This window comes from Pseudomonas sp. HLT2-19-2, assembly GCF_054898005.1.
Genome location: NZ_CM142712.1, coordinates 342364 through 1020000, shown reverse-complemented (window position 1 = coordinate 1020000; position 677637 = coordinate 342364). Strand labels below are relative to the sequence as shown.

The following is a 677637-nucleotide window of genomic DNA, read 5'->3' as shown; positions in this document are numbered from 1 at the left end:
TTCCTTCCTATATCTACGCATTTCACCGCTACACAGGAAATTCCACCACCCTCTACCATACTCTAGCTCGACAGTTTTGAATGCAGTTCCCAGGTTGAGCCCGGGGATTTCACATCCAACTTAACGAACCACCTACGCGCGCTTTACGCCCAGTAATTCCGATTAACGCTTGCACCCTCTGTATTACCGCGGCTGCTGGCACAGAGTTAGCCGGTGCTTATTCTGTCGGTAACGTCAAAACACTTACGTATTAGGTAAATGCCCTTCCTCCCAACTTAAAGTGCTTTACAATCCGAAGACCTTCTTCACACACGCGGCATGGCTGGATCAGGCTTTCGCCCATTGTCCAATATTCCCCACTGCTGCCTCCCGTAGGAGTCTGGACCGTGTCTCAGTTCCAGTGTGACTGATCATCCTCTCAGACCAGTTACGGATCGTCGCCTTGGTGAGCCATTACCTCACCAACTAGCTAATCCGACCTAGGCTCATCTGATAGCGCAAGGCCCGAAGGTCCCCTGCTTTCTCCCGTAGGACGTATGCGGTATTAGCGTCCGTTTCCGAGCGTTATCCCCCACTACCAGGCAGATTCCTAGGCATTACTCACCCGTCCGCCGCTCGCCACCAGGTACAAGTACCCGTGCTGCCGCTCGACTTGCATGTGTTAGGCCTGCCGCCAGCGTTCAATCTGAGCCATGATCAAACTCTTCAGTTCAAACATCTTTGGGTTTTTAAGAAACCCTAAACTTGGCTCAGCAATCGTTGGTTACATCTTTGATTTCTCGCGGAGTAACTTGTGATGCTGATAATCTTGTTGACTATCAGTCTGACTCCACAAGCACCCACACGAATTGCTTGATTCAGTTGTTAAAGAGCGGTTGGTTAAGATCTTTCGTCTCAACCGAGGCGCGCATTCTACAGCAGCCTCTGTTGCTGTCAAGCGGTTATTTTCAGAAGTTTTCAAAGTTTCCTTTGTAACTTCAACCACTTGCGCTTTCGATCTCTCGTCAGCGGGAGGCGAATTCTACAGCGTTACTCGCTGCTGTCAACACCTCTTTTTCAACCCCCTTTCGCGCTTCGATGACCTGAAGCAACTCGCTGTCGAAAACTGCGTAACTCATTGTTTACCAAGGAGTTTTCCGTTTCGACTGCGCCGGAAGTGGGCCGAATTATAGACTTCCAGAATCTGCCGTCAATACCTAATTTCACAATTCTGTCATATACGTCAAAAAAGCCCCTGAAACGCAAAGGCCGGCCCCAAGGGCCGGCCTTCTTCCCTTCTACTTACAAGCTAGGGAATGCGAACTGCGAAGCTTCATGGCTCGCCCGTTGTGGCCAGCGCTGGGTAATGGCCTTGCGGCGGGTGTAGAAACGCACGCCATCCGGACCATAAGCATGCAGATCGCCGAACAGTGAGCGCTTCCAGCCACCAAAGCTGTGATAAGCCACTGGCACCGGCAACGGCACATTGACGCCAACCATGCCGACTTCGATCTCATCGCAGAACAACCGCGCCGCTTCCCCATCACGGGTAAAGATGCAGGTGCCGTTGCCGTACTCGTGATCGTTGATCAGCTGCATCGCCTCTTCCAGGCTGTTAACCCGGACAACACACAACACCGGCCCGAAGATCTCTTCTTTATAGATGCGCATCTCTGGCGTGACGTTATCGAACAGGCAGCCACCCAGGAAGAAACCTTCCTCATGACCGGCCACGCTCAGACCACGACCATCCACCACCAAGGTCGCACCAGAAGAAACACCGTCTTCTATATAGCCACTGACTTTGTCGCGAGCCTGACCGGAAACCAGCGGCCCCATGTCCAGACCGCATGAAGTACCGGCACCGATTTTCAGAGCCTTGATTTGCGGTACCAACTTGGCCACCAGCGCATCCGCCACCTGGTCACCGACGCACACAGCCACCGAGATCGCCATGCAACGTTCACCGCAAGAACCGTAGGCCGCGCCCATCAGTGCGCTGACCGCGTTATCCAGATCCGCATCCGGCATCAGTACCGCATGGTTCTTCGCGCCACCCAGTGCCTGAACGCGCTTGCCGCGCTTGGTGCCTTCGGCGTAGATGTATTCGGCAATCGGCGTCGAACCAACGAAGCTCAACGCTTTGACTTCCGGCGCTTCGATCAGCGCATCCACTGCAGCCTTATCGCCGTGTACTACGCTCAGCACGCCTTTCGGCAGACCGGCTTCCACCAACAATTGAGCAATCAATAGCGTCGAACTTGGGTCACGCTCGGACGGCTTGAGGATAAAGCAGTTGCCGCAGACGATCGCCAGTGGATACATCCACAGCGGCACCATGGCCGGGAAGTTGAACGGAGTGATACCAGCCACCACGCCCAACGGCTGGAAGTCTGACCAGGCATCAATGTTCGGGCCGACGTTACGACTGTATTCGCCCTTGAGGATTTCCGGCGCTGCGCAAGCGAACTCGACGTTCTCGATGCCGCGCTTCAACTCACCCGCCGCATCTTCCAGCGTCTTGCCGTGCTCTTCGCTAATCAGCTGCGCGATCCGCGCTTCGTTCTGTTCCAGCAGTTGCTTGAAGCGGAACATCACCTGAGCACGTTTGGCCGGAGGAGTGTTACGCCAGGCCGGGAACGCAGCCTTGGCCGAGTCGATGGCTTTTTGAATGGTTTCGCGGCTGGCCAATGGCAGCTTGTGGATCGCCTGGCCGGTGGACGGGTTGTACACGTCAGCCGTGCGACCGTCTTCGGTCACCAGTTCGCCATTGATCAAATGCGGGATAAGGCTCATGCGGGGCTCCTGAAAAGTTGTCCACAGGCACCCTTCAAAGGGGCGCCTCTATATAGAGGGGAAAAATCAGTCGATCTTGTTCAGCACTTCGCCGACCGCGTCGAACAGACGATCAAGGTCTTGCGGCTTGCTGTTGAAGGTTGGGCCGAACTGCAGGGTGTCGCCGCCGAAGCGCACGTAGAACCCAGCTTTCCACAGGGCCATGCCGGCTTCGAACGGACGCACTATGGCGTCGCCGTCGCGAGGCGTGATCTGGATCGCACCGGCCAAACCGTAGTTACGAATGTCGATAATGTTCTTCGAGCCTTTCAGACCGTGCAGCGCATTTTCGAAATGCGGTGCGACTTCGGCCACGCTCTGCACCAGGTTTTCCTTTTGCAGCAGGTCGAGTGCTGCCAGGCCAGCGGCACACGCCACCGGGTGGGCGGAATAGGTATAGCCGTGCGGGAATTCCACCGCGTACTCAGGCGTCGCCTGGTTCATGAAAGTCTGGTAGATCTCGGAGCTGGCAATCACCGCGCCCATCGGAATCGCGCCGTTAGTAACTTGCTTGGCGATGCACATCAAGTCCGGGGTCACGCCGAAGCTGTCGGCGCCGAACATCGAACCGGTACGGCCGAAGCCGGTGATCACTTCGTCGAACACCAGCAGGATGTTGTGCTGATCGCAGATCTCGCGCAGACGCTTGAGGTAACCCTGTGGCGGAACCAGGACGCCAGCGGAACCGGCCATTGGTTCGACAAACACTGCCGCGATGTTCGAAGCGTCATGCAGTTCGATCAGTTTGAGCAGTTCATCCGCCAGGGCGATACCGCCCTCTTTCGGCATGCCTCGGGAATAGGCATTGCTCGCCAGCAAGGTGTGCGGCAGGTGATCGACGTCCATCATCGCCTGACCGAACATTTTGCGGTTGCCGTTCACGCCACCGAGGCTGGTGCCGGCGATGTTCACGCCGTGATAACCACGGGCACGGCCGATCATTTTGGTCTTGGTGGCCTGGCCTTTCAGACGCCAGTAAGCACGAACCATCTTGACCGCCGTGTCCGCGCACTCGGAGCCCGAGTCAGTGAAGAATACGTGATTCAGATTGCCCGGGGTCAGGTCGGTGATTTTCTCAGCCAGTTGAAACGACAGAGGATGGCCGTACTGGAAGCCTGGCGAATAATCGAGAGTGCCCAACTGCTTGGCGACCGCGTCCTGAATTTCCTTGCGGGTATGCCCGGCACCGCAGGTCCACAGACCGGACAGCGAGTCATACACTTTGCGGCCCTTGTCATCTATCAGCCAACTGCCTTCAGCCGCCACGATCAGTCGCGGATCGCGCTGGAAATTACGGTTGGCGGTGTAGGGCATCCAGTGAGCATCGAGCTTGAGCTGGCTGGCCAGGGAGTTCGGGGCGTTTTCAGGCACATTCATGGGCAAAACCTCGAAGGGCAATAAGCGGCATAGAGATCAAAAGCGTTCTTGCAGCTAAATTGCCATGGGGATAAAGTCGGTGAAATCCAACTCTTCTAACGTTCAGTCAGGTCACCACTAAACTATGAGCAGCCGCCGCCCAGATCCACTGGCGCAAGTCAGTGACTTTGATATTCGCCTGTTACGAATATTTCGCAGCGTGGTGGAATGCGGCGGCTTCTCCGCAGCGGAATCAGTGCTGGGCATAGGTCGTTCGGCGATCAGCCAGCAAATGAGCGATCTGGAACAACGCCTAGGCCTGCGTTTATGCCAGCGCGGTCGCGCCGGGTTTTCCCTGACCGAAGAAGGTCGCGAGGTTTACCAATCGGCGCTGCAGCTCTTGAGTGCGCTGGAAAGTTTCCGCACCGAGGTCAACGGTCTGCACCAACATTTGCGCGGCGAATTGACCATCGGCCTGACCGACAACCTGGTCACCCTCCCCCACATGCGCATCACCCACGCCTTGGCGCAATTGAAGGAACGCGGTCCGGACGTGCAAATACAGATTCGCATGATCGCGCCCAACGAAGTCGAACAAGGCGTGCTCGACGGTCGATTGCATGTCGGCGTGGTGCCACAGGCCAGTGCGCTGTCGGGGCTGGAATATCAGCCGCTCTATAGCGAACGCTCGCTACTGTATTGCGCGGTCGGTCATCCGTTGTTTTATGTCGACGATAAACAACTGGATGACGAACGCCTCAATAGCCAGGACGCCATCGCGCCGACCTTCCGCTTGCCAGCGGAGATCCAGGCCCATTACCAGGCGCTCAATTGCACCGCCAGTGCCTCGGACCGTGAAGGCATGGCGTTCCTGATCCTGACCGGGCGCTACATCGGTTACCTGCCGGACCACTACGCCAGCCTCTGGGTGCAGCAAGGCCGATTGCGTGCGCTGAAACCGCAAGCGCGGTTCTATGACCTGAGCCTCGCATCGGTCACTCGCAAGGGCCGTCGCCCGCATTTGGTGCTGGAAAGCTTTTTGGAGAGCCTGGCGGCGACGCGCTAGAAAGTCCTGGCCTTTTATTGCGTCAGGACTTGTCTGACGCCCGTGGGTGCGCTATCAACGCACAGGATGCACCCACCCCACTTGTTCGGAAGTGCCTATGACCTTTGAAGTCCCCGCTCACGGCGGCAAACCTGCCAGCCGCATTCGTCAGAAGAACGAAGAGACCATCATCAAAGCCGCCGAAGACGAGTTCGCCCGTCACGGGTTCAAAGGCACCAGCATGAACACCATCGCCCTGAATGCCGGATTACCCAAGGCGAATCTGCATTACTACTTCACCAACAAACTCGGTTTGTACGTGGCGGTGTTAAGCAACATCCTCCAGTTGTGGGACAGCACCTTCAACACCCTGACCGCTGAAGATGATCCGGGCGAAGCGCTGACGCGTTATATCCGCGCCAAGATGGAATTCTCCCGTCGTCAGCCGCAAGCCTCGCGGATTTTCGCCATGGAAGTCATCAGCGGCGGCGAATGCCTGACCGAGTATTTCAATCAGGATTATCGCGCTTGGTTCCAGGGCCGGGCCGCCGTGTTCCAGGCGTGGATCGATGCCGGCAAGATGGACCCGGTAGACCCAGTGAACCTGATCTTCCTGTTGTGGGGCAGCACTCAGCATTACGCCGATTTCGCCACACAGATATGCCGTGTCAGCGGGCGCACCAAGCTAACCAAGCAAGACATGGAAGACGCCGGCAACAACCTGATCCACATTATTCTCAAGGGCTGCGGCCTGACGCCAACGATCTAAGACACTTATGCCTTTTACCCTCAGCGGTTTTTGCGAGTACCGCGAAGAGATTCGCAAAAGCCGTTTCATCACCTTCGCCGCGCCGATCAGCAGCCCTGCTGAAGCCCAGGCGTTCATTGAACAGCACAGCGATTTGAATGCCTCGCACAATTGCTGGGCCTGGAAGCTTGGCGATCACTACCGCAGCACTGACGATGGCGAGCCTGGCGGCACTGCTGGGCGGCCGATTCTGGCGGCGATCGAAGCGCAGGATTGCGATCAGGTCGCCGTACTGGTAATTCGTTGGTATGGCGGTATTCAACTTGGTACCGGTGGCCTCGCACGGGCGTATGGCGGCGGCGCCAACAAGTGCCTGCAAGCCGCGGCGAAGGTTGAGTTGATCAGTCGAGTGCCGGTGAGCTGCGCCTGTGCGTTTGGTGAGTTGCCGCTGGTGAAGCTTCGGGTGGCGGAACTGGGTGGATTGGTTGTGGAAGAAACGTTCACGGCCAACGGCGTAGACCTGCGATTGGCGATCGGCGAAAGCCAGATCAATACTCTGCAAACGCAGCTGGCGGACTTGAGTCGCGGACGCATTTTGTTGCAGCACTAATCGCACCAACAACGTTCACAGCCCTTTCGTCGAACCGGTGCATTTGCCCACATCTACTGTGCACCCGGCTGTGGATAACCTGAGCACACCCGGCTGTAACCCTTGTGTCATGCGGCTTTGCGGGCTTTGCTCACTTTTCGTTCAATTCGCCATCAAAAAAGCTAAATCCACGTAAAAACAATCAGTTAGCTCGGTTTATCACCTTTAGAAGAAAGCTGCGCAGTGCTTATGCCCAAGCGTCGGGCTTGCGCACAAATACTGTGGAGCAATCTGTGGATAACCCGTTCATGACTGTCGCGGCCCCATGTCCGGTATGGCTTGCCGTCAGCTGCTCGTTTTTTGACCAGATACCCTGAGCAAAACCGGAGCCTGATCAACGGCTTTGCCCTCAAGTGGTGCCTGGTTCGGGATCGACATTGGGCGAGGCGCCGTCTTCAAAGCCTTCACCTGTAACGCTTTTGAGCATTCCTGACTTAATGGCCAGGAAATTACTATGTCCACAGGCATCACTTCAATCGACCCGCGAACGGCAGCGGGTGGAAATCATTCGTTGCCTGATGCCGCCGATGTCATTGGGGCAACCGTGGCAGGCCGGGCATTAGTGGCTGCCTGACAGGCAACACCTGAACAACGCCCCACGCCAACTCAAAGAACAGGAAAACCACCAATAAAGAACTGGCACCATGGAGCAAGGCATAGAGCTGCCAAGCGGCGAACAGAAACCTGCCAACGGCGTCATACCGACCAAACACCTGCTGCGGATCCCGAATCCGCAGCACCGCCCACACGCAGACAATCGATCCCAACAGATTGGCCATCAGCATGTGCATCGGCTCAAACGGCGGCAGCTCACCAGGCAAATTGAAAGCCTGACTCACATTCGCCAACACCCCATGCAACGCAGCAAAACTCCACGGCGTGGTAAACGCCGCCATCACGATCAAGTCATACCAGGCGCTACCGCGCACCAACCGGCGATATTGCGTTGAAGTCCACATCCGTCTTGCTCCAGAAAATCAGGGAGCAACAAGGCTAAAGCCTGGAGTATGCTCCAGGGTCAAGCCCTTTCGAGACGTCATGATGCGCATCGGTGAATTAGCCCAGGCCAGCGCCGTCAGCCGCGACACGCTGCGCTTCTACGAGCAGCGCGGACTGATCGCGGCGCAACGCAGCGCCAACGGTTATCGCGACTATCCGGCGGACATGGTGCAACTGGTGCTGTACATCAAGACCGCCCAGCGATTGGGATTTACCCTCGGCGAGATCGGCAACAGCGTCGCCGCTCTAGGGCAGTCGCCCGATCCGGACAGCGCCGTCACGCAATTGCTGCAAGACAAACTCAAACTGATCGAAACCCGAATGGACGAACTCGGCGCGTTGCGACACGAGTTGCAACAACGGCTCGGGCAACGTTGCCCATTGAATCCCTGACCTCATTTATCAAGGAAGCCACTTATGTCTACGGCAAAAACCGCACTCATCATCGGCGCCTCCCGCGGCTTGGGCCTCGGCCTGGTGAAAACTCTGTTGGGCGACGGCTGGCAAGTCACCGCCACCGTGCGCAACCCGCAGAACGCCGAAGCCTTGCAGGCCTTGCGCAAGGTGCGGATCGAAAAACTCGACATGGACGATCAGCAGGCAGTCATCGCCCTGAGCCAGCAGCTCAAGGGCGAAGTGTTTGACCTGCTGTTCGTGAATGCCGGGGTCAAGGGGCCTGACATTCAAACACCAGGTGGCGCGACCCTGGCTGAAGTCGGCCAACTGTTCTTCACCAATGCCGTGGCACCGATCAACCTGGCCCAGCGCTTCGTCGGGCAGATCCGCCCGGACAGCGGCGTGCTGGCGTTCATGAGTTCAGTACTCGGTAGCGTGACCATGCCGGATGCGCCGGAGCTGGCGCTGTACAAGGCGAGTAAAGCGGCGCTGAACTCCATGACCAACAGCTTCGTCACTCAGTTGGGTGAGCAGAAACTCACTGTGCTGTCGTTGCATCCGGGTTGGGTGAAGACCGACATGGGCGGTGAAGGTGCGGACATTGATGTGGACACCAGCACGCGTGGGCTGGTCGATCAGGTGAATGCGTACACCGGCAAGGGCGGGCATCATTTTGTGAACTACAAGGGTGAAACCATTCCCTGGTAATCACCGTCGCTCCCACAGGGATTTGTGTTGTTCTGTCGGGCCAGGCTTGCCCGCAACGCCGTTTTGTTTGAAACTCCGCACCTCGTCCCCGCGACGACCCTGGATCAGCAGACAGGGCAACACTGAGCTGGCAACCCTGAACCCAACTTTCAGAGGAGCCGGCCAACATGCCTGCGACCCGTACCTGGTTAAAAAACCCCCTCGCGATCTTCACTGCCAATGGCCTCGATGCCCGTGGCGGCCTGGTGCTGCAAGACGGTTTGATCGTCGAAGTGCTCGGCGCTGGCCAGCAACCTTCTGCGCCCTGTGGACACGTATTCGATGCCCGCGAGCATGTGATCCTGCCGGGACTGATCAACACCCATCACCACTTCTATCAAACCCTGACCCGCGCCTGGGCGCCGGTGGTCAATCAGCCGTTGTTCCCGTGGCTGAAAACCCTCTACCCGGTCTGGGCACGCCTTACGCCTGAAAAACTCGCCCTCGCCAGCAAAGTCGCGTTGGCCGAGTTGCTGCTGTCCGGCTGCACCACCGCCGCCGATCACCACTACCTGTTTCCGCAAGGCCTGGAAAATGCGATCGACGTACAAGTCGAGAGCGTGCGCGAACTGGGCATGCGCGCCATGCTGACTCGCGGCTCCATGAGCCTTGGCGAAGCGGACGGCGGCCTGCCCCCGCAACAGACCGTGCAGCAAGGCGAAGTGATCCTCGACGACAGTCAGCGCTTGATCGCCGAGTACCACGAACGTGGCGACGGCGCGCAAATCCAGATCGCCCTGGCGCCCTGCTCGCCGTTCTCGGTGACTCCGGAAATCATGTCCGCCAGCGCCGAACTGGCGAACAAACTCGACGTGCGCCTGCACACCCATCTGGCCGAAACCCTCGACGAAGAAGACTTCTGCCTGCAACGTTTCGGGCTGCGCACTGTGGATTACCTGGACAGCGTCGGCTGGCTCGGTCCGCGTACATGGCTCGCTCACGGCATCCATTTCAACCCGGATGAAATCGCCCGCCTCGGCGCCGCCGGTACCGGCATTTGCCATTGCCCGAGTTCAAATATGCGACTGGCTTCCGGCATTTGCCCGACACTGGACCTTACTGCTGCGGGCGCATTGCTGGGCTTGGGTGTGGACGGTTCGGCGTCCAACGATGCATCGAACATGATGCTGGAAACCCGTCAGGCGCTTTACATTCAGCGACTGCGTTATGGCGCCGAGAAGATCACTCCGGAGTTGGTGCTGGGTTGGGCGACCAAGGGTTCGGCGCAGTTGCTGGGCCGTACCGATATCGGCGAACTGGCGGTGGGCAAGCAGGCGGATCTGGCACTGTTCAAGCTCGATGAGCTACGCTTCTCCGGCAGCCATGATCCGGTTTCCGCGTTGCTGCTGTGCGGCGCGGATCGGGCGGATCGGGTGATGGTCGGTGGCAAGTGGCGGGTGATTGATGGACAGGTTGAAGGGCTGGATCTGAAAGGTTTGATTGCTGATCACAGCCAGGCGGCTCGGCAGTTGATCGCCGGTACCTGATCCACCACCTGATCATTCCCACGCTCTGGTGGGAACGATCAGTCACAACCCCAGCAGCGACAACATGATGAACGTCGCAAACAACACAAAGTGCGTCATCCCTTCGATGGCGTTGGTTTCGCCATCGTTGAGGTTGATCGCGCTGACGATCAGCGTGAGGAAGATCATCACGGTCTGCACCGGGGTCATCGCCATCTGAAACGGCTGGCCGGTGTAGAGCGCCATCGCTTCCATCACCGGCACCGTCAGGATCACCGTCGACAGTGACGCGCCCATGGCGATGTTGACCACCGACTGCATGCGGTTGGCCAGTGCCGCCCGCAACGCCGTCAGAATTTCCGGCGCCGCCGAGATTGCCGCCACCAGAATCGCGGTGATTATTGGCGGTGCGCCCGTGCCTTCCAGGCCCAGATCGAGGGTCTTGGACATCACTTCGGCCAATGCGCCGATCACCACCACGCCGAATACCAATGTCCCGATACTCAGCCCAAGATTGATGGGTTCAGGTTCTTCCTCCAGGACTTTCTTGCGGCGCTTTTCCGGGTAGCTGTAGCTGAAGAAGTAACTGTGCGGCCCGACCTGCATGCGCAGGAACAGGGCGTAGAGCACGATCATCGCGCCGATGGTGAACGCCGAATAAATCTTCCAGTTGGCCTCGGGAATGAACTCCGGCACCACCATGGAAACCCCCATGGCGGTGAGAATCATCACGCTGTAGCTGCGCGCCGAGTCGTCGTTATAGGACTGTTCGCCGTACTTGATCCCGCCCATCAATGCGGCCAGGCCGAGGATGCCGTTGATGTCGAGCATCACCGCCGAATAAATCGTGTCGCGCACCAAAGTCGGTGAGGCCTCGTTGCTCATCATGATCGCCAGAATCACCACTTCCACCAACACCGCGGCCAGCGTCAGGATCATCGTGCCGTAGGGGTCACCGACTTTCTCCGCAAGCAGCTCGGCGTGATGGGCGACACGCATGGAGGCCGCGACGATGAAGGCGATCAGCACCAGGCCAGCGGTCAACGCAATGGGTTGGCCGCTGTGCAGCATCCAGTGTTCCATCGGGTAAGCGATGAATGCTGCGATCAGGGCAAGCAACAAAAACTTTTCTTGCTTGAGGAGTGTGAGCATTGCGGGCCTTTTTGCCGTGTGAAGCGAAATCAGTGTGATGAGCTACTGACTGCGGGGCGGCTCTAACGTTTCGTTACACCTTAGCGCACCAGTGGGTGGCGGCCGTGTCAGGCGATGCACTTTTATTGGCCTTGCGGACCTCATCGCGAGCAAGCCCGCTTGTGTCTTGCGCAGGATTTAGACTGAGGATGAGAGCGGTGAGTGGCAAGCTGAACGCCGTCGACGCCGCCGGGTAATCAGGCCGTTGGGCGTGAACCGTTACTCAATGCCGTTCTTTGCCGAGCCGCACCCGGACACGGCCATCGAATGCCTGCCCGGCTGTGAACGGCACCCGGCAAAGTATCCGGCCACAAACTGCGCCGAATTCCTGCTCTCGCGCTTCGCCGACACCTACGCCTATCGACGGGAACAGGAAGCGGTGGGATGAACCGGCTGGTCAGGTTTTACTAATTGTTTCCACGAGCATCTGTAGAATGCACGCCCTCTGCACCTGATGAGAAAAGACTATGTACGACTGGCTGAACGCCCTGCCCAAGGCAGAACTGCACCTGCACCTTGAGGGTTCGCTGGAGCCTGAGCTGCTGTTTGCCCTGGCCGATCGCAACAAGATCGCCCTGCCGTGGAGCGACGTCGAAACCCTGCGCAAAGCCTACGCCTTCAACAACCTGCAAGAGTTTCTCGACCTGTATTACCGGGGAGCCGACGTGTTGCGCACCTCTCAGGACTTCTACGACCTGACCTGGGCCTACCTGTTGCGTTGCAAGGCACAGAACGTGATTCACACCGAACCGTTCTTCGACCCACAGACCCACACCGACCGTGGCATACCGTTCGAAGTGGTGCTCAACGGCATCGCCGCCGCGCTGAAAGATGGTGAGCAGCAACTGGGCATCACCAGCGGTTTGATCCTCAGCTTCCTGCGCCACTTGAGCGAAGAAGAAGCCGAGAAAACCCTCGACCAGGCGCTGCCGTTCCGTGATGCGTTTGTCGCTGTGGGTCTGGACAGTTCGGAAATGGGTCATCCGCCGAGCAAATTCCAGCGCGTGTTCGATCGCGCTCGGCACGAAGGCTTCCTGACCGTCGCCCACGCCGGTGAAGAAGGCCCGCCCGAGTACATCTGGGAAGCCCTCGACCTGCTGAAAATCCAGCGCATCGACCATGGCGTACGCGCCATCGAAGACGAACGATTGATGCAGCGGATTATCGACGAGCAAATCCCGTTGACCGTGTGCCCGTTGTCGAACACCAAACTCTGCGTGTTCGATCACATGTCTCAGCACAACATTCTCGACATGCTGGAACGTGGTGTGAAAGTGACCGTGAACTCGGATGACCCGGCGTACTTCGGCGGTTATGTCACCGAGAACTTCCACGCGCTCTACACCGATTTGGGCATGACCCAGGATCAGGCCAAGCGCCTGGCTCAGAACAGCCTGGATGCACGGTTGGTGAAACCCTAGTTACTGATCGTTCCCACGCTGACTGATCGTTCCCCACGCTCCGCGTGGGAATGCAGCCAGGGACGCTCCGCGTCCCAAGAGCGGACGCAGAGCGTCCGTTCAGGCATTCCCACGCAGAGCGCGTCTACAACGCCATTTCCAGCTCAGTTTCTTTGGCGAACCGATGGATTTCACGCTGCCCCGCGGCGGTGATCTGCAAGGCTCGCGAATCGTTGGGCAGGCTCAACCAACCGGACTGCATGAACAATTGCAGCAACGCCGCACCCAGTGATCCGCCCATGTGTGGGCGTCTTTCGCTCCAGTCCGGACAAGCGCAAGCGACTCTGCTGTTGCGATGGGCCAGCGCCTGGATGAACACACCACGCGTCGCCAAGTGCGTGGCGCCCTTGTGAGTGATCATGACCCGCTGATCGGACTGTTCGATCCAGCCCGAATCAAGCAGACGCTGATAGAGATCGGCGGCCAGGGTGCCGCCCAGATGGTCGTCGCAAAGCCTGGCGCGCAAAAATGACGAAGGCGCCACCTGAGGTTTGGCGAGGGGGGCCGTGCGCTTGAAAACGTCCGGGATTTCCCGAGGCGTGCTGGCCAGGGTGGCGCTGGCCAGAGCCTCTATCGCGGCACCCACTTCGGGCGCGGCAAGACGAAAGAACCGCTTGCGGCCGCGGATTTCGACTTTCAACAGTCCTCCGGCGGACAAACGCCCCAGATGAGCACTGGCCGAAGACGGTGACAGGCTGGCCAACAAGGCCAGCTCTTCGGTTTGCCGCGCCGAGCCGTCCATCAAGGCCCACATCATTGCGCTGCGCTTTGGGTCAGCCAGCAACGTGGCGATCTGGCTGATGCAAGGTGCATGTTCCATGTATTCACTCCCTGTTGAATCGTTTCGTCTACTGCTCAGAGACATCTTGACCAGTAATGTGTCGTAGGCCAAGGCGAGGAAACCGCCATAAACCGGGCAAAGCCTGCCAATCGCACAGGCCATTGCTTCGCAGGTTTCGCAAAGCCGCGGCGATTGACCATGGGGCCTGGCTGACTCGGATGTGGACTCGCCATTGCGAGATCGACGGTGCGTACATGAGGCGAGCGCTAGTATAGGCGGGTTAACCGCCGGTTCCTGCCCTTGGGAAACCATTGGTGGTGATAGTTCCTGAGTGAAATTTCGCTATTTGCCTGCGACTAATGATCGGGGCCCGATAACGTCGGAAATTGGCTACTCAACCGGGCGCATCGGCTGGCGAGCATTTCCCGCAAAAGGTTCACCGGCTTACTCAATTGTGCGCGATGGGCGCACAGCAAATTCAGCGGTGCGCGCTCACAGAGCAGTTCCGGCATGAGCACTTTCAATCGACCGGCCAGCACATCGGCGGCGACATCAAGCCAGGATTTGTAGGCAATCCCGGCACCCGCCACGGCCCACAGCCGCACGACATCGGCATCATCGCTGAAACGATCGCCGCTGACGGTCAGGCTGACCTCGCGCTTGCCGTCGTGGAAACTCCAATGATCGTGGACCCGGCTGCCGAGCATGAACAGCAGGCAATTGTGCTGAGCCAGTTGCTCCAGTTGTCGCGGCTCGCCATGGCGGGCCAGGTAACTCGGGGCGGCACAGAGGACCCGGCGGTTCTGCGGGGCGATGGGCAGCGCCACCAGGCTTGAGTCTTCCGGCTCGCCGTAACGCAGGGCGATGTCCACTGGTTGGCGGAACAGGTCGGCGATGCGATCGCCCAGCAGCAGGCGCACCGTGAGTTTGGGATGCTCGCGCTGAAACTCGTCCAGCCATGGCAGCAGCAGATTGCGGCCAAAGTCCGAAGGCGCCGACAGCTGCAAAATCCCGCTGACCTGGTCCTGACCGCTGGCCAATAAACGGCGCCCCTCATCAAGATTGCTCAAGGCGGCCCGAGCGTATTCGAGAAACCCCTCGCCTTCAGCGGTCAACCGCAGGCTGCGGGTAGAACGGGCGAGCAACCGGGCGCCGAGCTGCTGTTCGATGCGCTTCAAGGCCGCACTGGCCACCGCGGCCGACATGTCCATCCCACGCGCCGCCGCTGACAGACTGCCCAGGTCCGCCGCCCGGACAAACAACTGCAAGTCATCGAAACGCAGCATTTTTCAGCCTCGATTATCAAAAAAATATTGAAAGAGACTGCTCTTTTAGCGGGTTTTATCTTGCAGAGAAATAGCCAATCATCCGTCCCATCAAATTCATCCCATTCCCGGAGTCGAACATGTCCCAGCCTTTTACCGCTATCGCCACCCTCATCGCCAAAGCCGGCCAGCAGGACGCCCTCGAACACTTCGACCTCAAGCGCCTGCGTTCCATCGTCTGATTTCTGCCTTCTTTATTACTGTTCAGGAGCCCCAATGAAAGCCATTGCCTACTACGCCTCCTTGCCCATCAGCGATTCAAACTCGCTGCAAGACATCGAACTGCCAGAGCCGGTCGCCGGCCCGCGCGACCTGTTGGTGGACGTCAAAGCCATCTCGGTCAACCCGGTGGACACCAAAGTGCGCCAGAACGTCCAGCCCGAAGGCGGCGCGGCGAAAGTGCTGGGCTGGGACGTGGCCGGGGTGGTCAAGGCCGTCGGTCATGAAGTAACGCTGTTCAAGGCGGGCGACAAAGTCTTCTACGCCGGCTCCATCGCCCGCGCTGGCGGCAACAGCGAACTGCACGTGGTAGACGAGCGGATCGTCGGCCATATGCCGAAAACCCTCAGTTTCGCCGAAGCCGCCGCGTTGCCGCTGACCGCTATCACCGCGTGGGAATTACTCTTCGAGCGTCTGCAAGTGCGTGAAGGCAAAACCGATGAAGGCCAGAGCCTTTTGATCGTTGGTGCCGCGGGCGGTGTGGGGTCGATCCTCACGCAATTGGCCAGCCAGCTCACCGGGCTGAAAGTCATCGGCACAGCTTCTCGCCCGCAAACCCAGAGCTGGGTTCGTGAGCTGGGTGCCGACCTGGTGATCGATCACAGCCAGCCGTTGAGCGAAGAACTCAAACGCGCCGGCCTCGACCAGGTGACCCACGTCGCCAGCCTGACCCAGACCGATCACCACCTGGATCAATTGGTCGAGGCACTGGCGCCGCAAGGCAAACTGGCCCTGATTGATGATCCGAAGGCGCTGGACGTGACCAAGCTCAAGCGCAAGAGCCTGTCGCTGCACTGGGAGTTCATGTACACCCGCTCGCTGTTCGAAACTGCAGACTTGATCGAGCAGCACAAACTGCTCAACCGCGTTGCGCAGCTGATCGACGCCGGGACGCTGAAAACCACGGTTGGCGAGCACTTCGGGAGCATCAATGCGGCGAACCTGCGTCGTGCCCATGAACTGCTCGAAAGCGGCAAGTCCAAAGGCAAGATTGTGCTCGAAGGGTTCTAATGCGAGATGGTATCGGTGTTGTCCAGGGTGGACGACACCGTCAGTCAGAAGGTTGACCGTTGTCACAATTGCGATCGTATTCGGGTCTACAATCGTGAACTCTGCGGTGCAATCTTTTATGTGACATCTTTTACGAGAGGAGAGATCAGCAATGAAGATCCTGATAAAAGAATTGGCAAAATCCCAGTGGCAGGTCCGCCTGGACCAACACGCCGTGACATTCCGCAGCGAAGCCGAAGCTCGCGCCTTCACCCGCACCCTTGAAGCGCGACTACAAGCACCTCATCAAATTAATGAACACCAGCAGCGCGCTGCTGGCTAAGTTCGTCCTCAGACCTGGGCGTGTGCCAGTGCCCGGGCATTTTGTAAACGTCGGGTGAGCATCGCCACGCTCACCACCAGAATTGCGCACAGGCTGATGACCATGGCCATCGGCATGGCGCTGCCATCGTGTAAAACACCCACCAGCGCTGCTGCCCCGGCAGCGACGCTGAATTGCAGGCATCCGAGCATCGCCGACGCACTGCCGGCGCGAGCGCCCTGCCCATTCATGGCGCAGGCCGAAGCGTTGGGGAGGATGCAACCGAGGCTGGCGATGCAGATAAACAGCGGAATCAGCAACGGCCATAACTGCGCGGTGTGCAAAGAACTGACGGCCAGCAGTGCCAGACCCGCGCCGAGGTAGATCCACACGGTGCGCACCAGCAGAAACGCCGGGCCACGCTTGGCCAGCAGTCGCGCATTCACCTGCGCCACCAGAATGAATCCCGCCGCATTGGTCCCGAACAACCAGCCGAAATGCTCGGCCGGTACGCCATAAAGCTTGATGAAGACGAACGGTGAACCGGCGATGTAGGCAAACATCCCGGCGATGGCGATTCCACCGGTCAAGGCGTGGCCAAGGAACAACGGATCCGACAACAGTCGACCGTACTGACGCAACGCGCCGGACAACGGTTGACGCGGCATATGGGCCGGCAGACTTTCCGGCAGCCCGAGCGCCACGGCCAACCCTGCCAGCGCACTGAAACCGCTCAACACGAGAAAGATCGACTGCCAGCCCGTGGTGTTGACCAACAGCCCACCCAGCATTGGCGCAAGAATCGGCGCCAGGCCCATCACCAGCATTAGCTGCGAAAAGACTTTCGCCGAACCCACCGCATCGCATTTATCGCTGACCACCGCTCGCGCGATCACCATCCCCGCGCACCCACCCAGTGCCTGAATGAAACGTGCGCCCATCAGCCATTCGAGATTCGGCGCATAGGCGCACGCCAGGGAGGCTGCGGTGAACAGACCGACGCCGGTCAGCAAGGGAACGCGTCGCCCGAAGCGATCCGCCACCGGGCCGTAAGCCAGTTGACCGATGGACAAGCCCAGGAAATACGTCGCCAGGGTCAGCTGAACGTGTTTTTCGTCGGTGCCGAAGGCGAGCGCCATCGCCGGGAAGGCCGGCAGATAGAAATCGATCGCCAGCGGACCGAAGGCGCTCAAGGCGCCAAGAATCAAAATGGTACGAAGGTTCATCAGGCATCCAGTTGGACATGAGGTCGGCAGCCCGACAGTCTAGCCGCGCATGGACGCCTTGAACATTCCGTTAGGTCGCTAACTATTAAAAAGCTTCAGGCGACTTTCGCCTCGTAACCTTCTTCGGTGATCACCGCGATCACTTGATCCGTTGTCAATGCACTGTCGACGCCGACTTCTTTCGCAGCCAGATCAATACGCACGCTGGCCGCAGGATCCCTGGCTTGCAGCGCCTGAGTGATGGCTTTGACGCAGTGACCGCAGGACATGCCTTGAACGTTGAACACTTGCATGGGACGACTCCTTGAGTGAGGTTGCGTGCAGTCTCGAGCTTGCCATTATGGCAAGGTCAAGTTCTGAAGTGAGCTGCCGGGCTGGCAATCGGCGTCGCGCTCGGCCAAGCTGCGTCCCATCAATGACTCGACATCAGGAGATTCAGCCATGCGCTGGTCAGCTCTCAGCCTGTTTGGCTTTCTCAGCCTTTTCGCCGTCGCGCCCTCGGTCAATGCGGCCGGGGCGGATTACGGCGTACTGATCATTTCCCGCGAGCGCCTGGAAGTCTCGACCAACTGCGAAATCGGCGTGTATATCCAGGATCAGTTGTCAGCGCGGTTATTCCAGGAACAAAGCACCTCGTTCAACCTGCCGCCGGGCGATGTGTCCCTGCGCCTGAAACTGCTGCCGGGCCAGGCGCCGGGTTGCAACCCGGGCATGCTCGCTCCGGGTTCGCAGAGCATCACGCTCAAGGCCGGTGACGTGCTGAAGTTCCGGATTGCGATGACGCAGGAAGGGATGTATCTCAAGCCGGTCGCCCTGGATTATTGATTGTCACGGGACGAAACAATGGATGCTTGACCTTGCCCGCATGGCAAGGTTGATCCTGTAGGCATCTTCTACAGGGAGCGTGACCGATGTCCGAATCCACCACTTTCGATCTGCCGATTGCCGGCATGACCTGCGCCAGTTGCGCCGGGCGTGTCGAGCGTGCCTTGAGCAAAGTCATCGGCGCCTCTGCCGTCAGCGTCAACCTGGCCACCGAACAGGCTCGGGTTCACGCGCCCAGTGACAGCCTGCCGGCGTTGATGGACGCCGTGCAGCAGGCCGGTTACAGCGTGCCGCAGCAGAGCCTGGAACTGAGCATCGACGGCATGACCTGCGCCTCCTGCGTCGGCCGGGTCGAACGAGCGCTGGCCAAAGTGCCGGGGGTCAAGAGCGTCAGCGTCAACCTGGCCAACGAACGCGCACACCTCGAACTGCTCGGTCAGATCGATGCGCAAACCTTGATCGCTGCCGTGACCAAGGCTGGCTACAGCGCCAGCGTCTGGGAAGTTGAACACCCTCAAACCGACCATCAGCAACAGCGCCTGCACCGCGAGCGCTGGGCCTTGATCATGGCGATCGCCCTCGCCTCGCCACTGGTGCTGCCCATGCTGCTGCAACCGTTCGGTGTGCACTGGATGCTCCCTGCCTGGGTGCAATTCGCATTGGCCACGCCGGTGCAATTCATCTTCGGTGCGCGGTTTTATGTGGCCGCCTGGAAAGCGGTGCGCGCCGGTGCCGGCAACATGGATTTGCTGGTCGCGTTGGGCACCAGCGCCGGTTATGGCTTGAGTCTCTATGAATGGGCCACCGCCGCCGGGCGCATGCCGCACCTGTATTTTGAAGCCTCGGCGGTGGTGATTGCCTTGGTGCTGCTGGGCAAGTATCTGGAAAGCCGCGCCAAACGCCAGACCGCCAGTGCCATCCGCGCCCTCGAAGCCTTGCGGCCGGAACGGGCGATTCAGGTGATCGACGGCCGCGAGCAGGACGTTGCCATCAGCGCCTTGCGCCTCAATGATCTGGTGATGGTCAAACCCGGTGAACGCTTCCCGGTGGACGGCGAAGTGGTCGAAGGCCAGAGCCACGCCGACGAAGCGCTGATCAGCGGCGAAAGCCTGCCGGTGCCCAAACATCCCGGCGACAAGGTCACTGGCGGTGCGATCAATGGCGAAGGCCGGTTGCTCGTTCGCACCCTGGCCTTGGGCGCAGAAACCGTGCTGGCGCGCATCATTCGGCTGGTGGAAGACGCTCAGGCTGCGAAAGCGCCGATCCAGAAACTGGTGGATAAAGTCAGCCAGGTGTTTGTCCCTACGGTTCTGCTGATAGCGTTGGCCACCTTGATCGGTTGGTGGTTGTACGGCGCACCGATGGAAACGGCGCTGATCAATGCCGTGGCGGTCTTGGTAATCGCTTGCCCATGCGCCCTGGGGTTGGCCACACCAACGGCAATCATGGCCGGCACTGGGGTGGCGGCGCGCTACGGGATTCTGATCAAAGACGCCGAAGCACTGGAGCGCGCGCATGAAGTCAGTGCGGTGGTCTTCGACAAGACTGGCACGCTGACTTCGGGTACTCCGCGCATCGCTCATTTGAGCGCCATCGACGGTGACGAATCGGCCCTGCTGCAAATGGCCGGCGCCCTGCAACGCGGCAGTGAACACCCGCTGGCCAAGGCGGTTCTGGACGCTTGCGCCGAACGCAGTTTGACCGTCGCCGATGTCAGCGACAGCCAGTCCCTGACCGGCCGTGGCATCGCGGGCACTCTGGGCGGTCGTCGATTGGCGCTGGGCAATCGTCGTCTGTTGAAAGAGAGCGGCTTGAGCGCAGGTGAATGGGCTGACTCCGCCACCGCGTGGGAAACCGAAGGCCGGACCCTGTCCTGGCTGATCGAGCAAAGTCCCGAACCATGTGTGCTGGGCCTGTTCGCTTTCGGCGACACGCTCAAACCCGGCGCGCTGCAAGCCGTGCAACAACTCAGCGCACGCAACATCAGCAGCCATCTGCTGACCGGCGACAATCGCGGCAGTGCAAAAGTGGTTGCCGAGGCGCTGGGCATCAAGGATGTCCACGCCGAAGTGCTGCCCGCCGACAAAGCGGCCACCGTCGCCACGCTTAAGAAAACCGGCGTGGTAGCGATGGTCGGCGACGGCATCAACGACGCACCGGCCTTGGCTGCCGCAGACATCGGCATCGCCATGGGCGGTGGCACCGACGTTGCGATGCACGCGGCCGGGATCACCCTGATGCGCGGCGACCCACGGTTGGTGCCGGCGGCGCTGGAGATCAGTCGCAAGACCTACGCGAAGATTCGTCAGAACCTGTTTTGGGCCTTTGTCTACAACCTGATTGGTATTCCGCTGGCAGCGTTTGGCTTTCTCAACCCGGTGCTGGCCGGCGCCGCCATGGCGTTGTCGAGCGTCAGCGTGGTGAGCAATGCGTTACTGTTGAAAACCTGGAAGCCCAAGGATCTGGAGGACACTCAATGAACATCGGCCAAGCGGCCCGCCAGAGTGGCCTGAGCGCGAAGATGATTCGTTATTACGAATCCATCGGCTTGCTCAAGGCCGCCCATCGTACCGACAGCGGTTACCGGGTCTACGGCGACGACGACCTGCATACCCTGGCGTTCATCAAGCGTTCCCGGGACCTGGGGTTCTCACTGGATGAAGTCGGCAAACTGCTGACCCTCTGGCAGGACCGCCAAAGAGCCAGCGCCGACGTAAAGGCCCTGGCCCGTCAGCACATCGAAGCGCTGAACCAGAAAATCCGCGAACTCGGCCAACTGCGCGATACCCTGCAGGACCTGGTCGAACATTGCCACGGTGATCACCGTCCCGACTGCCCGATTCTCAAGAACCTGGAGTCGGGCTGTAGATGAACAACGCGGCCAGCAGATAAGTGACCACGTTCAATGCAAACACCGTTTCAAAGCCGAATGCGGCCACTAAAAGCCCCGACACCAAACTTCCACCGACCATTGCTGCCCACGATGCCGAAGTGATCCAGGCGTTGGTCTTGAGCAGGTGTTCGTTTTCGATCAAGTGTGGCAACTGGCTGTTGAGGCCGATGGCGAACATCGAGTTGCCTCTTGTCAATCTTCAAAATAAAAGACATCAAGACAGTTGCTCCCACCTTTGATCTCTAGCGTTTGGGAGATCAGGTGGCAGGTATCTACAAAAAAAAACCCGGCCGAAGCCGGGTTTCTCATCAACCAATCACTGCATCCAGGGCGGAGGCGGCTCTTCGGTTTTTCCCGGTGGTGCATCATCTGCCGCACGCACCGCTTGCTTACGCTCTTCATCCAGGCGTGCCGCCTCGATCTCGCGCATGATCCCGCCAACGTCGGCCAACTCTTCCGGCTCGTCGAACTCGCCGGTCAAGACGCTGGCCGGGTGCAAGGTGCCGGCTTCAAACAAAGCCCACATTTCCTTGGCGTACTTGGTCTTTTTCAACTCCGGCGCAAACCGCCCGAAGTACGACGCCATGTTGCCAACATCCCGCTCCAGCATGCTGAACGCGTGGTTGTTGCCCGCCGCGTCCACCGCTTGCGGCAGGTCGATGATCACCGGGCCAGTCGGGGTCAGCAGCACGTTGAATTCCGACAGGTCACCGTGCACCAGACCGGTGCACAACATCAGCACGATCTGCGAAATCAGGAACGCGTGATATTCGCGCGCCTGATCCGGTTCCAGCACCACGTCGTTCAGACGCGGCGCGGCATCACCGTACTCGTCGGCCACCAGTTCCATCAGCAGCACGCCTTCAAGGAAGTCGTAAGGCTGAGGGACCCGAACGCCAGCACCGGCCAGACGGAACAACGCCGCCACTTCGGCATTCTGCCAGGCGTCTTCGGTTTCTTTCTTGCCGAACTTGGAGCCCTTGGCCATCGCTCGAGCCTGACGGCTATTGCGCACCTTGCGGCCTTCCTGATACTCGGCCGCCTGACGGAAACTGCGTTTATTCGCCTCCTTGTAGACCTTCGCGCAACGTAACTCGTTGCCGCAGCGCACCACATAAACAGCTGCTTCTTTACCACTCATGAGTGGGCGCAGCACCTCGTCGACCAGACCGTCCTCGATCAGGGGTTCAATGCGTTTTGGAGTCTTCATCAGCTTTTATTGGGGGTCCTTTATTACCAAACACGCGAAAGTCATTCGTTATACGGCAATCCACTCATTCCGGGGAGGGGTTGCCGACCTATGAACGTTCCCATCGACATCAAGAAGCACACACTCTGCCGGATTAATCAGGCAAACCCGACCCTCGTCATTGGCCGCCCCAGATCATAGCTGAGCCAGCGTCACTTGTAGCGGTAAAGCTTGGAGGGTATTTGCGACAGAAGTTGACACCTCGATTCATACCCTTCGTAGGGCTTTTCTTAATAGGCCTCAATTTCCGCCTCCATCAGCCGAATTCATCAGTGACAAAGTGATTTGTCCGACCGTGAAATTCGTCGGGTCAGCATCGCCATGCAACTTGACGGCATCAGCCAGAACGTGAATTACCTGGCGACCCAACTGCTGATCAAGAAGTCCGACGACAGCCTCAAGACCTACATGAGAGCCAACGCCGAGAGCATTCGTCTTTACCCTGCTTCAGGACCTGGGCAACAGCCATCTGTACTACGCCTATGCGATCCTCGGCACCGCTACGGGCGGATATGTGTCCTGGCCGTGGCAGCAACAGGGCAACAGCGTGATCCTCAGCGCTCAATAATCGCCGTCACGCCTTGGCCACCGGCGGCGCAGATCGAGATCAACCCTCGACCCTGCCCCGCTGCCTCCAACAACTTCGCCAGGCTCGCGACGATGCGCCCGCCGGTAGCGGCAAACGGATGCCCGGCCGCCAGTGAACTGCCTTTGACGTTGAGGCGGCTGCGGTCGATGGAACCCAGCGGCGCATCGAGGCCGAGGCGAGTTTTGCAATAGTCCGGATCTTCCCAGGCCTTTAGCGTGCAGAGCACCTGCGCGGCGAAGGCCTCGTGGATTTCGTAGTAATCGAAGTCTTGCAAGGTCAAGCCATTGCGCGCCAGCAAACGCGGCACCGAATACACCGGCGCCATCAACAGCCCTTCGGCACCGTTGACGAAATCCACCGCCGCCGTCTCGCCATCGCGCAAATACGCGAGGATCGGCAAGCCACGTTCCTTGGCCCAATCTTCACTGCCCAGCAGCACCAGCGACGCGCCATCGGTGAGCGGCGTCGAGTTGCCCGCCGTCAAAGTGCCTTTGGCGCTTTTTTCGAACGCGGGTTTGAGTGAGGCGAGTTTTTCCAGGGTCAGGTCCGGGCGCAGGTTGTTGTCGCGGGTCAGGCCGAGGAACGGCGTCATCAAATCGTTGTGCCAGCCTTCGGTGAAGGACGCGGCCATTTTCTGGTGACTTTCCAACGCCAGTTGGTCCTGTTCGGCGCGCGGAATGTTCCAGGTCTGGGCCATCAACTCGCAGTGCTCGCCCATGGACAAACCCGTGCGCAATTCGCCGATACTTGGCAGTTCCGGGATCAGATGACGGGGGCGCAGTTGCAGGAAAATTTTCAGTTTGTCGGCGGTGGTCTTGGCGCTATTGGCTTGCAGAAGGATTTTGCGCAGGCCTTCATTGACGCCAATTGGCGCGTCGGAGGTGGTATCGACGCCGCCGGCGATACCGCAATCGATCTGACCCAGGGCAATCTTGTTCGCGACCAGCAAAGCCGCTTCAAGACCCGTGCCGCAGGCCTGCTGGATGTCATAGGCCGGGGTAGCGGGAGACAACCGCGAACCGAGCACGCACTCGCGTGTCAGGTTCATGTCCCGCGGCAGCTTGAGAACGGCACCGGCGACCACTTCGCCCATGCGCAAACCGTGCAGGTTGTAGCGTTCGATCAAGCCTTCGAGCGCGGCGGTGAGCATCGCCTGATTACTGGCGGTGGCGTACGCCCCGTTGGAACGGGCGAAGGGGATACGGTTACCACCAATAATCGCAACGCGGCGCAGCTGAGTCATGAAAAGCTCCTGTCAAAAAATTAAATGTAAACACCATCCCCTGTAGGAGCGAAGCTTGCTCGCGAAGGCGCCGGCACATTCAATATCCCCTCTGAATGAAATACCGCCTTCGCGAGCAAGCTTCGCTCCTACAATGATCTAGCGTAGGCCTTATCTCGTGGATCGAACGACTAAACGCCATTCGTGGTCCACACTTTGAACCCCAGCTGCTGGAGCGCGTTCCATGTCTGACCGCTATATCGACTTCGCCAATTCGTCCATCGGCCATCGTTTGGTCGGGGCCCTGGGTCTGCCGTTGCCGGTTCGGCTGGAGCGCTGGCAAGCTGGCCGGCTGCGCCCTGTTGAAGGGGCGCTGTTGATAGGCGGTGGCCCGCTGGCGGAAAAGGTCAGTGCCTTCGCCAACCGCCTGACCGACGCGATTTACAGCTACGGCACCGAGCCTTCACTGGCCACCGCGTGGATTCCCGGCCACGGCCCCAAACTCAAAGCTGTGGTGTTCGACGCCAGTGACCTGGTGCAGACCGATCAACTCAAACAGCTGCGCGAGTTCTTCCAGCCGTTAATTAAAAACCTCGATCACAACGCGCACCTGGTGATTCTGGGGCGCGCGCCGCAGACCTTGAGCGATCCGTTCGCCGCCAGCGCCCAGCGCGCGTTGGAAGGTTTCAGCCGTTCGCTGGCCAAGGAACTGCGCAACGGCGGCACCTTGCAGCTGATTTATGTCGGCGAAGGTGCGGAGGATCAACTGGAAGGCTCACTAAGGTTTTTCCTCTCGCCCAAAAGTGCGTTCGTTTCCGGGCAAGTGATTCGCTTGAACGCCTGCGACACGCAGGTGACGGACTGGACTCGTCCACTGTCCGGCCGCAAGGCGTTGGTCACCGGCGCGGCACGCGGCATCGGCGCCTCCATCGCCGAAACCCTGGCCCGCGACGGTGCCGACGTGATCCTGCTCGACGTAGCACCGGCCAAGACTGATCTCGAAGCCCTCGCCGCACGCCTCGGCGGGCGCAGCATAACCCTGGATATTTGCGCCGAAGACGCCGCCGCGCAGTTGATCGAGCAACTGCCCGACGGCATCGACATCGTCGTCCACAACGCCGGCATCACGCGGGATAAAACTCTGGCCAACATGACCCCGGAATTCTGGGACGCGGTGCTGGCGGTCAACCTCACTGCGCCGCAAGTGCTGACCAAGGCACTGCTCGACAGCGGCACCCTGCACGACAACGGTCGGGTGATCCTGCTGGCGTCCATCAGCGGCATCGCCGGCAATCGCGGGCAAACCAATTACGCAGCGAGCAAGGCCGGGCTGATCGGCCTGGCCCAGGCTTGGGCGCCATTGCTCAATGAGCGTGGCATCAGCATCAACGCAGTCGCACCCGGCTTCATCGAAACCCAGATGACCGCGCACCTTCCGTTTGGCCTGCGTGAAGCCGGGCGGCGCATGAGTTCGTTGGGCCAGGGCGGCTTGCCGCAAGACGTCGCCGAAGCGGTGGCGTGGCTGGCTCAACCGGGCAGCGGCGCGTTTACCGGGCAAGCGCTGCGCGTGTGCGGACAAAGTGTTTTGGGGGCTTAGGCATGATCATCGATTGGCACACACTCAACCGCGAACCGAGCCTGCCGGCGTTGTACGTACGGGCAGCGACGCGACGCAAAATCACCGGCACCACCCTGCCCGATTCGGGTTTACGCTGTTGGGTCAATGTCGATGCGAAGCGTCTGGCGGCCTATCGCAACGTCTGTGGTTTTGCCGACAACGGCCTGCTGCCGCCGACGTATCCACACATCCTGGCGTTCGCCTTGCAGATGCAATTGCTGACGGCCAAGGAATTTCCGTTCCCGCTGCTGGGGTTGATTCACCTGAGCAACCGCATTCGCATCTTGCGTCCAATGGGCGGCGTGAATCGCGTGCGGGTCAGCGTGCAGGTGCAAAACCTTCAGCCACATGAAAAGGGCGCGACGTTCGATCTGGTGACGACGCTTGACGATCAGTTGGGGCCGCTGTGGGAAGCGGAAAGCCAGATGTTGTGCCGCGGGGCCAAACTCGAAGGCCAGCCCATCGAAGAAGTGTTGGCATCGACGCTGCAGATGTCGGAAGTGGCCCGCTGGAAAGCGCCGTCGGACATTGGACGGCGGTACGCCAAAGTGTCCGGCGACTACAACCCGATTCACCTGAGTGCCGCCAGCGCCAAACTCTTCGGTTTTCCTACGGCCATCGCCCATGGGTTGTGGAACAAGGCACGTACGCTGGCGGCGTTAAGCGAGCATCTGCCGGCGGCGAATGTCGAGATTGCGGTGCAATTCAGGAAACCGGTGCGGTTGCCCAGTGAAGTGACATTGCTGGCCAGTGCGGCAGGGGCCAGTGGGGATTTACGGTTGGTGGGTGCGGGGGATTTGGAGCATATGGTGGGGCATTGGCGGCCTGTTCCCTGATCGCTCGGCAGTGGTTGTACACCCTCAAAAAGTCAGGTCCCAACGAGTCCCGCTTGAGGCTGCGGAAACAGATTATTAAGTGTCTCCAACAGCCGAACGTGATAAATCGGCTTGCGAAACAAGTCCAGCACCTGCAACCGCAACATGTCACTGACATCCTCCATATCCGCATGCCCCGACGTCACAATCACCGGCAAATGCTGCCGGGACGTATGTTCACGCAACCGCTTGATCAACGACATGCCACTCTCCTCCGGCATCCGCAAATCAGTAATCACCAATGCAATATCGGGATTGCGCGTCAGATGTTGCAGCGCGAGTTTGACCGAGGTGGCGGTAAAACAATTGAAGCCCTCGCCCTCCAGCAACTCCGCCAGCTCCAGCAACGCGTCCTCCTCATCATCGACCAGAAGAAGCTGTTGGCGTGGGAGTGTGGGAGAGTTCATGGGCAACACCTGCAATGGACTAAGCGCTGACGTTAGAGCCCCTTTGACGCATTGGCAAGTTGCCGGCGCGTCTTCTCGCGTCAATCGATGGCGGCTTTGATGGTGGTGAACAGGTTTGTTATCGAGGTCCCCATCCCTGTACTGAGGCCGGCAATCACCACCGCAATCATGGCGGCAACAATCGCGTACTCGATACCCGAGGCACCCTCGGTATCTTTGGCCAGACCTTTGTAAAAAGCGATTTCGGATTTGATCTTCTGAGCAATTTTCGTAAAGGACATGGCGTTTCTCCTGGACGACAACGGGTGTTGCACGGCCGCAACATGATTCCCCTATGCCAGCATCAGCATTGTCGGCATTCCCCGTACCCACAACTGTAAGAACGAATTATCACTAAAGTATTAGGTGTTTCATTGACGCCAAAAAAGTCACGTTTTCGCCCTGGCTACTCACTTTCGTTAGTTATTTTCAGACCAGTAATGGCGTTTCGCTCTAGCTGAGCTACCTTCAAATAGCGAAATAGTTCCATGTTCATAGCTGCCTGATTGCGAAGTTGTCTCGTCGGATGTAACGGGGTCTCAAGCAGCAGGAAAGGGAGAGCCGTCATGAACAGTCGTATCACTCTGGGCCTGGCCGGTTTGTTTCTGGTGGGCGCCATCATTGCCGGTTACTGGGGCCTCACACTCAGCCGTCAACCGGCCCCCGAGCCTGTCGTGCAATCCAGCGTTGTCGCGCCCGTGCCCGCGGCCCCGACACCTGCGCCGGTGGAAGACACCCGCCAACCGGTGGTGGTACTCCTTCATGACGTGCCGCCATTCGCGCCGATCACTGCCGCCGACGTTGCCCTGGAAAAACTCCGCACCGCACCCGCCGGCAGCTTGACCCGCCTCGATCAAGCGATTGGCCGCACGCCTTGGCGCGCCCTCACTGCCGGCAGCTGGCTCAATGATGAAAGCTTCGAAGCCGGCGGCAGACTGGCACGGATGATTCGTCCCGATGAACGCGCCCTCGCCGTCGCGGTGGATGAAGTGATCAATGCCGGTGGGCAACTGACACCGGGGGACTATGTCGATGTGCTGCTGTTTCTGCGCATGGACAACAACAACCTTCAGCCATCGGCTCAACTGGTGGTGCCGGCCTTGCGGGTGCTCGGGGTGGGTGAACAGATGGGGTTGACCAACGACGGTCAACCCACAAGCCCGGCCCGCAGCAACGAAGAAAAACTCAGGCAGGAACAATCGCGCGCCAGCGCCCGCAGCGTCTTGCTTGCCGTCCCCGAACAACTATTGAGTCGCCTGATGTTGGCGGCCCAGACCGGCGTGTTGCGCCTTGCCGTACGCAGCGCCGATGAAAAACGTCTGGCTCATTACTGGGCCGGCGAAAGCGATTCGTCGGCCAACCTCGCCAGTGCCAACCGCGAGTTGATCCAGTTCAGCCAACTGGCCATGACGCCCCCACCCAAACCAGTCGCCACCAACGGCGGCACAGCACCGCGCAAGTCGAGCGTGGAAGTCATCCGCGGCAATGAAATCACCCAACAAATTCCCTGAGTCGAGCAAGGACGCATCTTTATGCGCAGTCGTTCCATGCCCTTATTCCAAGGCCTTCTCTGGGTCTCTTTGCTGAGCGTTCTGCCGCTCGGTGTGACGTTCGCAGCCGTCGGCAACTGCGCCGCGCTCGGTTCGTTGCCTGCGGTGCTGGAAGTCAGTGAAGGGCTGCAACAGGAGGTGCAATCACCGGTGGCGATCACTCGGGTGGCGGTGGGTGACCCGAAAATCGCCGACGTGCGAGTCAACGGTAATCAGGCATTTTTACTCACCGGAGTGGCCCCAGGCGCCACCAGCCTGATGGTCTGGACCGCCTGCGCCAACGCTCCGCGCCAGAGCATGGTGTTCGTTCAGGGCAAGGCCACCGCAGCGATGACCACCGCTACACGGTTACCCTCTGATGACCCACTGCTACCGTCGCAAGTACAGACCGACATTCGTTTCGTCGAAGTCAGCCGGACCAAACTGAAAGAGGCCGGCACGTCGATTTTCGGCAAGGGCTCCAACAATTTCCTCTTCGGGGCGCCCGGCACGGTACCCAATACCGGCGTGACGCCGGGCGTGGTGCCACTGTTCAACATTGATCCGCGGATCGCGGTGCCCAGTATTCCGTTACTCAACGACAGTTTCAACATTGTCTGGGGCGGTGGCAGCAGTAAATTTCTCGGCATCGTCAATGCGCTGGAAGGCAGCGGCTTTGCCTACACCCTGGCGCGGCCGAGCCTGGTGGCCTTGAGCGGGCAGAGCGCCAGTTTCCTGGCCGGCGGTGAAATCCCGATTCCGGTGCCCAGCGCCAACAGCAACAGTTACTCCATCGAATACAAGGAATTCGGCATCCGCCTGACGCTGACGCCGACCGTGGTCAGTCACAACCGCATTGTCCTCAAAGTGGCGCCGGAGGTCAGCGAACTGGATTACAACAACGGCGTGACCATCGGCGGCACCACCGTTCCGGCGTTCACCATACGCCGCACCGACACCAGTATTTCCCTGGCCGATGGCGAGAGTTTCGTCATCAGCGGTTTGATCAGCACTCAAAACACTTCGCAAGTCAGCAAGTTTCCAGGGCTGGGCGATATCCCGATTCTCGGTGCGTTTTTTCGCAACTCATCGGTCAACCGCGAAGAGCGTGAGTTGCTGATGATCGTCACGCCGCACCTGGTCCAACCGTTGGCTGCCAACGCACAACTGCCGTCGCTGCCCGGTGAAAAGCTGCGCAACTATGACCCGAACTGGTATCGCCTGTACTTCCTCGAAAACGGCAACTTCGATAAACGCAGCGGATTATCGCAATGAGCCAGAACCTGAGCCAGACCTTCCTCGCGATCACGCGCAACAGCACCGACCTTGAGTGGCTGCAAGGCGCCCTCGCCCCGTTGGGCCAGGTGGTCAGCGCCGGAGGCGGCAGCCTCGACGAACTGTTGGCGCTGGTGGACGTGACCTTCGCCAGCCTGGTGTTCATCGGCCTGGACCGCGAACACGTGGTGGCCCAAAGCGCACTGATCGAAGGTGCCCTGGAAGCCAAGCCGATGCTGGCGATCGTTGCGCTGGGCGACGGCATGGACAACCAACTCGTGCTCAATGCCATGCGTGCCGGTGCACGGGATTTCGTGGCCTATGGTTCGCGTTCCAGCGAAGTTGCGGGGTTGGTGCGACGGCTGAGCAAACGGCTGCCGCCGGTGGCCTCGAATACCCAACTGGGTGGCCTGACCGTGCTCTACGGTGTGCAGAGCAACGCCGACGGCGCGCTGCTCGCCTCCCACATGGCGCAAGTGGTGCAGAAGAGCGGTCAGCAAACATTGTTGCTGGACCTGGGCCTGCCACACGGTGACAGCTTGGCCTTGCTCGGGCTGGAGAGTTCGTTTCACTTCGGCGATGCGCTCAGGCATTTGCGGCGCCTCGATGCGACGCTGATCGACAGCGCCTTCACCCGTTGCGACGCGGGGCTGCGGATCCTCGCCTACGCCGATCACGATGAACCGCTGGAGCACACCAGTGCCGCCGAGTTGTACATGCTGCTCAGCGCCCTGCGCCAACACTTCCAGCACATCGTGGTGAACCTCACCGGCCAGCCGGACAGCGAAGCGTTGCGCACCTTCGTCAGCCATTGCGACAAGTTGCTGTGGTACACCGATCAAAACGTACTCGACTGCCGCCGCAACCTGGCGGTACTCAACCTGTGGCGTGAAAAAGGCATGAAGCTCGATCACGCCAAACTGCTGGTGGACCGCTACCTGCGCAACGTTTCACCGGACTCCGATACCCTGGGCAAAAGCTTCGGCATGGAGGTCATCGCGACCCTCGTCTACAGCCCGGAATTGCGGCTTAACGCCAAGAACCAAGGTGTGACTCTGTTTGAACTGGCCCCCCGCGAAGGCCTGACTCAAAGCTTGCGCGCCCTCGGCGAACGGTTGGCCAAGCGCTCCGAGAGCCTGGCCAAGCCCAAGTCTGGCTGGTTCAACCGCTTGAGGGGTGCGCAATGAGCGGTGAAAAACTCTTCGGCGCCCCTGTCGGCACAACCAGCGGCAACACCGACCACGAAGGCCTGAAACTGGTGCTGCACCGCTACATCATCGACGCCATCGAGGAGTCCGGCAAAAACCTGCTGGAGGGTTCGCGGCAGGTGCTCTCGCAGTTCGTCGTCGACAAGACTGCCGAGTACATCGCCCGGCTGCACCTGGCGATTTCCCGGTATGAAATGGAGCGTCTGGCCGAAGAAATCGTCGACGAACTCACCGGTTTCGGCCCCCTGGAAGTGCTGCTGCGCGACCCCGCAGTGACGGAGATTCTGGTCAACGGCCCGCACAGGGTGTTCATTGAACGCGATGGCGTACTGCATCAAAGCGACCTGCGTTTCATCGACGCGCATCACGTCGAACGGGTTATGCAACGGATCCTCGCGCCCCTCGGCCGCCGGCTTGATGAGTCGTCGCCGATGGTCGATGCCCGACTGCCCGACGGTAGCCGGGTCAACGCGATCATTCCACCGATTGCCCTCGACGGCCCTTGCCTGTCGATTCGAAAGTTTCGCAAGGACATGCTCAAAAGCTCTGACCTGATGGCGATGCAAACCATCGATCAGGCAATCTTCGATTTCATTCAGGAGGCCGTGGGCAAGCGCTGCAACATTTTGATCAGCGGCGGCACCGGCACCGGCAAGACCACTCTGCTGAATATTCTCAGCCAGTTGATCAACCCTCACGAGCGACTCGTCACCATCGAAGATGTCGCCGAACTGCAACTGGGCCACCCTCACGTGGTGCGCCTGGAAACCCGACCACCGAATGCCGAAGGCCACGGCGAAGTGAAGGCCAGTGACCTGATTCGCAACGCCTTGCGGATGCGCCCGGACCGAATCATCCTCGGCGAGATTCGTGGCGTCGAAGTGCTGGACGTACTCACCGCAATGAACACCGGCCACGACGGCTCCATGAGCACCGTGCACGCCAACAACGCCCAGGATGCGCTGTTGCGCCTGGAGACATTGGTGGGCCTGACGGGACGCACCATCGCCGAACGCACCCTGCGGCAAATGATCTGCGCCGCACTGGACGTAGTGATCCAGCTGACGCGCATGCCCGACGGCCGCCGCTGCGTCAGCGAGGTGGTGGAGGTAGTCGGCATCCGCGATGACGTCTACGTCACCAATACCTTGTTCCGGCTCGACCGGCGCAGCGGTTTCGGTTTTATGCGTGAGGCGGTCAACCCCGCGGGCGACAAACTGCGCCGTGAGTCGGCGCTCTCTCCCTCTGCGTACTGAGGCCACAGCATGCTCAAACCGCTGCTGCTCATTCTCGTTTGCCTGATCTTGCTCGGGCTGTCGATCCGTCTGTTCTACAACGGTTTGCGCCAGACCGGCACCGAGCGTGTGCTGGGCCGTCTGACTCAGGGGCAACCGGAGCCGGTGGTGCTGAAATCGTCCTGGTCGGGTGTGGAGCGGGCCTTTTTGCGCGCCGGCCTCGGGCGCCCCACTGAGCGACTGGGGGTGTGGCTGCTGCTCTGGGCCTTTGGCATCTTGCTCGGATTTGCTACCAGTGGCTGGATCGGCTTGCTGGTTCTGTTACTGCTGCCGCCGCTGATTCTGCGTCTGTATGTCAATTGGCGTTATCAGCGCCGACTCCAGCGCATGATCGAACAACTGCCACAAATGCTCGATCACACAGTGCGCAGCCTGAAGTCCGGGCGGACCCTGGCCGATGCGGTGCTGGGCGCCATCGACGCCGCCGAAGATCCGTTGAAAAATGCCATGGGCCGGGTTCAGCGCAACGTGCAGCTGGGGGTCAGCCTGCCGGACGCCGCCTCGGACCTCGCCGAACTGTATGAGAAAGATGAACTGCGCCTGTTCGCGCTCGGGTTGCGAGTCAATCACCGCTATGGCGGCAATGCCAGTGAGCTGTTGGAGAACCTGATCAAGATAATCCGCGAGCGCGAGCAGGCTGCGCGCCAACTCAGGGCCATGACCGGTGAAACCCGGGTGACCGCGTGGGTCCTGGGCTGTTTGCCGATTGGCCTGGCCGGCTATTTCCTGGCGACCAACCCCCTCTATTTGCTCTCCATGTGGGACGACCGCTCGGGGCAAATCATGCTCGCCTCCGCGTTCGGCCTGCAGGTGGTGGGCAGCTTGGCGCTCTGGCGCATGTTGCGCAGCGTATGAAAATGCCTCTATTGATCAGCGCGCTGCTGTTTCTGGGCGCTACGTTATTACTGCTCGGCAGTTTGCTGGAACAGCAGCGACGGGCTCGTCAGGTGGCCCGACGGCTGGACGGCAAACGGCTGAATGACGACCGTGTGGGTCACTGGCTGCAGGTGCTGGGTAGCAGCCGGATCGGCCAACGCTCGGTCAATCTGGATAATGAAACCCAGACCCTGCTCAATCGCCTCGGCTGGCGCAGCGCTCGGCGACGCTCGCTGTTCGCGGCCTTCCAGGTGGGCGCCCCGGTGTTGGCACTGGCCCTGAGCTTGCTGATCCAGGGGATATTTTTCCCGCACGTGGAAAACCAATGGCTCGTCCCCGCCTTTGCCACCGGCATCGGCTACCTGCTCCCCAAACGCCTTTTGGCCGCAGCCGCCCAGCGCCGGCAAAAACAGTTGGCGACCGAGATTTCCACCTTCATTGGGCTGCTGCGCATTTTGTTCGAATCGGGCATGGCGGTGGAGCAGTCGCTGCGAGTGTTGAGCATTGAAGGCAAACAATTATTGCCGGCCCTGACCCATGAGTTGCGTCTGGTATTGGCCCGGGTCGATTCCGGCCTGGAACTGGGCGAAGAACTGAACAAGGCCACTCGCTTGCTGGCCGTCGAAGAGTTCACCGACACCTGCGTCATCCTTCAGCAGTTGATCCATCAGGGTGGCGGCGCGATGAAATCACTGCTGGCGCTCAAGCAACTGCTTGATGACCGGCGCCTGACACGCCTGCAGGAATACATCTCCAAGATGTCCGCCAAAATGTCCGTCGTGATGATGCTGTTTCTCTTCCCGGCGTTATTGATCGTACTGGCCGGCCCGGGCTTCACCGCCCTGTCCCGGGCCTTTGCTTCCTAGAGGGAACGTTATGAAAGCCATCATTGCCGGGTTGAGTCTGTTGTTATTAGGCGGTTGCGCGAGTAACGGCGCGACACCCTGGAGCACCCTGACCAACACCGCCAGTTGCGCCAAGCTGTCCTCCGATGAACAGCTGTCGCTGAACCTCGCCGATGACATGGCCAATGACGGCAAACTGCACGCCAGCCTCGCCAACCTGCAAAGCCTGCCCGACAACCTGGCGGATGTGCGCCTGCGCAAGGCCAAAGTTTATCGACTGCTGGGCCGCAGCGAAGCCGAACCGTTATACCGCAGCCTGCTCGGCAGTTGCCTGGCCGCCGAAGCCGAACACGGCCTGGGCCAACTCGCCGCCGCCAGGGGCGACAACGGCCTGGCCCAGGCCCACTTGCAACGGGCCGCACGGCTAGCGCCCACCGACGAGAAAATCCGCAACGACCTGGGCGTGGTGTACCTCAATCAATTACGCGTCGAGGATGCGCGCTTCGAATTTCTGACGGCCATGGAGCTCAAGCAAAGTGATCAGTTGGCGGCGTTGAATCTGGTGACGCTGCTGATCTACCAGGACGACTGGAGCCGCGCCGCCGAACTGGTCAGCCGCCTCGGCCTGAGCCCCGCTCAGGTCACCGAAGCCCAGGCCCGCGCAGAAAGACTCAAGACCCCAAGCAAACCCGGCCCGACGGCCACGAACCACGTTGCCGCCGTCGCCACATCGCCCCTTCAATAGGGAGAAGCCCTGATGAAACCGACCGCCCTCTACTGCCTCGGCCTGCTGGCCCTGCCCCTCACCACCCACGCCATCGACCCCGGCCCCGCCTCGCCCCAACAGCAGGAAACCGAAGGCTGGCTGCAACTGCAACGCAGTAACAAGGCGGCTTCCCAGAAACCGCAAACCTCAACCGCGACCGAGCGCGAGCTGAGCATGCAGCGCTGGCTGAAAAGCTATCAGCATGAGATCCCGGAGTACTTTGATCAGTATGAGAGCGGACAGGTGGACGGTGGGACGGGGGGGTAGTCTTGATCCGGAATTTGTTGTGCCTGAACTGCCGCTTTCGCGAGCAAGCTCACTCCCACAATGAACCGGCGTACACCCGCCGTCCTTCACCACTCAACAGGCCGAGCGTTAGCTCGCCTGCAGCACGCAATAAACCAAATACAGGTCGGCTGTCAGGCCGCCATCGCAGCGATGCGGCGACCCGACAAGCCAGCTCCCACATTTTTAGTGAGCGGTGACCCGCTGCCGCAATCCGGAATGAATGGGCGTCAAAGCAAGCGCCAACTGCGTCCGATTATGCATATGCGTCAACCGCAACACCTGCGACACATAAAGCTTCACCGTGTTCTCGGTAATCCCCAACTCACAGGCAATCTGATAATTGGTCTGCCCCTTGCCCACCAACCGCGCCACATCCAACTGCCTTGGCGACAGATGACTGAAAATCGCCGGAATCTCAACCCGATCCACAGCACTGACATCGTCATCAGGGGAAACCGACAACCGCGGCCCACGCCGAACCTTATCCAGATCCTGATACAGATCATCGATCGACTCGGAAAGATACTGCAGCTTCTGATTCAAATGCCCCAGCTGCACACTCTTCTGCCGCTCCAGCAACGCCACTTGCTGACGCGCAATCCCGTCGAGCAACTCATGCAGATCAATTGGCTTCTGATAATAATCGGCAAACCCGGCCCGCAACGCCTTGATCACATCCTGTTTGTCCGCACGCCCGGTGAGCATGATCGCCTCGAATGCGCGGTGCTTGCCGGATAGACGCTGCAACGCCTGAACCAATTGAATCCCGTCCAGGCCGGGCATGTGCAAATCACAGAGGACCAGGCTGATCGCCTCGTCCTCACTGAAACGCTCGACCGCCTGCCGGCTAGACTCGCAAGGCACACAGCGATAACCGCTGCGCTCAAGAAATTCACAAAGCTCCTCAACGATCAACCGCTGTTCGTCAACCACGAGGATTTTCATTGCCGAGGTAGGCTTGTTCACGAGCAACTCCCTGCTGACCACTCCTGTACCGATAGCCATAGGCGGTACAACTACTGGTTTGAAAGTAGACGTACTTTCCGACTCTGTACATAGAACCAGTGGCTAGTGGAGCCAGACGAGTGTGAGCAATAGGCCTACCAGCACGAAGGGCGCAAAGGGCTGTTTCTTTGACATTCCAGGCCCCAGATATCGAAGACGATGCCTAAGCCCTTGACCCAGATGAAGCCAGACTCTTGGCGCCAGCAGCAGCCAGAGCACACTGGCCAATCCGGCGCCGATGAACACGCCGAGCAGGTGCATACCGTCCGTCGCCAGCCCCAGGGCGGTCATGAGTTTCACATCGCCTGCGCCCAGGCGTCTGAGCGCGTATCCGGGCAAGGTAAAGGCCAGCGCAAGCAAACAAGCCCAACCGCCCTGCCCCGCTTCGGCCCCCAGCCAGGTGGTGCCTGTCCACAGCAGATAGGCCAGCGCCAACACTCCTGCGCCAAGGGTCAGGCCATTGGCGATGTGCCGTTCTCGAGCATCCTGCGCTGCGCAAAGCGTCAGCCAGATCAGTAGGACAAAGTTCTGCATCCGTAAAAAACGTCCGTTTTGGCTGAATGATTCTATGCTGATATTACGTAGTGAATGTCAGGGTAGACGCAGTCATGAAAACAGGCCTCCCCCGCAAGCAAAAAGGCGCTGTAGCGATTGAGTTCGCTTTGGTGTTCCTCATCTTTTTCGCCGTGTTTTATGGGATTGTCACGTACAGTCTGCCGCTGTTGCTGATGCAATCGTTCAACCAGTCGACCGCCGAAGCCGTGCGCCGAAGCGTGGCACTGGACCCGAGCACCCCCGGGTACGACACCGCGGTAAAAACCGTCGCCACCACGGAATTGAGCCTGCAACTGGCCTGGATTCCCGCCGCACTGAATTTCAATATCGCCACCGACGCCAGCGCCACCTACGTGGGCGGGGTGTTGAAGGTCCGCATCGACTACCCCACCAGCAAACTGCAGCAGGTCATCCCGTTTCTGAACCTGCCGGGGATTGGCCAGGTGCCCAATCTGCCGGCAATCCTCTCCGCCAGTTCGAGCCTGCAATTTTGAGTTCCGCAGACAAACTCTTCGGCCGCCTGCTGAACCGCCATCCGCCTCAGCCGCTGGACACGCCAGAAACCCTGAGCGTGCAAAGTGTTGGCTTGCAGGTGCATCTGGATGCCGAAGGTCGAGTGATTCACCTGACCGGCCCGCTGCGGCATGTGCTGGCCCAGCAGAAGCCCGCTGCGCAAGCACCGCACCTACTCGATTTCCTCATGCCCCACAGCTGCCTCGCCGTTGAAGGCTCGCCTGCGGATTGGCTGGGACAGACGCTGGATCTGGATTTTTACAGCCTCAGCGGACAACCCCTGCACCTGCGCGGCTGGGTCCAGCCGTTAGCCGATGCCTGGCTGTTGCAGTTGCTGGACATCGGTGACTTGTTGCTCGAACGCCGACAATCACGCAGCCGCGAGCAATGCCAGTTGCTCGCGGCGCAGATCGGCGAGCAGTTACGCCTGTGCAGCCTGACGCGCCTGCCCGAGGTGCTTGTGGAACAATTGCAAGGCCTGACCCAGCGCTTTCGCATTCCATGCGTCGCGGTGGCCTTGCTCGATGAACAGGAGGAAGGCTGGCAGATCCATCAGCATTACGCAGCGTTCGATGCACCCCGATTGTGGCAAGACGCTCAGCGCCTGGGCACCGGCCTCGACAGCCTGAACGGCTCTGCGCCGCAACGCCTGCCCCCCGGTGAACATCCCCGTTTGCAAGGCATCTTCGGCAATGCCGAAGGGTTCGCGGTGCCCTATCACGATGCGCAAGGGGTGGTCGCCTGGTTGTTGTGTGGCTTTTATCCGGTGCAGCAACATGCACCCGACATGAATGATCGCGACTGGTTGCAGCTCGCCGCCGCGCTCGCGGGCCCGTTGCTGGAGCGTTTGCGCGAGCACCGGCACCAACTGCAACTGGAGCGGCTGGAGTCGTTGCAAGCCTTGCTCGGCACCGGCTGGTGGGAAGTGTTCAGCGACACTCGCGAGGTGCAATTGGCGCCGTCGCTGGCCAGTACTTTCAACCTTGCGAGCGCCCGATTGCCGCTACACGACTGGCTTGATCAGGTGCATCCCGCCGACCGTGAAGAGCTGAGCAGTCGCCTGCAAGCCTTACAGGACGAGGGCACCCCGTTGCTGCTGTGTGTACGCCTGGCACAAACCCCGAACTGGCATCGCCTTCAGGGACAGGCCCTGGGCGTCGGCAAAAACCGGCGATTAGTGGGTTTCATGCTCGACATCAGCGACATCAAAAACCAGGAGCAAAACGCTGCAGCGGCCCATGCCCGACTGGACAATCTGATCGCAAGTTCACCAGCGGTGATCTACGTGCAGCGCTACGTCGAAGGTGCGCTGCAACCGACGTTTTTCAGTGACAGCCTGCTGCCGCTGCTTGGCTGGACACTGGCTGATTGCGCGGCGGGGGCGTTGGTTGAAAGGGTTCACCCCGAGGACCGCGATCAGTATTTCGAGCGCACCCGACGCCTGTTGCGAGAAGGTTCGGTACGCACCCGCTACCGGCTGCGCGACAGTCGCGGCGATTACCACTGGATGCTCGATGAAGCCAGACTGCTGCGCGATGACCTTGGCCTGCCGGTGGAAGCCGTCGGTCTGTGGCTCGACGTCACCGAAGCGACCCTGGCCGCCGAGCAGGTGAAACAGAGTGAAGAACGTTACCGGATCCTGGTGGAAGACTCGCCGGCGATGATCTGCCGCTACCGCCCCGACCTGACCCTGACCTTCGGCAACCGTCCGCTGGCGACGTATCTTGAGTGCCAGCCCGAGCAATTGCCAGGGGTGAATCTGGGCACCTGGATGTCGCAGGAACAGCGCGAAACGTTTCTCCAGCGACTCGGCCATCTGAGCCCGGAGTTCCCGGTCAGCACCGCGGAAATCAACCTGCAACTGCCGGGACGGGAACATGCCTGGTGGGTCTGGTCGGATCGCGGGGTGTTTGATGAGGACGGCCGCTTGCTGGAGATTCAGGCCGTGGGTCGCGACAACACCGAGGTCCGCCGCGCCCAGCAGCAGCTCACCCAGAGCGCCAAAATGGCCACCCTTGGCGAAATGGCCACGGGGCTGGCCCATGAAATCAACCAGCCGCTGAACGTGATGCGCATGGCCATCGTCAATGTGCTCAAGCGCCTGAACAACGGCGATGCACAAATCGATTACCTGACCGACAAGCTCAACCGCATCGATGCCCAGGTGCAGCGCGCCGCCCGGGTGGTGGATCACATGCGGGTGTTTGGCCGCCGCTCGGAGATCGAGCAGCATCCGTTCAACCCGGCGCAAGCCATCGAAGGCACGCTGTCGCTGCTGGCCGAAGGGATGCGCGGCAAAGGGGTCGATCTGCGGGTCAGCGACACCCGATTCGACGTGCAGGTGCGCGGTTATGTTGATCAACTCGAACAGGTGTTGATCAATCTGATGGTCAACGCGCGGGATGCGTTGCTCGGTAAACGCGAGGCCGACCGCGAGTTCAAACCGTGGATCTCGGTGTACGTCGAACGAGATGCGCAGTCGGTGCGGCTGTGGGTCGAGGACAACGGCGGTGGTATCGATCCGCGGTTGCTGGAGCGGATTTTCGAACCGTTCTTCACCACCAAACCCGTGGGTGTCGGCACCGGGCTCGGGTTGTCGGTGAGTTACGGCATCGTCGAGAACATGGGCGGAAAACTGAGCGTCAGAAACTCGGTCGAGGGCGCACGGTTTTGTATCGAACTGCCGATTGCCACCGACGATCAGATCACCAGCGTCGCTCGTCCCGAGTGACAACTGAGGTTGGCACCGACATCGACCTTGTTCAGATCGATTCCCAGGCTGAGCAGCAGCGTGTTGATCAAGGCGTCGAGTAACGGGCTGAGCACGCTGCTGATCGCGTTGACCAGCAATGTTGTGACGCTGCTGAGGATCACCCCCAGACCACCGACCAGACTGCCCGTCGGGCCGTACATGTTGACCTTGAGATTGGTCAGCGTGTCGGTAAGGCTGCTGACGATATTGCTGGTGGAATAGGAATAGTAGAACGGTGGCTGGTTGATCTCCGGCAGGCTGGTGGCCGGCGGTGCAGAATAGACGTGGGGCATGTTGGCGTTCTGCGCCACGGTCGTGTCGGCCATGATACTGATGCCGCCGCCGACGCCCGGGATCCGTGGGTCGCAGGAAATGGGCAGGAACAGAATCCTCAGACAGGTTTTCACCCCGATATCGATCACCTTCAACGGCTGTACCACTACCGCCGGTGGCGTGGTGTTGCTGCCGAAAGCGGTGGCTGGATCGATCTTGCCGATCTTCAGATTTACCAGCGAAGTGCTGGTGTTGGTGGTCAGGGTTTTGTTGGTGGTACTGACGCAACTGTAGGCAGTGACATAGCTGTTGGCGCTGGCAACGTCCAGCGCCACGTCGATACGTATCGGTGGCGGCAGCACGATGATGTCGGGAGTCTGACAGGGCACGAGCAAGGCACAGGTCAGTGAGTTGAGCACTCCCACCAGGTTGAGATTGAGCAAGGCGTTGAGTGTGTTGGTCAGCGGGCCTGCCAGATCAGCCGCCGCATTGATCAGCGCCACGATGGAATTGAGCACCGGCAAGTCGATCGACAGCAATGTCCTGATCTGGGCAGTTCGCACATAGATGCGGTTGGGCCCCAATGGAGCCAGCGCGGCGTTTTTCGGATTGCCGATGGCTGACAGCTGCGGAGGCTCCAGCACCTGCACCCGGGCGGTGATTTGCGCCAGGCCCGCCAGATTGATCGGCAACGTCGCCACCAAGCCGTTTTTCTTGTTGGCCAGTTGCACGACAGCTTCGATCAGGTCGAACACCTTCAGATTGGTCGCCAGCGTCGAAATGTTGCTGCCAGTCTCGACGTGCAGCAGGTTACCGAGTACCACCGTCGTCGTGCCAGCCGCGACCTTGAGCGCCTGCAAACTCCCAATTGTCGCCGTCGCGCCGAGCGTGCCACCAGGGTCCAGCACATTGACGACAGTCTGGATCAGTTGGCTGACGGCAACGGTAGTGCCCAGCACCTGGTCATACCCGGCAGCACTGAGGTTAAGGTCAATCTTCAGCCGGTCGAGGTAACCGAGCAGGCTGATATTGGTGTTCACCAACCCGCTCCAGCCCGCCGCAGTGATGTTGACATTGCCGCCCAGCAAACCACCGAACAGCGCGTTGAGCGTGGCGGACTTGCTGGTATCGACGCTCAGCGCCGTACTGCGGATGGTCAGCGAAGCCAGGGGTGGCGGTAATGCGGCCACAGCGGTGGCCGTCAGGTTAATGGTCGCTCCACGAGGGGCGCCACCGAACAGGGCACCGACACCGCCGGCGAAACTCTGCTGGACCGGATGGCTGGCGATCACCCGAATGGCTTCGCTCTTGCTTGGGTCGGCGCCAAATACCCGAAGGTTATTGGCATCCAGGGTCAAGGCGCCGCAAGCGACCAGCAGATTGCGATTGGGGTCAGGAAGGGTGAAGCCATTACGGTTTGCGCTGGCGGTGGCGTAGACGGTGGCGGTGTTGCCCGCGGCGCAATCACCCCCTCGGGTGGACGCCTCAAGGGCGGCCATGTCCGCAACGCGCTGCAGGTTGCGTTTTTCCAGGTACAAACGACCGCTGTCGACCACGATCAGCAAGAACATCAGGGCCATGCCCAATGTCAGGGCCGCCATCAAACCGATCGCCCCCCGTTGCCGGGACGGGCTGCGAAACTGCAAACGGGGAGACATCGCACACTCCTTTGCCGGTGCACAGCCGAGGGCTACCTCCATGGGTGAACAGCAGTGTAGACAAGACTTGGCGGGGCTGCTGGCAACATGCCAGTGCGGACAACAAAAAACCTGTAGGAGCAAAGCTTGCTCGCGAAAGCGGTCTATCAGTCACATCTTTTCTCGATGTGACGCCGCCTTCGCGAGCAAGCTTTGCTCCTACAGGGTCGGGTGGTGTTTATTTCGGCGGATAGTTGGCGAGGATTCGCCCGACTGTTTCACGTATCGCATTGGCGCGATCAGACGGATTCCGCGTACTGCTGAGCATCTGCTCGTCACTGCCGCGCCACACCAGCTTGCCGTCCTTGCCATCCAGCAGGTCGATCTGGATGATCGCTACGTTGTAGCTGACGTTACGGGTTTCGTTGTACATCGGCCCACCCCAGTAGCCATTCCACGGACCACCCCAACCGCCGCCGTAGTGGGTGGTCACTTGTTGCTGGCGCTGTTCGACGATCAGATAAGTTTGCACGCTCAAATCGCCCTTTTTTCCAGCGGCAGCCGGACGCAGGCCACGCTGATCCAGCTGATCGCTCACCGATTGGCGGATACGTTGATCTGTCAGGTCGCTCTTGATCCGTGGGTCATCGGGGCGATATTGCAGGGCTGGCTCTTTCCAGCTCCAGCTGCGATAGGCGGCGAAGTCGCGGCTGGCATCGAAGTCATGATTGACTTGGTTGGCGCAGGCACTGAGCAGCACGGCCACAGCCAGTAAAGCGAGACGTCGGAACATGGTATTTCTCCGGTAGAAGACATGAACCTGCGCAAAGCTTCTTAACGACAGAAGCTAACTAGGAGGATACGCCGACATCGCCTTTTCTACAGCCTCCCGTATCGCATCGGCACGCTCGCTCTGGCTACCTCGGCTACTGGTTTCGGCGCTGGCACTCCACACCTGTTGACCGGTGCCGGCATCGAACAGATCAACCTGCACCACCACGACCTGTTCTTGATAAGTCCGAACGATCGGCACGGTGTTGTACATGCCGTAACCGCTGCCGTAGCGGTTGTAACCGCCATAACCGCCGCCGTAATAACCATAGTCGTCCCGAACCTGACGCAGGCGGGTTTCCAGGCGCAGGTCGGCGCTGACAAACAGATCCGCCGGGCGATTGTCGTGCAGCGGGCGCAAGCCTCGTTGATCGAGGGCATTGCTGACGGCTTCGGCGACCTGCGCCGAATCCGCCCAGGCGGTGCCCGGCGGCAGGCGTCCGTTGAGCCAGGCCCAGTTGCGGTAACGCCCGTAGTCGCGCGGCGGTGCCGGGTAGGCGCTGCGATCAAAGGTGTTGGCCGCCTGAGGCGGCGCGGGTGGCAAGGGGTTGGATGACGCCACATAAGGATTGCTGCCCTGACAGGCCGCCAACCCGAGACAGATCACCAATAACCCCGAACGACTGTTCATTTCGCGCTCCGATCAGACCGGCCGACAGATCCAGTGCAAGTAGCGCCCAAGCCCGGCAAAACTTGGGTGACGACGGTGGGCCAGTTCCATTTCCAGCAAATCCACCAGTTCGACGCGGGCCTGGAATTCCACCGGCATGTAATCGTGAAAAACCCGTACCCCGCTCTGGGTTTCGACCTGCCAAAGGCCCTCAAGTTGCGCCGCCAGTTCACGGGGATCAAGGGGCTGCTGCGGCGTCAGGCTTTGCTTTTCACCGGCCATTTCGTTCTTGCGCATCTTGCGGAAATGGCCTTTGAGCAGGTTGCGATAGATCAGCGCATCGCGGTTGTAGAAGGCCAGGGACAACCAGCCATCTGGCTGGGTCAATTGATGCAGCACCGGCAGGATCGCATGCGGTTCGGCCAGCCATTCCAGCACGGCGTGGCACAGCACCAGGTCGTAGGGTTCAGTGAGTTGGCCGAGCAGTTCCTGCCACGGCGCCTGTATGAACGTCGCTGTTTGCCCGGCATCGGCAAAGCGCTGGCGGGCACCTTCGAGCATCGGTTCGGCGGGTTCGGCCAGCGTGACCTCATGACCGCGCTGGGCCAGCCACAACGACATGTGGCCCAGGCCGGCGCCGATGTCCAGGACTCGCAGCGGCCGGTCCGGCAAGGTTTCGGCCAGGTCGGCCTGAAGCACCGCCAGACGGATCGCACCTTTGGCACCGCCATAGATTTTTTCGGCGAAGCGGGTCGCCAGCTGATCGAAATGACGGTCGCTCATCAGCTGAACCTCCGTTCGCTGTCCGCGAGTTTGCTGCGCACCACTTCATTCATGTCCAATCCCAACTCGCTGCACAGCAGCAGTAGATAGAGCACGATGTCGCCGATTTCCTGCCCGACATGGGCCAGTTTGTCTGCCGGTAACTGGCGCGACTGGTCTTCGGTCAGCCACTGGAAAATCTCCACCAGCTCGGACATTTCCACGCTCGCAGCCATGGCCAGGTTTTTCGGGCTGTGAAATGGCTGCCAATCATTGCGGTCACGAATGGCGTGCAGGCGTTCGGTCAGTTCAACAAGGTTCATCGGGCTCTCCTGAAGGCGTATAGCTTCGGGGGGATGAGGAGTGAAGGCAAGCAGCAAGCGCTGCAAAACCATTATGCTTGCAGGGAACTCGGCACCCTGCTCGATAGCCCAAGGCTCAGACCCGGCAACCACACCACCACTTTCATCAAGGACGCTCACGACATGCAGGTAGAAAGTTTTTTCGAATGGCTCGGCCAGGCACTCGGTTCGGTTATCCGTTTCATCGTTGACGGCCTCAGTGGCTTGTTCAATCTATTGAGCCACGCCGGCAGCAACTTTGTCGAAGGGCTGTCCCGTGCGCTGGGCATGGACGCGTCGATCATCAGCATCATCGCGTTGATTCTTGGGTTGATGCTGTTGTGGTCGGCAATTCGGGCGTTCATGAATGCGTCGATCATCATGGGGATCATTTGGTTGCTGTTGGGGCTTTGGTTGTTGAGCTGGATTATTCACTAGTGATCCGACAGGGACGCGGAGCGTCCCGGGCTGCATTCCCACGCAGAGCGTGGGAACGATCATGTCGCTACAATGCCCGCTCCCCGAAGGAGCCTGCATGTCCAACCTGATCGCCGACTGGCGCGACCGCCCAACCCATCGTCGAGTCTGGGCGCTCGCTGCCCCCATGATTCTCTCGAACATTTCCGTACCGCTGGTGGCGTTGGTCGACAGTACCGTCATCGGCCACTTGCCCCACGCTCATCAGTTGGGCGCCGTCGCGGTCGGGGCCAGTCTGTATACCTTTCTTGCCTGGGCCATGGGTTTTCTGCGCATGGGCTCCACTGGGTTCGCCGCACAGGCCGCCGGGCGTGGGGACGGCGCGGCGTTGCGGCAGATTTTGCTGCAGGGTCTGTTGTTGGCCATGGGCCTGGCCATTGTCCTGGGAGCACTGGGTGTCCCGTTGAGCGGCGTCGCGCTGCACTTCATGCAGCCGTCGGCGGAGCTGGAACAGCTCACTCGCGAGTTTTTCCACACACGCCTGTTCGGCCTGCCGGCAGCGCTGGCCAGTTATGCGCTGGTCGGCTGGTTCCTCGGCACTCAGAACGCCCGGGCGCCGCTGGCCATTCTGCTGAGCACCAACCTGGTGAATATCGCGCTGAACCTGTGGTTTGTCCTCGGGCTGGATTGGGGCGTGGTCGGTGCGGCCCGAGCGTCGGTGATCGCCGAATGGACCGGCGCGCTGATCGGCCTTTTGATGACCCGCAACGCCCTGCGCGCCTATCCCGGCCACATCGCCTGGGCCGCGCTGGCGCTGTGGCAGAGCTGGCGGCCGCTATTGGCGGTCAACCGCGACATTTTCATCCGCAGCCTGGCGCTGCAATCGGTGTTTTTCCTGATCACCGTGCAAGGCGCGCGGCTGGGTGATGCCACCGTCGCCGCCAACGCTCTGCTGCTCAATGGTTTGCTGCTGACTGCACACGCGCTGGACGGTTTGGCCCACGCCGTGGAAGCTCTTTGCGGGCATGCCATCGGTGCTCGCGATCGAGGGGCTCTGCGCCGCTCATTGGTGGTGGCCTGCGGTTGGTCGTTGCTGGCGAGCCTGGGGTTTGCCGTGTTGTTCCTGTTCGCCGGGCATCTGTTTATCGAGATGCAGACCGACATTCAGAGCGTGCGCGACACAGCGTTCATCTACCTGCCTTACCTCGCGACGCTGCCGTTGATCGCGGTCGGGAGTTACCTGCTCGACGGGCTGTTTATCGGCGCCACCCGTGCCCGGGAAATGCGCAACGGTATGCTGCTGACGGTGATTTTGTTACTGCCGTTTGCCTGGGCGCTGCAAGGTTTGGGCAACCATGGACTGTGGATAACGTTCCTGTTGTTCATGTTGCTGCGCAGCTTGACCCTCGGCGCGTTTGCCTGGTATCTGCACAAGAGCGACGGCTGGTTCGCAGGCAACGCTCACTGAGTCGGCGTGGCTTTGATGAAGGCCGTGACCTCATCCAGCACCGGAGCCAAACCGCGCATGGGCCGGGACAGCGTCGCCACCAGCGTGGCGTGGCTGGTGCGCGAGAAATACAGATCCTGCACCGGCACGCCCGCCTCGCGCAGTTTAAGAGCCAGACCACCAGTGTTGCGGGCCGGGTTGACCAGCTCATCGTCGCTCGCGGCGATCAACAAGGCCGGCGGCGCGCCGCGACTGACGTGATTGATCGGCTGCGACTGCAGCGGTGAGTCCGGCCAGAAAAACACCGGACGCACCTCCGGATTTTTAATGGGCAGAAAATCATAAGGCCCGGCCAGGCCGATCCAGCCGCTGAGGTTGTGTGGCGACAGGCCCACCGCCCCCAGTAACCCGGGGTCCAGTGCCAGCATCGCGACGTTGTAGGCCCCGGAACTATGGCCCATCAGGTACAACCGCTGCGGATTCCCGCGATACTGCCGAATGTGTTCATGGGTCCAGGCCACAGCCCGGGCGCCATCTTCAAGGAACAGCGGATAACGCACCTGCGGATACAACCGATAGTCCGCCAGCACCGCGACTATCCCCCGAGACGCCAGCGCCTCGCCGACAAACCCGTAATCGCTGCGCGAACCGCTGTTCCAGCTGCCACCGTAGAAAAACACCACCACCGGGGTGTTTTCCATGGGATGGCGCGGCACATACACATCGAGTTTTTGCCGCGGATCACTGCCATAGGCAATGCCCTCGGTCTTGTCGAAGGTTCCGCTGGGGGTCAGCACATTGAGCAACTTCAGTGGCGAACATGCCGTCATCGCGGCAAGTAAAACGCCGCCGATTGCCAAGCCGAACAGCCGCCGGAGTGTGCTCGCCATCGATATCGAACCTCGTGTTCAGGGCTGATCGTTCTGCCACAGATTGCGCAGGTTATCGAGTCGCTCCTGTTGGGTGAAGCCCGGCAACGGTAGCGCAGGGAACGCGCCGGGGTACTGCAAGCGTAGCCATAACCAGCCATCGAGCACCCGACGTTCGCTGAAACCCAGTGCCAGCCCTTCCTGCACGTGGGACCACAGCGTGTGGTATTCGGTCCCGGTAGATTTGCTCCAGTGCCAAGTGTGCTGTTCCAACACGCAGGTTTGCAGTTTTTCCCGATGACGAGGGCTGAGGTTTTCTTCAACCGCCAAAGGGCTGACGGTAAGCCTCGGGTTGACCAACTGTTGCCAACCCTGACTGCCGACTGCGCGGTCGGCCCAGGTCCCGCCGAACCAGCGCAACTGGCTGATCGGACCCAGCCAGCGGCTCAGCTCCAGCGCATCGCAGGCATCAAAAAAGTAACTGGCGGTATGTGGATTGTAGTAACTCAACAAGGCCCGGTGATGCGAGTCGAAAGTGACCGTGAGCATCCGGCGCAAATGCGCCAGCAACTGCGACGACGACGTCTCACTGGCGACCAGCAAGCCTCGCCAGAGTAACGCTTCGCTTTGGCACAACCCGGCCAGCGCAGGGCATGTCCGAAGGTCGATCAGGGCCGGTCCGACTTCACGCAATGCATGCCACTCAGTGCCTTCGAACAACCAGAACCACCGGGCATGCGCAAACTTCTGTTGCAGCGCCGCCCGAGCCTGTGGCGCACCCGGTACATCCAGCAACAACCATTGCGGGGTCGCGGCGATCATGCCGCACCGCTCTGGCCAAACCGCATCGCTGCCCGGCAGGTGCAAAGGGTTTGCGTGCAATGGCTGAAACTGCCGCCACCGGGCAGCAGGCACAGCAACATCAAGGGTTCGCCCGACTGCAGCCATCCCTGCAGGCCTTCAATGGGCGGGCAATCATTGGTCGTGACGGGGGTTTCAGCCTCTTGAACAAGCGTAGGCAGGTGAATAAACCCGGTGATCAACGGCTGATCCGGATCACCCTCGATAAAGCTCACCACGACCTCAGCCCCCTCACTCAACTGCGTGACTGCCGCGCCCCCCAGTTCAGCGGCCAACGGCAGCCAACAGTGACTGGGCGCCGCACCCTCGCCCTGATAGAGCCAGTCAAATTGCACGGCAACCGGTCTGGACGGATCGGGCCGCGATTCATCGATGTCGACCACCCAAGCCCGTTGCAGGCTGTGCATCGTTGGTTTCACTGCAGAGTGAGGCGACACAAAAGGCACCTCCCAGTGAACCGCGCGGATCTGGTTGCTGTAGGGAGCCGTTGGATCCTGGCGCCCCTGATGCTCGACATGGGTCAGCAGCCAGAGATGATTCCAGTCGGCGATCGGATGGTCGGAGAGCGGCATCAGCTGACCACTGCGCAGCGACGTCAAGTCCGAACGACCTTCGGCACTTTGCGGGGTTCGTCGTCCTCCCTGAAGCTCGAATTGGCGCACTGCCGGTTGCTCGCTCTCGACCTGGAAACGTGCATTTTCACCGAGGCGAAAATGCCCCTGACCCTCACCGAAAACCACGCAGCTCGCGTCCACAAGGTGTTCGAAGTGGTAATGAAGCTGTTCCTGGGCACACAAGCGCTGGAGAAATTGCAGGTCCGATTCCCGGTACTGCGTACAAAAATCACGGGCCGGGTAATCGCCACTCAGCTCGAAACGCCGATCCTTGCCGGCAATGCCGTGCTCCTTGAGCACCTGATCAAGGATTTGCGGTACCGAGCGCGCGCTGAAGATTCGCTGACTGTAGCGCAGGGAAAGGCAAGCCAGCTTCGGCCTCAGACGTATGCGGCAAAGCCTGACAGCCGGGTGATGGTCGTGCTGGACGAGTTCATGCAATTGTCCGTGGAAGCCGTTTCCCGCAGGCCCGACGTGCAAAAAGGCCGGACGGTACAGCAGGCTTGCAAGGTCGAGTGTCAGGTCATCGATGAGCAGATCCACGTCGAACACAAAAGGCTCGCTGATGGCTTCTCGACCGGTAAACGCCAAGACCTCAAAGGGGTCGGGCAGACCCGCTACATCCAGACGAAATGACGGCTCGTTGACTGGATCGAACATCGGCGATTCTCTACAGGAGGGGCGGCCGGGGATTCTCTCCGAGAGAGTTGGCCGAGTAGAGTGCCGAAGTACAACTTAGGAAATGACCTACGCGAAAAGAAGACCACATCGCTTGGACGGCTAGGAATGTGGGCCATTTCGCTTGAAAGCAGAGAGGCTTCCCACCAGGTCATCTGAAATTTCCGCTATTAACGGTACGTTTTCAGACAACCTGATGAGAGCGGTGTCTTACCTCAAGAAGACAGGTAAGACGAGCGGGTCAGGCCCAGACGCAAAGCGTCGAGGAACTGGGTGCGCTCGGCAGCAGTGATGCGCGCACTGGCGCACTTGTCGCGGTAGTGGGTCATCAGTTCTTCCGGCGACAAGTGCACGTAACGCAGCATGTCTTCGATGGTGTCGTGGGTTTCGATACCCGCGTGGTACACGCTGCCGTCGGCATTCTGGTAAATGTTCACCGAATCGGTATCGCCGAACAGGTTGTGCATGTCGCCGAGGATTTCCTGGTAGGCGCCGACCAGGAAGATGCCCAGCAGGTAGTCTTCGCCTTCGTTCAAACCGTGAACCGGCAGGCTGGTTTCGATGCTCTGCTCGTCGACGTATTGCTTGATCTTGCCGTCGGAGTCGCAGGTCAAATCTTGCAGCACGGCACGGCGCAGCGGCTCTTCGTCGAGACGGTGCAGCGGCAGGATCGGCAGCACCTGACCAATGGCCCAGGTGTCCGGCAGGCTCTGGAATACCGAGAAGTTGCAGATGTACTTGTCTGCCAGCTTGTCGTTGAGTTCGTCGAGCACCTGACGGTGGGAACGCTGACGGGCCTTCAACGAGTTGTGCAGGCGACGGCATACGGCGAAGTAGCATTGCTCGGCCAGGGCTTTTTCCGCCAGGGTCAGCTTGCCATCGGCGTATTGGGTCGCGATATCGCTCATGTAGTGAGTGGCGCGCCAGTACGTCTCGGTGACCATCTCGATGTCGGTCGGGCCCAGCAGGTCAACCAACCACTGCACGGTTTCCGGCAGCGCATCCTTGTTCTCGATATGGGGCACGTCGTCGTTGTGCTTCTCGACGTCGGTCACCTGCACCACCAATATGGCGTGGTGAGCGGTCAGGGAACGGCCGCTCTCGGAGAAGATGTTCGGGTGCGGCAGGCTCTGCGCATCGCAGAACTCCTTGAGCATCCCGACCACGACACCAGCGTAATCGTCCATGTCGTAGTTGATCGAGCTGGCGTTGCGCGAGTGCGTACCGTCGTAGTCCACGCCCAGACCGCCGCCGACGTCGATGTGGTCAACCGGCAAGCCGAGGTTGCGCAGTTCGCCGTAGTAGCGAATCGCTTCCTTGAAGCCGTGTTGGTAGTCCGCCAGGTTGGCGATCTGCGAGCCCATGTGGAAGTGCAGCAGGCGAATGCCCTGATCCAGGCCAGCCGCGCGGAAACGCTCGACCACCGACAGCAGTTGCGCCGCCGACAGACCGAACTTGGATTTCTCGCCACCGGTATCTGCCCATTTGGACGACGCCAGGGACGACAGACGCACGCGCAGGCCAACCTGAGGCTTGACCTTGAGCGAGGCGGCTTCTTCGATCACCAGCGCGACTTCGGATTCTTTCTCGATCACGATGAACACGTTGTGGCCAAGCTTCTGGCCCATCAGCGCCAGACGAATGAACTCGCGGTCCTTGTAACCGTTGCAGACGATGGTGCCACCCTTCGGCGCCAGCGCCAGCACGGCCAGCAGCTCAGGCTTGGAACCAGCTTCCAGGCCGATGGACACGTCTTGGGTCGCGATGATGTTCTCGATCACCGCTTCTTGCTGGTTCACCTTGATCGGGTACAGCGCGGTGTATTTGCTCTGGTAATCCAGACGCTCGATGTTGGCATCGAACGCGCCGGTCAGCTGGCGCACGCGGTCTTGCAGAATGTCAGGGAAACGCACCAGCAACGGCAAGGACAGGCCGCTTTGGCGCAGCTGGTCAACTTGCTCGAACAGGTCGATAGGCGAACTGGTCGGACCGTTCGGACGAACTTCGACGCGACCGGCGTCATTGATCGCGAAATACCCGGCCCCCCAATGGCGAATCCCGTAAACACTGCGGCTGTCCGCAACTGTCCATTGGCTGCCATCGTCTTTGCGTGTGCGTCGTACGGACATTAAAGTCCCCTATAAAGAAGTCATAGAGCGTCGCCTGGGTTCAGGCCGGCGCAGTCTAAAGAATGAAAATGACGGTTCGTCAACGAGGGATAGACCTCGCTGACCGCAGTGAGTTTAGAAACCGGTCAGAACAGGCTCTGTGAAAACCATGTAGACGACGTCAGACCTGCTGTCAGGACTGGATCAAGCCGAGGGTGGTTTTCACAGAGGCTGCTAGCCACCGGACTTCTTCGCTTTGAAACCGAGTTTGATCAGTTCGGCCAAGAGTAGCTCGACATGATCGCCCTGGATTTCAATGATTGCGTCTTTCAACGCCCCGCCGGTCCCGCAACGTTTCTTCAACGTGGTGGCCAGGTCCTTGAGCGCGTCTTCGGGCAACGGCACGCCGGTAATGGTGGTCACCGTCTTGCCGCCGCGCCCCTTGCTTTCGCGACGCACACGAGCGATGCCGTCGCCGGCCAGGATAACGGTCTGTTTGCAGATGCAGGCATCCACCGGCTTACTGCAATCCGGGCAATGACGACCTGCGTCGGTGGAAAATACCAGGCCACCAAGGGCGGCGAAGGATGCGGCTTTTTTGGCCACCGGCAATCCTCTTGGGAGGACAAAGACTGGTCGCGGCAACCTGGGCAGGTGCCATCGACCGCGAAGCCCCACTCAGGCAGGGGCAGCGCTACTGAGCCAGGCAATGCCGGTTCAGTTTGAAAAGGTCGCGCAGTGTAACGGCAAAAAGCCGACTTGCTAAGAGCCAATCGGCACCAATTTATGCCTCTTATGCAACGTCCGACCCACGGGCCCGGAGATAGCGCTTCAACGCGGCCAGAGAGTCCGGGCAATAAGGCTTCTGCGTGATTTCCAGCAGGACCTGATCGACAGGTATAAAGCGCGCTTCCAGGACTTCTTCGGGTTGCAGGATCAACGGACCGTCCCACACCGCCGAAAACGCCGAACACCACAGCCGATTGCCCGTGTCTTCAAAGAAAAAGTGATCATGGGCAGTCAGTTCCACACCGCTCACGCCCAGCTCTTCTTCCAGCTCGCGGGCGGCCGATTCGGCGTAGGTTTCGGTCGCAAGCACCATGCCCCCCGCCGCCACGTCCCAGAAACCTGGATAAATGGCTTTGCTCAGCGTGCGTCGATGCACGCAGAGCTCACCGACGGAATTGAACAGCATGATGTAAGTGCCGCGCCCGATCAGCCCGCGTTCGCGCAGGTCGGAGCGGACCAGGGCGCCGAGCAGGTTGTCCTGCTCGTCAACCCAGGCGATCTGTTCGGCATCCGAGGCCGCGCGATGGGCGGCCTCCCGCATGCTATCGACGGAGCTATCAACCATGACTCAGCCCTGATTGAGCAGTTGGCGCAAATCGATCACTGCGGCGTTGGCCCGGGAGATGTAATTGGCCATGACCAGCGAGTGGTTGGCCAGCACCCCGAAGCCGCTGCCGTTAAGGATCATCGGGCTCCAGACCGGTTCCTGCGAGGCCTCCAACTCACGAATGATCTGGCGCACGCTGACCGTGGCGTTCTTCTTGGCCAGCACGTCGGCGAAGTCGACTTCGATGGCGCGCAGCAGGTGGGACAAGGCCCAGGCCTGACCGCGGGCTTCGTAGAACACATTGTCGATCTGCATCCACGGGGTTTCGACGATCTCTTCGTCAACCTGTGGCACCTGACCTGGAGCGACGACTTCAGTTTTCAGCGCGGTGTTGAGCTTGACCCGGCCAACACTGGCCGACAGCCGTTGCGACAGCGAACCCAGACGGGTGCCGACATCGCCCAGCCAGTTGTTCAGGTTGTCGGCGCGGGCATAGAACAGCGCGTTTTTCTGCGACGGATCGGACAGGCGCGCCTGATAACGGCTCAGGGAATTGATACCTTCCAGGTACTCGGACTCGCTGGATGGCAGCACCCAGCTCTTGTTGTCGAAGTTGAAACGCGGCTCGGCCTTGGCCAGGTCGGAGTCTTCGGCAGATTGCGATTGCGAGCGGGCGAAGTCTTTACGCAAGGCACGCGTCAAGTCACGCACCTGGACCAGCACGCCATATTCCCAACTCGGCGTGTTGTCCATCCACAGGCCCGGCGGGAAACGGTCGTTGGAAATATAGCCACCCGGTTTGGTCAGCAAAGTACCGGCGACGGTCTTGAGGGTTTCGACCGTGGTGTAGCCGATGACCATTTGCTTGCCTTCTTTCTCGGCGGCCATCTGGGCATTCTGCTGAACCGGGAACAGTGCAGGTTCCTGGCTCCAGTACCAGCCCAGCGCAATAGCCACCAGCAAGTAAATGGCAATCAGAGTGGCCAGCGCCCGGCTGAACAGTAGGCCACCCAAGTAACTGCGGGTGGCCGATTTCGGTTCAGCGGCACGTTCAGGCGCGCTGCCCGCGCGATTCTTCCAGTCCAGCATGGCGATATCCTTTCAATCACTAGAGTTCATCGGTTCGACCACAACCATACAACAACGTGCCTTTGGCCGGCACCTGCCGTTGGGTTAATCCAAAAAAATTACGGCCGAACCTGCGGCAATCGTTGCCGATAAACTCAAGCGTCCATACATGCGCTATACGCCTATGACCTCCATTGAAATCTGCCGCACCTCGGCCTGCGCAAAAAGATGGGCGATGCCTTCGCCGTCGGTTCTTCTCTGGGCCGCCTGCCCGTCCACGGTTGCGATGTAACGCTGCTGCGCCAGCGGCTCGGCCGTTATGCTGTCAACGAGGCGGAAAATCCTTGGCGATCGTGACGCCTGGGCTGGCCCGCTCCTGACCGGAGACATGCGAATGCCGAAAATGACATTGTCGTCAAAGTCGACAGTGAAAAAGCGCGCCGCAGGCGTGGTAAACCCAAACTGCGGGTCGACGAATCGCAATTTTGCATCGACCTTGGGAATGCCGAACCAGACGTGCCTAATGCACTACGGTTGTGATCGCTGAGCATCTGATCAAAGCGTGCCGCCGCTTGAAGCACGAATGACATTCGTTGCTCGATGTCCGACAAATCCGCCAACGGGTTGTTGCCAAAACCGAAGGTCCGTCCGTCCTCGACGCGCTGGCCTTGGCTGGTTAGGGTCAACTCGATAGCCTGTGCAACGCCTGAAGGAAACTAGCCACAATCGAGCGTAAGCGGCGTTGATCGCCCGGTTGCGTTCCACCGGGTCGGCAATCAATACACCATCAGGTACGACGATTTCTTCCGCCTCGCGCTGGTAGCGACGCCAAAGACATGAGCACGTAAGAATCGGCACATCGGTAACAAGCGTCTTGCTGCCATAAAGCCGCACCTCCTTACATTCACACTCAGCAACCGGCGTGCTGTTGTGGTTCAGGCGCTGCTCATCGTAGGGGTTTCTTTGAAACACTGGGTCATGGTTTGCGGACGGCGTCTAAGGGAATCCCTGAACCGTATCAGCCGCAAATCCCGATCGGATCATCTGTGCGGAAAATCAGAAATACCTGACAGACGAAGCTCGCCGAGCCTTGGGGAGTTGCCTTGAATAACCAGGAGACGTCCTGAAACACCCGTTTCATCAGGCTCTATCGGTCAGTGATCCCCCCGACCGATACTCATCGGTCATAAACTGAATAACGTCGCTTTGCAGTTTATTGACGTGCGACACTCATGCGATCGAAAAAGAGGTGCTAGCATAGAGCCACCAGTCGATCTCAGCATGCGCCCTAACTAGTAGTCAGGATATGACCGAGCCAGAAGACCCCAGCCGTGAGCGCCTCAAGCACCACTTTGCCCAGCGGGTAATTCATCAGGCACGTCAAATTCTTGAGATATGGCAGCGCCTGCAATGCAGTGAGTGGTCCACCACCGACTTATCGGAACTGAGCGAGGCCAATCTGCGCCTGCTGCGTTTCGCCGAGCGCTTTGAGCAACCTGAACACACCCAACTGGCGCGCCACATCGGTCAGTCGCTGGAGGCGGTCGACGCCAATCGCGGACGCCTGAGCAGCGGGCTGATCACTGACCTCAATCGCTTGATGCAGCGCCTGTCACGCACCGGCTTGCGCCATGGCGATCATCTGGACCAAACCTTTCTGCCGCCCCTGCGCAAGCCGATTTACGTGATGCTACAGGATCACGATCGTGCCGAGCGTCTGGCCAAGCAGCTTGAATTTTTTGGGCTCAGCGCTCAAGCCCTCGACAGCGTTTCGGCGTTTCGCTCCTCAATGGTCGAGCGCTTGCCTGCAGCGATCGTCATGGACGTGGATTTCAGCGGCCCCGGCATCGGCCTGAAACTGGCGGCCGAAGCCCAGGTCGGTCTGGATGAACCGTTGCCGCTGCTGTTCTTCAGCCTGCTCGAAACCGATACCCCAACCCGCCTCGCCGCCGTGCGCGCCGGTGGCCAGGAATTCCTGACCGGCACCCTCGAAGCGTCGAACCTGCTGGAGAAGATTGAAGTCCTGACCTGCGTCGCGCAGTACGAACCTTATAAAGTGTTGATCATCGACGACTCCCGTGCCCAGGCCTTGCACACCGAGCGCCTGCTCAACAGCGCCGGGATCGTCACGCGGACCTTGATCGAGCCGATCCAGGCCATGGCCGAGCTCGCGGACTTCCAGCCGGACCTGATTATCCTCGACATGTACATGCCGGCCTGCACGGGCACTGAATTGGCCAAGGTGATCCGTCACAACGACCGTTACGTCAGCGTGCCGATCATTTACCTGTCCGCCGAAGATGATCTGGACAAGCAGCTCGACGCCATGAGCGAGGGCGGCGACGACTTCCTGACCAAACCGATCAAGCCGCGACACCTGATCACGACCGTGCGCAACCGCGCGGCACGGGCACGCAATCTGAAGGCGCGGATGGTTCGCGACAGCCTCACCGGGCTGTACAACCACACGCACATCCTGCAATTGCTCGAAGACTGCAGCTTCCGCGCCCGCCGCGAGTGCAAGCCGTTGAGCTTTGCGATGCTCGACATCGATCACTTTAAACGGGTCAACGACAGCCACGGCCACCCCATGGGCGATCGGGTGATCAAGAGCCTGGCGCTGTTTCTCAAGCAACGCTTGCGCAAGACCGACTTCATCGGCCGATATGGCGGTGAAGAATTCGCCATCGTCATGCCGGACACCGATCTCGAATCGGCTCACAAGGTGCTCGACGAGATCCGTCGACGCTTTGCCGAGATTCACTACCCGGCCCAACCGCAGGACCTCTGGTGCACGTTCAGCGCCGGGGTGGTGGAACTGTGTGAAGACTCCGACAGCCTGATGATGGCCAGCCAGGCAGACGAAGCGCTGTACCGCGCAAAGGACGCCGGACGCAACCGCGTTCAGGCCGCGCGGACGTCAAAGCAAAGTGCCACTTTTTCATCGGAATCGACCCATTCGGTCATAACGCTGTAACAGAAACGCAATAACTTCAGGCACTTACCATTCTGCCGTTGGTAGACCCGCAATGCGCCTGAAGCTGCTGACCAATCTCAATACCCTCCTTTTAGTCGCCGTGTGCGTGGCCCTTGGCGCCACACTTTGGTGGTCGCAGAAGGCCCTGGAGCGCCCCTATTTATTGATGGAGCGTTACTTGGGCTTATCCCAGCAATTTCAGAATGAAGTCGCGCGTAACATCGGGGACTATCTCGCCAGCGGCGATGCCCTGCGCCTGAGCAGCGCCAGCCAGGCCATCGACGGCCTGCAAAAGGAACTCGGCGAGTTGCCGCCGGCATTGGCCGACACTTTGCGTCCTAGCCTGTCGAACCTGGAAGAGTTCAGCAAAACCGACCTGCTGGCGGCCGGCAAACTGGCCGGTGATCCGCAAGCGCTGTTGCTGCAAGCCGAACGGGAGATCGGCGCCAGCCTCGATCAACTCAGCCAATACGCCAGCGCTAACGCGGCGTATCTGACGCCGCTGCTCGCGGCCTCCCAGCACTTGGGCAAACTGTCTCTGGCCCGGGACAAACTGGTCAGCAGCGGCCGCAGCGAACTGGCCGTCGATGTTGAGCGTGAAGTCAGCAACATCCGCACTCAGGCTGAGCGCCTGGACACTTTGCCGCTGCTGGGCGTGACGAGCACAAGTGAATCGAACACGGATGATTTCGCAGCCATGATGGGCCTGGAGAACACCGAAAAAGCCGTCGCCGAAGATGCCGGCGTCGGCCTCAAGCGTGAATTGAACAGCCTCCTCACTCGCTACCCGGCCGAACTGGCACGCACACGCGACCAGATCCAGAAACGCACCGACCTCAGCGCCGCCACTCACCTGAAAATCGCTGCCGTGCAGCAGGCCATCGCCGGGCTGGAACCGGTGGTTCGCGCCCAGCACGGACAGATTCAGGGCGAAGTGCGGCTGATGCAAGGGGTGATGATCGGGCTGATTCTGTTGATTGCATTGCTCATCGACACCCTGCAACGACGCTTGGCCCGAACCCTGACCAACCTCGCACCAGCCCTCTCGACCTGGGCCGAGGGCGACTTCAGCCGGGACATTGAATTGGGCAAGACCAATCGCGAATTGCATGACATTCAAGCGTCGCTCAATCGCTTGCGCGCCTATCTGGTCGACTTGGTGGGGACCATTCGCCTCAACGCCGAACAGGTCGCCGGTAGCAGCCGAACGCTGGCCGAGTTGAGCAATGACCTGCACAGCGGCGCCGAACATCAGGCCGGCGACACGGCGCTGATCCGTGATTCCCTCGGCGAACTGGAAGCGACCATTCAACAGGTTGCCGGCGACGCCAGCCAGGCTGCCGACGCTAGCCGCCATGCCGGGCTGGCGGTGGAGCATGGGCAGAAGGTCATTGGCCTGAGTCTCACCGGCCTGCATGCGCTGGTGGGTGAAGTGCAAGGCAATGCACAGATGATCGAGCACTTGGCCGAGGAGTCGGCGACCATTGGCGGCGTGCTGACGGTGATCCGCTCGATTGCCGATCAGACCAACCTGCTGGCCCTGAACGCCGCCATCGAAGCGGCCCGCGCCGGGGAAATGGGTCGTGGATTTGCGGTGGTGGCCGAAGAAGTTCGCTCACTGGCACAACGCACCGCGGGCGCCACCACAGAGATCCAGACATTGATCGCGGGACTGCAAACCGCCGCACGACAATCAGTAGAAGGCATGCGCGCCCAGGTTGAACACGCCGAAGCCACCGCCAATCAGGCCCAGGCCGCCGACGGCGCACTGGATAAAATCGTCGGGGCGATCCAGACCATTTCCGACACCGCCGTGCGCATCGCCGATGTCACCGCCCAGCAGAGCGGTGCCGTCAGCGAAATCCGCGATCACAGCGAACGGATTCACCAATTGGGTGGCGATAACTTGCTGAGGATTGGCGAAGGGCGCGTGCAAGGGGAGAATTTGCTGGTGTTGGGTGGACGACTGCACACGGCCGTTCAGGCCTTTCGCGTCTGATAGATCGCCTTCGTCGGATCGCCTTTGATCAGCGAGCCGGACACAGCAACATCGTGTTGAAGGAAAGGCTCAGGGCGTGAAGGCGTCAGAACAATCACCGCAAAACTACCCGCCCTGCACATCCGCCGACTGTCCGCTATGATGCCCTCACTTTCGATACGCGAGATTGTCATGCGCCGTTTGCTTTGCCTGCTGCTTTTAGTGCTCGCCCTGCCGGCCACCGCCGCCGGGTTGCTGGAGAGTCGGCCCAGTTCGACGTTGGGCTCGATCAACAACAGCGCCGACTTCCTGCCGGTGCGTGAAGCCTTTCAGCTGAGCCTGGTCGAAAGCACGCCGCAATCAATCAAGCTGCGTTTCATCGCAACAGAGGGTTACTACCTCTACCGGCATCGTTTTCAGTTTCGCGCAGATCCGGCCGATGTTGACCTGGGCGCCGCGCAACTGCCCAAGGGCGAACAGAAACACGATGAGTACTTTGGCGATGTCGAGGTCTACCACGGGGTTCTCGATGTAGAGCTGCCGCGCACCGATCAACGCGCCTTTACCTTGGCCGTGACCTATCAGGGTTGCGCCGACAAAGGGTTGTGTTACCCACCCGAAACGGAACGCCTGAGTATTGACGGCAGCGCAGGCACGACACCCGCCTGGAGCTGGCGCGAACTGGCGTTGTTTTTCCTCGCAGGCCTGGGCCTGACGTTCACACCGTGTGTGCTGCCGATGCTGCCGATCCTGTCCGGCGTGGTGTTGCGCGGTCAAGTGGGTGGTTTGCGCGGCTTCAATCTGTCCCTGGCCTACGTGCTGCCAATGGCCGCCTGCTTCGCTCTGCTCGGCGCGTTGATGGGGATGTTCGGCGCCCAGCTCAACCTTCAGGCGCGGCTGCAATCGGCGTGGGTGCTGGTGCCGTTCGCGATGTTTTTTGCACTGTTTGCCCTGGCAATGTTCGGCGTCTTCGAACTCAAGTTGCCTCATGCCATCAGCAGTCGCCTGGACCGTATCGCCGGTCGCACCAAAGGCGGTTCGTTGTGGGGTGCCGCCGTGCTCGGCGTGGTCTCCAGTCTGCTGGTTTCGCCCTGTGTCTCGGCGCCGCTGGCCGGCGCGCTGCTGTACATCAGCGCCAGCGGCGATGCATTGGGCGGCGGTCTGAAACTGTTCATGCTCGGTCTCGGCATGGGCGCACCGCTGTTGCTGGTCGCCACCGGTGGCGCCGCCTGGCTGCCGAAAAGCGGACCCTGGATGATTTATGTGAAAAACGCGATCGGCGTTTTGTTGCTGGGGCTGGCGATTGGTCTGCTCAGTCGAGTACTGCCGGGCCAGATCACGTTGCTGTTGATCGGCTTGCTGGCCGCTGGTGTCGGGTTGTTCATGGGTGCGCTGGAGCTCGTCTACAAACCGCCGAGAAAACGCCTGGCCCAACTACTGGGAATGTTCCTCCTGTTTTATGCGCTAGCGTGTTGGTACGGCGCGTTCAGCGGCCAGACCGATCCGCTCAATCCGATTGGCCAGCCGCGCATCACCATGGGTACCGAGCAATCGCAAAACACCAGCGCCTGGCAAACCATCAGCACCCCGGCGGAACTGGACCGCGTCCTCGCCGAAGCCAAATCTTCAGGCACCCCACTGCTGCTCGACTGGTACGCCGACTGGTGCATCAGTTGCAAAGTCATCGAACATGAAGTGCTCAACGACGCCAAGGTCGTCGAGCGCCTCAAAGGCTATCGACTGATCCGCTTCGACATCACCGCCAGCAACGCCGAGCAACGTGCCCTGCTCGACCGCTACAAACTGTTCGGCCCGCCGGCGCTGATGTTTTTCGGCAAGGACGGAGTTGAACACACCGATGTGCGAGTAATCGGCGAGATAAACGCCAGGGACTTCGCCGAACGTGTTGCGAAAGCAAATGACCGGATTTAACAACCCGGTCATATATTTCGCGCAAACATCGGCCATCGTGCTGGCTATTGCATAGAACTGGACAGTCACAAAGGCTTTGCGGCATAGTCGCCGAGTTCTGACAATTGCACACAGATCACAAGGAACAGCAGATGGCGACGCTACTGGTTCTGCACGGACCCAACCTGAACATGCTCGGCACCCGTGAACCGGGCACCTACGGCGCTACGACACTGGCGCAGATCAACCAGGACCTGGAACGCCGCGCCCGTGAAGCCGGCCACCATTTGCTGCACCTGCAAAGCAACGCCGAGTACGAATTGATCGACCGCATCCACGCCGCCCGCAGCGAAGGTGTGGACTTCATTCTGATCAACCCAGCAGCTTTTACGCACACAAGTGTCGCATTACGTGACGCGCTGCTGGCGGTGAGCATCCCATTCATCGAAGTGCATTTGTCTAACGTGCACAAACGCGAACCTTTCCGCCATCACTCTTACTTCTCCGATGTAGCGGTGGGAGTGATCTGCGGCCTTGGCGCCAGCGGTTATCGACTGGCCCTGGAGGCCGCCCTAGAGCAGCTTGAAAGACAGGCAACAGCTTGAACAACAAGCGTAACGCCCCTGACCGACCCTTGGGAGTTGATGATTCATGGATATCCGTAAAGTTAAGAAACTGATCGAATTGCTGGAAGAGTCCGGCATCGACGAGCTCGAGATCAAGGAAGGCGAAGAGTCCGTACGTATCAGCCGTCACAGCAAGACCCCGGCTCAGCAGTACTACGCTCCAGCGCCAATGCACGCTCCGGCGCCGGCGCCTGTTGCTGCTGCCCCGGTTGCCGCTGCCGCTCCTGCTGCTCCGGCCGCGCCAGTGCTGAACGGCAACGTTGCCCGTTCGCCTATGGTCGGCACGTTCTATCGCAAGTCTTCGCCAAGCTCGCCGTCCTTCGCTGAAGTCGGCCAGACCGTGAAGAAAGGCGACACCCTGTGCATCGTCGAAGCCATGAAGATGATGAACCACATCGAAGCTGAAACCAGCGGTGTGATCGAATCCATCCTCGTCGAAGACGGCCAGCCGGTTGAGTACGACCAACCGCTGTTCACCATCGTTTGAACCGCGGAGAGACTTTGATGACTGCGAAGTTGGAAAAAGTTCTGATCGCCAACCGCGGTGAGATCGCCCTGCGGATTCTGCGTGCCTGCAAAGAGATGGGCATCAAGACTGTCGCCGTTTATTCCACGGCCGACAAAGAACTGATGCACCTGGGTCTGGCGGACGAATCCGTCTGCATCGGTCCGGCATCGGCTGCAAAGTCTTACCTGCACATTCCGGCGATCATCGCCGCGGCTGAAGTGACCGGCGCTACCGCCATTCACCCAGGCTACGGTTTCCTTGCGGAAAACGCTGATTTCGCTGAACAGGTCGAGAACTCCGGCTTCGCGTTCATTGGCCCGAAAGCCGACACCATTCGCCTGATGGGCGACAAGGTATCGGCCAAGCACGCCATGATCGCAGCCGGTGTTCCAACCGTTCCGGGTTCCGACGGCCCGTTGCCGGAAGACGAAGAAACCGCGCTGCGCATCGGTCGCGAAGTCGGTTACCCAGTGATCATCAAAGCCGCTGGCGGCGGCGGTGGTCGCGGCATGCGCGTCGTGCATAAAGAAGAAGACCTGATCTCCTTCGCCAAACTGACCCGCACCGAAGCGGGCGCAGCGTTCGGCAACTCGATGGTCTACCTGGAAAAATTCCTGACCAACCCACGCCACGTGGAAGTTCAGGTGCTTTCCGACGGCCAGGGCCACGCCATCCATCTGGGCGACCGCGATTGCTCGCTGCAGCGTCGTCACCAGAAGGTTCTCGAAGAAGCGCCGGCACCGGGCATCGACGAGAAAGCACGCGCTGAAGTCCTCGCTCGCTGCGTCAAGGCGTGCATCGACATCAACTACCGTGGCGCGGGCACTTTCGAGTTCCTGTACGAGAACGGCGCGTTCTATTTCATCGAAATGAACACCCGCGTACAGGTTGAGCACCCGGTCTCTGAAATGGTTACCGGCATCGACATCGTCAAGGAGATGCTCAGCATCGCCGCTGGCAACAAGCTGTCGTACACCCAGGATGACGTGGTTATCCGCGGTCACTCGCTGGAATGCCGGATCAACGCCGAAGACCCGAAAACCTTCATGCCAAGCCCAGGCACGGTCAAGCATTTCCACGCGCCAGGCGGCAACGGCGTTCGCGTCGATTCGCACCTGTACAGTGGCTATGCCGTTCCGCCGAACTACGATTCGTTGATCGGCAAGCTGATCACCTACGGCGCAACCCGTGAAGAAGCCATGGCGCGCATGCGCAATGCGCTGGACGAAATTGTTGTCGACGGGATCAAGACCAACATCCCGCTGCACCGCGACCTGGTCCGCGATGAAGGCTTCTGCAAAGGTGGAGTCAACATCCACTACCTGGAACACAAGCTGGCTGGCCAGCATTAAGATGTGAACCAAACCAACAAAGCCGCTTTCAAGCGGCTTTGTTGTTTCTGAAGGTTTCATATCTCCCTCTGTAGGAGCGAGGCTTGCCCGCGAACCAAACGCCGCGGTGTTTCAGACTTACCATGTCATCGTTCTTCGCGGGCAAGCCTCGCTCCTACGAAGAGCTCGTGTCGGTCTTGTCGTCTTCTGTCGCGCGCTCGCGTAAACTTGCGCGCTTCGCGCAGCCCGCTAGGCTGCAATCAACATTTTTCAAAGGTGCCCGCCATGCCTTGGCTGCAAGTCCGTCTCGCCATCAGCCCAGAACAAGCCGAAACCTACGAAGACGCTTTCCTTGAAGTGGGCGCCGTCTCGGTGACCTTCATGGACGCCGAAGATCAACCGATCTTCGAGCCGGAGCTGAACACCACGCCGCTGTGGTCCCACACGCACCTGCTGGCCCTGTTCGAAGGTGGCACCGAAGCCGCCAGCGTACTGGCCCACCTTGAGTTGCTGACTGGCAGCCCGCTGCCCGAGCATCATAGCGAAGTGATCGAAGACCAGGACTGGGAACGCAGCTGGATGGACGGTTTCCAGCCAATGCGTTTCGGTCAGCGCCTGTGGATCGTCCCAAGCTGGCACGCCGCACCCGAGCCTGACGCCGTCAACCTGCTGCTGGATCCCGGCCTGGCGTTCGGCACCGGCACCCACCCAACCACCGCGCTGTGCCTGGAATGGCTCGACGGTCAGGACCTGAAAGACTGCAACGTGTTGGACTTCGGCTGCGGCTCGGGAATTCTGGCCATCGCCGCCCTGCTGCTGGGCGCCAAGGAAGCCGTCGGCACCGACATCGACGTCCAGGCCCTGGAAGCCTCCCGCGATAACGCTGGGCGCAACAACATTGCCGAAGCACTCTTCCCACTGTACCTGCCGGAAGATCTGCCGCAGGTTCAGGCCGACGTGCTGGTGGCCAACATCCTTGCCGGCCCGCTGGTTTCCCTGGCTCCGCAATTGTCCAGCCTGGTCAAGCCGGGTGGCCGCCTGGCGCTGTCGGGCATCCTCGCCGAACAAGGTGAAGACGTCGCCAAAGCCTACGCTCAGGACTTCGATCTGGACCCAATCGCCAATCGCGATGGCTGGGTGCGCATCACTGGCCGTCGGCGCTAGAATGAGCGTCTGCATAAACCGGATCGCCGCATGACCGACAGCTTCGTCACCCAGTGCCCGCATTGCCAAACCAGCTTCCGCGTCAGCCATACTCAGTTGAGCGTGGCCCGTGGAGTGGTTCGTTGCGGCTCGTGTTTGCAGGTGTTCAATGCCGCCAAGCAGCTGCTTGAGCAACGGGCCGGCAAGGACGCGATCCCGCCGGTTGCCCCGGCCATCGTCGAACCACCGGAGCCGCGGGCCATCAGCCAAAAGCAATGGACCGCCGCCGAGCTGGATCTGGACAGCCTGGATCTGGACGAAGAGCTCGCTCGCCTCGAACAACGGGAGATCCAGCCAACCACGGAATTCGGCCGGCCCCGCGAAGACAACCTGAGCGCTAGCCGCGATACCGTCGAGCACGAAGAAGCGCCTTGGCCCGACAGCCTATTCAGCGAATCGGCCGCCGATCGTGCGCAGACCGCTGAAGCCGACTTGCCGGAGCTGGAACTCGAGCCGAGCAAACACTCGCGCACCGAACCTTCGCTGTCCCTGGAACCGGTGGAACTGGACGACGAACATCAGCCCCCCCAGCTGCGCCTGCACGATCCGCTCGACGCGCCGATGCATCACGAACGACTGTCGGCGACCGATGAGATCGACGACGATCTGCCCTCGATCGAGCCCCTGCGCAAAAAGCGTGGGCCGGCTGTCCGCGCTGAAGCCCTGCACGACCTGACGGATGACCCACTGCAACTGGACTGGCAAAAACGCCGCTCACCCTGGGGTCGCCGGCTTTTCTGGCTCCTACTGATCCTGCTCGGCGCGGCGGCGCTCGCCGGCCAGTACATCGCTTACCATTTCGACGAACTGGCGCGCCAGGATCAGTACCGCCCGTGGTTCCAGCAACTGTGCCCCCAGATCGGCTGCACGGTGCCGTCCAAAGTCGATATCGCCAAAATCAAAAGCAGCAACCTGGTGGTCCGCAGCCACCCGGACTTCAGCGGTGCACTGGTGGTCGACGCGATCATCTACAACCGCGCGCCCTTCTCCCAGCCTTTCCCGCTGCTGGAGCTGCGTTTCGCCGACCTCAACGGTCACCTGATCGCCAGCCGTCGCTTCAAACCCGGCGAGTACCTCAACGGCGATCTCGAAGGGAGGGTGGAAATGCCTCCGCAAACGCCGATCCACATCGCACTGGATATCCTCGATCCAGGCTCAAAAGCGGTGAATTACAGCCTGAGTTTTCATTCGCCCGAGTGAAACGGTTCAGTGTTACGGCTTTGACGGCATATTTCTGACTTTGACCGCTGGTACTAAACCGCTGGCGATAACAAAATTACTGTTCAGATTTTGTTCAATTCAGCCTTTATCCAGTCATCGAGAGCGGGTATCATGCCAACCCTTTTTCGAACTCTCATGATCCGGCCCCACAACAGGGAAGTCCTATGTCGGCGGTACGCATCGGTCCATATACATTGCACAACGGCTTGATTCTCGCCCCGATGGCGGGGGTCACCGACCAGCCCTTTCGTCAGCTGTGCAAGCGACTGGGTGCAGGGCTTGTAGTCTCGGAAATGGTCACCAGCGACATGAGCTTGTGGAACACCCGCAAATCGCGGATGCGCATGATCCACGCAGGCGATCCCGAGCCCCGCTCGGTACAGATCGCCGGTGGCGATGCACAGATGCTGGCGGATGCGGCCCGGGCCAACGTCGAACTGGGCGCACAGATTATTGATATCAACATGGGTTGTCCGGCGAAGAAGGTCTGCAACAAGGCCGCCGGGTCCGCGCTGTTGAAGGATGAAGCATTGGTCACCGAGATCCTGCAGGCCGTAGTGGCTGCGGTTGATGTGCCGGTCACCCTGAAGATCCGCACCGGCTGGGACCGGGATAACAAGAACGGCCTGACGGTGGCGAAGATCGCCGAGCAGGCAGGCATTACGGCGTTGGCGGTTCATGGCCGTACCCGTGCCGATCTGTACACCGGCGAAGCCGAGTACGACACCATTGCCGCGATCAAGCAGGCCGTGTCGATTCCGGTCTTTGCCAATGGCGATATCGATTCGCCAGAAAAGGCCCGGTACGTGCTTGATGCGACCGGTGCCGATGGCCTGCTGGTAGGCCGGGCCGCCCAGGGGCGGCCATGGATTTTTCGTGAGATCGATCATTTTCTGCGCACCGGCGAGAAACTCCCGCCATTGGAACTGATCGAGGTGGAACGCATTCTGCTAGAGCATCTGACTGCGCTGCATGTCTTCTATGGAGACGTCATGGGCGTACGCATTGCTCGAAAGCATGTGGGCTGGTATCTCGCAACCTTGCCGGGCGCCAGGGAGTTTCGCGCCCACTTCAATCGTTTGGAAGATACGGAAGCACAATGCGCCAACGTTCAGGGCTTCTTCGCCGAACGTAACAAGAGCCTGGCAGGGGACGGAGACGAGGTGGCCGCATGACGATGATGACCGAGACTTTAGTGAGTGGAACAACACCCGTGAGCGACAACGTGAATTTGAAACAGCACCTCAATACGCCGAGCGAAGAAGGTCAGACCCTTCGCGGGAGTGTCGAGAAAGCGCTGCACAATTATTTCGCCCACCTTGAAGGCGCTGCCGTCACGGATGTGTACAACCTGGTGCTCTCCGAAGTCGAGGCCCCCCTGCTCGAGTGCGTGATGAACTACGTCAAGGGCAACCAGACCAAGGCCAGTGAGCTGCTCGGACTGAACCGAGGCACGCTGCGCAAGAAACTCAAGCAGTACGATCTGCTGTAAGCATTCAATCAAACCAGAAAGGCGCCCGCATAAAAACGGTCGCCTTTTTTGCTGACTCCTTTGCTTTTGATGGAAATTGAAATGACCGACCAGACTACCCGCCTGCCGATCCGCCGCGCCTTGATCAGCGTTTCCGACAAGACCGGGATCCTCGAATTCGCCAAAGAGCTTGAAGCCCTGGGCGTCGAGATCCTCTCCACTGGCGGAACGTTCAAGCTGCTGCGCGACAACGGCGTTGCCGCAGTGGAAGTCGCGGATTACACCGGTTTTGCGGAAATGATGGACGGTCGGGTGAAAACCCTGCACCCGAAAATCCACGGCGGGATCCTCGGTCGTCGCGGTATCGACGACGCCATCATGAACGAACACGGCATCAAGCCGATCGACCTGGTTGCGGTCAACCTGTACCCGTTCGAAGCCACCATCAACAAGCCAGGCTGCGACCTGCCGACCGCGATCGAAAACATCGATATCGGCGGCCCGACCATGGTCCGTTCGGCTGCAAAAAACCATAAAGACGTGGCCATCGTGGTCAATGCCAGCGACTACGGCAACGTCCTCGAAAGCCTCAAGGCCGGCGGCCTGACCTACGCGCAGCGTTTCGACCTGATGCTCAAGGCCTTCGAACACACCGCCGCCTATGACGGCATGATCGCCAACTACATGGGCACCGTGAACCAGGCGGCTGACACCCTCACTACCGAAGGTCGCAGCGAATTCCCGCGCACCTTCAACAGCCAGTTCGTCAAGGCTCAGGAAATGCGCTACGGCGAGAACCCGCACCAGAGCGCGGCGTTCTACGTTGAAACCAAGCCTGCGGAAGTCGGTATCGCCACCGCGACCCAACTGCAAGGCAAAGAGCTGTCGTACAACAACGTGGCCGACACTGACGCTGCGCTGGAATGCGTGAAGAGCTTCGTCAAACCGGCCTGTGTGATCGTCAAGCACGCCAACCCGTGCGGCGTTGCCGTCAGCCTTGACGCCGAAGGCGGTATCCGTCAGGCCTACGAACTGGCCTACGCCACCGACACCGAATCCGCCTTCGGCGGCATCATCGCCTTCAACCGCGAGCTGGATGCTGAAACGGCCAAGGCCATCGTCGAGCGTCAGTTCGTCGAAGTGATCATTGCCCCAAGCGTCAGCGAAGAAGCCCGCGCCATTGTGGCTGCAAAAGCCAACGTACGCCTGCTGGCCTGCGGCGAGTGGTCGGCTGATCGCGCCGCTGCCTGGGACTACAAGCGCGTCAATGGTGGCCTGCTGGTGCAGAGCCGCGACATCGGCATGATCGGCGCCGACGACCTGAAAGTCGTGACCAAACGCGCGCCGACCGAGCAAGAGATCCACGACCTGATCTTCGCCTGGAAAGTCGCCAAGTACGTTAAGTCCAACGCCATTGTCTACGCCAAGAATCGCCAGACCATCGGTGTCGGCGCTGGCCAGATGAGCCGCGTGAACTCCGCTCGTATTGCGGCGATCAAGGCTGAGCACGCTGGCTTGCAGGTGCAAGGTGCAGTCATGGCATCGGATGCATTCTTCCCGTTCCGCGACGGCATCGACAACGCGGCCAAGGTCGGTATCACTGCGGTGATCCAGCCAGGCGGCTCGATGCGTGATAACGAAGTGATTGCAGCTGCCGACGAAGCCGGCATCGCGATGGTATTCACGGGCATGCGCCACTTCCGTCATTAAAAGCACCACGCTCCCTGTAGGAGCGAGCGGTGCGGCGATCCGACTTGCCCGCGAAGGGGACGCCGCGGAGCAACTGCAATACCGAGGTGATCCCTTCGCGGGCAAGCCTCGCTCCTACAGGTTCGGTGTATGGCTGATGCCACACACCGTCAGCCAGGCAGCGCAGGCTGCTCCACAGAATTAGCGTCATCCGAGGTTTTTGAAATGAATGTTTTGATCATTGGCAGCGGTGGCCGTGAACACGCCCTGGCCTGGAAAGTGGCTCAGGATCCGCGCGTGCAGAAAGTGTTCGTGGCTCCGGGCAACGCCGGCACCGCCATTGAAGCCAAGTGCGAGAACGTTGCTATCGACGTGCTGGCCCTTGAACAGCTGGCCGACTTTGCGGAGAAAAACGTTTCCCTGACCATCGTCGGCCCGGAAGTGCCGCTGGTCGCCGGCGTCGTCGATCTGTTCCGCTCCCGTGGCCTGGACTGCTTTGGTCCGACCGCTGGTGCTGCCCAGCTGGAAGGTTCGAAAGCCTTCACCAAGGATTTCCTGGCGCGTCACAAGATCCCGACGGCCGACTACCAGAACTTCACCGAGATCGAGCCAGCCCTGGCTTATCTGCGTGAAAAAGGTGCGCCGATCGTGATCAAGGCCGATGGCCTGGCTGCCGGCAAAGGCGTGATTGTTGCCATGACCCTGGCCGAAGCCGAAGACGCCGTGCGCGACATGCTTGCGGGCAACGCCTTTGGCGACGCCGGTTCACGCGTAGTGATCGAGGAGTTCCTGGACGGCGAAGAGGCCAGCTTCATTGTCATGGTCGACGGCAAGAACGTATTGCCGATGGCCACCAGCCAGGACCACAAACGCGTCGGCGACGGCGACACAGGTCCGAACACTGGCGGCATGGGTGCCTACTCCCCGGCCCCGGTCGTCACCGCCGAAGTCCATCAGCGGGTCATGGACCTGGTGATCTGGCCGACCGTGCGCGGCATGGCCGAGGAAGGCAACGTCTACACTGGCTTCCTGTACGCCGGTTTGATGATCGACAAGGCTGGTAACCCAAAAGTCATCGAATTCAACTGCCGTTTCGGCGACCCTGAGACCCAACCGGTGATGCTGCGTTTGCAGTCGAGCCTGGTGTTGCTGGTCGAGGCTGCTCTGGCGCAAGCGCTGGACAAGGTCGAAGCACAATGGGATCCGCGTCCGAGCGTCGGCATCGTGCTGGCCGCAGGCGGTTATCCGGGTGACTACGCTAAAGGCGTTGCCATCAACGGCCTCGACGCAGCCGCAGCACTGGAAGGCAAAGTCTTTCACGCCGGTACTGCGCTCAAGGATGGTCAAGTGGTAACGGCCGGTGGTCGGGTACTCTGCGCCACTGCAATGGGTGCCAGCGTCGATGCCGCTCAGCAGCAAGCTTACAAGCTGGCGGCAAGGATTGACTGGGAAGGCTGCTTCTATCGCAACGACATTGGCTACCGCGCCATTGCCCGCGAACGTGGCGAAAATCAGGAATAAGAGCGCCATTCGGCCAGGCAAGGGCTTCGGGCACTTGCCGGGCTATTCCGGCGCCGCGCATAGTTATACTCTGGCATCAACCTACGAAGGGATTTCGCCGTGCGCTGGCTCAGGATTGCCATAGGTTTCACCGTCACTCTGCTGACCTTGCTCTGCATGCTCCCGGCCCAAGCCGCGCAAGGCAGTGGCTGGGCGGTATTGCTCGACGAACAGGGCGACCTGCAGCTCAGCGACATCCGTTCCGCTCGCTACACCAATCAATTCAGCCCCATTGAACTCGACCGCCTCACCGCCGCCGAGCCCGATGGCGCTTTATGGCTGCGTTTTCGACTCGCGCCCGGCAAGCACGAACAGTTGCTGCGGGTGTTCGCTCCCGACCTGTCGCACCTCAATCTCTATGTGCTGGACGGCGACACGCTGATCGAGCAATTGAACACCGGTACCGGACAGCCCCAGGCTGAAAGGCCATTGCCCAGCAGTGACTTCATGTTGCCGCTGCCGCAAAGCGAAAAAAGCCTCGACGTTTACCTGCGACTGGTCTCCGACCATCAGTTGCGGCCGCACATCACCCTGCAGTCGGCGGTCTTGACCGCAGCCAATCAGAATCAGACGCTGATCTACGGTCTGTTGCTTGGCTGTATCGCGATGCTGATCCTGCACAACGTCATTCGTTATGCCTACACCCGCTCGCGCAGCAGTCTCTGGCTGGCTGGCTGCGAAGGGCTGTTGATGCTCAGCCTGGTCCTGTTGCTGAATGTAGCCGGACCCTGGTTGCCGGACTGGCATGCGGTCCAGACGCCGGGGGCTTACCTCGCGCTGCTGCTGACAGCGCCCTGCGGTCTTATGTTCGCTTATCGCTTCTTTGCCCCGCTTGGCCCGCACCCGCTGAACAAGCTGCTGCTGGGCGACATCCTGTTCATCAGTGTCTGCGGCTTGCTGCTGTTGTTCGTCAATACGCTGCCGCTAAACATCATCACATACGCGCTAGTCGCCCTCGCGGGCCTGACCATGTTGTTCGTCAGCGCCTACCATTGGCAAAAAGGCTATCGTCCGGCACGTCTTTTCGTGGCGGCAATGGTGGTGTTCAACGCCGGTACGCTGATTATCCTGCCCGCTCTGCTGGGGCTGACTCTGGTGGAGCCTCAAGGTCTGATCATCACTTTGCTGGTGGTCATCTGCATCAGTGGCCTGTTGATGAGCATTGCCTTGAGTGAACGTCAGCGCAGCATCACCGAAGACCGTTTCAGCGTCAGCCGCGACCTGGCCGCCAGCAATGCCGAGATCAACGCCAAGGCCGAATTCCTGGCAAAAATCAGCCACGAAATTCGCACCCCCATGAATGGCGTGCTGGGCATGACCGAGCTGCTGCTGGGCACGCCGCTCTCGGTCAAGCAGCGCGACTATGTGCAGACCATCCACAGTGCCGGCAACGAACTGCTGACACTGATCAACGAGATTCTCGACATCTCCAAGCTCGAATCCGGGCAGATCGAACTGGACGATGTGCAGTTCGATCTCAACGCGCTGATCGAAGACTGCCTGAGTATCTTCCGCGCCAAAGCCGAACAGCAGAATGTCGAGTTGATCAGCTTTATCCAGCCGCAGGTACCGCGCGTCATCAGCGGTGATCCGACACGCCTGCGCCAGACTCTGCTGAGCCTGCTGGAAAACGCCCTGAAGAAAACCGACGAGGGCGAGATCCTGATCGTCGTCGCGCTCGATGAGCGCAGTGCCAAACCGCGCTTGCGCATTGCCGTGCAGGACAGCGGTGAGCCGATGAACGCCGAAGAGCGCGACGCATTGATGCACGCCGAACTGCACAGCAAGCACTTCCTCTCGGCCTCCCGCCTGGGAGGCAATCTGGGGCTGGTGATCGCCCGTCAGCTGATTCGCTTGATGCAAGGAGAGTTCGGCATCAAGAGCGGCGCCAACCAGGGCAGCACCTTGTGGCTGACCCTGCCGCTGGACCCTGACCGCCTCGAACACCCGACGTCCGACCTCGATGGTCCACTGCAGGGTGCACGGGTGTTGGTGGTGGACGACAACGACACCTGCCGCAAAGTGCTGGTGCAACAATGCAGCGCCTGGGGGCTGAATGTGAGCGCCGTACCGTCCGGCAAGGAAGCGCTGGCGCTGCTGCGCACCAAAGCCCACTTGCGTGATTATTTCGACGTGGTCCTGCTGGACCAGAACATGCCCGGCATGACCGGCATGCAATTGGCCGCCAAGATCAAGGAAGACCCGAGCCTGAACCACGACATCCTGCTGATCATGCTCACCGGCATCAGCAATGCGCCCAGCAAGATCATCGCGCGCAACTCCGGGATCAAACGCATCCTCGCCAAACCGGTGGCCGGCTACACCCTCAAGACGACGTTGGCCGATGAGCTGAACCAACGAAACAAGGGCCTTTCCATCTCGCAGCACCTGACCATCGGCCCCACTTTACCGGTGAAAGTGCCAAGCGATTTCCGCATCCTGGTGGCCGAAGACAACAGCATTTCGACCAAGGTGATTCGCGGCATGCTGGGTAAGCTCAACCTGCAACCGGACACTGCCAGCAATGGCGAAGAAGCCTTGCAGGCGATGAAAGCCCAGCGCTATGACCTGGTCCTGATGGACTGCGAAATGCCGATCCTCGACGGCTTTTCCGCGACTCAGCAATTGCGGGCCTGGGAAGTCGGTAATCAGCGGATTCGCACGCCGGTGGTGGCGCTGACCGCACACATTCTCGCCGAGCACAAAGAACGTGCGCGCCAGGCAGGCATGGACGGGCACATGGCCAAACCGGTCGAGCTGTCGCAACTGCGCGACCTGATCGAGCATTGGGTGGCCCAGCGTGATCAGCAGATCCGGGCAGCGACTCAAACGTCCTGAGCCGACAGACCCCGCAGCGCCTGATAGACTCCCCTCGACTTCCCTCGCCAGTGAGCTTGCACCATGCTCCATGTGTTGTTCAGCGTTTACCTGAAGATGCTGGTGCTTTACAGCCCGTTCTTCGTGTTGTCCTGCTTCATCAGTCTGACCCGTGGTTATTCGCGCAAGGAACAACGTCGGCTGGCCTGGAAAGTGGCGACAGCCACGCTGGTCTCCAGCGTCTTGCTGTACCTGTTCGGGCGGGTGATATTCAGTGTTTTCGGCATCACCGTGGACGCGTTCCGCATCGGTGCCGGCAGTGTGTTGTTCATCTCGGCGCTGGGCATGGCCCAAGGCAAGTCGGCGGTGCAGACAGACAATGTGCAGCAGGACGTGACCATCGTCCCGCTGACGATTCCCCTGACGGTCGGCCCCGGCACCATCGGTGCGCTACTGGTGATGGGCGTGAGTCAGCCTCATTGGGACGACAAACTCACGGCCATTCTCAGTATTGCCCTAGCCAGTTTCACCGTCGGCGTGGTCCTTTATCTGTCCAACCGCATCGAGCGCATTCTCGGTGACCAGGGCTTGCAGATCGTCAGCCGGTTGATGGGACTGTTTGTGTGTGCGTTGGCGGCGCAGATTATTTTCACCGGAGTGAAGGGGTATCTGGCGCCCTAAGCCACACCCACTCGCCTCTTCCAAACGATCAATGACCCAGTATCCCGTATATGAAACATCTTCGGGATACTGGGTAGTAAAGGGAGACGCCCCCGAATGAGGTCGTCATCCTTACGGCTGATCGAGACGGCCGGAGTGGGATTGCCGTTGCGAACCGAGCCACTGCACAACGTTCTCTGCATTCTCCTCATAGCTCTTGATGTTAAATCGAGCTATAACAAAACCGGTTTTCACGCCCCCCTGCACTTGGGTTGGATCGAAAACATGATCAATGAGGTTCGCCCCCACGTCCTCAACGGTCTCGAAAAGCACCGTAGTAACTTTAAGAAGTCCCTCTTTGTCAACGATGCCTAATTGCATCTTGATAGGAGTTTGCCCTTTCATCACCGTATGCTCACGGAATATCCTGGCAAGTGGTGTACTTTCTGGCAACGCAGCAAGTAGCTTGGAAGCGACATCCAGACAACTTTTCTGCGCACCTGAAAGGTGATCCCCAAAAACGCCGAACAGAATATTTGTCAGCGTGAATCGCTCGCCGTCAGCAGGTAACGACATTTCCTGTTGTTCGTACAAACTCCAGCCACAAGACTCCAAAGACTCCTTGAAAACTTCGTGCCACTCCACAGTCACCGAGTTGTCGAAAAAGTCCTCGTCTGCGCAAAGCTGGGAAAAAAGAGTCGAATCCTGCACGCTCTGCCGTAAAGACTCTGACAATGATCGGGACAGTAATAAAATACTGCATGTACTTATATAAACTGAATATTCCATTATTCAACTCTCCCCAAAAAAGCCAGCGCTTTTCTCTTTCAGCAATTTTAAGACCTACGACGACTAAACCTTTGCTTCAGAACTTCCTTCCGATGCTCGCCAAGATATTGTTCAATGTCACTTCGAAACTCTTCATAACGAGCAGGATTAAAGGTGACGAACGACTTGCCTCGAAAAATTTCCAATGCAGAAGACTGCCAGTTTACAAAGAGAACCCCGCCGTTGTGCGAAGACCCTGCCTGTTTTATTGACGCAGTCGAGGCGATTAGAACACCGTTCTCCAACTGCTCGCATGGAATGACAGACAGTCGTGCACCTTCGGGTATTTTTACCTCGCGATTGAAAAGATTCAAGGTTTTCTCATCATCCCTCAAGCCACCAATTGTGGATTCTATTACTCCACCGAGCACAGCCGCAGCTGGCACACTGGCCTTCACACCGTCCAATATTCCTTTAACGATATCTTTAATCACATAGTCCATATTGACGCGCAAAGAACTCTCGGAGTACCGAGTGTAACCATCCTCGGCAATGAAACATCCAAGATCCATTAAGCATCGGACAAATTCCTCATACCATGGCTGAGTATTCTTCCCCTTGGGCACCTCGTAAGTAGCCTCCATAATGGCCATTGTCATCAAGTTTTCCATCATTGCCATATTGCTAAGCGACATACCCTTACCATAACCAACTAGCGCATCGCCCAGCATCACCGCATCGAGTTTCTTTGTCGGGCTGTCATCGTGCTGTACGGCCAACGCACGCGGACGAGGGCCAACGGACGCCAGCGGCTTACGCTTGTTAACGCGGGCTTTTATCAACTCAACGCTTTGCGCAACGCTAATTACACTCTCAAAATCTTTCATAACTATTCCTTTTTTATCCAATTGACCGCTCCTGCGGATTAACGCCAATCTAACTCATCACTTCCTCATACAACACTCCCCACTGATTACTGAATATGTAAAGGCAAAACAACTTCACATATAACCGAACAAAAAATCAGACACATACTAAAAAACCTAATGACTTTTAAATTTTCGCCAACAGTTGTATTCATACAACCCAAAATGCAACCTCGCACAAACAAAAAAATTCAACATCAACTCTGACGAGACATCACCCATGAATGAACTACTCTCCGGGCTGGTAACCGGCCCGACTCTGGCTTCCTATGTTGAAACAATGTCCTTGAGCGACCACAACGACTTGGCAGACAGCCAGAACATTGCAACCAAATCGGCCGACCTCGGTTACTACCGTTATGCCGACTCAAATAGCTGGTTTTTAGAATACCTGGAAACAATGGATTACTTGGGCTGGACCGTAAATAGTGAAATCAAGGAACTTAAACATAACGACGTAACCATGTCTTTAGCAGACTATATTGTATGGATGTTCAAGGACCCTGTTGAAAAAAATGCAATGATTGACACGTTCGACTCCTTGAAGTCCAACAACCCAGCAATACTGTCGTTGGGTGATGAAACAGGGGAAGGGCAAACATTACAAGTTATACCAGCCAAGTATGACTCACAAGGCAACCTTCTTATAACAATCATTCAAGTGCAGTTGTTTTCCGAAACAAAAAACGGTAATTTTTTATTCTGGAGCTGGGAAGATCGATCAGCAAAGATCATTCGTCGAACTGTACATCTAATGTTAAATCGAGAAAAACTCGGGCATAACAGAGCACAACTCAAACTGTTAATTGATAGGTACCGTATGGCGCGATTTTCCTTGAGAAAAAAGAACTCATTCATTGAGTCCCTTTGAAACTCCATGAGCCTGCTTGTCTGCGCCCTTGCGGCGCAGATCATTTTTACCGGGGTGAAGGGGTATCTGGTGCCCTGAGTGGCGGCCGCTTACCCTGCGACTGCCGATTCCGTCAGCAGCTCTCGCAGGGTTGCACTGCCAACCTTGCCTTTTCTGCCCCGTAACCGCGCCACGAACATCGATATCGGATGTGAATGCAATGCTTTAAACGCGAGGAATACCTCACCGCGCAAGGCCGGGTCGGTGGAACACACATCACGGAAGATCATGCAGTGTTCGCTGTCCGGGTCAACGATGACCAGATGCTCCTGGACAATCTCGAACAACAGCTTTTCAGGCTCATCGAATGCCCAGATCAATTTGCCTGGAATGGCGGGTATTTCATCCAGCGCATGTCGACAGTCGACGACGACCGAGTGCAGTTTCCGCCAGACTGCCTTCGTCAGGTGACACGTCACCGCGCCCTGCCCCAATCGCAGAATCAACGTATTGACGTCATCGGGAATCAGCGGCAAGAGATCGCGCTGGGCCGTCTGCCCTTCGACGACCAGCACTTCGCCGTTGCGCTGAACATAATCGAACGGCCCGATGCTTCGCATGTCCGGATAGATATGCACCCGTCCATCCTGGCGCTCATGCAGCAACACGTTGACCTGATCTTGAGTGCCGAGCAGCGCAAAATCCCGGGGCAGGTTTTTACCAGCAATCCGGATCAGCCGGGCACTTTGTACGTCATACCATTGCAAGCTGCCAGGTTCGGACTCCACAGACACAAACTCAGGATGTTCCGCCGCTTCCAGTAACAACTGGAGATCTTTGATCAAGTGTTCGCCGTGCACGCTCACCCAATCGTGGCTGACCCCAGTGATGATCTCCGTCTCCTGATAACGAAGCTCCAGTGATACGCCGTCAACGGTTATCCCGCGTAATCCGGCGGCCTCAATCGTCACGTCGGCGAACCGCCAGTCCTCCCACTCCCGCTGATAAGCCGGCAGGCTGTCGCTCAGTAACAATTGCGAGCCGGCGCCAAATGCCTCATCGAGTTGCTGCGGATCGATGAAATTCTGGGTCCAGATCTCACCGTTCGATAGATCAAACAGCCAGACCGCTTGATTGTCCGGGGTTACGCCGAGCAAGCGAACTTCCTTGTCGAGTCCTGGATCGCATAGCACCAAACGGTTATTCACGTACCAGGCGCACAAGTTGCCGCTACCGGTGAAATTGCGCACACCGACAATCGCAAAATCCTTGTCCGGATATTGCTCGGCAATCGGCTCCAGCGCCCGCCACCATTGAGCACGATCCTTGAGCCACTGCTCGCTCAAGCCACCCAGTTGCACCTCGCCTTGCGAGGTCAGGTTGAAAAACAGCCCGTTTGCATCGAGTGCCACATAGCCGCCCTCGATGGCCACGACCTGATTGAGGCCAGCGAGCGATACCCATCGATGCGTCCATTGCCGTTTGCCCTCTTTCACGATCCATTGCAGACGACATAGTTTCTGGCCGAGTCGGTCGTAAATGACGAACACATCACTGTCGTCGGCCATCGACAACAGCATCAGATCGTTCAGGTTCTTGATCGAGTCGGCCCAACCTCGAACACGTTTCGGGCCAGGCTGCGGATAGATGAGGAGTCGGTCGCGGCTGCGAACCCACACCATGTCTCGGACTGTCGGCTCCCACTTCCAACAGATCGAAACGTAAGCTGCCGGCTGCCAGTCGACCGTTGTCACACCGTTTCGATCTGGGGAAGCTCTCCACGGCGAATACTTGCCAAGCACCGATGACCAGTCGGCCAGTGTATCGCTGGCAAATACCAGTGCCTGTAGTTCCCGCGCAATGTCGTATGTAACCGAACTCAACAAAATTCGCCCTTCATGTATCAGGTACCGGTATTGCCTGGCGGCTTGATTGCCCACAACCAATTCCTGCACGACATGAATTACACCTTGGGCATCCGCTTCGACACCGCGAATGGTGCACTTGCCCTCCAGAGGCAATAAACGATACCGAGTCTTGAGCAAGCCTGTGGCGGCATCGACTTGCCAGATCACGAAACCCTCCGGGTCGTAAAAATATGCAAATCCATTGACTACCACCGATAGCTGCGGCTCGTTGATGGCAAGCACATCCTCGTTGCGGACATAGAGGAAGCGATCTTCGAGGGAGTCATAACAGGCCGTGGTGTAACGCGGTTCCTGCGGATCCTCGAACGGGATCAGATAGTGATGGACCGGTGTGTACGGCAGCACCAGTCGATGCTCCCGCACGAGGCTCTTGTAGTGTTCCAGCAATGCCTGTTCATCGAGTCCGTCTGGCGCCGTCTGTTCGAGAAACTCCAACTGTCCTTTACCGCGATTGACGTTGAGCAGTTGGTCAGCCGTCTTGATCAGCACCTCGTGGAGACCTTTGCCGGAAAACGTCACGTGGACGCTGCCTACGTACAGTTCGCCCGAAGACTCGATACGGATATCACGTTCACTGGCCCAGCTTGCCTGCAACACCCAGCGGCAACGCTTTAGGCTTGGTGAGACGAGGCTGATGTTTGCCCAGGGATTGAGCGTCACTGAACAGGAGGCGTCTGCACCTGTCAGCTGATAGGACAATTTACCGTGCCAGACTTTCGGCAAAACGGGGATCACCAGTGCACGTTCCACCGCATCCAGTTGCACCTCGATGAGCGTTTCGCGATACACCGGAGTCAGGCGATTAATAATGTAATGAGAAGGAAAGGAATAGAACGAAAACAGAAACAGCCACTGGCCGTCCGATTGCTTTTTCTCCAGGCGCCGGGCCGTATCGAAACCGCGATCGTGACGTGAGGTGGCAAAGGGCAGAGCCTTGTACTCATAGCCGTAACAGGTTTGCGGCGTACACGGCAGCACGATAGTTTGTCCGCCTGGCGGTGAAAATCCGATCTGTGCGGGCAGTCTCAGTTGTCGGCGGATATCGATCGCCCGTGCGTAATCGGGGTCGAAGTCCGGCACGCCGAAATGATCGCGCAGGGGATACAGCTTTGGACTGTCGAGCATCACCTTCCCGGCATTCAAGTCGATGCTTTTTACGATCAGTGAGGGCTGCGCAACCCACGCGGCCAGAGCGTCATCGTAACGGTAGCCGCCCCCGCGATAGGCCCGCTCCATGTCGTCGAAAAACTTCCCGACCTCCTGCGCCTCGCGCGCGATATTGGCAAATCCTTGGGCCAGTGCCGCCACACCAATGGCCAGTCCACCGAGAATCACTCCAGCGCCACCGAGCACCGCCGCGGCGGTCGATGCGCCGACCAGCCCGGCACCGATGCCGCCCGCCGTTAACACCAGGCTGGCGGAATCGAATGTCAGCTGAGTGCCGAACTGAGCTATCTCGACTTCGGTTTGCGCCGTCGTCAACTGATAGACATCAAAGCCAACATTGGCCAGCCCCAACACGGCGCCGACACCTTCATTGGCTGCATGCCCCAGGGCCTCACCGACTACCGGAGCGCACGTGCGGGCGATGATCTTTTCTTCGCCGAGCGCGGTGCGAACCAACTGCACAAGGCCCACCACATCCACGACATTGCCATGCACTAACTGGGCATAGTTAACGTACGCGTGCAGGCGCACGGCGGTGGTCAATGTCCGGTCATCCCCTTCCCGCCCTCGCAAGGCGTTCATCAACGCCTGGATGGTGAAGCCTGCGTTAAGGGTGTGGACACTGCCGGCTTCGGTCGAATCGAGGACGCCGCCCGTCTCGACCGGTTTGCGCGCCAGGGTCGAAAACTGTTCCGACAGCCAGTTCTTGATCCGCAACAGCCGGTGATCGTCACTGAGCACTTGAATCACGTGTTGCGGGTCTGACGGATTGATCAGACTCAACCGGTAGTTGCCCTCGGGCGTGATCTCCAGCGTTTCGAACAACGGCACCAGCGGCGTTGTCGAGTCATGCAAATCCTGCAAACCGACAGTTGCGTGCGCGATCTGCTGTCCCCACCAATGGCTGTCCAGCGCCAGCAAACTGCTGCCCAGGTGCGAATTGTCGACCAGCGATTTCCCATGGGCACTGTTCAAACGCTGGCGAATCGCATACGCCGGTTTTCCCGGCAAAGGTTCGGGCTTGAGCAGATGCGCCACCTCGAATCCGGCAGACAGTTTCAAGGCGGCTACCTTTTCACCCTGCAATTCGATCAGATCAAACACCGGCCGGGCTTCAGAACCATAGGCAGCGTAATAGCGGGCCATGCCCAGTTTCTGGAAGAAGTGCTCCAGTGCCCGCTTGAACATGGCCGGATGCTCGAATTCGCACAGACCGAAGTTGGGGTCATAAAAATGATAAGTGGCGAGTCCTGCGTTGACGGTCTTGGCCACCAGCATCGAATGATTATCAGAGTTGAGCAGCAGCGTACGGGTGCCAGCGTGTTTCTCAAGTGCGGCAGTGACCTGATCCAGATCCGCGCGTTCAAGCGGCGTCCCGACCTCACTCAGTTGCACGTCCCGCAGCTCTTCCAGCGCTTGCACAAAGGCTGCCGAGTCGCCTTGCCCGGGTTCGATCACCGCCAGAAAGAAACGCTCGCGCAAGCGTCTGGAGGCCATATTATCCTGCACAAGGGCCGCGCTCATCGCCAGCGCCAGCGGATAACAACGCCCACCAATCGCCTCGCCACCGCTATGCAGCAGCAGATCCTGGGGAACCAGTTGAACGCTGCTGGCCTCGAAATCATCGAGTACCTGCGCCAACCGTTCGCCGAGCTGGATGCGATGTTCAAGGGTGGCCACTTGCTGGATCCGCGCCACACGACGGCCCCACTGAAACAGCGTCGACGTCTGTTTCAAGGTGGCTTTTTTCAGTTCCAGCGCGCTGTCGGACAACATCGGCTCCTGATCCAGATCGCTGGCCAGGCCGGCCATGAACCCTGCAGCCTTACGCTTGTACAGTTGTCGTTCAATGACGGCGTAACGGCCGGAAGCGCCCTGTTCGGCAACGCTGTTGGCCAGGTTTTCCAGCTCGCTGATGGACTCGTTAAAGCGCTGGTTATGCAGTGAATCCAGCCCCAACAACACGCCCAGCGACAGCCTCTGCAAAGGGCTTGCATCAATGAAATGACGGGAGCCACTGGCGATGTCGCTCAGCACTTCATCCACCCCTTGGTTTCGAACTTTTTCATCGCTCAGGAAGGCTGGAGTAAGCGCCTCGGAAGCCTGGCTCTTGATTGCCTGGCGATCATCAAAACTCAGCGGCAGCGGTTCCTCGAAGCGGATTGCGCCATTGTGTCCCTGCCTCATCGCCTCGATGAACGGCTCACCAAGTCCGTCGACCAATCGCTGCAACACGTCGGTCAGCAGCACCGCTCGTCCTTCGATCAAAGGCCAGCCTTGTTCGAACTCAATCGTCGAAGACTGAAGAAGTTGCGCGAGATCGCCCTTGTAACGGGTCGTGTATCGGCCTTCGCGCCAACGTTGCTGCTCGTCGCTGACCCACTTCACCCCGTCGGTTTCATTGTCCTTCCAGGAGTGGTCCAACTCCTCTTCGGTATCGCGGTTGACCGTCGAGTGCGCCGCAATGGCTGCCTCTTCGCGTACAGCCACGGCAACCGAGGGTGTCAAGTGCGCTTTGGCGTAATCGGTCATGCCGTCACGTAAGGCACCCGGGCCGGTCAGATAGATTGTTCCTTCGCTCTGAAGGCGAATGCCGTCGCGGAAGTAGGACGCCACAGCACTCGCCAGAAAGGCTGCGGTTATTTCTTCTTCCATTTGCAGCCCAATCAGCGGCCCATAGGTTTTCTCCAGCACGTCCTGCGCCAGCGGCGCCATGAGGTCAAAATCGCTCAATGCAACACCTCGCTGCGCGGCCAGCCGAGTCGACGCATCAATCACTCCATAGTTGAAACGGAACCTTTCGATCACGGTTTTCAATACCGCCGAGCCGGGATGTGCCATCAGAAATGCATTGGTTAACGTAGTGTCTTTGGGTAGTGCGCGCAGCATGAAAGGTCGAGCCAGCTGATCCGCTGGGGCCTGGAACACCTCACTCAGGCTTGGCCGTTTTTGCGCAAAAGCCTCCAGTGTCGGCACATGTTCAGGAGGAATGCTCTCGTAATACCTTGAGGATGCCTGACGTCCAGGCATCCATTCAGGATTGTTGTTCAGCAACAACTGCAGAATTCCCAGACGTGCATCGGGGGCCAGACCGCTGATGTCGACTGCGCCCAGGGTTTTTGACAACGGTGGAAGGTGGTCGACATCGGTATAACTGCCACCTTCGGCATACAAGACTTCGGCGCGCACCACATCGGATGCCGCCGCCAGATTGCCGCGCAAACGCATCTCCCGATCGTAGATGTCCCGCAGTTGCAGCGATACTGCGCCAGCATCGAGATCACGCAACTGGAAGCCACCCTCGGCCATCTCCAGCACGCTGCGATGATTGCCTTCCTTCAACGCTTGCAGCTCCGCCGCATTCTGACCGTAGGCTCGGCTCAGCAAATCCATCCGGGCGTCATCGGCGGATCCCCCTTTCGCCACCGCCGTATTGATGTGCGCATACATCTGTTGTTTCAGAACAATGGCGCGCTGCTCGTACAGGGTAGCCAGCTCATCTTCGGAGATGCTCTTATCCGCGACCTGCAACAGGGCATCTGCCTTGGCGGCGTCAACAATCAGTTTGTTGGTTTGCCAGGCCAGCAGCGCATCGCTGTCAAACCAGAGATTAAGGGTGTAGCCATGCTCGGCCAACGCCTGTTTCCACACATTGAGGTAATCGCGTTGAATGACGCCAAGACCTCCGCCGAGCCAGACAAAGTGCAACGTCTTGGGAACTTCCGTTGCCACCACTTTCATCTGCTCGACACTGAACTGAAGACGCGATTCATAATGTTCGACTCTGTCATATATCTGCGACAAATCCACGGCATCAGCAACGCGAGACGTCTGCGCTTGGAGGCTGCGCTTCACGCGATGGTTGTCCAGTAACTGTACCAGCGTCTGTTTTAAGAGCCCCAACGGCTCGAGTAATCTGGGCGACTCCAGCAAGCCGATACAGGCAAAGTAATAACGGATCACCGCATCGTATTGCTCGCTATTCTTGTACGGCAACAGCGCTTGCTCAAGATCAGACAACTTGAAAAGACTGACGAACTTGACATAGCCGCCACTGCTTTTAACTTTCGCGTCCTGCATGGAAAATACACTCCTGGATTTATTCTATTTAATGAATATGCCAACAAGCAGACACATAAAAACACCGCCGCCGGACGTGGAGCCCAGCGACCCTTTCACTCATGGCAAAGACATCACTAAAAACATGATTAATAAAACGCAAACTAAAAAGTTTGTTTTGCTTGATCGTGCATCAATACGATAAAAAGACCCGCAGTCCGAAAGAGCCGGCCTATTGAGAGCCTGCGGCTTTCTTGATCATTTCACCCAACACGACATACCCCGCATCGCCCTGGGTGTCCCTCAACATCTCCAGCAATCGTTCAAGGCCAAATCTGTGGTCATGCCCCTGGAGCTTGATGCTGACCTCCAATGGCATCCTTGATTCTCCATCCTGCGGATCCGCATCACGCACTATCAGGCTATGAGCGTTGTCCGGATCGGTAACCACCAGATGCCCCTCAGCCACACAAAGCAACAAACGCTGGTTGTCGGCCATGTCCAGGGCGAGCGTACACACGGTCGCCAGTTGATCCTCCTGAGGAGGCCGGTTATCGATGACAATGCAGTCCAGCCGCTGCCAGGTCTGCTCGGACACGCAATAGGTCTGCACCTGCGAACCGAAGGCCAGAATCAATTTGTCGACGCCATCCGGAACCAGAGACAACAGGTCAGTGACCTCAGCGGTCGTCTCAAGCACCAGTACCTCACCCTCCCTGCTGGCATGACTGCCCGTCAACCAGATGCCATTTGTTGTACCGCGGTCGAAAATCAAGCCGTCCGCCGGGTCGAACAGCATCGGCACCGATTCGTTTCGGGTTCCAAGGAACACCGCCCACTGTCCGTCGGCTCGCCCAGAGACTTCGAATACACGGTTCAGCTCGGGTACAAAATACTTGTAGCGATCCGGAAAGCTTTCGACTTGCAGAACCGAGGCATGGGCATTTCCCGACATCAGTGCTTTCAAACGCACCTGCAACTGTTCAGTCGTCTCACCGTGAACGGAAGACCATTGATTTTCCACGCTCACGATCCGGGCAGGCTGGTCGTCCAGCAACTCCAGATTCACGCCTTCACGGGTTCGCCCCCGTAGCCCTTGCCCGTCAGTCAGCACCTCGGCAAACGACCAGCCAGACCAGACTTTTTGCGCGACCGGCAGGTGCTCGGGATGCAGCACGCGGGCGCCATTGGCAAAGGCCGGCCGAACGGCTTCGAACCCGATTAGCCCCTGGCGATATATCTGCCCTGCTGCAACATCGAGCAGCCAGCCCGCTTGCCTGTCGGGGGTCAGCCCGAGCAACGCCAGCTCTTTGCCATGACCGATGTCCGCCAGCAGAAGCTGTCCGTCGATGCACCACGCCGCGAGGAAGGTACTGTCGGAACCGATGGCCAGGCCAATAATCGGAATCGGCCCACCCGAATGTTCTTTCACCAACTCAGGTAACGCCGTGAGCCAGTCTGGATGCTGCTCGAGCCAGCGTTGGCCGACGCCGACAAACGTCAGTGCGCCGTCCACTTCGATTTCAAACAGCCGGCCATCGGCCTTGGTGGCGATGTAGCGGCCGGCAGCAGATGAGACCTCTACAACATCGCTCTCGATGATTTCGTCACGGAACGTGGAAGGCTCGTCCAGATCCCTCAATCCACGGAAGAGAACGCTGCGTTCCTTGTCGTAGAAAAGCATGGCGTCATTATCGACGTGATCCCACATCAGCATGATTCTCTGAGTGAGTCCTATGCCATCGCGAAAATACTGGTTGTCATGCAGACGAATCCAGACCGAATACTGGAACTCCTCCCACAGATACATACGCCCGCAAATGAATTGAGCGGACGTCCAGTTGGCAATCGATGCAGCCATGCCGGGTGTCTCATCCGCATAGGAATAAGGCTGCCCGAATGCGTCGATCGGATCCCTCCAGTCCTCCACGTCGGTGCCAAAAAATTGGTCGTGACGGAACGTTCCCCAGGTATTGATGCCAACGAACGTCAGGGACTGATCGGAGATCAGGTACTCCAACGTATAGTCGTAGGTCCGTTTCCTCTTCATTTTCTGCACCACGCGCAGTTTCCCGTCTGCGGTCTGCTCGCAACCGCTGATTGTCGAACCGCTTTGTGGGTTCATCAGGCGATAGCGATGGTTGACCGTTCCGGTGGTCGCATCGACACGCCAGAGGGTCGGATGGTCTGGATGATAGAACCAGGCGTGTTGACCGCTGGCGCCACCCAGAAGGATCCCGTCGTTGACGGCAGCCGGGAGATTGCGTGCGTAGAGCACCCGATCCTGCGCCACATCGTAGTATCCGGTGGTGTACGCCGGTGCGGATCGGTCGTTGAACGGGATCTCGTAGTTGTGCAGCGGCACATACGCAGAAGACAGCCGCTTCTCGTGCGCCCGCTCGCGAATCCGGGCCAGAGCAGCCGGCAGTGCAGCCTCGTTCGTTCCGGTGTCCAGTGTGACGGACAGCAACACCCAATGTTGCTGGTCTTGGTCGAACCGAAAAAGCTCCCCGTTCGCCAGTTCGAGGAACCCTTCCAAGACTCCGAAACCCTCGACCTGGACGCCGTCGATGGTCAGGATTGTATTCTCCAACGTAACCTGTTTCTCACTGACCCATGGTGCACGAATCATCCAGCTGACCGACTCGCCGAGAGTGCTGTTCCTCAAGGCAACCGCCACGATTCCGGGAGTCAGGCAGAGCTGATAGAGACCCGAGTGAGCGCTGATTACGTAGGAAATGCAGTTTTTCCATTCCCTCGGCAACTCTGGCACCAACAATTGCCGGACATGAGCGTCCAGGGTCACGGCTATCTTCGTCGGTTTGTAGACCGGGTTGAGCTTGTAGAGGATGTGCGGGAACGGGGTATTGGCAAAGAAGTAAAAACGACGCTCACCTTCCTCGTCATATTCCAGCTTGCTCACCGTGCTGTTGTGCAGGCTCGGGTACCAGGTTCCCGAAGGAAGGTCTGGCGCCTCGACGTCGGACTCGCCTTCCTTCGGCACATAATCGAATCCTGCCGACCCCAGTTGGTACTCATAGCCGTAGTAACAAATCGGCGTACACGGCAATACCACTGTCCGGGTCGGTGAAATCCCGGGATCCAGCGCGACGAAGTCTGGCAGCTCCAATGCTTGGCGGATGTCGATGGCCCGGTGCAACTGCCTGGGATTTGTGTCGGGCTGCGGCAGTTCCAGGCCTCCGCGTACCATCGGGTAAAATTTCTGGCTGTCGAACCCGATGCGTTTTTTCGGCATGTCCAGATGAGTGATGACCGCCTCCGGTTCGAAGCGCAAGACCCCGTCCTTGCTCGTGTAAGCGGCGACTCCGTAAGCGTCCACGATATTGCGCAAATGCTCGCCCACGGCCCTGGCCTTGTCGTTGATTTGCCCCAGGTTGCTGGCGATGGCCGTCACACCGATGCCCACGCCCAGCAACGGCACCGACAGGATGGCCGCTGCCGCGCCGACGGTTCCACCCACGGCCAGTGCAACGACATCCAGCCCCAGCGCCGCCACGTCGAACACCAATTGCGTGGCCAGCCGCGAACGTTGCTCCTGGTTGTTCGCTACGGCCAGGCCATAGATGTCGAAGCCAATGTTCACCACGGAAAATCCGACTCCTACCCCCGTGGACGCACGGCCCAACAGCCGCCCGGACAGCGACGACTGGCGTATCGCCAGGGCCTGCTCACTGGCGGCGACCTGACGAACCAGACTGATAATCTGCACCGAATCGCTCACCACGCCATAGCCCAACTGGGCATAACTCACATACACCTGAACCTGGAGGGCGACGGACAATGCCGGTATTTGCCCTTCCCCGGCCTGATACTCACGGTTGCGCATTTCGGTGATCAGGGTCTGGATGACGAAGGCAACACTCAAGCGGCTGCCACCGTCGGCTTCCACCGGGCCACTGCCACTGCCTGCAAGTGTCTTCACCAGACGTTGAATGTGTTTTTTGACTTTGATAAACCGCGAGTCGGCTGTCGTGACCTTGATGGTTTCGTGTGGATTGCGGGCGTTCGCCAATGTCAGCGTATAACCCGAGTCCGGACTGCCCTGAACCGTCTCCAGCAATGGCAAGAATTCACGCCCCAGTTCATGTTCGCTGCGCAAACGGCTGGTCGCCTCGTTGAACTCACGTGCCCAGAAACGCCCGTCCAGTTGCGCCAGACTGGCCCCCATCCGGGCGTTTTCCGACAGCGAGCGCGTGCGCTGAACAGCCTGTCGTTCCCATATTGTGGCGGTCTGACCAGACGCAACCGGTCCGTCATTCAGCAAGCTGCCCACCTGCACTTCTGATGGCAGGATCCTGTCGGCAATGACCGTGGGATTCAGTTCGATGACGTTGAATGACGGGGTGGCAGACAGGCCGTACAACCTGGCCAATTCGGCGTTGCCATGACTCAAGTAGCGCTGAATGCCCTCCTTCAGCGACTGCACCTGGTCAAATCCATACACGGCGAAATTAGGATCAAAGAAACGATAGAAACTGCTGTCGCCGACGACGACTTTCGCCAGAAGCAACGCATGATTGCCGGTATCGAGCAGCAACACGCTCGTGGTGGTTTTCGCTTCCAGCGTCTGCAGGATTTTTTCCAGGCTGTTGGTTCCCAGTGGCGTTCCGGCGTCGGTCATGGCGACGCCCAGCAACTCATCCAGAGCCTGCATCAATACCCGGGAATCGGCGTCATCGGGCATCAGACTGGCACTGGCCACTCGGCCGACCAGCGTTCGCTCGGCGCTCACGCCCCTGCTCAGCGCCACCGCCATGAGCAATGTCAGTGGGTAGCACCGACGGCTCGGGTCGCCCGGTGTGCGCGCCAACAAATCCTGAGGTAACTGCCGCGCGGAAAGGGCGCCGGCCTGAAAAAACTGTTCACGAACCTGTGCAGCACGCTTGAGGATTTGTGTGTGATATTCCCGTTGCGCGGTGCTGTTGACTTGCGCGATACGCTGCCCCCACTGGTTCAAGCTCAGGGGTTCGGTCAGCGCGAGTGCCTTCAGCTCCCGCGCCGTTTGCAGGCCGGGGACGCCACCCTGCGCAAGACCTGCTTCGAATGCCGCAGCCTTGTGTTGGTGCAGGTTTTTTTCGATCATCGCGTAACGGGCAAACACACCGCCATCGGCGGTTTCCCGGGCCAGCCTGAGCGCGTCTTGCCAGGCGTTGGCAAAACCCGTGGCATCGAGGCTCTGGGCGCCGAACAGACCGCCCAGCACAACGCGCTGCAGCGGGCTCAATTGTTCGATAGGAAGCGAACCGTGTTCGAGACGGGTGAACAACTCGTTGAGGTTCGCGGCTTGCTCTGCACCGAAGGACGGCGGGAGTTCGCTGACGGGTTGGGCGAGGATCTGCTGGCGTTGGTCGAAGCTGAGGTTCAACGGTTTGTTGAGCACCATCTCGCCGCTGATCTTGCTTCGCATCGCCTGGATCAACGGCACGCCCAGATCATCCATCAACTGTTGCAGTACAGCCGTCATCAACACCGGCCGGCCTTCTATGACGGGCCAGCCTTTCTCGAGAGTAAGGGTCTGACCTTTAAGCAATTCATTTACATTGCCCTTGTAACGTGAGTTGTAGGCACCTTCCTCGATCTTTTTTATTTCAAGTTCGAACCATGCAGTTTCCGTCCTGGCGTTGTCTTTCCAGCTGTGGTGGGTCTCCTCTTCGGTTGCCAGATTAAAACCGTCAAACAGATTGACCCTGTCACTGACTGGTTGGCGGGCACCCGCAACTCCATGATCAATGACGAAATCACTCAGTCCGCTCGACACCGCCGATGGGCCGCTCATGGCAATGGCCGATTGGGCGCCGAACTTGATGCCATCGGCATCGTAGCCAGCGACCGCTCGTAAAAAGCTGTTGAGTGCATGCAGCTCTCCCTCCCAGCCTGATATCGGACCGTGCTGCTTCTCCCACTCGCCAATAATCAGATCGGTAAACGCCTGGTGATCCTGAAGCGATAGGTAAGCTGTCTGTGCCTGCTCCAGCACACGGTCACGGAACGCGTAGTTCTTGCGGATCTTTTCCATGACCCCGGCAATCGCTGCAGAGCCTGCGTGGCCGCTCAACAATGCATTGGAAAGACCGTTGAAGGGGACGATTGAATTTGCCGCCAGATCAGGACTGTTCTTGTTGCCGACACGCAGCCCACCTTCAGAAACCATGACGTCACCGAACGGTGCAAAAATATCCCGCACTGAAGATACTTTTTTGGCGAAGTCTACCAACGCCTCTCTGTACTGCTCAGGTATCTGGTGACGTAGATCTGCATAGTGCGAACCGCGGTTCGGAAGGATCTGCGGATTATGATCAAGCAAGACCTGCATGACGCCGATGCGCTCCTCGGCATCGAAACCGGTGAGGTCCACGCCACCGATTTTTTTATGCAAGGACGGCAGCAGATCCGCATCAAGGTAGGTACCGCTTTCGAGATTCACAACCTGCAAACGCGTGATATCCGATGCCGCTGCCAAATTGGCGCGAAAGGAGATTTCGCGCTCATAAATATCGAACAACGGTTGATCGGATAACCGCGTGCGGATGTCGCGAAGCAAAATTCCGTTGCGTTCTACCGCCTCCAGGGACTGCACATTGCGTGACTTGAGTGCCTTGAGCGCCTCTTCATCCTGGCCATAGGCGCTCACCAAAAGATCGATTCGCGCCTGGTCGGCACTTCCACCCGCGCCAGTGACCTGTTGGATATGTTCGAGCATCTGCTGACGCAGTACGCGCGCCCGTTCGATATAACGATCAGCCAGCGCAGCAGGGGTATCTGCCTTCCCTTCAGGGATAGACATGGCCCCCAGGGCCTTGGCCGATTCGACGATGACTCGATTGGTTTCATGGGCCAGCAGCGCGTCACTGTCGTACCAGAGATTAAGGCTGTACCCATCAGGCCCCGCCATCTGCTTCCAGAGATTGATGTAATCACCCTGGATTGCACCCATACCTCCTCCCACCCAGACAAAGTGCAGTTTTTTGGGTACGGCTTTGGCAGTACTCAACAACTCCACGGTGGTGGTCAAGCGAGTATGGTAATCCGCCAGAGTGGCTCGAAGTTGTTGCAGTTGGGTCGTCGAGGCATTGGCTGGAGTTGATTCGATAATTTCCTTGAGCAAACTGACCGCCGTCAGCTGTTCGGACAGACTGGAGGCCGTGACAGCACCTTCGTAGTAACGCAGCGCCTTGCCTTGATATCCCGCATTTAACTGGCGCGTTATGACGAACTCTAACTTGGTTCTATCAACAGATTTAGAAAAATCCCGACCGAGCTGCCCTCCTGCCTCTGCACTTTTCAATTGAACATCCTTTTTAATTGAGCAAACGTGTTATTCAAAAAATAACGTCAACTTGCACAACCCATCAACTCGCAAGGAATTCAATTAATGTCAGAACAAGGGAAAACCTATATCAACTGCTTGCCTCACAACCCTATAAATAAGACTCAACCCAACTGCGTCGAGGTGCGAGTGTTTTATAATTCACGCTTTACAACCCACGTTCGTTGTATGTCCAATTATAAGAATTGATACTTGGGCAAATAACAAACCCACAACAACAGTAGGAAACGGTTGCCAAAAGGGTGAATCAGAGAGATTCGAGAGTCGACGGGATACGATTCAGTGCAGCGGCCCTGCAAAGGGCCGCCCGATTTCAGGAGGCGGGTTTAACGCCATACCAGCGCGGGGTGTACACCCAGCTTCCACCCTCGGCGCGAGGGAACACGCAGGTGGTGGAAGAGCCGATCAGCACCATGGTGCGCATGTCGACCTGATCGGGGGTCAGTTCGCCGAGCGTGGTAACCCGTAGCGTCTGGCCAGGACGACCAATGTCGCGGCCCAGCACCACCACCGTTTCGGGTGTGCGATGCCGGCCGACGATTTCCAACGCCTGGCCCAGTTGCCATGGCCGCGCACGGGAAATCGGGTTGTAGAAGGCCAGCGCCAGATCGGCTTCAGCGGCCAGATCCAGGCGCTTCTCGATGATCGTCCAGGGTTTGAGGTTGTCCGACAGCGACATCACGCAGAAATCGTGGCCCAGCGGCGCACCGGCCTGGGCGGCGGTGGCGAGCGAGGCGGACACGCCGGGCAGGATTTCCAGATCGACGTTGTGCCAGGCCGGATCGCTGGACTCGTGCAACGCTTCGAGCACCGCCGCCGCCATCGCGAATACGCCCGGGTCGCCGGACGACACCACGATCACCGAGCGACCTTGCGCCGCCAGTTCGAAGGCGTGACGGGCGCGCTGCATTTCTTCGCGGTTGTCGGTGCAGTGCAGCACTTGATCTTCGCGGAACGGGCCGGCCATGCGCACGTAGGTTTCGTAGCCGAGTACGTCGGTGGCCCGCGCCAGTTCGGTTTTCACGGCGGGCACCATCAGTTCGGCGGCGCCGGGGCCGAGCCCGATCACCGCCAGCCGTCCGCGCGGGCGGCCGATTTGCGTCACGTCCAGCGGCTGTTCGGCCACGGCTATCGTAATGTCGTGGGCCGTCGCAATGATCGTTACATCGGGCAGCGTGCCCAGGTCGCTCACCGCGGTGACAAACCGCAACGGTACACCCAGCTCCAGCGCCGCCTCACGCAATGCCGGACTCGCCATCTCATCCTCAGCCGCCACGAGGCAAGCCAACGACTGCACCGCAACTTTTGCCTGCTGCAACGCCGCGCGAATCGTATCCGGCAGATCCGCCACCCCGGCACTCACCGCCACCGCGACGCTGCGAGGGTAGATCAGCAATTCATTGGCGCTCGCCTCACGCTCGGCGCTGCCGACATGGATCGAGCGCTGCGCCTGGGGATCTTCCGGCAGCTGCACCTGATCCAGCCACGGCGCGGCGCCTTCGATGCGCACCCTGTGTCCGGCGAGCAGATCGGAGACAAAGCGCTTGCCCTGTTCCAGATCGCCGAGGGCGTAACCGCTGGGCGGATTGAGCAGGCAGGTGCCGAAACGCAATTCGCCGCTCGTGGTGATCGCGGCCGCGACTTGCAAGCCGGCGCCGATTTCCCGCGCCATGACATTCACCCCGCCTAGGCCACCGAGCAGCGGCACCACGGCGCTGCCGTCTTCGGCCACGGCCAGCACTGGCGGTTCGGCGCCTTTTTCCAGCAACAGCGGCGCCAACGTGCGAATGACAATACCCGCCGCGCACAGCGCGATAATCGGCGTGTCCTGTTGATAAAGCTCACGCAGGGTCGCGCCGAACTCGTGATAAACACGGTCCGCGCCTTCGACCCGTTCGGCCAACCCATGGATCAGCGCGCCAGGGTACAGCTGCGCAATCTTGCGCGCGGTCGCGAGGCTGCCATTGCCCAGAATGACAATCGCCGGAACTGGACGGGACATCAGCCTTGCCACCTTTCGCCGGGCACAATGATCAGCGAGAAATAGGGCGAGGACATCGGCTCGACCTGATCCAGCGGGACAATTTTCTGGTTGGCCATGGTCGCGCGTTCAACGTACAGCGCACGTTCCGCCAGCCCGAGTTCTTCCAGTACCTGACGGACCTTGGGAAAGTTGCGCCCCAGCTTCATGATCACGGCGGCATCGGCATCGGCCAGACGACGCTTGAGATCGTCGGCGGGCAATACACCCGACAGGACCGACAAACTCTGATTGCGATACACCAGCGGCGCGCCCAGCACCGAAGCACCGCCGAGCATCGAGCAAACACCCGGCACGACTTCGGCGTCATAGCGCTCAGCCAGACGATCATGCAGGTACATGTAGGAGCCGTAGAAGAACGGATCGCCTTCGCAGATCACCGCCACGTCACGGCCAGCGTCCAGGTGCGCGGCAAGTTCTTCGCCGGCCGCATCGTAGAAATCGCTGATCACTTGTTCATACGACAGCGGCGCCGGCAACGCTTCGGTGGTCACCGGATACACCAGCGGCAGCAGCGTTTGCGCGTCCTGCAAGTGCGCCTCGATGATGCCGAAGGCGTTGCCTTTTTTGCCCTTGGCGACGAAGTACGCCACCACCGGCGATTCGCGCAGCAGGCGCAGGGCTTTGACGGTAATCAGTTCCGGATCACCAGGGCCGACGCCAAGACCGATCAAACGTCCAGGTTGCTGCATCATTCAATCTCCGTAGCGAGGGCATTGACGGCGGCGGCGGCCATGGCGCTGCCGCCCAACCGGCCTTGCATGATGACGAAAGGCACGCCGCGACTGTCCGCCGCGAGCATCGCCTTGGATTCGGCGGCGCCGACAAAGCCCACCGGGAAGCCGAGAATCAGCGCCGGTTTCGGTGCGCCGGCGTCGAGCATTTCCAACAGATAAAACAGTGCGGTCGGCGCGTTGCCGATCACCACCACGCTGCCTTCCAGATGCGGGCGCCATAGCTCCAGCGCAGCGGCGGAACGGGTGTTGCCCAACTCCCGGGCCAACTCAGGAACGCTTTCATCGCGCAGGGTGCAGATGACTTGATTGTTCGCTGGCAAGCGCGTCCGGGTCACACCTTCGGAAACCATCCGCGCGTCGCACAGAATCGGCGCACCGGCGGCCAGCGCATCACGCCCGGCCTTGCCTGCGCCTTCGGAAAATTGCAGGCCGTCGATGGCGTCGACCATGCCGCAGGCGTGGATCACACGGACCGCGAGCTTTTCCAGGTCGGCCGGAATACGCTCGAGGTTGGCCTCGGCACGAATGATCGCGAAGGAGTTGCGATAGATCTCCTGACCGTCGCGGATGTAATCAAGCATCAAGGGGGCTCCGTGAGCGGGCGTCGAGCAAGGCTGCGACCGCTTCAATAGTAAGGTTGCGTGCGTGCAGCGCGCCGAAACCCGGCTGCGCTGCGTCGCGAAAATAGAGGTCGTAGTGACCGCGAGAAACCGCCAGCAAAGTTATCGGCGCACTCTGCGCGGCCGCGCAGGAACGCTGGCAGCCGGACAGGTGCACGTTCAGTGTCTGGCCGTGACGTTGCAGCAACGCCGCCAGTTGTCGGGCATCGCCCTTGGTGTCGGCCAGGCCTTTGCCGCAACCCGTCGAGCCGGTGCAGGCGATCAGGTGCGCCAAGGCATCGTCGGCCGAGCAACGCAGACCGAGTTGTTCAAGACTGTGGATAACTTCGCGAGCATCGTCGCCATGAACACCGGGTAACAACAGGCTTTGCCAGGGGGTGAAACGCAGGCTGCCGTCGCCCTGGTCACGTGCCAGTTGTGCGACACCTCTAAGCATCGCGGGATCAAGGCGACCAAGGGGTGGCACCGCGCCGATATACACGCGCTCGGCCTCACGCTGTGGATGAACGCCGATGTGCAAGACGCTCGGACTTACCTTGCGCTGCCAACCCTTGATGGGCATCAACGGCACACGTTCGGCCAGACCAGCGAGAAACCCATCGAGCGAGCAATCAGCGAGCAAATGCCGCATGCGTGTCTGGTCGGGACGCGCCAGGTCAAGAAACAACTCAAGCACCGCGACCACCAGCGCGTGGCCCTGCTCCAGTGACACCGCACCCACAGGCGAGTCCACGGGACACCCCGCCAGACCGAATGCAAAAACCAGCTCGCCCTCGCGCTCAGTGGCGCACAGCCACAGATCATGAGGGTGTTCGAGCATCGCCAAACCTTCGCCACCATCGAGTTGCACGGCAAACTTGGCGCTGAGCTCGTGGAAGCGTTCATGGCTTTGCAGCGTGGCGAGGATCTGCTCGGCCAGCGGGCGCGTGTCGAACAGCATCTGCTGATCAATTCCCGCACTCGGGCTGAGCATCAGATTGCGCACATCGTCGCCAGCGGCGGTGCTTGGGCCCAACCCGGCCGCCATCAGGCCGTCGATCAAAGCGCCCTGTTCACTGCCAATCCCGCGAATTTGCAGGTTGGCGCGGTTGGTCGCCTCAATCACGCCGCCAGCGAACCGCTCAGCTGCACTGGCCACCGCGTCGGCCTGAGCCGCACTGATCGAACCGCCATTCAACTTGATCCGGCAGATACCGCCGTCCAGCGCCTGGACAATACGCAGCAACCCCGGACAGGCCGAGGGGCGTAAGGCAGTAGACATCGGGCGTTCGTTCAAGGGGGCGACCGGCAGTGTGGGAAAGGCGCTTCGCGGGCGAAGGCGCGGTATTATGCCTGCTTTGTTCGACGGCATGAAAAGCCTGCCCGTCGGAACAGTCCGTTTGAGGACTTTTTTTGAGGACTGCAGATGTCACCCTGGCTGACAGTAGTGGGAATCGGTGAAGACGGCTTCAAGGGCCTGGGCAAAAACGCCCGGCATGCTCTGCTGCACGCTTCGCGGATCATTGGCGGTCAGCGGCAACTGGATTTGCTGCCGGCATGCATCCGTGGCGAGCGGCAGTTGTGGACCAGCCCTTTCTCGCTTGAACCGGTATTGGCGCTGCACGGCGAACCGGTCTGTGTGCTGGCCAGCGGAGATCCGATGTTCTTTGGTGTGGGCGCCAGCCTTGCCCGACAGGTATCCGGCGATGAAATGCGGGTACTGCCGGCGCCCTCCTCTTGCTCGCTGGCGGCGGCGCGAATGGGCTGGCCGTTGCAGGAGGTGGTCACGCTTTCGGTGGTTGCGCGTCCCATCGCCGCCCTCAATGCGCAGTTATTCAGCGGAGTTCGCTTGATGGTGTTGAGCAACGACGGCAAAAGCCCGGCCGCTATCGCGACGCTGCTGCGCGAACGCGGTTTCGGGGCGAGTCGCCTTACTGTGCTCGAACATCTGGGTGGTGCAGCCGAACGACGCATCGAGGGTGTCGCCAATGACTGGAACGATCCACTGATCGCCGACCTGAACCTGATCGCCATCGAGTGCATCGCTGAACCCGACACGCAGCGCCTCTCCCGACTGGCCGGCCTGCCGGACTCAGCCTTCAAACACGATGGCCAACTGACCAAACGCGACGTGCGCGCCATCACGCTCGCGCGTCTCGCCCCGGTTCCCGGCGAACTGCTGTGGGACGTCGGCGCCGGCAGCGGCTCAATCGGCATTGAATGGATGCGCGCTCACCCCAGTTGCCGGGCGCTGGCCATCGAAGCCGATGAAGGGCGGCAGTTGTTGATCGAACACAACCGCGATGCCCTCGGCGTCCCCGGCCTGCAATTGATTCGCGGCAGTGCGCCGCAAGCCTTGGCCGGGCTCGAGCGTCCGGACGGGATTTTCATCGGTGGCGGTGTCACCCGCGAGGGCGTGCTCGACACGTGCTGGGCTGAACTCAAACCCGGCGGCCGACTGATCGCCAACGCCGTCACGTTGCAAAGTGAAATGACCTTGATGACCTGGCGCGAGCAGCACGGCGGCGAGCTGACGCGCATTCATATCGCTCAGGCGCAACCGTTGGGGGACTTCGATACGTGGCGTCAAGCGTTGCCGATTACCTTGCTGGAAGTGACGAAGCCTTTCGATGCGTGACGAAACCGCCGAACAACCCGCACCGCTGCGCAGTGGCCTGACCACCGGCAGCTGCGCCACCGCCACCAGCCTTGCGGCGGCTCGTCTGTTGCTCAGTGGCGTGGAAGCGGACGCCGTCGAGATCATTCTGCCCAAAGGCAAGCGGGTGCAAATGCGCCTGGAGTTCTGTCGGTTGAAGGACGACGGCGCCGAAGCCGGAACAATCAAGGACGCAGGCGACGACCCGGACGTGACTCACGGGGCCCTGCTCTTTTCCCAAGTGCGTCTGCACTGCGAGCCGGGCGTGCGCTTCAGCGCTGGCCGCGGCGTGGGCACCGTCACCCGGCCGGGGCTGGTGCTGGGCGTCGGCGAGCCGGCGATCAACCCGGTGCCACGCAAGATGATCACCGATCACTTGACGCTGCTGGCCGAGGAGCTGGATTACCGGGGCGGCTTCGAGGTCACCATAAACGTCGAGGACGGCGAAGCCCTGGCGCTGAAAACCATGAACCCGCGACTGGGAATTCTTGGCGGGCTGTCGATCCTCGGCACCAGCGGCATCGTCCGGCCATTTTCCTGTGCGGCGTACATCGCCTCGATCCATCAAGGCATCGACGTCGCCAAAACCAACGGTTACCTGCACATCGCCGCGTGCACCGGCAATGCCAGCGAAGACACCATGCGCCGGGTCTACGACTTGCCGGAAATCGCCCTGATTGAAATGGGCGACTTCGTCGGCGCCGTGCTCAAACATCTGCGCAAAGTACCGGTGGATAAACTCAGTCTTTGCGGCGGCTTCGGCAAGATCAGCAAGCTAGCGGCCGGGCACATGGATTTGCACAGTCGGCATTCGAGCATCGACCTGCCGCAACTGGCCGAATGGGCGACGGCGGTCGGGGCGGATGAGGCGCTGCAATCAGGGATTCGCGAGGCCAACACCAGCCAACAAGCATTGGCGATGGCCAGCGCTGCGGGTATCGCCCTGGGTGATGCGGTGTGTCAGCACGCCCTGGACTTTGCTCGCAGCGTGGTGCCGGCGCAGGTTCAGGTCGAAGTGTTTGCCATCGATCGCCAAGGCGGGATTGTTGGCCATGCGGGAGCTTTTCAATGAAGCGTGTGTTGTTGCTCGGTGGCGTGACAGAAGCCTTGGCCATCGCTCGTACCCTGGGGCCAGAACACATCTATAGCCTGGCCGGTGTCGGTCGCGTGCCGACCGATTTGACCTGTCAGGTCCGCGTTGGTGGATACGGCGGGCCCGAAGGTCTGGCGCAGTTCATCCGCGCTGAAGGGATCGATCTGCTGCTGGACGCAACCCACCCCTACGCCGCACACATCAGCCAGAACGCCGTCACCGCCGCGCAATTAAGCGGCATTGCGTGCTGGGCGTTACGGCGTCCTGCCTGGCAGCCACAGGCCGACGATGACTGGCGGGATGTCAGCGATTGGGCCGAGCTGATCGAAGCACTTAAACCCTTTCGCCGACCGCTGTTCACCCTCGGCCGCGAACCGTTGCAGCACCTGCATGAAATCCCGTCGGAGCAATTCTGGACCTTGCGTGCACTGGACGTTTACCCGGGCAATGAGCGCTGCGAAGTCATCGGCGCGCGCGGGCCGTTTCTGATCGAGGATGAACGTGAGTTGTTTGAGCGTCGGCAGATTGATGTGCTGATCAGCAAAAACAGCGGCAGTACCGCGACCGAGCCGAAGCTGGAAGTGGCACGGGAGCGTGGGGTGCCGGTGATTGTTTTACAGCGGCCGGTATTGCCGGGGGTTGATCGGGAGTTTGGGTCGGTGGCAGACGTGTTGGCAGCCCTAACGGCAGAATCCACCACATAATCTGTGTGAAGACTGATCTGCACGGCACTGGCAATCCATAATTCGCGACTATCATGAAGGCTATGGAGCTTGGCACTGCGACACCACACCGCACGCCGCTTTTTTACTTATCGGCCCTGATCAGGCTAAATAGCCGCGCCTGATCGCCCACCCAACCGGATTTTTCCCATGTCCCGACAACGGCTCGCATTTGCCTGGATCGCCTGCTTCGCAGTGCTGTTCAACATGCTCGCCATGCCGATGTCCGGAGCGATGGCGCAGACGGCGAAATCGCCTGCCGAGCAGTTGCTGTGGGGTAGTTTCTGTTCGTCCAGCGGCACAAAAATGGTGGCGATTTCCCTGGGCGATATCGAGCAGAAAGTCCCGCAGAGCGACGATCATTCCAACATGCAACATTGCTGGTGTTGCTCGGGTTCTGCGCCTTTAGTGGCGTTGCCCGGGCATGTGCCGCAGCTGTATTTCGCTCACTTCGATGCCAATCGAAGCCTGCCCACCGCCTCTCTCGATACACCGACACCGCGCCAGCAATGGCCGAGCCTCAACCCCCGCGCGTCCCCTCTGGTGTGATTCCTTCTCGCAATTGACCTGCGTTTTGAATCGCTCTGGAGAACTGCCATGTTGAACAAACTCATCGTTCTGGCCGCGTTGCTGTTGCCTGCCTGCTTTGCCAATGCCCACGAATACAAGGCCGGGGAGCTGGAAATCGCTCACCCCTGGTCGCAGGAGTTGCCGCCGAACGCGCCAACCATTGCAGCTTACTTTGTGATTCACAACAGCGGTAAAACGGCGGACCGACTGCTCAGCGTCGACTCGCCTATTTCAGGCGAAGCCCAGTTGCACGAGCACGTCATGCAAAACGACCTGATGAAAATGCAGCAGGTGCCGAGCGTCGAAATCCCTGCCGGTGGCAACGTCACTTTTGCGCCGATGGCCTACCACGTGATGCTGCTGGAATTGAAAGACCGCAGCCTGTTAACCGACGGCAAACGCTTCCCGCTGACGATGCATTTCGAGAAGTCCGGCGACGTGACGGTCGAAATCGCGGTGCAGAAAAAAGCACCGGACGGCATGCGAGCACACGTGCACGCTCAGTAATCGGCAGAGCTGAAAACGTCCATGCGCCCGCTTAGCGCCAGGTCATCCGCACACCGTCGTCAGCCGTTAAGCCTGACGCGCGGCAGCTGGATCAGCCTGTTCGCCATGCTGATGATCTTTATCGGCCCGCTGATTTCTCAGTCGATGCCGATGGGTCAACGCGCCTCGTCGATGTCGATGAGCATGTCAATGGACATGAGCATGGACATGTCGGCAATGGAGCACGCCGACCACGGCGCGCAACCCGCCGCCGAGCACTGCCCGCCCAAAGCCTCGGACCACGCGCTCTGGGAAAAATGCGGTTATTGCAGCCTGCTGTTCAATTGCCCGGCGCTGACTGGCGGCCAGTCCTTCATCGCGTACGACACGCCAAAAGCCACCACTTTCACCACCCCTTCCCCCCGACTGGGCCACGCCCGGCAAACCTTCTTCCCCGGCGCCCGCACTCGCGCCCCACCCATCGACGCGTAAACACCCACATCCGCTCTCACACGGTTTAGAAGACAGCCCCAGGCTGCCGGCCGTGTCGTTTACGACTGTTCGATGGAAATTGTCATGTCCAGGTTTTCTGCTGACACACGCTTGCGCCCTGCCCAAGCTTCTTTTGCCCCGAACGAATCGAGTATTCGTTTCAGGAACGCCACCGCCTTCCTTTGCGGTGCACTGCTGACACCGATGGTGCTGGCCGATGAACACGCCGGTCACAGTGAAGAACTGAGCCCAACGGTGATCACCGCCATCGCGCCGAGTTCGCCGCTGACCATCGTCACCAACCCCAAAGACCCGCGCCAACCGGTGCCGGCCAGCGACGGTGGCGACTACCTGAAAACCATCCCCGGCTTCGCCCTGGTGCGCAATGGCGGCACCAACGGCGACCCGGTGCTGCGCGGTATGTTCGGTTCGCGGCTCAACATCCTCACCAACGGCGGTCAGTTGCTCGGCGCTTGCCCCGGCCGAATGGACGCACCGACCTCGTACATCTCGCCGGAAACCTACGACAAACTGACCGTCATCAAAGGCCCGCAAACCGTGCTATGGGGACCCGGCGCATCGGCCGGCACCATCCTCTTCGACCGTGAGCCGGAGAGCTTCGGCGAACTCGGCACCCGAGTGAACGCCAGCCTGCTGGCTGGCTCCAACGGGCGTTTCGACAAAGTAGTGGACGCCGCTGCCGGCGGGCCACTGGGTTACGTGCGAGTGATCGGCAACACTGCGCATTCCGACGACTACCGAGACGGCAACAACGACACCGTGCCGTCGCGCTATGACAAATGGAACGGCGATGTGGCAGTTGGCTGGACCCCCGACGCTGACACCCTGCTGGAACTGACCGCCGGCAAGGGCGATGGCGAAGCTCGTTACGCCGGGCGCGGCATGGACGGCTCGCAGTTCAAGCGCGAAAGCCTGGGCCTGCGTTTCGAGCAGTCGAACATCGGCGATGTGCTGGATAAAGTCGAAGCGCAGATTTACTACAACTACGCCGACCACGTGATGGACAACTACACCCTGCGCACGCCGTCCGGCACCGGCATGATGGCCGGCCCGATGGCCTCCAACGTCGACCGTCGAACCCTCGGCGCACGGATCAAAGCCACTTGGCGCTGGGCCGATGTGCAGTTGATCAGCGGCATCGATGCGCAGACCAACGAACATCGCAAACGCAGCGCCATGGGCATCGACGTCTACAAGGAACTGCCACGCAACAAGGACGCCGACTTCCACAACTACGGCGTGTTCAGCGAATTGACCTGGTACGCCGCCGACCGTGATCGGTTGATTACCGGTGCACGCCTGGACCGCGCCTCGGCCAAGGATTATCGGCAGACCACTGGTTCGGGGATGATGACTCGCGCCAACCCGACCGCCGACGATACCCGCGCCGACACCTTGCCAAGCGGCTTCGTCCGTTACGAGCATGATCTGGAGGACAGCCCGACCACGCTGTATGCCGGCCTCGGTCACACCCAGCGTTTCCCGGATTACTGGGAGCTGTTTTCGCCCAAATCGGGGCCCGCCGGATCGGTGAATGCCTTCGATTCGATCAAGCCTGAGAAAACCACTCAGCTCGACTTCGGCCTGCAGTACAAGACCGAAGACCTGGAAGCCTGGGCCTCGGGGTATGTCGGGCAGGTGCGCGATTACATCCTGTTCAACTACACGCCCGCAATGATGGGCATGACCTCGCAAGCACAAAACATCGACGCACGAATCATGGGCGGCGAATTGGGTGCGGCCTACAAGCTGACCGACAACTGGAAAGCCGACGCAACCCTGGCCTACGCCTGGGGCAAGAACAGCAGCGACGGCAACGCACTGCCGCAAATGCCGCCGCTGGACGCACGTTTCGGCCTGACCTACAGCGCAGACAACTGGAGCGCAGGTGCCTTGTGGCGGGTGGTTGCGGCGCAAAACCGCATCGACCAGAACAAGGGCAACGTCGTCGGCAAGGACTTCGACAAGACCTCGGGTTTTGGCGTGTTCTCGCTCAATGGCGCCTACCGAATTAACAAAAACTGGAAGGTCAGCACCGGCGTCGACAACCTGTTCGGCAAGGCGTATGCCGAGCATTTGAACCTGGCTGGCAACGCCGGTTTCGGTTACCCGGCCAATGACCCGCAAGCCATTAAAGAACCGGGGCGCACGCTCTGGACCAAGGTGGATATGAGTTTCTAAGAGCTTCGCGGGCAAGCCTCGCTCCTACAGGTCCTGCGTTGTCCTTGTAGGAGCGAGGCTTGCCCGCGAATGACTGCGTAGCGGTCACCAGACAATTACAAAAGATCCAATTCTAGCGGAGCACTCGAATTGAAACAGCCCACAGTGAATTTCTACAACCTGGCCTGGCGCTGGCATTTTTATGCCGGTCTGTTCGTCGCGCCTTTCATGGTAATGCTGGCCCTGACCGGCACCATTTACCTGTTCAAGCCGCAACTCGATCCGTTGATGTACGGCAGCCTGTTAAACGTCCCGGCCGGGCATCACAGCGTCCCGGCCGACGACCTGCTCAAGCGGGTAAAAGCGGCGTATCCACAGGGTCAGATCAAGCAATACCTGCCGCCGGTCAACGCCGAACGCAGCGCGCAATTTGTCGTGCTCAATGTCGGCAATGAGCTGAACGTGTTCGTCGATCCCTACCAGGGCGACATCCTCGGCGAGCAAGACGCGAAGAAGAATCTGCAGGCGGTTGCGCGAGCGATTCACGGCGAGTTGATGATCGGCACTGTCGGTGATCGACTGATCGAATTGGCCGCCGGTTGGGGCGTGGTGCTGGTGGTCTCCGGCGTCTTTCTGTGGTGGCCGCGTGGCCAGGCAGCCGGAATTTTGTGGCCTCGGTTGAGCAGTCGCGGTCGAGTGCTATGGCGTGACCTGCACGCGGTAACCGGCTTCTGGGGCGCGTCGTTGCTGTTGGTGATGCTGCTCAGTGGCATGACCTGGACCGGGTTCTGGGGCAAGCAATACGCCGAAGTCTGGAATGTCTTTCCGGCGGCGATGTGGGATGACGTGCCCAAGTCTGATGTCGAGGCCCGCAGCCTCAACACCGCCACCCGCCAGACCGTGCCATGGGCGATGGAAAACACGCCGATGCCGATGTCCGGCGACCACGCCGAACACATGGCCCACGGCGGCGCGCAAGCTGGCCCCGCCGCGCCGACCATCAGCTTGCAGGACGTGCAGAACATCGCTGTGCAACGCAAGGTCGAACAGGGTTACAGCATCACCTTGCCGACGACCGCCACCGGCGTGTTCACCATCGCGGTGTTCGCCGACGACCCGCGCAACGACGCCACCTTGCATGTCGATCAGTACACCGGCGACGTCCTCGCCGACGTGCGCTTCGCCCAATACGGCACCGTCGCCCGCGCGACGGAAATCGGCGTGATGTTGCACGAAGGCAAAATGTTCGGCCCGCTCAACCAGATCATCGTGCTGCTGATCTGCCTGATGATTCTGCTCAGCGCCGTCAGCGGTGTGGTGATCTGGTGGAAGCGCCGTCCAGAGGGAAAATTCGGTGTTCCGCCGCTGCGCCACGATCTGCCGAAATGGAAAACCGCGATGGTCATCATGTTTGCACTGGCGGTGGCCTTTCCGTTGGTAGGCGCTTCGCTGGTGGTGGTCTGGCTGCTCGACCGGGTGCTGTTTTCGCGCCTCAACCGGCAAACTGAATCGGCCTCATCGTCATCGTAAACAAGATCAAAAGATCGCAGCCTGCGGCAGCTCCTACATTTGGAATGCATTCCCTGTAGGAGCTGCCGCAAGCTGCGATCTTTTGGTGACCTCAAAATTTCAAGGCACCAATCTGGCGCACCTCTTCGCACCAACGCGCCAGGCGCGATCCTTCATGGTGCGCCGCCCAAACCGTGCAACCGCTCTAATGCGACATTTCCCTGCCTTTTGCCGAACAGGCACAGCCCTTGCTAAAGACCCTTCAGTAGTCCGCATCTGCCACCCATAAAATTCATAAGTTCATGGAGATCGCACAATGAAGCGTCGCAGCTTGATCAAGGCTTTCACACTTACGGCATCCATTGCCGCGATGGGCATGACTTGGACTGTCCAGGCCGCCGAGACCATCAAGGTCGGTATTCTGCATTCGTTGTCCGGCACCATGGCGATCTCTGAAACGTCGCTCAAAGACATGGCCTTGATGACCATCGACGAGATCAACGCCAAGGGTGGCGTGAACGGCAAGATGCTCGAACCCGTGGTCGTGGACCCCGCGTCGAACTGGCCGCTGTTCGCCGAAAAGGGCCGTCAGTTGCTGACCCAGGACAAGGTCGCGGTGGTGTTCGGTTGCTGGACGTCGGTGTCGCGCAAGTCGGTATTGCCAGTGTTCGAGGAGCTTAACGGCCTGCTGTTCTACCCGGTGCAATACGAAGGTGAAGAGATGTCGCCGAACGTGTTCTACACCGGTGCCGCGCCGAACCAGCAGGCGATCCCGGCGGTGGAATACCTGATGAGCGAAGAAGGCGGCAGCGCCAAGCGTTACTTCCTGTTGGGCACCGACTACGTCTACCCGCGCACCACCAACAAGATCCTGCGTTCGTTCCTGCACGCCAAAGGGGTGGCGGACAAGGACATCGAAGAGGTCTACACCCCGTTCGGCCACAGCGACTATCAAACCATCGTGGCCAACATCAAAAAATTCTCGGCGGGTGGCAAGACTGCCGTCATCTCCACCGTCAACGGCGACTCCAACGTGCCGTTCTATAAAGAACTGGCCAACCAGGGCCTGAAAGCCACCGACGTTCCAGTCGTGGCGTTCTCCGTGGGCGAAGAAGAACTGCGCGGCATCGACACCAAACCGTTGGTGGGCAACCTCGCGGCGTGGAACTACTTTGAGTCGGTCGAGAACCCGGCGAACAAGAAGTTCGTCGCTGACTGGAAAGCCTACGCCAAGAAACACAACCTGCCGGGCGCCGACAAAGCGGTGACCAACGACCCGATGGAAGCCACCTACGTGGGCATTCACATGTGGGCGCAAGCGGCTGAGAAAGCCAAGTCCACCGACGTCGACAAAGTTCGCGAGGCCCTCGCCGGCCAGACCTTTGCCGCGCCGTCCGGTTACACCCTGACCATGGACAAGACCAACCACCACCTGCACAAACCGGTGATGATCGGCGAGATTCAGGCGGACGGTCAGTTCAACGTTGTGTGGCAGACCGAAGGGCCGATCCGTGCAGAGCCTTGGAGCCCGTATATCTCGGGTAACGACAAGAAGCCGGATTATGCGGTGAAGAGCAACTGATTCACCCCGCCCAGCCTGATCGTTCCCACGCGAAGCGTGGGAACGATCAAACAGGAACACCACTTATGCCCACCGCTCTTTACCGATTTGTCCTCGCCATCGCGTTTTTTTTGCCGATGGCCACTCACGCCGGCGACGCCGAAGACTTCGTCGCGGCCAATCCCGTGCAACAAGCCAAGCTTCTGGAAGGCTGGGCCGCGCAGCCCGATCCGGCCCGTATCGAACTGATCAACGCCCTGCAACAAGGCGAATTGACCGTCAATGGCCAACCAAAAACCCTGCGCCTGAACAACCGCCTGCGCGGTCTGATTGACACCGCGCTGGCCAGCCACCAATTGCTCGCCACCGACGCCAACCTCCGTCTGGCCGCCGCGCAGCAATTGCAGAAAAGCGCTAAACCTGCGCAGCTTGCATTCCTCGACCAGCAACTGGCTGGCGAAAAAGACCAAAGCGTCCACGCGGCGTTGAGCCTGGCGCTGGCCAATCTGCAACTGGTGGACACCCATCCGGCCGTGCGCCTTGCCGCCGTGCGTCTGCTCGGTGAAACCGGCGATCCACTGGCCCGCACTCGCCTCGAAAGCCTGCTGCAACCCGGTGTCGAATCCGACGCCAATGTGCGTACCGCTGCCGAAACCAGCCTCGTTCAAGTCAAACGCAAACTGCTGATTGGCGAGATCCTCGGTCAGGCCTTCAGCGGCATGTCCCTGGGGTCGATCCTGCTGCTGGCCGCACTCGGTCTGGCGATCACCTTCGGTCTGCTCGGCGTCATCAATATGGCCCACGGCGAGATGCTGATGCTCGGCGCGTACTCGACGTACGTGGTGCAGCTGATGTTCCAACGCTTCGCCCCGCAAGCCATCGAGTACTACCCGCTGATCGCGTTGCCGGTAGCATTTTTCGTGACCGCCGCTATCGGCATGGCGCTGGAGCGCACGGTTATTCGCCACCTCTACGGCCGTCCGCTGGAAACCCTGCTCGCCACGTGGGGCATCAGCCTCATGCTGATTCAGCTGGTCCGATTGATGTTCGGCGCGCAGAACGTTGAAGTGGCCAACCCGGCCTGGCTGTCGGGCGGGATTCAAGTGCTGCCGAATCTGGTGCTGCCGTACAACCGCATCGTGATCATCGCGTTCGCGCTGTTTGTGGTGGTGCTGACCTGGTTGCTGCTGAACAGGACGCGCCTCGGTTTGAACGTTCGCGCCGTTACCCAAAACCGCAACATGGCCGCCTGCTGCGGCGTGCCGACCGGTCGCGTGGACATGCTCGCCTTCGGCCTCGGCTCGGGCATTGCCGGGCTCGGTGGCGTAGCCCTCAGTCAGATCGGCAACGTCGGCCCGGACCTTGGCCAGAGCTACATCATCGACTCGTTCCTGGTGGTGGTGCTCGGCGGTGTCGGTCAGTTGGCCGGTAGCGTGCTGGCAGCCTTCGGCCTGGGCATCGCCAACAAGATTCTCGAACCGCAGATCGGTGCCGTGCTCGGCAAGATCCTGATCCTCGCGCTGATCATTCTGTTCATTCAGAAACGTCCGCAAGGCCTCTTCGCACTGAAAGGAAGGGTGATCGACTGATGAACCAGCCCCTGCTCGTTACCGCAACACAAAAAGCCGGCCCCAAAGTCACCATCGCGGTGGGCGCGGTGATCATCGTCGCGCTGCTGGCCTTGCCGCTGCTGTCACTGTTGTCACCGGACAGCGCGCTTCACGTCTCGGCCTACACGCTGACATTGGTGGGCAAGATTCTTTGCTACGCGATTGTCGCGCTGGCCCTCGATCTGGTCTGGGGTTACGCCGGTCTGCTGTCCCTTGGTCACGGTTTGTTCTTCGCCCTCGGCGGCTATGCGATGGGCATGTACCTGATGCGCCAGGCCTCGGGCGATGGCTTGCCGGCGTTCATGACCTTCCTGTCGTGGACGGAATTGCCGTGGTACTGGACCGGCACCAGCAGCTTCCTCTGGTCGATGTGTCTGGTGGTATTGGCGCCGGGAATGCTGGCGCTGGTGTTTGGCTTCTTCGCTTTCCGCTCGCGGATCAAGGGCGTGTATTTCTCGATCATGACCCAGGCCCTGACCTTCGCCGGGATGCTGTTGTTCTTCCGCAACGAAACCGGGTTTGGCGGCAACAACGGTTTCACCAACTTCCGCACCATTCTCGGGTTTGGCATCACCGAACCGGGCACCCGCGCGGTGCTGTTTTTCGCCACCGTGGTGTTGCTGTTGGCGAGCCTGTTCATCGGTTGGCGCCTGGCGCAAAGCAAGTTCGGTCGGGTGTTGACCGCCTTGAGGGATGCGGAAAACCGCCTGATGTTCTGCGGCTACGATCCGCGTGGTTTCAAGCTGTTTGTCTGGGTGTTGAGCGCAGTGCTCTGCGGCCTGGCCGGCGCGCTGTACGTGCCGCAAGTCGGGATCATCAACCCCAGTGAGATGTCGCCGACCAACTCCATTGAAGCCGCGGTTTGGGTGGCGTTGGGTGGTCGCGGCACGCTGATCGGCCCGCTGATCGGCGCCGGTGTGGTCAACGGCATGAAGAGCTGGTTCACCGTGGCGTTCCCGGAGTACTGGCTGTTCTTCCTCGGCGCGCTGTTCATCGTCGTGACCTTGTATTTGCCCAAAGGCGTGATCGGTCTGCTGAAAAAGAGAGGTGAATCATGAGAGTCACTGCAACGGCTGAATTCATGCTCGAACCGGCGTTTTTTCCGCCACTGGAACCGAACAGGGATCAGGGCAGCAGCCGCGACGCCATCGGCCTGGGCCAACGCGTCGGCCCCGGCCTGGACACCCGCCACGGCACCATCCTGACGCTGGAAGACATTTGCGTCAGCTTCGATGGCTTCAAGGCGCTGAACGACTTGAACCTGTACATCGGCGTCGGCGAGTTGCGTTGCATCATCGGCCCCAACGGCGCGGGCAAGACCACGCTGATGGACGTGATCACCGGCAAGACTCGCCCCAGTCACGGCAAAGCCTGGTTCGGCGAAACCCTCGACCTGACGCAGATGAGCGAAGTGCAAATCGCCCAGGCCGGCATCGGTCGCAAGTTCCAGAAGCCGACGGTGTTCGAAGCCTTGAGCGTTTTTGAAAACCTGGAGCTGGCGCAAAAAACCGACAAGTCGGTGTGGGCCAGCCTGCGGGCTCGTTTGAGTGGCGAACAGAAAGACCGCATCAGCGAGGTGCTGGACACCATTCGCCTGACCAGCTCGGTCAATCGCCCGGCGGGTTTGTTGTCCCACGGTCAGAAGCAGTTTCTGGAAATCGGCATGTTACTGATGCAGGACCCGCAACTGTTGCTGCTGGACGAGCCAGTGGCGGGCATGACCGACGCCGAAACCGAGTTCACCGCCGAACTGTTCAAGAGCTTGGCGGGCAAGCATTCGCTGATGGTGGTGGAGCACGATATGGGCTTCGTCGGCGCCATCGCCGACCACGTCACCGTGTTGCACCAGGGCAGCGTGCTGGCCGAAGGGTCGCTGGAACAGGTGCAGGACAATGAGCAGGTGATTGAGGTGTATCTCGGAAGATGATGTTGCTCTTGTAGGAGCGAGCGGTGCGGCGATCCGACTTGCCCGCGAAGGCGACGCCTCGATCCAACTGCAAGACCGCGTCATCGTTCTTCGCGGGCAAGCCTCGCTCCTACAGGGAATGAGAGGAATTTGAACATGCTGCAAGTCGACAAGCTGCACCAGTATTACGGTGGTAGCCACATCCTGCGGGGCCTGACATTTGAGGTGAAGGTCGGTGAAGTCACCTGCCTGCTCGGTCGCAATGGGGTGGGCAAGACCACGCTGCTCAAGTGTTTGATGGGTTTGTTGCCGGCCAAAGAAGGCGCGGTGAACTGGGAAGGCAAACCGATCACCACGTTCAAGCCACACCAGCGGGTGCATGCCGGGATCGCTTATGTGCCTCAGGGTCGGGAAATTTTCGGCCGGCTGACCGTGGAAGAAAACCTGCTGATGGGCCTGTCGCGATTTCCCGGCTCTGAAGCCAAGGAGGTCCCGGCGTTCATCTACGAGCTGTTTCCGGTGCTGCTGCAAATGAAGCAACGGCGCGGGGGTGATTTGTCCGGTGGCCAACAGCAACAGTTGGCGATCGGCCGAGCGTTGGCCAGTCGTCCCCGCCTGCTGATTCTGGACGAGCCCACCGAAGGCATCCAGCCGTCGGTGATCAAGGAAATCGGCGCGGTGATCAAGAAGCTCGCGGCGCGCGGCGACATGGCGATTTTGCTGGTGGAGCAGTTCTACGATTTCGCCGCCGAACTGGCCGATCAATACCTGGTGATGTCGCGTGGCGAGATCGTGCAGCAGGGTCGCGGAGAAAATATGGAAGCCGAGGGTGTACGCGGCTTGGTTACGATATAAGGCTACGATCTAATCTGTAGCGTCCCAACGATAATTAGAAACCATGAATTTACCTCTTCCCACTGTCCTGTTTACACCGAGCTGGCACGCCGAGCTGGAACTCGGCTACGCCCGATTCGGCGACAGTACGCGACCGGTTCAGCGCCGCCACAAAGGCCCGTTGCGGGTGCAGAAGCATCTGTATGCCGAAGGGCCGGAAGTTTGCCAGCACATCATCGTGCACCCGCCGGGCGGGATTGCCGGCGGTGATCGGCTGGACATCTCGGCCAGTGTCGGCACGGACGCCTGGGCGCAAATCACCAGCCCTGGCGCGGCCAAGTGGTATCGCGCGGCAGGGCCCGCCTATCAGCAGCTGGATTTGAACGTGGCGAGCGGCGCGACACTGGAATGGTTGCCACAAGAGACGATCATTTTCAGCGCCGCGCAGGCTGAACTCAGCACGTGCATCGACCTTGAAGGCGATGCCCGATTGTTCTACTGGGACGTGGTGGCGCTGGGGCGTCCGGCCAGCGGCGAGCGTTTCGACCTCGGACATTTTCAGGCGCGGCTGGACATCCGCCGCGACGGCCAGTTGCTCTGGCATGAACGCCAGCGCATTGTCGGGGATGACGGATTGCTTGATTCGCCTATCGGGCTGGATGGGCAACCGGTGTTTGCGACGTTGTTGGTGACTGGGGAGGTTGATAGTGAATTGCTGGAGAAATGCCGTTTGTTGCCCCATGACGTGCGGGGAGATTTGACGCAGTTGCCGGGGTTGCTGGTGGCGCGATGCATGGCCAGTGAAGCGTTGTTGGCACGAGGTTGGCTTATTGATTTGTGGCGATTGCTCCGTCCCGCATTGCTCGGCCGAGAAGCTGTCCCCCCAAGAATATGGAGCACCTGAACACCGATCCCTGTAGGAGCGAGCGATGCGGCGATCCGACTTGCCTGCGAAGCGTTTGGCGACCTCGAGGTCCCCTTCGCGGGCAAGTCGGATCGCCGCATCGCTCGCTCCTACAGGGGTGTAGTCACCTTTTTATCTGCCAATTATGGATTTCTACGATGGACCTGACCCCACGCGAAAAAGACAAGCTGCTGATCTTCACCGCCGGCCTCGTGGCCGAGCGGCGTTTGGCTCGCGGAGTGAAACTCAACTACCCGGAAGCCATGGCCTACATATCCGCAGCGCTGCTCGAAGGCGCCCGTGACGGCCGTACCGTGGCCGAACTGATGCACTTCGGCACCACGCTGCTCAGTCGCGAACAAGTGATGGAAGGCATCCCGGAAATGATTCCGGAGATCCAGGTCGAAGCGACCTTTCCCGACGGCACCAAACTGGTCACCGTTCACCAACCGATCGCCTGAGGCCGCGCCATGACTTACCCCATTCGCGATGCAGCGCATGCCGACGTGCCGGCGATCCGCGACATCTACAACGACGCCGTGCTTAACACCACGGCAATCTGGAACGAACAGGCCGTGGACCTGGGCAATCGCCAGGCCTGGTTCAGCGCCCGGCAATCCCAGGGCTACCCGATTCTGGTGATCGTCGACAGCGACAACACTGTCCTGGGCTACGCTTCATTTGGTGACTGGCGCCCGTTCGACGGGTTCCGTCACACCGTTGAGCACTCGGTTTACGTGCGCAGCGACCAGCGTGGCAACGGTCTCGGCCCGCAATTGATGACCGCGTTGATCGAGCGCGCCAAAGGTTGCGACAAGCACGTCATGGTCGCCGCCATCGAAAGCGGTAATGCCGCTTCTATTCGCCTGCATGAACGAGCGGGTTTCGTGACGATCGGGCAGATGCCTCAGGTGGGCACCAAGTTCGGTCGCTGGCTGGACCTGACCTTTATGCAACTGACCCTCAATCCTGGCGCGGAACCGCCGACCGCCAACAAGGAGTAATTGCCCATGAACGCCGCCCAACTGCGCCGCGTCAATGTTGAAAGCTTTGCGCACTATCGTCAGGGTTTGATTGATCTGCTGCTCGACGCCGTCGGCTATGGCGCCAGCGTCGGGTTCATGGCCAATCTGGACGCCGTCCAGGCCCGAGCCCATTTCGATGATGTCCAGGAGAACCTGAACAAGGGCAACGTGCTGCTGTGGGTGGTGGTCAAGGACGAGCAAGTGCAGGCCAGTGTGCAACTGACCCTGTGTCAGAAGGCCAATGGCCTGAACCGCGCCGAAGTGCAAAAACTGCTGGTGCGTGAACATGCACGCCGCCGTGGGCTGGGCCAACAGTTGATGAGCGCTCTGGAGCAGGCCGCCCTCCAGCACAAGCGCGGCATGCTCTACCTAGACACCGAAGCCGGCTCTCCCGCCGAAGACTTCTACAAGGCTCTGGGTTACACCCGCGCGGGTGAAATTCCCGACTATGCCTGCGACCCGAGCGGCCGCTACAAACCGACCGCGCTCTACTACAAAATTCTCCAGGGAGCCCATTGATGATTCCCGGTGAATACCAGATCCAGCCCGGCGACATCGAACTCAACGTGGGCCGCCGCACCTTCAGCCTGAAGGTGGCCAACAGCGGCGACCGCCCGATCCAGGTCGGCTCGCATTACCACTTCTTCGAAACCAACGATGCGCTGACCTTCGACCGCACCGCCAGTCGAGGCATGCGCCTGAACATCCCCGCTGGCACCGCCGTGCGCTTCGAACCGGGGCAGAGCCGCGAAGTCGAGTTGGTAGACCTGGCGGGGCATCGCCGGGTGTTCGGGTTTGCCGGGCGGATCATGGGTGACCTCGATTGACATCTGCGGTGCTCCTAAAAGATCGCAGCCTCGCTTCGCTCGACAGCCCCTACAGGAGTCAAGTGCATCCGGAACTTGCGCGTACACCTGTAGGAGCTGTCGAGCGCAGCGAGGCTGCGATAGCGAGCGACGCGAGCGGTCTCAAAATCAATTGAATCCCAAGGCAAGTGCATGAAAATCTCAAGACACGCCTACGCCGACATGTTCGGCCCCACCGTCGGTGACAAAGTCCGTCTGGCCGACACTGAACTGTGGATCGAAGTGGAAAAAGACTTCACAACCTACGGCGAAGAAGTGAAATTCGGTGGCGGCAAAGTCATCCGCGACGGCCAGGGCCAAAGCCAATTACTCGCCGCAGAGGTCGTCGACACCCTGATCACCAACGCACTGATCATCGACCACTGGGGCATCGTCAAGGCCGACGTCGGCCTCAAGGACGGCCGCATCGCCGCCATCGGCAAGGCCGGTAACCCGGACATCCAGCCGAACGTGACCATTGCGGTCGGTGCCAGCACCGAAGTCATCGCCGGTGAAGGCATGATCCTCACCGCGGGTGGCATCGACACGCACATTCACTTCATCTGCCCGCAGCAGATCGAAGAGGCGCTGATGAGCGGCGTCACCACCATGATCGGCGGCGGCACCGGCCCGGCCACTGGCACCAATGCAACCACCTGCACGTCCGGGCCGTGGCACCTGGCGCGCATGCTCCAGGCCGCCGATGCGTTCCCAATGAACATCGGCTTCACCGGCAAGGGCAACGCCAGTCTGCCGGAGCCGTTGATCGAGCAGGTCAAGGCCGGTGCCATCGGCCTGAAGTTGCACGAGGATTGGGGCACCACGCCAGCGAGCATCGATAACTGCCTGAACGTCGCCGACCAATACGACGTGCAGGTGGCGATCCACACCGACACCCTCAACGAATCGGGCTTCGTCGAAACCACCCTCGCCGCCTTCAAGGGCCGCACCATCCACACCTATCACACCGAAGGTGCGGGCGGCGGGCATGCCCCGGACATCATCAAAGCCTGCGGCTATGCCAACGTGCTGCCGAGTTCGACCAACCCGACCCGGCCGTTCACCCGCAACACCATCGACGAACACCTCGACATGCTGATGGTCTGCCACCACCTGGACCCAAGCATTGCCGAAGACGTGGCCTTCGCCGAAAGCCGCATCCGTCGTGAAACCATCGCCGCCGAAGACATCCTCCACGACCTCGGCGCGTTCTCGATGATCAGCTCCGACAGCCAGGCCATGGGCCGCGTCGGTGAAGTCATCACGCGCACCTGGCAGACCGCCGACAAGATGAAAAAGCAGCGCGGCCCGTTGCCCGGTGATGGCGAAGGCAACGACAACTTCCGCGCCAAACGCTACATCGCCAAGTACACGATCAATCCCGCAATCACCCACGGCATCAGCCATGAAGTAGGTTCGGTCGAGGTGGGCAAATGGGCGGATCTGGTGCTGTGGCGCCCGGCGTTCTTCGGGGTCAAACCGACTCTGATCCTCAAGGGCGGCGCCATCGCGGCCAGCCTGATGGGCGATGCCAACGCTTCGATCCCGACGCCGCAGCCGGTGCACTACCGCCCAATGTTTGCCAGTTACGGCGGTTCGTTGCACGCCACCAGCCTGACCTTTATCAGTCAGGCGGCGCAGGAGGCCGGGCTACCCGAAGCCTTGGGTCTGAAAAAGACCATCGCGGTGGTCAAAGGGTGTCGCGACGTGCAGAAAACCGACCTGATTCACAACGATTATCTGCCGAATATCGACGTCGACTCGCAGACCTATCAAGTGAAAGCCGACGGGGTGTTGTTATGGTGTGAGCCGGCCGAAACCTTGCCCATGGCGCAGCGTTATTTTCTGTTCTGACGGTCTTCTCAATAAAAAACCCCCGAATGCGGCAGCGCATTCGGGGCTCGTCAAAACATCAATCAGCGATCGGACTGCACCGAGAACGGTAATTCCGTCCTTTGCAGCCTTGCACGCTCCACAGCCTGCTTCGTCAAGGTTTTTTCCAGCGTCTTGATCGCATTGAAGTGGGCTATTTCATCTCCGTCCTGCAGCTCAAGCGCCAAGCTGTCGAACTCCTGGCGATAGATGTTTTCGAGGTAAATCTTCCAGAAAGGCTGCTCAAGAATTTTCTCCACCAGCAGGTCCCCTTCCTCCAGCGCCAGCACCCTCACACCAGCGGCTTCGATCATCTCTTGGGTAACCCCGGCCATGTTTCTGAAGAGCATGCCACGCGATTGCCAAGGCAAACTCAGACGCTCCGCCAGATCAGTCATGTAGGCCAGGTGGACCTCCACTTCATCGATCGTCCCGGTGACGTGACCGTTGGCATCGACACGCCTGAAGGTTTCTCCGTCTGCCAAGCGAGCGGCCACACGGCTGCGCGCGATAGCGCCCAAGTCATCCAGGCGAGACTTGCCTCGGGCCAGTTCCAGCAATTGGGCCTCGACCAGTGCCGGGTTCTGCAAAGCGTAAGCCTCATGAATCAAAACCCTGAGCCCTAGCGCGTTAAAGAGCTGGGTACCGCCATCGGAACAGGCCGTCGTTGCCGAGGCTTCGGTGAAAATCTCTTCGCGCAGCGCCGTGTTCTCGTTCATGGCCTCAAGCATTCGCCAGACCTTGGCGGTCAATTCGGAGCGGTAGGATGACTGCGCTGAGGTGAAGTCTGCCGATTGGGTCAGCTTGCCGATCTCGTTGAAGAACGGTTCGGAGCCGAACTCATCTTCAATCTCGTCCCATAAGTTCAGCCTGCTTCTGAACGACGATTCCGACATGCCCTGCCCCCAGTTGATGCTGTCCAGCAAGCCCAACGGCGGATAAGGGCGCTCCGGGTCCAGACCTACCGATTCCGTATAGCGTTTCAGCTGTTCCAAAACACTTGCCGGCATCCACTCAGGTTCACGACTCACGAGGGTCCGTGCCAGTAACTCGGCACGGAACGAACCGGGGGCAACGTCTGGAATGTCGATCAAACGGTTGAGTTGAAGATTTAAGTAGAGGTGTCGCGGACGCGGCATGGCGAACAGGCCGACGGGCCATCGGTCCAGGTCTGTTCGCTCAAGATTGAGTATTTCCAGATTGGGCATCTGGCTGATGTCAGGCGCAAGCCTTAACGGATTTCCTCGTAACCCAAGTGTCCTGAGTCGGGTCAATCCTCTCAAGTGTGCTACTGCCTCCTGAGTCAGCACGATTTGATTGTTACCCAGCGACAGATTATCGAGGTAGCGCATGTCGCCTATGACCGGCGGCAAGCGGTTCAACAGGTTATCGCCCAAGTCCAGAAAGCGAAGCCCGCGCAAAGGCTCGAGAAACGGCTCCTGGCTGCTGAGCAAACCGGTTTCACGCATGCTCAGGCTCGTAACGTGATCAAAATTGGCAGTCAGCCGGGGAAAACTCTCAAGGTACCGGCCCATGGGCAAACCCGTCAGATCAAGGTGCTGCGGGCGGACAACACCTGGGGCGTCGACACCCGAGGGCCCGGTCCTTTGCCAACATTGCCTGATCGCCTTGTAGAGTTTGTTGCGCAAATCCCACTCTGCAATCCCCGCAGGACTGAAGCGAAAAGAGGTCGTCAAAGCGTTCAGCCAGCGTCGCATTGTGGTGTTCAACTGGTCGAATTCGTCTTCCAGGGCATTGACACGTAAAGGGGCCGCGTCGGCGAACTCTTCGAGCAAGGAGGTGATGTGTTCGTCGGAAAATCCCGGATAGAGCGCTTGAACCCGTCGTTTCAACAAGGAGTCATTGGCGATCTGGCGGTACCCTTGCATGCCGCCACGTAGACGCATCCTTTCAGGGTCATAAGCGGGTTTACGCACCGGGTACTCATTCAAGGCCGACTCGAATCGCTCGCGATCAATCGGCGAGCGCTGCAGCTCAAGCCTGAGCCGCTCGCCTTCGAAAATGTCATACCCCAGCGCTGTACGCTCGGTGTCCGGCAACGCATGCAGCAGAGAAGCAAAAAAATCATTGATACCGTGCAAATGTTGGCTCTTCTCATCGCGTGCCTGATAGCCGCCTTCATCCTCAAGAATCAACACTTTGCGGATGGGTGCATTCTCGGGACCGACACTGGCGTTAAGCTTGCCGCTGAAGGAGAACTCACGAATTTCGATACGTACATCGTTTGACCAGCCCGGCAGGGTGGTCAACGACGCCAGTTGCAACCGTCGCGTGTCGTTGTTCTCCAAATCTTCCAGATACAACCCCTCATAGGCGCGACTCACGCGCACACGTTGTCGAGCCTGGCGTGCCTGTTCGCGCAGGCGCAAGGGAAGGGTCTGTTTCTCTGCCAGATGTTTAAGGTCGGCCGGAGTCGCCTCCAACAACAATTGTGCAGCGACAGCGTTTGGTAGTTCTGGATAGGCATCGGTCAACACATGCACCAGCGCCCCGTCGGCGACGTCGTGCTGCTTGTACAAGGACTCGAACAGCCGCTTGCGTTTTTTCGTAGCCTCGCTCGCCAGCCTTTCCTTCAATGTCTGGACGCGCACCTCTTTATAACTGGGTATCGATTGGCCAAGCAGATCATGGATTTCCTGTTCACCCAAGGTTTCAAGGGTGCGCTGGGGCAACTGACCGGAGCGGAACTCGGCACGGGTCAGCTTGATGCGGTCCGCGCTCGTTGCCTCAATGTTGCCAACGACGGTCGATGCTCCTTTCAACTCAGGGCCATCGAAGATCTCCACGGCCCTCTGCTCTGGCCAGCGAGGCAAATCGGTCATCAGGCTCGTTACTTCTCTCATCAACGCCTCGGATACCTGATTGGCCAGTATTTGCTGACCCACCTCACCTGCTTCGGCATACAGCCTGTAACGCTTGAGCGTATCGGACAGCATGACCGGCGGCGCGTCGAGCTCGACATGCAACCGTCGCAAGGCGTCCTCCGAAACGCCAGCCACGGTCAGGATTTGCTCTAGCGTCTCATCCGGCCAATCCCGTGCTGAAGCGCCCAGTCGGCGCAACAAGCGTGTTTTGTCCCAGGCGAGCGGTTGGTCGAATTCGGTTTTCCAGGCACCCGCGCCATTCTGTTCAACTACTGGCTGATAAGCCCCGGGCCGGGTTGGATGTCGCAAGCAATATTGCCCGGTGTCAGCGTCTTGGGTCATTGCATAATTTTTGCCATCCAGCGGCAGCAAATCCTGACCTTGATGACGATAAATACCCAAATCGTTCGCCTGAGCTGTTTGCGGCAATATCGCGGGATGCTCGTAAGCCGCCAGGTCTGGATTCCAGAGCCGTTCCTTACCGTTGATTTGCACGGGCTTAAGCTGATCGACGAAAGACGATGTTTTGATCGGTATGACTTTCGCCGGTAACACATGCCCAGTACCCAACAACGCCAGCTGGGCGAAGTTGATCAATACGCCATTGATGTAGGCCGATGCTTGCTCCTTATCGCCATTGCTCCAGTCCTCGATGCCCTCGGTCAGCTCCACAAGCATTTGCCCGACCATGATGCCCAGCATCGCTTCGCCGAAACCGGGCACCAGCATCGCGGCAAAGTTAAAGATGTTCCAAGCGATATCCAGAACGCTGGTCAAGCGCTTCCAGCGCGCTGCTGCGTCTTCGTCGCCGGTCGGCACTGCAATCAGCCGGGCGTCGGCTATTGCCTTGTCCCGCCGCTGCCGGAACAACGTGCCCCATAGATCGTTGGCAATGAGGTTGGTGATAGGCTCTGCGTTGGGGTTTTCGATTGCGGTTTCCCGCCACCACGGCCCCATGTCCAAAGGTTCACGTTGCTGCCAGGTGAAGGTCTTGAGACGCTCGTTGACCTGAGCGAAAAATCGCCCCTTGTCCTTCTGCTCCACGAACCGGCTGAAAAACGCCTGGTAGTCCGAAGTGCGCAGCTGGCTGATCAGCATCGTCATGAAGTCCGTCAACGAAGCGTACTCTTTCAGCGGATGGTTTGGATCGTCGGGTAGGTAGGCAATCAACGGACCGCTCAAACGGCTCTGTTGATAAATATCTTCGTTACGCAAAGTTTCATCAATGACGCTTTGAGGTCCGTTGGCAAAAAAGTTCTGAAGTAATGTGTATTGTTCATACACTTGTCCCGGCAAAACAGGTAGTCGACGAGACCAGTCAGTCCAGAACTTCAAACTCTGCGGCGTCAACGCCTCTATCGCCTTTTTTATTTCAGAGGGTTCGCTCACGGCGCTGAACAATACAATCCCCGTCAACTTGAAACCCATCAGGGACACACGATGATTCAGCAGGGGACGACCGTATAATTTGACAGTTCGGTCACCCTCCACAACTTTGCGTAGGCAATCATAGGCGCCAGCATTTAGATCACCTTTTAAATGGGAAACGAGGGCAGATAACTTGAACGCCGCTTTTTCACTGGCGATCGAGCGCTCCTGAAGTACGCGCCTGGCGTTGGGGTCCTGCGGCCGCAGTCGCGCTTTGATATGGGTTTGATAGTGCGCGCCGATGTCCAGGGTGCGACACAGCGAAGCGAATTTTTGCGGCGTCATGGCGTTGTTCGGTACAAGAACGCCGCGCGGATCTTCGCGGTAAACACCCGAGTCGCTTCGAAAAGCCCCTTCCTTGGTCTCTGCCTCCTCGAAATTGTGCAGCGCTGCCGCTAGCAATGACGAACGCCTGATAACACTGGCACCGGTATCGATATCAAAGATAATTTTGCTCGGTACATTCAGATGCAGCGAAAGGGAGTTCGGGTCTTCGTCAATGTCGAAGTTTGCTTTCAATGCGGACCTGAGCAGAGGCTCGGCGAAGGCATTGATATCATGCTGTAGATCATCCAGAACCTGATCCAGCTCACCCTGCAATCGCCAACGGTCTTTTAGCAGTTCCTTTAGATAATCACGGTCAATATCCCGCGCACTCATGTACCACTCGGGTATATCTGTCTTGAGACTCATGAGTGACTTGAGTCGTGTCGGCGGTGCGTTACGTATCGCCTGGGGAATGACCTGCATCACTCGATGATAATGAACACCTTTATCCTCCGTACTTGAAACAGGTGGAGGCTCAGGCCTCTGGCTTCCTTGCAAATCAGACATGGTTCAACAACCTTAAAATGAATTGAGAACCACTAGACTATGCACACGCTCAAAAAACAAAAGACCAAATAACGGTTGGTTAACCATCTGAACAGGCGCCATTCATTCGAAAATCAAAGTACTAAAAATACATATATACAGCCCCTGAAAACCTTGGGTATGCCGCTGCGTCAGCGGTAGTTTTTTTCCGCCCCAAAGACGCTACTATGCGACATATTCAGCCCCCAAAATGCCCAGGAACCCGGTCATGCGCCTACCCGAATTCATCCGGCAACATGTAGACCGTATCGTCGATGAATGGGAGCAGTTCGCCAGAACGATCACCCCGGCGGCCGAGAATATGGATCAAGCCGCCTTGCGCGATCATGCCAAGGTGATTCTGCTGGCCGCCGCGCGGGACATGAGCACCGCGCAAACCGCCAGCGAACAACTCGCCAAGGCCAAGGGTGAAGGCCCGGTAAAAACCCCGAGTCTGGATGAGGCTGGCGCCAGCCATGGCGAGCTGCGGCATACCGTGGGCTTCGACTTGGTGCAGATGACCAGCGAATTCCGCCACCTGCGCGCTTGTGTGATTCGTCTGTGGGTCAACAGCCTGGACTCGCCGGACCTGGCGTACTTCCAGGACATGATCCGTTTCAACGAAGCGATCGACGAAGCCCTCGCGGAATCGACGGCGGCCTATGCCGAGCAGGTCAATCGCTCACGGGATATCTTCCTGGCAATCCTCGGCCACGATCTGCGCGCGCCGCTGCAAGCGATCAGCATGTCCACAGAGTTGCTGCTGCGCAAAGCGCCGCTCGAAGGCGATGCGCTGACCTGCGCGATCAATATCAAACGCGGCGCGCGGCACATGGCGGTGATGGTCAGCGATTTACTGGAGCTTGTGCGCAGTCGCCTGGGCAAGAGCCTGCCAATCGAACCGGCGCCCATGGACCTGGCCGATGCGGCGCATGCCGCGATAGCTGAAGCCTGCGCGGGCAACCCCGAGTGCGATCTGACAATGAGCGTGCTGGGAGATACCCGAGGCGTCTGGGATGCCGGACGGCTTGATCAACTGTTGCAGAATCTGATCGGCAATGCGTTACAGCATGGTTTGAACAAGCGCGATGTGACGGTCACCCTCAGCGGCGAACCCGACACGGTTCGCCTGACGGTGCATAACTACGGAACGCCGATTTCGGAGGACGCTATCGGTACGATCTTCGATCCACTGGTGCGTAGCGCCGACGAAGAACTCGGCCAGCCATCCACCAGCCTCGGTTTGGGCCTGTTTATCGTCAAGGAAGTGGTCAATGCCCATTCCGGGACGATCGAGGTCAGTTCCAGTGAGGCGGATGGCACGCTGTTTACCGTGGTGTTGCCGCGCAAGATCTGAAATCAAAGCCCCTACAGGTCCACCACCAACCGCCCCAGCCGCTGCTTGAGCATGCGGTTCTCGGCCCGCAGTTGCTGGACTTCCTCAAGCAGGTCCAGCGCCAGGGCGACGCCTCCCCACTCCAGCTCCAGTTCGCGACGCAGCTTATCGGCGCGCTTGGCCAGGGCCAGTTCATAATCGTTGAAACGCCAATCCTTGGGCTGGGTGCCCTGAGGTTCGAGGATGCCGTGTTCGACGATTTCGATCACGTAGACGTCCGACAGGTCGGTCGCCTCACAGAATTCTGCCATGTCCAGTTGAACGATCAGGGGGTTGCTCATGATGGGCTACTCCGTCTCTGGGATCAGAAGTGTTCTCTCGGGTTGAAAGCCGCTTTTTGGGCCAGCTCCTGCCACAACGCCTTGACCTCGTCGTCCGAGGTTTTAGGCATGACGGCCTTGAGTTGTACAAACAAATAACCGCGATGACCGGCCTTGTTCAGCAATCCATGGCCCTTGGCACGCATGCGCTGACCGTTCTGACTGCCGGCCGGAACCTTGAGGTTGATCTTGCCCGTCAGGGTCGGCACCGCAACTTCGGCGCCCAACGCCAATTCCCACGGAGCCATCGGCAAGGTAATAATCAGGTTTTCGCCTTCGACGTCGAACTTGGGGTGCGGCGCAAAGCGAATGATCAAGAACAAGTCGCCATTGGCCCCGCCACCAACGCCCGGTGCACCCTGGCCCTTGAGGCGGATACGCTCGCCGTCGGACACGCCGGCCGGGATCTTCACATTCAGGCTTTTGCTGGTGTTGCTCACATGCTGGCCGGCAGCGTTGTACTGCGGCACCTGGAAGGTGACCTTCTTCGATTCGTTCGAGAGGGTTTCTTCCAGAAATATCCCAAGTTCCATTTCCACGTCTTGCCCTCGACGCCCGGCGCTACGGCCCGACTGTGCACCACCAAAACCAGGGCCACGGCTGCCGAAGATCGAACTGAAGAAGTCCGAAAAATCGCCCGTGTCCTGACCACCACCGAAACCGCCTGCACCACGTCCCTGCCAGCCCGGCGGGCCCTGGAACGGTTGGCCGTGCTGGCCGTATTTGCGCAAGTCGTCGTATTCGGCGCGCTTGTCGGCGCTTTTCAGTGCTTCATAGGCCTCCGAGGCATCCTTGAACTTGGACTCGGCGTCCTTTTCCTTGCTGACGTCGGGGTGGTATTTGCGCGCCAGCTTGCGATAGGCGGCCTTGATCGCCTTATCGTCCGCGGTCGGCTCCACACCGAGAATCTTGTAATAGTCTTTGAAGTCCATCGCGGGAATCACCATCCGTTATCAAAATCACGCCACCACTGGCAGCATGCGCTCATTGCCCGCCGCCAGGTTGACCGATCTCGAGCTTGAGACCGGGCAGCGCATCAGAAGTTTATCGGCAGCGGTGGGCGGTTCTTGCGACCGTCCTGTGGCTGCCAGGCCCAATGCAGACAAGTTTGGGGCGAAGGATAGTCTTTCAAGGCGCTAATAGCTGAGATTTAGCGGATAGTCGGCCTTCGAATCTGCGCCGCACTGACATACACTGCGCGGCCGTTTTTTAACCGGAACTTGAAAGACATGAAAAACGCATCTCCAGCCCGTGCCTGTGGTATCGACTTCGGCACGTCCAACTCCACCGTCGGCTGGCTGCGCCCCGGCATGGAAACGCTGATCGCGCTGGAGGACGACAAGATTACCCTGCCGTCGGTGGTCTTCTTCAATATGGAAGAACGCCGCCCGGTGTACGGCCGCCTGGCGCTGCACGAGTACCTGGAAGGCTATGAAGGCCGGTTGATGCGCTCGCTCAAGAGCCTGCTGGGCTCCAAGCTGATCAAGCACGACACCAGCGTCCTCGGCACCGCGATGCCGTTCAAGGACCTGCTCGGGCTGTTTATCGGCCAGTTGAAGAAACGCGCCGAAACCGCCGCCGGTCGCGAGTTCGAGGAAGTGGTGCTGGGCCGTCCGGTGTTCTTCGTCGATGACGATGAATTGGCCGACCAGGAAGCCGAGAACACCCTGGTAGACGTCGCCCGTGCGATCGGTTTCAAGGATGTTTCGTTCCAGTACGAACCGATTGCGGCGGCATTCGACTATGAGTCGACCATCGAAAAAGAAGAGCTGGTACTGATCGTCGACATCGGCGGTGGTACATCCGACTTCTCGCTGGTGCGCCTGTCCCCTGAACGCCGTACCCTCGACAACCGCCACGATGACATCCTCGCCACCGGCGGCGTGCACATCGGCGGGACTGACTTTGACAAACAGTTGAGCCTGCAAGGCCTGATGCCGCTGTTCGGCTACGGCAGCCGGATGAAGAGCGGCGCTTACATGCCGACCAGCCACCACATGAACCTGGCGACCTGGCACACCATCAACTCGGTGTACTCGCAAAAGTCGAGCTTGGCGCTGGGCAGCATGCGCTACGACATCGAAGACACCGGCGGCATCGATCGCCTGTTCAAGCTGATCGACCAGCGCGCCGGCCACTGGCTGGCCATGGAAGTGGAAGAAACCAAGATCCAGCTCACCCACGCCGACAGCCGCCATGTACCGCTGGACCGCATCGAACCGGGTTTAAGCGTGGAGTTGAGCCGGGCACTGTTCGAATCGGCCATCGACAACCTGCTGGAGCGCGTACGCAACAGCGTCACGCAAATGCTGAACGACGCTAACGTACACGTTGATCAGGTGGACACGGTGTTCTTCACCGGTGGTTCGAGCGGAATTCCGGCACTGCGCAACAGCGTCTCGGCGATGTTGCCGAAAGCGCGGCATGTGGAAGGAAACATCTTCGGCAGTATCGGCAGCGGCTTGGCGATTGAAGCGATGAAGCGCTACGGCACGATGGATTGATAAAGATCGTTCCCTCGCTCTGCGTGGAAACGATCGGGTGGAGGTTAAACCATCCCCACCTGCTTCAACTCACTCTTCAGATACGCGTAATAAATCGGCCCTGCCACCACCCCCGGCAGGCCGAACGCGGCCTCGAACACCAGCATCGCCAGCAGCAACTCCCACGACTTGGCACTGATCTGCCCGCCGACAATGCGCGCGTTGAGGAAGTATTCAAGCTTGTGGATGACAATCAAATAGCCCAGCGCCGCCACGGCGACCCAGATCGACAGCGACAGACCGACGATGGTGATCAGGGTGTTCGATATCAGGTTGCCGATCACCGGCAGCAGCCCGAGCAGGAAGGTCAGCACGATCAGGGTTTTGGTCAGCGGCAGCTTGATCCCGAACATCGGCAGGACCACCGCCAGGAAAATCCCGGTGAAGAAGGTGTTGAGCAGGGAAATCTTGATCTGCGCGAACACGATGTTGCGAAAAGCCTGAACCAGCAGGTGCAAGCGGTCGAACAGCGCGGCGGCCAATGGCTTGCGCTTGGTCACGTCCGGCACGCGCTGCAAGGCAATGATCGCCCCCAGCACCATGCCGATCAGCAGCGTCACAAACATGTGCGCCGCGTCCTTGCCCACCAGTTGCAAGTCGCTGAGGTGCTTGCTCATCCACTCGCCAATCGCCACGCGGAACTCGGCGGCACTGGCGGGCAGATAGACGTCGATGAACGGCGGCAATTGCCCGCGCGCACGGTCGACCACAACCATGAACTTGTCGAGAGATGCGCCGGGGTTTTCCGCTTCGTGCAGCAGAAAGCTGATGGCGCCGGCAAAGATCAGCGTCAACACACTGACCACTAGCGTCCCCAACAATGCCACCGCCAGCCAGCGCGCCCGCCGACCTTCGATCAGCCGCTGCAATTGCGGGGTGAGCATGTTGACCAGTTCGAACACCAACAGCCCGGCCAGCAGACTGGGCAGCAATCGCATCGGGATCACCAGCAGCAAACCACCAAAGATGATGACCCAACTGATTAGCAGCAAGACTTGGCGTTGAGAAAACGTTGGCATACAGCCTCAAAACGAACGGCGTAAAAGGATTGGCAGTCTGCCAGCGTTCCGACGGCGAAGCGAGCAGATGCCTTCGCCCCATAGACGCTTGATTATTTTTTCTTCAGGCAGTCGCTCATGAAGGCTTTGCGCGCGTCGCCTTTGAGGGCTTGAGTGGCGGCATCGGCGTTACAGGTTTTCATCTTTTCTTGCTGAGGGGTCATGGGTTTTGCAGCCTCTGCAGCAGGCGCCGCTTTCAGGCACGTGCTCATGAAGGCTTTACGTTCATCGCCCTTGAGGCTTTTTGCGGTGGCGTCGGCATTGCAGGTGGTCATTTTGTTCTGTTGGGCAGTGGCGGCGAAGCCCTGGGAGCAAAGCAGCAAACCCATCATCAACAAAGGGACACGCAACATCTTCATAGAGTTTTCTCCTTGTTGCCGCACCGAGGAGCACGGCCTCGCTCTGGAGTGTAGACAACGCCTGTTACACCTTCCTGCGCTCAAGGTGGCCGTGGTGGTGCTGTTTCCGCTATTCCTCGCTTCACCGAAGATCGGCCCGACGCTGCAGAACATTCCGCTGGTGCTTTACGCCTCCTGCTGGCCTCGATGATTGCGCTATTGGCGTGGATGCAGGCCGTGATCCGCTTGGGGCCGAGCCGGACCACGTTATTTTTCAATCTGCTGCGGTTGATGACTGCGCTGATTGCGGCAGTGGTGCTGCATGACTGACGGCTAAACCCCGGCCGCTTTCAGCCGCGCCGCATGCTCGACAAACAACCGAACCGGCTCAGCCCCCTTCCCCACCAAACCCAGTGACTGATTGACGATGTCGAAGTGATCCATCGGATACTCATCACCAATCACCGTCCCCAGATGCGAACTGTAACGCCCGACCATCCCGTCGCAATGCCCGACTTCTCGAACGAAGGTCCTGGCAAACAACCGGCAACTGCGATTAGTCCCATCGAACAGGTTACGCCCCCGATCAGTTTTCCCCGGCTGCAAGGTCCCGGACCAGGAGTAATACCGCACGCCGTTGACCTCTTCCGGCCCGTGCCCGCCCCAAGTGTCAGGCAAGCCCTGGGGATAACGCTGGTTGAACAGCGCCACGCCTTCCGTCGTCAATGAATGATGGGAGGCATGGATATCAACCGGCAATTTCGGCCCGCGGTAACCGGTCTCCAGCAGGCTCATCAGCGCACCGACCCAGCGCAACAGAACGCTCAGCAGCCGCCCCTTGCCGCTGTCTCCGGGATAGTGTTTGTGCAGGTAGTCCGCCAGCTCCGAACCGTGATTGGGCCCGGCCACCGAGGTGACTGAGGCGACCCGATCCGGGCGTTTGGCGGCGGCGTAACGGGCGGTGAGCGAGCCCTGGCTATGGCCGATCAGGTTAACCTTCTCGGCCCCGGTTTCGCGCAGAATCTCCTCGATCCGCGCCAGCAACTGCTCGCCACGTACCTCGTTTGAATTGAGCGGCGAGACCTGCACCGCAATCACTGTCGCCCCACCACGGCGCAGCGCCGAAATGATCCCGTACCAGTACGGATAGAGCAGCAGACGGATAAACCCGAGCATTCCCGGGACCAGCACCAACGGATAACGCGTGGCGGAACCTTGTGACATGGGCGAACTTCCTTGTGATCGGTGAGGTGACGCAAAACTGAATGCAAGACATCAGCCAAGCATCGGCATCGAAGATGACAACTCGACGACCAGTCTATGACATCCCGCCCTACTTCAGCCCCACCACCCCCGCCATCTAGAACTCCCTGGCCAGCGCCAGCAAACGCTGCTCGGCCTCGGCGGCGGAGATCTGGAAGGTGCGCGCCTCGGATTCTTCGCCTTCGGCGGCCACGACCGTGATGTCGGTGATGCCGATGAACCCCAACGCCGTTCGTAACAATGGATCGGCATGGTTCATCGCCTCCAGCTCTCCACCGGGCCCGAAACCGAACCCGCCGCGACTGGTGACGATCAACGCCTTTTTGCCCTGCACCAACGGCTCATATTGGGCCACGCCGTTGTCCAGGGTGTGATTGAAGGTCAGCCCCAACCGCACAATCTGATCAATCCAGGCCTTTAGGCCGCTGGGCACGCTGAAGTTGTGCATGGGCGTTGAGATCACCAGTAAGTCGTGACCGAGTAACTCGCCCACCAGTTCATCGCTGAACGCCAGGTCGGCCTGCATCGACAGCGGCCGCGCATCGGGCTCGGGGTAAAACGCGGCAGCCACAAAAGCCTCATTGACCGGCGGAATCAACGCCCGACCGACTTCGCGACGGGTCAGGTGTGACTGAGGATTGGCCGCCTGCCAGGCTGAAAGAAACCCCTCGGCCAAGCGCCGGGAGTGAGAACGGTCGCCCCGGGGGCTGGCGTGCACGGCAAGAATTGTACTCATCTGTATCTCCTGAACGACTAAACTTAAACTGTTTGTGGCTTGCACCTTGAGCCACATAGCCGACTCTCTTCAAATGAGTAAAAATCAGTCTGGATGAATTAATTTCACCCATGGAGTTTTCAATGTTTGCTTCACTGCCGCTGACTGCCCTGCGCGCCTTTGAATCCGCCTCGCGCCTGCTGAGCTTCAAGGCAGCCGCCGAAGAACTCTCGGTGACGCCGACGGCGGTTTCCCATCAGATTCGTTCGCTGGAGACCTGGCTCGGTGTGCCGCTATTCGAGCGGTTGCCACGGCAAGTTCGCCTGACTGACTGTGGCGAACGGCTGTTCCACAGCTTGCACGGTGCTTTGCTTGAAGTGGCGCAAAGTGTCGATACCTTGCGCCCGCAACGCAGCGGCGCGAGCTTGACGATTTCCACGACCGCCGCTTTCGCCGCGTTATGGCTGGTGCCGCGGCTGGGACGGTTCTACGCCCGGCACCCGAACATCAGCCTGCGGCTCGATACCCATTGCGAAGTCATCGATTTGCATCAGGACGCCAGCGTCGATCTGGTGCTGCGCTACAGCCTCGATGATTACCCGAACCTTTATGGTCTGTGTCTGTTCGACGAATCCTTCGGCGTCTATGGCTCGCCCGAGCAAGTCACTCTGGCCGCCAGTCGAGCGCCGACGCTGATCAGCGTGCGCTGGCACAACTCAAAGCTGTACGCCCATGGCTGGGAGGCCTGGTGCGCGCAGTCCGGCGAGACCTGGCTTACGGGGCAGCCAGCGGTCCGTGAATACGACGAGGAACATTACGCCCTGCAAGCGGCGATTGCCGGGCAAGGCCTGGTGCTGGCGAGCAATATTCTGGTGTCCGAGAGCGTGGCCAGCGGTTTGCTGGTGACCTACAAGGGTGAGGTTCAGGTCGATGGTGCCGGTTACGCTGCACTGTGTGTGCCGGGGCGCGAACGGCATCCGCCGGTCCGGGCGTTTTTTGCGTGGTTGCAGGAAGAAGCAGCGTTATCAGGGCTATTGCCAAGATCGCAGCCTTCGGCAGCTCTTACGGGAGAGCGCATTCCAAGGTAGGAGCTGGCGAAGCCTGCGATCTTTTCGATTGGCAAATTACATAAAACTTTTCGCCGCGCTCATCACTCACACCCTAGGTAGCGATCACTTCTATAGAGGGTGACGCAGTTCCTACAGTTGGAATGCGTTCCCCAGTAGGAGCTGCCGCAGGCTGCGATCTTTTGATCTGCATTTTACCGGGTGGGTTTAACGGTCACGGGAGCCTTGCCCGCCTTCATCTGCTCCAGCAACGGCGCACACTGATTCGGTTCTCCACCGCTCGGCGCCACCAGCGCCAGCAACCCTGCCGCCGGTGCGGCAATCACGCCCAACGCCACCATTCCCGCCCCACGCAAAATCAGCGGCACCGCCTTCACACCCGCATCAGGCTTGATGAACTTGCCCCGCACATACAGCGGCGAACGCAGTGAAATCAATCGCCAGCCCTTGGATTCCGGGGTGATGGTCAGGTCCAGTTGCTCAGTCGCCATGTTCGCCGTGCCATCGATGTAGATGATCGCGTTTTCGGTATCGAAGACGAACAGACGTGTGGTCGCCAGCCCAGCCTTGATGTCGAAGTCGGCGGCGGCGCAGTTGATCTTCACTTCCTTGCCGCCGAAGATTTTGCCCACCACATAGTTGCCGACGTTGAGCCCCGCCAGCTCCATCAACTCGCGGCTGATGGCGCCATCGTTGATCAGCATTTTCAAATTGCCATTGGCGCTGCCCAGCAGTTTGGCCACCGAGTTGCCACGACCGGTGATGTCGGCATCGCCATTGAGCTCGCCGAAACTGGTTTTCATCGGTTCAAAGGTCGGGAACAGCTGCTTGAGCTTGAACTTGCGTGCGGTGAGTTTGGCCTTGCCTTCCAACGGTTCCGTTCGGCCATTGAGGCGAATCTGAGCATCCAGGTTGCCGCCAGCCACGCCGAAGCGCAGGGGTTCAAGGCTCAGCACACCGTCAGTGAGTATCAGGTGGGTATAAAGATCCTTGAACGGCAGTTTTTCGCTGTGGACGATGCGCTTGCCGGTGAACTCGACGTCGGCATCCATGTCGCGCCAGCGCTCGGTTTTGAACTCTTCAACCGGCAACACCTTGTCTGCTGGCTGCTTGCTTTCGCCGCCGCGGGCCTTTTGCTTGGCGTTGGAATCGGCTCCGATCAGCGGGGCCAGGTCGGCAAACAGCAGTTGATTGGATAGCAATGAGCCGCTGAGTTTCGGCCGCGGCTGGCTGGCGACATAGGCCAGGCTGCCATGAATGTCGCTCTGACCGATCTTGCCGTTGAATTTTTCGTAACGGAACACCGCGCCGTCCGCTTCATGAAGCTTGGCGATCAAGTGCCCGTCCGTGGCGTACGGCGGTGTGTCCGGCAGGGTCACGCCGGTCAGCGGGTAGAGATTGCCCAGGCTGGTGCCAGCCAGTTTCAAGCGCAAATCCAAGGCACCGAGGTTCAGTGGATCGGTAAGGGTGCCGGCCAGTTCGACGCTGGTGTCGGCGATCTTCACTTGAGCCTGAAGCGGAAACGGCCTGGCCGCGTCCTGCAAGGCCAGCAGGCCGCCGATCTTGCCTTCGCCCGCGAGTTTCTGGTCGTGGTACTGGCCTTTGACCTTTAGGGCGAACGCGTAATCCTGAGGCGCAGCGCCCTTCTCCTGTGCGGTTTTCGCCGCTTTGTCGCCGACAATTTCACTGAACGGAATCGGCTTGCCCAGCGGGTCGATCAGCACATCGAGCTGAGTTTTCAGGCTCTGGTCGTCTAGGGTGACGTGGCCCTTGTCGAAGCCGATCGCACCAATATCCAGCACCCAGTTTGAAGGCTCGGCGTTCGGGGCTTTCGGATCGAACTTGAACGTCCAGTTGGCGCGACCGTCGGCCAGGCGCTGGAGGTCGGCATTCGGTTCGGTCAGGTCAATACGCGGGATCACCACACGCTGCGCCAGCAAGGCCAGGGGCGAGATGCGCAGCTCGACGCGTTTGAGGGTGACCATCTGCGGTGTCTTCGACCAGTCCGGATTACCCAGGCTCAAGTCTTGCGCCACGACATGCGGCCACGGCACCCAGGCACGCCAGCCGCCCTCGTCCGGCTCACGTTGCCAGACCACCGCGAGGTTGCCGTTGATGGCGAACGGGCGGTGCAGCTCTTCGGAAACTTTGGCGTTAAGCGATGGTTTGATCCGGTTCCAATCGAAGAACGCGATGATCAGAACCAGTACGGCCAGCAGGACAACGAGGCTGGCGAGGGTCCAGATAAAACCTTTACGAGTGCGCGTCATTGCACAGGGCTCCTGATACGACTGAGCGCCCTGACTGCGGCGCACGTTTTGAAACGTTAGGCCAGAACCGGCCTGCCATGGAATCTACGACTGAAAAATAGCCTGCTGGTTTAACTGAAACACCGCTTAACGCTCAAATAATCGGTCGGGGACACTGTGCCCCCTCATCCGGCGTTACCGACCCCGCACTTTTGCGAGGCGATAGCGGGTCGAAAATACCCACCTCAGTGCAAAAATGTTCGCAGGAAACACCCGTTCTAGAGCGCTTCGGCGGAACAATCAATTCCGTTGATTATTACCATTGCGTTTATGAACTTTTATATCGACTTATCGAGAGTAGCATTGCTCTCGTACCCACTTTATCGCACTCCTACGGAGCACCTAATCATGAAACGCCAATTACTGCTTAGCCTTACCCTCTCGATGCTGGCCAGCACTGCTTTTGCCCTGCCGGCTGCTGACCAGGCTACCCCACAAGTCAAATCCACCCACTCGGTGTTCAGCCAATCGGTCGCCGAAGGTGGCAATGATCGACTGAAAGAAAAAGGCCTGATCACCCAAGATGGGTCGGACCGTACTCCACAAGGCCAAACCCTGGCTGCTGACGGTTCCGATCGCACTCCACAAGGCCAAACCCTGGCTGCTGACGGTTCCGACCGCACCCCACAAGGTCAAACCTTGGCTGCTGACGGTTCCGACCGCACCCCACAAGGTCAAACTCTGGCCGAAGGTGGTGGTGACCGTGTCATCGAACGCAACAGCGGTTTGAGCTAAGCATGGCAGCTCGGAAAAAAAGCCCAATCCCCGGATTGGGCTTTTGACGTTATAGATGCCTCACTTCCCCGCTTGATCCCCCGATAGTCGTTCGACGCCGGCAAAGCCGATTTGCTAGAGTGCGCCGCTGTCCTATTCAGAAAGCACCCTTGCGATGCTGCCCCGCGCCGAACAGAAACAACAAACCCGCAACGCCCTGATGGACGCTGCCCGCCACTTGATGGAATGCGGCCGAGGATTCGGCAGCCTGAGCCTGCGCGAAGTCGCCAGAACCGCCGGGATCGTGCCGACCGGTTTCTACCGGCATTTCGCCGACATGGATGAGCTGGGCCTGGTACTGGTGAGTGAAGTCGGTCAGACCTTCCGCGAAACCATTCGCCTGGTGCGCCACAACGAGTTCGTCATGGGCGGCATCATCGACGCCTCAGTGCGGATCTTTCTCGATGTGGTCACGGCCAATCGCTCGCAGTTCCTGTTCCTCGCCCGCGAGCAGTACGGTGGTTCGCTGCCGGTGCGGCTGGCCATCGGCCGTTTGCGCGAAGACATTAGCTCGGACCTGGCGGCCGACTTGTCCTTGATGCCGAAACTGCAACACCTGGACATCGCCGGCCTGAGCGTCATGGCCGATCTGATTGTTAAAAGCGTGTTTGCGACCTTGCCCGACATCATCGACCCACCTGCCGAGGCGCTGCCTGAACATCTGACGCCCCAAGCAAAGATCACTCAGCAGTTGCGCTTCATCTTTATCGGGTTGAAGCATTGGCAAGGCCTCGGCAGCACCGAGTAAGCCAATCAAAAGATCGCCCCTGAGCGATCTTTTTTTGTGCGCCACAATTTGGTGCGCGCAACTGCGCACCGCACCAAATTCATCCAAATAGCCACCATGCCTTGGAGCGTTTACCGAGCTCCGACAGGTATTTCCTACGCATCACCCGGTTGGCAAGCCCCTTGCTCTAGCCTAAGCATTGTCCATTGCTGGAAGCTTTCCGATGCTGGTGATTCATCGCAGAATCGACCCTCAACCCGTCTGGGCCGCCGAGTTGCACCTGACCTTCGAAGCCCGAAGCAAAAGCCGTTTGCGATGTTTCAGTGTCGAGGGTGAAGACGTCGGGCTGTTTTTGGAGCGCGGTCAGCCACCGCTGTACGACGGCGAGTGCCTGCAAGCCGAAGACGGGCGCATCGTTCGCGTCTGCGCCGGAGCCGAACAACTGCTGCACGTCACCTGCGCCAATGCTTTCGAACTGACTCGCGCGGCCTATCACCTCGGCAACCGCCACGTTGCCCTGCAAGTCGGTGATGGCTGGTTGCGCCTGCTCGACGACTACGTGCTCAAGGCCATGCTCGAACAGCTTGATGCCAAGGTCGAAAACATCGAAGCGCCGTTCCAGCCGGAACACGGCGCCTATGGCGGCGGTCATCACCATTCGCGCCACGGCGATGAAGACTTCAACTACCCGCCGAAACTGCACCAGTTCGGCGTACGGTTATGAACCCAGCCTGGGCGCTGTTGCGTCTGGCCAGCCCACAGCTGCCGATTGGTGGCTACAGCTATTCCCAAGGTCTGGAAATGGCTGTGGATAACGGCCGCGTGAATGATTCCGACAGTGCGCGACGCTGGATCAGCGATCAGCTAATCCTGAATCTCGCACGCTTCGAAGCGCCACTGCTGCTCGCTCATTGCGTGGCCGCAGCCGAAGAAAACTGGGGTGAACTGCTGCAACGCTGCGAAGAACATCGCGCCAGCCGGGAAACCCGCGAGCTGCATCAGGAGAGCCGGCAGATGGGCTATTCCTTGAAACAACTGCTCAACGGTTTGCCGGAGCTTGATGCGCCCGCCCGCGCCTTTCTTGAACAACGCCCCGAGCCACACTTGGCCCTCGGCTGGGCACTGGCCGCTCGCGCGTGGACGATCAGCCCGCAGGACGCGCTGGCGGCGTGGCTCTGGAGTTGGCTGGAAAACCAACTGGCGGTGCTGATGAAAACCCTGCCGCTGGGCCAGCAAGCCGCTCAACGCCTGACCAGCCAATTGCTGCCGCTGCTGCAAGAGGCTCAGCAGAACGCCACCCGAATCAATCCCGAACACTATGGCAGCGCCGCTTTCGGCCTGTCCCTGGCGTGCATGGCCCATGAGCGCCAGTACAGCCGTCTGTTCCGTTCCTAGGGCCTTTTATTTTGGAGAATCACATGAACGCACAACCTCTGCGCGTCGGCATCGGCGGCCCGGTCGGTTCCGGCAAAACCGCTCTGACGTTGGCCCTGTGCCTGGCGCTGCGCGACCGCTACAACCTGGCGGTGGTCACCAACGACATCTACACCCGCGAAGACGCCGACTTTCTAGTGCGCAACGAAGCCCTGGCGCCGGAGCGAATCATCGGCGTGGAAACCGGCGGCTGCCCGCACACGGCGATTCGTGAAGACGCCTCGATCAACCTCGAAGCCGTGGATCAACTGAACCGCCGCTTTCCGGGACTGGACCTGATCCTTGTGGAGTCCGGTGGAGACAACCTGTCGGCGACCTTCAGCCCGGAACTGTCCGACCTGACCATTTACGTGATCGACGTCTCGGCCGGCGACAAGCTGCCGCGCAAGGGTGGGCCGGGCATCTGCAAGTCGGATCTGCTGGTGATCAACAAAGTCGACCTCGCGCCACTGGTGGGTGCGTCGTTGGCGTTGATGGACAGCGACACCCAACGCATGCGCAACGGCAAGCCATTCGTCTTCAGCAACCAGAAAACCGGTCTGGGCCTGGAAGAGATCATCGCCTTCATCGAACGCCAGGGCCTGCTGACAGCGGCGTGAACTCGATCAACTTTTATCAACAAGGACGCTTATCCATGACACTTAAACGCATTCTGGGCGCCATGGCCCTGCTGCTGACCCCAGCCATCGCCTTCGCCCACCCGGGGCATGGCGACAATGGTTTGATCGCCGGCATCAGCCACCCGATCGGTGGCCTTGATCACTTGCTGGCGATGGTTGCGGTCGGTCTGTGGGCGGCGCAGCAGAAAGGCGCTGCACGCTGGGCGCTGCCGTGTACGTTCGTCGGCATCATGCTGATCGGCGGGTTGCTGGGGTTTGAAGGGTTGAACCTGCCGGCACTGGAGAGCGGGATTGCGGCGTCGGTGCTGGCGCTGGGTCTGGCGGTGGCGTTGGCAGTGCGTCCGCCGTTGAGCCTGGCGGTGCTAGCGACGGCGTTGTTTGCGCTGTTCCACGGCGTGGCCCATGGCTTGGAATTGCCGGACATGTCTAGCCCCTGGGCGTATGCCGCAGGGTTTGTGGCGGCGACGGCTGCGTTGCATGGATTGGGTTACGCCGTAGTGCGGGTGTTGCCTCAAGCGGCGGCGCCGTTGGTTCGATTGGCGGGTGCAGCTTCGGCGGCGACTGGCGTGTGGTTGCTGGCGGGCTGAATTTTTATTGCCCGTGGTGGCCTCTTCGCGAGCAAGCCCGTGTGTGTCTTGCGAAGGCGGCCTGACAGACACCGCTTCTCTCAGGCCTGCTAACATGTCGCGCAACTAACCCTGCCGTGACGACGCCAGCCAATGCCGCCTGTTTCCTTCTCCGCCTCCCAGCCTGAATTGACCGCTCTGTTCGCCTCGGTGCAACAGCACTTTCTGGACGTGATCGTGCCGCTCTGGCAAGGCCCCGGCTGGAATGCCGAGATGGCGCTGCCCTATGAGGCGCTGGACGCCGAGCATCAACCGCTGCCTCCCCAACGCTACCGGGCCATGGCCTGCGCGCGGCAGCTCTACCTGTTTTCCAGCCTGATCGGCCAGGTGCCCGCCGCCGAAGAGCGCGCCGCAGCGCTGTTCCGTTCCTTGCAGGAACATTTCCACGATGCCGAGCATGGCGGCTGGTTCTACAGCATCGACCCGCAGGGTGCGCCGCTGGATCAGCGCAAAGACCTCTACACCCACGCCTTCATCCTGTTCGCCTGCGCCCATTACTGGGACAAAGTCCGCGAGCCACTGGTGGAGTCGGCGCTCAACGCCGCACTGGAAGTGGTCACACAGCGCTTTGCCACAGACGACGGCCTCTACGAAGCCAGCCTCGACCGTGACGGGTCCTCGCTCAAGTCCGGGCCGCTGCAAAATCCCCTGATGCACTTGGCCGAAGCCTTTCTCGCCACGCTGTCGGTGCGAGAAGACGCCGCCGTGCAAGACGCGCTCGTCAAGTTATGCACAGCCCTGCAAAAGCGTTTTATCGACCCGCAACACGGTGTGTTGATGGAAAAACCGCTGGATGCTGTGGATAACTGGTTTGAGCCGGGGCATCAGTTTGAGTGGTATTTCCTGCTGGAGTCGTCTTCGTTGCTGCGCGGTTCCACTCTGCATGCGTCGCTGGAGCGTGCATTTGCGTTCACTGAACAATTGGGCGTCGATCAGCAGACTGGCGCCGTTCGGGCAATGCTCGACCTGGATGGCCACTCCAAAGATGGCACCCAACGCATCTGGGCCCAGGCTGAATACCTGCGCGCACTGACCTTACGACCAGACAGCGAGGTCGCGGTGCTACGCCAATTGCAGGCATTGCAGCAGCACTCTCTGCATGCAGGGGGCTGGTATGAATGTCGGGATGAGAACGGTAACGTGACCCGTCAGGACATGCCGTCGACCACGCCTTATCACTTGGCGACGTGTTATCGCGGGCTAGCCGAGTATCTGCGTTGACCGGCAGATAGCCATCGCGAGCAAGCTCGCGATGGCCGTTACGCGGTCTTAAGCCTTGGCATTACGCTCAATCGCAAACCCGCTCCACGTCTGGCTCACCGGCATCAGTTCCAGGCTGTTGATGTTGATGTGCGCCGGGGCATTGAGCACCCAGAAAATGGTGTCGGCGATGTCTTGCGGCTGAATCGGCTCGGCACCGGCGTAGGTGGCGTTGTAACGCTCCTGATCACCGGCGAAACGCACCAGTGAGAACTCGCTTTCGCACAGGCCAGGCTCGATGTTGCTGACCCGCACGCCCGTACCTTGCAGGTCGCAGCGCAGGTTCAGGGAGAACTGTTTGACGAACGCCTTGCTCGCGCCATACACGTGACTGCCCGGGTACGGGTAGTTGCCGGCGATGGAACCAAGGTTGACGATGCCGGCGCCGCGACCGTGAGCGATCAGGCGTGGTAACAGCAGACGAGTGCTGTACATCAGGCCTTTGATGTTGGTATCGACCATGGTGTCCCAATCGTCGAGGTCGCACTTCGGCGCCGGGTCAACGCCCAGGGCCAGGCCGGCGTTGTTGATCAAGCCGCGTAGTTTGGCGAAGGACGGCGGCAGGTTGGCAATCGCCTCCTCCATGGCCTTGCGATCACGCACGTCGAGCACCACGCCATGGACCTCGGTCTGCTTCGACAACTCGGCGCACAGCGCATTCAGGCGCTCTTCACGACGGCCGGTCAGCACCAGTTTCCAGCCAGCCTCGGCAAAACGACGGGCGCAGGCTTCACCAAAACCGGAGGTCGCGCCGGTAATAAACAGGGTGTTGGACATCGTGTTCTCCTTGCTTCGGCTGATCGGCAGCCACTGGAATAGAAAATCAGCAGGCAGCATGCCCGGCCTTGCCCACAGCGGCAACTACTGCACCAGCTGTACAAAAAACGACCAAACCTTGCGATCCCTTGCACGCCGTGGCTTTCAGCCATGTGCGCGCACCTTATCCACAGGCCGGTCCACAGTTTCCGGGGGCAAGTGGAAAAGCTGTAAGCCGCTGTGCACAAGGCTTTGCAGGCAAATTGGAAATTTTTTTGCTTGACCCTGGAATGCCGCCTGTGTTGCTCATGGCATTTTGCACGATTGACCGGCCCCACCGACGATGGCGCCAAGCCAGTAACTACGGCCTTCAGCCGAGTCTTTCCAGAGTTTAACCACAGACTTATCCACAGGTAGCTCCCGCACATTTCAGCCTACTTTCGTCACCAACAAAAAGGTTGACAAAGCCCGCTCACGGCCCCGCAAAAACGCCTGATCAAAAAACAACCACAACTCTACAAGCCACGGTTTCAAAGGCTTTCAGCCAGCTACTCCCACGTTATTCACAGCCAGCTCCACAGCAAACGGGGACAAGTCAAAACCGTGACAAAACAACTATTTGCAGCGTCTTTATGTCGCGCTTTGAGAGCTTGTGAATATTGTTTTCCACAATTTCAAAAAACCTTTACGACCGGCATAAAAAAACGCCCTGACGTGGATTCGTCAGGGCGTTTTTTATGCGCTCAGCAGTTTAGTGGCCGCCGAGATAAGCGTTACGCACTTCCTCGTTAACCAGCAGTTCCTTGCCGGTGCCAGTGAGGCGGATCTCACCGTTGACCATCACATACGCCCGGTCCGACAGTTTGAGGGCGTGGTTGGCATTCTGCTCCACCAGGAAGATGGTCATGCCGGTACTCGCCAGTTCCCGCAGGGTCGCGAAGATCTGTTTCACCACAATCGGTGCCAGCCCCAGGCTCGGCTCATCGAGCAACAGCAATTTTGGACGGCTCATCAGCGCGCGGGCGATGGCGAGCATTTGCTGTTCGCCGCCGGACATGGTCATGGCCCGCTGGGTACGCCGTTCCTTGAGCCGCGGAAACAGCTCGAACATGCGCTGCATGTCCTCGGTGGCGTACTTGTCACCGATAGGGATGGTACCCATCAACAGGTTTTCCTCGACGGTCATGTCGGGGAATACCCGCCGGCCTTCCGGCGATTGAGCGATACCGTGGGAGGCGATGTAGTGGGACGACTTATGGGTGATATCTACACCCTGATAAATGATCTGCCCGTCCGCCGCCCTCGGCTGACCGAAGATCGACATCAGCAATGTCGACTTGCCAGCGCCGTTGGAGCCGATCAGGCTGACGGTTTCACCTTCGTTGATGGACAGCGAGACTTTCTTCAGGGCCTGGATCGGCCCGTAAAACACGTCCAGTTCCTTGAGTTCGAGGATGGGTTGGCTCATAGCACCACTTCCTCTTCATCGGCGCCCAGATAGGCCGCAATCACTTTCGGATCGCGGCGTATATCGTCGGGGCCGCCCTCGGCGATGACGATCCCGTGGTCCAGTACCACGATGTGGTCAGAAATGCTCATTACCATGCCCATGTCGTGTTCGATCAGCACCACGGTCAGATCGTGCTCGTCGCGCAGCAGCCGGATCATCGCGCTCAGCGCTTCGGTTTCCTGAGGGTTGAGGCCAGCGGCCGGTTCGTCGAGGCAGATGATCTGCGGACGGGTACACATGGCCCGGGCGATTTCCAGACGGCGCTGCTGGCCGTAGGACAGTTCACCGGCCAGACGGTTGGCGCAGTCCACCAGGTCGACGACTTCCAGCCAGTAGAAGGCGTGGTCCAACGCATCGCTTTCGGCCTTGCGGTAGCCCTTTGTGTTGAAGATACCGGCCAGCAGGTTGCGGTTGACCCACATGTGTTGGGCCACCAGCAGGTTTTCCAGCACCGACATTTCCTTGAATAGGCGAATGTTCTGGAACGTCCGCGCCAGGCCGGCCCGGTTCACCAGATGGGTGCCGCCGAACATTTTGTAGTACATCCGGCTGGCGAAAGATTTCGGCGAGACGAAATCGGTCGGTTTGAACGATTCACCCAGCAGCTTGATGACATTGGTCTCCTCACCGCGAATGTTAAGTTCGATTTTGCCGCCGGAGGCTTTGTAGAACCCGGTCAGACAGTTGAACACCGTGGTCTTGCCGGCGCCGTTGGGGCCGATCAGGGCGAAAATCGAATTGCGGTGCACCTTCAGGCTGACATCACTCAGCGCCTTGATGCCACCGAAGTGCATCATCAGCTTCTCTACCGAGAGTACGACTTCGCTCATGGCGCTACTCCTTTACGCGGTGTCACACCGGTACGGCTGATCCGAATCAGGCCGCGCGGTCGCCAGATCATCATCAACACCATCAGGATGCCGAACAGCAGCACGCGATATTCCGCGAAACCACGCAGCAGTTCCGGGGCGACGGTCAGCACGAATGCCGCAATCACCACGCCGATGGTCGAGCCCATGCCGCCGAGTACAACGATGGCGAGAATCAGGGCCGATTCGAAAAAAGTGAACGAGGTTGGGTTGACGAAGCCTTGATAGGTGGCGAAGAACACACCGGCCAGACCGGCAGTCGATGCACCGATGGTAAATGCCGAAAGCTTGACCAGAACGTGGTTAAGGCCCATGGAGCGGCAAGCAATTTCGTCTTCACGCAAGGCTTCCCAGGCGCGACCGACCGGCATGCGGGTCAAACGGTGCTTGACGTACAGCACGGCCAGCACCACCAGGAACAACACCGCGTAGATGAAGAAGTACTTCACGTCCGGGTTATAGGCGATGCCGAAAAACTCATGAAACGGCACCCCGCCCTCTTTAGCCCTTTTGCCGAACTCGAGGCCGAAGAAGGTCGGCAATGGAGCCGCCATACCATTCGGGCCACCGGTCAGGGACAGCCAGTTATTGAGGATCAACCGGATGATTTCACCGAAGCCCAGGGTCACGATTGCCAGGTAGTCACCGTGCAGGCGCAACACCGGAAAACCGAGAATGCAGCCGGCAAGGCCAGCGATGATCGCCGCCAGCGGCAGCACCGTCCAGAAGCCCAAGCCAAGGTATTGGTAACCGAGCGCCAACCCATAAGCACCGATGGCGTAGAACGCCACGTAACCCAGGTCGAGCAGGCCGGCCAGACCGACCACGATGTTCAGCCCCAGGCCCAGCAGCACGTAGATCAGCCCGAGGATGACCACGCCCAGCAGGTAGGAGTTGGAGAAAAACGGGAACACCACGGCTACGACGATCAACACCGGAATGATCCAGCGCAACCGGGATTTGTAGTCAGGCGGCAATACATGCACCCCGGAACCGGTGCTTTCAAAGCCTTCGAGAATTCTCAGGCCCTTGGGGGTTTGCAGGAACAGGCTCAAGGCGAAGCGGCCCGCCATGACGATGGCGACAATCGCCGCCACACGGGTCGTTTCCAGGTTGAAGCCATAGCCATCGAGGACCACGCCGACAATCGGGCCGAACACAATCAGGGCGACAAGGCCGGCAAGAATCGCGTCAACCAGGCTTCTTTTAAGATCAATGGTTTTTTTAGTGGTTGAAGACATCGCTTACACCTTCGACACAAGAGGACGGCCGAGCAGGCCTTGGGGCCGAAAGACCAGAACGAGAACGAGCAGCGAGAAGCTGAAAACGTCTTTGTAGTCCGAGTTCACCAGACCTGAGAACAACGACTCGGAAATCCCGAGAATGATCCCGCCGAGCATCGCACCGGGTAGCGAGCCAATCCCGCCGAGTACCGCTGCGGTGAACGCTTTGATCCCGATGATGAAGCCGGCGTAGAAGTCGAACGTGCCGTAGTTCATGGTGATCAGCACGCCGGCCAGGGCCGCCATCGCTGCACCGATGATGAACACGTAGGAAATCACCCGATCGGTGTTGATCCCCAGAATCGAGGCCATCTTGCGATCTTGCTGGGTAGCGCGGCACATGCGGCCGAGCTTGGTGTACTTGATGACGTAGGTCAGCAGGGCCATCCCGGCAAACGCTGCGATCAGAATGAAGATTTTGGTGTAGGTCAACTGCACAAAACCTGTACCGATTTCGACGCGCCAGGCACCCGTGAGCAAGGTCGGAACCCCTTGTTGCTTCGCGCCTTGGGCGATCTGTGCATAGTTTTGCAGGATCAGCGAAATGCCGATGGCGCTGATCAGCGGTGCCAGTCGGGTGGAGTTACGCAGGGGTTTATAGGCAACCCGTTCGATGACCCAGCCATACACCGCCGTGACGATGATGGTGAAGATCAGTGTGCCAAGCATCAGCAGAGGGAAGGATTCAATACCGAAGTATGCCAGCAGAGCCAGACTGATCGCCGCTAGGTAAGCAGAGATCATGTAAACCTCGCCATGGGCGAAGTTGATCATGCCGATGATGCCATAGACCATTGTGTAGCCGATGGCGATCAGGCCATAGACCGACCCGAGGGTCAGGCCGTTGACCAGTTGCTGCAGGAAAATACCATCCATAACGCAATCTCACGCATTTGAGAGACTGCACAGAAGCCGAGTACGACGGACCGGGGTTCAGCCGCCGACGCAAGCGGGTTGTGTGCAGCTCTACGAGAAAAGACAGGTACTGCACGGACATGTTCTTGATTGCCCGGCGCACAAGGCGCCGGGCAATCAGCCGTTCATATCACTTCTGTTTTTCCAGTTGGTGGTATTTGCCATCCTTGTCCCACTGGTAAACCACGTAGTCGGAGACTTTCAGGTCGCCCTTGGAATCCCAAGCCTTGTCGCCCATCACGGTTTTGACCGTGTTGGCTTTCAGCCATTTGGCAGCTTCTTCGCCTTTGTTGGATTTGGCACCATTGAAGGCAGCTGCCAGGGTCTGAACCGAAGCGTAGGCGTACAGGGTGTAGCCTTCAGGCTCGGTACCGGCTTTACGGAACGCGTCAACCACGGTCTTGCTGTCTGGCAGCATGCGCGGGTCAGCGCCGAAGGTCATCAGTACGCCGTCGACGAATTGCGGGCCACCCGCGGTGGTCACCAGTTCGTCGGTGACGATGCCGTCATCGGACATGAACTTGACGTCTTTGAGGCCTTGCTCACGCAGTTGGCGAACCAGAGGACCGGCTTCCGGGTGCAGACCACCAAAGTAGACGACGTCGGCGCCAGCGCCGCGGATTTTGGTAACGATGGTGCTGAAGTCTTTTTCGCCACGGGTCAGGCCTTCGTACAGCACCGGCTTCACGCCGCGTTTTTCCAGCTGGGCCTTAGTAGCGTCCGCCAGGCCTTGGCCGTAGGTGTCCTTGTCATGCAGGACGACGACTTTCTTGCCCTTGAGCACGTCGACGATGTAGTCACCGGCCACGATGCCTTGCTGGTCGTCACGCCCGCACATACGGAACATGGCACTCAGGCCGCGCTCGGTAACCGCTGGGTTGGTGGAACCCGGAGTGATCGCGATAATGCCCGCTTCGTCGTAGATCTCCGAAGCCGGGATCGTCGAGGAGGAGCAGAAGTGACCGACAACGCCAGCGACTTTCTGGTTGGTCAGGTCCTTGGCGACCGTCACAGCCTGTTTCGGTTCGCAGGCGTCATCGCCCTTGACCAGTACGATTTTTTCCCCGTTTACGCCGCCCGCTGCGTTGACCGCATCGGCCGCAGCCTGTGCACCCTTCATGTATTGCTCGCCAAATGCCGCGTTGGCGCCTGTCATCGGCCCCGCCACACCAATTTTCACATCAGCCTGTGCAAACGCAGACACACCCAACGCAGTTGCCACTGCGAGGGCCAAAAAGCCTTTCTTGTAAAACGTCTGGGACATGAGGTGGTGCTCCAAGGTTTTTTTTAGTTGGCACTGCGACTTCACTGAATGCTCAGAGCAAGGGCCGTGCCATCGGTTTTTTATTCTGAAAAAAGTCGCTGCTTTATTGTTATTTCGACTGTTTTGATCCCATTTTCATTGGGCGTGCAACCGTCTAAACCGCGGAAGGTGAAACCATTTATTTTTAAAGGCGCAACCCGAGCGCGCCATCATTGCAACCGCGGCGCCAAACGATGTGCAACCAGCCTGTAACAACGTGCGTCACCGAAGTGCACACTGCTGGAGCGGGACTGCTACAACCCGCACCTTTTACAGGCTAGTCGCTGCGCGAAAAAGCGCCGCTTTCAGCAACAAATTTCAACAATCAAATAACGATCCGCAAGCACTGGCCTGCGTGATACAGCGAGAATCCGGCCTCGTACAAACAGCTGCGCAATCCCGCGCCCGCCAATGGCTGCATGGGTGCAAAGGGAATCGGTAGCGCTTGAGGATTACCGTCACACAAATAATCGGCAAAGGCTTTGCCGACCACAGTGCCAGTCGTAACGCCCCGGCCGTTGTAGCCGGTGACTGCCACTAAACCGGGCGCCGGCTCGAACAAACGCATCAAGTGATCGGGGGTGAAGGCAATGCAACCGGTCCAGGTGCACTCCCATTCCACCGGTTTGAGGTAAGGGAAATAGTGCTGCTGAACCCGGTCAGCCCAGGCCTTGAGGAACCAGGTCGGCTTCTGATTGCCATTACCGAGGCTCCCGAGCAGCAGGCGACCGTCTTTATCTCGACGAATACTGCTGAGTACCTGACGGGTGTCCCAGGAGCCTTGGCCACCGGGGAGAATTTGCTGCGCAGCCTCTTCGGTCAGCGGGACCGAGGCCACTTGATAGTAATAACCGGGGAAGAAGTTGCGCCGCAATTCTGTCCAGTCACCTTCGGTGTAAGCATTCGAGGCAATCACGACCTGCTCGGCAAGCACCGACCCCTGAGCGGTTTGTACCGACCAGCGTTGGCCCTGACGTTCGAGCCGGGTCACCGGGGAATGATCGAACAACTGACCGCCGAGAACGATGGCCGCTTTGGCCAGCCCCGTCGTGTAAGCCATTGGGTTGAGGGTGCCAGCACGTCGATCGAGCAGTGCAGCGGCAATCTTTTGGGTGCCCGTTGCCTGTTCGCATGCCTGACCGGTCAGCAGTTCGACCGGCGCGCCGCGACGTTTCCATTGTTCCTCACGACTGCGCAAGTCCGCTTCGCCACGGGCGTTGTGCGCCATGTGCAGCGTGCCTTCGCGGCGTAGCTGGCAATCGATGTTGTATTTGTCGATCAGGCTGAACACCAAGGACGGTGCCGCACCCAGCATGCGATTGAGCTGACTGCCGATCGCCTCACCGAAACCGGCTTCGATCTCGTCCGGTGGAATCCACATTCCGGCATTGACCAGCCCGACGTTGCGCCCCGAACCGCCATGACCGGCGCGATGAGCTTCCAGTACGCAGACACTTTTGCCTTTTTCCAGCAGATGAACCGCCGCCGACAGACCGGTGAAACCGGCGCCGATGACGCAGACATCAGCCTTAAACTCGCCGTTGAGCAACCCGTTGTCGGGCCTTTGCGGCGTCAGTTTTTCCCACAGACACTCTTCGCGTAACGGCATTGCCAGACTCCAACAGAAACCTAACAAACAACAAAGCAAAAGCTTCGCGGGCAAGCCTCGCTCCTACGGTTTTTTGTGTTGTGTCGCAATTGTGGCCACAAACACGGTCCTGTAGGAGCGAGGCTTGCCCGCGAAGAGGCCTATCAGTCGAAGGTAATACCCTGAGCCAACGGCAACTCCAGCGAATAGTTCACGGTATTCGTCTGACGGCGCATGTAGCCGCGCCATGCATCGGAGCCGGATTCACGACCGCCGCCCGTTTCTTTCTCACCGCCAAACGCCCCGCCGATTTCCGCGCCGCTCGGGCCGATATTGACGTTGGCGATGCCGCAGTCGCTGCCCACCGCCGACATGAACTGCTCGGCTTCACGCACGTCAATGGTGAAAATGCACGACGACAAGCCTTGTGGCACGGCGTTGTTCAGGCGCAAGGCCTCGTCGAAATCCTCGTAACCGACCACGTATAGAATTGGCGCGAAGGTTTCGCTGCAGACCACATCGCTCTGCTCCGGCATTTCAACGATGGCCGGCGAGACGTAATAAGCGTTAGGAAATTTGTCTTCCAGTTGGCGCTTGCCGCCGAACACCCGGCCGCCTTCGCTCAAGGCCTGCTCAAGCGCATCCTGCATGTTTTCGAAGCTGTGCTTGTCGATCAGCGGACCAATCAGGTTGCCTTCCAGTGGGTTGCCGATGCGCACTTTGGAGTAAGCGGCTTTCAGGCGGGTGACGATTTCTTCTTTCACCGATTCATGGGCAATCAGACGGCGCAGCGTGGTGCAACGCTGACCGGCGGTGCCGACGGCGCTGAACAGGATTGCCCGTACGGCCATGTCCAGGTCGGCGCTTGGGCCGAGGATCATTGCGTTGTTACCGCCCAGTTCCAGAATGCTGCGAGCGAAACGTGCGGCGATTTTCGGCGCCACTTCGCGGCCCATGCGGGTGCTGCCGGTGGCGCTGATCAGCGCGACACGCGGGTCATCGACCAGGGCTTCGCCGGCATCGCGACCGCCGATGATGACTTGGCTAAGGTGCGGTGGCGCGTCGCTGAAGTTCTTCAGTACACGGTCGAACAGCGCCTGGCAGGCCAGTGCGGTCAGTGGGGTTTTTTCCGACGGTTTCCAGATCACCGGATTGCCGCAGACCAGTGCCAGCGCGGTGTTCCAGGCCCAGACCGCCACCGGGAAGTTGAACGCGCTGATGACGCCAACAATGCCCAGCGGATGCCAGGTTTCGCGCATGTGGTGGCCAGGACGCTCGGAAGCGATGGTCAAACCGTACAGCTGACGGGACAGGCCGACGGCGAAATCGCAGATGTCGATCATTTCCTGAACTTCACCCAGACCTTCCTGAGTGATCTTGCCGGCTTCCCAGGACACCAACTCGCCGAGGTCGGCCTTGTACTCACGCAGGATATCGCCCAGTTGACGAACCAGTTCACCACGACGCGGCGCCGGGACCTTGCGCCACAGTTCGAACGCATGATCTGCACGACTGATGTGCTGCTCGACTTCAGCGGCGCCTTCCCAGTTCACGGCGGCAATCTGGCTGCCATCGATCGGCGAATGCACCGGCACTTTGCCGTTCTGGTACAGGGCCGGGTTCACACCAAGACGATCAAGCAATGCGGCAACCATGGGTCACTCCTCAAGCAAAAAACAGAATGTGTGCAGCCGGAAAATAACGACTGATCAGACCTGTAGTTTTAGCGCTCCGGAGGTTACCCAACAAACGACCTTTAAGAGAGATATCATTCCGTTTATTCATGCTGCGAATTGCTGATAAGAAAGAAACAAGAAAAAGGACAACCCATGCTGAATAAACGCTACCTGCCGTCGATCACTGCACTGCAGTGTTTCGAGGCAGTAACCCGGCATTTGAGCTTCACCCGGGCCGCCGAAGAGCTGAACCTGACCCAGAGCGCTGTCAGCAAACAGGTCGCGCAACTCGAAGAATTGTTGCAGCACCTGCTGTTCCGCCGGGTACGTCGACGCCTGCAAATGACTCCGGCCGGTGACTTGTACCTGGTGGAGGTACGAAAAATCCTCACACAAGTCGAGATGTCGACTCACTACCTGCGCTCCTACGGCGGTGAAACCGAAGTCCTGCGCGTCTCGACGCCTCCGACCTTCGGCGCTCGCTGGCTAGTGCCACGCTTGAAGGGTTGGCGTCTGCGCCATCCCTCGATCCATCTGGACTTGTGCAGCGAGCATGAAGCCGACGATCTGCTGCAAGGTCGCAGCGACCTGGCGTTCTACTTCGGCCAGGGCTCTCGACCCGGCACTGAGTGCCTGAAGCTGTTCGGCGAAGAGTTGGTGCCGGTCTGCGCTCCGGGCAGCCTGCCGGACACACCCTTCACCGATCCCACGCAACTCACCGACCTGGTCCTGCTGCAAAACGCCTCCCGGCCCCAAGCCTGGCACGACTGGTTCGACAGTCAGGGCTACCACACCGAACACAGCTACCACGGCCCGCGTTTCGAAACCTTTTATATGTGCATCCGCGCAGCCCAGGTCGGCTGCGGAGTGGCGCTGTTGCCACGATTTCTGGTGGAAGAGGAATTGGCCGACGGCAAACTGGTCATACCCTGGCAGCACGCGATGCCCAGCACCGATGCCTATTACCTGGCGTATCCGGAGCATTCGGCGGAAGTGCCCAAGGTGCGGGATTTTGTGAAGTGGATGCTGGAGCAGATCGACAATCCGGATGCGCCAGCGCATTGAGCCCTTGCACCAGCGTCCAAAAAAAACTGGCAATCCTTGTCCCTGATATGCGCCACTAGCCCCATTCATTGAAACAGCTGCAATGTCGCTGCCACGGGCCGCGTCCAGCCTGGAGATCCCCGTTATGAGCGAGAGCGTGTTTGGCGATCGCATCGTGCAGAACCTGCTCGACACCGACTTCTACAAACTGACGATGATGCAGGCGGTGCTGCACAACTACCCGAACGTGGAAGTCGAATGGGAATTTCGTTGCCGTAACAGCGAAGATTTGCGCCCGTACCTGGCGGAGATTCGTTTCCAGATCGAACGCCTCGCCGAGTTGAGCCTAAGTGTCGACCAGTTGAGTTTCATGGAGCGCATCAGCTTCATGAAGCCGGATTTCCTGCGCTTTCTCGGATTGTTCCGCTTCAATCTGCGCTACGTCCATACCGGCATCGAAAACGGCGAGCTGTTCATCCGCCTGCGCGGGCCATGGCTGCACGTGATCCTGTTCGAAGTGCCGCTGTTGTCCATCGTCAGCGAGGTGCGCAACCGCTATCGCTACCGTGAGATCGTGCTGGAGCAGGCGCGCGAACAGCTCTATCGCAAGTTCGACTGGTTGACTGCCAACGCCAACGCAGACGAATTGTCTGAACTGCAGGTAGCCGATTTCGGCACTCGTCGTCGCTTCTCGTATCGAGTGCAGGAAGAGGTGGTGAACGTGCTCAAGCACGATTTCCCCGGACGCTTCGTCGGCACCAGCAACGTGCATCTTTCACGGGAGCTGGACATGAAGCCGTTGGGCACCATGGCTCACGAATGGATCATGGCCCACCAGCAACTTGGCCCACGGCTGATCGACAGTCAGATTGCCGCCCTCGATTGCTGGGTCCGCGAGTACCGCGGCCTATTGGGGATCGCCCTCACCGACTGCATCACCACGGATGCCTTTCTCAGCGATTTCGACCTGTACTTCGCCAAGCTCTTTGACGGTTTGCGTCATGATTCGGGTGACCCGGTGCTCTGGGCGGAAAAGGCCATCGCTCACTATCACAAGCTGGGCATCGACCCAATGAGCAAGACGTTGGTGTTCTCCGACAGCCTGACGCTGCCCAAGTCCCTGGAGATTTTTCGGGCATTGCGCGGTCGGATCAATGTCAGCTTTGGCATCGGCACTAACCTGACGTGTGATATTCCGGGTGTCGAACCGATGAGCATCGTGCTTAAAATGGCCGCCTGCAACGGCCAGCCCGTAGCAAAGATTTCCGATGAGCCCGGCAAGACTCACTGCAAAGACCCGAATTTCGTCGCCTATTTGCGACACGTTTTCAAAGTACCTGCCGCCCTTTCCAGTACATCCAGCATTTCTAGCAAGGAGTGAATTCATGCAAGCCGAACAGCGTGAGATTGCTGAACAGCTTAAGGTCCAGCCGCCGTTCGCCGACCAGGCCGCCCTCGAGGCTGAAGTCGCCCGGCGGATTACCTTCGTCCAGGATTGCCTGGTCAATTCCGGGCTCAAGACCCTGGTACTGGGCATCAGCGGCGGCGTCGATTCCCTGACCGCCGGTCTGCTGGCCCAGCGTGCCATGCGCGAACTGCGCACGCGCACCGGCGACAACAGCTACACGTTCATCGCCGTGCGCCTGCCGTACGAAACCCAGTTCGACGAACACGACGCCCAGGCCTCGGTGGACTTCATCGCCCCGGATGAACGCCACACGGTGAACATCGGCCCGGCGGTCAAAGCCCTGGCGAACGAAGTAGCGGCGTTTGAAGGCAAGCATGCGGTCTCGGTGGATTTCGTGCTTGGCAACACCAAGGCGCGGATGCGCATGGTCGCCCAATACACCATCGCCGGCGCGGCCCAGGGCCTGGTGATCGGCACCGACCACGCGGCGGAAGCAGTGATGGGCTTCTTCACCAAATTCGGTGACGGCGCTTGCGACCTCGCGCCCCTGAGCGGTCTGGTGAAAAACCAGGTCAGGGACATCGCCCGCAGCTTCGGCGCGCCGGAGTCGTTGGTGGAAAAAATCCCGACTGCCGACCTTGAAGACCTGTCGCCGGGCAAGCCGGACGAAGCGTCCCACGGGGTGACCTACGCCGAGATCGACGCCTTCCTGCACGGCGAGCCGGTGCGCGATGAAGCATTCAAGATCATCTGCGACACGTACAAAAAGACTCATCACAAGCGAGTGATGCCGTTCGCGCCTTGATTGAGCGAACAACAGGCACAAAAAAAAGCGTCCAGTGGACGCTTTTTTTATGAGTTCAATTTGATTACTTCAGGACAACTGTGCCTTTCATCATCGAGATGTGGCCTGGGAACGAGCAGAAGAAACCGTACTTCTCGCCAGCATCAAGCTTCGACACGTCGAAGGTCACCGAGTCGGTTTCCTTGGCGCCGATGATTTTGGTGTGGGCGATGACGCGTGCGTCGCCTTCAGGCAGGTAACTCTTCTCGATGCCTGCGGCCAGGCCAGCGGTGGCGATCGGCTGCATATCGGCTTCTTTGCTCAGGACCCAGTTATGACCCATGACGTTTTTCGGCAGGTTTCCGGAGTGTTTCAGCTCCACGGTGAACGTCTTGCAGCTCTTGTCGATGCTGATTTCCTTGGTGTCGAAGGACATCTGGTCAGTGGAGTCAACGGTGACTTTGCACTCGGCAGCCATCAATTGGCTGCTGGCCAGTGTCAGCAGGGATACCGCAACAAGTTTGGCAAACATGGTGAATCTCCAAGGCAGGGTTAACATAAAGTGCGAATGGACAGAAGACTGCCTGAAGTCTTCGCAAGTTCCTATGACCTGAATCAAAAATTGTATACAACTTTCGGGCTATGACACCTATCGAAACAATCTACCAGCCAGACGTCTGGGGCAGCCCTATCATCAGGTCGTCATCACTCATCTGGAGCTGTCATGTCCCTTAATAGCCTGTTGTGCAGTTTGCTCGCCGCCTACGCCTGTGGCGCCAGCGGTACCTATGAAACACCTAAACGCGAAGTTTAGACCTTGGAACGCCGCATGCCTGCCTTTACTCTGTGGCAATACTGCCCATGGAGTAAGGCATGTCTTTAGCGTCCGTTTGTGTATTTTGCGGTGCCAGCACCGGCACCCACCCGGCTTATCGTGAAGCGGCTGTCGCCTTGGGGCGAGCATTGGCCGAGCGCAAGCTGACCCTGGTCTATGGCGGCGGTGCCGTCGGGCTGATGGGAATCGTCGCCGACGCTGCGCTGGCGGCCGGTGGTGAAGTGATCGGAATCATCCCGCAAAGCCTCAAAGACAAAGAAGTCGGCCACAGTGGCCTGACTCGCCTGGAAGTGGTCGACGGCATGCATGCGCGCAAGGCGCGGATGGCCGAGCTCAGTGACGCCTTTATCGCCCTGCCCGGTGGCCTGGGCACGCTGGAAGAACTGTTCGAAGTCTGGACCTGGGGGCAGCTCGGTTACCACGGCAAACCGCTGGGGCTGCTGGAAGTGAACGGTTTCTATAGCAAATTGACGGATTTTCTCGATCATATCGTCGGCGAAGGCTTCGTTCGCGAACCGCACCGTGACATGCTGCAAATGAGCGAATCGCCGCAATCTCTGCTCGATGCATTGGACGCCTGGCAGCCGACAGTGGTGCCAAAGTGGATCGAGCAAAAACCCAGCTAACCGCTGGGCATCGATACAGGGCAGAATACGCGCCGCTCAACCTCACCTTCGACCCCAGAGGATCGCCCATGGCTAAACCCAATTATTCCTTCGCCAAACGTCAGAGAGACTTGGCCAAGGAGCAGAAGAAAGAGGAAAAACTTCAGCGCAAGAAAGCTACAGCTGAAGAAGAAGCCGCCGCACTGAACCCGGAAGCAGAGGGTGAAGTGGCCGCAGAAAGTGATGTTGAAGCACCGAAAGATCAGGCGCCCGACGCCTGAGACCCTCAGGGCCCGATGATCTGATCAGGCCCACCGGATCTGTGTCCAGGGTCAGCAACGATGTTGCTGACCCTCACAAATCCCCCGCATCACGAACTACGTTCATCCAACGGCATCACCGTCACCCGAACCTCGGGATCATGGTTGCCGCCGCCGAGAATCACCCCACGCAACGGCGAGACATCGGAGAAATCCCGGCCCCAGGCCAAAGTGATGTGTTCCAGCGCTGGTCGCACGTTGTTGGTCGGGTCGAAATCCACCCAGCCGAGCACCGGGCAAAATACTGATACCCAGGCATGTGAAGCATCGGCGCCGATCAGTCGCGGCTGGCCCGGTGGTGGCTGGGTCAGCAGGTAGCCGCTGATGTAACGAGCCGCCAAACCACGAGAGCGAACGCAAGCAAGCATCAGGTGAGCGAAGTCCTGACAAACGCCGCGCCGGCGCTCCAGCACTTCCACCAGCGGCGTCGCCACCTGAGTCGCTTCGGCATCGAACGTGAACTCGCTGAAGATTTTCTCCATCAGCGCCTGTACACCCAGCATCAGCGGCCGACCCAGTGGAAAGCAGCTTTGCGAGAACTCGACGAAGTTGTGCTTCAAATGCACATAGGGCGATTCGAACCGGTAACGACACGCTTCCAGCAATTGCGGGGAAAGCGGCTGACTGCTGTAGGTCAGCGCGTTGCGGGTTTCTTCCCACGCGGGGGATTGATTGAAATCCAGCGCCGGCCGGGCCAGCACTTCGACGGTGAGCCGGGCATTGACCAGCAATTCATCGTGCGGCCGCTCGAACGCCAACCGGGTCAGCGGATTGCCGAACACATCCAGTTCATCGCGGCGTGATGTCGGGGCGGGACTGATCTGCAATTGCTGTTCGGTGCAGCGCTGCCAGGCACACGCCCGCGGCCACAGGTGCGCGAGCTGCTGAGCCAGAGAGACCGGGCTGTCGTAGTGATAATGGGTGTCGTGGAGAATCTGGTAGTGGGCGCTCATCAGACGGACACCGTGCGCTGGCTGACGTCATCGACATGGGCGAAATGGCGCAAGGCCAGACGATCCGACACTTGCCCGCTGGCGTCGGCGATTTCTTGCAACAGGTCGGCCAGCCCCTCAATGGCCGCCCGAACGCTGGCTGCGCCGAACAGCGGGTTCTCCAGGCATCCCAGATCGAACTGTGCCAAGCGTTCCACCAACTGCGGCAACCCCGCTTCGCGAGGCACGCCGAAGTCATCATTCAAGCGTTTCAAGGTTCGAGTCACCAGTTTCAACTGGAACAGCACGGCGTGGGGGTTCTGCTCGTCGAGCAGCAACAGGTCGAGCACCGGAATCAGTTGCGCCACCGCCAGATACCGCGAGCGGTAAGTGATGCTGCTGTTGCCCAGCTCCAGCAGCCATTCCAGTCCGGCCTGATCGAAAGTACCGGCACCGCGCAGAAATGCCGCCAGGCTGGCGCTGAGAAATTGCAGACGTTCGATCCGGCGGCCGATCATCAGGAAGCGCCAGCCTTCGTCCCGGGTCATGTCGTCGAGGGCGAAACCGGATAACGCCGCCAGGGACATCACCAGACGGTTGAGGAAATCCAGCAATTCGCCGAAATCCGGCTCTTCGGTTTCCAGCTCCATGGCCTCGCGCTGCAACTCCACCAGCGCCTGCCAGTTTTCCCGCGAGAGCTTGCCGCGCACTTGCGAGGCCGCCCACTGCAAACGTTGCAGGTTGGAGCGCAGGCTGAACGGCCAGTCATCGCCGAGCAATGCCGCCAGCAAACGCTCCGGCAACTCGCCTTCATCGGGCAACAACATCAACCGTTCGCCCAGGTCGACCGCCGCCTTCAAGGCTTGCGGGTCATCGCCATCGACATAACGCGCCAGCATGATCCGCAATAACCGCGCACTGTCATCACAGCGCTCGCAGTAACGCCCGAACCAGAACAGATTTTCCACCACCCGCGACGGCAGATACGGATCGCGTCTCACCAGGTCGTGCACGCCGATCGTACGCTGGGTTTTCCATTGCTCGCCGCTCGGCGGGCGATCGCCCAACACCCAGGTGTCTTTGCTCGCGCCACCGCGCTGCATCGACACCACTTCGGCGTCAGCTTCGGCGGCAACGCGGGTGAGGCCGCCGGGCAGCACCCGATAGCCATCACGGCTGGCCACTGCGTACATGCGCATGCCGATGGCCCGGGGTTGCAGGTGACCCTCTTCAGCCTGCCAGATCGGGGCTTGAGAGAGATGAGCCAATTCTTGCGCGACATAGGCATAAGGTCGGGCCTGCATGCGCTCGGCCAGTACCTCACGCTGTTTTTCACTCAAATCACGGCCAAATACCGGATCGAAGCTCTGTGACGGAAAAGCCGGTTTGATCAACAACTCCGGTAATTTTTCCAAGGCCTGATCCAGCACCGGCGCTTCACCGCACCACCAGGTTGCGATGGAGGGCAGAATCAGTTCTTCGCCGAACAGGAATTGATTGATTCTCGGCAGGAATCCCAGCAATCCCGGCGACTCCAGCACACCGCTGCCGAGGGCATTGGCCACCAGCACTCGCCTTTGGCGTACCGCCTCCAGCAATCCCGGCACGCCAAGGGCCGAGTCGGTGCGCAGCTCAAGCGGGTCGCAGAAGTCATCGTCGAGCCGCCGCATGATCGCGTGGACCCGGCGCAATCCGCTCAGGGTTTTCAGGTAGACCGTAGCGTCGCGCACCGTCAGGTCGCCGCCCTCTACCAGTGGATAACCGAGCTGGCGCGCCAGATAGAGGTGTTCGAAATAGCTTTCGTTGAAACGTCCCGGTGTCAGCAGCACGATCAGCGGCGCTTCGTCATCGCTCGGCGCCTGACGGGCCAGGGTTTCCTGAAGCGTGCGGAAGAACCCGGCCAGGTGCTGCACTTTCAAATCGCGGTACAACTCGGGAAAGGCCCGGGACACGATGGTGCGGTTTTCCAAGGCGTAACCGGCGCCGGACGGCGCTTGCGTCCGGTCCGCCGTGACCCACCAGCGACCGTCAGGCGTACGCGCCAGATCCACGGCATACAGATGCAAAAAAGCCCCGTCGGGCGGCGTGGTGCCCTGACAGGGCCAGAGGAAGTTGTTGTGACCGAAAACCAGTTCAGCCGGCAGCAGCCCCTCGGCGATTAACCGTTGCGGCCCGTATAAATCTGCCAGCACAGCATTGAGCAAGCGTGCCCGCTGGGCGATCCCGGCCGACAACTGCTGCCATTCGTCAGCAGCGATCACGTGCGGTAGCAGATCGAGCTCCCACGGCCGATCGGCCCCCTTGGGATCGGCGTAGACGTTATAGGTCACGCCGTTTTCCTGGATCTGCCGGGTCAGCAGGGCCTGACGCTGCACCAATTGTGTTGGCGTGCTGCGCTGCAATTGGTCGAACACCCGACGCCAATGCGGGCGCACGGCGCCGCTGTCGTCGAGCAACTCGTGATAGGTGCCCGCCGTCAGCGGGTAGCGGTCAAGCAGTTCAGGCATGGAAAGCTCGGCAGACAGCAAAGAACAATCAGACTAACGCAGGCTCATGACGCCCGGACATACGAAAAATCCGAGCGTCGCGTACGGTTTAGAAACGTCGTAAATCGAGAGTCATCGGTAGCTCGTCGTTAATTTCCATATTGGGTATAGGAAGTTTCCCCGGCGTATGTCCGATGCGGAAGAAACGCGCCATTCGGCGGCTCTCTGCCTCATTGGCATTCACCGGCAAGCTGTCGTAGTTGCGCCCCCCCGGATGGGCAACGTGGTACTGACAACCACCCAGCGAGCGCTGCATCCAGGTGTCGAGCAGGTCGAACACCAGCGGCGCATGGACCGGGATGGTCGGTTGCAGGCAGTTAGCCGGTTGCCAGGCCCGAAATCGTACGCCAGCCACAAATTCGCCAACCCGCCCGGTGGGTTGCAAGGGCACCGGGATGCCATTGCAGGTCAGCACGTAACGCTGTGGAGACAGGCCAGTGAGTTTGACCTGCAAGCGTTCAAGCGACGAATCCACGTAACGTACCGTGCCGCCAACCGCGCCCTCCTCTCCTAGCACATGCCAAGGCTCCAGCGCCTGGCGCAATTGCAGTTCTATGCCACTGACCGTGTAATCGCCGACCTTGGGGAAACGAAACTCCAGATGCGCCGCAAACCACTCGGCCCGCACCGGATAACCGGCGGCATTAAGGTCGACGATAACGTCGGCAAAATCCTGTTCGATAAAGTGCGGCAACAAGAACCGGTCGTGCAATTCGGTACCCCAGCGCGCCAACTTCGGCGGTGCATAGGGCTCACGCCAAAACCGAGCCACCAGCGCCCGCAGCAACAATTGCTGAGCCAGGCTCATGCGCGCATGGGGCGGCATTTCAAACGCGCGCAATTCGAGCAAACCAAGGCGATCGGTAGCGCCGTCCGGTGAATACAGTTTGTCGATGCAAAACTCGGCACGATGGGTGTTGCCGGTCACGTCGATCAGCAAGTTGCGCAGCAACCGGTCGACCAGCCATGGCGCGCACTCCTCGCCCGATTCTGGCATCTGGGCGAAGGCAATTTCCAACTCGTACAACGCATCGTTGCGTGCTTCGTCGACCCGTGGTGCCTGAGACGTCGGGCCGATGAATAATCCCGAAAACAGGTAGGACAAGGACGGGTGGTTATGCCAGTAGCTGATCAGGCTGCGCAGCAAATCCGGACGGCGCAGAAACGGTGAGTCAGCCGGGGTCGCGCCTCCCAGTACGAAATGATTACCGCCGCCAGTGCCGGTATGCCGGCCATCGATCATGAATTTCTCGGTGGTCAGTCGGGTCTGGCGCGCTTCTTCGTAAAGAAATTCGGTGCGCTCGACCAGTTCATCCCACGTGGCAGACGGCTGAACGTTGACCTCGATCACACCCGGATCGGGCGTGATGCGGAAGTTGCTCAGGCGCGGATCGCTCGGCGGCTCATAGCCTTCCAGCAACACAGGGCAATGCAACTCCTCGGCGGTGGCTTCGATGGCGCTGACCAGTTCCAGGTAATCCTCGACCCGCTCCAGCGGCGGCATGAACAGGTACAACCGCCCTTCGCGTGCTTGCGCGCAGAACGCCGTGCGGGTCAGCCAGTCGGCGGATTCGTCGATTTTTGGCGTGCGTTCATCAGCAACCGCAGGCTCGCCTTGGCTCTGAAGTTGCGCAGTGTCGGGCAGTGCGGGGAAATCCTGATTCGGGTCCACAGGATGAATAAACGGGTAATCCGCCGCTTTCACCCAAGGCTGCGAGCCGAGCGGCAAGCGGTAGCCCAGCGACGAGTCCCCCGGTACCAGTCGGCAGTGTTCGTCGCGCAGATACCACCGACCACTCTGCCATTGATCACCCTTGGCGGTGCGCGCCAGCGGCAGGACCTGACCGATGACCTTGTCCAGGCCCTGGCTGAAGACTTTGCTCAGGCGCGCACGCTCCAAAGGCTCTTTAAGACGTGAGTCTTCGGCGCTGACGTTTTGTGGCAACGTGCCTTCGCGCCAGAGGTAATAGAAGTTGTCTTCGTAGGCCGGAAATACAAACCGTGTGGGGATTTTCAGGCGCTCGGCGACACTCGCCAGAAAACGCCCGGCCAACTCGCCATTGGCCCCGTAGTCTTGCTGCTCATCGGCAATCAGCGCGCTGTTGTGCCAGATCGGCACATCGTCGCGGCGCCAATAACAGTTCAGTGACCAGCGCGGCAATTGCTCGCCGGGGTACCACTTGCCCTGACCGAAATGCACCAGTCCCTTTGGCGCGTAGTGCTTACGCATGCGCTGGAACAATTCGGCGGACAGACGCCGCTTGTCCGGCCCAAGTGCCGCAGTGTTCCATTCGTCGCCGTCCGGATCATCGATGGATACGAAGGTCGGTTCGCCGCCCATGGTCAGGCGCACGTCGCCTTCCAGCAGGTCGACATCAATCTGCCGGCCCAGCGCCTGGATCGCCAGCCATTGATCTTCGGTGTAGGGCTTGGTGACTCGCGGCGCTTCCCAAATCCGCTCCACCGACATTTCGTGGGTGAATTCGCACTCGCACGGTTCAACCAAGCCACTGATCGGTGCCGCAGAGCCCGGATCGGGGCTACAGGCCAACGGAATGTGTCCTTCACCAGCAAACAGCCCTGACGTCGCGTCCAGGCCGATCCAGCCAGCCCCGGGCAAATAGACCTCGCACCAGGCGTGCAGGTCGGTGAAGTCCACGTCGGTGCCCGACGGGCCGTCGAGGCTTTTGACATCCGCGGTGAGCTGGATCAGGTAACCGGAGACAAAACGCGCCGCCAGACCGAGGTTGCGCAGCAGTTGCACCAGCAACCACGCGGAGTCGCGGCAAGAACCGGAGGCATGTTCCAAGGTGTGTTCGGGGGTTTGCACACCTGGCTCCATGCGGATCAGGTAGCCGATGTCTTCGCTCAGGCGCTGATTGAGCGCGACGAGGAAATCGACGCTGGGCAGAGGGGTGCGGTCGATACCGTCCAGGTAAGCCTTGAACTTTGGCGTCAGGGGCAAGGTTTCCAGGTACGGCGCCAGCTCTTTGCGCTCATCCACGGCGTAGGCGAAAGGGATCTTTTCCGCGTAGGGCTCAAGGAAGAAGTCAAAAGGATTGAAGACCGCCATCTCCGCCAGTAGGTCGACTTCGATTCGCAGCTCATCGGTTTTCTCCGGGAACACCAACCGCGCCAGGTAATTGCCCTGGGGATCCTGCTGCCAGTTGATGAAGTGCTGCTCGGGAGAGACTTTCAGCGCGTAGGAAAGTATCCGCGTGCGACTGTGGGCCGCCGGGCGCAGACGAACGATCTGCGGACCGAGCTCGACGGCGCGGTCGTAGCGGTAATGCGTGACGTGGTGCAATGCGACATGGATCGACACGGCGTGCCTCCTGCGAGCCTTAAGCGTATTGGAAAGCGCGCAAGACTTATGCCATCGCGCAGCGCTGGCGCTTTCTCCTGTTGCTTGAGGCAGTACAGCACCAAAATCGGGCGATGCGCGAAACTGGTTGGGAGGAGTTGCACGGAAATGTTGCGGAGCCCTCACCCTAGCCCTCTCCCGGGGGGAGAGGGTTGGGGTGAGGGGGTGGACCCTCCTGACACAACCAAATCCATCAAGCCCACAAAGCAAAAACGCCAACCCGAAGGTTGGCGTTCTGTTATCAGCGGTCAGCGTTTAGCGCGGTACAACCGGCTTACGCGCAGGTTTCGGTCCTTTGCCTTTGGCCGCGTCCTTGCGGTCCTTGGCGGCTTGCTGGTTGCGGGCGAACGCCGCCGCCTTGGCCTGTTCACGTTTGTCCCACGGGTTAGCGCCATCGCTGGCACGCGGTGGCAGACCGGTATGCTGGGTCAGTATCTTGGTGGTCTTCTCGCCTGCCACTTTATGGCTGCCAGCCGGTGTCGAGTTCTTGCGACGGGCGCTCTGGTAGCTGTCGGTGGCCGGTTGATGCAATGGGATCAACTGGTTCTTGCCCGGCCCGATCAGGTCGGCGCGACCCATGCGGGTCAGCGCTTCACGCAGCATCGGCCAGCCTTTCGGGTCGTGATAACGCAAGAACGCTTTGTGCAGACGACGCTGCTCTTCGCTCTTAACGATGGTCACGGCGTCGCTCTTGTAAGTGACCTTACGCAGCGGGTTTTTGCCCGAGTGGTACATCGCGGTGGCGGTGGCCATCGGCGACGGGTAGAACGCCTGCACCTGGTCGGCACGGAAGCCGTTGCCCTTGAGCCACAAGGCCAGGTTCATCATGTCTTCGTCGGTGGTGCCCGGGTGCGCGGCGATGAAGTACGGAATCAGGTACTGCTCTTTCCCGGCTTCCTTGGAGTACTTCTCGAACATGCGCTTGAACTTGTCATAGCTGCCAATGCCCGGCTTCATCATCTGGTTGAGCGGACCTTCCTCGGTATGTTCCGGGGCGATCTTCAGGTAACCACCAACGTGGTGGGTCACCAGCTCTTTGACGTATTCCGGCGACTCGACCGCGAGGTCGTAGCGCAGGCCAGACGCGATCAAAATCTTCTTCACACCCGGCAGGGCACGAGCGCTGCGATACAGCTGGATCAGCGACGAGTGGTCGGTGTTCAGGTTCGGGCAAATGCCGGGGAATACGCACGAAGGCTTGCGGCACGCGGATTCGATTTCCGGGGTCTTGCACGCGATGCGGTACATGTTCGCGGTCGGACCGCCGAGGTCGGAAATGACGCCGGTAAAGCCTGGAACCTTGTCGCGGATCTCTTCGATTTCGCGAATGATCGACTCTTCGGAACGGTTCTGGATGATCCGGCCTTCGTGCTCGGTGATCGAGCAGAAGGTGCAGCCGCCGAAGCAGCCACGCATGATGTTCACCGAGAAGCGGATCATGTCGTAGGCAGGGATCTTTTCCTTGCCGTACGCCGGGTGCGGAATGCGCGCATAGGGCATGCCGAACACGTAGTCCATTTCTTCGGTGGTCATCGGAATCGGAGGCGGGTTGAACCATACATCGACTTCGCCGTGCTTCTGAACCAATGCACGGGCGTTGCCCGGGTTGGTTTCCAGGTGAAGCACGCGGTTGGCGTGAGCATAAAGCACCGCGTCGCCACGGACTTTCTCAACCGACGGCAGACGAATTACGGTCTTGTCGCGGGTCATCCGTGGGCTGGCCAGGATCTGCACGACTTTGGCTTCGCTCGGGTCTTCAACCGGACCTTTTTCCTGCTCGATGGTGCAAGCCGCAGTGTCCTGGGTGTTCACGTACGGGTTGATGATCTTGTCGATCTTGCCCGGACGGTCGATGCGCGTGGAATCGACCTCGTACCAGTCTTTCGGCGTATCGCGACGGATGAACGCGGTACCGCGCACGTCGGTGATGTCTTCGATCTTGTGACCGTAGGACAGGCGCTGGGCGACTTCGACGATCGCCCGCTCGGCGTTGCCGTAGAGCAGGATGTCGGCGCAGGCGTCGATCAGGATCGAGTTGCGCACCCTGTCCTGCCAGTAATCGTAGTGGGCGATACGGCGCAGGGAAGCTTCGATGCCGCCAAGAACGATCGGCACGTTCTTGTAGGCTTCCTTGCAGCGCTGGCTGTAAACCAGGCTCGCGCGGTCCGGACGTTTGCCCGCCAGGCCACCGGGGGTGTAGGCGTCATCGGAACGGATTTTTTTGTCGGCGGTGTAACGGTTGATCATCGAGTCCATGTTGCCGGCCGCGACGCCGAAGAACAGATTCGGCTCACCAAGCTTCATAAAGTCGTCTTTGGACTGCCAGTTTGGCTGAGCGATGATCCCGACGCGAAAGCCTTGCGACTCCAGCAGCCGGCCGATAATCGCCATGCCAAACGACGGATGGTCAACGTACGCATCACCGGTGACGATGATGATGTCGCAGGAATCCCAGCCAAGCTTATCCATCTCCTCCCTGCTCATCGGCAGGAATGGCGCTGGACCGAAACATTCGGCCCAGTACTTGGGATAGTCAAATAACGGCTTGGCTGTTTGCATGACGATGACCGGTGTTGAGATGAAAAATCGCGGGCGCGGAATATAGCACAAAAAACAACCAATTCCGACGGCTATGGTCGGAAACTGCGACTCTCGGCAACTTACTCGTCGTCGAAGTTATAGCTGCCCGGCGCCAGGTTTTCGAAGCGGGTGTACTTACCGATAAACGCCAGTCGTGACGTACCGATCGGGCCGTTCCGCTGCTTGCCGATGATGATCTCGGCGATGCCTTTGTGCTCGGTTTCCGGGTGGTAAACCTCGTCCCGGTACACGAACATGATCACGTCAGCATCCTGCTCGATCGCTCCGGATTCTCGCAAGTCGGAGTTGATCGGGCGTTTGTTCGGACGTTGCTCCAGGGAGCGGTTGAGCTGGGACAGCGCCACCACCGGGCAGTTGAATTCCTTGGCCAGGGACTTCAAGGAACGGGAGATTTCAGAAATCTCGTTGGTCCGGTTGTCGCCGCTCGAACCCGGGATCTGCATCAATTGCAGGTAGTCGATCATGATCAGGCCGACATCGCCGTGCTCACGCACCAGACGCCGAGTCCGCGCTCGCATTTCCGAGGGGCTGATACCAGCCGTATCGTCGATGAACAGCTTGCGATCGTTGAGCAAGTTGACTGCCGAGGTCAGGCGCGGCCAATCGTCGTCGTCGAGGCGACCGGCACGAACTTTGGTCTGATCGATCCGGCCAAGGGACGACAGCATACGCATGATCAGCGATTCGCCTGGCATTTCGAGCGAGTAGACCAGTACACACTTGTCGCTGCGTAACACGGCGTTTTCCACCAGGTTCATCGCAAAGGTGGTTTTACCCATGGATGGACGGCCGGCGACGATGATCAGGTCGGACGGCTGCAAGCCGCTGGTCATGCCGTCGAGATCGGTATAACCGGTGGAGAGGCCCGTAATCGCGTTGTCAGTGTTGAACAGTGTATCGATCCGGTCGATGGCCTTGGTCAACAGGTCATTCACGCTCACCGGGCCGCCGGTTTTTGGCCGGGCCTCGGCGATCTGGAATATCTGGCGTTCGGCTTCGTCGAGAATTTCTTCAGCCGAGCGGCCTTCCGGGTTGAAGGCGCTGTCGGCGATTTCGGTGGCGATGCCGATCAACTGCCGCAACGTTGCTCGTGCGCGAACGATCTGCGCATAAGCCTTGATGTTGGCGACGGACGGCGTGTTTTTCGCCAGCTCACCAAGGTAACCAAGGCCGCCGACCTGCGAGGTCTGACCTTCCTTGTCCAATTGCTCGGCAAGGGTCACGACGTCGATCGGCGAGTTCTGGTCGGCGAGCTTGGCGATCGCGCGGAAGATCAGACGGTGGTCATGCCGATAGAAATCGCCGTCGGAGACTTGATCGAGCACGCGTTCCCAGGCGTTGTTGTCCAGCATCAGACCACCGAGCACGGCCTGTTCGGCCTCGATGGAATGCGGCGGCACCTTCAGGGAAGCGGTTTGCAGATCGTATTGCTCGGGAGCGGAGATATCGTTCATGGCCACTTGGTTTATTTAAGAAAAGCAGGGATTTCAGAAAGACAAAGGGCACGACCTGTAAACAGGATCGTGCCCGATGTTACCGGCAAGCACCCGAGGGTGCCAGCCGACAAGTGCTGCTTAAGCTGCTACCACGACAACGCGTACGGTGGCTTCAACTTCGGCGTGCAGGTGCACGGCTACGTCGAATTCGCCTACGTTGCGGATGGTGCCGTTCGGCAGACGAACTTCGCTTTTTGCGACTTCAACGCCAGAGGCGGTCAGTGCATCAGCGATGTCGTGAGTACCGATCGAACCGAACAGCTTGCCTTCGTCACCAGCAGTGGCAGTGATAGTCACTTCCAGCTCAGCCAGTTGGGCGGCACGGCTTTCAGCCGAAGTTTTGCGGTCTGCTGCGGCTTTTTCCAGCTCAGCGCGACGCTCTTCGAACGCAGCCAGGTTGGCAGCGGTCGCAGCGGTAGCTTTGCCGTAAGGCAGCAGGTAGTTACGACCGTAACCAGCCTTAACGTTCACTTTGTCACCCAGGTTGCCCAGATTGGTGACTTTTTCCAGAAGGATCAGTTGCATGTGAAAATCCTCTTAACTTTTAACCTTCACCGTTCGCGCTATCGGCGTCTTTCGGCGCCGAACGACCGCGAAAATCAATCAGGCTGTCGACGATGGCCAAGACCACCAGCAACGGATAGATCAGCTGCATGAACAGCAACAGCGTCACGTACAACCCCACCAGCCAGAATCTGGCCAGTCGCTTTTGCGCCACCAGCCCGTGAATCAGGGCCAGCCCGGCGAACACCAGCGGCACACTGCACAACGGCGTCAACATGGCCATCTGTGGACCGATGTTCGGCCCCAGAAGCATGCACGCCAGCAGCAACATCGCTGGTAGAAGCGGGAATCGGATGGCGCGAAACTCGCGACCAAAACCACCCGGGTTGTACAACAACGCCTGCCAGTAGCGCCCGACAAGCAGGCTCAGCACACTGACGATTTGCAACAAGGCCGCAATCAGGCCGGTCAGGACCGGTGCAATCAGGGACGCAAAATGCGCTTGCTCGTCTACCGACAACTTCTGGTAGACATCACCGAGTAGCGACGGCATGACTTTTATCAAAGCCTGCGCCAGCATCTCGATTTGGGGAGCAAAAACTGTCCCCAGCACCACTGCAAACACCACTCCCATCGCTATGCTGACCAGCAGCACGCGGTTCCAGGACTCACTTGCGCGCAAAACCAACGCAAGGCTCCAAGACCCCAGCAACACCAGAAGTGAGCGTGGGTCATCGGCGTAAAGCCACCAGATCAATGCCGGCAGCAGTCCCAGAGCAAGAACGCTCGAGGCGTCCTTCAATCCGCGCCGCAGGAGCACAAAGCATCCAGCGGCAGCACCCAACCAATACAACAACGGCAATGCCGCGCATCCAGCCACTACCAGAGTGGCCTGCATACGGCCGCGCATGATGAACTCAGCTATGGCTCGCATGCATTCAATCCTTTGCTACGTGTCGACTGCCCGATCTCAGCGGCCGTGGCTGTCGGTGTAGGCCAGCAGGGCCAGGAAGCGGGCGCGCTTGATAGCGGTGGCCAGCTGACGCTGATAACGTGCTTTGGTACCGGTGATGCGGCTTGGAACGATTTTGCCGGTCTCGGATACATAAGCTTTCAGAGTGTTGAGATCTTTGTAATCGATCTCTTTCACGTCTTCAGCGGTGAAGCGGCAGAATTTACGACGACGGAAGAAACGTGCCATTTGATAGGCTCCTTAAAAGGTCCGTGGATTACTCGTCAGCGTTATCGCTGTTGTCGCTGTCATCACTATCAGCGCTTTCAGCGCCTTCGTGCTCAGGACGGTCGCGACGCTCACGGCGCTCACTGCGGTTTTCTTCAGCCTTGAGCATCTCGGATTGGCCAGTAACGGCTTCTTCGCGACGGATGACCAGGTTACGGATCACTGCATCGTTGTAGCGGAAGTTGTCTTCCAGCTCGGCCAAGGCCTTGCCAGTGCACTCAACGTTCAGCATCACGTAGTGAGCCTTGTGAACATTGTTGATTGCGTAGGCCAGTTGACGACGGCCCCAATCTTCCAGACGGTGGATTTTGCCGCCGTCTTCTTCGATCAGCTTGGTGTAACGCTCTACCATGCCGCCGACTTGCTCGCTTTGATCCGGGTGGACCAAAAAGATGATTTCGTAATGACGCATGAATGCTCCTTACGGGTTGTAGCCTGCCGCTAAAAAGCGGTCAGACAAGGAGTGAATGACACTTATGGACTTGCTTGCGATAGACACATGCGTGCCTGCCGTCACAGCAAGGGGCGCAATTGTAGAGAAGGGACAGAAGAGGCGCAAGGCAATTGGTGATTATTTGAACAATCAACAATTGGATGACGCGGAGCGTCGATGGATGCATTCCCACGCGGAGCGTGGGAATGATCTATTGAGCAGGATCAGGACTTTTTGGCGGGGCCGGCAGCTTTAACGCTGCGTTGGCGCTGAGCCTCGAACAAGCAGACGCCGGTCGCCACGGAGACGTTGAGACTGCTGACGCTGCCGGTCATCGGCAGGTGCACCAGGTAGTCGCACAGATCGCGAGTCAGGCGACGCATGCCGCTGCCTTCAGCACCCATGATCAGGATGGTCGGGCCGGTCATGTCTTGCTGATACAGACTCTGCTCAGCCTCGCCCGCCGTACCGACGACCCACAAGCCACGCTGCTTGAGTTTTTCCAGGGTGCGCGCCAGGTTGGTCACGGCGACCAACGGAATCACTTCCGCCGCACCACAGGCAACTTTCCGTACCGTCGGGGTCAGCGTGGCTGACTTGTCCTTCGGAACGATCACCGCCAGTGCGCCCGCCGCATCGGCAGAACGCAGGCAGGCACCGAGATTGTGCGGGTCGGTCACGCCGTCGAGCACCAGCAGCAGTGGCGCGCCTTCGGTGCGATCGAGCAGCTCGTCGAGCATTGCTTCGCCCCAGACCTGGCTCGGACTCACCTCCGCGACCACGCCCTGGTGCACGCCGTCGACCCACGCATCCAGCTCGCGACGCTCGGCGTTGCCGACGGCTACGCGATTTTCGTTTGCCAGCTCGATCAGCGTCTGGACCCGCGGATCGCTGCGGCCTTCAGCCAGCCAGATCTGCTTGACGCGTTTCGGGTGGTGACGCAGCAACGCTTCTACTGCGTGCACGCCGTAGATCTTTTCCAACTGACTCATGACTTGGCCTTAGGTTTACGCGCCCCGCCACTTTTGGCAGCAGGAGCGGAACCCGCTTTTGGCGGGCCTTTACGGTGTTTGCTCGGTTTGGCTGGCTTGCCGCCGGGAGCCTTGTCAGGCGCCGACCGTCCGGTCTTTCCCCCAGACGCCGCTTTACCGCCGGTTTTCGCTTCAGACAGCAATGCCTGCTTCATTTCGCGACTTTTGCGCAGCTCGGCATTTTTCGCCGCGGCATCGCTCGGGCGATAGGCTTCGGCAGCCTTTTCCTTGGCAGGACGACGACCGGTTTTAGCCGGGGCCGGTTCTGCAGCTGTTTTTGTAGAAGGGGTAGCAGGTGCAGTCGCTTCAGTCCCACGCTTCTTGCGACCGATCGGCGCGCTGATGGTCTTTTCAGCCATCTCGAAGTCGATCTTTCGTTCGTCGAGGTCGACGCGCATCACGCGCACCTCAACGGTATCGCCAAGGCGGAAGCTGCGACCGGTACGCTCACCGGCCAGGCGATGATGTACAGGATCGAAGTGGTAGTAATCGCCCGGCAGCGCGGTGACGTGCACCAGGCCTTCGACATAAATGTCTGTAAGCTCGACGAACAGTCCAAAACCGGTCACGGCGGTGATCACGCCCGGGAACGACTCGCCCACGCGATCCTTCATGAACTCGCACTTGAGCCAGTTCACAACGTCGCGGGTTGCTTCGTCGGCACGGCGCTCGCTCATCGAGCACTGCTCACCGAGCTGCTCCAGAATCGCTTCGTCGTACGGATAGATGCGCGCCTTCGGAATGGTCATCGCGCCGGCACGGCGAACGTGCGGGGTGTCCATTTTCGAATGGATGACGCTGCGAATCGCACGGTGCGTGAGCAAGTCCGGGTAGCGGCGAATCGGCGAGGTGAAGTGGGTATACGCTTCGTAATTCAGACCAAAGTGGCCCTGGTTATCGGCGCTGTACACCGCCTGGCTCAACGAACGCAGCATAACGGTCTGGATCAGGTGGAAATCCGGACGGTCCTTGATGCTGGCCAGCAATGCCTGGTAATCCTTCGGCGACGGCCCGTCCTTGCCCTTGTGCAGGGACAGGCCGAGCTCGCCAAGGAAAGCGCGCAGTTTTTCCAGACGCTCCGGTGGCGGGCCATCGTGGACGCGATACAGCGCAGGGATTTCGTGCTTTTTCAGGAATTCAGCGGTGGCCACGTTGGCCGCCAGCATGCATTCCTCGATCAGCTTGTGAGCGTCGTTACGAACGGTCGGACGGATCTCGGCAATCTTGCGCTCGGTCCCGAAGATAATCCGGGTTTCCTGAGTTTCGAAATCGATCGCACCACGCACGTGACGGGCCGCCAGCAACACCTTGTACAGCGCGTAAAGCTGCTTGAGGTGCGGCAGAACGTCGTTGTATTCGCCACGAAGCTGACGCGCTTCGGTGACTTTCGGCGTCTCCAGCATGGCGCTGACCTTGTTGTAGGTCAGGCGAGCGTGGGAGTGAATCACCGCTTCGTAGAAGCAGTAGTCGGTCATCTCGCCGGATTTGGAGATGGTCATCTCGCAAACCATGGCCAGGCGATCGACATGCGGGTTCAGCGAGCACAGGCCGTTGGACAGCTGTTCAGGCAGCATCGGCACCACGCGCTCAGGGAAGTACACAGAGTTGCCGCGAACCTGAGATTCATTGTCTAGCGCCGAACCGATTTTCACGTAGCTGGAGACGTCGGCAATGGCCACGTACAACTTCCAGCCGCCGGAGAACAGGCGCAGCTTGCCCGGTTTGGCTTCGCAGTAGACCGCGTCATCGAAATCGCGAGCATCTTCGCCGTCGATGGTTACGAACGGCAGATGGCGCAGGTCGATGCGCTTCTCTTTGTCTTTCTCTTCGACTTCAGGCTTGAGCTTGGCGGCTTCTTTCAGCACAGCCTCAGGCCAGACGTGAGGAATATCGTAGGTGCGCAGGGCGACATCGATTTCCATGCCCGGCGCCATGTAGTTGCCCACGACTTCGACCACGTCGCCTTGCGGCTGGAAGCGTGGCGTCGGCCAGTGAGTAATCTTCACTTCGACGAACTGACCGATTTTGGCGCTGGCGTTACGACCCGGGGTGACCAGCACTTCTTGCTGGATCTTCGGATTGTCCGCGACGACGAAACCAATACCGCCCTCTTCGAAGTAGCGGCCGACGATTGTCTCGTGGGCACGGGATACCACTTCGACGATCATGCCTTCGCGGCGACCGCGACGGTCGAGGCCGGAAACACGGGCCAGGGCACGATCACCATCGAACACCAGGCGCATTTGCGCCGGGCTCATGAACAGGTCGTCACTGCCGTCGTCCGGGACCAGGAAGCCAAAGCCGTCACGGTGACCGCTGATGCGGCCCAGGATCAGGTCGAGCTTGTCCACCGGCGCATAGGTGCCGCGACGGGTATAGATGAGTTGAGCGTCGCGCTCCATGGCGCGCAGACGGCGACGCAGGGCTTCGAGCTGGTCTTCTGTGGTCAGACCAAACTCTTCGACCAGCTGCTCGCGGTTAGCAGGTGAACCCCGATCAGCAAGGTGCTGAAGGATCAGTTCGCGGCTAGGAATAGGGTTTTCATATTTTTCCGCTTCACGAGCGGCCTCGGGATCGAGGGACTGCCAATCGGCCATTAGAGAGTTTTCACCTTGTCTATATGCGGGTTAGTTTGGCATAGGCGTAATGAAACGGGAAATTTCAAGCTATGACAGCCCATCTAAAGCCCTTTATCGATACTGCAAAGCTGATTTGAATGCCACTGGTAAAATTTTCCAGGTTTTTTTGATGTCAGGGGTTTACAGTTAAAAAGACGCTCCGTATAGTGCGCGCCATCGACGACGGAGACGTTGCCGATACTGCCCAGATGGTGAAATTGGTAGACACGCCAGCTTCAGGTGCTGGTGACCGCAAGGTCGTGGAAGTTCGAGTCTTCTTCTGGGCACCAATTTCGAGCTTGAGATTAGATCAATTTCAAGGCTCACACAAAAACCCGCGAAAGCGGGTTTTTTGCATTACAAGCTTCTGATTTATTAATACTAAATCAGGGGTTTACAGATTAAAAAGCTCTCCGTATAGTGCGCCACATCAACAGCGGCAACGCTTGCGATGATGCCCAGATGGTGAAATTGGTAGACACGCCAGCTTCAGGTGCTGGTGACCGCAAGGTCGTGGAAGTTCGAGTCTTCTTCTGGGCACCAATTCAAATTCAAGATCACGATCTTGAATTTCACAGAAACCCGCGAAAGCGGGTTTTTGCGTTTCCGGGGTTTGAAAAGTAAGTCCTGAACGTTCTAGCAAACCCTTCTCCGCCCCGCAAGGCGCACTTGAGAAGCAATATCGTTTATCATTGTTGCAAGATTTTGCAATGCGACAGTGAGGAACCCTGCGAATGATGTTTCGAAATACCCTGCGCCGCGGCCTGACCTTCACCCTGCTCGGCCTGGCACTCGCTACTCCCCTCACCCAGGCCGCCGATGCCGTTTCCCTGACACTCTATAACGGCCAACACAAGGAAGTCGGCGACGCAATTGCCAAAGCCTTCGAAGCCAAGACCGGCATTCACGTCAATGTGCGTAAAGGCAGCAGCAACCAGCTCGCCAGCCAGGTCGTCGAAGAAGGTGATCGCTCGCCCGCCGACGTGATTTATACCGAAGAGTCGCCCCCACTGAACAAACTCGGCGAACAAGACCTGCTGGCCCAGACCGATGTCGCCACCCTCGCCGTTCTGCCGAAAGACTATGTCGCTGGCAATGGCACCTGGATCGGCATCACCGCGCGAGTCCGCGTCGTCGCCTACAACCCCAAGCTGATTGACGAGAAGGATTTACCGAAGTCGGTGATGGAGTTCTCTGATCCGAAATGGCAAGGCAAGGTCGGCTTCGTGCCTACCAGCGGCGCCTTCCAGGAACAGGCCGTGGCAATCATCAAAGTGCATGGCATGGACGCTGCGGAAGAATGGCTGACCGGCCTGCGCGCATTCGGCAAGACTTACAGCAACAACATGGTTGCGCTGAAGGCGGTGGAAAACGGCGAAGTCGCCACCGTACTGGTGAACAACTACTACTGGTTCGCTTTGCAGCGTGAGAAAGGCCAGCTCGATTCGAAACTGCATTACTTCACCGGCGGCGACGTCGGCGGGCTGATCACCGTTTCCAGTGCGGCCGCGCTGAAATCCAGCAAGCATCCAAAAGAAGCCCAACAATTCCTCGCCTACATGGCCAGCGAAGAAGGTCAGCGCGTGATCACCCAGACCACCGCCGAGTACCCTTTGCACAAAGGCATGGAATCGGATCGCGGACTCAAGCCGTTCAGCGAACTTGAGGCACCGAAGGTCACGCCAGCCGATCTTGGCAATGCCGAAGAAGCCCTGGACCTGGAACGTGACGTTGGCTTGAACTGATGAGCGCTTCGTTATCCGCCCCCGCCTCGCGCGGGGGTTACGTGCCACGGCGCAAACGGCCGTCGATCTGGTTGTTGCTCCCGGTTTTACTGCTGGTAGTGCTCAGCCTCTTGCCGCTGATGTATGTCGGGCTCAAAACCTGGCAGGCCGGCTGGGCCGAGGCACTGCACCTGCTGTGGCGGCCTTATGTGTTGGGGCTGCTGCGCAATACCTTGGCACTGATGGTCGGTGTGACGCTGGCCTGCGGCGTGATCGGCCTGTCGCTGGCGTGGCTGCTGGAACGTAGCAATCTGCCGGGGCGACGCTTGTGGGGCGTCATTCTGTGCTTGCCGTTCGCGGTCCCGGCATTTGTCAGCAGCTTTACCTGGGTGTCGCTGAGTGCGCACTTCGAAGGGCTCAGTGGGGCAATCCTGGTGATGACCCTGTCCAAGTACCCGCTGATATTTCTGCCGGTCGCGGCAACCCTGCGCAATCTAGATCCCTCTCTCGAGGAGTCCGCACGAACCCTTGGGCAGAACCGCTGGGGCGTGTTCTTCAGGATCACCCTGCCGCTGCTCTGGCCTTCGTTGCTGGCCGGTTCGCTGCTGATCGCCCTGCACATGCTGGTGGAGTTCGGCGCACTGTCGATCATCGGCCTGCAGACCTTCACAACCGCGATCTATCAACAGTTCGAGCTCGAATTCAGTAACGCCAACGCAGCCATGCTTTCGGCCGTATTGCTGGCGCTGTGCCTGGTGCTGCTTTGGCTTGAGCTGCGAGTGCGCGGCAAGGGCCGGCATGTGCGCACCGGTCAAGGCGCGGCGCGGCGTGCGGAGCAGGTTCGCCTGGGACCGTGGTCGGTGGTTGGGCAGGTTTATTGTCTGGCACTGGCGATCATCGGCAGCGGCATTCCGCTGGGCATGTTGGTGTACTGGCTAGCCGTAGGTTCCTCAGCCGCATTCCCCGTGGCGGCGATCAGCGAAGCGCTGTTGTCGTCACTGGCACTCTCCCTCGGTGGTGCAGCACTGTGTCTGGTGCTGGCTGTGCCGGTTGGGCTGTTGGTGGTGCGCTATAAGGGTCAACTGGCAATCTGGGCCGAGCGCCTGCCGTATTTGTTGCATGCACTGCCTGGACTGGTGATCGCACTGACGCTGGTGTATTTCGCCCTGCACTATGTGCCAGCGCTGTATCAGACCTCGGCGTTGTTGCTGATCGCTTATGCGCTGCTGTTCCTGCCGCTGGCTCAGGCGCCGATTCGCACGGCACTGAACAAGGCTGCGCCGCAACTGGAAGAGGCGGCACGCACCCTGGGGGCATCGTCATTCAGTGCGTTTTGCCGGGTGACGTTGCCGATCATCTTTCCAGCACTCGGTGCAGCGTTTGCGCTGGTGTTTCTGGATGCGATGAAGGAGCTGACAGCGACGTTGTTGCTGAGTCCGACCGGGCTCAATACGCTGGCAACGGAAGTCTGGGCGCATACCGCGAATGTGGAGTTTGCGGCGGCGGCGCCTTATGCGGCGCTGTTGATTTTGGTGTCGGGGGTGCCTGTGTACCTGTTAACGACCCGGATGTATTTGAGCCGTTGAGATCGTCATCGCGAGCCTGCTCGCGATGACGTCGGATCCAACCAATACAAATCCTAAGCCCTGAACTGCCCCAGGCTGGCCTTCAACTGCGCCGCCAACCCATCAAGTACCTTACCGCTGGCCGTGGTTGCCACCACCGCTTGAGCCGCTTGCTCAGCCTGCGCATGAATGGTCTCAACCCGACCACGCACCGCCTGTGCGCCTTGTGCCTGATGCGCCGCGGCCTGCGTTGCCAAACCAATCGCGGCATGCACTTGCTCGACCGACGCCTGCACTGATTGCTGCAACCGCGCACTGTCACGCAGTACCAGCAAACCTTCGTTGGCCTGACGCCCGGCCTGACCGATCGCCGCCACTGCCTCACGCGCGCCTTGCTGCAAGGCAACGATGTGCGCCTGAATGTCGCCGGTGGAGCTCTGTGTCTTGCTCGCCAGTGCTCGCACCTCGTCTGCTACCACGGCAAACCCGCGGCCGGTTTCGCCAGCTCGTGCCGCTTCAATGGCCGCGTTCAGCGCCAGCAGGTTGGTTTGCTCGGCGATCCCATGGATCACCGTCAGCACCACTTCAATTTGCTCACTTTGCTGCGCCAGCCGCTCGATGACTTTCGCACCGGTATCGACCTGCCCGGCCAACGCTTCGATCAGGCTGCCGACTTTCGCTGATGTGCGAGTGTTCTCATCGGTGGCCTGACGAATATCGACCACCTGCTTCAAAGCCGCCTGCATGGCGTGGCTTTCAGACTGGGCTTCGTCAGCCATTTGCGACAAGGCGCGCAAGCTCTCGGCCACTTCATCACGCTGCATGCCCGCTGCCGCATCGGCCCCGGCGTTGCGCAAGGTCATGGCACCGATTTCCACACCGGTACGCTTGGCGACATCGCCCGCTTCGCGCACGATCGGCTGCAACTTATCCACAAAGCGATTGACCGCCGAGGCCATGTCGCCGATTTCGTCCTTGCTGTTGATCTGCACGCGCTTGGTCAGGTCGCTTTCGCCCGCCGCCAGGTCGTCCATGGCAGCGATGAGCATCTTCAAGCGGTTGACCACTCGACGGCCAAGCACCACGGCCAGCAACAGCAACACGCCGAAACCCACGACCGCCAGGCCCATGCCGATGCGCCAGCGCAGGGTCGCCGCGGCTTCCTGCACAGTGCTGGTGGTGTTGTCTTTCATTTCAGAGGCCGTGGACTGAGCAGACGTCAAACGCGCACGCATCGCCGTGGCGCTGTCAGCCGCCGCGCCCTTGAGGCTGTCGCCGACCAGTTGATCACTGCTGGCGATCAGCGCCGAGAAGCGTTTGTCCAGGGCCGCCAGATCGGTTTCCACCGAGGCGGTGGAGACGCCCATCAAGACCTTGCCGATTTCTACGCCGTTAGGATTGATCGAGGCTTCGAGGTAATAGACCGACGGATCGTTCTTCGCCGCATCCAGCACCTTGTCCAGGGCACGCTCGCCCTGCCCTTTTTCCAGAAGCGCTTTGTTGATCGGGTTCTCGCGGTTTAGATAGCGCGTCAGATGTTGCCCCGTGGCGTCGTCGTAGACCACGAACAACACGTTGGGATTACGCTGGGCCCGGCGGGCAAATTCGGACAGGGTTGGAACGTCGCTGTCCCACATGGCGCGGGGTGCGACCGAGGCCAGAAGCTGCGCCATATCATTAGCGGAGTCCTTCAGATCCTTTTCCAGCGTGGCACGCAGTTGTGCCTGCTCGTCCTTCAATCGCGAGGACAAACCGGCCGTAAGGCGTTGACGAGTACTGGTGGAGAGGTTATCCAGGCTCGACGTGACTTCACGCCCTGCCTGCTCAAGCTCGCCAGAGAGTTTTTGACTGTCGGCACCCAGGCGCACACCCAAATCGGCTTCGAGTGCGGTCACTGTGCTCCGAGTCAGGGCAACAGCCACCAGCACCTGCACCAAAAGCGCGATACCAAGGGTAACGAACACGGGCCGCAATAGACGGCTTTGTAACAGTGAGAGAACGGCCGACACAGGAAATCCCTCTGCTTTGACGCCATTAAATTGATGGCTCATCAAGAAGCGATAATCACAGCAAGGGTCGTGCCGTCCGAAAGACCTAAACGACAAAGGCCCCAATCAAGGGGCCTTTGTGTTTTACATCAACGACTTATTAAGCGAACGGGTGACGCAGAACGATGGTTTCGTTGCGGTCCGGGCCCGTCGAAATAATGTCAATCGGTGCACCGACCAACTCTTCGACGCGTTTGATGTAGTTGCGAGCAGCTTGCGGCAGCTCTTCCAGCGTCTTGGCACCGACGGTGGATTCGGTCCAGCCTGGCATCTCTTCGTACACCGGCTCCAGGCCGATGTAGCTGTCGGCATCAGTCGGTGCGTCGATCACTGCACCATCCTGGTTCTTGTAGCCAACACAGATGTTGATGGTTTCCAGACCGTCCAGCACGTCCAGCTTGGTCAGGCACAGGCCCGAGATGCTGTTGACGTCGATAGCGCGACGCAAGATGACGGCATCGAACCAGCCGCAACGACGGGCACGGCCAGTGGTAGCGCCGAACTCGTGGCCACGCTTGGCCAGGAAAGCACCCACGTCATCGAACAGCTCAGTCGGGAATGGACCCGAACCCACGCGAGTGGTGTAGGCCTTGGTGATACCGAGGATGTAATCCAGGTACATCGGACCAAAACCCGAACCGGTGGCGATGCCGCCTGCAGTGGTGTTGGAACTGGTGACGTACGGGTAGGTACCGTGGTCAATGTCCAGCAGGGAGCCTTGGGCGCCTTCGAACATGATGTCTTTGCCAGCACGACGCAGCTCGTGCAGCTCAGCGGTGACGTCGAGCATCATCGGCTTGAGCAGCTCGGCGTATTCCATGCACTCGTCGAGCGTCTTCTGGAAGTCGATTGCGGGTTCTTTGTAGTAATTGACCAGTACGAAGTTGTGGTAATCCAGCAACTCGCCCAGCTTGGCGGCGAAGCGCTCACGGTGGAACAGGTCACCGATGCGCAGACCGCGACGTGCAACCTTGTCTTCGTAAGCCGGGCCGATGCCGCGACCGGTCGTACCGATCTTCAGCTCGCCACGGGCCTTTTCACGAGCCTGGTCCAGCGCTACGTGATAGGACAGGATCAGCGGGCAGGAAGGGCTGATACGCAGGCGCTCACGCACCGGTACGCCTTTCTCTTCCAGCTTGATGATTTCCCGCAGCAGAGCGTCGGGTGCAACCACCACGCCGTTGCCGATCAGGCACTGCACGCCTGCGCGCAGCACGCCCGACGGGATCAGGTGCAAGACGGTTTTTTCGCCGTCGATCACCAGGGTGTGACCAGCGTTGTGACCACCTTGGTAGCGCACTACGGCGGCAGCATGTTCGGTCAGCAGATCAACGATCTTGCCTTTGCCCTCATCACCCCATTGGGTGCCCAGGACTACGACATTCTTACCCATAACACTTGTCCTCATTCGCGCAAACTTGGTGCCGGCCGCGGCCGGCAGGAAAACTCAAGAAGCCAGTGGCGATACTTGCCAAAGCCCGTTCTGCTGAATCAATTGCCGGTCGCAGTCCGCTTCACGGGCGGCGGCCAAAGGTTGCCCAGGCAATGCCTGAACGACACGCTGACCCTCACTGCGCAACTGGCAAACCTGCTGCCAGAGTGCCGCATCCGTACTGTCCGGCATCCAGATACCGCCAGACGGTAACTCGATCTCAGCACGCCCCAGGGTCACCAGGGTTTTCAAATCGGTAGAGAAGCCGGTTGCCGGACGAGCGCGACCGAAGTCGGCGCCGATGTCGTCGTAACGACCGCCCTGAGCAATGGACTGGCCAACACCTGGCACGAACACCGCGAACACCACACCGGTGTGGTAGTGGTAGCCGCGCAACTCGCCCAGGTCGAAATACAGCGGTAACTCTGGGAAACGCGTGGACAGACGCTCGGCAATCGCCAGCAGGTCGTCCAGAGCTGCCAGAACTGGCGCCGGCGCATTCGCCAGACGCTCGCGGGCAGCGCTCAATACTTCACGGCCGCCACACAGGTCGACCAACGCCCGCAACATGCCCGACAGATCGGCAGGCAAGCCTTCGGTCAAAGTAATGACCTCGTCGATGGCTTTACGTTGCAACGCATCGAACAACTGTTGTTCAACTTCACCAGACAAACCGGCGGCACGAGCCAGGCCGCGGTAGATGCCGACATGACCGAGGTCCATGTGCACATCCGGTACATCGGCCAGTTGCAGCATAGCCAGCATCAGGCTGATCACCTCCACGTCGCTGCTCGGGCTGGCATCGCCGTACAACTCGGCGCCCAACTGGATCGGGCTGCGCGAGGACGACAAGGCGCGCGGCTGAGCGTGCAGCACGCTACCGGCATAGCACAGGCGACTCGGACCTTCGCGACGCAAGGTATGCGCATCGATGCGCGCCACTTGCGGCGTGATGTCGGCACGGAAACCCATCTGCCGGCCCGACTGCGGGTCGATGACCTTGAAGGTACGCAGATCGAGGTCCTGGCCAGCGCCGGTCAGCAGGGACTCCAGGTACTCGATATGGGGAGTCACGACAAACTCGTAACCCCAGCTCTGGAACAGATCCAACACCTGACGGCGCGCTACTTCGATACGCGCCGCCTCTGGTGGCAGTACTTCTTCGATGCCATCTGGCAGCAGCCAGCGGTCTACCGTTGCCATTACGCCATTCCCCTATGATCCGGGCGGCAAGCCTTTGGGCGAGCCTTGAGTGAAGCAGAAAATGATCGGCTCATGCGCACAAACCACGCGCATGAACAACGGGGCGAAAAGCCTGAAATCGGCTTCGCCAACCACTTTCCTCGAAAAACCTGTCGAGTCATTCAACTCGATGTCTTGCAATAAAAACCGCAATCAAACGTGCAGACGCAAAAAAGCCGGGAATTTCCCGGCTGCCGCATCATACACACGTTTTCCCAAAGGATCACCCCGCCCGAGGTTTTAGCCGCCAGGCGGGGGATGATTCAGGTCAACGTCGTATCAAGGCTTGGCTTTTTCCAGGTAACGGAAGAAGTCGCTGCTTGGGTCCAGGACCATGACGTCGGATTTGTTCGCGAAGCTTTCACGGTAGGCACGCAGGCTACGATAGAAACCGTAGAACTCCTGATCCTGGCCGTAGGCCTTGGAGTAGATCGCAGCAGCCTGGGCATCACCGTCACCGCGAACCTCTTCGGATTCACGATAGGCTTCAGCCAGCAACACACGGCGTTGACGATCGGCATCGGCACGAATGCCTTCTGACAGCTCGTTACCCTTGGCGCGATGCTCGCGAGCTTCACGCTCACGCTCGGAACTCATGCGCTCGAACACGCTGCGGTTCACTTCTTTCGGCAGATCGATGGCCTTGACCCGAACATCGACAACTTCAATGCCCAGCTCTTTCTCCGCCATCTTGTTCAGCGATGCGGTGATATCGGTCATCAGCGCATCGCGCTCACCGGAAACCACTTCGTGCAGCGTGCGCTTACCGAACTGGTCACGCAGGCCCGATTCCAGACGACGGGAAAGACGCTCGTCAGCAATCTGCTTGAGGCCGGACGTCGCGGTGTAGAAGCGCTCGGCATCTTTCACGCGCCACTTGGCGTAGGCATCGACCATCACGGCTTTCTTTTCCAGCGTCAGGAAGCGTTGCGTCGGTGCATCCAGCGTCATCAGGCGTGCGTCGAATTTGCGCACCTGGTTAACGTAAGGCACTTTCACATGCAGGCCCGGCTGAACATCGGCCTGAACCACACGACCAAATTGCAGCAGCACCGCACGCTCGGTCTGAGCCACGATGTAGAAGCAGTTCCAGGCTGCGATCGCCACGACGACGACGACAATAAGGGTGATCAGCGATTTATTGCTCATCAGCGACTCTCCCTGGTACGTGCTGGCTGTTGCTGCGGATCGGCTGCCGCACGCGCGCTCGCTTCATTGCTGGTGGCTGCCGCGCCGGTCACAGAAGTGCCGGTGCTACGGCCACTCTCGACCATTTTGTCCAGCGGCAAGTAGAGCAGATTGCTCTGGCCATTCTTGTTGCCGGTTACGAGAACCTTGCTGGTATTGCTGAAGACTTCCTGCATGGTGTCCAGGTACAGACGCTCGCGGGTGACTTCGGGTGCCTTGCGGTATTCGGCGACCAGCTTGGTGAAGCGATCGGCCTCACCCTTGGCGCGCGAGACGGTTTCGTCACGGTAACCATTGGCATCTTCGATGATGCGCTGGGCCTGACCACGAGCTTCCGGCACGACGCCGTTGGCATAGGTTTCAGCCTGGTTGCGCGAACGCTGCTCGTCTTCACGGGCGCGGATCACGTCATCGAAGGCTTCCTGCACTTCACGCGGTGCCGCTGCGCTCTGTACGTTGACCTGAGTGACGGTGATACCGGTGCGATAGGTATCCATGAAGCGTTGCAGACGCTCCTTGATTTCGCTGGCCATCAATTCACGACCTTCGGTCAGGACCTGATCCATCGCGGTGGAACCCACCACATGGCGCAAGGCACTTTCGGTCGCGTGCTGCAGGCTGATTTCCGGCTGGTCGACGCTCAGCACGAAGTCCTGCAGATTGCTGATCTTGTACTGCACGGTCAGCGGCACTTCGACGATGTTCTCGTCTTCAGTCAGCATTTGACCCTGCTTGGTATAGGCACGCTCACGCGTGACGTTTTCCAGGTACTTGCGATCAAGCGGCGGGAAATAGATGTTCAGGCCCGGGCCGACGGTTTCGTAGTACTTGCCGAAGCGCAGCACCACGGCTTGCTCCTGCTCGTCGACAACATAGACCGCGCTGTAGAGCCATACGGCCGCCAACACGACCAGGCCGATGCCGAGCAGACCGCCGAAGCCGCCACTCCTGCCCGAACCACCGCCGTCATCGCCGCGTTTTTTACCACCACCGAACAACCCATTCAGGCTTTCCTGCAGCTTTCGGAAGGCCTCGTCGAGATCCGGTGGTCCCTTGCGGTCGCCGTTATTGCGGCGCTTGCCACCCCAAGGATCCTGATTATTCGAGTTGCCACCCGGCTCATTCCAAGCCATAGCGCTCTCCATCTGATAAAGCAAAGACGCACCCACGGCGCGCCGACCAATGCTACAGAATGCCTGTCACCGCGGCACAACCGCTTTCTCAGGCTTTTATTGCAAAGTGTGTTGCTCGATGAAATCCATCGGCTGCAATCCTTCGCGGCTCACCAGTCGATTCAACTCGATCCGTGGCAAACGAACGGCCAGCAGGCAGATGCCTTCTTCGTCGTGTTCTTCTTTCTGTACCGCACCGAGTTCGAAAAACTGCGCACGCAGTCGAGCAAAACGTTGCGGCAAACGCAAGGTGCCAACAAACAAATCATCCCCGAGCAGCTCGGCCACCGCCTGCTTGAGCAGATCCAGACCTGTACCGTCCTTGGCCGACAACCAGACCCGCAGCGGCTTGCCATCGGCATCGCGCTGGATCTGCGGCTCTACACCCTCGAGCAAATCGAGTTTGTTGTATACCTCAAGGATCGGCAAGTCTTGAGCCCCGATCTCCCCGAGCACCACCATGACCTGTTCAATCTGGGCCATACGCTCCGGTTCATGGGCGTCGATCACGTGCAACAGCAGGTCAGAGTTGCTCGACTCCTCGAGCGTAGCCCGAAATGCCTCGACCAGTTTGTGCGGCAGGTGGCGAATGAAACCCACGGTGTCGGCCAGCACGATCGGCCCGAGGTCATCGAGCTCGAGTCGGCGCAGGGTCGGGTCGAGGGTGGCGAAGAGTTGGTCAGCCGCGAAGACGTCGGAGTCGGTCACCGAGTTGAACAGCGTCGATTTGCCGGCGTTGGTGTAACCCACCAGCGAAACCGTCGGAATGTCAGCCCGTTTGCGCCCGCGACGAGACTGCTCGCGCTGGCTGCGAACCTTTTCCAGACGCCCCTTGATCTGCCGCAGGCGAACCCGCAACAGGCGCCGGTCGGTTTCCAGCTGGGTTTCACCCGGACCGCGAAGACCGATACCGCCCTTCTGCCGCTCAAGGTGAGTCCAGCCACGAACCAGCCGCGTACTCATGTGCTCAAGCTGGGCCAGTTCGACCTGGAGCTTGCCTTCATGGGTGCGGGCGCGTTGGGCGAAGATATCGAGAATCAGACCCGTGCGGTCGATCACGCGACACTCGAAAACACGTTCGAGGTTACGTTCCTGACTGGGCGTGAGGATGTGATTGAAAATCACCAGATCTACCTGCTCGGCTTTGACCAGGTCACGTAACTCTTCGACCTTGCCGCTGCCAATCAGGTATTTGGCGGTTGGCCGATGACGCGGCACGTTGAGAAACGCGACGGTCTCGGCACCAGCCGAAATTGCCAACTCCTGAAACTCCTGCGGATCTTCGCGCGCCTCAGGGTCCTGACCATCCAAATGAACGAGAATTGCCCGCTCACCACCACCGTGGCGCTCAAAGAACAAAGGAGGCTCCTATCAGGCGTTACCTGGCTCAGCGTCACCTGCTTCGGATTCGGTTGCGCTAGGCAGACGAATTGGACGAACCGGCACCACTGTAGAGATAGCGTGTTTGTAAACCATCTGGCTGACGGTGTTTTTCAGCAGGATAACGAACTGGTCGAAAGACTCGATCGTACCTTGCAGTTTGATCCCGTTGACCAGGTAGATGGAAACCCCCACTTTCTCTTTACGTAAAGTATTCAAGTAAGGGTCTTGTAGCGAATGCCCTTTTGACATGTGCCGCACTCCTTTAAGGATTCAATATAAAAAATAGGTAAACAGATGGCTTGTGGCCGTCAGACCCCCAAGGATAGACGGCAATTGCAAGGACTCAGCTCAATATGGAGATGGTCCCCAGGTATTTCAAGGCGCGCGGCAGATTGTCGCAATCCAGGCTGTCCAACCAGTGTAAATCAGCCCAACTGCGCAGCCAGGTGAACTGACGCTTCGCCAATTGGCGCGTGGCAATGATTCCACGCTCCTGCATCTCGGCTTGCGTCAGCTTGCCATCCAGGTAGTCCCAGACTTGTCGATAGCCTACTGCACGTATAGACGGCAACCCGGCATGCAGGTCACTTCGCTTACGCAGGGCTACGACCTCGTCAATGAATCCCTGTTCCAACATATTCGTGAATCTTTGTTTAATTCGCTCGTGCAATACCTGGCGATTTGCCGGAGCAATGGCCAAGTTCGCGACAGTATAGGGCAATTGTTGCAGTCCCGAAGCGGCTGCTTCAGTACTTTGCGCAGATTGTTGCAAGCGCAGCGCAGTCATGCTCTGACCGCTGACACGATAAACTTCCAGTGCTCGACTGAGTCGCTGCGGATCGTTCGGATGAATACGCGCGGCAGATTCCGGATCGATGACCGCCAATTGATCGTGCAGGGCTTGCCAGCCAAGGCGTGCAGCTTCTTCTTCAATTTGCGCGCGAACGTCCGGATCGGCCGCCGGCATGTCTGCCAGACCTTCGACCAAAGCCTTGTAATAGAGCATTGTGCCGCCCACCAGCAGCGGAATTTTTCCCCGCGCGGTGATCTCAGCCATGGCTTCAAGGGCGTCACGACGGAAATCTGCAGCCGAATAACTCTCTGCCGGGTCAAGAATATCGATCAAGCGGTGGGGAAATTCAGCCAAAAGCGCTTTGGAAGGCTTGGCGGTGCCGATGTCCATACCGCGGTAGACCAGCGCCGAATCGACACTGATCAGCTCGCAAGGCAAGACTTTGGTGAGTTCGATCGCCAGGTCGGTCTTGCCGGCGGCGGTCGGCCCCATCAGGAAAATCGCAGGAGGGAGCTGGCTCATCAACGACCGCGCAAGAATAGTTTGTCCAGATCGTCGAGGCCCAGTTGGGTCCAGGTCGGTCGGCCATGGTTGCATTGACCGCTGCGCTCGGTGTTTTCCATGTCGCGCAGCAGGCCGTTCATTTCCGGCAGGGCCAGACGCCGATTCGCACGAATCGCGCCGTGGCAGGCCATGGTGCCAAGCAGTTCGTTCAGGTGGGCCTGAATCCGGTCGCTGGTGCCGTATTCCATCAGATCCGCCAAGACGTCGCTGACCAATCGATTGGCTTCAGCCTGCTTGAGCAGTGCAGGGATCTGCCGGATCGCCAGGGATTCCGGGCCCAGACGTTGCAACTCAAAGCCCAGGCGCTGGAACCACGCGACGTGTTCTTCGGCGCAATCGGCCTCACGCTGACTGACCGCCAGGGATTCCGGCACCAGCAGCGGCTGGCCGCTCAAGCCTTCGCTGGCCATGGCGATTTTCAGGCGTTCATACATGATCCGCTCGTGGGCGGCGTGCATGTCCACCAGCACCAGGCCTTGGGCGTTTTCCGAAAGAATGTAGATGCCTTTGAGCTGCGCCAGTGCATAACCCAGCGGCGGAATATCGTCCTGCCCGGCCGGAAGTGCGACAGCATTCGCTTCTGGCAACGGCGCAAAGAACTCACGGTAGGCCGCCTGAGCTTCAGCCGCAGGTACACCCGATTGAGGCCGCGGCGAGTACTGATATCCAGCACCCGCGCCCGAGCCTGCCGGCGTATTGAACGACGGCTGGGCCTGAGGCTGTTCCAGCAACGCATTGGCCGCCAGACGCATTTCACCCTGCGGACCGAACTCGCCCGCATCAATGCCGGTGGGTCTAACGATGGCCGTCGCCACCGGCGCGGCCAAATGATCTTCCGGCCGCACATCGCCCAAGGCGCGGTGCAGGGTGCCATAGAGGAAATCATGAACCATGCGCCCGTCACGGAAGCGCACTTCGTGCTTGGTCGGGTGCACGTTGACGTCGACGCCCGCCGGGTCGACCTCGAAAAACAGCACGAACGTCGGGTGCCGACCGTTGAACAGTACGTCGCGATAGGCTTGGCGCACCGCGTGGGCCACCAGTTTGTCGCGTACCGCACGGCCGTTCACAAAGAAATACTGCAAGTCCGCCTGGCTGCGGTTGAACGTCGGCAAGCCGACCCAACCCCATAAATGCAGACCATTACGCTCGATCTCGATCGGCAGCGCCTGCTCGAGGAAACCCGAACCGCAAATCGCCGCCACACGCCGGGCACGGGCTGCGTCGTCATGGGCTTCGTGCAGGCTGAGGATGGTTTTGCCGTTGTGACGCAAATGGAACGCCACGTCGAAACGTGCCAGGGCCAGACGCTTGATCACTTCTTGCAGGTGATCGAATTCGGTTTTTTCGGTCTTGAGGAATTTGCGCCGCGCCGGGGTATTGAAGAACAGGTCGCGCACTTCCACCGAAGTGCCCACCGGATGGGCTGCCGGCTGCACGCGAGGCGCCATGTCCCGGCCTTCGGTTTCTACCTGCCAGGCCTGATCGGCCTCTTTCGTGCGAGAGGTGAGGGTCAGACGGGCCACGGAACTGATCGAGGCGAGTGCCTCACCGCGAAACCCCAGGCTCATGACCTGCTCAAGGTCTTCCAGGTTGCGGATCTTGCTGGTGGCGTGACGCGCCAAAGCCAGCGGCAAGTCATCGGCGGAAATGCCGCTGCCATCGTCGCGAACCCGCAGCAACTTGACGCCGCCCTGCTCCACATCGACATCGATGCGCTTGGCGCCGGAGTCTAGGCTGTTTTCCAGCAGCTCCTTGATCACCGAGGCCGGGCGCTCAACCACCTCACCGGCGGCAATCTGGTTCGCCAGTCGCGGGCTGAGCAGCTCGATGCGAGCCGTATTGGTCAGCACCTGGTTCATTCTTTGGAGGCCAGTTCGGTGCCGGGAATGGTCAGGGTCTGACCGATCTTCAGCTCGTCACTTTTCAGGTTGTTGGCGCTGCGCAGCGTGGCTGGCGACACCTGGTAACGCACGGCAATCATCGCCAGTGTTTCACCTGGGTTTACCCGATGGTCACGTGGACCTTGAACAATTTTGCCGGAATCACGCAGCCAGGCGATGTAGGTGCCCGGTGGCGGGTTCTGCTGGAAGAACTGGCGCACGCCGCTACTGATCGAACGCGCCAGCGCTTGCTGGTGGTTCGCTGCGGCAAGCTTGGAAGCCTCGTTGGCGTTGGAGATAAATCCGGTTTCCACCAGGATCGATGGAATATCCGGCGACTTCAGCACCATGAACCCGGCCTGTTCTACGCGCTGTTTGTGCAGCGGCGTGACGCGACCGATGTTGCTAAGAACCTTTTGGCCAACGTTAAGGCTGGACGTGAGGGATGCCGTCATCGACAGATCGAGCAGCACGCCCGCCAGCATGCGGTCCTTGTCGTCGAGGCTGACGTTGCCGGCACCGCCGATCAAGTCAGAACGGTTTTCACTGTCGGCCAGCCAACGGGCCGTTTCCGAGGTAGCACCGCGATCAGACAGGGCGAACACCGAGGCTCCGAAAGCAGCGGCCGAAGGCGCGGCGTCGGCGTGAATCGAAACGAACAGGTCGGCGCCCTTCTTGCGGGCGATTTCAGTACGGCCGCGCAATGGAATGAAGTAGTCGCCGGTGCGGGTGAGCTCAGCGCGGAAGCCTTTTATGCCGTTGACCTGACGCTGCAGTTCGCGGGCGATGGCCAGCACCACGTCTTTTTCACGCTGACCGCGAGAGCCCGAGGCACCGGGGTCTTCGCCGCCGTGGCCGGCATCGATGACCACAATAATGTCGCGCTTGCCGGCCGGTGCGGGCGGCAGCTTCACCGCAGGTTCCACCGGAGTGACCGGCACCGGGGCGACTGTCGCGACGTTGGTAGGCGCGGGAATTGGCGCGGCGTCGGCGGCGTTATCGAACAAGTCGACCACCAGGCGATTGCCGTACTGGGCGTTTGGCGCCAGGGTAAAACTTTTCGGCGTGACGGCTTTTTTAAGGTCGATGACCACCCGCAGGTCGGTCGGCGTACGCTGAGCAGACCGCATGGCGGTGATCGGAGTGTTCGAGGAGTTGACGTTCAGCGGCGCCCCAAGAGACGCGCCATTGATGTCGATGACCAGCCGATCCGGGGCGGTCAGGGTGAAGACGCTGTGCTGGACAGGCCCTGTCAGGTCGAACACCAATCGTGTGTTGTCCGGAGCCCGCCACAGGCGAACACTGTTGACCTTCGTCTCGGCCACAGCATCGACGGTCACCGCCAAAAACAACAATCCTACGGCAGCTACCATCGCGCGAAAGCGCATACCTGACCCCATCATTTAATTGGATTCCAATGCCAAAGCGGCACACCACGACTCGCCACGCGAGCCCTGGGACGAAATTTTCAGCGAACGCCCGCTGTCTTGCGGGCTAATGGTAATGGTCAGGTCGGGCTTTGGCAAAAAGCCTGCACCCTGTCGGGGCCATTCGATCAGGCACAAGGCGTCATCTTCGAAGTAGTCGCGGATACCGAGGTATTCCAGTTCTTCAGGGTCGACCAAGCGATAGAGGTCAAAATGGAAGGCCCGGATGTCGCCAATCTCGTAGGGTTCGACCAGCGTGAACGTCGGACTTTTCACCGCGCCGACATGCCCCAGACCCCGGATGATGCCCCGCGACAGCGTGGTTTTCCCCGCCCCCAGATCCCCTTCCAGAAAAATCAGGCCGTGCCCTTGAGTGGTTTTTGCGATGCGTTCGCCGAATGCGGTCATCGCCTCTTCATCAGCCAGGTACAGGGTTACTTCAGACACGGTGCTTGCTCCTCCAACAACTGACGAATGGCTGGAATCAGATCACTGGCCGCCAGCCCACGGCCCGTTTTACCTTCTTGCTCGCCGGCATTGGCGTGCAGCCAGACGGCCAGGCAGGCGGCGTCGAACGCCTCCATGCCTTGAGCCAGCAATGCGCCAACCAGACCGGCCAGCACATCACCCAAACCGGCGGTGGCCATGGCCGGATGCCCCTGATGACACAACGCCAGACGCCCATCGGGGCTGGCGATCAGGCTGCCGGCGCCTTTCAAAATCACTACAGCTGTGTATTTTTTGCTCAACGCGTGAGCGGCTGCAGGACGGTCAGCCTGCACCTCGGCAGTCGTTATTCCCAGCAGCCGCGCCGCCTCGCCAGGATGCGGTGTGATCACGCAGTCCTTGGGCAAGCTCACACGTTCTTCAGCCAGCATATTTAACGCATCGGCGTCCCAGACTTGCGCAAGCGGCGCATTGGCAGCCGCCGACAAAAGGCTGCGCCCCCAGGAAGCCTGACCTAAGCCTGGGCCGACAACCAGCACGGAAACTTTTTGAAGCAGTCCCATCAGCTGATTGGCCGACGAAGTGCCCAGCACCATGGCTTCGGGAATTCTCGCCAGAGCGGCCGGAACATGTTCGCTGCGAGTTGCGACGGACACCATCCCGGCACCGCTACGCAGCGCACTTTGCGCGCTCAGCAGGATGGCGCCGCCAAAACCGCGATCACCGCCGATTAGCAGGACGTGGCCGAATTTACCTTTGTGGGAGGTGGGAAGGCGAGCCTCCAGACGCGGCACGTTACCGGTCGTCAGGCGCCGGGCAGTGGCGGCGACCCCGTTAAAAGACTCGGGGGAGGCTTGCAGATCATTGAAGACCCGTTCGCCAACCAGATCCGCAGCGTCTCCCGTGAAAAGACCCAACTTCAAACCAATGAAGGTTACGGTCAGATCAGCTCGAACGGCAGCGCCGAGCATTCGGCCGGTATCAGCACACAACCCCGAAGGGATATCCACTGCCGCAACCGGCAGCCCACTGGCATTGATCGCCGCGATCACGCTGGCGTAAGGCTCTCGCACCTCTCCCGTCAGTCCGGTGCCGAGCAAGGCATCCAGCACGATACCGCGCAACTCCGAATGTGCACTCCAGGCTTGAACCGCGACCCCCTCGGACACGGCCTCGGCATGGGCCAATGCCGCGTCGCCTTGTAAACGCTGGGGATCACCTGCCGCCAATACCCGCACATGCCAGCCAGCACGTCGCGCCAGCACTGCCACCCAATAACCGTCGCCGGCGTTATTGCCGTGGCCGGCCACAACACTCAACTCGTTCGCCGTCGGCCAATGACGGACCAGTGCGCGCCAGGTCGCCCGCGCCGCGCGCTGCATCAATTCGAAGCCCGATGTACCGGCCGCGATCAGGCTCGCATCGAGGGCTCGGACTTGCGCGGCGCTGTACAGCGCGTCGGGTAAATCATCTTTAGTCTGCGGCATGCGTCTTCGGGCTCCGATGTCTGGCAGAATTATACGCACCTCAGCTCCGGTTTCTCTCGCCTCATGCCCGCTATTACCACAGACCTGCCCGCCCTCGCCCAATCCATCAAGGACTGGGGCCGCGAGCTGGGCTTTCAGCAAGTCGGCATCAGCGGTCTCGACCTGGCCGAGCATGAGCAGCACCTGGAACGCTGGCTCGCGGCCGGCTACCACGGCGAGATGGAGTACATGGGCGCCCACGGCAGCAAACGCTCACACCCGGAAGAACTGGTGCCCGGCACGCTTAGGGTAGTTTCCCTACGCATGGACTACCTGCCGGGCGACACCAAAATGGCCAAACGCCTGGCACAACCTGCAAAAGCCTACGTCTCGCGCTATGCCTTGGGCCGCGATTACCACAAATTGATCCGCAAACGCGTGCAACAACTGGCGGAAAAAATTCAGGCAGTCATCGGCCCGTTTGGCTATCGCGCCTTTGTCGACAGCGCGCCGGTGCTGGAAAAAGCCATCGCTGAAAAGGCTGGCCTTGGCTGGATCGGCAAAAATACACTGGTCCTGAATCGCAAGGCTGGCAGTTACTTCTTCCTCAGCGAACTGTTCGTCGACTTGCCGCTGCCCATCGACCCGCCTCACGCCACCGAACATTGCGGCCGCTGCACCGCGTGCCTCGATATTTGCCCGACTAACGCCTTCGTCGGCCCGTATGTGCTGGATGCCCGACGTTGTATTTCCTACCTGACCATCGAACTGAAAAGCGCGATCCCGGAAGATTTGCGGCCACTGATCGGCAATCGGGTGTTCGGTTGCGATGACTGCCAGATCGTCTGCCCCTGGAACCGCTTCGCCCGTCCGTCCGGCGAAAGCGACTTCAAGCCACGGCACAACCTGGACAACGCGGAGCTGGCCGAACTGTTCATGTGGGACGAGGACAAGTTCCTCAACAGCACCGAAGGTTCGCCGTTACGCCGAGCAGGTTACGAGCGCTGGCTGCGAAACCTGGCGGTAGGCCTGGGGAACGCGCCGTCGAGCATTCCAGTGCTGGAAGCGTTGAAGGCGCGGCGGGACTATCCGTCGGAGTTGGTGCGGGAGCATGTCGAGTGGGCGTTGAAGCAACATGAGCAGCGCGCTGACGACCATGGAGCTCGCCCATAGCGATGCAAGTTTATCCACTTGGCACTGCGCCCCTTCCCAGTCGACTCAATTAGCCCTTCAGCTTTCAATGAACGCAAAACCATACGCACGGTGTCTCGACTCACGCCAGGGCAAGCCTCTTCAAGCTCAGTAATCGAAAACGGTAGGGTGCGCTTCAACGCTTCAATTCGAACTCGATCGCTTTTTCCTCCATGGCGCTTATCGATCTTACCAACACGCTCCTCAAACTCTTTGTAAGCGCGAAGTAGCGCGCCCCAGAAATAGTTGAGCCATGGCTGAACATCGTGCCGACCCTCATGCCAACCTTGAGAGCTGACCTCAAGTGTTTCGTAGTAGCTTTCCTTTGAGTCCTCGAAAATCCGCTCAAGGCTAATAAAACGGCCTACGCGATAATCAAACTGATAAAGCAACAACAAGGTAAGCAGTCGTGCTACGCGCCCGTTGCCATCTGAGAAAGGGTGTATGCAGAGAAAGTCGAGAATACTCAGCGGGACCAACACCAGCGGGTCTGCCAGATTCTGATCCAATGCTTTGCGGTACTGCATGACCATATCGACCATTGCAATGGGTGTCAGATGTGCAGCGACCGGTTGAAAGCGGATACGCGAACTGCCGTCCGGATGAGGCTCGATGATGTCATTGTTCGTTGCTTTCCACTCCCCGCCATCCTGCGGTAGATAGCGATAAAGCATGCCATGCAATTGCCGAATGACGCCCTCGGAGAATGGCATCCCCTCTGCCGCCTCATGAATAAGAGAAAGCGCATCGCGGTAACCCGCAACTTCTTGCTCGGAGCGACTTTTCGGGTCAGCATTTTTGATAATCAGCGACTTCAACCGACTTGGTGAAACAACCACCCCCTCCAATCGGTTCGATGACTCTGTGGACTCGATGACTAATTCAAAAACTAAATAGGGTAATTCAATAACGAATTGCCCTATTTATGGACTTTTACCCTATTTTCACTGAGCAACCTAAGCGACTTCCTCGACAGGATATTTCGAAACACACGTTTGTCAGACCCTGCACACCGCTGAAATCAGACTTCGTCGTTATAAACAAACTTCGGCATTTCCCAATGGAAACGGATTGCCAGCAATCGCAGCAGGAAACCGCCAAACAGCGTGATCAAAATTGCCTGTTCACCGGGTAATTGCAGGTAAAGGCAGAGCATGTAGCACCACGCCGCCGCGAATGAGACGCTGGCGTAGAGTTCGCGGCGGAAGATCAGCGGGATGTCGTTGCAGAAGATATCGCGCAGGATGCCGCCAAAAACCCCGGTGATCACGCCGCTGACCGAAGCCACCAACATGCCGTGGCCCATTTCGAGGGCGGTCATGCAGCCGATCAGGGTGAATGCCACCAGACCTACGGCGTCGAGTACCAGAAATAGCGAGCGCAGATGCCGCATCCAGCGCGCAGCGAACACTGTGAACATCGCCGCCACCGAGGTCAGCACCAAGTATTCCGGGTGTTTGACCCACGTCAGCGGGTAGTGACCGAGCAGCACGTCACGCACCGAACCACCGCCCAACGCTGTGATGCACGCAATCAGCACCACGCCAAACCAATCCATCCCGCGACGTCCGGCAGACAAGGCACCGGTCATGGCTTCGGCGGTGATGGCGATCAGGTAAAGCATCAGCAACATGGTGGCGGTCCTTGCAGGAAGGCGCGCAGTCTAGCCATTTAGGGGCGGCACCAAAAGAGGGCATTGCACAATCCGTGCAGCCCTCAATCCCATCAGAACTTGATGAAATGCTTGCGGTAGTGCTGCAGCTCGGCGATCGATTCGCGGATGTCGTCCAGGGCCAGGTGCGTGCTGCCCTTTTTGAAGCTGTCGCGCACATCGGGCGCCCAGCGTGCGGCCAACTCTTTCAGCGTCGAGACGTCGAGGTTGCGGTAGTGGAAGAAGCCTTCCAGGGATTTCATGTGGGTATAAAGGAAGCGACGGTCCTGGCAGATGCTGTTGCCACAGATCGGCGACTTGCCCTTCGGCACCCATTTTTCCAGGAAAGCGATGGTTTCGGCTTCGGCTTCAGCCATGCTGATACGGCTGTCGCGCACCCGTTGGGTCAGCCCGGAGCCGCCGTGTTGACGGGTGTTCCACTCGTCCATGCCGGCGAGGATTTCGTCGCTGTGGTGGATAGCGATCACCGGACCTTCGGCCAAGGTGTTCAGGTCACTGTCGGTGACGATGGTGGCCATCTCGATGATGACGTCGGTATCAGGGTTCAGACCGGTCATTTCCAGGTCGATCCAGATCAGATTCTGCGGGTTTTGCATGAGTCGGCTCCTAGGCAATGCTGCGCAGTTTAGCCTAGGCCGGTGGCCGGGCGTGCTAAACTCGCGGCCGTTTTACCTAATCGCTGCATTCTTGATACGGAACACCCATGGCCAAACGCCAACTCAATCGTCGTCAAAACTGGCGCATCGAAAAGATTCAGGGCGAGCGCGCTGCCCGCGCCGCCAAACGCGAGTCCTCGGCTGTCGAGGCACTTGAGGGGGGCGATCTGGGTCCGGAACAGACGGGCCTGGTGATCGCGCACTTCGGTGTGCAGGTCGAAGTCGAAGCCCTCGATGGCGATTTGGCCGGCCAGGTGTTCCGCTGCCACTTGCGCGCCAACCTGCCTGCGCTGGTGACCGGCGATCAGGTGGTCTGGCGTGCCGGCAACCAGGGCATCGGCGTGATCGTGGCGCAACTGCCGCGCAAAACCGAACTCTGCCGTCCGGACAGCCGTGGCCAGCTCAAGCCTGTAGCCGCCAACGTCGACATGATCGTCATCGTCTTCGCGCCGCTGCCTGAGCCTCACGCGAACTTGATCGACCGTTATCTGGTCGCCGCTGAACACGCCGGTATCCGGCCGCTTCTGTTGCTCAACAAGTTCGACCTGATCGACGAGCAGAACGCCCCGGCATTGAATGCCTTGCTGGCGGTTTACCGCACGCTGGGTTACCCGGTGCTGGAAGTGTCGGCGCACCACGGCAACGGCATGGAGCAACTGCAAGAACAGCTGGACGGGCGCATCAGCGTGTTCGTTGGCCAGTCCGGCGTCGGCAAATCGTCGTTGGTCAACAGCCTGTTGCCTGAAGTCGAAGCCCGTGTCGGCCCGCTGTCCGAGTTGTCCGGCCAGGGCACTCACACCACCACCACCGCGCGGTTGTTCCACTTCCCCGGTGGCGGTGAGTTGATTGACTCCCCAGGTATTCGTGAGTTCGGTCTGGGCCACGTCAGCCGCGCCGATGTCGAAGCCGGCTTCATCGAGTTCAACGACCTGATCGGCACCTGTCGCTTCCGCGACTGCAAGCACGACCGCGAGCCGGGTTGCGCCCTGCTCAAGGCCCTGGAAGAAGGTCGCGTGCAGCAGCAACGGATGAACAGCTACCGCTCGATCATCGCCAGTTTGCCGGAAACCAGCTATTAAATAGCCTTGATCATTTTTGTGACGCCACGAAAATGATCAGCAGCCTCCAGCACGAGACAAAAAAGCCGCGAATATCGCGGCTTTCTCATTTTCAGCGTGCGGCTTTTTCCAGCGTCCAGCCCAAGACGTCCAAGGCGTCACAGCCATCCTGGATCAACATATGCGCAGCGTTGGCGAAATGCTCCAAGTCGTGTCCTTCGGCTTCTTTGACGCACAGGCAGGTGACGCTGTTGAGCAGATTACGCGCGGCTTTGAGTCGGTGGACGGCGGTTTCAAGAAGATCGGAAGCGCGGGCTTCGGTGTCGATGTACAGCGTCGGGCCGACGCTGAAGTTGCCTTGGAGGGGGTGGTATTTGGGCATGGCTTGAATCTCATCTGATAGGTGAAGCTTCCACCCTTTCGCGGCTAAACGAATTAGGGTGGTAGCTGTGCGCGGGTTTAGCCGACCGGACAGATGACCCGGTACACCCGAAGGTGTCCCACGCACAGCCACCATAGACATGTAGTTGCCAGGCAGCAAAAAGCGCCGCGATTATACGGGCGCTTGTGCATCATCTGATACGACCGGCTAAAGTCGATCACCGATTCGTCGGCGACGGACAAACTATAGGCGAGCCTTAAGCGAAGAAAAACCCGGTTTATACGTCTCGGAGACTTCCTACACCTTTCTCGGACATGCCCTCATTCCTTGATTTTTACCGCGATCAGGCAGATGTAAATTCATTTGCAGGCAAAAAAGGCTCATCGTGAAGTCCGGGGAAACACAGATAACGCAATACCTGTAGGAGCCGGCTTGCTGTCGATGGACTCAAGTGCCCCGCGTTTAACCAGTTCACGCGCGTTATAGTTAACGACCATCGCCAGCAAGCCGGCTCCTACAAGGGAACGCGTACACCACCAAACAACGAGGTCGAGCGTTAGCTCGCCTCGCGGTGCTGTTGCGGTGCACGCCCCCTCGAGAGGCCGAGTGGAGGTTCTGCGCAGTGGGCAACCCGGCATGGATGCCGGGTTAGCCGCCCCCGGCCATGGATGGCCGATGGCGGCGGGCCCACGGAGCAGGACCGGAGCGAGGGCATGCCGAGCCTAGGCGAGGCACCGAACGAAAGGGGCAAGAGCGCTTGGTTACTTGGCGCTTTTCCAAGTGACTCGCTGTAAAAGCGAAACCATTGGCAGCCGTTACCGCAGAAATGGATATGTACACACATCAAACACGCCAGCCACAAGGCCGCCATCGCAGCGATGCGGCGACCCGACAAGCCAGCTCCCACAGGGACCGTGCCCACGCTGAAAATGAAGTGGCTTCCAAACCAGTGAAAGCCGCAAAAAAGCCGACATCGCTGTCGGCTTTTTTGTGGGTCACTGCTTCGGCGGTTCACCCGGTTTCGGCGCCGGGTTGTCAAACAGGTTCAAGCGCTCGCGAAGCTCATGCGCCGGCAACGGCTCTTTATCCGCCGGCAACGCATTCGGATCGGCTGGCGTGGCGGGCACTTCGCCTGGGCCACCCTGCCCTTGCGTCGGCTCTGGAACCGGTTCTGCACCTTGCGAACCTTCGATGGCCCGCTGGGCTTTCTTGGTCAGCACCACGATGTCGATACGGCGATTGACCGGGTTGAACGGGTTCTCGCGATCGAACAACGCCGACGAGGCATAACCGACGACGCGTGCCACCTGCGCATCCGGATAGCTGCCGGCGATCAGCGCACGACGTGCCGCGTTGGCACGGTTGGCCGAGAGCTCCCAGTTACCAAAGTCACCGGTGCCCGTGTACGGCTTGGCATCGGTGTGGCCGCTGATGCTGATCTTGTTCGGCACCGCTTTGATGGTGTCGGCCATGGCCAGCAGGATGTCTTCGAAGTATGGCTTCAGACGGGCACTGCCGGAGTCGAACATCGGCCGGTTTTCGGCGTCCACGATCTGGATGCGCAAACCGTCCGGCGTGATCTCGAACAGGATCTGGTCTTTGAATTTCTTGAGTTGCGGGTTCTCTTCGACTTTGTTCTGCAGTTCTTGCAGCAACAGCTCGAGACGCTCCTTCTCAACCTGCTCAGCCATGCCTTCAACCTGCTCGGTGTCGATAGTCACCTTGTCTGGCTGCGGCTGAGATTTCACCTCGGGGTTGAGGGTGTTCTCCGGCGCCAGGGTCGGCGAGCCGCCCAAGTCAATGATGTACGGCGTGCCGCTTTCGGAAAAGCCGACCGGGTCCTTGAAATAACCGGCGATGGCGATTTTCTGTTCGGGTGTTGCGGTGGACAGCAGCCACAGCACCAGGAAGAACGCCATCATCGCCGTCGCGAAGTCCGCGAAGGCGATTTTCCAGGCGCCCCCGTGATGCCCGGCGGCGATGCGCTTGACGCGCTTGATGATTATCGGCTGGTTATTTTCCATGACTTAGCGACCGCGAACCGCTTGTTCCAGCTCAGCAAAGCTAGGACGGTGCGCCGGGTACAGAACCTTGCGCCCGAACTCTACCGCCAGCGACGGCGGCATGCCGGAAGCGGAAGCGACCAGCGAGGCCTTGATGGCTTCGTAGACGTTCAGTTCTTCCTTGGCATCGTGGGCCAGGGAAGTGGCCAATGGGCCGAAGAAGCCGTATGCCGCGAGAATACCGAAGAAGGTACCGACGAGTGCCGCGCCCACGTGCAGACCGATGGAGGCCTGGTCGCCCTCACCCAGGGAAGCCATGGTCACCACGATACCGAGTACCGCCGCGACGATACCGAAACCGGGCATGGCGTCGGCAATACCATTCACCGCGTGGGACGGATGCTCGAGGTCTTCCTTGAGGCTGTACAGCTCCATGTCGAACAGGCCTTCAAGCTCATGGGGAGCCATGTTGCCGGAGGACATGATGCGCAGGTAATCGCAGATGAACGCGGTCATGCGTTCATCTTTGAGCACGACCGGGTACTTGGCAAAAATCGGGCTCGCAGCGGCATCTTCGATGTCGCCTTCGATGGCCATCATGCCTTCGCGGCGGCTCTTGTTGAGGATCTCGTAGACCAGGCCCAGCACTTCCAGATAGAACGTGTGGTTGAAGCGCGAACTGAACATGCCCAAGGATTTCTTGAGCACGTGCATCGTCATGTAACCGGGGTTGGCCTGCAGGAATGCGCCAAGGGCCGCGCCACCGATAATCATCACCTCAAAAGGCTGGATGAGGGCGGCAATTTTGCCGTGGGAAAGCACGTATCCGCCGAGCACGCTCGCGAATACGACGATGATGCCGATAATTTTAGCCATAGGTAGGAGAGCACTTACTGAGTCGGGTTCAAGGTCATATTCGGAAGTTAAAAAATCTCTTCTTCTACTTATCGGCAAAACTGCGCCAGACTATAGCCAGTTCAGGCGAAAAGCCAATTTGGCCCGATCCGGGCATAGGTAATGCAGACGATGATCGCGTCCAACCATGGCTAACGAAACGAACGTACCAACACCAAAACCGACCACTCTTGAAGGCTGGGTCAAGCTTCTCGATGGCGTGCGCCTGCCGGTTCCGCAAGCCAGTCACGACGGTGTCTGCAAGGCCATCGCCAACAGTCGCAGCTCCCTGCGCGATATCGCCGAACTGATGCAGGACAGCCCGGCGCTGGCGCTGAGTGTGATTCGCGAAGCCAATCGCCACAACCATGGCAGCATGACCGAGCCCGCGGAAAACCTTGAGGTGGCGATCAATCGCCTCGGTTTGAAGCGCACCGAAGAACTGCTTTCCCGCCTGCCCGCCGAACCTCAGTCGGACATCCCGGTTGCCCTGCGTCAGTTGCAACTGATCAGCCAGCACGCGACTCAACAGGCCAACGGTTTTTTTGCCAGTCGCCTGGCCCGGCTGTGGCAGGACATTCACTGGGGCAGCCTGCTGTTTCTCTCGCCGCTGTGGCCGATGGCGTTGACCCATCCGCAGCTGCTCGAAGAGTGGGAGCTGCGGGTCATCCATAAAGGTGAATCAGCGGGCAAAGTCGAGAAACAATTGTTCGGCGCACGCCTGCTGGAAATTTGTCTGGCGCTCGTGGACATCTGGCGCCTGCCGATCTGGGTGCAGCAGGGTTATCGGCTGTTGCTCAGCGAGCAGCGTGAGCTGGTGAAAGTGCTGCGCATCGCTCGCGACAGCGATCACCCATTGCGCCAGCAGAACCGCCTCGATGACGATCCGACCCTGCGACGCTGGCTCAATCAACCGGCCAATACAGTGCTGTTGGCCAACGGTCTGGCGCTGTCGGCACAACACGCCTGGGACAGCCCTCACAGTGAACGCTGGCAGTACCTGACCAGCCTTTACCTGCAAATGCCGATGGACGAAGTGCAGCAGCAGTTGCACCAACAGGCCGCCAACAGCGCCCGCCATCACGCTATGCCAGACCTTTGGCACCCGGCCGTGTCACTGATCTGGCCATGGGGCGTAAACCGCATCCACGCCGGTTTGCTGCCGGCCCCGGCGCCGACCGCCGAAGACCTGGCGAAGTGGCGCAGACAATGTGCCGAGTTACTGGTCGATCCCAGCCGCTTCACCAATGCCATTCACTTGACCACCTCCGCCCGGGACGCTTTGGTTGCGTGCGGCATGCGTCGAGTGATGATCCTGATGGCCGACCGCACTCACGCCAATCTGCGAGTGCATCAAACCGCCGGACTGCCAAAAGAAGCGGCCGGCCTGAACCTGATTGTCAGCCAGAGCACCGTGCTGCAACGCCTGCTCTCGCAACAAGCCCAAGTGCGACTGACACCGGACAACAATGCGCAATTTTCGGCGCTGTTGCCGGCCAGCTTGCGCTCACAGTTCGGTGGCGAACACCTGCTGCTACGCTCACTGGTCAATAACGGCCGGGTCATCATGATTGTAGTGGCGGATCAGGGCGGCGGGCCGTTCTCGGAAATCACCGTGCAAGCCTTCGGCAAAACCGCGCAGTGCATCGAAAAGGCACTGCACAGCTTTAGCCTGCGCGGCAAATGACGCTGCGCTACAATCCTCCCCTTTGTGCTCTGGAGACCTCACATGTCTGACTTCTCTGGCTTGGCGCTGGTCATCGAGCCGAGCGACTTGCTCGCCCGTCTCGACGCCCGCGAACTGATTCTGGTGGACCTGACAAGCAGCGCCCGCTATGCCGAAGGGCATATCCCCGGTGCGCGTTTTGTCGATCCGAAACGCACGCAACTCGGTCAGGCGCCTGCACCGGGACTGATGCCGCCGCAAGCGGCACTCGAAGCGTTGTTCGGCGAACTGGGCCACAACAAGGACGCGGTCTACGTGGTCTATGACGACGAGGGCGGTGGCTGGGCCGGTCGCTTCATCTGGCTTTTGGATGTCATCGGCCACAGCCACTACCACTATGTCGATGGCGGCCTGCATGCCTGGCTGGCAGAAGGCTCGCCCATGTCGATCCAGATCCCGGCTCCGGTCGGCGGCCCGGTTGCGCTGACCCTGCACGACGAACCCACTGCCACCCGCGAATACCTGCAGAGCCGACTCGGTGCCGCCGACCTGGCGATCTGGGACGCGCGCGGGCCGCTGGAGTACTCCGGCGAGAAAGTCCTGGCGGCCAAGGCCGGGCACATTCCCGGCGCGGTCAATTTCGAATGGACCGCAGGCATGGATCAGTCGCGCAACCTGCGCATCCGCACCGACATGCCGCAGATCCTGGAAAAACTCGGGATCAGCAAAGACAAAGAAGTGATTACCCACTGCCAGACTCACCATCGTTCTGGCTTCACCTATCTGGTGGCTAAATCCCTCGGTTATCCGCGGGTCAAAGGCTACGCCGGTTCCTGGGGCGAATGGGGCAACCATCCCGATACGCCCGTAGAGATTTAAGGTTTTTAAGGACAGTTAATGAATAAGCGTTTGTTTATCCTCAGCCAATACCTGCTGCCCCATCACCTGCTGTCGCGACTGGCCGGCTGCATTGCCGAATGCCGCGTACGCTGGTTCAAGAACGCCTTCACCGCCTGGTTCGCCAAGCGTTATCAGGTGGACATGTCGCAGGCGCTGGTCGAAGACCTGACGGCCTACGAGCACTTCAATGCGTTCTTCACTCGCGCCTTGAAGGACGGCGCTCGCCCGCTGGACGAGACGCCAGGCGCGATCCTCAGCCCGGCCGACGGCGCGGTCAGCCAACTCGGCCCGATCGAACACGGTCGCGTATTCCAGGCCAAGGGCCACAGCTTCAGCGTGCTGGAATTGCTGGGCGGCGATGCGGCCAGCGCAGCGCCGTTCATGGGCGGTGATTTCGCGACTATTTATCTGTCACCGAAGGACTACCACCGCGTGCACATGCCGCTGGCGGGCACCCTGCGCGAGATGGTCTACATCCCGGGCCGGATCTTCTCGGTCAACCAGACCACCGCCGAAAACGTCCCGGAACTGTTCGCCCGCAACGAGCGTGTGGCGTGCATTTTCGACACCGAGCGCGGGCCGATGGCCGTGGTGTTGGTGGGCGCGATGATTGTGGCGTCGATCGAAACCGTCTGGGCCGGCTTGGTCACGCCGCCAAAACGCGAGCTGAAAACCTTCCGCTACGACGAAGCTGCCCGTGCGCCGATCCATTTGGAGAAAGGTGCAGAACTGGGTCGGTTCAAACTGGGTTCGACCGCTGTCGTGTTGTTCGGGCCTGACCAAGTGAAGTGGGCTGAAGAACTGACGGCCGGTTCGCCGGTGCAAATGGGCCAAGGCATGGGCCTGCCAAAAGCCTGATCACTGATCCGAACCCCGCGAACGTCTTCGCGGGGTCGGACATTTCGGTGGTGCCGTTACTCTATCTGTCCACGGAAGCCGATAGGCCCTTCGTTGGCGTAGGTATTGGTGCCACTGAGGTTTTTCCCTCCGTCATTGGAGGTCACGCTCAACGCCACAACGTTCTGATTATCCCGGCCTCCGATGACCCATTTGCCACCCGGATGCCACGGGGCATCGTTGCCGCCCCACTGATTTTCAACGTTGTACTGGTTCTGGCCCGTGCGTTGAGCCTTGAAGCCAATGGGACCTTCACCCGCATAAGTCATCGTGCCGGTGAAACTCTTCCCGCCATCGCCCGATTTGATCTCGATCGCAACAATGTTCTGGTTGTCCCGTGCGCCTAACGTCCAGTCTCCGCCCGGATGCCAGGGTGCCGAACTACCGCCCCATTGATTTGCTACTACGTATCTAGACATAAACTTCATCTCCTTGAAGTTACAAAGAGACCTGCCCTGCGTAGGCAGCAGGCCGTACGACTGTGCGTATCCAGTCGCACGACTGTCAGATTAGTAGGACACCCGGATGGCACTCGACTGACAGACAAACGGTAGAAATCCATAGCTGCTACAGTCAGACCATTCACTGCCCCTTTCCCGGTTGGAGTTTTTCCACCGCATGAATGAGACCAGTCTCCACCTGTTGCTACGCGCCCCGATCCCGACGCAGTTGCGCCTGTCGTTCTGTGAAGCCACCCCGCGCGACCTCAAGCGCTGGATCACCAATCTGCCCAAAGCCAATATCGGCGAGACCGCTCGCCAGCTGTATCAAGGCTTGAGCGAACTCAACCAGCTGCTCACGCCAAGCGAAAATCGCCTGCAATTGCTCGAACTGTTGCGCCCCGAGGTGTATTACGTCTGCAAACACCTTGAGCGGCATTTCCTGCATCAGTCGATTGTCCTCGACGAGCGTTCGCGCAAGATCGCCAACCTCTGCCAGGCACTGCAAAGTCACTTGGCCATTGGTTATAAACAGATCGTCGTGCGCATCACACCGACGTTCAGCAAGGGCCGTGCGCCGCTGCTGACCCAGGCGCTGCAACGAGCGATCCATTGCCTGAACGGGCCGCTGATTCGCTCGACCAAACTCTATTGCCCGGTGCCGGAAGGCCTGTGGCTGGAGCTGCATCAGCTTTACCGGATCGCCTGTGCACACCGACTCCAGCATCTGAGCCTGCGCGATGAGCTGGCCAGCCAGACGCAATCCCTGAGTATCGAACAGACTTACGTAGTTGCTTTGCTACTGGGCACCTCACGCTGCAATCAACTGCGTCAGAACCAGATTGCCCGAGTGGCCGAGATGCTGGAGCCCTGGAGCCAATGGATCAAGCTGCAACCGGGCAAACCGGCCACCGGTCTGTTTGCCGTCGCGCCAGACCTCGACACCGGGCCGCGTTATCGCACCAAGTTCCGGGCCGAGCAGCAGGAGAGTTTGCTGGGGATCGATCCACAGCCTCTGGTTGCTGCAATCGAAGGGTACTTGCAAAAAACCGACAGTTCATCGCCCCTGCCCGTGCCGACAGAGTTAAGCCTGGATACGTTGCAACATCTCCATACCGCCTGGGGCCAGGCCGCCGAACGCAGTTTCCAGCGCACCGTCGGCCAAGGTACTTTGACCTTGTGCGTGGGCATGAGCGCGCTGCACTTTTATCTGGGCGGGCAACGTTCATTCAGCGACATCCTGAAAGCCCCTGGTGCCCGGCCTGCACAATTTTCGGCGACGTCTGTGACAGGTCGGGAAAAAGACCAATGGCACCAGGCCTTCGACGCCGCCCCCCAAGGCACTGCGGACGCTCTGCTGCCTTACGAAGAGATCGAATACCCGCAGCTGCTGAACGACAACAGCCACGAGGCATCCGACCGCAATCAGCACTTCCCGACCCACGCCCTGTCAGTGATCAATCACAGCCCAGGCGGTTATTGCCTGGCCTGGCCCGGCGCGGTGCCTGCCGAGTTACAGGCGGGTGAGATGGTCGGCATCGAGGACGCTGCCGGTCAGGGCTGGAGCATCGCGGTGGTGCGCTGGATCCGCCAGGTGCGCGGCGGTGGCACGCAGATGGGCATCGAGCAGGTTGCGCCCTTTGCCGAACCCTGCGGCCTGCAACTGGTGCGCACCCGTGATGACCACAGCCAATACCTGCGCGGTCTGTTGCTGCCGCAAATCAGCGCCATCGACGTGCCCGCCACTTTGCTCGCGCCGCGCCTGCCCTTTCAGGAGGGCAACAAGGTCATGATCAATACCAACGGCGAAGAACGCAGGGTCGGGCTGGATCGGCGGGTGGCGAGCACCAATAGTTTCAATCAGTTCGCCTACCGTCCACTGGAGACAGCCAAAAACGACAACGCCGCGGTGAGCGGCGCTGAGGAGAATTTTGATTCGTTGTGGAAGTCGCTTTGAGGGTGAATTCGGTAGACCGCGGCTCGGCCCTGTCAGTCAATACAAAACTCAAAGTTGCCCATCGCGATCCCGGAATCCCAGCAGATACAGCACGCCATCCAGCCCAAGGGTGGAAATCGCCTGCTTCGCCGACTGCTTCACCAGCGGTTTGGCACGGAACGCCACGCCCAACCCGGCAATCGCCAGCATCGGCAAATCGTTGGCGCCGTCGCCAACGGCGATGGTCTGCTCCAGACGCAAACCTTCCTTGTGCGCCAGCTCTTTCAGCAGATCGGCCTTGCGCTGCGCATCAACAATCGGTTCGACCGCCACCCCGGTGACCTTGCCGTCGACCACTTCCAGTTCGTTCGCGAACACATAGTCGATACCCAGCTTGGCTTGCAGTTGCTTGGCGAAATAGGTGAAGCCGCCCGACAGAATCGCCGTCTTGTAGCCCAGGCGTTTGAGTTCGGCGAACAGGGTTTCGGCGCCTTCGGTCAGGCGCAGCGAGGCGCCGATTGAATCCAGCACGCTGACGTCCAGCCCTTTGAGCAAGGCCAGGCGCTCCTTGAAGCTGGCGCGGAAGTCCAATTCGCCGGACATCGCCCGTTCGGTGATCGCAGAAACCTGATCGCCCACGCCGGCAGCCTTGGCCAGTTCGTCGATGACTTCGGCTTCGATCAGCGTCGAGTCCATGTCGAACACCGCCAGACGACGGTTACGACGGAACAGCGAATCTTCCTGGAAGGCGATGTCGACGTTTAGTTCTTGAGCGACGCTGAGGAATTCGGCCCGCAACGCTTGCGGATCAGCCGCTTCACCTCGAACAGAAAACTCGATGCAACCCTTGCCCTGATCGGCCGGGGTGTCCAGCGGCATGCGCCCGGACAGACGATCGATGTGGTCGATGTTCAGGCCATATTTGGCGGTGATCGAACTCACGGCCTGCAATTGCCCGGCGGTCACTTTGCGGGTCAACAGGGTCACGATGTGGCGCTTCTTGCCCTGATTGCCTACCCACTGCTGGTAATCCTCTTCGGACACCGGCGTGAAACGCACCTGCTGATCGAGCTTGTAAGCCGTAAACAGGATGTCCTTGAGCACCGACTTGCCTTGCTCGGTGTCAGGAATTTCAACCAGGATGCCGAACGACAAGGTGTCGTGGATCACCGCCTGACCAATGTCGAGAATGTTCACACCACCCTGGGCCAGAACACCGGTAATGGCCGCAGTCAGACCCGGACGGTCGACTCCCGTGATGTTTATCAGGACGATTTCGCGCAAGGCGCACCCCCGCAGGTGGAAAAAAACCGCATTCTACCCACTTTCAGTGACCATCGGGCACCGTGAGCGCTTTGACGGTCTAGGGCCTGTCGCTATACTGCGCGTCAACTTCACGGACAAAAGAGCCGAGCTCAAGTGAACCGGCCCACGCCAGTAAAAACCGATAACTTCTTTCTGCTGATCTTCCGTGCACTGCGCCACCGCCGTGTACCGATTGCATTACGCATCGCCAGCCATAACGTGATCCTGGTCGCTCTGGCCCTGGTGATCTATGCCTGTGTGATGGGTTTGCAGTTCAAGCAGGCCATGCACGAGCAGGCGGATGCCCTGGGCGAAAGCCTGACCACCCAGACTGCCACGTCCGCCACGGAGCTGTTGGTGTCCAACGACATCCTCAGCCTCAACGTGCTGCTCAACAACCTGACCAAAAACAAGCTGGTGGCTCACGCCGCCATCTACAGCGTGGATAACCGCATCCTCGCCGAAGCTGGTCAGCGCCCCAAGCACAGCTTGCTGGGCGAAGCCGAAGGCATGTACCAGAGCAAGATCACGTTCCAGGACGTGACTGCCGGGCAACTGCGCATCAGCCTGGACATGGATCAGTTCCAGCAGCCGATGACCATCAGCCTGCAAAGCATGGGTATTTTGAGCGCGATTCTGCTGGCGTTGTCCCTGGCACTGAGCCTGCGCCTGGGCCGGCACATCTCCACACCGCTGCTGCAATTGCGGGTGTGGCTGCGCAATATTGACGAATACACCCCGGCCACCGAGCGTCAGGATGAGATCGGTGACCTGGCTCGCCAGCTGCACGCCAACTTTGCGCCAGAGCCGGCCGAGCCGGAACCTGCTCCCGAGCCTGAGTACGACGAAAGCGACTACGAAGACGCAGACGATAACGAGCCAACCTTCGAGGTGCGCAATCTGCGTGACCCGAGTTTTGACGAAACCAAGCCTGTGGCCGGCCTCAAACCTGCGCCACGGCAGATTGTCAGCACCGTTGAAGACGATGACGACGATGATGCATTTGCCGATTTGCGTGATGAATCGGCCGACGTCGCGCCGAAACCGGCAGCAAAACCGGTGATCTCGAACGTGCCACAGCACAGCGCCGTCCTGGCCGTGCAACTGGGCGCTCAGGATCAGCTGCGTCGTCTGCCCCGGACTCGCCTGGAAGAATTGCTCAAACGCTATCGCGACTGTCTCGATCAGGCCGCCTCGCTCTACCAGAGCGAACTGCACACCCTGAACGATGGCAGCACGCTGATGCTGTTCCACACCGAAGACAGCGGCGACGACTACCTGACCAACGCCATCTGCTGCGGTGAGTTGTTGCGAGCTCTGGGCCATCAGCTGCAGATCGAAGTCGCCGACAGCGGCATCACCTTGCAATTGCAGTTGGGCCTGACCCTGGGTGACGAGCTGTTCGGCCTCAGCCAGATCGATCTGCTGCTGACCGAAGCCGCTCAGGATGCGCTGGCCCTGTCGCAACACAGCCGCAACCTGCTGCTGGTGGAGCGCAAGATCGGTGACGACGCGCTGATTCGCCAGCGTGCGCGGATCCGCCCGATCGCAAGCCCTGAGGGTGCGTGCTGTGTAGAACGGCTAATGGAGCCTTATCCGTCGATGCTCGAGCGACAACTGTCGCGGATGCATGAGCGTCGGGCGTAAATCTTAGCCCTAATGTGAAGAAGCCCGCAGATGAGTGATCGTCTGCGGGCTTTTTGTTGCCTGTTCCGACCCCTTCGCTGGCAAGCCATGCTCCTACAGGTGTTGTGTCGTTCACGCGATGTGCGTACGACACGGAACCTGTAGGAGCATGGCTTGCCAGCGAAGAGGCCATCAGGAGCACTGAAGATCTCAACCTGCAGAAACAACAAAGCCCGCACATGGCGGGCTTTGCTTTGGATCAATCCAGGCTTAGAACCTGAACACTTCCATATCGGTCCGGATCGGCGAAGCCATCGGGATCTTCGGTTGCTTTTCCGCTTCCGCCGCTGGTGCCGCCGGCTTGGCTGCCGGCTTTTTCGGCGCTGCGGCGATCGGTGGTTGATTGGCCAGTGGCTTGAGCGCCGTCGACAGTTGCTCGGCCAGACGCTGCAGCAACACACCCTGAGCCTGAACCTGAGCCGCCGTGCCACCGGCATGCTGCTCTTGCAGGTGAATGATGCGGTTATCGCGAACCTGGCCACGACGGTCGATCAGACGCCATTGCGCATCAAGGATCGCCGGTTGCGCCTCACCCGAGTCCAGACGAGTAATCGTCAGAAGAACCTGAACATCCGGCGTGAAGCCCACTGTCGCAGGCGCCAGCACCACGCGCTGGCTGTCCAGATGACCGGCGACCTGACGCAGCAGCAGCTGATCGATATCGGACGACAGGCTACCCGCCCAACGACCATCAGTCGAAGCTTGCAGGCTGCCATCCGGCTGTCGCTGCAACAAGGTTTCGCGCTGCAGGTAATCAGCTACCGTTACCGGACCCAGCAATACAGCCATGCCCGCGCTTTGCGCAGGTTGAGCCGGACTTCCGCTGTCCAGCTGATACAGCGACACCGGCTGGTGTGTGCTGCAACCCGCCAGGCCAAGAACGCCAGCAAGCATCAAAATAAAAGGAAGGCGCAGAGCAGTCATCGTCCCATCCCAGTGGTTGCCACAAGGCTAACCACAGTGAAAATACTCAATAAATATGAAGAACGCTCGGCCACGCCGGCGCTTGAAAGGCCATATCATCCGTGAATATGCGTGCCGACTCCAGTGCCAAAGCGTCGATCTACGCGTTAAATCGTAGATCGAGCGCTCTAGGACGCTTAATTGAGGTTTTCGACGAGCAGCGCATCTACCCTCTGAAAGCCACGTGGCAGTTTGTTACCACGACGTCCACGCTCACCTTTGTAGTGTTCGAGGTCGTCTGCTTTCAGTGACAAGGTACGTTTTCCGGCCTGCAACACCAACGTGGCGCCATCCGGCAGTACCGCGATGTCCGTGACATATTCTTCGCGACTGGCTACACGCTCACCGGAGATCCCGATGATCTTGTTGCCTTTGCCCTTACCTAATTGTGGCAGATCTCTGATCTTGAAGATCAGCAGGCGACCTTCGGTGGTCACCGAGGCCAGCCAGTTTTGCTCACGATTAGCCACCGGCCGCGGCAGAATCACCTTGGCGTTGTTCGGCAGGCTCAACAGCGCCTTGCCCGCCTTGTTCTTGGCCTGCAGGTCTTCACCCTTGACCACGAACCCGTAACCGGCGTCGGACGCGATCACATACAGCGAATCGTCTTCCGGCATCAGCACGCATTCGAAGCTCGCCCCTGGTGGCGGCGTCAGACGACCGGTCAGTGGTTCGCCCTGGCCACGGGCTGATGGCAGCGTGTGTGCGGCCACGGAATAGCTGCGACCGGTGGAGTCGATAAACACGGCGAACTGGTTGGAGCGACCGGGCGCCAAGGCCTTGAAACCATCCCCGGCTTTGTAGGAAAGCCCGGTGGCGTCGATTTCGTGCCCTTTGGCAGAACGAACCCAGCCTTTTTCCGACAGGACGACGGTCACTTTCTCGTTCGGCAGCAGGTCGTGCTCGGTCAGGGCCTTGGCTTCGGTGCGCTCGACGATGGGTGAACGACGGTCGTCGCCGTAGGTTTCGGCGTCCTTGATCAGTTCGGTGCGTACCAGTTTTTTCAGCTTGGCTTCACTACCCAGCAAGGCTTGCAGCTTGGCCTGTTCCTTGAGCAGTTCATCCTGCTCGGCACGCAGCTTCATTTCTTCCAGCCGCGCCAACTGACGCAAACGGGTGTCAAGAATGTAATCGGCCTGGATTTCGCTCAGGGCGAAACGCGCGATCAGCGCCGCTTTCGGGTGTTCCTCGGTACGGATGATGTGAATCACTTCATCCAGGTTGAGGTAGGCAATCAACAAACCGTCCAACAGGTGCAGGCGGCGCTCGACCTTGTCGAGGCGGAATTGCAGGCGGCGGCGCACGGTGTTGACGCGGAATTCCAGCCATTCCACCAGCAACGCACGCAGGTTTTTCAACTGCGGCTTGCCGTCCAGGCCGATGATGTTGATGTTGACCCGGTAGCTCGACTCCAGTTCGGTGCTGGCGAACAGGTGCTGCATCAGCGCATCGTGGTCAAAGTTTTTGCGTGCGCCCGGAATAATCACGATCCGGCACGGGTTTTCGTGGTCGGATTCGTCTCGCAGGTCAGCGATCTGTGGAGCCTTGGACGGCTTGGCCTGCATCATCGCCGCGATCTGCTCCAGCACCTTGGCACCGGAGACCTGATGCGGCAGCGCGGTAACGATGATGTCGCCGTCTTCAATGTGGTACACGGCGCGCATGCGCACAGAACCCTTGCCGGTTTCGTACATTTTCAGCAGATCGGCGCGGGGCGTGATGATTTCTGCTTCGGTCGGGTAATCCGGGCCCTGAATGTGCTCGCAGAGCTGTTCGACCGTGGCTTTGGGCTCATCGAGCAAACGCACGCACGCTGTCGCGACTTCGCGCAGGTTGTGCGGCGGTACGTCGGTGGCCATGCCCACGGCGATGCCAGTGGTGCCGTTGAGCAGGATGTTCGGCAAACGCGCCGGCAACACCAGCGGCTCGTCAAGGGTGCCGTCGAAGTTCGGGCCCCAGTCCGCGGTGCCCTGACCCAGTTCGCTGAGCAGCACTTCGGAATAACGCGACAGCCGCGCCTCGGTGTAACGCATGGCGGCGAAGGACTTGGGATCATCCGGCGCACCCCAGTTACCCTGGCCGTCGACCAGCGTGTAGCGGTAACTGAACGGCTGGGCCATCAGGACCATGGCTTCGTAGCAGGCCGAATCGCCGTGCGGGTGAAACTTACCGAGCACGTCACCGACGGTACGCGCCGACTTCTTGTGCTTGGAATCGGCGTCCAGCCCCAACTCGCTCATCGCATAGATGATGCGTCGCTGTACCGGTTTCAGGCCATCGCCGATATGCGGCAAAGCACGGTCCATGATCACGTACATGGAGTAGTTGAGGTAGGCATTTTCGGTGAAGTCAGCCAGTGACCGGCGTTCTACACCGTCCAGGCTGAGATCAAGGGAGTCGCTCATGCGGGCCTCATCGGTTCGTTGTCTGGCGCAGCAGCATGGTGCCACCGCGCTGGGTAAATTCAAGTCTGTTCAGCGCGCTCATACCGAGCAGCACTTGTTTGCCATCCAGGCCTGGCACGACGAGGGCGCGCACATCACGCAGCACAATGTCGCCCAGTTGCAGCCGGTCAATGCGGGTTCGATAGCCCTGGGTCAGCCCATTGGCCGTGCTCAGGGTCACCCCGAAACCTTTTTCCAGTTTCAGCCGTTCGGCCATTTCCGCCGGTACTGACACGTCGGTCGCTCCGGTATCGAGCATGAAATCCACCGGCTGGCCGTTGATCTGGCCGCTGGCGACGAAGTGCCCCTGACTGTTGCTTGCCAGTTTCACTTCGATAAAACCTTCACCCTGCTCCGTGCTGACCACGACATTAGGGTTCTGCTGATGCGCTTCCCACTGGCCGAAAAACCGGGTGGCCAGAAACAGCGCCGCGCACCAGGCCAGCACCATAAACACTCGACCGGCGCGTTTGCCCGGTGGCTGCTGACTCATGGCTTGGCACTCCAGCCACCTTCTGGCGCGGCAAAGCGCCAGACGATCGGGCGTTTCTCGCCATCGGCGCGAGCATCGTTGTTGTTGTCGGTACCGATCCACGCTCCCTCTGCGTCGATAACCAACGCTTCGGTCAGGCCGTAGGGATCTGAATAACGGCGATGCGCCTGCAGGGCTTCATCGGCAAACGACCAGCAGCGCTCGACCTTGGCCGTCACCGAATCACGGCGGCAGATCTGGTAAGCGTTGCGTTCAAGGGTGAACAGCTTGCCGTCGAACAGCGATAGATCGGAAAAGTCCCGAGATACCGCTTTGGCTCGGGGAAACTGCGCCGGCTGCATTTCTTTCCCCGCTTCGCTCACCAACACGCAACCCCCATCGCAATCCCAGACCGTCTGTTTGCGCTTGATCAGCAGCAATCCACGACTTTGACGCTCGGCGGCGAGCCACAACTGATCACCCCCCGGATTGATCGCCAGGCCCTCGAACAGCGCATTGAAGTGCAACAGCATGCCACTGGCCCGTGCTTCGCGGACCAGCATCGGCGAGATCTTCAGCCAGGACGTCGGCCCAACGGGCGGCACTTGCAGAACCGCCGCATGGGATTCGCTGACGATGTAGCGATTACCCGCGCTGTCGCAGGCGATGCCTTCGAAATCCAGATCCCCGCCCCGGACAAACGACGCCACCCAGGTCCGAGAACGCAGCCCCCAGGGCAAATCGCTGTTAGGCACCGCAGGTACGTCGATGCCCACGGTTTCAGCCTGCCAGACGGTATCGCGGGTATCGAGGCGGTAAATCTGATCATCATCGCGATCGGACACCGTCCACATATCCTTGCCACACTGGGCCAGTCCCGACAGGTTGCCGCCGCGCATACCGTCTACGGGATGCTCGGACAACAAGCGCAGTTCCGGCACCGGTTTGGCAAACGCCGTCACCGAGGTCAGCAGTAACGCACACGCCAGGGCAAAGCCAACCCGCATCAGCCAAGAACCTCGGCCAGGTTGCCTTTGGATTCCAGCCAGGATTTGCGATCACCCGCGCGTTTCTTCGCCAGCAGCATGTCCATCATTTCTGCTGTAGCGTCGTAATCTTCAAGCGTCAGCTGCACCAGACGCCGAGTGTTCGGGTCCATGGTGGTTTCGCGCAACTGCGGCGGGTTCATTTCACCCAGACCTTTGAATCGCGTGACCTGCGGCTTGCCACGTTTTTTCTCGGCCACCAGACGATCGAGGATGCCATCGCGTTCGGCTTCGTCCAGGGCGTAGTAAATCTCTTTACCCAGGTCGATGCGATACAGCGGTGGCATGGCGACGTAGACGTGACCGGCATCCACCAACGGGCGGAAATGCTGGACGAACAACGCACACAGCAAGGTGGCGATGTGCAGACCGTCGGAGTCGGCGTCGGCGAGGATGCAGATCTTGCCGTAACGCAGCTGGGCGATGTCCGCCGAGCCCGGATCGACACCGATAGCCACGGCGATGTTGTGCACTTCCTGGCTGGCCAACACTTCACTGCCGTCGACTTCCCAGGTGTTCAGAATCTTGCCACGCAACGGCAGGATCGCTTGAAACTCTTTGTCCCGCGCCTGCTTGGCCGAACCGCCGGCGGAATCACCTTCGACCAGGAACAGTTCAGAGCGCATTGGGTCTTGCCCGGCGCAGTCAGCGAGTTTGCCCGGCAGCGCTGGCCCTGCGGTGATGCGCTTGCGTTCAACCTTTTTGCTGGCCTTCAGACGGCGGCCGGCATTGTTGATCGCCAGCTCCGCCAGCAGCATGCCGGTTTCAGGGTGGGCGTTGAGCCACAGGCTGAACGCGTCCTTGACCACACCGGAAACGAACGCGGCCGCTTCACGGGACGACAGACGCTCTTTGGTCTGGCCGGAGAATTGCGGCTCTTGCATCTTCATCGAAAGGACGAACGCGATGCGTTCCCAGACGTCTTCCGGCGCCAGTTTCACGCCGCGCGGCAGCAGGCTGCGGAATTCGCAGAACTCGCGCATCGCGTCGAGCAAGCCCTGTCGCAGACCGTTGACGTGGGTACCGCCCTGAGCCGTCGGGATCAGGTTGACGTAGCTTTCCTGCACGCTGTCGCCACCTTCCGGCAACCACAACAGCGCCCAATCAACCGCTTCTTTATTACCGGCCAGGCTACCGCAGAACGGTTCGTCCGGCAGGCGTTCGAATTCACTGACCGCGTCGACCAGGTAGGAACGCAGGCCGTCTTCGTAATGCCATTCGACTTTCTCGCCGGTGGCCTTGTCTTCAAAACTGACCAGCAGCCCGGGGCACAGAACGGCCTTGGCCTTGAGCACGTGCTTGAGGCGGCTGATGGAGAATTTCGGCGAATCGAAGTACTTCGGGTCCGGCGCAAAAAACACGCTGGTACCGGTGTTGCGCTTGCCGACAGTGCCAATGACTTCCAGCTCGGTTTTCTTGTAACCATTGGCGAAGGTCATCTGGTATTCGTTGCCATCACGCTTGACGCGCACCCGGACTTCGTTCGACAAGGCGTTGACCACGGAAATACCCACCCCGTGCAGACCGCCGGAGAACTGGTAGTTCTTGTTGGAAAACTTGCCGCCCGCGTGGAGCTTGGTGAGGATCAGCTCGACACCCGACACGCCTTCTTCGGCGTGGATATCCACCGGCATGCCGCGGCCGTCATCGCTGACTTCCAGGGAATGATCGGCGTGCAGGATGACCTGCACCGAGGTCGCATGCCCGGCCAAGGCTTCGTCGACGCTGTTGTCGATGACTTCCTGGGCGAGGTGGTTCGGCCGACTGGTGTCGGTGTACATGCCGGGGCGTTTGCGCACCGGGTCGAGGCCCGAGAGGACTTCGATGGCGTCTGCGTTATAAGAGCTAGCGCTGGGAGTGGCCATGGGGTCTCGTCGTCCGTCTTCTATAAAAGTGTTCTGTGGAAAAGAGGCGACGAATCACAGTGCAGTGAAATCGATCACCTGATACAAATCTGCGCCGATGCCGGCAAAACTCAGCATTGCCGGAAGTTGCGCGGCAAAACCCTGGAAACTATGGTCACCGCCGGCCTGGATGCGCAAGGCACAGGCCCGGTAGTACTGCTGGGCGAGGCGGTAGTCCAGCGTTTCGTCGCCGGTCTGCAACCACACCTGATACCGCTGCGGGTCCTGGGGCGCCGGCACTTCCAGCTCGGCCAGGGCCGTCACATGGTCGTGGGTCAATTCCCAGGCCTCATCGGTATACAGGTTTTTCTGCATCCCAAGATACCCGTCGAACATCCGGTGTGGGCTGACGGCAGGGTTGATCAACAGGGCCTTGAGGTCATGGCGCTCGGCCAAGTGAGTCGCATAGTAGCCGCCGAGTGAGCTGCCGACCAGCAGTGGCCGCCCCAGCTCCTCAATCGCCTTGTTTAGCTGACCGATGGCCTCGCGGGGATGGTGATGCAAGGCCGGAACGCGCAACTGATCGCTCAAGCCCAGACGCTCCATCACATCGATCAACTGACAGGCCTTTTTGGAGGCGGGCGCGCTGTTGAAACCGTGGATATATAGGATCGAACCGGACATTTGAGCTCCCTGTGCGTCGGGTAAAGAGGCGCAGTTTACTGTAGGAGCTGTCGAGTGCAACGAGGCTGCGATCTTTTGATCTTGCTTTTAAAACAAAGTCAAAGGATCGCAGCCTCGTTGCACTCGACAGCTCCTACAGGGCTTTGTCAGTAGCCGTTGGAACCGTAATCGACCTCAAAGTCGAACCCGGTGACGCGTTCCACGCCGGTTTCGAGACGGCCATCCGGCAAAAGCCGCAACCAGCGGTACCCAGGGGCTTCGTCACTCACCTTGAAATCATCACTGCCCGGCTCGAACTGGATACAGGTCGAAGGCGAAGCAATCAAACGCACGCCATTGCGAACCTGGTCGATCTCTTGATGCACATGCCCCCACAAAACAGCGCGAACCTGCGGAAAACGATCGAGCACCGCAAACAACGCCTCAGGATTACGCAACCCGATCGGCTCCATCCACGCACACCCGATCGACACCGGATGATGATGGAAACACACCAGATGATGCCGCTGCGGCGCCTCGCTCAACGAACGGGCCAGCAATTGCAGCTGCTCGTCCTGCAAATACCCCGGCACCGAACCCGGCACGGCCGAATCGAGCAACGTGACGCGCCAGTTACCGACATCCACCACCGGCTCCAGCAATGCACTCTGCACGGCCGCTTCGGCCATGATCTGTGGCTCATCGTGATTGCCGGGTATCCAGCGCGCCGGCGCATCGAGCTGCCGGGTCAGGTCGCGAAACAGCTGATAGGACTCCAGCGTCCCGTCCTGAGACAAATCACCGCTGGCGATGATCAGATCAATCTGCGGCTGCTGAACCCGCACCAGCTCGATGACCTTTTGCAGACTGTCGCGGGTATTCATGCCCAACAACGTCCCGTCTGTCTCGGCAAACAGATGACTGTCGGAGAGTTGCACCAGCAACGCCGAATCGGCGGTGGTTAATGTGGATACGCTCGGCAAGGCGTTCTCCCAGGGTTGAATCACGGGATTGGATGAATGCCGCAATTATGCTGGGGGACGATCAAAAGGGGAAACCTGTGAACCTGACGCAGTTCACAACTAGTGCACTCAGCGTACAACCGCGTACTCATGCCCACACGCCAGACAATGGCTCAGCCATTCGCCCAAGAACATATTCAGCTGGGCCTTTTCATCCGGCTGATGCATTGAGGCATTCGGGTAAGGATAGATGCCGCGAAAGCGTCGCGCATGTTCGGCGCTGACCACTTCGGCCATGCATGCGTCGTGATAGACCTGCACTTCCAGTTGCGGCACCGGCAACCACGGCAGGCTATGTTCCTGGCGCACTTGCAAGGTCGTGGTGTACGGACAGACCTGCAGCACTTCGAGGGCCAGCACGCCGAGCATCTGGTCGCCGTGGGTCATGGCAATGCGCCGCGCCTGCGGCTCGTTGCGCATGTCCGGTAGCAGTCGCATCAGGCGCGCGTAGTTGGCCTCGCAGGAGGCTTGCAACCCCACAAGGTCGACCCGATAGCGATCGCGAAGTTTATTTACGACCATAACCCCCTCACTTCAGCGCGGTTCAAAGCAAGCCATTGCAAAGCAATGATGCTGGCCGCGTTGGCAATTCGTCCGTCGCGTACGGCCTGCAGGGCATCTTCAAAGGCCCAGACCGTGACGCGGATATCTTCTGCTTCTTCCTCCAGCCCATGCAAGCCGCCAACCCCGGTACTGTCGCAGCGCCCCAGGTACAAATGCACGAATTCATTGCTGCCGCCCGGCGATGGAAAATATTGGGTCATCGGCCAGAGCGCCCCGAACACAAGCCCAGCTTCCTCCTGCGCTTCGCGGTGAGCAACTGCTTCCGGTTCTTCATCCTTGTCGATCAGACCAGCGACCAGTTCGATCAGCCATGGATTGTCGATTTTGCCCATGGCACCGACGCGAAACTGCTCGATCAACACCACTTCGTCACGTTGCGGATCGTAAGGCAGAACGCACACCGCATCGTGGCGAACAAACACTTCACGATTGATCTCGCGACTCATGCCACCGGCGAACAATTCGTGGCGCAAGTGCACGCGATCGAGCTTGTAGAAGCCCTCGTAGCACCTTTCGCGCCGAACGATCTCAACGGTGGCCGGAATGGCGTTGGCAAAATCAGTCATGACAATCCTCTTACTGAAAATCCGTTACGAGGTTCCTTTTTGTTACTTGCAACCTCGACTTCGCGCCATCCTAACGCGCCCGCGGCGTTTGATGCAGCCCCTTTCCAGACAGCGGGATAGACGGCAGGGCTGTAAACAACTCTAATTAGCTTAGTGGCGAACTGATTACTCCGCTGACAGTCGAAGCGGGTAACTTTTCGCCTTTCCCTGTTTTATGAAGGACGCCCATGTCGCTTTTTAAAATCGCCTCCGTGGCCGCAATCGCCCTGACTCTGGGCGCGTGCCAGAGTTTGTTCCAACCCAACTACCGGGCGCCGCTGGAAACCACCCGCGATGCATCGGAACAGTTGAAACCTGGCTGCACCACGCCTGATTGCCCGTTGGTAAACATTGATACGCTGCGTTTCCCAGACGAACCGCAGTTGGACGGCATCCTCGAAAAACGCCTGCTGCAAATGACCCGCACCTCGCCCGACGCCCCAGTGGCGCCGACGTTGGCAGCGTATCGCGAGCAATTTTTGAGCAGTGCCGGCCCGCGCTACAGCAGTTACCTGCAAGCCAAGGTACGTGAGCAGCATGACGGCTTGGTGATCGTTGAGTTCTCCAGCTACCTGGACACCGGCGGTGCCCATGGCACGCCGGGCCGCAGCTTCATCAACTACTCACGCCAGCAACACAAGGTGCTGACACTGTCGGACATGTTGGTGCCTGGGCAGGAAGAGGCATTCTGGAAAGCCGCGCAGGTGGCGCACAACAGCTGGCTGATCAGCACCAAGCTCGATCAGGAGCCGGAGTTTGTGAAGAGCTGGCCATTCGTGAAAACCCAGAACGTGGCGCTGACCTACGGCGGGGTGATCCTCAAGTACGAAGTGAGCACCATCGCGCCTTACGCGCTGGGTCACGTCGAACTGAAGATTCCTTACCCTCGTCTGAACGGCATTCTCAAGCCCGAGCTGTTCCCTGGCCGTAACTGAAGGCTCGACCCAGCACCAGCTGGAGCAGCCCTGCCAGAATCAGTGACGGCAGGGTTGCACCGATGTCCGGATACAGATTAGCCAGCAAATGATAGGTGCTCACGCCGCCCAACCAGGCGAGCAGCGCCGGCCAGCGCAATGCGGCTGACGCCACAAGAGCACCGCGCTTGCGCAGGATGAAGTGATCCACCAGCACCACGCCAAACAGCGGCGCAAACACCGAACCGATCAATAGCAGGAAGTTCTGGTACTGGACCAATGGTGCCAGACAGGCGATCAGGATGCAGATCACACCGATGACCAGCGCCAGATGCTCGACTTTCAAGCGCAACAGAATCCCGCTGGAAACGGCCGCCGAGTGAATGTCAGCGAACGCTTTTTCGGACTCATCCAGCAGGATCAGCAGCAGCGGAATCCCCAGACCGGCACCGGCCAATGCCAACAGCAAGGCATTCACTTCACCGCTCGGCGCGAATGCCAGGGTGTAAGCCACACCGAGACTCATCAGCCAGAAGTTACCGATAAAGAAGCCCAGCGCCGTGCCGCCGAACACGTTTTTCGCACGCTTGCCGAAACGTGAGTAGTCGGCAATCAGCGGCAACCACGACAGCGGCATGGCGATGGCAATGTCGAAGCCCACGGCGAACGACATCGAATCATCACCGGCCTGCGCCCACAACGCGGCCAGATCGGCTTTGGCGAACAGGTTCCAGGTCAGCCAGATGCACGCGGCCAGCAGCAGCCAGATACCCCACTTGCGCAGGATCTGCCGCACGAACGTCAGCGGGCCGCTGATAGCCAGCAAGGTTGCCAAACCGCCAAAGAACACGGTCCAGAGCAGCGGATTCGACAGCAGACTGCCTTCACTGAACGCCCGCGCGCCGAGCAGACTGGCGGCGTCGCGCATGACGATGATTTCGAACGAGCCCCAACCGATCAGTTGCAGCAGGTTCAGCACGGCCGGCAGGCTCGCGCCTTTTGCACCGAGGCTGAGTTTGAGCGCGGCCATCGACGACAGACCGGTGTCGCTGCCGATCACGCCAACGGCGGCCAGCAACAGAACGCCAACCAGGGTGCCGAGGAAAATGGCCAGCAACGAGCCGGACAGACCCAGACCTGGCGCGAGCAATGCACCGGTCTGCAGGACCATCAAGCCGATGCCGAGAGAGAACCACAGGGAAAACAGATCGCGACCACCGAAGACACGTTTGTCGGTGGGCACCGCGATATCAGGGGAATAAGTGCTGGGTTGAATGCTCAAGGGTGTTATCTCAGAGGGACATTATTTTTGTAACCGCACACTTGTAGGAGCGAGGCTTGCCCGCGAAGACGTAATCACATTCAACATTGATGTTGACTGATACACCGTCTTCGCGGGCAAGCCTCGCTCCTACAAGAGCAGCGCCAGAGCGGCGCTGCGGGTCAGATCAAACCTTCTTGTACAGCTGACTGCCTTCCTGCTTGAACCGCTCAGCCTGTTCCGCCAATCCCTGGGCGACTTCGGCATCGACGGTTTCGATCCGTTGGTTGGCCGCGTATTCGCGGACTTCCTGGGTGATTTTCATCGAGCAGAATTTCGGCCCGCACATGGAGCAAAAATGCGCGACCTTGGCCGAATCCTTCGGCAGGGTTTCATCGTGATACGAACGCGCGGTGTCCGGATCAAGGCCCAGGTTGAACTGATCTTCCCAACGGAATTCGAAACGCGCCTTGCTCAAGGCATTGTCGCGAATCTGCGCACCCGGATGCCCCTTCGCCAGATCGGCGGCGTGCGCGGCGATCTTGTAGGTGATGATCCCGGTCTTCACGTCATCCTTGTTCGGCAGGCCCAAGTGCTCCTTCGGCGTCACGTAGCACAGCATCGCGCAACCGAACCAGCCGATCATTGCCGCACCGATGCCGGAGGTGATGTGGTCGTAGCCTGGTGCGATGTCGGTGGTCAGCGGGCCGAGGGTGTAGAACGGCGCCTCGTCGCAGCATTCCAGCTGCTTGTCCATGTTCTCTTTGATCAACTGCATTGGCACGTGGCCCGGGCCTTCGATCATGCATTGCACATCGTGCTTCCAGGCGATCTTGGTCAGCTCGCCGAGCGTTTCCAGCTCACCGAATTGTGCAGCGTCGTTGGCGTCGGCAATCGAGCCCGGACGCAGGCCATCGCCCAGCGAGAAGCTGACGTCGTAGGCCTTCATGATTTCGCAGATGTCTTCGAAATGGGTGTAGAGGAAGTTCTCTTTGTGGTGCGCCAGGCACCACTTGGCCATGATCGAACCGCCACGGGAAACAATGCCGGTCACGCGTTTGGCGGTCAGCGGCACGTAGCGCAGCAACACACCGGCGTGGATGGTGAAGTAATCGACGCCCTGCTCGGCCTGTTCGATCAGCGTGTCGCGGAACAGCTCCCAGGTCAGGTCTTCGGCAGCGCCGCCGACTTTTTCCAGGGCCTGATAAATCGGCACAGTACCGATCGGCACCGGCGAGTTACGGATGATCCACTCACGGGTTTCGTGAATGTGTTTGCCGGTGGACAGGTCCATGACCGTGTCCGAACCCCAGCGAATGCCCCAGGTCAGTTTCGCCACTTCTTCTTCGATGGACGAACCCAATGCGCTGTTGCCGATGTTGCCGTTGATCTTCACCAGGAAGTTACGGCCGATGATCATCGGTTCCAGTTCGGTGTGGTTGATGTTGGCCGGAATGATTGCGCGACCGCGGGCGATCTCTTCACGAACGAATTCAGGGGTGATGATTTTCGGCACGCTGGCGCCGAAGCTGTGACCGGCGTGTTGCTGGTCCAGCAGGCCAGCGGCGCGAGCCACTTCAAGCTTCATGTTCTCGCGGATGGCGACGTATTCCATCTCGGCAGTGATGATGCCTTTGCGGGCGTAGTGCATCTGGCTGACGTTGGCACCGGCCTTGGCCCGGCGCGGGTTATTCACGTGAGCGAAACGCAGCTTGGTCAGCTCCGCATCGGCGAGACGTTCCTGGCCGAAGTTGGAACTCAGACCCGACAGACGCTCAGTGTCGCCACGGGATTCGATCCACGGCGAACGCACATCGGCCAGGCCTTTGCGCACGTCGATGATGACGTTGGGATCGGTGTACGGGCCGGAGGTGTCGTACACAACCACCGGCGCGTTGATCTCACCGCCGAAGTCGGTCGGGGTCACATCAAGGCTGATTTCGCGCATCGGCACGAGGATGTCCGGGCGAGTGCCCTGAACATAGATTTTTTGCGAGCGAGTAAAAGGCTGAACCGATTGCTGATCGACCTTGGCCGAGTCACTCAGGTTGGTTGCGATTTTTGGTTTTGTAGTCATCACGGGCTCTCCAGACACATCCAGGCAGTGGATTTTTTGTCGGAGCGAACCTGTAAACGAATGGACGCACGCGTCGCTAGAAAACTAGCGGGTGCTGTGCTCAGTGCTCGAGGGGTGTTCGATTGTCGAACAACATCCCGGACGAAGCACAAGAGGACTCGCCGGGTGACGAGAAATCTTGTTCCCTACGCAGGCGCTAACCTGATCAGGTTCAACGGGATCCGAAATTATTCGATCTCAGCCTCATAGCAAGGCACCCCGACAAGAACCCGGCCAGTCTAGACACAACTGCCAAAGAACGCCAACACCGCGGTAAACACCATGATGAATGGCGCAATTAACGGATTGTTGCCGTTCGCGCGCACAACTACACTCGCTACGCTGTGCCGCGCCTTGACGCTGTATGGCGCTGCGCCGTACCTTTGGCGTTCAAATTATCAGCGTAATTTTTTAGGGAAGGCCTCATGCTGCGCAAACTCTCACTGGCCCTTGCCGTGTCTTGTGCGTCCAATGGAATGGCCTGGGCAGCAGAAGCGCCCTTATCGACCAAAACCGATCTGGTCAGCGTCTACCAGGAAGCGGTGGACAACAACGCCGACCTGGCTGCCGCTCGCGCTCAGTACGGCGCGCAGAAAGAAGTCGTACCCCAGGCCCGCGCCGGGCTGCTGCCGAACCTCTCTGGCGGTGCCGAAGTGGCCAACGTGCGCACCTCGATCGACCAGCCCTCGGCCGTTGCCAATCGCAGCGCCCATTCCTATCAGGCGACCCTGGCCCAACCACTTTTCCGTGCCGATCGCTGGTTCCAGTATCAGGCCGCCAAAGACGTCAACGAACAGGCTGCACTGCAACTCTCGGCGACCGAGCAGAACCTGATTCTGCAGACCTCCGAAAGCTACTTCAACGTGTTGCGAAGCCAGGACACCCTCGCCTCGACCAAGGCTGAAGAAGCGGCGTTCAAACGCCAGCTCGATCAGTCCAACGAGCGCTTCGACGTCGGCCTTTCGGACAAGACCGACGTGCTGCAATCGCAAGCCAGTTACGACACCGCGCGGGCCAACCGGATCGTCGCGCAGCGCCAGGTGGATGATGCGTTCGAAGCCCTGATCACCCTGACCAACCGTCAGTACAACTCGATTCAGGGCATCGTCCACACGTTGCCGATTCTGCCGCCGGCACCGAACGACGCCAAATCCTGGGTCGATACGGCCGCCAGGCAGAACTTGAATTTGCTGGCCAGCAACTACGCCGTCAGCGCTGCCGAAGAAACGCTCAAGCAGCGCAAGGCCGGCCACGCGCCCACCGTCGACGCCGTGGCGAAATACGAGAAGGGCGACAACGACGCCATGGGTTTCAGCAACCCGAACGCCTTCGGTCAGCCTTACAGTGGCAACGTCGAGCAAACGACGGTGGGTCTGCAACTGAATATCCCGATCTACAGCGGCGGCCTGATCAACTCCCAGGTGCGCGAATCGTACTCACGCCTTGATCAAACCGAACAGCAACGCGAATCCCTGCGTCGGCAGGTGGTGGAAAACACCCGTAATCTGCACCGCGCGGTGAACACCGACGTCGAACAGGTGCAAGCGCGCAAGCAGTCGATCATCTCCAACCAGAGCGCCGTGGAAGCGACCGAAATCGGTTATCAGGTAGGTACGCGAAACATCGTCGACGTGCTGGATGCGCAGCGTCAGCTGTACACCTCGGTGCGCGACTACAACAACACTCGCTACGACTACATCCTCGACAACCTGCGCTTGAAACAGGCCGCCGGCACCTTGAACCCGGGGGATTTGCAGGACCTGGCGCGTTATCTCAAGGCTGACTACAACCCGGACAAGGACTTTTTGCCGCCGGACCTAGCCAAGGCAGCGGCGGATCAGCTCAAAGCCCGGCCGTAAAAGCAAAAGATCGCAGCCTTCGGCAGCTCCTACAGGGTGTACATCAATCCCATGTAGGAGCTGCCGAAGGCTGCGATCTTTTTTTCCGACGACTCGATCTAACGGTCGATCAACCGCCCCAACCCATCCAACAACCGCTGCAAAGCGCCCTGATTGGTGCGCATCACTTTCAGCCCCGCCTCCGCCATCCGCTGCGCATCGCGCGGCAATTCGAACAATCGCTGCACCGCCAGCGCCAGACCTTCGGCATCCTCTACTTCCTGCAACGCCCCGGCACTGCGCAACTGCGCGGCGATTTCGAGGAAGTTAAACAGGTGCGGCCCGCTCAACACCGGTTTGGCCAGAGCAGCCGGTTCCAGCAGGTTGTGCCCGCCGTTCGGCACCAGACTGCCGCCCACAAAAGCGCTGTCAGCCAAGGCATACAGAAACAGCAACTCACCCATGGTGTCGCCCACCAGCACCGAAGTCTGCGTGGTGACCGGGTCGCCAGTGGACCGACGCACCGTGGCGAAACCCTGTTGCTGACACAACTCGAACACCGAATTGAATCGCTCCGGATGACGCGGCACCAGAATCAGCAACGCATCAGGATGATTGGCCAGCAACTGGCGATGAGCCGCCAGCACCACCTCGTCTTCGCCTTCGTGGGTACTGGCAGCGATCCACACCGGACGCTCCTGGGCCTGCCATTGCGTACGCAACTCGGCGGCACGCTGGAGCAGTGCCGGGTCGATGGTCAGGTCGAATTTGATCGAGCCGGTCACTTTGACCGTTTCCAGGCGCGCGCCCAACTCGCGGAAGCGCTGGGCCTCGGCCTCGGTCTGCACCGCGAACAGGCTCATCTCCCCGAGCATCGGCTGAGTCAGTTTGCCGAAGCGGCCATAGCCCTTGGCCGAACGTTCGGACAGTCGCGCATTGGCCAGTGCCACGGGAATCCCGCGCCTGGCGCATTGATGGATATGGTTCGGCCAGAGCTCGGTTTCCATAATCACTGCCAGTTTCGGCTGGACCCGATCAAGGAATCGCTTCGCTGCGCACGGCAAGTCGTAAGGCAAATAGCAGTGCTGGATTCGCGGTTCGTTGGCGAACAACGCCTGGATTCGCTCGGACCCGGTCGGGGTCATGCAGGTCACGGTAATGGGCAACTGTGGATAACGTTGCAGCAAGGCACGAATCATCGGCGCCGCGGCAATGCTTTCGCCCACCGACACCGCATGCACCCAGATGCCGCCGGGCTTCATCACCGGCAGTCCAAGGGAGAAACGTTCGCCAATGCGCTTGGCGTACGCCGGCGCCTTGCGCGCCCGCAGCCAAAGCCGAATCGCTACCAATGGCAGCCCCAGGTAAAACAGCGCGGTGTAGAGAGTTCTATTCATGGCGGCGGAGTTTATCGGTTTTTTCGCCGATCGCCTGCAAGTGCACGGCAAAACGTTCCGCCAACCAACGAGCCGCCGGCCCCAGAGGTTCATCGCGGCGCCAGACCAGCTCCACCACCAGCGCCGGCGGGGTCCATTCGCTGACCAGTTCGACCATCAAATTCTGATACGCCGGGTACTGCACCACGTGTCGCGGCAGCCAGGCCCAGCCGAGGCCGCGCACCAGCCATTCAGCCATCACGTAAAAACTGTCGGCCCGCCAGACTTGCGGGCTGGCGGGCTCGCTTCCGGGATAGACACTGGACTGTGTGGACATCAGCAACTGTCGATGCTGCGCCAGTTGCTGACAGTCGACCTGAGCCTGTTTCGCCAGTGGGTGGCCGACGCCGCACACCGTGACCATTTCGACGCTGCCCAACACCCGCCGCTCGAGCGCTTCGGGAATCTGGTCGTGATAAAACAGCAGCCCCAGATCGGCCCGACGTTCCACCAGTTTGCGCGCAACATCGCCCTGGGCGGCGCTGGTCAGCTGCACTTCAAGGCTGGGAAATTGCTGAGCCAGGGCTTCGAAGCTTTCGATAATCGGCTGATAGGGCATCGCCTCATCTTGGGCCACACGCAAACGAGCCTCTTGGCCGCGCATCATTGCCAGCGCCCGGCCGTTAAGGCGTTCGCATTGGCGCAGCACTTCCCGCGCCTCGTCCAGCAATGCGTTACCGGCCTCGGTGAGTTTCGGCTGGCGACCGCTGCTGCGGTCGAACAGGCTGACGCCCAGGTCCTCTTCGAGCAGCGCAATCGAACTGCTGACCGCCGACTGCGCCTTGCGCTGATCCCGCGCCACCGCTGAAAACGAACGCTGCTCCGCCACGCTGACAAACAGCCGCAGCTGCTCCAGATTCCATTGCATATTCATGGCTAAACCCATCTTCAGAACAGATAGGTAATGACTTTACCGCATCTGGAGAACCTCTAGAATGCCGACCTCATAAAGCAACACTTCACACGAGGATGCACCCATGACCGCTTACTACTACCTGGCCATCGCCATCTGCGCAGAAGTGATCGCCACCGTTTCGATGAAAGCGGTCAAAGGCTTCAGCACCCCACTGCCACTGTTGTTGGTCATCGTCGGCTACGGCATCGCCTTCTGGATGCTCACGCTGGTGGTGCGCAGCGTTCCGGTGGGCATCGCTTACGCGGTGTGGGCCGGCCTGGGAATCGTGCTGGTCAGTGTGGCGGCGCTGTTTATCTACGGGCAGAAACTGGATGTGCCGGCAATGCTGGGGATGGCGCTGATTGTGTTGGGCGTGGTGGTGATTCAACTGTTCTCCAAAACCGCCGGCCATTAAGCGCGTAGCCAATCCACTGTGGGGGCGAGCTCCCACAGGTGCATCAGCCCCTCCAATCTTCGAGTCTGTATACTGCGCCCTCGTCTTGAACACTGAGGTCGCTGCATGCCATCCGTTATTTCCACCGACGTTCTGATTGTCGGCGCTGGTGTCGCCGGCCTCTGGCTGAATGCGCGCCTGCACCGCCAGGGTTTTTCGACCGTGTTGGTGGAAAGCGCCAGCCTCGGCGGCGGGCAGAGCGTGAAGTCTCAGGGCATCATCCACGGCGGCGCCAAGTACGCGTTGCATGGCGCCCTGACCGGTGCGTCGGAAGCCATCGCCGACATGCCTCGGCGCTGGCGTGAAGCCCTGGCCGGTGACGGCGAGCTGGATCTGACCGGCGTGCGCCTGTTGTCCGAAGCCCATTACCTCTGGTCCCCCGGTACGATCGCCGGCAACCTCACCAGTTTCTTCGCCAGCAAAGCGGTGCGCGGCCGTGTCGATCAGGTCAAGGGTGAGCAGCTACCACCCGCCTTGCAAGACAAGCGCTTCAAGGGCAAGGTCTATCGATTGGCAGAACTGGTGATCGACGTGCCGAGCCTGATTCAGCGCTTGGCCGATCTGGCGGGTGATGGTTTGCTCGCCGGCCAGAAAATCGAACCGTTGCTGGAAGGTGGCGTTCTGGTTGGCCTCAAAGTTGACGAGCGCGAAATCCGCGCCCAGCGCATCGTGCTCAGCGCCGGGGCCGGTACGGCGGCGTTGCTCGAAACCCTGGGGCTGAGCCAGCCCGCCATGCAACGCCGGCCGCTGCACATGATCATCGCCAAAGGCCCGGGCCTCAAACCGCTGTACGCCCACTGCCTGGGCGGCGGCACCAAACCGCGCATTACCGTCACCACCCATCCGGCCGCCGATGGCCAATGGGTCTGGTACTTGGGCGGCGATATCGCCGAAGCAGAAGGTGTCGCTCGTGAACCCGCGGCACAAATCGCCACGGCGCAGAAAGAACTCGGCCAGTTGCTGCCATGGATCGACCTGAGCACGGCGCAATGGGCGACCTTGCGAGTGGATCGCGCCGAGCCGCTACAATCGGGGCTGACTCGCCCCGACAACGCATTTCTTGTCGAAGAGGGTCGGTTGCTGGTCGGTTGGCCGACCAAACTGGCCCTCGCGCCAGACTTCGCCGACCGGGTCATCGCCTCCTTGCAGCGCGACGGCATCCAGCCAAGCCACTCGACGCCGCTGCCCGACCTGCCAAAACCGCCGATGGGCGTCCCTGCCTGGGAGCAACTGCTGCCATGAGCCAACCGACCCTGCACGATCTGCATCGCCCACTGGGCAACACCGGCTTGCTGGTTTCGCCGCTGGGCCTGGGCACGGTAAAACTCGGCCGTGACCAAGACGTGAAATACCCCAACGGTTTCCAGATTCCCGATGACGACGAAGCGCGCATGCTGCTCAACCTCGCGCGCGACCTGGGCATCAACCTGATCGACACTGCCCCGGCTTATGGCCGCAGCGAAGAGCGCCTCGGCCCGTTGCTGCGTGGGCAGCGTCAGGATTGGGTGATCGTCAGCAAGGTCGGCGAAGAGTTTACCGACGGCCAGTCGAGTCACGATTTCAGCGCCGCCCACACGCGATTGTCGGTGGAACGCAGCCTGCAACGCCTGGAAACGGATTGTATCGACCTGGTGCTGGTGCACTCCGACGGCAACGACCTGGCGATCCTCAACGACAGCGAAGTCTATGCGACTCTCGCGGCGCTGAAGAGCGAGGGCAAGATTCGCGGCTTCGGTTTTTCCGGCAAAACCGTCGAAGGCGGTTTGAAGGCTCTGGAACAAGGTGATTGCGCCATGGTCACCTACAATCTGAACGAACAGAACGAGAAGCCGGTCATTGACTATGCTGCTGCTCACGGCAAAGCCATTCTGGTCAAAAAAGCCCTCGCCAGCGGCCACGTCTGCCTGAGTCCGGGCGTGGACCCAGTGCGTGCAAGCTTCGAGTTGTTGTTTGAACATCCGGGTGTTGCCAGTGCTATTGTCGGGACCATCAATCCGCTGCACCTCGCCCATAACGTCGCGACCGTTGCCCAGGTCCTACGTAGAAACTGATGCCGCCCACGCGGCCTTAAGCAGGAGCCGACATGCCGCGTACGCTCATAAGAAAGAACCCGAGCAACTTCAAGACCCTGCCGTTATTCGTCGAAGCGACTCCCGAAGGCCTGAGTTATCAAAGCGTCGGGATGCCGCTCAATTTCTCCCAGACCCTGCAACGTCGCCGCCCGGTGACGGTAGCCGACACTCAGCGGTTTTCGCTTGAGCTGGCCAATCTCGGGGTCTCTGTGCGCCTGACCCTGCATTGGCAAAATCGCGATTACTGGGTGCTGGTGCGTCAGCGTCGGCAGGATCGGGGCGATGTGGTGCTCAAGCTGATCTCCGGTTACGTGCCGGCCCATGAGCTGAACCTGCCGCTGCACACGGCAATCCAGGAGATTGCCGAAGAATGCCTGTTGGAAACGCCGGAAGGCTGGCTCGGCGGGCGCTTCAACGACACTTGGCTGCCGGCGCCCTACTCGTCCGCCCTGCATTATCGCGAGGCTTTGCCGTTTCGCCTGACGCCGCTGTCTGGTTCGGCGCGGCCAGTGCGTTGCGCCAAGATGCAGTTGATCGAACGCCCGTGGGCTTACGTGCATTTGCCGACGGCCTCGCTGCAATTGATCTATGACTTGCGCCTGGACGTGCCCAAGGAAGCCAAATCCTTGAGTTTGTTTCACGTCGACGAACGACTGGAAGGTGATCAACTGGTGGCCCGTCTCGATCGCAAGCGTCCCGATTTGTATTTGATGCCGCTGCAGGACGGCCAACCGATGGCTGAACTCTATACCTTGAAAAAGGATCAGCTGTACCCGGCGAGTACTCGCGGGTTGTATCTGGCAGAGAGTTTCGCCCAGCAGGAAGGTTGGCTGGTGCGCGATGAGCGGATTCGCTGGAAGGATTGGGTGCGGCAACAGGGCTTGAGCCCGCCGGGGAAGGATTCGGGTCTGGCGCGGTTGCGGGGAAAAGCAAAACAACTGCTGAAGAAAATCGTGCCCCGTAAAAAAGTCAGCTCTTGAGCTTGATCGTTCCCACGCTCTGGTGGGAACGATCATACAGGGTCAGTTATTGCGGATCTTCTCGACTATCGCTGTGGTCGAGCTGTTTTCCACCAGCCCCAGCACTTTCACCGTCCCGCCGTAAGCGGTCACGATGTTCGCGCCGACCACTTGCTCGATCCCGTAGTCCCCACCCTTGACCAGCACATCCGGCTTGACCTCGCGCAGCAGGTTTTCCGGGGTGCCTTCGGCGAAACTGATCACCCAATCCACGGCGCCCAGACCTGCCAGTACAGCCATGCGACGGTCGACGCTATTGATTGGACGGCCCGGACCTTTCAGGCGGCTGACCGACGCATCGTCGTTGACCGCAACGATCAAGCGATCGCCCTGAGCTCGTGCCTGCTCTAGGTAGGTCACGTGGCCGGCGTGCAAAATGTCGAAGCAGCCGTTGGTGAAGACGATCTTCTCTTTATGCGCACGCGCATCATCGACCGCCAGCAACAGCTGCTCAAGGCCGAGCACCCCGCGCTCCGATCCTTCCTCACGCTGGATAGCGCGACGCAGTTCCGGCGCGCTGATGGCCGCCGTACCGAGCTTGCCCACCACAATGCCCGCCGCCAGGTTGGCCAGGGCCACCGCGTGAGGCAGTTCTTCGCCAGCGGCAATGGCGGCCGCCAGGGTGGAAATGACCGTGTCGCCGGCACCGGTCACATCGAACACTTCACGGGCACGGGCCGGCAGGTGCAGTGCCGGATGGTCCGGACGCAGCAGAGTCATGCCGTGTTCGCCGCGGGTCACCAGCAAGGCGCCGAGGTCGAGATCGTGCATCAGCTGCGCGCCCTTGCTCACCAGCTCGTGCTCATCGGCGCAACCACCGACGATGGTTTCGAACTCACTGAGATTCGGAGTGATCAGGCTCGCACCCCGGTAGATCGAGAAATCTTTGCCCTTTGGGTCGGCCAGCACCGGAATGCCACGGGCACGGGCGGCCTGGATCAGCGCCTGATGGTTTTTCAGCGCGCCTTTGCCGTAGTCGGACAGCACCAGCACCTTGATGCCTTCGAGCAATTCGTCGACTTGCGCGCCCAACGCCAGGGCGTCGGTGGCGAAGGGTTCTTCGAAGTCGATACGCAGCAGTTGCTGGTGACGGCTCATGACCCGCAGCTTGACGATGGTCGGCTGGTGCGCGATGCGCTGGAACAACGCCCGCACGCCAGCGCCCTTGAGGCTATTGGCCAGGCTGTCGGCAGCTTCATCGTCGCCGGTCACGCCGACCAGCGAGGCGGGTGCGCCGAGGGCGGCAATGTTCAACGCAACGTTGGCGGCACCACCCGGGCGGTCCTCGATTTGCTCGACCTTGACTACCGGTACCGGCGCCTCAGGGGAAATCCGTGAGGTACCACCATGCCAGTAACGGTCGAGCATGACATCGCCGACCACCAGGACAGGGGCCTGATCAAATCGTGGCATGGATAACTTCATGGAAACTCCAGGGGCGATAAAAGCGTCGCGGATAATAACATAGCGAAAGAGTGCGGCCGCACGCGAGACAAGGGGTTCAGCGGCGGTCATCCTGTGGTGGGGCATCCAGCGGACGCACCCAGAATAGTTCGTGTCGGCGCACCGCTTTGCGGAAGAACTCGTCTTCACCGGTGCGTGGCCAGCGACGGCCGGCCAACAACCGCTGAATCACTCGGCGCAGACGTCTTTTGAGCGGTGGACGGCCCTGCAGATCGTGCTGCATACCCAGGGCCATGGCTTTGTCCATGCGGGTTGGCGCATCCAGCAACGGGCTCCATAGCCCGTCGGCCGGTAACGGTTCAATGGTCGGCGGCAGGGCAATGCCATAACCCGCCGGACCCATTGGCCAGAGATCATTGTTGTGCAGGTGATTGGCGTAGAGCAGCAGGGTACGCGGGCGCCAGGTACTGAGTTCAATTGCCTCCATCAAGGCGCGAGTGCTGGCGACATGATCGCTGTGGGGGTCCAGTTCGGGATGGGGCGTCAGCACCGCCTCGGGCCGGTGATGCTCAAGTAGACGCGCCAGATCAGCCACCAGGTTGCGCCAATGGGGCTGGCCATCGACGTCACCCGGCAGGCTCAGGGCATTGTGTCGGCGCACGTCGCGAATATCGCTCTCCCCCGACTCCCGGGAACCGAAGCTTTGCTCCGGCTGCTGCGCCATCGCACTCAATTGCAGGCAATAGTAGCCCAATTGCACACACTGCTGTTGCGGCACCCCGCCCCACAGCGGCACCGCCAGGCTGTCCCAACTGCGCAGACGACCCTTGAGACGGGCGGCCTGAGCGGTGTCGAGGCCCATATCGCGGTAGTTCTCGGCCTCAATCTCGCCTTGGGTCAGCGTGACGATAGCCACCTCGGACGCCCGGCTATAGAGACCGAAAGCCGCCAGTTCGGCGTCATCGGCATGGGGGGCGATGATCAGCAGGCGCTGCTGGCCAAAATCCGGATTGCTCAGGGCGTGCAAAGTCGCCTGTGGCGCCAGGCTGCAAAAGCGTCCACGTAGTGTCAGGGTCCCGGCAGTCAGTGCAGGACCTTGCCCGGACAGATTGAGAAAACGCTCTCCCGCAACACCGCGCTCCAGGTCCTGACGATCGTCACCGATCCATACCTGGGGATCAAGAAAGCGCCCCAGCCAGTGGCTCTTGAGCCGCACCTGCAAAACCAGGGTTTGCGCCACGCCAAAGTCACCCGCCACCTGCAAGGTGCCATTGACCAGGGCTGCGGGGAACTGCGGCGTATCCTCCGGAAAATCATAGTGATAATCGTCGCCCGGGGTATAGAACAGATGGTCGGCGAACCACGCCTCATGGGCGACCCAGCCCAGCAGCAGGAACAGCGGCAACGGCCACCATGCGACAAAAATGCCGAATAGTAATGCAGCCAATAACGCACCGATCAATACCACGCGTTTGCGTTGGCGATGGCATTTAAGCAACTGTTGCTTGCGTCCGCTCATGGCTGCTTGTCCTTGCTCAAACCTGGTAGACCGGAACCTGGTGACACCAGCGATCCTTGTATTCGCGATCCGCGCGGCCGAACGAGTAACGCAGCGGCTTGCCCACGGCCCGGGCCTGCTCCCACGCGGCTTGGGTGTTGACGAAACTGAGCACACTGCCGGGGCTGAACTCGCGGTTCTGCGGGTCGACACCGCCGTTAATGTATTCCAGGCTGACCCACTTGGGCGCCTCGACCTGGTACAGAATCTGGATCGCCACCGGCTCGTCGTTCAGGTAGATCAAGGACCCAGTCATGAACTCACGCAACAGGCTGAACACTTCAGCCAGGTGCGCCTTGCCCGGTGCTTCAAAGTTCCAGCGGCGCTGGAACAGGTCGGCATAGATGGTCGCCTGTTCGCTGGCGTTCAGCTCCAGCATCGGCCGGATATTGCCGCCCGCCTCTTCCAGCAAACGCTGTTCACGACGCTGGTTGTAGCGAAACTTCTTGCTGTAGTCCTCGGGCTCACGAGCCAGCGCCAGGCCTTCAGGCTGCTCAGCGAGGCTGGTAATGCTTTTGGCATTGAGTTCGGACACATAACGCATGCAATGCCGCACACGAACCCGGGCGTCTTCGGCAGCCGGCAGGATGATCTCGGCATTGCCGAGATCGATCAGGCCACGTTTGCCTTCACGCTTGAGCACGTCCTTGGACAAGGCCACATGACGGCCCCAGGTCGGCATCGCGGCGCACAATTCACCGTCGACGAACCAGCCCAGATAGCGCACCGGGATGCCTACTAGCCCGGCCAGGCGCTGAACCACTTCGGGGTGAGTCGCCACGCTGCCGCCAAACTGTTGCCAGGCCTGGGCGTAAGCCGTGACATCAATGGGCGTCCAACCGCTTTCTCGCCAAGCCCGCCAGTAACTCAAAATCAAACGTAGGACCCCGTCATCGCCTCGTTAGTGCTTTCAACGAAGTCCTTCTCGTGCAGGCGTGCGTAGAAACCATTCAGCGCCAGCAGCTCGGCGTGGGTGCCGCGTTCCACGATGCGGCCCTGGTCCATCAGGAGGATCAGGTCAGCCTTCTCGATGGTCGACAAGCGGTGAGCGATCACCAACGTGGTGCGGCCCTTCATCACTTGATCCAGGGCCGCCTGGATGTGGCGTTCGGACTCGGTGTCGAGGGCCGAGGTGGCCTCATCGAGGATCAGCAATGGCGCATTCTTGAGCAGTGCCCGGGCAATCGCCAAACGCTGGCGCTGACCGCCGGAAAGCAGCACGCCATTTTCGCCCACCAAGGTGTCGTAGCCCTGAGGCATTTGCTCGATGAACTCGGCGGCGTAAGCATCTTCGGCAGCCTTGCGCACGTCTTCGAACGGCGCGCTGGCGAGGTCGCCGTAGGCGATGTTATTGGAGACGCTGTCGTTGAACAGGGTGACCTGTTGGGTTACCAGGGCAATGTGACGACGCAGGTTGGTCAGCTTGTATTCCTCGACATCCACACCGTCGAGCAGGATCTGGCCCTTGTCGTGGTGATAGAAACGCGGAATCAGGTTGGCCAAGGTTGACTTGCCGCTGCCCGAACGACCCACCAGAGCGACCATCTGGCCCTCTTCGGCGGTAAAGGAAACATCGTTGAGCACGACCTTCTCGGTGCCCGGGTACTGGAAGCTCAAGTTACGCACTTCCAGGCGACCGCTGACGCGCGCCATTTCCTTGGTGCCAGTATCGACTTCCGGTTCTTCGTCGAGCTGCTCGAAGATGCTCTCCGCACCGGCCAGCCCCTTCTGGATCGTGGCGCTGACTTCCGACAACTGACGAATCGGCTTGGGTAACAAACCAGCGGCGGTGATGTAGGCAATCAGTTCGCCAGCAGAGGCATCGCCGCGAAGGTAAAGCACTAGGTACATCAACACGGCCATGCCGATGTAAATCACCAGTTGCAGTACCGGAGTGTAGATCGACTGAGTGCGGGTCATGCCCAGGCTGCGGTTCATGTTGTCGGCGCTGGCGTTGTGGAACCGCTCGATTTCGTAGGTTTCACCGCCAAAGCTGCGAACCACGCGGTAGCCATGGATCGTCTCCGAAGCCACATGGGTCACATCGCCCATAGCAACCTGGATTTTTTTGCTTTGCTTGCGAAATTTCTTGCTTGCGCTACTCACCAGAACCGCGATGAACGGCAGGATTGCCAGCAATACCAGGGTCATTTTCCAGTTGCTATACAGTAGATAACCGAATAAAAACACCACCGTCAGGCCTTCACGGATCACCACCTTGATCGCATCGGTGGCGGCGCCGGTGACCATGGTCACGTTATAGGTAATGCGGGAAATCAGGTGACCGGAATTATGTTTGTCGAAGTAGCGGTTAGGCAGGGTCAACAGATTGTCGAACAAGGCGCAACGCAGATCGTGGACCACGCCACGGGCAACCTTGGCCAGGTAGTAGTTGCCCAGAAATGAGCCGACACCCTGATAGACCGCAATCAGAACGATCAACAACGGTACGCCGAGCACCAGCGAGACACCCAGAAACTTGGTGTCATTGGGTTTCTGCAGGGCGTCGAGAAAATGTTTGAGCATGTCCGCCAGCATCGGCTGGCTGGATGCGAATAGCACGAAGCCGACAATACTGATGGCGAAAGCGCCCCAGTACGGGAGCACATATTTCAGCAACCGCAGGTAAATCTTCATGCTCGACTGCTGGTCGGAATTGGCCATTCGGCGCGCCTCGTATGTTTGAAAAAGACAGACAAGCTGCGGATTGTAACAGCGAACGAATTACAACATCGGCTCAGCCAGGATAAGGTGTCGGAAAAACGCAGCAGTAGCACTTCGTTTCAAAGCCAGGAGCATCAGGGGGTTGAAACGCTCCAGGTGGAACCTTGGGTTCCATTTTTCCCACGAGAGGCCAACACGATACTCAAGGCGATCGGCAACCATGTGATCAACCAGTCCGCGTTTGGCTTGAGCCAGAGACCAATGCCATCGGTCATCAACGACGCCCCGGAAAACACCCAGAGTGCCAGCAATACCTGTCCCAGTGGCTGCTCGCGCGAAATCCAGCCACGCCAGCCAACTGCCAGCCACAGCCAGCCGAACAGCAGCAGGCCAGGCACACCGAGACGCACACCGGTATCCAGGAACAGGTTATGGGGATGTTTGAATGCCTGTCCAATTTCAGGGACAGGAATCAGGTACCCATGGAATCCCAACCCCATCGCCCAGTGATCCAGCATCAATTGAACGCCGCCGCGCCATAGCTCGGGACGGAAAGAAACGCCACGCTGCAAGAGGATTTCCGGCTTGAATAAAGCAATGGACACCACCCCCAAGGCCACTAGAAAGATCAGCCCGCCCCCCAGACGTGACGGGCGCGCCACTCCCATCACGAGCAGACAGGCCAGCACGCCGATCCACACACCGCGGGTTTGGCTAAAGCCCAGAAACAGCGCATATCCCAGTGCCGAAATCAGCAGCAACACCATCATCCAGGGATTGAAGCGCTTGGTCTGCAACGTGAAGGCGCCAAGTATCGCCAAGGCCCCCACCGCGTGCGCGGCCATGATCGCAGTGTCCCACAATCCAATGGCAATCAGCCTGTCGCTGAAAGGCTGAGCGGATACTTCATAAAAGTAGATCCAGGAAGCCGCAGCAAAAAAACCGCCCATAATCGATGCGTAAAACAACATGGACTCGAACCGCCACTTGCGATTCTGTGCAGCCAGTAGCACGCCCAACAGGGTGAGGGCCACATAGAGCGTCACCTTGCTCTTGCTGAAGATGTCATCGCCACCCTCAACCGTCAGCACCAATAACGTCCAGGCCACGAAGATGACAAAGAGGACGCACTCCGGTTGCTTGAGCATCTCGCGAAAATCCCGATGGAACAGTGCCAACAGGGCGGGAAGCCACAGCAGGAAAATCATCATTTGGTGATAAAGCTTGTTGTCCGGCAGTACCCACGCCCCGCACAGCAGCACGAGAAAACCGATAGATGCCCACACCGCCAAGACATCCTTACCGATAAGTTTCTTCATTCCTGTCAGCACTCGGCTTTACCCAGCATTCGATTGGCAACCCGCTGTAACTGGGCCTTGTCGGCGTTCTTCCAGCCACCCTTGATGCAGTAGTGCTCGGAGAGGTAATGGAGGAAGTTACGTCTCAACCGTTCGTCGAGTGTCCATTGCGGGAATGCGCGCGCCAGTTCCACCACCTGCTCGGCGCTGTCGGCATGCATCACCAGCCCCTCGACATTGAAAAACGCCTGGCCCAGGGTCATTACGGGCTTACCCAAGAGCAGGCTTTCCAGGCCAACCGTCGAGTTCAGAGTGACCACAAACTGGCTGGACTCGATCAACTGCTGGGTGGTGTTGCCATTGGCGAACAATAGGCGGTCGTGAGTACGCTCATGCAACTCGGGATACGTCTCGCGACTGGATGGATGCTCCTTGAACACCACCGTCAGACCGGTTTCTTTGGCTAGGCGCTCGCCCAAGGCAAACATCTCGCGCATGTTCCTGATCCAGGGAGAAAACAGCCGAACCTGGCTATCCCGGTCATCCTGGAACGGAATAAAGACGAACTGCTCCGGCAGCACAATCGGTGCAGGGCCGCTGGAACGAGGCTGGCGTGGGATCAGTACAGGCACCGCCTGACTTTCAGGTACGGGATAAGGATAGTTGAGATAAAAACCGGCCTCACGCGGAACGACGTTCAGGTAGTTCACGCCCTGCGGGTCAACGGTTGTGGTATCGGGCAACAGGCCGTTCTCGAAGAAGAAAGTCTTACAATCCGACGACGCCAGTGCTGTCAGTAATCGGCAGTAGCGATGGGAACCATTCCAGAACACCAGCGCATCGGGGCGCTCGCTATCAAGCAAGGCCTGGGCACTCAGCGCCATCCAAATGAGTTCAAGACGTAACAAAAGGCGATAGAAGCGACCATCGTTTTTGTTCTTGACGCGCCGCTCCTCGCATTTTTCTTCGATCAGACTCAGCCAGTCGATTCGCGAAAGCACTCTGGAGATCCGCAACGACCTCGGCCAGGGCATCTGTGGTGGGGTAACGACTTTACCTTGTAGCTCGGTCTCATTGAGTAACCGATTGAAATAGAGGCCTTGGTGTTTGGCCAAGGATATGAACAGCATTGTCGTCATAGGGAATCCAAAAAATAGGCCGCATCCACCCGCCAAAGTGCAACATAACCACGTGCGATAAGTCTGCAGACATCAACACCCTGTTATTCGCCCGTCTGCGCATAGAAGGATAAAGCCATGAATCAGGAGCAAACACTCTGTGGTATTGCGCCAGGCAACCCCATGAACGGGTAACTGCACCTTAAAAAGTGACGCGATTGTACCACAGCGGTTTTTTGCAGCATGCGCACTGCGGTAACATAGTCGGCTGCCCATCCCATCAGGCCAAGCCTTGGAGCCTTGATGCAAACGCTCGACCATACCGATTATCTCAACATGCGCGAAGGCGCCGACGTTCTCGAGGCCGATGGTGAAGGGGATAAAGTTTTGTGCCTGACCGACGGGTCGATGCTCAAGCTGTTTCGCCGCAAACGCCTACTGACATCTGCGCTTTGGGCACCTTACGCCCGGCGCTTCGCCGACAACTGCCGAGCACTGCACGAACGCAAAATCGAGTGCCCAACGGTTCGCCAGATTTATCGCATCCCCAGCATCCAGCGCGACGCCGTTCATTACGACCCTCTGCCCGGCTGCACCCTGCGTCAGTTGCTGGGCGCCGACTATCACGAAAATCTTCGGGCACAACTGGGTGAGTTCATTGCACGCCTGCATGAAGACGGAATCTACTTTCGCTCCGCGCACCTAGGCAACGTGGTATTGACGCCTGACAACACGCTGGGGCTGATCGACATCGCCGACCTGCGCACCTATCGCAAGCCACTGCGCAAAGGCCTGCGCCTGCGGAATTTCAAGCATATGTTGCGCTATCGTCAGGACCGCGAGTGGCTGCTCAAGGACAACCAGTTCCTTGAGCACTACCTGAACCACCAACGCGTGTGCAACGAACGGGAAGTGAGCCTGGCACTCAACTCCTGAGCCCTTCAGTCACCAGTGTCAGCCGACGGCAGACAGCCTGAAGGTCTCGAAGTCACGCGCCGGGTCTTCGCCGCGCAGCAAGTTATCGACCAGTTGAGTGGTCTTTGCCAACCCCTGAGAACCATACACCAGGTGGTAATCGGCAAAACGCCGGGCCTGAGCCACATGCCCCTGATAATCCTGTTCAAGCGCTTGTAGCTGACGGGAAAGCGCATGTTCATCGCGCACCTGGGGCCCGAAAAACAGCGAGTGAGAGAAGATATCCACATTGCTGCCCGCATTCACATGGATCACCGGCCGCCCCGCCAACCCTGCCTCGATACCGGCATTGGACATGATGTTGACGACTACGCTGGCCTGCGCCAGAGCGTCTGCCAGTGAACACGTGGTATCCAGCAACTCGATGCTGGCTAACTGCGCAGCGGCATCGCTCCAGAATTGCGCCTTGCTGCGCGGATGGCGCTTGAACAACACGCGATAGTGCGGATGCTGTTCGGCCCAGTCGCGCAGTAACTGGTAGGTGCGCTGGTAGCCCGGCTCTTTTTCCCGGTCAGGGCCAACTCCCAGAATCAACAGCGTCTGGAGAGCAGGATCGGCGACTGGCAGATCATAGGTTTCATCAGCGAGGTAAGAACCGACCAGCACCACCGTCGATTCACCGAACCGCAATCTTCGTTCTTGCAAGGCCACCAGCGAACTATGGCCAAAGACACCGTAATAGTCGTAGTCGTTCATCGCCAGTCGCCGTGAGGACTCCAACGTCGCGGAATGGGCCAATTGCAGCAGTCGAGCGCCACGCGCAGCCAATGCCAGGCGAAGGAACGGCGCATGAAGACTACCGTTGCGCTCGTTGATCAGCACCTTGGGCGAATACGTCATCACCAGCCACTGAGCATGGGCGGCGTACACCAGATAACGCAGGGGCACCGACTGCGGTGGCGCTAGGAGCATGCGCTGGGCGCAGGCGTCCGACGGCGAGCGCAACGCTGCCTCTATCAGGTGCTGCCCACGCTTGCGTAGGGCCTCGATCAGAATATTCTTGCGCTGCAACGCCATGGACTTCGGTGCCGAATGGAGCAACAGCACCTCACAGGGTGCAGTGACCACCGAAACACTCAAGCACACCTTTGCGCGTATTCCGACCGCCACGTCCACCAGCACATCACGAACCAGGCGCAACAGGCTGCCAAAGCGGCCATGACGCTCGCGCAGCAGTTTCCAGCGATAACGGTCCAGCTCACGCGCTTTTTGTGCCCAGCCCCCCTCAGACTGGTACACACTTTCGCAAGACGGCGGCGCCCTCACTTGAACAACAACCGGATGGCCTTACGGGTGTAGGACCAGCGCATGAGCGAGCGCAGATCGGCGCGCACGGCTTGAGCGTAAAAGGCCTTAGCATTGTCATACTCACCGGCGCGGTAGCAATCGCGGAACAACGACAGGCAGCGCTGAGCCAGGAAAGCCTGGCGCAAGTCCTGCAGTTCTTGAGGCATGCGTACCGGGGAAAACACCTCGTCAACCATCCCCACGCCCGCCGCCAGGCTTTGCTTGAGGTCATTCCGCATGCTGTCGCGATGCTTGTAGATCACCGCCAGCGACTGATCGAGCACACTGCACGGAAAACGCGCCAGCACCTGAGCAAACACCGGAATATCTTCGACGTTGCGTAAGTACTCAGGATAGTTGCCCGGCGCAAACACTTCGCGATGCATCGCGCAGGCGCCGTTGGACAGCGATACCGTCCTGTCTACCAAGTAACCACGCACACGCTGGCGCGGGGTGGCGGGCAAGGGTTTTACGGCGTGCTGGACGCGACAGCCATCCTCGAGCACCGTCCAGTGACCGCCAATGATCAAACGGCTGTCAGGATTGCTTGAGATGTGCTTAGTCAACGCAGCCAGCGCACCAGGCGCCATCTCATCATCGGCATCGAGGAAGATCAGGTATTGCCCCTGAGCCTCCTCGACCCCGCGATTACGCACCGAAGCCAGACCGCCATTGGGTTGACGCAGGGCTCGAAAGCACCCGGCATTTTCAGCCAGGAGCTGCTCCAGAACTTGCGGCGTCGCGTCGGTGGAGCCGTCATCGATCACCAGCAACTCAGTCTGAGCATTACCCTCCTGCGCCAGGACCGAGCTCACCGCACGCGGTAGAGTTTCGGCGTAGTTATAAACAGGAATAACAACGCTGATCAGCACTTCAGTCAACCGCATACCTGTCCGCACCCTCTTTGACCACCAGGATGTCTTCCATGATCAGATACTGTAGATCGGAACCGAAGAACATGTTCAGGGCATCCGTCGGCGAACAGATCATCGGTTCGCCACGACGGTTGAGCGAGGTGTTCAGCGACACGCCGTTACCGGTCAGCACTTCAAGCGCCTTCATCATGTCGTAGTAGCGCGGGTTGTATTCGCGCTTGAGCACCTGGGCCCGCGACGTACCGTCTTCATGGACGACTTCCGGCACCCGGGTCTTCCACTCTTCAGCCACTTCAAAGGTGAAGGTCATGAACGGCGCCGGATGATCAATCTTGATCATCTGCGGTGCAACGGTGTCGAGCATCGACGGGCAGAAAGGCCTCCAGCGCTCGCGGAACTTGATCTGGTGGTTAATCCGGTCAGCCACACCGGTGGCGCTCGGGCAACCGATGATCGAACGACCACCCAAGGCGCGCGGACCGAACTCCATGCGACCCTGGAACCAGGCCACCGGGTTGCCGTCGACCATGATTTTGGCGATGTTTTCCGGCATGTTCTCGAGCTTGCGCCATTCAGGCTTGCTCGGGTGACGGGCGCACGCAGCGAGCACGTCTTCGTTGGTGTAGGACGGGCCGAGGTAGACGTGCTCCATCTTCTCGACCGGCACACCACGGGCGTGGGACACATAAGCCGCCGCGCCAACCGCAGTGCCGGCATCGCCGGACGCGGGCTGAACGAACAGCTCTTTGACGTCATCGCGAGCGATGATTTTCTGGTTCAGTTTGACGTTCAACGCACAGCCACCGGCGAAGGCCAGTTTGCCGGTTTCCTTGAGTACGTCGCCCAGGTAGTGGTCGATCATCTGCAGCGAGATCTTTTCGAACAGCGCTTGCATGCTCGCGGCGTAGTGGATGTATGGTTCGTCGGCGATGTCGCCTTCGCGCTTCGGACCCAGCCACTCGATCAGCTTCGGCGAAAAATAGAAGCCTTTGCCTTTCTCTTTATAACGACGCAAGCCGATGACGTTGGCGTAGTCGGTGTTGATCACCAGCTCGCCGTTCTCGAACGAAGCCAGACGCGAGAAATCGTATTTGCTGGCATCGCCATACGGCGCCATGCCCATGACCTTGAACTCACCGTCGAGCATCTCGAAACCGAGGAACTCGGTGATCGCGCCGTACAGGCCGCCGAGGGAGTCCGGATCGAAGAATTCCTTGATCTTGTGGATCTTGCCATTTTCGCCGTAACCGAAAAAGGTCGTGGCGTACTCACCCTTGCCGTCGATCCCGAGGATCGCGGTTTTCTCTTTGAAACCGGAGCAGTGATAAGCGCTGGAGGCGTGGGCCAGGTGATGCTCGACCGGTTCGATCTTGATTTTTTTCGGATCGAAACCCAATTGCTCGAGGCACCAGACAATCTTGTTGCGATAGCGCTTGTAGCGACGGTTACCCATCAGAATCGCGTCGAGCGCGCGGTCCGGGGCGTACCAGTAACGCTTGGCGTAATGCCAGCGAGCCTTGCCGAACAGGCTGATCGGCGCGAATGGAATCGCTACCACATCAACGTCGGACGGCTTGATGCCAGCCTGCTCGAGGCAGAACTTCGCCGACTCGTAAGGCATGCGGTTCTTTGCATGTTTATCGCGCACAAAGCGCTCTTCCTCAGCCGCCGCGACCAGCTTGCCGTCGATGTACAAGGCTGCGGAAGCATCATGGCTAAGGGCGCCGGACAGGCCAAGAATCGTCAATGCCACAGGGGTCTAGCCTCTTTAGTCTGCATGCAGGCGCAGGGCGCCTCAAAGATTAATGTGCCCTCGCAAAGGGCGAGTGGCAGCTAAAGGGCGGGATTATAGCGTAAACATGGCGGGAATGACCCAGCGCATATTGCCCCCCGAGAAGATGATCCGGGAGGCGTTCCGACGAAGAGATTCAAGCAGCGCTAGAGATATCTTTGGGAAGACGCTGATCAATGACCTGATAAAGCACACTACTCTGCGGCCAGTTACGCATGAACCTTGCCCGATCCCGCGCATAGGCCGGGGCGAAGCTGTTCACCGAGGCATGCTGACACATCGAATCCAGATCAATCAGCGCCCAGCGATCTTGCTGCCAGAACAGGTTATGCCCTTTGAAATCCCCATGACTGATCCGCTCAACAATCAGCTCGGCAAACAAATGATCCAGCGCCAGCAACTCGGCTTCCGGTGCCTCACCGCTTTCGACATAAGGTGCAAACCGCTCGATGATATCCGGCCCTGGCAAATACTCGGTCACCAGATAAGCCCGACTGCGCAACCAGAGAAAACGCTTCTCCAGCAACGCCAACGGTTTGGGCGTGGCGATGCCGAGAAACGCCAGGCGATTGCCTTCGCGCCAGGAATGCCAGGCACGGCTCGGGCGCCAGAAGCGTTTGAGCCAATGGGCAAAACCTTTGATGTTGTAGCGCTTGATCACCAGCGTACGGCCGGCCACCTCGACCTTGCCGACGCTCGCCGCGCCGCCGGTCTTGTACAGATGGCTCTGATCGAGCAACGCATCGGCCTGCTCCAGCACCGGCAGCATCGCCGCCTCTTCCTCGCGGCGAATTGCTCGTAAGCCGAACGCTCCGCGCTGGACACTGAACAGCGTGCATTCGCGGCCGACCTTGATCAAAAAGTCTTTGAGGCGCCAGCTGCGGACCTTGCTGATCTGTTTCTGCAACGCTTCCAGGGGCAAGGCATGCTCGCCGTTGCTCAGCAGGTAATACACCAGCAATTCTTCGGTATACGGTTCCAGCGTCTTGGGCAACTGGGCGAAAAACACCCCGAGATTCTCCAGGACTTTCTGTCGAGACAGCGGCCGGCCAGGCGTTTCGGTACAGATCCCGGCACCGTCGATCAAATACAGCCGGCCGCCCTGGCGCAGCAGGTTGTCCAGGTGCAGGTCTTCCTGCCACAGGCCCTTGCGGTGCAATTGACCAATTGCACCCAGCGCATCGGCCAATACTGCCGATTGCTCATCCGCCAGCATCGGCAAGTGTTCGACCTGCCCCCAGGCATCCCCTAGGCTCTCGGCGCCTTCGAGGAAATCAAACAATAACCAACCGCCCTCGCCATCTTTCAGGCCGTCGGCCAACAGCTGCGGCGTCGTCAGCCCTTGGGCAGCGAGCAGACGCACCCCGTTCAGCTCACGCTGAAAATGCCGCGCCGCTTTGCTGCCGACCAACAACTTGGCCAGCACCGGTCGCCCACGCCAGACACCGGCACCGACATAACGCTGCCCCGGCAACACCCGCAACAGACTCAGCAACTGCAACTCGGCAGGGCCGGCGGCATCGGCCAGTGAAATGTTCAGTGGCAGGCTCGGGCTGCGGCCAGCGTTTTTCAGCTCGGACAAACGCATCAGCGCGTCTCCTTGTGAGTGCGCCGCGCGGTCAGTCGCGCCAGCCAGCTGTCGATCAACGAGCTGTCCTGTGATTGATCCAGATAGGCAGCCAGCAGCTCGCGCAACTGCGCTTCATTCCACTGAGGCGCCCTACGCAGCAACGGCTCCAGGTCTTTCGCCCGGTCACGCTGACCAAACAGCAACGGCCGGGTCTTTTCAAGGTCGATCAGCTGGGCCTGATAACCGTCGCCGGTGGCCTGGAGAAAAATGTGTTTGGGGTAGAAGCAACCGTGAACCTGACGCGCGCCGTGCAGGCACCGAGCCAGTTGACCACAGGCCTTCATAATCGCCGAATGCTGCGCCGAACTCAGGTCCGACCAGCGCTGCAACAGCGAATCCAGGTCATCCCAACCGTCCAGGGCACGGGTCAGCAGAATCGCCCGAACCTCGCCGTCGACCTTGCGCTCACCAAAGAACGCCGCTTTCAACGCTGGAATTCCGAATCGCTCATAGCGACTGATATTGCGAAATTCACGGGCAAAGCTCGGCTCGCCAAAGGGCGCATGCAACGTGCGCGTCTGGTAGTTGCTCTGGCGTTTGAGGTAGTAGCCATGACCTTCCAGATCCAGCCGAAACACGCTGCTCCAGCCACCGCGAGCGGTGTTGGGTTCGTCCACAGCGTCGAGCTCCTTGGTCCAGAGTGCGTCGAAGGTGCCGAGGCCGTGACGCTCAAGCAGGGCACGGTCTTCAGCAGTAAAAAAATCAGTCATTCGCGCCCCTCGAAAAATCTCACCACGTGCCGGATCCGTTTTTTGTCGGCGGCATTCAGCCGATCACGCTGGCAGTATTGCAGGTAAAAGCGCAGGCGCTGGGTGGCCGACAAGTGATACTTGGCGACCTTGTCCAGACACGCCAGGTCTTTGGTGATCCGGTACTTGAGCCAGAAGCCGCGCCAGAAATCACCATTAGGGCAGTCGATCAAAAACAGCCGGGGCTCATCGTCAATCAGCAAGTTGCGCCACTTCAAATCGTTATGGGTGAAACGATGGTCGTGCAGGGTCCGGGTATAACCCGCCAGCTGCCGGCTGACGTTGTCGACCCAGGCGCGGTCCGCCAGCTTTGGATCATGCCGCTCGGCCAGGGCCGACAAGTCTTCGGTATGCGGCAGCTCACGGGTGATCATCGCCCCACGATCGTAGGCCGCGCCGCGACGCTCCAGCCCCCAGGCCACCACCTCGGCAGTGGGAATGCCCCACTTGGCGAAGCGCTTGAGGTTCTGCCACTCGGCTTTCACCCGGGGCTTGCCCAGGTAACGGCGCAGACCTTTGCCGGCACCCACGTAGCGTTTGACGTAATAGTTGACGCCATTGCGCTGGACGCGAATGACCTCGGATAACAGGTCGCGGGTCAGGCGCTCGCCCTGAAGCGCAAACACAGCCTCAAGACTGCCGAAATCCTCTGCCAGATCGCTGTACGCAGGTTCCAGTTTCCAACCCGCCATCAGAGCGCATCCCCGTATCGCTGTTTACGGTCGTAGAGTTTGTTGGCCTTGCCTTCCAGCCAGGCAAGCAACCCGGCTTCTTCGCCCAGGATCTGACGCAGGGGCTGCTGGAAATAACCCTTGAGGAAGCGCAGTTTATCGCGCCGGGTCAGGCCAATGTCCAGGGCCGAAAAGTACAGCGCTGCCAGGTCCTTGTTGCGCCAGCGCTGAGTGATCGTCGGACGGGTATGGGCGCGGTGCAGGTCGATCACCGAGAGTTTGAAATCGTCGGCCGTCACCGGTTTGTCGGTGTGCAGCAGAAAGTGGCAGATGTAGCAGTCGCGATGGTTGACTCCGGCGCGATGCATCATGCCGGTCATGCGCGCAACCTCGGCAATCAGCGCACGCTTGAGTGTTGGCTCGGGCGGCTGCTTGACCCAGTCGATGCTGAAGTCTTCGAGGCTGACCGTGGGCGCCAGCTCTTCGGTGACGATGAACGAATGCTGGTCTGCCGGGTTGCTGCCCTTCTCGCCGTAAGCCACGGCGGTCATGGTCGGCACGCCGACTTCTTGCAGGCGCGCAATGGCCTTCCATTCCTGGCCCGCACCGAGCACCGGCAGCTTGGCGGTGAGCAGGTTCTTGAAGATCTCGCCCCAGCCAATGCCACGGTGGATCTTCACGAAAAAGCCATTGCCATTGACTTCGGTCCGCAGGGTACGGCGCGCTTCAAGTTCGCGGTATACCTCGCCCTGAAGACCCTCGACTTCGGCGAACGGGTCGCGTCCGGCCCAAAGGCTCTTGAACGGTTCAGCCAGCATCAACTTCATTAAGCGTGCTCCGCCAGAATCACATCGGCCGCGTGCTGCGGCATGCTATAGAGGTCGGCCGTCTCGGCGAAGGCCAGACCGTTGCGGCTCCAGGCCGCCCGTGCTTGAGCGTCGTTCAACATGCCGGTCAGGTACTGAGTCAGTTGCGCCTGATCGAAAGGTTCGTCCAGCACCAGACCGGCGTCGGCCTCAGCGATGTAATGGGCGTAACCACAGACCGCGCTCACCAGCACCGGCAGGCCGGCCACCAGGGCTTCGAGCAACACGGTCCCGGTGTTTTCGTTGTACGCCGGGTGGATCAACAGATCGGCGCCGAGCAGAAAACGCGGGATGTCGCTGCGACCCTTGAGGAACGTCACGTTATCGCCGAGCCCCAATGTGGCGCTCTGCATCTGGAATAATTTGGGGTCGTCCTGGCCAATTACAAACAGCCGGGTGCGTTTCTTCAGATCGGCGGGCAATGCGGCCAGCGCCTTGAGGCTGCGATCCACACCCTTGGTCTTGAACCCTGAGCCAATTTGCACCAGCAGCAGGTCATCGTCTTTCAGGTTGAATTCACGGCGAAATTCAGCACGGATCTCGGCGGCATTGGCCGGCGCGCGACGGTCTTGAGAGATGCCCGGCGGCAGCAAATGGAAGCGTTCAAGCGGCGTGTCGTAATGCTTGATGAACAGCGGCTGCTGGACTTCGGAAATCATCAGCACTTCGGTCTTGGCATCCGTGGCAAACACGGCGCGCTCGTACTCCGCGAAGTGCCGGTAGCGACCCCAGCGACGGTACAGCGAGTTACGCAGGTTTTGCGCCTTGTCTTCGAAGCAACCGTCAGCGGCGTAGTACACGTCCAGCCCCGGCATCTTGTTGAAGCCGATCAAACGATCCACCGGACGCTTGGCCAGATCCGCCTCCATCCATTCGCTCAGCTTCTCGTTGCGTCGATGATTGAAGAACGCTTTGACCGGCGCCACCAACACTTCGAAGCCGGGTGGAATGTCGCCTTCCCAAATCAGCGTGTAGACCCGAATCTGGTGGCCGCGCTGCTGGCACTCAAGGGCAATGCGCATGAAATCGCGCTGCAAGCCGCCAAAGGGAAAGTACTTGTACAGGACAAATGCCAATTGCATCAGCGCAGCTCCTCAGCCAGTAACAACGTGCTCAGTCGGGTCGCGACACGCTCGGGATTCAGACGCGTGAAGCACAGGGGCCACTCGCGTTTCAGGTCAAACTGACGGGCATCTTGGGCCGTCGGTTGATAGGTGCATTTCTTTTGCAGGCATGGGGCGCAAGGGAAGTCGCTGGCCATGTGAATCTGCGACTTACCGTAGGCGCCAGTCAGGCCCGGGTTGGTCGGGCCAAACAGCGACAGCGTCGGCACGTCCAGTGCGGCGGCCAGATGACCGAGACCGGTGTCCACCGCCACGCAGGCCTGCGCGCCGGCCAGCACCTTGCCGACACCGGCCAGGTTCAGCCTGGGCAGCACTTCGACGTGCTTCATGTCTTTGGCGATGCGTTCGGCTCGGGCTTTTTCGATCGGGTTGCCCCACGCAAGCTTCACCCCGACACCGAGATAGCCGACGCGCTCGGCCAACTCGCGCCAATAGGCTTCAGGCCAGTGTTTGGTGTCCCACGTGGTGCCGTGCAGGAACACCACGTAAGCATTCTTGCGCGGCAATTCCACCAGTCGTTCGACGTTCAGGCCGTAATCGCCCAAGCCTTTGGGCAGGTCGTACCCCAACGCCACGGCGAACAGCTGACGCACCCGCTCCACCGCGTGCTGCCCACGGGCCACGGCCAGACGCCGGGAATAAAAGCGTGCGGCAATCGGCTCACGGGCCGAATTTTTATCCAGCCCGGCCACCGGGGCTTTCGCATATCGGGTCAGCAACGCACTTTTCAGCAGGCCCTGGGCATCGATCACCAGATCGTATTGGTTGGCGCGAACGCTTTGCTTGAAGCGCTTCCACTCACCACTCTTGATGGTCTGCCAGATGTTTTTGCGCCAGCGACGGATCGCCACGGGAATCACCTTGCCCACGGCCGGGTGCCAGGTCGGGATTTCGGCAAAGCCTTCTTCCACCACCCAGTCGAACGTGATGCCGGGAATCGCCCGCGCCGCGTCGGTCAACGCTGGTAACGCGTGAATCACGTCGCCCAGCGAAGAAGTCTTGATCAACAGAACGCGCAAACTATTTGACCTCGACCACAGTGCCCTGCAAACGCTGCAAGGCTTCGTTCACCGCTTGCGGCATGAGCTGGCGCAGGCAGTTGTAATGACCGAAGCGGCACGTGCGATCGAAGCACGGACTGCATTCGATGCCTAGGCGCACGATCTCGACGTGCTCGGCCAGTGGCGGTGTGAAACCCGGCGACGTCGAGCCGTAGACCGCCACCAGCGGGCGATTCAGCGCAGCGGCGACGTGCATTAGGCCAGAGTCGTTGGACACCACCGCGTCGGCGCAGGACATCAGGTCGATGGCTTCGGCCAGAGAGGTGCCTCCGCTGAGATTCACCGACTCTTCACGCAAACCGGGAATCAGCCGCGAACGGATGTCTTCGCCGACCGCGTGATCGTTTTTCGAACCGAACAGCCAGACTTGCCAGCCTTCGCGGATCTTCGCTTCGGCCACTTTGGCGTAGTGCTCGGACGGCCAGCGCTTGGACTCGCCAAACTCGGCACCGGGGCACAGCGCCAACACCGGGCGGTCGAGGGCCAGGCCAAACTTGGCCATTGCCGCTTCGCGAGTGACCGGATCGATCTGCAGGCTCGGGCGTGGATAAGGTTTCGGCAGATCCGCACCGGACTCATAGGCCAGGGCGATGAAGCGCTCGATCATTAGCGGATAACGTTCTTTATCCAGCGTGCGCACGTCATTGAGCAGGCCGTAGCGAAATTCGCCACGCCAGCCGGTGCGTTTCGGGATGCCGGCGAAGAACGGCACCAAGGCCGACTTCAGGGAATTGGGCAGCAGGATCGCTTGGTCGTACTGGCCGACCAGCGATTTGCCGATACGCCGACGCGTCGCCAGCTCCAAAACACCGTGACCGAGCGGAAAGCTCAAGGCCTGGCGGACTTCGGGCATGCGCTCAAGAATCGGCCGGCTCCACTCGGGGGCCAGCACGTCGATTTCGCATTGCGGGTGGCGCTGCTTGAGACACTGAAACAGTGTCTGCGCCATCACCATGTCACCGACCCAACTGGGCCCAACGATCAGAATTTTCATGTGGTTTCCAAAAACGAACCGGGGAGGCATACGCCTCCCCGCCTCGAGAATCCAGCACCTGCAGCCTTGGCTGCCAGGTCATTTGGACGAGCCGGTTGGGGCTCGTCGGATCAATTTAATGCACATCTGTGACAGTCAACGTCAGCTTAGCCCCAGCTCACGCCAGATCCGCACTACTTGCCGCCGTTCGTCCACGAACTGGTCGCCCGGTATCACTCCGGCGTCCTTCTGCAAGGCCTGCCGGTGAGCGGCTGAGCGGTAGGCCTTATAGGCCTCGCGCAGCAGGCTGGCGTCTTCGACAGGCATCAGCCCTTCCTCCTCCAGCCCTTCCAGAATGCGAATATTGTCAGTCCAGCGCACCAATGGCGGATGCGTTTCGGACCACGCCAGGGCCGCGTATTGCACCATAAATTCAATATCGACGATACCTCCGGCGTCCTGCTTGAGATCGAACGGCGCCGTGGCCTCGAAGGCATTTGCCGCGGTGCCGGCCGCGGTGCTCTTGCTGCCAAGGTTATCGCGCATTTTGGCGCGCATCTCACTGACCTCCTGGCGCAAGGTCGCAAGGTCGCGCGACTTGCCCAATACCGCCGCACGGACTTTCTCGAACGCCATACCAACGTCCGCACTGCCCACCAGCACCCGAGCCCGCACCAGCGCCTGATGCTCCCAGGTCCAGGCTTCGTTTTCCTGATACCGGGCAAACGCCCCGAGCGAGCTCACCAGCAACCCCGACGCACCGGACGGCCGCAGGCGCATGTCAACTTCATACAGCTGACCGGAGTTGGTTTGCGCCGTCAGCAAGTGAATGATCCGCTGCCCCAGCCGGGTGAAGAATTGCGCGCCGTCGATAGGCTTCGGGCCGTCGGTTTCTGCCTGCGGATCGCCATCGTGGATGAACACCAGGTCCAGGTCCGAACCATGCCCCAGTTCCAGACCGCCGACTTTCCCGTAACCGACAATGATGAAGCCGGGATCGCACAAAGTGCCGTCGGTACGCAGCGGCGTGCCATATTTGGTCACGGTCTGGCGCCAGGCCAGGGCCAGCACTTGTTCGAGAATCGCTTCGGCGAGCCAGGTCAGATAATCACTGACTTTCATCAACGGCAGGCTGCCGGCGATTTCCGAAGCGGCGACCCGCAAGCGGTGCGCCAGTTTGAAATGCCGCAGGGCTTCCATCTGTTGTTCGAGGTCGTCTTCGGGAATCCGCGTCAAACGCTCGCGCAACTCGGCGGCCAGTTCCGGCGCCAGCGGTGGCTTGAACAGCCGACCTTCATTGAGCAATTCGTCGAGCAGCAACGGGAAGCGGGTGATCTGTTCGGCGATCCACGGGCTCGCGGCGCACAGGGTCAACAAGCGTCGCAGCGCGCCGGGGTTCTCGGTCAGCAACACCAGATACGCGGAACGGCGGGCCACGGCTTCCACCAGTGGCAACACCCGTTCCAACACCAGATCCGGATTGGCGTGCTCCACAGCCTGAGCCAGCAATCGTGGAATAAACGCATCGAGGCGTTCACGCCCCAGACGCTGCATCGCTCGCAATTGCGGACTGCCGCGCAAGCCGGCCAACGCTTTCAGCGCTTTGCTGGCATCGGCGAAACCGCCCTCCTCCAACTGGCGACATGCAGCCTCTTCATCCTGAGCCTCTTCCCACAGCGGCAGCCATTCACCGCCGACCACCACTTCGCTCTCGGTGCCTTGCTCTTCGTCAGGATCGGCGATCACTTGGCCGAAGTGCCACGCCACACGGCCGCGCCAATACATGAGCTGTTCGTGGAAAGCGGCCCAATCGGCGAAACCCAACATAAAGGCAATACGCGCCTGATCCTGCGCACCGTCCGGCAGCATTTGGGTCTGACGGTCGGCAATCGCCTGGATCGCGTGTTCGGTGTAACGCAGGAATTCGTAACCTTCGCGCAGCTCGCTGATCACCGCCGGCGGCAGATAGCCCTGACCTTCCAGCGTGCTCAGTACTTTTAATAGAGGACGTTGCTGCAGGCTCAGGTCGCGACCGCCGTGAATCAGCTGAAACGCCTGGGCGATAAACTCGACTTCACGAATGCCACCGGAGCCGAGCTTGATGTTGTCGGCCATGCCCTTGCGCCGGACTTCCTGCTGAATCAGCTGCTTCATGGTGCGCAGCGCTTCGATCGCCGAGAAGTCGAGGTAGCGCCGGTAAACGAACGGCCGCAGCATGTCTTGCAATTGCGCGCCGGCCACTTGATCGCCGGCCACCACCCGCGACTTGATCATCGCGTAGCGTTCCCAGTCGCGGCCCTGATCCTGGTAATACTGCTCCAGCGCGTTGAAGCTCAACACCAACGCGCCGGCCGAACCGTAAGGCCGCAGGCGCATGTCGACGCGAAATACAAAACCGTCGACGGTCATCGGGTCCAACGCCTTGATCAGGCGCTGACCGAGACGAATAAAAAATTCCTGATTATCCAGCGAGCGTTTCACGCCAACGGTTTCGCCGCCCTCGGGATAGGCGAAGATCAGGTCGATGTCCGACGACAGGTTGAGCTCCACTGCGCCGAGCTTGCCCATGCCGAGGATGACCATTTGCTGCGGCTCGCCGCTGCGCCGACCGGTCGGCACGCCGAACTGCTGGCAATGCCGCGAGTACAACCACTGATAGGCCTGATCGATGCTGGCATCGGCCATGTCCGAGAGGTCGCGACAGGTCTGGATCAGATCGCACTGACGAGTCAGGTCACGCCAAATGATCCGCACTTGATGGCGGGTACGTTGACGACGCAGGGCGCGACCCAGCCCATCTTCGGTTTCCGCTTCATTTACCGCTGTCGCAATCTGTGCGCACAGCTCACCGGGGACAAAACTGCGATCCAGCTCACCGGACTGCACCAGTTCCAGCAACATCAACGGATCACGCGCGCTCTGCTCGATCACGAAATCGCTGGCAGCGGTGACACGGGCAAATTGCGCCCAGCGTTCAGGCGTCCAGCCAGATAGACCATGATCGTCGTCCAGCCCGGCGACGGCCGTACGGAACGACTGCTCGGCGCGGGTGACAAACGGCAGGAGAATGCCGGGCAGTTCGGCAAGCGAAGGGAGGCTCATGGTCTATCCTTGATCGGCGTGTAGAGGGCTGCATGTAGTGATTCGCCAGAATGCACTACGTGATCGACTGTCGAACAAAGGTTAGAAATAGCTGTAATTTCTTTATTTTTGGCAGACAGCATCAAGCTTTCACCTTTTTTGGTTGGCTAAAGACCAACCTTAACGATTATTCTCACAACGCAGCTGGAGGCCACAAGCCGCTCATCTGTAGTTTTACTACTCGTATATACATTCGAAAGGCTGAAATGCCCGATGATTTGTAGTAAAACTACACGCCGCCGGAACAACCTCTCGGCAATCCAAGAATTTATATCGTCTGCCCACAAGGCCAGTCGCAAACTCAGGCAACCGATTCTGGAAGCCTTTCCGCCCTGGAGCAAGCCATGCAAGACCTCGATCCCGTCGAAACCCAGGAATGGCTGGACGCCCTGGAATCGGTTCTCGACAAAGAAGGCGAAGACCGCGCTCACTATTTGATGACCCGTATGGGTGAACTCGCAACCCGCAGCGGTTCGCAATTGCCTTACGCCATCACCACGCCGTACCGCAACACGATCCCCGTTACCCACGAAGCACGCATGCCTGGCGACCTGTTCATGGAACGCCGCATTCGCTCGTTGGTACGCTGGAACGCGATGGCCATGGTGATGCGTACGAACCTGAAAGATTCTGACCTGGGCGGTCACATCTCCAGCTTCGCCTCCAGTGCCACGCTGTACGACATCGGCTTCAACTATTTCTTCCAGGCCCCGACCGACGAACACGGCGGCGACCTGATCTACTTCCAGGGTCACACCTCGCCAGGCGTTTACGCCCGTGCGTTCATGGAAGGCCGTATCACCGAAGACCAGATGAACAACTTCCGCCAGGAAGTCGACGGCCAGGGCTTGTCGTCCTATCCGCACCCGTGGCTGATGCCTGATTTCTGGCAGTTCCCGACCGTATCCATGGGTCTGGGCCCGATCCAGGCGATCTACCAGGCACGCTTCATGAAGTACCTGGAAGCCCGTGGCTTCATCCCTGAAGGCAAGCAAAAAGTCTGGTGTTTCCTGGGCGACGGCGAGTGCGACGAGCCGGAATCCCTGGGCGCCATCTCGTTGGCTGGCCGCGAGAAGCTCGACAACCTGATCTTCGTTATTAACTGCAACCTGCAGCGCCTTGATGGCCCGGTTCGCGGCAACGGCAAGATCATCCAGGAACTCGAAGGCGTGTTCCGCGGTGCTCAGTGGAACGTGACCAAAGTCATCTGGGGCCGTTTCTGGGACCCACTGTTGGCCAAAGACGTCGACGGTATCCTGCAACGCCGCATGGACGAAGTCATCGACGGCGAGTACCAGAACTACAAAGCCAAAGACGGCGCGTTCGTTCGTGAACACTTTTTCAACACGCCAGAACTCAAGGCGATGGTTGCAGATTTGTCCGACGACGAGATCTGGAAACTCAACCGTGGCGGCCACGACCCGTACAAGGTCTACGCGGCGTACCACGAAGCGGTCAACCACAAAGAACAACCCACCGTCATCCTGGCCAAGACCATCAAAGGTTATGGTACCGGTGCCGGCGAAGCGAAGAACACGGCGCACAACACCAAGAAAGTTGATGTTGAAAGCCTGAAGTTGTTCCGCGATCGTTTCGACATTCCGGTTAAAGACTCCGAGCTGGAAAACCTGCCGTTCTTCAAACCCGAAGTAGGCAGCGCCGAAGCCCGTTACCTGAGCGAACGTCGCACTGCACTGGGCGGTTTCGTACCACAGCGTCGCGCCAAAAGCTTCGACATTCCGACCCCGCCACTGGATACCCTCAAGGCGATCCTGGATGGTTCGGGCGACCGTGAAATCTCCACCACCATGGCGTTCGTGCGCATCCTGGCGCAGTTGGTCAAGGACAAGGAAATCGGCCAACGCATCGTCCCGATCATCCCGGACGAAGCCCGTACCTTTGGTATGGAAGGCATGTTCCGTCAGTTGGGCATCTACTCGTCCGTTGGCCAGCTCTACGAGCCAGTCGATAAAGACCAGGTGATGTTCTACCGCGAAGACAAGAAGGGCCAGATTCTCGAAGAAGGCATCAACGAAGCGGGCGCCATGAGCTCCTTCATCGCTGCCGGTACTTCGTACTCCAGCCACAACCAGCCAATGCTGCCGTTCTACATCTTCTACTCGATGTTCGGCTTCCAGCGTATCGGCGACCTCGCCTGGGCCGCTGGCGACAGCCGTACCCGTGGCTTCCTGATCGGCGGCACCGCCGGCCGGACCACGCTGAACGGCGAAGGCCTGCAACACGAAGACGGTCACAGCCACATCCTGGCTGGCACCATCCCGAACTGCCGCACCTTTGATCCAACCTACGGCTACGAGCTGGCGGTGATCATTCAGGACGGCATGAAGAAGATGACCGAAGAGCAGCAGGACGTTTTCTACTACATCACCGTGATGAACGAGTCCTACCAGCAGCCAGCCATGCCGGCCGGTGTCGAGGAAGGCATCATCAAGGGCATGTACCTGCTCGAGGAAGACACCCGCGAAGCGGCGCATCACGTTCAGCTGATGGGCTCCGGCACCATCCTGCGTGAAGTGCGCGAAGCGGCGAAGATCCTGCGTGAACAGTTCAACGTCGGCGCTGATGTCTGGAGCGTTACCAGCTTCAACGAACTGCGTCGCGACGGCCTGGCCGTAGAGCGCAGCAACCGTCTGCACCCGGGCCAGAAGCCTAAATTGAGTTATGTCGAAGAGTGCCTGAACGGCCGTCAGGGTCCGGTCATCGCCTCTACCGACTACATGAAGCTGTTCGCTGAGCAAATTCGTCAGTGGGTCCCGTCCAAGGAATTCAAAGTCCTGGGCACCGACGGTTTCGGCCGCAGTGACAGCCGCAAGAAGCTGCGTCACTTCTTCGAAGTCGACCGTCATTTCGTGGTGTTGGCAGCCCTGGAAGCCTTGGCTGACCGTGGTGATATCGAACCTAAGGTGGTGTCTGAAGCCATCGCCAAGTTCGGGATCAACCCGGAAAAACGCAACCCACTGGACTGCTGAGGAGACACTCTGTGAGCGAACTCATTCGCGTACCTGACATCGGCAGCGGTGAAGGTGAAGTAATCGAACTATTTGTGAAGGTCGGCGACCGTATCGAAGCCGACCAGAGCATTCTGACGCTTGAGTCGGACAAGGCGAGCATGGAAATCCCTGCTCCCAAGGCCGGCATCGTCAAAAGCATTAAAGTGAAGCTGGGCGATCGCCTGAAAGAAGGCGACGAATTGCTCGAGCTGGAAGTCGAAGGTGCCGCTGCCCCGGCCTCTGCACCGCCCCCTGCGGCTGCCGCTGCGCCGGCGCCAAAAGCTGAAGCAAAACCCGCTGCTGCCCCGGCGCCGGCTGCTCCTGCTGCCGCGCCTGCTGCTGCAACCACTCAACAAGTGCACGTGCCGGACATCGGTTCGTCGGGCAAGGCCCAGATCATCGAGATCCAGGTCAAGGTCGGCGACACCGTCGAGGCTGATCAGTCGCTGATCACCCTGGAATCCGACAAGGCCAGCATGGAAATCCCTTCGCCCGCCGCTGGCGTGGTCGAAAGCATCAGCGTCAAGCTCAACGACGAAGTCGGTACCGGCGACCTGATTTTGGCGCTGAAAGTGGCAGGTGCTGCGGCACCGGCTGCGGCTGCGCCAGCTCAGGCGGCTGCTCCGGCCGCCGCTGCTCCAGCGCCTGCCGCTGCGGCACAGGCGTCACCGGTCGCTGACAGCGTTCAGGACATTCACGTCCCGGACATCGGCTCGGCCGGCAAGGCCAAGATCATCGAAGTGCTGGTCAAGGCCGGCGACACCGTTGAAGCCGACCAGTCGCTGATTACCCTGGAATCCGACAAGGCGAGCATGGAAATTCCATCGCCTGCCGCTGGCGTGGTGGAAAGCGTTTCCATCAAGCTGGATGACGAAGTCGGTACTGGCGACCTGATCCTGAAGTTGAAAGTCAAAGGCGTCGCGCCTGCTGCAGCCCCGGCTCCGGCCGCCGCTCCCGCGCCAGCTGCCAAGGCTGAAGCTGCTCCTGCGGCCGCTGCCCCGGCACCGTCCGCACCGGCTGCTGCACCCGCCAAACCGGGCGCCAAGGTTCACGCAGGTCCTGCGGTGCGCCAACTGGCTCGTGAGTTCGGCGTCGAGCTGAGCGCGGTCAGCTCAAGCGGCCCGCACGGTCGTGTGCTGAAAGAAGACGTGCAGGTTTACGTCAAAGCCATGATGCAGAAGGCCAAGGAAGCACCGGCCGCTGGCGGCGCAACCGGCGGCGCGGGCATCCCGCCGATTCCGGTCGTGGACTTCAGCCGCTTCGGTGAAACCGAAGAAGTGCCGATGACCCGCCTGATGCAAATCGGCGCGTCGAGCCTGCATCGCAGCTGGCTGAACATTCCACACGTGACTCAGTTCGATTCGGCTGATATCACCGACCTGGAAGCGTTCCGTATCGCTCAGAAAGCCGTTGCAGAGAAGGCTGGCGTCAAGCTGACCATCCTGCCGCTGCTGCTCAAGTCGTGCGCGCACCTGCTCAAGGAACTGCCGGACTTCAACAGTTCGCTGGCACCGAGCGGCAAAGCGATCATCCGCAAGAAGTACGTGAACATCGGCTTCGCGGTCGACACCCCTGAAGGCCTGCTGGTACCGGTCATCAAGAACGTCGACCAGAAGAGCCTGTTGCAACTGGCAGCCGAAGCCGCCGTACTGGCCGCCAAAGCCCGCGACAAAAAGCTCACCGCTGACGACATGCAAGGCGCCTGCTTCACCATTTCCAGCCTCGGCCACATTGGCGGCACCGGCTTCACGCCGATCGTCAACGCGCCGGAAGTGGCGATCCTCGGTGTTTCCAAGGCAACCATCCAGCCAGTCTGGGACGGCAAAGCCTTCCAGCCGAAACTGATGCTGCCACTGTCGCTGTCCTACGATCACCGTGTGATCAACGGCGCCGCTGCTGCGCGCTTCACCAAGCGTCTGAGCGACCTGCTGGCGGACATCCGCACCATCCTGCTGTAACACCGGCCGGCCCTCCTTCACCGGAGGGCCTGTTGCGTTCCACGTTTTCCGAGCGCCACGCTCGTACCTCAACCCCGCCAGTTTGGCGGGGCTTTTTTTTGCCTGGAAGAAAGCCACGCCGCACCCCTTTCCTACATTCGCGTCTTACGTCGCCCACAACTCCAGTCCACTTCTGCTCGATATTTTTTGCGAACCAATAACTAAGCTTAGTTCAACTAATTATTGCTAGACCCTCCACAAACCTCTATTGCTTAGTTAGCATTATCTCGAACGGATTCGAACATGCTCAAACCGACTGTCGGCCCTATTATTGGCCACACCACAACTAACCACACACGTATCTTCCTGCGCGGCAAACTTCAAAACACTGCGCTGGTATTTGCAGGCATTCGTTATCGACGGCTCGGCGAAGAGCGCTGGTCCCAAGGTGTGTTTGCAAAGTTAACGATCTTGCGTGATATGTCCGATGTCATCGCCCTCAACGATCTAGCCACCGATACCGAGTACGAATACCAAGCGGGATGGTTCAGCCCCATGAGCCCGGTGCATACCGTGGAAACGGTTCAGGAGTTGCCGTTGCAATGGCCGCGGGATATCTACCGGTTTCGCACGCAGTCCAGCAAAGGCACGATTCCACGGGCCTATATCGTCGGTTCATGCCGTTACCTGCGCATGACCGCTGGTATCCCGTCTGCGCCGCATCTGGGGGATCGAATCTTCGCTTCGATCACGAATCTGGCGCAGCAGGCTGAACCACCTATCAGCGCCATGTTGATGACCGGCGATCAAATCTACGTCGATGACTTGAACGTTATTGCTCCCGACCGGGAATACGAGGAAATACTCAGTAAGTACCGCGCCGCTTTTTCACAACCCAATATTGCAAAATTAATGTCCAGCGTGCCGACTTACATGATCCTCGACGATCATGAAATTGAAGACAACTGGCCTGCCAACAAGAGTAAGGCCGACGCCTACTTATACAAAAACGCCATAGCAGCGTATGAGGTGTATCAAGCCAGCCATAGCCCGGCACATGAACTTCTTTCCGACGGGCAAATAAATAGAAAACTGGAACAGTATTGGTATCAGTTCGCCGAAGGCGATATCGAATGGTTTGTCACCGACAGCCGAACCCGCCGCAACCTGTCGGCCGATGATCGACGCATTCTCGACACAGAGCAGGAACAGGCTTTGTGCAAATGGCTGATCCACAGCCCGGCCAGGGTCAAATTCGTGGTCACCAGTGTGATGTTCTATCCCGACCGTAAATCTCAGGGCGATGACGCCTGGAAAGCCTTCCCGGAACAACGACTACGGCTGCTGGAGACGATTCGTACACACCGCATCAAGAACGTCTTCTTCATTTCTGGCGATGTCCACGGCTCCCTGACCAGTCGCCTGACCCACAGCGAGGACCCGGACTTCGAAGTGCACACCATCGTGTCGTCACCGCTGTGCAACAGCAAACTGCTGCCGTATGCCAAGGCATCCACTTTCATTCTCGATCAGCCACTGGCGCAAACGGTCGCGGGCGACTATCGGCATGAACTGACTAGCGAGGTGGTCAGCGAGGACAACTTTGCCCATCTGGTTGTTGATCAGGAGAAGGTTCAGGTCAACTATCACGACCGGGACGGCAAGCTTTTAGAGTCGGCGAGTATCACGTTGCGCTAAGCCCATGAAGGCCAAATGCATTAGTTTTCGACCTCTTGCTGAAGAAATCTCCGTCCTGGCCGACATATTCTTATAGCACTTGGCCTTCATGTCTCTTGTCAGTCAGTGTTGCAATGATGCAACCTTGCCGCAGACAACAGTAAAGAGGGCGAGAGCCCGGGCGATCAGCATATTCGAAGCGAGTTTCCATCAATGAAAAGCCAACCCGATGCCGCCAGCCGTATGGTGGCCGAGGTAGTGACGCAGTTGCCTGTGCCCTCGCGGCTCGGCATGCTGCGTTTCGAACGGCTGAATGAACCAAGCTGGGCACTGCTGTTTCTCGATCCCAATTGCGAACGACAGTTCGGCCTGCCGGCGGTGGACCTCTGTGCTCTGGTCGACTCACCTTACGCCAGCCTGATGGAACCTGAAGCGCGCTATCAGCTGCATGACGAGGTCCAGCAGCAGCTCACCGAAAGTTCGAATTACCAGATCCGCTACACCTTGCACACCGCCGCAGGCGCCTTGAACCTGCTGGAATTGGGCGAAGCCTACAAGCAACACAATCGACACCTGCTGCGTGGTTACCTGCTGGTGGTCGACAGCCTTTTCGAGGGCAAGCAACTGCTGCCGGCCCTGGACCTGGAAACCCAGAACTCTCGCCTGCAAATCGCCCTGGCGCTCAATCAACTCGCTCAGCAGGAACAGCTCCAGCACCTGGACCGGGTGCGCGCCCAGCAAGATTTGATCCTGCTGCTGACCCGTCAGCGCTACCGCAGCAACAACTCCCTGCAAGAAGCCGCCGAGCTGATCACGCGCAGTGCCTGTGACATTTACGAAATCGACTGCGCCAGCCTGTGGAACCTCGAAGGTTCACAGCTGGTGCCGATTTCGGCCTATCACCGCGCCAGCCAGAAGTACCTTCTGCCGAAGCCGATCGACGTCAGTCACTTCCCTGATTACCTGGAAGCCTTGCACACCGGCCGCGCCATCGACGCTCATAACGCCATGCGCGACCCGCGTACCCGGGAAATTGCCGAACACCTGCGCCCGCGCGATGTGAACGCCATGCTCGACGCCAGCATCCGCGTCGACGGCCAAGTGGTCGGCGTACTCTGCCTGGAGCAGACCGGTACGACCCGCGCCTGGCAATCGGACGAAATTGCTTTCGCCGGCGAACTGGCGGATCAGTTCGCTCAGGTCATCAACAACCATAACCGCCGCACCGCCACCAGCGCCCTGCACCTGTTCCAGCGTGCGGTAGAGCAAAGCGCCAACGCCTTTTTGCTGGTCAATTGCGATGGCGTGGTGGAATACGTCAACCCGAGCTTCACGGCGATCACTCAATACACCACCGAAGAAGTCCACGGCCAACGGCTGTCGGAACTGCCGGCGCTGGAAAACCTCAGCGAACTGTTGTTCGACGCGCCCTCGGCGCTGGCCAATAGCAACAGCTGGCAAGGCGAGTTCAAAAGTCGCCGCAAAAACCTCGAACCCTACTGGGGTCAGTTGTCGATTTCCAAGGTTTACGGCGACAACCGTGAACTGACCCATTACATCGGCATCTACGAAGACATCACCCAGACCAAGCTCGCTCAGCAGCGCATCGAGCGTCTGGCTTACACCGATAACCTGACCAACCTCGGCAACCGTCCGTCGTTTATCCGCAACCTCGATGAACGTTTCGCCCGAGACAGCGATACCCCCATCAGCCTGCTGCTGGTGGACATCGACAACTTCAAGCGGATCAACGACAGCCTCGGCCACCAGACCGGCGACAAACTGCTGATCAGCCTGGCCCGACGCCTGCGCAACAGCCTGAGCCCGAGTGGCAGCCTGGCGCGGTTCGCCAGTAACGAATTCGCCGTGCTGCTGGACAACACCGACCTGCGTGCGGGCCAACAGATGGCCAGCGAATTGCTGATGACCCTCGACAAACCGATGTTCGTCGACAATCAGCTGATCAGCGTCACCGGTTCAGTGGGCCTGGCCTGCGCGCCTTTGCATGGCCGCGACCCGCAAACCCTGATGCGCAACGCCGGCCTGGCGCTGCACAAGGCCAAGGCCAACGGTAAACACCAGGTTCAGGTGTTCACCGAAGCGCTGAATGCCGAGGCCAGTTACAAGCTGTTCGTCGAGAACAACCTGCGCCGCGCCCTGACCCAGAACGAGCTGGACGTTTTCTATCAGCCCAAGCTTTGCCTGCGCAGCGGTCGACTGCTGGGGATGGAAGCCTTGCTGCGCTGGAACCATCCGGAAAAAGGCATGATCCGCCCGGACCAGTTCATCAGCGTCGCCGAAGAAACCGGGCTGATCATTCCCATCGGTAAATGGATCGCCCGCCAAGCCTGCCGCATGAGCAAAGACCTGACGGCCGCTGGCCTGGGCAATCTTCAGGTGGCAATCAACCTCTCGCCCAAGCAGTTCTCCGATCCGGACCTGGTGTCGTCCATCGCCAATATCCTCAAAGAGGAAGCGCTGCCGGCAAACCTGCTGGAACTCGAACTCACCGAAGGCCTGCTGCTGGAAGCCACTGAAGACACCCACTTGCAGCTCGATCAACTCAAGCGTCTGGGCCTGACCCTGGCCATGGATGACTTCGGCACCGGTTACTCGTCGCTCAGTTACTTGAAAAAATTCCCGATCGACATCATTAAGATTGATCGAAGCTTCATCCACGAGATCCCGGACAACCAGGACGACATGGAAATCACCTCTGCGGTGATCGCCATGGCCCACAACCTGAAACTCAAGGTCGTGGCTGAAGGCATCGAGACTGCCGAGCAGTTGGCTTTCCTGCGCCGTCACCGCTGCGACGTTGGCCAGGGCTACCTGTTCGACCGACCGATCCCCGGCGTAGAGCTGATCGAAAAGCTCAAGCGCTATCCGCGTGGCCCGATCGCCTGACAGCGGCGTAACTCTCGGGCAAACTGCGTGTCTGACTTTTTACATCCCAACCTGACTGAGAGGACTGATCATGGTCTTGCGCTCGGAAATTCTGGTGAACAAAAACGTGCTCCCGACTAAAGAACAAGCTCTGCCTGGCCGCGAAACCCCAATGAACCTGCCGGAAAAACACTTCGTCCACGACGCCCCGCTACTGGGCCCGTTCGTCACCGATGTGGATTTCGCGATCTTCGGCCTCGGATGCTTCTGGGGCGCGGAACGCAAGTTCTGGCAGCGCGAAGGTGTGGTCAGTACGGTGGTGGGTTACGCCGGTGGTTTTACGCCGAACCCGACGTATGAAGAAGTCTGCTCGGGCCTGACCGGCCACAGCGAAGTGGTACTGGTGGTCTACGAGCCGGCAAAAGTCAGCTACGAAGAGCTGCTGAAGATGTTTTGGGAATTGCACAACCCAACTCAGGGCATGCGTCAGGGCAATGACATCGGCACGCAGTACCGCTCGGTGATCTACGCCACCAACCCGACGCAGCTGGAAGCCGCCAAGCACAGCGAGCAGGTGTTCCAGGCCGAACTGACCAAGGCTGGTAAAGGCACCATCACCACCGAAATCGAAGAAGCGCCGACGGTCTACTTCGCCGAGGCGTATCACCAGCAATACCTGGCCAAAAACCCTGAAGGGTATTGCGGAATTGGCGGTACTGGCGTGACTTGCCCAATCTAACTTTCGGGCCCTGAAAAGCTTCGCGGGCAAGCCTCGCTCCTACAGGATCTATGTCTGACCACAATTTTGTGATCGACATAAAACCCTGTAGGAGCGAGGCTTGCCCGCGATATAGGTAGTCCGTTCCTTTCTCTTCCATACTGATATTCGCTGGAAGTCAGTTGTCGGCGAGGAAGGAACATGCACCTGCGGGCTACGAATATGCTCGCGCAGCACTCGATGATTACGCCTTCACCTTCGAGTCCACAGGTGCGCTTGCGCCCTCTAACGAATTCTCAGGGAAAGCCCGACACGGCTCTCTATATCGCCTTCGCTGGACGCAAGCATGCATGTCCCTGCATGTACTTTAGCGCCTGTTGAGGTGTTCCATGCAAACGCTCCTGTCTCAGAGTTTCACTGCTTATATCGGAATTGATTGGGCAGACGCCAAGCACGACACCTGTTTGCAGATAGCTGGAGAGGCTCAGCGCAGTTTCGAAGTCATTGACCATAACCCGGAGTCGATTGATCGCTGGGCCAGGTCGCTGCATCAACGTTACGGTGGCCCGATCGCGATCGCCGTGGAGTTGAACAAAGGCCCACTGATAGCGGCTCTGCAAAAATATGAGTTTTTTTGTATCTTTCCGATCAATCCGAGCACCTTGGCCCGGCACCGTAAAACCTTCGTCCCCAGTGGCGCCAAGGATGATCCAACGGATGCTCAATGGGCGCTTGAGCTGTTGCTGAATCACCCCGAACGGTTTCCTCAACTGGTCCAGCAAAGCTCCGCCATGCGTTCGCTCGCCAGCCTGACCGAACATCGCCGCGGATTGGTCGATGACCGGGTCAAGATCAGCAACCGTCTGGTGTGCATGCTCAAACAGTACTACCCGTTGGCCCTGGAGCTGTTTCATGACCATGACACGCTGGTTTTTTGTGAATTTCTGGCGCGCTGGTCGACCTTTGAAACGCTTAAGCGCGCTCGGCCGGCCAGCGTTTTGAAGTTCCTTCACGCGCATAATGTTCGCCATGCCGAGCTCAATCAGCAGCGTTTGGCGTTGATCGCCAAAGCCATGCCGTTGACTGAAGATCCAGGCGTGGTCAGTCCTTCAGCGCTGTATGTGCTGGCCCTGGTCTCGCAACTGAAAGGGATCATCACGGCGATCAAAGACTTTGATCGGGAGATCGAAAAAACTGCCAACACCCTGGCCGACTACCGACTCTTCAAGGCCTTGCCCGGCGCGGGACAGCAGCTTGCACCACGGTTGATGGTCGCCTTTGGTGAGCAGCGTGATCGCTTCAAGGATGCCAGTGCGGTGCAGCGATATGCCGGGATTGCCCCGGTCACCGAACGCAGTGGCAAGAAAAAAGTCGTCCACTGGCGCTATCAATGCGCAACTTTTTTGCGCCAGACCTTTGTTGAGTGGGCTGCCCACAGCATCAATCAATCGGTGTGGGCAGAGGCGTATTATCGCCAGCAAAGGGCCAAAGGCAGCTCTTACCAAGCAGCCCTCAGGGCTCTGGCGTTCAAGTGGATCCGGATCGTTTATCGGTGCTGGAAGACCAGCACCGTGTACGACGAAAACGTTTATTTACAGACCTTGCGACGGCACGGCTCGCCTTTGATCAGCGAGCCGGACACAGCAACATCGTGTTGACGGAAAGGCTCAGGGCGTGAAGGCGTCCGATCAGACGCCATCAATGCATCTGATCAGCAATCAACTCTCAGCAATCAACCAATCCATCTGCCACCCACCCTGTGTCTGTCCCAACTTCTTGGACAACCACGGCAGCAGTTCACGTAATTCCTCTTCCAGCCCCCACGGCGGATTCGCAATCGCCAACCCGGACCCGTTCAAACTGTTCGGCGTATCCAGCGGATGCACCAGCAACTCCACCCGCAACAACTTCGGCGCGCCACTGCCTGCCAAATCCTGATAAAAACGACGCAACATGCGCTGGTCTTTCACCGGGTACCAGATCGCCACCACGGTTTGACGCATGCGGCCAATCGCCTCTTTCAGCGATGCCGCACAGCGCTGCATCTCATCCAGCTGCTCGAACGGCGGATCAATCAACATCACCGCCCGCTTCTCCTGCACTGGCAACATCGCACGCGGCACATGCCAGCCTTCGCCCAGATGCACCTTCACCCGTCGGTCGCCCGCCATATTATCTCTGAGCAACACACCGTCTTCCGGGTGCTTCTCGTTGAGCATCACCCGATCCTGCGGCCGCGTCAGACGCCTCGCCAACTCCGGCGACCCTGGGTAATAGCGCAACTGGCCATCCGGGTTCATGTCGTGCAGCACCTTCATGTAATCCGCGGTCAACGCCGGCAGATCCGGCTGATCCCACAAACGCGCAATGCCTTCCAGGTACTCACCGGTACGGCTCGCCTGATCACCCTGCAGGTCATACAGACCAATGCCGGCGTGAGTGTCGAGATAGGCAAACGGCTGCTCCTTGCGCGACATCAAAGCGATGAGGCGGGTCAAAGTCAGGTGTTTGAACACATCGGCGTGATTGCCGGCATGGAAGGCGTGACGATAATTCATGGCTGCTCCTGCGAAGGGCGGGAAGTTTACCTTGTACGGCGGCGAACGTCAGGGGTGGCAGCCGAGCGGCCAGACGAAAACCCGCTGGCGAGGACGCGTTCGACCGGCACATACTCCTGACCCACCGAGCGACACACTCACCCCAACCAATGACAGGAAGTCAAAAAACCGATGCGAATTCTATGTTCCGCGTTCATTTATTTACTGTCGGCAAGCCACGCTTTTGCTGACGAGGCGCACATTGCAGAGGCACGTCAATCCTTAAAAAATTACGGGCTTAGCCATTGCATTCTCAAGCACTTTAAAGAGAAGTCCGAGTTAGAAGCAGACATCGGGCGATCGGCGGGTGCTTACTCCTTCATGGGTAACGGCATGCATACCGTGGTTCAGGATGAAGACACCTTGAAGGTCATACATGACCCTTACAGGGAGACCCGGGCCTACGTATTTTATGCTTACGACAACACTTCATCTGTCAGCAAATACACGGAAAAAAAGCTGGTAATGTATGGATGTTTGAACGTTTATGACTCGCCGGCGTTTGACGCCTTTATCAAGACTCAGGATCAGTTCATTACCGAATAAGTTTCTGAAAACCCACCATTCAGGTCAGATTAGTGCTGAACAGACTTAGATCCAGATTTTTCAAATACTAATAATAAAACTCAGAGCTACTGCTGACTTGGTCATGCCTGAAATCAAGTATCTGCTTATAGAGCGACTGAATCGCGGGATCCTTGATGGATCGCATACTGTCCAGGACACGCTGTAGGCCCATTCTTCGATTAACGCCCGTGTTAGCTGTTGACCCGACATACCTGCCCTCTTGTTTTCAGGAAACGACTTTTAACGCGCCGCTCTGCGTTCCAGCCACACTGCCGATTTCGGGCCTGACACCGATGTGACGCAGAGCGTCACGGGCTGCATTCTCACGCAGAGCGTGGGAACGATCTTTCAGCAGCCTACTCCGAAGACCGCGCCCGCAACCGCCGCCCAAGAACATCCAGCACATCACACCCATCCCGCAACGGAATGGCACAGAGCAAAGCAAAATCACTAAGAATGAAGGACTGACACTCGATCGAACCGCGCATGGACAAGTTCTCCATCACTTGGGTGACGGCGCGAATTCGGTAGCTGGCGGCGTCATACAAAACATCCAGCGGCGCTTGGGTGTCGACGAACAGGGTTGGCATGTCGTCGCAATTGCTGGTGAGCGCCATGAAGCGGTTTTCGGGGTGAGGGATAGGTTTTATGTAGGGTGGATCGGGGTGAAGTGTTTTCATTTTTTAGAGACCTTGGTGGATAAATTTAAGCTACCAACGGCCTTTCCTACGGACTTGGGTGGCAGCCGTGCGCGGGAGTAGGAAACTGAGGAAATCCACCAAACTCAGCCACGCCGAAGCGTGTCCCGCGCACAGCCGCCGCGAACGATCTTACGGACACGAATTAAGTGCCGCAATCAGACGACAGCGTTGATGCGCGGTGAATCTCCAAGGGTTCCTACACCCTGCCACTGCATTTGCAGCGACAGCCAAAGACTATCCACGGATCTCGCTTCGCACCAGTTCATGGAAACCGCTACAGGTTGAAGGAAATTTCCGATGACATTGCCCAGAAATTTCGCTGCGAACCCTCAGACATTATTTAACACCTTCCTCAGACTGATAACGGTGCAGACAATTAAGTAGAACCTCCATAAATTTTCTCTGATCCTTAACGTCATCATCAAAATAAGTATCAATTTTTGAAAAAACCCCATCAAAACCGTCACCACAATCTAAAAAATGCACCAACGTATCAATAAGTAATTGCCGTTCCTTTTTGCTATAGATAAAAAACTCCGGACGCATCAAGACATCAAATAGTTCAGTGAGCTCTTGCTCATCATTTACATCCTTCGAAACTATTATTTCTTCCCTTTTCAGGTCACGTGTATTTTCTATGTCAAAAACGAAAAGCAAACTACGTATATCCCAAATGTTGTAAGAACTTTTCATTAGTCAAAATCCGTAAAAGCTGTTTTAGGCCGACCCATTTCATCCAATATAACTACAGCTCTGGTTTGCTCACCGTACTGCAAGCCATCTCTCTTAAATCCCTCGCCTACTTTTTTACCCATTTCGATAGGACGCCGGGAAGCATTCAAACCACTCTGTTTAAAAATCAATTGCGCACGCTGTATCGCATTCAGCTGATCACGATGGCTGAGAAAGTGTGTCGCCGCAGAGGGTATTACGGGTTCGCCCCGTCGCCTTCCTCTCTCGTACCTTTCTATTTCGCCGGTCGTAGGGTTCCTGCCTTCTTGCACTCGCTGAAGCTGGGACTGCAGAGTGGTTTGAGCACCATGTTTCTGTAGAAAGTGGGCCTCATCAATTGAATCTTCCATTTCTTTCAATCGCCTATGAACAACCGCCTCCGCCAGCTCATCAATCCGCGCCCTACGCTGATCACCCGTCAGCTTCGGTAGCGCCGGCTCACCCTCATCAACCTTAACGCCAGTCGTATCATCCGGCGCCCCACACCGGGGCTTATTCGGCGGCGGACAATTCCCGCTCAACCCCAACGGATCAACCCACCCCGTCGGATTCGGCGTGTATTGATACTGGTTCAGCCCGCCCGCCAACTTGATCGGGTCCGGCGTCAGGTACCGACCCACCTCCGGATCATAGTACCGATGCCGGTTGTAATGCAGGCCGCTCTAGGCATCGAAGTACTGCCCCTGAAACCTCAACGGTTGCTCAAGTTGCTCGCCCCCGCCGAACGCTATACGAGTGACTTTGCCGTAGGCGTTGTACTTCGCCGACCAGACGATCTCGCCGCTGTAATCGGTCAGTTCCTGCGGCGTACCCAGGTGATCGAGTTGGTAGTAAAACGGGCAAGCCTTTCGCGGGCCTTTGCCGTCGAGCATGGCCAATGGGCGGAAGCTGCCGGGTTCGTAGACGTAGCTGCAGTAATGCTCGCGGCTGCTTTCGGCGATGAGGTTATCGCCTTGCCAGAAGAACTCGGTGGTGTGGCCGTCGACGGTTTTGGCGATGCGGCGGCCGAAGGCGTCGTAGCGGTAGCTTGAGCAACGACCGTCCGGGGTGGTGACGCCGACCAAGCGGTGTTGGCTGTCGTAGCGGTATTCGGTGACGAGTTTTTGCGCGGTGCCGCGGCGTTCGCGGATCAGGTTGCCGAAGGCGTCGTAGTCGTAGTGACGGTCGCCCTGCAGGAGCAGGCGATTGCCTTTGACGGTCGCAGCGCCGGGGCGGTCCTGCATCAGCAGGTTGCCGGCGGGGTCGTGGGCGAAGCTTTCCGGTGGGTCGTCGCGGGTGTGGCGCACACGGGTCAGGCGGTTGAGTGGGTCGTATTGGCAGCTGCGCTGGCCGTGGCGGGTGTCGGCGATGCTGTCGAGGTTGCCGTTGGCGTTGTAGGCATAGTCGCGGCGGTACTGCGGTTGTTGCCGTTGGCTGACGGCGTGGGCCTTCAGGCGTCCCTGATCGTCGTAGGCATATTCGCTGAGCAACAGGCCTTGCTGGCGTTGCTGTTCGCGGCCGAAGGCGAATTGGTGAGTGGTGAGTCGCGCACCGTTGAGGTCGATGGCGGTCAGCGCGCCACCCTTGGCGTGGTGGTAATCGAGTTTGCTGCCATCCGGCAGGCGCAGGCGATTCAGTTGACCGCAGGCGTCGTAGCCATAGCGCAGGGTGCCCCAGCCCTGATGCTCGGTGATCAGCCGGTCTTGCTGGTCGTACTCGAACTCCAGCGGATGGTCATGGCCGTCATCGACGCTGATCAGGCGACCGAGGCTGTTGTAGCGATAGTCGACCTTGATGCCGTCGGGCAGGGTCTTAAGCAGCAGACGTCCGGCGGTATCGCGTTCGTATTGCGTGACGAGTTGCGAACCGTCATCACCGAACTCGGTTTTCTCCAGCAGATGGCCGTTGAGGTCGTAGGTGTACGCCGTGCGCTGGCCATCGAAGCCGGTTTCCTGTCGGATCAGGCCGTTGGGCGTGTAGTCCAGCTGATATGTTTCGCCGGATTCGTTTTCGATTTCCGTGAGCAACAGCTGGGCGTTGTCGTAGCGATAGTTCAGCTGGGTGCCGTCGGGATTGATCCGGCGGCTGACCAGGTGCAGATCGTCGACGTATTCGTAACGGGTGACGCGGCCCAGTTCGTCGCGCTCGGCGGTGATCTTGCCGTAGGCGTTGTAGCTGAACGCGCGGCTGGCACCGGTAGGCAAAGTCGTCTGAGTCAGTCGGCCAACGGCGTCCCATTGGTACTGGGTGACGGCGCCGTGTTCATCCTGACGGGTAATCTGCCGCCCCATCGCATCGTAGGAAAACTGCCGCTGGCCACCGTCCGGCAAGGTCTCTTCGAGCAGTTGCCCTAAGGCGCTCCAGACGAACAGATGCCGGCTGTTGTCCGGATAACGGATCGACAGCAGCTGGCCTTTTTTGTCGTAGTGGTAGTGGCTGACATGGCCGTCGGGATCGGTCGCTTCGGTGACAACGCCCTGAGCATTGCGCTGATAGCTCCAGACCGCTTTGCCGCGATAGCGCGCATGCAGGAAACCGTTGCGATACTCGTAGGCCGTTGGTTTGTCTTCCGGCGGAATCAGCGCGACCAGCCGTCCGACTTCGTCGTAACGGTATTCGGTGACGGCACCCAGCGGATCCTGCTCGGCAATCAACCGCCCCTGGTCGTCGTAGGCCTTGAGGTGTTCACCACCATCCAGTTCGACCTTGCGCACCAGCCGCGCCCGGTCGTCATGGACGTAAACTTCTTCGCTGCCATCGATGTTCTGGACGGAGACACTGCCCTGGTCATCCCAGACATACCGCGCGTCCATCTGCGAAAACGACGCCCAGTGGTGGATGCATCGGGCCGCCTTGCCGGACCTTTCCCACGCCCAGAAGAAACTTGCCCCACCGGCCAACTGCCGCTGCAGGATGACGTGCTGATCGTCGTAGTCGTAGCGCTCGCTTTCGTTGGCGGCGTTGGTCGCTTCGATGAGTTGTGAGCGTTCGTCGTAGCGATAACTGACCAGCGTTAGCTCAGTTTTCCAGGCCTCATCGAGGGTCTGCGCCGGGATAAAAACCTGATAGTCGACGGCGGCTAGATGGCTGCGGTCATAGCGCAACAGCAAGGCGCGGCCGGCACCGTTGTCGAGGCGTTTGATCCGGTCCTGACGGTCGCGGGTGATGCGCAGACGGTTGTCGTAAGTGTCAGTGATGGTTGTCAGCCGACCGTTTTGAAAGTGATAGAACCGCGTGTCGTCGCCGGCCTGGGCAAGGATCAGCTCTTCAGGTTCATCGCCGAGATAAATCGCCGCGCGCGACAGGCTGTTGTGAATCGTCGGGCGCTCGATATTCGGTAGCGGAAAGGTCGTCCGACGGTTTTCGTGGTCGATCCAGATGACGGTGTCGCCGTCGATTTCCAGTCGATGGGCGAGGCTGTGACTCCAGCCGAAACCGAGGCCGACATCGATCTCGGCGGCGCTGGTGCGATAGAGCCGGGTGAAGTCGAACGGCAGGATGCCGTCCAGTGCACCGTCGGTGAGGGTCAGCAGTTCTTCGCCGGTGACCATCGATACCGGGCATTTGTTGGTGGCGGTTTTATCGGCGGAGTCGGCGCTGTCGCCGTTGGGGTTTTTCGCCTGATCCGGGACGTCGTCGTGGTGTTCGTTTTGCTTGAGCGTGGTGTTGCGCTTGGCGTCCCAACGTAGTTGCATCCGACCTTGTTTCAGGCCCGCAGCCACACCGCGCGCGGCGACCGATTTGTATTGGTCGACGTACTTCATGAAGGTGTTGAGGATATTGAAAACAGCCTCGACGAAGCGCGTAGCCAGACCGGCGAGCACCATTCCGTACTTGATTCCACGAAGCTTCAAATAGGCTACGGCAGCGGGCATGCCGACACCCGTGAGAGCCAGCGCCGAAGCAATCAGAATGTCGATCAGTACCGAGACAATGGCATGGCTGGCGGCCTCTGCTGTGGTACCCGCAATTTCGCTAGACGGTAACGCCGAAAACCAAAGAGTCGCGGCACGAAACAGCAGGCAAAGCGCCGCTTCATCGCTGGCCAGCAACATGGCTTTTTCCATCGCAGCGGGTGATTGCTCCGCCAGGTCGATAAGTTGCTGCGCACTGCTGCCGAGCCGTTCAAGGTGGGCGCCAGGATTTTTAAGGATTTCAAAGACGAGGTTCAGGCCATCCCAAACACCCATGACTGCTGCCCAACTTCCCGCCAGCATTCCGTTCCCAGCGGCCGCAAAAGTCGACTGTGACCATTGCGGTTTAAAGCCTTCCCATTCTTTGCGCAGCCACCCTTCCAACTCTTTGGTCAGGCCATCGTAGGAAGAGAAAAGATCATCAACTTGCTGCGGTGTGACTTCGTTGTGGACGTGAATGCGGTAGAACTTGCCCTCGTCCCCCTTGAACGTCCCTTTGCCATTTTCATCAAGCGTGACAGGCGTTGTTTTACCGCCGTCGATAGCAATCACATCAACCTGGATATTCCCAACGGGAACGTCATAAACCGATTCGAACTTGCTCTCGATTTCCAGCATCCCACCCTTCGGGCACTGCACGACGGTGGAGAGAAAATCGTCATCGCCACTGCTCACAGTGGTGCTGGTATTGCCGAACCGAATGATCCGCTCCATCCCCATTAGCGAAGGCAAATCAGTCGCGTGACTGGCCTTGTCTGCCGCCCGGCTCAACCAATGCTTAAGCTGTTCACGGTAGAGGGAAAGGGTGTTCGGGAAACTGTCGAGCTCCTGCTCGATGAGTACGATCTGATCCATCAGTTCAGCTCCGCCATCAGGTAGTCCACCAAGGCCGTTTTGGGTGCTTGAGGCAGGTCCGGTGTCTCAAGAAAGATCGCGACCTTGTGCCGCAATACGCTTATCGAAAACGCTTCATAAAGATCAGGGCGTTCCTCGCTCAACCACTTCACCAAGTTATTGATACGGGTTGTTGCGGACTCTGCAGCGAGGTGTTCAAGCAGCGATTCAGAAAGGTCCCACCACGGAAAAACCCTTGAGGTTTTCAACGCGCTGCCACCAATCTCGAGCGGCTGGCCATTGATCAAACAGCGCCCGATCACCGGCATCAGCTGCGTAGCGTTAACCTCGGCAGACCGAAGGATCGGCAGCAAATAACGCCCATCCCAAAAGCGGAAAAACACCGCGTTGCCGTTGGGCAAAAGGACTTGGGTAAGGCTGCGCAAATGCTCGACCAGCACTTCTTGAGAGGCCGAAGAAACCGCCAGCCAACCCCAATCGCGTGATTCGGTCGTGGCGACCCACTCCAGAAACTCGCTGCCAGCGGCGACGATTCCGACATAGGGCATCACCGGTTCCCACTCGGCGTAAGCGGTGTCAGCCCAAATCGGACTGGGTGCTTGAGCGGTGCTCGAACGCTGCCAAGCTTTGAAAGGTTCAGCGGCGCTCGTATTACTGAAGATGGCGAACAATTGTTCCGACGGTTTCAGCGGTTGGCGATTGAGCCAGTCGTGGGGCGACAAGCGATCAGGCTGCACAGACACCCTCCTTGCAGCGCTCACATTCCTCACAGAACGGCGCGTCGCTTTTCAGGCTCAGAATCTGTGCGGCACTCAGCAGCGCAGCCGGAGCGGCGACGAGATTCAACAGCATATTCGGCGAGGCTGGCGCAGCAGTCATGGCCGGCATCAACGCACCACCGACCTGAATCGGCACGCTGCTGAAAATCCCGCCGGGGCCAATGTTGATCCACTGCCCGCCCGCCTGAATGGTCGCGCTGGCGCCGCCGTCGATCACCACTTGCTGACCGGCGCTGACATGGAATTGCTGGCTGGCATTCAGCGCCTGACTGGTCACGCGAATGTGGCGGTCGCCGATCACCACCAAATGATCGTCGAGCTTCACTTCGGCCTGGCGCTGGCCGTGGGTGATGCGTTGTTCGTCGGCCTTCAGTTCATGGCGAGCGGTGCCGGTGACGACGATGCTGCGCTGGTTATCGACCTGCACCTGTTGATCGTTCAACACGTGCTGAGTCCAGTTTCGCTGGGCGCGCAGGTAGATTTCCTCGGCGCCTTTGCGATCCTCGATGCGCAATTCGTTGTAACCGCCGCCACCTGGACTACTTTGGCTGCGGAAAATGCTGCGGGTCTTGTCGGCGGGCAAGTCGAGCGGTAGCGGTGTCGCCGCGTTTGGCAGGCAACCCATCACCAGCGGTTTATCCGCATCGGCGTCGATGAACCCGACCAGCACTTCCATGCCGACTCGAGGGATCAGCACGCTGCCGTAACGGTCGTGCGCCCAGCCGGTGGCCACACGCAGCCAGCAACTGGAGTGTTCATCGAGCTGACCGTCACGGTCCCAGGCGAGCTGAACCTTGACCCGACCGAACTCGTCGCAATGAATTTCGCTGTCGGTCGGGCCGGTGACCACGGCAGGTTGATAGCCGAGCATGCGTGGCTTTTCCGGCCCGAGCGGCGGACGAAACGAAACGTCCCACGGTATGGCCAGAAAGGTATTGCGATAGCCCTGGAAATCATCCGGGTTGTCGCTGGTGACCGACTCTTCCAGCACTTGCGGCTGGCGTCCACGGTGCTCAATTTCGGTGATCAACCACAGATCATTCCACGCCTGACGCGGGTGCTCGGCGAGATGTAGGAAGTGCCCGCAGACCAACGCAGATTCGTCGCCCCGACCTTCGGCCAGACGGAAGTCGGCGTTGTGGCGTTCGAGTGCTCGTTGAGCCAGATGTTTGCCGTGTTCACGATCAGTGAACTGGCCAGGAAAGTGATAATCCTCCAGCACCGGTCGCTGTTCGCTGTCGAGGCGGCTTTCAAGTTGCAGGCGCGGTTTGCGGAAGTCGTAATCGCGACGGGTTACCGCTGTCGTCCGGGTTTCCAGCCGCACGTTGAAACGCTTGATGGCTGGCGCATCCGCCGCCATTCCGCTGCCCGGAAGGTATAGCGTCGGCTCGGGTAGACGAGGGAAAACCGTCTGGTCATCACCAAACACCAGCAGGTGCCCGTCGAGGCTGTGCTGAAAGTGGTAGTGAATGCCGATCTCGGCACACAGCCGCTGGATGAACGCCAGATCGCTTTCGGCGTATTGCACACAGTACTCGCGCGCTGGGTAGTCGCTGCCGAGCCGAAACTCGAAGGCATCGCGCTGGATGCCGTGGTCCTTGAGGATTTGCGCGACGATCGTCGGCACGCTTTTGTGCTGAAAGATCCGCTGATTGATGCGCTGGCCGAGGTACGCCAGTCGCGGCACGAGACTGATCTGGTAACCCGTCAGGCGTTGGCCGGAATCGCTTTGGCCGACGCGAAAAATCTGACCATGAATGCCGGAACCTTGTGCATCGAAACTCAAAAATGCCTGACGATGCAGCAAGCTTTCGAGTTCGATGTCCGGCCGTTCGCTGACCAGTTCCAGGTCAAAACGGTAGGGCTGACTGATGGCTTCCTTGCCCGTGAACTCAAGTACCTTGAGCTCATTCTGGACGCCGTCGATCGTCAACGTGAAACGCGGTTGATTGGCAGGAGCGAACATCCGATGTGTCTCTGCAGAATGAAGGCGGGCGATTCTGCATGAGCGGATAGGGGTGTTGAGGGAGGGACAGGAAAATCAGATTTGCCCTACTTTTTTAGGGAATCTTCCTTCAAAAATCGGGACAGTGACCTACAGACATACCCGTCAGATTGGTCGCACAGACAAAAAAAGGCCCGCGTCCATAAGGACGCGGGCCTTTTTCATGTTCGGCGAAAGGTCAGAGCATCAGCTCATCCCCATCACTTGTTCAGACGGAAATCTGCCTCGGCAGCGGCGAAGCGCTGAAGCATGCCTTTAGTAGGCTCGCCCAGTTTGCTGACGATGTAGATCGCCAGGCTGGCGAAGATGAAACCAGGGATGATTTCGTACAGACCCAGCAGCTCAAAGTGCTTCCAGACGATCACGGTGATCGCGCCGACCAGGATGCCAGCCAGTGCGCCGTCACGGGTCATGTCTTTCCAGATCACGGAGATCAGGACAACCGGACCGAACGCAGCACCGAAACCAGCCCAGGCGTAGCTGACCAGGCCCAGTACGCGGTTTTCCGGGTTAGCGGCCATCGCGATGGCGATCAGGGCAACCAGCAGCACCATGGCGCGACCCACCCAGACCAACTCGACCTGGGAAGCGGTTTTACGCAGGAAGGTTTTGTAGAAGTCTTCGGTCAGCGCGCTCGAGCACACCAGCAGCTGGCAGCTCAGGGTACTCATTACCGCCGCCAGAATGGCCGACAGCAGTACACCGGCGATCCATGGATTGAACAGGATTTTCGCCAGTTCGATAAACACACGCTCGTGGTTTTCGGTCACAGGACCGGCCAGCTCCGGGTGCGCCGAGAAGTAAGCGATACCGAAGAAACCTACAGCGACGGTGCCGCCCAGGCACAGGATCATCCAGGTCATGGAGATACGACGAGCGTTAGCGATCGACTTGACCGAATCCGCCGCCATGAAACGCGCGAGGATGTGCGGCTGGCCGAAGTAGCCCAGGCCCCAACCCATCAGCGAGATGATGCCGATGAAGGTGGTGTTTTTCAGCATGTCAAAGTTGCTGGCGTCTTGTGCTTCGATGGCCAGGAACGTGGTGTCGACACCGCCAGTGGCCAGCAGCACGATGATCGGCGTCAGCAACAGAGCGAAGATCATCAGCGTGGCTTGTACGGTGTCAGTCCAGCTCACTGCCAGGAAACCACCGACAAAGGTGTAGGCAATCGTCGCTGCAGCACCGGCCCACAGCGCTGTCTCGTAGGACATGCCGAAGGTGCTTTCAAACAGACGGGCACCCGCCACGATGCCGGAGGCGCAGTAGATGGTAAAGAACACCAGAATCACGACCGCAGAGATGATCCGCAGCAGGCCGCTTTTGTCTTCGAAACGGCTGGAGAAGTAATCCGGCAGGGTCAACGCATCACCGTTGTGCTCGGTCTGCACGCGCAGACGGCCGGCGACAAACAGCCAGTTCAGGTAAGCACCGACGATCAGGCCAATGGCGATCCAGCTTTCGGACAGACCGGACATGTAGATAGCGCCCGGCAGGCCCATCAACAACCAGCCGCTCATATCGGAGGCGCCGGCGGACAATGCAGTCACGACGCTGCCCAGGCTACGACCGCCCAGAATGTAGTCAGAAAGGTTATTGGTGGAGCGATAGGCCATGAAGCCGATCAGCACCATTGCTGCGATGTAGATCACGAAAGTGATCAGGGTTGGATTGCTAACGCTCATTAAGTTACGCCCTGGCTTTGTTTTTATGTAGCGGCGGCTGGTGAACCGCACGCAAACGACGACGTTTGACAGACGATTTCGGGTCCCGCGCATTTATGACTGATGTTTCCCCAGGAAAGCCATCAGCCGGGGCACCTGTCTTTTTTGACTGGTTGCACCTTGGGCGCGAATGCTATTCAACAAAGCAAATAAGGTGCAACCAGTTTCGTGAGAATAAGTTGCACCTAGTCGGATTTATCTGAAAAAGTCCTGTTTTTGCTCCCTTTTAGGGCAGTCCACGCGATTTACTAGAAGCAAAAGCACCAAGCAGGAGCAGTACGTTCGTACCGGAATTTAATTCCTGACGAACTGCTTATTATTCCGACAAAAAAAGGGTTGCACCCGGTTGCACCTCGAGAGTTGCGCAGCTAATCTTGCCGCCAGCTGATGCCACGCGGTCGTGGCAAACATGAGGATAAAAATATGGCTACCACCACCCTTGGGGTCAAACTTGACGACCCGACCCGCGAGCGCCTCAAGGCTGCCGCGACCTCGATTGATCGCACGCCGCACTGGCTGATCAAGCAGGCAATTTTCAATTACCTGGAAAAACTCGAGGGTGGTGCAACCCTGACCGAGCTGAGCGGTTTGACCAAGGATTCCGACGACGGCGTCGATGCGCCTCTGGATCACGCCCACCAATGCTTCCTCGAATTCGCCGAAAGCATCCTGCCGCAATCGGTGCTGCGCGCTTCGATCACGGCTGCTTACCGTCGCCCTGAGCCGGAAGTGGTGCCGATGCTTATCGAACAGGCGCGTCTGCCTGCTGCGATGGCCGAAGCCACTAACAAGCTCGCCTCCTCGATTGCCGAGAAGCTGCGCAATCAGAAGAGCGCCGGCGGCCGTGCCGGAATTGTTCAGGGCCTGTTGCAGGAATTTTCCCTGTCGTCCCAGGAAGGCGTGGCGCTGATGTGCCTGGCCGAAGCGCTGCTGCGCATTCCGGACAAAGGCACTCGTGATGCGCTGATTCGCGACAAGATCAGCACCGGCAACTGGCACCCGCACTTGGGCAACAGCCCGTCGCTGTTCGTCAACGCCGCTACTTGGGGCTTGCTGCTGACCGGCAAACTGGTCGCCACCCATAACGAAGCCGGACTGACGTCGTCCCTGAGCCGCATCATCGGCAAGAGCGGCGAGCCGATGATCCGCAAGGGCGTCGACATGGCCATGCGTCTGATGGGCGAGCAGTTCGTCACCGGCGAAACCATCGCCGAAGCCTTGGCCAACGCCAGCAAGTTCGAAGCCAAAGGCTTCCGCTATTCCTACGACATGCTGGGTGAAGCTGCACTCACCGAGCACGACGCCCAGAAGTACCTGGCCTCGTACGAACAAGCCATCCACTCGATCGGCAAAGCGTCTCACGGTCGCGGGATTTATGAAGGCCCGGGCATTTCCATCAAGTTGTCGGCACTGCACCCGCGTTACAGCCGCGCGCAGTACGATCGCGTGATGGACGAGTTGTACCCGCGCCTGCTGTCGCTGACCCTGTTGGCCAAGCAATACGACATCGGTTTGAACATCGACGCCGAAGAAGCCGACCGCCTCGAACTGTCGCTGGATCTGCTCGAGCGTCTGTGCTTCGAGCCGCAACTGACCGGCTGGAACGGCATCGGTTTCGTGATTCAGGCTTATCAAAAGCGTTGCCCGTACGTGATCGATTACGTGATCGACCTGGCTCGCCGCAGTCGTCATCGCCTGATGATTCGCCTGGTGAAAGGCGCGTACTGGGACAGCGAGATCAAGCGCGCCCAGGTCGAAGGCCTGGAAGGCTATCCGGTCTACACCCGCAAGGTGTACACCGACGTTTCCTACATCGCCTGCGCCCGCAAACTGTTGTCGGTACCGGAAGTCATCTACCCGCAGTTCGCCACGCACAACGCCCACACGCTGTCGGCCATTTACCACATCGCCGGTCAGAACTATTACCCCGGCCAGTACGAGTTCCAGTGCCTGCACGGCATGGGCGAACCGCTGTACGAACAGGTTGTAGGCAAAGTTTCCGAAGGCAAGTTGAACCGTCCGTGTCGCGTGTACGCACCGGTCGGTACTCACGAAACATTACTGGCGTATTTGGTGCGTCGCCTGCTGGAAAACGGCGCAAACACCTCGTTCGTCAACCAGATCGCCGATCAGTCCATCTCGATTCAGGCGCTGGTGGCCGATCCAGTGGCCAGCATCGAGCAGATGGCGACGCTGGAAGGCGGCTTCGGCCTGCCGCACCCGCGTATCCCGCTGCCGCGTGATCTTTATGGTGCTGAGCGCGCCAACTCCAGCGGCATCGACATGGCCAACGAACATCGTCTGGCTTCCCTGTCCTGCGCCCTGCTGGCGACCGCTCATAACCACTGGAAAGCTGCGCCGATGCTCGGTTGCGCGTCCAGCACTGAAACGCCGGCGCCAGTCCTGAACCCGTCCGATCTGCGTGACGTGGTCGGCCATGTGCAGGAAGCCACTGTCGAAGACGTCGACAACGCGATCCAGTGCGCCCTGAATGCTGCGCCAATCTGGCAGGCCACTCCGCCCGCCGAACGCGCCGCGATTCTCGAACGTGCCGCCGATTTGATGGAAGGTGAGATCCAGCCGCTGATGGGCCTGCTGGCTCGCGAAGCCGGCAAGACCTTCGCCAACGCCATCGCCGAAGTGCGTGAAGCCGTGGACTTCCTGCGTTACTACGCGGTGCAGGCTCGCAACGATTTCACCAACGACGCCCACCGCCCACTGGGTCCAGTGGTGTGCATCAGCCCGTGGAACTTCCCGCTGGCGATCTTCAGTGGCCAAGTCGCTGCCGCACTGGCCGCCGGTAACCCGGTATTGGCCAAGCCTGCGGAACAAACCCCGCTGGTCGCCGCTCAAGCCGTGCGTTTGCTGCTCGAAGCCGGGATTCCGGAAGGTGTGCTGCAACTGCTGCCGGGTCGCGGCGAAACCGTTGGCGCCCGTCTGGTCGGTGACGATAGGGTCAAAGGTGTGATGTTCACTGGCTCCACCGAAGTCGCTCGCTTGCTGCAACGTAACGTCGCCGGTCGCCTGGATGCTCAAGGTCGCCCGATTCCGCTGATCGCCGAAACCGGTGGCCAAAACGCGATGATCGTCGACTCCTCGGCACTCACCGAACAAGTGGTGATCGATGTTGTGTCGTCGGCCTTCGACAGCGCTGGTCAACGTTGCTCGGCGCTGCGCGTCTTGTGCTTGCAGGAAGATTCCGCTGACCGTGTCATCGAAATGCTCAAAGGTGCCATGGCTGAATGCCGTCTCGGCAACCCAGAGCGCCTGTCCGTGGACATCGGCCCGGTGATCGACGCCGAAGCCAAGGCGGGCATCGAGAAGCACATCCAGGCCATGCGCGACAAAGGTCGCAGCGTGTACCAGGTGGCGATCGCCAATACCGAAGAAGTCAAACGCGGCACCTTCGTGATGCCGACGTTGATCGAGCTGGAAAGCTTCGATGAGCTGCAACGGGAGATCTTCGGCCCGGTGCTGCACGTGGTTCGCTACAAGCGCAAAGACATCGATCAGCTGATTGGCCAGATCAACGCTTCCGGTTACGGCCTGACGCTGGGCGTGCACACGCGCATCGACGAGACCATCGCCAAGGTGATCGACAACGTCAACGCCGGTAACGTCTACGTAAACCGCAACATTGTGGGTGCCGTGGTCGGCGTGCAGCCGTTCGGCGGCGAAGGTTTGTCGGGCACGGGGCCGAAGGCGGGTGGTCCGCTGTACCTGTACCGTCTGCTGTCGACGCGTCCTACCGATGCAATCGAACAATCCTTCGCTCGCGGTGATGCCATCGCTGCCCCGGATGTTCGTCTGCGTGATGCCATGAGCAAACCGCTGAAGGCTCTGCAAGCCTGGGCTGACAGCAACAAGTTTGCCGACCTGAGCACCCTGTGTGTGCAGTTCGCGGCGCAATCGCAAAGCGGGATCACCCGTGTTCTGGCGGGCCCGACCGGCGAGCGCAACAGCTACGCCATCCTGCCGCGCGAACACGTGCTGTGCCTGGCGGAAGTCGAAGGCGATCTGCTGACGCAACTGGCGGCGGTATTGGCCGTCGGCGGTTCGGCGGTATGGCCGGAAGCTGAATTGACCAAGGCGTTGTTCGCACGTCTGCCGAAGGAAGTTCAGGCAAGGATCAAGCTGGTTTCCGACTGGAGCAAGGACGAAGTGCTGTTTGATGCGGCTCTGCATCACGGCCATTCCGATCAGCTGCGTGCGGTCTGCCAGCAGGTGGCCAAGCGTGCAGGTGCGATTGTTGGGGTTCATGGCTTGTCGCAAGGCGAAACCAACATTGCGCTGGAACGTCTGGTGATCGAGCGGGCGTTGAGCGTTAACACTGCTGCGGCGGGTGGTAATGCCAGCCTGATGACTATTGGCTAAACCCTCCTCGTGATCGTTCCCACGCTCTGCGTGGGAACGATCATGTCCTACCCTCGTTTTGCCCCTCCATCACGCTCATCAATCATCCTGTTCACCCCGCCCTTCCCACGCCTAGACTCGGTCCATTCCAAAAAAAGGTAGGCCGCCATGTCCGAGACGTTGCTCAGTTCCCGCAATCTGGCTTTCGAGCTGTATGAAGTCCTCGATGCCGAGGGCCTGACTCAGCGCGAGCGTTTCGCCGAACACAACCGCGAGACCTTCGACGCTGCCATCGGCACTGCCCGCAACATCGCCGAGAAGTTCTTCGCCCCGCACAACCGCAAGGGTGACGAGAACGAGCCGCGCTATGAAGATGGTCAGGCTATTCTGATTCCGGAGGTGAAACCGGCGGTGGATGCCTTCCTTGAAGCCGGTTTCCTCAACGCCGCGCGCAGTTTCGACGCCGGCGGCATGCAACTTCCTACGCTGTTGTCCCAAGCCTGCTTCGCGCACTTTCAGTCGGCCAACGCGGCGTCGACCTCTTATCCGTTCCTGACCATGGGCGCGGCAAACCTGATCGAAAGTTTCGGCACCGAGGAGCAGAAACAGCGTTTCCTGCAGCCGATGATCGATGGCCGCTTCTTCGGCACCATGGCCCTGACCGAGCCGCATGCTGGCTCGTCGCTGTCGGATATTCGTACCCGCGCCGAGCCCGCGCCTGACGGCACCTATCGCCTGAAGGGCAATAAGATTTTCATCTCCGGCGGCGATCACCCGTTGTCGGAAAACATCGTGCACATGGTGCTGGCGAAATTGCCGGACGCACCGGCCGGGGTGAAGGGTATTTCGCTGTTCATCGTGCCCAAGTTTCTGGTCAACGATGACGGTAGCCTGGGCAAACGTAACGACGTGCTGCTGGCCGGCTTGTTCCACAAGATGGGCTGGCGTGGCACTACCTCCACCGCGCTGAACTTCGGCGATAACGGCGAGTGTGTCGGCTACCTCGTGGGCAAGCCGCACCAAGGCCTGAGCTACATGTTCCAGATGATGAACGAGGCGCGGATCGGTGTCGGCATGGGCGCGGTGATGCTCGGTTACGCCGGTTATCTGTACTCGCTGGAATACGCCCGCGAGCGTCCGCAGGGTCGCGTGCCGGACAGCAAGGACCCGAACACCGCGCCGGTGGCGATCATTCAGCACGCCGACGTCAAACGCATGTTGCTGACCCAGAAAGCCTACGTCGAAGGCTCGTTCGATCTTGGGCTGTACGCGGCACGGTTATTCGATGACACCACGACCTTTGAGACTGAAGCCGAGCGCAAACAGGCCCAAGAGCTGCTGGATTTGCTGACACCGATCGTCAAGTCCTGGCCGTCGGAGTTTTGCCTGAAGGCAAACGAACTGGCGATCCAGATTCTTGGCGGTCACGGTTACACCCGCGAATACCCGGTTGAGCAGTACTACCGCGACAACCGTTTGAACCCGATTCATGAAGGCACTCATGGCATTCAGTCGCTGGACTTGCTGGGACGTAAACTGGCGCAGAACGGTGGTTCTGGGCTCAAGCAATTGATTCGACTGATCGCCGACACTGCTGAGCGAGCGCAGGCGCATGAGTCGTTGACATCGCTGCGTGAACCGCTGGAGAAACTGGTGGCACGCCTGCAAACAGTGACCATTGGCCTGCTGACGGATCTCGGACAAGGCAAGGTCAACAGCAGCCTGGCGAACTCGGCGCTGTACTTGAAGGTGTTCGGGCACACGGTGATTGGCTGGCGCTGGCTGGAACAGGCGATTCGCGCCGAAGAAGGGTTGGCCAAAGGGAATGCGGCGGATGTGAGCTTCTATAAGGGCAAGCTGCAGGCGGCGCGGTACTTCCTGACGTGGGAAGTGCCGGGTTGCCACCATGAATTGGCGATTCTTGAGGCTCGGGATGATGTGTGTTTGACGATGCAGGATGAATGGTTCTGACACCCTTTCACTGATTGTTCCCACGCTCCGCGTGGCAATGCAGCCCGGGACGCTCCGCGTCCCAGAAGCGGACGCAGAGCGTAGATTGAGGCATTCCCACGCGGAGCGTGGGAACGATCAGTTAGCTCAGTTTGAAACTACCCATCTGCCGCGCCAGATCATCCGCCAACCGCTGCAACGTCTGGCAATCCTCACGACAAGCCCTGACCTCCCCCGCCGTTGCCCGAGCCAAATCGGAAATCCCCTGCACGTTGCGGTTGATCTCTTCGGTCACCGCCGACTGCTCTTCCGTCGCGGTCGCTACTTGATGGTTCATGTCGCTGATCCGCTCGACCTGCCCGGTGATCGCCGTCAACGACGCCCCGGTGCGCTGGCTCGACTCAACCCCAGTGCCCGTCGCCGCCTGCCCCGAATGCATCGACGAAACCGCATTTTCCGCGCCTTGCTTGAGGCTGCCGATCATCTGCTGAATCTCATCAGTCGACGACTGCGTCCGCCGCGCCAACGTCCGCACCTCATCCGCGACTACCGCAAACCCACGCCCCATGTCCCCGGCCCGCGCAGCTTCGATGGCCGCGTTAAGCGCCAACAAGTTGGTCTGCTCGGAAATCCCGCGAATCACCGCCAACACCTGATCAATGGACGCCACTTGATGGGCCAACTCACCCACCGCATTCGCGGCGAGGCCGATTTCGGCGGACATGCTTTCAATATGCCGGATCGACCCGCCCACCACTTCCCGCGCCTGCATCGCTTCATCGCGGGCAGTTTGCGAAGCCACCGCCGCATTGCCGGCGTTCTGGGCGATTTCCTGCACCGTCAGGCCCATTTCGTGGACGGCGGTGGCGACCATGTCGGTCATTTCCTGCTGACGGCCGGAGCGTTCGGCCGTGTTGTCCACCACCCGCGCCACCTGGCCGACTGCTGTGCGTAAACGCTCGCTGGTGGTCAACACTTCGCCAATCATGTCGCGCTGACTTTCCAGGAACCGATTGAAGCCACGAGCCAGGTCACCGAGCTCATCGGCGCGACTGGAATCTAACCTGTGGGTCAAATCTCCCCCACCGCTACCGATTGCTACCAGCGCTGCTGTTACCTGACGGATCGGCCGCACCAATCCGCGGGCCAGCAACACCACCAGCAACAGGCACACCAGCGCCACCGCCAGGCCGATGCCGCTGCTCATCCACATGGCGCGACGGGCTTCAGCGTAGATTTGCGACTGCGGCACTTCGGCCACCAGCGTCCAGCCCAGATCACGCAGCGGCAGGCTCAGCGCCAGATAATCTTCGCCTTCGCGCGCAAAGCTGCTGTGGGTGGCAACTGTTTGACCCATCACCGCTTGCGCGGCAGTTGCACCAATTTGCTCGGCCAACGTGCGTTTGCCGCTGAATTGCGCTTCGGGATGAACCTGGATCAAACCGTCGGAACGCACGAGATAGACCTTGCCGCGCTCACCGAAGTTGAAGTTGTGGATCAGCTCCGACAGCTCTTTCATGCTCAGGCCAAGCCCGGCGACGCCCACGACTTTACCGGCCTGTTCGACCTTGAGGTCGATGAACAGCGCCAATTCTCCGGTCGCGGTGTCATTGTCGATATTGAGGGTTCGCGGCTGATTGCTGTCGAGAAACGAGTAGAACCAGGCGTCTTTGGGGTTGGAGCGGCTGAGGGTCCGATCCAGACCTTTTTCAGTGAAGTAATTGCTTGAGGGAGTGCCGACGATCAGCGCGGTAAAAGCCTTGTGCTCGGCGCGGATGCCTTCCAGATACCGCACGAACGTGGCGGTCTGGGCACTGTTTTCACCCCCGGCCAACCAGTCGCGCACCATGCTGTTGCTGGCGATGTCCTTGGCGGCGGTGAGGGGTTGAACGAGGATTCGCTCGATGTCGTTGCGCATCGCTTCGATGCTCGACGGTAGCGCTTGTTCGACCAGATAGCGCTCGGCGAGACGGTTGACCACGAGGGTATAAACGCCAACCACGATCAGAATACTGACCAGCAGGGCGGTGCCCATGCTCAGGATCAACTGCCATTGAATACTGCGTCGCCAGAACTGCATGGAGCACCCCCAAAGAATAAGAGGCTGAAACACTGCAACAGCCATGCCGATTGTATACAACGCAAACGACAATTTATTCTTTGGTTGTGCGCAAAGCCGATCAGGCCTGATTGATCGTCTTGGAGATCACTTCAACCGTGGCGCTGACTTGCTCTTGGTAACGGTCGAGTTCCTGCTTGTGCTGTTTCTGCATTTCGATCTGCTGGGAGCACAGATTCATCGCCGCCAGCACCAGCAAGCGGTCACCGATCAGCGTCGGGTACTTCTTTTTGGTGTCGGCCAGGGCAGCCTTCAGCATTAATGCGGCGTCCAGCAGGGTTTGCTCTTCCCCGGCCGGCGCCTTGATCGAATAGTCCTCCCCCAGGATCGAGACGACTTTTACCTCTGCAGCGCCGTGACTCATGCGCTGACTGGGCCGGCGCTGACGCGCTCAACCAGAGCCTGGATGCGTGCGGCGGTGGCGCCTTGTTTCTCTTCCTGTTCCATCAGGCTCAGCTGCAGGCTTTCGTTTTCATCCTTGGCCTGGGCCAATTCTGCGCTCAGGGTTTGGTTAGTGCCGAGCAGGGTTTGGTTCTGTTGCACCAGGTCGCTGACCAGCTGTTCCAATTGGCTTAGGGATGCTTCCAACATTTTGATTTTCCAAGCATTTTTAAAGGGCGCGTACGATAAAGAAAAGTCACCACGGATGCCAGGGTTATCCAGGCGCAAGGCCTTGATTTTGCTGGCGGGCGACCTTCCTCGCGAACTTTAAAGACTGTGATTGGCGGATCTGGTTCCTGCACTTCGTCGCCCGAACGGTTGTGCGACAAATACGCGCAGGGGCTCAAGACTTTTGTCGTATGACCGATAAGTCACCCATACGTCAGTCTCAGCGCCGCACGGATGCGCTCTTTTTCGGTAAACACCATGTCCCTTCGTAATATGAACATCGCACCGCGGGCGTTCCTCGGCTTCACCCTGATTGGCGGCTTGATGCTGGTTTTGGGGGTATTTGCCTTGAACCAGATGAGCAAGATTCGCGGCGCCGGTGAAGACATCGCTTCCATGAGTGTGCCGAGCATTAAAAGCCTCGACGAATTCACTCAGCTGGCACTGCGTCTGCGGGTGCTGTCTTACCGTTTGCTGGTGAACCGCGAACCTGATGTTCAGCAGAAGACTATTGACCTGTTCGACCTGCGCAACCAGCAGATCCGCGAGGCGCAGAAAGTCTATGAGCCGCTGATCGATGGTCCGGAAGAACGCGGCGCTTACGATAAGTACGTGCAGTTGCTGGCGCAGTATCGTCAGCTTGAAGAGCGGATGAAGACGTTCTCGCGCAACAATCAGGTCGACGACCTGCGCAAGATGCTGAACACCGAGTTGCTCGCCAACTCCGAAGAGGTCAACGCGGCCCTCGCGAAGCTGCTGGAGATCAACACCCAGCAAATCGAGAAAACTGACCAGCGCGCCGGCGATCAGTATTCGACGTCGTTCAATCTGGTGATCACTTTGCTGGTCATCGCCAGCGGCCTGACCCTGCTTTTCGCCTGGTTGCTGACCAACAGCATCACCAAGCCGATCGCTAATGCCCTGAGCGCCGCCGAAGAAATTGCCGAAGGCAACCTGACTCGTCCGATCACAGTCGACGGTGAGGACGAAGCCGGCCGTTTGCTGCTGGCCATGTCGAAGATGCAGGACAAGCTGCGTGACACCCTGCAACGGATTTCCGGCTCTGCCACGCAACTGGCGTCTGCTGCTGAAGAACTCAACAGTGTCACTGACGAAAGCGCCCGTGGCCTGACCCAGCAGAACAACGAAATCGAACAGGCCGCCACCGCTGTCAATGAAATGACCAGCGCCGTGGAAGAAGTCGCGCGCAATGCCGTCAGCACGTCCGAAGCCTCGAAAAACGCCACCACCTCTGCCGGTGATGGTCGCGACCTGGTGCAGGAAACCGTCAGCGCCATCGAACGCATGAGCGCCGACGTCCAGAGCACCGCGACCCTGATTGGCGACCTGGCCAACGAGTCCCGTGACATCGGCAAAGTGCTGGACGTGATTCGCGGCCTGGCTGACCAGACCAACCTGCTGGCGTTGAACGCGGCCATCGAAGCAGCCCGTGCCGGTGAAGCCGGTCGTGGTTTCGCCGTGGTAGCTGACGAAGTTCGTGCCCTGGCCCATCGTACTCAGCAGTCGACCAGCGAAATCGAACGCATGATCGGCAGCATCCAGAGCGGCACCGAGCACGCGGTGAATTCGATGCGCAACAGCACCGAGCGCGCCGAGTCGACGCTGAACATTGCCCGTGGTGCTGGCATATCGCTGGACACCATTAACAGTGCGATCGTCGAAATCAACGAACGCAACCTGGTGATCGCCAGCGCCGCCGAAGAGCAGGCGCAGGTGGCCCGCGAAGTGGACCGCAATCTGGTGAACATTCGTGATCTGTCGGTGCAGTCGGCAACCGGGGCGAATCAGACGAGTGCTGCCAGCAACGAGTTGTCGCGGTTGGCGTTGGACCTGAACAATATGGTTGGGCGGTTTAGCCTCTAACCCGTAACTGATCATTCCCACGCTCCCGCGCGGGAATGATCACCCCCCCTGTGCCTCCCGCTGCTGCAAAAGCTTTTTGACAGCATCACATTTCAACAGGTTAGAATCGCTGGCACGCAGACTGCATGGTCAGTTTGTGCCCGCCTTTCAGCTTTCTGGAGTACTGCCTTTGAATGCGACGACCATCAACAGCCTGTTCTTGATCGGCGCGTTGCTGGTAGGTGCGAGCATTCTGGTGAGCTCACTTTCATCGCGCCTCGGTATCCCGATTCTGGTGATCATCCTCGCGGTGGGCATGTCGGCCGGCGTCGACGGTGCCGGCATTGTTTTTGATAACTACCCAACGGCTTATCTGGTCGGCAACCTCGCCCTGGCAGTCATCCTGCTTGACGGCGGCTTGCGCACCCGGGTTTCCAGCTTCCGCGTGGCGTTATGGCCGGCACTGTCGCTAGCGACGGTTGGGGTGTTGATTACCACCGGGCTGACCGGCTTGGCAGCCGCCTGGCTGTTCAACCTGAACCTGATTCAGGGCCTGCTGATCGGCGCGATCGTCGGCTCCACCGACGCCGCGGCGGTGTTCTCGCTGCTCGGCGGCAAAGGCTTGAACGAACGGGTCACCGCCACCCTCGAGATCGAGTCCGGCAGCAACGACCCGATGGCGGTGTTCCTCACCGTAACCCTGATCGACATGCTCGCCAGCGGCCAGACCGGTCTGCACTGGAGCCTGCTCGGGCACTTTATGCGTGAATTCGGTATCGGTGCCGTCATCGGCCTGGCTGGCGGCTGGGTCATGCTGCAACTGGTCAACCGTATCCACTTGGCCACCGGCCTTTACCCGATTCTGGTCATTGCCGGCGGATTAGTCGTGTTTGCCCTGACCAACGCCTTGCACGGCAGCGGCTTTTTGGCGGTGTACCTGTGCGGCCTGGTTATCGGCAACCGCCCGGTGCGCAGCCGCCACGGCATTTTGCACATGCTCGATGGCATGGCCTGGCTGGCGCAAATCGGCATGTTCCTGGTGCTGGGGTTGCTGGTGACGCCCCATGACTTGTTGCCGATTGCCCTACCCGCTCTGGGTCTGGCGCTGTGGATGATTCTGTTTGCCCGGCCGTTGTCGGTGATGGTCGGTCTGCTGCCGTTCAAAGCGTTCCATGGGCGCGAGAAAACGTTCATTTCCTGGGTCGGGTTACGCGGCGCGGTCCCGATCATTCTGGCGGTGTTCCCGCTGATGGCCGGCCTGCCCAACGCCCAGCTCTACTTCAACCTCGCCTTCTTTATCGTGTTGGTGTCGTTGCTGGTGCAGGGTACGAGCCTGCCATGGGTGGCGAAGCTTTTGAAAGTGACCGTTCCGCCGGAGCCTGCGCCGATCTCCCGCGCCGCCCTGGAAGTGCACGTCACCAGTGAGTGGGAGCTGTTCGTTTATCGCCTCGGCGCCGAGAAATGGTGCATCGGCTCACCCCTTCGGGAGCTGAAAATGCCCGAAGGCACTCGCATTGCAGCCCTGTTTCGTGGCCAGCAACTGCTCCATCCGTCGGGTAGTACGGAGCTGGAAGTCGATGATTTGCTGTGTGTAATCGGCCATGAACACAACCTCCCGGCCCTCGGAAAGCTCTTCAGTCAGGCACCGCAACAAGGCCTCGATTTGCGCTTCTTTGGCGACTTCGTACTTGAAGGAGACGCCCAACTGGCCGCGGTTGCTGCGCTGTACGGATTGAAAGTGGAAGGCATCGACCCGGACATGTCCCTGGGCCATTTCATTGCCCAGAAAGTGGGCGGTGCACCCGTGGTCGGTGACCAGGTGGAGTGGAACAACACCATTTGGACCATCGCGGTCATGGAAGGGAACAAGATCGGCAAAGTGGGCGTCAGATTCCCCGAAGGAAGTCGCCCGGGTCCGGGCTTGTTCCTCTAAACTCCATTCTTCGTCTCGTTTTCGATCGGTCTCTATGTCAACCCTGCGCACCTTTTTCATCATCGCCCTACTGGGCTTGAGTCTTTCTGTCGGTACATTGCAAGCGGCCGAACCGCCGTCCAGCGAAGCCGTGCAGGCGAACCTGAACAAGATCGCCGACCGTAAACTGCCGGAGGCCGATCAGAAAGCCCTGCAATCCATCCTGCAAAACACGCTGACACAACTCAATAACCAGCGTGATTACGAGCAGAGGCTGGCCGATCTCAAACGGCAACTGGCCAGCGCCCCGAAGCAGAACATCGAGAACCAGCGAGAACTGACCAAGCTCAAAGCCACTAAAGTGCTGCCGGTGCCGCAGCGCTATGCCAAAGAGCCTGTTCAGCAACTGGAGCAGATGCTCACTGAGCGCTCCACCCAGCAAAGCGATCTGCAGAAGTCCTTGGCCGACGCCAACAGTCTGGTCACTACCGCCCAGACCCGCCCCGAGCGCGCCCAAGCCGAAATTTCTACCAGCCAGACGCGCATCCAGCAGATCAACAACATCCTCAAGGCGGGCAAGGACAACGGCAAGACCGTGACCCCCGAGCAACGCGACCTGCTCAACGCCGAGCTCGCGGCGCTGAATGCCCTGATCCCGTTGCGCCGCCAGGAACTGGCCGGCAACAGTCAACTGCAGGACCTGGGCAACAGCCAGCATGATTTGTTATCGGAAAAATCCGATCGTCTGGATCAGGAAAGCCAGGAGCTGCAAACCCTGATCAACCAGAAGCGCCTGGCTCAGTCTCAGGAGACGGTGACCCAGCAGTCCATCGAAGCGCAGAAGGCCGGTGGCAGCAGCCTTTTGGCTACCGAAAGCGCGGCCAACCTGAAGCTTTCTGACTACCTGCTAAAAAGTACCGACCGCCTCAACGAAGTCACCCAGCAGAACCTGCAGACCAAGCAGCAGCTGGACAACGTGACCCAGAGCGATTCGGCGCTGGAAGAGCAAATCAACGTGCTCAAGGGCAGCCTGTTGCTCTCCAAGATTCTCTACAAACAGAAACAGGCCCTGCCACTCCTCAAGCTCGACCGCGACCTGGCCGACCAGATCGCCGACATTCGCCTCTATCAATTCGAAGTCAGCCAGCAACGGGAACTGCTCAGCAACCCGGCCACTTACGTCGACAATCTGCTGTCTACCCAACCGCCGGAGCAAGTCACCCCGCCGCTGCGCAAGAGCCTGATGGAGCTGGCCACGACCCGCGTCGACCTGCTGGAGCGGTTGAACCGCGAACTGAGCGCGGTGCTCAACGAGTCCATCACCCTGCAACTCAATCAGAAACAATTGCTCAGCACCGCGCAAAGCCTGCGGGCGACCCTCGATGAGCAAATGTTCTGGATTCCCAGCAACAAGCCACTGGACCTGGAATGGATACGCGCCGTACCGGAACGCCTGGAGCGTCAGGTCACCACCCTGCCCTGGGCCTCGAGCCTGAGCGAATTGAGTGACGGGCTGACCCAGAGGCCGTTGTTGTTCCTGCCGCTGGCGTTGCTGATCGGTGCCCTGTTGTGGCGGCGCAAGAACCTCTATGCCCGACTGAACAAGGTTCACCAGGACATCGGCCACTTCAAGCGCGATAGCCAGTGGCACACTCCCCAGGCGATCCTGATCAACATTTTGCTGGCGATGCCGGTGTCTCTGGGCCTGGCCTTGTGTGGCCTGGCCTTGCAAATCGACGCCCGCGGACAGAACGCCAACATGGGCGCGGCGCTGCTGCAAATGGCTCAGGCCTGGCTAGTGTTTTACACCGCTTACCGGATCCTCGCGCCGGGCGGCGTGGCTGAACTGCACTTCCGCTGGGAAAAACCCCAAGTCGAATTCCTTCAAGGTTGGGTTCGCCGACTCGGGCTGGTGGTGATGGCATTGGTCGCCGTGGTGGCGGTTGCCGAACTGCAACCCGCGACCCTGGCCGATGATGTGCTTGGCATGCCGGTGGTGCTGACCTGCTACGCGTTGATGGCCTGGCTGCTCAGCCGCTTGCTGATCAGCAGCCCGACTCACCAGAACGCTTCGCTGTTCCGCAAGGCCGTTGGGATCATGTTCACCGTCCTGCCGGTCGCGTTATTCGTGGCAGTGTGCTTCGGCTATTACTACACCGCGCTGAAGCTCAGTGACCGGTTGATCAACACCCTGTACCTGCTGATGTTCTGGCTGGTGATCGAAGCCACCTTCGTGCGCGGCCTCAGCGTGGCGGCACGGCGTCTGGCCTACCAGCGCGCCCTGGCCAAACGCCAGGCCGCGAAAGAGGCCGGCGACGGCGAAGCGGTGATCGAAGAGCCGACGCTGGATATCGAGAAGGTCAACGAGCAGTCTCTGCGCCTGATCCGTCTGGCACTGCTTGGCGGTTTCATCGCGGCGTTGTACTGGGCCTGGTCTGATCTGATCTCGGTGTTTTCGTACCTGGATAACGTCACCCTCTACGAATACACCAGCGGCACCGGCGCCAACATGAGCATGGTGCCGATCAGCATTGGCGACATGCTCGGCGCGGTAATCATCATCGGCATCACCTTCGCCCTCGCGCGTAACTTGCCGGGGCTGCTGGAAGTGTTGGTGTTGTCGAAGCTGAACCTGGCTCAGGGCAGCGCCTACGCCACCACCACCTTGCTGTCTTACGTGATCGCTGGCGTCGGTTTTGTCTCGACCCTGTCGACACTTGGCGTGAGCTGGGACAAGTTGCAATGGCTGGTGGCGGCGCTATCGGTAGGTCTTGGTTTCGGGATGCAGGAAATCTTCGCAAACTTCATCTCCGGGATCATGATCCTGTTCGAACGCCCGGTGCGGATCGGCGACACGATCACCATCGGCAACCTGTCGGGCACGGTGAGCAAGATCCGTATCCGCGCCACGACCATCACCGACTTCGACCGCAAGGACATCATTGTCCCGAACAAGACGTTCATCACCGGGCAATTGATCAACTGGTCCCTGACCGACACCATCACCCGAGTGACCCTCAAACTCGGCGTCGATTACGGCTCGGACCTGGACCTGGTCAAGGAATTGCTGCTCAAGGCTGCCCGTGAAAACCCACGTGTGCTGAAGGATCCCGAGCCTCACGTGTACTTCCTGAACTTCGGCGAAAGCACCCTCGATCATGAACTGCGCATGCATGTGCGCGACCTCGGCGACCGTAACCCAGTGCTCGATGAGGTCAACCGCTTCATCAACCGCGAGTTCAAGAAGCAGCACATCAACATCTCGTTCCGGCAGATGGAGGTTTACCTCAAGAACATCCAGGGTCAGGAATACAGGATGGTGCCGGTCGACCCGGAAGCCAAAACCATTGTGCCTAAGACGGATGGTCAAGCGCCTCAAGAGCCACCGGCCGCCAAACTCGACTAACCGCCCTATCCCTAGCAGAATGCTCGGACATTCTGCTGGAGATGGCCCTTGAAAGCCCTCGACGAACTGACCTTCGATAATCGTTTCGCCCGCCTGGGCGATACGTTTTCCGCCCACGTGCTGCCCGAACCCATCGACAACCCGCGTCTGGTGGTAGCCAGCCCCGCCGCCATGGCGCTGCTCGACCTCGACCCTGCCGTCGCCGAAACCCCGGAGTTCGCCGAACTGTTCAGCGGCCATAAGCTCTGGGCCGACGCGGTCCCGAGGGCGATGGTCTATTCCGGTCATCAGTTCGGTTCCTACAACCCGCAGCTGGGCGATGGTCGCGGTCTGTTGCTGGGCGAGGTCTACAACGAGGCCGGCGAGCATTGGGACCTGCACCTCAAGGGTGCCGGCCAGACGCCCTTTTCGCGCATGGGTGATGGGCGAGCGGTCCTGCGATCCTCGATCCGCGAGTTTCTCGCCTCCGAAGCGCTGAATGCCCTGAACATCCCGACCACCCGCGCACTGTGCGTGATCGGCTCCGACACGCCGGTGTGGCGCGAGAAGCAGGAACGCGCAGCCATGGTCCTGCGCATGGCGCCGAGCCATGTGCGTTTCGGGCATTTCGAATATTTCTACTACACCAAACGGCCCGAGAAGCAGAAAGAGCTCGGCGAGCACGTGCTGGCCATGCATTTCCCGGAATGCCTGGAACAGCCGGAACCGTACTTGGCGATGTTCCGTGAAATCGTTGAGCGCAACGCTGAACTGATCGCCAAATGGCAGGCCTATGGGTTCTGCCACGGCGTGATGAACACCGACAACATGTCGATCCTGGGCATTACCTTCGACTACGGCCCGTTCGCCTTCCTCGACGACTTCGACGCCCACTTCATCTGCAACCACTCCGATGACCAGGGCCGTTACTCCTTCAGCAACCAAGTGCCGATCGGCCAGTGGAACCTCAGTGCCCTGGCCCAGGCCCTGACGCCGTTCATCAGCGTCGAAGCCCTGCGCGAAACCCTCGGCCTGTATTTGCCGCTGTACCAGGCCCATTACCTGGACCTGATGCGACGCCGCCTCGGCTTCACCACGGCCGAAGACGATGACCAGAAACTGCTGGAACCGCTGCTGCAATTGATGCAGAACAGCGGCGTCGACTACAGCCTGTTCTTCCGCCGCTTGGGTGAAGAATCACCTGAACTGGCCGTCGCCCGTTTGCGCGATGACTTCGTCGACATCAAGGGATTCGATGCCTGGGGTGAGCGCTACATCGCCCGGGTTGCTCGTGACGGCGAGGTTGATCAGGCACAGCGCCGCAAACGGATGCACGCCGTCAATCCGCTGTACATCCTGCGTAACTACCTGGCGCAGAAAGCCATCGATGCGGCGCAGAGTGGCGACTATTCAGAGGTGCGTCGGCTGCACGCAGTGCTGAGCAATCCGTTCGAGGAGCAGCCGGGGATGGAGAGTTACGCTGAGCGACCGCCGGAGTGGGGCAAGCATCTGGAGATCAGTTGTTCGTCGTGAGGCTGGTCAGATAAAGGTCTCCACTGACACACCGAAGCGCTCGGCCAACCAGCGGATCTGCCGCAGGTTGAGCTGACGCTTGCCGCTCAGAATCTCGGAGACAACAGACTGGGCGCCGACACCGGGCAAGTCGCTTTGGCTCAGACCGTGCTCGCGCATCAAGTAGCCGAGGACGTCGACACCGCTGGGTTTCGGCATTGGGTGATGCTTGTGATCCCATTCCTCGATCCAGTCACCGATGATATCCACAAGACTCATCAGCGGATGGGACTCGTCATCACCGGTCATCTCGAGCAACTCGTCCAACGCCCGCACCAACATGTCATAGTCGTCTTCATTATTTGGTTTGCGCAGCACAGGCGAGACAAACTCCCAATGCTCGGCAGCTCTTTTGATCAGAACACTCATGCTCTTTCCTCCTTCCATTTTCCGCGATCATATTCACGGTGATCCAGCACATGCTTGATATAAAGCTTTTGCGATCGATACCTGACAAAAGCGATCAGCCGCAATTATTGCCACCGATATCGAAAACGTGATGTTCACCCACCTTGTCGACAGCAGGAAAGATGGCTCTCATCGCCGCAAAATCCGATGGCTTACTTCCTTTGGCCAATTGATACCAATAATCCAATGCGGTGGCTGTATTTGGCCATTTGGTCTTGGCTTCACGTATTCGTTTTTCGGAAATGACATGCATGCAACATCCTTATCGCATTCTGCTATGGATAGTTAATCACAGACCAAAAATATCGCAAATTGCGATATCAGTGCGCAGACCAACGGTCTCGCTCAGTACGACTCAGCCTAGTTTTATCGCCACACGCTGCACGATTGAAAATATGAGCAAACGTCTCCAAATAGGAGTTATCGGCTTCTTTAACAGGACCATCCGCATGACTGACCCACTCCTCATCCCCTGCCCCCACTGCAACGGCCTCAACCGCATCCCCGCCTCGCGCCTCAACGACCACCCAAAATGTGGCCGCTGCAAGGCCGAGGTCTTGTCGACCAAACCGTTCGAGTTGAAGCAAAGCGATTACGCCAGCCAGATCAAAGGCGATCTGCCGTTGCTGGTGGACGTTTGGGCGGAGTGGTGTGGGCCGTGCAAGTCGTTTTCGCCAGTGTTTGAGCACGCGGCGGTGCAATTGGCGGGTAAGTGTCGGCTGGCCAAGCTGGACAGCGAGGCGAACCAGCAGCTCTCGGCGCAGCTAGGGATCCGTTCGATCCCGAGTCTGATTCTGTTCAAGGACGGCCGGGAAGTCGCACGCCAGAGCGGGGCCTTCCCGTTACCGCAGCTGATGAGCTGGTTGCGTAGCCAAGGGATCTGACGAGCAGTCAGGTGTTTTCCAGCAGGTTGTGCAGATCGACGAATTGCTGCGTCAGCTTATGACGCGGATCGAGGTGGATCAGCGGCGTGTTGGCCTGGTGGGATTCACGCATGCGCACCGAACTGCCCAGGTACACCGGCAACACCGGCAAACCTTCGGCAATCAGTTCGTCGAGGATTTGCTGGGGAAGAGTGGCGCGAGCCTGGAACTGGTTAACGACAATCCCTTCGACTTCCAGCCCTTCGTTGTGGTCCTCCTTCAATTCTTCGATCTCTGCCAACAGGCCGTACAGCGCCTGACGCGAGAAGCTGTCGCAATCGAAGGGGATCAGCACACGATCAGCGGCAATCAAGGCCGAAACGGCGTAAAAATTTAGCGCAGGCGGGGTATCCAGGTAGATACGGTCGTAATCTTCCCCTAGCTCCTCAAGCAACTTGCGCAGCTTGTTGATCTTGTGTTTGGCCTCAAGCTTGGGCTGCAGGTCAGCCAACTCGGCGGTCGCGGTGATGACGTGGAGGTTGTCGAACGGGGTTTCGTAGATATCGACCTGGTTTTTCTTCGAGAACGGTCCGGAAGACAGGGTTTGTTTGAAAAAGTCCGCAATGCCCATCGGAATATCATCACCGGTGAGCCCCGTCAGGTACTGAGTGGAGTTGGCCTGAGCATCGAGATCCACCAATAGGGTGCGATAGCCCTCGCTCGCGCTGACCGCCGCCAGATTGCAGGCAATGCTGGATTTGCCTACGCCACCTTTCTGATTGAACACCACGCGCCGCATGTCAAAACCTCCGTGTATCAAAGAATGACCGAGTGTAGTAGTCCACGGCGCTGCTTAGCTACCTCGCCGGCATCGGGACTACACAGTCAGGTGTGATCTCCCGCGGAAAAAACCATGAACACGTGCATCGCTTGCTGACAGAGCCGACAGACAGGCCGGGCGCAATGTGGATAATGGCCAAACGACAGCCATGCACGAACTAACCGGTACATTTCATTGAGCAAAATGTAACCATCATTTGCTACACGCCCGCCGCAACGGGATAATGCGCGCCACTCGGCGCCAAGCGCCACGTAAAGGTAGTTCGCGTTTTTTGCGACTCACCGCGTCAAGGAAGCCCGCAGGGGCGGGATGTATGCCTGTGATCAACTTCAACATCGCCCAATGGCGCGCGTGGGCCCCTGGGCTCGAAAGCGTGGACGATTGGCAGGCCTGGAACCGACAACCGGTCGTGCTTGCGAGCAGCGATGCCGCCCCCGACGTCTCGTTTCTGCCGGCCATGCAGCGCCGTCGACTCAGTCGTCTAGCGCGGATGGCGTTCAGTGTCGGCTGGCCTTTGGCCGATGGTCGCCAGGACCTACCATTGGTCTTTATTTCTCGCCACGGCGAAACCCCGCGCACCTTCGATATTCTCAGCGATCTGGCTGCCGATCAGCCGCTGTCGCCGACTCAATTCAGCCTGTCCGTGCACAACGCGATCATCGGCCTGTGGTCGATCATGCGGGGTGAAACCAGCGAAATGACTGCCCTCGCTGCAGCCGGCGATGGCCTTGAACACGGCATGCTAGAGGCCGCGGCTTTGCTTGGCGAAGGCGCACCCGCGGTATTGCTGATCGTCACTGAAGAGCAACCCCCCGAAGCCTACTCGACCTGGATCGACGACGTGCCGTTCCCTTACGCGGTCGGTCTGCTGATCACCCCCGGCAACGACTGGCAGCTGTCCCTGAACAGCGCCACGGATGAATTGTCCAAAGCCCACTGGCCCCATGCCCTGAACCTATTGAGTACCCTGCTCGGCCAGCAGACAACCTGCCAACATGCCTGGAAAAATCGTGTATGGACCTGGCAACGCAACCTGTAACCGATAAAAACCGCGACGCCTATTACTGGCGCCTGCTGGCTACCGCCGCAAGCTTTACCCTGTTCGGGTTGGGCGGGCTGTGCCTGCGTCTGGTGGTTTTCCCGGTGCTGAACTGCCTGCCCGGCGATGCCCGGATACACCGGCGGCGAGCGCGGCAGACCGTCGCTCGCCTGTTTTGGTTTTTTGTGCGATTCATGGCTCGCACCGGCGTGCTGACTTACGACATCCAGGGCGCCGAAAAACTCGGTCGACCCGGGCAAATGATCATCGCCAATCACCCGTCGCTGATCGATGTGGTGTTCCTGATCGGCCTGGTGCGCCACGCCAATTGCGTGGTCAAGAAAAGCCTCTGGGAGAACCCTTTTACCCGCGGCCCGCTAGGCTCCACCGAATACATCAGCAACGACGGCAGCATGGACATGCTCGATGCCGCTGCCGATGCGCTTAAAAGCGGCCAGACCCTGATCATCTTTCCAGAAGGCACGCGCACTCAACCGGGTCAGCCGCCGGCCTTCCATCGGGGTGCTGCGGCGATCGCGCTGCGCGGTGCGAAAATCCTTACCCCAGTAATCATTAAGGTCAGTCCGACCACATTGACCAAGGCCGAACCCTGGTATCGGATCCCCAAACGTCGTGTGCACTTCAGTTTCCGTGTCGGGGCCGATATAGACCCACAAGCCTTCGCCGCGCTGGGCCCTGCTCCACAGGCCTCGCGCAAGCTCAATGACTATTTGCATCATTACTTTATTAAGGAGCTCGCCGAAGATGAGCGATCTGCACACTGTTAGCCTAATGCAGGAAATAAAACTGCTGATCATCGACGCCCTTGGCCTTGAAGACATCAGCGCCGACGACATCGGCGATGACCAGATGCTGTTCGGCGAAGGCCTGGGCCTGGATTCGGTAGACGCCCTGGAACTCGGCCTGGCGATCCAGAAAAAATACGGCATCAAAATCGACGCCGACGCCAAAGACACCCGTAATCATTTCAGCAACGTGACGAGCCTTGCGGCGTTCGTCACTGCAAAACAGGCAGCTTGAGACCGGACCATGCAAACTCGTGACGACATTTTCAACACCCTGCGCGATGCTCTGGTCGAGCTCTTCGAGCTGGACCCCGAGCGCGTGAGCCTCGAATCCAACCTGTACCAGGACCTGGAAATTGACAGCATTGACGCGGTCGATCTGATCGATCACATCAAACGCCAGACCGGCAAGAAAATCGCCGCCGAAGAATTTAAAACGGTGCGCACGGTCAGCGACGTGGTCGAGGCGGTCTACCGTCTGGTTCAGCCGGCCGCATGAGTCGATTGATCGGCCTTGGCCTGCTGCTGGCGGGTCTGCTGTACCCCTTCGCGGTGTATTTCGGCATGGAGCATTTCGCCCCATGGCAGTTCGGTCTGCTGCTGGGCAGTCTGTGGCTGGCCCGGGCACTGCTCGGCGCACGCCGCCCTGGCAGCCTGTGGATGGCGATCACCGCGATCGTTTTTTGCCTGTTGCTGGCGCTGTTCGACAGCCCGCTCTTGCTGCGCTGGTACCCGGTGCTGATCAGCGCTTTCATGCTCGGGCTGTTTGGCCTGAGCCTGAAATACGGCCCACCGATGATCGAACGTCTGGCGCGTATGCGTGAACCGCAACTGCCGACCAAGGCGATTGTTTATACGCGCCAAGTGACGATCGTCTGGAGCGTGTTTTTCCTCTGTAACGGTTTGCTCGCTGCCGCCCTGACCCTCTGGGCGCCGCTGAGTTGGTGGATGTTGTACACCGGCCTGATTTCTTACGGATTGATGGGCCTGCTGTTTGCCATTGAATGGCTTATACGACAACGGGTACGAGGCCACCCATGAATTGGATAAAACTTGAGCAATTGTTGCTCAAGGCGCAACCGGAACGTGCCGTGACGGCCGAACCGACGCTCAATCACGCGCAACTGTGCGTAAAGGCGTTGAGCCTCGCCGCGGGCCTGCAAGCCCAAGGAGTACGGCGCATTGCCGTGCACCTTGAGGACGCCGCCGACCTGGCGATTGCCCTGCTGGGTGCCTGGCGTGCCGGGGTCAGCGTGCTGCTGCCCGCAGACCTGCAACCCCAGACTCGACAGCGCTGGTCGACCGAAGTCGATCTGTGGCTGACCGATCAGGCCGATGACGCGCACCTGAGCGATTACCGGCATGCGCCGTTGATCGCCGCCGCACTGGATCTGGATCGTTGTTCGCTGAGCCTTTGCACGTCCGGTTCCAGTGGCGAGCCCAAGCGCATCGACAAAACCCTGCGTCAATTGGCCAATGAGGTCGAAGCGCTGGAGCAACTCTGGGGTGCCGATCTGGCCCAGGCTTGCATCATTGGCAGCGTCTCCACTCAGCATATTTACGGGTTGTTGTTTCGAGTGCTGTGGCCGTTGTGCGCCGGGCGCTCGTTCGTGCGCAAGCAGCTGGCATTCCCTGAAGACCTGCAGCGCGCCAGCCGCGAACACCCGGCGTTTGCCTGGGTCGCCAGCCCGGCGCTGCTCAAGCGCATGGGCGACAACCTAGACTGGCCCGCTTTAAGCGCGGTTCGTCGAGTATTTTCCTCCGGCGGTGCATTGCCGGCCGAGGCCGCGCAACGCCTTCAGCAACGCCTGCAGCAATGGCCGACGGAAATCCTCGGCAGCTCGGAAACCGGCGGCATCGCCTGGCGTCAGGGCGACGATCTCTGGCAGCCCTTTGCGGACATCGAATTGAACCAGGACAGCGACGGCGCCCTGCTCATCGCTTCGCCGTACTTGCCGCACGGCCATATCGAACACACCGCGGATGCCGCGCGAATCGCTGCCGACGGCCGATTCGAACTGCTCGGACGGCTGGACCGGATCGTCAAACTGGAAGAAAAACGTATCTCGCTACCGATGCTGGAACAGGCCCTGATGGCCCATGACTGGGTCGCCGAAGCGCGTCTAGGCGTGGTTCAGGAAAACCGCGCTTCGCTGGGTGCGCTGCTCGTGCTGACCGAGTCAGGCCTGCATGCCTTGCGCAATCAGGGTCGACGCACCTTCACGCAAGAACTGCGTCAACATCTGAGCCAGCATTGCGAGGCCTTGGCCTTGCCACGCCGTTGGCGCCTGTTGCGGCATCTGCCGCTGAACGCTCAGGGCAAACTGCCCCAGGCCACCGTTGAAGCCCTGCTGCTGGCGCCGCGCCCAAAGGCGCCGGAGGTGCTGGAGCAGATCGAAGTCGATGGTGAGTGGAGCCTGCAACTGGCGGTACCACCCGACCTCGCCTACTTCAGCGGCCACTTCCCCCAGGCGCCGGTATTGCCCGGTGTGGTGCAAGTGGAATGGGCGCTAACGCTGGGCCAGCAATTGATGAACCTGCCGGCAAAATTCGCCGGTATGGAAGTGCTGAAATTCCAGCAACTGGTGCGCCCCGGCGATGAAATCCAGCTGCACTTGCGCTTCGATCCGACGCGCAGCAAGTTGTATTTCGCCTATCGCAACGAGACCGCGACCTGCTCCAGTGGGCGGATCTTGCTGGAGGCAGCAACCGATGCATAATCCCTGCGCCGTGGTCCCGGTCTACAACCACGAAACCGCCATCACCACCGTGGTTGATGCGCTGCTGGCAAGCCGCCTGCCATGCATTCTCGTGGACGATGCCAGCAGCCCGGCCTGTGCAAAGGTGCTCGATCAACTGGCCAAGCGCGACAAGGTGTTCCTGATCCGTCTCGCCACTAATCAAGGCAAGGGCGCCGCCGTCATGACCGGCATGCGCGAAGCCTCGCGCCTGGGCTTCAGCCATGCCTTGCAGGTGGACGCCGACGGTCAGCATGATCTGCAAGACGTCCAGACCTTCATCGAACAATCACGCGCCCATCCCGAAGCGGTGATCTGCGGCTATCCGCAATACGACGCCAGCGTGCCGAAAGGTCGCTTGTACGCCCGCTACCTGACTCACGTCATGGTCTGGATCAACACCCTGTCGTTGCAGATTCGCGATTCCATGTGCGGCTTCCGCGTCTATCCGTTGCCATCGACCCTGGCGCTGATCGATTCGGCGAAGATCGGCAAGCGCATGGACTTCGACTCGGACATTCTCGTGCGACTGGCCTGGCGCAATCTCCCCATGCAATGGCTGCAAACCAAAGTCCATTACCCGCTGGACGGCGTCTCGCATTTCCGCCTGATCCACGACAACGTGCTGATTACGAGCATGCACACCCGGCTGTTCTTCGGCATGTTGCTACGGGCGCCGTTGATTCTCTGGCGACGGTGGCGAGCATGAGCAGCAACGGGGACAAAAAGCACTGGGCTGACCGCCAGGAGCGCGGCAGTTTCTGGCTGATGAAGCTCATGGCGTTCGGTGCAAAGGTGCTGGGCCGGCGGGTGCTGAGCCCGCTGCTGTACGGCATCGTTTTGTACTTTTTCCTGTTCGGTCGCAGCGCCCGCCGCAGCGCCTGGCAATACCAGCAACGGCTCGCCGACTGGAGTGGTCGCAACGAATTGCGCCCGACTCATTGGCGGGTCTTCGGCCAGTTCATGGCCTTCGCCGATTCCATGCTCGACAAACTCGACGTGTGGAACGGCAAGCTGAGCATCGAGCAGATCGAAATCATCGACCCTGCATTGCTGCGCAATCAACTGCGCGGCACCCGCGGGCAGATGCTGGTGGGCGCGCACCTGGGCAATCTCGAGGTCTGCCGTGCGTTGGCCGAGATCGGCGAAAAAGTCACGATGAACGTGTTGGTGCACACCAAGCACGCCGAGCAATTCAACCGTTTGCTGGGCGAAGCCGGCGCGACCAATCTGCGACTGATCCAGGTCAGCGAGCTGGACCCGCTGATCATGCTGCAACTCCATGAGCGCCTTGAGCGCGGCGAGTGGCTGGCGATTGCCGGCGACCGCGTGCCGCTGCATGGCGGGCGCAGCGTGACCGTGGATTTCCTCGGCCATCAAGCCGCGTTCCCTCAGGGGCCATGGTTGCTGGCCGGCCTGCTGAAATGCCCGATCAACCTGATGCTGTGCCTGAAGAAACCGACGGGCGACTATCGATTGACCCTCGAACCGTTCGCCGAGGCCATGGTGTGGAAACGCAGCGACCGCGAGCAGGTCATTCATCAGTGGGCTTCCCGCTATGCCGAACGCTTGGGTCACTATTGCCTTGAAGCGCCTCAACAATGGTTCAACTTTTACCCTTTCTGGAAGACCGATGACGACGCCAACGCTTGAGCCGGTAACCTTCGGCGAACTCCCTTTGCGCATCGAAGACGTGCTGGCCCTGGCCAATCGTCAGGTGCCGACGCAGTTGCAAGGCGACCCTGCGTACCGCGAGCGTATCGCCAAAGGTGCGCGATTCCTCGACTCCCTGCTGGACAAGGAAGGCGTGATCTACGGTGTGACCACCGGTTACGGCGATTCCTGCGTAGTCGCGGTGCCGCTGCATCACGTCGAAGCGTTACCCCGTCATCTGTACACCTTCCACGGCTGCGGCCTGGGCAAACTGCTCGATGCACAAGCCACTCGCGCGGTATTGGCGGCGCGTTTACAGTCGCTGTGCCACGGCGTATCCGGGGTGCGCGTGGAGCTGCTGGAACGCCTGCAAGCCTTCCTCGAACACGACATTCTGCCGCTGATTCCGGAAGAAGGTTCGGTGGGCGCCAGTGGTGATCTGACGCCGCTGTCCTATGTCGCCGCGACGTTGTCCGGCGAGCGTGAAGTGATGTTCCGGGGTGAACGCTGGCAAGCCGCCGACGTGCACCGCGAAATGGGTTGGGAGCCGCTGGTACTGCGCCCGAAAGAAGCCCTGGCCTTGATGAACGGCACCGCCGTCATGACCGGCCTCGCCTGCCTGGCGTACGCCCGCGCCGACTACCTGCTGCAATTGGCCACCCGCATCACCGCGTTAAACGTGGTCGCGCTGCAAGGCAACCCCGAGCACTTCGACGAACGCCTGTTCGCCACCAAGCCGCATCCGGGGCAAATGCAAGTCGCCGCGTGGCTGCGCAAGGATCTGGCGATCGACGCGCCAACCGCGCCGCTGCATCGCCTGCAAGACCGCTATTCCCTGCGTTGCGCGCCCCACGTCCTCGGCGTGCTGGCCGACAGCCTGAACTGGCTGCGCTCGTTCATCGAGATCGAACTCAACAGTGCCAACGACAACCCGATCATCGATGCCGAAGCCGAACGCGTGCTGCACGGTGGGCACTTCTATGGCGGCCACATTGCGTTCGCCATGGACAGCCTGAAAAACCTGGTGGCCAACGTCGCCGACCTGCTCGACCGTCAACTCGCGTTGCTGGTGGACGAGCGTTACAACCACGGTTTGCCGAGCAACCTGTCCGGTGCAACCGCGGATCGCGCGATGCTCAACCACGGCTTCAAAGCCGTGCAGATCGGCACCAGTGCCTGGACCGCCGAAGCGCTGAAAAACACCATGCCGGCCAGTGTCTTCTCGCGCTCCACCGAGTGCCACAACCAGGACAAGGTGAGCATGGGCACCATCGCCGCTCGCGATGCGATCCGCGTGCTGGAACTGACCGAACAGGTCGCCGCCGCCACCCTGCTGGCCGCCAATCAAGGCGTCTGGCTGCGCAGCAAGGCCGAGGATGCGCGCCCGCTGCCGCCAGCCCTGGCCTCCATGCACGAAGAGCTGGCGAAAGACTTCCCGCCGGTCATCGAAGACCGGGCGCTGGAAGGCGAATTGCGCCTGTGCCTGAAGCGTATTGCCGAACAACACTGGAGGCTGCATGCGTAGCAAGGGCGTGCTTCACACCGATACGGAAATCCTCGTGCCGTTCTTTGACGTCGACACCATGAACGTCGTCTGGCACGGCCATTACGTCAAATACCTGGAAGTCGCCCGCTGCGCGCTGCTGGACAAGATCGGCCACAACTACGACGCCATGGTTGAGTCCGGTTACGCGTGGCCGGTGATTGATCTGCAATTGCGTTATGTGCGCGGCGCGGTGTTCGGTCAGAAGTTGAACGTGCGCGCCAATCTGGTGGAGTGGGAGAACCGTCTGAAGATCAGCTACCTGATCAGCGATCTGGAAACCGGCGAGCGCTTGACCCGCGCCAGTTCCGTGCAGGTTGCCGTCGACATGAGCAGCCGCGAAATGCTGTTGGCCTCACCCAAGGTGTTCACCGACGCTGTTGAAAGGATGCTCGCATGACCTCGTTCTTCAAATGCCTCGGCGCGCTGGCGCTGCTTGGGTTGTCATCGATCGCTCATGCATTCGATCTGCAACAGCTTAGCGATCAATTGGCCAAACCCGATGTGATCCACGGCAACTTCATCCAGGAAAAACACCTGCGCGCCCTGCCCCAGCCGTTGACCAGCAAAGGCACCTTCGTCCTGGCTAAAAACCACGGCTTGCTCTGGCTGTTGAAAACCCCGCTGCAACAGGATTACCGCATCAGCGACAAAGGCATTGCCCGGCGTGATGCCACCGGTTGGCAAACGCTCCCGAGCAAGAGTGCCGGCGCCGAGCAAAACCGCTTGTTCCTCGCCGTACTGCAAGGTGACAGCAGCGGGCTGCAACGGGATTTCGAGCTTGCGCTGAGCGGCGATACGCAGAATTGGAAGCTGACGCTGACCCCGCGCTCAATGCTGCTCAAGCAGGTGTTCACTCAGATCAACATTGTCGGCGGCGAACTGGTGCACAGCATCGAGCTGCTCGAAACCCAGGGCGACAGCACGCTTTTACGCATGCAAGACAGCACCAGCGCCCAGCCGTTGAGCGATGCGGAGCAACATGACTTTGCCCAGTGAACGGAGGCTTCCACGGCTGTTTCTGATCCTGCTGCTGGCGGTGCTTGCGCTTGCCGGTTGGCAATGGCGTGATGGCGCCCCGCTGTCGGCCAACCTGATGGAGCTGGTGCCGGGCACGGCGCCGGACGCGCTGGAACTACGCGCCGAACAACGCATGCAAGAACCGCTGAACCGCGAAATGCTGGTATTGGTGGGTCATACGGATCGCCAGCAAGCCGTCGCCATGGCCCAGAAACTGGGTGAGCAGTGGCAGGCGAGCGGCTTGTTCGAAAAGGTCCAATGGAATCTGCAAGCCGACCTCCCGGCGCTGCGCACGCAATTGCTGCAAGGCCGACTGGCTATGCTCTCGGCGGCTGATCGGCAGCAACTGATCGAGCATCCCGACGCGTTTATCCAGCAAAGGGTGCAAGCGCTGTTCGACCCCTTCACCGGTTTTAGTCTAGTGCCGAGCCAGGATGACTGGCTGGGCCTGACCGGGCGCATCCAGAACAGCCAGCCGCAACACGGCGCCGTGCAACTGGACATCGGCAGCGGTGCGCTGGTCGCCGATGCCGACGGCAAGAGTTGGGTACTGCTGCGTTCGCGAACCACGGGCAACGCCTTCGACATGAACTTGCCGCTGCAAGTGGCCGACCTGCTCCAGCACAGCCGCGAAGTGGCCGCCCAGGCCGACGTGCAGCTGATTGCCGCCAGTGGCCTGCTCTACGCTGCAGCCGGTCAACAGCAAGCGACGAGAGAAATGACCTGGGTCGGTGGCGGCGCCACGGTGGGCATTCTATTAATGCTGCTGCTGGCCTTCCGGCGCTGGCGCGTGTTGCTGGCCTTCGTCCCGGTGCTGGTGGGCATGCTCTTCGGCGCGGTGGCCTGCGTGGCGCTGTTCGGCCATATGCACGTGATGACGCTGGTGCTCGGTTCGAGCCTGATCGGCGTGGCGGTCGATTACCCATTGCATTACCTGTCCAAGAGCTGGAGCCTGAAACCCTGGCACAGTTGGCCGGCCCTGCGCCTGACGTTGCCGGGCCTGACGCTGAGCCTGATCACCAGTTGCATCGGTTACCTGGCCCTGGCCTGGACCCCGTTCCCGGCGCTGACCCAGATTGCCGTGTTCTCGGCCGCCGGTCTGCTCGGCGCGTATTTGTCCGCGGTGTGCCTGCTGCCGGCACTGCTCAAAGGCGTCGACCTGCGTCCAGCGCAGTGGCCGCTGCAGGTTTCCGAGTATTTGCTGGGGCGCCGTGAAGCGCTGCTCAAACTCGCCAGTACGCCGGTGCTGCTGGCGCTGCTGATTGCCTTTTGTGTGGGCGGCCTGTTGCAGCTCGACACCAAAAACGACATTCGCCAGTGGGTCGGAGCACCGCAGCAACTGACTGACGAAGCACATACCATTGCGCGCATCACGGGCTATCAACCCACCAGCCAGTTCTTCCTGGTGCGCGCGGCCAACCAGCAAGAACTGCTGGAACGCCAAACCGCGTTGAGCGAGCGGCTGGATCAGTTGGTCAACCTGGAAAAACTCCAGGGCTATCTGTCGCTCAATCAACTGGTCAGCCAACCGACCGAACAGCGGAAAGTGCGCGAAGCGTTGAACAAATTGCCGCAGTTCTGGAAACCGCTGCTCGATGTCGGCGTGCCGGCCGAGGCGCTGCAAGCAGAGCTCACGAAGTTACAGGCACTGCCCACCGAAGACATTGACGCGGCGCTGGTCGGTCCGTTGGCCGAACCCTATCGCGCACTGTGGCTGGGACCGACCGATGACGGCGTAGCGGCGATGGTCAGTCTGCAAGGCCTGAACAACCCCTCTCTGCTACGAGTCCAGGCGCTGGATTTGCCGGGCGTAGAACTGGTGGACCGCCTCGGTGAGTTGAACAAGGTGTTCGCCGACACCCAGATCAGCGCCGCAGAGTTGAAACTTGCTTCCTGTGTGCTGATCGTGCTGGTGCTGATCCTGCCGTTCGGCTTCGGTGGCGCGCTGCGAATCGTCGCCCTGCCGCTGCTGGCCGCGCTGTGCAGCCTGGCCAGTCTCGGCTGGCTGGGGCAACCGCTGACGCTGTTCAGCCTGTTCGGCCTGCTGCTGGTGACGGCCATCAGCGTCGATTACGCGATCCTCATGCGTGAACAGGTCGGCGGCGCTGCGGTGAGCCTGCTGGGCACCTTGCTGGCGGCGCTGACCACCTGGCTGTCGTTCGGTCTGCTGGCGGTGTCCAGCACACCGGCGGTGAGCAACTTCGGCCTGTCCGTTAGCCTGGGCCTGGCCTTCAGCTTCATTCTTGCGCCTTGGGCCGGACGCCAGGTTCACGCCACCCCCGTCGCGGAGTCTGCCGCATGATGATCGCCTTGTTTTGGGCAATGGCCCTGGCCCTGTTCGCCGTGGCCACTCGCGTCGGTCGTCACTTCGGCGTGATCCCGATCGTCAGCCAGTTGCTGCTGGCCACCTTCGGCCTGCCGCTGCTGATGTACTTCTGGATCGAACCCCAGTGGCAATTGAGCGGCGCCGCGCTGGTCGCGCCGGTCTGGCTGAAAAACTTCTACAGTCTGAGTTTTGCCTTGTTGCTGGGGCACATTCTCAGTGACGTGATTGATCTGCGACTCGACCGTCAGAGCCTGAAAATCGCCCTGCCGAGTTTCTCCATTCCGTTTGCCTGCGGGCTAGCAACCGCGGTGTGGCTGTTGCCGCCGCAACCCTGGATCAGTTCCCTGGCGGTCGGCTTGCTGTTCGCCATCACCGCGATTCCGGTGTTGTATTTGTACCTGCGGCACATCAACTACCCGCCCGCCGCCACTCGGCGACTGGTGCAAACCGCCATCCTCATCGACCTCACGTGCTGGACCCTGTTCGCCATCGCCCAGGGCAGCCTGCACCTGAGCAGCCTCCTGCTGCCACTGGCCGGCGCCTGCTTGCCGTTGCTGCTGCGCCTGTTCCGATTGCGCCAGCCGTTGCTGCACAGCGGGTGCTTCTTCGCACTGTTAGTCGTGGCGGAACACTTCAAGCTCAACGCGCTGATTTTCGGCATCGGTTACCTGCTGTGGATGGCAATGCTCAAAGTGCCGTTGGTGCTGCCGTTGCCGGTGATCTGGATGAGTCACTTGCAGACGTACATCGCGATTCCGCTGATCCTCACGTTCGGTATCGTGCAAATCAACGTACACGCGGCCATGGCCAGTCTCAGCTGGGTGCAACTAAGCGCTCTGCTGCTGTTCCCGATTGCCAGTAAACTGCTGGGCAACTGGCTGGGCCTCGGCTGGGCCGACGCCTCGTTTGAAGGCGCCAGTCGCTGGCGGGAAAGTGTCTTGCTGAATATTCGTGGCTTGAGCGAGATCGTCTTTCTCAACCTGCTGCTACAACAACACCTCATCAGCCCCGCGCTGTACTTCGCGCTGATGGTGATGGGCCTGATCGCGACACTGCTGCCGGCACTCGCCGGCATGCACCGAACCCCTTTGATCATCGCCGTCCCGGCAAGGAGCCCCCGTGCCAACAGTTGAAATGGAACATCGCCAGGTCGTGGTGATCGGTGCAGGTCCATCGGGCGCCATTGCCGCCGCGCTGCTCAAGCGCAAAGGTCACGACGTGTTGATGATCGAACGCCAGCATTTCCCAAGGTTTTCCATCGGTGAAAGCCTGCTATCCCATTGCCTGGATTTCGTCGAAGAAGCCGGCATGCTCGAGGCCGTGAACGCCGCTGGATTCCAGTTCAAAAACGGTGCGGCATTCGCCTGGGGCGAGCAGTACAGCGCCTTTGATTTCGGTGACACCTTCAGCAACGGCAAGCCGACCACCTTCCAGGTCCAGCGTGCCGATTTCGACAAGCTGCTGGCCGATCAGGCCGCGCTGCAGGGCGTGGACGTTCGCTACGGCGAAGCCATCGTCAGCGTCGATTTCACCCTGCCAAAACCGCAGCTCGATGTGCTTCGCGAAGACGGCAGCCAGTACCGCGTCGAAGCCGACTTCGTGCTGGATGCCAGCGGCTACGGCCGCGTGCTGCCGCGCTTGCTCGACCTTGAAGCTCCGTCGAATTTTCCGGTGCGCCAGGCCGTGTTCACCCACGTCGAAGACCACATCGACAACCCGACCTTCGAGCGGGAAAAAATCCTTATCACCACCCATCCGATCCACCGCGATATCTGGTTCTGGACCATCCCGTTCAGTAACGGTCGTTGCTCGGTGGGCGTGGTCGCGGCAGCCGAACACTTCGAAGGCCGCATGGAGAATCTGGACGAGTGCCTTCGCGGGTTTATCGCTGAAACTCCAAGCCTGGCCGGCGTGCTGAACAACGCCGTGTGGGACACGCCTGCTCGAACCATCGGCGGCTATTCGGCCAACGTCAAAACCCTCCATGGGCCAGGCTTTGCACTGCTCGGCAACGCGGCGGAATTTCTCGACCCGGTGTTCTCCTCCGGCGTGACCATCGCCATGCGCTCGGCGAGCATGGCCGCCGGGGTTCTGCATCGCCAACTGCAAGGCGAACGTGTCGATTGGCAGACTGAGTTCGCCCTCCCGCTCAAGCGCGGCGTCGACACGTTCCGTTGCTACGTCGAAGGCTGGTACGCCGGGACGTTCCAGGACGTGATCTATCACGTGGGCGGCTCTGCGGATATTCGCCGCATGATCAGTTCGATTCTGGCCGGGTATGCCTGGGACGAGCGCAATCCGTTCGTTGCCGAGCCCAAGCGCCGGCTGCGGATGCTCTCGGAGCTCTGCGCAAGGGATGCCATATGAGCTACTTGAGCGACACCTACGTCGAAGAAACCCGTTTCGGTATCTGGTTCCTGCGCAGCCACACCTGGCAGCACCATGTGTTGCGAGTAGCGATCAATGACCTTGGCGGCCTGTTCAGCGAACCATTGCCGAGCAACCCGGTGCTGCTGGATGCCGGTTGCGGTCAGGGCAAGTCGTTTCAGTACGTGCGCCAGACCTTTGCGCCCCAGCGCCTGATCGGTCTGGACGCCGACCCTCACAGCCTGAACCTGGCCGGCGAAGAAGCCGTCCGTCAGGGCATGGAGGTGGAGTTGATCGGCAGCGACTGCGCGAGCATCAACGTCCCGGACGCCAGCGTCGATCTGCTGTTCTGTCACCAGACCTTCCATCATCTGGTGCAGCAGGAACAGGCACTGGCCGAGTTCTACCGCGTACTCAAGCCCGGTGGCTATCTGCTGTTCGCCGAATCCACCGAGGCTTACATTGATACTTGGGTGATCCGCTGGTTGTTCCGCCATCCGATGCATGTGCAGAAGAGCGCCGCCGGGTATCTGGAAATGATTCGCCAACAGGGGTTCGAATTCGGCCCGAAAAACGTGTCTTATCCGTACCTGTGGTGGAGCCGCTCCAAGGATTTCGGCTTGCTTGAACGCTTTGGTCTGCGCCAGCCAAAACCCGTTGGCCAACGGGAAGAAACCCTGGTCAATGTGGTCGCGCGCAAACCCCTTGAAAGGTGTGCCTGATGATCCGTTTTCTGCTCCTGGGTTGCGTCCTGTTGCTGAGCGCCTGCGCCAGCCGGGCGCCGCTGCCCGAGCAAACCCCGAACCTGTCGTTGCCGCTGCAATTGCACATCCAGCGCCTGGTGGCTGACCAACGGCAGGACTGGGTGCTGGTGATCCAGCGTGAAGGCTTAGGCATTCGCTGGTCGATGATGGACTTGCTGGGCATTCCACAGGCACGCCAGAAACTGGTCGACGGCGAGTGGCAGGCTGACGGCCTGCTGCCACCCAATCCTGAAGCACGAGAGCTGTTCGCCGCGCTGCTGTTTGCGCTAACCCCAAAAGATGAACTGTCGGCCAACTATCCCGCCGCTTGGCAGCATGGCTCGCAACGGTCCTTGCCAGCGCACTGGGACGTCCGTTACTCACAACCCATGAGCTTTGAATTGAACCTGCCCAAAGGCCCGAAATATCGAGTCACGCCGCTCAGTGGGGACGCGCCATGACGGCCTACCTGAACGCCCTCGGGGTGATCTGCGCCCTGGGTCGTGACAAGCACGAAGTCGCCCGCAACCTGTTTGCCGGTGACTGCTCGGGCATGCGCAATGAGGCCGGCTGGGTGGCGGAACGGTCGCTGCCCGTGGCCGCAGTCCAAGGCGAACTGGCACCGATCCCGGCTGAGCTTGCGCAGCAAAGCAGCCGTAATAATCAATTGCTGCTGGAAGCCGCGCTGCAAATTCGCGACGACATCGACCAAGCGATCCAGACTTACGGTCGCAGCCGCATCGGTATCGTTCTGGGTACCAGCACTTCGGGCATCGACGAAGCCAGTCGCGGCCTGGCCCATTACATCCGCGAGCATCAGTTCCCGGCCGATTACGACTATCAGCAACAGGAGCTCGGCGCTCCAGCGAACTTCCTCGCCGACTGGCTGCAACTGAGCGGCCCGGCCTATGTGATATCCACGGCCTGCACCTCCAGCGCCCGAGCGCTGATGAGTGCTCAGCGGCTGCTGAACCTGGGCTTGTGCGACGCGGTGCTGTGCGGCGGTGTCGACAGCCTGTGCAAGTTGACCCTCAATGGATTCTCGGCGCTGGAAGCGGTGTCCGGGCAACGCTGCAACCCGTTTTCGGTGAACCGTAACGGCATCAACATCGGCGAAGCGGCGGTGCTGTTTTTGATGAGCAACAGTGTTGGCGACAGCCAGCCGATTGCCCTGCTTGGCAGTGGCGCCAGCTCCGACGCGCATCACATTTCTGCGCCGGAACCGACCGGCCGTGGCGCCCTGCAAGCAATGCGTAAAGCCTTGAGCCAAGCAGAATTGCAACCGCAGCAGATTGATTACCTGAACCTGCACGGTACCGCCACCCAACACAACGACGCCATGGAAAGCCTGGCAGTGGCGACGTTGTTCCCGGCGGGTGTGCCGTGCTCGTCGACCAAACCCATGACCGGCCACACCCTCGGCGCGGCCGGCGCTCTGGAAGCGGCGTTCTGCTGGTTGAGCCTGAGTGCAGGCAACCGCGAGCACGCCCTGCCGCCCCACGTCTGGGACGGCCAACCGGACCCCGAACTGCCCGCCCTGAAGTGGGTGACCCCGGCCGATCGCCTGGCGTCCATTGCACCTCGCTATCTGATGAGCAACTCCTTTGCCTTCGGTGGCAACAACGTCAGCCTGATTATCGGAGACGCCCCATGATTGACTGGCCGATCGCCGAACTGCTGCCGCACGCTGGCGACATGATCTTCATCGATCAGATCCTGGCGTTCGATGACGAGCAGATTCACACCCGCCTCACGGTCAAACCCGATGGCCTGTTCAACCGCCCGGACGGCAGCCTGCCGGCCTGGGTCGGCATCGAATTGATGGCCCAGAGCGTCGCCGCCTACGCCGGCTGCCATGCCCGCCAGCGTGGCGATGCGGTCGAGCTGGGGTTTCTGCTTGGCACCCGTAAATTCGAATGCAACGTCGAGCACTTCCCCGCCGGCACCGAGCTGACCATCCACGGAATACGCTCGCTGGAAGACGACAACGGCATGGGCGTGTTCGAATGCCACATCACCGCCCCCGGCATTCACGCCACCGCTCGTCTGAACGTGTTCCGTCCGCCTCAGGCCGCTCAATACCTTCATGAATCTCAAGGAACCCAGTCATGACTGAATCCGTACTGGTCACCGGTTCCAGCCGTGGCATCGGCCGCGCTATCGCTTTGCGTCTGGCTCAGGCCGGGCATGACATCGTGCTGCACTGCCGCACTGGCCTTGCGGACGCTGAAATCGTGAAGGCCGAGATCGAAGCGTTGGGACGTAAAGCGCGCATCCTGCAATTCGACGTATCCGACCGCGCCAGCTGCAAAGCCACTCTCGAAGCCGACGTGGAAGCCCACGGCGCCTATTACGGCGTGGTGCTTAACGCCGGCCTGACGCGTGACGGTGCTTTTCCAGCCCTGAGCGAGGATGATTGGGATGTGGTGATGCGCACTAATCTCGACGGTTTCTACAACGTACTGCACCCGGTGATGATGCCGATGATTCGTCGCCGCGCGGCCGGACGGATTGTTTGCATCACCTCGGTTTCCGGGTTGATCGGCAACCGTGGGCAGGTCAACTACAGCGCCTCCAAGGCCGGGTTGATCGGAGCCGCGAAGGCGTTGGCGATCGAATTGGGCAAGCGCAAAATTACCGTTAACTGTGTCGCACCCGGCTTGATCGACACCGCGATGCTCGATGAAAACGTGCCGGTGGAAGAACTGATGAAAATGATTCCCGCACAACGCATGGGCACACCTGAAGAGGTGGCCAGCGCTGTGAATTTCCTGATGTCGGCGGAAGCGTCGTACATCACCCGACAGGTTCTGGCCGTCAACGGAGGCCTGTGCTGATGAAGCGCGTCGTCGTCACCGGCATGGCCGGCATCACCTCACTGGGCAGCGATTGGGACACCATCGCCAGCAACTTCGCGGCCAATCGCAGCGGCATCCGCCGCATGGATGAGTGGGATCGCTTCACCGAACTCAACACACGCCTGGCCGGGCCGATCGATGACTTCAAAGTGCCGAGCCACTGGACCCGCAAACAATTGCGCAGCATGGGCCGGGTCTCGCGTTTGGCGGTCGGTGCGGCGGAACGGGCGTTGGCCGATGCCGGGCTGTTGGGTGACGAATCGATCAAGGACGGGCGCATGGGCGTTTCCTGCGGCTCATCTACCGGCAGCACCGATGAGATCAAGGCGTTCGGCAACATGCTGCTCAACTCGGTGGCCGAGGGCCTGAACGCCAACTCCTACGTGCGCATGATGCCGCACACCACGGCGGCGAATATCAGCATCTTCTTCGGCCTCACCGGGCGGCTGATCCCGACCTCCAGCGCTTGCACCAGCGGCAGTCAGGGCATCGGTTACGCCTACGAGTCGATCAAGTTCGGCCGCCTGCCATTGATGCTCGCCGGCGGCGCCGAAGAACTGTGCCCGACCGAAGCCATGGTCTTCGACGCGCTCTACGCCACCAGTTTGAAAAACGATGCGCCGCAAACTTCCCCACGCCCCTACGACAGCGCCCGTGATGGCCTGGTGATCGGTGAAGGCGGCGGCATGCTGGTGCTCGAAGAGCTCGAACACGCCTTGGCTCGCGGTGCGCACATCCACGCCGAACTCGTCGGTTTCGGCAGCAACGCCGACGGCCAGCACGCCACCCGGCCGGAGCAAACCACCATGCGCCGGGCCATGGAGCTGGCCTTGGAAGATGCCGGGCTGAAGCCTTCGGACATCGGCTACGTGAATGGTCACGGCACGGCCACTGAACAGGGCGACATTGCCGAAACACTGGCGACTAGCGCGTTGTTTGGTGAACACATGCCAATCAGCTCGCAGAAGAGCTTCCTCGGGCACACCCTGGGAGCCTGCGGCGCGCTGGAATCCTGGTTCAGCATCGAAATGCTGAACTGCGACCTGTACGTCCACACCCTCAACCTCGACGACGTCGACCCGCGCTGCGGCAAGCTCGATTACCTGCGCGGCGAGTTCCGAAAGATGAGCAACCAGTACGTGATGAACAATAATTTTGCGTTTGGTGGGGTTAATACGTCGCTGATCTTTCGGCGTTGGTCGTAACTTAAAACTTCAAGGTCGAGGATATCGTCAGCGTCTACAAGAGCAATGAGCGCAAGGACCCCAAGACCTATGGATGCCACGCCGGGACGATTATGGCCGGGTTGCGTTGAAGGGGATCTGGTGAAGGTGCAGTTATCAGTAGGGTTCTACCTGAGGCGCACAAGCGCCTCCTTCCAACGCAGCTGGGCCCTCGAACTCAGTCTGCAGTAGCGCCAAAAACGCCTCCCGAGCCGGGTGTCGACCTGCGTTTTCATGCCAGTAAAAAAGGTTGTCGATACTCGTCAGTTCCGGGAATTCATATCCTTGCCAACCCGCACTGTGGCGGTATTGCTCATAGATACCGCGAGGTACCAGCGCAACGCCGGCACCGGCACTGACACAACCAACTATGGTGCCATAGCTTGCAATGCTGACGATCGGCAACACCTGATCATGGCGCAACAGCCACTGCTCCAGCGCCAACCGGTACGGACAGCCCGTGGGCCACATGAAAATTTCCTTACCTTGCAGATCCGCTGCTTTGCGTAATGGCCCATGCGACTCGGACGCGATGAGAATTAAATCTTCCCGGTACACCACTGCACGCTCAAGACCGGGGCGTTCAATGTTCACCGCCACGATCACCCCATCAAGTCGGTGATGTTGAGTATCGTCCAGCAATTGAGCCCAAGTGCCGGTGCTCAACTCCAGAGACACCTGCGGGTACAGCGCATGGTACTTGGCAAATAAACGGGGCAGCCGTCCCGTAGCACTAGATTCAATGGCGCCAATGCGCAGTGGACCGCCTGGGGTGTTGTTGGGAGCTACCGCACGCCGAGCTTCATCAGCCAAACCCAGGATCTTCGTCGCGTAATCAAGAAATACCTCCCCAGCAGGAGTGATCCGCAACCCTCGTCCGTCGCGGAAAAACAACGGTGTGCCGAGCTCACGCTCCAGGGACTTGAGACGTGCGGTGATATTGGACGGCACGCAGTGCAGCAACTCGGCGGCGCGCGCGATGCTGCCGAAGTCGTAAACCGTCTTGAACATGCGCAGTTGGGACAATTCCATAGCTCACCCAGAGTGAATGCATAGATCAGTTTAAGTCACTTGTAGTGAGGCTGGGTGTTTTTGATACTTCAACCGGTGCACGTTGCAGTGACGCCGCCGCCCTATCATATCCCTCGATAAGCAGGAGTTTTTATGGAGTTAGTTGAGCGAAAAATCCAGTCCCTCGCCGAAAGTGTTTTCACCCATAAAGCCTTGGATAACGCATTCTATCGACGCTGGATGGGTGGCTCACTCCCCCTGGCCGACGTTGAGGTGTTTGCTCGAAACTACCTGGCCCGTACCACGCTGACCTCTCGTATGGTCGCCCTGTCATTTCTGGGCACTGACAACCTGAATGCTCAGGTTGAAATCGTCAAAGACCTGTACTCCGAGATGGGCTACGGCAACCCGGAAAAGGCCCACCTCGCCCTGTTGGAAAGCTACTTGGTCGACCTTCTCAGCCGTCTCGCTGATCGGCCGTACAGCATGGACGAACTCACGGCTCTGCCTGTGCTGAAAAGCACCCGCACGTTCATCCACGAACAGTTGAGCTTGTTCACCGACGAGGGCCACAACAACAATCCGCGCCATGTACTCGGCACATTGTTGGCTCAGGAATGGCTGGCCTATTCGATGCTCACCCGTTTGTACGAAGGGGCACGCAACTATAAGCACCTGTACGCCAATAACGACGACTTTCATGAACACTGCGAGTACTTCTACATCCACATCGGGGATGCAGAAAAAGAACACAAGATCCAGGCGGTGAAAGCGGCCACTCAAGAATGCACCACCGACCAGCACATAGAGGAAGTCAGCGCTTCGTTCAACCGCTTCCTGATCATCACCGAGCAGTACTGGGACGGTATAGCCCGTGCCATGCCCAGCATGCAAAGTCGGGCTGCGTCGAGGGTTACGACTTAATGAATACAAGGCCCGGCATAAAAATCGCTTTGGCGACGATTTTTGTAATCCTTTGCTGGGCCTATTCCCCCATTGGAATCCACATCGGGCTAAAGGCCTATGAGCCCGGTCATCTCGCGCTGATGCGATTTCTCATCGCATCAACGTTCATGGCTGGCGTCGCATTGGTGATGCCTATTTCCCTGCCTCGCCTGAAAGACCTGCCTCTGCTGGCAGTGCTGGGGTTCTTTGCCGTCAGCCTGCACCACATCGCCCTCAACTACGGCCAACGAGGTGTTAGCGCTGGGGCCGCCAGCGTACTGGCACAATCCACCCCGCTGTTCAGCACGTTATTGGCACATTTCGCGTTCAAAGATAGGGTCAACGGCTGGCAATGGATCTGTGTGCTATGCGGGCTACTCGGCGCCGCGGTGGTAGTCACCGGGGACCGTGGTTTTGGTGAGCTGGACGCGCATGGGCTGTTGATTCTGCTGGCGGCGTTGTCTTGGAGTCTTTATTTCGCCTTGCAAAAACGCCATTCCCATCGTTATGACGGGCTGACGATGGTGTGTTACACCATTTGGTCGGGCACGGTACTGCTGCTTGTATATATCCCGGGGCTGTGGGGCGAAGTACAAAACGCCTCAACTTCGGTCAACCTGGCGGTGCTCATTCTGGGCATCTTCCCCAGCGCCCTTGCGTACCTCGCCTGGGCATACGTACTGGCACAGAGCAACGTGAGCCGCGCGTCCATTTCGCTTTACCTGATACCACCCACAGCGATGTTGATGGCCTCGTTGGTTCTGAGTGAACGCCCTTCTGTCATGGTCATCGTAGGAACGGCCATTGTGCTGACGAGCGTACTTGCCCTCAATCTGGAACCATCGAAAGCCGCAGTTCCTGCCGACAAAGTTTGAACAGAGGTCGTGACCACCTATGAATGACGCAGAAAATCCGACCTTGGCTTACGAACACCATGTGCTGATTTGCACCAACCTGCGCCCTGATGGTCACCGTAGTTGCTCAGGCTCAGGCGCTCATGAACTGCTCAGCGCAGCAAAACGCAAGCTCGCCAAAATGGGTGAACCGGGAACATCGCGCGCCAACGCATCGGGCTGCCTGGGCCGCTGCGACCACGGCACGGTCATGGTGATTTACCCCGCTAACCTGTGGTTCTCGTGCAAGACGCCGCAACAGGTTGAACGCATTCTCGATCAACACCTCTTCCGCCCCGATCAGCAATTGTGAACCAAGGACCGTCAGCAGGAATCCACGCCATGACTTGGACAGATGAAGACATGCGCATCGCCCAATGGATGTTGGCCGAATACCGTAAACAGAACTATCTACCGCAAGCCCTCGCTGCGCGGGAAATCCGTCTGGTGTTCGGCGAAGCTCATGTGTACCTGAATCGCCACGGAAACTGGGCCGTAAACAAGTCGATACTCGAAGCTTTTAAAGCACTGACTGCTGAGTACGTGGTATGGAGCCGAAGCTTTCAACTATGGAGGCCAAGAACCGCACAAGATCCAGCTGGCATGCGCGTGAGCCGCTGACAAGATATCCCGACGAGTGGGAACGATCAGTCAATCCCATCTACACTCGCTGAATCAGACCCGCATGCACCCAGCCTGCTCGAACCGAAAACGCTGATTCGTCACATGACTCGCGGTTCTCTTTCACGTCAAGGAGATGACCATGCAAGTGAACGCCCTAATCGGCGCGTTACTGTTCGGCCTGCTGCCCAGTGCCAGCCAGGCAACCAATCTGATGTACATGCCTTTTGAGACAGTCCTGTCCAATGCGATCCGCGCCGGGCGGCTCGATGGCAGCGTGAGGTTCTACCTGGCCGGCAACGGACCAACGGAGCACCTTCAAGTGTTGCGCACGAATGTCGTCAGCGACTGGCCCACCAATGCCTCCAACAAGAGCGATTTCGATGCCTGTGAGTGGGCAGTGCAATCGACGTTGATCGAGTTGCAAGCAGAGGCAAAGCGGGTCGGGGCGAATGCGGTGATCAACATCGTGAGTTATTACGATCAGCATGTGCGCCAAGACCTGAACACCTATGAGTGCCGGGCCGGAGTGTTTGTGGCGCGAGTAGCGTTGCGCGGGGATTTGGTACGGGTGCAGTGAACGGGACCACCCCTGCGATTTACGCAGAGGTCGCCCAGATGCTTACTGAGCTTGAATCAATTTGCTTTCCGCGACGCCAGCGCGGCCTGTCTTGTCGTCGACAACTTGCAGGTTGTTACGCGCCTTGATGAAGCCCACTTTCACCTCCTGCCAGACAAAGTAGTTCTTGCCGGCTTCTGCGGTGAGTTTCAGTTCAGAATCGTTTTCCGCCGAGGACACCAGGGTCTGTTGACCGGCCGGGACGGATAACATCAGGTAAGACTTGGCGACGGTCTGCCCTACCGGTTTGCCATTAAGTGCAACCGGCATTTTCACGCCTGCACCCATGCTCTCGTTGCGATAAACGTAGATATTGGCTTTGTCCGGGGTGACCTGGAAGGTCTTGGCCTGAGCGTCCTGGCTTTCATCCGCCATTTTTACCGAAGCACAACCACCGGTCAGAGCGGTCAATGCCAGCAACGCGGTGAAGGTTAACTGCTTGAACATCCTGTTTCTCCATTGTTTTGATGAGTCCAGCCACGGTTATCGGCCGTACCCAATAGAACCTTGAAGCTCTATGGCGTCAGCTTGCGCGTCAACAATTCAATCAACGTAACCGCCCCGCTGATCTTCCTGCGCTGGTCATAAATCGAGTCATTCAACGATTTCAGTAACGCCAGAACGACAAAGGGCGCCTTTCGGTCAAACAGGTCGACTTGTCTCGCCCTGTACCTGTCTGGCTCTGCGATGGCTGGTTGCCCAGGATCCTCAGAGTCTCGCAAAGCCCCTTTCGGGAACGCAGGCAGTATTGCTCAAGACCATACCTTTATTTTTTCTTTTAATTTGGCTCAGGTACTGGCGTGTAACTTCAAGCCTAAAGCTTTCACGACTTTAAGGATGGTACCGAACTCTGGATTCCCTTCACCTGACAGGGCACGGTAAAGACTTTCCCGAGAAAGCCCCGCGTCCCGCGCGACCTGAGTCATGCCGCGAGCACGTGCAATGGTCCCGAGAGCCTTGGCGATGAATGCTGGATCATCTCCCGCTTCTTCCATACAAGCGTCAAGATAATTGGCCATGTCCTCCTCGGTCTTGAGGTACTCGGCAGAGTCCCAGCGAGTGAATTGTTCGGTCATGGGTTTTGCTCCTGCCAGGATTTCGCAATTAGCCTGGCTTGTTTGATGTCACGGGTTTGGCTGCTTTTGTCACCACCACAAAGGAGGATGACCAACTGGTTGCCTTGCTGAATGAAATAGACCCGATAACCGGGACCATAGTTGATTCGTGCTTCACTCAACCCTTCTCCGATGGCTTTGACATCACCAAAATTCCCTTCGCACATGCGGTCAATTCGCACCTGGATACGCATCCTGGCGCGGCTATCGGCCAGCTTCAATAGCCAGCCAGAGAATGTTGAGCTTCGAAGGATCTCCGTCATGCACTGAGTGTAGCTCTTGAGCTACACCTGCTCAACCAGGAATCCTGATGAGCAGACATTCGGCAGTCTAGTAATCGATCAATTGCGCGCAGCTATGGCTTCAGCGGCTCAACCTTCCGTGTCAACAACTCCACAAACGCCTTGGCCATCGGCGACTTCTGATCCTTGCGCTGCACCAGCCACACCGCCGACACCGCCTCAGGATCGAGCAGAGGCCGATAGACCACCCCGTCGATGCGCATCCGTTGATAGGACGCTGGTAGCACCGAAACACCCAGCCCCGCGGCCACCAGACCAATGATCGTCATCGCCTCGCCCGCCTCTTGCGCGAAGTGCGGGCTGAAACCGGCATCCCGGGCCAGGCTGAGTAATTGTGCGTACAGACCACTGCCATAGCTGCGTGGGAAAAATACGAAGGGTTCGAGGGCCAGGGCTGACAGAAACAATCCATCTTCGCTGTCGTTCACCAACGGATGCTTGGAGCTGAGCACCGCCACCAGTGGTTCGCGCATCAGCTCCACCACGCTGAGCGAGTCCGGCAACCCGAGCGGCCGCATGATCCCGACTTCGATCGACTCATCCACCAGCGCATCCGCTACCTGGGTGCTGCTCATCTCCCGCAGGTTCAGGTGCACCGCCGGAAATCGCTGACGAAACGAAAAAATCGCCTGTGGAATGGTCGAGTTGAACGGCGCCGACGAGGTGAAACCGATCTTCAGCTCACCCAGTTCACCCAGCTGCGCCCGCCGTGCCACGTCTGCCGCTTTATCGACCTGCGCCAGCACCAGCCGCGCCTCTTCCAGAAATAGCCGACCGGCTTCACTGAGCTCGACCCGACGATTGGTCCGTTCGAACAACCGCGCACCCACCTCTTGCTCCAGCGCCTGAATCTGCTGGCTCAGGGGCGGTTGTGAGATGCCCAGCACCTGGGCGGCGCGGCCGAAATGCAATTCTTCGGCGACGGCGATGAAGTAGCGCAAGTGACGCAATTCCATGAAAACTCCATTAGGTCGTTAAACCTATCAAACAGGTCGAACAATATATTGGATTGAATCATTAGGCAGCTATATGCTTTTTTCATTGCCTGACCGGCTGCGCCCTCCGAGGTCCGAAGTGAAAACTGCTGTCGCTCCACTTGCCCATGAAGTTCCGCCCGCAGCGGTGGAGGATGTTGTCGCCGAATTGAAGGAGATCTACATCGAAAAAGGCACGCCGATGTTTATGCGCACGGTGCTGGCGCTGTTCTCTGGCGGTTTCGCGACCTTCGCTCTGCTGTATTGCGTGCAACCGATGATGCCGCTGTTGTCCCACGAATATTCCATCAACGCGGCGCAGAGCAGCCTGATCCTCTCGGTGGCCACTGGCATGCTCGCCATCGGCCTGCTGATCACTGGCCCGATTTCCGATCGCGTCGGACGTAAGCCAGTGATGGTGACCGCGTTGTTCGCAGCGGCCTTGTGCACCATGGCCAGCGCGATGATGCCGAGTTGGGAAGGCGTATTGATCATGCGCGCGTTGATCGGGTTGTCGTTGAGCGGCCTGGCAGCGGTGGCTATGACCTATCTGAGCGAAGAGATTCATCCACAGCACATCGGCCTGGCCATGGGGCTGTACATCGGTGGTAACGCGATTGGCGGGATGAGCGGACGCCTGATCACCGGTGTATTGATCGACTTTGTCAGCTGGCACACGGCGATGCTGGTGATTGGCGGCCTGGCGCTAATCGCGGCGACGGTGTTCTGGAAGATCCTTCCCGAGTCGCGCAACTTCCGCGCCCGTTCATTGCACCCGCGCAGCTTGATTGACGGCTTCACCCTGCACTTTCGCGACGCCGGTCTGCCGCTGCTGTTCCTCGAAGCCTTTGTGCTGATGGGCGCGTTCGTCACGCTGTTCAACTACATCGGCTATCGCTTGCTGGCCGAGCCGTACCACATGGATCAGGCCTTCGTCGGGTTGCTCTCGGTGGTGTACCTTTCGGGTATCTACAGCTCGGCAAAAATCGGCGCCCTGGCCGACCAACTTGGCCGTCGCAAAGTGCTGTGGGCGACCATCGTGCTGATGATCGCGGGCCTCGCCCTGACCATGTTCACGCCACTGCCGGTGGTGATCATTGGCATGTTGATCTTTACCTTCGGCTTCTTCGGCGCGCACTCCGTAGCCAGCAGCTGGATCGGCCGTCGTGCGATCAAGGCAAAGGGGCAGGCGTCGTCGCTTTATCTGTTCAGCTACTACGCTGGGTCGAGCATTGCCGGTACTGCCGGGGGGGTGTTCTGGCACCTCGGCGGTTGGAACGGGATTGGACTGTTCATTGGCGGGTTGCTGGTGATTGCGTTGCTGGTTGCGCTGAAGCTGGCGAAGTTGCCGCCACTCCAGGGCACCGCACAGGTTTAGCCACAACTGCGGCCTAGCGGTAATCGCGAGCCAAGGTACACTGACGGCATTCGTCAGCCTTGGTAAAGGGAAGCCAGAATGCGCCTGGACCGTCTCCACATTCAGAATTTTCGTTGCTACGAAGATGCCACTTTCGACTTTCAGCCGGGTTTCAATCTGGTGGTGGGAGTTAACGGGAGCGGGAAGACTTCGTTGTTGCAGGCGGTGGCTGTTTCGTTCATCGAATATGCGAACACGATAAAACTGCAGGCCATCGGCCTATCCCAGGACGACGTGCGCTTTGTCATTAACAAATTCGAAGGCCGTAGCCGCTTCGAACGGAGTTTCCCGCTTCTGCTAGCAGCACAGGGAGAGATTCTAGGAGTCAAGAAATGGGAAACCACTCAGGCGGGCGAGCATTTCCCACCCCTGGTAAATGATGCGTTGGGTCTTGCGACAGACAAAGAGCTCGTAACATTCGATCTTGGAGAAAGGGTCGAGTTACCTGTTCTCGTTTTTTACCGATCTAATCGTCAGTGGAAAGGCGAAAATATTTCAGCCGAGTCTGCGGCACAACAAAAAATCTCTCGCCTAGACGGATACACGAACTGGTTTGATGCTGTTACCGACTTAAAAGACTTCGAAAGCTGGCTTATCGGCAAGACACTCGAACGAATGCAAAATTTGTTGGATGCAAAATCGGCACTGTCCACATTCGATGACGAATTGGCGTGGGTCAATCAAGCAATTGAGATAGCTTTGCCGAAAACGAAAGACCTTCGCTACGACCTTAGACTTCAAAGCTTGTTGATCGATGTTGAAGGAGAGAAAACCATTCCCTTCAACAATCTCAGCGACGGCCAACGCGGCATGGTCGCGCTCTTTGCTGATATCGCCCGCCGCATGTGCATTCTCAACCCGCACATGGGCAAGGACGTTCTAAAAAACACTTCAGGTGTCGTCATCATCGACGAACTGGATATTCACCTCCACCCAGCCTGGCAGCGCAGTATCGTTCCAGCGCTGAAAAAGGCTTTCCCAAAAGTCCAGTTCATCGCCGCCAGCCACTCACCACAAATCATCGGCAGTCTGAAGCCCGAAGAAGTCATTGTGCTGAATAACGGCGATGCGTCCCACCCACGGGTCACCTACGGCTTGGACTCCAGTAGCGTACTTGAAGAAGTCATGGACGTTGCGCAACGCGAGCCCGAGATTGAAAAACTACTTTCAGAGCTGTTTTCAACCCTAGAAGACAACGACCTCAAAAAGGCGAAGTTGCAACTTGAGGCGCTGAAGAAAGAAGCCCCTGATCTTCCTGAGTTCGCAGGAGCCGAGGCGTTGATCAGGCGCAAGGAGATCCTCGGTAAATGAAACGAGTGCTCAAAGGAACTGAACCCGCTTCATTTACAGAATGGAAAAACTCAGCAAATGATGAGTGGAGTCCGACTTATCCAACGCTGCAAAACCCGCAAAAGCGGGATCTGCACAACAGCTTGTTGCTCGAACAAGGATTCTTTTGTTGTTACTGCGGCAGAGAAATGGATGCTGGCAGCAGTCATATCGAGCATTTCAAACCTCAAGAGCACTATGAGGAACTGGCATTGGAGTATCAAAACCTCCATGCCTCCTGCCTACGTGAGACAAAGCCCGGAAATCCATTGCACTGCGGCCATCGCAAGGGCAACTGGTTTGACGAAACGCAGTACATCTCTCCCATGGATGAGCAATGTGAACTACGTTTCCGTTATCTACGCACGGGCGAAATCCAGCCGACAGATTCTGATGACTTGCCGGCAACGAAGATGATTGAAGTGCTGGCGCTAGACATTGCTTACCTCAACAATCGTCGTCAGAACACAATCCGACGATTGTTCGATGACGAATTCATCACACAGGCCAGCAATGAAGACCTGACTCGCCTCGTTACTGTCATTCGCTCTGCCGAGGTCCGCGACCAAAACGCTTTCGACCACGTCATCGCCCGTTACGCCGAACAGCTCCTCGGACTCTGAAATAAAACACAAACAAAAACGCCCGGCATAAGCCGCAATGCTGTTCACTTAAGGATTGTTGACTAATTCTCAGGCAGCAGGAAAATCCGGAATCTGATAAGGATTCCGGATTTTTTATGTCTGTTGCTCAGGATTTAAGTGCTGTTCTGGACTTCGCTGAACAGCCACTCTCACGCCTTGAGGTGTTCACCGATCACATTCCTCAGGATTGGATCACCGCTGCGGCCGCTCTGGCGGACAAAGCGACTATCCGACGTCGACGCCTGCCTTCGGACATGGTCCTTTGGCTGGTAGTGGGGATGGCGCTTTTCAGAGGAGAGCCAATAGTTGAGGTCGCTCGCCGACTCAATATCTGTGCCGACGGCCTTGCCAATGAAGTGCTTTTGGCCAAAAGCGGCCTGTCTCAGGCGCGCCAGCGCCTGGGTAACCAGCCCGTGGCCTGGCTGTTTCAGCAGTGCGCCAATACCTGGGGATACGAGCGCTACCCGCAAGACGACTGGCACGGCCTTCAGGTTTTTGCCGTCGACGGTGCCTTGTTTCGAACCCCGGAAACGTCATCATTGCGCGAACATTTTGGCTCCGGCAATACCTCCTCCGAGCGTCAAACTCCCTATCCGGTGCTGCGCCTTGTTGCGCTGATGAACGCCCGCTCTCACATCATCGCCAATGCGGCTATCAGCCCTTACCGCAAGGGCGAAATCCCGCTGGCCAAGGACTTCGTCGAGACCATACCCAATCATTCGGTGACACTGCTGGACAAAGGTTTTTTCAGTGCAGACTTGTTGTTGAGCATCCAAAGTACTGAGAGAAACCGGCATTGGATGATCCCGGAGCGCAAAGGTACGGTTCGTACAGAGATTGAACACTACGGCGATGGTGATTACCTGGTACAGATGAAAGTCTCGCCGCAGGCACGCAAGAAGAACCCACTTTTGCCTGAGTACTGGCAAGTACGGGCCGTCACCTATGAAGTCGAAGGGAAAGAAAAAACCGTCTTCACCTCGCTGCCGGCCTCACACTTCAGCGCCGAACAGATCGCCAGCCTTTATCACGAGCGATGGGAAATAGAGCTGGGCTTCAGGGATATCAAAAGCTCGATGCAAGACAATGCCTTGACCCTGCGCAGCAAGACCGTGGATCTGGTGTATCAAGAGTTGTGGGGACTGTTACTGGCTTACAACGTGGTACGTCGGGAAGCCAGCCAGGCGGCGGTTGCTCATAAGCGAGCGCCGAGCGAAGTGAGTTTCAAGTTTGCCTGTCGGCACATCGCCAGCCATCTCGTCGTCATGGCTGGAGCAGTGTCGCCGTCACACACACCAAGACGTCTGGAAGAGCTTCGCGGCAGCATCGGTGTGCTTTTCATAACAAAACGCCCCAGACCGGCGAGGCCCAGGGCGGTGAAGATGTCAAAAACCCGGTATCCGGTTAACCGCAAAGCTGCTCCGCTTAAGTGAACAGCATTGCGGCATCAGCCGGGCGTTTTTTTATCGGGCGACGATCACTCGTGATACTGCGCCGACAGTTCATGCACCGCGCGCAGGAAGGCGCCAGCGTGTTCCGGATCGACTTCAGGCGTGATGCCATGGCCGAGGTTGAACACGTGACCGCTGCCCTTGCCATAGCTGGCGAGGATTCGGCCGACTTCGGTGCGAATGGCTTCTGGTTTCGCGTAGAGAACGGTCGGGTCCATGTTGCCTTGCAGGGCGACTTTGTTGCCGACACGCTGGCGGGCTTCGCCAATGTCGCAAGTCCAGTCCAGGCCAAGGGCATCAGCGCCAGCGTCGGCGATGCTTTCGAGCCACAGGCCGCCGTTCTTGGTGAACAGGATGACCGGTACCTTGCGGCCTTCGTGTTCACGGATCAGGCCGCTGACGATCTTGCGCATGTAGGCCAGGGAGAATTCCTGATACGCCGCAGACGAGAGGTTGCCGCCCCAGGTGTCGAAGATCTGCACCGCTTGCGCGCCAGCCATGATCTGGCCGTTGAGGTAGCTGGTGACCGACTGCGCGAGCTTGTCCAGCAGCAAGTGCATGGCTTGCGGGTTGTCGTAGAGCATGGCCTTGGTCTTGCGGAAGTCTTTCGACGAACCGCCTTCGACCATGTAAGTGGCCAGGGTCCATGGGCTGCCGGAGAAGCCGATCAGCGGCACGCGACCGTTCAGTTCGCGGCGGATGGTGCTGACCGCGTCCATGACGTAGCCGAGGTCTTTGTGCGGATCAGGGATCGGCAGGGCTTCGACGTCGGCCAGGGTGCTGACGACTTTCTTGAAGCGCGGACCTTCACCGGTTTCGAAGTACAGGCCTTGGCCCATAGCATCCGGGATGGTCAGGATGTCGGAGAAAAGGATCGCCGCGTCCAGTTGTGGGTAGCGGTCGAGCGGTTGCATCGTGACTTCGCAAGCAAACTCCGGGTTCATGCACAGGCTCATGAAATCACCGGCCTTGGCACGGCTGGCGCGGTATTCCGGCAGGTAGCGACCGGCCTGACGCATCATCCAGACAGGCGTGACGTCTACGGGTTGCTTGAGCAGGGCGCGAAGGAAACGGTCGTTCTTCAGGGCAGTCATGTCGGCATCCGGAAAAAAAGTACGGGCATTTTCTCAGAGCTCGACGCAAAAGGCACGGCAAGAGCCGTGCCTTTTGTCTATCGGGTCAATTTGTCGCGGTGAAACGATCAGACGCCCAGGTAATCCAGGATCCCTTCGGCGGCGTTGCGGCCTTCGAAGATCGCCGTTACCACCAGGTCGGAACCGCGAACCATGTCGCCACCGGCGAAGATTTTCGGGTTGCTGGTCTGGTGCTTGTACTGACCTTGTTCCGGTGCCACGACGCGGCCCTGGCTGTCGGTCTGGATGCTGTGCTGTTCGAACCACGGCGCCGGGCTTGGACGGAAACCGAAGGCGATGACCACGGCGTCGGCCGGAATGATCTCTTCGGAACCCGGGATCGGCTCGGGGCTGCGACGGCCACGGGCGTCCGGTTCGCCGAGACGGGTCTCGACCACCTTCACGCCTTCAACGCGGTCTTCACCGACGATGGCAATCGGCTGGCGGTTGTAGAGGAATTTCACGCCTTCTTCCTTGGCGTTCTTCACCTCTTTGCGCGAGCCCGGCATGTTCGCTTCGTCACGACGATAAGCGCAGGTCACCGACTTGGCACCCTGGCGAATCGATGTACGGTTGCAGTCCATCGCCGTGTCGCCGCCACCGAGCACCACAACCTTCTTGCCTTTCATGTCGACGAAATCTTCCGGCGACTTTTCAAAGCCCAGGTTGCGGTTGACGTTGGCGATCAGGAAGTCGAGCGCGTCATGCACGCCCGGCAGGTCCTCACCGGCAAAGCCGCCCTTCATGTAGGTGTAGGTGCCCATGCCCATGAACACGGCATCGTATTCTTCGAGCAGTTGCTCGACGGTCACGTCCTTGCCCACTTCGGTGTTCAGGCGAAACTCGATGCCCATGCCGGTGAAGACTTCGCGACGATTGCTCAGCACGGTCTTTTCAAGCTTGAACTCGGGGATACCGAAGGTCAGCAAACCACCGATTTCCGGGTTCTTGTCGAACACCACCGGGGTTACGCCGCCACGCACCAGCACGTCGGCACACCCCAGGCCCGCAGGACCTGCGCCGATGATCGCGACACGCTTGCCGGTCGGCTTGACCTTGGACATGTCCGGGCGCCAGCCCATGGCGAATGCGGTGTCGGTGATGTACTTCTCGACCGAACCGATGGTCACTGCGCCAAAACCGTCGTTGAGGGTGCAGGCACCCTCGCACAGACGATCCTGCGGGCATACCCGGCCACAGACTTCCGGCAAGGTGTTGGTCTGGTGCGACAGCTCGGCGGCCTGAAGGATGTTGCCCTCGGCCACCAGTTTCAGCCAGTTCGGAATGAAGTTGTGCACCGGGCACTTCCATTCGCAATACGGGTTACCGCAACCCAGGCAGCGGTGGGCCTGATCGGCCGAATGCTGGGGTTTGAAGGGTTCGTAGATCTCCACGAACTCTTTCTTGCGTTGACGCAACAGTTTCTTCTTCGGATCTTTGCGCCCGACATCGATGAACTGGAAGTCGTTATTCAGACGTTCAGCCATTGTTAAAACCTCATCAAACTCTTCAGGCGCATATCACTGCGGGTTGGCACGGGTGCTGGAAAGCAACGATTTCAGGTTGGCAGCCTTGGGCTTGACCAGCCAGAAACGACGCAGATAGTCATCGAGGTTTTCAGCGAGGTTACGGCCCCACTCGCTGTCGGTTTCCGCGACGTATTCGTTCAGCACGCGTTGCAGGTGGCTGCGATAGGCTTCCATCGTCTCACCGCTGATCCGCTGGATTTCCACCAGTTCGTGGTTGACCCGGTCAACGAAAGTGTTGTCCTGGTCGAGCACGTAGGCGAAACCGCCGGTCATGCCTGAGCCGAAGTTGTAACCGGTCTTGCCCAACACGCAGACGAAACCACCGGTCATGTACTCGCAGCAGTGATCGCCAGTGCCTTCCACCACGGTGTGAGCACCGGAGTTACGCACCGCGAAACGCTCGCCCGCGGTACCGGCGGCGAACAGTTTGCCGCCAGTGGCGCCGTACAGGCAGGTGTTGCCGATGATCGCACTGTCCTGAGTCTTGTAGACGCTGCCCTTCGGCGGAACGATAACCAGCTTGCCGCCGGTCATGCCTTTGCCGACGTAGTCGTTCGCGTCGCCTTCCAGGTACATGTGCAGGCCGCCAGCGTTCCACACGCCGAAGCTCTGACCGGCCGTCCCTTTGAAGCGGAAGGTGATCGGCGCATTCGCCATGCCTTGGTTGCCGTGTTTGCGAGCGATTTCACCAGAGATCCGCGCGCCGATCGAACGGTCGCAGTTGCAGATATCCAGGGCGAAATCAGCGCCGCTCATGTCGTTGATGGCCGAGGTGGCCATATCGACCATTTTCTCGGCCAGCAGGCCTTTGTCGAACGGTGGGTTGCGCTCAACCTGGCAGAACTGAGGTTTGTCTGCCGGGATGTGATCGCTGCCCAGCAACGGCGTCAGGTCCAGGTGTTGCTGCTTGGCGGTCTGGCCTTCGAGGATGTCCAGCAGATCGGTACGGCCGATCAGCTCTTCGAGGGAGCGCACGCCCAGTTTGGCCAGCCACTCACGGGTTTCTTCAGCGACGTAGGTGAAGAAATTCACCACCATGTCGACGGTCCCGATGTAGTGGTCCTTGCGCAGCTTTTCGTTCTGAGTCGCAACGCCAGTGGCGCAGTTGTTCAGGTGGCAGATGCGCAGGTATTTGCAGCCCAGCGCGATCATTGGCGCGGTGCCGAAGCCGAAGCTTTCAGCGCCGAGGATCGCAGCCTTGATCACGTCGAGGCCGGTTTTCAGGCCGCCGTCGGTTTGTACCCGGACTTTGCCGCGCAGATCGTTGCCACGCAGGGTCTGGTGAGTTTCGGCCAGGCCGAGTTCCCACGGAGCGCCCGCGTATTTGATCGAGGTCAGCGGCGATGCGCCGGTGCCACCGTCGTAGCCGGAGATGGTGATCAAGTCCGCGTAGGCCTTGGCCACACCGGCGGCGATGGTGCCGACGCCTGCTTCTGCTACCAGCTTCACCGAGACCAGGGCCTTCGGGTTGACTTGTTTCAGGTCGAAAATCAGCTGCGACAAGTCTTCAATCGAGTAGATGTCGTGGTGCGGCGGCGGCGAAATCAGGGTCACGCCCGGCACTGCGTAACGCAGCTTGGCGATCAGACCGTTGACCTTGCCGCCTGGCAGTTGACCACCTTCGCCGGGCTTGGCGCCTTGGGCGACTTTGATCTGCAGCACTTCAGCGTTGACCAGGTATTCCGGGGTTACACCGAAACGGCCTGTCGCCACTTGCTTGATTTTCGAGCTCTTGATGGTGCCGTAGCGCGCCGGGTCTTCGCCGCCTTCGCCGGAGTTGGAACGCGCACCGAGGCGGTTCATGGCTTCGGCCAGGGCTTCGTGAGCTTCCGGCGACAATGCGCCGAGGGAGATGCCCGCGGAATCAAAGCGCTTGAGTACCGACTCCAGCGGTTCGATCTCGCTGATGTCCAGCGGCGTGTCCAGGGTTTTGACCTTGAACAGGTCGCGGATCATCGACACCGGACGGTTGTCGACCAGCGCCGTGTATTCCTTGAACTTGCTGTAGTCGCCCTGCTGCACAGCGGCTTGCAGGGTGTTGACCACGTCCGGGTTGTACGCGTGATATTCGCCACCGTGGACGAACTTCAGCAAACCGCCCTGCTGGATCGGCTTGCGCGGGCTCCAGGCTTCGGCAGCCAGGGCTTTCTGCTCGGCTTCGATGTCGACGAAACGCGCACCTTTGATGCGGCTCGGTACGCCACGGAAGCTCAGCTCGCAGACTTCTTCAGACAGGCCGATGGCTTCGAACAACTGTGCACCGCGGTACGACGTGATGGTCGAGATGCCCATCTTCGACAGGATCTTCAGCAGACCTTTGGTGATGCCTTTGCGGTAGTTCTTGAACACCTCGTAGAGGTCGCCCAGTACTTCACCGGTACGGATCAGGTCGCCCAGCACTTCGTAGGCCAGGAACGGATAGACCGCCGAGGCGCCGAAACCGATCAACACCGCGAAGTGGTGCGGGTCGCGAGCCGTCGCGGTTTCTACCAGGATGTTGGAGTCGCAACGCAGGCCTTTTTCGGTCAGGCGGTGGTGCACCGCCCCGGTGGCCAGGGAAGCGTGGATCGGCAACTTGCCCGGGGCAATGTGACGGTCACTCAACACGACTTGGGTACGACCGGAGCGCACAGCCTCTTCAGCCTGATCGGCGACGTTGCGGATCGCCGCTTCGAGGCCGACGCTTTCGTCGTAGTTGAGGTCGATGATCGCGCGCTCGAAGCCCGGACGATCGAGGTTCATCAGCGAGCGCCACTTGGCCGGCGAAATGACCGGCGAGCTGAGGATCACGCGCGAGGCATGTTCCGGCGACTCCTGGAAGATGTTGCGCTCGGCACCGAGGCAGATCTCCAGCGACATGACGATGGCTTCACGCAGCGGGTCGATCGGCGGGTTGGTGACCTGCGCGAACTGCTGGCGGAAATAGTCGTACGGCGTGCGCACACGCTGGGACAGCACGGCCATCGGCGTATCGTCGCCCATCGAGCCAACGGCTTCGTAGCCTTGCTCGCCGAGCGGACGCAGCACTTGGTCACGTTCTTCGAAAGTGACCTGGTACATCTTCATGTATTGCTTGAGCTGGTCGACGTCGTAGAACGCCGAACCGTGGTCGTTGTCTTCCATGGTCGCCTGGATGCGCAGGGCATTCTTGCGCAGCCATTGCTTGTACGGATGACGCGACTTCAAGCGGTTGTCGATGGCGTCGGTGTCGAGGATCTGACCGGTTTCGGTGTCCACGGCAAAAATCTGGCCCGGCCCGACACGGCCCTTGGCGATCACGTCTTCAGGCTGGTAGTTCCAGACACCGATTTCAGACGCCAGGGTGATGAACCCGTTTTTGGTGGTGACCCAACGCGCCGGACGCAGACCGTTACGGTCGAGCAGGCACACCGCGTAACGACCGTCGGTCATTACCACGCCGGCCGGGCCGTCCCAGGGTTCCATGTGCATCGAGTTGTATTCGTAGAATGCACGCAGATCCGGGTCCATGGTTTCGACGTTCTGCCACGCAGGCGGAATGATCATCCGCACGCCACGGAACAGGTCGATGCCACCGGTAACCATCAGCTCAAGCATGTTGTCCATGCTGGAGGAGTCGGAACCAACGCGGTTGACCAGCGGGCCGAGTTCTTCCAGGTCCATCAAGTCGTTGGTGAACTTGGTGCGACGGGCCACGGCCCAGTTGCGGTTGCCGGTGATGGTGTTGATCTCGCCGTTGTGGGCGAGGAAGCGGAACGGCTGAGCCAGCGGCCATTTCGGCAGGGTGTTGGTGGAGAAGCGCTGGTGGAACACGCAAATCGAGGTTTGCAGGCGCTGGTCGCTGAGGTCTGGATAGAAGGCGGTGAGATCCGCCGGCATCATCAGGCCTTTATAAATGATGGTCTTGTGCGAAAAGCTGCAGATGTAGTGATCGGCGTCGGCGGCGTTGGCCACGGACGAGCGACGACGGGAGGTGAACAGCTTGATTGCCATGTCCTGATCGCTCAGGCCTTCACCGCCGATGTACACCTGCTCGATCTGCGGCAGGCGCTCGAGGGCCAGGCGGCCGAGGACGCTGGTGTCGATCGGCACTTTGCGCCAGCCGACCAGTTGCAGACCGGCGGCCAGGATCTCGCGGTTCATGTTCTCGCGAGCGGCCTCGGCTTTAACCGGGTCCTGGTTGAAGAAGACCATGCCCACAGCGTATTGCTTGGGCAGTTCGACGCCGAAGGTTTCCTGGGCGATGGCTCGCAGGAATACATCCGGCTTTTGAATCAGCAGACCGCAACCGTCACCGGTCTTGCCGTCGGCGTTGATCCCACCGCGGTGGGTCATGCAGGTCAGGGCCTCGATGGCCGTTTGCAAAAGGGTATGACTGGGCTCGCCCTGCATATGGGCTATCAGGCCGAAACCGCAGTTATCCTTGAATTCATCTGGTTGGTACAGACCTGCTTTCATAGACACTTTCTCACCAGGCTGCCTCTTAACGAGGCAAATTTCTTTTCAATTCAACCACTTGCCATCCACGCCGAACGTTCGTCAGCTTTGCGGGGGCAAAAGGGAGGTCATTGTACACACCGACACAGGGGCTCACAAATTTGACGACGAACTGTCGCAAATCTATGTCGCATTTGTGAAAGGTTTAAAGCGATATGCTGTGCTAGTCAAAACTTTTTTAATTCTGACTGCAACGACTCAAAGACTACTGTGACGCAGACACCACAAGGCACGCGGTCTGTAAAGACGGCATGCGCTTGTAGAAATTTTGAGGTGCCGGGAGAGGCGGCCTGGGTAAGGCCGCCGAATCTTCAGCGAGTTGTTGCCAGTTCCTGTTGGACGCTGGCGACAGTGCGAGGCCAAGGTTTACCAGCCTGAACCTTCGCTGGCAAGGCCTTGATGGCAGTAAGGGCTGCATCACGGTTGGCAAAGCTACCGTAAGTGATGACGTAAAGCGGCTTGCCGTTGAGGACTTTCTTAAAATAACGGTACTCGCCGCCCTGCTCCTTGACGAAAGATTGCGCGGCCGCTTCAGAGCTGGTGCCGAGGATCTGCACCACGTAGTTACCCGGCGCTTGCCCTGCGTACCAGGTGCCACCGGCGGCCTTGGCCACGGTGGTTGGTTTCTCGGCAGGCTTGATCACCGGCGCTGGTTTAACCACTGGCGCAGGCTTCACGGCAGGCGCCGGGGCTGGCTTGGCCGTAGCGACCTGAGTCGGCGCAGGCACAGGCTTGGCGGCTGGCGTCGGTGCAGGACCGGCCGACAGACCTGCTGGCGGCGCGGTGGTGGTCACGGTTGGCGGCGTAGCGCTGGAACCTTCGACCGGCACGCCGTCGTCGCCTTCGGTGATGCCACCGGCGGCTTCGGCCAGCGGACCGCGCATGACCGGCTGCGAGTTGCCGACCAGCGGCAATGGCATCGGTTGCGAGTTACCGGCGAATTCGACGGCAGGCGCGCCGGCGCTGTTAGGTTGTGGCGTGCCCTGGCCGAGCGGCAATTGCGCCTGTTCGTTGGCAGGTGCACCCGTAGTCGGTGCTTTGCTGCGACCCGGCATCAACCAGGCGGCGGCTACCGCGACCACGACGACGGCGGAAATCGCCAATACGTGTTTCTTCGGCATGTTGAACCCCATACTTGGACGCTTGACCGCTGAGCGGCTGGCAATCATGGCTTCGATCATTGCATCGCGGGCGACCTGGTTGATGGTGCCAGGCCAACCGTCGGAGCTTTCGTGAATATCAGAGATCTGATCTGCGGTAAAAAGTTCGATACCCCGACCGGCGCCTTCGAGCCGCTGGTCCAGATATTCGCGGGTTTCTTCTTCGGTGTAGGGCTGCAACTCGATGACGTGGAACCGCTCTTCCTCGAGGGTCAGCGCCTCCAGTTGAGCAATCAGCGACGACTCGCCGAACAGGAACACATGCGGGCGACCTTCCGGTGCACCGGCGGCCAAGGCCAGCAAGGCTTCCAGCGCGGACTCGTCGAGTTGCTCGGCGTCATCCACCAGCAAATAGACTTCCTGCCCCGTGAGCGCAAGTTGCACCACTTGAGCCAGAATCGCGCCGATCTCGGCCTGGGCGACGTTCAGCGCCTGAGCAACCTGACGCAGCACGCCAGCCGCATCGCCAGCGCCACGGGCGGAAACCACCACGCTCTGCACGGATTGTTTGTTGGTACTGGCCACCAGGGCCTGGCGCAACAGCGTCTTGCCACTGCCTTGCGGGCCAGTGACGACCAACAGCAACTGGCTGTAGCGTGCCAGGTGATGCAGTTGTCCCAGCACCGGTTTGCGCTGGGCCGGAAAGAATTTGAAGCCAGGTACCCGTGGAGCAAAAGGGTCATGACTCAACTGGTAATGGCCGAGGAAAGCCTCGTCGGCGTGCAAACTAGTCATCGGGATCTTATTAACCTTTAAGCTGAGCCAGAGCGCGGTAATCCGCTCCCAGCGTGGCCTGTAAAACCTCTTTCGGATAATCGTCGGTCACCACCGCTTCGCCCATGTGGCGCAGCAGCACCAGGCGCAAACGACCGTCAATCACTTTCTTGTCAATTGCCATGTGTTCGAGAAAATCGGCTTCAGTCATCTCTTCAGGCGGGATGACCGGCAGGCCTGCACGTTGGAACAGACGAATGCCGCGATCGCGCTCTTGTTCGCTGATCCAGCCCAGACGTGCGGACATTTCCAAGGCCATTACGGTGCCAGCAGCGACAGCTTCACCATGCAGCCACACACCATAGCCCATATGGGTTTCGATGGCGTGGCCGAAGGTGTGACCCAGATTGAGCGTGGCGCGAACACCGGTCTCCCGTTCGTCGGCACCGACCACCGCAGCCTTGGCCGCGCAGGAGCGCTCGATGGCGTAAGTCAGGGCGACCTGGTCCAGGGCGCGCAGGCGATCGACGTTTTCTTCCAGCCAAGTCAGGAACGGCTCGTCGCAGATCAGCCCGTATTTGATCACCTCGGCAAGCCCGGCGGACAGTTCGCGGGCCGGCAGGGTATTGAGGGTAGCGGTATCAATCAGCACCACGTTCGGCTGATAGAAAGCGCCGACCATGTTCTTCCCCAGGGGGTGGTTGATCCCAGTCTTGCCGCCCACCGAAGAGTCGACTTGCGACAGCAGCGTGGTCGGAACCTGGATGAAATCGACACCACGCTGGTAGCAGGCGGCAGCAAAACCGGCCATGTCACCAATCACGCCGCCACCGAGGGCGATCACCGTGGTACGGCGGTCGTGTCGTGCGGTCAGCAGACCGTCGAAAATCAGCTGCAGGGTTTCCCAGGTCTTGAAGGCTTCGCCGTCGGGCAGCACCACAGAAACCACCGAGAACGGTGCGAGGCTGCGGGTCAGACGTTCAAGATAGAGCGGCGCAACGGTCTCGTTGGAGATGATCGCCACTTGCCGCCCGCGAATATGCGGAGCCAGCAGTTCAGGCTGATCCAACAAACCTTCGCCAATATGAATCGGGTAGCTGCGCTCGCCTAGTTCGACCTTGAGTGTCTGCATGTGTCCCCACAGTGAAGATGGAATCAGGCGTCCTGCCTTGAGTTAACGAATGTCCACGGCGTCTGTTGGTGTGAAGCCGTTCGGTAGCCATCCGCCACAACCTTGAGCGGCTGTGACAGGACGCCGAGGATAGCGCATTTCGCACTGCGCATTAACGGGGAGGTAGCTGCTGCAAGCGTTCGAGAATATCGAGCACCACCATTCGCGGCGGCCGCTCATCGGTTTCCACCACCAGATCGGCGATTTCCCGATAAAGCGGATCACGAATCGCCAGCAGATCCCGAAGGGTCTTGGCCGGATCGGCAGTGCGCAACAGTGGTCGATTGCGATCACGGGAAGTGCGGCCCACCTGCTGCTCGACCGACGCATGCAGATAGACCACTCGACCACCGGCGTGCAACGCCCGACGATTTGCCTCGCGCATCACCGCGCCGCCACCGGTCGCCAGCACCACGCCGTCGCAGCCACATAGCTCGGCAATCATCGCCTCCTCGCGGTCACGAAAGCCCGGTTCGCCTTCCTTATCGAAAATCCACGGGATATTGGCGCCCGTGCGCAATTCAATTTCCTTATCGGAATCTTTGAATGGCAGGCGCAGCTCTTTGGCCAGCAACCGGCCGATGGTGCTTTTTCCAGCCCCCATCGGTCCAACAAGAATCAAATTTCGCACAGAATCAATGACTCACAGCAATCGCCTGGTTTTTCATGATACGCGGAGTGAGAAATACCAGCAGCTCGGATTTTTTCTCCGAAACCACGTCACGCCGGAAAAGGCGGCCAAGATACGGCACATCACCGAGAAATGGCACCTTATCTACAACCTTGCTCTGAGTGTTTGAAAAAACTCCGCCAATCACGATGGTCTCGCCGTCGTTGACCAGGACCTTGGCATTGACCTCGTTTTTCTTGATGGGCGGTACATCCTGCACCTTGTTCAGGTAGTCCGGTTCGTCTTTGGTGACCTTGACCTCCATGATGATCCGGTTGTCCGGGGTGATCTGCGGCGTCACCTCCAGAGACAGCGAGGCTTCCTTGAACGACACCGAGGTCGCGCCGCTGGAGCTGGCTTCCTGGTAGGGAATCTCCGTGCCCTTGAGGATTTTCGCGGTCTCCTTGTCCGACGTGACCACCTTGGGCTGCGAGACAATTTCGCCGTTGCCGGTCTTCTCCATGGCCGTCAGCTCGAGGTCCAACAGCACATTGTCGGTGATGAAGGCAATGCCGAGCCCCGAGGTGTTGGCGGCGGTGCCCAGGTCGACGAACGGCGAGTTGGTGCTGGTGCTGCCGGGCGTGCCTATGGTCGACGAAGCGTTAGCCCCGTTGCTGACGCCTGATGTGTTCCAGTTGCCCTTGTTCTGCAACGAACCGCCCCAGCGCACGCCGAGGCTTTTGTCATAGTCGACGTTGGCTTCGACGATGCGCGCTTCGATCATCACCTGACGCACCGGGATATCCAGTTGCGCGACGATACGGCGGAGTTCGTCGAGGCGATCCTGGGTCTGGTAGGCAATGATGTTGTTGGTCCGCTCATCAACCGTGATCGAGCCCCGCTCATCGGCTTTTGCCTCGGCACTGGTCACCGACTGGAACAGCTTGGCGATATCGGCAGCTTTGGCGTAATTCACCTGCAACAGCTCGCGACGCAGGGGCGCCAAATCGGCGATTTGCTTCTGCGACTCCAATTCCTGACGCTCCCGGGCGGCAATTTCATCGGCCGGCGCCACGAGTAAAACGTTACCGATCTTGCGTTTATCCAGACCCTTGGTTTTCAACACCAGATCCAGTGCCTGATCCCACGGTACATTCTGCAAACGCAGCGTGATGCCGCCCTGCACTGTGTCGCTGGCGACCAGATTGAGATTGGTGAAATCGGCGATCAGTTGCAGCACCGAACGCACATCGATGTCCTGGAAATTCAACGAGAGTTTTTCACCGGTGTAGGCAAAACGTTCAGTGTTGCGCTTGTGCAAGTCATCGACGGTCATCGGCCGAATGCTGACGGTCAGCTTGTTGTCGGTCTGGTACGTCGAATAATCGAAGGCGCCGCTGGGCTCAATGCTGATCGTGGCCCGATCACCGGTGGCGCTGGCGTTGACGAACTGCACCGGCGTGGCGAAATCCTTGACGTCCAGACGCACACGCAACGGCTCAGGCAATTGGGTCTTGGCAAAACCGAGGATGATCTTGCCGTCGCGCTCCTGAATGTCCGGGGCGATAGAAGGATCCGACAGATCGATGACCACATTGCCCTCGCCCTGAGTGCCGCGCTGGAAATCCACACCCCGAATGGCCTTGCCTACCGGCGCATAGGCTTTCGCCGGGGCTGGCGTTGCAATCGCGGCGCGCTGCATTTTCGGCGCTGGGCTAGAGGCCGATTTGTTGGCTCCTTGCCCGACCACCACGAACAGATTGTTGCCTTCGACCCGTGCGTTATACGGGGTCAACTGGGTCAGATTGATGATCAGCCGCGTGCGGTCCTTGGCTTCCACCACCATGGCGCTGCGGGCATTTCCACCGCCCAGGTCACGATTTTTGCTTTTTAACTGACTGACTACGCCCGGCAGATCCAGCGCAATCCGAGCCGGTTGTTCCGTGGTGTAACCGTGGGGCGGCGGTGGCGGCCCATCGAACGACAACTTCAACTCGACGCGGTCCCCCGGCAGCGCCGCAACATCCAGCGCTTTGAGGTTGGCCGCTTGTACCATCGGCGACAGCAACGCTATCCATAGCGCAATACCGAAGGTTGAGAAAATCCTGTTCATTATTCGAGTTCCACTATGAGTGCTCTTTCAAAGGGATGGTCCGCGGCCGCTCCAGCCAGGCGCCTTGGCCGTCGGGAACGATTTCGACCACATCGACCTGCGAGCCGCTGATGGCGACGATCCGCCCATCGTTACGCCCCAGGTAATCGCCGACTTTCAACCGATGCACCCCACCCGCCCCGCGCACCAGCGCAAAGGAGCCGGTCGCATTGGCGATCGTTCCGACCATTTCAAACTGCTCGATGTTGAAACCTTCGAGGTACTGCTTGACCCGATCAGGGTCAGGTTTGACATTGCGTGAGCCGTGCTTCTGGCCAGCCAGATCAACTCTGATTTGTGGGGAAAACGGGCTTCGCAGGTTGGCGGCGTTGTAGGTGAATGTTGGGTAAGACCGGAATGTCGGCGTTGGTTCAATCTTGCCGGGCGCACGCAAACGCATTTCGTTCATGTAGGCGTCCAGGTCGCTGAAGTCATTGTCGCTGCCACAACCGCCCAGGCCGGCGACCAACACAACCATCGAAAAGCAACGAATCGGGCTCATTTTTGCTGCCCCTTGTCGTTGTAGCGGTAGGTCTTGGCAAGGATGCTCATGCGCAACTTCGGACCACCTTCCGGGTTGGCCGGCGCAAGGTCGAAGTCGTGCAGGGTGACAATCCGTGGCAGCCCGGCTACGCCGCTGACGAAGGTGGCCAAGTCGTGATAGGCACCGGTAACGGTGATCTGGATCGGCAACTCGATGTAGAACGGCTGCGTGACCTCTGGCAGCAGTTTGATCTCTTCGAATTCCAGGCCACTGCCCAGGCCGGTGCGAGTAATGTCCTCCAGCAGGCCTGGCACTTCGGTGTCACTGGGCAATTGCCGCAGCAGCACGCCAAAGGAGTTCTCCATTTGCTTCATCTGCTGCGTATACAGCTCCAGATTCGCCGCCATGTGGGCTTTATTGGCGAATTGCTCCTTGAGGGTCGACTCTTCCTCGCGCTTGAGATCGAGGTGGCCCTGAAGGTCGCTGATGGAAAAACTGTAGCCCAACGAAAGCACCAGGATCATCAGCAGAATGCCCGCCAGCGCCTTGATGGCTGGCGGCCAGGAACCCATGTTATTGGTGTCCAGGTCGTTGATGTCGATCTTGCGCAGTCCCTCAAACCATTCAGACGGAGTCATTGACCGCCCTCCGCAGCGGCGGGCTGAGTCTGACGAACGGTTAATTGAAAGACGTTGGCCTGATCCAGCTGACCAGCAGTGGTCGCTTTGACTTCCGTCAAGGTCGGCGCATTGAACCAGTCCGACGCATCCAGATTACGCATCAGGTCCGAAACCCGATTGTTGGAGTCTGCCGCGCCGGTAATGGACAGGGTTTTGCCGGCCATTTTCACCTCGGTGAAATACACTCCCTCCGGCAAGGTACGCGCTAACTGATCGAAGATCCGCCCGCTGATTGGACGGTTGCCTTGCAGGTCCTGGATGATGCGCATGCGCTCGACCAGTTGCTGGCGACGAGCCTTCAAATCGCTGATCTGTTTAATTCGCTCGTCGACCACGGCAATCTGTTTTCCGATGTAGTCATTACGAGCAACTTGCCGATCGATGGCGCCATTAATGGCCTGGTTCGCGATCAGCACCGCGCCCACTGCCCCCACCATCACACCGACCAGCGCCAGCAAAAAGCGTTTGCGGCGTGCTTCACGCTGCTCTTCACGCCAGGGTAAAAGATTGATCCGCGCCATCAGTCGAAACTCCTGAGGGCCAGACCGCAGGCGATCATCAGTGCCGGCGCATCGTTGGCCAGGGCTCCGGCGTTGACCTTGCTGCTCAGGGCCATGTCGGAGAAAGGGTTGGCCACTTGCGTCGGCGTGCCCAATCGCAGTTCGATCAACCGATCCAGCCCCGAAACCGACGCTGTACCCCCGGCCAGCAGGATGTGATCAACCGAGCTGTACTGACCGGAGGCGAAGAAAAACTGCAACGAGCGCGACACCTGCTGCACCAGCGCATCGCGAAACGGCTGCAACACCTCGTTGACGTAATCGTCAGGCAAACCGCCCTGCTTCTTCGCCAACTCGGCCTGCTCAAGCGTCAGCCCATAACGTCGCTGGATTTCCTCCGTCAGTTGACGACCGCCGAACAATTGTTCGCGGGTGTAAATGATTCGTCCCTTGTGCAGCACGCTCAGGGTGGTCATGGTCGCACCGATGTCGACCACCGCTACTGTCAAACGCTCCTGAGAAGTAGCCAGTTGCCCCGCCAGCAATCCGTAAGTACGCTCCAGCGCATAGGCCTCGACGTCAACCACGCGCGCCGTCAGGCCCGCCAAAGCCAGGGCCGCTTCCCGGACCTCGACGTTTTCCTTGCGACAGGCCGCCAGCAGCACATTGACTCGCTCGGGGTTGCGCGCGGAAACACCCTGGACCTCAAAGTCGATGGCTACTTCGTCCAATGGATAAGGGATGTATTGATCGGCCTCGATCTTCAGCTGGTTTTCCATCTCGTCGTCGGAAAGACCGGCATCCATCTCGATGGTCTTGGTGATCACCGCCGAACCGGCCACAGCCACAGCCACGTTCTTGAGGCTGGTTTTGGCCTTGAGCAACGCCCGCGCGAGTGCCTGCCCCACGCCTTCGAGTTCGGCGATATTTTTTTCGACCACCGCATTGGCGGGCAAAGGCTCCACCGCATAGGCCTCGACCCGATAACGGTCGCCCTGGCGGCTTAACTCCAGAAGCTTTACCGACGTGGAGCTGATGTCGATCCCTAGAAGCGTATTGGCCTTTTTATTGAAGAGTCCTAGCACTAGCAATTCCCTATGACTATCCGTGTCTTACGGACTCTGTAATATCAGTTGCGTTCAAACCACCCGTCTTGACAGCAGCGCAAATGACGCCCTAGACAGAAAAATGCTTATAATGCCCAGCGCTTTTTTCCGGTTTTTACTTCAAGCGCGGGTCGTTCCCTGTTATCTGAACCCTGATGCCTCATTCATTCTTTGCCCTGGATGTTCAAAAGCCTTGATTCGTCTGCTGAAATTTTTCGGATGGTCCATCGTCGCCGTTTTCTGCGGACTGCTCCTCGGTCTTAGCGGCGCCTTTCTCTACCTTAGTCCGGGCTTGCCGTCCGTGGAGGCGCTGAGAAGCATCCAGTTGCAGATTCCTTTGCGGGTCTACAGCAGCGACAACAAGTTGATCGCAGAATTTGGCGAAATGCGCCGTACACCGATCCGTTTCGCCGACATTCCCCCCAATTTCATTAATGCGTTACTAAGTGCTGAAGACGACAATTTCGCCAACCACTATGGCGTCGACCCTGGCAGCTTGATGCGCGCGGCCACCCAGTTGGTAAAAAGCGGACACATCCAGTCCGGCGGCAGCACCATCACCATGCAGGTGGCGAAGAACTTCTTCCTGACCAGCGAACGCAGCTTCTCGCGCAAAACCACCGAAATTCTCCTGGCCTTGCAGATCGAACGGCAGCTGACCAAGGACGAGATCCTCGAGCTCTACGTCAACAAGATCTATCTGGGCAACCGCGCCTACGGCATCGAAGCCGCCGCACAGGTTTATTACGGCCAATCGATTCGTGACGTCAGCCTGGCGCAGATGGCGATGATCGCCGGCCTGCCAAAAGCCCCTTCGCGTTTTAACCCGCTGGCCAACCCAACCCGCAGCAAGGAACGTCGCGACTGGATCCTTGGGCGCATGTACAAGCTCGGCAAGATCACCGAAGCCGACTACACCACGGCGATCAACGAGCCGCTGAACGCCAGCTATCACGTGCCGACCCCGGAAGTGAATGCACCGTACATCGCTGAAATGGCCCGCGCCGAAATGGTCGGTCGTTATGGCAGCGACGCGTATACCGAGGGTTTCCGCGTCACCACCACGGTGCCAAGCAACCTCCAGGAAATGGCCAACACTGCGGTCCACGAAGGTTTGATGACCTACGACCAGCGTCATGGTTATCGCGGCCCGGAGTCGCGCCTGCCGGGCAAGACTCGCGAGGCCTGGACAACCGAGCTGACCAAGCAGCGCACCATCAGCAGCCTTGAGCCTGCCATCGTCACTCAGGTCGACAAGACCGGCCTACAAGTGATGACCCGTACCGGTGACGAACAGGTCGGTTGGGACAGCATGAAATGGGCGCGTCCGTTCCTGAACACCAACAGCATGGGTGCCAATCCGAAGCAGCCGTCGGACGTCGCCCAGGTCGGCGACCTGATTCGGGTACAGCGTCAGCCAGACAATTCACTGAAATTCAGCCAGATCCCGCAGGCTCAGGGCGCACTGGTTTCCCTCGACCCGCAGAACGGTGCCATTCGTTCCCTGGTCGGCGGTTTCGCCTTTGAACAGAGCAACTACAATCGCGCGATGCAGGCCAAGCGCCAGCCGGGATCGAGCTTCAAGCCGTTCGTCTACAGTGCCGCGCTGGACAACGGCTACACCGCCGCCAGCCTGGTGAACGACGCACCGATCGTGTTCGTCGACGAGTACCTGGACAAGGTCTGGCGTCCGAAGAACGACACCAACACCTTCCTCGGCCCAATCCGTATGCGTGAAGCGCTCTACAAGTCGCGCAACCTGGTGTCGATCCGCTTGCTGCAGGCGCTGGGCGTCGACCGCACCATTGATTACATCAGCAAGTTCGGCTTCAACAAGCAGGACTTGCCACGCAACTTGTCCCTGGCCCTGGGCACCGCGACACTGACGCCAATGGAAATCGCCACGGGCTGGAGCACCTTCGCCAATGGCGGCTACAAGATCACCCCCTACATCATCGACAAGATCGAAAGCCGCAATGGCGACACGCTGTTCGTCGCCAACCCGCCGAGCGTCCCGAAAGGCGACGTCGCCACCGACGGCATCGCCGCCCCTGTCGCGGCCAACGCCTTCACCGTCAACGCAACCCCGGGTGAAAACCTGACTGCCCAGCCAGCGCCGCAAACGCCGGCCGTGGCCGAGCGCATCGTCGATGGCCGCACCACGTACATCCTCAACAGCATGCTCGAGGACGTGATCAAACTCGGCACCGGTCGCCGCGCCCTCGCCTTGGGCCGCAGCGACATCGCGGGCAAGACCGGTACCACCAACGAATCCAAGGACGCCTGGTTCTCGGGTTACAACGCCGATTATGTAACGACCGTCTGGACCGGTTTCGACCAGCCTGAAAGCCTGGGTCGCAAGGAGTTCGGCGGCACCGTCGCCCTGCCGATCTGGATGAGCTACATGGGCGCCGCACTCAAAGACATGCCGCCCCATACGCAGCAAGAGCCGGAAGGCATCCTCAGCCTGCGAGTCGACCCGATTAGCGGCCGTGCAGCCACCCCAGGCACGCCAGGCGCCTACTTCGAGCTGTTCAAGGCCGAAGACACGCCACCGTCGGCGAACGAGCTGGGCAACGGCACTGCGCCGGGCAGCCCACTGCCAGCGGATGAAGCGGCGCCGATCGATTTGTTCTGATCTCAGCGCCAACAGAAAGCCCCGCCTTCATGAGAAGCGCGGTGGCTTTTTTACGATTAGGAAAGTCCATGATTTTTGACGACGCTCTAATAGAGCAACATCATAAAGCTGATGTATCCGATGTTAATGATGAGAAAAAAATCAAATAACAGCGGCTTTTTATACCAAAATCAAAATAACACAGAATTACATATACCAATAAACTATAAAAAACTGTCAATTGTGACAGTTACCTCTCCATACTCTCCCCCTCATAATTCATCTGCACATATAAAGCCACTTCAGAAGGATTATATAAAATGAGCGTAAACGGAGAGTTCTATTCGGATCGCGACAGATTTATGCTGGGTATTTCCAACGCTGACGAAGGCTCAGGAAAGCTCTCTTGGAGGCTGATAAATAGAGTAGGAAACTATGTAGAAAAAGATTACAAAGGAGACGCCTACTTCAACTTCAATAACGACACAAAACGCACAGAACTTACGTTTCAAACTGAACGTGATAATTGGGTTTTTTACGCAGACTACACAAGCTCGGGCGTTCGCCAACACGACAACTGGAAGGTTGTGCGAACATCCAAATCAAGCAGTGACCCCAAAAGTCCGGAGAATTACAGTTATGGGCGCGGCTCTGCTCCAAAGTACAGCTTTTGGTAAAGGCGATTAGCGCCAACCCAAATTAATAACTAGTAATTCAGGCTTTTGATACGCTCGCCACAACTAAAAAACCCCGCTATCAAGCGCAATGCTGTTCACTTAAGCGGAGCAGCTTTGCGGTTAACCGGATACCGGGTTTTTGACATCTTCACCGCCCTGGGCCTCGCCGGTCTGGGGCGTTTTGTTATGAAAAGCACACCGATGCTGCCGCGAAGCTCTTCCAGACGTCTTGGTGTGTGTGACGGCGACACTGCTCCAGCCATGACGACGAGATGGCTGGCGATGTGCCGACAGGCAAACTTGAAACTCACTTCGCTCGGCGCTCGCTTGTGAGCAACCGCCGCCTGACTGGCTTCCCGACGTACCACGTTGTAAGCCAGTAAGAGTCCCCACAACTCTTGATACACCAGATCCACGGTCTTGCTGCGCAGGGTCAAGGCATTGTCTTGCATCGAGCTTTTGATATCCCTGAAGCCCAGCTCTATTTCCCATCGCTCGTGATAAAGGCTGGCGATCTGTTCGGCGCTGAAGTGTGAGGCCGGCAGCGAGGTGAAGACGGTTTTTTCTTTCCCTTCGACTTCATAGGTGACGGCCCGTACTTGCCAGTACTCAGGCAAAAGTGGGTTCTTCTTGCGTGCCTGCGGCGAGACTTTCATCTGTACCAGGTAATCACCATCGCCGTAGTGTTCAATCTCTGTACGAACCGTACCTTTGCGCTCCGGGATCATCCAATGCCGGTTTCTCTCAGTACTTTGGATGCTCAACAACAAGTCTGCACTGAAAAAACCTTTGTCCAGCAGTGTCACCGAATGATTGGGTATGGTCTCGACGAAGTCCTTGGCCAGCGGGATTTCGCCCTTGCGGTAAGGGCTGATAGCCGCATTGGCGATGATGTGAGAGCGGGCGTTCATCAGCGCAACAAGGCGCAGCACCGGATAGGGAGTTTGACGCTCGGAGGAGGTATTGCCGGAGCCAAAATGTTCGCGCAATGATGACGTTTCCGGGGTTCGAAACAAGGCACCGTCGACGGCAAAAACCTGAAGGCCGTGCCAGTCGTCTTGCGGGTAGCGCTCGTATCCCCAGGTATTGGCGCACTGCTGAAACAGCCAGGCCACGGGCTGGTTACCCAGGCGCTGGCGCGCCTGAGACAGGCCGCTTTTGGCCAAAAGCACTTCATTGGCAAGGCCGTCGGCACAGATATTGAGTCGGCGAGCGACCTCAACTATTGGCTCTCCTCTGAAAAGCGCCATCCCCACTACCAGCCAAAGGACCATGTCCGAAGGCAGGCGTCGACGTCGGATAGTCGCTTTGTCCGCCAGAGCGGCCGCAGCGGTGATCCAATCCTGAGGAATGTGATCGGTGAACACCTCAAGGCGTGAGAGTGGCTGTTCAGCGAAGTCCAGAACAGCACTTAAATCCTGAGCAACAGACATAAAAAATCCGGAATCCTTATCAGATTCCGGATTTTCCTGCTGCCTGAGAATTAGTCAACAATCCTTAAGTGAACAGCATTGCGCTATCAAGCGGGGTTTCTGTTGAAGCGCTACAACGACTTAGCCGTTGAACACGTCATCCACGCTTTTCAGCGGGTAGTTCTTCGGATACGGCAGGGTCGCTACGCCGGTCTCGATCGCGGCCTTGGCCACAGCATCGGAGATCAGAGTGATCAGACGCGCATCCATTGGTTTCGGAATGATGTACTCACGACCGAATTCCAGTTTGATACCGCCGTAGGCGTCGCACACTTCCTGAGGAACCGGCAGCTTGGCCAGTTCACGCAGGGCGTTGGCGGCAGCCACTTTCATTTCTTCGTTGATGCGCTTGGCGCGAACGTCCAGGGCACCGCGGAAGATGAACGGGAAGCCCAGCACGTTGTTGACCTGGTTCGGGTAGTCCGAACGGCCGGTGGCCATGATCACGTCGTCACGGGTGGCGTGAGCCAGTTCCGGGGAAATTTCCGGATCAGGGTTGGAGCACGCGAACACGATCGGGTTAGCTGCCATGGATTTCAGGCCTTCAGCGCTCAGCAGGTTCGGGCCGGACAGGCCAACGAACACGTCTGCACCGGTCAGGGCGTCAGCCAGGGTGCGCTTGTCGGTCGCGTGAGCGAAGACAGCCTTGTACTGGTTCAGGTCGTCACGGCCAGAGTGGATCACGCCGGTACGGTCAACCATATAGATGTTTTCGATGTTGGCACCCATGCTCACCAGCAATTTCATGCAGGAGATGGCGGCCGCACCGGCGCCCAGGCAGACGATCTTGGCGTCAGCGAGGGTTTTGCCAGCGATTTCCAGGGCGTTGATCATGCCGGCCGCCGTAACGATCGCGGTGCCGTGCTGGTCATCGTGGAATACCGGAATGTCGCACTGCTCGATCAGAGCGCGCTCGATCTCAAAGCACTCAGGTGCCTTGATGTCTTCCAGGTTGATGCCACCGAAGGTGATGGAGATGCGCTTGACGGTGTCAATGAAGGCTTGCGGGCTTTCGGAATCGACTTCGATGTCGAATACGTCAATGCCGGCGAAGCGCTTGAACAGCACGCCTTTACCTTCCATCACTGGCTTGGAAGCCAATGGGCCGAGGTTACCCAGGCCGAGAATTGCGGTGCCATCGGAAATGACTGCAACCAGGTTGCCCTTGCCGGTGTATTTGTAGGCCAGTTCAGGATCGCGGGCGATTTCGCGTACTGGTTCGGCTACGCCGGGGCTATAGGCCAGCGACAGGTCGCGGGCGGTAGCGGTGGCCTTGGTGAGCTCGACACTCAGCTTCCCTGGACGAGGATGGGCGTGATATTCGAGAGCGGCAGTTTTCAAATCAGACATGTGGGCATTCCGCTTTTTACTGTTGGACAGACGGACCGCCGAGGATACGCGTGTCGCAAAGTCCCCACAAGACTGACCGGTCACCCCTGTCAAGTGCCCGGCCCTGCGACTTTGGACCAAGAGCCGCGGAACACAAGGGATGGAGTGTTCACAATCTACGAAACAAATGTCTACAATTTTTTCTCATGGCGCCGCTTGCAGCATCGCCGGGTCGGTCAATGGCAGAAGCCAGCGCGCCTGCCCTTGTTTAAGTCCACCGCGCCGCGAACGGTCCAGTACCCAGCCACGCGCCTCAATCTGTTTGCCCTTCAGCCGCTCAAGCGTCGCAACATCGAACTGCCCCAACAGATTGGGTGCAACGCGCAATACAACCGAATCCTGCAACTCGATCCAAACCCCACCGCGATTGCGCTGAACCTTGCTCACGCGGCCGCTGAGCACAGTGAAACCAGACGTGCTGATCTGCTCCGCTTTCAGTACAGGGGATTGACGCCACAACCCGAGTCCGGCCTGACGGGCACTGTATTCCGCCGCTTGCTGGCAGTCGACCAGATCGACATTTGGCGCGACCGCCACCTGAAAACCGAGCCCTTCTGCGAGCATCTGCGCTTCGAGGTTGGCGCCATCAGCGCTGTAGACATGGGCCAGCGTGCGACCGTAATGATCTTTGCTCTCTTTGCCGGGCAGTAAACCGACCCGTCCGTCGCTGTCGGCGACCAGCGCTTCCAGGCGTTGGCGCGCGGTCACCGCGAACGGCTCGTCGGAGCGACCTTTCTTGCCCAGCTCCGGCGTGTTCAAACCGATCATGCGCACGCTGCGGCCATCGCTCAGGTGCAGCGTGTCACCATCCACCACCCGCTGCACCGCGACGGATGTCAGCCCGCTCGGCGCCGGACAGAAGGCCTGGGCGGCAGAGAGCCAAATCGCGGACACAAAAAAGGCGCCCGCAAGGGACGCCTTTTTCATCAGCAAGGAAAAGCCCATCGGGCTTTGCAACCTTACTCTGCAGCAGCAGGAGCTTTGGCTTTGCCAAAAGCACCGAAACGGTCTGCGAAGCGCTGTACACGGCCGCCAGTATCCAGAGTCTTCTGCTTACCGGTGTAGAACGGGTGGCACTCGTTGCATACGTCAGTACCCAGTGGCTTGCACAGGTTCGAACGAGTTTCGAACTTGTTGCCGCAGCTGCAAGTTACTGCAATGGTTTCGTACGCTGGATGGATATCGGCTTTCATGGTGTATTCCTCAGGCTAGCGTGCCGCCACTCAACACTATTGTTGAATACCGCACGTAATTAGGCCGCGGATTCTACCAGACAATGCCAATCACGCAAGCTGTCGCTTCTACCGACCGTCTGCTAGGCTCCCGGCCTTCTTCACCGTCCCATCATCGAGTAAATCATCGCGTGCCCGACGCCATTTTGCGCCTCGCCCTGCCTTCGCCCCTGCGCCGCCTGTTCGATTACCGCGCCCCGGCCGGGGTCCTGCGCGCCCAGTTGCAACCGGGCATGCGCCTGCGGGTGCCGTTCGGCCGGCGGGAGATGATCGGGATTCTGGTGGAGGTCACCGATCACAGCGAAGTTCCGGTGGAAAAGCTCAAACCGGCCCTGGCCCTGCTTGATGCTACGCCTCCATTGCCACCCGCGCTGTTCAAGCTATGCCTGTGGACATCCCAGTATTACCAGCACAGCCTGGGCGACACCTTGAGCTGGGCGCTGCCGGTGTTGCTGCGCCAGGGCGAACTGGCCGAAGCACGGCAGGAGCGCTTCTGGTCCGCCGCGCCGGGCGCCAGCCTTGATGACCCGCGCATCGCTCGCGCCCCGCGCCAACGTGAGGCCCTGGCGACACTGGCCCAGCATCCCCACGGCGTCGCCCATCAGTTGTTGAGCAAACTGATGCTGAGCAAGGACAGCCTAGACTTGCTGCTGGCCAAGGATCTGGTGCAAGTCGAAATCCGCAAGCACGCCCCCGGCGCCCGCCACGAACACTGGCTGGCGCAGCCGGAGTTGCCACTCAACCCGGAGCAACGCGCCGCTTATGAGGCGATTCGCGCCGGGTTCGACAGTTATCACGCGTTCCTGCTGGCCGGTGTCACCGGCAGCGGCAAGACCGAAGTCTATTTGCAGTTGATCCGCGAAACCCTTGAGGCCGGCAAACAAGCACTGGTGCTGATCCCGGAGATCAACCTCGGCCCGCAGACCCTGGCGCGCTTCGAGCAGCGCTTCAATGCACGCATCGCGCTGATCCACTCGGCGGTCAATGATCGAGAACGCCTCGAAGCCTGGCTCGCCGCCCGGGACGGTGACGCCGACATTATTATCGGCACCCGTTCGGCGCTGTTCACGCCGATGAAGAACCCCGGCCTGATCATCATCGATGAAGAGCACGACGGTTCCTATAAACAGCAGGAAGGCTTGCGCTATCACGCCCGCGACCTGGCATTGGTCCGCGCCCGGCAGGAAAACATCCCGATTGTCCTCGGTTCCGCCACGCCTTCGCTGGAAAGCCTGCACAACGCCTACACCGGCCGTTACGGCCTCCTGCGATTAAACGAGCGTGCCGGTGGCGCCAAACAACCGCGCTTTCTGCGCCTGGACGTAAAAAGCCGTCCGCTGGACAGCGGCATTTCCGGGCCGATGCAGCAAGCCATCGGTCAGACACTGGCCGCGGGCCAACAAGTATTGGTGTTCCTTAACCGTCGCGGTTTTGCGCCGACCTTGCTGTGTCACGACTGCGGCTGGATGTCCGAGTGCCAGCGTTGCGATGCGCGCATGACCGTGCACCAGCGCTCCGGTGAGTTGCGCTGCCACCATTGCGGCTACGTCGAACGCGTACCCCGGCATTGCCCGAAATGCGGCAAGGTCGATTTGCGGCCAGTGGGCGCCGGCACCGAGCGCGCCGAAGAGCGATTGGGGATTTTGTTTCCGGATGTCCCGGTGCTGCGCGTCGACCGCGACAGCACCTCGCGCAAGGACGCGATGAATCAGCTGTTCGCGACCATCCAGAAAGGCCAACCGTGCATTCTGGTCGGCACGCAGATGCTTGCCAAAGGGCATCACTTCCCACGGGTGACGCTGGTGTCGATTCTCGATGCCGATGGCGGGCTGTTTTCCGGCGACTTCCGCGCCAGCGAGCGCATGGCGCAGCTGATCGTCCAGGTTGCCGGGCGTGCGGGACGCGCTGAAGAACCGGGCAAGGTGATTATCCAGACGCATTTGGCCGACCATCCGCTGCTGGTGCAATTGACTGAACAGGGTTACTTCGCCTTTGCCGAACAGGCCTTGAGCGAACGTCGCTCGGCGGGTCTACCGCCGTTTGCGCACCTGGCATTGCTGCGGGCTGAAGCGCACAAACCGGGGCAGGCCGAAGGTTTTCTTGATGAGGCGTGCAGCGAAGCGGAACGATTGTTGGCGGAGCAGCATCTGAGCGGTATCGAGTTGCTGGGGCCGGTGCCGGCGCCGATGGAACGCCGGGCCGGGCGTTATCGTGCGCAGTTGTTGTTGCAAGCGACAGCTCGGGCGCCGCTGCATCGGCTGTTAAGCAACTGGTTGCTGGTGCTGGAGCAGATGCCGAGCGGGCGGGCGGTGCGTTGGTCGTTGGATGTCGATCCTGTCGATTTGTATTGATTGAAGATGGCCATCCGAATAGTCACCACATATCCATAACCTGCCCGCTATAGTTGGCAAGCCCGTCTTCGCAACGGATAATGCCCAGTTTTTCCACCAGCGCATCGAAGCGCCGCCGCGCTTGCGGTCGACAGAGAACACCATGAAAGACACCATTCGCCAGCTAATCCAACAAGCCATCACCCAACTCGTCAACGAAGGTGTGTTGCCTGAAGGCCTGTCGCCGGCGATCCAGGTGGAAAACTCCCGTGACAAGACCCACGGCGACTTCGCCAGCAACATCGCGATGATGCTGGCCAAGCCGGCCGGCATGAAGCCGCGTGACCTGGCGGAGAAAATCATCGCCGCGCTGCCGGCTGACGAAAACGTCACCAAGACTGAAATCGCCGGTCCCGGCTTCTTGAATTTCTTCCAGAACACCCAAGCCCTGGCGACTCGCCTGGACGCCGCCCTGGCAGACACCCACATCGGCGTGCGCAAGGCCGGCCCGGTGCAGCGCACCGTCGTCGACCTGTCGGCACCGAACCTGGCCAAAGAGATGCATGTCGGCCACTTGCGCTCGACCATCATCGGCGACGGCGTGGCGCGGGTACTGGAGTTCCTCGGCGACGAAGTGATCCGTCAGAACCACGTCGGCGACTGGGGCACCCAGTTCGGCATGCTGATGGCGTATCTGCAGGAAAACCCGATCACCAGCGATGAGCTGTCGGACCTGGAAAACTTCTACCGCGCCGCCAAGCAACGCTTCGACGAATCCGAAGAGTTCGCTGACCGCGCCCGTGGCCTGGTGGTCAAATTGCAGGCCGGCGACCCGGACTGCCTGGCGCTGTGGACCAAGTTCAAAGACATCTCGCTGTCGCACTGCCAGAAAATCTATGAACTGCTGAACGTCAAACTGACCATGGCTGACGTGATGGGCGAAAGCGCCTACAACGACGACCTGATCAACGTGGTCAACGACCTCAAGGCCGCCGGCCTGCTGGTCGAGAGTAACGGTGCCCAGTGCGTGTTCCTCGACGAGTTCAAGAATGCCGACGGCGACCCGCTGCCGGTGATCATCGTCAAGGCCGACGGCGGCTACCTTTACGCCACCACCGACCTGGCGGCCGTGCGTTACCGCAGCGGCAAATTGAAGGCTGATCGCGCGCTGTACTTCGTCGACCAGCGCCAGGCCCTGCACTTCCAGCAAGTGTTCCAGGTCGCGCGCCTGGCCGGCTTCGTGACGCACCCGATGGAAATGGAGCACATGGGCTTCGGCACCATGAACGGTAAAGATGGCCGCCCATTCAAAACCCGTGATGGCGGCACCGTGAAGCTGATCGACCTGCTGACCGAAGCTCAGGAACGCGCCTACACCCTGGTGAAGGACAAGAACCCAGAGCTGGCCGATGACGAGTTGCGCAACATCGCCAAGGTCGTGGGCATTGGCGCGGTGAAATACGCCGACCTGTCCAAGCATCGCACCAGCGACTACAGCTTCAACTTCGACCTGATGCTGAACTTCGAAGGCAACACCGCGCCTTACTTGCTGTACGCCTACACCCGCGTGGCCGGTGTGTTCCGCAAACTCGGCAAGGACTTCAGCGAAGTCGAAGGCCAGATCGTCCTCGAAGCCGCGCATGAACACGAGCTGGCGGCGAAGCTCGCGCAGTTCGGCGAAGTGCTGAACAGCGTTTGCGACAAGGGCACGCCGCACATCCTCTGCACGTACCTGTACGATGTCGCCGGCCTGTTCTCCAGCTTCTACGAGAACTGCCCGATCCTCAGTGCCGACACTCCGGCGCAAATGCAGAGCCGCCTGCGCCTCGCCGCGCTGACCGGCCGCACTCTCAAGCAAGGCCTGGAACTCTTGGGTCTGGAAACTCTGGAGCGTATGTAAGTTGGCTGCCAAGAAAAAACCTGCACCCAAGCGTGGCGCCAGCCGTTACCAAGCTCCTGCAAAGCAACCGATCCCGGGTTGGATGTGGATGGCCATCGGCCTGACGGTCGGCGCATTCATTGTGTTCCTGATGAAGCTGGAGCCAGGCAAGGGCAGCGAGAGCGTCAAGCGCGAGAGGATCGAACAACAGAAGGCCAAAATCGCCGAGGCTAACAAGACCCCGCCGAGCCCGACGCAACCGGTGAAGCCGAAGTACGACTTCTACACCTTGCTGCCGGAATCGGAAGTCATCGTGCCGCCGGATGCCGTGCCGGAGAAAACCCTGCCGACGCCGCAAGTGCCGGACATTCCGACGACGCCTGTCACGCCAGAGCAAGCGGCGAAGATCGATACCGCGCGGGCTCAGGCCGCACTGGCCGGGATCACTCCGCCGCCAGCGCCACCGGTGTCCAAAGCGGCGCCAGTGACCAAGTTCTTCCTGCAGGCCGGTTCGTTCCGCAAGGAGGCTGATGCGGACAAGGTTCGGGCGCAGATCATTTTGCTCGGCCAGGCCGTGGCGGTTGAGTCCGGCACCGTGAAGGACGAGACCTGGTATCGGGTATTGGTCGGACCGTTCAGCAACCGCGAACAGCTGACGACCGCGCAGAAACAACTGGCCGGCAGCGGTTTCAGCAACCTGTTGTTACAACAACGCCAAAGTCGCTGATTTCGTCAGCGGTACCGCGTTATCGTTCTTCGCGGGCAAGCCTCGCTCCTACAGGATCACGTCAATCCCGTAGGAGCGAGGCTTGCCCGCGAAGGCGCCAGAACAGACAACACACCTTCCCCCGCTATTACACCGCTCGTCCCCCGCCAAGTCCTACAGTTGAAAAACGCTCTACCACCCCCATATGAGTTGGCATAAGGCATTTTCGCCCCGCTGCGTGGAGACTCTCCCTTGACCACCATCGTTTCAGTTCGCCGCCACGGCAAAGTCGTCATGGGCGGCGACGGCCAGGTTTCTCTCGGCAATACCGTGATGAAGGGCAACGCGAAGAAAGTTCGCCGCCTGTACCACGGCCAGGTAATCGCCGGTTTTGCCGGAGCCACCGCTGACGCCTTCACCCTTTTCGAGCGTTTCGAAGGCCAGCTTGAGAAACATCAAGGCCACCTGGTTCGCGCCGCTGTCGAACTCGCCAAGGAATGGCGCACAGACCGCTCCCTCAGCCGCCTCGAAGCCATGCTCGCGGTCGCGAACAAAGATGCCTCTCTGATCATCACCGGCAACGGCGACGTGGTCGAACCTGAAGAAGGTCTGATCGCCATGGGCTCCGGTGGCGGTTACGCCCAGGCCGCCGCCAGCGCGCTGCTGAAGAAAACCGATCTGTCGGCCCGCGAAATCGTCGAAACCGCCCTCGGCATCGCCGGCGATATCTGTGTATTCACCAACCACACCTTCACCATTGAGGAGCAGGACCTCGCTGAGTAAGCCTGTTTTGGCCACCACGCCACGGCTCACTTTTACTTGAGGACCGCCAATTACTATGTCCATGACTCCCCGTGAAATCGTCCACGAACTCAATCGCCATATCATCGGCCAGGACGATGCCAAACGCGCCGTCGCCATCGCGCTGCGTAACCGCTGGCGCCGGATGCAGCTGCCTGAAGAGCTGCGCGTTGAAGTGACCCCCAAGAACATCCTGATGATCGGCCCGACCGGTGTCGGTAAAACCGAGATTGCTCGTCGTCTGGCCAAACTGGCCAACGCGCCATTCATCAAGGTTGAAGCGACCAAGTTCACCGAAGTCGGTTATGTCGGCCGCGACGTTGAATCGATCATTCGTGACCTGGCTGACGCGGCGATCAAACTGTTGCGCGAACAGGAAATGACCAAAGTTCGCCACCGCGCCGAAGACGCCGCCGAAGAACGCATCCTCGACGCCTTGCTACCACCGGCACGCATGGGCTTCAGCAACGACGACGCCGCACCGTCGGCCGACTCCAACACCCGCCAGCTGTTCCGCAAGCGCCTGCGCGAAGGTCAGTTGGATGACAAGGAAATCGAAATCGAAGTCGCCGAAGTGACCGGTGTCGATATCTCCGCGCCACCGGGCATGGAGGAGATGACCAACCAGCTGCAGAGCCTGTTCGCCAATATGGGCAAGGGCAAAAAGAAAAGCCGCAAGATCAAGGTCAAGGAAGCGCTGAAACTGGTGCGTGACGAAGAAGCCGGCCGCCTGGTCAACGAAGAAGAGTTGAAGGCCAAGGCACTGGAAGCTGTCGAGCAGCACGGCATCGTGTTCATCGACGAAATCGACAAGGTCGCCAAGCGCGGCAACACCGGTGGCGTCGACGTGTCCCGTGAAGGCGTGCAGCGCGACTTGCTGCCGCTGATCGAAGGCTGCACCGTCAACACCAAACTGGGCATGGTCAAGACCGACCACATCCTGTTCATCGCGTCCGGTGCGTTCCACCTGAGCAAGCCGAGCGATCTGGTACCTGAGCTGCAAGGTCGTCTGCCAATTCGTGTCGAGCTCAAGGCGCTGACGCCTGAAGATTTCGAGCGCATTCTCAGCGAACCGCATGCGTCACTCACCGAGCAGTATTGCGCACTGCTGAAAACCGAAGGCTTGGTTATCGAGTTCCAGCCAGACGGTATCAAGCGTATTGCCGAGATCGCCTGGCAGGTCAACGAGAAGACCGAGAATATCGGTGCCCGTCGCCTGCACACGCTGCTTGAGCGCCTGCTCGAAGAGGTATCGTTCAGCGCCGGTGATCTGGCCAGTGCCCACGACGACAAAGCGATCGTGATCGACGCCGATTACGTCAACAGCCACTTGGGCGAATTGGCGCAGAACGAAGACCTGTCCCGTTATATCCTGTAGGTCTCATTCTCTACATGGCAGGGCCGCTTGCGGCCCTGAACCAAAATGACGACCTCACTCCCCACCGATATCAAACTGCACAAAGCCTCGAAAACCCTGTCGCTGAAATACGCGTCCGGCGAGGAATATCACCTGCCTGCCGAGTTCCTGCGCGTGCACTCTCCTTCCGCCGAAGTCCAGGGCCACGGCAAACCTATCCTGCAATTTGGCAAGATCGCCGTAGGACTGACCAAGGTCGAACCGGCCGGTCAGTACGCACTGAAATTGATCTTCGACGACGGCCACGACAGCGGCCTGTTCACCTGGGAATATCTGTACCAGTTGGGCGTGCGCCAAGAGGATCTCTGGAACGATTATCTTGCCGAGCTCAAAGCCGCCGGAAAAACCCGCGACCCGAACCAATCCATCGTCAAGCTGATGCTCTAGCTCGGGCCTCTCGCTCTTTAGAGGGCATTTTCTAATTCCATCTGTTTGAATGCTCCGCTTCCGGGTCGACGATTGGCCTGCTTGCGAAAAAAATTAAACTCGGGTAACCAATGGAACTGGCAAGTTCCCTGCAGTGCTCTCTGCGATAAAAAGCAGCGATGCAGAATTAACGGTCACCCTAGCAGTAGTACCTGGCATTTGCCGTGTGAATGCACAGCTGGGACCAGGTACTCGCCTCAGGACAATGGAGCGTCGTAGATGAGTAATAAGAATAACGATGACTTGAAGTATCAAGCCTCGGAAAACACCTTGGGGCTGAATCCTGTCGTTGGGCTGCGTGGAAAGGATTTACTGGCTTCTGCTCGAATGGTGCTAAGGCAGGCCATCCGACAACCGATTCACAGCGCCAGGCATGTCGCCCATTTCGGTCTTGAACTGAAGAATGTGTTGTTCGGCAAATCCGAGCTTCTACCGACAAGCGATGACCGTCGCTTTGCCGATCCGGCCTGGAGCCAGAACCCGCTTTACAAACGTTATTTGCAGATTTACCTGGCGTGGCGCAAGGAACTCCACGACTGGATCGACGACAGTAATCTCCCGCCAAAGGACGCCAGTCGCGGGCATTTCGTGATCAACCTCATGACCGAAGCCATGGCCCCGACCAACAGTGCGGCCAACCCGGCGGCGGTCAAACGCTTCTTCGAAACCGGCGGCAAAAGCCTGCTCGACGGCCTGTCCCATCTGGCCAAGGACCTGGTGCACAACGGCGGTATGCCGAGCCAGGTCAACATGGGCGCGTTCGAGGTCGGCAAGAGCCTGGGCGTCAGCGAAGGCGCGGTGGTGTTTCGCAATGACGTGCTGGAGTTGATCCACTATCGGCCGACCACCGAGCAGGTGTACGAGCGCCCACTGCTGGTGGTGCCACCACAGATCAACAAGTTCTATATTTTCGACCTGAGCCCGGACAAGAGCCTGGCGCGCTTCTGCCTGCGCAACAATGTGCAGACGTTCATTGTCAGCTGGCGCAACCCGACCAAGGAGCAGCGCGAGTGGGGTCTGTCGACCTACATCGAAGCGCTCAAGGAAGCGGTCGATGTGGTCAGCGCGATCACCGGCAGCAAAGATGTGAACATGCTCGGTGCCTGCTCCGGCGGCATCACCTGCACCGCGCTGCTGGGCCACTATGCCGCGATCGGTGAGAAGAAGGTCAACGCCCTGACGCTGCTGGTCAGCGTGCTGGACACCACCCTGGACAGCGATGTGGCACTGTTCGTCGACGAACAGACCCTCGAATACGCCAAGCGCCACTCTTATCAGGCCGGCGTCCTGGAAGGCCGTGACATGGCGAAAGTCTTCGCCTGGATGCGCCCCAACGACCTGATCTGGAACTACTGGGTCAACAACTACCTGCTGGGCAACGAACCGCCGGTTTTCGACATCCTGTTCTGGAACAACGACACCACAAGGTTGCCCGCAGCGTTCCATGGCGACCTGATCGAGTTGTTTAAAACCAACCCGTTGATCCGTCCTGATGCACTGGAAGTGTGCGGCACACCGATCGATCTGAAGCAGGTCACTGCCGACATCTTCTCCCTGGCCGGCACTAACGACCACATCACCCCGTGGAAGTCCTGCTACAAGTCGGCGCAACTGTTCGGTGGCAAGGTTGAATTCGTGCTGTCCAGCAGCGGGCATATCCAGAGCATTCTGAACCCGCCGGGCAATCCGAAATCACGCTACATGACCAGCACCGAGATGCCGGTCAAGGCTGAGGACTGGCAAGAAAATTCCACCAAGCACACCGATTCCTGGTGGCTGCACTGGCAGGCATGGCAAGCCGAGCGTTCGGGCAAGCTGAAGAAGTCTCCGGCCAGTTTGGGCAACAAGGCTTATCCGGCGGGCGAAGCTGCACCGGGCACTTATGTGCATGAGCGGTAACTGACACACCCCACGCCCCTGTAGGAGCCGAGCTTGCTCGCGAAGGCGGCGGCACAGTGAATATTACTGCGCCTGACCCACCGCTATCGCGAGCAAGCTCGGCTCCTACAGGGATCGAGGATGAATTTGAGAAATGACCCACAGGGCTTGAAGCATGCCGCAACAATTCATATTTCGTACCGTCGACCTGGATGGCCAGACCCTCCGCACGGCAGTACGCCCCGGCAAGCCTCACTTGACGCCCTTGCTGATTTTCAACGGCATCGGTGCAAACCTTGAGCTGGTGTTTCCGTTTGTCGCGGCGCTGGATCCGGACCTGGAAGTCATTGCCTTCGACGTCCCTGGCGTCGGCGGCTCATCGACGCCAAATCGACCGTATCGCTTTCCGGGCCTGGCGAAACTCACGGCGCGGATGCTCGACTATCTCGACTACGGCCGAGTCAATGTGATCGGCGTTTCCTGGGGGGGGGCCCTCGCCCAGCAATTCGCTTACGACTATCCCGAGCGCTGCAAAAAACTTGTTCTGGCGGCCACGGCGGCTGGCACGGTAATGGTGCCGGGCAAGCCGAAAGTCCTGTGGATGATGGCCAGCCCGCGACGCTATATCCAGCCGTCTCATGTGATTCGCATTGCGCCGATGATCTACGGCGGCGCGTTCCGTCGCGATCCAACGTTGGCCGCAAGCCATGCTGCGAAAGTCCGCTCGGCGGGCAAACTCGGTTACTACTGGCAGCTGTTCGCCGGGCTGGGCTGGACCAGCATTCACTGGCTGCACAAGATTCATCAGCCGACCCTGGTACTGGCCGGTGATGACGATCCGCTGATCCCGCTGGTCAACATGCGATTGCTCGCCTGGCGGATCCCCAATGCCCAATTGCACATCATCGATGACGGGCATCTGTTCCTGATTACCCGAGCCGAAGCGGTTGCACCGATCATCATGAAATTCCTCGAGGAAGAACGGCAGCGTGCCGTGATGCATCCGCATCCGGCGCCATTCGGCGGATAACCGCCCCCGACTTTGTTAACAAAAAGAGGTCGGCAGGACGCCGCGCCGCGCAACAACCCGTAACAGCGTCTATGGTGTTCTGGTTCGGTGTATCTGTATTTGGCCTGAAGACGAAGGAGTGTTGATTCATGCGCGAAAAACCAGCGAGGGACTTTTTACCCACTCCCGCCGCGTTCATCAATGCACAGAGTGCGATTACCGGCCTGCGCGGTCGGGACCTGTTGTCGACCCTGCGCAGCGTTGCCGCCCATGGCTTGCGCCACCCGGTGCACAGCGCCCGACACGCCTTGAAGTTGGGCGGTCAACTGGGACGCGTGCTGCTGGGCGAAACCCTGCACCCGACCAATCCGCAGGACAATCGCTTTGCCGACCCGGCGTGGAGCCTCAACCCTTTTTATCGCCGCAGTTTACAGGCCTACCTGAGCTGGCAGAAGCAGGCCAAAAACTGGATCGACGAGAGCAACATGAGCCCGGACGATCGCGCCCGCGCCCACTTCGCGTTCGCCTTGCTCAACGACGCCATGGCACCGTCCAACAGCCTGCTTAATCCGCTGGCGATCAAGGAAATCTTTAACTCCGGCGGCAACAGCCTGGTGCGAGGTATCAGCCACCTGGTTGACGACTTCCTGCACAACGATGGCCTGCCCAGACAAGTCACCAAGCAAGCTTTCGAGGTCGGCAAAACAGTCGCCACCACTGCTGGTTCCGTGGTGTTTCGCAATGAGTTGCTGGAGCTTATCCAGTACAAGCCGATGAGCGAAAAGCAGTATTCAAAACCGCTGCTTGTGGTGCCACCACAGATCAACAAGTACTACATTTTCGACTTGAGTCCCGGCAACAGCTTCGTCCAGTTCGCCCTGAAAAACGGTCTGCAGACCTTCATGATCAGTTGGCGCAATCCGGATGTACGGCATCGCGAATGGGGGCTGTCGACGTACGTCGAAGCCGTCGAAGAAGCGATGAACGTCTGCCGGGCGATCACCGGTGCTCGCGAAGTCAATCTGATGGGCGCCTGCGCGGGCGGGCTGACCATTGCCGCGCTGCAAGGTCATTTGCAGGCCAAGCGGCAATTGCGGCGAGTGTCCAGCGCAACGTACCTGGTAAGCCTGCTCGACAGTCAGATGGACACGCCTGCGACCCTATTCGCCGACGAACAGACCCTTGAGGCAGCCAAGCGTCGCTCCTATCAGAAAGGCGTGCTGGACGGCCGCGACCTGGCCAAGGTCTTCGCCTGGATGCGCCCCAACGATCTGATCTGGAGCTATTTCGTCAACAACTACCTGTTGGGCAAAGAGCCGCCAGCGTTCGACATTCTCTACTGGAACAACGACAACACACGTTTGCCGGCAGCCCTCCATGGCGACTTGCTGGACTTCTTCAAGCACAACCCGCTGAGTCATCCGGGGGGTCTGGAGGTGTGCGGCACGCCGATCGACTTGCAGAAAGTCACCGTCGACAGCTTCAGCGTGGCGGGCATCAACGACCACATCACCCCGTGGGATGCGGTGTATCGCTCGACTCTGCTGCTGGGTGGCGAGCGACGCTTCGTGCTGTCCAACAGCGGTCATGTGCAGAGCATTCTCAACCCGCCCTCCAACCCGAAAGCCAATTTCGTCGAAAGCACGAAACTGAGCAGCGACCCACGGGCCTGGTATTACGACGCCAAGCAAGTCGACGGCAGTTGGTGGACCCAATGGCTGAGCTGGGTTCAAGAACGTTCAGGCGCGCAAAAAGAAACCGACATGGCCCTCGGCAACCAGAACTATCCACCGATGGAGGCAGCACCCGGTACTTACGTGCGTGTGCGCTGACGTTCAACGAACCATTAAGAAGACTGGATGAAAACCCGCGACCGGATTCTCGAATGTGCCTTGCAGTTGTTCAATCAAAAGGGCGAACCGAACGTCTCCACCATGGAAGTTGCCAATGAAATGGGCATCAGCCCGGGCAACCTCTACTACCACTTCCACGGCAAGGAACCGCTGATTCTCGGGTTGTTCGAGCGCTTCCAGGCCGAACTGGCGCCCCTGCTCGATCCACCGGCCGATGTCGAGCTTGCACCGGAAGATTACTGGCTGTTCCTGCACCTGATCGTCGAACGCCTGGCGCACTACCGGTTTCTGTTCCAGGACCTGTCGAACCTCGCCGGGCGCTTGCCGAAACTGGCCAAAGGCATACGCAACCTGCTCAATGCACTGAAGCGCACGCTGGCGTCGTTACTCGCTCGATTGAAGGCTCAGGGTCAATTGGTCAGCGAGACCCAGGCACTGGGACAACTGGTGGAGCAGATCACGATGACGCTGCTGTTCTCACTGGACTATCAGCGGATTCTTGATCGTGAAGGTGAAGTGCGATTGGTGGTGTACCAGATCATGATGCTGGTGGCGCCGCACTTGTTGCCGCCGATCAAGGTGGCGACGGAGCAGTTGGCGTTGCAGTATCTGGAAGAACACGAGTAACCCTGCACACCGCTCCCACAGGGGTACTGCGGTGCTTTACGAATCGTGCACAAACAAAAACACCCGACCTTTGCAGGCCGGGCGTTTTCTTGAGCCCTGAAATCAGGACTGACTGGTTGGCGTCGATGGAGCTGGCGCGACAGTCGGGGTTGCAGCAGGGGTTGGCGCAGCAGCGGAATTCGATGCGCTGACCGCGGTTGCCGGTTTGGCGGCAGCTACTGCTGGTTTGGGTGCAGCGGCTTTCGGCGCTGCCGGTTTTTTCACTGCTGGCTTCTTCACTGCGGCAGGTTTTGCCGCTGGTTTGGCCGCAGCGGTTTTTGCTGCAGGTTTCGCCGCGGCAGTTTTGGCCGCTGGTTTGGCAGCCGGTTTAGCGGCAGCCTTGGCCAGTGGTTTGGCAGCAGACTTCGCAGCAGGTTTGGCCGCTGCGGTTTTCGCCGCAACAGGCGCAACCTTGGCACCGGTCAGACGCTCGATCTGCTTGGTCAGGGTATCGACCTTGCTGTGCAGCGCTTTGACTTCATTGCGGCTCGGTACACCCAGGCGCGAAATGGCGCTGTTCAGACGCTTGTCAAAAGCCCCTTCCAGCTCATCCCACTTGCCCAGTGCGCGATCTTTCACGCCGCTGATGCGCGACTTGGCCGACGAAGCGGAGTCCTTGGCGGCATCGACTTTCTTGTCGACAGCGCTCTTGGTGAGCTTCTCGGCTTTCTCGCCGTCTTTAACCAATGTATCGAAGAGCTTGCTGCCGTCAGTGTCGATCTTCGAGTACACGCCTAAACCAGCCAGCCAGATTTTGCGGGAGTAGTCTTCAACCTTCCCGATCCACGAGCTGCCTTCTTTTTCAGTATTCTTTTTACCAGCCATCCCGTTCTCCTTAAGATTTTTGCGCGACGCGTTCGAGCAATGCCGTCAGCTCATCGAGCTTGGCAGAGAGTGTCTCAACGTCATGTTTAGACGGAATGCCGATACGATTCAAGGTACTTGCGACACGCGAGTCAAAAGCCTTCTCGACCTTGTCGAGTTGAACTTCGACCTTACCTTTGAAAGTAGTGACTTCACTCTTGGCTTCATCGATCTCGGCATTCGCTGCTTCAAGTTTCTCGGCAACTACTTTTTTGCCTTTCTTTTCAACGTCTTGACCAGCTTTGATCAACTCTTGAAAGTACTCGTTGCCCTCTTGGCCGACCTTGGTGTAGGCCCCCAGGCCTGCCAGCCAGATCTTGCGGGCGTAAGATTTAACGTCGCTCAGAGCAGTCGTCGAAACGTCGATTTTTTTCTTCAAAATAACTTTGGCCATGGTGCACCTCACGCGCAGAAGGTTTGAGGAACTGCCCGCGAAAGAGTCGGGCTCATGCACAAAGTAGTGAGAATAATTAGAAACAGCACCCTAACAACTGACATAAACGTTTGGGTACAACGCTCCCACAGGAATTGCATTCACAAATCCACTGCCGGTCAAGCCAACGCTTTATCGAGGGCCTTTTCGATTTCCGATTTGATCGTGACGCTCATGGCCGACATCAACAGGCCAAGTTCGACATCGACCTTGATCGAATTCTCGCCCACATACACCGCGCCTTTCACACCGGAACGCTTGAGGTTCAGGGTGTCGCCGGACCATTGCGGCTCCAGGCCATATTGATCGGACAGTTTTTGCGCCAACTTGTCAGCCTTCTCGCGGGCCGCTTCCTTACCCAGGGTGTGGGCACGCTCAACACTAATACGGGCCATCAAATGACTCCTGCTATATGGATACTTTCCTGAAGCATCTTGACCGCTACTGCGGCAAAACGTCCCGGCGGTTACCTATCTTACCTGCAGCCTTGCCAAGACAAAGCAGGCCACCGGGATTAGAATGTCCCGCATTCTCTTCTGGTGACAGCGATATGACTGATCAGCGCAAAGGCAGCGATGCCGAACCCACCACTCACTTCGGTTTCAAAAACGTTCCGGAAAGCCAAAAAGCGGAAAAAGTCGCTGAGGTTTTCCACTCGGTAGCCGCCAAGTACGACTTGATGAACGACCTCCTGTCGGGCGGCATGCACCGTTTGTGGAAGCGTTTCGCGATCGAGCTGTCGGGCGTTCGCACCGGTAACCGCGTGCTGGACATCGCCGGCGGCACCGGCGATCTGACCAAGAAGTTCTCGCACCTCGTTGGCCCGACCGGCCAGGTCGTGTTGGCCGACATCAACGAATCCATGCTCAAGGTCGGCCGTGACCGCCTGCTGGATCTGGGTGTGGCGGGCAACGTCGAATTCGTCCAGGCCGATGCTGAAAAGCTGCCGTTCCCGGACAACCATTTCGACTGCGTGACCATCGCTTTCGGCCTGCGCAACGTTACCCATAAAGAAGACGCCTTGCGCTCGATGCTGCGCGTGCTGAAACCGGGCGGCCGTCTGCTGGTGCTGGAATTCTCCAAACCGACCAACGCGCTGATGTCCAAAGCCTACGACGCCTACTCGTTCGCCTTCATGCCGTTGATGGGCAAGCTGATCACCAACGACTCGGAAAGCTATCGCTACCTGGCCGAATCGATCCGCATGCACCCGAATCAGGAAACCCTGAAGTCGATGATGGTCGAAGCCGGTTTCGACCGCGTGACCTACCACAACATGACTGCAGGCATCGTCGCCCTGCACCGCGGCATCAAACCCTGATGTTGCTGGCCGGCCTGCTCGCCAGCGTTGAACTCGGTCTGAACCGGGTGCTGCGTCTCGACAGCACGGCGCTGCCGCGGCTGGCACATTTGAGTGGCAAGGTGATTGCCGTCGACTGCCGCAACCCGGCGCTGCAAGTGTTCATCCTGCCCAGCGACGAAGGCTTGATGCTGGCTTCCCACTGGGAAACCGGCGCCGACTGCACCTTGCGTGCACCGGCCTCCAGCCTGCTGAAACTGGCGATGAGCAAGGACAAGACTTCGGTCCTGCATGCTCCTGAAGTCGAACTCGACGGCGACAGCGGCGTGCTGCTGGAACTGGCGACGATCCTTCAGGACCTTGAGCTGGACTGGGAGTACGAACTCGCACGCGTGCTGGGACCTGTCGCCACGCAACTGCTCGGCGGTCACCTGCGCAGTCGCGCACGCTGGTATCAGCAAGGGTTCGCCAGCTTGAATCAGAATCTTGGCGAGTACTTGGCCGAAGAATCGCGCACCCTCGTCGGTCAGCGCGAAGCTGAAGCCCGCTTCAATGAACTGGACCAGATCAAACTCGATCTGGACCGTCTCGAGGCGCGCTTCGAGCGCCTTTCCCGATCCCTCGACCCAAGCGATAACGCATGAAGCTGCTTGCCGCCCGCCGTTTGTTGCGCATCCAGCGCGTTGTGATTCGCTACCGCCTCGATGACCTGCTGTTCGCCCTGCCATTGCCCTGGTTTCTGCTGGCGCTGCGCTACGCCTTACCGTGGCGCTGGTTCCCACGCAAGACGCTGGACCTGAGCCGTGGCGCGCGATTGCGTCTGGCGTTGCAGGACCTGGGACCGATTTTCATCAAGTTCGGGCAAATCCTGTCCACTCGCCGCGACTTGTTGCCGGAAGACATCGCTGATGAGCTGATGAAGCTGCAGGACCGCGTGCCGCCGTTCGACTCGCAAGTGTCGATCAAGCTGATTGAAGAGCAGCTCGGCAAAAAGATCAGTGAAGTGTTCAGCCGCTTCGACGTCGAGCCACTGGCTTCGGCCTCCGTGGCGCAGGTGCATGCCGCGCAGCTGAAAACCGGTGAAGAAGTGGTGGTCAAGGTCATCCGCCCGGGCCTCAAACCGATCATCGCGCAGGACCTGGCGTGGCTGTTCATCCTCGCCCGCACGGCCGAAAAGCTTTCTTCCGACGCGCGCCTGCTGCACCCGGTTGACGTGGTACTGGACTACGAAAAAACCATCTACGACGAACTCGACCTGCTGCGCGAAGCGGCCAACGCCAGCCAGTTGAAGCGCAACTTCGACGGCTCGGAGCTGCTCTACGTGCCGCAAGTCTATTGGGACTGGTGCCGGCCGAAAGTGCTGGTGATGGAGCGCATCTACGGCATTCAGGTCACTGACCTCGCGACCCTGGCCGATCAGCGCACCGACATGAAAATGCTCGCCGAGCGCGGCGTTGAAATCTTTTTCACCCAGGTGTTCCGCGACAGCTTCTTCCACGCCGACATGCACCCCGGCAACATCTTCGTCAGCACCGTGAACCCGTGGAGCCCGCAGTACATTGCAATCGACTGCGGCATCGTCGGCAGCCTGACCCCGGAAGATCAGGATTACCTGGCGCGCAACCTGTTCGCGTTCTTCAAGCGTGATTACCGTCGTGTCGCGCAGCTGCACATCGATTCGGGCTGGGTGCCAGCGGAAACCAAACTCAACGAATTCGAAGCGGCGATCCGCACCGTGTGCGAGCCAATCTTCGAAAAACCGTTAAAAGATATTTCCTTCGGCCAGGTGCTGATGCGCCTGTTCCAGACCGCTCGACGCTTCAACATGGAAGTGCAACCGCAGCTGGTTCTGCTGCAAAAAACCCTGTTGAACATCGAAGGCCTGGGCCGTCAGCTGTACCCGGACCTCGATTTGTGGAACACCGCCCAGCCGTTCCTCGAACGCTGGATGCGCGAACGCGTCAGCCCCAAAGCCTTGATCGGCAACGTGCAGAGCCAGTTCGAACAACTGCCGCACCTGGCCAACATGGCCCGCGACCTGCTCGAGCGCATGTCCCAACCGCACGCCTACGACCCGCCGCCACCGTGGCACCGGCGCAAGGACGACTGGTTCATGCGCTTGCTCGGCTGTGCGCACCTGGCAGGCGGCACGATACTCGCGGCCGGTGGGCCGTTGAACGAATTGGGCCATTGGCCGGCCGGCATCATGGTGGCCGTCGGTTTGTATCTGGTCGTTCGCCGATAGCCAGAGCCCCCACACGCTGGCACACTGTTTTAACGCCTGGGCTTCACTAATGAAGTGTGGAGCCCGCTGTCGGAGTCGAAGATGAGAAACTGGCTGGACGAGATCAAGTGGGACGCCGATGGCCTGGTGCCGGCGATTGCTCAGGATCACAAGACCGGGCGAGTCCTGATGATGGCCTGGATGAACCGTGAAGCGCTGGAACTGACCGCTGCCGAGAACCGCGCCATTTACTGGTCACGTTCCCGTGGCAAACTGTGGCGCAAGGGCGAAGAGTCTGGCCACGTGCAGACCCTGCATGAGATGCGCCTGGACTGTGACGCCGACGTGATTATCCTGATGGTCGAGCAGATCGGCGATATCGCCTGCCATACCGGCCGTCAGAGCTGCTTCTACCGCGTCTTCGAGAATGGCGACTGGAAAACCGTCGACCCGGTTCTGAAAGACCCGCACGCTATCTATTCCGCAGGACACACCCATGAGTGACACTCTGACCCGTCTGGCCGAGGTACTGGAAGAGCGCAAAGGCGCCGCTGCCGACAGCTCGTACGTCGCCAGCCTGTACCACAAGGGCCTGAACAAGATTCTGGAAAAAGTCGGCGAAGAGTCGGTCGAAACCATCATTGCCGCCAAGGATGCCGCCATCAGCGGTGACTGCAGCGATGTGATCTACGAAACCGCCGATTTGTGGTTCCACAGCATGGTCATGCTCGCCCAACTGGGGCAGCATCCACAGGCTGTACTCGACGAACTGGACCGTCGTTTCGGTCTGTCCGGACACGCCGAAAAAGCCTCGCGTCCGTCCGCCTGAACAACTATTTAGAGAGGAGCAGCAACATGGGCATTTTTGACTGGAAACATTGGATCGTCATCCTGGTTGTTGTCGTGCTGGTGTTCGGCACCAAGAAGCTGAAAAACCTCGGCACTGACGTGGGTGAGTCGATCAAGGGCTTTCGCAAAGCCATGAACGATGAAGACAAGCCCGCCGACCCGACGGTAACACCGGCCCAACCGGTACCACCCGCTCAGCCACAGACCACACAGTCCGTGAACCAGCCGCACACCATCGACGTGCAGGCGCAAAAAGTCGAAGAGCCGATCCGCAAAGACGTGTGAGCACTGACTAATGTTTGGTATCAGCTTCCCTGAACTGCTGCTCGTCGGCCTTGTGGCCCTGCTGGTGCTGGGCCCCGAGCGTCTGCCGGGTGCTGCGCGCACCGCCGGCCTGTGGGTCGGTCGTCTGAAGCGCAGCTTCAACGCGATCAAACAGGAAGTTGAACGTGAAATCGGTGCCGACGAGATTCGTCGGCAACTGCACAACGAGCACATTCTGTCGCTGGAGCAGGAGGCGCGGAAGATTTTCACGCCGACTCAGCAGGAGCCGACGCCGTTTCAACCGGTGGCAACGCCGACGATTCATGCGCCAAACGCTGAAGCGGCTCCGACCGAAACGCTGACCGCCGTCGAACCGGTACCGGTTGTGGCACCCGCAGACCCCGTTGCTCCTGCCGTCGCGCCGACAACGCCGGCTCCTCACGACACCACTTTGCCGCCGCGAGCCCCATGAGCGATCTCCCTGAAAACGACCAGCACATGCCGCTGGTTTCGCACCTCACCGAGTTGCGTACCCGCCTGCTGCGCTGTGTAGCGGCGATCTTCATCATCTTCGCCGGGTTGTTTGCCTTCACCCAGCAGATTTATACCTTCGTCTCCACGCCGCTGCGTCAGTACCTGCCAGTGGGCGCGACGATGATCGCCACCGACGTGTCGTCACCGTTCCTGACACCGCTGAAGCTGACCATGATGGTTTCGCTGTTCCTCGCGATCCCGGTGATCCTGCATCAGATCTGGGGCTTCATCGCGCCAGGCCTGTACAAGCATGAGAAACGCATTGCGGTGCCGCTGCTGATGTCCAGCATCCTCCTGTTCTACACCGGCATGGCGTTCGCGTATTACCTGGTGTTCCCGTTGATCTTCCAATTCTTCGCCGCCGCCACCCCGGCCGGCGTGGAGATGATGACGGACATCAGTAGTTACCTCGACTTCGTCATGACGCTGTTCTTCGCTTTCGGCGTGGCCTTCGAAATTCCGGTGGCCGTGGTCCTGCTGGTATGGATCGGTGTGGTCGACGTCAAATACCTGAAGAAGATCCGCCCGTACGTGATCATTGGCTGCTTTGTGGTTGGCATGATCCTGACGCCGCCGGACATCTTCTCGCAGACGTTGCTGGCCGTACCGATGTGGCTGCTGTTTGAAATCGGCATCCTGTTCGGCAGCCTGATCAGCAAGCGCGGCGATCATCCGGACGACCAGCCGGTCGACGATCACAACGACCAGCCGCCAGCGACCCAAGCGTGAACCTGCTGCTCCTCGAAGAAGCCGACTTCATTGCGGCCGACAGGGTGATCCTGCGCGATCGCCGGTTGACGCACATGCAGGAAGTGCATCGTTCGGTGGTCGGTGACACCCTGCGGGTTGGGCGTATCGGCGGGCTGATGGGGTCGGCCGAACTGCTGCGCCTGGACGCTGATGAAGCCGAGTTGCGCGTCACCCTCGACCAGCCAGCACCGGCCAAGCTGCCACTGACCCTGGTGTTGGCCCTGCCACGCCCGAAAATGCTCCGTAGGGTGTTTCAGACCGTGGCGGCCATGGGTGTGCCGCGAATCGTGCTGGTGAACAGCTATCGCGTCGAGAAGAGCTTCTGGCAAACCCCGTTCCTGGAGCCCGAGGCGGTTCGCGAACAACTGATCCTCGGCCTCGAACAGGCCCGGGACAGCGTGCTGCCGGAAATCGTTATCGAAAAGCGCTTCAAGCCGTTCGTCGAGGACCGTCTGCCGTCGATCACCAATGGCACCCTCGGCCTGGTCGGCCACCCCGGCAATTACCCCCCCTGCCCTCGTGGCCTGGACGAACCGGTGACACTGGCCATCGGCCCTGAAGGCGGCTGGATTCCGTACGAAATCGACCTGCTGGGCAAGGCCGGCCTGCAACCGGTGCAGCTCGGCGACCGCATCCTGCGGGTCGAAACCGCCGTCACTGCGCTGCTCGCACGCCTTTTCTAATTCCTACAGATACCCGGCTGCCTGCCGATACAGTCTCCATAAAACCAACGAATGGTTCCAGGGAGTAGCAGCATGTACCGATGGATAGCCGAGAAACTGGGAAACGTCAGCGTCAATCGAAAACTGGGTATTGGCTTCGGCCTAGTGCTGCTTCTTACCTTATTGATCACTTTCACCGGCTGGACCGGGCTGAGCGGCGTGATGAATCGTGGCGATAAGTTGGGGTTTATTGCCAGCCTCAATGACCTGGCCAAAGACCTGCGCCTGGCCCGCCTGGATTACGAAATACGTCGTGGCGAACAAGGCCCCGGTGCGGTCAACGACCTGCTTGGCCAACTCGATACCGGCCTGAAAACCGCGCGCACGCTGATCGAACAACCGGCCGACATAGCCATGATCGACCAACAACTCGCCGCCGTCAGTGAGTATAAACACGCCTTCACCGCCATGACCCAGGCTGGAGCCATCCGCGAAGACGCCCGCGGCAAACTCGGCGCCACCGCCGACAACGCCGTGGCCCGTGTCGCCGAAGTCGAAAAATCCATGCTGCAAGGTGACAGCGTCGCCGATTTCAACAGCGTGATCGACCTGAGCAAGCTGATCCAGCAAGCGCGCTTCCAGGTTCGCGGTTATACCTACAGCGGCAAAACCGAGGCCGAGCAACCCGCTCTGGACGCCATCGACAACGCGCTGAAAAACCTCGAGAGCCTGCCCTCCAAACTGCCGGAACAGCACATCGCCCACCTGCAGCAAGCTACGGATTCGTTGAAAGCCTACCGCGCCGCCGTCAGCCAGTTCCGCGACTCTCAGGTCGCCAGCGCCGCAGCCCTCAAACGCATGGCCGATCAAGGCCAAATCCTGCGCGACACCAGCAAAAAACTTACCGTGTCGCAAACCATCGTCCGTGACACCGACGCCGCGCACGCCAAAAACCTGCTGCTGATGGCCACCGTGCTGGCGCTCGCCTTCGGCCTGCTTGCCGCTTGGGCCATCACGCGCCAGATCGTGATTCCCCTGAGCCAGACCCTCAAAGTGGCGGAACGCGTTGCTGCTGGCGACCTGACCCAGAACCTTATTTCTGAGCGTCAGGATGAACTCGGCCAGCTACAGCGCGCCATGCAGAGCATGACCCTGGGCCTGCGCGAGTTGATCGGCGGCATCAGCAATGGCGTCACGCAAATCGCCAGCGCCGCTGAAGAGCTGTCGGCCGTCACTGAGCAGACCCGCGCCGGGGTCAACAGCCAGAAGGTCGAGACCGACCAGGTGGCCACCGCCATGAACGAAATGACCGCCACCGTGCAGGAAGTCGCGCGTAACGCTGAAGAAGCGTCCGAAGCCGCCGTCGCCGCCGACCAGCAGGCCCGCGAAGGTGACAAAGTGGTCGGCGAAGCCATCGCCCAGATCGAACGCCTGGCCAAGGAAGTCGGCAACTCCACCGAGGCCATGGGTCATCTCAAACGCGAAAGCGACAAGATTGGCAGCGTGCTCGACGTGATCAAATCCGTGGCCCAGCAAACCAACCTGCTGGCCCTCAACGCCGCCATCGAGGCCGCCCGTGCCGGTGAGGCCGGACGCGGTTTTGCGGTGGTTGCCGACGAAGTCCGCAGCCTGGCCCAGCGCACCCAGAAGTCCACCGAAGAAATCGAAGAGCTGATCGTCGGCCTGCAAACCGGCACCCAGCAAGTAGCGACCATCATGGACAACAGCCGCAGCCTGACCGACAGCAGCGTCGAACTGACCCGCCGCGCTGGTGGCTCACTGGAAAGCATCACCCGCACCGTCTCGGCGATTCAGTCGATGAACCAGCAGATTGCTGCAGCCGCCGAACAGCAGAGCGCGGTGGCCGAAGAGATCAATCGTAGCGTGCTGAACGTGCGCGACGTATCCGAGCAGACCTCGGCAGCCAGTGAAGAGACAGCGGCCGCCAGCGTTGAGCTGGCGCGGTTGGGGACGCATCTGCAGATGCTGGTGGGCAGGTTCAAGGTTTAATCGGCCGGGCTGATCAGCGCAAAAAAAACCCCGCTTTCGCGGGGTTTTTCGTTAGGCCAACTGAGGCTGCACGCTTAGCGGCTTGAGCGGCAACAGCGGCGCATGGGGATCGGCCTTCACCGATTTACGCCACGCCTCCAGCCACTCGGGGTGACCTTCGTTCCAGATCTGCTCATGCAGACGACCCAATGCCACCGGGTCACTGAGCAGCTCCACGCGCTCATTGTTGCTCAGACCATCAGGCCCGGCTTTCAGCGCATGACGAACCCGTTCGATCCGCAGCCACTCGATCGGCTCGGCCTGACGGTGACGGGACGTCGCCAGCGAGCACGCCAAGGCGTTCTGCTGTGGATCGACCACTGCGCGGATGAAGCCGTCGTTCAGCGCATGCCAACGGTTTTCGTGGGTGTACTGGTCGGTTGCCAGCAATGCCTGTGGCGGATTGTATTCCTCAGGGATCAGGAACAGGCTTTCGTCACGGGACTTGAGGCCCAGGCCGACTCGACTGGAGATCACCGACACCGGGATCGACAGCATCAACGAACCGACGATCGGCACCAGCCACCAGAGAAAGCTCGGGTTCAACCAGATCACCAGCAGGGCCCAGAAGAAGCCCAGCAAGGTTTGCGGACCGTGGCGTTTTACCGCTTCGCTCCATGGCGTGGAATCGTCGTCACGTTGCGGCGAGTTCCAGGTCGCGGCCCAGCCGAGGAACGCGGCGAGGACGAAACGGGTGTGGAAAATCATCCGCACCGGCGCCAGCAGCATGGAGAACAGCATCTCCAGCAGCATCGACAGGGTCACCTTGAACTTGCCACCGAACTCTTTCGCGCCCTTGGCCCAGATCAGGATGATGCTCAACAACTTCGGCAGGAACAGCAGCACGACGGTGGTCGAGAACAGCGCGATCGCCTTGTCCGGGTGCCATTGTGGCCACAGCGGATAGAGCTGACGTGGCTCAAGGAAGTACTGCGGCTCCATCAGCGTGTTGACCGCCAGCAGCGCCGTCGACAGCACGAGGAAGAAGAACCACAACGGCGCCGACAAGTAAGACATCACGCCCGTCAGGAACACTGCACGGTGCACCGGGTGCATACCCTTGACCAGGAACAGCCGGAAGTTCATCAGGTTGCCGTGACACCAGCGACGGTCACGCTTAAGTTCGTCCAGCAGGTTCGGCGGTAATTCTTCGTAGCTGCCCGGCAAGTCATAGGCAATCCACACGCCCCAGCCGGCACGGCGCATGAGCGCAGCTTCGACGAAGTCGTGGGACAGAATTGCACCGGCAAACGCGCCTTTACCCGGCAACGGCGCCAAGGCGCAGTGCTCGATGAACGGCTTCATGCGGATGATCGCGTTGTGGCCCCAGTAATGGGATTCGCCCAACTGCCAGAAGTGCAGACCGGCGGTAAACAGCGGACCGTACACACGGGTCGCAAACTGCTGCATGCGTGCATACAGCGTGTCCATGCCCGAAGCGCGCGGCGCGGTCTGGATGATCCCGGCGTCCGGCGTGGCTTCCATCAAGCGCACCAGACTGGTCAGGCAGTCACCGCTCATCACGGAGTCAGCGTCGAGCACGACCATGTACTTGTAGTCACCGCCCCAACGACGGCAGAAGTCGTCTAGGTTGCCGCTTTTTCGTTTAACGCGACGGCGACGGCGGCGATAGAAAATCTTGCCGAAGCCCTTGGCTTCACGGCAGACGTCCAGCCAGGCTTGTTGCTCGGCAACGCAGATATCGGCATCGTTGCTGTCGCTGAGGACAAAGAAGTCGAAGCGATCCAGGTTACCCGTGGCCGCAACCGACTCGAAGGTCGCCCGCAAACCGGCAAACACCCGTGGCACGTCTTCGTTGCAGATCGGCATCACCAGTGCGGTGCGAGCGTCCCTGGGGATCGGCTCGTTGCCGGCGCTTTTACCGGAAATGCGGTATTTGTCGTGACCGGTGAGCAGCTCCAGAAAGCCCATCAGCGCGGTCCAGAAACCGGCCGATACCCAGCAGAACAAAATCCCGAACAGAATCAGGATGCTGGTTTGCAGTGCATAGGGCAGGACTTGCGTGACGGTTTGCAGGAACGGCTGATGCAGGACTTCGTTCAGGTCGACGAACGACCATCCCTGATACGGCATGATGCCTTTCATGTACCAGCCAGCGACGATGGTCTGACCGAGCATCAATACCAGCAGAATGTAGCGGCGGATCGAACCGACGGTACGCCAGCGAGCTGCCGGCAATACGTTCTCATCTTTCGGCGGGGCCGGGGGATTGGAGCGACCGGTCAGACGACGCCAGCCACGCACCAGAATGTTGGTGCGCCACGGCTCCGGCACAACTTTGGTCCGACGAATCGGCGGGGTTGCCCGCAGGCAGACCCGGCCGCTGGCGTCGAGCACCAGCATTTCAGCGTCTGCCAGCTCTTCGGCGGTGTTCAGGGTCAGGCGACGACCCACCGAAGCTTGAGCAGCCTCGGTCGGCGCATCGAACGTCGAGGACGACAGACGCTGGTGCAGCTCGCTGAAAGACTTGCAGCCCGCGAGTTCCGCGCGCTGCTCGTCGGTCATTGGCAGATGCGCCAGATACTCGGCAAGAGTCTCTGGCTGTACTTGAGAATTACTCATCGGCAGGCAACTGGTAGCTCCAGGTCTCGGTCAGGACTTCTTCAGTCGGTGCCGATTCCGGTGTGGCTGGGGCCGCGTCGGCAGCGACTGGCTGCTTGGCGTCTTTGTTGTCCTTGTCCTTGGAATCTGCGGCCGGCTTGGCTTCGGCGTGTTTGGCTTCAACTTGCTTGGCTTCCTTATCCATCTTCTCTTGTTGCTTGGCGGCAACCTTGTCGGCCTTGGCGACGGAAGAATTGGACGCGGGCACCGATGTTTTGGCCAGGTCGGCAGTCACGATGTTCTTGACCAGTGCAGCACGCATCTCGGTAGGTTTGCCCGGATCCTTGATTTTCATCCGCAGGGTCAGACGCCAGCCCTTGGTTTCAGGGTTGTAACGTACGTTGTTCTCGACCAGCTCGGCATTCTCGCCAACGCTGACCTGGCTGCGAACGTCCGCAGTTTCTGGTAGTGCTGCAAGGGACGGACCTTCGAAGTCCACCAGATAGGCAACGCTGCCGTCCGGCTGACGGATCAGATTGGACTGTTTCACGTCACCCGTGGAGCGCAGGGTTTGTTGGACCCAGGCGCTGTCCGGTGCGTGAAGTGCGGCTTCGTCGATGGTCCAGTGCATGCGATAAGCGACGTCCAGCGGCTGGCCAGGCTCAGGCAGCTTTTCCGGACTCCAGAACGCAACGATATTGTCGTTGGTTTCGTCGGCAGTCGGAATCTCGACCAGATCGACGGACCCCTTGCCCCAATCGCCTTCTGGTTCGATCCAGGCACTTGGACGCTTGTCGTAGCGGTCGTCGAGGTCTTCGTAGTGGCTGAAGTCGCGGCCACGTTGCAGCAAGCCGAAGCCACGCGGGTTCTCGATGGCGAAGTTGCTCACCGACAGGTGTTTCGGGTTATTCAGTGGACGCCAGATCCACTCGCCATTGCCGGCATGGATCGACAGACCGCTGGAGTCGTGCAGTTCGCGACGGTAGTTCAGCACTTTCGACGGCTGATTGGCGCCGAACAGGAACATGCTGGTCAGCGGCGCAACGCCAAGCTTGGTGACTTTGTCACGCAGGAACATTTTGGCCTTGACGTCGACAACGGTGTCGCTGCCCGGACGCAGGGTCAGGCGATAGGCACCAGTCGCCCGTGGCGAATCCAGCAAAGCAAAGATCACCAAGTGCTTGTCACCCGGTTTTGGCTGTTGAATCCAGAACTCGGTGAAACGCGGGAATTCTTCGCCAGACGGCAACGCGGTATCAATGGCCATGCCGCGAGCGGATAAGCCATAAGTGTGCCCCTTGCCGACAACGCGGAAATAACTCGCGCCGAGCATGGTCAAGATCTCGTCTTGCTTGTCGGCCTTGTTGACCGGGTACAGCACACGAAAACCGGCATAACCCAATTGTTCGGTGGCTTTAGGATCGAACTTTACGTCGCCGAAATCGAACCGACTTGGGTCGTACTTGATCTCTTCGACGGTGTTAGCCGTGATTTCGTTGATTTTCACCGGTGTATCGAAATGCATACCCTGGTGATAGAACGACAGCTTGAACGGCGTTTTCTGATCGGCCCACTCGGCTTTTTCGGTCAGGAAGCGAATTTTTTGATAGTCCGCGAATTTCATCTCGCGAAACTCGTTCGGCAGGTTACTGCGCGGAGCTTCGTATTTCTGCCCGGCCAGCTCTTTTGCCTTGACCGATACATCATCCAGATTGAATGCCCAAAGCTGACCGGCGCTGAGTAGGCAGAGCAGTGCAGAGCCCGCTACCAGAGCGCTTCGAAACCGTTTGGCAGACAATTTTGGTGCATTACAGGGACTAACAATCACGAGCAACCCTCGCCGAAAACAGATCAAAAAACCAACGGCCAGTTAAAGTGCCTGTGAGGTGTGCGGAATGAAAAAACCGACCCTACAGACCACTCTTGCCAAGTTGGCGAGCATTATTCCGACTCCGATGGGACTAAATGATTCCCCAAACGGTCCAGGACAAGTCTCTACCTAAGTCAAAATGGACCAACGAACGCTGACCCCCGTAGCGCGCGATTATCTAGTAGGCCGCGTTACAACGCATCAAGGGGATCAAAGTATTTATTGCGAAAAACCCCTGTTTTCAGTCGAAAAGGGCTTAAAAATATGTTTCAAGCGCTTTCAGGTCTGTAACAGGAAGGTTACCGGGCCATCATTGACCAGGTGCACCTGCATATCCGCGCCGAATCTACCTGATGCCACAGTGCCATGCACCTGTTTCGCCTTCCCTAATAGATAGTCGAAAAGTTCCTCGCCCAGGGCCGGAGGGGCAGCGGTCGAAAACCCCGGACGCAACCCGCTCCTGGTATCGGCGGCCAGGGTGAACTGTGAGACCAGCAGCAACCCACCACCTACCTCCGCCAAGGACAGATTCATCTTGCCCTCGGCGTCACTGAATACACGATAGTTAAGCAGCTTATGCAGAAGTTTGTCGGCGCTGGCGCGTGTATCCTCAGGCTCTACCGCGACCAACACCAGCAAACCCTGATCGACGGCACCCACCACTTCCCCCGCTACCTCGACTCGCGCACCACGCACGCGTTGCAGCAGGCCCTTCATGCTTCTTCAGGGGCCAGGTCGAGCAGACGATGGGCCATCTGATCGGCGGCGCGAACCAGTGCATCCGTAATGCCCGGCTCGGAGGCGGCATGGCCCGCGTCACGGATCACCTGCAATTCACTGTTCGGCCAGTTTTGATGCAGTTCCCAGGCGTTATCCAACGGGCAGATCACGTCGTAACGGCCATGGACAATCACACCGGGCAAATGAGCGATCTTGCCCATGTCGCGGATCAGCTGGTTCGGCTCAAGGAACGCATTGTTGGTGAAGTAGTGACATTCGATACGGGCAATCGACAGGGCGCGCTGAGGTTCGGAGAAGCGATCGACCACCAGCGGGTTCGGGCGCAGGGTGGCGGTCCGGCCTTCCCAGGTGGACCAGGCTTTAGCCGCATGCATCTGGGCGATCTGATCGTTGCCGGTCAGGCGTTTGTGGAAAGCCGAAAGCAAGTCGTCGCGCTCGTCCAGCGGGATGGGCGCGATGTAGTCCTGCCAGTAATCGGGGAACAGACGACTGGCGCCGCACTGGTAGAACCACTCGATTTCCTGCGGGCGGCAGAGAAAAATCCCGCGCAGAATCAGACCGTGCACACGCTCCGGGTGAGTTTGCGCGTAGGCAAGCGCCAGGGTCGAACCCCACGAACCGCCGAACAACACCCATTTATCGATGCCAAGGTGCTGGCGAATCCGCTCAAGGTCGGCGACCAGATCCCAGGTAGTGTTGTTTTCCAGGTTCGCGTGGGGCGTGGAACGACCGCACCCGCGCTGATCGAAGGTCACAATGCGATACAGGTTTGGATCGAAATACCGACGGCTCTGGGCATCACACCCGGCGCCGGGGCCGCCGTGGATGAACACTACCGGCAAACCTTTCGGTGAACCGCTTTCGTCGACATACAGCGTGTGGGTTTCATCGACGGCCAGATCGTGCCGGGCGTGGGGTTTGATCTGCGGGTACAAAGTCTGCATTGCGCGCTCCGTAAGGGGTCGAGGTCATCCCTGGGGGGACTTCTATTATTCTGCCGTCCGGCATCATAAACCCGAATTACGCCGATGAGCATGCCTTGCAGAGTCAGAGTTTTTCAGCCGGTTTTTTCAGACTCGTTCTTGCCAACATTTCGGTAGTTAAACACCGCTAGACAGCGTTTGTTTAAAACGCCTCAAGGTTACTTCCTGCAAGCTACAACACCTTGCGTCGTTGCCTACGGCTACGCCAGAATCCGCCGGCTTGTGCGCCTTGGGGGCGGTCGGTAACTTGGTTCCTGTCACTGCCCATCAGTGATCGGGTTTAGCAGCCCGTCTTGACGAAGCGCATCTGCATCCAGACAGTCAGGTCATTTCATGCCTGCACTTTATGGTAGCTGTGCGCAGGGCGCCCTCGGGCGCGCCGGATTCGTCTCCACCGGTCTGCTAACCTGCGCACAGCTGCCACCCTGCGTTTAGCAGCGATTCGGTGACGGCTCCACGTTGTTGGAGAATTGAATATGTTCAAAGTCACACCCAACCCACCCGACACCGATCCGGTCTCTCCCTACGAAAGCCCCGACTCAAACAAACTCAACGAAGCCGCCGAGCGCGCCCTCAACCATCACTTCCCGCCAGCCGACCCCAAACCACCAAAACGCAACGGCCAGCTCTTCAGCGTCTGCCCGGGCATCAACCCTGAAACCCTTCTCGCCAATGCCTCGGAAGATTTGCTGTCCATCAGCGCCATCGCCGCCAACCTCGCCGACGATGTGGACGGTTCCCGCCGCTCCGTAGCCTTGGCGCTCAGCCGCATGGCTGACGGCGTGCATTTGTTGGTGGAGCGAACGCTGGATCATCTGGATGAACCCGAGATGGCGGCGATTTTCGCCAAGCAACAAAGTCGAGTCAGCTGATTCGTCAGGCATAAAAAAATGGGCACCCAACCTCGTTGGCGTGCCCATTTTTTACCCGCTCACTCGCTACGCGGGAAGTCGGTGCGTGTTACGGTCTTTCAACGATTAGCCTGGCTTGAACGCAACAGTGTTGCTGGCCTTGATTTTGACGGGCTCACTGGTTTGCGGGTTTTTGCCGGTGCGGGCACCGCGATGGCGTTGCAGAAAGGTACCGAAGCCCACCAGCGTGACGCTGTCCTTGCCGGATCAGTTTCGGATGTTTTTCCTGATAGTCGAGCAGGGTTTTACGGTTGTAACAGCTCATGCGCGACGTTTGTCCGTCGGATTCAGGCGCTGAACCTCGGCAAAAATATCGGTGATCGGGCGTCGCGGTTGGCGTTTATGCAGCTGTCGGACCTGATGGCTCAGGCGCAGCAGTTCTTCACTCGGTTTCGCCCATTGTTCCTTCGGTAATGGCTCGGACCATTGGCGCATCACTTCGGGCAAGGCGTGCGGGGCCATTTTCTGGAGGCGGCGGACTTCCCATTCGGTCAGGTGGTTGGGAATCGTCCACAGGGTCATGACGTGGTACAGGTACCAGAAGAAGCCGGACACTCGACCACGTTGGCCGTCGCGGATTTGCTGATGCATACGCGCGCGGGCGTTGCGGAAGGTGTGCAGGCCTTCGTGGGGCGGGTCGTCGGGGCCTTGCAGGTCTAGCGGGTCCTGGATGGATTTGAGGTCGTGGATTTCGAATTCCATGTAACCGCGAATCGCTTCCCAGTGGCTGATGGCCAGGGAAAGACCGAAGCAGGGGAATTCGACGCTGGTCAGGGTCTCGCCGTGCTGGAAACCAATGCCCATGCCGTATTGGCGGTGGATGCCGTATTGGGTGGCGCCTTGAGCTTCGATGACCCAGGCCGAAAGGGATTCCCAGGGGACGAAGACGGGGTCGGTGGCGTCTTCGGGCATGAAGCAGACTTCGCGGCGTTGGCGGTTGAAGCGGGTGGGGATGATTTTGAGGCGTTTTTTGTGGTTGTGGTGCCAGACGCCGAGGCCGATGAGTAGGGTCCAAAAGCCAGTTTGTATGGCTAGCGGGTAGGACGCATGGAAGATCCCTTGTATGGCATGAGAAATATCGTCCCAACCCATCCCGAATAAAAAAAACATGAAGCCGCCAATCAGGGGAAACAGGAATGCAATCATAAATGCGCCGCTGAATGGCCCGCCTAATATGACCTGCCATGAAAATATCTGCGGTGATCCCACCCCGAAGTCCATGTACACATCATTTAGTTCCCCGATATGCGGGCCATGCGGCGGCAGCGGTGTCGGCAATGGCAACGGCGCGAGATAGGTGATTCTCCCACTGGGAAACGGTTCGACATCGCCGGCTTTGCGGGATTGCTCAAGGTGCGGGGAAGGCAGAGGCATTTCAATCTTGGTGGGCATGGTCGGCCAGCTCCAGCAGATGGGTTTCAACCAGCAACAACGGTGGATGCTCGGTAACGGATTGACGAGGCAACGAAGGAAAATGGTCCTTGCCGCGCGGGTTGAGGTGAATAACGTCAGTCAGCGATTCCCACACCCCCTTGGCGCTCAAGGTCTGGATGCAGACGGCCAGCTCCAGTGTTTCGACATCGGAGCAAATACATTGAAAAAACAACTCATGCGTGACGTTTGTCGGTCGGATTCGTGCGCTGTACCTCGGCAAAAATCTCGGTGATCGGGCGTCGCGGCTGACGTTTGTGCAGGGCGCGAACGTGCGCGCTCAGGCGCAGCAGTTCTTCGCTCGGCTTCGCCCATTGTCCCTTCGGAAGCGGTTCCGACCATTGGCGCATCGCCTCGGGCAACGCCTGTTGGCCCATTTTCTGGAGACGGCGGATTTCCCATTCGGTCAGGTGGTTGGGAATCGTCCACAGCGTCATCACGTGGTACAGGTACCAGAAGAAGCCGGACACTCGACCACGTTGGCCGTCGCGGATTTGCTGATGCATACGCGCGCGGGCGTTGTGGAAGGTGTGCAGGCCTTCGTGGGGCGGGTCGTTCGGGCCTTGCAGGTCTAGCGGATCCTGGATGGATTTGAGGTCGTGGATTTCGTATTCCATGTAGCCGCGGATGGCTTCCCAGTGGCTGATGGCCAGGGAAAGACCGAAGCAAGGGAATTCGACGCTGGTCAGCGTCTCGCCGTGCTGGAAGCCGATGCCCATGCCGTACTGGCGGTGGATGCCGTACTGGGTGGCGCCTTGGGCTTCGATGACCCAGGCGGATAGGGATTCCCAAGGGACGAAGAGCGGTTCGGTGGCGTTTTCGGGCATGAAGCAGACTTCGCGGCGTTGGCGGTTGAAACGGGTGGGGATGATGGCCGCGCGTTTGTTGTGATAGTGGAGCCAAGTGCAGAGGAGGATGGCTAAGGCGGAGAAGCCGGTAACTAAGGCATATCCATAGATGGCGAAGAATAAATCAATAACAAATTCCCATGTGTATGCGAAGTCATATCCGAACATAAGGCCCACGCAGCCAATTGCTGGCGGGATTAGGAACGCGATCATGAAGGCTCCGCTGAAGGGCCCGCCTAATATGAGCTGCCATGAAAACACTTGGGGCGATCCCAAGCCAAAATCCATATACACCTCATTTAGCTCCCCGATATGCGGACCGTGCGGTGGTAGCGGTGTCGGCAGTGGCAACGGCGCGAGATAGGTGATTCTCCCATTGTGAAACGGTTCTATATCTCCGGCTTTTCGAGGTTGCTCCAGGTGCGGTGCATTCATGGGGATATCAATCTTGGTGGGCATGGTCGGCCAGCTCCAGCAGATGGGTTTCAACCAGCAACAGGGGCGGATGCTCGGTGACGGATTGACGGGGCAACGAAGGGAAACGCCCCTTACCGCGCGGGTTGAGGTGAATAACGTCAGTCAGCGATTCCCACACCCCCCTGGCGTTCAAGGTCTGTATACAGACGGCCAGCTCCAGTGTTTCGGACATCGGAGCAAATACATTGAAAAAACAACTCATGCGCGACGTTTGTCGGTCGGATTCGTGCGCTGTACCTCGGCAAAAATCTCGGTGATCGGGCGTCGCGGCTGACGTTTGTGCAGGGCGCGAACGTGCGCGCTCAGGCGCAGCAGTTCTTCGCTCGGCTTCGCCCATTGTTCCTTCGGTAATGGCTCGGACCATTGGCGCATCACTTCGGGCAAGGCCTGCGGGGCCATTTTCTGGAGGCGGCGGACTTCCCATTCGGTCAGGTGGTTGGGAATCGTCCACAGCGTCATGACGTGGTACAGGTACCAGAAGAAGCCGGACACTCGACCACGTTGGCCGTCGCGGATCTGCTGATGCATACGCGCGCGGGCGTTGTGGAAAGTGTGCAGGCCTTCGTGGGGCGGGTCGTTCGGGCCTTGCAGGTCTTGCGGGTCCTGGATGGATTTTAGGTCGTGGATTTCGTATTCCATGTAGCCGCGGATGGCTTCCCAGTGGCTGATGGCCAGGGAGAGGCCGAAGCAGGGGAATTCGACGCTGGTGAGGGTCTCCCCGTGCTGGAAACCGATGCCCATGCCGTATTGGCGGTGGATGCCGTATTGGGTGGCGCCTTGAGCTTCGATGACCCAGGCCGAAAGGGATTCCCAAGGGACGAAGACGGGTTCGGTGGCGTCTTCGGGCATGAAGCAGACTTCGCGGCGTTGGCGGTTGAAGCGGGTTGGGATGATGTGGAGGCGCTTTTTGTGGTTGTGGTGCCACACACCGAGGCCGATGAGCAGCATTAAAAAACCGCCCTGTATGGCTGGTCCGTACGCCTCATTGAATACTCCTTTTATGGCATGAGTAATATCGTCCCAGCCCATGCCGAACAAGAAAAACATGAAGCCGCCAAATAGAGGTATTAAGAATGCAACCGAGAAGGCAACACTGAATGGTCCCCCTAATGTCATCTGCCACATAAAGACTGGCGGTGATCCCAGCCCAAAGTCCATGTACACCTCATTTAGTTCCCCGATATGCGGGCCATGCGGCGGCAGCGGTGTCGGCAATGGCAACGGCGCGAGATAGGTGATTCTCCCACTGGGAAACGGTTCGACATCGCCGGCTTTGCGGGATTGCTCAAGGTGCGGTGCAGGCAGGGAGCTATCAATCTTGGTGGGCATGGTCGGCCAGCTCCAGCAGATGGGTTTCAACCAGCAACAACGGTGGATGCTCGGTAACGGATTGACGAGGTAACGCAGGGAAATGACCCTTACCGCGCGGGTTGAGGTGAATAACGTCAGTCAGCGATTCCCACACCCCCTTGGCGTTCAAGGTCTGTATACAGACGGCCAGCTCCAGTTTTTCGGAAGCCGGGGTAAATTCGCTGTCAGGATCCACGGGATATTGCAGGCACAGCACTAGCCGATCGGGTCCTGTTTGTACGATGCGCAGGCTGGCCGTGATTTCATCGCTGATAACGTCCTTGCGCTCTCTCGGCGTGCCACGGCTGTGGAGAGGAATGGCAATGCGGTGGGCGCCGATCCCCAGGCGATGAGCCGGTTGTCCACTCAACGGTGGCTGGAAATCGCTGAGCTTGAGCCTTGGCAGCACCAAGTGAATGTCGCTGGGCTTGGCTTTTAGCAGGAAGTTTTTCAGCCACGAATCATGCTCGTTCGGGCCCAGTTGCGTATACGGGGCGTTCAGCAAATAGGCCAGATAACGCTGATATTCATCCAGGGCATGGTCGCCGCGATGATCGGTGTCCAAGCTCCAGGGTGTGGTTTTCAGCCATTTATCATGGGCACTGATGTTGTAACGGTTGTACAGCCAGGTTCCACCCAACTCCAAAATGGTGAACAGGGCACCGGCCAGATTGAACCGGAAGAACACGGTGGACAAACGGGTACCAGCCGCGGCCCAAGCAGCCGTTCTTGCTGCAGCGTTTCTGGCAATTGCTACGCTATACCCCGCGTGTAAGGTATGACCTAAGCCATAGGCATTGACGGTCGTCATGCCGGCCGCGCTCGCTGCAGCGAGCGCTGCACTATTCTGCGCAGCAGCATTCCCACTACGCGTCGCCTGTTGCCAATTCTGCTGTTGGGTATTGAGACTAACCACTGAAGAGATAAAACCGAAGCCGTAGGTGAAAATGCCCAGTCCAACATGCAGCTTGCCCATCTGCACATGCAAATTTTGCAAGGCGTGGTGTTGAAGACCCGCGACGAGCGCAACGCTACGTGCCTTTAACGCTGTATCGGCGAGACTTTGCGCCGCAGTGAACCCAGCGGCCCCGGTGGTCATCGCTGCATTAAAAACGGGCATCCAGACTCGCTTGTTCCTGGATTGGTTGGTCAGTTCCCTTATAACCGAAACCAAATTCACCCCCTGCACCAAAAACACCAACAACCCCATCCCCTCGCTCCGAATCAAATTCGCATTCGGCACACTCTGAACCCCCAACCGAATATCCTTCAACAAACTCCGCACCTCCAACTGCTGCGCCGGCGGAAACACCGCCGTCACCCCCGCCCGAGCCGGCGTCGCGCCATACAGGCGCGCCGACTGATCCGGCAACTCCGCAATCGGGCTCAGCGCCCCAGCCAACTGGCCTTCGAGCTGCGTCAACTGCCCACGCACCCGCACGATCTCACCCTGCAACTCCACCGCCCGTGGCGTCTTGTGCCCCTGGCGGTTTTTGTTGTGGGTGAGCTGGTTGCGTTCGCGGGTCAGAGTTTTCAGGTAATCGCGTTCCCTGAGCAGTTCCTTGAGGTTGGTTTGCAACGCCGCGTGTTCTGCTGGGCTGGCGACAGTAAAGGTCACCCCGGTGGTTTTCGCCGCATCGAGTAGCCGCCCCGACAAGGCTTTGGGCAGGCGCCGGAACAGTTCGTCGAGGTCGGGGATTTTCTCTCCCGCCAGATCGAACCCTTCCAGCGCCCGACTCAGACCTAGGTTCAGCGCCGGGCTGAGGCTGTGCTGCGCTGCGTCCGCGACGGCGCGGGTATGTTCGGGCAGGTCGTCGAGGGCCGGCAGGTGCGCTTGTTCGATTTTCTGCAGCTCGCCCAGCCAGTGCGGCAGGTTGTTGAACACCCCCATGCCGGCGTTGAACAGCGTGGCGTATTGCGCGGCCCGTTCTGGCTGAAGACGCAGGGGCAAGGTGTAGAACAGTGGCCGGGTCAGTTCAGGGTGTTTCTCCAGATAACCGAGGAGGATTTCGCTCGCGTGGTCACTGCGGCAGATGTCCTTCAGGCAGGCGTATTCGGCGGTGAAGGCCTGGTGGAGTTGCTGTTGATCCTGCGCGTCGTAATACCAGGCCGAGCGATGGAAGCGACCGGCACCCACCAGCAGGGTGCGGTCGGCGGTGATGCGCTCAAGCAATCGGTTCCAGCGACCAAGGTCGTCGCGATGCTGAAACAGCGCCGCGTCCATGGCCGGCCGGTCGATGAAATCGTTGACCCCGCGTTTGCCACTGAAGCTGGAGCCTTCGAGCACATCAATGATGCGTTTGTTTTGCTCTTGGCCGAGTTTTATCAAGGTATCGAGGTGACGTTCGACGAAATCGTCGGGGGCGACCTTGAAATGTTGGCGCGTGTAGTAACGGCGGTCTGCCTCGTCACTGGCGCGGCTATGGGCGGTGAAGTCAGGTGTGGCGCCCTGGTACTTGGCGAATTTGAACGCTTCGGCATGCGCTTCTTTACGCGCCTGCTCCAGTGCCGGGGGCACGGGAGCGTCCAGCGACTCGACCTTGCCGCCCTTGTTCAGGTAATCCAGCAAGGCTTTGCGGGTGTGCTCCCGATCCGGTTCGGGCAACTGTTCCAGATCGTCAAAAAGCGCCTGGACTCGCGGATCGTCGCTGGCGTCGACCAGATTGCCGATATCCCCGGGACTGAGCCGGCTCAAGGATTCGATGTAGCAAGCCAACAGGTAATCGCGTTCGTTGTGGTCGGTATTGCTCCAGTCGTCGACCCAGCCGACTACGGTGTCCTGATACTCGGCCAAGTCGCGCAACACGCCGAGGTCGTCGTGCACCACAAGGAACAGCGTGTCGTCCTGATAAGCCGGGCGCACCCGCCCGAGAAACTCGCCGATGTGCGCCTCGCGAAAGCGCCGCGGCTGCTCCCACAAATAGAGTTCACGTTCGTGCGCGGGGGCATCGCTGACATGCACCGTCGGCAATAGAACGGCGTCCGATGGCGACTCGGCTTCCTGTTCCGTACGGTCTTGTGCGGCTTGGGCCTGCCGGGCCGGATCGGTCGCAATCTCCGCCAGCCACTGTTTGCCTTGCGCGACCGTCAGTAGGTGTTCGCCGCCAGTTTGGCAATGCACCGGGCCGAGATCGACGGCTTGCATGAAGTGGTCACGCTCGTCGGAGTTGTCGAGCACTTGCGTGCATTTGGCCGCGGTCCACTGCACTTCGGCGAAGGTCACATGCAGGGTGCTGCGCCGCGAAAACACTAGGGCCGGACGCTCCTCGATAGGCGTGCGCTGATCGCCATCGACCTTGGCGCCCTTGTGCAGCAAGGCGCTGACCAGTCCGTTGAGCACGCGATATTCATGCAGGTGGCCGGTGACGCTGTCGATGACATACAACCAGCCATCGCGCAGTAAACGAATGCCCAACGGGCGGGTCGTCAGGGTATAGGGCAGCTTCAGCTCGGCACTCGGGTCGAGGGGCTTTTCCACCAATCCGTAACGCAAGGGCAGTAGCTGCACATGGGTTTGGCGCAAGGGGCAAGCACCGGGAGAGCCGATGGCGGTTTTTGACGCGGCGGCGGCAGCAAGGTTGGCAGGGTGGGTCATGGGCGGCTCCCTTGACTGGCCCAGCGCTGGGCCAGGTCGGCGGCCAACGCGATGCGCTCGCCGGGTGATTGCAGTGAGGGCGTATGGATCAATCGAGCGATAGACGGATGCTGATCGAGCGCTGTACCGCCCAGCCAGGCCATGACGTTGGCGTAATACAGAAGCTCGGATTGACTACTCAAGCCCAAGGCGCCGGCCTCGGCCTCCAGTTGTTCGAGCATTGGCCAACGCTGAGCCACGGTTTCGCCGCCATGGCGTTCGGGAAAGTAGTTGAGCAAATGGGCGTCGAGTTCGAGCAACGCGCGGCGCCGATCAACGTGGTCCAGCACTGCATTCAGTTCAGGGCTCAGGCGATAGGGCGTGGCCAGTTCCGGGCATTCGGGCAGTCGGGGTTGATGACGCTGCCATTTGGCGCTGACGTTGTCGGCCATCACCACGCAGGAAAGGGGACCGAACAAACGCTGATCCCCACTGCCGAACAACGCCTGCGCCACTGCCGCATCGGCCAGACGCAGGACCACCGGCAGACCGTCGGGCAATTCAACGGTCAGCAGTTTGCGCAAGTGTTGGGCGACGTCATGCGCAGGCGTGGTGCTGAACAACAGCACGCCCCACTCTTCGTGCGCCTGTTGCAGATAGAACTGAAATATCGAATCGTCAGGCTGTTGGACCGCCACCAGCAGCGGCGAGATATTCCGCAGCGCAGTGAACGGCGCACAGTCATACAGCGCAACGGTGCTCGCACCGGGGTTCAGTTGTTTCAAGCGTTCCGGCAAATCGCCCAAGCTCGCGCCGTCCAGCAGCAGGAAAGCCTGTTGCTCGCTCCAGGGCAGGTCTCCAGGCAATGAGGTCAAAAGCTTCATGCTTGAGCGGCCTCGCATATCAGGCAGCGAGAAGCGCGGGTTGAAATCAACGCATGGCGTTGCTGGGCCGCATCGAACGTCACTTTCAGCAGGGGCAAGGCGCCCGGCATCAGGGGCTCGGCGGGTATACCCACGGCCGGGGCGCCGCCCACTAGAATCGGCACGCTGCTGAAAATGCCTTCCGGCCCGAGCGTCAGCCAGTGACCGCCCGCCTGGACTGTCAGGTGCACACCGCCGTCGATGACGACTTGTTGGCCTGCATTGAGCTGAATGTGCTGAGTGGCGTTGAGTAGGTGATTGGTGGTCTGGATGTGGCGGTCGCCATGGACCAACAGGTGGTCGTCCTGTTTGAGTTCGGTCAGGCGGTTGCCGTGGGTGAGGTGCTGTTCTTCGCCACGCAGGTCGTGGCTGGCGATGCCGCCGACCACCACGGTGCGTTGGTTATCGACTTGAAGGCGTTCATCGTTGAGAACGAGTTGGACAAAATCGCGCTGGGCACGCAGGGCAATTTCCTCGGCGCCTTTCCTGTCCTCGATGCGCAACTCGTTGTAACCGCCGCCACCGGGACTGCTCTGGCTACGGAAAATACTGCGTGTGTGCTCAGCCGGCAGATCCAGTGGTACGGGGGTTGAGGCGTTGGGCAGACAGTTGAGGATAAAAGGTTTGTCGGGGTCGCCTTCGGTGAACCCCACCAGCACTTCCATGCCGACCCGAGGGATCAGCACGCCGCCATAGCGGTCATGGGCCCAGCCGGTGGCGACACGCAGCCAGCAGCTCGATTGCTCGTTGTGCTGACCGTCGCGGTCCCACGGCAGTTGAACCTTTACCCGACCGTATTCGTCGCAGTAGATCTCTTCGCCGGGCGGGCCTGTGACGACCGCCTGCTGGTTGCCCGTTATTCGCGGCTTGGGGTGTTCAAGAGCCGGCCTGAATAGGACGTCCCAAGGTGTCGCGACGAAGTGGTTACGGTAGCCCTGAATGAAACCGTCCTGCGGACTGGCATCGGTGATTGATTCCTCAAGCACCTGGGGTTGCAGGCCAACATGTTCGACTTCAGTCAGAAGCCACAGGCCATTCCGGTCAGCGCGTGGGTGTTCGGTCATCTCAACGAAATGGCCGCTGCGCATGGCACTCTGATCGCTGCGCCCTTCGGCTTGCTGGTAATCGGCGCGGTGGCGTTCCAGTGCCCGATTGGCCAGATGTTTACCGCGTTCACGATGGGTGAACTGACCTGGGAATCCATAATCCTCAAGGTGCGGCAGCAGCGGATTTTTGGCCTCGCTTTCCAGTTTCAGGCGCGGTTTTTCGAAATCGTAATCACGACGGCTGACGTGGGTCGGTCGGGTTTCAAGTCGCAGCTTGAAACGATCAATCACCGGCGCTTCGGCAACCATGCCACTGCCTGGCATGTACGCGGTTGACTGGGAGGGTTTCGAGAAGCTGGTTTGATCGTCGCCGAACACCAGCACATGCCCATCGGCGCTGTGCTCAAAATGAAAGTGCAGACCTTCTTCCTCACACAACCTTTGGAGGAAATGCAGTCCGGTTTCGTACTGCACGCAATAGAGCCGTGGTCGGTACTCGGCGCTGAGTTGGAAGCGCCAGGTATCGGGCTGCATCCCTTGGCCGTTCAGCACGCTGGCGATGATCTGCGGCACGCTCAGGTGTTGAAAAATACGCTGGTTATGGCAGTGGGTGAGGTAGGCGAGCCGGGGCACGAGGGTCATCTGATAACGGGTCAGGCGTTTGCCTGAATCGGCTTGGGCGATTCGATAGACCTGCCCGTGAATGCCGGCGCCGTCAGGACCGAAGCGCAGAAAAGCCGAGCGATGCAGCAGAGAATCGAGGTCAAGGTCGGGGCGCTCGCTGACCAGTTCGAGTTTGACTTCGTAAGGCTGGTTAAGCGCTTCCTTGGCGCGGAATTCGAGTACCTGAAGGTCGTGGGGAAAACCTTCAATGTCGAGTTTGAAAACGACCTGCTTGGCATCGCTGAGCATCCACATGTCCCTGTGTCTATTTGTAAGCACGGGACTTTGCGTGGATCTACCAATTCGCGCAGTCAGACGAATCGATATTTAGCGTAGGACGCTTCCGTTAAGCCGAATGGTTGTCGAATATCGTTTTCAAATAGCCGATCAGCGTTTCGTAGAGCGCGTCGACCTCGGCGACCTGCCCCCGAGCCCGCAGACAGCCGTGAACCAACCCTTCGCCGTAATAAAGCGTCGCTGCCACGCCTGCTGCGTTCAGTCGCTCGGCGTAGAGCACACCGTCATCGCGCAGCGGGTCGAATTGAGCCACGGCGATCAAGGTCGGCGGCAAACCACTGAAATCCTCGGCGAGCAACGGCATCGCATAGGCACCTGGCTGTCGGGTGCCGCGCAAGTACAAGGCGTGATAACAATCCAGATCGCTGCTGCTGAGCAAGGGAGCATCGATGCATTCACTGCGCGATGGCAATCGCTGATCACCGCCCAGCCCCGGATAAATCAGGACCTGCGCAGCCGGCAATGGCTCGCCCGCATCGCGCAACGCCAGACACAACGCAGCAGCAAGGTTGCCACCGGCGCTGTCCCCGGCCACCAGCGTTCGCTCGGGATCGAGCAGCAATGGCCCGGCCCGTAGCGCGCGCCAGACCCCCAGACAATCCTCGAACGCCGCCGGAAACGGATGTTCCGGCGCCAACCGATAATCGACGGCGATCACCAGCACGCCGAGCGTCGACGCCAGTTCGGCGCAGATGAAGTCGTGGGAATCCAGGTCGCCCACCACCCACCCGCCGCCGTGCAGATACACGATGCAGGGGCAACCGCTGGTCAGTGGCGAAACCGGCGGTTGATACGACCGCACCGGCACGCCCGCCAATTCAAAGTCGACCACATAAAGCCCGGCAGGACGCGGCGGAGTAAACGCCCGGCACATCCCGCTGTAGGCCTGACGCAAACCGGTGAGGTTGCTGTCGGTGCTGTTGAAGCTGACGGTTTTCTCGACGAACGCCGTCATCTGTTTGGATAAAGGATACGCCGCCATCAAGGTTTCAAATTGGCCTGAACGGTTGCCACGCCATCCTTGCCATCGAAACTGCTGACACCCGCCAGCCAGCGCTGCAAATCTTCCGGATGGTCGCGCAGCCATTGTTTGGCAACGTCCTGAGGCGTCCTGCGCTCCATGATCGGCACCATCAACTGGCTTTCCTGGGCGGCGGTGAAGGTCAGGTTTTCCAGCAGGCGGTTTACGTTCGGACAGCGCTGGGCGTAGTCCGGGGCGGTCACCGTGGAAACGGTTGCGGCGCCTTCGTTCGGGCCGTAAACGTCTTCGCTGCCGGTCAGGTAGGCGATCTTCATGTTGATGTTCATCGGGTGCGGGGTCCAGCCGACGAACACCACGAATTCCTTGCGATTCACTGCCCGTTGTACGGCGGCAAGCATGCCGGCCTCACCGGACTCAATCAGCTTGAAGTCCTTCAGGCCAAAGCGATTGGTCTCGATCATGGTTTTGAGGGTGGTGTTGGCGCCACTGCCCGGCTCGATGCCGTAGATCTTGCCACCGAGCTGATCCTTGAATTTGGCGATGGCGATGGCGATGGCGATGAGGCCATCACATTCAACATTGATGTTGAATGTCAGTCCGCCATCGTCGGATCGCCGCCCGGAGCAAGCTCGCTCCCACAGGGTATGCGCCAGGCTTTAGCGTTTGTGATGCTTTTGGCCCCAAGCCAGCAGCCCTTGCAGCAATTCCTTGAGCACCACCTGAGTCGGTGCCGCCAGATCCGGGCGATAACGGTACGGCTCGAACTCTTCCATGTATGTGCACTGGCCCAACTCCAGTTGCACCGCATGGATGTTCTCGGCCGGATTGCCATAATGGCGAGTGATGTGGCCGCCCTTGAAGCGACCGTTCAGCACATGGCTGTAGTCGCCGTGGCGCGCGCAGATGGCTTTCAGCTGAGTGGCCAACTGTGGATCGCAACTGGCACCGTTGAAGGTGCCCAGATTGAAGTCCGGCAGCTTGCCGTCGAACAGGTGCGGGATCACCGAGCGGATCGAATGCGCATCGAACAGCAGCGCGTAACCAAACTCGGCTTTCAGTCGCGCCAGCTCGTTTTGCAAGGTGTTGTGATATGGCGTCCAGACCTGCTCCAGATAAGTCGCTCGTTCCGCCGCTGATGGCTCCATGCCCTCACGGAACAACGGAATGCCGTCGAACAGCGTCGCTGGGTACAGGCCGGTGGTCGCGCCGACATACAAAGGCTTGTCGTCAGACGGTCGGTTCAGGTCGATGACAAAACGCGAGTACTCGGCGGCCAGGGTGCTGGCGCCCAGCTCGGCAGCAAATTCGTAAAGCTGCGGGATATGCCAATCGGTGTCCGGCAGGCTTTTCGCGTCGGGGATCAACCCCGCTTCCAACGCCGGGGTCAGACGCAGGCCGGCGTGGGGCATGCTGATCAGCAACGGTACGCGGCCTTGTTTGAAGTTCAGAACCTTATCCACAACTGCTCTCCTAAACGCTTGTTTCGACGCCGTGACGCACGACGCGTTTTTCCAGGTCACCGCCCAGCCAGTACGACAGATCGGCCGGACGATCGATTTGCCAGGCGACGAAATCCGCGACCTTGCCGACTTCCAGCGAGCCGTGAGTCTCGGCCATGCCCAACGCGGTGGCAGCATGAATCGTTGCACCGGCCAGCGCTTCTTCCGGGGTCATGCGGAAACAGGTGCACGCCATGTTCAGCATCAAGCGCAACGACAGCCCCGGTGAGGTTCCAGGATTGAGGTCGCTGGCGATGGCGATTTTCACCCCGTGTTTGCGCAAGGCGTCCATCGGCGGCAACTGGGTCTCGCGCAGGAAGTAGAAGGCGCCGGGCAGCAACACCGCGACGGTGCCAGACTTGGCCATGGCGATGGCGTCGTCTTCGGTCATGAATTCCAGGTGATCGGCCGACAGTGCGTGGTAACGCGCCGCCAGACTCGAACCGTGCAGGGACGACAACTGTTCGGCGTGCAGCTTCACCGGCAACCCGAGTTGTTGTGCGGTGACGAATACGCGCTCGACCTGCGCCGGCGAAAACGCCAGGTATTCGCAGAACGCATCCACCGCATCCACCAGCCCTTCGGCGGCCAGGGACGGAAGCATCTCGGCGCAGATGTGGTCGATGTAGTCGTCGGCGCGATCCGCATACTCCGGCGGCAAGGCGTGAGCGGCCAGGCAGGTGCTGCGCACGCTGACCGGCAGTTCGGCGCCAAGACGGCGAATCACCCGCAGGATCTTGCGTTCGCTGGCCAGGTCGAGACCGTAGCCGGATTTCATCTCGACCGTGGTCACGCCGTCACGCATCAGGCTTTTCAGGCGTTTGACGGCGCTGGCGAATAACTCGTCTTCGGTCGCCGCGCGGGTGGCGCGTACGGTGCTGGCAATGCCACCACCGGCTGCGGCGATTTCCGCGTAGCTGACACCCTGCAGGCGTTGTTCGAATTCGCCGCTGCGGTTGCCGCCAAACACCGTGTGGGTGTGGCAGTCGATCAGACCCGGCGTCACCCAGGCCCCTTTTAGGTCATAGACCGCCGGGTATTCGCCCGCCGGCAGCTCACTGCGCGGGCCCACCCACTCAATGTGCGCTCCTGACGTCACGATGGCCGCATCCTCGATGATCGAGTAGACGCCTTGCGCCATGGTTGCGACGTGGCAGTGTTGCCAGAGAGTTTTCATCCGTGGCCTCCGTTAGGTTATCGATGAGAAAAAGAGGGTTCCTGCTCCACCGGTACTGCCTTCCCTGCCGCCGGTTTCACCCACGTCAGGTAGGCCAGCACCAGCAACACAATCCAGACCACGCCGACGATCAGAGCTGCCTGGGTGTCAGGGAAATAGCCCAGCACGCCGAAGATGAACAGCATGAAGGCAATCGCCGCCATCGGTGCATAGGGCCAGAACGGCACCGGGAATTTCAACTGTGCGACCTGCTCCGCGCTCATGGAACGACGCATGGCCACTTGGGTGAACAGAATCATCAACCAGACCCACACCGTGGCAAAAGTTGCGATGGAGGCGATCAACAGAAATACGTTTTCCGGAATCAGGTAGTTCAGCAGCACGCCCAGCAGTAGCGCACTGCTCATCACCACTACCGTCAGCCACGGCACGCCATTGCGCGACAACCGGGCGAAGCCCTTGGGCGCGTGCCCTTGCAGGGCCAGGCCGTACATCATGCGGCCAGCGCCGAAGATGTCGCTGTTGATCGCCGATATCGCCGCCGAAATCACCACGATATTAAGAACAGTCGCCGCCGAACTGATCCCCAGATTGTCGAAAATCTGCACAAACGGGCTGCCCTGGCTGCCGATCTGCTGCCATGGGAAGATCGACATCAGCACGAACATGGTCAGCACGTAGAACAGCAAAATACGCAGCGGTACGGCATTGATCGCCCGGGGCAGCACGTGCTGCGGGTCTTTGGCTTCACCGGCCGTCACGCCGATGATTTCAATGCCGCCGAACGCAAACATCACCACCGCGAACGAAGCAATCAGGCCGCCCACGCCATTGGGCATGAAGCCGCCATGGCTCCAGAGATTGCTGATGTCGGTCGCCTGGGCGCCGGGCGCAGTGCTGATGCCGAACAGCATGATGCCGAAGCCACCCAAGATCATCGCGACGATGGCCGCGACCTTGAGCAGCGACAGCCAGAACTCCATTTCACCGAAGACTTTGACGTTGCACAGGTTCAAGCCGCCGACCACCGAGACGATGCCCAGTACCCAGATCCAGCGGTCGACTTCCGGAAACCAGAAGCCCATGTAAATACCGAACGCGGTGACGTCGGCCATACCGACGATGACCATTTCAAACGCGTAGGTCCAACCGAGGATGAAGCCCGCCATCGGCCCAAGGTAAGTGCTGGCGTACTGGCCGAAAGAGCCGGTCACCGGATTGTGCACCGCCATCTCGCCGAGGGCGCGCATGACCATGAACACCGCCGCACCACCGATCAGGTAAGCCAACAGTACCGCAGGCCCGGCCATTTGAATGGCCGAGGCAGAACCGTAAAACAGCCCGGTGCCGATCGCCGACCCCAGTGCCATGAAGCGAATATGTCGGGCAGAGAGCCCGCGTTTCAAACCCTTTTCTGGCTGTTGCATTGCTCGTCCCTAATTATTCTTATTGGCAGAAATGATCGTTCCCACGCTCCCGCGTGGGAACGATCAGCAGACTTACAGGCTAGGCAGCAACTTCGCCGGTACCAGCGCGTTCAGGCAACGGGTCGCCAACAACTCGCTCGCCGCGTTGATGTCCGGCGCAAAGAACCGGTCCTTCTCATAGAACGGCACTTCTTTACGCAGAATCGCCCGGGCCTCTTCCAGCTTCGAAGAAGTCTTCAAACCATCTCGCAGATCCAGACCCTGGCACGCCGCCAGCCACTCGACCGCCAAAACGCCGCGAGTGTTTTCGGCCATTTCCCACAGACGCTTGCCGGCAGCCGGGGCCATCGACACGTGATCTTCCTGGTTCGCGGAAGTCGGCAGGCTGTCCACCGAATGCGGATGGGACAACGCCTTGTTCTCGCTGGCCAGTGCCGCCGCGGTCACTTGGGCGATCATGAAGCCGGAGTTCACGCCGCCATTGGCCACCAGGAACGGCGGCAGTTGCGACATGTGCTTGTCCATCATCAGCGAGATACGACGCTCGCTCAGGGAGCCGATTTCAGCGATGGCCAGGGCCATGTTGTCAGCGGCCATGGCCACCGGTTCGGCGTGGAAGTTACCGCCGGAGATCACGTCGCCTTCAGCGGCGAAGACCAGCGGGTTGTCCGAAACGGCGTTGGCTTCAATGGCGAGCACTTCAGCGGCTTGACGGAACTGGGTCAGGCAGGCGCCCATGACTTGCGGCTGGCAGCGCAGAGAGTACGGGTCCTGAACCTTTTCGCAGTTCTGGTGCGAGTCGGAGACTTCACTGCGCTCACCCAGCAGATCGCGGTAAGCGGCAGCAGCGTCGATCTGGCCTTTCTGACCGCGAGCGGCATGAATCCGGGCGTCGAACGGCGAGCGCGAGCCCAGCACGGCTTCGACGGTCAGGGCGCCAAGCGCCACAGCGCCAGCGAACAGGTCTTCACCTTCGAACAGACCACGCAGCGCGTAAGCGGTGGAAACCTGGGTGCCGTTGAGCAGCGCCAGACCTTCTTTCGCCGCCAGGGTCAGCGGGGTCAGACCGGCGACTTTCAGCGCTTCAGTCGCTTCCATCCATTCGCCTTTGTAGCGAGCCTTGCCTTCACCCAGCAACACCAACGACATGTGGGCCAAAGGCGCCAGGTCGCCGGATGCACCGACCGAACCTTTCAATGGAATATGCGGGTAAACCTCGGCATTGATCAGGGCGATCAGGGCGTCGATGACCTTGCGACGAATGCCCGAGAAACCACGGCTCAGGCTGTTGACCTTGAGCACCATGACCAGTCGAACCAGCGCATCGCTGATCGGCTCGCCGACACCGGCGGCGTGGGACAGCACCAGCGAGCGCTGCAGGTTTTCCAGGTCTTCACTGGCGATACGGGTCGAAGCCAGCAGGCCGAAACCGGTGTTGATGCCATACGCGGTGCGGTTCTCGGCGAGGATCTGTTCCACGCAGGCAACGCTGGCTTCAATCTGGGCCGAGGCACTGTTGTCGAGGGTGATTTTGACCGGCTGCTGATAGATATCACGCAGTTGGGCAAGGCTCAGTTGGCCGGGAATAAGGTTTAACGCAGTCATTTCGTGCTCCTTTTGAGAGTTTGTCTTCTTCTTAGGTGAAGAGTACTCACCAGACGCTCCGGAGATGTCCGTTGTCCGTCGCTTCCCACCTTTTGGGGGGCTGCGCCTTGGCACGCTGGTGTTTTGTGGAAATCAGTTCAGGTTAGGTAAAGCGTTGTGCAGCAAAATCGGGTCTTTCAAAACGGCGGCGGCACTGGCGATGTCCGGTGCCAGCCAGCGGTCCTGATCGTAGGCCGGGACCCGCTCGCGCAACAGACGCCAGGCCGTATCGGTGCCGGCGCCGAAGCGTTGTTCCTTGAGAAATTCAAACGCCTGAGCCGCCAGCAGGTACTCAATCGCGAGGATCTGCGTGCAGTTTTCCAACGCGCGATGCAGCTTCAGCGCGGCATTGGTGCCCATACTCAGATGGTCTTCCTGCAGGCCCGAGGTAACGTAGTTGTCGAGCACTGCCGGTTGCGCCAATTGACGGTTTTCCGCACACAGCGAAGCGGCGACGTACTGGACGATCATCATGCCGGAGTTAACCCCCGGGTTGGCCACCAGGAATGCCGGCAAACCGCTGACATGCGGGTTGATCAAGCGGTCCAGGCGACGTTCGGCGATGGAGCCGATTTCGGCCATGGCAATCGCCAGCAAATCCGCCGCCAATGCCACTGACTGGCCGTGCGGGTTGGCCTGGGACACCACCCGGAAGTTGTCCGGTGTGCCAAGCAGCAACGGATTATCGGTGCAACCGTTGAGCTCGGTTTCGATCTGTTGAGTCGCGTGCGCCAGTTGATCCCGTGCAGCACCGTGGACGTGCGGAATAGAACGGAGGCTCAGCGCATCCTGCGTGCGGATGCCTATGCTCGAAGCAATCACTTCACTGCCATCCAGCAACGCCCGCAGATTCGTGCCAACTTGCTGCATGCCCGGATGCGGCTTGAGCGCGATGATCTCGGCATCGAACGCAGCAATCTGCCCGCGCTGGGCCTCGAAGCTCATGGCGCCGATCACGTCAGCCCATTGCAGCAGGCGCGTGGCATCAGCAATCGCCAGGCAGCTGAGGCCGGTCATGCACGGCGTGCCGTTGACCAGGCACAGGCCGTCTTTGGCGCCGAGCTGAACCGGTTGCAAACCTTCTTCGGCCAGAGCTTGTTGCACAGAAACAATCTGCCCGCGATAGCTGACATTGCCGACGCCCAGCAGCGCGATGCTGATGTGCGCCATGTGGGTCAGGTAACCGACCGAACCCTGGGACGGCACTTGCGCAGTGATACCGCGATTGAGCAACGCCAGTAACGCTTCGACCACCCGACGGTGAATGCCGGATTTTCCTTGGCTGTAATTGAGGATTGCCGCACACATGATCGCGCGGGTCTGCTCGTCGGCCAATGGAGCGCCAACGCCACAGGCGTGACTGAGCAAGGTGTTGCGCGACAGTTGGCTGAGTTGCTCGTCTTTCAACGAGACGTTGCACAAGGCGCCGAGGCCCGTGTTGACGCCATAAGCACGTTCGCCGCTGACGACGATGCGCTGGACGATTGCTTGGGCATTCTCGATCCGCGCCCAGGCCTGTGGCGACAGCTCAAGCTGTGCGCCATGGCGGGCTACGGCGACCACATCCTGCCAACGCAGGTGGTCGCCTGCGATAACGATTTTTTCAACCTGGGACATCTGGAGCCTCATACCAATTCTGTTTTGATCGTTCCCACGCTCTGCGTGGGAATGCCGCCTGGGACGCTCTGCGTCCCGTTGTCAGCGCAAGGTCCAAGCCCTGCGAATGTGACGCGGAGCGTCACGGGATGCATTCCCACGCAGAGCGTGGGAACGATCATCACCTCAAACCACAGCCGCGCGCCGCTGTACGAACCGATCCACATACTCATCCGCCGGCGAATGCAGGATCTCTCGCGGCGTACCCACCTGAATCAGGCGCCCGTCCTTGAGAATCGCAATCCGGTTACCAATCCGCACCGCCTCATCAAGGTCGTGGGTGATGAAGACGATGGTCTTGTGCAAGGTCTTTTGCAGCTCCAGCAACTGGTCCTGCATCTCTGCGCGGATCAGCGGGTCGAGGGCACTGAACGCTTCGTCCATCAGGATGATGTCGGTGTCCGCCGCCAACGCGCGGGCTAGACCTACACGCTGACGCATACCGCCGGAAAGCTGATGCGGGTATTTGTTTTCGTAGCCCTTGAGGCCCACGGTGTTGATCCAGTGCAGCGCGCGTTCGGAGCACATTTGCTTGCTCTCGCCACGCACTTTCAGGCCGTAGGCAACGTTATCCACCACGGTCTTGTGCGGTAACAGACCAAAGCTCTGGAACACCATGCTGATTTTGTGCCGACGAAATTCGCGCAGGGCTTCCATGTCGTATTGCAGGATGTCCACGCCGTCCACCAGGATCGCGCCGCTGGTCGGGTCGATCAGGCGATTGAAGTGGCGTACCAGAGTGGACTTGCCGGAACCCGACAGGCCCATGATCACGAAGATCTCGCCGGTAGCGATGCTCAGGGACAAGTCGTTCACGCCGACCACGCAGCCGGTTTCGGCCAGCACTTGATCCTTGGTTTTGCCCTGGCCAATCATGGCCAGCGCTTCCTTGGAACGGTTGCCGAAAATCTTGAAGACGTTTTTGACTTCGATCTTGCTGACGGCTTCGTTGTTCATTTGCTCACCTCATGCCGTGGCCGACCGTATGCTTGAGTAATGCGGTCGATAACCACTGCCAGAATCACGATCGCCAGACCAGCCTCAAGACCACGCCCGACGTTGAGGGTCTGAATCCCCACCAACACGTCTTCACCCAGGCCACGGGCACCGATCATCGAGGCAATCACCACCATCGACAGGGCCATCATGGTCGTCTGATTGATCCCGGCCATGATGCTCGGCAGGGCCAGCGGAAGTTGCACGCCAAACAGTTGCTGCCAGCGGTTGGCACCGAAGGCATTGATCGCTTCCATCACTTCACCGTCGACCTGGCGAATGCCCAGATCAGTCAGGCGAATCAGCGGTGGCGCGGCGTAGATCACGGTGGCGAAAATCGCCGGAACCTTGCCTAGACCGAACAGCATCAGCACCGGGATCAGGTACACGAAACTCGGCATGGTCTGCATGATGTCCAGCAGCGGCATCAGCACCGAACGCAAGCGATTGCTACGTGCCGAAAGAATGCCCAGCGGAATGCCGATCAGCACCGAAATGACCGTCGCGACCATCATCAGCGCCAGCGTCTGCATCAGCTTGTCCCAGAGGCCAACCGCGCCTACCAGGAACAGCAAACCGACGATCACCGCGGTGGTCACGACTTTGCGGGTCGCGTGCCAGGCAACGCCCGCCACGATCGCCAGCATCAGCCACCAGGGCGCCGCACGCAGCAGCCCTTCAAGATTGACGATGGCCCACAAGAGGGTGTCGGAGATGCTGCGGAACACGTCGCCGTAGTTGGTGACCAGCGAATCGACCCAACCGTTGACCCATTCGGCGATGGAAAAGGTAAAGCTTTCGGGAAACATAAGAGACTCTCAATCAAGGGGTTGCGATCAAGCGTCCGACTGCCGCTCAGGGCAGTCGGAGAGGCTCAACCTACAAGGCCGCGTCGATCTTTTTGGCTGCGTCTTCGCTCACCCATGCATGCCAGACTTCAGGATGTTCCTTGAGGAAGATTTTCGCCAGTTTTGGTGACTCGATCCGCTCTTTGGCCATACGCCCGAGGTTCTGGTTAAGCAGGTCGATTGGCAGGTTGACCTTTTCCAGCACAGCCACCAGTTCCGGGGCTTGCTCGTGGAAGGTCTTGGACAGGCCGACCTTGATGGTCACGCGCTTGTCCACGCCTGGCTTCTCTTCGAGTTTAACCAGGTCCACCTGGCCCATCAGCGGGGTTGGCGACCAGTAGTAGAACAGGATCGGCTCGCCACGTTTGTAGCTCGACAGCACGGCGGCATCCAGCGCCGGGCCGGTGCCTGGGCGGAAGTTGGTGTAGGTGCTTTCCAGGCCGTAGCTTTTCAGCATTTCGCTGTTGTCCAGTTCACAGGTCCAGCCGGCCGGGCAGTTGTAGAAACGGCCCTTCGATGGCTCTTCCTGATCCTTGAACACGGCGGCGTACTTGGCCAGGTCGGCGATGTTTTTCAGGTCCGGCGCCTTGGGTTCCAGCTTGCGCTTGGCGTCGCCTTCGATCACGTAGCGCGGCACGTACCAACCTTCGATCGCACCAACGACCGGAGCGCCGACACCGACCACCTTGCCGGCCTTCTCGGCCTTGTTCCAGACCTCGCTGCGCCCAACCCACTCTTCGGCGAACACTTGAATGTCGTTGCTGCTCAGGGCGTTTTCCATGGTGATGGAGTTGCCTGGCAGGCTGTCGACCTTGCAGTCGTAACCTTTCTCCAGCACGACCTGCATCACGTCGGTCAACAGCATGCCGCTTTCCCAGTTCAGGCCGGCGAATTTCACCGGCTTGCCCGACTCGCACCAACCGGCTGCCTGAGTAGCACCGGCACTGGCCAGCAGGCCCATGGAAAGCAATGTGGTCAGCAGGGTCTGGTTCGATTTCATTGTGTGACGCTCCTAATCATGAATTGGCTTACGGCAGTCAAGAGGCATCCAGCCTGTCCACGTCCAATCAGGCCTGCGCCGCAGCGCGACCGGCCCCGCTTGTTTTAGGTTGTACAACGCTGTCCAGCTCGACCGGCAGAATCAGTTGATCAGGTACGGCGCCATGCCATTTTTTTGCGCACACGTAATACAGGGCTGCGGGAAGCACCAGTCCGATGATCCAGGAAATATCCACACCACCCAGGGCGTCTACCAGCGGACCGGTATAGAACTTGGTGGAGATGAACGGCAGTTGCACCAGTACACCGAAGACATAGATGCTGATACCGAGGGGGTTCCAACGGCCGTAGCGACCGTTCGGATCGGCCAACGCCGGCACGTCATAGCGCTCGCGGGTGATGCAGTAGTAGTCCACCAGGTTGATCGCGCTCCATGGCGTAAAGAACGCCAGCAAGAACAGGATGAACGACTTGAACGCACCGAGGAACGAGTGCTGACCGAGCAGCGCGATCAGGGTCGCAGTACCGACGATGACCAGCACGAAAACCAGACGCTGCAAGCGCGTGACCTGCAGGTGACCACGGAAACCGCTGATGATGGTCGCGATGCACATGAAGCTGCCGTAGGAATTCAGCGTGGAGATGGTGACCTTGCCGAACGCGATGCTGAAGTACAGCAGCGCAGCGGTGGCACCGGTACCGCCCAAACCAACGATGTAGGCCACTTCGTGGCCGGCGAATTGCCCATTGGCCGTGGCGGCGGCAAACACGCCGAGGATCATCGCCACCTGTGCGCCAATGACCGAACCCGCGCCAGCGGCGAAAAACGTTTTCACCGAGGAAATCTTACTTGGCAGGTAGCGTGAATAGTCAGCCACATAAGGGCCGAAGGCGATCTGCCAGGACGCCGCAAGCGACACCGAGAGCAGGAAACTGCTCCAGCTGAAGTGGCGGATTTGCAGCAGTGCGCCAATGTCAGTCTGGCTCATCAGACGACTGAACAGGTAAACAAAGGCAATCACACCAATGACGCTGGCGACACGGCCAATGAAATGGATTACCCGATAACCGAGCACCGTGACCAGCACGATGACACTGGCGAAGATGAGGATACCGACGCTGTCGCTGACACCAAGCAACTGGCCCAGCGCCTGACCGGAAAGCACGGTTCCCGTTGCGGTGAAGCCGAGGTACATCAAACAGACCAGCACGATCGGGATGGCCGCGCCATAAACGCCGAACTGTACCCGGCTGGAGATCATCTGCGGCAGGCCAAGCTTGGGCCCTTGCGCTGCGTGTAGCGCCATGACACCGCCGCCGAGCAATTGGCCGATCAGCAAACCGATCAACGACCAGAACACATCGCCACCGAGTACCACCGCCAATGCACCGGTGACAATCGCAGTGATTTGCAGGTTGGCACCCAACCACAGGGTGAATTGGCTTAACAGACGACCGTGTCTCTCCGCTTCCGGGATGTAGTCGATCGAACGTTTCTCGATCAACGGTTCACTGCCTGCACGATCGTTGTTAACAGCCATGATTCAACCTCTGTGGATTGTTTTGTGGGGTTGGCTTTGGGTTGTTATTGACCGGTAATCATCGGCAGGTTCAGACCCTGCTCCTTGGCGCAATCGATCGCGATCTGGTAACCCGCATCGGCATGACGCATGACGCCGGTGGCCGGGTCGTTGTGCAGTACGCGAGCGATACGCTCGGCCGCTTCGTCAGTACCGTCGCAGACAATCACCATGCCCGAGTGCTGGGAGAAGCCCATGCCGACGCCGCCGCCGTGGTGCAGGGAGACCCAGGTCGCGCCGCTCGCAGTGTTGAGCAGCGCGTTGAGCAGTGGCCAGTCGGACACGGCATCGGAACCGTCCTGCATGGATTCGGTTTCGCGGTTTGGGCTGGCGACAGAACCGGAGTCCAGGTGGTCGCGACCAATCACGATTGGCGCGGACAATTCACCGCTGCGCACCATTTCGTTGAACGCCAGACCGAGCTTGGCGCGCAGGCCCAGGCCAACCCAGCAGATACGTGCCGGCAGACCCTGGAAGCTGATGCGCTCGCGCGCCATGTCCAGCCAGTTGTGCAGGTGGGCGTCGTCCGGGATCAGCTCTTTTACTTTGGCGTCGGTTTTGTAGATGTCCTGCGGATCGCCCGACAGAGCAGCCCAACGGAATGGACCGATGCCGCGGCAGAACAGCGGACGGATGTAAGCCGGTACGAAGCCTGGGAAGTCGAATGCGTTTTCCACGCCTTCTTCTTGCGCCATCTGACGGATGTTGTTGCCGTAGTCGAAGGTCGGAATACCCATTTTCTGGAAGTCGAGCATCGCTTTAACGTGCACGGCCATCGATTGCTTGGCGGCTTTGACCACGGCGGCAGGTTCGGTCTTGGCGCGAGCGCGGTATTCGTCCCAGGTCCAGCCAGCCGGCAGGTAACCGTTGAGCGGGTCGTGGGCGCTGGTCTGGTCGGTGACCATGTCCGGGCGCACGCCGCGCTTGACCAGTTCCGGCAGAATTTCAGCCGCGTTGCCCAGCAGCGCGATGGAAATCGCTTTGCCTTCCTTGGTGTATTTGGCGATGCGCGCCAGCGCGTCGTCGAGGTCAGTGGCTTGCTCATCCACATAACGGCTGTTCAGGCGGAAATCGATGCTGACCTGCTGGCATTCGATGTTCAGCGAGCACGCACCGGCCAGGGTGGCGGCCAGTGGCTGAGCGCCGCCCATGCCACCGAGGCCAGCGGTCAGGACCCAACGACCTTTCAGGTCATCGTTGTAGTGTTGGCGACCGGCTTCGACGAAGGTTTCGTAGGTGCCTTGAACGATGCCCTGGCTGCCGATGTAGATCCAGCTGCCGGCGGTCATCTGGCCGTACATGGCCAGGCCTTTGGCGTCGAGTTCGTTGAAGTGTTCCCAGCTCGCCCAGTGTGGCACCAGGTTGGAGTTGGCGATCAGTACGCGCGGGGCGTTGCTGTGGGTCTTGAACACGCCGACCGGCTTGCCGGATTGCACCAGCAGGGTCTCGTCGTCGTTCAGGTTGGTCAGGCTTTCGACGATCTTGTCGTAGCATTCCCAGTTACGCGCCGCACGACCGATACCACCGTAAACCACCAGTTCTTTAGGGTTCTCGGCGACTTCCGGGTCGAGGTTGTTCATCAACATGCGCAGCGGCGCTTCGGTCAGCCAGCTCTTGGCGGTCAGCTTGTTGCCGCGAGCGGCACGAATTTCAACGTCACGGTACTTAGTGGGCTTATTGTCAGTCACGAAAAAGACTCCTCAGCGATCAATCCAAACCAACCCTGGCGGTGGGTAAGCCAGCTTGTGCGCATCGTTGCGCCACAAGCGAATCAGTGGACGCTGCGGAGAGTCTCGGACGACTCATACGCATACGTCTTTACTTGTACATACAAGCATATGCAATCAAGCGGCCAACTTGTTGGATGGCTGTTCAAGAAAAGTTTTGAAAGGGCTGGAAAGCGCATGGATCAAGGGTTTTGGCAAAGATGAAATTTTTCGGGGGGATTTTGCGAGAGGGATTACAGCTGTTACTTGAGCGGGGGTTTGCGCCACGCTGGGGCGTTCGGTAACAAGTTGGTGCGCATTTGGGAACGGATTTGCTCGGTGAAAAAGCTTCGCGGGCAAGCCTCGCTCCTACAGGTTTTGCGTCGATCACCAATAGTTGGATCGACATCAATCCTGTAGGAGCGAGGCTTGCCCGCGAAAGGGATTTTGAATCAGCGTGTGATCAGCTCAATCACACAGCACGAGCCGTTAATGGAGACTTCCAAAAGCCCGGTATTACCGTCAAGTTGCAGGCAATCATGGCGGCCCAGTTGCGAGGCACTGTTACCGACCTGCACTTCAAGCTCGTTGGTGACACTGAACACGAGCACAGTGCCCGCCGAGCTGAAAAACCGCTGCTCGCCGTCCAGCCACTGCAACCGCGCGCGGTAACGCTGCGGTGCATAGATCAGGTTGAAATCGCGAATCGGCCCGACGAGCAATGTGCAGGAAACCTGGCTCTCGCCGCTGAAGGCGAACGGGTCCAGCGGTAACAACGGCCGCGTGTCCTGGCCATCGACGCGCAAAGTCATGCCGTCGCCTTGCAGCACGGTGATTACACGCTCGTAACCGGCAAAGGTGGAAAACCCGCCCGACTCGCCAATATCAGCAATCGACAGGCGCCAGCCAAATCCATCAAGGCCAGTGCCCGCATCACGGGTGATCTCTTCAGTGCTGCCGCCACCGTTTTTCCACGGCATGCGTGGGTAATCTTTCGCGCGTAGTACCTTGACTTGACTCATTTATGAAAGCGTCCTTCCAGACGATGACGGGAACCGGGGTGGATCAAACGGGCGGCGGTCACCGGCTGACGGCCGGACCAGGTACGGCGACGAATCAGCAGGCACGGCTCGCCCTTTTCAATCTGCAGCAACTTGCATTCGCTGGCCTCGGCCAGAATCGCCTCGACCACATGCTCGCCTTCAGTCAGCGGCGCGACCTGGTTCAGATAGGCGTATGGCGTTTGCAGGGTGAAGTCCTGCTTGAGGTAGTCCGGCGCCACCAGCGCGTTGACGAAACGGTCTTCGATTTGTACCGGGATATCGTTTTCGAAATGCACGATCAGCGAGTGAAAGACTTTCTGGCCTTCACGCATGTCCAGCGCCAAGGCGCGCTCGGAACCGGCGGCCTCTTCTTCGAGAGTGATGACCTTGCAGGTATGACGATGGCCACGGGAGGCGATTTCGTCGGCGATGTTGTGCACTTCAAACAGCGCAGATTGGCTTTTCGGTTCGGCGACAAAAGTCCCGACACCTTGCATGCGCACCAACAGACCGTCGGCGGTCATCTCGCGCAGGGCGCGGTTGATGGTCATGCGGCTGAAACCCAGTTGGTTGACCAGCTCGCTTTCCGACGGAACGCGGTAGTGCGGCGGCCAGTTTCCACTGTCGATTTGCTGGGTGATCATCTGTTTGACGCGGGCGTACAAGGGCGCCGGACTGTCGCCCATGTGTGCGGCCAACGGTGACACTGGGGGCGGAGTCGGCACGGTTAATCCTTGTTGATCTGTTAGAGGTTGCTAGCTTGCCGGAGTTTACCGAGCAGGCAAACGTCTGTATATGTATATACAAATAACACACGATGGGGTGCTGAACCATGTCCGCCTTCTTTGCCGAACGCGCGCTGCTGCCTAGTGGATGGGCCAACAATGTACGTCTTGAGGTCAGCACCGAGGGCGTGCTGACCCATATCCAGGCCGATTCCCACGCAGATGATGCCGAACGGTTAAGCGGTCCGCTGCTGCCGGGCATGCCCAATTTACACTCCCACGCCTTCCAGAGGGCCATGGCCGGGCTGGCGGAAGTGGCAGGTAATCCGAACGACAGTTTCTGGACCTGGCGCGATTTGATGTATCGCCTCGTCGGAAAAATAAGCCCGGAGCAGCTCGGCGTCATCGCTCGTCAGCTGTACATCGAAATGCTCAAAGCCGGTTACACCTCGGTCGCAGAATTTCACTACGTACACCACGACACCAACGGTCAGCCGTACGCCGACCCGGCCGAACTGGCGCTGCGCATCAGCCAGGCCGCCAGTTCAGCCGGCATCGGCCTGACCCTGCTGCCGGTGCTCTACAGCCATTCCGGCTTCGGTGGCCAAACGCCGAACGACGGCCAGCGCCGCTTTATCAACAGTACCGAAAACTACCTCAAGCTTCAGTCGCGCTTGCAGCCGATCCTGGCGCAGCAACCGGCGCAGTCGCTGGGTTTGTGTTTCCACTCGTTGCGTGCGGTAACACCGCAGCAAATCAGCGAAGTACTGGCCGCCAGCGACAAGCAGTGCCCGGTGCACATTCACATCGCCGAGCAGCAGAAGGAAGTCGATGACTGCCTGGGCTGGAGCGGTCGCCGCCCGCTGCAATGGCTGTACGAAAACACCGAGGTCGATCAGCGCTGGTGCCTGGTTCACGCGACCCACGCCAACCCGGAAGAAGTCACGCTGATGGCCAAGAGTCGCGCCATCGCCGGCTTGTGCCTGACCACCGAAGCCAACCTCGGCGACGGTATCTTCCCGGCGGTGGATTTCCTCGCTCAGGGCGGGCGCATGGGAATTGGCTCCGACAGTCATGTGTCATTGAGCGTGGTCGAAGAATTACGCTGGCTGGAATATGGCCAGCGCCTGCGCGACCAACGACGTAATCGTTTGTATGGCGCGGATCAGCCGATGGTTGGCCGCACACTGTACGACGCAGCGCTGGATGGCGGGGCTCAGGCGTTGGGTCAGCCGATTGGCGCGCTGGAAGTTGGCAAACGTGCGGATTGGCTGGTGCTGGATGGCAACGATCCGTACCTGGCGACAGCCAGTGGCGACGGGATTCTCAATCGTTGGTTGTTTGCCGGTGGCGACCGTCAGGTGCGGGATGTGCTGGTCAATGGCCAGTGGGTTGTGCGTGACGGGCATCATGCCGGGGAAGAAGAAAGCAACCGCGCCTTCACCCAGGTCTTGCGCGATCTCCTGGGCTGATCCCTCATTGATCGTTCCCACTTCGCGCGGGAACGATCAGTAGCGGAGTAATCAGTTCGAAGTCTTGGCCATCTGCGTATCAGTCGCGCGCCAAATCAGTCGCGTGGTGTCGTAGCCCTGCTGACGTGCCTTGCTCAGCAATTCCTCACGCACAACGCCATTGACCGTCGGGGTCCGTGACAGCAGCCACAGATACTTGCGGCTCGGATCGCCAACAATGGCGGTCTTGTAGTCATCGCTGACGTACAACACCCAGTATTCGCCCTTCGCAACACCCGGCATCAGCCGCGAAAACCAGTTGTCGAATTCGACCCACAATTTGTCGGTCTTGCCCGGCACCTGTGGCCAAGCCGTGCCTTTGGCCTCTTCCCATTGCCAGTCCGCCGTCAGACAGCGGTTCAGTACCAACACGTCGCCGTCAGGCTTGAGCGTGTAATGGGCTTCAGATTGTGCGCAGTTGCGCTGGAAATACATCGGCAGACGGGCCAACTCGTACCAAGTCCCTTGGTACTTCTTAAGATTGACGCTGTTGTCAGTTTTCGGTGCCAACGGATCTACGCCGGAAGTGGCGCAGCCGGCCAAAACCAGGCCGGCTAAAAGGACTATCAGTAACCGTTTCATTGTTTTTCTCCCGTGGGCGCATAGCCCCGGATTACTTCAGGCCTTGGCCGGAAAACATCAGCACTTGGTCACCGGCGTACTGCACGCTGATAAAACTGTTCTTGTCACCCCAGGTACAACTGGACATGCCGAGCGCGCCCGAGCAGTCGGTGGGTTTGCCCAGCAAGGTTTCTACCTCGGCCTTTGGCATGCCTGACGACAGCTTCGAGTAGTTTTCCTGATTGACCTTGCTGCACGCGGCCAACAACACGCAGAACGAAAGCAGGGCGATAGAACGCAGCGACATTGTGTAGCTCCTGGGGCGAAGGGGAATGGCATGACTGCCAAGCTGAAGCTTAGAAGAGAAAACCCCTGTCTGGTTCCGTGGCTGGCCGGCTATTTGTGGGCCGCTCGTCTGTCTTTCGTGAAATATCAGGAACTTTCATTGGCTATTGAGTGTTTCGTCGGTTTTCGTAAAAGCCGCCTAATCTTTGCCGCCGCTCAGTCGACATATAAGCAGCGCAAGCCCACGACTGTGGCAAATTGACGCCCCTTTGTTGACCAGCAGCCTCTTCGCGGTAGTTTATTTAATGACCAGAAACATGAAGTTCAGCCACAAGATCTTGTTGGCTGCTGCCCTCGTGGTGGCCGTTGCATTCGCTTGCTTCATCCTCTTCAACGACTACCGCCAGCGGCAAACCTTGCGCGGCAGCACCGAATCCTCGATGCAGGAACTCGGCAGCCTGACCACCAGCAACATCCAGACCTGGCTGGAAAGCCGCATTCAGTTGCTGCAATCGCTGTCCCAGCAGATCGCGGTGGACGGCAGCGCTCAGGCCAACCTCAAGCGCGCCATCGACCTGCCGGCCTACACCAGCAATTTTCAGCTGAGCTATTTTGGCGGTACTGACGGCGTGATGTTCTCGGTCCCGGCCGGCAATCGTGCGGCGGATTACGACCCTCGCGCCCGTGGCTGGTACAAGGCGGCCAACAGCGCGCAGCAGACCATCGTCACCGAACCGTATATCGCCGCGTCGTCGGGCAAACTGGTGATCACCGTCGCCACGCCGGTGAAACATCAGAATCAAATGATCGGCGTCGCCGGTGCAGACATTGACCTGTCCAGCGTCAGCGCAATCATCAACTCGCTGAACTTCGGCGGCCACGGCCATGCCTTTATCGTCAGTGCCGGCGGCAAAATCCTGATCCACCCGGACAGCAAACTGGTACTCAAGAGCCTGACCGACGCCTACCCGAACGGCGCCCCGAACGTCAGCCCGGGCATGAAGGAAGTCGAACTCGACGGCAAGACCCAATTCATCTCCTTTACTCGCGTCAACGGTGTGCCCTCGGCAGACTGGTACGTGGCGCTGGTGCTGGATCAGGACACCGCGTTCTCGATGCTCAGCGAGTTCCGTACTTCGGCGATTATCGCCATGGTCATTGCCGTGGTGATCATCATCGCGCTGTTGGGCATGCTGATCAGCTTCTTGATGCAGCCGTTGCTGACCATGGGCCGCGCCATGCATGACATCGCCGAAGGTGAAGGTGACCTGACCAAGCGTCTGACCATCCACGGCCAGGACGAATTCGGCGCGCTGGGCACCTCGTTCAACCGTTTCGTGGAGCGTATTCACACCTCGATCCGCGAGGTGTCCTCGGCCACTGGCCTGGTCAATGAAGTCGCGCTGCGTGTAGTTGCCGCGTCGAACTCGTCGATGTTCAACTCCGACCAGCAAGCCTCGCGCACCAGCAGCGTGGCCGCAGCCATCAACGAGCTGGGCGCCGCCGCCCAGGAAATCGCCCAGAACGCCGCCCTCGCCTCTCAGCATTCGAGCGATGCTCGCGCATTGGCCGAAGACGGTCAGCAAGTCGTCGATAAAACCATCGCGGCGATGCAGCAGCTCTCGGCGAAGATCAGCGATTCGTGCGGCAACATCGAAACGCTCAATAGCAACACCGTGAACATCGGGCAGATTCTGGAAGTGATCACCAGCATCTCCCAGCAGACCAACTTGCTGGCACTCAACGCCGCCATCGAAGCGGCTCGTGCCGGTGAAGCCGGTCGTGGTTTTGCCGTAGTGGCCGACGAAGTGCGTAACCTCGCACACCGTACCCAGGATTCGGCGCAGCAAGTGCAGAAGATGATCGAGGAACTGCAAGTCGGCGCCCGGGAAGCCGTGAGCACCATGACCGACAGCCAACGCCAGAGTGAAAGCAGCGTCGGCATCGCCAACCAGGCGGGCGAACGTCTGGGCAGCGTGACTCAGCGGATCGGTGAGATCGACGGGATGAACCAATCCGTGGCGACGGCGACCGAAGAGCAAACGGCGGTGGTGGAGTCGATCAACGTCGACATTACCGAAATCAACACGTTGAACCAGGAAGGTGTGGAGAACTTGCAATCGACCTTGCGCGCGTGTACCGATCTTGAGCGGCAGGCGGCGCGGTTGAAGCAGTTGGTGGGTAGTTTCCGGATTTAAAGCGCTTTTGAAGGCCTCATTGCGAGCAAGCAAGCTTGCTCGCAATGGCGGCATCAGTTGCAACAAAGATCTAACCACTTAGAGAGAAACGTTGGTCGCCACAGCCTGACGCAGGACTGAATTAAGACTAAACTCGGTCCTACTCAAACTTGGCGAGGCTCACCCCATGAAGCTTTCATCTCAAATCAAGCCGATCAGCTACCTGAAAAGCCATACGGCCGAAATCGTCAAAGCACTTACAGAGAGCCGCGAGCCCTTGGTGATCACCCAAAACGGTGAAGCGAAGCTTGTGGTCATGGACGTAAAAAGTTTTGAAGAGCAGGAAGACACCATGGCCCTGCTTAAGCTCTTGGCGATGGGAAATCGTGAAATAGTAGAAGGCAAGTTTCGCGACGCCGAAGATGTCTTTGCAGAACTGGACAGGGCTGACCATCAATGAGTTTAAAGGTCGTCATTCTTCAGTCTGCCGAGACTGACCTGAAAGAACTTCGTACTTATCTCATCAAACAGTTCTCTACTCAAACTTGGCAAAGCACCTATGCCGACCTGAAGGCCGTCATCCGCAATTTGGGGATACAGCCCTATGCAGGATCGATTCCGGAAGAAATCGAGAAGCTTAATCTCAGCCAATATCGACAAATCCTGTCAGGGATGAACAGGATCATCTATGAGATTCGTGAGCAGACGGTCTATGTTCACATCATTGCCGACACCCGAAAAAATCTGCCAACACTGCTGATGAAGCGGCTACTTCAAGGGTAAACGTGAGCTCGGGGCGCGTTTAGAAACGCGATCCAGGCTTACTCAGAAACTCCAACTCCTCAGCCGTAGATTCCCTTCCCAACACCGCATTCCTATGCGGAAACCGCCCAAACCGCGCAATCACCTTTTGATGCCGCTCGGCATAATCCAGGTTATCGGCAAACACCGCTCGATCAGCTTCTGGCTGCTCGGCAACCAGCGCGATAAACCGCGAGACGGCCTCGTTCTGTACCGCCAGATTCTCGCAATGCTCAAACACCAGATAGATAAACACCCGCTGAATCGGCCGCAACTGCCGATCAAAATCCGCAGCGATGCCTTGCGCCACCAGCGCCTGAGCCCTGAGATCGCCTGCAAAAGATTCTGGAGTGTCGCGAAAGATCATTCGCGGGAGTTGATCGAGCAGCAGCACCAGAGCCAGCCAACCTTCGGGGCGTTGCGCCCAGTCGGCCAATTCGCCGGCCAGTGCCTGCTCGACCCAGTCCCCGAAACGCGTCTGCGCTTCGAGGTCCTGGCTGTCGCGCTTGCCGAACCATAACTTGCCCTTGTCAGCCGCTACTTCGTTGGGTGATTCGGAGTTTCCAAACCACCATTCAAGCAACGGCTGCCAGGGCGCGGTCATGGTTTATTCCTTGTGGTAAGCCGTGACGCGTTCGACTTCTTCTTTCGAGCCGAGGAACACTGCTACGCGCTGGTGCAGGCCTTCAGGCTGAATGTCGAGGATGCGTTGATGGCCGTCGGTGGACGCGCCGCCCGCTTGCTCAACCAGGAACGACATCGGGTTGGCTTCGTACATCAGACGCAGTTTGCCCGGCTTCGACGGCTCGCGGCTGTCGCGTGGGTACATGAACAGACCGCCACGGGTCAGGATACGGTGCACGTCAGCAACCATCGCGGCGACCCAGCGCATGTTGTAGTTCTTTTTCAACGGGCCTTCATCGCCCGCCAGCAATTCGCCAACGTAGCGTTGTACCGGCGCTTCCCAGTGACGCTGGTTGGACGCGTTGATCGCGAATTCCTGAGTGGTTTCAGGAATCGTGATGTCTTCGTGGGTTAGGACGAAGCTGCCCATTTCTCGGTCCAGCGTGAAGCCTTTCACGCCATCACCCAGGGTCAACACCAGCATGGTCTGCGGGCCGTAGATAGCGTAACCGGCGGCTACCTGCTCGGTGCCTGGCTGCAGGAAAGCCTTTTCGTTCAAGGCTTCGTTCTGGCTCAGGTATTCGCTCGGGCAACGCAGCACCGAGAAGATAGTACCGACCGGTGCGTTGATATCGATGTTCGACGAGCCGTCCAGTGGGTCAAATACCAACAGGTAGGCGCCTTTCGGGTATTTGCCCGGGATCTGGTAGGCATTGTCCATTTCTTCGGACGCCATGCCGGCCAGGTGACCGCCCCACTCGTTGGCTTCGAGCAGGATCTCGTTGGAGATCACGTCGAGTTTCTTCTGCACTTCGCCTTGGACGTTTTCGGTGCCCATGCTGCCCAAAACACCACCGAGGGCGCCTTTGGACACGGCGTGGCTGATTTCCTTGCAGGCGCGCGCCACCACTTCGATCAGGAAACGCAGATCGGCAGGAGTGTTGTTGCTACGGGTCTGCTCAATCAAATAGCGACTCAGGGTAACGCGGGACATGGAAGGCTCCGGTGGAATGGGGGGCTAAAAACCCGCGCAGTTTAACGCGAGTCGGGGCGCATTTCCTCCTATCAGACGTGTTACACCCAATAGAGTTCATGCGCCCAATTGAGCGTAGTTCGAAACCGCCCGGATGTGCACCGGGCGTTAATGCCAGTTTCAAGGCTTGACCGGCGGCTTGCGCAACAGACTGAACGCCATCGCGGCGAGAAACAAAACGCTGAGCAGCAACACCGCCCACAACCCGAACTTCTTCCAATTAGTGGCAGTCGTAGCAGCCGTTGTCCCTGTCGACGCCGGCGTGATCACCGCCCCGCCCTCCACCGTAGCCTTGCCCACCGTCGCCAACTTTGCAGCGCTGTAATCCGGAATCAACGTCGACAGCGGCAGGCTCGCCGCCTTCACCGTGGCACCTCCGAGTGCGAGCGTATAAGGCCCCGTCCCGCGCGCCAGAAACACCAATTGAGTGGAGCGCACGGCGAACCGCACAGTCGGTGCCTCGGCCCCCAGTCCACCGCCGCGCTCGTCCACCGTCAGTTTCAACTGCTGCACGGTTTGCCCCGACAGCTGCAATTCGTTCTGCACCACATCCTGACCATTCTGGGTCAGGCGATAGAGCAAACCGCTGCTCAGCGGCTGCCACGGCAGGCTGCTTTCCCGACGACCGGACAAGGTTACCGGCGCCAAGCTGTTGGGCTGACTCAACTCGACCTGCAAGCGCTCGACATTCAGCCCCATGGGTAATTGCCAGGTGTATTCACCCGCCTTCACGCTGCTGCCGGTCAGCGGTTGTGACCAAACCAGCGGTAGCGGCAGGCTGCGGGTCTTGGCGCTTTGCAGTTGCGCCGAGGTCAACGTCGGGGCCGATTGCGGCGTGTTCCACAGCAAGCGCAGATAACGGGCCGATTGTCCCGGCAGAGCGACTTCATGCTGCTCGACCTGTTCATCGGCAAACGTCAGGCGTGCCACCTGACCTTCGCCCCAGGACTGCCAGTGCTGCAAGTCGTCGCTGGCTTCGAGGGTGAAACGCTGAAAGCCGTCGCGTTCGCTGGTCCAGTCGAGGATCAACTGCTGCAACGGTGCTTTGATGCTGCTGGCGTCGAGCAACCAGCCGCGCAGCATTTCTTCGCCCGCCTCCAGCTGACTGGACGGCTGCACTTCGACCAGCATGCCGTTGGCATTCGATTGCACCCGCACGCTCGGTGCGTGTTCGGTGGAGTCCGCCGAGTTGTACAACGGGAACCATTTCACGTCGGTAAGGGTGCGGTTCTCGCTGGTTTGCGCTGGCGCGCGGGTCAAGGAATAAGCCTGAGCCTCACCGGCGGCATTGAACACGCGCACATCGCTGAGATCGGTTTGCCGCGCATTCAATTGCACGCTCAAGGGCAATTCGAGGCGATACCACGGACCTTCGCCGCTCACGGACAAGGGCACTTGGGTAGCGAAGTCCGCCGGTTTTTCCTGAGCACTGGCCGACAGCGCCACACCCAGCGCAACAGCGCCCAACCAGCCCAGGTTCAGCTTCTGACTCAAAACGACACTCCTTCGGTTTCCGGGGCCGGTTTTTCAGCCTCCGGCACAGACTCGGCGCGCTTGGGCGGCAACGGGGCGAAATAGCCCACGACCAACAGCAACACGCCAACGCCGATAAATGACACGATCCGGGCGAGCCCGCCGCGGTTACTCAACTCGACAAAAAACAGTTTGGCCACCACCACACCGATCAGCGCCGCACCGATCAGCCAGACTTCGCGGCGATCACGCAGATGACCGCCGATCATCAGACTCAGGGCCATCAAGGTCCAGACGATGGACAGACCGGCCTGCACCCGCATGGATTCGAGCAACGCCTCCAGCTCGAACGGCACACCGCCCCAATGGTGAGCCGTGCGCATCACCAGGGCCGTGAAGAACACAAACAGGGAGGCGCCAGCGATCAGTTGCGTGGCGTGATCAAAGTAGTCCTTGCGAATCGACAGTTGCGGCACGGCGCTGCGGGACCAGACATAAACGCCGAACAGCGCAAACAGCAGACCCAACTCCAGCGGGTTGATCAGCGGCACATAAGGCAATGGCTCGGCGGTGCCGTCGCTGACGACATTCGCCAGCCAGAACCAGCCGAGCATCAGCAACGCCAGAGGCGCGGCGGCATAGACACGATATTCGCGCGGATAAGCCGATACCGGCCATGGCCAGCCACGGGGGGCCGCCATCAGCACCAAATACAGGCTCGGCAGAATCGCCCAACCCAACCAGCGCCAGGCATTGTATTGCTCGGACAACAGCAACAGGCCGTAACGCAGCTCCAGGGCCAGCACGCCGATCAACAGCCAGCAGCCGAGCACGTGGGCGGTACTGAGGACGCGCGCCGACAGCATCGGCGCCAGACGTCGCAGGGAGATGAAATGCATAACGAACACGGCGGCCCATGCCAGCCAACCAACGTTGGCCGCCGGGTGATAACGCGAGTGCCACGCAGCCAGTAACACCAAACCGACAGCGGGAATCAGCAAGGTGCAGAGCAAGCCCAGCGCCGACCATTTCCGGCGTAGCGCCAACACTGTCCACAGCGCCACGCTCAGCGCCGCAACGGCCAGCAACAACGTCGCTTGCAGATTAAACGGTGCGAAGCGCAGCACTTCACTGACCCACGCCAGCGCCCACCAACCCGCGCCCCACACCAGCAGCACTTCGGACAAACGCTGCAGGCTCAGCACATCGAAGGCCGAAGCATGGTTGCCGAGCTGCAAGCGCCAGGCGCCAACCATTGCGGCCAGGCCCAACACCAGCGGCGTCCAGAAACCGCTGTGAGCCAACGGGCGCAAACCTTCGCTGGCCAGCGGCCCGAGCAGGTCCGGACCGGCGAACAGGAACGCCGCGCCGCCAATCACCTGCAACAGCAAGCCGAAGACAAAACTCACGCGCTGCTTCAGGTACAGACTCAGCCAAATGATGAACAGCCCACTGGCCGCCCATACCGCACTCGCTGTTTGCCAAGGCAGGACGAAGAGCACCGCCAGATTGATCAATACCAGACCGGCCAGCAGCACTACCGACAAACCGCGCAGTAATCGCAAGTCGCTTCGGACCATTTCATCGCGAGCCGCCAGCAACATGCCGGCGATCAACGCCAGGCCGATCAACGATGCGCTCAGCAAGCCGCTCCAACCGGCACTGAGCACAGCGGAGGATTCAACGCTTGAACCCTGCAGCCGCAGCAGGAACAACGCACCGCCGAGCAACTGCACAGCGAACGCAGTGAACAGGAAGGTGCGCGATTGCAGACGCAGGCCGACGAACAAGGTCGCCAACCCCGCCAGCGCCCAACTGATCGCCGTGCCGTGAGTGAAGAAGAACAACGGCGCCAGCAGATAGAGGAAAGTCAGACCGAGGCAGGCCAATACGGGCAGCCCTTTGCGCTCCCATTGCGAAGTCTGTTCAGGCAAGGCTTTGCGCAATTGATAGAAGCTGAACAACAACGCCACGCCGAGCATCAACGCGCCCAGTGGAGCGCCGTCGAGCAAGCTGCTGTCGCCGATCCGCAGTTCACTGAGGAAGGCCAGGGCCGAGCCCAATTGCAGCAGCAAGGCAAAGGCTCGGGCCAGCGGTCGTTGCTGACGCAGGCCGAGCCAGAAGATGCCGGCGCCTTCGACGGCCCATGCAGCAGCGGTCCAGCGCGCATCGAGGCCCAACGGAATGGCCAGGCTGGCGAAAATCACGCCCAGTGCCAGGCAGGTTTCCGCCAGCAGCAACGCTCGTCCGCCCATCAGCAACCGTGCCAGGCCCATGTAAATCATGCCCAACGCCAACGCGCTGAAGGCAGCGGCAAACTCGAGATGCTGAACCAGAGCGAACTGCAAACCGAAGCCCACCAACGGAGGACCGAACAGCATCGTGCCGTCGACGTAATCACCCTTGCGCGTCGACCAGCGCAGCAGCGCCTCGCGGCTGTCATCCTCGGGCGCGTCGCTCATTTCCAGCAACTTGCGTCGGGCGAACAGCAGGCCGATGGCCAGGTACATCAGGAAAAACACAATCAGGAACGGTTCGGTGCTCCACAACAGTTCTGGCGTATAGGAACGCAGGCCCCAAGCGAAACCGATGCCGAAGGTGCCGACGAAGCCGATCAAGTTAAGCAGCCGCCAGGCCTTGAACCAGGCGATGGCGAGGATGCCGGCGTTGAGCAACGCAAAGTAGCTGAACAGCGCGACATGGTTGCCGGCGCCGGTGGAGGTCAGGATTGGAGCCGCGAAACCGCCGAGTGCCGCAGCGGCGGCGAGACCCAGAGCATCCTGGGTGATGGCGAGAATCGCCGAGAACACCGTCACCGCGACCAGCAGGCCCAACGCCGCAGTAGGATCGAGCAGCGGATGCAGGCGCATTGCGGCAAACACGGTCAGGTACAACACCGCGATCCCGGTGCCTTGCAGCATCAACGCGTAATGGCTGTTGCGCAGTCGCAGCCACCAACCCAGGCCGAGCAAGCCCAACGCAGCCGCCGCGACACCGGCGTAACGCAACTCGATCGGCACCACCATGCCTTCGGTGGCGTAACGCAGCAGGAAGGCCAGACCGAGAAACAACAGCACCACACCGACCCGCAGCACGGTGTTGCCGCCGAACAGCCAGTTGCGGGCGCCGATGATGGTGCGCTCAATGACATTCGGACCGCGCGGGATGACGGGCTGTTGCGGCTCGCGGGCGACCGGCTCGGGTTTCCAGGGATCGGCAGGAAGCGGGCGACTGGTTTCAGTGGCCGCAGCAATAATCGGTTCTAATTCGGGAGGGAGTTCCCAGATCAGCTCCGGGGAGGCGACAAGGGCTTCATCGAGCATGATTTCTGGGGGCGGGACGGTTTCGCTGGCAACCGGTTCGCTGGCTTCAGGCACTTTCAAGCCAGACACCTCGAGCAATGCCAGACGTTGCTCGACCGCACTCAGCGCCACCTGCACCTGTTCAAGCAGCCGGCGCTGCTCGACAGTTTGTGAACCCAAGTGGCCAATGCTAATGGCCTGGCCAACACCCAACCCGAGCAGCGCGCCCAGCAGCGCATCGCTGAACGACTCGTCGAGTATCCAACCCAGCACCAGCCCAATCAGCATGAACATCCATTGCATTGTCGATATCCCTAAGCGCAGTGGCCAATCCAAGAAGATTAGCGCAGCCCGTACAGCAAAGATCGCAGCCTTCGGCAGCTCCTACACCGACCGCGTTTACCCAATGTTAGGTGACGCTGACTGTAGGAGCTGCCGAAGGCTGCGATCTTTTCCGGGGCGCCAGTATATCGACCCGAACGAAGGCTTACTCCAGCGCTTTCCAGATATCCGTGGCGTACTCGCGAATCGTCCGGTCGGAGGAGAACCAGCCCATCCGGGAAGTGCTCAACACCGCTGAACGCCACCATTCGTTCGAATCGTGCCAATGGGCTTCAACGCGCATCTGCGCGTCCCAGTAAGAGTCGAAATCGGCGCAGACCAGGAAGCGATCGTAGTCGATCAGCGAATCGATCAATCCTGCGTAACGGGACGGATCATCCGGCGAGAACACCCCGCCGCGTATCGCTTGCAGCACGTCATTCAAACGGTGGGAGGCCGCAATATCCGGCGTCGCATTGAACTCATGATTCTGCTTGCGCGCTTCAACCTGCTGAGCGCTGAGGCCGAAGATGAACATGTGCTCGACACCGATGCGTTCGCACATTTCGACGTTGGCCCCGTCCATGGTACCGATGGTCAGCGCGCCGTTGAGGCCGAACTTCATGTTGCTGGTACCCGACGCTTCGAAGCCTGCGGTGGAAATCTGCTCCGACAAATCCGCTGCCGGGATAATGCTCTCCGCCAGACTGACGTTGTAGTTGGGCAAGAACACCACTTTCAGCAAACCGCGCACGGTCGGGTCGTTGTTCACCACCCGGGCAATGTCGTTGGTCAATTTGATGATCAGCTTGGCCTGGTGATAACTGGCCGCAGCCTTACCGGCGAAGATCTTCACCCGCGGCACCCAATCGATTTCCGGCTCGGCGCGGATGGCCTGATACAGCGCGACGGTGTGCAACAGGTTGAGCAACTGACGCTTGTATTCGTGGATCCGTTTGACCTGTACGTCGAACATCGCTGCCGGGTTGACCGCGACCCCCAGGCGTTCGTGAATGATGTACGCCAGGGCTTTTTTGCTGTGCAGGCGCTGCTCGGCGAACGCCTTGCGGAACGCAGGCTTCTCGGCGAACGGCTCCAGTTCCAGCAGTCGCTCTTCAGCGTTGTCCAGCAGATCGGGGCCAAGGGCGTCGACCATCATTGAGGTCAGCTCCGGGTTGGCTTGGTAGAGCCAGCGGCGGAAGGTGATGCCGTTGGTCTTGTTGTTGATCCGGTCCGGGTAGAGTTTGTGCAGTTCGGAAAACACCGTTTTGCGCATCAGCTGCGTATGCAGGCCGGAGACGCCGTTGACGCTGTGGGAACCGAGGAACGCGAGATTGCCCATGCGCACACGGCGGCCGTTGTCTTCCTCGATCAGCGACACCGCGCGCAACACTTCAAAGTCGTGAATACCTTTGGCGCGCAGCGAATCGATGTGCTGGGCATTGATCAAATAAATGATCTGCATGTGTCGCGGCAACATTCGCTCCATCAAACCGACCGGCCAGGTTTCCAGCGCTTCCGGCAGCAGCGTGTGGTTGGTGTAGGACAGCGTGTCGACGGTGACTTGCCACGCCGCATCCCACGCGACGTCATAGACGTCGACCAGCTGGCGCATCAATTCGGCCACGGCAATTGAGGGATGGGTGTCGTTGAGCTGGATCGCTGCATGATCGCCCAAGGTCAGGACCGAGGTGTGCATGTTGCGATGACGGCGCAACAAGTCCTGCAAGGACGCGGCAACGAAGAAATACTCCTGACGCAGGCGCAGTTCCTGGCCCGCTTCGGTGCTGTCTGCCGGGTAGAGCACCCGGGAAATACTTTCGGCCCGGGCGACTTCTGCCACGGCGCCCAGGTGGTCACCGGCGTTGAAGCGTTCCAGGTGCAAATCTTCCATGGCCCGGGCGCGCCACAAGCGCAGCGTGTTGACGCTCGCCCCGCGCCAGCCGACGACCGGTGTGTCATAAGCAATCGCGCGAACGGTTTCCGCTGGCGTCCAGACTTGCCTGGACTTGCCGGCTTCGTCGGTGACCGTTTCGACACTGCCACCGAAACCGATCGGGTAAACGACCTCTGGCCGTTCGAACTCCCAAGGGTTGCCGAAATCCAGCCAGTGTTCGGTCTGTTCCTGCTGCCAGCCATCGACGATGGCCTGGCGGAATAAGCCGTGTTCGTAACGAATGCCGTAACCGTGGCCGGCAATGCCGAGTGTCGACATGCTTTCCATGAAGCACGCGGCAAGACGACCGAGGCCGCCGTTGCCCAGCGCTGCGTCGGGTTCCAGCAGGCGGATGCGTTCAAGGTCGACGCCGAGCTCAGTCAGCGCTTCGCGGGCCACGTCAAGCAGGCCGAGGTTGCTCAAGCTGTCGTAGAGCAGACGGCCGATAAGAAATTCGAGGGAGAGGTAGTAAACCCGCTTTTGACCTTTGCGGTAGATCTGCCGGGTGTGGTCCATCCAGTGCTCGACCATGTGATCGCGCGCCGCCAGGGCAATGGCTTCGAACCAGTCGTGGTCGAAGGCGTGATCCGGGTCTTTGCCCACCGCGTAGGTGAGTTTGGTCAAGACGGCGTCGCGGAATGCGGCCACCTCTGCTTCGCGAACAAGTGGTTCTTGAGTCATCGTAGGACCTCGAGCGAGCGTGGAGTTGTTGAGCCTAGACGGTCTGACAGGCCGTTGGAACTCTGGTTCGGCAGTTTTTCCCGTTAGTGTGAGATAGATCGACATTACCTTGTCGCGCACCGGAAAGAATGCAGGGGCCGTGCCGGGTTTCAGGTGTTTTGGGGCGGTTTACGAAAAAATCTGGCGAAAGGTTGTTCAAAAATCCACCAGTCCCGGTATGATCGCGCGCCCTGATGCACGCTGGTAACAACCGATGATGAAGTCCAACCTGATCGCCGCCGCGGAGATCGACCGCCTCGACACCTGGGCCAAGTACTCCGCCCCGATGTGCGGTTCGTGCGTTTCCAGCTGCTGCACCCTGCCGGTCGAGGTCAAGATCAAGGATCTGATCCGTATCGGCATCGTCGATGAATTCGAGCGCGGCGAGCCGCCGAAGAACATCGCCAAGCGTTTGCAGAAGGAAGGGATCGTCGAGCGTTACAACCAGAAGTCCGAGATCTTCACCCTCCAGCGCATGAGCAACAACGATTGCCTGTACCTGGATCGTAAGAGCCGTCTGTGCACTATTTATGAAAAGCGCCCGGATACTTGCCGCAACCATCCGAAAATCGGGCCTCGGCCGGGGTATTGCGCTTACAAGCCTAAAGAAGTGGCGCGTGAGACCAGCGAGAGCCGTCGGACCCTCGAGAAGTTCTGATCCAGAATCTCGCTGCCGGATAGATCGCGGGCAAGCCTCGCTCCTACAGGTCATGCGCCGTTCTTATGACGGGTGCAAAACCCGTAGGAGCGAGGCTTGCCCGCGAAGGGGCCGGAACAAACACCGCACAACCCCCAGACAAACAAAAACGCCCCCGACCTTGCGGTCGGGGGCGTTTTTTTAGCTGCTAACTAAGTCGAAACTCAGTTACCGGCTTTCTTGGCAGCGCGGGTACGCTCGCTTTCGCCCAGGATCTTCTTGCGAAGACGGATGGACTTAGGAGTGACTTCGCACAGTTCGTCTTCTTGCACGAACTCAAGAGCTTGTTCCAGGGTGAAGCGGATAGGCGGAACCAGAGCGATGGTTTCGTCTTTACCCGAAGCACGCATGTTGTCGAGCTTCTTGCCTTTGGTTGGGTTGACGCCCAGGTCGTTGTCGCGGCTGTTGATGCCGACGATTTGACCTTCGTACACGTCTTCACCGTGACCCAGGAACAATTTGCCGCGAGCTTGCAAGGTTTCCAGCGAGTAAGTCAGCGCCTTACCGGTAGCCACCGAAACCAGCACGCCGTTCTGACGGCCGGACATGTCGCCGGACTTCATCACGTCGTAACGGTCGAAGATCGAGGTCAGGATGCCTGCACCGGAGGTCAGGGTCAGGAACTCGTTACGGAAACCGATCAAGCCACGAGCCGGGATGTTGTACTCAAGGCGCACACGGCCCTTGCCATCCGGAACCATGTTGGTCAGGTCGCCTTTACGGATACCGATCTGTTCCATGATCGCGCCCTGGGATACTTCCGGCAGGTCGATGGTCACGTTTTCGTACGGTTCGTGCTTGACGCCGTCAACCATGCGGATGATCACTTCCGGACGACCAACACCCATTTCGAAGCCTTCGCGACGCATGGTTTCGATCAGTACCGAGAGGTGCAGCTCACCACGGCCGGAGACTTTGAACTTGTCGGCGGTGTCGCCTTCTTCAACGCGCAGAGCAACGTTGAACAGCAGTTCCTTGTCCAGACGTTCCTTGATGTTACGGCTGGTGACGAACTTGCCTTCTTTACCGCAGAAAGGTGAGTCGTTTACCTGGAAGGTCATGGAAACGGTTGGTTCGTCAACGGTCAGCGGCTTCATCGCTTCAACATTCAGTGGGTCGCACAGAGTGTCGGAGATGAACAACTGGTCGAAGCCGCTGATGCAGACGATGTCGCCGGCAGCTGCTTCTTCAACGTCGATACGGTGCAGACCGTGGTGACCCATCAACTTCAGGATACGACCGTTACGCTTCTTGCCGTCAATGTCGATAGCCACAACTTGAGTGTTCGGCTTGACGCGACCACGAGCGATACGGCCAACGCCGATCACACCCAGGAAGCTGTTGTAGTCCAGTGCCGAGATTTGCATCTGGAACGGACCGTCACGGTCAACCTGTGGAGCAGGGACGTGGTCAACGATGGCCTGGTACAGCGGGGTCATGTCTTCCGCCATGGCGGTGTGTTCCAGACCGGCAATGCCGTTCAGTGCCGAGGCGTAGACGACTTTGAAGTCCAGCTGTTCTTCGGTAGCACCGAGGTTGTCGAACAGGTCGAAGATCTGGTCCAGAACCCAGTCCGGACGTGCGCCTGGACGGTCAACCTTGTTGATCACCACGATCGGACGCAGGCCGGCTTCGAAAGCCTTCTTGGTCACAAAACGGGTTTGCGGCATAGGGCCGTCTTGAGCGTCAACCAGCAGCAGAACGGAGTCAACCATCGACATTACGCGTTCAACTTCGCCGCCGAAGTCGGCGTGGCCCGGGGTGTCCACGATGTTGATGTGGTAGCCGTTCCAGTTGATGGCGGTGTTTTTCGCCAGAATGGTAATACCGCGCTCTTTCTCCTGGTCGTTGGAGTCCATCACGCGCTCGTCGTTGAGCTCGTTGCGCTCCAGGGTGCCGGATTGACGCAAGAGTTTGTCTACCAGGGTGGTTTTACCATGGTCAACGTGAGCAATGATGGCGATGTTGCGTAGATTTTCGATCACTTGTGTATCTCGATCAGAGGATTCGGTGTGCTGACAAGTCTTGGCAGCGATTAACAGTAGAGTCAGGCCTTGCCGTTACAGCTTGACGGCGGCGTCGGGGGGCCGGTGACGCAGGCCACAGGCAAACAGCCCCGGGCTCTTAGCTCGGTCGATAAACGCGCACATTGGCATGCCCCTCACTGAGCAAATGGTGGGCATGCAGGCGACTCATCACGCCTTTGTCGCAATACAGCAGGTACTGGCGAGTAGGGTCCAGTTCCTTGAAACGAGCGTTCAATGCATAAAACGGCATCGCTTGTACCTCGATGCCAGCCAAGTCCATCGGGTCATCTTCAGCGGCATCCGGGTGACGGATGTCGATGACGATCTGACCGGCCAGCGCTTCGCTGACTTCTTCAATCTGCACATCCTGGCCCAATTCGTCGATCACGCGATCGATCGGCACCAGCTTGGCGTTCTCGAGCGCACGCTCAAGTACTGCCATGTCGAACTGTTGTTCTTCGTACTCCACGCGCGGACGCTTGGCGTGTGTCTTGGGGTTCACCGAGATGACCCCGCAGTATTCCGGCATGTGCTTGGCGAAGTCGGCAGTACCGATTTCGTTGGCCAGGTCGATGATGTCCTGCTTGTGACTGGCGATCAGCGGACGCAAGACCAGCTTGTCGGTCACGCAGTCGATCACGGACAGGTTCGGCAGCGTCTGGCTCGACACTTGGGAAATCGCTTCGCCGGTGACCAGCGCATCAATGTCCAGCCGATCGGCAATACGGGAAGCAGCGCGCAACATCATACGCTTCAAAACTACACCCATATGACTGTTATCGACTTTACCGAGAATTTCTCCCAGTACTTCCTCGAACGGCACACTCACAAATAACACGCGTTGGGAGCTGCCGTACTTCTTCCAGATGAAGTGCGCGACTTCCATAACGCCCAGTTCATGGGCCCGCCCGCCCAGATTGAAGAAGCAAAAATGGCTCATCAGCCCGCGGCGCATGATCTGGTAAGCGGCGACGGTGGAATCGAAACCGCCGGACATCAGCACAAGTGTCTGTTCCAGGGCACCCAGCGGATAACCGCCGATGCTGTTGTGCTGGCTGTGGATCACAAACAACCGTTTGTCGCGAATCTCGATACGAACTTCGATTTCGGGCTCTTTCAGCGAAATTCCGGCGGCGCCGCACTGACGACGCAGTTGGCTGCCGACGTATTTCTCGACATCCATCGAGCTGAATTCGTGCTTGCCGGCACGCTTGCAGCGCACCGAAAAGATCTTCCCGGCCAACGCATCACCGAAGTGCTGCTTGCACTTGGCGACGATGTCGTCGAAGTCGCCCAGCGGGTATTCGTCGACCTGCAGGAAATGCGCGATGCCTGGCATGCAACTCAGGCGCTCGGTCATCTCCTTCAGGGCTTTGGGCTCGCTGACGCGGGTTTCCAGCTCGAGATTGTCCCACACACCATTCACCACCACAGCCGGGTCCAGATCGCGGAGCACGGTACGGATGTTTTTGGCCAACTGGCGGATGAAACGCATCCGTACCGGGCGGCTCTTGATGGTGATCTCGGGGAAGACTTTTACGATTAGTTTCATGAAAACAGCGCGCGCTGGGCCAGCCGAAAAAGGGGGGCGCGGATTATAGCGGAAATTGCTCAAGGTTTAACCAGTTAATGTGCAGAAGGTTTCGCGCGCACCAAAACAGGTCATTTGTTGAATTTAACGCTACATTACGGGGCGCGATTTCCAGCTCTATGCTGCTTTGTTCCTTTATAAGCGTGATATTGGGGCAGAAAACCCATGGTGGGGCACTGGCATGCAATTTGCTCCCTTGTGAGGCAGGTTGCCTTGGCAGAGTATTCGCGCCGGCATCACCCACATTCCAAGGGCATCCACTACTTAAGCCCGAAGCCACCCGGAGGACACTATGTCGAAGTCGGTTCAACTCATCAAAGATCATGACGTCAAATGGATTGATCTGCGCTTCACGGACACCAAAGGCACTCAGCACCACGTGACCATGCCGGCTCGCGACGCGCTGGATGACGCTTTCTTTGAAGAAGGCAAAATGTTCGACGGTTCCTCCATCGCCGGCTGGAAAGGCATCGAAGCCTCCGACATGATCCTGCTGCCGGACGACAGCACTGCCGTTCTCGACCCGTTCACCGAAGATCCAACGCTGATCATCGTTTGCGACGTAATCGAGCCTTCGACCATGCAAGGCTACGATCGCGACCCACGCGCGATCGCCAAGCGTGCCGAGGAATACCTGAAGTCGACCGGTATCGGTGACACCGTATTTGTGGGTCCAGAGCCTGAGTTCTTCATCTTCGATCAGGTGAAGTTCAAGTCCGACATTTCCGGCTCGATGTTCAAAATCTTCTCCGAACAAGGTTCGTGGATGTCCGACCAAGACATCGAAGGCGGCAACCATGGCCACCGCCCAGGCATCAAAGGTGGTTACTTCCCGGTTCCACCGTTCGACCACGACCACGAAATCCGTACCTCCATGTGCAACGCCATGGAAGAAATGGGCCTGGTCATCGAAGTTCACCACCACGAAGTGGCGACTGCCGGTCAGAACGAAATCGGTGTGAAGTTCAACACCCTGGTAGCCAAGGCTGACGAAGTTCAGACCCTGAAGTACTGCGTACACAACGTGGCTGTCGCTTATGGCCGCACCGCAACCTTCATGCCTAAGCCTCTGTACGGCGACAACGGCTCGGGTATGCACGTTCACCTGTCCATCGCCAAAGATGGCAAGAACACCTTCGCTGGCGAAGGCTATGCCGGCCTGTCCGACACCGCCCTGTACTTCATCGGCGGCATCATCAAGCACGGTAAGGCCCTGAACGGCTTCACCAACCCGTCGACCAACTCCTACAAGCGTCTGGTCCCAGGTTTCGAAGCACCGGTAATGCTGGCCTACTCGGCTCGTAACCGTTCCGCTTCGATCCGTATTCCTTACGTGTCCAGCCCTCGCGCTCGCCGTATCGAAGCTCGCTTCCCGGATCCAGCAGCCAACCCGTACCTGGCCTTCGCTGCCCTGGTAATGGCCGGCCTGGATGGTATCCAGAACAAGATCCACCCTGGCGATGCTGCTGACAAAAACCTGTATGACCTGCCGCCTGAAGAGGCGAAAGAGATCCCACAAGTTTGCGGCAGCCTGAAAGAAGCCCTGGAAGAACTGGACAAAGGTCGTGCGTTCCTGACCAAAGGCGGCGTTTTCAGCGATGACTTCATCGACGCTTACATCGCTCTGAAAAGCGAAGAAGAAATCAAAGTACGTACCTTCGTACACCCACTGGAATACGAGCTGTACTACAGCTGCTGATCCGGTAGCGCTGCGGCACGCGGCGTGACAAAAAGAGGCCTCCTTCGGGAGGCCTTTTTTGTGGCTGCGATTCTATGGCTGACAAAAATCCAATGTGGGAGCGGGCTTGCTCGCGAATGTGGTGTGTCAGTTACATAAATGCTGACTGATACACCGCATTCGCGAGCAAGCCCGCTCCCACAGGGTTTTGTGGTGTTTGAGGGATTTTGGCAGTTCATGCCCAAATGTTTACAACTTGGGCTAACCGGCACCACTCGCCTATGCTGCAATCCAACGCGTTCGTTTCTGGTCGATTTTATGGGTCGTGGTTTTCTATTCATCTTGCTGCTGATCGCCCTGCCCGCCGCAGCGCAGATCTATAAGTACACCGACGCCGACGGCAACACTGCCTACAGCAATCAACCGCCCGACGGCGTTAAAGCTCAACCGGTCGAATTGCCTCCGCTCAACAGAGCCGAAAGCCAGCCGCCGGGCGAACCTGCACCATCTGCCGAAGCCAACGGCCGTGAGCAACCTCGTGGCGCCTACGAGGTACTGGAACTGACCGGCCTGCCCAACGAGGAGGCGTTGCGCGCCAACAACGGCACTTTCACCGTCAGCGTTTTGATGAAGCCACGCCTGCAAGGGCCGCATCTATTGAGGTTGTTGCTGGATGATCAGCCCTACGGCCAACCGAGCAACGTTCCGATCCTGCAACTGGTGAACGCCGATCGCGGCGAACACAGCCTCGCAGTGCAGGTGATCGATGGGGAAAACCTGGTGCAGCAAAGCCCCACCGTGACGTTCACCGTACAACGGGTGCATAAGCCGTGAGGGTGTGGCTGCTGATCGCCTGCTTGATCGCCCTGCCGGTGACCGCCGAAGTTTTCACCTACGTCGACGCCCAGGGCAATCGGGTCTACACCGACCAGCCAGGCGCCAGCAACGCCAAGCGCGTGCCGCTGGCGACGAGTAATCGCATGTCCGCCAACCCCACCGGTGCTGCGCCGATGACAGCCCCAAAGAAAACCGAAGCCAAACCGCTTTTCCACTACGACATGCTCCGCGTACTGGTGCCGGAGCCAGACGCCACTGTCCGCAGCAGCGCCGGAGAACTAATCGTCAGTGTCACCAGTGAGCCCGGCCTGCAACGGGGCCATCGCTACCGATTGCTACTCGACGGCCAACCCACCGCAGAGCCCGCCCCAAGCCCGGTATTCGCCCTGAGCAACATCGATCGCGGCAGCCATAACCTCTCTGTGGAAATCCTCGACGAGCAGGGCCGCATCGTTGAGCGCACAGCCAACCAGCCGTTCCACATGCTGCGCATCTCCCTCGCACAGAAGCGCCAGGTCAAACCCTGCGCCCTCCCGGATTACGGCCAACGGCCAGAATGCCCGCTCAAAGACAAACCCATCGAGCCAAAAAATCCCTTCTTGCGTTTCTTCTAACGCCGTTCGGCTTTGCGCACTATATTGGTGCAATAAACTGCACTGTACCCACATCCCAACCCATTTTGGTTCGAAAGTACCCGCCAAAGCCGGCAGAACGCCACGCAAACGAGCGTCAAACGCCCGTTTCAGGCCTTAAACGCTTCTTTTCGGAGCCTTGGTTTGGTTTTTGCATTTTCCTCGTATCAGCGCTTGATTCTTGCGCATGCTCCGCTCCAAAAGAGGTCCTGATGACCATTAGCGACGCACTACACCGCTTGCTACTCGACAACCTGACCACCGCTACCATTCTGCTCGACGCCGAACTGCGCCTCGAGTACATGAACCCGGCAGCGGAGATGCTCCTGGCCATCAGTGGTCAGCGTAGCCATGGGCAGTTCATCAGCGAGTTGTTCACCGAATCCACCGAGGCGCTGAATTCCCTGCGCCAGGCGGTCGAGCAGGCGCACCCGTTCACCAAGCGCGAAGCGATGCTCACCGCGCTTACCGGCCAGACCCTGACCGTCGACTACGCGGTCACGCCGATCCTCGCCAACGGCGCCACCATGCTGCTGTTGGAAGTCCACCCTCGTGACCGCTTGCTGCGCATCACCAAGGAAGAAGCGCAGCTGTCGAAGCAGGAAACCAGCAAGATGCTGGTGCGCGGCCTCGCTCACGAAATCAAGAATCCTCTCGGCGGGATACGCGGCGCGGCGCAGTTGCTGGCTCGCGAGCTGCCGGAAGAAAGCCTGCGCGACTACACCAACGTGATCATTGAAGAAGCTGATCGCCTGCGCAACCTGGTCGATCGCATGCTCGGTTCCAACAAACTGCCGTCGCTGGCGATGTGCAACGTCCACGAAGTGCTCGAACGCGTCTGTCACCTGGTGGAAGCCGAAAGTCAGGGCTGCATTACTTTGGTACGCGACTACGACCCCAGCATTCCCGACGTGTTGATTGACCGCGAACAAATGATTCAGGCCGTGCTGAACATTGTGCGCAATGCGATGCAGGCCATCAGCAGCCAGAACGAGCTGCGCCTTGGCCGCATCAGCCTGCGTACCCGCGCCATGCGCCAGTTCACCATCGGCCACGTGCGTCATCGCCTGGTGACCAAAATCGAAATCATCGACAACGGCCCGGGCATTCCCGCGGAGTTGCAGGAAACCATCTTCTTTCCCATGGTCAGCGGCCGTCCGGACGGTACCGGGCTGGGCCTGGCCATAACCCAGAACATCATCAGCCAGCACCAGGGCCTGATCGAATGTGACAGCCACCCAGGCCACACCACTTTCTCGATCTTTCTGCCCCTGGAACAAGGAGCCACATCGACATGAGCCGTAGTGAAACCGTGTGGATCGTCGATGACGACCGTTCTATCCGTTGGGTCCTGGAAAAAGCCTTGCAGCAAGAAGGCATGACCACGCAAAGCTTCGACAGCGCCGATGGCGTGATGAGCCGCCTGGCGCGCCAGCAACCGGACGTGATCATCTCCGACATCCGCATGCCGGGTGCCAGCGGTCTGGACCTTCTGGCGCGGATTCGCGAACAACACCCACGGCTGCCGGTCATCATCATGACCGCTCACTCCGATCTGGACAGCGCTGTCGCGTCCTATCAGGGCGGCGCGTTTGAATACCTGCCCAAGCCGTTCGACGTTGATGAAGCAGTTTCTTTGGTCAAGCGCGCCAACCAGCACGCTCAGGAACAGCAAGGCCTGGAAGTCCCGGTTGCCCTGACCCGCACCCCGGAAATCATCGGTGAAGCGCCGGCGATGCAGGAAGTGTTTCGCGCCATCGGGCGCTTGAGCCACTCCAACATCACCGTGCTGATCAACGGCGAATCCGGGACCGGCAAAGAACTGGTGGCCCACGCGCTGCACCGTCACAGCCCGCGCGCGGCTTCGCCGTTCATTGCGCTGAACATGGCGGCGATCCCGAAAGACCTGATGGAATCCGAGCTGTTCGGCCATGAGAAAGGCGCGTTCACCGGCGCGGCCAACCTGCGTCGCGGGCGCTTTGAACAGGCTGACGGCGGCACGCTGTTCCTCGATGAAATCGGCGACATGCCGGCAGACACCCAAACTCGTTTGCTGCGGGTTTTGGCCGACGGCGAGTTCTACCGCGTCGGCGGCCATGTGCCGGTGAAGGTCGATGTGCGAATCATCGCCGCGACTCACCAGAATCTGGAAACCCTGGTGCACGCCGGGAAATTCCGTGAGGACTTGTTCCACCGCCTCAACGTCATCCGCATCCATATTCCACGCCTGTCGGACCGTCGCGAAGACATCCCGACCCTGGCCAAGCACTTCCTCAGCCGCGCCGCGCAAGAACTGGCGGTGGAACCGAAGCTGCTGAAAAGCGAAACCGAGGAATACCTGAAGAACCTGCCGTGGGGCGGCAACGTGCGCCAGCTGGAGAACACCTGCCGCTGGATCACGGTGATGGCTTCGGGTCGCGAAGTGCACATCAGCGACCTGCCGCCAGAGCTGCTCAACCTGCCGCAGGATTCAGCACCGGTGACCAACTGGGAGCAAGCGCTGCGCCAGTGGGCTGATCAGGCGCTGGCCCGTGGCCAGTCGAACCTGCTTGACAGCGCCGTGCCGGCCTTCGAGCGGATCATGATCGAGACCGCCCTCAAACACACCGCCGGCCGCCGCCGCGATGCCGCCGTTTTGCTGGGCTGGGGGCGTAATACCCTGACGCGCAAGATCAAGGAATTGGGGATGAAGGTTGATGGTGGGGATGATGATGAGGGGGATGAGGGTTAACTTTTAACGATCATCGCCCCCTGCGTGCACCGCCTGAATGCACCGTGAACCGCAATCGCGCACAGCAATCGATCCAGAATCCCGCCCGCGTTCGCAGTCGAACCCTATCGAAAAAACACGAAAGCCCCGAATCACGGGGCTTTCAGCGCTTCAAAGCGGCTTTCTGTTTCGATTCGTGAAAACCTGGCACGCCCCCTGCATTAGTCCATTCAGTGATTCGATTCACTACCCAGTTTCGGGAACCTTGGTACAGGCAGGCCGGGGATTCCCTCTTTTATTGCTCTCGGAGATGGATCTCCAGCCGCCAGCGGTCATCGACCTCGCTACCGATCCAATCGCCCTGCAGTGGCCGGGCCGCCACCACCGTCAGCAACAACCCCCCATCACTCAAACGTACTCGCCAGTTCACGCTCTTGTCGTTGATTTTGAGCTGACCTTTCTGCGCCTTGCCTTCAGCTTCAAACAGCAGCGCAAGGCTACCGTCGACGAACTCGCCATGGGTCTTCGGTTCGTTGTTGAACCACACCACCAGCCCATCGTTCGTCACCTCCACTTGCTGCAATTCGCTGGGGTCGGGGGTGGTCAGGCGACCGATCATCAGCCCCACCATCACACCGACAATCGCCAGCGAAGCCATCACTCGCGGGAATAGTTTCGAACGCGGATCAGCTTGCGGCGTAGAATGCTGCTCATCTTTACCTTCGGAGCCGTGCATGTTTCACGTCATCCTTTTCCAACCAGAAATTCCGCCGAATACCGGCAACGTTATCAGGCTGTGCGCCAACAGTGGCTGCCACCTGCATTTGATCGAACCGCTGGGCTTCGAGATGGACGACAAGCGTCTGCGCCGGGCCGGCCTCGATTACCACGAGTATGCCACCCTGCAGCGCCACGCAGACCTCGCCAGCTGTCTGGAAAGCCTCGGCCATCCTCGGTTGTTCGCCTTCACCACCAAGGGCTCGCGGCCGTTCCACGATGCCAGCTTCGCCGAGGGTGATGCGTTCCTGTTCGGCCCGGAAAGCCGTGGTTTGCCGGCAGAAGTACTCGATGCGCTGCCCGGTGAACAGCGCCTGCGCCTGCCGATGCGTGAAGGCTGCCGCAGCCTGAACCTGTCGAATACTGTCGCCGTCGCCGTGTATGAAGGCTGGCGCCAGCTCGGCTTCAAGTAAGCGTTGCTTGGCCCATGAAAAAAGCGCCTGTTACGGCGCTTTTTTCGTTACTGCATAGAACGCTTATTGAACGGTCGTAGTCTCGCCCGCAGTCTGCATGCGTTGCAGTTCCTGTGCGTACAGCGCGTCGAAGTTCACCGGAGCCAGCATCAGGGCCGGGAACGAACCGCGGGTGACCAGGCTGTCCAGGGTTTCGCGAGCGTACGGGAACAGGATGTTCGGGCAGAACGCGCCGAGGGTGTGGCTCATTGAAGCGTCATCGAGGTTCTTGATCAGGAAGATCCCGGCCTGTTGCACTTCAGCAATGAACGCCACTTCGTCGCCGTTCTTCACGGTGACGGACAGGGTCAGTACGACTTCGTGGAAATCGCCTTCCAGTGCCTTTTGACGGGTGTTCAGATCCAGACCGACGCTTGGTTCCCACTGCTGACGGAAGATCGCCGGGCTTTTCGGGGCTTCGAAGGACAAGTCACGTACGTAGATGCGCTGCAAGGAGAATTGCGGTGCGGTTTCTTCTTCGCTAGCTGCAGTGTTCTGTTGGTCAGTCATCTCAGATCCTTTCTGATCTAGGGGTCTTACAGGGAAGGCATTCAAGCCTTGAGCATGGCGTCGAGCTTGCCGGCGCGCTCCAGGGCAAACAAATCATCACAGCCACCAATGTGGCGCTCGCCGATCCAGATCTGCGGCACGGACGTACGTCCGGCCTTCTGGGCCATGGCGGCACGCACCTGCGGCTTGCCATCGACCTTGATCTCTTCGAAGGCTACGCCTTTGTTCTCGAGCAGGTACTTGGCTCGCGAGCAGTAAGGGCAGTAATCGCTGGAATAGACGACGACGTTGCTCATATCACTTCACCAGCGGCAGGTTGTCACCCTTCCAGCTGGAAATGCCGCCGGAGAGCTTGGCGGCGATGAAGCCGGATTTCATCAGTTCGCGGGCATGAGTGCCGGCAGTCTGGCCCATGGCATCGACCAGGATGATGGTCTTGGCCTTGTGCTTTTCCAGTTCGCCGACGCGAGCGGTCAGTTTGTCGTGAGGAATGTTCACCGCGCCAACAATGTGACCGGCGGCGAAATCCTTGGTCGGACGAATGTCGATCACCACGCCTGCGTCCTTGTTGACCAGCCCGGTCAGTTCGCCGGTGCTCAGGCTACGGCCGCCGCCCTTCATCTCATGGGCGATCAGCAGAGCCAGCAGAACGGCGAAGATGCCGACGAGCAGATAGTGGGTAGTGGCAAATGCAATCAGGTGATCAACCATCGAAGGAGGTTCCAGGGCGTTAAAATGTCGGCCAGTATACACAGCCACTATGGTGGGCCAAACCCCGTCCGGCGGTGACGTGGATTGAACTTGCCTTTAAACTGCCACTCCCTTTTCCATCGCCCTCTTTTAACTTCAGCCACGAGTGGAATCCATGACTACCACGCCTAAACCTTTGGTCCTGATTATTCTCGACGGCTTCGGTCACAGTGAGAGCCCTGAATCCAACGCCATCTTTGCGGCCAAGAAGCCCGTGCTGGACCGTTTATGGGCCAACGTGCCGAACGGCCTGATCTCGGGCAGCGGCATGGACGTCGGCCTGCCCGAAGGCCAGATGGGCAACTCCGAAGTCGGCCACATGAACCTCGGGGCTGGCCGCGTGGTGTATCAAGACTTCACGCGCGTGACCAAATCGATCAGCGATGGCGAGTTTTTCGAAAACCCGACTATCTGTGCCGCTGTGGATAAAGCCGTCGCTGCCGGTAAAGCTGTGCACTTCATGGGCCTGCTGTCCGATGGCGGCGTTCACAGCCACCAGGATCACTTGGTTGCCATGGCCGAACTGGCTTTCAAGCGCGGCGCCGAAAAAATCTACCTGCACGCCTTCCTCGACGGCCGCGACACCCCGCCGAAAAGCGCTCAGTCGTCGATCGAACTGCTGGACGCAAGCTTTCAGGCCCTCGGCAAAGGCAGGATCGCCAGCATTGTCGGCCGGTACTTCGCCATGGACCGCGACAACCGTTGGGACCGCGTGTCCCAGGCTTACAACCTGATTGTCGATGGCAACGGCGAATTCAACGCCGCCAACGCTCAGGAAGGCCTGCAAGCCGCGTACGAACGTGGCGAGAGCGACGAATTCGTTAAAGCAACCTCCATCGGTGAGCCGGTGAAAGTCGAAGACGGCGACGCCGTGGTGTTCATGAACTTCCGCGCCGACCGCGCCCGTGAACTGACCCGCGTCTTCGTTGAAGACGATTTCAAGGAATTCGAACGTGCGCGCCAGCCAAAACTGGCCGGCTTCGTCATGTTGACCCAGTACGCCGCCAGCATTCCCGCGCCATCGGCCTTCGCTGCTGGCAGCCTGGACAACGTACTAGGCGACTACTTGGCGAAAAACGGCAAGACCCAGCTGCGCATCGCCGAGACCGAGAAGTATGCCCACGTGACCTTCTTCTTCTCCGGCGGTCGCGAAGAACCGTTCCCGGGCGAAGAGCGCATCCTGATCCCGTCGCCGAAAGTCGCCACCTATGACCTGCAGCCCGAGATGAGCGCCCCGGAAGTCACCGACCGCATCGTCGACGCTATCGAAAACCAGCGTTACGACGTGATCGTGGTCAACTACGCCAACGGCGACATGGTTGGCCACAGCGGCGTGTTCGACGCCGCCGTCAAAGCTGTTGAATGCCTGGACCTGTGTGTCGGCCGCATCGTCGACGCGCTGGAAAAAGTCGGCGGCGAAGCGCTGATCACCGCCGACCACGGCAATGTCGAGCAAATGGCCGACGAGTCCACCGGCCAGGCTCACACCGCTCACACCACCGAGCCGGTACCGTTCATCTATGTCGGCAAGCGTGAATTCAAGGTTCGCGACGGCGGCGTGCTGGCGGATGTGGCCCCGACCATGCTGATGTTGATGGGGCTTGAGAAACCTGCCGAAATGACTGGCACTTCGATATTGGTCTGATGGCAAAAACGCCCGATAAATAGCCCGAAACGGCTTTTTATGACGAACGCCTCAAAGCAGTTGCCTTTGAGGCGTTTTTTTTGCATCGCTTGGCGGGCATACTAGGCCGTCCCTTTCCCTGGTGTCGCCCGCCTCTATGCTTCGCGTCCTGATAGCCCTTGCTCTGACATGCCTGCTCCAACCGGCCTTTGCTGACGAGCGCGCGCAAACCCAACAACAGTTGGACGCCACGCGTCAGGACATTGCCGAGCTGAAAAAACTGCTGGGCAAGCTCCAGGAAGAAAAATCCGGTGTGCAAAAAGACCTCAAAGGCACCGAAACCGAGATGGGCAAGCTTGAGAAGCAGGTCGAAGCCCTGCAAAAAGAGCTGAAGAAAAGCGAATCCGAGCTGCAGCGACTCGATACCGAGAAAAAAAAACTCCAGAGCGCGCGCATTGAACAGCAGCGACTGATCGCCATTCAGGCCCGCGCGGCTTATCAAAACGGCCGTCAGGAGTACCTGAAGCTGCTGCTCAACCAGCAAAACCCGGAAAAATTCGCCCGCACCCTCACCTATTACGACTACCTGAGCCAAGCCCGCCTGGAGCAGCTGAAGAATTTCAACGAAACCCTGCGCCAACTGGCCAATGTCGAGAAAGACATCGCCATGCAACAGGCGCAATTGCTGGTGCAGAAAAGCAGCCTCGACAGCCAGCGCGACGAACTGGACAAAGTCCGCAAGGAGCGCCAGCAAGTCCTGGCCAAGCTCAGCGACGACGTGAAGGCCCGCGATCAGAAGCTGGCAGCCCGCGAGCAGGATCAGGCAGACCTGTCTAAAGTCCTTAAAACCATTGAAGAAACCCTGGCCCGTCAGGCCCGTGAGGCAGAGGAAGCGCGGCAAAAAGCGCTGATCGCCCAGCAGGAAGCCGAAAAAAAGCGTTTACGTGAGGCTCAGGCTGAAGCAGACGCAGACGCAGACGCCACTGACGCCCCACGCAAACCTGTTAAATCGACGCCCGGCGCTCTGGTATCAAGCTCAGGCGAGACCTTTGGTGGCCCTTTCGCGTCAAGCCGGGGAAAACTTCCTTGGCCCGTTGATGGTCGACTGCTGGCACGCTTTGGCGAAACCCGTGGCGATGACGCCCGCACCAAGTGGGACGGCGTGATGATCAGCTCCTCCGCCGGCAGCCAGGTGCACGCCGTGCATGGCGGTCGCGTGGTGTTCGCCGACTGGTTGCGTGGCGCCGGGCTGCTGGTGATTCTCGACCATGGCAACGGTTTTTTGAGTCTTTATGGTCACAACCAGACGCTGCTCAAGTCTGCGGGTGACGTTGTAAAAGCCGGTGAGTCCATCTCCACTGTGGGTAGCAGTGGCGGGCAGGACACACCAGCGCTGTATTTCGCTATTCGTCAGCAGGGTCACCCGAGTGATCCGGCGCAATGGTGTCGTGCGCAAGGATAAGTACGCCATCTACTTCAGGAGTTCGTTCGACATGCTGCATTTGTCCCGCCTTACCTCGCTGGCCCTGACGATCGCCCTGGTGATCGGCGCGCCTCTGGCGTTCGCCGCTCAACCTGCTCCGGCAGTCGCGCCTGCGGGCACTGCTGCGACCACCAAGGCGCCATTGCCGCTGGAAGAGCTGCGCACCTTCGCCGAGGTCATGGACCGGATCAAAGCCGCCTATGTCGAGCCGGTGGACGACAAGACCCTGTTGGAAAACGCCATCAAAGGCATGCTCAGCAACCTCGACCCACACTCCGCCTACCTGGGCCCGGAAGACTTCGCTGAATTGCAGGAAAGCACCAGCGGCGAATTTGGCGGCCTGGGCATCGAAGTCGGCGCTGAAGACGGTTTCATCAAGGTCGTTTCACCGATTGATGACACCCCGGCCTCCAAGGCTGGCATTCAGGCCGGCGACTTCATCGTCAAGATCAACGGCCAGCCGACCCGTGGCCAGAGCATGACCGAAGCCGTGGACAAGATGCGCGGCAAGATCGGCCAGAAAATCACCCTGACCCTGGTACGTGACGGCGGTACACCGTTCGACGTGACACTGACCCGCGCCATCATTCAAGTGAAGAGCGTGAAGAGCCAGTTGCTGGAATCCGGTTACGGCTACATCCGCATCACCCAGTTCCAGGTCAAGACCGGTGACGAAGTCTCCAAAGCCCTGGCCAAGCTGCGCAAGGACAACGGCAAGAAGCTCAAAGGTATCATTCTTGACCTGCGGAACAACCCGGGCGGCGTGCTGCAAGCGGCGGTGGAAGTGGTCGACCACTTCATCACCAAGGGCCTGATCGTTTACACCAAGGGCCGTATCGCCAACTCCGAACTGCGCTTCTCCGCCACCGGCAAAGACGAAAGCGAAGCCGTGCCAATGGTCGCACTGATCAACGGCGGCAGCGCCTCGGCGTCGGAAATTGTCGCCGGTGCCTTGCAGGATCAAAAACGCGCGGTGGTCATGGGTACCACCAGTTTCGGCAAAGGCTCGGTACAAACCGTCCTGCCGCTGAACAACGAACGCGCACTGAAAATCACCACGGCGCTGTATTACACGCCGAATGGTCGCTCGATCCAGGCTCAGGGCATCGTCCCGGATATCGAAGTGCGCAAGGCCAAGATCACCAGCGAGCAGGACGGCGAGTACTTTAAGGAAGCCGATCTGCAAGGTCACCTGGGCAATGGCAACGGCGGCGCCGACAAACCGACCAGCTCCAGCGGCAAAGCCAAGGCGATGCCGCAGGATGACGACTACCAATTGGCCCAGGCGCTGAGCCTGCTCAAAGGGCTGAGCATCACCTCCGGCCGCTGAGATGCAGCTGCGGTTCATCCTCGGCTTGCTGTGCTGTCTGGCGGGTGTTGCTCATGCAGCGCCTGTCGCGACGGCGCCTCAAAAAGCCTACCTAAGTCTGATCATCGATGACCTGGGGCAGAACCTGCCCCGGGATCGTCGCGTGCTGGCCCTGCCCGGCCCCGTCACCACGGCGATCATGCCCGACACACCCCACGCCACCGAATTCGCCCGCGAGGCCCATCGTGCCGGCAAGATCGTCATCCTGCACATGCCCATGGACCCGGCCACCGGCCCGTTCGCCTGGCACCCCGATTTGCCTATCGAAGAACTCGAGAAGCGTCTGAACGCAGCACTCAAGGTCGTGCCCTACACCGCTGGCATCAACAACCACATGGGCAGCCGCATGACGGCTCAGCCGGCCGCCATGACCTGGTTGATGGCGGACCTGCAACGTCGGCACAAATTCTTCGTCGACAGCCGCACCAGCGCACAAACCGTAGCGGCGGCCGAGGCGCAGAAAATCGGGTTAGCGAGTGTTTCGCGGGATGTGTTTCTGGATGATGAGCGCACTGAAGCGGCGATCTTCACGCAGCTACAGACGGCGATCAACCTGGCGCGCAAACAGGGCTCGGCGGTGATGATTGGTCATCCATACCCGCAGACGTTGGCGGTGTTGGAGCGTGAGCTGCCCAAGCTCAAGGCTCAGGGAATTGACTGGATCGATATCAAGTTGATGATCAGCGTGCGCGGGAACCGCGCAACGACTGCACATGGCAAGGATGGAATTTATCGCTGAACAAGATCGTTCCCATGCTCTGCGTGGGAATGCAGCCATGGACGCTCCGCGTCCACTGTGACGCTGAGTGTCACGGGAGGCATTACCACGCAGAGCGTGGGAACGATCAGTGAAACCTAGAGATACCGCGCCATGATGTCGTCCACCACGCCTTCTTTGCGTAGTTGATCCAGCGCAGCCTGCAGCTTAGCAACGGTTTCGTCCGGTACGTCCTTGTTCAGCGCCAAGTACAACTCAGCGCTGTTGAATCGCATCACGGTCTTGAGGCCGGTCACGCCATCCTGTCGCGCGAGGTAACGGCCGGCAGGGTCGCCGGTGGCCCACAGGTCGATCTGGCCGTTGACCAGTTTCTTCGCGTTGTCCTGATCCCGCAGCACGACAATCGGCTTCAATCCCTGCTTGGCCAACGTCTCGGCAATCGCATCGCCCTTATAGGCACCAATCTTGTATTTGCGCGCCTGATCCAGCGTCTCGAGGGTGATCTTGCTGTCAGCCTTGGCCAGCATGATCCAGTCATCCGGGCCAATCGGGCCGACCCACTTGAAGAGATTCTCGCGGTCCGGCAACCGAGCCATCACGAACACGCCGTAACCGGGTTTCTCGAGGGCGATCTTGTAGATTCGTTCCCAAGGGAAGCGTAGCGTCAGGCTGTAAGTGACGTTGGCACGCTTGAACATCTCGCGGACGATGTCCACGGCGATGCCGTTGATGTTCTCGCCCTGAGCGAAGTTCTTGCCGTTTTTCGCCATGTTGTACGGCGGGAAGTTTTCCGTCAGCAACACCAGATCGGTGTCGGGAGTTACTGCGGCATGCACCCCATTGACGAGCAATAGAGAAGCGCTGGCGAGGGCGAAAAGAAGGCGTCTAAGCATGTCTGGCTACCTGAATCCATGGCGTACCCAAGAGTGCCTTGAGCCCGCCATGATGTCCACTGGCCTGTATCGGTTTGTTTAGCGCATCACGATGCCGCGATGAGCCATGTAGGCCTTGGCTTCCTGCACGGTGTATTCGCCGAAGTGGAAAATACTCGCCGCCAACACCGCGCTGGCGTGGCCTTCGATAATGCCGTCGGCCAAATGTTGCAGGTTGCCGACGCCGCCGGAGGCGATCACCGGAATCCCCAAGGCATCGCTGATGGCGCGAGTAACGCCGAGGTCAAAGCCGTTTTTCATGCCGTCCTGGTCCATGCTGGTCAGCAGGATTTCACCGGCACCCAGGCCTTCCATTTTCTTCGCCCATTCAACGGCGTCGAGACCGGTCGGCTTGCGGCCGCCGTGGGTGAAAATCTCCCAGCGCGGGGTTTCACCCGGCAGTGAAACCTTCTTGGCGTCGATGGCAACGACGATGCACTGCGAACCGAAATGTTGAGCAGCTTCGCCAACGAATTCCGGGTTGAACACCGCCGCAGTGTTGATCGAGACCTTGTCCGCGCCAGCATTCAACAAGTTGCGAATGTCCTGCACGGTACGCACGCCGCCGCCCACGGTCAGCGGAATGAACACCTGGCTGGCCATGCGCTCGACGGTATGCAGCGTGGTGTCGCGGCCATCGACGCTGGCGGTGATGTCGAGAAAGGTAATCTCGTCGGCACCCTGCTCGTCATAGCGACGGGCGATTTCTACCGGATCACCGGCGTCGCGGATGTTCTCGAACTTGACGCCCTTGACCACCCGGCCGTTATCCACGTCCAGGCAAGGGATGATGCGTTTGGCCAGCGCCATGGTCAGTCCTCAGCCTTTGTACGAATCGCAGAAAGCTTGCGCTTCAGCGACATCGAGAGTGCCTTCGTAGATCGCCCGGCCAGTGATGGCGCCGATGATGCCTGGCGCCTTGGCGTCGAGCAGCGACTTGATGTCACCGAGGTTGTGGATGCCACCGGAAGCGATCACCGGGATCTTGGTTGCAGCGGCCAACGCAGCGGTGAACGGTACGTTGCAGCCCTGCATCATGCCGTCTTTGGCGATGTCGGTATAAACGATCGCGGACACGCCATCAGCTTCGAATTGCTTGGCCAGGTCGATCACCTGAATGGTGCTGATCTCAGCCCAGCCATCGGTGGCGACGAAACCGTCCTTGGCATCCAGACCGACTATAACCTTGCCCGGGAACGCGCGGCAGGCTTCAGCGACGAAGGCCGGATCTTTCACGGCTTTGGTGCCGATGATCACGTAGCTCACGCCGGCCTTCACGTAGTGTTCGATGGTTTCCAGGGAACGGATACCGCCGCCGATCTGGATCGGCAGGTTCGGGTAGCGCTTGGCGATGGCGGTGACCACTTCGCCGTTGACCGGCTGGCCTTCGAAAGCGCCGTTCAAGTCGACCAGATGCAGACGACGGCAACCGCCCTCCACCCACTTGGCAGCCATGCTCACCGGGTCATCGGAAAACACCGTGGAATCTTCCATGCGGCCCTGGCGCAGACGAACACAGGCACCGTCTTTAAGATCGATAGCGGGAATAATCAGCATCTGGCAAACCTTCAAATTCGATTGTTCAGCTTCACTCGAAAATCAGTTTTTCTCGAGCGCCCACAGGTCGCTTTCGATGCTTTCGAACCTCTCTTTGAGGTGCGTCTGCACATCGAAAATCGCCCTGTTGTAATAGTGCGGAGCAATTTCACGGGTAAACAGCTCAAGGATTTCAGCCGCCTCGAATGAACCCAGGTCCAGTTCGAAGCGATCCTCCATGAAGCGTTTGATCTTGTGATTGGCCTCGCTCTCCTGTTCAGGAGTGAGGGTCAGGATCGGCGGCTTGCCCTTCTTGACGGCCATTTACCAGCGACCATCCCACGCGGCGAAGTTCTGCAACAGTTGCAGGCCATGGGTATGGCTCTTTTCCGGGTGGAACTGCACGGCGAAACGCGAGCCATCGGCCAGCGCGGCGGCGAAGTCGACACCGTAGTGACCGCCACCCACCACTTGCCGCGGGTTGCCGGCAGCGATGTAGTAGCTGTGCACGAAATAGAAACGCGACAGGTCCGGAATGTTGTGCCACAGCGGGTGTGTGACCGTCTGCTTCACTTCGTTCCAGCCCATGTGCGGGACTTTCAGGTGCTCGCCATCTTCGTGCAGGCCTTTTCCGAAGAACTTCACTGCGCCTGGAAACAGGCCGATGCAGTCGACGCCGTCGTTCTCTTCACTGCTGTCGAGCAAGGCTTGCATGCCCACGCAGATGCCAAGGAACGGACGGTCCTGGCTGACTTCACGCACCAGCGAATCGAAGCCAAGGCGACGGATCTCCGCCATGCAATCGCGAATCGCGCCGACGCCGGGAAATACCACCCGGTCAGCTTCGCGAATCACGTCGGCATCGCTGGTGATCAGGACCTTGCCGGCACCGACGTGCTCGAGGGCCTTGGCCACCGAGTGCAGGTTGCCCATGCCGTAATCGATAACCGCGACCGTCTGCATTACAGAACGCCCTTGGTCGACGGCATCTGACCGGCCATGCGGTCATCCAGCTCTACGGCCATGCGCAGGGCGCGGCCGAAAGCCTTGAACACGGTTTCGATCTGGTGGTGGGTGTTGGTGCCACGCAGGTTGTCGATGTGCAGGCTGACGAGTGCATGGTTGACGAAGCCCTGGAAGAACTCCTGGAACAGGTCAACGTCGAAGCCGCCGACGGTGGCGCGGGTATAGGGAACATGCATCTGCAGGCCAGGACGGCCGGAGAAGTCGATCACCACGCGCGACAGCGCTTCATCGAGCGGCACGTAGGCGTGGCCGTAGCGACGGATGCCTTTCTTGTCGCCGATGGCTTTGGCGAAGGCCTGACCCAGGGTGATACCGACGTCTTCCACCGTGTGGTGGTCGTCGATATGCAGGTCGCCCTTGCTGACAATATCCATGTCGATCAGCCCGTGACGGGCGATCTGGTCCAGCATGTGCTCAAGAAAAGGAACACCGATATCAAATCGGGCCTTTCCGGTGCCATCCAGGTTGATCGAGGCTTTGATCTGGGTTTCCAGAGTGTCGCGCTCGACTGACGCCTTACGTTCGGCCATCACCAGCTCCGCAAAATCATTGGGCGAAAAAGGCAACCATTATAGGGGCGCGGGCCGGAAACAGAAACACGAGAGGTGATATCCCTGACGGACAGGACCCCGTGTTTTCGGGGATATACATGTCAGTACAAGCGGACGAGCACAAAAATTCGTGTTTATGAAGATCAAACGTGGGAGCGAGCTTGCTCGCTCCCACAGGGTGTTGCGTTTACTTAGTGGAAGAGGACTGCAGTTTTCTGCAGGGTCACCCAAACACCCCACGCCAACGGAATACCCACCACCAGCCATGCAGCAATCGCCAACGGCTTGGTGCCCGCATCCGCTTTCCACTCCAATACGGTGCTGCTATCAGCACCCTTGTCATGGCCCAGCGCCTGTTCGGCAGCCAGTTCAGCGTCGGTCATGAAGTACTTGTCAGCCACCGGACGCACCAGCAGGTTGCACAGGAAACCCAGCACCAGCAGGCCCGAGAGGATGTACAGCGTGATGTCATAAGCCGCGGCACGTTCAACGCCGATGCTCAGCTGATATTCACGCAGGTAGTTCACCAACACGGGACCCAACACGCCCGCCGCCGCCCAGGCAGTCAGCAGGCGACCATGGATCGCGCCGACCATTTGCGTGCCGAACAGGTCCGCGAGATACGCAGGGACCGTCGCAAAACCACCGCCGTACATCGACAGGATGATGCAGAAGGCCGCCACGAACAGCGCAACGTTGCCCAAGTGACCGAGGTTTGGAATCAACGCGTACAGAGCAAAGCCCAGGGCGAAGAACACGAAGTAGGTGTTTTTGCGACCCAGGTAGTCGGAGAACGACGCCCAGAAGAACCGGCCACCAATGTTGAACAGGCTCAGCAAACCGGTGAAACCGGCAGCGATCGCAGCGATTGAGGCCAGTTGCGAAGCGTCCAACTGACCGAACGTCAGGTCAGTGCCCAGCAACTTACCGGCGAACACTTCCTGCAACAGCGGCGATGCCATGCCGAGGATGCCGATACCGGCGGATACGTTCAGGCACAGCACCAGCCACACCAGACGGAATTGCGGGGTTTTCCACGCCACATTCACGTGGACGTGACGGTGGGTGATCATCGCGTTGGAAGCTTTTTTCGCCGGAGCGGTCCAGCCTTCAGGCTTCCAGCCGGTTGGCGGAACACGGTAGGACAGTGCACCACCGATCATGAACACGAAGTAGATCGCGGCCATCACCAGAAAGCTCTGCCATACGCCGACGCTGGTTGGCGAAGCGAAGTGGCCCATCAGGGCTGCGGCCAGCGGAGCACCGACCATCGCGCCACCGCCAAAACCCATGATCGCCATGCCGGTCGCCATGCCGCGTTTGTCCGGGAACCATTTGATCAGAGTAGAAACCGGCGAGATGTAGCCCAAGCCCAGGCCGATACCGCCAATGACCCCGGAGCCGATCCACATCAGCCATATCTGGTGGGTATAGACCCCCAGCGCTGAAATCAGCAGACCGCCACACCAGCACAGTGCCGATACAACGCCGGCCTTGCGTGGCCCGGCGTGTTCCAGCCAGCCACCCCAGATCGCTGCCGAGCAGCCAAGGAAGATGAAGAACAGGGTGTAGATCCAGCCGAGCATCGAGATCGGCCAGTCGCATTGGGACGAAAAGACTTGCGAGATGAAGCTCATGTCCGGCGCGCAAGCCGCTGCCTTGGTCACGCCCAGGGCTTTGGACAGTGGCAACCAGAACACCGAGAAGCCGTAGGCCATGCCGATGCAAAGGTGGATGGCCAGGGCGGCCGGTGGGACCAGCCAACGGTTGAAACCGGGCTTGGCGATGATGCGTTCCTTGGACAGGAACGACGGCTGGTCAGCCGTGAGGCCGTCCGCCGTGATGCTCGTGGTCATTGTGTATCCCCCAATTATTAGTAGGGTTCGCCTGCCACTCTTCACCCCCAGCCTTTATGCGCACGCACGACTGTTTTATCGGGGTGAAGCTCCATTTTGGTGTGACATCAAGTCGCAGAAGGACGGACGAACCGGCAGAGGTTACCATCTGTACGTGACAGAAAAACCAAAGTGACATCACCTTTTGTACGTTGTCTGTTCTCGTACCACCGAAGGAACCGCCATGCCGATCATAGTCGAGCCGCTGAACGAAGCCACTTACCAGGACCAGCAAGATCTACAGAAGATCTACCGCGATGCGCCGGACTGGCTGTTTGCGCCGTTTGCCGGGGATGTGCAGTTGATCGAAGGCTGCCTGCTTGAGGGTTCGCTGATTGCCGGCCGCTTCAACGATCGCCTGTTGGGTGCAGCACGTCTGCAACGTCATCAGGATGTCTGGCATCTGTCCCAACTATGCGTACGAAAAATTACCCGTCGTCGTGGCGTGGCCGAGCGCCTGGTGCACGAAGCGCAGAAAATGGCGTCGCAATCAGGCGCGATTTTGCGTCTGCTGGCGCCTGCCGGGCACCTGGAGGCACAAGCGCTGGCGGCCAAACTGAAAGTGCCGCTGGACGTGTTGTCGACGTGATCGCTGACCGGTCGTCCGCTGCGGAGCGCTATACTCCCCGGCTAAATTTCGAATTCGACTAACTACAAGGACTCGCCCATGAAAGCGTTCGGCAAAATCCTGGGTCTGGTACTTCTCGGACTGTTGCTGATCATTGTGGCGCTGGGCTTTGCCCTGACCCACCTCTTTGATCCCAACGACTATAAAGACGAGATTCGCCAGATTGCCCGCGACAAGGCCCACATCGAGCTGACGCTCAATGGCGATATCGGCTGGAGCCTGTTCCCGTGGCTGGGCCTGGAATTGCACGAAGCCAGTGTCGCGACTCTGGCCAAGCCCACCGAACCGTTCGCCGACTTGCAAATGCTCGGTCTGTCGGTTCGCGTGTTGCCGCTGCTGCGCCGTGAAGTGCAGATGAGCGATGTGCGCGTCGAAGGCCTTAACCTGCGCCTGAACCGTGACGAGGACGGCCACGGCAACTGGGAAGACATCGGCAAGGCGCCAGCAACCTCGGCCACGCCACCCGCCACCACCGAAGCCCCTACGCCAGAAACCACCGCCCAAGCAGAAAAACCGGCCCAGCCAATCCGCCTGGACATCGACAGCCTGACCGTCAACAACGCCCGTGTTGAATACAGCGATGAGAAAACCGGCAAGCAGTTCAGCGCCGAAAGCATCCAGCTGAGTACCGGCCCGGTGCATGACTCCACCAATATCCCGATCAAACTCACCGCGTTCCTGGGCACCAACCAGCCGGTCCTGCGCGTGCGTACCGAGCTCAACGGCGAACTGCGTTTCGAGCGCGCACTGCAGCGCTACAAACTCGAAGACATGAAACTCTCCGGTGAAGTCGCCGGCGATCCGCTGCAAGGCAAGACCATGACCTTCGCCGCCCAGGGCCAGTTGCTGCTGGACAAAGCGGCGAACGTCGCCGAATGGACCGGCATCAAAATCTCCGCCAACCAATTGCGCGCGCTGGGTGAACTGAAGGTCAACGACCTCGACAAGACTCCGCAAATCAACGGCGGCCTGTCGATCGCCCAGTTTGATCTGGCGAAATTCATCGATAGCATCGGCCAGAAACTCCCGGCAATGGCCGAAGGCAGCCTGAGTAAAGTCGAGCTGGTCAGCCGTCTTGCGGGAACGCCTACCAGCCTGTCGTTCGATAACATCAACCTGAAAATCGACGACAGCACCTTCACCGGCCGCATTGCCGTCGAGGACTTCGCCAAGCAATCGCTGCGGGCGAGCCTCAAGGCTGACACCTTCAACGTCGACCGTTACCTGCCGCCAAAGTCTGCCGAAGCCAGCAGCGCAACGCAGGTCCGTCAGGCTGAAGTCGCCACCACCGAAGCCGATGCCATGGCCGGCGCGGGCAGCACACCGCTGCCGCAAGCACCGACCAAAGACGCGTGGAGCAACGAACGTCTGTTGCCAGTGGAACGGCTGAGCAAACTCGACGTGGACGCTGACCTCACCTTCGGCCAGTTGACCCTGGATAAACTGCCGATCCAGAACGCGGCGCTCAAGGCCACCGGCCAGGGCGGTCTGCTGACACTGGAGAACCTTCGCGGCGAGTTGTACGACGGCAACTTCGACGCCAAAGGTACGCTCGACGTGCGCCAACAGGTGCCCGCGCTGAACATGCAGACACAGATCAGCAAAGTGCCGGTGGAAAAAATCCTCGAAAGCCAGGGTAAAAATCCGCCGGTCAAAGGTCTGGTGACGCTTAACAGCAACCTGACCGGCAGCGGCAACAGCCAGAAAGCACTGATCGAAAGCCTCAACGGCAACGCCAGTTTCGTCATCAACGACGGCGTCCTGCTCAATGCCAACCTCGAACAACAGCTGTGCAAAGGCATCGCCACCCTGAACCGTAAATCCCTCACCGGCGAGCCACGGGGCAAGGACACACCGTTCCAGGAGCTCAAGGGCAACCTGACCTTCCGTAACGGCGTGGCCAGCAACCCGGACCTGAAAGTGCGCATCCCGGGCATGACCGTCAACGGCGACGGTGACGTCGATCTGCGGGTGCTGGGCATGGATTACCGCGTGGGCATTATCGTCGAAGGCGACAAGAGCGACATGCCGGACCCGGCCTGTCAGGTCGGCGAGAGGTTCGTCGGCATCGAGTGGCCGCTGCGTTGCCGGGGCCCGCTGGAGCTAGGCGCCAAAGCTTGCCGCCTCGATAACGAACGCATGGGCCAGGTCGCGAGCAAGCTGGCCGGCGAGCGGATCAGCGAAAAAATCGATGAGAAGCTTGGCGACAAGGTCAGCCCGGAGTTGAAAAACGCCTTAAAGGGGCTGTTCAAGCGATGAGAGCCGAGCAGTTTTCAACGGCGGTGCTGGACTGGTACGACCGCCACGGCCGTCACGACTTGCCCTGGCAACAAGGCATCACGCCGTATCGGGTGTGGGTTTCAGAAATCATGTTGCAGCAAACCCAGGTCAGCACCGTGCTGAACTACTTCGACCGCTTCATGGCCTCGTTGCCGACCGTCGAAGCCCTGGCCGCCGCGCCGGAAGACGAAGTCCTGCACCTGTGGACCGGGCTCGGTTACTACACCCGCGCACGCAATCTGCAGAAAACCGCGAAAATTGTCGTCGCCGAGTACGGTGGCAAGTTTCCGCGGGATGTGGAAAAGCTTGTTGATCTGCCGGGTATCGGCCTGTCCACGGCGGGCGCCATCGCCAGCCTGAGCATGGGTCTGCGGGCGCCGATCCTTGATGGCAACGTCAAACGGGTGCTGGCGCGGTTTACCGCGCAAGAGGGATATCCGGGTGAGCCCAAGGTCGCCAAACAGCTGTGGGCGAATGCTGAACGCTTTACGCCGCATGATCGGGTCAACGCTTACACCCAGGCGATGATGGATCTGGGCGCTACGCTCTGTACACGCAGCAAACCGAGCTGCCTGCTTTGCCCGCTTGAAAAGGGTTGCGAGGCGCACATGCTCGGCCTCGAAACCCGCTACCCGATCCCCAAACCGCGCAAAGCCGTGCCACAGAAGCGTACGTTGATGCCGATGCTCGCCAACGGCGAAGGCGCGATTTTGCTTTACCGTCGCCCTTCCACGGGCTTGTGGGGCGGTCTCTGGAGCCTGCCGGAACTCGACGACCTCGACGACCTGCAACATCTGGCTTCGCAGCATTCGCTGGAACTGGGCCGCCAACAGGCGCTGCCGAGCCTGGTGCACACCTTTAGTCATTTTCAGTTGTCCATCGAACCCTGGCTGGTTCAGGTTCAGGAGGCTGGCCATCACGTGGCCGAGGCCGACTGGCTCTGGTATAACCTCGCCACCCCGCCGCGCCTGGGCCTTGCCGCCCCGGTCAAAACCTTGCTCGAACGCGCGGCCGCCGTATTGAACGCAGGAGAGTCGTCATGACCCGCACCATCATGTGCCGCAAGTACAAAGAAGAATTGCCCGCCCTGGAACGCGCTCCATTCCCGGGTACAAAAGGTCAGGACATTTTTGACCATGTCTCGGCCAAGGCCTGGGCCGACTGGCAGAAACACCAGACCCTGCTGATCAACGAAAAACGCCTGAACATGATGAACGCCGAAGACCGCAAATATCTTCAGGGCGAGATGGACAAGTACTTCTCCGGCGAGGAATACGCCAAAGCCGACGGCTACGTTCCGCCAGCTGAATAATCCCGCTTTCTCGGGGGTCGGATCGTAAGCGACGGTAATAATTAAATATTTTTTGAAAACTTGCTTGACGACCCCCTGAAAAACCCGTTTAATGCGCCCCGTTGCCCAGATAGCTCAGTCGGTAGAGCAGGGGATTGAAAATCCCCGTGTCGGCGGTTCGATTCCGTCTCTGGGCACCAAATACCGAAAACCCTGAATCGCAAGATTCAGGGTTTTTTTATGCCTGGGATTTAGTAACGCCCAACTACTCATCAACATTCCAGTGAAAAACCAGATTGCGGGCGGTGCCGCTTCCGACATCCGTTGTGTCATGTTTCGCTTCACCATTACGGGTCGCTACAACGGAGTACTTGCCGGGAGGTAGCTGAACGTAAACCAACGGGCCAGCCTGGCTCAGCGTCAGTACCGTCTGCCCCGATGCTTTCTGAATGAGCACATCTACGTCGGGAACGTATTTATTTTCCGGCCCGATAGAGAAGGTCATGTGCAGGTTGTATCCAGTGGTTTGCTCGATAGCCTTCGACTCATCCTCGCCAATACCGCCGGACAGGTAAGTAATCCCGTTTTGCTCTTGCCTCTGGACTTGCACACCTGAGCTATTGATGGGCTCAAGGCTGGCAGCGCTCAGCATGACGGGAAACATCAATACGCCGACAGCGGCGACGGGCAACAGGAGTGAATGGAGGTATTTCATATTGGCGACTCCCGGGCTCCGCAGAACCCAATCGTTACTCCTTTTTAGATTTCTCGCTGAATGTCCTAGTTTTAGATTGATTAGTACTTGGGTTCACTGCGAATTGGACTACACGTTGTATTCCTCAAGCGCTGATTGCCGTCGGCGTGATCCCGCAAAACCAATCGGACTTTCCTTCCGATTTACCAGCCGCGCCCGGCATCGTTGAACACCCCACCCCTGCAATCCTCTTCTGCCTGTTCCTCCAGCCGCGGAAGACTCATGAGCGCACTAAAACCCGATAACACCCAAGATCCACAACTCGCCTCACTGCTTGGCAATCTTGGCGAATTGATTCGTCAGGCACGGCAGAAGGTGTTACGAGCGGTCGATACCGTCCAGGTGCAAACCTGCTGGCAGATCGGGCGGCATATTGTGGAGTTCGAGCAGGAGGGGGCTCGGCGAGCGGGTTATGGAAAGCAGCTATTGTTGACGTTGGCGAAAGTACTGACAGCTGAGTTTGGGAAAGGCTTTGACGCCTCCAACCTTCGCTATATGCGGCTGTTTTACCAAGCATTCCCAATGTGTGACGCACTGCGTCACGAATTGAGCTGGACTCACTACCGCAGGCTCCTGCGCGTCGACAACGACCACGCTCGCCACTGGTACATGAACGAATCAGCGCTCCAGAACTGGTCAAGTCGCGCCCTGGAACGCCAGATCAACACGCTCTACTACGAGCGCCTGCTGGCGAGTCGAGACCGCTGCGCCGTCAAACAGGAAGCTGCCACCAACATTCAGCAAATGAAGGCCAACCCTCGGGACTTCATCCGTGACCCAGTGGTATTGGAGTTTCTGGGCTTGCCCAATACGGGCAGAATGCTAGAAACCGATATTAAACAAGCACTGATCGAACAACTACAGGGCTTCCTGCTCGAACTGGATCGGGAACGGGCAGTGCTTGAGGAGCGGTTGTTCAACCAGATCCCCAGATAATCATGGATGGATTGTTCATGTGCGTGAAGACTATTGTTGGCAGCTACCCGCAAAGGTCAAAACCGATGAATTTGCAGGACATGTCCTCGTTGGCCTCCGCTCAAATGGAGTTGCCGCTGCCAGCCTACGCCCCCGGCGAGCCGTTCAAGGAAACCGCCGCAGACGGCTTCATGCTTGGCGGATTCACTTGGCGGCAGGCTCTATCGGACTCAACGCGCCCAGTCGTCATCATCAACGCCGCCACTTCCGTCCGCTGCCGTCATTACTCGCGTTTCGCCGATTACCTGTTTGCCAACGGCTTCGACGTGATCACTTTTGATTACCGCGGCATCGGCGAGTCGCGTCCGGCATCGCTGAAAGGGCTTCAGGCCTCATGGTCCGATTGGGGCGCGCTGGATTTTGAGGCGATGCTCAAGCGCGCTCAGCGGGAATTCCCCGGCCAGCCCATCGACGTCGTCGGTCACAGCTTCGGAGGCTGTGCAGCGGGGCTGGGAGCCTCCGGGCAGATTATTCGGCGCCTGGTCACCGTAGGTGCTCAGTTCGCATACTGGCGCGATTACGCCCCTGCCCATCGCTGGCGAATGTTCGTCAAGTGGCACCTGATGATGCCGTTGTTGACGATGATTTACGGCTACTTCCCCGGCAAACGCCTCGGCTGGCTGGAAGACACGCCCGCCGGTGTGGTCTGCGACTGGAGCACGCCCACCGCCCGCTACGAGAAACGCCCAAGCGGGCGCGTCATGCACGCAAAAAACGACCGACTGCCCTTCGCCGCCGTCACCGCGAAAACCCTGGCCATCAGCATCAGCGACGATCCTTACGGCACGATTCCAGCCATCGAACGCCTGCTCGGTTACTTCACCGGCGCAACGACCAGCCATCTGCGAATCGCGCCCGAAGACATCGGCGAACAAGAAGTCGGACATTTCGCCTTTTTTCGTAGCCCATACCAAGCCACACTATGGCCCATTGCATTGTCTTGGTTGCAGACCGGCGAACTGGCCCCCGACACACCCGGGCGGCTCGTGCCACGCAGCTGATTGACTTGCCCACTCAACGAAATACGGAACGACGCCCATGGCCTCCGCCAACAAGCAGAACAAACGCGCCACACGCGCCAAAGCCAAGGCCAAGCAGAACCGCACCCAACGGGCTGCCGCGCCGGTCGAGCTGGATCCGAACGACGATCGAATCGACTTCGAATCGGTGGACCTGACCGACATGTTCAAAGAAATGATCGATGCGCAAAAGATCAGCCAACAAGCAATGTGCGTGGCCTTTCTTGAGCACCCGCTTATCGCGCTGGTGCTGGAGCAGGAAGGCGAAGAAACAGCGACAGACTTTATCCTCGCCGCGCTGATCGAATATCGCCAATGGTCCGCTGAAGTCGACGAAGCCAGCGCCTTGGCCTGGATCGAATCACCGGCCTTCCAGGCCGACTACGTGGCGGCGTCCGACGCCATCGCGGCTCAAACCCAACAGAAAGCAAACTGAGTTCCCATGGCATCCCTGAACAAGCAACAGAAACGCGCCAAACGCGCCAAGATCAAAGCCAAGCAAATCAACATTCACGGCAGAAAACCCGTCGCACTGGACGATGACTTGGGTGAAGTCGGCGAACCGATTCCGGAATACACCCTGGCGATGTTCAGCAAAATGCGTGACGCGGAAGCCATCAGCCGCAACGACATGCTGCTGACCTTGCTGTCGAACCTCGCCGAAATCATCAGCGACCATCCAGAACTGCTGGACATGGAAAACGCCGACAACGAAGCCATGGCCGCCACTCACCTGGCCGCCGACATGCTGATCGACTATCGCATGTGGGCCGACGGCATGGACCGCGACACCGCCCAAGCCTGGCTGACGGACCCGCAGTTCATCACCGACTTCGGCGATGCACTCGACAGCTATCGCGAGTCGCTGGATGCCCAGGAAGTAAAGGCTGAGTAAACACTCGCCTCATAAACTAAAACGGCCGCTTGTCATCCCTGACAGCGGCCGTTTTGTTTGAGAAGCCAACAGCCTAAACCGATCTGACATGACCCCTCGTCAGCGGCTATGTATATCCCATTGACATATCCCTGAAGAAATCTATTCTTTGGACTCACAGCACCCACAAAAACGCAGGAGGCCAAAATGGAACAGACAACCCTTTTCATGAGTAATCGAAGCCAGGCTGTCCGCCTCCCCAAAGCCGTAGCGATGCCAAGCGATGTGAAACGAGTCAACGTAATTGCCATCGGCAGGGCTCGCATCATCACCCCCGCAGATGAAACATGGGACAGCTGGTTTGACGGGGATGGCGTGAGTGCAGATTTCATGACCGATCGTGAACAACCCGCCGAGCAGGAGCGTGAGTCGTTCTGATGATCAAATACATGCTCGATACCAACCTCTGCATCTTCACCATCAAGAACAAGCCGCAAATCGTACGAGAAGCTTTCAACCGTCATAACGGGCAGTTATGCATCAGTGCCGTCACGCTGATGGAGTTGATCTACGGTGCCGAAAAATCAGCGGCACCCGAAAAGAACCTCGCGGTGATCGAGGGGTTTGCGGCACGCCTTGAGGTTTTGCCTTTCGACAATGAAGCGGCCACGCATACTGGGATGATTCGATCCGAGCTGGCAAAGGCTGGAACGCCTATCGGGCCCTACGACCACATGATTGCCGGCCACGCACGTTCACGCGGATTCATTGTGGTCACCAACAACCTAAGGGAATTTGAACGGGTTCCAGGGTTACGCGTCGAAGACTGGGTTCATCCCGACTGAGCTCACCAATGACTCAAACAAAAAACGGCCGCTTGTCATCACTGACAGCGGCCGTTTTGCGTTATGCGGTGTGAATCAGTTCAGCACCTCAAAACAGCATGCGCGAAGCGCTGTAGAGCGCCGAATTCAGGCAGCTTGTTACGGCAACCAGAACCACGACGTCGACGATCAGCTTGGCATTCGGGATGCCCATGCGTTCAAGCACGGTCTGTAGGAACCGACAGCCGCCAGTACCGGATCATTCCATGGCACCAGCGCCACAACGATGAAGATCGACACGAGGTAGAACAAGCCGATCCGCCAGATCACCAGAAACACACCCAAAAATGTGTCGACGCACAATAAAAGTGCGGATCCGGAACGTTTGGCCGGTTAGCGCTTCCAACACCCCGTCAAAGCTGGCAACATCGCGCCCTTTTTTACGCGGCACCCGCGGAGCAGCGGGTTCAAACGGCTGTTCGGTTGATAGCAGCGCGACAGTCTGCTGCACCGATGCGACAATCTGCCACATGCCACCCGTTTACCGCCCGTAGTGCTGTTGGCTGCCATTCGAACGCTATGCTAGCTTGGCCGCCTCGCCAGGAAGGCCGCCAACAGCAGGAGCGAAATACTATGAGGAACGCACATGGCTGAGGCCACGCCCGCGCTTGAAATCCGCAACTTGCACAAACGCTACGGACAGCTTGAGGTGCTCAAAGGCATTTCGCTGACCGCCCGCGACGGCGACGTGATCTCGATCCTGGGTTCTTCCGGTTCCGGCAAGTCCACATTCCTTCGTTGCATCAACCTGTTGGAAAACCCGCATCAGGGCCAAATCCTGGTGGCCGGCGAAGAACTCAGGCTCAAAGCCGCAAAAAACGGCGAACTGGTCGCAGCCGACGGCAAGCAGATCAATCGCCTGCGCAGCGAGATCGGTTTTGTGTTTCAAAACTTTAATCTTTGGCCGCACATGAGCGTGCTCGACAACATCATCGAAGCCCCGCGCCGGGTGCTCGGCCAGAGCAAGGCCGAGGCCATTGAAGTCGCCGAAGCCCTGTTGGCCAAGGTCGGCATCGCCGACAAGCGCCACGCCTACCCTGCGCAACTCTCCGGCGGTCAGCAACAACGCGCGGCCATCGCTCGCACGTTGGCGATGCAGCCCAAGGTAATCCTGTTCGACGAGCCCACCTCCGCCCTTGACCCGGAAATGGTTCAGGAAGTACTTAATGTCATCCGAGCATTGGCCGAAGAAGGCCGCACCATGCTGCTGGTCACCCATGAAATGGGCTTCGCCCGTCAGGTTTCCAGCGAAGTGGTGTTCCTCCACCAGGGCCTGGTAGAGGAGCAAGGATCGCCACAGCAGGTGTTCGAAAACCCGCTTTCGGCGCGCTGCAAACAATTCATGTCCAGCAACCGCTAACGGAGCTACCCACATGCAGAACTACAAAAAAATCTTCCTGGCTGCTGCCGTCACCCTGGCCTTCAGCGCCGGTGCCGCCGCCGAGACCTTGAAGATGGGCATCGAAGCGGCCTACCCGCCGTTCAACAACAAAGATGCCAGTGGCAATGTCGTCGGCTTCGACAAAGAAATCGGCGATGCCCTGTGCGCCAAGATGAAAGTCGACTGCACCGTGGTCACGTCCGACTGGGACGGCATCATTCCGGCCCTGAACGCCAAGAAGTTCGACTTCCTGATCTCCTCGATGTCGATCACCGACGAGCGCAAGCAGGCGGTAGACTTCACCGACCCGTACTACTCCAACAAGCTGCAATTCATTGCCAAGAAAGACGTCGACTTCAAAACCGACAAGGCTTCCCTGCAAGGTAAAGTGATCGGCGCACAACGTGCGACCCTCGCTGGCACCTGGCTGGAAGACAACATGGAAGGCGTTGAAATCAAACTTTACGACACCCAGGAAAACGCCTACCTCGACCTGACCTCCGGTCGTCTGGACGGCATCCTGGCGGACAAGTACGTCAACTACGAGTGGCTGAAAAGCGACGCCGGTCGGTCCTACGAGTTCAAGGGCGATCCAGTGGAAGAAAGCGACAAGATCGGTATCGCTGTACGTAAAGGCGACCCGATCCGCGCGAAGCTGAACCTTGCCCTGAAAGAAATCGTCGAGGACGGCACTTACAAAAAGATCAATGACAAGTACTTCCCGTTCAGCATCTATTGATTCTGACCTGCCTGACCGGCGCCGTTCGCTGACGGCGCCAGTCCTTGGCATTGCCTGCCGCGATTTGAAAAGAAATCCATGACTATTGATCTCTACGGATTCGGCCCAGCGCTCGCCGCTGGCGCGCTGATGACTGTGAAACTGGCACTCTCGGCTTTGTGCGTGGGGCTGGTACTCGGTCTGCTCGGCGCCTTGGCCAAGACTTCCCCGTACAAGCCGCTGCAATGGCTTGGCGGTACTTACTCGACGCTGGTTCGCGGCATCCCGGAATTGCTCTGGGTGCTGTTGATCTACTTCGGCACAGTCAACCTGATGCGTGCCTTGGGCGAGTTCTTCGGCAACCCCGACCTCGAACTCAATGCCTTTGCCGCGGGTGTGATTGCGCTGGGACTGTGCTTCGGCGCCTATGCCACAGAAGTTTTTCGCGGTGCGATTTTGGCCATCCCCAAAGGTCACCGTGAAGCGGGTGTGGCGTTGGGCCTGTCGAAATTTCGCATCTTCACCAAACTGATCATGCCGCAGATGTGGCGCATCGCCCTGCCAGGACTGGGCAACCTGTTCATGATCCTGATGAAAGACACCGCGCTGGTGTCGGTGATCGGCCTGGAAGAAATCATGCGTCACGCGCAAATCGGCGTGACCGTGTCCAAACAGCCGTTCACCTTCTATATGGTGGCCGCGTTCATGTACCTGGGTCTGACTATTCTCGCCATGACGGGCATGTACTTTATGGAAAAACGTGCCGCTCGCGGCTTTGCGAGGAGCACCCAATGAACTGGGAAGTCATCATCAAGTGGCTGCCGAAACTGGCCCAAGGCGCGACGCTGACCCTGGAGCTGGTGGCCATCGCCGTGATCGCCGGGCTGCTGCTGGCAATTCCGCTAGGCATCGCCCGCTCATCGCGACTCTGGTACGTGCGGGCATTCCCCTACGGCTACATCTTCTTCTTCCGTGGCACACCTTTGCTGGTTCAACTGTTCCTCGTCTACTACGGCCTAGCGCAGTTCGATGCGGTGCGTAACAGTTCGATGTGGCTGTACCTGCGCGATCCGTTCTGGTGTGCCACGGCGACCATGACGTTGCACACAGCGGCCTACATCGCCGAGATCCTGCGCGGCGCGATCCAGGCGATTCCACCGGGCGAGATCGAAGCAGCGCGGGCGCTGGGCATGTCCCGGCCCAAGGCGCTGTTCTACATCATCCTGCCCCGTGCCGCCCGCATCGGCCTGCCGGCGTACAGCAACGAAGTGATCCTGATGCTCAAGGCCAGTGCCCTGGCCAGCACTGTGACCTTGCTGGAACTGACCGGTATGGCCCGCACCATCATTGCCCGGACCTACCTGCCGGTGGAGATCTTCTTCGCCGCGGGCATGTTCTATTTGCTGATGGCCTACGTGCTGGTTCGCGGCTTCAAGCTGCTGGAGCGCTGGTTGCGCGTCGATGCCTGCCAAGGGCGTTGATGCCTGCGTGCTGACGGGCGAGGCGTTACTCGCCCGTTTCACGGCGCTGGATGCTTTTCTGATTGAGCATCAAGCGCTGTGGAAGCCTCGTCCGTTTACTCATCTGCAGCTTCCTTGGGAAGCGTCCTACCCGGAACTGGCCGAATGGCTACGCGGGCGGTCGCTGGAGGAAGCGGAAAGCAGTCATAACCAACCTGGTTTGCTGGATGCGCCGGAGCCGTTTACTTCGTTGGCGGCGCTGTCCCTTGATTTGAGTTCGGTGGGTGAGTTGCCAGCGCATGCACTGGAGGCCGCCGGGCATCGATTGAATGTCGATGTGCCGGGGCGCAAGTGGCAGCAGATTGAGGCATTTGCCGGTTGCTTGTCGTTTACCTCACCACCGAAGCACTGGCTGGACTGGTGTGCAGGCAAGGGCCACCTGGGTCGGCGTTTACTGCAACCCGGGCAACAACTGACCTGCCTGGAATACGACCCGGCGCTGGTTTCCAGCGGCCAGGCACTCAGCCAACGTCATCAAATGCATGCGCTGCATGTCGAGCAAGACGTGCTCGCTGCGGACGCCGCTTCTTTCTTGAATGCCGATTACACGCCGGTAGCGTTGCACGCCTGCGGTGATCTGCATGTGCGGCTTATCCAGCTCGCCAGTGCGGGAGGCTGCAAACAACTGGCCATCGCGCCTTGCTGCTACAACCGAATCAGTCTGAGCGAGTATCAGCCGCTTTCCTCGTCGGCCAAGCGCTCCGACCTACAGCTGTCCCTCGAAGATCTTTCGCTACCGATGAGCGAAACCGTCACCGCCGGCGCTCGCGTCCGACGTCAGCGGGACACCTCTATGGCCCGACGCCTCGGCTTCGACCTACTGCAGCGGCACTTGCGCGGTAATGACGAATACCTGCCTACCCCTTCCCTGCCCAGCGCCTGGCTGGATAAATCCTTCGCTGATTACTGCCATCATTTGGCCACGCTTAAAGAGTTATCCACAATCGGTCCGCAGGATTGGTCAGCACTCGAAGCCGCTGGTTGGCAGCGACTGGCCGAAGTGCGCAATCTGGAGCTGTTGCGCGGCCTTTTCCGACGCCCGTTGGAGCTTTGGCTGGTACTCGATCGGGCACTTTTCCTGTTCGAGCAGGGTTATGCGGTTCGCCTCGGCACCTTCTGCGAAACCCCACTTACACCGCGTAATTTCCTGATCCTGGCTGAGCGCCCTTAAAGCACCTCATCCTGTGGATAACTCTGTTGATGAAATTATCGTGGATCCAATATATACGGCTGTTTCGAGGCTGAAACACTACTGTTCAATTTTCGTACACCTGTAAAAAAAGCGGAAAAACAGGCATTTGCGAGCAAATGAGAACGGATCCACAAATTTGCCTCTAAGCAGGTGCGGTACAGATCCCGTTGTGCATAAGCGTTCAGCCAAAACAACATAAACGACCTGCGAAACCTCAACTATCTTTGCCAAACGCCAGAATTGCCTGGCGTTCAAACAGCAAGGAGCTGGGAAAAACATGAGCACATTGAACAGTGCACAGGAAGCCGTCGATACCGTCGCCAACCAAGCCATTGATGCTGCGCTGCAGCAAACCTTCGCGGTGGGTGGCGCCATCATCAACAACGCAACGGGCGAGGTCATCGCCGCGCTGCACAACAACGTGCTGATGCCTTTCCCCGGCAGTGGCACCACGTACTTTCTACCTCATGACCCGACCGCCCACGGCGAGCGGCAATTGGTGGACTGGTACTACGAAAACGTCGCGCCATTGAACTTGCCACCGCCCAATCAGTTGACCGTCGTCACCACCCTGGACCCATGCGCCATGTGCGCCGGTTCGCTGCTGACTGCAGGATTTAACGTCGCCGTCAGCGCGATCGATGACTATGCAGGCATCAACTACAACAGTCAGTTCACCTTTCCGTCGCTGCCACCGCAGATCCGCCAACAGGCGCAGGACACCTGGGGTTATTACGCGATTGCGGCGCCTGTCAGCCGGGCCTATCAGGGTTCGACCAGCCCGGTGTTCGGCGGCCAGACCATCGACTCGGCGGTTTACTTCCTCACCAGCTCGATCTTCTCCGCCAGCGTCAACACCGTGCGCGAGGCCAGCAACAACAGCGGTTTGCCGCCGGATCAACTGCAAAACCCTGCAAACCTCCCGGCCAACAGCAAAGTCCGCCAGGCACTGACTGCGCTCAGCCCGTTTGCGCTGACCGTGCAATCGGCCAACCCACGCGACCCCGGCGCAGAACTCGCCCCGCCACTGTTACAAACCGCACAGCACAGCCCGGTGTTCAACTCGGTGGCCCTCATCGATCCGTTCGGCAACCTGCTGGTGTGCCTGGGAGGCGTCGAGAACCAGTCGCCGATTCGTACAGCGTTCATGGAAACCACCCGCAACTACGCGGTCATGCGCTGGACCCTGATGAACAACCCCGACCCGACGGTTCGCGCCCAAGCCGAGCAATACCTGACGCATCCGAAGTACGGCACCTTCGTCTTCCTATATGCCCCCGACCCCACCACCCCACAGGCCGTAATGACCTTCGGCGCGTACGGTTCGACCATGGAAGGCCCCGTGCCGCAGAGCTATCCGTCCAACCTCCAATACGTGCTGCTGCCGGGCAACACCACCGCACAAGCGCTGTCGACACTGGCCCAAAACCTGCCGCCGTTCTACACGCAAAGCGTGCAAGTGGCGCCCGCGCAGGTGTTGAGTCAGGACCTGATCAACGCGGTCAAAAACGGCGTGTAATGCTTTAAAGCAATCGCTCAGGCCGGCCCCGCAGAAGCGTCCGCGGGGCCGGCCTGACGCTTGCGCAAAAATAGTCTGAATTCAGGGGTTTACAGAACCAACCCAATCGCTATAATCGTCGCCCTAACACGCCGGTATAGCTCAGTTGGTAGAGCAACTGACTTGTAATCAGTAGGTCCCGGGTTCGACTCCTGGTGCCGGCACCATACAAAACAAAGCCCTCGTAGAAATACGAGGGCTTTGTTGTTTCTGGAGTTTGGAAAAGCAGGTCTTAGTGACCGGCGCTCTGGCCACCATCAACGTGCAGGATCTCGCCAGTGACAAAATTGGCGCTGTCCAGATACACGACCGCCTGAGCGATATCGCTGATCTCGCCCATGTGCCCGACCGGGTGCAGATTCCCCAGCGCTTCATGGGTTTCTTCGCCGTGCATCGGAGTCTTGATGATGCCGGGGCTGACCGCGTTCACCCGAATCCCGCGCTTGGCGTACTCAATCGCCAGGGACTTGGTCGCAGCGTTCAAGCCACCTTTGGTCAGCGAAGCCAGCACCGACGGCACACCATCAATCGCGTGGTCCACCAGGCTGGTGGTGATGTTGACGACGTGGCCTTTGCCTTGTTTTTCCATCTCGTTGATCGCGAGTTGGGTGATGTAGAAGAAACCATTCAGGTTCACCGACAGCACCGCGGCGTAGTCTTCCTGGGTATATGCGGTGAACGGCTTGGCGACGAAGATCCCGGCGTTGTTGACCAGGGTGTCGATACGGCCAAAACGTTCGATGGCTTCACGAATGACTTGTTGGGCAACTTCTGGGTCGCCGATGTCGCCCGCCACGGTGAGAATATCCGGGTCGGTAGACGGCTTGATCGAACGCGAAGTGGCGACAACCTTGTAATCCAGATTACGGAAAGCCTTGACCATGCCTGCGCCGAGACCTTGGGAGGCGCCAGTAATAACGATGACTTTTTTCGAATTGCTCATGATGAACCTCTACTCATTAATAATGGTTTGAAAAGTAATTAATCAGGCTTCGGCGGGGGCCTTGGCCATTTGTCTCAACATCTGTTCGTAGTACTCGACCGACTGCGAACCGGACACCAGGTGACGACCGTTAAGGATCATGGCCGGTACTGAAGTGATACCACGCTGGCGGTAAAACTCTTCAAGCTCACGCACTTCCCTTGCAAACGCTCCGGACGCCAACACCTCATGAGCACCCGCCGCATCCAATCCCGCTTCAGCGGCCAAACTAACCAGCGTCTCTCGATCACTTGGGTTCTGGCCTTCGCTGAAGTAAGCGCGCAACAGGATCTTCTTCAGCTCGATCTGCCGTCCTTCCTGCAGCGCCCATAACAGCAAGCGGTGAGCATCAAAGGTGTTGTAGAAGTGGCTGCGTTTCTCCAGATCGAACTTGAAGCCAATGGCCTCACCGCGAGCGATCTGCATCGCTTTACCGGCGGCGACGTCCTCGGCGGTTCGTCCATATTTGCGCATCAAATGCTCGACCGCTTTCTCGCCGACAGCCGGCATGTCTGGGTTCAACTCGAAGGGTTTGTAGGTCACCTCCACCGAGACTTCACCGGCCACGTTCTCGATCGCTTGCTCCAGCGCCGTCGCGCCCAAGGCGGACCACGGGCACACCACGTCGGAGATGAAATCGATTGAAACCGACGCGGTCATGACTGCCCCTCCGCCTCAGCCAGCTGCTTGCGGTACTGGGTGGTAGTGATGCCGGCGTAACCCCAGTTATCGGTGTCGACTTCTTCGATCACGATGTGGGTCAGGTCGGGACGCTTGTTGAGGACGCGTTCGAGGGTTTCAGTGATTTCGGCGATCACCTGAGCTTTCTGCTCAGAGGTAACGCCATCACGGGTGATGCGTACGCTTACGAAAGGCATGAGGAATCTCCAGTGACCTTCTCATCAGGATGATGGGGAGGCGTTGGAGCTCAATGTATGGAGTTAGCTGGAGGGGATAAAGGTGGGGGCGGGAACATCATTAGTTACGTAGTGTAATAGGCGCACGAAGACTGTGGGGCGGGAGGTGCGTGTAGAAGAGATTCAGCCGGTGGTGATTGCGCTGGTTGCCGAGAACATCATCATGCGGCGCGGGCATGGAATTTATGTGATTACGGACCAGTTTGATCAGGAGATTTGGTTGGAAGAACGAGCGTTGATTGAAGCTAGCTAGCCGATTGGAGCGCCGATACCGTTGCTTGAAGACCAAGTAATTTCACCCCAAAACTAAAAGGCCCGTCCACGAGGAAATCGTGGCGGGCCTTTTTATTGGGTCATGGCGGTTGGCCACAAGCGTCGGGGCGAATCCTCGACGCGCCCTTAACCCTGTGTCAATTTCATGAATCGCCTGTAAATAGGCGAAGAACGTCTAAGAAATCACTTGTCGACGATAGCCAGTTGCACGGTATGGCTGTCCACGAACTGTTCGAAGTGGGTGACCTTGCCGTTGGCCAGGGTCCACAAATGGGCGACGCGTGCATTCATCGAACGACCGGTAACTTTGTAGACACCGCTGTAATTGCCGTAGGCAAACACCTTGTCGCCCTGTGCGACGTAGTCCTCAATTTTCAGCTGAAAACCGTCCCACTCGGTGGCCAGTCGCTTGAACACGTTTTCGACGATTGCATCGAAGCCGACGTAGGTTCCGGCGTACGGGAAACCCGCGGCTTCGGTCCAGCGGACGTCATCGGCCAGTGCGGCAGCAGTGTTGCGCGCGTTTTCCTGGGAATTGGCGCCTTCGTAGGTGCTTTTGATCAGGCTTAGATTATCCATGAGTGACTCCGATTAATTCAGTGCGCACAGCCATCAAGGCCACAGGCTTGAAACGCCGATGGAGACGCTTGTGCGGGAAGCGACTGACTCAGCCATGCCGCAAAGGCTTGCGGCTTGCCGAGCCACGGGCCGATATCGATCAGGGTGAATTGACCGTTGTGTTCCAGGGCGAAGGTGGGGAAACCCTGGCCGCCGACCTTGGCCAAGAGTGCTCGACTGTCCTTGATGTGGCGATCGGTTTCCGCTTCATTGAAAACAGCCTGAAACGCTTGGGGCTCCAGACCGATGTCTTGCGCGAGTTCAAACAGGACCGCTTCATCGGCAATGCGTTCACCGTTCTCGTAGTGAGCACTCTGCAAACGCCCCAGCAACTCGAGTCCGCGGCCGGCGATCTGCTCGGCTGCCAGCACAGCGGCAATCGGCGGTGCGGAATCGAAAACCGCCGTCTCGTCGCGCAGCAAACCTTCGAAATACGCCTCGCCGAACGGCTGGCCGGTGTACTCGGCAATGCGCCGATCGTGGGGTATCACATAGTTGCGCAGTTGTGGCGAAACGGCCTGGCGGTTGGCGCCGGCCATCATGCCGCCGCCGTGGGCAATCACTGGCAACACTATCTGGGCGGCTTGCACGAGCGGTTTTGCGCCGTAGCACCAGCCGCACAACGGGTCGTAAATGTAGTGAAGGATCATGGCAAGGCTCCGGCGAAAGCGTAGGAAAACTAGATGCCGGCAGACTAGTCCTCCACCTGTTTCGGAAAAACGCTGGAATAGCTTTCAGTCTGTTTCATGAATCGGTCGAATGACCTTCCAGGTCCGTTGTAACTCCTTCGAAACAATTCGAAATAATTAAACGGCGAAACAGGTCAAGAATAATTAACAGAAGTAAATAGTAAGCATTACCATCCGCGCTCTCGAATATCTTACCCTTTCGGATGCGCTTCAGATGCCTGCCCCCTTTCGCCTCACGCCCGTCACCCTTGGGCTCTGCGCATTTTTCTCTGCCGGTTTTACCTGCGCCGCCACCACCGTTTTACCCGAGACGTCGATCAGCGCCGACGCTGAAGCCGATGACCCGCGTGTGAAAGAAACCAGCACCGCGACCCGCACCGCCACGCCAGTGCGCTACGTTCCACAAGCCATCGACTCGATAAAAACCGCGAACGTCGTGGATTACGGCACTAACGATCTGGGCACTGCGCTGAGCGGCATCCCCAACGTCAGCAGCGGCGCCGACACTCGCTTCGACAGCCTGCGCATCCGCGGTTTCGACGCCAGCAACGACTTCTACCTCGACGGCATCCGTGACGACAGCCAATACGTGCGCGATTTGCACAACATCGAACGCATCGAAGTCCTCAAAGGCCCGGCCGCTGTTTTGTATGGTCGTGGCAGTCAGGGCGGGATTGTCAATCGGGTCAGCAAGCTGCCTGAGTCCGGTCGCCGCTCGACCCTCGAAGCCCAGGGCGGCAGCGATGATCTGCGCAGTCTCTACGCCGACCTCAGCACCGACCCGAGCGAGAACATCAGTCTGCGCCTGAACATGGGCAACATGGATCAAAACAGCTTCCGCGACGGCGTGACCGGCAATCGCCAACTGTTCGCACCGTCGATGAGTTGGCAGCTCACACCGGACCTGAACTGGCTGGTGCAGTACGAATACAGCCGCTACAACCGTACGCCAGATCGCGGCATCCCCGGTGTAAAGGGGCGCCCGGCGGACGTAGGACGCGATACGACCTACGGCAGCGAGCACGATTTCATCGACGACAAGTCGCAATCCCTGCGTTCGAAACTCAGTTACGAGCTCAGCGACAACTGGCAGCTGGCAGCTGCGCCACACCCTGGGCGTTTTCAAGCTCGACAGCGATTTCGACAACACCTACCTGACCGGGTACACCCCGGCGACCAACAAGGTCACGCGCCAGCACTGGCAACAGGACCTGACCACCCGCAACGTCTACAACAACGTTGAACTGGAAGGCGGTTTCGACACGTTCGGCCTTGAGCATCGCTTGCTGACCGGCATCGAGATCGGCAGCCAGCGCCGCGATCCGACGTTGTACAACGCGGCCACCGGGCGCGGGACTCAGCCGGTGCCGGCACTGGACCTGTACAACCCCGACCGCGATTTGCGCCACACCGGACGGATGCAAGTTTCCAGCAGCACTCACACCGAAGTCGAAAGCCGTGCGGTGTACATGCAGGATCAACTGCGCCTGAACGATCAATGGCAACTGCTGGCCGGCCTGCGTTACGACACCTTCGACATCGAGTCGACCAACAAACTGCGGGACATTTCCGACGATCGTGACAGCCACAGCACCAGCCCGCGTGTAGGACTGGTGTGGACGCCGCTGCAGAATCATTCCTTCTACGCCTCCTGGACCAAGACCTTTTCCCCGGTCGGCGGTGGTTTGATCGGCATCACCCCGGGCGCCGACGGCAACAGCAACGACCTGAGCCCCGAGCTGACCAAGCAAAAGGAAATCGGCGTGAAGAGCGACTGGCTCGATGACCGCCTGAGCACCACGTTGGCGATCTACGAGCTGGAGCTCTACAACCGCCGGACCAGTGACCCGAACGATCCGAGCGTAACCTTGCTCACCGGGGTGCAACGTTCCCGCGGCATCGAGCTGACCGGTACCGGCAAGATCGCGGGCAACTGGTACGTGCGCGGTGGCGTGGGTGTGCAGGACGCGACGGTCGAAAAGGACAACAACGGCTTTGAAGGCAAACGCATCAGTAACGTGGCCAAGCACAACGGCAGCCTGTTCCTGACCTGGAAACCGGAAATGGGCTGGTACGCTGAAACCGGTCTGACCCTGGTGGGCCAGCGTTATGCCGACAACCTCAACACCACCGTCCTGCCGGGTTATGGCCGTTGGGATGCACTCGCCGGGTTCCGGCAGAAGGATTGGGATTTGCGCGCGGCGCTGAACAACATCAGCGATAAGACCTATTACTCGTCGGCCACCAGTGCGGCGCAGATTCAACCGGGCGCACCGCGCAGCCTGGTCTTGACCGGAACCTATAGCTTCTAAAAATCAGGCATAAAAAAGCGCCGCCATCCCGGCAGCGCTTTTACCAATCCGTTGTTTTTCTTCTTATCCTTCCATCACATCCCACAACGCTTCCAGCTCCGCTTCGCTGAATAAACCAGCGGGGTAGCGCTCGATCATCATCCGGCGCGGATCAGGTTCTCTGATCTGACGCGTTCCATTGGACTTCAACCAGTGCGCCAGGACCTGGAGCGATTCGCTGTTTACTGCCAGGGGATGCAACGCCCGTTCGCTCACTACATTCATTTCGGCGTTCATTTCCGCGCTCTCTCCTGGTGTGTGAGCGGCTAACTTATCCAAGGTTTATGACAGAACATCGCAGTTCTCCCCTCCCTGTTTTACACCAGGAGAGATACAAGAGCTGTGCCAAGGTTTAGAAACTGTCGACAAGCGGATACAAAAAAGCCCACAGTCCTGAAGGGCTGCGGGCTTCCTGTAACGCGGGAGGGAAAAACAGTTGTCGAGCCGATTCTGCAATCAACTCAAGCTGTTACAACCCCACTCATTCCTTGTGCGGCGCTGGCTGTTGTTGGGTAAGGCAGTGGATGTTACCGCCTCCCAGTAACAGTTCGCGGCCGGGCACCATCACCACTTCGTGCTGCGGGAACAGACTCTGCAAAATCTCTTTTGCCGGGCCATCCAACGGGTCGTAGAAGCTCGGCGCGATGATGCCGCCGTTAACGATCAGAAAGTTCACGTAGGAACCGGCCAGACGCACGGTCGGATTACGTTCCTGAGTCCCGTCCACCGGATCCACACCGGAGCACTCTTCTTCGGTCGCATACAGCGGCCCCGGTATCGGCATTTTGTGCACCGTGAATGGCCGACCCTTGGCGTCGGTGCTGCTTTCCAGCACTTTCATTGCTGCCTGGCAACGCGGGTAATTCGGGTCTTGCGGGTCGTCGGTCCAGGCCAGCAATACTTCACCCGGACGCACGTAGCAACAAAAGTTATCCACATGACCGTCGGTTTCGTCGTTGAACAAGCCGTCCGGCAGCCAGATGATTTTATCCACAGCCAGATTCGCGCTGAGTACCGCTTCGATTTCTGCACGGGTCATATGCGGATTGCGATTGCGGTTGAGCAGGCATTCTTCGGTGGTGATCAGCGTGCCCTCGCCATCGACGTGAATCGAACCGCCTTCGAGCACGAAGCCCTCGGTGCGGTAGCGCTGGCTGCGCTCGATCTCGAGGATCTTGCCGCCGACCTGCGAATCGCGATTCCACGGCGAATACAGACCACCATCGAAACCGCCCCAAGAGTTGAAATCCCAGTTCACACCACGGACTTCGCCGCTGTTATTGATGACGAACGTCGGGCCAGTGTCGCGAACCCAGGCGTCGTCGCTGGACATTTCCACCACACGAATATTCGGCACGTCCAGACGGGCACGAGCGTTTTCATACTGGCCGGCGGAAACCGCCACGGTCACCGGTTCGAAACGTGCGATGGCTTTCGCCACCGCGACATGCGCGGCTTGCGCCGGTTTGCCACCCAGGCGCCAGTTGTCCGGGCGCTCGGGCCAGATCATCCAGGTCTGGGTTTGCGGCGCCCATTCGGCTGGCATGTAAAAGCCGTCGGCGCGAGGCGTACTGTGCAAAGTGGTCATAGCGATCAGGACTCCAGGGAACCGTCGAGGGTTTTGATGGCGCCGTACAGGTTCGGCCGACGGTCACGGAACGAACCCCACGCGCTGCGGATGTGCTCCAACTCGTCAAGGTCGAAACTGTGCACCAGCATACCTTCTTCGGTTGTGTTGAGTTCCTGAACCTTCTCGCCGAACTGGTTGGCGATGAACGATGAACCGTAGAACGTAATGTCGTAACCGTCCTGCTCTTCGTTGCCGATGCGGTTGCTGGCGATCAGCGGCATCAGGTTGGCGCCGGCATGGCCCTGTTGCACACGCTGCCAGTGATCACGGGACGAAATGGTCTTGTCGTGTGGCTCGCTGCCGATCGCGGTCGGGTAGAACAGGATTTCCGCGCCTTGCAACGCCATGCTGCGCGCGCATTCCGGAAACCACTGGTCCCAGCAGATGCCCACGCCGATTTTCGCGTAGCGGGTGTTCCAGACTTTGAAGCCGGTATCGCCCGGGTTGAAGTAGTACTTTTCGTGGTAGCCAGGGCCGTCAGGAATGTGGCTTTTACGATAAATCCCAAGGTTGCTGCCGTCGGCATCGATGATCGCGATGCTGTTGAAACGCGCGCGGCCCGCCAGTTCGTAGAAGCTGATTGGCAGAACCACTTGCAGCTCTTTGGCGACTTTCTGGAAGTGCTTGATGGCGACGTTGTCTTCAACGGTCGTGGCCAGCTGCAAGTAATCCGCGTTCGGCTTCTGGCAGAAGTACGGCGCCTCGAACAGTTCCTGGATCAGGATGATCTGCGCGCCTTTCGCCGCGGCCTCGCGGACCAGCTTCTCAGCAGTCTCGATGTTGGCTTCAAGGTCCCAGGAACAGGCCATCTGGGTGGCGGCGACGGTAACGATACGGCTCATGAATCGGCTCCTGAGAAAGTGCTTGAGGGTCGAGTGTGGCGTCGACCGATGACAGAAATGAGAAGCACCGGGCGTGGAGGGTCCACACCGTGGGCAGTGGTGACTTTATAGCCGATATAAATCGGCTTTAAAAGCTATAAACTGTCCATCTGTCGAAATTTTATTCAATTAATACAGATAATAATCGAATTTTGATGCTGTCCTGTGGGAATGGGTTTGCTCGCGAAAGCGTCGGATCAGTCGACATCGATGTTGAATGAGCGACTGCTTTCGCGAGCAAACCCGCTCCCACAAGGGGTATATGTTTACAGACCTTCTGCGAGAACCTTCGACAGCATGTCGACAAAGAAATCCACGCTCTGGCGCGAGGTCACCATCGGCGGTTTGATCTTGAGGATGTTCAGGTAATCGCCGGTCGGCTGCATGAAGATCCCCAACTCGCGCAACCGATCACACAGCGCCGTGGTTTCTTCGGTCGCCGGCTCCAGGGTTTCGGGATTGCGGATCAACTCGACGCCCAGATAGAAGCCGGAACCATGCACCGCGCCCACCAGCGGATGAGTATCGATCAGCGCTTCAAGCCGCTCCTTGAAATACCCGCCCACGACCTGAGCATTTTCCCAGAGCTTTTCTTCTTCCATCACATCCAGCACCGCCATGCCGATCTGGCAACTGACCGGGCTGCCGCCGGCCGACGAGAAGAAATAGCCCTCGGCCTCCAGCGCTTCGGCGATTTCCCTACGGGTGATCACCGCGCCCAGCGGCTGACCGTTGCCCATGCCTTTGGCCATGGTGATGATGTCCGGCACCACGCCTTGCTCTTCAAAACCCCAGAAAAATTTGCCCATGCGGCCGTAGCCGACCTGCACTTCGTCGGCGATACACACGCCGCCCTGGGCACGAACCAACGCGTAAACCTGCTTCAAGTAACCCGGCGGCAACGAGATACCGCCGGCATTGCCGTACACCGGTTCACAGATGAAACCGGCCAGCTGACGTTTCTGCTCGGCCATTTTCGCCAGGTTGTGTTCGACGCTGCGCACGTAGTCCGGCGCGCTGCCCGGTCCACGGAATTCGCCGCGATAGGTGTTCGGTGCGGTGACCGGATGAACCCAGTCCGGACGGCTGCTCAAGGCCTTCGGGTTGTCGGCAATCGAGGTCGAGACCGCATCGGCTGCCACCGACCAGCCGTGATACGCCTCAAGCACACTGAGCATGTCGCGACCGCCGCTGTAGGCCCACGCCAAGCGGATCGCGAGGTCGTTGGCCTCGGTGCCGCTGTTGACCAGGAACACTCTGTCCATGGAATCCGGCGACAGTTTCAGCAAACGCTCGGAAAACTCGGCAATCGCTGCGTAGTTGAACCGCGAGTTGGTATTGAGCAGCGACCACTGACGACTCGCGACAGCAGCCATACGCGGATGACCATGGCCAAGCACCGCGACATTATTCAGCATGTCGAGGTAGGAACGGCCCTGCATGTCGATCAGGTGATTGCGCCAGCCACGTTCGATTCGCGGTGGGTCGACGTAATAGTGCTTCTGGGTCCGGGCGAAACTGGCGTCGCGGCGGGCCAGCAACGTCTGCGAATCGAGTTCTTCTTCGGCGTCACAGGCCAGCCCCAGCAGCACCGCCGGTGACGGACACAACGCTTGCCAGGCGGCGGCGCGAGACGTTGTGCAAAACAGGGGAGCATTGAAAGAAGCGCCTCGACACAACTGCACCACCAATGGCCCGTTAACCGAACCCAGCACCTGACCTTTGACCAGCGCTGCGCCCGTGTGCAGCGACGGCGTCACGCCCCACAGACGCACGCTCAGTTGCGGGCCGTCCAATTGCAGCACCCCCACCGCCGGCTGATGGACCACGCCGGCAAACGGAGACTCGACTGCCGTGCCGTGGGGCACTCGCAACTCGACGTGCAACGGGCAAGTGTCCGGCTCGGTGGCGCTGTCCGGCCGGGTGCGGGACAAGCGATATTGCCCATAACGACTGGCCGCCAGACCGTGAGTCGCGGCAGCCTCGGTCAACAGGCGCTGATCGATCCCCTCCTGCTCCCAGTTACCGGCCTCGAAATGCGGACTGAGCACGCCCAAATCGATTAACGCAAACTCACGCCCGACCAGACTCGGCAACAGCGGCGCGAAGCCTTCGCTGCCGATACTTGGCAGGCTCTGGCCGACCGAGGCAAGGATCGCCGCTTCCATCAACGCCAACGGCACCGATGTAGCGACGCGGAAAATCTCCCACTCGTGGGTGAGGTTGTCGCGGCTGTACTCGTTGCCAGGATCGATGCTGACCTGCTGTTCGCCGCTGAGCACCAACACCGCCGCACGGGCGACGATCAGCGGCCAGAGCGCCAGTAGCTCTTCATGCGTGAGCGGATTGACCGCGTGATAGGCCTGCACCGCCGGCAAAATGTAGAAAGGATCGCCATCGGCATGGTGCAGCAATGCCGCGCACGTCACCGACAGATCAGTGATGCGCCAGGTACGAACCAGGTCGCCGAAATCGATCACACCCTGCAATTGCCACTGGCGTTGCGAATCTCGCTGCCACACCACGTTGTCGTCGGTGACGTCCATGTGAATCGCCTGCACCGGCAACTTATCCACAAGCGGCAGCAAATGACGCTCGGCCCGTTCAGCCGCATCAGCGATCAGCAGGCGCTGCTGGTCATCCTTGATGACCGGCAGCAAATGCGCGATCAACGCGTTGGCGTGGCGGGCGTCCCATTGAAGGGTGCGTTCGAGGCCCGGATGGTCGAAACCGGCCAGGGCCAGATCCATTTCACCGCAGAGCCGACCAAATCCGGCCACCACTGAACCGGGCAGATGATCAAGGTGAGTCAGCGACTGGCCTTCGATGTAATCGAGCAGGCGCACGTGCACCGGTTGGCCGCCGACTTCCAGAGAGAGCAGCTCTGCACCGTTTTTGGCCGCAATCACACGCGGCACTTGCACATTGGGGTGTTCACCCAAATGCTTGAGCCCTGCGTGCTGGGCGTGCAGCTCCAGCGCCGAGTAGTCGCCACGGCAGATTTTCAGGACAAAACGACCCTGGTCGCTGTCGACCCGATAGTTGAGATCCTGCTGGCTGCCGAGGGCCTGCAATCTTCCACTCAGCCCGTAATGCCCCTTCAACAGCTCAAGCGCTTGCTCCGCAGACACTTGCGGGCTGGGCAAACTGGCGCGATGAATCAACGTGGCGAGCGGCATACAACGACCCCTGAAATTTTATTAGGCGCTTATATCGCCACTGCTTGGGGCGATACGCAACCCCCTTCGCCTGCCTGTCACCTACCGGATGCTCGACAAAGTCAGTGAACGGATCAGGAAAAAACACACTCCACTCGCACCGGCCGGCACTTTGCGCAAGAATGTCGCCCATCAACGCCCATTGCTGGAGAAAGAACCATGAATGTAGTCACCACCGACCTGCCCGGTGTTCTGATCATCGAACCCAAGGTATTTGGTGACGAGCGCGGTTTCTTCTATGAAAGCTTCAATGCCAAGACTTTCAAAAAAGCGACTGGCCTTGAGACGAATTTTGTTCAAGACAACCATTCCCGCTCGCAAAAAGGCGTATTGCGCGGCCTGCATTACCAGCTGGAAAACACTCAGGGCAAACTGGTTCGCGTCACAGTCGGTGAAGTGCTTGACGTGGCCGTGGACATTCGCCGCAGTTCTCCACATTTCGGCAAATCGGTGGCCGTGCGTCTGTCCGCCGAGAACCATCGCCAACTCTGGGTCCCGGAGGGTTTCGCCCACGGTTTTTTGGTGCTGAGCGAGTTCGCCGAATTCCTCTACAAAACCACCGACTACTACACCCCGTCCGCCGAACGCTGCATTCGCTGGGACGACCCGGACCTGGCCATTGATTGGCAACTGGATGAAGCACCGCAATTGTCTGGCAAAGATCAGGCTGCAGCGTTCTTCAAGGACGCTGACGTCTTTTCCTGAAACACCTACGGTGCGCAGACTGCACCCGCAAGGCTAGGCATAATGCGCCTGTACCCACAGGCGCTCGATGCTCATGACTCCGACCCTCCCTCGCAGACCCCGCTGGCGCAGCCTGGCACTGCTCGCACTGTGCCTGGCGCCGTTGCTGTGGCCGCTGGAGCATCTGGCCGAGCGATATTACCGCAGCGAACTGGCCGGGCAGAACCGTCAGACGCTTGACCTTTACGTCGCCAACCTGCTGGGCACCTTGCATCGATATGAAGTGATGCCGCAGATCCTCGGCGATCTGCCGGCCCTTCGAGCGGCCCTCGGCGCGCCCGACGATGGCGTCACCCAGGGCAATGCCAACCGTTTGTTGAAAAACATCAGCGCCCAGACCGGCGCCGAAGTCATGTACCTGATGGACACCACGGGCAAAACCCTGGCCGCGTCCAATTGGGACAAACACGACAGTTTCGTCGGGCGTAATTTTTCCTTCCGGCCCTATTTCAGCGAAGCCATGGCCGGCCGGCTTGGGCGCTTTTTCGGTTTGGGAACGACATCGGCCAAGCGCGGCTATTTCTTCGCCGCCGCCGTGCGTAACGGCGAAAAGATCATCGGTGTGCTGGTGGTCAAGGTCGACCTGGACCATACCGAAAGCCTCTGGGGCAAAACCCCGGAACAACTGCTGCTGACTGACCATAACGGCGTGGTCATTCTCACGTCGCGGCCCGAGTGGCGATTCCGCTCGACCCGCCCGTTGAGCGAAGAAGAACGCAAGGCTATTACGGCGATGCAACCCTATCCGACTCGCGATCCCAAACCGTTGGAGCTCAACCCCAGCGCCTGGCTGACGCAGACCCAGCCAATCGTGGAAACCGGTTGGAACGTCAGCATCCTCGCCCCACGCACCTTGATCGATCGCCCGGTGCGCACGGTCGTCGCCATCGGTGGCGCGACGTTGTTGGTGTTGATGTTGCTGCTGGGCCTGATGATGCAGCGCCGCCGACATTACCTCGAACGGATCGCCTTCGAAGCCAAGGCCCGTCATGAACTGGAAGGCCGGGTAGCCGAGCGGACCAGCGACCTCGAAGGCCTCAACCGTCGATTGAAACAGGAAGTGCTGGAACGCGAACAGGCCCAGCAAGAGTTGGTTCGCGCTCAGGATGATCTGGTGCAGGCCGGCAAACTGTCGGCCCTTGGCACCATGTCGGCGAGCATCAGCCACGAGTTGAATCAACCGCTGGCGGCGATCCGCAGCTACGCGGAAAACGCCGAAGTGCTGCTCGATCATCAGCGCACCGACGATGCGCGCGGCAACCTCAAGCTGATCAGCGATTTGACCGGGCGAATGGCGTCAATCATCGCCCACCTGCGCGCCTTCGCCCGGCGCGATCGCCACGCCCCGGAAAGCGTCGCCCTGCAACCGGCGCTGGACGACGCGCTGGCGCTGCTGGCCAAGCGTCGGCGCGGCATGGAAGTCGAACTGATTCGCGATTTGCCGGCCGCCACCCTGTGGGTCGAGGCCGGGGAAACCCGTCTGCGTCAGGTGCTCGGCAATCTACTGGCCAACGCCCTGGACGCCCTGACGGAAAAAGGCCCGCCACGTAAACTCTGGTTGAGTGCCCAATCCACCGCCGACGGCGTCAATCTGTACATTCGCGACAATGGCCCCGGGTTCTGCCTGGAAGCACTTGGCCGCGCCAGCGAGCCCTTCTACACCACCAAGACCCGCACTCAGGGCCTTGGATTGGGGCTGGCGATTTGCGAAACCCTGATGCGTGCCTTCGGGGGTGAACTGTCGTTCGCCAACCACAAGGAAGGCGGCGCCCTGATTACCCTGAAATTGCGTGCAGGCGCACCAGGTGTGAGCCTGCAACCGTCCGAGGACCGAAGTGCATGACCATCGACAACCGCATCCAGGTCGTGCTGATCGACGACGATCCGCACCTGCGTCAGGCCCTGAGCCAGACCCTGGACCTCGCCGGCCTGAAAATTCTGCCCCTGGCCGAAGCCAAGGGCCTGGCCGTACAACTGGAGCGCGACTGGCCCGGTGTGGTGGTCAGTGACATCCGCATGCCGGGCATGGACGGTCTCGAACTGCTGACCGAACTGCATGCCCAGGACCCGGATCTGCCAGTGCTGTTGATTACCGGTCACGGCGATGTGCCGCTGGCCGTGCAAGCGATGCGCGCCGGGGCTTATGACTTTCTGGAAAAACCCTTCGCCAGCGACGCCCTGCTCGACAGCGTGCGCCGCGCGTTGGCCTTGCGCCGGCTGGTGCTGGACAACCGCAGCCTGCGTCTGGCCCTGAGCGATCGCAATGAACTGAGTACCCGACTGGTCGGGCAATCGGCATCGATGCTGCGCCTGCGCGAGCAGATCGGAGCATTGGCGGCGACCAAGGCTGATGTGCTGATCCTGGGTGAAACCGGTGCGGGTAAAGAAGTTGTCGCACGTGCCTTGCATGATCTGTCGAGCCGTCGTAACGGTCCGTTCGTGGCGATCAATGCCGGCGCCCTGGCCGAGTCGGTGGTAGAAAGCGAGCTGTTCGGTCACGAGCCAGGCGCCTTTACCGGCGCGCAAAAGCGTCGTATCGGCAAGTTCGAATTCGCCAATGGCGGCACGTTGTTCCTCGATGAAATCGAAAGCATGAGCCTGGATGTGCAGGTGAAATTGCTGCGTTTGCTGCAGGAGCGCGTCGTCGAGCGTTTGGGCGGCAATCAGCTGATCCCGCTGGACATCCGCATCATCGCCGCGACCAAGGAAGACCTGCGTCAATCCGCCGATCAGGGCCGCTTCCGTGCCGATTTGTATTACCGTCTGAACGTCGCACCGCTGCGTATTCCACCGCTGCGCGAGCGCGGCGAAGATGCGCTGATGCTGTTCCAGTATTTCGCCGACGAAGCCAGCACCCGCCACGGCTTACCGCCCCATGAACTGCAACCGGGGCAACGCGCCCTGCTGCTGCGCCACACCTGGCCGGGCAACGTGCGCGAACTGCAAAACGCCGCCGAACGCTTTGCCTTGGGTCTGGAACTGGCGCTGGACAACAGCGCTTCGCAGGGCGCTGCCGGCATGACGGTCGAAGGGGTCAGCGGCGGTCTCAGCGAGCAAGTGGAAAATTTCGAGAAGAGCCTGATCGCCGCCGAACTGACGCGCTCTCACAGTTCCGTGCGCAGCCTCGCCGAAGCCCTCGGTATCCCGCGCAAAACCTTGCACGACAAACTGCGCAAGCACGGGTTGAACTTCGCCGACGGTGGTGTCAGCAGCCACACCGACGAACTCGATTGAGCTACCGTCAAATCATCATCTTCATACAAGAGACCCCTGCATGAGCCGCGACAGTCGTCATCTGGAATCGATTCTCCATCACGACATCCCCCTTACGCGGGACATGGGCCTCAAGGTGCTCGACTGGCACGACCAGCAACTGCGCCTGCACTTGCCGCTGGAGGCCAACGTCAACCACAAGAGCACCATGTTCGGCGGCAGTCTGTATTGCGGAGCAGTGCTGGCGGGTTGGGGCTGGCTGCATTTGCGATTGCGTGAAGAAGGGGTTAAAGGCGGGCACATCGTGATTCATGAAGGGCATATCAGCTATCCATTGCCGGTCACCATGGATGCCACGGCGATTTGCCAGGCGCCGAGTGCGGCGGTGTGGAAGAAGTTTTTGGCGATGTATGAGCGGTATGGACGGGCGCGGTTGAAGCTGCATTCAAGGATTGTGAATGTGGGGAGTGAGGAAGATGCGGTGACATTTACCGGACAGTACGTCCTCCACCGCTAAAGCAAAGAATCTTCAGGCCCGCGCCAACGTCAACAATTTCTCGCGCCAGGCAGCTTTCGCCGGCAGCGCCAAAAAAAACTCATTCAACAACGATTCCCGCGCCGGATAACAAAACGGCGCACCGCTCAAATCCAGCACCTCACCGCCAGCCCCTTCCAGCACGCCTTGCGCAGCCGCCGTGTCCCACTGCGAAGTCGGCGCCAACCGCGGATAACAATCCGCCGTCCCTTCCGCCAGCAAACAAAACTTCAACGAACTGCCGATATTGGCCAAGTGCAGCTCACCCAGACTGTCGCTCAACCCGGCCAGCAAGCGCTCCTGCTCAGGACTTGAATGCCGACGACTGGCAACCACGGTAAATGCCTCGCCCGCCGCTGGCACGTCGCGCACCTGAATTGGCAGCGGCGTTGCGCCTTTATCGCCACGCCACGCGCCCAAACCAGCACCACCGACGTAGAAGCGCCCGTTGGTCGGCATCGACACCACGCCAAACACCACTCGCCCCTGCTCGATCAGCGCGATGTTGACGGTGAATTCTTCGCTACCGGAAATGAACTCCTTGGTCCCGTCCAGCGGGTCGACCAGCCACCAACGCTGCCACCCGGCGCGCACGCTCTGGGGAATGTTGGCGTCTTCTTCGGACAGCACCGGGATGCTTGGGTCCAGCGCCGTCAGCCCGGCCAGGATCACATGGTGAGCGGCCATGTCGGCGGCCGTTACCGGAGAATCATCGGATTTTGCTGTCACGGCGACGTTGGCACGCCAAAACGGCAGAATGGCTTCACCGGCTTTCAGCGCCAGCTCAACAACAGGCGCCATCAACGGATGGGGGAAATTCATGGCTGGAACACTCCACGCTGAGTCAGCAGATCACGGGCCAGATAAAGCGCTGCCAACGCACGGCCCTCAGTGAATCGCGGGTTCTGGGCCAGGGCCGACAACTCACGCAGGTTAATTTTATCCACACCCATCGGCTCGGGCTCATCGCCTTCAAGGCTTTCTTCGTACAGATCGGTGGCCAACACCACCTGGATCTTCTGGCTCATGTAACCGGGCGACAACGACAACTCAGTCAGATGCTCCAGTTGCCGCGCGCCATACCCGGCCTCTTCCTTGAGTTCTCGTTCGGCCGCCGCCAGCACGTCTTCACCCGGCTCGATCAAGCCTTTGGGCAAGGAAAGCTCGTATTCATCGGTGCCGCCGCAATACTCTTCGACCAGCACCGCGTGGTCTGCATCCAGCATCGCCACGATCATCACCGCGCCATAACCGGCGCCCTTGCCCACCAGTCGTTCATACGTGCGCTCCACGCCATTGGAAAAGCGCAACTTCAGCTCTTCGACGCAGAACAAACGGCTGGTGGCGACGATCTCGCGGGCGAGGATGGTGGGTTTCTGGCGCATGAAAAGCTCCTTGGCGTGAACGCGTTACTATACCCGGCCTATCCTGATTGTTTACCTCGGATATCTTTTTTACCGCTGGAGAAGTTTTTTATGTCCCTGCTGCCCTGGCGCGACATCGACACCGTACTGCTAGATATGGACGGTACGCTGCTGGACCTGCACTACGACAACCATTTCTGGATGGAGCACCTGCCCCAGCGTTACGCTGAGTTGCACGGGGTGAGCCGGGCCATGGCCGAGATGGAATTGCAGCCACTGTTCGAGCGCAATGCCGGCCAGTTGCAATGGTATTGCCTGGATTTCTGGAGCGCCGAGCTCAAACTGCCGGTGCGCGAACTGAAACTGGAAACCGCGCATTTGATTGCCCTGCGCCCGGACGCTGACACCTTCCTTGAAGCGATCAAACAGGCCGGAAAGCGTGTAGTGCTGATCACCAACGCCCACCGCGACTCGTTGTCATTGAAGATGGAAAAAATCGAATTGGCGCCGTATTTCGAGCGTTTGATCAGCTCCCACGATTATGGCTTCGCCAAGGAAAACCCGCAGTTCTGGGATGCCTTGCAAGCCGACATTGGCTTCGACCCGGCCCGCAGCCTGTTTATCGACGACACCTTGCCGATTCTGCGTAGCGCCCGCGACTTCGGGGTTGCGCATCTATTGGCCGTGAGCGAACCGGACAGCCGCAAAGGGCCGAAAGACACCGCAGAATTTGCGGCGGTGGGGGATTATCGAGAATTGATCGAAGGCCTTTAGAACTGTCTGTAAACGAAAAAAACCGCCGCGCTGACCGCCAAAGGCCAGCCCGCCGGCTCCCGCCTATGCAAAAAGCTCATTAGCTTAACCCTACTCCCGCGCTCGATACATGTCCTGAACGCTAACTATAAACTGCACAGAAAAGCATTTTCGAACGCCTATGTAAGGATCAAGAATCGTCACGGTAAATAAGTTACTGCGTCAGGGGCACGTATGCGCTGCCGTAGCTTGGTCGCTTCCACGCAGGGGAGTCGCGCGCACCCAAAAGGAGCAAATCCTCCAGAGGCAGCGCGCGGCGTCAGTACCAGCGGTCCCAATGGCAGTAACTCAGATACAGGGAAAATAGACAGACTCTGGAGTTATCCGTGAAGCACATCCAACATCCTCGTAAGGCCCCCACCCAGACTCGCTCGAAAATGATGGTCGAGGCCATCCTCGAAACCACTGCCAACGTGGTGGTCAAACATGGCTATGCCGGGACCAATACCAACCTGGTCGCACAGCTGGCCGGCGTCAGCGTCGGATCGGTCTATCAGTATTTCCCCAACAAAGACTCACTGATAGCCGCCCTGCACTATCGCAAGGTCAAGGCCACTCACGAAGCCATCCAAGGCCTTCTGACCCGCTCAGACATCTCCAGCCTGCAAGGGCATATCGAGCACTTGGTACGAGCTTTCCTGACCCCACATACCAAGGAGCCGGAGCTGCATCGACTGCTGGAGCAAGAGTTCTCGTTCTTGAATGATCAGACGACCGAGGATGCCTATAAAGCGGAAATCCCGCTAATGGTGCAGGACCTGCTGGGGCGCTGGGCCGACCAACTGGTGCAAAACGATATCCAGCTGGCCGCCTGGCTAGTGACCCGGATGATCAGGTCACTGATACATGCCTATGTGATCGAATGCCCCGATTTTTGCCCCAAGGCTATCGAAAAAGCCATCTGCGACTCAGTCATGGGCTATCTGTGCGGGACAGCCAACAACACTTCACTACTGGTTTCCCGCGCGCGACGGATTGCAAAAAACCGCACCAACGCCCGCATGGCGCACTCATGCGCCCCCGCGGCGTGACGCCTGCACCGCGCACAATTGCTCATAACGATTGAGCAGCCGTCTGGATTGTAGATAGCTTGGCACCTCAACAATTAGCCCATCCACTTCTGCCCGCACCTTACCGCCACTGGCAGCCTGTTCGAAGGCCGCGATCTGGCGAACTGACAACTCGGCATCGGCACTTGTCGGAGTCAGATAGCGATTGGCAACGGCCACGTGATCCGGATTGACCACACCTTTAGCCTGATAACCGATAGAGCGCGCAAAGCGCATGTCCGCTTCGGCGCCCTCCTCATCAGCAAAGGTATAAGGCGAGTCAATCGCCAGGACTCCGGCAGCAGCGCATTCAAGGAGAAAACGGGATCGGGGGTAGAACAGCTCGGTCCCTTCTCTACTGCGCCCGGCACCGAGGTCAGCGACCATATCTTCAGTCGCTACCAGCATTCCCTTGATTCGCGGGCTCGAATGCGCGATATCGATCGCTCGCACCACACCCAGGGCGGTTTCGATGTTCGGGACAATCAGCGTTGAGCCCTGCTTGATCGAAAGCATCGACTCCAGCCGGGTAATTTGCTGGTCCAACTCAATCATCTGCTCAGTGGATTCGACTTTCGACATCATGATGATTGCCGGCCGACCGACCATAACCGCACTCAGATCATCATGGCCGCACGTTTCGAAGGGATTGATGCGCACCGAAGTGATACGCCCGCACTCGCGCCAATGGTCCATGACCCGCGCCGATAATGCGCGGGCCTCTGCGCGCCTGGCCGGCGGCGTGAAATCTTCCAGCTCCTGTACCAGAACATCGGCACCCGTTTGCAGTGCCGCATGCAGCGCGACCTCTTCTGCGCCTGGTACAAACAAGAACGTACGGCATAGCGCCAACGGGTTTTCGGGGGACATAGCCATAGCATCTTCCTGATGATCTGTTGGGTTGAGGGAGGGGGAAATTACGAGGTGCTTCTAGAGCATGGTCAGGCCGCCATCCACCGGAATGGTCACACCACTGACAAATGAGGCCTTGCCGGACAACAACCACGCGATAACCTCGGCGGCTTCGTTCGCCGAGCCTTCACGACGCAATGCGGTCATCTCATGCAAACGCTGCAACTGGCCATCCTGACGAGTGGTGTCATCGAGCATCGGGGTACGAATCACGGCGGGGGCGACACAATTGACGTTAATCCCTCGAGGGCCCAATTCGCGGGCAAGGCCCTTGGTCATGGTCACCACCGCGCCCTTGCTGGCGGCATAGGCCAGAGTCCCGGCCAGGCCACCACCGCGCAGCCCGGCGACACTGGCGACAGTGCAGATGCGAGCACCCGGGCTCATTCGCGGCACAGCCAATTGCACGACACTGAAGGTGCCGATCAGGTTGATATCCATAAGTGTTCGGAAACGCGCAGCCGTGAGCGAATCAAAAGGTGAGGTATCGACTACCCCGGCACAGGTTGCCAGGGCGTCGATCCGCCCCTGCCAGTCATCGATCTGCTGGAACACCTGAACCAGCGCCTGCTCGTCACAGACATCGGCAACAAACCCGCGGTGCTGGCTACCCAGCCCACCGATCGCTTCCTCCAGCCCCTGCGCATTCATGTCCAGGCCTGCGACCAAAAATCCCAACTGGTGCAAGTGTCGTGCAGTGGCTGCGCCAATGCCGCTGGCGGCGCCGGTCACTACGGCCACGGGTTGTGATGAAGACATCTGGGCGGAACTCCTTGAGCATTGCGTTGCAGGTCGGCGTGAGCCTTGATCAGGTACCCACCCACTCGACTGGACGAGCCAGAACGAGCGCTTATGCTAAAAGAACCCGGACAGCCTCACTACTCGCATGCCAAACAGACAGCCCTTGGTTAATAGAGCGGTCTAAAGCGACTTATTACTCGCATTTATTTTCTACTCGGTCGTTAATGCATATTGTCCGACAATAGGAATCCAACAGCGTTTCTGAAAATGCGAGTACACCCGACTTAGACGGACTGAAGTTGCTCTTCTGTTTACGCGCCCCGCAGATGAAACAAGACCGAGAACAGCGACTTTGCGCTACCTGTCGATAGGTCCGCGCTCGCCAAGTTTGAAGTTTCGTCAGTCTTTTCGAGCGCACCGGAATGCGAGTAGCCACACTAATACCTGTGCCGTAGCATGAGTAACAAGTTGTGACAAGCGCTGAGAGTGCCTTGAACTATTAGTCATCAAAGCGTCATAAAGTTCAACGCCTTGATGTACGTATCAACGCTTCTCGCCAGCACAACTCAGACGTCTCACTAAGCCAAGAGGGTACTGCAATGGGCAACAATGGATTTGATACCGTCATCGAAGTTAAATATCGAGACACCGACTCGATGGGTCATGTAAGCAGTCCTGTTTACTACGACTACTTGCAGCACGCCTACCTGAGCTACATGCACAACCTGCTGAAATTGCCGAAAGATCAAAAGCTTCCGCACATCATGGTCAAGACCTCCTGCGAATATGTTAAGCCAGCGGTCTATGGCAACATCGTGACTGTCACCAGTCGTGTTATCGAGTTCGGCAACAAGAGCTTCGAGATGGAGCACATCATGCACCTTAGCGATGCAGGGAAAACCACTGTCGCTAAAGGCCTGTCCAAACATGTGATGTTCGACTACGCGGGCAATCGAACCATCACCGTCCCCGACGAATTCAAAAACCAGGTTCTGGCCTTCCAGGAGTAGTGATCGAAATCCGACCACGACTCGAACAATGATCGCTGGCCGATGCCACCAGGCCAGCGTCTAGGGTGTATTGATAGGTAACGCAAACATGCTGCTGTCCTGGACAAGCGAACAACGAAGCCTGCTCGAGAAATACCGTGAAATCGGCGGACAACTGGCAACTGCAAACAAAGGCACACCGGTTGGGTTCGACCATGCCGGTTGGAGCCGCCTCTGCGAGGAGGGACTATGGAAACTGGTAATTCCATCCAGTCACGGCGGCACGGGAGAAGACTGGTGGGGCTTCACTGCGGCGCTTGAAGGGCTGGCCTCTTCGATCCGCACACCAGAGCTGCTGCTCTCGGTCATCGCTCAGGCCGGTATGGTTCGGGCGTTGATGCTGTATGGCAGCGAAAGCCAGAAGGACCGATACCTTCAGGCGATTCTCAACGGTGCAATCAGCGCCACCGGGATCGCCGAACCCGGCACCGGTACCGACGTTAGAAGCATCGACAGCACGCTCAGCCCTACCGCCGACGGCTACAGCCTGACCGGCAGCAAATACAATATCGCTCACGCACCGATCGCCGACTTCATGCTGATCGTGACCAAACTGGCCGATACGCCAAAGCAGAATATCGCACTGGTCCTGCTCGACGGCGACATGCAAGGCCTGAGCAGAGGCGAGCCGGATGACAAGCTCGGCAACAAGAATCTACCGACCGGCCCGCTGTACTTCGACAACGTTCAGGTACAGGCATCCCAAGTACTGGGCAAAGCCGGTCGCGGCCTGCAACAACTGATCGACATTATTTCTCTGGGCCGACTTTATTACGGTCTGGTGGCAGTCAACCTGCCAACGCCTTATGTTGCCGACGCCGTGCGCTACGCCGCCGAGCGACAAAGCTTCAATAGTTCAATCGACAGCCACCAATATGTACAAAAGCGCCTGATCAATATGACCATTGGCATGGAGCGCAATCGCTGGATGGTCTACGCCGCGCTGTACCAACTTCTTAATGGTCATCCGCAGGCCTTGATGAGTTGTTCTATCGCTAAACTTACCAGTGCCCAAGACTTGATAGACACTGCACTAAGCCTGGTAAAACTGTATGGCAGTATCGGCTATCACGAAGGTGGCATCGCTACCTTCGTTAAAGATGCTCTGGGCTTTGCCAGTGTCGGCGGCACAGAAGAAATGCATCAAAAAAATATCTTCAATCAAATGCTTCGACTGGCATCCCATACAGAATAACAACACAGCACTGCAGCCAACTTATTAGCCGGTTGATCGTGCGCACTCTAAACAGTGTGCTGTCGACTTTAGGTTGAGCTGTGATGCCTTATCGAATGCACAACACTGCGTGCGACGTTGTATCAATGATGAGTGGCTTGAGATGAATAGCGAGAACATTCTTTTCTCTGTGGATCAAGGTGTTGCTGTCGTGGTTCTGAATCGTCCAGACCAATTCAACAGCTTTACCGCAGACATGCACGAGCAATTGCGCCAAGCGTTGGCTCTGGTTCGGCAAGATCCAGGTATTCGCGCCCTGTTGCTGACCGGCAAAGGCCGGGCGTTTTGCGCAGGGCAGGATCTGGCGTCGTTGCAGATAAATCCTGACGGAACACCAGCAAACCTGGGCGACCTGCTCGAGCATGACTACAACCCGCTGATCAGAGCCTTGCGTGACCTGCCAATTCCGGTGATCTGCGCCGTCAACGGCGTAGCCGCCGGAGCTGGCGCCAGTATCGCTCTTGCCGCCGACCTGGTCATTGCGGCCCGCAGCGCCAGTTTTATTCAGGCCTTCGGCAAGGTTGGCCTGATACCCGACTCAGGCGTCAGCTGGGTACTTCCACGCCTGATCGGCAGCGCTCGAGCCAAAGCGCTGTTTATGTTGGGCGAGCGCATCAGCGCCGAGCAAGCACAACAGTGGGGAATGATCTGGCGTTGCGTAGATGACAGTGAACTTGCAGACGAAGCGCTGCTGCTGGCTCGGCACCTTGCCACGCAACCGACCTACGCTCTCGGTCTGCTCAAGCGCTGCATGGATTTAAGCCAGCAACACAGCCTGGATCAGCAGCTTGAAACGGAACGCGAGTTGCAGACGCTGGCAGGGCAAAGCGAGGACTTCAGTGAAGGCCTCAACGCTTTTATCGAGAAGCGCAGCACTCACTTCAAGGGCCGTTGAAAATGGACGCAATCGCACGTTTGGACACTGCGGTCAGACCGCTGCTCAATACTCACGATGACGCACTGGAACACGCGTCGATCGACCAACTGCGGCACCACCAGTTGCAACGTCTGCGATGGAGCCTGTCACACGCCTACACCCACGTCCCGTGGCATCGCCAGCAGTTCCATAATTTGGGGGTTCACCCTTACGACCTGAACGACCTGGAAGATCTGGCACGCTTCCCGTTGACCAGCAAAGCCGAGCTGCGCGAGCACTACCCTTTCGGGCTGTTCGCCGTGCCCATGGAGCAAGTGGTTCGTCTGCACGCCTCCAGTGGCACCACCGGCAAACCGACAGTGGTCGGTTACACCCGCAACGACATCGATGTCTGGGCCTCACTGGTGGCCCGCTCGATTCGCGTGGCGGGCGGGCACAGCGGCGACCGTATTCACATTGCCTACGGTTACGGCCTGTTCACTGGTGGCCTGGGCGCACATTACGGTGCGGAGAAACTCGGCTGCACGGTTATCCCGATGTCTGGCGGGCAGACCGCTCGACAAGTCCAGCTGATCCAGGATTTCCGTCCCGACATCATCATGGTCACGCCGTCTTACATGCTCAACATCGCCGAAGAAATCGAGCGTCAGGGTATCGCCCCCGAAGAGCTGTCACTGCGGGTCGGCATCTTTGGTGCAGAGCCGTGGAGCGCGCAGATGCGTAGCGAGCTGGAACAACGGCTCGGCATTCAGGCACTGGATATCTATGGTTTGTCCGAGCTGATGGGGCCGGGCGTTGCCATGGAATACCTGGACACCAAAGACGGCCCGACGCTTTGGGAAGACCATTTCTACCCTGAAATCATCGACCCCGACACCGGCGCGGTATTGCCCGACGGGCAGTTCGGCGAGCTGGTGCTGACCTCGCTCAGCCGCGAGGCACTGCCGATGATTCGTTATCGCACCCGTGACCTGACCCGACTGTTGCCTGGCACTGGTCGAGCCATGCGTCGCCTGGACAAAATCACCGGTCGCAGCGACGACATGCTGATCATCCGCGGGGTCAACGTGTTCCCGACGCAAATCGAGGAGCAACTGCTCAGGCAGGCGCCGCTGAGCCCGATCTATGAGCTGCACATCTATCGCAGCGGCAACCTCGACAGCCTTGAAGTGCATGTCGAACTGCGCCCGGAGCACGCCGCGCTGAGCGAGCCTGAGCGGGATGCGCTGTGTCGCGAATTCAGCCATCAGATCAAGGTCCATGTCGGCATCAGCACGCAGATCAAGTTACAGCCCCACCACACGCTCAAGCGTTCGGAAGGAAAGGCTTGCCACGTCTTTGATCGACGCGGCGAGTACTGATTGCGCACCTCACACGTCTTCGACTCACACGAGGAACTGCTCATGCAATCTTCATCGCAAAAGGATTTCGGCTCGACCCACGAGTCTGACGAAGAAGCCGCCTTTATGGAAAAAATCCAGGCTGAAGTGAAAATAGAGCCCGACAACTGGATGCCCGCCGGCTACCGAAAATCACTGATCCGTCAGATATCCCAACATGCCCATTCGGAAATCGTCGGCATGCTCCCGGAAGGCAATTGGGTCACCCGCGCCCCAACGTTCAAACGCAAGCTGCAACTCATGGCGAAAATCCAGGATGAAGCCGGTCATGGCCTGTACCTGTATTGCGCCGCAGAAACACTCGGCGCCGACCGCGACCAGGAGATCGCCCGCTTGCATGCAGGGCAAGCCAAGTACTCGAGCATTTTCAACTACCCAACGCCGAGCTGGGCCGATGTCGGCACCATCGGCTGGCTGGTCGACGGCGCCGCGATCGTCAATCAGGTAGTCCTGCAACGGACCTCCTACGGCCCCTATGCACGGGCCATGGTGCGGATCTGCAAAGAAGAAAGTTTCCATCAGCGCCAAGGCTACGAGCTGCTGTTGGTGATGATGAAACAAGGCACAGAGGCACAGAAGGCAATGGTTCAGGATTCAATCAATCGCTTCTGGTGGCCGGTGCTGATGATGTTCGGGCCAAGTGACGCGCACTCGCCCAACAGCGCGCAATCGATGGCCTGGAAGATCAAACGCAACAGTAACGACGAGCTGCGTCAGCGATTCATTGACCAGACCATCGCGCAACTGGAATTCCTCGGTTGCACAGTCCCGGACCCGGACCTTAAGTGGAACGCCGGACGCGGTCACTACGACTTCGGTGAGATCCAGTGGGATGAGTTCTACCACGTACTCGAAGGTAATGGTCCCTGCAATCAAGAGCGCCTGGATACCCGCCGCAAAGCCTTCGAAGAAGGTAGCTGGGTACGCCAGGCGGCAGCCGCCCACGCTCGCAAACAACAAGAAAAAAACCGAGAGGCCGCGCATGTCTGAATGGTCCCTGTATGAGGTCTTCGTGCGCAGCAAGCACGGCCTCAACCACAAACATGTTGGCAGCGTGCACGCCACCGATGCGTGCATGGCCATCGAAAACGCTCGCGAGCTCTACACCCGGCGCAATGAGGGCATCAGCCTGTGGGTGGTCGCGGCGGACCAGATCACCGCTTCCAACCCGCAAGACAAGGAGATGCTGTTCGAACCGTCTCAGGACAAGGTTTATCGGCACGCCAGTTTTTATGAGCTGCCCGACGAAGTGGGGCATATGTGAGCCAGATCATGAATCAAACCGACGAGCTAATCGACTATCTGCTGCAAATGGGTGACAGCGCATTGATCACCGGCCAGCGCCTGTGCGAGCTGTGCGGGCATGCCCCGGCCATTGAGGAAGAACTGGCGCTGATGAATGTCGGTCTCGACCTGGTCGGCCAGGCTCGCAACTGGCTGGAGTACGCTGCCGAACTGCTCGATGACGGGCGCAATGCCGACCGCTTGGCGTTCCTGCGCGGTGAACATCTGTATCGCAATCTGCTGTTGGTCGAACAGCCCAACGGAGACTATGCGCAAACCTGCGTGCGCCAATTTCTGTATGACGCCTGGCACTTTCATCGGCTGCAGGGTTTGCAGAACTCCAGCGACAAGATGGTCGCCGCTATCGCCAACAAAGCCCTGAAAGAAGTTACCTACCACCTGCGCCGCTCCAGCGAGTGGATGCTCCGCTTGGGCGACGGCACCGACTACAGCCATCAACGGATGCAGAGCGCGCTGGATCAGCTGTGGCGCTTCACTCATGAACTGTGCACGGTCAGCGAGCGCGAGCAGCGTCAGTATCAAGCCGGTTTGAGCAGCGACCCACAACTGCAGGTGAACGCCTGGCGCGAGACCGTAGAGGGCATCCTCGCCCGCGCAACCCTGAAGCTGCCGCCGCCTGCGCGCTACTTCTACTTGAGTGGCATCGAGGGACGGCACACGGAAAACCTCGGCCCGCTGTTGGCGACCATGCAGTCTCTACCTCGAGCTTACCCAGATGCACGCTGGTGAGCTGATCGCGTCCGACTGGTGTGGTCGTCGGGCGAAGGCCGAGGACCTGCCAAACGCCTGGTTGCTCATGGCACAGGTGATGGACCCGGAAGTGCCAGTGGTCAGCCTGGTCGACCTGGGCATCGTGCGCGACATTCTGTTCCTGGACGGCCGGCTGAAGGTCGTGCTGACACCCACCTATTCCGGCTGTCCAGCGACCGAAATGATCGAGCAACGTGTGCGCCAGGCGCTGGAATGGGCAGGCTATGCCACGCCCTATCTGGAGCAGCGACTGGCGCCAGCCTGGAGCTCGCAATGGATCACCGACCAGGGCCGGCAACGCCTGCTGGACTACGGCATCGCACCGCCACAGGAGAAATCCGGCCCGGTGCCCTGCCCGCAATGCGCGAGTCTCGATACCGAAACCGTCAGCGAGTTTGGCTCGACCGCCTGCAAGGCGTTGTACCGGTGCCGCCGTTGCAAAGAGCCCTTCGACTACTTCAAGTGCATTTGAGTCTGTAGCTGACTCAGGAGAAATCCATGAACACCTTTCACCCACTGGAGGTCCGGGACATTCGGCGCGAAACCCGCGACGCGGTTTCGATTCTCTTCAATGTGCCCGGGGCATTGCGCGACACCTTCCAGTTTCAGCAGGGCCAGTACCTTGTACTGCGCACGCAACTGGATGGCGAAGAGATCCGCCGCTCCTACTCGATTTGCAGCGCTCCACATGAAAACGAGCTGCGGGTGGCGGTCAAGCAAGTCAGCGGCGGGCGCTTCTCCGAGTTCGCCAATCAAACGCTGGTCGTCGGCGATTATTTGGACGTCATGGCGCCAAGCGGCAATTTTTTTGTCGAGCTGGACGCGCAACGTCACGGCCGCTATCTGGGCATCGCCGCCGGCAGTGGCATCACGCCTTTGCTGTCGATCATCAAGACCACGCTCGAGCAGGAACCGCATAGTCAGTTCACCTTGCTCTATGGCAATCGCTCCAGTTCCGGGACGCTGTTTCGCGAGCAACTGGGGGACCTGAAAGACCGCTATCTGGAACGCCTGAAGCTGATCTTCGTGATGAGCCGCGAGCGCCAGGATGTCGACCTCTATAACGGTCGCCTGGATGGGCAAAAATGCCGGCAATTCTTCACTCGCTGGATCGACGTCGCAGCGTTGGATCATGCGTTTATCTGCGGCCCGCATGCGATGACCATTGAGGTTCATCAAGCGTTGATCGAGCACCAGCTTGACCCCGCACGAGTGCACTGCGAACTGTTCGCCAGCCCATCAGCCGGCCGCAAACAGGCCGCTCGCGAGGCCGCCCCGACAGACACCGTCAGAACCAGTCTGATCACCGTGATCAGCGATGGCAACAGCCTGGCCTTCGAGCTGCCGCGCAACACCCTGAGCATTCTCGACGCCGGCAACCAGAACGGCGCAGAACTGCCCTACGCCTGTAAGGCCGGGGTCTGTTCGACCTGCAAGGCCAAGTTGGTCGAAGGTGAAGTGGAGATGGACAGCAACTTCGCCCTCGAAGATTACGAGATCGAAGCAGGCTTCGTTCTCTCATGCCAATGCTTTCCCCTTTCTGATCGAGTGGTGCTGGATTTCGATCAACTTTGAAACCCCACAACAAGAAAACTGCTCCGCTGCTCCAGCACTTTTAGCACCGCCCTTTTCTGGTACCTGCGTGACTAAGCCGCCTTTGAACTGCCTTTAGCGCAGAGAAGACTCGACTCATCAAGGAACTCTGAGGAAAAACGAATCATGGACATGACTATTGGTGATTTTTTATTGCGACGCTTGCGCGAATTTGGCATTCGTCATCTGTTCGGCGTACCCGGGGATTACAACCTGGCATTCCTCGAACAGGTCGAGTACTCGAACGAAATCGAGTTCATCGGCAATTGCAATGAACTCAACGCTGCCTATGCCGCGGACGGCTATGCCCGGACCCAGGGCTTTGGCAGCGTATTGACCACCTATGGCGTCGGCGATCTGAGTGCGCTAAATGGCATCGCCGGCGCCTACGCCGAACGCGTACCGGTGATTCTGATCTCCGGCATGCCGCCCCTGCATGCGATTCTCGACCGCGCGTTGTTGCACCACACGCTGGTCGACGGCAACTACGACAACGTGATGATCACCCTGCGCGAGTTCACAGTGGCGCAAGCCCGCATCACCGTGGAAAACGCTGCAGCGGAAATCGACCGGGTGTTGCTGACCTGTTATCGAGAGCGACGACCGGTTTATCTACAGCTACCGTCGGACCTCGCCACGCTGCAAATCGAAGTGCCTGAGCATCCATTGCAGTTGACCGAAACCCGCAGTGATCCGAACCAACTAAAGGAAGTGGTTGAGCAGATCGTCCAGCGCCTTTCACACGCCAGCACGCCGACGCTACTGGTGGATGCAGATGTCTCGCGTTTTGGTCTGACCGGCCTGGTGCAGAGCCTGGCTGAAACGTTGAATGTGCCGTTTGCAACCATGGCCCCAGCCAAGGCCATGCTGCCGGAATCGCATCGTCTGTTTCTCGGGACCTACGTCGGCGCTGGTTCGGCTCCGAGCGTACGTGAAGCGATTGAAAACTCAGACTGCGTGATCAGCATCGGCGCTCGATTTACCGACACGAGCACGGGTCTGTTTTCGCAAAAATTCAGAGCCGGCTCGTTGATTCAGCTGCACCCCTATGCCGTATCCCTCAACCGTGTCCACTACACCGCCGTATCGGTGCGCCAGGTGCTGGCGGGCGTTCTTCAGCTGGCCACGAAGCGCCTCCAGGCCTGGCCAATGCGCGAGTTGCGCGAGCAACGTTCAGTCACGCCGTTCGAGCCACAACCGGATGCCAAGCTGAGCCAACTGCGCTTCTGGCAACGCATCAGTCACTTCATAAAACCGGGCGATCTGATCATCGCTGAAAGTGGCACTTCTTCAGCCGGCCTCAACGGTTTGAGCCTGCCGGAAGATGTCACCTTCATTTCCCAGCCGATCTGGGGCGCTATCGGTTTCACTCTGCCGGCCCTGCTCGGCTCGCTGGTGGCCCAACCGCAACGCCGGCAGATGCTGTTCATCGGCGACGGTTCGATCCAGATGACCGTGCAGGAGCTGTCATCGATTCTGCGTCGCGACCTCAAGCCGATTATTTTCCTGATCAACAACGACGGCTATACCATCGAGCGCCTGATACTCGGCGAGAACTCCAGCTACAACGACGTCAACCGCTGGCGTTACGCCGAGCTGCCGTATGTACTGGACACGCGCAATCGCTCTCGACGGCTGATCGTGCACACCGAAGATCAATTGGAGGCCGCTGTCGAACAGGCAGCGACAGCCAACGAGCTGGTGTTTATCGAAGTGATGATGGAGCGGATGGATGCCCCTGAGTCGCTCAAGCGTTTCGCGAAGATGTTTGCCGATTTCGATTTCGGTCCCAGTCCCAAAGCGACCGAAACGTTGTCGATGGCAGTCTGAGCCAAAGGCATCGGCGGTGATCACCGCCCATGCCTTCTTGCCCCCAGTGACCTTCAACGGTCACCCTCTGCATCAGGCGATGGAGCGAACCACGCCACCATCGACACGCATCGCCGCACCGGTGGTTGCACTGGCTTGAAGCGACGCCAGATAGACCACCAGATTCGCCACTTCTTCAGTCGTCGCCAAACGCTTGATCAGCGAGCTTGCGCGATGTTGCGCGATGAAGCTCTTCTCCAGCTGCTCAGACGGCACGCCTTGTTCTTCGGCCATCTGCGCGAAGAAACCGCCGACACCTTCAGAACGCGTTGGCCCCGGCAGTACCGCGTTGACCGTCACACCGGTGCCGGCCAGCGTTTCCGCCAGGCCACGAGAGATTGCCAGCAGCGCGGTTTTGGTGGTGCCGTAATGGACCATTTCAGCCGGAATCTGCAACGCCGATTCACTGGACAGGAACAACACCCGACCCCAGCCACGTTCAGCCATGGCCGGCGCATAGTGACGTGACAGACGCACTGCGCTCATCACGTTGACGTCGAAAAAACGCTGCCAGTCGGCATCGGTAATATCAAAGAAACCCTTGGGCTCGAAGATCCCCAGATTGTTCACCAAGATGTCGACATTCGAGACTTTGGAAAACAGTTCCTGCGCGCCTTCCACGGTTCCCAGATCGGCTGCAAGACCGATCAGCCGAGCACCCGGCAGTCGGCTCAGAATGTGCTCGATAGCCTTGCGCACCCTCTCCTCGCTACGCCCGTTGATGACCACTTCAGCACCCGCCTCGGCCAGACCGAAAGCAATAGCCAGACCAATACCGGCCGTGGAACCACTGACGATCGCGCGCTTTCCGTGCAACGATATGTTCATGCTTACTTCCTCCGATGGATGATGTAACGACACAAAAGGCGGACTCAAGGTCCGCCGTAATTGATTCGAAAAGCCTGGCGCCTCAATGAGTGGTACCGGCATCAGCCGTTGCCAGCGGATAAATCGACTGCCAGCCGCCACCTAGTGATTTATAGAGCCCAACCATGGCCAACGAGACCGTGGTCGAGCTTTCCACCAGTTGTTCCTGATTCGCCAACAAGGCGCTCTGAACCGTCAGCACGTTGAGGAAATCCACCACCCCTTCGACGTACTGGCTTTGCGCAGTTTCCAGCGCAATCCGATTCTGCCGCACCGCTTCGGCCAGTCGGTCACGTCGCAGTTGGCTGGCGTTGTACAAGGTCAGCACATCATCAATTTCATGCCAGGCCCGAAGCACCACCTGTTGGTAATCGAGCGCCGCTTCCTGTTGTTGCGCCTCGCGCAACTTGACCATCCCACGCAAACGTCCACCCTCGAAAATCGGCAGGCTCAACTGTGGGCCGATAGCAAATTGGCGCGAGCCCCAGGACCCGAAATCCGATAGCTGCATCGACTGGAAGCCAACGTTGCCGGACAGACGAATGCGCGGATAGAAATCACCCTTGGCCACTCCGATCCCAGCCGTCGCGGCATGCAGACGGGCTTCGGCCTGACGAATATCCGGACGACGCTCGGCCAGCTCCGACGGCAAGCCAATTGCGAAGTTTTGTGGGGTTTGCGGTACTGGCGCCGGTCTTTCCAGTTCGGCCTGCAAGGCTCTTGGTGGCTCGGCCAACAGCAGGCTCAACGCATTGATCAACTGTGCCTGACGCTGTTCGAGCGACGGTAAGCGAGCTTCGACTGCGGCGACCTGCGCAGCGGCTTCCGCCACATCCAGATTGGTCGCGATGCCATCAGCCAAACGCATCTGCGACAGCTTCAGGCTGTGCCGGGAAACATCCAGGTTCTCGCGAGTGACCGCGAGGGTGCTCTGCACGCCGCGCAGCTGAATGTAATCGCGAGCGGTCTCGGCCAGAATCGACAGCAGGACCATGCGCCGGTCGTTCTCAGCCACCTCGACCGATGCATCGGCCACTTCCACTTCGCGTTTGACCCGGCCCCACAAGTCTAGCTCCCAGGCAGCGGTGAAATCGCCCTCCCAGAGATTGAAGGCAGACTTGCCGCCCTTGCCCGAAGGGTCACTCAGGCCCCTGCTGCTGTTGCGTGCCCGCTCATAGCCGACACCGGCATCAAGGCTCGGATATTGATCGGCGGCGATGGTCTGGCGCGCCGCTCGACTCTGCTGCAGACGAGCACTGGCGATTTTTACATCGAGGCTGCTGGTGACAGCACGGCGAGCCAGGGCAGACAACTGCGTATCGTGAAAGATGTCCCACCAGCGCTCTTCAACCGGCGAAGCCTCTGGGCGACTGGCGGCAGCCTGGCCTTGCAGCACGGACCACTTTGCGTTGCCTGGCCCCTGAGGCTTCTGAAAGTCCGGACCGACGCTGCAAGCCGAGAGCATCAACACGCTCGACAACAATAATGGCTGAGCAAGGAAAGTCCGACTCATCGAAGGGTGACCTCTTTACGTGCGTCGTTGCCCTGCGGCTCCTGCGTCTCGATACTCGCTTCCACCGACATGCCCACACGCAGGCGGTTCGCCAACGGTTGATCGGCATCCAGCGCAATCTTCACCGGTATCCGCTGCACGACTTTGGTGAAGTTGCCCGTCGCATTGTCCGGTTTGACCGACGCAAAGGTCACCCCGGTCGCCGGCGCAATACTTTCGACCCGACCGGTGAGGCTCTCGCCACTAAAGGTGTCGACGCGGATCTTCACTGGCTGCCCTGGCTGCACATGCGTCAACTGGGTTTCCTGGAAGTTGCCAACCACATAGGCCCGCTCCAGAGGAACAATCGCCATGATCTTCGCGCCTGGATTGACATAGGCCCCGACACGCGCAGCACGTTCACCGACTACACCATCCATCGGTGCCACAAGACGGGTGTAGGACAGATCAAAACGGGCCCGCTCCAAGGATGCCAACGCATGTTTGTGGCCTCCGTCGGCACTGTCGAGCTGGGCCTTGAGGATATCCACCTGTTTGCGCGAAGCGGCCAAGGCAGCGGTCGAATTGGCCAAGCGGGCGCTGGCTTGATCCACCCGGCTGCGGGCCTGCTGAGCATTTTGCACGGTGCCGGCGCCCTGGCCTGCGAGATGGTTGTAGCGCGTCAGTTCGTGCTCCGCGAAAGCTTGCTCAGCCTTGTCGGCAGCCATCATGGCCTGCGCCTGAGCGATCAATGACGACTGGCGTTCCAGCGTAGCTTTTGCGTTTTGAAACTGCGCCTGCGAAACCAGTGACTGTGCCTCGGCCGCCTGGAGCGCAGCCTGGTAGTCACGATCATCGATTACCACCAGCAATTGACCGGCCTTCACCGGCTGGTTGTCCTCCACCAGCACCTGACTAATAAAACCCGAAACCTTCGGCGCCACCAACGTGTAGTCCGCCGTGATAAACGCATCGTTAGTGGTTTGCAGCGAGCCGGAACCAAACAGGCGCGGCGCTGCCAGGTAGATGACCCCGCCAAGAGCAACCAAGGCAACCGTGTACAAGGCAGTTTTCTGATTTTTACTCGTAGTCATAACGACTTTCTCTCTAAATGGAATGCTATGCCACCGCACGAGGTGGATAGATCCGGGAAGGCATCAACGGGATCAACAGAATCAAGGCCAGTGCCAGCAGCGCCATGCAGTAGTACAAGTCCGAAGACGTCAGTACGACCGCCTGTTCGTGGATGCGATGGGCAAGCCCTGCAGCGTCGCTGTCTGCCAGAGGCGAGTTGCCCAGGCGATCGACCAGCATGGTTGAGTGGAAATGCAGCCGCGCCGTTGTCAGCGCCTCCAGCACGCCGGTAGCAAGGACAGCCGAAAAACCTTTGACGGTGTTGAACCAGGCGGAAGCGAATGGGCCGTCTTGCGGCGCCAGGCCACCGGTAGCGAGCATCAGCAACGGGATCACCGCCATCGGCTGACCAAACACCTGGAAAAGCTGCAAGATGTAGAAGTTGTCACGAATCCACTCGGAAGTGATTTGCGTGCCGCCAGCACAGGCCAGCGCCAGCAATCCAAGACCGATTGCCAGCACCCATCGGCAGTCGACCCGACGGATGTTGCACAAGGCCGCCACCATCGGTAACGCCAGCAACTGCGGCAAGGCCACCATCAGCAATACCGGCGCAGTTTGTACCGGGCGATAACCCTGCACCTGAGCCAGGTAGCTGGAAGGGATGATGATCACCGCCAGCAATACGATCAGTACCCCGCCGAGGGTTAGCAACGAGTGCGACAGGTTCAGGTTGGTCAGCATCTGCAATTTGAAGAACGGCAGCGGGTGCGACCATTCATTAATAAAGAACAACACCAACAGCACCAGACCGCCGCCAAGCAGCCAGCAGATCAGCGTGGACTCGAACCAGTCCAGACGATTGCCCTGGGACAGACCGATCACCAGCGCACAAATCGCCGGCAAACCGAGCAACAGGCCACGCCAGTCAAACTGTTTGAAACGCTCAAAGCGCATCGGGTCCTGCGGCAAGCCATATGCAACCGCGACCATCGCCAACAAGCAGGGCGGGACGATCTGCCAGAACGCCCATTGCCAACCGACGTATTCGGTCCACAACGCGGCCAACGGAGTCCCCAGGCTCGGGCCGAAGGTGGCAGTCAACGCATAACTTGCCAGCCCGTAAAGCTTGACGCCGGGCGGGAGGAAACGCAGCGCGACGGTCATCAGCATCGGCGGCAGACTGCCCCCGGCCAACCCCTGCAAAGTTCGTAACACCATCAGGCTTTCGAGGTTCGGAGCGAACGGGCAGAGAATCCCAAGCACGGTAAACGCACCGATGGCGCTGAGAGTGAAGCGACGCAGGGAGAAGGTGACCGAACACCAGGGCGCAAACGCCATGGCCGAGACTGAGGTGGCAGCGTAAGTGGCGATCAACCAGGTACCTTCATCCGCACCGATATACAGCGCGCCACGAATGTCAGGCATGGCCACTTTGGTGACCATCTCGTTGAGACCGGCCACCAATACGGCAATCAGCACCCCGATCAGCCCAATCACAATACGCAGGCCAAACACTGGCGCAGCGGCCGGTGCGGGTTTCGTCACCTCCAGCGCCGGGGCCATAACAGCAGAGGCTGCGAGCGAACTCACGGGTTCACCCGTCGGCCATCGCCCCGAAAGATAGAAAACAACACAAGGCACATTGAGCCATGACTCCAGGTAAAGGGTTACCTGGATAGTTTATGAAGACGCAATAGTTCCGAAAACTGACATATGGGAAGCTTTAAGCTGCACCCAACGCACGTATCAATCCACAGGCTGCGATAAGCCGGGTCGTGCTCGGCCCGAAGGGGCTTGCGGCGATCCTGGAAGCGCAAGCTGCTTCAAACCCGTGGCGAGGAGTACTTGGCGCAGCTCTCTTTCAACGTCTGACGCAGCCAGCGATGGGCCGAGTCGTTATCAAAGCGTGGATGCCAGGCCTGCATGACCACCACCGTCTCCAGCGCCATAGGGATACGGAACGAACGCAACGGCAACCCCAGCCGCGAGACGCTCCACAACACATGCTCCGGCAGCGGCAGCAACAGGTCGGAATCGGGCAAGGCGAACATCGCCGAGTGAAAGCTAGGAGTGATCAACGCGACACGCCGCTGCAAGCCCATCCCGGCCAAAGCGGTATCGATCGGCCCGGTTGCACGACCGCGTCGCGACACGCTGACCTGCGCATAAGAGGCGAAACGTTTTGGCGTGATTTCTTCCTGAAAGATTGGGTGATCCACCCGGGCCAGGCCGACAAAGGTCGTGGTGAACAGGCTCTGAACTTTGATTTCCGGCCCAAGATTGCGCGTCGCACTGATATAAAGATCGATCCGCCCTTCGCGCAACGCGTCATCCTCGCCCTCGCCTTCCGGCACGAAGCGCAGCACGGTACGTGGGGCCTTTTTGCGCATGATTTCCAGCAGTTGCGCACCAAAGGCCGCGACAAATACGTCATTCGCCCGCAAGTTGTAGCAGCGTTCCAGCGTCGTCAGATCGACCTCGTCACCCGAAAGGAACACCTGCGCCGCTTGTTCGACCAAGCTGCGCACCTGAGCCCGTAATGCCAGCGCCTTGGGTGTCGGCACCAGACCACGCCCGGCGCGCACCAGAATCGGGTCACCGACTGCGCTACGTATCCGGGTCAAGGTCCGGCTCATCGCCGCGGGGCTCAAGCTCATGCGCCGGGCGGCACCGACCACACTGCCCTCGTCCAGCAGCGCATCCAGGGCCACCAGCAGATTCATATCTGGAAGATGCACAACAAACACTCCTTGTGAAAATCAATTAATCCTGGCGCAATCCTAGCAGTTTCTGACCAAACACCAATGCGCGCGAAGCCTGCGCCTTATGCAACTACTAAATGCACGACGAACCATTTACCTAAACGTACGATTTTCCAAGAATACCTGCTTTCCGTTAACTCCCGGTTGGAACAGACATGCTTAGCTCCTTACTCGTTGCTATTGATGGTTCGCCCCAGAGCCGATCGGTACTGGACCTGGCCGCACAGTACTCCAAGCTGAGTGCCTCTCGACTCTATGTCCTGCTTTCCGTCGACAGTGCGTACACCCTGCCTTCGGAAAATGGGCACATCGAGCCTGCAAATGAGCAGGAATATCCCGCAGCCAGCAGTGAGCAACATATAGCCAATAACGCCATGCAAGAGGCCCTGGACTATTTATGGTCACTCGGGCTTGACGCAGAAGGCGTGGTCATTGACGGAGAGCCGGCCTCTTCGATCGTTTCGCAAGCCGACCGGCTGAAGGTTGACTTGATCATCGTCGGCCACCGCCATCTTTCGCGGATCAACCGTATCTTCGACCCTTCAGTCAGCGCCCGAGTCATCGAAGTCGCCCGCTGCCCGGTGCTGGTCGATGTCCGCCACACGCCAGGCCAGCCCAAGCGTTGAGCAGCATTTCGCGGTCTTCTGACCGAGGACCTAAATCTCGCAGGTGATATATGAAACTGGAATACCTTTTATTGGAAAAGCATGGCCATGTGGCGATGATCACCCTCAACCGCCCCGAGGTGCTGAATGCGCTTTCAGCCGGACTGAATGCCGAATTGGCGCGTCTGCTCGATCATCTGGAAACAGATGACGAAACTCACGTAGTGGTGATTACCGGCAATGAAAAGGCCTTCGCCGCCGGTGCCGATATCAAGCTAATGAAGGATTGGAGCTACATGGATGTGTACAAGGCTGACTTCATCACCCTTGACTGGGAACGCCTGAGCACCTTTCGCAAGCCGAGCATCGCTGCGGTTGCTGGCTATGCGCTGGGCGGAGGCTGCGAGCTGGCGATGATGTGCGATTTCATTATCGCAGCGGAAAATGCCCGCTTCGGCCAGCCAGAGATCACCCTCGGTACCATCCCCGGCGCCGGTGGCAGCCAACGACTGGCAAGGTTTGTCGGCAAATCCAAGGCCATGGACATGGTTCTGACCGGGCGCACCATGGATGCCGTCGAAGCCGAACGATGCGGTCTGGTTAGCCGTTTAGTGCCGACTGCCTCGCTGCTCGACGAGGCACTGAAGATAGCCTCACGCATCGCTGGCTTCTCATCCCCGGTAACACTACTGGCCAAGGAAGCGGTAAACCGCGCCTTCGAAACCAGCCTGGCAGAGGGCGTACGCTTTGAACGCCGGCTGTTCCATTCGACTTTTGCAATCGAAGATCAGAAAGAAGGCATGAACGCGTTCAGTGAAAAACGCCCGCCGCAGTTCAAACATCGCTAAGCAGGCAAGCAGGAATCGGAATTCAGCCAGGCTCGAAAGCCTGGCTGAAAAGCATCACTCAGGAATACGCAATACCTGGCCGGGATAAATCTTGTCCGGGTGCGACAGCAGCGGTTTGTTGGCTTCGAAGATTTTCTGATACTTGTTGGCGTCTTTGTACTCAGCCTTGGCAATCGCGCTGAGGGTGTCGCCTTTTTTCACGGTGACGAAACGCGCCGCCTGAGCGACCGGGCCGGTCACGGTGATCTGGTCGTCAACGCTGCTGATACCAGCAATGTTGCCCACGGCCAGCAGAATCTTCTCTTTCTCTTCCTGGCTGGCGACTTCACCGGTCACTATGACTTTATCGCCATCTACTGTCGCCTGAACATTCGGATTGCCCAGGCCGACCTTGTTGATGTGTTCCTTCAACTGCTCGCTCGCATTGGCATTACCCGGCGTTAACAGGTCAATAAGCTTTTCGCCCGCTTCTTTCACAAAGCTAAAAATACTCATGATGCACTCTCCTTGGGTTTATGAGGTCCAGACGCGAAAGACTAGACCAACAGCAAAGAACGAGGTTGCGATCCGACCAATGACTCAAGTGCTCTGCAAGCGCGTTAGAATCTGGAGCCTGACCGCGCTCTGGAGAGAAGATGGACATCAAGCAACTGAAATTCCTCATCGCCCTCGACGAAACCCGGCATTTCGGCCAGGCCGCCGCGCGTTGTCACATCACCCAGCCGACCCTGTCCATGCGCCTGCGCAGCCTCGAAGAAGAACTCGAGTTGCCGCTGGTCAATCGCGGTCAGCGCTTCGAAGGTTTCACCGCACCGGGTGAGCGGGTGCTGGCCTGGGCGCGCACCGTGCTGGCGGCCTACGACGGCTTGCAGGCCGAAGCGGCTGCCTGTCGCGGCAATCTGGTCGGTACGTTGCGTCTGGGTGTGGTGCCACTGTCGAGCTTCGATCCGCTGCCGCTGATGCATCGACTGCACGCCGAGCACCCGAACCTGCGCTTCGAACTCTCAGCACTGAGTTCCGAACAGATCCTCGAACAACTGGCGAACAATCGCCTGGATCTGGGCGTGTCGTACCTGGAGCGACTGGACGGCGAACGCTTCGACTCCCTGGCGTTCAGCGAAACCCGCATGGGTCTGCTCTACGATCAGCGCTTCTTCAGTTTCGGCGAGGCGCCGCTGAGCTGGGAATCGCTGATCGAACTGCCGCTGGGCATGCTCACCAGCGGCATGCATTTTCGGCAGTCCATCGACCACAACTTCCACAGTCGCGGCCTCACCCCACAACCCTTGTTGCAGACCGATGCCGTCCACCAACTGTTACAAGCGGTATACGGCGGACTATGCTGCGCCGTGATGCCGCTGGACGGCGGCCTGGAAAAACTGACCGATCATTTGCGCCTGCAACCCATCGAAAATGCCCAGACCCTCGCCCGGCTGGGCCTGATTATGCGTCGCAGTGCCCCGCGTTCGGCGCTCGCGGAAGCCTGTTTCGCGATTCTTCAGCAATCGCTGTCGAGCTCTTGATCGACGCCATCTATCGGTAGATCAGTATTAGCGATTAGACGCGTCAACTTGACGCGCCTAGGCTTAAAGCTAATCAAACCGTCGGTGAAACCATGAACGCCAAGCGCCCTGCCTGCGCGGCGCCTGCCCTCGAAACGCCAGCGCCCGCTGCCAGCCAGACCTACAGTTACTGCGATCTTCGCCACACCGAAACGCAAAGCGCCGAATCGGCCAGCACGGCGCTAGCCGAAGAAGTTGCGTTGGCGATTGCCTATAACGGCATCAGCCAGGCTGTGATGCTGGTGACGCCAACGGATCTGGAAGACTTCATCGTCGGCTTCAGCCTCGGTAGCGGCATCATCGAAGACGCTTGCGATATTTATGACCTGCAACTCAGCGGCTCGGGATCGGCGCAGTACGCGCAAGTGACCATCGCCAACCGCGCCTTTTGGAATCTCAAGCAACAACGTCGGCAAATGGCTGGCACCAGCGGTTGCGGACTTTGCGGTGTCGAAGCGGTCGAACAGGCGTTGCCAGACCTCAAGGTTCTGCCCGGCGCACCCTTGCCGCCTGCCGAATGGCTCGATGGTTTGCGGCAGCGCATCGGTGCGTTCCAGCCGCTTGGCCAGTACTCCGGCGCAGTGCATGCCGCCGTGTTTATGAACAGTCAGGGCCAATTGCTGCTGGGTCGCGAAGACATCGGTCGACACAACGCCCTCGACAAGCTGATCGGTGGGCTGATCCGGCAGAAGATCCCGACGACCGGCGGGCTGGCGATTGTCACCAGCCGTTGCAGCCTCGAATTGATCCAGAAAGTATTGCGCGCAGGCATCCAGACCCTGGTCAGCCTGTCGTCGCCCACGGGCCTTGCCGTGCAATGGGCCCGTCGTCACAACCTCAATCTCATCCACCTGCCGCAGAAAAGTGCACCGCGGGTCTACAGCCCAGCGTTGGAGAATCAAGCGTGAGTCAACATCGTCAAGCCGACCAGAAACCCGTCCCCCGCTACAAGCCCTACAAAGGCCCAGCCGGTGGCTGGGGCGCGCTGATCAGCGTCGCCCAGGCCTGGTTGAACAGCGATAACGCGCTGAAAAACATCCGCATAATGCTCAAGACCAACCAGAACGGCGGCTTCGACTGCCCCGGTTGCGCCTGGGGCGATTCTCCGGAAAAGGGCATGGTGATGTTCTGCGAGAACGGCGCCAAAGCGGTGAACTGGGAAGCGACCAAACGCCGTGTCGACGGTGCGTTTTTCGCCAGGCACAGCGTCAGTTCATTGTTGGAGCAGAGCGACTATTGGCTGGAATATCAGGGCCGCCTGACCGAGCCGATGAGCTACAACGCCGAAACCGATCGCTACCAACCCATCAGCTGGGATGATGCCTTTACCCTGATCGCCAAGCATCTGCGCGGCCTGTCGAGCCCGGATCAGGCCGAGTTCTACACCTCGGGCCGCGCCAGCAACGAAGCGGCGTACCTGTATCAATTGTTCGTGCGCGCCTATGGCACCAATAACTTCCCCGATTGCTCGAACATGTGCCACGAGGCCAGCGGTGTGGCGATGGCGCAAAGTGTCGGCGTTGGTAAAGGCACCGTAACCTTCGACGACTTCGAACACGCCGATGCGATTTTCGTCTGGGGCCAGAACCCTGGCACCAACCACCCACGGATGCTCGAACCGTTGCGCGAAGCGGTGAAACGCGGCGCTCAAGTGGTGTGCGTCAACCCGCTGAAGGAACGCGGCCTGGAACGCTTCCAGCATCCGCAGCACCCGTTCGAAATGCTCACCAACGGCGACAAGCCGACCAACACCGCGTTCTTCCGTCCGGCCCTCGGTGGCGACATGGCAATCCTGCGCGGCATGGCGAAGTTCCTGCTGCAATGGGAGCGCGAGGCGCAGAAGACTGGCGCTGAAGCGGTGTTCGATCACGACTTCCTCAATGAACACAGCGTCAACGTGCTGGACTATCTTGCCGCCATCGACGATACCCCGTGGGAGCAGATCGTCGAGCAGTCCGGCCTGCCACTGGTGGAGATCGAGCAAGCGGCGCGCATGTACGCCAAGAGCAAGAACGTCATCATGTGCTGGGCCATGGGCATCACCCAGCATCGCCATTCGGTGTCGACCATCCAGGAAATCGCCAACCTGATGCTGCTGCGCGGCAACATCGGTCGGCCGGGCGCCGGCCTGTGCCCGGTGCGCGGCCACAGTAACGTGCAGGGCGACCGGACCATGGGCATCAACGAGCGTCCGCCAGTGGCGTTCCTCGATTCCCTGGAGCGCCGCTTCCAGTTCAAGGTGCCACGTGAAAATGGCCACAACGTGGTCGAAGCGATTCATGCCATGGCCGACGGTCGGGCGAAAGTCTTTATCGGATTGGGCGGTAACTTCGCCCAAGCCACCCCGGACAGCCCACGGACTTTCCAGGCCCTGAGTAACTGCGACCTGACTGTGCAAATCAGCACCAAGCTCAACCGCAGCCATTTGGCTCACGGTAAAGACGCGCTGATCCTGCCGTGCCTGGGCCGCACCGACATCGATATCCAGACCGAAGGCCCGCAAGCGGTGACCGTCGAAGACTCGTTCAGCATGGTTCACGCCTCCAACGGCCAGTTGCAGCCGCTGTCGAACCAGATGCGCTCGGAGCCGTCGATCATTGCTGGCATTGCCGCCGCGACCCTGGGCAGCAAACCGGTGGACTGGACCTGGCTGGTGGCTGACTACAATCGCATCCGCGACCTGATCGCCGACACCATTGTGGGCTTTCGCGACTTCAACGAGAAGCTCAAGAACCCGGGTGGTTTCCACCTGGGCAACAGCGCCGGCGTGCGACGCTGGAACACACCGTCGGGGCGCGCAAATTTCCGTCCGAACATCCTGCCTAAAGATCTGGTGCACGAACGCACTCGCGCCACCGGCGTATTGCCGGACCTGATCATGCAGTCAATGCGTTCCCACGATCAGTACAACACCACGATTTATGGGCTTGATGACCGCTATCGCGGAGTGAAAGGTCAGCGTGATGTGTTGTTCGTCAATGAAGCCGACATCATTCGCCTGGGGTTCAAGCCGGGGCAAAAGGCTGACATCGTTTCGATCTGGGATGATGGCCGTGAGCGCCGGGTGAAAGGCTTTACGCTGCTGGCGTTTGATATTCCTGCCGGGCAAGCGGCGGCTTACTATCCGGAAGTGAATCCGCTGGTGCCGCTGGAAAGCATCGGGGATGGCAGCCATACGCCGACGTCGAAGTTTGTGGCGATCCGGTTGGAAGCGGCGAGTGAGACCCGGCTCATCATGGCCAAATCGGCCTGACCCTGATCGTTCCCACGCGGAGCGTGGAACGATCAACAATTTTCAAACGCCCACAAAAAAGGCCGTTTTTTCACAAAAACGGCCTATCCGAAGTAGCTAAAGACCGGCGAAAAACACTTAAGTTCCGCCTAAAAAACAGCAACTTATAGAAATGTGCTGAAGTCGTGTTACTCGTCGGATTTCGATTGTCACAACTATGACACAGCCTCAGGATCGCGCCGTCATCCCCTTGAGGTTCCTCTATGAAGTTCTCCTCGATTCTCTTGTTGTCCCTTGGCCTGGTCAGTGGCTTCGCTTCTGCCGGCGGCACCACCGAAGCAGGTGTGGGCGGCGCATTGGGCGGGGTTCTGGGCTCGGTCGTCGGTCAGTCATTAGGCGGCAATACAGGTTCCACCATTGGCGCGGCCCTGGGTGGCGCGGGTGGTAGCGCTGTTGGCGCAGACAAACGCAGCCGTGGTGAAGCAGCCATTGGCGGTGCGTTGGGCGCAGCAGGCGGTAACGTGGTCGGCCGCAGCATGGGCGGCACCACCGGCAGCCTGATCGGCTCCGCAGCAGGCGGCGGCGCCGGTGGCGCGCTGGGTAACTACATGGGCAACAAGAGCGATGACGACGATGATCGTCGCTCCTATCGTCGTGGTCATGATGATCGTCGCTACTACCGTGACGGCCATCGGGGTCGCGGCCATGCCTACGGCCATCGCAAGAATAAACATCGCCATGACGACTGAGGCTTGAATCGCCTCGTGGACCGGTAAATCAAATAATCGCAGCCCTCGGGCTGCGATTTTTTTTGCCTGTCAAACTACCAAGCGCTCCATTGCATCGCGCAACCCGGCGGGAATCGCCACCGGCTGATTCGACGCCCGATCCACAAACACATGCACGAAACGCCCCGCCGCGCAGGCTTCGTCTTCCCCGGCCTTGAACACGGCCAGCTCGTATTGCACCGAGCTGTTGCCCAACTTGCCCACCCGCAAACCGATCTCGATCCGATCGGGGAAGGCAATGGAGGCAAAGTAGTCGCAAGCCGAACTCACCACAAAACCGACCACCTCGCCGTCATGAATATCCAGGCCGCCGACTTCGATCAGGTAGGTGTTCACCGCCGTGTCGAAGAAGCTGTAGTAAGTGACGTTGTTGACGTGACCATAAGCGTCGTTGTCGTGCCAGCGGGTGGTGATGGGCTGGAAGTGAAAGTAGTCGGTGCGTAGGGGCATCGGGTTGGACATCAGAGTCGGTTCCTGGAGGTGGATAGCAAGTCTAAAGCGAAAACCGCGTCGCATGAGGCATTCACAGGCGCTGCATCAATCACATATCAGCAAACCCTTTACCCACCGCCGCCAACTCCCCGATCAATCGAGCCGGTTTCCACTGATCACCCTGCTTTGTCTCCAGCGCCAGCAAACGCTGATGAATATCCGGCAACCCTTGCTGATCCGCCCAGGCCATCGGCCCACCCTTGTCCGCCGGGAAGCCGTACCCGTTGAGGTACACCAGATCGATGTCATTCGCTGACGCGGCGATACCCTCCTGAAGGATCTTCGCCCCTTCATTGACCAGTGCCAGCAAGCAACGCTCAAGAATCTCCTCGGGGCTTATCTCGCGACGCTGGAACCCCAGCTCTTCGCTGACCTTCAGCACCAGCGCATCGACTTCAACATCGTGCTCAGCCTGGCGACTGCCCGGCTCATAGTGGTAATAGCCGTTGCCACTCTTCTGACCGAATCGACCCAATTCGCACAGACGGTTGTCCACTTGAACCTCGGGCGCATCCTGCCCTTTGCCAGCCAATTCCCGAGCTCGCCAACCCAGGTCGACGCCAACCACGTCATACATGCGGAACGGCCCCATAGCGAAGCCAAAGCCTTGCAGAGCCGCATCGACCTGATGTGGAAAAGCGCCTTCGAGCAGCATCTTGCGCGCTTCGAGCACATAGGGATGAAGCATGCGGTTGCCGATGAAACCATGGCAGTTACCCGACACCACACTAACCTTGCCCATGCGTTTGCCCAACGCCAATGCGGCTTCAAGCACAGCCGGGACGGTTTGGGCACCGCGAACGATTTCCAGCAGTTTCATGATGTGCGCCGGGCTGAAGAAGTGCAGACCCAGGACCTGTTCCGGACGGCGAGTGGCCGCGGCGATGGCGTCGATATCCAACGCCGAGGTATTGCTGGCCAGAATCGCTTCAGGTTTGAGCAGACCGTCCAGTTCACGGAAGATTTTCTGCTTGAGTTCGAGGTTTTCGTACACCGCTTCGATCACCAGATCGACATCGCGGATCGCCGCGTAGTCAGCAGCCGCCGTTATCCGTGCAATGCGAGCGTCTGCCTCGGTCTGATCGATCCGGCCCTGACGCACGTTGTGGGCGTAGGTGTCCGCCACGGCGGCCAGCGCCTGCTCAAGCATCTGTGGATTGTTATCGACCCACTGCACCGGGACGCCGGCGTTGGCCAGGCACATGACAATGCCACGGCCCATGGTGCCCGCGCCAATGATGGCGGCGCGCTGAATAGTGAACGGTGTCTCGCTCATAGTTGTTGTTCTCTTGTTGGCGATCCAAAGACAGCCTTCACCATAGTCAGCCACCAGGCTTTTTTGAAATTTATTCCTGTGATGGGCGACATTCAGCGGATGGATCTACGCAGGTAAATGCGCCTGGGCCCACGCCCGCACCTCGCCATACGGATAATCCTCCAGCGCCGCAAACCCGGGAATCGACCGCGCCTTGAGCTTGGTAAACAGCGGCACGCTGATACCGCATAAAAACCGTACTACGCGCTCCGCCGACGGAGCGTTGCCGGTGTGCTGCTCATGCCTGTGGATAAAATCACCGCACAACGCTTCGAAGCTTTTATCCACAAGCGCCGGCAACTCCGGCGGCGCGGGCAGTCGCGCCACGTCCCCGTGACACACCGAACAATGCCCGCACTGCTGCGGCGCGTTTTCATCGCCGAAGTACTCGGCCAGGCGATAACCCAGGCAATGTTCTGTGGCGAACAGATCCAGCATGGCGTGAATCCGCGCGATCTCGGTGCGCTCGTGCCGGGTGAAATAGGCGTGTAACTCGGCGCTCAAGGCCTGGCTGTCGAAGTCCGTTTGCAGCAGGCTGTAGACCTCGGTCATCTGTTTGCTTTCGAGCTCGACCCAACCCTTTTCCTGGAAATAATCCAGCGCCTTGACCACTCGATTACGCTCGGCCTGATGCTGCTCATACAGTGCGTCGAAATTCACCGTGGCCCAGGTCCGCGCGTGGCTTGAGGTCTGGATGATCGCCGCGACGAAGTCTTTGCGCTCACCCTCGAAGCGGGCCAGCAAGGCCTCGGGCTCCTGCAAGTACTTGAAGCGGTATTCCGCGTAATAGGCGTAACGCGGAGCGATGATCCCGCGCAGTTCCAACTGCACCAGTAGGGTCTTGAGCGGCAATTGTCGGATGTTGCTTTGGTCCGCCAGCGGCCCCAACAGAAACTCCCATTGCCCCTCGGGCGCGGCGGCTTGCAACTCGTCGAGCACGTAGCGGATGCCATCCAGCTCAGGCGTATCGCCGTAGACGAAGTTTTCCAGCACGTTGAGGCTGTCGCGGTTGGCCAACACCAGGCAGTCGGATGGCTGACCATCACGCCCGGCGCGGCCGATTTCCTGGCTGTAGTTTTCGATCGATTTGGGCAGGTCGAAATGCACCACGTTGCGGATGTCGCTCTTGTCGATGCCCATGCCGAACGCGATGGTGGCCACGATGCAATTGGACTGCCCGCCCATGAACCGGCGCTGGATTGCTTCGCGTTGTTCATGGGGCAGACCGGCGTGATAGGCCTCGGCCTGAATGCCGTTGCGAGTCAGATGTTCGGCAATGTGCTCGGCAGTTTTCTGCAGGGTGACGTAGACGATGCTCGGCTGGTCGGGACGCTGACTCATCCATTCGACAAGGCGTCGGCGTTTGTCCTGCCCGCGCACCGGCTCGACCAACAGATTGAGGTTTGGCCGATAGAAACCGGTGGTCACCACGTCTTCGGGGGCGATGGCGAACTTGGCCTCCATGTCGGCGATCACCTTGGGTGTCGCAGTGGCGGTCAGCAGCAGCGCCTGTGGGATGTTGAACTGGCGCTGATAATCCGGAAGCTTGAGATAGTCGGGGCGGAAGTTGTGGCCCCATTCCGAGATGCAGTGCGCCTCATCCACTACCAGCAACGAGATCGGCACTTGCTGCAAGAAATTGCGGAAACGCTCGTTCTTCAGGCGCTCCACGGAGATCATCAAAATCTTCAGCTCGCCTGATTTGGCCCGAGCCATCACGTCGCTGGCGTCATCGCGGCTCTGGGCCGAATCGATACTGCCCGCCGCAATGCCGTGGCGCTGCAGGAACGCCAGTTGATCTTGCATCAACGCCAGCAGCGGCGAGACCACCAGCGTCAGATGCGGTAGCAACAACGCCGGCAATTGATAACAAAGGGACTTGCCCGAGCCGGTAGGGAAAATCGCCGCCGCCGAGCGCCCGGCCAACACCGCGCTGATCGCCGCTTCCTGGCCGGGCCGAAACTGGGGATAACCGAAAACCTGTTCCAGGGTGTTGTGCATAAGCTGTCACTCCGTTGACTGCTGCCATGCCAAAAGCCTAGTCGGCAAACGCAGCGAGTCGAGAAAAGGTCGGGGACCAAAACGATACGGGATGATACAGCGTGTTGTCGGCGATCGTTTCCACGCGGAGGCAGAAGGGTTCACCGTCGCAATTCTGACTGGCGCTACTGTAGGTGGTCAGCAGCATCCGCCGTGCGACAAAACCAGGGCCACAGCAAAAAATCGAGGCCATACGTAGCCATTGCCTACCTAATTCCCTTTAAGCGTTGGACGGACGTTTCGAAACGTCCTACTGATTCTGGCGCGCTCCATACAGAGGTTTAGCGCGTCGCGCCTGACAAACCCGTAGGAAATTTGCCGTCTAAGGGTTTAGGCGTAAAAAACCTCGGGAAACGCGTAGGCCCGGTCCGAAAAGGCAGGTAACCCCCTACAAAACCTGTCCATCGAAGCCGTATTGCTGCACGGCGCCGTGCCCTTCTATAGTCTGCGGCGCGGCTGAAAACAGTGTCTCGGCCTGCCGGGAGCCACCTCCCGATTTCGTACAGGACGAACCTCGATGAACACCTTCCACACGTTTACAGAACGCTATCGCCCGCTCAAGTCCCGCTACAGCGACACCCCCGTGCTGGTCATCGATACAGAAGCCGACCCTCACGAAATCCTCGACGCCGCCCGCCAACGCATCCGCGCCGCCAGCGACCTGCTCGAGACGCTGTATTGCCTGTGCTTCAAACAAGCTGATGCGAGCGACATTCCCAACATCGTCAATGCGCTGTACTTGCTGACTCAGGATGGTAATGAATTGCTTGAAGTCGCCCGGCAACGCCTCCCAAAAACCACCGCTGCCTGATGCCAAAAACCAATCCCAACCCAAACCACATTCCCCTGTGGGAGCGAGCCTGCTAGCGATGAACGATAACGCGGTGTGCCTGATGAAAAACGAATCGCCCAATACTCAACAACAACTCAGCAAAGCAGCCTACGACGCATGGTTCAGAGCTCAAGTACAAACCAGCCTCGACGACCCTCGCCCAAGCATTCCGAATGAAGTAGCCAAACGCCTGATGGCAATCAAACGCGAGAATTTACGGCAGGGATAAGTCCGTAGGCAACGCCCTATCAAAGCTTCATCCCGTTCCTACAACCGAAGACACCTTGTCGCATATCGCCAACCGGCGACTGGCACCTATAGTCGGACTGTCGCTGACAATTCAGCGGCTCGGGCTTGGTCACTCGATGGAATACATAAACGCGTCCGTTGTATGCTGCCGGCACCTCAAGTGTCTGCACGCTATATGGTGGCTGTGTTTGGGACGCCTTATGGCGTGCCGGTCTTATGTATTCCTCCGGTTGACCAACCCGAACACAGTCCGCCTCCATCGCTTGGTCACGATGGTGGTGGTTTCATCTGATGCATTTGAGAATACATAAAATGAATAAATGGAATCCGTTCACAAACGATCGCTACCGCCCACTCCAAACTAACCTCACCGATTCCCCACCCCTGATCATCGACACAGAGGCCGATCCCCAGGACATCCTCGAAGCCGCTCTCCAGCGCATCCGAGCCTCCGGCGACCTACTCAAAACCCTACATTGCCAATGCTTCAAAAACGGTGACGTGGAAGACATCCCGCATATCACCCACGCCCTCTACCTGTTGACTCAGGACGGCTGCGATCTACTGAAAGTCGCCCAACAACGCATGATGGGATGGAAAGCACCAACCTGACGCCGAGCCAAGATCATTCCCACGCTCTGCGTGGGAATGCCTATGAGGACGCTACGCGTTCGGCTCTTGGGACGCAGAGCGTCCCGGGCTGCATTCCCACGCGGAGCGTATAAACGATCAAATCCCGGGGGATAACCTTGAGCAAATTTTTTGATGAGCTGATGGAAAGCGTGCAACAAATGAACGAGATCGTACGGGGTGAGCGCCAGCCTTCCCGCGAATTCCATGTTCGCAGCTCTGATCGACATCCAACGCATCGAAAAATCAGGCTTAATCCGTCTCACGAAATGGCCCTATACAGAAGACGCCCCATGAACCTCGCCCCCAACTTCCCCGACGACCACGCCATGCACCTGCTCATACAGTTGCTACACGAAGAACTCGGGCTGCCTGAACGCAAAACCCTCAGCCTCACCACCTCGATCAATTTTGACCTGGGCTGCGACGGCGCTGATGCGCGGCATTTGATGGAAGCACTGGAAGAACAATTTGGGATCGACTTCGTGGACTACGACTCCTATCGCTACTTCCAGCCCGAAGGGTTTGATGTGCATCTCAAGCGAAGGGCAAAGGGTCGCGGCGACAAAGTCCCGCTGACCATCGGCATGCTTTACCAAGCGGTCAAGTCGCAACAGTGGGAGACACAGGAACCGAAAAGCCAATAAAGCAGACGCCACGTTTGAAACGGTACGTATAACTGCAATTATTCTGGCGCTATCACCCCAGAAGTTAAGGAATATTAGCTTCATGGCTAGAAAAACAGCGCCACTTCTCCCTCGTATTGCACGACTGCTTACCGACCTCGGCGAACGCCTAAAACTGGCTCGTTTACGTCGAAGGCTGACAGCTAAACAAGTGGCGGAACGCGCCGGCATGTCTGTCATGACGTTGCGTTCTCTGGAATCGGGTGGTGCGGGGGTGACGATGGGTGCTTATCTGTCAGTGATGCACGTATTAGGTCTGGAGCAAGACTTGAACAAACTCGGCGCCCTCGACCAAGTGGGGCACCACTTACAGGATGGTCGACTGACTCGCGCCCGTCCTCCAAGGACTAAGAAATTCGGAAATGAGCAAAGTGCAGCTGCTGCCAAAGCGAAAAAGCCAAGCGGCGTACATGCAACAAGCGTCGATATGTCGCACCTCAGCGCGAGCACAACTCATGACTTCCCCCTCAACACTCACTCGTTGTCCGCGCTGCTGGTGAGCAAAAAGAAACTTGGACTCAACCCATTGAAGTGATGTGGATGATCCACTCTAGATCCGCGCCTCAGAGGAGCTAGCAACGTGATACTAAATCAGTTTAATCTCTGGAGAAGGCGCGTTGATGCACAGCCGAGTAGAAAAAATTACCGCTCAAGGATGAAGGACAAACGCGATGCAGCTGGCTGATCAGGACGAACTCTACCAATTACACGTCTCCTACCGATCAATTCTCCAGCCCTATTACGGCTTGAAAATCGCTAGCATCACAGTAGACCTTACAAAAAAGCAACTGACCTAATCGCACTGCATTTAGCTCTTTTTTCTTATGGAAAAGCACAAATAGCGTCATTCCATCCTTAGAAAGCTAGTAGATTCAAAATCAATGACTTAAGGACGATTCATGAATATTTGGCCATTAGACTTTCCAGATATGTGCCCACCCTCCATGGCTACGCCTATTAATGGCGAAATTTTTAGATTTATAGAAAAAAGCGATCCGAGCCAGAAGGATTTTGTTAGTTTTTATGAAAAAAACCCTACCAGGGACTGGGGCGATATGACGTGTCAGTCAAGAGGGCTGTCTGTATTCCCGTCGGCAGAGGCATGTCACGAAATGGCCAAAGCAGTTCCGGCGATGAGGAAGAAAAATCTTGCAGTCGCGAGACTTGTCGAAACGCATGGACTTTATGCTCATACACCTTCAACTAACTCCGGACGGCATTTGACTTGGTGGCTTCCTGATAACCTAAAGCAACCTTGGCTACTTTTCACTCCAATCAAAACAAGTGGGCCTAGTCATGTTTAGACTTCCACAAAATACTATTTTGGGAAAGCTCGAACTCGAGCATATTTTCGAGTTTTATGACATCCCTAGGTTATTCACTTGTAAAAATAAATCTGGAAACAAGTATCTTGCCGTTTCTACCTACGATAACGACGATCAATATGAGTGGCTTTACGTATCAGTCTCAGACGAGAGACTTCGATATATAAGCTCACAGCAGTTCAGTTTGCACGAGGCATTTTCTCGGCCCGAAGATGGATTTTTATTTAAAGTAGAATGTAACTTCGAGGGAGATTCAACGGTTTCCCGTTTTCTCCCAGAGCAAATTGGCGCGGAAGACTTACCACTCGAAGACTCATTCCTCCCTATTATCGAGGTTGATGACTTGTACTCGGGTGGGCTTGGAGAAATAGAGCCGCGAGCTGCTGCAGTATCATCACAACGAGAGACTTACAACCTTCATCTTTACCCTAAAGACAACCATCTTCCGGAAATTAGCTCGAGGAGGCTGGGTCGAATAATGGTTACTACTCAAGAGTTACTTGACGCTCTTGGCCAGGCTTGTGAAAATCAACAAACCATTACAGGCGCCATCCCTGCTGCGATTCTAGAGCAAACGAGGATAAATACCTGTCAAATTTTCAACGGCTCTTTTGGCGTGCAGTTTAAAGCGGAAAAAATTAGTGACCTCTTCGGAAACTCATTAATTTCTGATGCTTTACAGCAACTATCTAATCTTTTAAGCACCGAAGATGATGAAGATCGAATCAGCAATATTCTACATACATTAAAAAATAGAGTCGCGTCAAAGTACCGAAGATTCCTAAAAGAGCTTCTAGAACTAAACACATCATTGACATTTGATTGGGGCTCGCCAAACGAAAGCCGAGGCACAACTTTTTTCATGAAAGACACAATAATCTCAAAAGCATTTGCCATTGTAGACAAAGTCGACATAGAAATGTCTGAGGAGGTATTCATTACCGGCCGCTTAAAAGGTATGAATGTCAAAACAAAACACTACCATATCGAAACAATCGAAAATAATGAAAAATACTCTGGCCGAGTAATCGATACTGCCATTCCAGAAGTAGAGCACGCAACAATCAATAATATTTACAGAGCAAAACTTAAAAAAGTAATCGAAACAAAATCATCTTCTGGTGGGGAAAAAATAAAGTGGGTGCTGACTGGGTTGACGCCAATTACGCCATCGCCACAATGATCCAAAAAGAAAAGCCGCCCCAAAAGGCGGCTTTCTCATTACATCAAACCAACGCTTACAACTTCGGCCCAGCAGCCTTGATCGCGTCGCTCACTTCAAACTTCTTGAAGTTCTCAACAAACAACCCAGCCAACGCCTTAGCGGCCTCATCATAAGCAGCCTTGTCAGCCCAGGTATTACGCGGGTTCAACAGGCCAGTCTCAACGCCCGGCACAGCCAACGGCACGTCGAGGTTGATGGTGTCGAGGTGCTCGGTTTCAGCACCGATCAACGCGCCGCTCTGGATCGCTGCGATCACGCCACGAGTGGTCGGGATGTTGAAGCGTTTGCCGACGCCGTAGCCGCCGCCGGTCCAGCCGGTGTTGACCAGGTAGACCTTGGAGCCGAAGCCGCGGATGCGTTTGATCAGCAGCTCAGCGTATACGCTAGCCGGGCGCGGGAAGAACGGTGCGCCGAAGCAGGTGGAGAAGGTCGATTTGATGCCGCTGCCGGAACCCATTTCGGTCGAGCCCACCAGAGCGGTGTAGCCGGACAGGAAGTGGTAGGCCGCTTGTTCTTCGCTGAGGATCGACACGGGCGGCAGCACGCCGGTCAGGTCGCAGGTCAGGAAGATGACAGCGTTTGGCTCGCCGCCGAGGTTTTTCTCGGAGCGCTTGGCAACGTGCTCCAGCGGGTAGGCTGCGCGGCTGTTCTGGGTCAGGCTGACATCAGCGTAATCGGCGTGCTTGGCGTCATCAATAACGACGTTTTCCAGGACTGCGCCGTGCTTGATGGCTTTCCAGATGACCGGCTCGTTCTTCTCGGACAGGTCGATGCACTTGGCGTAGCAGCCGCCTTCGATGTTGAAGACAACGCCTTCACCCCAGCCGTGCTCGTCGTCACCGATCAGGTAACGGCTTTCATCGGCGGACAAGGTGGTCTTGCCGGTGCCGGACAGACCGAAGAACAGGGTCACGTCGCCCTCTTCGCCGATGTTGGCGGCGCAGTGCATTGGCAGCACATCGGCAGCCGGCAGCAGGAAGTTCTGCACCGAGAACATGGCTTTCTTCATTTCACCGGCGTAACGCATGCCGGCGATCAGCACTTTCTTCTGAGCGAAGTTGAGGATCACGCAACCGTCGGAGTTGGTGCCGTCACGCTCTGGCACGCACTCGAAGTTGGCAACGTTGAGCACTTGCCACTCATCACGACCAGCCGGGTTGTACTTTTCCGGGTTGATGAACAGGCAACGGCCGAACAGGTTCTGCCAGGCAGTCTGGGTGGTCATCTTCACGGCCAGGTAGTGGTCTTCAGCCGCACCTACATGCACGTGGGAAACGAAGTGCTCTTGCGCGTTGTTGAACGCCTCAACGCGGTCCCACAGGGCGTCGAACTTGTCGGCCGGGAACTTGCGGTTGATCGGGCCCCAAGCGATGGCTGCCTGGGTGGAAGGCTCTTCCACGATGAAACGATCGACTGGCGAGCGCCCGGTACGGTGGCCGGTGCGAACTACCAGCGCGCCGGTATCGGCAAGCTCGCCTTCACCGCGATTCAGGGCTTCTTTTACCAGATCATCAACACTCAGATCGGTGTACACGGCGTTATTGGCTTGCGTCATGAGATTCCCCGTCGGCCAGTGGCCGAGTGTGCTCCAAACGTTTTGTAGTAGAAAGTCGTGCACTACTACCGCGACAAAAAGTGGGCCGGATTATGCCAGAAACGCCCATAAAAAGTAGGGCCCTCCCGTCGTAACGGCGTTATGGCGGCGTTAAGCAGTGAATTTACCTGCGCTGAACCGTTTTAGTGCCGGGTATCTGACGGCGTATCAACACCCGCACCCGCGAACAATTGAGTGATATCCGCGGCATCAAACAGGTAGCGCTGGTTGCAGAACTGGCAATCGATCTCGATGCGGCCGCCGTGTTCGATCACCAGCGACTGGGCATCTTCCAGACCCAAGCTGACCAGCGCATTGGCAGAACGTTCGCGAGAGCAGCTGCAACGAAAGCGCAGTTTCTGCACATCGAACAAACGAACCTGCTCTTCGTGGTAGAGGCGATGGAGCACGGTTTCGTTGTCCAGGCTCAGCAATTCATCGGCGGTCAGGGTGCTGCCCAGCGCGGTGATGTGCTGCCAGCTGGCGGCGCGTTCTTCTTCGTCTTTCAGACGGTCGGCGGGCAGTTGCTGCAGCAGCAGGCCACGGGCGCGACGACCATCGGCGTATAGCCAGAAACGCGTACCGACTTGTTGGGACATCACGAAGTAGTTAGTGAAGCACTCCGACAGGGTTTCGCCATCGAGGTCGACGATGCCCTGGTAACGTTGGCCCTGGGTCGGGTCGACGGTCAGCGCCAATACGCCATTGGGCATCAGGTCGGCGAGGGTCGCATCGGGGGCGATCTGGTCGGCTTCGTATCGAGCCAGACCACGGATTTCGCGCTCGCTGGAGCACTCGATCATCAGCAGCGGGATCGGGCCTTCGGAACGGGCCTGGAGAATCAGCAAGCCATCGAACTTCAAGGTGCCGACCAACAACGACGCCGCCGCCATCAGCTCGCCGAGCAATTGCGCAACCGGCTCCGGATACGGGTATTTAGCGAGGACTTCGGCGTAGCTACGCTCCAACGCAACCAGCTCGCCGCGGGTGTCGCTGTCATCGAAGATGAAGCGTTGGGTGTAGTCGGTATCCGGTAAATCGGTCATAGGTCTGGGTATCTGAAGTAATAACAAATGAGTTCAAAAAGTGGAAATTGCGCCTCTGCAGCACCCTTTCGGTGCGCGATGTTCAGCCATGGGAGGCATTTTATGAACAATCCGGGTTTGTTCCAAGCCTTGCTCGCGAAGGCTGCTTCACAGGCAACACAGAAACAACTGACTTACTCGTCGTTGCTGCTTCCACGAAACTTGAACAAATCCCGTCGCTGCTTCTTGCTCGGTTTGCCGTCGGTGCTCACACCCAGCGAACCGGCTTTACGCATGGCCGCAGCCGCCTCGCGCTTGGCGACGCTGGCTTCGGTTTCAGCGTAGAGCGCCTGAGCCTCTGGCGCACCTCGGCGTACGATCGATAACGCCTTTACCACCACCGTGCGCTCCTCGAACCCTGCGCGAATCTGAAACTCGTCGCCGACCCTCGGCTCCTTGCCCGGTTTGCAGCGCTCGCCCCGGCAATGCACCTTGCCGCTTTCTATCGCCGCTTTGGCCAAGGCGCGTGTTTTATAAAAACGCGCGGCCCACAACCATTTATCGAGACGGACCTTGTCGTCCTCTTCCTGTTTTTGTGCCACTGGAATTCCTCTCTCGGTGAATAGTCGGAACTGTACTACCGTTTCTGTCGGGCGCAAGAACTCGGCCCTCCAGATAGAATGTGATCTTGGCCGGCTCACCGGCGTGGAGTGATCGAGTGACTATATTTCCGTCTTCATTGACCTCGCCCAACGGCGGTTGCCAGGGTTGCCAGCAAAGTGAGCCCCTGGGCTTCGATTTTACCTTTGCCTACCAACCCATCGTTGATTTGCGAGATCAGTCGATTTTCGCCCATGAGGCACTCGTGCGCGGCGTAAATGGTGAGGGTGCACTGTCGGTTCTCGATCAAATCACCGAGGGCAACCGCTACCGCTTCGACCAGCTCTGCCGGACCCGAGCCATTGAAGGCGCGGCGAATCTAGGGATGCAGACGCATCTGTCGATCAACTTCATGCCCAACGCCGTGTACCGCCCGGAACTGTGTATTCGAAGCACGCTGGAAGCCGCGAAAAAACACAACTTCCCCATCGACCGGCTGATTTTCGAAACCCTGGAAAGCCAGCACGTAGATAACTATCGCCATTTGACCAATATTCTGCGTGAATACCGCGAATTCGGCTTCAAGACTGCCATCGACGATTTCGGCGCGGGCTACTCGGGGCTCAATCTACTTGCTGATTTCCAACCGGACCTGATCAAACTCGACATGGCACTGATCCGCGATGTCGACCGCGATCGTGTTCGTCAGGCTATCGTTCGAGGGGTTGTCACAATCTGTGCGGAGCTGAACGTTACAGTCATTGCCGAAGGGATCGAAAGCGCCGGAGAACGGGATTTCCTGGCGGACTGTGGAATTTTTCTGATGCAGGGTTACTGGTTCGCCAAGCCCGCATTCAAAGCGTTGGCCCAGGTAACGCCTGGGACCTGGACGCGTTAATCGCCGGTTTTTCCTATTGAAGACATTTGACCATTTGACCGTTGTCGGTCTGCGCGAGTGGGTGGCGCTCCCGGATTTGGGAGTCGCGGGCCTGCGCGCAAAAATTGACACCGGCGCCAGCACCTCCAGCCTGCATGCCACCGATATCGAGCCATTCGAGCGCGACGGGGTACAGTGGGTGCGCTTTACTGCGCACTTGGGCACGGTGGTACAACTGCGTCACCGGCGCTGCGAAGCACCCCTGGTGACAATGAAAACTATCAAAAGCTCTAACGGTCACGCGCAGATGCGTTACGTGGTCAGCACTACCCTGGCCCTTGGTGATCGGGTCTGGCGGGTCGAGTTCACCCTCGCCTGTCGCAAGTCCATGCGTTATCGCCTGTTACTCGGTTCCAAAGCCTTGATCGACGGCCAGTTGGTGGTCAATCCGGGCATTAAATACGTACAAGACAAGCCGGTGTTCCCGGTATCTACCTCCTCCACAGGTGTTGCATGAAGATCGCTGTGCTGTCGCGAAACCCGCGTTTGTATTCCACTCGTCGTCTGGTCGAAGCCGGTACCGAGCGTGGCCATGAAATGGTGGTGATCGACACCCTGCGCGCTTACATGAACATTGCCAGCCACAAGCCGCAGATCCACTACCGCGGCAAGCCGCTGGAAGGTTTCGATGCGGTAATCCCGCGAATTGGCGCGTCGGTGACGTTTTATGGCTGCGCGGTGTTGCGCCAGTTCGAAATGATGGGCGTTTTTCCACTCAACGAATCAGTGGCCATCGCCCGCTCGCGAGACAAACTGCGGTCCCTGCAATTGCTGTCGCGCCGGGGGATCGGTTTGCCGGTCACCGGGTTTGCGCACTCCCCGGACGACATTCCCGACCTGATCGAGATGGTCAACGGCGCGCCGCTGGTGATCAAGGTGCTGGAAGGCACTCAGGGCATCGGTGTGGTGATGTGTGAAACGGCGACGGCGGCGGAGTCGGTGATCGAGGCGTTCATGGGCCTGAAGCAGAACATCATGGTTCAGGAATACATCAAGGAAGCCGGCGGCGCGGACATTCGCTGCTTCGTGGTGGGCGACAAGGTGATCGCGGCGATGAAGCGCCAGGCCAAGCCTGGGGAGTTTCGTTCCAACCTGCATCGTGGTGGCACCGCCAGCCTGATCAAGATCACGCCGGAAGAACGCATGACGGCATTGCGTGCGGCGAAGGTGATGGGTTTGGCAGTGGCTGGCGTGGACATCCTGCGTTCCAATCATGGCCCGCTGGTGATGGAAGTGAATTCGTCGCCGGGGCTGGAAGGGATTGAAACCACCACCAGCAAGAACGTGGCGGGGATCATCATTGAGCATCTTGAGAAGAATGGTGGGCCGAATATGACTCGGACCAAAGGCAAGGGCTAAAGCCAAGAGCCCCCTCACCCTAACCCTCTCCCCAAGGGGCGAGGGATAGGCGGGATGCGCTCCGATGAGGGGTGGCTCTTAGTTACACCGCATCCCTCGGCAGCATCAACCCAAGTGGCAACCGCACCCGAGCTTCGAGCCCACCACCGGACCGATTACGCAGCTCAACATTCCCGCCATGCATCGAAGCAATCCGCTTCACGATCGCCAAGCCCAACCCTGTCCCCTTGCCACCCCGGGCACGATCACCACGAGTAAACGGGTTGAAAATCGCCTCCAGCTCCGACGGATCGATCCCCGCCCCACGGTCCATGACACTCAGCACCACATACGGCGCGCTGGTATCCCCGGACACATAAGCCGCCACCTCAACCCCGCTGCCTGCGTGATGCAAGGCGTTGCCAATCAGGTTGTTCAACAATCGCTTCATCGACACCCGACGCAACGGAAACGGCTGAATCGGCTCCAGGCGCAGGCGCACTTTCTCTTCGTTCTGGTTGTACGGCGCGGCGACTTCGCGCACCAGATCGCTCAGGTCCACCTCTTCCACCGACTCGTCGCGACCATCGCGGATAAACGCCAGGAACTGGTCGAGAATCGCGTCCATGTCTTCGATGTCGCGGACCATGTCGTCTGTCAGGTCGCTATGGTCGCCCATCAACTCCAGAGACAACCGCAAACGGGTCAAGGGCGTGCGCAAGTCATGGGAGACCCCGGCCAGCATCAACTCACGCTCGCGACCGGCCTGCTCGACGTCTTCGGCCATCTGGTTGAAGGCGCGATAGACCTCGGTCATTTCACTCGGCGTGTCGCTGATCGGCAGGCGCACACTGCGGCCCTGGCCGAGTTGCCGCGCGGCATACACCAGACGTTTCAACGGTTGATTGAGCTGGCTGACGAAGATCCATGCCGACGCAGTGGACAGCAAGCCGATAGCGAGGAACCAACCGAGTACGTTCCAGATTTTCTGGCCACGCAACGGATGTGGGTAAAGCGGCACTTTCAGCCAGCCATCACCCAGGCTTGGCGCCCGCACCCACAGCGCCGGCGGCGAATGCATGCGTAATCGGACTTCGGTGTCGGCCCCCAGCTCCGCCTGCATCTGCCGCTGGTAGATCTCGCTGTAAGGCCAGTGTTGCTCGCCTTCCGGCACGCCAGCGCCCACCACCCGGATCAGCGTCGCGGCATCGGCAATCTTGGCGCGGTTTTCTTCATCGGCCGACCAATAGGCGCGTAGCGTCAGGGCGACACCGTGGCTGTATTGGCGGTCCACCAGCACGTCTTCGTTCATCAACAGATAAACCAGGGTCAGCGCCTTGGAGAACAGGACGACGATCAACACCAGCCAAAGGGTGCGGGAGAAGAAACTCTGGGGGAACCAAACGGGGGTTTTCATGGATAACCGCTACACACTTGCAGGAGCGAGCGATGCTCGCATATTGCGGATCGCGAGTCTGCGGACAACATCATCCGCAAGACCCGCTCCTACAAATCGCCGATCACTTGGTGGCGGCGCCATCCGGAACAAACACGTAACCCACGCCCCAGACTGTCTGGATGTAACGCGGCTTGGATGGATCGGGCTCGATCATCCGGCGCAGACGCGAGATTTGCACGTCGATGGAACGCTCCAGGGCGTCCCACTCGCGGCCACGGGCCAGGTTCATCAGCTTGTCGCGAGTCAGAGGCTGGCGCGCGTTCATCACCAACGCCTTGAGCACCGCAAACTCACCCGTAGTGAGCATGTGCACTTCGTCGCCGCGCTTGAGTTCGCGGGTGGCCAGGGACAGTTCGTAGTCACCGAAGGTCACGCTTTCGTCTTCGCTGCCTGGAGCGCCCGGTACCGGGGCTGACTGACGACGCAGGACCGCTTTGACGCGCGCCATCAGCTCGTCCGGGTTGAACGGCTTGGCCAGGTAATCGTCAGCGCCCAGTTCGAGGCCCTTGATGCGGCTCAGCTCATCGCCCTTGGCGGTGAGCATGATGATTGGAATCTGGTTGTTCGCGGTGCGCAGTCGGCGGCAGGCGGTCAAGCCGTCTTCGCCGGGCAGCATCAGGTCGAGGACGACCAGGTTGAACACTTCACGCGCCAGGAGGCGATCCATTTGTTCAGTGTTCGGCACGGCGCGGGCGCGGTAGCCCTTGCTGACGAAAAAGCGTTCCAACAGGCTGCTGAGCCCTGGATCGTCATCAACAATAAGAATTTTTTCGCCTTCAGCAATGTTTGCAGTGCTGCTCATTAGATACTCCTTTGATCTCGGCGCGCATTATGGCGTAGCTGCCGTTATACGCACCGTGTGCATTGTTAGCAGATTTTTCCTTCACCGCCAGAAATCCGACCTTTCTGCCTACAGCCTGCGATGCCCCGGAATGACCGAACGCTGGTTATAATGCGCGGCCTTTTGTGTCAGGCAACGTCTGATCATTGCTGCAAGTGGCCGATATTTATTTTCACGGTCGCGGCAGTAATTGTTCGATTTCACGGGTCAACGGGATACCTGTTGATCCAGGTAGCGGCGCAGGCCAGGCCGCTCAACCAGACTCGCCGAGCCTCTATCTCTGCGCCTGCGAGCCTGCTTTCACAATTTGTCAGGTGGTTTTATGGACAGCATCAACAGCCGCATCGCCGAGGAACTCGGCGTACGCCCACAACAGGTCGAAGCGGCCGTCGCGCTACTCGATGAAGGCTCCACGGTGCCCTTCATCGCCCGTTACCGGAAGGAAGTGACCGGCAGCCTCGATGACATCCAGTTGCGTCATCTGGAAGAGCGTCTGCGCTACCTGCGAGAACTCGACGAACGGCGTATCAGCATCCTTGCCAGCATCCAGGAACAAGGCAAGCTGACCCCGCAACTTGAACGCGACATCAAACTCGCCGACACCAAAACCCGTCTCGAAGACTTGTACCTGCCGTACAAGCAGAAGCGCCGCACCAAGGGCCAGATCGCCCTGGAAGCCGGCCTCGGCGAGTTGGCCGACGGCCTGTTCAACGACCCGACCCTGACGCCAGAGGCTGAAGCCGCGCGCTTCGTCGACGCTGAAAAAGGCGTGGCCGACGTGAAGGCTGCCCTCGAAGGCGCCAAGTACATCCTCATGGAGCGTTTCGCCGAAGACGCCGGCTTGCTCGAAAAACTGCGCAGCTACCTCAAGCAGGAAGCCATCCTGAGTGCCCGCGTCATCGCTGGCAAAGAAGAGGAAGGCGCCAAGTTCCGCGACTACTTCGAACACGATGAACCACTGAAAAGCATGCCGTCGCACCGCGCGCTCGCCATTTTCCGTGGTCGTAACGAAGGCATTCTGAGTTCTGCGCTGAAAGTCGGCGACGAACTGCCGGGCACCATGCACCCGTGCGAAGGCATGATCGGCCAGCAATTCAGCATCCAGAACCAGAGCCGCGCCGCCGACAAATGGCTGGGCGAAGTGGTGCGCTGGACCTGGAAGGTCAAGCTCTACACCCACCTGGAAACCGACTTGCTGGGCGAACTGCGCGATGGCGCGGAAACCGAAGCAATCAACGTGTTTGCGCACAACCTGCACGATTTGCTGCTGTCGGCACCGGCCGGGCCGCGCGCCACGCTGGGCCTCGACCCGGGCCTGCGCACCGGTTGCAAGGTCGCCGTGGTCGATTCCACTGGCAAGCTGCTGGATCACGCCACGGTTTACCCGCACGTGCCGCACAACAAGTGGGATCAGACCCTCGCCGTGCTCGCCGCCCTGTGCGCCAAGCATGCGGTGGACCTGATCGCCATCGGCAACGGCACCGCCAGCCGCGAAACCGACAAGCTGGCCGCTGAACTGATCAAAAAATACCCAGCCATGAAGATGACCAAAGTTATGGTGTCCGAGGCCGGCGCATCGGTTTACTCGGCGTCGGAACTGGCTTCCAAGGAATTCCCGGACCTCGACGTATCGATCCGTGGCGCGGTATCGATCGCTCGCCGCCTGCAGGATCCACTGGCCGAACTGGTGAAGATTGATCCGAAATCCATCGGCGTCGGCCAGTACCAGCACGACGTGTCGCAGCTGAAACTGGCGCGCGGCCTGGACGCCGTGGTCGAGGACTGCGTGAACGCCGTGGGTGTCGACGTCAACACTGCCTCCGTGGCACTGCTGGCGCGGATCTCCGGCCTCAACGCGACCCTGGCGCAAAACATCGTCAGCCACCGCGACGAGCACGGCGCGTTCAAAACCCGTGCGGCGTTGAAGAAAGTCGCTCGCCTGGGTGAAAAAACCTTCGAACAGGCTGCCGGTTTCCTGCGCGTCATGAACGGCGATAACCCACTGGATTCGTCGGCCGTTCACCCGGAAGCCTATCCGCTGGTCCAGCGCATCGCCGCGGAGACCGACCGTGACATCCGTTCGCTGATCGGCGATGCCAGCTTTCTCAAGCGCCTCGATCCGAAGAAGTACACCGACGAGACGTTCGGTCTGCCAACGGTCACCGACATCCTGCAAGAGCTGGAAAAACCTGGCCGCGATCCACGTCCTGAGTTCAAGACGGCCGAGTTCCAGGAAGGTGTCGAAGACCTCAAGGACCTGCAACTGGGCATGATCCTCGAAGGCGTGGTGACCAACGTGACCAACTTTGGCGCGTTCGTCGACATCGGCGTGCATCAAGACGGTTTGGTGCACATCTCTGCGCTTTCGGAGAAGTTCATTAAGGATCCGCGCGAAGCGGTGAAGGCCGGTGACGTGGTGAAAGTGAAGGTCATGGAAATCGACATCCCGCGCAAACGCGTGGGCCTGTCGATGCGCATGAGCGACACCCCGGGCGAGAAAATCGACGGTGCCCGTGGCGCGCGTCCCGGCTCGTCTTCGCGCCAATCCCAGAACACTGCACCGCGCAAGGAAACCACGGCGGCGGCCCCGGCCAACAACGCCATGGCTTCGCTGTTCGCCAACGCCAAGCAGCTGAAGAAACACTGATGAAATTCCCTGCCGGGCTGACCGAAAGCGCTTTTTTCAAGTTGCTGGGGTGTCGTTTGCACAGTCTGGAGACCGGGGTGGCGCAAGTCGCCCTCGGGCTTGCGCCAGAGCTGCGCAATCGCGGCGGCAAGCTGCACGGCGGGGCCTTGTTCAGTCTGGTGGACATTGCCATGGGGCTGGCCTGTTCCAGCACCCACGGCTTTGACCAGCAGAGTGCGACCATCGAGTGCAAGATCAACTACATTCGCGCCGTTGAAGGCGGCGAAGTGATGTGCACGGCGCGGGTCATTCACCCGGGCCGGCGCACGCTGGTGGTCGAAGCTGACGTGATGCAGGGCGACAAACTCGTCGCAAAAGCACAAGGCACGTTCGCTGTCCTGTAGCTAGTGGTCATCAATTTGAGTTAATTTCGGCGCTATGAAAACCTGTGGGAGCACGGGATTGTGGCGACTTGGCTGACTGACATTGGTCTGCCGGCTCAAAAACCAGGCGAAAACGCCAGTTTCAACTTCACCCTTGTAGACCGTCTTGCCCACCCCCATATTGGGGCGACTGACGCGTGAAGGAATCCAACTTGAGCGAACTTCTCAACCGCCGCCTGGCTCTGCTCGGCGAGCGAGCTAACCTCTCTCTGCTCGAACAGTGCCTGCACGGCATCGAACGTGAATGCCTGCGCGTGACCGGCGAAGGTCGCCTGGCGCAAACGCCGCACCCGGAAGAATTGGGTTCCGCGCTGACCAACGAACAAATCACCACCGACTATTCGGAATCGCTGCTGGAGTTCATCACCCCGGCCCTGCCCGACCCGGCAGACACCCTGGCGAGCCTCGACAGCATTCACCGTTTTGCCTACAGCAAGCTCGGCAACGAGTACCTGTGGAGTCCATCGATGCCGTGCCCGTTGCCGGCCGAGGAAGACATCCCGATCGCCTATTACGGCACCTCCAACATTGGTCAGCTCAAGTACGTCTACCGCAAGGGCCTGGCCCTGCGGTACGGCAAGACCATGCAGTGCATCGCCGGGATTCACTACAACTTTTCCCTGCCGGAAAAGCTCTGGCCGCTGCTCAAAGAGGCTGAAGGTTTTGTCGGCACCGACCGCGACTATCAGTCGTCGGCTTACATCGCGCTGATCCGCAACTTCCGTCGCTACAGTTGGCTGCTGATGTACCTGTTCGGCGCCTCCCCTGCGCTGGACGCCGGTTTCCTGCGCGGTCGTTCGCACCAGTTGGAACAACTGGACCCGGACACCTTGTACCTTCCGTACGCCACCAGCCTGCGCATGAGCGATCTGGGTTACCAAAGCAACGCCCAGGCCGGGTTGACCCCGTGCTACAACGATCTGGCCAGTTACACCGACAGCCTGCGCAAAGCGGTTGCCACGCCGTATGCGCCGTACGTCGAAATCGGTACACATCAGGACGGTGAGTGGGTTCAGCTCAACACCAACATCCTGCAAATCGAAAACGAGTACTACTCCAACATCCGCCCGAAACGTGTGACCTACACCGGCGAACGGCCGATCCAGGCGCTGATGGCCCGCGGCATTCAGTACGTCGAAGTGCGTTGCCTGGACATCAACCCGTTCCTGCCGATGGGCATCGACCTGCCGGAGTCGCGGTTCCTCGACGCGTTCCTGCTGTATTGCGCGATGAACGACAGCCCGCTACTGACCAACACCTCTTGCGGCAACGCGACCTCGAACTTCCTCAGCGTGGTCAAGGAAGGTCGCCGCCCGGGCCTGCAACTGCAACGCGACGGTCATCCGGTGGACCTGAAAGAGTGGGCCAGCGAGTTGCTGGAGAAAATTGCTCCACTGGCTGCGATGCTGGATGAGAGTCATGGCGGCGATGCGCATCGCAAGTCAATGGATGTGCAGCTGGCCAAGGTCAAGGATCCTTCCCTGACGCCATCCGCCCAAGTGCTGGCGGCGATGGCTGAGCACAAGGAGAGCTTCAGTCAGTTCTCCCTGCGTCAGAGCCGCGCGCATGCGGAGTTTTTCCGCAGCGAGCCATTGAATGGTGATGATCAGGCGAAATTTGAAGCGCGGGCGCGTTCGTCGTTGGCTGAGCAGGTTGAGCTGGAGCAGAACGAGGTGGGCGATTTCGATGTGTTTGTCGGGTCGTATCAGGCGAGCATTCTGGCGATTAGCAACTAACCTCCTTGGCACTGATCATTCCCACCCCGGAGCGTGGGAACGATCAGGTTACCTGCTTAGAATTTTCCGCTCATAAGCTCATTCGAAAAAGTTATTTATTTTCGGATTCTTAGATCATTTAGTCTCCTTTCACGCCGACTTTCGGTCGTCTGACAAGGAGCTTCTCAATGAAATTGACTTTCCCCCTTCGCCTGCTGGCGGCCGCGTCTCTGGCTGCGGTGAGTTTCTTTGCCCAGGCGGCTGACGTCACCGTCGCCTACCAGACCACCGTTGACCCGGCGAAAGTCGCCCAGGCCGACGGCGCATACGAAAAAGCCACCAACGCCAAAATCGACTGGCGCAAATTCGACAACGGGGCCGACATCATCGCCGCCATCGCTTCCGGCGACGTGCAGATCGGCTACCTCGGTTCCAGCCCTCTGACGGCTGCAATCACCCGCAAGGTCCCGGTAGAAACCTTCCTCATCGCCACCCAGATCGGCGCCGCTGAAGCCCTGGTCGCTCGGGACGGTTCCGGGATCAAAACTCCGCAGGACCTGATTGGCAAGAAAATCGCCGTGCCGTTCGTTTCCACCGGCCACTACAGCCTGCTGGCCGCCCTGAAGCACTGGAACATCGACCCGTCGAAAGTCACCGTCCTCAACCTCGCACCACCGGCGATCGTCGCCGCCTGGAAACGCGGTGACATCGACGCCACTTACGTCTGGGACCCAGCGCTCGGTGTGGCCAAGGAAAACGGCAAAGTACTGATCACCTCCGGCGAACTGGCCAAGTTCGGCGCGCCGACTTTCGATGCCTGGATCGTGCGTAAAGACTTCGCCGAGAAACACCCGGAGATCGTGACCGCGTTCGCTAAAGTGACCCTGGATGCCTACGCCGACTACCGCAAAGACCCGAAGGCCTGGCTCGCCAACCAAAGCAACGTCGACAAGCTGGTGAAACTCTCCGGCGCCAAGGCCAGCGACATTCCGTTGTTGCTGCAAGGCAACGTCTACCCGCTGGCGGCTGATCAGGTGATCACCCTCGGCGCGCCGACCACCAAGGCCATCACCGACACCGCCGCGTTCCTCAAGGAACAAGGCAAGGTCGAGGCCGTGCTGCCGGATTACGCTCCCTACGTCAGCGCCAAGTACATCACCAACTGATCGGGAGTTAACTGCGATGGCTTTGCTTCAGCTGGAGCGCATCAGCGCACAGTACCCCGGCGCAGCGGAACCTGTGCTGGCGGATATTTCTCTGAGCCTTGGGCCCCAGCAATTGCTGGTCGCCCTCGGCCCGTCCGGCAGTGGCAAGACCTCGCTGTTGAACCTGATTGCCGGTTTCGTCGAGCCTAGCGCCGGGCGGATCACCCTCGATGGCGTGCCGGTCAAAGGCCCGAGCGCCGAACGCGGCGTGGTGTTCCAGGACGATGCGCTGCTGCCTTGGCAGGACGTGTTGGCCAATGTCGGTTTCGGTCTGGAACTGGCCGGCATTTCCCGGGACAGACGCGAAATCCGCGCGCGGGAAATGCTCGCCTTGGTGGACCTTTCCGATTTCGAAAGTCGCCGAATCTGGCAACTCTCGGGCGGCCAGAAGCAGCGTGTTGGTCTGGCTCGCGCCTTGGCAGCCGACCCTCGGGTTTTGCTGATGGACGAACCCTTCGGCGCCCTCGATGCTTTCACCCGTGAACAAATGCAGGAGCTGCTGCTGCAAGTCTGGCAGCGCACCGCCAAGCCGGTATTTCTGATTACCCATGACATTGAAGAAGCGGTGTTCCTCGCCACTGACCTGATTCTGTTGGCGCCAAACCCTGGGCAAATCGTCGAGCGCCTGAGCCTGGACTTCGGTCAGCGTTACGCCGCTGGTGAGTCGGCACGCTCGATCAAGTCCGACCCGCGCTTTATCGAAACCCGCGAACACGTGCTCGCGAAAGTGTTCTCCCAACGCAGCACCGCCCAGCGGCAGGAGCGCGCATGAGCAGCTATGAAATTCCGGCCGCGACGGTAAAAACCAACGGCCAATCGGTGGTCATTCCGGTACGTCGCAGCCTCAGCACGCGGTGGATCAGCGTGCTGACGCTGGTCGCGCTCGTGGTCATTTGGTGGGCCGTCACCGCCACGGGGATGATCGAACCGCTGTTCCTGCCACCACCCTCCGCCGTGCTGCAAAAAGGCTGGCTGCTGGCGACCACCGGCTACATGGATTCGACCTTGTGGCAGCACTTGGGCGCGAGTCTCAGCCGAATCGGTTTGGGTCTGGGTTTCGCGGTGCTGACCGCCGTGCCGGTCGGCATCGCCATCGGCCACAACCGCATCGCTCGCGGCATTCTCGATCCGCTGATCGAGTTTTACCGCCCTATCCCGCCATTGGCTTATCTGCCGCTGATCGTGATTTGGTGCGGCATCGGTGAGCTGTCGAAAGTTTTGCTGATCTACCTCGCGATCTTCGCCCCGATTGCCATCGCTACCGCCACCGGCGTGCGCACGGTCGACCCGGCCAAATTGCGCGCGGCGCAGTCGTTAGGTGCGACCCGGGCGCAGTTGATTCGCCATGTGATTCTGCCGAGTGCGTTGCCGGACATTTTGACCGGTGTGCGGATTGGATTGGGTGTGGGTTGGTCGACGCTGGTCGCCGCCGAATTGATCGCCGCCACCAGCGGGCTGGGCTTCATGGTGCAGTCGGCCGCGCAGTTCCTGGTCACCGATGTGGTGGTGCTGGGGATTCTGGTGATCGCGTTGATCGCCTTCGCCATGGAGATGGGCTTGCGCGCCCTGCAACGCAAACTGGTGCCGTGGCATGGCCAGGCTCACTAAGACGTTTTGATCGCACTGACTACGCCGACAGCTCGGCGCCCCGGATTGAAGAGAAAGACCATGAGCATCCTGACAATCGTCCCCCTTAGCTCGGCCCTCGGCGCGCAAATCAGCGGCGTCGACATCAGCCAGCCGCTGAACCTGGAACATCGCGACGCCATCGAGCAGGCATTGCTCAAGTATCAGGTGCTGTTCTTCCGCGAGCAGCCAATCGAGCCACAGCAACAAGCGCGATTCGCCGCCCATTTCGGCGACCTGCATATTCACCCGATCTACCCGAATGTGCCGGAACAGCCCGAAGTGCTGATCCTCGACACCGCCGTCACCGACGTGCGCGACAACGCCATCTGGCACACCGACGTGACCTTCCTGCCGACCCCGGCCATGGGCGCAGTACTCAGTGCCAAGCTGCTGCCGGAGTTTGGTGGCGACACACTGTGGGCCAGCGGCATCGCGGCGTATGAAGCGTTGTCCGCGCCGATGAAAACCTTGCTTGAAGGGTTGACGGCTACCCACGACTTCACCCGCTCGTTTCCGCTGGAACGTTATGGCAACACGCCTGAAGCGTTGGCCCAGTGGGAAGAGGCGCGCAGGAAGAATCCGCCGTTGTCACACCCGGTGATCCGCACGCACCCGGTGAGCGGGCGCCGGTCGTTGTTCGTCAATGAAGGCTTCACGTCGAAGATCAATGAGCTGTCGGAGACCGAAAGCGAGGTGATTCTGAAGTTTTTGTTTGCCCACGCGACACGGCCGGAGTTTACGATCCGCTGGCGTTGGCAGAAGGACGACGTGGCGTTCTGGGATAACCGCGTGACACAGCATTACGCCGTGGATGATTACCGGCCGGCGCGGCGGGTGATGCAGCGGGCGACGGTGCTGGGGGATGTGCCGTTTTTCCGGTAACCCGATCGTTCCCACGCTCTGCCTGGGAACGATCAGACTCCAACCCGAGATCACTCAGCCGTCGAAGGCTTCTCCCAAAGATTAATCCCACCTTCCTGGGCAAACCGATCAATCTCCGCCAATTCCTCCGCGCTAAAGCTCAAATTCTTCAACGCCCCGACGTTCTCGACAATCTGCTCCGGACGGCTCGCACCGATCAGCGCCGAAGTCACCCGCGGATCGCGCAACGTCCAGGCCAATGCCAACTGCGCCAGACTCTGACCGCGACGCTTGGCGATCTCATTCAACGCACGCACATGAGCGATGTTGGCTTCGGACAGGTGCGATGTCTGCAACGAACCACCGCCCGGACGATTGACCCGCGCATCCGCCGGCACACCGTTGAGGTACTTGTCAGTCAACAAACCCTGAGCCAGCGGCGTGAACGCAATCACACCCGTACCGAGTTCGTCCGTCGTATCCAGCAGGTCTTTTTCCACCCATCGATTGAGCAGGTTGTATGCCGGTTGGTGGATCAGCAATGGGACTTTCCACTCTTTCAACAACGCGGCCATTTCACGGGTTTTAACCCCCGAGTAGGACGAGATGCCGATGTACAGCGCCTTGCCCTGTTGCACGGCGGTAGCCAGTGCGCTGGCGGTTTCTTCCAGCGGCGTGTCCGGGTCGAAGCGGTGGGAGTAAAAGATGTCCACGTAATCCAGACCCAGGCGTTGCAGGCTCTGATCAAGGCTGGCCAGCACGTATTTGCGCGAACCGCCGCCCTGACCATAAGGGCCGGCCCACATGTCCCAACCGGCCTTGCTCGAGATAATCAGTTCGTCGCGATGCTGCTTGAAGTCTTCGCGCAGCAAATGACCGAAATTGGTCTCGGCGCTGCCATACGGCGGGCCGTAGTTGTTGGCCAGGTCGAAATGGTTGATGCCCAGATCGAACGCGGTACGCAGCAACGAACGCTGGGTGTCGATCGGCGTGCTGTCGCCAAAGTTGTGCCACAGGCCCAAAGACAGTGCCGGCAGCACCAGCCCGCTGCGCCCCACGCGGCGGTAAGGGATGGAGTCATAGCGGTTTTCGGCAGCGGTGTAGGTCATCGAATCCTCTCTTGTCTGTCTTGAATTGGGTATCGACTGCTTCGCAAGTTGCCCAGCATACGCCCAGACAAACGCCGATAAACCTCTGACTCGAGAAAATGCTGAAACGTTTCATAGATTCTTGATCCACCCACGTTTACGCCGACAACTCCCGCAGTGCGGCAGCAGCCAAAAAGCCAGACCTTGAGTTATATCGCTGATCCCGTCTGACCGTTTGGTCGATACGTTCAAGCAATTGCTCAGGCAGCGTGGCATTAAAGCGCACCGACTTGCCGAAGTAAGGCGTGATATCGAATTCGACCACACCCCACACGCCGCCTGCGTAATCAGGGTTATCAAAATGAGCGTCAATCTCACGCACCTGCGGCAGTGGATGGCCATCGGCCACCAAGCCTTCATAGTGCAACGACAACGCTTCTTTTACGTTTTCAAATGCCTGCGCCACAGTACCGCCTGCGGAGAAGCAACCCGGCACGTCCGGGACAATTACTCCGTATTCTGAGTCGACATCCTTATGCAGAACGACCGGGAATTTCATTTCGGTGAGTCCTTCCTGTGATGTGGCCCCTTCGGGGCTTTCGTATCCGATTTCGGGCTTCATTTCAGACCCGCCTGTTTCAATATGCTGTTGATCGTTCCTTTTGGAAGCTCTGAGTCCGGGTGTTTTATCGTCACCCTCCCTGGCTTGCATGGATGCTTGTACTGATGATGGCTGCCTTTCACGGCCACCAGACACCAACCATCCTCTTCGATCATCCTGATCATTTCCCGACTTCGCATCACCTTCGTCCTTGTGGGCAGCATCTGCTGAGCACATTACGCGACGAACAAGCTTTTAATACACACCATACACACTATGATAAATATTAGCCGAAGGTAAGAAGATCCAACTTGCCCGTGGACCAACGGCTACCGAGCATCCGCAAACACTTCCCCCAACCAATCCACAAACACCCGAACCCGTGGCGACATGTGTCGGTTGTGGGGATACAGCACTGAAACCGGCATCGGCGGTGGCGGCGTGTCGATCAGGATTTCTTGCACCAGGCCTTGGGATCTGCGTTTCCATTCGGTAATGCGGACACTGGATCAGGCCCAGCCCGGCAATCGCCGAAGCTGCGTAGATTTCCGCACCGAATACCGTCGATGGCTACCTCTTTTTGGTTCGCCATCGACCATGAATAGGAAATAACTTGGCGGTCGTGCGCGAGACGTAGTTCACGGCACGATGATGTTTCAGGTCATCGAGACTTTTCGGTTCGCCGTATTTGCGCAGGTACGCGGGGCTGGCGCAGGTGATTTATCGCAGGTTGGCGACGCGCTTTGCGATCAGCGCCGAATCAATCAGCGCGCCCGCGCGCAGCACACCGTCGACGCCTTCAGCGATCAAGTCGACAAAACGGTCGGCCTCGCTGATGGACAGTTCGATGTCCGGGTAGCGCGCCATGAACTGTGGCAATGCGGGGATCACAAAATCGCTTTGACTTGATCCACGCTGTGCTCCTCAAGATGCCCCCGCTGGAACGTCTGGCTCAGCCAGAAGACATCTCCCGCGTCGTGTCCTTTCTGGTAGGCCCGGATTCGGCCTGGGTCAACGGGCAGATTTTGCGGGTCAATGGCGGGCTGGTTTAACTAAGCTCACACTGACACCGCAGTGCCGACTCAAAGGCAACACACATTTGAAGGGCGGAACACACCATGCACACCACCATCATCATCACCTTCGGCCTGATCCTGCTGGCGCTGATGCTGTTCATCGGCGAGAAAATCGGTTTCAGCCGCCAGACCCTGACCTACAGCTTTGTCGTGCTGTGGTTCGCGCTGACGTTAATCAACGGTGCAGTCGGCATGGTCAGCGCTGGCCAGCCCTTTAGCACGGAGCTGGTAGTCGGCAGCGCCGTATTCGGCGTGCCGGCGGCGGCGATGGTGCTGTTCATGGTGTTGAGCGCCGAGACCTGAAAAGGGCCCGGCGCCACCGGTTCTCGATCAACGCACCAAATGCAAAAACTGCATGTGCCGTTCGTACTGATCGAGGATGTCGTTGATGATCTGCTCCTTGGTGTAGCCCACCAGATCGTAGTCCTGACTGCCCTCGCTCAAATGCACTTCGGCGCGGTAGTAACGACGGTTGTTGAGTTCCTTGGAACCCATGCCGCCACGGGCAAAGGACGGCGTGAAGTAGCCACGCATCTGCGCCTGATAGATAAACGGATGCTCCTCGCCGTGACCGATTTCCAGGCTGACGTTGTCGTTGGCCGGGTCCGGCTGAGTGACCACGTTCAAACCCTTCTCGACGAACACCGCCGAGACGTCTTCAATCGCCGGGCGCACCGTCGTATCGAGGAAGCGGTAAACCTCATCGCGAGATGGGAAATGCACGGCCTGAGTCAAGCGTTGACGCCAGCCGCCACGTCTCGATCCGGATACTGGTGCCAGGGAATGCATCTGCGCGATCTGCTTCTGCGACTCCAGATAGAACGCTTTGTGCAGCCCCCACATCATCAGCAGCAAAATCATGGAGAACGGCAACGAAGTCAGCACCACAGCTGACTTCAGCGCATCGATGCTGCCGGAGAACAGCAACGCACTGGTCACCAGCGCCGTCATCGCGCCCCAGAACACTCGCAGCCATTTCGGCCCGTCTTCATCCGGGTTGCCGCCCTTGGCGGACAGCGTCGACAACACCACCGTGCCGGAGTCGGCCGAGGTGACGAAGAACACGAAACTGATGAACACCGTCACCGCGATGACCGTTTTGCTCCACGGATAGGTTTCCAGCAGCAGGTAGAGGGTCATCGACGGGTTGTCGATGGCCGACATGCCGAGGGCGCTCATGCCGTGGTTGAGGACTTGATCGATGGCGCTATTACCGAAGATCGACATCCACGCCAGGGTGAAACCGAGCGGAATCAACAGCACGCCGAAGACGAATTCGCGAATGGTTCGGCCACGGGAAATCCGTGCGATGAACAGGCCCACGAACGGCGACCATGCAATCCACCAGGCCCAGTAGAACACCGTCCAACCGCCCAGCCAGTCGCTGGGTTTATCGTAGGCGTACAGGTCGAAACTCTTCATCGGCAACGCGCCGAGGTAGTCGCCGATGTTCTGGATCAGCGTGTTGAGCAGGTGCTGAGTGGGGCCGGCGAACAGCACGAACAGCAGTAGCGCGCAGGCCAGCAGCATATTGATGTCCGACATCACCCGCACGCCCTTGTCGACGCCCGACACTGCAACGATGATCGCCGCACCCATCATCAGCGTGATCAGGCCGACCTGAATCCACTGCGTGTGAGCGATGCCGAACAGGTAGTCCAGACCCGAGTTGAGGTGCAACACGCCAAAACCCATGTCGGCACCGAGGCCGAACACCGTGGCGATGATGCCGAAGCCGTCCACTGCGTAGCCGATCGGGCCATTGATGCGCTTGCCAATCAGCGGATAGAGCGCCGAACGCAGGGCCAGTGGCAGGTTATGTCGATAAGCGAAGTAGGCCAGCGCCATGCCGACGAAGGCGAACACACCCCAGCCGTGCAGGCCCCAGTGCAGAAACAGAATCTGCATCGCCTGACGCGCCGCATCCGCCGTGCCTGCCTCGCCTTGCGGTGGTTGCGACAAATGGGTCAGCGGTTCGGACACGCAAAAGAAAAACAGCGTGATGCTGATCCCGGCGGCGAATAGCATGCCGGCCCAGGACAGGTAACTGAATTCGGGTTCGTCGTGGTCGGCACCGAGCTTGATTTTGCCGTAGCCAGACAAGGCGGTGACCACCACGAAGACCAGATACAGGGTCATCGCGAGCATGTAATACCAGCCGACCGTGTTGGCCGCCCAGTTTTGCGCTTCCAGCAGCCAGGCACCGGCCTGTTCAGGCAAGGCAATAACCACAATGCCGAACAACAGAATGAAACCCGCGGCAAAGTAGAACACCGGCGGATTCATGCGGACCTGGCCGCTTGGAGGGGTGGAAGGTGCACTCATGAAAGGCGCACCTCAAAGGGGTGGAACAGGGCAATCATTAACGGACTCGGCAAAGGCAAGCCTCCTGTTGTGAGCGGGCAGCGAACCGGCGGTTTAACTTGAATGAGCGTTCAAGTTAAACATGGATAGGGCGCTAAGGACTAATCGCAAGGCTCGGCGGTGTGTTTTGTACGCTAGCTCAAGGAAGGGTATGACGCTGCGGAGAACGCATTCGTTCAGTGACGAAAGATCGTTCCCACCACTCTGCGTGGGAACGATCAGGTGGGGGGACCTACTTCTGCGTCCCATCATCATGCTGCAGATTCGCCTGAGTCAGGTTGCAACCGGCCGGTACGCTGCGGGTCAGCCAGACATTGCCGCCAATAGTCGAACCCTTGCCGATAGTGATCCGCCCCAAAATCGTCGCCCCGGCATAGATCACCACATCATCCTCAACAATCGGATGCCGTGGATGGCCCTTCTGCAACTGGCCGTCCTCATCCGCCGGGAAGCGTTTGGCGCCCAACGTCACGGCCTGATAAATCCGCACGCGCTCACCAATAATTGCCGTCTCGCCGATCACCACGCCCGTCCCGTGATCGATGAAGAAGCTGCGACCAATCTGCGCGCCAGGGTGAATGTCGATGCCGGTGGCCGAGTGGGCGATTTCCGCGCTGATCCGTGCCAGCAACGGCAATCCGGCGCGGTACAAATGGTGGGCCAGACGATGATGAATCACCGCCAGAATCCCCGGATAGCACAGCAACACTTCGTCGACGCTGCGAGCCGCCGGATCGCCGTGATAGGCCGCCAGCACGTCGGTGTCGAGCAGACTGCGCAGCCCCGGCAATGCGAGGGCGAAGTCCTGAATGATCTGAATCGTTTTGGCCTCGACCTCAGTATCGGCCTGGTCACTGTGGCGAGCGGCGTAGCGCAGTTCGAGTCGCGCCTGAGCCAGCAACGCGTTCAACGCAACGTCCAGCGTGTGGCCGACGTAGAAGTCTTCACTCTCCTCGCGTAGATCCACCGGGCCGAGGCGCATCGGGAACAACGCGCCACAGAGGGCTTCGAGAATCTCTGCCATGGCCGCTCGGGAAGGCAACTCGCGACCGCCCTGTTCGGTGCTGGCGCGGCCGTTTTGTAAGCGCCACTGGTCACGCGCCGTGCGCAGTTGGCTGACGATGGTCTGCAGTTGCCAATGACTGGAACGCTCGCTCACGGTAAAAACTCCTCACGGGCGGCCGGACTGCCTGGCCGCGTTATTGGCAATTACTCTACGGCATGGCCGGGAAGGCGAATTAAGAACCGATTGTGCTGTGCTCAACACTTTTGGGTATAAGTCGATTGCCGGTTGCCCCGTTAAATAGGCGTGCCTATAGTCCTGTCATCTCCCACCGCCAGTACGGACCCCATGATCAAACAACAGCTTGCCCGCTTTAACCGTCTCGACCTGCTCGGTCATCCCACCCCCCTCGAAAAACTCGAACGTCTGTCGGCCTGGCTGGGCCGCGATGTGTACGTCAAGCGTGATGACCTGACGCCGCTGGCCATGGGCGGCAACAAGCTGCGCAAACTCGAATACCTGGCGGCCGATGCGCTGGCACAAGGTGCCGACACCTTGATCACCGCGGGCGCGCTTCAGTCCAACCACGTGCGCCAGACCGCCGCCATTGCGGCCAAGCTTGGCCTGGGCTGCATAGCGCTGCTGGAAAATCCCTTGGGTACCGACGACGCTAACTACGTCGGTAACGGCAACCGACTGTTGCTGGACCTGTTCGATGCCAAGGTCGAGTTGGTGGAGAACCTCGACCACGCTGACGACCAACTGCAAGCCTTGGCCGACCGTCTACGTAACAACGGCAAGAAGCCGTATCGGGTGCCGATTGGTGGATCGAATGCATTGGGCGCTTTAGGTTATGTGCGCGCTGGGCTGGAGTTGGCCGAGCAGATCAAGGACACCGGACTGACATTCGCCGCCGTGGTCCTGGCCTCGGGTAGCGCCGGAACCCACAGCGGTCTGGCGCTGGCATTGAGTGAAGTACTGCCGGATTTGCCAGTGATTGGTGTCACGGTATCCCGCAGCGATGAAGATCAGCGCCCGAAAGTCCAAGACCTCGCCGAACGTACTGCCGAGCTGTTGGGTATGAGCCTGCCAGACAGTTTCAAGGTCAAGTTGTGGGACGAGTATTTCGGCCCGCGCTATGGCGAGCCGAATGCCGGGACACTGTCGGCGGTGAAGCTGGTGGCGAGCCAGGAAGGGCTGTTGCTCGATCCGGTCTATACCGGCAAGGCCATGGCCGGGTTGCTCGACGGAATCGGTCGTCAGCGGTTCGATGAAGGTCCAATCATTTTCCTGCACACCGGTGGGGCACCGGCGTTGTTTGCCTACAAAGACTTTCTTTGACCGATGGTTCCACGCGGGAGTGTGGAATCACACTTATTCCTAAAAAGAATAACAAACATTATATTTATTATTTTCCAATCTAAAAGCCTCGTCATATAGTCGCGCCGCAGGCGAATTTGCAGCGAGACGCATACGCTGCTTTAGGGCAGGATATCGCAGTCGTTCAAATCCCGAATTTGCCAACTTTCCTTAAGCGTCTTCCATAAGAAACACAGGGGCTTGTCATGAATTTCTCCGCACTACGTCGAAATCTGCTGGTTGGTACGCTGGGCCTGGCGCTGAGCGCCGGTCTGTTGGGTCAAGCAGTTGCCGGTGAGCAGCTGCAAAAAATCAAAGACGCTGGCGTTATCAACATCGGCCTGGAAGGCACTTACCCACCGTTCAGTTTCGTCGACGCCGACGGCAAGCTGGCTGGCTTCGAAGTCGAGTTCTCCGAAGCCCTGGCCAAAGAGCTGGGCGTGAAGGTCAAACTGCAACCGACCAAATGGGACGGCATCCTCGCAGCGCTGGAATCCAAGCGTCTGGACGCCGTGATCAATCAGGTGACCATCTCGGACGAGCGCAAGAAGAAGTATGACTTCTCCGAGCCGTATACCGTTTCCGGGATTCAGGCGCTGGTTCTGACCAAGAACAAAGACACCATCAAGACCGCCAATGACCTGGCCGGCAAGAAAGTCGGTGTGGGCCTGGGCACCAACTACGAGCAGTGGGTGAAAGCCAATGTGCCGGGCGCTGACATCCGCACCTACGAAGATGACCCGACCAAGTTCCAGGACCTGCGCGTCGGCCGCATTGACGCCATTCTGATCGACCGCCTCGCCGCGCTGGAATACGCCAAGAAGGCCAAGGACACTACCGCCGCCGGCGAAGCGTTCTCCCGTCAGGAGGCCGGTATTGCCCTGCGCAAAGGCGAGCCTGAGTTGCTGGCAGCAGTGAACAAGGCGATCAATAAACTGCGCGCCGATGGCACCCTGGCCAAGCTCTCGGAAAAATACTTCAACGCTGACGTCACTAAATAATGGAAGAAGCTTTCCAACTTGCGCTGGACTCCACGCCCTTCCTGCTGAAGGGCGCGTATTACACGGTGATCTTGAGCCTGGGCGGGATGTTCTTCGGCCTGGTGATGGGCTTCGGCCTGGCGTTGATGCGCCTGTCGCGCTTCAAACTGGTGAGCTGGCTTGCCCGCATCTACGTGTCGTTCTTTCGCGGCACGCCGTTGCTGGTGCAATTGTTCGTGATCTATTACGGCTTGCCGCAATTGGGCATCGAACTTGATCCGCTGCCGGCAGCCCTGATCGGCTTCTCGCTGAACATGGCTGCCTATGCCTGCGAAATCCTGCGTGCCGCGATCAGCTCCATCGAGCGCGGCCAGTGGGAAGCCGCCGCGAGTATCGGCATGACCCGCGCGCAGACCCTGCGCCGGGCCATCCTGCCGCAAGCGATGCGCACGGCTCTGCCGCCGCTGGGCAACAGCTTCATTTCGCTGGTCAAGGACACCGCGCTGGCAGCCACCATTCAGGTGCCGGAGCTGTTCCGTCAGGCGCAGCTGATCACCGCCCGTACCTTTGAAATTTTCACCATGTACCTTGCCGCCGCGCTGATCTACTGGATTCTGGCCACGGTGCTTTCGCACCTGCAGAACCAGTTGGAAGCACGGGTCAATCGGCACGATCTGGAGTCCTGACCCAATGATTGTCGTGGAAAAACTGACAAAGCAGTTCAAGGGTCAAGTGGTGCTCAACGGCATCGATTTGGAAGTGAAGGAAGGCGAGGTGGTTGCGATCATCGGGCCTAGTGGCTCGGGCAAGACCACATTCCTGCGTTGCCTGAATTTTCTGGAGGAACCCACCAGCGGCCGGATCAAGGTCGGTGACATCGAGATCGATGGCAGTCGTCCACTGAACCAGCAGCAAGGTCTGGTGCGACGGTTACGCCAGCACGTAGGTTTCGTGTTCCAGAGCTTCAACCTGTTCCCCCATCGCACCGCCCTGGAAAACGTCATCGAAGGCCCGATCGTGGTGAAAAAAATCCCACATGCCGAAGCCGTTGCCTTGGGTAAAAAGCTCTTGGCCAGGGTTGGCCTGGCGGGCAAGGAAGACGCTTACCCGCGACGCCTTTCCGGTGGTCAGCAACAGCGTGTGGCGATTGCCCGTGCACTGGCGATGGAACCGGAAGTGATTCTGTTCGACGAACCGACCTCGGCACTTGACCCGGAACTGGTGGGTGAAGTGCTGGCGACTATTCGCAGCCTGGCCGAGGAGAAACGCACCATGGTCATCGTCACCCACGAAATGGGCTTTGCCCGGGACGTGGCGAACCGTGTGGTGTTTTTTGATAAAGGTGTGATCGTCGAGCAAGGCGAAGCCAAGGCGCTGTTCGCCAATCCGAAAGAAGAGCGGACCAAACAGTTCCTCAGCAAGTTCTTGAATAACGCTCATCACTGAAACACCGTCTCACCACTTATTAACTTCCATGGATGGAAGTGATAACTATCCCGTCAATAAAATCTCTCAACCCTTCCGAACAATAGATATTCATTCAACGCTGAGTGCGGTACATATATATGTACTGCAACAGATTAACCTCGCCTAAAATTCGCCAAAACCAGCCTTCTCACAGAACTGATCTCGCCGTCCACAACGCACTCAAAAGCCCATAAATTGCGGTAAGTTCGACAGAACGGTGCAGCTTACTAACTTCAATGCGTAGGATTTTTCTGAATAATTACAGATTGCAAACTTAACTAGCCAGCTCTATTGACACCTACTCAAGCGCACTCTTATCTAGTCTTCAACAGGCGTCGATATCGCACTCATTCATTATTTCATTCAAAAATAGTGAACAGTTTGTTGCCCGGCAATTCACGCCTTTCGAACTTTCAGAAACGGACTTTCGCTGCAGGCTTCAAGGAGAAACCCATGACAAGTACTTCGAACAAACCCGAACTTGCGGCCCCGACTCTGGCGCAATCTCACAAGACCTGCATCAACATCATCTCGGCGGCTCACCTGCTGATCGATGTGGCGCCCTACCCCGGCATGGACGAAGGCGACCTGATCGAACTGTTCTGGGATAACTGCTACGTGGCCTCCAGAGTGCTTACGGCCAACGATGTCGCCCAACCGGTCCAACTGCGTGTGCCCGAGAGCTTCATCGCCAATGGCACCTCGCGTGTTCACTACCGGATCATGCAGATCGGGCAAGGGCCAACCCTGTCGCCCGCCAGCCGGGTCCTGATCAAACTCGACTGCCCTGGTGGCCAACCGTCTGCGCTGTGCGGCGATGAAAACCAGGGTCTGGAGCCCGTAAACATTCCCGAGACCATTCGCCGTCAGGGGGTCAATCCGAACCAGATCAAGCGCGGGGTTCCGTTGACCATCGAGCCTTACCTGAACATGGCCGCCGACGACGAAATCACCCTGCGCTGGGGCGATGTACGTATGGATCTGCCACGACTCAAGGCCTGCGATGTCGGCCAGCCGATCCAGGTCTGGGTGCCTGCGGCGATCATTCTCGAAGCCGGCGAAGACCTGCGGCTGGAAGTGACTTACTGCATTCTCGACCGGGTGGGTAACAACTCGCGCTGGGCACCACCGCGCAGGCTGAAGATTGGTTGTGCGAATCCCTACTTGAAGGCTCGGCCGAAGGAAATGTTAATGGCTGCCGAACCCCGCGAACGCTAAGGGCCCTGCTACAAAGGGTACGTGAGGCGTCTTCTATGCATATTCCTAAAAGTTAGTTTATTTATTATTTATACGCGCTTAGGGTATATACACCGGACCACCGGACATTCTTGTTTTCGTTCGTCGCAACCCTCGCGGCGTTTCCATGAGATGTGAGGTAGGTATGGTCCGGAACACAATCACCCCAGTGCAGATCGCCAGGGCATTGCGTGCAGCCAAGGAGCGGCACTGATGTCCAGTCTGGCAGATGCAATCGTCCAGAGTGATCTGGACATCGCCCCGCTGTTGTTGCCCGCGCAGGTCTTGCGCAACGACGCACAAGCCATCAAGGCTGCCCATGAGCTGGCGCAAGTCGCCCGTCTGCAAGCAGCCAAACGCGACCAGCAGCGCAAGCTACCGTGGTCGGAAATCGAACAGTTCACCCGCAGCGGCCTGGGCAGCATTGCCATCCCGCGTGAGTACGGTGGCCCGCAGGTTTCGTTCGTCACGGTTGCCGAAGTCTTCGCGATCATTTCCGCGGCCGACCCGGCATTGGGACAGATCCCGCAGAACCAGTTCGGCATTCTCAATCTGGTGCTCGGCACCGCCACCGAATCGCAAAAAAAACAGCTGTTCAAAAGCGTGCTCGACGGCTGGCGAATCGGTAACGCAGGACCTGAGCGCGGCACCAAAAACACCCTTGAGCTCAAGGCACGAATCACCGCTGACGGTGACGGCTTCGTTCTCAACGGGCAGAAGTTTTATTCCACCGGCGCGCTGTTCGCCCACTGGGTCGCCGTCAAGGCGCTGAACGACGACGGCAAGCAAGTGCTGGCCTTCGTCCGCCGCGGTACACCGGGTCTGCGCATCGTTGATGACTGGTCGGGCTTCGGCCAACGCACCACCGCCAGCGGCACCATTTTGCTCAATAACGTGCAGGTCGACGCCGAGCTGGTGGTGGAAAACTGGAAGATCAATGACAGCCCGAACATTCAAGGCGCCGTGTCGCAGTTGATACAAGCAGCCATTGACGCCGGCATCGCCCGAGGCGCCATCGACGACGCCATCGAATTCGTGAAAACCCGTGCACGGCCGTGGATCGACGCCAAGGTCGAACGGGCCAGCGACGATCTCTATGTGATTGCCGACATCGGAAAACTGAAGATCGAATTGCACGCCGCCGAAGCGCTGCTGCGCAAGGCCGGGCAAGTGCTCGATCAGGTCAGCGCCGCGCCGCTCACCGCCGAGTCTGCCGCCCGCGCCTCGATTGCCGTGGCCGAAGCCAAAGTGCTGACCACCGAGATCTCGCTGCTGGCCAGCGAAAAGCTTTTCGAACTGGCCGGCAGTCGCGCCACCCTCGCCGAATTCAACCTCGACCGCCACTGGCGCAACGCCCGCGTGCACACGCTGCACGACCCGGTGCGCTGGAAATATCACGCGGTCGGGACTTACCACCTCAATGGCACGCTACCCGCTCGCCACTCCTGGATTTAACGACCAGATCTCTGGAGAAACACATGACTCTTTCTCACCACGTCGCGGTCATAACCAGCGATGAGCAAGCCCTGATTGTCGCCAGTGACCTGGCCGAAGACTTCAAGCGCGACAGCGCCCTGCGCGACCGCGAACGCCGTTTGCCGCACCCGGAACTGGAAGTGTTTTCCCGCTCGGGTCTCTGGGGCATCAGCGTGCCAAAAGAATACGGCGGCGCCGGGGTTTCCAACGTCACCCTGGCCAAAGTGATCGCGTTGATTGCCCAGGCTGACGGTTCACTCGGACAAATCCCGCAGAACCATTTCTATGCGCTCGAAGTGCTTCGCGTGAACGGCAGCGAAGAGCAGAAAAAACGCCTCTACGCAGAAGTCCTGGCCGGTCAACGATTCGGCAATGCCCTCGCGGAACTGGGCACTAAAACCGCCCATGACCGCGTCACCAGCCTGGCCCGTGACAGCAGCGGCTATCGCATCAACGGCCGCAAGTTCTACGCCACCGGGGCGATTTATGCCCAGCGCATCCCGACCTCGGTGGTGGATGAAAACAGCGTTCAGCAATTGGCGTTCGTGCCGCGCAACAGCAGAGGCTTGACGGTGATCGACGACTGGAGCGGCTTCGGCCAGCGCACCACCGGCAGCGGTTCGGTGGTGTTTGAAGATGTCTACGTCGCCGCCGAAGACGTGATCCCGTTTCAAAGTGCGTTCGAGCGCCCGACCACCGTCGGCCCGTTGGCGCAGATTCTTCACGCCGCCATCGACACCGGCATCGCCCGGGCTGCCTATGAAGATGCGCTGCATTTCGTGCGCACCAAGACTCGGCCGTGGATCGATTCCGGCAACGACAACGCCACCGAGGACCCGCTGACCATCAAGAGCTTCGGCCACTTGAGCATTCGTCTGCACGCCGCCGAAGCCTTGCTGGAACGCTCCGGCGAATTCCTCGACAAGGCTCAGGCCGACACCAACGCCGAGACCGTCGCTGCTGCATCAATTGCGGTCGCCGAAGCCCGCGCCATCAGCACCGAGATTTCCCTCGCAGCCGGCAGCACGCTGTTCGAATTGGCCGGCAGCCAGGCAACCCTGATCGAACACGGCCTGGATCGCCACTGGCGCAACGCTCGGGTGCACACGCTGCACGACCCGGTGCGCTGGAAGTATCACGCGGTCGGCAATTACTACCTCAACGATGAAAACCCGCCACTGCGGGGGACGATCTGATGCCCTCGCCTTTAACAAAGAGAAAAAAGATTTTGCTCAACGCGTTCAACATGAACTGCATCGGGCACATCAACCATGGTCTGTGGACGCATCCACGGGACAACTCCACTCAGTACAAAACGATCGAATACTGGACCGAACTGGCGCAACTGCTGGAGCGTGGACTGTTCGATGGTCTGTTCATCGCCGACATCGTCGGGGTTTACGACGTCTACCAAAACTCAGTGGATGTGCCGCTGAAAGAGTCAATTCAATTACCGGTCAATGATCCGCTGCTGCTGGTTTCGGCGATGGCTGCCGTCACCAAAAACCTCGGCTTCGGACTCACTGCCAACCTGACTTACGAACCGCCGTATCTGTTCGCCCGACGCATGTCCACGCTCGATCACCTGAGTCGCGGCCGGGTCGGCTGGAACATCGTCACCGGCTACCTCGATAGCGCCGCCAAGGCCATGGGCTTGAGCGAACAGGTGGAACACGACCGTCGTTACGATCAGGCCGATGAATATCTGCAAGTGCTCTACAAACTCTGGGAAGGCAGTTGGGAAAACGGCGCGGTGCTTAACGATCCGCAGCAGCGAATCTACGCGCAGCCCGAGAAAGTGCACAAGGTCGAGCACAAGGGCGAGTTCTATCAGGTCGAGGGTTATCACCTCTGCGAACCCTCGCCGCAGCGCACGCCGGTGCTGTTCCAGGCCGGCAGTTCGGATCGCGGGTTGCTGTTCGCCGGGCGACATGCCGAGTGCGTGTTCATCAGCGGCCAGAACAAACCGTCGACCAAAGTCCAAGTGGACAAGGTTCGCGCCAGTGCCGTCGAGGCCGGGCGCAACCCCGAGGACATCAAGGCGTTCATGGGGCTGAACGTGATTGTCGGCGAAACTGAAGAGGCAGCCTGGGCCAAGCATGCCGAGTACTTGAGCTACGCCAGTGCCGAGGCCGGCGTGGCGCATTTCTCGGCGTCCACCGGAATCGATTTCTCCGAATACGCCATCGACGAACCGATCCAGTACGTGAAGAGCAACGCGATCCAGTCCGCCACCAAGAACCTGCAAAACAACGACTGGACCCGCCGCAAATTACTCGAGCAACACGCCCTCGGAGGACGCTACATCACCGTGGTCGGTTCGCCTGAGCAAGTGGCCGATGAGCTGGAATCGTGGATCGCAGAAACCGGGCTGGATGGTTTCAACCTGACGCGGATTGTCACGCCGGAAAGTTACGTGGACTTCATTGAACTGGTGATTCCGGAGTTGCAGCGCAGAGGGTCGTACAAGACCGCTTACGACACCGGCAGCCTGCGGGAAAAGCTGTTTCACGGCGAGGCGCATCTGCCTGAGCAACACACCGGCGCTGCCTACCGGCGCTAAAAGCATCGCGACCAAACACCACACATCTATGCACTGACTGGAAAACTCATCATGACCAAAAACTACCTCTCCCACCCAGTCAAAGCACTGGCCCTGGCCCTCGGCCTTTTCAGCTCCGCCACCTTCGCTGCCGACGCAGCGTTGAAAGTCGGAACTACCGCCGCCTTCGCCATTCCCCTGGAAGCCGCCGTCGAAGAAGCCAAAAAACAGGGCCTACAAGTCGACTTGGTGGAGTTCAGCGACTGGATCGCGCCCAATGTCAGCCTCGCCGCCGGTGACATCGACGTAAATTACTTCCAGCACATCCCGTTCCTGGAAAACGCCAAGGCTGCCGCCGGTTTCGACCTGGTGCCCTTCGCGCCGGGGATCATCAACAACGTCGGCCTCTACTCGAAGAAATACAAAAGCTTCGACGAACTGCCAGAAGGCGCCAGCGTGGCGATCGCCAACGACCCGATCAACAGCGGCCGTGGCTTGCAACTGTTGGCCAAGGCCGGACTGATTACGCTCAAACCGGGTGTCGGCTACAAAGCCACCGAAGAAGACATCATCGCCAATCCGAAGAAGATCAAAATCCTTCAAGTGGAAGCCGTGCAACTGGTACGCGCCTATGACGACGCCGATCTGGTCCAGGGCTACCCAGCCTACATTCGCTTGTCGAAGACCTTCGACGCCAGCTCCGCCTTGCTGTTCGACGGCCTCGATCACAAGGAATACGTGATCCAGTTCGTGATCCAGCCGAAAAGCAAAACCGACCTGCGCCTGATCAAGTTCGTCGACATCTACCAGCATTCGCCGGCCGTTCGTGCAGCGCTGGATAAAGCCCACGGCAAGCTCTATCAAGCCGGTTGGGAAAGCTGAACATGGCAGCCGCGATCCAACGGCGACTGGAAATTCCGGAGCCTCAGCAAGCTGAACATACCGAACTGCACCCGGACCTGAATCGCGCCCACGTGCGCTTCATCGGCCTGGGCAAAACCTACAACGGCCAGCAAGGTCCGGTGGCCGCCCTGCACGGCATCGACCTGGCGATCCAGCGCGGCGAAGTGTTCGGCATCATCGGCCGCAGCGGCGCCGGCAAATCGTCGCTGATCCGCACCATCAACCGCCTGGAACAACCGAGTTCGGGGCGTGTGCTGATCGATCAGGTCGACATCGGTGTATTCGACGAAGACCGCCTGGTAGCGCTGCGTCGGCGCATCGGCATGATCTTCCAGCACTTCAACCTGATGTCAGCCAAGACGGTTTGGCAGAACGTCGAGTTGCCGCTGAAAGTGGCCGGTGTGCCGAAGGACAAACGCGAGCAGAAAGTCCGCGAATTGCTCGAACTGGTGGGCCTGCAAGAGAAGCACAAGGCCTACCCGGCGCAGCTTTCCGGCGGGCAGAAACAACGCGTCGGCATCGCCAGGGCGCTGGTGCATGACCCGGCGATTCTGCTGTGCGACGAAGCCACTTCGGCGCTGGACCCGGAAACCACGCAATCAATCCTCGGCCTGCTGCGCGAGATCAATCAGCGCCTGGGCCTGACCATTGTGCTGATCACTCACGAGATGGCGGTGATTCGCGATATCTGTGATCGGGTCGTGGTGCTGGAACACGGGCGAATCGTCGAACAAGGGCCGGTCTGGGAAGTCTTTGGCAACCCGCAGCACGAGGTTAGCAAAACCTTGCTGGCGCCGTTGCAACACGGCCTGCCAGAAGAACTGCAAAGCCGTTTGCGTGTGCAGCCGCAGTCCTCGGATGACGCGGTGGTGCTGCGACTGCAATTCACTGGCGCGGCTCACGACGAGCCAGATCTGGCGGCGCTGTTCGGTGCCCTGGGCGGTCGTGTGCGCTTGCTGCAAGGCGGCGTGGAACGGATTCAGGGCCATGCACTCGGGAAACTGCTGCTGGCGGTGACCGGTTCGTCCCTCGGTGCAGAGGAATTGCGGCAACGCGCCGGCAACTGGGCGCAACAGGTGGAGGTGCTGGGTTATGTGGTTTGATCGTTTGCTGCAAGGCTTCATCGACACGTTTTTGATGGTCGGCGTTTCATCATTGATCGCACTGCTGGCGGGCATTCCGCTGGCGGTGATCCTGGTCACCAGCTCCAAGGGCGGGATCTACGAAGCACCGGCGCTGAACCGCGCATTGGGCGCGTTCGTGAACCTGTTCCGCTCGATTCCGTTTCTGATTTTGATGGTGGCGTTGATTCCGTTTACACGGTTGATCGTCGGCACCACGTACGGTGTCTGGGCCGCCGTGGTGCCGCTGACGATTGCTGCCACGCCGTTCTTTGCGCGCATTGCCGAAGTCAGTTTGCGTGAGGTCGATCACGGGCTGATCGAAGCCGCGCAAGCGATGGGTTGCCGGCGCCGACACATCGTTTGGCATGTGCTGCTGCCTGAGGCGTTGCCGGGGATTGTCGGCGGTTTCACGATTACGTTGGTGACGATGATCAACTCGTCGGCCATGGCCGGGGCAATTGGTGCCGGTGGGTTGGGCGATATCGCCTATCGCTACGGGTATCAGCGCTTTGATAGCCAGATCATGTTGACGGTGATTGTGTTGCTGGTGGTGTTGGTGGCGGTGATTCAATTGGGCGGGGATCGGTTGGCGCGGGGGTTGAATAAGCGTTGAGACTGCCGGATTGATTTGTTGAGTCTCAAATTACTGGACCAATTCAAGCCCGCGATGGGCTGCGCAGCAGCCACCGGCTTCATGGCGTATATTCGGCAAACCCCAATTGCCTGCGCAGCCGACCATGAAACAGACTCCCACCGACCTCGAGCAGATCACTGCCACTACACTGGGCCATTACAACTCGGTGGCCGAAGGTTTTCGCGAAGGCACTCGCGATCACGATGTCAGTCAGAACATTGATGCGCTGCTGCGGCATATTCAGGGTGTGGCGCCGTTCGACATTCTGGATTTTGGCTGCGGGCCGGGGCGTGATTTGCAAACCTTCACGCGCATGGGCCATACCGCTGTCGGGCTTGATGGCTCGGAGAAGTTTGCGCAGATGGCGCGCGAAGACAGCGGTTGTGAGGTGTGGCAGCAGGATTTCCTGAAGCTTGATCTACCATCTGAGCGCTTCGACGGGATTTTTGCCAATGCGGTGTTGTTTCATATTCCGCGTCAGGAATTGCCTCGGGTGTTGAAGCAATTGCGCGGGGCTTTGAAGCCGGGTGGGGTGTTGTTCAGTTCCAATCCTCGGGGCGAGAATCAGGAAGGCTGGAACGGGCCACGGTATGGGGCGTATCACGATCTTGAGGCGTGGCAGCAATTACTGACGGCGGCGGGGTTTGTGGAGTTGGAGCATTACTACCGGCCTGCGGGGTTGCCGCGGAAGCAGCAACCTTGGTTGGCGAGTGTTTGGCGTAAAGCTTGAACATGATCGTTCCCACGCTCCTGCGTGGGAACGATCATTACGCAGCGTCTTTCTTCGGCTCCCGAATCTTGTACCAAGCCACATACAACGCCGGCAAAAACAGCAACGTCAGCAACGTCGCAATAATAATCCCGCCAATCATCGCGTAAGCCATCGGCCCCCAGAACACTTCCCGGGCGATCGGAATCATCCCCAGGCTCGCCGCCGCTGCCGTCAGCAAAATCGGTCGGCGACGATGCTCCGTGGCTTGCACAACGGCATCCCACGGTGCATGACCGTCCTTCTCCAAGGCCTCGATCTGCGTCACCAAAATCACCGAGTTGCGGATGATGATGCCGATCAGCGCCAGAATGCCGAGGATCGCCACGAAGCCCATTGGCGTGCCCGTCGGGATCAGCGCCAGCACCACGCCGATCAAGCCGAGCGGCGCGACGCTGGCCACCAGGAACAGCTTCTGCACGCTGTGCAACTGGATCATCAGGAAAGTCGCCATCAAAAACAGCATCAACGGCACGACCTTGGCAATCGGCCCCTGGGCCTTGCCGCTTTCCTCCACCGTGCCGCCGGTGGCGACCTTGTAGCCCACCGGCAAACTGGCGGCAAATTTGTCGATGTCCGGTTTGAGCTGCTTCACCAGGTCTGTCGGCTGAATCTCGTCGCGCACCGCAGCCTTGATGGTGATCGTCGGCTTGCGGTCGCGGCGCCAGACCAGCGGTTGCTCAAGTTCATAGCGCACGGTGGCAAAAGCCAGCAGCGGAATCGACGTGCCGCCCGGCGTGACGATCTGCAAATTCTGCAGGGTTTCCGGGGTGCCGCGTTCGGCGTCTTCAGCACGACCCACCACGTTGATCAGGTAGATATCGTCGTCGACCTGCGTCACCGGCGCACCGACCACGATGCTGTTCATCAGGTTGGCGACGTCTTCCGATGAAAGTCCCAACTGCCGTGCCTTGTCCTGCGCGATGTCGATGCGCAGGACTTTACCCGGTTCGTTCCAGTCGTAAATGATCTCGCCAATGTGCGAGTTTTTATCCAGTTCGGTGGCCAGGGCGATGGCGTGTTTACGCACCTGATCGACGTCCTTGCCGCTGACCCGGTACTGAATGGGCCGACCCACCGGCGGCCCCATTTCCAGCGCCTGGACGTAACTGCCAATGCCGACGAAGTCTTTACGCAGTCGCTCACGCAAGCGCTGACTCAGGGCCGTGCGCGACTCCAGGCCTTTGCTGACGATGACCAATTGCGCGTAGTACGGGTTCTGTAATTGCTGGTCGAGCGGCAGGTAGAAACGGATCGCACCTTCACCGATGTACGTGCTCCAGCGCACAATGTCCGGGTCGCCCTTGAGGGTTTCTTCGAGTTTGTCCACAGCCTTGCGGGTCTCGGCGATCGAGGCGTTTTGCGGAAGGTTCAGGTCGACGAGGATTTCCGGGCGGTCCGAGGACGGGAAGAACTGGTTCTGCACGAACTGCATGGAAAACACCGAGGCCACGAACAGTGCAATGGTGATGCCGATCGCCCACCAGCGATTGCGCATGGCCCAGAGCATGCCGTAATTGAACGCCCGACCGATGCGCCCCGGTTCTGCGTCGTGAGGTTTAACGTTGACGCTGAGGATGTGCACGCCGATCACCGGGGCGAACAGCACCGCGACAATCCACGACACGATCATGGCCACCGCGATCACCGCGAACAGCGTGAAAGTGTACTCGCCGGCCGAGCTGGCGTTCAGGCCGATGGGCACGAAACCGGCCACCGTCACCAACGTACCGGTGAGCATCGGGAACGCCGTCGAGGTGTAAGCGAACGTGGCCGCTTGCTCCTTGGTCTCGCCCATTTCCAGGCGCGTGACCATCATCTCGACGGTGATCATCGCGTCGTCCACCAACAAGCCGAGAGCGATGATCAGGGCGCCGAGGGAAATCCGTTGCATGGTGATGCCGCTGTATTCCATGAAGACGAAGACCATCGCCAGCACCAGCGGAATCGAGCAGGCCACCACCAATCCGGCGCGCACGCCGAGGCTGATGAAGCTGACGATCAGCACGATCACCACCGCTTCGAACAGTGCGCTGGTGAAGCCGCCGACGGCTTTTTCTACCACTTCGGCCTGGTCGGAAACCGTGTGCACACCGACGCCCACCGGTAAGTCCGCTGTCAGGTCGGTCATGCGCTGGTGCAAAGCCTTGCCGAACACCTGGATGTTGCCGCCCTTCTTCATGGCGATGGCCAGGCCGATAGCAGGGTGGCCGTTAAAGCGGAATTCCGGTGTCGCCGGGTCGACATAGCCACGACTGATCTGAGCGACGTCGGCCAAGCGGTAGAAGCGGTCGTTGAGTCGAAGGTTGACGTTTTCCAGGTCTTTCTCGGAGGCAAACTGCCCCGACGTACGCACGGAAATCCGCTCGGGACCGGCTTCGATCACCCCAGCCGGGGTCACCGCGTTTTGCGATTGCAGGCTCTGCACCACCTGACGCTGATCGATGCCCAGCGCCGCCAGTTTGCGGGTGGAGAAGTTCAGGTAAAGGACTTCGTCCTGCTCGCCGACCATCTCGACCTTGCCCAGCCCCGGTACTTCGCGGATCTCGGCGCGGACCTGCTCGACGTAATCGCGCAACTGACGCATCGACAAACCATCTGCCGTAAAGGCGTAGACCGAGCCGAACACATCACCGAATTCGTCGTTGAACCCCGGCCCTTGCAGGCCTTGGGGGAAGTCGCCACGAATGTCGTTGATCTTCTTGCGCACCTGGTACCAGATTTGCGGAATGTCCTTGGCACTGGTGGTGTCACGCAAGTTAACAAAGACCGTCGACTCGCCGGGGCGGGTGTAGCTTTTCACGTAGTCGAGGGAGTCGAGCTCTTCGAGTTTTTTCTCGATGCGGTCAGTGACCTGCTTGAGGGTTTCTTCCTGGGTCGCCCCCGGCCAGCGGGTCTGGATCACCATGGTTTTGATGGTGAATGACGGGTCTTCCTCGCGGCCGAGGTTCATGTACGAGAACACGCCCATCAACAGCGCGACGAACATCAAATACCAGACGAACGACTGATGCTTGAGGGCCCATTCGGATAAGTTGAAACTCCCTTTCATTGCGGGCTGTCCTCATCGATTTTCACTTTTTGCCCAGGTTTCAGGCTGTTCACACCGGCACTGACCACCCGCTCGCCAGACTTCACACCGTCGGCCAGCACCACTGTGCTGTCAGTGCGGCTGATCAGGCTGACGTCTCGCGGGGCAACGGTTTGCGTCTGCGGATCGACGACCCATATTCGCGATTTTCCATCCACCTCTTGCAGCACGCTCACCGGCAATTCGATGCGCGATTTGATCGCGGAGCTGAGGGTCACGCTGATCGCCGTACCGAGGCGAAAACCCGGTGGCGTGTCAGTCAGGCTCAGACGTGCGCGACGGGTGCGGGTCGCGCTTTGGGCCTGTGGTTCGATTTCGCGAACGATGGCGGTGGTGGTAATGCTCGGGTCCAGTTGCACGGCGACTTGAAACACCACATCCGCCGGCAACTGGTCGACCAGCGTGTCGGGCAGGTCGATCACCGCTTCCTTGATGTCCGGCTGCGCCAGGGTCACCACTTGCTGGCCGGCGGTCACCACTTGCCCGGCTTCGGCGTTCCATGCGGTGACGATGGCTTTGTGGTCGGTGCGCAGTTCGACGTAGTTGAGTTGGTCCTTGGCCTGGTCGACCGCCGCCTTGGCCTGATCAAGTGAGGCCTGCGTAGTTTTGAGATCGGTCTGGGCGATGTCCAGTTGTGCCTGCGCACCGACCCCGCGATCGAACAGTTCCTGCTGGCGCCGGGCGTTGGCCTGGGCATTGATCAACTGCGCCTGCACACGGGCCAGATCGCCCTGGGCCGAGCGCAACTGGTTTTGCTGGTCAGTGGGGTCAAGTGTTGCGAGCAAGGCACCCTTCTTGACTTCGGCACCGACATCGACGTTACGGCTGGCGATTCGGCCCGGCACCCGGAAGCCGACATTGCTTTCATAACGGGCCTGGATGCTGCCGGCGAAGCGGCCAAGATTTTCCTCGTCCAGGGCCTGGACCTTGATGGACAACACCGGGCGTACCGGCTCCGGAGGTGGTTCTTTTTTCGAGCAGGCCACGAGGATCACTCCGCCGAAAACCAGCAACAGACGCTTCATGGCTGGGCTCCCGCGGCTAAATCCTTATAGGTGTTTTCGGCGATTTCCACCTTCACACCGGGGTGCAGTAACTGGCCGCCGGCGATGACGACTTTTTCGCCGCCCTTCAAGCCGGCGCTGATGATCACTTTGCCAGTCAGGTAGCGACCGACAGTGACGGTGTGCAGCTGTGCCTTGCCCTCGTCGTCCACCAGCCACACGGCCGGGTCGCTGAGGTTTTTGGTCAGCGCCGACCAGGGCAGTTCGACCGCCGATTTGCCCGGTGCCTTGGCCGTGGCACTCACCACCGAGCCGAGCTGCATACCTTCCGGCAGACTGTTGAGAGTGACTTTGACCTGCACCGTGCCGGTCTGCGCGGAGACGGCCGGGGTGATTTCCCGAACGGTGCCGGTGGTTTTGATAGCCGGGTTGTCGAGCAGGCTGACTACGATCGTTTTATCTTCCGGCGCCTCCGCCAGCAGCGATTCGTAGACGTTGAACACGGCGTCGCGCTCACCGTCCCGGGCCAGGCTGAAAATCGGCACCGTGGCCTGCACCACTTGGCCAACTTCGGCCTGACGCGCGGTAATCACCCCCGGCGCGTCGGCGACCAACGCGGTGTAGCTCAGTTGTTCACGGGCATTGGCCAGTTGCGCCTGAGCAGCCGTCAGGGCGCTTTGGCTGCTGCGCAAGGCGGCTTGGGCGGAATCGTATTCGCTCTGGCTGGTGTAGCCCTTGGGCAGGAGTTTTTGCTGGCGAACGAAAGCGGCGGCGGTCTGTTTGACGCGGGCCTGCTCGGCGACGACCTGTGCCTGAGCCGAGTCAACGCTGGTTTGCAGGTCCTTGGGATCGAGCTTGGCCAGCACTTGTTTGGCCGATACCCGGTCACCCACATCGACCATGCGCTGGATGATCTTGCCGCTAACGCGGAACGACAATTCAGTCTGAACTCGCGCCTGAACATCGCCGGTGAGTGTCACAGACGCTGCGTAATCAGCCGATTTGACCTCTTGCACGAACACCCGCGGGCGGTCTTTCTCGACCGGTTTTTTATCGCCGCACGCGGTCAGCAAGGCAAGGACGCCCAAGCCAATCACTATTTTCAATCCGGGACCAGCCATGCAGACTCCTTTGCGTTGTACGGACGTGCCAATGGCGATACGACTGTGAGCTTAGAACAGGGTTCCACCTTCACCCAAGCTAATAAGCATTCCCTCCTACAGCGGTTGCTATTAGTTCCTACAAGTAAAATTCGCCAACGCGGTTATCCTGATGCCGTTTCGGGGCCACAGAGAAAGTCCTTTATGCTCAAAACCCTCGCGGTGGCCAATTACCGCTCGATCAATAAATGGTGATTCCGCTGGGCCGGTTGAACCTGATCACGGGTCCCAACGGCAGCGGCAAATCCAACCTCTACCGCGCGTTGCGCCTGCTGGCGGAAACCGCTCAGGGCGGCGTGGTCAATGCATTGGCCCGCGAGGGTGGACTGGATTCGACCTTCTGGGCCGGGCCGGAAAAGCAGCGTTGCAGACGATTCGCGAGATTGGCGATCCGGATGCCTTGCAGACTGCAATCAGTGACGCCTTCCCCGGCGCGAGATTGAACATCGCGCCGCTCCAGGGCGGCCGGTTTGCGATCGAGTTTTACCAGGAAGGATTGTTGAGGCCATTGTCGGCGGCCGAGTTGTCGGACGGGACGTTGCGCTATTTGCTGCTGGTTGCGGCGCTGCTGACGCCTCGGCCGCCGACGTTGATGGTGCTGAACGAGCCGGAAACCAGTTTGCATCCCGACCTGCTGCCAGCGTTGGCGCGGCTGATTATCCGCGCGTCGGAGCAGTGTCAGGTGTGGGTGGTTTCTCATGCGCGGCGGTTGATTTCGGCGTTGCAGGAGGATCTGGAGTGTAATTGCATTGTGCTGGAGAAGAATCTCGGCCAGACCGGGATTGTCGGGCAGCGGGTGCTGGATGAGCCTGCTTGGTATTGGCCGGACTAACCCCCTCCGATCATTCCCACGCTCTGCGTGGGAACGATCATCTCAGGCTCATCACCCCTGCCACTTCCCACCCTCGACAATCACGCTCTCAGGCTTGGTGTCATCGCTCAGTTCCTTACGCACGTACTGGTCGTAAAGCTTCAGCAGATACTTTTCTTCACCCAGCTTCGCCAACTCGGTATTTACCCAATCACGCAATTCGATATTGCCCTTCTTCACCGCCGGCGCAATCGGTGCTTCGGCGCCCAAGGTCTGGGTCAGTACGCGATAGCCCGGGTTTTGCTTGGCCCAGCTGAACAGCACCAGGTTGTCTTGCGCATAGGCATCACCACGACCGTTGGCCAAGGCTTGCAAGGATTCAGAGTTTTTCTCGAACTTCAGCAGTTTCCAGTCCGGATGGTTCCTCGTCAGCCAGATATCAGCCGTGGTGCCCGTGGTCACGATGGTGGTGCGAGTGGCGAGGTCATCAAGGTTTTTCACCGAGCTGGCCTGAGGCACCAGCGCCTGCACCGCAACCTTGAGGTTCGGGTTGGTGAATTCCACCGCTTCCTTGCGCTCCGGCGTCACCGTCATGTTGGCCAGGATCAGATCAACCTTGTCGCTTTGCAGGAACGGAATACGGCTCGCCGGTTCTACCGCGACGAACTCGACCTTGTTCTCGTCGCCCAGCAAATCCTTGGCAAACTGACGGCCAATGTCGGTATCGAAACCGACGTAACGCCCGGCCTCATCGACGAAACCAAACGGCGGCTTATCGGTAAAGACGCCCACGATCAGCTTGTCCCGCGCTTTGATTTTTTCCAGATAACCGGCTGGAGCGGTGCTTTCGCTGGCGACTTTCGGCTTTGGTGGTTCTTCAGTTTTGTTGCAACCGGCCAGCAGCGCAAGGCCGAACAGCGGGAGTAGCAGCAGAGAAGACTTGGCAGTTTTCATAGCGGTTCCAGTTCCTTTGTTTGAGTCGTTTTGGGTAGTGCGGCGACGTAGGAGAACTTCTCCAGGAACTGCTGCGCTCGTGCGGTTTGCGGGTTCGTAAAGAAAATCTCGGGAGGGTTTTGCTCAAGGATTCGCCCGACATCCATAAACACAATGCGGTCAGCCACGGCACGGGCAAACGCCATTTCGTGGGTGACGATCAACAGGGTCATGCCCTCGCGGGCCAGGTCCTGAATGACTTCCAGCACCTCCTTGACCATTTCCGGATCGAGGGCGGCGGTGACTTCATCGAACAACATGACTTTCGGGTTCATGCACAACGAACGGACAATCGCGATGCGTTGTTGCTGGCCACCGGAGAGCTGACGCGGGAAGGCGTCGCGCTTGTCCGAAAGGCCCACTCGCTCAAGTAACGCTTCAGCCTGGGCACGAGCTTCGCGGCGGTCGCGTTTCTGCACCTTCAGCGGGCCGAGCAGCAGGTTGTCGAGCACGCTCATGTGCGGGAACAGGTGATAACTCTGGAACACCATGCCGATCTGCTGCCGTACTTCACGCCAGTCGGTGCCTTTGTCCAGCAACTCACGTCCGGCAAAATTCAAGCTGCCGCTATGGGCGACTTCAAGACCGTTGAGGCAGCGCAGCAAGGTGCTTTTTCCGCAGCCGCTGGGGCCGAGGATGACGATCACTTCGCCCGGTTTAACGTGCAGGTCGATGCCGTTGAGCACCTGTTGCTCACCGAAAAACTTATTGAAACCCTTGAACTCGATCAATGCGCTCATGCTTGCGTCCAGCGCCGCTCCAGCACGCGCGAAGCGGCCGACAGCGGGTAGCAGATGAAAAAGAAAAACAGGAACAGCGCACCGTAGATCAGCACCGATTCGTAGGTGCGTTCGATGATCTGCTGGCCGACCTTGATCACGTCCACCACACCGATCAGCACCGCCAGGGAACTGGTTTTGATGATCCGCGTATAGACGTTGATGGTCGGCGGCGTCATGCGCTTCAACGCTTGGGGCAGCAGCACAAAGCCGTAGAGTTGCGGCCCGTTCAGGCCAATCGACAACCCTGCCTCACGCTGCCCGCGAGGCAACGAGTGCAACGCACCGCGCACCACTTCGCCGACTTCGCTGGCGCCCCACAGCGACAACACCAGCACCGCGCACCAGTAGCTCGGAATGCTCAGGCCAAAGAAAATCGGCAGACCGAAGAACAGCAAATACAGCCAGACCAGCACCGGGATCGCCCGGAACAACTCCAGATAGACCCGCAGGATCGCGTTCAACACTTTCGAATCCAGTGTGCGCAACACGCCGTAGAGCACGCCGCCAACGGTGCTGATGGCGATGCTCAGGAAAGAGATCGACAGGGTTTGCGCAGCGCCCTTGCCCAATTGCGGCAACGACACCCAGAGCAACTCAAGACCCGAACTGGCCATGCTGGAGCCTCCTTTCCAGACGGCTGAGCAGCAGCGATAGCGGCAAGAACAGCAGCACACAAATCAGCGTCAGCACGGCGAGCATTTCGTAGGTTTTGTAGTAGAGCGCGATGTAGCTTTTGGTGGTGTAGAGAATCTCCGGCACCGCCACCGCCGAGACCACAGTGGTCTCTTTGAGCAGGAAAATGAAATTGGCGAACAGCGACGGCAGGCTGAGGATGCCGGCTTGCGGCAGAATCACGTAGCGCAGCAATTGCCCGTGGGACAGGCCGATGGAGCGGCCGGACTCGAGCTGCGCCTGAGGCACCGCGTCGACGCCGGCACGCAACACTTCAGTGAGGTAGGCGCCGCCGAGGAAGGTCATGGTGATGATCGCCGCAGCAAAGCCCGAGACCTTGATGCCCAAAGCCGGCAAGGCGAAGTAGACGAAGAACAGTTGAATCAACAGCGGGGTGTTGCGCGCCAGTTCCACATAGAGCCCAACCAGCCGCTGCAGGTAAGGGGTGCGAAACACCAGAATCGTTGCGTTGATCAGTGCCACCAGCAACGATGTGCCGATGGCGATAAAACCGACCTGTAGCGTCACACCCACGGCTTTGAGAAACGCCGGCAAGGTGCTGAGAATAAATGCGTAATCGAAGTTCATTGAACATCCTGGACGCCGCAGGGTAAGCGACGTTGGTGCAGTCCATGGGCAGTGGATAACTGCCCGGCAGGCACCGACTTTAAAGGTATAAAAAGAAGAATTTAAATACCGTTAAAGCATATTGATATCACACAAAAAACTATCCTGCGGATTTGCTGCGGCAGCGGAAGACGACTATTTTTCTTTGCGATGTAGGAGGGTTCTTTTTTTCGGATTACCCCTCCAAGAACGGACAACTTTTGGCCAGACTCCCCCGGCCGAACCCTCACAAGGAAGAGAAAATGGCTGACGTAAAAGTGCCACAGCGGCTGGATCCGCAGGACATTGTGAAGTTGCTGGTGGCGTTGCGCAGGGCGTTGAAGGCCAGGGTGGCCTAAAACCTTAAAAGCAAAAGATCGCAGCCTCGTTTCACTCGACAGCTCCTACATTGAAATGCGTATCCTCTGTAGGAGCTGTCGAGTGAAACGAGGCTGCGATCTTTTGATTTTGGCGCAATAAAAAACGCCGACGCTGTATCAGCCGTCGGCGTTGGAAACCTTGAAGGGGTTTACCTCGCGAATCAGAACGCCGGCAATACCGCGCCGCTGTACTTCTTCTCGATGAATGCTTTCACTTCAGGACTGGTCAACGCCTTGGCCAGTTTCTGGATGGCAACGCTGTCCTTGTTGTCCGGACGAGCCACCAGGAAGTTCACGTAAGGCGAATCTGCACCTTCGATCACCAGCGCATCTTTAGCCGGGTTCAGACCGGCTTCCAGCGCGTAGTTGGTGTTGATCATGTCCAGGTCGACCTGGTCCAGAACACGCGGCAGCATGGCCGATTCCAGCTCCTTGAACTTGAAGTTGTGCGGGTTCTTGGCGATGTCTTTCGGGGTAGCCAGAGTGTTTTTCGGGTCTTTCAACTCGATCAGGCCAGCCTTCTGCAGCAGGATCAGGGCACGGCCGCTGTTGCTGCCTTCGTTCGGGATCGCGATGGTTGCGCCGTCTTTCAGCTCAGCCAGGGTTTTGACTTTTTTCGAGTAACCGCCGAACGGTTCGACGTGCACGCCGATCACGGTCACCAGGTGAGTGCCTTTGCCTTCGTTGAAGCTTTTCAGGTACGGCAGGGTCTGGAAGTAGTTAGCGTCCAGACGCTTCTGGTCGACCTGCACGTTCGGCTGAACGTAGTCGGTGAAGACTTTGATTTCCAGGTCCACGCCTTCTTTGGCGAGGGTTGGCTTGATCAATTCAAGAATCTCGGCGTGTGGAACCGGGGTCGCCGCAACCACCAGTTTCTCGCCAGCCTGGGCCAAGCCCGCGGTCAGGGCAGCCGCCAATGCGGTGAACAACAGAACCTTTTTCATGCAGTGTCCTTATCGAAAATCACGGTCGTCATCGACGACGGCTTGTTTAGTACGAGTGCCAGTGAAGTGCTATCGCTGGCGTGAGGCGGACAATACCGGGATTTTTTATTCCCGAACAATATCTTTTATTCACTTTCATATTCCATTTTGTTCATACAGATCGCTATAGCGTCTGTGTCAGGCTTTCGAGCAAATGCTTGAGTGCGGATCGCTCTGCAGCGCTGCCGTTTTTGATCGTTTGAGCCACTTGCCGCTCGATCTGCGCCAGCGAGGTGGGCGCTTCAGGCAGATTCAAATGCTCCGGCAAAATCTCATCGCCGGTACTGACCAACAACGCAAAGTGAATGACGTTCTCCAGCTCACGAGTATTACCCGGCCAACTGTGTTGCTCTAACAGATACTGCGCGGCGTCGCTGATCAGCGGCACCGGCAGGTCCAGGCGCTGGCTATAGATGCCGAGGAAATATTCCGACAGCGACAAAATATCGCCCACCCGATCACGCAAGGCTGGCAGTTCGAGCTGGCCTTCGCTGAGGTAGTGGTAGAGCCGCTCATGGAATTTTCCGGCGGCCACCGCCTGGGCCAGGTCGATGCTGGTAGCTACCACCAGGCGCACGTCCACCGGGCTGGGTTGTTGAGCGCCGACACGAGTGACTTCGTGGTTTTCCAGCGCCGCGAGCAATTTGATCTGGATCGGCAGCGGCAGGTCGCCAATTTCATCCAGATAAAGCGTCCCGCCGTTGGCAGAACCGAACCAGCCAGCGCGACTGCTGGCCGATCCGCTGTAACTGCCAGCGGCATAACCGAACAATTCCGCATCGGCGTAAGTCGGACTGATCGCGCCACAATTGACCGACACGAACAACCCGCCGCGATCACTCGCGCGATGGATGTGCCGCGCGAGCAACTCCTTGCCGCTGCCGGTTTCGCCACGGATCAACACCGAGATCAAGCGCGGCGCCATTAGCTCCAGCTCCTGGCGTAACTGACGCGAACGCGGATCGACAAACACCAGCGCCTTGGCGCGAATGCTCAGAGGACTTTTTTCTGCGTCGGGGAACGTCAGCAGTGGCTGACCGAAGGCTTCAAAACTCATGGCAGACTCCCGCCCAAAACCGCCGGGAGACGGGGGGCGTTGTTTTAAAAACAAAAGCAAAAAAAGGTTTAAGCGCGTCGCAGGGCGTGGTGTTCCATTCGGTTTTGCAGGCGATAGAGATAAGCAAAACCCTGCTCCCAGCGTTGATGACCGGACTTCACATTGATGTGCCCGGCACCCGACAAAATCCCCGCCTCGGCGCCCCAGTTACGTGCCAGTTCCAACGCACGCGGTGTGCTCACGGCGCTGTCGTTGTCGGAGCTGACGACTTGGCTCGCAAAGGGCAAAAGGGTTGTTGGAATCGGTGCGAAGTTGCGCAGGGCCGGTGCGCAGGCCGGGCGCTCGACGTCCGCAGGGGCGACCAGCAAGGCGCCGCGAACCTGACGCAAAAACTGCACGGGTGCAGTGGCAGCCCAATGCGCGACAGTGATGCAACCCAGGCTATGGGCAATCAGGATCACCGGCGTGCTGTCGGCGGCAATCGCCTCGGCCAGTGCCGCCACCCAGTCTTCACGACGCGGCGTCAGCCAGTCGGCCTGCTCCACCCGCGCGCTGTTCGGCAGGCTGTTCTGCCAATGGCTTTGCCAATGATCTTCTGGCGATCCTTGCCAGCCCGGCACAATCAGGTAGCGAATTGATTCGTTGCGCATGGGGGAACTCTCCTGCTGCGTGTCTGTTCCTGAGCAAGTATAGGGAGGAGAGTTATATTCGTTAAGGAATAAGAAGCTATTTATTAAGATCTATAAAGCATATAGAGCAATTGGGTACAGACAAAAAAAGGGACCGCACCCTGCCAAGGAGACGGCCCCGGAAACTCAAAATCTGCTAGCGCTGATCAACATCACTGGATGCGATGATTGGCTGAAACGGTTATCTAATAAAGGAATATTTAATAACTTTATTAGGCCGAAATTGCATATGGCAATCACTCCTTGCTGCACAACTTAGCGTCCCTTTGGGTCAAATTGATGACCAGCGTTTGAGTTTCCGAGCGCATCGATCAAGCCTGAGCGGCACGAACCTCCTGCTCTTCTGTTGTTTCCTTGCGCACAAACCGATTCGCCCGCCCGAACGTCCCGAAATCATTGAACCGCACACCCATCTCGCGCATGACCTTATGCGCCACCGGCACGGTCATCTGACGGATGTAAAACGGTTCCTTCACCACAAAATGATGGATGCCGTGGCTGCTGCCAAAGTTGAAGCAGAACGCCTGCAACGGCCACATCCACCACGGATTCAGCACCTGGGTCTGCTGGATCACGTTGCCCGGCTTAATATCACCGTAGTAGTGCATGTTCGAGCTGACGAAATGCAGGCAAAAGGTACGCAACACATTCGGCCCGATGATCACGACCGCCGCGATATCGATGACGTGCATCACCGACAACGTGGTCGCCGACCATTCGATGGGCGCGCCCAGCAGATGAGCGATGCCGTTAGCCGCGTGAAAGCCGAGAAACAGGTACCACGCCCCCCAATGCACCAGCGCCAGTGGCGCGTAGACCTTCAGGGCGCGCTTGATGATGCTGATCTTGTGAGCCCAGGTCTTGGCCCGCAGCATACGGATAAACGCCGACATCACGTTGTCGCCGACCATCAACAGCCGCGCGAAACCCCACGGCTCGCCGTTGGTGATGGCGCGCTCTTCCATGTCGGATTCTGTGCCGGAGACTTTGTGGTGATTGAGGTGCAGATGCCGGCGAATCCACGGATTGATCGTGCTCGGCCGCGCCAGCCACACCAGGCCCATCATCAGGTTGTGCGGCACGCGCTGTTTGCGAAAGTACATGCTATGAATCAGGTCGTGTTCCAGCTCGTGAGTCAACGAGGCGAAAAACGCATTGAGCAACAGACACGCCCACCAGGCCATATGCCCAGTCATGTAGAGCGTCGCCGAGCCAATCATCCCGACCAGAGCGAAGGCCAGAATGCCCGCGCCCAAGGCGTCCTGATGGTTGAGAATCGGGTAGCGCTGACGCAGTTCAACGCCCTTGGCCAGCACTACTTCACGAATATGCGCTGATCGTTGTGCTGCATTCAGTCGCTGGGGACTTGCAGAAGTACCGTGCATGCTTCCATCCTCTGGTTATTGATGTTCGCATCCTGCCTTGTGAACCCTCGCAAAGCGGTAGCCGTGAACGCCAACTTGTTGACCGGAAGCGCCAATCAGCATGACTGAACCGACCTCCCTCGCCAGCTGGACCCGCGCCCTGCGCAAGCAACTTGATGCGCTGGGCCTCGACAGCACCGCCCTGTGCCAACAGGCGGGGCTCGACCCGCAACTGATGGACGACCCGAACGCCCGTTACCCGTTGTCCGGCACCACGCGCCTATGGGAAATCGCCGTGCAAGTCAGCGGCGATCCGGCGATTGGTTTGCGGGTATCGCGTTTCGTAAGCCCAACCACCTTTCACGCACTCGGTTATGCGCTGGTGGCCAGCGGCAGTCTGCGAGAAGTGTTCGAGCGCATCGTGCGTTATCACCAGGTGGTCAGCGACGCCCTGGAACTGGAACTGACCCGCGCCGAGGACCGCTACCACTTCCGCCTGAAAATCCCGCCAGGCAATCCGGCCCCGGCCTTCGAAGCCATCGATGCCTTCACGGCGATTTACGTACGCACCTGTCGCAATCGCCTGGGCCGCGATTACGCCCCGCTGGCGGTGTACCTGCGCCGCCCGGAACCGGCAGATCCGCATCAATGGCACAAAGTCTTCCGCTCCCCGGTGTACTTCGCCGCCGATGAAGACCGACTGGAATTTGCCGTCGTGGACTTCGATAGCCACCTTGACGACGCTAACCCGGAACTGGCCGAGCACAACGAGGCTGTGCTCAAACGCACCCTTGCACAACTCAAACCCCTGACCTGGGAACGTAAAGTTCGCGACGCCATTGAGGAGCAATTGCCGGAAGGCGAGCCCAGCGCCGAACACATCGCCCAGACCCTGCACCTGAGTTTGCGCAGCCTGCAACGGCATCTGGCGGACGAGGGTTGCCGGTTCGATACATTGCTCAACGAAAGCCGCGAAAATCTTGCGCTGCTGCATTTGCGCGATCCGCAATGCTCATTGAGCGAGATCAGCTATCTGCTAGGGTTCGCTGATACGAGCAGCTTCAGCCGCGCGTTCAAGCGCTGGACGGGGATAACGCCGGGGCAGTTTCGGGATGGGTTGCGGTGATCAGCTTTTGACCAAGCTGCGCGCTACGCCTGATTTCCACTGTTCTATCATCGCTTCACCAACCTCGGCAAAAACGTTATTTACCTTGATGTAATCAACCATATCCGCCATTGCCACTTCTATTCCATGAGCGACTTGCTGCAGCAGTTGATTGCACCGTCCCTCAGTCAGATTGCAAGACGATCGGCCAAAACGCACCAGCATTTTGTATTTGGGCCATGCCTTTGATCCGCCTAACAGCAACGCCATGCTGTCTACTTTTATGTAGACCGAAGTCGTGACGATGTCGTAGGCAGGAGCAAGTCTGATTTGCGCATCAGCACCTCCATGTTCGTACAGCACACCGAAGTTCTTGAGGTGAGCATCGCCATTTTTCAGAGCGGACGACAACGCCACGATTTTGAAAAAAGACTCAAGGGCGTGGTTGAGCAATGACGGGGAGACAAACTCTTTGATCTGCCTCGCGGCGCCTTCGTACGAACCATCGTATTTGGCCTTCGAAGGCCAGGCATTGAGCACGCAGAAATCCTCAAAGCCCAGATAACCTTTTTCATTCAGATCGAAGCGCTTAACGAACAGGAATTTGCCGTGCTCGCTGAGCTCAACCTTCGGCACCTCAAGACCCGAATGTAGCGCGGCCCTCATGCAGAAATACTCATTGGCAGCAAGTTCAGGGTATTCCTCTGGCCGAAAGGATTTGACCAGATGCGTTGCCCCTCGATGGGTCAATCGGTCGACGATGCTCGCACTGTGAGGGTTCCGACTGTGGTGCCGGAAACACTGATGTGCAGCCTGTCCGCATCGCTTCTCTCAGCCATGGAAGTTAACCTTTTTCAGGGTATCCAGCGTCGGGCGCTTCGACTGCCGAGGTACGGCCGTGAGTTCATAACCGAAGCCGTTAAGTATCGCTTCAACCTTGCGGATTCCGATTTCGGAGACCGTGTTGTTCTCGATGCCTGAAATCGTGGCGCGGCTCATGCCGTACTGCTTTGCCAGGTCCTGTTGAGACATCTTTCGCTCTTTGCGCAGCAACCTGATCAGTTCACCGAGGCTTTCCATCCGCTCACCCGCATCATATACAGTGCAAATTCATTGAAAAAATAGATTTGCATTGTATTTAATGCATTGCCTAGCCGAAGTCTAGCTCATGTATTGAACGGAGCGGTCTCAGCGCCGCTGATCACGCCGCAACAACTTGCGCACCCGCTTCACCAGTTCACTCACGGCAAACGGCTTGAGCAGGTAATCTTCCTCATGCAACTCCAACCCGCGCAGGCGATCCTCGATTCCATCCTTGGTCGTTAGAAGCAACACCGGCGTTTCACCGAGCTTGCGGATCTGTTGCAGCAACTGCCAGCCGTTGAGCCCTGGCAGCATTACGTCGAGGATGATCAGCTCATATTTGCCAGACTCAATAAAGCGCCGGCCGTCCATTCCATTGAGCGCCACATCCACCGAATAACTTGCCTCGCTCAGGCCCTTGGCCAGGAGTTTGGCGGTCTCGGGTTCGTCTTCCACTAACAACACACGCATGGCACACCTCAATTGTCGTCATCACAGGCTAAACGCCTTCGCATCCAAAGCCCACCACTAACACCTGGTTTTAAATAATCGCCAACATCCGCAATCGTTCCGCATCCAGAATTTCGATCTCGCCGTACTTAAGATTCACAATCCCCTGCCCCTGCAAGTCCTTGAGAATCTGATTGGTGGTCTGGCGCGACAGCGACAACATCGACGCCAATTGCTCCTGAGGCAGTTGCAACACCCGTCGTGGCGGATCGATCTCGCCATATCCTTCGGCGATCATCAGCAAGCGATGAGCCAGTCGAGCAGCGGCTGGCATTAGGCTCAGCTGTTCGAGATTGATGAACGTCAGGCGCAGTTTCTGGCTCATCAGCAATGCCAGTTGCCGCCAGTACACCGGTTGCTCATCAAGTAACGCCAGCAGCACGGTTTGCGGGATGTGCAACAGGATGCAATGGCCCAGCCCGAATGCATCATGAGTACGCGGCTGACCATCGAACAGGCCGATTTCGCCGAACCAGTGGGGCGACTCCACCAAGCTCAGCAACGCCTCCTTACCCTGCTCGCTCACCGCGCCGATGCGCACCGAACCTTCGAGCACCGCGTACAGGCCGCACGCAAGATCGCCGCGCTTGAACAGCCGCTGGCCCGGCGACAACCGCCGCACCCTGGCGGCGGCCAGCAGACTATCCTGTAAGGGAACAGGTACATGGCTGAACCACTGGCCGCTCATCAGGCGTGGACGCCAGACCTGCTTATCCATGAAAACTCCTAGAGATTGTCGCCTGGCTGACAGAGCGAGTTGTCGACCCGGGGCATGATCCATCACCCAACAGGAGGAACAACAATGAAAAGCCTCGTCGACCATCTCAGTCAATACGCCGCTTACCACCGTGACCCGCGCAATATTGCCACCCATTTTGTCGGCATTCCGCTGATCGTCGTCGCGGTTGCGGTGCTGCTGTCACGGCCCGAGTGGTCGCTGGCCGGGGTTTGGGTGTCACCGGCGGTGCTTTTGGCGCTGGCTTCGGCGTGGTTTTATCTGCGCCTGGAGTTACGGCTGGGCGTGCTGATGACGGTGTTGCTGGGCCTTTGCGTTTGGCTGGGGCATGTGCTCGCGCAGCAAAGCATGCTGGTCTGGCTTGCCAGTGGCATCGGGATGTTTGTGGTGGGTTGGGCGATTCAGTTTGTCGGTCATCACTACGAAGGACGCAAACCGGCGTTTGTCGATGATGTGACGGGGTTGATTGTCGGGCCGTTGTTTGTGGTGGTGGAGTTGGCATTTTTGCTGGGAATTCGGCGTGAGCTGAAAGAGCAGATCGAGGCGCGGGTGGGCGGTGTGCGGGTTAATCCGAATCGCGCCGCGATCTAAATCGCATTCGCGGGCAAGCCTCGCTCCTACAGGTCACGGATATCCCTGTAGGAGCGAGCGGTGCGGCGATCCGACTTGCCCGCGAAGCTTTTGATCTTAGATGTTAGCGACTTTCTGCCAGACCTTCGGCTTGAAGAACAGCGTCTCGCCCTTCGCCAGCCCGATCAGGCTGTCGTGATCCTTCACCACTTCAGCTTCGATCAATTCGCTCTGGCCTTCGACCTTCAACGTCACCCGCGTCGTCGCACCCAATGGACGAATATCCCGCACCTCGGCCGCGTGGTGATCCTCGATCTCATGACGTGACAGCGACACTTCGTGCGGACGGAACAGCACGTGATTGTCTTCGCCCAGATGCAGCCGGTTCGAATCGCCCAGGAAGTGATAAACAAAATCGCTGGCCGGGTTTTCGTAGACGTCGCCCGGTGAGCCGATCTGCTCGATCACACCCTTGTTCATCACCACGATGCGGTCGGCGACTTCCATCGCTTCTTCCTGGTCGTGGGTCACGAATACCGAGGTCAGGTTAATGTCTTCGTGCAACCGCGCGAGCCAGCGACGCAATTCTTTACGGACCTTGGCGTCAAGGGCACCAAAGGGCTCGTCAAGCAGCAGGACTTTCGGTTCCACCGCCAGCGCGCGGGCCAACGCGATACGTTGACGCTGACCGCCGGAGAGTTGTTCCGGGTAGCGATCCGACAGCCAATCCAGTTGCACCATGTTCAGCAGTTCGTGGACTTTCACCGCGATCTGGCTTTCGCTCGGGCGCTGGTTTTTCGGCTTCATGCGCAGGCCGAACGCGACGTTGTCGAACACCGTCATGTGGCGGAACAGCGCGTAGTGCTGGAACACGAAACCGACGTTGCGATCACGCACGTCGTGGCCGGAGACGTCTTCACCGTGGAACACGATGTTGCCCTGATCCGGCGTTTCGAGACCGGCGATGATCCGCAACAGCGTGGTCTTGCCGCAACCGGACGGGCCAAGCAGCGCCACGAGTTCGCCGCTGTGAATGTCCAGGCTGATGTTGTCCAGCGCCTTGAACGCGTGAAAATTCTTGCTGACGTTACGCACTTCAATCGACATGACTTATTCCTCCGCGGCGCTGGCGCGCAGGCGGTTAATACGGTTTTCGCTCCACTGCTTGAGCAGCAGGATGAAGAGCGCCAGGATCAGCAACAGGCTCGCCACGGCGAACGCGGCCACGTGGTTATATTCGTTGTAGAGGATCTCGACGTGCAACGGCAGGGTATTGGTTACCCCGCGAATGTGCCCGGAAACCACCGACACCGCACCGAATTCACCCATCGCCCGCGCGGTGCACAACACCACGCCGTAGATCAGGCCCCATTTGATGTTGGGAACAGTGACGTGCCAGAACATCTGCCAGCCATTGGCCCCGAGCAGACGCGCGGCCTCTTCTTCCTGAGTGCCTTGCTCCTGCATCAACGGGATCAGCTCGCGCGCCACGAATGGCACGGTGACGAAAATCGTCGCCAGCACAATGCCCGGCAAGGCGAAGACGATCTGGATGTCGTGGTCCTGCAGCCACGGGCCAAAAATGCCCTGGGCACCGAACATCAGCACATAGACCAGACCGGCGATCACCGGCGACACCGAAAACGGCAGGTCGATCAGCGTCACCAGCATGCTCTTGCCGCGGAACGAGTACTTGCTTACGCACCACGCGGCGCTGACACCGAACACCAGGTTCAGCGGCACTGAAATCAGCACGGCAATCACCGTGAGTTTCAGGGCCGACAAAGCGTCGGGCTCAAAGATCGCGGTGAAGAACGCACCGAGGCCATTTTTCAAGCCCTGGGACACCACGATGAATAGCGGTAAAAACAGAAACAGCGCAAAAATCAGCCAGCCAAGGCTGATCAGGATGCGCCGCGAAGTGGCACTGCCACGGCGGGCAGCGTTGGCCGAGGAAGCGGCGCTAATAGACGATTGGGACATTTTCGCGCCTCCTTATGGGGTTTCGATGCGCCGCTGCAGCAAGTTGATCAGCAGCAACAGGACGAAAGAAACCACCAGCATCAGTACACCAATGGACGTAGCGCCGGTGTAATCGTACTGGTCGAGTTTGACCATGATCAGCAGCGGCAGGATCTCGGTTTTCATCGGCATGTTGCCAGCGATGAAAATCACCGAACCGTACTCGCCGACCCCGCGGGCAAAGGCCAAAGCGAAGCCGGTCAGCCAGGCTGGCAGCAACGCGGGAACCAGAATATGGCGGAAAACCTGCAAGGGTTTCGCACCCAGGCACGCGGCTGCTTCTTCAACTTCACGTGGGATATCGGCCAATACTGGCTGTACTGTACGTACCACGAATGGAAGTGTAACGAACGTCAGTGCGAGCGTGATGCCGAGGGGGGTATACGCGATCTTGAAACCCAGGTCCGCCGCGAACTGACCGACCAAACCGTTAGGAGCGTACAGCGCGGTGAGTGCGATACCGGCCACGGCAGTGGGCAGCGCGAACGGCAGATCGATCATTGCATCGATGATCTTGCGCCCCGGGAAGGTGTAGCGCACCAGCACCCAGGCCAGCAGCGTGCCGATGATGCCGTTGATGATCGCAGCGTACAGCGCGGTGCCGAAGCTCAGCTTCAATGCCGCCAGCACGCGAGGCGCCGAAATGATCGCCCAGAACTGATCCCAGGTGAGTTGGGCGGCATGGACGAACATCGCCGCCAGTGGAATGAGCACAATCAGGCTGAGGTACACCAAGGTGTAGCCCAGCGTCAGCCCGAAGCCGGGTATGACGGGGGAGATACGACGCGACATAAAAGTCCTTGGTTGAGAACGCGTAAAGCCCCGAACGTCAATCCGGGGCTCGTTTATGGCTTATTTCAGGTTATTGCGCCTGATAAATTTGGTCGAACACACCACCGTCGTTAAAGAATTTGGGTTGGGCCGTTTTCCAGCCGCCAAAGTCCTTGTCGATGGTCACCAGGTCCAGTGTCGGGAACTGCTTGGCGTATTTGGCAGCAATATCCTTGTCACGTGGACGATAGAAGTTTTTCGCCGCGATTTCCTGACCGGCCGGGCTGTAAAGGTGCTTGAGGTACGCTTCGGCGATCTCGGTGTTGCCCTTTTTCTCGGCATTCTTGTCGACCACGGCGACTGGAGGTTCGGCGAGGATCGACAGCGAAGGCACGATGATGTCGAACTTGTCAGCGCCGCCGTCTTCTTTCAGGGCCAGGAAGGCTTCGTTTTCCCAGGCCAGCAACACGTCACCCTGACCGTTGTTGACGAAGGTAATGGTCGAACCGCGAGCACCGGTGTCCAGCACAGGAACGTGCTTGAAGAGGGTTTGCACGTATTCCTTGGCCTTGGCTTCGTTACCGCCGTTGGCTTTCAGGCCATAGGCCCAGGCGGCGAGGAAGTTCCAGCGCGCACCGCCGGAGGTTTTCGGGTTCGGGGTGATGACTTCCACGCCATTCTTGGTCAGGTCGCCCCAGTCCTTGATGCCTTTAGGGTTGCCCTTGCGCACCAGGAACACGATGGTCGAGGTGTACGGCGTGCTCGCTTCCGGCAGACGCTTCTGCCAATCCGCCGGCAGGGTCTTGCCGAGCTTCGCGATTTCGTCGATGTCACCGGCCAGGGCCAGGGTCACTACATCGGCGCGCAGGCCGTCGATCACCGCACGGCCCTGCTTGCCTGAACCACCGTGGGACTGCTGGATTTTCACGCTGTCGCCAGCGTGGTCTTTCTGCCAGAACTTGACGAATTCAGCGTTGTAGTCCTGATACAGCTCACGCGTCGGGTCGTACGACACGTTGAGCAGTTCGTAATCCTTGGCAACCGCGGAACCAGCAAAAAGGGCACTGGCCAGGGCGGCCAAAGCGAAATGACGAATCGACGACATGGTAAAAGCTCCTGGAATTCTGATTGTGTTGGCTTTTTTTATGGTGTGCTGGTATCGGGGTGCCGGTTTTTAACTCGGTTTGTTGCTTGGATTCTGCAAACGAAATTTTTCTTTGCGTTCGATCTGGACCACCTGGGCGTTGTGCACGGTGATCTCCACCGCGCCAAAACGCAGATCGCGCAAAGCGCTCTGGATCTCACGCAAAATGGTTGCCTCGTCCTGGCCGTCAACGCTACGTAGGGATGCGCTCATGGTGCTGCTCCTTCGACTAGAGGTGCCTGGCAGTGGCGGGACTGCTTGCGGCGTGAGAGCAATAGTAGATAAGCGCAGATATTCTTAAAAAGACTATTTAAGAATGTTTATATAACCAGAAGATTTATCGTTCCCACGCAGGGCTGATCGTCCCAGGCTCTGCGTGGGAACGATCAGGGCTGGAGAATCTGTGGAACACGATCCCAATCCAGCTGCCCGGCCGGCACCGGCCGTCCAAACCAGTACCCCTGCCCCAGATCGCAGCTGTGTTCGAGCAGGAAACTCGCCTGCTCGACCTGCTCGATCCCCTCGGCATGAACCCGCATTCCCATGCTCTGGGCCAGCGCAATGATCACCCGCACAATCGCCGCGTCATCCTCATCCCACGGCAACCCGGCAACGAAGCCCTGATCGATCTTGAGTTTCTGTACCGGCAATCGCTTGAGGCGCAGCAGCGACGAATACCCCGTGCCGAAGTCATCGATGGCCAGTCGCACGCCCAGCTCCCGCAGCCGGTGCATTTGTTCCAGCCCCACTTCCGGGTCTTCCATCACCGCACTTTCAGTGACTTCCAGCTCCAGATACGCCGGATCCAGCCCGGTTTCGTGCAACACCTGCGCCACCTGCTGGTACAGCTCGCGACGAGCAAACAACCGAGACGAAACATTCACGGCGATGAACGACAACAGCACACCCGCCGCCTGCCATTGGCACATCTGCTGACAGGCCTGCTGCATGACCCAGGCATCGATTTCGGCAATCAAACCAGTGCGCTCGGCGATGGGGATGAATTCTGCCGGCGACACCAGCCCGCGCTGCGGATGTTCCCAGCGCACCAGCGCTTCGACGCCAATCAGGCGACTGGTCTTGAGGTCGTGAACCGGCTGGTAATAAACCCGTAATTCCTGCTGTTCCAGCGCACGGCGCAATTCGAATGCGGTCTCGACCCGTTGCTGGGCATGGGCGGTCAATTCTTCGGTGTAGAGGGCGTAGCCGTCGCGGCCAGCACTTTTGGCCTTGAACAGTGCAGAGTCCGCGTTGCGCAACAATTGCTCGGCACTCAACGCATCGCCGGGGAACAGGCTGATGCCGATGCTGGTGTTGATAAACAACTGATGCCCGTCAATCTGGACCGGTTCTTTGAGACCCTCGATGATCCGCTGAGCCAGCGCCGCGGCATGCATCAACTGCGGGCAACTTTCAGCCAGCACGGCGAACTCATCACCGCCCAGCCGCGCCAGGGTGATCCCCGGTCCGAACATGGCTTTCAAGCGTTCGGCGACGGCCTTGAGCAGTTGGTCGCCGATGGTGTGTCCGAGACTGTCGTTGATCATCTTGAAGTGATCCAGATCGATCAGCAGCAACGCGCAGCCGCGCTTGTGAGTCTGCGCCGACGCCAGGGCCTGCTCGGCACGATCGGTGAACAACAGTCGATTGGGCAGGTCGGTCAGTGGATCGTGATGGGCCAAGTGCGTCAGTTCATGCTCGGAGTTCTTGATCGCACTGATGTCGGAAAACACCGCGACGTAATGGCTAACCCGCCGCCGGTCGTCGTGAATGATGCGGATAGTTTGCCATTGCGGGTAAATCTCGCCGCTTTTGCGGCGGTTCCAGATTTCCCCACTCCACTCGCCAATACTGTTGAGTGTCGCGAACATCGCTTGGTAGAAATCCGGCGGGTGATGACCGGACTTGAACAAACTGGGTTGCTGACCCAGCACTTCCTCACACTGATAGCCGGTGATTTCCATAAAGGCCCGGTTCACATGAACGATCAAGCCTTTGCAATCAGTGACCAGCACCCCTTCACGGGTGCAATCGAACACCGCGGCGGCCTGACGCAAACGCTCGCGGTCTTCGGTGCGTTCACGCAACTTGGCGCCGATCCCCAGGCAACGGAACAATCGCGCCCGAGCGAGGAAAATCAACCCGGAGCTGAACACCACCCAGGCGTAACCGTTGATCAGTTTCCATCGCATTAGCTCAGCAGAGCTATCGAAGAAACTGTTCAATAAATGGCCACTGAACTGCAGCCAAGCTACGGAAACCAGAAGGTAAAGCAGTGCTGCGCGCAAAGCATCGCGATAGGTAGCAGACATTCGGCTGTCCATGTCCCTTCAAAAAGTATGGAATTTTAGTTTAAAGACACATCCAGCCACTCTTATCTGAAAGGGCGACTGGTTTTATCTGTGGGCTTGGTGATAATGCAACGGCTGTTTTTTCTTTATCGAGGGCCCAATAGACTATGTGGTACGAAGGTTTTCTCGGCTTGTCGCCCTGGACACTGGTGGCAGTCACCCTGCTGATGACCCACGTGACGATCATCGGCGTCACGGTCTATCTGCACCGTTATTCAGCCCATCGCTCCTTAGAGCTCAATGCTGGCCTGAAACATTTCTTCCGCTTCTGGCTGTGGCTGACCACGGCGCAGAACACCCGTGAGTGGACCGCTATCCACCGCAAGCACCACGCCAAATGCGAAACTGTCGATGACCCGCACAGCCCGGTCATCAAGGGCCTCTCCACCGTTCTGCGCAAAGGCGCCGAGCTGTACCGCGCCGAAGCGGAAAACCCCGAGACCCTGCGCATCTACGGCAAGAACTGCCCCGACGACTGGATCGAACGCAATCTGTACAGCCGCTTTCCGCTGCTGGGCGTGGCGATCATGGGCGTCATCGACCTGCTGCTGTTCGGCACCATAGGCATTACCATCTGGGCCATCCAGATGATGTGGATCCCGGTGTGGGCCGCCGGCGTGGTCAATGGGCTTGGCCATGCTATCGGCTACCGCAATTTTGAATGCCGCGATGCGGCGACCAATCTGGTGCCCTGGGGCATCCTGATCGGCGGCGAAGAACTGCATAACAACCATCACACCTATCCTAATTCGGCAAAACTGTCAGTGAAGAAGTGGGAATTCGATCTCGGCTGGGCCTGGATCCAGGTGTTCAGTTTCCTGCGTCTGGCCAAGGTTCAGCGGGTCGCGCCCATCGCCCACCGGGTGGAAGGCAAAGGCAACCTGGACATGGACACCGCCATGGCGATCCTCAACAACCGCTTCCAGATCATGGCCCAGTACCGCAAATTGGTGATCGCGCCGCTGGTCAAACAAGAGCTGGAAAAGGTCGATCACTCGGTCCGTCACCAGTTCCACCGTGCCAAGCGCCTACTCTCGCGGGAAACCAGTTTGCTGGATGACCAACACCACATTCGCATCCAGACCATGCTCGAGCACAGTCAGGCGCTGAAGGTAATTTACGAGAAACGCCTGGCCTTGCAGCAGATCTGGGTCAAGACCAGCTCAAATGGTCACGATATGCTGGCCGCCATCAAGGATTGGGTACACGAAGCCGAAGCCAGCGGGATTCAATCCCTGCGCGACTTCGCCGATCAGTTGAAAACCTACTCCCTGCGCCCCGCCGCTGTCTGACGCCGTTGATCGGTGCGCCCCGTTCGTGGGCGCACCCTTCGGAACTTAGCTCCAAATCTCCTATCTCAAAGACACTTCGCCATCCAGGCAGGCCGCTTTCGAACCTCGAACGGCACACGCCCTTTGAGACTTTGTGTCGATGGTCAATAAAAACCTACAAGACTCATCCCTCCCGCAGTGGCCCGAGGCCGCGCAAACCTTGCTAGCGCTGATGCATGCACAAGGCGAAGTGGCGCGCCTGAGCGAACGCGAACAGCTGTTCAGCGCTCTGCTGGTGAGCGTTAACGCGGTGCTTTGGGCTTTTGACTGGGAATCCCGCCAGGTGCTCTATGTCAGCCCAGCGTATGAACGGATTTTCGGCCGCTGTGCAGGCCTGTTGCTGTCCGACTACAACCAATGGCGCGATAGCATTTACCCCGACGACCTGGACTATGCCGAACGCAGCCTGGCCGAAGTGCTGGTCAAAGGCGCCATTGAAGACCGCGAGTACCGAATCATTACCGCCGACGGCCAGGTCCGTTGGCTCAGTGACAAGTGCTTTATCAACCGCCAGGCCGAGCCGGGGCAACCCGTGATCATCGTCGGTATTGCCGAAGACATTACGGACAAGAAGCAGATGGAAATCGAGCTGCAACGCTTGGCCACCACCGATGTGCTGACCCAGAGCAGCAACCGTCGACACTTCTTCGAATGTGCCCACGGTGAATTCGAACAGGCACGGCTCCAAGGCACGCCGCTGGCGTTCCTGCTGCTGGACATCGATGATTTCAAAGTGATCAATGATACCTACGGCCACTTGGAGGGCGACAACGTGCTACAGCGTATCGCAGAGAGCGGTCGCGCGGCGTTGCGTCGCGGTGATGTGTTCGGGCGAATTGGCGGCGAGGAATTCGCAGCGGTGTTTCCCGGCTGCGCGCCAGACATGGCCATGCAAGTGGCCGAGCGCCTGCAACGGGAGATTCAGCGATTAAGCTTCACCCATGACGAGCAGACGTTCGGCATCACCGTCAGCCAGGGCCTGACCAGCCTCACCGCTGAGGACGAAAGCGTCGACAGTCTGTTTGCCCGCGCGGATGCGGCGATGTACGAAGCCAAACGCCAGGGCAAGAACTGCATCATTTCGGGCTAGGTTTTTGGGGTCAGACCACTCTGCGTGGGAACGATCTAGGTTTATTTTTTGCGCAAACGCATCAATTCCGGCAATCCGATCTTGAGCAACCGCGCCGTCCGGCTCTTCGCCAGCGCCTCAATGCCCTCATGCTCGGTCAGCCGCGCCAATTGCGCAGCCATGTTCATCACCAGCGCTTCGCGCGAGTAAACCCCGCCACCGAACTGGTAAACCGCCGCAATCAGCTCTCGCAGCTCCAGCGGCAGGCGCCAGCGGGCACGCAGCGCCGAACCATAGGCCGCACCGAATTCGGCCAGCGCCTCGCCGACCTCCTCCCATTCATCCAGCTCACCACCGGCCTGCTTCCATTCCTGCAAACACCGCAAAAGCGCAAGGTCGCCGAGGCGATGCAGCATACCGGCGCAATAACAGCGCTCCTGATCCAGATCCAGCAAGCGCGCCAAGGTCCGGCCATATTCGGCGGTGCGCAGCGATAACTCCCAATAGCGCTCGGCATAGTCGGCCAGAAATGGATCACTAAGGCGGGCACTGCGCTTGAGGGCCAGCCCCAGAATCAGGTTCATGCTTTGCCCAGTACCGAGGCGGTGCAGCGCCTGGGACAGAGTCTGTACCGCGGCACCCAAGTGATGACCGGCGCTGTTGGCGGCGGCGATCAACACGGCGGTGATCTGCGGATCAGTACGAATCTCGTCATGCAGCAATGTCAGATCGAGGCCGTTGGGATTGAGGCTGCGTTTGACCGCCAACTGTACGTCGGTCATCAGTGGCGCGCCGTCGGCCAGCTCACGTCGACGTTCCAGGTAAACCGACAAGGTCATGCCTGGCGCCAGCGAAGGCGCTTCGCAGGACAACTCTTCACCAGCGTTCATCAGCAAATCCTGCAGACGGTGAGTCAGATTTGCCATGTTCAGGGGTTTGGTCAGATACGCCGCAGGCGTAAGGGGCAAGACTTCGCGCACGCTGGCGCTGTCGTTGCGACTGCTCATCAGAATGAACGGCAGCGGTGGGTTGCGTTTACGCTGACGGACACTGCGCAAGACATTCAAACCATCGACGCCGGGCAACTCCCAGTCGACGATCACCAGGTCGTAAGGGTTCTCCGCCAACAGGTGCAGCGCTTCCTGCCCATCAGCACACAGATCCAGCCGTGCGTCGCAGCGCACATTCAACAACACCTGCTTGAGCAGGTCGCGGGACCAGGGGTCGGCCTCGGCAATCAGCACACGCGGTGCAGCGGGTAACACCACAGCAATCATTTAGACACTCCAAAGGTAGCGCTTGCACCTTAGTCAATGCTGGCCATTCGATACAGCGGATTTGCCATCGATGTGTTCCGGGGACACAAAAAACCCGCCGAAGCGGGTTTTTTTGTCGATCAGGTCACACTTGGCAATCAGAGTTCAGAGAAGCACTCTTCGATGATCGCCAGACCTTTGTCCAACTGCTCGTCCGGCGAAGTCAGCGGTACCAGGACGCGCAGAACGTTGCCGTAAGTGCCGCAAGACAGCAGGATCAGACCCTTGTCGCGAGCCTTGGCCACAACCGATGCCACTGCAGGAGCGTTCGGCTTGTGGCTGTCGCCGTCGACGAACAGCTCGACCGCGATCATCGCACCCAGGGCACGGACTTCGCCGATGACCGGGTATTTGGCCTGGATGGCTTTCAGGCCAGTGACCAGACGCTCGCCAACAGCCTTGCAGCGGTCCAGCAGGTGCTCTTCTTCGAACACTTCCATCACGGCCAGCGCCGCGGCACAAGCGATCGGGCTACCGGCGTAGGTGCCGCCCAAGCCGCCTGGAGCAATGGCGTCCATGTATTCGGCCTTGCCGCACACACCGGCCAACGGGAAGCCGCCAGCGATGGATTTGGCGAAGGTGGTCAGGTCGGCAGCAACGCCCATCTGTTCCATGGCGAAGAAGGTGCCGGTACGGCCAGCGCCAGTCTGCACTTCGTCAGCGATCAGCAGGATGCCGTGCTGGTCGCACAGCGCGCGCAGACGCTTCATGAACTCTTTAGGCGCGACGTAGAAACCGCCTTCGCCCTGAACTGGCTCAATGATGATTGCAGCGATGTCACGCGGCTCGGCGTCGTTCTTGAAAATGCGTTCGATGCTGGCGATCGAATCGTCGATGCTCACACCGTGCAGTTCGTTCGGGTACAGCGCGCGGAACACGCCGCCTGGCATCAAGCCCATGCCGGCCGAGTAAGGCACGACTTTACCGGTCAGGCCCAGGGTCATCATGGTCCGGCCGTGGTAAGCGCCGGTGAACGCGATCACGCCGGCACGGCCAGTGGCGGCACGGGCGATTTTCACGGCGTTTTCGACGGCTTCGGAACCGGTGGTCACCAGCAGGGTTTTCTTGTCGAAATCACCTGGCACCTTGGCGTTGATTTTTTCGCACAGCTCTACGTACGGCTCGTAAGCCAGTACCTGGAAGCAGGTGTGGGTCAGCTTGTTCAGCTGCGCGGTCACGGCGGCGATGATTTTCGGGTGCAGGTGACCGGTGTTCAGCACGGCGATACCGCCGGCGAAGTCGATGAACTCGCGACCTTCAACATCGGTCACGGTGGCGTTCTTCGCGGACTCGGCGAAGATCGGGTGAATCTGGCCAACACCGCGTGGTACAGCGGCTTCGCGGCGTTTCATCAGGGATGCGTTAGTCTTGCTCATAAAGTCCTCATTCACCGCTCATCGGGCGGCGTGGTTCAAGGAAAATGCGGCGGGGAGGCAACTACGGCAGCATGCGATGATCGACTGCCACAGCGTTCCCGGCCACAGAGAAAATTCCGTTTGAAGCGCAGAAAGGGTCAGCGCTCTCGTGCCCTTTCCGCTTGAAGCAATGCCTTGCCGGACTTAGATGCCCAGGCAGAGGTATTTGATTTCCAGGTAATCTTCGATGCCGTACTTGGAGCCTTCACGGCCCAGGCCCGACGCCTTGATGCCGCCGAACGGCGCGACTTCGTTGGAGATCAACCCAGTGTTGACGCCGACCATGCCGTATTCCAGGGCTTCAGCCACACGGAACACACGACCCAGGTCGCGAGCATAGAAGTACGAAGCCAGACCGAACTCGGTGTCGTTGGACATCGCGATCACTTCGGCTTCGTCTTTGAAGCGGAACAGCGGAGCCAATGGACCGAAGGTTTCTTCTTTGGCCACGGCAGCGTTCTTCGGCACGTTGGTCAGAATGGTCGGTTCGAAGAAGTTGCCTTCCATGACCTTGCCACCCGCCAGAACGGTTGCGCCTTTGCTGATCGCATCAGCGATGTGCTCTTGAACCTTGGCCACGGCTTTTTCGTCAATCAGCGGACCCGTGGTGGTGCCTTCTTCCAGACCGTTACCGATCTTGAGTTTGGCCACAGCCACTTTCAGTTTCTCGGCGAACGCGTCGTAGACCGAATCCTGAATGTACAGACGGTTGGCACAGACGCAGGTCTGGCCATTGTTGCGGTACTTGGAAATGATCGCGCCTTCGACCGCCTTATCCAGGTCCGCGTCGTCGAACACGATAAACGGCGCGTTGCCGCCCAATTCCAGAGAGACTTTCTTGATGTCCTTGGCACATTCGGCCATCAACTGACGACCGATCTCGGTCGAGCCAGTGAAGGACAGTTTGCGCACGATCGGGTTGCTGGTCAGCTCGCTGCCAATGTCGCCGGCACTGCCGGACACAACACTGAACACACCGTTTGGAATGCCGGCACGCTGGGCCAGTTCAGCCAAAGCGAATGCCGAGAATGGAGTTTGCGAAGCAGGCTTGAGCACCATGGTGCAACCGGCGGCCAGCGCCGGGCCGGCTTTACGGGTGATCATTGCGGCCGGGAAGTTCCACGGGGTGATTGCAGCGGTCACGCCGATTGGCTGCTTGATCACGATCAGGCGCTTGTCTGGCTGGTGGCCCGGAATCACATCACCGTAGACGCGCTTGGCTTCTTCAGCGAACCACTCGATAAAGGAAGCGGCGTAAACGATTTCGCCCTTGGCTTCGGCCAATGGCTTGCCCTGCTCCAGGGTCATCAGGCGAGCCAGGTCATCCTGGTTCTCGATGATCAGTTCGAACCAGCGACGCAGCTTGTTCGCACGATCCTTGGCGGTCAATGCACGCCAGGCCGGCAGCGCTTTATCAGCGGCTTCGATCGCACGGCGGGTTTCGGCAGCGCCCATTTTCGGCACGGTGCCCAGAATTTCGCCCGTTGCCGGGTTGTTGACCTTGATCGTCTGACCATTGTCCGCATCAACCCAAGCGCCATCGATAAAGGCTTGCTGGCGGAACAACTGGGTGTCTTTAAGCTGCATGTCGGCTTTCCTTAACAGCACCGCGGCAAGCGCGGAGCGAATTATGATTGTAGAAAGGCGCCTTATAGGCTGCCGTCAGGGAAATCATTCACCGGGCTGAAGCACATAAATAGCGCACTGATTGAAACTCGTGCGGTTCAGCACCCAGACAAGAGCGTTTGAAATCTCAAACGAATCCTAGGATCAAAGGGGGTAAAGGACAATAGCCTGTTCGAAAAAAAGAACGAAAACGCCGCATTAGCTTAATTTTTCTGATCAACGTAGCAAACACAGGTTACGCTTTGGAAAACCGCAGGCGATTCAGCAGCATGGACGCCCGCAGCGCATATGAGTATCATGGCGCCCGCATTGCACCAGTAGCTCAGCTGGATAGAGTACTGCCCTCCGAAGGCAGTGGTCGTGGGTTCGAATCCCGCCTGGTGCACCATATAGTAGAAACAAGAAAGCCTCAGACCGCAGGGTCTGGGGCTTTTTTGTGGGCGTCGTTAAAGCCTCAGGACGAGCGCTGGACTCAGCTGTTAGGTTTAACCGAACAACTGAGTCTAAAAAAAACCGCCGAAGCGGTTTTTTCATTCTGTCGTCCAGTCAAACTCGTCGTATTCATCATCCTCTTCGTCCTCGACCGCTTCATCATCAAGGGCGTCCTCCTCAAGCGTTTCTTCTGCCTGCTTCGCCAGCAGAAACTCCTTACGACTCTCAGTAACCGCTCGCCGTAATTCCTCGCCCTTCACAGGGCAGTTGAGCATTTGGGCGATGCGGTCGATTTTTTTCGCCATGGCTTCCTCCAACGCATCGGCTATGGGCCGATAGTGCGCGCTTTCAGGCGTCGATGCCAAATTGGCGACCGCTGTGTCCTTCAGTTTTTCTGCAACGCCTTGAGTCGGGCCGTGAGGTTTTCGTCAGGGAAACGCTTGTTCAACGTCTTCAACAGCGCATCGGCGGCTTGCGTCTGACCGGTTATTCGCAGGCGCACCACTTCACGCAATTGCTCATCCAGGGTTTTCGCCGGTGCTGCTGCCCGTTTGCTGACCTTTGCTTCATCAGCATCGATCGATTCACTCTGCGCGGGTGCGGCAAAATCGGCCATTGGCGCCGCGGGCGCGGGAGCAGCCAACGAGCGAGCAGTCGAAGATGGTGCCTCCGCAGCGCGTCCGCTATGACGGCCTCGCTGAGCACCAACGCCTCGGTGTTCAGCGCACCTTGAGCCGGTGGCGAAACCGACGCGGAATCAGGCTTGGATGAAACGCCGCAACCAGCAATGGCCAGCAGCAACCCGGCGGCGAAACCCTGGGCGGCCGGGCGGAGGAAATGCAGAGGGAGGGACATGGGGGCTGACCTCAGGAGGAAATTGATCCATTCAACCTCTGAGACGGACAGCCCGGTAGATTCGGGTTAAGGCCGCTGAAAAAAAACGTCAGCGGTGATAACGCCGCACCACGCTGCTGTTTTTCAGCACATGACCTTTGATTTTTTCCAGCAGTTGCGCGCGCGTCAGGCCGGCAGGTAAAGCTTCCGGGGCCAGGTCCAGGGCGTAAAGCTGGATGATGTAGTGGTGCGCACTGTCGCCGACCGGTGGGCAAGGACCGACATAACCTGTGGTGCCTTTGCTGTTGGTGCCACCGACGCCTTCAAGGGCGGTTTTTGCGCCGACGCCGGCGGCAATCTGATGAGTCGTGGCTTTGATGCCGTAATGCACCCAGTGATCGACGCCTTGGCCTTTTTGGCCGTCAGGATCGTGCATGACGATGGCATAACTCAAAGTACCCGCCGGCCCGGCGTTCCAGTTCAGTGCCGGTGAGACGTTATGCCCGTCACAACCCGGGGCATCGCTGGCGGCGGCCGACGTGAACAGTCGGTCATCCGAGACGCCTGGGATGTTCAAGGTGAAACGCTCCTGGGCCTGCGCCGGTAATTGCACGCAAAGGGCGACGGCAACGGCCGCCAGCCAAGGGTTCAGAGAGGTCAATCGGGTCATACCGGAGCACCTTGTGCGGGTGGGGCCGTCGTCGGCGTGCAAACTATAGCCGGACCGCTCGCTCGGTGGCAGTGGGTATTGGCTGAACCTCTGGATAAGCGCCAAATCTTAAGTGCAACGCTTGCCTGGAAAGTGATGATGGCACTGCACCGCGTTGCCTGTTTCGCCGACGTTCCCGAAGACCGTGGCTGGTGGTCGCCGCGGTGGCTTGCGAAGAAGAACGTGCGATGGCGCTTGCCGAATAGATGAAACAGCGCTGCCGGTGGACGAGGCATGGCGGCTGATTCGGGATGTTGGCTAAACGTGTTCAGCCGCTCCAGCGGCACCAGGGGGACAGCAAAACGCCCGGCATCTGCATTGCGCAGAGGCCGGGCGTCGGTGGGTAAATCCTGGCTTTACTGGACGGTGACACTTCCGCCGAATTTGCCCATGACGAACCCGACAAACTCTCCGACGGTCATTTTCTGGCCGTTGAATTCCACCTGATTATTGGCGTAGTGCAGTTTGGTGACGATGTTGTTGCCTTCCAGTTTTGCCAACTGCGTGCCGACCGCCATGCTGCTGAACATGTCGGCGGTGGCGGTGGCCTGATCGGCGATGAGCTTGGCGTCGGTCTGACCGTCGATTTGCGATTGCACGCTCAGCAGGTCAACGAGCATTGGCTTGGACACTCGCACGTTAACGTCCAGCAGCGCGATCAGTTGTTGAGTCAGCTGATCTGGCGGCAGGTCCATGGATTGTGGTTTGGTCAGGTCAAGCACCAGGTTGGCGCGGCTCTCGCCATTGGGGGTGTTGAACGACAGATTCTCCAGGGCGACCTGTGGGCCGGCGGCCAGCAGTTTCTCCAGGCCGGTTTTGACTTGCGCCTCTTCGGCCGGGGTCAGGACCAACTCTGGAGCCGGTTCACCCGCAGCAGCGGCCTCGGCGGCGGCCTTCTCGTACGGTTGCAGTTTGGTCTGGTAAATCTGCATCAGCGACATGGTTGCCGGGATGTCGAGGTTCTTCAGGCTCATGGCCATTTGCGCAGACCCGACAGCCTTGCCGTTCAAGGTCACCTCACCCACCTTGTAATCGGCGCGCCCCGAAGCGCTGGTGCCCGATTCCTCGGTCTGGTTCTTCATTTCAAATTTCTTGAAACCCAATACCGACTGCTTGGCGCCGAAGGTGGTCTTGCTGTCGGTCAGCTCGACAGTGTTCTCGCCGGTGTAGTAACCGTAAGTACTTTTTGTCAGGTTGCTGGCCAGGGTCAGGCCGTTCAGTTCTACCTTCACCGGCGTCTGATCTTCGGCGACCGTGCTTAGCGTCAGGCTGTCCATGTAGCCGTTGGCCTTGACCTTCTGCGCTTGAGCGCTGGCGGCGACTTCGAGGTTCAGCCCGGAAAATTTCAGGTTGGATTTGTCGTCAAGCGCCACGTCCAGCGGCAGCAATTGGAGGGTGCCGTTGGTGGAGTTGTCGTAGCCGATGTTGACCACGCCCGTCAGTGGGGATTTGTCCTTGGCAGCGACGAACCACTTTTCGGTGGTCGGGGCTCTTTCCAGTTCGTAGTGACTGGTGGCCAGGACCGGCAGCCACTTCAGCGACACCAGGCGCGAGAACGGCAGCGGACCGTGTTCAATGTGATCGACAAACAGCAGCTCAACCGGTGCTTCACCGAACATCTCGCCATCGCCCTTGAGGCGGTAATGCGCGGTGCTAGTGAATACGTTGCGCTCCAGCGACACCAGTTCCAGCGACGCTTTGCCGTTGGAACCGACCAGCGCGGCTTGCAGCTCTTTGTTGGCGTCGGCGATCGAGGTATTCAGCACACCTTCGAGTTTGGTCCCGGTGTACCAGGCACCGCCGGCGCTGATTGCACCGATGGCGACCACAATTCCTAGAAGCACGCCTGCTGATTTATTCATGAATTACCCGATCAATGTCCGTTGTTGAGGTGTGGTCGTCTTCCCTGAACCCATGACGGGTTGCGGTCACGACTGCGCTAAAAGTGCGATGCAGATTAGCATCAGGCGCACGGGGCGACCCAATGATTAAAGGTTAAAGAGTGTCTATGAGCGTGCGGGAACGTGATCGTTCCCGCGTTCTGCGGGGATGTCTCAGGAATACTGCACTTCAATCTCATCAAGTTGATGATCAAAGCTCTTGAGCCGTGCGGTCCATGTATAGACCAGCACCTCGAAGTCGCGATTGATCACCGCCGTGCCGCTTGGGGATTCCGAGCGCGGGTCGCAGAAGTCCAGTTGATAACGTCCGCGGGCCATGGCGTTGGCGACATCGCAGAGTTCACGGGCGTTGTTGAGCCAGTGCCAGCCGTCCTCGGACACTTGCTTGTCCAGCGCCTGGCATTGTTTTTTCAGGGTTTCGAGGCTTTTTTCCAGCGGCGTGCCGGTGAGTTCGCCCATGACTTCCTGGAACGTACGCCCCGGTTGCCAGTAACTGCCCCAGAAATACCGATCGAACACCGTTTCGACACGGCGCAGCGCGACTTTGGTGTCCCAGATCAGCACCAGTGTCTTGCCTTGTTCGAGCTGTCTTCTTTTGATGCGCTGGCCCTGAAGCGAAGCCCAGGCCACCACCACGATGGCCATCACGGCAATCAGCGCTGAAGCACTGTCGAGGAACACCAGCGCCTTGTCGATCTGGTGAGCCAGCATAATGCCGTAGAAATAGGTGGCCGACAGCAACACCAATGCCGCTATAGCGCACCAGAAGCCGGGAGCATAAGGGTTTTTCATTATTGGAATCCCCATGACCAACGCGAGCCTTGATTGATGAGCTCGACGCGCGACCTCATCAGTCAAAGCATAGCAACGGCCTCAGGGTTTGCCGGGCTGTGACGCTTGCGTTCGTCCGCTTTCCCAACCGCCGCCCAATGCCAGGAACAAATCGATCTGGCTCATGGCAACTTGCGTGTTGGCAGAGGCCAGTTGCGCCCGCACATCGGTGTAGGTGCGGGTTGCTTGCAGGTCCGCCAGGAACGATGCGCGACCGGCCTGGAAGAAGCGGTGGGTCTGGTCTGCCGCCAGTTGCGCCGACTGGTCGGCATCGGCCAGGGCATCGCGACGTTGCAACAACGCGGCGTACTGGGCCAGCCCCGTCTGGGTTTCGCGGATGGCGTTGAGCACCACGCCATCGAAATGTGCCAGCGCGCCTTGGGTGGCGGCTTCGGCCTCGCGAATTCGTGCGCGGGAGCCGTTGGACGGTACGGTCCAGGTCAGCAACGGCCCGAACCCCCAGCGATTGGTCGCCGGTTTGCCGAGGTTTTCCAGGATGCCGACGGTACCAACGGTCGCGCCGATGCTGATGTCGGGGTACAACTCGCCGGTGGCGATGCCGATGCCGGCGGTCGCGGCAGCCAGTCGTCGCTCGGCCTGCCGCACATCGGGGCGACGCTTGAGCAACGTCGCGCCGTCACCCACCGGCAACAATTGCGCAATTTTCGGCAGTTCAGCGCAGCTGTCGGTACCGGCCGGCAGTTGATCCAGCGGTTTGGCCAGCAGCATCGACAACCGGAATACACCGGCCTGACGCGCCGCCTCATAACGCGGCATGTCGGCGCGCAAGGATTTGAATTGGGTTTGCGAGCGGGTGACCTGGGTCTCATCGCCACGCCCGGCGTCGCGCAAGCGCTGGATCAGCGTGGTGCCCTGGGCTTGCAAGTCGAGGGAATGCTGGGCGATTTCCTGCTCTTCGTTGGCCGCGCAGACTTGGGTATAGGCCCGAACCACATCGGCCACCAGGGTAATCCGCGCCGTATCCGCCGCGGCTTGAGTCGCATCGGCATTGGCCTTGGCCGCCTCGATGCCGCGTTGCAACGTGCCAAACAGGTCGAACTGATACGAGGTGGTAATGCCAATGTCGCCGACGTTGGCCACTGGCACTTTTTCCGGTAGCAAGAACGCTTCGCCAGACTCTTGCAAACGCTGGGCGCCGATTTTCACGCCGCCGCTCCAGCCACCGGCCGCTTGAGCCTCATCGACCTGCGCGCGAGCCCGGGACAGGTTCGCCGCCGCCACGCGTAAATCGGTGTTGGAAGCCATGGCCTGCTGGACCAATTGATCGAGGCGCGGGTCCTGATACAAGCGCCACCAATCGCTGGGCACCGGGGCCGAGACGACATTTTTGCCGTTTACCGCCAGGTCACCCTGCAGGTCTTCACGGTGCACGGCGGCTTCGTCCGGCAAGTGATAATCCGTCCCGACCACCTGACAGGCTGACAACAACAGGCCTAACCCGGCGATAGCCAAACCCGAGGCCCTGCTCATTTCGCCGGCTCCTGGGTTTGATCGTCAATGATCGATACCGTGGCGGTACGCCCAGCGATCATGCGGAAATCCGTCGGCACATCATCGAAAGCGATCCGCACCGGAATCCGCTGCGCCAGCCGCACCCAACTGAACGCCGGGTTGACGTTGGGCAGCAGGTTACTGCCGCTGCTGCGGTCGCGGTCTTCGATGCCGGCGACGATGCTTTCCACATGCCCGCGCAGGCGAGCGCGGTCGCCGATGACCCGAATATCGACGCTCTGGCCGACATGAATGCCATCCAGTTTGGTCTCTTCGAAATAGCCGTCGATGTGGAATGAATTGCTGTCCACCACCGACAACACCGGCCGCCCGGCCGTGACAAATTCCTGAGTTCGCGGGGCCCGGTCGTTGACGTAGCCATCCACCGGGCTGCGGATGGTCGAGCGGTCGAGGTTGAGCTGGGCGCTGTCCACGGCCACTTGAGCTTCCATCAACGCCACTTCGGCGCGGGCCACCCGGGACTGGCTTTCTTCCAGTTGCTCGCCCGGCACCAGATTGCCGAGGCCACGGTTACGCTTGGCTTCGCGTTGCGCCTGAGCCAGGGTTTCCTGACGGTCGGCGACCGCTGCCTTGGCCTGACGCAAGGCCAGTTTGAAACGGTCCTGATCGATGCTGAACAGCACTTGGCCACGTTTCACTAATTGGTTGTCACGCACGTCGACGCGCTGGATCAACCCGGACACGTCCGGTGCGATCTGCACGATGTCGGCACGAATGTGGCCGTCCCGGGTCCAGGGCGCGAACATGTAATACATCACCATGCGCCAGACCACGACGACGGCGAAGGTCACGATCAGCAGGGTCAGGACCACGCGACCGAGGGTCAAAAAAGGTTTTTTCATGTCATCAGGTATCGACTGAGTGAGTCCACGGCGCCGAGCAGCACAGCGTAGAGAGCCACGTTAAACAATGCCCGGTGCCAGACCAGACGGTAAAAGTGCAGACGCGTCAGCAACCCGTGCACCAGCAGGAACAACACGTACGTAATGCCCATCAGCACCAGCAGCGTGGGCAGAAACACCCCGCTGATATCCAGGTCACCGATCATAAAGGCGCTCCATCGATGCCATGGGGAAGCGGTTCTTCGAGCTCGCCGGCACCGACGAATTCCACCCCTGGCAGCAGCGACAGACGCAGGCCGCTCAAGGCGTGCAGCAAATGCAGACGCGCACCTTCATCGCACTCCGTGTTGAGTGCACGACGGGTGCGGTCCAGGGTCATCAGCAACGGACCCGGTGCCGGCAAACGTTCGCCAGCCTTGAGGCAGGCTTTGAAATACTCGCCGACCTCGGCCACCACCTGGTGCAGCAGCACTTGCGGTACGCCGAGGACTCGCGGTGTATAGGCGAGCAAGTCCAGCAGGTTCAGCGCCACGCGCACTTCCCGCAGGGCGATGCCGGTGTCCTGGCCGGTCATGGCCAGGCGCGGTAGATGCTGCATCAGGCGATCGAGCATCTGCACGCCCAAGTGCCGGTGCTCAGACAACGTGGCCGGCTCGGTCAGGCTGACAATGTCGCGCCAGCTGAAACGGGTCAGACGCTTGGCCGCCAGTTCGGCGCCGAACGGTCGGGCGATCAGGGTCCAGACGAAGGCGAACAACAAGCCCACGGGACCGGCCAGGTTGGAGTTGGCGAAGCTGAGGAAATCGGCGTCGTAGGCGCCCTGAATACTGATGAAGGACGAGGTGTTGACGAGGGTCAGCAGCATGCCCAGATAGAACTGCGGCTTGACCGTCAGGGTGCCGATGCAAATGAACGGCACGGCAAACGCCAGCACCAGCATCGGGAAGTCATGCAGGTTGGGCAGGACCAGAAACAGATAGAGACTGGCGAACAACACCGACATCGCCGTCCAGAAAAAGAACCGGAAGATCTGCGGTGCCGGGTCGTCCATCGAAGCGAAAAAGCTGCACGCCACCGCCGCCAGAATCACTGCGGCGCCACCGTCTGTCCAGCCGAGCAGAATCCACAGCACCGAAGCGACGATGATGGCGGTGACCGTGGACGCCGCCGAATAGAGCATCAGCCCACGGTCGAGAAACGGCGACAGTCGACCGAGCCGCCAGTGCCGATAGACCGCGCGCCAGCTGTCCTGGCTTTCGCACTGGATGGCGTATTGCAGGCTGCGACAGTCCTGCCACACATCGATCCACTCGCCGAGGCGATACAGGGCATTTGAGAACAGCAGCTGCTTGCGATCATTCAGCGCCTCGGCACTGGGCTGCAGGGCCTCGAGCTGGGTTTTCAGCGTTTGCCAGCGGTCTAGATCGGCGTCTTGGTGGTCGAGCCATTCGGTGGTCGCGGCCAGCAACGGCGTGAACTTATCCACAAGCTCGGGCGTGCGCCGCTCAAGGGCATAGAGCGCGTCGTCCAGAGCGTCGATCACTGGCAGCAGGTGAATCATGCGGCCGCGCAGTTCCTTGGTGTTGTGCACCGTTTGCGAAAGCGCGCCTTCGTGGGGCAACTGACCGATCATCAATTCCAGCGTGTTGAAGGTCGCAACCATCGAGGAGCGCAACGCGCTGACTTCGTCCGGCTGCACGTTGCGGCTGAGGAAACGCAGGCTGTAGGTCGAGGCATCGGCGAACCATTTGTTCACTGAATCGTTGAACACCGGCGCCAGCCGGCGGGGCCAGAACATGGCGCCAACCACCGCGGCCACGGCGATGCCGAGGAAGATTTCTTCCGTCCGCGCTTCGGCCACGTCCCACACCGCCAACGGGTTATCCACTACGGGCAGGGCGATCAGCGGCAAGGTGTAACCGGCGAGCATCAGGGCGTAACTGTTGGCGGTGCGCAGGTGCAGCGACAGAAACAGCAGAATCCCGGTCCACAGCGCAATGACCACCACCAGCACATAGGGGCTCTGAACAAACATCGGCACGAAAAAAACCGCCGCAGCGGCGCCGAGAAGGGTGCCGACGGCGCGGTACAACGCCTTGGAACTGGTAGGGCCGACAAACGGACTGGAAACGATGTAGACCGTGGCCATCGCCCAATAAGGGCGGGGCATTTGCATGAGCATGGCGATGTACAGCGCGATCATCGATGCCGCGAACGTCCGTACACCGTAGAACCAGTCCCGCGCCGGGGGAACGCCAGTGAAAAACCCGCTCAAGGGTTCACCACCGGCAAATGATTGGCCGATTCAAACGCTCTCAGTACGCGCAACGCCGCTTCCAGATCACTCTGGTCGATCCCTTCAAGCACTTCATGGCGCAAGCGCACCAGCTCGATTTCGACGGCTTGCACCAACTCACGACCCGTCTCAGTCAGGCTCAGGCATTTGGCGCGCCGGTCATGGGCATCTTCGGTGCGGCAGACGTAGCCGGCATGACACAGTTGATCCAGCAGGCGCACCAGGGACGGGCTCTCCATCCCGGCCGCCTGCGCCACCGTTACCTGCCGCACACCCTCGCCCAAACGCCCGATCATCAACAACGGGACGGCGCAGGCTTCGGAGATTCCATAGTTGACCAGCGTGGTCTGGCAGATCCTCCGCCAATGCCTGGCGGCCACCACCATGGAGCTGCTGATGGTCATCTGGAGAGCGTCGAGGTTCTTCGGCACGAGGGGAAACACACACTGTTAGTTTGCTAACTATCAATATGGCATTGGAGGGGAAAGTTGGTCAAGTTTTGAAACAAATTGGCTGCCATCCGTCGCGAGGCGCATGTCTGAATGAACGCTGGTACTGCAGATGTATATACTTCGTCAGTATTCGAATAGGGGATATGGAAATGTCAAAACAAGCTGTTTTTACGATGAAACTTGAACCAGAGCTGCGTGAGCAATTCATGGCCGCAGCAGAAGCTTCTCATCGCCCTGCATCGCAAATCGTCAGGGAAATGATGCGTCAGTTCGTTCAAACACAACGAGAGTCGCGCGAGTACGAAGCTTTCTTGCAACGCAAAGTCGACAGTGCACGTATTTCCATGCGTGCTGGCGAAGGCCTGAGCAATGATGAAGTTGAAGCGCAGTTCGCGGCCAGGCGTGCGCAGGTAACCAAGAAGGGATGAAGATAATCTGGACGCCCGCAGCAGCACAGGATCGTGCAGACATCTGGGATTACCTGCATGCCGTCAACCCGATAGCCGCCCCTCGAAATGGACAACCGCTTCATTAATGCGATATCTCGCATTTCCCAGTTTCCTGAAAGCGGCCCTGTCGGAATCATTGCAGGTACTCGCGAGATGATTCCCCATCAAAGTTATCGCGTGGTTTATCAGCCAGGATCGGATGCAATTTGGATACTCGCGCTAGTCCATACATCCCGACAGTGGCCACCAGAAAGGTGATTTTCACACCCCCCGCCCCTTCCTCATCAGCACATCCAGTTGATCCACCACCTCCGCCCAATCCGCGTCATCCAGAATCTCGTCCCGCAATAATTGCGCTTGGCTCTTGCTCCAGAAAAATGCATCGGCCAAATGCAATTCGGGTTTCAGGGGTGAATGGGTGGCGATGAATTTATCGATGCTTTCGGCGTCATCCGGCAGGCCGAGTTGTTTGAACAGGGAAGGAAGGCTGTGGGTTGGGGATTCCATGGTGGGCTCCTTTTTTATGGCAAATGATTGGGTGATTGCTGCGCAGTCAATCGCGGGCAAGCCTCGCTCCTACAGGTGACCGCGTGATCCTGTGAGAGCGAGGCTTGCCCGCGAAGGCGTCATAACTGACGCTGCAAAACTACTGACTCAACTCGCAAACTTCAGCATGCGGCACCATTTTCAGGAATTCTGGCATGCTCAGGTGCACCAGGTTGTTGTGGTTACCAGCCTCCAGGTAGATGTCTTTTTGCCGGGTCAGCAGCGGGTCGATGACCATGTCCATGCCATAGGATTCGCCCAACGCCGGCACGGCGCCGCGTTCGCAGTCCTGGAACAGATGCGCCAGGGTGCTTTCCCGGGTGATCTGCCATTCGCCGCTGCCGCGTACTTTACTCAGGTCCAAGTGACGGCTCGCTGGCAGCACAGCCATCAGGAAATGGCCGTGGTGGTCGTCGAGGATCACCGATTTGGCCACCCGTTCGGCAGAAATGCCCGCGACCCGCGCCGTTTCAAGGCTGCTGGCCGAGTGCGGATGGGTGACGACGTCAAATTTGCATTGAGCCTTGTTCAGGCTGTCCTGCACAGTTCTTGCCATACGCATGATGCACCTCGGTGTCCGCAACAACTGTTCGCGGACGATGGTTAAACTTTTTCTCTCCATTAAAAGTCTAGGCCCACTGGCGCAATCGCGCGGGAAATCTGCCCGCCGGAACAACGTCAACCACTGATCAAAATTCGTACAACCAAGAGCTCGGCTAGACTGTATAAAGAACCATCAATGACTCTCCCGGAGGGTCACGTGAACACTCGTTGTTGTGCAGTTGCGCTGCTGTTGGCCTTGAGCGGATCGGTATTCGCAGCGGACACCGTCGTCCTGCTGGTGCCCAACCCCATCGGAATCTGGCTGATCACGTTCGGCATCGCGTTTCTGATCGCCGAGGCGGCCTTGCCCAATTACGGCGTGATCGGTCTGGGCGGCATAGTGATGTTCGTGATCGGCGCGGTGATTATGACCAACACCGAAGTGCCTGTTCCACTGATGATCGGCCTGGGACTGGTCAGCGCCCTGCTGCTGATCTTCCTGTTGATCCACGCGCTGAAAACACGACCGCGCGAAAACGTCAGTGGCGATGCAGGACTGGTGGGTAGCGTGGCCCCGGTGATGTCGCTGACCGGCAATGCCTACAACGGTTGGGTGCACCTGCAAGGAGAAAAGTGGCAAGTGCTCAGCGCCACGCCGCTGCAACCCGGGCAAAGGGTCCGGGTGGTGGCACGCAAGGGATTATTGCTGGAAGTGGCCGCGGCTGATGCGGCGCCGGGTGGAGAATAACCATGGGCCTGCAACTGGGTTTTGCCGCGCTGCTGTTACTGGTGATTGCACTGGCGGGATCGACCTTTCGCATCCTGCGCGAATACGAGCGCGGGGTGGTGTTCCAGCTCGGGCGCTTCTGGCAGGTCAAAGGCCCTGGCCTGATCCTGCTGATTCCGGTGGTGCAGCAAATGGTTCGCGTCGACTTGCGAACAGTGGTCCTCGACGTGCCGCCACAAGACGTGATCACCCGCGACAACGTCTCGGTCAAGGTCAACGCGGTGCTGTATTTCCGCGTCCTCGATCCACAGAAGGCGATCATCCAGGTCGAAGACTTTCTCATGGCCACCAGCCAATTGGCCCAGACCACCTTGCGGGCGGTGCTCGGTAAACATGAGCTCGATGAACTGCTCGCCGAGCGTGAGCGGTTGAACACCGACATTCAGCAAGTACTCGACGCCCAGACTGACGCCTGGGGCATCAAGGTCGCCAACGTCGAGATCAAGCACGTAGACCTCAACGAATCGATGGTCCGCGCCATCGCTAGACAGGCCGAAGCCGAGCGGGAACGCCGGGCCAAAGTCATCCACGCCGAGGGTGAGTTGCAGGCCTCGGAAAAACTCATGCAGGCCGCTGAAATGCTCGGGCGCCAGCCTGGGGCCATGCAGTTGCGGTATATGCAGACGTTGAGTTCGATTGCCGGGGACAAGACGTCGACGATCGTCTTTCCGTTGCCGATCGAGTTGCTCAAGGGGATGGCGGATTTGTCGTCCAAAGAGTGACCTTCACCACAGACACCAACGTCCGGTAATCCCGTCGGAGATTTCCTTCAAGTTGTAGCGGTGTTGGTGAACTTGTTCCGGTCCGAACCCAGGTCTAGTCTGGCCTTGTCACTGAAAAAACGGTGACACGGACGTGCAAGTCCGACGAAACTGTTTAGGGCGCAATTGCCATGGCTCATTGCTTTATGGCGGCTGCGCGCAGGAGATCCTCGGATCTGCTGGGTGTCCTAAACAGTCCCGGTCTTGCACACCTGCGCACGGCCGCCACCCAATTCGCGTGCAAACGAACGGTGACGGCTCCAACTTACTGTTTAGGATGTTTTATATGCACAAATTTACTCCGAATCCTCCAGAGCACTCTGGAACCGATTCCCAAGAATCACTCGAAGCCGAAAAACTCAAAGAAGCCGCAGACCGCGCCTTCGCCCACTACTTCCCCCCGACCACCGAAAAACCGCCCAAGCACCGCAAAGGCAACCTCTTCACCGTCGCCCCCGATGTCAACACCGAAACCCTTCTGGCCAACGCCTCCGAAGACCTACTGTCCATCAGCGCCATCGCTGCCAATCTGGCGGACGATGTGGACGGGACGCGGCGCTCGGTAGCCCTGGCGCTCAGCCGCATGGCCGATGGCGTGCAGTTGCTCGTAGAGCGAGCGCTGGATCATTGGGAGGAGTCGGAGATCATGCAGGCTCGGGTCAAGGTTTAGCCGGGTAGATTTTTGGTGAATTGACCGCCGCCCGGAACGAGCTTGCTCCGGGCGGCGATCCGACGATGGGGTCAGACCAGACGCCGCAGAACTTAGCGTTGCATCCCCCAACGCTTCACCGTGACCCGCTCCAAGGTGTCGAACACCAGATTTTCCACCAGCAAGCCGATCAGGATCACGACCGCCAACCCGGCAAACACCTTGTCGGTGTACAGCTCGTTACGGTTCTGGAAGATGTACCAACCCAAACCACCCTTGCCGCTGGTGGCGCCGAACACCAGTTCGGCGGCGATCAGCGTGCGCCAGGCAAAGGCCCAGCCAATTTTCAGTCCGGCGAGAATCGATGGCAGTGCTGCCGGAATCAGGATGAACAGCACGAAACGCATGCCTTTCAAACCGTAATTGCGCCCGGCCATGCGCAGGGTTTCCGAGACACCGAGGAACCCGGCATAAGTGTTCAACGCCAATGCCCAAAGCACCGAATGCACCAACACGAAAATCAGGCTGTTCTGCCCCAAGCCAAACCACAGTAGCGCCAGCGGCAACAGCGCAATCGCCGGCAGCGGGTTGAACATCGAGGTCAACGTACTCAGCAGATCGCGACCGAACTGCGTCGACACCGCCAGGGTGGTCAGGGCCAATGCCAGCACGATGCCGATCAGGTAACCCTTGAGCAACACCACCAGCGAAATCCACACCTTGTCCAGCAACTCGCCACTAAGCAGACCGTCATACAGCGCGCTGCCGGTTTGCAGAAAACTTGGCAGCAACAGGTCGTTGTTCTGAACACGGGCAACCACTTCCCAGAGCACCGCGAGCAAAATCAGGATCAGGCTTTTGCGCACCCAGCCCTGTTGCCAGAGGCGCTGACCGAGCGGTAATTCACGCTCCAGCGGCACACTCGTCAGCGGTTGCAACACCGTTTCAAATTCTTCACGCGGGGATGATAAAAGACTCATCGGGCACTCCTCTCAATGGCTCAATAAGCGATGCGGATGTCGGAGAAATCCAGCTCACGCTCGGTTTCCGGGGAGTGACCTTCATCGAACAACAACCGATGAATGCGCCGCGCCGATTCCTGAAAGGCCACGCCACCGAGGCTGTGCAAATCGTATTGATGGCTGTGGACTTCCGCCCGCACCCGCCCAGGATGCGGCGACAGCAGCAGAATTCGATTGCCCACCACCAACGCTTCTTCAATGGAGTGAGTGACGAACAGCAGCGTGAAGCGCACTTCTTCCCAGAGCAGCAGCAATTCTTCCTGCATCTTGCGGCGGGTCAGCGCATCGAGGGCGGCGAAGGGTTCGTCCATCAAGAGGATTTTCGGCTGCATGGCCAACGCCCGGGCGATCGCTACACGCGCTTTCATGCCGCCGGACAAGGTATGCGGGTAGGCATCGGCAAACGCCGCCAGACCGACCTTGTCCAGATAGTGCAGCGCTCGCTCCTCGGCCTCTTTGCGCTTGAGCGTCCTGGATGCCAGCAGCGGAAACATCACGTTCTGCTTGACGGTTTTCCACGGCGGCAGCTGATCGAATTCCTGAAACACCACAATCCGGTCCGGTCCCGGGGCATGAACGGTTTGCCCCTGAAGACGGATTTCCCCTTCACACGGCTGGATGAAACCGGCGACAGCCTTGAGCAACGTTGACTTGCCGCAACCGGACGGACCCAGGAGTACAAAGCGGTCCGCCGGATCGATCTCGAAACTGACCTGATGGGTCGCCCGAACCACCCGCTGCGGCGTGCGGTATTCGAGGCTGACGTTGTCGACCGACAGCAGCGCTTGGGCTGCCGCGATCGGTTTGCTGACCGTGTGGCCTTGCAAAGGGGCGTTCATCTCGGTCAGCTCCCTTGCAGCGGTTTGGCGTCCTGGAAGAAGTAGTCCTTCCACGAGTCCGGTTTGTTTTTGATCGCGCCGACGCGGTAGAGGAATTCGGCCAACGGGTAAGTATTTTTCGGCGTGACGCTGAATTCGAACTGCGGGTTATCAATGATTTTCAGCAACGCGGCACGGTCGATTTTGGCCTTGGTGACGCGGATGTAAGTGTCAGCCGCCGCGCCTTTATCGTTCTGAGCAAACTCGGCGGCTTCCGTCAGCGCTTCGACAAAGGCCTTGTAGGTTTTCGGGTTCTCGTCGCGGAATTTCTCGGTGGCGAACAGCACCGTCGGCGAGTTCGGGCCGAGCACGTCATTGGAATTCAACACAACGTGGACGTTAGGGTTGGCCAGCTCTTGATCCTGGAACGGCGGGTTGGAAAAGTGCCCGGTCAACTCGGTGCCGCCGGCAATCAGCGCCGCTGTGGCGTCGGGGTGCGGAACGGCGATGGTGTACTTGTCGAGGCGATTGAATTCCTTGTCGCCCCACTGCTTGGCGGCCGCGTATTGCAGGATGCGCGACTGCACCGACACGCCGACCGCCGGCACCGCGATGCGGTCCTTCTCGGTGAAATCGGCGATGGTTTTGACTTTGGGATTGTTGCTCACCAGGTAGTAAGGGAAGTTGCCGAGGGAAGCCACGGCTTTGACGTTCTGCTTGCCGTGGGTGCGGTCCCAGATGGTCAGCAGCGGACCGACGCCGGCACCGGCAATGTCGATGGAACCGGAGAGCAGCGCATCGTTGACAGCGGCACCGCCGGAGAGCTGGGTCCAGTCGACCTTGATGTCGATGCCTTCCTGCTTGCCGTACTTCTCGATCAGGTTCTGATCGCGCACGACGTTGAGCAGCAGGTAAACGATGCCGAACTGCTCGGCGATGCGAATTTCACCTTCGGCGTGGGCCGCGGTTGGCGCCACTAGGCTGCCGGCGATCAGGCTGAATCCCAGGCCGATGGCAGCGGCCAGCGGGGCAAATGGAAGACGTTTGGACATGAGAGTTTCTCCGACAAATCAGAAAGGCGCGTCGCCCTGGATGGTGGTGCGATACAGCTTGCGGCGCAGATAGCTCGGGCATCCGGCGGCAAGATGAATCAGCGAACGGTTGTCCCAGAACACCAGGTCGTGGGCCTGCCATTGATGGCGGTAGATGTTTTGCGGCAGCACGCTGTGGGCGTAAAGCTCGTCGAGCAGTTGCTTGCTCTCGTCTTCCGGCAGACCGACGATGCGCGTGGTGAAACCCTCACTGACGAACAACGCTTTGCGACCGTTTTCCGGATGCGTACGAACAACCGGGTGTACCACTTCAGCAACCTGCGCCAGTTGTTCCGGCGTCAGCGTCGGGCGCCAGTTGCCTTCGAATTTGCTCTCGCTGTAGCGCGCGGTGTAAGAGTGCGCCGCCGAGCGGCCTTCGACGGCTTTGCGCAGCGCTTCGGGCAGGTTGTCCCAGGCTTTGTGCATGTCGGCGAAGAGCGTGTCGCCACCTTCGGACGGCAGCTCTTGGGCGTGCAGCATCGAGCCCAGGCTTGGCAGTTCTTTATAGGAAAGGTCGGAATGCCAGAACTTGCCGGCGTCGCCGAGGCCGATGGATTGGCCGTTTTCGATGATGTTGGAAACGATGAGAATTTCCGGATGCCCGGCCAGCAGGAATTGCTTGAGCACATGGATCTGCAACACGCCAAAACGACGGCTGAAGGCGATGTGCTGCTCGGGGGTAATACGCTGGTCGCGAAACACCACGACGTGATGATCCAGATGCGCGCGGTGGATGCGGGCGAAGTCCTGATCATTGATCGGGCGGGACAGGTCGAGGCCGATAATTTCGGCACCGACGGCGCCACTGAACGGGCGGATGTCGAAGGTTTGCGGCGCGATGTTCGCGGCGCTTGGGGAAGCCGTTGCTGCAGACATAAATCACTCCCACGCACGGCACGCTCAAGGGCGCGCGCGTCGATCAAGAAACTCACGGAGGTCCCGTGTTGGTTCGTGTCGTGCGGCGCGCCGATTGGTCGGCAGGTACGCAGGAGGATGACTTTATAGATATAAGAACTTGAATTTAAATACCGTTAGCGAATAACGATATGGCTTTTCCCTAGCACCGATTGTTCCCACGCTCCTGCGTGGGAATACAACCCGTGACGCTCTGCGTCACAGAGGACGCGGAGCGTCCATGGCGGCATTCCCACGCAGAGCGTGGGAACGATCTGTCAGGCCTACCGCTCGTGCAGCGCCTCGGCGCGCGCCCGAATAATCGGCTTGAGCAGGTAACTGAGAACGGTTTTTTTGCCGGTGATGATGTCCACCGAAGCCACCATCCCCGGGATGATCAGCAACGGCTTTTCATCCGTCCCCAAGTGGCTGCGATCAGTACGCAGTTTGATGAGGTAGTAGGTGGTTTTCTTGTCTTCGTCGGTGAGGGTGTCGGCACCGATCTGCTCAAGCCTGGCTTTTAGCCCGCCATAAATGGTGTAGTCATACGCCGTGAACTTCACCGTCGCCTCTTGTCCCGGATGCAGGAAGGCGATGTCTTGCGGACGAACTTTTGCCTCAACCAGCAAGGTGTCGTCCAGCGGCACGATTTCCACCAGGTCGCTGCCCGGCTGGATCACACCGCCAATGGTATTCACCAGCAATTTGTTGACGATACCGCGCACCGGCGATGTCACCAGCGTCCGGCTGACCCGGTCTTCCAGCGCCTTGCCGGTGGCCTGGGCCTTGTTCAGATCAGTGCGTGCTTCGTTGAGTTGAGTCAGTGCTTCGCTGCGGAATTTGCCGCGAGTCTCGTCGATCTTGCGCTGCACTTCCTTGATCGCCGATTGGGCGCGAGGAATGGCCAGGGTGGTCGCGTCCAGTTGCCCGCGGGTTTCAACCTCGGCGCGCTTGAGTCGCAAAACCTCCACCGGCGATACCGCGCCCTGGGCCACCAACGGCTCGGACATGTCGATTTCCTGACGCTGCAACGCGAGGCCGTTACGGTACTGCGACTGCTTGGAGGTGAACTCGCGCAGCTCTTGCTGACGCTGGATCAACTGCTCCGCCAAACCACCAATCTCATCGTGCAGTTGCTGACGGCGACTGATGTACAGCGACTCCTCGCTGGCCGCCTGACCAGGTACAGCCTTCAGCACGTCAGCGGGAAAGTTCAGCGGACGGTCATCGACTTCCGCGCTCAAGCGCTCTACTCGCAGCAGCATCGACAGCCGATCGGCTTCGGTTTCGCCGACGTTGGAGGCAAATCGCGTGTCGTCCAGGCGAATCAGCGGCGCGCCGGCCTCGACGATCTGCCCTTCGCTCACGAACAACTCGGAGACGATCCCGCCCTCAAGGTTCTGGATTTTCTGGATCTTGGACGAGGGAATGGCCTTGCCGTCGCCCTTGGTGACTTCGTCGACTACGGCGAAGTTGGCCCAGAGCATCAGGAACACAAAGAAGCCGATGATCGCCCAGATGGTCAGCCGCACCACACGTGGGGCGTCTTCGATCAGCGCTTTGTTGACCTCGGGAAGTGGCTGGCCATGCAGCGAATCTGAGCCTTTGAAGTAACGGCCGATCGAATTCTTGAAACCCGACTTAAGCAACACTGATCTGCCCCTTCTTCAACGCTTCCATCACCGCGGCTTTCGGGCCGTCGGCGAGAATCTGCCCGCGGTCGATGACGATCAGACGATCCACCAGCGACAACAGCGAAGCCCGGTGCGTCACCAGCACCACGGTCTTGTTTTCAACCACCGCCACGAGGCGCTGCTTGAGGCGTTCTTCGCCGGTGTTGTCCATGGCGCTGGTGGGTTCGTCGAGCAGCAGGATCGGCGGGTTGAGCAACAACGCACGGGCCAGGGCAACGTTCTGGCGCTGACCGCCAGACAAGTTCTGCCCACGCTCGCCGACTTGCAGCTCATAACCTTGCGGGTGCAGACGGGCGAATTCGTGGACACCGGCCAACTCGGCAGCTTGCAGCACCGTTTCGTCTTCTACATAGCGCGCGCCCGACACGAGGTTGTCGCGCAAGGTCCCGGCGAGCAGCTGGATGTCCTGAGCCACGTAACCGATGTTGTGGCGCAATTCGCTGACGTCGATCTGACGGATATCGACGCCATCCACCAACAGTGCGCCGTCGTCCGGCTGGTAGAGGCCTACGAGCAGTTTGGCCAGGGAGCTTTTACCCGAGCCGCTGCGCCCGATAATGCCGATCTTCTCGCCGGGCTTGATGATCAGGTTGATGTTCTTCAGCGCCGCGTTCTGTTGGTTCGGGTAAGTGAAGTTCATCTGCCGGCACTCGATGGCGCCTTGCAGCACCTTGCGGCTCAGTGGGCGTTCCTCGAAGTTGCGCTCTTGCGGCAACTCCATCATCTGATCGACCGAGGTCATGGTCACCCGCGCTTGCTGGTAACGCGTCAGTAGGCCGGACAGCGAGGCCAGCGGGCTGAGGGCGCGACCGCTGAGCATATAGCAGGCGATCAAACCGCCCATGCTCAGGTGGCCGTCGATGATCTGGTACACGCCGAAGACGATCATGATCACCCCGGCCAGTTGCTGGATCAGCAAGGTGATGTTCATCGCCAGACCGGAGAGCATTTTCACCCGCAGCTCGAGGCGGCTGAGGGTGCCGATGGTCTGCTCCCACTGATATTGGCGCTCGCTTTCAGCGTTGTTGACCTTCACTGCATCGAGGCCGGCGAGGGTTTCGATCAGGCTCGACTGACGCTCGGCGCCCAGGGCCATGGTCCGTTCCATGGTCGCCACCAGCGGTTTCTGCAGCGCATAGCCGATCAGTAAGGCAATCGGGAACGCCAGCACCGGAATCCACACCAGATGCCCGCCGAGAATCGCGATGACCATGAAGATCAGCAGCGTAAAAGGCAGGTCGATCAGGCTGGTGAGGGTCAGCGAGGCGAGAAAGTCCCGCAGACTCTGAAACTCGTGGATGTTTTGGGCAAAACTGCCGACCCGCGCCGGGCGGTACTTCATGGCCATGCCGACGATGCGCTCGAACAACGTGGCCGAGATGATCAGGTCGGTTTTCTTCCCCGCCAGGTCCAGACAGAGGCTGCGCAGGCTCTTGAGGATCAGATCGAACAGGTAAGCCCCGGTGATACCGATGGCCAACACCCACAGGGTCGATTCGGCCTGGTTCGGCACGACGCGGTCGTAAACGTTCATCACGAACAGCGGCGCGGCCATGGCAATGATGTTGATCAGGAAACTGGCGGCGATGGCGTCAGCGTACAGCCAGCGCGAACGCTTGAGGGTGTCGCGGAACCACGAGCGCGCGCGCGGGATCAGCGTGCCGTGATTGACGTCGTATTTATGCTGGGGTTGAGCGAAGAACACTTTGCCGATGTAGTCATCGGCCAGCAGTTCGCGGCTGACAACGCTTTCGCCGCCATCGCTTTCGCTGAGCAGCAGGCGCGCCTGGTCGTCACCTAGCCAACCGAGCAGGACGGCACTGCGGCCATCCTTGAGCAGCAACAGCGCCGGCATGGCAATCGCCGGGATCTGCTCCAGTTTGCGTACCAGCACCCGCCCTTGCAGGCCGGCACGAGCTGCCGCGCGGGGTAGCAGTTCAACACTCAGACGTTGCTTGGGTAACGGCAGGCCGGTGGTCAACATCGCGGCGCTGGCTTGTTTCTGATGCAGGGTGCAGAGGGCCAGCAAGCCGTCCAGTAACGGATCGTCATGCAGCGCGCGTGGATCATGAATGAGTTGAACTCGACTGACTTCTGATTCCACGCTCGGCACTCTTGGCTAACAATTGAACAATGAAGGTTCTGCTCAATTCATACCGGGCAGTTGAACCTTCGGCTTCACGTCGTTTTGCACAACGGATGCCAACGGTGCGACCACTCCCTGGCTCTTGAGCAACTCGCCCATGGTCGCCTTGATTCGGTACTGAGTAAATAACTGAATGTTTTTGATCTCCGCCAGGCGACGAGAAGCCGAGAACAGCTCGTTTTCGCTGTCGAGCAGGTCGAGCAACGTGCGCTCGCCGAGACCGAACTGCTTCTGATAGGCGGTGCGCACGCGGGTGCTGTGATCGACATATTGCTGGGCGATCGGCACTTGGGCATTGGCGTTGTTCAAGGCGTTCCAGGCCAGACCCAGCTCTTCGTTCAATACACGCAAGGCGTTGTTGCGAATATCCAGTGCCTGGTTGGACAGGTAGGACTTGGATTCCAGGTCAGCCTTGTTGCTGCCACCGGCATACAGATTGAAGCGCATGCGCAACATGGCCTGCCACTCATTGCTGTGACCGTTCTGGCCGTCGAGATCATTGTCGGCACTGCGACCCAATTCGGCATCGAAGCGCGGGTAGAAGCTCGACTTGGCGGCTGCGTACTGTTTCTCGGCAGCGGCAATGTCAGACTCGGCGGAACGCAGGGTCGGGCTGTTTTCCAGCATCTGCGCGCGGGCTTCATTGAGGTTGGCCGGCAACAGCGCCATGAAATCGGCAGGACGCTCCAGCTGATCGGGCATCTGGCCGACGGCGCTGAGGAAGTTGGTCTCGGCGTCGGCCAGGTTGGTCTGCTCGGTGATCAGGTTGTTGCGGGCCTGAGCCATACGCGCTTCGGCCTGATCGAGGTCGGCGCCGCTGCCCACGCCGCGCTGGGTGCGCAGTTTGATCTGGTCGAAAATCCGTTCGTGGCTCTTCAGGTTGTCGGTCGCCAGGCGCACGAACTCACGGCGGGTCAATACATCGAGATACACCTGCGCGACGGTGAGCGCGGTGCGTTCGGACGTGCCCAGCAAAGAATAAGCGCGGGAGTTAACGGTGGCTTGTTGACGCCCCACTTCACTCGACGTCGCAAAACCGTCAAAAACCATTTGCGACAACCGCACACTCGACTCGCTGCGGTTCAGGGTTTCCCAGTGATTGTTGTTGCCGGCAGCACGCGTGGTGACGCTGTCAGTGCCTTCGCGACCATAACCGCCCAGCAGATCGACCCGTGGCAGGTATCCACCTTTTGCTGCCTTTAACTGATAATCCGCGGCCAATCGACTGTTAACGCCGGCCTGGATTTCCGGATGGACATCCAGTGCCTGTTGCATGGCTTCCGGAAGGGTCTGCGCCTGAACAAAACTGGCGGCTACGGCGAAGGGTAAAGCCTTGAGCAGGTGCAAGCGCATTATTGAAGTTTCCCGAAATTGCTTGTCTTGAATCACTGCAGATGGTGCCGCTGCATCGGATGATGACAATCGGAATGACCGTGTGTCGGAAAGTTGAATTTTGGCACTGGGTCACACTCTGTGCAGCAGGTCGGCGCCGAAATATCAATGTGACATTACGGGGGCGATTGTTTAGGATGACATGAGCAAGGTCAATAGTTTGGCATGAAGTTTATACCGAAAAAAATATAGCCAATTTGTTGACGAATAACCGCGTCAAAGTTGTGCCTCTAATACCTTGAAAGAACATCCAGACTGAGCGCGATCAACCGCTCTCAGGTCCATGGACGTCTATTGAATGTGACACTTGGAGAGTCTTCAATGAGCAGTGTTGTGGCCATCGTCAAAAGCATTGTCGGTCAGGTTTTCGCTGTGTCCCCAGAGGGCGTGCGCCGCGTTCTCGTTGAAGGCGATCGGTTGTTTGTCGGCGATCAGGTAGACACCGGTGCGGCTGGCGCCATTACGCTCGAACTGGCTGACGGCCGGACCCTGGACCTGGGTCGCGACACTCAATGGAGCGGCAGCGACCCGGATTCCAGCACTGACCTTGCACAAGCCACTGCACAAGCCGCGCCATCGGTTGAAGAGCTGCAGCAAGCCATCGTTGCCGGTGCCGACCCGACCACTGATCTTGAAGCCACCGCGGCCGGCCCGACGGCTGCCGGCACGGGCGGCGCGGCAGGTAGCGGTCACAGCTTCGTGATGCTGGATGCAACCGCTGGCCGGGTTGATCCGACCATTGGTTTCCCGACTGCGGGCATCGGCACCGCCGCTTTGGCTGCACAGAACACCATCGGCGGCCAGACTGCGGATACCAGCGCCAACGTGCAGCGCGAGTCGACCCTGACCTTGAGCGCCACGCCGGCCATCACCGAGGCCGGCGGCGTGCTGGTTTACACCGCGACGCTGAGCCAGGCCCCGCTGACGGACCTGACCATCACCCTGTCCAACGGCTCGGTGATCGTGATCCAGGCCGGCCAATTGACCGGTACCGTCAACGTTCCGCTCGCGCCGAACGACACCGTCTATAACGACCCGACCCAGATCAACGTGACCGTCACCGGTACCACTGGCGGAAGCGGCATTATCGTCACCGCGCCGACGACCCCGGCCGTGACCCAAGTCACTGACACCGTTGATACCACCACGGTCACCTTGACCGCAGGCGCCAACGTTACCGAAGGCGGCCAGATCACCTACACCGCGACATTGACCAACCCGGCCCAGACGCCGGTCACCATCACGTTGTCCAACGGCTCGATCATCACCATCGACGCCGGTAATACGACCGGCAGCGTGAATGTGCCGACACCCGCCAACGATGCCTATAACAACGGCAGCACGGTCACCACCACCATTACCGGTGCCACCGGCGGCAACTTTGAAAACCTGGTGCCAAACCCGGCCCCGGCCGTGACCACCATTACCGACTCGCCGGACACCACCACTGTCACGCTGACGGCGGGTTCGACGGTCACCGAAGGCGGCCAGATCACTTACACCGCCACCTTGACCAACCCGGCTCAAACGCCGGTCACTGTCACCCTGTCCAACGGCTCGACCATCACCATCGAAGCCGGTAAAACCACTGGCACCGTGAACGTCGATACCCCGGCCAATGACGTTTATCAGAATGGCAGCACCGTTAGCACCACGATTACTGGCGCCACCGGGGGCAATTTCGAGAACCTGGTGCCGAGCACCGCGCCAGCAGTCACCACCATTACCGACTCGGCCGACAACACCGGCCTGAGCCTCACCGCCACGGGCACCGTCGTCGAAGGCGGTCAGATCACCTATACCGCCACCCTGACCAACCCGGCGGGCACGCCGATGACTGTGACCTTGAGCAATGGCTCGGTCATCACCATCGAAGCGGGAAAGACCACCGGCAGTGTGACCGTCGATACCGCAGCCAATGATGTCTACAACAATGGCAGCACCGTCAGCACCACCATCACCGGAACCACCGGCGGCAATTTCGAGCAGCTGACCCCGAGCATCGAGCCGGCGCTGACCACTATCACCGATTCGAAAGACAACACTGGCCTGAGCCTTACCGCCACCGGTACCGTCGTCGAAGGCGGCCAGATCACCTACACCGCGACACTGACCAACCCGGCCGGCACGCCAGTCACCGTGACCCTTTCGAACGGCGCGGTCATCACCATTGCTGCCGACGCGACCACTGGCAGCGTGACCGTCGACACCGCAGCCAATGACGTCTACAACAATGGCAGCACCGTCAGTACCACCATCACCGGAGCCACCGGCGGTAATTTCGAGCAGCTGACCCCGAGCACCGAGCCGGCGCTGACCACTATCACCGATTCGAAAGACAACACTGGCCTGAGCCTGTCGGCGTCCACCGAAGTGGCCGAGGGCGGTCAGATTGTATACACCGCGACCCTGACCAATCCGGCCGGCACGCCAGTTACCGTGACCCTTTCGAACGGCGCCGTGATCACCATCGCCGCCAACGCTACCAGCGGCTCCGTCACCGTCAAGGCACCTGCCGATGACGTCTACAAAGACGCCGGCAAAGTCGAAGCGACCATCAAAGATGCCAGCGGCGGCAACTTTGAGAACCTGATCACCAACCCGGCGGCTGCGGTCACCGAAGTGACTGACACGATCAATACGTCGACGGTCAGCCTGACCGCCAACGGCACTGTGGCCGAAGGCGGCACCGTGGTTTACACCGCGTCGGTGTCTGCTGAAGTCACCGGCTCGCCGGTCGTTGTGACCTTGTCCAACGGTCAAACCATCACCATTCCGGTCGGTTCGAGCAGCGCCAGCGTGAACTTTGTTGCGCCAAACGACGCCTTGGCGGGCGGCGGTTCCTTGAGCGTCAAAATCAACGACGCCAAGGGCGGCAACTTCGAAAAACTGGAAGTCGACGGCAAGCCTGCGAATACCTCGGTGACGGATTCTGCCGACACCACGACAATCAGCCTCAGCGCGACTGAGTCGGTTGCTGAAGGCGGTTCGATCGTTTACACCGCGAACCTGACCAACGCTGCCGGTACTCCGGTTACCGTGACGTTGAGCAACGGCGCCGTGATCACCATCGCCGCCAACGCTACCAGCGGCTCCGTCACCGTCAAGGCACCTGCCGATGACGTCTACAAAGACGCCGGCAAAGTCGAAGCGACCATCAAGAACGCCAGCGGTGGCAACTTCGAAAACCTGGTCACCAGCCCGGCAGCTGCGGTCACCGAAGTGACTGACACGATCAATACGTCGACAGTCAGCCTGACCGCCAACGGCACTGTGGCCGAAGGCGGCACCGTGGTTTACACCGCGTCGGTGTCTGCTGAAGTCACCGGTTCGCCGGTCGTTGTGACCTTGTCCAACGGTCAAACCATCACCATTCCGGTCGGTTCGAGCAGCGCCAGCGTGAACTTTGTTGCGCCAAACGACGCCTTGGCGGGCGGCGGTTCCTTGAGCGTCAAAATCAACGACGCCAAGGGCGGCAACTTCGAAAAACTGGAAGTCGACGGCAAGCCTGCGAATACCTCGGTGACGGATTCTGCCGACACCACGACAATCAGCCTCAGCGCGACTGAGTCGGTTGCTGAAGGCGGTTCGATCGTTTACACCGCGAACCTGACCAACGCTGCCGGTACTCCGGTTACCGTGACGTTGAGCAACGGCGCCGTGATCACCATCGCCGCCAACGCTACCAGCGGCTCCGTCACCGTCAAGGCACCTGCCGATGACGTCTACAAAGACGCCGGCAAAGTCGAAGCGACCATCAAGAACGCCAGCGGTGGCAACTTCGAAAACCTGGTCACCAGCCCGGCAGCTGCGGTCACCGAAGTGACTGACACGATCAATACGTCGACAGTCAGCCTGACCGCCAACGGCACTGTGGCCGAAGGCGGCATCGTGGTTTACACCGCGTCGGTGTCTGCTGAAGTCACCGGCTCGCCGGTCGTTGTGACCTTGTCCAACGGTCAAACCATCACCATTCCGGTCGGTTCGAGCAGCGCCAGCGTGAACTTTGTTGCGCCAAACGACGCCTTGGCGGGCGGCGGTTCCTTGAGCGTCAAAATCAACGACGCCAAGGGCGGCAACTTCGAAAAACTGGAAGTCGACGGCAAGCCTGCGAATACCTCGGTGACGGATTCTGCCGACACCACGACAATCAGCCTCAGCGCGACTGAGTCGGTTGCTGAAGGCGGTTCGATCGTTTACACCGCGAACCTGACCAACGCCGCCGGCACACCCGTGACCGTGACGTTGAGCAACGGCGCCGTGATCACCATCGCAGCCAACGCTACCAGCGGTTCCGTCACCGTCAAGGCACCTGCCGATGACGTCTACAAAGACGCCGGCAAAGTCGAAGCGACCATCAAGAACGCCAGCGGCGGCAACTTCGAAAACCTGGTCGCCGATAAAACCCCGGTCAGCACCAGCGTGACCGACACCGTCGACACCACCACCCTGTCGCTGAGCGCCACTGGCAACGTCAAAGAAGGTGGCCAGATCACCTACACCGCCACCCTGACCCATGCGGCCGGCACCCCAGTGACCGTGATGTTGAGCAACGGCGCGACCATCACCATCGATGCCGGTAAAACCACCGGCACCGTGAAAGTCGACGCACCGAAAGACGACGTCTACAAGGACGCCGGCAAACTGGAAGTCACCATCAAGGACGCCGCTGGCGGCAACTTTGAAAACCTGGTTACCAGCCCGACCCCGGCCGTGACCAACGTCGCCGACACAATCAACAAGACGCAACTGACGCTCAGCGCTGAAAAAACTGTACTTGAAGGCTCGCACATCACCTACACCGCGACCCTCACCAACGCCGCGCAAACGCCGGTGACCGTCAAGCTGAGCAACGGCGAGACCATCACCATCGAAGCCGGCAAAACCAGCGGTTCGGTCACCATCGCGGCGCCAAGCGATGACGTCTACAAAGATGTCGGCAAGCTCACCGTGACGATGACTGGTGCCAGCGGTGGCAACTTCGAAAAACTCGACATCAGCAAGGCGTCAGTGAGCACCACCGTCAAAGACACGGTCGACACCACTGGCCTGAGCCTGAGCGCCACCGGTTCGGTCGCCGAGGGTGGTTCGATCGTCTACACCGCGACCCTGACCAATGCCGCCGGCACCGCGATGACCGTAACGTTGAACAACGGTGCGGTGATCCAAATTGCCAAGGGTGCCACTACCGGTTCGGTCAACTTCGCAGCACCAAAGGATGACGTCTACAAAGACGCCGGAAAAGTTGAAGCCAGCATCACCAAGACCACCGGCGGCAACTTCGAAAACCTGGTGGCCGACAAGACCCCAGCGGTTACCGACGTGACCGACACCCTCAATACGTCGACAGTCAGTCTGACGGCCAACAGCACTGTGGCTGAAGGCGGCACCGTGGTGTACACCGCTTCGGTCAACGCGCCAGTGACCGGTTCGCCGGTTGTCGTGGCCTTGTCCAACGGCCAGACCATTACCATTCCGGTCGGCGCCAGCAGCGCCAGCGTGAAATTCACCGCACCGAACGACGCACTGGCTGGCGGCGGTTCCCTGAGCGTGAAAATCGACGGCACCACCGGTGGCAACTACGAAAACCTGGTGGCAAATAAAACCCCGGCAGTCACGTCGGTGACAGACGTTAAAGACACCACCACCCTGAGCCTGAGCGCTACGGATTCGGTAGCGGAAGGCGGTTCGATTGTCTACTCAGCGACGCTGACTCACGCTGCCGGCACTCCGGTTACCGTGAACCTGTCGAACGGCGCAGTGATCACCATCGCGGCGGGCGCGACTGTCGGCTCGGTGACGGTCAAGGCACCTGCCGATGACGTCTACAAAGACGCCGGCAAAGTCGAAGCGACCATCAAGAACGCCAGCGGCGGCAACTTCGAGAACCTGGTCACCAGCCCGGCAGCCGCAGTCACCGAAGTGACTGACACGATCAATACGTCGACAGTCAGCCTGACCGCCAACGGCACTGTGGCCGAAGGCGGCACCGTGGTTTACACCGCGTCCGTGTCTGCTGAAGTCACCGGTTCGCCGGTCGTGGTGACCCTGTCCAACGGCCAGACCATCACCATTCCGGTCGGTTCGAGCAGCGCCAGCGTGAACTTTGTTGCACCAAACGACGCCTTGGCGGGCGGCGGTTCCTTGAGCGTCAAAATTAACGACGCCAAGGGCGGCAACTTCGAAAAACTGGAAGTCGACGGCAAGCCTGCGAATACCTCGGTGACGGATTCTGCCGACACCACGACAATCAGCCTCAGCGCGACTGAGTCGGTTGCTGAAGGCGGTTCGATCGTTTACACCGCGAACCTGACCAACGCTGCCGGTACTCCGGTTACCGTGACGTTGAGCAACGGCGCCGTGATCACCATCGCCGCCAACGCTACCAGCGGCTCCGTCACCGTCAAGGCACCTGCCGATGACGTCTACAAAGACGCCGGCAAAGTCGAAGCGACCATCAAAGATGCCAGCGGCGGCAACTTTGAGAACCTGATCACCAACCCGGCGGCTGCGGTCACCGAAGTGACTGACACGATCAATACGTCGACGGTCAGCCTGACCGCCAACGGCACTGTGGCCGAAGGCGGCACCGTGGTTTACACCGCGTCGGTGTCTGCTGAAGTCACCGGCTCGCCGGTTGTCGTGACCCTGTCCAACGGCCAGACCATCACCATTCCGGTCGGTTCGAGCAGCGCCAGCGTGAACTTTGTTGCGCCAAACGACGCCCTCGCCGGTGGCGGTTCCTTGAGCGTCAAAATTAACGACGCCAAGGGCGGCAACTTCGAAAAACTGGACGTTGACGGCAAGCCTGCGAATACCTCGGTGACGGATTCTGCCGACACCACGACAATCAGCCTCAGCGCGACTGAGTCGGTTGCTGAAGGCGGTTCGATCGTTTACACCGCGAACCTGACCAACGCCGCCGGCACACCCGTGACCGTGACGTTGAGCAACGGCGCCGTGATCACCATCGCCGCCAACGCTACCAGCGGTTCCGTCACCGTCAAGGCACCTGCCGATGACGTCTACAAAGACGCCGGCAAAGTCGAAGCGACCATCAAGAACGCCAGCGGTGGCAACTTCGAAAACCTGGTCACCAGCCCGGCAGCTGCGGTCACCGAAGTGACTGACACGATCAATACGTCGACAGTCAGCCTGACCGCCAACGGCACTGTGGCCGAAGGCGGCACCGTGGTTTACACCGCGTCGGTGTCTGCTGAAGTCACCGGTTCGCCGGTCGTTGTGACCTTGTCCAACGGTCAAACCATCACCATTCCGGTCGGTTCGAGCAGCGCCAGCGTGAACTTCACCGCGCCAAACGATGCCCTCGCCGGTGGCGGTTCGCTGAGCGTCAAAATCAACGACGCCAAGGGCGGCAACTTCGAAAAACTGGACGTTGACGGCAAGCCTGCGAATACCTCGGTGACGGATTCTGCCGACACCACGACAATCAGCCTCAGCGCGACTGAGTCGGTTGCTGAAGGCGGTTCGATCGTTTACACCGCGAACCTGACCAACGCTGCCGGTACTCCGGTTACCGTGACGTTGAGCAACGGCGCCGTGATCACCATCGCCGCCAACGCTACCAGCGGCTCCGTCACCGTCAAGGCACCTGCCGATGACGTCTACAAAGACGCCGGCAAAGTCGAAGCGACCATCAAGAACGCCAGCGGTGGCAACTTCGAAAACCTGGTCACCAGCCCGGCAGCTGCGGTCACCGAAGTGACTGACACGATCAATACGTCGACAGTCAGCCTGACCGCCAACGGCACTGTGGCCGAAGGCGGCATCGTGGTTTACACCGCGTCCGTGTCTGCTGAAGTCACCGGTTCGCCGGTTGTGGTGACCCTGTCCAACGGCCAGACCATCACCATTCCGGTCGGTTCGAGCAGCGCCAGCGTGAACTTCACCGCGCCAAACGATGCCCTCGCCGGTGGCGGTTCCTTGAGCGTCAAAATTAACGACGCCAAGGGCGGCAACTTCGAAAAACTGGAAGTCGACGGCAAGCCTGCGAATACCTCGGTGACGGATTCTGCCGACACCACGACAATCAGCCTCAGCGCGACTGAGTCGGTTGCTGAAGGCGGTTCGATCGTTTACACCGCGAACCTGACCAACGCTGCCGGTACTCCGGTTACCGTGACGTTGAGCAACGGCGCCGTGATCACCATCGCCGCCAACGCTACCAGCGGCTCCGTCACCGTCAAGGCACCTGCCGATGACGTCTACAAAGACGCCGGCAAAGTCGAAGCGACCATCAAGAACGCCAGCGGTGGCAACTTCGAGAACCTGGTCACCAGCAGCACGCCTGCGGTCACCAATGTCACCGATACCATCGACACCTCGACAGTCAAACTGACCGCCACCGTTACTGCGGCTGAAGGTGGCACTGTCACCTACACCGCGACGGTCGGCCAGCCTGTGACTGACTCGCCGGTCACCGTGACCTTGGCCAACGGTCAAAACATCACGATCGAAGTCGGCAAAACCACCGGCACCGTAACGACCCTCGCACCCAACGATGCGTTGAACGGTCACACTCCGCTGACCAACTCAATCACAGGCGTCAGCGGCGGCAACTACGAAAACCTGGTCGCGGACAAAACGCCGGTCAGCACCACCGTGACCGACACCACCGACACGACCAACCTATCGCTGAGCGCTACCAACTCGGTCGCCGAAGGTGGCTCGATCGTTTACACCGCCACCCTGACCAACGCCGCCGGCACACCCGTGACCGTGACGTTGAGCAACGGCGCCGTGATCACCATCGACGCCGGCAAAACCACCGGCACCGCGACCGTCGATGCGCCGAAGGACGATGTTTACAAAGACGCTGGCTCTGTTCAGGCGAGCATCAGCACCGCGACCGGCGGCAACTTCGAGAACCTGGTCCCCAACAAAACGGCCGTCGTGACCAACGTCACCGACACCGTCGACAAGACTGAAGTCAGCATCACCGGCAGCACCTCGGTGACCGAAGGCCAGACCGCCAGCTACACCGTCAGCCTGACTAACCCGGCGCAGACCGAAGTCACCCTGAAAATCGTCTACAGCGGCACCGCCGCCGACGGTTCGGACTTCACCGGCGTGTACACCGTGAAGATCCCGGCGGGCGGCAGCAACGCGAGTTTCAACGTCGCAACCCTGGACAACAGGATCACCGAAGGCACTGAAAACTTCGTGGTCAAGATCGACTCCGCCACCGGTGGCAACTTCGAGAGCCTGGCGATCAGTGCGTCAAACGGCAGCGTCAGCACCACGATCATCGACAACGACGCGCCGCCGGTGCTTGATCTGGATGTCAACAACTCCAGCGGCGCCACCGGTGCCAACTACAACGTGACGTTCACCGAAGGCACCACCGGCCAAGGCGTATCGATCGGCGACACCGACCTGAAAATCACCGACCCGGACAGCACCCTGCTGACCGGCGCGACCATCGTGCTGACCAACCGTCAGGATGGTGATGCGCTGAACCTGGGCAACAGCGTCAACGGCATCACCATCAATGCCAACAGCACAAATGGCACGGTCACGCTGACCCTGTCCGGTAACGCGACACTTGCCGACTACATGCAGCAGATCAAGAACATCAGCTTCACCAACAGTAGTGAAAACCCGAGCAGCGTGCCGCGGATCATTACCGTGACCGTGACTGATGGCAGCAACTACTCCAACACCGCGACCACTACCGTCAACGTAGTCGGCGTGAACGATGCACCGACCGCCGCACCGGTTAACGTCACCGGGACCGAAGACACCCCGCTGACCCTTGGCTGGTCGACTTTCGGCGTCAGTGATGTCGACAGCGCCGCCGCTAACCTGGGCGTGAAAATCACTCAACTGCCGGGCGAAGGCAAATTGCAGTTCCTGGCCACTGACGGCAAGACCTGGACCGATGCAGCGAACAACCAGACGTTCACCAAGGCTGATATCGACGCTGGCAAGTTGCGCTTCCTGCCGGATACCAACGAGTCCGGCAGCAACGGCTACAACGCCGGCCTGGGTAACAAACTGGCGGACTACGCACAGATCAAATTCCAGCCTACCGACGGCTCGCTGCTGGGCAACACCGGCACGATCAAAATCGACATCACGCCAGTGGCCGACGCGCCTTCCCTGAGCGTTGCGGACAACAGCGTCAAATCCACCGGGCTGATCAAAGAAGTCTGGACCGGCCTGTCGGGCCTCGGCACCGATGGCAACGGCGCGTCTTCGGGCACGCTGAAAAGCGTCATCGACGGCGCGGGTAAACCGAACGGCAGTGGCACGGTGACCAACGTGCAGTCCGACGGCAGCGTCGCGGCTGGCACGGCTTCGAAAACCTCCGGCCTGATCTACCTCGAAGCGGGCAAGACTTACACCTTCAGCGGCACCGGCGATGACAGCCTTTTGGTGACCATCGGCGGCAAGAACGTAGCGGCCATCACGTGGGGCGCGGGCGGCAAGCTGAACGGTTCGTTTATCCCGACCTCCAGCGGCTACTACACGCTGGACATTTACCACCACAACCAGAACGGCCCGGGCAACTATGACGTCAACCTGTCGGTCAACGGCAGTGCCGCGGTCGACCTGAGCAGCGCCGGCGTGCCGCTGTACACCGGCGTGGCGGACCTTGCCGCTTCCGGCGTGACGGTGTCCGATTTGCACGGCACCAGCGGCGAAGGCTACTACGAAGGCTACAAACTCAATGAAGCCGCAGAAGGCACCAGCGTTCACCTGTCCGCAATCAGGACGGCCCTGACTGACACCGACGGCTCCGAAAGCCTGAGCGTGAAGATCAGCGGCATCCCGGTGGGTTCAGTGCTGACCGATGGCGCCGGCCACACGTTCACCGCCAGCGCGACGTCTGGCGAAGCCAACGTCACGGGCTGGAGCCTCGGGTCCCTGACCGTCACTCCGCCGCCGTACTACAACGGCCAGTTCAATCTGACCGTAACCTCGACGTCCACCGAATCGCTCGGCGGTTCGGCGCAAAGCACCGCGACGATCCCTGTCACGGTTTACCCGGCGGTCTACAACGCCGCCACCGCCACGGCGGCTGACGACACCATCAGCGGCACTGACGGCAACGACATCATAGTCGCCGACATCGGCGGGCTGACCGTGGTTCCGGGCACCAACTACAACATTGCGTTCATGGTCGACAGCTCGGGCAGTATGAGCCCGTCGTCGGTCAGCTCCGCCAAGGACTCGCTAACTTCGGTGTTCAACACCCTCAAGCAGAGCATGGGCGGCAACTCGGGGACGGTGAACATCTTCCTGGCGGACTTCGATAACCAGGTCAACAAGTCGGTGTCGGTCAACCTGAACGATCCGAATGCCCTGATCCTGCTCAAAGCGGTACTTGATTCGATGGCTTCCGGCGGCGGTACCAACTACGAGGACGTGTTCAAAACCACGGCCAACTGGTTCCAGAGCGCCGATGCCGTTGCCAACAAGGGCGCGACGAACCTCACGTACTTCATCACCGACGGCAAACCGACTTACTACCAGAGTGATGAATCGACCAACCCGAATCTGTATAACGGCGCCAAACTCGACAGCGTAATCACCACCAGCAACTACCAGTTGGGCAAAGCGATCAGCCTGTACCCGGACAGCAACCACCAGATCGATATCACCGCTTCGGGCAACGTCACAGTCTGGACCAAGTCCGGCGACAGCTGGTCAAGTAAAGATTTCGGCACACTGCACGCCCAAGGCGATGGTACGTATGAGTTCTCGTCCCGCGGTGGCAACGGCAGCAGCACCGACTCCAGCGCCATCGACAACTCCACCGACAGCTTCGCGCTGCTGAGCAAGGTGTCGACGGTAGAAGCCATCGGCATAAACAAGGACGTCACCCTTGGCGATCTGAAACCGTACGACTCGGATAAAACACCGCAAACCAACATCGACCCGAAAGACTTGGCCAACTCAATCATCGGTCACACCGAAGCAACGATGCCAGGCGCGGACACGGTCAATGGCGGCGACGGCAACGACATCCTGTTCGGCGACCTGGTGAGCTTCAACGGCGTCGCCGGCGAGGGTTATCAGGCCATGCAGGCGTTTGTCGCCCAGCAAACCGGCGTGGACGTCAGCAAAGTCACCACCAGCAACGTGCACCAGTTCATCACCGAGCACTACACCGCGTTCGATGTGTCCGGGGCGCATGACGGTAATGACGCGCTGCTGGGCGGTGCCGGCAATGACATTCTCTTCGGCCAGGGTGGCAACGACCTCCTCGACGCCGGCAAGGGCAATGACATCCTGCTCGGTGGCTCGGGTAACGATTCGCTGATGGGCGGTCAGGGCAACGATATTCTGATCGGCGGTTCGGGCGTCGACACCTTCGTGTGGAAGGCTGGCGACACCGGCAGCGACGTGATCAAGGACTTCAAGGCCAGTGAAGGTGATCGCATCGACTTGCGCGATCTGCTGCAAGGCGAAACCGGCAGTACCATCGACAACTTCCTGAAGATCACCACCGTGGACGGCGTTTCGTCCCTGCAAGTCAGCTCCGCTGGCAAGTTCAACGGTGCTGACGCCGCAGCCGCTGCACCGGATGCGACGATCAAACTGGAAGGCAACAACTGGTCCACCGCCAACATTCACTCGTTGATTGCCGGCAGTGACCCAACCATCAAGATCGATCACAACAACAGCTGATCCAACGAAAAACGGCCGCCCTTATGGGGCGGCCGTCACGTTTGCGCCCATCAAACCGGTGACGATTTCGTCGCCGCACCGCATACTCGCGTTCAGTTGGCCTATGCTGCTGACAGCATGACGCTGGTCCATTTCCGAGGGATGCTCAATGTTCTACGTGCAACGCGATGCGCAAGGTCAGTTAGTGCGCGTGGAAGCTGCGGCCTACGCCGAGGCCACGGAAACGCTGCCGGCCGACCACCATGAAATCCAGGACTGGTACGCCAACGAGGTAGTGGAAACCAGCCTCAAACAGCTCAAGCAGAGCGACCTGGAAATGATCCGGGTACTCGACGACTTGATTCAAGTGTTAACCAGTAAAGGCGTGATCCGCGTCACCGACCTGCCGGCCGCCGCCCAGGCCAAGCTGATGGACCGGTCACACGCCCGTGAAGCGCTGGGTGGGTTGAGCCATTTGATCGATGATGACGAGACGGGGTTGATCTAACTCCAGACGCTGATCGTTCCCACGCGCAGCAAAGGAATGCCTCAAGGGACGCTCCGCGTTCCGGCCTCACCGCTGGTGTTGCGCCTGACACTGTTGTGACGCAGAGCGTCACGGGCTGCATTCCCACGCAGAGCGTGGGAACGATCAATGTGCGCTAAACTTTGACCGGATCCGGCGCCAACTCTGGCGACTCAAGGTGATCCAGCGCCCGCTCCACCATTAAATGAACCCCATCGGCCATTCGGCTAATCGCCAGCGCGATGCAACGGCGTGAGCCTTCTACGTCGTCGGCCAGGTCGACGGCGATGGCGCTGATGGAAAGCAGGTCTTCGGAGGCGTTGGCTAGAAGGGCTTCGGTGCCGATGTCGGGGGAGACGGTAAAGAGATAGCCTTTGCGGGGTTCGGGCGGATTCGGCGTTACTTTGAACATGTTGTATCTCCATCTGTGTATTGGGAGCTACTACCGTTCGCTTGCACGCGAATAGGGTGGCAGCTGTGCGCGAGTGTGCAAGACCGGGCAGACGGACCCCGGCAGATAATTCTCGAAAGAAAGATCTCCCGCGCACAGCCACCATAAAACAGGCACTGCGAGCATGAGTTGCTCGCCAAGTAACCAATGGCGTTGCGCGTCGTCTTTTACCCGGACTTGCACGTCCGTGTCACCGATTATTCAGTGACAAAGCCAGACTAGACCTCGCAATTGGCCGAAACAAGTTCAGCAACACCGCTACAACTTGAAGGAAATCTCCTAGGACCTGCCCCCCGCCGACGTTGCGCCTGGCACCGATGTGACGCGGAGCGTCACGGGCTGCATTGCCACGCAGAGCGTGGGAATGATCAGTGAGTTACCCCCAAGGCTTCGGCTCACCAAACAACTGCCCCTGAACCCCATACAACCCCATCTCACGAATCACCATCAACTCCCCTTCCGTCTCGACCCGCTCGGCAATCAACGGCAGATCAATGCTGTGCGCCGCCCGCTGAATCGCCTCGATGAACAATCGCTTGTCACTCTCCTGATCAATCGCCCGGATATAACTGCCGTCGATCTTCAGGTACGCCAACCCAAGCCGCGCCAAGTTGCCGATCATGCTGAAGCGCCCGCCAAAGCGTTGCAGGCTCAGGGAGAACCCGAGTTCGTGCAGACGTCGCGTCAGCTCTTCCAGCATGGCTTGATCCGGCAGCTGCTCCTCGCCGATTTCCAGGGTCAATCGCTCTCCGAGATTCGAATGCTGGCGCAGTCTTTCAAATACTTTATTCAACGCCTGCGGGTCGGCCAACGTCGATGAAGACAGGTTCAGCGCCAGCGACTCTTCATGGTCGGCCATCTGCTCAAGCACCAGCTCCAACATCAGCCGGTCCAACCGCGCGGTCCAGCCAAAGCGCTCGAGCCACGGCAGGAAGCGCCCGGCGGGAATGGTCTGGCCCTCGTCGTCGATCAGACGCGACAGCACCTTGTAATGCAGCACCAACTGCGTGTCCTGGGCGGCAACGACCGGTTGGAAATACAGTTCGAAACGCTTCTGATCCAACGCCTGATCCAGCAAGTTGTGCCAGGCATGATGGTCATCACCGACGCTGGCCGAGGCGCTGTGATCGAGGCACGCCCAGCTCGGTTCTCCCTGGCTTTCCGCCTGAGCCAACGCCTGATCGCCCAGCCCAAGCACGGCTTGCGGCAAGTCACCATAAACAAACGGCGCCAGCCCGATCGAGGCCACCGAGGCGACATCGGTGGCGCCCGTCGCATGCAGACTCGCCAGCGCACTGTCGAGGTTCTGCGCCAGTTGCAGCGCTTCTTCGCGCACCAGCCCCGGTGCCAGCACGGCGAACTCGCCGCCGCGAATCCGCGTCACGAGGTTCAGGGTTTCCGGGTATTTGGCGCACTCTCGGGACAGCTGCTCACCCACCGCTATCAACAATTGGTCGGTGCGTTGACCGCCCAACCGCTGGTTCAACCCGGCCAGGTCCTTGACCCGCAACAACAGCAAATAACCGGAACTCGCCTGCTCCGGATTGCTCACCCGGGCGTTCAACTGCATTTCGAAATAGCGACGATTAGCCAGGCCTGTCAGGTTGTCCTGATAGGATTCGACGCGCAGTTTTTCACTACGCACGGCCTGCTCCTGAAACAACGCCTTGAGCTTCTCGACCATTTGATTCATAGCCTGCACCACGCGGCGCAGTTCGGGTGTGCGCGGCAGTTCCGGCAGGCTGAGGAATTCGCGGCGAGCGATGGCGTGGGATTGCTTGACCATGTAATCCAGCGGCTTCAGTTGCCGGCGCAACAACAGCGCGCCCAGCACCGCGCTCACCGCACCGCAGATCAGCAACCAACCAAGACTGCCCAGCGCGCTTTGCCAGAGTTTTGCCAACGCGAACATCGGATGGCTGACCACCTCGACCCGCGCCGCCTGCTCCCAGCCACGGCTGACGAGGGCATCACCACCGGCCGCTTCCAACCCGATCATTTTGACAAACCAGTCCGGCACGTTGTTCACCGCTGGAATGCCGCTGCGCTCGACGATGGTCTGATCAGTCTTGAGGTCGACCACGCGGATGCTCGCGTAGTAACCGCTGTCGAAGATTGAACTGACCAGCAACTCGACCATCGCCGGGTCGTCGATGTTCGGCGTCAGGGACAGCGCCAATGCGGTCGCGGCATCCTGGGCGTGGGAGCGCAACTGGTTGACGTACTGGGTGCGCGAGCTTTCCAGGCTGACCACGAAGCTACCGGTGAAGGCGATCACCAGGAACAGACAGATAGCGATCAACAGCTGTTTGAACAAAGACATCTGAGCGCGTGCTCCTAGTTAGTCGTCTCGACCGGGAAACCTTCGGCCTGCATTTTTTTCAGCACATCCTGCCAACGAGACAGGCGTTTGGTGTCACCGACTTTCTTGTTGCCCTTGGCGCCCGGCAACCACAACCCTTCGGCATTAAAAGAGTAGACCGGCAGCAAATCGGTTCGTTGGCTGGCCGGTTTGATCACGTCGATCAAGCTGTCGAGTACCAGCGGCATGGCCTCGGCGCTTGAGTAGTAGGTCAACACCATGTGCGCCCGATTCAGGCGCAAAGCCTTGACGTACGTAATGCGCAGCTTGTCACTGGAAACGCCGAGATGGCGCAGGCTGAAATACTTGGCGATCGCGTAATCTTCGCAATCGCCGGCGCCCTTCCACAGGGCCTCGATGGGCGTTTCCCAATAATCGACCTCGTGCCACAGGTCGATGTCTTCCTCATAGCGCATCTGCTTGTTGAAAAATTGGTTGACCACTTTAAGCTGTTCGAGCTCGTTGACCTGCTTTTGCGTAGACAATAAGTGCTGCCAGGCATCAATCCGTTGCTGCCCTTCGCCCAACGGCCCGTACAATGCCTGCGCGCGACGGCTGATCAGCGAAAAATCCCAATCGGCATGCAGCCCGCCCAGCATAACGCCGGCCAGCAGCAACCCGCAGCACAGCCAGCGCAAAGTCCGAGGGATCGCGAAACGTACCGCCAATGCGAGGCATCCAGGTCAGGCAGGTGGGAAAGCGTTTGATGGTGCAGGTTAGCTCGGTAAAAAACAATGGCACGGTGAGATCACTGGTAGCGCGCTAAACTTTGTATGGCAGGTGTCATTAAAAACATCGTGGCCACCACAGGCTGCGACCTTGTGTACGTTTGACAACCTGTCAGGCAGTCACTAGTGTCCTTTGGATCCAAATTTATTTCAGTCAATCAGGGTGCGTAGTTGTGACACAGAAGCCCAATCCTCTGAACAGCATCAAGGTCAACGGGCCGATACCGGCTCATCTGGCACGCTCGGTGATCGAAGAAACCCTGCGTTCGGCCATTCTCGACGGTCGCATTCCCTGCGGCACCGCCCTGCGTCAGCAAGATTTGGCCGATCTTTTCGGTGTCAGCCGCATGCCGGTGCGCGAAGCCTTGCGCCAGCTCGAAGCCCAGGCGCTGCTTAACGTAGTCGCCCATAAAGGTGCCGTGGTCGCACCGCTGGTTCAGGGCGATGCCGTGGAAACCTATGCACTGCGGATCCTGCTGGAATCCGAAACGCTGCGCCTATCGATTCCACTGCTTGAGAAGGAAGACTTCGAACAGGCTGCCCGTCATATCGACGACATGGAAACGGAACACAACTACACAGAGATCGGCCGGCTCAACCGGCTCTTCCACATGTCGCTGTACGGAAAGACGCCGAACCAGCGGCTGTTGAGGTTGGTGGAAGACGGATTGAACGAAGAGGAGCGCTTCCTGCGCTTCAACCTGGAAGCCATGGGCCTGGGCAAACTGTCCCAGGAAGATCACCGGGCGCTTTTGCGAGCCGTCGAAGACCGGGACGTCGAAGGCTCGGTGAAGATACTCGAACAACACCTCAATCGGGGCGTCGAGGTCATCACACGCTACCTCAACAGCCCTGAAGCACTGAACAAAAAAACCTCCCGGTAAAAAACGACGGCAAGCCTGAGCGAGCAGATCGAACTGCTCGTTTTCGCTTGTCGCGACTGCGCTGCGCCCCTCTCCAAAGCCCTGCCCTCGATTTACCCCTCTGAAGATTCAATATTGACCCCGAGTAGATAACGCGTCGGTGATAGCGGCTGCCTTGAATTACGCTCACTCTTGGCCGGTCAACGAATAATGAACGGGCGACGCATCGCGCGAGCGGAGCAGTCCCCGCACCAAGAACCTACGGAAGGAGTCTTGCCACGGGAAAGGAAGAACCGGCGTTGATCCCAGTCAACTTCCGCCCCCTCAGATCACTTCAGCGATTCAAGTAGAAAGTTGCTTCGAGTGAGGCATTCACTCTTATTTATATTCTGACCCTTATCAGTCGGAAGGAGTAACTACGCCAAAATAAAACTTAAAACAAAAGTCTTATTGAAACTTCTCGCGCCGAACAAACATGAACTTTTAATTAATTAAAAAAAACTTGCCAGAAACTTTATTCGTGTATAAGTTTTCCTCCGCCGCCCTTGAATACAGGCAGCAAACCTTACCTGGCAACTTACTTTAAACGCACATAGATCAATTAGCTTCAGGCATTCGCTCGCCCATAGAAAACTTAAACCGTCAGTCACTTATTGATCACAGCACCCTCAACGGCATGTCAGATCACTTCTTATAGGCTCACTCATGAAAACAAATAAAGATCGCCTCAATCAGAAGAAAGCAGAACTTAGTGCGCACCCGATCTTCTCCGAAATACATTCGCTGTCGGTACTTCAACGCTTCATGGAAACCCATGTGTTTGCAGTCTGGGATTTCATGTCACTGACCAAACGCCTGCAGCAGGAACTGACCTGCGTTCAGCTGCCCTGGCTGCCACCGCGAGATCCGCAGGCAGCGCGCTTGATCAACGAGATCGTGCTGGGTGAAGAGTCCGATGATCGTCCGGCTCACGGTCACTACAGTCATTTCGAGTTGTACCTGGATGCGATGCGCGAAGTCGGTGCCAGCACGGTCGCGGTCGAGCGCTTCGTGACACTGCAAAAGGAAGGGGTGAGCTATGACGTGGCGCTGCAAAGTGTGGACGTCGACCCGGCCGCCGCCCGGTTCGTGCGCCACACCTTGCACACCGCGCTGCATGCGCCTGGCCATAGCGTTGCGGCGGTGTTCCTGCATGGCCGGGAAAGTGTGATTCCGCAGATGTTCCAACGGATTCTCGATGATTGGGGCATTGGCCTCGATCAAGCGCCGACCTTTCGCTACTACCTTGAGCGCCACATCGAAGTCGACTCCGAAGACCATGGCCCGGCGGCGGAAAAACTTCTCGCCCGGCTGGTCGATGGCGATCCGCAGCGCGAAGAAGACGTCTATGCCAGCGCCATCGCCGCCGTGGAAAGCCGCATCGCCTTGTGGGACGGCCTGCGTCTGAGCATGAGCGAACCTCTGCCTGAGGTGATCGCATGAACGCCGCCGACTACCAATCCTTCGCCGATGCCTGGGAAAGCCGCGCGACCATTCGTACCCGCCCCCGGCGCGTGCTGGAGAACGACGACAAGCTGATCTACCCGTTGAGCCGCCAACCGTTGGTGCTGAGCGAAACCTTCCTGCGCGAATGCCCGGAACAGCGCGACTTTGCACTGGTGCAGACGCTCTACAAATTCATCAACGACGTGGTGATTTTCGAAACCGAAATCGTCGACAAGACTGCCCGCAGCATCGCCAAAAATCGCTTCGCCGTGGCCTTCCCGTTCGCCTGCCGCTACGACGCCATGACCGTGGTGGTGGACGAGGATTACCACGCGCTGGTGGCGATGGACTTCATGCAACAGACCGTCGCCATGACCGGCATCACGCCCATCAACCTGCCGGATGAAATCGAACTCAGCCGAGCCATTCCAGCGGCCGTGTCGCTCGCCCCGGATCACCTGCGCAGCGCCGTGGAATTGATCTGTGTGGCCATTGCCGAGAACACCGTGACCGGCGATGTCGCGGCGTTTGCCAAGGACGACACGGTCAAGCAGTCGATCAAGGGCCTGATGGCCGATCACCTGCTCGACGAAGGTCGCCACTCCGGGTTCTGGGCGCGGTTGGTGCGCATCTACTGGCACACCGCGAGCGAAGACGACCGCCGATGCATCGCACAAATCCTGCCGATATTCATCGGCCATTACCTGACCAACGACATCCAGAAGTCGTTCGACTTCCGGCTGATCGAGTCCTTGAAGATCAGCGATGCCGCGCGCCACGCACTCAAGAGCGAAGTGTCGGGGCTGGCCTTCCCGATCAATCGCCATCACCCGCTGGTCGCCAACATCGTGCGGTTTTTCCGCAGCAGTTCGCTGCTCGACTCGCCGTGCGTGCAAGACGCCCTCAGCGATTACCTGGTTTAACGAGGAGCACATCATGAGACGTCTCGACATTCTGCTCATTGGACAAAGCCAGGCCCTGACCGACCTGGCGCTGGAACTTGAACAACACGGTCATTCGCTGGTGCGCCTGACTGCCGTCGACAAGCTGCCGTTGGGTAACGCTGATTTGCTGATCGACGACGCCAGCCTGCCTGTTCAAGAGCTCGGCGATGCGCCGCGACTGACGCTGAAAATGGGTATCGGTGAGCCTGGAGTTTCTGGCCTGCCGCCGCTGGACTTGCTGTGCACGTACGGTTTGACGCTGTTCACTCGCGTGTCGATCACCGACGAACCTTCGGGTAACGGCGAGGCATTGCGCCTGCGGGCAGTGGAGGAACTGGTCAATCACGTGGCGCTGCTGGTCAGCCGTTACTCTCGCGATGCCGACTATTTTCTGCTGGCCGACTCTGCGGCTCCCCCTCACTTCGGGCTCGTGGAAAACCTGCTCTATTTGGAGAGCCTCGCGTTTTTCCATCGGCTCAATATCACGGCTGCACCCGCGCTGCTGGAGCTCAGCCAAATTCCGCTGATTGAGCGCCTTGAGCAGCGCTTCATCCAGTGTGCCGAACGACCCGCGTTGAACGTTGCCGGCACGTCCCTGAGCTATCGGCATTTGCACGCCCACAGCCGTGCGATCCAGCAGCGATTGCTGCCGTTGCTCGCTCGGCATCAAGGGCCGTTGGTCGTCGGGATTTGCCTGCCAAAATGCAGCGCGCTGTATGCGGGAATTCTGGCGATTCTCGGCAGCGGCGCGGTGTATTTGCCGCTGGAGCCGAGCCATCCCCTGCAACGCCAGCAGTACATCCTGGAAAACGCCGGGGCCGTGTTGTTGCTGCATGACGGTGAACATCCGCTCGCGGCGCAAATGCCGGGAATCGACATCAGCCGCATCGACATCGGTGACATGGATCTCGATCAACCCTTAATGCGTCAACGACCCGATCCAGGCGCGCCGTGCATGGCGCTCTACACCTCGGGCACCACCGGCCATCCCAAAGGTGTGTTGCTCAGTCAGGCCAACCTCGCGCACTTCACCGCGTGGTACGCCGACTACGTGCAGCTGACCGAGCAGAGTCGGGTGCTGCAGTTTTCGTCATTGAGTTTCGACTCGTCGCTGATCGATATCTTCCCGACCCTGCTCCAGGGCGCCGAGCTGATCGTACCCAGCGACGATCAGCGCCGCGATCCGCTGCAACTGGTCGAGCTGATCCGCCATCAACAACTGAGTCACGCCTTTCTACCGCCGGCGTTGTTGAGCATCCTGCCGCTGGATCAATTGCAATGCCTCGATCACGTGATGACGGGCGGCGATGTCTGCGAACCCTACGTCATCGAGCAGCTCAGCCGTCAGGGCAACCTCTACAACCTCTATGGCCCTACCGAAGCGACAGTGTTGATTACCGCGCGGCAACTGCGCCCCGGCGACAACAACCGCACCCTTGGCGCGCCAATCGCCAACAGTCAGGTGCTGATTCTCGATGAGGATTTTGAACCGGTGGCCGAACAGACGGTCGGTGAGTTGTACATCGTCGGGCCAGGCGTATGCCTGGGCTACCTGAACAATCCGCAGCAGACCGCCGAACGCTATCTGAACCTGAGCCTGCCGAATGGCCGGATGCTGCGCGTTTATCGCACCGGCGACATGGCGAAGTGGACCCGCGACGGCATTGAGCTGTGCGGGCGACGAGACAATCAGGTGAAGATTCGCGGCTTTCGGGTCGAGCCGGAAGAGATCGAACGCTGCTTGCGCGACAGTCAGCTGTACCGCCAGGTGGCGGTGGTCATCGACAGCCAGCGACGGATTCTGGCCTTCCTCGCGCAGCCTCAGGAGGATCAACCCGGCACCGCTCGCAATGCGTTGAAAGCCCACTCGATGCAGTTTTTGCCGGATTACATGCAGCCCACAGCGTGGACCGAACTACCGAGCATGCCGTTCGCCAGCAACGGCAAAGTCGACCGCAAGGCGCTGCTGGCGATGCCCGTGAATGTCTCCGAAAACACTTTGCGGCGTTTGCCCGCCAGTGCCGATGAGGCGCTGTTGTTGGAGATCTGGGCTGAGCTGCTAGAACTGCCGGCCAGCGATATTTCTACCGACGAAAGTTTCTTTAACCTGGGCGGTCACTCGATCCTGCTGTCGCGCATGCTTTTGCGCTTGCGGGAAGCGTTCGGTCGCAGCATCTCGATCAACCGCTTCATCGAATTGCCGACCATCGCGAAGTTGGCGACCTTGGTGCGTGGCTCCAGCACCGAAGAGGTGCTGAGCGCGCAGGCCATGGCCGATGCCTTCCGTGAACTGGATATCCAGCCGTTGCCAGTCAACCGCATGGGCGATGTGCACAGGGTGATCGTTACCGGCGCCAACAGCTTTGTCGGCGTGCACATCGTCGAAGCATTGCTGGCCTGGGGCGCCAGCGAAGTCGCCTGCCTGGTGCGCGATGGCGGTGGGCAATCGGCGGCCGAGCGTTTTGCCCATGCGTTGCGAGAAAATCGTCTGGAGCATCTGGACCTGAGCCGAGTGCGGGTTTACGCGGCGGACATTACTCGTCCTTCATTGGGGCTCGAAGCGGATGTTTACGAGCGACTGGATCGGCAATTCGGCGCGTTGGTGCACAACGCCGCCAACGTCAATCACGTACTCGATTACGAGTCGCTGGCGCGGGATAACGTTGAGCCGATTTTCGAGTGCCTTCGGTTGTGTGAAGGGCGCAGCAAAAAGATCTTCAATTTTGTCTCTACGCTCTCGGCCTCCAGCACGATTGCCGCCGATGGCCGGGTGCTGGAATTGCCCGCCGCGCAGACCCCGCCGATCTACATCAAGAACGGCTACAACCTGTCCAAATGGGTCGGTGAGCGGATCCTCGAACGGGCTCGCGAGCGTGGCGTACGGGTCAATCTTTATCGCCCCGGCAACATCAGTTTCAACAGCCTCACGGGTGTCTGCCAGCCTCACAAGAATCGCTTGATGCTGATGCTCAAAGGCTCGATACAGCTCGGCCAGGTGCCGGAGTTCACGCTGAATTTCGACCTGATGCCGGTGGACTTTCTAGCCCGGTTCATCGCCTTCCATGCCAGCCGTTATCAGCCTGAAAAAGCAGTGTTCAACCTGCACAACCCCGAGCCTCTGAGCTGGGACAACTACGTCGGGTCATTTCGTGAGGCCGGTCGGGAGTTTTCCATGGTCAGCGTCGCCGACTGGCAGCAGCAATTGGGCCGGGTCGACAGCGACAACGCATTGTTCGGCGTGCTCGGTTTTTACCTCAACGGTTTCGAAGAAGACATCGGCGACATCTCAATGATCGGCCACGACAACGCCCAGGCCGGCGTCCGGCAGATGGGCGCGCACTACCCGCAAAAGTCCCCGGCGCTGCTGCGTCGCGGCTGCGACTACCTCAAAGAAATCAATTTCATCTGATTCAATCCAACCCCAAGAATGGAGCAAGACCATGAGCACTCTGCAACCCGATACCCTGATCAAAAATCCTCAAGGCTGCCACGTGGTGTCCTCGGTGGAAGTGCCGGCCGATGCCGAGAAAGTCTGGGCAGTGGTCGGTAACTTTGCCGGCTTCGATCAATTCATTCCGGCGCTGTCGCACATCGAAATGACTGGTGAAGGCGTGTCGTCCCTGCGCAAGAAATTCTTCAAGGACGGCAACCTGGTGGTCGAGCAACTCAACTCGCGGGATGACCAGGCATTGAACATGACGTGGACCACGATCTACAACACCCTGGGCGTGGCCAACTTGTGGGCGGCGATGAGTGTCCATCCGCTGGATGCGGGTAAGTCGCGGGCGACCTGGACCATCATCGCCGAACCCGCACAGGGCGGTGCCGAGGCGTTGCCGGGGTTCAAGGACTTCGTTCAGGGCTTTGCCGATGATGCAATGAACAATGTGCTGACACTGTTTGTGTAAGGCATAAGAAAGCCCGCTGCGGATCACTCCACAGCGGGCTTCTTTTACATCGTTTGATCAGATTTTGAAGCTATCAACCAATTGCTTCAACCGATTCGCCTGCAGGGACAACGCATCGCAATCCTTCAACGTTTCATTGAGGTTGGCCACGCTCTGCTGATTCAGCAAGTTGATCTGGTTAACGTCGACGTTGAGGGTTTCCACGACCGCCGTCTGCTCTTCGGTCGCCGCGGCCACCGACTGGTTCATACCGTCGATTTCGCCGATGCGCTGGGTCACGCTGACTAATCGCAAGCCAGCCTGGTTCGCCACTTCGACGCTCTGTTCGCTGGAGGCCTGACTGGCGTTCATAGTCGTCACCGCTTCGCGAGAGCCGATCTGCAGCGAGGTGATCATCTTGTGGATCTCCTCCGCTGATTCCTGAGTACGGTGAGCGAGGTTACGCACTTCGTCCGCCACCACCGCGAAACCACGACCGGCTTCACCGGCACGGGCCGCTTCGATGGCTGCGTTGAGCGCGAGCAAGTTGGTTTGCTGGGAGATGCCTTTGATCACATCCAGAATGTGCCCGATGTTGTCGGTGCTGGCGTTCAGGGTTTCGATCTGAGTGCAGGACAGGCTGATTTTCTGCGACAACTCGGTCATCGCCAGAATGGTTTTCTCCACCACCTGCCGACCGTCATCGGCCTGCTCGCTCGCACCGCTGGCGTGCTGGGAAGCATCGGCGGCATTGCGGGCGATTTCCTGGGTGGCGGCGCCCAATTGATTAATCGCCGCGGCTACGCTGTTGGTGCGGGCGCTTTGCTCGTCGGAGCCGACGATCGAGGCGTTGGACGAGGCCATCACCCGTTGCGACAGGTCGTGAACCTGACGGGTTGCCGATGACACTTCGGAAATCGACGCGTGAATTCGCTCCACGAACTGGTTGAACGAACCGCCCAGCTCACCGAACTCGTCTTTACTTTCCACGGCCAGGCGACGGGTCAGGTCGCCCTCACCTTGGGCAATGTCCTGCATCGCACGGCCCATGGTGGTCAGTGGACGCATCAATACATTGATCAGCAGGCTCAGCAGCACCGCAATGGCCGTCACGGCGATAAACATCGCGATCAGCGCAGAAGTGCGGAATTGGCTGAGTGGCGCGTAGGCCTTGTCCTTGTCGATCGACAGACCGATGTACCACTCGGCATTCGGCAGACCACTGACCGGCGTGAACGAAAGGATACGGTCCTGCTTGTTCAGGGTGACTTCTTGATTGCCCTTCTCGATGCGCACGCCGGCGTTCGGGTAGATGTCCTTCAGGTTTTTCATCACCTGGTCTTTGTCCGGGCTGACGATCACCTGACCGTCGGCGCTGACCAGGAACGCGTGGCCGATGCCACCGAAGTCCACCGAGTTGATGATCTTCACCAGTGTTTCCAGGCTCAGGTCACCACCGACCACGCCGAGCAACTCGCCGTTCTTTTTCACCGGCAGGGCGATGGTCACCACCAGGCCACCGACGGCAGCCATGTAAGGCGGGGTCAGCATGGTTTTGTCGGCAGCCATCGCTTGTTTGTACCAGGGACGCTGACGCGGATCGTAACCGTCAGGCATCTTCGCGTCCGGGCGCTGAGTGAACACGCCGTTGGCCTGGCCCACGTAGGTGAACTGGAAGTTCGAGGTGAGGGTCGGTTGATTGACAAGCCCCGGGAGGTCGGCATTGGCGCCTTGATGTGCAACATTCTGCGCGAGGTTTTCCAACACCAGCACACGGCCGCTCATCCAGTTCTGCACGCTGCTGGCGGTCAGATCGCCAGCTTGCTGGACGCTCGATTCAAGGCTTTCACGGATGGTATTTCGCTGCAGATAGTCGTTGTACAAAGTGAACAACGCAAAAGCCAGCACCACGACGCCGGAGGCGGCCAGCAGGATTTTATGACTGAATTTGAGATTCATTTCATGCGACTTCTTATGCAAAAAGTGGGGATGCGTTACGGAGTGCAACATTCCATGTAACAGCGCAGCCAGTGCTCTGGGGCCGCTCTACGTTGGTGCACGCATGTCTCATCAGTCTGTCGGCACAAACCGGAGAAAACTTAGGGGTTTGTACGAAATGGTCGGCATTCCTGTCAGATACCCGCCGAACGGCGTGCCAGAGCGCTCATCAGCCTTTTTGTAAGAACGGTTATTCGTACGGGCGCAACCCACCGCTATGAGTACGTGTTACGCAGCTTCAACGATGGTTCGGTAGATAACATCTCTCTGGATGTCTTGATGTTCGACTATGGCGCCACTGAGCTTTTAGCCAGCCCAGAACGACAAAACCCCTGTCTGCGTTAGCAGACAGGGGTTTCGGAATTCAATCTTGACGATGACCTACTCTCGCATGGGGAAACCCCACACTACCATCGGCGATGCATCGTTTCACTGCTGAGTTCGGGATGGGATCAGGTGGTTCCAATGCTCTATGGTCGTCAAGAAATTCTGTGACCAGCCCGTTACAGCGTAACGTGCCAGCAAAATTGGTGACTTATACTAAAACAAAACCCCTACCTGCATACGCAGATAGGGGTTTCGGAATTTAATCTTGACGATGACCTACTCTCACATGGGGAAACCCCACACTACCATCGGCGATGCATCGTTTCACTGCTGAGTTCGGGATGGGATCAGGTGGTTCCAATGCTCTATGGTCGTCAAGAAATTCGGTAGCCAGGTCGTGGGCCTTTGCAGGTTCACGCTCCAGCGAATGGGTATGCGATAGTTTGGTGTTTTGTGAGTATCTCGAACTTTCGGTTCGTTTCGTCTTCACACACCGCAATCTGGCCTTTCGACGCAAATTGCTTGGGTGTTATATGGTCAAGCCTCACGGGCAATTAGTATTGGTTAGCTCAACGCCTCACAGCGCTTACACACCCAACCTATCAACGTCGTAGTCTTCGACGGCCCTTCAGGGGACTCAAGGTCCCAGTGAGATCTCATCTTGAGGCTAGTTTCCCGCTTAGATGCTTTCAGCGGTTATCTATTCCGAACATAGCTACCCGGCAATGCCACTGGCGTGACAACCGGAACACCAGAGGTTCGTCCACTCCGGTCCTCTCGTACTAGGAGCAGCCCCTCTCAAATCTCAAACGTCCACGGCAGATAGGGACCGAACTGTCTCACGACGTTCTAAACCCAGCTCGCGTACCACTTTAAATGGCGAACAGCCATACCCTTGGGACCGGCTTCAGCCCCAGGATGTGATGAGCCGACATCGAGGTGCCAAACACCGCCGTCGATATGAACTCTTGGGCGGTATCAGCCTGTTATCCCCGGAGTACCTTTTATCCGTTGAGCGATGGCCCTTCCATACAGAACCACCGGATCACTAAGACCTACTTTCGTACCTGCTCGACGTGTCTGTCTCGCAGTCAAGCGCGCTTTTGCCTTTATACTCTACGACCGATTTCCGACCGGTCTGAGCGCACCTTCGTACTCCTCCGTTACTCTTTAGGAGGAGACCGCCCCAGTCAAACTACCCACCATACACTGTCCTCGATCCGGATAACGGACCTGAGTTAGAACCTCAAAGTTGCCAGGGTGGTATTTCAAGGTTGGCTCCACGCGAACTGGCGTCCACGCTTCAAAGCCTCCCACCTATCCTACACAAGCAAATTCAAAGTCCAGTGCAAAGCTATAGTAAAGGTTCACGGGGTCTTTCCGTCTAGCCGCGGATACACTGCATCTTCACAGCGATTTCAATTTCACTGAGTCTCGGGTGGAGACAGCGCCGCCATCGTTACGCCATTCGTGCAGGTCGGAACTTACCCGACAAGGAATTTCGCTACCTTAGGACCGTTATAGTTACGGCCGCCGTTTACCGGGGCTTCGATCAAGAGCTTCGCGTTAGCTAACCCCATCAATTAACCTTCCGGCACCGGGCAGGCGTCACACCCTATACGTCCACTTTCGTGTTTGCAGAGTGCTGTGTTTTTAATAAACAGTCGCAGCGGCCTGGTATCTTCGACCGGCATGGGCTTACGCAGTAAATGCTTCACCCTCACCGGCGCACCTTCTCCCGAAGTTACGGTGCCATTTTGCCTAGTTCCTTCACCCGAGTTCTCTCAAGCGCCTTGGTATTCTCTACCCAACCACCTGTGTCGGTTTGGGGTACGGTTCCTGGTTACCTGAAGCTTAGAAGCTTTTCTTGGAAGCATGGCATCAACCACTTCGTCACCCAAAGGGTAACTCGTCATCAGCTCTCGGCCTTAGACTCCCGGATTTACCTAAGAGTCCAGCCTACCACCTTAAACTTGGACAACCAACGCCAAGCTGGCCTAGCCTTCTCCGTCCCTCCATCGCAATAACCAGAAGTACAGGAATATTAACCTGTTTTCCATCGACTACGCTTTTCAGCCTCGCCTTAGGGACCGACTAACCCTGCGTCGATTAACGTTGCGCAGGAAACCTTGGTCTTTCGGCGTGGGTGTTTTTCACACCCATTGTCGTTACTCATGTCAGCATTCGCACTTCTGATACCTCCAGCAAGCTTCTCAACTCACCTTCACAGGCTTACAGAACGCTCCTCTACCGCATCACCTAAGTGATACCCGTAGCTTCGGTGTATGGTTTGAGCCCCGTTACATCTTCCGCGCAGGCCGACTCGACTAGTGAGCTATTACGCTTTCTTTAAAGGGTGGCTGCTTCTAAGCCAACCTCCTAGCTGTCTAAGCCTTCCCACATCGTTTCCCACTTAACCATAACTTTGGGACCTTAGCTGACGGTCTGGGTTGTTTCCCTTTTCACGACGGACGTTAGCACCCGCCGTGTGTCTCCCATGCTCGGCACTTGTAGGTATTCGGAGTTTGCATCGGTTTGGTAAGTCGGGATGACCCCCTAGCCGAAACAGTGCTCTACCCCCTACAGTGATACATGAGGCGCTACCTAAATAGCTTTCGAGGAGAACCAGCTATCTCCGAGCTTGATTAGCCTTTCACTCCGATCCACAGGTCATCCGCTAACTTTTCAACGGTAGTCGGTTCGGTCCTCCAGTTAGTGTTACCCAACCTTCAACCTGCCCATGGATAGATCGCCCGGTTTCGGGTCTATTCCCAGCGACTAGACGCCCTATTAAGACTCGCTTTCGCTACGCCTCCCCTATTCGGTTAAGCTCGCCACTGAAAATAAGTCGCTGACCCATTATACAAAAGGTACGCAGTCACCCAACAAAGTGGGCTCCCACTGCTTGTACGCATACGGTTTCAGGATCTATTTCACTCCCCTCTCCGGGGTTCTTTTCGCCTTTCCCTCACGGTACTAGTTCACTATCGGTCAGTCAGTAGTATTTAGCCTTGGAGGATGGTCCCCCCATATTCAGACAAAGTTTCTCGTGCTCCGTCCTACTCGATTTCATGACTAAGAGATTTTCGCGTACAGGGCTATCACCCACTATGGCCGTACTTTCCAGAACGTTCCGCTAATCTCAAAGCCACTTAAGGGCTAGTCCCCGTTCGCTCGCCACTACTAAGGGAATCTCGGTTGATTTCTTTTCCTCAGGGTACTTAGATGTTTCAGTTCCCCTGGTTCGCCTCTTAAGCCTATGTATTCAGCTTAAGATAACCATCTTATGATGGCTGGGTTCCCCCATTCAGACATCTCCGGATCAAAGTCTGTTTGCCGACTCCCCGAAGCTTTTCGCAGGCTACCACGTCTTTCATCGCCTCTGACTGCCAAGGCATCCACCGTATGCGCTTCTTCACTTGACCATATAACCCCAAGCAATCTGGTTATACTGTGAAGACGACATTCGCCGAAAATTCGATTCTTGCTCATAAAGAGCAACTCACAAATTTTACCTTAGCCTGATCCGTTACCAGTGAAAGTAACGCCCAGTCTATCTTTCTATCACATACCCAAATTTTTAAAGAACGATCTAATCAAAGACTAGAAATCAACATTCATCACCGTCTTGGTGGAATGCTCATTTCTAAGCTTTCAACAAACAGAAGCAGTTAGTGGTGGAGCCAAACGGGATCGAACCGTTGACCTCCTGCGTGCAAGGCAGGCGCTCTCCCAGCTGAGCTATGGCCCCGTATTTCTACAGGCGTTTCCCACACAAAATTGGTGGGTCTGGGCAGATTCGAACTGCCGACCTCACCCTTATCAGGGGTGCGCTCTAACCAACTGAGCTACAGACCCAATTTCGAGCTATAAGGCCGACCTCACCCTGCTCTCTACCACAAAGCATGGGGTGCGCTCTAACCAACCAAGCTACAACCCCTCAGGGCTGCTTCTTATCGTCTTCTTCAATGAATCAAGCAATTCGTGTGGGAGCTTATGGAGCAGCTGATGTCGTCGATTAAGGAGGTGATCCAGCCGCAGGTTCCCCTACGGCTACCTTGTTACGACTTCACCCCAGTCATGAATCACACCGTGGTAACCGTCCTCCCGAAGGTTAGACTAGCTACTTCTGGTGCAACCCACTCCCATGGTGTGACGGGCGGTGTGTACAAGGCCCGGGAACGTATTCACCGCGACATTCTGATTCGCGATTACTAGCGATTCCGACTTCACGCAGTCGAGTTGCAGACTGCGATCCGGACTACGATCGGTTTTCTGGGATTAGCTCCACCTCGCGGCTTGGCAACCCTCTGTACCGACCATTGTAGCACGTGTGTAGCCCAGGCCGTAAGGGCCATGATGACTTGACGTCATCCCCACCTTCCTCCGGTTTGTCACCGGCAGTCTCCTTAGAGTGCCCACCATGACGTGCTGGTAACTAAGGACAAGGGTTGCGCTCGTTACGGGACTTAACCCAACATCTCACGACACGAGCTGACGACAGCCATGCAGCACCTGTCTCAATGTTCCCGAAGGCACTCCGCTATCTCTAGCAGATTCATTGGATGTCAAGGCCTGGTAAGGTTCTTCGCGTTGCTTCGAATTAAACCACATGCTCCACCGCTTGTGCGGGCCCCCGTCAATTCATTTGAGTTTTAACCTTGCGGCCGTACTCCCCAGGCGGTCAACTTAATGCGTTAGCTGCGCCACTAAGAGCTCAAGGCTCCCAACGGCTAGTTGACATCGTTTACGGCGTGGACTACCAGGGTATCTAATCCTGTTTGCTCCCCACGCTTTCGCACCTCAGTGTCAGTATCAGTCCAGGTGGTCGCCTTCGCCACTGGTGTTCCTTCCTATATCTACGCATTTCACCGCTACACAGGAAATTCCACCACCCTCTACCATACTCTAGCTCGACAGTTTTGAATGCAGTTCCCAGGTTGAGCCCGGGGATTTCACATCCAACTTAACGAACCACCTACGCGCGCTTTACGCCCAGTAATTCCGATTAACGCTTGCACCCTCTGTATTACCGCGGCTGCTGGCACAGAGTTAGCCGGTGCTTATTCTGTCGGTAACGTCAAAACACTTACGTATTAGGTAAATGCCCTTCCTCCCAACTTAAAGTGCTTTACAATCCGAAGACCTTCTTCACACACGCGGCATGGCTGGATCAGGCTTTCGCCCATTGTCCAATATTCCCCACTGCTGCCTCCCGTAGGAGTCTGGACCGTGTCTCAGTTCCAGTGTGACTGATCATCCTCTCAGACCAGTTACGGATCGTCGCCTTGGTGAGCCATTACCTCACCAACTAGCTAATCCGACCTAGGCTCATCTGATAGCGCAAGGCCCGAAGGTCCCCTGCTTTCTCCCGTAGGACGTATGCGGTATTAGCGTCCGTTTCCGAGCGTTATCCCCCACTACCAGGCAGATTCCTAGGCATTACTCACCCGTCCGCCGCTCGCCACCAGGTACAAGTACCCGTGCTGCCGCTCGACTTGCATGTGTTAGGCCTGCCGCCAGCGTTCAATCTGAGCCATGATCAAACTCTTCAGTTCAAACATCTTTGGGTTTTTAAGAAACCCTAAACTTGGCTCAGCAATCGTTGGTTACATCTTTGATTTCTCGCGGAGTAACTTGTGATGCTGATAATCTTGTTGACTATCAGTCTGACTCCACAAGCACCCACACGAATTGCTTGATTCAGTTGTTAAAGAGCGGTTGGTTAAGATCTTTCGTCTCAACCGAGGCGCGCATTCTACAGCAGCCTCTGTTGCTGTCAAGCGGTTATTTTCAGAAGTTTTCAAAGTTTCCTTTGTAACTTCAACCACTTGCGCTTTCGATCTCTCGTCAGCGGGAGGCGAATTCTACAGCGTTACTCGCTGCTGTCAACACCTCTTTTACACCGCTTTCGACCGAGAAGATCGAACCGTTAAAAGAGCCAAACAACCCCGCTCTTTCAACTCCTTCTGGGCTTCGATGACCTGAAGCAACTCGTTGTCGAAAACTGCGTAACTCTTTGTTTACCAAGGAGTTTCCCGTTTCGACTGCGCCGGAAGTGGGGCGAATTATAGACTTCCAGAATCTGCCGTCAACCCTTAATTGCGCATTTCTATCAATCCCTTGTAGAAAGCTGGAAACCAGCCCATCCCCCTCTATATAGGAGAGCAAAATCACTCCCCTCTATATAGAAGGGATTCTCAGAGTACCCCAGCCTCTTTGAAAGCCGCCACGGTCCCAGCATCAAGACCCAACACTCGCTGCAGAACCTCCAATGTGTGCTCACCCAATAAAGGAGGCGCATTGCGGTACTCCACAGGCGTTTTGGACAGACGAATCGGACTCGCCACCTGCGGCACCATCCCTGCCAGCACATGAGGCAACTCAATCGCCAACCCACGCGCCTTAACCTGAGGATCGGCAAACACCTGAGCCAGATCATTGATCGGGCCGCACGGCACGCCCGCCTGCTCAAGCTGCAGCACCCACTCACCAGTCGTCTTGAACACCGTCGCCTGGCGGATAAGCGGAATCAACACCGCACGATTCGCCACCCGCACCTTGTTTGTTGCAAAGCGTGGATCATCCGCCCACTGCGGCTGACCAGCCACTTCAGCAAACTTGCGAAACTGCCCGTCATTACCCACGGTGAGGATGAAGTCTCCATCCGCCGTAGGAAAGTCCTGATAAGGCACGATATTCGGATGAGCATTACCCAGGCGCTTCGGAGCATTGCCCGTAGTCAGGTAATTCATTGCCTGGTTAGCCAGACAAGCCACCTGAACATCCAATAGCGCCATATCAATATGCTGACCGCCGCCGTCATGATCCCGATGAGCCAGTGCCGCCAGGATAGCCACCGTCGAGTAGAGACCGGTCAAGATGTCCGTCAGCGCCACGCCGACTTTCACCGGCCCGGCGCCCTCATCCCCTTCGGGTCGCCCCGTCAGACTCATCAGACCGCCCAGTCCCTGGATCATGAAGTCATAACCCGCGCGCTTGGCGTAAGGGCCTGTCTGACCAAACCCGGTAATCGAGCAATAGATCAGATTCGGATTGATAGCCTTTAGCGACTCATAGTCCAAACCATATGCCGCCAGACCACCGACTTTGAAGTTCTCGATCAGGATGTCCGACTTCGCCGCCAGATCACGCACCAGCTTCTGCCCTTCAGGCCGGGTGAAGTCGATGGTGACCGATTGCTTGTTACGATTGGCCGACAAGTAATAAGCGGCTTCGCTGGTGTTCTCGCCATAGGCGTCTTTAAGGAAGGGAGGCCCCCAGGCGCGCGTGTCATCGCCATTGCCCGGCCGCTCGACCTTGATCACCTCGGCGCCGAGGTCAGCAAGAATCTGTCCAGCCCAGGGCCCGGCCAGCACCCGCGATAAATCCAGTACCCGTAGATGCGAAAGCGCGCCCATGGCCGTGCTCCTATTAATAGAACGCCTGGATGCCAGTCTGTGCACGACCGAGGATCAGTGCGTGGACGTCATGCGTACCTTCATAGGTATTCACCACTTCCAGGTTGACCAAATGGCGAGCAACACCGAACTCATCGGAAATACCGTTACCACCCAGCATGTCGCGCGCCATGCGAGCAATGTCCAGGGACTTGCCGCAGGAGTTGCGCTTCATCATCGAAGTGATCTCGACCGCCGCGGTACCTTCATCTTTCATACGACCCAGACGCAGGCAGCCTTGCAACGCCATGGTGATCTCGGTTTGCATGTCAGCCAGTTTCTTCTGGATCAGTTGAGTGGCGGCCAGCGGGCGTCCGAACTGCTGACGATCCAGGGTGTACTGGCGAGCGGTGTGCCAGCAGAACTCGGCAGCCCCCAGCGCGCCCCAGGAAATGCCATAACGTGCCGAGTTGAGGCACGTAAAAGGACCTTTCAAACCTCGGACATCCGGGAAGATGTTCTCTTCAGGGACAAACACGTTGTCCATGACGATCTCGCCGGTGATGGATGCACGCAGACCAACCTTGCCGTGAATCACAGGAGCACTCAGGCCTTTCCAGCCCTTCTCCAGAACGAAGCCACGGATGTCACCAGCGTCGTCCTTACCCCAGACCACGAACACGTCGGCAATCGGGCTGTTGGTGATCCACATCTTGTTGCCGGTCAAGCTGTAGCCGCCTTCCACTTTGCGTGCGCGAGTAATCATCGCACCCGGGTCGGAACCGTGGTCAGGTTCGGTCAGACCGAAGCAGCCAATCCATTCGCCTGATGCCAGTTTCGGTAGATACTTCTGTTTCTGGGCTTCGGTACCAAATTCATTGATCGGCACCATGACCAGCGAAGACTGCACACTCATCATCGAGCGATAGCCGGAGTCGACACGCTCGACTTCACGGGCGATCAGGCCGTAGCTGACGTAGCTCAGGCCGCTGCCACCATACTGCTCGGGGATGGTCGCGCCCAGCAGGCCAACCTCACCCATCTCGCGGAAGATCGCCGGGTCGGTCTTTTCATGGCGGAAAGCTTCCAGAACACGTGGCGCGAGCTTCTGCTGGGCGAATTGCTCAGCGGTGTCGCGGATCATGCGTTCTTCTTCGGTGAGCTGTTGATCCAACAGCAGGGGATCGATCCAGTTGAAGCTAGCTTTACCGCCCATGAGTGTGTCCTCTCGAATCGGGTCAAATAACGTGGACTGATCCTAGGCTGTGTTCGGCATCACGGCAAACGAGGAATTTGCATACTGTTGTGCTAATTTCTCACTCCGTAACATCGCCAAATAGCTTTTATGCGATGTATTAGTGAGGTTGACGTACATGCGCAGGAAAATTCCCAGCACAACGGCCCTGATCAGCTTTGAAGCGGCAGCTCGCCACGAAAGCTTTACCAAGGCTGCCCAGGAGCTTTCGCTCACTCAGGGCGCAATTTGCCGACAGATCGCCAGTCTTGAGGAGTTCCTCAGCGTAGAACTGTTCCGACGCTCGCGACGTGGGGTCAAACTGACGGAGGCCGGCCTTTCCTACAGCCGACGGGTAGCCACTCAACTGGATGCGGTTGAGCGGGACACGTTGTCCGTGATGGGCCAGCAAGGTGCCAACGTGATCGAGCTGGCGGTGGTTCCGACCTTCGGCACTCAATGGCTGCTGCCACGGCTCAAGGACTTCCAGCAAAAACACCCGGAAGTGACGGTCAACCTTACCAACCGAACACGCCCTTTCCTGTTTGCCGACACCGACTTCGATGCAGCGATCTATTTTGGCGACGCGGACTGGTCGGGTACCGAATCCCACAGGCTGATGGGTGAAAATCCGATGCCCGTGTGCAGCCCTGACTTACTGGGAAAAAAGACCAATCTGACCCCCAGTGAAATCGCCGAATTACCCCTGCTGCAGCAGACCACCCGCCCTTATGCCTGGCGCCAGTGGTTCAACTCCCAAAACCTTAATATTCCGCGAGACATGACAGGGCCGCGCTACGAGCTATTCTCCATGCTTGCCCAAGCGGCCATGCACGATATGGGAATAGCGCTGATTCCACCGTTCCTGATTCAACGCGAACTGGCCGAGAAGCGCCTTGTCATTGCCAACACCCAGGCGCTATCCAGCATCAAGGCGTATTACCTGATGATTCCTGAGCGAAAGGTGGAATCGGCCTCTTTAAGGGCATTTCGCGATTGGTTGGTGAATCAGGCACAGAGCTACAGCCTAGAAGGATAAAGGCTCAGCTCAATTAGCTGACCCCGTAGTCAGCAACATGAAAGCCCTACAGATGTAAGTATTTGTCGCATATTCGAAGACTGTACTGACAAGCAGTACAAACGCCCTAAAAGTGCCTGAGTACGTGGCCTTGAGCCTCTATTGGGATGCGATATCGACTCATTCATCTGACCGATGCGCGAATTCTTCATTTTTTTACAAGAATCCTTACAAGGCACGGCCTACAAGGGATTGAACCGGTTAGTTGCGACATTCGGTCACGGGATGACTTGTAGTTAATTTTCCGTCACCCGTCATAATCCCTTGAAGGGCACTAAGTTCGCCTGCAGAATGCCGCGCCCCGCCCTGATTTGGCGGGATCGTGCTGATCGGCCGCCCCAGCCGCGCCATCCGAAGTGCCTGGGTTTACTCAATAAGATCACGCAGGAGATTTGACGTGCACATTGGTGTTCCTCTCGAAACCCATACAGGTGAAACACGGGTTGCTGCAACCCCGGAAACCATCAAGAAGCTGATCGGCCAGGGTCATAAGGTCACTGTGCAAAGCGGCGCCGGCATTAACGCCAGTGTTGTCGACAGTGCTTATGAAGCGGCAGGCGCAATGATTGGCAGCGCCAACGATGCGTTCGGTGCCGAGCTGGTTCTCAAGGTGGTCGCCCCCAGCGACAGCGAACTGACGCTGATAAAAAGCGGCACCGTTGTGGTGGGCATGCTCAATCCGTTCAGCAATGAAACCATTGCCAAGCTGGCTGAGTGCGGCATTACCGCTTTCGCACTGGAGGCCGCGCCGCGTACCTCCCGAGCTCAGAGCCTGGATGTGCTGTCCTCCCAAGCCAACATCGCCGGCTATAAAGCCGTGTTGTTGGCTGCTCACCACTATCCGCGCTTCATGCCGATGTTGATGACCGCTGCGGGCACCGTGAAAGCGGCGCGCGTGCTGATTCTCGGTGCAGGTGTGGCTGGTTTGCAGGCGATCGCTACGGCGAAACGTCTGGGTGCAGTGATCGAAGCGTCTGACGTGCGTCCTGCGGTAAAAGAGCAGATCGAGTCCCTCGGCGCCAAGTTCGTCGACGTGCCTTATGAGACCGATGAAGAGCGCGAATGCGCCGTCGGTGTCGGCGGTTACGCGCGACCAATGCCCGCCAGCTGGATGCAACGTCAGGCCCTGGCCGTGCACGAACGCGCCAAGCAGGCTGACATTGTCATCACCACTGCACTGATCCCGGGCCGTAAGGCGCCAACATTGTTGAGCGCGGAGACCGTGGCGCAGATGAAGCCGGGCTCGGTGGTCATCGACCTCGCGGCAGCCCAAGGTGGCAACTGCCCTCTGACCGTGGCTGACCAGGTCGTCGTCGAGAATGGCGTGACCATTTGCGGCCCGACCAACCTGGCCGGCGCAGTCGCAGCAGACGCTTCGGCACTGTACGCGCGCAATCTGCTGGACTTCCTGAAGCTGGTTTTCAACAAAGAAGGCCAGTTCGAGATCAACCTCGAAGACGACATCGTCGCCGCGTGCCTGATGTGCCGCGACGGCCAAGTCATCCGCAAAAACGCCTAAGCAGGGATTCAGACGATGGAAGAGCTTATCTCCCCCGGTATCTACAACCTGATCATCTTCGTGCTGGCGATTTATGTCGGTTATCACGTGGTCTGGAACGTTACACCTGCACTGCACACGCCTTTGATGGCGGTAACCAACGCGATCTCGGCGATTGTAATCGTCGGCGCCATGCTGGCGGCGGCTTTGACGGTGACGCCACTGGGCAAGACCATGGGCACCCTGGCGGTGGCTCTGGCGGCGGTGAACGTGTTTGGTGGCTTCCTGGTGACCCGCAGGATGCTTGAGATGTTCAAGAAAAAAGCCCCGAAAGCGGTAAAAGAAGAGGCGCCTAAGTAATGAGCATGAATCTTGTAACGACGCTCTACTTGATCGCGTCGATCTGCTTCATCCAGGCCCTTAAAGGTCTGTCGCACCCAACGACTTCCCGACGCGGCAACCTGTTCGGCATGCTCGGCATGGCGCTGGCAATCATCACGACTGTCGGTCTGGTCTACAAACTCGGCGCAGAACTCGCTACAGCGGGCATTGGCTACGTCATCGTCGGTCTGTTGGTCGGCGGCACCGCCGGTTCGATCATGGCCAAACGCGTTGAAATGACCAAGATGCCGGAACTGGTCGCCTTCATGCACAGCATGATCGGTCTGGCCGCCGTGTTCATCGCCATTGCGGCGGTGGTCGAGCCGCAATCCCTGGGCATCGTTAAGCAGTTGGGTGACTCGATTCCGGCCGGTAACCGCATGGAGCTGTTCCTTGGCGCAGCAATTGGTGCCATCACCTTCTCCGGTTCGGTAATTGCCTTCGGTAAGCTGTCGGGCAAGTACAAGTTCCGCCTGTTCCAGGGCGCACCGGTACAGTTTGGCGGTCAGCACAAGTTGAACCTGGTGTTGGGCTTGGCGACGCTCGGCCTGGGTATCACCTTCATGCTGACCGGCAACCTCGGTGCTTTCGCCCTGATGCTGGCCCTGGCCTTCGTGATGGGCGTGCTGATCATCATCCCGATCGGCGGTGCCGACATGCCGGTAGTGGTGTCGATGCTCAATAGCTATTCCGGTTGGGCAGCAGCGGGTATCGGCTTCTCGCTGAACAACTCGATGCTGATCATCGCAGGTTCGCTGGTGGGCTCTTCCGGTGCGATCCTCTCGTACATCATGTGCAAAGCGATGAACCGCTCGTTCTTCAACGTACTGCTCGGCGGTTTCGGCGGTGCAACGGATACCGCAGGCCCAGCTGGCGCCAAGGAAGCTCGTCCGGTGAAGTCTGGCTCGTCCGACGACGCCGCGTTCCTGCTGACCAACGCCGACACCGTGATCATCGTGCCGGGCTACGGCCTGGCGGTGGCACGTGCCCAGCACTCGCTGATGGAACTGGCTGAGAAGTTGACTCACCGTGGTGTCACTGTGAAGTTTGCGATCCACCCGGTCGCCGGGCGGATGCCAGGGCACATGAACGTCCTGCTGGCCGAGGCCGAAGTTCCTTACGAGCAAGTGTTCGAGATGGAAGACATCAACTCCGAGTTCGGCCAGACCGACGTGGTGCTGGTGCTTGGCGCCAACGACGTGGTCAACCCGGCGGCGAAAAACGATCCGAAATCGCCGATTGCCGGCATGCCGATCCTCGAGGCCTATAAAGCCAAGACCGTGATCGTCAACAAGCGCTCGATGGCCAGCGGCTATGCCGGTCTGGACAACGAACTGTTCTATCTGGACAAAACCATGATGGTGTTTGGCGACGCCAAGAAAGTCATCGAAGACATGGTCAAAGCCGTCGACTAAAGACTGCTCCAGCGCAATACCCAAAACCCCGGTCTCTAGTAGGCTGGGGTTTTTTATTACCCGCTAAAAACCGACCAAAGGCTCTAAATCGGGGTTCTGCATTCGACCATGGTAGCGGGAGGAATTTTTTTGATATCACTAGACTACCTACCTTGCTTCCGTTGCCCGAGATAACAATCCATGTACCGTGATCGTATTCGCTTGTCTTCGTTGTTGGATAAGGTGGTGAGCGCCGCTGACGCTGCCGCTCTGATTCAGGACGGCATGACCGTCGGCATGAGTGGTTTCACTCGCGCCGGCGAAGCCAAAGCCGTGCCCCACGCACTGGCCGAACGCGCCAAAATCACCCCGCTGAAAATCACGCTGATGACTGGCGCCAGCCTGGGCAACGACCTCGATAAACAGCTCACCGAAGCCGGCGTACTGTCACGACGTATGCCATTCCAGGTCGACAGCACCCTGCGCAAGGCCATTAACGCCGGCGAAGTGATGTTCATTGACCAGCACCTCTCGGAAACCGTCGAGCAATTGCGCAACCAGCAGCTCAAACTGCCGGACATCGCGGTGATTGAGGCCGTGGCCATCACCGAGCAGGGCCATATCGTGCCGACCACTTCGGTGGGTAACTCGGCCAGCTTCGCGATTTTCGCCAAACAGGTGATCGTCGAGATCAACCTGGCGCACAACCCAAATCTTGAAGGCCTGCACGACATCTATATCCCGACCTATCGGCCGACCCGCACACCGATTCCGCTGGTCAAGGTTGATGATCGCATTGGCAGCACGGCCATCCCGATTCCGCCGGAAAAGATCGTCGCGATCGTGATCACCAATCAGTCTGACTCGCCGTCCACCATACTGCCGCCGGACGTTGATACCCAGGCCATTGCCGACCACCTGATCGACTTCTTCAAGCAGGAAGTGGCTGCCGGACGCATGACCAACAAGCTCGGTCCGCTGCAAGCCGGGATTGGCAACATCGCCAATTCGGTGATGTGTGGCCTGATTCACTCGCCATTCGAAGACCTCACCATGTATTCCGAAGTGTTGCAGGATTCGACCTTCGATCTGATTGACGCCGGCAAGCTGAGTTTTGCTTCGGGCAGTTCGATCACCTTGTCGAGCCGCCGCAATACCGATGTTTTCGGCAACCTTGAGCGCTACAAGGACAAACTGGTGCTGCGCCCGCAAGAAATTTCCAACCACCCGGAAGTGGTACGTCGGCTCGGAATCATCGGCATCAACACGGCGCTTGAATTCGACCTGTATGGCAACGTCAACTCCACCCACATCTGCGGCACGCGGATGATGAACGGCATCGGCGGCTCGGGCGACTTTGCGCGCAACGCGCATTTGGCGATTTTCGTGACCAAGTCGATTGCCAAGGGTGGCGCAATTTCCAGCGTGGTACCGATGGTCAGCCACGTCGATCACACTGAGCATGACGTTGACATCCTTGTCACGGAGATCGGTCTGGCGGACTTGCGTGGCCTGGCGCCGCGAGAGCGCGCTCGCGTCATCATCGATAACTGCGTGCACCCGGACTATCGCCAAGCCCTCGATGACTACTTCACAGCTGCTTGTGCACTCGGCGGGCACACGCCGCATATTCTGCGTGATGCCCTGAGCTGGCACATTAATCTTGAAGAAACCGGGCGAATGCTGGCGGTGTAATTGATACAGATGGCAGCTGACGCAAACACAGTTTCGTCAGCCTGCTGTTGCCAAGCAGAAATGCGTCTAAAACTGTACTGCTGTACCGGTCATTTCCTACCGTAACAACCTACCTTTTTCAGTAAAATCATAAGAAACGCACCATATTAGTGCTGACAAGTACAGTTGCCTCAATTTAGACCAGTACACCACCCATTAACAGTTAACTGGTCCCTCACAATACAGGTGAACTGTATCTACAGAGACTAGCCAAACGAGAGGATCATTGGCATCAGTTAAACCACTACCTAATCCCGCCACAAGCGGAAGGATGTCAACCATGGAACGTACACTCAGTTCCGAGCTGTTTTTCGAAGACAACGCTGTAAAAACCCAGGCTTCCACGCCTCTTCGCGTTCTCGCCAACCTGATGTTGTGGCAGCGCCGCATCTCCAGCCGCCATCAACTGGCTCGTCTGGATTCGCGTCTGCTGGCTGACGCCGGGATTAGCGAAGCACAACGCTACGAAGAGCTGAGCAAGCCGTTCTGGCGCTAAGTTAGCGTCGCTGGCTCTGACCCACCGGGTCCACCGCCAGCATCCAAATTGAAAAAACAAAGCCCGTCGTGGGAAACCACGACGGGCTTTGTCGTTCTGGAGGATCCATTCGGGTCATACAGTGGAGAGATCTCTTAACAGGTACAGTTTTAGTATTTCACAAATTGAACTGGTACAATTTCAGCGTAGTGTGTCTGTTGCGGTAGGCAGGAAGGGGTCACCCTGAAATCCCGAACTACCCGCAAAAGGACCGCGCCATGAAGCACTTACTGGATGTTTCCATTTCCACGCCTCAATCAACACCTCGCCCCCATTGGTTTCGTAGATTAATGGATGCCCTCGCCGACAGCCTGGAAAGGGCGCGAACCCGGCGTTTACTGAGTCAACTCAATGACCGGCAGCTCTCAGACCTGTGCATCAGCCGCGCGGATCGTCTCAACGAATTGGATAAACCGTTCTGGCGCTAGTTTCCCACTTGAACAGACGGGACTGTTCGAACCGATACTCACAGGACTAATATCCAAATAGAACGTGGCGAACGCTGCATGACTGGCGTCTGACTCAACAGACACTGCGCCACCTCTCAATCGGTTTTCCAAAGGAGTTTCACCATGTCCCGACTTCGTCTGCTCAGCGCTGCAGCCCTGCTTGCCGTGGCTGCCAATTCCCACGCCACCAGCTTTATCGTGACCACCGATTCCGTCGTCGGTGCGCTCAAGGCAACGTCTGATGCGACTTCCGATGTCACTTCTTCCTTTCGCGATGACAAAATCGTGCGCGCCGCCCGTGACGACGCCGCCAGCTTCGTTGCCAGCGAAGGCGCCATTCGTGGTGTGAAACTGGAAAGTGCACTCGACCATATTCGCCACCAAGCACCTCAGATGAACGCGACTGATGCACAACTGGCGCAAGCCATACTGACTATCTAAGCGGCATCACTGACGTGGGACACGCCCGCCGTGTCCCAATGTTTCGGCGCTGGCTCTAGAGCAGGCGTTGCGCTAGCCTTGCGACTCGCCTTCAACTATCGAGTCTCATGCGTTTTCTTTCACATCTATTGATCACTCCGGTTTTCGTGGCAGCCTTTGGGATGGGCTCGGTCCATGCCTTTGACGCCTTTAACCTGTCTACACAAGGCATTGTGGCCACCGGTTACGCCACAAGCATGGTGGCCTCTGCCCCCTTCGACCGTAAGCTGCTCCTCGCGGCACACGATGACGCTGCGGCGTTCATCGCCAGCGACGGCCAACTGCGAGGAGCACAACTGGAGTCCGCCCTGATTTATCTGCGCCGGACCCAGTCAAAACTTCATGCCAGCGACCTTGAACTGGCGCAGGCAATTCTCGTCCAATAGTTATCCTTATCCTTATCCTTGCGGAGTCGTTCCATGCGTAGTCCTCTGATTGCTGCCGCCTTTGGCCTGCTGTTATTGACTGGTGTGGCCCAGGCACACACCCTGGTCGCCAGCAGTAATATCATCATCAACGCCACCCAACGCACGCTTGATTTCACTTCCGATACCACGACTTCCATCCGTGACTCGAAGATCGTTCGTGAAGCCCACGACGATGCGGCCAGCTTCGTCGCCAGCGATGGCGAGATTCGTGGCGCACACCTGGAAGCGGCCTTCAACACGTTGCGCACCCGCGTACCAGAAGCCCGCGACGCCAATGATCAGGTTCTCGCCGAAGCCATCCTCGCACTGTGAGGTCGCCAGGCGCCTGGCTGTTGGCCGGGGTCATGTTGCTGCTCGGCAATACAGCCCAGGCTGACTTGCAATTAAGGCTCAAGACCGAGGGCCTCAGCCCCGCTCAGCAGCAGGCCAGTCAGGCGTTGCTCGATGAAGCTATGCAGGCCCTGCCGCCGCGGTTCATCGAGCAGCTCGACCGACGCATCGACGTCGGCTGGACCGATGACATGCCGAGCAACGCTTACGGTCAGGCATCGCTGGTGTCCGAGCTCGATCTGAATCGCAACTTGCTTGTGAGCCTCACTGACGGCAGCGCCGCGACCAAGAAGACCTATCGTCCCCATGGCACAGTGCGCCGCGAAATGTTGGCCACCGTGTTGCACGAACTTACCCACATCTATGACCGCTCGCGCCTGTGGCCGGTCGCGGAGCGCACGTTGATTCAGCGTTGCACCCGGCGCAACAGCAGCTCGGGACTGGTGGGTATCCCGGATCAATGCCGCGGCCAATCAGCACGGCGTTTTACCCTCAGTGATGACCCGCGCCTGCTCGACCTCGCCGGCTGGCCGCAGTACGTTGGCCGCCGCGGCGAGCGCGAACAACATAACCGGCAGATTGCCCGTAGCCCGGACATTTACGAAACGAGCAGCCCCAAGGAATTTGTCGCGGTCAACATGGAGTATTTCCTCCTGGACCCGAGCTACGCCTGCCGTCGCCCTGCGCTGTACCGCTACTACAAAGACCATTTCGGCTGGGCGCCCACCGCTAAAGACACTTGTGGCAAAACCTTCTCCTTCCTCAATGCCGGCAATGATTTCGCCAAAACGCCACTGGGTAAGGTCGATCCGGAACGGGTTTACGCCGTCGACTATCTGCTGGCTGAAGCCAACCAGAACTGGGCCAGCCGCTGGGGCCACAGCATGTTGCGGTTGGTGATCTGTGCACCCGGCCGGCCACGTGGTCCGGATTGCCGGCTCGATCTGGATCAGCACCTGGTGTTGTCCTACCGCGCCTTCGTCGGTGACGTACAGCTGTCGAGTTGGGACGGACTGGTGGGCAAATATCCGTCGCGCCTGTTTGTCCTGCCACTGGCCCAGGTGATCGACGAATACACCAAGACCGAATTGCGCAGCCTTGCCTCGGTGCCGCTGAACCTGTCGCGCAGCGAGATCGAAGACGTCGTGGAACACGCTGCCGAAATGCACTGGAGTTACGACGGCAACTACTTCTTCCTGTCCAATAACTGCGCGGTAGAGGGCCTGAAGTTACTGCGTAGCAGCACCAACAACACAAAACTGGTCGGGTTGGACAGCATCATGCCCAACGGTTTGCTGGAAGTGCTCAAGGGCCGCGGACTGGCGGACACCAGCGTGCTGGATGATCCCCGCGAAGCGCTGCGTCTGGGCTATCGTTTCGACTCCTTCCGCGATCGTTATCAAGCGATGTTCGAAGTGCTGAAGAAGCACTTGCCGATCAAGCAGGAAAAGGTCGAAGACTGGCTCGCCTTAAAAGCTGAGGAGCGTCGGCAATGGATCGACCAAGCCGACTTGCGCACCAGCGCAGCATTGCTGTTGTTGGAGCAGGCAGCCTTCCGCCAACAATTGGTGCTGGCCCAGGACGAAGTTAAGCAGCGCTATCTGGGCGCTCGGGAATTGAAAAACGGCGGCATGGACAAAGCCAACGCGACCTTGCAGCAAATTCTTGCCAACAGCGGATTCCTCAGCCGTCCGGCGGAGCTTCTTGGCACCGGGGGTTATGGATTGCCGCAGCCGAGTGAGTGGCAGCGTCTCGAGTCGGAAAGCAGCCTGCGGCAGAAGCAGCTTCAGGCGCTGACAGGCGATCTGGACAAAGAGGTGAGAGCGCTGCTCGAACCGAGCCGTGCGGCCGAGATGGCCGCCAATGAAGCCAACCTGAAGCAGGTCGGCGAGCATCTGAGGAAGTTGCACAAGGCGTCGGGCGGGTTGGAGTTGCCGTAAACAACAGGCTTCGCGGCAGATCCGCGAAGCCTTCAGCTGCGCCGCGAGGCTCTAATTCCTCTGTATCAGGAACTCTACCCTCAACTGACGCGGGCCTTACGCACGCCATCGGCCAGCGCCGCGCAAAGGCTCAACACGCCATCGATAGCCTGATCCGGAGTCGATGCATTGGCGATGTGATCGATCAACGCCGAACCCACCACCACACCGTCCGCGAGGCGAGCGATGGACGCCGCCTGCTCTGGCGTACGAATGCCGAAACCGATACTGATCGGCAAATCGGTATGGCGACGCAGACGGGCAACCGCTTCTTCAACATGCTCCAGAGTCGCGGCGCCCGCACCGGTCACACCGGCAACAGACACGTAGTAGACGAAACCAGAGCTGCCGTTCAGAACAGTCGGCAGGCGCACATCATCGGTCGTCGGTGTCGTCAGACGGATGAAATCCAGGCCTGCTGCCTGAGCCGGGTCGCACAGTTCGCCGTTGTGCTCGGGCGGCAGGTCGACCACGATCAGGCCGTCAACACCCGCCTCTTTGGCATCCGCAATGAAGCGCGGCACACCGTACATGTGGATCGGGTTGAAGTAACCCATCAGCACTAGCGGCGTCTCGGTATTGCCTTCACGGAACTCGCGGACCATTTGCAGGGTTTTCGCCAGGTTCTGTTTGGCGCCGAGGGCGCGGATGTTGGCCAACTGGATTGCCGGGCCGTCGGCCATTGGATCGGTGAAGGGCATGCCCAACTCGATCACGTCGGCACCCGCGCCGGGCAAGCCTTTGAGGATCGCCAGAGAGGTGTCATAGCTCGGGTCGCCAGCGGTCACGAAGGTCACCAGGGCGGCGCGATTCTGTTCCTTGAGTTCGGCAAAACGCGTTTGCAGGCGGCTCATCAGTGTTTCTCCTGCTTGGATTGCTCTTGCTGAGAGTGTTCCATGTGGTGCATCACGGTTTGCATGTCTTTGTCGCCACGACCGGACAGGTTGACCACCATCAGGTGATCTTTTGGCAGGGTCGGTGCGCGTTTGAACACTTCGGCCAGGGCATGGGCGCTTTCCAGTGCAGGAATAATCCCTTCCAGGCGGCAGCATTTGTGGAATGCGTCGAGGGCTTCGTCGTCGGTCACCGAGGTGTACTGCACGCGGCCGATGTCGTGCAACCAGGCGTGTTCCGGTCCGATACCTGGGTAGTCGAGGCCGGCGGAGATGGAGTGAGCGTCGATGATCTGGCCATCGTCGTCCTGCAGCAAGAAGGTCCGGTTACCGTGCAGCACGCCCGGTACGCCGCCGTTCAGGCTGGCTGCGTGCTTGCCGGTTTCGATGCCGTACCCGGCGGCTTCAACGCCAATGATCTCGACGCTTTTGTCGTCGAGGAACGGGTGGAACAGGCCCATGGCGTTGGAACCACCACCGATGCACGCCACCAGACTGTCCGGCAGACGACCTTCCTGGGCTTGCAGTTGGGTACGGGTTTCTTTGCCGATGACGGCCTGGAAGTCGCGGACCATCGCAGGATAAGGGTGCGGACCGGCCACAGTGCCGATCAGGTAGAAGGTGCTGTCGACGTTGGTCACCCAGTCACGCAGGGCTTCGTTCATCGCATCTTTCAGAGTGCCGGTACCGGCCACGACCGGGATCACTTCGGCGCCCAGCAGCTTCATGCGGAATACGTTGGCTTGCTGACGTTCGATGTCAGTGGTGCCCATGTAGATCACGCAATCAAGGCCAAAACGTGCAGCTACAGTGGCAGTCGCCACGCCGTGCATACCAGCGCCGGTCTCGGCGATGATGCGTTTTTTGCCCATGCGCCGCGCCAGGAGGATCTGGCCGATGCAGTTGTTGATCTTGTGTGCGCCGGTGTGGTTCAGCTCTTCGCGCTTGAGATAAATCTTCGCGCCGCCGCAGAACTCGGTCAGACGCTCGGCGAAGTAAAGCGGGCTGGGACGACCCACATAGTCGCGCTGGAAGTAGGCCAATTCTTCTTTGAATGCAGGATCTTCCTTGGCCAATTCGTATTCACGGGCCAGGTCGAGGATCAACGGCATCAGGGTTTCGGCGACGTAACGGCCGCCGAACGCGCCAAACAGGCCGTTGGCGTCGGGGCCGTTGCGCAGATTAGTCTGGGTCATGGGTCGCTCCGGTTGAATGGGTGGGATGATGCTTTTGAAGAGAGAGTGGGCTTAACTCTACCCCTGACGCCGCAGGCTGAAAACCGATAAGATCGCCACAACCTGTCAGGAAAACTCACAAATTCAATGAGCCATGACCTTCCTCCGCTGAACGCCCTTCGGGCCTTCGAAGCGACTGCCCGCCTGAACAGCGTCAGCAAGGCCGCCGAACAGCTGCACGTCACCCATGGCGCGGTCAGCCGGCAGCTCAAGGTATTGGAAGAACACCTCGGTGTGAGTCTGTTCATGAAAGATGGACGCGGCCTGAAACTCACAGATTCAGGCATTCGTTTACGCGATGCCAGCGGTGAGGCGTTCGAGCGCTTGCGGACTGTTTGTGCAGAGCTGACCCAAAGTACCGCCGATGCACCGTTCGTACTGGGTTGCTCAGGCAGCTTGCTGGCACGCTGGTTTATTCCCAGGCTGGGACGCTTGAATACCGACCTGCCGGACCTGCGCCTGCACCTGTCGGCTGGCGAGGGTGATCTCGATCCACGGCGTCCGGGACTGGATGCCTTGCTGGTGTTTGCCGAGCCGCCTTGGCCAGCGGACATGCAGGTGTATGAGTTGGCGAGCGAACGCATCGGCCCGGTCATGAGCCCAAGATTTGCGGGCTACGAACGCCTGCAAGACGCACCGCCCACAGCGCTGCTGAACGAGCCATTACTGCACACCACCTCTCGCCCACAGGCCTGGCCGAGTTGGGCACAACAAAGCGGCCTCGACGCCAAGGCGTTGAAGTACGGTCAGGGTTTCGAGCATTTGTATTATTTGCTGGAGGCTGCAATGGCCGGGCTGGGTGTGGCGATTGCCCCTCAACCACTGGTGGCCGAGGACTTGAAGGCCGGTCGCCTGGTTGCGCCTTGGGGCTTCAGTAAAACCCCGGCGCAACTGGCGTTGTGGCTACCCAAGCGCGCCGCGGACGGGCGCGCTCGGCAACTGGCGCAGTGGCTTAAAAACGAGCTGCGCCGGACGGATTAGTCACCGCGTTTGCACAATAGATAAGCCGCGAGCAGACCCAATGCACCGACGGCGACACCCGCTGTAGTCCAAGGGTGTTCCTGGGCGTAGTCCCGCGTGGCAATCCCGGTTTCACGCGTTTTGACTTTGACTTCTTCATACGCATCGCTGAGCAAATGGCGCGAGTGCTTCAGCGCGTTCTCGGCGTTGCTTTTCAACGCTTTAAGGGTTTTACGCGACTCGTCCGAGGCGTCGTCTTTCAAATTTTCCAAAGATTTCAGCAGACTCTCGATCTCGGCTTCCATGCTTTGCAATGAGGCTTTACGTAAAGAGGTGTTGGCCATGGTGGCTCTCCTGCATTGATTGAGTTGCGTGTGTTGGTTGGGACTTCAGGGGTTCGAGAAAGTGCAGTAAATCTGAACTTCTGCGTCGGATTGGCCGACAGAAGTAATACGAAAAATCACTGCTAGGCTGTATTTCACACCCTGAGGAGAACGCCATGACTGATCATCACACCTACAAGAAAGTCGAACTGGTTGGCTCGTCCACCAGCAGCATTGAAGACGCCATCAACAACGCTCTGGCCGAAGCCAATAAAAGCATCAAGCACCTGGAATGGTTTGAAGTGACCGAAACCCGCGGGCACATCAAGGACGGCAAGGCTGCACACTTTCAGGTGACGCTCAAAGTCGGGTTCCGGATTGCCACTAGCTGAGTTTGAGCTAATCTTCGGAAATTGCGCGCTGGCCGAGCGCCATAGGGAATGGCAAAGCGCTACATATGTACATCCGGCTGATCGCTGGGTGCCCCTATTGATCCGACCAGGGAATGCAATCGATGAAGTATTTTATTTTGGCGATAGGTTTGTTGAGTCTTGCAGGAACAGCCTTTGCTCACGGCAAGCCATGCGAAGAGCTGAAAGCCGATATCGCCGCGAAGCTGGATGCCAAAGGTATTTCCAATTATTCACTGGAAATCGTAGATAAAGGCACTGCTGCTGACGGGAAAGTCGTCGGCACCTGTGAAAAAGGCACCAAGCAAATCGTCTACAAGCAGGGCTGACCTCCCTCTAAAATGAAAAAGCCGACGCAATGACGTCGGCTTTTTTGTGCTCGTTATTTGGATGTCAGCCCTTCATGACCTGCGCCAGCAGCTCATAGGAGTGCACACGATCGGCATGTTCGTACAGGTCGCAGGTGAAAATCAGCTCGTCCGCCTGGGTCTGCTCGATCAGTACTTCCAGTTTGGCGCGGATTTTCTGCGGGCTACCGACCATCGCCAGGCCAAGGAAATCGCCGACGGCTTCTTTCTCATGAGGCAGCCATAGACCGTCCATGGTTTTCACTGGCGGACGTTGCACCAGGCTCTGACCACGCATCAAAGCGAGAATCCGCTGGTAGACCGAAGTCGCCAGATAATCTGCCTGCTCGTCGGTGTCAGCAGCCACCAACGGAACACCGAGCATCACGTAGGGCTTATCCAGCACTGCTGAAGGCTTGAAGTGATTGCGGTAGACGCGAATGGCCTCATGCATGAGGCGCGGTGCGAAATGTGAAGCAAAGGCGTAGGGCAAACCGCGTTCACCGGCCAGTTGTGCACTGAACAGGCTGGAGCCCAGCAGCCAGACCGGGACATGGGTGCCGGTACCCGGCATTGCGATGATCCGCTGGTCCGGGGTGCGCGGACCGAGGTAGCGCATCAGTTCCGCCACGTCTTCAGGGAACTCGTCGGCGCTGCCGGAGCGTTCACGGCGCAGCGCGCGAGCGGTCATCTGATCAGAACCGGGTGCGCGCCCCAGCCCCAGATCTATCCGCCCCGGATAAAGGCTTTCGAGGGTGCCGAACTGCTCGGCGATCACCAGTGGCGCGTGGTTGGGCAGCATCACGCCACCGGAACCGACACGAATAGTCGAAGTGCCGCCGGCCAGGTAGCCCAGCAGTACCGAGGTTGCGGAACTGGCAATGCCGTCCATGTTGTGGTGCTCGGCAACCCAGAAGCGGTTGTAGCCGAATTTTTCGACGTGCTGCGCCAGGTCCAGAGAGTTGCGCAGCGACTGGGCTGCGCTGCCGTTTTCGCGCACGGGTACCAGATCGAGGGTCGAGAACTTGATATCGGACAGTCGTTTCATAAACCTGCTTCTCCAATTGGGTACGCAGGTTTTTTCTCGCAAACGAAAACCTGCCGAATCTATAAGCGTGTCTCATGCAATGAGGGCATATACCCGAGTTTCAATAGCCAGGACGAAAATTCCTACCAAAACGGTAGGACTATTCAGATCAAGTGAACTTTGCACCACCGTCTATCCTCAGAACCCTAGCAACCGAAAACCACGAAGGCGTGACGCTTCGCGCCGGATCTTGAGGAGGCAGATATGGCTATTACAAAGAAAGCATCGGCTCATTGGGAAGGTGACCTGAAAACCGGCATCGGCTCGATTTCCACGGAAACCGGTGTACTCAAAGAAGCGCCCTACGGTTTCAAGGCGCGTTTCGAAGGCGGCAAGGGCACCAATCCGGAAGAGCTGATCGGCGCAGCGCACGCGGGCTGCTTTTCTATGGCGTTTTCGATGATTCTCGGCGACGCAGGTCTCAAGGCTGACAGCATTGATTCCAACGCCGAAGTCACTTTGGATCAGGTTGAAGGCGGCTTTGCGATCACGGCGGTGAAATTGATCCTCAAGGCTAAAATCCCTGGGGCGACACAAGCGCAGTTCGAGGAACTGAGCAACAAGGCTAAAGAAGGCTGTCCGGTGTCCAAAGTGTTGAACGCGAAAATCAGTCTGGATGCGACGTTGGTCAACTGATATTGGCCTGTCTCTCTACCCCATAAAAGATCGCGGCCTTCAACAGGCTGCGATCTTTTTTGCGCTGGAACAAAACCTGGCTGGCGAGATTGTGGTCGAATGAATGACAGCAGCTAAAACGCATTACTGTGCGTGCTGCCTCAAAGGAGCTTCAACCATGAAACGTTTTGCCTTGGCGATTATCTGTTGCGCGCTGGCCACATCGGCCCTGGCGGTACCGAAATCCTGTGAAGAACTCAAGGCCGAGATTGAAGCCAAGATCCAGGCCAATAACGTCTCGTCCTATACCCTGGAGATCGTCACCAACGACGAAGTGCACGATCAGAACATGGTCGTCGGCAGTTGCGAAAGCGGCACCAAGAAAATCATCTACCAGAAGAACGACCGCTGATTCCCTCACGGGACGCAAAAAGACTCCCGATCTTCAGCGACGATCTCCCGCTTGGCGTTGTACAACCGGGCGCCAGGGGTGAATGCTATCGAACGGCCTTCCAGCACATAACGCTGGCCGGCTTCGAAATGATCGTAGTTGATGGTCAGGTAGCACAACCGTTCCGTGGGGTCGCTCATCATGCCCATGCCTCCACCACCGGGCACTTCAAAGTCGAATCTGACAACCAGCTCATGGCTGCCCGGCGTGACCTGGAAAAAACGCCCATCGCGCATTCGCTGATTGTCCAGTCGCTCCGCCATCAGCAACTTATCGTTGGGGAATGGCGTCGAGAAGTCGATCCAGGCCATCTGCGGATTCACCGCTGGTGACGGGCTCTGACAGCCAGCAATAATGCTTGCCGCAAGCAATAGCATTAACCTGCGCATGATGAATGTCCCAAGGATTGGTCATTCAGCATAACGCCGATCAAGCGCGTTGGCAGCCTGCCGGTACACCCTGGCCAATCACTTTTCGCTGCTGATCATAGAGCTTTGCCCACGGCCGAAAACCGATATTCCCCGCCTGCAGCTGATACCGCTCGCCAGCGTTGAAGTCCTTGAATTTCACGTTCAACTGGCAGTCACGCCATAGTGGCTCGGCGTCGGGTCCGATGTTGGTTGGCGCGACCGGGAATTGATAACGAACCGTCAGCTCATGGCTACCCGGCTGAACCTCGAAATAGCGCCTGTCGGTGGAGGCCTTGTCATCGACTGCCAGCGCTTGCAGCGCGGTGTCTTCCTGCTTCGAATCCAGGTCGATCCACGCTTGAGCCGGATCATGGGGGGGTAATCCGAATCCAGCACAACCTGCCAGCATCAGCAGGCTTCCTGTCAGCATCAACGTGCGCATAGCGGAGCTCCAGTCAGGCGGGATAGTCTTGCGGGCAGACTCTCCAAGGATGATTCATTTTGATCAGGCCGCTTCCAAGCCTTGGGTTACTTGATCGCGTTTTACGCATTTTGTTTCCGGGTGTGTTGTTTTTGTTGCTCAGCGGTTGCGCCGGCGTCAGCTATTACGGTCAATTGGCCAGTGGTCAGCTGCAATTGCTGCGGGCACGGGAGCCGGTTTCCACAGTGATTGCCGATCCCGGTCGCGATCAGCTATTGCGTGCGCACCTGACTCAATCGCAAAAGGCCCGCACGTTTGCCAGCCAACAGCTGCATCTGCCGGATAACCAGAGTTACCGTTTGTACGCCGACATTGGCCGGCCGTTCGTAGTCTGGAATGTCTTCGCCACGCCGGAGTTTTCACTGACGCCGCAGAACCATTGCTTCCCGATCGCCGGTTGCGTCGCCTATCGCGGCTATTACAGTCAGAGCGCGGCCCGCGGTGAGGCGGCATTGCAAAGACTGCAAGGTATGGACGTGTCGATCGGCGGCGTCGAGGCTTATTCGACGCTCGGCTGGTTCAACGATCCGATCATCAGTTCGATGATGGGCTGGGGCGACGAACGATTGGCCACGCTGATCTTCCACGAACTGGCGCACCAGCGCGTTTATGTGAAGGACGACACCGAATTCAACGAGTCTTTCGCCACCTTCGTCGAACAGGAAGGCACCCGCCAATGGCGCGCATTCCGCGGCCTGGCGCGAGACAGCGGCGCGCAGGTGCAGCAACGAGACCAGTTTATTCAATTGGTTCTGGATACCCGCACGCGACTTGAACGGCTGTACACCCTGCCCCTGGCCGCCGACCCGATGCGCCAGCGTAAAGCCGCCGAGTTCGAGCGCTTGCGGGATGAATACCGGCAGTTACGCGGTAGCCAGTGGGCCGGGGACAAACGCTATGACGCGTGGATCAATGCGCCAATGAACAATGCCCGGCTGTTGCCGTTTGGGCTATACGACCAATGGGTGCCAGCATTTGCGGTGTTGTTCAGGCAAGTGGGAGGGGATTGGGTGAAGTTTTATGCGGCAGTCGAGAAGCTCGGCGCGTTGCCGGTTGGTGAGCGCAAGGCGGCGCTGAAGTCATTGGCTGGATCGTAGACTTGCGGTGACAGGACGGGCCTCTTCGCGGGCAAGCCTCGCTCCTACAGAATTTACGCGGTCTCTGTAGGAGCGAGCGATGCGGCGATCCGACTTGCCCGCGAATGGATTTGATCAGCGCTGCAAAAACGTCTGATGCATCTCTTCAAGCGTCTCGAAGTGATAGGCCGGTGCTTCGGCGCTCAACTCTTCCCGACTGCCAAAACCGTAACCCACCGCCGCAGCATCCAGCCCATTGCTGCGCGCACCGATCAAATCGTGCTTACGGTCGCCGATCATTAGGGTGTTGGCCGGGTCCAGGCCTTCTTCAGCCATCAGGTGAGCAATCAATTCGACTTTGTTGGTCCGGGTACCGTCCAGTTCGCTGCCGTAAATCATCTTGAAATGCTTGGCGAAGTCAAAGTGCCGGGCAATTTCCCGGGCAAAAATCCATGGCTTGGACGTGGCGATATACAGCTGTCGCCCTTGCCCGCTGAGTGTTTCAAGCAGCGGCGTGACGCCATCAAATACACGATTCTCGTACAGGCCGGTGACTTTGAAGCGTTCGCGATAGAAGTTCACCGCCTCCCAGGCCTTGGGTTCGTCGAAGTCGTAGAACTGCATGAACGCCTGCAACAATGGCGGGCCGATGAAGTGTTCGAGCTTGGTCAGGTCGGGCTCATCGATCCCCAGTTTGCTCAGGGCGAACTGGATCGAACGGGTGATGCCCTCGCGCGGGTCGGTCAGGGTGCCATCGAGATCAAACAATACGGTTTGGTAATGCATGTTGAATCCTGAATAAGGGTGCAGGGTCAGAGCGAGTCGTAGTCTTCGGCCAGATGCAAATTCTTGAGCTTCACGTAATTCGCCGCGGTGTAGGTGAAAAAGGCTTTCTCCTTGTCCGTCAGCGGCCGGATCTGCTTCACCGGGCTGCCCACGTAAAGGAAGCCGCTTTCCAGGCGTTTGCCCGGCGGCACCAGGCTGCCAGCGCCAATGATGACATCGTCGTCGACCACCGCACCGTCCATGACGATGCTGCCCATGCCGATCAGAATCCGATTGCCCACGGTGCAGCCGTGGAGCATGACCTTATGAGCAATGGTCACATCGTCGCCAATCAGCAAAGGAAAGCCATCGGGATTGAACGGCCCGGCATGGGTGATGTGCAGCACACAACCGTCCTGCACGCTGGTGCGCGCGCCAACACGAATGCGGTGCATGTCGCCACGAATCACCGTCAGCGGCCAGACCGAGCTGTCTTCGCCGATTTCAACGTCGCCGATCACCACCGCCGAACCGTCGACAAAGGCGCCTTTGCCGAGCAGCGGCGTATGGTTCTGATATTTGCGAAGGGTCACGATAGGCTCTCTCTTTTGCTGATAGCTGCGGTTGCCGTCGATTGTAATTATGATGGGGCTATGTTTCTTCATGCATGTTTCTTCCAGCCAAGGTGCCAACCGTGAGCGTGAACAACCCTCTTTTGCAGTCCTACGACCTGCCGCCGTTCTCGGCGATCCGTGCCGAACACGTGCAACCGGCCATCGAACAGATCCTGGCTGACAACCGCGCCGCCATTATCGAGATACTCAAAACCCAGGGCAAACAACCGACCTGGGCCGGCCTGGTGCTGGCGATGGACGAACTGAATGATCGACTGGGCGCGGCCTGGAGCCCGGTCAGCCACCTGAACGCCGTGTGCAACAGCGCCGAACTGCGCGAAGCTTACGAATCCTGCCTGCCAGCCTTGAGCGCCTACTCCACAGAACTGGGGCAGAACCGCGAGCTGTTTGAAGCGTTCGAAGCACTGGCCAACAGTCCCGAAGCTGCCGGTTTCGACGTGGCGCAGAAAACTATCCTGGAACACTCCCTGCGCGACTTCCGTCTGTCGGGTATCGACCTGCCGGAAGCCGAACAGAAGCGTTACGCCGAAGTGCAGAGCAAATTGTCGGAACTGGGTAGCCGCTTCTCCAACCAGCTGCTCGACGCGACTCAAGCCTGGACCAAGCACGTTACCGACGAAGCCGCCCTCGCCGGCCTGACCGATTCGGCCAAGGCGCAAATGGCCGCCGCGGCCCAGGCCAAAGGTCTGGACGGCTTCCTGATTACCCTGGAATTCCCGAGCTACTACGCGGTGATGACCTACGCCCACGACCGTGGCCTGCGCGAAGAAGTCTACGCCGCCTACTGCACCCGTGCGTCGGACCAAGGCCCGAATGCCGGTCAGAACGATAACGGCCCGGTCATGGAAGAAATCCTCGACCTGCGTCAGGAGCTGGCCAGGCTGCTCGGTTTCACCAGCTTCTCGGAGCTGAGCCTGGCAACCAAAATGGCCGAATCGAGCGCTCAGGTACTCAGTTTCCTGCGCGATCTGGCCAAGCGCAGCAAGCCGTTTGCCGCCCAGGACCTGGAACAGCTCAAAGCCTACGCGGCCGAACAAGGCTGCCCGGACCTGCAAAGTTGGGACAGCGGTTTCTACGGCGAAAAACTTCGCGAGCAGCGCTACAGCGTCGCCCAGGAAGCCCTTCGCGCTTACTTCCCGATCGACAAAGTGCTGGGCGGTCTGTTTGCTATCGTCCAGCGTCTGTACGGCATCGAAATCGCCGAGCAGAAAGGCTTCGACGCTTGGCACCCGGATGTTCGCCTGTTCGAAATCAAGGAAAACGGCCGGCACGTCGGTCGCTTCTTCTTCGACCTCTACGCCCGCGCCAACAAGCGCGGCGGTGCCTGGATGGACGGCGCCCGCGACCATCGCCGCACGGTTGAAGGCGTACTGCAGAGCCCGGTGGCGAACCTGGTGTGCAACTTCACCCCGGCCGACAGCGGCAAGCCAGCCCTGCTGACCCACGACGAAGTCACCACCCTGTTCCACGAATTCGGCCATGGCCTGCATCACCTGCTGACCCGCGTCGAACACGCCGGCGTGTCCGGCATCAACGGCGTGGCCTGGGACGCGGTCGAGTTGCCAAGCCAGTTCATGGAAAACTGGTGCTGGGAGCCGGAAGGGCTGGCGCTGATCTCCGGTCACTACGAAACCGGCGAACCGCTGCCTCAGGACCTGCTGGGCAAAATGCTCGCGGCGAAGAACTTCCAGTCCGGCCTGATGATGGTTCGCCAATTGGAATTCTCGTTGTTCGACTTCGAATTGCATGCAACTCACGGCGACGGTCGCAGCGTGCTGCAAGTGCTCGAAGGTGTGCGTGACGAGGTCTCGGTCATGCGCCCACCGGCGTACAACCGTTTCCCTAACAGCTTCGCGCACATATTCGCCGGCGGTTACGCGGCGGGTTACTACAGCTACAAATGGGCTGAAGTGCTGTCGGCCGATGCTTTCTCGAAGTTCGAAGAAGACGGCGTCCTCAACGCCGACACGGGGCACGCATTCCGTGAAGCGATCCTGGCGCGCGGTGGTTCCCAGGAGCCGATGGTGCTGTTCATCGACTTCCGGGGACGCCCGCCGTCGATTGACGCACTCTTGCGCCATAGCGGCCTGAGTGAGGTTGCGGCAGCATGAGTGAGGGGCCTGTGATTACCAAAAGACGCTTTATCGCCGGGGCGGTCTGCCCGGCCTGCAGCGAGCCGGACAAGTTGATGATGTGGAACGAAGACGAAGTCCCGCACCGCGAGTGCGTGGCCTGCGGTTATTCGGACACTCTGAATGAACAAGGCCTGTCCGTGCCCAAGGAATTGGGCACGCGGGTCAACACCTCGGCGCTGAAGGTGCCGGACGCCAAGGTTCAGGCCGTGCAGTTTTTCCCGAACCCGAAGCTGAAGAAAAAGCCTGACGAGCAACACTGAGTCAACTCCACCTTCCACTCCTGAATAGATTGGAAGGTGGTATCTATCTACCACCTTTGCCCTGCGCTTCCTTCCTCGGCTGACCGAAACCAGCCTCTACTCAAGGAAGACGCCATGCCCGACACCCATCCGCTTTGCAGGCCTGGGATCTGCCGCCTTATTCGCTGGTTCGCGCAAGCTTTCAAGCAATTCCGCCAAGACTGGGTCTTCAATGCGCAAACAGGGCAGGCCTATCGCGAGGCGTTTTTTTCTCCGGGTGATTCGCGCTCTTTGCTGACCGCCCTGGAAGCGTTTCTTGAACGGCTGATCGCCGAAGATCTTTTCGCGCTTTCGTCAGAGGGCGTTGCCCGCAGACGCAGCGGCTTACTCGACATGGGCCGATTTGAACCAACTCTTCATCGAACAGCTGGCGAACGGACTTGTGCTGCAATCGCCGTTGGCCAGCGCGGTGCGGAGCTTGTCGGCATCGGCCTGCATCATGTAACGGACGCCGTCCTTGAAATGGGTGCTGTCACCAAAGCCGCCCTGGGTCATTTCCTTCATGGCGTCTTCTTTGCTCCAGCCTTGCACCACGACCCGATACATGGCCGCCATCAAGCCAGTGCGGTCCGATCCATGTTTGCAGTGCATCAGCACCGGTCCCACGGCTTCGGCAGTCTGGATCGCACGAAGGGCCTTGAGTACATCCGCGTCATCCACATGGTTGGTGCGATAGGGCAACTGTACCTGCGCGATACCTGGTGTCGACAACCAACTTGAATCCGACTCGGGCAGGAAAGTGATCACCGTCCCGACCTTGAGTTTTTCCAGTAACGGCACCGCGCCTCTGTCGGGCAATGCACTGCGATAGAGCGTCGGGGACATTCGGAAGAGGTTGTATTGCACCTCCACCGATTGAGCCCACTCCGCAGGTCGGGGCAACGCACCGTCGTCGGCATGGGCCGGCGTCAGGTTCAAAAGTGCGGCCAGCGACAGGCAAATCGCTGGGATACAATGCGGTAGAGACATGCTCGTAAGGACCGTTCAGGAAAAGGCGGGAAGCTGACACCCAGCTTCAACCCTGAGCGGTCAAAGGCATGTGAGCCGTCTGTCAAAGAATCGTGAATCAGCCGATCGCTTTCGTCGCAAAACCGAGGTTTTTTAGCTGAATGCGTCTCCGTAGAATCTGGAGACGTTGCCAAGTTACGTAAAAGTGACATGACATCAACTTCAAGCGATGACCTGGACAACTAACCAAGCACCAATAAGGGGACAGCTGAAATTAAACCTGCCTGAAGTTTCATGCAGGTTTAATTAGCAACGCTTACGGGTTTACAATGCTGGAATAAGCCGTGGCCAGGGCCAGCAATTTGGCCTTGTCATCACCGTCGATATCACGATCACCATCTACATCACTGCTGATCGTGCCGATATTGAAGGAGCGGCCTCCATCGCTGGAGACAGCCGTGACATAGACCGAGTCGACCAGTGCGTCGGTTTCCACCTGATTAACTGCGTCCCAAGTCGACTCTTTACGAGCAAGCTGCATCGAAACCTGCGCTTCCAGTGGGTGGGTAATGCTCGGAGCCAATAGTTGCAAAAAAATACCGCGCTGATTGAAAAACGACATTAATTAAATCCCTTTATTTATTGATGACACGACAACTTCGTGTGGCGTGAATAATACTAACAGCTCATATAAAAACGCTACTCGCTATATGTTTCCCATGATGACTAAACCAAAGATTCAGATAACAACTTCGTTCTTAAATGAATTAACTAAAAATCAAACATCAAGCTGCCGAACGGCACTGGCCTATCATCAATCACTCGAATACTGTATGCGCATACAGCCATCGGAAGCCCCTCGATGAACACGCCTTTGCCACCTCGCGGTCGCGGCACCGCCACCAACCCGCACAACCGCTTCGCGCCGAATCGCTCGGTGGCCGAGGATGACGGCTGGTATCAGGAAGCGCCGATCACCCAAGGCACTGAGGTGCGCATCGAAACGGCGAAAACCATCATCACTCGTAACAACTCGCCGGACTTGCCCTTCGATCGCTCGATCAATCCCTATCGCGGCTGCGAGCACGGCTGCATCTATTGCTACGCGCGGCCCAGCCACGCCTATTGGGACATGTCGCCAGGGCTGGATTTCGAAACCAAACTGATCGCCAAGACCAACGCCGCCGATGTGCTGGAAGAACAGCTGTCCAAGCGCGGCTATCAGTGCGCGCCGATCAATCTGGGCTCCAACACGGACCCTTATCAGCCGATCGAACGCGAACACAAAATCACCCGCAAGACCCTCGAAGTGCTGCTGCGCTATCGCCATCCCGTTACCATCATTACCAAGGGCTCGCTGATTCTTCGGGATCTGGACCTGCTGGTCGAACTCGCCGAGCAAAGGCTGGTGGCGGTGATGATCAGCCTCACGACCCTGGACGATGAGCTCAAACGCATCCTCGAACCGCGCGCCGCTGCACCCAAGGCCCGGCTGCGGGCGATCCGCGTGATGCGTGAAGCGGGAATTCCGGTGGGAGTCCTGTGCTCGCCGATGATTCCGATGATCAACGACAGCGAGCTCGAAAGCCTGCTCACCGAGGCTCAAGCCGCGGGTGCGCAAAGTGCGGCCTACATGATGCTGCGCCTGCCGCTGGAAGTTGCGCCGCTGTTCGAAGAATGGCTGGCGGCCCACTATCCTCAGCGTGCCGCTCATGTGTTGAGCCTTATTCGTCAAAGCCGTGGTGGTGAGCTCTACGACAGTCGGTTTGGCGTCCGGATGCGCGGTGAAGGGCCGTTTGCTGACCTGTTGGCGCAACGATTTGCCAAAACCATCAAACGCCTTGGGCTCAATCGTCGCGAAGGTTTCAATCTGGACTGCGAAGCCTTCTGTCCGCCGGGTCGCCAAATGTCGTTGATTTGAGGACAATTGGCCTATGGTTGAGTAGTGGGAAACGCACCTGGTCTGGGCCGGTCACATTTTTTGTAACCTGGAACACACGTCCTAGAGCCTTTTATTCAGTTTGAGTTAAGTTTCAACGGCTACCTTGTTCATCGAGTGACTGACGGGTCGAGATTTTCGACCTGGATGTTTTTTAAACAGCCACTGGCTTCACACCGGACAATACGGGAAAATTCCCTGACTCCGCCAAAGAGGATGAATCATGAGTGACAAGGATAAACAGCCGTTGGCTGCGTCGGCTTCAGCCCAACCCGAGGCGGAAACCGCCGATGCAGCGCTGAAGCATATCGTTGACGGCTTTTTGCATTTTCATCACGAGGTTTTTCCACAGCAGGAAGAACTCTTCAAAAAACTCGCCACGGCCCAGAGCCCCAGAGCGATGTTCATCGCCTGCGCCGATTCGCGCATTGTTCCTGAGCTGATCACCCAAAGCGCCCCCGGCGACCTGTTCGTGACCCGTAACGTCGGCAACGTTGTGCCGCCTTATGGACAAATGAACGGCGGTGTTTCCACGGCAATCGAATACGCAGTATTGGCCCTCGGCGTGCAGCACATCATCATCTGCGGGCACTCTGACTGTGGCGCCATGCGCGCAGTGCTCAACCCGCAAAGCCTGGAAAAAATGCCAACGGTCAAAGCCTGGTTGCGTCATGCCGAAGTGGCAAAAACCATGGTCCAGGAAAACTGCCATTGCGCTGACGAAAACGAAAGCATGCACGTCCTCACCGAGGAGAATGTGATCGCCCAGCTGCAGCATTTGCGCACGCACCCATCAGTAGCGTCGCGCATGGCCAACGGTCAGCTGTTTATTCATGGTTGGATCTACAACATCGAAACCAGCGAAATCAAAGCTTACGACGCGGACAAGGGTTGTTTCCTGCCGCTCGATGGCAGCCATCCGATTCCGGTGGCGACGCCCAAAGCGCGCTTCTAAAAATCCCTGTGTGGTAAAGCCGAGGCTGCTGAATTAGCAGCCTGGCTTTGCCACGCCTGAAGAAAACTTCGGGAGAGTCACCATGCGTGCTGCTCAACTCAAAGCTGTACTGCCACGGGAGCTGCTGGCGTCCGTGGTTGTGTTTCTCGTCGCCCTGCCCTTGTGCATGGGCATCGCCATCGCCTCGGGGCTGCCGCCTTCCAAAGGGTTGATCACCGGGATCATCGGTGGCTTGGTGGTGGGCTGGATTGCCGGTTCGCCACTGCAAGTCAGCGGCCCGGCGGCCGGTTTGGCTGTCCTGGTGTTCGAACTGGTGCGCCAGCATGGTATCGCCATGCTCGGGCCCATCCTGCTGCTGGCCGGTTTTCTGCAATTGGTGGCCGGACGCTTGAAACTGGGCTGCTGGTTTCGGGTCACGGCGCCTGCGGTTGTGTATGGAATGCTCGCCGGGATTGGCGTACTGATCGTGTTGTCACAGGTGCATGTGATGCTCGACTCCGTGCCCAAGCCCTCGGGGCTGGATAATCTGGCAGCCTTCCCGGCTGCGGTTGTCCAGGCTTTGCCCTCCTTTGGCTGGCAAGCCGGTTTGCTCGGGCTGTCGACGATTGCAGTAATGTGGCTGTGGGAGAAATTCCGCCCTCATTCCCTGCGTTTCATTCCTGGCGCACTCCTTGGCGTAGGTCTGGCGACTGTCGCCAGCCTGGTACTCGCCTTGCAGGTCAAGCGAGTGGAAGTCCCGGCCAACCTGGCGGAAGCGATCGACTGGCTGAAACCCGCCGACTTGCTCAATCTGGCTGACCCGACCTTGCTGATTGCGGCGTTTGCCGTGGCGTTTATCGCCAGCGCCGAAACCCTACTCTCGGCCGCCGCGGTGGACCGCATGCACAGCGGCCAGCGTTCAGACTTCGATCGCGAACTGTCAGCTCAAGGCGTCGGCAACATGCTCTGCGGATTGCTCGGCGCGCTGCCGATGACCGGCGTGATCGTGCGCAGTTCGGCCAACGTCCAGGCCGGCGCCACCACGCGACTGTCGGCGGTGTTCCATGGTCTGTGGCTGCTGGCTTTCGTGTTGCTGCTGTCCAGCGTGCTGCAAAGCATTCCGGTGGCGAGCCTGGCGGGTGTGCTGGTTTACACCGGTTTCAAACTGGTTGACCTCAAGGCCTTTCGTGGCCTCGGCCGCTATGGCCGGATGCCGATGTTTACTTACGCGGCGACCGCTCTGGCAATCATCTTCACCGACCTGCTGACCGGCGTACTGATCGGTTTCGGTCTGACCTTGGCCAAACTGGCCTGGAAGGCTTCGCGGCTGAAGATCAGCCTGATCGACCTGCCCAAGGACGGTGAAATGGAACTGCGATTGATGGGTGCAGCTACGTTCCTCAAAGTCCCGGCGCTGACTCAAGTGCTGGGGACTATTCCTCCGGGCGCGACGGTGCATGTGCCGCTCAATAACCTGAGCTACATCGATCACTCGTGTCTGGAGTTGCTGGAGGAATGGGGTCGGGCCAATGCGGCGAAGGGTTCAAAGCTGTTGATTGAAGCGCGGGGGTTGAAGCGTAGGTTGGAAGGGCGCTTACGAACCACGACGGGCGTCGGTTCCGCAGCCGCTTAAAAAAAATCGCAGCCAATAGGCTGCGATTTTTTATGGGCAACGAATCAAGCCGCCGGCTGATCCAGCTCCAGGCCTACGCCCAGCTGGCGCGACAGGCACGGCCAGCGCTTCCATGCAGCGCCGGTGTCCGGGCTGTTGAGTTTCTCGCGGTAGGCTTCTACCGATTCCAGCGCGAAGCTCTTTTCATTGAGCATCTCGTCCACGGCGTGATGCACCGCCTCATCCAGTTGATTGGCGAACTTTTCTCCGATCAGTTGGTGAGCAATCAGGTTGGCAACAGTCATGTCCAAGGGGATCAGTGGCTGGCCAAAATGCTTGATGTACAGGTCGTTAACCTCTTCAACCAACCGATGCGCCAGATAAGCTTCGTCCAGCAGGCTGTCCAGGCCGATATGCCCGGTCATGATGGCTGGCGGCTGGAGGAAGAACTGCTCGGCGATTTTCAGCACCGGTTTGATCTGCGACTCGATGCCCGCTTCCCGTGCGACATCATTGGCTGCGTCCAACAGGTCCGGCACTTGCTCTATATAAGCGGCCACAAAACGGGTCATCACGCCCTTGGCGTCTACATCCGGCAATTGGATGGCGGCATGCAGGTGCGGCAGTTGGGTTTCCAGTTGACGAGTTAACAGGCCGGTCTCGGCCTCGTGTTGTTGAGCTTTTTGGATCTGCTCGCGCAATGCGGCGGTGTTCATGAAAACTCCAGGAAACAAAGGCAATGAAATAAGGAAGACATAACTTAGCTGGCATACGAAAAATGCTAAGACACATTTGTCATAATTATTTCATCCTTGAGACATCAAAGTTATATCGATTTACCACCACTCGTCTGCATCCTTCTCCATTCCTGACCCAGAACGCAAGTCCCAGCTGTTTCAGTTCATTTACGCCGTCACGTTGCGAGGTGGCAGTCGCTGTCTATACTCGGGTGGGAATGGAGTTAGCTGATGACGCCCGACTGCACACGCAGCAAGGCCCGGCGATTCAAGTTCGTAGTCTGAAAATGCCGCTCCCTTGCCGCAGGTGAAAGCCGGCGGGATAACAAGAACGATAAGGGGAACCCGCAATGATGCGACATCCACACGTCTGGATGGGCCTCCTGTTGTGGTCGATTTTCAGTCAGGCACAAGCGGCCTGGACTGTGAATATGGCGCCGGGAGCGACTGAAATCAGTCACGCAGTATTTGACCTGCACATGACCATTTTCTGGATCTGTGTAGTGATCGGCATCATCGTCTTCGGCGCCATGTTCTGGTCGATGATTCTCCACCGCCGCTCGACCGGGCAGGTGGCAGCAAAATTTCATGAAAGCACCACCGTCGAAATTCTCTGGACCATCGTGCCCTTCCTGATCCTGGTGGCCATGGCGGTTCCCGCAACCGCAACCCTGATCAAGATGTACGACGCCAGTGAGCCGGATATTGATATCCAGGTCACCGGCTATCAGTGGAAGTGGCACTACAAATACCTGGGCCAGGACGTTGAGTTCTTCAGCAACCTGACCACCCCTGCTGATCAGATCCACAACAAGGAGGCCAAGAGCGAGCACTACTTGCTTGAGGTCGATAAGCCTCTGGTGCTGCCGATCGGCGCCAAGGTTCGCTTCCTGGTGACTTCCGCCGATGTCATCCACTCCTGGTGGGTGCCGGCCTTTGCGGTCAAGCGTGATGCGATTCCTGGGTTCGTCAACGAAGCCTGGACCCGCGTCGACAAGCCCGGCATCTACCGTGGTCAATGCGCCGAATTGTGCGGCAAGGACCACGGCTTCATGCCGATCGTGGTCGAGGTCAAGGAAAAGGCCGATTACGAAAAATGGCTGGGCGAGCGCAAGGCTGAAGCCATGCAGCTCAAAGAGCTGACCAGCAAGGAATGGACCCTCGACGAGCTCAAAGAGCGCGGCGACAAGGTCTATCACACTTCCTGCGTGGCCTGTCACCAGGCCGAAGGTCAGGGCCTTCCGCCAATGTTCCCGGCACTCAAGGGCTCGAAAATCGCCACCGGCCCGATCAAGGATCACCTAAGCATTGTCTTCCACGGCAAGCCCGGCACCTCCATGGCGGCGTTCGGCAAGCAGCTCTCGGAAGTCGATATCGCAGCGGTCGTGACCTACGAACGTAACGCCTGGGGTAACAACAAGGGCGACATGGTCACGCCTAAAGAAGTGCTGGAGCTGAAACAGGCGGAAAGCAAATGACCCGGTCTATTGCGCACGTAAGGAACCGGTCGGGGCATCGCGCCCCGGCCTGCCCAGCCCATCAGTTTGCAGGAGACAAGCCATGAGCGCCGTCATCGATGACCATGGTCATGCCGACCACGCCCACGGTCCCGCCAAAGGCCTGATGCGCTGGGTGCTGACCACCAACCACAAAGACATCGGCACGCTGTACCTGTGGTTCGCGTTCTCCATGTTCCTGCTGGGCGGCTCGTTCGCGATGGTGATTCGCGCCGAGCTGTTCCAGCCGGGTTTGCAGATCGTCCAGCCGGAATTCTTTAACCAGATGACCACCATGCACGGTCTGGTGATGGTCTTCGGTGCGGTGATGCCGGCGTTTGTCGGCCTCGCCAACTGGATGATCCCGCTGATGATCGGCGCGCCGGACATGGCCCTGCCGCGGATGAACAACTTCAGCTTCTGGCTGTTGCCGGCGGCGTTCATTCTGCTGGTGTCGACCCTTTTCACCCCCGGCGGCGGACCGAACTTCGGCTGGACCTTCTACGCCCCGCTGTCGACGACCTACGCGCCGGAAAGCGTGACGTTCTTCATCTTCGCCATCCACTTGATGGGGATCAGTTCGATCATGGGCGCGATCAACGTGATCGCGACCATTCTCAACCTGCGCGCGCCCGGCATGACGTTGATGAAAATGCCGCTGTTCGTCTGGACCTGGCTGATCACCGCGTTCCTGCTGATCGCGGTGATGCCCGTGCTGGCCGGCTGCGTGACGATGATGCTGATGGATATTCACTTCAACACCAGCTTCTTCAGTGCCGCCGGTGGCGGTGACCCGGTGTTGTTCCAGCACGTGTTCTGGTTCTTCGGTCACCCCGAGGTGTACATCATGATCCTGCCGGCCTTCGGTGCCGTCAGCTCGATCATTCCGACCTTCTCGCGCAAGCCGCTGTTCGGCTACACCTCGATGGTCTACGCCACGGCGAGCATTGCGTTCCTGTCGTTCATCGTCTGGGCGCACCACATGTTCGTGGTCGGCATTCCGCTGGTGGGCGAGTTGTTCTTCATGTACGCGACGCTTTTGATCGCGGTGCCGACCGGAGTGAAGGTGTTCAACTGGGCCAGCACCATGTGGCAAGGCTCGCTGACCTTCGAGACACCGATGCTGTTCGCGGTGGCGTTCGTGATCCTGTTCTCCATCGGCGGTTTCTCCGGATTGATGCTGGCCATCGCCCCGGCGGACTTCCAATACCAGGATACGTATTTTGTGGTCGCGCACTTCCACTACGTACTAGTACCGGGGGCAATTTTCGGGATCTTCGCCTCGGCCTACTACTGGCTGCCGAAGTGGACCGGCCACATGTACGACGAAACCCTTGGCAAGCTGCACTTCTGGCTCTCGTTCATCGGCATGAACATGGCTTTCTTCCCGATGCACTTCGTGGGGCTGGCGGGCATGCCGCGGCGGATTCCCGACTACAACCTGCAATTCGCCGACTTCAACATGGTGTCGTCGATCGGCGCGTTCATGTTCGGCGCCACGCAGCTCTTCTTCCTGTTCATCGTGATCAAAACCATCCGCGGCGGCGAGCCAGCACCGGCCAAACCGTGGGATGGCGCCGAAGGCCTGGAGTGGAGCATTCCGTCACCGGCGCCGTATCACACCTTCACCACGCCGCCGGAAGTGAAATGAACGCTGTAGCCCTTGAGGCCCACCACCATGGCTGATTCGATTTCGTTGAAGAAGCTGGTCACGCGCCTGCTGATGGTGGTGGTGGCGATGTTTGCCTTCGGGTTTGCCCTGGTGCCGATCTACGACGTGATGTGCAAGGCGTTCGGCATCAATGGCAAGACCGGCGGGCAGTACGAGGGCGAACAAACGGTCGACACTTCGCGGCAGGTTCGCGTGCAGTTTCTGTCGACCAATGCCGCCGACATGTCCTGGGACTTCTATCCCAAGGGCGATGAACTGGTGGCGAATCCGGGGGCGGTGAACGAGATGATTTTCATCGCCCATAACCCGACCGATCGCCCGATGAGCGCCCAGGCGGTTCCGAGTATTGCGCCCAGCAATGCAGCGGCGTACTTCCACAAGACCGAGTGTTTCTGCTTTACCCAGCAAGTGCTGCAGCCCGGTCAACGGATCGAGATGCCGGTACGTTTCATCGTTGACCGCGACATGCCCAAGGATGTGAAGCACCTGACGCTGTCCTACACGCTGTTCGATATCACCGCCCGACATCCACCGGTGGCTGTAAATACTGGCGGCTGAGCGTGCCCGATAAGGAGAACAATAAATGGCAACTCATGAACATTATTACGTTCCGGCACAGAGCAAATGGCCGATCATCGCCACCGTCGGTATGTTCGTCACGGTGTTGGGCCTGGCCACCTGGTTCAACGACCTGAAGGCTGCGCGGCCGGAATCCCACGGCCCGCTGATCTTTTTCGTCGGCAGCCTGCTGCTGGCGTACATGCTGTTTGGCTGGTTCGGTACGGTGATCAAGGAAAGTCGCCAGGGGTTGTACAGCGCGCAGATGGATCGCTCGTTTCGCTGGGGCATGAGCTGGTTCATCTTTTCGGAAGTGATGTTCTTCATCGCCTTCTTCGGTGCACTGTTTTATGTGCGGCAGGTCTCCGGTCCGGCGCTCGGCGGTGAAGGTGCGAAAGGCCTGGCTCATATGCTCTGGCCGAACTTCCAGTTCGCCTGGCCTTTGCTGAACAACCCCGACTCGAAACTGTTTCCGCCGCCCAAGGACGTTATCAGCCCGTGGGGCCTGCCGCTGCTCAATACTGTGCTGCTGGTCAGTTCCAGTGTCACCGTGACTATCGCCCACCACGCTTTGAAAAAGGGCCATCGCGGTGCGCTGAAAATCTGGCTGGCGCTGACCGTATTGCTCGGTTGCGCATTTCTCGGCTTCCAGGCTGAAGAGTACATCCACGCTTACAACGAACTGGGCCTGACCCTGGGTTCGGGCATCTATGGCGCGACGTTCTTCATGCTCACCGGTTTCCACGGTGCCCACGTCACCATGGGCACCATCATTTTGTTCGTGATGCTGATGCGGGTCATGCGCGGGCACTTCGACAACGACCATCAGTTCGGTTTCGAGGCGGCCAGTTGGTATTGGCACTTCGTGGACGTGGTGTGGATCGGGCTGTTCGTTTTCGTCTACGTGCTCTGAGGCTTCACCAAGGCGCAGTAGAGGCCAGCTGGCCGCTGAAAAAACCCCAGGCGATCAAGCCGACGGTAATGGCGGCCAGTGCGACACGAACACTCAAGGCAATGACGAGGCGGTTCGAGCTGCTGTCGTCCTTGACCAGAAAAAACAGGCCGCTGAACAGGCTGACAACCGTGGCAATCAGCATCAGGACGATGGCTGCTTTGAGCATGGTGAGACTCCGGGGGAAAGGCGATGCACTTGAGTATAGCTATCGCGACGACCGACTTTCTGGCGACGCCATGAAGCGCTTTCGGCCGGGCATCGTGCCGACCGTGGTGGTCGCGTTGTTGCTGCCCATGCTGGTGTCACTCGGGTTCTGGCAACTGAGCCGGGGCGCGGAGAAAAGTGCGCTGCTGCAAAGCTACGCCGAGCGTCGGGCGGCTGAACCGATGGCCAGCACCAAGCTGCAACACACCGAGGATCCCGCCTTCCGCCGCGTTCACCTGCACGGCCAGTTCGATGCCGCGCACAGCCTGTTGCTGGATAACCGCCAGCGTGACGGCAAGGTCGGCGTCGAGCTGCTGCAACCGTTTCAGGATCAGGAAACCGGGCTGTGGCTGCTGGTCAATCGCGGCTGGCTGCCGTGGCCGGATCGGCGCAACCCGCCGCAATTCACCACGCCGACTCAGGCGTTGAGTCTTGATGCCTGGGTCTACGTTTCACCCGGCGCGACCTTCCAGCTCCACGCCGACCCAAACACCACCACCTGGCCGCAACTGGTCACGGCAGTCGAACCGGCCAGACTCTGGACGGCGCTCAACCGTGAAGGTTTCGCCTACGAATTACGCGCAGAAAGCGGTCCCGCGACCTATCAGGCCGATTGGCCCGTGGTGGCCATGGGGCCAGAAAAACACTTGGCTTATGCCGTGCAGTGGTTCGCGATGTCGATCGCCCTGTTCGGCCTTTATCTCTATCTCGGCTGGCAAAACGCAAAGGAGAAACACCATGGGAGCGGCCATGAATCCACCCAGCATGTCTGAGGCGAAAACGCCCGCGAGTCGGCGCAAAGGTCGCTTGCAGCTGCTGCTGATTCTGCTTGGGGTAATCGGTCCGATGATCCTCGCCACCGGCATGTACAAATTGCAGTTCTGGGTGCCGGAGGGTCGCAGCTATCACGGCGAACTGATCGGCAACGGCCAGACCCGTGCGGACCTTGGCGTGCAGGCGCAAGAGCAGCGTTGGCAGATGCTGGTGACGGCGCCCAGGGACTGCTCGGTGGACTGTCAGCAACTGGTATACCTGGCGCGCCAGGTGCAGATCGGCCTCGCCCGCGATGCATCCCGCGCCAGTCACGCACTGGCCGCCGCGCAACCGCTGAGCAGCGAGTACGAAGCCAAGCTCACCCGCGAGTATCCACAGCTGCAGCGTTATCCCATGGACCTGACCACCTTCAGCAAGACCACGGGTGACCAGGCCGTACCGCAGCTGTGGATCATCGACCCCCACGGCAACTTGGTGCTGCGCTACGACCCAACGGTGAAGGGTAAGGATCTGCTCAACGACCTGCGCCATCTGCTGAAACTGTCGAACATCGGATAAGGGCATCGTCATGGCCAAACCTGGATTTCGCCTCGCACTGTTTGCCACGTTGCTGACACTGATTGTGGTGTTGCTCGGCGCCTACACCCGCCTGACCCACGCCGGACTCGGCTGCCCGGACTGGCCGGGTTGCTACGGCTTTATCAGCGTGCCGAAAAGCGAAGCCCAACTGGCCCATGCCGAACTGCGTTTTCCTGACGCCCCCGTGGAAGCCCACAAGGGCTGGAACGAGATGGTTCACCGCTATTTCGCCGGCACCCTTGGGTTACTGATCTCAGTGTTGGCCGGTCGTGCCTGGGTTCACCGTCGTCATCCGGGACAACCGGTGAAGTTGCCGTTGTTTCTGCTGGCGGTGGTGATTGCCCAAGCGGCGTTTGGTATGTGGACGGTAACGCTCAAGCTCTGGCCGCAGGTGGTCACCGGGCATTTACTCGGTGGGTTTGCGACGTTGAGCCTGCTGTTTTTATTGACGTTGAGACTGTCCGGCGTGCTGCCGGCGCTGACCGTGCCACGGCGTTTACAGTACTGGGCGACTGCCGGGTTGCTGCTGGTGATCCTGCAAATTGCCTTGGGTGGATGGGTCAGTTCCAACTACGCGGCGGTGGCCTGTATCGACTTCCCGACCTGTCATGGGCAATGGCTGCCGCCCGCGGACTTCGCCAATGGTTTTCACCTGACTCAACACATCGGCCCCAATTACCTCGGCGGGCAACTGGACAGTGATGCCCGCACGGCGATTCATCTGACTCACCGCATCGGCGCGCTGCTGGTGACGTTGGTGTTGCTCGGTCTGGCGTGGCAACTAAAGGTGGTCGGCATGACGCGCCTGGCCGGGCTGGTGCTGATCGCACTCGCCGCGCAAATCACCCTCGGCATCAGCAATGTGCTGTTTCATCTGCCGCTGCCCGTGGCCGTCGCTCACAACGCCGGGGGAGCGGCACTGCTGCTGACGTTGGTGCTGGTCAATTATCACGCGCGAACCCGTCTGGTTCGGGTCAAACAGCAAACCCCTGCGCGCTGGCGGTTCAGCCCGCGCAAACATTCAGCCGGGCCCATAACAATAAAAGGAGAGATGCCATGGCGACTCTGATCGGCGAACGTCACAGTCAGGCAATCTGGCGTGACTACCTGGAGCTGACCAAGCCGAAAGTGGTGGTGCTGATGCTCATCACCTCTCTGGTGGGGATGTTCCTCGCGACCCGCGCCGGGGTGCCGTGGACGGTGCTGGTGTTCGGCAATCTGGGGATCGCCTTGTGTGCTGGCGGCGCGGCGGCGGTCAACCATGTCGTGGACCGACGGATCGATGCGGTCATGGCCCGCACGCACAAACGACCCTTGGCAGAGGGTCGAGTGTCACCTGCGGCCGCGCTGACCTTTGCCTTGGTATTGGCGGTGCTTGGGCAAGCCATACTGCTGGCCTTCACCAATCCACTAACGGCGTGGCTGACGCTGGCCTCGCTACTCGGCTATGCGGTGGTCTACACCGGTTTCCTGAAGCGCGCGACGCCGCAAAACATCGTCATCGGCGGACTGGCCGGCGCCGCCCCGCCGCTGCTCGGCTGGACCGCCGCCACCGGCCACGTCAGCGCCGAACCACTGTTGCTGGTGCTGATCATCTTCGCCTGGACCCCGCCGCACTTCTGGGCCCTGGCCATTCACCGCAAAGAGGAATACGCCAAGGCCGACATTCCGATGTTGCCGGTGACCCATGGCGAGCACTACACCAAGGTTCACATCCTGCTGTATACCTTCGCGCTACTGGCCGTCAGCCTGATGCCGTACGTGATCCACATGAGCGGCGTGCTCTACCTGATTTGCGCGCTGGGTCTGGGCGCGAGGTTTCTGCAATGGGCCGTGGTGCTGTACCGTGGCACTCGGCCGCACGCGGCGATCAACACCTTCAAGTACTCTATTTATTACTTGTTCCTGCTGTTTATCGCGCTGCTCGTAGACCACTACTTACTGTTGAACCTATGACTCGAACCCAGAAAACTGTCTTTATCCTCGTCGCCCTGATCGCGCTGGTCCTGGGCCTGACCATCAACAAAGTACTGACCGGCAAAGGCCAGGGCGACCCGACCGCGTTGATCGACGCCGGGATCATCCTGTTGCCGCAAAGCCGCAACCTGCCGGACGTGACGATGACCGATCAGGACGGTAGGCCGGTGGCGGTCAACGAGCTGAAAGACAAGTGGTCGCTGCTGTTCTTCGGCTACACCTTCTGCCCGGACATCTGCCCGACTACCCTCGCCCAGTTGCGCCAGATCAAAAGCGAGCTGCCGCCGGAAGCGGTGGATAAGTTGCAGATCATTCTGGTCAGCGTCGACCCGAACCGCGACACACCCAAGCAGCTCAAGCAGTACCTGGGCTACTTCGATCCGCAGTTCAAAGGACTGACGGCGTCTTCGGTCGAGGACATCCAGAAGCTCGCCAATGCGGTCAGCATTCCGTTCATTCCGGCGGACACCAGCAAGCCCAATTACACCGTCGACCACAGCGGCAACCTGGCGGTGATCGGGCCGGACGGAACGCAACGTGGGTTCATTCGGGCGCCGTTGAACAACGTGAAATTGGTGGCACAGTTGCCGGTGATGCTTAACCGTAAATAAGCACCACAGGGTCCGTGTTTCAGGCGAAAAAAAGGGGCGCATTCAATGCGCCCCTTTTTTCGTTGCTTCAGCAGATCAGAACGCCGGCAATACCGCGCCTTTGTACTTCTCGAGGATGAAGGCTTTCACTTCAGGGCTGTGCAGGGCAGCAATCAGCTTCTTCATCGCTTCGCTGTCCTTATCGTCTGGACGGGCAACGAGGATGTTCACGTAAGGCGAGTCGTTGCCTTCAATGACCAACGCATCCTTGGCCGGATCAAGCTTGGCTTCCAGTGCATAGTTGGTGTTGATCAGCGCCAGGTCGACTTGGGTCAGCACACGCGGAATGGTCGCGGCTTCCAGTTCACGGAATTTCAGGTCCTTGGCATTCTCGGTGATGTCCTTGACGCTCGAGAGGATGTTGTTCGAGTCCTTCAACTTGATCAGGCCAGCCTTCGCCAGCAGCAACAGCGCACGGCCGCCGTTGGTGGCGTCGTTCGGGATCACAACGTTAGCGCCACCTGGCAGTTCGGTCAGCGCTTTGTACTTGCTGGAGTAAGCGCCCAGCGGTTCCAGGTGCACGCCGGCAACGGCGACCAGGTGGGTGCCCTTGGCCTTGTTGAACTCATCGAGGTACGGCTGGTGCTGGAAGAAGTTGGCGTCCAGACGTTTTTCGGCAACTTGCACGTTCGGCTGAATGTAGTCGGTGAAAACTTTGACTTTCAGGTCCACGCCTTCTTTGGCCAGGGCCGGTTTCACAAATTCTAGGATTTCTGCGTGCGGGACCGGGGTGGCTGCGACGGTCAGGGTGTCGGCGTGGGCGGAAAAGGCTGCAACGGCAGCGAACGCGACGAGTAGTTTTTTCATTCAGCTAACTCCTTGTGAGCTTGCGGCGCCTGCCAGCGAATGGCCGGCGCATGTCTTATTTACGCGAGAAGTGTATGACCAGCTTATCGCCAACGGTTTGCAACACTTGAACCAGCACCAGCAGCAACATCACGGTCACGACCATCACATCAGGCTGGAAACGCTGGTAACCGAAACGGATCGCCAGGTCGCCCAGACCACCCGCGCCGACCACACCCGCCATCGCCGTGTAGGACACCAGTGTAATAGCTGTCACCGTAATCGCTGCGAAGATGCCCGGGCGGGCTTCCGGCAGCAAGGCATTGGTGATGATCTGCCGTGTCGTGGCACCCATGGCCTGGGTGGCCTCGATGATGCCGCGATCCACTTCACGCAGGGCGGTTTCCACCAGTCGCGCGAAGAATGGCGTAGCGCCAATCACCAGCGGTGGAATGGCACCGGCAACCCCGAGGGACGTGCCAGTGATCAACACGGTGAACGGGATCATCACAATCAGCAGAATGATGAACGGCAGCGAACGCAGGATGTTCACCATCAGCGACAGCATCGCGTAGACGCCTTTGGCTTCCAGCAACTGACGCGGGCTACAGAGGAACAACAGCACGCCCAGGGGCAGGCCGAGCAAAACGGTGAACAACAACGAACCGAAGAGCATCAGCAAGGTGTCGCCAGTGGCCAGCCAGATTTCAAACCAGTCGATATTGACGAAGAAACTTGTCAGGACTTCCATCAGCGCAGGACCTCCATGTGGACGTCAGCCGCGGAGAAGTGGGCGAATGCCGCCTCCATGTCGCCACCGGTGACGGCCAGGGTCAATTGCCCGTAGGGGATGTCTTTGATGCGGTCGATACGACCGGCCAGGATGCTGTAGTCCACACCCGTTTCCCGAGCGACGGTTCCCAGCAACGGCGCGTAGGTCGCTTCGCCCTGGAAGGTCAGACGCACGATGCGGCCCGGCACGTGAGCGAAGTCATCGCGCTGTTCGCTTTCGTTAATCTGCTCGTCTTCCTGCACGAAGCGCTTGGTGGTCGGGTGCTTCGGATGCAGGAACACCTCGGCCACCGAACCTTGCTCGACGATCACGCCAGCGTCCATCACGGCCACTTGGTCGCAGACCCGGCGGATCACATCCATCTCGTGAGTGATCAACACGATGGTCAGCTTCAGTTCGCGATTGATCTCGGCCAGCAATTGCAGGACCGACGCAGTGGTCTGCGGGTCCAGTGCGCTGGTGGCTTCGTCGCACAACAGGATTTTTGGCTTGGTTGCCAGGGCGCGGGCGATGCCGACACGCTGCTTCTGACCGCCAGACAATTGCGCCGGGTATTTCCTGGCGTGGTCGGACAGACCGACCCGCGCCAGCAACTCGGCCACACGCTGGTCGATCTCGCTGCGCGACAGTTCGCCGGCGAGGGTCAGGGGCAGCGCGACGTTGTCGGCCACGGTCTTGGACGCCAGCAAGTTGAAATGCTGGAAAATCATCCCGACCTGCTGACGGAAGCGCCGCAGGCTGTTGGCGTCAAGCGCGGTGACTTCTTCGCCGTCGACGAATATCTTGCCGCCACTGGACTCTTCCAGGCGATTGATCAGACGCAGCAGGGTACTTTTTCCCGCCCCGGAATGACCGATCAGACCGAAGACCTGACCGTTCTCAATCGTCAGACTGGTCGGGTGCAGGGCGGGAATATCCTTACCGGCGACGCGGTAGGTTTTGTGGACGTTTTGAAACTCGATCACGTAGCGAACCTTGTGGGGCGCGTTGGAATAGGATCAGCGGTTAGCCGGGCGCGCATTTTAGCCTGTCCGTATAGAGGTTATTAGCATTTATTCCGCATTCAACCTTCCATTTGGCAATAACGCGATCAAAGGTCAAAAAAAAGGAACGGCTAAAAAGGTTATCAGTCACTAATTAAGCAACTCGAAAACGCCCCCGGTGCCGTGCCTGGGGTATTGCTCAAGAGTCCTGGCTACGGCAGGAGTCGCAACGAGGAGTTTAAAACTGATGAGTACCAAGAAGCCTGCCGCAAACAAAAGCGCACTGGCCGGGACCGATACCCTGGATCGCGGCAACACTAATGCCAAGCTCGACAGCCTGGAAAAATTTCGATCCGACGCCACTGAACAAGCCCTGCGTACCAACCAGGGCGTGAAAGTCTCGGATAACCAGAACACGTTGAAGGTCGGCGCTCGTGGGCCATCGTTGCTGGAAGATTTCATCATGCGTGAAAAGATCACGCACTTTGACCATGAACGCATTCCCGAGCGCATTGTCCACGCCCGCGGCACGGGTGCTCACGGATACTTCCAGACCTATGAAACCCATTCCGTGCTGACCAAGGCCGGGTTCCTACAAGACCCAGGCCAGAAAACCCCGGTCTTCGTGCGCTTTTCCACGGTACAAGGCCCACGCGGGTCGGGCGATACCGTGCGGGACGTACGAGGTTTCGCCGTGAAGTTTTTCACCGACGAAGGCAACTTCGACCTGGTGGGCAACAACATGCCGGTGTTCTTCATTCAGGACGCGATCAAGTTTCCCGACTTCGTGCATGCGGTAAAACCCGAACCGCACAACGAGATACCGACTGGCGGTTCGGCCCATGACACGTTCTGGGACTTCGTCTCCCTGCAACCCGAGTCAGCGCACATGGTTATCTGGGCGATGTCCGACCGGGCGATCCCGAAAAGCCTGCGCAGCATGCAAGGCTTCGGCGTGCACACCTTCCGCCTGATCAATGCCGAAGGTAAATCACGCTTCGTCAAATTCCACTGGCGCCCCACTGCCGGGACCTGTTCGCTGGTGTGGGACGAAGCGCAGAAACTCGCCGGTAAAGACACGGACTACCACCGTCGCGATCTCTGGGAGTCGATCGAGATGGGCGACTACCCGGAATGGGAACTTGGCGTACAGGTCATCGAAGAGGAAAACGAACATAAATTCGACTTCGATATCCTCGACCCGACCAAACTGATCCCGGAAGAACTGGTACCAATCACCCCGCTGGGCAAAATGACCCTCAACCGCAACCCCGACAACTTTTTCGCCGAAACCGAACAGGTCGCCTTCTGCCCTGGACATATCGTGCCGGGGATCGACTTTTCCAACGATCCATTGCTGCAAGGTCGATTGTTTTCCTACACCGATACGCAGCTCAGCCGACTTGGCGGGCCGAACTTTCACGAGATTCCGATCAATCGTCCGGTGGCACCGTTCCACAATGGTCAACGGGATGCGCTGCATCGCACCACCATCGACAAGGGTCGCGCGTCCTACGAGCCGAACTCCATTGATAGCGGTTGGCCGAAAGAAACACCGCCGGCGGCACAGGATGGCGGCTTTGAAAGTTATCCAGAGCGCATCGACGCCAACAAGATCCGTCAGCGCAGCGAGTCGTTCAGCGACCACTTCTCCCAGGCGCGGCTGTTCTTCCACAGCATGAGCAAGCACGAGCAGGAGCACATCATCTCGGCTTACAGCTTCGAGTTGGGCAAGGTTGAGCGGGAGTTCATCCGCGTGCGCCAGGTGAATGAAATTCTGGCCAACATCGATTTGGAACTGGCTAAGCGCGTGGCGCAGAACCTAGGGTTGCCAGCGCCCAAAGCCGGGACGGTCGAAGTACGCAAAACCTCACCGGATCGCTCGCCGGCCCTGAGTCAGGCCAACTTGCTGCCGGCGGATATCAAAACCCGCAAAGTGGCAATCCTGGCAGCCAACGGCGTCGATGGTGCAGCGATTGATGCAATGAAGAAAGCGCTGATGGCAGAAGGTGCGCACGCCAAACTGCTCGGCCCGACGTCTGCACCTGTGACGACCGCCGATGGTAAGACGCTGCCGGTCGATGCGTCGATGGAAGGCTTGCCTTCGGTGGCGTTCGATGCGGTATTTGTGCCCGGTGGCGCTGCGTCGATCAAGGCGTTGAGCACCGACGGTGTGGCGCTGCATTATTTGCTGGAGGCGTACAAGCACTTGAAGGCGATTGCACTGCAGGGCGAGGCCAAACAGTTGCTGGATGTGTTGAAGCTGGAGGCTGATGCGGGGTTGATCGTGGGCACGGATGCGAAGTTGATCAAACCGTTTTTTGCCGCGATCGGGCAGCATCGGGTGTGGGACAGGGAGCCAAAAGCCAAAGCGATTCCGGCTTAAGGACCTTTCTTGGTAGCGAGGACGCCTTCGCGGGCAAGCCTTGCTCCTACAGGACTGCGTCGTTCATACCACTAGCGAACGACACAAATCCTGTAGGAGCGAGGCTTGCCCGCGAAGCTTTTAAGGTTTACGCGGGCTCAAAACCATCTGCGCAGGAATGTTGCGCAGAATCTGCTTCTCTAGGTTCAGATCAAAATCCGCATCGAGCTTCTTCACGCGCTTGGTCAGCAACGTGGCCAACCAAGGGTAGTCCTGGGTGCGTGGTGCCTGAATACTCACGTCGCATTGGTAATTCACCACATCAGCGGCGATCGCATCCAATTGGCGACGAAGCTTCGTCATATCCGTCAGGTTCAACGCAACCGTAGTGCTTTCTGCCGTCGGATCAATGACTTTGGCCTGTGGCTTGGCTTCGGCAGCCATGAGCGCAGCTTCGGCTCTATCCAGCTCGGCTTTGCGGGCATCAACGATGGCATTGTTGACCCCGCCAGTCAGCGCCGGAGCCTTGGGCATCAACGACCGGGCGCGGCTCAGCGCCGTGGCAGCCGCATTCACATCGCCCTTTTGCAGCACGATCTGACTGCGGCGCAGATAGGCTTCGGCCAGTTGCCGCTGGTATTGCTCAAGGGATTGATCATTGGGCGACTCGGCCTGCAAGGCAGCCAGTTGATCTTCGGCAGTCGCCAGTTCGCTGCTGGCTAGGCTTTGTTGCAGCTGCGCGATGGCCGTGGCCCGTGCACCGGTAGCCTCGGTGGCCGCCGGTGGCGTGCTTTGGCAAGCGCCCAGTAGCAGCGAAAATGCGACAAGGAGCAGATAACGGGAGGCTAACAGCTTCATTCCTGCGACTCTCTATTTGCGCCAAAAAACGAGCAAGTCTACACCCCTCGACGGGGCAGGACAAAACTCAGCAGAAACAGTGCGGCGGCCGTCACAACGATCGATGGGCCCGCCGGGGTGTCTTTGAACCATGAAAGCGACAGTCCGCCACAGACCGCGAGCATACCCAGCAGGCTCGCGCCCAATGCCATCTGCTCCGGTGACCGGGCGTGACGTTGTGCCGCAGCCGCCGGGATGATCAGCAGTGAGGTAATCAGCAATACACCGACGATTTTCATCGCCACCGCGATCACCACAGCGATCAGCAACATCAGGGTCAAGCGCAACGCCGCCACCGGCAGACCTTCAACCTTGGCCAGTTCTTCGTGCACCGTGATCGCCAGCAATGGCCGCCACAACGTCACCAGCAAGGCCAGAACGGCCATGCTGCCGCCGAGTATCCAGGCCAGTTCGGTCGGACTGATCGCCAGCAGGTCGCCGAACAGATAAGCCATCAGGTCGATCCGCACTTCGTGCATGAAGCTTAGTACGACCAAGCCCAGAGAGAGCGTGCTCGGTGCGAGAATTCCCAAAAGCGTGTCGGACGCCAGCGGTTGGCGCTGTTGCAAGGTCACCAGCAGCACGGCTAACAGCAAACAGCCTACGGTGACCGCAACGGTCGGGCTGACATCCAGCAAAAAGCCCAGAGCCACGCCGAGCAGCGCGGCATGGGAAAGGGTGTCGCCGAAATAGGCCATGCGCCGCCAGACCACGAACGAACCCAGCGGGCCCGCGACCAACGCCAGGGCCAGGCCTGCAAGCAGGGCGTAGAGCAGAAAATCAGCCATGCTTGCAGCCATCTCCGTGAACGTGGATAGGGGCCGACGGGGCCGTGCTGACCACCGAGCCATGCAAGTCATGGGCGTGGTCGTGATGGTGGTGATAAATCGCCAGGCTCTGTGCGTTCTTTCCGAACAGCTCGACGAAAGCCGGATCGCCGCTGACCTGCTCGGGGTGCCCAGAGCAGCAGACGTGACGATTGAGGCAGACCACTTGGTCGGTGGTGCTCATCACCAGGTGCAGATCGTGGGACACCATCAACACGCCGCAGCCGTGACGGTCGCGCAATCGTGTGATCAAGCTGTAGAGCTCGGCCTGACCGGCCACGTCGACACCTTGCACAGGTTCGTCGAGCACCAGCAATTCCGGCTCGCGCAGCAATGCCCGGGCCAGCAACACCCGCTGCATTTCGCCACCGGAAACACTTTGCACCGGGTTGTCGATCACCTGTTCGGCACCGACCTCCTTGAGTGCCGCCAAAGCCGTGGCGCGGTCCACGCCCGGCACCAGACGCAAGAAGCGCAGCACCGACAGCGGCAACGTTGGATCGACGTGAAGTTTTTGCGGCATGTAACCGACCCGCAGTTTCGGCTTGCGCCACACGCTGCCGCTGTCCGGTTTCAACAGACCGAGAACGGCGCGCACCAGGGTCGTCTTGCCGGCACCATTGGGGCCGATCAGGGTGACGATCTGCCCGGGCTCGACGCTCAGCTCAATGTTATCCAGCACGTTTTGCCCGGCAAAGGTCACGGCAACCTGCTCGAGGCGGATCAGCGCATTGCTCATCAAACCCCCTGGCAACCCGAACAGAGGCCGACCACTTCAACGGTCTGGCCCTCGACGACGAACCCGACATCCTTGGCGCTACTGATAATCGCGTCGCTGATGGATTTTTGTTCAAGTTCAATCGCAGCGTGGCATTCACGGCAGATCAGGAACTGGCCCTGGTGGGCGTGTTCCGGGTGATTGCAGCCGACGAAAGCGTTCAGCGAGGAGATGCGGTGTACGAGGCCGTTTTCCAGCAGGAAATCCAGCGCACGGTACACGGTCGGCGGCGCCGCGCGGCGGCCGTCCTGCTCGCTGAGCACCGCGAGAATGTCGTAGGCACCCAACGGCTTGTGGCTTTGCCACACCAGCTCCAGCACCCGCCGGCGCAAGGCGGTCAGGCGCAGGCCTTGACGTGCGCACAGAGTATCGGCCTCAGACAATGCGCTGTGGACGCAATGAGAGTGGTCGTGGGGACGGCTGGCAATCGGTGTTTTAGGCATGAGCGGCGACGAATTTTGTGAGAGACGTTATTATGTTACCCGTTCTCGCCTCTTCGAGTGGTCATCGTGTCCCGACTTTTTTCTATCTTTGTCGCATTTGTCGCAAGTTTTCTGCTGATGGGTTCAGCTCACGCCGATGTCAAAGTTCTCACCAGTATCAAGCCTCTACAGCTGATCGCCGCTGCGGTGCAGGACGGTGTATCGATTCCGGAAGTCTTGCTGCCGCCCGGCGCCTCGCCTCATAACTATGCCTTGCGCCCATCCGACGTACGGAAGGTGCAATCTGTGGATCTGGTTTACTGGATCGGCCCGGCCATGGAAGGTTTCCTGCCTCGCGTGCTGAACGGTCGTACGCTCCCCAGCGTGGCAGTGCAAGACTTGCCGGGCCTGAAACTGCGACGTTTCGCCGAAGATAGCCCCTCCCATGAAGAAGAAGCCGACGAACATGATCACGACCACCGTCCCGGCAGTCTTGACTCGCACTTGTGGCTTTCGCCGGTCAACGCTCGCGTAATCGCCACTAAAATGGCTGCTGACCTGAGTGCAGCCGATCCTTCCAATGCGGCGCGTTATCAGAGCAACCTCAAGGCGTTCGATGAGCGTCTGGATGCGATGGATCTTCGCTTGAAGGCTCGTCTGGCCGGCATCGCAGGCAAACCGTATTTCGTATTCCACGAGGCCTTCGACTACTTTGAAGACGCCTACGGCCTCGAGCACACCGGCGTGTTCAGCGTCGCGGCCGAAGTCCAGCCTGGCGCCCAGCATGTCGCGGTGATGCGCACTCGACTGCAGGAAATCGGCAAAACCTGCGTGTTCAGCGAACCGCCGCTGCGTCCGCGCCTGGCGGAAACCCTGGTGGCGGGTCTGCCGGTGAAACTCGCGGAACTGGACGCGCTGGGCGGGTACACGCCGGCAACCGCTCAGGGGTATGAGCAAGTGCTTGAGAAGTTGGGGAATGATTTGGCGGGGTGCCTGGAGTCGCTGTAAACGACACCCTGTGGCGAGGGGGCCTTGCCCCCTTGCCACGATTTAGAGGGCGAACGGCAGCGGCGTACTGATCTTCTGACGCTGCGCCAGACGCTGTTGAAACTCCATCGGATCGTGAATCAACACGTCCTGCCCGGCGAAAGACTCCGCTGCGATCAATCGCGACAACCAGAACCGCAC

579 protein-coding genes, 7 tRNA genes, 5 rRNA genes, 27 pseudogenes and 1 riboswitch (2 of these 619 cut by a window edge) are annotated in these 677637 nt (G+C 59.1%); of the genes and pseudogenes, 306 read left to right on the top strand and 312 right to left on the bottom strand.

Annotation, left to right across the window (positions count from 1 at the left end; all coding sequences use genetic code 11):
- From ACYZTU_RS04680 to aptA, 3 genes are all read right to left on the bottom strand, one after another.
- Positions 1-712 (bottom strand): 16S ribosomal RNA (locus tag ACYZTU_RS04680) (it extends 827 nt beyond the left edge of the window).
- A 569-nt stretch (positions 713-1281) separates the two neighbouring features.
- Entirely contained in the window at positions 1282-2775 is a 1494-nt protein-coding gene (locus ACYZTU_RS04675; protein ID WP_449645860.1) for a CoA-acylating methylmalonate-semialdehyde dehydrogenase, read from the bottom strand.
- A gap of 66 nt (positions 2776-2841) precedes the next feature.
- Positions 2842-4191: an omega-aminotransferase AptA gene (aptA, locus tag ACYZTU_RS04670; protein ID WP_461968383.1), complete on the bottom strand. Its 1350-nt coding sequence runs from the start codon at positions 4189-4191 to the stop codon at positions 2842-2844.
- Between the two features lie 124 nt (positions 4192-4315).
- Here aptA and ACYZTU_RS04665 point away from each other — a divergent pair, with 124 nt between their 5' ends.
- The 3 genes from ACYZTU_RS04665 to ACYZTU_RS04655 all read left to right on the top strand — a co-directional run bounded on the left by ACYZTU_RS04665 (position 4316) and on the right by ACYZTU_RS04655 (position 6573).
- The gene (locus ACYZTU_RS04665) at positions 4316-5236 is read left to right on the top strand and encodes a LysR family transcriptional regulator (RefSeq protein ID WP_461968381.1); all 921 of its coding nucleotides are present in this window, start codon (positions 4316-4318) and stop codon (positions 5234-5236) included.
- A 97-nt stretch (positions 5237-5333) separates the two neighbouring features.
- On the top strand, positions 5334-5984 hold the full coding sequence (locus tag ACYZTU_RS04660) for a TetR/AcrR family transcriptional regulator (protein WP_461968379.1): 651 nt from the start codon (positions 5334-5336) through the stop codon (positions 5982-5984).
- 7 nt (positions 5985-5991) lie between these two features.
- On the top strand, positions 5992-6573 hold the full coding sequence (locus ACYZTU_RS04655) for an IMPACT family protein (protein ID WP_461968377.1): 582 nt from the start codon (positions 5992-5994) through the stop codon (positions 6571-6573).
- Positions 6574-7142: 569 nt separating this feature from the next.
- On the opposite strand, the gene ACYZTU_RS04650 is transcribed toward ACYZTU_RS04655, so the two are convergent.
- Complete coding sequence (locus ACYZTU_RS04650; protein ID WP_461968375.1) at positions 7143-7571, bottom strand: hypothetical protein; 429 nt, start codon at positions 7569-7571, stop codon at positions 7143-7145.
- 82 nt (positions 7572-7653) lie between these two features.
- Between ACYZTU_RS04650 and ACYZTU_RS04645 the strand changes: the two genes are divergently transcribed.
- The 3 genes from ACYZTU_RS04645 (at position 7654) to ACYZTU_RS04635 (ending at position 10241) form a co-directional block, all read left to right on the top strand.
- Positions 7654-8004, top strand: a complete 351-nt coding sequence (locus ACYZTU_RS04645; protein WP_461970962.1) for a MerR family transcriptional regulator — start codon at positions 7654-7656, stop codon at positions 8002-8004.
- Positions 8005-8028: 24 nt separating this feature from the next.
- A complete protein-coding gene (locus ACYZTU_RS04640; protein WP_461968373.1) occupies positions 8029-8715 on the top strand; it encodes an SDR family oxidoreductase in 687 nt (228 codons plus the stop codon).
- A gap of 167 nt (positions 8716-8882) precedes the next feature.
- Positions 8883-10241, top strand: coding sequence for an 8-oxoguanine deaminase (locus tag ACYZTU_RS04635; protein WP_461968371.1), 1359 nt, complete (start codon positions 8883-8885; stop codon positions 10239-10241).
- Between the two features lie 42 nt (positions 10242-10283).
- On the opposite strand, the gene ACYZTU_RS04630 is transcribed toward ACYZTU_RS04635, so the two are convergent.
- A complete protein-coding gene (locus ACYZTU_RS04630; RefSeq protein ID WP_461968369.1) occupies positions 10284-11372 on the bottom strand; it encodes a calcium:cation antiporter in 1089 nt (362 codons plus the stop codon).
- 226 nt (positions 11373-11598) lie between these two features.
- On the opposite strand from ACYZTU_RS04630, the pseudogene ACYZTU_RS04625 reads away from it, so the two are divergent.
- Together ACYZTU_RS04625 and ACYZTU_RS04620 are read left to right on the top strand one after the other, a co-directional pair.
- Positions 11599-11799, top strand: a pseudogene (locus ACYZTU_RS04625) (2OG-Fe(II) oxygenase); the annotation flags it as partial.
- A gap of 79 nt (positions 11800-11878) precedes the next feature.
- Positions 11879-12832 carry an adenosine deaminase gene (locus tag ACYZTU_RS04620; RefSeq protein ID WP_449645849.1) on the top strand — a complete coding sequence of 318 codons (954 nt, stop codon included), beginning with the start codon at positions 11879-11881 and terminating at the stop codon, positions 12830-12832.
- 124 nt (positions 12833-12956) lie between these two features.
- Here ACYZTU_RS04620 and ACYZTU_RS04615 read toward each other — a convergent pair whose 3' ends face one another.
- The gene (locus ACYZTU_RS04615; RefSeq protein ID WP_461968367.1) at positions 12957-13691 is read right to left on the bottom strand and encodes an ArsR/SmtB family transcription factor; all 735 of its coding nucleotides are present in this window, start codon (positions 13689-13691) and stop codon (positions 12957-12959) included.
- Between the two features lie 317 nt (positions 13692-14008).
- Positions 14009-14938: a LysR family transcriptional regulator gene (locus tag ACYZTU_RS04610; RefSeq protein ID WP_129438744.1), complete on the bottom strand. Its 930-nt coding sequence runs from the start codon at positions 14936-14938 to the stop codon at positions 14009-14011.
- A gap of 119 nt (positions 14939-15057) precedes the next feature.
- Here ACYZTU_RS04610 and ACYZTU_RS04605 point away from each other — a divergent pair.
- The 3 genes and pseudogenes from ACYZTU_RS04605 to ACYZTU_RS04595 form a co-directional block, all read left to right on the top strand.
- Positions 15058-15123: pseudogene (locus ACYZTU_RS04605) on the top strand (antibiotic biosynthesis monooxygenase); the annotation flags it as partial.
- A gap of 70 nt (positions 15124-15193) precedes the next feature.
- On the top strand, positions 15194-16207 hold the full coding sequence (locus ACYZTU_RS04600) for a zinc-binding alcohol dehydrogenase family protein (protein ID WP_461968366.1): 1014 nt from the start codon (positions 15194-15196) through the stop codon (positions 16205-16207).
- A gap of 151 nt (positions 16208-16358) precedes the next feature.
- The gene (locus ACYZTU_RS04595; protein WP_282376845.1) at positions 16359-16529 is read left to right on the top strand and encodes a hypothetical protein; all 171 of its coding nucleotides are present in this window, start codon (positions 16359-16361) and stop codon (positions 16527-16529) included.
- Positions 16530-16537: 8 nt separating this feature from the next.
- Here ACYZTU_RS04595 and ACYZTU_RS04590 read toward each other — a convergent pair whose 3' ends face one another.
- A complete protein-coding gene (locus ACYZTU_RS04590; RefSeq protein WP_461968364.1) occupies positions 16538-17734 on the bottom strand; it encodes a multidrug effflux MFS transporter in 1197 nt (398 codons plus the stop codon).
- 95 nt (positions 17735-17829) lie between these two features.
- Positions 17830-18027 carry a heavy-metal-associated domain-containing protein gene (locus ACYZTU_RS04585; protein ID WP_461968363.1) on the bottom strand — a complete coding sequence of 66 codons (198 nt, stop codon included), beginning with the start codon at positions 18025-18027 and terminating at the stop codon, positions 17830-17832.
- Positions 18028-18175: 148 nt separating this feature from the next.
- Between ACYZTU_RS04585 and ACYZTU_RS04580 the strand changes: the two genes are divergently transcribed.
- From ACYZTU_RS04580 to cueR, 3 genes are all read left to right on the top strand, one after another.
- A complete protein-coding gene (locus ACYZTU_RS04580; RefSeq protein ID WP_461968361.1) occupies positions 18176-18559 on the top strand; it encodes a hypothetical protein in 384 nt (127 codons plus the stop codon).
- Between the two features lie 86 nt (positions 18560-18645).
- Entirely contained in the window at positions 18646-21039 is a 2394-nt protein-coding gene (locus tag ACYZTU_RS04575) for a heavy metal translocating P-type ATPase (RefSeq protein ID WP_461968359.1), read from the top strand.
- The gene (cueR, locus tag ACYZTU_RS04570; RefSeq protein ID WP_461968358.1) at positions 21036-21431 is read left to right on the top strand and encodes a Cu(I)-responsive transcriptional regulator; all 396 of its coding nucleotides are present in this window, start codon (positions 21036-21038) and stop codon (positions 21429-21431) included. The genes ACYZTU_RS04575 and cueR overlap by 4 nt, the downstream gene beginning before the upstream one ends.
- On the opposite strand, the pseudogene ACYZTU_RS04565 reads toward cueR, so the two are convergent.
- Together ACYZTU_RS04565 and ACYZTU_RS04560 are read right to left on the bottom strand one after the other, a co-directional pair.
- Positions 21427-21639, bottom strand: a pseudogene (locus tag ACYZTU_RS04565) (MFS transporter); the annotation flags it as partial. The gene cueR and the pseudogene ACYZTU_RS04565 overlap by 5 nt on opposite strands.
- 129 nt (positions 21640-21768) lie before the next feature.
- Positions 21769-22662, bottom strand: coding sequence for a PA4780 family RIO1-like protein kinase (locus ACYZTU_RS04560; protein ID WP_123369234.1), 894 nt, complete (start codon positions 22660-22662; stop codon positions 21769-21771).
- Between the two features lie 321 nt (positions 22663-22983).
- Between ACYZTU_RS04560 and ACYZTU_RS04555 the strand changes: the two are divergent.
- A pseudogene (locus ACYZTU_RS04555) lies at positions 22984-23227 on the top strand (methyl-accepting chemotaxis protein); the annotation flags it as partial.
- Positions 23228-23255: 28 nt separating this feature from the next.
- Here ACYZTU_RS04555 and ACYZTU_RS04550 read toward each other — a convergent pair.
- Positions 23256-24533 (bottom strand): acetyl-CoA C-acetyltransferase, encoded by a 1278-nt coding sequence (locus ACYZTU_RS04550; protein ID WP_461968356.1) that lies wholly within the window; start codon positions 24531-24533, stop codon positions 23256-23258.
- Between the two features lie 223 nt (positions 24534-24756).
- Here ACYZTU_RS04550 and ACYZTU_RS04545 point away from each other — a divergent pair, with 223 nt between their 5' ends.
- Both ACYZTU_RS04545 and ACYZTU_RS04540 read left to right on the top strand, forming a co-directional pair.
- Positions 24757-26109, top strand: coding sequence for a 3-oxoacyl-ACP reductase (locus tag ACYZTU_RS04545; RefSeq protein WP_461968354.1), 1353 nt, complete (start codon positions 24757-24759; stop codon positions 26107-26109).
- 2 nt (positions 26110-26111) lie between these two features.
- On the top strand, positions 26112-26966 hold the full coding sequence (locus ACYZTU_RS04540; RefSeq protein WP_461968352.1) for a MaoC family dehydratase: 855 nt from the start codon (positions 26112-26114) through the stop codon (positions 26964-26966).
- 32 nt (positions 26967-26998) lie between these two features.
- Here the strand turns inward: ACYZTU_RS04540 and ACYZTU_RS04535 are convergent, their stop codons facing one another.
- Both ACYZTU_RS04535 and ACYZTU_RS04530 read right to left on the bottom strand, forming a co-directional pair.
- The gene (locus ACYZTU_RS04535; protein ID WP_461968350.1) at positions 26999-27412 is read right to left on the bottom strand and encodes a response regulator; all 414 of its coding nucleotides are present in this window, start codon (positions 27410-27412) and stop codon (positions 26999-27001) included.
- Between the two features lie 80 nt (positions 27413-27492).
- Positions 27493-27693 (bottom strand): Flp family type IVb pilin, encoded by a 201-nt coding sequence (locus ACYZTU_RS04530; protein ID WP_461968348.1) that lies wholly within the window; start codon positions 27691-27693, stop codon positions 27493-27495.
- A 324-nt stretch (positions 27694-28017) separates the two neighbouring features.
- Between ACYZTU_RS04530 and cpaB the strand changes: the two genes are divergently transcribed.
- From cpaB to ACYZTU_RS04490, 8 genes are read left to right on the top strand one after another with little or no spacing between them, the layout of a single operon-like run.
- Entirely contained in the window at positions 28018-28962 is a 945-nt protein-coding gene (gene cpaB, locus ACYZTU_RS04525) for a Flp pilus assembly protein CpaB (protein ID WP_461968346.1), read from the top strand.
- 21 nt (positions 28963-28983) lie between these two features.
- Positions 28984-30255 carry a type II and III secretion system protein family protein gene (locus ACYZTU_RS04520; RefSeq protein ID WP_461968344.1) on the top strand — a complete coding sequence of 424 codons (1272 nt, stop codon included), beginning with the start codon at positions 28984-28986 and terminating at the stop codon, positions 30253-30255.
- The gene (locus ACYZTU_RS04515; RefSeq protein ID WP_461968343.1) at positions 30252-31442 is read left to right on the top strand and encodes an AAA family ATPase; all 1191 of its coding nucleotides are present in this window, start codon (positions 30252-30254) and stop codon (positions 31440-31442) included. The genes ACYZTU_RS04520 and ACYZTU_RS04515 overlap by 4 nt, the downstream gene beginning before the upstream one ends.
- Positions 31439-32719 (top strand): CpaF family protein, encoded by a 1281-nt coding sequence (locus ACYZTU_RS04510; protein ID WP_461968341.1) that lies wholly within the window; start codon positions 31439-31441, stop codon positions 32717-32719. Before ACYZTU_RS04515 ends, ACYZTU_RS04510 begins: the two co-directional genes overlap by 4 nt.
- Before the next feature lie 9 nt (positions 32720-32728).
- Positions 32729-33613: a type II secretion system F family protein gene (locus ACYZTU_RS04505; RefSeq protein WP_461968339.1), complete on the top strand. Its 885-nt coding sequence runs from the start codon at positions 32729-32731 to the stop codon at positions 33611-33613.
- Complete coding sequence (locus tag ACYZTU_RS04500; RefSeq protein WP_461968337.1) at positions 33610-34500, top strand: type II secretion system F family protein; 891 nt, start codon at positions 33610-33612, stop codon at positions 34498-34500. The genes ACYZTU_RS04505 and ACYZTU_RS04500 overlap by 4 nt, the downstream gene beginning before the upstream one ends.
- A gap of 10 nt (positions 34501-34510) precedes the next feature.
- Positions 34511-35224, top strand: a complete 714-nt coding sequence (locus ACYZTU_RS04495) for a hypothetical protein (protein ID WP_461968335.1) — start codon at positions 34511-34513, stop codon at positions 35222-35224.
- Between the two features lie 12 nt (positions 35225-35236).
- Complete coding sequence (locus tag ACYZTU_RS04490) at positions 35237-35512, top strand: DUF3613 domain-containing protein (protein ID WP_461968333.1); 276 nt, start codon at positions 35237-35239, stop codon at positions 35510-35512.
- A gap of 204 nt (positions 35513-35716) precedes the next feature.
- Here ACYZTU_RS04490 and ACYZTU_RS04485 read toward each other — a convergent pair whose 3' ends face one another.
- Together ACYZTU_RS04485 and ACYZTU_RS04480 are read right to left on the bottom strand one after the other, a co-directional pair.
- Positions 35717-36499, bottom strand: a complete 783-nt coding sequence (locus tag ACYZTU_RS04485) for a response regulator (protein WP_461968331.1) — start codon at positions 36497-36499, stop codon at positions 35717-35719.
- A gap of 102 nt (positions 36500-36601) precedes the next feature.
- Positions 36602-37072, bottom strand: coding sequence for a prepilin peptidase (locus ACYZTU_RS04480; protein ID WP_461968329.1), 471 nt, complete (start codon positions 37070-37072; stop codon positions 36602-36604).
- Positions 37073-37146: 74 nt separating this feature from the next.
- Here ACYZTU_RS04480 and ACYZTU_RS04475 point away from each other — a divergent pair, with 74 nt between their 5' ends.
- Both ACYZTU_RS04475 and ACYZTU_RS04470 read left to right on the top strand, forming a co-directional pair.
- Positions 37147-37587 carry a TadE/TadG family type IV pilus assembly protein gene (locus ACYZTU_RS04475; protein ID WP_461968327.1) on the top strand — a complete coding sequence of 147 codons (441 nt, stop codon included), beginning with the start codon at positions 37147-37149 and terminating at the stop codon, positions 37585-37587.
- A complete protein-coding gene (locus ACYZTU_RS04470) occupies positions 37584-40337 on the top strand; it encodes a PAS domain-containing sensor histidine kinase (RefSeq protein ID WP_461968325.1) in 2754 nt (917 codons plus the stop codon). Before ACYZTU_RS04475 ends, ACYZTU_RS04470 begins: the two co-directional genes overlap by 4 nt.
- Here the strand turns inward: ACYZTU_RS04470 and ACYZTU_RS04465 are convergent.
- The 5 genes from ACYZTU_RS04465 to ACYZTU_RS04445 all read right to left on the bottom strand — a co-directional run bounded on the left by ACYZTU_RS04465 (position 40307) and on the right by ACYZTU_RS04445 (position 44794).
- Positions 40307-42289, bottom strand: a complete 1983-nt coding sequence (locus ACYZTU_RS04465; protein WP_461968323.1) for a pilus assembly protein TadG-related protein — start codon at positions 42287-42289, stop codon at positions 40307-40309. The genes ACYZTU_RS04470 and ACYZTU_RS04465 overlap by 31 nt on opposite strands.
- Before the next feature lie 217 nt (positions 42290-42506).
- Entirely contained in the window at positions 42507-43061 is a 555-nt protein-coding gene (locus ACYZTU_RS04460) for a DUF4136 domain-containing protein (RefSeq protein ID WP_461968321.1), read from the bottom strand.
- A gap of 54 nt (positions 43062-43115) precedes the next feature.
- A complete protein-coding gene (locus tag ACYZTU_RS04455; protein ID WP_461968319.1) occupies positions 43116-43730 on the bottom strand; it encodes a DUF4136 domain-containing protein in 615 nt (204 codons plus the stop codon).
- Positions 43731-43742: 12 nt separating this feature from the next.
- The gene (locus ACYZTU_RS04450) at positions 43743-44492 is read right to left on the bottom strand and encodes a methyltransferase domain-containing protein (protein WP_461968317.1); all 750 of its coding nucleotides are present in this window, start codon (positions 44490-44492) and stop codon (positions 43743-43745) included.
- Positions 44492-44794, bottom strand: coding sequence for a MazG-like family protein (locus tag ACYZTU_RS04445; protein WP_461968315.1), 303 nt, complete (start codon positions 44792-44794; stop codon positions 44492-44494). Before ACYZTU_RS04445 ends, ACYZTU_RS04450 begins: the two co-directional genes overlap by 1 nt.
- A gap of 162 nt (positions 44795-44956) precedes the next feature.
- Between ACYZTU_RS04445 and ACYZTU_RS04440 the strand changes: the two genes are divergently transcribed.
- Both ACYZTU_RS04440 and ACYZTU_RS04435 read left to right on the top strand, forming a co-directional pair.
- A complete protein-coding gene (locus tag ACYZTU_RS04440; protein ID WP_033059560.1) occupies positions 44957-45250 on the top strand; it encodes a hypothetical protein in 294 nt (97 codons plus the stop codon).
- A 97-nt stretch (positions 45251-45347) separates the two neighbouring features.
- Positions 45348-46697 (top strand): MATE family efflux transporter, encoded by a 1350-nt coding sequence (locus tag ACYZTU_RS04435; RefSeq protein WP_461968313.1) that lies wholly within the window; start codon positions 45348-45350, stop codon positions 46695-46697.
- On the opposite strand, the gene ACYZTU_RS04430 is transcribed toward ACYZTU_RS04435, so the two are convergent.
- From ACYZTU_RS04430 to ACYZTU_RS04390, 9 genes and pseudogenes are all read right to left on the bottom strand, one after another.
- Complete coding sequence (locus ACYZTU_RS04430; RefSeq protein ID WP_461968311.1) at positions 46691-47566, bottom strand: alpha/beta hydrolase; 876 nt, start codon at positions 47564-47566, stop codon at positions 46691-46693. The genes ACYZTU_RS04435 and ACYZTU_RS04430 overlap by 7 nt on opposite strands.
- Before the next feature lie 18 nt (positions 47567-47584).
- Positions 47585-48367: a DUF4123 domain-containing protein gene (locus tag ACYZTU_RS04425; RefSeq protein ID WP_461968310.1), complete on the bottom strand. Its 783-nt coding sequence runs from the start codon at positions 48365-48367 to the stop codon at positions 47585-47587.
- Positions 48364-49680, bottom strand: a complete 1317-nt coding sequence (locus ACYZTU_RS04420; RefSeq protein ID WP_461968308.1) for a contractile injection system protein, VgrG/Pvc8 family — start codon at positions 49678-49680, stop codon at positions 48364-48366. Before ACYZTU_RS04420 ends, ACYZTU_RS04425 begins: the two co-directional genes overlap by 4 nt.
- Before the next feature lie 233 nt (positions 49681-49913).
- A complete protein-coding gene (gene speA, locus ACYZTU_RS04415) occupies positions 49914-51827 on the bottom strand; it encodes an arginine decarboxylase (protein ID WP_461968306.1) in 1914 nt (637 codons plus the stop codon).
- A gap of 213 nt (positions 51828-52040) precedes the next feature.
- On the bottom strand, positions 52041-52412 hold the full coding sequence (locus tag ACYZTU_RS04410) for a translation initiation factor Sui1 (RefSeq protein ID WP_461968304.1): 372 nt from the start codon (positions 52410-52412) through the stop codon (positions 52041-52043).
- Positions 52413-52599: 187 nt separating this feature from the next.
- Positions 52600-53160, bottom strand: coding sequence for an NUDIX hydrolase (locus ACYZTU_RS04405; protein WP_461968302.1), 561 nt, complete (start codon positions 53158-53160; stop codon positions 52600-52602).
- Positions 53161-53163: 3 nt separating this feature from the next.
- A complete protein-coding gene (locus ACYZTU_RS04400) occupies positions 53164-54231 on the bottom strand; it encodes a DUF2333 family protein (protein ID WP_461968300.1) in 1068 nt (355 codons plus the stop codon).
- 153 nt (positions 54232-54384) lie between these two features.
- Positions 54385-54693, bottom strand: coding sequence for a hypothetical protein (locus ACYZTU_RS04395; RefSeq protein WP_461968298.1), 309 nt, complete (start codon positions 54691-54693; stop codon positions 54385-54387).
- Between the two features lie 234 nt (positions 54694-54927).
- Positions 54928-55190: pseudogene (locus ACYZTU_RS04390) on the bottom strand (DUF2515 family protein); the annotation flags it as partial.
- Positions 55191-55516: 326 nt separating this feature from the next.
- Here ACYZTU_RS04390 and gcbA point away from each other — a divergent pair.
- From gcbA to ACYZTU_RS04320, 14 genes and pseudogenes are all read left to right on the top strand, one after another.
- A complete protein-coding gene (gene gcbA / locus ACYZTU_RS04385; RefSeq protein ID WP_461968296.1) occupies positions 55517-57187 on the top strand; it encodes a diguanylate cyclase GcbA in 1671 nt (556 codons plus the stop codon).
- A 1492-nt stretch (positions 57188-58679) separates the two neighbouring features.
- Positions 58680-59186: pseudogene (locus ACYZTU_RS04380) on the top strand (methyl-accepting chemotaxis protein); the annotation flags it as partial.
- A gap of 171 nt (positions 59187-59357) precedes the next feature.
- Positions 59358-61097, top strand: a complete 1740-nt coding sequence (locus tag ACYZTU_RS04375) for a protein-disulfide reductase DsbD (RefSeq protein ID WP_461968294.1) — start codon at positions 59358-59360, stop codon at positions 61095-61097.
- Positions 61098-61228: 131 nt separating this feature from the next.
- The gene (gene aroQ, locus ACYZTU_RS04370; RefSeq protein ID WP_017336343.1) at positions 61229-61681 is read left to right on the top strand and encodes a type II 3-dehydroquinate dehydratase; all 453 of its coding nucleotides are present in this window, start codon (positions 61229-61231) and stop codon (positions 61679-61681) included.
- Positions 61682-61727: 46 nt separating this feature from the next.
- The gene (gene accB / locus ACYZTU_RS04365; protein WP_283182790.1) at positions 61728-62189 is read left to right on the top strand and encodes an acetyl-CoA carboxylase biotin carboxyl carrier protein; all 462 of its coding nucleotides are present in this window, start codon (positions 61728-61730) and stop codon (positions 62187-62189) included.
- Positions 62190-62206: 17 nt separating this feature from the next.
- On the top strand, positions 62207-63562 hold the full coding sequence (accC, locus tag ACYZTU_RS04360; RefSeq protein WP_461968292.1) for an acetyl-CoA carboxylase biotin carboxylase subunit: 1356 nt from the start codon (positions 62207-62209) through the stop codon (positions 63560-63562).
- Positions 63563-63826: 264 nt separating this feature from the next.
- Positions 63827-64705 (top strand): 50S ribosomal protein L11 methyltransferase, encoded by an 879-nt coding sequence (gene prmA / locus ACYZTU_RS04355; protein ID WP_461968290.1) that lies wholly within the window; start codon positions 63827-63829, stop codon positions 64703-64705.
- Between the two features lie 30 nt (positions 64706-64735).
- Entirely contained in the window at positions 64736-65944 is a 1209-nt protein-coding gene (locus ACYZTU_RS04350) for a DUF3426 domain-containing protein (protein ID WP_461968288.1), read from the top strand.
- A gap of 185 nt (positions 65945-66129) precedes the next feature.
- Positions 66130-67140, top strand: a complete 1011-nt coding sequence (dusB, locus tag ACYZTU_RS04345) for a tRNA dihydrouridine synthase DusB (protein WP_461968287.1) — start codon at positions 66130-66132, stop codon at positions 67138-67140.
- Positions 67137-67457, top strand: coding sequence for a DNA-binding transcriptional regulator Fis (gene fis / locus ACYZTU_RS04340; protein WP_007907419.1), 321 nt, complete (start codon positions 67137-67139; stop codon positions 67455-67457). The genes dusB and fis overlap by 4 nt, the downstream gene beginning before the upstream one ends.
- A gap of 81 nt (positions 67458-67538) precedes the next feature.
- Positions 67539-69146, top strand: coding sequence for a bifunctional phosphoribosylaminoimidazolecarboxamide formyltransferase/IMP cyclohydrolase (gene purH / locus ACYZTU_RS04335; RefSeq protein WP_461968285.1), 1608 nt, complete (start codon positions 67539-67541; stop codon positions 69144-69146).
- 204 nt (positions 69147-69350) lie between these two features.
- Entirely contained in the window at positions 69351-70646 is a 1296-nt protein-coding gene (purD, locus tag ACYZTU_RS04330; RefSeq protein ID WP_461968283.1) for a phosphoribosylamine--glycine ligase, read from the top strand.
- A 99-nt stretch (positions 70647-70745) separates the two neighbouring features.
- Complete coding sequence (locus ACYZTU_RS04325) at positions 70746-73523, top strand: hybrid sensor histidine kinase/response regulator (RefSeq protein ID WP_461968282.1); 2778 nt, start codon at positions 70746-70748, stop codon at positions 73521-73523.
- Positions 73524-73586: 63 nt separating this feature from the next.
- Positions 73587-74183, top strand: coding sequence for a MarC family protein (locus ACYZTU_RS04320; RefSeq protein WP_461968280.1), 597 nt, complete (start codon positions 73587-73589; stop codon positions 74181-74183).
- A gap of 111 nt (positions 74184-74294) precedes the next feature.
- Here ACYZTU_RS04320 and ACYZTU_RS04315 read toward each other — a convergent pair whose 3' ends face one another.
- Together ACYZTU_RS04315 and ACYZTU_RS04310 are read right to left on the bottom strand one after the other, a co-directional pair.
- Positions 74295-74951 (bottom strand): hypothetical protein, encoded by a 657-nt coding sequence (locus ACYZTU_RS04315; RefSeq protein ID WP_461968278.1) that lies wholly within the window; start codon positions 74949-74951, stop codon positions 74295-74297.
- 47 nt (positions 74952-74998) lie between these two features.
- Entirely contained in the window at positions 74999-75838 is an 840-nt protein-coding gene (locus ACYZTU_RS04310; protein ID WP_461968276.1) for a hypothetical protein, read from the bottom strand.
- A gap of 238 nt (positions 75839-76076) precedes the next feature.
- Here ACYZTU_RS04310 and ACYZTU_RS04305 point away from each other — a divergent pair, with 238 nt between their 5' ends.
- Complete coding sequence (locus ACYZTU_RS04305; protein WP_461968274.1) at positions 76077-76727, top strand: hypothetical protein; 651 nt, start codon at positions 76077-76079, stop codon at positions 76725-76727.
- 6 nt (positions 76728-76733) lie between these two features.
- Positions 76734-76805, top strand: a pseudogene (locus ACYZTU_RS04300) (MarC family protein); the annotation flags it as partial.
- Between the two features lie 11 nt (positions 76806-76816).
- On the opposite strand, the gene ACYZTU_RS04295 reads toward ACYZTU_RS04300, so the two are convergent.
- The 6 genes from ACYZTU_RS04295 to cobG all read right to left on the bottom strand — a co-directional run bounded on the left by ACYZTU_RS04295 (position 76817) and on the right by cobG (position 95867).
- Positions 76817-83881: a TcdA/TcdB pore-forming domain-containing protein gene (locus ACYZTU_RS04295; RefSeq protein WP_461968272.1), complete on the bottom strand. Its 7065-nt coding sequence runs from the start codon at positions 83879-83881 to the stop codon at positions 76817-76819.
- 211 nt (positions 83882-84092) lie between these two features.
- Positions 84093-91166, bottom strand: a complete 7074-nt coding sequence (locus tag ACYZTU_RS04290; protein ID WP_461968271.1) for a TcdA/TcdB pore-forming domain-containing protein — start codon at positions 91164-91166, stop codon at positions 84093-84095.
- Between the two features lie 355 nt (positions 91167-91521).
- Positions 91522-93210 carry a precorrin-3B C(17)-methyltransferase gene (gene cobJ / locus ACYZTU_RS04285; protein ID WP_461968270.1) on the bottom strand — a complete coding sequence of 563 codons (1689 nt, stop codon included), beginning with the start codon at positions 93208-93210 and terminating at the stop codon, positions 91522-91524.
- Complete coding sequence (locus ACYZTU_RS04280) at positions 93210-93941, bottom strand: precorrin-2 C(20)-methyltransferase (RefSeq protein WP_461970960.1); 732 nt, start codon at positions 93939-93941, stop codon at positions 93210-93212. Before ACYZTU_RS04280 ends, cobJ begins: the two co-directional genes overlap by 1 nt.
- On the bottom strand, positions 93941-94567 hold the full coding sequence (locus tag ACYZTU_RS04275; protein WP_461968269.1) for a precorrin-8X methylmutase: 627 nt from the start codon (positions 94565-94567) through the stop codon (positions 93941-93943). The genes ACYZTU_RS04280 and ACYZTU_RS04275 overlap by 1 nt, the downstream gene beginning before the upstream one ends.
- A complete protein-coding gene (gene cobG, locus ACYZTU_RS04270; RefSeq protein ID WP_461968268.1) occupies positions 94560-95867 on the bottom strand; it encodes a precorrin-3B synthase in 1308 nt (435 codons plus the stop codon). The genes ACYZTU_RS04275 and cobG overlap by 8 nt, the downstream gene beginning before the upstream one ends.
- A 144-nt stretch (positions 95868-96011) precedes the next feature.
- Here cobG and cbiE point away from each other — a divergent pair, with 144 nt between their 5' ends.
- The 19 genes from cbiE to ureC all read left to right on the top strand — a co-directional run bounded on the left by cbiE (position 96012) and on the right by ureC (position 114833).
- Positions 96012-97223 (top strand): precorrin-6y C5,15-methyltransferase (decarboxylating) subunit CbiE, encoded by a 1212-nt coding sequence (gene cbiE, locus ACYZTU_RS04265; protein WP_461968266.1) that lies wholly within the window; start codon positions 96012-96014, stop codon positions 97221-97223.
- Complete coding sequence (locus tag ACYZTU_RS04260) at positions 97216-98313, top strand: cobalt-precorrin-5B (C(1))-methyltransferase (protein WP_461968264.1); 1098 nt, start codon at positions 97216-97218, stop codon at positions 98311-98313. The genes cbiE and ACYZTU_RS04260 overlap by 8 nt, the downstream gene beginning before the upstream one ends.
- Positions 98310-99038, top strand: a complete 729-nt coding sequence (locus ACYZTU_RS04255) for a cobalt-precorrin-6A reductase (RefSeq protein WP_461968262.1) — start codon at positions 98310-98312, stop codon at positions 99036-99038. Before ACYZTU_RS04260 ends, ACYZTU_RS04255 begins: the two co-directional genes overlap by 4 nt.
- A gap of 168 nt (positions 99039-99206) precedes the next feature.
- A complete protein-coding gene (locus tag ACYZTU_RS04250) occupies positions 99207-99605 on the top strand; it encodes a DUF2946 domain-containing protein (RefSeq protein ID WP_461968260.1) in 399 nt (132 codons plus the stop codon).
- Positions 99606-99653: 48 nt separating this feature from the next.
- Entirely contained in the window at positions 99654-100133 is a 480-nt protein-coding gene (locus ACYZTU_RS04245) for a copper chaperone PCu(A)C (protein ID WP_461968258.1), read from the top strand.
- Positions 100134-100154: 21 nt separating this feature from the next.
- A complete protein-coding gene (locus ACYZTU_RS04240; RefSeq protein ID WP_461968257.1) occupies positions 100155-100604 on the top strand; it encodes a DUF2946 domain-containing protein in 450 nt (149 codons plus the stop codon).
- A gap of 84 nt (positions 100605-100688) precedes the next feature.
- The gene (locus ACYZTU_RS04235) at positions 100689-102806 is read left to right on the top strand and encodes a TonB-dependent copper receptor (RefSeq protein WP_461968255.1); all 2118 of its coding nucleotides are present in this window, start codon (positions 100689-100691) and stop codon (positions 102804-102806) included.
- A 129-nt stretch (positions 102807-102935) separates the two neighbouring features.
- The gene (locus ACYZTU_RS04230; protein ID WP_461968253.1) at positions 102936-104315 is read left to right on the top strand and encodes a PepSY-associated TM helix domain-containing protein; all 1380 of its coding nucleotides are present in this window, start codon (positions 102936-102938) and stop codon (positions 104313-104315) included.
- A gap of 295 nt (positions 104316-104610) precedes the next feature.
- Positions 104611-105876 carry an urea ABC transporter substrate-binding protein gene (gene urtA / locus ACYZTU_RS04225; protein ID WP_461968251.1) on the top strand — a complete coding sequence of 422 codons (1266 nt, stop codon included), beginning with the start codon at positions 104611-104613 and terminating at the stop codon, positions 105874-105876.
- Positions 105877-105941: 65 nt separating this feature from the next.
- Positions 105942-107444, top strand: coding sequence for an urea ABC transporter permease subunit UrtB (urtB, locus tag ACYZTU_RS04220; RefSeq protein ID WP_461968249.1), 1503 nt, complete (start codon positions 105942-105944; stop codon positions 107442-107444).
- Entirely contained in the window at positions 107444-108523 is a 1080-nt protein-coding gene (gene urtC / locus ACYZTU_RS04215) for an urea ABC transporter permease subunit UrtC (RefSeq protein ID WP_461968247.1), read from the top strand. The genes urtB and urtC overlap by 1 nt, the downstream gene beginning before the upstream one ends.
- Positions 108520-109392, top strand: a complete 873-nt coding sequence (gene urtD, locus ACYZTU_RS04210) for an urea ABC transporter ATP-binding protein UrtD (protein WP_461968245.1) — start codon at positions 108520-108522, stop codon at positions 109390-109392. The genes urtC and urtD overlap by 4 nt, the downstream gene beginning before the upstream one ends.
- 135 nt (positions 109393-109527) lie before the next feature.
- On the top strand, positions 109528-110226 hold the full coding sequence (urtE, locus tag ACYZTU_RS04205) for an urea ABC transporter ATP-binding subunit UrtE (protein WP_019582243.1): 699 nt from the start codon (positions 109528-109530) through the stop codon (positions 110224-110226).
- A 43-nt stretch (positions 110227-110269) separates the two neighbouring features.
- Positions 110270-111109 carry an urease accessory protein UreD gene (locus tag ACYZTU_RS04200; protein WP_461968243.1) on the top strand — a complete coding sequence of 280 codons (840 nt, stop codon included), beginning with the start codon at positions 110270-110272 and terminating at the stop codon, positions 111107-111109.
- A gap of 158 nt (positions 111110-111267) precedes the next feature.
- Entirely contained in the window at positions 111268-111570 is a 303-nt protein-coding gene (gene ureA / locus ACYZTU_RS04195; RefSeq protein WP_033055605.1) for an urease subunit gamma, read from the top strand.
- A gap of 9 nt (positions 111571-111579) precedes the next feature.
- Positions 111580-112113, top strand: coding sequence for a GNAT family N-acetyltransferase (locus ACYZTU_RS04190; protein ID WP_461968241.1), 534 nt, complete (start codon positions 111580-111582; stop codon positions 112111-112113).
- Positions 112114-112119: 6 nt separating this feature from the next.
- The gene (locus ACYZTU_RS04185) at positions 112120-112653 is read left to right on the top strand and encodes a GNAT family N-acetyltransferase (protein ID WP_461968239.1); all 534 of its coding nucleotides are present in this window, start codon (positions 112120-112122) and stop codon (positions 112651-112653) included.
- Positions 112653-112961, top strand: coding sequence for an urease subunit beta (locus ACYZTU_RS04180; RefSeq protein ID WP_461968237.1), 309 nt, complete (start codon positions 112653-112655; stop codon positions 112959-112961). Before ACYZTU_RS04185 ends, ACYZTU_RS04180 begins: the two co-directional genes overlap by 1 nt.
- A gap of 171 nt (positions 112962-113132) precedes the next feature.
- Positions 113133-114833 (top strand): urease subunit alpha, encoded by a 1701-nt coding sequence (gene ureC, locus ACYZTU_RS04175; RefSeq protein WP_461968236.1) that lies wholly within the window; start codon positions 113133-113135, stop codon positions 114831-114833.
- A gap of 62 nt (positions 114834-114895) precedes the next feature.
- Here the strand turns inward: ureC and ACYZTU_RS04170 are convergent, their stop codons facing one another.
- The gene (locus ACYZTU_RS04170; RefSeq protein ID WP_461968234.1) at positions 114896-119998 is read right to left on the bottom strand and encodes a dermonecrotic toxin domain-containing protein; all 5103 of its coding nucleotides are present in this window, start codon (positions 119996-119998) and stop codon (positions 114896-114898) included.
- Positions 119999-120245: 247 nt separating this feature from the next.
- On the opposite strand from ACYZTU_RS04170, the gene ACYZTU_RS04165 reads away from it, so the two are divergent.
- Positions 120246-121373, top strand: a complete 1128-nt coding sequence (locus tag ACYZTU_RS04165; RefSeq protein WP_461968233.1) for a sensor histidine kinase — start codon at positions 120246-120248, stop codon at positions 121371-121373.
- A gap of 11 nt (positions 121374-121384) precedes the next feature.
- Here the strand turns inward: ACYZTU_RS04165 and ACYZTU_RS04160 are convergent, their stop codons facing one another.
- Together ACYZTU_RS04160 and ACYZTU_RS04155 are read right to left on the bottom strand one after the other, a co-directional pair.
- Positions 121385-121693: a chaperone modulator CbpM gene (locus tag ACYZTU_RS04160; RefSeq protein ID WP_461968231.1), complete on the bottom strand. Its 309-nt coding sequence runs from the start codon at positions 121691-121693 to the stop codon at positions 121385-121387.
- 23 nt (positions 121694-121716) lie between these two features.
- Complete coding sequence (locus ACYZTU_RS04155) at positions 121717-122664, bottom strand: DnaJ C-terminal domain-containing protein (RefSeq protein WP_461968229.1); 948 nt, start codon at positions 122662-122664, stop codon at positions 121717-121719.
- Between the two features lie 297 nt (positions 122665-122961).
- Between ACYZTU_RS04155 and ACYZTU_RS04150 the strand changes: the two genes are divergently transcribed.
- Positions 122962-124236 (top strand): Hsp70 family protein, encoded by a 1275-nt coding sequence (locus tag ACYZTU_RS04150; RefSeq protein WP_461968227.1) that lies wholly within the window; start codon positions 122962-122964, stop codon positions 124234-124236.
- A gap of 44 nt (positions 124237-124280) precedes the next feature.
- On the opposite strand, the gene ACYZTU_RS04145 is transcribed toward ACYZTU_RS04150, so the two are convergent.
- Together ACYZTU_RS04145 and ACYZTU_RS04140 are read right to left on the bottom strand one after the other, a co-directional pair.
- Positions 124281-125294, bottom strand: coding sequence for an AI-2E family transporter (locus ACYZTU_RS04145; protein WP_461968225.1), 1014 nt, complete (start codon positions 125292-125294; stop codon positions 124281-124283).
- Positions 125295-125386: 92 nt separating this feature from the next.
- Positions 125387-125692 carry a PsiF family protein gene (locus tag ACYZTU_RS04140; RefSeq protein ID WP_461968223.1) on the bottom strand — a complete coding sequence of 102 codons (306 nt, stop codon included), beginning with the start codon at positions 125690-125692 and terminating at the stop codon, positions 125387-125389.
- Positions 125693-125753: 61 nt separating this feature from the next.
- On the opposite strand from ACYZTU_RS04140, the pseudogene ACYZTU_RS04135 reads away from it, so the two are divergent.
- Positions 125754-125998 (top strand): annotated as a pseudogene (locus ACYZTU_RS04135) (EamA family transporter); the annotation flags it as partial.
- Positions 125999-126004: 6 nt separating this feature from the next.
- Here the strand turns inward: ACYZTU_RS04135 and ACYZTU_RS04130 are convergent.
- Together ACYZTU_RS04130 and ACYZTU_RS04125 are read right to left on the bottom strand one after the other, a co-directional pair.
- A complete protein-coding gene (locus ACYZTU_RS04130; protein ID WP_461968221.1) occupies positions 126005-126895 on the bottom strand; it encodes an esterase/lipase family protein in 891 nt (296 codons plus the stop codon).
- Between the two features lie 136 nt (positions 126896-127031).
- Positions 127032-127670 (bottom strand): FMN-dependent NADH-azoreductase, encoded by a 639-nt coding sequence (locus tag ACYZTU_RS04125; protein WP_461968220.1) that lies wholly within the window; start codon positions 127668-127670, stop codon positions 127032-127034.
- Positions 127671-127780: 110 nt separating this feature from the next.
- Here ACYZTU_RS04125 and ACYZTU_RS04120 point away from each other — a divergent pair, with 110 nt between their 5' ends.
- A complete protein-coding gene (locus tag ACYZTU_RS04120; protein ID WP_461968218.1) occupies positions 127781-128737 on the top strand; it encodes a LysR substrate-binding domain-containing protein in 957 nt (318 codons plus the stop codon).
- A gap of 173 nt (positions 128738-128910) precedes the next feature.
- Here the strand turns inward: ACYZTU_RS04120 and ACYZTU_RS04115 are convergent, their stop codons facing one another.
- Positions 128911-130986, bottom strand: coding sequence for an AsmA family protein (locus ACYZTU_RS04115; protein WP_461968216.1), 2076 nt, complete (start codon positions 130984-130986; stop codon positions 128911-128913).
- Between the two features lie 387 nt (positions 130987-131373).
- On the opposite strand from ACYZTU_RS04115, the gene ACYZTU_RS04110 reads away from it, so the two are divergent.
- The 7 genes from ACYZTU_RS04110 (at position 131374) to ACYZTU_RS04080 (ending at position 136427) form a co-directional block, all read left to right on the top strand.
- The gene (locus ACYZTU_RS04110) at positions 131374-131760 is read left to right on the top strand and encodes a hypothetical protein (protein WP_461968214.1); all 387 of its coding nucleotides are present in this window, start codon (positions 131374-131376) and stop codon (positions 131758-131760) included.
- Between the two features lie 154 nt (positions 131761-131914).
- Positions 131915-132547, top strand: a complete 633-nt coding sequence (locus ACYZTU_RS04105) for a TetR family transcriptional regulator (protein ID WP_008157374.1) — start codon at positions 131915-131917, stop codon at positions 132545-132547.
- A gap of 202 nt (positions 132548-132749) precedes the next feature.
- Positions 132750-133250: an urease accessory protein UreE gene (gene ureE / locus ACYZTU_RS04100; RefSeq protein WP_461968212.1), complete on the top strand. Its 501-nt coding sequence runs from the start codon at positions 132750-132752 to the stop codon at positions 133248-133250.
- Positions 133247-133921 (top strand): urease accessory protein UreF, encoded by a 675-nt coding sequence (locus tag ACYZTU_RS04095; protein ID WP_461968210.1) that lies wholly within the window; start codon positions 133247-133249, stop codon positions 133919-133921. Before ureE ends, ACYZTU_RS04095 begins: the two co-directional genes overlap by 4 nt.
- A gap of 23 nt (positions 133922-133944) precedes the next feature.
- Positions 133945-134559: an urease accessory protein UreG gene (gene ureG, locus ACYZTU_RS04090; RefSeq protein ID WP_461968208.1), complete on the top strand. Its 615-nt coding sequence runs from the start codon at positions 133945-133947 to the stop codon at positions 134557-134559.
- A gap of 35 nt (positions 134560-134594) precedes the next feature.
- On the top strand, positions 134595-135167 hold the full coding sequence (locus ACYZTU_RS04085) for a HupE/UreJ family protein (protein ID WP_461968206.1): 573 nt from the start codon (positions 134595-134597) through the stop codon (positions 135165-135167).
- A gap of 132 nt (positions 135168-135299) precedes the next feature.
- Positions 135300-136427, top strand: coding sequence for an AGE family epimerase/isomerase (locus ACYZTU_RS04080; protein WP_461968204.1), 1128 nt, complete (start codon positions 135300-135302; stop codon positions 136425-136427).
- Positions 136428-136475: 48 nt separating this feature from the next.
- Here the strand turns inward: ACYZTU_RS04080 and ACYZTU_RS04075 are convergent, their stop codons facing one another.
- The 8 genes from ACYZTU_RS04075 to amaB form a co-directional block, all read right to left on the bottom strand.
- Positions 136476-137243 carry an SDR family oxidoreductase gene (locus ACYZTU_RS04075; protein ID WP_461968202.1) on the bottom strand — a complete coding sequence of 256 codons (768 nt, stop codon included), beginning with the start codon at positions 137241-137243 and terminating at the stop codon, positions 136476-136478.
- Positions 137244-137973: 730 nt separating this feature from the next.
- A complete protein-coding gene (locus ACYZTU_RS04070; protein ID WP_461968200.1) occupies positions 137974-138690 on the bottom strand; it encodes an ABC transporter ATP-binding protein in 717 nt (238 codons plus the stop codon).
- A complete protein-coding gene (locus ACYZTU_RS04065) occupies positions 138687-139562 on the bottom strand; it encodes an ABC transporter ATP-binding protein (RefSeq protein WP_461968198.1) in 876 nt (291 codons plus the stop codon). The genes ACYZTU_RS04070 and ACYZTU_RS04065 overlap by 4 nt, the downstream gene beginning before the upstream one ends.
- On the bottom strand, positions 139559-140842 hold the full coding sequence (gene livM / locus ACYZTU_RS04060) for a high-affinity branched-chain amino acid ABC transporter permease LivM (RefSeq protein ID WP_461968196.1): 1284 nt from the start codon (positions 140840-140842) through the stop codon (positions 139559-139561). The genes ACYZTU_RS04065 and livM overlap by 4 nt, the downstream gene beginning before the upstream one ends.
- A gap of 3 nt (positions 140843-140845) precedes the next feature.
- Entirely contained in the window at positions 140846-141760 is a 915-nt protein-coding gene (locus tag ACYZTU_RS04055; protein ID WP_403142210.1) for an ABC transporter permease subunit, read from the bottom strand.
- A 169-nt stretch (positions 141761-141929) separates the two neighbouring features.
- A complete protein-coding gene (locus tag ACYZTU_RS04050) occupies positions 141930-143063 on the bottom strand; it encodes an ABC transporter substrate-binding protein (protein ID WP_347804596.1) in 1134 nt (377 codons plus the stop codon).
- 364 nt (positions 143064-143427) lie between these two features.
- Positions 143428-144711, bottom strand: a complete 1284-nt coding sequence (gene amaA / locus ACYZTU_RS04045) for an L-pipecolate oxidase (RefSeq protein WP_461968195.1) — start codon at positions 144709-144711, stop codon at positions 143428-143430.
- 143 nt (positions 144712-144854) lie between these two features.
- Positions 144855-146345 carry an L-piperidine-6-carboxylate dehydrogenase gene (amaB, locus tag ACYZTU_RS04040; protein WP_461968193.1) on the bottom strand — a complete coding sequence of 497 codons (1491 nt, stop codon included), beginning with the start codon at positions 146343-146345 and terminating at the stop codon, positions 144855-144857.
- Between the two features lie 174 nt (positions 146346-146519).
- Here amaB and ACYZTU_RS04035 point away from each other — a divergent pair, with 174 nt between their 5' ends.
- From ACYZTU_RS04035 to nadE, 3 genes are all read left to right on the top strand, one after another.
- A complete protein-coding gene (locus ACYZTU_RS04035; protein WP_461968191.1) occupies positions 146520-147431 on the top strand; it encodes a LysR family transcriptional regulator in 912 nt (303 codons plus the stop codon).
- A 124-nt stretch (positions 147432-147555) separates the two neighbouring features.
- Complete coding sequence (gene pncB, locus ACYZTU_RS04030) at positions 147556-148791, top strand: nicotinate phosphoribosyltransferase (protein ID WP_461968189.1); 1236 nt, start codon at positions 147556-147558, stop codon at positions 148789-148791.
- A 4-nt stretch (positions 148792-148795) separates the two neighbouring features.
- Complete coding sequence (gene nadE / locus ACYZTU_RS04025; protein ID WP_461968187.1) at positions 148796-149623, top strand: ammonia-dependent NAD(+) synthetase; 828 nt, start codon at positions 148796-148798, stop codon at positions 149621-149623.
- A 64-nt stretch (positions 149624-149687) separates the two neighbouring features.
- Here the strand turns inward: nadE and azu are convergent, their stop codons facing one another.
- Complete coding sequence (azu, locus tag ACYZTU_RS04020) at positions 149688-150134, bottom strand: azurin (protein ID WP_282376711.1); 447 nt, start codon at positions 150132-150134, stop codon at positions 149688-149690.
- A gap of 341 nt (positions 150135-150475) precedes the next feature.
- On the opposite strand from azu, the gene ACYZTU_RS04015 reads away from it, so the two are divergent.
- Together ACYZTU_RS04015 and ACYZTU_RS04010 are read left to right on the top strand one after the other, a co-directional pair.
- Entirely contained in the window at positions 150476-151063 is a 588-nt protein-coding gene (locus tag ACYZTU_RS04015; RefSeq protein WP_461968185.1) for an LOG family protein, read from the top strand.
- 68 nt (positions 151064-151131) lie between these two features.
- Entirely contained in the window at positions 151132-151323 is a 192-nt protein-coding gene (locus ACYZTU_RS04010; RefSeq protein ID WP_110660080.1) for a hypothetical protein, read from the top strand.
- Between the two features lie 89 nt (positions 151324-151412).
- Here ACYZTU_RS04010 and ACYZTU_RS04005 read toward each other — a convergent pair whose 3' ends face one another.
- From ACYZTU_RS04005 to rnr, 11 genes are all read right to left on the bottom strand, one after another.
- Positions 151413-152315: a transglutaminase family protein gene (locus ACYZTU_RS04005; RefSeq protein WP_461968183.1), complete on the bottom strand. Its 903-nt coding sequence runs from the start codon at positions 152313-152315 to the stop codon at positions 151413-151415.
- Positions 152315-154801 (bottom strand): circularly permuted type 2 ATP-grasp protein, encoded by a 2487-nt coding sequence (locus ACYZTU_RS04000; RefSeq protein ID WP_461968182.1) that lies wholly within the window; start codon positions 154799-154801, stop codon positions 152315-152317. Before ACYZTU_RS04000 ends, ACYZTU_RS04005 begins: the two co-directional genes overlap by 1 nt.
- 88 nt (positions 154802-154889) lie before the next feature.
- Entirely contained in the window at positions 154890-158165 is a 3276-nt protein-coding gene (locus ACYZTU_RS03995; RefSeq protein ID WP_461968180.1) for a transglutaminase family protein, read from the bottom strand.
- A 294-nt stretch (positions 158166-158459) separates the two neighbouring features.
- The gene (locus ACYZTU_RS03990; protein ID WP_461968178.1) at positions 158460-160763 is read right to left on the bottom strand and encodes a YgiQ family radical SAM protein; all 2304 of its coding nucleotides are present in this window, start codon (positions 160761-160763) and stop codon (positions 158460-158462) included.
- 101 nt (positions 160764-160864) lie between these two features.
- Complete coding sequence (gene dnaB, locus ACYZTU_RS03985) at positions 160865-162259, bottom strand: replicative DNA helicase (protein ID WP_461968176.1); 1395 nt, start codon at positions 162257-162259, stop codon at positions 160865-160867.
- 120 nt (positions 162260-162379) lie between these two features.
- The gene (gene rplI / locus ACYZTU_RS03980; protein WP_003197251.1) at positions 162380-162826 is read right to left on the bottom strand and encodes a 50S ribosomal protein L9; all 447 of its coding nucleotides are present in this window, start codon (positions 162824-162826) and stop codon (positions 162380-162382) included.
- A gap of 19 nt (positions 162827-162845) precedes the next feature.
- A complete protein-coding gene (locus ACYZTU_RS03975) occupies positions 162846-163739 on the bottom strand; it encodes a hypothetical protein (protein WP_461968175.1) in 894 nt (297 codons plus the stop codon).
- Positions 163740-163775: 36 nt separating this feature from the next.
- On the bottom strand, positions 163776-164006 hold the full coding sequence (gene rpsR, locus ACYZTU_RS03970) for a 30S ribosomal protein S18 (RefSeq protein ID WP_002551829.1): 231 nt from the start codon (positions 164004-164006) through the stop codon (positions 163776-163778).
- A 28-nt stretch (positions 164007-164034) separates the two neighbouring features.
- Positions 164035-164457, bottom strand: coding sequence for a 30S ribosomal protein S6 (gene rpsF / locus ACYZTU_RS03965; RefSeq protein WP_003217491.1), 423 nt, complete (start codon positions 164455-164457; stop codon positions 164035-164037).
- A 245-nt stretch (positions 164458-164702) separates the two neighbouring features.
- Entirely contained in the window at positions 164703-165470 is a 768-nt protein-coding gene (gene rlmB, locus ACYZTU_RS03960) for a 23S rRNA (guanosine(2251)-2'-O)-methyltransferase RlmB (RefSeq protein WP_461968173.1), read from the bottom strand.
- Entirely contained in the window at positions 165467-168106 is a 2640-nt protein-coding gene (gene rnr / locus ACYZTU_RS03955; RefSeq protein WP_461968171.1) for a ribonuclease R, read from the bottom strand. Before rnr ends, rlmB begins: the two co-directional genes overlap by 4 nt.
- Positions 168107-168330: 224 nt before the next feature.
- Here rnr and ACYZTU_RS03950 point away from each other — a divergent pair.
- The 4 genes from ACYZTU_RS03950 (at position 168331) to ACYZTU_RS03935 (ending at position 171437) form a co-directional block, all read left to right on the top strand.
- Positions 168331-168417: transfer RNA gene (locus ACYZTU_RS03950), tRNA-Leu, on the top strand.
- 166 nt (positions 168418-168583) lie between these two features.
- Positions 168584-168670: transfer RNA gene (locus ACYZTU_RS03945), tRNA-Leu, on the top strand.
- A 191-nt stretch (positions 168671-168861) separates the two neighbouring features.
- The gene (locus tag ACYZTU_RS03940; RefSeq protein WP_461968169.1) at positions 168862-169872 is read left to right on the top strand and encodes an extracellular solute-binding protein; all 1011 of its coding nucleotides are present in this window, start codon (positions 168862-168864) and stop codon (positions 169870-169872) included.
- Positions 169872-171437, top strand: a complete 1566-nt coding sequence (locus ACYZTU_RS03935; RefSeq protein WP_461968167.1) for an ABC transporter permease — start codon at positions 169872-169874, stop codon at positions 171435-171437. Before ACYZTU_RS03940 ends, ACYZTU_RS03935 begins: the two co-directional genes overlap by 1 nt.
- Before the next feature lie 53 nt (positions 171438-171490).
- Here ACYZTU_RS03935 and ACYZTU_RS03930 read toward each other — a convergent pair whose 3' ends face one another.
- The 12 genes from ACYZTU_RS03930 to ACYZTU_RS03875 all read right to left on the bottom strand — a co-directional run bounded on the left by ACYZTU_RS03930 (position 171491) and on the right by ACYZTU_RS03875 (position 186482).
- A complete protein-coding gene (locus ACYZTU_RS03930; RefSeq protein WP_461968165.1) occupies positions 171491-173425 on the bottom strand; it encodes a methyl-accepting chemotaxis protein in 1935 nt (644 codons plus the stop codon).
- Between the two features lie 139 nt (positions 173426-173564).
- Complete coding sequence (locus tag ACYZTU_RS03925) at positions 173565-174857, bottom strand: adenylosuccinate synthase (protein WP_149630033.1); 1293 nt, start codon at positions 174855-174857, stop codon at positions 173565-173567.
- A gap of 54 nt (positions 174858-174911) precedes the next feature.
- Positions 174912-176099, bottom strand: a complete 1188-nt coding sequence (locus tag ACYZTU_RS03920; protein ID WP_007939588.1) for an ATP phosphoribosyltransferase regulatory subunit — start codon at positions 176097-176099, stop codon at positions 174912-174914.
- Between the two features lie 318 nt (positions 176100-176417).
- Positions 176418-177287, bottom strand: coding sequence for a protease modulator HflC (gene hflC, locus ACYZTU_RS03915; protein WP_309675164.1), 870 nt, complete (start codon positions 177285-177287; stop codon positions 176418-176420).
- On the bottom strand, positions 177287-178459 hold the full coding sequence (hflK, locus tag ACYZTU_RS03910; RefSeq protein ID WP_461968163.1) for an FtsH protease activity modulator HflK: 1173 nt from the start codon (positions 178457-178459) through the stop codon (positions 177287-177289). The genes hflC and hflK overlap by 1 nt, the downstream gene beginning before the upstream one ends.
- Positions 178460-178555: 96 nt before the next feature.
- Positions 178556-179857, bottom strand: coding sequence for a ribosome rescue GTPase HflX (gene hflX, locus ACYZTU_RS03905; protein ID WP_282376694.1), 1302 nt, complete (start codon positions 179855-179857; stop codon positions 178556-178558).
- A 12-nt stretch (positions 179858-179869) separates the two neighbouring features.
- On the bottom strand, positions 179870-180130 hold the full coding sequence (hfq, locus tag ACYZTU_RS03900; protein WP_007902656.1) for an RNA chaperone Hfq: 261 nt from the start codon (positions 180128-180130) through the stop codon (positions 179870-179872).
- Positions 180131-180224: 94 nt separating this feature from the next.
- The gene (gene miaA / locus ACYZTU_RS03895) at positions 180225-181196 is read right to left on the bottom strand and encodes a tRNA (adenosine(37)-N6)-dimethylallyltransferase MiaA (protein ID WP_461970958.1); all 972 of its coding nucleotides are present in this window, start codon (positions 181194-181196) and stop codon (positions 180225-180227) included.
- A complete protein-coding gene (gene mutL, locus ACYZTU_RS03890) occupies positions 181196-183100 on the bottom strand; it encodes a DNA mismatch repair endonuclease MutL (RefSeq protein ID WP_461968161.1) in 1905 nt (634 codons plus the stop codon). Before mutL ends, miaA begins: the two co-directional genes overlap by 1 nt.
- Complete coding sequence (locus tag ACYZTU_RS03885) at positions 183097-184524, bottom strand: N-acetylmuramoyl-L-alanine amidase (RefSeq protein ID WP_461968159.1); 1428 nt, start codon at positions 184522-184524, stop codon at positions 183097-183099. Before ACYZTU_RS03885 ends, mutL begins: the two co-directional genes overlap by 4 nt.
- Positions 184525-184995 (bottom strand): tRNA (adenosine(37)-N6)-threonylcarbamoyltransferase complex ATPase subunit type 1 TsaE, encoded by a 471-nt coding sequence (gene tsaE, locus ACYZTU_RS03880; protein ID WP_461968157.1) that lies wholly within the window; start codon positions 184993-184995, stop codon positions 184525-184527.
- Positions 184983-186482: an NAD(P)H-hydrate dehydratase gene (locus ACYZTU_RS03875; protein ID WP_461968155.1), complete on the bottom strand. Its 1500-nt coding sequence runs from the start codon at positions 186480-186482 to the stop codon at positions 184983-184985. The genes tsaE and ACYZTU_RS03875 overlap by 13 nt, the downstream gene beginning before the upstream one ends.
- Positions 186483-186545: 63 nt before the next feature.
- Between ACYZTU_RS03875 and queG the strand changes: the two genes are divergently transcribed.
- Positions 186546-187634 carry a tRNA epoxyqueuosine(34) reductase QueG gene (gene queG / locus ACYZTU_RS03870; RefSeq protein ID WP_461968153.1) on the top strand — a complete coding sequence of 363 codons (1089 nt, stop codon included), beginning with the start codon at positions 186546-186548 and terminating at the stop codon, positions 187632-187634.
- Here the strand turns inward: queG and ACYZTU_RS03865 are convergent.
- The 3 genes and pseudogenes from ACYZTU_RS03865 to orn form a co-directional block, all read right to left on the bottom strand.
- Positions 187547-188530 (bottom strand): annotated as a pseudogene (locus ACYZTU_RS03865) (Fic family protein); the annotation flags it as partial. The gene queG and the pseudogene ACYZTU_RS03865 overlap by 88 nt on opposite strands.
- 143 nt (positions 188531-188673) lie before the next feature.
- Positions 188674-189285, bottom strand: coding sequence for a trimeric intracellular cation channel family protein (locus tag ACYZTU_RS03860; protein WP_461968151.1), 612 nt, complete (start codon positions 189283-189285; stop codon positions 188674-188676).
- Between the two features lie 92 nt (positions 189286-189377).
- Positions 189378-189920, bottom strand: coding sequence for an oligoribonuclease (gene orn / locus ACYZTU_RS03855; RefSeq protein WP_449646173.1), 543 nt, complete (start codon positions 189918-189920; stop codon positions 189378-189380).
- A gap of 107 nt (positions 189921-190027) precedes the next feature.
- Between orn and rsgA the strand changes: the two genes are divergently transcribed.
- Entirely contained in the window at positions 190028-191059 is a 1032-nt protein-coding gene (gene rsgA, locus ACYZTU_RS03850) for a small ribosomal subunit biogenesis GTPase RsgA (protein ID WP_008153263.1), read from the top strand.
- Between the two features lie 91 nt (positions 191060-191150).
- Here rsgA and ACYZTU_RS03845 read toward each other — a convergent pair whose 3' ends face one another.
- The 3 genes from ACYZTU_RS03845 to motA all read right to left on the bottom strand — a co-directional run bounded on the left by ACYZTU_RS03845 (position 191151) and on the right by motA (position 194299).
- Positions 191151-191420, bottom strand: a complete 270-nt coding sequence (locus tag ACYZTU_RS03845; protein ID WP_461952106.1) for a hypothetical protein — start codon at positions 191418-191420, stop codon at positions 191151-191153.
- 995 nt (positions 191421-192415) lie between these two features.
- Positions 192416-193444, bottom strand: a complete 1029-nt coding sequence (gene motB, locus ACYZTU_RS03840) for a flagellar motor protein MotB (protein WP_461968149.1) — start codon at positions 193442-193444, stop codon at positions 192416-192418.
- A gap of 3 nt (positions 193445-193447) precedes the next feature.
- Positions 193448-194299 carry a flagellar motor stator protein MotA gene (motA, locus tag ACYZTU_RS03835; protein ID WP_461968147.1) on the bottom strand — a complete coding sequence of 284 codons (852 nt, stop codon included), beginning with the start codon at positions 194297-194299 and terminating at the stop codon, positions 193448-193450.
- A 166-nt stretch (positions 194300-194465) separates the two neighbouring features.
- Between motA and ACYZTU_RS03830 the strand changes: the two genes are divergently transcribed.
- From ACYZTU_RS03830 to asd, 3 genes are read left to right on the top strand one after another with little or no spacing between them, the layout of a single operon-like run.
- Positions 194466-196004 carry an HDOD domain-containing protein gene (locus ACYZTU_RS03830; RefSeq protein WP_461968145.1) on the top strand — a complete coding sequence of 513 codons (1539 nt, stop codon included), beginning with the start codon at positions 194466-194468 and terminating at the stop codon, positions 196002-196004.
- 42 nt (positions 196005-196046) lie between these two features.
- Positions 196047-196862, top strand: a complete 816-nt coding sequence (locus ACYZTU_RS03825) for a rhodanese-like domain-containing protein (protein WP_461968143.1) — start codon at positions 196047-196049, stop codon at positions 196860-196862.
- 18 nt (positions 196863-196880) lie between these two features.
- Positions 196881-197741 (top strand): archaetidylserine decarboxylase, encoded by an 861-nt coding sequence (asd, locus tag ACYZTU_RS03820; protein WP_461968141.1) that lies wholly within the window; start codon positions 196881-196883, stop codon positions 197739-197741.
- A 56-nt stretch (positions 197742-197797) separates the two neighbouring features.
- On the opposite strand, the gene ACYZTU_RS03815 is transcribed toward asd, so the two are convergent.
- Positions 197798-198199, bottom strand: a complete 402-nt coding sequence (locus ACYZTU_RS03815) for a lectin OAA family protein (protein ID WP_461968139.1) — start codon at positions 198197-198199, stop codon at positions 197798-197800.
- A 199-nt stretch (positions 198200-198398) separates the two neighbouring features.
- Between ACYZTU_RS03815 and ACYZTU_RS03810 the strand changes: the two genes are divergently transcribed.
- Positions 198399-200177, top strand: coding sequence for a molecular chaperone (locus ACYZTU_RS03810; protein ID WP_461968137.1), 1779 nt, complete (start codon positions 198399-198401; stop codon positions 200175-200177).
- Between the two features lie 48 nt (positions 200178-200225).
- Here ACYZTU_RS03810 and serB read toward each other — a convergent pair whose 3' ends face one another.
- Positions 200226-201440: a phosphoserine phosphatase SerB gene (serB, locus tag ACYZTU_RS03805; RefSeq protein ID WP_282376665.1), complete on the bottom strand. Its 1215-nt coding sequence runs from the start codon at positions 201438-201440 to the stop codon at positions 200226-200228.
- A 135-nt stretch (positions 201441-201575) separates the two neighbouring features.
- Here serB and ACYZTU_RS03800 point away from each other — a divergent pair, with 135 nt between their 5' ends.
- A complete protein-coding gene (locus ACYZTU_RS03800) occupies positions 201576-203108 on the top strand; it encodes an AhpA/YtjB family protein (RefSeq protein WP_461968135.1) in 1533 nt (510 codons plus the stop codon).
- A gap of 249 nt (positions 203109-203357) precedes the next feature.
- On the opposite strand, the gene ACYZTU_RS03795 is transcribed toward ACYZTU_RS03800, so the two are convergent.
- The 9 genes from ACYZTU_RS03795 to ACYZTU_RS03755 form a co-directional block, all read right to left on the bottom strand.
- Positions 203358-204071, bottom strand: a complete 714-nt coding sequence (locus ACYZTU_RS03795) for a PqiC family protein (RefSeq protein ID WP_461968133.1) — start codon at positions 204069-204071, stop codon at positions 203358-203360.
- A gap of 176 nt (positions 204072-204247) precedes the next feature.
- A complete protein-coding gene (parC, locus tag ACYZTU_RS03790) occupies positions 204248-206515 on the bottom strand; it encodes a DNA topoisomerase IV subunit A (protein ID WP_461968132.1) in 2268 nt (755 codons plus the stop codon).
- 7 nt (positions 206516-206522) lie between these two features.
- Complete coding sequence (locus ACYZTU_RS03785; protein WP_461968130.1) at positions 206523-207047, bottom strand: retropepsin-like aspartic protease family protein; 525 nt, start codon at positions 207045-207047, stop codon at positions 206523-206525.
- A complete protein-coding gene (locus tag ACYZTU_RS03780) occupies positions 207044-208033 on the bottom strand; it encodes an esterase-like activity of phytase family protein (RefSeq protein ID WP_461968129.1) in 990 nt (329 codons plus the stop codon). The genes ACYZTU_RS03785 and ACYZTU_RS03780 overlap by 4 nt, the downstream gene beginning before the upstream one ends.
- Positions 208033-209937 (bottom strand): DNA topoisomerase IV subunit B, encoded by a 1905-nt coding sequence (gene parE / locus ACYZTU_RS03775; RefSeq protein ID WP_282376659.1) that lies wholly within the window; start codon positions 209935-209937, stop codon positions 208033-208035. Before parE ends, ACYZTU_RS03780 begins: the two co-directional genes overlap by 1 nt.
- A gap of 54 nt (positions 209938-209991) precedes the next feature.
- On the bottom strand, positions 209992-210600 hold the full coding sequence (locus ACYZTU_RS03770; RefSeq protein WP_461968127.1) for a YqiA/YcfP family alpha/beta fold hydrolase: 609 nt from the start codon (positions 210598-210600) through the stop codon (positions 209992-209994).
- Between the two features lie 146 nt (positions 210601-210746).
- On the bottom strand, positions 210747-211562 hold the full coding sequence (gene cpdA / locus ACYZTU_RS03765; RefSeq protein WP_461968125.1) for a 3',5'-cyclic-AMP phosphodiesterase: 816 nt from the start codon (positions 211560-211562) through the stop codon (positions 210747-210749).
- A 108-nt stretch (positions 211563-211670) separates the two neighbouring features.
- Complete coding sequence (locus tag ACYZTU_RS03760) at positions 211671-212123, bottom strand: DUF1249 domain-containing protein (RefSeq protein ID WP_449646196.1); 453 nt, start codon at positions 212121-212123, stop codon at positions 211671-211673.
- On the bottom strand, positions 212114-212731 hold the full coding sequence (locus ACYZTU_RS03755; RefSeq protein WP_461968123.1) for an NUDIX domain-containing protein: 618 nt from the start codon (positions 212729-212731) through the stop codon (positions 212114-212116). The genes ACYZTU_RS03760 and ACYZTU_RS03755 overlap by 10 nt, the downstream gene beginning before the upstream one ends.
- A gap of 227 nt (positions 212732-212958) precedes the next feature.
- Between ACYZTU_RS03755 and ACYZTU_RS03750 the strand changes: the two genes are divergently transcribed.
- On the top strand, positions 212959-213705 hold the full coding sequence (locus ACYZTU_RS03750) for an RsiV family protein (protein ID WP_461968122.1): 747 nt from the start codon (positions 212959-212961) through the stop codon (positions 213703-213705).
- Here the strand turns inward: ACYZTU_RS03750 and cytX are convergent.
- Both cytX and thiC read right to left on the bottom strand, forming a co-directional pair.
- Complete coding sequence (cytX, locus tag ACYZTU_RS03745) at positions 213674-214966, bottom strand: putative hydroxymethylpyrimidine transporter CytX (protein WP_461968121.1); 1293 nt, start codon at positions 214964-214966, stop codon at positions 213674-213676. The two genes, ACYZTU_RS03750 and cytX, sit on opposite strands and share 32 nt — an antisense overlap.
- Positions 214967-215132: 166 nt before the next feature.
- Positions 215133-217022: a phosphomethylpyrimidine synthase ThiC gene (gene thiC, locus ACYZTU_RS03740; protein WP_461968120.1), complete on the bottom strand. Its 1890-nt coding sequence runs from the start codon at positions 217020-217022 to the stop codon at positions 215133-215135.
- Between the two features lie 165 nt (positions 217023-217187).
- A riboswitch (TPP riboswitch) is annotated at positions 217188-217293 on the bottom strand.
- A 193-nt stretch (positions 217294-217486) separates the two neighbouring features.
- On the opposite strand from thiC, the gene ACYZTU_RS03735 reads away from it, so the two are divergent.
- Complete coding sequence (locus ACYZTU_RS03735) at positions 217487-218920, top strand: TolC family outer membrane protein (RefSeq protein WP_461968118.1); 1434 nt, start codon at positions 217487-217489, stop codon at positions 218918-218920.
- A 98-nt stretch (positions 218921-219018) separates the two neighbouring features.
- Here the strand turns inward: ACYZTU_RS03735 and waaA are convergent, their stop codons facing one another.
- A complete protein-coding gene (waaA, locus tag ACYZTU_RS03730; protein ID WP_461968116.1) occupies positions 219019-220296 on the bottom strand; it encodes a lipid IV(A) 3-deoxy-D-manno-octulosonic acid transferase in 1278 nt (425 codons plus the stop codon).
- Positions 220289-221209 (bottom strand): LysR family transcriptional regulator, encoded by a 921-nt coding sequence (locus ACYZTU_RS03725; RefSeq protein ID WP_461968115.1) that lies wholly within the window; start codon positions 221207-221209, stop codon positions 220289-220291. Before ACYZTU_RS03725 ends, waaA begins: the two co-directional genes overlap by 8 nt.
- A gap of 103 nt (positions 221210-221312) precedes the next feature.
- On the opposite strand from ACYZTU_RS03725, the gene ACYZTU_RS03720 reads away from it, so the two are divergent.
- The 4 genes from ACYZTU_RS03720 (at position 221313) to ACYZTU_RS03705 (ending at position 224736) form a co-directional block, all read left to right on the top strand.
- A complete protein-coding gene (locus tag ACYZTU_RS03720) occupies positions 221313-221645 on the top strand; it encodes a DMT family transporter (protein WP_461968113.1) in 333 nt (110 codons plus the stop codon).
- A 105-nt stretch (positions 221646-221750) separates the two neighbouring features.
- Positions 221751-222926 carry an NAD(P)/FAD-dependent oxidoreductase gene (locus ACYZTU_RS03715; RefSeq protein WP_461968111.1) on the top strand — a complete coding sequence of 392 codons (1176 nt, stop codon included), beginning with the start codon at positions 221751-221753 and terminating at the stop codon, positions 222924-222926.
- Positions 222923-223735, top strand: coding sequence for an aldo/keto reductase (locus ACYZTU_RS03710; RefSeq protein WP_461968109.1), 813 nt, complete (start codon positions 222923-222925; stop codon positions 223733-223735). The genes ACYZTU_RS03715 and ACYZTU_RS03710 overlap by 4 nt, the downstream gene beginning before the upstream one ends.
- A gap of 32 nt (positions 223736-223767) precedes the next feature.
- Positions 223768-224736, top strand: coding sequence for a metal ABC transporter ATPase (locus ACYZTU_RS03705; RefSeq protein ID WP_461968108.1), 969 nt, complete (start codon positions 223768-223770; stop codon positions 224734-224736).
- Between the two features lie 42 nt (positions 224737-224778).
- Here the strand turns inward: ACYZTU_RS03705 and hldE are convergent, their stop codons facing one another.
- The 6 genes from hldE to ACYZTU_RS03675 form a co-directional block, all read right to left on the bottom strand.
- A complete protein-coding gene (gene hldE, locus ACYZTU_RS03700; RefSeq protein WP_461968106.1) occupies positions 224779-226200 on the bottom strand; it encodes a bifunctional D-glycero-beta-D-manno-heptose-7-phosphate kinase/D-glycero-beta-D-manno-heptose 1-phosphate adenylyltransferase HldE in 1422 nt (473 codons plus the stop codon).
- A gap of 76 nt (positions 226201-226276) precedes the next feature.
- Positions 226277-227698 (bottom strand): PIG-L deacetylase family protein, encoded by a 1422-nt coding sequence (locus ACYZTU_RS03695; protein ID WP_461968104.1) that lies wholly within the window; start codon positions 227696-227698, stop codon positions 226277-226279.
- Between the two features lie 16 nt (positions 227699-227714).
- Positions 227715-228611 carry a GNAT family N-acetyltransferase gene (locus ACYZTU_RS03690; RefSeq protein ID WP_461970956.1) on the bottom strand — a complete coding sequence of 299 codons (897 nt, stop codon included), beginning with the start codon at positions 228609-228611 and terminating at the stop codon, positions 227715-227717.
- Positions 228611-230401: a lipid A export permease/ATP-binding protein MsbA gene (msbA, locus tag ACYZTU_RS03685; protein ID WP_461968102.1), complete on the bottom strand. Its 1791-nt coding sequence runs from the start codon at positions 230399-230401 to the stop codon at positions 228611-228613. The genes ACYZTU_RS03690 and msbA overlap by 1 nt, the downstream gene beginning before the upstream one ends.
- A 134-nt stretch (positions 230402-230535) precedes the next feature.
- Entirely contained in the window at positions 230536-231720 is a 1185-nt protein-coding gene (locus tag ACYZTU_RS03680; RefSeq protein WP_461968101.1) for an O-antigen ligase family protein, read from the bottom strand.
- A 5-nt stretch (positions 231721-231725) separates the two neighbouring features.
- The gene (locus ACYZTU_RS03675; RefSeq protein ID WP_461968099.1) at positions 231726-232700 is read right to left on the bottom strand and encodes a capsular polysaccharide export protein, LipB/KpsS family; all 975 of its coding nucleotides are present in this window, start codon (positions 232698-232700) and stop codon (positions 231726-231728) included.
- 420 nt (positions 232701-233120) lie between these two features.
- On the opposite strand from ACYZTU_RS03675, the gene ACYZTU_RS03670 reads away from it, so the two are divergent.
- A complete protein-coding gene (locus ACYZTU_RS03670; protein ID WP_461968097.1) occupies positions 233121-233753 on the top strand; it encodes a BUD32 family EKC/KEOPS complex subunit in 633 nt (210 codons plus the stop codon).
- An 18-nt stretch (positions 233754-233771) separates the two neighbouring features.
- Here the strand turns inward: ACYZTU_RS03670 and ACYZTU_RS03665 are convergent, their stop codons facing one another.
- From ACYZTU_RS03665 to glnE, 11 genes are all read right to left on the bottom strand, one after another.
- Positions 233772-235031, bottom strand: coding sequence for a capsule biosynthesis protein (locus tag ACYZTU_RS03665; RefSeq protein ID WP_461968095.1), 1260 nt, complete (start codon positions 235029-235031; stop codon positions 233772-233774).
- 23 nt (positions 235032-235054) lie between these two features.
- On the bottom strand, positions 235055-235966 hold the full coding sequence (locus tag ACYZTU_RS03660; protein WP_461968093.1) for a glycosyltransferase family 2 protein: 912 nt from the start codon (positions 235964-235966) through the stop codon (positions 235055-235057).
- Positions 235953-237707: a carbamoyltransferase family protein gene (locus tag ACYZTU_RS03655; protein WP_461968091.1), complete on the bottom strand. Its 1755-nt coding sequence runs from the start codon at positions 237705-237707 to the stop codon at positions 235953-235955. The genes ACYZTU_RS03660 and ACYZTU_RS03655 overlap by 14 nt, the downstream gene beginning before the upstream one ends.
- Positions 237708-237882: 175 nt before the next feature.
- On the bottom strand, positions 237883-239334 hold the full coding sequence (locus ACYZTU_RS03650) for a lipopolysaccharide kinase InaA family protein (protein WP_461968089.1): 1452 nt from the start codon (positions 239332-239334) through the stop codon (positions 237883-237885).
- Positions 239334-240086: a lipopolysaccharide kinase InaA family protein gene (locus tag ACYZTU_RS03645; RefSeq protein WP_461968087.1), complete on the bottom strand. Its 753-nt coding sequence runs from the start codon at positions 240084-240086 to the stop codon at positions 239334-239336. Before ACYZTU_RS03645 ends, ACYZTU_RS03650 begins: the two co-directional genes overlap by 1 nt.
- A complete protein-coding gene (locus ACYZTU_RS03640; protein WP_461968085.1) occupies positions 240083-240817 on the bottom strand; it encodes a lipopolysaccharide kinase InaA family protein in 735 nt (244 codons plus the stop codon). Before ACYZTU_RS03640 ends, ACYZTU_RS03645 begins: the two co-directional genes overlap by 4 nt.
- A complete protein-coding gene (rfaP, locus tag ACYZTU_RS03635; RefSeq protein ID WP_449642680.1) occupies positions 240817-241623 on the bottom strand; it encodes a lipopolysaccharide core heptose(I) kinase RfaP in 807 nt (268 codons plus the stop codon). The genes ACYZTU_RS03640 and rfaP overlap by 1 nt, the downstream gene beginning before the upstream one ends.
- The gene (locus ACYZTU_RS03630; RefSeq protein WP_461968083.1) at positions 241623-242744 is read right to left on the bottom strand and encodes a glycosyltransferase family 4 protein; all 1122 of its coding nucleotides are present in this window, start codon (positions 242742-242744) and stop codon (positions 241623-241625) included. The genes rfaP and ACYZTU_RS03630 overlap by 1 nt, the downstream gene beginning before the upstream one ends.
- The gene (waaC, locus tag ACYZTU_RS03625; protein WP_461968081.1) at positions 242744-243805 is read right to left on the bottom strand and encodes a lipopolysaccharide heptosyltransferase I; all 1062 of its coding nucleotides are present in this window, start codon (positions 243803-243805) and stop codon (positions 242744-242746) included. Before waaC ends, ACYZTU_RS03630 begins: the two co-directional genes overlap by 1 nt.
- 1 nt (position 243806) lies before the next feature.
- Positions 243807-244841, bottom strand: a complete 1035-nt coding sequence (gene waaF, locus ACYZTU_RS03620; RefSeq protein ID WP_461968079.1) for a lipopolysaccharide heptosyltransferase II — start codon at positions 244839-244841, stop codon at positions 243807-243809.
- A 141-nt stretch (positions 244842-244982) separates the two neighbouring features.
- Positions 244983-247922, bottom strand: coding sequence for a bifunctional [glutamate--ammonia ligase]-adenylyl-L-tyrosine phosphorylase/[glutamate--ammonia-ligase] adenylyltransferase (glnE, locus tag ACYZTU_RS03615; protein WP_461968077.1), 2940 nt, complete (start codon positions 247920-247922; stop codon positions 244983-244985).
- Between the two features lie 383 nt (positions 247923-248305).
- On the opposite strand from glnE, the gene aceE reads away from it, so the two are divergent.
- From aceE to ACYZTU_RS03585, 6 genes are all read left to right on the top strand, one after another.
- A complete protein-coding gene (aceE, locus tag ACYZTU_RS03610; RefSeq protein ID WP_449642684.1) occupies positions 248306-250951 on the top strand; it encodes a pyruvate dehydrogenase (acetyl-transferring), homodimeric type in 2646 nt (881 codons plus the stop codon).
- An 11-nt stretch (positions 250952-250962) separates the two neighbouring features.
- Positions 250963-252930: a dihydrolipoyllysine-residue acetyltransferase gene (aceF, locus tag ACYZTU_RS03605; protein WP_461968075.1), complete on the top strand. Its 1968-nt coding sequence runs from the start codon at positions 250963-250965 to the stop codon at positions 252928-252930.
- 282 nt (positions 252931-253212) lie between these two features.
- Positions 253213-254607 carry an alkaline phosphatase D family protein gene (locus ACYZTU_RS03600; protein WP_461968074.1) on the top strand — a complete coding sequence of 465 codons (1395 nt, stop codon included), beginning with the start codon at positions 253213-253215 and terminating at the stop codon, positions 254605-254607.
- Between the two features lie 192 nt (positions 254608-254799).
- Positions 254800-257493 (top strand): putative bifunctional diguanylate cyclase/phosphodiesterase, encoded by a 2694-nt coding sequence (locus ACYZTU_RS03595; protein ID WP_461968072.1) that lies wholly within the window; start codon positions 254800-254802, stop codon positions 257491-257493.
- 70 nt (positions 257494-257563) lie between these two features.
- On the top strand, positions 257564-258211 hold the full coding sequence (msrA, locus tag ACYZTU_RS03590; protein WP_461968070.1) for a peptide-methionine (S)-S-oxide reductase MsrA: 648 nt from the start codon (positions 257564-257566) through the stop codon (positions 258209-258211).
- Positions 258212-258579: 368 nt separating this feature from the next.
- Positions 258580-259848: an IS110 family RNA-guided transposase gene (locus ACYZTU_RS03585; protein ID WP_461968068.1), complete on the top strand. Its 1269-nt coding sequence runs from the start codon at positions 258580-258582 to the stop codon at positions 259846-259848.
- A gap of 60 nt (positions 259849-259908) precedes the next feature.
- Here the strand turns inward: ACYZTU_RS03585 and ACYZTU_RS03580 are convergent, their stop codons facing one another.
- Positions 259909-260748 (bottom strand): 23S rRNA (adenine(2030)-N(6))-methyltransferase RlmJ, encoded by an 840-nt coding sequence (locus tag ACYZTU_RS03580; protein WP_461968066.1) that lies wholly within the window; start codon positions 260746-260748, stop codon positions 259909-259911.
- Positions 260749-260919: 171 nt separating this feature from the next.
- Between ACYZTU_RS03580 and ACYZTU_RS03575 the strand changes: the two genes are divergently transcribed.
- Complete coding sequence (locus tag ACYZTU_RS03575) at positions 260920-261333, top strand: hypothetical protein (RefSeq protein ID WP_461968064.1); 414 nt, start codon at positions 260920-260922, stop codon at positions 261331-261333.
- 377 nt (positions 261334-261710) lie between these two features.
- On the opposite strand, the gene ACYZTU_RS03570 is transcribed toward ACYZTU_RS03575, so the two are convergent.
- The 6 genes and pseudogenes from ACYZTU_RS03570 to putP all read right to left on the bottom strand — a co-directional run bounded on the left by ACYZTU_RS03570 (position 261711) and on the right by putP (position 272004).
- Positions 261711-262034 carry a hypothetical protein gene (locus ACYZTU_RS03570; protein ID WP_461968062.1) on the bottom strand — a complete coding sequence of 108 codons (324 nt, stop codon included), beginning with the start codon at positions 262032-262034 and terminating at the stop codon, positions 261711-261713.
- Positions 262035-262391: 357 nt separating this feature from the next.
- Positions 262392-262748, bottom strand: a complete 357-nt coding sequence (locus tag ACYZTU_RS03565) for a hypothetical protein (protein WP_461968061.1) — start codon at positions 262746-262748, stop codon at positions 262392-262394.
- A pseudogene (locus ACYZTU_RS03560) lies at positions 262748-267535 on the bottom strand (RHS repeat-associated core domain-containing protein). Before ACYZTU_RS03560 ends, ACYZTU_RS03565 begins: the two are co-directional and overlap by 1 nt.
- Positions 267535-268272 carry a DUF4123 domain-containing protein gene (locus tag ACYZTU_RS03555; RefSeq protein WP_461968059.1) on the bottom strand — a complete coding sequence of 246 codons (738 nt, stop codon included), beginning with the start codon at positions 268270-268272 and terminating at the stop codon, positions 267535-267537. The pseudogene ACYZTU_RS03560 and the gene ACYZTU_RS03555 overlap by 1 nt, the downstream one beginning before the upstream one ends.
- Positions 268262-270280, bottom strand: coding sequence for a type VI secretion system Vgr family protein (locus tag ACYZTU_RS03550; RefSeq protein WP_461968057.1), 2019 nt, complete (start codon positions 270278-270280; stop codon positions 268262-268264). The genes ACYZTU_RS03555 and ACYZTU_RS03550 overlap by 11 nt, the downstream gene beginning before the upstream one ends.
- 239 nt (positions 270281-270519) lie before the next feature.
- Entirely contained in the window at positions 270520-272004 is a 1485-nt protein-coding gene (putP, locus tag ACYZTU_RS03545) for a sodium/proline symporter PutP (protein ID WP_461968055.1), read from the bottom strand.
- Positions 272005-272466: 462 nt separating this feature from the next.
- Here putP and putA point away from each other — a divergent pair, with 462 nt between their 5' ends.
- Positions 272467-276417 (top strand): trifunctional transcriptional regulator/proline dehydrogenase/L-glutamate gamma-semialdehyde dehydrogenase, encoded by a 3951-nt coding sequence (gene putA / locus ACYZTU_RS03540; RefSeq protein ID WP_461968053.1) that lies wholly within the window; start codon positions 272467-272469, stop codon positions 276415-276417.
- A gap of 147 nt (positions 276418-276564) precedes the next feature.
- A complete protein-coding gene (locus tag ACYZTU_RS03535) occupies positions 276565-278367 on the top strand; it encodes an acyl-CoA dehydrogenase (RefSeq protein WP_461968051.1) in 1803 nt (600 codons plus the stop codon).
- A 121-nt stretch (positions 278368-278488) separates the two neighbouring features.
- Here ACYZTU_RS03535 and ACYZTU_RS03530 read toward each other — a convergent pair whose 3' ends face one another.
- The 4 genes and pseudogenes from ACYZTU_RS03530 to ACYZTU_RS03515 all read right to left on the bottom strand — a co-directional run bounded on the left by ACYZTU_RS03530 (position 278489) and on the right by ACYZTU_RS03515 (position 281056).
- Positions 278489-279220 (bottom strand): methyl-accepting chemotaxis protein, encoded by a 732-nt coding sequence (locus ACYZTU_RS03530; protein ID WP_461970955.1) that lies wholly within the window; start codon positions 279218-279220, stop codon positions 278489-278491.
- Between the two features lie 135 nt (positions 279221-279355).
- A pseudogene (locus ACYZTU_RS03525) lies at positions 279356-280381 on the bottom strand (HAMP domain-containing protein); the annotation flags it as partial.
- A 145-nt stretch (positions 280382-280526) separates the two neighbouring features.
- Positions 280527-280829, bottom strand: coding sequence for a cell division protein ZapA (locus ACYZTU_RS03520; RefSeq protein ID WP_461968049.1), 303 nt, complete (start codon positions 280827-280829; stop codon positions 280527-280529).
- Positions 280826-281056 (bottom strand): hypothetical protein, encoded by a 231-nt coding sequence (locus ACYZTU_RS03515; RefSeq protein ID WP_008149645.1) that lies wholly within the window; start codon positions 281054-281056, stop codon positions 280826-280828. Before ACYZTU_RS03515 ends, ACYZTU_RS03520 begins: the two co-directional genes overlap by 4 nt.
- Positions 281057-281308: 252 nt before the next feature.
- Here ACYZTU_RS03515 and ACYZTU_RS03510 point away from each other — a divergent pair.
- From ACYZTU_RS03510 to selO, 5 genes and pseudogenes are all read left to right on the top strand, one after another.
- Positions 281309-282055: pseudogene (locus ACYZTU_RS03510) on the top strand (MCP four helix bundle domain-containing protein); the annotation flags it as partial.
- 30 nt (positions 282056-282085) lie between these two features.
- The gene (locus tag ACYZTU_RS03505) at positions 282086-282958 is read left to right on the top strand and encodes a methyl-accepting chemotaxis protein (RefSeq protein ID WP_461970951.1); all 873 of its coding nucleotides are present in this window, start codon (positions 282086-282088) and stop codon (positions 282956-282958) included.
- Positions 282959-283127: 169 nt separating this feature from the next.
- Positions 283128-284870: a potassium/proton antiporter gene (locus tag ACYZTU_RS03500; RefSeq protein WP_461968047.1), complete on the top strand. Its 1743-nt coding sequence runs from the start codon at positions 283128-283130 to the stop codon at positions 284868-284870.
- 34 nt (positions 284871-284904) lie between these two features.
- Entirely contained in the window at positions 284905-288255 is a 3351-nt protein-coding gene (gene mscK / locus ACYZTU_RS03495) for a mechanosensitive channel MscK (protein ID WP_461968045.1), read from the top strand.
- A gap of 48 nt (positions 288256-288303) precedes the next feature.
- Positions 288304-289767: a protein adenylyltransferase SelO gene (gene selO / locus ACYZTU_RS03490; RefSeq protein WP_461968043.1), complete on the top strand. Its 1464-nt coding sequence runs from the start codon at positions 288304-288306 to the stop codon at positions 289765-289767.
- A 6-nt stretch (positions 289768-289773) separates the two neighbouring features.
- Here the strand turns inward: selO and ACYZTU_RS03485 are convergent, their stop codons facing one another.
- Entirely contained in the window at positions 289774-290175 is a 402-nt protein-coding gene (locus ACYZTU_RS03485) for a helix-turn-helix domain-containing protein (protein ID WP_461968041.1), read from the bottom strand.
- A pseudogene (locus ACYZTU_RS03480) lies at positions 290172-290467 on the bottom strand (type II toxin-antitoxin system HigB family toxin). The gene ACYZTU_RS03485 and the pseudogene ACYZTU_RS03480 overlap by 4 nt, the downstream one beginning before the upstream one ends.
- 196 nt (positions 290468-290663) lie before the next feature.
- Here ACYZTU_RS03480 and trxC point away from each other — a divergent pair.
- Positions 290664-291098: a thioredoxin TrxC gene (trxC, locus tag ACYZTU_RS03475; protein WP_461968039.1), complete on the top strand. Its 435-nt coding sequence runs from the start codon at positions 290664-290666 to the stop codon at positions 291096-291098.
- Positions 291099-291105: 7 nt separating this feature from the next.
- Here the strand turns inward: trxC and ACYZTU_RS03470 are convergent, their stop codons facing one another.
- Positions 291106-291876 (bottom strand): ParA family protein, encoded by a 771-nt coding sequence (locus tag ACYZTU_RS03470; RefSeq protein ID WP_461968037.1) that lies wholly within the window; start codon positions 291874-291876, stop codon positions 291106-291108.
- 355 nt (positions 291877-292231) lie between these two features.
- On the opposite strand from ACYZTU_RS03470, the gene ACYZTU_RS03465 reads away from it, so the two are divergent.
- Genes ACYZTU_RS03465 through ACYZTU_RS03370 form a run of 20 tightly spaced genes read left to right on the top strand, consistent with a single transcriptional unit; the run spans position 292232 to position 310216 of the window.
- Positions 292232-292957 carry a beta-ketoacyl synthase chain length factor gene (locus tag ACYZTU_RS03465; RefSeq protein ID WP_461968035.1) on the top strand — a complete coding sequence of 242 codons (726 nt, stop codon included), beginning with the start codon at positions 292232-292234 and terminating at the stop codon, positions 292955-292957.
- Positions 292933-293745, top strand: coding sequence for a lysophospholipid acyltransferase family protein (locus tag ACYZTU_RS03460; RefSeq protein WP_461968033.1), 813 nt, complete (start codon positions 292933-292935; stop codon positions 293743-293745). Before ACYZTU_RS03465 ends, ACYZTU_RS03460 begins: the two co-directional genes overlap by 25 nt.
- A complete protein-coding gene (locus tag ACYZTU_RS03455; protein ID WP_461968031.1) occupies positions 293723-293998 on the top strand; it encodes a phosphopantetheine-binding protein in 276 nt (91 codons plus the stop codon). The genes ACYZTU_RS03460 and ACYZTU_RS03455 overlap by 23 nt, the downstream gene beginning before the upstream one ends.
- Before the next feature lie 9 nt (positions 293999-294007).
- The gene (locus tag ACYZTU_RS03450) at positions 294008-294262 is read left to right on the top strand and encodes an acyl carrier protein (RefSeq protein WP_017336166.1); all 255 of its coding nucleotides are present in this window, start codon (positions 294008-294010) and stop codon (positions 294260-294262) included.
- Entirely contained in the window at positions 294259-294804 is a 546-nt protein-coding gene (locus ACYZTU_RS03445) for a COG4648 family protein (RefSeq protein ID WP_461968029.1), read from the top strand. The genes ACYZTU_RS03450 and ACYZTU_RS03445 overlap by 4 nt, the downstream gene beginning before the upstream one ends.
- Positions 294801-296483, top strand: a complete 1683-nt coding sequence (locus ACYZTU_RS03440) for an AMP-binding protein (protein ID WP_461968027.1) — start codon at positions 294801-294803, stop codon at positions 296481-296483. The genes ACYZTU_RS03445 and ACYZTU_RS03440 overlap by 4 nt, the downstream gene beginning before the upstream one ends.
- Entirely contained in the window at positions 296476-297210 is a 735-nt protein-coding gene (locus ACYZTU_RS03435; protein WP_461968025.1) for a glycosyltransferase family 2 protein, read from the top strand. Before ACYZTU_RS03440 ends, ACYZTU_RS03435 begins: the two co-directional genes overlap by 8 nt.
- Positions 297207-298154 (top strand): LpxL/LpxP family acyltransferase, encoded by a 948-nt coding sequence (locus ACYZTU_RS03430; protein ID WP_461968024.1) that lies wholly within the window; start codon positions 297207-297209, stop codon positions 298152-298154. The genes ACYZTU_RS03435 and ACYZTU_RS03430 overlap by 4 nt, the downstream gene beginning before the upstream one ends.
- Positions 298135-299679 (top strand): HAL/PAL/TAL family ammonia-lyase, encoded by a 1545-nt coding sequence (locus ACYZTU_RS03425; RefSeq protein WP_461968022.1) that lies wholly within the window; start codon positions 298135-298137, stop codon positions 299677-299679. Before ACYZTU_RS03430 ends, ACYZTU_RS03425 begins: the two co-directional genes overlap by 20 nt.
- Positions 299672-300097, top strand: a complete 426-nt coding sequence (locus ACYZTU_RS03420; RefSeq protein WP_461968020.1) for an acyl-CoA thioesterase — start codon at positions 299672-299674, stop codon at positions 300095-300097. Before ACYZTU_RS03425 ends, ACYZTU_RS03420 begins: the two co-directional genes overlap by 8 nt.
- Complete coding sequence (locus ACYZTU_RS03415; protein ID WP_461968018.1) at positions 300094-300696, top strand: outer membrane lipoprotein carrier protein LolA; 603 nt, start codon at positions 300094-300096, stop codon at positions 300694-300696. Before ACYZTU_RS03420 ends, ACYZTU_RS03415 begins: the two co-directional genes overlap by 4 nt.
- Positions 300680-303019 (top strand): MMPL family transporter, encoded by a 2340-nt coding sequence (locus ACYZTU_RS03410; RefSeq protein WP_461968016.1) that lies wholly within the window; start codon positions 300680-300682, stop codon positions 303017-303019. The genes ACYZTU_RS03415 and ACYZTU_RS03410 overlap by 17 nt, the downstream gene beginning before the upstream one ends.
- Positions 303016-304176, top strand: coding sequence for a cation:proton antiporter (locus tag ACYZTU_RS03405; RefSeq protein ID WP_461968014.1), 1161 nt, complete (start codon positions 303016-303018; stop codon positions 304174-304176). The genes ACYZTU_RS03410 and ACYZTU_RS03405 overlap by 4 nt, the downstream gene beginning before the upstream one ends.
- Positions 304163-305410: an NAD(P)/FAD-dependent oxidoreductase gene (locus ACYZTU_RS03400; RefSeq protein WP_461968012.1), complete on the top strand. Its 1248-nt coding sequence runs from the start codon at positions 304163-304165 to the stop codon at positions 305408-305410. Before ACYZTU_RS03405 ends, ACYZTU_RS03400 begins: the two co-directional genes overlap by 14 nt.
- Positions 305407-306132: a class I SAM-dependent methyltransferase gene (locus ACYZTU_RS03395; RefSeq protein ID WP_461968010.1), complete on the top strand. Its 726-nt coding sequence runs from the start codon at positions 305407-305409 to the stop codon at positions 306130-306132. Before ACYZTU_RS03400 ends, ACYZTU_RS03395 begins: the two co-directional genes overlap by 4 nt.
- Entirely contained in the window at positions 306132-306614 is a 483-nt protein-coding gene (locus ACYZTU_RS03390) for a hypothetical protein (RefSeq protein ID WP_449642720.1), read from the top strand. Before ACYZTU_RS03395 ends, ACYZTU_RS03390 begins: the two co-directional genes overlap by 1 nt.
- Positions 306611-307807: a beta-ketoacyl-[acyl-carrier-protein] synthase family protein gene (locus ACYZTU_RS03385; RefSeq protein ID WP_461968008.1), complete on the top strand. Its 1197-nt coding sequence runs from the start codon at positions 306611-306613 to the stop codon at positions 307805-307807. Before ACYZTU_RS03390 ends, ACYZTU_RS03385 begins: the two co-directional genes overlap by 4 nt.
- Positions 307804-308265 carry a hotdog family protein gene (locus ACYZTU_RS03380; protein WP_461968006.1) on the top strand — a complete coding sequence of 154 codons (462 nt, stop codon included), beginning with the start codon at positions 307804-307806 and terminating at the stop codon, positions 308263-308265. Before ACYZTU_RS03385 ends, ACYZTU_RS03380 begins: the two co-directional genes overlap by 4 nt.
- A complete protein-coding gene (gene fabG, locus ACYZTU_RS03375; RefSeq protein ID WP_461968004.1) occupies positions 308262-308990 on the top strand; it encodes a 3-oxoacyl-ACP reductase FabG in 729 nt (242 codons plus the stop codon). Before ACYZTU_RS03380 ends, fabG begins: the two co-directional genes overlap by 4 nt.
- Positions 308990-310216 carry a beta-ketoacyl-ACP synthase gene (locus tag ACYZTU_RS03370; protein WP_461968002.1) on the top strand — a complete coding sequence of 409 codons (1227 nt, stop codon included), beginning with the start codon at positions 308990-308992 and terminating at the stop codon, positions 310214-310216. Before fabG ends, ACYZTU_RS03370 begins: the two co-directional genes overlap by 1 nt.
- Positions 310217-310351: 135 nt before the next feature.
- Here the strand turns inward: ACYZTU_RS03370 and ACYZTU_RS03365 are convergent, their stop codons facing one another.
- Positions 310352-311266: a LysR family transcriptional regulator gene (locus ACYZTU_RS03365; RefSeq protein WP_461968000.1), complete on the bottom strand. Its 915-nt coding sequence runs from the start codon at positions 311264-311266 to the stop codon at positions 310352-310354.
- Between the two features lie 132 nt (positions 311267-311398).
- Here ACYZTU_RS03365 and ACYZTU_RS03360 point away from each other — a divergent pair, with 132 nt between their 5' ends.
- The 5 genes from ACYZTU_RS03360 (at position 311399) to ACYZTU_RS03340 (ending at position 314284) form a co-directional block, all read left to right on the top strand.
- Positions 311399-312169: an iron-containing redox enzyme family protein gene (locus ACYZTU_RS03360; RefSeq protein WP_461967999.1), complete on the top strand. Its 771-nt coding sequence runs from the start codon at positions 311399-311401 to the stop codon at positions 312167-312169.
- Positions 312169-313065 (top strand): DMT family transporter, encoded by an 897-nt coding sequence (locus ACYZTU_RS03355; RefSeq protein ID WP_461967997.1) that lies wholly within the window; start codon positions 312169-312171, stop codon positions 313063-313065. Before ACYZTU_RS03360 ends, ACYZTU_RS03355 begins: the two co-directional genes overlap by 1 nt.
- A 19-nt stretch (positions 313066-313084) precedes the next feature.
- Entirely contained in the window at positions 313085-313396 is a 312-nt protein-coding gene (locus ACYZTU_RS03350; RefSeq protein WP_461967995.1) for a (2Fe-2S) ferredoxin domain-containing protein, read from the top strand.
- A 29-nt stretch (positions 313397-313425) separates the two neighbouring features.
- Positions 313426-313704 carry a DUF6953 family protein gene (locus ACYZTU_RS03345; protein WP_461967993.1) on the top strand — a complete coding sequence of 93 codons (279 nt, stop codon included), beginning with the start codon at positions 313426-313428 and terminating at the stop codon, positions 313702-313704.
- Between the two features lie 142 nt (positions 313705-313846).
- Positions 313847-314284 carry an excinuclease gene (locus tag ACYZTU_RS03340; RefSeq protein ID WP_461967991.1) on the top strand — a complete coding sequence of 146 codons (438 nt, stop codon included), beginning with the start codon at positions 313847-313849 and terminating at the stop codon, positions 314282-314284.
- A 42-nt stretch (positions 314285-314326) separates the two neighbouring features.
- On the opposite strand, the gene ACYZTU_RS03335 is transcribed toward ACYZTU_RS03340, so the two are convergent.
- The 4 genes from ACYZTU_RS03335 to ACYZTU_RS03320 form a co-directional block, all read right to left on the bottom strand.
- Positions 314327-314770 carry a DUF2846 domain-containing protein gene (locus ACYZTU_RS03335; protein ID WP_046053969.1) on the bottom strand — a complete coding sequence of 148 codons (444 nt, stop codon included), beginning with the start codon at positions 314768-314770 and terminating at the stop codon, positions 314327-314329.
- 341 nt (positions 314771-315111) lie between these two features.
- Positions 315112-315399, bottom strand: a complete 288-nt coding sequence (locus ACYZTU_RS03330) for an addiction module antidote protein (RefSeq protein ID WP_007943750.1) — start codon at positions 315397-315399, stop codon at positions 315112-315114.
- A complete protein-coding gene (locus tag ACYZTU_RS03325) occupies positions 315396-315701 on the bottom strand; it encodes a type II toxin-antitoxin system RelE/ParE family toxin (protein ID WP_461967989.1) in 306 nt (101 codons plus the stop codon). The genes ACYZTU_RS03330 and ACYZTU_RS03325 overlap by 4 nt, the downstream gene beginning before the upstream one ends.
- A gap of 92 nt (positions 315702-315793) precedes the next feature.
- Positions 315794-316696 (bottom strand): LysR family transcriptional regulator, encoded by a 903-nt coding sequence (locus tag ACYZTU_RS03320; protein ID WP_461967987.1) that lies wholly within the window; start codon positions 316694-316696, stop codon positions 315794-315796.
- Positions 316697-316862: 166 nt separating this feature from the next.
- On the opposite strand from ACYZTU_RS03320, the gene ACYZTU_RS03315 reads away from it, so the two are divergent.
- The 4 genes from ACYZTU_RS03315 to ACYZTU_RS03300 all read left to right on the top strand — a co-directional run bounded on the left by ACYZTU_RS03315 (position 316863) and on the right by ACYZTU_RS03300 (position 321537).
- A complete protein-coding gene (locus ACYZTU_RS03315; protein ID WP_461970949.1) occupies positions 316863-318092 on the top strand; it encodes an MFS transporter in 1230 nt (409 codons plus the stop codon).
- 78 nt (positions 318093-318170) lie between these two features.
- Positions 318171-319442 carry an AAA family ATPase gene (locus tag ACYZTU_RS03310; protein ID WP_461967985.1) on the top strand — a complete coding sequence of 424 codons (1272 nt, stop codon included), beginning with the start codon at positions 318171-318173 and terminating at the stop codon, positions 319440-319442.
- A complete protein-coding gene (locus ACYZTU_RS03305; protein WP_461967983.1) occupies positions 319439-320083 on the top strand; it encodes a retron system putative HNH endonuclease in 645 nt (214 codons plus the stop codon). Before ACYZTU_RS03310 ends, ACYZTU_RS03305 begins: the two co-directional genes overlap by 4 nt.
- 116 nt (positions 320084-320199) lie before the next feature.
- The gene (locus ACYZTU_RS03300; RefSeq protein ID WP_461967963.1) at positions 320200-321537 is read left to right on the top strand and encodes an IS4 family transposase; all 1338 of its coding nucleotides are present in this window, start codon (positions 320200-320202) and stop codon (positions 321535-321537) included.
- Between the two features lie 44 nt (positions 321538-321581).
- Here the strand turns inward: ACYZTU_RS03300 and hemE are convergent, their stop codons facing one another.
- The 11 genes from hemE to ACYZTU_RS03245 form a co-directional block, all read right to left on the bottom strand.
- Positions 321582-322649, bottom strand: coding sequence for a uroporphyrinogen decarboxylase (gene hemE / locus ACYZTU_RS03295; RefSeq protein ID WP_282379892.1), 1068 nt, complete (start codon positions 322647-322649; stop codon positions 321582-321584).
- Between the two features lie 107 nt (positions 322650-322756).
- Positions 322757-324175, bottom strand: a complete 1419-nt coding sequence (locus tag ACYZTU_RS03290) for an FAD-dependent oxidoreductase (protein ID WP_461967981.1) — start codon at positions 324173-324175, stop codon at positions 322757-322759.
- 33 nt (positions 324176-324208) lie between these two features.
- Positions 324209-328654, bottom strand: coding sequence for a glutamate synthase large subunit (gene gltB / locus ACYZTU_RS03285; RefSeq protein ID WP_461970947.1), 4446 nt, complete (start codon positions 328652-328654; stop codon positions 324209-324211).
- Positions 328655-329004: 350 nt separating this feature from the next.
- Entirely contained in the window at positions 329005-330588 is a 1584-nt protein-coding gene (locus ACYZTU_RS03280; RefSeq protein WP_461967979.1) for an AAA family ATPase, read from the bottom strand.
- A gap of 10 nt (positions 330589-330598) precedes the next feature.
- Complete coding sequence (gene aroB / locus ACYZTU_RS03275) at positions 330599-331699, bottom strand: 3-dehydroquinate synthase (protein WP_461967977.1); 1101 nt, start codon at positions 331697-331699, stop codon at positions 330599-330601.
- Between the two features lie 151 nt (positions 331700-331850).
- Positions 331851-332369: a shikimate kinase AroK gene (gene aroK, locus ACYZTU_RS03270; protein ID WP_150763399.1), complete on the bottom strand. Its 519-nt coding sequence runs from the start codon at positions 332367-332369 to the stop codon at positions 331851-331853.
- 4 nt (positions 332370-332373) lie between these two features.
- Entirely contained in the window at positions 332374-334461 is a 2088-nt protein-coding gene (gene pilQ, locus ACYZTU_RS03265; protein WP_461967975.1) for a type IV pilus secretin PilQ, read from the bottom strand.
- Positions 334462-334474: 13 nt separating this feature from the next.
- The gene (locus ACYZTU_RS03260) at positions 334475-335002 is read right to left on the bottom strand and encodes a pilus assembly protein PilP (RefSeq protein ID WP_461967973.1); all 528 of its coding nucleotides are present in this window, start codon (positions 335000-335002) and stop codon (positions 334475-334477) included.
- The gene (pilO, locus tag ACYZTU_RS03255; protein ID WP_461967971.1) at positions 334999-335622 is read right to left on the bottom strand and encodes a type 4a pilus biogenesis protein PilO; all 624 of its coding nucleotides are present in this window, start codon (positions 335620-335622) and stop codon (positions 334999-335001) included. Before pilO ends, ACYZTU_RS03260 begins: the two co-directional genes overlap by 4 nt.
- Positions 335619-336185, bottom strand: a complete 567-nt coding sequence (locus tag ACYZTU_RS03250) for a PilN domain-containing protein (RefSeq protein WP_461967969.1) — start codon at positions 336183-336185, stop codon at positions 335619-335621. Before ACYZTU_RS03250 ends, pilO begins: the two co-directional genes overlap by 4 nt.
- Positions 336185-337249 (bottom strand): pilus assembly protein PilM, encoded by a 1065-nt coding sequence (locus ACYZTU_RS03245; protein WP_461967967.1) that lies wholly within the window; start codon positions 337247-337249, stop codon positions 336185-336187. The genes ACYZTU_RS03250 and ACYZTU_RS03245 overlap by 1 nt, the downstream gene beginning before the upstream one ends.
- A 217-nt stretch (positions 337250-337466) precedes the next feature.
- On the opposite strand from ACYZTU_RS03245, the gene ACYZTU_RS03240 reads away from it, so the two are divergent.
- Positions 337467-339908, top strand: a complete 2442-nt coding sequence (locus ACYZTU_RS03240; protein ID WP_461970945.1) for a penicillin-binding protein 1A — start codon at positions 337467-337469, stop codon at positions 339906-339908.
- 299 nt (positions 339909-340207) lie between these two features.
- Positions 340208-340564, top strand: a complete 357-nt coding sequence (locus ACYZTU_RS03235) for a hypothetical protein (RefSeq protein ID WP_461967965.1) — start codon at positions 340208-340210, stop codon at positions 340562-340564.
- A 95-nt stretch (positions 340565-340659) separates the two neighbouring features.
- Here the strand turns inward: ACYZTU_RS03235 and ACYZTU_RS03230 are convergent, their stop codons facing one another.
- The 4 genes from ACYZTU_RS03230 to rpmE all read right to left on the bottom strand — a co-directional run bounded on the left by ACYZTU_RS03230 (position 340660) and on the right by rpmE (position 344618).
- Complete coding sequence (locus ACYZTU_RS03230; RefSeq protein WP_461967963.1) at positions 340660-341997, bottom strand: IS4 family transposase; 1338 nt, start codon at positions 341995-341997, stop codon at positions 340660-340662.
- A 120-nt stretch (positions 341998-342117) separates the two neighbouring features.
- Complete coding sequence (locus ACYZTU_RS03225) at positions 342118-343386, bottom strand: malic enzyme-like NAD(P)-binding protein (protein ID WP_449642738.1); 1269 nt, start codon at positions 343384-343386, stop codon at positions 342118-342120.
- A 183-nt stretch (positions 343387-343569) separates the two neighbouring features.
- Positions 343570-344370, bottom strand: a complete 801-nt coding sequence (locus ACYZTU_RS03220; RefSeq protein WP_461967961.1) for a thermonuclease family protein — start codon at positions 344368-344370, stop codon at positions 343570-343572.
- Positions 344371-344384: 14 nt separating this feature from the next.
- Positions 344385-344618, bottom strand: coding sequence for a 50S ribosomal protein L31 (gene rpmE / locus ACYZTU_RS03215; RefSeq protein WP_282379923.1), 234 nt, complete (start codon positions 344616-344618; stop codon positions 344385-344387).
- 170 nt (positions 344619-344788) lie between these two features.
- Between rpmE and ACYZTU_RS03210 the strand changes: the two genes are divergently transcribed.
- The 10 genes from ACYZTU_RS03210 (at position 344789) to ACYZTU_RS03165 (ending at position 357583) form a co-directional block, all read left to right on the top strand.
- Positions 344789-347008: a primosomal protein N' gene (locus tag ACYZTU_RS03210; RefSeq protein WP_461967959.1), complete on the top strand. Its 2220-nt coding sequence runs from the start codon at positions 344789-344791 to the stop codon at positions 347006-347008.
- Positions 347009-347150: 142 nt separating this feature from the next.
- Positions 347151-348887, top strand: a complete 1737-nt coding sequence (gene argS / locus ACYZTU_RS03205) for an arginine--tRNA ligase (protein WP_461967957.1) — start codon at positions 347151-347153, stop codon at positions 348885-348887.
- 1 nt (position 348888) lies between these two features.
- On the top strand, positions 348889-349593 hold the full coding sequence (locus tag ACYZTU_RS03200; protein ID WP_461967955.1) for an SPOR domain-containing protein: 705 nt from the start codon (positions 348889-348891) through the stop codon (positions 349591-349593).
- Positions 349594-349824: 231 nt separating this feature from the next.
- Positions 349825-350355: an ATP-dependent protease subunit HslV gene (hslV, locus tag ACYZTU_RS03195; protein WP_007899242.1), complete on the top strand. Its 531-nt coding sequence runs from the start codon at positions 349825-349827 to the stop codon at positions 350353-350355.
- Between the two features lie 55 nt (positions 350356-350410).
- Entirely contained in the window at positions 350411-351751 is a 1341-nt protein-coding gene (gene hslU / locus ACYZTU_RS03190; protein ID WP_461967953.1) for an ATP-dependent protease ATPase subunit HslU, read from the top strand.
- Positions 351752-351796: 45 nt separating this feature from the next.
- Positions 351797-352177 (top strand): gamma-butyrobetaine hydroxylase family protein, encoded by a 381-nt coding sequence (locus ACYZTU_RS03185; RefSeq protein WP_461967951.1) that lies wholly within the window; start codon positions 351797-351799, stop codon positions 352175-352177.
- Between the two features lie 258 nt (positions 352178-352435).
- Positions 352436-354115 (top strand): class II poly(R)-hydroxyalkanoic acid synthase, encoded by a 1680-nt coding sequence (gene phaC / locus ACYZTU_RS03180; RefSeq protein WP_461967949.1) that lies wholly within the window; start codon positions 352436-352438, stop codon positions 354113-354115.
- Positions 354116-354269: 154 nt separating this feature from the next.
- Complete coding sequence (phaZ, locus tag ACYZTU_RS03175) at positions 354270-355124, top strand: poly(3-hydroxyalkanoate) depolymerase (protein WP_461967947.1); 855 nt, start codon at positions 354270-354272, stop codon at positions 355122-355124.
- A 128-nt stretch (positions 355125-355252) separates the two neighbouring features.
- Entirely contained in the window at positions 355253-356935 is a 1683-nt protein-coding gene (phaC, locus tag ACYZTU_RS03170) for a class II poly(R)-hydroxyalkanoic acid synthase (RefSeq protein ID WP_461967945.1), read from the top strand.
- A 27-nt stretch (positions 356936-356962) separates the two neighbouring features.
- A complete protein-coding gene (locus tag ACYZTU_RS03165) occupies positions 356963-357583 on the top strand; it encodes a TetR/AcrR family transcriptional regulator (RefSeq protein ID WP_449642748.1) in 621 nt (206 codons plus the stop codon).
- Positions 357584-357685: 102 nt separating this feature from the next.
- On the opposite strand, the gene ACYZTU_RS03160 is transcribed toward ACYZTU_RS03165, so the two are convergent.
- From ACYZTU_RS03160 to ACYZTU_RS03150, 3 genes are all read right to left on the bottom strand, one after another.
- Complete coding sequence (locus tag ACYZTU_RS03160) at positions 357686-358447, bottom strand: phasin family protein (RefSeq protein WP_461967943.1); 762 nt, start codon at positions 358445-358447, stop codon at positions 357686-357688.
- Positions 358448-358457: 10 nt separating this feature from the next.
- Positions 358458-358880, bottom strand: coding sequence for a phasin family protein (locus ACYZTU_RS03155; protein ID WP_461967941.1), 423 nt, complete (start codon positions 358878-358880; stop codon positions 358458-358460).
- Between the two features lie 158 nt (positions 358881-359038).
- Positions 359039-359314 (bottom strand): polyhydroxyalkanoic acid system family protein, encoded by a 276-nt coding sequence (locus ACYZTU_RS03150; RefSeq protein ID WP_461967939.1) that lies wholly within the window; start codon positions 359312-359314, stop codon positions 359039-359041.
- A 155-nt stretch (positions 359315-359469) separates the two neighbouring features.
- Between ACYZTU_RS03150 and ubiE the strand changes: the two genes are divergently transcribed.
- The 10 genes from ubiE (at position 359470) to ACYZTU_RS03100 (ending at position 367512) form a co-directional block, all read left to right on the top strand.
- Positions 359470-360240, top strand: coding sequence for a bifunctional demethylmenaquinone methyltransferase/2-methoxy-6-polyprenyl-1,4-benzoquinol methylase UbiE (gene ubiE, locus ACYZTU_RS03145; protein ID WP_007948968.1), 771 nt, complete (start codon positions 359470-359472; stop codon positions 360238-360240).
- Positions 360240-360863, top strand: a complete 624-nt coding sequence (locus tag ACYZTU_RS03140; protein ID WP_461967937.1) for a ubiquinone biosynthesis accessory factor UbiJ — start codon at positions 360240-360242, stop codon at positions 360861-360863. Before ubiE ends, ACYZTU_RS03140 begins: the two co-directional genes overlap by 1 nt.
- Positions 360860-362464, top strand: a complete 1605-nt coding sequence (gene ubiB / locus ACYZTU_RS03135) for a ubiquinone biosynthesis regulatory protein kinase UbiB (RefSeq protein WP_461967935.1) — start codon at positions 360860-360862, stop codon at positions 362462-362464. Before ACYZTU_RS03140 ends, ubiB begins: the two co-directional genes overlap by 4 nt.
- A gap of 81 nt (positions 362465-362545) precedes the next feature.
- Positions 362546-362947, top strand: a complete 402-nt coding sequence (hisI, locus tag ACYZTU_RS03130; protein WP_461967933.1) for a phosphoribosyl-AMP cyclohydrolase — start codon at positions 362546-362548, stop codon at positions 362945-362947.
- On the top strand, positions 362940-363272 hold the full coding sequence (locus ACYZTU_RS03125) for a phosphoribosyl-ATP diphosphatase (RefSeq protein ID WP_008047820.1): 333 nt from the start codon (positions 362940-362942) through the stop codon (positions 363270-363272). The genes hisI and ACYZTU_RS03125 overlap by 8 nt, the downstream gene beginning before the upstream one ends.
- A gap of 26 nt (positions 363273-363298) precedes the next feature.
- The gene (locus ACYZTU_RS03120) at positions 363299-363577 is read left to right on the top strand and encodes a twin-arginine translocase TatA/TatE family subunit (RefSeq protein ID WP_283182607.1); all 279 of its coding nucleotides are present in this window, start codon (positions 363299-363301) and stop codon (positions 363575-363577) included.
- Between the two features lie 10 nt (positions 363578-363587).
- Complete coding sequence (gene tatB / locus ACYZTU_RS03115; protein WP_461967932.1) at positions 363588-364028, top strand: Sec-independent protein translocase protein TatB; 441 nt, start codon at positions 363588-363590, stop codon at positions 364026-364028.
- Positions 364025-364819 (top strand): twin-arginine translocase subunit TatC, encoded by a 795-nt coding sequence (tatC, locus tag ACYZTU_RS03110; RefSeq protein WP_461967930.1) that lies wholly within the window; start codon positions 364025-364027, stop codon positions 364817-364819. The genes tatB and tatC overlap by 4 nt, the downstream gene beginning before the upstream one ends.
- Positions 364816-365523, top strand: coding sequence for a 16S rRNA (uracil(1498)-N(3))-methyltransferase (locus ACYZTU_RS03105; RefSeq protein ID WP_461967928.1), 708 nt, complete (start codon positions 364816-364818; stop codon positions 365521-365523). The genes tatC and ACYZTU_RS03105 overlap by 4 nt, the downstream gene beginning before the upstream one ends.
- 72 nt (positions 365524-365595) lie before the next feature.
- A complete protein-coding gene (locus ACYZTU_RS03100; RefSeq protein WP_461967926.1) occupies positions 365596-367512 on the top strand; it encodes a methyl-accepting chemotaxis protein in 1917 nt (638 codons plus the stop codon).
- Positions 367513-367563: 51 nt separating this feature from the next.
- Here the strand turns inward: ACYZTU_RS03100 and mdoH are convergent, their stop codons facing one another.
- The 4 genes from mdoH to pip all read right to left on the bottom strand — a co-directional run bounded on the left by mdoH (position 367564) and on the right by pip (position 373668).
- Complete coding sequence (gene mdoH, locus ACYZTU_RS03095) at positions 367564-370134, bottom strand: glucans biosynthesis glucosyltransferase MdoH (protein ID WP_461967924.1); 2571 nt, start codon at positions 370132-370134, stop codon at positions 367564-367566.
- A complete protein-coding gene (locus ACYZTU_RS03090; RefSeq protein ID WP_461967922.1) occupies positions 370127-371941 on the bottom strand; it encodes a glucan biosynthesis protein G in 1815 nt (604 codons plus the stop codon). Before ACYZTU_RS03090 ends, mdoH begins: the two co-directional genes overlap by 8 nt.
- A 321-nt stretch (positions 371942-372262) precedes the next feature.
- Positions 372263-372700, bottom strand: a complete 438-nt coding sequence (dtd, locus tag ACYZTU_RS03085; protein WP_461967920.1) for a D-aminoacyl-tRNA deacylase — start codon at positions 372698-372700, stop codon at positions 372263-372265.
- Entirely contained in the window at positions 372697-373668 is a 972-nt protein-coding gene (gene pip, locus ACYZTU_RS03080) for a prolyl aminopeptidase (RefSeq protein ID WP_461967918.1), read from the bottom strand. Before pip ends, dtd begins: the two co-directional genes overlap by 4 nt.
- Positions 373669-374183: 515 nt before the next feature.
- Here pip and ACYZTU_RS03075 point away from each other — a divergent pair.
- Positions 374184-374579 (top strand): DUF6124 family protein, encoded by a 396-nt coding sequence (locus tag ACYZTU_RS03075; protein WP_461967915.1) that lies wholly within the window; start codon positions 374184-374186, stop codon positions 374577-374579.
- 105 nt (positions 374580-374684) lie between these two features.
- On the opposite strand, the pseudogene ACYZTU_RS03070 reads toward ACYZTU_RS03075, so the two are convergent.
- The 23 genes and pseudogenes from ACYZTU_RS03070 to hutC all read right to left on the bottom strand — a co-directional run.
- Positions 374685-374819, bottom strand: a pseudogene (locus ACYZTU_RS03070) (HU family DNA-binding protein); the annotation flags it as partial.
- Positions 374820-374879: 60 nt separating this feature from the next.
- Positions 374880-376010, bottom strand: a complete 1131-nt coding sequence (locus tag ACYZTU_RS03065; RefSeq protein ID WP_461967913.1) for a hypothetical protein — start codon at positions 376008-376010, stop codon at positions 374880-374882.
- Positions 375994-376224: a hypothetical protein gene (locus ACYZTU_RS03060; RefSeq protein ID WP_461967911.1), complete on the bottom strand. Its 231-nt coding sequence runs from the start codon at positions 376222-376224 to the stop codon at positions 375994-375996. Before ACYZTU_RS03060 ends, ACYZTU_RS03065 begins: the two co-directional genes overlap by 17 nt.
- Position 376225: 1 nt before the next feature.
- Positions 376226-377356, bottom strand: a complete 1131-nt coding sequence (locus ACYZTU_RS03055; protein WP_461967909.1) for a hypothetical protein — start codon at positions 377354-377356, stop codon at positions 376226-376228.
- Positions 377340-377546 (bottom strand): hypothetical protein, encoded by a 207-nt coding sequence (locus ACYZTU_RS03050; protein ID WP_461967907.1) that lies wholly within the window; start codon positions 377544-377546, stop codon positions 377340-377342. Before ACYZTU_RS03050 ends, ACYZTU_RS03055 begins: the two co-directional genes overlap by 17 nt.
- Before the next feature lie 26 nt (positions 377547-377572).
- A complete protein-coding gene (locus ACYZTU_RS03045) occupies positions 377573-378703 on the bottom strand; it encodes a hypothetical protein (RefSeq protein ID WP_461967906.1) in 1131 nt (376 codons plus the stop codon).
- The gene (locus ACYZTU_RS03040; protein WP_461967904.1) at positions 378687-382319 is read right to left on the bottom strand and encodes a toxin VasX; all 3633 of its coding nucleotides are present in this window, start codon (positions 382317-382319) and stop codon (positions 378687-378689) included. The genes ACYZTU_RS03045 and ACYZTU_RS03040 overlap by 17 nt, the downstream gene beginning before the upstream one ends.
- Positions 382316-383182, bottom strand: a complete 867-nt coding sequence (locus ACYZTU_RS03035; protein ID WP_461967902.1) for a DUF4123 domain-containing protein — start codon at positions 383180-383182, stop codon at positions 382316-382318. Before ACYZTU_RS03035 ends, ACYZTU_RS03040 begins: the two co-directional genes overlap by 4 nt.
- A complete protein-coding gene (locus ACYZTU_RS03030) occupies positions 383179-385179 on the bottom strand; it encodes a type VI secretion system Vgr family protein (protein ID WP_461967900.1) in 2001 nt (666 codons plus the stop codon). The genes ACYZTU_RS03035 and ACYZTU_RS03030 overlap by 4 nt, the downstream gene beginning before the upstream one ends.
- A 97-nt stretch (positions 385180-385276) precedes the next feature.
- Positions 385277-386209, bottom strand: a complete 933-nt coding sequence (locus ACYZTU_RS03025; RefSeq protein ID WP_461967898.1) for an alpha/beta hydrolase — start codon at positions 386207-386209, stop codon at positions 385277-385279.
- Positions 386209-386751 (bottom strand): annotated as a pseudogene (locus ACYZTU_RS03020) (glycine betaine ABC transporter substrate-binding protein); the annotation flags it as partial. The gene ACYZTU_RS03025 and the pseudogene ACYZTU_RS03020, both read right to left, overlap by 1 nt.
- 114 nt (positions 386752-386865) lie before the next feature.
- Positions 386866-387669, bottom strand: coding sequence for an N-formylglutamate deformylase (gene hutG, locus ACYZTU_RS03015; protein ID WP_461967896.1), 804 nt, complete (start codon positions 387667-387669; stop codon positions 386866-386868).
- A gap of 10 nt (positions 387670-387679) precedes the next feature.
- Complete coding sequence (gene hutI, locus ACYZTU_RS03010; RefSeq protein ID WP_461967894.1) at positions 387680-388885, bottom strand: imidazolonepropionase; 1206 nt, start codon at positions 388883-388885, stop codon at positions 387680-387682.
- 17 nt (positions 388886-388902) lie between these two features.
- On the bottom strand, positions 388903-390312 hold the full coding sequence (locus ACYZTU_RS03005) for an amino acid permease (protein ID WP_461967892.1): 1410 nt from the start codon (positions 390310-390312) through the stop codon (positions 388903-388905).
- 72 nt (positions 390313-390384) lie between these two features.
- Complete coding sequence (hutH, locus tag ACYZTU_RS03000) at positions 390385-391917, bottom strand: histidine ammonia-lyase (protein ID WP_461967890.1); 1533 nt, start codon at positions 391915-391917, stop codon at positions 390385-390387.
- 132 nt (positions 391918-392049) lie between these two features.
- On the bottom strand, positions 392050-393573 hold the full coding sequence (locus tag ACYZTU_RS02995; protein ID WP_461967888.1) for an HAL/PAL/TAL family ammonia-lyase: 1524 nt from the start codon (positions 393571-393573) through the stop codon (positions 392050-392052).
- Between the two features lie 165 nt (positions 393574-393738).
- On the bottom strand, positions 393739-394569 hold the full coding sequence (locus ACYZTU_RS02990) for a quaternary amine ABC transporter ATP-binding protein (protein WP_461967886.1): 831 nt from the start codon (positions 394567-394569) through the stop codon (positions 393739-393741).
- Positions 394566-395417, bottom strand: a complete 852-nt coding sequence (locus ACYZTU_RS02985; protein WP_461967884.1) for an ABC transporter permease — start codon at positions 395415-395417, stop codon at positions 394566-394568. Before ACYZTU_RS02985 ends, ACYZTU_RS02990 begins: the two co-directional genes overlap by 4 nt.
- Before the next feature lie 70 nt (positions 395418-395487).
- On the bottom strand, positions 395488-396456 hold the full coding sequence (locus ACYZTU_RS02980) for an ABC transporter substrate-binding protein (protein WP_131061238.1): 969 nt from the start codon (positions 396454-396456) through the stop codon (positions 395488-395490).
- A 67-nt stretch (positions 396457-396523) separates the two neighbouring features.
- Positions 396524-397996, bottom strand: coding sequence for a purine-cytosine permease family protein (locus tag ACYZTU_RS02975; RefSeq protein ID WP_461967882.1), 1473 nt, complete (start codon positions 397994-397996; stop codon positions 396524-396526).
- A 44-nt stretch (positions 397997-398040) separates the two neighbouring features.
- The gene (gene hutU / locus ACYZTU_RS02970) at positions 398041-399723 is read right to left on the bottom strand and encodes a urocanate hydratase (RefSeq protein ID WP_461967880.1); all 1683 of its coding nucleotides are present in this window, start codon (positions 399721-399723) and stop codon (positions 398041-398043) included.
- A 470-nt stretch (positions 399724-400193) separates the two neighbouring features.
- The gene (locus ACYZTU_RS02965) at positions 400194-400763 is read right to left on the bottom strand and encodes a HutD/Ves family protein (RefSeq protein WP_461967878.1); all 570 of its coding nucleotides are present in this window, start codon (positions 400761-400763) and stop codon (positions 400194-400196) included.
- Entirely contained in the window at positions 400760-401470 is a 711-nt protein-coding gene (gene hutC, locus ACYZTU_RS02960; protein ID WP_177326944.1) for a histidine utilization repressor, read from the bottom strand. Before hutC ends, ACYZTU_RS02965 begins: the two co-directional genes overlap by 4 nt.
- Positions 401471-401616: 146 nt before the next feature.
- Between hutC and ACYZTU_RS02955 the strand changes: the two genes are divergently transcribed.
- Positions 401617-402981, top strand: coding sequence for a formimidoylglutamate deiminase (locus tag ACYZTU_RS02955; RefSeq protein WP_461967876.1), 1365 nt, complete (start codon positions 401617-401619; stop codon positions 402979-402981).
- A 51-nt stretch (positions 402982-403032) separates the two neighbouring features.
- Here the strand turns inward: ACYZTU_RS02955 and ACYZTU_RS02950 are convergent, their stop codons facing one another.
- Entirely contained in the window at positions 403033-403602 is a 570-nt protein-coding gene (locus ACYZTU_RS02950) for a lipocalin family protein (protein ID WP_461967874.1), read from the bottom strand.
- Between the two features lie 31 nt (positions 403603-403633).
- Positions 403634-403888: a hypothetical protein gene (locus tag ACYZTU_RS02945; protein WP_131061244.1), complete on the bottom strand. Its 255-nt coding sequence runs from the start codon at positions 403886-403888 to the stop codon at positions 403634-403636.
- 30 nt (positions 403889-403918) lie between these two features.
- Between ACYZTU_RS02945 and ACYZTU_RS02940 the strand changes: the two genes are divergently transcribed.
- The 5 genes and pseudogenes from ACYZTU_RS02940 (at position 403919) to ACYZTU_RS02920 (ending at position 406826) form a co-directional block, all read left to right on the top strand.
- The gene (locus ACYZTU_RS02940; protein ID WP_461967872.1) at positions 403919-404128 is read left to right on the top strand and encodes a hypothetical protein; all 210 of its coding nucleotides are present in this window, start codon (positions 403919-403921) and stop codon (positions 404126-404128) included.
- Positions 404129-404171: 43 nt separating this feature from the next.
- A pseudogene (locus ACYZTU_RS02935) lies at positions 404172-405206 on the top strand (HAMP domain-containing protein); the annotation flags it as partial.
- A 93-nt stretch (positions 405207-405299) separates the two neighbouring features.
- On the top strand, positions 405300-406064 hold the full coding sequence (locus ACYZTU_RS02930) for a methyl-accepting chemotaxis protein (RefSeq protein WP_461970943.1): 765 nt from the start codon (positions 405300-405302) through the stop codon (positions 406062-406064).
- A gap of 166 nt (positions 406065-406230) precedes the next feature.
- Positions 406231-406503 (top strand): type II toxin-antitoxin system Phd/YefM family antitoxin, encoded by a 273-nt coding sequence (locus tag ACYZTU_RS02925; RefSeq protein WP_449642775.1) that lies wholly within the window; start codon positions 406231-406233, stop codon positions 406501-406503.
- Positions 406500-406826, top strand: coding sequence for a type II toxin-antitoxin system RelE/ParE family toxin (locus ACYZTU_RS02920; protein WP_461967871.1), 327 nt, complete (start codon positions 406500-406502; stop codon positions 406824-406826). Before ACYZTU_RS02925 ends, ACYZTU_RS02920 begins: the two co-directional genes overlap by 4 nt.
- 19 nt (positions 406827-406845) lie before the next feature.
- On the opposite strand, the gene ACYZTU_RS02915 is transcribed toward ACYZTU_RS02920, so the two are convergent.
- From ACYZTU_RS02915 to ACYZTU_RS02895, 5 genes are all read right to left on the bottom strand, one after another.
- On the bottom strand, positions 406846-407448 hold the full coding sequence (locus ACYZTU_RS02915) for a DUF924 family protein (protein WP_461967869.1): 603 nt from the start codon (positions 407446-407448) through the stop codon (positions 406846-406848).
- 3 nt (positions 407449-407451) lie between these two features.
- Complete coding sequence (locus ACYZTU_RS02910) at positions 407452-408462, bottom strand: class 1 fructose-bisphosphatase (protein WP_461967867.1); 1011 nt, start codon at positions 408460-408462, stop codon at positions 407452-407454.
- A gap of 159 nt (positions 408463-408621) precedes the next feature.
- Positions 408622-409995, bottom strand: coding sequence for a DUF3999 domain-containing protein (locus ACYZTU_RS02905; RefSeq protein ID WP_461967865.1), 1374 nt, complete (start codon positions 409993-409995; stop codon positions 408622-408624).
- On the bottom strand, positions 409992-413579 hold the full coding sequence (locus tag ACYZTU_RS02900; RefSeq protein ID WP_461967863.1) for a DUF2339 domain-containing protein: 3588 nt from the start codon (positions 413577-413579) through the stop codon (positions 409992-409994). Before ACYZTU_RS02900 ends, ACYZTU_RS02905 begins: the two co-directional genes overlap by 4 nt.
- Before the next feature lie 184 nt (positions 413580-413763).
- Positions 413764-416214: a glycogen/starch/alpha-glucan phosphorylase gene (locus ACYZTU_RS02895; protein WP_461967861.1), complete on the bottom strand. Its 2451-nt coding sequence runs from the start codon at positions 416212-416214 to the stop codon at positions 413764-413766.
- Between the two features lie 253 nt (positions 416215-416467).
- Between ACYZTU_RS02895 and ACYZTU_RS02890 the strand changes: the two genes are divergently transcribed.
- Complete coding sequence (locus tag ACYZTU_RS02890) at positions 416468-416911, top strand: YkgJ family cysteine cluster protein (RefSeq protein ID WP_008149447.1); 444 nt, start codon at positions 416468-416470, stop codon at positions 416909-416911.
- A 203-nt stretch (positions 416912-417114) separates the two neighbouring features.
- Here ACYZTU_RS02890 and typA read toward each other — a convergent pair whose 3' ends face one another.
- Both typA and thiI read right to left on the bottom strand, forming a co-directional pair.
- Positions 417115-418935 (bottom strand): translational GTPase TypA, encoded by a 1821-nt coding sequence (gene typA / locus ACYZTU_RS02885; protein WP_449642782.1) that lies wholly within the window; start codon positions 418933-418935, stop codon positions 417115-417117.
- 139 nt (positions 418936-419074) lie between these two features.
- Positions 419075-420529, bottom strand: coding sequence for a tRNA uracil 4-sulfurtransferase ThiI (gene thiI, locus ACYZTU_RS02880; protein WP_461967859.1), 1455 nt, complete (start codon positions 420527-420529; stop codon positions 419075-419077).
- Between the two features lie 331 nt (positions 420530-420860).
- On the opposite strand from thiI, the gene glnA reads away from it, so the two are divergent.
- From glnA to ntrC, 5 genes are all read left to right on the top strand, one after another.
- Positions 420861-422267: a glutamate--ammonia ligase gene (gene glnA, locus ACYZTU_RS02875; protein ID WP_140668136.1), complete on the top strand. Its 1407-nt coding sequence runs from the start codon at positions 420861-420863 to the stop codon at positions 422265-422267.
- 297 nt (positions 422268-422564) lie between these two features.
- A complete protein-coding gene (locus ACYZTU_RS02870) occupies positions 422565-423080 on the top strand; it encodes a DUF4124 domain-containing protein (protein ID WP_461967857.1) in 516 nt (171 codons plus the stop codon).
- The gene (locus ACYZTU_RS02865; RefSeq protein ID WP_461967856.1) at positions 423077-423697 is read left to right on the top strand and encodes a DUF4124 domain-containing protein; all 621 of its coding nucleotides are present in this window, start codon (positions 423077-423079) and stop codon (positions 423695-423697) included. The genes ACYZTU_RS02870 and ACYZTU_RS02865 overlap by 4 nt, the downstream gene beginning before the upstream one ends.
- Before the next feature lie 230 nt (positions 423698-423927).
- A complete protein-coding gene (gene glnL / locus ACYZTU_RS02860; protein ID WP_008024908.1) occupies positions 423928-425013 on the top strand; it encodes a nitrogen regulation protein NR(II) in 1086 nt (361 codons plus the stop codon).
- Entirely contained in the window at positions 425010-426446 is a 1437-nt protein-coding gene (gene ntrC, locus ACYZTU_RS02855) for a nitrogen regulation protein NR(I) (RefSeq protein ID WP_449642787.1), read from the top strand. The genes glnL and ntrC overlap by 4 nt, the downstream gene beginning before the upstream one ends.
- A 274-nt stretch (positions 426447-426720) precedes the next feature.
- On the opposite strand, the gene ACYZTU_RS02850 is transcribed toward ntrC, so the two are convergent.
- Positions 426721-427161 carry a hypothetical protein gene (locus ACYZTU_RS02850; RefSeq protein ID WP_461967854.1) on the bottom strand — a complete coding sequence of 147 codons (441 nt, stop codon included), beginning with the start codon at positions 427159-427161 and terminating at the stop codon, positions 426721-426723.
- On the opposite strand from ACYZTU_RS02850, the gene ACYZTU_RS02845 reads away from it, so the two are divergent.
- Positions 427160-427615 carry a tRNA (cytidine(34)-2'-O)-methyltransferase gene (locus ACYZTU_RS02845; protein ID WP_007949025.1) on the top strand — a complete coding sequence of 152 codons (456 nt, stop codon included), beginning with the start codon at positions 427160-427162 and terminating at the stop codon, positions 427613-427615. The two genes, ACYZTU_RS02850 and ACYZTU_RS02845, sit on opposite strands and share 2 nt — an antisense overlap.
- Positions 427616-427678: 63 nt before the next feature.
- Here the strand turns inward: ACYZTU_RS02845 and secB are convergent, their stop codons facing one another.
- From secB to ACYZTU_RS02830, 3 genes are read right to left on the bottom strand one after another with little or no spacing between them, the layout of a single operon-like run.
- Complete coding sequence (secB, locus tag ACYZTU_RS02840) at positions 427679-428164, bottom strand: protein-export chaperone SecB (protein ID WP_461967853.1); 486 nt, start codon at positions 428162-428164, stop codon at positions 427679-427681.
- 41 nt (positions 428165-428205) lie between these two features.
- On the bottom strand, positions 428206-428460 hold the full coding sequence (gene grxC / locus ACYZTU_RS02835) for a glutaredoxin 3 (RefSeq protein WP_010464569.1): 255 nt from the start codon (positions 428458-428460) through the stop codon (positions 428206-428208).
- Between the two features lies 1 nt (position 428461).
- Positions 428462-428875, bottom strand: coding sequence for a rhodanese-like domain-containing protein (locus ACYZTU_RS02830; RefSeq protein WP_461967852.1), 414 nt, complete (start codon positions 428873-428875; stop codon positions 428462-428464).
- Between the two features lie 154 nt (positions 428876-429029).
- Here ACYZTU_RS02830 and gpmI point away from each other — a divergent pair, with 154 nt between their 5' ends.
- The 4 genes from gpmI to ACYZTU_RS02810 all read left to right on the top strand — a co-directional run bounded on the left by gpmI (position 429030) and on the right by ACYZTU_RS02810 (position 434129).
- A complete protein-coding gene (gene gpmI / locus ACYZTU_RS02825) occupies positions 429030-430559 on the top strand; it encodes a 2,3-bisphosphoglycerate-independent phosphoglycerate mutase (RefSeq protein ID WP_461967851.1) in 1530 nt (509 codons plus the stop codon).
- 136 nt (positions 430560-430695) lie between these two features.
- The gene (locus tag ACYZTU_RS02820; RefSeq protein ID WP_461967850.1) at positions 430696-432000 is read left to right on the top strand and encodes a murein hydrolase activator EnvC family protein; all 1305 of its coding nucleotides are present in this window, start codon (positions 430696-430698) and stop codon (positions 431998-432000) included.
- Between the two features lie 31 nt (positions 432001-432031).
- On the top strand, positions 432032-433351 hold the full coding sequence (locus tag ACYZTU_RS02815; RefSeq protein ID WP_449642791.1) for a S41 family peptidase: 1320 nt from the start codon (positions 432032-432034) through the stop codon (positions 433349-433351).
- Between the two features lies 1 nt (position 433352).
- Positions 433353-434129, top strand: a complete 777-nt coding sequence (locus ACYZTU_RS02810; protein ID WP_461967849.1) for a divergent polysaccharide deacetylase family protein — start codon at positions 433353-433355, stop codon at positions 434127-434129.
- Between the two features lie 116 nt (positions 434130-434245).
- On the opposite strand, the gene ACYZTU_RS02805 is transcribed toward ACYZTU_RS02810, so the two are convergent.
- The 7 genes from ACYZTU_RS02805 to ACYZTU_RS02775 form a co-directional block, all read right to left on the bottom strand.
- A complete protein-coding gene (locus ACYZTU_RS02805; RefSeq protein ID WP_461967848.1) occupies positions 434246-435001 on the bottom strand; it encodes a substrate-binding periplasmic protein in 756 nt (251 codons plus the stop codon).
- A gap of 78 nt (positions 435002-435079) precedes the next feature.
- Positions 435080-435850 (bottom strand): imidazole glycerol phosphate synthase subunit HisF, encoded by a 771-nt coding sequence (gene hisF, locus ACYZTU_RS02800; protein WP_121731627.1) that lies wholly within the window; start codon positions 435848-435850, stop codon positions 435080-435082.
- Positions 435851-435859: 9 nt separating this feature from the next.
- A complete protein-coding gene (gene hisA, locus ACYZTU_RS02795; RefSeq protein WP_033058290.1) occupies positions 435860-436597 on the bottom strand; it encodes a 1-(5-phosphoribosyl)-5-[(5-phosphoribosylamino)methylideneamino]imidazole-4-carboxamide isomerase in 738 nt (245 codons plus the stop codon).
- A gap of 42 nt (positions 436598-436639) precedes the next feature.
- Positions 436640-436900, bottom strand: coding sequence for a DUF2164 domain-containing protein (locus ACYZTU_RS02790; RefSeq protein WP_223488525.1), 261 nt, complete (start codon positions 436898-436900; stop codon positions 436640-436642).
- Complete coding sequence (gene hisH, locus ACYZTU_RS02785; RefSeq protein ID WP_461967847.1) at positions 436901-437539, bottom strand: imidazole glycerol phosphate synthase subunit HisH; 639 nt, start codon at positions 437537-437539, stop codon at positions 436901-436903.
- Positions 437539-438132 carry an imidazoleglycerol-phosphate dehydratase HisB gene (gene hisB, locus ACYZTU_RS02780; protein WP_123367004.1) on the bottom strand — a complete coding sequence of 198 codons (594 nt, stop codon included), beginning with the start codon at positions 438130-438132 and terminating at the stop codon, positions 437539-437541. The genes hisH and hisB overlap by 1 nt, the downstream gene beginning before the upstream one ends.
- A gap of 212 nt (positions 438133-438344) precedes the next feature.
- Positions 438345-440009: an OFA family MFS transporter gene (locus tag ACYZTU_RS02775; protein WP_461967846.1), complete on the bottom strand. Its 1665-nt coding sequence runs from the start codon at positions 440007-440009 to the stop codon at positions 438345-438347.
- A 223-nt stretch (positions 440010-440232) separates the two neighbouring features.
- On the opposite strand from ACYZTU_RS02775, the gene ACYZTU_RS02770 reads away from it, so the two are divergent.
- The 5 genes from ACYZTU_RS02770 to ACYZTU_RS02750 all read left to right on the top strand — a co-directional run bounded on the left by ACYZTU_RS02770 (position 440233) and on the right by ACYZTU_RS02750 (position 444447).
- A complete protein-coding gene (locus ACYZTU_RS02770; protein WP_449642796.1) occupies positions 440233-440637 on the top strand; it encodes an acetyl-CoA sensor PanZ family protein in 405 nt (134 codons plus the stop codon).
- A gap of 78 nt (positions 440638-440715) precedes the next feature.
- A complete protein-coding gene (locus ACYZTU_RS02765) occupies positions 440716-442935 on the top strand; it encodes an AsmA family protein (protein ID WP_461967845.1) in 2220 nt (739 codons plus the stop codon).
- On the top strand, positions 442932-443999 hold the full coding sequence (gene mutY / locus ACYZTU_RS02760) for an A/G-specific adenine glycosylase (protein WP_461967844.1): 1068 nt from the start codon (positions 442932-442934) through the stop codon (positions 443997-443999). The genes ACYZTU_RS02765 and mutY overlap by 4 nt, the downstream gene beginning before the upstream one ends.
- Positions 443996-444268: an oxidative damage protection protein gene (locus tag ACYZTU_RS02755; RefSeq protein WP_145309172.1), complete on the top strand. Its 273-nt coding sequence runs from the start codon at positions 443996-443998 to the stop codon at positions 444266-444268. Before mutY ends, ACYZTU_RS02755 begins: the two co-directional genes overlap by 4 nt.
- Positions 444269-444371: 103 nt before the next feature.
- Positions 444372-444447, top strand: a tRNA-Phe gene (locus ACYZTU_RS02750).
- Between the two features lie 65 nt (positions 444448-444512).
- Here the strand turns inward: ACYZTU_RS02750 and ACYZTU_RS02745 are convergent.
- Positions 444513-444962, bottom strand: a complete 450-nt coding sequence (locus tag ACYZTU_RS02745) for a carboxypeptidase regulatory-like domain-containing protein (protein ID WP_461967843.1) — start codon at positions 444960-444962, stop codon at positions 444513-444515.
- A 261-nt stretch (positions 444963-445223) separates the two neighbouring features.
- Here ACYZTU_RS02745 and ACYZTU_RS02740 point away from each other — a divergent pair.
- From ACYZTU_RS02740 to vapC, 6 genes and pseudogenes are all read left to right on the top strand, one after another.
- Positions 445224-445889 (top strand): annotated as a pseudogene (locus ACYZTU_RS02740) (DUF1016 N-terminal domain-containing protein); the annotation flags it as partial.
- A 113-nt stretch (positions 445890-446002) separates the two neighbouring features.
- Entirely contained in the window at positions 446003-446977 is a 975-nt protein-coding gene (locus ACYZTU_RS02735; RefSeq protein ID WP_461970940.1) for an alpha/beta hydrolase family protein, read from the top strand.
- 37 nt (positions 446978-447014) lie between these two features.
- On the top strand, positions 447015-447431 hold the full coding sequence (locus ACYZTU_RS02730; RefSeq protein WP_461967842.1) for a hypothetical protein: 417 nt from the start codon (positions 447015-447017) through the stop codon (positions 447429-447431).
- 6 nt (positions 447432-447437) lie between these two features.
- On the top strand, positions 447438-447890 hold the full coding sequence (locus ACYZTU_RS02725; protein WP_461967840.1) for a hypothetical protein: 453 nt from the start codon (positions 447438-447440) through the stop codon (positions 447888-447890).
- Between the two features lie 186 nt (positions 447891-448076).
- A complete protein-coding gene (gene vapB / locus ACYZTU_RS02720) occupies positions 448077-448307 on the top strand; it encodes a type II toxin-antitoxin system VapB family antitoxin (RefSeq protein ID WP_449642969.1) in 231 nt (76 codons plus the stop codon).
- Complete coding sequence (vapC, locus tag ACYZTU_RS02715) at positions 448307-448714, top strand: type II toxin-antitoxin system tRNA(fMet)-specific endonuclease VapC (protein ID WP_461967838.1); 408 nt, start codon at positions 448307-448309, stop codon at positions 448712-448714. Before vapB ends, vapC begins: the two co-directional genes overlap by 1 nt.
- A 91-nt stretch (positions 448715-448805) precedes the next feature.
- Here the strand turns inward: vapC and ACYZTU_RS02710 are convergent.
- Positions 448806-449023 (bottom strand): annotated as a pseudogene (locus tag ACYZTU_RS02710) (GABA permease); the annotation flags it as partial.
- Entirely contained in the window at positions 448953-449225 is a 273-nt protein-coding gene (locus ACYZTU_RS02705) for a hypothetical protein (protein ID WP_461971211.1), read from the bottom strand. The pseudogene ACYZTU_RS02710 and the gene ACYZTU_RS02705, both read right to left, overlap by 71 nt.
- A gap of 114 nt (positions 449226-449339) precedes the next feature.
- Here ACYZTU_RS02705 and ACYZTU_RS02700 point away from each other — a divergent pair, with 114 nt between their 5' ends.
- The 7 genes from ACYZTU_RS02700 to ACYZTU_RS02670 all read left to right on the top strand — a co-directional run bounded on the left by ACYZTU_RS02700 (position 449340) and on the right by ACYZTU_RS02670 (position 455289).
- Positions 449340-450113: an ABC transporter ATP-binding protein gene (locus ACYZTU_RS02700; RefSeq protein WP_461967836.1), complete on the top strand. Its 774-nt coding sequence runs from the start codon at positions 449340-449342 to the stop codon at positions 450111-450113.
- Between the two features lie 13 nt (positions 450114-450126).
- Positions 450127-450873, top strand: coding sequence for an ABC transporter substrate-binding protein (locus tag ACYZTU_RS02695; RefSeq protein WP_461967834.1), 747 nt, complete (start codon positions 450127-450129; stop codon positions 450871-450873).
- 78 nt (positions 450874-450951) lie between these two features.
- Positions 450952-451647 carry an ABC transporter permease gene (locus ACYZTU_RS02690; RefSeq protein ID WP_282377354.1) on the top strand — a complete coding sequence of 232 codons (696 nt, stop codon included), beginning with the start codon at positions 450952-450954 and terminating at the stop codon, positions 451645-451647.
- Positions 451644-452333: an ABC transporter permease gene (locus ACYZTU_RS02685; RefSeq protein ID WP_461967832.1), complete on the top strand. Its 690-nt coding sequence runs from the start codon at positions 451644-451646 to the stop codon at positions 452331-452333. The genes ACYZTU_RS02690 and ACYZTU_RS02685 overlap by 4 nt, the downstream gene beginning before the upstream one ends.
- Positions 452314-453543 (top strand): methyltransferase, encoded by a 1230-nt coding sequence (locus ACYZTU_RS02680; RefSeq protein WP_461967830.1) that lies wholly within the window; start codon positions 452314-452316, stop codon positions 453541-453543. Before ACYZTU_RS02685 ends, ACYZTU_RS02680 begins: the two co-directional genes overlap by 20 nt.
- A 298-nt stretch (positions 453544-453841) precedes the next feature.
- A complete protein-coding gene (locus tag ACYZTU_RS02675) occupies positions 453842-455083 on the top strand; it encodes a nucleoside deaminase (RefSeq protein WP_461967828.1) in 1242 nt (413 codons plus the stop codon).
- Positions 455084-455213: 130 nt separating this feature from the next.
- A tRNA-Thr gene (locus ACYZTU_RS02670) sits at positions 455214-455289 on the top strand.
- Positions 455290-455354: 65 nt separating this feature from the next.
- Here the strand turns inward: ACYZTU_RS02670 and ACYZTU_RS02665 are convergent.
- The 3 genes from ACYZTU_RS02665 to ACYZTU_RS02655 are packed head-to-tail and all read right to left on the bottom strand — an operon-like array spanning position 455355 to position 456982.
- Positions 455355-456065, bottom strand: coding sequence for an SDR family NAD(P)-dependent oxidoreductase (locus ACYZTU_RS02665; RefSeq protein WP_461967826.1), 711 nt, complete (start codon positions 456063-456065; stop codon positions 455355-455357).
- Positions 456066-456107: 42 nt separating this feature from the next.
- The gene (locus ACYZTU_RS02660) at positions 456108-456764 is read right to left on the bottom strand and encodes a DsbA family oxidoreductase (protein WP_461967824.1); all 657 of its coding nucleotides are present in this window, start codon (positions 456762-456764) and stop codon (positions 456108-456110) included.
- The gene (locus ACYZTU_RS02655; RefSeq protein WP_007939483.1) at positions 456761-456982 is read right to left on the bottom strand and encodes a tautomerase family protein; all 222 of its coding nucleotides are present in this window, start codon (positions 456980-456982) and stop codon (positions 456761-456763) included. Before ACYZTU_RS02655 ends, ACYZTU_RS02660 begins: the two co-directional genes overlap by 4 nt.
- A gap of 124 nt (positions 456983-457106) precedes the next feature.
- Here ACYZTU_RS02655 and ACYZTU_RS02650 point away from each other — a divergent pair.
- Positions 457107-457274 (top strand): annotated as a pseudogene (locus ACYZTU_RS02650) (ATP-binding protein); the annotation flags it as partial.
- Between the two features lie 203 nt (positions 457275-457477).
- Here the strand turns inward: ACYZTU_RS02650 and ACYZTU_RS02645 are convergent.
- Both ACYZTU_RS02645 and ACYZTU_RS02640 read right to left on the bottom strand, forming a co-directional pair.
- Positions 457478-457873 (bottom strand): nuclear transport factor 2 family protein, encoded by a 396-nt coding sequence (locus ACYZTU_RS02645; protein WP_461967822.1) that lies wholly within the window; start codon positions 457871-457873, stop codon positions 457478-457480.
- Positions 457874-457890: 17 nt separating this feature from the next.
- Positions 457891-458562, bottom strand: coding sequence for a DsbA family protein (locus ACYZTU_RS02640; RefSeq protein ID WP_461967820.1), 672 nt, complete (start codon positions 458560-458562; stop codon positions 457891-457893).
- 253 nt (positions 458563-458815) lie between these two features.
- Here ACYZTU_RS02640 and ACYZTU_RS02635 point away from each other — a divergent pair.
- Positions 458816-460913 (top strand): annotated as a pseudogene (locus ACYZTU_RS02635) (TonB-dependent receptor).
- A gap of 63 nt (positions 460914-460976) precedes the next feature.
- Here ACYZTU_RS02635 and ACYZTU_RS02630 read toward each other — a convergent pair.
- The 4 genes from ACYZTU_RS02630 to ACYZTU_RS02615 all read right to left on the bottom strand — a co-directional run bounded on the left by ACYZTU_RS02630 (position 460977) and on the right by ACYZTU_RS02615 (position 466642).
- Positions 460977-461189 (bottom strand): hypothetical protein, encoded by a 213-nt coding sequence (locus ACYZTU_RS02630; RefSeq protein ID WP_046045525.1) that lies wholly within the window; start codon positions 461187-461189, stop codon positions 460977-460979.
- Between the two features lie 244 nt (positions 461190-461433).
- A complete protein-coding gene (gene aguA, locus ACYZTU_RS02625) occupies positions 461434-462540 on the bottom strand; it encodes an agmatine deiminase (protein WP_461967818.1) in 1107 nt (368 codons plus the stop codon).
- 5 nt (positions 462541-462545) lie between these two features.
- Positions 462546-463424 carry an N-carbamoylputrescine amidase gene (gene aguB, locus ACYZTU_RS02620; protein WP_461967816.1) on the bottom strand — a complete coding sequence of 293 codons (879 nt, stop codon included), beginning with the start codon at positions 463422-463424 and terminating at the stop codon, positions 462546-462548.
- Between the two features lie 305 nt (positions 463425-463729).
- Positions 463730-466642, bottom strand: coding sequence for an aminotransferase (locus ACYZTU_RS02615; RefSeq protein ID WP_461967814.1), 2913 nt, complete (start codon positions 466640-466642; stop codon positions 463730-463732).
- A 198-nt stretch (positions 466643-466840) separates the two neighbouring features.
- Between ACYZTU_RS02615 and rfbC the strand changes: the two genes are divergently transcribed.
- From rfbC to ACYZTU_RS02595, 4 genes are all read left to right on the top strand, one after another.
- A complete protein-coding gene (gene rfbC / locus ACYZTU_RS02610; RefSeq protein WP_461967812.1) occupies positions 466841-467386 on the top strand; it encodes a dTDP-4-dehydrorhamnose 3,5-epimerase in 546 nt (181 codons plus the stop codon).
- A gap of 73 nt (positions 467387-467459) precedes the next feature.
- Positions 467460-469268, top strand: coding sequence for a sensor histidine kinase (locus ACYZTU_RS02605; protein WP_461967810.1), 1809 nt, complete (start codon positions 467460-467462; stop codon positions 469266-469268).
- Positions 469265-470659, top strand: coding sequence for a sigma-54-dependent transcriptional regulator (locus ACYZTU_RS02600; protein WP_461967808.1), 1395 nt, complete (start codon positions 469265-469267; stop codon positions 470657-470659). Before ACYZTU_RS02605 ends, ACYZTU_RS02600 begins: the two co-directional genes overlap by 4 nt.
- Positions 470660-470699: 40 nt before the next feature.
- Complete coding sequence (locus ACYZTU_RS02595) at positions 470700-471155, top strand: thioesterase domain-containing protein (protein ID WP_282377370.1); 456 nt, start codon at positions 470700-470702, stop codon at positions 471153-471155.
- 12 nt (positions 471156-471167) lie between these two features.
- On the opposite strand, the gene cysQ is transcribed toward ACYZTU_RS02595, so the two are convergent.
- Together cysQ and nudE are read right to left on the bottom strand one after the other, a co-directional pair.
- The gene (gene cysQ / locus ACYZTU_RS02590; protein WP_461967807.1) at positions 471168-471995 is read right to left on the bottom strand and encodes a 3'(2'),5'-bisphosphate nucleotidase CysQ; all 828 of its coding nucleotides are present in this window, start codon (positions 471993-471995) and stop codon (positions 471168-471170) included.
- Positions 471992-472558 carry an ADP compounds hydrolase NudE gene (nudE, locus tag ACYZTU_RS02585; RefSeq protein WP_033058385.1) on the bottom strand — a complete coding sequence of 189 codons (567 nt, stop codon included), beginning with the start codon at positions 472556-472558 and terminating at the stop codon, positions 471992-471994. The genes cysQ and nudE overlap by 4 nt, the downstream gene beginning before the upstream one ends.
- A 90-nt stretch (positions 472559-472648) precedes the next feature.
- Between nudE and yrfG the strand changes: the two genes are divergently transcribed.
- Positions 472649-473311: a GMP/IMP nucleotidase gene (gene yrfG / locus ACYZTU_RS02580; RefSeq protein WP_461967805.1), complete on the top strand. Its 663-nt coding sequence runs from the start codon at positions 472649-472651 to the stop codon at positions 473309-473311.
- A gap of 365 nt (positions 473312-473676) precedes the next feature.
- Complete coding sequence (locus tag ACYZTU_RS02575) at positions 473677-474381, top strand: TetR/AcrR family transcriptional regulator (RefSeq protein WP_129439348.1); 705 nt, start codon at positions 473677-473679, stop codon at positions 474379-474381.
- Here the strand turns inward: ACYZTU_RS02575 and ACYZTU_RS02570 are convergent.
- Together ACYZTU_RS02570 and ACYZTU_RS02565 are read right to left on the bottom strand one after the other, a co-directional pair.
- Positions 474361-475269 carry an HpcH/HpaI aldolase/citrate lyase family protein gene (locus tag ACYZTU_RS02570; RefSeq protein ID WP_461967803.1) on the bottom strand — a complete coding sequence of 303 codons (909 nt, stop codon included), beginning with the start codon at positions 475267-475269 and terminating at the stop codon, positions 474361-474363. The genes ACYZTU_RS02575 and ACYZTU_RS02570 overlap by 21 nt on opposite strands.
- A 60-nt stretch (positions 475270-475329) precedes the next feature.
- On the bottom strand, positions 475330-476070 hold the full coding sequence (locus tag ACYZTU_RS02565; protein ID WP_461967801.1) for an SDR family NAD(P)-dependent oxidoreductase: 741 nt from the start codon (positions 476068-476070) through the stop codon (positions 475330-475332).
- A 581-nt stretch (positions 476071-476651) separates the two neighbouring features.
- Here ACYZTU_RS02565 and ACYZTU_RS02560 point away from each other — a divergent pair.
- The 10 genes from ACYZTU_RS02560 (at position 476652) to ACYZTU_RS02515 (ending at position 486090) form a co-directional block, all read left to right on the top strand.
- Positions 476652-477062 (top strand): acyl-CoA thioesterase, encoded by a 411-nt coding sequence (locus tag ACYZTU_RS02560; RefSeq protein WP_449642942.1) that lies wholly within the window; start codon positions 476652-476654, stop codon positions 477060-477062.
- Between the two features lie 88 nt (positions 477063-477150).
- A complete protein-coding gene (locus ACYZTU_RS02555) occupies positions 477151-478296 on the top strand; it encodes an acyl-CoA dehydrogenase family protein (protein WP_461967799.1) in 1146 nt (381 codons plus the stop codon).
- 142 nt (positions 478297-478438) lie between these two features.
- Entirely contained in the window at positions 478439-479230 is a 792-nt protein-coding gene (gene paaG / locus ACYZTU_RS02550; RefSeq protein ID WP_449642940.1) for a 2-(1,2-epoxy-1,2-dihydrophenyl)acetyl-CoA isomerase PaaG, read from the top strand.
- 2 nt (positions 479231-479232) lie between these two features.
- Positions 479233-480573, top strand: a complete 1341-nt coding sequence (paaK, locus tag ACYZTU_RS02545) for a phenylacetate--CoA ligase PaaK (RefSeq protein ID WP_461967797.1) — start codon at positions 479233-479235, stop codon at positions 480571-480573.
- 42 nt (positions 480574-480615) lie between these two features.
- Positions 480616-481602: a 1,2-phenylacetyl-CoA epoxidase subunit PaaA gene (gene paaA, locus ACYZTU_RS02540; protein ID WP_449642938.1), complete on the top strand. Its 987-nt coding sequence runs from the start codon at positions 480616-480618 to the stop codon at positions 481600-481602.
- Entirely contained in the window at positions 481595-481876 is a 282-nt protein-coding gene (gene paaB / locus ACYZTU_RS02535) for a 1,2-phenylacetyl-CoA epoxidase subunit PaaB (protein ID WP_449642937.1), read from the top strand. Before paaA ends, paaB begins: the two co-directional genes overlap by 8 nt.
- An 8-nt stretch (positions 481877-481884) precedes the next feature.
- Positions 481885-482646, top strand: a complete 762-nt coding sequence (gene paaC, locus ACYZTU_RS02530) for a 1,2-phenylacetyl-CoA epoxidase subunit PaaC (protein ID WP_461967795.1) — start codon at positions 481885-481887, stop codon at positions 482644-482646.
- Positions 482633-483139 (top strand): 1,2-phenylacetyl-CoA epoxidase subunit PaaD, encoded by a 507-nt coding sequence (gene paaD, locus ACYZTU_RS02525; RefSeq protein WP_461967793.1) that lies wholly within the window; start codon positions 482633-482635, stop codon positions 483137-483139. Before paaC ends, paaD begins: the two co-directional genes overlap by 14 nt.
- 26 nt (positions 483140-483165) lie before the next feature.
- The gene (gene paaE / locus ACYZTU_RS02520; protein WP_461967791.1) at positions 483166-484242 is read left to right on the top strand and encodes a 1,2-phenylacetyl-CoA epoxidase subunit PaaE; all 1077 of its coding nucleotides are present in this window, start codon (positions 483166-483168) and stop codon (positions 484240-484242) included.
- 144 nt (positions 484243-484386) lie between these two features.
- Positions 484387-486090, top strand: a complete 1704-nt coding sequence (locus ACYZTU_RS02515) for an alpha-keto acid decarboxylase family protein (RefSeq protein WP_461965135.1) — start codon at positions 484387-484389, stop codon at positions 486088-486090.
- Between the two features lie 72 nt (positions 486091-486162).
- Here ACYZTU_RS02515 and ACYZTU_RS02510 read toward each other — a convergent pair whose 3' ends face one another.
- The 5 genes from ACYZTU_RS02510 to ACYZTU_RS02490 form a co-directional block, all read right to left on the bottom strand.
- Complete coding sequence (locus tag ACYZTU_RS02510) at positions 486163-486957, bottom strand: SDR family NAD(P)-dependent oxidoreductase (RefSeq protein ID WP_461965133.1); 795 nt, start codon at positions 486955-486957, stop codon at positions 486163-486165.
- A gap of 82 nt (positions 486958-487039) precedes the next feature.
- Positions 487040-488509 carry an efflux transporter outer membrane subunit gene (locus ACYZTU_RS02505; protein WP_461967789.1) on the bottom strand — a complete coding sequence of 490 codons (1470 nt, stop codon included), beginning with the start codon at positions 488507-488509 and terminating at the stop codon, positions 487040-487042.
- Positions 488506-489582 (bottom strand): HlyD family secretion protein, encoded by a 1077-nt coding sequence (locus ACYZTU_RS02500; RefSeq protein WP_461967787.1) that lies wholly within the window; start codon positions 489580-489582, stop codon positions 488506-488508. Before ACYZTU_RS02500 ends, ACYZTU_RS02505 begins: the two co-directional genes overlap by 4 nt.
- A 25-nt stretch (positions 489583-489607) precedes the next feature.
- On the bottom strand, positions 489608-491128 hold the full coding sequence (locus ACYZTU_RS02495; RefSeq protein WP_461970939.1) for an MFS transporter: 1521 nt from the start codon (positions 491126-491128) through the stop codon (positions 489608-489610).
- A gap of 260 nt (positions 491129-491388) precedes the next feature.
- The gene (locus tag ACYZTU_RS02490; protein ID WP_129439381.1) at positions 491389-492303 is read right to left on the bottom strand and encodes a LysR family transcriptional regulator; all 915 of its coding nucleotides are present in this window, start codon (positions 492301-492303) and stop codon (positions 491389-491391) included.
- A gap of 179 nt (positions 492304-492482) precedes the next feature.
- Here ACYZTU_RS02490 and ACYZTU_RS02485 point away from each other — a divergent pair, with 179 nt between their 5' ends.
- Both ACYZTU_RS02485 and ACYZTU_RS02480 read left to right on the top strand, forming a co-directional pair.
- Entirely contained in the window at positions 492483-492953 is a 471-nt protein-coding gene (locus ACYZTU_RS02485; protein WP_461967785.1) for a universal stress protein, read from the top strand.
- A 50-nt stretch (positions 492954-493003) separates the two neighbouring features.
- Positions 493004-493780: an enoyl-CoA hydratase gene (locus ACYZTU_RS02480; protein ID WP_449642930.1), complete on the top strand. Its 777-nt coding sequence runs from the start codon at positions 493004-493006 to the stop codon at positions 493778-493780.
- A 54-nt stretch (positions 493781-493834) separates the two neighbouring features.
- Here the strand turns inward: ACYZTU_RS02480 and lysM are convergent, their stop codons facing one another.
- The gene (gene lysM / locus ACYZTU_RS02475; protein ID WP_461967783.1) at positions 493835-494275 is read right to left on the bottom strand and encodes a peptidoglycan-binding protein LysM; all 441 of its coding nucleotides are present in this window, start codon (positions 494273-494275) and stop codon (positions 493835-493837) included.
- A gap of 140 nt (positions 494276-494415) precedes the next feature.
- Here lysM and ACYZTU_RS02470 point away from each other — a divergent pair, with 140 nt between their 5' ends.
- From ACYZTU_RS02470 to ACYZTU_RS02455, 4 genes are all read left to right on the top strand, one after another.
- Positions 494416-495303, top strand: coding sequence for a LysR family transcriptional regulator (locus ACYZTU_RS02470; protein ID WP_461967781.1), 888 nt, complete (start codon positions 494416-494418; stop codon positions 495301-495303).
- A 92-nt stretch (positions 495304-495395) separates the two neighbouring features.
- On the top strand, positions 495396-496250 hold the full coding sequence (gene fdhD / locus ACYZTU_RS02465; protein ID WP_461967779.1) for a formate dehydrogenase accessory sulfurtransferase FdhD: 855 nt from the start codon (positions 495396-495398) through the stop codon (positions 496248-496250).
- Entirely contained in the window at positions 496247-498595 is a 2349-nt protein-coding gene (locus ACYZTU_RS02460; protein ID WP_461967777.1) for an FdhF/YdeP family oxidoreductase, read from the top strand. Before fdhD ends, ACYZTU_RS02460 begins: the two co-directional genes overlap by 4 nt.
- A gap of 242 nt (positions 498596-498837) precedes the next feature.
- Positions 498838-499323 carry a glycine zipper domain-containing protein gene (locus ACYZTU_RS02455; RefSeq protein ID WP_131063285.1) on the top strand — a complete coding sequence of 162 codons (486 nt, stop codon included), beginning with the start codon at positions 498838-498840 and terminating at the stop codon, positions 499321-499323.
- A gap of 69 nt (positions 499324-499392) precedes the next feature.
- On the opposite strand, the gene ACYZTU_RS02450 is transcribed toward ACYZTU_RS02455, so the two are convergent.
- The 3 genes from ACYZTU_RS02450 to ACYZTU_RS02440 form a co-directional block, all read right to left on the bottom strand.
- Positions 499393-499824 carry an acyl-CoA thioesterase gene (locus ACYZTU_RS02450; RefSeq protein WP_461967775.1) on the bottom strand — a complete coding sequence of 144 codons (432 nt, stop codon included), beginning with the start codon at positions 499822-499824 and terminating at the stop codon, positions 499393-499395.
- 79 nt (positions 499825-499903) lie between these two features.
- On the bottom strand, positions 499904-501130 hold the full coding sequence (locus ACYZTU_RS02445; RefSeq protein WP_461967773.1) for a 3-hydroxyacyl-CoA dehydrogenase: 1227 nt from the start codon (positions 501128-501130) through the stop codon (positions 499904-499906).
- A gap of 105 nt (positions 501131-501235) precedes the next feature.
- Positions 501236-503170 (bottom strand): RecQ family ATP-dependent DNA helicase, encoded by a 1935-nt coding sequence (locus ACYZTU_RS02440; protein WP_461967771.1) that lies wholly within the window; start codon positions 503168-503170, stop codon positions 501236-501238.
- A gap of 556 nt (positions 503171-503726) precedes the next feature.
- Here ACYZTU_RS02440 and ACYZTU_RS02435 point away from each other — a divergent pair.
- The 7 genes from ACYZTU_RS02435 (at position 503727) to ACYZTU_RS02405 (ending at position 508114) form a co-directional block, all read left to right on the top strand.
- Positions 503727-504020: a hypothetical protein gene (locus tag ACYZTU_RS02435; RefSeq protein WP_461967769.1), complete on the top strand. Its 294-nt coding sequence runs from the start codon at positions 503727-503729 to the stop codon at positions 504018-504020.
- Between the two features lie 82 nt (positions 504021-504102).
- Positions 504103-504270, top strand: a complete 168-nt coding sequence (locus ACYZTU_RS02430; RefSeq protein WP_461967767.1) for an antitoxin PaaA2 family protein — start codon at positions 504103-504105, stop codon at positions 504268-504270.
- A 332-nt stretch (positions 504271-504602) separates the two neighbouring features.
- Positions 504603-504902 (top strand): hypothetical protein, encoded by a 300-nt coding sequence (locus ACYZTU_RS02425; protein WP_461967765.1) that lies wholly within the window; start codon positions 504603-504605, stop codon positions 504900-504902.
- Positions 504903-505213: 311 nt separating this feature from the next.
- Positions 505214-505567 carry a DUF1493 family protein gene (locus ACYZTU_RS02420; RefSeq protein ID WP_461970937.1) on the top strand — a complete coding sequence of 118 codons (354 nt, stop codon included), beginning with the start codon at positions 505214-505216 and terminating at the stop codon, positions 505565-505567.
- 82 nt (positions 505568-505649) lie between these two features.
- Positions 505650-506141 carry a helix-turn-helix domain-containing protein gene (locus ACYZTU_RS02415; RefSeq protein ID WP_461967763.1) on the top strand — a complete coding sequence of 164 codons (492 nt, stop codon included), beginning with the start codon at positions 505650-505652 and terminating at the stop codon, positions 506139-506141.
- A gap of 364 nt (positions 506142-506505) precedes the next feature.
- Positions 506506-506910 carry a hypothetical protein gene (locus ACYZTU_RS02410; RefSeq protein ID WP_461967761.1) on the top strand — a complete coding sequence of 135 codons (405 nt, stop codon included), beginning with the start codon at positions 506506-506508 and terminating at the stop codon, positions 506908-506910.
- Positions 506903-508114: a DUF6575 domain-containing protein gene (locus ACYZTU_RS02405; protein WP_461967760.1), complete on the top strand. Its 1212-nt coding sequence runs from the start codon at positions 506903-506905 to the stop codon at positions 508112-508114. Before ACYZTU_RS02410 ends, ACYZTU_RS02405 begins: the two co-directional genes overlap by 8 nt.
- Before the next feature lie 55 nt (positions 508115-508169).
- Here ACYZTU_RS02405 and ACYZTU_RS02400 read toward each other — a convergent pair whose 3' ends face one another.
- The 3 genes from ACYZTU_RS02400 to ACYZTU_RS02390 form a co-directional block, all read right to left on the bottom strand.
- Complete coding sequence (locus tag ACYZTU_RS02400) at positions 508170-509711, bottom strand: phosphoenolpyruvate carboxykinase (protein ID WP_461967759.1); 1542 nt, start codon at positions 509709-509711, stop codon at positions 508170-508172.
- Positions 509712-509893: 182 nt separating this feature from the next.
- On the bottom strand, positions 509894-510796 hold the full coding sequence (gene hslO, locus ACYZTU_RS02395; protein ID WP_461967758.1) for an Hsp33 family molecular chaperone HslO: 903 nt from the start codon (positions 510794-510796) through the stop codon (positions 509894-509896).
- Between the two features lie 173 nt (positions 510797-510969).
- Positions 510970-511377, bottom strand: a complete 408-nt coding sequence (locus ACYZTU_RS02390) for an RNA-binding S4 domain-containing protein (RefSeq protein WP_461967757.1) — start codon at positions 511375-511377, stop codon at positions 510970-510972.
- 116 nt (positions 511378-511493) lie between these two features.
- Here ACYZTU_RS02390 and rimA point away from each other — a divergent pair, with 116 nt between their 5' ends.
- From rimA to rimK, 3 genes are read left to right on the top strand one after another with little or no spacing between them, the layout of a single operon-like run.
- Positions 511494-512273, top strand: coding sequence for a S6 modification regulatory phosphodiesterase RimA (gene rimA / locus ACYZTU_RS02385; protein WP_461967756.1), 780 nt, complete (start codon positions 511494-511496; stop codon positions 512271-512273).
- A 16-nt stretch (positions 512274-512289) separates the two neighbouring features.
- Entirely contained in the window at positions 512290-512769 is a 480-nt protein-coding gene (gene rimB, locus ACYZTU_RS02380) for a retropepsin-like aspartic endopeptidase RimB (protein WP_461967755.1), read from the top strand.
- Entirely contained in the window at positions 512766-513671 is a 906-nt protein-coding gene (rimK, locus tag ACYZTU_RS02375; protein WP_134419496.1) for a 30S ribosomal protein S6--L-glutamate ligase, read from the top strand. Before rimB ends, rimK begins: the two co-directional genes overlap by 4 nt.
- 82 nt (positions 513672-513753) lie before the next feature.
- Here rimK and ACYZTU_RS02370 read toward each other — a convergent pair whose 3' ends face one another.
- Together ACYZTU_RS02370 and ompR are read right to left on the bottom strand one after the other, a co-directional pair.
- The gene (locus ACYZTU_RS02370; protein ID WP_461967754.1) at positions 513754-515067 is read right to left on the bottom strand and encodes an ATP-binding protein; all 1314 of its coding nucleotides are present in this window, start codon (positions 515065-515067) and stop codon (positions 513754-513756) included.
- Positions 515068-515170: 103 nt separating this feature from the next.
- A complete protein-coding gene (ompR, locus tag ACYZTU_RS02365; RefSeq protein WP_008149284.1) occupies positions 515171-515911 on the bottom strand; it encodes an osmolarity response regulator transcription factor OmpR in 741 nt (246 codons plus the stop codon).
- Positions 515912-516272: 361 nt separating this feature from the next.
- Here ompR and ACYZTU_RS02360 point away from each other — a divergent pair, with 361 nt between their 5' ends.
- The 7 genes from ACYZTU_RS02360 to tauD all read left to right on the top strand — a co-directional run bounded on the left by ACYZTU_RS02360 (position 516273) and on the right by tauD (position 524450).
- Entirely contained in the window at positions 516273-518597 is a 2325-nt protein-coding gene (locus ACYZTU_RS02360) for a Tex family protein (RefSeq protein WP_461967752.1), read from the top strand.
- Positions 518597-518980, top strand: coding sequence for a PaaI family thioesterase (locus ACYZTU_RS02355; RefSeq protein WP_131060564.1), 384 nt, complete (start codon positions 518597-518599; stop codon positions 518978-518980). Before ACYZTU_RS02360 ends, ACYZTU_RS02355 begins: the two co-directional genes overlap by 1 nt.
- Before the next feature lie 191 nt (positions 518981-519171).
- Entirely contained in the window at positions 519172-520755 is a 1584-nt protein-coding gene (gshA, locus tag ACYZTU_RS02350; protein WP_461967751.1) for a glutamate--cysteine ligase, read from the top strand.
- Between the two features lie 167 nt (positions 520756-520922).
- A complete protein-coding gene (tauA, locus tag ACYZTU_RS02345; protein WP_461967750.1) occupies positions 520923-521900 on the top strand; it encodes a taurine ABC transporter substrate-binding protein in 978 nt (325 codons plus the stop codon).
- Between the two features lie 16 nt (positions 521901-521916).
- On the top strand, positions 521917-522711 hold the full coding sequence (tauB, locus tag ACYZTU_RS02340) for a taurine ABC transporter ATP-binding subunit (protein WP_461967749.1): 795 nt from the start codon (positions 521917-521919) through the stop codon (positions 522709-522711).
- Positions 522708-523547, top strand: a complete 840-nt coding sequence (tauC, locus tag ACYZTU_RS02335) for a taurine ABC transporter permease TauC (protein ID WP_461967748.1) — start codon at positions 522708-522710, stop codon at positions 523545-523547. The genes tauB and tauC overlap by 4 nt, the downstream gene beginning before the upstream one ends.
- Positions 523548-523607: 60 nt before the next feature.
- Positions 523608-524450, top strand: coding sequence for a taurine dioxygenase (gene tauD / locus ACYZTU_RS02330; RefSeq protein ID WP_461967747.1), 843 nt, complete (start codon positions 523608-523610; stop codon positions 524448-524450).
- Between the two features lie 50 nt (positions 524451-524500).
- On the opposite strand, the gene mgrA is transcribed toward tauD, so the two are convergent.
- The 4 genes and pseudogenes from mgrA to ACYZTU_RS02310 form a co-directional block, all read right to left on the bottom strand.
- Entirely contained in the window at positions 524501-525538 is a 1038-nt protein-coding gene (mgrA, locus tag ACYZTU_RS02325) for an L-glyceraldehyde 3-phosphate reductase (protein ID WP_461967746.1), read from the bottom strand.
- A gap of 136 nt (positions 525539-525674) precedes the next feature.
- Complete coding sequence (locus ACYZTU_RS02320) at positions 525675-526139, bottom strand: type II toxin-antitoxin system HicB family antitoxin (RefSeq protein ID WP_461967744.1); 465 nt, start codon at positions 526137-526139, stop codon at positions 525675-525677.
- A complete protein-coding gene (locus tag ACYZTU_RS02315) occupies positions 526136-526318 on the bottom strand; it encodes a type II toxin-antitoxin system HicA family toxin (protein WP_461967742.1) in 183 nt (60 codons plus the stop codon). The genes ACYZTU_RS02320 and ACYZTU_RS02315 overlap by 4 nt, the downstream gene beginning before the upstream one ends.
- A gap of 129 nt (positions 526319-526447) precedes the next feature.
- Positions 526448-527015, bottom strand: a pseudogene (locus tag ACYZTU_RS02310) (LysR substrate-binding domain-containing protein); the annotation flags it as partial.
- Between the two features lie 29 nt (positions 527016-527044).
- Between ACYZTU_RS02310 and ACYZTU_RS02305 the strand changes: the two are divergent.
- Together ACYZTU_RS02305 and ACYZTU_RS02300 are read left to right on the top strand one after the other, a co-directional pair.
- Positions 527045-527170 (top strand): annotated as a pseudogene (locus ACYZTU_RS02305) (SDR family oxidoreductase); the annotation flags it as partial.
- A gap of 66 nt (positions 527171-527236) precedes the next feature.
- The gene (locus tag ACYZTU_RS02300) at positions 527237-527497 is read left to right on the top strand and encodes a hypothetical protein (RefSeq protein WP_461967740.1); all 261 of its coding nucleotides are present in this window, start codon (positions 527237-527239) and stop codon (positions 527495-527497) included.
- Between the two features lie 27 nt (positions 527498-527524).
- On the opposite strand, the gene betT is transcribed toward ACYZTU_RS02300, so the two are convergent.
- Together betT and epsC are read right to left on the bottom strand one after the other, a co-directional pair.
- Complete coding sequence (betT, locus tag ACYZTU_RS02295; protein ID WP_461970935.1) at positions 527525-529480, bottom strand: choline transporter BetT; 1956 nt, start codon at positions 529478-529480, stop codon at positions 527525-527527.
- Between the two features lie 310 nt (positions 529481-529790).
- Positions 529791-530717: a serine O-acetyltransferase EpsC gene (epsC, locus tag ACYZTU_RS02290; protein ID WP_461967738.1), complete on the bottom strand. Its 927-nt coding sequence runs from the start codon at positions 530715-530717 to the stop codon at positions 529791-529793.
- A gap of 192 nt (positions 530718-530909) precedes the next feature.
- On the opposite strand from epsC, the gene ACYZTU_RS02285 reads away from it, so the two are divergent.
- The 12 genes from ACYZTU_RS02285 (at position 530910) to ACYZTU_RS02230 (ending at position 543012) form a co-directional block, all read left to right on the top strand.
- Positions 530910-531902 (top strand): D-cysteine desulfhydrase, encoded by a 993-nt coding sequence (locus tag ACYZTU_RS02285; RefSeq protein ID WP_461967736.1) that lies wholly within the window; start codon positions 530910-530912, stop codon positions 531900-531902.
- Positions 531903-532126: 224 nt separating this feature from the next.
- Complete coding sequence (tcyJ, locus tag ACYZTU_RS02280; protein ID WP_461967734.1) at positions 532127-532921, top strand: cystine ABC transporter substrate-binding protein; 795 nt, start codon at positions 532127-532129, stop codon at positions 532919-532921.
- Entirely contained in the window at positions 532921-533586 is a 666-nt protein-coding gene (gene tcyL / locus ACYZTU_RS02275) for a cystine ABC transporter permease (protein ID WP_461967732.1), read from the top strand. The genes tcyJ and tcyL overlap by 1 nt, the downstream gene beginning before the upstream one ends.
- A gap of 4 nt (positions 533587-533590) precedes the next feature.
- Positions 533591-534346, top strand: a complete 756-nt coding sequence (gene tcyN / locus ACYZTU_RS02270; RefSeq protein ID WP_461967731.1) for an L-cystine ABC transporter ATP-binding protein TcyN — start codon at positions 533591-533593, stop codon at positions 534344-534346.
- A 474-nt stretch (positions 534347-534820) separates the two neighbouring features.
- Entirely contained in the window at positions 534821-535585 is a 765-nt protein-coding gene (locus tag ACYZTU_RS02265; RefSeq protein WP_461967730.1) for a hypothetical protein, read from the top strand.
- Positions 535586-535816: 231 nt separating this feature from the next.
- Entirely contained in the window at positions 535817-537058 is a 1242-nt protein-coding gene (locus ACYZTU_RS02260; RefSeq protein ID WP_461967728.1) for an SfnB family sulfur acquisition oxidoreductase, read from the top strand.
- Between the two features lie 23 nt (positions 537059-537081).
- A complete protein-coding gene (locus ACYZTU_RS02255; protein ID WP_461967726.1) occupies positions 537082-538275 on the top strand; it encodes an SfnB family sulfur acquisition oxidoreductase in 1194 nt (397 codons plus the stop codon).
- The gene (locus tag ACYZTU_RS02250; protein WP_461967724.1) at positions 538275-539642 is read left to right on the top strand and encodes an LLM class flavin-dependent oxidoreductase; all 1368 of its coding nucleotides are present in this window, start codon (positions 538275-538277) and stop codon (positions 539640-539642) included. Before ACYZTU_RS02255 ends, ACYZTU_RS02250 begins: the two co-directional genes overlap by 1 nt.
- Positions 539643-539693: 51 nt before the next feature.
- Positions 539694-540503, top strand: coding sequence for a MetQ/NlpA family ABC transporter substrate-binding protein (locus tag ACYZTU_RS02245; RefSeq protein WP_461967722.1), 810 nt, complete (start codon positions 539694-539696; stop codon positions 540501-540503).
- Positions 540504-540505: 2 nt separating this feature from the next.
- Positions 540506-541627, top strand: a complete 1122-nt coding sequence (locus ACYZTU_RS02240) for a methionine ABC transporter ATP-binding protein (RefSeq protein ID WP_461967719.1) — start codon at positions 540506-540508, stop codon at positions 541625-541627.
- Complete coding sequence (locus tag ACYZTU_RS02235; RefSeq protein ID WP_449642894.1) at positions 541617-542261, top strand: methionine ABC transporter permease; 645 nt, start codon at positions 541617-541619, stop codon at positions 542259-542261. The genes ACYZTU_RS02240 and ACYZTU_RS02235 overlap by 11 nt, the downstream gene beginning before the upstream one ends.
- 124 nt (positions 542262-542385) lie before the next feature.
- Positions 542386-543012 carry a class I SAM-dependent methyltransferase gene (locus ACYZTU_RS02230; protein ID WP_461967717.1) on the top strand — a complete coding sequence of 209 codons (627 nt, stop codon included), beginning with the start codon at positions 542386-542388 and terminating at the stop codon, positions 543010-543012.
- A 37-nt stretch (positions 543013-543049) separates the two neighbouring features.
- Here ACYZTU_RS02230 and ACYZTU_RS02225 read toward each other — a convergent pair whose 3' ends face one another.
- Genes ACYZTU_RS02225 through ACYZTU_RS02215 form a run of 3 tightly spaced genes read right to left on the bottom strand, consistent with a single transcriptional unit; the run spans position 543050 to position 548267 of the window.
- Positions 543050-546103, bottom strand: coding sequence for an efflux RND transporter permease subunit (locus ACYZTU_RS02225; RefSeq protein WP_461967716.1), 3054 nt, complete (start codon positions 546101-546103; stop codon positions 543050-543052).
- The gene (locus tag ACYZTU_RS02220) at positions 546100-547167 is read right to left on the bottom strand and encodes an efflux RND transporter periplasmic adaptor subunit (RefSeq protein ID WP_461967714.1); all 1068 of its coding nucleotides are present in this window, start codon (positions 547165-547167) and stop codon (positions 546100-546102) included. Before ACYZTU_RS02220 ends, ACYZTU_RS02225 begins: the two co-directional genes overlap by 4 nt.
- Positions 547164-548267, bottom strand: a complete 1104-nt coding sequence (locus ACYZTU_RS02215; protein WP_461967712.1) for an efflux RND transporter periplasmic adaptor subunit — start codon at positions 548265-548267, stop codon at positions 547164-547166. The genes ACYZTU_RS02220 and ACYZTU_RS02215 overlap by 4 nt, the downstream gene beginning before the upstream one ends.
- 183 nt (positions 548268-548450) lie before the next feature.
- Here ACYZTU_RS02215 and ACYZTU_RS02210 point away from each other — a divergent pair.
- Positions 548451-549138, top strand: a pseudogene (locus ACYZTU_RS02210) (AAA family ATPase).
- Positions 549139-549189: 51 nt separating this feature from the next.
- Here the strand turns inward: ACYZTU_RS02210 and ACYZTU_RS02205 are convergent.
- The 8 genes from ACYZTU_RS02205 to ACYZTU_RS02170 form a co-directional block, all read right to left on the bottom strand.
- Positions 549190-550071 carry a transporter substrate-binding domain-containing protein gene (locus ACYZTU_RS02205; RefSeq protein ID WP_461967710.1) on the bottom strand — a complete coding sequence of 294 codons (882 nt, stop codon included), beginning with the start codon at positions 550069-550071 and terminating at the stop codon, positions 549190-549192.
- Entirely contained in the window at positions 550068-550850 is a 783-nt protein-coding gene (locus ACYZTU_RS02200; RefSeq protein WP_461967708.1) for an amino acid ABC transporter ATP-binding protein, read from the bottom strand. The genes ACYZTU_RS02205 and ACYZTU_RS02200 overlap by 4 nt, the downstream gene beginning before the upstream one ends.
- Positions 550847-551506 carry an amino acid ABC transporter permease gene (locus ACYZTU_RS02195; protein WP_461967706.1) on the bottom strand — a complete coding sequence of 220 codons (660 nt, stop codon included), beginning with the start codon at positions 551504-551506 and terminating at the stop codon, positions 550847-550849. Before ACYZTU_RS02195 ends, ACYZTU_RS02200 begins: the two co-directional genes overlap by 4 nt.
- The gene (locus ACYZTU_RS02190; RefSeq protein WP_008148239.1) at positions 551487-552152 is read right to left on the bottom strand and encodes an amino acid ABC transporter permease; all 666 of its coding nucleotides are present in this window, start codon (positions 552150-552152) and stop codon (positions 551487-551489) included. Before ACYZTU_RS02190 ends, ACYZTU_RS02195 begins: the two co-directional genes overlap by 20 nt.
- Before the next feature lie 559 nt (positions 552153-552711).
- Entirely contained in the window at positions 552712-553494 is a 783-nt protein-coding gene (locus ACYZTU_RS02185) for a MetQ/NlpA family ABC transporter substrate-binding protein (protein WP_461967704.1), read from the bottom strand.
- 163 nt (positions 553495-553657) lie between these two features.
- Entirely contained in the window at positions 553658-554590 is a 933-nt protein-coding gene (locus ACYZTU_RS02180) for a sigma 54-interacting transcriptional regulator (protein ID WP_461967703.1), read from the bottom strand.
- Between the two features lie 68 nt (positions 554591-554658).
- Positions 554659-555240, bottom strand: coding sequence for an alpha/beta hydrolase (locus tag ACYZTU_RS02175; protein WP_131060534.1), 582 nt, complete (start codon positions 555238-555240; stop codon positions 554659-554661).
- A gap of 350 nt (positions 555241-555590) precedes the next feature.
- Positions 555591-556664 carry a fatty acid desaturase gene (locus tag ACYZTU_RS02170; protein ID WP_461967702.1) on the bottom strand — a complete coding sequence of 358 codons (1074 nt, stop codon included), beginning with the start codon at positions 556662-556664 and terminating at the stop codon, positions 555591-555593.
- Between the two features lie 100 nt (positions 556665-556764).
- Between ACYZTU_RS02170 and ACYZTU_RS02165 the strand changes: the two genes are divergently transcribed.
- Positions 556765-557769: an AraC family transcriptional regulator gene (locus ACYZTU_RS02165; protein ID WP_449642881.1), complete on the top strand. Its 1005-nt coding sequence runs from the start codon at positions 556765-556767 to the stop codon at positions 557767-557769.
- Here ACYZTU_RS02165 and ACYZTU_RS02160 read toward each other — a convergent pair.
- The 4 genes and pseudogenes from ACYZTU_RS02160 to ACYZTU_RS02145 all read right to left on the bottom strand — a co-directional run.
- Positions 557770-558519: pseudogene (locus ACYZTU_RS02160) on the bottom strand (type II toxin-antitoxin system HipA family toxin); the annotation flags it as partial.
- A 60-nt stretch (positions 558520-558579) separates the two neighbouring features.
- The gene (locus ACYZTU_RS02155) at positions 558580-558828 is read right to left on the bottom strand and encodes a helix-turn-helix domain-containing protein (RefSeq protein ID WP_449642879.1); all 249 of its coding nucleotides are present in this window, start codon (positions 558826-558828) and stop codon (positions 558580-558582) included.
- Positions 558829-558936: 108 nt separating this feature from the next.
- The gene (locus ACYZTU_RS02150) at positions 558937-559302 is read right to left on the bottom strand and encodes a response regulator (protein ID WP_449642878.1); all 366 of its coding nucleotides are present in this window, start codon (positions 559300-559302) and stop codon (positions 558937-558939) included.
- A gap of 70 nt (positions 559303-559372) precedes the next feature.
- The gene (locus ACYZTU_RS02145) at positions 559373-560059 is read right to left on the bottom strand and encodes a Crp/Fnr family transcriptional regulator (RefSeq protein WP_461967701.1); all 687 of its coding nucleotides are present in this window, start codon (positions 560057-560059) and stop codon (positions 559373-559375) included.
- Between the two features lie 84 nt (positions 560060-560143).
- On the opposite strand from ACYZTU_RS02145, the gene ACYZTU_RS02140 reads away from it, so the two are divergent.
- Positions 560144-560668 (top strand): Mpo1 family 2-hydroxy fatty acid dioxygenase, encoded by a 525-nt coding sequence (locus ACYZTU_RS02140; RefSeq protein ID WP_461967700.1) that lies wholly within the window; start codon positions 560144-560146, stop codon positions 560666-560668.
- Positions 560669-560764: 96 nt separating this feature from the next.
- Here the strand turns inward: ACYZTU_RS02140 and ACYZTU_RS02135 are convergent, their stop codons facing one another.
- From ACYZTU_RS02135 to dibA, 6 genes are all read right to left on the bottom strand, one after another.
- Positions 560765-561754, bottom strand: a complete 990-nt coding sequence (locus tag ACYZTU_RS02135; RefSeq protein WP_461967698.1) for a sulfate/molybdate ABC transporter ATP-binding protein — start codon at positions 561752-561754, stop codon at positions 560765-560767.
- Between the two features lie 3 nt (positions 561755-561757).
- Positions 561758-562630: a sulfate ABC transporter permease subunit CysW gene (gene cysW, locus ACYZTU_RS02130; RefSeq protein WP_449642874.1), complete on the bottom strand. Its 873-nt coding sequence runs from the start codon at positions 562628-562630 to the stop codon at positions 561758-561760.
- Between the two features lie 12 nt (positions 562631-562642).
- The gene (gene cysT / locus ACYZTU_RS02125) at positions 562643-563461 is read right to left on the bottom strand and encodes a sulfate ABC transporter permease subunit CysT (RefSeq protein WP_449642873.1); all 819 of its coding nucleotides are present in this window, start codon (positions 563459-563461) and stop codon (positions 562643-562645) included.
- 70 nt (positions 563462-563531) lie between these two features.
- Positions 563532-564545: a sulfate ABC transporter substrate-binding protein gene (locus ACYZTU_RS02120; RefSeq protein WP_461967697.1), complete on the bottom strand. Its 1014-nt coding sequence runs from the start codon at positions 564543-564545 to the stop codon at positions 563532-563534.
- A gap of 69 nt (positions 564546-564614) precedes the next feature.
- Positions 564615-564797 carry a sulfur starvation response protein OscA gene (gene oscA, locus ACYZTU_RS02115; protein ID WP_007945260.1) on the bottom strand — a complete coding sequence of 61 codons (183 nt, stop codon included), beginning with the start codon at positions 564795-564797 and terminating at the stop codon, positions 564615-564617.
- A 173-nt stretch (positions 564798-564970) separates the two neighbouring features.
- Positions 564971-566896, bottom strand: a complete 1926-nt coding sequence (dibA, locus tag ACYZTU_RS02110; RefSeq protein ID WP_461967695.1) for a phosphodiesterase DibA — start codon at positions 566894-566896, stop codon at positions 564971-564973.
- A 146-nt stretch (positions 566897-567042) separates the two neighbouring features.
- Between dibA and desA the strand changes: the two genes are divergently transcribed.
- Complete coding sequence (gene desA, locus ACYZTU_RS02105; protein WP_461967693.1) at positions 567043-568227, top strand: delta-9 fatty acid desaturase DesA; 1185 nt, start codon at positions 567043-567045, stop codon at positions 568225-568227.
- A gap of 139 nt (positions 568228-568366) precedes the next feature.
- Positions 568367-569356 carry a GGDEF domain-containing protein gene (locus ACYZTU_RS02100; RefSeq protein WP_461970933.1) on the top strand — a complete coding sequence of 330 codons (990 nt, stop codon included), beginning with the start codon at positions 568367-568369 and terminating at the stop codon, positions 569354-569356.
- Positions 569357-569397: 41 nt separating this feature from the next.
- Here ACYZTU_RS02100 and ACYZTU_RS02095 read toward each other — a convergent pair whose 3' ends face one another.
- From ACYZTU_RS02095 to gabD, 3 genes are all read right to left on the bottom strand, one after another.
- Positions 569398-570612, bottom strand: coding sequence for an HDOD domain-containing protein (locus ACYZTU_RS02095; RefSeq protein WP_461967691.1), 1215 nt, complete (start codon positions 570610-570612; stop codon positions 569398-569400).
- Positions 570613-570749: 137 nt separating this feature from the next.
- Positions 570750-572027 carry a 4-aminobutyrate--2-oxoglutarate transaminase gene (gene gabT / locus ACYZTU_RS02090; protein WP_461967689.1) on the bottom strand — a complete coding sequence of 426 codons (1278 nt, stop codon included), beginning with the start codon at positions 572025-572027 and terminating at the stop codon, positions 570750-570752.
- Between the two features lie 183 nt (positions 572028-572210).
- Positions 572211-573653 (bottom strand): NADP-dependent succinate-semialdehyde dehydrogenase, encoded by a 1443-nt coding sequence (gene gabD, locus ACYZTU_RS02085; RefSeq protein WP_054050229.1) that lies wholly within the window; start codon positions 573651-573653, stop codon positions 572211-572213.
- A gap of 350 nt (positions 573654-574003) precedes the next feature.
- Here gabD and ACYZTU_RS02080 point away from each other — a divergent pair.
- A tRNA-Arg gene (locus tag ACYZTU_RS02080) sits at positions 574004-574080 on the top strand.
- A gap of 142 nt (positions 574081-574222) precedes the next feature.
- On the opposite strand, the gene ACYZTU_RS02075 is transcribed toward ACYZTU_RS02080, so the two are convergent.
- The 11 genes and pseudogenes from ACYZTU_RS02075 to ACYZTU_RS02025 form a co-directional block, all read right to left on the bottom strand.
- Positions 574223-574489, bottom strand: coding sequence for a hypothetical protein (locus ACYZTU_RS02075; RefSeq protein ID WP_461967687.1), 267 nt, complete (start codon positions 574487-574489; stop codon positions 574223-574225).
- 20 nt (positions 574490-574509) lie between these two features.
- A pseudogene (locus tag ACYZTU_RS02070) lies at positions 574510-574791 on the bottom strand (hypothetical protein); the annotation flags it as partial.
- 8 nt (positions 574792-574799) lie between these two features.
- Positions 574800-574979: pseudogene (locus tag ACYZTU_RS02065) on the bottom strand (hypothetical protein); the annotation flags it as partial.
- An 88-nt stretch (positions 574980-575067) separates the two neighbouring features.
- Positions 575068-575628, bottom strand: coding sequence for a YbhB/YbcL family Raf kinase inhibitor-like protein (locus tag ACYZTU_RS02060; RefSeq protein ID WP_461967686.1), 561 nt, complete (start codon positions 575626-575628; stop codon positions 575068-575070).
- A gap of 395 nt (positions 575629-576023) precedes the next feature.
- Positions 576024-577529 (bottom strand): YdgA family protein, encoded by a 1506-nt coding sequence (locus tag ACYZTU_RS02055; protein WP_461967684.1) that lies wholly within the window; start codon positions 577527-577529, stop codon positions 576024-576026.
- 192 nt (positions 577530-577721) lie between these two features.
- Entirely contained in the window at positions 577722-578360 is a 639-nt protein-coding gene (locus ACYZTU_RS02050) for an NADH:ubiquinone oxidoreductase subunit N (protein WP_461967683.1), read from the bottom strand.
- 81 nt (positions 578361-578441) lie between these two features.
- The gene (locus ACYZTU_RS02045; RefSeq protein ID WP_461967681.1) at positions 578442-579890 is read right to left on the bottom strand and encodes an efflux transporter outer membrane subunit; all 1449 of its coding nucleotides are present in this window, start codon (positions 579888-579890) and stop codon (positions 578442-578444) included.
- Complete coding sequence (locus ACYZTU_RS02040; RefSeq protein ID WP_461967679.1) at positions 579887-580774, bottom strand: efflux RND transporter periplasmic adaptor subunit; 888 nt, start codon at positions 580772-580774, stop codon at positions 579887-579889. The genes ACYZTU_RS02045 and ACYZTU_RS02040 overlap by 4 nt, the downstream gene beginning before the upstream one ends.
- Positions 580771-580980, bottom strand: a complete 210-nt coding sequence (locus ACYZTU_RS02035; RefSeq protein ID WP_033058629.1) for a DUF1656 domain-containing protein — start codon at positions 580978-580980, stop codon at positions 580771-580773. Before ACYZTU_RS02035 ends, ACYZTU_RS02040 begins: the two co-directional genes overlap by 4 nt.
- The gene (locus ACYZTU_RS02030) at positions 580977-583049 is read right to left on the bottom strand and encodes an FUSC family protein (protein WP_461967678.1); all 2073 of its coding nucleotides are present in this window, start codon (positions 583047-583049) and stop codon (positions 580977-580979) included. Before ACYZTU_RS02030 ends, ACYZTU_RS02035 begins: the two co-directional genes overlap by 4 nt.
- Positions 583046-583474, bottom strand: a complete 429-nt coding sequence (locus ACYZTU_RS02025) for a MarR family winged helix-turn-helix transcriptional regulator (RefSeq protein ID WP_461967676.1) — start codon at positions 583472-583474, stop codon at positions 583046-583048. The genes ACYZTU_RS02030 and ACYZTU_RS02025 overlap by 4 nt, the downstream gene beginning before the upstream one ends.
- A 197-nt stretch (positions 583475-583671) precedes the next feature.
- Between ACYZTU_RS02025 and ACYZTU_RS02020 the strand changes: the two genes are divergently transcribed.
- Both ACYZTU_RS02020 and ACYZTU_RS02015 read left to right on the top strand, forming a co-directional pair.
- A complete protein-coding gene (locus tag ACYZTU_RS02020) occupies positions 583672-583950 on the top strand; it encodes an antitoxin of toxin-antitoxin stability system (protein ID WP_461967674.1) in 279 nt (92 codons plus the stop codon).
- Positions 583947-584229, top strand: a pseudogene (locus ACYZTU_RS02015) (type II toxin-antitoxin system RelE/ParE family toxin). The gene ACYZTU_RS02020 and the pseudogene ACYZTU_RS02015 overlap by 4 nt, the downstream one beginning before the upstream one ends.
- Before the next feature lie 3 nt (positions 584230-584232).
- Here ACYZTU_RS02015 and ACYZTU_RS02010 read toward each other — a convergent pair.
- A complete protein-coding gene (locus ACYZTU_RS02010) occupies positions 584233-584478 on the bottom strand; it encodes a DUF2789 domain-containing protein (protein ID WP_461967672.1) in 246 nt (81 codons plus the stop codon).
- Between the two features lie 139 nt (positions 584479-584617).
- On the bottom strand, positions 584618-585079 hold the full coding sequence (locus ACYZTU_RS02005) for an aminoacyl-tRNA deacylase (RefSeq protein ID WP_449642837.1): 462 nt from the start codon (positions 585077-585079) through the stop codon (positions 584618-584620).
- A 198-nt stretch (positions 585080-585277) separates the two neighbouring features.
- Here ACYZTU_RS02005 and ACYZTU_RS02000 point away from each other — a divergent pair, with 198 nt between their 5' ends.
- The 3 genes from ACYZTU_RS02000 (at position 585278) to ACYZTU_RS01990 (ending at position 587278) form a co-directional block, all read left to right on the top strand.
- Positions 585278-585808, top strand: a complete 531-nt coding sequence (locus ACYZTU_RS02000; protein WP_449642836.1) for an NfeD family protein — start codon at positions 585278-585280, stop codon at positions 585806-585808.
- Between the two features lie 2 nt (positions 585809-585810).
- Complete coding sequence (locus ACYZTU_RS01995; protein ID WP_282383248.1) at positions 585811-586569, top strand: slipin family protein; 759 nt, start codon at positions 585811-585813, stop codon at positions 586567-586569.
- 325 nt (positions 586570-586894) lie between these two features.
- Entirely contained in the window at positions 586895-587278 is a 384-nt protein-coding gene (locus ACYZTU_RS01990) for a DUF6124 family protein (protein WP_461967670.1), read from the top strand.
- A 92-nt stretch (positions 587279-587370) separates the two neighbouring features.
- Here ACYZTU_RS01990 and ACYZTU_RS01985 read toward each other — a convergent pair whose 3' ends face one another.
- The 7 genes from ACYZTU_RS01985 to ACYZTU_RS01955 all read right to left on the bottom strand — a co-directional run bounded on the left by ACYZTU_RS01985 (position 587371) and on the right by ACYZTU_RS01955 (position 596275).
- On the bottom strand, positions 587371-588237 hold the full coding sequence (locus tag ACYZTU_RS01985; RefSeq protein ID WP_461967668.1) for an ABC transporter permease: 867 nt from the start codon (positions 588235-588237) through the stop codon (positions 587371-587373).
- Between the two features lie 20 nt (positions 588238-588257).
- On the bottom strand, positions 588258-589118 hold the full coding sequence (locus ACYZTU_RS01980) for an ABC transporter ATP-binding protein (protein ID WP_461967666.1): 861 nt from the start codon (positions 589116-589118) through the stop codon (positions 588258-588260).
- 5 nt (positions 589119-589123) lie between these two features.
- On the bottom strand, positions 589124-590149 hold the full coding sequence (locus tag ACYZTU_RS01975) for an ABC transporter substrate-binding protein (RefSeq protein ID WP_461967664.1): 1026 nt from the start codon (positions 590147-590149) through the stop codon (positions 589124-589126).
- Between the two features lie 18 nt (positions 590150-590167).
- The gene (locus ACYZTU_RS01970; RefSeq protein WP_461967662.1) at positions 590168-591064 is read right to left on the bottom strand and encodes a TauD/TfdA dioxygenase family protein; all 897 of its coding nucleotides are present in this window, start codon (positions 591062-591064) and stop codon (positions 590168-590170) included.
- Positions 591065-591366: 302 nt separating this feature from the next.
- Complete coding sequence (locus ACYZTU_RS01965) at positions 591367-592734, bottom strand: HlyD family type I secretion periplasmic adaptor subunit (protein ID WP_461967660.1); 1368 nt, start codon at positions 592732-592734, stop codon at positions 591367-591369.
- The gene (locus ACYZTU_RS01960; protein WP_461967659.1) at positions 592724-594880 is read right to left on the bottom strand and encodes a type I secretion system permease/ATPase; all 2157 of its coding nucleotides are present in this window, start codon (positions 594878-594880) and stop codon (positions 592724-592726) included. The genes ACYZTU_RS01965 and ACYZTU_RS01960 overlap by 11 nt, the downstream gene beginning before the upstream one ends.
- 42 nt (positions 594881-594922) lie before the next feature.
- Entirely contained in the window at positions 594923-596275 is a 1353-nt protein-coding gene (locus ACYZTU_RS01955; RefSeq protein WP_461967657.1) for a TolC family outer membrane protein, read from the bottom strand.
- A gap of 360 nt (positions 596276-596635) precedes the next feature.
- Between ACYZTU_RS01955 and ACYZTU_RS01950 the strand changes: the two genes are divergently transcribed.
- Both ACYZTU_RS01950 and ACYZTU_RS01945 read left to right on the top strand, forming a co-directional pair.
- A complete protein-coding gene (locus ACYZTU_RS01950; RefSeq protein ID WP_461967655.1) occupies positions 596636-608971 on the top strand; it encodes a retention module-containing protein in 12336 nt (4111 codons plus the stop codon).
- Between the two features lie 148 nt (positions 608972-609119).
- A complete protein-coding gene (locus ACYZTU_RS01945; RefSeq protein WP_282383144.1) occupies positions 609120-609458 on the top strand; it encodes a tryptophan synthase subunit beta in 339 nt (112 codons plus the stop codon).
- 154 nt (positions 609459-609612) lie between these two features.
- On the opposite strand, the gene ACYZTU_RS01940 is transcribed toward ACYZTU_RS01945, so the two are convergent.
- The 3 genes from ACYZTU_RS01940 to lapG all read right to left on the bottom strand — a co-directional run bounded on the left by ACYZTU_RS01940 (position 609613) and on the right by lapG (position 612957).
- Positions 609613-609888, bottom strand: a complete 276-nt coding sequence (locus ACYZTU_RS01940) for a DUF6124 family protein (protein WP_461967653.1) — start codon at positions 609886-609888, stop codon at positions 609613-609615.
- A gap of 415 nt (positions 609889-610303) precedes the next feature.
- Entirely contained in the window at positions 610304-612250 is a 1947-nt protein-coding gene (gene lapD / locus ACYZTU_RS01935) for a cyclic di-GMP receptor LapD (RefSeq protein ID WP_461967651.1), read from the bottom strand.
- 14 nt (positions 612251-612264) lie between these two features.
- Complete coding sequence (gene lapG / locus ACYZTU_RS01930) at positions 612265-612957, bottom strand: cysteine protease LapG (protein ID WP_461967649.1); 693 nt, start codon at positions 612955-612957, stop codon at positions 612265-612267.
- A 233-nt stretch (positions 612958-613190) separates the two neighbouring features.
- Between lapG and ACYZTU_RS01925 the strand changes: the two genes are divergently transcribed.
- The 5 genes from ACYZTU_RS01925 (at position 613191) to ACYZTU_RS01905 (ending at position 620217) form a co-directional block, all read left to right on the top strand.
- A complete protein-coding gene (locus tag ACYZTU_RS01925; protein ID WP_461967647.1) occupies positions 613191-613901 on the top strand; it encodes a GntR family transcriptional regulator in 711 nt (236 codons plus the stop codon).
- Between the two features lie 684 nt (positions 613902-614585).
- Positions 614586-615362: a DUF3050 domain-containing protein gene (locus ACYZTU_RS01920; protein WP_461967645.1), complete on the top strand. Its 777-nt coding sequence runs from the start codon at positions 614586-614588 to the stop codon at positions 615360-615362.
- Positions 615359-616288, top strand: coding sequence for a diiron oxygenase (locus ACYZTU_RS01915; protein WP_461967643.1), 930 nt, complete (start codon positions 615359-615361; stop codon positions 616286-616288). Before ACYZTU_RS01920 ends, ACYZTU_RS01915 begins: the two co-directional genes overlap by 4 nt.
- 13 nt (positions 616289-616301) lie before the next feature.
- Complete coding sequence (locus ACYZTU_RS01910) at positions 616302-619718, top strand: amino acid adenylation domain-containing protein (protein ID WP_461967641.1); 3417 nt, start codon at positions 616302-616304, stop codon at positions 619716-619718.
- A 31-nt stretch (positions 619719-619749) separates the two neighbouring features.
- Complete coding sequence (locus tag ACYZTU_RS01905) at positions 619750-620217, top strand: SRPBCC family protein (protein ID WP_461967639.1); 468 nt, start codon at positions 619750-619752, stop codon at positions 620215-620217.
- Positions 620218-620274: 57 nt separating this feature from the next.
- Here the strand turns inward: ACYZTU_RS01905 and ACYZTU_RS01900 are convergent, their stop codons facing one another.
- From ACYZTU_RS01900 to ACYZTU_RS01860, 9 genes are all read right to left on the bottom strand, one after another.
- Positions 620275-622155: a methyl-accepting chemotaxis protein gene (locus ACYZTU_RS01900; protein WP_461967637.1), complete on the bottom strand. Its 1881-nt coding sequence runs from the start codon at positions 622153-622155 to the stop codon at positions 620275-620277.
- 407 nt (positions 622156-622562) lie between these two features.
- Positions 622563-622678, bottom strand: a 5S ribosomal RNA gene (gene rrf / locus ACYZTU_RS01895).
- Positions 622679-622784: 106 nt separating this feature from the next.
- Positions 622785-622900 (bottom strand): 5S ribosomal RNA (gene rrf / locus ACYZTU_RS01890).
- Positions 622901-623054: 154 nt separating this feature from the next.
- A 23S ribosomal RNA gene (locus tag ACYZTU_RS01885) occupies positions 623055-625946 on the bottom strand.
- A gap of 250 nt (positions 625947-626196) precedes the next feature.
- Positions 626197-626272: transfer RNA gene (locus ACYZTU_RS01880), tRNA-Ala, on the bottom strand.
- Positions 626273-626302: 30 nt separating this feature from the next.
- Positions 626303-626379 (bottom strand) — tRNA-Ile (locus ACYZTU_RS01875).
- Positions 626380-626540: 161 nt separating this feature from the next.
- A 16S ribosomal RNA gene (locus ACYZTU_RS01870) occupies positions 626541-628079 on the bottom strand.
- The 16S, 23S and 5S rRNA genes sit together here with 2 tRNA genes alongside, the layout of an rRNA operon.
- A gap of 642 nt (positions 628080-628721) precedes the next feature.
- Positions 628722-629942, bottom strand: coding sequence for a CaiB/BaiF CoA transferase family protein (locus ACYZTU_RS01865; protein WP_461967635.1), 1221 nt, complete (start codon positions 629940-629942; stop codon positions 628722-628724).
- Positions 629943-629955: 13 nt separating this feature from the next.
- Positions 629956-631137, bottom strand: a complete 1182-nt coding sequence (locus ACYZTU_RS01860) for an acyl-CoA dehydrogenase (protein WP_461967633.1) — start codon at positions 631135-631137, stop codon at positions 629956-629958.
- A 157-nt stretch (positions 631138-631294) separates the two neighbouring features.
- On the opposite strand from ACYZTU_RS01860, the gene ACYZTU_RS01855 reads away from it, so the two are divergent.
- The 11 genes from ACYZTU_RS01855 to ACYZTU_RS01805 all read left to right on the top strand — a co-directional run bounded on the left by ACYZTU_RS01855 (position 631295) and on the right by ACYZTU_RS01805 (position 641402).
- Positions 631295-632194: a LysR family transcriptional regulator gene (locus ACYZTU_RS01855; protein WP_461967632.1), complete on the top strand. Its 900-nt coding sequence runs from the start codon at positions 631295-631297 to the stop codon at positions 632192-632194.
- Positions 632195-632630: 436 nt separating this feature from the next.
- A complete protein-coding gene (locus tag ACYZTU_RS01850) occupies positions 632631-633752 on the top strand; it encodes a Re/Si-specific NAD(P)(+) transhydrogenase subunit alpha (protein WP_461967630.1) in 1122 nt (373 codons plus the stop codon).
- A 15-nt stretch (positions 633753-633767) separates the two neighbouring features.
- Positions 633768-634091 (top strand): NAD(P) transhydrogenase subunit alpha part 2, encoded by a 324-nt coding sequence (locus ACYZTU_RS01845; protein ID WP_003187010.1) that lies wholly within the window; start codon positions 633768-633770, stop codon positions 634089-634091.
- The gene (locus tag ACYZTU_RS01840; RefSeq protein WP_461967628.1) at positions 634091-635527 is read left to right on the top strand and encodes an NAD(P)(+) transhydrogenase (Re/Si-specific) subunit beta; all 1437 of its coding nucleotides are present in this window, start codon (positions 634091-634093) and stop codon (positions 635525-635527) included. The genes ACYZTU_RS01845 and ACYZTU_RS01840 overlap by 1 nt, the downstream gene beginning before the upstream one ends.
- Positions 635528-635707: 180 nt before the next feature.
- On the top strand, positions 635708-637201 hold the full coding sequence (locus tag ACYZTU_RS01835) for an acetyl-CoA hydrolase/transferase family protein (protein ID WP_461967626.1): 1494 nt from the start codon (positions 635708-635710) through the stop codon (positions 637199-637201).
- A gap of 319 nt (positions 637202-637520) precedes the next feature.
- Positions 637521-637736 (top strand): DUF1127 domain-containing protein, encoded by a 216-nt coding sequence (locus ACYZTU_RS01830; RefSeq protein ID WP_008154465.1) that lies wholly within the window; start codon positions 637521-637523, stop codon positions 637734-637736.
- Positions 637737-637993: 257 nt separating this feature from the next.
- A complete protein-coding gene (locus tag ACYZTU_RS01825) occupies positions 637994-638203 on the top strand; it encodes a DUF1127 domain-containing protein (RefSeq protein WP_461967624.1) in 210 nt (69 codons plus the stop codon).
- Positions 638204-638347: 144 nt separating this feature from the next.
- Complete coding sequence (locus tag ACYZTU_RS01820; RefSeq protein ID WP_461967622.1) at positions 638348-638665, top strand: DUF2388 domain-containing protein; 318 nt, start codon at positions 638348-638350, stop codon at positions 638663-638665.
- 107 nt (positions 638666-638772) lie between these two features.
- On the top strand, positions 638773-639090 hold the full coding sequence (locus ACYZTU_RS01815; RefSeq protein ID WP_461967620.1) for a DUF2388 domain-containing protein: 318 nt from the start codon (positions 638773-638775) through the stop codon (positions 639088-639090).
- 33 nt (positions 639091-639123) lie between these two features.
- The gene (locus ACYZTU_RS01810; RefSeq protein WP_461967618.1) at positions 639124-639444 is read left to right on the top strand and encodes a DUF2388 domain-containing protein; all 321 of its coding nucleotides are present in this window, start codon (positions 639124-639126) and stop codon (positions 639442-639444) included.
- A complete protein-coding gene (locus ACYZTU_RS01805; RefSeq protein WP_461967616.1) occupies positions 639441-641402 on the top strand; it encodes a DUF7844 domain-containing protein in 1962 nt (653 codons plus the stop codon). Before ACYZTU_RS01810 ends, ACYZTU_RS01805 begins: the two co-directional genes overlap by 4 nt.
- 80 nt (positions 641403-641482) lie before the next feature.
- On the opposite strand, the gene trpA is transcribed toward ACYZTU_RS01805, so the two are convergent.
- Both trpA and trpB read right to left on the bottom strand, forming a co-directional pair.
- On the bottom strand, positions 641483-642295 hold the full coding sequence (trpA, locus tag ACYZTU_RS01800; RefSeq protein WP_461967614.1) for a tryptophan synthase subunit alpha: 813 nt from the start codon (positions 642293-642295) through the stop codon (positions 641483-641485).
- The gene (gene trpB / locus ACYZTU_RS01795) at positions 642295-643530 is read right to left on the bottom strand and encodes a tryptophan synthase subunit beta (RefSeq protein ID WP_282383072.1); all 1236 of its coding nucleotides are present in this window, start codon (positions 643528-643530) and stop codon (positions 642295-642297) included. Before trpB ends, trpA begins: the two co-directional genes overlap by 1 nt.
- Before the next feature lie 126 nt (positions 643531-643656).
- Here trpB and ACYZTU_RS01790 point away from each other — a divergent pair, with 126 nt between their 5' ends.
- Positions 643657-644550, top strand: a complete 894-nt coding sequence (locus ACYZTU_RS01790; protein ID WP_461967612.1) for a LysR family transcriptional regulator — start codon at positions 643657-643659, stop codon at positions 644548-644550.
- Here ACYZTU_RS01790 and ACYZTU_RS01785 read toward each other — a convergent pair.
- Positions 644547-644873, bottom strand: a complete 327-nt coding sequence (locus ACYZTU_RS01785; RefSeq protein WP_054047930.1) for an ElaB/YgaM/YqjD family protein — start codon at positions 644871-644873, stop codon at positions 644547-644549. The two genes, ACYZTU_RS01790 and ACYZTU_RS01785, sit on opposite strands and share 4 nt — an antisense overlap.
- 155 nt (positions 644874-645028) lie before the next feature.
- Between ACYZTU_RS01785 and ACYZTU_RS01780 the strand changes: the two genes are divergently transcribed.
- Both ACYZTU_RS01780 and ACYZTU_RS01775 read left to right on the top strand, forming a co-directional pair.
- Entirely contained in the window at positions 645029-645244 is a 216-nt protein-coding gene (locus ACYZTU_RS01780) for a dodecin (protein ID WP_282383060.1), read from the top strand.
- Between the two features lie 122 nt (positions 645245-645366).
- The gene (locus ACYZTU_RS01775) at positions 645367-645591 is read left to right on the top strand and encodes a DUF1161 domain-containing protein (RefSeq protein WP_461967610.1); all 225 of its coding nucleotides are present in this window, start codon (positions 645367-645369) and stop codon (positions 645589-645591) included.
- Between the two features lie 64 nt (positions 645592-645655).
- On the opposite strand, the gene ACYZTU_RS01770 is transcribed toward ACYZTU_RS01775, so the two are convergent.
- Positions 645656-646657 (bottom strand): LLM class flavin-dependent oxidoreductase, encoded by a 1002-nt coding sequence (locus ACYZTU_RS01770; RefSeq protein ID WP_461967608.1) that lies wholly within the window; start codon positions 646655-646657, stop codon positions 645656-645658.
- A gap of 243 nt (positions 646658-646900) precedes the next feature.
- Between ACYZTU_RS01770 and ACYZTU_RS01765 the strand changes: the two genes are divergently transcribed.
- Both ACYZTU_RS01765 and ACYZTU_RS01760 read left to right on the top strand, forming a co-directional pair.
- Positions 646901-647332: an OsmC family protein gene (locus ACYZTU_RS01765; protein ID WP_461967606.1), complete on the top strand. Its 432-nt coding sequence runs from the start codon at positions 646901-646903 to the stop codon at positions 647330-647332.
- A 157-nt stretch (positions 647333-647489) separates the two neighbouring features.
- On the top strand, positions 647490-647723 hold the full coding sequence (locus ACYZTU_RS01760; protein WP_461967604.1) for a DUF1161 domain-containing protein: 234 nt from the start codon (positions 647490-647492) through the stop codon (positions 647721-647723).
- A gap of 5 nt (positions 647724-647728) precedes the next feature.
- On the opposite strand, the gene ACYZTU_RS01755 is transcribed toward ACYZTU_RS01760, so the two are convergent.
- Positions 647729-648151: a PA0061/PA0062 family lipoprotein gene (locus tag ACYZTU_RS01755; protein ID WP_461967602.1), complete on the bottom strand. Its 423-nt coding sequence runs from the start codon at positions 648149-648151 to the stop codon at positions 647729-647731.
- A gap of 40 nt (positions 648152-648191) precedes the next feature.
- Complete coding sequence (locus ACYZTU_RS01750) at positions 648192-648614, bottom strand: PA0061/PA0062 family lipoprotein (protein WP_461967600.1); 423 nt, start codon at positions 648612-648614, stop codon at positions 648192-648194.
- Positions 648615-648673: 59 nt separating this feature from the next.
- Between ACYZTU_RS01750 and ACYZTU_RS01745 the strand changes: the two genes are divergently transcribed.
- Positions 648674-649750 carry an aminopeptidase gene (locus tag ACYZTU_RS01745; RefSeq protein ID WP_461967598.1) on the top strand — a complete coding sequence of 359 codons (1077 nt, stop codon included), beginning with the start codon at positions 648674-648676 and terminating at the stop codon, positions 649748-649750.
- Between the two features lie 114 nt (positions 649751-649864).
- Here the strand turns inward: ACYZTU_RS01745 and ACYZTU_RS01740 are convergent, their stop codons facing one another.
- Positions 649865-650515, bottom strand: a complete 651-nt coding sequence (locus tag ACYZTU_RS01740) for an HAD family hydrolase (protein ID WP_461967596.1) — start codon at positions 650513-650515, stop codon at positions 649865-649867.
- A gap of 26 nt (positions 650516-650541) precedes the next feature.
- On the bottom strand, positions 650542-651087 hold the full coding sequence (locus ACYZTU_RS01735; protein ID WP_461967594.1) for a gamma carbonic anhydrase family protein: 546 nt from the start codon (positions 651085-651087) through the stop codon (positions 650542-650544).
- Between the two features lie 74 nt (positions 651088-651161).
- Between ACYZTU_RS01735 and prlC the strand changes: the two genes are divergently transcribed.
- Positions 651162-653240 carry an oligopeptidase A gene (gene prlC / locus ACYZTU_RS01730; RefSeq protein WP_461967592.1) on the top strand — a complete coding sequence of 693 codons (2079 nt, stop codon included), beginning with the start codon at positions 651162-651164 and terminating at the stop codon, positions 653238-653240.
- The gene (locus tag ACYZTU_RS01725) at positions 653237-653524 is read left to right on the top strand and encodes a YheV family putative zinc ribbon protein (RefSeq protein WP_059403677.1); all 288 of its coding nucleotides are present in this window, start codon (positions 653237-653239) and stop codon (positions 653522-653524) included. The genes prlC and ACYZTU_RS01725 overlap by 4 nt, the downstream gene beginning before the upstream one ends.
- Positions 653525-653887: 363 nt before the next feature.
- Here ACYZTU_RS01725 and ACYZTU_RS01720 read toward each other — a convergent pair whose 3' ends face one another.
- A complete protein-coding gene (locus ACYZTU_RS01720) occupies positions 653888-654532 on the bottom strand; it encodes a phosphatase domain-containing protein (protein ID WP_461967590.1) in 645 nt (214 codons plus the stop codon).
- A gap of 295 nt (positions 654533-654827) precedes the next feature.
- On the bottom strand, positions 654828-655133 hold the full coding sequence (locus ACYZTU_RS01715) for a hypothetical protein (RefSeq protein ID WP_461967588.1): 306 nt from the start codon (positions 655131-655133) through the stop codon (positions 654828-654830).
- 240 nt (positions 655134-655373) lie between these two features.
- On the opposite strand from ACYZTU_RS01715, the gene ACYZTU_RS01710 reads away from it, so the two are divergent.
- The 3 genes from ACYZTU_RS01710 to ACYZTU_RS01700 all read left to right on the top strand — a co-directional run bounded on the left by ACYZTU_RS01710 (position 655374) and on the right by ACYZTU_RS01700 (position 659017).
- Positions 655374-656432 carry a PA0069 family radical SAM protein gene (locus ACYZTU_RS01710; protein ID WP_461967586.1) on the top strand — a complete coding sequence of 353 codons (1059 nt, stop codon included), beginning with the start codon at positions 655374-655376 and terminating at the stop codon, positions 656430-656432.
- Positions 656433-656673: 241 nt separating this feature from the next.
- The gene (locus tag ACYZTU_RS01705) at positions 656674-657405 is read left to right on the top strand and encodes a carbonic anhydrase (protein WP_282383015.1); all 732 of its coding nucleotides are present in this window, start codon (positions 656674-656676) and stop codon (positions 657403-657405) included.
- 82 nt (positions 657406-657487) lie between these two features.
- Positions 657488-659017: a SulP family inorganic anion transporter gene (locus ACYZTU_RS01700; protein WP_461967584.1), complete on the top strand. Its 1530-nt coding sequence runs from the start codon at positions 657488-657490 to the stop codon at positions 659015-659017.
- 44 nt (positions 659018-659061) lie between these two features.
- Here ACYZTU_RS01700 and ACYZTU_RS01695 read toward each other — a convergent pair whose 3' ends face one another.
- Complete coding sequence (locus tag ACYZTU_RS01695) at positions 659062-659712, bottom strand: hypothetical protein (protein WP_461967582.1); 651 nt, start codon at positions 659710-659712, stop codon at positions 659062-659064.
- Positions 659713-660083: 371 nt separating this feature from the next.
- Between ACYZTU_RS01695 and coxB the strand changes: the two genes are divergently transcribed.
- The 4 genes from coxB to ACYZTU_RS01675 all read left to right on the top strand — a co-directional run bounded on the left by coxB (position 660084) and on the right by ACYZTU_RS01675 (position 664372).
- Positions 660084-661211, top strand: coding sequence for a cytochrome c oxidase subunit II (coxB, locus tag ACYZTU_RS01690; protein ID WP_461967580.1), 1128 nt, complete (start codon positions 660084-660086; stop codon positions 661209-661211).
- Positions 661212-661293: 82 nt separating this feature from the next.
- Entirely contained in the window at positions 661294-662880 is a 1587-nt protein-coding gene (ctaD, locus tag ACYZTU_RS01685) for a cytochrome c oxidase subunit I (protein WP_461967578.1), read from the top strand.
- Between the two features lie 27 nt (positions 662881-662907).
- Positions 662908-663459 carry a cytochrome c oxidase assembly protein gene (locus tag ACYZTU_RS01680; protein ID WP_461967576.1) on the top strand — a complete coding sequence of 184 codons (552 nt, stop codon included), beginning with the start codon at positions 662908-662910 and terminating at the stop codon, positions 663457-663459.
- 25 nt (positions 663460-663484) lie between these two features.
- Positions 663485-664372, top strand: coding sequence for a cytochrome c oxidase subunit 3 (locus tag ACYZTU_RS01675; protein ID WP_461967574.1), 888 nt, complete (start codon positions 663485-663487; stop codon positions 664370-664372).
- Positions 664373-664376: 4 nt separating this feature from the next.
- On the opposite strand, the gene ACYZTU_RS01670 is transcribed toward ACYZTU_RS01675, so the two are convergent.
- Positions 664377-664580 carry a twin transmembrane helix small protein gene (locus ACYZTU_RS01670; RefSeq protein ID WP_282379586.1) on the bottom strand — a complete coding sequence of 68 codons (204 nt, stop codon included), beginning with the start codon at positions 664578-664580 and terminating at the stop codon, positions 664377-664379.
- Positions 664581-664650: 70 nt separating this feature from the next.
- Between ACYZTU_RS01670 and ACYZTU_RS01665 the strand changes: the two genes are divergently transcribed.
- The 5 genes from ACYZTU_RS01665 to ACYZTU_RS01645 are packed head-to-tail and all read left to right on the top strand — an operon-like array spanning position 664651 to position 668559.
- Entirely contained in the window at positions 664651-665391 is a 741-nt protein-coding gene (locus tag ACYZTU_RS01665; protein ID WP_461967572.1) for an SURF1 family protein, read from the top strand.
- On the top strand, positions 665357-665950 hold the full coding sequence (locus ACYZTU_RS01660) for a hypothetical protein (RefSeq protein WP_461967570.1): 594 nt from the start codon (positions 665357-665359) through the stop codon (positions 665948-665950). The genes ACYZTU_RS01665 and ACYZTU_RS01660 overlap by 35 nt, the downstream gene beginning before the upstream one ends.
- A 10-nt stretch (positions 665951-665960) precedes the next feature.
- Entirely contained in the window at positions 665961-667040 is a 1080-nt protein-coding gene (locus ACYZTU_RS01655) for a COX15/CtaA family protein (protein WP_461967568.1), read from the top strand.
- Complete coding sequence (gene cyoE / locus ACYZTU_RS01650) at positions 667028-667927, top strand: heme o synthase (RefSeq protein WP_461967566.1); 900 nt, start codon at positions 667028-667030, stop codon at positions 667925-667927. The genes ACYZTU_RS01655 and cyoE overlap by 13 nt, the downstream gene beginning before the upstream one ends.
- Positions 667924-668559, top strand: a complete 636-nt coding sequence (locus tag ACYZTU_RS01645) for an SCO family protein (protein WP_461967564.1) — start codon at positions 667924-667926, stop codon at positions 668557-668559. The genes cyoE and ACYZTU_RS01645 overlap by 4 nt, the downstream gene beginning before the upstream one ends.
- A gap of 75 nt (positions 668560-668634) precedes the next feature.
- Here ACYZTU_RS01645 and ACYZTU_RS01640 read toward each other — a convergent pair whose 3' ends face one another.
- Genes ACYZTU_RS01640 through ACYZTU_RS01630 form a run of 3 tightly spaced genes read right to left on the bottom strand, consistent with a single transcriptional unit; the run spans position 668635 to position 671142 of the window.
- Entirely contained in the window at positions 668635-669405 is a 771-nt protein-coding gene (locus ACYZTU_RS01640) for a MetQ/NlpA family ABC transporter substrate-binding protein (RefSeq protein WP_461967562.1), read from the bottom strand.
- Between the two features lie 55 nt (positions 669406-669460).
- A complete protein-coding gene (locus tag ACYZTU_RS01635; RefSeq protein WP_282379599.1) occupies positions 669461-670135 on the bottom strand; it encodes a methionine ABC transporter permease in 675 nt (224 codons plus the stop codon).
- Entirely contained in the window at positions 670135-671142 is a 1008-nt protein-coding gene (locus ACYZTU_RS01630; protein ID WP_461967560.1) for a methionine ABC transporter ATP-binding protein, read from the bottom strand. The genes ACYZTU_RS01635 and ACYZTU_RS01630 overlap by 1 nt, the downstream gene beginning before the upstream one ends.
- Before the next feature lie 265 nt (positions 671143-671407).
- Between ACYZTU_RS01630 and katE the strand changes: the two genes are divergently transcribed.
- Entirely contained in the window at positions 671408-673546 is a 2139-nt protein-coding gene (gene katE / locus ACYZTU_RS01625; RefSeq protein ID WP_461967558.1) for a catalase HPII, read from the top strand.
- Between the two features lie 120 nt (positions 673547-673666).
- Here katE and ACYZTU_RS01620 read toward each other — a convergent pair whose 3' ends face one another.
- The 4 genes from ACYZTU_RS01620 to zur are packed head-to-tail and all read right to left on the bottom strand — an operon-like array spanning position 673667 to position 676470.
- Complete coding sequence (locus tag ACYZTU_RS01620; protein ID WP_449644411.1) at positions 673667-674383, bottom strand: PA5502 family lipoprotein; 717 nt, start codon at positions 674381-674383, stop codon at positions 673667-673669.
- Positions 674384-674421: 38 nt separating this feature from the next.
- Positions 674422-675210 (bottom strand): zinc ABC transporter permease subunit ZnuB, encoded by a 789-nt coding sequence (znuB, locus tag ACYZTU_RS01615; RefSeq protein WP_461967556.1) that lies wholly within the window; start codon positions 675208-675210, stop codon positions 674422-674424.
- Positions 675203-675988: a zinc ABC transporter ATP-binding protein ZnuC gene (znuC, locus tag ACYZTU_RS01610; RefSeq protein ID WP_461967554.1), complete on the bottom strand. Its 786-nt coding sequence runs from the start codon at positions 675986-675988 to the stop codon at positions 675203-675205. Before znuC ends, znuB begins: the two co-directional genes overlap by 8 nt.
- Positions 675988-676470 (bottom strand): zinc uptake transcriptional repressor Zur, encoded by a 483-nt coding sequence (zur, locus tag ACYZTU_RS01605; protein ID WP_449644414.1) that lies wholly within the window; start codon positions 676468-676470, stop codon positions 675988-675990. Before zur ends, znuC begins: the two co-directional genes overlap by 1 nt.
- Positions 676471-676536: 66 nt before the next feature.
- On the opposite strand from zur, the gene ACYZTU_RS01600 reads away from it, so the two are divergent.
- Complete coding sequence (locus ACYZTU_RS01600) at positions 676537-677457, top strand: zinc ABC transporter substrate-binding protein (protein ID WP_461967552.1); 921 nt, start codon at positions 676537-676539, stop codon at positions 677455-677457.
- A 42-nt stretch (positions 677458-677499) separates the two neighbouring features.
- Here ACYZTU_RS01600 and ACYZTU_RS01595 read toward each other — a convergent pair whose 3' ends face one another.
- Positions 677500-677637, bottom strand: the 3' end of a protein-coding gene (locus tag ACYZTU_RS01595; protein ID WP_282379618.1) for a homoserine kinase. 813 nt of this gene lie beyond the right edge of the window; 138 of the gene's 951 nt are visible here — the last part of the coding sequence; the start codon falls outside the window, past its right edge; its stop codon occupies positions 677500-677502.

Bases quoted from the DNA above. Each gene is read 5' to 3' on its own strand.
- vapC (WP_461967838.1), top strand. From the start codon at position 448,307: ATGATCAAATACATGCTCGATACCAACCTCTGCATCTTCACCATCAAG.
- ACYZTU_RS02920 (WP_461967871.1), top strand. From the start codon at position 406,500: ATGAGTTTAAAGGTCGTCATTCTTCAGTCTGCCGAGACTGACCTGAAA.
- ACYZTU_RS04120 (WP_461968218.1), top strand. From the start codon at position 127,781: ATGGAGTTTTCAATGTTTGCTTCACTGCCGCTGACTGCCCTGCGCGCC.
- ACYZTU_RS02185 (WP_461967704.1), bottom strand. From the start codon at position 553,494: ATGAAAAAGGTTCTGTTGTTCACCGCATTGGCGGCTGCCCTGACCGCG.
- ACYZTU_RS02495 (WP_461970939.1), bottom strand. From the start codon at position 491,128: ATGGCCCCGGCGCTGGAGGTGACGAAACCCGCACCGGCCGCTGCGCCA.
- ACYZTU_RS01755 (WP_461967602.1), bottom strand. From the start codon at position 648,151: ATGCGCAGGTTAATGCTATTGCTTGCGGCAAGCATTATTGCTGGCTGT.
- ACYZTU_RS01640 (WP_461967562.1), bottom strand. From the start codon at position 669,405: ATGAAAAAACTACTCGTCGCGTTCGCTGCCGTTGCAGCCTTTTCCGCC.
- cueR (WP_461968358.1), top strand. From the start codon at position 21,036: ATGAACATCGGCCAAGCGGCCCGCCAGAGTGGCCTGAGCGCGAAGATG.
- znuB (WP_461967556.1), bottom strand. From the start codon at position 675,210: ATGGCTGATTTTCTGCTCTACGCCCTGCTTGCAGGCCTGGCCCTGGCG.
- ACYZTU_RS03935 (WP_461968167.1), top strand. From the start codon at position 169,872: ATGAGCGCTTCGTTATCCGCCCCCGCCTCGCGCGGGGGTTACGTGCCA.
- ACYZTU_RS04275 (WP_461968269.1), bottom strand. From the start codon at position 94,567: ATGCTTGATTACATCCGCGACGGTCAGGAGATCTATCGCAACTCCTTC.
- glnE (WP_461968077.1), bottom strand. From the start codon at position 247,922: ATGAGCCTCCCTTCGCTTGCCGAACTGCCCGGCATTCTCCTGCCGTTT.
- ACYZTU_RS04660 (WP_461968379.1), top strand. From the start codon at position 5,334: ATGACCTTTGAAGTCCCCGCTCACGGCGGCAAACCTGCCAGCCGCATT.
- urtB (WP_461968249.1), top strand. From the start codon at position 105,942: ATGCCCACCGCTCTTTACCGATTTGTCCTCGCCATCGCGTTTTTTTTG.
- cobJ (WP_461968270.1), bottom strand. From the start codon at position 93,210: ATGTCCCGTCCAGTTCCGGCGATTGTCATTCTGGGCAATGGCAGCCTC.
- aceE (WP_449642684.1), top strand. From the start codon at position 248,306: ATGCAAGACCTCGATCCCGTCGAAACCCAGGAATGGCTGGACGCCCTG.
- aroB (WP_461967977.1), bottom strand. From the start codon at position 331,699: ATGCAGACACTCAAGGTCGAACTAGGCGAGCGCAGCTACCCGATTCAT.
- ACYZTU_RS04165 (WP_461968233.1), top strand. From the start codon at position 120,246: ATGCGCCTACCCGAATTCATCCGGCAACATGTAGACCGTATCGTCGAT.
- ACYZTU_RS04505 (WP_461968339.1), top strand. From the start codon at position 32,729: ATGCTCAAACCGCTGCTGCTCATTCTCGTTTGCCTGATCTTGCTCGGG.
- ACYZTU_RS01720 (WP_461967590.1), bottom strand. From the start codon at position 654,532: ATGTCTCTACCGCATTGTATCCCAGCGATTTGCCTGTCGCTGGCCGCA.
- ACYZTU_RS02690 (WP_282377354.1), top strand. From the start codon at position 450,952: ATGACTATTGATCTCTACGGATTCGGCCCAGCGCTCGCCGCTGGCGCG.
- ACYZTU_RS01860 (WP_461967633.1), bottom strand. From the start codon at position 631,137: ATGGGCGGTAAAGCTAGCTTCAACTGGATCGATCCCCTGCTGTTGGAT.
- ACYZTU_RS03455 (WP_461968031.1), top strand. From the start codon at position 293,723: ATGAGCGATCTGCACACTGTTAGCCTAATGCAGGAAATAAAACTGCTG.
- cysW (WP_449642874.1), bottom strand. From the start codon at position 562,630: ATGTCCCAATCGTCTATTAGCGCCGCTTCCTCGGCCAACGCTGCCCGC.
- purH (WP_461968285.1), top strand. From the start codon at position 67,539: ATGACCGACCAGACTACCCGCCTGCCGATCCGCCGCGCCTTGATCAGC.
- ACYZTU_RS02260 (WP_461967728.1), top strand. From the start codon at position 535,817: ATGTCCAGTCTGGCAGATGCAATCGTCCAGAGTGATCTGGACATCGCC.
- ACYZTU_RS04560 (WP_123369234.1), bottom strand. From the start codon at position 22,662: ATGAAGACTCCAAAACGCATTGAACCCCTGATCGAGGACGGTCTGGTC.
- ACYZTU_RS03260 (WP_461967973.1), bottom strand. From the start codon at position 335,002: ATGAGCCCGATTCGTTGCTTTTCGATGGTTGTGTTGGTCGCCGGCCTG.
- tcyL (WP_461967732.1), top strand. From the start codon at position 532,921: ATGGAAGAAGCTTTCCAACTTGCGCTGGACTCCACGCCCTTCCTGCTG.
- ACYZTU_RS03325 (WP_461967989.1), bottom strand. From the start codon at position 315,701: ATGACGGAGATCCTTCGAAGCTCAACATTCTCTGGCTGGCTATTGAAG.
- pip (WP_461967918.1), bottom strand. From the start codon at position 373,668: ATGCAGACTTTGTACCCGCAGATCAAACCCCACGCCCGGCACGATCTG.
- ACYZTU_RS03185 (WP_461967951.1), top strand. From the start codon at position 351,797: ATGACGACCTCACTCCCCACCGATATCAAACTGCACAAAGCCTCGAAA.
- ACYZTU_RS01865 (WP_461967635.1), bottom strand. From the start codon at position 629,942: ATGGGCGCGCTTTCGCATCTACGGGTACTGGATTTATCGCGGGTGCTG.
- ACYZTU_RS01675 (WP_461967574.1), top strand. From the start codon at position 663,485: ATGGCAACTCATGAACATTATTACGTTCCGGCACAGAGCAAATGGCCG.
- ACYZTU_RS02555 (WP_461967799.1), top strand. From the start codon at position 477,151: ATGCTGCTGTCCTGGACAAGCGAACAACGAAGCCTGCTCGAGAAATAC.
- ACYZTU_RS01945 (WP_282383144.1), top strand. From the start codon at position 609,120: ATGTTCTACGTGCAACGCGATGCGCAAGGTCAGTTAGTGCGCGTGGAA.
- ACYZTU_RS01665 (WP_461967572.1), top strand. From the start codon at position 664,651: ATGAAGCGCTTTCGGCCGGGCATCGTGCCGACCGTGGTGGTCGCGTTG.
- ubiE (WP_007948968.1), top strand. From the start codon at position 359,470: ATGACTGATCAGCGCAAAGGCAGCGATGCCGAACCCACCACTCACTTC.
- amaB (WP_461968193.1), bottom strand. From the start codon at position 146,345: ATGGTTGCCGCATTGCTTGATCGTCTTGGTGTGAACCCGGCCCTGTAC.
- msrA (WP_461968070.1), top strand. From the start codon at position 257,564: ATGGTCTTGCGCTCGGAAATTCTGGTGAACAAAAACGTGCTCCCGACT.
- cysT (WP_449642873.1), bottom strand. From the start codon at position 563,461: ATGTCGCGTCGTATCTCCCCCGTCATACCCGGCTTCGGGCTGACGCTG.
- mscK (WP_461968045.1), top strand. From the start codon at position 284,905: ATGTCAACCCTGCGCACCTTTTTCATCATCGCCCTACTGGGCTTGAGT.
- hfq (WP_007902656.1), bottom strand. From the start codon at position 180,130: ATGTCAAAAGGGCATTCGCTACAAGACCCTTACTTGAATACTTTACGT.
- ACYZTU_RS02735 (WP_461970940.1), top strand. From the start codon at position 446,003: ATGAATTTGCAGGACATGTCCTCGTTGGCCTCCGCTCAAATGGAGTTG.
- ACYZTU_RS04595 (WP_282376845.1), top strand. From the start codon at position 16,359: ATGAAGATCCTGATAAAAGAATTGGCAAAATCCCAGTGGCAGGTCCGC.
- accB (WP_283182790.1), top strand. From the start codon at position 61,728: ATGGATATCCGTAAAGTTAAGAAACTGATCGAATTGCTGGAAGAGTCC.
- ACYZTU_RS04465 (WP_461968323.1), bottom strand. From the start codon at position 42,289: ATGTCTCCCCGTTTGCAGTTTCGCAGCCCGTCCCGGCAACGGGGGGCG.
- putP (WP_461968055.1), bottom strand. From the start codon at position 272,004: ATGAGCGTTAGCAATCCAACCCTGATCACTTTCGTGATCTACATCGCA.
- ctaD (WP_461967578.1), top strand. From the start codon at position 661,294: ATGAGCGCCGTCATCGATGACCATGGTCATGCCGACCACGCCCACGGT.
- cbiE (WP_461968266.1), top strand. From the start codon at position 96,012: ATGTCACCCTGGCTGACAGTAGTGGGAATCGGTGAAGACGGCTTCAAG.
- ACYZTU_RS03370 (WP_461968002.1), top strand. From the start codon at position 308,990: ATGAAGCGCGTCGTCGTCACCGGCATGGCCGGCATCACCTCACTGGGC.
- ACYZTU_RS02485 (WP_461967785.1), top strand. From the start codon at position 492,483: ATGCTTAGCTCCTTACTCGTTGCTATTGATGGTTCGCCCCAGAGCCGA.
- ACYZTU_RS02450 (WP_461967775.1), bottom strand. From the start codon at position 499,824: ATGTCCAACCCGATGCCCCTACGCACCGACTACTTTCACTTCCAGCCC.
- thiI (WP_461967859.1), bottom strand. From the start codon at position 420,529: ATGAAACTAATCGTAAAAGTCTTCCCCGAGATCACCATCAAGAGCCGC.
- ACYZTU_RS02060 (WP_461967686.1), bottom strand. From the start codon at position 575,628: ATGACCCGATTGACCTCTCTGAACCCTTGGCTGGCGGCCGTTGCCGTC.
- ACYZTU_RS02995 (WP_461967888.1), bottom strand. From the start codon at position 393,573: ATGTCCCAGGTTGAAAAAATCGTTATCGCAGGCGACCACCTGCGTTGG.
- ACYZTU_RS02730 (WP_461967842.1), top strand. From the start codon at position 447,015: ATGGCCTCCGCCAACAAGCAGAACAAACGCGCCACACGCGCCAAAGCC.
- ACYZTU_RS04015 (WP_461968185.1), top strand. From the start codon at position 150,476: ATGTCTTTAGCGTCCGTTTGTGTATTTTGCGGTGCCAGCACCGGCACC.
- ACYZTU_RS02990 (WP_461967886.1), bottom strand. From the start codon at position 394,569: ATGAACAACGAAGCCGTCAGCAAGATCGAAGTCAAAAACGTCTTCAAG.
- ACYZTU_RS01985 (WP_461967668.1), bottom strand. From the start codon at position 588,237: ATGAGTCTTTTATCATCCCCGCGTGAAGAATTTGAAACGGTGTTGCAA.
- rpmE (WP_282379923.1), bottom strand. From the start codon at position 344,618: ATGAAAGCCGATATCCATCCAGCGTACGAAACCATTGCAGTAACTTGC.
- ACYZTU_RS03415 (WP_461968018.1), top strand. From the start codon at position 300,094: ATGACCTCGTTCTTCAAATGCCTCGGCGCGCTGGCGCTGCTTGGGTTG.
- ACYZTU_RS02100 (WP_461970933.1), top strand. From the start codon at position 568,367: ATGGTCAATAAAAACCTACAAGACTCATCCCTCCCGCAGTGGCCCGAG.
- ACYZTU_RS02605 (WP_461967810.1), top strand. From the start codon at position 467,460: ATGACTCCGACCCTCCCTCGCAGACCCCGCTGGCGCAGCCTGGCACTG.
- dusB (WP_461968287.1), top strand. From the start codon at position 66,130: ATGTCGGCGGTACGCATCGGTCCATATACATTGCACAACGGCTTGATT.
- ACYZTU_RS02505 (WP_461967789.1), bottom strand. From the start codon at position 488,509: ATGAGTCGGACTTTCCTTGCTCAGCCATTATTGTTGTCGAGCGTGTTG.
- ACYZTU_RS03100 (WP_461967926.1), top strand. From the start codon at position 365,596: ATGTACCGATGGATAGCCGAGAAACTGGGAAACGTCAGCGTCAATCGA.
- ACYZTU_RS03860 (WP_461968151.1), bottom strand. From the start codon at position 189,285: ATGTTGCTGATGCTTTACCTGATCGCCATCACCGCCGAAGCCATGACC.
- ACYZTU_RS02600 (WP_461967808.1), top strand. From the start codon at position 469,265: ATGACCATCGACAACCGCATCCAGGTCGTGCTGATCGACGACGATCCG.
- ACYZTU_RS02175 (WP_131060534.1), bottom strand. From the start codon at position 555,240: ATGCGCAACGAATCAATTCGCTACCTGATTGTGCCGGGCTGGCAAGGA.
- ACYZTU_RS04635 (WP_461968371.1), top strand. From the start codon at position 8,883: ATGCCTGCGACCCGTACCTGGTTAAAAAACCCCCTCGCGATCTTCACT.
- hisB (WP_123367004.1), bottom strand. From the start codon at position 438,132: ATGGCCGAACGTAAGGCGTCAGTCGAGCGCGACACTCTGGAAACCCAG.
- ACYZTU_RS04010 (WP_110660080.1), top strand. From the start codon at position 151,132: ATGGCTAAACCCAATTATTCCTTCGCCAAACGTCAGAGAGACTTGGCC.
- putA (WP_461968053.1), top strand. From the start codon at position 272,467: ATGGCTACCACCACCCTTGGGGTCAAACTTGACGACCCGACCCGCGAG.
- ACYZTU_RS04305 (WP_461968274.1), top strand. From the start codon at position 76,077: ATGAATGAACTACTCTCCGGGCTGGTAACCGGCCCGACTCTGGCTTCC.
- ACYZTU_RS02595 (WP_282377370.1), top strand. From the start codon at position 470,700: ATGAGCCGCGACAGTCGTCATCTGGAATCGATTCTCCATCACGACATC.
- ACYZTU_RS02315 (WP_461967742.1), bottom strand. From the start codon at position 526,318: ATGCGAAGTCGGGAAATGATCAGGATGATCGAAGAGGATGGTTGGTGT.
- ACYZTU_RS02240 (WP_461967719.1), top strand. From the start codon at position 540,506: ATGGCAGCCGCGATCCAACGGCGACTGGAAATTCCGGAGCCTCAGCAA.
- ACYZTU_RS02950 (WP_461967874.1), bottom strand. From the start codon at position 403,602: ATGAAACGGTTACTGATAGTCCTTTTAGCCGGCCTGGTTTTGGCCGGC.
- ACYZTU_RS03385 (WP_461968008.1), top strand. From the start codon at position 306,611: ATGACGGCCTACCTGAACGCCCTCGGGGTGATCTGCGCCCTGGGTCGT.
- ACYZTU_RS04110 (WP_461968214.1), top strand. From the start codon at position 131,374: ATGAAACGCCAATTACTGCTTAGCCTTACCCTCTCGATGCTGGCCAGC.
- ACYZTU_RS04375 (WP_461968294.1), top strand. From the start codon at position 59,358: ATGCGCCGTTTGCTTTGCCTGCTGCTTTTAGTGCTCGCCCTGCCGGCC.
- ACYZTU_RS02020 (WP_461967674.1), top strand. From the start codon at position 583,672: ATGTCAAAACAAGCTGTTTTTACGATGAAACTTGAACCAGAGCTGCGT.
- ACYZTU_RS03045 (WP_461967906.1), bottom strand. From the start codon at position 378,703: ATGCCCACCAAGATTGATAGCTCCCTGCCTGCACCGCACCTTGAGCAA.
- fis (WP_007907419.1), top strand. From the start codon at position 67,137: ATGACGATGATGACCGAGACTTTAGTGAGTGGAACAACACCCGTGAGC.
- ACYZTU_RS03705 (WP_461968108.1), top strand. From the start codon at position 223,768: ATGCCGCGTACGCTCATAAGAAAGAACCCGAGCAACTTCAAGACCCTG.
- queG (WP_461968153.1), top strand. From the start codon at position 186,546: ATGCCCGCTATTACCACAGACCTGCCCGCCCTCGCCCAATCCATCAAG.
- oscA (WP_007945260.1), bottom strand. From the start codon at position 564,797: ATGAGCGCATCCCTACGTAGCGTTGACGGCCAGGACGAGGCAACCATT.
- ACYZTU_RS03340 (WP_461967991.1), top strand. From the start codon at position 313,847: ATGCAAGTGAACGCCCTAATCGGCGCGTTACTGTTCGGCCTGCTGCCC.
- ACYZTU_RS02435 (WP_461967769.1), top strand. From the start codon at position 503,727: ATGAACACCTTCCACACGTTTACAGAACGCTATCGCCCGCTCAAGTCC.
- trpB (WP_282383072.1), bottom strand. From the start codon at position 643,530: ATGACCCAGACTAATCTGCGCAACGGCCCCGACGCCAACGGCCTGTTT.
- ACYZTU_RS02415 (WP_461967763.1), top strand. From the start codon at position 505,650: ATGGCTAGAAAAACAGCGCCACTTCTCCCTCGTATTGCACGACTGCTT.
- ACYZTU_RS03570 (WP_461968062.1), bottom strand. From the start codon at position 262,034: ATGAAAACACTTCACCCCGATCCACCCTACATAAAACCTATCCCTCAC.
- thiC (WP_461968120.1), bottom strand. From the start codon at position 217,022: ATGACTACAAAACCAAAAATCGCAACCAACCTGAGTGACTCGGCCAAG.
- ACYZTU_RS03640 (WP_461968085.1), bottom strand. From the start codon at position 240,817: ATGGCGGGTTGGAAACTGGAACCTGCGTACAGCGATCTGGCAGAGGAT.
- ACYZTU_RS01915 (WP_461967643.1), top strand. From the start codon at position 615,359: ATGAACGCCGCCGACTACCAATCCTTCGCCGATGCCTGGGAAAGCCGC.
- ACYZTU_RS01635 (WP_282379599.1), bottom strand. From the start codon at position 670,135: ATGGAAGTCCTGACAAGTTTCTTCGTCAATATCGACTGGTTTGAAATC.
- ACYZTU_RS02705 (WP_461971211.1), bottom strand. From the start codon at position 449,225: ATGTGGCAGATTGTCGCATCGGTGCAGCAGACTGTCGCGCTGCTATCA.
- ACYZTU_RS03465 (WP_461968035.1), top strand. From the start codon at position 292,232: ATGCCTGTGATCAACTTCAACATCGCCCAATGGCGCGCGTGGGCCCCT.
- ACYZTU_RS03750 (WP_461968122.1), top strand. From the start codon at position 212,959: ATGTCGCTTTTTAAAATCGCCTCCGTGGCCGCAATCGCCCTGACTCTG.
- ACYZTU_RS02255 (WP_461967726.1), top strand. From the start codon at position 537,082: ATGACTCTTTCTCACCACGTCGCGGTCATAACCAGCGATGAGCAAGCC.
- ACYZTU_RS04130 (WP_461968221.1), bottom strand. From the start codon at position 126,895: ATGTCACAAGGTTCCGCCACGCGTTATCCGTTGGTGCTGGTCCCGGGA.
- ACYZTU_RS03875 (WP_461968155.1), bottom strand. From the start codon at position 186,482: ATGCCGCAGACTAAAGATGATTTACCCGACGCGCTGTACAGCGCCGCG.
- ACYZTU_RS04235 (WP_461968255.1), top strand. From the start codon at position 100,689: ATGTCCAGGTTTTCTGCTGACACACGCTTGCGCCCTGCCCAAGCTTCT.
- ACYZTU_RS03330 (WP_007943750.1), bottom strand. From the start codon at position 315,399: ATGACCGAACAATTCACTCGCTGGGACTCTGCCGAGTACCTCAAGACC.
- orn (WP_449646173.1), bottom strand. From the start codon at position 189,920: ATGCAAAACCCGCAGAATCTGATCTGGATCGACCTGGAAATGACCGGT.
- ACYZTU_RS02010 (WP_461967672.1), bottom strand. From the start codon at position 584,478: ATGGAATCCCCAACCCACAGCCTTCCTTCCCTGTTCAAACAACTCGGC.
- ACYZTU_RS02940 (WP_461967872.1), top strand. From the start codon at position 403,919: ATGACTGCCAAGCTGAAGCTTAGAAGAGAAAACCCCTGTCTGGTTCCG.
- ACYZTU_RS02230 (WP_461967717.1), top strand. From the start codon at position 542,386: ATGAAACAGACTCCCACCGACCTCGAGCAGATCACTGCCACTACACTG.
- ACYZTU_RS03430 (WP_461968024.1), top strand. From the start codon at position 297,207: ATGAGCAGCAACGGGGACAAAAAGCACTGGGCTGACCGCCAGGAGCGC.
- ACYZTU_RS03645 (WP_461968087.1), bottom strand. From the start codon at position 240,086: ATGACTGATTTTTTTACTGCTGAAGACCGTGCCCTGCTTGAGCGTCAC.
- ureG (WP_461968208.1), top strand. From the start codon at position 133,945: ATGAACGCACAACCTCTGCGCGTCGGCATCGGCGGCCCGGTCGGTTCC.
- ACYZTU_RS03760 (WP_449646196.1), bottom strand. From the start codon at position 212,123: ATGGTCGTAAATAAACTTCGCGATCGCTATCGGGTCGACCTTGTGGGG.
- pilQ (WP_461967975.1), bottom strand. From the start codon at position 334,461: ATGAACAGGATTTTCTCAACCTTCGGTATTGCGCTATGGATAGCGTTG.
- ACYZTU_RS03225 (WP_449642738.1), bottom strand. From the start codon at position 343,386: ATGTCTGATTTGAAAACTGCCGCTCTCGAATATCACGCCCATCCTCGT.
- ACYZTU_RS01855 (WP_461967632.1), top strand. From the start codon at position 631,295: ATGCGCAGGAAAATTCCCAGCACAACGGCCCTGATCAGCTTTGAAGCG.
- ACYZTU_RS02820 (WP_461967850.1), top strand. From the start codon at position 430,696: ATGCTTCGCGTCCTGATAGCCCTTGCTCTGACATGCCTGCTCCAACCG.
- aroQ (WP_017336343.1), top strand. From the start codon at position 61,229: ATGGCGACGCTACTGGTTCTGCACGGACCCAACCTGAACATGCTCGGC.
- ACYZTU_RS01900 (WP_461967637.1), bottom strand. From the start codon at position 622,155: ATGAATCTCAAATTCAGTCATAAAATCCTGCTGGCCGCCTCCGGCGTC.
- cobG (WP_461968268.1), bottom strand. From the start codon at position 95,867: ATGTCTACTGCCTTACGCCCCTCGGCCTGTCCGGGGTTGCTGCGTATT.
- rlmB (WP_461968173.1), bottom strand. From the start codon at position 165,470: ATGAGTCAGTTGGAAAAGATCTACGGCGTGCACGCAGTAGAAGCGTTG.
- ACYZTU_RS04480 (WP_461968329.1), bottom strand. From the start codon at position 37,072: ATGCAGAACTTTGTCCTACTGATCTGGCTGACGCTTTGCGCAGCGCAG.
- ACYZTU_RS04575 (WP_461968359.1), top strand. From the start codon at position 18,646: ATGTCCGAATCCACCACTTTCGATCTGCCGATTGCCGGCATGACCTGC.
- ACYZTU_RS02225 (WP_461967716.1), bottom strand. From the start codon at position 546,103: ATGAAAGGGAGTTTCAACTTATCCGAATGGGCCCTCAAGCATCAGTCG.
- miaA (WP_461970958.1), bottom strand. From the start codon at position 181,196: ATGAGCCAGCTCCCTCCTGCGATTTTCCTGATGGGGCCGACCGCCGCC.
- ACYZTU_RS02400 (WP_461967759.1), bottom strand. From the start codon at position 509,711: ATGACGCAAGCCAATAACGCCGTGTACACCGATCTGAGTGTTGATGAT.
- ACYZTU_RS04190 (WP_461968241.1), top strand. From the start codon at position 111,580: ATGACTTACCCCATTCGCGATGCAGCGCATGCCGACGTGCCGGCGATC.
- ACYZTU_RS02410 (WP_461967761.1), top strand. From the start codon at position 506,506: ATGAATATTTGGCCATTAGACTTTCCAGATATGTGCCCACCCTCCATG.
- ACYZTU_RS02680 (WP_461967830.1), top strand. From the start codon at position 452,314: ATGCCTGCCAAGGGCGTTGATGCCTGCGTGCTGACGGGCGAGGCGTTA.
- ACYZTU_RS04185 (WP_461968239.1), top strand. From the start codon at position 112,120: ATGAACGCCGCCCAACTGCGCCGCGTCAATGTTGAAAGCTTTGCGCAC.
- nudE (WP_033058385.1), bottom strand. From the start codon at position 472,558: ATGCGCCAGAAACCCACCATCCTCGCCCGCGAGATCGTCGCCACCAGC.
- ACYZTU_RS01910 (WP_461967641.1), top strand. From the start codon at position 616,302: ATGAGACGTCTCGACATTCTGCTCATTGGACAAAGCCAGGCCCTGACC.
- ACYZTU_RS03695 (WP_461968104.1), bottom strand. From the start codon at position 227,698: ATGAGCGGACGCAAGCAACAGTTGCTTAAATGCCATCGCCAACGCAAA.
- ACYZTU_RS02655 (WP_007939483.1), bottom strand. From the start codon at position 456,982: ATGCCTTTCGTAAGCGTACGCATCACCCGTGATGGCGTTACCTCTGAG.
- ACYZTU_RS03335 (WP_046053969.1), bottom strand. From the start codon at position 314,770: ATGTTCAAGCAGTTAACCTTCACCGCGTTGCTGGCATTGACCGCTCTG.
- ACYZTU_RS02930 (WP_461970943.1), top strand. From the start codon at position 405,300: ATGTTCAACTCCGACCAGCAAGCCTCGCGCACCAGCAGCGTGGCCGCA.
- ACYZTU_RS01845 (WP_003187010.1), top strand. From the start codon at position 633,768: ATGGAAGAGCTTATCTCCCCCGGTATCTACAACCTGATCATCTTCGTG.
- ACYZTU_RS04050 (WP_347804596.1), bottom strand. From the start codon at position 143,063: ATGTCCCAGACGTTTTACAAGAAAGGCTTTTTGGCCCTCGCAGTGGCA.
- ACYZTU_RS03725 (WP_461968115.1), bottom strand. From the start codon at position 221,209: ATGAATATGCAATGGAATCTGGAGCAGCTGCGGCTGTTTGTCAGCGTG.
- nadE (WP_461968187.1), top strand. From the start codon at position 148,796: ATGCAAGCCGAACAGCGTGAGATTGCTGAACAGCTTAAGGTCCAGCCG.
- zur (WP_449644414.1), bottom strand. From the start codon at position 676,470: ATGCCTAAAACACCGATTGCCAGCCGTCCCCACGACCACTCTCATTGC.
- ntrC (WP_449642787.1), top strand. From the start codon at position 425,010: ATGAGCCGTAGTGAAACCGTGTGGATCGTCGATGACGACCGTTCTATC.
- ACYZTU_RS04320 (WP_461968280.1), top strand. From the start codon at position 73,587: ATGCTCCATGTGTTGTTCAGCGTTTACCTGAAGATGCTGGTGCTTTAC.
- ACYZTU_RS02470 (WP_461967781.1), top strand. From the start codon at position 494,416: ATGGACATCAAGCAACTGAAATTCCTCATCGCCCTCGACGAAACCCGG.
- ACYZTU_RS04610 (WP_129438744.1), bottom strand. From the start codon at position 14,938: ATGCTGCGTTTCGATGACTTGCAGTTGTTTGTCCGGGCGGCGGACCTG.
- ACYZTU_RS04420 (WP_461968308.1), bottom strand. From the start codon at position 49,680: ATGTTCGATCCAGTCAACGAGCCGTCATTTCGTCTGGATGTAGCGGGT.
- ACYZTU_RS03405 (WP_461968014.1), top strand. From the start codon at position 303,016: ATGATGATCGCCTTGTTTTGGGCAATGGCCCTGGCCCTGTTCGCCGTG.
- ACYZTU_RS04155 (WP_461968229.1), bottom strand. From the start codon at position 122,664: ATGGACTTCAAAGACTATTACAAGATTCTCGGTGTGGAGCCGACCGCG.
- ACYZTU_RS01980 (WP_461967666.1), bottom strand. From the start codon at position 589,118: ATGAACGCCCCTTTGCAAGGCCACACGGTCAGCAAACCGATCGCGGCA.
- ACYZTU_RS01715 (WP_461967588.1), bottom strand. From the start codon at position 655,133: ATGTCGTTTTTCAATCAGCGCGGTATTTTTTTGCAACTATTGGCTCCG.
- ACYZTU_RS04425 (WP_461968310.1), bottom strand. From the start codon at position 48,367: ATGATCGCCGCGACCCCGCAATGGTTGTTGCTGGATGTACCGGGTGCG.
- ompR (WP_008149284.1), bottom strand. From the start codon at position 515,911: ATGAGCAGCACTGCAAACATTGCTGAAGGCGAAAAAATTCTTATTGTT.
- ACYZTU_RS02640 (WP_461967820.1), bottom strand. From the start codon at position 458,562: ATGATCCTTCACTACATTTACGACCCGTTGTGCGGCTGGTGCTACGGC.
- mgrA (WP_461967746.1), bottom strand. From the start codon at position 525,538: ATGACCTACACCGCTGCCGAAAACCGCTATGACTCCATCCCTTACCGC.
- ACYZTU_RS02665 (WP_461967826.1), bottom strand. From the start codon at position 456,065: ATGAGCAATTCGAAAAAAGTCATCGTTATTACTGGCGCCTCCCAAGGT.
- ACYZTU_RS03565 (WP_461968061.1), bottom strand. From the start codon at position 262,748: ATGAAAAGTTCTTACAACATTTGGGATATACGTAGTTTGCTTTTCGTT.
- hldE (WP_461968106.1), bottom strand. From the start codon at position 226,200: ATGAAGTTATCCATGCCACGATTTGATCAGGCCCCTGTCCTGGTGGTC.
- ACYZTU_RS02570 (WP_461967803.1), bottom strand. From the start codon at position 475,269: ATGTCCCCCGAAAACCCGTTGGCGCTATGCCGTACGTTCTTGTTTGTA.
- ACYZTU_RS02220 (WP_461967714.1), bottom strand. From the start codon at position 547,167: ATGAAGCGTCTGTTGCTGGTTTTCGGCGGAGTGATCCTCGTGGCCTGC.
- ACYZTU_RS02615 (WP_461967814.1), bottom strand. From the start codon at position 466,642: ATGCCGCTCGCCACGTTGATTCATCGCGCCAGTTTGCCCAGCCCGCAA.
- ACYZTU_RS02900 (WP_461967863.1), bottom strand. From the start codon at position 413,579: ATGCAATGGATGTTCATGCTGATTGGGCTGGTGCTGGGTTGGATACTC.
- ACYZTU_RS03715 (WP_461968111.1), top strand. From the start codon at position 221,751: ATGCCATCCGTTATTTCCACCGACGTTCTGATTGTCGGCGCTGGTGTC.
- ACYZTU_RS03815 (WP_461968139.1), bottom strand. From the start codon at position 198,199: ATGTCTAGATACGTAGTAGCAAATCAATGGGGCGGTAGTTCGGCACCC.
- ACYZTU_RS02685 (WP_461967832.1), top strand. From the start codon at position 451,644: ATGAACTGGGAAGTCATCATCAAGTGGCTGCCGAAACTGGCCCAAGGC.
- ACYZTU_RS01830 (WP_008154465.1), top strand. From the start codon at position 637,521: ATGGAACGTACACTCAGTTCCGAGCTGTTTTTCGAAGACAACGCTGTA.
- ACYZTU_RS01920 (WP_461967645.1), top strand. From the start codon at position 614,586: ATGAAAACAAATAAAGATCGCCTCAATCAGAAGAAAGCAGAACTTAGT.
- ACYZTU_RS04530 (WP_461968348.1), bottom strand. From the start codon at position 27,693: ATGTCCTTTACGAAAATTGCTCAGAAGATCAAATCCGAAATCGCTTTT.
- asd (WP_461968141.1), top strand. From the start codon at position 196,881: ATGAATAAGCGTTTGTTTATCCTCAGCCAATACCTGCTGCCCCATCAC.
- gcbA (WP_461968296.1), top strand. From the start codon at position 55,517: ATGACCGAGCCAGAAGACCCCAGCCGTGAGCGCCTCAAGCACCACTTT.
- ACYZTU_RS04640 (WP_461968373.1), top strand. From the start codon at position 8,029: ATGTCTACGGCAAAAACCGCACTCATCATCGGCGCCTCCCGCGGCTTG.
- ACYZTU_RS02135 (WP_461967698.1), bottom strand. From the start codon at position 561,754: ATGTCGATTGAAGTGCGTAACGTCAGCAAGAATTTTCACGCGTTCAAG.
- ACYZTU_RS03720 (WP_461968113.1), top strand. From the start codon at position 221,313: ATGACCGCTTACTACTACCTGGCCATCGCCATCTGCGCAGAAGTGATC.
- ACYZTU_RS04430 (WP_461968311.1), bottom strand. From the start codon at position 47,566: ATGGCGAGCACACTCCGGCGGCTGTTCGGCTTGGCAATCGGCGGCGTT.
- ACYZTU_RS04115 (WP_461968216.1), bottom strand. From the start codon at position 130,986: ATGACGCGCACTCGTAAAGGTTTTATCTGGACCCTCGCCAGCCTCGTT.
- hemE (WP_282379892.1), bottom strand. From the start codon at position 322,649: ATGACTGCCCTGAAGAACGACCGTTTCCTTCGCGCCCTGCTCAAGCAA.
- ACYZTU_RS03680 (WP_461968101.1), bottom strand. From the start codon at position 231,720: ATGAAGAAACTTATCGGTAAGGATGTCTTGGCGGTGTGGGCATCTATC.
- ACYZTU_RS02675 (WP_461967828.1), top strand. From the start codon at position 453,842: ATGAGCACATTGAACAGTGCACAGGAAGCCGTCGATACCGTCGCCAAC.
- parC (WP_461968132.1), bottom strand. From the start codon at position 206,515: ATGAGCGACTCCCTTGATCTCAGCCTGGACGGTGTAGAACGCCGGTCA.
- ACYZTU_RS03810 (WP_461968137.1), top strand. From the start codon at position 198,399: ATGAATGAGACCAGTCTCCACCTGTTGCTACGCGCCCCGATCCCGACG.
- katE (WP_461967558.1), top strand. From the start codon at position 671,408: ATGAGTACCAAGAAGCCTGCCGCAAACAAAAGCGCACTGGCCGGGACC.
- ACYZTU_RS03065 (WP_461967913.1), bottom strand. From the start codon at position 376,010: ATGCCCACCAAGATTGAAATGCCTCTGCCTTCCCCGCACCTTGAGCAA.
- ACYZTU_RS04630 (WP_461968369.1), bottom strand. From the start codon at position 11,372: ATGCTCACACTCCTCAAGCAAGAAAAGTTTTTGTTGCTTGCCCTGATC.
- ACYZTU_RS02165 (WP_449642881.1), top strand. From the start codon at position 556,765: ATGACTGAACCGACCTCCCTCGCCAGCTGGACCCGCGCCCTGCGCAAG.
- ACYZTU_RS02910 (WP_461967867.1), bottom strand. From the start codon at position 408,462: ATGTCCCGCGTTACCCTGAGTCGCTATTTGATTGAGCAGACCCGTAGC.
- tauB (WP_461967749.1), top strand. From the start codon at position 521,917: ATGGCTTTGCTTCAGCTGGAGCGCATCAGCGCACAGTACCCCGGCGCA.
- ACYZTU_RS03460 (WP_461968033.1), top strand. From the start codon at position 292,933: ATGGACCTGGCAACGCAACCTGTAACCGATAAAAACCGCGACGCCTAT.
- ACYZTU_RS01975 (WP_461967664.1), bottom strand. From the start codon at position 590,149: ATGTCCAAACGTCTTCCATTTGCCCCGCTGGCCGCTGCCATCGGCCTG.
- ACYZTU_RS01995 (WP_282383248.1), top strand. From the start codon at position 585,811: ATGGGCCTGCAACTGGGTTTTGCCGCGCTGCTGTTACTGGTGATTGCA.
- rfaP (WP_449642680.1), bottom strand. From the start codon at position 241,623: ATGAAGTTGATGCTGGCTGAACCGTTCAAGAGCCTTTGGGCCGGACGC.
- ACYZTU_RS02455 (WP_131063285.1), top strand. From the start codon at position 498,838: ATGAAGTTCTCCTCGATTCTCTTGTTGTCCCTTGGCCTGGTCAGTGGC.
- ACYZTU_RS04350 (WP_461968288.1), top strand. From the start codon at position 64,736: ATGACCGACAGCTTCGTCACCCAGTGCCCGCATTGCCAAACCAGCTTC.
- ACYZTU_RS02320 (WP_461967744.1), bottom strand. From the start codon at position 526,139: ATGAAGCCCGAAATCGGATACGAAAGCCCCGAAGGGGCCACATCACAG.
- ACYZTU_RS01760 (WP_461967604.1), top strand. From the start codon at position 647,490: ATGAAACGTTTTGCCTTGGCGATTATCTGTTGCGCGCTGGCCACATCG.
- ACYZTU_RS02120 (WP_461967697.1), bottom strand. From the start codon at position 564,545: ATGTCGTCGATTCGTCATTTCGCTTTGGCCGCCCTGGCCAGTGCCCTT.
- azu (WP_282376711.1), bottom strand. From the start codon at position 150,134: ATGTTTGCCAAACTTGTTGCGGTATCCCTGCTGACACTGGCCAGCAGC.
- ACYZTU_RS04240 (WP_461968257.1), top strand. From the start codon at position 100,155: ATGCGCCCGCTTAGCGCCAGGTCATCCGCACACCGTCGTCAGCCGTTA.
- ACYZTU_RS02945 (WP_131061244.1), bottom strand. From the start codon at position 403,888: ATGTCGCTGCGTTCTATCGCCCTGCTTTCGTTCTGCGTGTTGTTGGCC.
- ureC (WP_461968236.1), top strand. From the start codon at position 113,133: ATGAAAATCTCAAGACACGCCTACGCCGACATGTTCGGCCCCACCGTC.
- urtD (WP_461968245.1), top strand. From the start codon at position 108,520: ATGAGAGTCACTGCAACGGCTGAATTCATGCTCGAACCGGCGTTTTTT.
- lysM (WP_461967783.1), bottom strand. From the start codon at position 494,275: ATGAGTATTTTTAGCTTTGTGAAAGAAGCGGGCGAAAAGCTTATTGAC.
- ACYZTU_RS03235 (WP_461967965.1), top strand. From the start codon at position 340,208: ATGAGCGTAAACGGAGAGTTCTATTCGGATCGCGACAGATTTATGCTG.
- ACYZTU_RS02895 (WP_461967861.1), bottom strand. From the start codon at position 416,214: ATGACTCAAGAACCACTTGTTCGCGAAGCAGAGGTGGCCGCATTCCGC.
- ACYZTU_RS03920 (WP_007939588.1), bottom strand. From the start codon at position 176,099: ATGGCAACGGTAGACCGCTGGCTGCTGCCAGATGGCATCGAAGAAGTA.
- ACYZTU_RS04295 (WP_461968272.1), bottom strand. From the start codon at position 83,881: ATGCAGGACGCGAAAGTTAAAAGCAGTGGCGGCTATGTCAAGTTCGTC.
- ACYZTU_RS02440 (WP_461967771.1), bottom strand. From the start codon at position 503,170: ATGCACAACACCCTGGAACAGGTTTTCGGTTATCCCCAGTTTCGGCCC.
- purD (WP_461968283.1), top strand. From the start codon at position 69,351: ATGAATGTTTTGATCATTGGCAGCGGTGGCCGTGAACACGCCCTGGCC.
- ACYZTU_RS04440 (WP_033059560.1), top strand. From the start codon at position 44,957: ATGCAGGTAGAAAGTTTTTTCGAATGGCTCGGCCAGGCACTCGGTTCG.
- ACYZTU_RS04435 (WP_461968313.1), top strand. From the start codon at position 45,348: ATGTCCAACCTGATCGCCGACTGGCGCGACCGCCCAACCCATCGTCGA.
- ACYZTU_RS02190 (WP_008148239.1), bottom strand. From the start codon at position 552,152: ATGAACTTCGATTACGCATTTATTCTCAGCACCTTGCCGGCGTTTCTC.
- ACYZTU_RS03780 (WP_461968129.1), bottom strand. From the start codon at position 208,033: ATGCGGGTTGGCTTTGCCCTGGCGTGTGCGTTACTGCTGACCTCGGTG.
- ACYZTU_RS02815 (WP_449642791.1), top strand. From the start codon at position 432,032: ATGCTGCATTTGTCCCGCCTTACCTCGCTGGCCCTGACGATCGCCCTG.
- ACYZTU_RS03165 (WP_449642748.1), top strand. From the start codon at position 356,963: ATGAAAACCCGCGACCGGATTCTCGAATGTGCCTTGCAGTTGTTCAAT.
- ACYZTU_RS03300 (WP_461967963.1), top strand. From the start codon at position 320,200: ATGTCTGTTGCTCAGGATTTAAGTGCTGTTCTGGACTTCGCTGAACAG.
- accC (WP_461968292.1), top strand. From the start codon at position 62,207: ATGACTGCGAAGTTGGAAAAAGTTCTGATCGCCAACCGCGGTGAGATC.
- ACYZTU_RS03040 (WP_461967904.1), bottom strand. From the start codon at position 382,319: ATGACCCACCCTGCCAACCTTGCTGCCGCCGCCGCGTCAAAAACCGCC.
- ACYZTU_RS02630 (WP_046045525.1), bottom strand. From the start codon at position 461,189: ATGAACGCCGAAATGAATGTAGTGAGCGAACGGGCGTTGCATCCCCTG.
- ACYZTU_RS01780 (WP_282383060.1), top strand. From the start codon at position 645,029: ATGACTGATCATCACACCTACAAGAAAGTCGAACTGGTTGGCTCGTCC.
- ACYZTU_RS03575 (WP_461968064.1), top strand. From the start codon at position 260,920: ATGCGAATTCTATGTTCCGCGTTCATTTATTTACTGTCGGCAAGCCAC.
- motB (WP_461968149.1), bottom strand. From the start codon at position 193,444: ATGGAAAATAACCAGCCGATAATCATCAAGCGCGTCAAGCGCATCGCC.
- msbA (WP_461968102.1), bottom strand. From the start codon at position 230,401: ATGGCCAATTCCGACCAGCAGTCGAGCATGAAGATTTACCTGCGGTTG.
- ACYZTU_RS03630 (WP_461968083.1), bottom strand. From the start codon at position 242,744: ATGCAATTGGCATTTGTCCTGTACAAGTACTTTCCCTTTGGCGGCTTG.
- ACYZTU_RS02915 (WP_461967869.1), bottom strand. From the start codon at position 407,448: ATGACCGCGCCCTGGCAGCCGTTGCTTGAATGGTGGTTTGGAAACTCC.
- ACYZTU_RS03220 (WP_461967961.1), bottom strand. From the start codon at position 344,370: ATGGGCTTTTCCTTGCTGATGAAAAAGGCGTCCCTTGCGGGCGCCTTT.
- ACYZTU_RS01810 (WP_461967618.1), top strand. From the start codon at position 639,124: ATGCGTAGTCCTCTGATTGCTGCCGCCTTTGGCCTGCTGTTATTGACT.
- ACYZTU_RS04280 (WP_461970960.1), bottom strand. From the start codon at position 93,941: ATGCAGCAACCTGGACGTTTGATCGGTCTTGGCGTCGGCCCTGGTGAT.
- ACYZTU_RS04095 (WP_461968210.1), top strand. From the start codon at position 133,247: ATGAACCCAGCCTGGGCGCTGTTGCGTCTGGCCAGCCCACAGCTGCCG.
- ACYZTU_RS04510 (WP_461968341.1), top strand. From the start codon at position 31,439: ATGAGCGGTGAAAAACTCTTCGGCGCCCCTGTCGGCACAACCAGCGGC.
- ACYZTU_RS04500 (WP_461968337.1), top strand. From the start codon at position 33,610: ATGAAAATGCCTCTATTGATCAGCGCGCTGCTGTTTCTGGGCGCTACG.
- ACYZTU_RS01655 (WP_461967568.1), top strand. From the start codon at position 665,961: ATGGCCAAACCTGGATTTCGCCTCGCACTGTTTGCCACGTTGCTGACA.
- ACYZTU_RS03990 (WP_461968178.1), bottom strand. From the start codon at position 160,763: ATGCAAACAGCCAAGCCGTTATTTGACTATCCCAAGTACTGGGCCGAA.
- aguA (WP_461967818.1), bottom strand. From the start codon at position 462,540: ATGACCACTTTGCACAGTACGCCTCGCGCCGACGGCTTTTACATGCCA.
- tatB (WP_461967932.1), top strand. From the start codon at position 363,588: ATGTTTGGTATCAGCTTCCCTGAACTGCTGCTCGTCGGCCTTGTGGCC.
- ACYZTU_RS04600 (WP_461968366.1), top strand. From the start codon at position 15,194: ATGAAAGCCATTGCCTACTACGCCTCCTTGCCCATCAGCGATTCAAAC.
- ACYZTU_RS03305 (WP_461967983.1), top strand. From the start codon at position 319,439: ATGAAACGAGTGCTCAAAGGAACTGAACCCGCTTCATTTACAGAATGG.
- ACYZTU_RS02790 (WP_223488525.1), bottom strand. From the start codon at position 436,900: ATGGCCGTCAAGAAGGGCAAGCCGCCGATCCTGACCCTCACTCCTGAA.
- ACYZTU_RS02265 (WP_461967730.1), top strand. From the start codon at position 534,821: ATGACAAGTACTTCGAACAAACCCGAACTTGCGGCCCCGACTCTGGCG.
- ACYZTU_RS03830 (WP_461968145.1), top strand. From the start codon at position 194,466: ATGGCTAACGAAACGAACGTACCAACACCAAAACCGACCACTCTTGAA.
- ACYZTU_RS01950 (WP_461967655.1), top strand. From the start codon at position 596,636: ATGAGCAGTGTTGTGGCCATCGTCAAAAGCATTGTCGGTCAGGTTTTC.
- ACYZTU_RS01970 (WP_461967662.1), bottom strand. From the start codon at position 591,064: ATGTCTGCAGCAACGGCTTCCCCAAGCGCCGCGAACATCGCGCCGCAA.
- ACYZTU_RS04125 (WP_461968220.1), bottom strand. From the start codon at position 127,670: ATGAGTACAATTCTTGCCGTGCACGCCAGCCCCCGGGGCGACCGTTCT.
- ACYZTU_RS04615 (WP_461968367.1), bottom strand. From the start codon at position 13,691: ATGGAACATGCACCTTGCATCAGCCAGATCGCCACGTTGCTGGCTGAC.
- hutI (WP_461967894.1), bottom strand. From the start codon at position 388,885: ATGAAAACTCTCTGGCAACACTGCCACGTCGCAACCATGGCGCAAGGC.
- ACYZTU_RS02845 (WP_007949025.1), top strand. From the start codon at position 427,160: ATGTTTCACGTCATCCTTTTCCAACCAGAAATTCCGCCGAATACCGGC.
- ACYZTU_RS03450 (WP_017336166.1), top strand. From the start codon at position 294,008: ATGCAAACTCGTGACGACATTTTCAACACCCTGCGCGATGCTCTGGTC.
- ACYZTU_RS01705 (WP_282383015.1), top strand. From the start codon at position 656,674: ATGAGTGACAAGGATAAACAGCCGTTGGCTGCGTCGGCTTCAGCCCAA.
- mdoH (WP_461967924.1), bottom strand. From the start codon at position 370,134: ATGAGTAATTCTCAAGTACAGCCAGAGACTCTTGCCGAGTATCTGGCG.
- ACYZTU_RS02805 (WP_461967848.1), bottom strand. From the start codon at position 435,001: ATGCTTAGACGCCTTCTTTTCGCCCTCGCCAGCGCTTCTCTATTGCTC.
- ACYZTU_RS04315 (WP_461968278.1), bottom strand. From the start codon at position 74,951: ATGGAATATTCAGTTTATATAAGTACATGCAGTATTTTATTACTGTCC.
- hutH (WP_461967890.1), bottom strand. From the start codon at position 391,917: ATGACTGCGTTAAACCTTATTCCCGGCCAACTGAGCCTTGCCCAACTG.
- ACYZTU_RS02775 (WP_461967846.1), bottom strand. From the start codon at position 440,009: ATGACCACGAGCATCACGGCGGACGGCCTCACGGCTGACCAGCCGTCG.
- ACYZTU_RS02200 (WP_461967708.1), bottom strand. From the start codon at position 550,850: ATGAGCGCATTGATCGAGTTCAAGGGTTTCAATAAGTTTTTCGGTGAG.
- ACYZTU_RS04520 (WP_461968344.1), top strand. From the start codon at position 28,984: ATGCGCAGTCGTTCCATGCCCTTATTCCAAGGCCTTCTCTGGGTCTCT.
- ACYZTU_RS04445 (WP_461968315.1), bottom strand. From the start codon at position 44,794: ATGAACCTTGTTGAACTGACCGAACGCCTGCACGCCATTCGTGACCGC.
- ACYZTU_RS03005 (WP_461967892.1), bottom strand. From the start codon at position 390,312: ATGCAACAGCCAGAAAAGGGTTTGAAACGCGGGCTCTCTGCCCGACAT.
- ACYZTU_RS01765 (WP_461967606.1), top strand. From the start codon at position 646,901: ATGGCTATTACAAAGAAAGCATCGGCTCATTGGGAAGGTGACCTGAAA.
- ACYZTU_RS02830 (WP_461967852.1), bottom strand. From the start codon at position 428,875: ATGGTTGATCACCTGATTGCATTTGCCACTACCCACTATCTGCTCGTC.
- ACYZTU_RS01740 (WP_461967596.1), bottom strand. From the start codon at position 650,515: ATGCATTACCAAACCGTATTGTTTGATCTCGATGGCACCCTGACCGAC.
- ACYZTU_RS02850 (WP_461967854.1), bottom strand. From the start codon at position 427,161: ATGCACGGCTCCGAAGGTAAAGATGAGCAGCATTCTACGCCGCAAGCT.
- cpaB (WP_461968346.1), top strand. From the start codon at position 28,018: ATGAACAGTCGTATCACTCTGGGCCTGGCCGGTTTGTTTCTGGTGGGC.
- ACYZTU_RS04140 (WP_461968223.1), bottom strand. From the start codon at position 125,692: ATGAAGATGTTGCGTGTCCCTTTGTTGATGATGGGTTTGCTGCTTTGC.
- ACYZTU_RS04080 (WP_461968204.1), top strand. From the start codon at position 135,300: ATGCCGCCTGTTTCCTTCTCCGCCTCCCAGCCTGAATTGACCGCTCTG.
- ACYZTU_RS02975 (WP_461967882.1), bottom strand. From the start codon at position 397,996: ATGGCTGTTAACAACGATCGTGCAGGCAGTGAACCGTTGATCGAGAAA.
- ACYZTU_RS03320 (WP_461967987.1), bottom strand. From the start codon at position 316,696: ATGGAATTGCGTCACTTGCGCTACTTCATCGCCGTCGCCGAAGAATTG.
- paaA (WP_449642938.1), top strand. From the start codon at position 480,616: ATGCAATCTTCATCGCAAAAGGATTTCGGCTCGACCCACGAGTCTGAC.
- urtA (WP_461968251.1), top strand. From the start codon at position 104,611: ATGAAGCGTCGCAGCTTGATCAAGGCTTTCACACTTACGGCATCCATT.
- hflK (WP_461968163.1), bottom strand. From the start codon at position 178,459: ATGGCTTGGAATGAGCCGGGTGGCAACTCGAATAATCAGGATCCTTGG.
- ACYZTU_RS01940 (WP_461967653.1), bottom strand. From the start codon at position 609,888: ATGTTCAAAGTAACGCCGAATCCGCCCGAACCCCGCAAAGGCTATCTC.
- ACYZTU_RS03410 (WP_461968016.1), top strand. From the start codon at position 300,680: ATGACTTTGCCCAGTGAACGGAGGCTTCCACGGCTGTTTCTGATCCTG.
- ACYZTU_RS03585 (WP_461968068.1), top strand. From the start codon at position 258,580: ATGCAAACGCTCCTGTCTCAGAGTTTCACTGCTTATATCGGAATTGAT.
- ACYZTU_RS04075 (WP_461968202.1), bottom strand. From the start codon at position 137,243: ATGTCCAACACCCTGTTTATTACCGGCGCGACCTCCGGTTTTGGTGAA.
- amaA (WP_461968195.1), bottom strand. From the start codon at position 144,711: ATGCCGTTACGCGAAGAGTGTCTGTGGGAAAAACTGACGCCGCAAAGG.
- ACYZTU_RS02645 (WP_461967822.1), bottom strand. From the start codon at position 457,873: ATGGATAATCTAAGCCTGATCAAAAGCACCTACGAAGGCGCCAATTCC.
- ACYZTU_RS02215 (WP_461967712.1), bottom strand. From the start codon at position 548,267: ATGGCTGGTCCCGGATTGAAAATAGTGATTGGCTTGGGCGTCCTTGCC.
- ACYZTU_RS04515 (WP_461968343.1), top strand. From the start codon at position 30,252: ATGAGCCAGAACCTGAGCCAGACCTTCCTCGCGATCACGCGCAACAGC.
- ACYZTU_RS02660 (WP_461967824.1), bottom strand. From the start codon at position 456,764: ATGACCGCGTCGGTTTCAATCGATTTCATCTCCGACGTGGTGTGCCCG.
- ACYZTU_RS03505 (WP_461970951.1), top strand. From the start codon at position 282,086: ATGTCGAAGATGCAGGACAAGCTGCGTGACACCCTGCAACGGATTTCC.
- ACYZTU_RS03035 (WP_461967902.1), bottom strand. From the start codon at position 383,182: ATGAAGCTTTTGACCTCATTGCCTGGAGACCTGCCCTGGAGCGAGCAA.
- ACYZTU_RS02560 (WP_449642942.1), top strand. From the start codon at position 476,652: ATGGGCAACAATGGATTTGATACCGTCATCGAAGTTAAATATCGAGAC.
- ACYZTU_RS03660 (WP_461968093.1), bottom strand. From the start codon at position 235,966: ATGCGGTTGACTGAAGTGCTGATCAGCGTTGTTATTCCTGTTTATAAC.
- speA (WP_461968306.1), bottom strand. From the start codon at position 51,827: ATGTCCGTACGACGCACACGCAAAGACGATGGCAGCCAATGGACAGTT.
- ACYZTU_RS02965 (WP_461967878.1), bottom strand. From the start codon at position 400,763: ATGAGTCAAGTCAAGGTACTACGCGCGAAAGATTACCCACGCATGCCG.
- ACYZTU_RS03030 (WP_461967900.1), bottom strand. From the start codon at position 385,179: ATGCTCAGCGATGCCAAGCAGGTCGTTTTCAAACTCGACATTGAAGGT.
- ACYZTU_RS03050 (WP_461967907.1), bottom strand. From the start codon at position 377,546: ATGTCCGAAACACTGGAGCTGGCCGTCTGTATACAGACCTTGAACGCC.
- trxC (WP_461968039.1), top strand. From the start codon at position 290,664: ATGACTGACCCACTCCTCATCCCCTGCCCCCACTGCAACGGCCTCAAC.
- ACYZTU_RS04035 (WP_461968191.1), top strand. From the start codon at position 146,520: ATGCTGAATAAACGCTACCTGCCGTCGATCACTGCACTGCAGTGTTTC.
- ACYZTU_RS01790 (WP_461967612.1), top strand. From the start codon at position 643,657: ATGAGCCATGACCTTCCTCCGCTGAACGCCCTTCGGGCCTTCGAAGCG.
- trpA (WP_461967614.1), bottom strand. From the start codon at position 642,295: ATGAGCCGCCTGCAAACGCGTTTTGCCGAACTCAAGGAACAGAATCGC.
- ACYZTU_RS02040 (WP_461967679.1), bottom strand. From the start codon at position 580,774: ATGAAAAAACCTTTTTTGACCCTCGGTCGCGTGGTCCTGACCCTGCTG.
- pilO (WP_461967971.1), bottom strand. From the start codon at position 335,622: ATGACTCCGTCTGAATGGTTTGAGGGACTGCGCAAGATCGACATCAAC.
- hslU (WP_461967953.1), top strand. From the start codon at position 350,411: ATGTCCATGACTCCCCGTGAAATCGTCCACGAACTCAATCGCCATATC.
- tauA (WP_461967750.1), top strand. From the start codon at position 520,923: ATGAAATTGACTTTCCCCCTTCGCCTGCTGGCGGCCGCGTCTCTGGCT.
- ACYZTU_RS01775 (WP_461967610.1), top strand. From the start codon at position 645,367: ATGAAGTATTTTATTTTGGCGATAGGTTTGTTGAGTCTTGCAGGAACA.
- ACYZTU_RS03125 (WP_008047820.1), top strand. From the start codon at position 362,940: ATGAGTGACACTCTGACCCGTCTGGCCGAGGTACTGGAAGAGCGCAAA.
- ACYZTU_RS02025 (WP_461967676.1), bottom strand. From the start codon at position 583,474: ATGACCATCAGCAGCTCCATGGTGGTGGCCGCCAGGCATTGGCGGAGG.
- ACYZTU_RS04475 (WP_461968327.1), top strand. From the start codon at position 37,147: ATGAAAACAGGCCTCCCCCGCAAGCAAAAAGGCGCTGTAGCGATTGAG.
- ACYZTU_RS03055 (WP_461967909.1), bottom strand. From the start codon at position 377,356: ATGCCCACCAAGATTGATATCCCCATGAATGCACCGCACCTGGAGCAA.
- ACYZTU_RS01825 (WP_461967624.1), top strand. From the start codon at position 637,994: ATGAAGCACTTACTGGATGTTTCCATTTCCACGCCTCAATCAACACCT.
- ACYZTU_RS04580 (WP_461968361.1), top strand. From the start codon at position 18,176: ATGCGCTGGTCAGCTCTCAGCCTGTTTGGCTTTCTCAGCCTTTTCGCC.
- ACYZTU_RS03485 (WP_461968041.1), bottom strand. From the start codon at position 290,175: ATGAGTGTTCTGATCAAAAGAGCTGCCGAGCATTGGGAGTTTGTCTCG.
- aptA (WP_461968383.1), bottom strand. From the start codon at position 4,191: ATGAATGTGCCTGAAAACGCCCCGAACTCCCTGGCCAGCCAGCTCAAG.
- ACYZTU_RS03795 (WP_461968133.1), bottom strand. From the start codon at position 204,071: ATGACTGCTCTGCGCCTTCCTTTTATTTTGATGCTTGCTGGCGTTCTT.
- ACYZTU_RS03785 (WP_461968130.1), bottom strand. From the start codon at position 207,047: ATGAGTCAGCAGCCACCGGGCAAACGCGCCGGTCGAGTGTTTATGGTG.
- hisF (WP_121731627.1), bottom strand. From the start codon at position 435,850: ATGGCGCTGGCCAAACGCATCATCCCTTGCCTGGACGTGGATAACGGC.
- paaB (WP_449642937.1), top strand. From the start codon at position 481,595: ATGTCTGAATGGTCCCTGTATGAGGTCTTCGTGCGCAGCAAGCACGGC.
- ACYZTU_RS03395 (WP_461968010.1), top strand. From the start codon at position 305,407: ATGAGCTACTTGAGCGACACCTACGTCGAAGAAACCCGTTTCGGTATC.
- prmA (WP_461968290.1), top strand. From the start codon at position 63,827: ATGCCTTGGCTGCAAGTCCGTCTCGCCATCAGCCCAGAACAAGCCGAA.
- ACYZTU_RS04085 (WP_461968206.1), top strand. From the start codon at position 134,595: ATGACACTTAAACGCATTCTGGGCGCCATGGCCCTGCTGCTGACCCCA.
- dibA (WP_461967695.1), bottom strand. From the start codon at position 566,896: ATGTCTGCTACCTATCGCGATGCTTTGCGCGCAGCACTGCTTTACCTT.
- ACYZTU_RS03825 (WP_461968143.1), top strand. From the start codon at position 196,047: ATGTCTGACTTCTCTGGCTTGGCGCTGGTCATCGAGCCGAGCGACTTG.
- ACYZTU_RS03250 (WP_461967969.1), bottom strand. From the start codon at position 336,185: ATGGCGCGGATCAATCTTTTACCCTGGCGTGAAGAGCAGCGTGAAGCA.
- ACYZTU_RS01750 (WP_461967600.1), bottom strand. From the start codon at position 648,614: ATGCGCACGTTGATGCTGACAGGAAGCCTGCTGATGCTGGCAGGTTGT.
- glnL (WP_008024908.1), top strand. From the start codon at position 423,928: ATGACCATTAGCGACGCACTACACCGCTTGCTACTCGACAACCTGACC.
- ACYZTU_RS04535 (WP_461968350.1), bottom strand. From the start codon at position 27,412: ATGAACTCTCCCACACTCCCACGCCAACAGCTTCTTCTGGTCGATGAT.
- ACYZTU_RS04650 (WP_461968375.1), bottom strand. From the start codon at position 7,571: ATGTGGACTTCAACGCAATATCGCCGGTTGGTGCGCGGTAGCGCCTGG.
- ACYZTU_RS02155 (WP_449642879.1), bottom strand. From the start codon at position 558,828: ATGGAAAGCCTCGGTGAACTGATCAGGTTGCTGCGCAAAGAGCGAAAG.
- ACYZTU_RS03770 (WP_461968127.1), bottom strand. From the start codon at position 210,600: ATGTCCGGTTCGATCCTATATATCCACGGTTTCAACAGCGCGCCCGCC.
- ACYZTU_RS04200 (WP_461968243.1), top strand. From the start codon at position 110,270: ATGAATTTACCTCTTCCCACTGTCCTGTTTACACCGAGCTGGCACGCC.
- ACYZTU_RS03350 (WP_461967995.1), top strand. From the start codon at position 313,085: ATGAATGACGCAGAAAATCCGACCTTGGCTTACGAACACCATGTGCTG.
- ACYZTU_RS02250 (WP_461967724.1), top strand. From the start codon at position 538,275: ATGCCCTCGCCTTTAACAAAGAGAAAAAAGATTTTGCTCAACGCGTTC.
- hflC (WP_309675164.1), bottom strand. From the start codon at position 177,287: ATGAGCAATAAATCGCTGATCACCCTTATTGTCGTCGTCGTCGTGGCG.
- ACYZTU_RS02510 (WP_461965133.1), bottom strand. From the start codon at position 486,957: ATGAACATATCGTTGCACGGAAAGCGCGCGATCGTCAGTGGTTCCACG.
- ACYZTU_RS03550 (WP_461968057.1), bottom strand. From the start codon at position 270,280: ATGTTCGCTCCTGCCAATCAACCGCGTTTCACGTTGACGATCGACGGC.
- ACYZTU_RS04245 (WP_461968258.1), top strand. From the start codon at position 99,654: ATGTTGAACAAACTCATCGTTCTGGCCGCGTTGCTGTTGCCTGCCTGC.
- ACYZTU_RS02695 (WP_461967834.1), top strand. From the start codon at position 450,127: ATGCAGAACTACAAAAAAATCTTCCTGGCTGCTGCCGTCACCCTGGCC.
- ACYZTU_RS04105 (WP_008157374.1), top strand. From the start codon at position 131,915: ATGCTGCCCCGCGCCGAACAGAAACAACAAACCCGCAACGCCCTGATG.
- ACYZTU_RS03290 (WP_461967981.1), bottom strand. From the start codon at position 324,175: ATGGCTGAACGTCTGAATAACGACTTCCAGTTCATCGATGTCGGGCGC.
- ACYZTU_RS03155 (WP_461967941.1), bottom strand. From the start codon at position 358,880: ATGGCCAAAGTTATTTTGAAGAAAAAAATCGACGTTTCGACGACTGCT.
- ACYZTU_RS02445 (WP_461967773.1), bottom strand. From the start codon at position 501,130: ATGAGCGAGACACCGTTCACTATTCAGCGCGCCGCCATCATTGGCGCG.
- hslO (WP_461967758.1), bottom strand. From the start codon at position 510,796: ATGACCGATTTACCGGATACCGACTACACCCAACGCTTCATCTTCGAT.
- paaK (WP_461967797.1), top strand. From the start codon at position 479,233: ATGGACGCAATCGCACGTTTGGACACTGCGGTCAGACCGCTGCTCAAT.
- rplI (WP_003197251.1), bottom strand. From the start codon at position 162,826: ATGCAACTGATCCTTCTGGAAAAAGTCACCAATCTGGGCAACCTGGGT.
- ACYZTU_RS01660 (WP_461967570.1), top strand. From the start codon at position 665,357: ATGGGAGCGGCCATGAATCCACCCAGCATGTCTGAGGCGAAAACGCCC.
- betT (WP_461970935.1), bottom strand. From the start codon at position 529,480: ATGAATCCGCCGGTGTTCTACTTTGCCGCGGGTTTCATTCTGTTGTTC.
- grxC (WP_010464569.1), bottom strand. From the start codon at position 428,460: ATGAGCAACGTCGTCGTCTATTCCAGCGATTACTGCCCTTACTGCTCG.
- ACYZTU_RS03380 (WP_461968006.1), top strand. From the start codon at position 307,804: ATGATTGACTGGCCGATCGCCGAACTGCTGCCGCACGCTGGCGACATG.
- ureA (WP_033055605.1), top strand. From the start codon at position 111,268: ATGGACCTGACCCCACGCGAAAAAGACAAGCTGCTGATCTTCACCGCC.
- ACYZTU_RS01770 (WP_461967608.1), bottom strand. From the start codon at position 646,657: ATGAAACGACTGTCCGATATCAAGTTCTCGACCCTCGATCTGGTACCC.
- ACYZTU_RS04065 (WP_461968198.1), bottom strand. From the start codon at position 139,562: ATGAGCGAAGTCGTACTCTCGGTAGAGAAGCTGATGATGCACTTCGGT.
- ACYZTU_RS02150 (WP_449642878.1), bottom strand. From the start codon at position 559,302: ATGCGTGTGTTGTTAGTGGAAGACGAACCCGAGACCGCCAAACTCCTG.
- ACYZTU_RS02095 (WP_461967691.1), bottom strand. From the start codon at position 570,612: ATGATTGCTGTGGTGTTACCCGCTGCACCGCGTGTGCTGATTGCCGAG.
- phaZ (WP_461967947.1), top strand. From the start codon at position 354,270: ATGCCGCAACAATTCATATTTCGTACCGTCGACCTGGATGGCCAGACC.
- ACYZTU_RS01785 (WP_054047930.1), bottom strand. From the start codon at position 644,873: ATGGCCAACACCTCTTTACGTAAAGCCTCATTGCAAAGCATGGAAGCC.
- ACYZTU_RS04590 (WP_461968364.1), bottom strand. From the start codon at position 17,734: ATGAACCTTCGTACCATTTTGATTCTTGGCGCCTTGAGCGCCTTCGGT.
- vapB (WP_449642969.1), top strand. From the start codon at position 448,077: ATGGAACAGACAACCCTTTTCATGAGTAATCGAAGCCAGGCTGTCCGC.
- ACYZTU_RS02745 (WP_461967843.1), bottom strand. From the start codon at position 444,962: ATGAAATACCTCCATTCACTCCTGTTGCCCGTCGCCGCTGTCGGCGTA.
- ACYZTU_RS03530 (WP_461970955.1), bottom strand. From the start codon at position 279,220: ATGGTCGCCACCGCCGTCCACGAAATGGGCCTGACGGTGCAGGAAATC.
- ACYZTU_RS02955 (WP_461967876.1), top strand. From the start codon at position 401,617: ATGTCCGCCTTCTTTGCCGAACGCGCGCTGCTGCCTAGTGGATGGGCC.
- gpmI (WP_461967851.1), top strand. From the start codon at position 429,030: ATGACTACCACGCCTAAACCTTTGGTCCTGATTATTCTCGACGGCTTC.
- gabD (WP_054050229.1), bottom strand. From the start codon at position 573,653: ATGCAGCTTAAAGACACCCAGTTGTTCCGCCAGCAAGCCTTTATCGAT.
- ACYZTU_RS04145 (WP_461968225.1), bottom strand. From the start codon at position 125,294: ATGCCAACGTTTTCTCAACGCCAAGTCTTGCTGCTAATCAGTTGGGTC.
- ACYZTU_RS03445 (WP_461968029.1), top strand. From the start codon at position 294,259: ATGAGTCGATTGATCGGCCTTGGCCTGCTGCTGGCGGGTCTGCTGTAC.
- ACYZTU_RS03885 (WP_461968159.1), bottom strand. From the start codon at position 184,524: ATGATGGGGTCAGGTATGCGCTTTCGCGCGATGGTAGCTGCCGTAGGA.
- ACYZTU_RS02405 (WP_461967760.1), top strand. From the start codon at position 506,903: ATGTTTAGACTTCCACAAAATACTATTTTGGGAAAGCTCGAACTCGAG.
- phaC (WP_461967949.1), top strand. From the start codon at position 352,436: ATGAGTAATAAGAATAACGATGACTTGAAGTATCAAGCCTCGGAAAAC.
- ACYZTU_RS03710 (WP_461968109.1), top strand. From the start codon at position 222,923: ATGAGCCAACCGACCCTGCACGATCTGCATCGCCCACTGGGCAACACC.
- ACYZTU_RS03520 (WP_461968049.1), bottom strand. From the start codon at position 280,829: ATGAGTCACGGCGCTGCAGAGGTAAAAGTCGTCTCGATCCTGGGGGAG.
- dnaB (WP_461968176.1), bottom strand. From the start codon at position 162,259: ATGAACGATATCTCCGCTCCCGAGCAATACGATCTGCAAACCGCTTCC.
- ACYZTU_RS03365 (WP_461968000.1), bottom strand. From the start codon at position 311,266: ATGGAATTGTCCCAACTGCGCATGTTCAAGACGGTTTACGACTTCGGC.
- ureE (WP_461968212.1), top strand. From the start codon at position 132,750: ATGCTGGTGATTCATCGCAGAATCGACCCTCAACCCGTCTGGGCCGCC.
- ACYZTU_RS04260 (WP_461968264.1), top strand. From the start codon at position 97,216: ATGCGTGACGAAACCGCCGAACAACCCGCACCGCTGCGCAGTGGCCTG.
- motA (WP_461968147.1), bottom strand. From the start codon at position 194,299: ATGGCTAAAATTATCGGCATCATCGTCGTATTCGCGAGCGTGCTCGGC.
- ACYZTU_RS01905 (WP_461967639.1), top strand. From the start codon at position 619,750: ATGAGCACTCTGCAACCCGATACCCTGATCAAAAATCCTCAAGGCTGC.
- ACYZTU_RS01835 (WP_461967626.1), top strand. From the start codon at position 635,708: ATGTACCGTGATCGTATTCGCTTGTCTTCGTTGTTGGATAAGGTGGTG.
- ACYZTU_RS04005 (WP_461968183.1), bottom strand. From the start codon at position 152,315: ATGAGCGCCCACTACCAGATTCTCCACGACACCCATTATCACTACGAC.
- yrfG (WP_461967805.1), top strand. From the start codon at position 472,649: ATGTCCCTGCTGCCCTGGCGCGACATCGACACCGTACTGCTAGATATG.
- ACYZTU_RS04150 (WP_461968227.1), top strand. From the start codon at position 122,962: ATGAAAAACGCATCTCCAGCCCGTGCCTGTGGTATCGACTTCGGCACG.
- cysQ (WP_461967807.1), bottom strand. From the start codon at position 471,995: ATGAATTTCCCCCATCCGTTGATGGCGCCTGTTGTTGAGCTGGCGCTG.
- ACYZTU_RS04550 (WP_461968356.1), bottom strand. From the start codon at position 24,533: ATGACTCAGCTGCGCCGCGTTGCGATTATTGGTGGTAACCGTATCCCC.
- ACYZTU_RS03160 (WP_461967943.1), bottom strand. From the start codon at position 358,447: ATGGCTGGTAAAAAGAATACTGAAAAAGAAGGCAGCTCGTGGATCGGG.
- ACYZTU_RS01815 (WP_461967620.1), top strand. From the start codon at position 638,773: ATGCGTTTTCTTTCACATCTATTGATCACTCCGGTTTTCGTGGCAGCC.
- ACYZTU_RS04160 (WP_461968231.1), bottom strand. From the start codon at position 121,693: ATGAGCAACCCCCTGATCGTTCAACTGGACATGGCAGAATTCTGTGAG.
- ACYZTU_RS01645 (WP_461967564.1), top strand. From the start codon at position 667,924: ATGACTCGAACCCAGAAAACTGTCTTTATCCTCGTCGCCCTGATCGCG.
- ACYZTU_RS02985 (WP_461967884.1), bottom strand. From the start codon at position 395,417: ATGTTTCCCGAAAGCTTTACCTTTTCCATCGCCGAATGGGTCAACGGT.
- mutY (WP_461967844.1), top strand. From the start codon at position 442,932: ATGAGAGCCGAGCAGTTTTCAACGGCGGTGCTGGACTGGTACGACCGC.
- paaG (WP_449642940.1), top strand. From the start codon at position 478,439: ATGAATAGCGAGAACATTCTTTTCTCTGTGGATCAAGGTGTTGCTGTC.
- ACYZTU_RS04655 (WP_461968377.1), top strand. From the start codon at position 5,992: ATGCCTTTTACCCTCAGCGGTTTTTGCGAGTACCGCGAAGAGATTCGC.
- ACYZTU_RS01820 (WP_461967622.1), top strand. From the start codon at position 638,348: ATGTCCCGACTTCGTCTGCTCAGCGCTGCAGCCCTGCTTGCCGTGGCT.
- ACYZTU_RS04180 (WP_461968237.1), top strand. From the start codon at position 112,653: ATGATTCCCGGTGAATACCAGATCCAGCCCGGCGACATCGAACTCAAC.
- gltB (WP_461970947.1), bottom strand. From the start codon at position 328,654: ATGAAAGCAGGTCTGTACCAACCAGATGAATTCAAGGATAACTGCGGT.
- ACYZTU_RS03420 (WP_461968020.1), top strand. From the start codon at position 299,672: ATGCGTAGCAAGGGCGTGCTTCACACCGATACGGAAATCCTCGTGCCG.
- ubiB (WP_461967935.1), top strand. From the start codon at position 360,860: ATGAAGCTGCTTGCCGCCCGCCGTTTGTTGCGCATCCAGCGCGTTGTG.
- ACYZTU_RS03390 (WP_449642720.1), top strand. From the start codon at position 306,132: ATGATCCGTTTTCTGCTCCTGGGTTGCGTCCTGTTGCTGAGCGCCTGC.
- ACYZTU_RS03360 (WP_461967999.1), top strand. From the start codon at position 311,399: ATGGAGTTAGTTGAGCGAAAAATCCAGTCCCTCGCCGAAAGTGTTTTC.
- ACYZTU_RS02725 (WP_461967840.1), top strand. From the start codon at position 447,438: ATGGCATCCCTGAACAAGCAACAGAAACGCGCCAAACGCGCCAAGATC.
- ACYZTU_RS04450 (WP_461968317.1), bottom strand. From the start codon at position 44,492: ATGAGCGACCGTCATTTCGATCAGCTGGCGACCCGCTTCGCCGAAAAA.
- aguB (WP_461967816.1), bottom strand. From the start codon at position 463,424: ATGAGCCGTATCGTTACCGTCGCCGCCACCCAGATGGCCTGTTCCTGG.
- rimK (WP_134419496.1), top strand. From the start codon at position 512,766: ATGAAGATCGCTGTGCTGTCGCGAAACCCGCGTTTGTATTCCACTCGT.
- ACYZTU_RS02770 (WP_449642796.1), top strand. From the start codon at position 440,233: ATGCCGATCATAGTCGAGCCGCTGAACGAAGCCACTTACCAGGACCAG.
- ACYZTU_RS02360 (WP_461967752.1), top strand. From the start codon at position 516,273: ATGGACAGCATCAACAGCCGCATCGCCGAGGAACTCGGCGTACGCCCA.
- glnA (WP_140668136.1), top strand. From the start codon at position 420,861: ATGTCGAAGTCGGTTCAACTCATCAAAGATCATGACGTCAAATGGATT.
- ACYZTU_RS01840 (WP_461967628.1), top strand. From the start codon at position 634,091: ATGAGCATGAATCTTGTAACGACGCTCTACTTGATCGCGTCGATCTGC.
- ACYZTU_RS04490 (WP_461968333.1), top strand. From the start codon at position 35,237: ATGAAACCGACCGCCCTCTACTGCCTCGGCCTGCTGGCCCTGCCCCTC.
- ACYZTU_RS02890 (WP_008149447.1), top strand. From the start codon at position 416,468: ATGATGAAGTCCAACCTGATCGCCGCCGCGGAGATCGACCGCCTCGAC.
- waaF (WP_461968079.1), bottom strand. From the start codon at position 244,841: ATGAAAATTCTGATCGTTGGGCCCAGTTGGGTCGGTGACATGGTGATG.
- ACYZTU_RS02140 (WP_461967700.1), top strand. From the start codon at position 560,144: ATGAAAAGCCTCGTCGACCATCTCAGTCAATACGCCGCTTACCACCGT.
- desA (WP_461967693.1), top strand. From the start codon at position 567,043: ATGTGGTACGAAGGTTTTCTCGGCTTGTCGCCCTGGACACTGGTGGCA.
- urtE (WP_019582243.1), top strand. From the start codon at position 109,528: ATGCTGCAAGTCGACAAGCTGCACCAGTATTACGGTGGTAGCCACATC.
- ACYZTU_RS02980 (WP_131061238.1), bottom strand. From the start codon at position 396,456: ATGAAATCGAACCAGACCCTGCTGACCACATTGCTTTCCATGGGCCTG.
- ACYZTU_RS01680 (WP_461967576.1), top strand. From the start codon at position 662,908: ATGGCTGATTCGATTTCGTTGAAGAAGCTGGTCACGCGCCTGCTGATG.
- ACYZTU_RS03150 (WP_461967939.1), bottom strand. From the start codon at position 359,314: ATGGCCCGTATTAGTGTTGAGCGTGCCCACACCCTGGGTAAGGAAGCG.
- ACYZTU_RS03670 (WP_461968097.1), top strand. From the start codon at position 233,121: ATGCAAACGCTCGACCATACCGATTATCTCAACATGCGCGAAGGCGCC.
- rsgA (WP_008153263.1), top strand. From the start codon at position 190,028: ATGGCCAAACGCCAACTCAATCGTCGTCAAAACTGGCGCATCGAAAAG.
- ACYZTU_RS02430 (WP_461967767.1), top strand. From the start codon at position 504,103: ATGAAAAACGAATCGCCCAATACTCAACAACAACTCAGCAAAGCAGCC.
- ACYZTU_RS02420 (WP_461970937.1), top strand. From the start codon at position 505,214: ATGAACCTCGCCCCCAACTTCCCCGACGACCACGCCATGCACCTGCTC.
- ACYZTU_RS04540 (WP_461968352.1), top strand. From the start codon at position 26,112: ATGATCATCGATTGGCACACACTCAACCGCGAACCGAGCCTGCCGGCG.
- ACYZTU_RS04585 (WP_461968363.1), bottom strand. From the start codon at position 18,027: ATGCAAGTGTTCAACGTTCAAGGCATGTCCTGCGGTCACTGCGTCAAA.
- mutL (WP_461968161.1), bottom strand. From the start codon at position 183,100: ATGAACCAGGTGCTGACCAATACGGCTCGCATCGAGCTGCTCAGCCCG.
- parE (WP_282376659.1), bottom strand. From the start codon at position 209,937: ATGGCCACTCCCAGCGCTAGCTCTTATAACGCAGACGCCATCGAAGTC.
- ACYZTU_RS04000 (WP_461968182.1), bottom strand. From the start codon at position 154,801: ATGCCTGAACTGCTTGACCGCTACCCGCTGACGGCGGGCACCTATCAC.
- coxB (WP_461967580.1), top strand. From the start codon at position 660,084: ATGATGCGACATCCACACGTCTGGATGGGCCTCCTGTTGTGGTCGATT.
- tauD (WP_461967747.1), top strand. From the start codon at position 523,608: ATGAGCATCCTGACAATCGTCCCCCTTAGCTCGGCCCTCGGCGCGCAA.
- ACYZTU_RS02170 (WP_461967702.1), bottom strand. From the start codon at position 556,664: ATGCACGGTACTTCTGCAAGTCCCCAGCGACTGAATGCAGCACAACGA.
- ACYZTU_RS03440 (WP_461968027.1), top strand. From the start codon at position 294,801: ATGAATTGGATAAAACTTGAGCAATTGTTGCTCAAGGCGCAACCGGAA.
- argS (WP_461967957.1), top strand. From the start codon at position 347,151: ATGAAAGACACCATTCGCCAGCTAATCCAACAAGCCATCACCCAACTC.
- ACYZTU_RS04055 (WP_403142210.1), bottom strand. From the start codon at position 141,760: ATGGATGGTATTTTCCTGCAGCAACTGGTCAACGGCCTGACCCTCGGG.
- urtC (WP_461968247.1), top strand. From the start codon at position 107,444: ATGAACCAGCCCCTGCTCGTTACCGCAACACAAAAAGCCGGCCCCAAA.
- rpsF (WP_003217491.1), bottom strand. From the start codon at position 164,457: ATGCGTCATTACGAAATCATCTTTTTGGTCCACCCGGATCAAAGCGAG.
- ACYZTU_RS03975 (WP_461968175.1), bottom strand. From the start codon at position 163,739: ATGCGAGCCATAGCTGAGTTCATCATGCGCGGCCGTATGCAGGCCACT.
- ACYZTU_RS04405 (WP_461968302.1), bottom strand. From the start codon at position 53,160: ATGGTTGATAGCTCCGTCGATAGCATGCGGGAGGCCGCCCATCGCGCG.
- ACYZTU_RS02755 (WP_145309172.1), top strand. From the start codon at position 443,996: ATGACCCGCACCATCATGTGCCGCAAGTACAAAGAAGAATTGCCCGCC.
- ACYZTU_RS04645 (WP_461970962.1), top strand. From the start codon at position 7,654: ATGCGCATCGGTGAATTAGCCCAGGCCAGCGCCGTCAGCCGCGACACG.
- ACYZTU_RS02235 (WP_449642894.1), top strand. From the start codon at position 541,617: ATGTGGTTTGATCGTTTGCTGCAAGGCTTCATCGACACGTTTTTGATG.
- pncB (WP_461968189.1), top strand. From the start codon at position 147,556: ATGAGCGAGAGCGTGTTTGGCGATCGCATCGTGCAGAACCTGCTCGAC.
- ACYZTU_RS03230 (WP_461967963.1), bottom strand. From the start codon at position 341,997: ATGTCTGTTGCTCAGGATTTAAGTGCTGTTCTGGACTTCGCTGAACAG.
- fabG (WP_461968004.1), top strand. From the start codon at position 308,262: ATGACTGAATCCGTACTGGTCACCGGTTCCAGCCGTGGCATCGGCCGC.
- tcyN (WP_461967731.1), top strand. From the start codon at position 533,591: ATGATTGTCGTGGAAAAACTGACAAAGCAGTTCAAGGGTCAAGTGGTG.
- ACYZTU_RS04665 (WP_461968381.1), top strand. From the start codon at position 4,316: ATGAGCAGCCGCCGCCCAGATCCACTGGCGCAAGTCAGTGACTTTGAT.
- ACYZTU_RS03735 (WP_461968118.1), top strand. From the start codon at position 217,487: ATGCTGCGCAAACTCTCACTGGCCCTTGCCGTGTCTTGTGCGTCCAAT.
- ACYZTU_RS04070 (WP_461968200.1), bottom strand. From the start codon at position 138,690: ATGAGCCAACCCATCCTCGAACTCAAGGAACTGGACGTGTTTTACGGG.
- ACYZTU_RS02765 (WP_461967845.1), top strand. From the start codon at position 440,716: ATGAAAGCGTTCGGCAAAATCCTGGGTCTGGTACTTCTCGGACTGTTG.
- ACYZTU_RS03140 (WP_461967937.1), top strand. From the start codon at position 360,240: ATGTTGCTGGCCGGCCTGCTCGCCAGCGTTGAACTCGGTCTGAACCGG.
- rnr (WP_461968171.1), bottom strand. From the start codon at position 168,106: ATGGCCGATTGGCAGTCCCTCGATCCCGAGGCCGCTCGTGAAGCGGAA.
- ACYZTU_RS04170 (WP_461968234.1), bottom strand. From the start codon at position 119,998: ATGTCTGATTTGCAAGGAAGCCAGAGGCCTGAGCCTCCACCTGTTTCA.
- ACYZTU_RS01620 (WP_449644411.1), bottom strand. From the start codon at position 674,383: ATGAAGCTGTTAGCCTCCCGTTATCTGCTCCTTGTCGCATTTTCGCTG.
- ACYZTU_RS03940 (WP_461968169.1), top strand. From the start codon at position 168,862: ATGATGTTTCGAAATACCCTGCGCCGCGGCCTGACCTTCACCCTGCTC.
- ACYZTU_RS03280 (WP_461967979.1), bottom strand. From the start codon at position 330,588: ATGACTAGTTTGCACGCCGACGAGGCTTTCCTCGGCCATTACCAGTTG.
- ACYZTU_RS01700 (WP_461967584.1), top strand. From the start codon at position 657,488: ATGCGTGCTGCTCAACTCAAAGCTGTACTGCCACGGGAGCTGCTGGCG.
- ACYZTU_RS02245 (WP_461967722.1), top strand. From the start codon at position 539,694: ATGACCAAAAACTACCTCTCCCACCCAGTCAAAGCACTGGCCCTGGCC.
- cyoE (WP_461967566.1), top strand. From the start codon at position 667,028: ATGGCGACTCTGATCGGCGAACGTCACAGTCAGGCAATCTGGCGTGAC.
- ACYZTU_RS01670 (WP_282379586.1), bottom strand. From the start codon at position 664,580: ATGCTCAAAGCAGCCATCGTCCTGATGCTGATTGCCACGGTTGTCAGC.
- ACYZTU_RS03425 (WP_461968022.1), top strand. From the start codon at position 298,135: ATGACGACGCCAACGCTTGAGCCGGTAACCTTCGGCGAACTCCCTTTG.
- livM (WP_461968196.1), bottom strand. From the start codon at position 140,842: ATGTCTTCAACCACTAAAAAAACCATTGATCTTAAAAGAAGCCTGGTT.
- ACYZTU_RS02180 (WP_461967703.1), bottom strand. From the start codon at position 554,590: ATGAGTTTTGAAGCCTTCGGTCAGCCACTGCTGACGTTCCCCGACGCA.
- ACYZTU_RS02700 (WP_461967836.1), top strand. From the start codon at position 449,340: ATGGCTGAGGCCACGCCCGCGCTTGAAATCCGCAACTTGCACAAACGC.
- ACYZTU_RS01695 (WP_461967582.1), bottom strand. From the start codon at position 659,712: ATGAACACCGCCGCATTGCGCGAGCAGATCCAAAAAGCTCAACAACAC.
- tauC (WP_461967748.1), top strand. From the start codon at position 522,708: ATGAGCAGCTATGAAATTCCGGCCGCGACGGTAAAAACCAACGGCCAA.
- ACYZTU_RS02300 (WP_461967740.1), top strand. From the start codon at position 527,237: ATGCACACCACCATCATCATCACCTTCGGCCTGATCCTGCTGGCGCTG.
- ACYZTU_RS04250 (WP_461968260.1), top strand. From the start codon at position 99,207: ATGTCCCGACAACGGCTCGCATTTGCCTGGATCGCCTGCTTCGCAGTG.
- ACYZTU_RS03595 (WP_461968072.1), top strand. From the start codon at position 254,800: ATGAAAAGCCAACCCGATGCCGCCAGCCGTATGGTGGCCGAGGTAGTG.
- ACYZTU_RS01725 (WP_059403677.1), top strand. From the start codon at position 653,237: ATGAGTGAGGGGCCTGTGATTACCAAAAGACGCTTTATCGCCGGGGCG.
- ACYZTU_RS02355 (WP_131060564.1), top strand. From the start codon at position 518,597: ATGAAATTCCCTGCCGGGCTGACCGAAAGCGCTTTTTTCAAGTTGCTG.
- ACYZTU_RS03470 (WP_461968037.1), bottom strand. From the start codon at position 291,876: ATGCGGCGCGTGGTGTTCAATCAGAAAGGTGGCGTAGGCAAATCCAGC.
- ACYZTU_RS02515 (WP_461965135.1), top strand. From the start codon at position 484,387: ATGGACATGACTATTGGTGATTTTTTATTGCGACGCTTGCGCGAATTT.
- ACYZTU_RS02925 (WP_449642775.1), top strand. From the start codon at position 406,231: ATGAAGCTTTCATCTCAAATCAAGCCGATCAGCTACCTGAAAAGCCAT.
- ACYZTU_RS04455 (WP_461968319.1), bottom strand. From the start codon at position 43,730: ATGAACAGTCGTTCGGGGTTATTGGTGATCTGTCTCGGGTTGGCGGCC.
- ACYZTU_RS02480 (WP_449642930.1), top strand. From the start codon at position 493,004: ATGAAACTGGAATACCTTTTATTGGAAAAGCATGGCCATGTGGCGATG.
- ACYZTU_RS02205 (WP_461967710.1), bottom strand. From the start codon at position 550,071: ATGAAAACTGCCAAGTCTTCTCTGCTGCTACTCCCGCTGTTCGGCCTT.
- ACYZTU_RS04400 (WP_461968300.1), bottom strand. From the start codon at position 54,231: ATGCTGGACTGGAAGAATCGCGCGGGCAGCGCGCCTGAACGTGCCGCT.
- ACYZTU_RS04460 (WP_461968321.1), bottom strand. From the start codon at position 43,061: ATGTTCCGACGTCTCGCTTTACTGGCTGTGGCCGTGCTGCTCAGTGCC.
- ACYZTU_RS03025 (WP_461967898.1), bottom strand. From the start codon at position 386,209: ATGGCGGCGTATCCTTTATCCAAACAGATGACGGCGTTCGTCGAGAAA.
- ACYZTU_RS01710 (WP_461967586.1), top strand. From the start codon at position 655,374: ATGAACACGCCTTTGCCACCTCGCGGTCGCGGCACCGCCACCAACCCG.
- ACYZTU_RS02425 (WP_461967765.1), top strand. From the start codon at position 504,603: ATGAATAAATGGAATCCGTTCACAAACGATCGCTACCGCCCACTCCAA.
- dtd (WP_461967920.1), bottom strand. From the start codon at position 372,700: ATGAAGGGCCTGCTGCAACGCGTGCGTGGTGCGCGAGTCGAGGTAGCG.
- tcyJ (WP_461967734.1), top strand. From the start codon at position 532,127: ATGAATTTCTCCGCACTACGTCGAAATCTGCTGGTTGGTACGCTGGGC.
- paaE (WP_461967791.1), top strand. From the start codon at position 483,166: ATGAACACCTTTCACCCACTGGAGGTCCGGGACATTCGGCGCGAAACC.
- lapD (WP_461967651.1), bottom strand. From the start codon at position 612,250: ATGTCTTTGTTCAAACAGCTGTTGATCGCTATCTGTCTGTTCCTGGTG.
- ACYZTU_RS02145 (WP_461967701.1), bottom strand. From the start codon at position 560,059: ATGGATAAGCAGGTCTGGCGTCCACGCCTGATGAGCGGCCAGTGGTTC.
- ACYZTU_RS02035 (WP_033058629.1), bottom strand. From the start codon at position 580,980: ATGATCGGTGACCTGGATATCAGCGGGGTGTTTCTGCCCACGCTGCTG.
- ACYZTU_RS04545 (WP_461968354.1), top strand. From the start codon at position 24,757: ATGTCTGACCGCTATATCGACTTCGCCAATTCGTCCATCGGCCATCGT.
- ACYZTU_RS02870 (WP_461967857.1), top strand. From the start codon at position 422,565: ATGGGTCGTGGTTTTCTATTCATCTTGCTGCTGATCGCCCTGCCCGCC.
- ACYZTU_RS01955 (WP_461967657.1), bottom strand. From the start codon at position 596,275: ATGCGCTTGCACCTGCTCAAGGCTTTACCCTTCGCCGTAGCCGCCAGT.
- ACYZTU_RS03650 (WP_461968089.1), bottom strand. From the start codon at position 239,334: ATGCGTTTGTCCGAGCTGAAAAACGCTGGCCGCAGCCCGAGCCTGCCA.
- ACYZTU_RS03355 (WP_461967997.1), top strand. From the start codon at position 312,169: ATGAATACAAGGCCCGGCATAAAAATCGCTTTGGCGACGATTTTTGTA.
- ACYZTU_RS03310 (WP_461967985.1), top strand. From the start codon at position 318,171: ATGCGCCTGGACCGTCTCCACATTCAGAATTTTCGTTGCTACGAAGAT.
- ACYZTU_RS02500 (WP_461967787.1), bottom strand. From the start codon at position 489,582: ATGACTACGAGTAAAAATCAGAAAACTGCCTTGTACACGGTTGCCTTG.
- ACYZTU_RS03120 (WP_283182607.1), top strand. From the start codon at position 363,299: ATGGGCATTTTTGACTGGAAACATTGGATCGTCATCCTGGTTGTTGTC.
- prlC (WP_461967592.1), top strand. From the start codon at position 651,162: ATGTTTCTTCCAGCCAAGGTGCCAACCGTGAGCGTGAACAACCCTCTT.
- ACYZTU_RS02370 (WP_461967754.1), bottom strand. From the start codon at position 515,067: ATGAAAACCCCCGTTTGGTTCCCCCAGAGTTTCTTCTCCCGCACCCTT.
- ACYZTU_RS04620 (WP_449645849.1), top strand. From the start codon at position 11,879: ATGTACGACTGGCTGAACGCCCTGCCCAAGGCAGAACTGCACCTGCAC.
- ACYZTU_RS03515 (WP_008149645.1), bottom strand. From the start codon at position 281,056: ATGTTGGAAGCATCCCTAAGCCAATTGGAACAGCTGGTCAGCGACCTG.
- ACYZTU_RS03755 (WP_461968123.1), bottom strand. From the start codon at position 212,731: ATGACTGATTTTGCCAACGCCATTCCGGCCACCGTTGAGATCGTTCGG.
- ACYZTU_RS04495 (WP_461968335.1), top strand. From the start codon at position 34,511: ATGAAAGCCATCATTGCCGGGTTGAGTCTGTTGTTATTAGGCGGTTGC.
- ACYZTU_RS03600 (WP_461968074.1), top strand. From the start codon at position 253,213: ATGCTCAAACCGACTGTCGGCCCTATTATTGGCCACACCACAACTAAC.
- rfbC (WP_461967812.1), top strand. From the start codon at position 466,841: ATGAATGTAGTCACCACCGACCTGCCCGGTGTTCTGATCATCGAACCC.
- paaC (WP_461967795.1), top strand. From the start codon at position 481,885: ATGAATCAAACCGACGAGCTAATCGACTATCTGCTGCAAATGGGTGAC.
- phaC (WP_461967945.1), top strand. From the start codon at position 355,253: ATGCGCGAAAAACCAGCGAGGGACTTTTTACCCACTCCCGCCGCGTTC.
- hutC (WP_177326944.1), bottom strand. From the start codon at position 401,470: ATGGGCGACAGTCCGGCGCCCTTGTACGCCCGCGTCAAACAGATGATC.
- ACYZTU_RS01990 (WP_461967670.1), top strand. From the start codon at position 586,895: ATGCACAAATTTACTCCGAATCCTCCAGAGCACTCTGGAACCGATTCC.
- ACYZTU_RS02045 (WP_461967681.1), bottom strand. From the start codon at position 579,890: ATGAGCAGGGCCTCGGGTTTGGCTATCGCCGGGTTAGGCCTGTTGTTG.
- paaD (WP_461967793.1), top strand. From the start codon at position 482,633: ATGCACGCTGGTGAGCTGATCGCGTCCGACTGGTGTGGTCGTCGGGCG.
- fdhD (WP_461967779.1), top strand. From the start codon at position 495,396: ATGAACGCCAAGCGCCCTGCCTGCGCGGCGCCTGCCCTCGAAACGCCA.
- ACYZTU_RS03535 (WP_461968051.1), top strand. From the start codon at position 276,565: ATGTCCGAGACGTTGCTCAGTTCCCGCAATCTGGCTTTCGAGCTGTAT.
- tatC (WP_461967930.1), top strand. From the start codon at position 364,025: ATGAGCGATCTCCCTGAAAACGACCAGCACATGCCGCTGGTTTCGCAC.
- ACYZTU_RS03435 (WP_461968025.1), top strand. From the start codon at position 296,476: ATGCATAATCCCTGCGCCGTGGTCCCGGTCTACAACCACGAAACCGCC.
- hisI (WP_461967933.1), top strand. From the start codon at position 362,546: ATGAGAAACTGGCTGGACGAGATCAAGTGGGACGCCGATGGCCTGGTG.
- ACYZTU_RS03345 (WP_461967993.1), top strand. From the start codon at position 313,426: ATGACTTGGACAGATGAAGACATGCGCATCGCCCAATGGATGTTGGCC.
- ACYZTU_RS02055 (WP_461967684.1), bottom strand. From the start codon at position 577,529: ATGAATAAATCAGCAGGCGTGCTTCTAGGAATTGTGGTCGCCATCGGT.
- waaA (WP_461968116.1), bottom strand. From the start codon at position 220,296: ATGAATAGAACTCTCTACACCGCGCTGTTTTACCTGGGGCTGCCATTG.
- ACYZTU_RS04255 (WP_461968262.1), top strand. From the start codon at position 98,310: ATGAAGCGTGTGTTGTTGCTCGGTGGCGTGACAGAAGCCTTGGCCATC.
- ACYZTU_RS04675 (WP_449645860.1), bottom strand. From the start codon at position 2,775: ATGAGCCTTATCCCGCATTTGATCAATGGCGAACTGGTGACCGAAGAC.
- rpsR (WP_002551829.1), bottom strand. From the start codon at position 164,006: ATGGCACGTTTCTTCCGTCGTCGTAAATTCTGCCGCTTCACCGCTGAA.
- hisH (WP_461967847.1), bottom strand. From the start codon at position 437,539: ATGCAGACGGTCGCGGTTATCGATTACGGCATGGGCAACCTGCACTCG.
- ACYZTU_RS03925 (WP_149630033.1), bottom strand. From the start codon at position 174,857: ATGGGTAAGAATGTCGTAGTCCTGGGCACCCAATGGGGTGATGAGGGC.
- ACYZTU_RS02050 (WP_461967683.1), bottom strand. From the start codon at position 578,360: ATGAAAAACCCTTATGCTCCCGGCTTCTGGTGCGCTATAGCGGCATTG.
- ACYZTU_RS02810 (WP_461967849.1), top strand. From the start codon at position 433,353: ATGCAGCTGCGGTTCATCCTCGGCTTGCTGTGCTGTCTGGCGGGTGTT.
- ACYZTU_RS02005 (WP_449642837.1), bottom strand. From the start codon at position 585,079: ATGCGTATGGCAAGAACTGTGCAGGACAGCCTGAACAAGGCTCAATGC.
- ACYZTU_RS03845 (WP_461952106.1), bottom strand. From the start codon at position 191,420: ATGCCCAAATACCACCCCCTCCAAGGCAACTTCAGCGTCGGCCCGACG.
- gabT (WP_461967689.1), bottom strand. From the start codon at position 572,027: ATGAGCAAGACTAACGCATCCCTGATGAAACGCCGCGAAGCCGCTGTA.
- ACYZTU_RS02195 (WP_461967706.1), bottom strand. From the start codon at position 551,506: ATGGCCAGTTCGGGTCTTGAGTTGCTCTGGGTGTCGTTGCCGCAATTG.
- ACYZTU_RS03075 (WP_461967915.1), top strand. From the start codon at position 374,184: ATGTTCAAAGTCACACCCAACCCACCCGACACCGATCCGGTCTCTCCC.
- secB (WP_461967853.1), bottom strand. From the start codon at position 428,164: ATGACTGACCAACAGAACACTGCAGCTAGCGAAGAAGAAACCGCACCG.
- hisA (WP_033058290.1), bottom strand. From the start codon at position 436,597: ATGCTGATTATTCCCGCTATCGATCTTAAAGACGGTGCCTGTGTTCGT.
- ACYZTU_RS03580 (WP_461968066.1), bottom strand. From the start codon at position 260,748: ATGAATTATCGTCACGCCTTCCATGCCGGCAATCACGCCGATGTGTTC.
- ACYZTU_RS02565 (WP_461967801.1), bottom strand. From the start codon at position 476,070: ATGTCTTCATCACAACCCGTGGCCGTAGTGACCGGCGCCGCCAGCGGC.
- ACYZTU_RS02285 (WP_461967736.1), top strand. From the start codon at position 530,910: ATGATCAAACAACAGCTTGCCCGCTTTAACCGTCTCGACCTGCTCGGT.
- znuC (WP_461967554.1), bottom strand. From the start codon at position 675,988: ATGAGCAATGCGCTGATCCGCCTCGAGCAGGTTGCCGTGACCTTTGCC.